Source organism: Micromonospora sp. NBRC 110038 (assembly GCF_020884815.1).
GTDB classification, from domain to species: Bacteria; Actinomycetota; Actinomycetes; order Mycobacteriales; family Micromonosporaceae; genus Micromonospora; species Micromonospora haikouensis.
The window spans coordinates 965,788-1,684,643 of sequence record NZ_BBOL01000001.1 but is presented as its reverse complement, the minus strand read 5'-3'; the positions used below and the strand labels follow the sequence as shown (position 1 = coordinate 1,684,643).

General features: G+C 74.4%; 483 protein-coding genes, 6 tRNA genes, 8 pseudogenes, 1 CRISPR repeat array and 1 riboswitch (1 of these 499 running past the window's edge). Of the genes and pseudogenes, 224 read left to right on the top strand and 273 right to left on the bottom strand.

The window, feature by feature from the left end:
- The 4 genes and pseudogenes from LPU61_RS06560 to LPU61_RS06545 form a co-directional block, all read right to left on the bottom strand.
- The coding region (locus LPU61_RS06560; RefSeq protein WP_229404414.1) for an SIS domain-containing protein at positions 1–681 on the bottom strand (681 nt) is incomplete at its 3' end.
- Positions 681–1,898 carry a glycosyltransferase gene (locus tag LPU61_RS06555; RefSeq protein ID WP_229404413.1) on the bottom strand — a complete coding sequence of 406 codons (1,218 nt, stop codon included), beginning with the start codon at positions 1,896–1,898 and terminating at the stop codon, positions 681–683. The genes LPU61_RS06555 and LPU61_RS06560, both read right to left, overlap by 1 nt.
- A complete protein-coding gene (locus tag LPU61_RS06550; protein WP_043962882.1) occupies positions 1,883–2,857 on the bottom strand; it encodes a glycosyltransferase in 975 nt (324 codons plus the stop codon). The genes LPU61_RS06555 and LPU61_RS06550 overlap by 16 nt, the downstream gene beginning before the upstream one ends.
- Positions 2,858–2,967: 110 nt before the next feature.
- Positions 2,968–4,599 (bottom strand): annotated as a pseudogene (locus LPU61_RS06545) (HAD-IIIA family hydrolase); the annotation flags it as partial.
- Between the two features lie 212 nt (positions 4,600–4,811).
- On the opposite strand from LPU61_RS06545, the gene LPU61_RS06540 reads away from it, so the two are divergent.
- Positions 4,812–5,240 (top strand): SRPBCC family protein, encoded by a 429-nt coding sequence (locus LPU61_RS06540; protein WP_308102546.1) that lies wholly within the window; start codon positions 4,812–4,814, stop codon positions 5,238–5,240.
- Positions 5,241–5,397: 157 nt separating this feature from the next.
- A complete protein-coding gene (locus tag LPU61_RS06535; protein WP_043962880.1) occupies positions 5,398–6,165 on the top strand; it encodes a polyprenol monophosphomannose synthase in 768 nt (255 codons plus the stop codon).
- Positions 6,166–6,184: 19 nt separating this feature from the next.
- On the opposite strand, the gene LPU61_RS06530 is transcribed toward LPU61_RS06535, so the two are convergent.
- Positions 6,185–7,825: an NAD(P)/FAD-dependent oxidoreductase gene (locus LPU61_RS06530; RefSeq protein WP_229404411.1), complete on the bottom strand. Its 1,641-nt coding sequence runs from the start codon at positions 7,823–7,825 to the stop codon at positions 6,185–6,187.
- 72 nt (positions 7,826–7,897) lie between these two features.
- Here LPU61_RS06530 and LPU61_RS06525 point away from each other — a divergent pair, with 72 nt between their 5' ends.
- Complete coding sequence (locus tag LPU61_RS06525) at positions 7,898–9,331, top strand: aldehyde dehydrogenase (RefSeq protein WP_043962879.1); 1,434 nt, start codon at positions 7,898–7,900, stop codon at positions 9,329–9,331.
- A 57-nt stretch (positions 9,332–9,388) separates the two neighbouring features.
- Here the strand turns inward: LPU61_RS06525 and LPU61_RS06520 are convergent, their stop codons facing one another.
- Positions 9,389–9,793 carry a ChaB family protein gene (locus tag LPU61_RS06520; RefSeq protein WP_043962878.1) on the bottom strand — a complete coding sequence of 135 codons (405 nt, stop codon included), beginning with the start codon at positions 9,791–9,793 and terminating at the stop codon, positions 9,389–9,391.
- A gap of 188 nt (positions 9,794–9,981) precedes the next feature.
- On the opposite strand from LPU61_RS06520, the gene LPU61_RS06515 reads away from it, so the two are divergent.
- The 4 genes from LPU61_RS06515 to LPU61_RS06500 all read left to right on the top strand — a co-directional run bounded on the left by LPU61_RS06515 (position 9,982) and on the right by LPU61_RS06500 (position 12,322).
- A complete protein-coding gene (locus LPU61_RS06515; RefSeq protein WP_043964365.1) occupies positions 9,982–10,965 on the top strand; it encodes a YihY/virulence factor BrkB family protein in 984 nt (327 codons plus the stop codon).
- Positions 10,966–11,029: 64 nt separating this feature from the next.
- A complete protein-coding gene (locus tag LPU61_RS06510) occupies positions 11,030–11,446 on the top strand; it encodes a DUF2795 domain-containing protein (protein WP_043962877.1) in 417 nt (138 codons plus the stop codon).
- 52 nt (positions 11,447–11,498) lie between these two features.
- Positions 11,499–11,960, top strand: coding sequence for an SRPBCC family protein (locus LPU61_RS06505; protein ID WP_229404410.1), 462 nt, complete (start codon positions 11,499–11,501; stop codon positions 11,958–11,960).
- A 98-nt stretch (positions 11,961–12,058) separates the two neighbouring features.
- Positions 12,059–12,322 carry a hypothetical protein gene (locus LPU61_RS06500; protein ID WP_229404409.1) on the top strand — a complete coding sequence of 88 codons (264 nt, stop codon included), beginning with the start codon at positions 12,059–12,061 and terminating at the stop codon, positions 12,320–12,322.
- 20 nt (positions 12,323–12,342) lie between these two features.
- Here the strand turns inward: LPU61_RS06500 and LPU61_RS06495 are convergent, their stop codons facing one another.
- Positions 12,343–13,530 (bottom strand): sugar MFS transporter, encoded by a 1,188-nt coding sequence (locus LPU61_RS06495; RefSeq protein WP_229404408.1) that lies wholly within the window; start codon positions 13,528–13,530, stop codon positions 12,343–12,345.
- Between the two features lie 163 nt (positions 13,531–13,693).
- Here LPU61_RS06495 and LPU61_RS06490 point away from each other — a divergent pair, with 163 nt between their 5' ends.
- Entirely contained in the window at positions 13,694–13,906 is a 213-nt protein-coding gene (locus LPU61_RS06490) for a hypothetical protein (protein WP_043962874.1), read from the top strand.
- A 383-nt stretch (positions 13,907–14,289) separates the two neighbouring features.
- On the opposite strand, the gene LPU61_RS06485 is transcribed toward LPU61_RS06490, so the two are convergent.
- Entirely contained in the window at positions 14,290–14,733 is a 444-nt protein-coding gene (locus LPU61_RS06485; RefSeq protein ID WP_229404407.1) for a hypothetical protein, read from the bottom strand.
- A gap of 168 nt (positions 14,734–14,901) precedes the next feature.
- Between LPU61_RS06485 and LPU61_RS06480 the strand changes: the two genes are divergently transcribed.
- Positions 14,902–15,276 carry a DUF6401 family natural product biosynthesis protein gene (locus LPU61_RS06480; protein WP_043962872.1) on the top strand — a complete coding sequence of 125 codons (375 nt, stop codon included), beginning with the start codon at positions 14,902–14,904 and terminating at the stop codon, positions 15,274–15,276.
- A 76-nt stretch (positions 15,277–15,352) separates the two neighbouring features.
- Here LPU61_RS06480 and LPU61_RS06475 read toward each other — a convergent pair whose 3' ends face one another.
- Positions 15,353–16,228, bottom strand: a complete 876-nt coding sequence (locus LPU61_RS06475; protein WP_043962871.1) for a hypothetical protein — start codon at positions 16,226–16,228, stop codon at positions 15,353–15,355.
- A 211-nt stretch (positions 16,229–16,439) separates the two neighbouring features.
- On the opposite strand from LPU61_RS06475, the gene LPU61_RS06470 reads away from it, so the two are divergent.
- From LPU61_RS06470 to LPU61_RS06460, 3 genes are all read left to right on the top strand, one after another.
- Positions 16,440–18,584 carry a SpoIIE family protein phosphatase gene (locus LPU61_RS06470; protein ID WP_229404406.1) on the top strand — a complete coding sequence of 715 codons (2,145 nt, stop codon included), beginning with the start codon at positions 16,440–16,442 and terminating at the stop codon, positions 18,582–18,584.
- A 30-nt stretch (positions 18,585–18,614) separates the two neighbouring features.
- The gene (locus LPU61_RS06465; protein WP_229404405.1) at positions 18,615–19,292 is read left to right on the top strand and encodes an HAD family hydrolase; all 678 of its coding nucleotides are present in this window, start codon (positions 18,615–18,617) and stop codon (positions 19,290–19,292) included.
- Between the two features lie 177 nt (positions 19,293–19,469).
- Positions 19,470–20,750: a sodium:proton antiporter gene (locus LPU61_RS06460; protein ID WP_229404404.1), complete on the top strand. Its 1,281-nt coding sequence runs from the start codon at positions 19,470–19,472 to the stop codon at positions 20,748–20,750.
- 68 nt (positions 20,751–20,818) lie between these two features.
- On the opposite strand, the gene LPU61_RS06455 is transcribed toward LPU61_RS06460, so the two are convergent.
- Complete coding sequence (locus LPU61_RS06455; protein ID WP_229404403.1) at positions 20,819–21,781, bottom strand: NAD(P)/FAD-dependent oxidoreductase; 963 nt, start codon at positions 21,779–21,781, stop codon at positions 20,819–20,821.
- A 50-nt stretch (positions 21,782–21,831) separates the two neighbouring features.
- Here LPU61_RS06455 and LPU61_RS06450 point away from each other — a divergent pair, with 50 nt between their 5' ends.
- Positions 21,832–22,413, top strand: coding sequence for a helix-turn-helix domain-containing protein (locus LPU61_RS06450; protein ID WP_043962866.1), 582 nt, complete (start codon positions 21,832–21,834; stop codon positions 22,411–22,413).
- 120 nt (positions 22,414–22,533) lie between these two features.
- Complete coding sequence (locus LPU61_RS06445) at positions 22,534–23,919, top strand: glycoside hydrolase family 6 protein (protein ID WP_229404402.1); 1,386 nt, start codon at positions 22,534–22,536, stop codon at positions 23,917–23,919.
- 137 nt (positions 23,920–24,056) lie between these two features.
- Here LPU61_RS06445 and LPU61_RS06440 read toward each other — a convergent pair whose 3' ends face one another.
- Both LPU61_RS06440 and LPU61_RS06435 read right to left on the bottom strand, forming a co-directional pair.
- Positions 24,057–24,836 (bottom strand): glucose 1-dehydrogenase, encoded by a 780-nt coding sequence (locus LPU61_RS06440; RefSeq protein WP_229404401.1) that lies wholly within the window; start codon positions 24,834–24,836, stop codon positions 24,057–24,059.
- A 113-nt stretch (positions 24,837–24,949) separates the two neighbouring features.
- A pseudogene (locus LPU61_RS06435) lies at positions 24,950–26,725 on the bottom strand (glycoside hydrolase family 15 protein); the annotation flags it as partial.
- Positions 26,726–26,945: 220 nt separating this feature from the next.
- Between LPU61_RS06435 and LPU61_RS06430 the strand changes: the two are divergent.
- The gene (locus LPU61_RS06430; protein ID WP_374199625.1) at positions 26,946–27,413 is read left to right on the top strand and encodes a general stress protein; all 468 of its coding nucleotides are present in this window, start codon (positions 26,946–26,948) and stop codon (positions 27,411–27,413) included.
- Between the two features lie 358 nt (positions 27,414–27,771).
- On the opposite strand, the gene LPU61_RS06425 is transcribed toward LPU61_RS06430, so the two are convergent.
- Together LPU61_RS06425 and LPU61_RS06420 are read right to left on the bottom strand one after the other, a co-directional pair.
- A complete protein-coding gene (locus tag LPU61_RS06425; RefSeq protein ID WP_229404399.1) occupies positions 27,772–27,981 on the bottom strand; it encodes a DUF397 domain-containing protein in 210 nt (69 codons plus the stop codon).
- A complete protein-coding gene (locus LPU61_RS06420; protein WP_229404398.1) occupies positions 27,972–28,742 on the bottom strand; it encodes a helix-turn-helix transcriptional regulator in 771 nt (256 codons plus the stop codon). Before LPU61_RS06420 ends, LPU61_RS06425 begins: the two co-directional genes overlap by 10 nt.
- Before the next feature lie 121 nt (positions 28,743–28,863).
- Here LPU61_RS06420 and LPU61_RS06415 point away from each other — a divergent pair, with 121 nt between their 5' ends.
- Entirely contained in the window at positions 28,864–29,256 is a 393-nt protein-coding gene (locus tag LPU61_RS06415) for a hypothetical protein (RefSeq protein ID WP_229404397.1), read from the top strand.
- Entirely contained in the window at positions 29,256–29,504 is a 249-nt protein-coding gene (locus LPU61_RS06410; RefSeq protein WP_229404396.1) for a flavin reductase, read from the top strand. The genes LPU61_RS06415 and LPU61_RS06410 overlap by 1 nt, the downstream gene beginning before the upstream one ends.
- Positions 29,505–29,646: 142 nt before the next feature.
- On the opposite strand, the gene LPU61_RS06405 is transcribed toward LPU61_RS06410, so the two are convergent.
- A complete protein-coding gene (locus LPU61_RS06405) occupies positions 29,647–30,174 on the bottom strand; it encodes a GNAT family N-acetyltransferase (protein ID WP_043962858.1) in 528 nt (175 codons plus the stop codon).
- A 147-nt stretch (positions 30,175–30,321) separates the two neighbouring features.
- On the opposite strand from LPU61_RS06405, the gene LPU61_RS06400 reads away from it, so the two are divergent.
- The 3 genes from LPU61_RS06400 to LPU61_RS06390 all read left to right on the top strand — a co-directional run bounded on the left by LPU61_RS06400 (position 30,322) and on the right by LPU61_RS06390 (position 33,734).
- Positions 30,322–30,801, top strand: coding sequence for a MarR family winged helix-turn-helix transcriptional regulator (locus tag LPU61_RS06400; protein WP_229404395.1), 480 nt, complete (start codon positions 30,322–30,324; stop codon positions 30,799–30,801).
- 11 nt (positions 30,802–30,812) lie between these two features.
- The gene (locus tag LPU61_RS06395; RefSeq protein ID WP_043962856.1) at positions 30,813–31,799 is read left to right on the top strand and encodes a pirin family protein; all 987 of its coding nucleotides are present in this window, start codon (positions 30,813–30,815) and stop codon (positions 31,797–31,799) included.
- Between the two features lie 345 nt (positions 31,800–32,144).
- Positions 32,145–33,734, top strand: a complete 1,590-nt coding sequence (locus LPU61_RS06390; protein WP_229404394.1) for a phospholipase D-like domain-containing protein — start codon at positions 32,145–32,147, stop codon at positions 33,732–33,734.
- Here the strand turns inward: LPU61_RS06390 and LPU61_RS06385 are convergent.
- Positions 33,683–34,393, bottom strand: a complete 711-nt coding sequence (locus tag LPU61_RS06385) for a hypothetical protein (RefSeq protein WP_043962854.1) — start codon at positions 34,391–34,393, stop codon at positions 33,683–33,685. The two genes, LPU61_RS06390 and LPU61_RS06385, sit on opposite strands and share 52 nt — an antisense overlap.
- A 298-nt stretch (positions 34,394–34,691) precedes the next feature.
- Between LPU61_RS06385 and LPU61_RS06380 the strand changes: the two genes are divergently transcribed.
- Positions 34,692–35,516, top strand: coding sequence for a SigB/SigF/SigG family RNA polymerase sigma factor (locus LPU61_RS06380; protein ID WP_043962852.1), 825 nt, complete (start codon positions 34,692–34,694; stop codon positions 35,514–35,516).
- Between the two features lie 68 nt (positions 35,517–35,584).
- Here the strand turns inward: LPU61_RS06380 and LPU61_RS06375 are convergent, their stop codons facing one another.
- The 3 genes from LPU61_RS06375 to LPU61_RS06365 are packed head-to-tail and all read right to left on the bottom strand — an operon-like array spanning position 35,585 to position 38,372.
- Complete coding sequence (locus LPU61_RS06375) at positions 35,585–36,181, bottom strand: N-acetyltransferase (RefSeq protein ID WP_043962851.1); 597 nt, start codon at positions 36,179–36,181, stop codon at positions 35,585–35,587.
- Positions 36,178–37,704 carry an APC family permease gene (locus LPU61_RS06370; RefSeq protein WP_043962850.1) on the bottom strand — a complete coding sequence of 509 codons (1,527 nt, stop codon included), beginning with the start codon at positions 37,702–37,704 and terminating at the stop codon, positions 36,178–36,180. Before LPU61_RS06370 ends, LPU61_RS06375 begins: the two co-directional genes overlap by 4 nt.
- A 41-nt stretch (positions 37,705–37,745) precedes the next feature.
- Entirely contained in the window at positions 37,746–38,372 is a 627-nt protein-coding gene (locus LPU61_RS06365) for a GPP34 family phosphoprotein (protein ID WP_229404393.1), read from the bottom strand.
- A gap of 144 nt (positions 38,373–38,516) precedes the next feature.
- On the opposite strand from LPU61_RS06365, the gene LPU61_RS06360 reads away from it, so the two are divergent.
- Genes LPU61_RS06360 through hrpB form a run of 3 tightly spaced genes read left to right on the top strand, consistent with a single transcriptional unit; the run spans position 38,517 to position 42,145 of the window.
- The gene (locus LPU61_RS06360; protein WP_043962847.1) at positions 38,517–39,359 is read left to right on the top strand and encodes a helix-turn-helix transcriptional regulator; all 843 of its coding nucleotides are present in this window, start codon (positions 38,517–38,519) and stop codon (positions 39,357–39,359) included.
- Between the two features lie 41 nt (positions 39,360–39,400).
- A complete protein-coding gene (locus LPU61_RS06355; RefSeq protein ID WP_043962846.1) occupies positions 39,401–39,601 on the top strand; it encodes a DUF397 domain-containing protein in 201 nt (66 codons plus the stop codon).
- A gap of 30 nt (positions 39,602–39,631) precedes the next feature.
- Positions 39,632–42,145, top strand: coding sequence for an ATP-dependent helicase HrpB (gene hrpB / locus LPU61_RS06350; RefSeq protein WP_043962845.1), 2,514 nt, complete (start codon positions 39,632–39,634; stop codon positions 42,143–42,145).
- A gap of 221 nt (positions 42,146–42,366) precedes the next feature.
- Here hrpB and LPU61_RS06345 read toward each other — a convergent pair whose 3' ends face one another.
- The gene (locus tag LPU61_RS06345) at positions 42,367–43,095 is read right to left on the bottom strand and encodes a PP2C family serine/threonine-protein phosphatase (RefSeq protein WP_043962844.1); all 729 of its coding nucleotides are present in this window, start codon (positions 43,093–43,095) and stop codon (positions 42,367–42,369) included.
- Positions 43,096–43,303: 208 nt separating this feature from the next.
- On the opposite strand from LPU61_RS06345, the gene LPU61_RS06340 reads away from it, so the two are divergent.
- Positions 43,304–45,925: a glycoside hydrolase family 9 protein gene (locus LPU61_RS06340; RefSeq protein ID WP_229404392.1), complete on the top strand. Its 2,622-nt coding sequence runs from the start codon at positions 43,304–43,306 to the stop codon at positions 45,923–45,925.
- Between the two features lie 109 nt (positions 45,926–46,034).
- Here LPU61_RS06340 and LPU61_RS06335 read toward each other — a convergent pair.
- From LPU61_RS06335 to LPU61_RS06310, 6 genes and pseudogenes are all read right to left on the bottom strand, one after another.
- Positions 46,035–46,601: pseudogene (locus tag LPU61_RS06335) on the bottom strand (snapalysin family zinc-dependent metalloprotease); the annotation flags it as partial.
- A 135-nt stretch (positions 46,602–46,736) separates the two neighbouring features.
- Complete coding sequence (locus LPU61_RS06330; protein ID WP_229404390.1) at positions 46,737–46,994, bottom strand: UBP-type zinc finger domain-containing protein; 258 nt, start codon at positions 46,992–46,994, stop codon at positions 46,737–46,739.
- The gene (locus tag LPU61_RS06325) at positions 46,991–48,565 is read right to left on the bottom strand and encodes a Na+/H+ antiporter (protein ID WP_043962840.1); all 1,575 of its coding nucleotides are present in this window, start codon (positions 48,563–48,565) and stop codon (positions 46,991–46,993) included. The genes LPU61_RS06330 and LPU61_RS06325 overlap by 4 nt, the downstream gene beginning before the upstream one ends.
- Before the next feature lie 37 nt (positions 48,566–48,602).
- A complete protein-coding gene (locus LPU61_RS06320; protein ID WP_043962839.1) occupies positions 48,603–49,565 on the bottom strand; it encodes a TIGR03885 family FMN-dependent LLM class oxidoreductase in 963 nt (320 codons plus the stop codon).
- 31 nt (positions 49,566–49,596) lie between these two features.
- Positions 49,597–51,009, bottom strand: coding sequence for an NADP-dependent succinic semialdehyde dehydrogenase (locus LPU61_RS06315; protein WP_043962838.1), 1,413 nt, complete (start codon positions 51,007–51,009; stop codon positions 49,597–49,599).
- Positions 51,010–51,021: 12 nt separating this feature from the next.
- Positions 51,022–51,285 (bottom strand): DUF6343 family protein, encoded by a 264-nt coding sequence (locus tag LPU61_RS06310; protein ID WP_043962837.1) that lies wholly within the window; start codon positions 51,283–51,285, stop codon positions 51,022–51,024.
- A gap of 207 nt (positions 51,286–51,492) precedes the next feature.
- On the opposite strand from LPU61_RS06310, the gene LPU61_RS06305 reads away from it, so the two are divergent.
- The gene (locus tag LPU61_RS06305) at positions 51,493–52,341 is read left to right on the top strand and encodes a GDSL-type esterase/lipase family protein (protein WP_229404389.1); all 849 of its coding nucleotides are present in this window, start codon (positions 51,493–51,495) and stop codon (positions 52,339–52,341) included.
- Between the two features lie 93 nt (positions 52,342–52,434).
- Here the strand turns inward: LPU61_RS06305 and LPU61_RS06300 are convergent, their stop codons facing one another.
- From LPU61_RS06300 to LPU61_RS06290, 3 genes are all read right to left on the bottom strand, one after another.
- Complete coding sequence (locus tag LPU61_RS06300; RefSeq protein WP_144420221.1) at positions 52,435–53,253, bottom strand: EcsC family protein; 819 nt, start codon at positions 53,251–53,253, stop codon at positions 52,435–52,437.
- A gap of 47 nt (positions 53,254–53,300) precedes the next feature.
- On the bottom strand, positions 53,301–53,447 hold the full coding sequence (locus LPU61_RS06295; protein WP_176734219.1) for a hypothetical protein: 147 nt from the start codon (positions 53,445–53,447) through the stop codon (positions 53,301–53,303).
- Between the two features lie 135 nt (positions 53,448–53,582).
- On the bottom strand, positions 53,583–54,311 hold the full coding sequence (locus LPU61_RS06290) for a peptidase M23 (RefSeq protein WP_229404388.1): 729 nt from the start codon (positions 54,309–54,311) through the stop codon (positions 53,583–53,585).
- 721 nt (positions 54,312–55,032) lie between these two features.
- On the opposite strand from LPU61_RS06290, the gene LPU61_RS06285 reads away from it, so the two are divergent.
- The 3 genes from LPU61_RS06285 to LPU61_RS06275 are packed head-to-tail and all read left to right on the top strand — an operon-like array spanning position 55,033 to position 57,134.
- Entirely contained in the window at positions 55,033–55,953 is a 921-nt protein-coding gene (locus LPU61_RS06285; RefSeq protein WP_043962835.1) for a proteasome assembly chaperone family protein, read from the top strand.
- Between the two features lie 37 nt (positions 55,954–55,990).
- Positions 55,991–56,788, top strand: a complete 798-nt coding sequence (locus LPU61_RS06280) for an exodeoxyribonuclease III (RefSeq protein ID WP_043962834.1) — start codon at positions 55,991–55,993, stop codon at positions 56,786–56,788.
- A 13-nt stretch (positions 56,789–56,801) separates the two neighbouring features.
- Positions 56,802–57,134 (top strand): antibiotic biosynthesis monooxygenase, encoded by a 333-nt coding sequence (locus LPU61_RS06275; RefSeq protein ID WP_043962833.1) that lies wholly within the window; start codon positions 56,802–56,804, stop codon positions 57,132–57,134.
- Between the two features lie 16 nt (positions 57,135–57,150).
- Here LPU61_RS06275 and LPU61_RS06270 read toward each other — a convergent pair whose 3' ends face one another.
- Positions 57,151–57,864 (bottom strand): TetR/AcrR family transcriptional regulator C-terminal domain-containing protein, encoded by a 714-nt coding sequence (locus LPU61_RS06270; protein WP_043962832.1) that lies wholly within the window; start codon positions 57,862–57,864, stop codon positions 57,151–57,153.
- Positions 57,865–57,970: 106 nt separating this feature from the next.
- Here LPU61_RS06270 and LPU61_RS06265 point away from each other — a divergent pair, with 106 nt between their 5' ends.
- The gene (locus LPU61_RS06265; protein WP_043964355.1) at positions 57,971–58,708 is read left to right on the top strand and encodes a DUF4386 domain-containing protein; all 738 of its coding nucleotides are present in this window, start codon (positions 57,971–57,973) and stop codon (positions 58,706–58,708) included.
- Between the two features lie 171 nt (positions 58,709–58,879).
- Positions 58,880–59,590: a VOC family protein gene (locus LPU61_RS06260; protein WP_229404387.1), complete on the top strand. Its 711-nt coding sequence runs from the start codon at positions 58,880–58,882 to the stop codon at positions 59,588–59,590.
- Positions 59,591–59,640: 50 nt separating this feature from the next.
- Here LPU61_RS06260 and LPU61_RS06255 read toward each other — a convergent pair whose 3' ends face one another.
- Complete coding sequence (locus tag LPU61_RS06255) at positions 59,641–60,321, bottom strand: class F sortase (RefSeq protein ID WP_229404576.1); 681 nt, start codon at positions 60,319–60,321, stop codon at positions 59,641–59,643.
- A gap of 71 nt (positions 60,322–60,392) precedes the next feature.
- Positions 60,393–61,118, bottom strand: a complete 726-nt coding sequence (locus LPU61_RS06250; protein WP_229404386.1) for a hypothetical protein — start codon at positions 61,116–61,118, stop codon at positions 60,393–60,395.
- Positions 61,119–61,331: 213 nt separating this feature from the next.
- Between LPU61_RS06250 and trmB the strand changes: the two genes are divergently transcribed.
- The 3 genes from trmB (at position 61,332) to LPU61_RS06235 (ending at position 65,597) form a co-directional block, all read left to right on the top strand.
- The gene (gene trmB, locus LPU61_RS06245) at positions 61,332–61,964 is read left to right on the top strand and encodes a tRNA (guanosine(46)-N7)-methyltransferase TrmB (protein ID WP_374199624.1); all 633 of its coding nucleotides are present in this window, start codon (positions 61,332–61,334) and stop codon (positions 61,962–61,964) included.
- A gap of 139 nt (positions 61,965–62,103) precedes the next feature.
- Positions 62,104–64,617: an RNA helicase gene (locus tag LPU61_RS06240; protein ID WP_229404385.1), complete on the top strand. Its 2,514-nt coding sequence runs from the start codon at positions 62,104–62,106 to the stop codon at positions 64,615–64,617.
- 8 nt (positions 64,618–64,625) lie between these two features.
- A complete protein-coding gene (locus LPU61_RS06235) occupies positions 64,626–65,597 on the top strand; it encodes a CehA/McbA family metallohydrolase (RefSeq protein ID WP_229404384.1) in 972 nt (323 codons plus the stop codon).
- A gap of 6 nt (positions 65,598–65,603) precedes the next feature.
- Here the strand turns inward: LPU61_RS06235 and LPU61_RS06230 are convergent, their stop codons facing one another.
- A complete protein-coding gene (locus tag LPU61_RS06230) occupies positions 65,604–66,044 on the bottom strand; it encodes a VOC family protein (protein ID WP_199486007.1) in 441 nt (146 codons plus the stop codon).
- Positions 66,045–66,158: 114 nt separating this feature from the next.
- Between LPU61_RS06230 and LPU61_RS06225 the strand changes: the two genes are divergently transcribed.
- Together LPU61_RS06225 and LPU61_RS06220 are read left to right on the top strand one after the other, a co-directional pair.
- Positions 66,159–66,806 carry a hypothetical protein gene (locus LPU61_RS06225; RefSeq protein ID WP_043962828.1) on the top strand — a complete coding sequence of 216 codons (648 nt, stop codon included), beginning with the start codon at positions 66,159–66,161 and terminating at the stop codon, positions 66,804–66,806.
- 780 nt (positions 66,807–67,586) lie between these two features.
- Entirely contained in the window at positions 67,587–68,150 is a 564-nt protein-coding gene (locus LPU61_RS06220) for an endonuclease domain-containing protein (RefSeq protein ID WP_144420219.1), read from the top strand.
- A 161-nt stretch (positions 68,151–68,311) separates the two neighbouring features.
- Here LPU61_RS06220 and LPU61_RS06215 read toward each other — a convergent pair whose 3' ends face one another.
- From LPU61_RS06215 to LPU61_RS06190, 6 genes are all read right to left on the bottom strand, one after another.
- Positions 68,312–69,259, bottom strand: a complete 948-nt coding sequence (locus LPU61_RS06215; RefSeq protein ID WP_043962825.1) for an ABC transporter substrate-binding protein — start codon at positions 69,257–69,259, stop codon at positions 68,312–68,314.
- Between the two features lie 22 nt (positions 69,260–69,281).
- Positions 69,282–70,148 (bottom strand): ABC transporter ATP-binding protein, encoded by an 867-nt coding sequence (locus tag LPU61_RS06210; RefSeq protein WP_043962824.1) that lies wholly within the window; start codon positions 70,146–70,148, stop codon positions 69,282–69,284.
- Between the two features lie 86 nt (positions 70,149–70,234).
- Entirely contained in the window at positions 70,235–71,296 is a 1,062-nt protein-coding gene (locus LPU61_RS06205; RefSeq protein ID WP_229404383.1) for an iron chelate uptake ABC transporter family permease subunit, read from the bottom strand.
- Complete coding sequence (locus LPU61_RS06200) at positions 71,293–72,339, bottom strand: iron ABC transporter permease (protein ID WP_043962823.1); 1,047 nt, start codon at positions 72,337–72,339, stop codon at positions 71,293–71,295. Before LPU61_RS06200 ends, LPU61_RS06205 begins: the two co-directional genes overlap by 4 nt.
- 144 nt (positions 72,340–72,483) lie before the next feature.
- Entirely contained in the window at positions 72,484–74,436 is a 1,953-nt protein-coding gene (locus LPU61_RS06195; RefSeq protein WP_229404382.1) for a multicopper oxidase family protein, read from the bottom strand.
- A 95-nt stretch (positions 74,437–74,531) separates the two neighbouring features.
- The gene (locus LPU61_RS06190; protein ID WP_043962821.1) at positions 74,532–74,906 is read right to left on the bottom strand and encodes a cytidine deaminase; all 375 of its coding nucleotides are present in this window, start codon (positions 74,904–74,906) and stop codon (positions 74,532–74,534) included.
- 112 nt (positions 74,907–75,018) lie between these two features.
- Here LPU61_RS06190 and hrpA point away from each other — a divergent pair, with 112 nt between their 5' ends.
- Positions 75,019–79,062 carry an ATP-dependent RNA helicase HrpA gene (gene hrpA / locus LPU61_RS06185; protein WP_229404381.1) on the top strand — a complete coding sequence of 1,348 codons (4,044 nt, stop codon included), beginning with the start codon at positions 75,019–75,021 and terminating at the stop codon, positions 79,060–79,062.
- A 32-nt stretch (positions 79,063–79,094) separates the two neighbouring features.
- Here hrpA and LPU61_RS06180 read toward each other — a convergent pair whose 3' ends face one another.
- A complete protein-coding gene (locus LPU61_RS06180; protein ID WP_229404380.1) occupies positions 79,095–80,030 on the bottom strand; it encodes a LysR family transcriptional regulator in 936 nt (311 codons plus the stop codon).
- 71 nt (positions 80,031–80,101) lie between these two features.
- Between LPU61_RS06180 and LPU61_RS06175 the strand changes: the two genes are divergently transcribed.
- From LPU61_RS06175 to LPU61_RS06140, 8 genes are all read left to right on the top strand, one after another.
- Positions 80,102–80,791, top strand: coding sequence for a succinate dehydrogenase cytochrome b subunit (locus LPU61_RS06175; RefSeq protein ID WP_255699917.1), 690 nt, complete (start codon positions 80,102–80,104; stop codon positions 80,789–80,791).
- Positions 80,792–80,793: 2 nt separating this feature from the next.
- Positions 80,794–82,731, top strand: a complete 1,938-nt coding sequence (locus LPU61_RS06170) for a fumarate reductase/succinate dehydrogenase flavoprotein subunit (RefSeq protein WP_043962819.1) — start codon at positions 80,794–80,796, stop codon at positions 82,729–82,731.
- Positions 82,728–83,489 carry a succinate dehydrogenase/fumarate reductase iron-sulfur subunit gene (locus LPU61_RS06165; protein WP_043962817.1) on the top strand — a complete coding sequence of 254 codons (762 nt, stop codon included), beginning with the start codon at positions 82,728–82,730 and terminating at the stop codon, positions 83,487–83,489. Before LPU61_RS06170 ends, LPU61_RS06165 begins: the two co-directional genes overlap by 4 nt.
- 484 nt (positions 83,490–83,973) lie before the next feature.
- Positions 83,974–85,158, top strand: coding sequence for a zinc-dependent alcohol dehydrogenase (locus tag LPU61_RS06160; RefSeq protein ID WP_043962816.1), 1,185 nt, complete (start codon positions 83,974–83,976; stop codon positions 85,156–85,158).
- Positions 85,155–85,694 carry an SDR family NAD(P)-dependent oxidoreductase gene (locus LPU61_RS06155; protein ID WP_305071877.1) on the top strand — a complete coding sequence of 180 codons (540 nt, stop codon included), beginning with the start codon at positions 85,155–85,157 and terminating at the stop codon, positions 85,692–85,694. The genes LPU61_RS06160 and LPU61_RS06155 overlap by 4 nt, the downstream gene beginning before the upstream one ends.
- Positions 85,691–86,698, top strand: a complete 1,008-nt coding sequence (locus LPU61_RS06150) for a serine hydrolase (protein ID WP_229404379.1) — start codon at positions 85,691–85,693, stop codon at positions 86,696–86,698. Before LPU61_RS06155 ends, LPU61_RS06150 begins: the two co-directional genes overlap by 4 nt.
- A gap of 120 nt (positions 86,699–86,818) precedes the next feature.
- Positions 86,819–87,985 carry a DegT/DnrJ/EryC1/StrS aminotransferase family protein gene (locus tag LPU61_RS06145; protein ID WP_043962815.1) on the top strand — a complete coding sequence of 389 codons (1,167 nt, stop codon included), beginning with the start codon at positions 86,819–86,821 and terminating at the stop codon, positions 87,983–87,985.
- 134 nt (positions 87,986–88,119) lie between these two features.
- Complete coding sequence (locus LPU61_RS06140) at positions 88,120–89,265, top strand: MBL fold metallo-hydrolase (protein WP_229404378.1); 1,146 nt, start codon at positions 88,120–88,122, stop codon at positions 89,263–89,265.
- Positions 89,266–89,324: 59 nt separating this feature from the next.
- On the opposite strand, the gene LPU61_RS06135 is transcribed toward LPU61_RS06140, so the two are convergent.
- A complete protein-coding gene (locus tag LPU61_RS06135) occupies positions 89,325–90,836 on the bottom strand; it encodes a deoxyguanosinetriphosphate triphosphohydrolase family protein (protein ID WP_229404377.1) in 1,512 nt (503 codons plus the stop codon).
- 114 nt (positions 90,837–90,950) lie between these two features.
- Here LPU61_RS06135 and LPU61_RS06130 point away from each other — a divergent pair, with 114 nt between their 5' ends.
- From LPU61_RS06130 to LPU61_RS06115, 4 genes are all read left to right on the top strand, one after another.
- Complete coding sequence (locus LPU61_RS06130) at positions 90,951–93,380, top strand: Tex family protein (protein WP_144420218.1); 2,430 nt, start codon at positions 90,951–90,953, stop codon at positions 93,378–93,380.
- Positions 93,381–93,523: 143 nt separating this feature from the next.
- A complete protein-coding gene (locus LPU61_RS06125; RefSeq protein WP_229404376.1) occupies positions 93,524–94,597 on the top strand; it encodes a GNAT family N-acetyltransferase in 1,074 nt (357 codons plus the stop codon).
- Positions 94,598–94,701: 104 nt separating this feature from the next.
- On the top strand, positions 94,702–95,463 hold the full coding sequence (locus LPU61_RS06120) for a GNAT family N-acetyltransferase (RefSeq protein WP_043962813.1): 762 nt from the start codon (positions 94,702–94,704) through the stop codon (positions 95,461–95,463).
- Positions 95,464–95,539: 76 nt separating this feature from the next.
- Positions 95,540–96,013 carry a hypothetical protein gene (locus LPU61_RS06115; protein ID WP_082106406.1) on the top strand — a complete coding sequence of 158 codons (474 nt, stop codon included), beginning with the start codon at positions 95,540–95,542 and terminating at the stop codon, positions 96,011–96,013.
- A 15-nt stretch (positions 96,014–96,028) separates the two neighbouring features.
- Here the strand turns inward: LPU61_RS06115 and LPU61_RS06110 are convergent, their stop codons facing one another.
- Positions 96,029–97,069 (bottom strand): polysaccharide biosynthesis protein, encoded by a 1,041-nt coding sequence (locus tag LPU61_RS06110; RefSeq protein WP_043962812.1) that lies wholly within the window; start codon positions 97,067–97,069, stop codon positions 96,029–96,031.
- A 457-nt stretch (positions 97,070–97,526) separates the two neighbouring features.
- On the opposite strand from LPU61_RS06110, the gene LPU61_RS06105 reads away from it, so the two are divergent.
- The 3 genes from LPU61_RS06105 (at position 97,527) to LPU61_RS06095 (ending at position 101,745) form a co-directional block, all read left to right on the top strand.
- Complete coding sequence (locus LPU61_RS06105) at positions 97,527–98,810, top strand: glycosyltransferase family 4 protein (RefSeq protein WP_229404575.1); 1,284 nt, start codon at positions 97,527–97,529, stop codon at positions 98,808–98,810.
- An 81-nt stretch (positions 98,811–98,891) separates the two neighbouring features.
- On the top strand, positions 98,892–100,151 hold the full coding sequence (locus LPU61_RS06100; RefSeq protein WP_229404374.1) for a glycosyltransferase: 1,260 nt from the start codon (positions 98,892–98,894) through the stop codon (positions 100,149–100,151).
- 73 nt (positions 100,152–100,224) lie between these two features.
- Entirely contained in the window at positions 100,225–101,745 is a 1,521-nt protein-coding gene (locus LPU61_RS06095) for a hypothetical protein (RefSeq protein WP_229404373.1), read from the top strand.
- Positions 101,746–101,764: 19 nt separating this feature from the next.
- Here LPU61_RS06095 and wecB read toward each other — a convergent pair whose 3' ends face one another.
- From wecB to LPU61_RS06070, 5 genes are all read right to left on the bottom strand, one after another.
- Positions 101,765–102,898: a non-hydrolyzing UDP-N-acetylglucosamine 2-epimerase gene (gene wecB, locus LPU61_RS06090; RefSeq protein WP_229404372.1), complete on the bottom strand. Its 1,134-nt coding sequence runs from the start codon at positions 102,896–102,898 to the stop codon at positions 101,765–101,767.
- A 50-nt stretch (positions 102,899–102,948) separates the two neighbouring features.
- Positions 102,949–104,064 (bottom strand): NAD-dependent epimerase/dehydratase family protein, encoded by a 1,116-nt coding sequence (locus LPU61_RS06085; protein ID WP_229404371.1) that lies wholly within the window; start codon positions 104,062–104,064, stop codon positions 102,949–102,951.
- Positions 104,061–105,101: an SDR family NAD(P)-dependent oxidoreductase gene (locus tag LPU61_RS06080; protein WP_043962808.1), complete on the bottom strand. Its 1,041-nt coding sequence runs from the start codon at positions 105,099–105,101 to the stop codon at positions 104,061–104,063. The genes LPU61_RS06085 and LPU61_RS06080 overlap by 4 nt, the downstream gene beginning before the upstream one ends.
- Positions 105,102–105,237: 136 nt before the next feature.
- Positions 105,238–106,758: a lipopolysaccharide biosynthesis protein gene (locus tag LPU61_RS06075; protein WP_229404370.1), complete on the bottom strand. Its 1,521-nt coding sequence runs from the start codon at positions 106,756–106,758 to the stop codon at positions 105,238–105,240.
- 2 nt (positions 106,759–106,760) lie between these two features.
- Positions 106,761–107,705 (bottom strand): NAD-dependent epimerase/dehydratase family protein, encoded by a 945-nt coding sequence (locus LPU61_RS06070; RefSeq protein ID WP_043962807.1) that lies wholly within the window; start codon positions 107,703–107,705, stop codon positions 106,761–106,763.
- A gap of 246 nt (positions 107,706–107,951) precedes the next feature.
- On the opposite strand from LPU61_RS06070, the gene LPU61_RS06065 reads away from it, so the two are divergent.
- Positions 107,952–108,680 (top strand): sugar transferase, encoded by a 729-nt coding sequence (locus tag LPU61_RS06065; protein ID WP_229404369.1) that lies wholly within the window; start codon positions 107,952–107,954, stop codon positions 108,678–108,680.
- Between the two features lie 40 nt (positions 108,681–108,720).
- On the opposite strand, the gene LPU61_RS06060 is transcribed toward LPU61_RS06065, so the two are convergent.
- The 3 genes from LPU61_RS06060 to glgC form a co-directional block, all read right to left on the bottom strand.
- Positions 108,721–109,962, bottom strand: a complete 1,242-nt coding sequence (locus LPU61_RS06060) for a glycosyltransferase (protein ID WP_043962805.1) — start codon at positions 109,960–109,962, stop codon at positions 108,721–108,723.
- A 184-nt stretch (positions 109,963–110,146) separates the two neighbouring features.
- Positions 110,147–111,790 (bottom strand): phosphoglucomutase (alpha-D-glucose-1,6-bisphosphate-dependent), encoded by a 1,644-nt coding sequence (gene pgm / locus LPU61_RS06055; protein WP_043962804.1) that lies wholly within the window; start codon positions 111,788–111,790, stop codon positions 110,147–110,149.
- An 84-nt stretch (positions 111,791–111,874) separates the two neighbouring features.
- Positions 111,875–113,107: a glucose-1-phosphate adenylyltransferase gene (gene glgC / locus LPU61_RS06050; RefSeq protein ID WP_043962803.1), complete on the bottom strand. Its 1,233-nt coding sequence runs from the start codon at positions 113,105–113,107 to the stop codon at positions 111,875–111,877.
- A gap of 71 nt (positions 113,108–113,178) precedes the next feature.
- On the opposite strand from glgC, the gene glgA reads away from it, so the two are divergent.
- Positions 113,179–114,393, top strand: a complete 1,215-nt coding sequence (gene glgA / locus LPU61_RS06045) for a glycogen synthase (protein WP_043962802.1) — start codon at positions 113,179–113,181, stop codon at positions 114,391–114,393.
- A gap of 98 nt (positions 114,394–114,491) precedes the next feature.
- Here the strand turns inward: glgA and LPU61_RS06040 are convergent, their stop codons facing one another.
- Together LPU61_RS06040 and LPU61_RS06035 are read right to left on the bottom strand one after the other, a co-directional pair.
- Positions 114,492–115,691 carry a helix-turn-helix domain-containing protein gene (locus tag LPU61_RS06040; RefSeq protein WP_229404367.1) on the bottom strand — a complete coding sequence of 400 codons (1,200 nt, stop codon included), beginning with the start codon at positions 115,689–115,691 and terminating at the stop codon, positions 114,492–114,494.
- Between the two features lie 16 nt (positions 115,692–115,707).
- Positions 115,708–115,905, bottom strand: coding sequence for a hypothetical protein (locus LPU61_RS06035; RefSeq protein ID WP_043962800.1), 198 nt, complete (start codon positions 115,903–115,905; stop codon positions 115,708–115,710).
- Positions 115,906–116,103: 198 nt separating this feature from the next.
- Between LPU61_RS06035 and LPU61_RS06030 the strand changes: the two genes are divergently transcribed.
- The 4 genes from LPU61_RS06030 to glgB all read left to right on the top strand — a co-directional run bounded on the left by LPU61_RS06030 (position 116,104) and on the right by glgB (position 122,255).
- The gene (locus tag LPU61_RS06030) at positions 116,104–116,331 is read left to right on the top strand and encodes a winged helix-turn-helix domain-containing protein (protein ID WP_043962798.1); all 228 of its coding nucleotides are present in this window, start codon (positions 116,104–116,106) and stop codon (positions 116,329–116,331) included.
- Positions 116,332–116,917: 586 nt separating this feature from the next.
- Positions 116,918–118,069 (top strand): sulfotransferase, encoded by a 1,152-nt coding sequence (locus LPU61_RS06025; protein WP_229404366.1) that lies wholly within the window; start codon positions 116,918–116,920, stop codon positions 118,067–118,069.
- A 59-nt stretch (positions 118,070–118,128) separates the two neighbouring features.
- Complete coding sequence (locus LPU61_RS06020; RefSeq protein ID WP_229404365.1) at positions 118,129–120,165, top strand: alpha-1,4-glucan--maltose-1-phosphate maltosyltransferase; 2,037 nt, start codon at positions 118,129–118,131, stop codon at positions 120,163–120,165.
- Positions 120,153–122,255 carry a 1,4-alpha-glucan branching protein GlgB gene (glgB, locus tag LPU61_RS06015; protein ID WP_229404364.1) on the top strand — a complete coding sequence of 701 codons (2,103 nt, stop codon included), beginning with the start codon at positions 120,153–120,155 and terminating at the stop codon, positions 122,253–122,255. The genes LPU61_RS06020 and glgB overlap by 13 nt, the downstream gene beginning before the upstream one ends.
- Before the next feature lie 38 nt (positions 122,256–122,293).
- Here glgB and asnB read toward each other — a convergent pair whose 3' ends face one another.
- The 7 genes from asnB to LPU61_RS05980 form a co-directional block, all read right to left on the bottom strand.
- On the bottom strand, positions 122,294–124,120 hold the full coding sequence (asnB, locus tag LPU61_RS06010) for an asparagine synthase (glutamine-hydrolyzing) (RefSeq protein WP_229404363.1): 1,827 nt from the start codon (positions 124,118–124,120) through the stop codon (positions 122,294–122,296).
- Between the two features lie 162 nt (positions 124,121–124,282).
- Positions 124,283–125,245, bottom strand: coding sequence for a DUF6346 domain-containing protein (locus LPU61_RS06005; RefSeq protein ID WP_229404362.1), 963 nt, complete (start codon positions 125,243–125,245; stop codon positions 124,283–124,285).
- A 142-nt stretch (positions 125,246–125,387) separates the two neighbouring features.
- Positions 125,388–125,660, bottom strand: a complete 273-nt coding sequence (locus tag LPU61_RS06000) for a hypothetical protein (RefSeq protein ID WP_144420216.1) — start codon at positions 125,658–125,660, stop codon at positions 125,388–125,390.
- 241 nt (positions 125,661–125,901) lie between these two features.
- Positions 125,902–126,084, bottom strand: coding sequence for a hypothetical protein (locus tag LPU61_RS05995; protein ID WP_229404361.1), 183 nt, complete (start codon positions 126,082–126,084; stop codon positions 125,902–125,904).
- Positions 126,085–126,265: 181 nt separating this feature from the next.
- Positions 126,266–126,742, bottom strand: a complete 477-nt coding sequence (locus tag LPU61_RS05990; protein WP_043962790.1) for a hypothetical protein — start codon at positions 126,740–126,742, stop codon at positions 126,266–126,268.
- A 24-nt stretch (positions 126,743–126,766) separates the two neighbouring features.
- On the bottom strand, positions 126,767–126,970 hold the full coding sequence (locus tag LPU61_RS05985; protein WP_043962789.1) for a hypothetical protein: 204 nt from the start codon (positions 126,968–126,970) through the stop codon (positions 126,767–126,769).
- Between the two features lie 64 nt (positions 126,971–127,034).
- Positions 127,035–133,379, bottom strand: coding sequence for an RHS repeat-associated core domain-containing protein (locus LPU61_RS05980; protein ID WP_229404360.1), 6,345 nt, complete (start codon positions 133,377–133,379; stop codon positions 127,035–127,037).
- Between the two features lie 340 nt (positions 133,380–133,719).
- Here LPU61_RS05980 and LPU61_RS31570 point away from each other — a divergent pair, with 340 nt between their 5' ends.
- Positions 133,720–138,129: a LamG-like jellyroll fold domain-containing protein gene (locus LPU61_RS31570; RefSeq protein WP_305071875.1), complete on the top strand. Its 4,410-nt coding sequence runs from the start codon at positions 133,720–133,722 to the stop codon at positions 138,127–138,129.
- Between the two features lie 72 nt (positions 138,130–138,201).
- On the opposite strand, the gene LPU61_RS05965 is transcribed toward LPU61_RS31570, so the two are convergent.
- Positions 138,202–139,242, bottom strand: coding sequence for an App1 family protein (locus LPU61_RS05965; protein ID WP_043964328.1), 1,041 nt, complete (start codon positions 139,240–139,242; stop codon positions 138,202–138,204).
- Positions 139,243–139,404: 162 nt separating this feature from the next.
- On the opposite strand from LPU61_RS05965, the gene LPU61_RS05960 reads away from it, so the two are divergent.
- The 4 genes from LPU61_RS05960 to LPU61_RS05945 all read left to right on the top strand — a co-directional run bounded on the left by LPU61_RS05960 (position 139,405) and on the right by LPU61_RS05945 (position 143,780).
- Positions 139,405–141,021: a hypothetical protein gene (locus LPU61_RS05960; protein ID WP_229404359.1), complete on the top strand. Its 1,617-nt coding sequence runs from the start codon at positions 139,405–139,407 to the stop codon at positions 141,019–141,021.
- Between the two features lie 64 nt (positions 141,022–141,085).
- On the top strand, positions 141,086–141,901 hold the full coding sequence (gene yaaA, locus LPU61_RS05955; RefSeq protein WP_229404358.1) for a peroxide stress protein YaaA: 816 nt from the start codon (positions 141,086–141,088) through the stop codon (positions 141,899–141,901).
- 106 nt (positions 141,902–142,007) lie between these two features.
- The gene (locus LPU61_RS05950; protein WP_229404357.1) at positions 142,008–142,715 is read left to right on the top strand and encodes a hypothetical protein; all 708 of its coding nucleotides are present in this window, start codon (positions 142,008–142,010) and stop codon (positions 142,713–142,715) included.
- Between the two features lie 108 nt (positions 142,716–142,823).
- Positions 142,824–143,780: a TAXI family TRAP transporter solute-binding subunit gene (locus LPU61_RS05945; RefSeq protein WP_043964323.1), complete on the top strand. Its 957-nt coding sequence runs from the start codon at positions 142,824–142,826 to the stop codon at positions 143,778–143,780.
- A 4-nt stretch (positions 143,781–143,784) separates the two neighbouring features.
- Here the strand turns inward: LPU61_RS05945 and LPU61_RS05940 are convergent, their stop codons facing one another.
- Together LPU61_RS05940 and LPU61_RS05935 are read right to left on the bottom strand one after the other, a co-directional pair.
- Positions 143,785–145,203, bottom strand: coding sequence for an ATP-binding protein (locus tag LPU61_RS05940; RefSeq protein WP_043962786.1), 1,419 nt, complete (start codon positions 145,201–145,203; stop codon positions 143,785–143,787).
- 10 nt (positions 145,204–145,213) lie between these two features.
- Positions 145,214–145,870, bottom strand: coding sequence for a response regulator transcription factor (locus LPU61_RS05935; protein WP_043962785.1), 657 nt, complete (start codon positions 145,868–145,870; stop codon positions 145,214–145,216).
- A 162-nt stretch (positions 145,871–146,032) separates the two neighbouring features.
- On the opposite strand from LPU61_RS05935, the gene LPU61_RS05930 reads away from it, so the two are divergent.
- Positions 146,033–146,371 carry a DUF952 domain-containing protein gene (locus LPU61_RS05930; RefSeq protein WP_043962784.1) on the top strand — a complete coding sequence of 113 codons (339 nt, stop codon included), beginning with the start codon at positions 146,033–146,035 and terminating at the stop codon, positions 146,369–146,371.
- A 163-nt stretch (positions 146,372–146,534) separates the two neighbouring features.
- Positions 146,535–147,077, top strand: a complete 543-nt coding sequence (locus LPU61_RS05925; RefSeq protein ID WP_229404356.1) for an acyltransferase — start codon at positions 146,535–146,537, stop codon at positions 147,075–147,077.
- A 57-nt stretch (positions 147,078–147,134) separates the two neighbouring features.
- Here LPU61_RS05925 and LPU61_RS05920 read toward each other — a convergent pair whose 3' ends face one another.
- The 4 genes from LPU61_RS05920 to LPU61_RS05905 form a co-directional block, all read right to left on the bottom strand.
- A complete protein-coding gene (locus LPU61_RS05920) occupies positions 147,135–148,892 on the bottom strand; it encodes a CDP-glycerol glycerophosphotransferase family protein (RefSeq protein ID WP_374199605.1) in 1,758 nt (585 codons plus the stop codon).
- Positions 148,893–149,123: 231 nt separating this feature from the next.
- Positions 149,124–151,406, bottom strand: a complete 2,283-nt coding sequence (locus tag LPU61_RS05915) for a DUF6077 domain-containing protein (RefSeq protein ID WP_229404355.1) — start codon at positions 151,404–151,406, stop codon at positions 149,124–149,126.
- A 168-nt stretch (positions 151,407–151,574) separates the two neighbouring features.
- On the bottom strand, positions 151,575–152,537 hold the full coding sequence (locus LPU61_RS05910) for a Gfo/Idh/MocA family protein (RefSeq protein WP_229404354.1): 963 nt from the start codon (positions 152,535–152,537) through the stop codon (positions 151,575–151,577).
- A complete protein-coding gene (locus LPU61_RS05905; RefSeq protein ID WP_229404353.1) occupies positions 152,534–153,634 on the bottom strand; it encodes a DegT/DnrJ/EryC1/StrS aminotransferase family protein in 1,101 nt (366 codons plus the stop codon). The genes LPU61_RS05910 and LPU61_RS05905 overlap by 4 nt, the downstream gene beginning before the upstream one ends.
- 204 nt (positions 153,635–153,838) lie before the next feature.
- Here LPU61_RS05905 and LPU61_RS05900 point away from each other — a divergent pair, with 204 nt between their 5' ends.
- Positions 153,839–154,912 (top strand): lysylphosphatidylglycerol synthase domain-containing protein, encoded by a 1,074-nt coding sequence (locus LPU61_RS05900; protein WP_229404352.1) that lies wholly within the window; start codon positions 153,839–153,841, stop codon positions 154,910–154,912.
- Positions 154,913–154,930: 18 nt separating this feature from the next.
- Here the strand turns inward: LPU61_RS05900 and LPU61_RS05895 are convergent, their stop codons facing one another.
- Genes LPU61_RS05895 through LPU61_RS05880 form a run of 4 tightly spaced genes read right to left on the bottom strand, consistent with a single transcriptional unit; the run spans position 154,931 to position 159,909 of the window.
- Positions 154,931–156,169, bottom strand: a complete 1,239-nt coding sequence (locus LPU61_RS05895) for an acyl-CoA reductase (protein WP_229404351.1) — start codon at positions 156,167–156,169, stop codon at positions 154,931–154,933.
- A gap of 46 nt (positions 156,170–156,215) precedes the next feature.
- Positions 156,216–157,265 carry an acyl-protein synthetase gene (locus LPU61_RS05890; protein WP_091282787.1) on the bottom strand — a complete coding sequence of 350 codons (1,050 nt, stop codon included), beginning with the start codon at positions 157,263–157,265 and terminating at the stop codon, positions 156,216–156,218.
- On the bottom strand, positions 157,262–158,683 hold the full coding sequence (locus LPU61_RS05885; protein ID WP_229404350.1) for an AMP-binding protein: 1,422 nt from the start codon (positions 158,681–158,683) through the stop codon (positions 157,262–157,264). The genes LPU61_RS05890 and LPU61_RS05885 overlap by 4 nt, the downstream gene beginning before the upstream one ends.
- Complete coding sequence (locus tag LPU61_RS05880) at positions 158,680–159,909, bottom strand: glycosyltransferase family 4 protein (protein ID WP_229404349.1); 1,230 nt, start codon at positions 159,907–159,909, stop codon at positions 158,680–158,682. The genes LPU61_RS05885 and LPU61_RS05880 overlap by 4 nt, the downstream gene beginning before the upstream one ends.
- A gap of 371 nt (positions 159,910–160,280) precedes the next feature.
- Here LPU61_RS05880 and LPU61_RS05875 point away from each other — a divergent pair, with 371 nt between their 5' ends.
- Positions 160,281–160,520, top strand: a complete 240-nt coding sequence (locus tag LPU61_RS05875) for an acyl carrier protein (protein ID WP_077937085.1) — start codon at positions 160,281–160,283, stop codon at positions 160,518–160,520.
- Complete coding sequence (locus LPU61_RS05870) at positions 160,513–161,256, top strand: SDR family NAD(P)-dependent oxidoreductase (protein ID WP_229404348.1); 744 nt, start codon at positions 160,513–160,515, stop codon at positions 161,254–161,256. Before LPU61_RS05875 ends, LPU61_RS05870 begins: the two co-directional genes overlap by 8 nt.
- 27 nt (positions 161,257–161,283) lie before the next feature.
- On the opposite strand, the gene LPU61_RS05865 is transcribed toward LPU61_RS05870, so the two are convergent.
- Genes LPU61_RS05865 through LPU61_RS05855 form a run of 3 tightly spaced genes read right to left on the bottom strand, consistent with a single transcriptional unit; the run spans position 161,284 to position 163,844 of the window.
- The gene (locus tag LPU61_RS05865; protein WP_229404347.1) at positions 161,284–161,736 is read right to left on the bottom strand and encodes a DapH/DapD/GlmU-related protein; all 453 of its coding nucleotides are present in this window, start codon (positions 161,734–161,736) and stop codon (positions 161,284–161,286) included.
- 5 nt (positions 161,737–161,741) lie between these two features.
- On the bottom strand, positions 161,742–162,674 hold the full coding sequence (locus LPU61_RS05860; RefSeq protein ID WP_043962772.1) for an NAD(P)-dependent oxidoreductase: 933 nt from the start codon (positions 162,672–162,674) through the stop codon (positions 161,742–161,744).
- Positions 162,675–162,701: 27 nt separating this feature from the next.
- On the bottom strand, positions 162,702–163,844 hold the full coding sequence (locus LPU61_RS05855) for a DegT/DnrJ/EryC1/StrS aminotransferase family protein (protein ID WP_043962771.1): 1,143 nt from the start codon (positions 163,842–163,844) through the stop codon (positions 162,702–162,704).
- Between the two features lie 130 nt (positions 163,845–163,974).
- Between LPU61_RS05855 and lhgO the strand changes: the two genes are divergently transcribed.
- Positions 163,975–165,171, top strand: a complete 1,197-nt coding sequence (gene lhgO / locus LPU61_RS05850) for an L-2-hydroxyglutarate oxidase (RefSeq protein WP_043962770.1) — start codon at positions 163,975–163,977, stop codon at positions 165,169–165,171.
- Between the two features lie 42 nt (positions 165,172–165,213).
- Here lhgO and LPU61_RS05845 read toward each other — a convergent pair whose 3' ends face one another.
- Entirely contained in the window at positions 165,214–165,849 is a 636-nt protein-coding gene (locus tag LPU61_RS05845; RefSeq protein WP_043962769.1) for a TetR/AcrR family transcriptional regulator, read from the bottom strand.
- A gap of 225 nt (positions 165,850–166,074) precedes the next feature.
- On the opposite strand from LPU61_RS05845, the gene LPU61_RS05840 reads away from it, so the two are divergent.
- The 4 genes from LPU61_RS05840 to LPU61_RS05825 all read left to right on the top strand — a co-directional run bounded on the left by LPU61_RS05840 (position 166,075) and on the right by LPU61_RS05825 (position 171,169).
- The gene (locus LPU61_RS05840) at positions 166,075–166,971 is read left to right on the top strand and encodes an ABC transporter permease (RefSeq protein ID WP_043962768.1); all 897 of its coding nucleotides are present in this window, start codon (positions 166,075–166,077) and stop codon (positions 166,969–166,971) included.
- Positions 166,964–167,782: an ABC transporter ATP-binding protein gene (locus LPU61_RS05835; RefSeq protein ID WP_043962767.1), complete on the top strand. Its 819-nt coding sequence runs from the start codon at positions 166,964–166,966 to the stop codon at positions 167,780–167,782. The genes LPU61_RS05840 and LPU61_RS05835 overlap by 8 nt, the downstream gene beginning before the upstream one ends.
- A gap of 144 nt (positions 167,783–167,926) precedes the next feature.
- Positions 167,927–169,426, top strand: coding sequence for a bifunctional cytidylyltransferase/SDR family oxidoreductase (locus LPU61_RS05830; RefSeq protein ID WP_043962765.1), 1,500 nt, complete (start codon positions 167,927–167,929; stop codon positions 169,424–169,426).
- Between the two features lie 42 nt (positions 169,427–169,468).
- Positions 169,469–171,169 carry a CDP-glycerol glycerophosphotransferase family protein gene (locus LPU61_RS05825; protein ID WP_229404346.1) on the top strand — a complete coding sequence of 567 codons (1,701 nt, stop codon included), beginning with the start codon at positions 169,469–169,471 and terminating at the stop codon, positions 171,167–171,169.
- A 145-nt stretch (positions 171,170–171,314) separates the two neighbouring features.
- Here the strand turns inward: LPU61_RS05825 and LPU61_RS05820 are convergent, their stop codons facing one another.
- The 4 genes from LPU61_RS05820 to LPU61_RS05805 all read right to left on the bottom strand — a co-directional run bounded on the left by LPU61_RS05820 (position 171,315) and on the right by LPU61_RS05805 (position 175,688).
- Positions 171,315–172,187, bottom strand: coding sequence for a C39 family peptidase (locus tag LPU61_RS05820; protein WP_229404345.1), 873 nt, complete (start codon positions 172,185–172,187; stop codon positions 171,315–171,317).
- 216 nt (positions 172,188–172,403) lie between these two features.
- Positions 172,404–172,546, bottom strand: a riboswitch (cyclic di-AMP (ydaO/yuaA leader).
- A 456-nt stretch (positions 172,547–173,002) separates the two neighbouring features.
- A complete protein-coding gene (locus tag LPU61_RS05815; protein WP_043962761.1) occupies positions 173,003–173,770 on the bottom strand; it encodes a hypothetical protein in 768 nt (255 codons plus the stop codon).
- Between the two features lie 146 nt (positions 173,771–173,916).
- A complete protein-coding gene (locus LPU61_RS31565) occupies positions 173,917–174,345 on the bottom strand; it encodes a hypothetical protein (RefSeq protein WP_305071873.1) in 429 nt (142 codons plus the stop codon).
- A 185-nt stretch (positions 174,346–174,530) separates the two neighbouring features.
- A complete protein-coding gene (locus LPU61_RS05805) occupies positions 174,531–175,688 on the bottom strand; it encodes an acyltransferase (RefSeq protein WP_229404344.1) in 1,158 nt (385 codons plus the stop codon).
- A gap of 198 nt (positions 175,689–175,886) precedes the next feature.
- On the opposite strand from LPU61_RS05805, the gene LPU61_RS05800 reads away from it, so the two are divergent.
- The 10 genes from LPU61_RS05800 to LPU61_RS05755 all read left to right on the top strand — a co-directional run bounded on the left by LPU61_RS05800 (position 175,887) and on the right by LPU61_RS05755 (position 186,884).
- A complete protein-coding gene (locus tag LPU61_RS05800; protein WP_043962759.1) occupies positions 175,887–177,209 on the top strand; it encodes a polysaccharide pyruvyl transferase family protein in 1,323 nt (440 codons plus the stop codon).
- 90 nt (positions 177,210–177,299) lie between these two features.
- The gene (locus tag LPU61_RS05795; RefSeq protein ID WP_229404343.1) at positions 177,300–178,439 is read left to right on the top strand and encodes a glycosyltransferase; all 1,140 of its coding nucleotides are present in this window, start codon (positions 177,300–177,302) and stop codon (positions 178,437–178,439) included.
- Complete coding sequence (locus LPU61_RS05790; RefSeq protein WP_043962758.1) at positions 178,436–178,978, top strand: GNAT family N-acetyltransferase; 543 nt, start codon at positions 178,436–178,438, stop codon at positions 178,976–178,978. The genes LPU61_RS05795 and LPU61_RS05790 overlap by 4 nt, the downstream gene beginning before the upstream one ends.
- Positions 178,975–180,024: a pseudaminic acid synthase gene (pseI, locus tag LPU61_RS05785; protein WP_043962757.1), complete on the top strand. Its 1,050-nt coding sequence runs from the start codon at positions 178,975–178,977 to the stop codon at positions 180,022–180,024. Before LPU61_RS05790 ends, pseI begins: the two co-directional genes overlap by 4 nt.
- Positions 180,025–180,213: 189 nt before the next feature.
- Positions 180,214–181,197: a UDP-N-acetylglucosamine 4,6-dehydratase (inverting) gene (gene pseB, locus LPU61_RS05780; protein WP_082106258.1), complete on the top strand. Its 984-nt coding sequence runs from the start codon at positions 180,214–180,216 to the stop codon at positions 181,195–181,197.
- Between the two features lie 5 nt (positions 181,198–181,202).
- The gene (locus tag LPU61_RS05775; protein WP_229404572.1) at positions 181,203–182,351 is read left to right on the top strand and encodes a DegT/DnrJ/EryC1/StrS aminotransferase family protein; all 1,149 of its coding nucleotides are present in this window, start codon (positions 181,203–181,205) and stop codon (positions 182,349–182,351) included.
- A gap of 10 nt (positions 182,352–182,361) precedes the next feature.
- A complete protein-coding gene (locus tag LPU61_RS05770; RefSeq protein WP_043962755.1) occupies positions 182,362–183,204 on the top strand; it encodes a hypothetical protein in 843 nt (280 codons plus the stop codon).
- Positions 183,194–185,104 (top strand): hypothetical protein, encoded by a 1,911-nt coding sequence (locus LPU61_RS05765; RefSeq protein WP_043962754.1) that lies wholly within the window; start codon positions 183,194–183,196, stop codon positions 185,102–185,104. The genes LPU61_RS05770 and LPU61_RS05765 overlap by 11 nt, the downstream gene beginning before the upstream one ends.
- Positions 185,101–185,832 (top strand): cytidylyltransferase domain-containing protein, encoded by a 732-nt coding sequence (locus tag LPU61_RS05760; protein ID WP_043962753.1) that lies wholly within the window; start codon positions 185,101–185,103, stop codon positions 185,830–185,832. The genes LPU61_RS05765 and LPU61_RS05760 overlap by 4 nt, the downstream gene beginning before the upstream one ends.
- Positions 185,829–186,884 (top strand): PseG/SpsG family protein, encoded by a 1,056-nt coding sequence (locus tag LPU61_RS05755; RefSeq protein ID WP_229404571.1) that lies wholly within the window; start codon positions 185,829–185,831, stop codon positions 186,882–186,884. The genes LPU61_RS05760 and LPU61_RS05755 overlap by 4 nt, the downstream gene beginning before the upstream one ends.
- A 42-nt stretch (positions 186,885–186,926) precedes the next feature.
- On the opposite strand, the gene LPU61_RS05750 is transcribed toward LPU61_RS05755, so the two are convergent.
- Entirely contained in the window at positions 186,927–188,906 is a 1,980-nt protein-coding gene (locus LPU61_RS05750; RefSeq protein WP_229404342.1) for a hypothetical protein, read from the bottom strand.
- 123 nt (positions 188,907–189,029) lie between these two features.
- On the opposite strand from LPU61_RS05750, the gene LPU61_RS05745 reads away from it, so the two are divergent.
- Both LPU61_RS05745 and LPU61_RS05740 read left to right on the top strand, forming a co-directional pair.
- The gene (locus LPU61_RS05745; protein WP_043962751.1) at positions 189,030–189,662 is read left to right on the top strand and encodes an alpha-ketoglutarate-dependent dioxygenase AlkB; all 633 of its coding nucleotides are present in this window, start codon (positions 189,030–189,032) and stop codon (positions 189,660–189,662) included.
- Between the two features lie 80 nt (positions 189,663–189,742).
- Positions 189,743–191,065 (top strand): uracil-xanthine permease family protein, encoded by a 1,323-nt coding sequence (locus LPU61_RS05740; RefSeq protein ID WP_229404341.1) that lies wholly within the window; start codon positions 189,743–189,745, stop codon positions 191,063–191,065.
- A gap of 22 nt (positions 191,066–191,087) precedes the next feature.
- On the opposite strand, the gene LPU61_RS05735 is transcribed toward LPU61_RS05740, so the two are convergent.
- Positions 191,088–193,577: a DNA topoisomerase (ATP-hydrolyzing) subunit A gene (locus tag LPU61_RS05735; RefSeq protein ID WP_043962749.1), complete on the bottom strand. Its 2,490-nt coding sequence runs from the start codon at positions 193,575–193,577 to the stop codon at positions 191,088–191,090.
- Positions 193,578–193,657: 80 nt separating this feature from the next.
- Positions 193,658–195,757: a type IIA DNA topoisomerase subunit B gene (locus LPU61_RS05730; RefSeq protein WP_229404340.1), complete on the bottom strand. Its 2,100-nt coding sequence runs from the start codon at positions 195,755–195,757 to the stop codon at positions 193,658–193,660.
- 318 nt (positions 195,758–196,075) lie between these two features.
- Here LPU61_RS05730 and LPU61_RS05725 point away from each other — a divergent pair, with 318 nt between their 5' ends.
- Complete coding sequence (locus LPU61_RS05725; RefSeq protein WP_043962748.1) at positions 196,076–197,332, top strand: hypothetical protein; 1,257 nt, start codon at positions 196,076–196,078, stop codon at positions 197,330–197,332.
- Positions 197,333–197,394: 62 nt separating this feature from the next.
- On the opposite strand, the gene LPU61_RS05720 is transcribed toward LPU61_RS05725, so the two are convergent.
- Positions 197,395–198,033: a class I SAM-dependent methyltransferase gene (locus LPU61_RS05720; protein WP_229404339.1), complete on the bottom strand. Its 639-nt coding sequence runs from the start codon at positions 198,031–198,033 to the stop codon at positions 197,395–197,397.
- Positions 198,034–198,084: 51 nt separating this feature from the next.
- Complete coding sequence (locus LPU61_RS05715) at positions 198,085–198,540, bottom strand: Rrf2 family transcriptional regulator (RefSeq protein ID WP_043962746.1); 456 nt, start codon at positions 198,538–198,540, stop codon at positions 198,085–198,087.
- Positions 198,541–198,716: 176 nt separating this feature from the next.
- On the opposite strand from LPU61_RS05715, the gene LPU61_RS05710 reads away from it, so the two are divergent.
- The 5 genes from LPU61_RS05710 (at position 198,717) to LPU61_RS05690 (ending at position 203,380) form a co-directional block, all read left to right on the top strand.
- The gene (locus LPU61_RS05710) at positions 198,717–199,940 is read left to right on the top strand and encodes a globin domain-containing protein (protein ID WP_229404338.1); all 1,224 of its coding nucleotides are present in this window, start codon (positions 198,717–198,719) and stop codon (positions 199,938–199,940) included.
- Positions 199,941–199,998: 58 nt separating this feature from the next.
- On the top strand, positions 199,999–201,249 hold the full coding sequence (locus LPU61_RS05705) for a glycosyltransferase (protein ID WP_229404337.1): 1,251 nt from the start codon (positions 199,999–200,001) through the stop codon (positions 201,247–201,249).
- Positions 201,250–201,308: 59 nt separating this feature from the next.
- Complete coding sequence (locus LPU61_RS05700; protein WP_043962743.1) at positions 201,309–202,172, top strand: alpha/beta fold hydrolase; 864 nt, start codon at positions 201,309–201,311, stop codon at positions 202,170–202,172.
- 76 nt (positions 202,173–202,248) lie between these two features.
- On the top strand, positions 202,249–202,878 hold the full coding sequence (locus LPU61_RS05695) for a hypothetical protein (RefSeq protein WP_043962742.1): 630 nt from the start codon (positions 202,249–202,251) through the stop codon (positions 202,876–202,878).
- 106 nt (positions 202,879–202,984) lie between these two features.
- Positions 202,985–203,380, top strand: a complete 396-nt coding sequence (locus LPU61_RS05690) for a hypothetical protein (RefSeq protein WP_043964310.1) — start codon at positions 202,985–202,987, stop codon at positions 203,378–203,380.
- On the opposite strand, the gene LPU61_RS05685 is transcribed toward LPU61_RS05690, so the two are convergent.
- Positions 203,364–204,272 carry a DUF72 domain-containing protein gene (locus LPU61_RS05685; RefSeq protein WP_229404336.1) on the bottom strand — a complete coding sequence of 303 codons (909 nt, stop codon included), beginning with the start codon at positions 204,270–204,272 and terminating at the stop codon, positions 203,364–203,366. The two genes, LPU61_RS05690 and LPU61_RS05685, sit on opposite strands and share 17 nt — an antisense overlap.
- Positions 204,273–204,403: 131 nt before the next feature.
- Here LPU61_RS05685 and LPU61_RS05680 point away from each other — a divergent pair, with 131 nt between their 5' ends.
- Positions 204,404–204,907, top strand: coding sequence for a DinB family protein (locus LPU61_RS05680; RefSeq protein WP_043962739.1), 504 nt, complete (start codon positions 204,404–204,406; stop codon positions 204,905–204,907).
- Between the two features lie 60 nt (positions 204,908–204,967).
- A complete protein-coding gene (locus LPU61_RS05675) occupies positions 204,968–205,882 on the top strand; it encodes a hypothetical protein (RefSeq protein ID WP_144420213.1) in 915 nt (304 codons plus the stop codon).
- A gap of 484 nt (positions 205,883–206,366) precedes the next feature.
- Here LPU61_RS05675 and LPU61_RS05670 read toward each other — a convergent pair whose 3' ends face one another.
- Both LPU61_RS05670 and LPU61_RS05665 read right to left on the bottom strand, forming a co-directional pair.
- On the bottom strand, positions 206,367–208,433 hold the full coding sequence (locus LPU61_RS05670; RefSeq protein ID WP_043962738.1) for a glycogen debranching N-terminal domain-containing protein: 2,067 nt from the start codon (positions 208,431–208,433) through the stop codon (positions 206,367–206,369).
- Complete coding sequence (locus tag LPU61_RS05665) at positions 208,430–208,840, bottom strand: SCP2 sterol-binding domain-containing protein (RefSeq protein WP_043962736.1); 411 nt, start codon at positions 208,838–208,840, stop codon at positions 208,430–208,432. Before LPU61_RS05665 ends, LPU61_RS05670 begins: the two co-directional genes overlap by 4 nt.
- A 187-nt stretch (positions 208,841–209,027) precedes the next feature.
- Here LPU61_RS05665 and LPU61_RS05660 point away from each other — a divergent pair, with 187 nt between their 5' ends.
- Positions 209,028–210,077 (top strand): NAD(P)-dependent alcohol dehydrogenase, encoded by a 1,050-nt coding sequence (locus LPU61_RS05660; RefSeq protein ID WP_043962734.1) that lies wholly within the window; start codon positions 209,028–209,030, stop codon positions 210,075–210,077.
- Here the strand turns inward: LPU61_RS05660 and LPU61_RS05655 are convergent.
- A complete protein-coding gene (locus LPU61_RS05655) occupies positions 210,064–210,576 on the bottom strand; it encodes a DinB family protein (protein WP_229404335.1) in 513 nt (170 codons plus the stop codon). The two genes, LPU61_RS05660 and LPU61_RS05655, sit on opposite strands and share 14 nt — an antisense overlap.
- Positions 210,577–210,681: 105 nt before the next feature.
- Here LPU61_RS05655 and LPU61_RS05650 point away from each other — a divergent pair, with 105 nt between their 5' ends.
- From LPU61_RS05650 to LPU61_RS05640, 3 genes are all read left to right on the top strand, one after another.
- The gene (locus LPU61_RS05650; RefSeq protein ID WP_043964308.1) at positions 210,682–211,197 is read left to right on the top strand and encodes a 2'-5' RNA ligase family protein; all 516 of its coding nucleotides are present in this window, start codon (positions 210,682–210,684) and stop codon (positions 211,195–211,197) included.
- Positions 211,198–211,424: 227 nt separating this feature from the next.
- The gene (locus LPU61_RS05645) at positions 211,425–212,258 is read left to right on the top strand and encodes a glycosyltransferase family 8 protein (protein WP_158229401.1); all 834 of its coding nucleotides are present in this window, start codon (positions 211,425–211,427) and stop codon (positions 212,256–212,258) included.
- Positions 212,259–212,341: 83 nt separating this feature from the next.
- Positions 212,342–214,630, top strand: coding sequence for an ATP-dependent RecD-like DNA helicase (locus tag LPU61_RS05640; protein WP_229404334.1), 2,289 nt, complete (start codon positions 212,342–212,344; stop codon positions 214,628–214,630).
- A gap of 60 nt (positions 214,631–214,690) precedes the next feature.
- Here LPU61_RS05640 and LPU61_RS05635 read toward each other — a convergent pair whose 3' ends face one another.
- The 4 genes from LPU61_RS05635 to LPU61_RS05620 all read right to left on the bottom strand — a co-directional run bounded on the left by LPU61_RS05635 (position 214,691) and on the right by LPU61_RS05620 (position 217,824).
- On the bottom strand, positions 214,691–214,996 hold the full coding sequence (locus LPU61_RS05635) for a DUF5988 family protein (RefSeq protein WP_229404333.1): 306 nt from the start codon (positions 214,994–214,996) through the stop codon (positions 214,691–214,693).
- A gap of 97 nt (positions 214,997–215,093) precedes the next feature.
- Complete coding sequence (locus tag LPU61_RS05630) at positions 215,094–215,831, bottom strand: ABC transporter permease (protein WP_043962731.1); 738 nt, start codon at positions 215,829–215,831, stop codon at positions 215,094–215,096.
- Positions 215,828–216,769, bottom strand: coding sequence for an ABC transporter ATP-binding protein (locus LPU61_RS05625; protein WP_043962730.1), 942 nt, complete (start codon positions 216,767–216,769; stop codon positions 215,828–215,830). Before LPU61_RS05625 ends, LPU61_RS05630 begins: the two co-directional genes overlap by 4 nt.
- 281 nt (positions 216,770–217,050) lie before the next feature.
- Complete coding sequence (locus LPU61_RS05620) at positions 217,051–217,824, bottom strand: HAD-IA family hydrolase (protein WP_199486002.1); 774 nt, start codon at positions 217,822–217,824, stop codon at positions 217,051–217,053.
- 173 nt (positions 217,825–217,997) lie between these two features.
- On the opposite strand from LPU61_RS05620, the gene LPU61_RS05615 reads away from it, so the two are divergent.
- Positions 217,998–219,407 (top strand): acyl-CoA synthetase, encoded by a 1,410-nt coding sequence (locus LPU61_RS05615; RefSeq protein WP_043962729.1) that lies wholly within the window; start codon positions 217,998–218,000, stop codon positions 219,405–219,407.
- A gap of 40 nt (positions 219,408–219,447) precedes the next feature.
- Here the strand turns inward: LPU61_RS05615 and LPU61_RS05610 are convergent, their stop codons facing one another.
- Entirely contained in the window at positions 219,448–220,110 is a 663-nt protein-coding gene (locus LPU61_RS05610; protein ID WP_229404332.1) for a 4'-phosphopantetheinyl transferase, read from the bottom strand.
- A gap of 175 nt (positions 220,111–220,285) precedes the next feature.
- Here LPU61_RS05610 and LPU61_RS05605 point away from each other — a divergent pair, with 175 nt between their 5' ends.
- Positions 220,286–220,738 (top strand): cold-shock protein, encoded by a 453-nt coding sequence (locus LPU61_RS05605; protein ID WP_229404331.1) that lies wholly within the window; start codon positions 220,286–220,288, stop codon positions 220,736–220,738.
- A 130-nt stretch (positions 220,739–220,868) separates the two neighbouring features.
- On the opposite strand, the gene LPU61_RS05600 is transcribed toward LPU61_RS05605, so the two are convergent.
- Positions 220,869–222,272, bottom strand: coding sequence for an AMP-binding protein (locus LPU61_RS05600; protein WP_091282866.1), 1,404 nt, complete (start codon positions 222,270–222,272; stop codon positions 220,869–220,871).
- Between the two features lie 1,497 nt (positions 222,273–223,769).
- On the opposite strand from LPU61_RS05600, the gene LPU61_RS05595 reads away from it, so the two are divergent.
- Positions 223,770–226,610 carry an AAA family ATPase gene (locus LPU61_RS05595; RefSeq protein WP_082106254.1) on the top strand — a complete coding sequence of 947 codons (2,841 nt, stop codon included), beginning with the start codon at positions 223,770–223,772 and terminating at the stop codon, positions 226,608–226,610.
- A 514-nt stretch (positions 226,611–227,124) separates the two neighbouring features.
- Positions 227,125–229,971, top strand: a complete 2,847-nt coding sequence (locus LPU61_RS05590) for an AAA family ATPase (protein WP_229404330.1) — start codon at positions 227,125–227,127, stop codon at positions 229,969–229,971.
- A 68-nt stretch (positions 229,972–230,039) separates the two neighbouring features.
- On the opposite strand, the gene LPU61_RS05585 is transcribed toward LPU61_RS05590, so the two are convergent.
- The 14 genes from LPU61_RS05585 to LPU61_RS05520 all read right to left on the bottom strand — a co-directional run bounded on the left by LPU61_RS05585 (position 230,040) and on the right by LPU61_RS05520 (position 316,492).
- Complete coding sequence (locus LPU61_RS05585; RefSeq protein ID WP_229404329.1) at positions 230,040–231,467, bottom strand: glycosyltransferase; 1,428 nt, start codon at positions 231,465–231,467, stop codon at positions 230,040–230,042.
- A 13-nt stretch (positions 231,468–231,480) separates the two neighbouring features.
- Positions 231,481–232,314, bottom strand: a complete 834-nt coding sequence (locus LPU61_RS05580) for an ABC transporter permease (RefSeq protein WP_043962725.1) — start codon at positions 232,312–232,314, stop codon at positions 231,481–231,483.
- On the bottom strand, positions 232,311–233,348 hold the full coding sequence (locus LPU61_RS05575; protein WP_043962724.1) for an ABC transporter ATP-binding protein: 1,038 nt from the start codon (positions 233,346–233,348) through the stop codon (positions 232,311–232,313). The genes LPU61_RS05580 and LPU61_RS05575 overlap by 4 nt, the downstream gene beginning before the upstream one ends.
- A gap of 84 nt (positions 233,349–233,432) precedes the next feature.
- Positions 233,433–237,416: an alpha/beta fold hydrolase gene (locus LPU61_RS05570; protein WP_305071870.1), complete on the bottom strand. Its 3,984-nt coding sequence runs from the start codon at positions 237,414–237,416 to the stop codon at positions 233,433–233,435.
- Between the two features lie 25 nt (positions 237,417–237,441).
- Positions 237,442–247,017 carry a type I polyketide synthase gene (locus tag LPU61_RS05565; protein ID WP_229404328.1) on the bottom strand — a complete coding sequence of 3,192 codons (9,576 nt, stop codon included), beginning with the start codon at positions 247,015–247,017 and terminating at the stop codon, positions 237,442–237,444.
- A gap of 44 nt (positions 247,018–247,061) precedes the next feature.
- A complete protein-coding gene (locus LPU61_RS05560) occupies positions 247,062–252,011 on the bottom strand; it encodes a type I polyketide synthase (protein WP_374199623.1) in 4,950 nt (1,649 codons plus the stop codon).
- Between the two features lie 72 nt (positions 252,012–252,083).
- Positions 252,084–263,024, bottom strand: coding sequence for a type I polyketide synthase (locus tag LPU61_RS05555; protein WP_229404326.1), 10,941 nt, complete (start codon positions 263,022–263,024; stop codon positions 252,084–252,086).
- Positions 263,025–263,089: 65 nt separating this feature from the next.
- On the bottom strand, positions 263,090–277,591 hold the full coding sequence (locus LPU61_RS05550) for a type I polyketide synthase (protein WP_229404325.1): 14,502 nt from the start codon (positions 277,589–277,591) through the stop codon (positions 263,090–263,092).
- A 43-nt stretch (positions 277,592–277,634) separates the two neighbouring features.
- Positions 277,635–288,899 carry a type I polyketide synthase gene (locus tag LPU61_RS05545; protein WP_229404324.1) on the bottom strand — a complete coding sequence of 3,755 codons (11,265 nt, stop codon included), beginning with the start codon at positions 288,897–288,899 and terminating at the stop codon, positions 277,635–277,637.
- Positions 288,900–288,944: 45 nt separating this feature from the next.
- Positions 288,945–303,971, bottom strand: a complete 15,027-nt coding sequence (locus LPU61_RS05540; RefSeq protein WP_229404323.1) for a type I polyketide synthase — start codon at positions 303,969–303,971, stop codon at positions 288,945–288,947.
- Between the two features lie 42 nt (positions 303,972–304,013).
- Positions 304,014–314,366, bottom strand: a complete 10,353-nt coding sequence (locus tag LPU61_RS05535; RefSeq protein ID WP_374199602.1) for a type I polyketide synthase — start codon at positions 314,364–314,366, stop codon at positions 304,014–304,016.
- A 219-nt stretch (positions 314,367–314,585) separates the two neighbouring features.
- The gene (locus LPU61_RS05530; RefSeq protein WP_229404321.1) at positions 314,586–315,797 is read right to left on the bottom strand and encodes a helix-turn-helix transcriptional regulator; all 1,212 of its coding nucleotides are present in this window, start codon (positions 315,795–315,797) and stop codon (positions 314,586–314,588) included.
- Positions 315,784–316,089, bottom strand: a complete 306-nt coding sequence (locus tag LPU61_RS05525) for a hypothetical protein (RefSeq protein WP_229404320.1) — start codon at positions 316,087–316,089, stop codon at positions 315,784–315,786. Before LPU61_RS05525 ends, LPU61_RS05530 begins: the two co-directional genes overlap by 14 nt.
- Positions 316,082–316,492: a DivIVA domain-containing protein gene (locus tag LPU61_RS05520; RefSeq protein ID WP_255699902.1), complete on the bottom strand. Its 411-nt coding sequence runs from the start codon at positions 316,490–316,492 to the stop codon at positions 316,082–316,084. The genes LPU61_RS05525 and LPU61_RS05520 overlap by 8 nt, the downstream gene beginning before the upstream one ends.
- A 168-nt stretch (positions 316,493–316,660) precedes the next feature.
- Between LPU61_RS05520 and LPU61_RS05515 the strand changes: the two genes are divergently transcribed.
- From LPU61_RS05515 to LPU61_RS05505, 3 genes are all read left to right on the top strand, one after another.
- A complete protein-coding gene (locus LPU61_RS05515; RefSeq protein ID WP_229404318.1) occupies positions 316,661–317,428 on the top strand; it encodes a helix-turn-helix transcriptional regulator in 768 nt (255 codons plus the stop codon).
- Complete coding sequence (locus LPU61_RS05510; RefSeq protein WP_043964297.1) at positions 317,425–317,619, top strand: DUF397 domain-containing protein; 195 nt, start codon at positions 317,425–317,427, stop codon at positions 317,617–317,619. Before LPU61_RS05515 ends, LPU61_RS05510 begins: the two co-directional genes overlap by 4 nt.
- A 144-nt stretch (positions 317,620–317,763) precedes the next feature.
- Positions 317,764–317,970, top strand: a complete 207-nt coding sequence (locus LPU61_RS05505) for a DUF397 domain-containing protein (RefSeq protein WP_229404317.1) — start codon at positions 317,764–317,766, stop codon at positions 317,968–317,970.
- Between the two features lie 278 nt (positions 317,971–318,248).
- Here the strand turns inward: LPU61_RS05505 and LPU61_RS05500 are convergent, their stop codons facing one another.
- From LPU61_RS05500 to LPU61_RS05475, 6 genes are all read right to left on the bottom strand, one after another.
- Positions 318,249–318,623 (bottom strand): hypothetical protein, encoded by a 375-nt coding sequence (locus tag LPU61_RS05500; RefSeq protein WP_229404316.1) that lies wholly within the window; start codon positions 318,621–318,623, stop codon positions 318,249–318,251.
- 977 nt (positions 318,624–319,600) lie between these two features.
- A CRISPR array of direct repeats spans positions 319,601–320,485; the repeat unit is 28 nt; unit sequence GGATCACCCCCGCGTGCGCGGGGAACAG.
- 310 nt (positions 320,486–320,795) lie between these two features.
- On the bottom strand, positions 320,796–350,846 hold the full coding sequence (locus tag LPU61_RS05495; protein ID WP_229404315.1) for a type I polyketide synthase: 30,051 nt from the start codon (positions 350,844–350,846) through the stop codon (positions 320,796–320,798).
- A 25-nt stretch (positions 350,847–350,871) separates the two neighbouring features.
- Complete coding sequence (locus tag LPU61_RS05490; protein ID WP_229404314.1) at positions 350,872–374,448, bottom strand: type I polyketide synthase; 23,577 nt, start codon at positions 374,446–374,448, stop codon at positions 350,872–350,874.
- 247 nt (positions 374,449–374,695) lie between these two features.
- On the bottom strand, positions 374,696–375,553 hold the full coding sequence (locus LPU61_RS05485; RefSeq protein ID WP_229404313.1) for a metallophosphoesterase: 858 nt from the start codon (positions 375,551–375,553) through the stop codon (positions 374,696–374,698).
- A 330-nt stretch (positions 375,554–375,883) separates the two neighbouring features.
- Positions 375,884–389,809 carry a type I polyketide synthase gene (locus LPU61_RS05480; protein ID WP_374199622.1) on the bottom strand — a complete coding sequence of 4,642 codons (13,926 nt, stop codon included), beginning with the start codon at positions 389,807–389,809 and terminating at the stop codon, positions 375,884–375,886.
- 40 nt (positions 389,810–389,849) lie between these two features.
- Positions 389,850–395,405 carry a type I polyketide synthase gene (locus tag LPU61_RS05475; protein WP_229404311.1) on the bottom strand — a complete coding sequence of 1,852 codons (5,556 nt, stop codon included), beginning with the start codon at positions 395,403–395,405 and terminating at the stop codon, positions 389,850–389,852.
- Between the two features lie 286 nt (positions 395,406–395,691).
- On the opposite strand from LPU61_RS05475, the gene LPU61_RS05470 reads away from it, so the two are divergent.
- Positions 395,692–396,450, top strand: a complete 759-nt coding sequence (locus LPU61_RS05470) for a thioesterase II family protein (protein ID WP_305071869.1) — start codon at positions 395,692–395,694, stop codon at positions 396,448–396,450.
- A 55-nt stretch (positions 396,451–396,505) separates the two neighbouring features.
- Here the strand turns inward: LPU61_RS05470 and LPU61_RS05465 are convergent, their stop codons facing one another.
- From LPU61_RS05465 to LPU61_RS05455, 3 genes are read right to left on the bottom strand one after another with little or no spacing between them, the layout of a single operon-like run.
- Positions 396,506–397,393, bottom strand: a complete 888-nt coding sequence (locus LPU61_RS05465; RefSeq protein WP_077937012.1) for a cyclopropane-fatty-acyl-phospholipid synthase family protein — start codon at positions 397,391–397,393, stop codon at positions 396,506–396,508.
- A 23-nt stretch (positions 397,394–397,416) separates the two neighbouring features.
- Entirely contained in the window at positions 397,417–398,997 is a 1,581-nt protein-coding gene (locus tag LPU61_RS05460; protein WP_043962707.1) for a bifunctional 3-(3-hydroxy-phenyl)propionate/3-hydroxycinnamic acid hydroxylase, read from the bottom strand.
- Between the two features lie 35 nt (positions 398,998–399,032).
- Positions 399,033–414,068 carry a type I polyketide synthase gene (locus tag LPU61_RS05455; protein WP_229404310.1) on the bottom strand — a complete coding sequence of 5,012 codons (15,036 nt, stop codon included), beginning with the start codon at positions 414,066–414,068 and terminating at the stop codon, positions 399,033–399,035.
- Between the two features lie 233 nt (positions 414,069–414,301).
- Here LPU61_RS05455 and LPU61_RS05450 point away from each other — a divergent pair, with 233 nt between their 5' ends.
- From LPU61_RS05450 to LPU61_RS05430, 5 genes are all read left to right on the top strand, one after another.
- Complete coding sequence (locus LPU61_RS05450; protein WP_229404309.1) at positions 414,302–415,126, top strand: hypothetical protein; 825 nt, start codon at positions 414,302–414,304, stop codon at positions 415,124–415,126.
- Positions 415,117–416,130 (top strand): 3-dehydroquinate synthase, encoded by a 1,014-nt coding sequence (locus LPU61_RS05445; RefSeq protein ID WP_229404308.1) that lies wholly within the window; start codon positions 415,117–415,119, stop codon positions 416,128–416,130. The genes LPU61_RS05450 and LPU61_RS05445 overlap by 10 nt, the downstream gene beginning before the upstream one ends.
- 126 nt (positions 416,131–416,256) lie before the next feature.
- Positions 416,257–416,847 (top strand): hypothetical protein, encoded by a 591-nt coding sequence (locus tag LPU61_RS05440; RefSeq protein WP_144420212.1) that lies wholly within the window; start codon positions 416,257–416,259, stop codon positions 416,845–416,847.
- Between the two features lie 56 nt (positions 416,848–416,903).
- Positions 416,904–419,699, top strand: a complete 2,796-nt coding sequence (locus LPU61_RS05435) for a hypothetical protein (RefSeq protein WP_229404307.1) — start codon at positions 416,904–416,906, stop codon at positions 419,697–419,699.
- A gap of 170 nt (positions 419,700–419,869) precedes the next feature.
- The gene (locus tag LPU61_RS05430; protein ID WP_229404306.1) at positions 419,870–420,604 is read left to right on the top strand and encodes a class I SAM-dependent methyltransferase; all 735 of its coding nucleotides are present in this window, start codon (positions 419,870–419,872) and stop codon (positions 420,602–420,604) included.
- A 216-nt stretch (positions 420,605–420,820) separates the two neighbouring features.
- Here the strand turns inward: LPU61_RS05430 and LPU61_RS05425 are convergent, their stop codons facing one another.
- From LPU61_RS05425 to LPU61_RS05415, 3 genes are read right to left on the bottom strand one after another with little or no spacing between them, the layout of a single operon-like run.
- Positions 420,821–421,519 carry an HAD-IA family hydrolase gene (locus tag LPU61_RS05425; protein ID WP_229404305.1) on the bottom strand — a complete coding sequence of 233 codons (699 nt, stop codon included), beginning with the start codon at positions 421,517–421,519 and terminating at the stop codon, positions 420,821–420,823.
- Between the two features lie 37 nt (positions 421,520–421,556).
- Positions 421,557–422,744 carry a Gfo/Idh/MocA family protein gene (locus LPU61_RS05420; RefSeq protein ID WP_043962701.1) on the bottom strand — a complete coding sequence of 396 codons (1,188 nt, stop codon included), beginning with the start codon at positions 422,742–422,744 and terminating at the stop codon, positions 421,557–421,559.
- A complete protein-coding gene (locus LPU61_RS05415; protein WP_043962700.1) occupies positions 422,741–423,904 on the bottom strand; it encodes a DegT/DnrJ/EryC1/StrS family aminotransferase in 1,164 nt (387 codons plus the stop codon). Before LPU61_RS05415 ends, LPU61_RS05420 begins: the two co-directional genes overlap by 4 nt.
- 267 nt (positions 423,905–424,171) lie before the next feature.
- Between LPU61_RS05415 and LPU61_RS05410 the strand changes: the two genes are divergently transcribed.
- The 6 genes from LPU61_RS05410 (at position 424,172) to LPU61_RS05385 (ending at position 428,498) form a co-directional block, all read left to right on the top strand.
- Positions 424,172–424,603 carry a type II 3-dehydroquinate dehydratase gene (locus LPU61_RS05410; RefSeq protein WP_043962699.1) on the top strand — a complete coding sequence of 144 codons (432 nt, stop codon included), beginning with the start codon at positions 424,172–424,174 and terminating at the stop codon, positions 424,601–424,603.
- Positions 424,604–424,662: 59 nt separating this feature from the next.
- Positions 424,663–425,016 carry a DoxX family protein gene (locus LPU61_RS05405; RefSeq protein ID WP_077937001.1) on the top strand — a complete coding sequence of 118 codons (354 nt, stop codon included), beginning with the start codon at positions 424,663–424,665 and terminating at the stop codon, positions 425,014–425,016.
- Positions 425,017–425,021: 5 nt separating this feature from the next.
- The gene (locus LPU61_RS05400; RefSeq protein WP_043962698.1) at positions 425,022–425,999 is read left to right on the top strand and encodes an ROK family protein; all 978 of its coding nucleotides are present in this window, start codon (positions 425,022–425,024) and stop codon (positions 425,997–425,999) included.
- A gap of 54 nt (positions 426,000–426,053) precedes the next feature.
- On the top strand, positions 426,054–426,614 hold the full coding sequence (locus tag LPU61_RS05395) for an NADPH-dependent FMN reductase (RefSeq protein ID WP_077936999.1): 561 nt from the start codon (positions 426,054–426,056) through the stop codon (positions 426,612–426,614).
- 94 nt (positions 426,615–426,708) lie between these two features.
- On the top strand, positions 426,709–427,539 hold the full coding sequence (locus LPU61_RS05390) for an MEDS domain-containing protein (RefSeq protein WP_229404304.1): 831 nt from the start codon (positions 426,709–426,711) through the stop codon (positions 427,537–427,539).
- Complete coding sequence (locus LPU61_RS05385; RefSeq protein ID WP_043962695.1) at positions 427,536–428,498, top strand: anti-sigma factor RsbA family regulatory protein; 963 nt, start codon at positions 427,536–427,538, stop codon at positions 428,496–428,498. Before LPU61_RS05390 ends, LPU61_RS05385 begins: the two co-directional genes overlap by 4 nt.
- A gap of 19 nt (positions 428,499–428,517) precedes the next feature.
- Here the strand turns inward: LPU61_RS05385 and LPU61_RS05380 are convergent, their stop codons facing one another.
- From LPU61_RS05380 to rfbB, 7 genes are all read right to left on the bottom strand, one after another.
- The gene (locus LPU61_RS05380; RefSeq protein WP_229404303.1) at positions 428,518–429,372 is read right to left on the bottom strand and encodes a S1 family peptidase; all 855 of its coding nucleotides are present in this window, start codon (positions 429,370–429,372) and stop codon (positions 428,518–428,520) included.
- Between the two features lie 62 nt (positions 429,373–429,434).
- Positions 429,435–430,202: a TetR/AcrR family transcriptional regulator gene (locus LPU61_RS05375; protein WP_043962693.1), complete on the bottom strand. Its 768-nt coding sequence runs from the start codon at positions 430,200–430,202 to the stop codon at positions 429,435–429,437.
- A 64-nt stretch (positions 430,203–430,266) separates the two neighbouring features.
- On the bottom strand, positions 430,267–431,601 hold the full coding sequence (locus LPU61_RS05370; protein ID WP_229404302.1) for an SWIM zinc finger family protein: 1,335 nt from the start codon (positions 431,599–431,601) through the stop codon (positions 430,267–430,269).
- An 11-nt stretch (positions 431,602–431,612) separates the two neighbouring features.
- Complete coding sequence (locus LPU61_RS05365; protein ID WP_229404301.1) at positions 431,613–434,402, bottom strand: DEAD/DEAH box helicase; 2,790 nt, start codon at positions 434,400–434,402, stop codon at positions 431,613–431,615.
- A gap of 98 nt (positions 434,403–434,500) precedes the next feature.
- Positions 434,501–435,334, bottom strand: a complete 834-nt coding sequence (locus tag LPU61_RS05360; RefSeq protein WP_229404300.1) for an ABC transporter permease — start codon at positions 435,332–435,334, stop codon at positions 434,501–434,503.
- Positions 435,331–436,302: an ATP-binding cassette domain-containing protein gene (locus LPU61_RS05355; protein ID WP_229404299.1), complete on the bottom strand. Its 972-nt coding sequence runs from the start codon at positions 436,300–436,302 to the stop codon at positions 435,331–435,333. Before LPU61_RS05355 ends, LPU61_RS05360 begins: the two co-directional genes overlap by 4 nt.
- 67 nt (positions 436,303–436,369) lie before the next feature.
- Positions 436,370–437,368, bottom strand: a complete 999-nt coding sequence (rfbB, locus tag LPU61_RS05350; RefSeq protein WP_199485998.1) for a dTDP-glucose 4,6-dehydratase — start codon at positions 437,366–437,368, stop codon at positions 436,370–436,372.
- A gap of 115 nt (positions 437,369–437,483) precedes the next feature.
- On the opposite strand from rfbB, the gene LPU61_RS05345 reads away from it, so the two are divergent.
- Positions 437,484–438,506, top strand: a complete 1,023-nt coding sequence (locus LPU61_RS05345; RefSeq protein ID WP_229404298.1) for a phosphotransferase family protein — start codon at positions 437,484–437,486, stop codon at positions 438,504–438,506.
- A 25-nt stretch (positions 438,507–438,531) separates the two neighbouring features.
- On the opposite strand, the gene LPU61_RS05340 is transcribed toward LPU61_RS05345, so the two are convergent.
- A complete protein-coding gene (locus LPU61_RS05340) occupies positions 438,532–438,762 on the bottom strand; it encodes a hypothetical protein (RefSeq protein ID WP_144420211.1) in 231 nt (76 codons plus the stop codon).
- Positions 438,763–438,905: 143 nt separating this feature from the next.
- Positions 438,906–439,931 (bottom strand): serine protease, encoded by a 1,026-nt coding sequence (locus LPU61_RS05335; RefSeq protein ID WP_043962679.1) that lies wholly within the window; start codon positions 439,929–439,931, stop codon positions 438,906–438,908.
- A gap of 231 nt (positions 439,932–440,162) precedes the next feature.
- Here LPU61_RS05335 and LPU61_RS05330 point away from each other — a divergent pair, with 231 nt between their 5' ends.
- Positions 440,163–441,296 (top strand): NB-ARC domain-containing protein, encoded by a 1,134-nt coding sequence (locus LPU61_RS05330; RefSeq protein ID WP_229404297.1) that lies wholly within the window; start codon positions 440,163–440,165, stop codon positions 441,294–441,296.
- 308 nt (positions 441,297–441,604) lie between these two features.
- Here the strand turns inward: LPU61_RS05330 and LPU61_RS05325 are convergent, their stop codons facing one another.
- Genes LPU61_RS05325 through LPU61_RS05305 form a run of 5 tightly spaced genes read right to left on the bottom strand, consistent with a single transcriptional unit; the run spans position 441,605 to position 447,608 of the window.
- Positions 441,605–443,044 (bottom strand): ATP-binding protein, encoded by a 1,440-nt coding sequence (locus LPU61_RS05325; protein ID WP_043962678.1) that lies wholly within the window; start codon positions 443,042–443,044, stop codon positions 441,605–441,607.
- A complete protein-coding gene (locus LPU61_RS05320) occupies positions 443,041–444,699 on the bottom strand; it encodes an FAD-dependent oxidoreductase (RefSeq protein WP_043962677.1) in 1,659 nt (552 codons plus the stop codon). Before LPU61_RS05320 ends, LPU61_RS05325 begins: the two co-directional genes overlap by 4 nt.
- A 7-nt stretch (positions 444,700–444,706) precedes the next feature.
- A complete protein-coding gene (locus LPU61_RS05315) occupies positions 444,707–445,600 on the bottom strand; it encodes a sulfite exporter TauE/SafE family protein (protein ID WP_308102544.1) in 894 nt (297 codons plus the stop codon).
- Positions 445,597–446,202, bottom strand: coding sequence for a rhodanese-like domain-containing protein (locus LPU61_RS05310; protein ID WP_229404296.1), 606 nt, complete (start codon positions 446,200–446,202; stop codon positions 445,597–445,599). Before LPU61_RS05310 ends, LPU61_RS05315 begins: the two co-directional genes overlap by 4 nt.
- Positions 446,199–447,608: an MBL fold metallo-hydrolase gene (locus tag LPU61_RS05305; protein WP_229404295.1), complete on the bottom strand. Its 1,410-nt coding sequence runs from the start codon at positions 447,606–447,608 to the stop codon at positions 446,199–446,201. Before LPU61_RS05305 ends, LPU61_RS05310 begins: the two co-directional genes overlap by 4 nt.
- Before the next feature lie 256 nt (positions 447,609–447,864).
- On the opposite strand from LPU61_RS05305, the gene LPU61_RS05300 reads away from it, so the two are divergent.
- Positions 447,865–449,244, top strand: coding sequence for a rhodanese-like domain-containing protein (locus LPU61_RS05300; protein ID WP_229404294.1), 1,380 nt, complete (start codon positions 447,865–447,867; stop codon positions 449,242–449,244).
- 67 nt (positions 449,245–449,311) lie between these two features.
- On the opposite strand, the gene LPU61_RS05295 is transcribed toward LPU61_RS05300, so the two are convergent.
- The 13 genes from LPU61_RS05295 to LPU61_RS05235 form a co-directional block, all read right to left on the bottom strand.
- Positions 449,312–450,412, bottom strand: coding sequence for a lytic polysaccharide monooxygenase (locus LPU61_RS05295; protein ID WP_374199601.1), 1,101 nt, complete (start codon positions 450,410–450,412; stop codon positions 449,312–449,314).
- Positions 450,413–450,627: 215 nt separating this feature from the next.
- A complete protein-coding gene (locus tag LPU61_RS05290; RefSeq protein WP_229404293.1) occupies positions 450,628–452,550 on the bottom strand; it encodes an alpha-L-fucosidase in 1,923 nt (640 codons plus the stop codon).
- A gap of 49 nt (positions 452,551–452,599) precedes the next feature.
- Positions 452,600–454,054: an arabinofuranosidase catalytic domain-containing protein gene (locus tag LPU61_RS05285; protein ID WP_229404292.1), complete on the bottom strand. Its 1,455-nt coding sequence runs from the start codon at positions 454,052–454,054 to the stop codon at positions 452,600–452,602.
- A gap of 462 nt (positions 454,055–454,516) precedes the next feature.
- On the bottom strand, positions 454,517–456,448 hold the full coding sequence (locus LPU61_RS05280; protein WP_229404291.1) for a multicopper oxidase domain-containing protein: 1,932 nt from the start codon (positions 456,446–456,448) through the stop codon (positions 454,517–454,519).
- 97 nt (positions 456,449–456,545) lie between these two features.
- Entirely contained in the window at positions 456,546–456,992 is a 447-nt protein-coding gene (locus LPU61_RS05275) for an SRPBCC family protein (RefSeq protein WP_229404290.1), read from the bottom strand.
- An 11-nt stretch (positions 456,993–457,003) separates the two neighbouring features.
- On the bottom strand, positions 457,004–458,353 hold the full coding sequence (locus tag LPU61_RS05270) for a carotenoid oxygenase family protein (protein WP_229404289.1): 1,350 nt from the start codon (positions 458,351–458,353) through the stop codon (positions 457,004–457,006).
- On the bottom strand, positions 458,350–459,717 hold the full coding sequence (locus tag LPU61_RS05265) for an MFS transporter (RefSeq protein WP_229404288.1): 1,368 nt from the start codon (positions 459,715–459,717) through the stop codon (positions 458,350–458,352). Before LPU61_RS05265 ends, LPU61_RS05270 begins: the two co-directional genes overlap by 4 nt.
- 102 nt (positions 459,718–459,819) lie before the next feature.
- Positions 459,820–461,826 (bottom strand): ATP-binding protein, encoded by a 2,007-nt coding sequence (locus LPU61_RS05260; RefSeq protein ID WP_229404287.1) that lies wholly within the window; start codon positions 461,824–461,826, stop codon positions 459,820–459,822.
- Between the two features lie 94 nt (positions 461,827–461,920).
- Complete coding sequence (locus LPU61_RS05255; protein WP_229404286.1) at positions 461,921–462,691, bottom strand: DUF4184 family protein; 771 nt, start codon at positions 462,689–462,691, stop codon at positions 461,921–461,923.
- A gap of 7 nt (positions 462,692–462,698) precedes the next feature.
- Positions 462,699–464,051, bottom strand: a complete 1,353-nt coding sequence (locus LPU61_RS05250; protein WP_229404285.1) for a hypothetical protein — start codon at positions 464,049–464,051, stop codon at positions 462,699–462,701.
- Positions 464,048–465,427, bottom strand: a complete 1,380-nt coding sequence (locus LPU61_RS05245; RefSeq protein ID WP_229404284.1) for an AAA family ATPase — start codon at positions 465,425–465,427, stop codon at positions 464,048–464,050. Before LPU61_RS05245 ends, LPU61_RS05250 begins: the two co-directional genes overlap by 4 nt.
- A gap of 74 nt (positions 465,428–465,501) precedes the next feature.
- Positions 465,502–467,034 carry a hypothetical protein gene (locus LPU61_RS05240; protein ID WP_043962668.1) on the bottom strand — a complete coding sequence of 511 codons (1,533 nt, stop codon included), beginning with the start codon at positions 467,032–467,034 and terminating at the stop codon, positions 465,502–465,504.
- 89 nt (positions 467,035–467,123) lie between these two features.
- Complete coding sequence (locus LPU61_RS05235) at positions 467,124–467,729, bottom strand: TetR/AcrR family transcriptional regulator (RefSeq protein WP_043962667.1); 606 nt, start codon at positions 467,727–467,729, stop codon at positions 467,124–467,126.
- An 87-nt stretch (positions 467,730–467,816) separates the two neighbouring features.
- Here LPU61_RS05235 and LPU61_RS05230 point away from each other — a divergent pair, with 87 nt between their 5' ends.
- Entirely contained in the window at positions 467,817–468,740 is a 924-nt protein-coding gene (locus tag LPU61_RS05230) for an oxidoreductase (RefSeq protein WP_043962666.1), read from the top strand.
- A gap of 8 nt (positions 468,741–468,748) precedes the next feature.
- Entirely contained in the window at positions 468,749–469,666 is a 918-nt protein-coding gene (locus LPU61_RS05225; protein WP_229404283.1) for an aldo/keto reductase, read from the top strand.
- Here the strand turns inward: LPU61_RS05225 and LPU61_RS05220 are convergent.
- Positions 469,663–470,502: a DeoR/GlpR family DNA-binding transcription regulator gene (locus LPU61_RS05220; RefSeq protein WP_043962664.1), complete on the bottom strand. Its 840-nt coding sequence runs from the start codon at positions 470,500–470,502 to the stop codon at positions 469,663–469,665. The two genes, LPU61_RS05225 and LPU61_RS05220, sit on opposite strands and share 4 nt — an antisense overlap.
- Positions 470,503–470,796: 294 nt before the next feature.
- Between LPU61_RS05220 and LPU61_RS05215 the strand changes: the two genes are divergently transcribed.
- From LPU61_RS05215 to LPU61_RS05185, 7 genes are all read left to right on the top strand, one after another.
- Positions 470,797–472,086, top strand: coding sequence for a sugar ABC transporter substrate-binding protein (locus LPU61_RS05215; RefSeq protein WP_043962663.1), 1,290 nt, complete (start codon positions 470,797–470,799; stop codon positions 472,084–472,086).
- Between the two features lie 55 nt (positions 472,087–472,141).
- Positions 472,142–473,098, top strand: coding sequence for a carbohydrate ABC transporter permease (locus LPU61_RS05210; RefSeq protein ID WP_229404282.1), 957 nt, complete (start codon positions 472,142–472,144; stop codon positions 473,096–473,098).
- Position 473,099: 1 nt separating this feature from the next.
- Positions 473,100–473,942, top strand: coding sequence for a carbohydrate ABC transporter permease (locus tag LPU61_RS05205; protein ID WP_229404281.1), 843 nt, complete (start codon positions 473,100–473,102; stop codon positions 473,940–473,942).
- A gap of 32 nt (positions 473,943–473,974) precedes the next feature.
- A complete protein-coding gene (locus LPU61_RS05200) occupies positions 473,975–474,838 on the top strand; it encodes a ketose-bisphosphate aldolase (RefSeq protein ID WP_043962661.1) in 864 nt (287 codons plus the stop codon).
- 1 nt (position 474,839) lies between these two features.
- Positions 474,840–476,045, top strand: coding sequence for an ADP-dependent glucokinase/phosphofructokinase (locus LPU61_RS05195; RefSeq protein WP_229404280.1), 1,206 nt, complete (start codon positions 474,840–474,842; stop codon positions 476,043–476,045).
- The gene (locus LPU61_RS05190; protein ID WP_229404279.1) at positions 476,042–477,007 is read left to right on the top strand and encodes a class I mannose-6-phosphate isomerase; all 966 of its coding nucleotides are present in this window, start codon (positions 476,042–476,044) and stop codon (positions 477,005–477,007) included. The genes LPU61_RS05195 and LPU61_RS05190 overlap by 4 nt, the downstream gene beginning before the upstream one ends.
- 390 nt (positions 477,008–477,397) lie before the next feature.
- On the top strand, positions 477,398–478,948 hold the full coding sequence (locus LPU61_RS05185) for a TROVE domain-containing protein (protein WP_229404278.1): 1,551 nt from the start codon (positions 477,398–477,400) through the stop codon (positions 478,946–478,948).
- 73 nt (positions 478,949–479,021) lie between these two features.
- Here the strand turns inward: LPU61_RS05185 and katG are convergent, their stop codons facing one another.
- The 5 genes from katG to LPU61_RS05160 form a co-directional block, all read right to left on the bottom strand.
- Positions 479,022–481,298, bottom strand: a complete 2,277-nt coding sequence (gene katG, locus LPU61_RS05180; RefSeq protein WP_043962657.1) for a catalase/peroxidase HPI — start codon at positions 481,296–481,298, stop codon at positions 479,022–479,024.
- A 23-nt stretch (positions 481,299–481,321) separates the two neighbouring features.
- Positions 481,322–481,771 (bottom strand): Fur family transcriptional regulator, encoded by a 450-nt coding sequence (locus LPU61_RS05175; protein ID WP_043962656.1) that lies wholly within the window; start codon positions 481,769–481,771, stop codon positions 481,322–481,324.
- Between the two features lie 262 nt (positions 481,772–482,033).
- Complete coding sequence (locus LPU61_RS05170; protein WP_229404277.1) at positions 482,034–483,149, bottom strand: ricin-type beta-trefoil lectin domain protein; 1,116 nt, start codon at positions 483,147–483,149, stop codon at positions 482,034–482,036.
- Positions 483,150–483,207: 58 nt separating this feature from the next.
- A complete protein-coding gene (locus tag LPU61_RS05165) occupies positions 483,208–484,467 on the bottom strand; it encodes a cellulose binding domain-containing protein (protein WP_229404568.1) in 1,260 nt (419 codons plus the stop codon).
- Between the two features lie 178 nt (positions 484,468–484,645).
- Positions 484,646–485,512: a helix-turn-helix transcriptional regulator gene (locus LPU61_RS05160; RefSeq protein ID WP_229404276.1), complete on the bottom strand. Its 867-nt coding sequence runs from the start codon at positions 485,510–485,512 to the stop codon at positions 484,646–484,648.
- A gap of 124 nt (positions 485,513–485,636) precedes the next feature.
- On the opposite strand from LPU61_RS05160, the gene LPU61_RS05155 reads away from it, so the two are divergent.
- Entirely contained in the window at positions 485,637–486,548 is a 912-nt protein-coding gene (locus tag LPU61_RS05155) for an oxidoreductase (protein ID WP_229404275.1), read from the top strand.
- Here the strand turns inward: LPU61_RS05155 and LPU61_RS05150 are convergent.
- Positions 486,529–487,179 carry a TetR/AcrR family transcriptional regulator C-terminal domain-containing protein gene (locus LPU61_RS05150; RefSeq protein ID WP_229404274.1) on the bottom strand — a complete coding sequence of 217 codons (651 nt, stop codon included), beginning with the start codon at positions 487,177–487,179 and terminating at the stop codon, positions 486,529–486,531. The genes LPU61_RS05155 and LPU61_RS05150 overlap by 20 nt on opposite strands.
- Before the next feature lie 102 nt (positions 487,180–487,281).
- Here LPU61_RS05150 and LPU61_RS05145 point away from each other — a divergent pair, with 102 nt between their 5' ends.
- Both LPU61_RS05145 and LPU61_RS05140 read left to right on the top strand, forming a co-directional pair.
- Positions 487,282–488,403 carry an NAD(P)/FAD-dependent oxidoreductase gene (locus tag LPU61_RS05145; protein WP_229404273.1) on the top strand — a complete coding sequence of 374 codons (1,122 nt, stop codon included), beginning with the start codon at positions 487,282–487,284 and terminating at the stop codon, positions 488,401–488,403.
- Positions 488,404–488,598: 195 nt separating this feature from the next.
- A complete protein-coding gene (locus tag LPU61_RS05140) occupies positions 488,599–489,012 on the top strand; it encodes a hypothetical protein (RefSeq protein ID WP_229404272.1) in 414 nt (137 codons plus the stop codon).
- A gap of 15 nt (positions 489,013–489,027) precedes the next feature.
- On the opposite strand, the gene LPU61_RS05135 is transcribed toward LPU61_RS05140, so the two are convergent.
- Positions 489,028–490,143, bottom strand: coding sequence for a pyridoxamine 5'-phosphate oxidase family protein (locus LPU61_RS05135; RefSeq protein ID WP_229404271.1), 1,116 nt, complete (start codon positions 490,141–490,143; stop codon positions 489,028–489,030).
- 186 nt (positions 490,144–490,329) lie between these two features.
- Here LPU61_RS05135 and LPU61_RS05130 point away from each other — a divergent pair, with 186 nt between their 5' ends.
- Positions 490,330–490,950, top strand: a complete 621-nt coding sequence (locus LPU61_RS05130) for a TetR/AcrR family transcriptional regulator (protein ID WP_229404270.1) — start codon at positions 490,330–490,332, stop codon at positions 490,948–490,950.
- Positions 490,951–490,999: 49 nt separating this feature from the next.
- On the opposite strand, the gene LPU61_RS05125 is transcribed toward LPU61_RS05130, so the two are convergent.
- Positions 491,000–491,872: an NAD(P)H-binding protein gene (locus tag LPU61_RS05125; RefSeq protein ID WP_229404269.1), complete on the bottom strand. Its 873-nt coding sequence runs from the start codon at positions 491,870–491,872 to the stop codon at positions 491,000–491,002.
- An 80-nt stretch (positions 491,873–491,952) separates the two neighbouring features.
- Here LPU61_RS05125 and LPU61_RS05120 point away from each other — a divergent pair, with 80 nt between their 5' ends.
- Complete coding sequence (locus LPU61_RS05120; RefSeq protein ID WP_043962637.1) at positions 491,953–492,567, top strand: TetR/AcrR family transcriptional regulator; 615 nt, start codon at positions 491,953–491,955, stop codon at positions 492,565–492,567.
- 76 nt (positions 492,568–492,643) lie between these two features.
- Here LPU61_RS05120 and LPU61_RS05115 read toward each other — a convergent pair whose 3' ends face one another.
- The 7 genes from LPU61_RS05115 to LPU61_RS31820 form a co-directional block, all read right to left on the bottom strand.
- Positions 492,644–493,483 (bottom strand): SDR family NAD(P)-dependent oxidoreductase, encoded by an 840-nt coding sequence (locus tag LPU61_RS05115; RefSeq protein WP_229404268.1) that lies wholly within the window; start codon positions 493,481–493,483, stop codon positions 492,644–492,646.
- A 144-nt stretch (positions 493,484–493,627) separates the two neighbouring features.
- Positions 493,628–494,440 carry a MerR family transcriptional regulator gene (locus tag LPU61_RS05110; RefSeq protein WP_229404267.1) on the bottom strand — a complete coding sequence of 271 codons (813 nt, stop codon included), beginning with the start codon at positions 494,438–494,440 and terminating at the stop codon, positions 493,628–493,630.
- Between the two features lie 81 nt (positions 494,441–494,521).
- Entirely contained in the window at positions 494,522–494,887 is a 366-nt protein-coding gene (locus LPU61_RS05105) for a nuclear transport factor 2 family protein (protein ID WP_229404266.1), read from the bottom strand.
- 74 nt (positions 494,888–494,961) lie between these two features.
- Positions 494,962–495,201: a hypothetical protein gene (locus LPU61_RS05100; RefSeq protein WP_229404265.1), complete on the bottom strand. Its 240-nt coding sequence runs from the start codon at positions 495,199–495,201 to the stop codon at positions 494,962–494,964.
- Between the two features lie 2 nt (positions 495,202–495,203).
- Positions 495,204–496,406: a helix-turn-helix domain-containing protein gene (locus tag LPU61_RS05095; RefSeq protein WP_229404264.1), complete on the bottom strand. Its 1,203-nt coding sequence runs from the start codon at positions 496,404–496,406 to the stop codon at positions 495,204–495,206.
- Positions 496,393–496,563, bottom strand: coding sequence for a hypothetical protein (locus LPU61_RS05090; RefSeq protein ID WP_229404263.1), 171 nt, complete (start codon positions 496,561–496,563; stop codon positions 496,393–496,395). Before LPU61_RS05090 ends, LPU61_RS05095 begins: the two co-directional genes overlap by 14 nt.
- Positions 496,553–496,909: a DivIVA domain-containing protein gene (locus LPU61_RS31820; RefSeq protein ID WP_374199596.1), complete on the bottom strand. Its 357-nt coding sequence runs from the start codon at positions 496,907–496,909 to the stop codon at positions 496,553–496,555. Before LPU61_RS31820 ends, LPU61_RS05090 begins: the two co-directional genes overlap by 11 nt.
- Before the next feature lie 270 nt (positions 496,910–497,179).
- Here LPU61_RS31820 and LPU61_RS05085 point away from each other — a divergent pair, with 270 nt between their 5' ends.
- Both LPU61_RS05085 and LPU61_RS05080 read left to right on the top strand, forming a co-directional pair.
- Positions 497,180–497,401, top strand: coding sequence for a winged helix-turn-helix domain-containing protein (locus LPU61_RS05085; protein ID WP_074477664.1), 222 nt, complete (start codon positions 497,180–497,182; stop codon positions 497,399–497,401).
- A gap of 293 nt (positions 497,402–497,694) precedes the next feature.
- Positions 497,695–498,927, top strand: a complete 1,233-nt coding sequence (locus LPU61_RS05080) for a PIN domain-containing protein (protein ID WP_229404262.1) — start codon at positions 497,695–497,697, stop codon at positions 498,925–498,927.
- A gap of 353 nt (positions 498,928–499,280) precedes the next feature.
- On the opposite strand, the pseudogene LPU61_RS05075 reads toward LPU61_RS05080, so the two are convergent.
- A pseudogene (locus LPU61_RS05075) lies at positions 499,281–499,325 on the bottom strand (hypothetical protein); the annotation flags it as partial.
- Positions 499,326–499,664: 339 nt separating this feature from the next.
- Positions 499,665–499,890 (bottom strand): annotated as a pseudogene (locus tag LPU61_RS31720) (flavin reductase).
- A gap of 446 nt (positions 499,891–500,336) precedes the next feature.
- Between LPU61_RS31720 and LPU61_RS05070 the strand changes: the two are divergent.
- The 10 genes and pseudogenes from LPU61_RS05070 (at position 500,337) to LPU61_RS05035 (ending at position 508,705) form a co-directional block, all read left to right on the top strand.
- Entirely contained in the window at positions 500,337–500,552 is a 216-nt protein-coding gene (locus LPU61_RS05070; RefSeq protein WP_229404261.1) for a GntR family transcriptional regulator, read from the top strand.
- 156 nt (positions 500,553–500,708) lie between these two features.
- Complete coding sequence (locus tag LPU61_RS05065; RefSeq protein ID WP_229404260.1) at positions 500,709–501,866, top strand: dsDNA nuclease domain-containing protein; 1,158 nt, start codon at positions 500,709–500,711, stop codon at positions 501,864–501,866.
- Positions 501,863–502,396: a hypothetical protein gene (locus tag LPU61_RS05060; RefSeq protein WP_229404259.1), complete on the top strand. Its 534-nt coding sequence runs from the start codon at positions 501,863–501,865 to the stop codon at positions 502,394–502,396. Before LPU61_RS05065 ends, LPU61_RS05060 begins: the two co-directional genes overlap by 4 nt.
- On the top strand, positions 502,396–504,276 hold the full coding sequence (locus LPU61_RS05055; RefSeq protein ID WP_229404258.1) for a hypothetical protein: 1,881 nt from the start codon (positions 502,396–502,398) through the stop codon (positions 504,274–504,276). The genes LPU61_RS05060 and LPU61_RS05055 overlap by 1 nt, the downstream gene beginning before the upstream one ends.
- Positions 504,277–504,888: 612 nt before the next feature.
- A complete protein-coding gene (locus LPU61_RS05050) occupies positions 504,889–505,239 on the top strand; it encodes a hypothetical protein (protein WP_229404257.1) in 351 nt (116 codons plus the stop codon).
- Between the two features lie 443 nt (positions 505,240–505,682).
- On the top strand, positions 505,683–506,261 hold the full coding sequence (locus LPU61_RS31815) for a replication initiator (RefSeq protein ID WP_374199595.1): 579 nt from the start codon (positions 505,683–505,685) through the stop codon (positions 506,259–506,261).
- Between the two features lie 28 nt (positions 506,262–506,289).
- Positions 506,290–506,343 (top strand): annotated as a pseudogene (locus LPU61_RS31810) (hypothetical protein); the annotation flags it as partial.
- 8 nt (positions 506,344–506,351) lie between these two features.
- A complete protein-coding gene (locus LPU61_RS31805) occupies positions 506,352–507,290 on the top strand; it encodes a replication initiator (RefSeq protein WP_374199594.1) in 939 nt (312 codons plus the stop codon).
- A pseudogene (locus tag LPU61_RS31715) lies at positions 507,269–507,485 on the top strand (excisionase family DNA-binding protein). The gene LPU61_RS31805 and the pseudogene LPU61_RS31715 overlap by 22 nt, the downstream one beginning before the upstream one ends.
- Entirely contained in the window at positions 507,485–508,705 is a 1,221-nt protein-coding gene (locus LPU61_RS05035) for a site-specific integrase (protein ID WP_229404255.1), read from the top strand. The pseudogene LPU61_RS31715 and the gene LPU61_RS05035 overlap by 1 nt, the downstream one beginning before the upstream one ends.
- Before the next feature lie 78 nt (positions 508,706–508,783).
- Here the strand turns inward: LPU61_RS05035 and LPU61_RS05030 are convergent.
- Positions 508,784–508,855 (bottom strand) — tRNA-Val (locus LPU61_RS05030).
- 50 nt (positions 508,856–508,905) lie between these two features.
- Complete coding sequence (locus LPU61_RS05025; RefSeq protein WP_229404254.1) at positions 508,906–509,460, bottom strand: TIGR02611 family protein; 555 nt, start codon at positions 509,458–509,460, stop codon at positions 508,906–508,908.
- Positions 509,461–509,756: 296 nt separating this feature from the next.
- Between LPU61_RS05025 and LPU61_RS05020 the strand changes: the two genes are divergently transcribed.
- Entirely contained in the window at positions 509,757–510,188 is a 432-nt protein-coding gene (locus LPU61_RS05020; RefSeq protein ID WP_007075525.1) for an SsgA family sporulation/cell division regulator, read from the top strand.
- Positions 510,189–510,269: 81 nt separating this feature from the next.
- On the opposite strand, the gene LPU61_RS05015 is transcribed toward LPU61_RS05020, so the two are convergent.
- Positions 510,270–511,046 carry a RhlG family 3-oxoacyl-ACP reductase gene (locus LPU61_RS05015; RefSeq protein WP_043962628.1) on the bottom strand — a complete coding sequence of 259 codons (777 nt, stop codon included), beginning with the start codon at positions 511,044–511,046 and terminating at the stop codon, positions 510,270–510,272.
- Between the two features lie 151 nt (positions 511,047–511,197).
- Here LPU61_RS05015 and LPU61_RS05010 point away from each other — a divergent pair, with 151 nt between their 5' ends.
- Positions 511,198–512,094 carry a helix-turn-helix transcriptional regulator gene (locus tag LPU61_RS05010; protein WP_229404253.1) on the top strand — a complete coding sequence of 299 codons (897 nt, stop codon included), beginning with the start codon at positions 511,198–511,200 and terminating at the stop codon, positions 512,092–512,094.
- Between the two features lie 21 nt (positions 512,095–512,115).
- Positions 512,116–512,571 carry an Rrf2 family transcriptional regulator gene (locus LPU61_RS05005; RefSeq protein WP_043962626.1) on the top strand — a complete coding sequence of 152 codons (456 nt, stop codon included), beginning with the start codon at positions 512,116–512,118 and terminating at the stop codon, positions 512,569–512,571.
- Between the two features lie 56 nt (positions 512,572–512,627).
- Here LPU61_RS05005 and LPU61_RS05000 read toward each other — a convergent pair whose 3' ends face one another.
- The gene (locus tag LPU61_RS05000; RefSeq protein WP_229404252.1) at positions 512,628–513,167 is read right to left on the bottom strand and encodes a flavin reductase family protein; all 540 of its coding nucleotides are present in this window, start codon (positions 513,165–513,167) and stop codon (positions 512,628–512,630) included.
- Between the two features lie 318 nt (positions 513,168–513,485).
- Here LPU61_RS05000 and LPU61_RS04995 point away from each other — a divergent pair, with 318 nt between their 5' ends.
- The gene (locus tag LPU61_RS04995) at positions 513,486–513,665 is read left to right on the top strand and encodes a DUF4236 domain-containing protein (RefSeq protein WP_007075522.1); all 180 of its coding nucleotides are present in this window, start codon (positions 513,486–513,488) and stop codon (positions 513,663–513,665) included.
- A gap of 141 nt (positions 513,666–513,806) precedes the next feature.
- Positions 513,807–514,352 (top strand): potassium channel family protein, encoded by a 546-nt coding sequence (locus tag LPU61_RS04990; RefSeq protein WP_229404251.1) that lies wholly within the window; start codon positions 513,807–513,809, stop codon positions 514,350–514,352.
- Here the strand turns inward: LPU61_RS04990 and LPU61_RS04985 are convergent.
- Together LPU61_RS04985 and LPU61_RS04980 are read right to left on the bottom strand one after the other, a co-directional pair.
- On the bottom strand, positions 514,318–515,238 hold the full coding sequence (locus LPU61_RS04985; protein WP_229404250.1) for a hypothetical protein: 921 nt from the start codon (positions 515,236–515,238) through the stop codon (positions 514,318–514,320). The two genes, LPU61_RS04990 and LPU61_RS04985, sit on opposite strands and share 35 nt — an antisense overlap.
- A gap of 61 nt (positions 515,239–515,299) precedes the next feature.
- Positions 515,300–515,821: a VOC family protein gene (locus LPU61_RS04980; RefSeq protein ID WP_043962622.1), complete on the bottom strand. Its 522-nt coding sequence runs from the start codon at positions 515,819–515,821 to the stop codon at positions 515,300–515,302.
- A gap of 49 nt (positions 515,822–515,870) precedes the next feature.
- Here LPU61_RS04980 and LPU61_RS04975 point away from each other — a divergent pair, with 49 nt between their 5' ends.
- Both LPU61_RS04975 and LPU61_RS04970 read left to right on the top strand, forming a co-directional pair.
- The gene (locus LPU61_RS04975) at positions 515,871–516,332 is read left to right on the top strand and encodes a MarR family winged helix-turn-helix transcriptional regulator (RefSeq protein ID WP_043964272.1); all 462 of its coding nucleotides are present in this window, start codon (positions 515,871–515,873) and stop codon (positions 516,330–516,332) included.
- A gap of 57 nt (positions 516,333–516,389) precedes the next feature.
- Positions 516,390–518,213, top strand: coding sequence for a tetratricopeptide repeat protein (locus LPU61_RS04970; RefSeq protein WP_229404249.1), 1,824 nt, complete (start codon positions 516,390–516,392; stop codon positions 518,211–518,213).
- A gap of 46 nt (positions 518,214–518,259) precedes the next feature.
- On the opposite strand, the gene LPU61_RS04965 is transcribed toward LPU61_RS04970, so the two are convergent.
- The gene (locus LPU61_RS04965; protein WP_043962620.1) at positions 518,260–518,886 is read right to left on the bottom strand and encodes an SGNH/GDSL hydrolase family protein; all 627 of its coding nucleotides are present in this window, start codon (positions 518,884–518,886) and stop codon (positions 518,260–518,262) included.
- 262 nt (positions 518,887–519,148) lie between these two features.
- Between LPU61_RS04965 and LPU61_RS04960 the strand changes: the two genes are divergently transcribed.
- On the top strand, positions 519,149–521,365 hold the full coding sequence (locus LPU61_RS04960) for an ATP-binding domain-containing protein (RefSeq protein ID WP_229404567.1): 2,217 nt from the start codon (positions 519,149–519,151) through the stop codon (positions 521,363–521,365).
- An 83-nt stretch (positions 521,366–521,448) separates the two neighbouring features.
- Here the strand turns inward: LPU61_RS04960 and LPU61_RS04955 are convergent, their stop codons facing one another.
- Entirely contained in the window at positions 521,449–521,856 is a 408-nt protein-coding gene (locus LPU61_RS04955; RefSeq protein ID WP_229404248.1) for a hypothetical protein, read from the bottom strand.
- A 258-nt stretch (positions 521,857–522,114) separates the two neighbouring features.
- Between LPU61_RS04955 and LPU61_RS04950 the strand changes: the two genes are divergently transcribed.
- The gene (locus tag LPU61_RS04950; protein ID WP_043962619.1) at positions 522,115–522,510 is read left to right on the top strand and encodes a hypothetical protein; all 396 of its coding nucleotides are present in this window, start codon (positions 522,115–522,117) and stop codon (positions 522,508–522,510) included.
- 82 nt (positions 522,511–522,592) lie between these two features.
- Here LPU61_RS04950 and LPU61_RS04945 read toward each other — a convergent pair whose 3' ends face one another.
- From LPU61_RS04945 to LPU61_RS04935, 3 genes are all read right to left on the bottom strand, one after another.
- Complete coding sequence (locus LPU61_RS04945; RefSeq protein WP_229404247.1) at positions 522,593–523,612, bottom strand: sporulation protein; 1,020 nt, start codon at positions 523,610–523,612, stop codon at positions 522,593–522,595.
- A 101-nt stretch (positions 523,613–523,713) separates the two neighbouring features.
- Complete coding sequence (locus tag LPU61_RS04940) at positions 523,714–524,487, bottom strand: DeoR/GlpR family DNA-binding transcription regulator (RefSeq protein ID WP_229404246.1); 774 nt, start codon at positions 524,485–524,487, stop codon at positions 523,714–523,716.
- A complete protein-coding gene (locus tag LPU61_RS04935) occupies positions 524,453–526,489 on the bottom strand; it encodes a beta-galactosidase (protein WP_229404245.1) in 2,037 nt (678 codons plus the stop codon). The genes LPU61_RS04940 and LPU61_RS04935 overlap by 35 nt, the downstream gene beginning before the upstream one ends.
- A 286-nt stretch (positions 526,490–526,775) precedes the next feature.
- Between LPU61_RS04935 and LPU61_RS04930 the strand changes: the two genes are divergently transcribed.
- The 5 genes from LPU61_RS04930 to LPU61_RS04910 all read left to right on the top strand — a co-directional run bounded on the left by LPU61_RS04930 (position 526,776) and on the right by LPU61_RS04910 (position 533,267).
- The gene (locus LPU61_RS04930) at positions 526,776–528,107 is read left to right on the top strand and encodes an ABC transporter substrate-binding protein (RefSeq protein ID WP_229404244.1); all 1,332 of its coding nucleotides are present in this window, start codon (positions 526,776–526,778) and stop codon (positions 528,105–528,107) included.
- Between the two features lie 22 nt (positions 528,108–528,129).
- Complete coding sequence (locus tag LPU61_RS04925) at positions 528,130–529,086, top strand: carbohydrate ABC transporter permease (RefSeq protein WP_043962615.1); 957 nt, start codon at positions 528,130–528,132, stop codon at positions 529,084–529,086.
- A complete protein-coding gene (locus tag LPU61_RS04920) occupies positions 529,083–529,994 on the top strand; it encodes a carbohydrate ABC transporter permease (protein WP_043962614.1) in 912 nt (303 codons plus the stop codon). Before LPU61_RS04925 ends, LPU61_RS04920 begins: the two co-directional genes overlap by 4 nt.
- Entirely contained in the window at positions 529,991–532,123 is a 2,133-nt protein-coding gene (locus tag LPU61_RS04915; RefSeq protein WP_229404243.1) for an alpha-galactosidase, read from the top strand. The genes LPU61_RS04920 and LPU61_RS04915 overlap by 4 nt, the downstream gene beginning before the upstream one ends.
- An 82-nt stretch (positions 532,124–532,205) precedes the next feature.
- The gene (locus tag LPU61_RS04910; RefSeq protein WP_229404242.1) at positions 532,206–533,267 is read left to right on the top strand and encodes a MerR family transcriptional regulator; all 1,062 of its coding nucleotides are present in this window, start codon (positions 532,206–532,208) and stop codon (positions 533,265–533,267) included.
- Positions 533,268–533,328: 61 nt separating this feature from the next.
- Here LPU61_RS04910 and LPU61_RS04905 read toward each other — a convergent pair whose 3' ends face one another.
- The gene (locus LPU61_RS04905; protein WP_229404241.1) at positions 533,329–534,702 is read right to left on the bottom strand and encodes a cellulase family glycosylhydrolase; all 1,374 of its coding nucleotides are present in this window, start codon (positions 534,700–534,702) and stop codon (positions 533,329–533,331) included.
- A gap of 371 nt (positions 534,703–535,073) precedes the next feature.
- On the opposite strand from LPU61_RS04905, the gene LPU61_RS04900 reads away from it, so the two are divergent.
- On the top strand, positions 535,074–536,036 hold the full coding sequence (locus LPU61_RS04900; protein WP_229404240.1) for a TIGR03557 family F420-dependent LLM class oxidoreductase: 963 nt from the start codon (positions 535,074–535,076) through the stop codon (positions 536,034–536,036).
- 515 nt (positions 536,037–536,551) lie between these two features.
- Here LPU61_RS04900 and LPU61_RS04895 read toward each other — a convergent pair.
- From LPU61_RS04895 to LPU61_RS04865, 7 genes are all read right to left on the bottom strand, one after another.
- The gene (locus LPU61_RS04895) at positions 536,552–537,238 is read right to left on the bottom strand and encodes a hypothetical protein (protein WP_052503680.1); all 687 of its coding nucleotides are present in this window, start codon (positions 537,236–537,238) and stop codon (positions 536,552–536,554) included.
- A gap of 67 nt (positions 537,239–537,305) precedes the next feature.
- Positions 537,306–538,124 carry an endonuclease/exonuclease/phosphatase family protein gene (locus tag LPU61_RS04890; RefSeq protein ID WP_229404239.1) on the bottom strand — a complete coding sequence of 273 codons (819 nt, stop codon included), beginning with the start codon at positions 538,122–538,124 and terminating at the stop codon, positions 537,306–537,308.
- A 4-nt stretch (positions 538,125–538,128) separates the two neighbouring features.
- On the bottom strand, positions 538,129–539,619 hold the full coding sequence (locus LPU61_RS04885; RefSeq protein ID WP_229404238.1) for a phosphatase PAP2 family protein: 1,491 nt from the start codon (positions 539,617–539,619) through the stop codon (positions 538,129–538,131).
- A 93-nt stretch (positions 539,620–539,712) separates the two neighbouring features.
- Positions 539,713–540,714: a YihY/virulence factor BrkB family protein gene (locus LPU61_RS04880; protein ID WP_043962606.1), complete on the bottom strand. Its 1,002-nt coding sequence runs from the start codon at positions 540,712–540,714 to the stop codon at positions 539,713–539,715.
- Positions 540,707–541,666, bottom strand: a complete 960-nt coding sequence (locus LPU61_RS04875; RefSeq protein WP_043964263.1) for a diacylglycerol kinase family protein — start codon at positions 541,664–541,666, stop codon at positions 540,707–540,709. Before LPU61_RS04875 ends, LPU61_RS04880 begins: the two co-directional genes overlap by 8 nt.
- A gap of 682 nt (positions 541,667–542,348) precedes the next feature.
- Positions 542,349–542,933 carry a Clp protease N-terminal domain-containing protein gene (locus tag LPU61_RS04870; protein ID WP_229404237.1) on the bottom strand — a complete coding sequence of 195 codons (585 nt, stop codon included), beginning with the start codon at positions 542,931–542,933 and terminating at the stop codon, positions 542,349–542,351.
- Positions 542,933–543,169 carry an HTH domain-containing protein gene (locus LPU61_RS04865; protein ID WP_043962604.1) on the bottom strand — a complete coding sequence of 79 codons (237 nt, stop codon included), beginning with the start codon at positions 543,167–543,169 and terminating at the stop codon, positions 542,933–542,935. The genes LPU61_RS04870 and LPU61_RS04865 overlap by 1 nt, the downstream gene beginning before the upstream one ends.
- A gap of 158 nt (positions 543,170–543,327) precedes the next feature.
- Here LPU61_RS04865 and LPU61_RS04860 point away from each other — a divergent pair, with 158 nt between their 5' ends.
- The 3 genes from LPU61_RS04860 (at position 543,328) to LPU61_RS04850 (ending at position 547,557) form a co-directional block, all read left to right on the top strand.
- Positions 543,328–544,173 carry a universal stress protein gene (locus tag LPU61_RS04860; protein WP_043962603.1) on the top strand — a complete coding sequence of 282 codons (846 nt, stop codon included), beginning with the start codon at positions 543,328–543,330 and terminating at the stop codon, positions 544,171–544,173.
- Between the two features lie 124 nt (positions 544,174–544,297).
- Positions 544,298–546,700 carry a phosphoketolase gene (locus LPU61_RS04855; RefSeq protein ID WP_043962602.1) on the top strand — a complete coding sequence of 801 codons (2,403 nt, stop codon included), beginning with the start codon at positions 544,298–544,300 and terminating at the stop codon, positions 546,698–546,700.
- Positions 546,697–547,557, top strand: a complete 861-nt coding sequence (locus tag LPU61_RS04850) for a universal stress protein (RefSeq protein ID WP_043962601.1) — start codon at positions 546,697–546,699, stop codon at positions 547,555–547,557. Before LPU61_RS04855 ends, LPU61_RS04850 begins: the two co-directional genes overlap by 4 nt.
- A gap of 10 nt (positions 547,558–547,567) precedes the next feature.
- Here LPU61_RS04850 and LPU61_RS04845 read toward each other — a convergent pair whose 3' ends face one another.
- Positions 547,568–549,889, bottom strand: a complete 2,322-nt coding sequence (locus tag LPU61_RS04845; protein ID WP_229404236.1) for a heavy metal translocating P-type ATPase — start codon at positions 549,887–549,889, stop codon at positions 547,568–547,570.
- Positions 549,890–550,031: 142 nt separating this feature from the next.
- Between LPU61_RS04845 and LPU61_RS04840 the strand changes: the two genes are divergently transcribed.
- Together LPU61_RS04840 and LPU61_RS04835 are read left to right on the top strand one after the other, a co-directional pair.
- Positions 550,032–551,123: a nitroreductase gene (locus LPU61_RS04840; RefSeq protein ID WP_374199590.1), complete on the top strand. Its 1,092-nt coding sequence runs from the start codon at positions 550,032–550,034 to the stop codon at positions 551,121–551,123.
- 44 nt (positions 551,124–551,167) lie between these two features.
- Positions 551,168–552,874, top strand: coding sequence for a GAF domain-containing sensor histidine kinase (locus tag LPU61_RS04835; RefSeq protein WP_229404566.1), 1,707 nt, complete (start codon positions 551,168–551,170; stop codon positions 552,872–552,874).
- Between the two features lie 97 nt (positions 552,875–552,971).
- Here LPU61_RS04835 and LPU61_RS04830 read toward each other — a convergent pair whose 3' ends face one another.
- Positions 552,972–553,610 carry a response regulator transcription factor gene (locus LPU61_RS04830; RefSeq protein WP_043962597.1) on the bottom strand — a complete coding sequence of 213 codons (639 nt, stop codon included), beginning with the start codon at positions 553,608–553,610 and terminating at the stop codon, positions 552,972–552,974.
- Between the two features lie 185 nt (positions 553,611–553,795).
- Between LPU61_RS04830 and LPU61_RS04825 the strand changes: the two genes are divergently transcribed.
- From LPU61_RS04825 to LPU61_RS04815, 3 genes are all read left to right on the top strand, one after another.
- Positions 553,796–554,770 carry a nitroreductase family protein gene (locus tag LPU61_RS04825; RefSeq protein ID WP_043964261.1) on the top strand — a complete coding sequence of 325 codons (975 nt, stop codon included), beginning with the start codon at positions 553,796–553,798 and terminating at the stop codon, positions 554,768–554,770.
- A 79-nt stretch (positions 554,771–554,849) separates the two neighbouring features.
- On the top strand, positions 554,850–557,783 hold the full coding sequence (locus LPU61_RS04820) for an AfsR/SARP family transcriptional regulator (RefSeq protein WP_229404234.1): 2,934 nt from the start codon (positions 554,850–554,852) through the stop codon (positions 557,781–557,783).
- Between the two features lie 121 nt (positions 557,784–557,904).
- Positions 557,905–558,903 carry a twin-arginine translocation signal domain-containing protein gene (locus tag LPU61_RS04815; RefSeq protein WP_043962596.1) on the top strand — a complete coding sequence of 333 codons (999 nt, stop codon included), beginning with the start codon at positions 557,905–557,907 and terminating at the stop codon, positions 558,901–558,903.
- Between the two features lie 622 nt (positions 558,904–559,525).
- On the opposite strand, the gene LPU61_RS04810 is transcribed toward LPU61_RS04815, so the two are convergent.
- From LPU61_RS04810 to LPU61_RS04800, 3 genes are all read right to left on the bottom strand, one after another.
- Entirely contained in the window at positions 559,526–560,023 is a 498-nt protein-coding gene (locus tag LPU61_RS04810) for a DinB family protein (RefSeq protein WP_229404233.1), read from the bottom strand.
- 67 nt (positions 560,024–560,090) lie between these two features.
- Positions 560,091–560,438 carry a hypothetical protein gene (locus LPU61_RS04805; RefSeq protein ID WP_043962594.1) on the bottom strand — a complete coding sequence of 116 codons (348 nt, stop codon included), beginning with the start codon at positions 560,436–560,438 and terminating at the stop codon, positions 560,091–560,093.
- A 70-nt stretch (positions 560,439–560,508) separates the two neighbouring features.
- Complete coding sequence (locus LPU61_RS04800) at positions 560,509–561,321, bottom strand: helix-turn-helix domain-containing protein (protein ID WP_229404232.1); 813 nt, start codon at positions 561,319–561,321, stop codon at positions 560,509–560,511.
- A gap of 86 nt (positions 561,322–561,407) precedes the next feature.
- Here LPU61_RS04800 and LPU61_RS04795 point away from each other — a divergent pair, with 86 nt between their 5' ends.
- Entirely contained in the window at positions 561,408–561,812 is a 405-nt protein-coding gene (locus LPU61_RS04795; RefSeq protein WP_229404231.1) for a nuclear transport factor 2 family protein, read from the top strand.
- Positions 561,813–561,873: 61 nt separating this feature from the next.
- Here the strand turns inward: LPU61_RS04795 and LPU61_RS04790 are convergent, their stop codons facing one another.
- Entirely contained in the window at positions 561,874–562,872 is a 999-nt protein-coding gene (locus tag LPU61_RS04790; RefSeq protein WP_229404230.1) for an NAD-dependent epimerase/dehydratase family protein, read from the bottom strand.
- Between the two features lie 88 nt (positions 562,873–562,960).
- Positions 562,961–563,884 carry an NmrA/HSCARG family protein gene (locus tag LPU61_RS04785; protein ID WP_043962592.1) on the bottom strand — a complete coding sequence of 308 codons (924 nt, stop codon included), beginning with the start codon at positions 563,882–563,884 and terminating at the stop codon, positions 562,961–562,963.
- Between the two features lie 99 nt (positions 563,885–563,983).
- Between LPU61_RS04785 and LPU61_RS04780 the strand changes: the two genes are divergently transcribed.
- Positions 563,984–564,574: a TetR/AcrR family transcriptional regulator gene (locus LPU61_RS04780; RefSeq protein WP_043962591.1), complete on the top strand. Its 591-nt coding sequence runs from the start codon at positions 563,984–563,986 to the stop codon at positions 564,572–564,574.
- A 45-nt stretch (positions 564,575–564,619) separates the two neighbouring features.
- On the opposite strand, the gene recQ is transcribed toward LPU61_RS04780, so the two are convergent.
- The 6 genes from recQ to LPU61_RS04750 form a co-directional block, all read right to left on the bottom strand.
- A complete protein-coding gene (gene recQ / locus LPU61_RS04775) occupies positions 564,620–566,458 on the bottom strand; it encodes a DNA helicase RecQ (protein WP_229404229.1) in 1,839 nt (612 codons plus the stop codon).
- Between the two features lie 178 nt (positions 566,459–566,636).
- A complete protein-coding gene (locus LPU61_RS04770) occupies positions 566,637–569,951 on the bottom strand; it encodes a glycoside hydrolase family 3 C-terminal domain-containing protein (protein WP_229404228.1) in 3,315 nt (1,104 codons plus the stop codon).
- A gap of 294 nt (positions 569,952–570,245) precedes the next feature.
- On the bottom strand, positions 570,246–571,292 hold the full coding sequence (locus LPU61_RS04765) for a LacI family DNA-binding transcriptional regulator (protein ID WP_199485994.1): 1,047 nt from the start codon (positions 571,290–571,292) through the stop codon (positions 570,246–570,248).
- Positions 571,293–571,409: 117 nt separating this feature from the next.
- The gene (locus tag LPU61_RS04760; protein WP_229404227.1) at positions 571,410–573,890 is read right to left on the bottom strand and encodes an alpha/beta hydrolase-fold protein; all 2,481 of its coding nucleotides are present in this window, start codon (positions 573,888–573,890) and stop codon (positions 571,410–571,412) included.
- A gap of 913 nt (positions 573,891–574,803) precedes the next feature.
- Positions 574,804–574,878 (bottom strand) — tRNA-Val (locus LPU61_RS04755).
- 64 nt (positions 574,879–574,942) lie between these two features.
- A tRNA-Gly gene (locus tag LPU61_RS04750) sits at positions 574,943–575,015 on the bottom strand.
- Positions 575,016–575,176: 161 nt separating this feature from the next.
- Here LPU61_RS04750 and LPU61_RS04745 point away from each other — a divergent pair.
- On the top strand, positions 575,177–575,416 hold the full coding sequence (locus LPU61_RS04745; protein WP_043962588.1) for a DUF6458 family protein: 240 nt from the start codon (positions 575,177–575,179) through the stop codon (positions 575,414–575,416).
- A gap of 90 nt (positions 575,417–575,506) precedes the next feature.
- Here LPU61_RS04745 and LPU61_RS04740 read toward each other — a convergent pair.
- The 3 genes from LPU61_RS04740 to LPU61_RS04730 form a co-directional block, all read right to left on the bottom strand.
- Positions 575,507–575,581 (bottom strand) — tRNA-Val (locus LPU61_RS04740).
- Positions 575,582–575,594: 13 nt separating this feature from the next.
- A tRNA-Cys gene (locus tag LPU61_RS04735) sits at positions 575,595–575,665 on the bottom strand.
- A 34-nt stretch (positions 575,666–575,699) separates the two neighbouring features.
- Positions 575,700–575,772: transfer RNA gene (locus LPU61_RS04730), tRNA-Gly, on the bottom strand.
- Between the two features lie 470 nt (positions 575,773–576,242).
- On the opposite strand from LPU61_RS04730, the gene LPU61_RS04725 reads away from it, so the two are divergent.
- A complete protein-coding gene (locus LPU61_RS04725; RefSeq protein ID WP_043962587.1) occupies positions 576,243–576,914 on the top strand; it encodes a TetR/AcrR family transcriptional regulator in 672 nt (223 codons plus the stop codon).
- Positions 576,915–577,039: 125 nt separating this feature from the next.
- Here LPU61_RS04725 and LPU61_RS04720 read toward each other — a convergent pair whose 3' ends face one another.
- Both LPU61_RS04720 and LPU61_RS04715 read right to left on the bottom strand, forming a co-directional pair.
- Positions 577,040–578,200, bottom strand: a complete 1,161-nt coding sequence (locus tag LPU61_RS04720; RefSeq protein WP_043962586.1) for an alkane 1-monooxygenase — start codon at positions 578,198–578,200, stop codon at positions 577,040–577,042.
- A gap of 96 nt (positions 578,201–578,296) precedes the next feature.
- The gene (locus LPU61_RS04715; RefSeq protein WP_229404226.1) at positions 578,297–579,154 is read right to left on the bottom strand and encodes a hypothetical protein; all 858 of its coding nucleotides are present in this window, start codon (positions 579,152–579,154) and stop codon (positions 578,297–578,299) included.
- 180 nt (positions 579,155–579,334) lie between these two features.
- Here LPU61_RS04715 and LPU61_RS04710 point away from each other — a divergent pair, with 180 nt between their 5' ends.
- Positions 579,335–580,003: a methyltransferase gene (locus LPU61_RS04710; RefSeq protein ID WP_043962585.1), complete on the top strand. Its 669-nt coding sequence runs from the start codon at positions 579,335–579,337 to the stop codon at positions 580,001–580,003.
- A gap of 9 nt (positions 580,004–580,012) precedes the next feature.
- On the top strand, positions 580,013–581,176 hold the full coding sequence (locus LPU61_RS04705) for a cytochrome P450 (protein WP_374199587.1): 1,164 nt from the start codon (positions 580,013–580,015) through the stop codon (positions 581,174–581,176).
- A gap of 43 nt (positions 581,177–581,219) precedes the next feature.
- On the opposite strand, the gene bioD is transcribed toward LPU61_RS04705, so the two are convergent.
- Together bioD and LPU61_RS04695 are read right to left on the bottom strand one after the other, a co-directional pair.
- The gene (gene bioD / locus LPU61_RS04700) at positions 581,220–581,924 is read right to left on the bottom strand and encodes a dethiobiotin synthase (protein WP_043964245.1); all 705 of its coding nucleotides are present in this window, start codon (positions 581,922–581,924) and stop codon (positions 581,220–581,222) included.
- A 61-nt stretch (positions 581,925–581,985) separates the two neighbouring features.
- Positions 581,986–583,122: an 8-amino-7-oxononanoate synthase gene (locus LPU61_RS04695; protein ID WP_229404564.1), complete on the bottom strand. Its 1,137-nt coding sequence runs from the start codon at positions 583,120–583,122 to the stop codon at positions 581,986–581,988.
- 230 nt (positions 583,123–583,352) lie between these two features.
- On the opposite strand from LPU61_RS04695, the gene bioB reads away from it, so the two are divergent.
- The 3 genes from bioB to LPU61_RS04680 are packed head-to-tail and all read left to right on the top strand — an operon-like array spanning position 583,353 to position 585,063.
- Positions 583,353–584,348, top strand: a complete 996-nt coding sequence (gene bioB, locus LPU61_RS04690) for a biotin synthase BioB (protein WP_229404225.1) — start codon at positions 583,353–583,355, stop codon at positions 584,346–584,348.
- A 14-nt stretch (positions 584,349–584,362) separates the two neighbouring features.
- A complete protein-coding gene (locus LPU61_RS04685) occupies positions 584,363–584,545 on the top strand; it encodes a hypothetical protein (RefSeq protein WP_043962582.1) in 183 nt (60 codons plus the stop codon).
- Positions 584,546–584,556: 11 nt separating this feature from the next.
- Positions 584,557–585,063: a GNAT family N-acetyltransferase gene (locus LPU61_RS04680; protein WP_229404563.1), complete on the top strand. Its 507-nt coding sequence runs from the start codon at positions 584,557–584,559 to the stop codon at positions 585,061–585,063.
- 112 nt (positions 585,064–585,175) lie between these two features.
- Here the strand turns inward: LPU61_RS04680 and LPU61_RS04675 are convergent, their stop codons facing one another.
- The 5 genes from LPU61_RS04675 to LPU61_RS04655 all read right to left on the bottom strand — a co-directional run bounded on the left by LPU61_RS04675 (position 585,176) and on the right by LPU61_RS04655 (position 594,288).
- On the bottom strand, positions 585,176–587,647 hold the full coding sequence (locus LPU61_RS04675) for a non-reducing end alpha-L-arabinofuranosidase family hydrolase (RefSeq protein ID WP_229404224.1): 2,472 nt from the start codon (positions 587,645–587,647) through the stop codon (positions 585,176–585,178).
- A 208-nt stretch (positions 587,648–587,855) separates the two neighbouring features.
- Positions 587,856–590,786, bottom strand: a complete 2,931-nt coding sequence (locus LPU61_RS04670) for a glycoside hydrolase family 9 protein (protein ID WP_229404223.1) — start codon at positions 590,784–590,786, stop codon at positions 587,856–587,858.
- Positions 590,787–591,553: 767 nt separating this feature from the next.
- Positions 591,554–591,898: a hypothetical protein gene (locus LPU61_RS31800; RefSeq protein WP_374199621.1), complete on the bottom strand. Its 345-nt coding sequence runs from the start codon at positions 591,896–591,898 to the stop codon at positions 591,554–591,556.
- A gap of 317 nt (positions 591,899–592,215) precedes the next feature.
- Positions 592,216–593,280: a GNAT family N-acetyltransferase gene (locus LPU61_RS04660; protein ID WP_229404221.1), complete on the bottom strand. Its 1,065-nt coding sequence runs from the start codon at positions 593,278–593,280 to the stop codon at positions 592,216–592,218.
- Between the two features lie 300 nt (positions 593,281–593,580).
- The gene (locus LPU61_RS04655; protein WP_043962578.1) at positions 593,581–594,288 is read right to left on the bottom strand and encodes an amino acid-binding protein; all 708 of its coding nucleotides are present in this window, start codon (positions 594,286–594,288) and stop codon (positions 593,581–593,583) included.
- A gap of 149 nt (positions 594,289–594,437) precedes the next feature.
- Between LPU61_RS04655 and LPU61_RS04650 the strand changes: the two genes are divergently transcribed.
- Both LPU61_RS04650 and LPU61_RS04645 read left to right on the top strand, forming a co-directional pair.
- Positions 594,438–595,574 carry a phosphotransferase family protein gene (locus tag LPU61_RS04650; protein WP_229404220.1) on the top strand — a complete coding sequence of 379 codons (1,137 nt, stop codon included), beginning with the start codon at positions 594,438–594,440 and terminating at the stop codon, positions 595,572–595,574.
- Entirely contained in the window at positions 595,574–596,785 is a 1,212-nt protein-coding gene (locus LPU61_RS04645) for an acyl-CoA dehydrogenase family protein (protein ID WP_229404219.1), read from the top strand. The genes LPU61_RS04650 and LPU61_RS04645 overlap by 1 nt, the downstream gene beginning before the upstream one ends.
- A gap of 44 nt (positions 596,786–596,829) precedes the next feature.
- Here the strand turns inward: LPU61_RS04645 and LPU61_RS04640 are convergent, their stop codons facing one another.
- The 6 genes from LPU61_RS04640 to LPU61_RS04615 all read right to left on the bottom strand — a co-directional run bounded on the left by LPU61_RS04640 (position 596,830) and on the right by LPU61_RS04615 (position 603,631).
- Positions 596,830–597,456: a hypothetical protein gene (locus tag LPU61_RS04640; protein ID WP_229404218.1), complete on the bottom strand. Its 627-nt coding sequence runs from the start codon at positions 597,454–597,456 to the stop codon at positions 596,830–596,832.
- A 177-nt stretch (positions 597,457–597,633) separates the two neighbouring features.
- The gene (locus LPU61_RS04635; RefSeq protein ID WP_043962575.1) at positions 597,634–598,680 is read right to left on the bottom strand and encodes a LacI family DNA-binding transcriptional regulator; all 1,047 of its coding nucleotides are present in this window, start codon (positions 598,678–598,680) and stop codon (positions 597,634–597,636) included.
- A 90-nt stretch (positions 598,681–598,770) separates the two neighbouring features.
- Entirely contained in the window at positions 598,771–600,204 is a 1,434-nt protein-coding gene (locus LPU61_RS04630; protein WP_229404217.1) for a GH1 family beta-glucosidase, read from the bottom strand.
- A complete protein-coding gene (locus LPU61_RS04625; protein WP_043962572.1) occupies positions 600,201–601,100 on the bottom strand; it encodes a carbohydrate ABC transporter permease in 900 nt (299 codons plus the stop codon). The genes LPU61_RS04630 and LPU61_RS04625 overlap by 4 nt, the downstream gene beginning before the upstream one ends.
- 12 nt (positions 601,101–601,112) lie before the next feature.
- Positions 601,113–602,099, bottom strand: a complete 987-nt coding sequence (locus LPU61_RS04620; protein WP_043962571.1) for a carbohydrate ABC transporter permease — start codon at positions 602,097–602,099, stop codon at positions 601,113–601,115.
- Between the two features lie 218 nt (positions 602,100–602,317).
- A complete protein-coding gene (locus LPU61_RS04615) occupies positions 602,318–603,631 on the bottom strand; it encodes an ABC transporter substrate-binding protein (protein WP_043962570.1) in 1,314 nt (437 codons plus the stop codon).
- A gap of 1,110 nt (positions 603,632–604,741) precedes the next feature.
- On the opposite strand from LPU61_RS04615, the gene LPU61_RS04610 reads away from it, so the two are divergent.
- Positions 604,742–605,341 carry a hypothetical protein gene (locus LPU61_RS04610; protein WP_229404216.1) on the top strand — a complete coding sequence of 200 codons (600 nt, stop codon included), beginning with the start codon at positions 604,742–604,744 and terminating at the stop codon, positions 605,339–605,341.
- A 116-nt stretch (positions 605,342–605,457) separates the two neighbouring features.
- Here the strand turns inward: LPU61_RS04610 and LPU61_RS04605 are convergent, their stop codons facing one another.
- Positions 605,458–606,003 carry a plasmid pRiA4b ORF-3 family protein gene (locus LPU61_RS04605; RefSeq protein ID WP_229404215.1) on the bottom strand — a complete coding sequence of 182 codons (546 nt, stop codon included), beginning with the start codon at positions 606,001–606,003 and terminating at the stop codon, positions 605,458–605,460.
- 152 nt (positions 606,004–606,155) lie between these two features.
- Here LPU61_RS04605 and LPU61_RS04600 point away from each other — a divergent pair, with 152 nt between their 5' ends.
- Positions 606,156–606,983, top strand: coding sequence for a pyrimidine reductase family protein (locus tag LPU61_RS04600; RefSeq protein WP_229404214.1), 828 nt, complete (start codon positions 606,156–606,158; stop codon positions 606,981–606,983).
- Between the two features lie 82 nt (positions 606,984–607,065).
- Here LPU61_RS04600 and LPU61_RS04595 read toward each other — a convergent pair whose 3' ends face one another.
- Positions 607,066–608,610: a M4 family metallopeptidase gene (locus tag LPU61_RS04595; protein WP_229404213.1), complete on the bottom strand. Its 1,545-nt coding sequence runs from the start codon at positions 608,608–608,610 to the stop codon at positions 607,066–607,068.
- A gap of 383 nt (positions 608,611–608,993) precedes the next feature.
- On the opposite strand from LPU61_RS04595, the gene LPU61_RS04590 reads away from it, so the two are divergent.
- From LPU61_RS04590 to LPU61_RS04550, 9 genes are all read left to right on the top strand, one after another.
- On the top strand, positions 608,994–610,748 hold the full coding sequence (locus LPU61_RS04590) for an ATP-binding protein (RefSeq protein ID WP_043964232.1): 1,755 nt from the start codon (positions 608,994–608,996) through the stop codon (positions 610,746–610,748).
- Between the two features lie 9 nt (positions 610,749–610,757).
- The gene (locus LPU61_RS04585; protein WP_043962566.1) at positions 610,758–611,906 is read left to right on the top strand and encodes an exonuclease SbcCD subunit D; all 1,149 of its coding nucleotides are present in this window, start codon (positions 610,758–610,760) and stop codon (positions 611,904–611,906) included.
- The gene (locus tag LPU61_RS04580; RefSeq protein ID WP_229404212.1) at positions 611,906–614,380 is read left to right on the top strand and encodes an AAA family ATPase; all 2,475 of its coding nucleotides are present in this window, start codon (positions 611,906–611,908) and stop codon (positions 614,378–614,380) included. The genes LPU61_RS04585 and LPU61_RS04580 overlap by 1 nt, the downstream gene beginning before the upstream one ends.
- Positions 614,381–614,448: 68 nt before the next feature.
- Positions 614,449–615,420 carry a hypothetical protein gene (locus LPU61_RS04575; RefSeq protein ID WP_043962564.1) on the top strand — a complete coding sequence of 324 codons (972 nt, stop codon included), beginning with the start codon at positions 614,449–614,451 and terminating at the stop codon, positions 615,418–615,420.
- Positions 615,420–616,277: a spermidine synthase gene (locus LPU61_RS04570; protein ID WP_229404211.1), complete on the top strand. Its 858-nt coding sequence runs from the start codon at positions 615,420–615,422 to the stop codon at positions 616,275–616,277. The genes LPU61_RS04575 and LPU61_RS04570 overlap by 1 nt, the downstream gene beginning before the upstream one ends.
- Before the next feature lie 84 nt (positions 616,278–616,361).
- Positions 616,362–617,060, top strand: a complete 699-nt coding sequence (locus LPU61_RS04565) for a sigma-70 family RNA polymerase sigma factor (protein WP_043962562.1) — start codon at positions 616,362–616,364, stop codon at positions 617,058–617,060.
- Positions 617,057–617,842: an anti-sigma factor gene (locus LPU61_RS04560; protein WP_229404210.1), complete on the top strand. Its 786-nt coding sequence runs from the start codon at positions 617,057–617,059 to the stop codon at positions 617,840–617,842. Before LPU61_RS04565 ends, LPU61_RS04560 begins: the two co-directional genes overlap by 4 nt.
- A 206-nt stretch (positions 617,843–618,048) precedes the next feature.
- Positions 618,049–618,708, top strand: a complete 660-nt coding sequence (locus tag LPU61_RS04555; protein ID WP_043962560.1) for a lipoprotein — start codon at positions 618,049–618,051, stop codon at positions 618,706–618,708.
- Positions 618,709–619,077: 369 nt separating this feature from the next.
- A complete protein-coding gene (locus tag LPU61_RS04550) occupies positions 619,078–619,995 on the top strand; it encodes a DNA-3-methyladenine glycosylase (RefSeq protein WP_229404209.1) in 918 nt (305 codons plus the stop codon).
- 30 nt (positions 619,996–620,025) lie between these two features.
- Here the strand turns inward: LPU61_RS04550 and LPU61_RS04545 are convergent, their stop codons facing one another.
- Positions 620,026–620,541: a DUF1990 family protein gene (locus LPU61_RS04545; protein ID WP_229404208.1), complete on the bottom strand. Its 516-nt coding sequence runs from the start codon at positions 620,539–620,541 to the stop codon at positions 620,026–620,028.
- A 71-nt stretch (positions 620,542–620,612) separates the two neighbouring features.
- Between LPU61_RS04545 and LPU61_RS04540 the strand changes: the two genes are divergently transcribed.
- Entirely contained in the window at positions 620,613–621,110 is a 498-nt protein-coding gene (locus LPU61_RS04540) for a GNAT family N-acetyltransferase (protein WP_229404207.1), read from the top strand.
- On the opposite strand, the gene LPU61_RS04535 is transcribed toward LPU61_RS04540, so the two are convergent.
- Both LPU61_RS04535 and LPU61_RS04530 read right to left on the bottom strand, forming a co-directional pair.
- Complete coding sequence (locus LPU61_RS04535) at positions 621,085–621,507, bottom strand: SRPBCC family protein (protein WP_043962556.1); 423 nt, start codon at positions 621,505–621,507, stop codon at positions 621,085–621,087. The genes LPU61_RS04540 and LPU61_RS04535 overlap by 26 nt on opposite strands.
- A 228-nt stretch (positions 621,508–621,735) precedes the next feature.
- Positions 621,736–621,948: a hypothetical protein gene (locus LPU61_RS04530; RefSeq protein ID WP_229404206.1), complete on the bottom strand. Its 213-nt coding sequence runs from the start codon at positions 621,946–621,948 to the stop codon at positions 621,736–621,738.
- 135 nt (positions 621,949–622,083) lie between these two features.
- Here LPU61_RS04530 and LPU61_RS04525 point away from each other — a divergent pair, with 135 nt between their 5' ends.
- Together LPU61_RS04525 and LPU61_RS04520 are read left to right on the top strand one after the other, a co-directional pair.
- Positions 622,084–623,196 (top strand): ATP-dependent DNA ligase, encoded by a 1,113-nt coding sequence (locus tag LPU61_RS04525; RefSeq protein ID WP_229404562.1) that lies wholly within the window; start codon positions 622,084–622,086, stop codon positions 623,194–623,196.
- 69 nt (positions 623,197–623,265) lie between these two features.
- The gene (locus LPU61_RS04520; RefSeq protein ID WP_374199620.1) at positions 623,266–624,828 is read left to right on the top strand and encodes an alpha/beta hydrolase; all 1,563 of its coding nucleotides are present in this window, start codon (positions 623,266–623,268) and stop codon (positions 624,826–624,828) included.
- A 45-nt stretch (positions 624,829–624,873) separates the two neighbouring features.
- Here the strand turns inward: LPU61_RS04520 and LPU61_RS31485 are convergent, their stop codons facing one another.
- Positions 624,874–625,350 (bottom strand): potassium channel family protein, encoded by a 477-nt coding sequence (locus tag LPU61_RS31485; RefSeq protein WP_305071860.1) that lies wholly within the window; start codon positions 625,348–625,350, stop codon positions 624,874–624,876.
- Positions 625,351–625,424: 74 nt separating this feature from the next.
- Here LPU61_RS31485 and LPU61_RS04510 point away from each other — a divergent pair, with 74 nt between their 5' ends.
- Positions 625,425–625,877: a GNAT family N-acetyltransferase gene (locus LPU61_RS04510; RefSeq protein WP_229404204.1), complete on the top strand. Its 453-nt coding sequence runs from the start codon at positions 625,425–625,427 to the stop codon at positions 625,875–625,877.
- A gap of 11 nt (positions 625,878–625,888) precedes the next feature.
- Here the strand turns inward: LPU61_RS04510 and LPU61_RS04505 are convergent, their stop codons facing one another.
- Genes LPU61_RS04505 through LPU61_RS04490 form a run of 4 tightly spaced genes read right to left on the bottom strand, consistent with a single transcriptional unit; the run spans position 625,889 to position 633,686 of the window.
- Entirely contained in the window at positions 625,889–626,635 is a 747-nt protein-coding gene (locus LPU61_RS04505; protein WP_082106240.1) for an ABC transporter ATP-binding protein, read from the bottom strand.
- Entirely contained in the window at positions 626,632–627,624 is a 993-nt protein-coding gene (locus LPU61_RS04500) for an ABC transporter ATP-binding protein (protein ID WP_229404203.1), read from the bottom strand. The genes LPU61_RS04505 and LPU61_RS04500 overlap by 4 nt, the downstream gene beginning before the upstream one ends.
- A gap of 45 nt (positions 627,625–627,669) precedes the next feature.
- On the bottom strand, positions 627,670–630,498 hold the full coding sequence (locus LPU61_RS04495) for an FtsX-like permease family protein (RefSeq protein WP_229404202.1): 2,829 nt from the start codon (positions 630,496–630,498) through the stop codon (positions 627,670–627,672).
- The gene (locus tag LPU61_RS04490) at positions 630,495–633,686 is read right to left on the bottom strand and encodes an FtsX-like permease family protein (protein WP_229404584.1); all 3,192 of its coding nucleotides are present in this window, start codon (positions 633,684–633,686) and stop codon (positions 630,495–630,497) included. Before LPU61_RS04490 ends, LPU61_RS04495 begins: the two co-directional genes overlap by 4 nt.
- 163 nt (positions 633,687–633,849) lie before the next feature.
- Between LPU61_RS04490 and LPU61_RS04485 the strand changes: the two genes are divergently transcribed.
- Complete coding sequence (locus tag LPU61_RS04485; protein WP_043962547.1) at positions 633,850–634,146, top strand: hypothetical protein; 297 nt, start codon at positions 633,850–633,852, stop codon at positions 634,144–634,146.
- 36 nt (positions 634,147–634,182) lie between these two features.
- Here LPU61_RS04485 and LPU61_RS04480 read toward each other — a convergent pair whose 3' ends face one another.
- Positions 634,183–634,374: a hypothetical protein gene (locus LPU61_RS04480; RefSeq protein ID WP_229404201.1), complete on the bottom strand. Its 192-nt coding sequence runs from the start codon at positions 634,372–634,374 to the stop codon at positions 634,183–634,185.
- A 226-nt stretch (positions 634,375–634,600) separates the two neighbouring features.
- On the opposite strand from LPU61_RS04480, the gene LPU61_RS31710 reads away from it, so the two are divergent.
- Both LPU61_RS31710 and LPU61_RS31480 read left to right on the top strand, forming a co-directional pair.
- Positions 634,601–634,810: a hypothetical protein gene (locus LPU61_RS31710; RefSeq protein WP_308102541.1), complete on the top strand. Its 210-nt coding sequence runs from the start codon at positions 634,601–634,603 to the stop codon at positions 634,808–634,810.
- A gap of 128 nt (positions 634,811–634,938) precedes the next feature.
- Positions 634,939–635,067, top strand: coding sequence for a hypothetical protein (locus tag LPU61_RS31480; RefSeq protein WP_255699884.1), 129 nt, complete (start codon positions 634,939–634,941; stop codon positions 635,065–635,067).
- A gap of 50 nt (positions 635,068–635,117) precedes the next feature.
- On the opposite strand, the gene ligD is transcribed toward LPU61_RS31480, so the two are convergent.
- Positions 635,118–636,146, bottom strand: a complete 1,029-nt coding sequence (gene ligD / locus LPU61_RS04470) for a non-homologous end-joining DNA ligase (protein WP_229404200.1) — start codon at positions 636,144–636,146, stop codon at positions 635,118–635,120.
- Between the two features lie 47 nt (positions 636,147–636,193).
- On the opposite strand from ligD, the gene msrB reads away from it, so the two are divergent.
- Positions 636,194–636,604, top strand: coding sequence for a peptide-methionine (R)-S-oxide reductase MsrB (msrB, locus tag LPU61_RS04465; protein WP_229404199.1), 411 nt, complete (start codon positions 636,194–636,196; stop codon positions 636,602–636,604).
- Between the two features lie 39 nt (positions 636,605–636,643).
- Here msrB and LPU61_RS04460 read toward each other — a convergent pair whose 3' ends face one another.
- Positions 636,644–636,919, bottom strand: a complete 276-nt coding sequence (locus LPU61_RS04460; RefSeq protein ID WP_043962544.1) for an isoamylase early set domain-containing protein — start codon at positions 636,917–636,919, stop codon at positions 636,644–636,646.
- A gap of 161 nt (positions 636,920–637,080) precedes the next feature.
- Here LPU61_RS04460 and LPU61_RS04455 point away from each other — a divergent pair, with 161 nt between their 5' ends.
- The 3 genes from LPU61_RS04455 to LPU61_RS04445 all read left to right on the top strand — a co-directional run bounded on the left by LPU61_RS04455 (position 637,081) and on the right by LPU61_RS04445 (position 639,169).
- Positions 637,081–637,341: a Prokaryotic metallothionein gene (locus tag LPU61_RS04455; protein ID WP_229404198.1), complete on the top strand. Its 261-nt coding sequence runs from the start codon at positions 637,081–637,083 to the stop codon at positions 637,339–637,341.
- 35 nt (positions 637,342–637,376) lie between these two features.
- On the top strand, positions 637,377–637,943 hold the full coding sequence (locus LPU61_RS04450) for a GNAT family N-acetyltransferase (protein ID WP_043962542.1): 567 nt from the start codon (positions 637,377–637,379) through the stop codon (positions 637,941–637,943).
- Between the two features lie 200 nt (positions 637,944–638,143).
- Positions 638,144–639,169 carry a lytic polysaccharide monooxygenase gene (locus LPU61_RS04445; protein ID WP_374199619.1) on the top strand — a complete coding sequence of 342 codons (1,026 nt, stop codon included), beginning with the start codon at positions 638,144–638,146 and terminating at the stop codon, positions 639,167–639,169.
- A 130-nt stretch (positions 639,170–639,299) separates the two neighbouring features.
- On the opposite strand, the gene hemQ is transcribed toward LPU61_RS04445, so the two are convergent.
- From hemQ to hemE, 3 genes are read right to left on the bottom strand one after another with little or no spacing between them, the layout of a single operon-like run.
- Positions 639,300–640,001 carry a hydrogen peroxide-dependent heme synthase gene (gene hemQ, locus LPU61_RS04440; RefSeq protein ID WP_043962540.1) on the bottom strand — a complete coding sequence of 234 codons (702 nt, stop codon included), beginning with the start codon at positions 639,999–640,001 and terminating at the stop codon, positions 639,300–639,302.
- Positions 639,998–641,413: a protoporphyrinogen oxidase gene (gene hemG, locus LPU61_RS04435; protein ID WP_229404196.1), complete on the bottom strand. Its 1,416-nt coding sequence runs from the start codon at positions 641,411–641,413 to the stop codon at positions 639,998–640,000. The genes hemQ and hemG overlap by 4 nt, the downstream gene beginning before the upstream one ends.
- A 14-nt stretch (positions 641,414–641,427) precedes the next feature.
- Positions 641,428–642,519 (bottom strand): uroporphyrinogen decarboxylase, encoded by a 1,092-nt coding sequence (gene hemE, locus LPU61_RS04430; protein WP_229404195.1) that lies wholly within the window; start codon positions 642,517–642,519, stop codon positions 641,428–641,430.
- Positions 642,520–642,725: 206 nt separating this feature from the next.
- On the opposite strand from hemE, the gene LPU61_RS04425 reads away from it, so the two are divergent.
- Positions 642,726–643,298, top strand: coding sequence for a DUF3000 domain-containing protein (locus LPU61_RS04425; RefSeq protein WP_229404194.1), 573 nt, complete (start codon positions 642,726–642,728; stop codon positions 643,296–643,298).
- A 163-nt stretch (positions 643,299–643,461) separates the two neighbouring features.
- Here the strand turns inward: LPU61_RS04425 and LPU61_RS04420 are convergent, their stop codons facing one another.
- Together LPU61_RS04420 and LPU61_RS04415 are read right to left on the bottom strand one after the other, a co-directional pair.
- Positions 643,462–644,505 (bottom strand): hypothetical protein, encoded by a 1,044-nt coding sequence (locus tag LPU61_RS04420; RefSeq protein WP_229404193.1) that lies wholly within the window; start codon positions 644,503–644,505, stop codon positions 643,462–643,464.
- Between the two features lie 86 nt (positions 644,506–644,591).
- Complete coding sequence (locus LPU61_RS04415; protein ID WP_229404561.1) at positions 644,592–645,782, bottom strand: S1C family serine protease; 1,191 nt, start codon at positions 645,780–645,782, stop codon at positions 644,592–644,594.
- Between the two features lie 385 nt (positions 645,783–646,167).
- Between LPU61_RS04415 and LPU61_RS04410 the strand changes: the two genes are divergently transcribed.
- The 4 genes from LPU61_RS04410 to LPU61_RS04395 all read left to right on the top strand — a co-directional run bounded on the left by LPU61_RS04410 (position 646,168) and on the right by LPU61_RS04395 (position 651,847).
- Entirely contained in the window at positions 646,168–647,496 is a 1,329-nt protein-coding gene (locus LPU61_RS04410) for a ribonuclease D (RefSeq protein ID WP_043962534.1), read from the top strand.
- Between the two features lie 259 nt (positions 647,497–647,755).
- On the top strand, positions 647,756–648,949 hold the full coding sequence (locus tag LPU61_RS04405; protein ID WP_229404192.1) for a thiolase family protein: 1,194 nt from the start codon (positions 647,756–647,758) through the stop codon (positions 648,947–648,949).
- Positions 648,946–651,015 (top strand): 3-hydroxyacyl-CoA dehydrogenase NAD-binding domain-containing protein, encoded by a 2,070-nt coding sequence (locus tag LPU61_RS04400; protein ID WP_229404191.1) that lies wholly within the window; start codon positions 648,946–648,948, stop codon positions 651,013–651,015. The genes LPU61_RS04405 and LPU61_RS04400 overlap by 4 nt, the downstream gene beginning before the upstream one ends.
- A 118-nt stretch (positions 651,016–651,133) precedes the next feature.
- Positions 651,134–651,847, top strand: a complete 714-nt coding sequence (locus LPU61_RS04395; protein WP_043962531.1) for a hypothetical protein — start codon at positions 651,134–651,136, stop codon at positions 651,845–651,847.
- 93 nt (positions 651,848–651,940) lie between these two features.
- Here the strand turns inward: LPU61_RS04395 and LPU61_RS04390 are convergent, their stop codons facing one another.
- The 5 genes from LPU61_RS04390 to LPU61_RS04370 all read right to left on the bottom strand — a co-directional run bounded on the left by LPU61_RS04390 (position 651,941) and on the right by LPU61_RS04370 (position 658,740).
- Positions 651,941–652,324, bottom strand: coding sequence for a VOC family protein (locus LPU61_RS04390; protein ID WP_043962530.1), 384 nt, complete (start codon positions 652,322–652,324; stop codon positions 651,941–651,943).
- A 277-nt stretch (positions 652,325–652,601) separates the two neighbouring features.
- On the bottom strand, positions 652,602–655,142 hold the full coding sequence (locus tag LPU61_RS04385; protein ID WP_229404190.1) for a malectin domain-containing carbohydrate-binding protein: 2,541 nt from the start codon (positions 655,140–655,142) through the stop codon (positions 652,602–652,604).
- Between the two features lie 311 nt (positions 655,143–655,453).
- Positions 655,454–656,635, bottom strand: a complete 1,182-nt coding sequence (locus LPU61_RS04380; RefSeq protein ID WP_229404189.1) for a cell wall metabolism sensor histidine kinase WalK — start codon at positions 656,633–656,635, stop codon at positions 655,454–655,456.
- Positions 656,632–657,300, bottom strand: coding sequence for a response regulator transcription factor (locus LPU61_RS04375; RefSeq protein ID WP_043962528.1), 669 nt, complete (start codon positions 657,298–657,300; stop codon positions 656,632–656,634). Before LPU61_RS04375 ends, LPU61_RS04380 begins: the two co-directional genes overlap by 4 nt.
- 126 nt (positions 657,301–657,426) lie before the next feature.
- Positions 657,427–658,740 (bottom strand): PQQ-binding-like beta-propeller repeat protein, encoded by a 1,314-nt coding sequence (locus tag LPU61_RS04370; RefSeq protein ID WP_043962527.1) that lies wholly within the window; start codon positions 658,738–658,740, stop codon positions 657,427–657,429.
- A gap of 112 nt (positions 658,741–658,852) precedes the next feature.
- Between LPU61_RS04370 and LPU61_RS04365 the strand changes: the two genes are divergently transcribed.
- The gene (locus tag LPU61_RS04365; RefSeq protein WP_229404188.1) at positions 658,853–660,727 is read left to right on the top strand and encodes a hypothetical protein; all 1,875 of its coding nucleotides are present in this window, start codon (positions 658,853–658,855) and stop codon (positions 660,725–660,727) included.
- A gap of 12 nt (positions 660,728–660,739) precedes the next feature.
- Here the strand turns inward: LPU61_RS04365 and LPU61_RS04360 are convergent, their stop codons facing one another.
- Both LPU61_RS04360 and LPU61_RS04355 read right to left on the bottom strand, forming a co-directional pair.
- Positions 660,740–662,554, bottom strand: a complete 1,815-nt coding sequence (locus tag LPU61_RS04360; protein ID WP_229404187.1) for a hypothetical protein — start codon at positions 662,552–662,554, stop codon at positions 660,740–660,742.
- On the bottom strand, positions 662,554–664,473 hold the full coding sequence (locus tag LPU61_RS04355) for a hypothetical protein (protein WP_043962524.1): 1,920 nt from the start codon (positions 664,471–664,473) through the stop codon (positions 662,554–662,556). The genes LPU61_RS04360 and LPU61_RS04355 overlap by 1 nt, the downstream gene beginning before the upstream one ends.
- A 173-nt stretch (positions 664,474–664,646) precedes the next feature.
- Between LPU61_RS04355 and LPU61_RS04350 the strand changes: the two genes are divergently transcribed.
- On the top strand, positions 664,647–665,837 hold the full coding sequence (locus LPU61_RS04350; protein WP_229404186.1) for a hypothetical protein: 1,191 nt from the start codon (positions 664,647–664,649) through the stop codon (positions 665,835–665,837).
- Positions 665,838–665,924: 87 nt separating this feature from the next.
- Here LPU61_RS04350 and dxs read toward each other — a convergent pair whose 3' ends face one another.
- The 4 genes from dxs to LPU61_RS04330 form a co-directional block, all read right to left on the bottom strand.
- Positions 665,925–667,859: a 1-deoxy-D-xylulose-5-phosphate synthase gene (dxs, locus tag LPU61_RS04345; protein WP_043962522.1), complete on the bottom strand. Its 1,935-nt coding sequence runs from the start codon at positions 667,857–667,859 to the stop codon at positions 665,925–665,927.
- 73 nt (positions 667,860–667,932) lie between these two features.
- Positions 667,933–669,096 (bottom strand): anhydro-N-acetylmuramic acid kinase, encoded by a 1,164-nt coding sequence (locus LPU61_RS04340; protein WP_255699881.1) that lies wholly within the window; start codon positions 669,094–669,096, stop codon positions 667,933–667,935.
- Between the two features lie 79 nt (positions 669,097–669,175).
- On the bottom strand, positions 669,176–670,456 hold the full coding sequence (locus tag LPU61_RS04335; RefSeq protein ID WP_082106239.1) for a class I SAM-dependent RNA methyltransferase: 1,281 nt from the start codon (positions 670,454–670,456) through the stop codon (positions 669,176–669,178).
- On the bottom strand, positions 670,453–672,525 hold the full coding sequence (locus LPU61_RS04330; protein WP_043962520.1) for an APC family permease: 2,073 nt from the start codon (positions 672,523–672,525) through the stop codon (positions 670,453–670,455). Before LPU61_RS04330 ends, LPU61_RS04335 begins: the two co-directional genes overlap by 4 nt.
- Positions 672,526–672,687: 162 nt before the next feature.
- Here LPU61_RS04330 and LPU61_RS04325 point away from each other — a divergent pair, with 162 nt between their 5' ends.
- Both LPU61_RS04325 and LPU61_RS04320 read left to right on the top strand, forming a co-directional pair.
- A complete protein-coding gene (locus LPU61_RS04325) occupies positions 672,688–673,353 on the top strand; it encodes a TrkA family potassium uptake protein (protein WP_043962519.1) in 666 nt (221 codons plus the stop codon).
- Positions 673,354–673,355: 2 nt separating this feature from the next.
- On the top strand, positions 673,356–674,045 hold the full coding sequence (locus tag LPU61_RS04320) for a TrkA family potassium uptake protein (RefSeq protein WP_043962518.1): 690 nt from the start codon (positions 673,356–673,358) through the stop codon (positions 674,043–674,045).
- 67 nt (positions 674,046–674,112) lie between these two features.
- Here the strand turns inward: LPU61_RS04320 and LPU61_RS04315 are convergent, their stop codons facing one another.
- From LPU61_RS04315 to dut, 4 genes are all read right to left on the bottom strand, one after another.
- Entirely contained in the window at positions 674,113–674,820 is a 708-nt protein-coding gene (locus LPU61_RS04315; RefSeq protein ID WP_043962517.1) for a DUF3159 domain-containing protein, read from the bottom strand.
- 31 nt (positions 674,821–674,851) lie between these two features.
- The gene (locus tag LPU61_RS04310) at positions 674,852–675,235 is read right to left on the bottom strand and encodes an OB-fold nucleic acid binding domain-containing protein (RefSeq protein ID WP_043962516.1); all 384 of its coding nucleotides are present in this window, start codon (positions 675,233–675,235) and stop codon (positions 674,852–674,854) included.
- Positions 675,236–675,413: 178 nt separating this feature from the next.
- The gene (locus LPU61_RS04305; protein ID WP_043962515.1) at positions 675,414–676,049 is read right to left on the bottom strand and encodes a DUF3710 domain-containing protein; all 636 of its coding nucleotides are present in this window, start codon (positions 676,047–676,049) and stop codon (positions 675,414–675,416) included.
- A 25-nt stretch (positions 676,050–676,074) separates the two neighbouring features.
- The gene (gene dut, locus LPU61_RS04300) at positions 676,075–676,581 is read right to left on the bottom strand and encodes a dUTP diphosphatase (RefSeq protein ID WP_043962514.1); all 507 of its coding nucleotides are present in this window, start codon (positions 676,579–676,581) and stop codon (positions 676,075–676,077) included.
- Between the two features lie 83 nt (positions 676,582–676,664).
- Between dut and LPU61_RS04295 the strand changes: the two genes are divergently transcribed.
- The gene (locus tag LPU61_RS04295) at positions 676,665–677,168 is read left to right on the top strand and encodes a DUF3093 domain-containing protein (protein WP_043962513.1); all 504 of its coding nucleotides are present in this window, start codon (positions 676,665–676,667) and stop codon (positions 677,166–677,168) included.
- Between the two features lie 49 nt (positions 677,169–677,217).
- Here the strand turns inward: LPU61_RS04295 and LPU61_RS04290 are convergent, their stop codons facing one another.
- Both LPU61_RS04290 and LPU61_RS04285 read right to left on the bottom strand, forming a co-directional pair.
- A complete protein-coding gene (locus LPU61_RS04290) occupies positions 677,218–678,153 on the bottom strand; it encodes a hypothetical protein (protein ID WP_229404184.1) in 936 nt (311 codons plus the stop codon).
- A 229-nt stretch (positions 678,154–678,382) separates the two neighbouring features.
- The gene (locus LPU61_RS04285) at positions 678,383–678,679 is read right to left on the bottom strand and encodes a DUF4193 domain-containing protein (protein ID WP_007075406.1); all 297 of its coding nucleotides are present in this window, start codon (positions 678,677–678,679) and stop codon (positions 678,383–678,385) included.
- 434 nt (positions 678,680–679,113) lie between these two features.
- On the opposite strand from LPU61_RS04285, the gene LPU61_RS04280 reads away from it, so the two are divergent.
- Positions 679,114–679,629 (top strand): LytR C-terminal domain-containing protein, encoded by a 516-nt coding sequence (locus tag LPU61_RS04280; RefSeq protein WP_176734137.1) that lies wholly within the window; start codon positions 679,114–679,116, stop codon positions 679,627–679,629.
- A 32-nt stretch (positions 679,630–679,661) separates the two neighbouring features.
- Here LPU61_RS04280 and LPU61_RS04275 read toward each other — a convergent pair whose 3' ends face one another.
- Positions 679,662–680,477, bottom strand: a complete 816-nt coding sequence (locus LPU61_RS04275; RefSeq protein WP_043962511.1) for an inositol monophosphatase family protein — start codon at positions 680,475–680,477, stop codon at positions 679,662–679,664.
- A 287-nt stretch (positions 680,478–680,764) separates the two neighbouring features.
- Between LPU61_RS04275 and LPU61_RS04270 the strand changes: the two genes are divergently transcribed.
- Positions 680,765–682,366, top strand: a complete 1,602-nt coding sequence (locus tag LPU61_RS04270) for an RNA polymerase sigma factor (protein ID WP_043964218.1) — start codon at positions 680,765–680,767, stop codon at positions 682,364–682,366.
- Positions 682,367–682,611: 245 nt separating this feature from the next.
- Positions 682,612–682,845, top strand: coding sequence for a hypothetical protein (locus LPU61_RS04265; RefSeq protein ID WP_036374862.1), 234 nt, complete (start codon positions 682,612–682,614; stop codon positions 682,843–682,845).
- A gap of 83 nt (positions 682,846–682,928) precedes the next feature.
- On the opposite strand, the gene LPU61_RS04260 is transcribed toward LPU61_RS04265, so the two are convergent.
- From LPU61_RS04260 to LPU61_RS04250, 3 genes are all read right to left on the bottom strand, one after another.
- On the bottom strand, positions 682,929–684,662 hold the full coding sequence (locus LPU61_RS04260) for a DEAD/DEAH box helicase (RefSeq protein ID WP_229404183.1): 1,734 nt from the start codon (positions 684,660–684,662) through the stop codon (positions 682,929–682,931).
- A gap of 205 nt (positions 684,663–684,867) precedes the next feature.
- Positions 684,868–685,518, bottom strand: coding sequence for a trimeric intracellular cation channel family protein (locus tag LPU61_RS04255; RefSeq protein WP_043962509.1), 651 nt, complete (start codon positions 685,516–685,518; stop codon positions 684,868–684,870).
- A gap of 40 nt (positions 685,519–685,558) precedes the next feature.
- Positions 685,559–685,777 (bottom strand): DUF3039 domain-containing protein, encoded by a 219-nt coding sequence (locus LPU61_RS04250; RefSeq protein ID WP_043962508.1) that lies wholly within the window; start codon positions 685,775–685,777, stop codon positions 685,559–685,561.
- Between the two features lie 87 nt (positions 685,778–685,864).
- Between LPU61_RS04250 and LPU61_RS04245 the strand changes: the two genes are divergently transcribed.
- Together LPU61_RS04245 and LPU61_RS04240 are read left to right on the top strand one after the other, a co-directional pair.
- Positions 685,865–686,791, top strand: a complete 927-nt coding sequence (locus LPU61_RS04245) for a pseudouridine-5'-phosphate glycosidase (RefSeq protein WP_229404182.1) — start codon at positions 685,865–685,867, stop codon at positions 686,789–686,791.
- A complete protein-coding gene (locus LPU61_RS04240) occupies positions 686,788–687,705 on the top strand; it encodes a carbohydrate kinase family protein (protein WP_229404181.1) in 918 nt (305 codons plus the stop codon). The genes LPU61_RS04245 and LPU61_RS04240 overlap by 4 nt, the downstream gene beginning before the upstream one ends.
- A gap of 140 nt (positions 687,706–687,845) precedes the next feature.
- On the opposite strand, the gene LPU61_RS04235 is transcribed toward LPU61_RS04240, so the two are convergent.
- Positions 687,846–688,202, bottom strand: coding sequence for a DUF3099 domain-containing protein (locus LPU61_RS04235; RefSeq protein WP_077936787.1), 357 nt, complete (start codon positions 688,200–688,202; stop codon positions 687,846–687,848).
- 125 nt (positions 688,203–688,327) lie between these two features.
- Between LPU61_RS04235 and LPU61_RS04230 the strand changes: the two genes are divergently transcribed.
- On the top strand, positions 688,328–688,642 hold the full coding sequence (locus tag LPU61_RS04230; protein ID WP_228986787.1) for a hypothetical protein: 315 nt from the start codon (positions 688,328–688,330) through the stop codon (positions 688,640–688,642).
- 12 nt (positions 688,643–688,654) lie between these two features.
- Complete coding sequence (locus tag LPU61_RS04225; RefSeq protein WP_043964213.1) at positions 688,655–688,966, top strand: hypothetical protein; 312 nt, start codon at positions 688,655–688,657, stop codon at positions 688,964–688,966.
- 59 nt (positions 688,967–689,025) lie between these two features.
- Here the strand turns inward: LPU61_RS04225 and LPU61_RS04220 are convergent, their stop codons facing one another.
- The gene (locus tag LPU61_RS04220; RefSeq protein WP_229404180.1) at positions 689,026–690,231 is read right to left on the bottom strand and encodes a low temperature requirement protein A; all 1,206 of its coding nucleotides are present in this window, start codon (positions 690,229–690,231) and stop codon (positions 689,026–689,028) included.
- Between the two features lie 57 nt (positions 690,232–690,288).
- On the bottom strand, positions 690,289–690,873 hold the full coding sequence (locus tag LPU61_RS04215; RefSeq protein ID WP_043962503.1) for an HhH-GPD-type base excision DNA repair protein: 585 nt from the start codon (positions 690,871–690,873) through the stop codon (positions 690,289–690,291).
- Positions 690,874–691,013: 140 nt separating this feature from the next.
- Between LPU61_RS04215 and LPU61_RS04210 the strand changes: the two genes are divergently transcribed.
- Together LPU61_RS04210 and dtd are read left to right on the top strand one after the other, a co-directional pair.
- Positions 691,014–692,498 carry a methyltransferase gene (locus tag LPU61_RS04210; RefSeq protein WP_063838562.1) on the top strand — a complete coding sequence of 495 codons (1,485 nt, stop codon included), beginning with the start codon at positions 691,014–691,016 and terminating at the stop codon, positions 692,496–692,498.
- On the top strand, positions 692,498–692,920 hold the full coding sequence (gene dtd, locus LPU61_RS04205) for a D-aminoacyl-tRNA deacylase (protein ID WP_043962502.1): 423 nt from the start codon (positions 692,498–692,500) through the stop codon (positions 692,918–692,920). Before LPU61_RS04210 ends, dtd begins: the two co-directional genes overlap by 1 nt.
- An 86-nt stretch (positions 692,921–693,006) precedes the next feature.
- Here dtd and LPU61_RS04200 read toward each other — a convergent pair whose 3' ends face one another.
- Positions 693,007–693,795 (bottom strand): sporulation protein, encoded by a 789-nt coding sequence (locus LPU61_RS04200; RefSeq protein WP_043964209.1) that lies wholly within the window; start codon positions 693,793–693,795, stop codon positions 693,007–693,009.
- A 239-nt stretch (positions 693,796–694,034) separates the two neighbouring features.
- On the opposite strand from LPU61_RS04200, the gene sigB reads away from it, so the two are divergent.
- Entirely contained in the window at positions 694,035–695,051 is a 1,017-nt protein-coding gene (gene sigB / locus LPU61_RS04195) for an RNA polymerase sigma factor SigB (RefSeq protein WP_043962501.1), read from the top strand.
- Positions 695,052–695,114: 63 nt separating this feature from the next.
- On the opposite strand, the gene LPU61_RS04190 is transcribed toward sigB, so the two are convergent.
- The 3 genes from LPU61_RS04190 to LPU61_RS04180 all read right to left on the bottom strand — a co-directional run bounded on the left by LPU61_RS04190 (position 695,115) and on the right by LPU61_RS04180 (position 699,834).
- Positions 695,115–697,673, bottom strand: a complete 2,559-nt coding sequence (locus LPU61_RS04190) for a bifunctional GNAT family N-acetyltransferase/acetate--CoA ligase family protein (protein ID WP_229404179.1) — start codon at positions 697,671–697,673, stop codon at positions 695,115–695,117.
- A gap of 31 nt (positions 697,674–697,704) precedes the next feature.
- The gene (locus tag LPU61_RS04185) at positions 697,705–698,886 is read right to left on the bottom strand and encodes an acetoin utilization protein AcuC (RefSeq protein ID WP_043962499.1); all 1,182 of its coding nucleotides are present in this window, start codon (positions 698,884–698,886) and stop codon (positions 697,705–697,707) included.
- Positions 698,887–698,985: 99 nt separating this feature from the next.
- Entirely contained in the window at positions 698,986–699,834 is an 849-nt protein-coding gene (locus LPU61_RS04180) for a sulfurtransferase (protein WP_229404178.1), read from the bottom strand.
- A 156-nt stretch (positions 699,835–699,990) separates the two neighbouring features.
- On the opposite strand from LPU61_RS04180, the gene LPU61_RS04175 reads away from it, so the two are divergent.
- On the top strand, positions 699,991–700,674 hold the full coding sequence (locus LPU61_RS04175) for a metal-dependent transcriptional regulator (protein WP_043962497.1): 684 nt from the start codon (positions 699,991–699,993) through the stop codon (positions 700,672–700,674).
- A gap of 33 nt (positions 700,675–700,707) precedes the next feature.
- Here LPU61_RS04175 and LPU61_RS04170 read toward each other — a convergent pair whose 3' ends face one another.
- The 8 genes and pseudogenes from LPU61_RS04170 to nrdR all read right to left on the bottom strand — a co-directional run bounded on the left by LPU61_RS04170 (position 700,708) and on the right by nrdR (position 709,925).
- A complete protein-coding gene (locus LPU61_RS04170; protein WP_043962495.1) occupies positions 700,708–701,259 on the bottom strand; it encodes a hypothetical protein in 552 nt (183 codons plus the stop codon).
- A 146-nt stretch (positions 701,260–701,405) separates the two neighbouring features.
- A complete protein-coding gene (locus tag LPU61_RS04165) occupies positions 701,406–701,648 on the bottom strand; it encodes a DUF5522 domain-containing protein (protein WP_043962494.1) in 243 nt (80 codons plus the stop codon).
- Between the two features lie 79 nt (positions 701,649–701,727).
- On the bottom strand, positions 701,728–702,408 hold the full coding sequence (locus LPU61_RS04160) for a class I SAM-dependent methyltransferase (protein ID WP_043962493.1): 681 nt from the start codon (positions 702,406–702,408) through the stop codon (positions 701,728–701,730).
- A 97-nt stretch (positions 702,409–702,505) separates the two neighbouring features.
- Positions 702,506–703,954: an alpha/beta fold hydrolase gene (locus LPU61_RS04155; RefSeq protein WP_229404177.1), complete on the bottom strand. Its 1,449-nt coding sequence runs from the start codon at positions 703,952–703,954 to the stop codon at positions 702,506–702,508.
- A 77-nt stretch (positions 703,955–704,031) separates the two neighbouring features.
- A complete protein-coding gene (locus LPU61_RS04150) occupies positions 704,032–704,985 on the bottom strand; it encodes a DUF2332 domain-containing protein (protein ID WP_229404176.1) in 954 nt (317 codons plus the stop codon).
- 124 nt (positions 704,986–705,109) lie between these two features.
- Positions 705,110–707,326 (bottom strand): LAGLIDADG family homing endonuclease, encoded by a 2,217-nt coding sequence (locus LPU61_RS31795; protein ID WP_374199618.1) that lies wholly within the window; start codon positions 707,324–707,326, stop codon positions 705,110–705,112.
- Positions 707,327–707,368: 42 nt separating this feature from the next.
- Positions 707,369–709,348 (bottom strand): annotated as a pseudogene (locus tag LPU61_RS31695) (vitamin B12-dependent ribonucleotide reductase); the annotation flags it as partial.
- Positions 709,349–709,412: 64 nt separating this feature from the next.
- Entirely contained in the window at positions 709,413–709,925 is a 513-nt protein-coding gene (gene nrdR, locus LPU61_RS04140) for a transcriptional regulator NrdR (protein ID WP_043962490.1), read from the bottom strand.
- 583 nt (positions 709,926–710,508) lie between these two features.
- Between nrdR and lexA the strand changes: the two genes are divergently transcribed.
- A complete protein-coding gene (gene lexA / locus LPU61_RS04135) occupies positions 710,509–711,294 on the top strand; it encodes a transcriptional repressor LexA (RefSeq protein ID WP_043962489.1) in 786 nt (261 codons plus the stop codon).
- 136 nt (positions 711,295–711,430) lie between these two features.
- Here the strand turns inward: lexA and LPU61_RS04130 are convergent, their stop codons facing one another.
- Positions 711,431–713,113: a hypothetical protein gene (locus LPU61_RS04130; protein WP_229404174.1), complete on the bottom strand. Its 1,683-nt coding sequence runs from the start codon at positions 713,111–713,113 to the stop codon at positions 711,431–711,433.
- A 104-nt stretch (positions 713,114–713,217) separates the two neighbouring features.
- A complete protein-coding gene (gene hflX / locus LPU61_RS04125) occupies positions 713,218–714,669 on the bottom strand; it encodes a GTPase HflX (RefSeq protein ID WP_043962486.1) in 1,452 nt (483 codons plus the stop codon).
- 206 nt (positions 714,670–714,875) lie between these two features.
- Between hflX and LPU61_RS04120 the strand changes: the two genes are divergently transcribed.
- Positions 714,876–716,351 carry an NAD-dependent malic enzyme gene (locus tag LPU61_RS04120; protein ID WP_043962485.1) on the top strand — a complete coding sequence of 492 codons (1,476 nt, stop codon included), beginning with the start codon at positions 714,876–714,878 and terminating at the stop codon, positions 716,349–716,351.
- 132 nt (positions 716,352–716,483) lie between these two features.
- Here LPU61_RS04120 and dapF read toward each other — a convergent pair whose 3' ends face one another.
- The 3 genes in view from dapF to LPU61_RS04105 are tightly spaced (at most 35 nt apart) and all read right to left on the bottom strand, a layout consistent with a single transcriptional unit that may run on beyond the window.
- The gene (gene dapF, locus LPU61_RS04115; protein ID WP_043962484.1) at positions 716,484–717,329 is read right to left on the bottom strand and encodes a diaminopimelate epimerase; all 846 of its coding nucleotides are present in this window, start codon (positions 717,327–717,329) and stop codon (positions 716,484–716,486) included.
- A 7-nt stretch (positions 717,330–717,336) separates the two neighbouring features.
- Entirely contained in the window at positions 717,337–718,278 is a 942-nt protein-coding gene (gene miaA, locus LPU61_RS04110) for a tRNA (adenosine(37)-N6)-dimethylallyltransferase MiaA (RefSeq protein WP_229404560.1), read from the bottom strand.
- A gap of 35 nt (positions 718,279–718,313) precedes the next feature.
- Positions 718,314–718,856, bottom strand: the 3' portion of a protein-coding gene (locus LPU61_RS04105; RefSeq protein WP_229404173.1) for a class III extradiol dioxygenase subunit B-like domain-containing protein. The gene runs 237 nt beyond the window's last position; only the last 543 of its 780 coding nucleotides appear in the window; its start codon lies off the right edge, out of view; its stop codon occupies positions 718,314–718,316.

Here is a 718,856-nt window from a genome sequence, read left to right as displayed (position 1 = left end):
GCCCGCCGCCGCCAGCGCGGCGGGGAGCACCCGGTCGACGTACTCGCAGAGCACGTGGGTGGAGACCAGGTGCAGCTCCTGGACGACCTGGCTGTCGGGGGAGGCGATGGCCAGGGTCTCGTGGCAGGCGTCGGCGAGGGGGTTGGGGGTGGGGCCGGTGAACGCCCAGCAGCGCAGCCCGGCGTCGCGGCCGGCGTGGGCGGCGGCGACGAGGTTGACGCTGGCCCCGCTGGTCGACATGAGCAGCAGGATGTCGTCGGGCCGGCCGTGGGCGCGGACCTGCCGGGCGAAGACCTCGTCGTAGCCGTAGTCGTTGCCGATCGCGGTGAGCGCACTGGTCTCGGCGTGCAGGGCGATGGCCGACAGCGGCTCGCGGTCGTCGCGGAGCTTGCCGACGAGTTCGGCGGTGAGGTGCTGCGCCTCGGCGGCGCTGCCACCGTTGCCGGCCACCAGCAGCCGACCGCCGGCGGCCAGCCGGTGCGCCAGCTCCCCGCCCCAGCGGGCCAGCAGCTCCTCCGAGCGCCGGTAGGGCAGCAGCGCGGCGGCCAGGGCGGCCAGGTGCGCGTCGAGCACCGACGCGGCGGCGGCACCGGCCGGGCCGGCGGAACCGGTGGTGGGCCGGGCCGGGCCGGCGGAGCCGGTGGCGGGACCGGCCGGGCGGGCCGGGCGGGCGGCGGCCATCAGGCGACCACCCGGGTGGGCCTGCGCACGGCGGCCACCGCGCCGTACACCTCCGCCAGCCGCTGGGCGGTGGCCGCCCAGGAGTAGCTGCGCCGGGCCCGGTCGCGGGCCGCCCCGGCGTACGCGAACCGGCGGATCCGGTCGTCGAGCAGGCCCCGGATCGCGGCGCCCAGCGCGCGCGGGTCCCGGGCCGGCACCAGGTCACCGGTGACCCCGTCGAGGACGGTGTCGGTCAGCCCGCCGACGGCCGTGCCGACCACGGGCACACCGCAGGCCATGGCCTCCAGCGGGGTCAGCCCGAACGGCTCGTACCAGGGGGCGGCGACCAGCACGTCGGCGGAGCGGTACCAGCGGCCCATCTCCTCCCGGGGCACCGCCCCGACCAGGCGCACCCGGTCGGCGACGCCGCACTCGCGGGCCAGGGCCCGCAGCCGCCGGGCGTGCGGGTCGGTCTCCAGCAGCCCCTCGGGCGGGCCGCCCACCACCACGCACTCGGCGTCCGGCACCAGGGGCATCGCGCGGATCACGTCCTGGAAGCCCTTGCGTTCCACCAGCCGGCCGACGGTGAGGACGCGGGCCCGGCCCGGGTGTCGCTCGACGGCCGGGCCGAGCGGGGCGAACGTGGCGAGGTTGACCCCGGACGGGACCACGCTGATCCGGTCGCGGGGCACCCCGAGGCGGACCAGCTCGTTCACCTCGTCCTGGCACTGGGCCACGACCCGGTCGACGGCCCGGCCCAGTTCCCGCTCGTCGCGGATCCGGCCGGGCGGGCTGGTGTCCTGGGCGCCCTGGTGCCGCCGCTTCACGGTGCCGAGGGCGTGGTACGTCTGCACCACCGGCACGCCGGTGCGCCGGCCGGCGGCCAGCGCGGCCAGTCCGCTCATCCAGAAGTGGGCGTGGATCACCTCCGGCGTCCCGTCCCCGCCCCGCCACCGCTGGGCCAGCCAGCGGCCGAACGCCGGCATGTGCGGCAGCAGCGCGTCCTTGGCCATCGGCTCCGCCGGGCCGGCCGGCACGTGCACCACGTCGTACCCGTCGGGGGCGCGGACCGTCACCGGCAGGTCCACCGCGTCGCGGCGGGTGTAGACCCGCACGTCGTGACCGGCGGCGGCGAGCGCGGCGGAGAGCTCCGCGACATGCGTGTTCTGGCCGCCGGCGTCCTCGCCGCCGAGGACGGCGAGCGGGCTGGCGTGCTCCGAGATCATCGCGATGCGCATACTTCCTCCTCCAGCAGCCGGTCCCAGTCGGCGAGGAAACGCTCCAGCCCGTAGCGGTCCCGGGCGGCCTTGCGCGCCGCCGCGCCCGCCCGGCCGGCGGCCTCGGGGTCGTCGAGGAACCGGCGGGCGGCCCCCAGCAGGTCGTCGACGCGGGTGGAGAGCGCGCCGGCCTCGGGCGGGACGGCCACCACCGCCTCGGTGGTGGCGAGCGCGACGACCGGCATGCCGATGGTCATGGCCTCGATCAGGCTGAGCCCGAGGGAGGTCCACCGGCACAGGTGCAGGTACGCCCGCCGCCGGCCCAGCTCGGCGTGCATCCGCTCCTGCGGCACGTCGTCGTGGCTGGCGACCCGGTCGGCGGGCAGCCCGAGCCGGTCGGCCAGCCCGGTCACCCCCATGCCGAAGACGTCGAGGGGCGCCAGCTCGGCGAAGCGGGGCAGCAGGTCGGTGCCGGTGACCCGCCAGCGGCGTACCGGCTCGTTGATGACGACGGCGAGCCGGTCGAGTTCGCCGGTCCACTCGACGGCCGGGGCGACGACGCCGTGCTCGACGACGGCGGTGCGGGTGGCCCCGTTGTCCCAGAACAGTTCGTTGAACCCGGTGACGTGGGTGAGCAGCAGGTCGTCGCGGTCGGCCATCGGGTGGCGGGTGTTGGGCACGTCGCCCTTGGGGGTGTTGTGCTCGACGTAGATCGCCGGCACGTCCCGGCCGACCCGCCGGCCCAGCCAGTCGCAGGCCAGGTCGAACTCCTCGGGACGCTGCAGGACGACCAGGTCGACGTCGGCCCGGCGCAGCTCCCGGGGGGTGACCTCGACGGCGCTGTCGGGCCACGGGTAGGTGCGGGCCCGGCCGAGGCCGTAGGGGCCCCGGTCGGGGGTGACGGGCACCAGGTAGCGGTGCCTGCCGCGCACGAAGGACGTGGTCCAGGAGCCGTGCACGTGCCAGACCAGGATGTTCATCGGCCGCTCCCGCCGCCGGCCGGCACGGCCACCCGGTCCGCCGGGCCGGCCGCCGCACGGCGCGATCCGCCCGGTCCGTCGGACGCGCCGTGGTCGCCGGCCGGGCCGGCGGGCGTGCCGGCGCGCACGCCGAGCAGGCGCAACGCGTCGAGGACCGCGCCGGGGTCGATCCCGGCCAGGCAGGGGTGCCCGGGGACGGGGCAGGTGGCGGCGCGGGTGTCGCGGCAGGCGGCCCCGGCGTCGCCGAGGCGCACGGTGGGCACCCGGTACGGCCCCCACTGCCCGTACGGGACGGTCGGGGCGAACAGGCTGACCACGGGCACGTCGAGCGCGGCGGCCAGGTGGGCGGGGCCGGTGTTGCCGACGACGAGCGCGGACGCGCCGGCGATGATGCCGGCGAGCTCGGCCAGGCCGGTGCGCCCGCCGAGGTCGACGCCGCCGGCGGCGGCCACCCGGGCGGTGAGTTCGCGTTCGCCGGGTCCCCCGGTGACCACCACCCGGTGGCCCGCCCCGGCGAGCGCGCGGACGATCCGGGCGGCCAGTTCGGGCGGGCAGGCCCGGGCGGTGGCCGTCGAGCCGGGGTGCAGCACGACGTACCCGGGCCGGTCGAGTCGCGGCGGCGGGGCGGGCACCGCGTCGCGGCGCAGGCGCAGCCAGGGCTGGTCGTCGCCGGGCAGGGCGTGGCCGGCGGCGGCGGCCAGCGACAGCGCCCGCTCCGGCTCGGGCACCCCCGCCGGCACCCGGTGGCGCACGTCGAGGAGGCTGCCCGGGTAGTCGTCGCTGATCGCGGCGATCCGGGGCACGCCGGCCAGGCGCAGCAGCAGCGCCAGCGGCAGCGGCGACTGGTGGAAGCTCGTGAAGATCACCGCCTCGTCGGCGCCCACGGCCGCGAGGCGCCGCACCAGCCGGCGGGTCCGGTCCGGGTCCACGGGGCCCGGGTCCGGGTCGATCCACTCCAGGGGCCACTCGACGATCTCGTCGATCCCGGGCAGCAGCTCCGCCGCCGCCCGGCCGCGCGGCCCGCACAGCAGCACCACCCGCCGCGCGTGGGCGGCCACCGCCCGGATGCCCGGCCCGGTGACCAGCACGTCGCCGGCCGAGTCGCTGCGCACCACCAGCACGGTGCCCGCCGCGCGGGGCGTGCCGGGGGCCACGGCGGCCTGCCGGCGCAGGATCTCGTCGACCGCCGCCGGCAGGGTGGGGCGTACGCACGGGGCGGCCGCCACCTCCTCTGGCCGGGTGACCGGCGTCGGCACCAGCACCCCGTGCGCCCCGGCGGCCAGCGCGGCGGCCATGTCCCGCCCGATGTCCCCCACCACCACGCAGCGCTGCGGCGTCGTGCCCAGCCGCGCCGCCGCCGCGTGGACGAGGCCCGGGGCGGGCTTGCGGCAGTCGCACCCGGCGTCGTCGTCGTGCGGGCAGACGTGCCAGGAGTCGAAGGGTCCCAGCAGCTCCTCGATGCGGGCGTGCACCCGGTCCAGCTGCCCCTCGGTGAAGCAGCCCCGGGCCAGCCCGGACTGGTTGGTCACCACGGCCAGCCGCAGGCCCGCGGCGCGCAGCCGGTCCAGGGCCTCCCGCGCGCCCGGCAGCGGGCGCACCTTGTCGGGGTCGCCGTTGTACGGCACGTCCTCCACCAGCGTGCCGTCGCGGTCCAGCAGCACCGCGTCGAACAGGACACCGCCGGACCCGCCCCGGCCAGGACCCGGGTCGACCCGGGCTGACCTGCGCTGATCCGGCTCCATCTGGTCCCGTCGCACGGGCGGCGGGTTCCCTGCGCCCCGGGGAGTAAACGTCGTCGGCGGCGCGGTGCCCGCCGCCGCCGGGTGCGGCGACGCCCGCCGCCCCGCCACCGTCCGGTGCCGCGATACCCGCCGCCGCCGAGAAGCTAACCCACCCGGCTCGTTAGGGGCCGCCGGGAGCGGGGTATGGGGGCGCAGTGGCGATTGTGGAGAAAGTGATCCAGGCACCCCCGCAGCAGGTGTTCGACGTGCTCGCCGACGGCTGGACGTACAGCGACTGGGTGGTGGGCACGGTGCACGTGCGCGACGTGGACGACGCCTGGCCCCGCGTCGGCACGCGGCTGCACCACAAGGCCGGGCCGTGGCCGTTCTCCCTCCAGGACGCCTCGACCGTGCTGGCCTGCGAGCCGCCGCACCGGCTGGTGCTGAAGGCGGGGCTGTGGCCGGCGGGCGAGGCGACCGTGGTCTTCACCCTGGAACCCGTCGGCGACGGCGCGACGCGGGTGCGCATCGGCGAGGAGTTCGCCGCCGGCCCGCTGCGCTGGGTCCGCACCAAGCTCAACGACCTGGTGCTGCACCAGCGCAACAAGGAGACGCTGCGCCGGCTGTCCGACATCGCGACCCGGCAGAAGGCGGACCGCTGACGAGTCGGCCCGCGGCGACCCGGCCCCGGCGCGCCCACCCGGCTCCCCGCCCTGCGCACGGCGTGTCGCACGCGTCGGACGGGGAGCCATTACGACATGGAACGGGCAACTGGCTACCCTCTCAGGTAAACCTGTCGGCAAACCGAGGATGTCCGTCATGATCGAACCCGTGCAGTTGCCCGCCCCCTGGCGGGACGCACGCCTGACCGTCGTGGTTCCCACCTACAACGAGGCGGGGAACCTCCCGGTCCTGGTCGAACGGCTCCTCGCGCTGCCGCTGCCGGGCCTGAAGGTGCTGGTCGCCGACGACAACTCCCCGGACGGCACAGGCGAGGTGGCCGACAAGCTGGCCATCGAGCACCCCGACCGGGTCCAGGTCGTGCACCGCGCCGGCAAGGAGGGCCTCGGCCGGGCGTACGTCGACGGGATCGGCCGGGCCCTCGACGGCGGCGCCGAATACGTGGCGCAGATGGACGCGGACCTGTCGCACCCGCCGGAGGCGCTGCCCGGCATGCTCGGCGCGCTGCTGTCCACGCAGGCGGGTGTCGTCATCGGTTCGCGCTACGTGCCGGGCGGGCAGCTCGACGAGGCGTGGCCGCTCTACCGTCGCGCGCTCAGCGGCTGGGCCAACCTCTACGTGCACACGCTGCTGCGGGTGCGCATCCGCGACCTCACGGCGGGCTTCAAGATCTGGCGGGCCGACGCGCTGCGCGACATCGGGCTGGACCGGGTGCAGTCCAACGGCTACAGCTTCCAGGTGGAGATGCACTACCTGGCCACGAAGCTGGGGCACACGATCCTGGAGGTGCCGATCCGGTTCGAGGAGCGCCGCGAGGGCGCCTCGAAGATGACCACCGCCACCAAGATCGAGAGCGCGCTGATGCCGTTCAAGCTGCGCACCCGGCACCGCAACATCGAGCCCTGACGCGCCGCCGGGCGGCTCTTCAGCGGTAGACCGCCCGGTGCGCCGCGCCGATCACGCCCGCGTACAGGCCGCCGGTGAGCGCCCGGTCGCGGGCCAGCGCGGCCCGGGCGGCGTTCGCGCCCGGCGCGCCGTGCACCCCGCCGCCCGGGTGCGCCGAGGCGCTGGCCAGGTACAACCGGTCCACCGGGGTGTCCGCGCGGCCCAGGCCGGGGATCGGCCGCAGGAAGAGCTGCTGGTACGCCGCCGCGGTGCCGCCGCCCAGCGCCCCGCCGACCAGGCTCGGGTCGCCCCGCTCCAGGTCGGCCGGGCCGGCGACGTGCCGGCCGAGGATCCGGGCGCGGAACCCCGGGGCGGCGGCCTCCAGCACGTCCTCCATCCGCGCGACGTGCGCGGCGACGTCCTCGGCCCGCCAGTCGCGCCGGAACGGCAGGTGGGTGTACGCCCACAGCGACTCGGTGCCGGGCGGGGAGTGGCTCGGGTCGGCGACGCTCATCTGCCCCACCAGCAGGAACGGGTCGCGGGGCACCTGGCCCCGGGCCAGCTCGGCGGAGTACGTCGTCAGCCCGTCGAGGTCCGCGCCGAGGTGCACGGTGCCGGCCCCGGCCACGGCCGGGTTGGTCCACGGCACCGGCCCGGACAGCGCCCAGTCGACCTTGAGCGTGGAGCCGTCCCAGCGGAAGTGCGCCAGGTCCTGCACGAGCCGGGGCGGCAACGCCGCCGCGCCGACCAGGTCCAGGTAGAGGGCGGGGGCGGGGACGTCGGCGAGGACGGCCCGCCGGGCCCGCCAGGCCCGGCCGTCGACGGTGCGTACCCCCATCGCCCGGCCCCGGGCGGTGAGCACCCGGTCGACGCGCGCGTCGTGGACGATCCGGCCGCCGCGCGCGGTGAGCCGGTCGACCAGCGCGTCGGTGATCCGCTGCGCACCGCCGACCGGCACCGGCCAGCCGACCTGCTGGCCGAGCATGGCCAGCAGCCAGCCGTAGACGCCGGAGCCGGCCTCCTCCGGTGACAGGTCGGTGTGCAGGGCGCAGCCGGCCAGCAGCAGCGTGCCGCCCTCGCCGTCGAACAGCTCGGCGCCGAGCTTGCGCACGGGCACGACGAGCCGGCGGGCCAGCCGCAGCGACCCGCCGACCCGCAGCCGGCGCAGCAGGGCGACGCCGCCGCGCACCGGCGGGAAGGGGGTGGTGATGGTGGCCAGCATCGGCCCGGCCACGTCGAGCCAGTCGGCGTACGCGTGCCGCCAGCGCTCCCCGTCGGCGGGCGCGAACACGGCCAGCGACGCGGCGGTGGCGTCGAGGTCCCGGTTGAGCACGGCCGCCCGCCCGTCGGGCAGCAGGTGGGCCAGCACGTCGGGGGCGTGGGTCCAGCGCAGCCCGTGCCGGTCCAGGTCGAGGCCGGCGAGCACCGGGGAGGCGTACCCGAGGGGGTAGAAGGAGCTGTAGAGGTCGCTCAGGTAGCCGGGGACGGTCACCTCGGCCGAGCGCACCGCCCCGCCGGGCGCGCCGGTCGCCTCCAGCACCAGCACGTCCCAGCCGGCGTCGGCCAGCAGGTTGGCGGCCACCAGGCCGTTGTGGCCCGCGCCGACGACGACCGCGTCGGCGCGCTCCGGGCCGGTCGGCACGCCGGACGTGGCGGCGGTGGGGATGCCGGTCGAGGTCATCCGACCCGCCTACCCGGGGCCACCCGCGGCGAAACGCGTTTGCCGGGCCGGGGCCGGGGGATGCACCGCCGCATGTACACGGTTGCGCAGCTCATCGGTGGGGTGTGGGGCGCCGGCGGCGCGGGGGGCGAGCTGGTCGTCCGCGATCCGGCCGACGGCCACCCGGTCAGCACGGTGCCGGTCGCGACGGCGGACGAGGTCGGCAAGGCGGTGGAGGCCGCGCGGGGGGTCGCGCCCGGGTGGGCGGCGACGGACCCGGCGGAGCGGGCCGCCGCGCTGCACCGGGCCGCCGACGCGGTGCAGGCCGCGGCGCAGGAGCTGGCGGCGGCGGTGACGGCGGAGATGGGCAAGCCCCTCGCGGACGCCCGGGGCGGCGTCGAGGCGGGCGTCGGCACCCTGCGACAGTACGCCGAGCTGGCCCCGGTGCGGGGCGGGCGCACGCTGCTCGGCGGCGCGGAGTCCATCGACTTCATGGCCCCGCAGCCGCGCGGCGTGGTCGCGGCGATCACGCCGTGGAACGACCCGGTGGCGGTCTCCTGCGGGCTGCTCGGCGCGGCCCTGGTGACCGGCAACGCGGTGCTGTACAAGCCGAGCGAGCGCACCCCGGCGACGGGGTGGCTGCTGGCCCGCGCGCTGGACGAGGTCCTGCCGCCGGGGGTGCTGTCGCTGCTCACCGGCGGCGCGGAGGTCGGCGCGGCGCTGGCCGGCGGCGACGTGGACGTGGTGGCGCACGTGGGCGCGACGGCCACGGGCCGCCAGATCGCCGCCGCGGCGGCCCGGACGGGGGCGAAGGTGCTGCTGGAGAACGGCGGCAGCGACCCCCTCGTCGTCGACGCCGGGGTCGACCCGGTCTGGGCGGCGGAACAGGCGGCGCTGGGCGCGTTCGCCAACGCGGGGCAGATCTGTGTGGCGGTGGAGCGGATCTACGTGCACCGGGACGTGGCGGAGGACTTCGTCGATGCGCTGGTGCGGCGGGCCGAGGCGCTGCGGGTCGGCCCGGGGCGGGACCCGGCTACGGAGCTGGGGCCGCTGGTCGACCGGCGGCACCGCGACCACGTGCACGGGCAGGTGACGGCGGCGGTGGCCGGCGGGGCGCGGCTGCGCGCGGGCGGGGTGCTGCCGGACGGGCCGGGGGCGTTCTACCCGGCGACGGTGGTCGTCGACTGCCGGCACGAGATGACGCTGGTGCGCGAGGAGACGTTCGGCCCGGTCGCCCCGGTGGTGGTGGTCGACTCGTTCAGCGAGGCGCTGCGGTGCGCGGCCGACTCGCCGTACGGGCTGGCGGCGACGGTGCTCACCGGCTCGATGAGTCACGCCCAGCGGGCCTGGCGGGAGCTGCCGGTCGGCACCGTGAAGGTCAACGCCGTGTTCGGCGGCGCGCCGGGCGGGGCGGCGCAGCCGCGCCGGGGCAGCGGCCAGGGCTTCGGCTACGGCCCGGAGCTGCTGGACGAGTTCACCGCCACGAAGGCCGTGCACATCGAGGCCCCGGGCGGCGGCCACTGGTGAGCGTACGGCGTGGGGCCCGGGACCGTGCGGCCCCGGGCCCCGCGCTGTCGTGGCCGGTCAGCGGCCCCCGCGCGCCTTGCGGGTGGCGTTGTTGTTGGCCTTCTCGATGGCCTTGACCAGTTCCGGCTTCGTCATCCGGGACCGGCCGGGCACGTCCAGCTTGCGGGCCACCGCCATCAGGTGGTCCTTGGTGGCGTTGGCGTCGACGCCGCCCGCCGTGGGGGCGCGGCGCGCCGGCCCGCCGCCGGCCGCCTGCTGGTCGCTGGGCCCCTTGCGGCCCTTGGGCTCCCAGTGGTCGCCGACCTTCTCGAACTCGTGCTTGACGGCGGCGAACGCGGTGCGGTGGGCCCGCTCGCCCTCGCCGTACGTCTCCACCGCCGAGTCGTGCGTCTTCTCCCAGGTGCGCTGCGCCTTCTCCGGGGAGCGCCGCAGCGTGCTGGGCAGTACCTCGCGCCCGGGCATGTCGTCCTCCTCCGCGTCGACTGCTTCCCGGTTGACCGTTCCCCCGGGCCGCCTGGGCAAACCGCCGGCCCGCGCGGCGGACCGCCCCGCCCCGTGTCGGGTTTGTCGATTTCCGACGCTGGGTACGGGCGGGGCCAGGCGAGCGCCGGGTGCCGGTCACCCCGCCGCCCGGGACGCAGGGGGCGGTCATGGCAGCGACGACGGAACCGGACACGGCGGTCCTCGACGACGGGCGGGCGCGGCGGCCCCGCCGGGTACGCCAGCTCAGCTGGCCCACCTGGCGGGGGGTGCTGGTGCGCAGCGGCCGGAACTTCGTCAAGGACAACTGCGCGGACTGGGCCGCCGCGCTCACCTACTACGGGGTGCTCGCCCTGTTCCCGTCGACGATCGTGGTGGTCGCCCTGGTCGGCCTGGTCTCCGACGGCGAGCGGACGGTCGACACGGTGATCGACCTGGCCCGGGACGTCGGCGCCGGGTCGGTGGTCGGCAACGAGGGGTTCGTGAGCGTGGTGCGGGGCGTGGTCGACCAGAGCGGCGGCGCGAAGACGCTGCTCAGCTTCGGTCTGCTCGGCGCGCTGTGGTCGGCGTCGGGGTTCATCGGCGCGTTCACCCGGGCGTCCAACGCCATCTACGGGGTGCAGGAGGGGCGGCCGGTGTGGAAGCTGCGCCCGTTGCAGATCGGGCTGGCCGCCGTGACCATGCTGCTGCTGGCCGTGGTGGCCACCGGGCTCATCGTCAGCGGCCCGGTCGCCGACGCGGTGGGCGACCTGCTGGGCGCGGGCGGGCTGGCCCGCACGGTGTGGGGCGTGGCGAAGTGGCCGGTGCTGGCCATGGTGATGATGGTGCTGCTGTCGCTGCTGTTCTGGATCGCCCCGAACGTGCGCCAGCCCCGGTTCCGCTGGCTCACCCCGGGCGGCGCGGTCGCCCTGGTCTCCTGGGCGCTGGCCTCGTTCGGTTTCGGCCTGTACGTGGCGAACTTCGGCTCGTACGACGTGACGTACGGCAGCCTCGGCGCGGTGATCGCGTTCCTGGTCTGGCTCTACCTGTCCAACTCGGCGCTGATGCTCGGCGTGCAGATCAACGCCGAGCTGCAGCGGGGCCGGGCGTTGCAGGCCGGTGAGCCGGACCCGGAGGAGCCGGTGCTGCCTCCGCGCAGCCCCGCCGCCGGGTGACGGGTCGCCTCGGCCGGGCGGCCGCGCCGGTTTACCGGCGTCCGCCCCGGGTAGCGCAGAAGGCATGGAACGTGGCAGCAGCAAGCACAGCCCGAGGGTCGACGAGCAGATGAGCCAGGAGGTCAGCGGCCTGGTCCAGGGCCCCGGCACCGGCGGCTCGCGGGTGGACGAGTTCCGCCAGCCCGAGCCGGCCGGCGAGGACCAGCCGGAGGCCACCACGGCCCCGGCGGGCGAGCTGCGCACCGGTTCCCCGCAGGGGATGAGCTCCACCGACGTGGAGCAGCGCAGCCGGCTCGGACGGTTCATCACGATGACCGCCCTGCCCGGCGACCGGGAGGCGCTCGTCGCCAACGCGCGCGACAACGACGCGCCGGACGACCTGGTCGCCGCCCTGGAGGGGCTGCCGCCGGGCACCCGCTACCAGACGGTTTCCGAGGTGTGGGCCGCCCTCGGCCACAGGAACGAGACGACGCGTTGGTGAGGGGGACCGTCCCCCGGCCCGCCCCGCACCCGCGCACTGAGGAGGATTGCTGATGAGTGGCGTCACCGAGCACGTGGACGTGTCCGTCCCGATCCGGACCGCGTACGACCAGTGGACGCAGTTCGAGGAGTTCCCGCACTTCATGGAGGGGGTGCAGGAGGTCCGGCAGCTCACCGACACGAGGACCCACTGGACGGTGGAGATCGCCGGGGTCAAGCGCGAGTTCGACGCCGAGATCACCGAGCAGCTGCCCGACGAGCGGGTGGCCTGGCGTTCCACCGGCGGCACCCAGCAGGCCGGGGTGGTGACCTTCCACCGCCTCGACGAGGCCAACACGCGGGTGACCCTCCAGTTGGAGTTCGAGCCGCACGGCGTGGTGGAGCAGGCCGGCGACAAGCTCGGCGTCGTCGACCGCCGGGCCAAGGGCGACCTGGAACGGTTCAAGCAGTTCATCGAGCGGCGCGGTCAGGAGACCGGCGCCTGGCGCGGCAGCGTCGACCGCCCCCAGCCCTGACCTTCCCCCGCACGAGCTGACCATGGCCGCCGGCTTCCGGCGGCCATCGTCGCGCCCGGGGCCGTTTGCGATCACCGGCCCCGGGTACCGCGAAGGGCATGACGGACAACGACAGCCACGTGTGGCGCGACGAGCAGCGGCTCCCGTTGGAGGAGCTGGACCGGGCGCTGGCCCGGTCGACCCTCGACGGGCAGGCAGACGACGTGACCGGCAACGACGCCGGGGAGGAGGCCGCGTTCGGGCACGGCCCGGAGGCGGTGGACCGGGGCGCGTCGCCGGCCGGCCGGGAGCGGGAGCGCACCGACGCGGAGCGGGCGTACCGGCCGTGGACCACGGGACGGACCGGCCCCGACACGATGTGACCGCCGCCCGCTGGTGGCGGTCAGGGGCGGCGGGACGCGACGGCGTGCAGGGTGGTCAGGGCCGCGGCGAGGACCACCAGCGCGGGCCCGAGGGCTTCGACCGAGGTGTACGCGACCAGCGCGCCGATGCCGCTGGGCACCAGCGCCCCGCCCAGCCCGGCCGCCGCGATCTGCACGCCGATGGTGCGGTCGGCGTGCGCGGCGCCGACCCGCTCGGCGGTGCCCAGGGTGAGCAGCGGGAACACGGGCGCGGCGGCGAAGCCCAGCACCAGCAGGCCGGCCACGGCCACCCAGGCCGGCGCGGGCAGGGCGATCAGCACCGCGCCGGCGACCATGCCGAGCAGGCTGGCGCGCAGCACCCGCCCGGTGCCGAGACGCTCGGCGACGAAGCCCTGCACCACCCGCCCGAGAAACAGGCTCCCCCAGTACCCGGAGACGCAGACTCCGGCCACCCCGGCGGCCAGCCCCCGCCCCTCGGTGAGCAGCAGGAACGCCCACAGGCCGGCGGCGATCTCGATGGCGACGTACACGGCGAACGCGAGGGAGCCCAGCCAGACGGCCGGCAGGCGCAGCGTGTCGCGTACCCGGACGGGGTCGGTGGTGGGCAGCGGGGCCGGGCCGGCGGCGGACGGGGCCGGGACGGACCGGTCGGCCCAGGCCCGCACGGTGAGGGCGAAGGCGGTGCCGAGGGTGAGCTGGGCGGCGGCGACGGTGCCGTAGCCCCAGCGCCAGGAGAGGCCGGCGCTGAGCACGGCGGTCATGATCAGTGGGCCGATGGCGACGCCGAGGCCGAAGAAGGCGTGCATCCAGTTCATGTGGCGGGGGCCGAACGCGTTGGCCGCGTACGCGTTGAGCCCGGAGTCGATCGCCCCCGAGCCGAGCCCGAGCAGCAGCGCGCAGCCGGTCGTGACGGCGAGCCCCGGGCTGGACGCGTACCCGGTGAGCGCGAGGCTGGCCAGCAGGGTGCTGCCGGCGAGCAGCCGGCCGACGCCGAGCCGGGCCAGGGAGAAACCGGCCAGCACGCTGGCGGTGAGGTATCCGGTGGTCCCGGCGGTCAGCATCAGCCCGACGGCCTCGGTGGGCACGTCGAAGTCCGCCCGCATGGACGGCCAGCCGACGCCGAGCAGTCCGTCGGGCAGACCGAGGCTGACGAAGGCGAGGTAGGCGAGCAGGAGCAGGGCGGGACGGGGCGACGCGGGGGTGGACACGATCGACCATCCTGCCCCACCCCGGCGAGAGCAACCAACGACTTCCCGCGCCTCCCCCGAAACGCCAAAAAGCGCGGTACGTCCGGCCGAAAACCCGGACAGGTCATCCAGAATCGTCCGATCGGGTGACGGCGATCCCGGCGCGTCGCGCAAGACTTTCCGAATGCAACAGGGCTCCGGCTTCCTCACCGTTCGTCAGCGTCGCCTCGCCTGGCTCGGCTTCCTCCTCGCCGCCGTCCAGGCGCCGGTCGCCGCCAAGTTCGCCACCGACGACTCGTGGCTGTTCAGCCTCTGCGTCGCCCTGATGGTCGCCACAGTGATCATCGCCGACGACGCCTCCCGGCGTCGCCCGGCGAACGCACGCTCCTCCGACTAGCGCGGCGGCGACGCGCCGGCCCGCTCGCCGGACCACCAGGTCGGTCACCGAAGGTAACGGCGGCGGCGGCAACACCGCGGACCGGTCGGCACCTCACGCTGGGTCACACCCCATCCAGCCTGCGCCACCAGTACCCCGCCCTTTGCTCTGCACCCACCCACGCAACACCCGGCCCGAGCTGGGGATATCCGAGATCCCGCCGGGCGAAGGCCGCCGCGTGCGGTTGCGCTGAGTGAACCGTTGCGTATCCGGGTGCAGAGCAAAGGGGTTCACCGGGGCCCTGCCGACCCCGCCCTTGGGGACAACGCAGGGTGACGACTCGGCGGGCGTACACGAGCGCAGGCCGCAGGCGGACGGCCCGGCGTCCGTCGCCGGGCCCGGTGTCACTCGCCGGCCGGGCGCGCCTCGTGGCCGGGGCGGCCCCGGGTGCGCCGCCGCTCCTTCATCTCCGCCTCGTACAGGTGCCGCCGGCCGGCGACCAGCTCGTCGCGGGCCTCCCGGTCGAGGTCCCGGAACAGCGCGTAGTAGCCGTCGTCGAAGTCCTCGACGATCTGGAAGGTCCACCGGCCGGCGATCACGTTGCGCCCGAGCAGGTCGGTGGCGATCCGGTCGGCGATCACGTCGTGCCCTGCGGCGCGGAACTTCTCGACGGCGTCGTCGAGCATCAGGTCCGCGTGGCCGACGAGCTGGTGCAGCGTGTAGAGGTGCCCGCGCGCCCGCTCGACGGTCTCCAGCGCCTCGCCGAGCTTGCCCAGCGCCTCGACGGTGTCGTCGCCGACCCCGGCGGGGCGGCGGTGCCGCTCGTCGGGCTGGTCCTGCTGTCCCATTGCGTTCCTCCAGGGTGCCGGTCGCGTCGGTGTCGACCCGTTCTCCCTTCTGCCCCGCGCCGGCCGGGTCAATCCCGGCGGCCGGGGTGTCGGCCGACCGGTGGAGGACCCGGGACCGGCCGAGCGGCGGAGGCGCGCGCGGTTACCGGCCGGTTAGCCTCGGTCCTCATGCGTGTGCCGTCGAACCGGGCCACGGGCCGCTCCGCCGTGGACTCCGCCAGCTCCGCCCTCGCCGTGCTGACGGTCTCGATCGGCACCGCCGGGCTCGCCGCCGCCGCCACCTGCCCCGGGTTGCTGGCCGAGGTCGACCAGCACGCCGCCGCAGTCCGGGACGCCCTGGGCGGCGACCGCCGGCCGCTGACCCCCGCCGCGCTCGCCGGCTACGCCGAGGGCGTCCGCGACGCGGCGCGCGAGCACGGCTGGCAGCCGCCCACCCGCTCGGCGGACTTCGCCGAAGCCGACTGGCTGCTCACCCGCCTGCTCGCGGTCTGCGCCCTGGCCCGTTCCCTGGGCACCCACCCGGCCCCGCTGCCGACGCTCTGACCACACCCGGGACGCGGGCCGCATCCGAGAACGGAGGGGACCCGTGCGGGCCCCCTCCGTCTCGTGCTACCCCCGGTCAGCTACCCGGGCGGCCGAACTGCTGGGTCTCGTCGCCCGGCATGTTGCCGGAGCGGTACGTCCCCTGCCCGCCGCGGGCGCCGGTCATCGACCCCTCGGGCATGGCCCGGGCGCGCTCGGCGCCCCGGTCGGCCATCCGCCGCTCGACGTCGCCCCGGCCGGTGGCCTGCGCCTGGCGGTGCTCCCGCAGCGCCCGGGACTCCTCGGCGGCCCGGTCGAGCCACCCCTCCCAGCGGTTCTGCATCGGCCGCACCAGGCCGCCGCCGACGCCGACGATCAGGATGCCGGCCACCGTGGCGAGCACCGCGATCAGCACCGGCGTGGTGACCGTGGTGGCGATGCCCACCTGGTTGAGCGCGGCGATGACACCGAGCGCCAGGATGAAGATCGCCGTCACGTCGGCCAGCACCCGGCCGTAGGACAGGCCGCCCAGGAAGCCGGTGACCAGGTCCCGCACCGCGTTGGCGATCGCGGCGGCCACCACCACGATGACGATCGCGATGAACGCCCGGGGCAGCCACGAGACCACGCCCCGGATCAGGTCGCTGATCGCGTTCGGCCCCCACACCCCGAAGGCGAACTGCAGGGTGAACAGCAGCACGGCGTAGTACGCCAGTTTCGCCAGGATGTCGCTGGCGTCGTACTTGGTGCGTTCCAGCGCGCGCCGGACCCCACCCCGTTCGACCGCACGGTCGAACCCCACCCGTTCCAGTGCCGCGTCCACGATCTTGAGGACCGCTTTGGCGATGAGCCACCCCACCACGAGGATCACGATGAACGCGATCGCCCTCGGGACGAAGAGCAGCACCGACCTCCACATATCGGTCAGGGCCGTACCGATGTCTACCTGCCCGACCGCGAGGGTTTTCTGCATGGTGTCCCTCCTGTCGCATGGACTTCGGCGCGCGCATACCCGCCTCGGTGCGCCGCACGCCGCGCGACGCGTACCGAATTTCCCGACATCGCCGCCCAGAGCGGCCCTGACCTGCGCTGACGGGCACCGGCCTCCGGCCCCGGGCGGCCGGTCGACGCGGGTCGGCCCCGCGATCGGGCCGTGGGCGGGGCGCTCCGGCTAGGCTGCGGACATGCCAGGCACGGTCGGGCGAGTCCCCACGCCAGCAACGCCCGCCGCGGAGGCGTCCGCCTCCGACGCCGCGGGCGTCGTCACCGGCCGCTCCCGGGCCGCGACGACTGCCGGCCCGCCCCAGCACTGGGACCCGTTGGTACGCGGCGCGGCCGAGCTGATCCTCGCCTCGCCGGTGCCGATGGCGCTGGCCCTCGGCGACGATCTCCTGCTGTTCTACAACGACGCGTACGCGACCCTCATCGGCGACCGCCACCCCGACGCGGCGGGCCGGCCGGCCGGCGAGGTCTTCGCCGACGTGTGGGGCGAGCCGGGCGTCGGCGACGCGTACGAGCGCGCCTACCGGCAGGGCGAGTCGTCGCTGGAGCGGGAGGCGGTGCTCCCGTACGACCGGCAGCACCCCGACGCCCGGGGGCAGGCGGTGTTCACCCGGGGCCACTCCCCGGTGCGCGACAGCGCGGGGCGGATCGTCGGGGTGTTGACCGTGACCGCCGAGACCAGCCAGGTCACCGAGCAGTTGCAGAGCCTCAGCGACGTGGCCGCCGCGCTGGCCGGCACGCTCACCCTGGACGACGTGGCCAGGGTTTCCCTGCGTTACCTGCTCACCGCGTTCGACACCGACCGGGTCACCTTCGGCGTCGACGACGGGGCGGGGTGGCGCACGGTGCGGCGGGTCCGCGGCGAGCTGCTGGACGAGGCCGACGAGCGGCTGCCCCCGCTGTGGCGGCGCTCGCCCGCCGACTCCACCGGGCCGCTGATCGTCGCCGCGCGCAGCGGGGTCGCCCAGTTCGTCTCCGACGGGCAGCCGCTGCGGGACATCGCGGTGGACCGGCACGACCAGAAGGTGCGGGCCCTGGCCGCCCAGCCGTTGCGCACGTCGGCGCTGCGCGGCGGGCTCACCGTCGGATACCACGCGGCGCGCGCCTGGTCGGCCGCCGAGCGGGCCCTGCTGGCCGCCTCGGCCGAGCTGATCGGCCAGGCCGCCGAGCGCGCCCGCCGGTTCGAGACCCAACACGGCACCGCCCAGCTGCTGCAACGCAGCATGCTGCCGGAGCACCTGCCGGACCTGCCCCGACTGCGGATCGCCGCCCGCTACGACGCCGGTGTCGACGGCAACGCCGCCGGTGGCGACTTCTACGACGCGTTCCTGCTGCCCAGCGGCGAGCTGGGCGTCGTCCTCGGCGACGTGGCGGGGCACGACGTGCAGGCGGCGGCCCGGATGGGCCAGGTCCGCGCGGCGCTGCGCGCGCTGGCCCTGAGCGACCCCCGGCCCGACGCCGTGCTCGCCGGGCTGGACCGCCTCGTGGGCAGCCTCGGCGCCGAGACGGGCAGCCAGGAGCTGTTCGTGACGGTGGTGTTCGGGGTGGTCGACGCGCAGCGGGAGCGGCTCACGCTGGCCAGCGCCGGGCACCCCGCGCCGCTGGTGCGCCGGGGCGGGCCCGGCGGGGAGCCCGTGGCGGAATACCTGGACGTGCCGCCCGGCGCCCCGCTCGGGCTAGGCTGCGCCCCGTGCACCACCACCGTCCGCTTCGCCCCCGGCGACACCCTGCTGTTGTTCAGCGACGGCGTGGTCGAGCGGCGGCGGCAGAGCCTCGTCGCGGGGCTGGACAGCCTGGCCGCCGCCGTGGCGGGGGCGGCCAGCGGCGATCCCCGGGCCCTGTGCGCGGTGGCGACGGCGGCCGTGGCCGGGGCCACGGAGGACGACGTGGCGGTGCTGGCGGTGGAGCACGCGCTGATCCCCAGCCGCTCGGCGAGCATGGAGGTGCCGGCGGAGCCGACCGCGCCGAGCCGGGTGCGGCACTGGATGACCGCCCAGCTCACCGACTGGCAGGTGCCCGAGGCGGTGGTCGGCGCCGCGGTGCTGTGCACCAGCGAGCTGACGACCAACGCGCTGCTGCACGCCGGCACCGCCGCCCGCGTCGAGATCGACCTCAGCCCGGAGCGGCTGTTGGTGTCGGTGGCCGACTCGGGCACCCGGGGCACCGTGACCCGGGCCCGCACCGACACGTTGAGCAGCCGGGGCCGAGGTCTCGGCCTGATCGAGCAGCTCAGCGACGCCTGGGGCACCGACCCGACGGTCCGTGGCTCGACGGTCTGGTTCGAGATCCTCATCCCAACCGGGCAACGGGACGTCCCGGCCGGGTAGGGCGGGCCCCGACCGGGTAGGAGGGCACGCATGGCCACCGACAATCAGCGCGGCGTCCTCTTCGACGTCGACGGCACCCTGGTCGACACCACCTATCTGCACACGGTGAGCTGGTGGGAGGCGCTGCGGCAGGCCGACCAGCCGGTGCCGATGGCGACCATCCACCGCGCCATCGGGATGGGCTCCGACAAGCTCCTGGACCACCTGCTCGGCCCGGAACGGGACCGCGCCGCCGACGGGAAGCTGCGCGACGCCCACGACAGCCTCTACGGCGAGTACTGGGAGCGGCTGGTCCCGCTGCCCCGCGCCGCCGACCTGCTGCGCGCCTGCGCCGCCCGAGGGCTGCGGGTGGTGCTCGCCACCTCGGCCGCCGCGCACGAGGTGGGGGCGCTGCGCCGGGCGCTAGACGCCGACGACGCGATCACGACGGTCACCTGCGCGGCGGACGCCGAGCAGAGCAAGCCCGCCCCGGACATCCTGGTGGCCGCGCTGGAGCAGTCCGGCCTGGACGCGTCCCGGGTGGTCTTCGTCGGCGACTCGGTCTGGGACGTCGCCGCCGCCGGCAAGCTGGACATCCCGTGCGTGGGGTTGACCTGCGGCGGGACCAGCCGGGGCGAGCTGGCCGGGGCGGGCGCGGTGGCCGTCTACGACGACCCGGCCGCCCTGCTGGAGGCCCTGGCGGACTCCCCGCTCGCGGCACCGCGCTGACCGCCGCGAGCGGGGAGCGCGGCACCGCGCGGGGCTGACCCCCGGGGGGTGCCCAGCGGTCAGCCCTGGCGTGGCGCGGCGCATCGATTGCGGCGGGCACGCTTACGGCGGCCGTCCACGGGGCAAGGTCCGTCACCACTCGCCCGCATCTCGCGGACGGGGCGGAAGGGTGGTGCCGTGGAGCCGGTAGACGTCGCGTTCGCGGTGGTGGGGCTGGGTGCCCTGCTCGCCGGGATCCTCCCGCGGGTGCTGGAGCGCCGGCCCCTGTCGATGCCGATCGCGTTCCTCGGCCTGGGCATGCTGATCTTCATCCTGCCGACCGGGCTGCCCGACCCGGATCCGCTGGAGCACTCCGAGATCGCCACCCACCTCACCGAGATCGGCGTGATCGTGGCCCTGATGGGCGCGGGGCTGAAGATCGACCGCCCGCTGAGCTGGGCCAGATGGTCGTCCACCTGGCGGCTGCTGGCGATCGCGATGCCGCTGTGCATCGCGGCGGTGGCGCTGCTGGGCTGGTGGTGGGCGGGGCTGGTGCCGGCCGCCGCGCTGCTGCTCGGCGCGGCGCTCGCCCCGACCGACCCGGTGCTCGCCTCCGACGTGCAGGTCGGCGAGCCGACCGACGTGGAGGACTCCGAGGACGAGGTGCGGTTCGCGCTGACCAGCGAGGCCGGCCTCAACGACGGCCTGGCCTTCCCCTTCGTGTACGCGGCCGTCGCCATCGCCACCGCCGGGCTCGCCCCGCGCGAGTGGTTCGTCGACTGGTTCACCGTCGACGTGCTCTACAAGCTGGCCGTCGGCGTCGGCGGGGGCCTGGCGGTCGGCTGGCTGCTCGGCAAGCTGTTCTTCCGGGCCCCGAGTCAGTTGCGGCTGGCCCGCCACGCCGAGGGGTTCCTGGCGCTGGCCGCGACGTTCCTGGCGTACGGGCTGGTGGAGGTCGTGGGCGGCTACGGCTTCCTGGCCGTGTTCGTGGCGGCGCGGGCGATCCGGGCGGCCGAGCGCACCCACGAGTTCCACTCGGTGCTGCACGACTTCGCCGAGCAGGTCGAGCGGCTGCTGACCGTCCTGTTGCTGCTGCTGTTCGGCGGCGCGGTGGTCGGCGGGCTGCTCGCTCCGCTGACCTGGCCGGCGGCGCTGGTCGGGCTGGCGCTGGTCTTCGTGGTCCGGCCGCTGGTCGCCTGGTTGTCGCTGCGCGGCGCGCCGGGCCGGCCGGCGGAGCACTGGGTGATCTCCCTGTTCGGCATCCGGGGCGTGGGCTCGTTCTACTACCTGGCGTACGCGACGACGAAGGCCGACTTCCCGCAGGCGGAGCTGCTGTGGGCGACAGTGGGCCTGGTGGTGGTCGTGTCGGTGGTGGTGCACGGGGTGGCCGCCACCCCGGTCATGCAGCTCCTCGACCACGAGGGCGAACGCACCGGCTCCCCCACCTCCCGCGATCTTGCACTGACGGCCCGGGAATAACGGGCATAAGCCCCGCTCCAGGGGCCGCAACTGCAAGATCGCCGAGGGTGGGTGGGGGTCCGGGGGGGTCAGGGGGTCAGGCGGGCGGCCAGGGCCCGGCCGAGGTCGTGGCCGGAGCGCCAGGCGCTCTGGATGCGGGGCTCACCGAAGGCGTCCCCGGCCAGGCCGATGCCGTCGGCGTCGAGGTGGTACGTGCCGTCGCCGGCCCGGTCGACGGGCTTCGCGTACGTCCAGCGGTGCACGTGCACGTGCTCGGCGCGGTCGGGCAGGCCGAGCAGGTCGCGGACGGCCTCCTCGATGGCCCGTGCGGCCCCGGTGGGCTGGGCGAGGTGCCCGGCGGCGAACTCGGGGGTGGTGTGCGCGACCAGCACCGGGGCGCGGTCGCCGCGCCGGTCGCCGTCGTCGCAGACGAGGTTGAGCAGCGGGTGGTCGTTGACGAACGCGCCCCGGAAGTCGGGCCAGGACCGGGTGGGGAAGCGCAGCACCCCGCTGAGCGTCGGCGACCACCGCTGCGCCTGCACGGCGGCGGTGGCCGCCTCCAGCGCCGGGTCGAGCAGCAGGGCCGCCTGGGGGCCGGGCACGGCCAGCGCCACGGCGGCGCAGGGCTCCCCGTCGACGGTCGGTCCCGGCTCGACGCCGAGCACCAGCCGGTCGACGACGACGGGCAGGTCGGCGGCCAGGTGCTCGACCAGGGAACGCAGCCCGCGCGGGGCGGCCCAGCGCATCGGCCCGGGGACCTCCCGCCGGCCGGCGGCGGAGTAGGCGACGAAGGTGTCGGTCCATTCCCGGGCCAGCCCGGCGGCCGCCCAGCCGCGTACCACCTCGGCGAAGCCGGGGTCGCTGACGGTGAAGTACGCCGCGCCGAGGTCCGCCGGTCGCCCGTCGAACCTCTTGCTGGCCATCCGGCCGCCCGGCACCCGGCCGCGCTCGCGGACCTGGACGGGGATCCCCGCCCGGTGCAGCTCGGCGGCGCAGGCCACCCCGGCGATGCCCGCTCCGACCACCACGACGCGCGCCCGGTCCACTCCCATCCGTTGATCGTAGGGGGTGGGGCGGCCCGGCGGTCTGGCAAGCTCGTGGGGTGACCGACGACCTGGATCGGGCGCTCGCCGGGGTCGGGCCCCGGCTGCGGGCGCTGCGCCGGCAGCGCGAGACGACGCTGGCCGAGTTGTCGGCGGCGACCGGCATCTCGGTGAGCACCCTGTCCCGGCTGGAGTCCGGTGCCCGCCGGCCGACCCTGGAGCAGTTGCTCCCCCTGGCGCGGGCGCACGGGGTGACGCTCGACGACCTGGTGGGCGCCCCGCCGACCGGGGACCCGCGCATCCACCTGCGCCCCGTCACCCGGCACGGCATGATCATGTTGCCGCTGACCCGCCGGGCGGGCGGCATCCAGGCGTACAAGCTGGTGATCCCGGCGGGCGGTGGGCGGCGGGAGCCGGATCCGCAGACCCACGAGGGCTACGAGTGGCTGTACGTGCTCAACGGCCGGCTGCGGATGGTGCTGGGCGAGCGGGACCTGGTCCTCTCCCCCGGCGAGGCGGCCGAGTTCGACACCCGCGTCCCGCACTGGTTCGGGGCCGCCGACGCCGGGTCGGTGGAGTTCCTCAGCCTGTTCGGCAGCCAGGGCGAGCGGGCCCACCTGCGCGCCCGCCCGAAGGCGTGACCCGGAAACCGATCGAACAACGTCACAGGGTCTTCACATGCTGGCAATGGACGCGTACCTTGTCGAGAAAGCGTGGGAGCGCTTCCACGCATAAACATCGATCCGTGGAGGACGACGCCCATGCGAAGCAGACCGGCGCTCGCGGCCGTGGCCGCCAGCGCGACCGCACTCACCGCCGCCACCGTCGCGGTCGGCCTGCTCGGGGCCACCCCGGCCGCCGCCGCCGACTCCGCGTTCTACGTCGACCCGCAGGCCAGCGCCGCCCGCTGGGTCGCCGCCAACCCCGGCGACTCGCGGGCCGCCGTGATCCGGGACCGGATCGCCAGCGTGCCGCAGGGCCGCTGGTTCACCACCACCAACACCTCGACCGTACGGTCCGAGGTGGACCAGTTCGTCGGTGCCGCCGCCGCAGCCGGGAAGATCCCGATCCTGGTGGTCTACAACATCCCCAACCGCGACTGCAGCGGCGCCAGCACCGGGGGCGCGCCCAACCACACCGCCTACCGGCAGTGGGTGGACCAGGTCGCCGCCGGCCTGGCCGGACGGCCCGCCACGATCGTGCTGGAGCCCGACGTCCTGCCGATCATGACGAGCTGCCAGAACTCCAGCCAGCAGGCCGAGACGCGGGCGTCGATGGCGTACGCCGGCAAGAAGCTCAAGTCGGGCTCGTCCCAGGCGAAGGTCTACTTCGACGCGGGGCACTCGGCGTGGCTGGCCCCCGCCGAGATCGCGTCCCGGCTCAACGGGGCGGACATCGCCAACAGCGCCGACGGCATCTCGCTCAACGTGTCGAACTACCGCACCACCGCCGAGTCCGTCTCGTACGCCAAGCAGGTCATCGCCGCCACCGGCGTGTCCCGGCTGAAGGCCGTGATCGACACCAGCCGCAACGGCAACGGCCCGGCCGGCTCCGAGTGGTGCGACCCGCCGGGGCGGGCGATCGGCACGCCGAGCACCACCGCGACCGGCGACTCGGCGATCGACGCGTTCCTGTGGGTGAAGCTGCCCGGCGAGGCCGACGGCTGCATCGCCGCGGCCGGCCAGTTCGTCCCGCAGCGGGCCTACGACCTGGCGATCGCCGCCGGCCCGCTCCCGACGACCGCCCCGCCGACGACCGCCCCGCCCACCACCGCGCCCCCGACCACCGCGCCCCCGACCACCGCGCCGCCGACGACGAACCCCCCGGCCGGCGGGTGCACGGTCACCTTCACCCCGAACACGTGGGCCGGCGGGTTCACCGCCGAGCTGCGGATCACCAACGGCGGAGGCGCGCTCAACGCCTGGTCGCTCAGCTTCGGCTTCCCGGCCAGCGCCGGGGTGCGGCTGTCCAGCGGCTGGAACGGCGAATGGAGCCAGAGCGGCGACACGCTCCTCGTCCGCAACGTGGCCTGGAACGGGAGCCTGCCGGCCAACGGCACGGTGAGCGTCGGGTTCCAGGGCACCTTCTCCGGGTCCTCGCTGCCCGCCCCCAGCGGCTTCACCCTCAACGGCTCCCGCTGCAACTGAGCAAGGAAAAGGGACCCCTCTTGACGCCTCCGGTATGGAGGGGTCCCCTTCTCAGCACCACCACCACCGGGCCCCGGCCGCCGCGCGAGAAGCGCGGGGCCGGGGCCCGGACCCGTCGGACGGGCGGGCGACGCCGGTCAGGCGCCCTGGCCCTGGTTCTGCATGAGCCCGCCGTCCATGAAGTACGTCGACCCGGTCACGTAGTCGGCGTCGTCGCTGGCCAGGAAGACGGCCAGCCGGCCGATCTCCTCGGGTTCGGCGGCCCGCTTCCAGGGAATCGACTGCACCTGCTCCTCCAGGTAGGCCGGGTCGTCGATGGCCTTCTGGTTGAACGGGGTGAGCACCATCCCCGGCCCGATGTTGTTGACGTTGAGGTGCATCGGGGCGACCTCCAGCGCGAGGCTCTTGGCGAACTCCAGCAGCGCCCCCTTGCTGGTGTCGTAGTCCGAGCCGCCGGCGCGGGCCACCTCCTGGTGGATCGACGAGATGTTGATGATCTTCCCGTGGCCGCCCTGGTCGCGGCGGTGCTGGACGAACCGCCGGGAGCAGAAGAACGCCCCGTACACGTTGGTCCGGATCGCCCGGTCCCACGTCTCGGTGTCCAGGTCCGCCACGGGGACGCCGGAGGCGTCGACCCCGGCGTCGTTGATCAGCACGTCGAGACTGCCGAACTCGGCGATGGCCGCATCGAACATCGCCTCGACGTCCTGCTCGTCGGTGATGTCGCAGCGCATCACCACCGCCCGCCGGCCGGCCCGCTCCACCCGGTCCCGGGTGTGCTCGGCCCCCTGCCGGTCGTGCAGGTAGTGCACCACCACGTCGGCGCCCTCGCGGGCGAACTCGATGGCGCTGGCCTGCCCGATCCCCGAGTCCGAGCCGGTGATCAGGGCCGTCCTCCCGTCGAGCCGTCCGGTCATCAGCGTGCTCCCTCCGGTCGTGCCGTGCCCGTCGGCACGGTCTGGCGCGGGCGGTCCGCACCCGTTGCACGTCGCCGCCCATCGGCGTCGACGTCGGCGTCGGCTTGTTTCCGGCCGGCGGTCGCCTCCGTCAGGTGCCCAGCGGCGTTGATCAGGCCGATGTGCGAGAACGCCTGCGGGAAGTTGCCGAGCTGCTCCCCGGTGGCCTGGTCGATCTGCTCGGCGAACAGGCCCAGGTCGTTGACCCGGCCGGCGAGGGACTCGAACAGCCGCTCGGCCCGGTCCACCTCCCCGGCCAGGGCCAGGCAGCCCACCAGCCAGAACGAGCAGATGACGAAGCCCGCCGGGTCGCCGTCCCACCGCCGCAGCAGGCCGTCGTGGGACAGCCGGGCCTCGACGACGTCGATGGTGGCGCGCATCCGGGGGTCGTCGGCGGGCAGGAACCCCACCAGCGGCATGAGCAGCACCGAGGCGTCCAGGTCGGGGGAGTCGAAAGCCCCGGTGTACGCGCCGACGCGCTCGTTCCACCCCCGCCGCAGCACCGCCGCGCGGACGGCGTCGCGGGCGGCCGCCCAGCGGGCCACGTCGGCGGCGTCGCCGAGGCGGGGCCCGAAGCGCACCGCCCGGTCCAGGGCGGTCCAGCACTGCACCTTCGACGACACGTAGTGCCGCTCGGCGTCGCGGGCCTCCCACATCCCGGCGTCGGGGCGGTGCCAGTCGGCGACCGCCTGGTCGGCCAGGGCGCGCAGGAGCTGGTGCACCTCCGGGTCCATCGGGTCGAGGTAGTGGCGCATCAGCCACGCCGCGTCGAGGATCTCCCCGAGCACGTCGGTCTGCCGCTGCCGCCACGCGTCGTTGCCGACGAAGACGGGCCGGCTGTCGGCGTACCCGGCGAGGTGGTCGAGGGGGTGCTCGGTGAGGTCCCGCTCCCCCTCGACGCCGTACATGATGGGCACCGGCTGGTTGCCGATGCGGCCCATCGCCCGCGCCACCCAGGCGAACTGCCGGTTGGCCTCGTCGGGGCAGGCCGCCCGCCACAGCGCCCGCAGGGTCAGGCTGAAGTCCCGCACCCAGACGAAGCGGTAGTCGTAGTTGCGGTCCCCGCCCAGCGCCTCCGGCAACGAGGTGGTCGCCGCCGCGACGATCGCGCCGCTGGGCTGGTACGTCATGCCCTGCACGACCAACGCGCTGCGCCGCACCGGCTCCGGCCAGCGGCCCTGGTACGGGTGCAGCCCCGCCCACGAGCGCCAGCCGGCCGCTGCCTCCGCCACCGTCGCCGCCGCCTCCGGCGTCACCGGGTCCCCGCCGTCGTACGTCGGCGCGTACCCCAGGGTGAAGCCGTAGGACTCGCCGGCCCGGACGGTGAACGTGGCGGTGGCCTCGCTCTCGCCGCAGGTCAGCGGCACGTCGCCGCGCAGCCGCAGCTTCGCCGCCCCGGCGGTGGCGTCGAGCCCCCCGGGGTGCGCGACCAGGTACGCGGCGACCCGGCCGTACTCGAAGCGGGGCCGGTAGGTCAGCCGCACCGGCACCGCGCCGGAGACGCCCTCCACTAGCCGGGCGAGGACGCGCGGCGAACGCCGGCCGATGTCGTGGCCGCGCGCGCCGGGCTCCAGCGCGAGCGCGTCCGTCACCGCGACCGACCCGCCGTCGGTGGTGAAGACGGTACGCAGCACCAGCGTGTCGTCCAGGTAGGAGCGTTCGCTGGTGAACCCGGCCTCGGCGGGGCTGATCGACCAGTGCCCCGCGTCGTCGTCGAGCAGCCGGCCGAAGACCGACGGGGCGTCGAACCGCGCCGGGCACCACCAGTTGACCGAGCCGGCCCGGTCGACCAGGGCCGCGCTGCGGCCGTCGGCCAGGAAGCCGTGTTCGCTGATCCGTCCGCTGTCCACGCCGGTGCCTACCCGGCCGGGCCGAGCAGCATTCGCCGGGGACGGCGACGTTACCGCTCGCCGGCCGGGGGAAGGCGGGTGGTCGACGAAGGAGGACACCATGACCAGACCCACGACTTCGACTGCGGCCTGGCAACCCGGAATGCCGGGCGCGAACAACCTCCCGTACGGCCCGGCGGGCCGACCCGCCGCGCCCGCTGGCGACGGCCACGGCCCGCAGGTGGGCGCGCCGACGGTGACGATCGGGTCGTACCCGGACTATCCGTCCGCCCAGCGGGTGGTGGACTATCTGGCCGACAACCGGTTCCCGGTGGAGCACACCGCCATCGTGGGGACGAACCTGACCCTCGTCGAGACGGTGCTCGGCCGGCTGACCACGGGCCGCGCGGCCCTGATCGGCGCCGGCACGGGCGCCTGGTTCGGCCTGTTCATCGGCCTGCTGTTCGGCATCTTCACCGCCGGTAGCTGGATCGCGGTGATCCTGGTCGGGCTGGTGATCGGCGCGATCTGGGGGGCCGTGTTCGGCGCGGTGGCGCACGCGATGAGCGGGGGCCAGCGGGACTTCACCTCGGCGAGTTCGCTGCGCGCCGCCCAGTACGCGGTCACCGTCGACGCCGGCGTGGCCGACCAGGCCCGGCAGCTGCTCGGCCGGATGCACATGACGCCGACGGGCGCGACCGCCCGCTGAGCGGTGACCTGACCGCCCACCGGCGGCCCCGGGGACTCCCCCGGGGCCGCCCGGCGTGCCGGGGGCGGGCCGTCGTCCGGGGGCCAGCCGCCCCGCCCCGCGGCCCGGCGTCCACCCCGCCAGGCCGGTGTCCGGTGCGGGGCCGGCATCCGGTGCGGGGCCGGCATCCGGGGCCAGGCCGGCATCCGGGGCCAGGCCGGCATCCGGCAGGCCGCCCCGCCCGAGATCGACTCCATGTCGGCGACATGGCGGTATCCGGGCGGCCGGGATACCCCCATGTCGCCGACATGACGCGCCGGCCCGGGGCGGGGCGGGGCGGGCCGGGGCGGGCCGGGGCACGCCAGGTCGGGGAGCCGGGTCAGCCGGCGCGCCTCGCCCGCTCGACGGAACCCGCCCGCGCGACGAAGCCGCGCCACGCGGCGGGCGCGAAGGTGAGCGTCGCGCCGGCCCGGTCCTTGCTGTCCCGCACCAGCACCACGCCGGGCAGGTTGTCGGCGACCTCGACGCAGTTTCCGCCGTTGCCGCTGCTGCGGGTGCTCGTGCGCCACCGCGCGCCAGTCAGGTCCATGCTTTCGCCATCTCCCCGAGTAGGTCGGCCGATTGCCAGTGGGAGAGCGCCTCGCCGCGCACGTTCTCCCAGACGGTCAGCAGGGCCGCGACGTCCTCCGGGTCGGTGACGAGCTGCCCGTCGAGCTGAGTGTCCACATAGCCCGCCGTGCGCAGCTCCGGCCCCACCGCGAGCACGAACGGACCGTTGAGCCCAGCGTACGCGCCGACCGTCGCCGGCACGACGTGCACGCGGACGTGCGGGGCCGCGCAGGCCGTCACCAGGGCCTCCAGTTGCCCGCGCATGACCTCCGGGCCGCCGACCGGGCGGCGCAGCGCCCCCTCGTCGATGACCGCCGTGAGGCGGGGCGGGTCGTCGCGGCGCAGGATGTCCTGGCGGGCCAGCCGGTTGGCGAGGTGCTGCTCGACGTCGCCCGGGGCGATCAGGCCCGCGCCGCCGAGCACCGCGCGGGCGTAGCCCTCCGTCTGGAGCAGGCCCGGCACCACCATCGACTCGTACGACCGCAGCGACACCGCCTCCCGCTCCATCTCCTGCCACGGCCGGAACCACGCCATGGGGTAGCGACGTCTCGACGTGTCCGGCCAGATGTCCCGGATGGGCTGCCCGAGCGCCTCGGCCGCCGCCACCCGGTGCCGGGCGTGGGGTATGCGGTCCTCGTTCAGCCAGCGGGCGACCGTCTTGCGGTCGACGCCCAGCCGGGCGGCGAGTGACTCGATCGAGTGCCCGCTGTCGCGCAGGGCGAGGCGCAACGCATCGTTCATGGTCTCCCCCGTGGTCGTGTGGGATGTCTGCGCACCATAGCCAGCACGGGCTGTTCCTGTCCGCTTACACACGGCAAGTTGGGGTGTCGAAGGGCGCGGATCGACGGGACCGGGAGCCGCCATGACACACCACACAGGACGCGAGCCGGGGTCGATCGCGCCAGAGCGGCTCGACGCGGAGAAGCCAGAACGGCGCGACGCGGGGGAGGCGACGTCTGCGGTGCGCCCCGCCGACGTGCCGGTCGACCTGGAGCTGCACTGCGCGGGGCGGCCCGCCTGGCGGTGCGTGCACGACGGCGAGCCGTTCCCCTGCCCGACCTGGCGGGCCCTGCCCCTGGACGACAGCCTGCGCGCCGTCCTGCTGGCGGCGTTCACCCTGTTCCTCCGCCCGGCGATCCGCGACCTGCGGGGCCAGCCCGACGGGCCGACCCCGCCGGAGATCGTCCGACGCTTCCTGTGGTTCCTGCCGGTCACCGACGAGGAGGCGCGCGCCGTCGCGCTGCGGTACCGCTGATGCCGCGCCCGCGCCCCCACCTGCCGGTACGCCCCGTGTGGCTGTGCGGGCGCTGCGGCGCCCCGTGGCCCTGCGGCGCGGCCCGGCTGTCGCTGCTGTCCGAATACCGGGGCGACCGCACCTCGCTGCTGGTCTACCTCGCGGTGCTGCGGGAGGAGGCGAGGGAGCACCTGACCGCCCTGCACCCGACCACCCCGCCCGGCGACCTGGCCGACCGCTTCCTCACCTGGGCCCGCGCCCGCCCCTGACCGATCCTGGCCCGCCCCGGCGATGATCGACTCCATGTCGGCGACATGGCGGCATCCGGACCCCCGGGACACCCCCACCCGCCCGGCATGAGCCGGCCACCCGCCCAGCCCACCCCCGGCGGGACGGCCCCGGGCGGGTCGGTCAGGGGTCGGTGGCCAGGCGGGCGTGCAGGTGCTCGTCGTGGCGGCGGCCGTCGCCGTAGCGGTGCGACTCGCGCAGGGTGCCTTCGAGGGGGTAGCCCGCCCGTTCGGCGACCCGGCAGGAGGCGGGGTTGGCCACCGCGTGGAACAGCTCGACGCGGTGCAGGCCGAGCATGGCGAAGCCCCAGCCGGTGAGCCGCCGGACGGCGGCGGTGGCCACGCCCCGCCCCCGGGCGGCGGGGACGGTCCAGTAGCCGATGTTGGCGTGACCGCCGCCGATGCCGCTCAGCGACACCGAGCCGAGCAGCGCGGTGTCGCCGGGGTCGGCGACGGCGAGGGAGGCGTGGTCCCCGGCGGACCAGTCGGCCCGGCGGCGTACCCACTCGCGCGCCCGCGCCTCGTCCATGTCGCCCTGCGGGTTCCAGGTCGTCACGGCCGGGTCGCGCAGGGCGGCCAGCACGGCGGGGGCGTCGGCCGCGCGCCAGGGGCGCAGCAGCACCCCGGGGGCGGCCAGGCGTACGTCGTCCATGGTCCAGCAGTCTGTCAGCCGCCGCCCGGGGCCGCCCGGCGTTTCTCATTCAAATCCGAAGCGAAGCGCCGTAGGCACGGAAAGTAGCACAGCTCACCCCCACTCCTGGGCACTTGTCAAAATTTGAAAGAGTGCTACTGTTGCGGCATGACGGAGAGCCTGGACAGCGAGCGGATGGCCTGCTGGCGGGCCTACATCGAGTCGAGCCAGCGGCTGTTCACCCAGCTCGAGGACGACCTGCGGGCCGACAGCGAGCTGAGCTTCGCCGACTACCACGTGCTGGTGCTGCTCTCCGAGGCGCCGGGGCAGCGGCTGCGCATGGGCGAGCTGGCCGGTCGACTGGTCTTCTCGCCCAGCCGGCTGACGTACCAGATCACCACCATGCAGAAGCGCGGCCTGGTGGCCCGGCAGTCGTGCGCCGAGGACGGGCGCGGCAGCGAGGCGGTGCTCACCGCCGCCGGGCTGCTGGCGCTGCGCGAGGCCGCGCCGCACCACCTGCGCTCCGTGCGCGCCCACCTGATGGACGACCTCGACGACGCCGAGGTCGCCTGCCTGACCCGGGTCTTCGAACGCCTCGGCCGGCGGCTGCGCGCCGACCGCGACGCCTCGTCCACCCCCAGCGAGTAAAGGAGTTCGAGATGCCCGCCATCACGGTCGACGACGTTCTCGTCCTGCCCCGCCTGCCCCGGCTCGACGAGTCCACCCGCTACCGCCCGGTCCGCAAGCTGACCACCGCCCCCAGCGGCTACGAGGGCGAGGGCTTCCCCGTCCGCCGGGCCTTCGCCGGGGTGCCGATGCACGAGCTGGACCCGTTCATCCACCTCGACCAGATGGGCGAGGTCGACTACGCCCCGGGCGAGCCGAAGGGCACCCCGTGGCACCCGCACCGGGGCTTCGAGACGGTGACCTACATGATCGACGGGATCATGGACCACCAGGACACGCTCGGCGGCGGCGGCACGATCACCGACGGCGACACCCAGTGGATGACGGCCGGCAGCGGCCTGCTGCACATCGAGGCCCCGCCGGAGCACCTGGTGGTCAGCGGCGGCCTGTTCCACGGCCTCCAGCTCTGGGTCAACCTGCCGAAGGTGGCGAAGATGAAGCCGCCGCGCTACCAGGACATCCGCGGCAAGGAGTCGGCGCTGCTCACCACGCCGGACGGCGGGGCGCTGATCCGGGTCATCGCCGGTGAGGTCGCCGGGCACCAGGGGCCGGGCTCGACGCACACCCCGATCACCATCGCCCACGTGACGGTGCAGCCCGGGGCCGAGCTGAGCCTGCCCTGGCGGGCCGACTTCAACGCCCTGGTCTACGTGCTCGCCGGGCGCGGCACGGTCGGCACCGAGCGCAGGCCGTTCCACACCGGGCAGCTCGCCGTCCACGGTCCGGGCGACGCGCTGCGGGTGACCGCCGACGCGACGCAGGACTCGAACGCCCCCGCCCTGGAGCTCTACATCATGGGCGGGCAGCCCATCCGGGAGCCCGTGGCCCATTACGGGCCGTTCGTGATGAACACCCGGGACGAGCTGATCCAGGCGTTCGAGGACTTCCAGGCCGGGCGGCTCGGGGTGGTCCCGGCCGAGCGGCTGCCGCACACCGGCGGGCAGGGCGAGCGCCCCTGACGCGGGCCGTGCCGGGCGTCACCGGGGTTGTCCCCGGTGACGCCCGTCGGCGTACCCGAAATGGCTGCCGGTCAGGAGACCGCGAAGATCCCCGCCACCCCCAGCAGCACCATCACCAACACGGCGACGAGCGCCCCCCGCTCACCCTCCACCGGCTGTTCGTGCTGCTCGGTCATGACATCGGTCGGCTCGGCGGGCATCGTGCGGCCTCCTCGGTGTGCGCTTCGCTATCTCGGATGTGGCTCCGCGCGGATCGTCGGCCAGGTCACCGGGGGTGCCGGTCGGCGTGCGGACCCGGCGCGGGGGTCCTACGGTGAGGACGTTGTCGACCTCGGGAGCTGGAGCGTGCCGATGCGGGACTGGTTCCTCACCGCGGCCGAACGCGCCAACCCGGTCTCACGGATACCCGTCTGGACGACCGGAAACCTCGCCGAGCCGCTGATTCACGGCTCGGCCTACTTTGACCGGCTGGTCAGCGAGGTGGAGGCGCTGCGGGCCGGCGACCATCTGTTCTTCACCGACTGGCGCGGCGACCCCGACGAGCTGATGCGCCCGGACGGCCCGACCGTCGCCCAGTTGTTCAGCCAGGCCGCCCAGCGCGGGGTGGTGGTCAAGGGCCTGCTGTGGCGCTCGCACCTCGACGCCCTGTCGTTCAGCGAGGCGGAGAACCGCAGCCTCAGCGAGACGATCTGCGCGGCCGGCGGCGAGGTGCTGCTCGACCAGCGGGTCCGCCGGGGCGGCTCGCACCACCAGAAGCTCGTCGTGCTGCGCCATCCCGAGGACCCGGAACGCGACGTCGCCTTCGCCGGTGGGATCGACCTGTGCCACAGCCGCCGCGACGACGCCGAGCACCGCGGCGACCGGCAGGCCGTGCTGATGTCGCCCCGGTACGGCGACCACCCGCCCTGGCACGACGTGCAGCTCGCGCTGCGCGGGCCGGTGGTCGGCGCGCTGGACACCACGTTCCGCGAGCGGTGGACCGACCCGATGCCGCTGGACTCGGAGAACCCTCTGGCCTACCTGCGGGACCGGCTGCGCGGGTCGGACCTGCGCCCGGACCCGCTGCCCGACCAGCCGGCCGACCCGCCGCCGTGCGGCCCGCACCGGATCCAGGTGCTGCGCACCTATCCGGCGGTGCGCCCGCGCTACTCCTTCGCCCCCGACGGCGAGCGGACGGTGGCGCGCGGCTACACCAAGGCGGTACGCCGGGCCCGCCGGCTGATCTACCTGGAGGACCAGTACCTCTGGTCGACCGAGGTGGCCGACCTGTTCGCCCGGGCGCTGCGGGACAACCCGGAGCTGCACCTGGTGGCGGTGGTCCCCCGGCACCCCGACGTCGACGGCCGGTTCGCGCTGCCGCCGAACCTGGTGGGGCGGGAGCAGGCGCTCGCGCTGTGCGGGAAGGCCGCGCCCGACCGGGTGCACGTCTTCGACGTGGAGAACCACGCGGGCGACCCGGTCTACGTGCACGCCAAGGTGTGCGTGGTCGACGACGTGTGGGCCAGTGTCGGCAGCGACAACTTCAACCGCCGCTCCTGGACCCACGACAGCGAGCTGTCCTGCGCCGTGCTCGACGAGACCCGGGACGACCGCGCCCCGCTGGACCCGGCGGGGCTGGGCGACGGGGCCCGCCGCTTCCCCCGGGACCTGCGGCTGCGGCTGTGGCGGGAACACCTGGACCGGGACCCGGACGGCGGCGGGGACGCCGACCTGCTCGACCCGGCCTCGGCGGTCCGGGCGATCACCTCGGCGGCCGACGCGCTGCAGCGCTGGCACGACTCGGGGCGGGTGGGCCCGCGACCGCCGGGCCGGCTGCGCCCGCACCGCCCCGAGCGGCTGCCGTGGTACACCCGGGCCTGGGCGCTGCCGGCGTACCGGCTGGTCTACGACCCGGACGGCAGGCCGCTGCGGGCGCGCCGATCCGGCACCTGGTGAGCGGGCGCGTACCCGCCCGGCCCGCCCGGGTACGCGAAGGAGGCGCGCGGCGAGTAGAAGCCCTCTGTGATGGTCAGCGGGTTGGCCGGGCGCAGCGCGTGGACGGGGTGGTCGGGGTCGAGGAAGTCGACGGACTCCACCTCGAACGGCGTCACCGGTTCGGCCACGTACGGGTGGACGCCGCCGGTCAGCTCCCCGTCGCGGGCGGTCACGTAGCGGTGGTGGCCGCTGCGGATGAGGTGACCGGTGTGGCCGACGTGGACCCGGGTGCGGATCAGCGGCATGCCGTCGACCTCAGTCTGCGCCACCAGCGTGTCGCCGCGCCGCTCCAGCCAGGTGTGCCCGGCCCCGACGGGTGCGCCGCGCGCGGCGGCGTAGCCGCGCATCCGGGGGCTGGAGCAGAGGTAGTGCGTCCACCAGCCGCCCGGGGCGCCCTGGCCGGCGACGCAGATGCCGAGGTAGGTCAGCGAGTATGCGCCGAGGCCGGAGGTCTGGGTCTCGTCGTCGACCACGTACTGGTTCATGAAGACGTGGGGGTCCGCCCCGGCGCGCAGGCCGGCCGGCAGTAGGGCGACGACCGCGTCCGGGGCCGCCGGCAGCCAGCAGAGGTAGACCATGCGGCTGTGCACGACGAGGTGCGGGTCGGCGGGGTCGAGCACGGCGCCTCCGGGCGGGGGAAGGTTCCCCGCGACGCTACGGGCCGTCCCGCACGCGGGACAACGACGGAAAGCCGACAGTTCGGACCCATAACCGACCTGGAACCGGTAATCGCGATCACAGATTCGTACGTTGCTGCCCTTTTTGGGGGTTTTGTTGTCGAACACACCTTAAGTACATCGTACTTTCGGCTAGATTTCTGGAGGCCGATCAGGCTAAGGTGAGTCCCGAACGGACCATCTGAAGCTAAACCAAAGCGTCACGTCTTTATCCGCGGACGAGGTGCAGGGAGGACCACCCATGACCGCGCCAACGACCAGCGAGCAGACGACCACAGCGCCGGAGTCCACGGCCAAGCTCGATCCGCGTGCGCTCACCGACAGCGCCGCCGATCTGCTCAACGCGATGGCGGCACTGCCCGCCAACCACCCGTCGCGCGCCGCGATGCGGGACCGGGCGATCGAGGCCTGGCTTCCCCTGGCCAACCACCTGGCCCACCGCTACAGCGGGCGGGGCGAGCCGACCGACGACCTCGCGCAGACCGCCGCCGTCGGCCTGATCAAGGCCATCGACAAGTTCGATCCGTCGCGCGGCGTCGACTTCGCCGGCTACGCCATCCCGACCATCATCGGCGAGCTCAAGCGGCACTTCCGCGACCGCACCTGGGACATCCGCGTCCCGCGCCGCCTCCAGGAGCTGCGCCTGGCGATCTCCGACGCCAACAGCTCCCTGCTCCAGACGCTGGGCCGCTCCCCCACGGTCGCCGACATCGCCGCCCACCTCAAGCTCACCGAGGAAGAGGTCCTGGAGGGCCTGGAGGGCGCCCGCGCCTACAACGCGGTGTCGCTGTCCACCCCGACCGGCGACGGCGACCGGGCCACCGAGCTGGGCGACATGCTCGGCGGCGAGGACAACGAGTTCGAGCTGGCCGAGCTCCGGGTCGCCCTCGGCCCGGCGCTCGCCACGCTCGACGAGCGCGAGCAGAAGATCCTCACGCTGCGCTTCTACGGCAACCTGACCCAGTCGCAGATCGCCGAGCAGATCGGCGTCTCGCAGATGCACGTGTCCCGGCTGCTCGCCCGGGCGCTGACCAAGCTGCGGGGCCAGCTCGACGGCACCTACTAGGCCCGCCCGCACGAAAGACGAGGGGGCCCGGCGCGCGCGTGCGCCGGGCCCCCTCGCGTGTCGGCTCCTCAGCCGGTCGTCGCCGGCTCCCGCCACATCGGGAAGAACGGGGTGCCGTCCGGCAGCCGGAAGACCTCCCGGGGCCGGTAGCCGTGCCGGGCGTACAGGTCCCGGCCGATCTCGCTGCTCGCCTCCAGATAGCCGGGCACGCCGTTGGCGTCCAGCCAGGCGTGGTGGTGGCGCAGCAGCGCCGAACCGATCCCCCGCCCCTGCCGGTCGGGCGTGACCGCGAGGAACGCCAGGTGGTGGTGCCCGTCGTGCGGGTGGCTGGCGGCGAACAGGTCGTCGAGGTGGCGGAACCGGTCGACCCACGCGCCGCACGCGGCGGCCAGCCGGGCGTCGTAGTCCACCGGTGGCGGGACGTCGTCGCCGGTCTGCGGGAACCACACCGCGACCCCCGACCGGTCGGCCGTGGCGTGCACCTGGCCGTGCGCCATGGCGTGGCCCACCAGGATCTCGAAGTTGTCGGCCAGCACGGCCCGGCGGCGCGTGGCGTCCGGCACGAGCCAGTGGGTCGCCGGCAACACCAGGAACGCCTCGGCGATCCGCTCGGCCACCAGCCGGGTCTCGGCCGGGCCGAGCCGCTCGATGCGTACGTCGCTCACCTGTGCGCCCCCGCGCCCACGCGGGCCGGCTCGCCGTCGAAGCCCTGGGCGGCCAGCAGGGTGGCGCTCTCCGCGCCCAGCCCGATCCGGGCGTAGACGTCGGGCCGGCTGTTGCGCAGCACCAGCGCCCAGAGCACGCCGACCAGCGCGGCCACCGGGTACGCGGCCGGGACGGCCCAGCGCAGCGCGGAGTCGGGGGCGACGCCGAGCAGGATGGCGAAGTTGTCCACCGCCACCGTGATGATGGCGACCAGCGCCACGGCGGCCAGCCCCGGGGCGATCAGCCGCCGCCACAGGTTCTCCTGCGCCCGGGTGCGGGCGAAGTAGGCCATCACCGCGATCGACGTGGTGGCGATCAGCAGCAGCACGCCGAACCCGCCGCCGGAGCCGGCGTAGTAGAAGAGCTGGAGCACCGGGTCCCAGCCGTTGACCGCGTACAGCACGATCACCAGCAGGCCGAGGGCGCTCTGCGCGAGCGAGGCCACCCGGGGCGAACCGGTGCGCGGCGAGGTCTGCCCGAACGCCGCCGGCAGCACCCGCTCCCGGCCGAGCGCGAACGCGTACCGGGCGGTGGTGTTGTGGAACGAGATCATCGCGGCCAGCACGGAGGTCATGAACAGCGCCTGCCCGATGGTGACGGCGGTGTCGCCGAGGTGCGCCCCGGCCAGGTTGAAGATCAGCTCGACGCTCTGCTCGCCGGCCTGCGCCGAGATCTGGTCCGGCCCGACGGCCACGGTCATCGCCCACGACGACAGGGCGTAGAGCCCGGCGATGATCGCCACCGACAGGTACGTGGCCATCGGGACCGTGCGCTTCGGGTCCCGGCTCTCCTCGCTGAACACCACGGAGGACTCGAAGCCGACGAAGCCGGTCATGGCGAGCACCAGCAGCGCGCCGGCCCCCGGGACGAGCAGGCTGTCCGGGGACAGCGCGGCGAGGCTCACCGAGCCGCCGGCCGGGTGGCCGAGCTGCCCGAGGTCGAACACGAGGATCACCGCGATCTCGGCGACCAGCAGCACCGCCAGGACCATGCCGTTGACATCGACCCGCAGCAGGCCGAGCACGGCGACCAGGGCCCACGCGACCAGGGCCACCACCCACCAGGCCGGCGACGCGCCGAACAGCCGCTCCAGCACCGGCGTCGCCGCCGCGCCGACCGCGCCGTACAACCCGACCTGGAGCGCGTTGTACGCCAGCAGGGCGACCCACGCCGCGCCGACGCCGGCCGGGCGGCCCAGCCCCCGCGAGACGTACGCGTAGAACGCCCCGGCGTTCTCCACCCGGCGGGCCATCGCCACGTACCCGACGGAGAAGAGGGCGAGCACCGCGCCGACCACCAGGAAGGCCAGCGGCATCCCGGTGACGCCGGTGACGGCGTAGCCGGTGGTGACCACGCCGGCCACCACGGTCAGCGGCGCGGCCGCCGACAGCACGAAGAAGATCACCGACGGCACGCCGAGGCGGCCACGGGCCAGGGCGTCGGAGACGTTGCTCGGTCGTTCGAATGTAGTCGTGGGGGGCATCGACTGCTCCGGTTCGAGGAGGGGTGAGGGGCCGGCGGCCGTCAGGGCATGCCGCGCAGCACGGCCGCGCCGACGGCAGCCTCGGTGTGCGCGACGAGCTCCTTCAGGGGCGGGGGCAACGCCGGGATGAGAACACTGAGCCGGTGGTGGGCGCGGGGGCCGGCACTCCACAGCACCTCGCGGGTGAGGCCGGCGGCGGCGACCAGGCCGAGCAGCAGCGCGTCCGGCACGGTCGGGGGCTCCGGCCGGTCGAGCAGGGCCCGCAGCCGGGTCGCCGGCCAGGCCACCGCGTTGAGGTCGATCGGGACGTAGCTGACGCTGGTGCGCAGCAGGCGGCGGTTCTCCTGCCGGCGCAGCACGCCGGCGCGGGCCAGCCGCTCCGCCACCGAGGTCGCCGCGCTCTGGCCGAGGAAGCTCAGCCAGGTGCGCACCGACTGGTGCTGGGACTCGCCGACCAACTGGTCCAGGACGGTGTGGGCCAGGGCGTCGGCGGGCGGGCGGCGGTCGACGACGGTCACGTTCCCGGCGGCGACGGTGACCTGTCCGAACAGGACCAACTCGCCGAGCAGGGCCGCCGCCAGGCCGATGCCCGCCGCGCTGGGATGCAGCTTGGGCTTGCCCCGGCTGTCGTTGTGGGCGATCAGATAGAACTCGTCGGCGGTGAGCACACGAGCCTCCCGAACGGATTGTCCACAACTGATCGACGCCGGGTGAAAGGATGCACGTCAGCGGGTTGCAACGCAACTCCCACTTTCGACAGTTGCACTCCGTGTCCGAACGACCTGGGGATCTTGGCGTGACAGACTCGGAGGGTGACCGCCAGCCCGACCGTCCGCCGCCGTCGTATCGCCCGCGAGCTGCGCCACCTGCGCGAGCGCTCCGGGATGACCCTCGACGTCGCCGCCCGCCAACTCGACATGTCCAAGAGCAACCTCTCCCGCATCGAGAACGCCCAGATCGGCATCAAGCCCCGCGACGTCCGGGCCGCCCTGGCCCTCTACCAGGTCACCGGGGCCGACGCCGAGGCGCTGATCGAGATCGCCCGGGGCGCGCAGCAGCGCGGCTGGTGGCAGAACTACAGCGACGTGCTCCCCGAGTGGTTCGAGTTCTACGTCGGGCTGGAGGCCGAGGCGGCGTCGCTGCGCACGTACGAGGCCGAGGCCGTGCCCGGCCTGCTCCAGACCGAGGCGTACGCCCGGGCGATCTACCGGCTGACCGCCGGGGAGGAACGCATCGAGCGCAAGGTCGCCGCCCGGCTGCGCCGGCAGGACGTGCTGCACCGGGAGAACCCCGTCGAGCTGTCGGTGGTGCTCAACGAGGCGGTGCTGCTGCGGCCGGTCGGCGAACCGGCGGCGATGGCCGAGCAGCTGGCCCACATCCACCACGTCGCACAACTACCGAACGTCACGGTGCAGGTACTTCCGTTCGCGGCCGGCGGGCACCCGGCGATGACCACTCCCTACGTCATCCTGGGCTTTTCCGACGACGCCGACGCATCCGTGGTTTACCTGGATAACCTCACGATGGGACTGGCTCTGGAGGAAGCCGATCATGTGCGCGGGTATAGCCTGTTGCACGAGAAGCTGTGCCGGATGGCGCTCAGTCCGGCGGATTCGTTGACCCGCCTGGAGGAGGCTTCTCGTAACTTTGCGTGACCGCATCGCGGCGCGCCAGCAGAAAGACGAGAGGTACGGGGATGACCGCGCTCGACCTGTCCCGGGCGGCCTGGCGGACCAGCAGCCGCAGCAGCGGCAACGGCAACTGCGTCGAGGTGGCCACAGCCGACGGTCGGGTCGCGGTCCGCGACTCCAAGGACCGCGAAGGCCCCGCGCTGGTCTTCGCCCCGGGGGCGTGGGACGCGTTCGTCGCCGGCCTCGACGCCGTACGCCCCCGCTGACGCCCGGCGGCCCGGTGCGACAGTAGGACGGTGCTCGCCGACGTAACCCTCGACCTGCCGGTCCGCCCCGCGCTACCGGCGCTGCTCGACGCCCTGCGCGCGGCCGGCGGCGCGGTCCTGGTCGCGCCGCCCGGCACGGGGAAGACCACCCTGGCCCCGCTGGCCGTGGCCGGGGCGGTCGCCGGCCGGGTGGTGCTCGCCCAGCCGCGCCGGGTGGCCGCCCGCGCGGCGGCGCACCGGATGGCCGCCCTGCTCGGCGAGCGGGTCGGCGACCGGGTCGGGTACGCGGTGCGCGGCGAGCGCCGGGTCAGCGCCGCCACCCGGGTCGAGGTGGTCACCACCGGCCTGCTGGTACGCCGGCTGCACCGCGACCCGGAGCTGCCCGGCGTCGGCGCGGTGCTGCTCGACGAGTGCCACGAGCGGCAGCTCGACGCCGACCTGGCGCTGGCGTTCACCGCGCAGGCGCGCGAGACCCTGCGCCCGGACCTGTGGCTGCTGGCCATGTCGGCGACCCCGGACGCGGGCCGCTTCGCCGCGCTGCTCGGCACCGGAGGCACGCCGGCCGAGGTGGTGCGGGCGGAGGCCGCGCTGCACCCGGTGGCCCGGGTCTGGGCCCCGCCGCCCCGCCCGGCCCCCGTGACCGCCTCCGGCCGGGTCGACCCGGCGCTGCTGGACCACGTGGCGGCCACCGTGCGCCGGGCGCTCGCCCAGCACGACGGGGACGTGCTGGCCTTCCTGCCCGGGGTGGGCGAGATCGCCGCCGTGACCGGTCGGCTGGCCGCCCTGCGGGGCACCGTGGACCTGCTGCCGCTGCACGGGCGGCTGCGCGCCGCCGAGCAGGACGCCGCGCTGCGCCCCGCCGGCCGGCGGCGGGTGGTGCTGGCCACCGCCGTGGCGGAGAGCAGCCTGACCGTGCCCGGGGTCCGGGTGGTGGTCGACGCCGGGCTGGCCCGGGTGCCCCGGGTGGACCTGTCCCGGGGCCTGGGGGCGCTGGTCACCGTGCCGGTGTCCCGGGCGGCGGCGACCCAGCGGGCCGGCCGAGCCGGCCGGGAGGCACCCGGGCACGTCTACCGCTGCTGGTCGGAGGCGACGCACGCCCGGCTCGCCGCCCAGCCGGAGCCGGAGATCGCCACCGCCGACCTCACCGGCTTCGCCCTGGAGCTGGCCGCCTGGGGCGACCCGGACGGCACCGGGCTGGCCCTGCCGGACCCGCCGCCGGCCGCCGCCATGACGGTCGCCCGGGACACCCTGACCACCCTCGGCGCCCTGGACGCGGCGGGCCGGATCACCGACCGGGGGCGGGCCATCGCCGGGGCCGGGACGCACCCCCGGCTGGCCCGGGCGCTGCTGGACGGCGCGCCGGTGGTCGGCGCGGACCGGGCCGCCGCGGTCGTCGCGCTGCTCGCCGACGACACCGTCGCCGGGCCGGGCGACGACCTGACCGCCGCGTGGCGGCGGCTGCGGGCGGGCACGGATCCGGCGGCCACCGCCCGCTGGCGCGCCGAGACCCGCCGGCTGCGCGCCGCCCTGCCCACCGGGGCGACCACCCCGACGCCCCCGCTGCCCGACGAGCTGGCCGCCGGGCTGGTGGTCGGGTTGGCGTACCCGGAGCGGTTGGCCCGCCTCCGGCGGGCCGGCGGGTCGACGTACCTGATGGCGGGCGGCACCGCGGCGGAGCTGGCCCCGGGGTCGGCGCTGGCCGGCACGGCGTGGCTGGCCGTCGCGGTGGCCGACCGGTCCCCCGGCGCGCCGACCGCCCGGGTGCGGCTGGCCGCCGGCCTGGACGAGGCGACGGCGCGGGAGGCCGGCGGCCCGCTGCTGCGCTCCGGGCGGGAGGTGGCCTGGTCCGGCGGGGACGTGGTGGCCCGGGAGGTGGTCCGCCTCGGCGCGATCGAGCTGGTCGCCCGACCGCTGGCCCGCCCCGGGCCGGAGCTGGTGGCCGCCGCGCTGCGCGACGGGCTGCGCCGCGACGGCCTCGCGCTGCTGACCTGGTCGCCGGCCGCGCGGGCGCTACGCGAGCGGATGGCGTTCTGCCGGCACGCGCTCGGGCCGGACTGGCCGGACGTGACCGACGACGCGCTGCTGGCCGGCGTGGCCGACTGGCTGGGCCCGGAGCTGGCCGCCGCCCGCCGCCGCGCCGACCTGGCCCGGGTCGACGTCGTCGCCGCGCTGCGCCGGCTGCTGCCCTGGTCGCTGGCGGCCCGGCTGGACGATCTGGCCCCGGAGCGGATCGCCGTGCCCAGCGGCTCCCGGGTCCGGGTGGACTACGCCGACCCGGCGGCCCCGGTGCTCGCGGTGAAGCTCCAGGAGACGTTCGGCTGGGCCGACGCGCCCCGGGTCGCCGGCGGCCGGGTGCCGGTGCTGCTGCACCTGCTCTCCCCGGCCGGTCGGCCGGTGGCGGTCACCGCCGACCTCGCGTCGTTCTGGCGCACGGGCTATCCGCAGGTCCGCGCGGAGCTACGGGGGCGCTACCCCCGCCACCCCTGGCCGGAGGACCCGACCACGGCCGAGCCGACCCGCCGGGCGGCCCCCCGCCGCCGCTGACCCCGCCGCCGCTGACCCCGGCCCCGCCGGGCCGGGCCCCGGGCCGGCCCGGGCTCGGCGGCAGGCCCGCCCGGCCGGGTCGGGCTCACCATGTCGGCGACATGGGGGTGTCCCGGGGCCCCGGATACCGCCATGTCGCCGACATGGCGGCGGCCAACCGGCCGGCGGCCAACCGGCCGGCGGCCGACAGGCAGGCGGGCGACAGGCAGGCGGGCGGCGGGTCAGTCCTCGGCGACCACGTCGGCGATGACGACGGTGACGTTGTCCGGACCGCCGGCGCGCAGCGCCAGGTCGATCAGCCGCCGGGCGCACTCGTCGCGGTCCGGGTGCCCGGCCAGCACCTCGGCGAGGGTGTCCGGACGTACCACGTTGGACAGGCCGTCGCTGCACAGCAGCCAGCGGTCGCCGGCCCGGGGCACCATGGTCGCGTACGCCGGGGAGACCTCGCCGCCCTGCAACGCCTGGGTGACCACGGCCCGGCGGGGGTGGCTCGCGGCCTGGTCGGGGGTGATCAGGCCCTGGTCGACGAGCATCTGCACGAAGGTGTCGTCGCGGGTGATCTGCTTGAGCACCCCCTCCCGGTAGAGGTAGGCGCGGGAGTCGCCGACGTGGGCCAGGGCGAGGCAGCTTCCGGTGCGGGCGAAGAGCAGGGCTGTCAGGGTGGTGCCCATGCCCTGCCGCTCGGGGTCCTCGCGCACGGCCTCGGCGATCCGCGCGGTCGCCTGCTCGATGCCGCTCTGCAAGGCGGCGACGAGGGCGTCCTCGGGTGTGGCCAGGTCCAGGGGTCCGACCGCGTCGATCGCGATGCGGCTGGCCAGGTCTCCGGCGGCCATCCCGCCCATGCCGTCGGCGACGGCGACGAGCCAGGTGCCGGAGTGCAGGGCGTCCTGGTTGCCGCTGCGGATCAGCCCGCGGTCGCTCGCCCCCACGGAACGCAGCTTCAGGGTCATGGCACGCAGCCTGCCAGTTGGAGGGCGCAGTTGTCTCTAGGAGATCGCGAGGACGCCGCGTGGCGCGGCGAATCTCACGCGGCGGGACGGGTCGACAAATCTTATTCAGCGACCTCAATTGACACGGCAGACACCCGCTGGAAATATCAGGTCGATAGTGGGAGCGCTCCCAGCATCGGCGCAGCCCCGTCCCCCGGAAGGATCCCCCGTGACGCCATCCCGACGACGTCGACGCCGCCTCGCGGCACTCGCCGCGGCGACCACCCTGGCCCTCACCGGCACCACCGCCGGTGTGGCCCACGCCGAGGTTCCGCCGGACGCCCCCGAGCAGCTGAAGAACGGCGACTTCAGCGAGGGCGTCTCCCCCTGGTTCTCGTACGGCACCGGCCCGCTCGGCGTGACCGACGGCCGGCTGTGCGCCACCGTGGCCGGCGGGCTGGCCAACCCCTGGGACGCCGGCATCGGCCAGGACGCCGTGCCGCTGACCGCCGGCTCCGAGTACGAGCTGTCCTTCGACATCACCGCCACCCCAGGGGCGAACGTCAAGGCCGTGCTCCAGCTCGGCGCCGCCCCCTACACGCAGTACGCCAGCGTGGACGCCGCCGCCACCGGCACCAGCGCGCACTTCGCCAAGACGTTCACCGCGAGCGAGGACAACCCGAGCGCGCAGATCATCTTCCAGGTCGGCGGTGCCGCCGCCGAGCAGACCATCTGCCTCGACAACGTCTCGCTGCGCGGCGGCGAGCCGCCGGTGCCGTACGAGCCGGACACCGGGCCCCGGGTGCGGGTCAACCAGGTCGGCTACCTGCCGGGCGGCCCGAAGAACGCCACCGTGGTCACCGAGGCCACCACCCCGTTCGCCTGGCAGCTGCGCTCCGCCGCCGGCGCGGTGGTGGCCAGCGGGCAGAGCAAGCCGCGCGGAGTCGACGAGGCGTCCGGGCAGAACGTGCAGACCATCGACTTCTCGTCGTTCCGCACGCCGGGCACCGGCTACACGCTCGTCGCCGACGGCGAGACCAGCCACCCGTTCGACATCTCCGGCACCCTCTACGACAAGCTGCGCAGCGACGCCCTCCAGTTCTTCTACATCCAGCGCAGCGGCATCGCCATCGACGGCGACCTGGTCGGCGAGGAGTACGCCCGCGCCGCCGGCCACATCGGCGTCGCCCCCAACCAGGGCGACACCAGCGTGCCCTGCCAGCCGGGGGTCTGCGACTACTCCCTCGACGTGCGCGGCGGCTGGTACGACGCGGGCGACCACGGCAAGTACGTGGTCAACGGCGGCATCGCCACCTACCAGCTGCTGAACACCTTCGAGCGGACCAAGACGGCGGCCACCGCCGACGCCGGCGCGGGGCTGGCCGACAGCACCCTGCGGGTGCCCGAGCGCGGCAACGCCGTGCCCGACATCCTCGACGAGGCCCGCTGGGAGCTGGAGTTCCTGCTGCGCATGCAGGTGCCGGCCGGCAAGCCGCTGGCCGGGATGGCCCACCACAAGATCCACGACAAGAACTGGACGGGCCTGCCGCTCGACCCGGCCGCCGACCCGCAGCCGCGCGAGCTGCACCCGCCGTCCACGGCCGCCACGCTCAACCTGGCCGCCGTCGCCGCCCAGTGCGCCCGCCTGTTCGCCCCGTACGACGCGGCGTTCGCCACCCGCTGCGGCACCGCCGCGAAGACCGCGTACGCCGCCGCCAAGGCGCACCCCGCGATCTACGCCAGCCCCACTGACGGCACCGGCGGCGGCACGTACGACGACACCGACGTCAGCGACGAGTTCTACTGGGCCGCCGCCGAGCTGTTCCTGACCACCGGTGAGGCCGCGTACCTGACCGACCTGACCGCCTCGAAGCACCACACCGGCGCGGTCTTCGGCGACCAGGGCTTCGGCTGGCAGGGCGTCGCGGCGCTGGGCCGCCTCGACCTGGCCACCGTCCCCAGCGGCCTGCCGGCCGTCGAGCGCACCCGGGTCCGCGCCTCGGTGACCGCCGCCGCCGACCGTTACCTGGAGATCGCCGCCGGCCAGGCGTACGGGCTGCCCATGCCCGGCGACGCCAACAGCTACTTCTGGGGTGCCAACGGCAACATCACCAACAACGCGGTCGTGCTGGGCACCGCCTTCGACCTGACCCGCGACGCGAAGTACCGCGACGGGGCCGTGCAGGCGGCCGACTACCTGCTGGGCCGCAACGCGCTCAACATCTCGTACGTGACCGGGTGGGGCGAGCACACCGCGCGCAACCAGCACAGCCGGATGTACGCCAACCAGTTCGACCCCGCTTCGCCCAACCCGCCCGCCGGCTCCCTCGCCGGTGGCGCGAACGCCGGCCTGCAGGACCCGTTCTCGTCGAACCTGCTCGCCGGCTGCAAGCCGATGTTCTGCTACGTCGACGACATCAACTCGTACTCGACCAACGAGATCGCGATCAACTGGAACTCGGCGCTGACCTGGCTGGCCTCGTTCCTCGCCGACCAGGACGACGCGCCGGCCGTGCCGACCCCCACCTGCTCGGTCTCGTACGACAACTACGGCACCTGGCACGGCGGCACCGGGTTCACCGCCCAGGTGACCATCCGCAACACCGGCACCGCCGTCGTGAACGGCTGGACCGCGAAGTTCGCCTTCACCGGTGACCAGAAGGTGCGGGAGGCGTGGATGGCGAAGGTGACCCAGTCCGGGGCCACCGTGACGGCGAAGAACGAGTCGTACAACGCCCGGATCGACCCGGGCGGCGCGACGACCTTCGGCTTCAACGCCACCACCGGCGGCGGCGCGAACCCCGCGCCGGGCCTGGTCACGGTCAACGGGGCGCCCTGCACCCTGTCCTGACCCGACCATACGGAAAGGGTGGCCTCCCGTTCGGGGGGCCACCCTTTCGGCGTTCCGGCCGGCGGCGACGCCGCGCGGATCAGGGGGCGTCGTGCGCCCCGGCGGTGACCCCGCCCGCCATGCTCGGGGCGGCCTCGCCGCCGACCCAGACGTACGTCTTCCCGACCGTCGTCGTCGCGGCGAGGCCGCCGGCGAAGAGCTGGTTGACCCGGGACGCCTCGGCGGCGCTGGGGATCGCGTTGGTGCAGGACACCGGCGCGCTGCTGCCGGACATCAGGTCGGAGCAGAGGCCGGTGCGCTTGTCGGGCAGGCCGAGGATGTGGCCGATCTCGTGGGTGGCGATGCGGGTGCGGTTGTAGCCCTGGTCGACCGCCTCCCAGCCCATCCAGACCCGGCCGTTGCCCAGCGAGGTGGTCTGCGCCCGGGGCCAGCCGTTGTCGACGTAGATGGTGATGTTGCCGGGGGTGGCGGGCAGCAGCCGGACGGTGCTGACGTTGCTGTTCCAGATCTGGGCGGCCTGGTCGAAGTTGGTGCGGAACTCGCCGGCCCGGCTCGCGTCGTAGTAGACGGTGCGGACGGCGGACGCGCTGGTGCCGGTGGCGGCCAGCACCCCGGCGGCGGCCAGGACGGTCGCGGCCAGGGCTCCGGCCGTACGCAGCAGGTGTCGTCGGATCACACGCACTCCTCGGAGGTCACGGCGGCAACACCGCCCCGATCGATGTGCGTCGATGATAGATCCAGCCTGGCCGATCCATCCGCATAGCGGCTGCGTCATACGAGCCGCGTCGGCCCCGCCCTCCCGGGCGACGGCTCAGCCGATCTCCTCGTCGACGAAGCACCAGCGCCACGCCTCCCCCGGCTGGATGGAGCGCATCACCGGGTGGCCGCTGGCCGCGAAGTGCTTCGACGCGTGCTGGTACGGCGACGAGTCGCAGCAGCCCACGTGCCCGCAGGTCAGGCAGGACCGCAGGTGCACCCAGTCGGCGTTGCCGACGGTCACGCAGTCCGGGCACTCCGTCGTGGTGGCCGGCTCGGCCGTGCCCGCCCCCGCCAGGTGCTCGCAGCTCATGACTCCTCCTCCCGCCGCAGCAGCGACTCCTCCAGGTCCAGGTCGCGGTACGCCCGCACCAGCACCTCCTCCGGTATCCGGCCGGAGTCGCGGGCGGCCCGGAACACCTCCCGCTCCGCGTCGATCATCTCCTGCCGCAGCCGACCGTACGCCTGCGACGGCGTTTCCCGCTCGGTGCCGCCCAGCCGCTCCCACGCCAGGTTGGTGCGCTCCTGCGCCACCCGGCGCAGCCGCTCCACGACCGCCGTCGGCGCCGACTCGGCCAGCTCGTCGAGCCGCTCCCGGGCGGCCCGGCTGGCCTGCTGCTGCACGCCCGCCGCCGAGAGCGCGTCCTGCACCGGGTCGTCCGGGGGCAGCTTCAGCCGGCGGGCCACCGCCGGCAGCGTCGCGCCCTGGCCGACCAGCGTCACCACGATCACCGCGAAGGCCAGCCAGATGAACAACTGCCGGGGGTAGGGGCGGTCCTGCGCGAGGGTCAGCGGCAGGGCCAGCGCGGCGGCCAGGGTGACCACGCCCCGCATCCCGGCCCAGCCGATGACGATGGGGAACTTCGCCAACGGGGCCGGGTCCCGCTGCCGCACCCGGGGCACCAGGCGGGCCAGGTAGGTGGCCGGGAAGAGCCACACGAACCGGGTCAGGAAGACGGTGACCAGCACCGCGCCGGTGATCGCGGCGAGGAAGCCCAGCGGCTCGTCCAGGTCCCGCACCACCTCGCGCAGCTGGAGGCCGACCAGCAGGAAGACCAGCCCCTCCAGCAGGAACCGGACCAGCCGCCAGAACGCGCCGATCTGCAGCCGGGAGGCCGCCGACATCAGCAGTGGCATCTTGTGCCCGATCCCGAGGCCGGTCACCACCACGGCGACGACCCCGGAGGCGTGGATCTCCTCGGCGGCGAACACCACTGCGAACGGCACGATCAGCGACACCGCGTTGTCCAGCAGCGGGTCGGTGATCCGCTTGTGCAGGAACCCGAAGACCACCACCCCGAGCAGGCCCATCACGATGCCGCCGCCGGTGGCGACGAGCACCTCCCAGGCCACGTCGCCGACCCCGACCGAGGTACCGATCGTCGCCATCGTGGCCACCCGCAGCAGCACCAGCGCGGTGGCGTCGTTGATCAGGCTCTCGCCCTCCAGGATCGTCACCACCCGGCGGGGCAGGCCGATCCGGCGGGCCACGGCGGTGGCCGCGACCGCGTCCGGCGGGGCGACCACCGCGCCGAGGGCGAGGCAGACGGCGAACGGCACCGCCGGCAGCAGCAGGTGCACCACGAGGCCCACCGCGAACGCCGTGAAGATCACCAGCCCGACGGCGAGCAGCAGGATCGGCCGCAGGTTGAGCCGGAACGCCGGCACCGACGTCTCCAGGGCCGCCACGTAGAGCAGCGGCGGCAGGATGCCCACCAGCACCAGGTCCGGGTCGAGCCGGACCTGGGGGAAGCCGGGCACGAAGGAGAGCGCGAGGCCGACCACCACGAGCAGGATCGGCGCGAGCAGCCCGAGCTTGCGGGCCAGCGCCGCGCCGAGCGTCGCGATGGCGAGGAAGACGACGACCTCGAACAGGGGCTCCATGGGATACGAGCCTAGGGCCCCACCCGGCGCGGACCGATCACGCGGCCCGCAGTTTCGGCAGCACCTGGGCGCCGAACGTGTCGATGAAGGCCCGCTGCTGCTGCCCGACGTGGTGCAGGGCGATCTGGTCGAAGCCCAGCTCCACGTACTCCTGGAGCCAGCCGACGTGCCGGCCGAGGTCGGCCGAGACGTTGACCGTCGAGGCGACCTTCGCCATCGGCACGTCGGCGGAGACCACGTCGAAGTGCTCGGCGGTCTCCAGGTCCCAGCAGACCGGCGGCGCGAAGACGTTGCTGCGCCACTGGTCGTACGCGATCGCCTCGGCCTCGGCCTGCTCGGGCGCCCAGCTCACGTGCACCTGCAGGTGCAGCGGGCCCCGGCCCCCGGCGTCGCGGTAGGCGTCGATCATCTCGCGCAGGTGGCCGGTGGGGGCGTTGACGGTGATCAGCCCGTCGGCCCACTGCGCGCACCAGCGGGCGGTGGCCACGCTGACGGCCGCGCCGATCAGGGCCGGCGGCTGCTCGGGGCGGGTCCACAGCTTGGCCCGGTCGACCGTGACCAGGCCGTCGTGGCTGACCTCCTCGCCGGCCAGCAGCGCCCGGATCACGTCGACGCACTCGCGCAGCCGCGCGTTGCGCACGTCCTTGCGGGGCCACGGGTCGCCGGTGATGTGCTCGTTGCTGGCCTCGCCGGTGCCCAGCGCCGCCCAGAACCGGCCGGGGTACATCGCGCCGAGGGTGCCGATGGCCTGGGCGATGATCGCCGGGTGGTAGCGCTGGCCCGGCGCGTTGACGACGCCGAAGGGCAGGTTGGTGGCCTGGAGGGCCGCGCCCAGCCAGGACCACGCGAACCCGGACTCGCCCTGCCGGGCGCTCCACGGGGAGAAGTGGTCCGAGGACATGGCGGCGTCGAAGCCGGCCCGCTCGGCGTGGATCACCGCCTCCAGCAGCCTGGCCGGGTGGATCTGCTCGTGGGACGCGTGGAAGCCGAACACCGTCATGGGCGCACCTCCTACCCACGCCGGCGCCCGTTTACTCGGCGTGCGCCCCCGCGCCGGCCGTCGCCTCGCCCCGGCCCACCCAGACGGTCTTGGTGTTGCAGAACTCGCGCATGCCCAGCGCGGACAGCTCGCGGCCGTAGCCGGAGTTCTTCACGCCGCCGAAGGGCAGCTCGGGGAAGGAGGTCGTCATCCCGTTGACGAAGACGTTGCCGGCGTCCAGGTCGGTGGCGAAGCGCTCCTGCTCCTGCGGGTCGGTGGTCCAGGCGTTCGCGCCGAGGCCGAAGGCGGTCCCGTTGGCCACCTCGACCGCCTCGGCGTACGACGACACCCGGAACAGCCCCGCGACCGGCCCGAACACCTCCTCCGACCACATCCGCATCTCCGGCCGCAGGTCGGTGACGACGGTCGGCGGGTAGAACCAGCCCGGCCCGGCCGGCTTCTCGCCGCCGCAGAGCACGGTGGCGCCCTGCTCGACGGCGTCGCGGACCTGGGCGTCGATCTCGTCGCGGCCGCGTTCGCTGGCCAGCGGGCCGACGTCGGTGGCGGGGTCCATCGGGTCACCGACCCGCAGCGCGGCCATGTTCGCCGCGAACCGCTGCGCGAACGCGTCGAAGACGTCGGTGTGCACGATGAAGCGCTTGGCGGCGATGCAGGACTGCCCGTTGTTCTGGCAGCGGGCGGTGGTGGCGACCTCGGCCGCGCGGTCCAGGTCGGCCGACGGCATCACCACGAACGGGTCGCTGCCGCCCAGCTCCAGCACCGTCTTCTTCAGCTCCCGGCCGGCGATCTGGGCGATGGACCGGCCGGCGCCCTCGCTGCCGGTGAGGGTCGCGGCGCGCACCCGGGGGTCGCTCAGGATCCGGTCGACGGCGTCCGAGCCGACGAGCAGGGTGGTGAACGCCCCCTCGCCGAAGCCGGCGCGGCGGAACAGGTCCTCCAGGTACAGGGCGGTCTGCGGCACGTTCGAGGCGTGCTTGAGCAGGCCGGTGTTGCCGGCCATCAGGGCGGGCGCGGCGAACCGCATCACCTGCCAGAGCGGGAAGTTCCACGGCATCACCGCCAGCACCGGCCCGATCGGCTGGTAGCGCACGAAGGCGCGGGCGGCCTTGACGGCGCGGGCGTCGGCGGGCTCGTCGGCGAGCATCCGCTCGGCGTGGGCGGCGTAGAACCGGCACGCCGAGGCGCACTTGGTGACCTCGGCCTGCGCGGCGGCGTACGTCTTGCCCATCTCCGTGGTCATCAGCCGGGCGGTCTCGTCGCGCTCGGCGTCGAGCAGGTCGGCGGCGGCGGTCAGCCACCGGCCCCGCTGGGCGACGGTGGTCCGGCGCAGGTCGCGGAAGGCCAGGTCGGCCCGCTCGATGGCGGCGTCGAGCTGGGCGTCCGACATGGGGTCGTACGACGTGAGCACCTGTCCGGTGGCGGGGTTGGTGGTGGCGATGGACATCTCGTACTCCTGTCACTCGAACAGCGAGTGCCGCGCGCCCGGGGACTCCCGGCGGCGCGCGGCACGGCGGCGCTGGATGACGACCAGGTCGACCGCGGCGACGACGGCGAAGACGGCGCAGACGACGCCGAGCCACACCACGCCGGCCCACACCGCCAGCACGGCGAAGATCACCATGGTCACGAGCCCGAAGCCGGCGAGCACGAGGCGGAGGTTCAACGCGCTGTACGCGTGGCCCACGGTGCCGCGGGCGCGACGGGGCTGCGATCTCGTCATCCCTGCGGGCTACCCCCGATCGGCCCGGTTAACCGGGCATCGGGTCGCGGGCGAGCCGATTACCACACGCGGGGACGCCCGGGGCGTCGAGTGCCGGAAAGCCGACAGCAGGCCACCGCCCGCGCCGGTGACGCACGTAGGGTTGGCTGGCTGTCGCACTCCGCCGCGCGACAGGAAAGCAGCACTGGGGAAGCGGGACTGGGGAAGATGCCTCGACGCTGGGTCGCCGCCGTCGCCTGCCTGCTGGCCCTGGTCGCGCTCGCCTGCGAGAGCGGCGGCGAGGCCGGCCCGCGCCCTTCGGGCGGGTCACCGGCCCCGGGCACGCCGGCCGTCATGGCCGCCCTCGGCGACTCGATCAGCACCGGCTTCGGCTCCTGCCTGATGCTCAGCTCGTGCGAGCGCAACTCCTGGTCCACCGGTGACGGGCTGCGGGTGGACAGCCACTACCAGCGGCTGCTCGACCGCAATCCCAAGCTGCGCGGCGCGGCGCACAACCACGCCAAGCCGGGCGCGCGGGCGGCGGCGCTGGCCGGGCAGGCCGAGGCGGCCGTCCGCGACCGCGCCGACTACGTGACGGTGCTGATCGGCGCGAACGACGCGTGCCGCGACGACGTCGCCGCGATGACCCCGGCGGCGACGTTCCGCAAGCAGGTGGACGAGGGCCTGCGGGTGCTGCGCAAGGGTCGCCCCAAGGCACGGGTGCTGGTGGTCAGCGTCCCCGACCTGTACCGGCTGTGGGAGGTCGGGCACACCGACTCCCGGGCGGTGCGGGCGTGGGGGCACGGGGTGTGCCCCGCACTGCTGGCGAACGCCACCTCGACCGCGCCCGCCGACGTGACGCGCCGGGGGAAGGTACGGGACCGCATCGACGCGTACAACGCCCAGTTGAAGTCGGCCTGCCGGGCGTACGGCTCGCGGTGCCGCTACGACGGCGGGGCGGTGCACCGCGTCCGCTTCACCCTCGACCTGGTCAACGCGCTGGACTGGTTCCACCCCAACGTCGCCGGCCAGGGCCGGCTGGCCGACGTGACCTGGCGCGCCGCCGGCTTCGACTGACCGGGCCGAGCCGGGCCTGGCCGGGCCGCCGGCTTCGGCTGACGGAGCCGGGCCGGCGGGGCACGCTCAGCGGGGCCGGGCCGGCCGGCGCATTCAGCGGGGCCGGGGGACGCCCCCGGCGGGACCCATGCTGCGGTAGAGCTGCCGCGACCGCTCGGCCAGGTCCTTGGTCGCCGACGAGTTCGCCCAGGTGCCGAGGATGATCGCGGCCCCCGGGATCACCTTGGCGAAGATTCGCTTCGCCGCGCGGACCCCGGCCATCTGGGCCAGCCGGACGCCCAGTCGCAGCATCACCTTGCCGAGCGCGGCCTGCCCGCCGGAGCCGAAGAGGGCCCCGGCGCGCTCCCGCCCGGCGGCCACCCCCAGCGCCAGGCGGGCGGTCTCGGCGACCTTGTGCACCTTCTGCAGCACCAGCAGGTCGGTGGCCCGGTCCGGGTGCGTCGGGTCGATCCCGTGCGCCGCCGCGATGTGCAGGACCATCCGCGCCTGGGTCCAGGCCAGCACCCCGACGTCGATCACCGCGCCGGGGAGCCCGGCCGCGCCGGAGACCGCCCCGGAGAGCCGGGCCCGGTTGACGAACCGGCGGACGGCCTGCTCGGCCAGCTCCTCCGTCGGGGCACCGGGGCGCTCCGCCCGCGCGCGGGCGGCCCACCGCGCCGCCTCCGGCCCCAGGCGGCGCACCGCCTCCAGGGCCAGGTGTTCCGGCGCGTACTGCGGGTCCTCCCGCATGCGGTCCCAGAGCCGGGCCGGCGGCCCCTCCGGCGCGTCCTCGGCGGCGACCGCCGGGACCGGCAACCCCGGTGCCGCCTCCGGCACCGCCGCTGCCGCCTGCGGTGGCGCCGGTGCCGCCGGAGGCGACGGGACCGGCATGGGGACGGTGGGCTGGCCGTCGACGGGGGCGGAATCGGTCACGGAGGCTCCCGGGGTCGGAGACGGGCGGTACGGCGGCGTCGGCGCGGTCAGCGCCGGCTGGACAGGCGGGAGGCGAGCTGCTTCAGCTTGCGCTGCGTCTCCGGCTTGGCCAGCTCGCGGCGGCCCCGGTCGACGAGTTGCTGCCCCTGCGGCGACCGGAGAAACCGGGTGAGCCGCTGCACCAGTGCTGACATGTCGTCCTCCTGTCGGTCGTCCTCCTCCATGTGTACCCTGCCCCGGCAAGCGCGAATCGTCCACTGTGGTCGATCGAGGGGTCCGACGGGCCACCGCCGGCACGCCCCGCGCGGGACGCCTGCGGGCAACCGGGGTCACATCCCGGCGGAGAGGAAGGCGTCCACCACCTCCGCGGCCCGCCACTCGTGCTGCGCGTAGAGGTCCGGGTAGGCGGAGATCTGCACGGACTGGGCCGCGACCGTCAGCGGCAGGTCCTCCCAGCCGGGGATCTCGGCGAGGGCGGCGAGGAACTGCCGGGTGGCGAACGCGGGGTCCATGAGCTGCCCCACCTCGCCCCAGCCGCTGCTGGCGCGCTGCTGGAACAGCCCGACGGAGTCGTGGTCCCAGCCGATGCCCTGGTGCGGGTACTCCTGCGACTCGGGCAGCACCCCGCTGGCGACGTTGTAGAGGTTGCTCTCCTGCATCGCGGTGGCCACCGCGATGACCAGACCCCGCCGGGGGAAGCCCAACTCCCGGCCGGTGCGCACGATCACCTTCGCGTTCGCCATCTGCGCCCGGGTCAGGCCGGCCACCGGCGCGGGGTCGGCGGGCCGCTTCGGCGCGACGCGCTTGCGGCTGGCCGACGGTGACGCGGTGGCCGACGGGACGCTGGCCGTAGACGTGGGCGTGGGGCTCGCCGAGGGGGTGGGCGTCGGGCCGGGCGCGCGGTCCAGCGACCGCGAGGCGGCCTCGGCGGCGGCGCGGCGGGCGAGGTCCACGTCGGCGGCGGGGGGCGCGCCCCGCCCGGTGTCCGCCGGCTCCTCCCGGGCCTGGGCCAGGGCGGCCAGGCCCAGGCAGCAGACCACTCCGGCGGCAACGGCCACCCCCGCCCGACGGCCCCGACGGGGAGGCCCGACGCGGCCGGGGTCACCGGCCGCCGACCGGTCCGCCGGCCCGTTCGGAACCGGGAGGTTACGTCTCCACCCGGAGGGGGTAGGAACCAGGCCAGCGAGGGAAGTGAGGGAAGTCCGGAGGCGCCCGGGGCGTGCGCCGCCGGCGATGGTGGTGGGTGGCCGTTCGGACGAGGGGGAAACGTCCGAACGGCCCACCGCCGTGTGCGGGCCGCGCTGGTCGTCGAGGATGCCGTCGTCACGCATTCGACGAGGCTAGGCAGGTCATTCCGGGATAACCCAGGCCCTCAGGGTGGCCCTCGCCACACCGACGGGCCGGCGATGCGGACACCCGGGCGACCGCCGCCACGGCCCGGCGCGGACGGGACGGGCCGGACGAACCTCCGGTACGCATCGACGGGCGCACCGGGCGGCCGACAACGTCCCGAAACCCGAGCGACCCACCCCCTCCCCGCCCACCCCGCCGATCGGACGACCCCGCCTCACCCATCCGGCCCATCCCCGAGGGTGGCGGCGGGGCGGCCCGCCGAGCCGGGAGGGCAGCCGGGGACCGGGGCCGTTGCCTGATTGTGATCATGGATCGGGCGTGGGACCGCCCGACGCAGGAATGCACGAGGATGGCGGGTACGTTGCCCGAACCGGGAGCCGTGCGCGTCACGGTCCCGTACGCGCCAGCCCAGGGAGGTCCGCACCGGTGCTCGACCCACACGAGCTCTACGAGCTCTCCGACGATCTGCCCGAACTCGGACAGCCGGTCCTGCTCCAGGCCCTCACCGGCTTCGTCGACGCCGGAAGCGCCACCCGGCTGGCCCGTGAGCAGCTGTTCTCCTCCCTCGACGCCCGCCCCGTCGCCAGCTTCGACGTCGACCAGCTCTACGACTACCGGTCCCGGCGTCCCCCGATGACCTTCGTCGAGGACCACTGGGAGGACTACGACGCCCCCAAACTGGAGGTGCACCTGCTGCACGACGACGACGAGACCCCGTTCCTGCTGCTCAGCGGCCCCGAGCCGGACCTGCAGTGGGAGCGGTTCGTGGCCGCCGTCGGCGGGCTGGCCGCCCGACTCGACGTCCGGCTCACCGTCGGGCTCAACTCGATCCCGATGGCGGTGCCGCACACGCGCCCGACCGGGGTGACCGCGCACGCCACCCGCCGCGAGCTGATCTCCGGGTACGAGCCGTGGCTGCAGCGCGTCCAGGTCCCCGGCAGCGTGGGGCACCTGCTGGAGTTCCGCCTCGGCGAGCAGGGCCGCGACGCGCTCGGCTTCGCCGCCCACGTGCCGCACTACGTCGCCCAGGCCGAGTACCCGGCCGCCGCCGAGGTGCTGCTGGCATCGGTGTCGCGCAGCACCGGCCTGCTGCTGCCCCGCGACGGCCTGCGCTCGGCCGCCGAGGTGGTGCGGGTGGAGATCGACCGGCAGGTCGCCCAGACCGAGGACGCCGCCGCCCTGGTCTCGGCCCTGGAGGAGCAGTACGACGCGTTCGCCCGGGGGCGGGGCGAGAAGAACCTGCTCGCCACCGAGGGCGGTCCGCTGCCGACCGCCGACGAGCTGGGCGCGGAGCTGGAGCGGTTCCTGGCCGAGCAGGGCCGGCCGGGCGACACCCCGGGGAGCTGACCGGGCGGCCGGGGCGGGGATGCGGCAGGCTGGAGGCATGCGCCTGGCGACCTGGAACGTGAACTCGGTGAAGGCCCGCCTGCCCCGGCTGCTCGACTGGCTGGCCACCACCGCCCCCGACGTCGTCTGCCTCCAGGAGACGAAGTGCCCGGACGGGGCGTTCCCGGTGGCCGAGGTCGGCGAGCTGGGATACACGGTGGCCAGCCACAGCGACGGCCGGTGGAACGGGGTGGCGATCCTGTCCCGGGTCGGGCTGGCCGACGTGACGGTCGGCTTCCCCGGCGAGCCGGGCTTCCCCGAGCCGGAGGCCCGGGCCGTCTCGGCCACCTGCGACGGGCTGCGGGTCTGGTCCGTGTACGTGCCGAACGGCCGCGCCCCCGACGACCCGCACTACGCGTACAAGCTGGCCTGGTTCGCCGCCCTGCGCGACGCGCTGGAGCAGGAGCTGACCGGCGGGCTGCCGCTGGCCGTCTGCGGCGACTTCAACGTCGCCCCGACCGACGCCGACGTGTGGGATCCCGCCCTGTTCGTCACCTCCACCCACGTCACGCCGGCCGAGCGGGCCGCCCTCGCCGCCCTGCGTGACCTGGGGCTGGCCGACGTGGTGCCGACCCCGATGAAGGGGCCGCACCCGTTCACCTACTGGGACTACCGGGCCGGGATGTTCCACCAGAACAAGGGCATGCGCATCGACCTGGTCTACGCGTCCGCGCCGTTCGCCCGCGCGGTCCGCGCCGCGTACGTCGACCGGGAGGCCCGCAAGGGCAAGGGTCCCTCCGACCACGCCCCGATCGTGGTGGACGCCGACCTGGTCCCGGCCGTGGAGACGTTCTGAGTAGGGTGGGGCCATGGCAGTCGTGAAGATCAACGCGATCGATGTCCCCGAGGGCGCGGGCGAGGAGCTGGAGCGGCGGTTCGCGGCGCGGGCCGGCGCGGTGGAGGGCTCCCCCGGCTTCCTCGGCTTCGAGCTGCTGCGCCCGGTCGGCGGCGAGACGCGCTACTTCGTCTACACGCGCTGGGAGTCGGAGGAGGCGTACCAGAACTGGGCGGCCGGGCCGGCGCGGGCCGCGCATGCCGGCGGCGCGGGCGGCGAGCAGCGACGCCCGGTCTCCACCGGCGCGACCCTGCTGGAGTTCGAGGTGGTCCAGCAGGTGCCGGCCGCCGGCGGGCAGGGGTCCTGACCCCGCCGTCGACCCGTCACGGCACGGCCGGCGCGGCCGACCGCCAGCCCGCGCGGTGCAGCCGTTCGGCGCCGTCGAGCAGAAGGTCGAGGGCGAACTCGAACTCGAACTGCTCGTCGCAGCCCTGACCCACGGCCGCCAGGTCGCCCCCGGTGGCCGCCGTGGCGATGGCCAGGATGTGCGGGAACCGCCGCGCGAACTCGCGTGCCGTCGCCTCCTGCTCGTCCGGGGCGGGCGGTCGCGGGGCGGCCGGCTCGGGGGCGTTGAACAGCTCGGGGCTGAAGCCCCAGACCCGGTTGCCCAGGGCGTGCATGACGTGGTGGGTGAGGTCGGCGGAGAAGCCGCCGGCCAGGAACGCGCCGGCCAGCGAGTCGAGGTGGGCCAGGACGGTCGGCGTCCGGCTGGTGCGCGACTCGATGGCCTGCCGCGCCCAGGGGTGCCGGAGCACCACCCGCCGCGCCGCGAGGACCCGCTGCCGCACCGCGCCCTTCCAGTGCAGGCCCGGGTCCGGCGGCGCGATCCCGGCGATGACGGTGTCCACCATCCCGTCGAGCAGTTCCTCCTTGTCGGCGACGTGCTTGTAGAGCGCCATCGGCACCACGCCCAGGTCCTGGGCGAGCCGCCGCATGCTCACCGCCGCGATTCCGGCCTCGTCGGCGAGCGAGACGGCCGCCCGTAGCACGCGTTCCCGGTTGAGCCGCTCGCGCGCACCCACGTCGAAGCCCGGCATGACAAGTCCTCCACGGTCGCACCCTTGACGGTGTACGCCGTACACCTTACCGTGGGCGCGAAGGTGTACGACGTACACCTCGCCGCCGGGGAAGGGGAGGGTGGAGATGACCGCCAGCACGGGAACCACAGCCGCACGGATGCCGGTGGGCTCGCCCGGGAGGAGGACGGCGCTGGTCGCGGGCGTGTTCTACCTGATCACCTTCCTCGCCTCGCTCCCCGCCGTGGCGCTCATCGACCCGGTGCTCAGCAACCCCGACTACATCGTCAGCGCCGGCAGCGACACCCGGGTGATCGCGGGCTGCCTGCTCGACCTCGTCAACGCCGTCGCCTGCGTGGGCACGGCCGTCGCGCTCTTCCCCGTGGTCAGGCGTCAGCACGAGGCCGCCGCGCTCGGCTTCGTCACCGCCCGCGTCCTCGAAGCCGCGATCATCGTCGTGGGCGTCGCGAGCCTGCTGGCGGTGGTGACGCTGCGGCAACAGTTCACCGCCACGGCCGGCACCGACGCCCCCACCCTCGTCGCCGTCGGCACGTCGCTCGTCGCGGTCCGCGACTGGACGTTCCTGCTCGGCCCCGGCCTCGTCCCCGCCGCCAACGCGCTGCTGCTCGGCTACCTGATGTACCGCTCCGCGCTCGTGCCCCGGATCATTCCCGTGCTCGGGCTCGTCGGGGCGCCCCTGCTCGCCGCCTCGGCCGTGGCCACCATGTTCGGGCTCAACGAGCAGGCGTCCGCGCTCTCGGCGGTCCTGACCATCCCGGTGGCCGCGTGGGAGCTCTCGCTCGGGGTCTGGCTGGTCGTCAAGGGCTTCCGGCCGGCCCCGATCCTCGCCGGACCCACCGCCTGACCGGCCCATCCCTTGACCAGCCCGACCCTTGACCGGCCCGTCCCTTGACCGGCCCCACCGCCGACCGGGCCCACCGCGTGACCGGCCGCACCCACGACTGGCCCCTCCCCCACCGTTCCCGGCCGGGCTATTTGCGTTGCCCGCCCCCGGGCCCGTGTCTACTGTGCGGTGATGCCCTCGCCACTGCTCACAGTGACCTTCGACGCGCACGACGCCGTTCGCCTGGCGCGGTTCTGGGCCGGCATGCTCGGCCGGGAGGTCACCGGGGACGCCCGTGGCGCGCTCCTTCCCGGCGACGACACCCAGCCCAGCCTCCGGTTCGTCCCGAGCCCGACCGAGAAGGCGGGAGCCAACCGCCTGCACCTGCACCTGACCAGCACCGACCCCGCCGACCAGCAGCGCCTGGTGACGACGGCGCTGGGGCTCGGCGGCGGCCACCTCGACGTCGGGCAGCGCCCCGAGGAGGGGCACATCGTGCTGGCCGACCCCGAGGGCAACGAGTTCTGCGTGATCGAGCCGGGCAACCGCTTCCTCGCCGGGTGCGGCCCGCTCGGGGAGCTGGCCTGCGACGGCACCCGCGAGGTGGGGCTGTTCTGGAGCCGGGCGCTGGACTGGCCGCTGGTCTGGGACCAGGACCAGGAGACCGCCATCCAGTCACCGCACGGCGGCACGAAGGTCGCGTGGGGCGGCCCGCCCGTGGCCCCGAAGACGGCACGCAACCGGCAACGCTTCGACCTCGCCCCGCCCGCAGGCGACCAGCAGGCCGAGGTCGACCGGCTGGTCGCCCTCGGGGCGACCCGGCTGGAGACGGGCGCGGACGGTGCGGTCGTCCTGGCCGACCCCGACGGCAACGAGTTCACCCTGCCCGCCCCGCCTCGGTGATCAAGAGAAAAGCGGCAGAGTCGATCTCAACGATGACGCAAACCTCTTGATCACCGAGGCTGTCGGGGGTCGGGGGGTAGGAGGGTGGCGAAGGCGATGACGTTGTCGGCGTAGCCCGTGCGGCCGCCGACCCACGCGCCGCCGCAGGTGATCAGCCGAAGCTCCGGCGGGCCGTCGTCGCCGTACACCCGGTCGGCGGGCAGCTCGTCCTTGCCGAAGTGCTCGACGGAGTCCACCGCGAAGACCGCCACGTCGCCGTCGGCGCGGGTCACCTCGATCCGGTCGCCGGCCCGCAGCCTGCCCAGGTCGTAGAAGACGGCCGGACCGTCGCGGGTGTCCACGTGGCCGACGATGACGGCCCGGCCCGGCTCGCCGGGGATCACGCTGCGGTCGTACCAGCCGGTCTCGGCGGCGGCGCTCAGCGGCGGCACGGCGATCGACCCGTCGGCGGCCTGCCCGACCGGGCCGACGGGCGCGGACACCCGGATCGCCGGCACCCGGAGGCTCACCGGTCGGCCCACGGCCGGACGGGGCGCGTCGTCGACGGCGGCTGCCGCCCGTTCGGCCGGCCGGGTCGCCCACTCCAACGGCCCCGCCGCGCGGCCGAGGCCGGCGCCGGTGGCGAAGACGCCGAGCAGCACCAGGGCCACGGCCGCCGGCACCGACCAGGGCCGGCGGCGGCCGTCCAACCCGGTGGTACGCGCGGACGCCGCACCCGGGGCGGTCCGCACGGACGCCACCGCCCGGACGGTACGCGCGGACGCCGCACCCGGGGCGGTACCTGCCGACGCCACGGCCGGCCTCAGCGGCGGTTTCCGCCGCGGCCGGACCGCGGCCGACGGGCCGTGGCCACGCCGATCGTCACCCCGGCCACGGTCAACGCCACGCCGCCCGGCAGCAGCAGCCCGTCGGTGGCGCCCCGGGCGGTGCCACCGAAGCCCGTGTTCGGCCCCCGGCTGGGATGGTGCGTCGGCGGGTACGTCGGATGGTGGGTCGGCTGGTAGGTCGGCTTGTGGGTGGGCGCGGGCGAGGGCTGCTTCTTGACCACCTGGAGCATCGTGGTGGCGGTCTCGCCGCCCCGGCATTCGAGCTTGACCCGGTAGTTGCCCGGCCAGATGCGCTCACGGACCATCGGGGTGCCGGTGAGCAGGCCACGCTGCGGGTGCACGGCGACCCGGCCGAAGGCGTCGGAGACCACGATCGCCGGCACCGAGTTGTCGTGGCAGCTCGCCCGGATGCCCACGAGGTAGCCGGGCTGCACGGTGCTGGGGGTGACCTCGACGAAGACGAGCCAGCCGGGCTGCGAGCCGGGCTGCTGCCCACCGGCCGGGCCGGGCGGGCCGACCGGGGGCTCGGGGGCGGGGGCGGCCACGGGGACGGCCTCGGGTGCCCCGGCGGCCCGCGCGCCCGCCGCGAGCGGGCCGGCGAACGCGGCGACGGCGACGGCGAACGCGGCGCCGATCCGCGCGGCCAGCCTCGTGCCGGGGCCCGTGGCCGGTCCGGCGCACTGGTGCGTGGCTGCCCCCATGACCCCTCCGGCGCGGTTGTGCGTCGCCGGGCAGCGGCCCGCCCGGCCTGCCGTACGGGATGAATCTTCTCATCCCCGGTCGTACCTCACAGCCGATCCGGCGCGCTGGTCGCGTAAGCTCGGACCGCTGTGACCTCCACCGAAGCGAACCCCGTCGTGACCGTGCCGCCCCACGCGTCGCGGATCCGCACCTTCCACCCCCGCCGGGGCCGGATGACCGGCCGCCAGCTCGACGCGCTCGACCGGCTCTGGTCGGCGTACGGCCTGACGGTCGCCGACGATCCCGCCGCCGCGCCCGTGGACCTGGCGGCGCTGTTCGGCCGCCGGGCCCCGATCGTGCTGGAGATCGGGTCGGGGATGGGGGACGCCACGGCCGCGATGGCCGCCGCCGACCCAGGCCGAGACTATCTGGCGGTCGAGGTGCACACGCCGGGAATCGCCAACCTGTTGGGGCTGGTGGAGCGCCTCGGGCTGGGCAACGTGCGGGTCGCCCGAGGCGACGCGCTGGACCTGGTCCGGGCGCTGCCCGACGGGTCGCTGGACGCGGTGCACGTCTTCTTCCCCGACCCGTGGCCCAAGTCGCGGCACCACAAGCGGCGGATCATCTCCCCGACGCACGTGGCGCTGCTGCGCTCCCGGCTGACGCCCGGCGGGACGCTGCACTGCGCCACCGACTGGGCCGAGTACGCGGAGTCGATGCGCGAGACGCTGACCGCCGACCCGGGGCTGGTGGACGTGCACGGCGGGTACGCCCCGCGCCCGGCGCACCGGCCGGTGACCAAGTTCGAGCGGCGCGCCCTGACGGCGGGCCGCCCGGTGTTCGACCTGGTCCACCGCCGCGCCTGAGGGGTGCCGGCCGAGGCGCGGCGCGCGGCGCGCGTGCGGTGCGAGGAAGGACCCCTGTCAACGCATTCTGTTGCACAGGGGGCCCTGCCAACCACCCGGTTGGCGCGGAGGGGCCTGCGACAGGCACGATGGACGGGCTATGACGCTCACCGCCGCGCTGCCGACAAGCGCCGACCCCGACACCCTCTTCGACGCGTTCGCCAGCTGGGCGAAGGAGCGCGGCCTCGACCTCTACCCCCACCAGGAGGAGGCGGTCATCGAGATCGTCTCCGGCGCGAACGTGATCATGAACACGCCGACCGGCTCGGGCAAGAGCCTGGTCGCGATCGCCGCCCACTTCGCCGCCCTGGCCGACGACCGGACGACCTTCTACACCGCCCCGATCAAGGCCCTGGTGTCGGAGAAGTTCTTCGCCCTGTGCGAGGTCTTCGGCGCCGACAACGTCGGCATGCTCACCGGCGACGCCAGCGTCAACGCCGACGCCCCGATCATCTGCTGCACGGCCGAGGTGCTGGCCAACCTCGCGCTGCGCGAGGGCGCGCGGGCCGACGTCGGCCAGGTGGTCATGGACGAGTTCCACTTCTACGCCGAGCCGGACCGGGGCTGGGCCTGGCAGGTGCCGATCATCGAGTTGCCGCAGGCCCAGTTCGTGCTGATGTCGGCCACCCTCGGCGACACCAGCCGCTTCGTCGACGACCTGACCCGGCGCACCGGCCGGCCGACCGCCGTCGTGCGCTCGGCCGAGCGGCCGGTCCCGCTCCTCTTCTCGTACGCGATGACGCCGCTGCACGAGACCCTGGAAGAGCTGCTGGAGACCAGGCAGGCCCCGGTGTACGTCGTGCACTTCACCCAGGCCGCCGCCCTGGAGCGCGCCCAGGCGCTGATGAGCGTCAACGTCTGCACCCGGGCCGAGAAGGACATGATCGCCGAGGCGATCGGCCGGTTCCGGTTCACCTCCGGCTTCGGCAAGACGCTGTCGCGGCTGGTGCGGCACGGCATCGGCGTGCACCACGCCGGCATGCTGCCGAAGTACCGCCGGCTCGTGGAGACCCTCGCCCAGGCCGGCCTGCTCAAGGTCATCTGCGGCACGGACACCCTCGGCGTCGGCATCAACGTGCCCATCCGCACGGTGCTGTTCACCGGCCTGAGCAAGTACGACGGGGTGCGTACCCGGCTGCTCAAGGCCCGCGAGTTCCACCAGATCGCCGGCCGGGCCGGGCGGGCCGGCTTCGACACCCTCGGCCGGGTCGTCGTGCAGGCCCCCGAGCACGTCATCGAGAACGAGAAGGCCCTCGCCAAGGCCGGCGACGACCCGAAGAAGCGACGCAAGGTCGTCCGCAAGAAGCCGCCGGAGGGCTCGATCGGCTGGGGCCAGCCGACCTTCGACCGCCTCGTCGAGGCCGAGCCGGAGCCGCTGACGTCCAGCTTCCAGGTCAGTCACTCGATGCTGCTCAACGTCATCGGCCGCCCCGGCGACGCGTTCGCCGCGATGCGGCACCTGCTCACCGACAACCACGAGGACCGCGCCGCCCAGCGCCGGCACATCCGCCGGGCCATCGCCATCTACCGGGCGCTGCGGGCCGGCGGCGTGGTCGAGGAGCTGCCCGAGCCGGACGAGACCGGCCGCCGGGTGCGGCTCACCGTCGACCTCCAGCTCGACTTCGCGCTCAACCAGCCGCTGTCGCCGCTGGCACTGGCCGCGATCGAGCTGCTCGACGCCGAGAGCCCGTCGTACGCCCTCGACGTGCTCAGCGTGATCGAGTCGATCCTCGACGACCCGCGCCAGGTGCTGTCCGCGCAGCAGTTCAAGGCCCGCGGCGAGGCGGTCGCCGCGATGAAGGCCGAGGGCATCGAGTACGAGGCCCGCCTCGAACTGCTCGACGACGTGACCTGGCCCAAGCCCCTCGCGGAGCTGCTGGACGCCGCGTACGAGATGTACCGGCGGGGGCACCCGTGGGTCGCCGACCACCAGCTCTCCCCCAAGTCCGTCGTGCGGGACATGTACGAGCGGGCGATGACCTTCACCGAGTACGTGCAGTTCTACTCCCTCACCCGCTCCGAGGGCCTCGTGCTGCGCTACCTCGCCGACGCGTACAAGACGCTCCGGCAGACCGTGCCCGAGGACGCCAAGACCGAGGAGCTGATCGACCTCATCGAGTGGCTGCACGAGCTGGTCCGCCAGGTCGACTCCAGCCTCATCGACGAGTGGGAGCGGCTGAAGAACCCGTCGGACGTCGCCGAGGCCGCCGAGGCGCACGCCGCCCTCGACGACCGGCCGCCGGCGGTCACCCGCAACGCGCGGGCGTTCCGGGTGCTGGTGCGCAACGCGCTGTTCCGCCGGGTCGAGCTGGCCGCCCTGCGCCGCTGGGACCTGCTCGGCGAGCTCGACGCCGCCGACGGCTGGGACGCCGACGCGTGGGCCGACGCGCTGGAGCCGTACTTCGAGGCGTACGACTCGATCGGGACCGGGCCGGACGCCCGCGGCCCGGCGCTGCTCATGATCGAGCAGGGCCGGGACCGGTGGACGGTCCGGCAGATCCTCGACGACCCCGACGGCGACCACGACTGGCGCATCAGCGCCGAGGTCGACCTGGCCGCCTCCGACGAGGTCGGCGCGGCCGTCGTCCGGATCACGGACGTCGGCCAGCTCTGACCGTGGGCATGTCGCGTGGCCGGGGGCGCGGCTGGTACCGGGGCGACTGCCACGTGCACTCGGCGCGCTCCAACGGTGCGGACCTGACGCCGGAGCAGGTGGTGGCCGACGCCCGCGCCGTCGGCCTGGACTTCATCGCGATCACCGAGCACAACACCACGGACACGCACGGCGTCTGGGGCCCGCTCGCCGGCGACGACCTGCTGGTCATCCTCGGCCAGGAGGTCACCACCCGGACCGGGCACTGGCTGGCGCTCGGCATCGGCCCGGGGCAGGTCGTCGACTGGCGGTACGGCGTCCGCGACGGGGTAATCGACCGGCAGGTGGAGCAGGTGCACCGGGCCGGCGGGCTCTGCGTGGCGGCGCACCCCCACGCGCCGTACCCTTCCGGCGTCTTCGCGTACCCGTTCGACGGGTTCGACGCGGTGGAGGTGTGGAACGGGCGGTGGAGTTCGGAGCTGCCCTGGAACGCCGACAACGAGGCGGCGCTGGCCGAGTGGGGCCGGGGCCTGGCCGCCGGCATCCACGGCGGGCGGTGGCGGCCGGCGCTGGGCTGCAGCGACACGCACCTGGCGGGCCAGCTCGGGGTGCCGCACACCGTCGTGCTGGCCGAGGAGTTGACCACCGCCGCGATCCTCGCCGGCATCCGCGCCGGCCGGAGCTGGATTGCCGGCTCGGCCGCCGTCGAGCTGTCGCTCACGGCCACCACGGGCGATGCCGGCGCCGGGATCGGCCAGCGGCTGGACACCGGCGAAGGACCGATCGTCGTACGGGTGGACGTGCGCGGCGTGCCGTCCGGCACCGTCACCTTCCACACCGACCGGGGCGCCGTGCACCGCGTGCGCCTGCCCGAGGACGGCTCCGGTGCCCTGACCTGGCGCACCAGCGCGGCGGACGCGATGTTCGTCCGGGTCGAGGTGCGCCATCCCGGCGGGCAGATGGCCGCGCTCACCAACCCCGTCGTCCTGGCCGGCCCGTGACGGCGGTCAGCCGAGTGGCTCGGCCAGGGCGACGATGATGCCCGCCGGGCCGCGTACGTAGCAGAGCCGGTAGCTCTCCCCGTACTGCGCAATCTCGCCGACGAGGGCGGCCCCGTGCGCACGCAGGCGGGCGAGGGCTTCCTCGATGTCGTCGACGGCGAACATGACGTTGCGGATGCCCAGCGTGTTCGCCGGCGCGTTGGGCGGCCCGGCGTCGACCGCCGCCGGGGCGTGGAACCTCGCCAGCTCGATCCGGCCGTGGCCGTCGGGGGTCCGCATCATCGCGATGTCGACCCGGACGTCGTCGAGCCCAACGACCTGGTCGACCCAGCGGCCCTCGACCGGCGTCTGCCCCTCGACCTCCATGCCGAGTTCGGCGAAGAACGCGATGGCAGCCGCCAGGTCCTCGACCACGATGCCGACATGGTCCATCCGCAGGATCGCCATGCCCAGAGCATAGGGGCAACCGGGCGGCGATGTGCCCCTCTTGTCCCTGGGCGATGTCAGACCCGTCGATTAGAATGTATGTACTAAACCAAGTCCTGACCTGGGAGGACTTCCGTGACCGCGCCCACCTCCAGCACCCTCCCGCCCTACGCCACCCTCCTCGGCTTCACCCGGTACGTCGACCGCACCGGGCCCACCAAGGCAAGCTTCGTCGGGGGCCTGCGCAAGCAGCGGGCCAGCAAGCACGGCTTCAACCCGCACGGTCAGTTCGTCAAGGCGCTCAAGGCCGACGTCGCGTTCCACACCGGCGGCACCCACCTGGCGCAGGTGGCCGACGCGGTCAAGCCGCGCTGGCAGCCGCTCTACCGGGCGCTCGTGCCGGGCGCGACGGCCTGGCTGCACTCCCTCGGCGAGCCGACGGGCGTCGACCTGGCGCAGACGCGTGACGCCCTGGCCATGCTCGGCGACCTGCCGGTGAAGATCAATCCGCACTTCGGCATCCGGCACGCGGCCGACGGCCGCGCCGAGGCCATCCGCCTGCACTTCGACGAGACCCCGCCCAGCGAGGAGGCGGCACTGGCCACCCTGCACCTGATGGCCCGGCACATGGACGCGGTCCTGCCGCACGCCGCGCCCGTCCTGGTCGACGTGCGACGGGGTGTGGCGCACCGGATGCCCGACGGCGTCAAGCCCGAGCAGGTCGAGCAGTGGCTGGCCGGCGAGGCGGCGGCGTTCCGCGCGATCTGGTCCACCGCCGCCTGACCCCACCCACCGCCGCGCCACCTCCCACCGCCCCACCGGGCAGAGGGAGGTGGCGCGATCGCGTACGGAGCAGAGCGGCCCGCCGCGACGCGGCGATACGGCACGACGCGGCGCGCCGTGTCGCGGCGCGGGCCGCATGATCGCGCTCAATATGGGAAACAGTGGCATCGATCGCATCGGGAGGCCACTCGATCCCGGATCGGGCACGCTCTTGAGCGGCGTCACCAGGGTTATCCACAGGGGACAGCGCGGTGTCCGCAGAACCGGCACGGTAAGGACATGCCGAAGAGCCCTCGACGACCTCCCCAACTGCGAGGTCGGATCTTCCGCGGTTCGGTGGCCCGGTCCCGGGGCCTGCTGACCCGCAACGACCTCCGCAGTTCCGCCTGGCGGCCGTTGTTTCGCGACGTCTACGCCGATGCCGAGATCACGGTCAGCCACCGGCACCGGTGCATGGCGGTCGCCCGCTGGCTGATCCCGCCCGGCACCGCGATCGCTGGCCGCTCCGCCGCAGCGCTGTACGGCGTGGGAAAGATCCCACCCGACGAGCCGATCGACGTGCTGACGCCCAGCCCGCCGCCCGGCACAACGCAGAAGCGGCAACTGCCGGCGGTAACGCCCAGCGTACCTCCCACCAGGAGACCGGACGTGCCACCCTCAATGCCCGAGCCCTCGGCTCCTGCGCCGGCCCCGCCGTCGGGATCACCGACGCCGGCGACGCCGCTACAGGGCAGCCGCCGGCTGGGGCCCATGGCGGGGCTGTGCGTACACCGGGGTCCGGTGCTTCCGGGGGACATCGTCGACCGGGCGGGCATCCCGGTGACCAGTCCGACGCGCACCTGCTGGGACGTCGCCCGCTGGCTGGACGTGGTGGAAGCGGTCGTCGTCATCGACGGCCTGCTGGCGCGACGGATCGTCGACATTCCGGCGCTACGCGAGTACGCCCTGGCACGGGCGGGGTGCCGGGGCTGGCGGTCGCTGCTGCGCGCCGTCGACCTCGCCGACGCCCGCGCCGAGTCGCCGCAGGAGTCCCGGACCCGGGTCCGGCTGGTGCTGGCCGGCCTGCCCCGGCCCCGTACCCAGTGGGTCGTCTCCGACGGTGGACGGTTCGTGGCCCGGCTGGACCTGGCCTGGCCGGAGTTCCGGGTCGCCGTCGAGTACGACGGGTTCTGGCACGATGATCCCGAGCAGTTCCATCGGGACCGTCGCCGCCTGAACCGGCTGCTCGGCGGGGACTGGCTCGTCCTGCACGTGACGGCGCGACGCCTCCGCGAGGACTTCGACGGCTTCCTCGCCGAGGTGCGCGCCGCCCTGCGCTCCCGCGGCCACCGCCCCGGGGACTGAGCGTCCCGGACTGCGCGTCGGAGATCACGCTCGATCCGGGAAACAGTGGCTTCCTACACGGACGGATGCCACTCGATCCCGGATCGAGCGTGATCTCGCGGGGACCCGCGCGGGGCGCGGGGCGGGGCGCGCGGCGCGGGGCGGGGCGCGGGGTGCACGGGTCAGGCTGCCGGAACGTACTTCTCCAGGTCGTCGATGATCTTGTTGGCGGCGCCGACGCCGATCCCGGTCATCCAGGTCTCGTCGGAGACCACGTTCGCCCGGCCCGCCTTGACCGCCGACAGCCCCTTCCACAGGGTGCCGCCGGTGACGGTGGCCTGCTCGGCGGCGGCCTTCTCGCCGTACGCGGTCACGAAGATGACGTCGGCGTCGACCTCGTTGACCCGCTCGGCGCTGACCAGGTCGAACCGCTTGTCCTCCTTGCCGGCGAGCTGCTGCCGCTCGGGGCGGCCGAGGCCGGTGTCGCCGACGACGATGCCGGAGAACGAGTCCGGCCCGTACACCCGGATCGCGCCGGGGATGAAGCGCACGATGGAGACGGTGCGGTCGGCGGCGTCGCCGAGCTTCGCGCCGAAGTCCTTCGCCCGCTTCTCGTACGCGGCCAGCAGGTCCTTGGCCTGCTGCTCCTTGCCCAGGGCCTGGCCGTCGAGGAGGAAGTTCTCCTTCCAGGTGATGCCCACCTTCTCGGTGAACACGGTCGGCGCGATGGCGGCCAGCTCGTCGTAGAACTTCTCCTGGCGGAACTTGCTGCCCAGGATCAGGTCGGGCTTGAGGGCGTTGATCGCCTCCAGGTCGGGTTCGGTGAGCACCCCGACCTCCTTGATGCCGGCCAGCTTCTCCTCGCCGAAGTAGGTGGGCCAGCTCCTCGCCTCGCCGGCGGTCGCCGCGCCGACGGGTGTGACCCCGAGCGAGAGCGCTGTGTCGATCTTGTCGGTGTCGAGGACGACGACCCGCTTGGGCTCGGCGGGCACCTTGGTGGTGCCCATGGCGTGGGTGATCTCCCGGGTCTGTCCGGTGGCGGTGCCGGCGACGGGGTCGCTCTCACCGCAGGCGGTGAGCCCGACGCCGAGGGCGACGGCCGCGGTGAGCACGGCGGCGAGACGACGCATGGTGGGGTTCCTTTCGAGGGGTTCAGCCGGCCGACGGGCCGGCGGCAGAGGCAACGGAGGAGGCAGCGGAGGCGGAAGCCGCCGGGGCGGGGGCGGGAACGGCGGCCGGGGAGGGCGTGGTGAGGGCGGGCACGACCAGGGGCGCGCCGCTCACCGGGCAGGGCACCACCACGCAGTCGAGCCCGAAGACGTCGCGGACCAGCGCGGCGGTGAGGATCTCCCGGGGCGGGCCGGCGGCGACCACCGCCCCGGCGCGCATGGCGACGAGGTGGTCGGCGTAGCGGGCTGCCTGGTTGAGGTCGTGCAGCACGGCGACGACGGTGCGGCCCCGTTCGGCGCGCAGCCGGTGCAGCAGGTCCAGCACCTCGACCTGGTGGGCCAGGTCGAGGAAGGTGGTCGGCTCGTCCAGCAGCAGCGCCTCGGTGTCCTGGGCGAGGGTCATCGCGATCCAGACCCGCTGCCGCTGGCCGCCGGAGAGGGTGTCCACCGGGCGGTCGGCGAGGCCGGCCACGTCGGCGAGGGCCATCGCCTCGTCGACGGCGGCGCTGTCGGCCGCCGACCACTGCCGCCACCACCGCTGGTACGGCTGCCGCCCCCGGCCGACCAGGTCGGCGACCGTCACGCCCTCGGGCACCAGCGGGCTCTGCGGCAGCACCCCGAGCCGCCGGGCGACCTCCCGCGTCGGCAGGTCCCGGATGGCGGTGCCGTCGAGCAGCACGGTGCCCGAGCGCGGGGTCAGCAGCCGCGCCATGGTGCGCAGCAGGGTGGACTTGCCGCAGGCGTTCGGCCCGACGATGACGGTGAACGCGCCGGCGGGCAGCGTCACGTCGAGGCCGTCCAGGACGGTCCGCTCGTCGTAGCCGACGACCAGGTCGCGGGTGGAGAGCATCGCGGCTCCTCGGGAGGGGTCGGCGGGGTCCGGTGCGCCGGCGAGGGCAGGCGGGGCGGCGGGCCGGTCGGCGGGCGCGGGGGTCGTCACGACGCCCTCCGCCGGCCGCGCAGCAGCAGGAACATCAGGTACGGTCCGCCGATCGCGGCGGTCAGCACGCCCGCCGGCAGCTGGGTGGGCGCGAACAGCCGGCGGCCGGCGAGGTCAGCGAGGACCAGCAGCAACGCCCCGAGCAGGGCGGAGCACAGCAGCGGGGGCCGCTCGGCGCGGACCAGCCGGCGGGCCAGTTGCGGGGCGACGAGGGCGACGAAGTCGACGGCGCCGACCTGCGCGGTGACCATCGCGGCGGCGAGCACGCCGGTGCCGGCCAGCGTGACCCGGCGGGCCACGGGGCGCACCCCGATGCCCCGGGCCGTGTCGTCGTCCAGGGCGGTGCTGTTCAGCGCCCAGCCGGCCCAGAGCAGCACCGGCAGCAGCGCCAGCAGGGTCGCGGCGATCCACGCCGCCTCCGTCCAGCCCTTGCCGGCGAGGGTGCCGAGCAGCCAGATCTGGGCGCGCAGCCCGTCGATCGGGTCGGCGGTCAGCAGGACCACCTCGATGAGCGCCCGCAGGCCGAAGGCGACCGCCACCCCGGCGAGCACGAAGCGCTGGGCGGCCAGCCCGTGCCGGGCCCCGAGGGCGAACACCGCGACGGCGGCGGCCAGGCCGCCGAGCAGCGCCGCCGGGGCGACCAGCACGGCGGCGGCCCCGCTGGTGAGGGCCACCGTCGCGGCGAGCCCGGCGCCCTGGGTGATGCCGATGACGTCGGGGCTGGCCAGCGGGTTGCGGGCCACGCTCTGGATCAGCGTGCCGGCGACGCCGAACGCCGCCCCGGCCACCGCCGCGAGCACCAGCCGGGGCAGCCGCAGGTCGAGCACCACCAGGTCGTACGGGGTGCCCGCGCCGGCGAGCGCGCGCAGCACGTCGGGCGTGGCGACGTACGGGGTGCCGAGGGAGAGGCTGAGCAGCCCGGCGGCGACGAGCAGCCCGACCAGCGCGGCGGCGACCAGCACGGGGCGGCGGCGCACCGGCACCCGCAGCGGGCCGAGCCGCAGCAGCGACCGGCCGGCGGGGGCGACACGTCCACCGGTGGGGGCGAGCAGGTTCACGCGGTCACCACCCGGGCACGGCGCACCAGGAAGGCCAGCAGGGGCGCGCCGACCAGCGCGGTCACCACCCCGGCGGGCACCTCGCCGGGCGGGGCGACGAGCCGGCCCGCCACGTCGGCGCCGAGCAGCAGGGCCGGCCCGAGCAGCGCGGCGACGGCGAGGGTCCACCGGTGGTCCGCGCCGACCAGGGCGCGGGCCAGGTGCGGCACGGCCAGTCCGACGAACGCGATCGGCCCGGCCGCCGCCACGGCCGCGCCGGTGAGCAGCACCCCGGCCGCGCCGCCGCCGAGACGGACCAGCCCGACGCGGTGGCCCAGGCCCCGGGCCACGTCGTCGCCGAGGGCGAGCGCGTCGAGGCCCCGGGCGACCAGGACGGCCAGCAGCAGCCCGGCGAGGACGAACGGCAGCACCTGCCCGGCGACGCCGACGCCCCGGCCGGTCAGCCCGCCGACGACCCAGAACCGGTACTCCTCGAAGGTGCGGGCGTCGATGCTGAGCAGCGCGTACACGAGGGCCCCGAGACTGGCGTCGAGCGCCGCGCCGGTCAGCGCGAGGGTGACCGGCGACGCGCCGTCGCGGGCCCGGTTGGCGACGGCGAAGACCGCCAGGCCGGCCAGGAGCGCCCCGGCGATGCCGAACCAGACGTAACCGGCGAGGGTGCCGACGCCGAAGACGGCGATGGCGAGGACCACGCCGAACGACGCGCCCGCGCTGATGCCGAGGATGCGCGGCTCGGCGAGCGGGTTGCGGGTCAGCGCCTGGAACAGCACCCCGGCCACGGCGAGCGCGAGCCCGACGAGCAGGCCGAGGGCGGTGCGGGGCAGCCGCAGCTCGCGGACGATGGTGGTGGCGTCGCCGCCGTCGGGGGCGACCAGCGCGTGCCAGACCGCGCCGGGGGCGAGCGGGCGGCTGCCGAGGGCGAAGCTGGCGAGCACGGCGAGGGCGAGCACGGCCGCCGCGCCGAGGGTGACGGCAGCCCGGCGGCCCAGGCCCCGGGTCGTCGGTGTGCCGGCCCGGATCGGCCGCGCGGCGACGGTGGTCACGAATCTCCCTCGACTTAGGTACGCCTTACCTTAAACCGAAGGAGGCGGGTCACCCTAACCGGCGACCGTCGATCGGATCCGTCGCCACCCCCGCTGAGCAGGGCGGCCGCGCCGAGCGTCGCCCCGCCCGCAGGAGTCGGCCGGTCAGCCCGCGGCCCCCGCACGCCGGGAGGAACCGTCCCCGCCCTCGGCGGCACCGGACGGCAGCACCTCGATGGGGCGCATCATCTCGTTGTCCTCGTGTTCCAGCAGGTGGCAGTGCCAGACGTAGCGTCCTGGCAGGTCGAAGCGGACCTTGATCCGGGTCAGCTGCCCCGGGTACGCGACCACGGTGTCGTGGAAGCCGCGCTCCGCGGGGCCGGGCGGGGTGCGGCCGTCGTGTCCCCGCCCGAGCACCTGGAACTGCACCTGGTGGACGTGGATCGGGTGGGCGTCCTCGGTGCAGTTGCGCAACTCCCACTCCTCGGTGACGCCGAGGGCGGGGGTCTCGGTCACCGGCGCGTCCCAGCCCAGCGGCACCGGCCGGCCGCTGGCGGCGACGACGCCCAGCAGGGCACGTACCGGGCCGGCCGAGGACTCCTGCTCGTTGAGCGAGAGCCGCCGGACGACCCGGGCGGCGGGCAGCGGGGCGCACTCCGGCAGGGACAGCTGCCCGGGCGGCACGCTGGCATCGGCGCCGGCCCGGTCGCCCACCACGAACTTGAGCACCTGCCCGGTCGTCCGCGGGTCGGCCGGGGGGAAGTCCGTCCCCGGCGCGCCGCCGCCGAACGGCTCGTCGGGGCCCTCGTTGACCAGGTACAGCTCGGTGCCGGCCGGCACGTCGGTGAAGTCGACCACGACGTCGGCCCGCTGGCCGTTGGCGAGCAGGATCCGGGGCGCGGCCACGGGCTCGGGCAGGAACCCGCCGTCGCTGCCGACCTGCCACAGCGGCAGCGCGGGCCGGGCCGGGCGGCGGGTCGGGTGGTCGGTGACCGACAGCATCAGGAACCTGGCGTTGCAGCCGTTGAGCAGCCGGAACCGGTAGCGCCGCCGCTGCACCCGCAGCACCGGCCAGGTCGCGCCGTTGACCACCATGGTGGCGGCGAAGAACTCGGGGTTCCAGATCGGCGGCACGTCGGTCCCCGGCAGGTACGGGCCGGGGTAGTCGTCGAAGTCGGCGCGGCTTTCGGGATACCAGAGCGAGCCGTCGGGGCGGAAGGTGCGGTCCTGGATCAGCAGCGGCAGGTCGTACGACGCCTGCTCCGGCAGCGAGCCGGGCAGCGCCCCGGACGGCAGGTCGTCGGGGCCGCCGCTCAGCCGGTAGAAGCCGGCCAGCCCGGCGTAGAGGTTCACCCGGGTCATGCCCAGCGTGTGGTCGTGGTACCAGAGGGTCGTCGGGCGCTGGTCGTTGGCGTACTCCATGCTGGTCGTGCCGGGGGCACAGCGGACGCCGGTCCGCTCGGCTGCCAGGTCCCGGAACTCGCTGTAGGCCGAGCCGCCGTCGGCGCACCCGGCGGGCAGGTCCCGGGCCACGGGGAGGAACCACGCCTCGGGGTGGCCGTCGCTCTCCTGCCGGTTGTGCCCTCCGTGCACGTGCATGACGGTCGGGACGGGCCCCCGGTACGGGCCGGGGGTGCTGGTGAAGTGCGGCCGGTGGTCCCGGCCGTCGACGCCGCCGGTCGGGTTGGCCCAGTGCAGCGTCGGGTCGACCGGCAGCAGGTGCGGCAGGTAGCGGCCCCGCTCGTCGACGAGCTGGTTGCACCAGGTCACCCGGACCGGGCGGCCGACGGTGGCGGCGATGGTGGGGCCGGGGTAGGCGAAGCTGCGCGGGTGGGCGGGCGAGCCGAAGCCCCAGACCGTCGTGGCCGGCAGCCCGGCCGGGAGGACCTGCTGGCGGAACTGGCGGACGGCGACCACGTACTCGTCGACGCCGCCGCTGGTGCGGGAGGTGGGCATGGTCGTCGGCACGGGCAGCGGGGTGACGTACTTGGGCACGGCACGGGGGTCGATCAGGGCGGTCGGGGCGGTCGGGGCGCCGGCTGCGGTGCGACCGGTGGGCAGCAGCAGGGCCGCGCCGCCGGCCGCACCGGCGGCGATGAGTCGTCTACGGGTCACCATGCCGCGAGGCTAGAACGAGCATTGCTCACCAAAGTGCCGAAACAGCGTCGTTACTCCTTTAAGAGGACGAAACGGTTTCTAACGGTCAGCTGACCCTACTCCCCGGGGAGCAGCTCGGCGACCGGCACCGCGCGCAGCGCGTCCGCCGGGCCGACGATGACCCGGATCGACGGGAAGTAGTCCCGCAGCACCTGCTGGCACGGGCCGCAGGGGGTCAGGACGTCCCGACCCCGGTCGCCCACCGCCACGATGGTCTCCAGCTCCGTCTCCCCCTGGGTGGCGGCGGCCCCGATCACCACCACCTCGGCGCACGGCCCGCCGGTGACGTGGTGGACGTTCACGCCGGTGAACACCCGGCCGGCGGCGGTACGCGCGGCCGCGGCGACGGTGTGCCGGTCGCTGCGGCAGCGCAGCTTCGCCACGGCCGTGGCCGCCTGCACCAGCGCCCGGTCGGTGTCTCGCATGCTCATCCCAGGCCCCCGTGGTCGGCGTCGATCGGCGGTCAACTCTAGACGGCGGCAGCCCTGGCGACCGGTAACCCGGGGGCGGTCCCGCACGCGGCTGCCTATCCTTGGCGACGACATGCAGAATCCAGCCGCTCCCGCCGCAGCCGCCGGGCCCACCGCCGCCGCCGAGCCCACCGACGGGCCCGCCGCGTCCCACCGCCTCCGCGAGCTGCACCGCCGCCTGCCCGCCCTGATGTTCCGCGACCAGCGCCGGCTCCAGCGGCGCCTCGACGGGGTGCGCCGGCTGCGCGACCCGCAGCGGCGCGAGGCCGCGCTGGCCGAGATCACCGCCGACGTCGCCCGGGCCGAGCAGCGGCTCGCCGACCGCCGGGCGGCGGTGCCCCGAATCACGTACCCGGCGGGGCTTCCGGTCAGCGAGCGCAAGGACGATCTGGCCGCCGCGATCCGGGACCACCAGGTGGTGATCGTGGCCGGCGAGACCGGCTCCGGCAAGACCACCCAGCTCCCCAAGATCTGCCTGGAGCTGGGGCGTGGCGTGCACGGGCTGATCGGGCACACCCAGCCCCGGCGGCTGGCCGCCCGCACCGTCGCCGACCGCATCGCCGAGGAGCTGGGCACCGAGCTGGGCGACGTGGTCGGCTACAAGGTCCGCTTCACCGACCAGGTGAGCGACCGCAGCCTGGTCAAGCTGATGACCGACGGCATCCTGCTCGCCGAGTTGCAGACCGACCGGATGCTGCGCCAGTACGACACGTTGATCATCGACGAGGCGCACGAGCGCAGCCTCAACATCGACTTCGTCCTCGGCTACCTGCGCCAGCTCCTCCCCCGCCGCCCGGATCTCAAGGTGGTCATCACCTCGGCGACCATCGAGACCGACCGGTTCGCCCGGCACTTCGCCGACGCCGAGGGCCGGCCCGCGCCGGTGGTCGAGGTGTCCGGGCGCACCTACCCGGTCGAGGTGCGCTACCGGCCGCTGGTCGAGATCAGCGAGAGCGAGGACGACTCCGGCGACGACGAGGAGAACGTCCGCGACCAGATCCAGGCCATCGGCGACGCCGTCGAGGAGCTGGCCGCCGAGGGGCCGGGCGACATCCTGGTCTTCCTCTCCGGCGAGCGCGAGATCCGGGACACCGCCGACGCGCTGGGCAAGCTGGTGCAGTCCAAGCGGTCGCTGCTGGGCACCGAGATCCTGCCCCTGTACGCGCGGCTGTCGGCCGCCGAGCAGCACCGGGTGTTCGCCCCGCACACCGCGCGGCGGGTGGTGCTCGCCACCAACGTCGCGGAGACCTCGCTGACCGTCCCCGGCATCAAGTACGTGGTGGACCCGGGCACCGCCCGGATCTCCCGCTACTCCAGCCGGTTGAAGGTGCAGCGGCTGCCCATCGAGCCGGTGTCGCAGGCGTCGGCCAACCAGCGCAAGGGCCGCTGCGGGCGCACCTCGGACGGCATCTGCATCCGCCTCTACGACGAGTCCGACTTCGACTCCCGCCCCGAGTTCACCGACCCGGAGATCCTGCGCACCAACCTCGCCTCGGTCATCCTCCAGATGACCTCGATCGGGCTGGGCGACGTGGCGGCGTTCCCGTTCATCGACCCGCCGGACCGGCGCAACATCGCCGACGGGGTCAACCTGCTGCACGAGCTGGGCGCGCTCGACCCGACCGAGACCGACCCGGCGAAGCGGCTCACCCCGCTTGGCAGGCGCCTGGCGCAGCTCCCCGTCGACCCCCGGCTCGCCCGGATGGTGATCGAAGGCGAGCGCAACGGCTGCGCCACCGAGGTCGTCGTCATCGCCGCCGCGCTGTCCATCCAGGACCCGCGCGAGCGGCCGGCCGAGAAGCAGGCCCAGGCCGACCAGGCGCACGCGAGGTTCGCCGACTCCGAGTCGGACTTCGTCGCGTACCTGAACCTGTGGCGGCACCTGCGCGAGCAGCAGCGGGAGTTGTCCTCCAGCGCGTTCCGCCGGATGTGCCGGGCCGAATACCTCAACTACCTGCGGGTACGCGAGTGGCAGGACATCGTCAGCCAGGTGCGCCAGGTGCTGCGTACGGCGGAGAAGGGTGACGGCCGGCGCGGGGCCGGCGCGGACCTGCCGGAGGAGATCGACACCCCGAAGGTGCACCAGTCGCTGCTGCCGGGCCTGCTGTCGCACATCGGCCTGAAGGACCCGCAGAAGCACGAGTACCTCGGGGCGCGGGGGGCGAAGTTCGCCCTGTTCCCCGGGTCGGCGCTGTTCAAGAAGCCACCGCGCTGGGTGATGGCCGCCGAGCTGGTGGAGACCTCCCGGCTGTGGGGACGGGTCGCCGGCCGCGTCGAACCGGAGTGGGTCGAGCCCCTCGCGCAACACCTGGTCAAGCGCAGCTACAGCGAGCCGCACTGGGAGAAGAAGCAGGCGGCGGTGCTGGCCTACGAGAAGGTCACCCTGTACGGCGTCCCGCTGGTCACCGCCCGGAAGGTCAACTTCGGGCGGATCGACCCGGCGCTGTCGCGCGAGCTGTTCATCCGGCACGCCCTGGTGGAGGGCGACTGGTCCACCCACCACCAGTTCTGGCGGGACAACCAGAAGCTGCTCACCGAGATCGAGGAACTGGAGAACCGGGCCCGGCGGCGGGACATCCTCGTCGACGACGAGACGATCTTCGCCTTCTACGACGAGCGGATCCCGGCCGACGTGGTCTCCGGCCGGCACTTCGACGCCTGGTGGAAGAAGGAGCGGCGGCAGCGGCCGGACCTGCTCACCTTCACCCGGGAGTTGCTGGTCAACGCCGGCCGGGGCGGGCTCGACGAGGCCGACTACCCCGACGAGTGGCGGGCCGACGGGGTCACCCTGCCGCTGACGTACACGTTCGACCCGGGCACCCCCACCGACGGCGTGACCGTGGACATCCCGCTGCCGCTGCTCAACCAGGTGCCGGCGGAGAGCTTCGACTGGCAGGTCCCCGGGCTGCGCGAGGAGCTGGTGATCGCGCTGATCCGGTCGCTGCCCAAGGCGGTGCGGCGCAACTTCGTCCCCGTCCCCGACTACGCGCGGGCCGCGCTCGCGGCGATCACCCCCGGGCAGGAGCCGCTGCTGGACGCGCTGACCCGGCAGTTGCGCCGGATGACCGGGGTCACCGTGCCCCGCGACGCCTGGGAGCCGGGGAAGCTCCCCGCCCACCTGCGGGTCAGCTTCCGGGTGCTCGACGAGGAGAACAAGCCGGTCGCCGAAGGCAAGGACCTGCCGGCGCTGCAACGCCAGCTCCGCCAGGAGGTACGCCAGGTGGTGGCCGCCGCCGCCCCGGACGTCGCCCGGACGGGCCTGACGCAGTGGGACTTCGGCACCCTGCCGCGCACCATCGAGCAGGTCCGCGCCGGGTACGCGGTCACCGCGTACCCGGCGCTGGTCGACGAGGGGTCCACGGTCGGGGTGAAGGTCTTCGACTCCGAGGCCGAGCAGGCCGGGGCACACTGGGCGGGCACCCGACGGCTGCTGCGGCTGACCGTGCCGTCGCCGGCGAAGTTCCTCCAGGGGCGGCTGTCCAACGAGGCGAAGCTGGCGCTGAGCCGCAACCCGCACGGCGGCGTGCAGGAGCTGATCGCCGACGCCTCCGGGGCGGCGATCGACAAGCTGGTCGCCGACGCGGGCGGCCCGGCCTGGGACGCCGACGGCTTCGCCGCCCTGCGGGACCGGGTCCGCGCCGACCTGGTGGACACCGTCGTCGACGTGATGGGCCGGGTGCGGCAGGTGCTCGCCGCCGCGTACGCCGTCGAGCAGCGCCTCGGCAAGACCCAGAACCTGGCCGTGGTGGCCGCCCTGGCCGACATCCGGGCCCAACTGTCGGGCCTGGTGCACAAGGGGTTCGTCACCGAGACCGGCTACGCCCGCCTGCCCGATTTGCTGCGCTACCTCACCGCGATCGAACGGCGGCTGGACCGGCTGCCAGGCAACCCGCAGCGGGACCGCCAGCAGCAGGACCGGGTTGCCGCGGTGCAGAAGGAGTACGCCGACCTGCTCGCCGCGCTGCCGCCCGGCCGGCGCGGGTCGGCGGCGGTGCGGCAGATCCGCTGGATGATCGAGGAGCTGCGGGTGAACGTGTTCGCCCAGGCCCTCGGCACCCCGTACCCGGTGTCGGAGCAGCGGATCTACCGGGCGATGGACGACGCCGAGGGTCGCTGACCAGTCGTGGTGACGAGAGGACGGGCGACGGGTCAGCGCGGTTCCACGCCGGGTGGCAGGTCGTCCTGCTCGGTGGCCGTGCGGACGTACTCCAGGAGGATGCGGCGCAGCTCGCGGCCGGCGTGGGTGGGCTCCACGTCGCGACGTCGGGCCACGGCGATGGTCCGGCGGACGCCGGGCGGGGCCAGCCGGGTGACCCGGACGCCGGGCCTGCGGGCCACCACCATGCCGGGCACCAGCGCCACCCCGAGCCCCGCCTCGACGAAGCTGAGCACGGCGTCCATCTCGCCGCCGTCGACCGACAGGGTGGGCTCGAAGCCGGCCTCCCGGCACGCCTGGAGGGTGGCGTCGCGCAGGTCGTAGCCCTCCCGGAACATCACCAGGGGCTGGCCCCGCAGATCGGTGACCCGCAGCTCGCCGGCGGCCGAGGTGCCGGGCACCTCGTCCAGCGAGGCCACCACCAGGCTCTCCCGCAGGATCTCCTCGGCGTGCAGCCCTGGGTCCGCGCCCTGGGCGGGCATGATGATCAGCGCAAGGTCGAGGTCGCCACGCAGCAGGTCGCGGACGAGGTCCTGCGAGCCACCCTCCTCCACCCGCAGGTCGACGGCGGGGTGGGCGTCGCGGAACCGGCGCAGCACGGGCGGGGCGAGCGAGGTGGCCAGGCTCGGGGTGGCGCCGAGGCGGACCCGGCCGCGCCGCAGCCCGACCAGCTCCTGCACCTCCCGGGTGGCGGTGTCGACGTCGGCGAGGATGCGCCGGGCCAGCGGGAGCAGCACCTCGCCGGCGGCGGTGAGGGCGATCCGGCCCCGCACCCGCTCGAACAGCGGGGCCCCGAGGCTGGTCTCCAGCGCGTGAATTTGCTTACTCAGCGAGGGCTGGGTGATGCCGACGAGGTCGGCGGCTTGGGTGAAATGTCGTAGTTCCGCGACCGCGACGAAGTACCGGAGCTGGTGCAGCTGCATCGGCATAGCCTACGGCTATCGACGCTGCGAGTTCGATGCATTGGACGACTGATCCCAGGTCTCCTAGCGTCGGTCAGGTGGTACTCACGAAATCCCGGTCGCCCATCCGGTCCAACGTCGGCCTGAAGGCCGTCATGGCGGTGACGGGCATCCTGCTGGTGCTGTTCCTCGTCGCGCACATGCTCGGCAACCTGAAGATCTTCACGGGCGAGACCGCGTTCGACCACTACGCGCACTGGCTGCGCGAGATCGGCACCCCGCTGCTGCCGTCGACCTGGTTCCTGTGGATCCAGCGCACCGCCCTGCTGGCGGCCGTGCTGGCCCACATCGGGGCCGCCACGGTGCTCGCGGTGCGCGCCCGCGCCGCCCGCCCGGTGAAGTACGCGCACCGCAAGAAGGTCAACGGCAGTTACGCGGCCCGCACGATGCGCTGGGGCGGCGTGATCATCCTGCTCTTCGTGATCTACCACATCCTGGACCTGACCACCGGCCACCTGAACCCGCAGGGCGACCCCGGCAACCCGTACGGCAACGTGGTCGCCGACTTCGCACCGGAGCGGTGGTACGTCACCCTCTTCTACACCCTGGCGGTCGTGGCGCTCGGCTTCCACCTGCGCCACGGCGCGTTCAGCGCGTTCCGCAGCCTCGGCCAGCAGACCCCCGCCGGGGAGCGCCGGGCGCGCGCCGCCGCGCTGGGCTTCGCCGTCGTGCTCTGCGCCGGCTACCTCGTGGTCCCCTTCGCCGTACTCACCGGATTGGTGGCCTGACCATGGACCTGTTCACCGAGGGCGACCCGATCGCCGACGCCCGGGCCCCGCAGGGCCCGATCGAGACCCGCTGGGACCGCCGCCGCTTCGAGGCCAAGCTGGTCAACCCGGCCAACCGGCGCAAGCTGACGGTGATCGTGGTCGGCACCGGCCTGGCCGGCGGCTCGGCCGCCGCCACGCTCGCCGAGCAGGGCTACCGGGTCCGGTCGTACTGCTACCAGGACAGCCCGCGCCGGGCCCACTCGATCGCCGCGCAGGGCGGCATCAACGCCGCCAAGAACTACCGCAACGACGGCGACTCGGTGCACCGGTTGTTCTACGACACCGTCAAGGGCGGCGACTTCCGCTCCCGCGAGTCCAACGTGCACCGGCTCGCCGAGGTCTCGGTCAACATCATCGACCAGTGCGTCGCCCAGGGCGTGCCGTTCGCCCGCGAGTACGGCGGCCTGCTCGACACCCGCTCCTTCGGCGGCGCGCAGGTGCAGCGCACCTTCTACGCGCGGGGCCAGACGGGCCAGCAGCTCCTGCTCGGGGCGTACCAGGCCCTGGAGCGGCAGATCGGGCTGGGCAACGTGGAGATGAACGCCCGGCACGAGATGCTGGAGCTGATCGTCGTCGATGGCCGGGCCCGGGGCATCGTGGTGCGGGACCTGGTCACCGGCGAGATCACCAGCGAGTTCGCCGACGCGGTGGTGCTGGCCTCCGGTGGCTACGGCAACGTCTTCTACCTCTCCACCAACGCCAAGGGCTGCAACGTCACCGCCACCTGGCGGGCGCACCGCAGGGGCGCGTACTTCGCCAACCCCTGCTACACGCAGATCCACCCGACCTGCATCCCCGTCTCGGGCGACCACCAGTCGAAGCTGACGCTGATGAGCGAGTCGCTGCGCAACGACGGCCGGGTGTGGGTGCCGAAGGCCAAGGGCGACGACCGCCGCCCGAAGGACATCGGCGAGGACGAGCGGGACTACTACCTCGAACGGATCTACCCGTCCTTCGGCAACCTGGTGCCCCGGGACATCGCCTCCCGGGCGGCGAAGAACGTCTGCGACGCCGGACGCGGCGTGGGCCCCGGCGGGCTCGGCGTCTACCTCGACTTCGCCGACGCCATCGACCGCCTCGGCCGCAAGGCCATCGAGGCCAAGTACGGCAACCTCTTCGAGATGTACGAGCGGATCACCGGCGAGGACCCGTACGAGGTGCCGATGCGGATCTACCCCGCCGTGCACTACACGATGGGCGGCCTCTGGGTCGACTACGACCTCCAGTCGACCATCCCCGGCCTGTTCGTCATCGGCGAGGCCAACTTCTCCGACCACGGGGCGAACCGGCTCGGCGCGTCCGCGCTGATGCAGGGCCTCGCCGACGGCTACTTCGTGCTGCCCAACACGATCGCCAACTACCTGGCGGCCGGCCCGTTCGAGCGGGTCGACGCCAGCCACCCGGAGGCCGTGGCGGCGCGGCGCGACGTCGAGGACCGGATCCGGCGGCTGCTCGCCGTCGACGGCGACCGGACGGTCGACTCGTTCCACCGCGAGCTGGGCCAGATCATGTGGGAGCACTGCGGCATGGAGCGCAGCGAGGCCGGGCTGCGCAAGGCGATCGACGAGATCCGGGCGCTGCGCGAGGAGTTCTGGAAGCGGGTCCGCGTCCCCGGCGACGGCGACGGGCTCAACCAGTCGCTGGAGAAGGCCGGCCGGGTGGCCGACTTCTTCGAGCTGGCCGAGCTGATGTGCGTCGACGCCCTGCACCGCGAGGAGTCCTGCGGCGGCCACTTCCGGGCCGAGCACCAGACCCCCGACGGCGAGGCGCAGCGCGACGACGACCGGTTCGCGTACGTGGCGGCCTGGGAGTACACCGGCGGCGACGAGCCCGCCGTGCTGCACAAGGAAGACCTCAAGTTCGAGTACGTGCACCCGACGCAGCGGAGCTACAAGTGAACCTGACCCTGCGCATCTGGCGCCAGTCCGGCCCCACCGACAAGGGCCGGATGGTGACCTACCAGGTCGACGACGTCTCCCCCGACATGTCGTTCCTGGAGATGCTCGACGTGCTCAACGAGCGGCTGATCCTCTCCGGCGAGGAGCCGGTGGCGTTCGACCACGACTGCCGCGAGGGCATCTGCGGCATGTGCGGTCTCATGATCAACGGTGACGCGCACGGCCCGCAGCGCGGCACCACCGCCTGCCAGCTGCACATGCGGCAGTTCTCCGACGGCGACACGATCGACATCGAGCCGTGGCGGGCCCGGGCCTTCCCGGTCATCAAGGACCTGGTGGTCAACCGGAGCGCCTTCGACAAGATCATCGCCGCCGGTGGGTACATCACCGCGCCGACCGGCAGCGCCCCCGAGGCCCACTCGGTGCCGGTCGCCAAGGCCGACGCCGACGCCGCGTTCTCCTCGGCCGCCTGCATCGGCTGCGGCGCCTGCGTGGCGGCCTGCCCGAACGGCTCCGGCATGCTGTTCACCGCCGCCAAGGTCACCCAGCTCTCGCTGCTGCCGCAGGGCCAGCCGGAGCGGTACACCCGGGTCGTCGGCATGGTCGACGCGCACGACGAGGCGGGCTTCGGCGGCTGCACCAACACCGGCGAGTGCACCGCGGTCTGCCCGAAGGGCATCCCGCTGAACACCATCGGCCGGCTCAACCGCGACTACCTGGCGGCCACCGCCAAGCGGGGCGGCACCCCCGGCTCCTGACCCCGCCGCCCGCCCCGACACGCCGTCACGCCGTCACGCCGGTGCCCCGGCCGCCGCGCCCGCTCCGGGCCGGCGGCCGGCTTGGTTCCCGGCTGCCGCAGTCCACGGGGAGCGTCACCTGTCGCGGGTCCTAGGAGCTGAGTCAGCTACGACATCACACCCGCTACCCGCCGCGTGCCGGATGCCGGCGCGCCGCGTGCGGCCTGCCGGATGCCGAGTGCCGGGCGTCGGGTGCCGGGTGCCGGATGTCGCGTGCCGGCGCGCTGACGTGCCGCGAGTCATCTACGACATCAGCTCCCTAGCCTCCGAAGTCACCACGACCTCAGCTCCCCAGGCCCCGCCCTCCCCCGCCTCCCCGGCCTCCCCGGCCCTGCCCGAGCGCGCGAGCGCGCCCGCGTCAGGTCCGCAGTCCATCGGAGCGGTTCAAGCCGCGAGAGCCGGGTAGCAGTCCGGGGACGGCACGCCGAAGAGGGGACACGCGGGCATGAAGGCACTGACCTGGCAGGGCAGGCGGGACGTCCGGGTCGAGGACGTCCCGGACCCGCGCATCGAGGAGCCGACGGACGCGATCGTCCGGATCACCTCCACCGCGATCTGCGGATCCGACCTGCACCTGTACGAGGTGCTCGGGCCGTACCTCAAGCCCGGCGACGTCCTCGGCCACGAGCCGATGGGCATCGTCGAGGAGGTCGGGACCGGGGTGACCCGGTTGAAGCCGGGCGACCGGGTCGTGGTCCCGTTCAACATCGCCTGCGGGGCCTGCTGGATGTGCGACCGGCAGCTCTACGCCCAGTGCGAGACCACCCAGGTCACCGCCGAGGGCAAGGGCGCGGCGCTGTTCGGCTACACCTCGCTGTACGGGTCGGTGCCCGGCGGGCAGGCCGAGTACCTGCGGGTGCCGCACGCCCAGTTCGGCCCGATCAAGGTCCCGCAGACCGGCCCGGACGAGCGGTGGCTGTACCTGTCCGACATCCTGCCCACCGCCTGGCAGGCGGTGAAGTACGCCGACACCCCGCCCGGCGGCACGCTCGCCGTGTTCGGGCTCGGCCCGGTCGGGCAGTTCTGCGCCCGCATCGGCCGGCACCTCGGCGCGGGCCGGGTGATCGGCCTGGACCTGGTGCCGGAGCGGCTGGAGATGGCCCGCCGGCACGGCGTCGAGACGCTCGACGTCAGCCGGCTCGACGACGTGCCGGGCGCGCTGATCGACCTGGTCGATGGGCGCGGCCCCGACGCCGTGATCGACGCCGTCGGCATGGAGGCGCACGGCTCCACCTCCGGCAAGCTCGCCCAGACCGCCGCCGGCCTGCTGCCGGACCGGCTGGCCGACGCGATGATCGACCGGGCCGGCGTGGACCGGCTGACCGTGCTCAAGGCCGCCCTCAAGGCGGTCCGCCGGGGCGGCACCGTCTCGATCTCCGGCGTCTACGGCGGCGAGGTCGACCCGCTGCCGCTGATGGAGATGTTCGACCGGGGCGCCCAGCTGCGGATGGGACAGTGCCACGTGCGCCGGTGGACCGACGAGATCGTCCCGCTGCTCGCCGGCGACGACGACCCGCTGGGCGTGGCGGACCTGCGGACCCACCGGGTGCCGCTGGCGCGCGCGCCGCAGGCGTACGAGATGTTCCAGAAGAAGGAGGACGGCTGCGTCAAGGTCGTGCTCGCGCCGTGACCCGCACGGTCGTCGTCACCGGCGCGACCAGCGGGATCGGCCGGGCGGCGGCCCGGGAGTTCGCCGCGCGCGGCGACCGCCTGGTCCTCGCCGCCCGCGCCCCGGCCACCCTGGCGCAGGTACGCGCCGAGTGCCTCGCCGCCGGCGGCCGGGCGCTCGCCGGGTTGGTGCGGGCCCTGCAGCAGGAGGGGCGGGACGCCCCCGGGGTGCACGTCTGCCTGGTCAGCCAGGGCAGCGTGGACACCCCGGTCTACCGGCAGGCCGCCAACTACCTGGGCCGGATCGGCCGCCCACCGCCGCCGGTCGGCGGGCCGGAACGCGTGGCCCGGGCCATCGTGGCGTGCGCCGACCGCCCCCGCCGCGAGGTGTCGGTGGGCCGGGCCAACCTCGTGCTGCGGTTCGGCTTCACCGTGCTGCCCGGCGTGTACGACGTGCTGGTCGGGCCGGCGAGGCGGTGCGGGGCGGCCGGAATCGAAGCCCTCCCATACGGTTGCGGGACGGGCGATCCGCTACCACCCACGGGGAGAGACGAGTGACGATCAGAGTGAACCGCAGGGCCGCGCTGGGCATCGGCACGGTGGCCACCGCCGGCACGGTGCTCGGCGCCGCCGCGCCCGCGTCCGCCGCCGGTCGGCCCCGGGTGGCGACCACCCCCGCCCGGGCCGCCGCCCAGGTCGCCGCGAGCTACGCGCGGCAGACCGCGCGGGCCGGGGGCAACTGGCAGGCCTACGTGAGCGTCGCCGACGGCACCGCCGCGCCGCTGGTGGCCGTCGCGGACGAGGCGGACCGGCGCATCGAGGCGTACAGCGTAAACAAGATCGCCGTGGCCGTGGCGGTGCTGGACAAGGTCGACCGGGGGCTGCTCACGCTCGCCCAGCGGGTCGACGTGACCGCGTCCATCGTGATCCCCGGCGGGGACGGGATCTTCAGCCTCGACGGCGCGTACCCGAGCAGCATTACCCTGGGGCACGCCCTGGCGGCCCTGCTGACGGTCTCCGACGACACCGCCGTGCGGCTCTGCGGCCTGGTCTGCCCGGCCGCCGAGCTGAACCAGATCCTGGTCGCGAAGGGCTTCCCGAACACGCAGGTGCAGCCGGTGGCCAACCCGAACCGGTTCTACCTCGGCACCAGCACCCCACGGGAGACGCACGACCTCCTGCGGGCGCTGGTGAGCGGCACGCTGCTGTCGGCGTCCTCGACGGCGTTCCTGCTCGGCCTGCTGCGCTCCCCCATCGCGTTCACCGACGGGGTGCGGCGCGAGATGTCCTCGGCCGAGCGGGCCCGGGTCGCCACCAAGGCCGGCTGGTTCGACACCGCCCGGCACGAGGCCGGGATCGTCTTCGACGCCGCCGGTGCGCCGGTGCTGACGTACGCCCTGTTCGCCGACGGGCAGGCCGGCGCGGACGACTTCGGCGCGACCCACCCGGCGGTGCAGGCCCGGGCCCGGATGGGCTGCCTCTTCCTGACCGCCGTCGCGGGGCTGGCCGGCGCCGGCCCCACCCACCGAGCGGCCGCCTGGCAGCCCAGCAACGGCGGCTGATCCCCCGCCGGGCCGCAGGCACATCCGTAACGTCCTCCTCCCGGCACGGTTAAAGGATTGTCCGCGACACGTGGCACGCACGCGGGCCCAAGTCTCTGCCCCGTCGCCTCGGAGGTCCGCATGGTGGGTCAACAGTGCGGTGATCAGCTTGCGCCAACCGGGCGCATTCATCTGTCGCCGCCGGATGTGGGCGCCGCCGAGGAGGCTCTCGTCGTCGCGGCGATGCGGTCGGGATGGGTGGCTCCGACCGGGCCTGACCTAGACGCCTTCGAACGCGAGTTGGCCGCGCGGGTGGGCTGCGGCCACGCCGTGGGGGTCAGCAGCGGGACCGCCGCGCTGCACCTGGCGCTGCTGGGCGTCGGGGCCGGGCCCGGATCGGTCGTCGTGGTGCCGACCCTGACGTTCGTCGCGACGGCAAACGCGGTGACGTACACCGGCGCGGAACCGGTCTTCGTCGACTGCGACCCGGCGACCGGTAACCTCGACGTCGACCTGCTGTCCGACCTGCTCGACGACCTCACCCGACGCGGCCGGCGCGTCGCCGCGGTCGTGGCGGTGGACCTCAACGGCACCTGCGCCGACTACGACCGGCTGCTGCCGGCCTGCGCCGCAGCGGGCGTACCGGTCGTCGAGGACTCGGCGCAGGCCCTCGGCTCGACGTCCGGCGGGCGGGCCGCGGGCACGTTCGGCCAGTTCGGCGTCTTCTCGTTCAACGGCAACAAGATCCTGACCACGTCGAGCGGCGGCATGCTGGTCTGCGACGACCCCGCACTGATCGCCCGGGCACGGCAACTGTCCACCCAGGCCCGGGAGCCGGTCGCCCACTACGAACACCGCGAGGTCGGCTTCAACTACCGGCTGAGCAACATCCTCGCGGCACTCGGCAGGGCCCAGCTACGCCGACTCGACGCGATGATCGAACGGCGCCGGGCCGTGCGGGAACGCTACGCCAAGCTCTTCGCCTCCGTGCCCGGCACCCGCATCCTGGGCGACGGCCACCCTGGTTCGAACTGCTGGCTGACCTCGCTCGTGGTCGAGCCGGCAGCGGCCGGCTGGCGCGCGGACGAGCTGGGCGGACACCTGGCTGCCCACGACATCGAGAGTCGACCCATGTTCAAGCCCATGCACCAACAGCCGGCGCACCTGCACCACCACGCGGCGGTCACCGGCGCGGCCGACCGGCTCTTCGCCACCAGCATCTCGCTGCCGAGCGGCTCCACTCTCGTCGGCACCACGGCAGACCGCGTCTTCGGGGCCGTGGAGGAGTTCCTGACCCGACGCCGGTAAGGGCGGGGATCTTCGCCGGCGTCCTGCCGTCCCGCGATCCGAACCTCAGCGACCGCGCCGACCAGCACCCCACGCGCGGGGGCGGCGGCGGACTACGGTGTACTGCGGGACACCTGCGGAGGGGGCGGGACACGATGAGGGCACCAGCGGAACGGGCGGTCGAGCGGGCACTGGCGCGGCGGCTGCGCGGCGCGGCCGGCCTCGCCGCCCTGGTCGGCCTGGCCTGGGTGGCCCGGGACGTGCCGGCCGCCCTCGGCGGGCGGCTCAGCGGGGCCCGCGCCGAGCGGGCGGCCCGCTCCCCGCAGTTCCGCGACGGCGCCTTCCGGAACCGGGCGAGCACCCGGACGATGGCCGGTGCGCCCGACCGCAACCTGGTCCGCGAGCTGATCTTCGGCAAGCAGAAGCGCCGGCCGACCGCCGCCGTGCCGCTGGTGCGCCCGGCCGACCCGCCGGCCACCGCCGCCACCGAGCGCGAGCTGGGCGTCGTCTGGTACGGCCACGCCTCCGCGCTGATCGAGATCGAGGGCCACCGGGTGCTGGTCGACCCGGTGTGGAGCGACCGGTGTTCGCCGTCGGCGCTGGTCGGGCCGCGCCGGCTGCACGAGCCCCCGGTGGGCCTGCACGAGCTGCCCGCCGTGGACGCGATCATGATCTCCCACGACCATTACGATCACCTCGACATGGCCACCGTGCGGGCGTTGACCGCCGGCCAGTCCGCCCCGTTCGTGGTGCCGCTGGGGGTCGGGGCGCACCTGGAGCGGTGGGGCGTGCCGGAGGACCGGATCGTCGAGCTGGACTGGGCGGAGAGCCACCGGGTGGGTGGGCTGACGATCACCGCGACCGCCGCCCAGCACTTCTCCGGCCGTGGGCTACGCCGCGACGGCACGCTGTGGAGCTCGTGGGTGGTGGCCGGTGCCCACCGTCGGGTCTTCTACACCGGCGACTCCGGCTACTTCGACGGGTACGCCGAGATCGGCACCGAGCACGGCCCGTTCGACGTGACGCTGATGCAGATCGGCGCGTACGACCGGGCGTGGCCGAGCATCCACATGTTCCCGGAGGAAGCCGTCGCCGCCCACCTCGACGTGCGCGGCGGGCTGCTCCTGCCGGTGCACTGGGCGACGTTCAACCTGGCGCTGCACGACTGGTCGGAGCCGGTGGACCGGCTGTGGGCGGAGGCGAAGGCCCGCGACGTGCGGCTGGCGGTGCCCCGCCCCGGCGAGCGGGTGGTCGTCGACGCCCCGCCGGCGGTCGACGGCTGGTGGCAGTCCATCGCCTGACCGCACTCCGAGCCTGACCGCACTCCGAGCCTGAGTGCGTGCAGAGCCTGAGCGCGCTGTCAGAGCACGAAGGCGTCGGTCCACAGCGCGCCGGAGCGGCCCGACAGCGCGTCGAGCATCGCGACCGCCTGCCCGTCGGTGAGCTGCGCGACGAAGTCGATGATCGCCCGTCCCCGGGCCCGGCCGACCCGGTCCGGCGTACGCGGGTGCAGCTCCGCCTCGGCCAGCTCGACCAGGTCGTGCAGCCGACGCGGCAACCGGGACTCCTCCTCCGGGTCGAGCAGCCACTCCCACAGCGCCTCGACGAGGGTACCGAGCAGCCGCGCCTGGCCCCGCTGGTGCAGGGCCAGGTCGGGGCGGGCCAGCACGAACCGGTGGTGGACGAACTTGAGCACCTGCACCTCGTGCCACTGGGCCGGGGCGAGCAGCACGTGCCCGGAGCGCACCGACGGGGCCTGCGTCACGGTGATCGCGTCGACGAACCGGGTGGTCCACCGGGCGGAGAACCGGGCCACGTACTGCTCCGCCTCGATCGAGCCGTCGAACGGCAGCGCGAGCAGCCCCTCGACCAGTTCCTGCCGGACGTGCTCGACGGCGGCGGCGAACGCCTCGTCGTCGGCGATCCAGCCGTCCTTGCGGTGCAGCTGCCGGCGCAGCCGCTCGATGGCGGCCCCGGGCCGGCGGCCCACCCCGTCCAGCGCGGGGCCGGTGACCGCCCGCAGGTGATCGCCCTCCCGCTGCCAGGCCATCAGCTCGGCGGCGACGGCGCCCTGCTGGAGCACCCCGACCCGGTAGAAGTCCTCCACGTCGTGGATGGCGTACGCGATGTCGTCGGCAGTGTCCATCACCGACGCCTCGACGGTCTGCTGCCAGTCGGCGATCCGCCCGGCGAACGGCTCCCGGGCCTGGCGCAGGTCGGCCAGCTCCGTGCGGTACGCGCCGAACTTCGCCGACCCGCTGTCCGGGTCGTCGGCGGGCACGGCGGCGCCCCGGGGCGGCGGGACGAGGTGCCGGGGGTGCGGGTCCGGGTGGTCCAGCCGGGTCCACGGGTACTTCAGCAGGGCCGCCCGGACCGCCGCCGTCAGGTCCAGGCCGGTGGTCGCGGCACCGCGGATCTCGGTGCTGGTGACGATCCGGTACGACTGGGCGTTGCCCTCGAAGCCGTCGGCGAGGCCCAGCCGCTGGCGGGCCAGCCGGTCGAGCACCCGCTCCCCGAGGTGCCCGAACGGCGGGTGCCCGAGGTCGTGGGCGAGGGCGGCGGCCTCCACCACGTCGGGGTCGCAGCCGCCGAGGGAAGCCAGCAGGTCCCGCCACCGCTCGTCGGCGGTGAGCCGCTCGGCGATGGCGCGGGCGACCTGGGCCACCTTGAGGCTGTGGGTGAGCCGGTTGTGCACCAGCAGGCCGGAGCCGCCGGGGCTGATCACCTGGGTGACCCCGGCCAGCCGGGCGAAGAAGGGCGAGGCCACGATCCGGTCCCGGTCGGCCCGGAACGGGCTGGCGGCGAGGTCGCCGAGGGTCCGCGCGCTGCCGCCGAAGAGCCGCCGCGCCCGCGGGTCAGCGGGATGTTCCATGATCGCCACGCTAGCGCAGCCGGTGGCACTGCACGTCGGCTCGGCCCCGGCGGGGGTGCCGCGCGGCGTCGGGGGCGGGCGGCACAATGCAGGGCGGAACCCACACGAAGGCGGATGAAGATCGTGACCCAGTCTGTGCACCAGCGGATCGCCGACGAGCTCGGCGTCGCCGAACGTCAGGTCCGGGCGGCCGTGGAGCTGCTCGACGGCGGCGCCACCGTGCCGTTCATCGCCCGCTACCGCAAGGAGGCCACCGGCCTGCTCGACGACGCCCAGCTGCGCACCCTGGAGGAGCGGCTGCGCTACCTGCGCGAGCTGGACGAGCGCCGCGCCGCGGTGCTGGAGTCCATCCGCGGCCAGGGCAAGCTCGACGAGGCCCTGGAAGCGCAGATCATGGCGGCCGACTCGAAGTCCCGGCTGGAGGACATCTACCTGCCGTTCAAGCCGAAGCGGCGCACCCGGGCGCAGATCGCCCGCGAGGCCGGGCTGGAGCCCCTCGCCGACGCGCTGCTGGCCGACCCGGGCCAGGAGCCGAGGGAGCGGGCCGCCGGCTTCGTCGACGCCGACAGGGGGGTGGCCGACGCCGCCGCCGCGCTGGACGGCGCGCGGGCCATCCTGGTGGAGCGCTTCGCCGAGGACGCCGACCTGATCGGCACGCTGCGCGAGCAGATGTGGTCGCGGGGCCGGCTGGTCTCCCGCGTACGCGACGGCCAGGAGGCCGCCGGCGCGAAGTTCTCCGATTACTTCGACTTCGCCGAGCCGTACGCGAAGCTGCCCTCGCACCGGATCCTGGCGATGTTCCGGGGCGAGAAGGAGGGCGTGCTCGACCTGACGATGGACCCGGAGGCCGAGGGTGACTCCGATACCCCGGTCACCGGTCCGACCCGCTACGAGGCGGCGATCGCCGGCCGGTTCGGGGTGAGTGACCAGGGGCGGCCCGGCGACAGGTGGCTGACCGACACGGTGCGCTGGGCCTGGCGCACCCGGATCCTCATCCACCTCGGAGCGGACCTGCGGATGCGGCTGTGGCAGGCGGCCGAGGAGGAGGCCGTGCGGGTCTTCGCCACCAACCTGCGCGACCTGCTGCTCGCCGCGCCGGCCGGCACCCGGCCGACGATGGGCCTCGACCCGGGCCTGCGCACCGGGGTCAAGGTGGCGGTGGTCGACGCCACCGGCAAGGTGGTCGCCACCGACACGATCTACCCGCACGAGCCACGCCGGCAGTGGGACGCCTCGATCGACACCCTCGCGAGGCTGGCCGGGGCGCACGGCGTGGAGCTGATCGCCATCGGCAACGGCACCGCCAGCCGGGAGACCGACAAGCTCGCCGGCGAGCTGATCAAGCGGCACCCGGAGCTGACGCTGACCAAGGTGGTCGTCTCGGAGGCGGGCGCCTCGGTCTACTCGGCGTCGGCGTACGCCTCCCAGGAGCTGCCGGGCCTGGACGTGTCCCTGCGCGGCGCGGTCTCCATCGCCCGCCGGTTGCAGGACCCGCTCGCCGAGCTGGTCAAGATCGACCCCCGCTCGATCGGCGTGGGCCAATACCAGCACGACCTGTCCGAGGTGAAGCTCTCCCGCTCCCTCGACGCCGTCGTCGAGGACTGCGTGAACGCGGTCGGCGTCGACGTCAACACCGCCTCCGCGCCGCTGCTCACCCGGGTCTCCGGCATCGGGGCGGGGCTGGCGGAGAACATCGTGCTGCACCGCGACGCCAACGGCCCGTTCCGGTCCCGGGCCGAGCTGAAGAAGGTGTCCCGGCTCGGCCCGAAGGCGTTCGAGCAGTGCGCGGGCTTCCTGCGCATCCCCGGCGGCGACGACCCGCTCGACTCCTCCAGCGTGCACCCGGAGGCCTACCCGGTGGTGCGGCGGATCCTGACCCGCACCGGGCAGGACCTGCGCTCCCTGATCGGGCAGAGCGCCATCCTGCGCGGGCTGCGGGCCACCGACTTCGTCGACGACACGTTCGGCCTGCCCACCGTCACCGACATCCTGGCGGAGCTGGAGAAGCCCGGCCGGGATCCGCGCCCAGAGTTCCGCACCGCCACGTTCGTCGATGGCGTGGAGAAGATCTCCGACCTGGCCCCCGGCATGATCCTGGAGGGCGTGGTCACCAACGTGGCGGCGTTCGGCGCGTTCGTCGACGTCGGCGTGCACCAGGACGGCCTGGTGCACGTCTCGGCGATGTCCCGCACGTTCGTCAAGGACCCGCGCGACGTGGTCAAGTCCGGCGACGTGGTCCGGGTGAAGGTGCTCGACGTCGACGTGCCGCGCAAGCGGATCTCGCTCACGCTGCGGCTGGAGGACGACGCGGAGGCCGGGCGCGTTGGCCCGGAGGGCGGGCAGCGCCCGCGTGGCAGGCGGCCGGTCGGCCCGCAGGACGGCCAGAGCGGGCAGGGCGGCGGCCGGGACGGTCAGCGCGGCGGGCAGGAGCAGCGCAGCGGACGGGGCGGCCCACAGCAGCCGCGCCGGGGGCGGACCGGGTCGGCTCCTGCCCCGACCAACGACGCGATGGCCGACGCGCTGCGCCGCGCCGGACTGGCCTGACCAGCCCGCCGGCCGTCACTGTCCTCGGCGACGGCCGGCGGGCTCGGCCTCCCAGGGCCGTGCGGGAGCCGACACCCGTGGCCGTCGCACCTCGTTACCCCTGCTGAGGTGCCCGGGACGGGCCGCAGAAGGGCAGAGGGCGGATGAAGCTGGAAATCTGGGACGCGCGTCGGGAAGCGGATGCGGCCCGGTGGCGTGCCGTCCACGAGCGGTGGGAGGCTCGGGAGGTCTTCGCCCATCCGTCCTACGTTCGGCTGTTCGCGGGGGCACGGGACGAGCCGCTGGCCGCGTACGCCCGCACCGAGCACGGGTTCGTCCTGCTCCCGTTCGTGCTGCGCACCGTCGGCCCATCCGCCGGGGCAGGCGGCCGGGAGTACCGGGACGTCATCAGCCCCTACGGCTACGCCGGTGCGTTCCACCATCGGGCCGGCGAAGTCGAGGCCAAGGAGTTCTGGGCCGCCTACGACCGGTTCTGCACCAGCCGGCGGGTGGTGTCGGAGGTGACCCGGCTGTCGCTGTTCGAGGGGCAGCGGTTGGCCCACCCGGGGCTTGCCATCCGCACCTTCCCAAACGTCGTACGCGACCTGCGTGCCCCCGAGGACCAGATGTGGCGGGAGTTCGCCCACAAGGTGCGCAAGAACGTCAAGAAGGCGCAACGCAGCGGTGTGACGGTGCAGGTGGACACCGAGGGCACGCGGCTCGACGACTTCCTGCGCATCTACCGGGCCACGATGGACCGACGGTCGGCGGCGGCGCACTACTACTTCTCCCGCGGCTTCTTCACCACGCTGGTCACCGAGCTTCCGGGGCAGTTCGCGTTCTTCCACGCGCTGCACGAGGGGCGGGTGGTTTCCACCGAGCTGGTGCTGGCGTCCGCCCGGCACGTCTACTCGTACCTGGGCGGCACCGAGGAGTCAGCGTTCGAGCTGCGCCCCAACGACCTGCTCAAATACGAGATCTGCCGGTGGGGAAGGGCGACGGGCCGGACGCATTTCGTGCTGGGCGGCGGATACCAGCCGGACGACGGGATCTTCCGCTACAAGCGGGCGTTCGCGCCCCACGGCGTGGTGGACTACCAGCTGGGCACGCGGGTGGTGCATCCGGATGCGTACCAGGAGCTGTGCGCGACGCACCTGGCCGAGGGCCGCCGACGGGCCCCGTCCTGGGCACCGGGCGACGACTTCTTCCCCCAGTACCGCTTCCCCCTGCCGGGCTGAGCGGACCGGGCCGCCACTCGGTACCGACCAGTCCCTGACGGAGGTTCGCGATGGATCGTCGCCCGTCCGGCCCTAGCCGGCATGCCGGACACCGCACGGCTCACATGCCCTCCCTCCTGAGCGCCGCCGGCCCGGTCGTCGGACTCGTCGCGCCGACCGATGCGGACCTGGACGCCGCCGCGCGGCTGCTCGCCAGCTCCGTCCCGGTCGGCTGCAACGGGACCGTGGCCTACCACGCGAACGGGTTCCGCGCCTTCCTCGCCGCGGCCCTCACGCCACCACCGGGACTACGCACCGTCCTGCTGCGCGGCGTCCACGTCGACGGCCGGCTCGTCGCCGTGGCCGACTGGCGACTGGTGCCGCCCGCCCTGCATCTCAACGGGATCGCCGTGGATCCGGCGACCCGTGGGGTGGGGCTCGGTGGCACACTGCTCGCCGACGGCCTGGCCCTGGCTCGCGAGCTGGGGTGCGACCGGGCGCTCCTCGACGTGTCGCGGGACAACCCCGGTGCCCGCCGCCTCTACCTGCATGCCGGCTTCGCCGACGTGTCGCACACGACCTGGACCGAGGTGACGCCGGCACCCGGCGGAGGTGGGGTCCGGGCCCTGGACTGGCCGGCCTTCGCCGCCCACCGGGCGGCGTACGGCTTCGGGGACCTCCGGGTGCGCGTCGGGCCACATTCGGCGACCCTGCGAGTGGTCGGCACGGTGCTGCGGGCACCCGCCGGCCCCCTGGGAGGCATCCTGGCTGGCGGGCTGGCCGGCCTGCTCGGCACGAGCCGCGCCTATGCGATCGAGGAGGGGACCGGGCCGGCGGGCTTCGCCGCGTTCGCCCGGATGAGCCGACCGGTCCCGCCAGCAGCCTGACATCCCAACGGTGCGCGCCCGGCGGTCGGCACATCGGCCGTGCGGCAGCTTGACCGGCGCGACGCGTATCGTCGTGATGGTGGGTGACGACAGTTCCGCTTGGCGCGAGCGGCAGCGGCAGGCGGTCCGCGCGCATGCCGAGGCGGAAGAACGGCGACGGGCTGCCGAACACGCCAAGGCGGCGGAGATCGTGTCGTGGTTCGCCGCTGAGGCGAACCGGCGGGCGCTGCCGACGACCCGCCTGCACGCCCGGCCCTACAACGGTCGGGGTCGTTACCGCACGCGGCTCTTCGGATGGTACGTCGACCGGAGCCGACTACTGGCAGTGGACGTCGCCGGACGGTGGTATCCGCTGACCGTCCCGGCAAGCCTACGCGCCAGGTTCCTCGGCGCGGAACCATCACCTGCGCCTGCACCGCTGATCGTCGGCGAAGGTGGACGCGACGGCGAGTCGATTCCGTTGCGTGTCCTGCTCGCCCGGCGACTGGACGAGCTCCGCTCTGATCTGCCGGCGGCCGGGGCGGGCGAACGGGACTCGCGGACCGGTTGACAAGGATCAACCCGGCTACAGCATCATTGCCGGCGCCCAGGACGCCAACTCCGCACGGATCTCGGGGATGGTGCGCAGCAACGCGACGAGTTGCGGCACGTCCAACCGTCGAGCGGTTGAGGAGTTGAAGTCGGACAGGTACCGGCAGTCGACCCTCTCCTCGGCGACGCGGGATGCATAGTTGAGCTCTCTCAGATCGGCCGACACCCGATAGAAGTCACCGAAGTCCTCGGCCCGGGCCAGTTCCTCGCCGCTGGCCATCGTCTCGTCGCGCTTCTCGCCGTGCCGCAGTCCGATGACGTCGTACTTGACCGGCACCTCGAACACCTGGCACAACGCTGCGACCAGATCCCCGATCGTGCACGCGGCGGCCTTGCGGACGAACACGTCACCGGCACGCGCATGCTGGAACGCGTGCTCCACCAACTCCACCGAGTCCGCCAGTGATATCAGGAATCGGGTCATCCCCGGATCGGTCACCGTGGGCACCACCCCGGCCTTGATCTGCTCGATGAACAACGGAATCACCGAACCACGCGAGTACATCACGTTGCCGTACCGGACAGACGACACCACGGTGCCGCTACGCGGCCTGTTCCGTGCGTGCGCCTGAGCGACCTTCTCCATCATCGCCTTGCTCAATCCCATGGCGTTGATCGGATGCACGGCCTTGTCGGTGCTGAGCACCACCACTGAACCGACGCCGTTGCGGTCTGCCGCCTCGATCACGTTCGCACTGCCCAGGACGTTGGTGCGGATGGCCTCCAGCGGGAAGAACTCACACGACGGAACCTGCTTCAACGCCGCGGCATGGAAGACGAAGTCGACCCCCCGGGTAGCCCGCTCCACGCTGTCGTAGTCACGTACGTCACCGATGTAGTAACCCACCCGCCCGTCAGCGAGGGTCCTGCGCATCACGTCCTGCTTCGCCTCGTCCCGGCTGAACACCCGCACCTCACCCACGCCGCGGTCCAACAGGCAGCGAGCCATGGCCCGACCGAAGGAACCCGTTCCCCCGGTGATCAACACACGGCGTCCCACCGTCGAAGCCCCCATCGATGTTCTCCCATGTGTTCAGCGGTCGCGGTCAGCCCCACGGCCCCGCGCATCGTCGACTACCCCCAGACAGCGGCAGCCAGGACGACGCAGCCGCACGGCACTCCCTTCAACGAACCACAGGAACGAGGGAAGCGCAGAGCTATGCCCGATTTTCCCTTTTAGTCCTGGTGACGTACGCCGCGGCACGTAACGTCCCTCTCCGGCAACCAGTTAGGGGCAATGCCGGCCACCATCGGCCGGCCGGGCAGCGGGCTCGCCGTCACCGGGGCGGGTGACCGTCACGCCGTTCCCGCCAGGCCGACACGCCACGTCACGGCCACCCAACGCGAAGCGCCGGAAGCAGGAGAGCAGCATCGATGATGATCGGAAGATCTGCGTCGCCGCGGAAGCACGCACGCGACCCACACCTTCCCCTCCCACCCCGCCAGTCAACGACGACGTGGACGGCAGCCGCATGAGGGTGGGCGTGGTTTCCCTGCACTACCCACCGGAGCCCAACTTCCTCGTCGGCGAGATGGTCGACGAGCTGGTCTCCCGCGGCCACGAAGTACGGGTACTCACCGGTTTTCCGCACTACCCGAAGGGCCGCACGTATCCCGGCTACCAGCAACGGTGGCGGGAACGGACGACGAAGGGCCGGCTCACCGTGCTTCGCACCCCGGTCTACCCGAGTCACGACGCCTCGCCTCTGCGACGCATCGCGACCTACACCTCCTTCGCGGTCAGCAGCCTCCCGGCCGGGCTCCACTACCTGCTCGACGTGGACGTGATCTATGTCTGGCATCCGCCACCGACCACCTTCGCCGCCCCCGCACTGGCCCACCTCCTTCGCCACGTGCCGGTCCTGCTGCACGTGCAGGACCTCTGGCCGGAGGCGGTGACCGAATCCGGGATGTCACCGGAGGGCTGGCGAGGCCGGGCCGTCCACCGACTGCTCGACTCGGGCGTGCGGCGCCTCTACCGGTCGGCGGATGCCATCGTCGCCATCTCGCCGTCCATGCGGGATCTCGTCATCCGACGAGGGGCCACCCCCGAGAAGGTGGAGGTCGTCCTCAACTGGACCGAGGAGAGCACATTCCGACCGAAGCCTCCAACACTGGCAGCTCGGACGGCGATTGGCCACCGGGGCCGCTGCACGGTCATGTACGCCGGAAACATCGGACCCTTTCAGCGGGTGGAAGTCGCCGTGCGCGCCGCCGCGGCGGCAGCGGCACGGATGGACCTGGTCGTCGTCGGCTCCGGCATCGACGAGGATCGGGTTCGCCGGCTGGCTCAAGACCTCGACGCGACCAACGTCCGGTTTCTCGGCAGGCTTGCACCCGAACGGATGGCGGACCTGTACGCCGGGGCCGAATACCAGGTCGTCACCCTGCGGAAGCTGGAGTCGTTCGCAGGGATCGTCCCATCGAAGATCCAGAGCGCCATGGCCTGCGGTTCGCCCGTCATCGTCTCCGCCGACGGCGACGCCGCCCAACTGGTCGACACCGCACAGGCCGGGCTCACCTGCCCGGCCGAGGACTGGAAGGCTCTGGCGGACCGGTTCCTGGCCGCCGCCGATCTGCCCGAGGCGGAGCGACAACTGATGGCGCGGCGGGCCCGCGACGCCTACCTCGAACGCATGTCCCGCGCCGTCGGCGTCGGCCAAATCGAGACCATCCTGCACAGGATCTCGGCCGCGCGCTCCGACCGGCGCCGGCAGGCTCTGGGCCGCGACAGGCGGCGAGCAGACCGTCGCTGACATCGGCGCGAAGCCGATGTCTTCCAATAACGCCTGAAACGCCTATCTCCTGGCAAAAACTGTCAGATCATTCTTCGGTACATGGAGCAACGCCAGTTGTCACCTGCCCAGGTGACGGCAATCGACGGAAGGTGGCCCACCATGAGGGTCGTCGTCAGCAGTGACTCCCGGTACGCCCGGACCCCCGACGGTCGGGTGTGGACCTGGCAGGTGCCCGACTATCCGGTCTGGCGGCGTTACCTGACCGCGTTCGACAAGGTCCGCGTGGTGGCCCGCGTGTGCGACCAGCCGGAGGTGTCAGCGGATGCGTTGCGGGTCGACGGGGAAGGTGTCGAAGTCTGGCCGCTGCCCTACTACATCGGTCCGTGGCAGTATCTGCGGTGCCGCAGCAGCATCATCGACGTCCTCGCTGACGCCTCTGGCCCCACGGACGCGGTCATCGTCCGCGTACCGTCGTTCCTCGGCTCCCATCTCGCCAGGATCCGACGACAACGACGGCTGCCGTACGCGGCGGAGGTGGTGGCCGACCCGTACGACGTGCTCGCCCCCGGTGTCCTGCAGCCTCCGCTGCGACCACTGCTGCGCCACCGCTGCACTGCCCGGTTGCGACACGAGTGCCGCACCGCGGTCGGCGTCTCCTACGTGACGGAGTCGTACCTGCAGGCGCGCTACCCCTGCGCGCCTGGGGCCCCAACCGCAGCCATCTCCAGCATCGACCTGGTCGACGACGCTTTCGTCCCCGCCCCCCGCAGCATCGTCCGCCAGCCGGCCGAGGCGGTTCTCATGTCCGCCGGCACGATGGAGCAACTCTACAAGGGCATCGACACGCTCATCGAGGCGTTGGCCCGGCTGAGAGCGGCCGGCCTCGACGTCCGGCTCGTGCACCTCGGCACCGGCCGACTTCAACACCAGCTCGAGAAACTTGTTGCGGACCGTGGAGTCATCGACCGGGTGACCTTCGCCGGGTGGATCCAACCCGGTGCCCCCCTACGCGCGAAGCTCGACGAGGCCGACCTGTTCGTCATGCCCTCCCGCACCGAAGGGCTCCCGCGGGCGCTCCTCGACGCGATGGCCCGTGCCCTGCCGGCGATCGGCACCAACGTTGGCGGCATCCCCGAACTGCTCCCAGCCGAGGACCTGGTCGATCCGGACGACCCGGCGGCCCTCGCGTCCGCGATCGCGGCGATGCTCGCCGCACCCGAACGGATGGCAGCGGCATCCGCCCGCAACCTGTCGCGTGCACGCCAGTTCTCCCGCACCTGCCTCGACCCACGACGAACCGCCTTCTACCAGGCCGTCCGGGACGCGACGGCAAGCCGAACGGCCTGCCACGCCGGGTGAGTCCGGGCCGTCCCGGTCCAGTTTCGCCATCACCATTACCGAGCCCGATATCGGGCGCAGCTGGAGGAAGCACATGACAGCCTTGATCGGTCTCGCCCCACGACCCGTCCCCGCGGCCGAGGCGGTGGAAGCCAGAAGGCCGGCCGGCAACGGACTGATCGCCACGCTGCTCATCACCGCAGCCAGCATCGCACTGGTCGTGTGCGTACCGGTCCTGCGTCACTGGTTCATGGTGCCGACGACACTGGCCGGCATCCTCATCGGCACCGAGGCGGTCCGGTGGTTCCGTCGTGGAACCGACGTCTTCGAGCCCAGGGCCTGTACAGGTCTGCTGGGCCTTCAGTTCCTCTATATCGCACCGATCCTGCAGGTCGCGACGGATGCATGGTCGGTGGGCATCTACGACCCGCCGGTCTGGCGGGACGCGCTCGGCGCACTCGCCATTCTCAACGTCGTCGGGCTCGGCATCTACCGGGTGATCCTCACGTTGCCCCGCAGGCCCCGTAACCGACCGCGACGGGCCCGACCGATGCACATGCCCACCTTCTACGCGGCCGGCCTGGCCCTGACGGTGGCGAGCATCCTCGCCTTCTGCTATGAGATCGCCATGTTCGGCGGCGTCGGCGGTTTCGTCGCCGCCATGTCCGACCGAATCAATCCGGTGAAGATGGACGGGATGGGCGCGCTGATCATTCTCGCCGAGTCGTTCCCCACCATCGCCTTTGCCCTCGCCCTGGTCCGCTGGCGTCGGGCGCTCCGCAAGCACACCGCCCTGCTGGTGCTGCTCATCTGCGCCATGACCCTGACCCAGTTCTTCATCGGCGGGCTGAAGGGCAGCCGCAGCAGCACCCTCTGGCCCGTGCTATTGGCTCTCGTCCTGGTCCACGTGGTGCTCCGCCAAGTCTCGCGGAAAGCCCTCGCCATAGTGGCCGCACTCATGCTCGCCTTCATCTACATATACGCCTTCTTCAAGGTTGGCGGGATTGAGGCCATCGACGAGATTCGAGAGACCGGATCCATCCACAGCGCGGAGAAGGACACGGGCCGCGACCTGCCGGCGATGCTCACCGGGGACCTGGGCCGGGCCGACATCCAGAGCGTCGTGCTCTATCGCTACCTCAACGGCGAGTTCGAGCCGATGCTCGGCGAAACCTACCTGTACGGGTTCACCATGTTCGTGCCCGACGCGCTCCTTCCGGTCGTTCCGGAAGGCAAGATCGGCATCGGTTCGCGGATCCTCTACAACCCGCTCTACGAGAGGGGAGAGGGCTTCGCGAGCAAGATCTACGGCATGACCGGCGAGGGAATCATCAACTTCGGCCTCGCCGGCGGCGTCCTGTCCTTCGTGGCCTTCGGACTCGTCATCCGGGCCCTCCAGTCCTATTACACGGCGGCCTCCCAATCGCCGGAACTGGCCCCCAAGCTGATCGCACCCATGCTGTGGGCACTGGTCAACATCAACGGCGCCGATCTCGACAACATCCTGTTCTTCATGACGAAGTACGCGATGCCGTTGATCCTGCTGGCCCTGCTGGCCCAGCAGTTCGGTCGGTACAGGCAGGAGGCGAAGCCCGTCATGGGCATGCGGCGGTAGCTGGTCTGTCGAGTCGGCGTCAGCGGGAGGCTCGCCGGATCCCCGCCCAGTCGTGGTGTCGTCGGACAGTGGACAGGATGAAGTCCACCACCCGGCGGGAGGTGTCCTCGACCCGGTAGTCCGCCGGGCACGGGACTCCGTGGGCGACCACCTGGTCGACGGTAACCCCTACCGCCTCGACCACGCCCGACGGTTCCAGCCCGGTCATGATGATGCCGCCGGCGTCGAGGGCCTCCGGGCGCTCGATCGACTCCCGCAGCGTCACCGCGGGAAAGCCGAGGATCGCGGCCTCCTCGCTGATCGTGCCGCTGTCCGACAGGGTGCACCTCGCCTGGCTCTGCAGGCGTACGTAGTCGAGAAAGCCGAACGGCTCGTGGAAGGCGATGCCGTCGAGGACGGTGTCGTCGGCGGTGACCGCCTCCAGCCGCTTTCGGGTACGCGGATGGGTGGAGACCAGCACCGGCAGCCGCCAGGAGTCCCGGACGGCGCGCAGGCAGTCCAGCAGACGACGCAACCGTGTCGGGTCGTCGACGTTCTCCTCACGGTGGGCGCTGACCACGAAGTAACCGCCCGGCGTCAGTTCCAGCCGGTCGAGAACGGGCGAGGCGTCGATGGCGGCGCGGTGGTGCTCCAGCACCTCACGCATGGGCGAGCCGGTGTGCAGGATCCGGCGGGGGTGCAGGCCCTCGGCGAGCAGGTTGCGACGAGCGTGCTCGGTGTAGACCAGGTTGAAGTCGGCGACGTGGTCGACCAGGCGTCGGTTGGTCTCCTCGGGCACGTTGAGGTCGAAGCAACGATTGCCGGCCTCCATGTGGTAGACCGGCACCCGCATCCGGCGGGCTATCAGGGCGGCGATGCAGCTGTTCGTGTCGCCCAGCACCAGGAGCGCATCGGGGCGGAACTCCTCGATCGCGGCCTCCACGCCGACCAGGACCCCCCCGAGCACCCGGCCGAGAGACGAGGTGTCCACCCGCAGGAGACGGTCGGGCTGGCGCAGCCTCAGGTCACTGAAGAACACGTCGGAAAGGGCGGGATCCCAGTTCTGCCCGGTGTGCACCAGGACGTGGTCCACGGTCTGGTCCAACCGGTCGAGCACCCGGGACAGCCGGATGATCTCCGGCCTGGTGCCCACCACCGTCATCACCCTGGTCATCAGGGCCACCTCCGTTGTTCGTGCGGCGCGCGGCGGTCCGCGGCCGGTCGTCAGGCGGAGGCAGCCGCGACCTCGGCGACCGGCTCCGGGTAGGTGTCCGGCCGAGCCGGGTCGAACAGGTCGTTGGTCCAGAAGAGCGTGAGCAGCTCGTCGTCGCCGGTGTTGGTGATGTCGTGCACCCACATCGTGGGCATGTCCACCAGGACCGGCTCGTTCCCGCTCACCGGAAAGCACACGACCTCACCATGGCCGACCCGGCGCAGTCGGATCTCGGCCCGCCCGCGCAGCACGACGAACCGTTCCACCTTGGCCAAGTGGAAGTGCTTGCCACGCGTGACGCCGGGACGGGTGGTCGAGCAGAACGTCTGCCCCCTACCGTGAGCCTTGACGGTCTCGACCAGTTCGCCGCGTCCGTCGGCCCGACGGACGAGCGGCATCGGGTAGCTCGTCGGGAACAGGTGCGACCGATAGCTGTTGAACAGCCGCACCTCGTGCCGGTCCCGCAACGGCGGGACATCCCCTCCACGGTAGGTGGCGGCGAACGAGGCTAGCCGGTCGGCGAGGGCGCGGACGCCGATCCGCAGCGCCGGCATCGAGGTGTCCCAGACACCGCTGGGTGGGGCGTCGAGCAATGCGGCAGCCGCGTCGGTGGCGTGGACGAGGTGCAACTCGCGGTCATCGCGAACCTCGGGTTGCCCGCCGTCGGCAAGCACGCGACAGAACGTGGCGGTGACCGAGTTGTAGAACGGTCGCCCGTGCTCGCCGTACAGATGCGGCAGGCGGTGGTCGACGAGCTGGCAGCCGGCGGCGGCGTCGGCCAGGATCGCCGCCGCCGCCGCCTTCGAGTCGCCGTAGGGGGTGCCGTTGCCGGCCTGCACGGAGTTCGCGAACACGAGGGTCTTCGGCGGCTGCGCGCAGCGACGCAGGCTGCGGGCGAGGGCCTCTGCCACGGCGATGTTGCCGGCCGCGACCTCGGCCGGTTCTCCCCGGTTGACGCCGGCCAGGTGCACCAGCCGATCGACTCCCGCCAGGCGGTCGGCCAACGCAGCGGGTTCGGCCAGATCGGCCCGGCCGAGCAGGATGGGTTCGGGCCAGCCGAGCGCCCGGACGAGCACCCGAGTGTGCCAGCCGAGGAAACCGAAGGCGCCGGTTATCGCCACCCTCATGGCATCAGCGCCGGCTCGCGCAGGGCCAGTTCCGCACGAACCTCCGGCAACGCGCGCAGCAACGCGATGATCTCCGGCACGGACAGCCGTCGCGCGTTGGCTGACGTGAAGTCCTTGACCGGCCGCCCGCCGAGGTCCCCCTCGGTGACGTACAGCGCGTAGTTGAGGTCCCGCGCGTCCACCGGCACTCGATAGAACTCGCCGAAGTCCTCGGCCCGGGCAAGTTCCTCGCTGCTCGCCATGGTCTCGGTGCGCTTCTCGCCGTGCCGCAGCCCGATCACGTCGTACTTGACCGGAACCTCGAACAACTGGCACAGCGCGGCAACCAGGTCCCCGATCGTGCAGGCGGCAGCCTTCCGCACGAACACGTCACCAGGGCGGGCGTGCGCGAAGGCGTGCTCCACCAACTCCACCGAGTCGGCCAGGGACATCAGGAACCGGGTCATCCCCGGGTCGGTGACGGTCGGCACCACACCGGCCTTGATCTGATCGATGAACAGTGGAATCACCGAGCCACGGGAATACATCACGTTGCCGTACCGGACGCAGGACACCACGGTGCCGCAATGCGGGTGGTTGCGGGCGTAGGCCTGGGCGACCTTCTCCATCATCGCCTTGCTCATGCCCATGGCATTGATCGGATAGACCGCCTTGTCGGTACTGAGCACCACCACCGAGCCGACGCCGTTGCGCACAGCGGCCTCGATCGCGTTGGCGCTGCCCAGAACGTTGGTACGGACCGCTTCCAGCGGAAAGAACTCACACGACGGAACCTGCTTGAGCGCAGCGGCGTGGAATACGAAGTCCACGCCACGGGCGGCACGCTCCACACTGTCAAAGTCACGCACGTCACCGACGTAGTAGCGCACCCGCCCGTCACCCAGGGCACGACGCATGAGGTCCTGCTTCGCCTCGTCCCGGCTGAACACCCGAACCTCGCCCACCCCACGGTCCAACAACCGTCGAACCATGGTCAGACCGAAGGAACCGGTCCCTCCAGTGATCAAGACGCGGCGCCCCGCTGTCGAAGTGTCCATCGCACATTCCTTGTCTTCTCCCAGCCCGGCAGTGCCGCCGTGCCACCCACACCAACGACTCGATACTCGACCAAGATACGCAAATTGGACACCTCCGGATCCTCTTCCGACGTGCCAGCCCCGCCAATACGCAGGCTCACCCCGGTGGGGGGTGGCTGCCGAGGGAACGCGGTCGCAGACGCCAGCGGTGCCGGCCCGCCCGAACTCGTCGTCCGACCCACCATCGACCTCGCCCGCCCGCTGACGAGGGAGGGTGCCGCCCCCCGTGCCGGGCGAGCGTTCGCCGGTAGCCGTACAGCCCGGCTGGCAACACCGTCAGCGCGTAGGCAACGGTGCCGACGAAGGGAACAGCGGCGAGACCGTAGGCCTTGACGGCGTACCACTTGGCCACCGTTGCGACGGCGAGATAGGCGGCCAGCCCGACCAACTGCGGGCGAACCACCCCAGCGGCGTTCTGCACCATCATCAGCGCCGAGAACGCACCGAGCAGCAGGAACCAGAGCGCGAGTCCGGCCAGCAGCCACCGGTTCCCGTCCAGCGGCACCGGCAGCCAGCGGGCGAAGATCCAGTCACCCGCCACCACCAGGCAGACCGACGGCACCACGGTCGCCAGCAAGGAGAGCAGCACCATCCGCCGCACCATCCGACGGATCCAGGCCAGGTCGCCCCGGGCCAGGGCATCGCCGTTGGCGGACCACAACGGCATGTTGATCAGCGTGACGAGCATGCCGAGCATCGCCGCCAGCCGCGCCGGCACGGCATAGGCGGTGACGCTCTGCGGCCCGAGGGAGTGCGCGATGATCAGGTTGTCCATGTTGCCGGACAGCCCGGTCAAGATGGTCACCAGGAAGAACATCCCGCTGAGACGGAGCAGCCCGGTGCTCAGCGCGCGGTCGACCGCAGCGATCCGTGGCCGCAGCTCGGCAAGCCGCCAACCATAGACCCAGATGCTGTTCGCCGCGTTGGCCAGCAAGGGCCCCGCCGTGCTGGCGACGACCACCGCGACGGGCGGCAGCCCACCTCGGGCGACCAGCAGCACCAGGGGGACCGCCAGCAGGGCACCCGCGCCCTGCCACAGGTTGCTCTCTCCCACCTGCTGGTAGGCATACTGCACCCGCACGACCAGGGCCAACGGCATGTTGAGCAGGAACGCGGTGACGCAGATCAGCACGATGTGCCTGGTCTCCGCGGAGCCCACCGCACCGGTGACGTTGAAGACCGACGTCCAGGGCACCACCCAGGCCAGCGCCCAGAGCAGGCCGCACAGCACCAGCGCCATGGTGGTCAGCACGGCGTAGGCGGTCGAGACGTACCCCCGGGCGCGCACGGTGTCGCCGTCGGCATAGCAGGCTGCCAGCTTGGTCATCAGGCCGGCACCCAGGCCCAGGTCGGCAAAGGTCGCCATCCCGGTCAGCGCGAGTACGGCCATCCACAGCCCGTAGCGCTCCGCACCCAACTCGGACAGGCAGATCGGAATGATCAATACCGGCGCCAACAGGCCCGTGCCCTTGGCGAGCCCGGCGGTGACGACGCCGGTCAGAAGGCGGCGGGTGCGGGTGGTGCCGGGGTTCCGGTCGACCGGCGGCTCGCCCTGCCCACCGTCGTCCGCGAGTGCTTCGCGCGGTGCGGTCGTCGGTGCCGCGTGCCGCGCCGCCACGGTCAGCGGGCGGCGAGCACGCGACCGGACATCCAGTCCACGGTGGCCTCCAGGCCGGCCCGCAGAGGATGGCGACGCACAGCGGGGAACAGTTCGCGCAGCCGCGCACAGTCCGCCTGGGAGTCCCGTACGTCCCCGGCGCGCGGTGGGCCGTGTACCGTCTCCAGCCGGCGGCCGAGCACCGCCTCAAGCTCAGCCACCAGGTCCAACAGGGATATCCGTTCACCGAACGCGAGGTTGACCGTGTCCGGTGTGCAGACGCGCCGGCGGATCGCGTCCACGATCACGGCGGTGACGCTGCCGACGTAGGTGAAGTCGCGGGTCTGCAGGCCGTCGCCGAAGATCTCCAGCGGGCGGCCGGCGAGCGCCGCCGAGACGAACCGGGGCACCACCGCCGCGTACGCGTGGTCGGCGGCCTGCCGGGGCCCGAAGACGTTGAAGAACCGGAACGGAAGAACCGACAGCCCATAGCAGGAGGCGTACGCGTTGGCGTACGCCTCCGTCGCCAGCTTGGAGACCGCGTACGGACTCATCGGCATCGGGCGCAGGGTCTCCCGTCGGGGCAGGACCGGATTGGCCCCGTACACCGACGACGAGGACGCGAGGATCGTCTGCGGCACAGCGTGCCGCCGCGCCGCTTCCAGCACGGTCAGGGTTCCGGTGGCATTGGCGTGATGGCTACGCAGCGGATCCGCGATGGAACGCGGAACCGAGCCGAGAGCGCCGAGGTGGACGACGACGGCGGCACCGGCCATCGCCTCGTCCAGCAGCTCCCGGTCGAGGACGGAGCCGACCAACAACCGGACGGGCAGATCACCCAGATTGTCGAGCGACCCCGTCGAGAGGTCGTCGACCGCCACGAGATCGTGAGCTTCACCCAGGACGGCCAACTCGTGCAACAGGTTGGAGCCGATGAAACCGGCACCTCCGGTCACCACGATCTTCATCGAAGACATCCCCCTCTCGGCCAGCCTTCCGGCCTGCCGAACGGCTAACGCACCAGGCCGCGTCCGGTTACTAGAAGCCACACAAAAAGCCGCAAAAGGCGACTAAGGGGTATAACAGCTCTTCGCGCATGGTAATTCACGTGGGCCCGCTTGGGTATTTTAAACGGAAAATCGGGATGAAAGCTGCGATAGCAGGTAGAACAGTCACGTAGGTTACCCAAGGCACGAACCCGGAGGCACTCCCTCGTGAGCAGTCATCGCGGCACCTCCACCCGACCCGCGCGACCGCGTCCGCTGACCGCGACGACGCCGCAGAGCACCCGCCGACCCGGGACCTTCCGGTCGCTTGAGTTCCGGCTGCGTATCAAGCGCGTCATCGACGTGTTCGCCGCGCTGCTCGGGCTCATCCTGGCCACGCCGGTCCTGGCCGTGGCTGCCGCGTTCGTCGTCCTGCACTTCGGCAAGCCGATGCTGTTCCGGCAGGAACGGACCGGCCGTCATGGACGACGCATCCAGGTCTACAAGCTGCGGACGATGTCCGACGAGCGGGACGCCGAGGGCAACCTGCTCCCGGACGGCTTCCGATGCCGGGGAGTGGGACCGGTGCTGCGCCGGCTCAGCATCGACGAACTGCCGCAGTTGTGGAACGTCCTGCGGGGGGACCTCAGCCTGGTCGGCCCTCGCCCCCTGCTACCGCGATACGACCCGTGGTACACCAACCGGGAACGGCTCCGCTTCCTGATGCCACCGGGCCTGACCGGACTCCAGCAGATCAGCGGTCGCAACACTCTCGCCTGGGCCGATCGGCTGGAGCTGGACGCCCGATACGTCGAGACGTGGTCACTGAGGGAGGACCTGCGGATCCTGCTGCGTACCGTCGGCAAGGTGGTCCGGGGCAGCGGAGTGGTCGTCGACCCCTCCGCCCACATGCTCGACCTCGACAAGGAGCGGCAGCTCGCCTGGGCATCCTCGTGACACTGCGGTGACCCAGGGACGGTCGTCCGCCGCCCCTGGGTCACCGCCGGTTGAGTGCCCCGTCTCCGACCGGTTCCCGTCGCACCGTCGTGGCCGGCCGCCGCGTTTCGTCCAGGAACGCGGACAGCGGCCCGGTGAAGTTCCGATAGTCGAAGGACGCACGCGCCTGCCGGCGCGCAGCTTCGCGCATGGCACCCCGGCGGGCCGGATCCAGCCGCGCGGCCGCAGCAAGCACCAGCCGCAACGCATCCACCGAGTCATCCCGACACACCAGGCCCTCCTGTCCGTCCCGCAGGTAGCTACCCAGATCACTGGTCAGATTCGTGATCACCGGAGTGCCGTTGGCAAGGCTCTCGCAGAACTTGGTGGGAAAGCCAGCGTGGGCATACCGGGCGTCCCGCCTGAGGATGACGCTGAAGTCGGCCTGCCGGATGATCGCGGGGATCTCCTGCTGCGACAAGCTGCCCCGCAGCCGTACGCTCGGCGGAACGGCGCGACCACCGAGGAGCCTCCGCACCTCGTCCGCCGAGGGCCCACAGAGGTTCAGGACCACGTCAACGCCGTCCTGGGATACCCGATCGACGGCCTCGATCACCCTGCCGATCAGATCCTTCCTGCCCGGAACACCGCTGTAGACCAGGTGCAGGCCTGCCGGGTCGCCGCCCTCGCGCCGGCCGGCCACCTCCAGTGCTGCCACGTCGAGGGTGGGCGGAACCCGGATCACCCGGGTGCGCCGCCGGTAGTAGTTCTCCAGGTACGAACTGATGGCGATGACCCCGTCACAGCGGGGATGGTGATACCGCATCACCAGTTCGTTACTCAGACGCGACAGCCCTAACGGCCCTCCCGGGAGATGCCACGGGTCGTACCATTCGACCACGTCGGCGATGAGCGGGACGCGGTGGTTCCGGCACCACCTCCGCACCCGCGCGGTCCGGTCAGCGCCGACGCCATACAACAGCACGTGGGAGGGTGGCGTCGGCTGGGCCGCGAGCCACCGCAGGAGCGCACGATCCGCGACCAGCGACCGCTTCGCCCGACGAAGCATGCCAGCAGATGCGGGCACCGTCCCGCCGAAGCCGACGGTCGAGATCGATCCCGGCCCGTCCGGCCCGTCCACCCGGCTCAGGTCCGGCCCTCCGGACTGGCTGGTCAGAACCACGACATGGTGGCCCCCCGTCGCCAGGGAGGCGGCGATGCCGAACACCCTCCGTGCCGCCGCGCTCCCCCATGGAAAGGGGAAGGGGGCAATGTACGCGACCCATGGGCCATTGGTCGTCATCCAGCCTCACTCCAACTGCAGCGGGTACTCGTCAGGACCCGGCGGCAACACGCGGACATCGGACGACTGGACCAACGATGATTCGGCGGAGAGGGTATGCAAGTCCCTCTCCGCCCAGCTCCCAGCAGACCCGAGCACACTGCCGTCACCCGCGCCCAGCCCTGACCGTGCCCCAGGGCGCGACTCAGGCGCGCTTGAGCACCTCCGAGACCAGCTCCTTGGCCTCCTCCTGGATCCGGGCCAGGTGCTCCGGCCCCTGGAAGGACTCGGCGTAGATCTTGTAGACGTCCTCGGTGCCCGACGGGCGGGCGGCGAACCAGCCCGACTCCGTCGTCACCTTCAGCCCGCCGATCGCCGCCCCGTTGCCCGGCGCGGCGGTCAGCGTCGCCGTGATCGGCTCGCCGGCCAGCTCCGTCGCCGTCACCTGCTCCGGGGAGAGCTTCGCCAGCACCGCCTTCTGCCGCCGGTCGGCCGGCGCGTCGATGCGGGCGTACGCGGGGGCGCCGAAGCGCCCGGCCAGCTCCGCCCAGTGCTCGCTGGGCGTCTTGCCCGTCGTCGCGATGATCTCGGCGGCGAGCAGGCAGAGCAGGATGCCGTCCTTGTCGGTGGTCCAGGTGCTGCCGTCGCGGCGCAGGAACGACGCCCCCGCGCTCTCCTCGCCGCCGAAGCCGACCGACCCGTCGAGCAGGCCCGGGACGAACCACTTGAACCCCACCGGCACCTCCAGCAGCGGCCGGCCCAGGTCGGCGGCGACCCGGTCGATCATCGAGGACGACACGAGGGTCTTGCCGACCGCCGCGTCGGGGCCCCACTCCGGCCGGGTACGGAACAGGTGCCCGATGGCCACGGCGAGGTAGTGGTTGGGGTTGAGCAGGCCCCCGTCGGGCGTGACGATGCCGTGCCGGTCGGCGTCGGCGTCGTTGCCGGTGGAGACCTGGTAGTCGGCGCGGGCGGCGATCAGCGACGCCATCGCGTTCGGCGAGGAGCAGTCCATCCGGATCTTGCCGTCGCCGTCGAGGGTCATGAACCGCCACGTCGGGTCGACCGTCGGGTTGATCACCGTGAGGTCGAGCCGGTGCCGCTGCGCGATCTCCCCCCAGTACGCGACGCTGGCCCCACCCAGCGGGTCCGCGCCGATGCGCACCCCGGCGGCCCGGACGGCGTCGAGGTCGAGCGCGGCGGGCAGGTCGTCGACGTAGTGGGCGAGGAAGTCGTACGTGCCGGTGGTGTCGGCGGCGCGGGCCCGCGCGTACGGGATGCGGTTGACCTCCTTCAGCCCGGCGGCGAGGATCGCGTTCGCGCGGTCCTGGATCCACCGGGTCACGTCGGAGTCGGCCGGGCCGCCGTGGGTCGGGTTGTACTTGAACCCGCCGTCGTCGGGCGGGTTGTGCGACGGGGTGATCACGATGCCGTCGGCGAGCCCCGAGGTGCGGCCCCGGTTGTGGGTGAGGATCGCGTGCGACACCGCCGGGGTGGGGGTGTAGCCGTCGCGGCTGTCGAGCAGCACGGTGACCCCGTTGGCGGCAAGCACCTCCAGCGCGTCGACTGCCGCCGGGGCGGACAGGGCGTGGGTGTCCCGGCCGAGGAAGAGGGGCCCGTCGAGGCCCTGCTGGCGACGGTAGTCGCACAGCGCCTGGGTGACGGCGAGGATGTGGTCGGAGTTGAACGCGTGGCGCAGGCTCGACCCCCGGTGCCCGGAGGTGCCGAAGGAGACCTGCTGCGCCGGGTCGTCCGGGTCGGGATGCTCGGCGTAGTAGGCGGTGACCAGCCGGGGCACGTCGACCAGGTCGGTGGGCTCGGCGGGCTGACCGGCGCGGGGGTGGGCCACTGCTGCAACCTCCAGGGACGCTACGGACGATGGGTCTTCCCGGCGCGGGCCGGGCTCACACGCGACAGGACAAGTGTGGGTGGTTCAGGGCTCGACCCGCTGCCCCTTGCCGATCACCACGATGCCGTTGTCGGAGACCGTGTAGCGCTGCCGGTCCTTCTCCAGGTCGACGCCGATCTCGGCCCCCTCGGGGACGATCACGTTCTTGTCGAGGATGGCCCGGCGGACCACGGCGTGCCGGCCGATGTCCACGCCCTCCATCAGCACCGAGCCGTCGACGTGCGCCCAGGAGTGCACCTTGACCTTCGGCGAGACGATCGAGTTCTCCACCAGGCTGCCGGAGATCACCGCGCCGGGCGACACCATCGAGCCGACGGCCCGGCCGACCCGCTCGCCCCACTGGTGGACGAACTTCGCCGGCGGGTACGGCGGCTGCTCGGTGTAGATGGGCCACTCGAAGTTGTAGAGGTTGAACACCGGGTGCACGTTGATCAGGTCCATGTGGGCGTCGTAGAACGAGTCGAGCGTCCCCACGTCCCGCCAGTAGCCGCGGTCGCGGTCGGTGCTGCCCGGCACCTCGTTGTCGCGGAAGTCGTAGACGTTGGCCTCGCCGCGCTCGACCAGCATCGGGATGATGCTGCCGCCCATGTCGTGCTTGCTGGTCTTGTCCTCCGCGTCCTGCTCGACGGCCTCCAGGAGCGCCTTCGTGGTGAAGACGTAGTTGCCCATCGAGGCGTAGATCTGGTCGGGGGCGTCGGGCAGGCCGACGGCGTCGGTGGGCTTCTCCCGGAACGCCCGGATCCGCCGGCCGTCGGGGCCGACCTCGATCACGCCGAACTGGTCGGCCATCGACAGCGGCTGCCGGATGCCGGCGACGGTCACCCCGGCACCGGAGGCGATGTGGTCGTCGACCATCTGCCGGGGGTCCATCCGGTAGATGTGGTCGGCGCCGAAGACGATCACGTAGTCGGGCTGCTCGTCGTGGATCAGGTTGAAGCTCTGGTAGATCGCGTCGGCGGAGCCGGCGAACCACCAGGGGCCGCGGCGCTGCTGCGCCGGCACCGGCGTGACGTAGTTGCCGAGCAGCGTCGACATCCGCCACGTCATGGTGATGTGCCGGTCCAGCGAGTGGGACTTGTACTGGGTCAGCACGACGATCTTGATGAAGCCGGCGTTGGCGAGGTTGGACAGGACGAAGTCGACCATGCGGTACATCCCGCCGAACGGGACGGCGGGCTTCGCCCGGTCCGCGGTGAGCGGCATCAGGCGCTTGCCCTCTCCACCGGCCAGGACGATCGCGAGCACCTTGTCAGCCATGCCCAGACGCTAACCATCCGCGTGCGACTTCACCACTCGTACGGACGGACTTCTGCACTAGGGTGCGGGGCATGACCGCCGCCACCCCCGCCACCGGAGCACTCCGCGTCGATCTGCTCACCCGCGAGTACCCGCCGGAGGTGTACGGCGGGGCCGGCGTGCACGTCGAGTACCTGGCCCGCGAGCTGCGCCGACTGGCCGACGTACGGGTGCACTGCTTCGGCGCGCCGCGCAGCGAGCCGGGCGTCACCGCGTACGCCGAGCCGGCCGGCCTCGCCGGCGCGAACGCCGCGCTGCGCACCATGGGCGTCGACCTGGAGATGGCCGCCGCGTGCGCCGGCACCGACGTGGTGCACAGCCACACCTGGTACGCCAACCTGGCCGGGCACACGGCGAAGCTGCTGCACGGGGTGCCGCACGTGGTCACCGCGCACAGCCTGGAGCCGCTGCGGCCATGGAAGGCCGAACAGCTCGGCGGCGGCTACGCGCTCTCCTCCTGGTGCGAGCGCACCGCGTACGAGGCGGCCGACGCGATCATCGCGGTGAGCGCGGGCATGCGCGCCGACGTGCTGGCGGCGTACCCGGCGGTGGACCCCGACCGGGTGAAGGTGGTCTACAACGGCATCGACACCGCCCAGTACGCCCCGGACCTTGGCACCGACGTGGTGGACCGGCTCGGCATCGACCCGGCCCGCCCCAGCGTCGTCTACGTCGGGCGGATCACCAAGCAGAAGGGGCTGCCGTACCTGCTGCGGGCCGCCCGGGAGCTGCCGGAGGACACGCAGCTCGTGCTGCTCGCCGGGGCCCCCGACACGGCGGAGATCGCCGCCGAGGTGGAGGGCCTCGTGACCGAGTTGCGGGCAAAGCGCTCCGGGGTGGTCTGGGTCGCGGAGATGCTGCCCAAGCACGAGGTCATCCAGGTGCTCACCCACGCCACGGTCTTCGTCTGCCCCTCGGTCTACGAGCCGATGGGCATCGTCAACCTGGAGGCGATGGCCTGCGAGACGGCGGTGGTGGCCACCGCCACCGGCGGCATCCCCGAGGTCGTCGCCGACGGCGAGACGGGGCTGCTGGTGCCCATCGAGCAGGCCGCCGACGGCTCGGGCACGCCGTTGGACCCGCAGCGCTTCGTGGCCGACCTGGCGGCGGCGATCAACCGGGTGCTGGCCGACCCGGCGAAGGCCGGCGAACTCGGCCGGGCCGGGCGGGTCCGGGCGGTCGAGCACTTCTCCTGGGACGCGATCGCCGCCCGCACCGTCGAGGTCTACCGCTCGGTCGGCGCGTAAGGAAGGGCCCCTGTTAACGCCTGCGGTAGAGAAGGGTTCCCTTCTCACCAGCCATAGCAGGGCGCGGCACGCTGGCGCAGCTCCGGGTCAGGGGCGGGTCAGGTGACGCCGAGGGTGGCGGCGAGCCGGGTCAGGGCGGCCGGGGCCGCCGCCGACCGCGCCAGGACGCCGACGAGGTCCCGGGCCGCCGGGCGGTCGTGCACCTCGCCCCGGGCGGTGCGCTCCGCGTCCAGCACCGCCCGGCCGGCGCGCAGCCCGTCGCCTGCCGAGGCGTACAGGCGGGCCACGTCCAGCAGGTACGCGGCCCGGTGCTCGGGCGGCAGCCACCGCCACCCATCGTCGGCGACCAGGCTCTCGTGGCGTACCGTCGCCGCCGTGACCTGGCCGAGCGCGGACCCGGCGACCACCCGGGCGGCCTCGACCGCCGCCCGTCCGAAGCCCCCGCCGCCGAACTCGGCGGGGTCGCCGGGCTCGGCGGACCGGGCGGCCTCCCCGGCCCGGCCGAGCAGTTCGTCGGCGGCCCGCTCGTCGCCCCGGCCGGCGGCGGCCAGGGCGGCCTGGAGCAGCAGCGTCCCGCGCACGGCCGCGCCGTCGGCGGGCGCGGCACCGGACCGGCAGGGCCCGACGCGGTGGGCGGCCACGACCGCCGCCTCCACCGCCGACCGCAGCCGGCCGCTCGCCCGCAGGGCCTGACACAGCGGTACGGTCGCGGCGGCGGCCAGCCACGGATCGGCGGCGGCCGTGGCGACGGCCAGCCCCCGGTCGGCGGCCAGCCACGCCAGCTCCCCGTGGCCGACCTTCACGAGCACCAGCGCGACCAGCCCGTACCCGGACACCAGCAGACCGTCGGCGGCCCGGCCCGGATGGGCTGCGCGCGCCTCGCGGGCGGCGTCGAGCAGGCCGGGCAGCAGGGCGAGCAGCTCCGGGTACCGGGCGTGCCGATAGCTCTGCTCCGCATGCCCCAGCCGGGCCCGCACCTGGGCCACGTCGGGCGGCCGGGCCGGGGCCGGCACGTGGTAGCGGGCGAGGGCGGCCCGGACCCCCTCCACGCCCCGCGCCACGCCCGCCGCGGCCCGGTCCGCCGGCGCGGGTCGATCCGCCAGCAGCATCTCCAGGTCGATCCGGAGCGCCTCGGCGACCTCCCGCAGGCTGGACACCCGCTCCAGCCGGCGCACCCCGCGCTCGACCTTGTCCACCCAGCTCTTGGACTTGCCGAGGCGGTCGGCGAACTGCTGCTGCGTCATGTTGCGCCGCACCCGCCAGTGGGCGACCCTGCGACCGACCGGCAGCTCGTTCACCGCCGGGCCGTCCCGCTCACCCGAGGACCCCGAGAAGCAACAGCACGAGTACGACCACCGCGATCGTCGCGCCGTAGGCGTACTGCCGCCGGCTGACCGGAGCACGGGCGGGGCGGGACGGACCGGGCACCCGGTCCCCGTCGGGTTGCGGAGGTCGGCCGTCGGGCATCGGGTGCGCCGCCGGCAGCGGCCCGTCGTGCGGGCGCTCACGCATCTGCGCCTCCTTCGGGGTTGGGTGCTGTCAGGGGGCGGGGCGCACGGGGATCGCCCCGCCCAGGTGAGAGGCACTCCGTTTGCTGACGAGAGGCTCTCATCTGCAACCTAGAGTGCAGTGAGTACAGAGTCAACCCAACATGCACAGAATGCTGTGTCGAGTGGCATGCTCGAAGGGCTGACGAGAGGTGGCCCCGCCATGCCCAGACAACCCGTATACGAGCAGGTTATCGACGATGTCACCGCGTCGATCCGAGGCGGCACACTCAAGCCCGGCGACAAGCTGCCCTCCATCACCGAACTGTGCGAGCAGTACCGCGCCAGCGCGACGCCGATCCGACTGGCCCTGCGGATCCTCGACGAGCGGGGTTGGATCGAGGTGCATCAGGGCAAGGGGTCGTTCGTGGCGCAGAGTCCTCCGGCCTAGGCAACGCGCGGGACCGGATGAATCTTGGAAGATTTCGGCCCCCCGAGGGGCCTATTTCTTCCAAGATCGCCTATTTGCGGAGCGGTTGCGGCGACGCCGACCGACTCCAGTCGGCGCTGGTCCCGTCGGGCACGGTCGTGCAGGCGCGCTTCGTACCGGGCCAGCCCGACGGACGACGCGGCGCCCCGACTCCGGCTAGGACCGGGGCACCAAGCCGTGACCAAGCGTAGCGCTGGCTCGCCCCCACCACCCGTCGGTGAGCCCCTTTGCTCTGCACCCACATACGCAACAGCTCACGCACCGCGACCGGCTCCCCTCGCCGCCCGCCGTCCACGGCTCCGCAGAACCCCTGGCAGGCCGGGTGTTGCGCCCGTGGGTGCAGAGCAAAGGGGGCGCGCGTGGTGCTGCGGGGTCAGGGGACCGTGACGGGGAGTGGAACCAGCCGAACCTTCCGGCCCCCGTTCCGCACACATCACGCAACGCAACCAGCGCGGGCAACGCGGCGGGCCAGCAGCCACGGACCCCAACCCCAGCGCTCCGCGAGGGCTTGATCGCGCACCGTGATTCCACGTAGCGTCTAACATCGATGGATACGAACGGGTCCGCGCAGGTGCTGGACATCCTCGACAAGGTCGCGCCGGCCGAGTTCGTGCCGGCCAGCCCGCACAACTTCGTCGTACGACCGGGCGGGTCGGTGCCGGCGGAGAGCCTGCTCGGCGACCCCGACGTCAGCCTGCACTGCCTCGACGACGAGCACCGCCTCGCGTACTTCGTGCAGACCCCGCCGGGGGTCGACCTGGCCGGCGGGCCGTTCCTCTACCTCGACCAGTACCGGGCCGCGCAGCGACTGGTCACGGTGCCCTACGACACCCTGCACCGGCTCGCCGACGGCCTGCCCGAACCGGCCAGGCTGGTCCTGGTCTACTCCGTCGGGCGCTGCGGTTCGACGCTGCTGAGCAGGGCGTTGGGCGAGGTGGCGGGGGTGCGCAGCTACTCCGAGCCCGACGTCTTCACGGAGATCGCGCTGCTGCGGCACGAGGACCCGGGCCGCGACGCGGAGTACGCGCGGCTGATCCGCAGCTGCGTCCGCGTCCTCGCCAACACCGGGAGCGGGGGCGCCGAGACGCTGGCGGTCAAGTTCCGGGCCAGCGGCATCCAGCTCGGCGACCTGTTCCACGAGGTGTTCCCCGACGCCCGGGGCCTGTTCCTGCACCGCGACGCGCGCCCGTGGCTGGAGTCGATGCACCAGGGCTTCACCCCGCACCTGCCCGACCCGGCGGCGCAACTGGCGTTCCTGAAGTACGTGCTGGCCCAGGCCCCGCTGATCATGCCCTTCGTCGCCCGGCACGAGCGGCAGCCGACGACGACGGAGGCGTACGTGTTGACCTGGCTGTCGGTGCTGGACCGCTACCGCGCGCTGCGCCGCGCCGGGGTGCCGCTGCTGCCGGTGGCCTACGAGGCGCTCGACGCCGACCCGAAGGCGACCCTCGCCGCCGTGCTGGCCCACTGCGGCCTGCCGGCCGACGGCGTGGACGCGGCGTACGCGACCTTCTCGGCCGACTCCCAGGAGGGCACCGTGCTGTCCCAGGCGAGCCGCCGCAGCAACCCGACGGCGGCCCTGGCCGCGGAGGACTACGCGCAGGCGCGGGCGGTCCTCGCGGAGCATCCGGTCGTCGGCCCCGACGATCCGCTCGTGCGCGGTCTGGTGGAGCCGCAAGGCGGTCCGATCGAGCCGTAGCGGGATCCGGGGAGAGCTTGCCCGCGCGCGAGACGATCTCGCACAGGTAGGTTGACAGGGTGACTGGACGGTTCCCGATCGAAGACGTCTCCCCCGCCGTCTCCTGCGGTCGCTACCCGGCCAAGGCGGTGGTCGGCGAGGCGGTGCCGGTGTCGGCCCGCGCCTACCGGGAGGGGCACGACGCGCTGGGCTGCAACGTGGTCTGGCTCGGCCCCGACGGGCGGGCCCGGACGTTCACCCGGATGCGCCCCGGCGAGCCCGGCCACGACCGGTGGCACGCCACCATCCGCCCCGACGCCGTCGGCGAGTGGACCTTCACGGTCGAGGCGTTCCAGGACCCGTACCTGACCTGGCAGAACGCGGTCACCAAGAAGATCGCCGCTGGGCAGGGTGCGGCGGAGCTGGCCAACGACCTGGCCGAGGGCGTACGCGTGCTGACCGCCGCCCTGCCCGTGGTGCCGGCGGGCGACGTCGCACGGGTCAAGGCGGCGGTGGCCGCGCTGGACGACGACGGCCGGGAGCTGCCCGCCCGCGTCGCCCCGGCCCTCGACCTGGCCGACCTGCTCTGGGCGCACCCGGTGCGCGAGCTGGTCACCACCGGCGACGAACACCGGCTGTGGGTGGACCGCCCCCGGGCGCTCTTCTCCGCCTGGTACGAGTTCTTCCCCCGCTCGGAGGGGGCGATCCCGGCGACCGTGGACGCCCCGGCCCGCTCCGGCACCTTCGCCACCGCGATGGACCGGCTTCCCGGCGTCGCGGCGATGGGCTTCGACGTGCTCTACCTTCCGCCGATCCACCCGATCGGCCGGGTCAACCGCAAGGGCCGCAACAACGCGCTCACCGCCGGGCCCGACGACGTGGGCTCGCCGTGGGCGATCGGCGCGGCCGAGGGCGGCCACGACGCCATCCACCCCGATCTGGGTACGCCGGAGGACTTCCGCGACTTCGTCGCCGCCGCCGCCGAGCAGGGCCTGGAGGTGGCGCTGGACCTGGCGTTGCAGTGCGCGCCGGACCACCCGTGGGTGACCGAGCACCCGGAGTGGTTCACCACCCGCGCCGACGGCAGCATCGCGTACGCGGAGAACCCGCCGAAGAAGTACCAGGACATCTATCCGCTGAACTTCGACAACGACCCCGAGGGCATCCGGGCGGAGATCCTGCGGGTGGTGCTGCACTGGGTCGGCGAGGGCATCCGGATCTTCCGGGTGGACAACCCGCACACGAAGCCGTTCGACTTCTGGCACTGGCTGATCGCCGAGGTGAAGAAGGTCGACCCGGACGTGCTGTTCCTCGCCGAGGCGTTCACCCGGCCGGCGATCATGCACGGGCTCGGCAAGATCGGCTTCACGCAGTCGTACACCTATTTCACCTGGCGCACGACGGCCGCGCAGATGCGGGAATACTGCGAGGAGCTGGTCGCCTCCGCCGACCACATGCGGCCCAACTTCTGGCCCAACACGCCCGACATCCTGCACGAGTCGTTGCAGCACGGTGGCCCGCCGATGTTCAAGATCCGGGCGGTGCTGGCGGCGCTGCTGAGCCCCTCCTGGGGCATGTACGCCGGCTACGAGCTGTTCGAGCACGTGGCCCGCCCCGGCGCGGAGGAATACCTCGACAACGAGAAGTACGAGCTGCGGCCCCGCGACTGGGCCGGCGCGCAGGCGCAGGGGCGGTCACTGGCCCCGTTCATCGCCACCCTCAACCGGGTCCGGCGCGACAACCCGGCCCTGCACCGGCTGCGCAACCTGGTCTTCCACGACATCGACAACCCGGCGCTGCTGTGCTGGTCCAAGCACGACCCCGACACCGGCAACACGGTGCTCGTGGTCTGCTCGTTCGACTCGCAGACCGTGCAGTGGGGCAACACCACCCTGGACATGCCGGCGCTGGGCCTCGACTGGGCCGACCGGTTCACCGTGCACGACGAGCTGACCGGCGCGGTCTACGACTGGGGGCAGCGCAACGCCGTACGGCTCGACCCGTACCTCCAGCCCGCGCACGTGTTCACCGTGCGCCGGCCCGCCACCGCAGACACCGCCCCCACCACCGACGCCGTTGCTGCTGCTGACAAGGACGAGCCACGATGGACGAGCTGATCGCCGGCACCGCGCACGACCCGCACGCCGTGCTCGGCGCGCACCCCGCCGACGGGCGCACCACGATCCGCACCCTGCGTCGGGGCGCCCGGCGGGTGAGCGCCGTCGTCGGCGGGCAGCGGTACCCGATGACCCGGGTCCACGACGCGGGCGTGTTCGAGGTCGTCCTGCCCGGCACCGTGCTCGACTACCGGGTCGACGTCGACGGCGCGCTGCGCGACGACCCGTACCGGCACCTGCCCACCCTCGGCGAGCTGGACCTGCACCTGATCGGCGAGGGCCGGCACGAGCGGCTGTGGGAGGCCCTCGGCGCGCGGGTGCTCGACGCGGGCGTCGCGTTCGCCGTGTGGGCGCCCAACGCCCGCGGCGTGCGGGTGGTCGGCGACTTCACCGGCTGGAACCCCGACGACGGCTGGCCGATGCGGTCGCTGGGCTCCAGCGGCGTGTGGGAGATCCTCGTGCCCGACGTGCCGGCCGGGGCGAAGTACAAGTACCGGGTGCTGGGCGCCGACGGGCGGTGGCGGGACAAGGCCGACCCCCTCGCCGCGTACGCGGAGGTGCCGCCGGCCACCGCGTCGGTGGTGCACCGCTCGGCGTACGAGTGGACCGACGCCGACTGGCTCGCCCGCCGCGCGCGGCGGCAGCCGCACCAGGAGCCGATGAGCGTGTACGAGGTGCACCTCGGCTCGTGGCGGCCCGGCCTCGGCTACCGGGAGCTGGCCGAGCAGCTCACCGCGTACGTGACGGAGCTGGGCTTCACCCACGTGGAGTTCCTGCCGGTGATGGAGCACCCGTTCGGCGGTTCCTGGGGCTACCAGGTCACCGGCTACTACGCGCCGACGTCCCGGTTCGGCGACCCCGACGACTTCCGGCACCTCGTGGACACGCTGCACAACGCCGGCGTCGGGGTGATCCTGGACTGGGTGCCCGCACACTTCCCCAAGGACGAGTGGGCGCTCGCCCGCTTCGACGGCACCCCGCTCTACGAGCACCCCGACCCGCGCCGCGGCGAGCACCCCGACTGGGGCACGTACGTCTTCGACTTCGGCCGCCGCGAGGTGCGCAACTTCCTGGTCGCCAACGCCCTGTACTGGTGCGACGAGTTCCACGTCGACGGGCTGCGGGTCGACGCGGTGGCGTCGATGCTCTATCTCGACTACTCCCGACCCGAGGGGCAGTGGGCCCCCAACGTGCACGGCGGCCGGGAGAACCTGGAGGCGATCGCCTTCATGCAGGAGGTCAACGCCACCGTCTACAAGCACCACGCCGGGGTGGTGATGATCGCCGAGGAGTCGACGGCGTGGCCGGGCGTGACCCGGCCCACCGCCGACGGCGGGCTGGGCTTCGGGTTCAAGTGGAACATGGGCTGGATGCACGACACCCTGCTCTACACGTCGAAGGATCCCATCTACCGGCAGCACCACCACCATCAGCTCACCTTCTCCCTGGCGTACGCGTGGAGCGAGAACTACGTGCTGCCGATTAGCCACGACGAGGTGGTGCACGGCAAGGGCTCCCTGGTGGCGAAGATGCCCGGGGACACCTGGCAGCGGCTGGCCAACGCGCGGGCGCTGCTGGCGTACATGTGGGCGCACCCGGGCAAGCAACTGCTGTTCATGGGCTGCGAGCTGGGCGACGACCGGGAGTGGAGCGAGGAGCGCGGCCTCGACTGGTACCTGCTGCACGACCCGGCGCGGGCCGGCGTGCAGCGCCTCGTCGGGGACCTGAACCGCGTCTACCGGGACACCCCGGCGCTGTGGGCGCAGGACACCACGCCGGCCGGGTTCCGCTGGATCGCCGGCGACGACGTCGCCCACAACACGGTGTCGTTCGTGCGGATCGCCCCCGACGGCGCGACGCTGGTGTGCGTGGCGAACTTCTCGGCGCTGCCGCTGGAGGACTACCGGGTCGGGCTGCCCGCCGCCGGGACGTGGACGGAGGTGCTCAACACCGACGCCCACCACTACGGCGGCTCCGGGGTGGGCAACCTGGGCGAGGTGCACGCGCAGGGCGTGCCGTGGCACGGGCTACCGGCGTCGGTGGCGCTGCGGGTGCCGCCGCTGGGCGTACTCTGGCTGCGCCGGGACTGACCAGGGCCGGGTCCCCGGCCCCGTCGCGGCGGTGACCCTCACACGGTGGTGAGGGCATGGCCGGTCGCGTCGTCGAGCCGCACCACCTGTGGGTCGAGGGTACGCAGCCAGCCGTCCAACGCCACCACGATCCACGCCCTCTCCCAGCGCAGCTGTCCCTCGCGCCAGCCGGCCAGCAGCGTGTCGACGGCGGCGGGACGCAGCAGTTCCCGCACCGGGGCGTCGGGCGCGCCGGCGGCCCGCACCCACGGGGCCAACGGTCCCTCCCGCATCCACCGGTCCATCGGCAGGCCGAAACCCCACTTGGGTCGCCTGGTGCTCCGGATCAGCTCCTCGTCGCCCAGCCAGTCGGCGAAGCGCCGCTTGCCCACACCCCGGGCCGGGTCGACGGCCAACGCACGACGGGCGAACGGCACGTCCACGAACGGCACCCGCACCTCGACCGAGGACGCCATCGAGAAGGTGTCGGTGTCGGCGAGCAACATGCCGCCGAGGTAGTGCTCGATGTCGAACCGCAACAGTGCCTGACAGGTGCGGTCGCCGGTGCTCGCCCGCGCCGGACGGGGTTCGTACCAGGGGGCGAGTGCCCGCACGTCCGGGTCGAGCAGCAGCCGGCGGGCGACCTCGCCGAAGCCGGCGGCATCCCGCGGCCCGGTGGGACCGACCAGTTGGGCCACCTTTCGGTGCCGCAGCCGCACGGCCCGTTCCAGCGGTCGAGCCAGCCCCAGCCGGTCGGTGACGCGCAGCAGCCCGAGCCGCCGCAGTTGCCGGAACCACGGGTAACCGGCGAGCACCTCGTCGCCGCCGGTGCCGGAGAGCGCGACCTTCAGGCCGAGGCTGGCAATCGCGCGGTTGACCACGAAGACGTTGAGGCCGTCGATCGAGGGACGTTGCATCGCCGCCAGGTAGTGACGCACGTCCGCCTCGTCAGGACTGGACGTCACGATCTCGTGCCGGTGACCGAAGCGCCGGGCGATGACGGCGGCGTTGCTTCCTTCGCCCATCTCCGTGCCCTGGTCGACCGTGACGCAGATCAGCGACTGCCCCAGTTCCCGGCAGGCCCAGGCGAGCGCCCCCGAGTCAAGCCCGGAGGAGAGCAGCAGCGCCACGGGAACGTCGCTGAGCAAGTGCAGCGAGACCGACCGCAGGAACTCGGCGCGCAGCTCGTCGGGGGAGGTTTCGGGCAGGTCGGTCAGCACGCCCCGGTGCACCGGACCCTCGGTTCGGCCCAGGCGGTCGTCCCACCGCACCCAGCCGTTCGCCGGCACTGCCCGGATGCCACTGAACGGGGACGCGGTGCGGCTCATCGAGCCGAACATGAGGTAGTGGGTGAGCGCCGCGCGGTCGACGGCGGGCCGGGGCACGAGGCCGATCAGGGGCCGGCACTCGGACGCGAACGCGATCGCGCCGTCGGCGGTGACCGTCCAGTAGAGGGGTTTGATCCCGAACGGGTCGCGGGCGAGAGTGAGCGTGCGGTCCCGGTCGTCGTAGACGGCGACGGCGAACATGCCGCGCAGCTCGCGGAACATCGCCGTGCCCAGCCTGGTCCACAGTTCCGGCAGGATCGCGCCGTCGCAGCGGGCCGTGGTGTGCAGGCGGAACCGGCGGCGCAGCTCCTCGTGGTTGTAGATCTCGCCGTTGAACACCACGGAGACCTGGCCGTCGGGCGAGACGAACGGTTGGCGGCCCGCGTCGGACAGGTCGACGATGGCCAGGCGGGTCTGCCCGAGGGTCACTCTCTTGCCGCCCCACCGGTCGGCCGCGTCGGGCCCCCGGTGCTCCTGGGCAAGGTTGATCCGCCCCACGAGGGCGTCGTCACCCTCGACGCGGCCGGACGGTCGCACCACGCCGCACACACCGCACATGCCTGCTCCTCGCCTGATCCAACTGGCCAGAAGGAACTTACCCGATAAGACAGTCATACAACGCATTGATTCGCTAAACGGACACAGCGACCTTGCGGGGTGTCGCCATGGGCGCAGCCTTGCTCTCCGGGGCGAGCCTGGGCGCGTCGGCCCGTCCGGCGACTACCCGGTGCGCCCCGTCACGCGGATCCTGCCCGAGAGACCGAGCACCGTCGGGGCCACGTACTCCAGTTCCACGGTCTCGCCCACGCCGACCGTGACCTCGTGCTCGGCCACGGCGAAGTCGTCGGTGCCGCCGAAGGGCACGACGACCCGCACGCTGCTCGGGCCGGCGGACACTTCGAACTCGTGGCTGCCCCAGCCGGGCACAGGCACCTCGACACCGGCGAGCAGCAGCCGTGGCCCGGTGGACCGGTACAACTCAGCGAAGGGACCGTCGGGACAGGAGAAGGTGATCCGCAGGCAGGGGCGCGTTGGCCCCGGGTACGGGTCGGGTCGATTCGTCACAATGACCGGCAGCGGCACGACCCTGTTGCGCCGCGCCTCGCGGCGGTTCGCCCAGGCGAAGTACCGGGGAACACCGACCACTGCGGTGATCAGGTAGACGCCGACGGCGAGGATCAGCACGATGGTCAGCCCGATCCGCGCCATGCCCAGGATCGTCACGGCCAGCGCCCACACCCGGGACACCGGCCGGCCGTACCGGCAGTCGGTGTTGCCCTTGCCGAAGCACGCCTCCCGGAAGTCGACCGGCCCGCCCCGGTCGGCCGGGGTGACGGCGGAGTTGCGGGTGACGATCCGCACCTCACGCCCGTCGCCGGTCCGGACGGTTACCGCGCAGTGCCACCAGTAGCCGAAGCCGTCGCCGCTGACCGGACCGACCCGTCGGCACGCCCCCACCGTGCCCTGCGCCGGACGCTCCGCCGGGGTGGACTTCACCACCCCCGTGCCCGAGTAGAAGCCCGTCATCGTGTCGAACACCAGCCACGAGACGACGATGGCCACGGCGCAGGCGACCGCCGCTCCGAACTTCGCCAGCCGACCCCAGAACGGCCCACGTCGCTCGTACGCGGCGATCAACTCGCGCTGTCTCGCCGCGGTTTCCTCGGGAGAGGTCCGGCTCACCACGGTCCCCCTGTCCGGCCGCCGCGGTCGGACGGTCGACCCGTCGCCTTCCCCGAGACTGTCCGCACGCTTCCGCCCTCGTCGACGAAAATCGCCAGGAGCCAGGTGACAGCCGAGGACGGACTCCCCCGACTGGGCACGCTCACGCCTGCGACGCGAGCAGGTACGCGCCGCCGGTCAGGGCCACCACACCCAGCAGCACCATCAACATCCCGAACGCCCGGTCGAACAGGATGAAACGATCCCGAGGTCGCTCGTCGGCTCGACTCGTCCTGCCGCCGAGACCGATCGGGCGCACGAGGCGTTGAGCAAGCTCGATGTGCCGGGCCGCGATGCCCCGGTAGTCGGCCGCGAGAGCCAGACCCGTCACGATCAGGAGCAGTCCGAAGGAGACTGCCACAATCGCTCGCCCCACGATGACACCTCCGCGTACGGGGGCGGGCTCCGGTGCCGGCCCCACATCGATCGACTCGTCAGGTTGAGCACGGCACAAGGCACCCGTCGCTCTACCCGGCGGACCCGTCTGCTTTGCGGGGGAACAGGCGGCCGTGCAGCCGAAGGTACCTCGGCGCACCAAGGGCAGCCCTGACGACGGCGGTCCCGCCAAGGATGATCATCAGGAACCAGCCCAGCTTGCCGACGGCCAGCAGCAGGCCCTACAGCGACTGGTTGGCGGCCCTGCCGACCCGCGCACACGCCCCGCCCGTGGCCTGCACGGCCCGGTCGCCCGGCCCGCGAACCACCGTCCCGGTGCCCGGATAGAGACTGACCAGGGTGGACAGCAGCAGGAACGTTCCCACCGCCGCCATCATCATCATCATCAGGATCGAAACGACCACGTTCCGCACGCAATACCCGACAGGGCCCAGACCCGCCGACATCCGCAGCTCGCGCTCACCGATGTCGGCGCTCTAGAGGCTCGTGTCGAACACCGCCCGGATCAAGCGCACAGCACCCCGGACGCCCGCCGATCACGCCAATCGCGTCGAACGAACACGCCGCACGTTGACAGTCCGCATGTCAGCACTTGAGGAACCTCACGGTATAGCCCTCGTCGGGGTCGCTCTCGTACCCGAAGAGCCCGACCTCCCCTTCATCCGTCCGACGAACGACCAGCTCACCGGACGGCGGACTCACGGATGATCCAAGCTTGTCGAACTCTAGGCGGACCCGGGGCGAAGTGGCAGTTTCACCGAAGGTCCAACTGCCGTTGCCTTCTTCGGGTTGCACGCCCCCGTAGTCCCGGTCAAGGAGGTAGCCCTCGACGAACTCGTCATCCTCGTGCAAGACCCCGAAGAAGTCGCGCGACAACATGACGAGATCGAACCTCCCACCAGCCTCCACGGTCAGAAGATCGCCACCGCCCGAACACCATTCTCCGGTCACTTCCTCCACCAGGATCGGCGTCGACGCCTGGCTGCAGGCACCGACAACCGCACCCACGGCCAAACAAGCCACCGACATGATCGAGGCACCGACCTTACCGACAGTCATCATCGTTTCACCCGCCGCGGTGGCGCATCAGCTCTCGATCGCGTAGAAGACGACCATCCTCGGCCACTCGCCAAACTCGTTCACTTCGCCGGCACTGTAGTTCAGGCCAAGGACCTCGACGTTTCCGTCGGCCCGCAGCGCATCGATCGATTCAGCGACATGGCGCAACAACCCAGCGACATCCCCCTGCCCCTCCCCGAAAGGAAGACCGATCGAATAGTAGTTGCACACCCAGTCCCTATTCGGGACATTCGAACCACCCAACTTAACCCCCGAAAACAGGTTCTACCGACGCTCAAGAAACGAGAGCGGGGTTGATCCAGCAAACCAATATGCAGACGACGACCGCGCCGACCGTGACCGCCACACCACCAGCCGCCGCCGCGCTTCCTGGCTCCGGTGCCTCAAACTTGACACCCTCGCCGCCCTCTTCTTTCTTCTTACCTCCCGCACCGTAGTGACTCTGCCTCTTCTGCCCGTTACGCGAGTCGATCTTCTCATTCGTGGTCTGCTTGGCCTTGGCTCTTTTGTAGACCTTTTCATCCACCGGAAGGCCATCCTTCCGGTCTTTGAGTGCCTGCCTCTCCTCCTCCGTCAACTGCTCACGAATATTGCGCTTACCACGCCCCCCGGATGCGGCCCAGCAGACATCCGAATCCCTACACTCTTCCATCTCCTGCACTTCTTGCTGGTGCGTACGCTCATTGGAAGCCAGCAGCTCCTGCGCCTCTTGCCGCTTCCGCCGCTCCTCGTTACTGAGGCACGAATCCGGGCGGGGGCATCCGCGGTGCCCTGGCCCCCGAAATCCGCCGGCATTGATGCCTTTTCGATACATCCTGGAACGAGTGGTGCTCTTGCGGTTCTTTCCGCCCCATTCTACGTTCCTGGTACTGCCGCAGCCGTATTTACAGCCCGCCGTGGGGCTATATCCATAACAGTCAAAATGCTTGCAGTCGTCAGGAATCATTCCGGTCGGGTCACTAAGGGTGACCGGGGTGTTGTTGGCGTAGGAGTAGCCGTTCCACTGTTGTGGTTGGCCGGTGTCCTGAAGCGAGTCGACGGAGGCGAAGCGTCCGACGGCCGGGTCGTAGGCGCGGGCGCCGACGATGGTGAGCCCCGTCGGGCTGATCGGCTTGTTGAGGAAGCCGCGGTTGTCGGGGACCGTGACCGCCGCACCTCGGGCCGCCCCGTACGGCGTGTACTGCCGCCAGGTGGGATTCTGCGCGGTGTTGTCGAGGTACAGGGTCGGGGTGCCCTGGTGGTCGGCGATGGCGAAGGCGTAGGCCGTGCCGCTGCCGGAGCGGATGCAACTGCCGCCGCCCGGGAGTGCGTGGTAGCGGTTGCCGTCAACGGCGTTCGTGGCGGTGTTGAGGGTGAGCTGCTGCCCCGGCAGGTAGAGGGTGGTCTTGCCGGGTTCCTTCTGGAGCAACAGGTTGCCGTCGGCGTCGTAGGTGAAGGTGTTGTTGCCGCTGGTGCCGCCGGTCACGCTGGTCAGCTTGCCGGCGTCGTCCCAGGCGAGGGTCTGGTTGCCCTGGGCGGCGTTACGGCCGGTGGTGTTGCCGGCGGCGTCGTACGTGTAGGAGGTGCTCCCGGTCGCCCCGCCGCTGGTGGCGGTGGACGTCAGGGTGTGGGGCTTGTTCTGCCCGTTGCCGTCGTAGGTATAGGTGGTGGTCGTGTCGGTGCCGCCGGCCAGGTTGTGCTCGACCTGCTGGGTACGGTTGCCGATCGGGTCGATCGTCCAGCTGGTCCAGTAGGCGCTGCCGGCGCCGACGGTGTTGCCGACCATGGTCTTGTTGGCGTTGGTCGGGGTGGTGGCGCAGGCGTCGGTGGCGGTCCACGCGTCGGTGAGGCGGGCGAGGCCGTCGTAGCCGTAGCACTGGGTCTCCGCCGGGGTGGTGACCCCCAGGCGCTTGCTCGTTTTGCGGGTGATGTTGCCGGCGAGGTCGTACCTGTACTCCTGCTCGTCGACCGTGGCCGGGGTGGCCGTGGAGCGGGTGACGAGCTGGTTGGTCAGCCGGCTGGTGTGGGTGTCGTAGGTGTTGGTGACGTAGGCGGCGCTGGTGGCCGTGCCGAGGGACTGCTGGTTGACCCGGCCCCAGGCGTCGTAGGTGACGCCGGTCGTGTAGGCGGCGAGGCCCGCGAGGGTGGTGGGCAGGTCCAGCACGCCGGAGTAGCCGTGCAGCACGGTCTCGGCGGGCAGGCTGCCCTTGGCCGGGTACGTGTCGGTCAGCGGCAGGCCCAACACCGAGGTGTACGAGTGCCCGAAGACGTACGAGCCGGCGAGGGCGCCCTCGGTGGCGGGGATGGTGACGGTCTGCCCGAGGCTGCTGCCGAAGACGTTGAACGCCTTCTGCTGAGTGGTGTAGGCCTGCCCGTCCCGGTAGGCGATGGTGGTGGTGAGCTGGCCGACGGCGTTGGTGACCCCGGCGACGGCGTTGCTGTTGTCGTACACCCAGGCGGCGCGTTGATTCGCCGACGACTGGCTGGCCACGGTGGCAGCGTACTCGCCGGTCTTCCGGTCGAGGGCGTCGTAGGTGAACGACAGGGTCTTGGTGCGGCCGTCGGTGGACTGGACGAGGTTGTCGTTGGCGTCGTAGACCATGCTGCTGTTGCCGGCGTCGGGGTCGGACTTCGCCACGACCTGGCCGAGCAGGTTGTAGGTCGAGGTCCACACGTTGTTGTCGGCGTCGGTGAGCGTCGTCTGATTGCCGCGGCTGTCGTAGCCGTACGTGCTGGTCGTGGCGGTGCCGCCGGTGACGGTGAAGTCGCCGGTGAAGGTGTCCGCCGGGGCGGTCACCGTCGGGCGGGCCTGGTATTCGTGCAGCTCCTTCTCCCGGCCCAGCGGGTCGGTGACGGTGGCCTTGACCACGCCACCCGTGGGCGGCACGACCGTGGTGCGGTCCCCGGCGTGGATCGTGGTGGTGGTGGAGACGGTGACGCCGTTCTTCGCCGCCGTGGTGATGACCGGGCGGCCGAGGCCGTCGTGGGTGGTGAAGGTCTGGTGGGGCACCTGCTTGCCGAGGGTCGCCGCCGACACCGGCGTGGTGACGGCGGGCGTGGTCGCGTCGTCCCACCACCCGTTGTACGACGCCCGGGTCCAGCCCCGGGTGTCGTAGAAGGTGTCGCTGATCATCCGGCCGCCCTGCGGGGTGACCGTCTGCGTCTGCCGGCTGCGCAGCAGGGCGTCGTAGAGGGTCACCGAGGTCTGGTAGCCGTTGGAGTTGTTGAGCTTCTGGCTGGTCACCGCCGTGACGCCGGTCTTCGACACCGTGTAGGTGAACTTCTGGTTGGCGTTGCTGCTGGTCGCCCGGTTGTGCAACCAGACGGCGGTGGCGCGGCCCAGGGCGTCGTACTGCTGCCGGGTCACCACGTTGTTGGCGTCGGTGCTGGTGAGCATGCCGCCGCGCTTCGGGTTGATCGTGGCGGACGACGTCTGGTTCAACGCGTTGGTCGTCGACGTCCCGGTGACCAGGTTGGCGGCGTTCATGGTGTAGCCGGTGCTGGTCTTGTTGTTCTTGGCGTCGTACTCGTCGACGACCCGGCCGTACGTGTCGTAGGTGGTCTTCTCGCTGGTCTGCCAGACGTAGGCGCCGGCGGTGTGGTCCCTGGCGACCTGGGTGAGGGTGACGTCGCCCTTGGTCGGGGCGGCGGCCTGCGGGAACGTGGTGGCGAACGTCGGGTCGTCGTAGAAGTTCCGCTCGGCCTTGACCACCTGGGCCGGCCGGTCCACCGTCGCCGGGGCGGTCAGCGTGTTGACGCTGCCCGGTTCGGAGGCGGGGCTGCCCTGGGTGAAGCCGCCGCACGCCACCGACACCGTCTCGGTCTGGCTGACCAGCCCGGCCAGGTTCGCGCCGGCGTTGACCGGGGCGTACGTGTAGCTGGTGCACTGGTCGTACGCGGTGTTGACCGGCACCGTGTAGGTGTAGGTGTGCTTCAGCTCGCCGAAGGTGGCGCTGGCGGTGTTCGCGTCGTAGCTGTTGTCGCTGGCCGTGTAGCGCCAGGTCAGCGACGCGCCGCTGGTCACCGCCTGCCGCGCGTACGTCTTGATCGGCGCGACCCACTGTGCGGTCAGCGCCGACAGGCCGGTGCGCGAGCGGGTGGCGGTGGCCCCGGACACCCAGTACGAGGTGATGGTGGAGGAGTCGACCCGGCCGCCCTCGCCGAGGTACTGGGTCGTCTCCAGTTCCCTGCCGGCGAGTTCGTCGACGTCCTCGTGGACGCCGCCGGCCGAGTCGGTCAGGTTGACCACGGTGGTGGAGTTGTTCTTGCTCATGCCGCGGTGGTAGGCGACCTCGGACTGGGTGCGGCGGTCGTTGACGCCGTCGCCGCTGAAGGTGCGCACCTTGGCGTAGCCACGGAACTGCCCGTAGGTGCGGTACTTGGCCTTGACGACCTCGTTCTCGTCGTAGCGCCAGGCCGCCCCGCCGAGGTAGCTGTAGCTGGTCGACAGCGCCGGTGCCCCGCCGGTCGGGTCGGTGGAGGTGACGCGGGTGACCGCGTACTTGTGGAACCAGTCAAGCTTCGGGTTCACGTACCCATCGGGGGTCCAGTAGACCGGGTAGCACGACTTGGTGTTGGTGGCCGGGGTGGTCGTCACCGGGGCGGTGCACGGCACCGGCAGCTCGTAGCTCGGGGAGATCACCGAGCCGGTCTCGGTGGTGATCGTGCTGATCCGCTGCCGGTAGAAGTTGGGCAGCCCGCCGGTGGTGTCGACCCGGTTGGCCAGCTTGACCCCGGTGAACGACACCGACGGCAGGGTGATCGCCGCCGTCGAGCCGCCCGCGCTCGTGTCGTGGCCCGTGCGGGCGACCGACGTCAGCCACAGGGTCGGCGACGTGCCGTCGCCGGTGGCCGGCATGGTGTGCGACAGGGCGTACGAGTCGACCGCCTCGTACGCCGACGTGGCCGTGTTGTACTGCTGCGCCTCGATGGACGTCAGGCGGACCGTCGAGAAGAACGACGGGCTCCAGTCGTCACAGTCGGTGCCGGAGTTGCAGATCAGGTCGAACGGCACGTCCGGCCAGTTCGCCTTGTTCGCCGAGTTCAGCGGCTGGCACGTGCCCGACAGGCAGCGATCGCCGGTGGTGAACACCACCCGGTTCGGCACGGTGCCGTAGGCGTTGCCGTCGGTGAAGCCGTAGTCGATGCGCGCCAGGTTGCTGTCCCGCACGTACGACACGTCGGTGGCGCCCTTGTTGCGGCCGTAGAAGTTGGTGGCCTGCTGGTAGTAGTAGGCCATCGCGTTGCCGTGGACGTCCTTGACGTAGTCGAGGTTCCACCGGTATGCCATCGTGCACACCGACGAGGAGAACCCCGCCGCGTTGTAGCACGGGTCCCCCGAGTGCGGGGAGTAGACGGGGCTGTGGTCGACCGACTTCGTCTCGGCCTTGCCCGACGTCCAGCCCGGCAGGCGGTTACGGCCGAACTCGTACACCGTGCCGTCGCGCAGCGTCACCCGCCAGTAGTCGGTGTTGTAGGTGCCGGTGCCGTTGTTCGCGTTCACGACGTGGGTGATCACCTCGCCGTTGTCCGACTCCGGCTTCCACTCGCTGGCGCCCGAGTCCCACACCAGCGACGTTGACGACCCGTTCAGCGACAGGGTCAGGATCGGCCCGTCGTAGCACCGGTCGTAGGTCTTCACCGGCGACGCGCTGCCGCCCGGATCGTCCATGCAGGAGGCGAACGTCTGCTCCACGTACGACCGGGGCGTCGACCAGCCGTCGCCCACCCACGACGACTGCGCGTTCGTCGACGCGGTCTGCCCGTCGACGCTGCCCGAGTCGTACGAGAGGGCCACCGTGGGCACCAGGTCCGACGCCGCCGGCGGCACCGTCACCGGGTACGAGTACGTGAACGAGCCCGTGCTCCCGCCGCCAGTCCACGAGCCGGACGGCTTGAGGTCGGTGGCCGCGTAGGTGCCGCCGTTGCCGCCCTCCTCGCCGGCCGCGGCCACCGCCGCCAGTACCACGCGCGCACCGGACGCGGAGGCGGTCATCGGCACCTCGGCCGAGACGGTCCGCGCCACCGGGTCGTTGGTGGACGCCAGCGGCTGCGCCGTGCGGCACGCCGCCGCCTTCGGCGTGGTCAGCGCGCACTCGGGCAGCCGGACCAGCCGCAGCCGCGACCCGTAGTTGCCGCCGAACGCCTCCGCGAAGCCCGCGTAGTCCACGCCGACCCGCGCCGCGCCCGACGACCGGTCCGGGGTCACCGACAGCAGCACGCCGTCGACGCCGGCCGCCTCGGCGGCCTTGCGGTCGGCCACCGTCACCGCGAGCCGCTTCGGCCCGGCGGGTTGTCCGCTTTTGACCGCCACCGGCTGCGCCCACACCGGGGTGCCCGCCGCCCGCGCCTTCGGCGACCCCGCCGACAACGCCTGCGGCGCGCCCAACTCGACCTGCGCCGACGCGGCGGTCGGCCACACCGTCCGTGCGGGGCGGTGGGTCGATTTCGCGTCGTCACGCGGCGTCACGAACCGCGTCGGCAACGGCTTGACGCCCTTCACCGCCGGGCCCGGCGACGTCGCGGGCGGCTTCGCCGGGCCCTCGCCCTTCGGCTTCGCGGCGGCCGGCGCGCCCGACCACAACCCCGCCACCAGCGCCGCCGACACGGCCACCGCGACCAACCGTCTCGGCCCAGTCAACAGGCGTGTTCCCCCGTGCCCGACCATGCGCGCTCCACTCCACAGAAGACAGAAAGCCACGCAGCGTGCCCGAACGAGCACCCACGTGGCGCGAACAATGTTTCACGTCCGCTCAGGCCGGAGGTCACGGCAAGGTAACGATAGGAGGATGACGCGCGGATCAAATGCTCCACAGGGAGTCCGAAAGGGACAACCCGGTGTGATGTTCGGCGTTCCCCGGGGCCGCGCGGGCTGATTCACTGTGCCCGCCCACCGGACGCGATTCCGCGTCCGCCGGACACAGTCACGGGGGAGGAACCACTCCATGCCCTTGAACAGCCCTCCTATCAGGACAACCGGGGTGAAGGCGATCGGGTCGATCGTCGCGACGAGTGTCGTCGCGGCGGGCGCGGCCATCGCTCTGGCCGCCCCGTCGGCCGCCGCCGCAGCCCCCGCGGCGCCCGCCGCAAGACCGGCCGCCGGCCCGCTCGGCGTGGACCGGGCCATGGCCGAGGCGCGGCGCACGGGCCGACCCGTCGAGGCGACCGCCGCCGGCAGCTCCACCTCCACCGTGACGGCCCGCCCCGACGGCACCGTGGAGCTGACCCAGACCGCCGTGCCGACCCGCACCCGCGTCGACGGGAAGTGGCGCAGCCTCGACCCGACCCTGGTCCGCCACGCCGACGGCAGCATCACCCCGACCGTGACCACGAACCAGGTCCGGCTCTCCCCCGGCGGCACCGGCCCTCTCGCCGAACTGACCAGCGGCGACCGCGCGCTGTCGCTCACCGCGCCGATGGCGCTGCCCGCGCCCACGTTGTCCGGGCCCACCGCCACCTACCCCGAGGTGCTGCCCGGCGTCGACCTCACCGTCCGGGTCACCGGCGAGGGCGGCTTCTCCCACGTCTTCGTCGTCAAGAACCGCCGGGCCGCCCGACACCCCAAGCTGGCCACCCTCGACCTGACCACGTCGACCAGAGGCGTCACCCTCACCGCCGACACCACCGGCAACATCACCGGCCGCGACCGCGCCGGACAGGCCGTCCTCACCGCCCCCGCCCCGACCATGTGGGACTCCGCCACCGGCCGCAACGAGCGGCCCACCGCCGCATCGAGTGCCGCCGCGCCGGGCCGGACCGCGAGGAGCGCCCCCATCGGCGTACGGATATCCCCCGGCACGCTGCGCCTGTCCCCCGACCGGAAGCTGCTCGACGACCCGGGCACCGTCTACCCCGTCTACGTCGACCCCACGTTCAACTGGACACCCGTCGGGCCGAAGATGTCCGGCTGGGCCACCATCTCCTACCAACACCAGTCCACCAACTACTGGAAGGACACCCCCGACCTCATCGGCCGCATGCAGGTCGGCAACTCCGGCAGCCAACGCTCCCAGACCCTGATCAACTTCCCGATCCCCTACAGCACCCTCGCCGGGGCCGAGATCTACGACGCCATCTTCAAGATCACCAACACCAAGTCGTGGAACTGCACCGCCAAGACCGTCAACATCCACGCCCCCGCGACCACCCTCACCTCCGGCAACGCCACCTGGAACCACTGGGGAGGCGTCACCAAGGGCAGCGTCGTGGCATCCAGGAGCTTCGCCTACGGCTACAGCGGCTGCGACGCCGACGCCGCCTCCTTCGACGTCACCAACCAGATCGAAGCCGACGTCACCGCCAAGAAGCCCACCCGCACCCTCTGGATGGTCGCCGCGAACGAGGCCAGCGACACGCAGAGCTGGAAGGAGTTCCTCGAAACCAGCCCCACCCTCACCATCCGCTACAACCACAAGCCCAACACCCCTACGGGGATGACCACCTCACCCACCACGTCCTGCGCCGCCGCCAGCCCCACCGTCGTCGGCGACACCTCGGTCTCGCTCTACGCCCCGGTCTCCGACACCAACCGCGGCACCCTCGGCGTCACCTTCAAGCTGTGGAAGGCCAGCGCTCCCGGGACACCGCTGGTCAACACCAACCCGAACCTGCTGACGTACTCCTCCGGCAGCACCGCCGTGTACGTCGTGCCCCGCGCCACCCTCGCCACCGCCGCCGGCGTTACCGGGACCAGCAACGGCGTGCCGACCACCTTCGCCTGGCAGGTCCAGGCCACCGACTTCCGCACCCCCAGCAACTGGTCGGCCACCTGCAAGTTCACGTTCGATGCGACCAGGGCCGGGCCGCCGCGGATCTCGCCGCCCGCCCAGACCACCGTCGGCGTTCAGGCCAGCTTCACGGTCGCACCGCCCGAGGCCGGCACGGTGCCGACCGCCTACACGTACCAACTGAACGCCGCGCCGCCGGTGACCGTCACCGCGGACGCCAGCGGCAACGCGACGATTCCCGTCCGACCCACCCGGCTGACGAACACGCTCTCGGTCACCAGCGTCACGGCGGCGGGCCAGAACTTCGGCGAGACCGACACCCTGACCTTCAACGCCGTCCCCCCGGCCACTCCGGCGTCCGACGGTGACCTCACCGGCGACGGCCGGGCCGACCTGCTGAACGTGGGCTCCGCCAACAACCTCGCGGCGGGGATCTGGCTGGCGGAGAACAACGGCGCGGCCGGCGTCAACCCGAACATCAGCAACATCGGCGCCCGGGGCAACGGGGTCTCCGGGACCAACTCGCCGGCCGACTTCGACGGCGCCCAGGTCGTCAGCGGTCGCTTCCTGGGCGGCAGCTTCCAGGACTTGCTGGTCTACTATCCGGCCGCCGACCCCGTCCGCGCGGAGCTGATCGCCGGCAACGGCGACGGTTCGGTGCTGCGCCCGGAGCGGGTCGAGAACCAGTTCGGCATCGAGGGTTCGCTGCTCAACGACCCGAACGGCAACCCGCCGATCCAGCTCGTCAACGCCGGTGACAGCCGGCAGGCCGGCTCCGGCTATCCCGACCTGATCGGGACCAGCGGGGACGCCACCAACGGCTACTTCCTCACCTACTATCCCAACTTCGGCATCACCGGTGGCTACCTCGGCACCCAGCACACCACCGCGTCCACCCCGACGGGTGGCACCGACTGGAACAACTGGCGCATCGCCACCGCCGAGGCGTCGGACGGCACCGCCATGTTCCTGTGGAACCGGACGACCGGCGCGCTGCACCTGTGGACCGGCCTAGCGTTCAACCAGGACACCGGGCAGCTCACCTACACCGCCCGCACCCTCGCGGCGTCCGGCTGGAACACCGGCGCGAGCCTGAGCCTGCGCGCGGGCGACGTCAACGGCGACGGCACCGCCGACCTGTGGACCGTGGGCGCCGACGCCGCCACCACGGCCTGGCTGGTGACCGGCCTCCAGGCCGGCAGCGCCACCGTGACCGCGCAGCCGAAGCAGACCCTGATCACCTCGGACCACACCTGGAAGTTCGACGACAGCGGCGACGGGGCGGTCACGACCGCGACGGACGTCACCGGCGGCAGCACGCTGACCGCCACCGGCGGCGACGCCCACTGGCGCAGCGACGACCTGTTCAGCCCGGCCCTGATCATGAACACCGACGAGACCGGCACCGCGGTGAACCCCTCGGGCGACGGGGCGCTGACGGTCAACAGTCCCCTGATCGACACGACGAAGTCGTTCAGCATCTCGGTGTGGGCCAAGCCGACCGCGGCGGGCGGGGTCATCGCCAGCGAGGACGGCGCAAACGCGTCGCGCTTCCTGCTGTGGAACAACACGAGCGACAACACGTGGCGCTTCGGCATGGGCAACGCCGACAGCGGCTGGTCGTACACCCAGGTGGTGACGCCGGCCGGGACGGCGCTCGGCGTCTGGACGCACCTGGTGGCGACCTTCAACGCCAAGACCCGGACGATCTCGCTGTACGTGAACGGGGTGCTCAAGGGCAGCGCCCAGTTCACCGCGACGCCGACGTGGCCCAGCGGCGGCAAGTTCGTCGTCGGCCGCTACCTCTACCAGGGCCAGCCCACCGCCTACTACGCCGGGATGATCAGCAACCTCCAGGTGTGGAAGCGGGCGCTCACCCCGACCCAGGTGGGGGCCACCAACACCGTGCCGGCGACCGGGGCACGCACCCCGTTCGGCGCGACCACCTGGACGCCGCCCGGCACCGGGACCACGGAGACGGACATCTACGCGGCCGACACCGGCGGCAACCTGTGGCGGTACCGCAAGCAGAACGCGCAGGTGGCCACCCCGCGGCTGATGTCGACCGGGTGGAACCAGTTCACCGTCTTCGGCATCGCCGACTGGGACCACGACGGCAACCAGGACATCGTGGTCCGCGACAACACCTCCTGCGAGCTGCAGGTCTTCCTCGGCACGGCCGACGACCTGAGCGCCACGCCGACGTTCCTGGGCAACCAGTGGTGCAACTACCGCCCGTACGGGGTGGCCGACTGGAACCGCGACGGCTTCCAGGACGTGATCACGGCGGGCTCCACCAACGACCTGTGGGTGTATCCCGGCGACCTCGCCGGGGGCACGAGCGCCCGGGTGGACATCGGCGACGGCTGGTCGACCGACTACACCCCGTACGGCATCGCCGACGTCGTCGGCGACCCCACGCCGGACGTCTACACCCGAGTGGTGAGCAACGGCACGCTGCGGTTGTACGACTTCCCGGCGGTGGGCATCACCCAGGTCGGCGTGGGCTGGGGCGGTTACACCTCGTTCGGCCTGACCGACTTCAACCGCGACGGCAAGCCCGATGTCGTCGCCCGGGAGAACTCGACGGGGATCCTGTGGCTGTATCCCGGCGCCTCGGCGGGCCTGCTGAGCGCCCGCAGCCAGATCACCACCGGCTGGTGACGTAGGGTGACCGGCTGGCCGGGCCCGTCGGCCCGGCCAGCCGGTGCCGGGCGGGGACGGGCGGGGACGGGCTCAGACCAGGCCCGCGTCGCGCAGCAGCTTCCACAGGCCCGCGCCGTCCGGCGCGGAGAGCCACTTCTGCCCCACGGGACCCGAGGAGGAACTGCCCGACGGGGTGGGCAGGCTGCCGGCGAGCACCGACTGGGTGGGTGACAGCCGGCGGATCGCCACGCCGGCCACGTTGTCGGGGTGCCCGGCGGCGAACTCGCGGTAGATCTCCGGGTCGTGCTGGCCGTCGTCGCCGATGAGCAGCCAGCGCACGTCGGGGAACTCGCGCGACAGCCGGGCCAGGGTCGCGCGCTTGTGTTCCCGGCCGCTGCGGAACCACCGGTCGGCCGTCGGCCCCCAGTCGGTGAGCAGCAGCGGCCCGGCCGGGTAGAGGTGCCGGGACAGGAACCGGGTCAGCGTCGGCGCGACGTTCCACGCGCCCGTGGACAGGTAGAACACGGGCGCGCCGGGGTGGGCGGTGACGAGGCGCTCGTAGAGCACCGCCATGCCGGGCACGGCGGCGCGGGCGTGCTCGTCGAGGACGAAGGTGTTCCACGCGGCGAGCAGCGGACGCGGCAGGGCGGTCACCATGACCGTGTCGTCGATGTCGGACAGGATGCCGAACCGGACGTTCGGGTCGAGGACGCGGATCAGTGCCTCCACCGGCTCGGCGTCGGCGACGCTGAGGCGCACCGACGCCCAGCCGGGGGTCAGGTCGGCCTCGACGACGGTGTCGACGAAGCCGCTGCGGTCGGCCTTCGCCTCGTGCGTCACCCCGCCGGCCTCGATGGTGACCGTCACGTGCTTGGCGGGCAGGGTGGTGAAGCTGCGCCAGCCGCGCACCTTCTCCAGCCGCTGCCGGGACCGGGTGTCGGGGCGGCCGAGCAGCACCCGGCACAGCACCCGCGCCCAGCCGGGGGCGCCGTAGCCGGCGTACGCGATGATGTTGGTCTGCCACCCGGTGCGCCGCAGCCGGCGCTCGACCAGGTTGTGCACGGCGTCCTCGAACCGCGCGGCCCGGTGCAGGTTCGGTACGGCCAGTTCGCCGGCGGGTGTCGGTGGCACACGGCAACCCTGCCACACCGCGGCGACGTCGGCCACGCGAGCCGCCGGCTCCGCGACGGCCGCACGGGCGACCGCGGCCCGCCTCCGGTCTGCGGCGATCCGGCCCGGCCCGCCCCGGTCGCGTGACACACTCCGGTCGGGGCGGCGACGGGGGCGTTGGTCGTGTCGACAGCTGTGCGGGACCGTGGGCGGTGGCGTCCGGCGCTCGACCGGCCGGCGCTGGCGGCGCTGCTACTCGGGCTGGCCGGGCTCGGCTACCGGCTGGTCCTCACGCTGCTCACGGTGCCCGTGTCGAACAGCGACGAGGCCACCTTCGGCCTGGCCGCGCTGCACATCGCCGAGGGCCGGGAGCACCCGATCTTCCTGTACGGGCAGCGCTACATGGGCATGGCGGAGGCGTACCTGGCGGCACCGCTGGTCGCCGTCGCCGGGCCGAGCTGGCCGGTGCTGCGGCTGCCGGTGCTGGCGCTGTGGGCGCTGTTCGTGTTCCTGGCGTACCGGCTGACCCGCCGGATCTGCGCGCCGTGGTTCGCCGTGCTGGTCGTCGGCCTGCTCGCGCTCGGCCCGGAGCGGGTGCTGCGCGACCAGTTGCAGGCGGTCGGCGGGCGGCCCGAGGTGAAGCCGGCGGTGCTGGCGATCCTGCTGGTGGCGGTGGGGCTCGCCGACGGGCGGGTGCGGTCCCGGCCGCTGGCGGCGGGGGCGGCGGGGCTGCTGGCCGGGTTGGCCGTCTGGTCGGACTGGCTGATCGTGCCGTACCTGGCGGCGGCCGTCCTGCTGCTGGCCTGGGTGCTACGCCGGGAGCTGCTCGGTTGGTGCGGGGCGGCGCTGGCCGCCGGGTTCGCCGTCGGGGCGGTGCCGCTGATCGTCGACAGCCTGCGCGCGTCGCCGGGGCAGGACTCGCTGTCGGTGGTGCGGCGGATCAGCGGGGAGGCCGGCGCGGCGCCGCCGCTGGCCGGGCGGCTGCGCGGCGGGCTGCTGGAGGGGGTGCCGCTGGCCACCGGGCTGTGCCCGGCCGGCGGCTGCGCCCGCTGGCAGCAGTGGTTCGGGGTGGCCTACCCCGTGCTGCTGGTCGCTGCCGCGGTGCTCGCGCTGGTCGCGTACCGGCGGGCCGCCGCCGGGCCGGCCGGCGACCGGGTCGGGCCGGCCGCGCAGCTCGCCCTGGTCGCGGGCGCGGCGTCGACCCTCGCGGCGTACGTGCGCAGCCCGCTGGCCGCCACCGACCCGCTGAACAACGCCCGCTACCTGTCGGTGCTCCAGCTGTCGCTGCCGGTGGTGCTGTGGCCGCTGTGGGTGGCGGCCCGGCACGTGTGGCGGGGCCCGGCGGGCGCGGCCGGGCGGCTCGCCGGGGCGTCGGCGACGGCCGCGCTGGCGGGGCTGGCCGCCACGGCGTTGGCCGCCACCGGCCTGTTCGTGGCGGGTCTCGGGCCGCTGCGCGTCGAGGAGCGGCAGGCCCGGCAGCTGGCCGACGTGGTGCGCCGGGCGGGGCTGCGCGCGGTGTACGGCGAGTACTGGACCTGCAACCGGCTGGTCTTCGAGACGGCGGAGGAGGTGCTCTGCGGGGTGCTCGACGGGCGGCTGATGCCGGGGCAGAACCGCTACCGGCCGTACTGGCGGCAGGTGGCGCTGGCCGACCGGCCCGGGTACGTGCTGGTGGCCGGCGGCCCGGCCGACCGGCGGCTGCGGGAGCTGCTCGGCCCGCGCGCCGGGGCGGCGCTGCGCGCCGAGGTCGGCCGGTATCGCGTGTACCACCCGGAGACGGCCGTGCGGCCGTGGCGCTGAGCGGGGTGCGTACGCTGGCCCGACCGGCGCGCACGTCGCCGGGTGCGCGAGGAGTCGTGAGGCGATGCTCATCCTGCTGCCGCCCTCGGAGGGCAAGGCCGACGCCGGGACCGGCCGGCGGCTGGACCTGGCCCGGCTGTCCCTGCCCGAGCTGACCGACGCCCGCGCGCGGGTGCTGGCGGCGCTGGTGGGGCTCTGCGCGGGCCCGGCCGGGGCGGGGGCCCCGGACGAGGCGGCGGCCCTGGAGGCGCTGGGGCTGACCCCGGGGCTGGCCGGCGAGCTGCGCCGCAACGCGCGGCTGGAGCGGGCGGCCACCGCCGAGGCGGGCCGGCTCTACACGGGCGTGCTCTACGAGGCCCTCGACCTGGCCACGTTGCCGGCGGCGGCGCAGCGGGCGGCCCGCCGGTCGGTGCTGATCAGCTCCGGGCTGTGGGGCGCGGTGCGGCTCACCGACCGCATCCCGCCGTACCGGTGCCCGATCGGGGCGCGGCTGCCCGGCGTGGGGGCGCTGTCGGCGTACTGGCGGCGGGAGCTGGGGCCGGCGCTGGAGGCGGCGGCCGGGCGCGGCCCGGTGCTGGACCTGCGCTCCGGCGCGTACGCGGCGACGTGGACCCCGCGCGGCGAGCTGGCGGAGCGGACGGTGACCGTGCGGGTGCTGCACGAGCGGGACACCCCCTCCGGGCCGGTCCGCAGCGTGGTGAGCCACTTCAACAAGGCGACGAAGGGCCGGCTGGTGCGCGACCTGCTCACCGCCGGGGCCCGGCCGCGCACCGCCGACGGGCTGGTGGCCGCCCTGCGGGAGGCGAAGTACACGGTGCTGGAGCAGCCCGTGGCGGCCGGGCGGCCCCGGGCGGTCGACGTGGTGGTGACGCAGTTGTGACGCTCTGAACTGTCGCAAGATTTCCTCAAGCCTGGCGGCCACGGGTACCACCGGGCCGTCCGGCGGGCCACGGTATGGGGTATCCGACGCCGACAAGGAGACTGTGGTGCCCCTCGAACCCACGCTGCTCGACCGGCCTCGTCTTCCGGCGGCCCCGGCCCCGCTGGACTGGGTGACCCTCGCCGACGCGTTCGAGGTGGCCTGCCTGCTGCGCTGCGTGTCCGCGCCGGCCGCCCCGGCCGCACCCGTCCGGGCCGGGCGGCGGCCGGCGGCCCCCGCCCACCCGCACGCCGGCCCCGCCGCCGAGTTCAACCGGGAGGACGCGGCGCACCGGATGCGCCAGCTCCTGGCCCGGCTGGAGATCCCGGTGCGGCACGAGGTGACCACCGGTGGCCTGCGCCGCCGCTATGAGCTGCACCGCCTCCAGGTGGCCCGCGAGCACCGGGCGGTGTACGCGGCGCTGGTGGAGACCGGCTGGCGGCAGGGCCGCCGGGAGCTGCTCGGCGGGCCCGCGTCGGGGGCGTCGGCGCCGCGCCGGACGTGGCGGCCCCGGCTGGCAGCCGCGGCGTGGCGGGCGTCGCTGCTGGCCGGCGGCCGGCACGTGCGCCGGCACATCCTCGGGATCCGGCTGACCGACCGGGAGCTGGCCGCCGTGCTGGTCCGGGGGGCCGCCCTGCTGGAGGTGCCCGCCCTGCTGCGGCCCGGCGCGGGCTGCTTCGTGGTGAGCGTGGCCGACGGCCCGGACCGGGACCGCATCCTGCACAGCGTCACCCTGGACCCGGCGACCGGGCCGGGGGTGGCCGCCGTCGGCTGACCGGCCCCGCGCACCGGCCGCCCCGCGCAGGCGGGTACGGGCTCGCACCGCGGCGGGCCCGGCCCGTGGGCTTGCGCGGGCGGCGGTGCACCGCGCAGAGTGCACCGGGTGAGCCGTAGCTGGACTGTGCCCCCGCGCGCCGCCGGCGTGGCGGCGCTGCTGCTGGTGCTGGTCGCGGCGGCGCCCGGGCTCGCCGGCTGCCAGGACTCGCCGGGCGAACCGGTGCCGATCCGCATCGCCACCGGCAGTCCCACGGCCGTCTACCACGCGTTCGGCCGGTCGCTGGCCGGCATCCTCAACCGGGAGCTGCCCGGGGTCCGGGCGAGCGTGGTGGTGACCGCCGCCTCGGCGGAGAACATGCGCCTGGTGGGCGCGGGCCAGGCCGAGCTGGGCTTCACCCAGGCCGACGTGCTGCCCACCGAGCGGGAGGAGCACCCGAGGGTCCTGGCGGTGGCGCGGGTCTACGACGATCTGCTGCACCTGGTCACCACGGCCGGCAGCCCGGTCCGCACGGTGGCCGACCTGCGGGGCCGGCGGGTCTCCGTCGGCGCGCCCGGCTCCGGCACGGAGGTCACCGCCACCCGGCTGCTGGAGGTCGCCCACCTCGGCGGCACCGCCGTGCGCCGGGAACGGCTCGGCCTCGACGACTCCGTCGCCGCGCTGCGCGCCGGCCGCATCGACGCGTTCTTCTTCTCCGGCGGGCTGCCGGTGCGCGGCGTCGAGGAACTCGCCGCCGGCAGCGCCGTGCGGATCGTCGACTTGGGCGAATGGACCGAGCCGCTGCGGCGCAGCTACCGCGAGGTCTACGTGTCCCGCGACATCCCCCGCTCGGTGTACGGGGTCGAGCCGGTCACGACCGTGGCGAACCCGAACTACCTGGTGGTCCGGGCGGACCTGCCGGAGCCACTGGTGCGCGAGGTGACCCGGCTGCTGATGGAGCGCCGGGCGGAGCTGGCGGCGGCCCACCCGGCGGCCGGGCGGATGAGCCCCCGGTCGGCGATCGCCACCGCCCCGTTGCCGCTGCATCCGGGGGCCGCCGCCTGGTACCGGTCGGCCAAGCCCTGACCGGTCAGCCGGCGTCGTCCGCGGCCGGGGCGGGCGCGGGTGCCGCGTCGACCGCGTCGGGGGCCGGGAACCACAGGCCGGCCACCAGCCCGCGCGGCTGCCCCGGCCGCATGGTGAGCCGGCCGTCGGAGGCGTCGACGAGGACCGCCACGATGGTCAGCCCGAGCCCCGCCCCGTCGACGTTCTGCACCTCCGGGGCCCGCCAGAACCGCTCGGTGGCCCGGTCGAGCTGGTCGAGGGTCATGCCCGGTCCGGTGTCCCGGACCTCCAGGGCCACCCCGTCGTCGGCCCGCCCGACGCTCACCGTCACCTCGCCGCCCGTGCCGCTGAACTTCACCGCGTTGTCGATCAGGGCGTCGAGCGCCTGGTCGACCGCGGTCGGCACGGTCCGGGCGTACGCCGGGCCGTCGGCCGTGGCCAGGCGGAGGGTGACCGACCGGTGCCGGGCCAGCGGCTGCCACGCGGCGACCCGCGACGCGGCCACGGCCGCCGCGTCGACGGTGACCCGCTGGTTCTCCTCGCGCTCGGCGCGCGCCAGGGTGAGCAGGGCGTCGAGCAGCAGCGCCAGCCGGTCGGTCTCCTCCAGCGCGAGCCGGTGCTCGGCCCGCCCCTGCGGATCGGTCAGGCTCGGCCCCAGCTCCTCCACCCGCAGTCGCAGGGCGGTCAGCGGGTTGCGCAGCTGGTGGCTGGCGTGGGCGACGAACGCCCGCTGCCGGTCCATCACGTCGGACACCACGTCGGCCATGTTGTTGAAGCTCGCCGCCAGGCGGCGCAGCTCCGGCGGGCCCAGCCGGTGCTGGACCCGGGCCCCCCGGTCCCCCTCGGCGATCTCGTGGGTGACGGCGTCCAGCTCGGTGACCGGACGCAGCACCCACCCGGCCAGCCCGAACGCGGTGAGCACGCAGGCCAGCACGGCGACGATGCCGGTCGCCGCGAGCAGCAGCCACCACGCGGTGACGGTACGGCGCAGCGCGCCGGCCGGAGTGGTGATGACGACGGCGCCGAGCACCTCGCCGCCGTCGTTGATCGGCACCGCCACCACGACGGGCCCGTCCGCCCACGGCCACACCGAGCCCGGGGCGCTGAACTGCTGCCCGGCCAGCGCGTTGTCCAGCGCCGACTCGGTCCCGGCACCCGACCGCCAGCTGCGCGACGCCACCACCGTGCGGCGGTCCCGGTCGACCACCGCCGCGCCGATGCCGTACAGCTCGTCGTAGCTGCTCAGCTCGCCGCCGATGGGCCCGGGGACGCCGCCGCGCAGCGCCGGCCCGGCGAGCGAGGCGAACCGGGTGGCGTCGGCGAGCCGGTCGGCGCGCACCAGGTCGGTCTCCCGGGTGGCCAGGGTCGCCGCGAGCGGGGTCTCCAGCGCGACGAGCACCAGCACCATCAGCAGCAGGTAGCTGATGACCAGCCGACGACGCACGGGGCTCCCCTCACTCCCCGCGCAGCCGGTAGCCGACCCCGCGTACGGTCTCCACCAACCGGGGGTCGCCCAGCTTGCCGCGCAGCGACCCGACGTGCACCTCCACGGTGTGCCGGTCGGCCCAGGTGGTGCCCCACACGTCCAGCAGGATCCGGTCGCGGGACACCGCCACCCCGAGCTGCCGGGCCAGCGACACCAGGATGTCGAACTCCTTGCGGGTGAGGGTGACCTCCCGGCCCGCGACCGTGACGGTCCGGGCGGCGACGTCGATGCGCACGGGCCCCGCCTCGATCACGTCCCGCTCCGGGGCGGCGTGCGCGGCCCGACGCAGCACCGCCTCGATCCGGGCCTGCAGCTCGACCATCGAGAAGGGCTTCACCACGTAGTCGTCGGCGCCCAGCCGCAGGCCCAGGACGCGGTCGCGTTCCTCGCCCCGGGCGGTGACGGCGATGATGCCGAGCTGGGCGCTGCGCCGGCGCAGGGCGCGGCACAGGTCGGTGCCGTCGCCGTCGGGCAGGGTCAGGTCGAGCAGCACCAGGTCGCAGGGCGCGGCGCGCAGCGCCGCCGCGACGGTGGCCGCGTGCTCCACCTCGTAGCCGCGGCGGGTCAGGGCGGACGACAGGGCGGCGGCCACCCGACGGTCGTCCTCGACCAGCAGGATGCGCAACCCGCCTCCCCGGTTCCTCGTTCTCGACCGTGGAATGGTCGCAGACGTGCCGGCCGGGCGGGAGGGCCGCCCGGTCAGTCCCCGTGTGCCCGTCCCGCGCGGCCGTCCCGGCGGCCCGCCGGTCCCGGCCCGCCGGGACGGTCCCGGCCGTAGGCTGCCGGGGTGATCTACAAACTGCTGACCGGTACGGAGTGGGACGCCGCCCGCGCCGCCGGGCACTTCGCCGGCTCGGCGGTGGACCGCCAGGACGGGTTCATCCACCTCTCCGCCGCCGGTCAACTGGTCGAGACCGCCCGGCGGCACTTCGCCGGCGCCACCGGGCTGACCCTGCTCGCCGTCGATCCGGCGGCGCTCGGCGCGGCGCTGCGCTGGGAGCCGTCGCGGGGCGGCGAGCTCTTCCCCCACCTGTACGCGGCGCTGCCGGTCGCCGCCGTGGTCGAGGCGCACGCCCTGCCGGCCGACGTGCCGGCCGCCGACGCGGTCGCGCGCCTGCTGGGCTGACCGCTCGCTATGCTCACTCCCGGCCGACGCCCCGGCCGGGCCCTCCGAGCCCACCCCCGGGCGCGGCAGCCCCCGATCCCGCGCGGACGGCGGCGAAACACCCGCCGTCGTTCCGCCGCGCCCACCGCCGGCGCCCGGCGCCCCGAGCGATGCGAGTTGAAGGATGACTGACACCACCGAACAGCCTGCCGCGACCTTCGTCCACCCCAGCGCCGACGTGGAGGAGGGCGCCCGCGTGGGCGACGGCACCAAGGTCTGGCACCTGGCCCACATCCGGTCCAGCGCCCGGGTCGGCGCCGGCTGCGTGATCGGTCGCAACGTGTACGTCGACGCCGGCGTCACCATCGGCGACCTCGTGAAGATCCAGAACAACGTGTCGGTGTACCAGGGCGTGACCATCGAGGACGAAGTCTTCGTCGGCCCGTGCGCCGTCTTCACCAACGACCTGCGCCCCCGGGCGCAGAACCCGGACTGGACCATCACGCCGACGCTGGTCCGCCGGGGCGCGTCGATCGGCGCGAACGCCACCCTCGTGTGCGGGGTCGAGATCGGCGAGTACGCGATGGTCGCCGCCGGTTCGGTGGTCACCCGGGACGTGGCGCCGTACCAGCTGGTCGCCGGCAACCCGGCGCGGCCGAAGGGCTGGGTGGACGAGAAGGGTGAGGTCGTCTCCCGCGACGTGACCAGCCCGCGCCGCCCCGACTGACGGTGGTACGGCGAAAGGGGGCGGCAGGTGCCGCCCCCTTTCGCCTGGCGTCGCCGATCAGCCGCAGAGGCGGCCGATCTCCTGCCGGAACCGCTCCATCGAGTTCGGCTCGTCCGGGCCGAGCAGGTAGACCTTCAGGTCCCGGCGGGCCTCGGTCATCGGGTCGTCGCCGGCCCGGGTGAGCGCGACGATCTTCTCCAGCTCGCCGCAGTCGCGCGACAGCAGGTACGCGCCCCGGGAGGTGGGGAAGTTGCGGCGGAAGTCGTCCTCGGGCAGGCCGCTCGGGTTCGCCACCACGTACGGGCGCTGGCTCTGCACGAAGTCGGAGACCACGCTGGAGATGTCGCTGATCAGCAGGTCCGTCTGGTTGAAGCAGTCGAACAGGGCCGGGACCCGGCCGGTGACGACCCGGTGGCGGGGGCCGTCGAGGGAGCTGGCGTCGATGTCGCCGCCGGCCGCGCCGATCAGCTCCACCACCCGCTCGTGGACGGCCTTCGCCTCCTTGGACCGGGTGCCGGTCAGCGGGTGCGGCTTGTAGATCAGCCGCAGCGACGGGCGGGCGGCGAGCAGGCCCCGGACGATCCGCTCCCCCATCAGCACCAGCGACGTGTGGTACGGGTCGTCGTCGAGCCACCCCTCCCACGTCGGCGCGTAGAGCACGGTGAAGGGCCGGTCGGGCGACTCCGAGCCGAACGTGTGCACGCCCGCGAGCTGCGGCCGTCCGATCTCGACGATGTCGGCGTCCAGCACGCCGACGCCGGCCCGCGCGTACCGCTCCCGGCCCGCCAGGCCGGCGACCCACACCTCGTCGTACACCTTGCTGTACGGGTTGACGCTGGCCTGCTTGTCGCTGTCGCCGTGCCCGACGAAGACGTGCTTCATGCCCGGCTCCCGGAGCATGTGGATGTTCGCGCCGACGTTCGCCGCGTACATGGCGGCGCGGACGCTGCCCAGCTCCAGGTTCATGAAGTCCACCCCGGCCGGCACGCAGATCACCGGCAGCCGGGTGTCGGCCAGCTCGTTGAACGCCTCGCGGCTGCGCATCAGCACCACGGCCCGCCGTTCGAGGGCCTCGGTGGGAGCCAGCCACATGTTGGCCTGGTAGACGTCCTTCGCGGGGCCGGCGAAGTAGAGGGCGACCTCGGGCCGGTAGGAGTCCAGCCACTTCTGCACCGCCGGCAGCACCGGGCTCTTGCCGGTGCCCCGGCCCCGCAGCCAGGTCAGCGCGACGATGCCGCCGGCCACGGCCGCGGCGAGCACGGCGGCGGCAGCGCCGGCCAGCACCGGCGCGGCGTCGTCCCACAGCGCCGAGAGCACGGCCGCCGGGACCAGCAGCAGGTTGCACATGGCGAGCCGCTCACCGGCGACCCCGGCCGCCCACTCGGGCGGGCGCGGCGCCGAGCGCATCGGGCCGAGGTCGATGTTGCGTACCAGCGCGGAGACCGGGTTGCGCCGGTCGATCATGCGGTTCAGCGCCCCGGCGAAGACCGCGATCACCCAGGTCACGGCGGGCAGCAGCAGGATCGCGGTCAGCTCGACCGAGCTGGGCCGGATCGCCGAGACCACGAGCAGCACGGCCGAGAGGTCGCGGGTGAGCTGCCGGTAGCCGCGGCCGAGGCCGACCTTCTCCAGCAGCGTCATGGTGGGCGTCGACCACCGGGCGAGGGCGAACTCACCGGCGATCGCGGCGATCCCGCTCACCGCGAACACCCAGACCGCGCCGAGGGCTCCCGCGGCGAGCGCGATCAGGTAGAAGAGCAGCAGCACGGCCCCGCGAGCGGCCACGCCCGCCGGTCCCATCAACTTGCCGAACAACGGTTACTCTCCCCCAACGAGATCGGCGACGGGGCCGGGCCCCGTGCGGGACCGGCCTCCTCGTTCAGTGCGGCTAGCGGCGGGGACCCCCCGTGCGTCGTCCTGGTCCCACTCGCCCCCAGACCTTAACGCGAGACGAACGGCGAGCCATATTCGGGTATTACGGGCTTCGTCCCGTTGCTACCCGATCGGCCCCCGACCGCGCCGTCGGGCGGGTCGGGGACCGGCCGTTCAGGGCTGCCGGAAGCAGCGGACGGCGCCGGGGGCGAACCGCCGGGCGTACATCTCGTAGCCGAGCCGCTTGAGGGCGGCCTTGGCCTCCAGGTTGACCCAGTAGACGCAGATGGTAGTCACGTCGAGCCGCTCGATGGACGCTTTCACCTCCGCGTCGGGGGCGATCGCCGTGCCGTCGGCGAACGCGGCCAGGCGCTGCCGGTCGCGGACGAAGTCGGAGTTCTGGTCGTACTCGACGAGGTAGCCGTCGCGGGGCATCACGACCCGCAGCCGGCTGCTGACGATGGGCGCGACCCGCATCAGCGTCGACGGGGCGAGCAGCAGGCCCGGCTCGCGGGGCAGCCCGTCGATCCACTGGACGATCTCCAGGCGCTGCTGCGGAAGCTTCCACAGCGGGCGCGGCGCCACCTCCATGAAGCTGTCCCTGCTCCACATCGGCACGCCGAACGTCGCGAAGCAGAAGATCAGCGAGCTGGCGACGATGAGGCCGACCAGCCGGGACACCCACGGCAGCCGGGGCAGCCGGACGGTGCAGAGGATCCCGATCAGGCCGGGCAGGGCGAGGATCCAGGGCACCCGCCACAGCACCGCGGACACGCCGCTGGCCTCGGCGAGCGCCTCCAGCACGCCCGGCACGAACAGCACGCTCATGGTCAGCGCCGCGCCGGCGGCGAGCAGCCGGGGCGCGCGCCCCCGGACGAGCAGGGGCGCCAGCCACAGGGCGAGGCCGCCGATGACGCCGAGCACGCCCACCAGCAGGGTGCGGCGGTAGGTGCCCTCGGCGTCGAAGAACTGGGTCTCGCCCCCGGCGGTGGCGACCGGCCCGAGCACCAGCCGGGACACCAGCACCCCGCCGATCGGGTAGGCGAGCGCGGCGACGCCCGCGGCCAGCGCCGCCCCCCAGCGGCCCACCAGGAGCATCGCCAGGCCGGCCGCGCCGACCAGCAGCGGCAGGATGATCGCGGACGTCGTGGACAGCCCGGTCGCCACCACGGACAGCGCGGCGATCAGGAACAGCTTCCACCTCGACCGGGATTCGAACCAGTCGGTCAGGTAGACCCACATGAGCGGGACGACCGCCGAGACGAACATGCCCTTGCCCTCGTAGAGCCGGGGCAGGTGGAAGGTGCCGAGCGCGGCGTCCGAGCCGACCACCAGGTAGAGGTAGGTGACGGCCACGACGAACGCCAGCACCGGACGGCGGGGCGCCCAGCGGTGCACCAGCCGCCACAGGGCCAGCACCGCGAGCACGGCCAGGGCCGGCAGCAGCACGAACCAGGTGGCGTCGGCGGCGTGCAGGCCCAGGAACCGGGCGAGCGCACCGGCGAAGACCTCGATCGAGGCGGTCGGCGGCTGGGTGCTCAGCGGGGCGGCCACGTTCTCGGTGAACAGGAAGTCGCGCACCGGGACGATGTCCCGCTCGGCCACCCACACCGACTTGCCGACGTAGAAGACGTCGTCCTTGCTGTTGCGGGCCATGTAGAGCGAGGAGACCGCGACCCCGGCCGAGACGAGCAGCACGAAGAGCGCCTGCCAGCCCGTGGCGGTCGGCTCCGGCGGACCGGTGCGGGCCAGCCAGGCCCGGCGGGCCAGCAGCGCCGCGCCGACGGACGCGGCGAGCCCCAGGCCGGTCGGCACCCACCACGACGCGAGCCCGCCCATGCCGGCGGTGACGGCGGCGCCGATGCCGACCCCGGCGGTGACCACGCCGACGGCGAGCCACCACCAGCGCGCCCTCCCGGCCGGCGCGGGGTCGGCGGGTGCGGCCGGCGGCGCAGGCGCGGCGCGGCGACGCCGTAGGGCGCGGACCACCCCGAGCACCACGGCGAGGACGGCGAGGACGCCACAGCACCACAGCCAGCTCAGGAACATCACCGACGGTCGCAGCTCGGCCACGAAGCCCGCGTGGTAGATCACCGTGAACAGCGCGAACGCCAGTACGGCGGCGTCGGTGATCCGGCGCGGGAGGGCACCGAAGGCGGCCCCGAACCGCCGGGGGAAGGACAGCCGCGCGGGGGCGGTCGGGGCGTCGGGGGCGCGCTCCGGCGCGGGCGGCTGCTCGGCCGGGTCGGCGGGCTCGGCGCTCGCGGCCGGCTCGTCCTGCGGTGTGCCGGGCTCGTCCTGCGGTGTCGCGGGGCGGTCGTCGGGCGTCTCCGGCTGGGCCTCGCGCGTGCCGGGCGGGTCCTGCGGCGTCTCGGGCTGGTCGTCCGGGGCGCGGGGCAGGTCCTCCGGCGCGCGCTGGTCCTCCACTGCCAGGGCGTCGTCTGCGACGTTCGGCACAGGGGATTCCTTGATTTCTGTCGAGGATTCTGTCGAGTCGGAAGGCGGGCCGTCGGGGCTCGCCCTCGGCGGGCGGCGGCGGCCGGCCGGGCGCACGGTGGGCAAGCCTACCCGAACGCGATCGCCGGCCCGGCCGGCGACACGAGGCCGCCGCCCGGGCCCGCGTGGTCAGCCGTGGTCGACGAAGAGCCGGCCGACGGCCCGGTGCGCCGGGAGGATCGACCGCCGCTCCGCGTCGGCGTCGGCGGTGCCGGCGAGGAGGTCCAGGAAGTGGTCGAGCTGGGCGGCCAGCGGCTCCCGGCCGGAGACCAGCTCCGGCACCTCCATGATGCTCTGCTGCCGGTAGCCCCGGCCGTCGGGCGTCGCCGCGTCGAGCGACACGTGCCGGTAGATGGTGACGTCCCGCCGGATCAGGTCCGCCTCGATCAGCCGATCCACCTCGCTGACGACCAGCGTCCGCACCTTCCGCTGGCCGATCCGGCTCGCCGAGACGTTGGCCAGCGCCGCGCCGCCGAAGGTCAGCAGGGCCTCGGCGACGTCCTCCGCGCCGGGCAGCGAGGACGGGTGGAAGTGGCCCAGCACCCCGCGTACGTCGGTCGGCTCCTGGCCGCCGAACGCCCGGATGGCCAGGTCGACGTCGTGGATCAGCAGGTCCCAGGCCACGCCGGTGCGGATCCGCGGCGCGTACGGTGAGTGCCGGGTGACCGTGAGGTGCACCGGGTTGTCGACCAGGGCGAGCGCGGTGAGCACCGCCGGGTTGAACCGCTCCAGCAGCCCGCACAGCAGCGGGACCCCGCGCTTCTCGGCGGTGGCCACGATGTCCTCGGTCTCGTCGAGGCTGCCGCAGACCGGCTTCTCGATCAGCAGCGGCTTGTCGGCGGCGAGCACCTCACCGGCGAGCGCGTGGTGGAACTCGGTGGGGGCGGCGATCACCACCGCGTCGACGCCGGACAGGTCCGACCCGTCGGGCGTCCACCGCGCGCCGTACCGGTCGGCGACCGCCCGGCCGACGGCCTCGCGGGGCTCGACGACCCGCACCAGCCGGGCCCGGTCGGACTGGGCGATGACCCGGGCGTGCAGGGCCCCCATCACGCCCGTGCCGACGAGGGCGAAGCGCACCGGGGCCGTCACGCGCCCGCCGCCTTGCGGACGGCCTCGACGACCCGGTCGACGTCGCCGTCGGCGAGGTGGTGGTGCACCGGCAGGGACAGGCACTGCCGCGCCACCCGCTCGGTGACCGGGGCGGGGTCGGCGACCACCCGGGGGTGCTCCCGGTAGCAGTCGTAGTCGTAGACCGCCTTCGGGTAGTAGATGCCGCAGCCCACCCCCTGCTCGCCCAGCCGGGCGGCCACCTCGTCGCGGCTGACCGGCGCGGCGTCGGTGACCAGCACGGTGTACTGGTGCCAGACGTGCGTCCGGCCCGGCAGCTCGGCCGGCAGGCGCAGCCCCGGCACGTCCGCCAGGCCGGCGTGCAGCCGGGCCGCGTTGGCCCTGCGCCGCGCGACGGTGTCGGCGTAGCCGGCCAGCTGCGGGATGCCGAGGGCGGCCTGCAGGTCGGTGAGCCGGTAGTTGTGGCCGGCCACCTCGTACTGGTAGCGCTGGCGCATGCCCTGGTTGCGCAGCACCCGGAGCCGGTCGGCGAGGACGGCGTCGTCGGTGGTGATCATGCCGCCCTCGCCGGTGGTGAGGTTCTTCGTGGCGTACAGGGAGAAGGTGCCCAGGCCGAAGCTGCCGGCCCCCTGCCCGCCGACCGTCGCGCCGAGTGACTGCGCGGTGTCCTCGACCAGGCCCAGGCCGTGCCGCTCGACCAGGGGGACGATCGCGCCCATGTCGGCCGGCTGGCCGTACAGGTGCACCGGCATGACGACCCGGGTGCGCGGGCCGATCGCGGCGGCGAGGGCCACCGGGTCCAGGCAGAAGTCGTCCTCTCGGATGTCGGCGAACCGCGCGGTGGCGCCGGCCTCGAGGATCGCGTTGAGGGTGGCGACGAACGTGAACGGGCTCGTGACGACCTCGTCGCCGGGCCGCAGGTCGAGCACCTCCAGGGCGGCGACCAGCGCCGTCGTGCCGTTGTTGACCGCCACCGCGTGCTCCACCCCGACCAGGTCGGCGAACTCGCGTTCCAGCCGGGCCACCATCGGGCCCTGCGCCAGCACGCCGGAGCGGATCACCTCCACCGCCAGCTGTTCGGCCTTCTCGTCGAGTTTCACGACGGAAATGGGGATCACAGCACGTCTCCTCGGGGTCGGTGGCAGCGAGCACGGTAACAGCGGCGGACGTCGACACGACGGGCGGTGGCCGGCGTCGCGGTAGGAATTCCGCGCGGGCGCGCCGGACGAGTGGGGGCGCGCGGCCTGGGCTAGTGTAGTGCCCTGCTCGGTCCGTCCTCACTTTCCGCTACGGACGAAACGCGACGCGGAGGCACGTTACGCATGGTTCAGACCGTCACGCGGAAGAATGTCGTCACCTCCGGTGCCCCGGAGTCGACCGACGTTCCCGCCGCCCCGGCCGGCCCGCTGAAGCGATGGCTGTCGCTGGGCGTCCGCGTCGCCGTCGTCGTCGCCATCGCCGCCGGGATGGTCTGGAGCGTCGTCGACCAGTGGCCGCAGGTCCGGTCGACGTGGCTGGGCCTGGCCTGGCAGTCGGTGGTGCTGTCCGTCCTCGCGGCGCTCGCCGGAATGGTGGCCAACACGATGGCCTGGCGGGCCGCCGTGCGCGACCTGGAGCACCGGGTGTCCGTGCCCGCCGCCCTGCGCATCTGCCTGGTGGGCCAGCTCGGCAAGTACATCCCCGGCAGCGTGTGGGCGTACGTGCTCCAGGTCGAGCTGAGCCGGCGGGCCGGCCTGCCCCGGGCCCGCGCCTTCCTGGCCACCCTGGTCTCCCTGGGCCTCGGCGTGACGGCCGCGCTGGGCCTCGGCCTGCTGAGCCTGCCGGCGCTGCGCGACGCGGCCGGCGGGGGCGACTCCACCTACGCCGACTCGGTGCGGGTCGCGCTGTGGATCGTGGCGGTGCTGTTCCCGGTCGCGCTGGTCTGCGCGGTGCCGCGGGTGCTCACCGCGCTGGTGCAGCTCGCCCTGCGGGTGCTGCGCCGCCCGCCGCTGGAGCACCGCCTCACCTGGCCGGGTGTGTCGCGGGTGGTGGGCTGGAGCGCGCTGGGCTACGCCCTGTTCGGCGTGCACCTGTGGCTGCTGGCCAACGCCCAGGCCACCCCCGGCATGGAGGGGCTGCTGCGCAGCGTCGGGTCGTTCGCCATCGCGATGACCGTCGGCATGTTCGCCTTCCTCTCCCCCTCCGGGCTGGGCGTACGGGAGGCCGTGCTGGTCGCCGCGCTGGCCCCGTTCCTGGAGGGCAACGGCGGCGTCGGCGCGGCGATGGGCATCGCGCTGGCGTCCCGGCTCATCTTCACCATCGCCGACGTGCTCGCCGCCGGCCTGGCCGCCCTGTCCGGGGTGCGCCAGCTCCGCCGGGCGGCCCCGGCCGAGGCGGCCACCACCTCCGCCGGGTAGGACGCCCGGAGGCAGGGGTCAGCGGGTGACGACGCTGGTGATCCGGGTGAACTCGCGCATCAGGTCGTACCCGTCCCAGGTCGCGGCGAAGCTCAGCGCGTCGCCGACCGGCACGATCCGGTCCACCCCGCGCCCGCCCAGCGCGCGGGCGAAGGCGACCAGCTCGTCGGCGGCGAAGCCGAAGTGGGTGACGGTCTGGTCGCGGCGCACCACCACCGGCGCGAGGTCGGCGAGGCTGTCGAGGCGGGCCTGCGGGAACGTGCCGACGCCGAGCCAGCGGCGCGGGATGTCGCCCGGCCCGGCCAGCTCCACCGTCGCCAGGTCGTTGCCGTCGAAGTGGATGGCCGTCGCCACCCCCTCCACGGCCAGGCCGTAGGTGGCGACCCGCTTCTCCACCGCCATCGCGGCGTCCACCTCGGGCCGCTTGCCGTCGAGCACCGTACGCAGCCGGGCCAGCAGGTCCGCGCGGGCGGCTTCGGTGGTGGCCGGGTCGCCGACCCAGTAGACGGTGCGGGGCGAGGCGCAGGCGGCCTGGTCGAACCAGTACGAGTCGTTGTAGAGGCCGAGGGCGGCGGCGTCGCGCTCGGCCTCGGCGGCGGCGAGCCAGCCGGCCGCCCCGATCACCGTGAACGACGACCGGTCCGGGAAGGTCAGGTCCCGGGCGTGCGGGGCGAGCGGGTGCCGGCGGATCTCGCCGACGGACCGGTCGCCGCCCCAGATCACCCGCAGGTCCGCGGCGGCCGACAGCACGGCGGTCACCGCGTCGTCCCGCCCGTACGTGACCATCCGCTGGGTCTGCCGGACCACGTCGTCGGCGTCTGCGAGGGTGTCGTCGAGCGCGTCGAGCACCGCGTCGGCGGCACCCGCCGACCGGGACGAGATCCGTACCACGTTGGCGTTGCCGGCGAGCGCGGACAGCGCCCACGAGTAGACGAAGATGGTGTCCACGTTGGCCGGCGGCACGTGGAAGACCAGCCCTCGGGGGAAGCGGAGCTGGCCGGGCTCGTCCGCGACCCGGGCCAGGGTCTTGGCGATCTCGCCCCGGCGCAGGAAGAACCCGAGGGAGGCCAGCTCCGGGTGCCGGCGGGCCACCGCCGGGCGCAGCAGCCGCCGGGCGAACGCCACCAGGAACTCGACGATCCGGTCGTCGCCGACGGTCAGCGGGCCGCCGGCCGGCACCGCGCGCAGCGCGCCGACCAGGTCGTCGACGGCGGTCGCGCCGCCGGCCGGGAACCGCTCGACGACCTTGCCGCTCATGCCCGCCCCTCGCTGCGCCCGCCCATGCCGCCGCCTCCGTGCCCGCTCATGCCGCCGCCTCCGCGAACGTGTCGCTGCACCCGCGCGCCTCGGCGCGGGGCAGCCGGCCCAGGATGGAGAACCGCTTGCCCGGCCAGGCCCCGTCGTCGACGCCGTGCACGACGCCCCGGTCCTCGGTGAGCAGCAGGTGCCCCGGGTACGACCGGGGCATCGTGCTGACCACCTGCACCACCCCGGGGGTGCCCACGGGCACCTCCGCCCAGGTGTGCGGGTCGCGGACGATGACGTCGGCGAACTCGGGGCAGTAGAGGCCGCCGCCGTCCGGCCCCTCCAGGAACGTCGTGCCGATCTGCTCGACCATCCCGTAGAAGTTGTGGATGCGCCGCAGGCCCGTGTCGGCGGTGAAGCGGCGGCGGAACTCCGCGTTGTCGACCGCGCGGTCGACCAGCTTCTTCCAGCCGCCGCTGTGGATCAGGATGCCGTTGCTCAGGTCGAACCGGTGCTCGCGGGCCAGCTCGTAGAGGTAGAGCCAGGTCATGAACGTGAAGCCGAAGATGAGGAACGGCTGGTCGCCGTGGCGGCCGAGGAAGTCGCGCACCGCGTCGGGGTCGGGCCGTTCCTGCTCATCGAGGACGAAGGTGTGGTCGCGGCCGAAGTTCATCAGGCCGAGCACCCCGGCGCCCCGGGCGGAGAACGACGTGCGGTTCTTGAACAGGGCCTTCGTGTCGACCAGCAGCATCGGCAGCCGCTTCGTGCCGATCACCGCGCTCAGCGTGGCCGACAGCATCTTCTGCTGCACGCCCGCCGCCTCCTTGTCCAGGTAGATCCGGCTGACGTCGCCGGTGGTGCCGGAGGAGGTGAGGACCTTGAAGACCTCGTCGTCGCCGATGCTCTTGAGGACGTGGTGCTTGAACAGCCGCACCGGCAGCCAGGGCAGGTCGGCGACGCGGTCGTAACGGCGGCCGGGCAGGTGGCCGAGGGAGGCGAGCAGGCGGGCGTACTCGGGGCTGCGGGCCCGGTGGTGCTCGGTCAACTCGACCAGCTCCGGCAGGAGCCGGGCCTCGCGGGCCGCCTGGTCGAGGGCGAACAGGGTCATACCAGCGCCTCCAGGGAGCGGTAATCGATCTTGCCGTTGGGCAGCTGCGGCAACCGCTCGACGGTACGCACGTCGAAGCCGGACCGGTGCAGCCGCAGCCGCTCCGCCAGCCGCCCCGCGAGGGCCCGCGCGCCGTCGTCGGTGCCGCCCTCGACGAAGACGACGACCCGGTCCGGGCCGGACACGGCGACGACGGGCCCCTGGTCGCGGGCCAGCTCCTCGATGTCGTGCAGGTTGACCCGGATGCCGAAGACCTTGCCGAACCGCTTGAGCCGGCCGCGCAGCCAGACGAACCCGTCGGCGTCGAGGTGGCCCAGGTCACCGGTGCGCAGCACCCCGCCCTGCTCGTCGCCGCGGGCCAGGTCGGCGGCACTCTCCGCGTACCCCATCATGACGTTGGGGCCGCGGTAGACCAGCTCGCCGACCACGCCGGGACGGTCGGTCTCCGCGCCGTCGGGGCCGAGCACCGTGAACGAGCCGCCGGGCAGGGCCGGGCCGACCGAGCCGACCCGGTCGGGCAGCGCATCGGCCGGCAGGGTGCTCATCCGGGGCGCCGCCTCGGTGCAGCCCCACATGACGTGGAACCGGCCGCCCGTCTCGGCGATCCTGGCGTGGAAGGCGAGGATCGTCTCGTCGCGCAGCTTGCCGCCGGCCTGGGTGAGGGTGCGCAGCGTCGGGTACTTCGCGGGGCTCCACCGGATCCGGTGCAGCATCTCGTAGTTGTGCGGCACCCCGGCCAGCGACGTCGCGCCGTACGCCGACACGGCCTGCCAGAACTCGCGGGCCAGCACGCCGCCGTCGACCACCAGGACGGTCGCGCCGGCGGCGAGGTGGCTGTTGAGCACGGACATGCCGAAGCTGTAGTAGAGCGGCAGGCTGGTCGGGGCGACCTCGTCCGGGCCGATGGCCAGCACCCGCGCGATGGCCGCCGCGTTGGACTCCACGGCGGCGCGGGAGAGCCGGACGAACTTCGGGTCCCCCGTCGAACCGGACGTGGCCAGCAGCACCGCGAGGTCCGGGTGCGGCTGGTCGGCGCAGGCCCGCTCGCGGACCCACACCGGGCCGAGCACCTCGTCGTCGACCGCGCGGTAGTCCCCGGGCCGCTCGCCGGGGTCCGCGCCCGCGCCGCCCTCGGCGAGGCCCACCACCACGGCGGGGGAGAAGCGCCGGACGAAGTCGGCCAGCACCGCCGGGTCCAGCGCCGGGTCCAGCAGCGCCACCGGGCGCTGCGCGCGCAGCGCGCCCGCGTACCGCAGCACCGCGGGCACCGACGTGCCGCTGCGGGCGAAGACCGCCCCGGGCGGAAACCCGGCGTACGCGGCGGCGTGCCGGCCCACCTCGGCGGCGAGGCCCGCGCCGCCGAGGACGGCACCCGTGGCGGCGTCGATCAGCCGGGCGCTCGGGGCGACCAGGTTCATACGGGCCTTTCCTCCGGCCTGGGTGGGTCGAGTCGGGGCAGCGGAGAGCCGGTCATCCGGGCGAACGCCTCGAGGTGCCGCCGGGCCACCACGTCGAGGGTGAAGTTGGCGTGCACGAGCTCCCGCTGCGCCTTCGCGATCCACTCCCGCTCCTGCGGATCGTCGAGCAGCCGGATGACGACCTCGGCCAGGTCCGGCCCGTCGTTCGGCCGGGCGAGCACGAAGTTCTCCCAGTTGCGCAGCTCGACGGCCGGGAAGTTGGTCTCGGTGATGGTGCCGATGGTCGCCCGACCGGCCGCCATCGCCTCCAGGCTGGCCGTGCCGAAGCCGCTGCCCTGCAGGTCGTGGGTGACGATGTCGGCGGCGGCGAAGAAGGACGGCACGTCCGCCGGTGGCACCACGCCCGTGGTGACGATCGCGTCAGTCACTCCCAGCTCGGCCGCCCGTTTCACGAAGGCGTCGTAGTAGATCCGGCCGACGATCATCACCTTGGTCTGCGGGTGCTTGTCGAGGATCGTCGGCAGCGCCTCGATGAGGGGCAACCGGTGGCGCAGCGGGATGACGTGCCCGAGCGAGACGATCAGCGGCTGGTCGCCGATGCCGTACTCGGCCCGGACGTCACGCGTCGGGGGGGCCTCGAACCGGCTCGGCTCCACGGCGACGGGAATGTACTCGAACTCGTCGCGGGTGGCGAGGTACCGCTGCTCGCAGTACGCGCCGCAGAGCTCGTCCATGATGACGTAGCGCGGGCGGTAGCTGCGCAGGATCGGCTTCACCAGGAACCGGTCCAGGCCCTTGAACAACGCCGTGTACTTGGGGTCGGGGCTCTCCAACCGGGTGTGCACCGACAGCAGCACGGGAATCTTGTTCCGCCGGGCGTACCAGCCGGAGATCCAGGTCAGGTCGAAGAACTGACCGTGCTGGTGGATCACGTCCGGCCGGAAGCCGTCGAGCAGCCTGCGCACCCGGCGCAGGTTGGCCGGGCGCGCCAGCGCGAAGGCCATGTCGAAGTCGATCGACAGGCCGAGCTGCGGCATCGGCATCGCGGGCAGCCGGACCACCCGGTATCCGTCGCGCTCCTCCTCGGGGGGCGCGTCCTGGTACGCCGCTGTCAGCACCAGCACCTCGTGACCGGCAGCCACATACCGCGCGGCGAGTGAGGCGGACAGGTGGGAACTGCCACCCGGCCGGGGCGGGAAGAAGTTGTTGACAACAGCGATCCGCACGGTGGTGACTCCTGTCAGCTCCGGTGGGGGACGGCGTGACCGGAGGAAGACCTGGACACGTGTGGGTATCGGTCGGGACGGTTCCGGCGCACCGCGCCACGCTACCGCAACCCTGGGCGGGTCACCGTGGACCGACCCGGCGCCCCGGCGTGGCCGAACTGTCCCCGCAACGAGATTGGACGACTCCGCCGGCACCGTCGATGACGTGCGAACGAACGTTGGGCGAACGCCTGTGGGCAGCACGTCTGGCAGCCGCTGGTCGGCCGATCCCTCCAGTAGGCTGGCCGACCGTGACCAGACCGGTCCAGACGGTGGCGAGCCGCCGGACCACGCCTGGGCCAGAATCAACCGCTGCTGAGAAGGAGCAACCCGTGCCGCTGTCCGACCGGCTCCGCGCCGTCTTCGTCGAGGCTCTGGAACTGGGCGGGGAGGTGGACGTGGAGAACCTCAAGTACCGCGAGATCGAACAGTGGGACTCGCTGGGCCACATGACCCTCGTCGCAGCGATCGAGGAGGAGTTCGACGTCCAGCTCGACACCGAACAGGTCATCGAGATGAGCAGTTTCAAGGTTGCCCTGGACATGCTGTCCGGGATGGGCGTCCGTGCCTGAGTCGGCGCGCGCCCTCGACGGGCGGGTGGCAGTGGTGACGGGTGCCACCCGAGGAATCGGCCGGGCAACGGCCGAGGCGCTTGTCGCCGCCGGAGCCTCAGTGATCGTCACCGGCCGCGACGGCGACGTGGCGCAGCGTGCGGCAAAGGAGGTCGGCGCCGTCGAGGGTCTTGCCCTCGACGTCACCAACCCCGGGCAGGTCGGCGCGGTGTTCAGGACGATCGCGTCCGGGCACGGCCGGATCGACGCACTGGTAGCCAACGCGGGCGTGCTGGAGAACGCGCCGATCGGCATGATCAGACCGGACCTGGTCGCCCGGATGCTGGACACCAACGTGGCCGGCACGATCTCCACCGTGCAGGCCGCCGCCCGGGTGATGATGCGCAAGAAGGGCGGCTCGATCGTCCTGCTCGCGTCCATCCTGGGCGAACGCGGCAGCGCCGGACAGACCGCGTACGCGGCGTCGAAGGCGGCGGTGACGGCGATCGCCAGGTCGGCGGCGAAGGAACTCGGGCCGCGCGGCATCCGGGTCAACGCGGTCGCGCCCGGGCTCATCGAGACCGACCTGATTCGCGACCTGCCGGCTGAGCTGATCGAGCAGCGGGTGGCCGACACCGCACTGCGCCGGCTGGGCCGCCCGGAGGACGTCGCCCGGGTCATCCGGTTCCTGCTCTGCGACGATGCCGCGTTCGTCACCGGACAGGTCGTCGGCATCGACGGCGGCCTGGTGCTCTGACCCGACCGGCCAGCGCACAGGCCGCCGTCAGCCAGCCGATGCGCCGTCGACAGCCACGAAGTCGGGCGTGCCGTCGGCGGCGAACTCGACCCGGGCAACAGGACGGGCGGGAACTCCGGCGACCACCGTCCGGGCGGGCACGTCCCGGGTGACCACGGCACCGGCCGCGACCACGGCCGAGTCGCCGATGGTCACGCCCATCATCACGGTGGCGTTCGCCCCGATGAACACCCGGTCACCGATGGTGACCGGGGCACGGTCGACCGTGGCATGGGCCCGACCCGAGACGCAGCGCCTGACCGACGAGTGGGTGTAGATCTGCGCCCCGCTGGAGATGTCGCAGCCGGCCCCGATGGTCAACCCACCGGAGCCGTCCACGACGGTGAAGGCGCCGATCCAGGTTCCCTCGCCGATGACCGGGTCGCCAACGATCCAGGCGTGTGCGTGCCACCGGTTCGGTGGCAGTTCTGCGGCAGGCACGCGCGTCAGGCCACCTCGACCTTGATCAGGTCGGTCATCCCGTCCTCGACCGCGATGGTCGGCTCCCAGCCCAGCACCTCGCGGGCCCGGGTGATGTCCGCCGCACGGCGGCTGACCAGCACCTCGCGCGGGTTGAACTGCGGTTCCACGTCCACCCCGACGGCCTTGATGAGGATCTCGGCGAGCGTGGCCACCGAGGTGTCGATGCCGGTGCCGATGTTGACCGGCACGTTGCCCTGCTCGGCCTCCAGCGCGGCGACCACCGAGCGGGCGATGTCGTGGACGTGGATGAAGTCCATCGACTGCTCGCCCCGGCCGTCGATGATCGGCGGCTGGCCGGTCTTCAACCGCTTCACGAAGTGGTTGATGACGGAGGTGTAGTACGCGGTCGGCTTCTGGCCGGGGCCGTACACGTTGAAGAAGCGCAGGGCGATCCAGTTGAGGCCCTTGCTGCGCTGGTAGAAGGCGAGCAGGTCCTCGCCGGCCCGCTTGGAGATGCAGTACGGGGTGAGCGGGTCGAGCCGGTCGTCCTCGTGCATCGGCAGCTTCTTCGGATCGCCGTACACGGAGGCGGAGGAGGCGAACACGAGCCGCTTCACGCCGTGGTCGGCGGCGGCCGCGAAGACGTTGTGGTTGCCGACCATGTTGATGTCGATCGACTCGTACGGGTCGGCCTGGCTCTTGTTGATGGAGACCGCCGCGAGGTGGACGACGAGGTCGCAGCCCTTCATGGCCGCGTGCACCGCGCCGCCGTAGCGCACGTCCTGGTCGACGAGTTCGACGTCACCGGTGGCCGCCAGCTTGGCGACCTGGTCCCGGTCGCCGCGGAACATGTTGTCGAAGATGCGGACCCGGTAACCCTTGTCCAGCAGGAGCGGCACCACGTGCAGGCCGATGAAGCCCGCACCCCCGGTGATGAAGACGGTCTGCTTCGACATGTCGTGCGATGTCCTTCCTGAAGGAGATCAGCGGCCGGTGGCGGCGCTGGCGACGACGTCGACCAGAGTGGCGACGACGGTCTCGACCTGGGCGTCGGTGAGGTTGGCGTGCATCGGGATGGCCAGGTGCCGGGCGAACAGGTCCGCCGAGACCGGGCACGGCGCCGACTGGCCGTAGAGCGGCTGCACGTGCGAGGCGTACGTGCCGAAGGTGCACTGCACGCCGCGCCGGCGCAGCCCGAGGGCGACCGCGCCACGGTCGATCGAGGGATCGAGGGTCACCACGTACGACTGCCAGGGGTGCTCGCGGTCCGGCGCCTCGTGGGGGGTGGTGATCAGCTCGTGGTCCTTGAGCAGTTCGCCGTAGCGGGCGGCGGTGCGCCGCTTGGCGGCGAGCAGGTCCGGCAGCCGGTCGAGCTGGGCGAGCATGATCGCCGCCGCCACGTCGGAGAGCCGGTAGTTGTAGCCCAGCTCGGTGAAGGCCGGAATCGGCAGGTCGGACAGCTCGGCCCGGGTCAGCGCACCCTCCACCCCGTACGTGTGCAGCTTGCGGGCGTGCGCGGCGAGGTCGTCGCGGTCGGTGACGTAGGCCCCGCCCTCGCCGGCGGTGATGCCCTTGCGGCCGTGGAAGCTGAAGGTGGCGACGTCGGCCAGGCTGCCGGCGGGGCGGCCCTTGTAGGTGGCGCCCGCCGCGCACGCGGCGTCCTCGACCAGGAACAGCCCGTGCCGGTCGGCGATGGCCCGCAGCTCGTCGTAGTCGGCCGGCTGGCCGAAGGCGTCGACGGCGATGATGCCGACGGTGCGGGGGGTGATGGCGGCCTCGACGGCGGCCGGGTCCACGGTCCAGATGTCGGGCCGCACGTCGGCGAAGACCGGCTTCGCGCCGGCCCACATCACGGCGTGGCCGGTGGCCGGGAAGGTGTAGTCGCCGACGACGACCTCGTCGCCGGGTCGGACCCCGAGGGTGAGCAGCGCGAGGTGCAGGGCGGAGCCGCAGTTGGCGGTGGTCAGGGCGTGTCGGGTGCCGGTGGCGGCGGCGAAGCGCTCCTCGAAGCGACGGCAGGTGGGACCGGCGCCGGCCAGCCAGCCGGAGGCAAAGACCTCGGCGATCGCCGCGAGCTCCGCTTCGCCGACGGTGGGCTGGCCGAGCGCGATGACGTCGTCTGACATGAGGCTCCCTAGAAGACGGACCCGGTGAGTGTAGGCACCCCCGGCCGGCAGCGACGAATCGGGCACGCCGGGCGCTGGTTACCATCGGTGGTCGCCTGGCGGAGGCGACGACCGGGCAGGGGAGAGCGAGATGACGAGGTTCGTGGTCGTCGGCGGCGGCATCGTCGGCCTGGCGGTCGCCCACCGGCTGGTGACCGACCGGCCGGGCGACTCCGTCACGGTGCTGGAGAAGGAGGCCGGCTGGGCGGCGCACCAGACCGGGCACAACTCCGGCGTGATCCACGCCGGGGTCTACTACAAGCCGGGCAGCCTCAAGGCCACCCTGTGCAAGGCCGGCAGCGCGTCGATGGTCGAGTTCTGCGCGGCGCACGGGCTGCCGTACGAGGTCTGCGGCAAGCTGATCGTCGCCACCGACGCGGCGGAGCTGCCCCGGCTGCGGGCGTTGCACGAGCGGGCCGAGGCCAACGGCCTGCCGGTGCGGCTGATCGGGGCGGCCGAGGCCGCCGAGCACGAGCCGCACGTGGCGGCCGTCGCCGCGCTGCACGTGGCCTCGACGGGCATCGTCGACTACGGCGCGGTCTGCCGGAAGCTGGCGGAGCTGCTCGCCGCCGCCGGGGCGGACCTGCGCACCCGCGCCGAGGTGACGGGGGTGACCGACCGGCCGGGGGGCGTGGTGGTCACCACCACGGCCGGCGAGGTGGTCGCGGACGTGCTGATCAACTGCGCGGGGCTGCACGCCGACCGGGTCGCCCGGCTGGCGGGGGTGCCGACGCCGGTGCGGATCGTGCCGTTCCGGGGCGAGTACTACGAGCTGACCCCGCAGCGGCGCGGCCTGGTGCGGGGGCTGATCTACCCGGTGCCGGACCCGCAGTTCCCGTTCCTCGGGGTGCACCTGACGAAGATGATCGACGGCAGCGTGCACGCCGGCCCGAACGCGGTGCTGGCCACCGCGCGGGAGGGCTACTCGTGGGGGCGGTTCAGCCCGCGCGACGTGTGGGACGAGCTGACGTACCGGGGGCTGTGGGCGCTGGGCCGGCGGCATTTCCGGTACGGGCTGACCGAGGTGGCCCGGTCGCTGTCGAAGGCGAGGTTCGCGGCGAGCCTGGCCCGGCTGGTGCCGGAGCTGACGCCGGCCGACATCGTCCGGGCCGGCGCGGGGGTACGCGCGCAGGCGATCCTGCCCGACGGCGGCCTGGTCGACGACTTCCTGATCGTCGAGGCGGACCGGCAGGTGCACGTGCTGAACGCACCCTCCCCCGCCGCGACCAGCTCGCTGGAGATCGCCCGGCACATCGTGTCCCGGCTACCGGTGGACACCGCCCGCTGAGGCGATCAGTCGGGCGGGCGCGGCGGGCCCGGACGGGGCGGCTCAGGCGGGGGCGGCGTCGCGCTGCCGGGGCACGGCGCCGGCCGCGCCGAGGCCGGTGGCGACGGCCTCCACCAGCGCGTCGAGGTACGCCTCGGTCGGCATCGTGCGGGTGATCGCCAGCCGCCAGTACAGCGGCCCGACGATCAGGTCCACGGCGGCGCCGGGGTCGGTGTCGGCGGCCAGTTCGCCACGGGCGACGGCGCGGGCGACGAGCGACCCGCCGACCTCCTGCTGCTGGGCCCGTAGCGCCGCCTGGAGGGTGGCGTCGATCTCGGGGTTGCGGGCGGCCTCGGCCAGCAGGTCGGGCACGATCTGCGCGGCCAGGGGGTGGCTCAGGGCGTGCGCGACCACCCGCAGCAGCAGGCCGAGGTCGCCGCGCAGGCTGCCGGTGTCCAGGCTCGGCAGCTTGCTGCCGGCGGCGGCGCCGACGACCTCGACGACCAGCTCCAGCTTGGAACTCCAGCGCCGGTAGATCGCGGTCTTGCTGACCCCGGCCCGGCGGGCGACGGCCTCGATGGAGAGCCGGCCGTAGCCGACGGCGGCCAGCTCCTGCATCAGCGCGCGGCGGATGGCCGTGGTGATCTCGCCCCGCAGCACCGCCGCGCCGGCCGGCGCGCGCCTCTTCTCGGTGGTCACGGCAGACTCTTCTCGCGCGTCACGGCAGACCCTCCTCGGCTGTCACGTGGGACAATGTACCGCAACGACGCTACGGTTGCGTCCCGACGTGGTTATGGACTACCTTCCACGCAGCGACGAGGCGGCGCTCCCACGCACCGGCCACCGGCGAACCCGTCGTCGCACCCACCCCGTTGGTACAACAGACGCACCCCGCTGGCACGACAAGATCGGAGCGCCCATCCCATGGCCAACACCGCGCTGGCCGACCCCGACGCAGGCCTGACCCAGGCGCAACTGGCCGCCCGGTACGGGCTGCGGGTCGCCGGCGAGCGGCCGTCCCTGGCGGAGTACACCCGCCGCCTGTGGGCGTACCGGCACTTCATCGCCGCGTACTCGAACGCCAAGCTGGTCGCCTCGTTCAGCAACGCCCGGCTCGGGCAGCTCTGGCAGGTGCTCACCCCGCTGACGAACGCGGCGGTCTACTACCTGATCTTCGGCCTGGTGCTGAAGCAGAACAGCATCCCGAACTTCATCGCGTACCTGACCGCCGGGTTGTTCATCTTCAACTTCACCCAGACCGCGGTGCAGAACGGCACCCAGTCGATCACCGGCAACCTGGGGCTGATCCGGGCGCTGCACTTCCCCCGGGCCTGCCTGCCGCTCGCCGTCATGCTCACCCAGTTCCAGCAGCTGATGGCCTCGCTGGTCGTGCTGATGGGCATCGTGCTGGTCACCGGCGAGCCGCTCACCGTCGAGTGGCTGCTGCTCGTGCCGGTCGTGCTGCTCCAGGCGCTGTTCAACGCCGGGCTCACCATGGCCGTGGCCCGGATGGGCTCGAAGGTCGCCGACCTCAAGCAGGTGATGCCGTTCCTGGTGCGCACCTGGATGTACGGCTCCGGCGTGCTCTACAACGTCGCGCTGTTCGAGGAGAACCTGCCGGGCTGGGCGACCCGGATCGTCGAGGCGAACCCGATGCTGGTCTACATCGAGCTGGCCCGGCACGCGCTGCTGGAGGGGGCGCCGCTGCTCAACTCCTCCATGGTCCAGGCGTGGACGTACGCGGTGGCCTGGGCGGTCGTGATGGGCGTGGGTGGTTTCATCTACTTCTGGCGGGGCGAACAGGAGTACGGCCGTGGCTGAGCACATCGAGGCGTCCAACGACGTCACCGTGACGCTGCCGAGGATCGTCGAGCGCATCCCGACCGTGGTGGTCGACGACGCGCACGTGATCTACCGGGTGCACAAGGGCGCCGCCGGCGGCACCAGCCCGGTGGCCGCGCTGAAGCGGATCATGTCCCGCACGTCCGCGCCGAACATCCGGGAGGTGCACGCGGTCAAGGGGGTCAGCTTCACCGCGTACCGGGGCGAGGCGATCGGGCTGATCGGCAGCAACGGCTCCGGCAAGTCCACCCTGCTGCGGGCCATCGCCGGGCTGCTGCCGGTCAACCGGGGTGCCGTCTACACGCAGGGGCAGCCGTCGCTGCTCGGCGTCAACGCCGCCCTGCTCAACGACCTGCCCGGTGAGCGCAACGTCACCCTCGGCTGCCTCGCCATGGGCATGCAGCCGGCCGACGTGGCCCGGCTCGCCCCGGAGATCATCGAGTTCTCCGGGATCAACGAGCGCGGCGACTTCGCCTCGCTGCCGATGCGGACGTACTCCTCCGGCATGGCCGCCCGGCTGCGCTTCTCCATCGCGGCGGCGAAGAAGCACGACGTGCTGCTGATCGACGAGGCCCTGGCCACCGGCGACAAGGGCTTCCGCAAGCGCAGCGAGCAGCGGGTGCGGGAGCTGCGGGAGGGCGCGGGAACGGTATTCCTGGTCAGCCACCAGCTCTCCTCGGTGCGGGACACCTGCGAACGGACGATCTGGCTGGAATCGGGCGTGCTGCGGATGGACGGCCCGACCGACGAGGTGCTGCGCGCGTACGAGGACTTCTCCAACAAGAAGTAAGGTTGCGGCGTCCGTACGGTGTCGTGCGGGTGTCTTCCCCACCGCGTCGTCCCTGGGGGGCGGCGCGGTGGTTGCGTTATGGTTCACCCGGCCGCCGTGCGGCCGTCACCCCCTGTTCGCAAACCGTGAGAGTGAGGATCGGCAATGACGCAGGACCACACCACTGGCCCGGACGCCACACCGGAGACCCCGGCGCCGTGGCGGCCCTCGCGGACGGTGGCGGTGGTGCTGGCGGGCGGGACCGGGACCCGGCTCGGCCTCGGCATCCCCAAGCAGCTGCTGAAGATCGCCGGCAAGCCGATCATCGAGCACACCCTGGCGGTCTTCGAGGCGGCCCCCGAGATCGACGAGATCATCGTGCTGATGGCCGACGGGCACGTCCCCGACGCCCAGCAGATCGTCGACAAGGCCGGCTTCCGCAAGGTCAGCAAGGTCATCGCCGGCGGTGACACGCGCAACGCCACCACCCGCATCGCGCTGGACGCGGTCGGCGAGGGCGACGTCAACATCCTCTTCCACGACGCGGTGCGCCCGCTGCTCAGCGGCCGGATCGTGCGGGAGTGCGTCAACGCGCTCTGGACGTACTCGGCGGTCGACGTGGCGATCCCGTCGGCCGACACGATCATCCAGGTCGACGACAACGACTGCATCACCGACATCCCGGTGCGCTCCACGCTGCGCCGGGGGCAGACCCCGCAGGCGTTCCGGTCCGGCACGATCCGCGAGGCGTACCGGATCGCCGCCGGCGACCCCGACTTCGCCGCCACCGACGACTGCGGCGTCGTGCTGCGCTACCTGCCGGGCACCCCGATCAAGGTGATCGACGGCTCGGACGAGAACATCAAGGTCACCCACCCGGTCGACGTGCACCTGGCGGACAAGCTGTTCCAGCTCGCCGCCGCGCAGGCCCCCCGGCTGACCGACCGGGGCTACACCGAGGAGCTGACCGGCCGCACGATCGTCGTGTTCGGGGGCAGCTACGGCATCGGCCACGAGCTGACCGAGCTGGCCCGCCGCCACGGCGCGCAGGTCTTCCCGTTCAGCCGCTCCACCACCGGCACCCACGTCGAGCGCGCCGAGGACGTCGAGGCCGCGCTGAAGACCGCCTTCGAGGCCACCGGCCGGATCGACCACGTGGTCGTCACCGCCGGCATCCTGGAGAAGGGCGAGCTGGCCGAGATGGACCAGGAGACGATGGACCGGGTCCTGCACGTCAACTTCGTCGGCCCGGTCACCATCGCCCGGCAGTCGCTGCCGTACCTGCAGCAGACCAAGGGCCAGCTGCTGCTCTACACGTCCAGCTCGTACACCCGGGGCCGGGCCCGCTACGCGCTCTACTCGGCCACCAAGGCCGCCCTGGTCAACCTCACCCAGGCGCTGTCCGACGAGTGGGCCGAGTTCGGCGTACGGGTCAACTGCATCAACCCGGAGCGCACCGCCACGCCGATGCGCACCAAGGCGTTCGGCGAGGAGCCGGAGCACACCCTGCTGGCCGCCGAGACCGTCGCCCAGTCGTCGCTGGACGTGCTGATCTCCGAGCTGACCGGGCAGGTCATCGACGTACGCCGGGCGCCGGGCGAGCTGCCCGCCGCGGGCGTGCCCGCCCAGGCCAGCCGGGCGTCCGCCCCGGCCACGGCCGGCTGACGGGTCGACGGCCACCGCGACGGGCGAAGGAAGCGAAGCGACATGCGTGGTGACCTGGTCAGGAAGCTGGCCGCCCGGGTGGCGGCCACCGGCCTGGCGGTGCTGGCGTTCCTCACCCTCGCCCTGACCGGGGCGACGGGCTGGGGCCTGGCGCTCGCGGTGGCGGCCCTCGCCGCCGCCGGCTGGGAGCGCCGGGTCCGCCCGGCCGCCGACAGCACCGCCGAGGCGGTGCTGCTCGCCGCCGGCATCCTCGTCGGGTACGCGCGACGGCTCGACGCCGGCTTCGACCCGGCGCTGGCGGCGACGGCCCTGGTGCTGCTGGGGCTGGTGCTGCTGGTGGGGCCGCTGCGGCAGGCCGGCGACCTGGAGATCCGGGCGGCGAACCTGCCCGTGCGGTCGTGGACCCCGTTGGTCGCGGCCCGGCTGGGCGACGCCCTGCTGGTGCTGCTCGCCGTGGTGGCGCTGGCCGCCGCCCTGGTGCTGCCGGCCTGGGTCGCCCTGCTGGTGGCCCTCGCCGTCGGCGCGGGGGCCGGGGCGGTCGCGGCCGACCTGGCGAAGCGACGGTTCCGGCCCGGGGCGGGCGGCTCGGCGGTGGCCCGAGCGCTGCGGGCGCACCGGCCGGAGTTCCTGCTGCACTTCTCCGCCCCGCCCGGGTCGGAATACCAGGTCACCATGTGGCTGCCGTACCTGGAGCGGATCGGCCGGCCGTTCTTCGTGATGGTGCGGGAGCCGGAGTTCCTCGCCCCGATCGCCGCGGCCACCAGCGCCCCGGTGGTCTACTGCCCGACGCTGAAGGCGATGGACGAGGCGCTGGTGCCGAGCCTGAAGGTGGCGTTCTACGTCAACCACGGGGCGAAGAACAGCCACTGCATCCGGTTCTCGCAGCTCACCCACGTGCAGATCCACCACGGCGACAGCGACAAGGCACCGAGCGCCAACCCGGTCACGGCGCTGTTCGACCGCAACTTCGTGGCCGGGCGGGCGGCGATCGACCGGTACGCCCGCGCCGGGGTGGACATCCCGGCGGAGAAGTTCGTCGTGGTCGGCCGCCCCCAGGTCGAGTCGATCGAGGTACGCCGCGCGCCGGCCACCGGCCTGGCGAACCCGACGGTGCTCTACACCCCGACCTGGACGGGGCACCACGCCGACGCGAACTACTGCTCGCTGCCGGTGGGCGAGACGATCGTGCGGGGCCTGCTGGCCCGGGGCGCGACGGTGATCCTGCGCGCCCACCCGTACACGGGGCAGAACCCGGCGTCGGCGCGGCAGCTCGCCCGGCTCACGGAGCTGCTGGCGGCGGACCGGGCCCGCACCGGGCGGCAGCACGTCTTCGGCGCGGCGGCCAGCCGGGAGCTGTCCCTGGTCGACTGCGTCAACCGCTCCGACGCGCTCGTCTCGGACGTCTCCGGCGTCATCTCCGACTACCTCTACTCCGGCAAGCCGTACGCGGTGACGGACATGGTCGGCGACGGCGACCGGTTCGTCGAGCGGTTCCCGCTGGCCGGCTCGGGTTACGTGCTGCGGAGCGACGCGGGCAACCTCGACGAGGTGCTCGGCCTGCTGCTGGACACCGACCCGAAGGCGGCGGCCCGCTGGGGCACCCGGGCCCACTACCTGGGCGACTTCCCGGCCGAGTCGTACGCCGAGGCGTTCCTTTCGGCGGCCCGCCGGGAGCTGGAGCCGGGCTGGAACCCGCCGGCCCCGCGCGCCGCCGACGCGATGACCCACTCCCCCACCGCCTGATCGTCCCGCCTCCGATTCTTGGACAGTTGCTGTTCGCCTTGAACCGCAACTGTCCAAGGATCGAGGCCGCCCCCGCCTACCCGGAGACGGCACCGGCCCCGGCTCTCTGCGGAGGAGAGCCGGGGCCGGTGGGGGGAGGGTGATGTCAGGCCGAGTAGCCCCGCGTCGCCGCCCAGTGGGCCAGCGCGGCGGTGCTGATCCAGTACGCCGGGACGGCCGGGTCCGCCGAGTCGGCGATGCGCACGGTGCGCCCGGAGTCGCGGTAGCCCACGACGGCGATGTAGTGGCCGCCGGGGAACGAGTGCCAGCCGCCGTCGACGTCGGTGGCGTCGCCGGCGATGTTGACCACGACGCCGCGACCGGCGCTGACCGCCTTCACCACGTCGGCCCGGAGCCGCTCCGTCTCCGCCGGGGTGGCGGCGCCGCCGGGGATCAGCCGGGTCCGGTACGGCTCGCCCTTGACCATCTCGTTGAGCACGCGGGTGGTGTCGTAGGCCGAGTTGGTGCCCATCTCGGTGGTGCCGAGGCGGGCGGCCAGGTCGTCCTGGGTGCCGTCGACACCGGTGGCGGAGAGCGCGTTGCGCACCGCAGCCGGGCCGCAGTAGTAGTAGGTGGTCTGGGCCTCGTAGTCGTAGTCGAGGACCTTGGACGACGGCGGCTTCGGGGCCGCGGGCTTCGCCGTGGTCTTCTTCGGCGTCGCCGAGGCCGTCAGGTCGGGGTTCGGGGCCGCCGAGGTGGCGCTCGGCGACGGCGCGGCGCTGCTCGGGGCAGCGAGCGGCGCGGCGATCCGGGCCTGGGCGCGGCTGGCCGCGCCGTCGAGGCGGGGTGCCACCTCGGCCACGGCGGCGTTGGTGGTCCGCTGCGGGGCGGGGGCGTCGTCGTCGACGGCGGCGAGCAGCGCGCCGGTGCCGGAGGCCAGCAGCAGCGCCGCGGCGGAGCCGGCGACGACCTGGTACGGGCGTTCCGTGGCGAGTCGCCGCAGGTGCCGCTTGAGCTGATCGTTCACGTGTTCCTCCACGGGACGGGGCGGAAGCGGAGGCACCCGGGCGCGCGTCGGCGCACGGCGGCGGGCGGTGTCCGCGGCCGGTGGGGTCCGCTTTCTGGGGCGCCCGCTCAGGCGGGCGTACGCAGGGGTGCGACGGTCAGTGCGCCGGCTCGGCGGCGGCGGACACGGGCACCGGGCTCCGTGGTGGAGGAACAACCCGGGGGGTGGGGTCGTGCTGCACGAGGATGGAACTCCTTCCGATACCGCCTACCGGGTTAGCTGACGGATTCGGGCGGGAAGATCGCCCTACCGCAGGCCGTGGCCCGCGGATTCACCCCGGACGTGCAATGGGTCCCCGGTTCGTGATCTTCACGATTGAGCGGGTCGGCGCGGCGTCGCCTCTTGCGATCGGGTACCGCACCAGACGGGCCGACACTACTGGCCGACGGAAGTCCTGCCAACCCCCCGCCACCTGCTTAAACGTCCGCTGACCGACCCATTTACGGGGCATTCGGAGACTGACGCGACTCAATGGGACTGCCGACCCATCCGACGCCAGCGGACCCGCAACGGGACGACGCGCCGCGAATCTCGGCGATTACCGCCCCCGATCAAACCGAATGGCCCCGCCTGCCCGATCCCACCCCACCATGACCCGCCTCACACCCCCGCCCTGCCCCCGCCCCGCCCCCGCCTCGGTGATCAAGAGAAAAGCGTCAGAGTTGATCTCCACGATGACGCAAACCTCTTGATCACGGCGGTCACCGCAGTGACCACGGTCACGACGGTCACGGCGGTCACGGCGGTCACGGCGGTCACGGCGGTCACCACCACCGCGGTTTCCGCGGTTACCGTGCCGGGGCGGGGCGGGGTGGGCGCCAGCCGGTGATCCCGAGGACCCTGCCGGAGGCCGTGGCGCTGGTCGCCGGCGCGTGGGCGGGCCGGGCGCGCTCGGCGGCGGCGTACGCCTCGGCGGCCAGCGCCCGGGCGGCCTCGGCCGCCAGTTCGGCGTCGCCCCACGCGGCCCGCTCGCGTGCGGCGGCGGCACGGTAGCGGGCCAGCCTGCCGTCCCGGACGGCCCGGGCCAGGACGACCTCCTGCTCCACCGGGTGCAGCCGGGGGTCCCAGCCGCCCCGGCGGGCGAAGACGTCGCAGAGCTGCCCGATGGACAACTCGCCCCGCAGGTGGGCCGCCGTGGCGGCGTGGTGCAGCCAGCGCTCCCGGGCCGCGTACTCGGCGGGGGTACGCGGGGTGTGCGGCGTCGGCAGCGCGCCCGCGTCGCGGAAGCGTCGGGCGGCGGTCTCCGCCTCGTCGTACGCCTGCCAGGCCCGCTCGGCGGCGTCCTGGGCGGCCGTCCAGGCGGCCCGTCGGCGGCGGGCGTTCTGCGCCGCCCCGGCGGCGGCCACCGCCACCTCCTCGGCGTACCGGCGCAGGTCTGCGGCGGCCGGGGCGGGCGGGGCGGCGGGCCGGACCGGGGGCTCGACGGCGGGCGGGCGGTCCCGCTCGGGGCGGGCGACCAGCACGGCGAGCACGGTGAGCGCCAGCACGAGCAGCACGGACCAGATGGCGGCGGCCAGCGGCACCTCGGTCAGGAACTGGTAGAGAACGATGTCCATGGTCGGCACCTCGCGGGCAGGGGAGGCGGAAAGGGATCCGGGCCGCCGCCGGGCGGGACGCCTGCGGCGTACGGGCCCGGCGGCTGGGGCGGCGGTGGGTGAGGGTCGTCGGCGACGGTGGTGGCGGGCGCGGCCCGCCGCGTGGCTCAGGCGGCCGGCGGCGCGCGGGGGCCGACGGCGGCGGGGACGAGCCCGGTCGGCACCCGCTGCGGGGCTGGCGCGGCGACCTGCAGGGGCCCGGCCTCGGCGGGCGGCGGCGCGTCGGCGGGCGGCCACGGGCCGGCGGCACCCGCTGCGGCGATGGAGCCGGCGGCGATGGAGCCAGTGACGGTGGACCCGGCGGCGGATGCCGCGACGGTGCGGGCCTCCGCGACGGCGACGGACCCCGCAACGGAGGCAGCGACGGCAGGGCCGGAGCCGGCCTGGCCGGGGTCGACGCTGGCGGGGAGCACCGTGCCCGGCGGCAGCGACGCGGCACCGAGGGAGAACGCGACCACGACGGCGAGGGTCGCCAGCATCCGCGCCGTCCAGCGCGCGACCCACCACAGGGGACAGGTCAGCGCGACGGGAAGCACCCGTCCACGCTACCGCCACCGGCCGCGCCACGCACCGCCGGCGAGCGTGTCACCTGCTGAACGCGGCGTGGCGCACCACGGACGACGCACCACAGGCCACGCACCACCGCCACGCGTCACCGGCGGCGGGGTCAGGGGCCGGGTCGGCGGCGGAGCAGGGGCAGGGGCAGGCGGCGGGCGGCGGGTCAGGCGGCGGCGGCCGGGGCGCGGGGTCGGCGCGGCGGCCCGAGCCGGCGGGTCAGCGGCATCTCCACCCACCGGTGCAACAGCGCGGCCAGGCCGAGGTTGACCAGCAGGAAGCCGACCGCCGCCAGCGGGCCCCACCAGCCGGGCAGCCCCGTGCCGAGCCGGTCGGCCAGCCGCAGGACGGTGATCATGACGAAGACGTGCACCAGGTAGAAGGCGAAGGAGACCTCGCCGAGCCAGACCATCGGCCGGGACCGCCACGGCGTCCGCGCGCCGCGCACGTCCGCGTCGGCGGCGGCCACGATGACCAGCAGGTACGCCGCCGCGAGCAGCGCCGCCCACAGCTCGGCGCGGATCCACTGGGCGGCGACCACCCAGGTGACGACGAACATGACGCTGGCGGCGGTGAGCCCCGGGCCGCGCCAGCGCCCCCGGCGCAGCAGCTCGGCGGCGGCCACCCCCATCCAGAACTCCAGGGACCGCACGACCGGGAAGATCTGGGTGAACCACCAGGTGCTCTCCTGCGGCACCAGGCGCTGCCCCGGCCAGAGCGCCACGATCAGCAGCGGCACGGCCGCCACCACCGCCCACAGCGCCCCGACCGGGGCCCGGCGCACCAGCGGCAGCGCGAACGGCAGGCAGACGTAGAAGAACAGCTCGCAGGAGAGCGACCAGCTCACCGAGTTGACGCTGTAGAAGTAGCCGGGCGTCGGGTCCCACGCCTGGACCAGGAACAGGTTCTCCACCGCGGCGCGGACGTTGACCGGGTCGGCGAAGACCCACACCCCGGTCACCAGCACCACCGCCCACATCAGCAGGTGGTTCGGGTAGATCTTGGCGAGCCGGCGGCGCAGGAAGTCGCGTCGGCGGTCCCCGTCGCGGGCCGACCAGACCAGCACGAAGCCGCTGAGGATGAAGAAGAACTCGACGCCGGACAGGCCCAGCGTGAACAGCCAGTCGACGACGGCCTTGGCCTCGGGCTGGCCGACGATCCGCATGGTGCCGACGTGGTAGCCGAAGACGAGCAGGGCGGCGACCCAGCGCAGCCCGGTCAGCGAGGGCAGCCGGCTGGCCGGACGGGCCGGCGCGTCGGGGCGTACGACGGTCGGGGCGCCGGGGAGGCCGGCGGCCCGACCGGCCGCGGGGGTCACCAGCACCGCTCTCCTCCTCGCGGACGCCCCGGGCCGACGCCGCCGCCCCGGTGGCGGCGGGCCGCGCGGTGCCGCCCCGCCGGCACCCTACCCGGTGCGGCCGGGCGCGCCGCCCGCCGTCGGCCGGCACGTGACGCGCCTGGCGGCGGCACGGGCACGATGGCCTAATATCGCGGTCTCGGCCACGACGAGGGGACAACACGGATGCACCAGCGGATCCTGCTGCGGGCCAAGAAGGGGCCGTTCGACGTCTACTCGCCGGAGGAGACGTTCGAGCGCAACTGGATCGGCGAGAACGCCGGCAACCTCGTGTTCAGCCACGCGGCGCACAAGCTGCTGCGGACGTCGACGGCGGAGGTCACCTCCTCGGAGTTCCGGGTCAACCCGCGCGAGGCCGACGAGATCAACGAGCGGTTCGACGTGTTCGTGGTGCCGTTGGCGAACGCGTTCCGGCGCAGCTACGCCCACCGCCTGGTCGCCATGACCCGGCTGATCGAGCGGCTGAAGATCCCGGTGGTGGTGTTCGGGGTCGGCGCGCAGACCAACGTCGACGCCGACCGGGAGTACCTGCGGCCGATCGACGACGCGGTGAAGGCGTTCGTCTCGGCCGTGCTGGACCGGTCGCACACCATCGGGGTGCGGGGCGAGATCACCGAGGGGTACCTGCGGACCCTGGGCTTCTCCGCCGTCGACGTGATCGGCTGCCCGTCGATGTTCCTGCACGGCGACAGCCTGCGGGTCGACAAGCGCAAGACCACGCTCACCGTCGAGGACCGGGTGGCGCTGACCGTCTCCCCGTACGTGAAGTCGATGGCGAAGGTCATCGCCTCGCACCACCGGCGGTACCCGAACCTGCGCTACCTGCCGCAGGACCTCAAGACGCTGGGCACCCTGCTCTTCGGCGACGCCCCGGAGGACCGGGGCAAGAAGGCGGCCATCCCGATCCACACCTCCCACCCGCTGTTCACCGAGGACAAGGTGCGAATGTTCGTCGACCCGTGGACGTGGATGGACTACCTGTCGCGGTTCGACTTCAACTTCGGCACCCGCATCCACGGCACCATCACGGCGCTGGTGGCGGGGACGCCGGGCTACCTCTTCGCGCACGACTCGCGGACGCTGGAGCTGGCCCGGTACTTCGACATCCCGCACCGGCTGATGAAGGACGTCCCGCCGGACGTGGACGCCATAGAGCTCTACGACGAGGCCGACTACACCGCGCTCAACAACGGGCACAAGGCCCGGTACGCGACGATGACGGCGTTCCTGGCCAAGCACGACCTCGGGGTCTCCTTCGCCGACGGCGACAGCGCCGCCCGGTTCGACCGGCAGGTCGCCGAGACGACGTTCCCCCCGGCGGTACGCGCGCAGTCGGCCACCGACCCGGCCGAGCTGATCGCCCGCATCCAGTGGCTGCACGACCGCAACCAGGAGCTGAAGGAGACCGTCGCGGGGTTCGAGTCGCACCGGCTGCGGGCCCGGGTGCGGGCGGCCGGCGGCCGGGTGAAGCGGATGCTCAACCGTTAACCCTCCGTAGGGGGTCTGTTCAGCGAGCCCACCCCCGGCGGATACGTCAGGTTCCGGGGCCGTCCATCCGGGCGGTCGAAGGTGTCGGGCGTGGTCAATGAGCCGACGCGGAGCCCGCTGCTGAGCATCGTCGTCCCGGTGCACGGCGTCGAGGCGTACCTGTACCAGTGCCTGGAGTCGATCCTCGGCGGCCTGTCCGCCGCCGAGGCCGCCGAGGTCGAGCTGGTCGCCGTCGACGACGCCTCCCCGGACCGGTGCGGGGAGATGCTGCGGTCGTACGCGGCCGGGCGGCCCCAGGTGCGGGTGGTGTCCCTGACCCGCAACGTCGGGCTGGGGCTGGCCCGCAACGCGGGGCTGGCGGAGGCGACCGGCCGGTACGTGTGGTTCGTCGACAGCGACGACTGGCTGCCCCCGGGCGCCCTGGCCGTGGTGCTGGCGCGGCTGCGCCGCGACGAGCCGGACGTGCTGCTGGTGGACCACCTGCGGGTGCACGAGGGCGGCCGGCTGGAGGTCGACGCGAGCAGCCACCTGCTGCGCGGGGTCGACGGGTGCGTCCGGCTGGCCGACCGGCCCGAGCTGCTGCGGGTGCAGCACACCGCGTGGAACAAGGTGGTCCGGCGGGGCTTCCTCGACGAGTTGGAGCTGCGCTTCCACCCCGGCTGGTACGAGGACATCCCGTTCAGCCACCCGCTGCTCATCGCCGCGGACCGGATCGGGGTGCTGGACCACGTCTGCTACCACTACCGGCAGGGCCGGCTCGGCGCGATCACCTCGACCCGCAGCGGCCGGCACTTCGACGCGTTCGTGCAGTACGAGCGCCTCCAGCAGTGGGTGGCCGAGCACGTCACCGAGGACTGGATCCGCACGGACCTGTTCGGCCTGATGATCAACCACTATCTGGTGGTGGTGGGCAACGACGGCCGGGTGCACCCGAGGCTGCGGCGGGGGTTCTTCCGCCGGGTCGCCGAGCACTACCGCCGCTACCTGCCCTCCGGCGGGTACGCCCGGCCGGGCGGGGTGGCCGGGCTGAAGCACCGCCTCGTCGCCCGGGACAGCTACCTCGCGTACAAGACGTTGCGGCGGGCGCACCGGCTGGCCGGCTCGCTGCGGCCGGTGTCGCCCGCCGGGGCGGCGGCCCCCGACGCGGCGTCCGGCGGGAGCGGGCCGCTGGCCGCCGAGGGCACGCCGTCGGGGGCGGAACAGGGCAGCGCCATGGCGGGGCGGGGATGACCGGGACGGGGACGAGCGGGACGACCGCCACCCGGGCCGGCGGGGTGCTGCGGCCCGCCCGCGACGCCGACCTGGCGACGATCCTGCGCTGGCGCAACCACCCGCAGGTCCGCGAGGTCAGCCTCACCCGGCACGAGATCGGCGCGGCCGAGCACGCCGCCTGGTGGGCGGGCGTACGCGTCGACCCGGACCGGCGGGTGCTGGTGCACGAGCACCTCGGGCAGCCCTGCGGCGTGGTGACCTTCTCCGGCGTGACCAGCCCGGACAGGGCGCTGACCTGGGGCTTCTATCTCGACGTCGAGGGGCTGGACGCCCGGCGGGCGCTCATGCCGGCCTGGCTGTCGCTGGAGCAGGCGGCGATCGCGTACGCGTTCGACACCCTCGGCGCGCGCACGCTCGGCGGCGAGACGCTGGCCACCAACCGGCCGGTGCTGGCGCTGCACCGGCGCTTCGGTTTCACGATCGTCCGGCGCTACGAGCGGGACGTCGACGGCACGCCGCACCAGGTGGTGTGGACGCAACTGAGCAGGGGAACATGACGACAGTCAAGATCGGCCCGCACGCGGTGGGCACCGGCGAGCGGCCCTTCGTGGTCGCCGAGATGTCGGGCAACCACAACGGCAGCCTCGACCGGGCCCTGGCCATCGTGGACGCGGTGGCGGCCAGCGGCGCGCACGCGCTCAAGCTCCAGACGTACACCCCGGACACGTTGACCATCGACGTGGACGCGCCGGAGTTCCGCATCTCCGGCGGCCACGAGCTGTGGGGCGGCGAGCGGCTCTACCAGCTCTTCGAGCGGGCGCACACCCCGTACGAGTGGCACGGGCCGATCTTCGAGCGGGCCCGCCGGCACGGCCTGACGGTCTTCTCGTCGCCGTTCGACGCCACCGCCGTGGAGCTGCTGGAGGAGCTGGACGCCCCGGCGTACAAGATCGCCTCGTCGGAGCTGGTGGACCTGCCGCTGATCCGGCTGGTGGCCGCCACCGGCAAGCCGATGGTGATCTCCACCGGCATGGCCACGGTCGGCGAGATCGACGCCGCGGTGACCGCCGCCCGCGAGGGCGGGGCGGGCGGCATCGTGCTGCTGGCCTGCACCGCGTCCTACCCGGCCCCGCCGCAGGACAGCAACCTGCGCCGGCTGCCGGTGCTGGCCGACACGTTCGGCGTGCCGGTCGGGATCTCCGACCACACCCCCGGCATCGGGGTGCCGGTGGCGGCGGTGGCGCTGGGCGCCTGCCTGATCGAGAAGCACGTGACGCTGCGCCGCGCCGACGGCGGGGTGGACTCGGACTTCTCGCTGGAGCCGACGGAGCTGGCGGACCTGCGCGTCGAGTCCGAGCGGGCCTGGGCGGCGCTGGGCGTCACCACGATCGGCCCGACCCCCACCGAGCGGGAGGGGCTGCGGTTCCGCCGGTCGCTGTACGTGGTGGCCGACGTCCGCGCGGGCGAGCCGGTGACCCGGGACAACGTGCGCTCGATCCGCCCGGCCGGCGGGCTGCCCCCGGCCGACCTGGACCGGGTGCTCGGCCGCACGTTCCGCCGCGACGTGCCCCGGGGCACCGCGCTGGGCTGGGACCTGGTCTGACCGGCGGACACGTCCCGTTCACCTGGCGGCCCGCTGTCGACGCGGGGCGGGCATGACGCATTCACCGCCCGCGTCGCGCCCGTTCACCGTCCGGCGTGGGGCCGTTAACTCTGCCGGCTTAGCGTCACGAACCGTCCGCCGGCCGGCACCGTCCCCGGCCGAAAGATCAACCGACCTTGGGAGCACCAGTTGAGCGAGTTGAATGGGTCCTCCATTCTGATCACCGGGGGCACCGGGTCCTTCGGCCGCACCTTCCTGCGGCACGTCCTCGCCGAGGCCGACCCGGCCCGGGTGGTGGTGTTCTCCCGCGACGAGCTCAAGCAGTACGAGCTGCGCCAGCAGCTCGGCGACGACCCCCGGCTGCGCTGGTTCATCGGCGACATCCGGGACCGCCACCGGCTCACCCGGGCCATGCACGGCGTCGACCACGTCGTGCACGCCGCCGCGCTCAAGCAGGTGGACACCGCCGAGTACAACCCGTCGGAGTTCATCGCCACCAACATCACCGGCTCGCAGCACGTCGTCGACGCGGCCATCGAGGCCGGGGTGAAGAAGGTCATCGCGCTCTCCACCGACAAGGCGTCCAGCCCGATCAACCTGTACGGGGCGACGAAGCTGGTCGGCGACAAGCTGTTCGTCTCGGCGAACCACTACGCCGCCCACCACCCGACCCGGTTCGCCGTGGTGCGTTACGGCAACGTGGTGGGCAGCCGGGGCTCGGTGGTGCCGCTGTTCCGCCGGCTCGCCGCCGAGGGCAAGAGCCTGCCCGTCACCGACAAGCGGATGACCCGGTTCTGGATCACCCTGGACCAAGCCGTGCAGTTCGTCATGGACTCGTTCGACCAGATGCAGGGCGGCGAGCTGTTCGTGCCGCGCATCCCGAGCATGCGCATCCTCGACCTGGTGGAGGCCGTCGCCCCGGACGCCACCACCCACGAGATCGGCATCCGGCCCGGCGAGAAGCTGCACGAGGAGATGATCGCCCCGGACGACAGCCGGCGGACCCTGCGCACCCCCGACCGGTTCATCGTGCAGCCGACCATCGCCACCTGGGGCTACCAGCCGCCCGCGCACTGCGAGCCGGTGCCGGACGGGTTCGCCTACCAGTCGGACAGCAACGACGAGTGGCTCGGCGTGGAGCAGCTGCGCGACATGCTCGGCATCGCCGCGTGATGGCGATGCTCCCGTACGGGCGGCAGTCCGTCACCGACGACGACGTCGCCGCCGTGGTCGCCGTGCTGCGCAGCGACTGGCTCACCACCGGCCCGCAGGTCGACGCGTTCGAGGCGGACCTGGCCGGCTGGACCGGCGGGGTCGGCTGCGCGGCCGTGTCCAACGGCACGGCCGCCCTGCACGTGGCGTACGCGGCGGCCGGCGTCGGCCCCGGCGACGAGGTGGTCGTGCCGCCGATGACGTTCGCGGCCACCGCCAGCACCGCCGTCGCGCTCGGCGCGCGGGTCGTCTTCGCCGACGTCGAGCCGGAGACGTACACCCTGGACCCGGCGGCGGTCGGCGCGGCGCTGACCGGCCGGACGAAGGTGGTGGCGGCGGTCGACTACGCCGGCCACCCCGCCGACTACGACGCGCTGCGCGCGGTGCTCGGCGGCGGCGACAGGCTGCTGCTCGCCGACGCCGCCCACTCGATCGGCGCGGCCTACCACGGCCGGCCGGTCGGGTCGCTCGCCGACCTCACCACGTTCTCGTTCTTCCCGACGAAGAACCTCACCACCGCCGAGGGCGGCGCGGTCGCCGCCGTCAGCCCGGCCCTGCTGGAGCGGGCCCGCCGGTTCCGCAACCACGGCCTCGTGCGGGACCGCGCCGCGCAGCGCTGGCCGGACGAGGGCGGCTGGCACCAGGAGATCCACGAGTTCGGGCTCAACTACCGGCTGCCGGACGTGCTCTGCGCGCTGGGCCGCAGCCAGCTGCGCCGGCTGCCCCGGTTCCTGGACCGCCGCGCCGAGCTGGTCGCCCGCTACGACGAGGCCCTGGCCGACCTGCCCGGCGTGTCGGTGCCCGGCCGGCGGTCGTGGGCCGAGCCGGCCTGGCACCTGTACCCGATCCGGGTGCACGAGGGCCGCCGCCGCGCCGTCTACGACGCAATGCGGGCCGCCGGGATCGGCGTGCAGGTCAACTACGTCCCCGTGCACTGGCATCCGGCGTTCGCGGAGCTGGGCTACCGGCGCGGCTACTGCCCGGTCGCCGAGGGGTTCTACGCCGAGCAGCTCTCCCTGCCGCTGTTCCCCGACCTCACCGACGCCGACCAGGACCGCGTCGTCGACGCCCTGGCCGCCGCCCTGCACGCCGCCCCGGCGCGCGCCGCCGCCTGAGGGGACCGGGATGCACCACGCGAACCACTTCTACGGCCACGCGCACGTGCTGGCCCGCTACTGCGGCCTCGGCGACGGGCACCCGCCCCGGATCAACGGGTACGTCCAGCACGGCTGGAACATCGGCGACGGCCTCGCCCCCGGCCACCCGTACGTCGAGGGCACGCCGAGCCTGCTGTGGTCGGAGCAGACCCGGCGGCGGGCCTGGTCGGTGGGGCGGCGCAACGTCGTGGTGACCGGCGCGCCGTTCGCGTACCTGCTGACGTTGCGCGCCGACGACCCGCCGGAGCCGCAGCGGGAGGGGACCATCTGGTATCCGTTCCACGGCTGGGAGGGCCAGCACGTGCGCGGCGACCACCGGGAGCTGATCGCCCGCATCCGCGCCACCGAGCCGGGCCCGGTCACCGTCTGCCTCTACTGGCACGAGTACGGCATGCGCCGGGTCCGCCGCCTCTACGAGCAGGCCGGGTTCCGGGTGATCTGCCACGGCTACCGGGGGCACTGGTGGAAGGACACGGACCCGCTCTTCCTCGACAAGCAGCTCACCGAGCTGCGCCGGCACCGCCGGGTGGCGTCCAACCGGCTGACCAGCGCCATCTTCTACGGCATCGCGGCCGGTTGCGAGCCCGCCGTCTACGGCGACCCGATGATCCTCGCCGACGAGGACCCGACGTTCGGCGGCACCGCCCGCATCCGCCGGCAGTGGCCGGACCTGCACGGCGAGTCGGTGCACCTGCCGACGGCGGTCGAGATCGCCCGCGCCGAGTTGGGCACCGACCACCGCTGCACGCCGGCCGAGCTGCGGGAGCTGCTGGGTTGGGCGACCCTCCAGGAGGAACACGTTGACCACTGACACCTCGACCCGGATCGCCCTGCCCGGCGGGGAGATGCTGGCCTGGTCGGACCTGACCGGCCGGCGGCTGCCCGGCGGCGGGCCCCTCGCGGCGCTCGCCGCCCGGGTCACCCCGGCCGGTGCGCGGGTGCTGCTGGCCGGGCCGCACGACCCCGAGCTGGTCGACCGGCTGGCCCACGCCGACGTCACCTGCCTGCTGCGCAGCTGGCCGGACGGGTCGGCGCTGGCCGAGGACCGGCCCGTGCGGGTGGTCGTCGGCGGCCCCGGCGGGCTGCCGGCCGACGAGACGTTCGACGTGGTGATCGCCGCCGCCGGCCTGGACGCGGTGGAGTCGGTGGAGGGGACCCCGGTCGGCTGGGACGGGCTGCTGCGCCGGCTCGCCGCCGTGCTCGCCCCCGGCGGGACGCTGCTGCTGCGGCTGGACAACCCGGTGGGGCTGACCCGGATGGTCGACACCGCGCCCTGGTACGCCGGCCGCGACGACGCCGACTGGGCGGTCGGCGGGGCGCTGGACGCCGGCCGTCCCGCCAACCTGGAGCAGGCGCGGGACCGGCTGGCCGGGGCGGGGCTGCGCCCCGGCGGCTGCTTCGCCGCGTACCCCGAGCCGGCCGCGCCGACCGCGCTGGTCGACGCCGGCGCGCTGGCCGCGCGCCCCGGCAGCGGGTTGTTGGACGCGGTGCTGCACGGCGCGTGCGCGCCGGGCCACGGCGACCGTCCCGTGCTCCAGGACCCGGCGAGGCTGGCGGTCGACGCGCTGCACGCGGGGCTGGGCACCGCGCTCGCCCCGGGCTGGCTGGTGCTGGCCCACCGCGCGGCCCCGGCCGTCCCCGCCGTGGGCGACCCGCCGAACCCGGCCGGCACCGAGGCGGGCGCGGCCCGGCCCGCGCCGGCCGAACCCGGCGGGCTGCCGGTGCTGTGGGTGCAGACCGGGCCGCCCGGGATCGGCGTGGTGGAGGTGACGGCGGCGGCGGACGGCTGGCGGTGGCGGGTGCCCGGCCCGGTCGCGGCGGCCACGGAGGCCCCGTTCGCCACCCGCGCGGCGGCCTGGCGGGACCCGGCCGTGCTCGCCGGAGCGGTGCCCGAGGGCCGGCTGCTGCGCACCGTGCTGCTCGACGCCTGCCTGCGCCGCGACCTGGCCGCCCTGCGCCGGCTGCTGCGCGGGTACGCGGCCTGGCTCGACGCGCACGCCGACGACGCCGGCCGGCTCACCGGCGCGACGGCCCTGGCCAGCCTCGACAACGTGGTGCTCGCCGACGGCGGGGCCTGCACGGCCCGCGACGCCACCGGTGCTCCCCCGGCGTTCGCGGTGCTCGACCCGAGCTGGCGGGCCAGCGACCCGTGGCCGGTGGACGTGACGCTGGCCCGGGGCCTGTGGCGGTTCGCCGCCGCCCTGGCCACCGGCGGTTACGCCCACCCCTGGTCGTCCACCCTCGACGTGGCGGGGCTGACCGTGGTGCTGGCCGGCACCGCCGGGCGCGACCTGGACCGGGCGACGGTGACGGCCGCCGTCGACGCGGAGGTCGCGGTCACCGCGGCGCTGCGCGGGTTGGACAACGCCGACCGCGTCGCCCTCGCCGACGAGCTGCGCGCGGTGGAGCCCACCGCGCCCCCGACCGGCCTGGACAGCCACCAGCAGCTCCGCGAGGCGTGGCTGCGGCAGAAGGCGGAGCTGACCCGGGTGACGGCCCTGCTGCGCTGGACGGAGGAGCTGCTCACCTCCCGGGAGCGGGCGCTGCGCCGGGCCGAGGCGACCATCAACCTGCTCAGCGGGTCGCTCAGCTACCGGGTCGGCCGGCTGGCGATCACCCCGGCCCGGCTGGCCAAGCGGGGCGCCCGCGCGGCGAAGCGGCGGGCCAAGGACGCCCTCGCGCCCCGGCGCGACGAACAGGAGCAGCAGTGACGCGGATCGTGGGGATCGTGCAGGCCCGGATGGGCTCGTCCCGGCTGCCCGGCAAGGTGCTGCGGCCGCTGGCCGGGCGCTCGGTCCTCGGCCGGGTGGTCCGGGCCGCCGCCGACGGCGGGGTGCTCGCCGACCTGGTGGTCGCCACCAGCACCGAAGCCGCCGACGACGCGGTGGTCGCCGAGTGCGCCCGGCTCGGCGTGGCCTGCCACCGGGGCCCCGTCGACGACGTGCTCGACCGGTTCGTGGGCGCGCTCGACGCGCACCCCGGCGACGCGGTCATGCGGTTCACCGCGGACTGCCCGCTGCTCGACCCGGAGATCGTCCGGCTGGTCGCCGACGTGTACCGGGCCGTGCCGGGGCTGGACTACGCGAGCACGTCGATCGCGCGTACGCTGCCGCGCGGGCTGGACGTGGAGATCATCCGGGCGGACACGCTGCGTACGCTGCACCGCATCGCCACCGACCACCACCGGGTGCACGTAACCTCGTACGCGTACACCCATCCGGAGTTGTTCCGGGTGCTCGGGGTGACGCTCACCCCCGACCGGTCGGCCCTGCGGCTCACCCTCGACACCGAGCAGGACTGGGCGCTGGTGCGGGCGGTGACCGACCACTTCGGCGACGTCAGCGTCCCGCTGGCGAAGCTCGCCGACTGGCTGGCGGGCCAGCCGGCCCTGCGCGCCCTGAACGCCTCGGTGCGGCAGAAGCGGCTGGAGGAGTCCTGAGCACCGTACGCGTCGGGGTCCGCTGCGACGCCGGGCCCACCCGGGGGGTGGGGCACCTGGTGCGCTGCCTCGCCCTGGCCGAGGAGTTCCTCGCCCGGGGCCACCGCGTCGAGTTCTTCGGCACCGTCGAGGGGGTCGGCTGGGCGGCCCGGCAGCTCGCCTCCCGGGGCATCCCGCTGCACCCCGGGCCGCAGCGCCCCGCCGACCTCGTGGCGACGGCCCGCCGGCACGGCCTCGACGTGGTGGTGCTCGACTCGTACGAGCTGGACCCGGCCGGGGCGGGGGCGCTGCGCGCGGCGGGGGTGGTGACCCTCGCCGTCGTCGACGGCGACACCCGGGGGCAGGACGCCGACGTCTACCTGGACCAGAACCTGGGCGCGGCGCACGGGCCGCTGCCCGGCCGGCTGCTCGCCGGGACGGCGTACCCGCTGCTGCGCGACGCGGTGGTGGCCGCCCGGCCGGCGGCGCCCCGCCCCGCGACGCCGGTGCCCCGGCCCCGGGTGCTCGCCTTCTTCGGCGGCACCGACGCGTTCGGGGCCGCCCCCGTGCTGGCCCGGGTGCTGCTGGCCACCGGGCACCCGATGGACCTGACCGTGGTCGTCGGCCGCGCCGACGTCGAGGCGGAACTGGCGGCGCTGGCCCCCGGCCGGGGGCAGGCCGTGCGGCCCGTGCCGCCCACCGACGACCTGCCCGCCCTGGTCACCGCCGCCGACCTGGTGGTCAGCGCCGCCGGCACGTCCACCTGGGAGCTGTGCTGCCTCGGCGCGCCGGCCGCGCTGGTGTGCGTGGTGGACAACCAGCGCGAGTCGTACGGCCGGGTGGTGGATGCGGGGCTCGTGGCCGGCCTCGGCGAGCTGCCCGCGCTGGCCGCCGCCGGGCTGCCCGGCCGGACGGCCCGCGCCGGGGCCGCGCGGACGCTGCGCGCCCTGCTCGACTCCCCCGAGCGCCGGGCCGCCCTGGCCGCCCGCGCCTGGGCCACGGTCGACGGGCGGGGCCGGGCCCGGGTCGCCGACGCGGTGCTCGCCCTCGTCGGCGCGCCCGGCCGCGGCTAGGGGAACGCCCCGCGCCGCCGCCTGCCGAGCAGCCGCTCCGGCTCAGGGCAGCCGCTCCACGCTGACCCGGGTGCGCAGCTCGGGGCGGGCGGCGAGCAGGTCCTCGACGACCCGGGCCGCCGCCGCGTCGGCGGCCAGGAAGCGGATCGGCCCCGGCACCGCCGCCACCACGGCGGCGCTGCGGGCCGGCTCGGCCAGCGGCAGCCGGTACACCGCCGGCCCCGACGCGCCGGCGGTGCCCTGAAGGGTGGAGACGAACAGCGTGACCAGGTAGCCCTCGCGGCGGCGGTCGCTCACCACCACCGTGACGGTGCCCGGCGCGGCCGGCGGCCGGGCCAGCGCGCGGACCGTCAGCGCCGCCGGGCCCGGGCGGGCCAGCGAGCCCGACCACCAGGCCGCCGCCCAGGTGGTGACCCGGTCGCCGAACGGCTGGGCGAAGAGCCCGGTGCCGCGCGGCAGCCCGGCCGCCCCGACGCAGGCCAGCACCACCGCGACCGCCACCGCCCACCGCGCGCCGGCCCGCCGTCCTTCGGCCCGCCGGCCCGCTCCACCGCCGGCCCGGGTGCCGGGCACGGTCCGCCCCGGTGGCGGCAGCAGCAGGGCCAGCGCGCCCCCGCCGACGAGCAGCACCGCCAGCAGCAGGTGCAGCGTCTTGCCATAGTAGTAGCGCGGGTCGGTGCCCAGCGCCCGGAAGTAGAGCAGGAACCCGGCCGCGAACACGCCCGCCGCGGCGAGCGCTCCCGCGTAGCGCCGCCACACCGGCAGCCGCCGGCCGACGACCAGGCCCGCGCCGACCAGGGCCGCGAGGGCCAGGAACGCGTCGTAGCGGGGGAACACGCCGCCGCCGGTGGCCACGTTGTCGACCTGGTCGGTGCGCAGCAGGCCGGCGACGGCCGGCAGCGGCGTCAGCACCGCCGCCACCAGCGCCACCACCGCCAACAGCCGCGGCCGGCGACGCAGCCGCCGACGGTCACGGACCAGCCACGCCGCCGCCAGCGCCGCGACCACCGGCAGGAACATCAGGTACGCGAAGCCGACCGTCACGCACAGCCCGCCGACCACGGCCACCTGGGTGCCGGTGCGGGCCACCGGACGGCAGGTCACCGCCACCAGCAGCACCGTCGCCGCCAGCCCGAGGCTCTCGCCCGGGTAGCCGTAGACGACGAAGCGGGCCAGCTCGGAGCCGAGGCAGGCGGCCGTGACCGCGCCGGTCAGGGCCAGCGCGCGGGGCGGGTCGAGCTGCGGGCCGGCGAGCCGGCGCGCCGCCCACGTCACGGCGAGCACCAGCAGCCCCCACGCCCCGACCGACCAGCCGAGGTAGTGGTCGAGGGCGTCGGCCGGCCCGGCGGGGGCCGTCGAGGAGCGCAGGAACGTGTCCAGCAGCGCCGCGGTGAGGTGGAAGCCCTGCGGATACCAGACCATCGGCTCCGGGGCGATCCGCGCCGCCGCCTGCGGGTCGGTGAACAGGTAGCCGCCGACGGCCCGGATGCCCTCCACCGTGGCCAGGTGCCGGCTGTTGTCCTCGCCGGTCATCGCGTACGCGAGGCGGCCGGCGAGGTCACCGGCGCGCAGGTACGGCCACGCCATGGCGACGGCGGCCAGCGACGCCGCCCCCACCGGCGGCAGGTCGGCGGCGACCGGACGGGGCAGCCTCGGCCGGCGACCGGTGGCCGCCGCGATCCCGAGCAGGACCGTCAGCGCGGTCCCCGACACCGGCACCGGGTGCAGCCCCCACGGCCAGGCCGAGAAGAGCAGCCCGGCGGCGCACGTCGCGCCGGCCAGCAGCGCGCCGGCCAGCACCAGCCGGTCCAGCAGGGTCCGGCCGCCCCGCAGCAGCCCTGCCGTCAGCCCGAGCAGCACCAGCGGCAGCAGCCCGGCCAGCCCCGCCGCGTACGCCAGCAGGGGCCCGACCCACGCGGCGGCGAGCCAGCCGACCAGCCGGCGGGCATGGCGGGCCGGGTGGCCCGGCGGCGGCTGCGGCGGACCGGCCGGCGCGACGACGATGGCGGACTGGCTCTGCACCCGGTCACGCTAGGCCCGGCCCGGCGACGGGCGGCGACGTCCACGTGTGCGGCAGGTGACCGGCGGGTGACGGACCGGACCACGGTCGCACACGCGTACGAAAGGCCAGGTAGGCTGCGCGGCATGTCCGGTGCCGCCTACCAGCCGTCGATGCTCGACCTCGCCGCCGACGGGCCGTCGCTGGGCCCGCTCGCCGGGCTGCGCCGGCACCCGCTGACCCGGGGCGCCTGGGTCGACCACCTGCCCGGCTGGGTGCGCGGCTCCGACGCGGTCCTCGACGTGCTGCTCGCCGACGTGCCCTGGCGGGCCGAGCGCCGCACGATGTACGACGCGCGGGTCGACGTCCCCCGGCTGCTCTGCTGGTATTCCGGCCACCGGGAGCTGCCCCACCCGGTGCTCACCCGGGCGCGAGCGGCCCTGACCGCGCACTACGCCCCCGAGCTGGGCGAGCCGTTCGTCACCGCCGGCATGTGCCTCTACCGCGACGGGCGCGACAGCGTCGCCTGGCACGGCGACACCCTGGGCCGCTCCGCGCACACCGACACCATGGTCGCCATCGTCTCGTTCGGCGCGCCCCGGCCGCTGCTGCTGCGCCCACGCGGCGGCGGCCCCGGCCTGCGCTTCCCCCTCGGCCACGGCGACCTGGTGGTGATGGGAGGCTCCTGCCAGCGCACCTGGGAGCACGCGATCCCGAAGACCGCGCGCCCGGTCGGCCCCCGGGTCAGCGTCCAGTTCCGCCCCGCCGGGGTCGCCTGAGCGCTGGACACGGCTCCTCTGCTAGAAACGACTTCCAGGGTCTCCGCCCCGCACCGCCGTCGACGCGAAAGGGCACCGCGATGACCGAGACCCCCACCGAACCGCGCTCCCGCTGGTCGCCCTGGTCCCTGCACGGCGACGGCCGCTCCGTCACCCCCGGCGACGTCGTCCACCCCGGCGAACGGCTCTCCTGGCCGCGCACCCTCGGCATCGGCGTACAGCACGTCGTGGCGATGTTCGGCGCCACCTTCACCGTGCCGCTGATCACCGGCTTCCCGCCGGCCACCACGCTGTTCTTCTCCGGCGTCGGCACCCTGCTCTTCCTGGTGATCACCGGCAACCGGCTGCCGTCGTACCTCGGGTCGTCGTTCGCGTTCATCGCCCCCGTGCTGGCCGCGAAGGCCGGCGGCGACATCGGCCCCGCGCTCGGCGGCATCGTCGTGGCCGGCGCCGCCCTGGCCGCCGTCGGCCTCGTCGTCCAGCTCGCCGGGGCACGCTGGATCGACGCGCTGATGCCACCCGTGGTCACCGGCGCCATCGTGGCGCTGATCGGGCTCAACCTCGCCCCCGTCGCCTGGGACGGCGGCGGCAGCGGCACCGGCGTCAAGGCCCAACCGCTGATCGCCGTGTTCACCCTGGTCGCGATCCTGCTCGCCACCGTCGCGTTCCGGGGCTTCGCGGCCCGGCTGTCCATCCTGCTCGGCGTCGTCGCCGGCTGGCTGTTCGCCGCCGCCCTCGGCGGCCTCGACCCGAAGGCCGTCGACGGGCTGCGCAAGGCGGCGTGGGTCGGCCTGCCCGAGTTCCACGCGCCCAGCTTCAGCCTGCGCGCGACCGTGCTGGTGATCCCCGTGATCCTCGTGCTGATCGCCGAGAACGCCGGGCACGTCAAGGCCGTCGCCGCGATGACCGGCCGCAACCTCGACCGGGACATGGGCCGGGCGTTCCTCGGCGACGGCCTGGCCACGATGCTCGCCGGCTCCGGCGGCGGCTCCGGCACCACCACCTACGCGGAGAACATCGGCGTGATGGCGGCGACCCGCGTCTATTCCACCGCCGCGTACTGGGTGGCCGGGCTGGCCGCCGTGCTGCTCGGGCTCAGCCCCAAGTTCGGCGCGCTGATCCTCACCGTGCCGGCCGGGGTGCTCGGCGGCGCGACCACCGCCCTGTACGGCCTCATCGCCGTCCTCGGCGCCCGGATCTGGATCGAGAACCGGGTCGACTTCCACGACCCGGTCAACCTGATGACCGCCGCCGTCGCCCTGATCGTCGGCGCGGCCAACTACACCCTGACCACCGGCGACCTCTCGTTCAACGGCATCGCCCTCGGCACCGCCGCCGCCCTGGCCACCTACCACGGCATGCGCCTCGTCGCCCGCCTGCGCACCCCCACCCCGGCACGCTGACCGGGGCGGGGGCGCGGACGGCTCAGTCGCGTTCGATCTGGTGGCCGACCACCGTGGGGCCCAGCATCACGGCGAAGCCGCTGCCGTCGCGGCGCGGATCCGCCGGAGGCAGCTCCACGGGGTCGCCGGTCGCCGTCGCGCCGACCGGCCGGGGGCCGACCCACGCCACCACCAGATCCGTCTCGCCCTTGAGGAACCGCTGCGCGCGCACCCCGCCGGTCGCCCGCCCCTTCGCCGGGTACGCCCCGAACGGCGTCACCTTCACCGTCGCCCCGGTGGACGTCACCACCATCGGCTCGCCGTGGGCCGGATCGTCCTCCCGGACCGCGCCGAAGAAGACCACCCGCGCCCCCGCCGGCAGGTTGATGCCGGCCATGCCGCCGCCCTTCGTCCCCTGCGGACGCACCGCCGACGCCGGGAAACGCAGCAGCGACGCCTCGGAGGAGACGAACGCCAACGTCTCCGCCCCGTCGGCCAGCCAGGTCGCCCCGACCACCTCGTCGCCCTCGCGCAGCCCGATCACCTCGAACTCGTCGGAGCGGACCGGCCAGTCCGGGGCGCACACCTTCACCACGCCCTGCCGCGTGCCCAGCGCCAGCCCCGGCGAGCCCTCCCCGGTCGCGCCCAACGGCGCCAGCCCCACCACCGACTCCCCCGGCTCCAGCGGCACCAGCTCGGCGGCGGACATGCCGCCGCGCAGCGACACCGTGCCGGCCTGCTCCGGCAGCACCGGCAGCGGCAGAACGTCGATCTTGAACGCCCGGCCGGCGCTGGTCACCAGCAGCACCCGGCCCCGGGCCGTGGAGTGCACCAGCGCGCGTACGGCGTCGTGCTTGACCCGACCGCTGCGCCGACGCCCCTCGGACGCCTCCTCCGACTCGGCCGCGGTGCGGGCCACGAGCCCGGTGGCCGAGAGGATCACCTGGCACGGGTCGTCGGCCACCTCGAGGGGACCGGCCGGCGCGGACGCGGCCAGCACCTCCTTCAGGTCCCCGTCGACCAGGGTGGTGCGCCGCTCGGTGCCGAACTTCTTCACCACGGCGGCCAGCTCGTCGGAGACGACCTTCCGCAGCACCTTCTCGTCGTCGAGGATCGTGGAGAGCTGCGCGATCTCCTTGCGCAGCTGCTCCTGCTCGGCCTCCAGCTCGATCCGGTCGAACTTCGTCAGCCGGCGCAGCGGGGTGTCCAGGATGTAACTGGCCTGGATGTCCGAGAGCTTGAACTGGCGCATCAGGCCGTCCTTGGCGGCCTGGGCGTCGTCGCTGCCCCGGATCAGCCGGACCACCTTGTCGATGTCGAGCAGGGCGATCAGCAGGCCGTCGACCAGGTGCAGCCGCTCCTGCCGCTTGCGCCGCCGGTAGGCGCTGCGCCGGGTCACCACGTCGTAGCGGTGCCGCAGGAAGACCTCCAGCAGCGCCTTCAGCCCCAGCGTCTGCGGCTGCCCGTCGACGAGGACCAGGTTGTTGACGCCGAACGACTGCTCCAGCGGGGTCAGCCGGTAGAGGTCGGCCAGCAGCGCCTGCGGGTTGACCCCCACCTTGCACTCGATGACCAGGCGGGTGCCGTTCTCGCGGTCGGTGAGGTCCTTGACGTCGGCGATGCCCGTGAGCCGCTTGGTCTTGTTGACCTCGTTGGTGATCGCGGCGATGACCTTCTCGGCGCCCACGCCGTAGGGCAGCTCGACCACGGTGATCGCCTGCCGGCCCCGGCTGCCCTCCAGCGGGCCGATCTCCACCCGCCCGCGCATCCGCACCACGCCGCGCCCCGTCTCGTACGCCCGGCGCACCTCGTCGAGGCCGAGCAGCACGCCGCCGGTGGGCAGGTCGGGGCCGGGGACGAACTCCATCAGCTTGTCCAGGTCGGCGTCCGGGTGGTTGATCAGCCACCGGGCGGCGGAGACGACCTCGGCCAGGTTGTGCGGGATCATGTTGGTGGCCATCCCGACCGCGATCCCGGACGCGCCGTTGACCAGCAGGTTGGGGAACGCCGCCGGCAGCACCGTCGGCTGCGTGAGCGAGCCGTCGTAGTTGGGCTCGACGTCGACCGTGTCCTCGCCCAGCTCGCCGACCAGCAGCATCGCCTCGTGCGACATCCGCGCTTCCGTGTAGCGCGCCGCTGCCGGGCCGTCGTCTGGGCTCCCAAAATTTCCATGCCCGTCGATGAGCGGGACGTTCAGCGAGAAGTCCTGGGCGAGCCGAACCATCGCGTCGTAGATCGCGGTGTCGCCGTGCGGGTGGTAGCGGCCCATCACGTCGCCGACCACCCGGGCCGACTTCACGTGCGCCCGGTCGGGCCGGTGCCCCGCCTCGTGCATCGAGTAGAGGATGCGCCGGTGCACCGGCTTGAGGCCGTCGCGGGCGTCCGGCAGGGCGCGGGAGTGGATGACCGAGAAGGCGTACTCCAGGTAGGAGTCGGAGACCTCGGTGACCAGCGGGTTGTCGAAGACCCGCGCGCCGGCCTGGTCGAAGGCGGCCAGGTCCGCCCGGGGACCGGTGTTCTTACGGCGTGCCATGGTTCAGCTCTCTCCTCGGCGGGCCACGGTCGGGCGACGGTCTGCCCGGCGGGCCGGGGCGGGGCGGGGACGGGTGGTCGTCATGCGTCGATCGCGTCCCGGTCGACCCGGTCGGCGGACTCGATCAGCCAGTTGCGGCGCGGCTCGACCTTCTCCCCCATCAGCAGCTCCAGGATCCGCTCGGCGGCGTCGACGTCGTCGAGGGTGATCCGGCGCACCGCCCGGGTCGCCGGGTTCATCGTGGTGTCCCACAGCTCGTCGGCGTCCATCTCGCCGAGGCCCTTGAACCGGGGGATCGGGGTGACGATCTGCCTGCCGGCCTTCTCCAGCTTGCGGACCGTCGCCTCCATCTCGGCCTGGGTGTAGGTGTAGGTCGTCTGCGGGTTGCGCCCCTTGGTGGTGATCTTGTGCAGGGGCGGCATCGCGGCGTAGAGCCGGCCGGCCTCGATCAGCGGGCGCATGTACCTGGCGAACAGGGTGATCAGCAGGGTGCGGATGTGCGCGCCGTCCACGTCGGCGTCGGCCATGATCAGCACCCGGCCGTAGCGCATGGACGACAGGTCGAAGGTGCGGCCGGAGCCGGCGCCGAGCACCTGGACGATCGCGGCGCACTCGGCGTTGTCCAGCACCTGCTGGAGGTTGGCCTTCTGCACGTTGAGGATCTTGCCGCGGATCGGGAGAAGCGCCTGGTATTCGGCAGATCGGGCAAGTCGCCCCGTCCCCAAGGCGCTGTCGCCCTCCACGATGAACAACTCACTCCTGTCGATGCCTGCGGCGCGGCAGTCGACCAGTTTCGGCGGCATCGACGCGCCCTCCAGGGCGGTCTTGCGGCGGGCCGCGTCCTTCTGCTGCTTCTGGGTGAGCCGGACCCGGGCCGCGTCGACGATCTTCTGGAGCACCGTGCGGGCCTCGGCCTTGGTGCGGCGGTCCTCCAGCCACGCCTTGACGTGCGCCTCCACCAGGCCCTGGAGCACCTTCGTGATGCCGGCGGTGGACAGCTCGTCCTTGGTCTGCGAGGTGAACTGCGGCTCGGGGATGCGCACGTGCACCACGGCCGTCATGCCCTCCAGGACGTCGTCCAGGGTGGGCGCGTCCTCCTTGGGCCGCAGCAGACCCCGGGCGGAGCGGGCCGCCTCGGCGAGGGTGCGGGCCAGGGCCCGCTCGAAGCCCTTGCGGTGGGTGCCGCCGTGGGCGTTGCGGATGGTGTTGGTGAAGCACTCGACGGTGCGGTCGTAGCCGGTGCCCCAGCGGAACGCGATCTCGACCTCGGCCCGGCGCTGCACGTTGGACTGCATGACGCCGTTGGCGTCGGCGGCGTTCTCCCGGTAGGTGCCCTCGCCGGTGACCAGCAGCGTGCCGGAGACCGGCCGGTCGCCGGCCGGGGCGAGGAACTCGACCATGTCGGTGAGGCCGTTGGGGAAGTGGAAGGTCTCCTCGACCGGCTCCTCGCCGGTCTCGTCGCGCAGCAGGTAACTCACGCCGGGGACCAGGAACGCGGTGTTGCGCACCTTGAGCCGGACGGCCTCGACGTCGAGCGTGGCGCCGGTCTCGAAGTAGCGGGCGTCGTGCCAGTAGCGGATCGAGGTGCCGGTGCGCTGGCCGCGCTTCATCGCGCCGAGGACCTGGAGGCCGGGGCCGGGGGTGAAGGCGGCGTCGGGGCCGGGGCCGGCGAAGACGCCGGGCACGCCGTGCCGGAACGACATGGCGTGCACCTTGCCGCCGCGGCGCACGGTGACGTCGAAGCGCCGGGAGAGGGCGTTGACGGCGGACGCGCCGACGCCGTGCAGGCCGCCGGAGGTCTTGTAGCCGGAGCCGCCGAACTTGCCGCCGGCGTGCAGCCGGGTGAGCACCAGCTCGACGCCGGAGATGCCGGACTTGGCGTGCACGTCGGTGGGGATGCCCCGGCCGTCGTCGTCGACCTGCACCGAGCCGTCGGCGTGCAGGATCACCTCGACGCGCGTGGCGTGACCGGCGACACCCTCGTCGGTGGAGTTGTCGAGGATCTCGTTGACGAGGTGACCCACGCCACGGCTGTCGGTCGAGCCGATGTACATGCCGGGGCGCTTGCGGACGGCGTCCAGCCCCTCGAGGTGCGTCAGGTCGTCGGCCCCGTAGAGCGTCTCAGGCTGTGCGGTCAACTGGTCGTACTCCCAGGTCTCGGCGGTGGTGGTGCCGCTCACCGGCTCGATCACCTCGCGCGGCGCGCCGCAGCGAGCCTAACGGGCAGGTGGGACAGGACGCCGGCACCCCGCACCTCGGGCCGCGCCGCCTGCGGCGCGGACGCTCGGGCGGCGGGCCCGTGAGCGCCCCGACACCGGGGGTCAACGCCGTCGGGTCCGCGGTTCATCCCGCTCCCCGACGGTACGCCGGCCGCCCGTCGGCCCTCGGCCGGCGAACCCCTGATCCGGTCACCGGTCGTTGACGCCCGTCACGCGCCCGTGATGTGATCACCGTCTCGTAGAAACTTTCATATTTCCATGGATAGATGGAGGACGCGCATGTCCGTGTTCCGTCGTACCGCGCTCGCGGCGGTGCTGACCGTCGCGGCGGCGGCGCTGTCGACCGCCGTCGCGCCAGCCGCACCGGCGGCGGCCGGCCTCCCCACCGCGGCCGTGGCGCTCGGCGACAGCTTCATCAGCGGCGAGGGGGCCGGGTCGTACTCCCCGGTCGTGGACGTCAACGGCGTCAGCCAGGGCTTCCCCGGCTGGGACGCGCCGAACAGCAACGCGTACTTCTGCCACCGCTCGCCCAACGCGTCGCTGTTCCAGGCCGACCTGCCGGGCATCACCGACCGGTTCAACCTGGCCTGCTCGGGCGGCCAGCCGTACGACATCGCCGGCGCCTCGGTCAACCGGGCCAAGGGCCGGTCGGTCGCCTCGCAGCTCGACCAGCTCCGCGCGGTCGCCCGGACCCACGACATCGACCTGGTGCTGGTCGGCCTCGGCTCGAACAACAGCTCGTTCACCTTCGGCAGCGTGGCGGAGAAGTGCGCCAACCGGTTCATCGCCGACGCGTGGACCGGCTGGTGGGAGTTCTGGGCGTACCTGGGCGGGCCGGTGCCGCAGGAGCCGTGCAGCGACGCCGACCTGGCCACCTCGGCGCAGTTCAGCGCGGCCACGGCGGAGACCACGGCCGCCGTACGGCAGCTGCTGGCCACCCTCGACCAGGTCGACGCCGACGGCCAGCACCGGGTCGTGTTCCAGGACTACACCAACCCGCTGCCGTTCGACCTGGCCTCGAACTACTGGGAGGAGGACGGCCGGGAAGACGACCGGGACAAGTTCCGTGACCTGGGCGCGGAGCGGTACGCGGCCGGCTGCCCGATCCACCGCGCGAGCCTGGCGCCCGGGCACCGCTTCTCCACCGGCCTGGGCACGCTGGTCCGGTCGGTGCGCGACAGCCTGGCCGCCGAGTTCCCGGCCGACGACCTGGTCTACCTGAACGTGCAGCGGGCGTTCGACGGCGCCCGGCTGTGCGAGCAGCCGACCAGCCCGTCGGGTGCGCTCGCCACGCCGATCCGGCTGATGGACGGCCCGAGCGGCAGCTTCGTGACCAGCCTCTCGGGCAAGGACAAGATCGACATTCAGCGGATCGCCAACACCTGCGTCTCGTACTTCCAGACGTGCCAGGAGTCGTGGCACCCGAACGTGGCCGGGCACAAGGCGCTGGGGCGCTGCCTGACCGGCGCGGCCGTCGCCGCCAACCGGGCGGTCGCCTGCGTCCGCGCGGCCGACGGCACGATCACCGTCAGCTGAGGCGTTAGGAAGGGCCCCTTGTTGACGCTTTCTGGTGCACAGGGGGCCCTTCCTAACCGTCGCTAACCACGGCGGGCGGCGCCGAGGACGTGCGGGGAGGCCGGCATCGGCACCGGCGTGTCGGGGAAGTGGAACCGGTGCAGGTCGGTCAGCGTGAAGCCGGCCGCCTCGATCGCGGCGACGGTGTCCCGCCCCGTGTGGCAGCCGCCGCAGACCAGCGGCCAGCAGGTGGCGTCGACGAGGCGCTGCGCCCGCCGCAGCGGGCCGGGCCGTTCGGCGCGTACGTGCTCGAAGAAGCGCAGCTGCCCACCGGGGCGCAGCACCCGGTGGGCCTCGCGCAGCGCGGCGGCCTGGTCCGGCACCGAGCAGAGCACCAGGGAGAACACGACGGCGTCGGCGTGGCCGTCGGCGACGGGCAGCGCATCGGCCAGCCCGGCCGCCACGGTGACCGGCACCGGCGCGGTGGTGGCAGCGTCCCGCGCGGCCCGGCGCAGCCGGGGTTCCGGCTCGACGGCGAGCACGGCGGTGACCGTCGGCGGGTAGTGCGCGAAGGCGCGGCCGTTGCCGGCGCCCACCTCGACCACCCGGCCGTGCAGGCCGGCCGCGGTCCGGCTGCGGTGCGCGCCGACCCCGGCCCGGTCCATCACGTCGGTGGCCCGGCGGTAGAGCCGGGCGAAGACCGGACGGGAGACCCCGGACATCGCATCCCCCTCTCGCTCGTTCGAGCCTAGCCCGGGTCGCGGGCGGGCCGCTCAGAGCGGCACGGCGGCCGGCGGCGGGGTCGGCCGGGGGCCGAGGGTGAGCAGCAGCGGGCCCGCCGGTCCGTCGACCAGGTCGGCCAGCCGCGTCTCGTCGAGTACGGCGAGGAACGCGGCCTGCGCGCGGCGCAACTGCCCGCGCAGCCGGCAGTCCACCGCCAGCGGGCAGGCCGGCTGCTCGCAGGAGACCACCTCGTCGTCGCCCTCGAACGCGCGGACGACGGCGCCCACGGTGAGCTGACCGGCCGCCTCGGCGATGGCCACCCCACCCGAGCGGCCCCGGATGGTCACCAGCACCCCGAGGCGTTGCAACCGCTGGACGACCTTGGCGACGTGGCTGCGGGGCAGCTCGAGCCGCTCGGCGAGCTCGTCCACCGTCGTGCGCGCCGGCGTGACGGCGGCCAGCATGGCGATGCGCAGCGCCATGTCGGTGGACCGGTTGAGCTTCACGCACCGACCCTAGCCAGCGGATCCGTCTTGCGGCACGGGCCGGAAGGCCGGTGCCCGCTGTGATCCGGACGACCCCCGACCCGGGACCTTCGACCCTGAAGAGGAATCTCCGATTCCTGTTTATTGGGCACATCGGGAGCCCGGCGGACGAGGCCGGCCCAACCGCAGGAGGAAGCGTGCTCACGGAATCTTCGGCAGCAGTGGTACGGGCGACCCTGCCCGCGGTGCAGGCGCACGGCGAGGCGATCACCGGCCGGTTCTACCAGCGGATGTTCGCCGCCCATCCGGAGCTGCTGGACCTGTTCAACCGGGGCAACCAGGCCACCGGGGCGCAGCAGGCCGCGCTGGCCGCCGCCGTCGTCGCGTACGCGGAGCACCTGGTCGGCGCGAGCGACGTGCCGTGGGGGCCGATCCTGGACCGGATCGCGCACAAGCACGCCTCGCTCGGCATCACCCCGGCCCAGTACACCATCGTGGGGCGGCACCTGCTCGCCGCCGTCGGCGAGGTGCTCGGGGACGCGGTCACCCCGGAGGTCGTCGCGGCGTGGGACGAGACGTACTGGCTGCTGGCCTGCGAGCTGGTGGCCCGGGAGGCGCGGCTCTACCAGGGCGCGGGGGTCGCCGAGGGCGGGTCGGTCTGGCGGGCCTGGCGGGTGGTCGAACGGATCCGGGAGACCGCGGACGTGGTCTCCTTCGGCCTGGCGCCGGCCGACGGCGGCGACGTGCCCGGCTTCGTCCCCGGCCAGTACGTCTCCGTCGCGGTCGACCTCGACGGCGGCCGGGGTCAGCAGATCCGGCAGTACAGCCTCTCCGGCCGCCCGGGGGCGGCGCGCTGGCGGATCACCGTCAAGCGGGTACGCGGCGTGGCCGGCGCGCCCGACGGGATGGTCTCCACCTTCCTGCACGACCGGGTCGCCGTGGGCGACACGCTGCGGCTGAGCCCACCGTTCGGTGAGGTCAGCGCGGTGGCCGGGGACGGGCCGCTGGTGCTGGTCAGCGCCGGCATCGGGCTCACCCCGGCGATGTCCGCGCTGGAGCACCTGGCGGTCACCGCGCCGCAGCGGCCGGTGACGCTGGTGCACGCCGACCGGGCCGGCACCGCGCACGCGCTGCGCGACGAGCTGCCCCGGCTGCACCACGCCCTGCCCAACCTGCGGACCGCGCTCTGGTACGAGGACCCGGACGGGGCCGACGGCTTGCTCACCGAGCTGCCCGTGCGGGTCACCCCGGGGCGGGTCGACCCGGAGCTGATCCCGCTCGCCGCCGACGCCCACGTGCACCTGTGCGGGCCGCTGCCGTTCATGAACCAGGTCCGGGGCGGCCTGCTGCGCCGGGGCTTCCCGAGCGACCGGATCGCCTACGAGGTGTTCGGCCCCGGCATGCTCCGCGACGCGGAGTAGGGCGGAGAAGTCGGCGGTCCGCCGGTTAGGCGCCGGGGGCGAGGGTAGGGACTCTGCCATGCGCATCGCGATGATCTCGGAGCACGCCAGCCCGCTCGCCGTGCTCGGGGAGCAGGGCGCCGGAGACGGGGCCACCGGCGGGGAGGGCGCCGGCGGGCAGCACGTCCACGTGGCGGAGCTGGCCGCCGAGCTGGTCGGCCAGGGCCACGACGTGCGCGTCTACACCCGCCGCGACTCCCCCGCCCTGCCCGACGCGGTGCCCACCGGCGACGGCTACCAGGTGTGGCACGTGCCGGCGGGCCCGGCCCGCCGGCTGCCCTCGGCCGAGCTGCTGCCGCACCTGGGCGAGTTCGGCCGGTGGCTGGCCGGCCAGTGGCGCGACGGCGGCTGGCTGCCCGACGTCGCGCACGCCCACTTCTGGACGAGCGGGCTGGCCACCGTGCATGCGGGACGTCGCGCCGGGGTTCCGGTGGTGCTGACGTACCACGCGCTGGGCGCGGCGGCGGCCCGGCGGCAGCGGGACCCCCGGCACGCCGGCCCACCGGGGCGGCTCGGCTACGAGCGCGCCCTCGGCCGGGCGGTGGACCGGGTGGTCGTGCAGTCCCAGGAGGAGGTCGGCGAGCTGGTCCGCCTCGGCGTTCCCCGGTCCCGGATGGCGCTGGTCCCGGCCGGGGTCAACGAGCGGATCTTCCGCCCGGACGGCCCGGTCGCCCCGCGCGACCCGGCCCGCCCGCGCGTGCTCACCGTCGGGCGGCTGGCGGAGCGCATGGGCCTCCAGGAGGTCGTCCGGGCGATGCCGGCCGTGCCGGACGCCGAGTGCGTGATCGTCGGCGGCCCGCCGGTGGGGCTGCTGCCCGCCGACGGCTTCGCCCGCCGGCTGACCGCGCTCGCCGAGTCGTGCGGGGTGGCCGACCGGGTCCGGCTGGTCGGTGCGGTCCCCCGCGCGGAGCTGGCCGCCTGGTACCGCTCGGCGGACGTGCTGGTCGCCGCACCCTGGCACGAGCCGTTCGGGCTGACCCCGCTGGAGGGCATGGCCTGCGGGGTGCCGGTGGTCGGCACCGACGTGGGCGGCATCGCCGACACCGTCGTCGACGGGCTCACCGGCGACCTGGTGCCGCCGCGCGACCCGCGCGCGCTGGGCGTGGCGATCCGCCGGCTGCTCGCCGACAACGTGCGCCGCTTCGCGTACGCGACGGCGGCGCTGGACCGGATCCGCAGCCGGTACTCCTGGCGGCGCTGCGCCGAGCAGCTCGGCGCCGTGTACGCGTCGGTGGGCGCCGCCGCCCGGCCGGCACCGGCGATGGCCTGACGGGACCGCACCACCCACCCTGGCTACCCGCCGGTAGCTTACGGCCGTAGGCTGGGCCGGTGAGCGCGCCCGGGGAGTACACGCAGGAGTACGTCGACGTCGACGGGGCCCGGCTCGGGGTGCAGGTGTACCCCGAGCCCGACGGGGCCCCCGGCGCCCCGGTCGTGGTGATCTGGCCCGCCATGGGGGTGCGCGCCCGCTACTACCGCCCCTTCGCCGCGCACCTGCGGGCCGCCGGCCTCGCCGTGGTCGTCGCCGACCTGCGCGGGAGCGGGGAGAGCACGCCCGCGCCGAGCCGCGCCTGCCGGTACGGCTACGCCGAGCTGGCCGCCGACGTGGGCGCGGTGCTGGCGGCGCTGAAGCCGCGGCTGGACGGCCGGCCCACGATCCTGCTCGGGCACTCCCTCGGCGGCCAGGCCGCCCTGCTGCACCTGGCCCTGCACGGCACCGGCGCGGTGGACGGGCTGGCCCTGGTCGCCGTCGGCGTCCCCTACTGGCGCACCTATCCCGGCCCACGCCGGTTCGGGGTCCTGCCGTACACCCAGGGGATCGCCGCCACCGCCCGGCTGCTCGGCGTCTGGCCCGGCTGGGGGTTCGGCGGCCGGCAGGCGCGCGGGGTGATCCGGGACTGGGCGCACACCGCGCGCACCGGCCGCTTCCCCGCCCTGGACGGGGTGGACGTCGAGGCGGCGCTGCGCACGCTGGACGTCCCGGTCCTCGCGGTGAGCGTCGACGACGACCAGTACACCCCGCACGGCACGGTGGACCACCTCTGCGGCAAGCTCACCGCGGCCACCGTCGTGCGCGAGCGCCTCACGGCGGCGCGGGCGGGCGCCCCGCTGGACCACTTCACCTGGGTACGCGCCAGCGGGCCGGTCGCCGTCCGGGTGGCGGCGTGGGCGGCCGACCTGCCGGGGGCGTGACATCGGGTTCCGCCCCGGTGCGTACTCGCGCGATCGGCGGGTATGCCGCTGCGCCCGTACGGTGGAAGGGGATCAGATGTCCGAACGACACACCGCCCTGCGCTCGATGCACGACCTCGGCCTCGCCGCCTGGTTCGGCGGCTCGCTGATGGGGGCGCTCGGCGTCAACGGCGCGGCGGCACAGATCGACGACTCGACCCAGCGGCTCCCGGTGGCCTCCGCCGGATGGTCCCGGTGGACGCCGGTCAACGCGGCGGCGATCGGGGCCCACCTGGCCGGCGCGGTCGGCGAACTGGCGACCGAGAGCCCCCGCATGCTCGCCCAGTCCGGGGTGGGCCGGATGAGCGCCGTGAAGACGGCCCTCACGGTCGGCGCGCTGGCGGTCACCGGCTACAGCCGGCTGCTCGGCATGCGGCTGCAACGCGCCGGCGGCCCCTCGGTCGAGGGGATCACCGAACCGAACCCGCAGACGCCGGCCGACGTGGCCTCCTACCAGCGGCAGATGCGGCTGCTCCAGTGGACCATTCCCGCGCTCACCGGCGCGCTGGTGGTGGTCACCGCCTACATGAGCGAGCAGCAGAAGCCCGGCCAGGTGTTCCGCGGGATGATCGGCCGGGTCGGCGGGCTGGCGAGCGCGCCGAAGACGATCGGCAAGGTGGCCGCGATGGGCGCGGCCAAGCGCCAGATGGCCATGTCCGGCCGCTGACCGTCCGCCACGCGCCGCTCCTGCCCCGCCGCAGCACGGGCGAGGCATGGGCGGCGCGCGGGCGGGCAACCGGTGCCCGTACCGCACACAGACCAGCGAGGTGGCCATGGCCAGCAGGGACGCATCGACGCCCGGCGGGGACCGGGGCGGACCCGGGTCCGCCGGCCCGTGGGGCAGCACCGACGGCTTCGACGCCGACCCGCCCTGGGGCGCCGGGGAGGACTCCCCGACGAACGAGGGCAGCGAGGAGACCGCCGTGCCGCGCGGAGGGCTCGGCGAGCGGCGGGCCGGCGAGCCGGCCGCACCCACGCCACCGGCGGGCCGGCACGGGTTCGGCCCGGTCGAGGAGCGGCCGGCGGTCCCGGCGGGCCCGGGCGCACCGCCCGACCCCGCGCCGTCGGGGCGCACCTTCCCCGACGACAGCGCCGACGGTGACCTCCCGGACAACGCCCTGGAGGAGACGACCGGCATGCACCCGGAGGGGATCAGCCGCCGCGGCTGACCCCGGTGGGCGCGAGGGCCGCCCGGCCGAGGAGTTCGGCCAGCCGGGCGGCGTCGCGCTGGGCCTGGTCGCCGCAGCAGTTGTTGAACAACACGTGCAGCTCGTCGACGCCGTCGGCCAGCCCGATCAACAGCTCCGCCCAGGTGCGCAGCTCCCGCTCGCCGTAGGCGTACCGGAACTTGTCCTGCTTGTCGCCGCTCTCCCACGCCGCGCTGTGGCCGTGGAACCGGACCACGGCCGGGTTCGCGGTGGCGACCAGGATCGGCGGCACCGACGAGGCGAACCCCTGCGGCATGTCCACGCAGACGAAGGAGAGGTCGTGCTCGCGCAGGAGGGTCAACGTGCGCAGCGCGGTGGCCTCGTCGGCGAACCAGGAGCCGTGCCGCAGCTCGACGCTCACCCGCCAGGGGCGCAGCCGCCCGGCGGTCTCGACGATGCGCCGCTCGGCGGCGGCGCTGCGCGCCAGCCACGGTGGAAACTGCAACAGCACCGCGCCGAGCCGGTCGGCCGCCGCGATCGGCTCCAGCGCCGCGCGGAACCGGCTCCACAGCTCGTCGTACGCCCCGGCGGGCAGGTCCCGGCGGCGCACGCGCGACGGGCCGCCGGCCGGGCGCAGGTCCCGGGGCAGCACCGAGACCGGCGTCGGGTGGCCGGTGAAGAGGCTGAACGCCTTGACGTCGAAGGTGAAGCCGGGCGGGGTGGCGGCCACCCAGCCGGCGGTGGTCTCCGGCACGGGCACCGCGTAGTACGAGGTGTCCACCTCGACCAGCCCGAACCGTTCGGCATAGAAGCCGAGGCGGCCGGCGGGGGTGTTGACGGCACGCGGATACCACCCGGAGCGCAGCAGCATCTGGTCGGCCCACGAGGACGTGCCCACCCTGATCTCACCCATGTGGATCAGTGGACCGCGCCCCGGGCGGATCGGCAACCGGAGCGGCGGCCGCCGCCCGGAGGGCCGGGCGCGGCGGAAGTGTCGGTGGGTCTGCATAGGTTGGTCGGGACGTGACCAGGAAGGACGGTGGCATGACCAGTCCCGAGCAGCTCCGCACCGGCGAGCGGGCCGACCTGTTGCAGGCCCTGCGCCAGCAGCGCGCGTTCCTGCGCAGGACCGTGGACGGCCTCACCGACGAGCAGGCCGCGCTGCGCAGCACCGTCAGCGAGCTCTGCCTCGGCGGCCTGATCAAACACGTCGCCCTCACCGAGCAGACGTGGCTGCGGTTCGCCGTGCACGGCGCCGAGGCGATGCGGGCCGGCCAGGATGACTGGGCCGACGGCTTCCGGATGGGCGACGACAGCCTGGCCACCCTGCTCGACCGCTACGCCCGGGTGGCCTCGGCGACCGACGAGCTGGTCGCCACGCTCGACCTGGACGCGGCCCACCCGTTGCCCGCCGCCCCCTGGTTCGAGCCCGGGGCGAGCTGGTCGGTGCGCCGGGTGCTGCTGCACGTGATCGCCGAGACGTCCCAGCACGCCGGGCACGCCGACATCCTCCGTGAGGCCATCGACGGCGCGAAGACGATGGGCTGAGCTGGTCCGTTCCGGTGGCGATGTGACACCCGCGCGCCCGATGGCGCTGAGGGACACGAGATGAACGCACACCGGATGGACCAGGAGACCGTCGAGCGTCTGCTCGCCAGCTCCGTCGGCGGCCCCGTCGCCGGCTCCGTCGGCAGCCCCCGGGGCGGCCCGGAGCCGCTGGTCCGGCTCCTGGCGGCGGTCCGCACCGCCCCCCGCCCCGACGAGCTACGCGGCGAGGGAGCGGCCCTGCACGCCTACCGCCTGGCCCGCGCCGGTGCGACCGCGCCGGTCCCCGCGGCCCGCACCCGGCCCTCGCTCCTCGCCGGCCTGTTGAGCGCGAAGGCCGCGCTCGCGGCCCTGGCCATCGCCGCGACCGGCGGGGTCGCGCTCGCCGCCACCCACGGCGCGCTGCCCCAGCCGCTGGGTGGGGCGGGCGAGCCGGCAGGGGCACCGGCGAACGGGCAGGCCGCGCCGAGCGGGTCGGCGGGGCGGACGGCCGGCTCGCCCGGGGGGATCCGCGATCCCCGGGTCCCGCCGGCCCCACTGGTCGTGCTCTGCCACCGGCTGCGCGCCGAGGCCACGGCGGACCACGCCCTGGCCGAGCCCCGCTACGCGGACCTGGTCTCCGCCGCCGGCGGCCGGGACCGCGTGCTGAGCTGGTGCGCCGAGGCGCTCGCGGCGTCCGGCCCGGCCGCCCCGACGCCGACCCCGATGCCCACGCCCACGCCCACGCCGACGGGCCGGTCGGGCGGCGACGGCGGGCCGGACAGGCGGCCCGGCCGGTCCCCGGCCACCCCCTCGCTGCCGGTGGGGCCGCCGCCGGGGATCCCGGCGTCGCCGGGGAACCCGTCACTGCCGACAGCCCCGTCGGTCCCGGTGACCCCGTCGGGTCCGGCGATCCCGCCGGCACCGGGAGCCCCGTCGGCACCGGCAGGCCGACCGGTCCCGGCCGACCCGTCCGCGTCCTTGCCCACCGCCCGCTGACCGCGGCTGGGCTAGGGCCGGGGGCGGGCCAGGGATGGGCCAGGGCCGGGGGCGGGCCGGGGCGAGGCCGGGGATGGGCCAGGGCCGGACAGCTGCCTCCCAGGTGATCGCTGACACGGTCGGCCGTGCTGCCTCCGCGCCCGGCACCCGTCATTCACCCGTTACGTAGAGCGACGCGCCAGCCAGGCAAGCCCACCATCGCAGCCGACCCCTTTGCTCTGCACCCACATACGCATCGGTCACACAGCGCAAAGATCGAGCAGACCCCCAAACATCCATTCACCTTAATTTGAGCAGCTTATTGCAGGTGTCGCGTATATGGGTGCAGAGCAAAGGGAGCGTGAGGTTGTCAGGCGGGCCGGAGCGGCGTGACGGAGGGTCAGGCGGCCGGCAACGTCGCAGCCAACTCGGGGATATCACCGAGAGTGGTCGACGCGGGTGGGCGGCCCTCGGCACGGCACGGCACAACGCGGCGCGGCGCGGCTCAGCGGAGGCGGGGGCGGGGGCCCCGGTCTCCCGGCGCGCGGTCCCGGCCGTACGCGTCGGCGTGCCCCCAGCGGCCCGGGATGTCGAGCAGCTCGATCCGCCCGAAGCCCTTCGGCAGCGCCGGGTCGACCAGCAGGTTCTCCCCGCAGGGCGACAGCCCGAGGATGGTGCCGAGCAGCATCAGCAGCGCCCCCGACGACCACGACTGGGGCCGCCCGGCGTGCGGGAGCTGGACCGGGTACCGGGTGAGGTCGCGGTGGTAGCCGGCGATGACCTCCGGCACCGGGCTGCCCAGCGTGAACACCACGTCGAAGATGCCGGCGGCGATCCGGGCCGCCTCCTCGTCGTAGCCGTACCGGCGCAGCCCGGCCGCGATGATCGCGTTGTCCGACGGCCACACCGAGCCGAGGTGCGCGCCGACCGGGTTGTACACCCGTTGCCCGTCGGCCAGGGTGCGCACCCCCCAGCCGGAGAACATCCGTGGCCCGAGGAGGTGCTGGGCCACCGCCTCGGCGCGCTTCTCGTCGACGATGCCGCTCCACAGCAGGTGCCCCATGTTGGAGGCGAGCGCGTCGACCGGCTCGCCGTCCGGCCCCAGGGCCAGCGCGTAGTAGTCCCGGTGGGACAGCCAGAAGTCCCGGTTGAACCGCTCCTTCAGCTCCGCCGCCTCCCGTTCCAGCCGGTCGGCGTACGCCGGGTCGTCCCAGAACTCGCGGGCCAGGCGGGCGGCGCGGCGCTTCGCGTCGTACGCGTACCCCTGCACCTCGCAGGTGGCGCGGGGCAGACCCGGCTCCCGGCCGTCGGCGTCGACGATCGCGTCGGGCGAGTTCTTCCAGCACTGGTTGATCAGCCCGGTGCGGGTGTTGCGCCGCTGGTAGCGCACGTAACCGTCACCGAGGATGTCGCCGTACTCGTCGATCCAGTCCAGCGCCATCCGGGCGGGATGACGCAGCTCGCGGACCAGGTCGGCGTCGCCGGACCAGCGCTCGTACTCGTCGAGCAGGATCACGAACAGCGGCGTGGTGTCGGCCGCGCTGTAGTGCAGGTAGGTGGGTGACTCGCCGAAGACCGCGTTCTCGCCGTAGCGGTACTCGGCCACGATCTTGCCGGGCTCCTCCTCGCGGTGGTCGTCGAGCCGGCCGCCCTGACCGAGGGCGAGCAGCCGCAACGTGGGCGGGGCCAACTCCGGGGTGAACGGCAGCGTCTCCAGGCAGGTGATCAGGGCGTCGCGGCCGTACAGCGCCATCGCCCACGGGAGGCCGCCCACCGGCAGCCTGCCCCGGATCGACAGCGGCGTGTAGCGCAGCGCGGCGAGGTCGGCGAGGCTACCGTCGTACGCCTCGCGGAGCCCGTCGCGCTCGGCGACCAGCTCCGGGGCGCGCTCCCGCCAGCGGCGCAGGTCCTCCCGCATGTCCCGGCGGATCTGCTCGCGGTGGGCCTCCAGGCTGGCCCGCAGGTCCCGGGCTGCCGCCCCCCGCATGATCATGCCGATGTGCAGGTCGGTCGTCCACGAGCCGTTCGGGGGGACCCGGATCCGGAAGGTCATCCCGCCGGGGTCCACCTCCACGGGCGCGGTGGACGACACGACGGTCTCGCGGGCGAACCGCTCCCGCTGGTAGGACAGCCGCAGCTCCCCTTCGGCCGGCATCGGGGTGGCGGCGATCCGCCGCGCCCTCGGCTCCTTGATCTCGGCGGTGTCGGCGAAGTCCGAGGCGATCTCCATCCGCACCGTGAACTCGGCCGGCTCCGCCGAGTGGTTGAGCACGACGAGCCGCTCGTTGAAGCTGTCGTCGAGCGACCGGTGCCGGATCACCGAGACGTCGGCGTCGACGTAGTGGCTCGCCGCGCCGGGAACCAGCACGAACCTGGTCTCGAAGTACGTCATCTCGTCGCGGGACAGCGCCTTCAGCCGCTTTCCGTCGATGGTGAGCACCCAGCGGGACAGGAACCGGGTGTCGAACGAGAAGAGGCCGATGGGCGCGCGCGGGTCGGGCGTCATGTCGCCCTGCGCGTCGCTGACCGCGAAGGAGTTGCCGGTCAGCACGTTGACCAGTTCCTGCTTCACTGCCGCTCACCCCGCTGCGGCAGCGACGTACGGTGCGCGGCGGCCGCCCTGACCGCCACCTCCCGGGGGTGGCGGGCGTCGGGCGGGCCGGGGAACAGCCGGCGCAGCAACATCAGCAACCGCAGGTCCCCCTGGGCGGTGACGTCGTTGCGGACCAGTGCCGCCCCGATGTGGGTGCCCTCGGCGACGATCCGGTCGAACACCTCCCGGTCCCCCGCGACGACAAGGTCCGCCTCCTCCGCCGACCGGCTCACCCCGACCTGCTGGTCACCGATCGTGAGGAACCAATGGTCGGTGCTGCCGTCGTCGCGGATGTCGAGGCGCACCGTGCCGCTGACGTTCTCCGGCAGGTCCTCGTGGCGACCCCCGACCCAGCAGGCCAGGTAGTCCGCGGCGGACGCGGTCATCAGCCCTCCCCTCCCGGACGACACAGGTCGTTTCCGGAGCATCCCCGCCGACCGGGTGACCCCGGCTCACCCGGTCCGGGTGAATCCCGGCCGGGGCGGTCCGGGCCGGGCGCGGCGGCGACCGTTTGTCCGGACGCCGAACGGGCACGCCGGCAACAAGAGCCGAGCGACGGAACAGGAGAGAACCATGCGCGCGCTGCGGTTGCCAGGCTGGAAGTCCGAACCCGAGCTGGTCGAGGTGGCCGAACCCACCGCCGGCCCCGGTCAGGTGGTGGTGCGGATCGGCGGGGCGGGGGCCTGCCACTCCGATCTGCACCTGATGCACGACTTCGAGGCCGGGGCGGTGCCCTGGAACCCGCCGTTCACCCTCGGCCACGAGAACGCCGGCTGGGTGCACGACCTCGGTGCGGGGGTGACCGGCCTGGAGGTCGGCCAGCCCGTGGCGGTCTACGGCGCGTGGGGCTGCGGCACCTGCGACCGCTGCCGGGTGGGCGTCGACCCGTACTGCGAGAATCCCGCCGCCGCGCCGGTGCCCGGCGGGGGCGGCGGCCTCGGCCTGGACGGCGGCATGGCCGAGTACGAGCTGGTTCCCGACGCCCGGCACATCGTGCCGCTGCCCGAGGGGCTCGACCCGGTGCAGGCCGCGCCGCTGACCGACGCGGGCCTCACCCCGTACCACGCGATCCGCCGGTCGTGGCACAAGCTCGCGCCCGGCAGCACCGCGGTGGTGATCGGCGTCGGCGGCCTCGGTCACGTCGGGGTGCAGATCCTCAAGGCCACGACGGCGGCCCGGGTCATCGCCGTGGACACCCGCCCCGAGGCGCTGAAGCTGGCCGAGGAGTGCGGGGCCGACCTGACGCTGCGTTCCGGCGAGGGGACCGCGCAGGAGATCCGTGCGGCCACCCCCGGCGGGCGGGGTGCGGACGTGGTCCTCGACTTCGTCGGCGCCGACGCCACGCTGCGGCTCGGCGCGGCGGCCGCCCGTACGCTCGGGGACCTCACCATCGTTGGCATCGCCGGCGGCACGCTGCCGGTGTCGTTCTTCTCCGTGCCGTACGAGGTGAGCATCCAGACCACCTACTGGGGCAGCCGGCCGGAGCTGATCGAGGTGCTCGACCTGGGCGCCCGGGGTCTGGTGCGGCCGAAGACGACCACGTTCCCGCTGGACCGGGCGGTCGACGCCTACCGGAGGCTGCAGGACGGCTCGGTGGAGGGCCGCGCGGTCATCGTCCCGTGAGCAGCAGGCCGCGCACGTAGGCGGCCTGGCCGACGTGCTGGAGGTCGTCCTCGGCGATGCTGACCAGCCGGACCCCGAGGGTCACCGGCGGGTCCCACGCCTCGTCGACCACCCGGTCCAGGTCCGCCGGCCGCAGCCCGGCCAGGAATCCCCGGGTCCGTTCCGCGACCGCGTCGTGGTAGTCGACGAGGACCCGGGGGCTCTCCGGCGCGACGGCGGCGACCTGGTCCGGGGTGTGCGCGTAGCCGGTGTCGTCCGGGTCGGCGAACAGCCCGAACCGGGCCGCCCAGTCGCCGGTGGCCCAGAGCTGCTCGGTGTCGAGCAGGTCGGCGACGTGGTGGTCCTGCACCCGGGTCAGGTGCCACACCAGCCAGCCCACCGGGTTCGCGCCGGGCGCGGGCGCGCGCCGCAGCTGCTCCGGGGACAGGCCGTCGACCGCGGCGCGGACCAGCGCGGGCAGTCGGCCGTAGGTCTCGGTCAGTACGTCGCTGATCTCCACGCGCTCCTCCTCGGCCGGGGCCTGCGGTCTCCTCGCCAGTACCGCACGGGCGGGCGACCAAACCTGGTCGCGGCAACGGCGCGGCCCCACCCTAGGGTGGGGCGGGTGGTCGCCGCGCTGGAGCTGTATCTCGACACCGACGCCACCCGGCGGATCCGGGTGCTGTGGGACGCGTTGGAGTCCGAGGGCGTGCAGAGCATGCGCAGCCTGCTGGAGCGGCGGCACCGGCCGCACGTGTCGCTCGCGGTGGCCCCGCGACTGGACCCGGACCAGGTGGCCGGCGCCCTGGCCGGGACGACGGTGGCGGTGCCGCTGCGGCTGTCGTTCCAGCACGCCGGGCAGTTCGTCGGCCGGGTGCTCTGGCTGGGGCCGTCGCCCACGGCCGATTTGCTGGCCCACCAGGCGCTCGTGCACGACCGGCTCGCCGCCGCCGGGGTCGGGTTGGCCGAGCACTACCGTCCGGGGCGCTGGGTGCCGCACTGCACGCTGTCGATGCGCGTGCCCAACGCCCTGATGGCCGCCGCGGTGCGGCGCTGCCTGGAGGTGCTGCCGCTGGAGGCGACGGTGGTCGGCGCGGCGGTCACCGACCATGCCCGGGGCATCTGCCGGCCGCTGCCCTGACCCGTGGCGCAACGACGCCGGGCTATGCAAGGAATCCTCACGGACCGTGCGCGGCCGACCAAGTCCAGCACTTAAGGATGATTCAGGGGTCATTTCTGGGGTCGATTGATCCCACCTCGCACGGAACCCAAATTACGGGTTATCTAATGTGTAGTTTCCTTGCCTAAAGCGCAATTCGCTACTTACATTTCACGGAGTTTACGCTCAGCCTGTGCGGAGGAGAGCACGTGGAACTCACATTGACCTTCGACGCCGCGTACGCGGCCCACGCGGCGGTCGTCATGGCGTCCGTCGCCGAATCGAACCCGGGCCAGGCGGTCCGCTACTGGCTCATCGCGGCCGACGACGTCAGCCCCTCGGCGCGCGCCGCCCTGACCCGGGCGGCCGGGCCGGACGCCACCGTGGAGTACCTGCGGGTGGACACCTCCGTGGTGAACCTGCCGAAGGGCAGCGACCCGGTGATGGCGTACCTGTCCCCGGCGATGTACCTGCGCCTGCTGGTCCCCGCCGCGCTTCCCGACGAGGTGCGGCGGGTGCTCTACCTGGACTGCGACACGATGTGCACGAACAGCCTCGCACCGCTGTTCGACGTGGACATGGGCGGCGCCCCGCTGGGCGCGGTCCGGGACCCGTTCAACCGGCGGCTGCTCGACATGGGCGGCATCCCCGGCCTGGCCGAATACCGCGACCTGGACCCGTACGCCCTCTACTTCAACTCCGGGGTGCTGCTCATCGACGTGGCCCGGTGGAAGGAGTGCGAGGTGACCGAGAAATCGCTGGCGTACCTCGCCCGGCACGCCCACGAGTCGCGGTACCCGGACCAGGACGCCCTCAACTACGCCGTGTACGGCAACTGGCTGCGGCTGCCCCGGCAGTGGAACGACCTGATGGCCTGGCGGCTGGAGCCCGAGTTCGGCGGAAAGCTCTCCGACTCGGCGGTCATCCACCCGGCCGGGCCGATCAAGCCGTGGCAGCCCGGCTTCCCGAAGGGGGCCCGCCGGGACCTGTACTGGCGGCACCGCCGCCGCAACGGCGGGCTGGTCGCCACCACGCGCCGCTGACCCCGGGAACCGGGCCGCCGGACCGGACCGCAACCCGGCCCGGCGGGGCGGGGCACGGCGGGCGTTCTGCCATCATCGTCACGATGTCCGCCACCCCACCCGCGCCGACCGCCACCCCGGTCGCCGCCCGCGCAGCCGCACCCACGGCCGGCCCCGGCGCCCCCGCGCGCGGCGCCGTGCTCGAAGCGGTGCTGGAACGCGTCACGTACGTCAACGAGGAGACCGGGTACACCATCGCCCGTGTCGCCACCGACCGCTCCGGCGACGACCTGCTCACCGTCGTCGGCACGCTGCCCGGCGCGCAGCCCGGCGAGCGGCTGCGGCTGGTCGGCCGGTGGGGTTCGCACCCGAAGTACGGGCGGCAGTTCGAGGTGCACCAGTGCACCACCGTCCTGCCGGCGACCGTGCAGGGCATCGAGCGCTACCTGGGGTCGGGCCTGATCAAGGGCATCGGTCCGAAGATGGCGGCCCGCATCGTGGCCGCCTTCGGCGTGGACACGCTGCGGATCATCGAGGAGGAGCCGGGCCGGCTGGTCGAGGTGCACGGCCTCGGCCGCAAGCGCACCGCCGCGATCGGCGCGGCCTGGCAGGAGCAGAAGGCCATCAAGGAGGTCATGGTCTTCCTCCAGGGTGTCGGCGTCTCCACCTCGCACGCCGTGCGCATCTTCAAGCAGTACGGCGACGAGTCCATCGCCGTCGTGCGCGACGACCCGTACCGGCTCGCCGCCGACGTGTGGGGCATCGGTTTCCGCACCGCCGACAGCATCGCCAAGGCGGTGGGCATCCCGCACGACAGCCCGCAGCGGGTGCGCGCCGGCATCCGGTACACCCTTTCCGAGGCCGCCGACGGCGGGCACTGCTACCTGCCCGAGCCGAACCTGGTCGCCGACGCCGCGACGATCCTGGAGGTCCCGGCGGACCTGGTCGCCGCCTGCCTGGCCGACCTCGTGGCGACCGAGGACGGTGTGGTCGGCGAGGCGGTGCCGAACCCGAGCAACGAGGGGGCGGTCATCCCGGCCGTCTACCTGGTGCCGTTCCACCGGGCCGAGTCGGCCCTCGCGGCGAGCCTGGTCCGGCTGCTGACCGACCGGGTGGACCGGATGCCGGCCTTCGCGGACGTGGACTGGGGCCGGGCGCTGTCCTGGCTGAAGGCCCGCACCGGGGCGGAGCTGGCCCCCGAGCAGGAGCAGGCCGTACGGCTGGCGCTGACCTCGAAGGTCGCCGTGCTGACCGGCGGCCCCGGCTGCGGCAAGTCGTTCACCGTCCGGTCGATCATCGAGCTGGCGGCGGCGAAGAAGGCGAAGATCGTGCTGGCCGCGCCGACCGGCCGCGCGGCGAAGCGGCTCACCGAGCTGACCGGCCACCCGGCGACCACCGTGCACCGGCTGCTCCAGCTGCGCCCCGGCGGGGACGCCACCTTCGACCGGGACAACCCGGTCGACGCCGACCTGATGGTGGTCGACGAGGCGTCCATGCTGGACCTGATCCTCGCCAACAAGCTGGTCAAGGCGGTACCGCCCGGCGCGCACCTGCTGCTGGTCGGCGACGTCGACCAGTTGCCCTCGGTCGGCGCGGGCGAGGTGCTGCGCGACGTGCTCGCCGCCGAGACGGTGCCCCGGGTCCGGCTGACCCGCATCTTCCGGCAGGCGCAGGAGTCGGGCGTGGTGGTCAACGCGCACCGGATCAACGCCGGCCAGGCCCCGGTGTTCGGCGAGCACCCCGACTTCTTCCTCTTTCCCAGCGACGAACCGGAGGTCACCGCCGAGCAGGTGGTCGACATCGTGACCCGGCGGATCCCGCGCCGGTTCGGGCTGCGCCCCCGCGACGTGCAGGTGCTCACCCCGATGCTGCGCGGGCCGGCCGGCGCCGGCAACCTGAACACCCTGCTCCAGCAGGCGATCGCCCCGCACCGCGAGAACGCGCCGGAGCGGCGGCACGGCGGGCGGGTCTTCCGGGTCGGCGACAAGGTCATCCAGGTCCGCAACAACTACGACAAGGGCGCGGCCGGGGTGTTCAACGGCACCGTCGGCGTGGTCACGGCCCTGGACCCCGACGAGCAGACCCTGACCGTGCGCACCGACGAGGACGAGGACATCGGGTACGAGTTCCACGAGCTCGACGAGCTGCAGCACGCGTACGCCATCACGGTGCACCGGTCGCAGGGCAGCGAGTATCCGGCGGTGGTGGTGCCGGTGACCATGGGCGCGTACACGATGTTGCAGCGCAACCTGCTCTACACCGCCGTCACCCGGGCCCGGAAGCTGGTCGTGCTGGCCGGTTCGCGCAAGGCGCTGGCCATCGCGGTGCGTACGGCCGGCACCGGTCGCCGGCACACGGCGCTGACCCACCGGCTCTCCCCCGACCGGCCCTGACCCGCCGGTGGTCGGCGCGGTCCCCGGCGGACCGCGCCGACCGCCGCGCCGCTGCCTGGCCTACTCGGCGATCCGGGTCCGGCCGGTCCAGCGGAAGACGACCGGCGCCTCGCCGCCGCCGGAGTCCCGCTCGAAGTGCTCGTAGCCCCCGTAGTGGCGTACCTTGATCTTGTGTTCCACGGGGGAGACCCGGTGGCTGCGCAGCTCGGTCGGCAGGTTGGCGGGCCCGCCCTCCAGCACGACGTCGATGATGCCGGCGGCCTCGCCGCTGATGGTCATGGCCGGCACCGTCCAGGCGATCCGGTCGTCGTCGTTGACGATGGGGTTCGCCGTCCGGGCGGTGGGGGCGGATTCGGAAACTGTCATCGCACGACCTCCGTCGTTCGTCGCTCCGCCACGAACGTAATCCAGGTCACACTCGGCGGGCACCCCTTAGCGACCCCCTAACGGCCTGCCCCTCGGCTCACTCCCAGCGGAAGAAGCGGGTGGCCAGGACGCTGCCGACGACGGCGGTGACGGCCAGGGCGAGCAGCTGCGGCCACGCCGGGCTGTCGCCGGCCCAGGCCGCCGCGAGGGTGTCCACGGTGGCCCCGAGCGGCGAGTAGTCGCCGATGCGGGCCAGCACGGTCGGCATCTGGTCGCGCGGCAGCCAGGCGCCGGCGAGGAAGAGCAGCGGGAAGAACAGCGCCGGCCCGATGGACTGGGCCGCCCGCGCCGACGGGGCGAGCGCGGCGATGAGCAGGCCGACGGCGAAGAGGCAGGCCACGCCGAGCAGGAACGCCAGCACGAAGGCGGGCACGTTGGCCGGGGCCGGCTGGTCCAGCAGGAACCGTACGCCGATCGCGGTGACCACCGCGCCGGCCACGCCCATCACCAGGTTGACCACCACCTGCGCCACGAGCAGCAGGGCCGGGTTGACCGGGGTGGTGGCCAGGCGGCGCAGCACCCGCCGCTCCCGGTAGATGCCCAGCGCCATCGGCAGGGTGAACAGCGCGAGCATGCCGATGGTGAGGGCCAGCGCGAGGGCCGGCAGGAAGGTCAGCTCGCCGTGCTGGCCGGCGTCCGCGCCGGAGGCGCCGCGCTGCGGCAGCCCGAAGACCAGCATGAGGCCGAGCGGCAGGGCGAAGACGAAGAACAGCGACACCGGCTCGCGCAGGAACAGCTTCGCCTCGACGGCGATCAGCTTGGACAGGGCGTTCACGAGGACCTCTCGTCGGTCGACGGCGGGGTGGTGGCCCGGGCGGCGCGGCCGGTCAGCGAGACGAAGGCGTCGTCCAGGGTGGGCTGCTCGACGCGCAGGCCGGCGTAGCGGACCTTCTGCTCGGCCAGGGCCGACAGCACCGTCTGCAGGACCTGCTCCGGGCCGGTGACGGTGACCTCGTCGCCGGAGCGGCGCACCCCGGTCACCTCGGGCAGCGCGGCGAGCAGCGCGTCGTCCACCGGGTCGAGCGGCCGGAAGTGCACCCGGTGCTCGGTGCCGACCCGGGAGAGCAGGCCGGACGGGGTGTCGATGGCCACGACCCGGCCGGTGTCGATGATGGCCAGCCGGTCGCAGAGCCGCTCGGCCTCCTCCATGAAGTGGGTGACCAGCACGACCGTCACCCCCCGGTCACGGATGCGCTCGACCAGGTCCCAGGTGTCCCGCCGGCCCTGCGGGTCCAGCCCGGTGGTCAGCTCGTCGAGGATGGCGATCTCGGGGCGGCCGACCAGGGCGAGGGCCACCGAGAGCCGCTGCTTCTGCCCGCCGGACAGCTTGTGGAAGGCGGTGTCGCGCTGCGCGGTCAGGCCGAGGTCGTCGAGCAGCTCGTCGATGTCGGCCCGGTTGCGGTAGAAGGACCGGTAGAGGTCCAGCGCCTCACGCACGCGCAGCTTGTCGGGCAGCTGGCTCTCCTGCAACTGGGCGCCGACGCGCTGCCGCACCTCGGTGCGGTCGCGGACCGGGTCGAGCCCGAGGACGCGGACGGTGCCCCCGTCGGCGCGGCGCAGCCCCTGCACGCACTCGACCGTGGTGGTCTTGCCCGCCCCGTTGGGGCCGAGCACGCCGAAGATCTCGCCCTGCTCGACGGTGAAGGAGACGTCGTCGACGGCGATCTTGTCGCCGTACCGCTTGTGCAGGTGCTCGACCTCGATGACCGGCATGGGCGTGGTCCTCCGTCAGGTGCGGACTGCCGCCGGCGAGGGCGGGCCCTCGGGGGAATCGCGGCGTCTGGGTGCTGGGTGGTGTCGCGGTGCTGGGGATGGGAGTGCGGTGCTGGGGTATGTGGTGCTGCGGGTGCGTCGTGGCCACGGTCGGACGACGACCGGCGCACGGGCGGTCGACGCCGGATATCATCCGGCCAACCGAGGCACGAATCAACTCATCGGCTGACGAACCGGGGTGCCGACCGGGATCGGGGCCGGCCGGCAGGGGTGCGGGGCGGTCACCCGGCGTGTCCGTCCACCCCGTCCGGTCCCCGGCCGGGGGCCGCAGGCCCGTCGCCGCCGGCCGGGGGCCGGTCACCGGGCGGCGTGGCGCCGGGGGCGGGGCACGGGTCGCAGAGCGGCAGCAGCTCCCCCAGCCCGGTCAGGGCGACGTCCGGGCCGGCGGCGAGCAGGGTCGCCGGGTCGGACTCCCCCCACAGCGCCGCGACCGCGAGGACCCCGGCCGCGCGGGCGCTGGCCAGGTCGCTGGGCGCGTCGCCGACCATCAGCGCGTCGGCGGGCGCGACGTCGAGCAGCTCCAGCGCGCGGCGCACGATGTCCGGGGCCGGCTTCGGGCGGGCCACCTCGTCGGAGCCCACCACGTGGTCGACCAGGCGCAGCAGATCCAGCCGGCGCAGCAGGTCGCGGGCGCGCACCCCGCTGCGGCCGGTCGCCACGGCCAGCCCGATCCCCCGCCCGCGCAGCACGCCGAGCAGGTCGGCCGCCCCGGGCACCGGCGTGACCAGGTGGGCCAGCCGGTAGCTCTCCCGCACGAAGGGGTCGGCCATGGCCGCCGGGAGGCCCATCAGCCGCAGCACGTCGGGCAGGTAGCGGCCCGGGTGGCGGCAGTATTCGTCGACGGGCGCGACGCCGCCGCCGACCACCTCGGCGTACGCGAGGGCGAACGCCTCGCGGGCCACGGCCAGGCTGTCGACCAGCACACCGTCGAGGTCCAGGACGACCGCCCGGACTCCCCCGGGCGCCCCGGACCGGCGCACCGCCGCACCGGCCACCGGCGTCACCTCCCCACCCACGCGCACGACACGCCGACGCCGGGCCGTAGGGGTGGCCCGCCCCGGGCACCCCGACTAGCGTCGGGTCGCCGGGACCCGCCGGGCCGGGTCGACCGCGACGACCCGACCGGCCGGCGTCCCCGCGAACCCTACCGGTGGAGAGGTGCGTCCACATGCCGCTGCTGAGCTGGCTGTCCGAGTCCGCCGACGACCGCCCGGACGCGGTCCGGGTCGACGACCGGGCCGTGTCCTGGGTGGAGCTGCGCCGGCTCGCCACGGCGGTCGCCGACGACCTGGGCGGCGTGGACCGGGTCGCCGTCGAGGCGACGCCCACCCTGGAGACGGTGGTCGGGGTGGTCGGGGCGCTGCTGGCCGGCGCGGCGGTCGTGCCGGTGCCGCCGGACGCCGGGCCGATGGAGCGGGAGCACATCCTGCGCGACTCCGGCGCGACGGCGCTGCTGGCCCCGGCGGGCGGCACCGGTCCGGCCGGCGACGGGGGCCCGCCGGTGATCCCGGTCGACCTGGCGCGGCGGTCGGACACCGTCCACCCCGAGCCGGACCCGGCCGCCACCGCGCTGATCCTCTACACCAGCGGCACGACCGGGGCGCCGAAGGGCGCGGTGATCGGCCGGCGGGCGGTCGCCGCCTGCCTCGACGGGCTCGCCGACGCCTGGGCGTGGACGCCCGAGGACCTGCTGGTGCACGGGCTGCCGCTGTTCCACGTGCACGGCCTCGTGCTGGGGGTGCTGGGGCCGCTGCGGCTGGGCAGCCGGCTGCACCACGTGGGCCGGCCGCGCCCCGAGCGGTACGCGGCGGCCGGCGGCACGGTCTACTTCGGCGTACCCACGGTGTGGTCCCGGATCGCGGCGGACCCGGACTCGGCGCGGGCGCTGCGCCCGGCGCGGCTGCTCGTCTCGGGCAGCGCGGCCCTGCCGGCGGCGGTCTTCGCGGACCTGGCCGCCCTCACCGGCCACGAGGTCGTCGAGCGGTACGGGATGACGGAGACCCTGATCACGGTGAGCGCGCGGGCGGACGGGCCGCGCCGGCCGGGGACGGTCGGCGTGCCGCTGCCCGGGGTGCGGACCCGGCTGGTCGACGAGCACGGCGCGGCGCTGCCCGCCGACGGGGAGGCGATGGGCGAGCTCCAGGTCGCCGGCCCGACCCTCTTCGAGGGCTACCTCGGCCGACCGGACGCCGACGCGGCCACCCGCGCCCCGGACGGCTGGTTCCGCACCGGCGACGTCGCCACGATCGGCCCGGACGGGTGGCACCGGATCGTCGGCCGCGCCGCCACGGATCTGATCAAGAGCGGCGGGTACCGGATCGGGGCCGGCGAGGTGGAGGACGCCCTGCTGGCCCACCCGGGGGTCCGGGAGGCCGCCGTGGTCGGCACCCCGCACCCGGACCTCGGCCAGCAGGTCACCGCGTACGTGGTGGGCGACGGGGTGGACGGCCCGGAGCTGATCGACTTCGTGGCCCGCCAACTGTCGGCGCACAAGCGGCCCCGCGAGGTGCGGCTGGTCGAGGCGCTGCCCCGCAACGCCCTCGGCAAGGTGCAGAAGACCAGGCTGGCGGCGGACTGAGCCGGGGCCGCGCCGGGGGTGGACGCCGGGCCCGCCCCGGTCAGCCGGTGACCGCCGGGATGCCGATGGCGGTGAGCACCAGGCCCCGCTCGACCAGGAACCGGCCGCGGAAGGCGGTCACCGGGGCGCCGCCGAGGACCGGGCCGGGCACCAGCAGGTGCGCGACGAACGTCCCGCCGGCGTCGACGACGATGTCCGCCTCGGCGAAGTCCAGCCACCGGCCGGTCAGCGGGAACCACGCCTTGTAGACCGACTCCTTGGCGCTGAACAGCAGGCGGTCCCAGCAGACCGTGGGGTGGGCGGCGGCCAGCGCGGCGGTGCGGGTCCGCTCGGCCGGCAGCGCGATCGCGTCGAGCACCCCCTCGGGCAGCGGCGCGTGCGGCTCGGCGTCGACGCCGAGGGTGGCCAGCGCGGTGGCGCGGCCGAGGACGGCCGCCCGGTAGCCCTCGCAGTGCGTCATGCTGCCGACCACCCCGGCGGGCCAGACGGGGGCGCCGCGCGCGCCGGAGACGATCGGCGTCTCGGCGATGCCCAGCTCGCGCAGCGCGCGGCGGGCGCAGTGCCGCACGGTGGTGAACTCCCGGCGGCGTTTGTCGACGGCGTTGGCGACGAGCCGCTCCTCCTCGGGGAACAGGGTCAGGCCGGCGGGGTCGGTGAACGCTTCGGCCACCACCGCGGCCGCAGGGAGGATCTGCTCGATCACAGCCGCCGATGCTAGGCCGCCCCGGCGGCCCGCGCCGTCCCTCGATCGGGCGCGACGCGCCGATAGGGGTGGGTACGGGTGGAGGGCGGCGGGGGCGGATGTCACCCTGAGGGGTGCCCCGGCCTGGTCGGTCGGGGGTGTGTAGTGGTCTTTGGTCTGAGGAATGCGGGTGGCGATGCTGACTGGCAGGGTGGTCCGGTTCGACGAGGTGCGGGGTTACGGCTTCATCGCTCCGGACGGCGGCGGGGACGACGTGTTCGTGCACGCCAACACGGTCGACGGCGACAAGTGGGCGCTGGGGCCGGGCGTCCCGGTGGAGTACGAGGCGGTGGAGAACGAGCGCGGCCCGAAGGCGCTGACCGTACGCGTGCTCGGCCCCGCCGTGGCGGGCGAGCGCACCGCCCCGGTCCGGACGGTCGCGCCGTCGACGGGGCGCGGCCACGAGTCGGGCCAGGGCGGGATCGAGGACGAGGAGGGGCTCTGCGACGTGCTGTCCGAGCGGTCCTTCGTCACCGAGACCACCGAGGCGCTGCTGATCTCCGTGCCGGACCTGACCGGGGCGCAGATCGTGGCGGTGCGCGCCCGGATGCTGGCGCTGGCGCGGCGGCACGGCTGGGTAGAGGGCTGAGGCTGCCGCCTCCCCCGCTGCGCGCCGGGTCGGGCCGGCCGGCGCGGCCCCGTCGCGCGGCGGGTTCGGCACGGTCGGCGGGTTCGGCGGGTGCTGCTCGGCGACGCCCACCTGGTCGACCGGTTCGCGGTCAGCCGGCCGCGATGAGCAGTGACTTCCTGATCCGGCCCTGCGCGCTGCGGGGCAGTTCGTCGACGAAGTGCACCCGGCGGGGCCGCTGGCCGGCCGACAGGTGGCGGCCCACGTGGTCGATGAGCACCTGGGCGGTGAGCCCCTCGGCGGCGACGACGTACGCGGTGACCTGCTCGCCCTGCCCGGCGTGCGGGGTGCCGACCACGGCGGCGTCGCGGACCCCGGGATAGCTGAGGAGCACCTCCTCGACCTGCCCGGCGTGGACCCGGCGGGTGCGGCCGTGCACCACGTCGGTCCGTCGCCGCCCGATGATCCGGTGCGAGCCGTCGGCCGCCACGGTGGCGAGGTCGCCGGTGGCGTGCCAGCCGGCGGCGTCGGCGCACCGCCCGCGCCCGTCGACGTAGCCGCTGGACAGCGTGGGGCCCCGGATGCTCAGCTCGCCGACGGACTCGCCGTCGGCCGGCACCGGCCGGTCGTCGCGGTCGAGGATCCGGGTCTGCACGCCGGGCAGGGGCGTCCCGGCGGTGCCTGCGGCGCAGGGCGCGTCGACCCGCCCGGTCACCGCGATCAGGGTCTCGGTGGTGCCGTACCCCTGGATGAGGGAGTGCGAGGTGAGCAGGCGGAGCCGTTCGGTCACGGCGGGGGCCAGCGGGGCGTCGGCGGAGACCAGGATCCGGGCCCCGGACAGCGACCGGGCCCAGGGGTGGTCCCGCGAGATGCGCGCCCACTGGCCGGGGACGGCCAGGTACATGGTGCCGACCGGGCCGGCGGCCGCGTCCCGGTCGAGGTGGACGAAGCGGCTGCCCGTGCGCAGCGCGCCGAGCAGGCCCACCACCAGGCCGTACGCCCGGAACAGCGGGGCGCCCTGGACGAGGACGTCCTCGCCGTTCCACCGCCACGCGTCGGCCAGCAGGTCCAGGTCGGCGGCGATGGCCCGGCGGGAGACGCGGACGCCCCTCGGTGGCCCGCTCGCGCCGCCGGTGTAGAGGATCACCGCGTCGGCGTCGGGGTGCGGCTCGGGTTGGTGGGCCGAGGAGCGTCGGCTCAGGTCGACGGGGACGGTGGCCAGCCCGGCGGCGACGGCCCGGTCGGGGGCGTCGGACGGGTCGCGGCCGAGGAGCACGGTCGCGCCGGACTCCCGCAGGATGCGACCGCGCTCCCGCGCGTCGGCCCGGGGCGGCAGGGGCACCAGCGGCACGCCGGCCTGGACGGCCCCGACCATGGCGACGACGGTCTCCAGGCTGGGGGTGGCGTCGACGGCGACCGCGGCGGCGCCCCGGATCCGGTCGGCGACCGCGTTCACGCAGCCAAGCAGGGCTTCGCTGGAGAGCGTCCGCCCGGCCACCCGGACGGCGTCGGGGCGGTCCGCGCCGGAGGCGCGTAACGCCGGCAGCAGTGTCATCCGCCCTAACCTCTGTCGAGGGCGCCGACGAGGCTCGGCAGTGGCAGGGACATCGCGGCCACAGAACCCTTCGCGTCATGGGTGCGGTAGCCCCATATCCGGCCATCCCCGCGTCCTGCGGGTGCCCCGAAATTAGGCTGCGCTATCGCCGGACACAACCCCTAGCCGTGGCGCGCGAGGCCCGCCGCGACACGGGGTCGCGCCGCTGCCGGCGGGCGGGCGGGCCAGGCAGGACCCCCGCCGGGGCGGGGGCCGGTCGCCTTGGGCGGGGCGATGCTGTTCCGCGAACCGGCGGCCCGTCGTCGGCACTCCGCGACCGGGGCGGAATTGGAATTGCGGCGCGGGCCGCACGGATTGCGCAACCCACCCGAAACGGAATTCCGATACATTGATTCCGACCACGCGTTCCGATCTGCGCTCGATTGACTTGAGCCACTGCCGGGGCCGCACTCCGCCGCCAGTCAATCGCGTATAACCCGCATTTAACGGCAAAGACGTCTTTTGTTTTTGAAGCGGCCCGAATCGGGCAAGCGGGCGTCGATGCCATCGAAGGGGACGCGACCTTCCCGCACTCCCGCCGGACGCCGCCGGCCGAGCCCACCTCGGCGGGCAGCCCGCCCGGCCGAAATGCCGCAGGCATCGATCCCCGCCGCTCGCGCGCGTACCCCCGCCGGGTCGACCGCCGCCCGCCGGCACCGCCGGTCCGTCACGCAGCGACATCGTCCCGCCCCTCGGGACGGGGTCGAACGTCCCGGCTCCGCGCCGCCCGACGCGGCCGCCCCGCCGCCGACACCCCCGCCCACCACCCCGCTCCCAGGACGAACGGCCCGCTCCGGCCGGGGTCGAGCCGGGAGCGCCCGGCCGCCGGGGCGGCAGACCCGCCGGACGCCGACGCGGCGCCGCGCGCGCGGATGCCACGCAGCGCCACCGTCGCCGGAGGCCGGGCGCGGGCCGGCTCCGGCGGGACCGGCGACCCTCGGCACCGCGGCACGGGGAGCGCTCCCTTGGGGTCAACGGGGCCGCACAGCCCTTTCCACCCAATTGTCGGCAAGCCCCGAAAACGGCATCAACCGACCGGAGAAACGCTCACGTATCACTTTGTGAATTCACCCGGCGACGGTCCGCTGTCAGTTCCGCCGACGGGCCCGGCGTCGCCCGAAGGCACCAAACCGATGTTTGCCTATCCTTTACAACCTTCGGCTTGCCGCCCAATTGCCGGACTGCCATACTCCCAGCATGCACGGCGGTCGATAGCGGGGGGATGCGTCCGGACGGGCCCTAGAATTGTCGAAGGTGCTGGTAGAGCCCTGGTCCGGGAGCATCAGCCAGTCAAGCTAATCGATGGCCCGCCGCGAACGCGTGACGGCCGTCTATATTCGCCAATACGGGAATGGGTCGAAAATTGCCGGTCTCCGATTTCGTCAGGCTCGATGGCAGACCAGGGAAGGTGGCGGGCCCCGTGACGGCTGGCCCCGCGCGCCTTCCGAGGCCACGCCCATGGAGCTGAGCGAACGGTCCCACCAGCTCGACCTCCTGGCCCGCCGGCTCGGCGACCTGGGCACCCCCGCCGGTCCGCCCGCCGACGCCCGGCCGGTGATCGCGCTGACCGGCCCCGTCGGCGCCGGCAAGACCACCCTGTTGCAGGCCTTCGCCCGGCGGGCCGCCGACGCCGACGCCCGCTTCCTCGGGGCGAGCGCCTCCCGGGCCGAACGTGCCGTCCCGCTGGAGGTCGTCCGCCAACTCGTCCGGGCGGCTCCGCCGGACGACGCCCGCGCCCGCCTCGAACGGCTGCTCGACCGGGGCGCCCTCAGCTGGCCCGACCTCGACGACGACCAGGAGGGGGCGGCCCGGACCATCGCGGCGATCGGCGGCGCCCTGCTGGAGCTGGCCGCCCGGGGTCCCCTGGTGATCGGGGTCGACGACGTCCACCACGCCGACGTGCCGTCGCTGCGCTGCCTGGACTACGTGGCCCGGCGTATCCCCGGCCTGCCCGTGCTGATCGTGCTGACCGAGGCGCCCCGCACCCGGCCGTGGCACCCCGAGGTCTACGCCGAGCTGCTGCAACCCGCCAGGCTGCACCGGATCCGGATCCCCCTGCTCACCCCGGACGGGACCTACCAGACCCTGGCCGACCGGCTCGGCGTGCCGACGGCGCGCAGCGTCGCCGAGGAGGTGCACCGGATCAGCGGCGGGAACCCCCTGCTGGTGCAGGCGCTCGCCGACGACCACCTGACCGCCGCGCCGCGCGGCGCCGCCCGCCCGGAGGCCGGCGAGGCGTTCCGGGAGGCCGTGCTGAGCTGCCTCTACCGGTGCGAGCACCTGGTGCTCAAGGCCGCCCGGGCGCTCGCGGTGACCGACGAGCCGCTGCACGGCGCCCTGCTGCCGCAGCTCGTCGACGTACGCGCGGAGTCCGCCCTGCTCGCGATCGACGAGTCCACCAGCGCCGGCCTGATCACCGAGGGCGGCCTGCGGCACCCCGCCGTCGGACGGGCCGTGCTCGACGGGACCACCGCCGAGGAACGCGCCCGGCTGCACCGGCTCGCCGCCTGCCTGCTGCACGAGGACGGCGCGTCGCCGGTCCTGGTCGCCGGGCACCTGCTGCGCACCGACGAGCTGGCCGAGCCGTGGATGGCCCGGACCCTGCTCGACGCCGGTGAGCAGGCGCTGCTGGACGGCGAGGTGGACGCGGCCCTGCGGTTCCTGCGCCGCGCCAACCGGGACTGCGCCGACGAGTGCCTGCGGGCGCGCGCCCGCTCCGCCCTCGCCCGCGCCGAGTGGCGCCTCGACCCGCAGGCCGCGATGCCCCACCTCCAGGGGGTGGCCAGCGCCGTCCGGGCCGGGCACCTGGGCAGCACGCAGGCCGCCGGGCCGATCCAGTACCTGCTCTGGCACGGCCAGATCGACAAGGCCGTCGAGCTGGTCCAGCACCTGGGCGAGCGCGCCGACAGCAGCGACCCGCGCTCCGCCGCCGAGCTGCTGGTCACCAAGGGCTGGATGGCCACCCTCTACCCCGGGGTGACGATCGACCACACAGCCCCCGCCCCGGCCCGGCGGGACCCGCTGACCGTCGCGAAGGTGAAGCAGCGGCTCCAGGGCGTGACCATGCTGGCCTCCGTGCTGGAGCGGGGCGACGGCGGTGCCGTCGAGGAGGCCGACCGGGTGCTGTCCACCATCGGGCTGGACGACGAGCGGGACATGTGGACCGCCATCTGCGCCCTGATCACCATGATCTACGCCGACCGGCTGGACCTCGCCGGCGACTGGTGCGGCCGGCTGGGCCGCAGCGCCACCGTCAGCCGGCATCCCACCCCGGCGGCGATGCTGACCGCCCTCGACGCCGCGATCGCCGGCCGGCGCGGCGACCTGCCCCGGGCGCAGAAGCTGGCCGACACCGCGCTGACCCAGCTCTCCCCGAAGGGCTGGGGCGTGGTGATCGGCATACCGCTGGCCATCCGGCTGCGGGCCCTGACGTTCCTGGGTGAACTCGACGCGGCGGCGGCCTGCCTCCAGGTTCCCGTGCCCCAGGTGCTCTTCGAGACCCCGTTCGGGCTGCACTACCTGCACGCCCGGGGGCTGCACGCGCTGGCCGCCGGCAGCCCGGAAAGCGCCCTGGCCGACTTCCAGCTCTGCGGGCAGCTGATGACGGCCTGGCGGCTGGACCTGCCGGCGCTCATCCCGTGGCGCACCGAGTCGGCCCGGGCCCTGCTGCAGATCGGCCGCCGGCAGCAGGCCGAGAAGCTGGTCCGGGAGGAACTGGGCCGGCTGCGGCCCGGCCACGTGCGGTACCGGGCCGCCGCGCTGCGGGTGCTGGCGGCGGCGCAGGACGGGCCGGACCCGATCCCGCACCTGCGCGGCTCCGTGCGGCTGCTGCGCCAGTGCGGCGACCGGATGGAGCTCGCGCACAGCCTCACCGACCTGGGCCACGCCTACCAGCAGGCGGGCGACCTGCGGCAGGCCCGCAAGGCGGCACGGGCCGCCCGGACGCTGGCCCAGGAGTGCGGCCTGCCGCTGCTGCGGCCGGCCGCCGGCACCGCCCGGGGTGGACCGGTCGGCGCCGACCCCGACGTGGCGGTGCTGGTGGAGGGGCTCAGCGACACCGAGTCGCGGGTGGCCACCCTGGCCGCGCAGGGCCACACCAACCGGGAGATCGCCGAGAAGCTGTTCCTGACGGTCAGCGCGATCGAGCAGCGGCTGACGCGCATCTACCGCAAGCTCGACGTCGACTCGCGCCGGCAGTTGGCCGTACGGCTGCGGTTGGACCGGCCCGGCGCGCTGCCGGCGGAACGCCTGGGCGCTCCCCGCACGCCCCCCGGCCGCGACGACGACGCCCGGCGCTGACCCCCGCCGCACCCACCGTCCCACCGACCCGCCGACCACCCGGAACACCCGAACGCCGACGTCCGTCCGCCGGACGTCCCGCCGTCGTGCCCTGGTGGAGGTGCGCCGGGACCCGAGCGTGTGACACCATCACCCCGCCGTGTCGACACCCGCCGTACGTCCCGTCGACACGTGCCGCCGCCCGGCCGTCGCCGACCCCCCTTACGGCGTCGCTGGCAACCCCTAACGGCCACCCGGATCCGCAGGTTTGCGCGCGAAACGATGGGGTCTCGCGCCCGTTGTCGCACACCCGGCCCGGTGCCAAACTCGCCTGGACATCCGGATCGCTCGCTGGGGAGCGCGGTCCGGTCAGGGGACAGTTCAGGTCCACCCGGCATGGCGGCCCGGTGCGCTCCACCCCTACCCGGTGCGACGGGTGGGTGTGGTGGAGGGGCGGCTGTCCGGCTTGGGGGGGCGGTGTCGGTCAGCGCCGGTGTTCCCGGCCCGGCACCGCGTACGAGAAGGGCTGACACGAGTGGTGCTGGTGCAGCGGGAGGAACAACTGGACCGGCTCCGGAGGGCGTTCGACGCCTGCGCGGAGCACCAACGCGGACACGTCGCGCTCGTGACGGGCGCGGTGGGCAGCGGCAAGACGAGTCTGTTGGAGACGTTCAGCGAGTGGGCCGCGGCCGCCGGGGGGCGGGTGCTCGGCGCGGCCGGGTCGCGGGCGGAACGCGGGCTCCATCTCGGAGTCCTGGGGCAGCTGTTCCACAGTGCAAGGCTGGAGCAGCAGGCGGCCACCCGGATCGAGAACCTGATGCGGGACGCCGCCTTCGCCGTGCCCCTGCCGGAGCCCGGCGGGGACGCGGCCGACGGGGCGGCCGCCGGCGACCGGGTCTGGGCGCCCCTGCTGCACGGCCTGTTCACGGCCCTGCTCGACCTCGCCGACGCCGGGCCGCTGGTCCTCGCCGTCGACGACGTGCACCACGCCGACCCGGCGTCGCTGCACTGCCTGCTCTACGTCACCCGCCGACTGCGGCACGCCCGGATCATGGTGGTGCTCGCCGAGGCGTCGACGCTGCGCCCGCCGCACCCGCTGTTCCGCGCCGAGCTGCTCAGCCAGCCGTACTTCTCGCGGATCAACCTGCCGCCGTTGACCGTCGACGGGATCGCCCGGCTGGTCGACGCCGACGGCGGGGCCGCCGCCGCCCGGGAGACGGCCGAACGGTGCCTCAGCATGACCGGCGGCAACCCGCTGCTCACCCGCGCCCTCATCGACGAGCGGGCCCCCGGCGGGGCGGCCGACGAGCGGGGGGCCGACCCGACCGGCGGCGACCCGTTCGACCAGGCCGTCCTCGGCTGCCTCTACCGGCACGAGCCCGGGGTACGGCGCGTCGCGCAGGCCCTCGCCGTGCTGAACCGCCCCGTCCCGGCCGAGCTGCTCGGCCACGTCCTCGACGTGGTGCCCGAGTCGGCCGCCCCGGCGGTGCGGGTGCTGCGCACCTCCGGGCTGATGGACTCCGACCAGCTGCGCCACCCCCGCATCCTGCGGTCCATCCTGACCGACATGTCCCCCGAGGAGCGTCGCGGCCTGCACCAGCGGGTCGCCGAGGTGCTGCACGAGCACGGCGCGGAGCCGGGCGCGGTGGCCGAGCACCTGGTCGCCGCCGCGTGGGCGGACGCCCCCTGGGTGGTGCCCGTGCTCTCCGACGCCGCCGCGCAGGCCCTGGCGTCGGGCCGGCCCGACGTGGCCGCGGCGTGCCTGCGCCTGGTCGCCCGCGCCGACGTCGACGAGCGCCAGCGCACCGCCGCCACCGCGATGCTGGTCAACGCCCGCTGGCAGGTCAACCCGCTCGCCGTCAACGGGCACCTGACCGAGCTGGTGGAGACCGCGCGGGCCACCGGCTGGTCCACCGGGGCCGCCCTGTCCACCGTGCCGTTCCTGCTCTGGCAGGGGCGGGCGGAGGAGGCCACCGAGGCCGTCAGCGGCATCTCCGGAGACGACGACCCCGGCTCCGCCGCCGGCCACGCCGGCCGGCTGCGGGCCATGCAGCTGCTGGTCTCCCTCTCCCACCCCGACCAGCTGGCCTCCGTGCGGGAGACGCCGAGCACGTGGAGCCGGGCGGCGACCGCGCCGACGTCGATCAGCCCCCAGTTGCAGGCCGTCACGGTGCTCGGCACGGCGCTGCTGCCGAACGCCGACAACGACACCGTGGCCACCGCCGAGCAGCTGCTGCAACGGCACCACACCGACGACGGGGCGTTGGGGCTGCTCACCGCCCCGCTGCTCGCGCTGCTCTGGTCGGGCCGCTGCGACCGGGTCGTGGCCTGGGCCGAGATCCTGCTCAACCGGCCGGCGGTCCGGCACGCCCCGGTGTGGCGGGCCGTCGTGCGGGCGGTCCGCGCCGAGGCCGCGCTGCGGCTGGGCGACCTGCCGGGCGCGGAGCACCACGCCCGCGCGGCGCTGGAGGACATCCCCGCCCCTGCGTGGGGGGTGGCCATCGCCGGGCCGCTGGCCACGCTGATCGCCTGCGCGACCGAGGCGGGCCGGTTCGCCGAGGCCGACCGGTGGCTGGCCCACCCCGTCCCGGCCGGCATGTTCCGCACCCCGCTGGGCGTGCACTACCTGGCCGCCCGGGGCCGGCACCACCTGGCCATGGGCCGGCCGCACGCGGCGACCGCCGACCTGCGCCGCTGCGGGGAGCTGATGCGCGGCTGGGGCATCGACGTGGCCGGGCTGGTGCCGTGGCGGCTGGAGCTGGCCCGGGTGCAGCTCAGCGTCGGCAACAAGACCCACGCCACCCAGCTCCTGCAGGAGCAGCTGCGCGTCGCGCACGGGGTCGACGACCGGACCCGGGGGCGGTCGCTGCGACTGCTCGCCACCACCGCCGCCCCGGACCACCGGCGCAAGCTGCTCGGCGAGGCGGTCAACCTGCTCCAGGGCTGCGGCGACCGGCTGGAGCTGGTGCGGGCCCTCGGCGACACCGGCCAGAGCCTGCAGCGGGCCGGCGACTCGGCGCGCGCCCGGCTGCTGGTGCGCCGGGCCTACCAGCTGGCCCAGGACTGCGGGGCGTCGGTGCTGGCCCAGCGGCTGATCCGGCGCGACGCGGGCGGCGGGCTGCCGGCGTACCCGGCCGGGGCCGAGGCGCACGAGCCGGACGACGGGCTCAGCGAGGCCGAGCGCCGGGTCGCCGCGCTGGCCGCCCAGGGGCACACCAACCGGCAGATCTCCAGCAAGCTGTTCATCACCGTCAGCACCGTGGAGCAGCACCTCACCCGGGTCTACCGGAAGCTGGACGTCAAGCGGCGCACCGACCTGCCGGCCCGGCTCGTCGCCTACGCGGAGCCGCTGGCCGAGGAGCCGCAGGGCGCGGCGTCCTGACCGACGACGCAGGGGCGGCGCGGTGGGTGACCACCGCGCCGCCCCCTTTCGCGTACGGGGGAAGGGCCTCAGCCGGCGGCGGGCGCGACGGCGCGACGCGACGCCGCCGCCTCGTCGCGGTGACGCAGCACCAGGTCGGCGGCGGCGCTGACCCCGCCGGCCTGGCGCAGCCGGCGGCTCCACAGCGCCGCTCGGTCCCGGAAGGTCCGCTCGGTCAGCAGCCGGCGCAGCTTCGCCACGATGTCGTCGACGTCGAGGGTGTCGTCGTGCTCGACGGCCAGGGCGACGCCCGCGTCGACGACCCGGACCGCGCCGTCGTGGCAGTCGAACCAGAACGGCAGCACGAGTTGCGGCACGCCGAACCAGGCCGCCTCGTGGATCGCGTTGGCGGCGGCGTGGTTGAAGAAGACCCGCACGTGCGGGTGGGCCAGCACCTCCACCTGCGACGGCAGCCACGACTCGACGCGCAGGTTCGCCGGCAGCTCGGCGGCCGGCGGCAGGTGCCGCTGCCGGTCGGCGGGGAGCTTCCACAGCACGTGGTGGTCGGGGCCGAGCCGGGCGGCGACGTCGACGAGCGCGGCCACCTGGGCGGCGGTCGGGCGCATGATGGTGCCGAACCCGACGTAGACCACCGACTCGTGGGCGTCGAGCCAGCCGCGCAGCTCCGCGCCGTCGGGGCTCGGCACGATCTCGGTGGGCACCATCGAGCCGACCGTGCGCAGCGTCGCCGGCGCGGTGGCGAAGGGATATTCCAACCCGAAGACCGTGTACGCCAGCAGCGCCCGCGCCGCCTGCGCGTACAGCGAGGGCCGCAGCTCCACGTTGGGGATCCCGGCGGCCCTGCGGCGCTGGGCGGCGGCGGTGTTGCGGGCCAGCCGCTGCGGCTCCATCAGGGTCTTCAGCAGCGCCTCACGGTGGCGGCCGTTGGCGGCCTGCTGGCTCGGGCTCATGTGCAGCGGCAGCCCCGACAGCGGCATCGGGTACGTCGGCGGCAGGCTGTCCTGGAGGAAGTTCGACGGCGGCACCGACACGCTGATCACGAACGGCACGCCCCGGACGGTCATCGCGTCCATCCCGAACGAGGCGAACGAGTCGACCACGGCCAGCGCCGGGGCCACCTCGTCGACCAGGGTCAGGCAGCGCTCGTACAGCTCGTGCAGGTAGTCGTAGTCGACGGAGGTGTCGACGTACGTCGCGAAGTTCTCCACCCGGCTGCCGGCGGACATCCGCCGGTGGGTCTCGTCGTCCCAGTGCTCGGGGCGCACCGCCAGGCGGGCCGGCCCCAGCGACAGGAAGGTCAGCTCCCCGCCGCCGGGCAGGCCCTCGACGTCGGCCCGCCGCTCGTCGGTGCAGGCGAAGAACACCCGGCGCGTCCCCCGGCGCCTCAGCTCGCCGGCCAGGGTGAGCAACGGGTTGAACAGCCCGGAGCTGCCCGAGGTGACGATCAGCAGCGGGCTCTCGTCGGCCGTCGTCGCGCCGGCCCCCTGAGTCGTCATCGCGCCGGCCGCCTCAGTCCATCGCCCGGCGCATGAAGCCGCGGATGCCGATGGCGCTGAACAGCACGAACACCCCGGCCAGCACGATCAGGTCCAGCCACAGCGGCACCGACTGCACCCCGGGCGGGGCGACCAGCGACCGGGTGGCCTCGCTGACGTAGGTGAGCGGGTTGAGGGCGCAGATCACCTGGAACCAGGGCAGCTGGTCCAGGGCGCGCAGCGGGAACTGGGTGGCGCCGGTGAACATCAGCGGCGTCATCGTCACGGTGAACATGATCTGGATGCGGTGCGGCGGGACGAGCGTGCCGAACGTCAGGCCCATGGCCGCGCCGACCATCGCCCCGGCGGTGAGCACCCCGAGCACCGGCAGCAGCGTCGACAGCGGCCACGTGACGCCGAGCATCAGCATGCCGATGGGGATCAGCACCACGCCGGCGATGACGCCCCGGATCGCCCCGAAGACGATCTTCTCGAACGCGACCAGCGGGATCGCCATCGGCGACAGCAGCCGGTCCTCGATCTCGCGGGTGAAGGAGAAGTCCATCACCATCGGCAGGGCGGTGTTCTCCAGGCCGATGAGGAACGCGTTGAGCGCGATGACGCCGGGCAGCAGCACGTTGGCGAAGTCGTTGCTGGCGTAGCCGAGGCTGGTGAGGACCTTGCCGAAGATCAGCAGCATGAACAGCGGCTGGAGGAACACCTGGGCGAAGAACGCGCCCAGCTCCCGGCTGGTGACGAACATGTCGCGCCAGAGCACCGCCCGGAAGGTGGCGAGCTGGTCCAGCCCGCGCACCGGCGCGGCCGGCGCCACGGCGGTCGACGGGGTGGCGGGTGCGGTGACGCTCACCGAAGTTCCCTTCCGGTCAGGTGGATGAAGACGTCTTCGAGGCTCGGCTGGCCGATGCTGAGGTCACGGACCTCGCAGCGCAGGTCGGTGAGGATCTTCAGCGCCATCGGCACGGCGTTGGCCGGCGCGGTGCCGGTGTAGAGGCGGAACGACAGCGTGGCGTCGGGGTCGGCGGGGGCGTCCGGCACCGGCATCGGCGGCATCCCGGGGAACATCGGCATCCCGCCGGGCGGGCCGCCGGCGCGCAGCCGCTCGACGCGCTCCACGTCGGCGACGTTGCCCAGCGCCGCCTGCACGTCCTCGGCGGGGGCACCGGCGGCCACCACCAGGGTCAGCGTGCTGCTGCCCGGCAGGGTGCGGGTCAGCGCCGCCGGGGTGTCCAGGGTGAGCAGCTTGCCGTGGTCGACGATGCCGACCCGGTCGCAGAGCTTCTCCGCCTCGTCCATGTCGTGGGTGGTCACCACGACGGTCACGCCGGCCTGCTTCAGCTCGGCAATCCGGTCGTGCACGAACAGCCGCGACTGCGGGTCGAGGCCGCCGGACGGCTCGTCGAGGAAGAGCACCTTCGGCGCGTGCATCAGCGCCCGCGCGATCATCGTGCGCTGGGCCAGGCCGCCGGAGAGGAAGTCCGTGCGGGCGTTCGCGAAGTCCTTCAGGCCCATCTGCTCCAGCAGCTCGTCGGCCCGCTTCGTGCGCACCGACCGGGACACCCGGTGGTACGCCGAGTGGAACAGCAGGTTCTGCCGGACGGTCAGCGCCCGGTCCAGGTTGACCCGCTGCGGCACCACCGCCAGCAGTTGCCGGGCCGCGGCCGGCGAGCGGACGACGTCCGCCCCGCACACGACCGCCCGCCCCGAGGTGGCCCGCACCCGGGTCGTCAGCACCCCGATCGTCGTGGTCTTGCCCGCGCCGTTCGGCCCGAGCAGACCGAAGACCTCACCGGCGGCGACGGAGAAGCTCAGCCCGTCCACCGCCGGCGGCATGTTGGGCTGGTAGCGCTTGACCAGCTCCTCGACCACCACTGCCTCGTCCACGTCGCCATGCTCCCGTCCTGGTCCCTGCTGGGACAGATGTCAATCGCTTCGTTAGGGGGTGCTAGGGGCAGGCCAGGGGCGGTGTCACAGGCCCCGGTCGGCCAGCCACCGCTGCACGGTGGCGGCCAGGTCGGGGCCCCGCTCGCCGACCATGGTGAAGTGGTCGCCGTCGGCGTCCACCGCCTCGTGCGGGTACGGCCACCGCGACCGCCACCCGTCGGGTTCGCCGTGCCACTGCCCCAGCGGCCGGGTGGCCCGCACCAGCAGCGTCGCCGACTCCAGCGGGGCGGGCTGCCAGGTGAGGAACAGCGGCAGGTAGCCGGCCCAGGCGGTGGTGCGGTAGTCGTCCATCGGCGTGTACGCGCTGTCCCGCTCGACCATCCCGTCGAGCAGTTGCCCCGTCCAGCCGCCGAGCACCTCGCTGTCGGCCGGGTAGGTGTCCATCAGCACCACCGCGGCGGGCGGCCGGCCCTGCCGTTCCAGCTCCCGGGCGAGCACGTTGGCGACCATCGCGCCGCCGGAGTGTCCGGCGAGGACGAACGGGCCGCCGCCGACCGTCCGCAGCACCGTGTCGGCGTGCACCCGCAGCAGCGCGTCCAGGTCGGCGGGGAGTTCCTCGCCGACGGCGAAGCCGGGGTTGGGCAGCGCCCACACGTCGCGGTGGCCCCGGAAGCCGGCGGCGACGCGGGCGTACTCGTGCGGGCCGGAGAGCAGCGACATGGTGCAGCAGAACACGATCGGGGCCGCGCCGGTGCCGCCCTCGGCGAGCCGCAGGATCGCCGCCGGGCGGCTGAGCTGGCCGGGCTCGGTGAAGCTGGGGCGGAACTGGGCGAGCTTGACCAGCAGCTCGGCGTATCCGGCGGCGTCCTCGCGGGCCTTGGGCTCGCGGAACAGTCCGCCGAGGATGCCGCCGGCCCCCTCCGGCGTGCCGTCGCCGGCCGCCGCGTCGCCGGCCGCGCCGAGCAGCTGGCCGAGCAGGTGCCGGGCCAGCGCCGTCGGGGTGGGGTGGTCGAACAGCAGGGTGGCCGACAGCTCCGCCCCGGTCTCCTGGCGCAGCGCGTCGCGCAGCTCCAGCGCGGTCAGCGAGTCGAAGCCCAGCTCCAGGAAGTCCCGGTCGGCCTCGATCGCCCCGGGCGAGGCGTGCCCGAGCACGGTCGCCACCTGCGCCCGGACCAGGTCGAGCAGGATCCGGTGCCGGTCGCCGACCGCGCTGGCGACGAGCCGGTCCCGCAGCAGCCGCGCCGGGTCGACGACCGGCTCGCCGGCCGGCGTCTCCTCGGCGTCGTCGGACGCCGGTCGGGGGGCGAGGTGCAGCGTCGGCGGCTCCGGCCAGTACCGCTCGTGGTGGAACGCGTAGGTGGGCAGGTCCACCCGGGCGGCGTCGGTGCCGGCGAAGGGCGCGGCCCAGTCGACGCCCGCCCCGCGCAGGTCGACGGCGGCGAGCGCGGCGAGCAGGGTGGCCGCCTCCGGCTGGTCCCGGCGGCCGACGGGCGCGAACGCCGCCGCGTCGGCGTCCGGCAGGCACTCCCGGCCCAGGGCGGTGAGCGCGCCGTCGGGGCCCAGCTCCAGGAAGGTGCCGACCCCGGCGGCGGCGAGGGTGGCCAGGCCGGCGTGGAAGCGGACGGTGTCCCGGACGTGGTCGACCCAGTAGCCGGGGTCGGTGGCCTCGGCGGCGCTCAGCGGGGCCCCGGTGCGGTCGGACACCAGCGGCACGGCCGGCGGATGCCAGGTGACCTTCTCGGCGACCACCCGGAAGTCGGCCAGCATCGCGTCCATCCGGGCAGAGTGGAACGCGTGGCTGACCCGCAGCGGGCGGGTCCGGTGGCCCTGCGCGGCGAGCCGTTCACCGGCCGCCGCCACCGCGTCGGCGTCGCCGGAGAGCACCACCGACGCGGGGCCGTTCACGGCGGCCAGGGCGACCCGGCCGTCGAGCAGCGGGGCCACCTCGGCCTCGGACGCCCGCACCGCCAGCATCGCCCCGCCGTCGGGCAGGGCCTGCATGAGCCGGCCCCGGGCGGCCACCAGCGCGGCGGCGTCGGCCAGCGACAGCACCCCGGCGACGTGCGCGGCGGCCAGCCCGCCGACGGAGTGCCCGAGGAGCTGCTGCGGGCGCAGCCCCCACGCGGTGACCAGCCGGTACGCGGCCACCTCGTACGCGAACAGCGCCGGCTGGGCGAACTCGGTGCGGTCCAGCAGGGCCGCCTCGGGGGTGCCCGGCGCGGCGAAGACGACCTCGCGCAGCGGGCGGGGCAGGTGCCGGTCGAGTTCGGCGGCCACCTCGTCGAACGCGGCGGCGAAGACGGGGAACCGGCGGTGCAGCTCCGCGCCCATGCCAGGGCGCTGCGCGCCCTGCCCGGTGAACAGGAAGGCGAGCTTGCCGGCGGGGCGGGCCACGCCGCGTACGACGTGGGGGGCCGGCCGGTCCTCGGCGACCGCGCGCAGGCCGGCGCGCAGCGCGTCGGCGTCGTCGCCGGTGACGGCGGCCCGGTGCGGCAGGGCGGCCCGGGTGGTGACCAGCGAGTACGCCACGTCGGCCGGGGCCAGGTCGGGATGGGCGGCGAGGTGGTCGAGCAGCCGGCGGGCCTGCCCGGCGAGGGCCGGGGCGGAGCGGGCGGAGACGATCCACGGCACCGGCGGGGCGGGCGTCCCGGCCGGCCGGGTGGGCTCGGCGTCGGCGGGGTCGGCCTGTTCGACGATGGTGTGCGCGTTGGTGCCGCTGACCCCGAACGCGGACACCCCGGCGCGGCGGGGCCGGCCGGTGTCCGGCCACGGGGTGGTCTCGGTCAGCAGGGTCACCGCCCCGGCGGACCAGTCGACGTGCGGGGTGGGCTCGTCGACGTGCAGGGTGGGCGGCAGCACCCCGTGCCGCATGGCGAGCACCATCTTGATCACCCCGGCGACGCCAGCCGCGGCCTGGGTGTGGCCGATGTTGGACTTCACCGAGCCGAGCAGCAGCGGCGCGGCGTCGCCCCGGCCCTGCCCGTACGTGGCGAGCAGCGCCTGCGCCTCGATCGGGTCGCCGAGGGTGGTGCCGGTGCCGTGCGCCTCGACGACGTCGACGTCGGCGGCGGTGAGCCCGGCGTTGGCGAGGGCCTGGCGGATGACCCGGCGCTGCGAGGGGCCGTTGGGGGCGGTGAGGCCGCTGCTGGCCCCGTCCTGGTTGACGGCGCTGCCCCGGATCACGGCGAGGACCCGGTGGCCGTTGCGGCGGGCGTCGGAGAGCCGCTCGACGAGCAGCATGCCGACGCCCTCGGACCAGCCGGTGCCGTCGGCGGCGGCGGCGAACGACTTGCACCGCCCGTCGGTGGACAGGCCCCGCTGGCGGGAGAACTCGACGAAGACCGTCGGGGTGGCCATCACCGACACCCCGCCGGCCAGGGCGAGGGTGCACTCGCCGAGCCGCAGCGCCTGGCAGGCCAGGTGCAGCGCCACCAGCGACGACGAGCAGGCCGTGTCGACGGTGACGGCCGGCCCCTCCAGGCCGAGGGCGTACGAGATGCGGCCGCTGGCCACGGCGGCGGCGCTGCCGGTGCCGAGGTAGCCCTCGACGCCGCCGCCGACCCCGGACAGCAGGGCCGCGTAGTCGCCCTGGCTGCTGGTGGCCGCGTACACGCCGGTGGGCGCGCCGCGCAGCGTCGTCGGGTCGATCCCGGCCCGCTCGAACGTCTCCCACGCGGCCTCCAGCAGCAGCCGCTGCTGCGGGTCCATGGCGAGCGCCTCGCGGGGGCTGATGCCGAAGAACGCGGCGTCGAAGTCCCCGGCGTCGTAGAGGAACCCGCCGTCGCGCACGTACGAGGTGCCCCGGCTGGCCGGGTCGGCGTCGTAGAGCGCGTCCATGTTCCAGCCCCGGTCGCCGGGGAACGGGGCCATGGCGTCGGTGCCGGCGGCGACGAGGTCCCACAGCCGCTCCGGCGAGTCGACCCCGCCGGGGAACCGGCAGCTCATCCCGATGATCGCCACCGGTTCGCCGAGCGTGGCGGCGAGCTGCTGGTTCTGCTGGCGCAGCTTCTGGTTGTCGAGCAGGGACGCGCGCAGCGCGCTGACGACCTCGTCCAGCGAGACGCTCATTCGGGGCTCCTTGGGGCGGGCCGGGTCACGAGTCGGTGCCTTCCAGGGCCATCCGGACCAGGCCGGCGACGTCGAGTTCGCGGATCTCCGTCTCGGGGGCGGCCGGGGCGGCCGGCGCGGCCGGGCCGGTGACCGTGTGCGCGAGCTGGAGGAGCTGTTCGAGCAGGCCGGCCTGGCGCAGCTGGTCCAGCGGGATCGCGGCGAGGACCCGCCGCACCTGCTCCTCGTCGCCGGTGCCGCCCACGGCGGGGCCGGCGTCCGGCCCGGCCTCGGCGCCGAACAGCTCCTCGTGCAGGTGGTCGGCGAGGCCCGCCGGGGTCGGGTAGTCGAACACGACCGTGGTGGGCAGGTCGTGGCCGGTCGCGGCGGTGAGCAGGTTGCGCAGCTCCACGGCGGTCAGCGAGTCGAAGCCGAGGTCGAGGAAGCCCCGGTCGGTTTCGATCGCGTCGGCGGAGGAGTGGCCGAGGACCTTCGCCGCGTCCACCCGCACCATCTCCAGCAGCGCGGCCCGCCGCTCCTGGCCGGGCAGCGACCGCAGCCCGGCGAGCAGGTCCCGGCCGGCGGGCGCGGCCGGGTCCGGCGCGGCGGCCGGGGCGGCGGTCAGCGCGTGCACGGCCGGCAGGTCGGCCAGCAGCGGGCTGGGCCGCAGCGCGGTGAACAGCGGGTGGAAGGTGGCCCAGTCGACGTCGGCGACGGTGACGCAGGTGTCCCCGGCGGCGAGGGCGTGCCGCAGCCCGGCCAGCGCCACGCCCGGCGGCATGACCCGCAGGCCCCGGCGGCGCAGCTGCTCCGGCGCGCCGTCGGAGAACATGCCCGACTCGGTCCACGGCCCCCACGCCACCGACGTGGCGGGCAGGCCCCGGCCGCGGCGGGCCTCGGCGAGCGCGTCGAGGTGGGCGTTGCCGGCGGCGTACGCGCCCTGCCCGCCGCTGCCCCACACCGCCGCGATGGACGAGAACAGCACGAACGCGTCCAGCTCGACGCCGTCGAGCAGCTCGTCGAGCAGCTCCGCGCCGACGAGCTTCGGGGCGATGACGTACGCGAGGTCCTCCAGCGTCGTGTCGGTCAGCGGCACCACCTCGCTGACCCCGGCGGCGTGCACCACGGCGCGCAGCGGCGGCCCGTCGCGGCGCAGGTCGGCGATCAGGTCGGTCATGCCGGCCCGGTCGGCGGCGTCGCACCGGGCGACCCGGCAGTCGACGCCGAGGGCGGTCAGCTCGGCCAGCAGCTCCGCCGCGCCGGGGGTGTCGGTGCCGCGGCGGCTGGTCAGCACCACCCGCTGCGCGCCGGCGGCGGCCACCCAGCGGGCCACGTGCCCGCCGAGCGCGCCGGTGCCGCCGGTGATCAGCACGGTGCCCCGGGGCTGCCACGGCTCGGGTTCCCCGGCGGTGCCGGCCGGGGCGAGGCGGCGTACCAGCACGTCGGACTCGCGGACGGCGAGCTGGTCCTCGGCGACGCCGCCGGTGAGGACGTTGCCGAGCCGCATCGCGGCCCAGCTGTCGATCGTGGCGGGCAGGTCGACCAGTCCGCCCCAGCGGGCCGGCTGCTCCAGCGCCGCCACCCGGCCCAGCCCCCACAGCGTCGCCTGCCGGGGGTTGGCCGGCGCGTCGCCGTCGCCGGTGCCGACGGCGCCCTGGGTGACGCACCACAGGCGGGCCGCCGCGTCGCGGTCGGCGAGTTCCTGGAGCAGCTGGACGGTCGCGGCGAGGCCGCGCGGCAGCGCCGGGTGCTCGGCGTGCGGGGCGTCGTCCAGGCCGAGGAACGACAGCACCGACAGGGTCCCCTCGGCGGCGTCGAGGGCCTCGCCGAGCACGTCGGCGAGTTGCCCGCCCAGCTCGTCGGGGTCGGCGGCGAGGTCGACGCCGACGGTGGTCACGTCGGTGCCGAGGGTCCAGGTGCAGGAGTCCAGGACGGGGTCGTCGACCCGGTCGGCGGGCAGCAGCACCAGCCAGTGGCCGGGCTCCTGCGGCTCCGGGGTGGCCGCGAGGGGCTCCCAGACCGCCCGGTAGCGGGAGGCGTCCACGAGGGACCGTTCCCGGCCGCGCCGCCGCCACGCCGACAGGGCCGGCAGCACCGCCCCGAACGGCTGGTCGCGGTCGACGTCCAGCTCGCGGGCCAGGGAGTCGAGGTCCTCGGCGTCGACGGCCGCCCAGAACCGGCGCTCCACCTCGGTGTCGTCGGCGTCGCCGTCGCCCGCGGCGGGGCCGGCGGTGGCCCACGGCGGAGGCTCCGGCCAGTACCGCTGCCGGTCGAACACGTACGTGGGCAGGTCGACGCGCTGCGCGCCGGTCTCGGCGTACAGGGTGGGCCAGTCGGGGCTGACGCCGTGGGTGTGCAGGGCGGCGACGGCCCGCAGCAGGGCCGCCGGCTCGGGGCGGTCCCGGCGCAGGGTCGGCGCGACCAGCGGGGCCCGCCCGCCGGCCGGGGCGCCCTCGGCGAGGACGGCCTGGGTGAGCGCGGTGAGCACCCCGTCGGGGCCGATCTCGACGTACGCGGTGGTGCCCTGCCCGCGCAGGGCCGCGACGGCGTCGGCGAAGCGTACGGCGTCGCGGGCGTGCCGCGCCCAGTAGGCCGGGTCGGCCAGCTCGTCCGCGCCGACGGGCGCGCCGGTGACCGTGGAGACCATCGGCACGGTCGGTGCCTGCCAGTCCAGCCGCCCGGCGACGGCGGCGAGGTCGGCGAGCACCGGGTCCATCAGCGGGCTGTGGAAGGCGTGGCTGACGGTGAGCCGCCGCACCCGTACGCCCCGGGCGGCCCACTCGGCGGCCAGTTCCTCGACGGCGTCGCCGGCCCCGGAGAGCACCACGGCGGCGGGGCCGTTGACGGCGGCGACGGAGACCCGGTCGGCGCGGTCGCCGAGCGAGGCGAGCACGTCGGCCTCGGCGGCGGCGACGGCGAGCATCGCCCCGCCGTCGGGCAGGGCCTGCATGAGCCGGCCCCGGGCGGCGACCAGCGCGGCGGCGTCGGCCAGCGACAGCATCCCGGCGGCGTGGGCGGCGGCGAACTCGCCGATGGAGTGCCCGGCGACCGCGTCGGGCCGCAGCCCCCACGCGTCGAGGAGCCGGAACAGCGCCACCTCGACGGCGAACAGCGCGGGCTGGGTGTATTCGGTGCGGTCGAGCAGCGCCGCGTCGGCGGTGCCGGGCTCGGCGAACAGCACCGGCCGCAGCGGCCCGGGCAGGTGCGGGTCGCAGACGGCGCAGACCTCGTCGAGGGCGGCGGCGAAGACGGGGAACGCCTCGGCCAGCTCGCGGCCCATCCCGGCCCGCTGCGCGCCCTGCCCGGAGAACAGGTACGCCACCTTCGGGCGGGGCGCGACGGCCCCGGTGACCAGCAGCGGCGAGTCGTCGCCGGTGGCGAGGGCGCGCAGCCCGGTGCGCAGGGCGATCCGGTCGGCGGCCAGGACGACGGCCCGGTGGTCCAGGTCGGCCCGGGTCACCGCCGACGACCAGCCGACGTCGACCATCGGCGGGGCCTCCGGCCCGGTGAGCTGGTCGGCCCACGGCCCGGCCTGGGCGGCGAGGGCCGCCGGGGTACGCGCCGACAGCAGCACCGGCACCACCGGCAGCCGGCCCGGGTCGCCGGCCGGCGCGACCGGGGCGGGCTCGTCGGGGGCCTGCTCCAGGATGGTGTGCGCGTTGGTGCCGCTGATGCCGAAGGAGGAGACGGCGGCCCGGCGCGGGTGGCCGGTGACCGGCCAGGGCCGGCCCTCGGTGAGCAGCTCGACCGCGCCGACGCTCCAGTCCACCTGGTCGGTGGGCTCGTCGACGTGCAGGGTCGCCGGCAGGAAGCCGTAGCGCAGCGCGAGGACCATCTTGATGATGCCGGCGACCCCGGCGGCGGCCTGGGTGTGGCCGATGTTCGACTTGATCGAGCCGAGCCACAGCGGCTGGTCGGCGGGGCGCTCCCGCCCGTACGTGGCGAGCAGCGCCTGCGCCTCGATCGGGTCGCCCAGCTTCGTGCCGGTGCCGTGCGCCTCGACGGCGTCCACGTCCGCCGGGGTGAGGCGGGCGTTGGCGAGAGCCTGCCGGATGACCCGCTGCTGCGACGGCCCGTTCGGGGCGGTCAGCCCGTTGGACGCGCCGTCCTGGTTGACGGCGGAGCCCCGGATCACCGCGAGCACGGGGTGGCCGTTGCGGCGGGCGTCGGACAGCCGCTCCACCAGCAGCACGCCCAGCCCCTCGCCCCAGCTCGTGCCGTCGGCGGCCGACGCGAACGCCTTGACCCGGCTGTCCGGGGCCAGCCCCCGCTGCCGGCTGAAGCCGACGAACACGCCGGGGGTGGACATGACGGTGACGCCGCCGACGAGGGCCATGGAGCACTCCGCCTGGCGCAGCGCCTGGCAGGCCCAGTGCAGGGCGACCAGCGACGACGAGCAGGCCGTGTCGACCGACACGGCGGGCCCCTCCAACCCGAGGGTGTACGACACCCGGCCGGAGAGCACGCTGCCGGCGTTGCCGGTCATCAGGTGCCCCTCGGCGCCCTCGGCGCTGAACATGAGGTTGCGGTAGTCCTGGTAGTTGGTGCCGACGAACACGCCGGTGGGGGTGCCCCGCAGGGCCTGCGGGTCGATGCCGGCCCGCTCGATGGCCTCCCAGGACGCCTCCAGCAGCAGCCGCTGCTGCGGGTCCATGGCGAGGGCCTCGCGGGGGCTGATGCCGAAGAAGACGGGGTCGAAGTCGGCGACGCCGGTGACGAAGCCGCCCTCCCGGGCGTAGCTGGTGCCCTCGTTCTCCGGGTCGGAGTCGAACAGCCGGTCGAGGTCCCAGCCCCGGTCGGTGGGGAACTCGCCGATCGCGTCGCCGCCGGCCGCGAGGAGCTGCCACAGCTGCTCCGGGTTGTCCGCGCCGCCGGGCAGCCGGCAGCTCATCGCGACGATCGCGATGGGCTCGTCGTCCACGGGCGCGGCGGCCGGCGCGGGGGCCGCCGGCTCGGGGTCGGCGCCGGTGAGCAGCTCCGCCAGGTGCGCGGCGAGCACCGTCGGATTCGGGTAGTCGAAGGCGAGCGTGGCGGGCAGCCGCAGGTCGGTGGCGGTGGCCAGGAAGTTGCGCATGTCCACGGCGGTCAGCGAGTCCAGCCCCAGGTCCCGGAACGGGCGGGTGGCCGGCACGTCGTCGGCCGAGCCGTAGCCCAGCGCGGTCGCCGCGCACTGGCGGACCAGCTCCAGCAGCGCCTCGGCGCGGTCGGCCCGGGACAGCCCGGCGAGCCGGCGGGCGAGCGCACCCGACGGCGCGTCCGCCTCCTCCTCGGCGTCCGGCGCGGCGGCCGGCCGGGCCGCCTCGACCACCTCGGGCAGGTCGCCGATCAGAGGGCTGGGCCGGACCAGGGTGAAGGCGGGCGCGAACCGGGCCCAGTCGATGTCGGCGATCAGCGTCGTCGTCTCGCCCCGGCGCAGCGCGCGGGCGAGGGCCTCGACGGCCAGGTCGGGGTCCATGCCGACCATGCCGCCCCGGCGCAGCCGCTGCTGGGCGCGCTCGTTGTCGGCGGGCAGGCCGGCCCCGCTCCACGCCCCCCACGCCACGGACAGGGCGGGCCGGCCCTGCGCGCGCCGCCGCTCGGCGAGGGCGTCGAGGTAGGCGTTCGCCGCCCCGTACGCGCCCTGGCCGGCGTTGCCGGTGGTGCCGGCGACGGAGGAGAACAGCACGAACGCGTCGAGGTCGAGGTCGCGGGTCAGCGCGTCGAGATGGTCGGCGGCGACGCACTTGGGCGCGGCGACGGTGTGCAGGCGCAGCGGGGTGGCCGTGTCGACGATGCCGTCGTCGAGGACGGCGGCGGTGTGCAGCACGGCGCTCAGCGGCGCGTCGGCCGGTGCGGCGGCGAGGAGGGTGGCGAGCTGGGCGCGGTCGGTGACGTCGCAGGCGGCGACGGTGACCCGTACGCCGAGGTCGGTCAGCTCGGCCTCCAGCTCGGCCGCGCCCGGGGCGTCGGGGCCGCGCCGGCTGGCCAGCAGCAGGTGCGCCGCGCCGTGGCGGGCGGCCCAGCGGGCGAGGTGCCCGCCGAGGCCGCCGGTGCCGCCGGTGATCAGCACGGTGCCGCGCATCCGCCAGCCGCCGTCGGCCGCGCCGTCGGTGGCGTGCCGGGCCCCGTCGGCGGAGGGGGCGTCGCCGGCCGCGTCGGAGCTGACGGCTACGGCCCTCTCGGCGTCGTCGGCCGCCTCGGAAGAGGCCGGGTCGCCGGGGGTGGTCGGCTCGGGGTCGGTGATCCGGGTGAGCCGGCGGGCGTACACCCCGGAGTCGCGGACGGCGAGCTGGTCCTCGCCGCCGGTGTCGCCGAGCGCCGCGCAGAGCAGGGCCCCGGCGTGCGCGTCGAGGCTGTCGGGCAGGTCGATCAGGCCGCCCCAGCGGCCGGGGTGTTCCAGGGCGACGGCGCGGCCGAGGCCCCAGACGGCGGCGGCCGTGGGGTGCGGCGGCTGGTCGTCGGCGACGACGGCGACGGCCCCCCGGGTCGCGCACCACAGCGGCGCCTCGACGCCGAGCGTCCCGAGCGCCTGCACCAGCGCCACCGTCCCGGTGACGCCGAGGGAGGTGGCCGGGTGGTCGGGGTGCGCCCGCCCGTCGAGGCCGAGCAGGGACAGCACGGCCGCCGGCCCGTCCGCCGGCAGCGCGGCGCGCAGCCCGTCGGCGAGGGTCGCGGCGTCGGCGGTGGCGTCCACCTCGACGGGTACGACGTCCGCGCCGAAGTTGCCGAGCGCGCCGAGCACCCCGGCGACCAGCGGGTCGTCGGCCGTGCCGGCGGGCAACGGGACCAGCCACGTACCGGCGAGCCAGGTCAGCGGCAGGTCGGGCAGGGCGGGCCAGGTGATCCGGTACCGCCACCGGTCGATGTCGGGCGCGGCCTCGCCCTGGGTGAGGAACAGCGGCGGGGCGGGCCAGTACCGGTGGTGGTCGAACGCGTACGTGGGCAGGTCGACGGTCGCCGTCTCGGCGAGCACGGTGCGCAGGTGGACGGGCAGGCCGATCGCGTGCGCGGTGGCCAGGTTGGTCAGCAGCCGCGTCGGGTCGTCGTCACCCCGCCGCAGGCTGCCCAGCGTGTAACCGGTGACCCCCGCGTCGTCGAGGATCGCCGTCACCGGCATCGTCAACACCGGATGCGGGCTGATCTCCACGAACGTGGTGTGCCCGGCGGCGATAGCGACCCGGACGGCGGCATCGAACTGCACGGTCTGCCGCAGGTTGTCATACCAGTAGTCCGCCGTCATGCTCCCCGGCTCGACCCAGTCACCGGTGAGCGTCGACACGAGCCGGATGCGGCCCGGCTGGGGGGTGACGTCGGCCAGGTCGGCGCGCAGCCGCTCCGCGACGTCCTGCACCGACGGGGAATGCGACGCGTAGTCCACCGGGATCAGGCGGGCCCGGATCCCGTCGGCCTGGCAGGCGTCCACCAGGTCCGCGACAGGCTGAGGCGGACCCGAGACGACCACCGTGGACGGGCCGTTCACGGCGGCCACACCCACGCCCGGGAACGCGGCAAGGCGTTCGGTGACCGCGTCGGCGGACAGGTCCACCGACGCCATGGTGCCGGTCCCCCGCAACACCGCCAGGGCCCGCGACCGCAACGCGACGGTCCTCGCCGCGTCGTCGAGGGACAGGATCCCTGCGACACAGGCAGCGCCGATCTCACCTTGGGAGTGGCCGACCACCGCCTGCGGCGAGACGCCCGCGTGCTCCCACACGGCGGCCAGGGCGATGCCCACGGCCCACAGGACCGGCTGCACCACCTCCACCCGCTCCAACCACGACTCGTCGTCCCCCGTCAACACCGACACGAGATCCACGTCGAGATGCGGGGCGAGGGCCCGCTGACACTCGGCCAGCTTCCCGTCGAAGACGGGCGTACGACCCACCAGGCCGGCCGCCATGCGTGCCGACTGCGCACCCTGACCCGGAAACACGAACACCGGACCCGCACCGGGGGACGCGGCGACACCGGACACCACGTTGCCCGCCGGCAGACCACTCGCGAGAGCGTCCAGCCCCGACAGCAGTTCCTCGACCCCAGACCCGACCACGGCGGCCCGCTGGTCGAACGTCGACCGGGTCGTCGCCAGCGACCAACCGACCGCCGCGGTGTCCAGCACGCCGTGCTCCCGCACGTACGCGGCCAGCCGCTCGGCCTGACCGGCCAGGGCCGCCTTCGACCGGGCCGACACCGGCCACACCGTCACGTCGGCGTCGACCAGCCCCGGCGAGCGGGCCCCGGCCGACGCGTCGGCGGACTCGTCGGGCTGTTCGAGGATGACGTGGGCGTTGGTGCCGGAGATGCCGAACGACGACACCGCCGAACGACGCGTACGACCCGTCTGCGGCCACGGCGTCGCCTCGGTGACCAGGTCCACCGCACCCGCAGACCAGTCGATGTGCGGCGACGGGGCGTCCACGTGCAGCGTCGCCGGGACGACGCCGTGCCGCATCGCGAGGACCATCTTGATCACGCCGGCCACGCCGGCCGCCGCCTGGGCGTGCCCGATGTTCGACTTGACCGAGCCGAGCAGCAGCGGCGCGGCGTCGCCCCGGTCCTGCCCGTACGTGGCCAGGAGCGCCTGCGCCTCGATCGGGTCGCCGAGAGTGGTGCCCGTGCCGTGTGCCTCCACCACGTCCACGTCGGCGGTGGACAGGCGGGCCGAGGCGAGGGCCTGGCTGATCACCCGCTGCTGCGCGGGCCCGTTCGGGGCGGTGAGGCCGTTGGACGCGCCGTCCTGGTTGACGGCGGAGCCGCGTACGACGGCGAGGACCTGGTGGCCGTGGCGCCGCGCGTCCGACAGCCGCTCGACCAGCAGCCAGCCGACGCCCTCGGAGAACCCGGCGCCGTCGGCGGCGGCGGCGAACGACTTGCACCGCCCGTCCGGGGAGAGGGCGCGTTGCCGGCTGGACCCGATGTAGAGGCCGGGGGTGGCCATGACGGTCACGCCGCCGGCCAGGGCGAGGTCGCACTCCCCCGCCCGCAGCGCCTGCACGGCGAGGTGCAGCGCGACCAGCGACGACGAGCATGCCGTGTCGATGGAGACGGCCGGCCCTTCGAGGCCGAGGGTGTACGACACCCGGCCGGACGCGACGGCCGCCGCGCCGCCGGTCATCGAGTGGCCCTCGTCGCCGTCGGGCGACATCATCAGCAGGGTCCCGTAGTCCTGCCCGTTGGTGCCGACGAAGACGCCGGTGCGGCTGCCGCGCAGCGAGGCGGGGTCGATGCCGGCGGCCTCGACGGCCTCCCAGGACGTCTCCAGCAGCAGCCGCTGCTGCGGGTCCATGGTCAACGCCTCGCGGGGCGAGATGCCGAAGAACGCGGAGTCGAAGTCGCCGGCGCCGTCGATGAACCCACCCTCGCGGGCGTACGAGGTGCCCGGGTGGTCGGGGTCGGGGTGGTAGAGCCGTTCGACGTCCCAGCCCCGATCGGCGGGGAACGGGGCGACGGCGTCCCGGCCCTGGCTCAGCAGCTCCCACAGGTCGTCGGGGTTGCGCACCCCGCCGGGCAGGCGGCAGCTCATCGCCACGATCGCGACCGGCTCCAGTTCCTGGGACTGCGCCTCACTGAGCCGGCGGCGGGTGTCGTGGAGATCAGCCATGACCCGCTTGAGGTAGTCGCGGAGCTTGTCTTCATTGGCCATCGGGGTGCCGCTTCCTCGCAAGGGACGGGGGTGAGCCGGGCGGATCAGGAGATGCCGAGGTCCTTGTCCACCATCGCGAACAGTTCGTCGTCGGTGGCGTCGTCGAGGTGCCGGCCGATGTCGGCGCCGCCGCCGGCCTGGCCGAGGCGGGAGAGCATCGCCTGGAGGCGTACGGTGGCCCGCACCCGGGCGGCCTCGTCGCGCGCCACCACGTCGAGGCTGTCGGCGATCCGGTCGAGGTCGTCGAGGAGGACCGTCGGGGTGACCACGTCGTCGTGGGCGACCTCGGCGAAGAGGTACTCCGCCAGCGTCGTCGGCGTCGGGTAGTCGAAGACGAGGGTGACGGGCAGGGCGACGCCGGTGGCGGAGCCGAGCCGGTTACGCAGCTCGACGGCGGTGACGGAGTCGAAGCCCAGCTCGCGGAACGCCCGGTGCTCGTCGACCGACTCGGCGGACGGGTAGTTGAGCACGGCGGCGACCTGGCCGCGGACGAGGCCGAGGAGCACGGCGAGCCGGTCGGCGGCGGGCAGCCCGGCGAGCCGCTCCTGGAGCGAGTCGGGGCCGTCGCCGGTCTCCACGGTGGCGATCCGCTCGGTCGCCTGGAGCCGCCGCACGTCCGGCAGGTCGCTGATCAGCGGGCCGGGCCGGGTGGCGGTGAAGGCGACGGAGAACCGCTCCCAGGCGATGTCGGCGATGGTGAGGAACGCCTCGCCGTGGTCGACGGCCTGGTGCAGGGCGGCGATGGCCGCGTCGGGGGCCATTTCGGGTACGCCGTGGCGGTGCAGCAGCTCGCCGAGCGGCCCGTCGGCCATGCCGCCGCCGGCCCACGCGCCCCAGGCGATGGAGGTGGCGGGCAGGCCGAGGCCCCGCCGGTGCTGGGCGAGGGCGTCGAGGAACGCGTTGCTGGGCGCGTAGTTGCCGACGCCGGAGCTGGCGACGCTGCCGGCGAAGGAGGAGAACATGACGAACGCGGACAGGTCCAGGTCGAGCGTCAGCTCGTGCAGGTGGTACGCGACGTCGACCTTGGCCTGGAGGACCCGTTCGATCTGGTCCAGCCGGATGTCGTTGATCATGGCGTCGTCGAGGACGGCGGAGGCGTGCACGACCGTGGTGAGGGGATACTCGGCCGGGATCGACTCGATCAGCGCGGCGAGGGCGTCGCGGTCGGCGGCGTCGCACTCGACGACGCTGGCCTGCGCGCCTAGCGCGGTGAGGTCGTCGACGAGCTGCTGCGCGCCGGGCGCGTTCATGCCGCGGCGGCTGGCGACGACGATGTTCTGCACGCCGCTGCGGGCCAGCCAGCGGGCGGCGTGCCCGCCGAGGGCGCCGGTGCCGCCGGTGACGAGCGCCGTCCCGTAGGGCTCCCACGGGTTGGCGGGCTGGCTGTCGCCGAGCGGCACGCGGGTGAGCCGGCGGGCGAGGAGGCCGCCGGGGCGTACCGCAATCTGGTCCTCGTCTCCGGCGGCGGTGAGGGCCGCGACCAGCAGGCCGGCGCAGCGCTCGTCGACGGCCTCGGGCAGGTCGACGAGGCCGCCCCAGCGCTGCGGGTGCTCCAGGGCGGCGACCCGGCCGAAGCCCCAGACGAGGGCCTGCGTCGGGGAGCGCAGCAGGTCGGCGCGGCCGACGGAGGCGGCGCCGGAGGTGACGGCCCACATGGGGGCGCGCAGGCCGATGTCGCCGAGGGCCTGGAACAGCGCGACGGTGGCGGCGAAGCCGCCGGGCACGGACGGGTGCAGCGGGTGGACCAGCTCGTCGAAGGCGAGCAGCGACACCACGCCGGTCACGTCGGCGGGCTCGTCGGTGCCGCCGTCGGCGACGAGGGCCTCGCGCAGCAGCTTGCCGAGCAGGTCGCGGTCGGCGTCGGTGGTGGAGACGGGCACGGCGACGACGGTCGCGCCGGCCGCCGTGACGGCCTCGACGCAGGCGTCCTGCCAGGGCTCGACGATGTCGCCGGTGGGCAGGACCACGACCCACGTGCCGGTCATGCCCCGGTTGGCGATGCCGGTCAGCGGCTTCCAGGTGTCCTGGTAGCGCCAGCTGTCGATGTCGGACTGCCGGCGGCGCTTGCGCCGCCAGGAGGTGAGCAGCGGCAGGGCGGGGCCGAGCGCGTCGAGGGCCTCGTAGGCGGGGGTGTCGTCGGTGGCGACGGCCTCGGCGAGGGCGGTGAGGTCGCCGCGTTCCACGGCGGCCCAGAAGCCGGCGTCGTCGGGGTTGACCGAGCCCTGGAGCAGCGCCTCCAGGTCGACGCCGCCGCTGCCGTCGAGCCAGAACCGCTGGTGGTCGAACGCGTACGTGGGCAGCGGCACCACCTCGGCCTCGGCGAGGACCCTGGTGAGGTCGACGGGCAGGCCGATCGCGTGCGCGGTGGCCAGGTTGGTCAGCAGCCGGGTCGGGTCGTCGTCGCCCCGGCGCAGGCTGCCCAGGGTGTGGCCGGTGACCCCGGCGTCGTCGAGGATCGCGGTGACCGGCATGGTGAGCACCGGGTGCGGGCTGATCTCCACGAACGTGGAGTGCCCAGCCGCCACGGCGACGCGGACGGCCGCGTCGAACTGGACGGTCTGCCGCAGGTTGTCGTACCAGTAGTCGGCAGTCATCGACGCCGGGTCGACCCAGTCGCCGGTGAGCGTCGACACGAGCCGGGTGTGGCCGGGCTGCGGGGTGACGTCGGCCAGGTCGGCGCGCAGCCGCTCGGCCACGTCCTGCACGGCGGCGGAGTGCGACGCGTAGTCCACCGGGATCAGGCGCGCCCGGATGCCGTCGGCCTGGCAGGCGTCCACCAGGTCCGCGACGGGCTGCGGCGGGCCGGACACGACCACCGTCGACGGGCCGTTCACGGCGGCCACACCCACGCCCGGGAACGCGGCGAGGCGTTCGGTGACCGCGTCGGCGGACAGGTCCACCGAGGCCATGGTGCCGGTGCCCCGCAGCACGGCGAGGGCCCGGGACCGCAGGGCGACGGTCTTCGCCGCGTCGTCCAGGGACAGGATCCCCGCCACACACGCGGCACCGATCTCGCCCTGCGAGTGGCCGACGACCGCGTCCGGCACGACGCCGGCCGCCCGCCACACGGCGGCGAGCGCGACGCCGACGGCCCACAGCACCGGCTGCACGACCTCGACCCGTTCCAGCCACGACTCGTCGTCGCCGGTCAGCACCGACACGAGGTCGACGTCGAGGTGGGGGGCGAGGGCCCGCTGGCACTCGGCCAGCTTCGCGTCGAAGACGGGCGTGCGGCCGACCAGGCCGGCGGCCATCCGCGCCGACTGCGCGCCCTGGCCGGGGAAGACGAAGACGGGTCCCGCGCCGGAGCCGGTGACCGTGCCGGTGACCAGGTTGCCGGCCGGCTGGCCGGCGGCCAGGGCGTCGAGCCCGGCCAGCAGCTCCCCGGCGTCCGCGCCGACGACGGCGGCGCGGTGGTCGAACGTGGACCGGGTGGTGGCCAGGGACCAGCCGACCGCCGCCGGGGCGAGGTCGTCGTGCTGCCGCACGTGGGCGGCGAGCCGGGCGGCCTGGCCGGCGAGGGCCGCCTTCGACCGGGCGGACACGGGCCACACCGTCACGTCCGAGTCGACGAGCGCGGCGGCGGCAGTCTCCGCCTCGGCGGCCTCCGTGTCGACGGCCTCCCCGGCGTCCGGGGCGGCGGCCTGCGGCCGGTACTCCTCCAGGATCACGTGGGCGTTGGTGCCGCTGACGCCGAACGAGGAGACGCCGCCGCGCCGGGGGCGGTCCAGCTCGGGCCACGGCTTACGCTCGGTGAGCAGGGACACCGCCCCGGCGGACCAGTCGACGTGCTTCGACGGCTCGTCGATGTGCAGGGTCTCCGGCATGACGCCGTTGCGCAGCGCCATCACCATCTTGACCATCCCGGCGACGCCGGCGGCGCTCTGGGTGTGGCCGATGTTCGACTTGACCGAGCCGAGCCACAGCGGCCGGTCGGCGGGGCGGTCCTGGCCGTACGTGGCGATGAGCGCCTGCGCCTCGATGGGGTCGCCGAGGGTGGTGCCGGTGCCGTGCGCCTCGACCATGTCGACGTCGGCGGTGCCGAGCCGGGCGTTGGCGAGGGCGGCCCGGATGACCCGCTGCTGGGAGGGGCCGTTGGGGGCGGTGAGGCCGTTGGACGCGCCGTCCTGGTTGAGGGCGCTGCCCCGGATCACGGCGAGGACGGGGTGGCCGTTGCGCTCGGCGTCGGCGAGCCGTTCGACGACGAGCACGCCGCCGCCCTCGCCCCAGCCGGTGCCGTCCGCCCCCTCCGCGAACGCCTTGCACCGGCCGTCAACGGACATGCCGCGCTGCCGGGAGAAGACGACGAAGACGCCGGGGGTGGCCATGACGGTGACGCCACCGGCGATGGCGAGGTCGCACTCGCCCCGGCGCAGCGCGTTCACGGCGAGGTGCAGGGCGACCAGCGACGACGAGCAGGCGGTGTCGACGGTGACGGCCGGGCCGTTGAGGCCGAGGGTGAACGAGATCCGGCCGGACGCGACGCTGGTGGTGTTGCCGGTGCCGAGGTACATGTCGACGCCCTCGGGGACGTTCGGCAGGCCCATGCCGTAGTTGGAGGTGCTCACGCCGACGAAGACGCCGGTGGAGCTGCCCCGCAGCGACAGGGGGTCGATGCCGGCCCGCTCGACGGCCTCCCACGACGTCTCCAGCAGCAGCCGCTGCTGCGGGTCCATGGCGAGGGCCTCGCGCGGCGAGATGCCGAACAGGGTCGGGTCGAACGCCCCGGCGTCGTCGAGGAACCCGCCGACGCGGGTGTAGCTCTTGCCCGGCTTGTTCGGGTCCGGGTCGTAGAGGGCCTCCAGGTCCCAGCCCCGGTCGGCCGGGAACTCGGTGAGGGCGTCCCGGCCGTCGGCGACGATCTCCCAGAGGTCCTCGGGTGACCGGACGCCGCCGGGGAAGCGGCAGCTCATCGAGACGATGGCGAGGGGCTCGGTGTCGCGGGCCTCGACGGTCTGCAGCTTGCGCTTCGTGTCGTGCAGGTCGGCGGTCACCCGCTTGAGGAAGTACCGCAGCTTGTCGTCGCTCATCGGGTCGCACCTGCCTCGATCCGGAAGTCGGTCATCTCAGGAGATTCCAAACTCTTTGCTGATGAAGTCGAAGATCTCGTCGTCGCTGGCCGCGTCGAGATCGGGCCGGTCCTGCTCCGCGGCGGGGCCGGCGGCGAGGTCGGTCGCCTTGGCGAGCAGGTCCCGCACGCGGGCGGTGAACCGGTCCCGGGCCGCCGGGTCGAGCGGGATGGTGGTGAGCAGGCTCTCCACTGTGTCGATGCCGGAGAAGATGGGCTGGGTGGACGGGGCCGCGTCGGCGGCGATGTCGCCGGCCAGCCGCTCGGCGAGCGCGGCCGGCGTCGGGTAGTCGAACACCAGCGTCGCCGGCAGCCGCAGCCCGGACAGGGCGTTGAGCCGGTTGCGCAGGTCGACGGCGGTGAGCGAGTCGAAGCCCAGGTCGGTGAAGAGCCGGCCCGGGTCGACGGCGTCGGCGCTGGCGTGGCCGAGGACGGCGGCGATGTTGGCCCGCACCACGTCGAGCACGACCTTGAGCCGTTCGGGGCCGGCCAGGCCGGCGAGCCGCTGGGTCAGCGGCACCCCGCCGGTGCGGGTGCCGGCGTCGACCGAGCGCCGCATCGGCGCCCGGACCAGGGCCCGCAGCAGCGGCGCAAGGGCGCCCGCCTCGGCCTGGGCGCGCAACGCCGACACGTCCAGGCGCATCGGCACGACCGCCGCCGCGTCGAGCCGCCACGCCGCGTCGAAGAGGTCCAGGGCCTGCCCGGTGGCCAGGCCCGCCGCGCCCTGCTCGGCGATGCGCCGCACGTCGGCGTCGCCGAGATGGCCGGTCATGCCGCTGGCCTGCTCCCACAGGCCCCAGGCGAGGGAGATGCCGGGCAGCCCCCGGGCCCGCCGGTGCGCGGCGAGCGCGTCGAGGAACGCGTTGGCCGCCGCGTAGTTGGCCTGGCCGGCGCTGCCCAGCGTGGCCGCCGCCGAGGAGAACAGCACGAACGCGGCGAGGTCCAGGCCGGCGGTGAGCCGGTGCAGGTGCCACGCCGCGTCGATCTTCGGCACGGCCACCGCGTCGACGCGTTCGGGGGTCAACGACTCCAGCACGCCGTCGTCGAGGACACCGGCGGCGTGCACGACGGCGGTGAGCGGGTGCGCGGCGGGCACCCCGGCCAGCAGCGCCGCGAGCGCCTCCGGGTCGGCGGCGTCGCAGGCGGCGACGGTCACCCGCGTGCCGGCCTCGGCCAGCTCGGCGACGAGGTCGCCGATGCCGTCGGCCGCCGCGCCGCGCCGCCCGGCCAGCAGCAGGTGCCGCACGCCGTGGGTGGTGGCGAGGTGCCGGGCCAGGATCCGGCCCAGCACGCCGGTGCCGCCGGTGATCAGCACGGTGCCGTCGGGGTCGACGCCGCCGGGCAACGGCTCCACCCCGGCCGGGACCCGGCCGAGGCGCGGCGCACGCACCTGGCCGGCCCGCACCGCGAGCTGCGGTTCGCCGGAGCCGATCGCGGGGGCCAGCGCGGCGGCGCTGGCCGGGTCGGCGTCGAGGTCGACCAGCTGCAGCCGGCCCGGGTGTTCGAGCTGCGCGGTGCGCAGCAGGCCCCACACCGGGGCCTGGGCCAGGTTGACCGCCGGCCGCTCCCCCGCCGCGACCGCGTCGCGGGTGACCAGCACCAGCCGGGACCCGGCGAACCGGTCGTCGGCGAGCCAGGTCCGCACCGCCGCGAGGGTACGGTGCGTCGTGGCCCGCGCCTGCGCGGCGAGCCCCGGGTCCGCGTCGTCGTCCCCGCCGCCACCGACCCCGACGATCACGGCCTCGGGGGCGGGTTCGCCCCCGGCGAGCAGGTCGCCGAGCGAGTCCAGGTCGACGTCGCTGCGCACCCGCGCGCCCGCCGACTCGCAGGCTGCGCTGAGGGTCAGGTCGTCGCCGCCGAGCACCGCCCAGCGGGTGGCCGCCGGCACCGGGCCGGTCGGCACGGGCAGCGCCGGCCAGTCCACCTGGAACAGCGACTCGTGCCGGCCGGAGCGGGCCGCGCCGAGGGAGTCACCGGAGACCCGGCGCATGATCAGGGACTCGGCGTGCAGCACCGGCGCGCCGGTGGCGTCGGCCACCTGGAAGGCGACCCCGACCTCGCCTGCCGCGCTGACCCGCACCCGCAGGGCGGTGGCCCCGGCGGCGAGCAGGGACACCCCGGTCCAGGCGAACGGCAGCCGGGGCACGGTGGCGTCGCCGCCGTCGCCCATCCGGCCGAGGAAGCCGCCGATCGACATGGCCTGCAACGCGCCATCGAGCAGCGCCGGGTGCACCCCGAACCGGCCCGCCTCGGCGTGGTGGTCGGCGGGCAGCTCCACCTCGGCGAAGACCTCGTCGCCCCGGGTCCACGCGGCGCGCAGGCCGCGGAACGCCGGCCCGTACCCGAAGACGGTCGCCTCGATGCCGGAGTAGAAGTCGTCGTTCTCGACGGGGGTCGCGCCGGGCGGCGGCCACACCCCGAGGTCGAAGGCGGGCGGGTCGGCCGGGGCCGGGGCGAGCAGGCCGGTGGCGTGGCAGGTCCAGGCCACGTCGGCGAGGATCTCGTCGGAGCCGTCCCGGTACGGACGGGAGTGCAGCTGCACGGCCCGGCGGCCGTCGTCGTCGCGTTCGGCGACGGTGAGCTGCACCTGGAGGGAGCCCAGCTCGGGCAGGACGAGCGGGGCGAGCAGGGTCAGCTCGTCCACCCTCGGGCAGCCGGCCTGCTCGCCCGCGTACGTCGCCAGCTCCACGAACGCGGTGCCGGGCAGCAGGATGTTGTCCATCACCCGGTGCTCCCCGAGCCACGGGTGGGTACGCACCGACAGCCGGCCGGTGAACACCATCCGCTCGCTGTCGGGGAAGGTGAGGGTGGCGCTGAGCAGCGGGTGTCCGGCGTCCTGGAGGCCGGCGGAGGCGACGTCCTGCGCCCGGTGCGCGGGCGGCTCCACCCAGAACCGCTGGTGCTCGAACGCGTACGTGGGCAGGTCGACGGTCGCCGTCTCGGCGAGCACGGTGCGCAGGTCGACGGGCAGGCCGATCGCGTGCGCGGTGGCCAGGTTGGTCAGGAGTCGAGTCGGGTCGTCGTCACCCCGCCGCAGGCTGCCCAGCGTGTAACCGGTGACCCCCGCGTCGTCGAGGATCGCCGTCACCGGCATCGTCAACACCGGATGCGGGGAGATCTCCACGAACGTGGAGTGCCCGGCGGCGATAGCGACCCGGACGGCGGCATCGAACTGGACGGTCTGCCGCAGGTTGTCATACCAGTAGTCCGCCGTCATCGACGCCGGATCCACCCAGTCACCCGTCAGCGTCGACACCAGCCGAACCCGACCCGGCTGCGGGGCGACGTCCGCCAGGTCCGCGCGCAGCCGCTCCGCGACGTCCTGCACGGACGGGGAATGCGACGCGTAGTCCACCGGAATCAGCCGCGCCCGGATCCCCTCGGCCTGGCAGGCGTCCACCAGATCCGCGACGGGCTGCGGCGGCCCGGACACGACCACCGTCGACGGGCCGTTCACGGCGGCCACACCCACACCCGGGAACGCGGGGAGGCGCTCGGCCACCGAGTCGGCGGACAGGTCCACCGACGCCATCGCCCCAGTCCCGCGCAACACCGCCAGGGCACGCGACCGCAACGCCACCGTCTTAGCCGCATCCTCCAGGGACAGGATCCCCGCGACACAGGCAGCGCCGATCTCGCCCTGCGAGTGACCCACCACCGCCTGCGGGGACACGCCCGCGTGCTCCCACACGGCGGCCAGGGCGATGCCCACGGCCCACAGGACCGGCTGCACCACCTCCACCCGCTCCAACCACGACTCGTCATCCCCGGTCAACACCGACACGAGATCCACGTCGAGGTAGGGGGCGAGGGCACGCTGGCACTCGGCAAGGCGCGCGTCGAACACCGGCGTACGACCGACCAGGCCGGCGGCCATGCGTGCCGACTGCGCCCCCTGACCCGGGAACACGAACACCGGACCCGCACCGTGACCCGACGCCACACCGGCCACCACATTGCCCGCCGGAGCGCCTGCGGCGAGCGCGTCCAGACCAGAGAGGAACTCCTCCACACCCGCGCCGACCACGGCGGCCCGCTGGTCGAACGTCGACCGGGTCGTCGCCAGAGACCAACCGACCGCCGCGGTGTCCAGCACGCCGTGCTCCCGCACGTAAGCGGCCAGCCGCTCGGCCTGACCGGCCAGGGCCGCCTTCGACCGGGCCGACACCGGCCACACCGTCACATCGGCGGCCAGCAGCCCGGGGACGCCGGTGACGGCCGGGGCCACAGGCTCGTCGCCCTGCTCGACGATGACGTGCGCGTTGGTGCCGGAGATGCCGAACGACGACACCGCCGCCCGACGGGGCCGGTCCACCGCCGGCCACGGCCGCGCCTCGGTGACCAGGTCCACCGCGCCCGCAGACCAGTCGATGTGCGGCGACGGCTCGTCCACGTGCAGGCTCGCCGGCACCACACCGTGGCGCATCGCCTGCACCACCTTGATCACACCCGCCACACCCGCCGCCGCCTGCGCATGACCGATGTTCGACTTGATCGACCCGAGCAGCAGCGGCCGGTCGCCGGGACGGTCACGCCCGTAGGTCGCGAGGAGCGCCTGCGCCTCGATCGGGTCACCCAACGTGGTGCCGGTGCCGTGCGCCTCCACCACGTCCACATCCGACGTGGACAACCGGGCGTTCGCCAGGGCCTGCCGGATCACCCGCTGCTGCGACGGACCATTCGGCGCGGTGAGACCGTTCGACGCGCCGTCGGAGTTGATCGCGGTGCCGCGTACCACGGCGAGGACGTGCCGGCCCTGCCGGCGAGCGTCGGAGAGCCGCTGCACGAGGAGCATGCCGACGCCCTCGGACCAGCCCGTCCCGTCGGCCGACGCCGCGAACGACTTGCACCGCCCGTCGGCGGCGAGGCCGCGCTGGCGGGAGAACTCGACGAAGGCGGTGGGGGTGGCCATGACCATCACGCCGCCGGCCAGAGCGAGGTCGCACTCGCCGGCACGCAGCGCCTGCCCGGCCCAGTGCAGGGCGACCAGCGACGACGAGCAGGCCGTGTCGAGGGAGACCGCCGGCCCTTCGAGGCCGAACGTGTACGCCACCCGGCCGGAGATGACGCTGCTGGTCATCCCGGTCAGCATGTAGCCCTCGGCGGCCTCCGGCGAATACGCGAGCAGGCTGCCGTAGTCCTGGCCGCTGGTGCCGACGAACACGCCGGTGCTGCTGCCCCGCAGCGTGGCCGGGTCGATGCCGGCGCTTTCGAAGGTCTCCCAGGTGGTCTCCAGCAGCAGCCGCTGCTGCGGGTCCATGGCGAGGGCCTCGCGGGGGCTGATGCCGAAGAAGCCGGGGTCGAACCGGTCGACGCCGCGCAGGAAGCCGCCGCCGCGGGCGTAGAAGGTGCCGCTGGCGTCGGGGTCGGGGCTGTAGAGGCTGTCGAGGTCCCAGCCCCGGTCGGTGGGCAGGTCGGTGATCGCGTCGACGCCGTCGGCGACGAGCCGCCACAGGTCGTCGGGGGACCACACGCCGCCAGGGAGCCGGCACGCCATGCCGACGATGGCGAGGGGCTCGTCGTCACCGACTGCGACGCTGGTGGTGGCGGTCCGGACGGGCACCGGCGTGCCGGCGATCTCCGTGCCGAGGTGGCCGGCGAGGTCGGCCGGGGTGGGGTAGTCGAAGACGAGGGTGGCGGGCAGCCGCATCCCGAACGCGTTGTTGAGGCGGTTGCGCATCTCGACGGCGGTGAGCGAGTCGAAGCCGAACTCGCTGAACGCCCGGCGCGGCTCGATGGCGGCCGGGTCGGGGTAGCCGAGCACGGCGGCGGCCTGCCCCCGGACGATCTCCACGAGGGCGGCGACCCGGTCGGCGTCGCCGAGCGCGGCGAGCTGCTGGACCAGGGACGCGCCGGTGGTCGCGGCGGCGGCGCGGGCGGGGGTGCGGATCAGGGCCCGGTACAGCGGCGGGATGCTGCCCCCGGCGAACTGCACCTTCATCGCGGCGAGGTCGAGGCGGGCGGGCACGAGGGCGGCGTCGCTGCGGCGGCAGGCGGCGTCGAAGAGGGCCAGCCCCTCCTCGGCCTCCATGGCGGCGACGCCGGAGCGGGAGATCCGGTTGAGGTGGACGTCGTCCAGTTCGGTGGTCATGCCGCTGCGGTCGGCCCACAGGCCCCAGGCGAGGGTGAGGGCGGCGAGGCCGCGTGCCCGGCGGTGCTGGGCGAGGCCGTCGAGGAACGCGTTGGCGGCGGCGTAGTTGCCCTGGCCGGGGCCGCCGGCGGTGGCGGCGAGCGACGAGTACGAGACGAACGCCTTCAGGTCGAGGTGGGCGGTCAGCTCGTGCAGGTGCCAGGCGGCGTCGACCTTGGGCCGCAGCACGCCGTCCATCCGCTCGGGGGTGAGGGAGGAGACGACGCCGTCGTCGCGTACCCCGGCGGCGTGGACGACGGCGGTGAGCGGGTGCGCGGCGGGGATGGCGGCGAGCAGCTCGGCGACGGCGTCGCGGTCGGCGACGTCGCAGGCGGCGGCGGTGACGGTCGCACCGAGTTCGGCGAGTTCGGCGCAGAGTTCGGGGATGCCGGCGGCGGCCCGGCCGCGCCGGCTGGCCAGGACGAGATGCCGGACGCCGTGGACGGTGACGAGGTGCCGGGCCATGAGCTGCCCGAGGGTGCCGGTGGCGCCGGTGACGAGCACGGTCCCGTCGCCGTCGAACGGGGCGGCGGGCGGCTCGGCGGGGGCCGGCACGCGGGTGAGCCGGGCCCCGGCGGCGACGCCGGCCCGGATGACCACCTGCGGCTCGTCGGTGTCGACGGCGGCGACGAGGGCGGCGGCGCAGCCGGCCGGGTCGTCGACGTCGACCAGCAGGAACCGGTCGGGGTTCTCCGACTGCGCGGAGCGGACGAGGCCGATGACGGCCGCGCCGGCCAGGTCGGTCAGGTCGGCGTCGGCGGCCGTGGCGACGGCACCCCGGGTGAGCACGACGAGCCGGGAGGTGGCGTACCGGTCGTCGGCGAGGAACCGCTGCAGCACGTCGAGCGCCCGGTGGGTGGCCTCGGCGACGGCGCGCGGCACGTCGTCGGTGGCCGGCGGGTCGAGGAACGGCACGACCAGCACGTCGGGGGCGTCCGTGCCGGCGTCCAGCGCGGCGGCCAGGCCCGCCAGGTCGGGGTACGCGGCGACGGCCGTCCCGGTGGCGGCGAGCGCGTCGGCGAGGCCGGCGGCGTCGCCGAGGACCGCCCAGCCAGTGGTCGACGGGCCGGCGGGCAGGGCGAGCGGGGCCCACTCGATGCGGTACAGCGACTCGGTGCCGCCGCCGGAGGCGACGCGGAGCTGGTCGGCGGAGACGGGCCGCAGCACGAGGGAGCCGACGGAGATGATCGGCGCGCCGTCGACGTCGGCGAGGAGCAGGGAGACGCTGTCGGTGCCGGTGTGCGAGACGCGGACCCGGGCCGCCGCCGCGCCGGCCGCGTGCAGGGCGACGTCGTTCCAGGAGAACGGCAGCCGGCCGTAGCCGGGCGGCACGTCCGCGCCGGACGGTTCGCCGGCCGGCGTGGTGAGGCCGAGGGTGTGCAGGGCGGCGTCGAGCAGCGCCGGGTGCAGGCCGTACCCGCCGGCCTCGGCGGCCGGGGTCTCCGGCAGGGCCAGCTCAGCGAAGAGGTCGTCGCCGCGCCGCCAGGCGTTACGCAGCGCGATGAAGGACGGGCCGTAGTCGTAGCCCTGGGCGGCGAGGTTGACGTACAGGTCGTCGGTGGGGACCTCGGTGGCGCCGGGGGGCGGCCAGGCGGTGAGGTCGGACCAGCCGGGCGGGCCGGCGGGGGCGGCCGGGCCTCCGGCGAGTACGCCGCTGGCGTTGCGGGTCCAGCCGCGCTCGCCGCCCTCGGCCGGTTCGCTGTCGACGGCGGAGTGCAGGGAGACGGACCGGCAGCCGGTGTCGTCGGCGGGGCCGATCCAGAGTTGGATGTCGACGCCGCCGGTCTCGGGCAGGATCAGCGGCGCTTCCAGGGTCAGCTCGCGGACGTGGTCCGCGCCGACGTGCGCGCCGGCCTGCAACGCCAGTTCGACGAAGCCGGTGCCGGGCAGCAGCACGGTGTCGAAGACGACGTGGTCGCTGATCCACGGGTGGGTACGCCGGGCGAGCCGCCCGGTGAACAGGAAGCCCTCGGCGTGGGCGACGCCGACGGCCGCGCCGAGCAGGGGGTGCTGGGCGGGGCGCAGGCCGACGGCGGTGACGTCGCCGGTCCACCCGGCGCCGGCCTCGGGCCAGTACCGCTGGTGCTGGAACGCGTACGTGGGCAGGTCGACGCGGGTGGCGTCGGTGCCGGCGAACCACGGCCGCCAGTCCACGGTGGTCCCGTGCACGTGCAGTTCGGCGAGGGCGGCGAGCAGGGCGTCCGCCTCGGGGCGGTCCTTGCGTCCGGCGGCGACGGCGAGCACGCCCTCGGCGTCGGGAAGGATCTCGGCGGTCAGCGCGGTGAGGACGCTCGACGGCCCGATCTCCAGGAACGTGCCCGCCCCGGCGGCGCGCAGGGCGGCGATCCCGTCGGCGTAGCGGACCGCCTCGCGGACGTGCCGCACCCAGTAGTCGGCGGTGCGCAGGTCGTCGGCGTCGGCGAGGGCCCCGGTCACGTTGGACACGACGGGCAGGACGGGAGCGGCGAAGGTCAGCGTGGCGAGGACCGCCCGGAACTCGGCCAGCATCGGCTCCATCAGCGGGCTGTGGAACGCGTGACTGACGGTCAGCCGGCGGGTGCGCACGCCCCGGCCCTGCCAGAGCTGCTCGACCTCGTCGAGGGCTTCGACGGCCCCGGAGACGACGACGGACGTGGGCCCGTTGACGGCGGCGATCCCGACGTCGGCCCGACCGGCGATCGACTCCGCCACCGCCTCCTCGGCCGCGTTGACCGCGAGCATCCCGCCCCCGGCCGGCAGCGCCTGCATCAACCGGCCCCGGGCGGCCACGAGCTGGCAGGCGTCGGCCAGGGACAGCACCCCCGCCACGTGCGCGGCGGTGATCTCACCGACCGAGTGGCCCCCGACGAAGTCAGGCACCACCCCGAACGACTCCACGAGCCGGAACAACGCCACCTCGACGGCGAACAACCCGGCCTGCGTGAACACGGTCTGGTCGAGCAACGCCGCCTCGGCGGAGCCCTCCGGCGCGAACAGCACCTCCCGCAACGGCTGCGGCAGCAGCGGATCCAGGTGACCGCACGCCTCGTCCAACGCCGACGCGAACACCGGGAACGCCGCGTACAACTCCCGGCCCATGCCGGCGCGCTGCGCGCCCTGACCGGAGAACAGCACCGCGAGCGGACCCCGGTCGGCGGCCTGGCCGACCACCGCGCCGGACGCGTCCCCGGCGGCGAGGGCCCGCAGCCCGGCGGCGAGGTCGTCGCGGCCGGCGGCGGCGACGACCGCCCGGTGGTCCAGGGTGGAGCGGGTGGCGACCGACGAGAAGGCGACGTCGAGGGGGCGCAGGTCGGCGTCGGCGTTCAGCCAGTCGGCCCAGCGGCCCGCCTGCGCGGCGAGCGCGGCGGCGTCGCGGGCCGACACCACCACCGGTACGACCGGCCGGTCGGCCGGCGGCGCGGCGTCGGCCGGGGCCGGCTCGGCGGTCGGGGCCTGCTCGACGATGACGTGGGCGTTGGTGCCGGACACCCCGAACGACGACACCGCCGACCGGCGGGGCCGCGCGACGGACGGCCACTCGGTGGCCTCGGTGACCAGTTCGACGGCGCCCGCGTCCCAGTCGACCTGGGGGGTGGGGGCGTCGACGTGCAGGGTGGGCGGCACGACGCCGTGCTGCATGGCGAGGACCATCTTGATCACACCGGCGACGCCGGCGGCGGCCTGCGCGTGCCCGATGTTGCTCTTGATCGAGCCGAGCAGCAGCGGCGCGGCGTCGCCCCGGTCCTGCCCGTACGTGGCGAGCAGCGCCTGCGCCTCGATCGGGTCGCCGAGGCGGGTGCCGGTGCCGTGCGCCTCCACCACGTCGACGCCGCCGGCGGCGAGGCCGGCGTTGGCGAGGGCCTGCTGGATCACCCGCTGCTGCGACGGCCCGTTGGGGGCGCTCAGCCCGTTGGACGCGCCGTCCTGGTTGACGGCGGAGCCCCGCACCACAGCGAGGATCGGGTGGCCGTTGCGCTGCGCGTCGGAGAGCCGCTCCAGCAGCAGCACGCCGACGCCCTCGGACCACCCCGTCCCGTCGGCGGCGGCGGCGAACGCCTTGCACCGGCCGTCGGCGGCCAGGCCGCGCTGCCGGGAGAACTCGACGAACGCGGCCGGGGTGCACATGGCGGTGACGCCCGCGACGACGGCGAGGGTGCACTCCCGCTGCCGCAGCGCCTGCCCGGCGAGGTGCAGGGCGACCAGCGACGACGAGCAGGCGGTGTCGATCGTGACCGCCGGCCCCTCCAGGCCGAACGTGTAGGAGATCCGGCCCGAGACGACGCTGCCGGCGTTGCCGGTCATCAGGTGCCCCTCCAGGCCCTGCGCGGCGCCCATCAGCACGCCGCCGTAGTCCTGGCCGGTGGAGCCGGCGAAGACGCCGGTGCGGCTGCCCCGCAGCGAGTGCGGGTCGATGCCGGCCCGCTCGAAGACCTCCCACGAGGTCTCCAGCAGCCACCGCTGCTGCGGGTCCATGGCCAGGGCCTCGCGGGGGGAGATCGCGAAGAAGCCCGGGTCGAAGTCCGCCAGGTCGTGGACGAAGCCACCCTGGCGCGTGTACGAGGTGCCGGACTGCTCGCCGTCGGCGTCGTAGAGCGACCCCAGGTCCCAGCCCCGGTCGGCCGGGAAGTCGCCGACCACGTCCCGGCCGGACGCGACGACGTCCCACAGGTCCTCGGGCGAGCGCACGCCGCCGGGGAAGCGGCAGCTCATGGAGACGATGGCGATCGGTTCCTGCTCGCCGGCCTCCACCTCGCGCAGGCGCTGCCGCACCTGGTGCAGGTCGGCGGTGACCCGCTTGAGGTAGTCGAGAAGCTTCGCCTCGTCAGCCATGGACCGCCCACTCCTTGTGTTGACCCGTCGATCCGTGTTGGTCCGTCGCCCCGGCAGCGTTCATGTCAGGACACCCCCAGCTCCCGGTCGATGAAGTCGAAGACCTCGTCGGGGGTGGCGTCCTGGAGCTTCTCGGCGACGGTGTCCCCGCCCGCGCCCGCCGGGGCGTCGTCGGCGTTGAGGGAGGCCAGCAGGGCCCGCAGCCGCTCGGTGATCCGGATCCGGGCGCTGCGGTCCGGTGCCGAGCCGGTGAGTGCCGCCTCCAGCCGGTCCAGCTCCCCGAAGACCGGCGCGACGCCGACCACCCCGCCGTCGACGATCGCCGCCCGCACGTACTCGGCGAGGCCGGCGGCGGTCGGGTAGTCGAAGACGACCGTGGCGGGCAGCCGGACGCCGGTCGCCGCGGTGAGCCGGTTGCGCAGCTCCACGGCGGTCAGCGAGTCGAAGCCGAGTTCCCGGAACGCCCGGTCGGGTTCGACGGCGTCCATCGAGGCGTGCCCGAGCACGGCGGCGGCTTGGCCGCGTACCAGGTCGAGGAGGGTCTTGCGCCGTTCGGCGTCGGTCTGCCCGGCGAGCAGCGCGGCGAGGGACTCGGCGTTCGTGCCGGCGTCGTCGGCCCGCGCGGCGGCGGCCTGCTGCGCCTCGGCGATGCCGGCGAGCAGCGGGCTGGGCCGGACGGCGACGAAGCCGGGCACGTACCGGGCCCAGTCGATGCCGGCCACCAGCGTCGCCGGCTCGCGCCGGGCCACGCAGTGGGCGAGCACGGCGAGCGCGGGGGCGGTGTCGAGGCGGGCGACGCCGGTGCGGCGGCGGCGCTCCTCCACCGCCGGGTCGGCGGCGGCCATCCCGCCGGCCGCCCACGGTCCCCAGGCGATCGACGTGGCCGGCAGGCCCTGCCGGTGCCGCTGCTCGGCCAGCGCGTCGAGGTACGCGTTCGCGGCGGCGTAGCTGCCCTGCCCGGCCGCGCCGAGCTGCCCGGCCATGGCGGAGAACAGCACGAACGCGCGCAGCTCCCGGCCGACGGTCAGCTCGTGCAGGTGCAACGCGCCGAGCACCTTGGGCCGCAGCACGGTGGCGATCCGGTCGGCGGTGAGCCCGTCGAGGACCCCGTCGTCGAGGACGCCCGCCGCGTGCACGACGGCGGTCAGCGGCGCGTCGGCCGGCACCTCGGCGAGCAGCTTCGCCAGGGCGGCCCGGTCGGCGACGTCGCAGGCGGCGACGGTGACCCGCGTGCCCGCCCCGGTCAGCTCCCGGACCAGGTCGGCGGCGCCCGGGGCGTCGGCGCCCCGGCGGCTCACCAGCAGCAGGTGCTCGGCGCCCCGGGCGGCCAGCCAGCGGGCCACCTCCGCGCCGAGGGCCCCGGTGCCGCCGGTGACGAGGGTGGTGCCCCGGTGGTCGGGCTCGTCGGCGGCGGGGGTCCCGCCGGGGGCCCGGACCAGCCGGCGGACGAGGATCGTGGCCCCGTCGACCGCGACCTGGTCCTCGCCGTCGAGGCCGGCGAGGGCGGCGCAGAGCAGGTCCCAGCCGTGGTCGTCGAGGGTGGCCGGCACGTCGACCAGGCCGCCCCACCGCTCGGGGTGTTCCAGGGCGACGACCCGGCCGAGGCCCCACAGCAGCGACTGCTCCGGCCGGTCCACCGTCCCGCCCCGGGTGGTGCCGGCCGCGCCCCGGGTGACGCACCACAGCGGTGCGGCCACGTCGAGGTCGCCGAGGGCCTGGACCAGGGCGAGGGACCGGGCGAGGAACGGCGGCACCGGCTGGGTGTCGTCGACCGCGCCGTCGGCGAGGGCGAGCAGCGACAGCACCCCGTCGGCGGGGACCCGCCCGCCGTCGCCGTCACCGGTCGCGGCGGCCAGGTGGGCGGCGACGGCGGCCCGGTCGGTCAGCTCCTCGGGCAGCAGCACCAGCCGCACGGCGGCGCCCCGGCGGGTCAGCTCGGCGACGGCCGCCTCGCCCTCCCCCGCGTGGCGCTCGTCGGCGACGACCCACCAGTCGCCGGAGAGGAAGCTGACGGGCGTGCCGGTGTACGGCTGCCAGACGGGGCGGTAGCGCAGGTCGTCCAGGGTGGAACGCTCGCGTTGCTGCCGTCGCCAGGAGGCGAGCACCGGCAGGGCCGCGCCGAGCCGTTCGAGGGAGTCGGTGGCGTCCTGCGCGGTGAGTTCCGCGAGCGCGGCCAGGTCCTCCCGCTCGACGGCCGCCCAGAACGCGGAGTCGACGCCGCTCGGGGCCTCGTCCGCGCCGGCCAGCTCGGCCTTCGTGGGCCAGTACCGGCCCCGGTCGAACGCGTACGTGGGCAGCGGCACGGTGCCGGCCTCGGCGAGCACCCGGGTCAGGTCGACGGGCAGGCCGATCGCGTGAGCGGTGGCCAGGTTGGTCAGGAGTCGAGTCGGGTCGTCGTCACCCCGCCGCAGGCTGCCCAGGGTGTGGCCGGTGACCCCGGCGTCGTCGAGGATCGCCGTCACCGGCATCGTCAGCACCGGATGCGGGGAGATCTCCACGAACGTGGAGTGCCCGGCGGCGATGGCGACGCGGACGGCGGCGTCGAACTGGACGGTCTGCCGCAGGTTGTCATACCAGTAGTCGGCCGTCATGGTCGCCGGGTCAACCCAGTCGCCGGTCAGCGTCGACACGAGCCGAACCCGGCCCGGCTGCGGGGCGACGTCGGCCAGGTCGGCGCGCAGCCGCTCGGCGACGTCCTGCACGGACGGGGAGTGCGACGCGTAGTCCACCGGGATCAGCCGCGCCCGAATGCCCTCGTCCTGACACGCCTGCACCAGATCGGCGACAGGCTGAGGCGGCCCGGACACCACCACCGTGCCGGGCCCGTTCACGGCGGCCACACCCACACCCGGGAACGCGGCCAGGCGGGCGGCCACCGCGTCGGCGGACAGATCCACCGACGCCATCGCACCCGTCCCCCGCAACACCGCAAGTGCCCGCGACCGCAACGCGACGGTCCTCGCCGCATCCTCCAGGGACAGGATCCCCGCCACACACGCCGCACCGATCTCACCCTGCGAATGCCCGACCACCGCCTGCGGCGAAACGCCCGCGTGCTCCCACACCGCGGCCAAGGCGATGCCCACGGCCCACAGGACCGGCTGCACCACCTCCACCCGCTCCAGCCACGACTCGTCGTCGCCGGTCAGCACGGAGATGAGATCCACGTCCAGGAACGGGGCGAGGGCCCGCTGACACTCGGCCAGCTTCGCGTCGAACACCGGCGTACGACCGACCAGGCCGGCGGCCATGCGTGCCGACTGCGCGCCCTGACCGGGGAACACGAACACCGGCCCGGAGCCGTGACCCGACGCCACACCGCTGACCACATTGCCCGCCGGCTGACCGGACGCCAGGGCGTCCAGACCGGCGAGCAGGTCGGCCACACCCGAGCCGACCACGGCGGCCCGCTGGTCGAACGTCGACCGGGTCGTCGCCAGGGACCAACCGACCGCCGCCGGCTCCACGTCGCCGTGCTCGCGCAGGTGCCGGGCGAGGCGGGCCGCCTGACCGGCGAGGGCCGCCTTCGACCGGGCCGACACCGGCCACACCGTCACCCCGGCGGCGACCAGGCCCGGACCGCCCGCGCCGTCGCTGCCGGGGCCGGTGTCGGTGGCCTCGGCGGCGGGCAGGTCGTCGGGCAGTTCGAGGATGACGTGGGCGTTGGTGCCGGAAATGCCGAACGACGACACCGCCGAACGACGCGTACGACCCGTCTGCGGCCACGGCGTCGCCTCGGTCGCCAGCTCCACCGCACCCGCAGACCAGTCGATGTGCGGCGACGGCGCGTCCACGTGCAGCGTCGCCGGGACGACACCGTGCCGCATCGCGAGGACCATCTTGATGATCCCGGCGACGCCGGCCGCCGCCTGCGTGTGGCCGATGTTCGACTTCACCGAGCCGAGCAGCAGCGGCGCGGCGTCGCCCCGACCCTGCCCGTACGTCGCAAGCAACGCCTGCGCCTCGATCGGGTCCCCGAGGGTCGTGCCCGTCCCGTGCGCCTCCACCACGTCCACGTCCACCGTCGACAACCCCGCCGACGCAAGGGCCTGCCGGATCACCCGCTGCTGCGACGGACCATTCGGCGCGGTCAACCCGTTCGACGCACCGTCCTGGTTCACCGCAGAGCCGCGCACCACAGCGAGAACCGTGTGACCGTTACGCCGCGCGTCCGACAGCCGCTCCACGAGGAGCACCCCGACACCCTCACCCCACCCGGTGCCGTCCGCGCCGGCCGCGAACGCCTTGCACCGGCCATCGGCGGCCAGCCCGCGCTGCCGGGAGAACTCCACGAACAGCCCCGGCGTCGCCATCACGGTGACGCCGCCGGCCAGCGCGAGATCGCACTCGCCGCGCCGCAGCGCCTGCACCGCCAGGTGCAACGCCACCAGCGACGACGAACACGCCGTGTCCACCGACACCGCCGGCCCCTCCAACCCCAACGCGTACGCCACCCGACCCGACACCACGCTCGCGGCATTCCCCGTGCCCGCGAAGCCCTCCACCTCGTCCACGGCCACCATGAGCAGGGCCCCATAGTCCTGGCCATTCGTGCCGACGAACACCCCTGTTCGCGAACCCCGCAACCCCGCCGGATCAACCCCTGCCCGCTCCACCGCCTCCCACGACGCCTCCAGCAGCAACCGCTGCTGCGGGTCCATCGCCATCGCCTCACGGGGCGAAATGCCGAAGAAAGCCGCATCGAAGTCGGCCGCCTCGTAGAGGAAGGCGCCGCTGCGGACGTAGGAGGTGCCGGAGGAATAGGGGTCGGGGTCGTACAGCCGGTCGATGTCCCAGCCCCGGTCGCCGGGCAGGTCGGACACGGCGTCGCGGCCGGCGTGCAGCATCTGCCAGAACCGTTCGGGGTCGACGGCCCCGCCGGGGAACCGGCAGGACATGGCGACGATGGCGACGGGCTCGTCGTCGGTGAGCGACACGGGGGCGGTCTGCGTGACCGCTTCGGCCCCGCCGCCGAGTTCCTCGTGCAGGTGCCGGGCGAGGACGGTGGGGGTGGGGTAGTCGAAGACGAGGGTCACCGGCAGGCGCAGCCCGGTGGCGGTGGCGAGCCGGTTGCGCAGCTCCACGGCGGTCACCGAGTCGAAGCCGAGGTCCCGGAACGCGTGGTGCGGGTCGACGGCGTCGCCGCCGGCGTACTTGAGGACGGTGGCCGCCTGGCCGCGCACCAGGTCGAGCAGCGCGGCGCGGCGCTCGTCGGCGCTCATCCGGCCGAACGCGGCGGCGGGGCCGGCCTCGTCGGTCTCCTTCGCCTCGGCGAGGCCCTTGCTGGCGGCGAGCTGCTGCGCCTCGGGGATCTCGGCGATCAGCGGGCCGGGCCGGGTGGCGGTGAACGCGACGTAGAACCGGTCCCAGGCGATGTGGGAGATGGTCAGGTACGTCTCGTCGTGCTCGACGGCCTGGTGCAGCGCGGCGACGGCGAGCCGGGGGTGCATCTCGGGCGCGCCGTGGCGGTGCAGCATCCGGCCGAAGTCACCCTCGGCCATGCCGCCGCCGCCCCAGGCGCCCCAGCCGATGGAGGTGGCGGGCAGGCCGAGGCCGCGGCGGTGCTCGGCGAGGGCGTTGAGGAACGCGTTGCCGGGGGCGTAGTTGCCGACGCCGGAGCTGCCGACGGTGCCGGCCATGGAGGAGAACAGCACGAACGCGTCGAGGTCGTGGTCGCGGGTCAACTCGTGGAGGTTGAGCGCGGCGGTGACCTTGGCGCTGAGGGCGTAGTCGACCTGGTCGAGGGTGAGCGAGCTGATGACCGAGTCGTCGAGGACGGCGGCGGTGTGCACCACGGCGGTGAGCGGGTGTTCGGCGGGCAGGTCGGCGATGACGGCGGCGAGGGCGTCGCGGTCGGCGGCGTCGCAGGCGGCCACGGTGACCCGCGCGCCGAGCCCGGTCAGTTCGGCCTCCAGCTCGGCGATGCCGTCGGCCTGCCGGCCGCGCCGGCTGAGCAGCACCAGGTGGGACGCGCCGTTGGCGGCGAGCCAGCGGGCCATGTGCCCGCCGAGGGCGCCGGTGCCGCCGGTGACGAGGGCGGTGCCGGAGGGCCGCCAGGTGCGGGTGGCGGGGGCGTCGCCGAGCGGGGCGCGCAGCAGCCGCCGGCCGAACGCGCCGGCCCGGCGCAGGGCCACCTGGTCCTCGCCGTCGGCTCCGGCGAGGATGCGGGCGAGGCGGCGGCCGGTGGTGTCGTCCGGGTCGGCGGGCAGGTCGACGAGGCCGCCCCAGCGGTCGGGATGTTCGAGGGCGGCGACCCGGCCGAAGCCCCAGGCGAGCTGCTGCCCGGGGTGCGGCAGCGGGTCGGCGGGGTCGGTGGAGACCGCGCCGCTGGTCAGCGCCCACAGCGGGGCGCGGACGCCCGCGTCGCCGAGGGCCTGGGTGAGGGTGACGGTGGCGGCGAAGCCGACGGGCACGTGGGGGTGGGCGGGCGTGGGCGTCTCGTCGGGGGCGAGCAGGGAGACGATCCCGGCGGCGGGGTGGGTGGCGGCGAGGTCGCGCAGCCGGGCCGCGAGGGCGTCGCGGTCGGTGCGGTCGGCGGCCAGGGCCACGGGTACGACGGTCGCGCCGCGCCGGGCGAGGGCGTCGCGGGTGAACGCGGCCAGCCCGGCGCGGGCCTGCTGCTGTCCGGCGGCGCTGCCGTCGGTGCCGGTGCCGGTGTCGGTGCCGGTGCCGGTGCCGGTGCCGGTGCCGGTGCCGTCCGGGCCGGTGACCAGCCACCAGGTGCCGGTGAGGGCGGGCTCGTCGCCGCCGTCCGCGGCGACGGGCAGCCACGCGTCGCGGTACCGCCACGAGTCGATGGTGGCCTGGTCGCGGTGCCGGCGTCGCCAGGCGGTGAGGGCGGGCAGCACGTCGGCGAACGCCGCCTCGGGCACGGTGCCGCCGTCGGTGGCGTCGGCGAGTTCGGCGGTGAGCGCGGCCAGGTCGCCGTTCTCGACAGCGGCCCAGAACCGGGCGTCGGACTCGCCCTCGGTGGCGGGGCCGGCGGCCGGGGCGGTGGTGGTGGCGGGCCGCGGCCAGTAGAGCTGCCGCTGGAACGGGTACGTGGGCAGGTCGCGACGGCGCGCGGGCAGCCCGGCGTACGCGGGTCGCCAGTCGACGGGCGTACCCCCGGTGAAGACCTCGGCGACGGCCCGGTGGAACCGGCCGAGGTCGCCCTCGTTGCGCCGCAGGGTGCCGGTGACGGTGACCGCGCCCGGGTCGGCGGCGGCCAGCTCGACGCTCTCCTGCACGGCCATGGTGAGCACCGGGTGGGCGCTGACCTCGACGAACGTCTGGTAGCCGGCGGCGACGAGGCTGCGCACCGCCTCGTCGAAGCGGACGGTCTGGCGCAGGTTGCGGTACCAGTAGTCGGCGTCGAGGCCGGCGGTGTCGAGCCAGTCGCCCGTCACCGTGGACCAGAACCGGATCTCGCCGGTGCGGGGGGCCAGCCCGGCGAGCAGGTCGACCAGCTGCTCGCGCAGCGGCTCGACGTGCGCGGAGTGCGAGGCGTAGTCGACGGGCACCCGGCGGACCCGGGTCTCGCGGGCCTCGTAGTGGGCGACGAGTTCGTCGAGGGCGGCGGAGTCGCCGGAGACGACGACGGAGGTGGGGCCGTTGACGGCGGCGAGCGCGACGCGGCCGTCCCAGCGGGCGATGGTGGCGGTGGCCTCGTCGGCGGTGGTGGCGACGGAGACCATGCCGCCGTCCCCGGCGATGCCGGCGATGATCCGGCTGCGCAGGGCGACCACGGCCGCCGCGTCGTCGAGGGTGAGGGCCCCGGCGACGTACGCGGCGGCGATCTCGCCCTGCGAGTGGCCGACGACGGCGGCGGGGCGGACCCCGTACGACTGCCAGAGGGCGGCGAGGGAGACGCCGACGGCGAACAGGGTGGGCTGGACGACGTCGACGCGCTCCAGGGACGGTGCGTCGGGTGCGCCGCGTACCACGTCGACGGGCGACCAGTCGACGTACGGGCGCAGGGCCTCGGCGCAGGCGGCGAACGTGTCGGCGAAGACGGGGGCGGTGTCGAGGAGTTCGGCGGCCATGCCGACCCACTGGGAGCCCTGGCCGGGGAAGACGAAGGCGACCTCGCCGGGCGTACCGGTGCCGGTGACGGTGTCCGGGGCGGGCCCGGCGGCGGCGAGCGCGCCCAGCGCGGCGGTCAGGCCGGCGCGGTCGGCGGCGAGGACGACGGCCCGGTGGTCGTGGGCGGCGCGGGTGTCCACGAGGGACCAGCCGACGTCGGCGAGGGCGTCGTCGGCGACGGTGTCGAGGTGGTCGGCGAGGTCACGGGCGCGGGCGGCGAGGGCGGCGGCGGTGCGCCCGGACAGCACCCAGGGCAGTTCCCGGGCCGGCGCGGCGGCCTGCTCCTCGGGGGCCTCCTCCTCGGGGGCCTGTTCGAGGATGGTGTGCACGTTGGTGCCGCTGATGCCGAACGAGGAGACCCCGGCGCGGCGGACGCCGTCGGCGGGCTCCCACGGGCGGGCCTCGGTGAGCAGCGCGACGTGCCCGGCGGACCAGTCGACGTGCGGGGTGGGCTCGTCGACGTGCAGGGTCGGCGGCAGCACCCCGTGCCGCATCGCGAGCACCATCTTGATCACCCCGGCGACGCCGGCGGCGGCCTGGGTGTGGCCGACGTTCGACTTGATGGAGCCGAGCCACAGGGGCCGGTCGGCGGGCCGGTCCTGCCCGTAGGTGGCGAGCAGCGCCTGGGCCTCGATCGGGTCGCCGAGGGTGGTGCCGGTGCCGTGCGCCTCCACGGCGTCGACCTGGTCGGCGGTGAGCCCGGCGTTGGCCAGGGCCTGCCGGATGACCCGCTGCTGGGCGGGTCCGTTGGGGGCGGTCAGCCCGTTGGACGCGCCGTCCTGGTTGACGGCGCTGCCCCGCACGATCGCGAGGACGGGGTTGCCGTCGCGGCGGGCGTCGGAGAGCCGCTGGAGCACCAGCAGGCCGACGCCCTCGCCCCAGCCGGTGCCGTCGGCGGCCCCGGCGAACGGCTTGCACCGGCCGTCGGCGGCCAGCCCGCGCTGGCGGGAGAAGCCGACGAAGATGCCGGGGGTGGCCATGACGGTGGCGCCGCCGGCGAGGGCGAGGTCGCACTCCCCCGCCTGGAGGGCCTGCGCGGCGAGGTGCAGGGCGACCAGCGACGACGAGCAGGCCGTGTCGACGGTGACGGCCGGGCCGTGCAGCCCGAAGGTGTACGACAGCCGCCCCGAGATGACGCTCGCGGAGGTGCCGGTGGCGAGGTAGTTCTCGTCGACGTCCCCGGCGGCCATCAGCAGCGAGCCGTAGTCCTGGCCGTTGGTGCCGACGTACACGCCGGTGCGGCTGCCGCGCAGCGCGGTCGGGTCGATCCGGGCCCGCTCGAACGCCTCCCAGGTGGCCTCCAGCAGCAGCCGCTGCTGCGGGTCCATGGCGAGGGCCTCGCGGGGGCTGATGCCGAAGAAGGCGGGGTCGAACTCGCCGGCCCCGGCGACGAAGCCGCCCTCCCGCACGTAGCTGGTGCCGAGGTGTTCGGGGTCGGGGTGGTACAGCTCGGCGATGTTCCAGCCGCGCTCGCCGGGCATCAGGGTCATCGCGTCGGTGCCGTCGGCGAGGAGGTCCCACAGCTGCTCCGGCGAGCTGACCCCGCCGGGGAACCGGCAGCTCATGCTGACGATGGCGACGGGTTCGCGGTGGGTGTCGGTGCCGGCGGCGACGACGTCGCCGGGGGTGTCGCCGGGCAGCCGGTTGGTCAGCCCGTGCAGGTGGGCGGCCAGCTCGGCGACGGTGGGGTGGTCGAAGACGAGGGTGGCGGGCAGGGTCATGCCCGTCTCGGCGGTGAGCCGGTTGCGCAGCTCGACGGCGGTCAGCGAGTCGAAGCCGAGGTCCCGGAAGGTGCGCTCGGGCAGCGGCCTACCGGCCGGGTAGCCGAGCACCACGGCGGCCTGGGTGCGCACCAGTTCGGTGAGCTGCGGCAGGGACCGGCCGACGACGACGGCCCGGACGGGGCCGGTCGCCACGGCGGGCACCCCGGGCAGGGCCGCGATCAGCGGGTTCGGCCGCCCCCAGGACGCGGCGAGGCGTCCCCAGTCGACGTCGGCCACGGTGACGGCCGGCCCGGCGGCGTTGACGACCCGGCCGAGGGCGGTGACGGCCTCCGCGGCGGGCAGCGGGTTGATGCCGCCCCGGGTGAGCCGGGCGGTGAGCGCGGCGGTGGCGGCGGCCATCCCTTCGGCGGCCCAGGCGCCCCAGGCGACGGCGGTGGCGGGCAGCCCCTGGGCGTGCCGCCACGCGGCGAACGCGTCGAGGTAGGCGTTGGCCGCCGCGTAGTTGCCCTGCCCGGCGCTGCCGACGACCCCGGCGAGGGAGGAGAACAGCACGAACGCGTCGAGGTCCCGGCCGGCGGTGGCGTCGTGCAGCACCCGGGCGGCGGTGGCCTTGCCGGCGAGGACGGCCTGCATCCGGTCGACGTCGAGGCCGTCGAGGACGCCGTCGTCGACGATCCCGGCGGTGTGCACGACGGCGGTGAGCGCGGGCAGGCCGGCGACCAACGCGTCGACGGCGGCGGCGTCGGTGACGTCGCAGGCGACGACCCGCACCGCCCCGGTCCCCCGCAGCTCCTCGATCAACTCGGCGGCACCGGGAGCCTCCGGGCCACGCCGGGACGCGAGCACCACCTCGGCCGCCCCGTTGGCCAACAGCCACCGCGCCGTGTGCCGACCCAACGCACCCGTACCGCCGGTGACCAGCACCGTCCCCGACGGACGCCACCCCGACCCGACCGGCGGCGCGGCGGGCACGAGCCGCCGCCCGAGGACGCCCTGCGGGCGGATCGCCACCTGGTCGTGGCCGGCGTCGGCGAGGACGGCGAGCAGGGCGTCCCCGCCCGCCCGGTCGAGGTCGTCATCGAGCTCGGCGCTGTCCGTGCTGCGGCCCGCGCCGTTGTTGCCGCCTTCGCCGTTGCTGCCGTGCTTCCCGGCCCCGCCGCCCTCGCCGCTGCTGCGGCCCTTCGCGGTGCCGGGCAGGTCGACGAGGCCGCCCCAGCGGTCGGGCTGTTCGAGGGCGATCACCCGGCCGAGGCCCCAGGCCGCCGCGGCCGACGGGTCGGCGACCCGCTCGCCGCCGACGGAGACCGCGCCCCGGGTGAGGCACCACAGCCGGCCGGGCAGGCCGGTGTCGGCGAGCGCCTGGGCGAGGGTGAGCAGCAGCGCGGTGCCGGCAGGCACGGCGGGGGCGTCCGGCAGCGGCGCGTCCCGCTCGGGCAGCAGGCAGACCACCCCGGCCCAGCCCGCTTCCGAGCCCGATTCCCCGGCGTCTCCCCGCTCCCCCGCAGCCCCGCGCTCCGCGCCGGCATCCTGTCCGCCAGCCGCGCCCGGCTCCCCGAGCCGCCGCAGCGCCTCCCCCAGCTCGCCCCGCCCGACCCCACCGCGAACGCCGAGCACCTCGACCCGGGCCCCGCCCCGGCGCAGCGCCCCCACCACTCCGCGATCGTGCAAAAGCCGCGTTCCACCCGTTTCGGGGGCCGCAACTGCAAGATCGGCGGGGAGGGTGGGGGTGACGACCAGCCAGCGGCCCGGCAGGGGCCGGGTGGGGGCCGAGGCAGGGTGCACGGCTTCCCAGGCGACGCGGTAGGTCCAGGCGTCCAGCGCGGCGTCGCGCTGGCGGGCCCGCCGCCACGACGACAGCACCGGTACGGCGGGGGCGAGCGCCTCGATCGCGGCGGGATCGTCCTGCACGGCCAGGTGGGACGCCACCTCGGTCAGGTCGCCGCGCTCGACGGCGGCCCAGAAGTCGCCCTCGGTGCCGGCGGCGTGGACGGCCTGCGCGGCGGCGACCGCGCCGGCCTCGGGCCAGTACCGCTGGTGCTGGAACGCGTACGTGGGCAGGTCCACCCGGGACGCGCCGGTGTCGGCGAACCACGGCCGCCACGCCACCGGCACCCCGTTGACGTGCAGCTCCGCCAGGGCGGCCAGCAGACCGGCGACCTCCGGCCGATCCCGACGCTGAGCGGCCACCGCGACCACGTCCCCGCCGTCAGGCAGCGCCTCGGCCGTCAACGCCGTCAGGACGCTCTGCGGGCCGACCTCCAGGAACGTGTCCACCCCCGCCGACCGCAACGCCGCCACCCCGTCGGCGAACCGCACCGCCTCGCGCACATGCCGCACCCAGTAGTCGACGCTGCGGACCTCGTCGGGATCGGCCAACGCCCCGGTCACGTTCGACACGACGGGCAACTCGGGCGCGGCGAAGGTCAGCCGCGACAGCACCGCCCGGAACTTCGCGAGCATCGGCTCCATCAACGGGCTGTGGAACGCGTGACTCACCGCCAGCCGACGGGTCCGCACCCCCCGCCCCCGCCACGCCTGCTCCAGCACGTCGAGGGCGTCCACCGCACCCGACACGACGACGGAGGCCGGACCGTTGACGGCGGCGATCCCGACCAGGTCGGACAGCCCGTCGCGCGAGGCCAGCCCGTCCAGCGACGCCAACACGTCCGACTCGGCCGCGTTGACCGCCAACATCCCACCACCGGCCGGCAACGCCTGCATCAACCGACCCCGCGCCGCGACGAGGGCACACGCATGCTCCAGCGACAACACCCCCGCCACATGCGCGGCGACGATCTCACCGACCGAATGCCCACCCACGAAGTCCGGCACCACACCGAACGACTCCACCAGGCGGAACAGGGCCACCTCGACCGCGAACAACCCCGCCTGCGTGAACACCGTCGAGTCCAGCAGCGAAGCCTCGGCCGAACCGGGGCCGGCGAACAGCACCGGCTTCAGCGGCTGCGGCAGCGCCCGGTCCAGGTGCCCGCACACCTCGTCCAGCACCGACGCGAACACCGGGAACGACGCGTACAACTCCCGACCCATGCCCGCCCGCTGCGCGCCCTGACCGGAGAAGAGCACGGCGAGCTGGCCGCGCGAGGTGGCCGTACCGGCGGAGACGTTGCCTGCCGGGGTGCCGGCGGCGAGGGCGCGCAGCCCGGCGAGGAGGTCCTCGCGGCCCGTCGCCGCGACGACCGCGCGGCTGTCCAGGGCGGCGCGGGCGGTGACCGACGACCACGCCACGTCGAGGGGGCGCGCGTCGGCGTCGGCGTCGAGCCGGGCGGCCCAGCGGCCCGCCTGCGCGGCGAGGGCGGCGTCGGTGCGGGCCGACAGCAGCACCGGCACGGCGGGCAGCGCCCGCCCGGGGGCGACGGTCTCGACGGCGGCCTCGGGCTCGGGGGCCTGCTCGATGATGGTGTGCGCGTTGGTGCCGGAGACGCCGAACGACGACACGGCGGCCCGGCGGGGCCGGTCCACGGCCGGCCACGGCCGCGCCTCGGTGGCGAGTTCCACGGCACCGGCGGACCAGTCGATGTGCTGCGACGGCGCGTCGACGTGCAGGGTGGGCGGCACGACGCCGTGCCGGATGGCCTGCACCATCTTGATCACACCGGCGACGCCGGCGGCGGCCTGGGTGTGGCCGATGTTCGACTTGACCGACCCCAGCAGCAGCGGCGTGTCCCGCCCCTGCCCGTACGTGGCGAGCAGCGCCTGCGCCTCGATCGGGTCGCCGAGCCGGGTGCCGGTGCCGTGCGCCTCCACGACGTCCACGTCCACCGGCGACAGGCGCGCCGAGGCGAGGGCGTGGCGGATGACGCGCACCTGGGAGGGGCCGTGCGGGGCGGACAGGCCGTTGGACGCGCCGTCGGAGTTGACGGCGCTGCCCCGCACGACGGCGAGGATCGGGTAGCCGTGGCGTTGGGCGTCGGAGAGCCGGGCGAGCAGCAGCATGCCGACGCCCTCGGACCAGGAGGTGCCGTCGGCGGCGGCGGCGAACGCCTTGCACCGGCCGTCGGCGGCCAGCCCGCGCTGCCGGCTGAAGCCGACGAAGACCGCCGGGGTGGGCATGACGGTGACGCCGCCGGCCAGGGCCAGCTCGCAGTCGCCGTTGCGCAGCCCTTGCGCGGCGAGGTGGATCGCGACGAGCGACGAGGAGCAGGCGGTGTCGACGGTGACGGCCGGCCCTTCGAGGCCGAGCGTGTACGCGACGCGGCCGGAGATGACGCTGGTGGCGTTGCCGGTGAGCAGGTGCCCCTCGCCGTTCTCGGCCTGCGCCATGATCCCGTCGTAGCCGTGCGAGGCCGCGCCGACGAACACGCCGGTGCGGCTGCCCCGCATGGTGGCCACGGGCAGGCCGGCCCGCTCGAACGACTCCCACGCGGTCTCCAGCAGCAGCCGCTGCTGCGGGTCCATGGCGAGGGCCTCGCGGGGGCTGATGCCGAACAGGTCGGCGTCGAAGTCGGCGGCGTCGTAGACGAAGCCGCCCTCGGAGACGTAGCTGGTGCCGGGGTGGTCGGGGTCGGGGTGGAACAGCCGGTCCAGGTCCCAGCCCCGGTCTGCGGGGAACGGGCCGATGCCGTCCCCGCCGTCGCGGACGAGGTCCCACAGCTGCTCGGGCGAGGCGACGCCGCCCGGGTAGCGGCAGCTCATGGCGACGATGGCGATGGGTTCGCCGTCGCGGGCCTCCAGCTCCCGCAGCCGACGCCGGGTGCGCCGCAGCTCCGAGGTCGTACGCTTCAGGTACTCGACGTACTTCTCGTCCTCGTTGCTCACCGTGGACCCACCTCACTCGGCATGCCGTGGTCGTTGCGGCTGGTCACGACGTCTCCAGCTCGCGGTCGATCAGGTCGAAGATGTTCTCGGCGGTGGCCGACTCCAGGTCGTCGTCGCCGCCCGCGTCGGACTGCCGCTCGGCCAGCCGGTCCAGCAGGCCGTGCAGCCGGTCGGTGATGCGGCGGAACTCGTCGTCGGCCGGGTCGAGGCCGGCGAGGGCCGCCTCGATGCGGTCGAGGTCCAGGCTGGCTCCCGTCGCCGAGCCGCCCGCCGAATCGGCTGAACCGCCCCCCGACCCACCCGCCGGGGCGAGCTGCTCGGCGAGGTGCGCGGCGAGCGCCGCCGGCGTCGGGTTGTCGAAGACGAGGGTGGCGGGCAGCCGCAGCCCGGTGGCCGCGCCGAGCCGGTTGCGCAGCTCCACGGCGGTCAGCGAGTCGAAGCCGAGTTCGCGGAAGGCGCGGGTCGGCTCGATGCCGGCCGGGTCGCCGTGGCCGAGGACGACGGCGACGTTCGACAGCACCAGGTCGCGCAGGGCGCGTACCCGCTTGTCGGCGGTGAGGCCGGCGAGCCGCGCCGCGTACGCCTGCCCGTCGGTGGCCTCACCGGCGGCGGCCCGGCGGCCGGCGGCGCGGACCAGCCCGGTCAGCAGCGGGTGCACGGGCGCGCCCGGCGCGGCGACCCCGGTGCTGATCTTCGCGGGCATCAGCACGGCCCGCTCGGACCGCCAGGCGGCGTCGAACAGGGCGAGGGCCTCGTCGTTGGACAGGGCGGCCATGCCGCCCCGGTCGAGGCGGCGGATGTCGGCGGCGTCGAGGTGCCCGGTCATGCCGCTGGCCTGCGCCCACCGGCCCCAGGTGAGGGAGACCGCCGGCAGCCCGAGGGCCCGCCGGTGCTCGGCGAGGGCGTCGAGGAACGCGTTGCCGGCGGCGTAGTTGCCCTGCCCCGGGCCGCCGAAGACCCCGGCGGCGGCGGAGAACAGCACGAACGCGGTCAGCTCGTGGCCGACCGTGGCGCGGTGCAGGTTCCAGGCGGCGTCGACCTTCGGCCGCAGCACGGCGGCGAGCCGGTCGGGGGTCATCGACTCCAGCACCCCGTCGTCGAGGACGCCGGCCGCGTGCACGACGGCCCGCAGCGGATGCCGGGCGTCCACCATGGACAGCACGTCGGCGACGGCGTCCGGGTCGGCCAGGTCGGCGGCGACGATCGACACGTCCGCGCCGAGCGCCTTGAGGTCGGCCAGCAGCGCGTCCGCGCCCTCGGCGTCGGGTCCGCGCCGGCTGACCAGCAGGAGCTGCCGGGCGTCGTGGGCGGTGACCAGGTGCCGGCAGAGCAGCGCGCCGAGGGTGCCGGTCGCGCCGGAGACGAGGACGGTGCCGTCGAGGCGGGGCACCTGCGGGATGCTCAGGGCGAGCTTGCCGACGTGCCGGGCCTGGCTGAGGAAGCGGAACGCCTCCGGGGCGCGCCGGACGTCCCAGTCGCGGCGGGGCAGCGGCCGCAGCGCACCGGTGGCGAACAGCGCCACCAGCTCGGCGAGCATCTCGCCGATCTTGTCCTGGCCGGCCTCGATGAGGTCGAACACCTGGTAGCTGACGCCGGGATGGTCGGCGGCGACCCGCTGCGGGTCCCGCTTGTCGGTCTTGCCCATCTCGACGAACCGGCCGCCGGGGGCGAGCAGCCGCAGCGACGCGTCGACGAACTCCCCGCTGAGCGCGTTGAGCACGACGTCCACGCCGCGCCCGCCGGTGCGGTCGCGGAACGCGTCGACGAAGTCGAGGCTGCGGGAGGAGGCGACGTGCGCGTCGTCGAAGCCGGTGGCGCGCAGCGCCGGCCACTTGCCGGGGCTGGCCGTGCCGTAGACCTCCGCGCCGAGGTGGCGGGCGATCTGCACGGCGGCCATGCCGACGCCGCCGGCCGCCGCGTGCACCAGCACGGACTCGCCCGCGTCGAGGCGGGCCAGCTCGACCAGGCCGTACCAGGCGGTGAGGAAGACCACCGGCACGGCGGCGGCCTCCGCGTACGACCAGCCGTCGGGGATGCGGGTGACGAGGCGGTGGTCGGTGACGGCGACGCTGGCGAACGAGCCGGAGAACAGGCCCATCACCCGGTCGCCGGGGGCCACACCGGTGACGCCGGGGCCGACGTCGAGCACCACGCCCGCGCCCTCGTTGCCGAGCACCTCCTGGTCGGGGACCATGCCGAGGGTCAGCACCACGTCCCGGAAGTTGAGGCCGGAGGCGCGCATCGCAACGCGTACCTGCCCGGCCGGCAGCGCCTCGGTGACCTCGGGGCAGGGCAGCACGGCCAGGTTCTCCAGGGTGCCCTTCTCGGTGACGTCGAGCCGCCACGGCACGTCGTCACCGGGCAGGGCCAGCGTGCCGGCGTCGCGGGCCCGCACCAGCCGGGGCACGAGCAGCGCGCCGTCGCGCACGGCGACCTGCGGCTCGCCGCAGGCGACGGCCGCCGGGACGGCCGCGAGGCAGCCGGCGTCGTCGTCGGCGTCCAGCAGCGTGAACCGGCCGGGGTGCTCGGCCTGCGCCGAGCGGACCAGCCCCCACAGGGCGGCCCGCGCCAGGTCGCGGGGGGCCTCGCCGGGGGCCGCGCCGACCGCCCCGGCGGTGCGCAGCACCAGGCGGGACCGCTCCAGGCCGGGTTCGGCGAGCCAGCCCTGCACGAGCGCGAGGGCGTCCCGGGCCGCGTCGTGCGCGGCGTCGCCGGCCCGCGCCGGGTCCGCGCCGACCCACTGCGCGACCACCACATCGGGTACGTCGCCGCAGCGCTCGACCTCGGCGGCGAGGGCGGCCAGGTCGGCGTGGGCGGTCACGGGGTGCCCGGCGGCGGCCAGCGCGGCGGCGAGGCCGGCCGGGTCGTCGCCGAGCAGCGCCCAGCGGGTGCCGCCCGTGGCATCGGTGCCGCCCACCGCGTCGGCCCGTTCCGGCAGCGGTGCCGGGTCCAGCGGCGTCCGGTCCGGCGAAGCCCCGCCCAGCGGCGTCCAGTCGAGGTGGAACAGACAGTTGCGGCGCAGGGCGGCGGCCTCGTCGGCCCGACCGGCGGCGACCGGGCGGAACGTCAGCGACTCGACGGTGGCGACGGGCTGCCCGGCGGTGTCGGCGAGCGTGACGGCGAGGGTGTCGGTGCCGAGGGGGCGCAGCCGCACCCGCAGCCGGGTCGCCCCGTGGGCGTGCAGGCCGACGGCGCGGAACGCGAACGGCATCCAGCCCGTGCCGGCGGTGTCGCCGTCGGCGTTGCCGTCGCCGAGCAGCCCGGTGAGGCCGCTGGCCTGGAGCGCCGCGTCGAACAGGGCGGGGTGCAGGCCGAAGCGGGGCGCGTCGGCGGCCACCGCGTCGGGCAGGGCCACCTCGGCGTACGCCTCGTCGACGCCGCGCCACACCCGGCGCAGGCCCCGGAAGGCCGGGCCGTAGCCGAGGCCGCCGCCGGCCATGTCGGCGTACCAGGCGTCGAGGTCCGCGTCGACCTCGACGGCGTCGGCGGGCGGCCACTCCCCCGGCACGACCAGCGGGGCGGGGAGCTGCGGCAGCAGCAGGCCCTCGGCGTGCCGGGTCCACTCGCCGTCGCCGTCGCCCTCGGTGCGGGAGTGCACGGTGACGGTCCGCTCGCCGGTGTCGCTGGGCGCGCCGACGCGTACCTGCACCTGCACGGCCCCGGCCGGCGGGACGACGAGCGGGCTGATCAGGGTGAGGTCGCCGACCTGGCCGGCGTCGACCTCGTCGCCGGCCCGCACGACCATGTCGACGATCCCGGTCCCGGGGACGACCACCGTCCCGCCGACGGCGTGGTCCGCGAGCCACGGGTGGGTACGCACCGACAGCCGGCCGGTGAGCACGACCGTCTGGTCGTCGGCGACCGGGATCGCGGCGCTGAGCAGGGGGTGCCCGGCGTCCTGGAGGCCGGCGGCACCGACGTCCCGGACCTGGTGCGCGGGCGGCTCCAGCCAGTACCGGCCCCGGTCGAACGCGTACGTGGGCAGCGGCACGGTGCCGGCCTCGGCGAGGACCCGGGTCAGGTCGACGGGCAGGCCGATCGCGTGGGCGGTGGCCAGGTTGGTCAGGAGTCGGGTCGGGTCGTCGTCACCCCGGCGCAGGCTGCCCAGCGTGTGCCCGGTGACCCCGGCGTCGTCGAGGATCGCCGTCACCGGCATCGTCAACACCGGATGCGGGGAGATCTCCACGAACGTGGTGTGCCCGGCGGCGATAGCGACCCGGACGGCGGCATCGAACTGCACGGTCTGCCGCAGGTTGTCATACCAGTAGTCCGCCGTCATGCTCTCCGGCTCGACCCAGTCACCGGTGAGCGTCGAGACCAGGCGGGTGTGGCCGGGGCGGGGAGTGATGTCGGCCAGGTCGGCGCGCAGCCGCTCCGCCACGTCCTGCACCGACGGGGAATGCGACGCGTAGTCCACCGGAATCAGCCGCGCCCGGATCCCCTCGGCCTGGCAGGCGTCCACCAGATCCGCGACCGGCTGCGGCGGCCCCGACACGACCACCGTCGACGGGCCGTTCACGGCGGCCACACCCACACCCGGGAACGCGGGGAGACGCTCGGCCACCGCATCGGCGGACAGGTCCACCGACGCCATCGCCCCAGTCCCGCGCAACACCGCCAGGGCACGCGACCGCAACGCCACCGTCTTAGCCGCATCCTCCAGGGACAGGATCCCCGCGACACAGGCAGCGCCGATCTCACCCTGCGAGTGACCCACCACCGCCTGCGGGGACACGCCCACGTGCTCCCACACGGCCGCCAGGGCGATGCCCACCGCCCACAGGACCGGCTGCACCACCTCCACCCGCTCCAACCACGACTCGTCATCCCCCGTCAACACCGACACGAGATCCACGTCGAGGTAGGGGGCGAGGGCACGCTGGCACTCGGCAAGGCGCGCGTCGAACACCGGCGTACGACCGACCAGGCCGGCGGCCATGCGTGCCGACTGCGCCCCCTGACCCGGGAACACGAACACCGGACCCGCACCGTGACCCGACGCCACACCGGCCACCACATTGCCCGCCGGAGCGCCTGCGGCGAGCGCGTCCAGACCAGAGAGGAACTCCTCCACACCCGAACCGACCACGGCGGCCCGCTGGTCGAACGTCGACCGGGTCGTCGCCAGAGACCAACCGACCGCCGCGGTGTCCAGCACGCCGTGCTCCCGCACGTAAGCGGCCAGCCGGGCCGCCTGACCAGCCAGGGCCACCTTCGACCGGGCCGACACCGGCCACACCGTCACATCGGCGGCCAGCAGCCCGGGGACGCCGGTGACGGCCGGGGCCACAGGCTCGTCGCCCTGCTCGACGATGACGTGCGCGTTGGTGCCGGACATGCCGAACGACGACACCGCCGCCCGACGCGGCCGGTCCGTCCCGGGCCACGGGGTGGCCTCGGTGACCAGCTCGACGGCTCCGGCCGTCCAGTCGATGTGCCCCGACGGGGCGTCCACGTGCAGGGTGGCGGGCACGGTCCCGTGCCGCATCGCGAGGACCATCTTGATGATCCCGGCGACGCCGGCCGCCGCCTGCGTGTGGCCGATGTTCGACTTGATCGACCCGAGCAGCAGCGGCGCGGCGTCGCCCCGACCCTGCCCGTACGTCGCAAGCAACGCCTGCGCCTCGATCGGGTCCCCGAGGGTCGTGCCCGTCCCGTGCGCCTCCACCACGTCCACGTCCACCGTCGACAACCCCGCCGACGCAAGGGCCTGCCGGATCACCCGCTGCTGCGACGGACCATTCGGCGCGGTCAACCCGTTCGACGCACCGTCCTGGTTCACCGCAGAGCCGCGCACCACAGCGAGAACCGTGTGACCGTTACGCCGCGCGTCCGACAGCCGCTCCACGAGGAGCACCCCGACACCCTCACCCCAACCGGTGCCGTCCGCCGCCTCGGCGAACGCCTTGCACCGGCCGTCGGCGGCGAGGGCCCGCTGGCGGGAGAACTCAGCGAAGGTGGCGGGGGTGGTCATCACGGTGACGCCGCCGGCCAGCGCCAGGTCGCACTCGCCGCGCCGCAGCGCCTGCACCGCCAGGTGCAGTGCGACGAGGGACGACGAACACGCCGTGTCCACCGACACCGCCGGCCCCTCCAACCCCAACGCGTACGCCACCCGACCCGACACCACGCTCGCCGCGTTGCCGGTGCCCGCGAAGCCCTCCGCAGCATCGGCGGACATCATCAACAGGGCCCCATAGTCCTGGCCGTTGGTGCCGACGAACACCCCTGTTCGCGAACCCCGCAACCCCGCCGGATCAACCCCTGCCCGCTCCACCGCCTCCCACGACGCCTCCAGCAACAGGCGCTGCTGCGGGTCCATCGCCATGGCCTCACGGGGCGAAATGCCGAAGAAGGCCGCGTCGAAGTCGGCGGCGTCGTGGAGGAAGCCGCCCTGGTCGGCGTAGCTGGTGCCGGGGGTGGCGGGGTCGGGGTCGAAGAGCCGGTCGAGGTCCCAGCCCCGGTTGGTGGGGAAGTCGCCGATGGCGTCGGCGCCGTCGGCGACGAGCCGCCAGAGCTGGTCGGGGTCGGCGATGCCGCCGGGGTAGCGGCAGGCCATGCCGACGATGGCGACCGGGTCGTCGCCGTCCACGGTGGGCGCGGCGGCGGCCGGGGCGGGGTCGGTGGCGTCGCCGAGGAGGCCGCCGAGCAGGAAGCGGGCCAGCACGATCGGGCTGGGGTGGTCGAAGACGAGGGTGGTGGGCAGGGCCTGCCCGGTGGCGGCGGCGAGCCGGTTGCGCAGCTCCACGGCGGTGAGCGAGTCGAAGCCGAGGTCCCGGAACGCGGTGGTGGCGCCGATGGCGGCGGGTCCGCCGTCGTGGCCGAGCACGTCGGCGGCGTGGTCGCGGATCAGGTCGGCGAGGGTCTCCTCGCGGCGGGCCGGCGTGAGCCCGGCGAGGCGGCGGCGCAGGGTCGCGGCGGGGCCGTCGTCGCCGTCGTCGGTGGGTGCGCCGCCGTCGAGGGCGGCCTTCGCCTCGGGTACGCCCTCCAGCAGGGGCCGCCGCCGGGCGGAGGCGTACGCGGGGGCGAACCGGGTCCAGTCGACGTCGGCGACGGTGAGGGTGACGTCGTCGTGGTCGAGGGCCTGCGCGAGCGCGCCCATGGCGACGGCGGGGTCCATGGCGGGTACGCCCCGGCGGCGCAGCTGCTGGTCGGAGTCGGCCCCGTGCATGCCGCCGTCGGCCCAGGGGCCCCAGGCGACGGCGGTGCCGGCGTGCCCGTCGGCGCGGCGCTGCTGCACGAGCGCGTCGAGGTAGGCGTTGCCGGCGGCGTATCCGGCCTGGCCGGCGCTGCCCCAGGTGGCGGCGATGGACGAGTAGACGACGAAGGCGTCGAGGTCCCGGTCGGCGAGCAGGTCGTGCAGGTGGGTCGCGCCGGTGGTCTTGCCGCCGGTCACCTCGGCCAGTTCGGCGGCGGTGACCTCGGCGAGGGGGGTGGTCTGGGCGACGCCGGCGGTGTGCACGACGGTGCGTACGGGCGGGCCGTCGGCTTCGACGCGGCGCAGCAGGTCGGCGAGGGCGGCCCGGTCGGTGATGTCGCAGGCGGCGACGGTGACCCGGGTGCCGAGGGCGGTGAGTTCGGCTTCGAGGTCGGCGGCGCCGGGGGCGGCGGGGCCGCGCCGGCTGACGAGGACGACGTGTTCGGCTCCGGCGGCGGCGAGCCAGCGGGCGGCGCGCGCGCCGAGGCCGCCGGTGCCGCCGGTGATGAGGGCGGTGCCGGTGGGCGTGTAGCGGCGGGCCGGGGGGCGGTCGCCGAGGGCGGCGCGGACGAGGCGGCGGGCGAAGACGCCGGGGCCGCGTACGGCGAGCTGGTCCTCGCCGGTCGTGCCGGTGAGGATCGCGGCGAGCCGGCCGGTGGCGCGGGCGTCGGGTCGGGTGGGCAGGTCGACGAGGCCGCCCCAGCGGTGCGGGGCCTCGACGCTGACGACCCGGCCGAGTCCCCAGGTGGCGGCCTGGGCGGGGTCGGCGAGCCGGTCGTACGCGGCGGCGGCGACGGCGCCCCGGGTGACCAGCCACAGCGGGGCGTCGTGGCCGGCGTCGCCGAGGGCCTGGGTGAGGGCGAGGGTGGCGGCGAGGCCGGGCAGGGTGGCGTTGGTGGTCGGGGGTGCCCAGGCGAGCAGGGAGACGACCCCGGCGAGCGGGGTGTCGGCGAGGGCGGCGGCGAGGGCGGCGCGGTCGACGTCGGGTTCGACGGTCAGCGGCAGCGGGTCGGCCCCGGCGTCGGTGAGCGCGGCGCGGACGGCTGCCACGGCCGGGTCGTCGGCGAGGCCGGCGGGGAGCGCGAGGAGCCAGGCGCCGGCGAGCCGGCCGGGGGCGGGTTCGGCGGTGACCTGCCATTCGGCGCGGTACCGCCAGCCGTCGAGGACGGTGTGTTCCTGCCGCTGCCGCCGCCAGTCGGCGAGGGCGGGCAGCAGGGCGCGCAGGGAGTCGGCGGTGGCGTCGTCGATGTGGAGGGTGTCGCGCAGGGCGTCGAGGTCGGCGCGTTCGACGGCGTCCCAGAACCGGTGGTCGAGCGCGCCGGTGCCGGTGGCGGGGTCGGTGGGGGCCTCGGCGGGCACCCAGTAGTGCTGCCGCTCGAACGGGTAGGTGGGCAGGTCGACGAGGCGGCCGGGCCGGTCGGCGAGGACGTCGGCCCAGCGGACGGCGGTGCCGGCGACGTGCAGGTGGGCGAGCGCGGCGAGCAGTGCGCGGCGTTCGGGGCGGTCGCGGCGCAGGGCGGGCACGACGGCGGCGGTGGCGACGTCGGGGGCGGCGGCGACGGTGGCGACGGTCTCCTCGGCGGCGGCGGCGAGGACGGCGTCGGGGCCGACCTCGACGAAGGTGCCGACGCCGTGGGCGCGCAGGGCACGTACGCCGTCGGCGAAGCGGACGGCCTCGCGGACGTGCCGCACCCAGTAGTCCGGGGTACGGATCGCCTCCGGGTCGGCGAGGTCACCGGTCAGGTTCGACACGATCGGCAGGGCCGGCGCGCGCAGGTCCAGCCCGGCGACGACGGCGGCGAACCCGGCGAGCATCGGCTCCATCAGCGGGCTGTGGAACGCGTGACTGACCTTCAGCCGCCGCGTCTTCACCCCACGCGCGGCCCACAGCCCGGCCACCTCGTCCACGGCGGACGCCGCGCCCGACACCACGACGGACGTCGGGCCGTTGACGGCGGCGATCCCGACCGGGCCGGTCACCCCGGCGAGGGACTCGACCACCTCCGCCTCGGACGCCGCGACCGCCAGCATCGCCCCGCCGGGCGGCAACGCCTGCATCAGCCGCCCCCGCGCCGCGACGAGCGCGCAGGCGTCGGCGAGGGTGAACACCCCGGCGACGTGCGCGGCGACGACCTCCCCGATGGAGTGGCCCGCGACGAGGTCCGGGGCGATCCCGAACGAGCCGAGGAGCCGGTGCAGGGCCACCTCCACGGCGAACAGGCCGGCCTGGGTGAACACGGTCTGGTCGAGCAGCGCGGCCTCGGGCGTGCCGGCGGCGGCGAACAGCACCTCCCGCAGCGGCCGGGGCAGGTGCGGGTCGAGGGCGGCGCACACCTCGTCGAGGGCCTGCGCGAACACCGGGAACGCGGCGGCCAGTTCCCGCCCCATGCCGGCGCGCTGGGCGCCCTGCCCGGAGTAGAGGAACGCGACGGCGCCCCGTTCGGCGGCGGCACCGGTGACGAGGCCGGGGGCGGGCCGGTCGTCGGCGAGGGCGGTCAGGGCGGCGAGCAGCCCGTCGGTGTCGTCGGCGAGGACGACGGCCCGGTGCTCCAGGGGGCTGCGGGAGGTCACCGAGGACCAGGCGACGTCGGCGGGGTGGGGGGCGGCGTCGGCGACGTACCGGGACCACTGCTCGGCCTGGCGGCGCAGCGCGGCGCGCGTGCGGCCGGTGAGCAGCACGGGCGCGGGCGGCTCGGGCCGGTCGGCGGCGGCGGTCGCGGCGTCGGCGGCCTCGGGCTGTTCGAGGATGAGGTGGGTGTTGGTGCCGCTCATGCCGAACGAGGAGACGGCGGCCCGGCGGGGCCGGTCCACGGCCGGCCACGGGGTGGGCTCGGTGACGAGGGTGACCGCGCCGGCGGCCCAGTCGACGTGCGGGGTGGGCGCGTCGACGTGCAGGGTGGCGGGCACGGTGCCGTGCCGCATCGCCATGATCATCTTGATGATGCCGGCGATGCCGGCGGCGGCCTGGCTGTGGCCGAGGTTGGACTTGATCGAGCCGAGCAGCAGCGGCGCGGCGTCGCCCCGGTCCTGGCCGTAGGTGGCGAGCAGGGCCTGGGCCTCGATGGGGTCGCCGAGGGTGGTGCCGGTGCCGTGGGCCTCGACGACGTCGACGAGGTCGGGGGTGAGCTTCGCGCCGGCCAGGGCCTGCCGGATGACCCGCTGCTGGGCGGGGCCGTTGGGGGCGGTGAGCCCGTTGGACGCGCCGTCGGAGTTGACGGCGGAGCTGCGGATGATGCCGAGGACGGGGTGGCCGTTGCGGCGGGCGTCGCTGAGGCGTTCGAGCAGGAGCATGCCGACGCCCTCGGACCAGCCGGTGCCGTCGGCGGCGGCGGCGAACGACTTGCACCGGCCGTCGGCGGCGAGCCCGCGTTGGCGGGAGAACTCGACGAACGGGCCGGGGGTGGCCAGCACGGTCGCGCCGCCGGCGAGGGCGAGGCCGCACTCGCGCTGGCGCAGGGCCTGGCAGGCGAGGTGGACGGCGACCGACGACGACGAGCAGGCGGTGTCGACGGTGACGGTGGGCCCCTCCAGGCCGAAGGTGTAGGCGAGCCGGCCGGAGACGACGCTGGCGGCGGAGCCGGTGAGGACGTAGCCCTCGACGCCGGGGGCGCGGTGCAGCACGGCGGCGTAGTCCTGGCCGGAGGTGCCGACGAACGCGCCGGTGCGGCTGCCGCGCAGGGACAGCGGGGCGATGCCGGCGCGTTCGAACAGTTCCCAGGTGACCTCCAGCAGCAGCCGCTGCTGCGGGTCCATGGCGAGGGCCTCGCGGGGGGAGATGCCGAACAGGGCGGCGTCGAAGCGCCCGGCGTCGTAGAGGAACCCCCCGGCGGCGGTGTACGAGGTGCCGGGGTTGTCGGGGTCGGGGTGGTGCAGCCGGTCGAGGTCCCAGCCCCGGTCGGTGGGGAACTCGCCGATGGCGTCGCCGCCGGTGGAGACGAAGTCCCACAGCGCCTCGGGTGAGCTGATGCCGCCGGGGTAGCGGCAGCTCATCGCGACGATGGCGACCGGCTCGGACTCCTCGGCGGTGACCTCGCGCAGCCGCTGGCGGGTCTGGTGCAGCTCGGCGATGACCCGCGTGAGGTACTCGCGCAGCCTCTCTTCGTCCGCCATGGTTGATCTCGCTCCCTCGTGTGGCACCGGTACGTGTCGCGTGACTCAGGAAAGCCCGAGGTCCCGGTCGACAAGATCGAAAAGCTCCTGGTTGCTGGCGACGCGCAGCCGGTCGGCCACCTCGGCGGCCTCGTCGGGCCGCTCCCCCGCGCCCCGGTCGGCGGCGCCGAGGCGTTCCAGCAGCCGGTGCAGCCGCATGGTGACCCGGACCCGGCCGAGGTCGTCGGTGTCGCGCCGGACGAGGGCGGCCTCCAGCTCGTCGAGTTCCTCGACGGTCGGCAGCTCCTGCACGGACGCCTCGCTGACCAGCTCGCCGCGCAGGTGCTCGGCGAGGGCCTGCGGGGTCGGGTAGTCGAACACCACCGAACTGGCCGGGCTGAGGCCGGTCTCCCGCGCGAGCCGGCCGCGCAGCTCCACGGCGGTCAGCGAGTCGAAGCCGAGGTCCCGGAACGGCCGGTCGGCCTCCAGGGCGTACGGGCTGTCGTGGCCGATGACCGCGGCGGCGGCGGTGCGGATCAGGTCGACCAGCAGCCGGTTCTGCTCGGCGGCGGTGAGGTCGGCGAGCCGCTTGCGCAGCCCGGTGCGGACCTCGTCGCCGCCGTCGGCGGCCGGGTCGGTGCCGGCGCGCTGGGCCGCCACCTCGGGCAGGTCGCCGATCAGGGGCCGGGGCCGGGCGGAGGCGAAGACGGGGGCGAAGCGGGCCCAGTCGACGTCGGCGACGGTGAGCACGGTGCCGTCGCCGGTGATCGCGGCGCGCAGGGCGGCCATCGCGGGTTCCCGGTCGAGCAGGGACACGCCGCGCCGGCTCATCGCCACGGCGTGGTCGTCGCTGACCATGCCGCCGCCGGCCCACGGTCCCCAGTTGACGGAGACGACCCGGGCCCGGCCGGCGGGCCGGGACTGCGCCCACGCGTCGAGGAAGGCGTTGCCGGCGGCGTACGCGCCGTGGTCGCCGACGCCCCACGCGGCGGCGATCGACGAGAAGTAGACGACCAGCTCCAGGTCGTCGGGGTCGAGGAACTCGTCGAGGTGGCGGGCCCCGGCGGTCTTGCCGGCGACGACGTCGGCGAGTTCGTCGGTGCCGACGACGCTGACCGGGTTGAGCCGGCCGACGCCAGCGGCGTGCACGACGGCGCGTACGGTCTCGCCGTCGCGGCGCAGGCCGGCGACGAGGGCGGCGACGGCGTCGCGGTCGGCCAGGTCGCAGGCCACGGCGCGGGCGTGCGCGCCGAGGTCGGCCAGCTCGGCGAGGGTGGCGGCGACGCCGGGCGCGTCGGGGCCGCGCCGGCTGACCAGGATGAGCCGGCGAGCGCCGTGCCGGGCCAGCCAGGCGGCGGCGTACGAGCCGATCGCGCCGGTGCCGCCGGTGATCAGCACGGTGTCCGGCGGCTGCCAGGCGGGGGCGTCGGGCCGCTCGGCGCGGGCGGCGCGGGCGAGGCGGCGCAGGTGGATGCCGAGGGGACGCACGGCGAGCTGGTCCTCGGCGTCGGTGTTGGTGAGCGCCCGCAGCAGGTGGTCCCCGGCGGCCGGGTCCAGCTCGGCGGGCAGGTCGAGCAGGCCACCCCAGTGGGCGGGGTGTTCCAGGGCGGTGACCAGGCCGAGGCCCCAGGTGGTCGCCTGGGCGGGGTGGGCGATGGGGTCGCCGGGGCCGGTGCTGACGGCCTGCCGGGTGAGCAGCCACAGCGGCCCGGCGGGGGCGGCGTCGGTGACGGCCTGGACGAGGGCGAGGTTGCCGGTGAGCCCGGCGGGCACGGCCGGGTGGTCGGGGTGGGGCCGCTCGTCGAGGGCGAGCAGCGACACGGTACGGGTGGCCGCGCCGGCCGCCAGCAGCGCGGCCAGTTCGGCGCGGGTGGCCGTGGCGGGGTCGACGGCGAGGGTACGCACGGTGCCGCCGTGCGCGGCGACCAGCGCGCCGATCCGGTCGGCGACGTCGGCGGCCGACTCGGTGGTGCCGGTGCCCCGGTCGGCGGCACCGGTGCCCTGGTCAGCGGTGCCGGCGGCGGTACCGGGCTGGCCGGCGGGGACGACCAGCAGCCACTCCCCGGTGGCGGGGCCGGCGGTGAGGCGGCGCTGCGGCCAGGTGATCCGGTAGCGCCAGCCGTCGACGAGCGCGTCGGTCTGCCGCTGCCGGTGCCAGTGGGCGAGGGTGGGCAGCTGGTCGCGCAGCGGCCGGTCCGGGTCGACGCCGAAGCGGGTGGCGAGGGCGTCGCCGTCGGCGTCGGCCACGGCCTGCCAGAACGCCTCGTCGGCGGTGCCGGCGGCGGGGGCGGCCGGCTCGGCGGTGCGCAGCACGTCGCCGTCGCCGACGGGCCAGAACCGCTGGTGCCGGAAGGCGTACGTGGGCGGGGTGACCGGGTCGGCGGCGGGCAGCAGCGCCGCCCAGTCGACCCGTACGCCGTGGCAGTGCAGCCGGGCCAGCGCGCCGAGCAGCGCCTCGGCCTCGCCCCGGCCGGGCCGCTGGACGCCGGTGACGAGGGTGCGGCCGGCGTCGGGCAGCGCGTCGGCGGCCAGGGCGGTGAGCACCGTGTCGGGGCCGACCTCCAGCAGCGTGGCGACGCCGAGGGAGTGCAGGTGGTCGACGGTGTCGGCGAACCGGACGGCGTCGCGCACGTGCCGCACCCAGTAGTCGGGGGTGCAGATCAGCTCGGGGTCGGCGGCCCGGCCGGTCAGGTTGGACACGAGCGGGACGGTCGGCGGGGCGTAGTCGAGGCCGGCGGCGACGGCGGCGAACTCGGCGAGCATCGGCTCCATCAGCGGGCTGTGGAACGCGTGGCTGACGGTGAGCCGCTTGGTGCGTACGCCGAGGGCGGTGAAGTGGTCGGCCAGGTCGGTGAGGGCGTCGCCGTCGCCGGAGACGACCACGGCGGCCGGGCCGTTGACGGCGGCGACGGCGACCCGGCCGGCGTACGGGACGAGGGTGGCCTCGACGTCGGCCTCGGGCGCGGCGACGGCGAGCATTCCGCCGCCGGCCGGGAGGGCCTGCATGAGCCGGCCCCGGTTGCCGACGAGCGCGCAGGCGTCGGGGAGGCTGAGCACCCCGGCGACGTGGGCGGCGGTGATCTCGCCGACGGAGTGCCCGGCGACGAGGTCGGGGACGATCCCCCAGCCGGCGAGGAGCCGGTGCAGGGCCACCTCGACGGCGAACAGGCCGGCCTGGGTGAAGACGGTCTGGTGGATCAGGTCGGCCTCGGCGCTGCCGTCGGCGGCGAACAGCACCGCCTTGAGCGGCCGGGGCAGGTGCGCGTCGAGGTGCTGGCAGACCTCGTCGAGGGCCTCGGCGAAGGCGGGGAACGCCCGGTACAGCTCGCGGCCCATGCCGGCGTGCTGGGCGCCCTGGCCGGAGAAGAGGACGGCGAGGGTGCCGCCGGGCTCGGCGACGTCCCGGGTGAGGGTGGGGTGGTGCTGCCCGGCGGCGAGGGCCCGCAGCCCGGCCACGTACGCGTCGCGGTCGGCGGCGAGCAGCACGGCCCGGTGCCGCAGGTGGGAGCGGCCGGTGGCGAGCACCCGGGCGACGGCGGCGTCGCTGGTGGCTGCGACGTCGGCGGCGGGATCGGCGGGCCCGGCGGCGGCGGCCTCGGCCCAGTCGGCGAGGCGGGCGGCCTGGGCGGCCAGCCCGTCGGCGTCGTCGCCGGAGACCACCCAGGGCAGCAGCGGCGGCGCGGGCGGCTGCGCGTCGCCGGCCTCCGGCACGGGCGCGGCGTCGACGGGCGGGGCCTGTTCGAGGATGACGTGGGCGTTGGTGCCGCTGACCCCGAACGCCGACACGGCGGCCCGGCGGGGCCGGTCCACGGCGGGCCACGGGGTGGGCTCGGCGAGCAGCGCGACCGCCCCGGCCGCCCAGTCGACGTGCGGGGTGGGCTCGTCGACGTGCAGGGTGGGCGGCAGCAGGTCGTGCTGGAGCGCCATGACCATCTTGATGACGCCGGACACGCCGGCCGCGGCCTGGGTGTGGCCGATGTTCGACTTGATCGAGCCGAGCAGCAGCGGCCGGTCGGCGGGCCGGTCCTGCCCGTACGTGGCCAGCAGCGCCTGCGCCTCGATCGGGTCGCCGAGGCGGGTGCCGGTGCCGTGGCCGTCGACGGCGTCCACGTCGGCGGCGGTGAGCCGCGCGTTGGCCAGGGCCTGCTGGATGACCCGCTGCTGGGCGGGGCCGTTGGGGGCGGTGAGCCCGTTGGACGCGCCGTCGGAGTTGGTGGCGGAGCCGCGTACCACGGCGAGGACCCGGCGGCCGTCGCGGCGGGCGTCGGAGAGCCGCTGGAGCAGCAGCAGGCCGGCGCCCTCGCCCCAGCCGGTGCCGTCGGCGGCCCCGGCGAACGACTTGCACCGGCCGTCGGCGGCGAGGCCGCGTTGCCGGGCGAACTCCAGGAACGGGCCGGGGGTGGCCATCACGGTGACGCCACCGGCGACGGCCGTGTCGCACTCGCCGGAGCGCAGCGACTGCACGGCCAGGTGCAGCGCCACCAGCGACGACGAGCAGGCGGTGTCGACGGAGACGGACGGGCCCTGGAGGCCGAAGGTGTAGGAGAGCCGCCCGGAGACGACGGCCGCCACGTTGCCGGTGGCCTGGTAGCCCTCGGTCTCGGCGCGGGCGGCCATCAGCAGCGTGGCGTAGTCCTGGCCGTTGGTGCCGACGAAGACGCCGGTGTTGCTCTCCCGCAGGTCGGCGGGGGCGATGCCGGCGCGTTCGAACAGCTCCCAGCCGGTCTCCAGCAGCAGCCGCTGCTGCGGGTCCATCACCAGCGCCTCGCGCGGGGAGATGCCGAACAGCGCCGCGTCGAACCCGGCGACGTCGGCGACGAAGCCGCCCTCGCGCACGTACGAGGTGCCGGGGGTGTCGGGGTCGGGGTCGTAGATGGCGTCGAGGTCCCAGCCCCGGTCGGCGGGGAACCCGGCGATGGCGTCGCGGCCGTCGGCGACGAGCCGCCACAGGTCCTCGGGGCTGGCCACGCCGCCGGGGTAGCGGCAGCTCATCGCGACGATGGCGATGGGTTCGTCGAGGGCGGCGACGGCCCGGGTGGGCGCGGCGGCCTGCTCGGTGACGCCGAGGATGCGGTCGGCCAGCCAGCCGGCGAGCAGCGTCGGGGTGGGCCGGTCGAAGACCAGGGTGGCGGGCAGCCGCAGGCCGACGGCCTCGCCGAGCCGGTTGCGCATCTCCACGGCGCTGAGCGAGTCGAAGCCGATCTCCCGGAACGGCCGGTCCGCGCCGATCGCCTCGGCGGAGGCGTGCCCGAGCACGGCGGCGGCGTGCACCCGCACCAGCTCCAGCAGGGTGCGGCGGCGTTCCGGCTCGGCGAGGCCGGCGAGCCGGCCGCGCAGCGGGGACGCCTCGGCGGGCTCGTCGTCGTCGCGGCTGCGGGCGGCGATGATCCGGGCCACCTCGGGGATGTCCTCGATCAGCGGCCGGGGGCGGGTCATCGCGAACGTCTGGTGGAACCGGTCCCAGGCGATGTCGGCGACGGTGAGGGTGGTGTCGTCGTCGGCGAGGGCGCGGGCGAGCACGGCCACGGCCAGGTCGGGGCGCATCGGCCGGACCCCGGAGCGGAACATCTGGTCGGCGGCGCCGTCGGTTTCCAGCATGCCGCCGCCGTCCCACGCGCCCCAGGCGACGGCGGTGGCGGCGAGGCCCCGGCGGCGGCGGTCCTCGGCGAGGGCGTCGAGGAACGCGTTGCCGGCGGCGTAGCCGCCCTGGAGGCCGCCGCCCCACACGCCCGCGCCGGAGGAGAAGAGCACGAACGCGGACACGTCGCCGCCGAGGACCTCGTCGAGGTTGACCGCCCCGGCGACCTTGGCGTGCAGGCCGTCGGCCAGCTCGGCGACGTCGGTGCCGGCGAGCGGGCCGGCGTGGGCCACCCCGGCGGCGTGGAACACGGCGTCGACGGTGACGCCGTCGGCGGCGAGCCGGTCGACGAGGGCGCGCAGCGAGTCGGCGTCGGCCACGTCGCAGGCCGCGACGGTGACGCGCGCGCCGAGGCCGGTCAGCTCGGCCTCCAGCTCGGCCGCGCCGGCCGCCGCCGGGCCCTGCCGGCTGGTCAGCACCAGGTGCGCCGTGCCCTCGCGGGCCAGCCAGCGGGCCACGTGCGCGCCGAGGGAGCCGAGGCCGCCGGTGACCAGGGCGGTGCCGGCGGGCCGCCAGCCGGGCCGCTGCGGGGCGGGTTCGGCGGCGGCGCGGGCGAGCCGGCGGGCGAACAGGCCGGAGGTGCGTACGGCGACCTGGTCCTCGTGGCCGACGCCGGCCAGGACGGCGGCGAGCCGGCCCCGGGCGCGCCGGTCCAGCTTCGCGGGCAGGTCGACGAGGCCGCCCCACCGGTCGGCGTGTTCCAGGGCGGCGACCCGGCCGAGGCCCCAGACGAGGGCCTGCCGGGGGTGGTCGAGGGGGTCGGCGCGGCCGGTGGAGACCGCGCCGCCGGTGGCGCACCACAGCGGTGCGGTGATGCCGGCGTCGCCGAGGGCCTGCACGAGGGCGAGGGTGCCGGCGAGGCCGGCGGGGACGACGGGCCGCTGCGGGTGGGGGGTCTCGTCGAGGGCGAGCAGGGACAGCACGCCGGTGACGGCGGCGGCGTCGACCTCGGCGAGCCGCGCGGCCAGGGCCGCCCGGTCGGCGTCGGCGACGGCCAGCGGGGTCACGTCCGCCCCGGCCTCGCCGAGGGCCTGCACGACCTGACCGACGATCGGCTGGCCGGCGTACGCGGCGGGCGCGACGAGCAGCCAGGTCCCGCCGAGGGTGGCGCTGGCGGCGGCGGTGAGCGGCGTCCACTGCACCCGGTAGCGCCAGGCGTCCACCGTGGACTCGTCGCGGCGGCGCTGCCGCCACGAGGACAGCAGCGGCAGGGCCTCGCCGAGCGCGCGGGCGTCGGCGGTGTCGATGCGCATGGCGGCGGCGAGGGCGTCGGCGTCGGCGCGTTCGACGGCGTCCCAGAACTGCCGGTCGGCGGGGTCGTCGGCGGCGGCGGCCGGTCCGGTGCGTACGGGGGCCTCCGGCCAGTAGCGCTGCCGGTGGAAGGCGTACGTGGGCAGCGGCACGGCCGGGCCGGTGCGTACGCCGCAGACGGCGTTCCAGTCGGCCTCGACGCCGCGCACGTGCAGTTCGGCCAGCGCGGTGAGGATCCGGGCCCAGCCGCCGTCGCCCCGGCGCAGGGTGTTGACCACGGCCGCCTCGTGTTCGGCGGTGTCGATGGTCTCCTGCATGCCGAAGCTGAGCACGGGGTGCGGGCCGACCTCCAGGAAGACCTGGTGGCCGTCGGCGAGCAGGTTGCGTACGGCCTGCTCGAAGTTCACGGTCTCGCGCAGGTTGCGGTACCAGTAGCCGGCGTCGAGGGTGGTGGTGTCGGTCTGCTCGCCGGTGAGCGCGGAATAGAACGGCAGCTCGGCGGGGCGGGGGGTGATCCCGTCGAGGCTGGCCAGGAGCCGGCCGGCGACCGCCTCGACCTGCGGGGAGTGGGAGGCGTACTCGACGTCGATGGGGCGCGTGCGCACGCCGTCGGCGGTGCAGGCGGCGACGAGGTCGGCGAGGTCGTCGATGTCGCCGGCCACCACGACCGACCCGGGTCCGTTGACCACGGCGACGGAGAGCCGGCCGGCCCACCGCTTGAGCAGGTCGCGGGCCCGGTCGGCGGGCAGGGCCACGGAGACCATGCCGCCCCGGCCGGCGATGTCGACGAGCACCTGGCTGCGCAGGGCGACGATCTTGGCGGCGTCCTCCAGGGTGAGGGCCCCGGCGACGCAGGCCGCGGCGATCTCGCCCTGGGAGTGGCCGACGACGCCGCCGGGGCGGACGCCCAGCGAGCGCCACAGCCGGGCCAGGGAGACCATCACGGCCCACAGGGCGGGCTGCACGACGCCGGAGGCGACCAGTGGCGGGGCGCCCTCGGCCCCGCGCAGCACGCCGGTGAGGGACCAGTCCACCCAGGGGGTGAGGACGGCCTCGCACTCGGCGATGGACGCGGCGAACACCGGGGAGCTGTCGAGCAGGTCGACGGCCATCCCGGGCCACTGGGAGCCGTGGCCGGAGAACACGAAGACGGGGGCGGTGTTGCGCAGCGCCGTGCCGGTGACGACGCCCGCGACGGTCTCGCCGTCGACGAGGGCGGTGAGGCCCTGGGCCAGTTCGGCCTGGTCCTGGCCGAGCACGACGGCCCGGTGCGGAAACGCCGCCCGGGTGGTGGCGAGGGCGTAGCCGACCTCGGCCGGTTCGACCTCGGGATGGGCGGCGAGGTGGGCGCGCAGCCGGGCGGCCTGCTCCCGCAGCGCGGCCCGGTCGGTGGCGGAGAGCACGAACGGCACGAGGCCGGCGTCGGTGGCGGCGCCGGGCCGGGACTCGGCGGCGACGACCGGCTCGGGGGCCTGTTCGAGGACGACGTGGGCGTTGGTGCCGCTGATGCCGAAGGAGGAGACGGCGGCGCGGCGGGGCCGGTCGACGGCCGGCCACGGGGTCGCCTCCGTGGCCAGGGTCACCGCACCGGCCGTCCAGTCGATGTGCGGGGACGGCTCGTCGACGTGCAGGGTGGGCGGGACGAGCCCGTGCCGCAGCGCGAGCACCATCTTGATCACCCCGGCGACGCCGGCGGCGGCCTGGGTGTGCCCGATGTTCGACTTGATCGACCCCAGCAGCAGCGGCCGGTCGGCCGGCCGGTCCTGCCCGTAGGTGGCCAGCAGCGCCTGCGCCTCGATCGGGTCGCCGAGGGTGGTGCCGGTGCCGTGCGCCTCGACGGCGTCCACGTCGGCCGGGGTCAGCCGGGCGTTGGCGAGGGCCTGCCGGATGACGCGCTGCTGCGACGGGCCGTTCGGGGCGGTGAGGCCGTTGGACGCGCCGTCCTGGTTGACGGCCGTGCCACGCACGATCGCGTAGACGCGCCGGCCGTCGCGCTGCGCGTCGGCGAGCCGCTGCACGAGCAGCATGCCGACGCCCTCGCCCCAGCCGGTGCCGTCGGCGGCGGCGGCGAACGACTTGCACCGCCCGTCGGCCGACAGGCCGCGCTGCCGGGAGAACTCGACGAACGTCCCCGGCGTGGCCATCACGGTGACGCCGCCCGCCAGGGCCAGGTCGCACTCGCCACTGCGCAGCGCCTGCGCGGCCAGGTGCAGGGCGACCAACGACGACGAGCACGCGGTGTCCACGGTGACGGCCGGCCCCTCCAGGCCGAACGTGTACGCGACCCGCCCCGACAGCACGCTGCCGGAGGTGCCGGTGCCGATGTAGCCCTCCACCTCGGCGGGCAGGTCCATCAGCCGGGAGGCGTAGTCGTGGTACATGACGCCGGCGAACACGCCGGTGCGGCTGCCGCGCAGCCGGTGCGGGTCGAGGCCGGCGGACTCGAACGTCTCCCACGCGGTCTCCAGCAGCAGCCGCTGCTGCGGGTCCATGGCGAGGGCCTCGCGGGGGCTGATGCCGAAGAACCCGGGGTCGAACTCCGCCGCCCCGTAGAGGAAGCCGCCGTGCCGGGTGTACGAGGTGCCGCTGTTGGCCGGGTCGGGGTCGAACAGGGTGTCGAGGTCCCAGCCCCGGTCGGCGGGGAACTCGCTGATCCCGTCGCCGCCGGTGGCCAGCAGCTCCCACAGCTGGTCCGGGTTGTCCGCGCCGCCGGGGAAGCGGCAGGCCAGGCCGACGATCGCGATCGGGTCGTCGAGGCCCGTGGCGGTGGCCGCCTCGGCCGGGGTGACGGTGGCGGCCCGGTTCCCGGCGAGTTCCGCGTACACCTGGCCGGCGAGGATGCGCGGGGTCGGGTAGTCGAACACCAGCGTGGACGCCAGCCGCAGCCCGGTGGCCGCGTTGACCCGGTTGCGCAGGTCCACCGCCGTCAGCGAGTCGAAGCCCAGCTCCCGGAACGCCCGGTCCGCCGGCACGGCGTCCGCGCCGCCGTGCCCGAGGACCTGCGCGACGAGGCCCCGGACGAGGGCGTCGACCTGGTCGCGGGCGTCCTGCGGATCCAGGCCGGCGATCCGGTCGGCCCAGTTGCCGTGGCCGGCCTGCCGGCGGGTGGGCACCGCGCCGAGCAGCACCCGCAGCAGCGACGGCACCCGGCCGGCGACGACCCGGGCCCGCATGGCCGGCACGTCGAGCACGGCCGGCACGAGGGCGGGCCGGCCGGCGGCGAGGGCCGCGTCGAACAGTTCGAGGCCGGTGTCGGCGCTCATCGGCGAGATGCCGGCGCGGGCCGAGCGCGCCCGGTCGGCGTCGCCGACCGTCGCGGCCATCCCGGCGGTGTCCCACATCCCCCAGGCGAGGCTCGCGGCGGGCAGGCCGGCCTGCCGGCGGTACGCGGCGAGGGCGTCCAGGAACGTGTTCGCCGCCGCGTACGCGGCCTGGCCGGGTGAGCCGAGCACCCCGGCGACGGAGGAGTACACGACGAACAGGTCGAGGTCCCGCCCGGCCGTCGCCTCGTGCAGGTGCCACGCGGCGGCGGCCTTCGGGGCGAGCACCCCGGCCAGCCGCTCGGGGCTGATCGCGGTGACCACGCCGTCGTCGAGGACGCCCGCCGTGTGCACCACGCCGGCCAGCCGGCCGCCGACCCCGGCGACGAGGGCGGCCACCCGGTCGGGGTCGGTGACGTCGGCGGCGACCACCTCGACGCGGGCGCCCAGGCCGGTGAGCCGCTCCGCCAGCGCGTCCGCGCCGGGGGCCGCCGGGCCCTGCCGGGACACCAGCAGCAGCGACCGGGCACCGTACGCGGTGACGAGGTGCTCGGCGACGAGCGCGCCGAGCGCGCCGGTGCCGCCGGTGACCAGGACGGTGCCGTCGCCGAGGGCGGGGGCGGCCGGGGGCTCGGCCGGGGCGGCGGCGCGCACGAGGCGCGGGGTGAGCACGGCGTCGCCGCGCAGCGCCACCTGCCCGCCGGTGCCGGCGGGGTCGTCGGCCACCCGGGCGAGCACCGCCAGGGCGGCGGCGTCGACACCAGCGGCGTCGGTGCCGGCGGCCAGGTCGGCGAGGACGATCCGGTCGGGGTGCTCGGACTGCGCCGAGCGCAGCAGGCCCCACACGGCGGCCCCGGCGAGGTCGGTGACGGGGTCGTCGTCGCGGGTGGCCACCGCGCCCCGGGTCAGCACGACCAGCCGGGTGTCGGCCAGCGCATCGGCGGCCAGCCACGCCTGGACCACGCCGAGCACGTCGGCCGCGACGGCCCGGACGACGTCGGGCAGGCCGGCGGACGGTACGCCGGGCAACCCGGAGCGTTCGGCGGCGGACAGGCCGGCTCCGGGAGAGGCGACGGGCGGGCCGGCTTCGGGAGAGGCGACGGGCAGGCCGGCGGCGGGCGCGGGGAGGACCGGGAGCACGAGGGCGCGGGGCAGCCCCTCCCCCGCCTCGTCGGCGGCGGCCAGCACCGCCGCCACGTCTGCGAAGACGGGCAGGTCGAGGGCCCATACCGAGGGGGTCGCGGTCAGCAGCGCCCAGCCGGTGGGCTCCTCGGCGGGCGGCACCTCCTCGGCCTGCCAGGCGACCTCGAACAGCGAGCGGGCGGCGACGCCGGGGGCGGTCAGGCCCGTCATCTCCCGCAGCGCGAGGGCGTCCACCGACACCACGGGTGCGCCCGCGCCGTCGGTGGCGACGAGCCGCACCGCCGAGCCGTCGCGGGTCAGCCGCACCCGCAGCGCCGTCGCCCCAGATGCGTGCACCTGCACGCCGGAGAACGCGAACGGCACCCGGGGGCCGCCGTCGGCGTCGGCGAGCAGCGCCCCCACGGGGTGCAGGGCGGCGTCCAGCAACGCCGGGTGCACGCCGAACGCGGCGGCGGGCCCGGCGGCCTCCTCGGGCAGGGCGACCTCGGCGTACACCTCGCCGTCGCCGGTCCACAGCCGACGCAGCCCCCGGAACGCGGGCCCGTACGCCAGGCCGCGCCCGGCGAGGGCGTCGTACCACTGGGCGAGGTCGACCTCGGTGGCCGCGACGGGCGGCCACACGCCGAGGACGGGCTCGTCGGCGGCGGCCGGTTCGAGGACGCCCTCGGCGTGCCGGACCCAGCCGCCCTCCGGGTCCTCCTCGGACTGGGCGTGCACGGTCACCGCGCGGGCGCCGGTGTCGTCGGCGGCGCCGACGCGCACCTGCACGCGGACGCCGCCGGCCTCGGGCAGGGCCAGCGGGGTGGCGACGGTCAACTCCCGCACCCGGGACGCGCCGACCTCGTCGCCGGCCCGCACGACCAGCTCGACCAGGGCCGCGCCGGGCACCACGACGACGCCGGAGACGGCGTGGTCGGCGAGCCAGCCGTGGGTGGCCAGGGACAGCCGGCCGGTGAGCAGCACCATGTCCTCGCCGGCCACGGAGACCGCCGCGCCGAGCAGCGGGTGCCCGGCCGCGCCGAGGCCGGCGCCGGTGACGTCGGCGATCCGGCCGACCGGCTCCAGCCAGTACCGCTCGTGCGCGAACGCGTACGTGGGCAGGTCGACCCGGCGCGCGCCGGCCCCGGCGAGCAGGGCGTCCCAGTCGACGGGCAGGCCGTCGGCGTGCAGCCGGGCCAGGGCCTCCAGCAGGGCGCGCGGCTCGGGGCGGTCCTTGCGGGACAGCGGCACGAGCACGGCGGTCGGGTCGGTGAGGCAGCTCTGCGCCATCGCGGTGAGCACCCCGTTGGGGCCCAGCTCGACGTACGTGCCGACGCCGGCCTCGGCGAGCCGGTCGACGGCGTCGGCGAAGCGGACGGCCTCGCGGACGTGCCGCACCCAGTAGTCGGGGCTGCACAGCAGCTCCGGCCCGGCGACCCGGCCGGTCAGGTTCGACACGATCGGCACGGTGGGCGGGGAGAACGTCAGCCCGGCGGCGACGGCGGCGAACTCGGCGAGCATCGGGTCCATCAGCTCGCTGTGGAACGCGTGGCTGACCCGCAGCCGGTGGATGGGGGTGCCCCGCTCGGCCCAGTGGGCGGCCACCTCCTCGACGGCGGCGGCGTCGCCGGAGACGACCACGGCGGCGGGGCCGTTGACGGCGGCGATGCCGATCCGGCCGGTCACCCCGGCGAGGGACTCGACCACGGACGCCTCGTCGGCGGCGACGGCGAGCATCGCCCCGCCGGCCGGCAGGGCCTGCATGAGCCGGCCCCGGGCGGCGACCAGCGTCGCGGCGTCGGCGAGGGTGAGCACCCCGGCGACGTGCGCGGCGGCCAGCTCGCCGATGGAGTGGCCGACGAGGAGGTCGGGGGCGAGCCCGAACGACCCGGCGAGCCGGAACAGCGCCACCTCGACGGCGAACAGGCCGGCCTGGGTGAACACGGTCTGGTGCAGCAGGTCGGCCTCGGGCGTGCCGGCGGCGGCGAACAGCACCTCGCGCAGCGGCCGGGGCAGGTGCCCGTCGAGCGCGGCGCACACCTCGTCGAGGGCGGTGGCGAACACGGGGAACGCCTCGGCCAGCTCGCGGCCCATGCCGGGGCGCTGCGCGCCCTGCCCGGAGAAGAGGAACGCGACCCGGCCCCGGGGCGCGGCGGTGCCGGTGACGACCGGCGCGGCCGGCTCGTCGGCGGCGAGGGCGCGCAACCCGGCGAGCAGCTCGGCGCGGTCGGCGGCGAGGACGACGGCCCGCCGGGGCAGCCCGGCGCGGGCGAGCGAGGACGCGGCGACGTCGACGGGGCGGGCGTCGGGGTCGGCGTCGAGGTGGTCGGCCCAGCGGCGGGCCAGCGCGGCGAGGGACTCGGGGCTGCGGGCCGACAGCAGGACCGGCGACAGCGGCGGGACGACGGCCGGTGCGGCCGGGTCGGGCTCCTCGGCGGCGGGGGCCTGTTCGAGGATGACGTGGGCGTTGGTGCCGGAGATGCCGAACGACGACACGGCGGCCCGGCGCGGCCGGTCCACCGCCGGCCAGGGGCGGGGCTCGGTGAGCAGCGACACGGCCCCGGCCGACCAGTCGATGTGCGCAGACGGCGCGTCGACGTGCAGGGTGGCGGGGAGCCGGCCGTGCCGCAGCGCCTGCACCATCTTGATCAGCCCGGCGACGCCCGCGGCGGCCTGGGTGTGGCCCAGGTTGGACTTGACCGAGCCGAGCCACAGCGGCTCCGCCCCGGCCCGGTCCTGCCCGTAGGTGGCCAGCAGCGCCTGCGCCTCGATCGGGTCGCCGAGGGTGGTGCCGGTGCCGTGCGCCTCGACGGCGTCCACGTCGGCGGGGGCGAGCCGGGCGTTGGCCAGGGCCTGCCGGATGACCCGCTCCTGGGAGGGGCCGTTGGGCGTGGTGAGGCCGCTGCTGGCCCCGTCCTGGTTGACGGCGCTGCCCCGGATCACCGCGTAGACGCGGCGGCCGTCGCGCTGGGCGTCGGAGAGCCGCTGGAGCAGCAGCACGCCGACGCCCTCGGCCCAGCCGGTGCCGTCGGCGGCGTCGGCGAACGACTTGCACCGCCCGTCGGGGGCGAGGCCGCGCTGCCGGGAGAACTCGGCGAACACGCCGGGGGTGGACAACACGGTGACGCCGCCGGCCAGGGCCAGGTCGCAGTCGCGCTGGCGCAGCGCCTGCACGGCGAGGTGCACGGCGACCAGCGACGACGAGCAGGCCGTGTCGACGGTGACGGCGGGCCCCTCGAGCCCGTACGTGTAGGCGACCCGGCCGGAGACGAGGCTGCCGGAGTTGCCGGTGCCGAGGTAGCCCTCGACGCCCTCGGGCAGGTCCAGCACCCGGGAGGCGTAGTCGTGGTACATCACCCCGGCGAAGACGCCGGTGCGGCTGCCGCGCAGCCGCTGCGGGTCCAGGTCGGCGGACTCGAACGCCTCCCACGCGCTCTCCAGCAGCAGCCGCTGCTGCGGGTCCATGGCCAGGGCCTCGCGAGGGCTGATGCCGAAGAAGGCCGGGTCGAACTCGGTGGCGTCGTAGAGGAACCCACCCTGGTCCGTGTACGAGGTGCCCGGGTTGTCCGGGTCGACGTGGAACAGTCGCTCCAGGTCCCAGCCCCGGTCGGTGGGGAAGTCGCCGAGCCCCTCGCGGCCGGCGTCGACGAGGTCCCACAGGTCGTCCGGGCCGCGTACGCCGCCGGGGAACCGGCAGGCCATGCCGACGACGGCCATCGGCTCGCGGTCCTTCGCCTCCACCTCGCGCACCCGCCGCCGCGCCTCGCGCAGGTCGGCCGTGGCGCGCCGGAGGTAGTCGAGGAACTCCGCCTCAGTGGGCATCGGGCCACTCCGTATCGGGATCAGACGTCCGGGACATCCGGGTCAGGCCGTTCCGAGCTCGTCGTCGAGCAGGTGGAAGATCTCCTCCGCGGTGGCGGAGGCGAGCCCGCCGTCGCCGGTGCCGTCGTCGGCCGCGCCCGGCTCGGTGTGCGTCCACGCCGACAGCAGTTCCCGCAGCCGGTCGGCGACGGCGGCGCGGTCGGTGTCGTCGGCGGCGACGGCCCGCATGACCGTCTCCAGCTTGCTCAGCTCGCCGAGCACCGACAGCGCGGACGTGCTGCGCTCGGCGAGCAGCGCGCCCCGCAGGTAGCCGACGAGGGCGGTGGTGGTGGGCCGGTCGTAGACGAGGGTGGACGGCAGCCGCAGCCCGGTGGCGGCGGTGAGCCGGTTGCGGAACTCCACCGCCGTCAGCGAGTCGAAGCCCAGCTCCACGAAGCCCTTGTCGGCGTCGATGTCGCGCAGCGACGCGTACCCGAGGACCGCCGCCGCGTGGGTGCGGACCAGGTCGGACAGCACCCGGTCGCGCTCGGCCTCCGGGGTGGCGGCGAGGGTGTCGCGCAGCGCCGCCGCCGCGTCGGCGGCCGGGGCCGCCGCCGGTGCCGCCGCGCCGGCCGGGCGGACCAGGCCGTGCAGCAGCCGGGGCAGCGCCGGCCCGAGCCGGCCGAGCACCCCGAGATCCAGAGCGACGGGTACGACCACCGGGCCGGCGTGGCGCAGCCCCTCGGTGAACAGCTCCATGCCCTCGTCGGCGTCGAGGGGGCGGAAGCCGCCCCGGCTCATCCGCCGCTCGTCGACGTGACCGGGCCGCCCGCCGGGCAGGTCCGGGTTGGCCCACGGCCCCCACGCCATCGACGTGACGGTGAGCCCGCGCGAGCGCCGATGCTGGGCGAGCGCGTCGAGGAAGGCGTTCGCGGCGGCGTGGTTGGCCTGCCCGGGGCCGCCGAACAGCCCGGACGCCGACGAGAACAGCACGAACGCGGCCAGGTCCAGCTTCTCGGTCAGCTCGTGCAGGTGCCAGGCGGCGTCGACCTTCGGCCCGAGGACGGCGTCGAAGCGGGCCGGGGTGAGCGCCGGCAGCACCCCGTCGTCGAGGACCCCGGCGGCGTGCACGACGCCGACGAGGGGCCGGTCGGCGGGCACCTCGTCGAGCAGCACGGCGAGCGCGTCGCGGTCGGTGACGTCGGCGGCGACCACCTGCGCGACGACGCCGAGGCCGGTCAGCTCGGCGACGAGGTCGGCCGCGCCGGGGGCGTCGGGGCCACTGCGGCTGACCAGCAGCAGCCCACGTACCCCGTGCCGGGTGGCCAGGTGCCGGGCGACGAGCCGGCCGAGCGCGCCGGTCGCGCCGGTGACCAGGACGGTGCCGGCGGACAGGTCGGGGGCCGCCGCCTCGGCCGGCGGCGGGCCGAGCCGGGCCAGCCGGGGCGCGCGGAGCTGCCCGGCGCGCACGGCGAGCTGCGGCTCCCCGGTGGCCAGGGCCGCCGGCAGCGCCGCCGCCGACCGGGGATCGTCGTCCAGGTCGAGCAGGACGATCCGGCCCGGGTGCTCCGACTGGGCGGAGCGCACCAGGCCCCACACGGTCGCGGCGGGCAGGTCGGTGAGCCGGTCGTCGGCGGCCACGGCGACCGCGCCCCGGGTGACCACGACCAGCCGGGCCGCCTCCAGCTCCGGCCGGGCCAGCCAGTCCTGCGCCAGGGCGAGGGCCTCGTGGGCGGCCAGGTGCGCAGCCCGCGCCGGGCCCGGCTCGTCGGCGCGCTGCCCGGTGACGGCGGCGAGCACCGCGTCGGGCCGGGCCGCGCCGCCGGCCACGGCCGCCACCAGCGCATCAAGGCTCGGGTAGGCGTCAACGCCCGGCCACCCGTCGCCTCCTCCGAAGGCTTCGGCGGCGGCCGGACCGAGTGCGGCGAGGGCTACGGGCCGGCCAGCGGCCGGTTCCGGGGTGGCCCAGTCGAGGCGGTGCAGGGACCGGCTGGTGGTGCGGCGGGCGGCGCTGAGCTGGTCGGCGGTGATCGGCCGCAGCACGAGGGCGTCGAGGGAGGCGACGGGCACGCCGCCGGTGTCGGTGACGGTGGCCGCCACCGACCCGCCGGCGGCGGTGAGCCGCACGCGCAGTTCGCGGGCCCGGGTGGGCGCGATCGCCACCCCGGTCCAGGAGAACGGCAGCCCCGGCTGCGCGCCACGGCTCCCGACGTCGCTGCCGGCGTTTCTCTCGGTGCTGTCGGCGTCGGTGCCGGCGGCGGTCTCGCCGTCGGTGCCGGCGCGGCCGAGGGCGCTCGCGCCGATGGCGTGCAGGGCGGCGTCGAGCAGGGCCGGGTGCACGGTGAACGGGGCCGCGTCGCCCGGCGCGTCGGCGTCGAGGGAGACCTCGGCGAGGAGGTCGTCGCCGTGCCGCCAGGCGGCGCGCAGCGCCCGGAACACCGGACCGTAGTGGTAGCCCTGCTCGGCGAGGTGCGGATACAGGGCGTCGAGGTCGATCGGTTCCGCCCCGGGCGGGGGCCACGCGGCGGCCGGGGCGACGGCCACCGGCCGGGTGGGGGCGAGCAGGCCGTGGGCGTGCCGCTGCCACTGCCGGACGGCCGCCCCGGGCTGGTCGCCGCCGTCGCCCATGGACGGGTGGGCCTCGCCGACGGACGAGTGGACGGAGACGGGCCGCAGGCCGTCCTCGCCGGCCGCGCCGACGCGGACCCGCAGGTCGACGTTCCCCTCCTCCGGCACGGCGAGCGGTGCCTCCAGGACCAGCTCGGTGACGTGGGCGGCGTCGAGGTGCCGGCCGCTGAAGGAGGCCAGCTCGACCAGCGCGGTGCCGGGCAGCAGGACGGTGCCGAGCACGGCGTGGTCGGCGAGCCACGGGTGGGTGGCCAGGGAGATCCGGCCGGTGAGTAGCAGGCCCTCGTCGCCCGGCAGGTCGGCCACGGCGCTGAGCAGCGGGTGGTCGGCGGCGTCGAGGCCGACCGACGGCAGCCCGGCCCGGCTCGCGCCGCTGCCCTGCAGCCAGTAGCGGTCCCGCGCGAACGGGTAGGTGGGCAGGTCGACGATTCCGGCCTCGGCGAGGACCTTGGTCAGGTCGACGGGCAGGCCGATGGCGTGCGCGGTGGCGAGGTTGGTCAGCAGTCGGGTCGGGTCGTCGTCACCCCTGCGCAGGCTGCCCAGGGTGTGGCCGGTGACCCCGGCGTCGTCGAGGATCGCCGTCACCGGCATCGTGAGCACGGGGTGCGGGCTGATCTCCACGAACGTGGAGTGCCCGGCCGCGACAGCGACCCGCACGGCCGCGTCGAACTGGACGGTCTGCCGCAGGTTGTCGTACCAGTAGTCCGCCGTCATGCTCTCCGGCTCAACCCAGCCGCCGGTCAGAGTCGACACGAGCCGGACCCGGCCCGGCTGGGGGGCGACGTCGGCCAGATCGGCGCGGAGGCGTTCCGCCACGTCCTGCACCGACGGGGAATGCGACGCGTAGTCCACCGGAATCAACCGGGCCCGGATCCCCTCGGCCTGACAGGCGTCCACCAGGTCGGCCACGGGCTGCGGCGGCCCGGACACCACCACCGTGGCGGGACCGTTCACCGCCGCCACACCCACACCGGGGAACGCGTGGAGGCGTTCGGTGACCGCGTCGGCGGACAGGTCCACCGAGGCCATCGCACCGGTCCCCCGCAGCACCGCCAGGGCCCGCGACCGCAGCGCCACCGTCTTCGCCGCATCCTCCAGGGACAGGATCCCGGCGACACACGCCGCGCCGATCTCACCCTGCGAGTGACCCACCACCGCCTGCGGGGACACGCCCGCGTGCTCCCACACCGCAGCCAGAGCGATACCCACCGCCCACAGGACCGGCTGCACGACCTCGACCCGCTCCAACCACGACTCGTCATCGCCGGTCAACACCGACACCAGGTCGACATCCAGGAACGGGGCGAGGGCCCGCTGACACTCGGCCAGGCGCGCGTCGAACACCGGCGCACGACCGACCAGGCCGGCCGCCATCCGCGCCGACTGCGCACCCTGACCGGGAAACACGAACACCGGCCCGGAACCGTGACCCGACGCCACACCGGACACCACGTTGCCCGCCGGCAGACCACTCGCCAGGGCGTCCAGACCGGCGAGCAGCTCTTCCACGCCCGACCCGACCACCGACGCGCGATGGTCGAACGTGGCGCGGGTGGTGGCGAGGGACCAGGCCAGCGCGGCAGGGTCGAGGGCGTCGCGGTCGCGTACGTGGTTGGCCAGGCGGGCGGCCTGGTCGCGGAGCGCCGCCGCCGACCGGGCCGACACCGGCCAGACGAGGACGTCCGCGTCGACCAGTCCAGGCGCGGGGTCCTCGACCGGGGCGTCGGCGGGTTCCTCCGGCTGCTCGACGATGACGTGGGCGTTGGTGCCGGACATGCCGAACGACGACACCGCCGCCCGACGCGGCCGGTCCACCGCCGGCCACGGCCGCGCCTCGGTGACCAGGTCCACCGCGCCCGCAGACCAGTCGATGTGCGGCGACGGCTCGTCCACATGCAGCGACGCCGGGACGAGGCCGTGCCGCATCGCCTGCACCACCTTGATCACACCCGCCACACCCGCCGCCGCCTGCGCATGACCGATGTTCGACTTGATCGACCCGAGCAGCAGCGGCCGGTCGCCGGGGCGATCCTGCCCATAGGTGGCCAGCAACGCCTGCGCCTCGATCGGGTCACCCAAGGTCGTGCCCGTGCCGTGCGCCTCCACCACGTCCACATCCGACGTGGACAACCGCGCATTCGCCAGGGCCTGCCGGATCACCCGCTGCTGCGACGGACCATTCGGCGCGGTCAACCCGTTCGACGCCCCGTCCTGGTTGACGGCGCTGCCCCGCACCACGGCGAGGACCCGGTGCCCGTTGCGGCGGGCGTCGGAGAGCCGTTCGACGAGGAGCATGCCGACGCCCTCGGACCAGCCCGTCCCGTCGGCCGACGCCGCGAACGACTTGCACCGCCCGTCGGCGGCGAGGCCCTGCTGGCGGGAGAACTCGGCGAACGTGCCGGGGGTGGCCATCACGGTGACGCCGCCGGCCAGGGCCAGGTCGCACTCGCCCCGGCGCAGCGCCTCACCGGCGAGGTGCAGCGCGACGAGGGACGACGAGCAGGCCGTGTCGACGGTGACGGCCGGCCCTTCGAGGCCGAGCGTGTATGCGACCCGGCCGGAGATGATGCTGTGCGCGGCGCCGGTCATCAGGTATCCCTCGGTGCCCTCGGGCACCTCGGTGAGTCCCGTCCCGTAGCCGGAGGTGGACGCGCCGACGAACACGCCCGTACGGCTGCCCTTGAGGCTGCCGGGGTCGAGGCCGGCGCGTTCCAGGACCTCCCAGGAGGCTTCCAGGGTGAGCCGCTGTTGTGGGTCCATGGCGAGGGCCTCGCGCGGCGAGATGCCGAAGAACGCGGGGTCGAAGGCCGGGACGTCGTAGAGGAAGCCGCCGGCCGGGGCGTAGCCGCTGTCCGGGGTGGGGGTGTCCCAGCCCCGGTCGGTGGGGAAGTCGCCGATGGCGTCGACGCCGTCGGTGACGAGCCGCCACAGCTCCTCGGGGCTGCGGGCGTCGCCGGGGTAGCGGCAGGCCATGCCGACGATGGCGACGGGCTCGTCGGTGCTCGCGGCGACGCGGGCCTCGGCGGGCGCGGCGGCGGTGCCGCCGAACGCGGTCTCGCGCAGGTGCCGGGCCAGGTCGGCGGGGGTCGGGTGGTCGAAGACGAGGGTGGACGGCAGGCGCAGCCCGGTGACCTCGTTGAGCCGGGTACGCAGGTCCACGGCGGTGAGCGAGTCGAAGCCGAGGTCGGCGAACGGCCGGCCGCGCAGGTCGTCGGCGGTGGCGTGGCCGAGGACGCGGGCGGTCTGCGCGTTGACGATGGCGAGGAGTTCGCGTTCCTGCTCGGCCTCGGGCAGGTCGGCGAGGTGGCGCAGGGCGTCGGCGACGCCGACCGGCGCGGCGGCGGCCTCGGCGTCGGCTTCGGCGAGGGCCCGCACCTGGGGCAGCTCGGACAGCAGCGGGCTGGGCCGGGTGAGGGTGAACGCCGGGTGGAAGCGTCCCCAGTCGACGTCGGCGACGGTGACGCAGGGGGTGGGCCGGCGCACCGCCCGGTCGAGGGCGACGAGGGCGTGCTGCGGGTCGATGGTGGGCAGGCCCATCCGGTGCAGCGCCTCGGTGGCGGTGTTCTTGGCGGCCATGCCGTCGGCCCCGCCCCACGCGGTCCAGGACACGGCGGTGGCGGCGAGGCCCCGGTCGCGGCGGTGCACGGCGAGCGCGTCGAGCAGCGAGTTGCCGGCCCCGTACGCGCACTGGCCGGCGCTGCCCCACACGCCGGAGATGGAGCTAAACAGCAGGAACGCGGTCAGGGGCCGGTCGGCGAGGCAGTCGTGCAGGTGCAGCGCGCCGAGCACCTTGCCGGCGACGACGTGGGAGAACTCGTCGAGGGTGGTGCCGGTGAGCGGGGTGAGCTGGTCGGTGCCGGCGGCGTGCACGACGGCGGTCAGGTCGGGCAGCGTGTCCAGCAGCGCGGCGACGGCGTCCCGGTCGGTGACGTCGCAGGCGGCGGCGGTGACCCGCCCGTCGTCGGCGTACCCGTCGAGGAGGCCGGGGGTGGCGGCGCCGCGCCGGCCGACGAGGACGACCCGGCGGGCACCCTTGTCGAGCAGCCAGCGGGTGACGTGGCCGCCGAGCGCGCCGGTGCCGCCGGTGACCAGGACGGTGCCGTCGGCCCACCAGTCGGCGGCGGGCCGGTCGGGGGCGGCGGCCGGGGCGAGCCGGCGGCCCCAGACGCCGCCGGGGCGGACGGCGACCTGGTCCTCGCCGCTGCCGCCGGCGAGGACGGCGGCGAGCCGGCGCAGCACGCTCTCGTCGGGGTTGGCCGGCACGTCGACGAGGCCGCCCCAGCGGTGCGGCTGCTCGACGGCGGCGGCCCGGCCGAGGCCCCACACCAGGGTCTGGAGGGGATGCTCGACCCGGTCGGCGGGGCCGGCCTTGACGGCCCCGCTGGTGACGCACCAGACGGGCGCGGCGACGTCGAGGTCGGTGAGGGCCTGGAGCAGCACGAGGGTGGTGGCGGCGGCGACGCTCGTGCCGGGGTGGGCGGGCAGCAGCGCGTCCTGGCCGGCGACGAGGTGCAGCACCCCGGCGACGGGCGCGTCGCCGACGGCGGCGCGCAGCCGGTCGGCGAGCGCGGCCCGGTCGAGGTCGTCGGCCCCGACGCGCAGGGTCGCCGGCTCGTCGCCGCCGGCCCGCAGCAGGCCGGCGAGGCCGTCGGCCCAGGCGGGCGCGGCGTCGGCGGGCAGCACGAGCAGCCAGCGGCCCGCAGGCCGGTCACCCTCGGCGACCGGCACGGGCTTCCACACCACCTGGTACGACCAGCCGTCCGCCACGCCCGAGTCGTGCCGGTCGCGTCGCCAGGCGGCGAGGACGGGCAGCGCGGGCAGCAGGGTGTCCACGGGGTCGGCGTCGCCGGCCGGGGCGGTGCCGAGCTGGTCGCGCAGCGCGTCGACGTCGGCCCGTTCGACGGCCGCCCAGAACGCGGCGTCGGCGGTGGACTCCGTGCCGGCGGGGGCGGGCGGGGCCGTCAGGTCGGGCCAGTAGCGCTCGCGGTGGAACGCGTACCCGGGCAGCCGGACCCGGCGGGGGTCGGCGCCGGCGAACAGTTCCCGCCAGCCGACGGGCACGCCGGCCACGTGCAGCTCGGCGAGCGCGGTGAGCAGGGACGCCGGCTCGGGGCGGTCGCGGCGCAGCAGCGCCACGGCGGCGGTGGGGTCGGCGTCGGGCCCGAGGACCTCCCGGGTCAGGGCGGTGAGCACCCCGCTGGGGCCGACCTCGAGGTAAGTGCCGACGCCGTGGGCGCGCAGCCGCTCGACGCCGTCGGCGAAGCGGACCGCCTCGCGGACGTGCCGCACCCAGTAGTCGGTGCTGCGCAGCGCCTCCGGGTCGGCCAGGTCGCCGGTCAGGTTGGACACGATCGGCAGGGTCGGCGCGCGCAGGTCGAGCCCGGCCACGACGGTCGCGAACCCGGCGAGCATCGGCTCCATCAACGGGCTGTGGAACGCGTGGCTGACCTTCAGCCGCTTGGTCTGCACCCCACGCGCGGTCCACAGGTCCGCGAGTTCGTCGATGGCGGCCTCGGTGCCGGAGACGACCACGGCGGCCGGGCCGTTGACGGCGCCGATCCCGACCGGGCCGGGCAACCCGTCCAACGACTCGGCTACGGATGCCTCGTCAGCGGCGACCGCCAGCATCGCCCCGCCGGCCGGCAGCGCCTGCATCAGCCGCCCCCGGGCGGCGACCAGCGTCGCCGCGTCGGCGAGGCTGAACACCCCGGCGACGTGCGCGGCGGTGATCTCGCCGATGGAGTGGCCGATCAGCACGTCGGGGGTGACGCCCCAGGACTCCAGCAGCCGGTGCAGCGCCACCTCGACCGCGAACAGGCCCGCCTGGGTGAACACCGTCTGGTCCAACAGCGCGGCCTCGGGCGTGCCGGCCTCGGCGAACAGGACGGTCTTCAGCGGCTTCGGCAGCCGGGGGTCGAGGTGCCCGCACACCTCGTCGAGGGCGGCGGCGAACACCGGGAACGCGGCGGCCAGCTCCCGGCCCATGCCGGCGCGCTGCGCACCCTGCCCGGAGAACAGGAACGCCACCTGCCCACCACGCGGGGAGCCGGTGACGAGGCCGGGGGCGGTGTCGCCGGCGGCGAGCGTACGCAGGTCGCGCAGCAGGTCGGCGCGGTCGGCGGCGAGGACGACGGCCCGGTGTTCCAGCGCGCCCCGGGTGGTGACCGACGACCAGCCGAGGTCGGTCAGCCGTGCCCCGGCGGTGTCGAGGTCGGCGTCGAGCCAGTCGGCCCAGCGGCGGGCCTGCGCGGTCAGTCCGGCGGCGTCGCGGGCGGACAGCAGCACCGGGACCAGGCCGGCGGTCGCCACCGGGGCGGGGCCGGCCGGTCGGGTCGCCGGGGCGGCCTCGGCGGGCGGGGTCCCGGGGGCCGCCGGGGCGGCGTCCGGCGTCTCCGCCGGGGCCTCCTCGATGATCACGTGGGCGTTGGTGCCGCTCATCCCGAACGAGGAGACGCCCGCGCGGCGGGGCCGCTCCCCCGCCGGCCAGGGCTGCGCCTCGGTGAGCAGGGACACCGCGCCGGCCGTCCAGTCGACGTGCGGGGTGGGCTCGTCGACGTGCAGGGTGGCGGGAAGCTGACCGTGGCGCAGGGCCAGCACCATCTTGATGACCCCGGCGACGCCGGCGGCGGCCTGCGTGTGGCCGATGTTCGACTTGACCGAGCCGAGCCGCAGCGGCCGGTCCGCCGGGCGGCCCTGCCCGTACGTGGCGAGCAGGGCGGTGGCCTCGATCGGGTCGCCGAGGCTGGTGCCGGTGCCGTGGGCCTCGACGGCGTCCACGTCGGCGGGGGTGAGCCGCGCGCCGGCCAGCGCCTGGAGCACCACCCGCTGCTGGGCGGGCCCGTTGGGGGCGGTCAGCCCGTTGGACGCGCCGTCCTGGTTGACGGCGGAGCCCCGCACGACGGCGAGGACGGGGTGGCCGTTGCGGCGGGCGTCGGACAGCCGCTCGACGAGCAGCACGCCGACGCCCTCGCCCCAGGCGGTGCCGTCGGCGGCCCCCGCGAACGCCTTGACCCGGCCGTCGAAGGCGAGGCCGCGCTGCCGGGAGAAGCCGATGAACGCGGCCGGGGTGGACATGACGGTCGCGCCGCCGGCCAGCGCGAGGGTGCATTCCCCCTGCCGCAGGGCGTGGCAGGCCAGGTGCAGCGCCACCAGCGACGACGAGCAGGCGGTGTCGACGGAGACGGCGGGCCCCTCCACGCCGAGCACGTACGAGATGCGGCCGGAGACGACGCTGGCGGCGGTGCCGGTGAGGACGTATCCCTCGACGCCGGGCGGGGGCGACTGGAGCAGCGCCGCGTAGTCCTGGCCGGTGGTGCTGGCGAAGACGCCGACCTGGTGGCCGCGCAGCGTCGCCGGGTCGATGCCGGCGTGCTCGAACGCCTCCCAGGACGTCTCCAGCAGCAGTCGCTGCTGCGGGTCCATGCCCAGCGCCTCGCGCGGGGAGATGCCGAAGAAGCCGGCGTCGAATTCGGTGGCCGAGTCGAGGAAGCCGCCCTGCCCCACGTACGAGGTGCCGGGGTGGTCGGGGTCGGGATGGACGAGCCGGTCGACGTCCCAGCCCCGGTCGGCGGGGAAGTCGGAGATGGCGTCGCGGCCCTCGGCGACGAGCCGCCACAGGTCCTCGGGGGACCGCACGCCGCCCGGGAACCGGCACCCGATGCCGACGATGGCGATGGGCTCCCGGTGGGCCGCCTCCAGCTCCCCGAGTTTCCTCTTCGTCTGGTGCAGATCCGCGGTAACCCATTTCAGGTATTCCCGGAGAGTGTCCTCAGTCGCCATTGCCGCCACCTCTTCGGGCCGGAAAAACCAGGCGGCCCAATACCGTCGACAGACGCCTCAAGCCGCAAAAACCAGAGCCCACGAACCGACCAGAAATTGCCAGACAAACACCACTGCAACACAGACCAGGTCCTACGTACCGGAGGAAGGTATTTGGCCCCGGACGGCGCTGCCAACCCCTAGCGGGCCCCTACCACGGCCCCTGGGCCGGGCCTCGCTGTCCGGCCGTCACCCGAGCCCGAGGGCCGCGGCGAGCCGGGCCACGTCCGCCGGGACCGGCTCGCGGCGCGCCAGGTCGGTGAGCAGCGTACGGGCCACCGGCCGTAACCGGACCTCGGCCGGCGCGGTCCGGTCCGCGTCGACCAGGGCCCGCCCGGCGGCGAGCGGGTCGCCGGCCCGGAGGTGCCCGCGGCCGGCGTCGAGCAGGTACGCCGCCCGGTGCTCGGCGGGCAACCGTCGCCAGTGGTCCGCGCCGACGACCCGCTCGTGCAGGAGCGCCGCCTCGCCGCCGTTGCCCAGCTCGACGGCGGCGGCGACCCGGGCCATCCGCACCGCCGTGGGGCCGAACCCGGTCCAGTGCCGGTCGTGCTCCTCGCCGGTCTCGCCGGTCTCGTCGGCGATCCGGGCCGCCTGGTCGACCAGTTCCGCTGCGCCGCGTTCGTCGCCTGCTCCGGCGGCGGCCAGGGCGGCCTGGACCAGCAGCGTTCCGTGCAGCGCCAGGCCCGGGGACAAGCCGTCGCGCCGCGCCTCGGGGGCGATGCGGTGCGCGGCGGCGACCGTGACGGCCAGCGCCGGCCGGGGCCGGCCGAGTGCGCGCAGCGCCTGCCCCAGCGGCACGGCGGCCGTCGCGACCAGCACCGGGTTGCCGGCGGCCACGGCCATGGCCCGGTCGGCGGCCAGCCAGCCGAGGTCGCCCACGCCGAGCTTCACCAACACCGACGACGTGATCCGGTACGCCTGCACCAGCAGCTCCGCAGCGCCGTCACCCTGAGTGGAGTGGGCGTGTTGGGTCTCGCCGAGCAGTTCCGGCAGCACCCGCAACAGTTGGGGATAGTCGGCGTGCTGGTAGGTCAGCCAGGCGTGCCGTATCCGCTGGTCCAGCTCGCCGACCGGCGGTGCCGCCTGCCGCGCCTGCGGCCCGGCCAAAGCGGCGTCGTAGCGGTCGAGGGCCGCGCGCAGCCCGTCGACGCCCTGCGCGGCGGCGCGGGCGGCCTGCGACGGCAGCGCGTCGCGGCCGAGCAGCGCCACCGGGTCGACGCGCAGCACGGCGGCGAGGTCCTGGATGACGGTGTACCGGTCGAGGGCGCGGACCCCGCGTTCGACCTTGTCGACCCAGCTCTTCGACTTGCCGAGCCGGTCGGCGAGCATCTGCTGCGTCATCCGCCGCCGGACCCGCAGCCGGGCGACCCGGCGTCCGATCGGCGGCTCACGGCTGGTCACGACGCCACCGCCCATCGGGTACGGCCCGGGGGCTCTCCTCGACGGCCCACATCTCCAACGGCCGGGTGCACCAGCCGACGATCCGGTCGGTTATCTCGGCGCTGCTCATGCCGGTGATCTCCGCGTGGGCGTCGGGGAGGTACGAGGCCAGGTAGCGGACGAGGGTCCTGACGTTGCACTGGCACAGCTCCTTGAGCTGGCGCTTACGGGCCAGGCACGGCCACGGGTCGCCGCAGACCAGGCAGTTCCAGTCCGGCCGCGACGGGCCGTGCAGCGCCGGGTAGTCAGTCATCGCCCGGCCTTTCCCCCGGCCGGCGGTGGCAGCCCTGCCGGCGGGGCGAGTAGGGCGGCCACAGGGGCGGGCGTCGGTACTCGTTCCGGGGCCGCCGCGCCGAGGGGCCGGGCCGCCAGCGCTCGGCGCGGAGTTCCGCCGCGTCCTCCCGGTGGCGGCGGGCCTCGTCCTGGGCGGCGACGAGCTGCCGGTAGAGGGCGTCGAGGTCGGCCTCCAACCGGCGCAGGAACCTGCGGACGGCCTCCGGGTCGAAGCCGCGCCGACCGAACCGGGTCAACGGGAACTCCTGCCACCGGACGTCGGCAGGGGTCAGCAGACCCCGGCGGGACTGGTAGACCGCACCGCCCTCGATAGCAGGATCTTCCCCAACCGGCCCGGCTGGTTCATCTTCTTTGGGATCCATGTGCCTCCGGCCTTCGCTGTCGAGAACGCTTCGCGGCCCGGCCACCCTGTCCTCACACTTTCCGACCAGCGGGGGCCACTTACCCGACACGTTGCCGACAGCGACGGGATCAGTACACGACGTTGTCATATGCTCAGGATTGTTCGGGACGTCCATGTTGGAGGCAGGATGAACCTGGCACTTCAAGCGGCCATGACCGAGGCCGGCGAGACGGCAGAGAGTCTTGCAGCTCAGACAGGGGTGGATCCGAAGACCGCAGCGCGGTGGATCTCCCCGGGACGCGTGCCGCAACCTCGTCGACGTGTGGCGGTGGCCGCCGTCCTGGGCCGGGACATAAATGACCTATGGCCCGATGTCCTGAAGCGGCGCGAGCCGCAGTGGCTGAGAAAGTGGGTCGACTGGGAGCGCGAAGCAGTCGCGCTACGGTGGTTCGAGCACGCCTGGGTGCCCGGCTTACTCCAGACCGAGGCGTACGCGCGAGCAACACTGGCTCACAACCTCCTGGCCCCGAACGAGATCGAAGAGCGCGTCGCGTCAAGGCTCGAACGAAGCGCCATCCTCTACAGCAACAAGCCCGTGCAGCTCGTCGCCGTCATCGACGTCATGGTCCTGCGGCGTCCCTTGAAGAGTCACCCCGCCGCGATGAAGGCGCAGCTCGCCCACCTGGCTGAGATGGCTGAGCTGCCACACGTACAGATTCACGTGGTTGGTGAAGACGCGGGGCTCTACCCTGGCCTACAGGGTGGATTTATCCTGGGCACACTGGGCGACGGCTCGGTGGTCGCGCACCTCGATCACCAGGTGCGAGCACAGGTGGTGGACCAAGCGGAAGACCTGGTTGCCCTCCAGCAAACGTGGGAGGCGGTCAGGGGCGAAGCGTTCTCCCGTAAGCAGTCACTCAGCCTGATCAAGGAAGCAGCGCAGACATGGACATGACCGACGCCAAGTGGCGCAAGAGCAGCCGCAGCGGCTCCAACGGCGGTTCGTGCGTCGAGGTCGCCGACAACCTGCCGGGCATCGTCCTGGTTCGGGACACGAAGGACCGTGAAGGCGGCACCCTAGACTTCACGCCGGGCAACTGGCAGTCGTTCGTCAACCTGGCCAAGCAGATCGGGCCGGTCGGCTGATCAGCACGACGAGAAGCCCCAGACCACCCGGCAAAGTGCGGCCTGGGGTTTCTCTTGTAGCCCCCATAAAGCTCCGATCGCCTGCTGCCCGCGGAAGCTCCTCGACCACTTGATCGACATACACCGAGTGTGAGGGAGGCGAAAGTGAGCGTTCTGGACACGGGTGCCGCGACGTGGCGGACGAGCACTCGCAGCGGCGCAAATGGCAACTGCGTAGAAGTCGCCCGGCTCGCCAGCGCTGTTGCACTGCGTGACAGCAAGGACCCATCGGGGCCAGCGTTGGTGTTCATGCCCCAGGAGTGGGCGGCTTTCATCGAAGGCGCCAAGGATGGGGAATTCGATCGAGGCTGACCAACTTACCGAATGACACCCAATCTTTAGATCGTGACACGTTCCGCCTCGATCACCAGGTGCGAGCGCAGGCGGTGGACGAAGCAGAGGACTTCGTTCCCCTCCAGCGGGCCGCAGCGGCTCCAACGGCGGTTCGCGCGTCGCGGCTGCTGTTGCCGTTGACGAATGCTGGACTTCTGTCTCGTCGGCGCGCAAGCCTCGCCGCGCCCCCGCCGAGCGCAAGTATCACCGCTTGCCAACGCAAGTTTTCAAACTGGCCGGCCGGTTCGTGCTCCTGTTCAGCGCATCGAGATTAGCGCCTGCTCGATGTGCTCGAAGATGTCCGAATCCGTCTCCTGCTGCCACTCTGGCATCTCCGACCAGTCGGCCACGTAGGAGGGCTTCGGGTTTGGAAAGTGCCTGAATATCTGCGCAGTCCAGCACAGGGCGACGAAGCGACCCTTCTGTTCACGGGTCAACTTTGCGGTTGCACCCTCGGCCACCTCGATGAACTGACGAACCTGCTCGTACACTGTGGCGGCGCTTACCCGTTCCCATTCGGGCGTGGCTTCCCAGGGCGCGACGTAGCCCGGCTTCGGTTCACCGGGATAGCGCTTACGGACTCCGGCGATCCATGCCTCGCGGAACGCACGCCCCGGTTCTTCGACCTGCACGCTGACCCTCCTGTGGTACGTCAATCCCTTGCCCTCACCAGGGCATTGATCTGGCTGTTGAGATGCATGTGAGTGTCGGCAAGGAACGGCTGCTGATGCTGTGTCGATCTGGTTCTCGTGCCGTAGGTCGCCCGCAGGTAGGCGTTGACCACCTCGGCGACCTCCTGCCGGGACATCCGTCGGCCTGAACCACTCGGGGACAGAAGTCGGCGACGGGCGTCACTGAGCAGAGTGTTGGGGCCATCCGACCGACCGAGCTTCGGAGCCATCCCATCGCCACCCTTCAAAACGATCTGGCAGTCCCTTCGGGCAGCCCACAGAGGTCTCCGCCACCCCTTACCCGGCCTGCTGGGACTCGACTGCGTCTCGCTGGACGGGTCCACCACCGGAGCGCCACGCCAGGATGCCAGCGTAGGCGAGCGATCACAAGCGGTAGCCGACATGGCGGACGCTGTCCGCCATGTCGTTGTCGCTGCAGACCCCGCGTGGTCCTCTCCCGAGGCTGCCCCGCTCACGCGCCCGCTCCCTGGTCGGTCGCCGCCTCGTAGAGGGCGTCGGCGAGCGCCATGATGACAGCGTTCATGCCAGGGCCGTCGCTGAAAATGTAGTCGGCCATGGTGTTGTGGCCTCCTGGTTGTTGACGGCTGCCTCAGCTGAGTAGCCACAACGGCGGCCGGACGGGCCACGACTCGAATGAAGCGCCGCCCTCTTCAGGACAGTTCGTCGCCGTCATCGCCATATGGGTGCTGCACCGGCCCATAAAGAGTCACCCCGCCCCGACAACCTTGGACACTTATCGTCCCATGTAGACAGGAGGTGTCCAAGATCCCCCAAGAGCAGTTCACCCGCCAGGTCGAGCAGATCGGGTCAGTACGATGAGAGAAGATCATGGATGGCTGGTCGAATAGGTCCGTGCATGGTCGGAACGTCGGCGCTTGTCAGCTCGCATCGGCCCTGGTTCGGTCACGCCCAAACGCGGATCACCCCCGCGTGCGCGGGGAACAGTTGACGGCAGCGGCCTCCAACAGTTCAATGGCCGGATCACCCCCGCGTGCGCGGGGAACAGCGCACCAACCGGGCGCAGACCGCGCTGGAGGTGGGATCACCCCCGCGTGCGCGGGGAACAGAGGTGGTGACGAACGGGGGCATGGCGTACCTCCGGATCACCCCCGCGTGCGCGGGGAACAGGCGATCGCCGAGGCCGAGGAGTGGGCGACCCACGGATCACCCCCGCGTGCGCGGGGAACAGAAGCGGGTCCGGTCGACCACGCCCCACATCTGCGGATCACCCCCGCGTGCGCGGGGAACAGGAGGGGTTGCCGGAATTCGGGGACATGGGGACGGGATCACCCCCGCGTGCGCGGAGAACAGCAAGACGACCTCGACGTGACCGTGATCGACGAGGGATCACCCCCGGCGTGCGCGGGGAACAGTCGACGCCAGCCGACCACGCGCGCTGGACGCCGGGATCACCCCCGCGTGCGCGGGGAACAGGAGTGGCACCTGGCCGTCCTCGGCCCGGGCGGGGGATCACCCCCGCATGCGCGGGGAACAGGCGCAGTCCCTCGCCGCCGGCGAGACTGGAGCGGGATCACCCCCGCGTGCGCGGGGAACAGGTCGCATCCTGGGGCTGTAGCAGGCCCAAGGGTTGGGATCACCCCCGCGTGCGCGGGGAACAGTCTGCGACCGCGCGCAGGTACTCGCCGCGCCACGGATCACCCCCGCGTGCGCGGGGAACAGCTGACGTCGAACGGGCCCGGGCAAGGCGCGTCGGGATCACCCCCGCGTGCGCGGGGAACAGCACACGGAGGGCACCGAGCCGACCCCCGGGACCGGATCACCCCCGCGTGCGCGGGGAACAGGCTTCCTGACCTGCACCGCTAAAGATCAACAACGCCGATTTCATTCACTTGCCCGCCCAAGATCCCTCCACCCGTCCGCCGGTTGCTGGTGACAAGGTACCGCTGACTTGCCGCGCTTGGCGCGCACTCGCCCCCGCTCCTACCATCCCCACCACCCACGACTGCCACCGTTCGGCAACTCCATCCTGGAGTCGTTGGCCCCCGCCGGAGGCAGCCCTAACCCAGGCCACCCGGCAAGGGGCGGCCTGGCTTCTATCTGTCGTTCTCCACAACGACCGCCAACGGAAGCCTCACCAGGCGGTCGAATCGGTCAGAAGCCTCCACCCAGGTTGCCGTCGGGGCCGCCCAGCTCCCGGTGGATGAAGTCGAACAGCTCGGCATCGCTGGCCGCGTCGAGCGTCGGTGCCACCGGCGCGTCGACCGGCGCGGGCCGGTCGTCGCCCCAGCGGGCCAGGAACGCCTGCATCTGCACCAGCAGCTTCTGCCGGGTGAGCTGGTCGGGCGCGCTGGCGGCGAACAGCCCGTCCAGCTTCTCCAGCTCGGACAGCAGCCCCTCGGTGGCCGTCGCCCCGTCGGCCACCACGAGCGTACGCAGGTGCCGGGCCAGGGCCAGCGGCGTCGGGTAGTCGAAGACGACGCTGGCCGGCAGGGTCGCCCCGGTGGCCGCCCGGAGCCGGTTGCGCAGCTCCACGGCGGTCATCGAGTCGAAGCCGACCTCCCGGAACGCCCGTCCCGGGCCGAGGTCACCGGCGTCGGGCAGGCCGAGCACCGCCGCCGCCTGGGCGGCGACGAGGTCGACGAGCACGGCGTCGCGTTCGGCGTCGGTGAGCGGGCGCAGCCGGTCCCGCAGCGCGTCGGCGGCCCCGTCGTCGGCCGGTTCGGCGCTGTGCAGGCCGCGCAGCGCCTCCCGGGCCTCGGGGACCTCCCCGAACAGCGGCCGGGCCCGCACGGCGGCGATGGCCGGCACGAACCGGTCCCACCGTACGTCGGCCACCACGACCTGCGCGCCGTCGGCGACGGCCTGCCGCAGCGCGGCGGTGGCCAGGTCGGGGGCCATGCCGGGCAGGCCCCGCCGGCTGAGCTGGTCGAGGTCGGCGTCGGCGAGCCCGTCGGCCCAGGGGCCGAACGCCACCGACGCCACCGGCAGCCCGGCCCGCCGCCGGTTCTCGGCGAGCACCTGGAGCAGGGCGTCGCCGGCCGCCTGGCCGGACCGCCCGCCGGAGCCCCACACCCCGGAGGTGGAGGAGCAGAGCACCAGCGCGCCGAGGGCCGCGCCCTCCAGCTCGTCGGCGTAGCGGGGGATGTCGCCGACGGTGGCGACGAGGTCGGCGGCGAGGCCGGCGAGGGTCAGCTCCGCCAGCGGCACGGTGCCGGTGTCGGCGGGCACGTGCAGCAGCGCCGTCACCGGCCGCCCGTCGGCGGCGAGCTGCTCCATCCGGTCGGTGAGTTTCCCGCCGGCCGGCTGGTCCAGCGGCACCACGGCCGCGCCCTGCCGGCCCAGCCAGGCCGTGGCGTGGCCGGCGACGGTGCCCGCCCCGCCGGTGACGAGGACGGTGCCGTGCGGCGTCCAGCCGCCGCCCGTACCCTCGGCCGGGTCGGTGGCCCGGACCAACCGCCGCGCGTACGCGCCCGGGGCACGGACAGCGAGCTGGTCCTCCCCCTCGGTGTTGGTGAGCGCGGCGACCAGCCCGGCGGCGAGGTCGGCGGTGACCGTGCCGGGCAGGTCGACGAGGCCGCCGACGTGCCGGGGGTGTTCCAGGGCGGCGGCCAGGCCGAGGCCCCAGGTGGTGGCCTGCCACGGCCGGGCGGCCGGCGCGTCGTCGGTGGCGACGGCCCCGGCGGTGGCCAGCCACAGCGGCAGCGGCACCTCGGCCGGCAGGCCGGTGTGCGCCTGCAACAGCAGCAGGTTCGCCGCGAGGCCGGCGGGCAGGGCGTCCTGACCGGGGTGCGGGGCCTCGTCGAGGGCGAGCAGGGACAGCAGCCCGGTCGGCTGGTGCGTGGCGCAGGCCAGCGCCAGGTCGGCGGCGAGGCCGTCCCGGTCGACGGTGGCCGGGTCCACGGTGAGCAGGTGCACGGCCGCCCCGCCGGCGCGCAGCGCGTCGGCGACCGCGTCAGCGGCCTCCCGGGGCGGCGCGACGACCAGCCAGGTGCCCGGGTCCCCGGCGGTGAGCCGCTGGGGCCGCCAGGTGACCCGGTACCGCCAACCGGCGATCGTGTCGTCCTCGTGCTGGCGGCGTCGCCACGACTCCAGCTCCGGCAGGAGGTCCCGCAGGGGCTGGCTGGTGTCGATGCCGAGCCGGTCCAGGTCGCCGTCGGTGACCGCCCGCCAGAACGCGGCATCGGCCCGGTCCGCCCCGGCCGGCGCGGCGGTCAGGGTGGGCCAGTAGCGCTGCGGCTGGAACGCGTACGTGGGCAGCTCCGGCAGGTCGCGCGGGGCCGGTCGGGGGCCGGCGAGCGAGGCGAGCAGCGCCGCCCAGTCGAGGTCCCGGCCGGTCGCGTAGCGGGTGGCGAGGGCGGCGAGCAGCGCCGCCGGCTCCGGCACGCCGGCCCGCAGGGCGGCCACGGCGGTGGCGTCGTCGGGCAGCAGCTCCGCGTTCATCGCGGTGAGCACGGCGGCGGGGCCGATTTCGAGGTACGTGTCGACGCCCGCCCCGCGCAGCGCGGCGATCCCGTCGGCGTAGCGGACGGCCTCCCGGACGTGCCGCACCCAGTAGTCGGCGGTGCGCAGGTCGTCGCCTACGGCGAGCGCCCCGGTCAGGTTCGACACCACCGGCACCAGCGGCGCGGCGAAGGTGAGCGTCTCCAACACGGCCCGGAACTCGGCCAGCATCGGCTCCATCAGCGGGCTGTGGAACGCGTGGCTGACCGTGAGCCGGCGCGTCCGGATGCCCCGGTCCCGCCAGGCCCGCTCGATCTCGTCGAGGGCCGCGACGGCACCGGAGACGACCACCGACGTGGGCCCGTTGACGGCGGCGATCCCGACGTCGGCGCGACCGGCGATCGAGGCGAACACGTCGGCCTCGGCCGCGTTGACCGCCAGCATCCCGCCCCCGGCCGGCAACGCCTGCATCAACCGACCCCGCGCCGCCACCAGGGCACACGCGTCGGCCAGAGACAACACCCCCGCCACGTGCGCGGCGGTGATCTCACCGACCGAGTGGCCGCCGACGAAGTCCGGCACCACCCCGAACGACTCCACCAGGCGGAACAACGCCACCTCGACGGCGAACAGGCCCGCCTGCGTGAAGACGGTCTGGTCCAGCAGGTCGGCCTCGGTGGAACCCGCGTCCGCGAACAGCACCGGCCGCAGCGGCTGCGGCAGCAGCGGATCCAGGTGGGCGCACACCTCGTCCAGCGCGGCGGCGAACACCGGGAACGCCGCGTACAACTCCCGGCCCATGCCGGCACGCTGCGCGCCCTGGCCGGAGAACAGGACGGCGGTGCCGCCCGTCGCCGTCGGGGCGGGCCCGACGAGGGCGGGGTGGGTGCTGCCGGCGGCGAGGGCCCGCAGCGCCGCGAGCCGGGTCTCCGGGTCGGCGGCGACGACCGTCGCCCGGTGGGTCAGGTGCGCCCGGCCCTCGACCAGCGCCCAGGCGACCGCCCCGGCGTCGGCCGCATCGGCACCGACCGTGCCGGCGTCGGCCGTACCGTCGCCCGGGGTTGCCGGGTCGGGGCCGGCCGGGGTCGTCGGGCCGGCGAGCCGGCGGGCCAGCCGGTCGGCCTGGTCGCGCAGCCCGGCGGCCGTGGCGGCGGAGACCGGCCAGGGCAGCGCCGCGCCGCCCGCCGCCGACCGCTCGCCAAGGCCGGCGGACCCGGCGAGGCCGACAGGCTCGACGGACCCAGCGGGGTCGACCGGCTCCTCCGCTGGTGCCTGTTCGAGGATCACGTGGGCGTTGGTGCCGGAGATACCGAACGACGACACGCCGGCCCGGCGGGGGCGGCCGTCGGCGTCCCACGGGCGGGCCTCGGTGAGCAGCGCCAGCGGGGACGCCGCCCAGTCCACGTGCGGCGACGGCTCGTCGGCGTGCAGGGTCGCCGGCAGGGTGCCGTGCCGCAGCGCGAGCACCATCTTGATCAGGCTGGCCGCGCCGGCCGCCGCCTGGGTGTGCCCGATGTTCGACTTCACCGAGCCCAGCCACAGGGGACGGTCGGCGGGCCGGTCCGGCCCGTACGCGGCCGTCAGCGCCTGCGCCTCGATCGGGTCGCCGAGGGTGGTGCCGGTGCCGTGGGCCTCGACGACGTCGACGTCCGCCGGGGTGAGCCCGGCGTTGGCGAGGGCCTGCCGGATCACCCGCTGCTGCGCGGGCCCGTTCGGGGCGGTGAGCCCGTTGGACGCGCCGTCCTGGTTGACGGCGCTACCGGCCACCACGGCCAGGATCCGGCGGCCGTCGCGGCGGGCGTCGGAAAGCCGTTGCAGGAGCAGGACGCCGACGCCCTCGCCCCAGCCGGTGCCGTCCGCGTCCGCGCCGAACGCCTTGACCCGCCCGTCGGCGGCGAGGCCGCGCTGCCGGGAGAACTCCAGGAACGCCCCCGGCGTCGACATGACGGTCACGCCGCCCGCGAGGGCCAGGTCGCACTCGCCGGAGCGCAGCGCCTGCGCCGCCAGGTGCAGCGCGACCAGCGACGACGAGCACGCCGTGTCGACGGTGACCGCCGGCCCGTGCAGCCCGAACGAGTACGCCAGCCGGCCGGACACCACGGACGCGCCGTTGCCGGTGGCCTGGTAGCCCTCCACCTCGGAGCGGGCGCCCAGCAGCAGGGTCGCGTAGTCCTGCCCGTTGGTGCCCATGAAGACGCCGGTGGCGGAGCCGCGTACCCGGTGCGGGTCGATGCCGGCCCGCTCGAACGTCTCCCAGGTGGTGTGCAGCAGCAGCCGCTGCTGCGGGTCCATGGCCAGGGCCTCGCGGGGGTTGATGCCGAAGAACGCGGCGTCGAAGTCGGCCACGCCGTCGAGGAACCCGCCGCTGCGGGCGTAGCTGGTGCCCACCCGGTCCGGGTCGGCGTCGAACAGGGCGGCGAGGTCCCAGCCCCGGTCGGTGGGCATCGGCCCGATCGCGTCGCCGCCGTCGAGCAGCAGCCGCCACAGCTCCTGCGGCGACGACACCCCGCCGGGGAAGCGGCAGGCCATCGAGACGATGGCGATGGGTTCGTCGGCCGCCGGCCGGGCCGCGACCACCCCGACCGCCGGGTCGGCGTCGGCCGCGCCGGCCACCAGTTCGGTACGCAGGAACCGGGCCAGCTCCGTCGCCGACGGATGGTCGAAGACGACGGTCGACGGCAGGGTCAGCCCGGTGGCCCGGCCCAGCCGGTCCCGCAGTTGCACGGCGGCGAGGCTGTCGAAGCCGAGTTCCCGGAACGCCCGGCCGGCGGGCACCTGGTCGGTGGAGTCGTGCCCGAGCACCGCCGCCGCCTCGGCGCGTACCAGGTCGACCAGCAGGTTCTCCTGGCCGGTGGCCGGCAGCGCGGCCAGCCGCGCCCGCAGGCCGCTCGTGGCGGCGTCGGCCTCCGGCCGCTGCGCCTCGGGGGCGGGAGCCGGGGCGACCCGGTCGAACAGGCGGCTCGGCCGGGCCGCGGTGAACGCGGCGACGAACCGGGACCAGTCCACGTCGGCCACGACCGGCGCGGGCTCGGGGGCGTTGACCCAGCGGCCCAGCGCCGCGACGGCGGCCTCGGGCGCGAGGGGGGTGAACCCACGGCGGCGCAGGCCCTCGGCGGTCTCCCCGGCGGCCATGCCGTCGGCCGCCCACGGGCCGTAGGCGAGGGCGGTGGCGGGCAGCCCCTCGGCCCGGCGGGCGGCGACGAGGGCGTCGAGCAGGGCGTTGCCGGCGGCGTAGCCGGCCTGGCCGCCGCCGCCCCAGACGCCGGCGACGGAGGAGAACACGACGAACGCGTCGAGGTCCCGGCTGCGGCAGGCGGCGTCCAGGTGCAGGGCCCCGAGCACCTTCCCGGCGAGGGTCGCCGACAGGTCGGCGGCGGTCACCTCGTGTGCCGGCGCGGTCCCGCCGGACGCGCCTGCGGTGTGCACGACGGCGGTGAGCGCGGGCAGCCCGGCGACGAGGGTGTCGACGGCGGCGGCGTCGGTGACGTCGCAGGCGACGACCCGCACCGCCCCGGCCAGCTCCTCGATCAACTCGGCGGCACCGGGGGCGTCCGCGCCACGCCGGGACGCGAGCACCACCTCGGCCGCCCCGTTGGCCAGCAACCACCGCACCGTGTGCCGACCCAACGCACCCGTACCACCGGTGACCAGCACCGTCCCCGACGGACGCCACCCCGACCCCACCGGCGGCGCGGCGGGCACCAGCCGCCGGCCGAAGACGCCGTTGCGGCGGATCGCCACCTGGTCCAAGGTGCCGTCGGCGAGCACCGCGACGAGCGCGGCGCGGGTGCTGCGGTCGGCGCGGGCGGGCAGGTCGACCAGCCCACCCCAGCGGTCGGGCTGTTCCAGGGCGACGGCGCGACCGAGGCCCCAGGCGAGCGCCGCCCAGGCGTCGGCGGCCCGCTCGCCGGCCGTGACCGGCATGGCGGCGCGGCTGAGCGCCCACACCCTGCCGGGCAGGCCCGTGTCGGTCAGCGCCTGGACGAGCGCGAGCAGCGCCGCCGTGCCGGCCGGCACGCCCGGCGCGTCCGGGAGTGCGGCGTCCTGCCGGGGCAGCACGCACAGCACGCCCGCCCAGCCGTCGACGCCGGTGCGGCGCAGCCGCTCGCCCAGCTCCGCCCGGTCGGGGGACGGCGGGGCGGTCAGCGTGTCGACGGTCGCGCCGGCCTCGGTGAGCGTTTTCGCGACGCCCGCGTCGGTGCCGCCGCCGACGGTGACGACGAGCCACCGGCCGGTCAGCCCGGCGGCCGGCGCGGGCCGCACGGGCTCCCACCCGATGCGGTACGACCAGCCGTCGAGCGCGGTGTCGCGGGTGCGCGCCTGCCGCCAGTGCGACAGCGCGGGCAGGGCCGAGCTGAGCGCGTCCAGGTCGGCGTCGTCGCCGAGCTGGGCGGCGAGGGCGGTGAGGTCGCCGCGTTCGACGGCGGCCCAGAACTCGGCGTCCCCGCCGTCGGTGTCCTTGCGGGGGCGCGGCAGCGCCTCGGGCCAGAACCGCTGGTGCTGGAACGCGTACGTCGGCAGGTCGATGCGGGACGCGCCCGTGCCGGCGAACCACTGCCGCCACGTCACCGGCACACCGTTGACGTGCAGCTCGGCCAGGGCGGCGAGCAGCGCGGTCGCCTCGGGCCGGTCCCGGCGCTGGGCGGCGACGGTCAGCACGCCCTCGTCGCCGGGCAGCGCGTCGGCGGCCAGAGCAGTCAACACGCTCTGCGGCCCCACCTCCAGGAACGTGTCCGCCCCGGCGGCGCGCAGGGCGGCGACCCCGTCGGCGAACCGGACGGCCTCCCGCACGTGCCGCACCCAGTAGTCGGCGGTGCGGATCTCCTCGGCGTCGGCGAGCGCCCCGGTCAGGTTCGACACCACCGGCACCAGCGGCGCGGCGAAGTCGAGCCCGTCGAGGACGGCCCGGAACTCGGCGAGCATCGGCTCCATGAGCGGGCTGTGGAACGCGTGACTGACAGTCAACCGGCGGGTGCGCACACCCCGGTCGCGCCAGACCTGCTCAAGTTCGTCCAGGGCCTCGACGGCACCGGAGACCACCACGGCCGACGGGCCGTTCACCGCCGCGATCCCGACATCGGCGCGACCGGCGATCGACTCCGCCACCTCGGCCTCGGCCGCGTTGACCGCGAGCATCCCGCCGCCGGCCGGCAACGCCTGCATCAACCGACCCCGCGCGGCCACGAGCTGGCAGGCGTCGGCCAGCGACAACACCCCCGCCACATGCGCGGCCGTGATCTCACCGACCGAGTGCCCACCGACGAAGTCCGGCACCACCCCGAACGACTCCACCAGCCGGAACAGCGCCACCTCGACCGCGAACAGCCCGGCCTGCGTGAAGACGGTCTGATCCAACAGACCGGCCTCGGCGGAGCCCTCCGCCGCGAACAGCACATCCTTGAGCGGCTGCGGCAGCAACGGATCCAGGTGGGCGCACACCTCGTCCAACGCCGACGCGAACACCGGGAACGCCTCCGCCAACTCCCGACCCATGCCGGCACGCTGCGCGCCCTGGCCGGAGAAGAGGACCGCGAGCTGACCGCGTTCGGCGGCCGTGCCGGTGACGATCGCCCCGGAGGGGTCGCCGCCGTCGAGCGCCCGTAGCGCGGCGAGCAGGCCGTCCCGGTCGGCGACCAGGGCGACGGCCCGCCGCTCCAGGGCGGGACGCGTCGTCACCGACGACCACGCCACGTCCAACGCGGCAAGCGACCCGTCACCCGCCAACCACCGGGCCCACCGACCCGCCTGCCCCGCGAGGGCGGCACCCGTGCGAGCCGACAACACCACCGGCACCACCGGCGGCGTCACCCGCTCCACCACCACACCCTCGACAACCTCCACCGGAGGCTGCTCGATGATCACATGCGCGTTCGTGCCGGAGATACCGAACGACGACACCGCCGCCCGACGCGGCCGGTTGACGACCGGCCACGGCGTCGCCTCCGTGGCCAGGGCAACCGCCCCGGTGGTCCAGTCGACATGCGGCGACGGCTCGTCCACGTGCAGGGTCGGCGGCACCACCCCGTGCCGCATGGCGAGCACCATCTTGATGATCCCGGCGGCACCGGCCGCCGCCTGAGTGTGCCCGATGTTCGACTTGATCGAGCCCAGCAGCAGCGGGGTCGCCCGGTCCTGCCCGTAGGTGGCGAGCAGCGCCTGGGCCTCGATCGGGTCACCCAGCGTCGTGCCCGTGCCGTGCGCCTCGACGGCGTCCACGTCGGCCGGGGTCAGCCGCGCATTCGCCAGGGCCTGCCGGATCACCCGCTGCTGCGACGGACCATTCGGCGCCGTCAGGCCGTTCGACGCCCCGTCCTGGTTGACGGCCGTCCCCCGCACCACGGCGAGGACCCGGTGGCCGTTGCGGCGGGCGTCCGACAGCCGCTCGACGAGCAGCATGCCGACGCCCTCGGACCAGCCCGTCCCGTCGGCGGCGGCGGCGAACGACTTGCACCGCCCGTCCTGCGACAGCCCGCGCTGCCGAGAGAACTCGATGAACGTGCCCGGGGTGGCCATGACGGTCACGCCACCCGCGAGCGCCAGGTCGCACTCCCCGGAGCGCAGCGCCTGCGCCGCCAGGTGCAACGCGACCAGGGACGACGAGCACGCCGTGTCCACGGTCACCGCCGGCCCCTCCAGGCCGAACGTGTACGCCACCCGCCCCGACAGCACACTGCCCGACGTGCCCGTACCCACATAGCCCTCCACCTCGGCGGGCAGGTCCATGAGGCGCGTCGCCCAGTCGTGGTACATCACGCCCGCGAAGACGCCGGTGCGGCTGCCCCGCAGCCGGACCGGGTCGACCCCGGCGGACTCGAACGTCTCCCACGACGCCTCCAGCAGCAACCGCTGCTGCGGATCCATGGCCAGGGCCTCGCGGGGCGAGATCCCGAAGAACCCGGGGTCGAACTCCGCCGCTCCATAGAGGAAGCCGCCGTTGCGGGTGTAGGAGGTGCCGCTGTTGTTCGGGTCCGGGTCGAACAGTGCGTCGAGGTCCCAGCCCCGGTCGGCGGGGAACTCGGAGATCCCGTCCCCGCCGTCGGCCAGCAGCGCCCACAGGTCGTCGGGGCTGGCGACCCCGCCCGGGTAGCGGCAGGCCATGCCGACGATCGCGATCGGCTCGTCGGTGTCCTTCGTCGCGCTGGCGACCAGGTCGGTCGCCGACTGGCGTACGCCGGCCAGCTCGGACCACAGGTGCTCGGCGAGCACGGCGGGGGTCGGGTAGTCGAACACCAGCGTCGAGCCGAGGCGCAGCCCCGTCGCCGCGTTGACCCGGTTACGCAGGTCCACCGCCGTCAACGAGTCGAAACCCAACTCCCGGAACGCCCGATCCGCCGGCACCGCCTCCGCACCACCATGCCCCAACACCTGCGCGACGAGGCCCCGGACCAGGAGCACGAGTTGCGCCCGGCCTTCGTCTTCGGTGAGGGCGGCGAGCCGCTCGGCCCACCCCCCGCCACCGCCCTGCCCCGCCTGGCGGCGGCTGGTGGTGGTGACTCCGACGAGGGTGCGCAGCATGGGCGGCACCAGGCCGCCGGAGGCGGCGGCCCGCAGGGCGGGCACGTCGATGGTCGCCGGCACCAGGGCAGGCCGTCCCGCCGCCAGGGCCGCGTCGAACAACTCCAAACCGGTGGCCGCGCTCATCGGCGTCAGACCCGCCCGCGCCGAACGCGCCCGGTCCGCGTCACCGATCGACGCCGCCATCCCCTCGGTGTCCCACATTCCCCACGCCAGGGACACCGCCGGCAGACCAGCCCGGCGCCGGAACGCCGCAAGACCATCCAGGAACGCATTCCCCGCCGCATACGCGCCCTGACCCGGCGAACCGAGGACCCCCGCGATCGACGAGAACACCACGAACAGATCCAGGTCGAGACCGGCCGTCGCCTCGTGCAGATGCCACGCCGCGTCGACCTTCGGCGCGAGCACGGCGGCCAGCCGTTCCCCGGTGAGCCCCTCGACGAGCCCGTCGTCGAGGACGCCCGCCGTGTGCACCACCCCGGCCAGGCGACGGCCGTCGGCGGTGAGCCGCCCGACGAGGGACTGCACGGCCTCGGCATCGGTCACGTCACACGCCGCCACCTCCACCGACGCGCCCAGACCCGACAACCGCCCCGTCAGCTCGTCCGCGCCGTCAGCGGCGGCACCCCGACGCGACACGAGCACCAACGACCGCACCCCGTGCACCGACACCAGATGCTCCGCGACCAGAGCGCCCAACGCGCCCGTACCACCGGTCACCAGCACCGCACCGTCGCCCAGCGGGGCAACCGCCGGGACGTCAGGCACCGACGCGCGCACCAGGCGCGGCACCCACACCCCGCCCGAACGCACCGCCACCTGACCACCGACGACGACATCGTCGAGGGCGCCGGCCAGCACGGCCGGCAGTTCGGTTGCGCCGTCGCCGTCGGCGTCGAGGTCCGCGAGGACGATGCGGCCGGGGTGCTCCGACTGCGCCGAGCGGAGCAGGCCCCACACGGCCGCGCCGGCCAGGTCGGTCACCCGGTCACCGTCACGCGCCGCGACCGCGCCCCGGGTGACGACGACCAGCCGCGTGTCGGCGAGCGCGTCGGAGGCCAGCCACGCCTGCACCGCACGCAACGCCTCCGACGTCACCGCCCGCACCACCTCGGGGGCCGCGTGGGCGGCGGCGACCGGCAGCACGAGGGCGCGCGGGGCGTCGGCCCCTGCGGCCACCGCCGCCAGCAGGGCCGCCACGTCGGGGTACGCCGCCAAGCGGCCCCCGCCCGTCGGCTCGCCGAGGAACCCGGCCGCGGTGGCGTCCTCGGGGGTGAGCAGCGCCCAGCCGGCGGGGTCGGCGGCCGGGGCGACCTCGGCGGCCTGCCACACCACCTCGAACAACGACCGCGACGCCGCACCACTGGCGCCGACGCCGGTCAACTCCCGCAGCGTCAGCGAATCCACCGACACCACCGGCGCACCCGACTCGTCCACCGCGACGAGACGAACCCCGGAACCCACCCGGGTCAGCCGCACCCGCAACACCCGCGCACCCGACGCGTGCACCTGCACACCCGAGAACGCGAACGGCACCCGCGCCGCCGACGCCTCTTCACCAAGCAGCAATCCGATCGGATGCAACGCCGCATCCAGCAACGCCGGATGCACCCCGAACCCGTCCGAGCTCCCCGCCTCATCGGGCAGAGCCACCTCGGCGAACACCTCGCCGTCACCGGCCCACACCCGATATAGCCCGCGGAACACCGGCCCGTACGCCAGACCCAGCCCCGCCAGGCCCGCATACCAACCCGAAGCATCCACCTCCGACACACCCACCGGCGGCCACACCGCCACCACCGGCTCCTCAGCGGACGCCCCCTCCAGCACACCCTCGGCGTGCCGAACCCATCCGGCATCACCGTCGCGTCGGGAGTAGATGGTCACCGGCCGCTCCGGCGCGTCGGCGGGGCCGTCGACGCGTACCTGGATACGCACGCTCCCGGCGTCGGGCACGACCAGCGGCGCGGCCATGGTCAGCTCCCGGAGCCGGGGCAGACCCGCCTCGTCGCCGGCCCGGACGGCCAGCTCCACGAGCGCCGTGCCCGGCACGAGCGTCGCGCCGGAGACCGCGTGATCCGCCAACCAGGGGTACGCGGCGAGGGACAGCCGGCCGGTGAGCACCACCTCGTCGTTGCCGGCCAGGTCGACGGACGCGCCGAGCAGCGGGTGCCCCGCGTCGCCCAGCCCGGCCCCCGACACGTCGCCGATCCGGGGCCGGCCGGCGTTCGGCCAGTACCGCTGGTGCTGGAACGCGTACGTCGGCAGGTCGACCCGCCGCGCGCCCGTGCCGGCGAACCACTGCCGCCACGTCACCGGCACCCCGTTGACGTGCAGCTCGGCCAGGGCGGCCAGCAGCGCCGTGGCCTCGGGCCGGTCCCGGCGCTGGGCCGCGACGGTCAGCACGCCCTCGTCGCCGGGCAGCACGTCGGCGGCCAGGGCCGTCAACACGCTCTGCGGCCCGACCTCCAGGAACGTGCCCACCCCGGCGGCCCGCAACGCGGCGACCCCGTCGGCGAACCGGACGGCCTCCCGCACGTGCCGCACCCAGTAGTCGACGGTGCGCAGGTCGTCGCCGGTGGCGAGGGCCCCGGTCAGGTTCGACACGACCGGCAGCAACGGCGCGGCGAAGGTGAGCGTCTCCAACACGGCCCGGAACTCGGCGAGCATCGGCTCCATGAGCGGACTGTGGAACGCGTGACTCACCGTCAACCGGCGAGTGCGCACACCCCGGTCGCGCCAGGTCTGCTCAAGTTCGTCCAGGGCCTCGACGGCACCCGACACGACCACGGCCGACGGGCCGTTGACGGCGGCGATCCCGACGTCGGCGCGACCGGTGATCGACTCCGCCACGTCGGCCTCGGCCGCGTTGACCGCGAGCATCCCACCGCCGGCCGGCAACGCCTGCATCAGCCGACCCCGAGCGGCGACAAGTGCGCACGCATCGGCCAACGACAGCACCCCGGCTACATGCGCGGCCGTGATCTCACCGACCGAGTGGCCACCGACGAAGTCCGGCACCACCCCGAACGACTCCACCAGACGGAACAGGGCCACCTCAACGGCGAACAGGCCCGCCTGCGTGAACATGGTCTGGTCCAACAGAGCGGCGTCGGCAGAACCCTCATCGGCGAACAGCACCGGCCGCAGCGGTTGCGGCAGCAGCGGATCCAGGTGACCACACACCTCGTCCAACGCCGATGCGAACACCGGGAACGCCGCGTACAACTCCCGACCCATCCCGGCGCGCTGCGCGCCCTGACCGGAGAACAGCAGCGCCAGGTGTCCGCGCTGCTCCGGGGCGCCCACGACCACGGCCCCGGACGGCTCACCCTCGGCCAGGGCCCGTAGCGCGGCGAGCAGGCCGTCCCGGTCGGCGACCAGGGCGACGGCCCGCTGCTCCAGGGCGGGACGCGTCGTCACCGACGACCACGCCACGTCCAGCGCGGCAAGCGACCCGTCACCCGCCAACCAGCGTGCCCACCGACCCGCCTGACCCGCGAGGGCGGCACCCGTGCGAGCCGACAACACCACCGGCACCACCGGCGGCGTCACCCGCTCCACCACCACACCCTCGACGACCTCCACCGGAGGCTGCTCGATGATCACGTGCGCGTTCGTGCCGGAGATACCGAACGACGACACCGCCGCCCGACGCGGCCGGTCCACGGCCGGCCACGGCGTCGCCTCGGTCGCCAGGGCGACCGCCCCCGCAGCCCAGTCGACGTGCGGCGACGGCTCGTCCACATGCAACGATGCCGGCACCACCCCGTGCCGCATCGCCATGATCATCTTGATCACACCCGCCACACCGGCCGCAGCCTGAGTGTGCCCGATGTTCGACTTGATCGACCCGAGCAACAGCGGCCGGTCGCCGGGCCGGTCCTGCCCGTACGTGGCCAACAACGCCTGCGCCTCGATCGGGTCACCGAGGGTGGTGCCGGTGCCGTGCGCCTCGACGGCGTCCACGTCGGCGGCTGTCAGCCGCGCGTTCGCCAGGGCCTGCCGGATCACCCGCTGCTGCGAGGGACCATTCGGGGCGGTCAGGCCGTTCGACGCCCCGTCCTGGTTGACGGCCGTGCCCCGCACGACGGCGAGGATCCGCCGGCCGTCGCGCCGCGCGTCGGAGAGCCGCTGCACCAGCAGCATGCCCACACCCTCGGACCAGCCCGTCCCGTCCGCCGACGCCGCAAACGACTTGCACCGCCCGTCGGCCGACAACCCCCGCTGCCGCGAGAACTCCACGAACGTCCCCGGCGTCGCCATCACCGTCACGCCACCCGCGAGCGCCAGATCGCACTCCCCCGACCGCAACGCCTGCGCCGCCAGGTGCAACGCGACGAGGGACGACGAGCACGCCGTGTCCACGGTCACCGCCGGCCCCTCCAGGCCGAACGTGTACGCCACCCGCCCCGACAGCACACTGCCCGACGTGCCCGTACCCACGTAGCCCTCGGTGTCCGGCGGCAGGTCGGCCAGCCGGGAGGCGTAGTCGTGGTACATGACGCCGGCGAAGACGCCGGTGCGGCTGCCCCGCACCCCCGTCGGGTCGACCCCGGCGGACTCGAACGTCTCCCACGACGCCTCCAGCAGCAACCGCTGCTGCGGATCCATCGCGATCGCCTCACGCGGCGAAATGCCGAAGAAGGCGGGGTCGAAGTCGGCCGCCCCGGCGAGGAAACCCCCGTGCCGGGTGTACGAGGTGCCGCTACGGTCCGGGTCGGGGTCGAACAGGGTGTCGAGGTCCCAGCCCCGGTCGGCGGGGAACTCGGAGATCCCGTCCCCACCGGACGCCAGCAGCGCCCACAGGTCGTCGGGGCTGGCCACCCCACCCGGATAACGGCAGGCCATGCCCACGATCGCGATCGGCTCGTCGGTGCCGGCGACGGCGCGGGTCACCGACCGGCGGGCGGTGAGCTGGCCGGAGACCTGCTCGTAGAGGTGCTCGGCGAGCACGGCGGGGGTCGGGTAGTCGAACACCAGCGTCGAGCCGAGCCGCAGCCCCGTGGCCGCGTTGACCCGGTTACGCAGGTCCACCGCCGTCAACGAGTCGAACCCCAACTCCCGGAACGCCCGATCCGCCGGCACCGCCTCCGCACCACCATGCCCCAACACCTGCGCCACCAGGCCCCGCACCAGCACGTCGATCTGGGCGCGGGCCTCGTCGGGGTCCAGGTTTGCGAGCTGGTCGGCCCAGTCTCCACCGCCCTGGCCGGCCTGCCGGCGGGTGGTCGTCGTGCCGACGAGGGCGCGCAGCATCGCCGGGACCGGGCCGCCCGCGCCGAGGGCGGCCCGCATGGCCGGTACGTCGAGCACGGCCGGCACCAGGGCGGGCCGTCCCGCCGCGAGGGCCGCGTCGAACAGTTCCAGACCCGTGGCCGCGCTCATCGGCGTCAGACCCGCCCGCGCCGAACGCGCCCGGTCCGCGTCACCGATCGACGCCGCCATCCCCTCGGTGTCCCACATTCCCCACGCCAGGGACACCGCCGGCAGACCAGCCCGCCGCCGGAACGCCGCAAGACCATCCAGGAACGCATTCCCCGCCGCATACGCGCCCTGGCCCGGCGAACCGAGGACCCCGGCGATCGACGAGAACACCACGAACAGGTCCAGGTCGAGGCCGGCCGTCGCCTCGTGCAGGTGCCACGCCGCGTCGACCTTCGGCGCGAGGACCCGGGCCAGCCGGCCGGCGTCGATGCCGGTGACCACCGCGTCGTCGAGAACACCCGCCGTGTGCACCACCCCGGCGAGCCGACCACCGTCGGCGGTGAGCCGGCCGACCAGAGCACGCACGGCCTCGGCGTCCGTCACGTCACAGGCCGACACCTCCACCGACGCGCCCAGGCCCGCCAGCCGCTCGACCACGGCGTCCGCGCCGGCAGCAGCCCGGCCCCGGCGCGACACGAGCACCAGCGACCGCACTCCGTGCGCCGACACCAGATGCTCCGCGACCAGAGCGCCCAACGCGCCCATACCACCGGTCACCAGCACCGCGCCGTCGCCGACGGTCACCGGCGTCTCCGACGTGGACGCGCGCACCAGGCGGGGCACCCACACCCCACCCGAACGCACCGCCACCTGACCGCCCACGACGGCGTCGTCGGCGGCCCGGGTGAGCAGGCCCAGGGCGTGCCCGTCGAGGTCGCCGTCGACGTCGGCGAGGACGATCCGGCCCGGGTGCTCGGTCTGCGCCGAGCGGAGCAGGCCCCACACGGCGGAGCCGGCGAGGTCCGCGACCGGATCGTCCGGCCCGGCGGCCACGGCGCCCCGGGTGACGACGACGAGTCGCGTGTCGGCGAGCGCGTCGGAGGCCAGCAACGCCTGGATGGCCGCGAGGACGCCGGTGGTGACCGCCCGCACCGCCTCGGGGAGGGCGGCGTCGGGGGCGGCGGCGACCGGCAACACGAGGGCGCGCGGGGCGTCGGCCCCTGCGGCCACCGCCGCCAGCAGGGCCGCCACGTCGGGGTACGCCGGCAGGCCGGGCAGCATCGCCGGCAGGTCCTCGCCGGCCAGCAGCGCCCAGCCGGCGGGGTCGGCGGCCGGGGCGACGTCGGCAGCCTGCCAGGTCACCTCGAACAGCGACCGGGACGCCGCGCTCGCGACGCCCACCCCGGTCAACTCACGCAACACGATCGAGTCCACCGACACCACCGGCGCACCCGACTCGTCCACCGCGACGAGACGGATCTCAGAGCCCGACCGCGTCAACCGCACCCGCAACAGGCGCGCACCCGACGCGTGCACCTGCACACCCGAGAACACGAACGGCACCCGCGCCCCTGCCGGCCCCTCGTCGGCCAGCAACAGCCCGATCGGATGCAACGCCGCGTCCAGCAACGCCGGATGCACCCCGAACGCCGCCGCGCCCTCCACCTCATCGGGCAGGGCCACCTCGGCGAACACCTCGCCGTCGCCGGCCCACACCCGACGCAGCCCGCGGAACACCGGCCCGTAGACCAGGCCGAGATCCGCCAAACCCGCATACCAACCGGACAGGTCCACCTCCGGCAGGCCCGCCGGCGGCCACGCCCCCACCACCGGCTCCTCGGCCGCCACCGGCTCCAGCACACCCTCGGCGTGCCGAATCCACCCGGAGTCACCGTCGGTCTCGGCGTGCACCGCGACGGGTCGGGCGCCGGTCGGGTCGGGCGCGCCGACGCGCACCTGGACGCGTACGCCGCCGGTGGCGGGCAGCACGAGTGGCGCGGCGATGGTCAGTTCCCGGAGACGGGAGACGCCCGCCTCGTCGCCGGCCCGGACGGCCAACTCCACGAGGGCGGTGCCGGGGACGACGACCGTGTCGGAGACGGTGTGCTCGGCGAGCCACGGGTGGGTGGCGACGGAGAGGCGGCCGGTGAGCACGACCATGTCCTCGCCGGCGACGGTGACGGCCGCGCCGAGCAGGGGGTGCCCGGCAGCGCCGAGGCCGGCGCCGGTGACGTCGCCCGCGCGGGCGCGGCCGATGCCGAGCCAGTACCGCTCGTGCTGGAAGGCGTACGTGGGCAGGTCGACGCGCTGCGGTTCGGTGCCGGCATACCACTGGGTCCAGGTGACGGGCACGCCGTGGACGTGCAGCTCGCCCAGCGCGGCGAGCAGCGCCCGCGCGGCGGGCCGGTCGCGGCGCTGGGCGGCGACGGTCAGCACGCCCTCGTCGCCGGGCAGCACGTCGGCGGCCATGGCCGTCAACACGCTCTGCGGCCCGACCTCCAGGAACGTGCCCACCCCGGCGGCCCGCAACGCAGCGACCCCGTCGGCGAAGCGAACCGCCTCGCGGACGTGCCGCACCCAGTAGTCGGCCCGGGTCAGCTCCTGCGGTTCGGCGAGCGCCCCGGTCAGGTTCGACACGACCGGCACGAGCGGCGTCCGGAACGACAGCCCGTCGAGGACGGCCCGGAACTCGGCCAGCATCGGCTCCATCAACGGACTGTGGAACGCGTGACTGACGGCGAGCCGGCGGGTGCGCACGCCCCGGTCCCGCCACGCCTCCTCGATCTCGTCCAGAGCTTCGACGGCACCGGAGACGACCACGGCCGACGGCCCGTTGACGGCGGCGATCCCGACGTCGGCCCGACCGGCGATCGACTCGATTACGTCGGCCTCGGCCGCGTTGACCGCCAGCATCCCGCCGCCGGCCGGCAACGTTTGCATCAACCGACCCCGCGCCGCGACGAGCTGACACGCGTCGGCCAGGGACAACACCCCCGCCACATGCGCGGCCGTGATCTCACCGACCGAGTGCCCACCGACGAAGTCCGGCACCACCCCGAACGACTCCACCAGCCGGAACAACGCCACCTCGACCGCGAACAACCCCGCCTGCGTGAACACGGTCTGATCCAACAGACCCGCCTCGGCGGAACCCTCATCGGCGAACAGCACCGGCCGCAGCGGCTGCGGCAGCACCGGATCCAGGTGACCACACACCTCGTCCAACGCCGACGCGAACACCGGGAACGACGCGTACAACTCCCGACCCATGCCCGCCCGCTGCGCGCCCTGGCCGGAGAAGAGGACGGCGAGCTGCCCGCCGGGGGTGCCGGCGGCGGCGGTGACGACGGTGCCGGCCGGTTCGCCGGCGGCGAGGGCGCGCAGCCCGGCGAGGAGTTCGTCGCGGTCGGCTGCCGCGAGCACGGCGCGGTGTTCCAGGGTGGCCCGGGTGACGACGGACGACCAGCCCACGTCGGCGGGGCGGGGGGTCGGGTCGGCGGCGAGCCAGCGGGCCCAGCGGTCGGCCTGGGCGGCGAGGGCCGCCTGGGTGCGGCCCGACAGCAGCACGGCCGCCGGGTGCGCGTCGCCGGTGTGGGCGGACGCGTCGCCGGAGCGCACCGCCGCCTCGCCGGGTCGGGCGGGCCGGGGGTCGGCGGGCGGCTGCTCGATGACGACGTGCGCGTTGGTGCCGCTGACCCCGAACGAGGAGATGGCGGCGCGGCGGGGGCGGCCCGTCTCGGGCCACGGCCGGGCCTCGGTGGCCAGTTCGACGGCGCCGGCCGTCCAGTCGATGTGCGGGGACGGCTCGTCGACGTGCAGGGTGCGGGGCACCACCCCGTGCCGCATCGCCATGATCATCTTGATGATCCCGGCGGCCCCGGCGGCCGCCTGGGTGTGCCCGATGTTCGACTTGATCGAGCCCAGCAGCAGCGGGGTCGCCCGGTCCTGCCCGTAGGTGGCGAGCAGCGCCTGCGCCTCGATCGGGTCACCCAGGGTGGTGCCGGTGCCGTGGGCCTCGACAGCGTCCACGTCGGCCGGAGCCAGCCGCGCGTTCGCCAGGGCCTGCCGGATCACCCGCTGCTGCGACGGACCGTTCGGGGCGGTCAGGCCGTTCGACGCACCGTCCTGGTTGACGGCCGTGCCCCGCACCACGGCGAGGATCCGCCGGCCGTCGCGGCGGGCGTCGGAGAGCCGCTGCACCAGCAGCATGCCCACACCCTCGGACCAGCCCGTCCCGTCCGCCGACGCGGCGAACGACTTGCACCGCCCGTCGGCCGACAACCCCCGCTGCCGCGAGAACTCCACGAACGTCCCCGGCGTCGCCATCACCGTCACGCCGCCGGCCAACGCCAGGTCGCACTCCCCCGACCGCAACGCCTGCACGGCGAGGTGCAATGCGACCAGCGACGACGAGCACGCCGTGTCGACGGTGACGGCCGGCCCCTCCAGGCCGAACGTGTAGGCGACGCGTCCGGAGACGACGCTGCCCGAGTTGCCGGTGCCGATGTAGCCCTCCAGGCCCTCCGGCAGTTCCTGCACCTGCGAGGCGTAGTCGTGGTACATCAGGCCGGCGAAGACGCCGGTGCGGCTGCCCCGCACCCGCGCCGGGTCGACCCCGGCGGACTCGAACGTCTCCCACGACGCCTCCAGCAGCAACCGCTGCTGCGGATCCATCGCGATCGCCTCACGCGGCGAAATGCCGAAGAAGGCAGGGTCGAACTCCGCCGCCCCGGCGAGGAAACCGCCGTGCCGGGCGTAGGAGGTGCCGGGGTGGTCGGGGTCGGGGTGGAAGAGGGACTCCAGGTCCCATCCCCGGTCGGCCGGGAACTCGGAGATCCCGTCCCCGCCGTCGGCCAGCAGCGCCCACAGGTCGTCGGGGCTGGCCACCCCGCCCGGATAACGGCAGGCCATGCCCACGATCGCGATCGGCTCGTCGCCGCCGCCGGTGGCGGCGACCGCCTCGGGCCGGTCGGCGGTCACGCCGGTGAGCTGCTCGTGCACGTGCGCGGCGAGGGCCGTCGGGGTCGGGTAGTCGAACACCAGCGTGGACGCCAGCCGCAGCCCCGTGGCCGCGTTGACCCGGTTACGCAGGTCCACCGCCGTCAACGAGTCGAAACCCAACTCCCGGAACGCCCGATCCGCCGGCACCGCCTCCGCACCACCATGCCCCAACACCTGCGCGACCAGACCCCGCACCAGCACGTCCACCTGGGCGCGGGCCTCGTCGGGGGCGAGCGCGGCGAGGCGCTGCGCCCAGCCGCCGGCCGCGCCGCCGCCGGCCTGCCGCCGGGCGGTCGCGGTGCCGACGAGGGCGCGTAGCATCGGCGGTACGCCGGTGGCGGTGGCCGCCGCGCGCAGCGCCGGCACGTCGACGACGGCGGGGACGAGCGCGGCGGCGTCGGCGGCGACGGCGGCGTCGAACAGGGCTACGCCGACGGGCCCGCTGATCAGGCCGAGGCCGGAGCGGGTGACCCGGGACCGGTCGGCGGCGCTGAGGGTGGCGGCCATGCCGTCGGTGTCCCACATGCCCCAGGCCAGGGAGTGCGCGGTCAGGCCCCGGGCCCGGCGGTGGGCGGCGAGCGCGTCGAGGAAGTGGTTGGCGGCGGCGTACGCGCCCTGGCCCGGGGAGCCGAGGACCCCGGCGATGGAGGAGAACATCACGAACAGGTCGAGGTCGAGGCCGGCGGTGGCCTCGTGCAGGTGCCACGCCGCATCGACCTTCGGCGCGAGGACCCGGGCCAGCCGGTCGGCGTCGATGCCGGTGACCACCGCGTCGTCCAGCACCCCGGCGGTGTGCACCACCCCGGCGAGCCGACCACCGTCGGCGGTGAGCCGCCCGACCAGGGCACGCACGGCGTCGGGGTCGGTGACGTCGCAGGCGAGCACGTCGACCCGCGCGCCGAGGCCGGTCAGCTCGGCGGCGAGGTCGGCCGCCCCGTCGGCGGCGGGGCCGCGCCGGCTGACCAGGGCGAGGGAGTCCACGCCCCGGTCGGTGACGAGGTGCCGGGCCAGCAGCGCGCCGAGGGCGCCGGTGCCGCCGGTGACGAGGACGGTGCCGCCGAGGGGACGTCGGGCGGGCGCGGGTGGGGTGTCGGCGCGTACCAGACGGGGGGTCAGGATCGTGTCGGCGCGGACGGCGAGCTGCGCCGCAGCCGGGTCGTCGGCGGCGGCGGCGAGCAGCGCGACGGCGGGTGCGTCGAGGTCCCGGTCGAGGTCGGCCAGAACGATCCGGCCGGGGTGCTCGGACTGGGCGGCGCGCAGCAGGCCCCACACGGCCGCGCCGGTCAGCTCGTCGGCGGGGTCGGCGTCGGTGGCCCGGACCGCGCCCCGGGTGACCACCGCGAGGCGGGTGTCGGCGAGGGCGTCGGCGGCGAGCCACGCCTGGACGGCGGCGAGCACGGCGGCGGTGCCGGCCCGCACGGCGGCGGGCAGCGCGTCGGCGGGCAGCGCGTCGGCGGGCAGGCCGGCGGGCGTGGCGGACACGGGCAGCAGGACCAGCGGGGGTACGTCGCCGGCGGCGGCCAGCTCGGCGACGCCCGGGTACGCGGGGACGCCGGGCAGCGCGGGCGTGGCGGGGCCGAGCAGGGCGGCGCGGGGCGCGTCGGCGGGGGCGAGCGGCTCGGCCCGCCAGTCGACGCGGAACAGCGACCGGGCGGCGAGGGTGGCCGCCGACGGGTCGCCGCCGGTCATCTCGCGCAGGACGAGGGAGTCGACGGTGACCACGGGCCGGTCGGTGTCGTCGACGGCGAGCAGCCGCACGGCGGTGCCGGCGCGGGTGAGCCGGACGCGGAGGGTGTCCGCGCCGACGGCGTGCACCTGGACGCCCGCGAACGCGAACGGGGCCTTGGGGCCGGTGGTGCCGTCGCCGGGCAGCAGGGCGGTGGGGTGCAGGGCGGCGTCGAGCAGGGCGGGGTGCACGCCGAAGCCGGCGCTGCCGTCGGCGGTCGCGGCGGGCAGGGTCACCTCGGCGTAGACGGTGTCGTCGCCGGCCGTCCAGGCGCGGCGCAGGCCCTGGAACACCGGCCCGTACGTCATGCCGTGGCCGGCGAGGGCGTCGTACCAGCCGGCGAGGTCGGCCTCGACGGCGGCGGCGGGGGGCCACGCGCCGAGGCCGGCGTCGGCGGTGGGTTCGACGGCGGTGAGCAGGCCCTCGGCGTGCCGCACCCAGTCGCCGTCGGGGTCGTGGTCGGGCTGGGAGTGCACGGTGACGGCCCGTCCGCCGAGGCCGTCGCGGGGGCCGACGCGGACCTGGACGCGCACCGCGCCCTGGGCGGGGAGCACGAGCGGGGTCGCGATGGTCAGCTCCCCCACCCGGCAGGGGCCGAACTCGTCGCCGGCGCGCAGCGCCAGTTCGACGAGCGCGGTGCCGGGGACGACGACCGCGCCGGCGACCACGTGGTCGGCCAGCCACGGCTGGGCGGCGACGGAGAGCCGGCCGGTGAGCACGGCCGCGTCCTCGCCGGCCAGCCGGACGGCGGCGGCGAGCAGCGGGTGCCCGGCCGCGCCGAGGCCCGCCCCGGAGACGTCGGAGGCGCGGCCGGCGGGCCGCAGCCAGAAGCGCTCCCGCGCGAACGCGTACGTGGGCAGGTCGACCCGGATCGGGGCGGCGTCGGCGAGCAGCGGGGCCCAGTCGACGGTGGATCCGGCGGCGTACAGTTCGGCGAGGGCGGCGAGCAGGGCGCGGGGCTCGGCGCGGTCGCGGCGCTGGGCCGGGACGGCGAGCAGCTCGTCGCCGGTCAGGGTCTCGCGGACCAGGGCGGTGAGCACCGCGCCGGGGCCGATCTCGACGAACGTGTCCGCCCCGGCGGCGCGCAGCGCGGCGACCCCGTCGGCGAAGCGGACGGCCTCGCGGACGTGCCGCACCCAGTAGTCGGCGGTACGCAGGTCGTCGGCGTCGGCGAGCGCCCCGGTCAGGTTCGACACGACCGGCACGAGCGGCGCGGCGAACGTCAGCGTCTCCAGGGTCGCCCGGAACTCGGCCAGCATCGGTTCCATCAGCGGGCTGTGGAACGCGTGGCTGACGGCCAGCCGGCGGGTGCGGACGGCCCGGCCCTGCCAGAGCTGCTCGACCTCGTCCAGGGCCGCGACCGCGCCGGAGACCACCACGGAGGTGGGCCCGTTGACGGCGGCGATCCCGACGTCGGCCCGACCGGCGATCGACTCCGCCACCTCGGCCTCGGCCGCAGCGACCGCGAGCATCCCGCCCCCGGCCGGCAACGCCTGCATCAGGCGGCCCCGGGCGGCCACGAGCTGACACGCGTCCGCGAGGGACAGCACCCCCGCCACGTGCGCGGCGGTGATCTCACCGACCGAGTGCCCGCCGACGAAGTCCGGCACCACCCCGAACGACTCGACGAGCCGGAACAGGGCCACCTCGACGGCGAACAGGCCCGCCTGCGTGAAGACGGTCTGGTCCAACAGAGCGGCGTCGGCGGAGCCCTCCGCCGCGAACAGCACCTCCTTGAGCGGCTGCGGCAGCAGCGGATCCAGGTGACCACACACCTCGTTCAACGCCGACGCGAACACCGGGAACGACTCCGCCAACTCCCGGCCCATGCCGGCACGCTGCGCGCCCTGGCCGGAGAAGAGCAGGGCGACGGGGCCCCGGTCGGCGGCGCGGCCGGTGACGACGGCGTCGGTGGGCTCGCCTGCCGCGAGGGCGGTCAGGGCGGCGGCCAGCTCGGCGTGGTCGGCGGTGAGGAGCACCGCGCGGTGTTCCAGGGCGGTGCGGGCGACGAGCGACGTCCAGCCGACGTCGACCAGCCGGGGCAGGTCGCCGCCGGTGGTCCGGTCGGCCCAGCGCCGGGCCCACCGGGTGGCCTGGCGGGACAGGCCGTCCTCGCCCCGGGCGGAGAGCAGCACCGGCACCAGCGGCGGGGCGGGGTGCCCGGCGTCGCCGTGCGGCCGGTCGGCGGTCGCGCCGTCCTGCCGCTGCACGGTCGCGCCGGGCGGCTGCTCGGCGGTCGCGTCGTCGGCCACCGGCGTGGGCGGCTGCTCGATGATCACGTGGGCGTTGGTGCCGCTGACGCCGAACGACGACACGGCGGCGCGGCGCGGCCGGTCCACCTGCGGCCACGGCCGGGCCTCGGTGAGCAGCTCGACCGCGCCGGCCGTCCAGTCGACGTGCGGGGTGGGCTCGTCGACGTGCAGGGTCGCCGGCAGGGTGCCGTGCCGCAGCGCCTGCACCATCTTGATCACCCCGGCGACGCCGGCGGCGGCCTGGGTGTGGCCGATGTTCGACTTGATCGACCCCAGCCACAGCGGCTGGTCGGCGGGGCGGTCCTGCCCGTACGTCGCCAGGAGCGCCTGCGCCTCGATGGGGTCGCCGAGGGTGGTGGCGGTGCCGTGGGCCTCGACGGCGTCCACGTCGGCGGTGGTGAGGCCGGCGTTGGCCAGGGCCTGCCGGATGACCCGCTGCTGCGACGGCCCGTTCGGGGCGGTCAGCCCGTTGGACGCGCCGTCCTGGTTGACGGCGGAGCCCCGCACGACGGCGAGGATCCGGTGGCCGCGCCGCTGGGCGTCGCTGAGGCGTTCGACGAGGAGGACGCCGACGCCCTCGCCCCAGCCGGTGCCGTCGGCGGCGGCGGCGAAGGAGCGGCACCGCCCGTCGGCGGCGAGGCCGCCCTGCCGGGTGAACTCGACGAACGCGCCGGGGGTGACCATGACGGTCACGCCGCCGGCCACGGCGAGGTCGCACTCGCCCTGCCGCAGCGACTGCACGGCCAGGTGCAGGGCCACCAGCGACGACGAGCAGGCGGTGTCGACGGTGACGGCCGGGCCCTCCAGGCCGAACGTGTAGGAGACGCGGCCGGAGATGACGCTGTGCGCGCCGCCGGTGAGCCGGTAGCCGTCCAGGTCGGGGGTCTCGTCGCCGGTGCCGTAGCCGGACGGGGACGCGCCGACGAACACGCCGGTGGGGGTGCCGTGCAGGCTGTCGGGGGTGACGCCGGCCTGCTCGAACGCCTCCCAGGTGGCCTCCAGCAGCAGCCGCTGCTGCGGGTCCATGGCGAGGGCCTCGCGGGGGGAGATGCCGAAGAAGACGGGGTCGAAGTCGGTGGCTCCGTCGAGGAACCCGCCGTGCCGGGTGTAGGAGCGGCCGGGCGCGTCGGGGTCGGCGGCGAGGAGCCGGTCGAGGTCCCAGTGCCGGTCGGGGGCGAACTCGGTGATGCCGTCGCGGCCGGAGGCGACGAGGTCCCACAGCCCGTCGGGGTCGCTGACGCCGCCGGGGTAGCGGCAGCTCATGCCGACGATGGCGATGGGTTCGTCGGCGGCGGCCGGGCCGGTGCCGCCCCCGGGGGTCCCGGCGGCGGGCGCGGCGTCGTCGAGCCGCAGCAGGGCGGCCAGGTGCCCGGCGAGGGCGGCCGGGTTGGGGTAGTCGAAGATGAGGGTGGTGGGCAGGGCCAGCCCGGTCGCGGCGGTGAGCTGGTTGCGCAGCTCCACGGCGGTCAGCGAGTCGAAGCCCAGCTCCTTGAACGCCCGCTTCGGCTTGACCGCGTCGGTGCCGGTGTGGCCGAGGACGGCGGCGGCGTGGCCGCGCACCAGGTCGGTGAGCTGCCGGTCGCGTTCGGCGCGGGTCACGGCGGCCAGGTCGCGGCGCAGGGCGGCGGCGTGGTCGGTGATGCCGTCGGCGGGGCGGGCGGCGAGGGCGTCGCGGGCCTCGGCGATGTCGTCGAGCAGCGGGCGGGGCCGGGCGGACGCGTAGGCGGGGGCGAAGTGTTCCCAGGCGACGTCGGCGACGACGAGGCAGGTCTCGCCGTGCTCGACGGCGCGGCGCAGGGCGAGCAGCGCGGCGGCCGGCTGCATCGGGTTGAGGCCGCGCCGGCTGAGCAGTCGCTGCGCCTCCTCGGTGGTGGCCATGCCGCCCTCGGCCCAGGCACCCCAGGAGACGGAGGTGGCGGCGAGTCCCCGGGCGCGGCGCTGCTCGGCGAGCGCGTCGAGGTACGCGTTCGCGGCCGCGTACGCGCCCTGGCCGCCGCTGCCCCACACACCGGAGATGGAGGCGAACGTGACGAACGCGTCGAGCGGCCGGTCGCCGAGCAGCTCGTCGAGGTGCACCGCCCCGGCGACCTTGCCGGCCATGACGTGGTCGAGGACGTCGAGGTCGGTGTCGACGAGGGCGGTGAGCTGGGTGATGCCGGCGGCGTGCAGCACGGCGGTGAGCGGGGCGACGTCGTCGAGGCCGGCGACGAGGGCGGCGACCTGCTCGCGGTCGGCCATGTCGCAGGCGGCGACGGTGACCCGTACGCCGGTGGCGGTCAGCTCGTCGGCCAGCTCGGCCGCGCCGGCGGCGGCGAGTCCCCGGCGGCTGGTGAGCACCAGGTGTTCGGCGCCGTTGGCGGCGAGCCAGCGGGCGGCCTGCGCGCCGATCGCGCCGGTGCCGCCGGTGACGAGGATGGTGCCGCGCGGCTGCCACGTCGTGACCCGCCCGGCGGTGCGGGTGGTGGCGCGGGCGAGGCGGCGCACGAACGTGCCGTAGGGGCGGACGGCGAACTGGTCCTCGTCGCCGCCGCCGACGAGGATGCGGGCGACCTCGGCCCAGCAGGCGGCGTCGGGCGCGGCGGGCAGGTCGACGAGGCCGCCCCACTGGCCGGGGTGTTCCAGGCCGACGACCCGGGCGAGGCCCCACAGGGCGTGCTGGGCGGCGCTGGCCACCGGTTCGGCCGGGTCGGTGCCGACGCCGCCGACGGTGAGGCACCACAGCGGGGCGGGCAGGTCGGCGTCGCGCAGCGCCTGCACGAGGCGGGTGGTGGCGACCAGGCTGGTGGGGATGCCGGGGTGGTCCGGGTACTGGTCGTCGGCGAGGCCGAGCAGCGACACCACGCCGGCCAGGGGCGCGTCCCGGTGCGCGGCGAGGGCGGCGGCCAGCTCCTCGCGGGTGGCCCCGGCGGGGTCGACGGCGACGCGCCGCACCCGCCGGCCGTCGGGGGCGGACCCCGGTGCGGCGGCCGGGTCGGCAAGGGCGGCTTCGAGGGCGTCCACCCAGCCGGCCACGGTGGCGTCGCCGGCCGGCAGGACCACGAGCAGGTCACCGGCCACGGTCGGGCCGGCGGGCGGGCCGGCGGGCTTCCAGACGATCCGGTACGACCAGCCGTCGAGCACGGCGCGCTGCAGCCGGGCCTTGCGCCACGACGACAGCACGGGCAGCGCCGGGGCGAGCACCTCCAGGTCGGCGGGCGCGCCGTCGAGCTGGGCGGCGAGGGCGGCCACGTCGGCGCGTTCGACGGCCGACCAGAACTCGACGTCGACGACGTCGGGGCTGACCGGTCCGGTGGCGGTGGCGGCGGCCGTCCGCTCGGGCCAGTAGCGCTGCCGCTGGAACGCGTAGGTGGGCAGGTCGACCAGGGCGTCGGCGGGGGCGAGGACGCGGCGCAGGTCGACGGCGAGGCCGTGGGCGTGGGCGGCGGCGAGGCTGGTGAGCAGCCGCGCGGCGGCGTCCTCGCCGCGGCGCAGGGTGGCCAGGGCCCGGCCGGTGGTGCCGGTGTCGTCGAGGATCGCGGTGAGCGACATGCTCAGCACCGGATGCGGGGAGACCTCGACGAAGTCGGTGTGTCCGGCGTCGACGGCGGTGCGCACGGCGGTGTCGAACAGCACCGGCCGGCGGAGGTTCTCCGCCCAGTAGTCGGCGTCGAGGGCCGCGCCGTCGATCCAGGTGCCGGTGACGGTGGAGAGGATCCGCACGTCGGCGTCGCCGGGCACGACGCCCGCCAGGTCGGCGCGCATCCGGTCGGCGACGGGCTGCACGGCCGGCGAGTGGGAGGCGTAGTCGATGTCGATGATCCGGGCGCGTACGCCCTCGGCGGCGTACGCGGCGGCCAGGTCGGCGACGGCCTGCGGCGGGCCGGAGACGACGGTGGCGGTGGGCCCGTTGACGACGGAGACGCTCAGCCCGTCGGGGAGCCGGCCGGCGACCTCGGCGGCGGGCAGGTCGACCGCGACCATCGCGCCGGTGCCGGCGATGCCGGCGAGGGCGCGGGCCCGCAGGGCGAGGATCTTGACGGCGTCGGCGAGGGAGAGCGCCCCGGCGACGTGGGCGGCGACGATCTCGCCCTGCGAGTGGCCGACGACGGCGCGGGGGGTGAGGCCGGCGTGCCGCCACACCCGGGCCAGGCCGACGCCGACGGCGAACAGGGCCGGCTGGACGACCTCGGTGCGGGTCAGCCACGACTCGTCGGCGCCGGTGAGGACGGCGACCAGGTCCACGTCGAGCCAGCGGTCGAACTCGGCCTGGCACTCGGCGAGGGCCTCGTCGAAGACGGGGCAGGTGCCGATCAGGCCGGCGGCCATCGAGACGTACTGGGCGCCCTGGCCGGGGAAGACCCAGACGGGTCCCTCGCCGGGTTCGCCGGCCACGCCGGTGACGACGGTCCCGGCGGGGGTGCCGGCGGCGAGGGCGTCGAGGCCGGCGAGGAGCTGCGCCGGGTCGGCGGCGACGACGGCGGCCCGGTGCTCGAACTCGGAGCGGGTGGCGGCGAGGGACCAGGCGAGCCGGGCCGGGTCGAGGCCGGCGCGGGCGCGGACGTAGCGGGCGAGACGGGCGGCCTGGGCGCGCAGGGCCGCCGTGGACCGGGCGGACAGCGCCCACACGGTGGCGGCGGGCGCGGCGAGCAGGCCGGGCCGGTCCTCGGGTACGCCGGGGGCGGGCGCGGCGTCGGCCTGTTCGAGGATGACGTGGGCGTTGGTGCCGGAGATGCCGAACGACGACACGGCGGCCCGGCGCGGCCGGTCCACCTCGGGCCAGGGCCGGGGCTCGGTGAGCAGCGACACGGCCCCGGCCGACCAGTCGATGTGCGGCGACGGGGTGTCGACGTGCAGGGTAGCCGGCAGCAGCCCGTGCCGCATCGCCATGACCATCTTGATGATCCCGGCGATGCCGGCGGCGGACTGGCTGTGCCCGATGTTCGACTTGATCGAGCCGAGCCACAGCGGGTCGTGCCCGTCGCGGTCCCGCCCGTAGGTGGCCAGCAGCGCCTGCGCCTCGATCGGGTCGCCGAGGGTGGTGCCGGTGCCGTGGGCCTCGACGGCGTCCACGTCGGCGGGGGCGAGCCGGGCGTTGCTGAGCGCCTGCCGGATGACACGCTGCTGCGCCGGCCCGTTGGGGGCGGTGAGCCCGTTGGACGCGCCGTCCTGGTTGATCGCGGAGCCGCGCACCACGGCGAGGACGCGGTGGCCGTTGCGCTGGGCGTCGGAGAGCCGTTCAACGAGGAGCAGGCCGACGCCCTCGGCCCAGCCGGTGCCGTCGGCGGCGGCGGCGAACGACTTGCACCGCCCGTCGGAGGCGAGGCCGCGCTGCCGGGAGAACCCGACGAACGCGCTGGGGGTGGCCATCACGGTCACGCCGCCCGCGAGGGCCAGATCGAACTCGCCGGACCGCAGCGCCTGGCAGGCCAGGTGCAGGGCGACCAGCGACGACGAGCAGGCGGTGTCCACGGTGACGGCCGGCCCCTCCAGGCCCAGCGCGTACGCGATGCGGCCGGAGACGACGCTGGTGGCGGTGCCGGTGAGCAGGTAGCCCTCGTCGGCGCCGTCCGCGCCGCCGTCCTGGCCGACGCCGTAGCCGTTGGCGGCGGTGCCGACGAACACGCCGACCTTCTGCCCGCGCACCGACGACGGGGCGATGCCGGCCGACTCGAACGCCTCCCACGAGGTCTCCAGCAGCAGCCGCTGCTGCGGGTCCATGGCCAGGGCCTCGCGGGGGCTGATGCCGAAGAAGTCGGCGTCGAACTCGGCCGCCTCGTAGAGGAACCCGCCCTGCTGGGTGGTGGAACGGCCGACCCGGCCGGCCTCCGGGTCGTACAGGTTGTCCAGGTCCCAGCCCCGGTCGGCGGGGAAGCCGCCGATGGCGTCGCCGCCTGCGGCCACCAGGTCCCACAGCTCGTCCGGCGACGACACCCCGCCCGGGTAGCGGCAGGACATCGCCACGATGGCGATCGGCTCCCGGGCCGCCGCCGTCAGCTGCTGGTTGAGCTGCTTGAGCCGGCTGGTCTCCTTGAGCGAAGCCCGAAGCGCCTCGACGACCTTATCTGCAGACGTGGACATCAGTTACTCCGTACGTGGGGCAAGGTCAGGACTCGGAGCCGTCGAGCGCCAGCCTGATGAGGGTGTCGGCGTCCATCTCGTCGATGTCGACGTCCCCGCCGGTGGGGGCGGGGTCGGTGTCGTCGTTGGTGAGCTTGAGCAGCAGGTCGAGGAGCCCGGCCTCGCGGATGCGGGCCAGCGGGATGGTGGCCAGGGCCTGGCGTACCGCCGTCTCGGCCGGGTCGGCCGCCTCCTCCCGGTGCGCCTCGGGGACCAGCGCGGTGAGCAGGTGGTCGGCCACGGCGGCCGGGTCGGGGTGGTCGAAGACGAGCGTGGTGGGCAGGGGCAGCCCGGTGGCCCGGGTGAGCCGGTTGCGCAGCTCCACGGCGGTCAGCGAGTCGAAGCCGAGGTCCTTGAACGCCCGCCGCGGCTTGACCCGCTCCGGGCCGGGGTGGCCGAGGACGGCGGCGGCCTCGGCGCGGACCAGGTCGGTGAGGTGCCGGTCCTGCTCGTCGCGGGGCAGGGCGCGCAGCCGGTCCCGCAGGGCCTGCCCGCCGTCGGCCGGCGCGGCGTCGTCGTCGGGGCGCTCGGCGGGCCGGGCCTCGGGCAGGTCGGCCAGCAGCGGCCGGGGCCGCACCGACGCGTACGCCGGGGCGAACGTCGCCCAGTCGACGTCGGCGACGGTGAGGCAGGCCCGCCCGCGCCCGACGGCGACCCGCAGGGCGTGCACGGCGTCGGCGGGGGACATCGCCCGCAGCCCGCGCCGGGCCAGTTCCCGCTGGGCGTCGTCGGTGGCCATCCCGCCGTCGGCCCACGGTCCCCACGCCACGGAGGTGGCGGCGAGTCCCCGGGCGCGGCGGCGCTCGGCGATGGCGTCGAGGTAGGCGTTGCCGGCCGCGTAGCCGGCCTGCCCGCCGCTGCCCCAGATCCCGGCGATGGACGCGAACAGCACGAACGCGTCGAGCGGCCGGTCGCCGAGCAGTTCGTCGAGGTGCACCGCCCCGGCGATCTTGCCGGTCAGCACCCCGGCGAGCCGGCCGAGGTCGGTGTCGACGAGCGGGGCCACGTCGTTGAGCCCGGCGGCGTGCACCACGGCGGTCAGCGGGGCCGGGTCGGCGTCGACGCGGGCGAGCAGGGCGGCGACCGCGTCCCGGTCGGCCACGTCGCAGGCGGCGACGGTGACCCGTACGCCGAGGGCGGCCAGCTCGTCGCGCAGCTCCACCGCCCCCGGCGCGTCCTCGCCGCGCCGGCTGGTCAGCACCAGGTGTTCGGCCCCGCTGCCGGCGGCCCAGCGGGCCACGTGCGCGCCGAGCGCGCCGGTGCCGCCGGTGACGAGCACGGTGCCGGAGGGCCGCCACCGGTCGGCCGCCGCCGCGTCGGCGGGGACGGCCCGGGTCAGCCGGCGCGCGTACACGCCGGTGGGCCGCACGGCGAGCTGGTCCTCGTCGCCGGCGGCGGTGAGGGCCGCCGCGAGCCGGGCGGGGTCGACGCGGCCGGCGCTGCCGGCGGGGTCCACGTCGGCTCCGGCGGCGGGCAGGTCGAGCAGGCCGACCCGCAGTTGCGGCAGCTCCAGGCCGGCGACGCGGCCGAGGCCCCACAGGCCGCCCTGGGCGGCGCTGCGGACGGCGTCGCCGTCGCCGGTGCCGACCGCGCCCCGCGTCACGCACCACAGGGTCGCGCTCGCCCCGGCATCGTGCAGGGCCTGCGCCAGCGCCAGCGTGGCCGCCGTGCCGACGGGCACGGCCGGGTGCTGCGGGTGCGGGTCGTCGGCCAGGCCGAGCAGGGAGACGACGCCGGTGACGGGCCCGTCGGCGAGCGCGGCGGTGAGCCGCCGGGCCAGGCCACCCCGGGTGGCGCCGACCGGGTCGGCGGGCAGCCGCCGCACGTCCGCGCCGGCCGAGGCGAGCGCGGCGGCGATGTCGTCGGCGGTGTCGCCGTCGGGCCCGACGAGCAGCCAGCCGCCGGCCGCCACCGGCGGGTCGGCCGGGTCGATCGGCCGCCACCCGATCTGGTACGACCAGCCGTTCACCGCCGCGTCCCGGGTGCGGGCCCGTCGCCAGGTGGTGAGGGCGGGCAGGGCCGGGGCGAGTGCGTCAAGGGCGGTGTCGTCGCCGAGTTGGGCGGCGAGGGCGGTGAGGTCGCCGCGTTCGACGGCGGCCCAGAACTCGGCGTCCCCGCCGTCGGTCTCCTTGCGCACCACCGGCCCGGCCTCGGGCCAGAACCGCTGGTGCTGGAACGCGTACGTCGGCAGGTCGATGCGGGACGCGCCCGTGCCGGCGAACCACTGCCGCCACGACACCGGCACCCCGTTGACGTGCAGCTCGCCTAGGGCGGCCAGCAGCGCGGTCGCCTCTGGCCGGTCCCGGCGCTGGGCCGCGACGGTCAGGACGCCCTCGTCACCGGGCAGCACGTCGGCGGCCAGAGCCGTCAACACACTCTGCGGCCCCACCTCCAGGAACGTGCCCACCCCGGCCTTGCGCAGCACGGTCACGCCGTCGGCAAACCGCACCGCCTCGCGGACGTGCCGCACCCAGTAGTCGGCGGTGCGGATCTCGTCGGCGTCAGCCAGCGCCCCGGTCAGGTTCGACACGACCGGCAGCAACGGTGCCGCGAAGGTGAGCCCCTCCAACACGGCCCGGAACTCGGCGAGCATCGGCTCCATCAACGGACTGTGGAACGCGTGGCTGACGGCGAGCCGGCGTGTGCGCACGCCCCGGTCCCGCCACGCCTGCTCGACCTCGTCCAGGGCCTCGACGGCCCCGGAGACGACCACGGCCGACGGGCCGTTGACGGCGGCGATCCCGACGTCGGCGCGACCGGCGATCGACTCCGCCACCACCTCCTCGGCCGCAGCCACCGCGAGCATTCCGCCCCCGGCCGGCAACGCCTGCATCAGGCGACCCCGCGCCGCAACCAGTGCGCACGCGTCCGCCAGGGACAACACCCCCGCCACGTACCCAGCCGTGATCTCCCCGACCGAGTGGCCCCCGACGAAGTCCGGCACCACCCCGAACGACTCCACCAGGCGGAACAACGCCACCTCGACCGCGAACAACCCGGCCTGCGTGAACACCGTCTGGTCCAGCAGACCTGCCTCGGGGCTGCCCTCCGAGGCGAACAGCACCGGCCGCAGCGGCTGCGGGAGCAGCGGGTCCAGCCCGGCGCACACCTCGTCCAGCGCGGCGGCGAACACCGGGAACGCCTCCGCCAACTCCCGACCCATCCCGGCACGCTGCGCGCCCTGGCCCGAGAAGAGGACCGCGAGCTGGCCGCGCTGCTCCGGGGTGCCGACCACCACGGCACCGGACGGCTGACCGGCGGCCAGAGCCCGCAGGGCAGCCAGCAGATCGTCCCGGCCCTCGGCGACGACCACCGCCCGCTGTTCCAACGCCGGACGCGTCGTCACCGACGACCACGCCACGTCCAACGCGGCAAGCGACTCGTCATCGGCCAACCACCGGGCCCACCGGCCCGCCTGACCCGCCAACGCCCCATCCGTGCGGGCGGACAGCAGCACCGGCACCACCGGCGGCGGCACCCGGTCCACCACCACACCCTCGACGACCTCCACCGGAGGCTGCTCGATGATCACGTGCGCGTTCGTCCCCGAGATCCCGAACGACGACACCGCCGCCCGACGCGGCCGATCCACGGCCGGCCACGGCGTCGCCTCGGTCGCCAGGGCAACCGCCCCGGCGGTCCAGTCGACGTGCGGCGACGGCTCGTCGACGTGCAGGGTCGGCGGCACGACGCCGTGCCGCATCGCCAGGACCATCTTGATGATCCCGGCGACGCCAGCCGCCGCCTGCGTGTGGCCCATGTTGGACTTGATCGACCCCAGCAGCAGGGGACGGTCGGCGGGCCGGTCCTGCCCGTACGTGGCCAACAGCGCCTGCGCCTCGATCGGGTCACCCAGCGTGGTGCCGGTGCCGTGCGCCTCCACCGCGTCCACGTCCGCCGGCGTCAGTCGCGCGTTCGCCAGGGCCTGCCGGATCACCCGCTGCTGCGACGGACCATTCGGCGCCGTCAGGCCGTTCGACGCCCCGTCCTGGTTGACCGCCGTGCCCCGCACCACCGCCAGAATCCGGTGGCCGTTGCGGCGGGCGTCGCTCAACCGCTCGACGAGGAGCATGCCGACGCCCTCGGACCAGCCCGTCCCGTCGGCGGCGGCGGCGAACGACTTGCACCGGCCGTCGGCCGACAGGCCGCGCTGCCGGGAGAAGCCGACGAAGGCGCTCGGCGTGGCCATGACGGTGACGCCGCCGGCCAGGGCCAGGTCGCACTCGCCGGAGCGCAGCGCCTGCGCGGCCAGGTGCAGCGCGACCAGCGACGACGAGCACGCGGTGTCGACGGTCACCGCCGGCCCCTCCAGGCCGAAGACGTACGCCACGCGACCGGAGGCGACGCTGCCGGCGGTGCCGTTGACGAGGTAGCCCTCCAGCTCCTCCGATGCCGCCAGGCGGCCCGCGTAGTCGTGGTGGATCAGGCCGGCGAAGACGCCAGTGGTGGCCTTCGTGTCGCGCGGGTCGATGCCGGCGTGTTCGAACGCCTCCCACGAGGTTTCCAGCAACAACCGCTGCTGCGGATCCATCGCCAGGGCCTCACGAGGACTGATCCCGAAGAACCCCGGATCGAACTCCGCCGCGTCGTACAGGAAACCACCCTGCCGCGTCGTCGACGTCCCCGCCCGATCCGCATCCGGGTCGTACAACGCGTCGAGGTCCCAACCCCGATCGGCCGGGAAACCACCGATCGCATCCCCACCCGACGCCACCAGATCCCACAACTGCTCCGGGCTGGACACCCCACCGGGGAACCGGCAGGCCATGCCGATGATCGCGATCGGGTCGTCGTCGTCCCGGGCTACGGCCCGGGTGGTGGCGGCCGGGGCGGCGGAGTGGCCGAGTTGCTCGTGCAGGTGCTCGGCCAGGCGCTCCGGCGTCGGGTAGTCGAACACCAGCGTCGCCGTCAACCGCAGCCCCGTCGCCGAGGCCAACCGGTTACGCAGCTCCACGGAGGTGAGCGAGTCGAACCCGAGTTCCTTGAACGCCCGCCCACCCGCAACCGCCTGCGCCGACGCATGCCCCAACACCGCCGCCGCCTGACCACACACGAGCTCCACCAACAACCGACGCGCCTCGTCCCGCGACAGCCCGACCAGCCGCTCGGACCAGCCCGAGCCGGCCCCGGCCCGCGCGGCACCCGCCTGGCGGCGTACGCCGGTCCGGGCCAGCAGCCGGACGATCGGCGGGACCTGCCCGGCGTCGCCGGTGATCCGCAGCCGGGCGGCGACCACCGCCGCCCGGGGCCCGGCGGTCGCGGCGTCGAGGAGGGCGGCGCCCTCATCGGCGGTGAGGCCGGTCATGCCGAGCCGACCCAGGCGCTGCCGGTCGTCGGCGCTGAGCTGGGCGGCCATCCCGCCCGTGGCCCACATGCCCCAGCCGATGCTGGTCGCCGGCAGCCCCTGGGCGCGGCGGTGCTGGGCGAGAGCGTCGAGGAACGCGTTCGCCGCCGCGTAGTTGCCCTGACCCGGCGAACCCAACGTCGCCGCGATCGACGAGAACACCACGAACGCCGACAGATCCAACCCCGCCGTCGCCTCGTGCAACGCCCACGCACCGTCCACCTTCGGCCGCAGCACCGCAGCCACGCCGTCGACGGAGAGCGAGCCGATCGTCGCGTCGGCGATCACCCCGGCCGTGTGCACCACCGCCGTCAACGGATGCGCCGGGTCCACCCCGGCCACCAGCGCCGCCACCTGCCCCGCATCGGCGACGTCCACCGACACGGCAGTGACCTGCGCCCCGGCCCCGGTCAGCTCCGCGACCAGGGCCGCGTAGTCGGAACCCTCGACCGGCAGCCGACGCGACGCCAACACCAACCGACGAGCCTGACCCGTGGCCACCAGGTGCCGCGCCACCACCCCGGCCAGGGTGCCCGAAGCGCCCGTGACCAGCGTCGTGCCCTCGGCATCGGCGGCCACCGGCACGGTCAGCACCACCTTGCCGACATGCTTCGCCTGACTCAGGTGCCGCAACGCCTGCCGCGCCTGCCGCACGTCCCACACCCGCACCGGCAACGGCGACAACACACCCTGCTCGAACAACGCCAACAACTCGCCCAGCATCTGCCCGATGCGCTCGCCGCCCGCCTCGTTCAGGTCGAACGCCCGGTAGACCACCCCCGGGTGCAGCTGCGCGACCGCGTCGGCATCACGCACATCGGTCTTGCCCATCTCGACGAACCGGCCGCCACGCGGCAACAACCGCAACGACGCATCCACGAACTCACCCGCAAGCGCGTCGAGGACCACATCCACCCCGGCACCACCGGACGCGGACGCGAACACCTGCTCGAACTCCGTCGACCGCGACGACCCGATCCGCTCCGGAGCCACCCCAAGGCCCCGCAGCGTCCCCCACTTACCAGGACTCGCCGTCGCATACACGGTCGCACCGAAATGCTGGGCAAGCTGAATCGCCGCCATGCCCACCCCACCCGCACCCGAGTGGATCAACACCGACTCACCCGACCGCAGCCCTGCCAGATCGTGCAACGCGTAGTACGCCGTCAGGAACACCACCGGCACCGACGCCGCCTCGACAAACGACCACCCGCGTGGCACCCGCGCCACCCGCAACCGCTGCGCCACCACCTGCGGCCCGAAACCCGGCTCGAACAGGCCGAACACCCGATCACCCGGGCTCAAGTCGTCGACACCCGGGCCGACCTCCAGCACCACACCCGCACCCTCGCTACCCATCACCGCCGACGGATCCGGATACATCCCCAACGCAATCAACACGTCCCGGAAGTTCACCCCGGCGGCACGTACCTCGATGCGGACCTCGCCGGGGGCGAGGGCGGCCGGGGCGGCGGCGACGATCTCGACGCCGTCGAGCGTGCCGGGGCGCGCGGCGGCGACGTGCCACGCACGGTCCGCCGGCGGGGTCAGCTCCGCGCCCGGCTGGCGCACGAGCCGGGGTACGCACACCGCGTCGCCCCGCAGCGCGAGCTGGCCGCCGACGGTGGACGGATCGGCCGCGACGGTCGCCAGGACGGCGAGCGCCTGCGGGCCGATGGCCTCGTCGGTGTCGGCGAGCACGATGCGGTCGGGATGCTCCGACTGCGCCGAACGCAACAGACCCCACACCGCCGCACCCGCCAGGTCGGTCACCCGGTCCTCGTCCCGCGCCACCACGGCACCCCGGGTCACCACCACCAACCGCGAATCGGCGAGCAGATCGGCGGCAAGCCACCCCTGCACCACACCCAACACACCCGCGACGACATCCCGCACCGCGTCCGGCACAGGCCCTCCGGCGACGCCGACGGGCAGCAACACGAAAGCCGGAGCGGGTCGCCCCGCCTCCACGGCCGCCACCAGCGCCGGCACGTCCGCGTACGCGGACACGTCGTCAGGCAGCCCGACCTCGCCGAGCGCCACCCAGCCGGATCCGTCGGCGGTGGGGGCGACGTCCTGCGGCTGCCAGGTCACCTCGAACAGGGAACGGTCCACGGCGCTGGGCGCGGCCACACCGGTCAGCTCCCGCAGGACGAGGGAGTCGACGGAGACGACCGGCGACCCGGAGTCGTCGACCGCGACGAGACGCACCCCGGAACCGGCACGACTCATCCGCACCCGCAACACCGACGCACCGGCGGCGTGCACCTGCACACCGCTGAACGCGAACGGCACCCGAGGCCCGGTGCCGGCGTCGAGCAACCCGATCGGGTGCAGCGCGGCATCCAGCAACGCCGGGTGCAGCCCGAACGCGGACGCGTCCGCCGCCGACTCCGGCAGGGCCACCTCGGCACACAGCTCGCCGTCGCCCGTCCACACCCGGCGCAGCCCCTGGAACACCGGCCCGTACGCCAGCCCATGCCCGACGAGCGCGTCGTACCAGCCCGACAGGTCCACCTCGGACATGCCGACCGGCGGCCACTGCCCCACCACCGGCTCCTCGGCCACGGCCGACTCCAGCACGCCATCCGCGTGCCGGACCCACTCCCCGTCCGCATCCTCGTCGGGCTGGGCGTGCACCGTCACCTCACGGGCACCGGAGTCGTCGGCCGACCCGACGCGCACCTGCACCCGCACCCCGCCCGAGACCGGGAGCGTCAGCGGGGCGGCGATCGTCAACTCCCGCACCCGCGACGCACCCACCTCGTCGCCCGCCCGCACCACCAGCTCGACCAGCGCCGCACCCGGCACCACCACCGCACCAGAGATGACATGGTCGGCCAGCCACGGATGCGTCGACACCGACAGCCGACCGGTCAACACGACCTCGTCGTCACCGGCCAGGCGCACCGCCGCGCCGAGCAGCGGATGCCCCGGGGCGGCCAGTCCGGCACCGGACACGTCGCCGGCCCGCCAGGCCGCCGCGTCGGGCCAGTACCGCTGCCGCTGGAACGGGTACGTCGGCAGGTCCAGCGGGCGCACGGCCGCGCCGCCGCCGGTAAGGGTGGCCCAGTCGACGGGCACGCCGCCCGCGTACGCCTCGGCGAGGGCCGCGAGCAGCGCGGACGCCTCGGTGCGGCCCCGGCGCAGGGTCGGCACGACCACCGGCCCGGCGGCGGGTTCCGCGGTGTCGGCGAGGCAGTCGGAGATCATGCCGGCGAGCACCCCGTCCGGCCCGACCTCCAGGTACGTGCCGACGTTGCGCTGCCGCAGGTAGGCGATCCCGTCGGCGAAACGGACGGCCTCCCGGACGTGCCGCACCCAGTACCCGGGGTCGCACAGGTCTTCCGGGTCGGCGGCGACGCCGGTCAGGTTGGACACGACGGGCAGCGTCGGCGGCTGGAAGGTGAGCCCGTCGAGGACGGCCCGGAACTCGGCCAGCATCGGTTCCATGAGCGGGCTGTGGAAGGCGTGGCTGACCCGCAGTCGGCGGGTGCGTACGCCCCGATCCCGCCAGCCGGCCTCGACGGCGTCGAGGGCGTCGGCGGCGCCGGAGACGACGACGGCCGCAGGCCCGTTGACGGCGGCGATGCCGAGCCGGTCGGTCAGGCCCTCGATGGAGGCGCGGACGTCGGCCTCGCCGGCGGCGACGGCGAGCATGCCGCCCCCGGCGGGCAGCGCCTGCATGAGCCGCCCCCGGGCGGCGACCAGCGCGCAGGCGTCGGCGAGGGAGAGCACCCCGGCGACGTGCGCGGCGGTGATCTCGCCGACGGAGTGGCCGCCCACGAGGTCGGGGACGATCCCGAACGACTCGACGAGGCGGTACAGGGCGACCTCGACGGCGAACAGGCCGGCCTGGGTGAACACCGTCTGGTCGAGCAGGTCCGCGTCGGGGGAGCCTTCGGTGGCGAACAGCACGTCGCGCAGCGGTCGGGGCAGCAGCGGGTCGAGGTGGGCGCACGCCTCGTCGAGCGCGGCGGCGAACACGGGGAACGCCCCGTACGCCTCCCGGCCCATGCCGGGGCGTTGCGCGCCCTGGCCGGAGAAGAGGACGGCGAGCCGGCCGGGTCGGACGGTGCCCCGGACGACGACGGACGACGGCTCGTCGGCGGCGACGGCGGCCAGGCCGGCGAGGAGGCTCTGCCGGTCGCGGGGCAGCAGCACCGCGCGGTGTTCGAACGCGGACCGGCCGGTGGCGAGGGCGTGGCCGAGGTCGGGCAGGCCGACGGTCGGGTTCTCCCCCAGCCAGTCGCGCAGCCGGCGGGCCTGTTCGGCCAGGGCGTCGCCGGTGCGGGCGGAGAGCACGCAGGGGGTGGTGAGGTCGCCGGTGGTGATGGCGGCGGGGACGGTCACGGTCGGCGCGGGCGTCGCCTCGGGCGCCTGCTCCAGGATGGTGTGGACGTTGGTGCCGCTGATGCCGAACGACGACACGGCGGCGCGGCGCGGCCGGTCCACCTCGGGCCAGGGGCGGGGCTCGGCGAGCAGCGACACCGCCCCGGCCGACCAGTCGATGTGCTCCGACGGGGTGTCGACGTGCAGGGTGGCGGGAAGCTGGCCGTGCCGCATCGCCATGACCATCTTGATCACCCCGGCGACGCCTGCGGCGGCCTGGGCGTGGCCGATGTTCGACTTGATCGAGCCGAGCAGCAGCGGCCGGTCGGCGGGCCGGTCCTGCCCGTACGTGGCCAGCAGCGCCTGCGCCTCGATCGGGTCACCGAGCGCCGTGCCGGTGCCGTGCGCCTCGACGGCGTCCACGTCGGCCGGGGTCAGGCGCGCGTTGGCGAGGGCCTGCCGGATGACGCGCTGCTGCGAGGGGCCGTTGGGGGCGGTGAGGCCGCTGCTGGCCCCGTCCTGGTTGATCGCGCTGCCCCGGACGACGGCCAGGACGCGGTGACCGTTGCGTTGGGCGTCGGAGAGCCGTTCCAGCAGCAGCATGCCGACGCCCTCGGCGAAGCCGGTGCCGTTGGCGCCCGCGCCGAACGCCCGGCACCGCCCGTCGGGCGACAGGCCGCGCTGGCGGGAGAACTCGGCGAGCATGCCGGGGGTGGACATGACGCTGACCCCACCGGCGAGGGCGAGGCCGCACTCGTTCTGCCGCAGCGCCTGCGCGGCGAGGTGCAGGGCGACCAGCGACGACGAGCAGGCGGTGTCGACGGTGACGGCGGGGCCTTCGAGGCCGAACAGGTAGGAGATGCGGCCGGAGGCGACGCTGCCGGCGCTGCCGTTGCCGACGTACCCGTCGAGCTCGTCGGACGTGCCGAGGGCCTTGCCCGCGTAGTCGTGGTAGATCAGGCCGACGTAGACGCCGGTGCTGCTGCCCCGGGCGGTCAGCGGGTCGATGCCGGCCCGCTCGAACGCCTCCCACGAGGTTTCCAGCAGCAGCCGCTGCTGCGGGTCCATGGCGAGCGCCTCGCGGGGGCTGATGCCGAAGAAGGCGGCGTCGAAGTCGGCGGCGTCGTAGAGGAACCCGCCGCGCTGCGGGGTGGCCGTGTCGTCTCCGGCGTCGCCGCGCAGGTCGGTGAGGTCCCAGCCGCGGTCGGTGGGGAAGGGCGCGATGACGTCCGCGCCGGCGGTGACGAGGTCCCACAGTTGCTCGGGGGTCCGCACGTCGCCGGGGAAGCGGCACGCCATGCCGACGATCGCGATGGGCTCGTCGACGCCGGGCGCGGCGGCAGCGGCGGGGGCCGGCGCGGGGGTGGCCCGGCCGCCGATCTCCCGGTCGAGGAAGTCGGCGAGCACGGCGGGCGTCGGGTAGTCGAAGGCGACGGTGGCAGGCAGCCGCAGCCCGGTGGCGGTGGCGAGCCGGTTGCGCAGCTCGACGGAGGTGAGCGAGTCGAAGCCGAGTTCCTTGAACGGCCGCTGCGGGTCGACGGTGTCGGCGGAGCGGTGGCCGAGCACGGCCGCCACGGCACCGGCGACGAGGTCGAGGAGCCGGCCGCGCCGTTCGGCGGGGCTGAGGGCGGCGAGCCGCTCGCCCAGCGACAGGTCGGTGGCGGCCCGGGTCGCCGCCCGCCGCCGGGTGCGGGGCTGGCGCACGAGGTCGCGCAGCAGCGCGGGGACCGGTCCGCCCGTGGCCGCCGGCACCTTCATGAGTACGAGGTGCGCGCCGCCGTGCCGCTGCGCGGCGTCGAGGAGCGCGAGCCCTTCGGCGTCGGTGAGCGGCGCGCTGCCGGCGCGGATGACGCGCCGGTGCTCGGTGGCGTCGAGGTGGGCGGTCATGGTGCTGGTGGTGGCCCAGAGACCCCAGGCGAGGCTGGTGGCCGGCAGCCCTTGGGCGTGGCGGTGCTGGGCGAGGGCGTCGAGGAACGCGTTCGCCGCCGCGTAGTTGCCCTGACCGGGCGAACCCAACGTCGCCGCGATCGACGAGAACACCACGAACGCCGACAGATCCAACCCCGCCGTCGCCTCGTGCAACGCCCACGCACCGTCCACCTTCGGCCGCATGACCGCAGCCACGCCGTCGACGGACAGGGAGCCGATCGTCGCGTCGGCGATCACCCCGGCCGTGTGCACCACCGCCGTCAACGGATGCGCCGGGTCCACCCCGGCCACCAGCGCCGCCACCTGCGCCGCATCGGCGACGTCCACCGACACGGCAGTGACCTGCGCCCCGGCCCCGGTCAGCTCCGCGACCAGGGCCGCGTAATCGGAACCCTCGACCGGCAGCCGACGCGACGCCAACACCAACCGACGGCTCTGGCCCGTGGCGACGAGGTGCCGGGCCACGACCCCGGCAAGGGTGCCCGACGCCCCGGTCACCAGGGTCGTGCCGTCCGGGTCCACCGCAGCCGGAACCGTCAGCACCACCTTGCCGACGTGCTTCGCCTGACTCAGGTGCCGCAACGCCTGCCGCGCCTGCCGCACGTCCCACACCCGCACCGGCAACGGCCGCAGCGCACCACTCTCGAACAACGCCAACAACTCACCGAGCATCTGCCCGATGCGCTCGCCGCCGGCGGCGTTCAGCTCGAACGCCTGGTAGGTCACGCCGGGGTGTTGGCGGGCGACCAGTTCCGGGTCGCGTACGTCGGTCTTGCCCATCTCGACGAACCGGCCGCCACGCGGCAACAACCGCAACGACGCATCCACGAACTCACCCGCAAGCGCATCGAGGACCACATCCACACCCGCGCCACCGGACGCGGACGCGAACACCGCCTCGAACTCCGTCGACCGCGACGACCCGATCCGCTCCGGAGCCACCCCAAGGCCCCGCAAAGTCCCCCACTTACCAGGACTCGCCGTCGCGTAGACCGTCGCGCCGAAGTGCTGCGCAAGCTGGATCGCCGCCATCCCGACCCCACCCGCACCCGAGTGGATCAACACCGACTCACCCGACCGCAAACCCGCCAGATCACGCAACGCGTAGTACGCCGTCAGGAACACCACCGGCACCGACGCCGCCTCAACAAACGACCACCCGGACGGCACCCGCGCGATCCGCTGCCGCTGCGCCACCACCTGCGGCCCGAAACCCGGCTCGAACAGGCCGAACACCCGATCACCCGGGTTCAGATCATCCACACCCGGGCCGACCTCCAGCACCACACCCGCACCCTCGCTACCCATCACCGCCGACGGATCCGGATACATGCCGAGCGCGATCAACACGTCCCGGAAGTTCACCCCGGCCGCGCGCACGGCGATGCGGACCTCGCCCGGGGCGAGGGGCTGGGCGGTGCCGGGCAGCAGGTCGACGCCGTCGATCGTGCCCGGGGCGACGGCGGCCACGTGCCACAGGTCGCCCTGCGGGGTGAGGGCGTCGCCGGCGGGGCGGGTGACCCGGGGCGCGAGGACGGTGCCGCCCCGGACGGCGAGCTGCCCGCCGGTGGGGGCGGGGTCGGCTGCCACCGCCGCGAGCAGCGCCACCGCGTCGGCGTCCAGCGGGCCGTCGAGGTCGGCGAGCACGATGCGGTCGGGGTGCTCCGACTGCGCCGAACGCAACAGACCCCACACCGCCGCACCCGCCAGGTCGGTCACCCGGTCGCCGGGCAGCGCCGCCACGGCGTCGCGGGTCGTCACGACGAGCTTCGTGTCGGCGAGGGCGTCGGCGGCCAGCCACGCCTGGACGGCCACGAGGATGTCCGACGCCGCGGCCCGGACCAGGCCGGGCAGGTCGCGGTCCGGGGTGCTCCCGGGGGTCCGGTCCGGGGCGGAGCCGGCGTCGCCGGGCGCGCTCGGGCCGGCCGGCAGCAGGACGATGCTCGGCGCGGGCCGGCCCGCCTCGACGGCGGCGGCCAGGGCCGCAACGTCCGGGTACGCCGGCACGTCGCCGGGCAGGGCGACCTCGCCGAGCGCCACCGCGCCCGACACGTCGGCGGCCGGGGTCACGTCCTCGGCGTGCCAGGTGAGCTCGAACACCGACCGGTCGGCGGCGTTGGGCGCGGCGACGCCGGTCAGCTCCCGCAGGACGAGCGAGTCGACGGCGACGACCGGCGCACCGGACTCGTCGGCGGCAACCAGGCGCACCCCGGCACCGGCACGGCTCAACCGCACCCGCAGCACCGACGCGCCCGCCGCGTGCATCTGCACACCGGCGAACGCGAACGGCACCCGAGGCCCCGACGCCTCCTCCGCCGACAACAGCCCGATCGGATGCAGGGCGGCATCCAGCAGCGCCGGGTGCAGCCCGAACCGGCCGGCGCTCTCGGCGACGTCGTCGGGCAGGGCCGCCTCGGCGTAGACGTCGCCGTCGCCCGCCCACACCCGGCGCAGGCCCTGGAACACCGGCCCGTACGCCAGCCCATGCCCGACGAGCGCGTCGTACCAGCCGGACAGGTCCACCTCGGACACGCCGACCGGCGGCCACTGCCCCACCACCGGCTCCTCGGCCACGGCCGGCTCCAGCACACCATCCGCGTGCCGGACCCACTCCACGTCCCCGTCCCCGTCGGGCTGGGCGTGCACCGTCACCTCACGGGCACCGGAGTCGTCGGCCGCGCCGACCCGCACCTGCACCCGCACGGCCTCGGCGGCCGGCAGCGTCAGCGGGGCGGCGATCGTCAACTCCCGCACCCGCGACGCACCCACCTCGTCGCCCGCCCGCACCACCAACTCGACCAGCGCCGCACCCGGCACCACCACCGCACCCGACACCACATGGTCGGCCAACCACGGATGCGTCGACACCGACAGCCGGCCCGTCAACACGACCTCGTCATCACCCGCCAGGCGCACCGCCGCACCCAACAGCGGATGCCCAGGAGCGGCGAGCCCCGCCCCCGACACGTCGCCCGCGTGCCACGTGCCCGCCTCGGGCCAGAACCGCTCCCGCTGGAACGCGTACGTCGGCAGGTCCACCCGGGACGCGCCGGAGCCGGCGAGGACGGCGGCCCAGTCGACCGGTACGCCGGCCGTGTGCAGGCCGCCGAGCGCGGCGAGGAGCTGGCGGGGGCCGTGCTCGTCGCGGCGCAGCGACCCGACCACGACGCCGCCGGGCTGGCCGTCGGCGGCCCGGTCGAGCGCGTCCTGCACCACCACCTTGAGCACGGGGTGGGGGCTGACCTCGACGAACGTGCGGTAGCCGACGGCGATCAGCGCGTCCACGACGGGGGCGAGGCGCACCGGTTCGCGCAGGTTCCGGTACCAGTAGTCGGCGTCCAGCTCGACGGTGTCGATGGGCTCGCCGGTGACGGTGGAGTGGAACGCCACCTCGGTGGGATGGGCCTCGATCGTGCCGAGCGCGGCGGCCAGGTCCTCGCGGACGGCCTCGACGTGCCCGCAGTGGGAGGCGTAGTCCACGGCGATCCGGCGGGCCCGGATGTCGCGTTCCGCGCAGGTGGCGAGCAGTTCGTCGACGGGGCCGGCGTCGCCCGACACCACGGTCACGGCGGCGCCGTTGACGGCGGCGACGGACAGGGCACCGGCCCAGGGCGCGACGAGCTGCTCGGTGTCGGCGGCGGACAGCGGCACGGACACCATGCCGCCCAGCCCGGAGATGGCGAGCAGGCCCCGGCTGCGGGCGACGACGAGCCGCATCGCGTCGGGCAGGGTGAGCGCGCCGGCGGCGCAGGCGGCGGCGATCTCGCCCTGCGAGTGGCCGATGACGGCGTCGGGCCGTACGCCGCACGACTTCCACACCTCGGCGAGGGAGACCATGACAGAGAAGAGCAGCGGCTGGACGACGTCCACCCGGTCCATCGGCGGGGCGTCGGGCGCGCCGCGCAGGACGTCCTCGGGGTTCCAGTCGACCAGCCGGGACAGTTCCGCCGCGCACTGGTCCATCCGGTCCCGGAAGACCGGCGAGGACTCCAGCAGGTCGAGGGCCATGCCGGCCCACTGGGAGCCCTGGCCGGGGAAGACGAAGACGACCTTCGGCGTACCGTCGGGGATGCCGGCGTGGTGGTCGGCCTCGGCGATCGCGGCGAGCCCGGCCAGCGCGGACTCCCGGTCGGCGGCCACGGTGACCTGCCGGTACGGGTGGTGGGCGCGGCCGGTGGCGAGCGAGTACGCGAGGTCGACGAGGTCGAGGGCCGGGTCGTCGGCGAGGTGGGTCCGCAGCCGGGCCGCCTGGTCGCGCAGGGCGCGGGCGCTGCGGGCCGACACGAGCAGCGGTACGGCGTCGGCGGCGACCAGGCCGGGCGACGGCACCGCCGGCTGTTCGGGGCGGGGCGCCGGGGCTTCGGCGGGGGCCTGCTCGATGATGGCGTGGGCGTTGGTGCCGCTGATGCCGAAGGAGGACACGGCGGCGCGGCGGGGCCGGTCGACGGCCGGCCAGGGCGCGGCGGTGGTGGTGAGGGTGACGGCCCCGGAGGTCCAGTCGATGTGCTCCGACGGCGCGTCGACGTGCAGGGTCGGCGGGACGACGCCGTGCCGCATCGCCATGACCATCTTGATCACCCCGGCGACGCCGGCGGCGGCCTGGGTGTGGCCGATGTTCGACTTGATCGACCCGAGCAGCAGCGGCGTCTCCCGCCCCTGCCCGTAGGTGGCGAGCAGCGCCTGCGCCTCGATGGGGTCGCCGAGGGTGGTGCCGGTGCCGTGCGCCTCGACGGCGTCCACGTCGGCCGGGGTCAGCCGGGCGTTGGCGAGGGCCTGCCGGATGACGCGCTGCTGTGACGGCCCGTTCGGCGCGGTGAGCCCGTTGGACGCGCCGTCGGAGTTGACGGCGCTGCCCCGCACGACGGCGAGGACCCGGTGGCCGCGCCGCCGGGCGTCGGAGAGGCGCTCGACGAGGAGGATGCCGACGCCCTCGCCCCAGCCGGTGCCGTCGGCGGCGGCGGCGAACGCCTTGCACCGGCCGTCGGGGGCGAGGCCGCCCTGGCGGGAGAACTCGGAGAACATGCCCGGCTGGGCCATCAGCGCGACGCCACCGGCGAGGGCCATGTCGCATTCGCCGGAGCGCAGCGCCTGCGCCGCGAGGTGCAGGGCGACCAGCGACGACGAGCACGCCGTGTCGACGGTGACGGCCGGGCCCTCGAAGCCGAAGGTGTAGGCGACGCGGCCGGAGGCGACGCTGCCGGCGGTGCCGGTGAGCAGGTGCCCTTCGAGCCCTTCGAGGCCGTCGCTGCCGGTGGCGGCGTAGCCGGAGGAGGCGGCGCCGATGAAGACGCCGGTGACGGTGCCGTGGCCGGTGGCGGGGTCGATGCCGGCGTGCTCGAACGCCTCCCACGAGGTTTCCAGCAGCAACCGCTGCTGCGGATCCATCGCCAGGGCCTCACGAGGACTGATCCCGAAGAACCCCGGGTCGAACTCCGCCGCGTCGTACAGGAAACCACCCTGCCGCGTCGTCGACGTCCCCGCCCGATCCGCATCCGGGTCGTACAACGCGTCGAGATCCCAACCCCGGTCCCCCGGGAAACCACCGATCGCATCCCCACCCGACGCCACCAGATCCCACAACTGCTCCGGACTGGACACCCCACCCGGGAACCGGCACGACATGCCGACGATGGCGATGGGCTCGTCGGTGCCCGCCGGGCCGGCGGCGCGGGCGGCGGCCGGGGCGGCGCTGGCGGTCTCGCCCAGCCGCTCGCGCAGGTGCTCGGCCAGGCGCTCCGGCGTCGGATAGTCGAACACCAGCGTCGCCGTCAACCGCAGCCCCGTCGCCGAGGCCAACCGGTTACGCAACTCCACGGAGGTGAGCGAGTCGAACCCCAACTCCTTGAACGCCCGCCCACCCGCAACGGCCTGCGCCGACGCGTGCCCCAACACCGCCGCCGCCTGACCACACACGAGCTCCACCAACAACCGCCGCGCCTCGTCGGGCGCGAGGCCGGCGAGGCGGTCCGACCAGGAGGTGCCGGTGCCGCCGGTCGCGCCGCCCGCCTGGCGGCGTCCGCCGGCGCGGGCGAGCAGCCGCAGGATCGGCGGGACCTGGCCGGCGTCCCCGGTGATGCGGAGGCGGGCCGCCGCGATCGCCGGCAGGGCCCTGGCGGTGGCCGCGTCGAGCAGGGCCGCGCCCTCGGCGGCGGTGAGGCCGGCCATGCCGAGCCGCCGCAGCCGCTGCGCGTCGTCGCGGTCGAGGTGGGCGGTCATGGCGCTGGTGGTGGCCCACATGCCCCAGCCGATGCTGGTGGCCGGCAGCCCTTGGGCGCGGCGGTGCTGGGCGAGGGCGTCGAGGAACGCGTTCGCCGCCGCGTAGTTGCCCTGACCCGGCGAACCCAACGTCGCCGCGATCGACGAGAACACCACGAACGCCGACAGATCCAACCCCGCCGTCGCCTCGTGCAACGCCCACGCACCGTCCACCTTCGGCCGCAGCACCGCAGCCACGTCGTCGGCGGTGAGGGACGTGACGACCGAGTCGGCGAGGACGCCCGCGCAGTGCACCACGGCCGTCAACGGATGCGCCGGGTCGATCCCGGCGACCAGGCCCGCCACCTGCGCCGGGTCGGCAACGTCCACCGACACGGCGGTGACCTGCGCACCCGCCCCGGCCAGCTCCGCCACCAGCGCCGCATAGTCGGAACCCTCGACCGGCAGCCGCCGCGACGCCAACACCAACCGACGAGCCTGACCCGACGCCACCAGGTGCCGCGCCACGACCCCGGCCAGCGTCCCGGACGCGCCGGTCACCAGGGTCGTGCCGTCCGGATCGACCGCGACCGGGACCGTCAGCACCACCTTGCCGACGTGCCTGGCCTGACTCAGGTGCCGCAACGCCTGACGGGCCTGCCGCACGTCCCACACCCGCACCGGCAACGGCGACAACACACCCTGCTCGAACAACGCCAACAACTCGCCGAGCATCTGCCCGATACGCTCGCCGCCCGCCTCGTTCAGGTCGAACGCCCGGTAGGCGACCCCCGGGTGCAGCTGCGCTACCGCGTCTGCGTCGCGGATGTCGGTCTTGCCCATCTCGACGAACCGGCCGCCGCGCGGCAACAACCGCAACGACGCGTCCACGAACTCACCCGCGAGGGCATCGAGGACCACATCCACCCCGGCACCACCGGAGGCGGACGCGAACACCTGCTCGAACTCCGTCGACCGCGACGACCCGATCCGCTCCGGAGCCACCCCAAGGCCCCGCAGCGTCCCCCACTTACCAGGACTCGCCGTCGCATACACGGTCGCACCGAAATGCTGCGCGAGCTGAATCGCCGCCATCCCCACGCCACCCGCACCCGAGTGGATCAACACCGACTCACCCGACCGCAGACCCGCCAGATCGCGCAACGCGTAGTACGCCGTCAGAAACACCAGCGGGACGGAGGCGGCCTCGGCATAGGACCAGCCGGCGGGGATCCTGGCCACCCGCTGCCGCTCGGCGACGACCTGCGGGCCGAAGCCCGGCTCGAACATGCCGAACACCCGGTCGCCGGGCGCGAGTCCGTCGACGCCGGGACCGACCTCCAGCACCACGCCCGCGCCTTCGCTGCCCATCCGGGCCGCCGCGTCCGGATACATGCCGAGCGCGATGAGGACGTCACGGAAGTTCACGCCGGTGGCGCGTACGGCGATGCGGACCTGCCCGGCCCCGAGCTTCGCGGCCGGGGCGGCGACCAGGTCGACGCCGTCGATCGTGCCGGGGGCGACGGGCGCGAGATGCCAGAGACCCGACGCCGGGGGCGTCAGCTCGTCGCCGGTCAGCCGCGTCAACCGGGGTACGCGCACCGCGCCCTCGCGGACGGCGAGCTGCCCGCCGGTGGGGGCGGGGTCGGCGGCCACCGCCGCGAGCAGCGCCACCGCGTCGGCGTCCAGCGGGCCGTCGAGGTCAGCGAGCACGATGCGGTCGGGGTGCTCCGACTGCGCCGACCGCAACAGACCCCACACCGCCGCACCCGCCAGATCGGTCACCCGGTCCTCGTCCCGCACCACCACGGCACCCCGGGTCACCACCACCAACCGCGAATCGGCGAGGACGTCAGCGGCGAGCCACCCCTGCACCACACCCAACACGCCCGCGACGACATCCCGCACCGCGTCCGGCACCGACGTCCCCGCAGCGGTAGTCGGCAGCAGCACGAGCCTCGGCGCGGCCGTGCCCGCCTCCACGCCCGCCACCAGGGCCGGCACGTCCGCGTACGCGGACACGTCGTCAGGCAGCCCGACCTCGCCGAGCGCCACCACACCGGGCACCTCGGCGGCCGGGGTCACGTCCTCGGCGTGCCAGGTCACCTCGAACAGGGAACGGTCGGCCGCGCTCGGGGTCGAGACGGTGCCCATCTCCCGCAGGACGAGGGAGTCGACGGAGACGACCGGCGACCCGGACCCGTCGACCGCGACGAGCCGCACCCCGGCACCGGCGCGGCTCAACCGCACCCGCAGCGCGCGGGCACCGGCGGCGTGCACCTGCACACCGGTGAACGCGAACGGCACCCGAGGCCCGGTGCCGGTGCCGGCGTCGAGCAACCCGATCGGGTGCAGGGCGGCATCCAGCAGCGCCGGGTGCACCCCGAAGCCGGTGGCGTCGGCCGCCGCCTCGTCGGGCAGGGCGACCTCGGCGTACACGTCGCCGTCGGTGTCGGTCCACACCCGGCGCAGCCCCTGGAACACCGGCCCGTACGCCAGGCCGTGCTCCGCGAACGCCGGATACCAGCCGGCCAGTTCCGCCTCGGTCGCCCCGGCGGGCGGCCACGCGCCGACGGTCGGCTCCTCGGCGGCGGCCGGCTCCAGCACACCCTCGGCGTGCCGGATCCACTCCGCGTCCGGCTCGTCGTCGGGCTGGGCGTGCACCGTCACCTCGCGGGCACCGGAGTCGTCGGCCGCGCCGACGCGCACCTGCACCCGCACGGCCTCGGCGGCCGGCAGGGTCAACGGGGCGGCGATCGTCAACTCCCGCACCCGGGAGGCACCCACCTCGTCGCCCGCCCGCACCACCAGCTCGACCAGCGCCGCACCCGGCACCACCACCGCACCCGACACCACATGGTCGGCCAGCCACGGGTGCGTCGACACCGACAGGCGACCCGTCAGCACCGCCTCGTCGTCACCGGCGAGGCGCACCGCCGCGCCGAGCAGCGGATGCCCCGCCACGCCCAGGCCGGCGGCCGACACGTCGCCCACCTGCCACGTGCCCGCCTCGAGCCAGAACCGCTCCCGCTGGAACGCGTACGTGGGCAGGTCCACCCGGGACGCGCCCGTGTCGGCGAACCACGACCGCCACCCCACCGACACCCCGTGCACGTGCAGCTCCGCCAGCGCGGCCAGCAGACCGGCGACCTCCGGCCGATCCCGACGCTGAGCGGCCACCGCGACCACGTCCCCGCCGTCAGGCAGCGCCTCCGCCGTCAACGCCGTCAACACACTCTGCGGGCCGACCTCCAGGAACGTGTCCACCCCCGCTGACCGCAACGCCGCCACCCCGTCGGCGAACCGCACCGCCTCGCGGACATGCCGCACCCAGTAGTCGACGCTGCGGACCTCGTCGGGATCGGCCAGCGCCCCGGTCACGTTCGACACCAACGGCAGCACCGGCGCGGAGAACGTCAACCGGCTGACCAACGCCCGGAACTTCTCCAGCATCGGCTCCATCAACGGGCTGTGGAACGCGTGACTCACCGCCAGCCGACGGGTCCGCACCCCCCGCCCCCGCCACGCCTGCTCCACCACGTCCAGGGCGTCCACCGCACCCGACACCACCACGGACTCAGGACCATTGACCGCCGCGACCCCCACCCGGTCGGACAGCCCGTCCAGCGACGCCAACACGTCCGACTCGGCCGCGTTGACCGCCAACATCCCACCACCGGCCGGCAACGCCTGCATCAACCGACCCCGCGCCACCACCAACGCACACGCATGCTCCAGCGACAACACCCCCGCCACATGCGCGGCGACGATCTCCCCCACCGAATGCCCACCCACGAAGTCCGGCACCACACCGAACGACTCCACGAGACGGAACAGGGCCACCTCGACAGCGAACAGGCCCGCCTGCGTGAACACCGTCTGCCCCAGCAGCTCGGCCTCCGGCGTCCCCGCCTCCGCGAACAACACCGGCCGCAGCGGCTGCGGCAACCCACGGTCCAGGTGCCCGCACACCTCGTCCAGCACCGACGCGAACACCGGGAACGACGCGTACAACTCACGACCCATCCCCGCCCGCTGCGCGCCCTGACCGGAGAACAGCACGGCGAGCGGACCCCGGTCGGCGGCGCGGCCGGCGACGACCGCGCCGGACGGCTCGCCCGCCGCCAGGGCGCGCAACCCGGCGAGGAGGTCCTCGCGGCCCGTCGCCACGACCACCGCGCGGCTGTCCAGGGCGGCGCGGGCGGTGACCGACGACCACGCCACGTCCACGGGACGCGCGTCGGGGTCGGCGTCCAGCCAGGCCGCCCAACGGCCCGCCTGCGCGGCGAGGGCGGCGGGGTGCGCGGCGGAGAGCAGCACCGGCACCGCCGGGAGTTCCCGCGCGGGGGCCTCGGTCGCGGCGGCGGGCTCTGGCGGCGGGGCCTGTTCCAGGACGAGGTGGGCGTTGGTGCCGCTCATGCCGAAGGAGGAGACGGCGGCGCGGCGGGGCCGGCCGGCGTCCCCGGTCCACGGGCGGGCCTGCGTGAGCAGGGCGACCGCGCCGCCCGTCCAGTCGACGTGCGGCGTGGGCTCGTCGGCGTGCAGGGTCGCCGGGAGCAGCCCGTGCCGCATCGCGAGGACCATCTTGATCACCCCGGCGACCCCGGCGGCGGCCTGCGTGTGGCCGAGGTTCGACTTCAACGAGCCGAGCCAGAGCGGCCGGTCGGCGGGCCTGTCCTTGCCGTACGTGGCCAGCAGCGCCTGCGCCTCAATCGGGTCGCCGAGCCGGGTGCCGGTGCCGTGCGCCTCCACGACGTCCACGTCGGCCGGGGTGAGGCCGGCGTTGTCGAGGGCCTGGCGGATGACGCGCTGCTGGGCGGGGCCGTTCGGGGCGGTGAGGCCGCTGCTGGCCCCGTCGGAGTTGACGGCGCTGCCCCGGATCACGGCGAGCACGGGGTGGCCGTTGCGGCGGGCGTCGGACAGCCGCTCGACGAGCACCATGCCGACACCCTCGGCCCAGCCGGTGCCGTCGGCGGCGGCGGAGAACGCCTTGCACCGGCCGTCGGCGGCCAGCCCCCGCTGGCGGGAGAACTCGACGAACCCGCCGGGTGTGGCCATCACGCTGACGCCGCCGGCCACGGCGAGGGTGCACTCGCCGTCACGCAGGGCCTGGCCGGCCAGGTGCAGCGCGACCAGCGACGACGAGCAGGCGGTGTCGACGGTGACGGCCGGCCCCTCCAGGCCGAACGAGTAGGCGAGCCGGCCGGAGATGACGCTGGCGGCGGTGCCGGTCAGCACGTAGCCTTCGGCGCCCTCGGGGAGGCGGCGCAGCACGGAGGCGTAGTCCTGCCCGGCGGTGCCGACGAACACGCCGGTGCGGCTGCCGCGCAGCGACCCGGCGTCGATGCCGGCGCGTTCGAACACCTCCCAGGTGGTCTCCAGCAGCAGCCGCTGCTGCGGGTCCATCGCGAGGGCCTCGCGGGGGGAGATGCCGAACAGGGTCGGGTCGAAGTGGCCGGCGTCGTCGAGGAACCCGCCCCGGTCGCTGTACGAGGTGCCGGGGTGGTCGGGGTCCGGGTCGTACAGCCGGGCCAGGTCCCAGCCCCGGTCGGTGGGGAACGGACCGGTCGCGTCGGTGCCGGCGGCCACGAGGTCCCACAGGTCCTCGGGGGAGCCGACGCCGCCGGGGAACCGGCACGCCATCGCGACGACGGCGATCGGTTCGGGTTCGGCGCTCTCCAGCTCCCGCAGGCGCCGGTGCGCCTGGCGGAGCTCGGTGGTCACCCACTTGAGGTGTTCGAGGAGCTTCTCTTCGTCCGCCATGACCCACCCGCCCGGAGCTTGCTACCGATCGATTCCGCCGAACACTGAGGAAGCCACCACCGCAGGCATCCGGCCCTGGGAATTGCCGGTATCCGACCCTCACCGTGAGTGGACGGTACTGAGCGCGCTACGGCGGCCCAACCCCTACGGGACCCCTCATTCAGCCCCCGCGCGGCGCCTCCCGGAGGGGCGATAACCGCAGGATGAGGCCGGTGGGAGGGCCCTCGGGGACGCCCGTTCCCGGCGGTCAGCCGTGGGGTCGGGCGGGGGCCGGGAGGATCTGGCGGGGCCGTCCCGGCGGCGTGGCGCGGCGACGCCACTCGCGCGGGTAGCCGACGGACACCTCCTCGAACCGGACGCCGTCGTACCAGGTGGTGCGCGGGATGTGCAGATGGCCGTAGACGGCGACGCGGGTGTCGTAGCGCAGGTGCCAGTCGGCGGTCAGGTCGGTGCCGCACCACTGGGCGAACTCGGGATAGCGCAGGACCCGGGTGGGCTCGCGGACCAGCGGGTAGTGGTTCACCAGAATGGTGGGCAGGCCGCCGCGCTCGGCGTCGAGCCGCCGCTCGGTCTGGATCACCCGCGCCCGGCACCAGGCGTCCCGGCTCGGGTACGGGTCGGGGTGCAGCAGGATCTCGTCGGTGCAGACCACGCCGGTCTCGTGCGCCCGCGCCAACGCCTGCTCCCGGGTGTACGTCCCCGGGGGCCGCCACGTGTAGTCGTACCCGACGAAGAGCGGGGCGATCAGGACGGGATCCCCGTCCGGGTCCCACACCGGGTACGGATCCTCCGGCGTGACCACGCCCAGGCTGCGGCACAACGCGACGAGGTGCCGGTAGCGTTCCTCGCCACGCAACTGGACGGTGTCGTCGCGGGGCGTCCACAGCTCGTGGTTGCCCGGTGCCCAGATCACCCGGGCGAACCGGTCGCGGAGCAGGCCGAGCGCCCACTGGATGTCCTTGGCGAACTCGCCGACGTCACCGGCGACGATCAGCCAGTCGTCGTCGTTGTCGGGGCGCAGGGCCTCGACGATGGCCTTGTTCTCCGCGTACACAACGTGCAGGTCGCTGATCGCGAGGAGCTGGCCGCTCTGGGAGCCGGTCACAGGGCACCTCCCGTGTCTCCGGGCACCCGCGCGCACCCCCGCCTCCGCCCGCCCCGCGCCAAGCGGGACGACAACCTGTCGGGCTCCGACCCTACGGAGCCCGACAGGAGGCGACACACCCCTAGATCCACCCACCAGACCCCTAGCCCCACCCTCCCGGCCGCCCTCCCGGCGGTCTCCCCCGGCCCTCCCCCGGCGGTCTCCCCCCGGTGATCAAGAGGTTTGCGTCACCGTCGAGATCAACTTTGACACTTTTCTCTTGATCACCGGGGCGGGGGGCGGGGGGGGCGGGGGGTGGGGGGTGGGGGTGGGGGCGGGGGGTGGGGTGGGTCAGGACTTGCCGAATTCGCGTTGGATGATGGCGAAGATGTCGTCCTCGGTGGCGGTGGACAGGTCGTCGGCCACGGCTACGGCCTCGGCCGGGGCGGGCGACGCGGAAGCCGGCGACGAGGGATCCAGCGAGGCCGGATCCAGCGAGGCGGGGGATGGCGACGACGGGGCGGTGGCACCTCGCCAGTGGGCCAGCAGATCCTCCAGGCGGCGGGTGATCTCCGAGTCGTCGCGCCGGTCGGCGGGGACGGTCCGCAGCAGTTCCTCAAGCCGTTCGATCTCGGCGACGACCGGGGTGGCCGCCCCGTGCGGCACCAGCTCGGCGCGCAGGTGCTCGGCGAGCGCGGCCGGCGTCGGATAGTCGAAGACGAGGGTGCTGGGCAGGGCGAGGCCGGTCTCGGCGGTGAGCCGGTTGCGCAGCTCCACGGCGGTCAGCGAGTCGAAGCCGAGTTCCAGGAAGCCCCGGGCGGCACGGATCGCTGCCGGGGTGCGATGCCCCAGCACGGTGGCGGCGGTGCCGCGTACCAGGTCGAGCAGGATGCGGTCCCGCTCGGTGTCGCCCGCGGCGGCCAGCCGGTCCCGCAGCTGCTGCGGGGCGCCGGTGCCCGACGGCGGCGTCTCCGGGCGTTCGACGGCACCGGCCTCGGGGATGCCGCCGAGCAGGGGGCTGGGCCGCAGGGCGGTGAAGGAGGCGGCGAACCGGTCCCAGGCGACGTCGGCGACGACGACGCTCGTGTCGTCCCGGTCGAGGGCCGCCTGCAACGCGGCGACCGCCAGCTCCGGATCCATCGCCGGCAGCCCCCGGCGGCCGAGCTGTTCCTGCTGCTCGCCATGCGCCATCCCCGCGCCGGCCCACGGGCCCCACGCCACCGCGGTGCCGGCGGCACCCCGGGCGCGCCGCCGGGCCACCAGCCCGTCGAGGTACGCGTTGGCCGCCGCGTAGCCGGCCTGCCCGGCCGAGCCCCACACCCCGGCGATGGACGAGAACACCACGAACGCGTCCAACTCCGGCAGCAACGCATCGAGATGCGCCGCCCCGTCGACCTTGGCGCGCAGCACCTCGCGCAGCTCGTCGGCGGTCAGCTCGCCCAGCGGGGTGGAGTGCGCCGCGCCCGCCGCGTGCACGACGGCGCGCACCGGGTCACCGTCGGCGGCGAGGCCGTCGAGCAGCGCGCCCAGCGCTGACCGGTCCGCCACGTCACAGGCCGCCACCGTCACCCGCACCCCGGACGCCCGCAACCGCTCCGCCAACTCCACCGCACCCACAGCCCGCTCACCACGCCGACTCACCAACACCACATGCCCGGCACCCGCACCGACCGCCCACTCCGCAACCCGGGAACCGAGAGCCCCCGTACCACCGGTGACCAGCACCGTCCCCGACAACCGGAACTCCCGCCGCGCACACTCACCGCCGGCACGGGCCAGCCGGCGCACGAACAACCCCGACGACCGCACCGCCACCTGATCCTCGACACCCGCCGCCAGCACCTGACACACCCGGCGGACCACGCGGGCGTCCACCACCTCCGGCAGGTCCACCAGGCCACCCCACCGTCGTGGCTCCTCCAACGCGGCCACCCGGCCCAGGCCCCAGGCGGCAGCGGCGACCGGGTCGACCGGGGCGTCCGACGCGCCCACGGACACCGCGCCCCGGGTCACCCACCACACCCGGCCGCCCAGGTCGGCGGCGGCCAGCGCCTGCACCGCCCCCAGCGCCTCGCCCACGCCGACGCCGGCCAGCGACAGCAGCGACACCACACCGGCGGCCTCGCCGACGTCGCGGAGCGACTTCGCCACCAGTTCGCGGTCGTCCGCCGGGCCGTCGAGCGTCAACGTCCGGACCTTCGCCCCGGCCGAGGCGATCCCCTCGGTCACGGCCGCGAGCACCGGGGCATCGACCCCGTCGTACGGCACCAGCACCAGCCAGGTCCCGGTCAGCTCCGCCCGCGCATCGGGTGCGGCCTGCCACTCGACGCGGTAGCGCCACGAGTCGACGGTGGACCGCTGCTGACCCGCCCGCCGCCAGCGGGCGAGCTTCGGCAGCAGGTCACTCAGCGACTGCTCCGCCGCCAACTCCGCACCGAGGCCGGTCAGGTCCTCCCGCTCCACCGCCGCCCAGAACCGCTCGTCGGTCGCCGAGCCCCCGCCGGTGGACGCGACGGCGGCCGGCGAAGCGTCGTGCAGCCAGTAGCGCTGCTGCTGGAAGGCGTAGGTGGGCAGGTCGACGGTGCGGGGCCGACCGCCGGTGTGGGTGAACCAGGTCGCCCAGTCGATCGACGTGCCGGTGACGTGCAGCCGGGCGAGGGCGGTGACCAGGGCGGTCACCTCCGGCTGGTCGCGGCGCAGCGCCGCCACCAGGTGCGCCGGACGGTCGGCCGGGGTGTCGGCGGCCATCGCCGTCAACGTCGCGTCCGGCCCCACCTCCACGAACGTCGACACGCCCAGCTCACGAAGGGTGGCGATGGAGTCGGCGAACCGCACCGCCTCCCGCACATGCCGCACCCAGTACTCCGGGTCGGTGATCTCCCCCGCCTCCGCCACCCGCCCCGTCAGGTTCGACACGACCGGCAGCCTCGGCGCACGCCACTCCAGGCCAGCCAGGACCGTGCGGAACTCGGCCAGCATCGGCTCCATGAGCCGCGAGTGGAACGCGTGACTCACCGGCAGCCGCTTGACCCGCCAACCCCGCTCGGCGCACTCCCCCGCGATCCGATCCAACTCGACAACCTCGCCGGCCAGCACCACCGACCGAGGACCGTTCACCGCCGCCACGTCCACACCGTCACCGGCCAACCCGCGCGCCTCTCCCTCGGCCACGCCCACCGCCAACATCCCGCCACCGCTGGGCAACGCCTGCATCAACCGGCCCCGCGCCGCCACCAACGCGCACGCATCCTCAAGCGACAACACACCCGCCACATACGCCGCCGTCACCTCACCGATCGAATGCCCCACCAGGTAGTCGCCGGTCACGCCGAAGGCAGCGAGCAGCTCGTGCAGCGCCACTTCCAGGGCGAACAGGCCCGCCTGCGTGTACGCCGTCTGATCCAACAGCCCTGCCAGATCACTGCCCGGTGAAGCGAACACCACCTCCCGCAACGAGCGGTCGAACCGGCCCTCGAACCGGGCGCACACCCGGTCGAAAGCATCCGCGTACACCGGGAACCGGTCGTACAACTCCCGGCCCATCCCCGACCGCTGCGCACCCTGACCCGTGAACAACAACGCCCGCCGACCCGAGACCACCTCACCGGTGAACACACCGGGTGCCGCAACGGAGCCGGCCAGCGCGGCAAGCCCCTCGCGCAGGTCGTCCCCGGTCGCGCCGAGGACGACAGCCCGGTGCTCCAGGGCGGCGCGGGCGGTCGCGAGCGACCAGGCGATGTCGGTCGCCGTCGGCCCCGCGTCGGATCCCAGGTGCTCGGCGAGCCGGGTGGCCTGCGCGGCGAGGGCTTCCGGCGTGCGCGCCGACACCAGCCAGGGCACCACGGGCAGGTCAACGGGCCGGGGCGGCTCGGCCTCGACGGGCTCCGCCTGCTCGAGGATCACGTGGGCGTTGGTCCCGGAGATGCCGAACGAGGAGACGGCGGCCCGGCGCGGGCGGTCCACCACCGCCGGCCACTCGCGCCGCTTGGTGACCAGCGTGACCGCGCCCGACGTCCAGTCCACCTTCGTGGAGGGCTCGTCCACGTGCAGGGTCGCCGGCACCACGCCGTGTCGCAGGGCGAGGACCAGCTTGATCACCCCGGCGACACCGGCCGCCGCCTGCGTGTGGCCGATGTTCGACTTGATCGACCCGAGTAGCAGCGGCGCGGCGTCGCCCCGACCCTGCCCGTACGTCGCAAGCAACGCCTGCGCCTCGATCGGGTCACCCAGCGTGGTGCCCGTGCCGTGCGCCTCCACCACGTCCACGTCGGCCGTGGACAACCCCGCCGACGCGAGGGCCTGCCGGATCACCCGCTGCTGCGACGGACCATTCGGCGCGGTGAGCCCGTTCGACGCACCGTCCTGGTTCACGGCGGAGCCGCGCACGACCGCGAGAACCCGGTGACCGTTACGCCGCGCGTCCGACAGCCGCTCGACGAGGAGCACCCCGACGCCCTCACCCCACCCGGTGCCGTCCGCCGACTCCGCGAACGACCGGCACCGCCCGTCGGCGGAGAGGCCGCCCTGCTTCGCGAACTCGACGAAGGTCGCCGGTGAGGCCATGACCGTCACGCCGCCCGCGAGGGCCAGGTCGCACTCGCCCGAACGCAGTGACTGTGCCGCCAGGTGCAACGCGACCAGCGACGACGAGCACGCCGTGTCGACGGTGACCGCCGGCCCCTCGAACCCGAACGAGTACGCCACCCGCCCGGACAGGACGCTGGTCGCGTTGCCGGTGAGCAGGTGGCCGCCGACCTCCTGGTCCCGGCCCATGGCCGTGGACGCGTACCCCTGGAAGCTGGCACCCGCGAAGACGCCGACCCGCTCCCCCTTCAGGCGGGACGGGTCCACGCCCGCCGACTCGACCGCCTCCCAGGAGACCTCCAGCAGCAGCCGCTGCTGCGGGTCCATGGCGACGGCCTCGCGGGGGGAGATGCCGAAGAACCCGGCGTCGAACGCCCCCGCGTCGTAGACGAAGCCGCCCTGGCGGGGGAACGAGGTGTCGGACAGCCGGCCGTCGAGGAAGCTGTCCCAGCCCCGGTCGAGGGGGAAGTCGGAGATGCCGTCGCGCCCGGCGGTGAGCATGTCCCACAGCTGGTCGGCGGTGTCGACTCCGCCGGGCAGGCGGCAGGCCATGCCGACGATCACGATGGGGTCGTCGTCGACGGCCGCGACCCGCTCCCGCTCCACCGCCCCGGCCGGGGTGCCGGTCAGCTCGGCGGCCAGGTGGGCGACGAGCGCCAGCGGCGTCGGGTGGTCGAAGACGAGGGTGCTGGGCAGGGCGAGGCCGGTCTCGGCGGTGAGCCGGTTGCGCAGCTCCACGGCGGTCAGCGAGTCGAAGCCCTGCCGCTGGAACGCCTGGTCGGCGGGGACGGCGTCCGGCGTGGCGTGCCCGAGCACCGCGGCCACCTGGGCGCGCACGAGGTCGAGCAGATACGCGTCCCGTTCGGCGGTCGTCAGGGTGGCGAGCCGGCGGCCGAGCTGCGCCCGTTCCTCCCCCGCATCGGCGGCGGCGGCGGGCGACGCGGGCCGCGCCTCGGGGATCTCGTCCAGCAGGGGGCTGGGTCGCAGGGCGGTGAAGGAGGCGGAGAACCGGTCCCAGGCGACGTCGGCGACGACGACGCTCGTGTCGTCCCGGTCGAGGGCCGCCTGCAACGCGGCGACCGCCAGCTCCGGATCCATCGCCGGCAGCCCCCGGCGGGCCAGTTGCTCCTGCGCCTCGCCCTGGACGGCCATGCCGGCACCCGCCCACGGGCCCCACGCCACGGCCGTGGCGGCGGTGCCCCGGGCCCGTCGGCGCGCGACGAGGGCGTCGACGAAGGCGTTGGCCGCCGCGTAGCCGGCCTGCCCGGCCGAGCCCCACACCCCGGCGATGGACGAGAACACCACGAACGCGTCCAACTCCGGCAGCAACGCATCGAGATGCGCCGCCCCGTCGACCTTGGCGCGCAGCACCTCGCGCAGTTCGTCCGGCGTGACGTCGGCCAGCGGGGTGAACTGGGGCGCTCCGGCGGCGTGCACGACGGCGCGGACGGGGTCACCGGCGTCGGCGAGGCCGTCGAGCAGCGCGCCGAGCGCCGACCGGTCCGCCACGTCACACGCCGCCACCGTCACCCGCGCCCCGGACGCCCGCAACCGCTCCGCCAACTCCACCGCACCCACAGCCCGCTCACCACGCCGACTCGTCAACACAAGGTGTTCTGCCCCGACACCCACCGCCCACCGCGCCACCCGGGAGCCCAACGCCCCGGTGCCGCCGGTGACCAGCACCGTCCCCGACAACCGGAACTCCCGCCGCGCAGACTCACCACCCGCCCGCACCAGCCGCCGCACGAACAACCCCGACGACCGCACCGCCACCTGATCCTCGACACCCGCCGCCAACACCTGACACACCCGCCGCACCGCCCGACCGTCCACCACCTCCGGCAGATCCACCAGGCCACCCCACCAGCCCGGCAGCTCCAACGCCGCCACCCGGCCCACGCCCCACACGGCCGCCGCGACCGGGTCGACCGGGGCGTCCGACCTGCCCACGGACACCGCGCTCCGGGTCACCCACCACACCCGGCCGCTGACGCCGCAGTCGTTCAGCGCCTGCACCACGGCGAGGGTCTCGCCCACGCCGGCACCGGCCAGCGACAGCAGCGACAGGACCCCGGCGATCTCACCCGGGCTGGGCAGCGCGGCCCGCAGCCGCTCGGCCGCGTCGTCCCGGTTCGTCCCCGCCGGGTCGAGGCTGACCGTCAGGACCTCCGCGCCGTGCGCGGCCAGGCCCTCGGCAAGGGGGTGGTCGGCCTGCGCCGGGGGCACCAGGACAAGCCACCTCCCGGTCAACCCCTCCGACGGTACGGCCGGAGCGGGCCGCCACTCGACGCGGTAGCGCCACGAGTCGACGGTGGACCGCCGCTGACCCGCCCGCCGCCAGCGGGCGAGCTTCGGCAGCAGGTCACGCAGCGGCTGCTCCGCCGCCAACTCCGCACCGAGGCCGGTCAGGTCCTCCCGCTCCACCGCCGCCCAGAACCGCTCGTCGATGTCGTCGCTCGCTCGCGAGGTGCCGCCGACAGCCGATACGGGCTCGGGCCAGTACCACCTGCGGTGGAAGGCGTAGGTGGGCAGGTCGACGGTGCGGGGCTGGCCGCCGGTGTGGGTGAACCAGGCGGCCCAGTCCACGGGCGTGCCGGTGACGTGCAGCCGGGCCAGGGCGTTCACGATGCCGGTCGCCTCGGACTGGTCACGGCGCAGCGCCGCCACCAGGTGCACCGGACGGCCGACGGGCGTGTCGGCAGCCATCGCCGTCAACGTCGCATCCGGCCCCACCTCCACGAAGCTGCTGACGCCCAGGTCGTGCAGGGTAGCCACGGCATCGCCGAACCGGACCGCCTCCCGCACGTGCCGCACCCAGTACTCGGGGTCGGTGATCTCCCCCGCCTCCGCCACCCTGCCCGTCACGTTCGACACGATCGGCAGCCTCGGGGCCCGCCAGTCCAAGCCTTGGAGCACCGTCCGGAACTCCGCCAGCATCGGCTCCATCAACCGCGAATGGAACGCGTGACTCACCGGCAACCGCTTGACCCGCCAACCCCGATCCACGCACTCCCCCGCGATCCGATCAAGATCGGCCACCGGCCCCGACAGCACCACGGACTGTGGACCGTTCACCGCCGCCACGTCCACACCGTCACCAGCCAGCGCACGCACCTCGGCCTCGGCCGCGCCCACCGCCAACATCCCGCCACCAGCAGGCAACGCCTGCATCAGCGAGCCACGCGCCGCCACCAACGCACACGCGTCCTCCAACGACAACACACCCGCCACATGCGCGGCCGTGACCTCACCGATCGAATGCCCCACGAGATAGTCAGCCGTCACACCAAACGAGGCCAACAGCTCATGCAACGCCACTTCCAGGGCGAACAGACCCGCCTGCGTGTAAACGGTCTGATCCAACAACCCCGCCAGATCAGAGCCCGGTGATGCGAACACCACCTCCCGCAACGAACGTTCAAGCCGGCCCGCGAACAGGGCACACACCCGGTCGAACGCGTCCGCATACACCGGGAACCGGTCATACAACTCCCGACCCATCCCCGACCGCTGCGCACCCTGACCCGTAAACAACAACACCCGACGACCCGAGACCACCTCACCCGCCACCACACCCGGAGCCGCCACGCCGGCCGCCACCGCATCCAGCCCGGACAGCAGGTCGTCTCGACCCGCCCCAAGGACGACCGCCCGGTGCTCCAGAGCAGCCCGCGACGTAGCGAGGGACCAGCCCACGTCGACCGGCGACAACCCGGAGCCCTCCCGGACGAAGTCGGCCAGCCGCACCGCCTGCCCACCGAGAGCCTCCGCCGAACGCGCCGACACCAACCACGGCACCACCGGCAACTCCACCGGCCCGGACGACCCGGCCCCGGCCTCCACCGGATCCGACTGCTCCACGATCACGTGCGCATTCGTCCCCGAGATCCCGAACGACGACACCGCCGCCCGACGCGGCCGACCCACCACCGGCCACTCACGTGGCTCCGTCACCAACTCGACCGCACCAGACGACCAGTCCACCTTCGACGACGGCGCATCCACGTGCAGGGTCGCCGGCACCACCCCGTGCCGCATCGCCTGCACCATCTTGATCACACCGGCGACGCCGGCTGCCGCCTGCGTGTGACCCAGATTCGACTTCACCGACCCCAGCAGCAGCGGCGTCTCCCGCCCCTGCCCATACGTCGCCAACAACGCCTGAGCCTCGATCGGGTCACCCAGCGTGGTACCCGTGCCGTGCGCCTCCACCACGTCCACGTCCAACGGCGACAGCCGAGCCGACGCCAGGGCCTGCCGGATCACCCGCTGCTGCGACGGCCCATTCGGCGCGGTAAGACCGTTCGACGCACCGTCCTGGTTCACGGCGCTACCGCGCACCACGGCGAGGACCCGACGGCCGTCCCGCCGGGCGTCCGACAGGCGCTGCACCAGCAGCACCCCGACGCCCTCGCCCCAACCCGTCCCGTCCGCCGACTCCGCGAACGACCGGCACCGCCCGTCGGCGGACAGTCCCCGCTGCCGGGAGAACTCGACGAACGCGCCGGGAGTGGCCATCACGGTGACGCCGCCGGCCAGCGCGAGGTCGCACTCGCCCGACCGGAGTGACTGCGCCGCCAGGTGCAGCGCCACCAGCGACGACGAGCACGCCGTGTCGACGGTGACCGCCGGCCCCTCGAACCCGAACGAGTACGCCACCCGCCCCGACAGGACGCTCGCGGAGGCCCCGGTGGCGCCGTAGCCGGCGAGCTGTTCGCCGCCGTTGCGGATGAGGTTGTCGAAGTCCTGCCCGTTGGTGCCGGCGAAGACGCCGACGCGCCCGCCGCGCAGCGTGAGGGGGTCGATCCGGGCGTCCTCGATCGCCGCCCAGGACACCTCCAGCAGCAGCCGCTGCTGCGGGTCCATGGCGACGGCCTCGCGGGGGGAGATGCCGAAGAACCCGGCGTCGAACGCCCCCGCGTCGGCGAGGAACGCCCCCTGCGTCACGTACGACGCCCCGGGGTGCCCGGGGTCGGGGTGGTGGAGCGCGGTCAGGTCCCAGTGCCGGTCGGTGGGGAAGTCCGACATGGCGTCGACGCCGTCGGCGAGCAGCCGCCAGAACTCCTCCGGCGAGCCGGCCCCGGCGGGAAAGCGGCAGCCCATGCCGACGATGACGATCGGGTCGTCGTCGACGGGGCGTACGGCCGGGGCCGTCGCGGACGGCGACTGCCCGCCCAGCAGTTCCGCGCGGATGTGGGCCGCCAGGGCGGTGGGGTTGGGGTGGTCGAAGGCGAGCGTGGCGGGCAGGGTCAGCCCGGTGGCGGCGTCGAGCCGGTTGCGCAGCTCGACGGCGGTCAGCGAGGTGAAGCCGAGGTCCCGGAACGCGCGTTCGGCCGGCACCCGGTCGGCGCTGCCGTGGCCGAGCACCGCCGCCACCTCGGCGCGCACCAGGTCGCGGAGGGTGTCGAGCTGCTCGGCGTCGGTGAGCCCGGCGAGGCGGTCCCGCAGGGCACCGCCGCCGGCTGCCCGGTCGGCGGTGGCGGCGTCGGTGACCTGCGGCGCGGTCAGCAGGCCCCGGATCAGCGGGTCGGGGCGGCGGCCGGCGGCGCTGCCCGCCACCCGGTCCCAGTCGACGTCGGCGACGACGAGGTGGATCTCGTCGTCCTCCAACGTGCCGGTGAGGGCGCGGACGGCCGTGGCGGGATCCATCGCCCCGAACCCGTTGCGGGCCATCCGGTGTTCGAAGTCGCCTGCGCTGACGCCACCGTCGGCCCACAGCCCCCAGGCGATGGCGGTGGCGGGCAGCCCCTCGGCGCGGCGGCGCCGGGCGAGGGCGTCGAGCCAGGCGTTGCCGGGGGCGTAGTTGGCCTGCCCGGGTCCGCCCATGGTGCCGGCGAGGGAGGAGAACAGCACGAACGCGGACAGCTCGTGGTCCCGGGTCAGCTCGTCGAGGTTGCGGGCCGCGTCGACCTTGGCGCGCAGGGCGGTCGCCATCCGGTCTGCGGTGAGGGCGTCGACCACGGTGTCGTCGAGCGCCGCCGCCGTGTGCACGACGGCGGTGAGCGGCAGGTCGGCGGGGATCGCCGCGAGCAGGTCGCGCAGGGCGTCCCGGTCGGCGGCGTCGCAGGCCGCCACGGTGACGCGGGTGCCGAGGGCGGTCAGTTCCTCGGCGAGGGCGGCGGCGCCGGGGGCGTCGGGGCCACGGCGGCTGACCAGCAGCAGGTGATCGGCCCCGGCCGCCGCGAGGGCGCGGGCGACGTGCCCGCCGAGCGCGCCGGTCCCGCCGGTGACGAGGGTGGTGCCGCGCGGGGTCCAGGCGCGTGCGGGGGTGGCGGGCCGCCGGGCGCGGGTCAACCGCCGGGCGTACGTGCCGGTGGCGCGCACCGCGAGCTGGTCCTCCGCGCGCTCGCCGCCGAGCAGCCGCCGCACCTGTCGTACGCCGCGCGCGTCGGCGGTCGGGGGCAGGTCCACGAGCCCGCCCCAGCGTTGGGGGTGCTCGGCGCGCAGCACGCCGCCGAAGCCCCACAGGGCCGCCTGGTCGCAGTCGACGGCCTGGTCGCTGGGGTCGACGGAGACCGCGCCCCGGGTGGCGATCCAGAGCCGGGCGGGGATCGCGGCGTCGCCGAGGGCCTGGGCGAGGGCGACGGTGTGGGCGAGGCCGGCGGGCACGGAGGCGGCGTCGGGGTGGCCGCCGGTTGCGAGGCCGAGCAGCGACAGGACGGTGCCGGGTCGCCCCTGGCCGTCGGCGTACGCGTCGGCGAGGTCGCGGGCGAGGCCGGCCCGGTCCCGGTCGGCGGCGACCCGCAGCACCCGTACGCCGGGCGCGGCGAGCGCGCTCGCCCACTGTCCGGCCGCCCCGTCGTCGGGCACGAGGGTGTCGTCGGGCACGACGAGCAGGAGGTCGTCGGCCTCCCGCCGGTGGTGGTCGGCCAGCGGCTGCCAGGTGACCCGGTACCGCCACGAGTCGAGGCTCGACCCGGCGGGGGCGGTGCCGTGGGGGCGGGTGCGGGCGTCGAGCCAGTAGCGCTGGTGGTGGAAGGCGTAGGTGGGCAGGTCGACGGTGCGGGGCTGGCCGCCGGTGTGGGTGAACCAGGCGGCCCAGTCCACGGGCGTGCCGGTGACGTGCAGCCGGGCGAGGGCGGTGACCAGGGCGGTCGTGTCGTCCTGGTCACGGCGCAGCGCCGCCACCAGGTGCGCCGGACGCTCCGCCGGGGTGTCGGCGGCCATCGCCGTCAACGTCGCGTCCGGCCCCACCTCCACGAACGAGGTCACGCCCAGCCCGTGCAGGGTGGTGATCGAGTCGCCGAACCGCACGGCCTCCCGCACATGCCGCACCCAGTAGTCAGGGCTGGTGATCTCGGCCGTCTCCGCGATGCGCCCCGTCACGTTCGACACGATCGGCAACCTCGGCGTCTGCCAATCCAAGCCTTCGAGGACCGACCGGAACTCGGCGAGCATCGGCTCCATCAACCGCGAATGGAACGCGTGACTCACCGGCAGCCGCTTCGCCCGCCACCCCTTCTCCGCACACCGCTGGGCGATCACGTCCAGGTCGGCGACCGGCCCCGACAACACCACCGACTGCGGACCGTTCACCGCCGCCACGTCCACACCAGCACCGGCCAGCGCACGCACCTCGGCCTCCGCCGCGCCCACCGCCAACATCCCGCCACCAGCAGGCAACGCCTGCATCAGCGAGCCACGCGCCGCCACCAACGCACACGCGTCCTCCAACGACAACACACCCGCCACATGCGCGGCCGTGACCTCACCGATCGAATGCCCCACGAGATAGTCGGCCGTCACGCCGAACGAGGCCAACAGCTCGTACAGGGCCACTTCCAGGGCGAACAGACCCGCCTGCGTGAACGCCGTCTGATCCAACAGGGCCGCCAGGTCGGAACCCGACTCCGCGAACACCACCTCCCGCAACGGACGATCGAGGCGACCCGCGAACAGCCCACACACCCGGTCGAACGCCTCCGCATACACCGGGAACCGGACATACAGTTCACGACCCATCCCTGACCGCTGCGCACCCTGACCCGTGAACAACAACACCCGACGACCCGACGACACCTCACCCGCCACCACACCCGGGGCGGTCTCGTCGGCGGCCAGCGTGTCCAGGCCGGACAGCAGGGCATCGCGGTCGGCGCCGAGGAGCACCGCCCGGTGCTCCAGAGCAGCCCGCGACGTAGCGAGGGACCAGCCCACGTCGACCGGCGACAACCCGGAACGCTCCCGGACGAAGTCGGCCAGCCGCACCGCCTGCCCACCGAGAGCCTCCGCCGAACGCGCCGACACCAACCACGGCACCACCGGCAGGCCGACGGAACCGGCCGACCCGACCTCGGCCTCCACCGGATCCGCCTGCTCCACGATCACGTGCGCATTCGTCCCCGAGATCCCGAACGACGACACCGCCGCCCGACGCGGCCGACCCACCACCGGCCACTCACGTGGCTCCGTCACCAACTCGACCGCACCAGACGACCAGTCCACCTTCGACGACGGCGCATCCACGTGCAGGGTCGCCGGCACCACGCCATGCCGCAGGGCGAGGACCATCTTGATGATCCCGGCGACGCCCGCCGCCGCCTGCGTGTGACCCAGATTCGACTTCACCGACCCCAGCAGCAGCGGCGTCTCCCGCCCCTGCCCATACGTCGCCAACAACGCCTGAGCCTCGATCGGGTCACCCAGCGTGGTGCCCGTGCCGTGCGCCTCCACCACGTCCACGTCCAACGGCGACAGCCGAGCCGACGCCAGGGCCTGCCGGATCACCCGCTGCTGCGACGGCCCATTCGGCGCGGTAAGACCGTTCGACGCCCCGTCCTGGTTCACCGCGCTACCGCGTACCACGGCCAGGACGCGGTGGCCGAGCCGCCGGGCGTCGCTGAGGCGTTCCACGAGGAGCATGCCGACGCCCTCGGACCAGCCGGTGCCGTCGGCGCCCTCGGCGAACGACTTGCACCGCCCGTCGGGGGCGAGGCCGCGCTGCCGGCTGAAGTCGACGAAGGTCTCCAGGGTGGTCATCACGGTGACGCCGCCGGCCAGCGCGAGGGTGCACTCGCCGGAGCGCAGCGACTGCACGGCGAGGTGCAGCGCGACGAGGGACGACGAGCAGGCGGTGTCGACGGTGAGCGCGGGCCCCTCGAACCCGAACGTGTAGGCGACCCGGCCGGAGAGGACGCTGCTGGCGGTGCCGCCGCCGATGAACGCGTCCAGGGTCTCGGGCACCTCGGCCAGCCCGGCGGCGTAGTTGTGGTACATCATGCCGGCGAACACGCCGACGCGACTGCCGCGCAGGGACAGCGGGTCGATGCGGGCGTCCTCGATCGCCTCCCAGGACGCCTCCAGCATGAGCCGCTGCTGCGGGTCCATGGCGAGGGCCTCGTACGGCGAGACCTTGAACAGCTCCGAGTCGAAGTCACCGGCGTCGTGCAGGAACCCGCCCTCCCGCGCGTACGTGCTGCCCCGGCGCTGCCCGGTCGGGTCGTACGCGGCGTCGGTGTCCCAGCCCCGGTCGGTGGGGAATCCGGTGACGCCGTCGGTGCCGGTCGCGACGAGTTCCCACAGCTGCTCGGGCGAGCGGACGCCGCCCGGGTAGCGGCAGCTCATCCCGACGATGGCGATGGGCTCGTGGTTCTTGGCGTCGGCCGCCTTGAGGCGCTCGCTGGTCTCGGCGAGGTCGGCGGTGACGCGCTTGAGGTACTCACGGAGCTTGGCTTCGTTCGCCATCGGGATTCACCTGTCGCGTTGGTCGGCAAGCGGGGCGGTACGACGGTCAGGAGCGACCGAACGTGCTGTCGATGAAGTCGAAGAGTTCGTCGTCGCTGGCGTCGTCGATCACCTGGGCGACGCCGGCGGTGTCACCGCTGTCGCCGTCCCAGCGGGTGAGCAGCGCCCGCAGGCGGGCGGCGACGGCGGCGCGGGTCTCCTCGTCGGCGGCGAGTTCGGCGAGGGCCTCGGCGGGGGTCGCGGCGAACGCCGCCTCCAGCCGGTCCAGTTCGTCGAGGAGGGTGGGCGCGGACCGGCCGGTGCCGAGCTGCGTCATCAGGTGCCCGGTGAGCGCCTCGGGGGTGGGGTGGTCGAAGACGAGGGTGGCCGGCAGCGTCAGGTCGGTGCGGGCGGTGAGCCGGTTGCGCAGGTCGACGGCGGTCAGCGAGTCGAAGCCCAGTTCGGTGAAGGACTGGCCGGGGGCTACGGCGGCGGCCGTGGCGTACCCGAGGACCTCGGCGACCTGACCGGTGACGAGTTCCTCGACGAGCCGCCGGCGCTCGGCGTCGGGGGCGTCGGCGATCCGGTCGCGGAAGTTGCCGGCCGGTGCGGCGGACCCGGCGGCGCTGCGCCGGGCGCGGACGCCGGCCAGGCCGCGCAGCGGCGCGGGCAGGTGGTCGACGGTGGCGAGGGCACGCAGCGCGGCGAGGTCGAGGCGGACGGGCAGCAGCAGCGGCTGCCGGCTGCTGCGGCTGGCGTCGAAGAGGGCGAGCGCCTGCCCGACCGCGAGGGGGGTGATGCCCTGGCGGGCCATCCGTTCCCGGCGGGCGGTGCCCAGGTCGCGGGTCATCCCGCTGTCGGTCTCCCACAGCCCCCAGGCCAGGGAGGTGGCGGCGAGGCCGGCGGCGCGCCGGTGCTGGGCGAGCCCGTCGAGGAACGCGTTGGCCGCCGCGTAGTTGCCCTGCCCGGGGCCGCCGAGGGGGCCGGCGATGGACGAGAACAGCACGAACATCGGCAGGTCCAGGTGCCGGGTGAGGTCGTGCAGGTGCCAGGCGGCGTCGGCCTTGGGGCGCAGCGCGGCGGCGATCCGCTCGGGGGTGAGCGCGGTGACGGTCGCGTCGTCGAGGACCCCGGCGGCGTGCACGACGCCGGTGAGGGGGTGTTCGGCGGCGACGGTGGCGAGCAGCGCGGCGACCTGGTCGCGGTCGGCGACGTCGCAGGCGACGAAGCGGGCGTGCGCGCCGAGGCGGGTGAGTTCGGCGAGGAGGTCGGCGGCGCCGGGGGCGTCGCCGCCGCGCCGGCCGGCGAGGAGCAGGTGCCGGACCTTGTGGGCGGTGACGAGGTGGCGGGCGAGGAGGCCGCCGAGGGTGCCGGTGGCGCCGGTGACGAGCACGGTGCCGTCGGGGAGGAGGTCGACGGCCCCCGTGGGGTCGGGTTCGGCGGGGGCGAGCCGGGGCGCGAGGAGCTGGCCGGCGCGGAGGGCGAGCTGGGGTTCGTCGCTGGCCAGGGCCCGGCCGAGCAGGTCGGCGTCGATGTCGGGGCCGGCTTCGGGGTCGAGGTCGACCAGCACGAGCCGGCCGGGGTGTTCCAGTTGCGCGGAGCGGACCAGGCCCCAGACGGCCGCGCCGGGCAGGTCGGTCACGTCGCCGGTGGCGGTGGCGGGGACCGCGCCGCGGGTGAGCACGACGAGCCGGCGGTCGGCGTGCCGGTCGTCGGCCAGCCAGCCCTGGACGGCGGCGAGGGTGTCGGCGAGCCGGGCGCGGGTGGCGTCGAGGGGGTCGCCGGGCGGGGTGGTCCCGGCGGGCGACAGGTCTCCGGCGGGCAGCAGCACGAACCGGGGGTCGAGCCGGCCGGCGGCGACGGCGTCGGCGAGCGCGGGGAGCCCGTCGGGCAGCGACGCGGCGGCGGTTGCGGTGGAGCCGGCGGCGTCGAGCGCGACGATGCCGGTCGCCGGGCGGGGCGGCAGGGGCAGCGCGGTCCAGCGCAGGTCGAACAGGGGCAGGTCGGCGGGGCCGTTCGGGTCGAGCTGGTCGGCGCCGACGGGCCGGGAGACGAGCGAGTCGACCCGGGCGACGGGCGCGCCGGTGCCGTCGGCGAGGGTGAGGGTGACGGCGGAGCCGGCGCGGGTGACGCGTACCCGAAGGTGGGTCGCGCCGACGGCGGCGAGCGCGACGCCGGACCACGCGAACGGGAGTCGGGCCCCGGCGGTCTCGTCGGCGTCGTCGGCGTCGGTGAGGCCGACGACGTGCAGCGCCGCGTCCAGCAGCGCGGGGTGCAGGCCGAACCCGTCGGCGGCGACGCCGTCGGGCAGCACGACCTCCGCGAGCACGGCATCGGGGGTACGCCACGCGGCGCGCAGCCCCCGGAACGTGGGCCCGTGGTCGACGCCGAGGCGGTGGAGCTGGGCGTAGATGGGCTCGACGGGCACGGGGGTGGCGTCGGCGGGCGGCCACTCGGTGAGCGCCTCGGGGGCGTCGCCGCCGCCGGGGGCGAGGACCCCGTCGGCGTGCCGGGTCCAGTCGCCGTGCGGGTCGTCGGCGGGCCGGGAGTGGATGGCGAGCCGGCGGCGGCCGTGTTCGTCGGGGGCGGCGAGGCTGAGCTGCACCGCGCGGGCGCCCTGCTCGGGCAGGACGAGTGGGGCGGCGAGGGTCAGCTCCGCGAGGGTGTCGCAGGCGGCCTGTGCTCCGGCGTGCAGGGCGAGCTCGACGAGCGCGGTGCCCGGCACGAGAACGGAGCCCCACACGACGTGGTCGGCGAGCCAGGGCTGGGTCTGCACCGACAGCCGGCCCCCGTACAGGCGGGTGTCGTCGTCGGCGGAGACGAGTTCGGCGGTGAGCAGGGGGTGCCCGGCGCTGCGGACCCCGAGGCCGGAGGCGTCGGCCCCGGACGGGCTCGCGTCGAGCCAGTAGCGCTGGTGGTGGAAGGCGTAGGTGGGCAGGTCCACGGTGCACAGCCGGCCGCCGGTGTGGGTGAACCACGCCGCCCAGTCCACGGGCGTGCCGGTGACGTGCAGCCGGGCCAGGGCGTTCACGATGCCGGTCGCCTCGGACTGGTCACGGCGCAGCGCCGCCACCAGGTGCACCGGCCGCTCCGCCGGAACGTCGGCCGCCATCGCCGTCAACGTCGCATCCGGCCCCACCTCCACGAACGAGGTCACGCCCAACCCATGCAGGGTGGTGATCGAGTCGCCGAACCGCACGGCCTCCCGCACATGCCGCACCCAGTAGTCGGGGCTGGTGATCTCCCCCGCCTCGGCGACCCTGCCGGTCAGGTTGGAGACGATGGGCAGCCTCGGCGTCTGCCAGTCCAGGCCCGCCAGGACCGTCCGGAACTCGGCGAGCATCGGCTCCATCAACCGCGAATGGAACGCATGACTCACCGGCAGCCGCTTCGCCCGCCAACCCCGCTCGGCACACCGCTGGGCGATCACGTCCAGGTCGGTCGTCGGCCCCGACAGCACCACGGACTGCGGGCCGTTCACCGCCGCCACGTCCACACCGTCACCGGCCAGCGCACGCACCTCGGCCTCGGACGCACCGACGGCGAGCATCCCGCCGCCGGACGGCAGGCCCTGCATCAGCGAGCCACGCGCCGCCACCAACGCGCACGCGTCCTCCAACGACAACACACCCGCCACATGGGCGGCCGTCACCTCACCGATCGAATGACCCACGAGATAGTCGGCCGTCACACCAAACGAGGCCAACAGCTCATGCAACGCCACTTCCAGGGCGAACAGACCCGCCTGCGTGTACACCGTCTGATCCAACAACCCCGCCAGATCAGAGCCCGGTGATGCGAACACCACCTCCCGCAACGAACGTTCAAGCCGGCCCGCGAACAGGGCACACACCCGGTCGAACGCGTCCGCATACACCGGGAACCGGACATACAACTCCCGACCCATCCCCGACCGCTGCGCACCCTGACCCGTAAACAACAACACCCGACGACCCGACGACACCTCGCCGGTGACCACACCCGGGGCGGTCTCGCCGGCGATAAGCGCGTCCAGGCCGGACAGCAGGGCGTCGCCGTCGGCGCCGAGGAGCACCGCCCGGTGCTCCAGGGCGGCCCGCGACGTCGCAAGCGACCAACCCACGTCGACCGGCGACAGCCCGGACCGCTCCCGGACGTGCCCGGCCAGCCGGCCCGCCTGCCCGGCAAGGGCGTCGGCCGTACGCGCCGACACCAGCCACGGCACCACCGGCAGCCTGACCGGCGCCGTCGGCTCCGCGTTGGCCGGCTCCGCCTGCTCGACGATCACGTGCGCGTTGGTGCCGGAGATCCCGAACGACGACACCGCCGCCCGGCGCGGGCGGTCGGCCGCCGGCCACGGCGTCGGTTCGGTCGCGAGGGCGACCGCGCCTGAGGACCAGTCCACCTTGGACGACGGCGTGTCGACGTGCAGGGTGGCGGGGACGAGGCCGTGTCGCATCGCCTGCACCATCTTGATCACCCCGGCGACGCCGGCGGCAGCCTGGGGGTGGCCGAGGTTCGACTTGATCGACCCGAGCAGCAGCGGCGTCTCCCGACCCTGCCCGTAGGTCGCGAGCAGCGCCTGCGCCTCGATCGGGTCGCCGAGGGTGGTGCCCGTGCCGTGCGCCTCGACCACGTCCACGTCGGCCGGCGACAGCCGCGCCGACGCGAGGGCCTGCCGGATCACCCGCTGCTGCGACGGACCATTCGGCGCGGTCAACCCGTTCGACGCGCCGTCCTGGTTCACCGCGCTCCCCCGCACCACGGCGAGGACGCGGTGGCCGAGCCGCCGGGCGTCGTCGAGGCGTTCCACGAGGAGCATGCCGACGCCCTCGGCGAGGGCGGTGCCGTCGGCGCCGTCGGCGAACGCCTTGCACCGGGCCGACATGGACAGGTTGCCCTGCCGGGTGAAGTCGACGAAGACGGCGGGGGTGGGCATCACGGTGACGCCGCCGGCCAGGGCCAGGTCGGATTCGCCGGAGCGCAGCGACTGCGCCGCGAGGTGCAGGGCGACCAGCGACGACGAGCAGGCGGTGTCGACGGTGACGGCCGGGCCCTCGAACCCGAGCGCGTACGCCACGCGGCCGGAGCTGATGCTGCCGGCGTTGCCGAGGCCGAGGTAGTCGACGACACCGTCGGGGACGTCGGTGGCCCCGGCGGCGTAGTCGCCGTGGGTGAGGCCGGCGAACACGCCGACGCGGCCGCCGCGCAGCCCGGTCGGGTCGATCCCGGCGGACTCGAACGCCTCCCAGGACACCTCCAGCAGCAGCCGCTGCTGCGGGTCCATGGCGAGGGCCTCGCGGGGGGAGATGCCGAAGAACCGGGGGTCGAAGTCACCGGCGTCGTGGACGAAGCCGCCCTCGGCGACGCAGGAGGTGCCGGGGCGTTCGCGGGTCGGGTCGTGCAGGTCGGTGAGGTCCCAGCCCCGGTCGGCGGGGAACGGGCCGACGGCGTCGCCGGAGGCGGCGACGAGGTCCCACAGCGCGTCGGGCGAGGTGATCCCGCCGGGGAAGCGGCAGGCCATCCCGACGATGGCGATCGGCTGCCCGGCGGCGTCCTCGACGTCGCGGAGGCGTTGCCGGGTCCGCCGCAGGTCGGTGGTGACCCTCTTCAGATACTCCCGGAGCTTCTCTTCGGTGTCCATCAACCTGACCCATCGCGGTGGCCGGCGGAGACCTGACGTAGGCGACGGGACGAATGCGCGAATTCCTCAGGCCAGATCGGTTCTACGTCCTTTGCACAATGCGGCCGGCAGCCCCCGGGTCCCCTCTGCCGGGGAAAGCTATGGCGTCGCGATGACCTGCGACAACCCCTAACCCGCGCGGCGGTCCGCTAGGGGTGGCCGCCCCCGGTGGATCCGATTAGCGTCCTTTTGATCGCACCGGTGCCGGCGGATCCCGGCACCACCGCTGGAAGGACCGCGTGTACGCATGACCGACTCAGACAACGGCCTGTGGGTCCGCCGGTTCCACCCGGCGCCGGCCGGGGCGCGGCGGCTGGTGTGCCTGCCGCACGCCGGTGGGTCCGCGAGTTTCTACTTTCCCGTGTCGCGGGCGCTGTCGCCGGCGGTGGAGGTGCTCGCGATCCAGTATCCGGGGCGGCAGGACCGCCGCCAGGAGCCGTGCGTGGACAACCTGCCGGAGCTGGCCCGGCAGGTGTTCGGGGTGCTGCGGCCGTGGCTGGACCAGCCGCTGGCGATCTTCGGACACAGCATGGGCGCGACGCTGGGCTTCGAGGTGGCGCGGCTGATCGAGGCGGAGACGGGCGCGTCGGCGGCGCACCTGTTCCCGTCCGGGCGGCGGGCCCCGTCGTGCCCACGGCACGAGACGGTGCACCTGCTCGACGACGAGGGGCTGCTCGCCGACGTACGCAAGCTCAGTGGCACGAACTCGGCGGTGCTCGGCGACGCGGAGCTGCTGCGGGCGGCGCTGCCGGCGATCCGCAACGACTACCGGGCGGCCGAGACGTACGAGTACACGCCGGGGCCGAAGCTGGGCTGCCCGGTGACGGTGTTCACGGGCGACGCCGACCCGAAGACGACGGTCGACGAGGCGCGGGCGTGGGAGCGGCACACCACGGGCGCGTTCGACCTTCAGGTGTTCCCGGGTGGGCACTTCTTCCTGGCGCAGCACCAGCCGGCGATCCTGCGTACGATCTCGGCGGCTCTGGCGCGTACGCCGGTGTCCTGACCGCAGTGGTTCGTGGCGCGGCCCCCGCCGGACACCGGCGGGGGCCGCGTCGGTGTCACGGCTTGTGCGCGACGGCGATGACGTAGTCGAGCAGCGCGAGTTCCTTCTTGATGAGCGTCTCGTCGCGCCAGTGGTTGGCCATGCCCTTGACGGCGCTGCGGTCGGCCTCGGCCTGGAACGCGGGGTCGGACGGGCGGCTGGCCTGGAACCGCCGCCAGCCCTCCCAGGTGCGGTCCTGGATGGACTGCACGTCGGCGTTGGCGAAGCCGGCGGCGGTGAGCTGCTCGGCGTAGCCGGCGCGGTCGTGCCAGTTCTCGTCGGGGATGCTGAACTTGATGAAGCTCAACGGGCCCGAGTTGATCGACATGCGGGCGGTGTCGTTGCTGAGCGGGATGATGTCGGCGGTGGCGAGGGTGCCGCCGGGCTTGAGCACCCGGAACGCCTCGGCGAAGAAGGCGCTGCGCGGATAGAAGTGGAACGCCGACTCCAGGGCGACGACCCGGTCGAAGGTGCCGTCGGCGAAGGGCAGCGCGAGGGCGTTGCCGAGCTGGAACTCGGCCTGCTCGGCCAGGCCCTCGCGGCGGGCGCGCTGCTGGGCGTGCTCGACGTGGCGGGGGGTGACGTTGATGCCGTGCACCTTGGCGACGCGGCGCTCGCGCAGCCAGGCGAAGTCCTGGTCGCCGTAGCCGAAGCCGACGTCGAGGACGGTGTCGTCGGGCTTGAAGCCGGCCGCGTCGGCGAGCTTCATGGCCAGCGCCTCGCCGGCCACGTCGAGGCTGGTGACGCCGTCCTCCCAGTAGCCGACGTTCATGTAGCGGGTGGTGCGGGCGGCGAACTCCACGTTCGGGGACTGGATCTCGTAGAAGCGGCGGACCCGGGTCACCGGGTCCTTCGTGGCCAGGGTGCGGATGACCCGGCCGAGGGTGCGGAGGTTCTCCAGCATGTCACTCCTTGCGCAGCAGGTGGTCAGGGTTGCGGCACCCGGGCGGAGACCTGCTGGCGCAGGTCGTCCACCAGGGCGGCCAGGCCGGTGGGGCCGGCGGCGACGCCGAAGACGTAGAAGTCGGGCCGGACCAGCACGGCGTCGGCGTCCGCGCCGGCCAGGTAGGTGAGGTAGACGCCGTCGAGGTCGACGACGTCGGTGCCGGCCGCGTCGGCGTCGGCGTCGGCGGGACGGACGGTGACCCGGCGGACGTCGAGGGCGTCGAGGAACGCGGTGGCGGCGTCGTCGAGGGCGGCGGCCGGGTCGGCGCGGGTGATCAGCACGAAGCCGCGGCCGACGACGTCGTCGAAGCGCCCGGTGCGCCCGTCGGCGGCCACCCGCCCCTGGGGTACGGGGTCGCCGGCTCGCGGGGCGGGCGTGCCGTCGGGACGGCGGTGCAGCACCCCGTCGGCGATGGCCTCGCGCAGCGACCGGGCGTGCTTTTGCTGGGTACGGCGGCGCAGCGCGGCGAGCATCACCGAGTCGCGGCCGGCGGCCTGCTTCGGGTCGGTCTCGCAGATCACCTTGCCGGAGTCGATGGACATGCGGATGGCGTGCTGCACGTGCGCCTTGCGTTCCACCTCGTACGTGTCGAGCAGGGTGGCGTCGGCGAGTCCCCGGCGCACCAGGTCCAGCTTCCAGGCCAGGTTGATGACGTCGCGGAAGCCGGAGCTCATGCCCTGGCCGAGGAAGGGCGGCATGACGTGGGCGGCGTCCCCGGCGAGGAACACCCGCCCGGAGCGCCACGTGTCGGCGTAGCAGGCCTGGGTGGTGTAGACGCCGTACCGGTCGAGGCGGGCGGTGGCGGGGGTGATGTCGAACAGGCCGAGCAGCCGCCACACGCTGGCCTCGGTCTGGAACTCCTCCAGGGTCTCCCCCGGCACCCGCATGAACTCCCACCGCCGGTGGTCGGGGCCGGCGGAGACGGCGGTGCGGGGGCGGGCCGGGTCGCAGATCTGCAGGTTGTTGGGCTTGAACTCGACGGGCTCGTTCAGCACGACGTCGCAGACCAGCCAGTCGTAGCCGAACCCGAGGTCGGTGACGGTCGCGCCGAGCCAGCGGCGGACGAAGCTGTTCGCGCCGTCGCAGCCGAGCACCCAGTCGGCGGTGAAGGTGCGGGGCGTGCCGTCGGCGTCGACGGCGGCCACCTCGACGTGGTCGCCGTGGTCGGCGAGGTCGGTCACCTCGACGCCGCGCAGCACCCGTACGCCGGGCAGGGCCGCGCCGCGCGCGGCGAGGGCGGCCTCCAGGCCGGGCTGGTAGAAGGAGATCGAGTCGGGCCAGCCCGTCGGGCCGTCCTCGGCGACCTTGACGTGCAGCAGGGTGCGGCCGAAGCCGTTCTTCCAGGTGTATTCGCCGGACAGCTCGCACACCGGGTCGAGGGTGTCGCCGAGGTCGCAGGCGGCGAGGATGCGGCTGGCCTCGCCGTCGTAGGAGACGGCGCGGGGCATGCTGTAGGGGGTGGCCCACTTCTCCACCACCTGCACGGTGAAGCCGCGCTGGGCGAGCAGGATCGCCGCCACCTGGCCCACCGGGCCGTAGCCCACGATCAGTACGTCGGTCATCGCCGTCCCCCCGGGTCCGCGCGTCGGGTCGGGCGTCACAGCCCGAGTTCCGTGTCGATCAGGCTGAAGATCTCGTCGTCGCTGGCCTGGGCCAGGTCCAGGTCGTGGTCGGTGGCGGACGCGCCGCGCATGGTGCGCCACTTGGCGACCAGCACCTCCAGCCGAGCCGCGACCTGGGTGTGCAGCTCCGCCTCGACGACCGTCTCGGCCAGGGACCGTTCCAGGCTCTCCAGCTCGGCGAGGATGGCCGGCGCGGCCTGGCCGCCGTCGGGCACGAGCTGGGCGCGCAGGAAACCGGCCAGCGCGGTCGGGTCCGGGTAGTCGAAGATTGCGGTGGCGGGCAGCCGGTGGCCGGTGGCCTCGGTGAGCCGGTTGCGCAGCTCGACGGCGGTCAGCGAGTCGAAGCCGATCTCGTTGAACGCCTGGGCGGGTTTGACGGCGTCGGGGCTGGCGTGGCCGAGGACGGTGGCCGCCTCGGCGCGGACCAGGTCCAGCAGCAGGGCGGACTGCTCGCCGGTGGTGAGGGCGCGCAGCCGGCCGGCGAGGTCCCGGCCGCCGGGGGCGGCCTCGGCGCGGGCCCGGGGGCGAACGCGTCGGACGAGGCCGCGCATCAGGGCGGGCACGCTGGCCCGGCCGGCGAGGGCGGTCACGTCGACCCGGGTGGGCACGAGGTGTTCCTCGGGGGCGGCCAGGCCGGCGTCGAACAGCGCCATGCCGAGGTCGGTTCCGATGGCGAGCTGCCCGTCGCGGGCGGTGATCCGGGGGTCGGCGCGGTCCAGTTTCGCGGTCATCGCGCTGGCCTGCTCCCACAGGCCCCACGCGTACGACTGGGCGGGCAGGCCCGCGCCGCGCCGGCGGGTGGCGAGGGCGTCGAGGTAGGCGTTGGCGGCGGCATAGTTGCCCTGGCCGGGCACGCCGAACACCCCGGCGCCGGAGGAGAACAGCACGAACCCGGCGAGGTCGAGGTGGCGGGTGACCTCGTGGAGGTGCCGGGCGGCGTCCACCTTGGGGGCGAAGACGGTGTCGAGGCGGTCGGGGGTGAGCGCGGTGACCACGCCGTCGTCGAGGACCCCGGCGAGGTGCACGACGGCGGTGAGCGGACGCTCGGCGGGCACGGCGGCGACGAGCCGGGCCACGGCGGCGCGGTCGGCGACGTCGGCGGCGGCCACGGTGACGGTGACGGTGGCACCGAGGGCGGTCAGCTCGGCGGTCAGGTCGGCGACGCCGGGTGCGTCGGGGCCGCCCCGGCTGGCGAGCAGCAGATGCCGCACCCCGTGGCCGGTGACGAGGCGGCGGGCGACGAGGCCGCCGAGCAGGCCGGTGCCGCCGGTGAGCAGGACGGTGCCGTCGGGGTCCCACGGGGCCGGCACGGTGAGCACCACCTTGCCGACGTGCCGGGCCTGCTGGACGTGGCGGAACGCGTCGGGGGCCTGCCGGACGTCCCAGGCGCGCACCGGCAGGGGGGTCAGCTTGCCGGCGGCGAACAGGCCCATCAGCTCGACGAGCATCCGCTGGACCTCGTCGGGGTCCACGGTGGTCAGGTCGTACGCCTGGTAGGCGACGCCGGGGTGGTCGGCGGCGACGCGGTCGGGGTCGCGCAGGTCGGTCTTGCCCATCTCGACGAACCGGCCGCCGCGGGGCAGCAGCCGCAGGGAGGCGTCGACGAACTCCCGGGCGAGGGAGTCGAGGACGACGTCGACCCCGCGTCCGCCGCTGGTGGCGAGGAAGTGCGGTTCGAAGTCGAGGGTCCGCGACGACGCGAGGTGGCTGTCGGGGATGCCCATCGCCCGCAGGGCGGGCCACTTGCCGGGGCTGGCGGTGGCGTAGACGTGCGCGCCGAGGTGGCGGGCGAGTTGCACGGCGGCCATGCCGACGCCACCGGCGGCGGCGTGCACGAGCACGGACTCGCCGGCCCGCAGCCCGGCCAGGTTGACCAGCCCGTGGTAGGCGGTGAGGAACACCACGGGCACGGACGCGGCCTGGGCGTACGTCCAGCCGTCGGGCACCGGCGCGAGCAGCCGGCGGTCGGTGACGGCGACGGGGCCGAAGCAGCCGACGAAGACGCCGAGGACCCGGTCGCCGGGGCGCAGGTCGGTGACGTCCGCGCCGACCTCGGTGACGACGCCGGCGGCCTCGCCGCCGGGCGGCCCGGGGTCGCCGGGATAGAGGCCGAGCGCGTTGAGCACGTCGCGGAAGTTGAGGCCGGCGGCGCGGACCCGCACCCGCACGTCGAGGGGGCCGAGGGGCGCGTCGGCGGCGTCGGTGGGCGCGAGGGTGAGGTTCTCCAGGCTGCCGCGCGCCGTGGTGTCGAGCCGCCAGGCGGTCGCGCCGGCCGGCGGGGTGAGCGTCGCGGCCTCGACGCGGCGGGCCAGCCGGGGGGCGTACGGGGTGCCGGCGCGCAGCGCCACCTGGGGTTCCGCGGCGGCGAGGACGGCGGTCAGCTCGGCGTCGGTGGGCGGGGTGTCGGCGTCGAGCAGGACGAACCGGTCGGGGTGTTCGGACTGGGCGGTGCGGACGAGCCCCCAGGCGGTGGCGGCGTCGGGGTCGTCGACCTCGGCGGGGCTGTGCACGCCGACCGCGCCCCGGGTGAGCAGCACCAGCGGGGTGGCCGCCCAGCGGGGGTCGGCCAGCCACGCCTGGACGAGGGCGAGCGCCTCGGCGGCGACGGCCCGCGCCCGGTCGGGCTCCCCCGCGAACGCGTCGGGCACGTCGGGCACGTCGGGCGCGGGGGCGTCGGACCAGCCCAGCGGGGCGAGGACCGCGTCGGGCGGGGCCGCGCCGCCGTCGACGGCGCGGGCGAGCGCCGCCGGGTCGGCGTGGTGCGGGAACGCGCCGACGGCCCGGCCGAGCGCGACGACGCGGGCCGGGGCGGGGGTCTCCGGCGCGGCGAAGGGCTGCCAGTCGAGGCGGAACAGCGCGTCGTCGACGGCGGCGTCGCGGGTGCCGAGTTCGGCGCGGGGGATGGGGCGCATCGCCAGCGACGCCACCTCGGCCACGGGTGCGCCGGTGGCGTCGGCGACGGTCAGCGCGATCGCGTGCGGGGCGACCCGGGTGAGTCGGACCCGCAGCGCGGACGCGCCGGCGGCGTGCAGGGCGACGCCGTTCCAGGCGAACGGCAGCAGCAGCCGGTCGGGCCCGGCGTCGCCGACGCCGCCGAAGTGCGCGGCGTGCAGGGCGGCGTCGAGCAGGGCCGGGTGCAGGTGGTACCGGTCGGCGTCGGCGCGCTGCCCGGCGGGCAGTTCCACCTCGGCGTACACCTCGTCGTCGCCGGTCCACACGGCACGCAGCCCCTGGAACGCGGGCCCGTACGCGTAGCCGTCGGCGGCGAGCCCGGCGTAGAAGCCGGTGAGGTCGGCGGGGCGGGCGTGCGGCGGCGGCCAGGCGGCGAGGCCGGCGGGCGGGGCGGGCTGCGCGGCGGAGAGGGTCGCGCTGGCGTGCCGCGTCCACGGGGTGCCGGGCGGGGCGTCGGCGGGGCGGGAGTGCACGGCGACGGGGCGGCGGCCGGCGTCGTCGGCCGCGCCGACGGTGAGCTGCACCTGGGTGGCGGCGCGACCGGCTCCGGGGCTGCCGGCGGCGTCGGCGGGCAGCGCGAGCGGGGCCTCGATGACCAGCTCGTCGAGGACGGGGCAGCCGACCTCGTCGCCGGCCCGCAGGCACAGCTCGACCAGGCCGGTGCCGGGCACCAGCACCGTCTCGCCGACCCGGTGGTCGGCCAGCCACGCCGGTGCGCCGGCGGCGATCCGGCCGGTGAACAGGTGCCCGCGCGCCTCGGCCAGCGCCACGGACGCGCCGAGCAGCGGATGCCCGGCGGCGTCGAGGCCGGCCGCGCCGACGTCGCCGGGGCCGGTGGCGGGCCGGGGCCAGTAGCGGCGGTGGTCGAACGCGTAGGTGGGCAGGTCGACGCGACGGCCGCCGGCCAGGGCGGGCCGCCAGTCGACGGCGACGCCGCGCACGTGCAGCTGGGCGGCGGAGAGCAGGAACCGGGCCCGGTCGCCCTGGTCGCGCTGCACGGAGCCGACGACGACGTGCGGGGCGTCGTGCTCGGCGAGGGTCTCGGTGATGCCGACGGTGAGCACCGGGTGGGGGCTGCACTCGACGTACGTGTCGTGGCCGAGCGCGGCCAGTTCCGCCACGGCCCGGTGCAGCTCGACGGGCTGGCGCAGGTTGCGGTACCAGTAGTCGGGGCCCAGCTCAGGCCCGTCGAGCCAGCGCAGGTCGGTGGTGGAGAACAGCGGCACGGCGGCCGGGCCGGGGCTGATGCCGGCCAGTGCCTCGGCCAGATCGGCGCGGATCCGTTCCACCTGGGCGGAGTGGGAGGCGTAGTCGACGGCGATGCGGCGCACCCGGGCCCCGTCGGCGGCCAGCTCGGCGAGCACCTCCTCGACGGCGGCCTCCTCGCCGGAGACGACGACGGCGGCGGGCCCGTTGACGGCGGCGACGGCGACGGCGTCGCCGTGGCGGGCGATGCGGTCGCGGACCACGTCGGCGGGCAGCGCCACGGACGCCATCGCCCCGTGCCCGGCCAGGGCCCGGATCGCGCGGCTGCGCAGCGCCACCACCTTCGCCGCGTCGGGCAGGGAGAGCACCCCGGCGACGCAGGCGGCGGCGATCTCGCCCTGCGAGTGGCCGACGACGGCGGCGGGCCGCACGCCGTAGGAGCGCCACAGCTCGGCCAGCGACACCATCGTCGCGAACAGGGCCGGCTGCACCACGTCGACCCGGTCGAGGCTCGGCGCGTCGGGGGCCTGGCGCAGCACGTCGAGCACGGAGAAGCCCAGGTGGGGGCGCAGGGCCGCGTCGCAGGCGGCCATCCGCTCGGCGAACACGGGTGCCTGGTCGAGCAGGTCGAGGCCCATGCCGGGCCACTGGGAGCCCTGGCCGGGGAAGACGAACACGACCTTCCCGGCGGCGGTGGCGTCGCCGCGTACCAGGTCGGGGTCGGGGCGGCCGGCGGCGAGTGCGTCGAGGGCGGCGGCGACCCGGTCGGGTTCGGCGGCGACGACCACGGCCCGGGCGTCGAACGCGGCCCGGGTGGTGGCCAGCGACCAGGCCGCGTCGCGGGGCGGCTGGTCGGGGTGGTCGGCGAGGTGGTCGCGCAGCCGGCGGGCCTGCCCGGCCAGCGCCCCGGGGGTACGCGCGGACAGCAGCCACGGCAGGGCGGCGGGGTCAGTGGGCGGGGCGGGGTCGGGCTGCGGCTCGTCGGCGACGGCCTCGACGACGACGTGGGCGTTGGTGCCGCTGATGCCGAAGGAGGAGATCCCGGCGCGGGCGGGCCGGTCGGCGCGCGGCCACGGGCGGGCCTCGGTGAGCAGCTCCACGGAGCCGGCGGCCCAGTCGACGCGGGTGGTGCGTTGCTGGGCGTGCAGGGTGCGGGGCAGGACGCCGTGCCGCATGGCGAGGACCATCTTCAGCACCCCGGCGACGCCGGCGGCGGCCTGGGTGTGCCCGAGGTTGGACTTGACGGAGCCGAGCAGCAGCGGCGGGGCGTCGGCGGGGCGTTGGCCGTAGGTGGCGAGGATCGCCTCGGCCTCGATCGGGTCGCCCAGCGGGGTGCCGGTGCCGTGGGCCTCGACGGCGTCCACGTCGGCGGGCGTGAGGCCGGCGGCGGCCAGCGCGGCCCGGATGACCCGCTCCTGGGAGGGCCCGTTGGGGGCGGTCAGCCCGTTGGACGCCCCGTCCTGGTTCACGGCGGTGCCCCGGATCAGCGCGAGGACGGGGTGGCCGCGGCGGCGGGCGTCGGAGAGGCGTTCCACGACGAGCACGCCGACGCCCTCGGACATGCCGAACCCGTCGGCGTCCTCGGCGAACGCCTTGCAGCGGCCGTCGGCGGCGAGGCCGCGCTGGCGGCTGAACCCGGTGAGCCCGGCGGGGCTGGACAGCACCGACACGCCGCCCGCGAGGGCCAGGTCGCAGTCGCCGGCGCGCAGCGCCTGCGCGGCCAGGTGCAGCGCGACCAGGGACGCCGAGCAGGCGGTGTCGACGGTGACGGCGGGCCCCTCCAGCCCGAGGGCGTACGCGACCCGGCCGGACAGGACGCTGCCGGCGGTGCCGGTGAGCAGGTGTCCCTCGTCGGCGGTGGTCTCCCCGTCGTCGGAGGCGACGCCGGGGGCGATCTGGTCGGCGTAGTCCTGCCCGTGGGTGCCGGCGAACACGCCGGTGCGGCTGCCGCGCAGGGTCCCGGGGTCGATGCCGGCGCGTTCCAGGGCCTCCCAGGAGGTCTCCAGCAGCAGCCGGTGCTGCGGGTCCATGGCCAGGGCCTCGCGGGGGCTGATGCCGAAGAACGCGGCGTCGAAGTCGGCGATGCCGGCGAGGAATCCGCCGGAGCGCACGTAGGTGCGGCCGGGGGTGCCGGGGACCGGGTCGTACAGGTCGGGCCAGCCCCGGTCGGTGGGCAGGTCGCCGATGACGTCGCCGCCGTCGTCGAGCAGCCGCCACAGTTGTTCGGGCGAGCCGATGCCGCCGGGGAACCGGCAGGCCATGGCGACGACGGCGACGGGTTCGTCGGCGGCGACGGTGGCGGCGTCGGCGACCTCGGCGGCGGTGGTGCCGAGCAGCCGGGCGTGCAGGTGCGCGGCGAGCAGCTCCGGGGTGGGGTGGTTGAACACGGCGTGCGGGGCGAGCCGGACGCCGGTGGCGGCGGAGAGCCGGTTGCTCAGCTCCACGGCCATCAGCGAGTCGAAGCCGAGGTCCTTGAACGGGCGGCGCGGCTCGATCTGCTCGCCGCCGGTGTGCCCGACGACGGTGGCGCACCGGGCGCGCACCAGGTCGAGCAGCGCGGCGGCCCGTTCGGGTTCGGTGCGGCCGGCGAGCCGGTCGGCGAACCCGGCGGCGGAGGCGGGCGCGGGGTCGGCGTTGACGGCCCGGCGCGGCGGCGGGGGCAGCAGGGCCCGCAGCAGGGCGGGCGCCTCCCCGGCGGCCCGGACGGCGGCCAGGTCCAGCCCGATCGGCACCAGCGCGGGCCGGTCGGCGTGCAGGGCGGCGTCGAACAGGGCCAGGCCGGCGGCGGTGTCCAGGGGGCGGGTGCCGCCCCGGGCGAGGCGGGCCAGGTCGGCGGTGGTGAGCGCGCCGGCCATCCCCTCGGGCTCGGCCCACAGGCCCCACGCGAGGGCGGTGGCGGGCAGGCCGTGGGCGCGGCGGTGCGCGGCGAGGGCGTCGAGGAACGCGTTGCCGGCCGCGTAGTTGCCCTGCCCGGGGCTGCCGAACACGGCCGACGCGGAGGAGAACAGCACGAACGCGGCCAGGTCGAGGCCGGCGGTCAGCTCGTGCAGGTGCCACGCGCCGTGCACCTTGGAGCGCAGGGCCCGCTCCCAGCGGGCGGCGTCGAGGCCGGTGAGCAGGGCGTCGTCGGTGGCCCCGGCGGCGTGCACGACGGCGGTGAGCCGGCCGGCGAGCGGGGCGAGGACCGCGTCGAGGGCGGCCCGGTCGGCGACGTCGGCGGCGACGACCCGCACGGCCGTCCCGGCGGCGGTGAGCGCGTCCATCCAGTCGGCGTGCCGGCCGGTGCGGCTGACCAGCACCAGCTCGGCGACGCCGTGGGCGGTGGCGAGGTGGGTGGCGACGTGCCGACCGATCCCGCCGGTGCCGCCGGTGACGAGGACGGTCCCGCCGGCCAGCGCGGGCAGCGGCCCGGCGGCGGTCGGGCCGGCCGGCAGCGGGCCGGGAGCGGTCGACGCCGGCAGCGGGCCGGCGGCGGGCGCGGGCGTGCCGGCAGCCGGGGCCGGCGTACCGCCGGCGGGGGGCTCGACGGGGCGCAGCCGGGGCAGCAGGGCCCGGCCGTCGCGGACGGCGACCTCGGGCTCGTCGGGGCCGGCGGCCAGGGCCGTGCGGATCCCCGCGTCGTCGGCCGCGTCGAGGCGCAGCAGCAGGAACCGGTCGGGGTGCTCGGCCTGGGCGACGCGGACCAGCCCGGCGACGGTCGCGTGCGCGGGGTCGCCGTCGCGGACGGCGACGGCGAGCCGGGTGCTCTCGGCACGGGGGTCGGCCAGCCAGCGCTGGAGCACGCCGAGGGTGTCCAGGCCGACGGCGTGCGCCCGGTCGGGCACCGGTGCGGCCGGGTCGCCGTCGCCGACCCGCAGCACCAGCAGCGGCGGCAGCGGGCCGGCCGGCGGCGCGCCGTCGGCGAGCGCCCAGGCGGGCACCGGCGTCGCCGGGGTCGCGGCGGGCAGCCAGTCCACGGCGTACAGGCCGGCGGGGGCGGCGGCGGGGGCCGGGCCGTCGGGGGCCGGGGCGGCCACGGCGCGCAGCACCACCCGCTCCACGTCGAGCACGGGGGCACCGGCGTCGTCGACGGCGGAGAGGGTGACCGCGTCCGCCCCGGCGGGGGCGAGCACGACCCGCAGGGCGTGCGCGCCGGTGGCGTGCACGCGCACCCCCGCCCAGTCGGTCGCGGTCGGCCGCGCCGCGGCCCCGGCGGCGGGGGCGAAGCCGGCGAGCGGGAGCAGGCGCAGGGCCGCGTCCAGCACCAGCGGGTGCACCGCGTACCGGTCGGCGTCGGCGTCCCGGGCGTCCTCCGGCAGGCGTACGTCGACGCAGAGCCGGTCCCCCGCGACCCAGGCGGCCCGGGCCAGGTCGCCGGCGAGCGCCCGCCGCTGCGGGGTATCCAGGTCGACGGGCCGGGCCCCGGTGGGCGGCCACACCGCCGTGGCGGCGGCCGGTCCGGCCTGGTGGTCGGCGGGGGCGAGGACGGCCTCGGCGACCTCCCGCCACGGCTGGCCGTCGGCGGCCCGCACGTGGCAGCGCGCCACCCGGCGCGGGTGCTCGTCGGGCGCGTCGACGGTGACCTGCACGTCGACGGAGAGGCCGGCGGGCAGCGGCACCGGCGCGGGGACGCGCAGCCGCTCCACGGTGGGCAGGTCGAGCAGCACGCCGAGGTGGGCGAACAGGTCCAGCAGGGCGGTGGCGGGCAGCAGCGCCGGCCCGTCGGCGTCGGGCGCGACCAGCCACGGGTGGGTGGCGGCGGCGACCCGCCCGGTGCAGACGACCTGCCCGGTGCCGGCGACGGGCAGCACCGCGCCGAGCAGCGGGTGCCCGGCGTCGGCCAGCCCCACGTCGGCGGGCCCGCCGGCCACCGCCGAGTACGGCAGCCAGTAGTGCCGGCGCTGGAACGCGTACGTGGGCAGGTCGACCCGGCGGCGCGGCCCGGGGCCGGCGGGGGCGGCGGGGTCCACGGCGACGCCGCGCACGTGCAGCCGCGCCACGGCGGCGACCAGCGCGTCCGGTTCGCCGTCGACGGTCCGCACGGCGGGCACGAAGGCCAGCTCGTCGGCGGTGTCGTCGGCGAGGCAGTCCTGGGCCATCGCGGTGAGCACCCCGCCGGGGCCGACCTCCAGGAACGTGGTGACCCCCAGCCCGCGCAGGGCGCGCATCCCGTCGAGGAAGCGGACGGTGCCGCGCACGTGCTCCACCCAGTGCTCGGGCGAGCAGAGCCGGGCCGGGTCGACCGGCCGACCGGTCACGTTGGACACCACGGGCAGGTGCGGGGTGCGGTAGGTGAGGCCGGCGGCCACGGCACGGAACGCGTCGAGCATCGGCTCCATGCGCGGCGAGTGGAACGCGTGCGACACCCGCAGCCGGCTGGTGCGCCGGCCGGCGGCGCGCAGGGTCGCGGCGACGGCCAGCACCGCGTCGGTGTCGCCGGAGAGGACGACGCTGCGCGGCCCGTTGACGGCGGCGAGCCCGACCCGGTCGGTGAGGTGGGCGGCCACCTCCGCCTCGTCGGCCTCCACGGCGACCATCGCGCCGCCGTCGGGGAGCTGCTGCATCAGCCGGGCGCGGGCGGCCACCAGCGCCGCCGCGTCGGCGAGGGAGAACACCCCGGCGACGTGCGCGGCGGCCAGCTCGCCGACGGAGTGGCCGAGCAGCGCGTCGGGGCGTACGCCCCAGGACTCCAGCAGCCGGTGGAGGGCCACCTCGAAGACGAACAGGGCCGGCTGGGTGTAGAGGGTGTCGTCGAGCCGGGCGGCGAGGTCGGTGCCGTCGGCGGCGGCGACCACGTCGGCGACGGGGTGCGGGGCGTGCCCGGCGAGGCAGCGGTCCAGCTCGGCGCAGGCGGCGTCGAACGTCTCCGCGAAGACCGGGTACGCGGCCCGCAGCTCGCGGCCCATCCCGGGGCGCTGGCCGCCCTGCCCGCCGAAGAGCAGGCCGAGCCGGCCGTCGGCGACGCGGCCGGTGAGCACGGCGGCGGTGTCGGGTTCCGCCTCGCCCCGGGTCAGCGCGGTCAGCCCGGCGCGGGCGGCGGCCGGGTCGCCGGCCAGCACCACGGCCCGGTGTTCCAGGGCGGCGCGGGTGGTGGCCAGCGCGTGCCCGACGTCGGCCGGGTCGGCGCCCGCGCCGGGGCCGTCGAGCCAGGCGAGCAGGCGGGCCGCCTGGTCGCGCAGCGCCTCGCCGGTGGCGGCGGACAGCGGCCACGGCACCGGCGGCCGGCGGCCGGCGGTGCCCGGGGCGGCCAGGTCGGCGGCGGTCTCCTCGTCGTCGGCGGCGGGGGGCGCCTCGATGATCACGTGGGCGTTGGTGCCGCTGATGCCGAACGACGAGACCGCCGCCCGCCTCGGCCGGTCCACCGCCGGCCACGGGCGCGCCTCGGTGAGCAGCTCCACCGCGCCGCCGGCCCAGTCCACCTCGGACGTCGGGGCGTCCACGTGCAGGGTCGCCGGCAGCGTGCCGTGCCGCAGGGCGAGCACCATCTTGATCACCCCGGCGGCGCCGGCGGCGGCCTGGGTGTGGCCGAGGTTCGACTTCAGGGAGCCCAGCCGCAGCGGCTCGGCGTCGCCGCGCCCCGCACCGTACGTGGCCAGCAGCGCCTGCGCCTCGATCGGGTCGCCGAGCCGGGTGCCGGTGCCGTGCGCCTCCACGACGTCCACGTCGGCTCCGGTGAGCCCGGCGTTGGCCAGCGCCCGCCGGATGACCCGTTCCTGGGCGGGCCCGTTGGGCGCGGTCAGCCCGTTGGACGCCCCGTCCGAGTTGACGGCGCTGCCGCGCAGCACGGCGAGCACCGGGTGGCCGTTGCGGCGGGCGGCGGAGCGGCGTTCCAGCAGCAGCACGGCGACGCCCTCGGACCAGCCCGTGCCGTCGGCGGCGTCGGCGAACGCCTTGCACCGGCCGTCGGGGGCGAGCCCGCGCTGCCGGCTGAACTCGACGAACGCCTGCGGGGTGCCCATCACCGCGACGCCACCGGCGACCGCGAGGTCGCAGTCCCCGGCGCGCAGCGCCTGGGCGGCCAGGTGCAGCGACACCAGCGACGACGAGCAGGCGGTGTCCACGGTGACCGCCGGCCCCTCCAGCCCCAGCGCGTACGCGACGCGGCCGGAGACGACGCTGCCGGCGGTGCCGACGCCCAGGTAGCCCTCGGTGCCGGGCGGCGCCTGGCGCAGGTTGGCGGCGTAGTCGTGGTGCATGACGCCGGTGAAGACGCCGGTGGCGCTGCCCCGCAGCGAGGTGGGGTCGATGCCGGCGCGCTCGAACAGTTCCCAGGAGGTCTCCAGCAGCAGCCGCTGCTGCGGGTCCATGGCCAGCGCCTCGCGGGGGCTGATCGAGAAGAGGGTGGCGTCGAAGTCCGCCGCGTCGGGCAGGAACCCCCCGACGCGCACGTACGAGGTGCCGGGGGCGTCGGGGTCGTCGGAGAACAGGTGCGCCAGGTCCCAGCCCCGGTCGGTGGGGAACCCGGTGAGCCCCTCCCGGCCCTCGGCGACCAGGTCCCACAGCTCCTGCGGGGAGCCGACGCCGCCGGGCAGGCGGCAGGCCATCGCGACGATGACCACGGGATCGTCGGCGTCGGGCGCGGTGGCCGGCCCGGCCGGGGCGACGGGGGCGTCCGGGCCGCCGCGCAGCCGGGCGGCGACGTGCCGGGCGAGGGCGTCCGGGCTCGGGTGGTCGAACGCGGCCGTGGCGGACAGCCGTACCCCGGTGGCCCGGGCCAGCCGGTCGCGCAGGGCGACCGCACCGACGGAGGTGAAGCCCAGTTCCTTGAACGCGCGGCCGGGGCGGACGGCGGCCGGGCCGGGCAGGCCGGCGACGTCGGCGGTGGCGGCGCGGACCAGGTCGAGCAGGAGCCGGTCACCCTCGGCGGTGGTCAGGCCGGCCAGCCGGCGGCGCAGCTCGGCGGCGTCGGCCGCGTCGCCGCCCTCGCCCGCCGCGCGGGCGGGGGGCCGCCAGGCGGGGTGGGTCGCGTCGGCCGGCACGGCGAGCAGCACGGGGTCGTCGCCGTCGTGGGCGACGTCGAACGCGGCGAGGTCGACGGCGGTCCCGCCCGCCGGGGCACCGGCGCCGGCCGTGTGCGGCGGCGCGGCGGGGTCGACCCGCCGGCCGGCGGCGTCGGTCGGCTGCGGCGGCGTGGCGGGATCGGCCGGCTGCGGCGGCGCGGCCGGGTCGGTCGTGCCGATCAGCCGGGCGGGCAGGCCCGCCGCCCGGCGGCGGGCGACGAGGGCGTGCAGGGCCGCGACGGCCGCCGCGGCCCGCTCCCGCCCGGCCGCGCCGAGCAGCAGGGCCGCCGGGACGGCGACGGTGAACACCGTGGCGGCGGCGTGCCGGGTCCGGGCGTCGAGCGCCCCGGCGAGGGTCAGCAGCGCCGCGACGGCGGCGTCGTCGGCGAGGTCGGCGGCCGACGGACAGAGCAGGACCGCGCCGAGCGGCCCGTCGGCGGCGACGGCACCGGCGGGCGCGCCGTCGGTGTCGGCGTCGGCGAGCACGGCGTCATCGAGCACGGTGTCGGCGTCGGCGTCCAGCGGGGTGACCGTCGCGCCCGCGTCGGTCAGGTCCGCGACGAGTCGCCGCAGGGCGGCGTCGTCGGGTGGGCCGGCGTGCGCCAGCCGCAGCCGGCGGGCGCCGTGCGCGGCGACCAGGTGCCGGGCCAGCGCCGCGCCGGTCGGCCCGTCGACCCCGGTCACCACCGCCGGGGCGGCCGGGTCGACCACCGTCGCCGGCCGCCGGGGCGCGCGGGCGGGGGCCGGCCCGAGGGCCGGGTGCCGGGCCGCGCCGGCGCGCAGCGCGACCTGCGCGACGCCGGTGGCCACGGCGGCCGGCACCAGGGCCAGCGACAGGTCGTCGGCGTCCCGGTCGACCAGCACGACCCGATCCGGGTACACGGCGTGCAGGCAGCGCCCCCACGCCCACGCCGCCACGGCCGCCGGCACCAGGTCGGGGTCGTCGGGGCGGTCGGGAGTGGACGCGTCGACGGCGCCGGTGGTCAGCAGCGCGATCCGGGTGCCGGCGTACCGGGCGTCGGCGAGCAGGTCGCCCAGCCGCCCGGCGAGGTCCGGCGGGTCGGCGACGCCGGCCGGCAGCAGCGCCACGTCGGGCGCGTACGGGTCGTCGCCCAGCGCGGCGAGATCCGGGTACGCCCGGAACACGTCGCCCGCCGACGCCCCGACCAGCGCCTCGACGAGGGCGTCGCCGCCCGGCCCGACGACCGCCCAGCGACGCGGTCCGGGGGTCGGCTCGGCGCTGGCCTCGGCGGTGGGCTCGGCGGCGGCGGCCAGGTCCAGCGGCTGCCAGGTGACCCGGCTGAGCGTGTCGTGGTGGCCGCCGTTGACCGCGCGCAGCCGCGCCGGCCGGGCCAGCAGCAGCCGGCGGGTGACCTTGCCGGACGCGGTGCGGGGCACCCGGTCGATCTCGTACAGCGCGTCGGGGACCTTGTAGTAGGACAGCCGCTCCCGGCAGGCCGCGTACGCGGCGGCGGGGTCGAACCCGTCCGGGCCGGGTACGAGGAACGCCACCGGCACCTCGCCGAGCACCTCGTGCGGCCGGCCGGTGACCGCCACGTCGGCGACGCCGGGCACCGACCGCAGCGCGTCCTCCACCTCGGCCGGGTGGATCTTCTCCCCGCCCCGGATGATCAGCTCCTGGTGTCGGCCGGTGACGAAGAGGTTGCCGTCGGCGTCGCGGCGGGCCAGGTCCCCGGTGCGGTACCAGCCGTCGCGCAGCGCGGCGGCGGTCACCTCGGGCAGGCCGTGGTAGCCGAGCATGACGCTCGGGCCGCGTACCCACACCTCGCCCTCGACGCCGGCCGGGACGTCCACCCCGGTCTGCGGGCTGACCAGGCGCACCTCGACGCCGGGCACGGGCTGCCCGCAGGAGCCCTCGACCCGGGGCCGGTCCGGGCGGGTGATCGCGATCGAGCCGCAGGTCTCGGTGCTGCCGTACGCGTCGAGCAGCGGCGCGTCGAAGACCTCCTCGAACGCCCGGCGCAGCGCCCCGGTGGTGATCGCCCCGCCGACCAGGCACACCCGCAGGTCGGGGGCGCGGAAGCCGGTGCTGCGGGCGGCGGTGACCAGGTGGTGGTACATGGCGGGCACGCCGGCCAGCACCGTCGCGGAGTCCTCGGCGACGGCGGCCAGCACGTCGTCGGCGGAGAAGCCGTCGACGAGCCGGGCGCTCGCGCCGACGGCGGTGACGCTGAGCACGCAACCGATGTGGGACAGGCTGTGGAACAGCGGCAGCGGCCACACGACCCGGTCGTCGCCAGTGAGGCCGGGGATCGGCACGTAGCAGGACGCCACCGACCACAGGCAGGTGCGCTGCGTGGAGAGCACGCCCTTGGGCCGGCCCGTCGTGCCCGAGGTGTAGAGCATCCAGGCGACCTCGTCGAGGCCCAGGTCGTCGCGGGCCGGCACGCCCGGTTCGGCGTCGACCAGCTCGCCCCAGGCGGCCACGTCGTCGGGGGCCACGCCGTCGCCGGTGACCCAGAGGCGCAGGGCGGGGCGGTCGGCGCGCAGCCGCAGCAGCTGGTCGAGGTGCTCCGGGTCGGTGACGACCAGCACCGCGCCCGAGTCGTCCAGCAGATGGGCCAGCTCCGCGTCGGTGCAGCGCGGGTTCAGCGGTACGCCGACCGCGGCGGCCCGGGTGACCGCCAGCCACGTCTCGACCGTCTCCACCCGGTTGCCCAGGCAGAACGCCACCCGCTCGCCCCGGCCCACCCCCGCCGCCGCCAGGTGCCCCGCCAGCCGGGCGGTACGCGCCGCCAGCTCGGCGTACCGGACGGCGCGGCGGTCGTCGCGGAACGCGACCCGGTCCCCGAACTCCTCCGCGTGCGCCTTCAGCAGACCGGGCAACGGCTGGACCAGGTCGCTCCGAAGCATGTCACCATCCGTCCGCTCGGCGAGACTCCCCATCCGCGGCGTAGACCTCGCTCGCCGTAACGGCACAAGTCTTCCCAGCGTCGTGGCGGCGACCTACCCCTGTCGCACCCCTAACCCGTCCCCAGTTCCGGCCGCCGACCGACCGGCGCGACCTGCGGCGGAGGTGATGATGGGGCGAGCCTGCGCAGACCGTCGTGCCCATGCCCCACCTTCCGTCAGTCGAGGTGCCGTCGTTGGAACGCTCGTGGTTGTTCGCCCGCCTGGCCGTGCCGGCCGGCGGCTGCCCGGACGCCGGGGCGGCCGAGCTGGTCGGCACCGTCGTCGCCGGGCTGGTCGCCGCCGCCCGCCGCGCCGACCCGGGGTCCGGCTGGTTCTACGACCGGCTCGACCCCACCGGCGCCCCGGTCGCCCCGGCCGGCTCCGCCGCCGGGCCGCGGCTGCGCCTCGGCATCCGCGCGTCGGCGGCGGGGCTCGACGTGGTCCGGGCCGGGCTGCGCGCGTACGACCGAGGGTTTTCCCTGGTCGACGAGGCGCACGTGGTCCGCGATCCGGCCCGGGGCGGACCCCTCGCGCAGGCCGGCAGCGACCTGGCGCTGGCCCTGCTCGCCGGGGACGGGCCGTGGCTGCCCGGCGCGGAGCTGCCGCTGGCCGTGGCGCACCTGCGGCACCTGGCCGGGCTGCTGCCGGCGGCCGACCGGGCCGCGTTCCTCTTCCTGCACTGGCAGGACCGCGGCGCGACGCTCACCGGGGCGCACCGCCGGGAACTGGCCGCGCAGGCCGCCGCCGGGGCGGACAAGATCGTCCTCGCGGCGGACGACCTGCCGCCGGGCGGGACGGCCGAGGCCGCGTGGCGGCGCTACCTGGACCGGGTCGCCGACGTCGCCGGGCGGGACCATCCGGACGCGCCGCGCGGCTTCCTGCTGGCCCACCACGCCCAGCTCAGCCACGACCGGTGGGGCATCGCCCCGGACGTCGACGCGCTGGCAGCGCTGGCGCTGCGGCTGACGCTGGTCCGCCGCACACCCGAGTCGGAGGAGAGAGCAGCCGCATGCAGGTGACGGAGACCCCCGCGCGGATCGAGGTGGCGCTCGGCGAGCGCGCCTACCCGGTGCTGATCGGGCCGGGCGTGCGCCACCGGCTGCCGGCGGAGGTGGCGCGGATCGGCGCGCGGCGGGTCGTCGTGGTCTCGGCCCGGCCGCCGGAGTGGACGCCCGACCCGGGCGTGCCCCACCGGGTGGTGCCGGCCCGCGACGGCGAGCACGACAAGACCCTCGCCACGGTGGAACAGCTGTGCCGGGCGTTCGCCGAGTTCGGGCTGACCCGCACCGACGCGGTGGTCTCCTGCGGCGGCGGCACCACCACCGACGTGGTGGGGCTGGCCGCCGGCCTCTACCACCGGGGGATCGCCGTCATCCACCTGCCGACGTCGCTGCTGGCCCAGGTCGACGCCAGCGTCGGCGGGAAGACGGCGGTGAACCTGCCGGAGGGCAAGAACCTCGTCGGCGTCTACTGGCAGCCCCGCGCGGTGCTCTGTGACACCGAACACCTGACGACCCTGCCGGAGCGGGAACGGCGCAACGGCTACGGGGAGATCGCCCGCGCCCACTTCATCGGCGCGGGCGACCTGCGCGGGCGGCCCGTCGCGGAGCAGATCGCCGCGTGCGTGGCGCTCAAGGCGCGGGTCGTCGCCGCCGACGAACGCGACTCGGGGCTGCGGCACATCCTCAACTACGGCCACACGCTGGGGCACGCGCTGGAGGTCGCCACGGGCTTCCGGCTGCGGCACGGCGAGGCCGTCGGCGTCGGCACGGTCTTCGCGGGCCGGCTCGCCGGCGTCCTCGGTCGGATCGGCCCCGAGCGGGTCGCCGAGCACCACGAGGTGGTCGCCGGCTACGGCCTGGACACGGAGCTGCCCTCCGACGTGGACCACGACGAGCTGGTCGCGCTCATGCGGCGCGACAAGAAGGCCACGGCGGGCCTGTCGTTCGTCCTCGACGGCCCGGCCGGGCCGGAGCTGGTGGCGGACGTCCCACCGGAGGCCGTCCGCACCGCACTGGGGTGAGAGGAAGGGCACTCCGTCGGCGCTGATGACGGGACGATGATCCGGCCGTGACGGCCCCGGGGACGCTGGCGACATGATGACTCTCGGACTTCACCCAGCCCCATCGAGAAGTGGCCCATGCGCGGCATGAGCAGGCTCGCCTCGGCCGCATCCGCCGTGCGCAGCCGGTGGTCGCGCATCCTCGGGTCGGCGACCGCTCTCACCATCGTGCTGGCAGTCGGTGGCGCGGCTGTCACCCCACCGCAGGCGGCCCGGGCTGCGAGCTGCAAGGCGGAGACGTGCGAGGGCAAGTGGGCCGGTGACGCGGGTTGCCTGGCCGACAAGGTGGTCGCCGACGACCAACGGATCCTCGTCGAATCGCCCGAGGACAGCGTCAAGCTGTTGGAAGGCACCAGCACGCTCTACTACTCACCGAGCTGCCAGTCGACCTGGACGGACTGGCTGATCACCTTCGACGAGACGTATTGGGAGGTGGAGTTCCAGTTCTGGGAGCTGACCCAGTACGGCGCGAACGAGATGCGCAAGCCAGCGGCACCGTCCCCGCTCTTCCCTGACGCGTACGTCAACTACACGACGGCCGGGGTCAACCTGTGGCGCTCGGCGATGACGGACTGGAACAAGTCGGTGCGGGCCTGCTGGTACGTGGTCGGCTCGGGGGACCCTCCCACTCCGAACAACGATCCCGACGAGCAACTGGAGTGCACCAAGTGGAACTGAAGCGTGACCGACCGGCGCGACCGGTCGTCCTTGGTGCGCTCGGTGCGGTGGTCGCGATGAGCGCCTCGGTGCTTGTCGTTCCCCAGCCTGTGGCCGCCCGGCCGATCTCACCGGTCCCCGCCGAGACCCTGAGCCGGGGGGCGCTCGCCGACCCGGACGCCTCGCTCGGCCCCGACTGGGCCGGCTCCAGAGACCAGTTGGTCGCCGGGGCCGGTGACCGAAGCGGCTTCCACCTGTTCGTGGCCCGGGAGCGGGACGCCTTCGCCTGGTCGAACCTGACCACACTGAATGCCGGTCTCCCCGACGTCGGCAACTGGACGGGCAGCGTCTGTGTCACCGGCTCCGGCAAGCGTGCCGTCGCGGTGTACGCGCCGACCTCGTACAGCAACAAGCCGGAACTGGCCACCAAGGGCGCCTACGTCGCGGTGGTCGACCTGACCAACGGCAAGGTCGTTCCGCTGAAGGAACGGGTTCAGCTGGCGTACTACAACCCGTCCTGCGGGGCCGGTGAACGCGTGCTGGTCACCCGGCCCACCGACGTCGACCAACAGACCACCGAGGTCATCGCCATCGACGCGGCAGCCGGCAAGGTGACCTCGACGGTCCGCCTGGCCGGGCAGTTCACCAACGCGGCACCGGCGGCCGAGGGCGACTACGGCATCCTCCGGGGCGGTCTGCACCGGCTCCGGGCCGGCAAGCTCACCAAGCTGGCCGACCCGGGCGGGCAGCCGTTCGCCGTGCGGGTGACGGCTGCCGGCGCGGTCGACGTGCTGACCGTGGACGAGGCGAAGCCGGGCGTCGAGGCCCGGGCGAGCGCCCACCGGTACGACGGCCGCCGGCACACCGTGCTCGGCACTGGCCGGGCCACCGGCCTCGAACTGGTCGGCCTTTCGGGCGGTCGCAACGCCCTCGTCGGCGACATCGCCGGAATCCGCCGGCACCCCGCCGACCTGGTGCTGCTCACGGCCGGCGACAAGACCCGGGTGGCCTCTCGGGAGGGACACCTGCTGCTGATGTCGGCCAGCCCGGTCGAGACGGGTCAGGCCGACCGCCGAACCCGCCTCGACGTCACGGTCCGGGCCACGAGGAGCGGCCGGGAGAGCCGGCACACGGTGACCACCACACCGAAGGCTCCAGCGGACGTCGCCGCTCCCCGGGCCGGTCGGCGGCAGGCCCCCAGCGCGCAGATCACCGGAGAGGTCGTCACCAACCCCTTCTTCCGGCCGACCTGCGCGGTTCCCCGCAACGACATTCGCCGCCAGGTGCTCCAGCCGAGCGCCAACCAGGTGGAGTGGGCGGTGGACCTCGCCGTGCAGGGCAAGTTGACCGTCTCCCGACCGGCGAACTACCTGAAGACCGGCGGGCCGGCGTACACCCCGCAGGGGCTCTTCCCGTTGCCGTCCGGGCCGCGGGTGCCCGCGCAGGTGATGCTGGCGGTGCTGGCCCAGGAGACCAACATGGCACAGGCTTCCTGGCATGCCGCGCCGGGCGACGGCGGCAACCCCCTCGTCTCCGACTATTACGGCAGCCGCAGCAGCAGCTCGTGGGGGTGGGACTACATCGACTACGACAGCAGCGACTGCGGATACGGCATCTCCCAGGTCACCGACGGCATGACCTGGGACTCGACGAAGTGGACCGAGGCCGAGCGGGTGGCCATCTCGAGCGACTACGCCGCGAACATCGCCGCCGGTCTGCGGATCCTCGTCGAGAAGTTCAACCAGGTGCAGTCGCTCGGCATATCGGTCAACACCAACGACCCCCGCTACATCGAGAACTGGTTCCTGGCGGTCTGGGGCTACAACAGCGGCGTGCACCCGCGGGGCGAGCCGGGCGCCAACGGGAACTACGGGCTCGGGTGGTTCAACAACCCGGCCAACCCGTCGTACCCGGCGAACCGGGCGCCGTTCCTGCGCATCAACACCGACGACGCCAGCCACCCGTCGGACTGGTCCTACCCGGAGCGGATCATGGGTTGGGCCGAGGTGCCGCAGTGGCAGTGGATCGATCCGGTGACGAAGTACTCCAAGCCGCTGTTCGGATCGTCGAGCAACCAGCTGAGCCTGCCGAGCAGGTACCAGTTCTGCGGTGCGGCGAACAACTGCTCCCCGTTCGGGGACAACTCGGGCTGCGACGAGTCCTGCTGGTGGCACGGCAGCACCAGCTGGGCGTCCGAGGCCGCCCCGCTGAGCACCGAGAAGCTGGTGTACGCGGTGGGTTCGGCAGAGCCGGCCGTCAAGGCGGTCTATCCGAAGCGGTGCACTCCGTTCTCGGCGAGCGGGGCTCTGGTGGTCGACGACCTGAAGGACTCGTCGATCAATCCGCTGGGCTGCGCGGGGCAGAGCTGGGGCGGCAAGTTCACCCTCCGCCTCGGGTCTCCTGCGGGCGACGGGAACAGCTTCTACGCAGACATCGACGTCCATCAGCTCGGGGCGGGCTATCTCGGCCACATGTGGTTCACCCACAGCGTCGACGACAGCGACGCGCCGCTGCACCAGGTGGTCGGCACGTGGACGCCGAACATTCGCAGTGGCATCCAGAGCTGGGACATCGTGGTGCACCTGCCGTCGCACGGCGCCAACGAGACGGCGGCCGAATACCTGATCCAGCCGGGTATCGGCATCTACAACGACCCCCGCGACCAGGAGCGCACCTGCGTGGTCAACCAGGACTCAGCCACCCAGGGCGCCGACCGGTGGGTGAGCCTCGGCCGCCACACCCTCGGGCCGCGTGCGCGCGTACAGCTCAGCAACAGGATCACCGGCGCGAACGGCGAGGTCGACATCGCCTGGGACGCGATGGCGTTCGTGCCGGCGACCGGCACCGCGAAGTCCTGCGGCACTGCCTGGTGACACAGCTGACCGGGTGAGTCGATCCGAGGGGCGGGGACCTACCGGTGCCCGCCCCTCGGCCTGCGCTCCGCGAAGAATCCGGCGACCGGCACCCGGTGCCCCCTTCGACACCCGTCGCGTCGACGGGTAATCGGGTGGACAGCGTGCCGTTGCGGGGCGATCGTCGGCCCATGAGGCAGGAAGACATCTGGGACGCAGACGCCGCCGCGCGCTACGACACGCCGGGCGTCGGCATGTTCGCACCCGAGGTGCTGGGGCCGACCGTGGACCGGCTCGCCGCGCTCGCGGGCGGCGGGGCGGCGCTGGAGTTCGCCGTCGGCACCGGCCGGGTGGCCGTGCCGCTCGCCGAGCGCGGGGTGCCCGTCACCGGCATCGAGCTGTCCACCGCCATGGTCGACAGGCTACGGACGAAGGTGGACGAGGCGGCGTTGCCCGTGGTCGTCGGGGACATGGCCACCACCGTCGCGCCGGGGGCGTACACGCTCGTCTACCTGGTCTTCAACACGATCGCCAACCTGCTCACCCAGGCCGAGCAGGTCGCCTGCTTCCGCAACGCGGCCCGCCACCTCGGCCCGGGAGGCCGGTTCGTGATCGAGCTGTGGGTGCCGGAGCTGCGCCAGCTCCCGCCGGGCCGGCAGGCCACGGTCTGGCACTGCGAGCCCGGCTACATCGGCCTGGACACCTACGACGTGCTGCGCCAGCACGTCGTGTCGCACCACTTCAGGTTCGGCGAGGACACCGAGGCGCAGGTGTTCCGCACGCCGCACCGCTACATCTGGCCGGCGGAGCTGGACCTGATGGCGCAGTTGGCCGGCTTCGAGCTGGAGTCGCGGCACGCGGACTGGGCCGGCGGCGAGTTCACCGCCGAGTCGCGCGACCACGTCTCCGTGTACCGCCTCCCCTGACCGGCCGCCACGCCGCCGGTCACCGGACCGGCGGGTCCGGGGCCGGCGGGTCGCCCCGCCATGTCGCCGACATCGCGGGATCCGGGCCGACTCGATACCGCCATGTCGCCGACATGCCGACCGCGCCCGACCGCCCGCCGCGCCCGACCGCGCCGCCGCCCCGCGGATCAGGGCCGCCGCGCGGGTCAGCGCCGCCGCGCGCCCAGGGCGGGCGGGTCAGGGGACCAGGGCCGCCGGGCAGTACGCCAGCAGGTCCGTCGGCGCGTGGGCGACCACGTCCGGGCCGGCGGCGAGCAGGACGGCGACGTCCCCGCCGTGCCAGGTGGTGGCGACCGTGGTGACGCCGGCGTCCCGGCCGCTGAGCAGGTCGATCACCGCGTCGCCGACCATCATGGCCTGCTCCGGCGGCACGTCGAGGTGGCCGAGGGCGGCGAGGACGATGTCCGGGGCCGGCTTCGGGCGGGCCACCTCGTCGGAGCCGATCACCTGGTCGAACAGGTCCAGCACGCCGAGCGTGTCGAGCAGCGAGCGGGCCCGCGGGCCGCTCTTGCCGGTGGCAATGGCCATCCGGACGCCCCGGCCGTGCAGCTCCTCCAGGGTCTGGCGTACGCCGGGGAACAGCGGCACGAGGTGCGCCATCCGGTAGCTCTCCCGGACGAACGGCTCCTCCATCTCCAGCGGCAGCCCCATCAGCCGCATGATGTCCGGGAAGTACCGGCCCATGTGCCGGTTGTACTCCTCGAACGGCGCGGGCCCGTCGCCCACCACCTCGGCGTACGCGATGCTGAACGCCTCGCGCATGACGGCCGAGCTGTCGACCACGACGCCGTCGAGGTCGAACACGACCGCGCGGATCGGGCCCCGGGCGGGCGGCGGCGGGAGGGTGACGTCGACGGTGGACGGTGGATGGGTCATGGCTGCTCCCCGGAGCGAGTGAGGTCGCCGGTGGTTCTCACCGGTCGCGTTGGCCCGCCAGCGCGTGCTCCCGCTCCGGCTCGGTGGGCCGGGCGGTGCGGTAGATCCGTTCGATGATGTCGATGGTCCGGTGTGCCTCGGCGACGGCCGCGCCCCGGCTGGCCGGGGCGGCGAGCAGGCCGGGCAGGGCATCGAGTTGGCGGTCGTACTCGGTGCCGATCGGCTCGGCCGGCAGCGGCAGCGCGACGGTCTCGCCGTCGCGGGTGCGGGTGAGCACCGGCGTCGGCTCCCGGTTCGGGCTGAACCCGAACGTGCAGCGCAGGGTGGCCGTGCCGGCGGCGCCCTGCACGGTGATGGTGGTGCGGTCCAGCGCCTCGTGCGACGCCCAGCAGGCGTGCACGGCGACGGACGCACCGTCGGCGGTGAGCAGGAACCCCCGCGCGGTGTCCTCGACGTCGCCCCGCGACCCGCCGACCGAACCGTCGCCCCGTAGCGCGCCTGCGGCAGCGGCGGAACCGGCGGGGTCGCGCCAGACGGCGTGCGCGGCGGTGTCGTTGACGAAGTCGGCGGAGACGCTGCCGACGGCGTGGGTGATCCGGGTGGCCGGGCCGAGCAGCGGCAGCACCGTGTCGAGCAGGTGCCAGCCGAGGTCGACGAGCGCGCCGCCGCCGGAGAGGTCGCGGCGGGTGAACCAGCCGCCCGCGTCGGGCACCCCCCGGGCGCGGACCCATGCCACGTCGACGTGCCGGATCGGGCCCAGCTCGGCGGCGGCGTCGGCGAGGGCCCGCACGTCGGCGCGCCACCGGGCGGCGCTGCCGGCCAGCAGCACCGCGCCGCCGGCGCGCTCCGCGTCGGCCAGCAGCGCCGCCTCGGCGGAGCTGAGGCAGACGGGCTTCTCCAGGAACACGGGTACGCCCCGGCGCAGCAGCCGGGCGGCGACGGCGGCGTGCAGGTGGTTGGGCACGGCCACCACCACCAGGTCCGCCGCTCCGGCGGGCAGGTCGTCGACGTCGGCGTACGCGAAGGGCACCGCGTGGGTGTCGCGGGCGGCTTCCCGGACGGCCGGCTGCGGGTCGACCAGGGCCGTCACCTCGAAGGCCGGGTGCGCGGCGAGCCGGGGCAGCCAGATCTCCCGGCCGGCCCAGCCGAGGCCGACCACGGCGACCCGGATCGGGCCGCCGGGCGGCACGGCGACGCCGGAGACGGCCGGCGGCGGGGTGGTCATCCGGCGAGGACGTCGGCCAGCACGGCGGCGATGTCGTGCATCTGCTGCTCGGTGCCGAGCAGGGTGCGGTGGTGCAGCCAGACGCAGTCGGAGTGGATCTGCTCGACGTTGGGGCAGCGGGCGGCGATCTGCTCGACGGTCTCGTCGGGGGCGCCGGCCTTCCAGAACCCCTCGCACCGGTAGATGGCCCGGAACGCCACGAACGCGGGCACGCCCCGGGCGATGAGCGCGTCGACCACGGCGCGGCGGCGCTCCGGGGTGATCCCCGGGATGCGGAACATGGCCATGTAGTGCGGGTTGCGGTCGGTGCGCGGGTCGATGGTCTGCGGGACCACGCCGGGGATCTCGGCGAGCAGGCCGGCCAGCAGCGGCCAGCGCTGCTCGCGTACGTCGATCTGGCCGGCGAGGCGGGCGAGTTGGGCGCGCAGCACGGCGGCGGTGAACTCGCCCATCCGGTAGTTGGAGCCGGTGGTGCGGTGCAGGTAGTCGCGGTCGGTGCGCGGCCGGCCGCAGCTGTGCACGAGGAAGGCGCGCTCGCGGGTCTCCTCGTCGGGGAAGAGCACCGCGCCGCCCTCGCCGGCGGTCATCAGCTTGCCGTTCTGGAAGCTGAACGCGGCGATCGAGCCGAGTTCGCCGACCTTGCGGCCCTGCCACTGCGCGCCGTGGGCGTGCGCGGCGTCCTGGAGCAGCGCCACCCCGGCGTCGGCGGCGATCTTGTCGAGCGCGTCCATGTCGGCGAACTGCCCGGCCATGTGCACCGGCATGATCACCTTGGTGCGGTCGGTGACGGCGGCGGCGACGGCGGCCGGGTCGACGCAGTAGGTGTCGAGGTCGACGTCGACCGGCACGGCGACCGCGCCGAGGCGCTGCGCCGCGAGCGACGACGAGATGAAGGTGAACGCCGGCACGATGACCTCGGTGCCGGGCCCGACGCCGAGCACCTCGAGGGCGACCTCCAGGGCGTGGGTGCCGTTGGTGACGGCGAGGGCGTGCGGCGTGCCGTGGTACGCCCCGAACTCGGCCTCGAAGGTGTCGACCTCGCTCCCGCCCATCCGCCACCACTGGCCCTGTTCGAGGGCACGGATCAGGCCGGCTCGTTCCTCGTCACCGAACTGCGGCCACTCGGGGAACTCCGGCACCGTCGACGGCTGACCACTCATGACTTCCCACTTCCCAATCCAGGAGGACCAGCGGTTCCCCGGCCGTCCCACGGCGGCTGGACGCAGCGGTCTCCAGCTGGCAACGTCATCGGCTCGCGGTGGACGCTAACCGACCCGGCAGCCTGCTCACTTCCCCTAGCGGGCCCCTACCCACCCCTTAGTTCGCCGGTCGGCCGGCGGTGCCCGGCCCGTGGTCGGCGGGTGGCGTAGTAAGACTGCGGGGAATCTGTCGCCGGCCCCGCCGGGTCGCCCCACGCGAGGTGAGCTGTGTCCGACGTGCTCCTGCTGAACGGCCCGAACCTGGGCATCCTCGGTCGACGCCAGCCGGAGATCTACGGCACCGACACCCTCGCCGACATCGAGCGGGCGGTCGGCGAGGAGGTCGCCGCGCGGGGCTGGAACGTGGTGGCCGTGCAGCACGACTGCGAGGGCGCGCTGGTGCGTACGGTGCAGGAGCACTACGACACGGTGGGCGCGATCGTGAACCCGGGCGCGTTGATGATCGCGGGCTGGAGCCTGCGCGACGCGCTGGCCAACTATCCCCGGCCGTGGATGGAGGTCCACCTGTCCAACGTGTGGGCCCGGGAGAGCTTCCGGCACGACTCGGTGCTCGCCCCGCTGGCCAGCGGGGTCATCGTCGGGCTCGGCCCGCTGGGCTACCGGCTGGCCGCCCGCGCCCTCGTCGCCACGGTCGGCTGAGCCGGGCAGCCCGATAGGGTCCCCGGCGACCCGTCACCCCCTCCACTAAGGATGTTTCCGTGCGGACTCCCACCATCACCCTCAGCATCATCCTGGCCGCCGTGTTCATGGCCACGGCCGTGCAGAAGCTCGTCGGCGAGCGCAAGACCCGCGAGCGGATGGACCACCTCGGCGTCTCCGCCGGCCTCACCCGGGTCATCGGGGTGTTGGAGCTGGCGGCCGTCGTCGGCCTGCTCGTCGGGCTGTTCTGGCCGCTGGCCGGGCTCGCGGCGGCGGTCGGCCTCGTCCCGCTGATGATCGGCGCCGCCGGCTACCACCTGCGCGCCCGGGACCCGTTCGCGGTGACGGTGATGCCGATCGCGTTCGGGTTGGCGGCCGCCGCGCTCGCGGTGCTGCACGTGCTCCAGAGGTGAGACCGGTGCCCGGGGGCAGCGGCAGGGACCACGTCGGCGTCCTCGGCGTCGACATCGGCGGCACCAAGGTGGCGCTGCGCGCCGAGGAGTTCGCGGCCGGGCCTGCGGAGGGCGCGCACGCCGGGGAGGTCCGGGTCGCGACGGGAGCGGGCGTCCGGGCGTACGAGCGGGTGCTGACCTGGCCCGGCGGCGGCGTCGAGGCCGACGTGGCGGCGCTGGCCGACGCGGTCGGCGCACTGCGCGCGGAGTCGGGGCTGCGGTTCGCGGCGGTCGGGGTGGCGATGCCCGGCACCACCGGCCCGACGGGCCGGGTGGTCGTGTGGCCGGGCCGGCCGAGCTGGGCGGGCCTGCCCTTCGACGAGACGCTGCGCGGGCTCTTCCCGGGCAGCCGCACCGCCTGGGCCGACGACGGTGACCTGGCTGCGCTGGCCGAGGCCCGGCACGTGGGCGCGCAGGACGTCGTCTACCTCGGGGTCGGCACCGGCGTGGGCGGTGGCGTGGTGCTCGGCGGCCGGCCCCTGCCGGCGCCGGGCCGGGGCTCCCCCGAGGTCGGCCACCTGGTCGTCGACGTCGACGGGCCCCGGTGCGACTGCGGCCGGCACGGCTGCCTCCAGGCGGTCGCCTCCGGGCCGGCGACGCTGCGTCGGGCCGGTGCGGCCCGGGGCGGCGAGGTGGGCTTCGCCGAGCTGCGCGACGGGCTGGAGCAGGACCGGCCGTGGGCCCACGACGCGGTCCGACCGGCGGGTACGGCCCTCGCGGCGGCCGTGGTCAGCCTGGGCGAGCTGCTCGACCCGGCGGTGGCGGTGCTGGGCGGCGGCTTCGCCGCCGGGCTGCCCGGCTTCGTCGACCTGGTCGGTCGGGAGGTGATCCGGCTCGCCCGGCCGGGCCGCCCGGCCCCCGCCGTGCGGGCCGCCGCCCTGGGCGGGCTCTCCTCGCTGCACGGCGCGGTGGCGCTGGCCCGGGACCTGGCCGCGCCCCGCTGAAGCCGCACCGGCCCGGGTCGACCCGGGCCGCCCGTTCGACCGAGAGGAACGCACATGATCAGGATCGGTGTCGTCGTCGGCAGCACCCGGCCGGGCCGCAAGGCGGAGGCCGTCGCCGCCTGGGTGCGGGACATCGCCGCCCAGCGCGGCGACGCGACCGCCGAGCTGGTGGACCTCGCCGATCACGCCCTGCCGCACCTGAACACGCCGCTGCCGCCGTCGATGGCCCCGTCGGGTGACCCGGCGGTGCGCCGGTGGGCCGCCCGGATCGCCGCCTTCGACGCGTACGTCTTCGTCACCCCGGAGTACAACCACTCCGTGCCCGGGGTGCTCAAGGACGCGATCGACTACCTCTACCGGGAGTGGCGGAACAAGGCGGCCGGGCTGGTCAGCTACGGGGTGCACGGGGGCACCCGGGCGGCCGAGCACCTGCGGCTGGTCCTCTCCCAGGTGGAGGTCGCCGACGTCCGGTCGCAGGTGTCGCTCTCCCTGGTGACGGACTTCGTCGACTTCACCGAGTTCCGGCCGGCCCCGGCGCAGGCGAAGGCGGTGGGCGAGATGCTCGACCAGGTGGTCGCCTGGGCCGGCGCGCTGCGCGTGCTGCGGGGGCGCTGACCCGGCCGCCGCAGACCCACCCCCACCAGCGCGGACGGCCGGGACGGCCGGCCGCGGCGGGGTGGGCATAGACTGCGGGCATGGGGCAGCATCGGTGAGCGGCGACGGCTGCCCCGCGCTGCCCACCGACCACGTCTGCTGGCGCCACGACGACCCGGCCGCCTTCGCCGCCGCCGCCCGCGCGTTCCTCACCGTCGGCCTCGTCGCCGGCGAGGAGCTGTGGTATGTGACGGAGCGGGATCCGGCCGAGGCCCGCGAGTGGCTGGCCGCCGTCCCCGGGCTGGCCGACGCCCTGCGCGACGGCGCCGCCCGGGTCGTCCCGCTCGACGGCACCTACGTCGACGGCCGGATCGCCGACCCGGCCGCCCAGGTGCGGGCCTACGCGGAGGCGACCGAGGCGGCCCTGGCCGCCGGTCACGCCGGGCTGCGGGTCGTCGCGGAGGCCACCGGGCTGGTCCGCACCCCGCGGCAACGGGTGGCCTTCACCCGCTACGAGCACCTGGTCGACGGCTACATGCGGGCCCACCCGTTCTCCGCCATGTGCGTCTACGACCCCCGCGAGCTGGGTGCGGCGGCGGTCGCCGAGCTGGCCTGCCTGCACCCGGCGGGCAACGCCGACGACGTGCTGTTCCGGCTCTACGCGGCGGGCCGGGGCCGGACGGGGCTGGCCGGCGAGCTGGACCTGTCGGCCCGCGACCTGCTCGCCACCGCGCTGGAGCGGGCCGCCCCCCGCCCGGTCGACGGGCGGCTGGTGTTCGAGGCGGCCCGGCTGCGCTTCGCCGACCACCGCTGCCTGCAACTCCTTGGCGAGTACGCCCGCAGCCGGGGTGCCGTGGCAGTGCTGCGCGGCCTGCGCGGAGCCGGCGTGGCCCGCCTCGTCGACCTGCTGGGCCTGCCCGGGATACGGGTGGAGGCCGCACGATGAGGACGGGCGCGGCGGCTGGTCACCTGGGCCACTTCCACGAGGCGGTCTGCTATGCCTCCGACGAGGAGTTGCTGACGGTCGCGGTGCCGTTCCTGCTCGGCGGGGTCGCGGCCGGGGAGCCGACCGTGGTGTCGCTGGGCGCGCACAACGCCGCCCTGGTGCGGGGTGCCCTGCCCGGCGGCTGCGGGGTCACCTTCCTGCCCGGCGACGACGTCTACGCCCGGCCGGCCGCCGCCATCCGCTCCTACCGCGAGATGCTCGCCGGGCACGTGGCCGACGGGGCCCGGCAGATCCGGATCGTCGGGGAGCTGCCGCCGAGCGCGCTGGGGGTGACCTGGGACTGGTGGGCCCGCTACGAGTCGGCGACAAACCACGCGTACGACGAGTTCCCGCTGTGGAGCATGTGCGCGTACGACACGCGCAGCACGCCCGCCTCGGTGCTGCGGGACGTGGCGCGCACCCATCCCCGGCACGCCACCCCGGACGGGCGGCACGTGCCGAGTCCCGGCTACACGGAACCGACCACCTACCTGCGGGAGAACCGGCCGGTGCCGCCGGACCCGCTTCAGTCGACGCCGCCGGTGGTCGAGCTGTCCGAGCCCACGGCGGCGCAGGCCCGGGCCGCCGTGCACGCCGTCGACGGGGGCCGGCTGCCCGTCGACGACGTCGAGGACCTGGTGGTGGCGGTCAGCGAGACGGTGACCAACGCGCTGCGCCACGGCCAGCCGCCGGTCTGCCTGCGGCTGTGGGTGGGGCCCGACCGGCTGGTGGCGACGGTCTCCGACGGCGGCGACGGGCCGAAGGACCCGTTCGCGGGTCTGCTCCCGGCCGGCGACGGCACGGAGGGGGGCCTCGGCCTGTGGATCGCCCACCAGTCCTGCAACCACGTGTCGGCGCACCGGGGGCCGGGCGGCTACACGCTGCGGCTGACGGCGGGCAACCCGCACTTCGTCGCCTGAGGCCGCCCGGCCCGGCGGCTCAGGGGATCGTCACCCCGTACGCGGCGAGGATCTCGCCGATCGGCTGGTAGTAGCTGGTGCCGCCGGTGGTGCAGTTGCCGCTGCCGCCGGAGAGGATGCCGACGATCCTGCCGGTGGCGGCGACGTAGAGCGGGCCGCCGCTGTCGCCGGGTTCGGCGCAGATGTTGGTGCGGATCAGCCCGCTGACCGAGCCCTGGGCGTAGTTGACGGTGGCGTTGAGCCCGGTGATGGAGCCGCACCGCACGCCGGTGGTGGCGCCGCTGCGGCAGACCGCCATGCCGACGACGGGCGCGGCGGTGCCGGTGACGGTCAGCGTGCCGGGGTAGGTGTGGACGGCGCTGGGGTGGGCGATGGTGGTGGAGGTGTAGCGGACGATGCCGTAGTCGTTGCCGGGGAAGCTGCTGCCGGCGCGGGAGCCGAGCACGCTGGTGCCGGCGCTGTCGGCGTACCAGGTGGTGGCGGTCGTCGTGCAGTGGCCGGCGGTGACGAAGTAGTAGGTGCTGCCGCTGCGGACGTTCGCGCCGAGCGAGCAGCGCCCGCCGCCGGCGGCGTAGACGGCCTGCCCGCCGGCGATGAGGGTGCTCAGCCGGCCCGGTTCGCGGCGGACCACGGCGTCGGTCCCGGCCAGCCGGGCGCGCAGGGCGGCCAGTTGGCGGTCGCTGACTGTGTCGTCGGCGGCGACGGTGGTCCGGCCGGTGACCGGGTCCACGGTCCACGCGGTGCCGGCCGGCGCGTCGGCGACGACGACCGGGGCGGGCGCGCCGGTCGGGGCGGTGGGGGCGGCGTGGGCGGCCACCGGCGGCGCGAGCAGGGGTACGGCGAGCAGGAGGGCGAGCAGGGGGAAGCGGCGCATCCGAACCTCCATGTATCGGCGTGCGTGGATGCGTACAGCTTCCCCGTCCGGACCCGCCCGGATCAAGTGCCCTGACGGTCGGCGACCACCACCGAGATGCCGTCGAGCACCCGTTGCAGGCCGAACTCGAACGCGTGCTCCGGCCCGTACGCCGCGCCGTGCGCCTCGCCGGCCGCGGTGCCGACCCGGGCGGCCGTCGGGTAGCTGCCCGACTTCATGAACCGCTCCAGCCAGGGCGCGTGCGACTGCCACCACTGGCCGTCGGTCATGCCGGTCTCGCGCTCCAGGTTCACCACGTCCAGCTCGGCCCGCGCCGCGCTCCGGACGTGGCCGAGGACCAGGGTGAGCACGGCGTCCATCTCGACGTCGTCGAGCCCGATGTCGGCCACGGCGCCCAGCTCGTAGTCGTACTTGGCGAGCAGGTTCGGGCCGAGCACCGGCCGGCTCGTCTCGGCGCGCAGCAGCCACGGGTGGGCGCGGTAGAGCCGCAGGTTCTCCCGCGCGATCTGCTCCAGCCGGGCCCGCCAGCCACCGGGCACGTCGGCCGGGCGGCTCATCTCGCCGTAGAGCGTGTCGACCATGACGTCGAGCAGCTCGGCCTTGCCGGGCACGTACGTGTAGACCGACATGGTGCCGGCGCCCAGCGCCTCGCTGACCCGGCGCATGGTGAGCGCGTCGATCCCCTCGGCGTCGGCGATCTCGATCGCCGCCCGGACGATCCGGTCGACGCTGAGGCCGGGCCCGGCGCTGCGGCTCGCCGGCTCGCGGGTGCGCCAGAGGATGGCCAGGCTGCGGGCGGGGTCGACCTTGCCCTTGCGCGCGTTCGACATAGTGCCGCCATCCTAGCGGCGGGATACCGTACCTCGTACGGGGCGAGCGGCGGGGCCGACAGCGTCAGCTCTGGGGAAGGTCGAGCAGCGCGTCCGCCGGGTCCGGGCCGGGCGGCCCCGCCGGCCACCACTGGCCCGCGCGCCTGCGGAACGGATACCACCGGCCGTCGCGGCCGTAGCGCACCTGCGCGTCGCGGCCGACCGTCCACCGGTTGCGCCAGTTCTTCACCTCGGGAGCGGCCCCGTCGACCCCGCCCGCCTCGCGCAGCGCTTCGGTGGACCGGGCCACCAGCTCCCTCGGCGGGCTGAACACCGCGTCGACGACGTCCACGCCGGCCGCGCCCGCGTACTCCCAGGCCTTGACGGCCCGGGGCAGGTCGGCGGCCCGGCCGCTGGCCTCGCCCAGCCGCCCCGCCGCCGCAGATCGCGGCATCCGGGCCGCCAACCGCACCGCGTCGCACCAGGCGTCGGGCTCCGGGGCGAGCGGTTCCGCCCCGAGCGCGGCCGGGCGCGACGACGCCGGTGACGCGACGCCCGCGAGCAGGTGCCGGGCCCGGTGCGCCGCGTCGGCGGCGAGCACCCCGAGCGCCTCGGCGTCGATGCCGGGCGCCTCGTGCCCGGCGAGCAGCGGGGCGAGGGCGAGGGGCTCGCCGGTCACCGGCCCCGGCGGCGCGGGCAGGGCGGCGGGCGGCGCGGCGTACGCCTGCTCGGCCGGGGTGCCGGCCGCCTCGTCGGCGGCGTCGGTGGCGACGGACCGGCGGGCGTTGCGCCGGCGCAGGTCCGCCATCAGCTCCGCCTCGCCCCGACCGCGCATCAGCAGCAGCACGAACGGGTCCCGGTCGAGCAGCCACGCCGCCTGGTACGCGAGCGCGGCGGCGTGCCGGCACGGGTGGTCCCAGGACGGGCAGTCGCACTCGGGGTCGAGGTCGCCGTAGCCGGGCAGCAGGCGCACCCCGGCGTCGTCGGCGGTCTGCACCAGGTCGTGGGGCATGTCCCGGTCGAGCAGGGCCGCGATGTGCCCGGCCTTCGCGGCGACCCGGTCGAGCAGCCGGTCCCACTCGGCCGCGGCGAGGGTGCCGACGCGCACGACGGTGTCGTGCGGGGTGTACTGATCGCCGTCGTGCACCCCGGCGGAGATCCGGCCGGGGCTGACGGTGATCGACCCGACCTGCCCGGCGAAGGCGTACCGGCGGCCCTTCCTGAGCTGTTCGGGGTCGAGGGCGGTGCGTTCCATCGACTCGATCCAGGCGTTACCCCACCACGTGTCGGCGAACTTCCGGCCGACCCGCCGGCCGGGGGCGAGCCTCGGGAAGCTGCGCGCCCGCCGCTCGTCGGCGGTCGGCTCGTCGTCCGGCTCCAGCTCGTCGTCGGCCTCGTCGTACTCGATGTCGAAGTCCACGTCGTGGCTCCTCATCCCTCGTGGCGCAGTTGCACGAGCCGGAGCAGCTCGGCGTCGGAGAGTTCGGTCAGGGCGGTCTCGCCGCCGGTGAGCACCGCGTCGGCCAGCTCCCGCTTGGCCTCCAGCAGGTCGGCGATCCGGTCCTCCAGGGTGCCCTGGGCGATCAGCCGGTGCACCTGCACCGGCCGGGTCTGGCCGATCCGGTACGCGCGGTCGGTGGCCTGCTCCTCCACGGCCGGGTTCCACCACCGGTCGTAGTGGACGACGTGGTCGGCCCGGGTCAGGTTGAGGCCGGTGCCGGCCGCCTTGAGCGAGAGCAGGAACACCGGCACCTCGCCGGCCTGGAACCGGCGCACCAGTTCCTCGCGCTGCGGCACGGGCGTGCCGCCGTGCAGCAGTTGCGCCGGCACCCCCCGCTCGGCCAGGTGCCGCTGGAGCAGCCGGGCCATCTGGACGTACTGGGTGAAGACCAGCGCCGCGCCGTCCTCGGCGAGGATGGTCTCCAGCAGGTCGTCGAGGAGTTGCAGCTTCTCCGACCGACCGGCGAGCGGGCCGTGCGCCTCCTTCAGGTAGTGCGCCGGGTGGTTGCAGACCTGCTTGAGGCCGACGAGCAGCTTGAGCACCAGGCCACGCCGGGCGATGGTGGTGGTGCTGGCGCGGATCTCGGCGAGCACGTCGGCGACCACCCGCTGGTAGAGGGCCGCCTGCTCGGCGGTGAGCGACACGAGGTGGTCGGTGACGGTCTTCGGCGGCAGTTCGGGGGCGATGCCGGGGTCGGACTTGCGCCGCCGCAGGAGGAAGGGGCGGGCCAGTCGGGACAGCCGCGCCACGGCGGGGCCGTCGCGGTCCACCTCGATCGGCCGGGCCCAGGTGGCCCGGAACGCGCCGACGGAGTCGAGCAGGCCGGGGGTGGTCCAGTCGAGGATCGCCCACAGCTCGGAGAGGTTGTTCTCCACCGGCGTGCCGGTGAGCGCGACCCGGGCCCGGGCGGGGATCGCCCGCAGCGCCTTCGCGGTGCCGCTGAGCCGGTTCTTGACGTACTGCGCCTCGTCGGCGACCACCAGGCCCCACCCGTGGCCGGCGAGGTGGCCGGCGTCGACGCGCATGGTGCCGTAGCTGGTCAGCACGAACCCGCCGGTGAGCCCGTCGAGGGACCGGGCGGTGCCGTGGAACCGGCGGACGGTCGTGCCCGGGGCGAACCGCCGGATCTCCCGCTCCCAGTTGCCGAGCACCGACGCGGGGCAGACGACGAGGGTGGCCCCGGCGGTCGCCGGTTCCGCCTGGCGGCGCAGGTGCAGCGAGATGACGGTGACGGTCTTGCCCAGGCCCATGTCGTCGGCGAGGCAGCCGCCGAAGCCGAGCGAGGTCATCCGCTCCAGCCAGCGCAGGCCGCGTAGCTGGTATTCGCGCAGCGTGCCGTCGAGCGCGGCCGGGGGCTCCAGCGACTCGGGGCCGGCGTCGGGTTCGGCGATCCGCTCGCGCAGCGCGCCCAGCCAGCCGTCGGCGACCACCTCGACCCGTTCGCCCTCGACCTCGGTGCTGGCGATCAGCGTCGCGGCCAGGGCGTCGTAGGCCCTGCGCGGCTTGAGCTGCCGCTCGCGGGCCTTGCGGGCCAGCTCCGGCTCGACCGCCACCCACCGGTCCCGCAGCCGGACGATCGGCCGGGACTTCGCCACCAGGTCCATCTCGGCGTCGGTCAGCGCGTCGCCGGCCAGGGTGAGCTGCCAGCTCAGCGGCATCGGCGCGGCGGAGCCGAAGAACTCCGCCACCTCGGCGGGCCGTTCCGGCGGGGAGCTGACGAGCACCCGGGCGGCCAGCTCGCGGGAGATCCCGGGCGGCCATTCGACGTCGATGCCGGCGGCGGCGAGCCGCGCCTCGGCCCCGCCGAGCAGGTCGACCAGGTCCTCGTCGAGCAGCTCCAGCTCGACCGGCGCGGCGTGGTCGAGAAGCCGCTCCAGCGGCTGCCACACGGCGGCGGCGCGGCGCACGGCGAGCATGGCTTCGAAGGTGGCCTGCTCGCCGAGGCCGTGCCCGTCGCCCTCCCACAGGGCCGCCGCGTCGGCGACCAGCGTCGGGTCGGCGAGGCTGCGCAGCCGCACCACGGCGGCGAGGGGCGTGCTGCCGAGGTCGCCCCGGCCCTCCAGCCGCAGCGCCACCCGCAGGCCGGTGTCGACGCCGGCGGAGACCTCCCGCGCCCAGTCGCGCAGGTCGTCCACCGGCTCGGGCTCCAGGCCGGTGAACCGGGGGTCGCCGGTCAGCCACGTCGCGGCCGGGGTGCGCGGCAGCGTGTCGGCCACCGCGTCGAGGAAGGCGCGGACCAGCCCTTCCGGCTCGGGCAGGGCAAGGTGTTCGGCAGCGGCGTCGACCGGTATCGCCCGCGCCTCGGGCGGCATCGCCGCCGCGAGGGCCCGGATGCGTTCCACGTCGGCCACGTCGAGAGGGCCCACCCGCCAGGCGTCCCAGCCCTGCGGGGAGACGCCGGGCAGGATCCGCCCCCGGGCGGCCAGGTGCAGGCCGGTGACCGCCACCGCCGACCAGAACGCGGCGGCGGGAGTGGGGTCGTCGGCGTCGCGCAGCGCGGCGAGCTGCCGGACCGCGTCGCCGACCGGCACGGCGCAGGCGGGCACCGTCCAGGCCGCCACGGGGCCGTCGAGCCGGAGGGCGAGGTCCAGCTCGCCGCACTCCCCCAGCGCGTCGAGCTCCTCGGGCAGCGCGTGCCCGGCGGGGTCGTAGAAGCTGACCGTGCCGGCCCGGGGCGGGTCGCCCGGCTCGAAGACGACCGCGAACCGGCCGAGTCGCACCGTGCCTCCTGCGGTGGTCGGGCGGGCGGCGACCGCCCGCCGAGGGAAGGACAACCCTAGCGTACGTCGTACCGTAAGCGGCACGATCGGGGCGGGCGTCAGCGGCCCAGGGCCCGGTACCTGCGCACCGACAGCGGCAGGAAGACGGCGACCAGCGCGACCGGCCAGATCAGCGCCAGCTCCGGCGCGTGCTGGGCGGCCCAGGAGTCGCCGCCCCAGCCGGGGTTGCCGAACAGCTCCCGGGTCGCGCCGACGGTCGCCGACAGCGGGTTCCACTCGGCGACCGCGCCGAGCCAGCCGGGCATGGTGGCCGGGGCGACGAACGCGCTGGACAGGAAGCCGAGCGGGAACTCCAGCGTCTGCACCCCGGCCACGGCCTGCTGGCCCTTCAGCACGAGGCCGAGGAAGACGCCCACCCAGACCAGGGCGAAGCGCAGCAGCAGGACCAGCCCGAACGCCGCGACGGTGTCGCCGACGCCGCCGTGCGCCCGCCAGCCGACCGCGAGGCCGACGAGCAGCATCACCGCGAGGGTGAGCACCGCGAAGAGCAGGTCGGCCGCCGCCCGGCCGACCAGCGGGGCCAGCGGGGAGACCGGCATCGAGCGGAGCCGGTCGGTGACGCCCCGGTCCAGGTCGGCGGAGACGGCGAGCGTGGTGAGGCTGATGCCGAACACCATGGTCATGGCGAACATGCCGGGCATCAGGAACTCCCGGTAGTCGCCGCCGCCGGGCACCCGCAACGCGCCGCCGAACAGGTAGGCGAACATCAGCACCATGACGATGTCGAACCCGAGGGACGCGACCAGCGGCCCCGGGTCGCGACGCCAGTGGGCCAGGCTGCGCCGGGTCAGCGTGACGCTGTCGGCCAGCAGGGCGGGGCGGCCGGGCGCCACGTGCGGGGACGCGGTGTCGGGCAGGGTCGCGCTGGTCACGCGGGAACCTCCTCGGCGGTCTCGGTGCGGCGGCCGGTCAGGTGCAGGAACACCTCGTCCAGGGTCGGCCGGCGCAGCGCCACGTCCTCGACGGCGACGCCCGCGGCGTCGAGCGCCCGCAGCACCTCGGTCAGCGCGCCGGCCCGGTGCTCCACCCGGGCGCTGACGAGCCGCCGGTCCGGGTCGACCTCCGGCTCGCCGCCGGCCACCCGGCCGAGCTGGGCGCCGGCCGCGGCCAGGTCGGCGGCGTCGCGGACGACCAGGTCGATCCGGTCGCCACCGAGCCGGGCCTTCAGGTCGTCGGGGGTGCCCTCGGCGATGACCCGCCCGCCGTCGAGCACCGAGATCCGGTCGGCGAGCCGGTCGGCCTCGTCGAGGTACTGGGTGGTGAGCAGGACGGTGGTCCCCGCGCGGACCAGCTCGCGGACCGCCTCCCACACCTCGTTGCGGCTGCGCGGGTCCAGCCCGGTGGTCGGCTCGTCGAGGAAGAGCACCGCCGGGGCCAGGATCATCCCGGCGGCCAGGTCGAGCCGTCGGCGCATGCCACCGGAGTACGCCCTGACCGGCCTGCCGCCCGCGTCGGCGAGCCCGAACCGGTCGAGCAACTCGCTGGCGCGCTGCCGGGCGCGCCTCGCGCCGAGGTGGCACAGCCGGCCGAAGACGACCAGGTTCTCGTGGCCGCTGAGCACCTCGTCCACGGCGGCGCGCTGCCCGACCAGGCCGATGCGGTGGCGCACCTGGTCGGGCTGGCGGGCCACGTCGAAGCCGGCGACCTCGGCGCGGCCGGAGTCGTGGCGCAGCAGGGTCGACAGGATCCGCACGGCGGTGGTCTTCCCCGCCCCGTTCGGGCCGAGCAGGCCGCACACCCTTCCCGGCCGGACCCGCAGGTCGAAGCCGTCCAGGGCCGGGGTGTCCCCGTACCGCTTGCGCAGCCCCTCCGCCGCGATCGCGAAACCGTCCGCTGTCACGTCGCCCCCTCCGCCACCTACCGTACAACATACGGTAGCACGTACGGAACGGGCGACGGCGACGCCGTTACCGGCCGATCGCCGCGTAGCGGGCCTCCGTTGCGGCCTTCTGCGGCCCCCACCACCACTCGTTGCGGCGGTACCAGTCGACGGTGGCGACCAGCCCGTCGGCCAGGTCCCGGTGGCGGGGACGCCAGCCCAGCTCCCGGCGGATCTTGGAGCTGTCGCAGGCGTAGCGCAGGTCGTGGGCGGGGCGGTCCGGCACGTGGTCGAAGTCGTCGGCGGGCCGGCCGAGCAGCGTCAGGGTCAACTCCAGCAGGGCACGGTTGCTCCACTCGGCCCCGGAGCCGATCAGGTACGTCTCCCCGCACACCCCCGCGTCGAGGATCAGCAGCACGGCGTCGTTGTGGTCGTCGACGTGGGTCCACTCCCGCACGTTCGCGCCCGTGCCGTAGAGCTTGGGCCGCTGACCGCGCAGCACGTTGGTGATCTGCCGGGGCAGGAACTTCTCCACGTTCTGGTACGGCCCGTAGTTGTTCGCGCAGTTGGACGTCGTCGCCCGCACCCCGTACGACCGGACCCACGCCCGGACCAGCAGGTCCGAGGCCGCCTTCGTCGCCGAGTACGGGCTGGACGGGTCGTAACGGCTCTGCTCGGTGAACGCCCCGCCGCCGTGCAGCGGCAGGCTGCCGAACACCTCGTCGGTGGAGACGTGGTGCAGCCGCCGGTCGTGCCGGCGGACCGCCTCCAGCAGCACGAACGTGCCCTCGACGTTGGTACGCAGGAACGGCGTCGGGTCCTGCAAGGAGTTGTCCACGTGGGACTCGGCGGCGAAGTGGACCACCGTGTCGCAGTCCGAGACGAGGGCGTCGACCAGGTCGCCGTCGCAGACGTCGCCACGGACGAAGGTGATCCGGTCGGCGACCTCGGCGAGGCTGTCCCGGCTCCCGGCGTAGGTGAGCGCGTCGAGCACGGTCAGCCGCAGGCCCGGCCGGGCGGCCAGCGCCCGGCGCACGAAGTTGGCGCCGACGAACCCCGCACCCCCGGTGACCAGCATGTGTTCCATGCCGCGACGCTAACCGACGCGGCCCGCAGCGGGGTCGGACCCGGCCACTTGGGCGCACTGCCTAGGCTCGCTGCCGGGCGGACTGTCCACCCGACACACGGCGCGGAGGTGCGGAATGAGCGGGCCCAGCCCCACCCAGCGGTCCCTCACCCGGGACGACGTGGCCTGGTACGTCCGGGCCTCCCTCGGCCCCGGGCGTGACGTGGTCGACTGCGGGCCGCTCGGCGGGGGCGGCTTCGCCACCGTGTGGTGGGTGACGCTGGACGACGGCGGCGCGGCCGTGCTGAAGGTGGCGCCGCCGCCCGGGGCCCGCCTGCTGCGCTACGAGCGCGGCCTGGCGGCGGCGGAGGCGCGCTACTTCCGGCTGGTGGCCGCGCACGCGCCGCAGGTGCCCGTGCCCCGGGTGCTGCACCACGGCCGGGACCCGGAGCGCGGCGAGTGGCTGCTCACCGACCGGCTGCCCGGGCGTCCCCTCGCCGAGCTGACGGCCGACGTCGACGCCGGCCCGGCCCGCGCCGACTTCGGCGCCGCCACCGTCGCGCTGCACCGGATCACCGGCGACCGGTACGGCTACGACGGCGGCCGGGCCGGCGGGCCGACGTGGTCGCGCGCGTTCGCCGCGATAGTCGACGACCTGCTCGCCGACGCGGCGGACTGGGACGTCGCCCCGCCCGGCGGGCCACGGCTGATCCGGGAGCTGGTGCGCCACCACGCGGGGGCGTTGGACGAGGTGCGCCGCCCCGCCCTGCTGCACTTCGACGGCTGGGACGGCAACGTGCTCGCCGCGCCGGACGCGACCGGCGCGTACCGGATGTGCGGGCTGGTCGACGGCGAGCGCTACCTGTGGGGCGACCCGCTGCTGGACCTGGTCTCGCCGCTGCTGTTCCGGCGGGCCGAGGACGAGCCGGACCACCCCTTCCTGCGCGGCTGGCGGGCGGCCGGCGGCCAGCCGGCGGCCTTCGACCCCGGGGCCCGGGTGCGACTCGGCCTCTACCGGCTGCACCTCTACCTGCTGATGATCGTGGAGATGCCCAGCCGGGGGATGACCCCGGAGAACGCCCCGGACCGGTCCGCGCTCCTGGCCGAGCTGCTCGACCGGGAGCTGGCCGACCTCGGCCGGGGCCGGCCCCGTCCCTGAGCCGGGGCCCGCCGACGGTTCCGGGTCACTCCGTGGGCATCGGGGCCGGTTCCGCGCTGGCCATCCGGGCCGGGTCCCAGTACGAGGCGTCCGGGGACGGCGGCCGGCTGCTCGACGCGCCGGTGTCCCCCACGGACGCCGGCGCCGCCGGCCGCTCCCCCGGACCGGACCGGCGGGCCGCCACCCCGGCCACCACGGCGACGACCACGACCACGGCGACGGCCACCGCCACCGCCGCACCCCACCCCTGCCTCATCCCGCACTCCTCTCCGCCGCCCCCGCGGCGACGCGGGACCGGGAACCCGACGCCCGGCCACGACCACACCTCTTTGGACGCGCGCCGCCCCCGGCCGGATCCGTCGGATCCGGCCGGGGGCGGGCATCACCCGATCGGATGACTCAGACGCGGGCCGCGACCGAGTTGTAGACGTCCATGACCGCGGTGTCGAAGTACGAACTCTTGTTCACCCCGGCGCTGTTCAGTGTGCTCATGATTCCGTTCACGTAGCCGTACACGTCGTTGTAGAGGCGTAGCCAGACCGAGCCGCTGGAGCCGCCCGTGAAGCCGCAGTTGAGGGCGATCTTGTTCTCGCTGCCGGGCCGGTACGTCGTGCCCTGGCAGTACTGCTGCCACCCGCCGTCGTACGGCGGCGCCGCCGGGTAGGCGAGGATGGTGACGGCCTGGGTGTAGCTGTAGTTGACCGAGAGCCCGTTGCCGCCGACCACGTTGACCAGCTGCTGGCCCGACGCGTTCGGGTACACGGTGATGTACGAGACGTCCCGGTCGAGGTTGCTGTCGTTGATCCAGGCGTTGAACGCGGTCAGGTACTTGGCCGACCACCGGCCGTACGGCTCGGCGCCGTAGTTGTAGAGCGGCACGAAGATCCAGTTCTGCATCCACTGGCCGCCCCTGCCGCCGTGCACGCAGTGCCCGGCGCTCATGACGAGCAGCTTGGAGGTGCTGTTCACGGCACCGGCCGAGCAGACGTAGTTCTTGCCGTCCACGGGGTTGTAGAAGAAGACCTTGCCGACGGTGGCGGACGCGGCGACGTAGGCGCTGATGTCCCCACCGGCCTGCGACGCGACGCTGGAGGCGGCCGTCACGGTGGGCGCGGCCGGCGGCACGGAGCGGGCCGGCCCGGTCGGCTTCAGGCCCTTGCCGGCCACGGCTCCCGCCTTCTTGACCAGCACGTCCGCCGAGATCGCGGTGCGCATCCGCTCCTTGGTCCAGTAGTCGCTCGCCTGCTGGGCGGCGGTCAGCCCGCTGCGGGCCGCAGTGGTGGAGGTGGTCGCCGCCACCGTGGTGGCCGACGCTCCGCCGACGGGGGCTGCCTGCGCGGGCCCGGTGCCCACCAACACCGTCGCCGCGACGAGCGCGGCGGACGCGGTGACCGTGGCCACCCGCCGGATGTCCGGAAAGTGCATTCGTTCTCCTCCCACCAAACACATTGGCGCTTGTCTAAGCGCTCGGCACAGCATGCGGGGCCGGGAAACGGCGACGGAAGGACCCGGGGCCGTCAACTCTGTCGCTGACAGTGTGTCCGCGACCTGACTGACCGCAAGGATTCAACATCGGACAGTGGTGAAGCTCGGAGGTTTCCGGGCCAGCGCCAAGATGTGGGGAGAACGCCAATGGGCCGGCTCACCCGCCCTCTCGTGCCAGCAGGTCCCCTCGCCGACTTCTACGACCGACTACACGCCCTGCACCTCGCCGCCGGCCAGCCCAGCGTGCGCCGGCTGCAACAGCTCACCCGCGCCGAGCGGCGGCCCCGGGGCATCAACCCGACGTCGATCCACGCGGTCTTCACGCGTCCCCGCCTGGCCCGGTGGGAGGTGGTGGGTGAGATCGTCCGGGTGCTCGGCGGCGACGTCGAGGAGTTCGCCAGGTTGTGGCGTCGGGCCAACCGCTGCCAGTCGCACGACGACAGCCTGGTCGACCCTGCGCCGCACGCCCGGCCGTGGGCACCCGCCGACGCCACGCCCGTCCCCCGCGAGCTGCCGCCGGACGTGCTGCCGTTCACCGGGCGCGGCCCGGTCCGCGCCGCGCTCGACGGCCTGCTCGCCGAGGGCGCCACCCGGGCGGCGATGATGACCGTGCTGCTGACGGGCTCGACCGGGATCGGCAAGAGCGCGCTGGCCGTGCACTGGGCCCACCGGGTCGCCGACCGCTTCCCCGACGGCCAGCTCTACGCCGACCTGCGCGGCGAGAGCCCCGGGCAGCCGCCGACACCGGTCGAGGTGCTCACGGCCTTCCTCGACGCCCTCGGCGTCGCCACTGCCGGCCTGCCCGCGTCGCCGGCCGCCCTCGCCGCCCGCTACCGCACCCGGATGTCGGGACGCCGGATGCTGGTGCTGCTCGACAACGCCAGCACCGTCGGGCAGGTGCGTCCCCTGCTGCCCGGCTCGCCCGGCTGCCTGGTCCTGGTGACCAGCCGGGACGGCCTGGCCGAGCTGGTCGTACGGCACGGGGCGCGGCGGCTGGAGCTGGGTCCGCTGAGCGCCGAGGCGGGCGTCGAGCTGCTGCGCGGGCTGATCGGCGACCGGGTCGACGCCGACCCCGAGTCCGCCTACGACCTGGTCCGGCGCTGCGGCGGTCGGCCGCTGGCCCTGCGGGTCGCGGCGGAGCGGATGACCGCCCTGACCACACCCGCCCTGACCACACCCGCCCTGGCCACGGCACCCGCCCTGGCCACGACCGCCCTGCCGGGGCCGCCCCTGGCCCCGGTACGGGTGGTGGACCACCCCCGGTTGTGCGTGCAGCGGTGGACGGCGCTGGCTGACTCTGGGTGACCCTCCTCCGACCCCAACCGACCTCGCACGCCCCCTTTGCTCTGCACCCACGGACGCAGCACCCGGCTGGGCTGCGCACGAACGCGAACGCGAACGACGCCGCGACCGGCGGACCGTCGCGCTGCGTAGGCGTTGCGTAGGCGGGTGCAGAGCAAAGGGGGCGGAGAAGGGTGTCGGCGCCCGGCGAGCGGAAACCACGCCGTGTCACACGACGTCGGCCGGACCAGGCCGGGCCGGGCCGGGCCAGGCCGGGCCGGGCCGGGCCAGGCCAGGCACGCTGCCGCAGCCAGCCAGCCCGCCCGCCCGCGTCACGGCGCTGGGGCGGCCTCCGGGGCCACGCCGGGGGCGGGGGTGATCGGCAGCAGCACGCGGAACACCGTCCGGCCGGGCTCGCTCGTCACCCGGATGTCCCCGTGGTGCTTGTTGACCACGATCCGGTACGAGATGTCCAGCCCCAGCCCGGTCCCCTCGCCGACCGGCTTCGTGGTGAAGAACGGCTCGAAGATGCGCGGGCGCACCGCCGCCGGGATGCCGGGGCCGGTGTCGGCCACCTCGACGGTCAGCTGGTCGTCGACCCGGCCGGTGCGGACGGTCAGCGTGCCCTCGTCGCCCATCGCGCCGAGCGCGTTGTCGATCAGGTTGGTCCACACCTGGTTCAGCTCGGCCGCGTACGCGGGGATCGGGGGCAGCGCCGGGGCGTACTCCCGGACCAGGCGGACCCCCGGCGGGAGCTTGCCCTTGAACATCACCAGCGTCGCGTCGAGCAGCTCGTGCACGTCCACCACCTGGTAGGGGGCCCGGTCGAGCTGGGAATACTGCTTGGCCGCGCCGACCAGCTTGGAGACCCGGGTGGCCGCGTCGGCGATCTCCCGCATGAGCAGCTCGGTGTCCACGGTGTAGGTCAGCCACCGCACCGCCGGCTCCAGGTCGTCGGTGCCGAGCTCCGCGCGGACCCGGTCCAGCCAGGCGACGTCCAGCCCGCCGGCGACCAGCGTCGGGGCCAGCTCCCAGCCGGCGGCGATCCCCTGGTCGTCCAGCCAGTCGGTCAGCTCGTCCTCGGCGTCGCTGGTGGCCAGGGGCGACAGCGCACACGCCTTCGCCGCCCGCTCGACCGCCTCCTCCTGCAACGCCACGAGGGCGTGCAGCCGCCGCCCGTCGAGCCGGCCGTCGGCGATCATCGCCAGCTTGTGCCGCATGCCGGCGACCCGGTCCCGCAGGGCGGACGCGGCCCGCACCGCCGCGCTCGCCGGGTTGTTCAGCTCGTGGGTCAGCCCCGCCGACAGGGCGCCCAGGGCCACCAGCCGCTCCCGCTCCCCGACGACCGTCTGGGTGTCCCGCATCCCGATGAACAGCCCCTCCAGCAGGTGCATCGCCATCGGGAACCAGGACCGCACCGCGTGGGCGAACGTCTCGGCGGGCAGCACGAAGAACTCCGCGTCGCTGACCGCCCACATCCCGTTGCGGTAGATCTGCTGGTCGTCCAGGTATGCCTGGGTGGCCCCGCCGTACACCCCGCGCTGCGCCGTGCGGAGGATCTCCACCTCCTCGCCGTGGATCGTCCGGCACAGCCGCACCTCGCCGGCGAGCAACACGAAGAAGCAGGTCGCCGGCTCGCCCTCGGCGTAGACGGCCTCCCCGGCCGTACGCTGCTCGACCCGGCCGTGCTCGGCCAGCCAGGCGACCTGCCGGTCGTCGAGCGACTCGAACAGGAACAGCGTCCGCACCTCGGCGGGGGTCAGGCCGGTCACTGCGCCTCCAGGTAGCGGTGCACCAGCGACACGGCCATCGCGCCCTCGCCGACGGCGGAGGCGACCCGCTTGACCGAGGCCGCGCGCACGTCGCCGGCCGCGAACACGCCGGGCAGGCTGGACTCCAGGTGGTAGGGGTCGCGGGGCAGCGACCAGCCGGGCGGCCGGCTGCCACCGGCCACCAGGTCCGGCCCGGTGACGACGTACCCCCGCTCGTCGCGGACCACGACGCCCTCCAACCATTCGGTACGCGGCTCCGCGCCGATGAACACGAACAGCCACGACGCGTCGACGTCGCGCCGCTCGCCGGTGCGGGTGTCGCGCAGGGTCAGCCGTTGCAGGTGCTCCTCCCCCGCGCCGGCCACCACCTCGGTGTGCGGGTGCACGGTGATGCGGTCGATGCGGTCGAGCTGGTCGATCAGGTAGCTCGACATCGACGCCGTGAGGTCCGCGCCCCGGATCAGCACGTGCACCCGGGCGGCGTACCGGGAGAAGTAGACGGCCGCCTGGCCCGCCGAGTTCGCCCCGCCGACGATGTAGACGTCCTGGTCGACGCAGCTCGGCGCCTCGGTGGCGGCCGAGCCGTAGAACACGCCCCGGCCGGTGAGCTCGGCCAGGCCGGGGGCGTCGAGCATCCGGTACGACACGCCGGTCGCCAGCACCACCGCGTGCGCGGCGATGGTGGACCCGTCGTCGAAGCGCAGCAGCCGCGCCGAACCGGCCTCCGCCAGGCCGACGACCTCCCGGGTGCTCAGCAGCTCCGCGCCGAACTTCAGCGCCTGCCGGCGGGCCCGGTCGGTGAGCTGCGCCCCGGACACGCCGTCGGGGAAGCCCAGGTAGTTCTCGATCCGGCTGCTCTGCCCGGCCTGCCCGCCGGTGGCCCGCCGCTCCACCAGCACCGTGCGCAGCCCCTCCGACGCCCCGTAGACGGCAGCGCCGAGCCCGGCCGGCCCGCCGCCGACGACCACCAGGTCGTAGAAGTCCGACGCCGGGACGACGTTGAGGCCGACGAGGCCGGCCAGCTCCGTCTCCGAGGGCGCCACCAGGGCCTTGCCGTCGGCGGTGACGACCAGCGGCACGTCGGCGGCGCTCACCCCGGCCGCCGCGAGCAGCCGCCCGCCCTCGGGCTCGTCGGCCAGCAACCAGCGGTACGGCACCAGGTTGCGGGCCAGGAAGTCGCGCACCGCGAAGGACGGGGCGGACCAGCGGTGCCCGACCACCCGGATCTCCGTGGTGGCGGCCTCCGGGCTGGCCGTCCACGCCTCCAACAGCGCGTCGACGACCGGGTAGAGCTTCTCCTCCGGCGGGTGCCACGGCTTGAGCAGGTAGTGGTCGAGGTCGACGAGGTTGATGGCGTCGATGGCCGCGCCGGTGTCCGCGTACGCGGTGAGCAGCACCCGGCGCGCGGCGGGGAAGAGGTCCATCGCGGCCTCGAGGAACTCGATGCCGTTCATCTCGGGCATCCGGTAGTCGGCGACCAGCACCGCCACCTGCTCGCCGCGCAGCTTGATCTCGCGCAGCGTGTCGAGGGCCTCGGGGCCGGAGCCGGCGCGCACCACCCGGTACCGGTCGCCGTAGCGGCGGCGGAAGTCGCGGGCGACCGCGCGGGAGACCGCCGGGTCGTCGTCGATCGAGAGGATCACCGGGTGCGCCATCGGACCATCAAACCACCCCGGCGTTACGACTTGGCTGCCCACGCCCCCTGCCACCAGGCGTGCGGCCGCCGGCGGCAGTGGCGGTGACCGCCGCGGCGACGGCGACGCCGAGGGCGATCCACAGCACCGGGTTGGTGCGCAGCCCGTCGGGCAGCTGCTGGGCCAGGACGAACACGCCCATCACCACCACGAACCACCCGAACGCCCGGCGCAGCACCGCCTCGGGGACGCGCCCGGCGAGCCGGCCACCGGCGAGGCTGCCGACCACGGCGGCGGCGGTGACGGCGGCGGCCAGCCCCCAGTCGATGCTGACGGTGGAGAGGTAGCCGGCCAGGCCGGCGAAGGACTTCATGGCGATGACCACCAGCGAGGTGCCGACGGCGACCGGCATCGGAAGGCCGCCGAGCAGCGCCAGCGCGGGCACCACCAGGAAGCCGCCACCCGCCCCGACCAGGCCGGTGACCAGCCCGACCACGACCCCGTCGAGGATCACCCGCGGCACGGGAAGCTCGTGCGGCACGGGCCGGTCCCCGGCGTCGCGCCGCCCCCGGATCATGGCGACCGCCGTGGCGAGCATCATCAGGGCGAACCCGGTGAGCAGGACGGCGGCCGGGACGTACGCGGCGAGGCGGCCTCCGGCGTACGCGCCGGTCATGCCGGCGAGGCCGAAGACGAGGCCGGTGCGCCAGCGCACCCGGTGCGCGCGGGCGTGCGGCAGGACGCCGACGGCGCTGGTGGCGCCGACGACGAGCAGCGAGGTGGCGATCGCCTCCTTCGCCGGCAGGTCGGCGACGTAGACGAGCAGCGGCACGGCGAGGATGGAGCCGCCGCCGCCGAGCAGGCCGAGGCTGACGCCGATGAGGACGGCGAGGCCGACGGTCAGGGCCAGACTGCCGGTCACGACCGCCGCCCGGTGGTCGAGCCCTCGCGGAGCTGGCCGACGATGGTGTCGAGGTCGCAGCTCGCGCCCCGATTGTAGGGCAGCCTGCCCAGCAGCATGCCCATCGCGCAGGTGTTGGTGAGGGCGGCGAAGGTGAGGCCCGCGCCGATGGCGGCGGCGACCCACTTGAGGCCGGGCACGAGCACCGATCCCAGGACGGCGGCCAGGACGATCGAGCCGGCGACGAGGCGGACCTGCCGTTCCAGGTCCCAGCGCGGGACGCCCTGCCGGACGGGCGCGTGCGCGGCCTGCCAGGCCAGCATCCCGCCGTCGAGGACCTTGAGGTGGGGCAGTCCGACCCCGGCGAGGGTCTGCCCGGCCTGGGTGGCGCGGGCGCCGGAGCGGCAGATCAGCACCACGTCCTCGTCGAGGTGGTTGCGCAGCTCCTCGCGGTGCTCCCGCAGCAGGTCGAGCGGGACGTTGTAGGCGCCGGGGATGTGCGCGGTCTCGAACTCGGCGGGGGTACGCACGTCGAGCAGGCGGGGCGCACGGCCGGAGTCGATCAGCTCGCGCAGGCCGGCGGCGTCGAGCGTGGCCGGGCGGGTGTTCTCGGAAGTGCTCATGTCTCCTCGTTCCTGTTGTCGGTCCCGGTCGGTCGGGTCCCGGCCCGCTCGAACCGGTCGTCGATGACGACGACCTCCCGGCCGGCGTTGGCCAGCAGGGACGCGGCGGCGGCGGCGCGGTAGCCGGAGCCGCAGTGCACCCAGACGGTGCCGGCGGGCACGTCGGCGAGGCGGTTCGGCAGGTCGGGCAGGGGGATGTGCACCGCGCCGTCGAGGTGGCCGGCGGTCCACTCGTTGGTCATCCGGACGTCGAGCACGACGTCCGGCGCGGGCAGGCCGGCGGGCGGGTGTCCGGCGCGGGCGGCGGCGAGCGCGGGGAAGTCGGCCGTGGGCAGCTGCCGTAGCTGCTCCGGCCGGGCCGCCCACCGCTCGGGCGCGCCCGTGGCCTGGGCGGCGGGCCGGTCGATGCCGATGCGCGCCAGTTCGCGCTGGGCGTCGGCGACCTGCTCGGGGGTCTCGGCGAGCAGGGTGAGCGGGGCGCCCCAGTCGATCAGCCAGCCGAGCCAGGTCGACATCGGCCCGTCGAGGCCGAGGGCGACGGTGCCGGCGAGGTGCGACGCGGCGTACGCCTTGCGGTGGCGCAGGTCGACCACCCACTGCCCGGCGGCGAGCCGATCGCGCAGCTCGGCGGCGTCGGCGCGGGCCACCGGGGTGAGGTCGACCGGCGCGGGTCCGGCGGCGTTGGCCACGCCCATGTGGGCGTAGTAGGCGGGGTAGGCGTCCAGCCCGGCGAGGGTCTCGGTGACGAAGTCGGCGGCGGCGAGCCGCAGCACGGGGTTGACCCGCCGTTCCCGGCCGATCGTGGAGTCGGGTGCGTCGGCCTGACTGGCCGAGCAGAAGCTGCCGAAGCCGTGGGTGGGCCACACCTGCGTCCCGTCGGGGAGCAGGTCGGCCAGCCGTCGGGCCGAGGCGTGCTGGCGGTGGGCGAGGTCGTGGGCGTGCCGCCGCCCGAGCAGGTCGGTGCGTCCGGTGGTGCCGAACAGCAGGGAGCCGCCGGTGAAGACGCCGACGGGCTGCCACCGGCCGGCGGCGGCCTCGTCGAGGACGTACGACAGGTGGTGGAAGGTGTGGCCCGGCGTGGCCACGGCCCGCAGCCGCAGGGTGTCGGAGATGGCGACGGTGTCGCCGTCGGCGACCGGGTCCCGGTCGAACCGGACGTCGTCGGCGGCGGCGACCAGGTACCGCGCGCCGGTCAGGCGGGCCAGTTCCAGGCCACCGGAGACGTAGTCGTTGTGCAGGTGGGTCTCGACCACGTGGGTGATCCGTGTCCCCTTCGTGCCGGCGAGGTACAGGATGCGGTCGACGTCGCGCTGCGGGTCGACCACGACGGCCACCCGGCCGTCGGAGGCCAGGTAGCTGCGGTCGCCCAGCGACGAGGTCGCGACGACGGACACGTCGAGCGTCATTGCGTACTCCCTCCACAAATACCCCGGGGGGTATGCTTTCGGCGGACTGCGCCCCGAGCTGGGTGCACCACGGTCTACCCGCGCCCGCCGTCGCCATGCGGGCCGCGCGCCACCGGGTCGAACATACCCCCGGGGGTACGGGATCCGCCAGCGACCCAGCCGGGGAAGGACGGGTCCCTCGGCCTGGAATATACCCCCAGGGGTATGCGCTACAGTCGGTGTACCCGCCGACCATCACCGCAGAGGAGACCGGCCCATGCTGTTCACGCAGTACTACCTCGACTGCCTGTCCCAGGCGTCCTACCTCGTCGCCGACGAGCGCACCGGCCGGGCCGTGCTGGTCGACCCCCGCCGCGACATCGGCGAATACCTCGCCGACGCGCGGGCGCACGGGCTGACCATCGAGGGAGTGATCAACACCCACTTCCACGCGGACTTCCTCGCCGGCCACCTGGAGGTCGCCGCCGCGACGGGCGCGTGGATCGGCTACGGCCGGCGCGCCGAGACCGAGTACCCGATCCGCAAGCTCGCCGACGGCGAGCGGATCAGCCTCGGCGACGTCACCCTGGAGATCATGGAGACCCCGGGCCACACCCCGGAGTCGATCAGCGTCCTGGTCTACGAGCACGCCGCCGACCCGGTGCCGCACGGCGTCCTCACCGGCGACGCGCTTTTCATCGGCGACGTCGGCCGCCCCGACCTGCTCGCGTCCCTCGGCGTCACCGCTGAGGAGCTGGGCGCGATGCTCTACGACAGCGTGCAGCGCAAGCTGATGGGCCTCCCCGACGAGGTGCGGGTCTTCCCCGCGCACGGGGCGGGCTCCGCGTGCGGCAAGAACCTCTCCACCGAGCGGCAGTCCACCATCGGCGAGCAGCGCCGCACCAACTACGCCTGCGCGCCGATGAGCCAGGGGCAGTTCCTCGCCCTGGTCACCGGGGGCCAGCCGGCCGCGCCGGGCTACTTCGCGTTCGACGCCGTGCTCAACCGGCGGGCGCACGAGCTGTTCGACTCCCACGCCACGGCCCGCCCGCTCACCGCCGCCGAGTTCGCCGGGGCCCGCGCCGACGGCGCGGTCGTCGTCGACGCCCGCGACCCGCAGGAGTTCGCCGCCGGGCACGTCGCCGGGGCGATCAACATCCCGGCCGACGGCCGGTTCGCCGAGACCGCCGGCAGCGTGGTGGCCCCCGACCGCGCGGTGCTCGTCGTGGCGCCGGAGGGCCGCGAGGAGGAGATCGTCGTACGGCTCGCCCGGATCGGCTTCGACCGGGTCCTCGGCCACCTGCGCGACGCGGGGGTGACCCTGGCCGAGCTGGCGTCCGAGACGAGCCGGGCCAGCCGGGTGACGGCGACGGAGCTGCGCGCGGCGCTCGACCGCGCCGAGCCGCCGGTCGTGCTGGACGTCCGCAACATCGGGGAGCGGGAGCAGGGGGCCATCGCCGGTTCGCTGCACATCCCGCTGGCCGAGCTGACCCGTCGGCTCGACGAGGTGCCCGCCGACCGGCCCGTGGTCGTGCACTGCGCCGGGGGCTACCGCTCCTCGGTCGCGGCCAGCCTGCTGCGCAGCGCCGGCCGGCGCGACGTCTCCGACCTGCTCGGCGGCTACGGCGCCTGGCGGGCCGCGTACGCGCAGGTCTGACCGCCGGCGGGAGCGGCCACGGGCCGGGCCGCCCCCGGCATGGGATCGGGGGCGGCCCGGCCGTCGGTCAGGCCGTCGCGGTGCAGCTCAGCGTCGGGGTGCTGGCCGCCCCCGAGCCGGTGAAGCCGAAGCTGGCCTTCCCCCCGGCCGCCAGCGTGCCGTTGTAGCTGGCGTTGCGGGCGGTCACGGTCGACCCGCTGGTGGTGACCGTGGCACTCCAGGAGGAGGCGATCTGCTGCCCGCCGGACCACGTCCAGGTGACCGTCCAGCCCCGGATCGGGCTGCTGCCGGCGGTCACCTCGACCTCGCCCTGGAAGCCGCCGGACCACTGCCCGGTGGACTTGTAGACGGCCGAGCAACCGGCGGAGGCCGGCGGCGTGGTCGCGGGCGGGGTCGTCGCGGGCGGGGTGGTGGGCGGAGCCGTGGTCGGCGTGGTGGTCGGCGGCGTGGTGGTCGGCGGGGTGGTCGTGCCGCCGAAGTTCACGTCGCTGCACAGGTAGTAGGACTGGTCCGAGTGGCTGGCCTGCCAGATCGTGTAGACGATGTGCCGGCCGGTGCGCCCAGGCGCGTTCGCCGGGACCTGGATCGACACGCCCTGGCTCTCCTTGGTCGGCCACTGCGACGCCGGGGTGTTGCCGATCTGGCCGACCAGCTCCAGGTCACTCCACGCCAGCGGCTTGGTCAGGGCGTTGAAGCCCTGCTTGGTGACGTACACCCGGATGTAGTCGGCGCCGTGGCTGGCCTGGTCCCACAGCTTGACCTTGAAGCTGTTGGCGACGTTGGTGGTCTTCCACGCGCCGAGCGCGTCGAGGGAGTTGTAGCGGCCGTCGCCGGTGCGACCGGCGCTGCACAGCTGGCCGTCGGGGATGGCCGCCTGGTGGTTGCCGGCGACGCCCTCCCGGTACAGGCCGTTCCAGTTCCACATGGCCGACGCGTTGTACTGCCAGGCCTGCCAGCACATCGGGTCCTCGGTGGCCATGGCCGGGTTCTGGAAGTCGTTGCCCCAGCGGGCCCAGCAGCCGTAGTTGCGGGACGCGGGGTCGACGGTGGAGCCGTGGGCGGCGGCCGGGTTGGCCAGCGCGGTGGTCAGCAGCAGCGTGGCGGCCGCGCCGACGGCGAGCAGCCACGCCACGAGGGGGATGCGACGTGGTCGGACGAGATGGGACACGGAGCCCTCCAGGAAAAGGTCGGACGACGACACCCGGACGGTCGGGAGTTGCCCACTCCCGCGCCTGCTTGCGTGGCTCCCGCTGCGGCTCTGCCTGGCAGACTCCCACATGCATCGAAACTAGTCAATCTTGACCAGTCCGGGTCGCCGCGGCGCGGGGCACGGACGCCCCGTGCCGCAGCGGCCCGGTCACCGGCGGGCGCCGTCGCGGACGGTCAGCTGGTGGTGCAGGTGATGCTGGCCGGCGGGTTGTTGGTGCCGTTCCAGGTGGCGGTGAAGCCGAACGTGGTGGAGGCCCCCGCGGCGAGCGCGCCGTTGTAGGCGACGTTGGAGACCGTCACGTTCGACCCGCTCTGGGTGTGGCTGCCGTTCCAGATCTGGTTGATCACCTGGCCGTTGGGGAAGCTCCAGGACACCTTCCAGCCGTTGATCGGTGCCGCCCCGGCGGTGACGGTGACGTCGGCCTGGAAGCCACCGGACCAGGAGTTGGTGACGGTGTACTTCGCGGTGGCCTGGCCGGCCGGCGGCGGGGTGGTGGTGCCGGTCGGCGTCGGGGTCGGCGCCACCGTCGGCGACGCGGTGGGGGTGGGGGTCGCGCCGACGAAGGTCAGCTTGACCACGTACGCGAGGGCGCTGTACGGCGCGCTCGCCGACGGCATGGTGATGTGCAGGCCGCCCCCGTCCTGGGTGGGCCGGGGCAGGTTGACGTACGTGCCGGCGGTGGAGCCGAGCAGCTGCACGCCGGTCAGGTTGGCCAGGTTGACCCGGCTGGAGGTCATCGTGGTGATGGTCAGGGTGCTGCCCGGCCAGCCCATGACGGTGGCGTACAGGACGGTGTTGTTCTTGTTGCGGGTGAACCGGATGTCCTTGTTGGTGCCCGCGCGCGGCGTGACGAACGAGCCGCCGCCCATCTGGGTGGGGCCCTCGCCGAAGACGGACCAGGCCCGGGTGCCGTAGATGGACTCGCCGAACCGCTTGAGGTGGTCGCCGATGCCCCGCAGGATGGTCTGCTGCCCGGACGGGATGACGCCGTCGGCCGTCGGGGCGACGTTGAGCACCATCGTGCCGTTCTTGCTGACCCGGTCGATCAGCGCGTGCAGCATGGCGGTGGTCGAGTAGTAGCCGATGCCCTGGGTGTAGCACCAACTGCTGCTGGAGACGCTGTCGTCGGTCAGCCAGTACGGGGTCTGGATGCCCGCCGGGCCGCCGCGCTCGAAGTCGTAGACCTCACCGCGGTTGTTGAACCCGTCCTTGTAGGTGACCACCACGTCCTTGTTCCACGCGACGGCCTTGTTGTAGTAGTACGCCAGGAAGTCGAGCCGGCGCGCCTCGTCGATCCGGCCCAGGTAGAGGTCCTGCCAGATCAGGTCGGGCTGGTAGCCGTCGATGACCTCCCGCAGCTTGTCGGTCCACAGCTGCTGCTCGGTGGCGTTGTCGAGCTGCCCGTACAGCTTGCGCAGCGTGGTGCTGGACTGCTGCGGCACATACTGGTAATAGCCGCCGAAGTTCCACTGGTGGTGCAGCGAGACGAACAGCTTGAGGCCCTTGGCGCGGATGGCGTCGGCGTGCAACCGCAGCAGGTCCAGCTTCGGGCCGGTGGCCACCGAGTTCCACTCGTTGACCCTGCTGTTCCACATCGAGTAGCCGTCGTGGTGCTCGGCCACCGGGCCGGCGAACTTGGCCCCGGCGTCGACGAACAACTGCGCCCACTCGTTGGGGTCCCAGTTGCCGCCGGCCGACTTGAGCTTCGGCGCGAACTGCACCCAGTTGCCCGCCTTGTCCCGGGCCCCGTTGATGAAGTTGTGGTACGGCCACGCGGACGGGTCGCCGTACACGCTCTTGTGGTGGTTGTTCTCGTACGAGCCGTTGTTGTACATGTTGCGCGGGTACCACTCGTTGCCGAACGCGGGGACGGCGAACGCGCCCCAGTGGTAGTAGATGCCGAACTTGCCGTCCTGGAACCACTCGGCGGCCGGCGGGTGCTGGTCGACCGAGGCCCAGGTCGGCGTGTAGCTCTGCGGCCCGGCGGTGGCCAGGGCGTTGCGGACGCCGAGCAGGCCGGTGGCGGCGGCGACGCCGGTGGCGCCGCTCGCGACGAGCAGGCCGCGGCGGGTCAGCCGGAGGGATGACGAGGACATGAATGATCTCCTGGAGGGACGGTGGTGAAAGGACGTGCAGCGGGAGGCGTTACCGGTAGCCGGCGGCGGTGATGTTGGCCTGCACGGCGTTCTCGGTGGCGTCGGACGGGTACCCGGAGGTCATCACACCCTCGTAGAAGGTGCCGCGCGCCCCGTGGCTGTTGTCGCCGCCGATGCCGAGGATGATCGCGCCCTCCTTCTTCATCGGGTTGTAGCCCGGGACGTTGGGCCGCACGCCGTTGTAGAAGGTCGACAGGCCGCCGGACTGGGCGTTGCCGCCCCGGATGGCCCAGTGGTTCGGCTCACCCTTGACGATGGCGGTCAGGTAGCGGTGGCTGATGCTGGGATCGTTGGCGTTGTACTTCTGGTTCACCCCGGAGAAGAGGCCGTTCTCCAGGTCGGCCATGATCCACGGGCCGTTGCCGGCGCCGTAGCCCCAGACCTTGTTGTTGCCGAAGTAGATGGCCTCCATGGTGCCGTTGCCGTTGTCGCGGCTGTTGGTCTCGGCGTTGCCGTAGTCGAAGCAGCAGCCGCCGTTGTAGTGCGTGCCGTCGAGGATGGCGTACATGCCCTCGGGCTGGTCACCCTTGGCGATGCCGTTGGTGCTGTTGTTGCGGTATCCGGTGCCGGGGGCGACGTAGACGCCGTACGCCTTGTGCCCGCCGACCGTGGTCGGCGCGAGGGTGGCGTCGGCGAGGTTGTCGTAGCCACCCGGGGCGGGGCCGGAGAACCCACCGGGCGGGGCCTGGGTGAGCTTGTTACCGCGACCGGACTGGTCGTAGATGATGGTGATCAGGCAGGTGGTGCCGGCGCAGAAGGAGTCCTGCGCGGCGGCGTTGGCAACCCCGCCAGGCGCGAGCGGGCCGATGTCGCGGGTGGTGTTGTCCGACCCGCGCCGCACCTGGTAGAGCGGCCCGTTGTACGCGCCGTACAGCGCCCGGGTGGTGCTGTGCGCGGCCACGCACGGCGTGCTGCCCGCCGCGTAGATGTCACAGGGCTGTTGCGTCGCCGGCGGCGGGGTGGTCGGCGGTGCAGTGGTCGGCGGCGGGGTCGACGTCGGCGGGGTGGTCGGCGTCACGCCCCCGGTGCAGGTCGTGCCGTTGAGCGCGAACGAGGCGGGCACGGGGTTGCTGCCGTTCGCCGTGCCGTTGAAGCCGAACGAGGTGGTGCCCCCGGTCGGGATGCTGCCGTTGTAGGACACGTTGGTGACGGTGACCTGGGCGCCGGACTGGGTGTAGGAGCCGTTCCAGAGCTGGGTGACGGTCTGCCCGGCCCCGAAGTCCCAGGTCAGCCGCCAGTTGCTGACCGGGTCGCCCAGGTTCGTGATGGTCACGTTCGCGCCGAAGCCGCCCGGCCACTGCGAGCTGACCGCGTAGCTGACCTGGCAACCGGCTGCGGCGGCGGTCGCCAACCGCGTGCCGACCAGGCCGCCGCCGACCAGGACCAGCGTTGCCAGGGCCGCGACCAGCCCCGGCAGGCGACGCCATGCTTTGCCACGTTTCATGGAGCCCTCCAGATACGGATGGAAGTGCAGGGGATCGGGCCCGGACGGGGTGGGCCCGTACGCCGCCTGTCGGGACCCGGACTCCGAGGGGCGGTGGATGACCGCGGCCCGATGGGGGCCCGGCGGCCGGCACCGGCGTGGCCGGCGGCCCGGACGCCGGGGGCCGCTGACCAGCCGGATCGGCGGCAGCGGACGTGACTGGGCCGCTGCGCCAAAGAGGAAGTTAACGTTCACATCGCCTGGTGTCAATGAGGGCGAAGAGCGGTCTCCGCACCTTCCGGCGCAGCCGAGCGCCGCCCCCTCCGGTGTCCTCACCAGGAGCGGACGGCGCGACGGCGGTCCCGTGGCCCGGGAATCATCCGCAAGAACCGACTCTTGCCGTGTGAACGTTAACGGCTTACTTTCGATGCGGGGCGAAGGGCACGCCCCACCATGCCGACCCACCGCGACGACGGCTTCGCTTCACTCGGATCCATGCTTGCCATGGGTTCCCTGCCGGGCGCTGGTGACTCCCGCGTACGCCAGGTGCCACACCATGCCCTCGGCGGCGTGGGTGAAGTTGTGACAGTGGTCCATCCAGATCCCGGGATTGTCGGCGGTGAAGGCGACCTCGTAGGACTCGCCCGGGGCGACGTTGAGCGTGTCCGTCCACCATGGACTGCCGGTGACCGGCGACCCGTCGCGCTGCACCACCCGCACCCGGTGCCCGTGCAGGTGCATCGGGTGGTCGAAGATGCCCCGGTTGACGATCCGCACCCGGACGCTGTCGCCGAGGGCCACCATCAGGGTCGGCACGGCGGGGTGCATGCGGCCGTCGACGGTGTTGGCGAACGTCAACCCGCCGTCGGCGAACCCGAACCCGGTGTCGATGACCAGGTCGAAGCTCCGGTCGGCGAGCGGCGGCGCGGTGTCGTCCGGGGTGCCGTACGCCGCCGGATCGAACCGCTCCCCCTCGCCCGGGGCCTGCGCGGCGTCCTGCCCGGAGGGGCTCAGCGCGAGCGACACCCCGCCGCCGTCGCCCTCGCCGGCCGGCATGCTCACCGTGACGGTGCCCGCGGGCATGGTGAGGCCCACGTCGTAGCGGCCCCCGGCGGCCAGCAGCAGCTCGGTCCCGCCCGGCAGCGGACCGGGCTCGTGCACCGGGTTCCCGTCGATCGCCCGCACCCGGAACGACACGCCGCCCACCTGGACACGCTGGGGGTCCTCCGAGCTGTTGACCAGCCGCAGGAGGACCTCCCGGCCGGCGGCCACCGCCTGGCGGGTGGGCGCGTCGGCGTCGTTGAACGCGGCGACCGTGCCGTCGCCGGTGAGCCACTGATGGGTGAAGAGCGTGGTGTCGTAGGTGCGGTCGCCGCCGCTGCCCGACTCGTCGCCGGCCGAGGTCGCGGCGGGCGGGTCGACCAGGAACGCGCCGAACAGGCCACGGGCGACGGTCCGCTGCGAGTCGCGGTGGGTGTGGTACCAGAACGTGCCGGCCCGGTCGGGCACGAACCGGTAGACGTGCCGGCCGCCGGGCGGCACCGCGTCCTGGGTGAGGCCCGGCACACCGTCCTCGGCGTTGGGCACGTCGACGCCGTGCCAGTGCACGGTCACGCCCTCCGTCACATCGGTGTTGACCAGGGTCACCTCGACGAGTTCGCCCTGCCGGACGCGGAGCGTGGGTCCGGGCGACGTCCCGTTGAAGGTCAGCGCGTCGACCTGCCGTCCGGAGGCGAGCCGGATCGTGCGGTGGGCGGCGACCAGGGTGAAGCGGGCGGCGGGGGTGTCCCCCTCAGGGCCGGTGAGCGAGGCGACGTCGACCCCGTGGTGCGCGACGGTCCGCGGGCCACCGCCCCAGTCCTCCGGCGCTGCCGCGACGTCGCCCGCGACGGCCGCGTTCTGCTGCTGAAGGCCGCCGAGCGAGGCGGCCAGGGCGAGGACGACGAGGGCGCTCTGCCACGGCAGCCGCGCCGCGCGGGATCCGCCGGCCCGCCACCGGCGCAGCCCCACCGCGAGCAGCGCGACGACGCCGAGCAGGGCCGCCGCGACCAGCGCCGTCACCGGCCAGGCCGCCGGGTCCTGCGGCACCCAGGCCAGGTACGCGGAGACGAACACGCCGACGGCGGCGACCTGGCCGACGGTCCCGGCCGGACGGTTGCGGGCGACGGCCAGGACCGTGGCCGCCACGGGCAGCACGGCGACCGGCAGGCCGAGGGTCAACCGGTGGCCGACCAGCTCCCAGCCCTCGCGCCACAGCAGGGCCGCGACGACGAGGCGGCCGGCGAGCAGCGCCACGGTCAGCCGCAGCGGCCAGCCCAGGGCGGCGGGCCGCGCGGCGCGCACGCCGAGCACGGCGGCGCTGGCCGTGGCGAAGGCCGCGAGCAGCAGGTCGGTGATGAACAGTGGCTCGTCCACGGAATCTCCCGGGTCGCGGTGGATGACGGATGGCACCCGGTCACGGGTACGGCGACGACCGGCGGGGCCGCCGCCGCACCCGTGACCGGCGTGGTGCTCAGGAGCTGGTGCTCTCGGCGGCCTTGCGGAGCTGGTCGAGCCAGGAGGCGAGCGAGGCGTCGAGCGCGTCGCGCAGGTTGTCGCGGTCGGCGCGGACCGGCTCGCCGTCCCACGACTCCGCCGTCCGCACGACGGTGCCGTCGCCGTCGGGCGTGAAGGTCCACTCGTGTACGCCGGTGATGCCGTGCGCCGGTCCGCCCCAGAGGATGCGGTGCGGCGCGTCCACGGCGTGGACCGTCGAGACGATGGACAGCCCGGCGGTGCTCCAGCGGAACTCGGAGCCGGGCGCCAGCGGGCCGTCGGCGTGGGCCGTGTCGATGTCGCCCTGCCAGTGGGTCCAGCCGTTGACGTCCGTGTGCAGCTGCCAGACCCGCTCGATCGGCGCGTCGACGCGGATCTCGCGGCGGACGACGACGGCGGCGTTCTCGTCGATACTCGTGATCATCTTCTTCGTCCTCAGAGGTCGGAGGTGGGGATCCAGGAACCGTGGATGCCGGCCGGCACCCGACGGGGCAGTTCGACGGCGGCGACGGTGGTGAGGTCACCGGCGTCGAGGATGAGCAGTTCCGAGGAGTTGGAGCCGAGGTCGCTGACGACGCTGAGCAGGTAACCGTGGTCGTCGGCGGTGCCGCCCTCGGCCGGCACGAAGCAGGCCTCACCGGGCAGCCGGTCGCGCCCCAGCTCGGCGACGCGCCGCTGTCCGGTCTGGTGGTCGTACTTCACCACCGCCCAGTCGGACCGCCCGCTGCCGGGGAACGCCAGCGCGTACGAGTGCCGGTGGGGCAGCCCGACGAGGCGGTTGTCGATGGTGGGGAACTCGGTGACCAGGTCGTCGGTGATCTCCTCGGACGCCTTGCCGGTCGCCGGGTCGAGCACCCACCGGTACGCGGTCATGCCGGTGCCCGGCGTGGTGCCGTAGCCGGGCGCGCCGACCCACCACTTCCAGGTCGACTCCCACGACGTCCGGTCGTACCGGGGGCCGTCGAGCACGATCCGGCCGTCGGCGTCGACGTACGCGTTCGTGCTGTGCAGCAGCGCGCTGGGCGCGACGTCGAACCACTGCACGACCGCCGGCCCGGTGCGCGGCATGACGCCGATGCGGGGCGGGTAGTCGTCGCTCCACCGGTACGGGATGCCGGAGCGCTCCGCGGGGTTGAACACCACCGGCAGGTCGAAGAAGATCACGTGATCGGTGGTGATGGCGAAGTCGTGCATGAGCGACGGGCCCGCGCCCTCGACGACCTCGCTGCGGGTGATGTGCCCGGCCGGGGAGGCCGTGTAGTAGACCAGGTGCGGCGGGAACGGCGAGTAGCACAGGAAGTGCAGCTCACCGGTGATCGGGTCTTCCTTGGTGTGCGCCGTCATCGGGGTCTTGAGCCCGCCGTGGAAGTCGAACACGCCCACGGTGTCCAGCTCGGGGGTGACCTGCCACGGCAGGTTGACCTCCTGGAGGGCCAGCAGCCGCCCGCCGAACTCGATCAGGTGGGTGGCGGCGGCGCTGGCCGCCAGGTCCATCGACCCGTCGGCGCGGAACAGCGGGGCGTCGTCGTCGAAGGCCGTAGTGTGCACCCAACGATTGCGGTACCACTCGGCGCGGCCGTCGCGCAGCCGCACGCCGTGCAGCATGCCGCTGCCCCGGAACCAGTGCGTCGGCACGACGCCGGGCTTCGGGTTGTGCCCGTTGCGGATGTAGCGGCCGTCCAGCTCCGGCGGGATGGCGCCCCGCACGGCCAGGCCGGTCGCGGTGATCTCGTCGGTGACGGGCGTGTAGTGCCCGCTGAGGTAGGGCTTGGCGATCTCGGTCACGGGTTTTCCTTTCCAACGGTCGTCGGTGCGGGTTCGGTGGTGGTCGGGGCGGGCCCGGTGTTGGTCGGTGTGGGGCGCAGGGCCACGGCCAGGACGGCGGCGAGGGCGACGACGACGGCCGCCCCGACGAACGCCGGGCCGTAGCCCCGGTCGCCGCCGACGAGCTGGGTGAGCACGGCCAGGCCGAGGGCGCCGCCGACCTGCCGGGTGGTGTTGACGAGGCCACCGGCAAGGCCGGCGTCGGCGGGCGGGACGCCGGCGGCGGACAGCTCGGTGAGCACGACGAACGCGACGCCCAGGCCGGTCCCAATGAGCAGGGACGGCCCGGCCAACGCCGTCAGGAACGACCCGTCGGCCGGAGTACGGGCGAGCCAGAGCAGCCCGGCGGCGAGCAGCGCGAGCGCGGCGGGAAGCGCGACCCGGGGGCCGAGTCGTCGGGTCGCCGCCGGGGTCAGCGCGGAGCCGGCGACGATCGCGAGTGCGAGCGGCAGCTGGGTCAGCCCCGCCTCGACCGGCGAGTAGCCCAGAACGCGCTGCTGGTAGAGGGGCAGGAAGAAGAAGACCCCGAGCCAGGCCGCCCCGAGCAGGGCCATCAGCACGTTGGCCGTGGCCACCTGGCCGGCGCGCAGGATGCCGGGCCTCAGCAGCGGCTGCGCGACGCGCCGCTGCACCGCGGCGAAGGCGCACAGCAGCAGCGCCCCGCCGAACAGCCAGAGCCGCCCACCGCCGGAGAGCCCGACGGTGACACCGACGAGCCCGCCGGTGACCAGCGCGGCGCCGGCCGTGTCGATCCGGCCGCCGCCGGGCCGGTCGGCGGGGACGACCAGCCAGGTCGCGACGAGGATCGCAGCGGCGACCGGCACGGCGGCGAGGAAGACCGACCGCCAGCCGAACAGGCCGGTGAGCAGGCCGCTGAGCAGCACCCCGGCCGCGCCACCGATCCCGGAGACCGCGCCCCAGATCCCGAGGGCCCGCGCCCGGTGCTGCCCCGGCGGGAACAGCGTCAGGACGATCCCGAGGGCGGTCGGCGCCAGCAGCGCCGCACCGACCCCCTGCGCCCCGCGCGCCGCGACGAGCAGCCAGGACGACCCGGCGAAGCCGGCCGACACCGAGCCGACCGCGAACACTGCGGTGCCCGCGAGGAAGACCCGACGGCGGCCGAGTACGTCACCGAGCCGCCCGCCGAGCAGCAGCAGCGACCCGAAGGCCAGCACGTAGGCGTTGACGACCCACGACAGGCCGGTCGGCGACAGCGCGAGCCCGCTGCCGATCGCGGGCAACGCCACGTTGACGATCGAGGTGGTCAGCACCACCAGGAACTGGGCGGTGGCGACGACGGTCAGTGCGCGCCATGGACTCCGCACGAGCCCTCCCCGGTCCGGGCCGGAGGGGGACCCTCCGGCGGGCCGCACCGGAGATCCCGGTGCGAGGCCCACCCTCGCGGGGAACGCCGCTCACCTACCAGCTCATCGGGTGCTCACCTTCTGCTCAGCCTGCTCGGCGCCCTCCCGCCGCCAGAGCAGCTCGCAGAGCCGCTGCTGGCCCCGGTCGAGGTGCCGGCGGTAGGTGCTGAACGGCAGCCCGAGCCGCTCGGCGGCGGCGGCCTGGTTCGGCACCCGGCGGAAGAAGGTGGTGGCCAGCACGGAGTGCAGCTTGGCCTCCCGTGGGTCGTCACGCAGCGCGTCGACCGCCCCGGTGATCAGCTCGCGCAGGGCGTCGGTGGGATCGTCGGCGGGGGCCGGGGCCGCCGCGACCATCCGCGAGTGGCGCAGCGGGTTCGCGGCCAGGACGTCGGGGCGGTGCCAGTTGCGCAGCGCCTCCCGTACGGCCTGGTCGAACTCCGCGCGGGGCAGGGTGACGGGTCCGCTGTTGGCCGGTCCCGCGCTGTCGGCGAACAGCGGGCCCGGCTGGGTCCGGTCGAACCAGACGGACAGCGGGGTGGTCCGCCAGTCGCAGGAGAACAGGCTGAACTTTCCCACCTCGACCGTGCGGTGGTGCCCGAGGTGTTCCATCAGCGGCGCCCACGCCTCCGGGTAAGGGCTGATGATGAACGACCAGGCGACGCCGGGCTGCCGGATCCAGTCGGCGCAGATCCGCAGCTGCATCAGGTGCAGCACGGTCGAGACCTGGTAGTACTCCGGCGGGTACAGGCAGTAGCGGCTCAGCCGCACGTGCTCGCCCGGCAGCAGCGGGCTGGTCTGCTCGGCATGGTCCCAGGCCGCCTCGGCGACCGGGTCTCCGGAGGGCCGCTCGGTGAGCCGCAGCGAGGTCAGAAAGCCGACCGGCGACCCGGTGGCGGACTCCCGGTAGACCCGGAACGCCTCCGGCTGTCGCCGCAGCCAGTGCCGCACGATCGCCGCCGACTCCGGCCCCTCGGTGTCGTCGGCCATCGCCACGACGGCCGCCTCGTCGCCGGGACGCAGCACGTCCTCGTGGAAGTCGCCCTCCCGGCGCATCTGGAAGTACGCGCCCACCGGGCCGTACCGCTTGAGGTAGCTCAGCTCCCGGATGGCCACCATCGCATCGGGCTCGGCGGCCGTGCGCGCCTGGTCGAGCAGGTGGTGGCCCACTCGCCGGTGCATCTCCGCATAGCCCTCGGGGTCCCGCCAGCGCAGGTCGGCGTCGATCGTGTCGCTGACCAGGTCGTGCAGGTAGAGGCCCTGCCGTCCCCAGTCGGCGACCGGCAGCCGGCGCAGCCAGTCGAACATCTCCCCCGCCCGCTCCTGGCCCACGACGGCACGCAGCAGCCCCTCGGTGGTGGTCATGGCGTGGGCGGCGACCTCCAGGGCGAGCCGGTGCACCGGCCCCGGCACGTCGCCGACCAGGTGGCCGATCAGGGCGGCGAACACGTCGGGCGTCGGCCGCCAGACGGTGCCGCCCACCGCGGTCGACACGGACGCGGCGAGGTTCAGCGCGAGCGGGTGCCCGCCGGCGAAGTCGAGCACCCGGTCCCGGACGTCCGGGGCGAGCCCGCGAAGCTCCAGCAGGCTGCTCGCCTCGTCCCGCGTCAGTTCCCCGAGCGGGCAGGCCACCATGGCCTGCTGCCAGGCCAGGTCGAGCTGCCACGACGTGTGGGGTGGCTCACGGCCGGCGACGACCACGAGCGCGTCGCCCGGCAGTGACGGCAGGAACGTCTCCCGCAGCCACTCGTCCAGCCCTTGACAGTGCTCGAACGCGTCGACGACGAGCACCGAACCGGGGCCGAACGGCTCCCTGACCTCGGCCGTGAAGCCCGTCGGCGAGGGGTCGATGAGCCGGCCGTTGATCTCCGTCACCGGCCGGCCGGCGTCGCGCCCCTCGTCGGCGAACCGCCGCAGCAGCGTGGACTTGCCGACCCCACCCGGCCCGTACACGTAGATCAGGATCGGCGCGCCCGGCTCGCCGCGCAGCGCGGCCCGGAACGTCGCCAGCTCCTGCACCCGGCCGACGAAGGCGCGCTCGCGCGCCCACCGCAGCCTGTCCGCCAGAGTCATGGCCACGATGGTAGGCAGCCCATGTTGCGGATCCGTCATCCGTGGACCCACCGTCACGCTGCACTTATACGATCTACACCACACCGGCCCATGATCAGGACGTCGGACGATGCCGGTCGCTCCCGGCCGGGTGACGCCGAGCGGCGCGGCGGTGGATCAGGGCGATGCACAGCGTGATCACGAGGCCGACGTCGGTGCCGCGAACCGCCACGTGGAAGAGCACGCTGCGGACCGGGTCCGGCTGGGCGACGCCGTGCCGGAATCCGAGGGCGGCACCCGCGAGGACGCCGACCGAGACCAGGGCGGCGGCGAGCGGGCGGCTCGGCACGAGCCGTTCGGCCGCCGGTCGCTGCGGATCACCGACCTCGGTGGCCGTCCGCCACCGACGGGCCGCCCACCAGCAGATCGCCGCCGCCCCGACGAGGCTGCTGGCGTACTGGGCCCACTCGTGGGCGGGAAGTGCGCCGATCCGCTCGTCCAACGCGGGGACCAGCCGGGTGCCCCACCCGCCGCCGTGCGTGAAGCCGTCCCACAGGACGTGCGTGAGCGCGCCGACTCCCAGCCCGGCGACCACCCAGCCGGGTCCCGCCGCCGAGGACGGGCCGATTCGGCGGCCGACGGCCGGCGGCGCGTACGCCACGACGAGCGGTCGCAACAGCGCGATCCAGACGACGTACCCCACGAGACCGGCCAGCACGTCGACGGTGACGACGCCGACGAGGTGGTGACTCAGCCGCGTGGTGTACGGCATCGGCGCGTACAGAGGAAGATCGGGTGCCATGCTGCCGATGGCGAGCGCGGACAGGGGCATCGCCGACCGGGCGAACGGCAGCACGGCGGCCGGGTGGGAACCGGTGAAGGGCATCCGGCGGTCACCCGGTCACGTGGGTCGACCGGCGGCCGCCGGTGGGGCTGCGGTCGTGGAGGGGACAGTCGCACCGGACGGCGGGTTCACCCTCCGCCGTCGGGCGTCGCGACATCCGGCGCACCGCGATCGGCACCACGACGGGGATCCGGGTCAGCAACTTCAACAGGCCGTTGCGGCGCAACTCGCCGAAGAAGGCGGTCCCCAGGATGCGGAACCCGACGGCGAGGATCTTGTCCGGGCGTCGGCGGCGGATGCCCAGCACCAGAAGGTACCCGAGACAGAGCAGTTCCCCGCGCCAGAAGGCGACGCGTCGCGCCATCCGCAGCGCCTCCACGGCTAGGAGTTCCGCCTCGCGCATGTCGCCGTCGGCAGCCCGCAGCGTCGCGAACCCGAGCTCCACCTGCAGCCGGGCCGAGCTGACGTTCGAGCCGGCCAGGGCCAGCCGCCGCGCCTCGTCCAGGTGGTCCCTCGCCAGCTTCCGGATGCCGGCCGCGATGAGCGGCTCGGCGATCCTGAGCTGGATGAACGCGTCCGCTTCGACCTCCTCCGGGCAGCGGTCCTGGAACTGCTTGCCCAACAGGTAGAGGTCGATCGCGGTCTGGAACTGCCGGTCGACCTCGGCGATCCGCGCGAGATAGTGGTACGCGGTGGCGACCCACCGCGCGATCGCGAGGTCGTCCGCCTGTTCCCGGTACGCACACGCCTCGGTGAGCACCTCGCGGGCCCGGTCGATGTCCCGGAACGAGGTGAACCGGGCCATCCCCTCGTACACCAACGACGCGCACCGGAACTTCCGCTCGTAGCGCTCGGCGGGCATCGCGGTGCGCAGTCGCGCCACCGTGCCGATCGCGTCGTCGTAGCGACTCACCTCGATCTGGTAGGCCGCGAGCGCGACGATCGCCGTCGCCCAGGCGTCCGAGCCGGTCGGGGACACGTCGATCGCGGTCAGGATCGCGTCGAGCCGCTCGGCGCTGTCGGTCTCGCGCAGCGCGAGGAAGGCCGCCTTGGCCAGGCAGAGCCCCGCGATGTCACCGCCGTTCTCCCGCTGCACGGCGATGGCCCGCTCCAGCCCGTCGGCGACCTGCCGGTCGTTGGCCGGCTCGCCGAGGTTGGCGGCGAGGCGGCCGAACTCCGTGAAGTAGGCGGCGAGCGTGTCCGCGTCGACGAGGGCGGGCCGAGCGGCCAACTCGTTGACGTTGAACACGTAGTCGGTGAAGTCCCGCTGGAGCTGCGAGGCCCTCCGCTGCCGCACTTTCCGGGTCAGGCCCTGGATGTTGGCCGTCCACCGCTCGCGGCTGTTGGCGCGGGCGTCGATCCTCGCCCGCCACTGCGCGGCGTCGAACCCGGGGGCGCTCACGAGGCCGGACCACAGGGCCCCCGCTGCGCACAGTAGAACTCCCGTAGCAGCGAGTGGACCGTGAACCGTTCGTTGTTCCTCAGCGACTTCACCAGCGCGAGCCGGCACGCCATCGCACGGGCGCGGAGGAATACCTCCCGGTCCCCGATCTGGCTCAGCTCGAAGAAGTCCTCCGACGCGATGCTGCTGCCGGCCGGCCGGAAGCAGAAGACCGCCATGAGGTTGGCGACGGTGTCGGCCGCCTGTTCGCGGGCGCTCTCCTCCGGCAGGCCCGGATCGCGGAGCTTCTGTTCCAGCACGTTGAGCGAGTTGACGTAGCAGTACGTCCACACCGCCCTGCCCAGGTTGCCGCTGACGTCGCGCAGCCGGCCGATGACGTCGCGGATGGGCAACCGCTCGACCCTGGCCTGGTTGATGATGATCTGAATCAACAGCGGCGTGCGCTCGGCGGCCCGGACCACGTCGTCGAGGTCGCTCTTGCGCGGGTCGAGCAGGCTGTCGTCGGCCACGAGGTAGCGCGCGTAGGCCGAAGCGGCGGCGTGGTCGGGCCCGTCCCAGGTCAGCTCGCGCAGGCGGCCGACGCCGGTGCCCGCCACCGCCTCCCGGGTGGTGATGACGACCTTGTGCGGGTCGAGGATGCCCGAACCGGCGAGGTACCGGACCGCGACCTCGGCCTCCCTGGTTTCGAGGTTGTCCACGACGATCAGGCACGGCTCGGCGGGCATGGCCTGCGGAAGCTGCTGTTCGATGAGAGTGTCGTTGAAGTCCGAGCCCGGCGCGAGCTGCTGGGCCAGCTCGACCAGCAGGGCATGCCAGTCGACGTTCTCGCGCTCGGCGTCACGCTCCAGATGGCCGACCCGGTCGATGTGGCTGAACTTCGCCGAGACGCTCGCGACGCGGCGGAAGCCGGCTTCCTCCGCGTGCCGCCTGACCAGCTCGTACGCGAGCGCGGTCTTTCCCACGCCGGCGCCGCCGAAGATGGAGATGATCGAAGCGCCGCCCGGGTTGCGCAGGCTCTCGCCGAGCCTGTCGATCGCCTCGTCGACGCCGAAGAGTCTCTCGTGGTCGACGTTGGTGACGTCGCGGAGCCGGGCGAGGTCGGCGGCCAGCGGAGCCACCCCGGACGGCGGTGCGGGGGGCGGCGGCTCGGCGGGCTCCACCGCGACGGGCCGCTGCCGCTGTTGCCGGACCGCCTGCACCAGGCTTGCGACGGTGACCAGCGTGCCGACCCCGGTGAGAGCGAACGATCCGACGCTGGCGAGCTGGTCGGCGGCCCCCAGCCCGACGGTGCCGACCGCGATCGCGCAGAGACCCAGCAGCGTCACCGTGACCCCGGCGGCGAACACCTGCCACCACTTCGGCTTCACGTCGTCCATATTCGCACGGATCGTTGCCCTGGGCGTGGCGACGACCGGCGGGCATCGACGGCGACGCCGCGGTGCGTGCCGGTTCAGGCGACGAAGCGGGTGCGGCGACGGCGGGCCAGCAGGTAGCCGCCCGCGCCGGCGGCGACCAGCAGCCCGCCGAGGCCAGCGATCAGGCCGGTGGGCAGACCGGTGATCGGCAGCGACCCTTCGTCGCCGCCCCCGGTGCCGCCGGCCTGCTTCACCGTGATCTGCGCCGTGTCGTTGGTCGGGTCGAGGTCCTTGACCGGGCCGTCGCCGTCGAAGGTGTGCAGCTTCACCGTGCCGGTCCGGCTGCCGGCCCGGTCGATGCGCAGCGCGAACTCGAACGTCACCCGCTCGCCCTCGCCGATCGTGCCCCGGGCGGAGCACTCGTAGACCCGCGCGCCGGGCTTGCCGGGCTGCCACTCGTCCTCGTCCGGGTCCACGCAGGACTTCGACACCGTCACGGCGGTGACGCCCTCGGGCAGCGTCACGATGGTGGCGATGTTGAGCCCTCGCTGGCCGTTGGGCCCGACGCGCGCCGGGCCGTTGTTGCGGTAGCCGACGGTCATCGGCACGGTGGCACCGACCGCGCCGGTGACCGTGGCGCCCTGCGCGGCGGCGTCGCCGCGCTGGTCACCGGCGACGGTCAGCGTGACCCGGGTCTCGTTGTCCACCGCGTTGGTGTCGGTCTGACCGGCCGCGCGGGCCTGCGCGCCGCTGGCCGGCACCAGCTTCAGGGCCGCGTCGGTGCCCTTGCGGCCGAACGGCTCGGCCGGCCCGTGCTGGGCCCGGAACTCCGCCCAGTCGGCCGGGGTGAACCACACGGCGAAGCTGTAGTGCAGGTTCGGGGCCCAGGCGTCGGCCGGGATCGTCCCGCCGAACGTCGGGTCCACCCGGACCGTCTCGCCGGGAGCCAGTTCGTCGTCGAAGGTGCAGGCGAAGCTGCTGTCGTCGAGGGTCGGGTCGGCGTACTCGCAGTTGCTGTAGCGCTTCCCCGGGGTGAACCCGTAGGAGCCGGAGAGGTACAGCACCGCGCCGCGCACGGCCTTGGTGCCCCGGTTCGTCACCGCCAGCGGGACGTCGACCCGGGCACCGGGCCGGCCGTCGAGCGCGAGCTGCCGGTCGGCGACGAGGTCGACCCCCTCGCCCGTGCTGACGGTGGACTCGTAGGTCGCCGTGCCCACGCCGGGCGCGGTCACCGTGAACGCCAGGGTGCCCTGCCGGCCCGGCTCCGCGCCCGCCCGCGCCGTCACCGCCAGGCTGACCAGGCTCGAATCCTCGCCGTCGTCGGTGATCGAGCAGGTGATGACGTCGCCCGCCGTCGTGCAGGAGCCCCGGTCGTCCTCGGCGACCTCGGCGAACGCGGCGACCGCGCTGCGGTCCACCCGCACCGTGTACGTGCCGAAGGCCCGATCGGGCAGCGCGCGCAGCGAGACCCACTTCTGCGGGCCGCCGGGGGCGACGGTCACGTCGTTGGCGTAGAGCGTCACCTCGTCGGCCGGTGCGGCGGCGACGGCGGCGCCGGTGGGGGTCGCGACGAGCGCGCCGGCCACGGCCAGCCCGGCGAGCCAGCGACGGGCGGGGTGCGGGTGCATGGCGGTGCCTCCGGTCGGGAGGGCGGACGGGGGTGCGGAAAGGCTCTCACGGATTCCGCCGCCGTGGTGACCCGTACCGCGCTGCGGGATCAGCGCAGGTGACGCTGTCGCCGCCGGTCAACCGGGTTGCCCGGCGTCGGCCGGAGGCCGTCGAGGAGGACCCGCAGGTAGCGGTCGGCCCGCTCGTCGGGCCCGTCGCCGATGCGCACGGCGAAGGCCACGCCACAGAGGAGATGACGCAGGTCGTCCTCGGTGAGGTCGGGGCGCAGCGTGCCGGCCCGTCGGGCGTCGTCGAGCACGGCCCGGGCCAGCTCACCGAGTTCGGCGCGGCGGGCGGTGGTGCCGGGGTCGGCGTCCTGCTCCGGTTCCCCGGCGATCACCTCGGCGAACGCCGGGTCGGCCAGCTGGCGCGTCAGGAGCGCCCGCAGGAGGATCTCGACGCCGGTCCCCGGGTCGTCGTGGTGCCTCGCGGACCGGGCGTCGTCGAGCAGCGCGGTGAAGGTGTCCTCGGCGAGGGCCTCCAGCAGGGCGCGGCGGGTCGGGAAGTGCCGGTAGACGGTGCCGACGCCGGTCCCGGCCCGGCGGGCGAGGTCGTTGTGCTGCAGGGACAGGTCGCCCGAGGCCACCGCGAGTCGGGCGGTCGCCAGCACCCGGTCGCGGTTGCGGGCGGCGTCGGCACGACGTGGCGTGGTCACCCCGCCAGCCTACCGAACCGGATTGACAATCCGCTTCGGGTAGCCTTGAATCGGATACGTAATCCACTTAACTCCCGGGAGGGGTCCATGGCTCACGCCGCCACCTGGAACATCGCCGACCTGCGCGACCAGACCGGCCGCACGATCGTCGTCACCGGCGCCAGCAGTGGCCTCGGAGTCGCGATCACCCGCCACCTCGCGGCACGCGGGGCCCGCGTGATCATGGCGGTCCGCGACACCGGCAAGGGCGATCGCGTACGCGACCGACTGCGCGCCGAGCACCCGAAGGCGGACCTCGACGTCCGCCACCTGGACCTGCTCGACCTCGACACCGCGCGCCGGTTCGCCGACGGCCTGCGCGCCGAGCGGGTCACCGTCGACGCGCTCGTCAACAACGGCGGCATCGGCAACGTGCCCCGACGGCTGAGCCCGCAGGGGGTGGAGAGCCAACTCGCGACCAACCACCTGGGACACTTCGCGCTCACCGGCCTGCTCCTCGACCGGCTGGCCGAGGGACGCGACCCGGTCGTGGTCACCGTCGCCTCCGGCCTCTACCGGCTGGGCCGCCTCGACCTCGACGATCTCGCCGCCGAGCGCCGCTACTCCCGGAGCGGCGCGTACGCCACCTCCAAGCTCGCCAACGTGCTCTTCGCCCTGGAACTCGACCGCCGCCTGCGCGCCGCCGACTCCCCGGTGCGCAGCCTGCTCGCCCATCCCGGCGTGGCCAGGACCGACCTGGACCGCGACTCGCCGCCCCTGATCCGCGCGGTCGGAGCGCTGCTGAGGCTGTTCCTGAGCCGGCCGGTCGACGAGGCCGTGACGCCGATCCTCTACGCCGCCACCGAGCCTGCGGCGCCCACCGGCCGGCACATCGGACCGGGTCGGCCGCCACGCCCGGCCCGGCCGACGTTCGAGACGCTCGCCGGGGCGGCCACCGATCCCGACCTCGCGGCGCGGCTGTGGGCCCGCTCCGCGCAGCTCACCGGAGTGGACGTCGCGCCGGGGTGTTAGATGGGATCATGGACATCGTCGAGCGGCTGGCCGGGGCCCCGCGCATCGGGCTGGGGCTGGCGGCCGTCGGCCGACCGGGCTACATCAACCTGGGCCGGGCCGCCGACCTGCCGGCCGAGCGCTCCGTCGAGGCGATGCGGGCCCGCGCCCACGAACTGCTCGACCAGGCGTACGCGGCCGGCATCCGCTACGTCGACGTCGCCCGCTCCTACGGCCGGGCCGAGGAGTTCCTGGCCCAGTGGCTGCGCGCCCGGCCGGACGCGGACGACGTCGTCGTCGGCAGCAAGTGGGGCTACACCTACACGGCCGGGTGGCGGGTCGACGCCGAGGTGCACGAGACCAAGGACCACGGCGTCGCCACGTTCACCCGGCAGCTCGGCGAGACGCGGGCGCTGCTCGGCGACCGCCTCGACCTCTACCAGATCCACTCGGTCACCCCGGACAGCCCCGCCCTGCGCGACGCGGACCTGCACCGGCGGCTCGCCGACCTCGCCGCGCAGGGCACGGTGGTCGGGCTGTCGACCAGCGGCCCGGCGCAGGCCGAGACGATCCGGGCGGCGCTCGGCGTCCGGGTCGACGGTCGGCCGCTGTTCCGCAGCGTGCAGGCGACCTGGAATCTCCTGGAGCCCAGCGCCGGCCCGGCGCTGGCCGAGGCGCACGGGGCCGGCTGCCTGGTCGTCGTGAAGGAGGCGCTGGCCAACGGCCGGCTCGCCGTGGGCGAGCACGCGCCCGGCGACGCCGCCGCGCTCGCGGCGGCGCTGCGCCAGCCGTGGGCGACCGTCGTGCTCTCCGGAGCCGCGACCGGCGACCAGTTGGCCTCGAACCTGCGGGCGCAGGAGTGCACCGGCGACCCCGACCGGTGGGCGGGCCTGGCCGTGCCCGCCGCCCGGTACTGGGCCGACCGGTCGCGGCTGCCCTGGGCCTAGCCTTTGGCCTCGCGCGGTCGGGGCGGGTTCGCCGGGACGACCAGTTCCACCTCGTTCGCCTCCAGGGCGTCCCGCATCTCGGGTGCCGGCATCCGGTCGGTGACCAGGTAGTCGGCGACGCCCAGCTCCGACACCTGGGCGAACAGCCGGCGGCCGAACTTGGACGAGTCGGCGAGGATCGCCACCCGGGTCGCGCGGGAGAGCATCTCCTGCATCATCGCGGCCTCGGCGAGGTTGCTCGTCGTGTAGCCGGCGTCGGCGTCGACCGCGCCGACGCCGATCAGCGCCAGGTCGCAGCTGACGTCCAGCTCGGCGCCGGTGTTGGCGCGGAAGCTGACCGGGCCGACCGTGGCCAGGGTGAGCGAGCGCACCGCGCCGCCGAAGATGTAGATGTCGCGGACGGCCGTGGCCGGCAGCGCGCCGGGCACCAGCAGGTTGTTCGTCGCCACCGTGAGGTCGCGGTGCTGGCGCAGGTTGCGGGCGAGCGCGAGCGTGGTCGTCCCGCCGTTGATCATGATGGTCGAGCCGTCCTGGACCAGCCCCGCGGCCAGCGTCGCGATCTTCTCCTTCTCGCGTTCCTGGAAGGTGAGCCGCTGGTCGACGGCCCGGTCGGTGCGGGAGACCGTGGCGAGGCTGACGGCGCCGCCGTACGTGCGCACGAGGACACCCTCGGCGCTGAGCTGGTCCAGGTCGCGCCGCACGGTGTCGATGGAGACGCCGAAGCGCTCCGCCAGCTCGCCCACCGTGACCTGGCCGGCGTCGGCGACGTACGCGGCAAGCTGGGCCTTGCGTCCGGCGGGCAGGTGGCGCTGCCGTTCGTCCCTGTCCTCGGTCACTGATCTCCCTCCATCAGTGCGGCAGTATGCCACAAATGCGGCCCACCCACGCGCATCGCCGCACAGAACAGCAGGGAGCAGCCCGCCTCCGCAGAGCAGTCGAAGCGGTCTCCACCTGCATGCAGGCAGGTTCTTCGCGGACCCGCAGGGCAGCCAGTCGACCTTGCAGCGCCGCACTATGCCGCACTCCGCAGTTTTCTGCTGTTCTTCTCTTGTCTCCATCCGTAACACGCTGCTAACGTGGCCGCCAACACAGCACAGAACAGAAAGATCTAGATATAGAAGGAGCCCGCCATGACGACTCGCGCTACCCGGCTGAAGCGACTGATAGGGGCGGTGACGGTGGCTGCAACGGTCGCCACCGTCGCGGCGTGCGGCTCGGGCGACTCGGGGGACGCCGCCGCGGACGGCACCGTCACGCTGGAGTTCGCCCAGTGGTGGGGTGCCGAACTCCCGGCCGGGGACTTTGACAAGATCATCAACGACTTCACGGCGCAGAACCCGAACATCAAGATCAAGCTGCTCAGCGCGCCGTACGCCTCCACCAAGCAGCAGCTCGTCACCGCCGCGGCGTCCAAGACGCTGCCCGACGTGGTCGGCCTCGACGGGGCCTGGGTCAACGACTTCGCCAAGCAGGGCGCGATCGCCGACATGTCCAAGCTGATGACGGACGCGAACTACGACTCCAGCCAGCTCGCCAGCCAGATCCAGCTCGACGGCAAGACCTACATGATCCCGGTCGTCAACTTCGTCTACCCGCTCTTCGTCAACAAGGACCTGTTGACCAAGGCCGGCGTCGCGGACGTGCCCGCCACGCGCAGCGAGTTCCTCGACGCGGCGAAGAAGATCAGCGCCACCGGCGACAACGTCAAGGGCTGGGCGCTCCCGCTCGACACCGCCGTGCCCAACGGCATCCAGAACGACGTCATGTCCTGGCTGTGGGCCTCGGGCGGCAGCATGCTGACCGACGGCAAGCCGAACCTGACCAGCCCCCAGGTCAAGAGCACCGTCGAGTTCGTCAAGAGCCTCAACGACGCCGGCGTCATCGCCCCCGGCTCCCTCACCATGAAGGAGCAGGACAAGGTCGAGAAGTTCACCAACGGCCAGGTCGGCATGATGATCGACTCACTCGCGCACATCAACCTGATCAAGAAGAACAAGCCGGACCTGAACTTCGAGGTGGCGGCCCTGCCGGCCGAGGACGGCTACACCGGCAAGCGCGGCATCCCGTACGCGTCGTGGGGCATCGGCATCTCCAACTCCACCAAGCACAAGGCCGAGGCGTTCAAGTTCGTCTCCTACCTGATGAGCCAGGAGACCAACGCGAAGCTGAGCACCATCGCCAACGGCTTCCCCGGCAACAAGAACGCCGAGCCCGACTTCAGCAACAGCGACCCGCTGTTCAAGTCGGCCTTCGACATCTACAAGCAGGGCTACCCGGCCAACGAGTTCGTCGGCCTGCCCAAGGCCGAGGACCTCATGCGCAGCTTCGACGAGCAGCTCCAGCTCGTGCTGACCGGCAAGCAGAGCGTCGACGACGCCCTGAGCAAGTCGCAGGAGTCCTGGACCTCGGTGATCGGTTAGTCCACCCGGGCGCCGCGCCGGTCCACCGGCGCGGCGCCCGACCAAGGAGACAGCGATGACATCCGCGCACGTCGAGCCCGTGACCGCGCCGCAGGGCGCGCCGCCGGCCGAGCGGGCCACCCCCGGCCGGGCCCGCGCCAACCCGGCCCGGCGCCTGATCCCGTACGCCTACCTGTCCCCCACGATCGTGCTGGTCGTGGTCCTGATGATCGTCCCCATCGTCATGGTGGTCGGCTACTCGTTCCGGGACAACGTGATCGTCCAGGAGAACCCGGTGTTCGTCGGGTTCGCCAACTACGCCAAGGTGCTCACCGACCTGGACTTCCTGGCCGCGCTGAAGAACACCGCCGTCTTCATCTCGGTCAGCACCGTCGCCCACCTGGTCCTCGGCCTCGCCTTCGCGATGATGCTCAACACGCAGTTGCTGAGCGGGGTCACCAAGGCGATCTTCCGGATCGTCTACATCCTGCCCTGGCTGTTCACGATCGCGGTGATCGCCGTCATCTGGCGGCTGCTGCTCGACCCGGCCGGCGTGGTCAACTACGTGCTGCAGACGCTCGGCCTCGTGCAGGAGGGCGTGAACTGGCTCGGCGACCCGAGCACGGCGCTCTGGGCGGTCACGTTCGCCAACATCTGGTCCGGCTACCCGTTCTTCATGATCAGCCTGCTCGCCGCGTTGCAGGGCATCTCCGCCGACCTGTACGAGGCCGCCGCCGTGGACGGGGCCGGCCCGCTGCGGCGGTTCCTCAACGTGACGCTGCCGCAGCTGCGGCCGGTGATCGTCAGCATGGCGGTGCTCGACCTGATCTGGACCTCCCAGCAGTTCGCGCTGATCTGGATGATGACCGGCGGCGGGCCGCTGAACACCACCGAGATGCTCAGCACCTACACCTACAAGCAGGCCTTCAGCGAGTACGAGTTCGCGAGCGCCTCGGCCGCCGCCGTGATCGTGCTGCTGCTGACGATGGTCCTGGCCTTCTTCTACGTACGCCAGCAGCAAAGGGAGCGGTGAGATGGCAGGCGTCAAGCGGCGGCACACCCTCGCGAAGGCCGGCGTCGTCACGGGGCTCGTCCTCGGCGGGCTGTTCGCCGCCCTGCCGGTGCTGTGGATGCTCTCCACCTCGTTCAAGAGCAACGGGGAGGTCTTCGGAAACCCGCCGCAGTTGATCACCGAGGGCTTCTCGTTCGACGCGTACCGGGAGATCCTGGGCAACGGCGAGCAGCTGCGGTTCTTCCTCAACAGCTACATCGTCGCGGGTGCGGTGACCGTCCTGACGCTGCTGGTGGCCGTCCTGGCGGGGTTCGCGTTCAGCCGCTTCACGTTCCCGTTCCAGCGGACCATCAACGCCGTGATCGTCAGCGTCCAGGCGGTGCCGCCGATCACGCTGGTCATCCCCTACTTCGGGCTCGTCGTCGCGCTCGGCCTCTACAACACCTACGCCGGGCTGATCCTCACCCACATGGTGTTCACCCTGCCGTACGCGATCATCATGACCACCGCGTACCTGAACACCCTGCCCAAGGAGCTGGACGAGTCGGTCAAGGTCGACGGCGGCACCGGCTGGACGGCGCTGTGGCGCATCCTCGTGCCGATCTCGGTGCCCGGCCTCATCGCGGTCGGGGTCTACACGTTCATGATCTCGTGGAACGAGTACCTGTTCGCGCTGACGCTGACCCGCACCAACGACATGCGCACGGTGCCCATCGGCATCCAGCTGCTCATGGGCCAGCACTCGTACGAGTGGAACCAGATGATGGCGATGAGCATCCTCGGCTCCATCCCGGTCCTCGTGCTCTTCCTCCTCTTCCAGCGGCGCTTCATCGGCGGGCTCACCGCCGGTGCCGTGAAGGCCTGACCACACCCTCTGCACTAAGGAGTAACACCGACATGCTGACGACCGGCAAGGCGATCCTGGACGTCGCCAACGAGCACAGCTTCGCCGTGCCCGCGTTCAACATCAGCGACTGGGCCATGTTCCGGGGCATCGTGGAGATCAGCGAGGAGAAGAACGCTCCCCTGATCGTCGGGATCCACCCGGACGAGGTGCGGCACATCGGCCGCGAGATGATCACCGGCATCATCGAGCGCGCGCACAGCTCGACCGTCCCGATCGCGATCCACTGGGACCACGGCGCGACCTACGAGCAGATGCTCCAGGCGTTCCAGTACGGCTTCACGTCCGTGATGATCGACGGCTCGCTGAAGCCGTTCGACGAGAACCTCGCCATCACCAAGAAGGTCACCGACTCCGCGCACGTCCTGGGCGTGTCGGTGGAGGGCGAGCTGGGCACGATCGGCGGCAACGACAGCTACGCCGAGGCCGGCGCGGCCGAGATCATCTACACCGACCCGGACGACGCGGTCACCTTCGTGAAGACCACGGGCGTGGACAGCCTCGCCATCGCGATCGGCACCTTCCACGGCTTCTACCCGGCGCACCTCAAGCCGGAGCTGAAGCTCGACCTGCTCAAGGAGATCAAGAGCCGGGTGGGGATCCCGCTGGTGCTGCACGGCGGCTCCGGCAACCCGGACGACGAGATCCGCGAGGCCGCCCGGATCGGCATCAACAAGATCAACATCTCGACGGACATCAAGGTCGCCTACCACGACAAGATGCGCGAGGTGCTGGGCAGCGACTCGAAGGTGCGCGAGCCCAACGCCATCCAGCCCGCCTGCCTCGACGCCATGAAGGAGGTCGCCGCGCACAAGATCGACCTGTTCGGCGCCACCGGCAAGGGCGCGCTCTACTGACATGGCCGACGCCTCCCGGGTGGTCCTCGGCCTCGGCGGCTGCGTCGACCAGGAGTTGACGCTCACCGCCGACGTCCTGGAGCGGTTGGTCACCGACTACGGCATCGCCGCCGCCGAACTGGCGGCACCGCCCAGCGCGGTGCACGGCGAGCGGGACCTCGTGGTGTCCATCCTCGGCTACGTGGCCCGGGGCCGGGGCGGCGAGCACTTCGTCGCCGCCGCCCCGGCCCTGGAGACCTTCGCCGGCCGGTTCCCGCACCGCACGACCCTGGGCGGCACCTCCGTGCGGGCCGGGATCCTGCTCAGCCGGCTGGGCGTGCCGTCGACGCTGCACCTGGTCAGCGTCAACGACACCGTCCGGCGGCTGCTGCCGGCCGGCACCGCGTACGTCTCCAGCGGCGTCGCGGACACCTACCATCCCCACCTGATCGTCCAATACCACCAGGGCCTGCGGATCCGGGCCGGCGACATCGACGTCACCGCGCCGTTCCCCAACCGGCTGATCTACGTCAACGACCCGGCCAACAGCGCGCTGCTGCTCACCGGCGACCTCGGCGACCGGCTCGGCCACGCCGACGTCTTCCTGATCTCCGGCTTCAACGCCATGCGCGACGCGGCCGAACTCGACCGGCGGCTCGCCGAGCTGCGCGCCCACATGCGGCGGCTGCCGCCTGCGGCGGTGACCTACTTCGAGGACGCCGCCTACCACGAGCCCGGCTTCAGCCGCCGGGTCCGCGACGCGCTGCTCGACGCGATCGACGTGTACGGGCTCAACGAGGACGAGCTGCAGTCCTACCTCGGGCGGTCGGTGGACCTGCTCTCGGCCGACCAGGTCGCCGACGCGCTCACCGCCGTGTACGCCCTCGTCCCCGCGCCGACGCTGGTGCTGCACACGAAGTACTGGGCGGCTGCCTTCGGCACGAACGCCCGGCGCTACGCCGATGCCCTCGACACCGGCACCCTGCTGGCCGCGACCCGCTACGCCCACGGCGACGACTTCACCGACGCCGACGTCGACCGGCTGCGCCGCCAGCCCCGCCGGCCCGAGTCCGTCGCCTTCGCCGCCGCGCTGCACGAGCGGCTCGGCGACCGGGTCCACTGCGTCCCCGGGTTCGCCCTCGACGTCGCCAGCCCCACCACCATCGGCCTGGGCGACACCTTCGTCGGCGGCTTCCTCGCCGCGCTCGTCCGCCAGGAGGAACGATGACCATCGAGGCGCTGCCCGCCAACCAGCCCGAGACGTTCTACCGGGGCGCCGGCCGGATCGCGCGGTTCCGCGACGCGCCCGCGCTGCCCGACCGCCCCGAGGACTGGGTGGGCTCGGTGACCAGCCGGTTCGGGCTCGCCCCGGCCGGGCTGTCCACCCTGCCCGACGGGCGGGTGCTCGCCGACGCCGTCGCCGCCGACCCGCGCTGGTGGCTCGGCCCGCAGCGCACCGACACCGGCGTGCTGGTGAAGCTGCTCGACGCCGGCCAGCGGCTGCCGCTGCACGTGCACCCCGACCGCCGGTTCGCCACCGCGCACCTCGCCTCCCCGTACGGGAAGACCGAGGCGTGGGTGATCGTCTCCGCGCGCCCCGACGCGTACGTCCACCTGGGTTTCGCCCGCGACGTCGCCGCCGACGAGCTGGCCGGCTGGGTCGCCGGCCAGCGGGTCGACCGGATGCTCGCCGCCACCAACCGGATCCCGGTCGCGGCCGGCGACGCGATCCTCTGCCCGGCCGGGCTGCCGCACGCGATCGGCGACGGCATCCTGCTGGTCGAGGTCCAGGAGCCGACCGACTACTCGGTGCTGCTGGAATACGAGGGCTTCGGCCTGACCGAGGGGCACCTCGGCCTCGGCTACGACCTGGCCCTGGACTGCGTCGACCGGGGCGCGTGGACGCCTGCGCGCCTCGCCGGGCTGCGGGGCGACGGGGCGCGGCTGCTGCCCGAGGCCGCCGACGAGTTCTTCGCCGCCCACCGGGTGCGCGGCGGCGACCGCCTGGCGCAGGGCTTCGCCGTCCTGGTCGTGGTGGCGGGCGCGGGGCGGCTCATTGGCGAACGCGACGATGTGCCGGTGCGCCGGGGGGACACGCTGCTGGTCCCGTACGCCGCCGGGCCGCTGCGGCTCGACGGCGCGGTCGAGGCGATCCGCCTGGCGGCACCCGCCGGCCACGGCGGCGCCTGAACCCGCTTGCCGGCCCCACCGGGCTCCCCTACTCTTCCCTTCGGCACCTCCCGGTGCGCAGGCAACGGCTACTTCCGCTTCCAACGGGGAGACGCGGGTTCGAATCCCGCCACCGCCTCTCGGCGGTGTCGACCAGCGGCCCAGGTCACCTTGGCCCGCGAGGGCCGGTCGCCGTCGCCGCTCTGATCTCGGGAGGCGTCGCACGCCGCACACCCGGTGCGCAGGCAACGGTTACTTCTCGGATCCGCGGGTTGGGGGTTCGAGTCCCCCGCACGCCCCGGCGTGCTAGCTCAACCGGACAGAGCAGCGGACACAAGTCCGTCGCCGACTTTGACCTCGGGTGTGCGGTGTGCCGGCGTCTCCCCACCTTCGACCGACACGGGGGACGTGATGGCCAGGTTCAACCTCAAGCTGCGCCGGCGCCGGCACGGGGCCGATCGCCCGGCCGCCGAGGCCATGACCGCCGAGGGCGCACCGGGGTTCCTGCGCGGGCAGCGGGCCGAGCTGTTCCTGCTCGCGGTGTCCAACATGGTCGGTGCCGACACCTTCTACGAGGCCGCCGCCGACCGGGACGCCCGGTTCCGTGAGCTGGTCGCCGCCGTCGCGGTCGCCGACCCCGACTGGTTCGCGCGGTTCGTGCCGTGGCTGCGCACCGGCGCGCTGCTGCGCTCGGCGTCCGTGGTGGCCGCGCTGGAGGGCTCCCGGGCGCAGGTCGCGGCCGGGGTGCCCGGCTCCCGGGCGGTCGTGGGGGCGGCGTTGCAGCGCGCCGACGAGCCGGGCGAGGCGCTGGCGTACTGGCTGGGCCGGCACGGCCGGGCCCTGCCGAAGCCGGTCAAGCGGGGCGTCGCCGACGCCGTCGTGCGGCTCTACCACGAGCGCAGCCTGCTCAAGTACGACTCCGACGGCGACGCCGTGCGGTTCGGCGACGTCATCGAGCTGACCCACCCGGTCGCCCGGGACGCGCGGCAGGGCGACCTGTTCCGGCACGCCCTCGACCGGCGGCACAAGCGCGACAACCCGCTGCCGGAGTCGCTGACCGTGCTGGCGGCCCGGGCCGAGCTGATGGCCCTGCCCGTGCAGCGGCGGCGGGAGGTCACCGACCCGGCGGTGCTCGGCGCGGCCGGCATGAGCTGGGAGGCGCTCGCCGGCTGGCGGCAGGCCCCCATGGACGCCGCCGCCTGGGAGTCGATCATCCCGACCATGGGCTACCTGGCGCTGCTGCGCAACCTGCGCAACTTCGACCAGGCCGGCGTCGGCGACGCCGTCGCCGAGGCGGTGGCGGCGAAGCTGACCGACCCGGGCGAGGTCGCGCGCTCGCGCGTGCTGCCGATGCGCTTCCTGTCGGCCTACAACGCCGCGCCGAGCCTGCGGTGGGCGTACCCGCTGGAGCGGGCGTTGCAGCAGGCGTTGGCGAACGTGCCCGCCCTGGACGGCCGCACCCTGATCCTGATCGACACGTCGGGGTCGATGAACAGCACGTTCAGCCGGGACGGCACGCTGCGCTGCTGGGACGCGGCCACCGTGTTCGGTCTCGCGCTGGCCGCGCGCGCCCGGGACGCGACGGTGGTGTCGTTCTCCCACGCCAGCCGGGTGTTCCCGGCCGTGGCGGGCGAGTCGGTGCTGGCGGCGGTGCGCCGGTTCCGCGAGGGCGGCTACTTCTACGGCGGCGGCACCCAGACCGAGCAGGCCATCCGGCGGCACTACGCCGGGCACGACCGGGTGGTCGTCCTCACCGACGAGCAGGCGCACTGGCACGCCGCCCCCGACGTCGCGCACGCGGTGCCGGCCCACGTGCCGACGTACACCTGGAACCTGGTCGGCTACCGGGTCGGGCACGCGCCGACGGTCGGCAACCGGCACACGTTCGGCGGCCTGTCCGACGCCGCGTTCGCGATGATCCCCCTCGTCGAGGCCGGGTCCCGCGACCGGTGGCCGTTCTGAGCGGCGCGAAACGAGGGGCGGGCCCCGGTCGATCGTCAGCGATCGACCGGGGCCCGTCGGTTGGAGCGGCGGATCAGGCCAGGTCGAACCGGTCGAGCTCCATGACCTTGGTCCAGGCCGCGACGAAGTCGGCGACGAACTTCTCGCGCGCGTCCTCGCTGGCGTAGACCTCCGCGAGGGCCCGCAGCTGGGAGTTGGAGCCGAAGATGAGGTCGACCGCCGTCGCGGTCCACTTCACCTGGTCGGTGGCCAGGTCGCGGATCTCGTAGACGTGCTCCTCGGACTCCGACGCCTTCCACCGGGTGCCCGGGGAGAGCAGGTTGGTGAAGAAGTCGTTGGTGAGCACGCCCGGCCGGTCGGTGAGCACGCCGTGCGCGGTGCCGCCGACGTTGTTGCCGAGGGCGCGCAGGCCGCCGACGAGGACGGTCATCTCCGGCGCGGTCAGGTCGAGCATGTAGGCGCGGTCGACGAGCAGCACCTCCGGCTGGGTCTTCTCGCCGGGGCGCAGGTAGTTGCGGAACCCGTCGGCGCGCGGCTCCATGACCCGGAACGACTCGACGTCGGTCTGCTCCTGCGAGGCGTCGGTGCGGCCCGGCCGGAACGGCACGGTCACCTCGACGCCGGCGTCGCGCGCCGCCTTCTCGACGGCGGCCGAGCCGGCCAGCACGATCAGGTCGGCCAGCGAGATCTTCGCGCCACCGGCGGCGTTGAACTCCTGCTGGATGCCCTCCAGGGTCGCCAGGACCGTCGCGAGCTGCTCGGGCTGGTTGACCTCCCAGCTGCGCTGCGGTTCGAGGCGGATCCGCGCGCCGTTGGCGCCGCCGCGCTTGTCGGTGGAGCGGAAGCTCGCGGCCGACGCCCAGGCGGTGGAGACGAGCTGGGCGGTGGTGAGGCCGGAGGCCAGGACCTTCGCCTTGAGGGCGGCCACGTCGGCGTCGCCCACGAGGTCGTGGTCGACGGCCGGCACCGGGTCCTGCCAGAGCTGGGCCTCCGGCACCCACGGCCCGAGGAAGCGGCTGACCGGGCCCATGTCGCGGTGGAGCAGCTTGTACCACGCCTTGGCGAACGCCAGCGCGAACTCGTCGGGGTGCTCCAGGAAGCGGCGCGAGATCTTCTCGTACGCCGGGTCGACGCGCAGCGACAGGTCGGTCGTCAGCATCGTCGGCTTGTGCTTCTTCGCCGGGTCGTGGGCGTCCGGGATGATCGCCTCGGCGTCCTTCGCGACCCACTGCTTCGCCCCGCCGGGGCTGGTGGTCAGCTCCCACTCGTAGCCGAAGAGGATCTCGAAGAAGCGGTTGCTCCACTCCGTCGGCCGGTCGGTCCACGTCACCTCGAGGCCGCTGGTGATCGTGTCGCCGCCCTTGCCGCTGCCGTGGGTGCTCAGCCAGCCCAGGCCCTGCGCCTCCAGCGGGGCGCCCTCGGGCTCGGGGCCCACGTGGTCGTCGGCGACGCCCGCGCCGTGCGTCTTGCCGAAGGTGTGGCCGCCGGCGATGAGGGCGACGGTCTCCTCGTCGTCCATCGCCATCCGGCGGAAGGTCTCGCGGATGAAGTGCGCCGCAGCGGCCGGGTCCGCGTTGCCGCGGGGGCCCTCCGGGTTGACGTAGATGAGGCCCATCTCGGTCGCGCCGACGCCGGGCGTCATGTCCTTCTCGGAGGCGTAGCGCTCGTCACCGAGCCAGGTGTCCTCCGGGCCCCAGAAGATCTCCTCGGGCTCCCACACGTCCTCGCGGCCGAAGCCGAAGCCGAAGGTCTTGAAGCCCATCGACTCCAGGGCCACGTTGCCGGCGAGCACGAGCAGGTCGGCCCACGAGATCTTCTGGCCGTACTTCTGCTTGACCGGCCAGAGCAGCCGGCGGGCCTTGTCGAGGTTGGCGTTGTCCGGCCAGCTGTTGAGCGGGGCGAACCGCTGGCCGCCGTCGCCGGCGCCGCCACGGCCGTCCTCGATGCGGTAGGTGCCCGCCGCGTGCCAGCTCATCCGGATCATCAGGCCGCCGTAGTGGCCGAAGTCGGCCGGCCACCAGTCCTGCGAGGTGGTGAGGGTCTCGACGATGTCCCGCTTGAGGGCCTCGACGTCGAGCTTGGCGAACTCCCTGGCGTAGCTGAAGTCGGCCCCCAGCGGGTTGCCCTTGGGCGACTGGGCGTGCAGGACCGACAGGTCGAGCTGGTTGGGCCACCAGTCGCGGTTGGTGCGGGGACGACCGCCCGTCTTCGGCTTCGGCGAGTCGATCGCCGGGTTCTCGCTCTCGCTGCCCTGCGCGGTCACGGAGTCGTGCGCGACCGGGCAGCCGGCCGCCTCCTTCTTGTCCACGCCCTGGGCGCTGACGGGCGCGTTGTCCTGGGTGTCGCTCATCGGTTTCCTTCCGGACTGGCTGGTCACTGGGCGGTGCGTTGGGTTGGCTGGGCGGTGCGTGCGGTCGCGCAGCCGGGGCAGGTGCCCCAGTAGACGACCTCTGCCTCGTCGACGTCGAAACCGTGATCGTCGGAGGCGGTGAGGCAGGGTGCATGGCCGACGGCGCAGTCGACGTCGGCGATCGCGCCGCAGGAGCGGCACACGACGTGGTGGTGGTTGTCCCCCACCCGGCACTCGTACCGGGCGGTCGCGCCGGCGGGCTGGATGCGCCGCACCAGACCGGCGTCGGTGAGCGCCCGGAGCACGTCGTAGACCGCCTGGTGGGAGACCGTGGGCTGGTCCGCCCGGACCAGGGCGATCACCGTGTCGGTGTCGACGTGCGGGTGGTCGCGCAGCGCGGCGAGCACCGCCAACCGGGGCCGGGTCACGCGCAACGAGACCGCCCGGAGCTGGGTCTCGAAGTCGGGCGTCACCCCCCGAACCTAGCCCACTCTTCTGGAATCAATCAAGTTTTCTGTCGACTCAACCCGCCCATTTCGCCGCTGGAGGGCCAGCCGGACCGCCGGGGCCGGCAGGTGCCGGGTTCCGGAGCCGGACACGGAACAAGACCGTGCCCGATCAGGGAACGAGTGGCGTGGTTCCGGCCAGGAGGCCACTCTTTCCGCGATCGGGCACGGTCTTGCCCGCGCACCACCGACGGGCGGCCCTCCCCCGAAGGCCGCCCGCCCCGTCACGCTATCGGCGGCTCCACTGCTGGTTGGTCTGGCCGGTGCAGGTCCACAGCACGAGCTTCGTGCCGTTGGCCGTGCCCAGGTTGTACGGGTCCAGGCAGAGGCCGGACTGCACGCCGGTGATGGTGCCGTTGGAGTTGACGTTCCACTGCTGGTTCGCCCCGCCGTGGCAGTCGTAGATCGTGACCAGGGTGCCCGGCGAGGTGCCGTAGCCGGCGGCGTCGAGGCACTTGTTGCCGTAGACCGTCAGCGCCTTGCCGGACGTGTACGTCCACTGCTGGTTGGCGCCGCCGTGGCAGTCCCACAACTGCACCTGGGTGCCGTTGGTGGTGGTGGAGCCGGGGACGTCGACGCACCGGCCGGACAGGGTGCCGACGAGGGCGGTGCCCTGGCCGGTCCCGCTGCCCGGGTCGCCGATGCTGCCGGGCACCGACTGCAGTGCGGCATACCAGCGGGCGGCCATCTTGTCGTAGCCGCCGGCGGTGGGGTGGATGCCGTCGATCAGGTCGGCGGTGGTGAGGGCGCTCTGCATGTCGACAAGGCGCACCCGCTTGCCGGCGTTCACCTTGCTCTGCACGATGCCGGGGATCGCCGCGTTGAAGGTGCGCGCGGCCGCCGCCTGGTTGCTGTTGGACAGCGTGATGATCTGCGCGACGAACACCTCGGCGGTGGGCACCGTGTTGGTGATCTTGTCGATCAGGCTGGAGAGCCGGTTCGGCGCGGTGCTCACGTTGTAGTTCTGCAGGATGTCGTTGGTGCCGATGTGCAGCAGGACGCTCTTCGGCCGCTGGGTGTTCAGCCAGCCGACGATGTTCGCGTCGATCTGGTCGATGCGCCAGCCGGGGTGCCCCTGGTGGTCGTGGTCGCCGAGGCTGGCCGGACCGTTGAACTGCGAGCCGACGAAGTCGACCGTGTAGCGGCCGGCGGCGAGGCGCTGCCAGAGGCCGATGCGGTAGCCGCCCGGCACCTGGGTGCCCTCGGTGATGGAGTCGCCCAGCGGCATCACGCGCACCCCGCCGTTGGACTCGGCGCTGGCCGGGCCGGCCGGCGCCGCCAGCACTCCGGCGACCGCCACCCCGAACGCGGCGAGCGCCGCGAGCCACCTTGCCCTCGTTCGCATGGATTCTCTCTCCCTGAATCAAGATTTGTCGTCGGTCACGGGGTGGTGCACGTCGCCGTCACGGGCTGGTGCAGGTCGGCGTCGGCACGGGTGGCGTGCCGGAGCCGAGGAAGCCGAAGGTCGTCGAGCCGGCGGCGGCGAGCGACCCGTTGTAGGAGACGTTGCGCACGGTCGCGGTCGAGCCGCTGGTGCTCAGGGTGCCGTTCCAGACCTGGCTGATGCTCTGCCCGCCGCTGAGGTCCAGGCGGACGGTCCACCCGCTGATGGCGGCGCTGCCGGCGGTCACGGTGACCTCGCCCTGGAAGCCGCCGGACCACGAGCCGACGGTGCGGTAGGTCGCCGTGCAGGCGGCGCCCGAGGGCGGCGGGGTGCTCGTCGGCGGGCCCGTGGGCGGCGGCGTGCTGGTGGGCGGGGTGGTGGGCGGCGACGTCGGCCCGCCCGGCGGCACCAGCGGGCAGGTGGAGTTGTAGCGCGAGACGCCGGTGCTGTCCGCCAGCGGGCAGAGGAACTGGGTGTACCGCGTGTCGTTGTCCAGGAAGATCTTGAGCCAGGGGATCAGGATCCGCATCTCGGTGGGGTTCGGCCTGGTGAAGGAGAGGTGGTCGTTGCCGGCCAGCTCCGCCCAGGCGTGCTCCACCGAGGCCGGGAGCGTGTTGTAGATGCCCTGCACGTACGACGGCGTGACCGTGCCGTCGTTCTGCCCCGAGATGAGCATGGTGGGCACCTGGGTGGTGGACATGTTCAGGCTGTTGCCGGGTGCACCGGGCGCGAGGCCGACGGCGGTCTTCAGCGACGGCCGGCGCAGCGCGGCGAGGAGGGTTCCGGCCCCGCCCGCGGAGTGGCCCATGACGCTGAGCCGGTTGGGGTCGACGCGGTCCCGCACCGGGCTGGACCGGGTGAGATAGTCCAGCCCCGCGAGCAGCTGGGTGGCGCGGGCGTCGGCCCCGTCGGTGCGGCTGTTGGTCTCGATGCCGAGCACCACGAACCCGAAGGACGCCAGCCAGGGTCCCATCCAGGCTTCCTCGTTGGCGAACAGCGCGGAGTAGCCGGGGACGATCGCCACCGCGCCCCAGGTGCCCAGGCTGGTGTCGGTCGGGTAGTAGACGTACCCGCCGTTGAAGCCGTTGCCCGGCGGCACGGTCGCCTGCGTCGTGGCGAACGGGCCCCGGCTGGCGGCCACGCTGGCCAGGGTCGGGTCCGGGCCCCGCTGGTACGGGTTGTCGGCGGCCGCCGCGGGCGGTGTGGTCATCGCCATCGTCAGGCCGAGGACCGCCGCGAGCCCGACCGCGAGCCAGGTGACGATGCCCGACCGGGGCAGGGAGCGCGCACGGGCCCCGCGCCCCTGCGGCGAGGGCGTGTCTGTCGGCAGCTTCACCGGCTCCTCCTTCGATCAGGCAAGGCCCGCACGCGAGCTCGCGATGTTATCGCTCACATTACGTCCGTGATTCATGTCGGTCAATTAATCCGCACGGTTTCGGCCGCTCGGGACCGTGCCGTCAGCGCGACGACGGCTCCGGGCGGGTCGCGCGCAGCGACGCCAGCAGCCGCAGCCGGTCCGCGTCGGCGCTGCCCGGCTCGGCGGTGAAGACCAGCAGGACCGGGCCGGGGTCGCCCGGCAGCGGGTACGTGTCCCAGTCCAGGACGATGTCGCCGACCTCCGGCACACGGAAGGTCTTGGTGCCGCTGACCGACTCGCGCACGTCGTGCCGGGCCCACAGCCGGCGGAACTCGGCGCTGCGGATGCTCAGCTCGCCGACGACCGCGGTGGCACGCGGGTGCGTGGGGTCGGCGGCGACGGCGACGCGCATCATGCCGATGTAGTCGAGGGCCTGGCGCTCCCAGTCCGGGCAGCTCCGTTGCCCGGTCAGCGCGTCGTCGAACATCAGCAGCAGCATGTTGAGCCGCTCGGGCGGATAGCCGTCCGGGTCGCCGAGCAGCGCCCGGGCCATCGGGTTCCAGGCGAGCAGGTCGAGGTGCCGGCCGAGCACGACCGCTGGGGTGTCCAGCACCCGCAGCAGTCGCCGGGTGCCCTCCGGCACCCGCTCCGGGCCGTGGTCGACGCGCGCGGGCACCGGCCGGCGGGCGGCGCGGGCCAGCGTGAACAGGTGCCGGCGTTCCCGCTCGTCGAGGCCGAGCGCACCGGCGATCGCGGCCAGCACGTCGTCGGACGGGCGCACCTCCCGGCCCTGCTCCATCCGCTGGTAGTAGTCGGTGCTCAGCCCCGCCAGCAGGGCCACCTCCTCGCGGCGCAGCCCGGTCACCTTGCGCCGCCCGCCCGGCTCCAGGCCGACGTCGCGCGGGCGCAGCCGGCCCCGCCGGGCGCGCAGGAAGTCGCCCAGCTCACGGGCGTACGGATGGCTCATGCCGCCAGTGTGGCGCGGCCCGGACCGCCGACGGTAGGTCCGGCGAACCTAGGCAACCGGGAACGCCGGAGCCGCGCCGCGCCCCGCCTAGCGTCTGCCGCACCGACGCTTCAAGGAGCCGCAGATGACCGCATGGACCGCCGACCACATTCCCGACCAGCACGGCCGGGTCGCCGTCGTGACCGGCGCGAACTCGGGCCTCGGCCTGGTCACCGCCACCGAGCTGGCCCGCCACGGCGCGCGCGTCGTGCTCGCCGTCCGCGACACCGCCGCCGGCCGGGAGGCCGCCCGCCGCATCGGCGGCGAGACCGAGGTACGCGAGCTGGACCTGGCCTCCCTCGCCTCCGTACGCGCCTTCGCGGCGAAGCTGGTCGCCGACCACCCGCGCATCGACCTGCTGGTCAACAACGCCGGTGCGGTGCTGCTCGGCCCCCGCCGCACCTCCGCCGACGGTTTCGAGCTGCACCTCGCCACCAACCTGCTGGGGCACTTCGCGCTGACCGGCCTGCTGCTGGAGAGCCTGGCGGCGGCGCGGCAGGCCCGGGTGGTCAGCCTCAGCTCGCTCACCCACCGCACCGCGCGCCTCGACTTCGCCGACCTGATGTACGAGCGCAACTACCGGGGGTCCGCCGCCTACGGCCGGTCCAAGCTCGCCGCCACGGTCTTCGGCGTGGAGCTGGACCGCCGGCTGCGCGCCGCCGGGTCGCCGGTCGTCAGCCTGCTGGCGCATCCCGGGCTCACCCGCACCAACCTGACCCCGCGCGCCTGGGCGCACCGGGGCCGGGCCGGGCGGGCGGTCGCGCGGCTCGGCCTGCTGACCACCCAGCCGGTGCAGCAGGGCGCGCTGCCGCAGTTGCACGCGGCGACGGCGCCGGGCGTGCGGGGCGGCCAGTTCTTCGGGCCGGCCCGGCTGTGGGAGACGTGGGGGCCGGTCGCCGAGGCCCGGCTCGGTCGCGGGGCCGCCGACCCGGCGACCGGGAAGCGGCTCTGGGCGGCGGCCGAGGAGCTGACCGGCGTCAGCTACCCGGGTCGGTGATGCCGTCCAGGATGGCGGCCAGGTTGCGGTGGAAGGTCTCCTCGGCGTCGAGGTGCGCCCCGTCGACGACGAGCCGGGCGACGGTGGGATAGCGGCCGGTGGCGAGCATCCGGGTCAGGTAGGGCCCGTGGGCTGCCTGCCAGGCGGACACGTCGGTGCCGGTGGAACGGGCGGTGCGGCGCTCGGTGATCTCCCGGCGGAGCGCCCCGACGAGGAACGCGTTGAGGACGCCCAGGGCCCGCTGGAGATCGTCCACGCCGCGCACGCCGGGGGCCTGGCTGAGCGCCGCCGCGTTCGCCTCGCCCACGGCGAGCGCGTGCGGGCCCAGGTGCGGTCGCGCGCCGAGCAGGTCGACGAACCACTCGTGCTCCAGGGCGGCGGCGCGGGTCCGGTGGGCGACAGCCAGCACCGTGTCGCGCCACCCGGGGTGGTGGCCGAACTCGGCGATCTGGGCATACACGGTGTCGACCATCAGGTCGAGCAGCTCGGATCTGTTGATCACATAGTCGTAGAGGCGCATCGGGCCGACACCGAGTTCCTTGGCGATCTTGCGCACCGACAGCCCGTCCAGGCCGTCCGCGTCGGCGATCCGGATGGCCGCGTCGGCGATCTTCGCGCGGCTCAGCGCCACCGAGGCCGCCCGGGGTTGAGGCTCGGGCCGTTCCCAAACGGGCAACGGCACGCTACCGTACGGTGTATCCATAAGATACAGCGTACGGCAAGGGAGCTGGCGATGCGAGTGGCGATCGTGGGTGGCGGTATGGGCGGCCTGACGCTGGCCCGGATCCTGCACCGGCACGGCATCGACGCGATGGTCTACGAACGCGACGCCAACCGATCCGCGCGCCCGCAGGGCGGCTCGCTCGACCTGCACCCGGAGTCCGGGCAACGGGCGCTGGCCGACGCGGGTCTCGCCGGAGGCTTCCGGTCGGCGGCGCGGCCGGAGGGCGAGGAACACCGCATCCTCGACCCGGCCGGGCGCACCCTCGTCCACCACCGGCCGGCACCCGGCTCGTTCTCCGGACGCCCCGAGATCGACCGCAGCGTGCTGCGTGACCTGCTGCTCGACTCGCTCCCCGGCGACACGGTGGCCTGGCGGCACCAACTCGTCGCGGCGACGCCACGACCCGCCGGAGGGTTCGAGCTGACCTTCGCCGACGGCCACCGCGCCGGCTGCGACGTCCTCGTCGGCGCGGACGGCGCACGCTCGGTCGTCCGGCCGCTGCTGACCGACGCGCGGCTGTCCCACGTGGCCACCGTCGTGGAGCTGGGCATCAGCGACGCCGAGCACCGCCACCCCGACATCGCCGAACTGGTCGGCCCCGGCAACTTCTGGTGCATCGGCGTGAACCGGGTCCTGTCGGCACAACGCCTCGGCGACGGCAGCATCCGGGTCGGCATCTCCCTGCGCGCGGACGACCGCCCCCTGGCCCACTACCGCAGCAGGCGCGCGCTGCTGGACCTGTTCGACGGTTGGCACCCCCGGCTCACCGCGCTCATCGAGGCGAGCGACAGCCCACCGCTGCCGCGCCGCATCGAGACGATGCCCACCGACGCCCGCTGGGCCCACCGGCCGGGCCTCACCCTCGTCGGTGACGCCGCGCACCTCATGCCGCCGGTCGGCGAGGGCGCCAACCAGGCCATGCTGGACGCGGCCGAACTCGCCGCCGCGCTGGCCGCCGACCCCACCGACCCCGACGCGGCGATCCGGGCGTACGAGGAGGCGATGTTCGCCAGGATCCAACCGATCGCCGAGATGTGCGCCCGGGTCCAGGCGATGATGCTGTCCCCCACCGCAGCCGACGACATCGTCCGCTTCTTCACCCCACGCGCCGAGCCGGCACCCGCCACCTGACGACGGACGGGGCGAACGCAGGGACGATACGGGATCGATGCATCTGCTAGCCTCGATCGATCCGCGAAGGTGGAAGTTCCACCGGCCGGCCCGATGACCGGCCGGCGAAGCGGGCCGGCAGTCAACGCGTTTCAGGATTCGCAGGATTTCAGGATTTGCAGAGTCGACGCCGAGCGCAGCCCGAGGAGACGCAGAATGCTGAAGAGAATTCGATTCCTGCTGGCGGTGGCCGTCACGGCGAGCGCCGCGCTCATGGTCCCGGCTTCACCCGCGCAGGCGGCCCCGACCGCCTACCTCGACAAGACCCAGTGGCTGGTCGCGAACCCCAACTCCTCCATGGCCAAGTCGTGCCAGAGCAGGTCCATCACGTTGTTCGAGGGATCGTACGGGTGGGGCTTCGTGCGGGGCACCGAGGAGATCTGGCTCCGGAACATCACGCTCACCTCCGGCACCTACACGTGGGAAGCGTGTCTTGAGCCGCACAACGGCATCTACTACTTCACCACCGTGCTGGACGGGCCCTCGGTCCCCGCCGACACGGATCTGTGGACCACGGTCTCGGCGGACGGCAACTGGAACTGGGGCAGTTACCTGGATCCCCACTTCTAGGCCGCTGGCCGCAATTCACCATTCGCCGGACGAGACGTCGTCGTAGCCCTCCCTGCGCAGCCCGGAGCGGTAGGCACGATCCAGCACCAGCCGCATCAACCGCGTCACCCCCGGGATCGCCCCGATCGCCTTCAACAGGACCGCGGGCGGGCCGCCCCGGGAGGCGGCCGCGTTGGCGGTGAGGTGTTCGCCCGCCAGCGCCATCAGGTCCGGCACCGTGCCGCGCGCGACATGCGTGTCGCCGGCCCACATCCGGGAGCGGGCGATCGCGTCGTTGCCGGTCACCTCGGCATGCTCGACGTCGATAACCAACGCCGCGTGCGGGGGCGTCCCGCGCAGCGCCATCGTCTCCAGCAGGGCCGGGTCGTCGGTGATCGTGCCACGGCCGCGTACGTGCAGCACTTCACTGCGGCCCGGGACGAGCGCGGCGAGCGAGAGCCGGTCGTCCTGCAACAGGTTGTGGAGCGTGTCGGCGCGCCTGTTGCCTCTGCGGTCCGGGATGACGAGCGTTCGGCCGTCGAGGATGCGCGCCACCGCCTGCCGGTCTCCGCGCGGGCTCGTGTCGCTCCCGCCACGGGCGTCCCAGGTGGACAGGGCGAGGAACCGTGCGGCGGCCAGGAACTCGGCGACGCCGGGCCGGCACAGGGGCCCGTCCCCGGCGACCACGACGGCCGGCTCGGCCGGGGCAGGCGGCTGCCACAGCCGGGACCGGAGGACGGCTTGCGCGCAGTGCACCCAGACCTCCTTGATGTCGACGGTCGTCGCCGCGCTCCTGCGGGCAGCCACCGCGCCGTTGACGCGCAGGACCTCCCCGACGCCCGGCAGCAGGAAGAAGAACGAGACGGGGCCGCGCGGGCCACCCGGCTCCGGCAGGGAGAACGAGACCCGCGTGGGCGAATGGACGCGGACGAACCCCGGCGTGCCGCCGACGAAGGTCGTCCGGCTGACGCCGTGGGCATCCCGGTAGCCGAAGGCCGCGATCGGGCACCGGGCGAGGACGGCACGGCAGCCGTCGTCGAGAGCGGCGGTCTGCTTGAGCATGACCATCGACGCCGGGCGGCCGACGACCGCCTCGACCTCGTCGACCGTCGTCAGCCGGTGGGGGGTGACAGCATTGTCTGTCCCTCGCATGGGAAAGTCCTCTCGGGCGGGGGCGGAACGGCCCGGGTGCCAGGCAGCCCTCGGACGGAGGGCCGTGTCTCCGCACGGCCGACCCAGCAAGATCAGTCGCTGCCGTTTTCGCAGCTCATGGCACTATTGTGAGCAATAGCTCAGGTCCTTGGCTACTCGCTTTTCCGTCCAGGAAGGAGCCTGCGGATGGCCGCCGCCGACCGTCGTCTTCAGCCACGTCGCACGCCCCGGCAGGTGCGCGCCGAACTCACCCGCAAGCGCATCCTGACCGCCGCTGCTCACGTTTTCGCCGAGCACGGCTACGCCGCCGGCACCACCAACCGCATCGCCGAGCGCGCCCGCGTCTCCATCGGCTCGCTCTACCAGTACTTCCCGAACAAGGACGCCATCCTCGCCGCGCTGCTGGTGCAGCACATCGACCGCGGCGTCTGGACGCAGGCCGACCAGCTCGACCTGTCCCCCGGGAGCCTGAGGGCGATGGTGCGGGCGCTGGTCCGCGACGCGATCGACCACCACGACGACGACCCTCAGTTGCTCCGCATCATGATCGAAGAGGCGCCCGTGTCGAAGGAGCTGCTCGACGCGATCGACCGGCACGGGCGGACCCGCGTCGCCCAGGTGCGCGACCTCCTCGCCCGGCACCCGGACGTCACGGTCCGGGACCTCGACACCGCCGCCGAGCTGATCACCTTCACCGTGGAGATCAACACCCACCGGCTCATGGCCAGCCCTCGGACCACCCCGGTCGAGACGCTCGAAACCGAGCTGGTCGACATGATCACTCGCTATCTCCGCGGCGACCGATAGCCGGATCCGCGCCGGAACGCCCTGCGCGACGGCGGGAAGCTGACCGGCGTCACTCGCCGGTGAACTCGGGGGCATGGTCGGTGGCCCACTGGCGGAAGGTGCGCGCCGGCCTGCCGAGCAGGTCGGTCACGGTGGAGGTGACGTACGCCGGGCGTCCCGTCGCGGCCTGCCACGCCGCCAGGAGCATGTCCACGGCCGGGCGCGCGGCCTCCGGGGCCGCGTTCCGGAACTCGTCGGGCGGCATCTCCTCGAAGGTGAGCCGGCGGCCCAGCGCGTCGCCGACGATGCGCACCTGTTCGGCCTGGGTCAGCGACTCGGGGCCGGTCAGGACGTGGTCGCCACCGACGTGGCCGCCCTCGCGCAGGATCCGCGCGACGACCTCGGCCACGTCGCGGTCGTCGACGGGGGCGGTCTCGGCCGCGCCGTGCGGCCACCGGACCACGCCGTCGCCCCGGATCGCGGCGGCCCACCAGGACAGGGCGTTCGACGCGAACATGCCTGGCCGGACGATCGTCGCGTCGAGCCCGGCAGCCGCGATGAGCCGCTCGTTTCCGGCGTGCAGCGCCGCCATCGGGTTGGGCTGCTGGAAGAAGGGGTGCGGGGTCCGGTGCGGCGCGGACAGGTAGACGACCCGCCGCGCGTGAGCGGCCAGCCGGTCGACGACGGCCGGCGCGGTCTGCGGCGGGGCCGTCCAGACCAGGAAGACCGCGCCGACGCCGGGCAGCGCGGCGTCGAGCGACCCGGGCACGGTGAGGTCGCCGGCGACGACCTCGACGCCGGCGGGCAGCGTCGCCGCCGATTCCGCGCGCCGCACGAGGGCGCGGACCGGCACGCCCGCCCCGGTCAGCAGGTCGACCACGGCTCGGCCGATGCGCCCGGTCGCCCCGGTGACGAGCACCGGCGGCCCTCCTGCGGGTCTCACGTCATCAAACTGTCCCATGCCCTCATTCAATCGTTACCAAGTAACAAAAGCAACCCGGTAACAAAGGTTACGCTGGCGCGGTGAGCGAGCCGGTCGGCCTGCGGGCCCGCAAGAAGGCACGAACCCGGGACGCGATCGCCGACGCGGCGATCTCGCTGTTCCTGGCGCGCGGGTTCGACCAGGTGTCCGTGTCCGACATCGCCGCGACGGCCGAGGTGTCGAAACCCACCCTGTTCCGCTACTTCCCCACCAAGGAAGACCTCGTCCTGCACCGCTTCGCCGACCACAACGGCGAGGCCGCGCGCGTGGTCGGCGAGCGCCGCCCCGGCACCGCGCCGATCGCGGCCCTGCACCAGCACTTCCGCGCCGGCCTCGACCGCTTCGATCCCGTCACCGGCCTCAACGACCACCCCGAGGTGGTGGCGTTCCACCGGCTGGTGTTCGGCACCCCGAGCCTGGCGGGACGACTCCTGCAATACCTGCGCGACGACGAGGACGCCCTGGCCGCCGCCCTCGACCCGGGCGTCCGGGGCCGGCTGCTGGCCGCCCAGGTGATCGCGGTGCAACGCGTGCTCGCCCGCACCAACTGGCAGAAGATCGCCGCCGGGCGGACCGCACGCGACGTACACCCCGAGGCGGTCGCCGACGCGGACCTGGCCTTCGCCCAACTGGGCCGCGCCACGAGCCACCTCTAGCCGAGCGGCTCCCGGGGAAGGAGGGCGGGCCACGGGCGGGCCCGGTGGCGGTCGCCCGTGCCCGGCCCGTGGCCCATCAGGTGACGGGGAAGTCGGCTCCTCGGGAGAGCGCGGCGGAGCCGCGGATGTCGTCGAGGGCGCTCTCGAGCGTGGTGACGACCGCGTCGAATCCGGCACTGCCCAGGACGAGTCGGCGCGGCGGGGTGTCCTGGCCCATCGCGGCGATCACCGCGCGGGCTCCGCGACGCGGGTCACCGGGCTGCTTCCCGTCCTGATCGATCATGGCGGTGCGGACCTTCTCCAGCATCGGCAGGTACGTCGGGATGGTCTCCTCGACGGCTTCGTCGGCGAAGCCCGCGTAGGCGCGGGTGCGGAAGGCACCCGGCTCCACCGCCATCACCTGGATGCCCAGCGGGGCGACCTCCGCGCGGAGCACCTCGGTGACGGCCTCGAGCGCGGACTTGGCGGCGCTGTAGTACCCGAATCCCTCGACACCGCGCAGCCCGGCCACCGAGGACATGTTGACGATCCACCCGCCGCCTCTGGCACGCATGCCGGGAAGGACGGCACGGATCACGGTGAGGACGGCGAAGAAGTTCAGCTCGAAAATGCGTCGGACCTCGGCGTCGGCCATGCCCTCGATGGAGCCGTACCAGCCGCGGCCCGCGTTGTTGACCAGCACGTCGATGGAGCCGAAGTGTTCCTCGGTGGCACGCACAGCCTGCTCGACGGCCTTCCGGTCGGTGACGTCGGCGGGCAGGACCAGGACGCGGTCGCCGTACTGCCGCGCCCACGACTCCAGTTCTTCGGGCCGTCTCGCCGTCAACGCCACCCGGTCGCCGTCGTCCAGCGCGGCCTCGGCGTACGCCATGCCGAACCCACCCGGGGTGCCTCCGGTGATGAACCAGGTCTTCATGCTCGTTCCGTCCCTCGTCCGGTGCCTGCCGTCTTCATCCCACCCTCGGCCCTCTCCTCGGGAGAGGGTCCAGGGGCGGCGGCTGTGATCACGGTCGCCCCAGGTTCGGATCCGGTCAGGATCACCAGCCGGGTGCCCGGACCGTCAGGCGGCGGCCAGGCGGAACACCGGCCACCCGAGTTCGGTCCGCCACCGCTCGGAGTGCCCCGTGTCGCGCGGTCCGACCAGGTACGTCTCGTGGACGGGCCCGTCGACGCCCAGGGCGTGGGAGGCGACCCAGGCGCCCAGGCGGCCGTAGGTGACGTCGATGTCGTCGTGTGGCCCCCGGTGGACCGCGACGGCGAGGTCGGCGGACGGCAACTCGACAACCTCGATCCGGCCACTCCCGCGCGGGTCGCGAACCGGGCGGAAGACCGTCATGAGGCCGACGCCGTCGGTGAACAGTTCGTTGGCGTACCGCCCGCCGGGGGGCCCGGTGCGCTCGGCCGGCGGGAAGGCCTCGTCCAGCTCGGTCATCGCCGTGTCGAACCAGGCGAGCGCGTGCTCGTGCCGGACCTGGGCGCGGATGGCGACCACGGTCCGGGCGGGAACGGAACGCAGTTCGATCTCGGGTGCGGCGGCGTCCGGACGCAGTAGCTGGCGGAGCGACACGACGGCGGCTCGCGTGCGGTCCAGCTCGGCCTCAAGTCGCCGCAGGTGGCCCGCGACGAGTTCGGTGCGCCGTTGCGGGTCGTCGGTGGCGAGGATCGACTTGACCTCGGCCAGGGGCACGTCGAGCTGACGGAGCCGGTGGATGACCTGCGCGGTCGCGATCTGCTCGGGTTGGTAGTACCGGTAACCCGTGTGCGGGTCGACCACGGCCGGCGCCAACAGCCCGGCCTCGTGGTAGCGGCGCAGGGTTCGCACGCTCAGGTGGCTCATGGTGGCGAACTCGCCGATGGTCAAGCCTTTCCGCATCGTCACAGCATCCATCTCACACGACGTTCCGAATCTCCTGGTCAGTGGCGCTCCTGGGGTTGCTTGCTTCCGATGTGGGGCTCACGGTTCGATCGTGAGCCGGGTGATCAAGGAGCCGTCCAGGACGAACCGGTAGTGCAGGTCCGCAGAGCCACCCGGAAAGTCACCTTCCAGATGCTGCACCACATCGAAGCGTGCCTCACCCACCCGGTGAGCACCGACGAATTCCGTGGTGTACGTGTACCCACTACCCCCATTGACCAGCCAGTTTCGGACCTCCTCCGCCCCCCGGTAGCTACGGCCCTCATCCGTCACCACCGCGTCCGCAGCGAACGCGCTGGCCGCGGTCTCCGTCTCCCGGGCCTCATGCGCGGGGAGAAAGCCCCTGATCACCGCCGGCAGCTCCGGCCAGTTGATCGCGGTTCCTCGCTTCGAGTTCAGTTCCATGCCCCAACGATCAGGTCTCCCGCAGGGGGAGGGTCAACTCTCGGCGAGCCGGTCGGATCGGGTGTCATCCCAGGTCATCCGGTCTGCCCAGGGATGTCCAGGTCCGGTGCGGCTGGCTGGGTTGCTGTGCTTCGCTGCTGCACTTCCTCGGCGGCGTCGATGACGTTGCGGGCGGCGGTGGCCACGGTGCATCCCGATCTCCGGCAGATTGGGCAACGTCCGTCGGGTCCGGGTCGGTGCTCGCGCAGGACCCAGCGGGCGGTGAGGATCAGCCGGTTGCGGATCTGCGCCAGGGACAGGAACGGCGCGGTCATGCTCAGGTCACCCCGAGGGCGGCGGCGAGCTGAACGATCGTGGCCGGGGCGTGCCGGTCGCGGGCGACCTGGGCCACGATGTCGCGGGCGGCGGGGCGGTGGCGTACCTCCGCTGGTGCGGTGCGGTCGGCCTCGACCAGCGCGCGGGCGGCGCTGGCCGGGTCGTCGGCGTGCAGGTAGGCGCGGGCGGCGTCGAGCAGGTGCGCGGCCCGGTGCTCGGCGGGCAGCCACCGCCACCCGTCGCGCGCGACCGTCTTCTCGTGCCAGGCGACCGCGTCGTGGGCGTGGCCGAGGTCGAGCGCGGCGGCCACCCGGGCCAGGTCCACGGCGGTCGGCCCGAACGCGGTGCGATGGTGGTCGTGGCCGTCGCCGACGCGAGCGGCCATCGCGGCGGCCTCGTCGAGCAGGTCGGCGACCGTGCGGTCGTCGCCGTGGCGGGCGGCGGCCAGGGCCCCCTGCACCAGCAGCGACCCGCACAGCGACAACTCCGCCGGTGACGCGTCGTCGGGGTCCGGCGGGGCGATCCGGTACGCGGCGGCCAGCGCCGTCGACAACGCCGCCCGCACCCGACCCGAGGCGCGCAACACCTGACCGAGTTGCACCGTGGCGGCAGCCACCAGCACCGGGTCGCCCGTCGCGGTGAGCATCGCCCGGTCGGCGGCCAGCCAGGCAAGCTCCGCCTCGCCCAGCTTCACCAGCAGCGACGCGGTCAGCCGGTACGCCTCCACCACCGTCGCCCGACCCCGCCCCGGATCGTCGGCATGCGCGCGCTGCGCGCCGGCCAGCAGCTCCGGCAGCAGCTCGGCCACCCGCGGATACCGGGCGTACTGGAAGGTGATCCAGGCATGCCCGACATCGCGCGCCACCCGGTCCGCCGGCTCCCCCGGGCAGCCGACCACCGGGCGTCCCACCGCGATGTCGTACGTCGACAGCGCCTCCCGGATCCGCTCCACGCCCTCGATCCGCCCGGTCACCTCGGCGGGCCGGGCGTCGCGGCCCAGCAGCACCGCCGCGTCGATCCGCAGCACGGCGGCGACGTCGTGCAGGGTCGACACCCTGTCCAGGGACCGGACGCCCCGCTCGACCTTGTCCACCCAGCTCTTGGACTTGCCGAGCCGATCGGCGAACACCTGCTGCGACAACCTCCGCCGACCCCGCCAGTACGCGACCCGCCGGCCCACCGGCAGCGACTCAAGGCTGTCCACGACGCCACCGCCGGTCCGGTACGGCCTTGGTGGTCTCCTCCGCCGGTATCCGCTCGGCCTCGGCCTGCGCGAGGAGGCGTTGCTTGGCGGCCTCGTGCTCGTCCGCCTGGATCTGCTCACCCCGGCTCTGCGCCGGATCCCGCTTCTCACCACGCATCTGCTTCCCCTTGGGTAGGAGCGCGGCGGTGGTGCTCTGGGAAGGATCGACCACCGCCGCGCCGAACAGAGGGCGCGGCTGCTGGCCGGAGCGGCACGATATCTCGGTAGAGCGTGTCCATGTCGACCTCGACCCGGCGAAGGAAGGTCACGACTGCGCCCGGATCGAACCCTCGCCGGTCGAACCGAGTCATCGGGAAGCGCTGCCAGCGGACCTCTACTGGCGTCAACAGGTGCTGCGGGGTCCGGTAGCTCCCGCTGCCCTCGGTGGTGCCGCCGCTACCACCGGACCTCCTAGAGAGGCCGTCACCACCCGGCTCGGCGGGCGTATCGGTGCTCCGCTCCATGTCCCTCCGTCCTTCGCTGTCGACAGCGGCGCACGGCCCGAGCGCCGGACCGGCCTGCACTGGTGTGGCTGCTCTTAGGTCCGGTGCCTGCCTCTTCTCGTACGGCAGGACAAGAGGGCAGGCACCGGACTTGTGCCCCTCCTGGTGCGACCCGAGGACGAACACGACTCGCAGCTTAATCAACTATGTCTACCTGGTCTAGCCGGCTCGACATAGTTGATGCGGCTTTCTGAAAGTGATCTACTCGGGGGTGCGACCCGAGGAGTACAGATGCCCGCCAAGTACGAGCGGGTGGCCGAGGCCATCCGCGAGCAGATCCGGAGCGGCAAGCTCGCCGTGGGAGACAAGCTCCCGTCCACAGCAGAGCTGAAGGCCGAGTACGACGTCTCTTACGGCTCGATCCGTGGAGCCATGCTGGTCCTCAAGACCGAGGGCCTGGTCGAAGGCCGCCAAGGCGAGGGCGTTTACGTCAAGGCCAAGCCGGCGGACTGAGGCACGCGGCCCACACTAGAACGACTACCCCTGGCGGCGCTTGCCCTACCCATTCGCCGGCGATCAGCCACATCGCCATTGATGCAGTCGAGACATGGAGCGTCGACAAGTCGGCTCCCTAGAAGAAGGACGAGGCGGCTGCCTCGTGGTGCAGCGACCCTGGCGGTGGCCTGAGCTGCCGCACCGCCAGGGGGCACTGGCCTCGCTGACGGCAAACCGATACTGCATCCGAGTTCTGAATCTGAGAATGTGTGCCCGCACGAGTCGGACCGGCGTGGACGGAGCCACCACCCTTGATCATCCTGGACACCAACATCCTCTGGGGCGTAACGCTAGACAGCAGCACCGCCGATCTCCTCCGGGCTCTCAGGGCGGCCGGTGTCCGGGTCGCTGTCCCGTGGGTGGTCATGGAGGAACTGGCCTCGCAACGGGCTCTCCAGTACGCCGAGACGCACGACAAGGCGGCTTCGGCGCTCAAGGAACTGAAGCGGCACGTTCCGTGGGGAGGAGTGCCCAAGCTCGGCCAGGTCGACACGGAGCGGCATCGTAAGCACTGGCGGAACACGTATCGGCAGATGGTCGAGGTCATCCAGCCGAGCGCGGAGGTACTACGGAACGCGCTCTTCCGGGAGTCCAACGTCCTCGCGCCATGCAAGCGGGTCGGCGGCCAGAAAGGTGAAAAAACCGGCTCCCGTGATGCCGCGATCTGGCTGACCGCCGTCGAGTATGCACGCAAGCACGAGGACGACAAGGTCTACTTCGTCAGCACAAACACAAAGGACTTCGGCAACGGCACGGAGTACCCGGAGCCGATGAAGAGCGACCTCGCGGGCATAGAGGGCCGCTTCTTCCACCTCACCTCCATGGACGACGTCCTTAGTCGCTTCGCGAAGCAGGCCGACCCCGACCCGGAGTTCCTCCCCGCGCTCCTGGCGCGCGAGGAGACGATCGAATTGCTCGTGGACGCACTGTCCGAACATCTGCCGACGTTCGCCTCCAAGACCGACGATGGATGGCTGAACCCCCGCCTTACTTGCACCCGACTGGGGGACGGCGAAGACGCGGGCGAGGCCCTCTCCGGGCTGGGGTGGTTCAACACGCCCTCGCTCACCCTCGACGATGTATCGGACGAGAGTGCCCGCAGCATCGACGGACAGGACTGGTACATGGCCACGGTCCGGTTGTTCGCCACCGGCTTCATGGTGTTGGCCGGACCAAGCTTCATCCCCGCAGCGAACGCTCTAGAGGCCCGAGTACTTGTGACTCAGGACAAGACCGGCACACGCCCATCGGTCCTGCGATGCAAGCCGCCCCGGGCTCTCGACGCCGAGGAAGTCAGCCGGGTTCTGAACACATGGACCAACTGGCAGCAGGAGGTGGAAGCGTCATTCCCGCCCGACCGCCTGCCCAGGCAGGCCTCCGCCAAGACGAGCGCGCTTCCGCAGTCTGACTCATCAGCCGCAGCCCTATCCTTCTTGATCATGATGGCTGTCGATGCGTGGATGAATCGAAAAAGGTCGAAGTGAGGCAGCCTCCTGACCGTCGCAGCCCAAGGGCGGCCAGACCCGAGGTTTCCACCCGCTTCGCAGGAGTCTGTGCCAAGTCGGCCATGAACTTCTTGCCTTCGTCGCATCGCTGGCTGACCTGCTGCACCACGTCGCTGTACGGGGACACGATGAGCTGAAACAGCCCAGCCTCGACGCAGCCCAGCTCCATCCCGACGACCTTGGAGCCGATCCCCCCAATGGTTGTGCTCTGGCCTTCCCCACCCGCCTGCCTCGGTGCGCAGCGTGTTCGTGGCGACGGTTACCTGGCCACGGCTTGGCGTCGTCATCAGCTTCTCTCTGTAGCCGGTCTCTTCGGCCACCTCTCGCACGACTGCGTCGTACGGGTCATCGGCGTCTTCGACCTTGCCACCCGGCAAGGTCCAGTGCCGCTACGCCCGGTCCGGGGAAACGTATCGGGCCAGAAAAATGCGGTCATCGTCAATGCACAGCCGTATGCTGCGAGGCGAAGTTGCGAAGCCACAGCTACCAACCCTAGGTCAACCGTCAGGCATGAGCTGAGACGGACCCGTCAGCATGAGGTCGCCGTCCTTGACGACGGACCCGATATCGGACATGCGCCACGCTGAACCGGACGCACGCACTCGGCCAGCGACCGCGACCGCCGGGTGCTGGCATCGTTCGTTGCCTTCCGAACAACATTGATCGACAAGAACGAGCTAAGGCCCCTCAATTGAGGGACCTTGCGTTTGCCGTATTCAGTGTGGGCGATACTGCCCCAGGAAGCGGTGGTGCAGGTGGCCGGCGGGGACGTGGGCCAGGGTCCTGGGCGGCATCGACGAGCTGGGCGGCCAGGTAGAGGGCAAGCGACACGGGGGCGCAGTCATATTCAGCTCGCAGTTCCCGCCGCCGAGTTTGGCAGGGCCACTCTCCCGCACAACCGCCGCAGGACCAGGCCGGTTTGATCGGGTGGTGGGTGGTCATCGCGGGCCGTCCTGACTGGGCCAGTGGCCGCGGTTGATCGGGATGCGGTGGCGGCTTCGGCAGGGCAGGCTGCTTCCGCAGCGGCAGACATGTCGCCAGTGCCGCCATGACCAGACGGGCCGATGACGGCGGGCGAGGGTGAGCGCCACCGCCAGGACGTACTCGTCGTAGGAAACGCGCTTCATCGGCTCGCCGGAGCCGTAGGGGGCGACTCTTCGCCGCGTCAGCGAATCGGTAGGGAGCACTGCCGCCTCCTCGTGCCGCAGGTGTCCGGGGGCGTTGGATGCCCGATCACGGGGGATGCGCCGGGCACCCACGCCGGTGAGGACGGCCCACAGCGCCAACCGGGGGAATCGACCTCCTCGGCAGTCCCCCATAGGTACCGTTGGGTAGTGTCAAGGGCTGACGTAGGTGGTCTACTCGTGTTGCCAACCGAGGGGAACACCGTGCCACCGCGTTACCGCTACGAGCAGATCGCCGACGACCTCGCCGAACGCATCGCTAACGGCGAGTTCCCGCCGGGCTCCAAGCTGCCCAGCCGGCGCGAGTTGATCGAGCACTACGGCGTTACAGAGCCCGTGATCGACCGGGCCATGCAGGTGCTGCGCATCAAGGGCATGACCGAGACACTGCCCGGCGTGGGCGTCTTCGTCGCGAAGTAGTCCTCCTATAGTCAGTCCGCAACCCGCACGAAGAAGCTCCGAGCACTTCACCCATGTCTTTGGGGCGCACCAGGGCGCTGTCGCATAGATGACACTGATCAACAGGCAAGTGATCAAGCCTTCTTTCATGACGCGAGCCGTGCTATATCAACATAGGTGGAAGAGCCAAGTGGCCCGATCAACGACTCCCCCGAGGCCTTGCTGCGGGCCGAACACCCTGGAGACCTCTCCGGCAGAGAAACCTTCGGACGATACCGCTACCAGGTAAAGGTTGCGGTTTCGTACTGGCTGGCGAGCCAACTTCCGAAGGGCGGGCCGACAGCAGTCTTCCTAGAGCACCTCGAAGACGTCGCACTCGCCTACCCCAACAAGGCAGTTCTCGCACAGGTCAAGACGAGGAAGCCCGGGCGAAGCAAGTGGTCCTTCACGGATATTTGCGGAGAAAAGGGCGGCTTGGACTCGCTACTGCGGTCGTATCGCGCCGCATATCACCTACCAGTCGAGTTTCATTTGATCCTTGAAGGCGAGGCATCTACTCGTGGGCCAGGCAAGAGGTTTTTCGAGGATCCAGGATCAGCTGACGGAGACTGCCGCTCAGAACTGCGGTCCAAGCTCGGTGCATCCGACAGGGAGCTTGACGGGTGGCTGCCACGACTTAAGATTCGCCCAGGAAGCCCGAGGATAACGGAAATCGACAACCGCAACATTGTATTTCTTGCGGGATTGATTCCGAGGGCGCCGTATTATCTGATCGAACAGACTTACGTAAAACTCTTAACCGCAGCAGAGAATGCCCAGGAGGGCCAGCCTCAGTCGCTTCTTGAACGCATAAGTCTCAGCCTCATCGATCCCGGTCCAGACTATTCGGATTTCTCTGGCTTAACATCTGGGCAACTTGCAGACCTCTTGCCAGCTAAGCCGGCCAGCTTAGCGAGTCTAGGGATCCACGACGGCGCGATGTCCGACTTGGAGCGGAAACTGCGCCTCAACAACGCGTCGGACGTTACGATTAGACAGGCCAAAGAGGCTCGCGCCCTAGCAGACGCCAAGCGGCGCCTGCTGTTAAGCGGACCAACTGCAGAGGCCCGATACTACGATTCTCTAGCCAACTCAGTCCGAACAATGGCAGAGGTTCTTGCCGCACCGTTCAGAGACGACATGCTCTGCGCGGACCGAGTTTTCGCCAAACTGGTAGAGACCGAAGGAACACTTCGGCAATTCGACGGTTCAATGAAATTCAACGGCCCGCTCGAACTTGTTGGCGTCGTATGCCAAGAATCAGATGAATGTCGCTTCCCATGGCGGGTAGCATGACCACGAGAGAGGCGCTTCGCGCCACTGCTGAGGGCGAAGCACGCATCCTCTGCCTCATTGACGGGTTTAGCAGGGGCCCTAAGAAAGAACGCGCCCTTGAAGGCCGGACCAAGCTAGCCAAGCTGGATTTCCTGTTGCGCTATCCCCAGTACTTGGAGCGAGCGCTAGAGGCGATTTCTGCATCCGAGTCCTTAGGTGCCGACTCCGACGAAGATAGAGTGCCGCTTACCGAGCGAATGGTCCGCTACCGATACGGTCCGTGGGATCCACAATACTTCTCGATACTCGGCCGATTAATTGGCAAACGACTAATCGAGCCGATACCAGGACAGGGAGGATACGCATATCGTACCACTGCGTACGGACGACAGGTGGTGGAGCGTCTTGCGGATGACGAATCCTACGATGCGTTGATATCTCGTATAGAAATAATAAGGAAGAATTTTGACTGGAAGGGGAATCGTTTGAAGGATTTCCTCTACGAAACCTTTCCTGAGATTGCAGATTCAAAATGGGGTAGGTCCATCTAGTGGGTACTCTGAGAATAGATGAGCTCAATCTTGTCGGTGCCGGCCGCAGCCTCATGGCCTCCGCCGGCCTGAACGTTATTGCTGGGGACATTACGACCGGCAAGACCACTTTGGTCCGTTTGATGCGTGCCTTCCTGGGAGGCATACCGAAGAATCTTCCGCCTGAGACCACCCACATCGAGCGACTGGCCGGCCGCGTTACCACCTCTCACCGATCCTGGGACATCTCTAGACCCTTTGTCACGACGGACACAGCTCCTGTCGACATCTCGAACGAAGAGACTGCATATCGACTTCCGGCGGCGAGGCCCACCCGAGTCGAGCCGCGAACCTACGCCTCGTTCCTCATGGACGAAGCAGGAATTCCGTCCGTGCACGTGCCTTCACGCCGATCAAATAAGAATCCCTCAGCCAACATGACCCCGGTTAGCATCAATGACTGGCTAAACTACTGTATTCTTGCAGGCGATGAGATCGATGTCATGGTCTTCGGGCATAGAGACCCATTCCGAGACATCAAGCGGCGCTATGTTTTTGAGATCAACTATGGGCTTTACGACCCACAGGCCGCCCGAGTGACGGCCCGAATACGCGAGCTCGACCTTAAGGAGCAGGCACTTCGGGCCCAAGCCGAAGCCGCTCGGCTATTTCTAAGTAACACCCCCTTCGCTGATAGACGAGGGCTCGAAGAGAAGCTGGCTGAGGCTGAGGCAGAAAGACGGCTTCTGGCTTCACGCCAGGCGGCTTATCTGGATTCGGCTACGACACCCCATGAGGGTCTTACGTCCAGCATCTCCCGAGCACGCACACAATTGCTCTCGCGAGAAGATGAACTGTCTAGAGTGCGCTCGGAACAGAACCTGCTGCAATCACAGGTTCAGGACCTGAAGGATTTGAGGACGGAACTTATTGGGCAGATTTCACGTTTGAACCGGGCCATCGTTTCTGCAGAAACCCTTACCGACATCGATTTCGTCATCTGCCCGCGCTGCGGTCAAGACCTTGACAATAGACCTCTTGCTGACGCCAACCACTGCCGTCTCTGCCTCCAAGAGACCGTTCACAGCGACGACGTTAAGCCGTTGATCGTAGAGCTGAGCCGACTGCAGGCACAGGTCGAAGAGACTGATGAAGTGCTGCGCCATAAGCAGACTGCAATCGACGGAATGTCCTACGGCATAGCGCAACTTGCGTCAGAAGTCGAACGCCTACACACTAGTCTCGACTCCGCTGCAAGCTCTTTCATATCAAGGCATGCCGATGAGATTGCTGCCGCATCATCGGCGAAAGCATACGCAGATGCGGAGGTTGGGAAGCTCGAAGAATATCTGGACCTCTATGTAAAGCAGGATTTACTTACCCAAGACTTGGAGATGATTCGGCAAGAACGAGAGGAACTTGAGGACGAGCTAGCAGCGATCGACACATCAGGCGCGATGCAGAACGTTGCCTTGCTAGAAAAACGATTTGGCGAGTACCTGGAGAAGCTACACGCTCCACTTATCGACTCCCGACACCGCCCGGAGATTGATCGCACTACCTATATGCCGAAGCTTGGTAATCGAACGTTTGACAAGCTAAGCAGCCAAGGACTAGCGACCCTTGTTAACGTGGCCCACGCCCTCGCGCACCACACCGTCTCACTTGACCTAGGGCTTCCGCTACCGGCATTTCTCGTATTCGACGGCCTCAGCAGCAATATCGGCCACGAGAACTTCGATGCAGATCGCGTACGCGACATGTACAGACTCATCCTTGAGGTCTGCGAGCGATACGGTGACCGACTTCAAGTGTTTGTGCTTGACAATGTAGTGGAGCCGGTGGCCTTGCCATACCTCCGACTCCAGCTTACCCCGGAGAACAGGTTGATTGTCGTGTAGCTACCCTCTCCGCCATCCCGTGTGCCATCGACTCGCCTTCCTAGAGAGCGGGTCGCCACCCGGCCCGCCACGTCAAGCGCACCTTGACGCACGTTCGGGCGCTGGCGGGCCGGGCGGCGGTCTGCTCGGCTTGCCCGGGTCGATGGCAGGCGGGATGGCCTACCGCAACCACCCACGGACCGCGACCCGCCGACGGAGTCCCGGCCATCCTGGAGCCGGAGCGCCCCCGCCGGAGGCGCAGTAACCGCAGCCCCCGCGACCGCCACCAGCTCGCTCACGCGGCCGGCGTGCGCTCCCCTACGCCGCGCGGGTACTGGCCGCGCGGCCGGCCGGCTGCCGGCCCACACACCCGGTCAACGCTGCTGTCGTCATGCGGCGGCCACCAGAATTCCCGCTGTCCGCGCCAGCCGCCGGGCGTGTTGCGTGGCCGGCGTGGAGCGACAGCGGAGCCGCGCCCAGGCGGCGGCGCGTGCGGCCCGTCAAGGGCCGCCTTGATAGACGGACAGAAAGTCCTCCCACACAAGCCGGCAGCCGGCCGGCCCCGCACGACAATGGGGTCCGGGTTGCATAGGCCATCCCACCGTTTCGCCGCCGCCCTGCAAGGATGACGGCATGGACCGCTTCGATGGCCGGTGCTGGCTGGACTGGTGGGCGAACTCCTCCACCCTGCTCGGCAGCGTCGAGGTGGCCATCGTGATTGCCGCCGTCACAGGTGGCTGGGAGGCCGACGGTCGCCTGGTCAGCGAGAGCGACGAGGACCGCGAGGCGTTTGCATTCCTGTGCGAACTCGACCCCGTCTTCACGCTGCGATTCGAAGACGAGAGCGTTGTCGCCGTCACCGTGCATCCCACGGATGGGCATCGCTGTTTCAGCCTCACCGAGTACACCGGTCCCCGTCAGCGATCGGTCGTCAACCGCATGGCTCTACCTGATTGGCTCGACAGCAGTTTCACGGCACGTTGACGTGTCGGCGCCCGGTGCTACTCTGACCCTCGTCGAGCACGCCAGCGCGGCCTTCCTGCCGGATCGCTGGACTCGACGCCGGAGATGCCGGGCGGCCTTCCTGCCGCTGATGCAGGCCACGCGCCGTCGGCTCTCGATCTCGCCGGCCGATATGCCGGCTCCCCGAATCCGCTGAGCGGCCCAGCACGGCCTTTGCCTGCCGTCCAAGATGGCTCGGATTCGCTGATCTCCACGGGTGGGGGCAGCCTGCGGCAGCCCGCCGGATGTCGACATCCCAGGCTCCCCACCCGTGTCGGCCTCAGAGCCAAAACCACTAGCGCGAAAGGACATGCCCCATCGGCGGGAAGTGGCACGACCACGATTCCGCCCTCCGGCGTCAGCCGCCCTCTCGGCGGTGCCAGGAGACACGGCGAACACCACCAGCGGACCTACGTCCACGGCTGGTGGTGCTTCGTCTCCCGTTCCTGCCACCCCCGCAAGAGGAGACAGCCATCTTCACCACCTACCGCCCCGGTCTCGCCGCCGGTCGTGACGCCCAGGTCCTGCACCGCGCCGCTACGCCGGAGTTCTCCGGCTGGCTGGAGCACACCCGCCCCGCCGGCGGCTGCGCCCGACCGATCCGCCTCACCGGCACCATCACCGCCGTCGACCGCGACACCGGCCGAGTCCTGAGCGAGCAGCACACCGACGAACTGTCCGGCCGGACGCTCTACAAGGCGTGCGGCAACCGCCGCGAATCGGCGTGCCCGGACTGCGCCTGGGTCTACCAGGGCGACGCCTACCAAGTCGTCTGTCGCGGACTGACCGGCGGCAAGGGCATCCCCGTCTCGGTCGGTCGACACCCGGTCGTCTTCGCCACCTTCACCGCGCCGTCCTTCGGCCCGGTCCACCACCGCCACGTCCCACGCCACACCTGCCGCAACCGGCAGCGCTGCGACTGCCGACCCGCCCCCCTGCCGCGCCCGCAGCAACACCGGCACCTGCCCGCACGGGCAGCCCACCGCGTGCTTCGCCCGCCATGACGCCAACGATCCGCGGCTGGGCCAGCCGTTGTGCCTCGATTGCTACGACCACGACCACCAGGTCATCTGGAACTACTTCTCCGGCGAGTTGTGGCGACGCACCAAGCAGGCGTTCGACCGCCACCTCGCCGCGCTCTGCCGTCAACGCAGCATCCCCACAAGGTCGGCATCGTCACCGTCTCCGGCAAGGTCCGCTGGGTGCCGCCCGTGCGGGTGTCCCACGGCAAGGTCGCCGAGATGCAACGCCGCGCCGCCGTGCACTTCCACGTCCTACTGCGCCTCGACGGCGTCGACCCCGACGACCCGGACGCCCTCATACCGCCACCGGCCGGCATCACCATTGACGACCTGGAAGACGCGATCCACGCCGCCGCCCGACAGATCACCGTCACCACGCCCCTGCACCCCGACCGGCCGCAAGGCTGGCTGATCGCCTGGGGCGAGCAGGTCGACGTCAGACGCATCGACAGCAGCGACGGCGAGCTGACCGACGGCAAGGTCGCCACCTACCTCGCCAAGTACGCCACCAAGGCCACCGAAGCCACCGGCCACAGCTCCACCCGACTCACCGCCGCCACCGTCGACGACTACGCCGACCCCGGAGGCGACCACGTCGCCCGCCTCATCGACGCCTGCTGGCACCTCGGCCGCCCCACCCACACCGACACGACCGGCGGCGCCGCAACCGCCGACGACCGTCAAGCCAGCCTTGACACCAAACCCAACGTCTACGGCGGCTTGCGCCGCTGGGCACACATGCTCGGCTGCGGCGGCCACTTCCTCACCAAAGCCCGCCGCTACTCCGTCACCTTCGGCCAAGTCCGCGAGACCCGCGCCACCTACCGCCGCACCGAAGACGACGAACCCGACGACACCATCACCGTCGGCACCCTCACCTACATCGGATCCGGCTGGCTCTCCGAGGGAGACGCCCTGCTCGCCAACACCGCCGCGAGACATCGACGCGAGAGCAGGCGCATCGGACGGGAAGAACTCGCCCACGAGGCGTGGCTGGGGGTGGCCGCGTGAGCCGACACCTAACCCCGCGCTGGTACTCCCCCCGCCGAGGTCGCCGTCCTGCTCGGCTTCGGCCTGTCCAAGGTCAAGATGAAGATCGCCACCGGCGAGCTGCGCTCCATCAAGGACGGAAAGTACCGCCGGATCCTCCCCGAGTGGGTCGACGAGTACATCCGCGACCAGGTCGACCGGCAGGAGGCAGCCTGATGCCCGGACGCACCCGCGCCAACGGGGAAGGCTCGATCTTCCCGTACCGCAACGGCTTCGCCGCGTACGTCTGGGTCACCAAACCCGACGGGAAGCGCACCCGCAAGTACGTCTACGGCAAGACCCGGGAGGCCGTCCACGACAAGTGGATCAAGCTGCACCAGCAGGCGAAGCAGGGGCCGGTGGCGACCCGCGTCCCGACGGTCGGCAGCTTCCTCACCTACTGGCTGACCGAGATCGTCCAGCCGAACCGGGCACCGCTGACGTACGCCACCTACGAGACGTTCGTCCGGCGCTACATCGCCCCCGGCCTCGGGGGAAAGCGGCTCGACCGGCTCCAGCCCCGGGACGTGCAGACCTGGCTCAATCAGGTGGCCCGTACCTGCCAGTGCTGCGCCCAGGGCAAGGACGCCGCCCGCCGGACGGAGAAGCGTCGGTGCTGCGCGGTGGGCCGCTGCTGCCAGGCCGCCCCGTCGCCCCGGACGGTCAGCGACATCCGGGCCGCGCTGCGGGCCGCCCTCACCCACGCCCAGGCCGAAGACCTCATCACCCGGAACCCGGCCGTGCCGGTCACCCTGGCCACGGTCCGCCGCCGACGGGGCAGGTCCTGGTCGAGCGACGAGGCCCGTCGGTTCCTCGAATCGGCCCGCGCCGACGAAGACCCCCTCTACGCCGCGTACGCCCTGGTCCTCGTCACCGGCCTGCGCAAGGGCGAAGCCCTCGGTCTGGCCTGGTCGGACATCGACCTCGACGCCGGTGAGCTGACCATCGGCCGGCAACTGCAACGGGTACGCGGGCAGCTCCTGCACCGCGACACCAAGACCCAGGCGTCCGACGCCACGCTGCCCCTGCCCGACATCTGCGTGGCCGCACTGAAGCTGCGACGCGAACAACGCGACGAGGCACGGGCGACCGCCGGGAAGGCGTGGCACGAGAACGACCTCGCATTCACCACCCGCTACGGCACGCCCATCGAGCCGCGCAACTTCCAGCGTTCCTGGCAGACGCGGTGTGACCGGGCGGGCGTCCGGCCGATCACCATTCACGACGCCCGCCGGACCTGTGCCACCCTCCTGGCCGACCTCGACGTGCATCCACGGGTCGCCATGCAGATCCTTCGGCACGCCCGGTTCTCGGTGACGATGGAGATCTACACCCAGGTCTCGTCCACGGCGACCCGGGAGGCCCTCAAGCGCCTCGGTGAATCACTCGGGCACTGACGAGAACTGCTGTACTTCGCTGCTGTGCGGGCAACAGAAAGGCCACCTTCATCGATGGAAGGTGGCCTTTGATCTGCGTGGGCGATACTGGGATCGAACCAGTGACCTCTTCGGTGTGAACGAAGCGCTCTCCCGCTGAGCTAATCGCCCTCAGCGACGATGACTCTACCTGATCGAGGGACCGGACCGCGAATCCGGGGTCAGTGCGTCGCGAGGTAGTGCAGCGCCCGGGCCACCAGGTCGATGCCGAGGCTGTACTTGAGCGACAGCCAGACGACCGTGGCGACGAAGACGAGGCCCACGGACCCGAGGACGAGGCGCACGGGCAGTGACCGGCTGGTGGCCCAGCGGGTCCAGGCGTGCACGTGCCGGCGGGTGAAGGCGAGCAGCCGGCGGGCCCAGTGGAACTCGACGGCCCAGACGCCCAGCCCGGCGATGACGAGCAGCCAGCCGGGGCCGGGCAGCGGGATGAGCGCGATGCCGACGGTGACGACGATCGCACCGGCGACGGCGATGAATATCTTGAGGGCGACGCGGCCGGTGGGGTTGGCGCGGATCAGGTCGAGGGTGGTGGCGATGCGTTGCCGCAGGCGTCCGCCGCGCCGTTCGGCGACGGCTGTCCCACCCCCGGTCGTCGCGTCGCCGGGTGCTCCCGGGTCGCGCCGGCCACGCTGCTGCTTCGGCACTGCGTACCCCCGCCTTTCGGCTGTCCGGACCCCGCCGTTCGGGTTTCCGGACCGGGCCGCGACATCCATTGAGGATCGGTTCGTGGTCATTTCGTCCCCCAGTGTCGCTGCGGCCCGTCACTCCATCGGACCACTGGACGTTACCGGAGTAAGTCGACGTCTGAACCAACCCCGACGCCGGGCGGGATCAAGCATTGGGCAAAACCGGATATCGTACAAGAATATTCACATTCTAGCGGCGTTTCCGACCCTCTTCCCACCACAGGGTGAAGTCAGCGTATGGCGGAGCGTAGCCAGAGGTAGCACCTGAGTATGGGGAAAGCGGGACACGCGCGTTCCGCAGCGGTGCCGGGGGGAGAACGTCCATGAGTGTCATCCGACCGACGACCGTAGAGGTCGAGACGTCGCTAAGGCTCGTCGCGCCTGACGCCACCGCCTTGCCGGTGCGTGCCAGCCTGCGTTACGACCCTGCTGACCCGTATGCGGTCCATGTCCTGTTCCATGCCGAATCGGCCGGTGGCGAGGCGGTGAGCTGGTCGTTCGCCCGCGAACTGCTGGTCACCGGCCTCGACGAGCCGGCCGGCATCGGCGACGTGCGGGTCTGGCCGTGGGCCACCCCGCGCGGGGACTTCGTCGCGCTGGCGCTGTCGTCCCCGGACGGCAACGCCCTGTTCGAGGTGCCGCGCAGCGTCCTGGTGCGCTTCCTGCGGCGCACCTACGTCGTCGTCCCGCGCGGCCGGGAGGCCGACCACCTGGACGTCGACACGGCGGTGACCCGGCTGCTCGCCGGTCGCTGACCACGCCACACCCGGGGCCGCGCGGATCTGCCGAGTCCGCGCGGCCCCGGGCTTTCACACCATGGGGTACGCGCTGCGCGTTCAGCCGTGCGTCGTGACCCCGCCGTCGACGGGGATGACCGCACCGGTCAGGTAGGCCCCGGCCCGCGACGACAGGTAGATGGCCGCGCCCGCCATGTCGTCGGGGCGACCGATGCGCCCGAGCGGCACCTGCTTCTCGATGGCCGACCGCGCCTCCGGGTCGTCCAGCGCGAACGCCATCATCTTGCTCTCGAACGGGCCGGGCGCGATCGCGTTGACGGTGATGTGCTCGCCGGCGAGCTGGTGGGCGAGGCTGCGGGTGAGCATGTGCACGGCGGCCTTCGTCGCCGAGTACGCATAGACCTCCAGCCACGGCACCCGGATCCCGTCGATCGAGCCGATGTTGATCACGCGGGCGGGGTCGTCGGCGCTCGCCGCCGCCCGCAGCTCGGGCAGCAGGGCGGTGGTGAGCCGGAAGACGGCCTTGACGTTGACGGCCCACAGCTTGTCGAAGGCGCTCTCCGGGTACGCCTCCAGCGGCGCGCCCCAGGTAGCCCCGGCGTTGTTGACCAGCACGTCGAGCCGGTCCACCCGCTCGCGTACCGCTTCGGCCAGCCCGAGCGCGCCCTCGTCGCGGCTGAGGTCGGCGGGGATCGCCTCGCAGCGGCCCTCGGCGGAGAGTTCCTTGGCGACGGCCTCGCACACGTCGGCCTTGCGGGACGAGATGACCACGTGCGCGCCGGCCCGCACGAAGCCCCGGGCGATCATCAGGCCGATCCCCCGCGATCCGCCCGTGACCAGGACCGTCTTGCCTTCGACCGAGAACAGATCCGTCATGCCATCCCCTCGCTGTTCGGCGGGCCGCCGGGCACCCGCCGGACCCGGGCACTACTGATCGGTAACGTAGCCCGCCGGCCGCACCCCGACAAGCGGTCGGGCAGTCTCGCCGGGATGCGACCGTCCCGCGCGCGGGATACCGTCGCAGGCGATGATCCCCTCCGGTCAGCCTTCCCCGGCAACCCGCGTCGACGCCTCCCCACCCCGACCCGACGACATCACGACGCTCGCCCTCGACGACCTCGCCGAGGGCGCGGACTGGCGACGCCCGGTGCTGCTCGACGCGGACCTGGTCGTCCTCGTCACCGGCGGCCACGGCACCGTCGAGCTGGACTTCCGGGCGCTGCCCTGCCGCCCCGGCACGCTGCTGCGGGCCCGCCCCGGCCAGGCGCTGCGGTGCGAGGCCACCCGGATCGACGCCGTGGTGGTGCGCTGGTCGGCCACGGCCCTGCGGGGCCTCGACGTCGATGCCGCGGCCGACGTGCCCGCCCACTGGCAGCTCGCGGGCGAGGACGCCGACGTGCTGCGCAACGAGGTCACCCAGCTGGTGGTGGACTGCCGGCGACAGCCGGACGTGCCCGCCGCCCGCGCGCTGGTGCGGCACCGGCTCGCCGTGCTGCTGCTGCGGCTGGCGCTGCTGCCGCCCGCCCCGCCGGGCGGGGACGGGGCCGAGGCGGGGCCGCGCACCGAGAACGCCACGTTCCGCCGGCTCCGCCAGGAGGTCGAGCGCGGCTACCAGCACACCCGGCGGGTGGAGGACTACGCGGCCAGGATCGGCTGCTCGGTGCGTACCCTCACCCGGGCCTGCCTGGCGGCGACCGGGCGCAGCGCGAAGCAGGTGATCGACGACCGGGTGGCCCTGGAGGCCAGCCGGCTGCTCGCCGCGACCGACGAGCCGATCGCCCGGATCGGTCGCCGGCTCGGCTTCCCGGAGCCGACCAACTTCGGCCGGTTCTTCACCCGCGAGGTGGGCCTGAGCCCGGGCGCGTTCCGGTCGGCGCGGGGCGGGCCGGCCGGTAACGGCCGCCCACCGGCCCGGCGGGGATGACAGGGCGGGCATGATGAGTGGGTGCAGATCTCCGCGCGCGGCGACTACGCGGTACGGGCGGCCCTGAGCCTGGCCACCGCGTACCCTTCCCTGCTGTCGACCCAGGCCATCGCGGCGGAGCAGGACATGCCCCGCAAGTTCCTGGAGGCGGTCCTGGCGGACCTGCGCCGGGCCGGGCTGGTCCGGGCCCAACGGGGCGCCGAGGGCGGCTACACGCTGGCCCGGCCACCGAAGGAGATCACGATAGGGGCGATCCTGCGCGCGGTCGACGGTCCGCTGGCCGGGGTGCGGGGCATGCGACCCGAGGAGACCAGCTATGACGGGGCGGCGGAGAACCTGCCCCGGCTCTGGGTGGCCGTGCGGGCGGCGGTGCGGCAGGTGGTCGACGAGGTGAGCCTGGCGGAGATGGCCAGCGGGCGGCTGCCGGGCCACGTGCGGCGGCTGATCGCCCGCCCCGACGCGTGGGAGCCTCGCTGACCCCCGGCGGGGTCGGGCCGCGCTGAACGCGCCGCCCGGCTGGCGCGCAAGCGGGGTCACGCCGCGCTGAACGCACCCCGGTGGTGCACCGGCGGGGCGCCGGCCCGCCCCGCGCCGAGGGCGATCGGCGTGGCGATGACGACGGCGTGGTCGCCCGCCGGCACCCGGTGCGCGACGCGGCAGAGCAGCACCGCAAGCGCGCCGTCGACCAGCGGCACCCCGAACGGGCCGGGTGACCAGCCGGGGCGGGCGGCGAACCGGTCGGGGCCGCCGACGGCGAGGGCGCGGGCCACGCCCTGCTGACCGGCGGCGAGCAGGTGCACGGCCACGTGCTCGGCGCGGGCGACGGCGGGCCAGCTCGACGACGCCGTGCCCAGGCAGAACGAGACCAGCGGCGGCTCCAGCGACACGGCGGTGAACGAGGTCGCCGTGAACGCGGCCGGGGGCAGCGCGGGCCGGCCCCGGCGGGCGGGGCGGCCGGGCGTGGTGACCACGGCGACCGTGGCCGCCTGCGGGTGCAGGAGGGCCTGGAGCAGGTCGGTGTCGACCGGCCGGAGCTCGGTGGGCCCGGTCGCGGGCCCGTCCACGGTGGTCATGCCGGCCGCCGCGCGGGGCGCCGCCGGTCGGCGTGCCCGCCGAAGAGCCCGTCCCGCTGCGCCATGACCCCATGGTGCCGCCGCCTCCGACGGCCGGTCAACGCCCTTCCACCAAATGAGATTATCGCCGCACCAGACTCATGAATCCGTTTCATGCAGCCCAAACAAGATCCGAACGCCCATCTGTTGAGTATGAATTACCGGTCGGACGGTGTCCTGCGGCGGTGTCCAGTGCGGACGGACGTGGGTTTCCCGGATCGGCGTTCCGGGCATGTTCGAGTCCGACACGGCAGGGAATGGTCACGAAGGGAGCCCGCGATGGGTCTGATGTTCCGCAAGCGCAAGAAGTACGGCCCGATCATCCTCAACTTCACCGAGAACGGGTTCTCCTCCTGGAGCATCAAGATCGGCCGCTGGTCGTGGAACTCCCGCGCCAAGGCGCACCGCGTCGACCTGCCCGGCCCGCTGTCGTGGAAGCAGGACAAGTCCCGGGCGTGACGTCCCGGGGTGCAACGGGGTGCCGGTGGTCCACCGGCACCCCGTTCCGCGTCTCCGCCCCGTGCCCCTGCCGACCGGGGCGGACGGGCCAGGTTGGCCGAATCGCCGCCGGGGCCAGGCAAGGCGGCGGAGAATCGCCGCATGACGGGGGACGGGGCACCGGAACGCACGGGCGAAGGGTCGCCGAGACACCAGCGCCGGGTGGCGACGCTGGCGTCTCTCCTGCTGCTGGGGGCCTACTTCCTGGTGCCGGTCGAGCAGGACCCGAACGGGTTGCGGCTGGCCGCGCGCAGCGTCGCCACGGTCGCGTTGGTGGCCGCCGACGCGTGGCTGGTCACCCGCCTGGTGCGCCGGCAGCTCGCCGTGGCCGACGACCCCGAGCAGGTGCAGATCCGCTCGCTGCTGCAACTCGCGGTCGCCCTGATCGGGGGCCTGCTCGCGTTCGCCCTGGCCGACTACGTGATCGCCCGCAGCGCCCCGGGCGAGTTCGTCAACCTGACCACCCGGATCGACGCGCTCTATTTCACGCTGGCCACCCTCACCACCGTCGGCTACGGCGACGTGCACGCGCAGGGCCAGTTCGCCCGGGTCGCCGTCTGCGTGCAGATGGTCTTCACCATCGGCGTGGTCACCACGGGGGCGTCCATCGTGGTCAGGCAGCTGGCCCGCCAGGCCGGGCGGCGCTGATCAGCACGTCCCCGCCGAGCTTGCCGTGCTCCGGGTCGCGGGCCACCGCGCCCGCGTCGAGCAGGCCGGTCAGCGCACGGTTGGCGTCCGCCGCCCGGTAGACGGTCGAGGTGAGGGCGAACCGGCGCAGCTCGGTCACCGTGCGGGGGCCCCGGCGGGCCAGCTCGGCCAGAAGTTCCCCGCCCAGCGGCCCCGGGTCCGCCTCCGGCCCGACGTCGACGGCCCGCCCCGGCGGGTCGGCCGGGTCGCGGTAGCGGACCCCGGCGTGCCCGTCGACCGCCCACAGGGCGTCCTTGAACGCCTGGAGGCTGCGGTCCGACCCGGTCGCGAACGCCAGCCGCAGCCCTTCGTCGTCACCGGAGCCCGGCAGGGTCGGTGCGGCGAGCAGGTCGACCTCGGCCACCAGCGGGAAGCCGGCGGCGTCCAGCGCCGGCCGCAGGGGCGCGTCGGGCGCGGTGACCAGCAGCAGGTCGGCCGGGCGGCCGGACCGGGCCGCGGCCAGCAGCGCCGGCGTCGGTGCCGCGCCGTGGGCAAGGGTCAGCAGCGGCGCGCCGGCCGCGCCGGCCGCCTTCAGGGCCACGGGCAGCCGCGCCGGGTCGCCGGGCACCACGTGCACGGCCACCTCGGCGGGCAGCGTCGACTCGACCGCGCCGAGGCGGGCCGGGAGGGTCTCGTCGCCCTCGGCGAGCACGAGGACGGTCAGGCGGAACCCGCGCAGCCGGTCGGCGTGCTCCCCCACCACCCGCAGCGCGGCGTCCGCGCCACCGGCGTCGGTCTTGGCGTACGCCAGGGCGAGGGTGGCCCGCCGCGCGCGGTGCAGCGCTGCGGGCAACCAGGCGTCGAGCTGTCGGACGAGCAGCTCGCGGAGGACGGCGTCGGTCGGCATCCTGCCGTTCTACCGCACCGCCCGCCGCGCGGGTGCGGCGATCCCGGTGTCGGCGCGGCGGTCAGGCCGGGACGGAGATCCCGACGCCGCCCCGGGTCTGCCCGCCGTAGCGCTGCCGCTCGCGGTCGAGGTCGAGGCGGCCGATCCGCTTGCGGGCGGTGAGCGCGGCGTCGTCGAGCAGGTCGGCCGGCACCAGCCAGACGATCTCGAACTCCAGCCCGTCGGGGTCCTTGCCGTAGAGGCTCTTGGTGGTGCCGTGGTCGGAGCTGCCGGCCAGGGCACCGGCGGCGGCGAGCCGCTGGGCGGTGACGGCCAGCTCGTCGAGGGTGTCGACCTCCCAGGCCAGGTGGTAGAGGCCGACGGTGGCCCGGCCGGCGGTGGAGCGCCCGGCGGCCCGGCCGATCTCGAACAGGCCGAGGTCGTGGTCGTTGGTGGAGCCGGGGGCCTGGAGGAAGGCGGCGCCCCGGAACCCGTCCGGGGTCATCGGGATGGCCCGGAAGCCGAGGACGTCGCGGTAGAAGGCGACGCTGCGCTCCAGGTCGCTGACGTAGAGGACGGCGTGGTTGAGGCGGTGGATTCCCATGGCCCCACCCTAGCGCGATTTAGTTGAGCGCTCAACAATAGCCCGTATGATGGTGGTCATGACCCGCTGGCTGAACCCCGACGAGCAGCGCACCTGGCGGGCGTACGTCGCCGCCTCGCGGGCGCTGATGGAGAAGCTCGACCGCGAGCTGCAGCGCGACGCCGGCATGCCGCACGCCTACTACGAGATCCTGGTCCGGCTCTCCGAGGCCCCCGACCGGCGGCTGCGGATGAGCGACCTGGCCGACGCCACCGGCTCCTCACGCAGCCGGCTCTCGCACGCCGCCGCCCGGCTGGAGGCGTCCGGCTGGATCCGGCGCGAGGACTGCCCCACCGACCGGCGCGGGCAGATCGCCGTGCTCACCGACGCCGGGTTCGCCACGCTGGCCGCCGCCGCGCCCGGCCACGTCGAGGGGGTGCGCCGGCACCTCTTCGACGCGCTCAGCCCCGCCCAGGTCGACCAGTTGCACCGGATCAGCGAGACGATGCTGGACCACCTGACCGAAGGATGACCGAATCGCGATCGTCGGGGGGTTGTACTTATTGTCGCGGTGCGGCCACGATGGGGCGTGTCCCCCGCCTTCGGTGAATTGACCGGCCAGGCGCACCAGCTGGTGTCCGCCGGCGACCTGGCCGGCGCGCAACAGCTGCTCTCCGATGCGCTGAGCGACGCCGACCCCCGCCCCGACCACGCCTCGCCCGAGCTGGCCGAGGCCGCCGGCCTCCAGGCCCGCGTGCTGGTAGCGCTGGGCGAGCCGCACTCCGCGCGCGGCTGGGCCGCCTTCGCGTTTGCGGCGGCGACCCGCCTGCACGGCCGCGACGATCCGCGCGCCGTGGCGGCGGCGGCCACCCTCGCGGCGGTGCTGCACCGGGTCGGCAGCTACGCCCGCGCCGCCCGGCTCTACTCCGACGTCATCATCGAGCTGACCGCGTCCGACGGGCCCGAGTCGCTGCGGGTGCTGGCCGCCCACGCCGACCTGGCCACCGTGGAATACGCGCGGGGCCAGTGCGAGGTGGCCCGCGAGCGCCTCCAGGACGCCTGGGAGCTGCACCGCGAGGTCTACGGCGACGGGCACCCCAGCGGCATCAAGATGCTGGCCCGGCTCGGGTCGATGCAGCGCGACTGCGGGGAGTTCGCCGACTCCCACGACACCCTGACCCTGGCCCGGGAGCTGTGCCGGCAGCACCTCGCCGCCGACGACCCGCTCGCCGGGCAGGTGGCGGCCCTGGCCCGCGCCGCCGCCAACCCAAACCACGTCTGCGGGCGCGCGCCCGCCGCCGAGCGGGAGGAACCGGCCCCCGAGCCCGAGGTGCCCGTCGCGCCCACGGTGCCGGCGGCCCGCGAGGCGACGGCCGCCGAGGGTCCCCCGACGTACGAGCCGGCGTGGCCGCCCCGGGAGGAGCCCCGCCCCACCACCACGTGGCCGTCCTACGAGGAGCCCCACCCGGCCGACGACGACGCCCCGGCGTACCGGTCGGCGTGGCCGGCGCAGGAGTCGTGGCCGGCGCAGGAGCAGCCCGCCCCGCCCGTGGTGCCCGCCCCCCGGCTCCCCCCGGACGACGACCGCTGGGCGGGCGGGGAGGCCGGGCCCTGGGTCGACGACGACCCGTGGATCCGGCAGCACGCCCGCCCCGACCCGGCGTACGCCGATCCGGGGCCGACCCACGCCGAGCGGGACGACCGGTGGCCGCAGGAGACGGCCCGGCCTGCGGAGGGCCCGGTGCCGCCCGCGGTGCTCGGCCTCGCGGGCACGGGCGCGGACGCCCCCGCCGGGGTACGCGCCGTGGGCCCGCCCCCGCCCGCGCAGGACCGCTCCCGGCTGCTCCCGGTGCTGGTCCCCCGCCCGCCCGCGCCCCCGCCGCGGCGGCTCACCCCGCTCGTGGTGCTCGCCGGGGTGACCGTGGTGGTGCTGGGCACGGCGGCGGTGGTCGCCGGGGTGGCCCGCGTCGGCGGCACGGAGCCGGAGCCCGGCCCGTCGCCCTCGGCGACCGCCCCGCCGCAGCCCGACCCGTCCGGCGCGGGGCCCTCGGGCCGGTCCCCCGGCGCGAAGCCGTCCGGCAAATCCCCCGGCGCGAAGTCGTCGGGCAGCCGGTCGGCCAGCCCCCGGGCCGCCGCCTCCCCCGGCAGCCCGCCGGACGGGGTGAGCCTGCGGGACAACCGGGAGAACATCGCGCTGCGCTGGACGTACCCGGACGGGGCCAGCGGGCCCGTCGTGCTCGCCGGGGCACCGTCCGGGCGGCAGCCGAACGCGTTCGAGACCCTGCCGGCGGGCACCACGAGCTTCCTGGTGCACGGGCTGGACCGCACCAACGACTACTGCTTCACCGTGGCGGTGGTGTGGTCGGCGGACACGGTCGGCCGCAGCCGCCAGGTCTGCACCCGCCGCCGCTGACCGCCCGCCCGGGCCGGAGCCGGGCGGGGGGCCGGAGCCGGAGGGGTCAGGCGCCGATGGCGGCCAGGAAGGCGTCCGCGATCACCGCGTGGCCCGGCAGTCCCGGATGGACCCGGTCGTCGGCCCAGCGGCTCGACGGGCTGTGCGCCAGCACCCGGTCGAAGGCCGCCTGGGTGGCGACGTGCACCGCGTCGAAGTCCTTGGCGACGGCGGCCACCACCGCCGCGTACCGGTCGGTCTCGGCGCGCTGCGGCTCGTCGACGTCCGCCTCGATGAGGAACGGGTCGGCCAGCACCAGGCGGCAGCCGGTGGTGGTCACGGCCCGGCGCAGCAGGGCGCGCAGGGTGCGCTCGTATTCGTCGATCGGCACGGCCTCGGCCTCCCGGCCGGGGCTGAACCCGCGCCAGATGTCGTTGATGCCGACCATCACGCAGAGCCAGTCGGGGCGCTCGGCGACGGCGTCGGCCTCCCAGCGGGCGGCGAGGTCGCGCACCGTGTCGCCGCCGATGCCCCGGTTGACCCAGGTCAGCCCGAGCTGCGGGTGCCGGGCGTCGACGAACGCGCGGACGAGGCTCATGTAACCGTCGCCGTAGGGGGCGGCGTGGTCGCGCCGGCCGCAGTCGGTGATGCTGTCCCCGATGAACACGATCCGTTGACCGGCACCCAGCAGCATGCGCGCGACTCCGTCCCGACCCGTGGCGCGGCCCTGCCCCGATCGCTTGGCCGGGGGGTCGCCGCGCGGTATCTTTGACAATTCAGGCATAAAAAAGGAACGGCGTGCGAAATGCCGTTCCGGACGCAATTTTAATTATTAGGGAGAAGGCTTGTCAAGGCACTCCGCGGGTCCCGACGAGCTGCGCAACGACGACGAAAACGGCCATGCTGACGAAACCGGCCACGCCGACGAGATCGGCCACGAGCAGGAGTACGTCTCCATGCTCTACGACCGGCTGGACGGCCTGCGGGAGCAGTCCGCCCGCCGGCTCGCCGAACAGCTACGCGACGGCGGCGGCACCCAGCAGGCCCGGTCCCAGCGCGACAGCGCCGTGAAGATGTACGCCGAGCAGGTCGAGCAGTACTCCGCCGTGGAGAACGGGCTCTGCTTCGGCCGGCTGGACACCGACGACGGCGCCCGCCACTACATCGGCCGGATCGGGATCTTCGACACCAGCGGCGACTACGACCCGCTGCTGATGGACTGGCGGGCCCCCGCCGCCCGCGCCTTCTACCTGGCCACCGCCGCCAACCCGCAGGGCGTGCGGCGACGCCGGCACCTGCGTACCCGGCAGCGGAAGGTGGTCGCCCTCAACGACGAGGTGCTCGACCTGGCCACCGCCTCACCCACCGCCCACGAGGAGCTGACCGGCGAGGCGTCGCTGCTCGCCGCGCTCAACGCCGGCCGCACCGGCCGGATGCGCGACATCGTCGAGACCATCCAGGCCGAGCAGGACCGGATCATCCGCGCCGACCTGCCGGGGACCCTGGTCGTGCAGGGCGGCCCCGGCACCGGCAAGACCGCCGTCGCCCTGCACCGGGCGGCGTACCTGCTCTACACCCACCGGCGGGAGCTGGCCACCCGGGGCGTGCTGCTGGTCGGCCCGAACGAGACGTTCCTGCGCTACATCTCCCAGGTGCTGCCGGCGCTGGCCGAGACGGGCGTGCTGCTGCGTACCCCCGGGGACCTCTTCCCCGGCGTCAGTGCCCGGCGGGCGGAGCCGGCGGCCACGGCGGCGCTCAAGGGCCGGGCGGAGATGGTGGAGGTGCTGGCCGCGGCCGTGCGGGACCGGCAGTGGGTGCCCGACGAGCCGCTGGAGATCGAGGTCGAGCGGGAGGTGCTGCCGCTGGCCCCGGAGACCGTGCGGGCGGCCCGGGACCGGGCCCGCCGCTCCGGACGGCCGCACAACCTGGCCCGGGCGGTCTTCGACGTCGAGGTCGTGCACGCCCTCGCCGCCCAGGTCGCCGAGCGCATCGGCGCGGACCCGCTCGGCGGGGCCAACCTCCTGGAGGAGGCCGACGTCGCGGAGATCCGCCGGGAGCTGCGCGAGGAGCCCGGGGTACGCGCCGCCCTGGACCAGCTCTGGCCGGTGCTCACCCCGCAGCGCCTGCTCGCCGACCTGTACGCCGACCCGGACCGCATCGCCGCCGCCACCCCCGGCTGGTCCGAGGCCGACCGGGCGGCGCTGCGCCGCGAGCCGGGCGGCTGGACCCCGGCCGACGTGCCGCTGCTCGACGAGGCCGCCGAGCTGCTCGGCGAGGACGACCGGGCCGCCGAGGCCCGCCGGGCCCGCCTGCGCGCCCTGCAACGCGAGTACGCCGAGGGCGTGCTGGAGATCGCCCGGGGCTCCCGGTCGATCGACGTGGAGGACGAGGCGGAGGGCGGCGAGATCCTCGGGGTGGCCGACCTGCTGGACGCCGACCGGCTGCTGGAGCGGCAGCAGTCCACCGACGGGCTGACCACCGCCCAGCGGGCCGCCGCCGACCGGAGCTGGGCATTCGGGCACGTCATCGTCGACGAGGCGCAGGAGCTGTCGCCGATGGCCTGGCGGCTGCTGATGCGCCGCTGCCCCAGCCGGTCGATGACGATCGTCGGGGACGTGGCGCAGACCGGCGCGCTCGCCGGCACCCCGTCGTGGGGCGAGGCACTGGAGCCGTACGTGGCGCAGCGGTGGCGGCTGGAGGAGCTGACGGTCAGCTACCGCACCCCCGCCGAGATCATGGCGGTGGCGGCCGGGGTGCTGGCCGAGATCGACCCGCACCTGCGTCCGCCCCGCTCGGTGCGCCGCAGCGGGGTGCCGCCGTGGGAGCGTACGGTCGCCGCAGACCGGCTGGCCGGCGAGCTGGCCGACGCCGCGGTCGCCGAGGCGGCCGACCTGACCGACGGGCGACTCGGGGTGATCGTGCCCGCCGGCCGGGTCGACGCGCTGGGCGCGGCGCTGCTGGCGGCCCTGCCCGAGGCGGCCGTCGGCGACCATCCGGAGCTGGAGAGCCGGGTGGTGCTGCTGACGGTGGCCCAGGCCAAGGGGCTGGAGTTCGACACCGTCCTGGTGGTCGACCCGGACGGAATCGTCGCCGAGTCGCCGCGCGGGCACAGCGACCTGTACGTCGCGCTGACCCGCGCCACCCAGCGCCTCGGCGTCCTCCGCCCCGCCTGACCCGGCCCTGCCTACCGGAATCTTGGACAGTTGCCGTCTGCTGTGGACGGCAACTGTCCAAGGTCTGGTCGCCCGGAGGCCGGTCAGTCCTCCGTGAAGTTGCCGACCTGGCTGGCGCTGCTGGACTGGTCGCTGGTCGCGCCGCCCGCCGGGGTGCTCAGCCCACCCGTGGTCGCGTCGCCCGTGGTGGTCGGGGCGACCTTCCCCGGGTGCCGCTCCGGCTGCCGGGCCACCCGGCGGGTGCTCGCCGGCCCGGCCGTGCCGCCGGTCGTGGTGATCGCGCCCTGGCCCCGGGTGGGGCCGCCGTCGCGCAGCACCGCCGGGTCGATCCGCACGTGCGCCGGGTCGTCCGGGTCCTCGTCCTGGATGACCCGCTGCACGTCGGTCTGCGGCACGGTGACCTCGTCGAGGGCCCCCTCGCCGTACACGCCGCCGGTGATCCGTTCCTCGGCCTCGCGGGCGGACTCCCGCATCCTGTCGTCCTCACGCACGTCCATCACCTCGCAGAAGTGTCGGAATCTTCCTGCGTGCCCGGCCCGGGGGCGACCAAACGTTCCCGCGCCGCGCGCACCGCCCGCTCCGCCCACGCCGCGAGCTGCTGCTATCCGGCGACGGGAGGGTGTTACCTCGCCCGGCCGCCGGGTAGTCGGGGGGTGCCCCCGCCACGAACGTCAACCGTGCCGTGGCCGAAACGCGGTAGCGGGGCGAGGGAGCGCAGTAAGGACTCATCGCATCCTGAGGAGGACAAGATGAGCACGCAGGCTGCATCCACCAGGCCGATGAACCGCACGCAGGAAGCCCCGAACCGGGCGATGAACGACGTGCCGAACCGCGCGATGCAGGAGGCACCCACCCGGCCGATGCCGATGATGCACGACGGGCACCGGGAGCCGATGATGGCGCCGGGCACGGAGACCAAGCAGGCCTTCGCGACCACGGAGTTCTGGGTCTACGTCGCCTCCGTCATCGGCGTGCTCGCCGCGTCGTACCTGGTCGGCAAGAACTCGGTCGGCGTGGACATCTTCCGCGCGCCGCAGGCCTGGTTCTTCATCACGCTGCTGACCATCGGTTACCTCGGTAGCCGGGGCCTGGCCAAGGCCGGCAGCAACTTCCGCAGCGGCGCGGAGCGCAAGGCCCGGCACTGACGCCGGACCAGCTCCGAGCAGCACGGTGGCCCGCCGGGATTCCCGGCGGGCCACCGTCGCGTTTCTTCGCGTACGTGCGGAACTACTCCTCGCCGAAGCCCCAGTCCTCGGCGAAGTCGCCCTCGACGGCGTCCTCGATCATCTCGCCGGCGACCATCCCGCCGACCGCGCCGAGCGCCGCCCCGGCGACGATCCCGCCCATCCCCGGCCCCCGGCTGTGGCCATGACCGTGGCCGTGGCCGTGCTGCATCGGGTAGCCGTGCGTGGGGTAGCCGTGCTGCGGCGGGTAGCCCTGCGGGGCCCCGAAGCCCTGGGCGCGCAGGCCGCCGTAGCGGGACGTGGTCTCCTGCAGCCAGCCGTCGACCACCTGCGCCCAGTCGACGCGGTCGGCGTCGGCGTGCGAGACGGTGTAGCGGCCGAAGACGTCGTGGCCGGCGCTGAGGAAGCCGCCCCGCTTGTCGCACTCCAGGATCACGTCGATGCCCTGCTGGCTGGTGACGAACGTCAGCTCGACCTCGTTGATGACCTGCGCGTACTGCGGGGCCGCGAAGTATTCGATCTCCTGGTAGAAGGGCAGCGTCTGGTGCACCCCCCGGATGTGGCCGCGCTCCAGGTCGGCGCCCTTGAAGCGGAAGCCGAGCCGGGCGAACGCCTCCAGGATGCGCTCCTGCACCGGCAGCGGGTGCACGGCGACCTGGTCGAGGTCGCTCTTGTCGACGGCCCGGGCCACCGCCACCTCGGTGCGCAGCCCCATCGTCATGCCGTGCAGGCGCTGGCCGTACACGTCGGTGATCGGGGTCTCCCACGGCACCGGGAGCTGGAACGGGATCGACAGCTGCTGCTTCGGGGCGAGCTCGAAGGCCCCGCTGACCGGCATCCGGTGGAACTCCATGATGCCCGCGTACTCGCTGTCGCCGCTCTCGATCTCGACGCGGGTGACCAGGCCGACGGCGATCTGCTCGATGGCGGCCGGGGCCTCCCCGCCGACCAGGTTGACCCGGCCGTCGAGGGCCAGACCGGGCCGGGTGTTCGGGTTCGCCAGGACGGTGTCCACGGTCGGACCGCCCACCCCGAACGCGCTCAACATCTTCTTGAAGACCATCGCCACTCCCGCAGGTGCGCGCTCCACCCTGGAGCGTCGCAGCTCACCGGACCGACCCTAGCCTGCACCGCTGTGAGATGCCTGGGAACACACCGCGCCCCTCACACCTCCACCACGACCAGCTCGCCCACCTGCTCGGCGAGCGGGGCGCGGGCGGCCGGGTCGAGCCCCGCGTCGGTGATCAGCACGTCCGCGTCGGCGAGCGGGGCGATGGTGGCGATGCCGATCGTCTCCCACTTGGTGTGGTCGGCCAGCACCACCAGCCGCCGGGCGGCGTGCACCAGCCGCCGGTTGATGCCGGCTTCCAGCAGGTTGGGGGTGGTGAAGCCGGTGCGCGGGCTCATCCCGTGCACCCCGAGAAAGAGCACGTCGACGTTGAGCGTGCTGACGGCGGCCTCGGCCACCGGCCCGGTGAGCGCGTCCGACGGGGTGCGGATGCCGCCGGTGAGCACGACCGTGCGGTCGGCGCGCGGGTCGGCGTAGAGCGCGTCGGCGACCGGGATCGAGTTGGTCACCACGGTCAGCCCCCGCACGTCGGCGAGCAGGGTCGCCAGGGCGGCGGTGGTGGTGCCGGCGGACAGCGCGATCGCCATGCCGGGCTCGACGAGGGTGGCGGCCCGCTCGGCGATGGCCCGCTTCTCGTCGCGCTGGCGGATCGACTTGGCGGCGAAGCCGGGCTCCTCGGCCGACCCGGGCCCGGCCAGGGTCGCCCCGCCGTGCACCTTGTCGATCAGCCCGCGCTCGGCGAGCACCTCCAGGTCGCGGCGGATGGTCATGTCGGAGACGCCGAAGCGGGTCACCAGGTGACTGACCCGCACCCCGCCGCGCTGCCGGATCAGCTCAAGGATGGCGCTCTGCCGTTGCTGGGCGAGCATCGGAGTCCTCCTCCCGGACCACGGCCACCTCGCCCGGGGCGACCTCCAGCTCCCCGGCGCACCGGGCGCCCGCGAGCAGCTCGGTGCCGGTGGCGGCGATCCGGGCCGGGCGGTCGGTGTGGTTGACGACGAACAGCCAGCTCCGCCCGTCGCCGCGGCGGCGGACCACCTCCACCCCGGGCGGGGCGTCGGCGGCCGGCCGGACCCCGGCCTCGGCCAGCAGCCGGGCCACCAGGCGGTCGGTGGCGGCGTCGTCGAGCCGGGTGGCCGCGTACCAGGCCGCGCCCGCGCCGACGGCGTGCCGGGTCAGCGCCGGGACCCCGGGCAGCGGCCCGTCGGCGTACGCGGCGACGACCTGCGCGCCGGCCGGGTGCAGCCACTCGGTCCACACGTCGGCGGCGGAGCCGTCGTCGAGGGTGACCCGCTCGCCCTCGCGCAGCGGGAAGAACTCCTCGGTGCGGATGCCGAGCAGCTCCCGGAACGCACCGGGGTAGCCGCCGAGCCGGACGTGGTCGTGCTCGTCGACGATGCCGCTGAAGTAGGTCACCAGGGCGGTGCCGCCGGCGGCGACCCAGCCGTGCAGGGCCTCGGCGTCGGCGTCGCGGACGAGGTAGAGCGTCGGCACCAGCACGAGGCGGTAGCGGGACAGGTCGGTCGACGGGTGCACCACGTCGGCGGTGACGCCGGCCCGCCAGAGCGCGCCGTGCAGGGCGGCGAGCCGGTCGGCGTACGTGACGTCGACGCTGGGGTGGGAGTCCAGCTCGACGCCCCACCACGCCTCGTAGTCGAACAGGATCGCCACGTCGGCGTCGACGTGGCTGCCGCGTACCTCGGCGAGGGCCTTCAGGTCGGCGCCGAGCCGGCACACCTCGCGGAAGACCTTGGTGTCTGCCCCGGCGTGCGGGACGAGCGCCGAGTGGTATTTCTCCGCCCCGGCCCGGGACGCCCGCCACTGGAAGAACAGCACCCCGTCGGCGCCCCGGGCGACGTGGGCGAGGCTGTTGCGGCGCAGCTGCCCGGGTGCCTTCGCCACGTTGCGGGGCTGCCAGTTGACCGCGCTGGTGGAGTGCTCCATGAGCAGCCACGGCGCGCCGCCGGCGACGCCCCGGGTGTGGTCGGCCGCCAGCGCCAGCCCGACGTGCGACTGCGGGTCGGCGGCGGTGAGGTAGTGGTCGGTGGCGACCAGGTCCACGTCGGCGGCCCAGGAGTGGTAGTCCATGTGCTTGCTCATGCCCACCATGAAGTTGGTGGTGACGGGCTGGGCGACGAGCCGCTTGAGCAGGTCGCGTTCGGCGCGCAGCTGGGCGCGCTGTTCGTCGGAGGAGAAGCGCAGGAAGTCGAGCTGCTGGGTGGGGTTGGCGAAGGTCGGCGCGGCGCGCGGCGGGTTGATCTCGGCCCAGTCGCCGTAGCGCTGGCTCCAGAAGAGGGTGCCCCACGCCTCGTTGAGGGCGGCGAGGTCGCCGTAGCGCTCGCGCAGCCAGCCCCGGAACGCCGCCGCGCTCACGTCGCAGTAGCAGTGCACGTTGTGGCAGCCCAGCTCGTTGGAGACGTGCCACATCACCACGGCGGGGTGGTCGGCGTAGCGGGTGGCGACGGCCTCGACGAGGGCGAGCGAGCGCTCGCGGAACACCGGCGAGCTGGGGCAGTACGCCTGCCGGCCGCCCGGCCACAGCACGGTGCCGTCGGCGCGGCGGGGCAGCGTCTCGGGGTGGGCGTGGGCCAGCCACGGCGGCGGGCTGGCGGTGGCGGTGGCGAGGTCGACCGAGATGCCCCCGGCGTGCAGCGTGTCGAGGGCGCGGTCGAGCCAGCCGAAGTCGTACCTGCCGGGGGTGGGCTCCAGCAGGGCCCAGGAGAAGATGCCGACGGAGACCAGGTTGACCCCGGCCCGGCGCATGAGCTCCACGTCCTCGGCCCAGGTCTGCTCGGGCCACTGCTCGGGGTTGTAGTCGGCGCCGTAGTAGATGCCGTCGCCCTGCCAGCCGGTGTCGTGTCGATCCCGCATGAGGGCACAGCGTGCCCGCGCGGCACACCCAAGTCAACACTTTTCAACATCGCGGTTCTTTACAACGTTTACCGCGCCGATCCCCTTGTCACAGCGCGGTTTCGATCGACAGATCGACCCTTGACAGCGCCCGACGGACGAGTAGCTTGAGGCGCCTATGGCCGTTCGTGTTCGCTGATGTGGGTTCACGGTGGATCCGCTGTGGCATTCCCGAACGCCGACCGCCCCACCACCCCCACCACCCCTCCCCCGGGTGCCGCACCCCTTCTCAGCCGCAGGAGGCACCATGTCCCGTCCCCGCACCCAGGCCGAGTACCTCGCCCGGCTCGTACCCCCGTCCGTCGCCGGCCTGCGCCGGCGCTCCCTGCTGGCCGGCGCGGCCGGCACGGGCGCCCTGCTCGGCACCGGCCTGCTCGCCGGCTGCGGCTCGGACTCCGAGTCCGGCGGGGCGGAGTCGAAGACGGTGTCGCTCGGCTCGAACCAGTCCGACCCCAAGCCCAAGGACGTGATCGCCAAGGTCATGGCCGGGTTCCAGACCGCCTCCGGCGTCGAGGTCGCGATCAACACGGTCGACCACAACACGTTCCAGGAGAACATCAACAACTACCTGCAGGGCAAGCCGGACGACGTCTACACCTGGTTCGCCGGCTACCGCATGCGGTTCTTCGCGGCGAAGGGCCTGGCCGGCGACGTCAGCGACGTGTGGGGCAAGCTCTCCGGCTACTCCGACGCGTTCAAGAAGGCGTCGACCGGCGACGACGGCAAGCAGTACTTCGTGCCCGCGTCGTACTACCCGTGGGCGATGTTCTACCGCAAGTCGGTGTGGCAGCAGCGCGGCTACCAGGTGCCGAAGACCCTCGACGAGCTGAACGCCCTCGGCGCGCAGATGAAGAAGGACGGCCTCAACCCGATCGCCTTCGGCGACAAGGACGGCTGGCCGGCGATGGGCACCTTCGACATCCTCAACCTGCGGATCAACGGCTACCAGTTCCACGTCGACCTGATGGCCGGCAAGGAGGCGTGGACCTCCGACAAGGTGAAGAAGGTCTTCGACACCTGGGCGGGGCTGCTGCCGCTGCACCAGGCCGACAGCCTCGGCCGGACGTGGCAGGAGGCGGCCCAGTCGCTGCAGCAGAAGAAGTCCGGCATGTACCTCCTCGGCCTCTTCGTCGGCCAGCAGTTCAGCAACGACGAGCAGGACGACCTCGACTTCTTCACCTTCCCCGAGGTCGACCCGGCGATCGGGGCCAAGGCCCTGGACGCGCCGATCGACGGCTACATGATGGCCCGCAAGCCGAAGTCCGAGGCCAACGCCAAGAAGCTGCTGGAATACCTCGGCTCGAAGGACGCGGCCGACGTCACCGTCAAGAACGACCCGAGCACGCTCGTCGCCAACAGCGGCGCCGACGTCAGCGGCTACACCGCGCTGCAGAAGAAGGCCGCCGAGCTGGTCGGCTCGGCCACCGAGATCGCCCAGTTCCTCGACCGGGACACCCGGCCCGACTTCGCCTCCACCGTGATGATCCCGGCGCTCCAGCAGTTCATCAAGGACCCGAAGGACATCGGCGGGCTGCTCACCAGCATCGAGAACCAGAAGAAGTCGATCTTCACCGACTGACGACGGCGAGAGGCGAGGACACGTGTCCGACCTGCCCCTGATCCAAGCGGATCCCGCCGTGTCGTCGCCGGCCGCGACCGCCCGCAAGGGTGGTCGCGGCCGCGGGCCACGGCTCCTGTCCCGCACCGACCGCGTGGTGATCACGCTGATGGTGCTCGTACCGCTGCTGCTGGTCGTCGGCCTGGTGTGGTTCCCGGCCGTGGCCACGGTGGCGCTGTCCGGCACGAACTGGGACGGCATCGGCCCCATCAGCGAGATCGAATGGGTCGGTGGCCGCAACTACTCCGACGTGATCAACATCTATCCGCCGTTCGTGCCGGCCGTGCAGAACAACCTGCTCTGGCTCGCGGCGCTGTTCGTGGTCGCCACCCCGTTCGGCATGTTCCTCGCCGTGCTGCTGGACAAGGAGATCCGGGGCAGCCGGTTCTACCAGACCGCGCTCTACCTGCCGGTGGTGCTCTCGCTGGCGCTGATCGGCTTCGTCTGGCAGCTCATCTACTCCCGCGACCAGGGCCTGCTCAACGCGGCGCTGGGCACCAGCACCGACTGGTACGGCGACCCCGACGTCAACATCTGGGCGGTGCTCGTCGCCGCCGGCTGGCGGCACGTCGGCTACATCATGCTGCTCTACCTCGCCGGGCTGAAGGGCGTCGACCCGTCGCTGCGGGAGGCCGCCGCCGTCGACGGCGCGTCCGAGGCCACCACCTTCTTCAAGGTGGTCTTCCCGGTGCTGCGGCCGATCAACATCATCGTGCTGGTGGTGACGGTCATCGAGTCGCTGCGCGCGTTCGACCTGGTCTGGGTCGTCAACAAGGGCCGCAACGGGCTGGAGCTGATCTCCGCGCTGGTCACCCAGAACGTGGTCGGCGAGGCCAGCCGCATCGGCTTCGGCTCGGCGCTGGCGACGCTCATGCTGGTCGTCTCGCTGGTCTTCATCACCGTCTACCTGGCGACCGTCATGAGGGAGAACCGGAAGTGACCGCCGCTGCCCCGACCCGCGTACCGGCCGCCGCCGCGTCCACCGGCCGCCGCCGGCCGCCCCGACCCGCCCGGATCGTCCTGCACCTCTTCCTGGGTGCGGTCGCCGTCGGCTGGCTGTTCCCGATCCTCTGGGCGGTGCTGACCTCGCTGCGCTCCTACGAGTACACCGCCGCCAACGGCTACGTCTCCCTCGGCGGCTGGACCCTCGACAACTACGTCACCGCGTGGCGCACCGCCGAGTTCGGCAAGCACTTCCTCAACTCCGTCTACATCACCGTCCCGGCGGTGCTGCTGACGCTGTTCCTGGCCTCCTGCGTCGCGTTCGTCATCGCCCGGTTCAGCTGGAAGCTCAACATCGTCCTGCTCGGCCTGTTCACCGCCGCGAACCTGCTGCCCCAGCAGGCCCTGCTGATCCCGCTGTTCCGGCTGTTCACCGAGGTGCCGCTGCCGCTGTTCATGAGCGACTCGGAGCTGCTCTACGACAGCTACTGGGGCCTGATCCTGGTCAACGTCGCCTTCCAGTGCGGCTTCTGCGTCTTCGTGCTGAGCAACTACATGAAGGCCCTCCCGCACGAGCTGTACGAGGCGGCCATGGTCGACGGGGCCAGCGTGTGGCGGCAGTACTGGCAGGTGACCATGCCGCTGTGCCGGCCCGCGCTGGCGGCGCTGGCCACGCTGGAGGTGACCTGGATCTACAACGAGTTCTTCTGGGCCACCGTGCTCATGCGCACCGGCGACAAGTTCCCGGTGACCAGCTCGCTGAACAACCTGCGCGGCGAGTTCTTCACCGACAACAACCTCGTCTCGGCCGGCTCCGTGCTGGTCGCGATCCCGACCCTGGTGATCTTCTTCCTGTTGCAGAAGCAGTTCGTCCGGGGCCTGACGCTGGGAGCCTCCAAGGGATGACGATCGTCCACCTGCGCCGGGCCGCGACCAGCCTGGTGCTCGACGCGCGCGGCCCCGGGCTGCCCCGGGTCGCACACTGGGGCGCCGACCTCGGCCCGCTCGCCGCCGACGACCTGACCGCGCTGGTCGCCGCGACCGTGCCGCCGGTGGTGCCGAGCAGCTTCGACGCCCCGACCGTGCTGTCGCTGCTGCCCGAGGCGAGCGCCGGCTGGAGCGGCCGGCCCGGGCTGGCCGGGCACCGCGCCGGCACCGCCTGGTCCACGGCGTTCCGCCTCGACGCCCTCGACGTCACCGACGAGCCCGACCGTCCCGCTCGGGTCACGGTGACAGCCAGCGACCCCGACGCGGCGCTGACGCTCACCGTCGAGGTCGAGCTGGACCCGGCCGGGCTGGTGCTGCTGCGGCACCGGCTGCGCAACGACGGCGACACCCCGTACGAGCTGCGGGAGCTGACCGGCGTGCTGCCGGTACCGGCGGTCGCCACCGAGCTGCTCGACCTGACCGGCCGGTGGTGCCGGGAACGGTCGCCGCAGCGGCACCCGTGGCCGATGGGCGCGTGGGTGCGGGAGGGCCGGCACGGGCGCACCGGGCACGACGCGACGCTGCTGCTGGTGGCCGGCACGGCCGGGTTCGGCTTCCGGCACGGCGAGGTGTGGGCGGTGCACACCGCGTGGAGCGGCGACCACGTCACGTTCGCCGAGCGGCGGCCCACCGGGGAGGCCACGCTGGGCGGCGGCGAGCTGCTGGGCAGCGGCGAGATCACGCTCGGCCCCGGCGAGTCCTACGCCACCCCCCTGCTCTACGCGGCGCACTCGACCGCCGGCCTCGACGGGCTCAGCGACGCCCTGCACGCCCACCTGCGCGCCCGGCCGGGGCACCCGCGTACGGCGCGGCCCGTCACCCTCAACGTGTGGGAGGCCGTCTACTTCGACCACGACCTGGACCGGCTGCGCGCCCTCGCCGACCACGCCGCCGCCGTCGGGGTGGAACGGTTCGTGCTCGACGACGGCTGGTTCGTCGGCCGCCGGCACGACCGGGCCGGGCTCGGCGACTGGTACGTCGACGAGACGGTCTGGCCGGGCGGGCTGCAACCGCTGATCGACCACGTGCGCGGGCACGGCATGCAGTTCGGCCTCTGGGTCGAGCCGGAGATGGTCAACCCCGACTCCGACCTGTTCCGCGCCCGCCCGGAGTGGGTGCTCGCCGTGCCCGGTCGGCTGCCGCCGCCGTGGCGGCACCAGCAGGTGCTGGACCTGGCCAACCCGGGCGCGTACGCGTACGTGCTGGGGCGGCTCGACGCGCTGCTGCGCGACCACGACGGCATCGCGTACCTGAAGTGGGACCACAACCGGGACCTGACCGAGGCCGGCCACGCCGGGCGGCCCGGGGTGCACGCGCAGACCGCCGCCGCCTACCGGCTGCTCGACGAGCTGCGCGCCCGCCACCCGGGGCTGGAGATCGAGAGCTGCTCCTCCGGCGGCGCGCGGGTGGACCTGGAGATCCTGCGCCGCACCGACCGGGTCTGGGCCAGCGACTGCAACGACGCCCTGGAACGGCTGGCCATCCAGCGGTGGACCGGGCTGCTGCTGCCGCCGGAGCTGGTCGGCAGCCACGTCGGGCCCGACCGGTCGCACACCACGCACCGGGTGCACGACCTGGGCTTCCGGGCCGCCACCGCGCTGTTCGGGCACTTCGGCGTCGAGTGGGACATCGGCTCGGCGAGCGCCGCCGACCGGGTCGAGCTGGCGGCCTGGGTGGCGCTGCACAAGCGGCTGCGACCGCTGCTGCACGCCGGCCGGGTGGTCCGGGTCGACCACCCCGACCCGGCCGTCTGGGCGCACGGCGTGGTCGCCGCAGACCTCACCCACGCGGTGTACGCCGTGGCGCGCGTCGCCACCTCGGTCGCCCAGGTGCCGGGCGCGCTGCGGCTACCGGGGCTCGACCCGGCCCGCCGGTACGCGGTCCGGCCGACGGCCGGCGTGCCGGAGCCGGCGGTGCTGGAGCTGACGGAGCCGGGCTGGCTGCCCGGGGTGACCCTGCCGGGCGCGGTGCTCGCCTCGGTCGGCCTGCACCTGCCGGCCCTGCACCCCGAGCAGACGCTGCTGCTGGAGGTCGACGCGGTCGACTGATCCCCCGTCTTGACCTTCCCCCTCGGGCAAGCCACAGGCTGGTGCCTGCCGGTCGCGGTGACCGGCACGAGGAGGACGTGACGTGGGGCTGCTGACCATCGGGGGGTTCGCCAAAGCCGCGCGGCTGACGCCGAAGGCGCTGCGCCTGTACGACGAGGTGGGCCTGCTCCGGCCTGCGGCGGTCGATCCCGAGTCGGGCTACCGGCTCTACGACCCGGCCCAGCTGGAGCGGGCCCGGCTGATCGCCTCGCTGCGGCGCATCGGCATGCCGCTGGCCGAGATCCGTGCCGTCTGCGGGCTGCGGCCCGAGGCGGCGGCCGAGGCCGTCGACACGTACTGGCGGCGGGTCGCCGCCGACACCGCGGAACGCGGTCGCCTCGCCACCCTCCTCGTCGGCAACCTGTCCGGAAGGGGAACCACCATGAAGCAAACCCTCACCGTCCGCCACGCCACCCGGTGCGACGCCGGGGCCACGCGGGACAGCAACGAGGACGCCGCGTACGCGGACGAGCGGCTGCTGGCCGTCGCCGACGGCATGCGCGGGCCCGGCGGCGCGGCGGCCAGCACCGCCGCGATCGACGTCCTCCGGGCGCTGGAGCCCGCCGACGTGCCGGCCGCCGAGCTGCTCGCGCTGCTGGCCGACGGGGTCGACGAGGCCCACCGCGCCGTGCGCGGGCTGGCAGTGGACCCGCACCAGCCGGTCACCACACTGACCGCGCTGCTGCGCTCCGGCTCCCGGGTGGCGCTGGTGCACGTCGGCGACAGCCGGGCGTACCTGCTGCGCGAGGGCGAGCTGCACCGGCTCACCCGGGACCACACGTACGTGCAGTCGCTGGTCGACGCCGGCCGGCTGGCCCCGGAGGCGGTCGCCGCCCACCCGCAGCGGGCCGTGCTGGTGCGCGCCCTCGGGGCCGGCGGCGAGCACGTCGAGGCGGACCTGGCGCTGCGCGCCGCCCGCGCCGGTGACCGGTACCTGCTCTGCTCCGACGGGCTCTCGGCGGTGGTCGACCCGGCGGCGGTGCGTGAGGCGCTGGGCGGGGCCGGCGGGCCGGACGAGGCCGTGGACCGGCTGGTCGCCCTCGCGTACGCCGCCGGCGCGCCCGACAACGTCGCCTGCGTGGTCGCCGACGTCGTCGCGGTGTAGCCCACGCGATGCGGTGGCCGGGCCCGTGCGGGCCCGGCCACCGCCGGTGGTGCGGAGGGGATCAGCTCGCCGTGCAGGTCACCGCAGGAACGGCGGGGGTGCCGGTGGAGCTGCCGATGAAGCCGAAGCTGGTGCTGGCCCCGGCGCCGAGCTTGCCGTTGTAGCTGACGTTGGTGGCGGTGACGCTCGACCCGCTGCTGGTCAGCGTCGCGTTCCACGCCTGGCTGATGGACTGGCCGCTGCCGAGCGTCCACTTCGCCGTCCAGCCGTTGACGGCGGCGGAGCCGGCGGTCACCTTGACCTCACCCTGGAAGCCGCCCTGCCACTGGCCGATGATCGTGTACGTCGCCGTGCAGCCGCCGGTGGCCGGCGGGGTGGTCGGCGGGGGCGTCGTAGGCGGGGGCGTGGTCGTCGGCGGGGCCGTGGTCGGCGGGGTGGTCGGGGTGACCCCCGAGTAGACCGACGCCTCCTTCGAGGTCGCCTTGATGCCGTTGGCGCCGTTGAAGATGCGCTGGCCCCACGTGGTCAGGGCGTTCGGGTTGAAGTTGGTGGTCATGTCGAGGTATTCGACGCCGCCGCCGTTGCCGCTCCACGACCAGCCCAGGTAGCCGATGCCGTTGGCCTGCGTGTACGACAGGATGGTGTCCTCGTCGGGGTTGCCGTCGGAGTGGTCGAAGCCGAACTCGCCCACCACGATCGGCAGCTTCGCGGTGCGGAACCGGCCGAGGTAGTCGGAGATCTCCGCGGCGGTGTCGAAGACGCCGTACATGTGGATGGAGAAGACGGTGTTCTTCTGCGGGTCGGCCGCGAACACCGACGCCGCGTTGTCGCGCATGGTGAACGACCAGTCCTGGCCCCAGTTGGGGGCGTCGACCATGATGGTGTGCGCGAGGCCGGCGGCGCGCAGCCGCTTGATCGCGTTGGCCGAGTCGGTGGCCCAGGTGCCGTAGCCCTGGTTGCCGTACGGCTCGTTGCCGATGTTGACGATCACGTACTTCTCCTGGCCGGCGAGGGCGCTGGAGATGCTCAGCCAGTAGTCGACCGCCCGGTCCAGGGTGATCGCGCCGCTCTGCTCGCCGTAGCCGGTGGTGTCGTGCACCTCCAGGACGCAGATCAGCTTGTTCGCCTTGCACAGGGAGATGACGTTGGCGACGTCGGCCGTGTCGTTCTTGGCCCAGCGGTCGCCGCTGGCCAGCACCACCCGCACCGTGTTCGCGCCGAGCGCCTTGATGTTGGCGAAGGAACTGGTCTGCTGCTGGTACCAGGTGTGGGCGTGGTTGACGCCGCGCATGATGAACTCGTTGCCGTTGGCGTCGTACAGCTTGCCGTTGGAGACGGAGAAGCCGGCGGCGGCGTGCGCGGGCTGCCCGAAGGCGAACACGGCGGCGAGGACCGTCAGCAGGGCGACGCCCGCGACGGAGAGACGTTTTCTCATGGCCTTCCTCAGGGAGGGTCAAACCCCGTGCCCGGCGGGGGTGCGGTGGTGGTGACGAAGAAGGCGGCTGGCCCGTCAGCCGCCGTCCGGCTCCGAGACGGCGCAGGCATCAGCGTAGGCCGATCGCTGGTGTGGGGCAACCGGTTCAGTGAGTCGTGGCTCAGCGGGGATGTCCTGTGGCGGCTCGCGGGGCAGCGAGCCGCCACAGGTGCGGTCATCCCCACCACAGGATGCGACGCCCCCAGCCTGAACCGGTTAAGGCCGGACCTTACCACCCAGGGCCGCCCCGTCAAGGCCACGACGGCCGTCGAGGGTTGACCGACTCCCACGGGGGTATGCGGAGTGGATCGGGAGAGCGAAGGAGATGCGCCATGGTCAACATCGGCTACACCCTGATGTGCGAGCAGGCCGGGCCGAAGGAACTGGTCGACTACGCGGTGCGCGCCGAGGCCGCCGGCTTCGACCAGTTGGTGATCTCCGATCACTACTCTCCCTGGCTCGACTCCCAGGGCCACTCCCCGTACGCCTGGTCGGTGCTCGGCGCGGTCGCCCACGCCACCAGCCGGGCCGAGCTGATGTCCTTCGTGACCTGCCCGATCCGCCGCTACCACCCCGCCGTGGTGGCGCAGAAGGCCAGCACGATCGGGGCGCTGTCGGACGGCCGGTTCACCCTCGGCCTGGGCGCCGGGGAGAACCTCAACGAGCACGTCGTCGGCGGCTGGCCGCACGTGCAGCAGCGGCACGAGATGTTCGAGGAGGCGCTGCAGATCATCCGGCCCCTGCTGAACGGGGAGACGTTGACCTTCTCCGGCAACCACTTCGACGTGCCCGACGCGTACGTCTGGGACCGGCCGGAGCGTCCGGTGCCGATGGCCGTGGCCGCGTCCGGCCGGCAGTCGGCGACGCTCGCCGCCGACTACGGCGACGGCCTCGTCGCCACCGAGCCCGACGCCCACCTGATCCAGATGTACGACGACGCGGGCGGCGCGGGGCAGCCCCGGTTCGGCCAGGTCGCCATCTGCTACGGCCCCGACGAGGCGGAGTGCCGCAAGATCGCACACGACCAGTTCCGCTGGTTCGGCATGGGCTGGAAGGTGAACGCCGAACTGCCCGGCCCGGAGTCGTTCGCCGCCGCGACGCAGTACGTCCGCGAGGACGACGTCGCCGAGGGGATCTCCTGCGGCCCGGACACCGACCGGCACGTCGCGGCGTTCAAGAAGTTCGTCGACGCCGGCTTCACCCACGTGGCGCTGGTGCAGGTCGGCGGCGACACCCAGCCCATGTTCCTCGACTGGGCCCGGGAGGAGCTGCTCCCCCGGCTCCGCAAGCTGTGAGGCGGCTGCGGCTCGCCCTGGCCCGTCGAAAGGTGCCCTGATGCGCATCGGCAACACGGAGATCCGCCCGGCGGGCGGGGGCCTCGGCTGCCTGCTGATGATCCTGTTCTCGGTCGTCGCCTCGATCGTGCTGACCGTCCTGCTCAACCTGGTCCGGTAGCCCGCCCGCCGCGCGCGGCGACGGCCGGGCCTGGTGGTGTGGCCGGAGAAGGACCGGTCACCCAGTGCCACCCGAGCGGCCGGCGACACCGATCCCGCCGCCCCCTTTGCTCTGCACCCGCATACGCATCACTCACGCAGCGCAACCGGAGCGGTTCACCCCAGGCCGCCCGCAGCCTTGCCTCCTGGGCAGCTCGCAGGGGGTGGTGCGCCGATGGGTGCAGAGCAAAGGGAGCGAGGGCACTTCGGTGACCTCAGCGGAGCATCACGGAGAGTAACGACTGCGCCCCCGCAGCCCCACGCCACCAACCACACGGAAAGTGACAACGCCGCGACGACGGCGACGGCGAGGGGTGTCAGGGGCGCAGGTTCAGGGCGCTCAGGAGGGCCCGGGTGGCCTCGCGGACCGGGGTCAGGACCGACGCGTTCAGCCAGCGGGCCGCCGGGGTGACCGTGACCCGCCAGGCGGCGCGCAGGGCGCGGCCGATTGGGGCGACGGTGTGCCGCCAGGCCCAGCGCAGGGCCAGCCCGGCGGGGCGCAGCAGCAGCCGGTGCAGGGCGCGCAGGATGCGCCCGGCAAGCCGCCAGGCGTAGGACAGGGCCGTCCAGGCCAGCCGCAGCAGCCACCACAGGCCGCGCCCGAGGGCCGTCAACGCCGGGCCGAACAGCCGCCCCACCAGGCGTACCAGCGGCACCAGCAGGTGGCGGATCAGCCAGTCGACCGCCACCACGACCAGTCGCGCCGCAGGCCGGACGAGGGTGCGGAACACCCAGCCCAGCGGACGCCGCACCAGATGCCGCGCCAGCCACGCCAGGGGCACCCAGACCAGGTGGTACGCGAGCCAGGCGAGCGGGCGCAGCACCCAGGCACGCAGGGCCCTGCCCAGCGGGCTGAGCAGCCACCGGTGCAGCAGCCGCCCGGCCCCGACGAGCAGCTCCCACAGCAGCCGGACGGGCAGCACCACGACGAGGGCGACGCCCCGGGCGAACGCGGCGACCAGCGGGGGCGGCGGCTCTGGGCGGGTGCTGGGGCGACCGGTCACGGCGGCGAGCGTAGTGGCCTGCGGCAACCGCCCGGCGGCCCGGGCGGCACGGCGGCACGGGCGGCGGTCAGGCCGGGCGCAGGTCGAGGTCGGCCAGCACCGGGTAGTGGTCGGAGGCGTGCTCGGTGTCGCCGCCGCGCACGACGACGCAGGACCGGGCCAGCCCGGCCAGGGCCGCCGTGCCGAGGAGATAGTCCAGCCGCATGCCGGAGAACTCCACGCCGCCGCCGTGCCGCGTCGGCGCGGTCGGCCCCTCGTCGTCGCCGGGGGCGAGTGCGGCGTACAGGTCGACCAGGCCGGCGGCGGCGAGCCGGGCCACCGCCCGGGTCTCCACCGTCCGCCCGTCCCGGCGCAGGTGCCGACGCCGGTACGCGGCCGGCAGCCGGGCGACGCGGTCGGTGTGGTCGACGCCCGGGGCGAGGGTGTTCAGGTCCCCGGCCAGCAGCGCCAGCGCGCCCCGCCCCACGCCGGGGGCCCGGCCGACCGCCCCCGCCAGCCAGCCCGCCTCGACCCGCCGCCGCAGCCCCGAGTACGGGTCGAGGTGCGCGCCGAACACGGTCAGCGGCCCGGCGTCGGTGGCCACGGTGACGCGTACCGCCGCGTGGTGGAACGGGCGGCGGACCGGACCGGCCGCGACGACCCGCAGCGGCGGGCGGACCAGCACCGCCACGGGCTGGCCGAAGCACGACCGGGCCAGGTGCGGCTCCATGCCCACGGCGGCGGCGAAGCCGGCCAGCACGCCGCCGGAGTCGAAGCCGCGCAGCTCCTGCGCGGCCAGCAGGTCCGGCCGGTGCGCGGCGACGACCCGGGCCACCCGGTCCAGGCGGCCGGGACCCGTCCGGTCCCGACCGCCGGTCTTGATGTTCCAGGTCATCACCCGCAGCATCGGGTCAGTCGGGGCGGCCGGCGGAGGCCAGCTCGTCGTCCAGCTCGTCGACCTGTTCGGACTCGATCGCCGGCCGGTTGCCCTCGGCGAGGTCGGCGTTGGGGCGGATCACCCAGTAGAGCAGGCCGATCCACAGGGCGCTGAGCAGGATCGCGCCCATGAAGTCGGTCGGGTGGTGCATGCCCCGGTACATCCGGGAGACCGCCACCCCCACCGGCATGACCACCGCGGCGGCCACGAAGATCCAGCGCCACCAGCGGTCGGTGCGGGGGAACACGATGAGGGCGATGGCGAGCCAGAGGCAGATGGTGGCGGCGATGTGCCCGGACGGGAACGACGAGGTGGGCATCTGCCCGTCGAGGTTCTCCACGGGCGGGCGGGGCCGGTCGACGGCGCGGGCGGAGGCGAGGAAGAGGGTCAGCTCGCCGAACATCGCCAGCGCCACGAACAGCACCGGCCGCCAGCGCCGCCACACGGCGAGCACCAGCGGGCAGAAGACCAGCGACACCAGCAGGATCGCGTGGGTGTCGCCGAACTTGCTCCACCACCAGCTCAGGTCGGTCAGCGCGTCGGTGTGCCGGTCGGCGAACCAGCGCGGGACCCCGGTGTCGAGGGTGCCGAGGAACGTGTCCTTGGCGTGGTAGCTGACGAACATGCCGAACGCGTACAGCGCGCCGAACACCAGCACCCAGCCGACCAGCAGCTCGGCGACGGCCGAGCGGGGGTGCTCCAGCACGCGCTCCTCGGCGGGGGCCGGGGCGATGTCGCGGCCCGCCTCCGGCTCCAGCCCCTCGGTCAGCGGCGGCACCGGCCGGCCGCGCTCGCGCCGCCACAGCCGGAAGGCGTACGCGGTGACGCCCAGCCAGGCCGCGCCGAGCAGCCAGCCGCCGAGCACGTCGGAGACGAAGTGCACGCCCAGCGCGATCCGGGTCAGCCCGATCAGGGCCACCAGCACGGCGGCGACGGCGATGGCGGGCTTGCGCCAGCGGGGCGCCATGGCGGGGAGGAAGACCAGCAGGATCGCCCCGTACGCGACGAACGAGCCGAGGGCGTGGCCGCTGGGGAAGCTGTTGCCGGGGGCGCTGGCCAGCGGCACGTCCACCACGGGGCGCAGGCGGCCGACCAGGGTCTTCAGCGACGGGTCGAGGATCAGCCCGCCGACCCCGGTGATGATCAGATAGACGGCGAGCCGGGCCTGCCTGCGGATCAGCAGCCCGAGCACGGCGACGCTGACCAGCCAGATCAGCACGGGCCGCCCGCCGAGGTCGGTGATCGCCTGCAACACGGTGACCAGGGCGTGGTGCGGGGCGACGAGCCCGTTGAACCACTCGGCGGCCTCGTGGTCGGCGTGCTGGAGCGGGCTCCACCGGAAACGCACCAGCATCAGCAGCAGGCCGAAGGCGACCCCCGCGCCGACGACGGCCACCAGCCCGGCGATGCTCCGCTCGGCGAAATGGCCGAGTGGTCGCCGCACCACCTCTTTGACCGCGGTCACCCCGCACCTCCCTTGTCTGCTCTGGCGAGGCGCTTTACCCGATCCGGGCCTCCCGTACACCGGGGGGTGTCGCGCCGGGGTGTCGCGGCCAGCTCAGAGGGCGGTCATCTCGCCGGTGTCGTGGATCTCCTCGCGCTCGGTCTCGGGCTGCCACAGGTCCGGCTGGGCGGGCTCGGGCACACCGATGCGCATCGCTTCGAGCTGTGCGGCGAAGGCCAGCCCGCCGAAGAGCGCCATCCCGGTGAGGTTGGCCCAGAGCAGCAGCGCCATCATGCCGGTCAGCGCCCCGTAGGTCTGCCCGAACCCGTCACTGAACCGCACGTACGCGGCGAGCAGCAGGCTGGCCAGCCACCACAGGGCGGTGGCGATGCCGGCGCCGAGGAACAGCCAGGACAGGCCGGGCTGCTTGCGGCGGGGGGCGTGCCGGAACAGCAGGGCCACGGCGAGCACGGTCAGGCCGAGGCTCAGCGGCCAGCGGACCACGTCCCACGCGAAGGTGGCGACGTCGCCCCAGGCGTAGTTGCGGCGTACCGAATCGCCCATCGACCCGCCGCCGACCAGGATGAGGAACCCGGCGAGCGCCGGGACGCCCGCGACGAGCGCGAGGACGGCGGCCCGCAGGTACTTCCACAGGGCCGGGCGGTCCCGCTCTACGCCGTAGATCCGGTTGGCGCCGCGCTCGATCTGGGCCATCGTGGTGGTGAGCGCGACGAGGCCGGTCAGCAGGCCGAGGGTCAGCGCCAGCTCGCCGGCGTCCTCGGTGCGCTCGCCGGAGTCGAGCAGCTCACCGACCACCTGCTCGCTCTGCCCGGGGGTGAGGGCGAGCACGGTGTCGGCGACGACCCGGCCGCCCTCGTCGGCGCCGAGGTCGGTGATCAGGCCGGTGAGGGCGATCAGGAACGGCACCACGGCGAGGCAGAGCTGCAGCGCGAGGGCGCGGGAGTGACTGAACCCGTCGCCGTAGCGGAACCGGACGAACGCGTCCCGCAGCAGGCGCCAGCCGCCGTGGCGGCGCAGTGTGTGCCAGGCGTCGTCGGCGGAGAGCTCCTCGTCGGCCATGAGCCGGGTCTCGGGCACCATCCTGGTGCTACTCACGGCGGGCCTCCTCGACCAGCTCCTCGCCCCGCTCCCCGGCTGCCTCGGCGTCGGCGGCCAGGTCGGGTGCCTCCTGCGGCTGCGGCACGCAGAGCCAGAGGGCGCGGGGGCGGATCTCGGCCGCCAGCCGCCGCCCCGGTGCGATGAGGTCCCCGTCGAGCTCGCGCGGCTGGGCCCGGTTGCTGGTGACCTCCACCCGACGGGCGCGGTAGACCTCCATCCGGGGGACGCTGCCCCGGCGGCGCACCAGCGCCCAGCCCATGGCCAGCCAGTGGCGCAGGGTGCGCGGGGTGAGCACGGCGACGTCGAGCCAGCCGTCGTCCGGTTCGGCGTCGGTGAGCAGGGTGACGCCGCCCTGGAGGCGGCCGACGTTGGCCACCAGCACCGAACGGGCCCGGCGGCGCAGCGGCGGCCGGTCGTCGATGCGGATGGTGACCCGCATCGGCCGGTCGCGCAGGTGCCGGGCGGCCCCCATCACGTACGCCGGCCAGCCGATGCGGGCCTTGGTCGTCTCCGAGGTGGCGTCGAGCATCTGGGCGTCGAAGCCCATCCCGGCCATGACGGTGAAGTAGGCGTCGTCGACCGCGCCGACGTCGAGCTGGCGGCGGCCCTGCTCGACGGCCACCTCCAGCCCGGCGGCCAGGTCGGTGGAGAGGCCGAGGTTGGCGGCGAGCAGGTTGCCGGTGCCCTGGGGCAGGACGGCGAGGGCCACGTCGGTGCCGACCAGCGCGCTGACGCAGGACATCACGGTGCCGTCGCCGCCGCAGGCGAAGACGACGTCGACCCCGGCGGAGACGGCCTTCTCGGTCTGCCCCCGGCCCGGGTCCTCCGGGGTGGTCTCGAACCACAGCGGTGCCGGCCAGCCGGCGGCGCCGAGCGCCCCGTCGACCGTCTCGCGCAGCTCGTCGAGGTCGGCGACCTTCACCGGGTTGACCACCACGGCGGAGCGCAGCCCGCCGTGGTGGTCGGCCGCGCGCGCGTCCGGCGTCGAACGCGTGTTCTGCTCAGCATCCACGGCGCCAGTGTGCGCCAAATCGGTGCGGGCGGCGAGCCGGCGACCGGTGAGGTTGCGCGCACCGAAAACAGGTTTACGGGGCCGGGGTGCCCGGAACCGGCCGCGCCGCCGGCCACGTTGCGTGAGGTACGCGTCGCTGGCGCAGGGGGACCGAGGCTCGTCACCCTGCGTTGCTTCGAGCCCGCACCGCCCGACGCCGCCCGCCCCCTTTGCTCTGCACCCACGGGCGCAGCACAGCGCACGAGCTGTGGTTTCGCGGGACCGCGCAGAGTCACGCGACAACACGGCCGATTACTGTCCGCATACCGTTGCGTGGATGGGTGCAGAGCAAAGGAGGGCGGGCGGCAACGCCGCCGCCGGAGAGGCAATCACCCTGAGCCACATGGAGTCGACAGGGTGGGCCGTCGGCGAGCGGGCGAGGAAGGAGAGCCGTGGGAGGGAGTCGGGCCGCGGGCCGCGGGCGGCGGGCCGCGGGCGGCGGGCGGCGGGCGGCGGGCGGCGGGCGGGAGAAGTGAGAGGGGAGGGGGCGAGGGGAGGCGAGGGGGAAGGGAAGGGGAAGGGTGAGGGGAACCGCGAAGCGAGGGAAGGCCCGGAGAACCGGGTGGACCGGGCGGTGCGGCTAGGCCGCGGCCCGCAGGGCCAGCTCGACCCGGCGGCGCAGGTCGTCCAGGTCGAGCCCGGCCTCGGTGAGCACCAGCGCGGCCGGGCCGCCGCCCTCGCGCAGCAGCCCGAGCAGGATGTGCTCGGTGCCGATGTGCCGGTGCCGCAGCCGCAGCGCCTCGCGCAGCGAGAGCTCCAACACCTTCTTCGACCGGGGCGAGAACGGGCCGCCGGGCCGCTGCCGCTGCCGCCACCCCCACCGGCGGCGCGAGGCGGGCGCCGCCGCACGCAGCGCGTCGGGGCCGAAGGACTCCTCGATCCGGGCGACGATCGCGGCCAGGTCGATGCCGATCTCGCGCAGCGCGGCGGCGTCGGCCTCGGCGAGCCCCGCGTCGCCCTCGGCGGTGTGCCGGGCCACGGCGGCGCGCAGGTCGGCGGTGCGGACGCCCGCGGCGGACAGCACCCGGCTCGCGAGGTTGTCGGGGTCGGCGAGGACGGCGAGGAGCAGGTGCTCGGTGCCGACGGGGCGCCGCCCGGCGGCCCGCGCCTCGTGGGCGGCCTGCTTGACCACCTCGCGGGCCCGGTCGGTGAACCGTTCGAACACTATTCCTCCCAGGTGCTCGGGACCGCCGGTCGCCCGGCGTGCTTCTTGTGGACCGCCTGCCGGCTGACCTCCAACGCGTCGGCGATCTCCTGCCAGGACCAGCCCTGCCGTCGGGCGTTGTCCACCTGGACCACCTCCAGCCGTTCGAGCAGCCGGCGCAGGGCGCGCACGGCACGCAGGCCGACCCGGGGATCGGTGCTGCCGGCCGCCGCCGCGAGTTCCGTCGCGTGACTCATGGTGTCAACATACGTTGACAACCGGGCTGCGTCAACCAGAGTTGACAGCAGCGCCGGGCGGGCCGGCGCGATACCGGCCCCCGCCGGGCCGTCGGCCACTACGCTCGGTCACAGGGATCGGACCCGCCGTGCACGCCTGTCGGGGGAGGTGAGGCCGGATGACCCCACCCGCCGACGCGCCCGTGGTGGCCGCACTCGGCTCGCCGGAGTCCGCCGGGCAGGTCGTCCGGCTGGCCGCGCGGGAGGCCGCCGGCCACCGCCGCCCGCTGCGCCTGCTGCACGCCTTCAACTGGTCGGCGGCGCTGGAGGCCCCGTCGGTGACCGGCCCCCGCGCCCGGGCCGAGGAGCTGCTCGAACAGGCCGCCGCAGCCGCCGGCGAGGCGGAGCCGGCGGTGCCGGTCAGCGGCGAGATCGTCGAGGGCGCGCCGGTCGCCGCGCTGGTCCGCCGCTCCGAGTCGGCGTTCCTCGTCGTCATCGGCGACGGCGGGATGTCGCGCTGCGGCGCGTGCATCCCCGCCGACGCACCGGCGGTGCAACTCGCCGCCCGGGCCGGCTGTCCGGTGCTGGTGGTCCGCCCCGAGCCGCCACCGCAGGGCCCCGTCCTCGTCGGCGTCGACGGTTCGGCCAGCTCCCGCACGGCGCTGGCGTTCGCCTTCGGCTGCGCCGCCCGCCGGTCCGCCCGGCTGCTCGCCGTGCGGGTCGTCGAGCCGCCGCCCGAGGACCGGAACGTTCTGGGGACCGCGCGCGCCGAGCTGGCCGAAGTGGTGGCCCGGTGCGGACGCCGGCACCCGGAGGTGTCGACCGAGTGCCACGTCGTCGTCGGCGACCCCGGCGCGGTCATGGTCGAACAGTCCCGTTCCGCGCAGCTGACCGTGGTGGCCGCCCGGGGTGACGAGCCGCTGCGCGGGATGCTCGGCGCGGTCAGCCAGTCGCTGCTCTACCACTCCCCCGCCCCGGTCATCGTCGTGCGTGGACTGGTTTCCACCGCGCCGGGCGGGGCATGACGTCCCCACGGTCCGGGACCAACGGCCCTGATCGATCTCCGCCCGCACCGCGAAGCTGGACGTGGCCGGGAAGACCCGGCACCCCGGATGCGAACGTCCCCGATCCGCGAGAGGCTAACGCAGCATGGACACCGCTGTAGACCTGCACAGCCCCCTGACCGAAGACGAGCTGCGCCGGCTGGACGCGTACTGGCGGGCCGCTAACTACCTGACCGTCGGGCAGATCTACCTGCTGGACAACCCGCTGCTGCGGGAGCCGCTGCGGCCCGAGCACGTCAAGCCCCGGCTGCTGGGGCACTGGGGCACCAGCCCGGGCCTCAACCTGCTCTACGCGCACCTCAACCGGATCATCGTCAACCGGAAGCTGCCGACGATCTTCATCACCGGCCCCGGTCACGGCGGCCCCGCGCTGGTGGCCAACACCTGGCTGGAGGGCACCTACAGCGAGCTCTACCACTCGGTGAGCCGCGACGAGACCGGCATGCAACGGCTGTTCCGCCAGTTCTCCTTCCCCGGCGGCATCCCGAGCCACGTGGCACCGGAGGTGCCGGGTTCGATCCACGAGGGCGGCGAGCTGGGGTACGCGCTGAGCCACGCCTACGGCGCGGCGTTCGACAACCCCGACCTGCTGGTCGCCTGCGTCATCGGCGACGGGGAGGCCGAGACCGGCCCGCTGGCCGGTAGCTGGCTGTCCAACGTCTTCCTCAACCCGGCCCGCGACGGGGCGGTGCTGCCCATCCTGCACCTCAACGGCTACAAGATCGCCAACCCGACGGTGCTGGACCGCATCCCCACCGACGACCTGCTGGACATGATGCGCGGCTTCGGCTACCAGCCGTACGTCGTCGCGGGCGACGACCCGGCCACGGTGCACCAGACCCTCGCCGCCACCCTGGACCGGGCGGTCGACGAGATCGCCGAGATCCAGCGCCGGGCCCGCTCCGGCGGCCCCGTCGAGCGCCCCCGCTGGCCGATGATCATCCTGCGTACGCCGAAGGGCTGGACCGGCCCGGCCGTCGTCGACGGCAAGCAGGTGGAGGGCACCTACCGCGCCCACCAGGTGCCCATCGCCGAGGTGCGCGACAACCCGGAGCACCTGGCCGAGCTGGAGCGCTGGCTGCGCAGCTACCGGCCGGAGGAGCTGTTCGACCCGACCGGCGCGCCCGTCGCCGAGCTGGCCGCGCTGCCGCCGACCGGTGACCTGCGGATGAGCGCCAACCCGGTCACCAACGGCGGACGGGTGCTGCGCGACCTGGAGCTGCCGGACTTCCGCCGGTACGCCGTCGACGTCCAGCAGCACGGCGAGCCCGCGGTCGGCGCGACCGGCGTGCTCGGCGCGTGGGTCCGCGACATCATCACCGCCAACCCGCACACCTTCCGCCTCTTCGGCCCCGACGAGGTCGCCTCCAACCGGCTCGGCGCGGCCTTCGAGGTCACCGACCGGGCGTTCGTCGCCAACCGGGTCGACGGCGACGACCACCTCTCCCCCGACGGCCGGGTGATGGAGGTGCTGTCGGAGCACCTGTGCGAGGGCTGGCTGGAGGGCTACCTGCTGACCGGCCGGCACGGCATCTTCACCAGCTACGAGGCGTTCATCCACATCGTCGACTCGATGGTCAACCAGCACGCCAAGTGGCTGAAGGTGACCCGGGGCATCCCCTGGCGGGAGCCGATCGCCTCGCTGAACTACCTGCTGTCGAGCCACGTGTGGCGGCAGGACCACAACGGCTTCTCGCACCAGGACCCGGGCTTCATCGACCACGTGGTCAACAAGAAGGCCGAGGTGGTGCGGGTCTACCTGCCGCCGGACGGCAACACCCTGCTCTCCACCATGGACCACTGCCTGCGCAGCCGGCACTACATCAACGTGGTGGTGGCCGGCAAGCAGCCCGCCCCGAACTGGCTGACCATGGACGAGGCGATCCAGCACTGCCGGCGCGGCCTGGGCATCTGGGACTGGGCCAGCACCGACGGCGGCGAGGAGCCGGACGTGGTGCTCGCCTGCGCCGGTGACGTGCCGACGCTGGAGACCCTCGCCGCCGCCGACCTGCTGCGCCAGCGGCTGCCCGAGCTGAGGGTGCGGGTGGTCAACGTGGTCGACCTGATGCGCCTCCAGCCGCCGTCGGAGCACCCGCACGGCCTGCCCGACAACGAGTTCGACACCATCTTCACCCGCGACAAGCCGGTCATCTTCGCCTACCACGGCTACCCGTGGCTGATCCACCGGCTCACCTACCGGCGCGCCAACCACGACAACCTGCACGTGCGCGGGTACAAGGAGGAGGGCACCACCACCACACCGTTCGACATGGTGATGCTCAACGACCTGGACCGGTTCCACCTGGTCATCGACGTGATCGACCGGGTGCCGGGGCTGGCCGCGCGCGCCGCGCACCTGCGCCAGGAGATGGTCGACGCCCGGCAGGCGTGCCGCGACCACACCCGCGAGTACGGCGAGGACGACCCCCGGGTCGCCGAGTGGCGGTGGATCCGGGAGACCGACGCCGAGCTGAGGAGCGGACAGTGAACGGTGACGAGATCCTCGTCGGCTACGACGGTTCCGCCGACGCCACCCTCGCCCTGAACTGGGCGCTCGACGAGGCGGAGCACAGCGGCCGGCCGATCCGCCTGGCGTACGTCTTCGAGTGGGTGACCGTGGCCGGCTGGGTCGGCCCCGGCGTGGCCCCCGGGATCTGGCCCGACGACACCGCCCGCCGGCAGGTCGAGGAGCTGGTCGCGAAGGCCGCCGCCGACGCCGCCGCCGCGCGGCCCACGGTCACCGTGCACGGGGAGGTGTTCGACGGGCCGCCGGCCCTGGTGCTGGAGGAACGCTCCGCCGAGGCGGGCCTGCTGGTGCTCGGCAGCCGCGGCCACGGCGGGTTCGGTGGCCTGCTCGCCGGCTCCACGGCCGTGTCGGTGACCGCCCACGCGCACTGCCCGGTGGTGGTGGTCCGCGACGGCGACACCCCCGCCGGGCGCACGGGCCGGGTGGTGGTGGGCGTCGACGGGTCCGACACCTCGCTGCTGGCCCTCGGGTTCGCCGTCGAGCGGGCGGCCCAGCGGGGCGTCCCGCTGCACGTGGTGCGGGCCTGGGAGCCGTCGGCCGACCGGGACCTGGGCGCCGACGACGCGGCGGCAGCGGAACGGGCGGCGCTGGACGGGCCGCTGGCCGGCTGGCGGGAGACGTTCCCCGACGTCGCGGTGACCGTCGACGTGGTGGCCGGCCGCCCGGCCGGCGCGCTGGTCGAGGCGAGCCGGGACGCCCAGCTCGTGGTGGTCGGCAGCCGGGGCCGGGGCGGGCTGCGCGGCATGCTGCTCGGCTCGGTCGGCCAGCAGCTCCTGCACCACGCCCACTGCCCGGTAGCGGTGGTCCGCGAACGCTGACGCGCAGGCGTCAGTCGGGGAGGGAGAAGTAGTCCTCCTCTTCCTGGGCCAGGTGCAGGCGCAGGACGGCGTCGAGGCCGTACAGCGCGGCGAGCAGGTCGGTGACCTGGTCGCCGCGCAGCGGCCCGTCGCCGGCCTGGGCGAGGTGCCCGCCGATCCGGTCGACCAGCCGACGGATCTCCACGTGTCCCCGGCTCATCGGCGAGGTCGCCTCGTCGCTGCCGAGCGGCCCGGCCAGCGCCGGGTAGAGCTGCCGCTCCTCGGCGGCCTCGTGCGGCAGCACCCTCCCGGTGAGCCGCCCGTGCACCGCGCGCAGGGCGGGCAGGCAGTCGGGCGAGTCGGGGTGCGTGGCGACCAGGTCGGCGGTGTCGCGCAGGGCGGCGAGCACGTCGCGGATCGCGGCGTGCTCGCCGGCGTACCGGCCGAGCAGTTCCCGGGTGTCCGGCGGGACGTCCCGGCGGCGCAGCCCGCCGCCGAGAGCCCGCAGCGCGTTGAGGATCACCACGACGTCGATGCCCTCCTGGAGGAACGCCCCGGCCACCGGCGGCAGCCTCCCGGCGGCGGCGACCAGCATCGCCGCCACGGCCAGCGCCATCCCGACGACGGCGCTCTGGGTGGCGATGCGGCGGGCGTACCGGGCGATCTCCACGGCGTCGGCGAGCCGGTCGAGCCGGTCCACGGTGAGCACCGCGTCGGCGACGTCGGCGGAGGCGGTCGCCCCGGTGGCGCCCATCGCCACCCCGACGTCGGCCTCGGCCAGGGCGGGGGCGTCGTTCACCCCGTCGCCGACCATCACGGTGACGGCCCGGCGGGACTCCTCGCGTACCCGGGCGGTCTTCTCCTGCGGCGTGCACCGGGCCAGCACGTCGTCGACGCCGACGGCCTGCGCGACCTGGTCGGCGGTGCCGGGCCGGTCGCCGGTGACCATGATCAGCCGGGTCAGCCCGGCCTCGCGCAGCCGCCGCACGGTGCGGCGGGCGTCGGGGCGCACCGGGTCCTCCAGCAGGATCGCACCGAGCGGCTCCCGCTCGTCGCTGACCCAGACGGCCGACCGGCCGGCCAGTTCGGCGCGCTCGGCGGCCCGGGCCGCCCACTGCGGCAGTTCCCCGCCGAGCTGGCCGACCCGCACCAGCCGCCCGTCGACCCGGCCGGTGACCCCGCGCCCCGGCTCCTCGGTGACGTCGGTCGGGTCGGTCAGCCGCAGGCCCCGCTCCCGGGCCTGCCGGACCAGGGCCGCGGCCAGCACGTGCGGGGAGAGCTGCTCCACGGAGGCGGCCAGCCGCAGCACCTCGTCCCGGTCGCCGCCGGGGGCGACCACCGTCTCGGCGGCCCGGGGCCGGCCGGCGGTGAGCGTGCCGGTCTTGTCGACCAGCAGGGTCCGGGCCCGGCCCAGCAGCTCCAGCGAGCCGCCGTCGCGGACCAGCACCCCGCGGCGGGCCACCCGGGACAGCCCGGAGACGATCGCGATGGGGGTGGCCAGCAGCAGCGGGCAGGGGGTGGCCACCACCAGCACCGCGACGGCCCGCACGAACTCGCCGGAGAGCCACCAGCCCAGCCCGGCCAGGACCAGCGTGAACGGCACGAACGCCGCCGCGTACCGGTCGGCCATCCGCACCATCGGGGCCTTGCGCGCGGTGGCCTCCTCGGCGAGCCGGACGATCCCCGCGTACGTGCTGGCCGCCGCGCTCTTCGTCGCCCGCAGCCCGAACCCGGCCCCGGCGTTGGCCACGCCGCTGGCCACCTGCTCGCCGGCCGCCCGCTGCACGAGCCGGGACTCGCCGGTGACGACCGACTCGTCGAGGGTGGCGGCCTCCTCGACGGTCCCGTCGACCGGCACCACGTCGCCGGGGCCGACCACCAGCCGGTCGCCGACCGCGACCCGGTCCAGCGGGACCGTCTCGATGCCGCCGCCGGGGACCCGCCGCCGCGCCGTGCGCGGGGCCCGTTCCAGCAGGGCACGCAGGTCGCGGGTCGCTCTGCGCTGGGCGTACGCCTCCAGCGCGCGGCCGGTGGCGAGCATCAGCGCGATCACCGCGCCCGCCAGGTACTCCCCGACGACGAGCGCGCCGGCCAGCGCGAGGACGGCGATGACGTCCACCCCGAACTGCCGCCGCCACAGCTGGCGCAGCATGGACCAGGCCGCCGGGGCCAGCGCCGTCACGGTCGCCGCCGCCCACAGCCAGTCCGCCCAGGTGCGCCGGCCGGCGAGCCACAGCCCCGCCCCGGCCAGCACGGCCAGCGTCAGCGCGGCCAGCGGCGCCCACTGCAGCCCGCGCGCCCAGCGCTGCCGCACCGGCCGCTCCGGTACGCACTCCCGCGCCTCGGTGCCCACCTGCGGATCCTCTCAACGGGCGGGGTCGGCGAGGAGGCCAACCACCGAATCGCGCCCGCCGCCTGTCATGATCGGCGGAGGCGAAGTACCCGGGCGGGACGGGACCTGCGTACCGTGCGTCCGGGGGTGCCGGTGCCGCAGGATGGAGCGGCAACCCCGCCCGGGGCACCGCGCGGTGGGGCACGATGGGCTGAGACGAAAGGTCGTGACGATGAGCCACGAGACGCCGGCGACGGACCGCCCGCTGACCACCGCGCTCGCGGAGGCCGCCGCGACGGCCGGCCACGCGCCCTCGGTGCACAACACCCAGCCGTGGCGCTGGCGGGTGCTGCCCGACGCGCTGGAGCTGCGCGTGGTGCGGGACCGTCAGCTCGCCGCCACCGATCCGGAGGGCCGGCTGTCGGCGCTGAGCTGCGGCGCGGCGTTGCACCACGCCCGGGTGGCCCTCGCCGCCGAGGGCTGGGCGTTCGTGGTGGAACGGCTGCCCGACCCGGGCGATGCGGAGCTGCTGGCGCGGGTCGGCGACCTCAAGCGCGTCGAGGCCGACCCCGACGCCATGCGGTTGGTGCAGTGCATGCAGGTGCGGCACACCGACCGCCGCCCGGTCGGCGACGAGCCGGTGCCGACGGCCGCGCTCGGCGACATCGCCGCGGCGGTCGCCGCCGAGGGCGCGCGGCTCCAGGTGCTCAACTTCGACCAGGTGATGGAGCTGGCCGCCGCGGCCTCGCACGCCGCGACGGTGGAGGCGGAGGACTCGGGGCAGCGCGAGGAGTTGGACTACTGGACGAGCCGGGCGGGCACCGGCACGGGCCTGCCGCCGGAGGTGCTGCCCGAGCAGGCGCAGCAGACCACCGTGCCGGGGCGGGACTTCGGCCGCCCGGGCACCCTGCCGATCGGGCCGGGCCACGACCGGGCGGCGGCGTACGGGGTGCTCTTCGGCGACGAGGACGAGCCGGACAGCTGGCTGCGGGCCGGGGAGGCGCTGTCGGCGGGGTGGCTGACGGCGACCCGGCTGGGCGTGTCGATGGTGCCGCTGTCGGGCGTCGTCGAGGTGGAGGGCACCCGGCAGACCCTGCGGCAGGTCCTCGCCGGCCTCGGGTACCCGTACCTGGTGCTGCGGATGGGGATCGCGGACCCGGCGCACGCCGGCCCGCCGCACACCCCCCGGCTGCCCACGGAGCAGATCGTCGACACGTCCGCGGTGCGTTCGCCGGGCGATACCATCGCCGGGTGAACGCACCGAACCCGAGGCATGAGCCGGTCGCGCCGTCGCTGGGGTTGAGCCCGCTGTCGCGGGTCCGCCTCGACGAACTGCTCCAGGAGATGCTGGACCGGGTCGGCGAGGTGGTCACCAGCCGGGAGCGGCTGCGGGCCCTGCTCGACGCGGTGGTCGGCATCGGCACCGATCTCGACCTGCGCAGCACGCTGCAACGGATCGTCGCGGCGGCGTGCGAGCTGGTCGGCGCGAAGTACGGCGCGCTCGGGGTGATCGGCCCCGACCGGCTGCTGCACGACTTCATCACCCACGGCATCGACGCCGAGCTGCACGCGAAGATCGGCGACCTGCCGCATGGGCGGGGCGTGCTCGGCCTGCTCATCGACGAGCCCCGCCCGGTGCGGATGCCCGACATCACCAGGCATCCCAAGTCCTACGGTTTCCCGCCGCACCACCCGCCGATGCACAGCTTCCTCGGGGTGCCGGTGCGCATCCGCGAGCAGGTCTTCGGCAACCTCTACCTGGCCGAGAAGCAGGGCGCGGCCGAGTTCACCGAGGACGACGAGGAGATCGTGGTGGCGCTGGCCGCCGCCGCCGGCGTGGCGATCGAGAACGCCCGGCTGTACGCGCTGGCCCACCGCCGGGAGCGCTGGCTGGCGGCCACCGCCGAGATCACCTCGGTGCTGCTGGGCGAGGTGCGGCGCACCGACGCGCTGGCGCTGGTGGCCCGGCGGGCCCGGGAGGTCGCCGAGGCGGAACTGGCCGTCGTGCTGCTCTACGACGAGGACGCCGGCCAGTTCACCGTCGAGGTGGTCGACGCCGCCGACAAGCCGGCCCGGGGGCCGGCCGACGGGGCCGGCGAGCCGGTCCGGGGGCTGGTGGGCGCGGTGCTGCCGGCCGGCGAGACCAGCTTCGCCGAGTCGGTCACCGAGCGGCGGCACACGCTGGTGGAGAACCTGGCCGAGGCCGCGCCCTGGCCGACACCGGTGACCGCCGGGCCGGCGGTGGTCTCCCCGCTGGCCGCCGCCGACACGCTGCACGGCGTCCTGGTGATCGCCTACCCGCCCGACCGGGGCGGGGCCACCGACGACGACGTGGCGCTGCTCGGCAGCTTCGCCGGGCAGGCGGCGCTGGCCATGGAGCGGGCCCGGGGGCAGGAGGAGCGGGAGCTGCTGGTGGTCCTGGAGGACCGCGAGCGCATCGCCCGGGACCTGCACGACGTGGTCATCCAGCGGCTGTTCGCCACCGGCCTGCAGTTGCAGAGCGGCGCGATGAACGCCCGCCCCGAGGTGGCCAAGCGGATCAACGCGGCCGTCGACGACCTCGACGCCACGATCCGCGACATCCGCCGCACGATCTTCGAGCTGCGCACCCCGATGAGCGCGGCGCTGCGCACCGAGATCCGCGAGGCGGTCGACGTGGCCGCCGAGTCGCTGGGCTTCCGGCCGTCGCTGGAGCTGACCGGCCCGATCGACAGCGCCGTCCCCGAGCCGGTCCGCCCCGACCTCACGGCCGTGCTCCGCGAGGCGCTGTCCAACGCCGTACGCCACGCCGAGGCGAGCCGGGTCGCGGTGGGCGTGCGGGTGGAGGGCGGCTGGGTGACGGTCACGGTCGCCGACGACGGCAAGGGCTGCGACCCGGCCGCCGCGCGGGGCGGCCTGGTCAACCTGCGCGAGCGCGCCGAACGCCACGGCGGCGAGTTCGAGGTGCGCCCGGTGACGCCCCACGGCACCGAGCTGCGCTGGACGGCCCCGCTGCGCGACGACTGACCCGGCGCGACGGCCCCGCTGAGCGTCGGCTGGCCCGAGCTGCGCTGCCGGGCGGCCCCGCTGCGCGACGGCTGGCCCGGCAGGTGCCGGCGGCCGGTCAGTGCGCCTTGCCGAGGAGGCGGGTCGCCAGGACGGCCGCCTGGGTGCGCCGCTCCAGGCCCAGCTTGGCCAGCACGCTGGAGACGTAGTTCTTCACCGTCTTCTCGGCCAGGAACATCTTGCCGGCGATCTCCCGGTTGGTCAGGCCCTCGGCGACGTATTCCAGGATGCGCCGCTCCTGCTCGGTGAGGGTCTTCAGCTCCCGGGGCTGCTCCACGCCGCTGCGGATGCGCTCCAGCACCCGGGTGGTGATCGCCGGGTCGAGCAGGGACTGGCCGGCGGCGACCCGGCGCACCGCGTCGACCAGGTCGGTGCCGCGGATCTGCTTGAGCACGTAACCCGACGCGCCGGCCATGATCGCCGCGAACAGCGCCTCGTCGTCCTCGTACGAGGTGAGGATCAGGCCCTTGATCGACGAGTCGACGGCGCGGATGTCGCGGCACACGTCGATGCCGTTGCCGTCGGGCAGCCGGGCGTCGAGGATCGCCACGTCGGGCCGCAGCGCGGGGATGCGGCGGGCCGCCTCCTGGGCGGAGCCCGACTCCCCCACCACCTCGATGTCGCCGCTGTTGGTGAGCAGGTCGGCAAGGCCACGACGGACGACCTCGTGGTCGTCGAGCAGGAACACCCGGATCATCCCTCGTTTCTACCCCCTCGGGCCGGGTGCCCGCACGGGCCGAAGGTCCCTACCGCCGCCGCGCGGCGGTGGGCTGGGGGTCCCGGCGCAGACGGGACGTCCGGCCCTGCCCGGCGACCGCCCTGGTCACGCACCGTGGAGGTGGACCAGACGGGGCGGCACGACTGCCACGGGAGGGGATCATGATGGAGACCGGCTTCACCGTCGAGCAGCTCAGGGCCGCCGCCGCCGACGCCGTGCGGGCGCCGTCGCTGCACAACAGCCAGCCGTGGCGGTTCCGGCTGCGCGACGGCGGGATCGAGGTGCTGCTGGACCGCGGTCGCCGGCTACCGGCGACCGACCCGAGCGGCTGGGGGGCCCGGATCGCCTGCGGGGCGGCCCTGTTCAACCTGCGGCTGGCGCTGGCCGTCGCGGGCACCCCGGCGACGGTGCGGCTGCGCCCGTACCCGACGGAGCCCGACGTACTGGCCCGGCTGGTCCCGGACGTGCCGCGCCGCCCCACCCCGACCGAGCAGATGCTGTACGGCGTCATCCCGCACCGGTTCAGCAACCGGGCCCCGTTCTGGCCCGATCCGGTGCCGGCCGACGTGCGGTGGCGACTCGGCGAGGCGGCCCGCGCCGAGCAGGGCTGGCTGGAGATGGTGATCGGGGTGAGCGCGGTGAACGCGTTCGCCGAGGTCGCCCGCAGCGCCAACCGGGTGTTGGAGCGCGACCCCGCCTACCGGGCCGAGCTGGCCGAGTGGGTGCGCAGCGCGCCCGCGCCCGACGGGGTGCCGGCCGCCGCGGGCGGCCCGCTGGGCGAGCCGCAGGACCTGCTGCCCAGCCGGGGCTTCGGCGGGCGCAGCCGCGCCCCGGGCCGGGACTTCGAGCCGGAGCCGCTGGTGGCGGTGCTCGGCACGGCCGGCAACACCACCACCGACCAGGTGGTGGCCGGGCAGGCCCTGCAGCGGGTGCTGCTCACCGCCACCGACGCCGGGCTGGGCGTGTCGATGATGTCCCAGCCGATCGAGGTGCCGGGGGCGCGGGAGGCGCTGCGGCTGTCCCTGGGCCGGTTCGGCACCCCGCAGATGGTGATGCGGATCGGGTACGGCCAGCCCGGCTCGCCGACCCCCCGCCGCAGCGTCGACGAGGTGCTGGACGTGCCGGTCGGCCAAGCGTGAGGCGACGGTCGCCGGGGTGCGCGCCGCACGCCGGCGACCCCCGCCCCGGCCTGTGCGCACGGTGGTACGGTGCCGGCCGATGGCCAGCTTCGCGATACTCGGGCCGCTCGAGGTGGCCGTGGCCGGGCGGACGGTCACCCCGCGCAGCGGCAAGCAGCGGGCGCTGCTGGCCGTCCTGCTGGTCAACGCCGGCCGGGACACCGGGCTGGACCAGCTCCTCGGCGCGCTGTGGGGCGACGCGCCGCCGGACACGGCCGTCGGGCAGGTGCAGACGCTGATCTGGCGGCTGCGCGGGGTGCTCGGCGACACCATCGCCACCCGCCCCGGCGGGTACCGGCTCACCGTCGCCGACGCCGACCTCGACGCGCGCGTGTTCACCGCCCGCGCCACCGAGGCCGCCGCGCTGGCCCGGTCGGGCCGGGCGGCCGAGGCGGCCCGCCGCTACGGCGAGGCGCTGGCGCTGTGGCGCGGCCCGGTCCTGGCCGACGTGCGCCTGCCGGGCGACCCGCACGCCGCCGGGTTCCCCGCCGCCGTGGCGGAGCTGACCGAGCTGCGCCTGGCCGTGGAGCGGGACCGGGTGGACGTCGAGTTCGCCCTCGGCCGGCACGCCGAGCTGATCCCCGCCCTGCACCGGATGGTCGACGCCGAACCGCTGCGAGAGGAGCTGCGGGAGCGGCTGATGCTCGCGCTGCACCGCACCGGCCGGCGGGCCGAGGCGCTGGAGACGTACCGGCGGGGCCGGGCGGCGACCGTGGCGGAGCTGGGCCTGGAGCCCGGCCGGGGGCTGCGGGAGCTGCACCGGCGCATCCTCGACGGCGACCCCCTGCTGGACGCCGCCGAGCCCGCCCCGGCGCCGCCGCCCGCGCCCCCGGCGGCCCAGTTGCCGATGGACGCCGCCGACTTCGTCGGCCGGCACGACCTCGCGGCCCGGCTGGCCGCACTGCTGGCCCCGCCGGCAGGCGACGGCCCGGCCACGGACGCCGGGCAGCCCGCCGCGCCGCCCGTCGTGGTCGTGTCCGGCGCGGCCGGCAGCGGCAAGACCACCCTCGCGGTACGCGTCGCGCACCTGGTGCGGGACCGGTTCGGCGACGGTCAGCTCTTCGTGGACCTGCGCGGCGGCGGCGAGCCGCACGACCCGTCGACGGTGCTGGGCCGGTTCCTGCACGCCCTCGGCGAGGACCCCCGGGCGGTGCCGGCCGACACCGACGAACGGGCGGCGCTGTTCCGGGCCCGCACGGCCGGGCGACGGCTGCTCGTGGTGCTGGACAACGCCGCCGGGGAGAACCAGCTCCGGCCGCTGCTGCCGGCCGAGCCCGGCTGCGCGGTGCTGGTGACCGCCCGCCGCCGGCTCACCGCCCTGCCCGGCGCGCACCACGTCGACCTGGGCGTGTTCGCCGCCGACGAGGCGGTGGACCTGCTGCGGCACGCGATCGGCCCCGACCGGGTGGCCGCCGAGCACGCCGACTGCGTGCGGGTGGCCGAACGCTGCGGGTACCTGCCGCTGGCCATCCGGATCGCCGGGGCGCGGCTGGCCGCCCGGCCGCACTGGCCGGTGGCGAAGCTGGCCGGGCAGCTCGCCGACGAGCGGGCCCGCCTCGACGTGCTGCGCACCGGCGACCTGGCGGTGCGCTCCAGCCTCGCCACCAGCTACCACGAGCTGGACCCGACCGAGCGGCGGCTGCTGCGGCTGCTCGGCGGGGTGGACCTGCCCCGGGTGCCGGGCTGGGCAGCCGCCGCGCTGCTGGACCGGTCGCCGGCCGAGGGCGAGGAGCTGACCGAGCGGCTGGTCGAGGCCCGCCTGGTGGACGCCGACGGCGGCGGCTACCGGCTGCACGACCTGGTCCGGGCGTACGCGCGGGAACTGCTGGACGCCGACGGCGCGCCCGGTGAGCGGACGGCCGCGCTGGGGCGGCTCGCCGGCGGGTGGCTGACGCTGGCCGACGAGGCGTACCGGCGTACCGGCGGGGGTTTCCGGCGGGGCGTGGCCGGCGCCGCCCCGCGCTGGTCGCGGTGGACGGCCGCCGAACGCGACGCGGTGCTCGGCGACCCGGTGGCCTGGTTCGAGGCGTCCCGGCGGATGCTGGTGGCGACGGTGCGGCGGGCGGCGGCGGCCGGTCTGGTCGAGCCGGCGTGGAACCTCGCCAACACCCTGGGCCGGCTGTTCGAGCTGCGCGAACACCTCGACGACTGGGCGGGCGCGACGACGGCGGCCCTGGACGCCTGCGTGGCCGCCGACGCCGACGCGGGCCGGGCCTGGCTGCTGCGGTCCCTCGGCGAACGGCACCTCAACCTGGACCGCCTCGACGACGCGCTGGCCTGCTTCGACGCGGCGCTGGCCGGGTTCGACCGGCTCGGCGAGCGCACGGGGCAGGCGCTGGCGCTGCGTGCGGCGGGCACCGCCTACCGGCTGCAGGGGCGCGACGCCGAGGCGATGGCCGCGCTGAGCCGGGCGAAGGCGATCACGGTGGAGCTCGGCGACCGCGCCGGCCAGGCGCAGGTGCTGTTCGGTGTCGGCGCGGCGCACCGGGTGGCCGGGCGGCCCGGGCCGGCGGAGGCGGCGTTCCGGCAGGCGCTGGCCATCTTCGGGGAGCTGGGCGACCGGTTCGGGGAGGCGTACACGTCGACGAGCCTGGCCCTGGTGCTCGGCGGGCGCGGCGCGGACGCCGACGCCGAGGCGCTGCTGGGGCGGGCCCTCGGGCTGTGCCGGGAGCTGGGCTACCGGCGGGGCGAGGCGATCTCCCTGGGGCACCTGGGGGAGCTGCACCTGCGCACGGGCGCGCACGAGCGGGCGGTGGCCGAGCTGACGGAGGCGGTCGCGGGGGCCCGGGAGGTCGGCGACGGCATCGGCGAGCTGATCGCGCTGCGCCGCCTCGGCGCGGCGTACCTGGCGCTGGGCCGGTTGCCGGCCGCCCGGTCGGCGCTGCGCTACTGCCTCGCCCTGTGCCGCGAGCACGGCGAGGACGGCGAGCGGGAGCGGGCGCTGCGCCTGCTCGGCGAGGTGCGAGCGGGCTGAGAGCCGCCGCCGCGCTCGTGCGAGCGGGGTGAGAGCGGGCTGAGAGGGCCGGGGAGGCGTCCACCGGGGAGGGTGGACGGCGGGCGCGTGCCGTGCCCACCGGACCTGGGGAGGCTCCACCATGACCGACCGTTCCATCCCCGCCGGGGACCGCCCGGGGCTGTCCCGGCGCGGCTTCCTCGGTGGCGTCGGGGCGTCCGCCGCCGCGCTGACCGTCGGCGGCGTCCTCGGCGACGCCCGGCCCGCCTCGGCCGCCTACTACATGAAGTGGGGGGCCGTCGTCTCGCCGGGCGACGCCAGCAACAACATCGACTTCAGCCGCAAGGTCGACATCCTGCGCCGGATGCGCCCGCAGACCGCCCGGATCTCGATGTTCTGGGGCGACCCGTACAACCGGCGGTTCAGCGACGCGCAGCTCGACTCGCTGCGCGGCACCGGGCTCACCGAGATGATCATCCAGTCGTCGGAGGACCCGGACCCGAACCTGGCCCGCCACCAGCTCAGCCTGATGCTGCCGTACATCGACGCGCACCCGAACACGCTGTTCGTCTGGGAGATCGGCAACGAGCCGGACTGGCACCAGCCGAACAACCCGTGGCTGGCCCGGTGGAACCGGCTCGCGACGATCCGCGACAACAAGCCGTCGCAGGACCGGGGCAACCTGCTCTGGGCGGTCAACATGCCGGCCGGCCGGTGGGCCGGTGACGGCAGCGGCTTCACCTTCGGCAGCTCCGGCAGCTGGTTCGACGCGTTCGTCCGGGACACCGGCGACGGGCTGGGCGGGATGCTCTCCGGCCCGTACCAGCCGGACGTGGTGACGGTGCACTGCTACAGCTCGACGTACCTGAAGCGGGGCGCGGACGGCGGGGGCGAGCGCAACCCGTACAAGATGGTCGACTACGTGCGGGGCTGGAACAACCGGATCAGCATGAAGGTCACCGAGGCCGGGATCGACGGCTACAAGTCCGACCGGGGCTACCGCTACGTCAGCTTCGGCTCGTCGGTGGCCAACGAGACCGCCGGGCAGATCGACAGCGTCTGCTTCTACGGCATCCCGCCCGCCGAACGGGAGTACGGCATCGGCGAGGGCGAGGCCGACCAGATCGGCACCCACCCCTGACCGCCCGGACCGGGGCCCCGCCGCCGGCGGCTGACGTTGCGGAGTCGGCCTGCGGCGGGCCCCGGTCCGTGGCGCAACGGCATCCGTGGCGGGGTCACCGGGACCAGCCCCGCCACGGGTGCGGCGGGTCGCGGCCGTCGGTGTGGGACGGCCGCGACCCGCCGACCACCGTTGCCGTGTACGCCGCCGGCGGGCGTCCAGGAGCGGCTACGCCGTCGGCGGGGCGCGGCGGGACCGCATCGCCCAGCCGAGGAAGCGGGCGTGCAGCGCCGCCGGGTCGGGCAGGCCGCCCAGTCGCAGCGTGTCGTCCATCGCCTCGTACATCGACGAGGCCAGGTAGAACGCCAGCGCGACCGAATGCCCCTCGAACTCGATCGTCAGCGCGAGGCGGGCCCCGTCGCCTGACCCGTCCCGCGCAAGCGCCCCGGCGCCGGCCGACGCTCGCGAGCTCAGAGATCTTGGTACGAAACGGCCCCTAGAGGGGCCGTTTCGTACCAAGATCTGCCCCGGCCTCCGCTCTGCGGCGTTGTGTGGGGTCTCGTGGCCGCCCGGGGACACGCGCTGCGCTTGTCCCCGCTCACACTGACACCGGCTCGAAACGGCGGAGGCGGACTTCCGCGCGCTACTCGTCGAGGATCTGCTCCCGGAGGATGTCGGCGTGCCCGCAGTGCTGGGCGAGTTCGCGCAGCACGTGCAGATAGACCCACCGCAACGGCAGCGGGCCCCGCCGGTTGCCACGCAGGACGTCGTCCAGGTCCAGGGACGACGTCGCCCGGCGGGCCGCCTCGCAGGCTTCGCGGTGCGCCTGCTGGACGCTGGCGATCGTGTCACCGTCGTCGAGGAGGAACGAGTCCTCCGAGGCCGCGGGGAGGCCGAGCTCGACGCGCGGCCGGCACGTGATGGCCTCGTCGAACCAGACCCTCTCGACGAAGGTCGCGTGCTTCACCAGGCCCAGCAGCGTGGTCCGGGAGGGCACCAGCGATCGGCGCGCCTGTTCCTCCGTCAGCCCGTCCAGACAGTGGTTGAGCGCACTGCGGTGCTCGTCGATGAACGCCTCGAACTGGGCACGGGCCGGCTGTGCGATGACCTGGTCGGCGAAGGTGGGCGGCAGGGAAGGCATGGCCGAAGCATTCCAGATCGTCGCGCCGCAGACGACCACCGGGACGAACGACCACCGGAAGCAGCGGTCAGCCGGCCCGGTACGAGAGGTAGCGCCCCTTCGGCCAACTGTGGAAGTTGTTCAGCTCGGACGCCTGGCCGCTGCAGTCGGGGGTCTGGTAGCCGGGGACACTGCCGAAGCCGCCGCTCCAGGCGAGCATCCAGGTGGCGTCGGCCGGGACCGGACGGCAGACGCCGTCCGGGGCGGCCTGCCTGCCGACGATCTCGGTCGGATAGCTCGAATAGAAGACCAGGCCCGTGTCGGGGCTCTGGAACGGCTCACCGGCGGCTGCGGGCGACGCCGGCAGCGCCACGGCCAGCGTGGCGACCAGGGCTGCGGCGAGACCTGCGGCGGCGGGCTTGACGGATCTGCGCATGGCGTCCTCCCGGTACGGCGTTCGGGGAAGGGCCGGAGTTCGGTGTAACCCGAACACAAAACGACCCTCATCAATGCAACGATTGACCGGGGAAGGCCCGCGTGTCAACCACGGGGCGGCGCTGATCCGCAAAGTAGGCGGCGCTTTCCGCATCCGCCGGATAGTAGGACTCGATCGCGATCTCGTCGATCGTGACGTCCATCGGCGTGCCGAATGTAGTGATGGTCGAGAACAGCCGCAGCTCCCGTCCGCCGATGCGCAGGATCATCGGAATCACGACGTCGGTGTCGATCCGTTGGCTCGACGCGTCCTCGGGTGCGGCTGCCAGCAGCTCCTCGTAGAGTGCGGCGACTTCAGGGTCGGGGGCGACGGCGAGCTGGCGGGAGATCCGGGCACGGAACACCGCGCGCACATCGGCGAGGTTCACGACCATGCGGACGAAGCCGCGCGGGTCCAGCCCCAGCCGCACCAGGTTGACCGGCGGTCGCAGCAGGTCGGGGTCCACCTGCGCGAAGAACGGGTCGACGGCGCGGTTGGCCATCACGATGTTCCACCGGCGGTCGAAGACCACCGCCGGATACGGCTCGTGCGCGCGGAGCACCCGCCGGACCGCGTCGCGGGCCGCCGACAGCGCGCCGTCGTCGAGGGGACGCTCGGCGTACCGGGGCGCGAAGCCCCCGGCGAGCAGGAGCCGGTTGCGATCGCGCAGCGGCACGTGGAGCTGGTCCGCGAGTCGGAGGATCATGCCGGCGCTCGGCTTGGACCTGCCCGTCTCGACGAGGCTGACGTGGCGAGCCGAGACGTCGGCAGCGATCGCGAGATCCAGTTGGCTCAGTCCCCGGCGTCGCCGCCACTGCCGCAGGAGATCCCCGACCGTGTGCACGATCGCCAAGCGTACGCGTCGTCGCGCCGGGCGCCATGAAGTCCGATGTCATCGACAACCGGAGCGGCCACGGAAACACTGCGTCCATGACCACACAGAACAACAGTGCGCAGAACAAGAGCATCGTCCAGCGGGCGCTCGCCGGGCTGGTCGAGACGGGCGACGTCGATGCGCTCGCCCAGTTCCTGAGCGACGACTTCGTCCACCACAGACCGGGCTCCGTGAAGTCGACCAGGAGGGAATGGCTCGCCGCCGTCCGCGCCGCGCTGGTGCCGCTCGTCGGCATGCAGGTCGAGATTCATCAGGTGCTCGCCGACGGTGATCACGTCGTGGTGTACTCGCGGCGGTGGCTTCCCGATGCGGGGCCGGAGATCGCGGTCGTCGACATCTGGCGGATCGACGCCGGGCTGATCGCCGAGGGGTGGGAGATCATCGAGCCGACGGCCCAGGTCGCCGCCAATCTGGCGTGGTGGGAACCCGCTCGGCGGTAGACGGCGCACGGGCCACCTCCGGCGTGCCGCCGGACGGCGATCCGTCCGGCGGCCTCCGGGGTCAGCCGGCGGCGGCGAGCAGGGCGGCCTCCCGCTGCGGGTCCAGGCCCACCGGCGGGCGCGCCGGGCGGCCGGCTCGCGGCGGCACGCCACCCACCGCGCGCAGCCAGGCCCAGGTGTCGGCGACGGTCTCGGCCACCGGCCGGCACGTCAGCCCCGTCGCGTGCGCCCGCTGCACGCCGCGCTCCTGCAACCAGCGGTACTCGTGCCCGAGGGGGACCCAGATCGGCAGGTCGTTCCACGGTTCCACCCCGGCGGCGAGGATCGTGTCCGGGTCGGTCCAGCGCAGCCGGGCGGTCGAGCCGGTGGCGGCGACGCAGGCGTCGAGCAGCTCACCCATCGTCGCGTGCCCGGTCCGCGACAGCACGTTGTACGCCCCGCCGTCGCCCGCCACGCCCCGGTCCAGCAGCCACGCCGCCAGGTCGCGGACGTCGACGTACTGCAGGGGCAGGTCGACGGGGCCGGGGGCGAGCACGTCGCCGCCCCGGGCGACCCGGTGCAGCCACCAGGGCAGCCGGCCGATGTCCTCCCCGGGGCCGAGGATCAGCCCCGCGCGGGCCAGCAGGGCCCGGTCGCCGAACACCGCCGTGGCGGCCCGTTCCCCACCGGCCTTGAACTGCGCGTAGGAGCCGTCGACGGCGTCGGGCTCGGCGGCGACGGTGGGCGCGTCCTCGCCGACGCCGAACGGGACCGGCCGGGTGTAGACGGACCCGCTGGAGACGTACCCGAACCAGCCGGCCCTGTCGCGCAGGGCGCGGGCGGCGTCGCGGACCGCGCGGGGCGCGCCGTCCCAGGTGTCGACGACGAGGTCCCACTCGCCGTCGGCCAGCGCGGCGAGCCCGCCGGGCGCGTCCCGGTCACCCCGCAACTGGTGTACGCCCGCCGGCAGCGCGCCGCTCACCCCCCGGTTGAACACCGTCACCGACCAGCCGCGGCGCACCGCCTCGGCTACCGTCGCCCCACCCACGAAGCCTGTCCCGCCCAGCACCAGGAGTCTCATCGTCCCACCCTGACCCGGGCGGCGGCCCGGCCGCGACGGGTGTTCACCCCCAGCGGATCTGCCGACAGCAGAACCCGGGCCGCCCAGGTCACACGTGGGAGCCCAGGTGCTCCCGCGCCCAGGCGGCGAAGCTGGTGAGCGGGATACCGAGGTCCCTCGCGTACTCCGGTCGACCCGGCTGGCCGACCGCGTTCATCCACTCGTGCGTGACGCCCATCGGCGGCATGCCGGCGGCGATGGCCTCCTCCTCGGTCATGTCCGGCGCGGCGAGCGGCGTGCCCAGCACGCGGGAGAGGGTCTGTGCGATCTCCGTCATCGACAGGTGGTCGCTGGCCAGCTCCAGCTCGACCCCGTCGAAGCGCTCCGGGTCGGCGATGGCCGCCGCGGCGGCCCGGCCGATGTCGTCCACCGCGACCAGGGACAGCCGGGTCTCGGGGCGCAGGACGCTGACCAGGCCGCCCGCGATGCCGCGCGGGAACAGGTACGCCATGGACGGCAGGAAGTTCTCCATGAAGAAGCCCGGCTTGAGCAGCGTCCAGTGGGGGAAGCCGGCCTCGCGTACCCGATCCTGGATCTCGCTCTTGGCTCCCAGGACGGGTTCCATCATGGCCCAGCGGCCCTCGGCCCAGCCGGGGGCCTCGGTGTGCTGGCCGGCGCCGGTGACGGAGGTGTGCACGAACTGCGGCACCCCGGCGGCCCTCGCGCCCTCGACGAGGTTGACGCCCTGGACGACCTCCCCCGCGAAGTCGGGGACCCCGGTGCTCATGTCGGGCATCTGCACGGAGAAGACGGCGCGGGCGCCCTGCGCGGCGCGGGTCACGGAGTCGCGGTCGCGCAGGTCACCGGTGACCAGTTCGACGCCGAGCGCCTCGACGGCCGTGGCCCGGTCGGTGTGCGGGTCACGCACCAGGGCCCGGACGGGCACGCCTGCCGCGCGCAGGGCACGGACGGTCGCGCCGCCCTGCCGGCCGGTGGCGCCGGTGACCAGGACGGGTGCGGAATCTGCGGACATGTCGCTCCTGAGCGCTCGGCCTTAAACGGCGGGGCCCGCCGTTTATAGGCCGGTACGATACGGCGGGGCCCGCCACTTAGCAAGCTCGGAGCTGACGCCATGCCCGACCACCAGCCCGCCGACCGCCAGCGCGCCGACGCCCGGCGCAACTACGCGCGCATCCTCGCCGTGGCCGAGCAGGAGGTCGCCGCCCACGGCGGCGGCGCATCCCTGGAGCAGATCGCCCGCACCGCCGGCGTCGGCTCGGCGACCGTGCGCCGGCACTTCCCCACCCGCCGCGCGCTGCTGGAAGCCGTCTCCAGCAGGCGGATCGACACCCTGAGCGCCCGCGCCCGCGACCTGGCCGACAGGGGCGACAGCCGGGACGCCCTCCTGGACTGGCTGTCCGACGTCGTCACCTACTGCGTCACCGCCCGAGGGCTGGCGGCCACGCTGGCCTACGGCGACGTCCCGCCGGACCCGGTGCACGGAAACACGTGTGCGGCGGCGATCCAGGAGGCGGCGGACCCGCTGCTGCGCCGCGCCGCGCAGGACGGCGCGGTGGCGCCCGACGTCACCGCCGCCGACCTGATCGCGCTCGTCGTCGGCATCGCCCTGGGCACCGAGCACCACCCCGACCCCGCCGCCCGGGCGGACCGGCTGTTCCGCCTCGCGGTGGCGGGGCTGAGCCCAGCTAGGAGCGAGCGCTAATAAGGGGCCCCTGCTCTACGGAATGCGTTAACAGGGTGCCCTTGCCTACTCGCCCAGGGCGGCGAGGAGGTGCTCGCCGTAGCGGGCGAGCTTGGCCTCGCCGACGCCGTTGACCCGGGCCAGCTCGTCCAGCGTCGACGGCGGGTCGGCGGCGATCTGGCGCAGCGTGGCATCGTGGAACACCACGTACGCGGGGACGCCCTGCTCCTTGGCGGTGGCCGCCCGCCAGGCGCGCAGCCGCTCGAACACCGGCTCGGCCCCGGCCGGCAGCTCGACGACGGCCGCCGCCCCGGGGCGGGCCTTCGCCGCCGACCGCGCCTTCGGCGGCCGGACGGTCTCGCGGCGCATCGGCACCTGCCGGCGGCGGCCCAGCACCTCGGCGCTGGCGTCGGTGAGCACGAGGGTGCCGTAGTCGCCCTCGACGGCGAGCAGGCCCTGGGCGAGCAACTGCCGCACGACGCCCCGCCACTCGGCCTCGCTCAGCTCCTCGCCGATGCCGAACACGGACAGCGTGTCGTGGCGGTGCTGGACGACCTTCTCGGTGCGCCGGCCGAGCAGGATGTCGATGCACTGGCCCGCGCCGAACTTCTGGTTGCGTTCGCGGTGCAGCCGCAGCACCGTCGACAGCAGCTTCTGGGCGGCGATCGTGCCGTCCCACGACTCCGGCGGCTCCAGGCAGGTGTCGCAGTTGCCGCACGGCCCGCTGTCCTGCCCGAAGTAGCTGAGCAACCGCACCCGCCGGCACTCGACGGTCTCGCAGAGGGCGAGCATGGCGTCGAGGTGGGCGGCGAGCACCCGCCGGTGCGCCGCGTCGCCCTCCGAGGAGTCGATCATCTTGCGCTGCTGCACGACGTCCTGCAACCCGTACGCCAGCCAGGCCGTCGACGGCAGGCCGTCGCGGCCGGCGCGGCCGGTCTCCTGGTAGTAGCCCTCCACGGAGCGGGGCAGGTCGAGGTGGGCGACGAACCGCACGTCGGGCTTGTCGATGCCCATGCCGAAGGCGATGGTGGCCACCATGACCAGGCCGTCCTCACGCAGGAACCGCTTCTGGTTCGTGGCGCGGGTGGCCGCGTCCAGCCCCGCGTGGTAGGGCAACGCGGCGACGCCGTTGGCGACGAGGAACTCGGCGGTCTTGTCGACGGAGGCCCGGGAGAGGCAGTAGACGATGCCGGCGTCGCCGGGGTGCTCGGCGTGGATCAGGTCGAGCAGTTGCTTGCGGGGCTCCCGCTTGGCCACGATCCGGTACTGGATGTTGGGCCGGTCGAAGCTGGCCACGAAGTGCCGGGCCGCCGTGAGGTCCAGCCGGGTGGCGATCTCCCTGGCGGTCTCGGCGGTGGCCGTGGCGGTCAGCGCGATGCGCGGCACGTCGGGCCAGCGCTCGTGCAGCATCGACAGCGCGAGATAGTCGGGGCGGAAGTCGTGACCCCACTGCGCCACGCAGTGCGCCTCGTCGATGGCGAACAGCGCGATGCGGCCCCGGTCGAGCAGCCGCAGCGTGCCCCCGCTGCCCAGGGCCTCGGGGGCGAGGTAGAGCAGGTCCAGCTCACCGGCGACGAACTGGGCCTCGACGAGGCGGCGGGCGTCGGGGTCGAGGGTGGAGTTGAGGAAGCCGGCCCGCGCCCCGACGGCGGTGAGCGCGTCCACCTGGTCCTGCATGAGGGCGATCAGCGGGGAGACGACCACCGCGACGCCGTCGCGCACCAACGCGGGGATCTGGTAGCACAGCGACTTGCCACCGCCGGTGGGCATGAGGACCAGGGCGTCGCCGCCGCCGACCACGTGGTCGATGATCTCCTGCTGCTCGCCCCGGAAGGCGTCGTAGCCGAAGACCCGCCGGAGCACGCCCAGCGGAGTCTCGGCGAGCGTGTCGCTGGGGGAAGTCATCCGGCGAGTCTACGAGGGCGCCCCGACACCGTCGCCGGACCCGGCCGGCCCGGCGGCGAAGTAGCCCGCCAGATCCCAGCCGCACAGGTGCACCCTGCCCTCGTGGTCGCCGGTCACCCGTCGGCCGGCCCGCCCGGTCCGGGGCGGGCCGGCCGCGTGACGCGAGGTCAGTCGATGGTCAGGGCGATGGCGTGAACGGAGCCGTCGCCCAGGTCGATCTCCAATCGTGGGGGCCCGGGACGAGCCCGGTGGTGTCCCACCGACGCCCGGGTGTGATCGTCATCAGGGCGGACTCCGACGTCTGTACGCCGGCACTGGTTGCCGTGACGGTTACCCGCACGTGCCCGGTCCTCGCCGCGGTCAGGACTCCCGCCGGGGTGACGCTCGCACCGGCGGTGTTGGTGTCCATCGGGGCGATCTGGTAACCGTACGTCGCTGTCGGGTCCGTCGGGAACACACGCGCGGACAGCTGCGTCCCCGAGGATGCCTGGTCGAGCCTGACTGCCCGATCCCCGAAGTTGACCCGCGACGGGTAAGCGTTCGGGAACGCCGAGCCGGTGGCGTCCGGTGCGCCGGAGGTCACCACGACCGGGAACGTGGTCGACCTGCTCTGCCCGTTGGCGGTGGCCCTGGCCGTGATCAGGACGGCACCGGTGGACACCGGTTTGACCGAGCCGCGGGCGTCGACCGTCGCGACCGACGGGTCGGAGGAGGTGTACGTCACCTTGAGCGCCCGATCGGACAGCTTCCAGAACGTCATGTCGTGCTTGGTGACCGACAGTCGCGCGTTGATCCGGTTGTCGGGGGTGTCCAGGCTCAACTCGGTGGCGTCCGGCTGGGCCGAGACCACCTCGACTCCGGGCGTCCGGCGTCCGGTCACCCGCAGCTTCACCGACTTCAGGTCCGCGTCGGCCGAGCTCGGCCCGGCCAGGATGGTCCAGTCGCCCGTGGGAAACACCTTCTTGTGCTTCACGTCGTCCCAGAACCACAGGTCACCGGCGTCGATGGTGACCTTCACCGTCTTGGTCTTCGCAGCGATCAGGCCGCTCTTGACGAAACCCTTCAGCTGCTTGAGCGGGCGTTGGCTACCGTCGGCGCCCTGCGGAGCTCTGGCGTAGACCTCCACGACAGCCTTGCCCGGGCGATTGGCGGCCCGGTTCGACACGGGCACCGAGACCGTCACCGATTCGTCGGGAGTGATCTTCGAGGACGACAGTCTCGGGGTGCCGTAGCCGAAGGGCGAGTATGACAGGCCCTGACCGAACACATAGTGGGGAGCCGCGCAATCAGGACCGACCTGGTAGTAGAGGTAGGTCCGGCCGCACCTGGCACCTTCCGCCCTGGTCATCCGGTAGTCCTCGATCGCGCGGTCCGGAGCGGCCGCCGGCCCGAGTTGTGCATCGACGTCGGAGTACCAGGTCAGCGGCAGCTTGCCGGAGAAGTTGGCCACCGCGGTACGCCCGTCCTCCAGCGCCACCGCGTCGTTGAACAGCAACTCGGCCATCGCCTTGCCCTGGTACATGCCGTTGAAGGACGACCAGACGATCGCCCCCACGCTCGGCAGGTCCTTGAACGCGCTGACGTCGACCATGGTCTTGGCCTGGATCCACACCGCGATCTTCTTGCCGTACTTCTGTGCGAGCGGGGCGATCGAGTCCCGGATCAGCTCGGCCTGCATGCGCGGCATGACGACTGTTGAGCGGTCCGTGCCCTCTCCGCCGTCGTTGTTTCGGTGACCGACGACGACCACGACATTGTCAGCCTGGGAGATCTGGTATTCGGCGGTCGCCGCGTCCGCTACGGGATCGCAGGGGCTGCTGGCGCACACAGAGGTGGTGATCGCGGTGCCGTTGGCGTCGAGGACGTCGGGGAACACCGCAAGGTGGCTGGACAGGAACGGCGTAGTGGAGCCCGCGGTCACGGCCGAGGGAGCCGACCCCGTCCGCTCGGCCAACGCCTGGGCGAAGGTGGTGTCGACCGCCGTGGGCCCGGAGTAGGAGCCCGACTGGAAGTTGTTGAGGGTGTCCACGTGCCCGAGGGCGACGGTCTTGCCGGACGCCGCGCCCGCGAACGGGAGCGCTCCGCCGGCGTTCTTGAGCAGCACGGGTGCCTCGAGGGCAGACTCGTGCGCGACCGCACGGTGCGCCGGCGAAGCCAGCTTCACATCGGGATCGCCGGCCTCCGACAGCGAGTAGGAATCGCTGTTCCACGGGACCGAGGCGACGGGATCGAACTCACCCAGCTGGAACCGCGCGGTGAAGGCGCGCACGAGCGCGATGTCGACGTCGGCCTCGCTGACGAAGCCTTGGCTCTGAGCTGCCGGGAGTCCGCTCGCCGTCGGGTAGTCGCCGCCCGAGCAGTCAAGATCGGTGCCGGCCTTGAGCGCCCAGGCGTTGCCGAGGGTCTTGCTGATCTGCGTCTGCCCGCCGAGTTGGACGGGCTGCCACGAGTGTCCTGACGTCCCGGTTCCGTGCACGCGGGTGATCGCATCGCAGTCGGAGACGACGAAGCCGTCGAAGCCGTACGACCTGCGCAGCATGGTCTCGATGGCGTACCGGCTCGCCGCGGCCGGCGTCCCGGGCGTGCCGCCGGGTGTGACATTGTCGCGGGGGCTCCACAGGGTGGGGTAGCTCGATGCGGACGGGTAGTCCGTGGTGTAGTCCTCCACCACGGAGAAGGCGTTGTAGGCGGCCATCAGCGACCGCGCGCCCGCCTCGCCGGCCGAGGCCGCGAAGGGCGGCAGGAAGTACTCGTGCATCGATCGCTCGGTGATGTTCGACGTGCCGAAGTCACGGTTCGCCTCGGAGTTGTTCGCCAGGTAGTGCTTGGGCGTGGCGACCGCCTGGATGTAGTCGGCCGCTCCGGTGGGAACCGTGTCGGGACGTGACGCGGTGTCGCCCTGTAGACCGGTCACAAAGGCGCCGGCCACCTGGCCTGCCAGGAAGGGATCCTCGGTGTAGGACTCGTCCGCCCGCCCCCACCGGGGGTCGCGGTTGAGGTTCTGGTTCGGCGACCAGTAGGTCAGGCCGTGACAGGCGCCACCGGCGGGGTCGGGGTTCGTCACACCCGGCGGGCAGGACGTGTTGTAGGTCACGCGGGCCTCGTCAGCGATACCGCCGGCGATCTCCCGGGTGATGCCCGGATTCCACGTCGATGCGATCGAGGTGCTCTGTGGGTACTGCGTGTAGTTGCCGTTGCCGGGGACGGTCGGGAAGTAGATCCCGTGGTTCGCCTCTCCCCAGTATCCGTACGACTTCACGCCGAGCCGGTCGATCGCCTTCGGCTTCGGACGCCAGGTCGCATGCGGCTGCATCGCTATGAGCTGGTCGTACTTCTCCTCCAGCGTCATGCGCGAAACCAGGTCCGCCGCACGGACACTGAATGGCAGCGAGGTGTTCCGGTACGCCGGCGTGTCCTCGGCGGAGGCCGAAGCCGGCCGCGCGAACGCGGCGAGCCCGCTCGCCGCCACAGCCCACGCCAGCCCGAACGCCAAGGACCTGCGTCCTGGACTCCTGGCGCCTCTGCCGCGCCCCCTTGCTCGCGAGGGCGCAGAACTGGTCTTCACCATCGAGGATCCCCTCCCCTTCGCGTTGAAGAACTCAAATTTATCGATGGTTTCGCAGTGTCGATGCCCCATACCGTCACGGCAGGGAGTGTGGTCGGTTGCTGGCTGGGGTTGTCTTGTCGGTGGGGTGGTCGGGGTTTCGGGTGACAAGGGTCGGTTCGTAGGATCGGGTGCGGGGTAGCGGTTCGCCCTCGATTGCGCAACCGGTGTGGCAGGACGGCCTCAGCGCAGCGTCGACTGCCTCTGGATCAGTTCGAAGTCGATGACTATCCGTCGGGGCGCCGGCCGCTCCTCTCGCGGCACGCCGTCGAACTGAAGCTGGATCCGCTCTTCCAACAGCGCGACCGCCCGGTGTGCGATCACGTCGCGTCCGGGATCGATGGTGCTCAGTGGAGGTCGGGAGTAGTTCGCCTCGTCGATGTTGTCGAAGCCGATCAGCAGGACGTCCTCGGGAACCCGTAGACCGCGGTCCTGAAGGGCAGCAAGCGCGCCCAGCGCGAGGGTGTCGGTGAAGGCCACAACCGCGTCGGGTTCGACGCCGCTGTCAAGGATACGAGCGATCGTCGTGGCGCCGGTGGCGTGGAAGTAGTCGGGTACACCGATGATCGCGCGTGGGTCGACGTCCAACCCTCGCGACCGGAGGGCGTCCCGGAAGCCCTGGAACCGCAGCGTCCCGCTGCTCGGCGACGGGTCGTCCTTGACTCCCAGGGGAACCACCGTGGTCGCTCCGCGGTCCAGGACGTGCTCGGTCGCCGCACGTGCTCCCTCGACGTTGCTCATCGTGACGTGGTCGACGCCGCCATCGAACACCCGCTCACCCAGGAGCACGAGGGGGAAGTCGACGTCGAACAGCGGGAGGTCGTTCTGGCCCAGCGCGAGCGGGGAGTACAGCACGCCGTCGAAGCGTGACCGGTAGCTGCCGTCCAGGACCCGCAACTCGCGGTCGCGCTCGGCGTTGGTCTGCTCGATGAAGACGGTCAGGCCCCGCCTGGACGCCTCACGCATGACGGCGTCCGCAAGTTCGGCGAAGTAGACACCGCGCAGCGCCGGCAGCACCAGAGCGATCGCCCCCGTGCGGCCTCGGCTCAGGTTCCGCGCCGACACGTTCACGTGGTAGCCCAGCTCACGGATCGCGTCGTCCACCCGCTCGCGGGTCTCCGGACGCACGTACTGATAGCCGTTGAGGATGTTGGACACCGTCTTGATCGACACACCGGCGAGTCGCGCGACGTCGCGCATCGTCGCCGACCCGTTGGTCTTGCGTGCCACAGCCCCTCCCGCCGCTCGTGAAAAGGTCGGCCAGCGCATAAGTCTGCCCCCTTCACGACCCCCGGCAGCAGCGGCCGGCCCGCCCGGTCCGGGGCGGGCCGGCCGCGTGACGCGAGGTCAGCTGATGGTCAGGGCGATGGTGTGCACGGAGCCGCGGACCAGGTCGATCTGCAGCTCGTAGGCGCCCCGGGCGAGCCCGGTGGTGTCCCAGTGGAAGACGTACTCGTCTCTTGCGGCGCTGTAGCGTGCGGTGTTGTCCGCCCCCTTCCGGACAGGTGCGGCCGGAACGCGGTTGCCGGCCACGCCGTCGGTCTTCTTCACGAGGTAGATGCGCGGCTCCGCGTCGGTTACCGTCTCGCCGTCTGCGTCGGTCAAGGCGAACTTGACCGGCACGGGGCGTCCGGCTTCGACGACGTCGGAGCCGTCGCCGGCCAGCGGTGGCCGCACCCCGCCGAACCGGTACTCAGGCGCGAAAAGCCGCGGCACGAAGTCGATCAGATTCGCCATCCAGATGTCGAAGCCATGCGGTCCGACCCAGGTGCCGGCGTACTCGTACTCGATGCCCTGGGAGGTCAGCCACTGCATTGCCTCCTGCGTGAACGAGTACGTGAAGTCGACGTCACCGGAGTACAGCCTTGCCAGCTTGGTGCTTTCGTTGACCGCCTGGGCGTCGACGGTGGGGTAGGAGAGCAGGCCCCCGGAAAAGGCACCGATGTAGGCGAACTCGCCCGGGTGGTTGAGCCACGTGCCGAGGGTGTTCATGGCTCCCCACGACAGACCGGCGAGCGCCTGCTCATCCGAATCAGTCGAGATGTTGTACTCTTCCGCCGCGGTTGGCATCACGTGTTGGCTGAGGTCGGTCCAGAAGTCGACGCCATTCTGGTCGGGCATGACCACGACCATCGGCACCATTGTCCCGTTGAGGTAATGGTTGTCGAGGATCTGTCTGGCACGCCCGGTCTCGATCCAGCTGCCGTAGTTCTGGCCCCCGCCGTGGTACAGGTACAGCACCGGGTAGGCAGCTGCGCGGTCGGCATCGTAGCCGGGCGGCGTCCAGACGTACGCGTAGCGCTCTGCGCCCTGGCCTCCGTCGTAGGTCATCAGCGAGACCGTGCCGCCCCTGCCTTCGGGGACGTCGGCCAGCATCGCGTCGGACTCGCCCGGCACGAAGAGCTGCGACTCCATCACATGGGTGTTGACGGTGTCGGCGGGGTCCTTCTTGTCAACGCCGTCGACCACGTACCGGTAGTAGTGGTAGCCGTCGAGCGGTCCGATCGTGCTGCGCCAGCGACCGTCGGGCTGCTTGTCCATCGGGATCCGGAACCACTGGCCGTTCGGGGCCCAGTTGCCCCAGATCGTGACGTCCTTGGCGCCAGCCCACTGGGTGCCGGTCTCGAACGTGACGATGCCATGGGGGTCGATGTGCGGGGTCGTGATCGACCCGGCCGGAGGGGGCGCGTACGGCCGGGTCAGCGCACGGTGCCCCTTGCTGGCGCCGTGGGAGACGACCTTCTGTCCGAAGAGCCGAGCGGCGAAGTCTCGCAGGTTCTCCCGCCAGGCGTCCCAGGTGGCGCCGTCGTCGGGGTTGACGCCATCGAACTCGAACTTCACTCCGGACTTCTTCAGGTCCGCCAGCAGGTGGTAGTTGTCGTTGTAGGACGGGTCGAGCGTGTTGCCGACGTATACCCGGAGTAGCTCGGTGCCCTTGTTGATCGCTTTGGCCTCCGCCTTGGTGATCGGGCCGTCGACGGAGCCAGAGAAGGAGCCGACGTAGGCGAACGCGCCGGGATCGCTGCGGAGGATGCTCATCGCCTGCTCGGCACCCGTGGCGACACCGGCCAGCGCCTGGCTCTGGGGCCGAGACGAGACGTTGTAGCCGGCCCGCGCTGCGGGGACGATGGCGTTGAGCAGCTCGGCGCGGGGGTCGGCGGAGTTGGCGTCGGCCATCACGACCACCATCGGCTTGGCGTCCCTGCCTGCGACCAGGTTGTCGAGGATCTGCTTCGCCCGGCCAAGTTCCAGCCACTCACGAGCGGTCTGGCCCTCGCTGCTCAGCAGGTACAGGACCGGGTACGCCTCGGCCCGGGCGGCGTCGTAGCCGGGCGGCGTCCACACCAGGGCGGTGCGGCGCTGCGCCGCCGTCGCGCTCGGGTAGGACAGTTCCTCCACCGTCCCGCCCGCGGCGATGTCGTCCATCCACTCGACCGACTCACCCGGCACGAAGAAGGTGTTCCAGTTCGGCTTCGACGTCACCGCCACCGGGCTGCCAGGCTGGCGGAAGGACACCTTCGACCTGTCCTGCATGGTCGCGGTGTACTGGTAGTAGTACAGCCCGGGCTCGAGCGGACCGACGTTCGCGGCGTAGTCCGAGCCACTCGGGTCGAGCGCGAGCGCCGACCAGGTGCCGCTCGGGCCAATGTTCGCCTCCAGCTCGAGCGCCGCCGGCGTGCCACCGACGATGCTGATGACCTGCAACTGCGGCACCTTGAAGTAGTGATAGACGTCGTCGTGCGAATGCCACGTGTCGGTCGCGGCAGCCGCCGGGGCGGCCGCGATGGCTGACACCACCAAAGCCGCGGCTGCGACAAGGCTGGTCATTCGGGGGCCACTGCTGTGTGACATCGCGTTGCTGCTCCTCTCAGAGCGTCAAGGCCTGCCGCATCGAAGGCACGCGCCTCACCATCGAGATCGACTACCGAGACCTTCCCGACAGCCACGACGGCCCACATCCACACCAGCGGCACTACATTTCCTACACCGGTGTAGAACGAATGGCAAGAGACCTCTTCACGCCTCCATGACCTCGTGGTGAACCCTGCACTCGACACCACCCGGGCTTCTCCGACGACAAAGAGGCCATCCAGCAAAGCCACCATGGCAGGCCGCCACTTCAAGGCAGTTGACGCCTGTTGAACTGCAGTTTCATGCCGTTCGACGCTATTGACGTCCGTACATCGACCTACTCTGCGGGAATACGGCCCACACCAATCCCACCGAACTACGGGAGCGACAATTTCAGCAGGTCAGCGGCTTGTCCATTGAGGAAGGTCGATGCTGGTTCGACGCCGTGGACGCCGTTGGCGACCCCGGTAGTCGGCCAGAATCCGCCGCACACGCCGTGAGCTGGGAGTTCTCGGTCCAGGCTGATGATCACCGGCACGGTCGCGGTTGCTGCACCTGAGGTGCGGCGACCCGACCGTCGTCCTCCCGTCGCACGCGGCCGTACAACACCGACGAGGGCTCGACGGGTACGTCGAGCAGCCTGAGCCGATCGTCAGAACACCAGGCCACGGCCATCGAATGTGTCCTGGCACCGGACAGACGCCCATCCCCCGCGCCGCCCGCCCGCCGTTCAACGACCCTGGGGCCCGACCCCCGCCCACACCGCGAACCAGCCCGCGCGGAAAGCTGAACGATCACGGGCTCCCAACCCGCTCGCAACGTAAGGAGCAGAAACACCAAAGTCCGTTACCGGAGGCCGGTAACGGACTTTCTGCGCAGCACACATGGATGGTGGGCGATACTGGGTTTGAACCAGTGACCTCTTCCGTGTCAAGGAAGCGCGCTCCCACTGCGCCAATCGCCCGCGCTCGCCGGCCCGGCGTGAGAAGCCGGCCCCGGCTGCGGTCGGCCCCACGGGGCGGATCGCGAGCGGACGACGGGATTCGAACCCGCGACCCTCACCTTGGCAAGGTGATGCGCTACCAGCTGCGCTACGTCCGCGTGCCGCCAGCGTTCGCCGGCGACGGGGTGAACTGTACCCGATGGCAAGATCGCCGAACAAACTCCCCTCGGGTGCGCGGCGCGCGCCGCCGATTACCCAGGTCACCGACGGGGTACTTGTCCACCTCGACAGCACACTGCATCCCCCGAAGGAGGCTGTCGTGGGTATCGGTACGAGCATCTTCCTGATCGCGGTCGGCGCGATCCTCACGTTCGCCATGGACGCCACCGTCGGCGGTGTCGACCTGGACGTCGTCGGCTGGATCCTGATGGCCGCCGGGGCGCTCGGCCTCGTCATGACCACGCTGGTCTGGGGCCGCCGTCGCGAGGTGGTCACCACCACCGAGCCGGTCGAGTACCGCCGCGTCGAGGAGCGTCGGGACGTCGCGCCGCCGCTGTAGGCGGCCCGTCGTCGAGATCCTGCCCCTCGACGCGTTCCCCCCTGGACGGCGAAACGGCCCGGCACCTGTGTGGTGCCGGGCCGTTACCCGTGGTGGGCGATACTGGGTTTGAACCAGTGACCTCTTCCGTGTCAAGGAAGCGCGCTCCCACTGCGCCAATCGCCCTCGTCAACTGCCGAGGTGGAGACGGGATTTGAACCCGTGTACACGGCTTTGCAGGCCGTTGCCTCGCCTCTCGGCCACTCCACCGAGGTTGCCCCCGACATGCGTGGCGGCAGATCCGAGCGGACGACGGGATTCGAACCCGCGACCCTCACCTTGGCAAGGTGATGCGCTACCAGCTGCGCTACGTCCGCATGCCCCCGGCGTTTTCCGGTGACGGATGAGAACTTTAGCCGAGCCCGCGAGCGGTTGCCAAATCGGGGGGCCGCCGGGCGCGTCCGCCCAGGCCGCCGCCCCGCCCGACGGGCCCGCCCCGACTGGCCGCCCGCCTCCCCCGCCCGACGGGCCCGCTCGGGCCAGGCGAGGGATGACCGCGTCGCCATGTCGCCGACATGGCGGTATCCCCGTGCGGCGGAAGGCCCCATGTCGGCGACACGGAGCTTTCCGCCGCGTCCCCGGCACCGCCGAGGCCAGCCCGCGTGGTCGCGGACATGGCGGCGCGCCACACACCCCGTAGGCTTCCTAGGAGACTGGACAGGACGCCCCACGACAGGAGCGGACATGGCCGACAAGGACTAGGAAAGTGTCCTACTTCCGACTCGGGGGATCGAATCCGCCGGGGCGGTCACTGTTTGTGCACGAACGGATAGGTTACGGTAGCGACGTGACGAGACGTGCCGCCGAGATCCGCCTGGATGCCCTCTTGCGCACGGCCTGTGACGTGATCGCGGAACGGGGCTTGGCCAACACCCGCACGGCCGACGTGGCCCAGGCGGCGGGGGTCAGCCAGGCGCTGGTCTTCTACCACTTCGCCACCAAGGAGCGACTCCTCTCCCAGGCCTTCGCCTACGCGGTGGAGCAGGATCTCGCCCGGCTCGACGCCGTGGTCCGGTCCGCCGCCTCGCCCCTGGTCAAGCTCCGGCGGATGCTCAAGCTCTACGCCCCGACCGGCCGGCCGACCTCGTGGTCCATGTGGATCGACGGGTGGTCGGAGTCGCTGCGCGTCCCGGAGCTGGAGAAGGTGTCCCGCCGGCTCGACCTGCGCTGGCGGGAGGATCTCGCCGCGGTGATCGCCGACGGGGTGCGCGAGGGCGTGTTCGAGTGCGCCGACCCGGCGGGCGCGGCGTGGCGGATCAACGCCATGATGGACGGCCTCGCCGTGCAGTTCGCCGTGCACGACCGGGTGATCTCGCGCCGGCAGTTCGCCGAGTGGATCCGCCTGGCCGCCGCCCGCGAACTCGGCCTGGAGCCGGCCCAGCTCGACTGGTCCGCCCCCGCGCAGGATCGCTCCCGCCGGGCCGCGCAGCCCCAACCCCAGCCCGACGCCGTGAGCTGACCGGCCCGGCCCGGCCCGACGCCACGAGCCGACCGACCTGCCCGACGCCACGACCCGACCGACCCGGCCTCGCCCGACGCCGTGAGCCGGATCAGCCTGCCAGCCTGACCAGCCGGCCCGCCGAGTCAGCCGGCCAGCCGGCGCAGGCGGGCCCGCGCCGGCGGGTGGACGTTGGCCAGCTCCAGGTCCCCGCCGTAGTGGGCGAGCACCCGGTGGTCCATCACCCGCCGCCACACGGGCGGCACGAGGGCGGCCACGACCATCGTGGCGTACCCGGCGGGCAGTTGTGGCGAACAGTCGAAGCTGCGCAGCGTCTGGTAGCGGCGCAGCGGGTTGGCGTGGTGGTCGCTGTGCCGCTGGAGCTGGAACAGGAAGACGTTGGTGACGGTCCGGTCGCTGTTCCAGCTGTGCCGCGCGTCCACCTTCTCGTAGCGGCCGGCGGGGTTGCGCCGCCGGGCCAGTCCGTAGTGCTCCAGGTAGTTGACCACCTCCAGCAGGGAGAAGCCGAACACGGCCTGGAGCAGCAGGAACGGCAGCACCTGCGGCCCGTACGCGGCGGCCAGGGCGGCGAACAGCACCAGCGTCATGGCCCACGCGGTGAGGATCTCGTTGCGGTACGTCCACGGGCTGCGCCCCCGGGCGCGGAACCGGCCCGCCTCCAGCCGCCACGCCGAGCGCAGGCTGCCGGCGACGGTGCGCGGCCAGAAGGCGTAGAAGCTCTCCCCGAGCCGGGAGCTGGCCGGGTCGGCCGGGGTGGCGACCCGGACGTGGTGGCCCCGGTTGTGTTCGACGTGGAAGTGCCCGTAGCCGGTCGGCGCGAGGGCCACCTTCGACAGCCAGCGTTCCAGCTTCTCCCGCTTGTGCCCCAGCTCGTGTGCCGTGTTGATGGCGATGCCGTCGACCACGGCGAGGGTGGCGACCAGCCCGGCCGCGCCGAGCGGGCGCAGCCCGCCCGAGGCCCACACGGCGCAGCCGAGCACCAGGCCGGCGTACTGGGCGGGCAGGTAGAGGTAGGTCAGCCAGCGGTAGTAGCCGTCGCGGGCCAGGCGCGGCACCGCCTCCTCCGGCGGGTTGCGCCGGTCGTCGCCGACGAGCAGGTCGACGACCGGGATCACCCCGAAGACCACCACCGGCGCGAGCCACCACGCCCACGAGCCGGCGCCGCCCCGCCAGGCCAGCCACGAGGCGAAGGGCAGCGCCGGCACCAGCAGGGCGAGCGGCCAGAGCGGCCGGCGCGGGTCGCGCCAGGCGGTGGGCGGTGCGGTCGCGGGCGCGCCAGCGGTCATCGCCGGTCTCCGATCTCTCGGGTACGCCCTGACTGTGGCACGCGTCACGACGTTTTACAAGAGTCGGAGTTTTGTAAAGCACGCGCCGGTGCGGCGTCAGCGGCGGAGCAGCCCCCACCCCCGCTGCGGCGGGGCGGCCCGCTCGAAGTCCAGCCCGACGGCCGGCTCGCCGGCCTCGGCCGTCTTCGTCAGCTGCCGCAGGCGCAGCAGCAGCCCCACCCCGAGCGACAGCAGCAGCGCGCCGAGCAGGAACGCCGCCTGCACCACCCCGAAGCCGCCCGACGACGACACGGGACGCCCGCCCGACGCGGCCGGGGGCACCTCGGCCACCACCTCCTCGCTCGGCTCGACCTCGTCGTCCACCCCGGCCGGCTCCAGCGGCTCGTCCGTCGGGTCCGCCGACGGCTCGTCCGTCGGGGCCGCCGCGGTCGGGGTCGCCTCGACCTCCGCCCCGATCACCTCCCGGGTCGCCGCCTGCCGCGCCAGCAGCCGCGACTGCGCGTCGTACGCCTCGGCGGCCAGCGTCACCCGCCCCCGGGTGACGTCCTCGGCGAAGGCCACCCGGTAGCGGGCGGTCACCGTGCGGCCCGGGCAGAGCGTGCCCGGGTCGAGCTGCCGGTCGGTCAGCCGGGCCGTGCTGCCCTGCGTCCGGATCTCCAGGGGGAACAGCCCGGTCTCCTCGATCCGGTCCATCTTCACCTGGTCCAGCCGCAGCCCCTGCACGGTGAGCACCATCGACCAGCGGACCTTCACGCAGCCGCCGTCGCGGCGCGACACCACCGCCGAGACCGTCTGCACCCCGTCGCCCGCCGTGAACTCCGTCGGCAGGCCGCTCAGCTCGGTGGCGAACCCGGCCGCCGCCGCCCGAGCCGGCGCGGCGACGCCGACCCCCGCTCCGGACAGGCAGGCCAGCACCACCCCGACCCTTAGCGCGTACCGCACCACCGTCACCACCGCCCTCGCCTCCCGTCGGATCCATCCATCCGGCAACGCTATGGGCGAACCGGACAACCGGGTAGACGGGCGTGTTCGCACGTACCGCGAAGCCCGGGGGGTCATCTCACCGACAGTGGTGAACCGGTGACCGTCCACCCGCGACACGCCCGGGATCGCCGGGCAGGGACAATCGGTGGCGTGTCCGATCTCTCCGCGGCCTTCGTGAGGCTGCACGCGCGGCTCGCCCCGGTGGCCTTCGTCCCCGAGGTCCGCCTGCACCAGGCCGACGAACCGATCGGGTTGTGGGAACTCACCGAGGGCGAGTTCCGCAGCTCGCAGCCGCCGCCGTTCTGGGCGTTCGCCTGGGCCGGCGGGCAGGCGCTCGCCCGGTACGTCACCGACCACCCCGAGGTCGTCGCCGGCCGCCGGGTGCTCGACCTGGCCTCCGGCTCCGGCCTGGTCGCCATCGCCGCCGCCCGCGCGGGCGCGGCGGCCGTGCGCGCCGCGGAGGTCGACGAACGCGCGGTGGCGGCGGTCGCGCTCAACGCCGAGGCCAACGGGGTACGCGTCGATGCCGCACTCGGCGACGTCCTCGACGGCGACGCCGGCGACGCCGAGGTGGTGCTCGCCGGGGACGTCTTCTACAGCGAGGCGATGGCCCGGCGGATGCTGCGCTTCCTGCTGCGGGCCGCCCGGTCCGGCGCGCGGGTGCTGGTCGGCGACCCGGGCCGGGCGTTCCTGCCCCGCGAGCGGTTCCGCGAGCTGGCCGGCTACGACGTGCCGGTGCCCGAGGCCCTGGAGAGCGTCCGGGTGAAGCACACCACCGTGTGGGAACTCGACCCCGCGCCGCCGGGGGCCGCCCGCTAGGTTGACCCGGTGCTGTTCCGGGGCTGGGGCGACGCCGTCGACGGGCCGTGGCCCGACATCGCGACCGTGACCGACCACGTGGGCGCGGCGCACCTGGTGGTGACCCGGCACGCGCTGGTGCGACGGGTGCTCGCCGACCCGGTGACCTTCCGGCCCGACAACGCCCTCGACGCGGTCACCCCGATCCCGGTGGCCGCCCTGCGGGTGCTCGCCGGGCACCGGTTCCGGCTGCCGCCGACCCTGGCCAACAACGGCGGGGCCAGCCACCCGCAGATCCGGGGCATCGTCGCCGACGCCCTGCACCCGAGCCGGGTCGCCGCCCAGCGGCCCTGGCTCACCGACCTCGTCCGCGACCGGGTCGCCCGGCTGCGGGCGGAGCTGGACGCGGGCGTACCCGTCGATCTGTATGCCGGCCTGGCCGCGGACCTGCCGCTGCTCGCGCTGGCCCGGCTCGTCGAGCTGCCCGACGCGCCGGTCGGCGCGGTGAAGGAGTTCGCCCGCGCGGCCCTGGAGCTGTTCTGGGCCCCGCTCGACGCCGACCGGCAGGCCGCCCTCGCCGCCGAGGTGGGCCGGTTCCACCGGGTGCTGCGGGCGTTCGCCGCCACCGGCGGCGGGCTCGCCGCCCGGCTGCGCGCCGCCGGCCACTCCCCCGACGTGGTCGTCGGCGCGCTGTTCTTCCTGCTCGTCGCCGGCCAGGAGACCACCTCGCAGTTCCTCACCCTGCTGCTGCACCGGCTCACCGCCGAGCCGGCGGTACGCGCCGGGCTGCGCGCCGGCACGATCGACGTCGCCGACGTGGTCGAGGAGGGGCTGCGGCTGGAACCGCCGATCGTCACCTGGCGGCGGGTCGCCGCCGTCGACACCACGCTCGGCGGCACGCCCGTCGCGGCGGGCACCAGCGTCGTGCTGTGGCTGGCCCGCGCCGGCCGAGACCCGCAGGTGGTGGCCGCCCCCGACGAGTTCCGCCCCGGGCAGCCCGGCTCGCGCCGGCACCTCGCGTTCGGGGCGGGTGCGCACCGCTGCGTCGGCGCGCAACTCGCCCGGCTGGAGGCCGCCGTGGTCGTCGCCGAGGCCGCGCCGCTGCTCGACGGCGTACGCGTGCTCCGGCCGCCGTGGTGCCCGGACAACCTCACCTTCCGGATGCCCGACGCCTTCGTGGTCGCCCGCCGCTGACCGCCTGTGCCGACCGCTGCCGCCAGCCGCTACCGCCGGCCGGTCAGCCGGCGTCCTCGGCCCAGGCCCGCCAGTCGTCGAGCACCCCGTACAGGGCGGGGGTGAGCCAGCCCGACGCGGACCGGCGGAAGACCCCCGGGTCCATCGCCCCGGCGCCCGCCGGCAACGCGCCGATCAGGTGCGGCACCAGCTCGGTCAGGTTCGCCCAGTGCACCAGCTCCGGCTCCGCCGGCCACGCGCCGATCACCACGCCGGCCGGCACCGCGCGCCGGTCGAGGGCCTCCAGGGTCAGCGCGGTGTGGTTGAGGGTGCCGAGGCCGGCACGGGCCACCACCACGGCGGGAGCGCCGAGCGACACCGCCAGGTCGGCCAGCGTCCACGCCTCGCCGGAGGGGCGCAGCCCCATCGGCACGAGCAGCCCGCCGGCCCCCTCGACCAGCACGAGGTCGTGCTTGTCGGCCTCCTCGCGGATCGCGTCGACGGCGGCGTACAGCTCCAGCGGCTCCAGCTGGGCCACCCGGGCCGCCGCCAGCGGGGCGAGCGGGTCGGGATAGCTGGCCAGGGTGCGGCCGGTGAGCGGGGCGGCCAGCCGGGTCACCGTGTCGACGTCGCCCGGGTCGCCGGTGGCCGTGCCGGTCTGTCCGGGTTTGACCACGGCGACCCGCAGCCCGGCCGCCTGGGCCGCGGCCGTCACCGCCGCGGTCACCACCGTCTTGCCGACCCCCGTGTCGGTGCCGGTGATCAGCACCGGCCCGGTCCACGCCGCGCTCACGGCGTCACCTCCGCCCGTCCGCCCGCGCCCGCGCCGGTCACGGGGCGCATTCCACGATCACGTCGAGGGCCCGCCCGAAGTCCGCCCGGGCCACCCCGGCGTTGACGGTCAGTCGCAGCCGGGACCGGCTGTCCGGCGTCGACGGCGGGCGGAAGCAGCCCACGGCCACCCCCCGGTCGGCGCAGTCGGCGGCCCAGGCGGTGGCCGCCTCGGGGCCCGGCGCGGTCACCGAGACCACGGCGGCGTCCGGCGCGGAGACCTCCAGCCCGGCGGCGCGCAGCCGGCGTACGGCCAGCACGGTCCGCTCGGCCAGCTCGGCGCGCAGGTCGTCGCCGGCGCGGGCCAGGTCGAGCGCGGCGCGCACCCCGGCGGCGACGGCGGGCGGCAGGGCGGTGTCGAAGATGAAGGTCCGGCTGGTCTCGACCAGGTGCCGGACGAACTCGGCCGGGCCGGCGACCACGCCCCCCGCGCCGCCGAGCGCCTTGGAGAGGGTGGCGGTGACCACCACGTCCGGCTCGCCGGCCAGCCCGGCGGCGGCCACCCCGCCCGCCCCGGCGGGGCCCAGCACGCCGAGCGCGTGCGCGTCGTCGACGAGCAGCAGCGCGCCGTGCCGGCGGGCCACGGCGTGCAGCTCGGCCAGCGGCGCGAGGTCGCCGTCGACGGAGAAGACCGACTCGGTGACCACCACCGCCGGCCGGCCCGGCGCGGCGGCCAGCGCGGCGGCGACCGCCGCCGGGTCGGCGTGCGGGGTCACCACGGTCTCCGCGCCGGAGATGCGGCAGCCGTCGATCAGCGAGGCGTGGTTGTGCGCGTCGGAGACGAGCAGGGTACGCGGCTGCGTCAGCGCCCGGATCGCGCCGAGGTTGGCCAGGTAGCCGGAGGAGAAGACGAGGCTGCCGTCGACGCCGAGCCAGTCGGCGAGGGCCGCCTCCAGACCGTGGTGGACGTCGGTGGAGCCGCGCACCAGCCGGGAACCGGTGGCGCCCAGCCCGTACGCCGCAAGGGCCCGCCCGGCCGCGGCCGTGACCTCGGGGTGGGTGGCCAGGCCGAGGTAGTCGTTGCCGGCCAGGTCGACCACGGCGTCGCCGGCGGCACGGGGGCGCAGCCGGCGGGTCAGCCCCGCCTTCGCCCGCAGCTCGGCGCGGCGGTGCAGCGCCGCCAGCCAGTCCGCCACCGCCACGCTCCCCTCCCCCGCCGTCTCCGCCGGGCGAAGTTACCACCAGTCGGCCGCGCCGCGGCGTGGCGCGGGCCGGCGCGCGGTGCCGCCACCGCTCGGGCGCGGGGGGCCGGGCCACGCTCGGGCGCAGCGCTCGGGTGCGGGAGGCTCGGGCCGGGCTCCGGTGCGGGGGCTCGGGCCGCGCTCGGGCGTTTCTTCGCCGCCGGGCGCCTTGTAGGGTACGAGCCATGCCAGAGATCCTCGACCAGGCCCGCAACCAGGTGCTGGAGAACGGCGTCGGCCTCGACCAGGCCGGCGTCCTCGCGGTGCTGAACCTGCCCGACGAGCACCTCCCGGCCGCCCTCCAGCTGGCCCACGACGTGCGGATGCGCTGGTGCGGGCCGGAGGTCGAAGTCGAGGGCATCGTGTCGCTGAAGACCGGCGGCTGCCCGGAGGACTGCCACTTCTGCTCCCAGTCCGGGCTGTTCGCCTCGCCGGTCCGCTCGGTCTGGCTGGACATCCCCTCCCTGGTGGAGGCGGCGAAGCAGACGGCGGCGACCGGGGCGACCGAGTTCTGCATCGTGGCCGCCGTGCGCGGCCCCGACGCCCGGCTGATGAAGCAGATGCGCGAGGGCGTCGCCGCGATCCGGGCCGAGGTCGACATCCAGGTCGCCGCGTCGCTCGGCATGCTCAGCCAGGAGCAGGTCGACGAGCTGGTCGACATGGGCGTGCACCGCTACAACCACAACCTGGAGACCTGCCGCTCCTACTTCCCCAACGTGGTCACCACGCACTCGTGGGAGGAGCGCTGGGAGACGCTGCGGATGGTCCGCGAGTCCGGCATGGAGGTCTGCTGCGGCGGCATCCTCGGCCTCGGCGAGACCGTGGAGCAGCGGGCCGAGTTCGCGGCGCAACTGGCCGAGCTGGACCCGCACGAGGTGCCGCTGAACTTCCTCAACCCCCGGCCGGGCACCCCGCTGGGCGACCGCCCGGTCGTCGAGGGCAAGGACGCGCTGCGGGCCATCGCCGCGTTCCGGCTGGCCATGCCGCGCACCATCCTCCGGTACGCAGGCGGCCGGGAGATCACCCTCGGCGACCTGGGCACCCGCGACGGCCTGCTCGGCGGCATCAACGCGGTCATCGTCGGCAACTACCTGACCACGCTGGGCCGCCCGGCGACCGACGACCTGGCGCTGCTGACCGAGTTGAAGATGCCGGTCAAGGCGCTCTCCGCGACGCTGTGACGGGGACCTCGACGATGGCCGTGTGGTGCGACCGGTGCGGGGAGCCGGCCGACGGCGGCGGCCACGCGGCGTGCCGGGCGGCGCGCGAGCTGGAGCCGCCCCGGTTCTGCGCGCGCTGCCGCCGCCGGATGAAGGTGCAGGTGCTGCCGGTGGGCTGGGCGGCGGTCTGCGTCGAGCACGGCGAGCTGCGGGGCTGAGGCCGGTGCGGGTGCTGCGGGGCAGGGCGGTCACGCTGCGACCGGTGACGGCCGACGACGTGCCGGCCCTCGCGGCGATCCGGGCCACGCCGGAGGTGCGCCGCTGGTGGCGCGGCGGCGACGACCTGACCGAGGCCGTCCGCGCCGACCTCGGCGACGACGACCTCACGGTGTACGCCGTCGAGCACGACGGCCGGGTCGTCGGGGCCATCCAGTGGTACGCCGAGACCGACCCGGACTACCGCCACGCCAGCCTGGACGTCTTCCTCGACCCGGCGGTACGCGGCGTCGGGCTGGGCGGGGACGCGATCCGCACGCTGGCCCGGCACCTGATCGACGAGTACGGCCATCACCGGTTCACCATCGACCCGGCGGCGGCGAACACGGCGGCCATCCGGGCGTACGCGAAGGTGGGGTTCCGTCCGGTGGGCATCATGCGCCGCTACGAGCGTGGCGCGGACGGGAGCTGGCACGACGCGCTGCTGATGGACCTGCTCGCGGAGGACCTGTCCGGCTGAGTCAGCCGGCCTCCAGCAGGTTGTTGCCGGGATCGGGCAGGGTCCGCCGACAGGCGTGCCCGGCACCGTGCGGTGCCGGGCACGCTTCGGTTCTGCGCGAGTGCGGTGCTGCCTAGCGCTGGAGGGTCAGCACACCCGGCCGCCACGGCAGCAGGTTGTAGTCGCCGCCCGCGTTGGGGTCCTTGCCCTGGTACAGCAACTGCAGGTTGCAGGCGTCGACGGTCTTGGTCTGGTCGGGGTTGGTGCGGACCAGGTCACCGTGGCTGATGTCGTTGGTCCACGTCGCGCCGCTGTTGGCCTTGCCGGCGAAGGGGTTGCTCTCGCTGGCGGCCTGCGGGGTCCACGAGCCGCTCAGGCTGTTGGACGTGAACGACCGGAAGTAGCGCTGCCCCTGGCTCCCGATCGCCTCGACGATCATGAGGTACTGGTTCTGTCCGGCCACCTTGTAGACCTCGACGCCCTCGAACAGGTTGTTCGTCGAGTCGGTCATGATCGTCGTGTAGCTCGAGCCGAAGCTGCCCGGGAAGTTCCCGATCGGCATGCTCGACCGGTAGATCTTGCCGTTGTCCCCGGCGAAGAACAGGTACATGTTCTGGTCGTCGCCGATGAGGGTCTGGTCGATCACGCCGTACGGGGCGTCCGGGAGGGTGGCGGTGGACAGCGTCTGCGCCGAGGACCAGCCGTTGGCGTTCGTCGGGTCGCTCGACGTCTTGTAGCTGAACGAGGTCGGTCCCCACTGGTACGCCAGCACCCAGACGTTCTTCGGGGCGAAGTACAGCAGCGTGGGCGCCACGGTGCCCTGGCTCATCCCGTTCTGGCTGGCCGAGGCCATGTCGGACCAGTTGGTGAACGTGCTGAAGTTCATCGAGCTGTACTGGCCGCTGCTGTTGACGTACGAGCCGTAGACCAGGTGCTTGCCGTTGTAGACGACGTTGGTGAAGTCCTTGAGCGAGACCCAGCCATTCTTCGGGCTCGTCAGCGCGCCGGTCGACGACCACCGGTAGGTCGACGGGAGCGCGCAGCCGCCCGGCGGCGGCGTGGTCGGCGGCGGCGTGGTCGGCGGCGTTGACGTCGGCGGCGTGGTGCCACCACCGAAGTCGGTCCGCCACTGCTGGTTGGCCTGCCCGTGGCAGTCGTACAACTGGATCTGCTGGCCGTTGCCGGTGCCCCAGACGTCCAGGCACCTTCCGGACTGCACGCCGCTGATGGTGCCGTTGGAGTTGACGTTCCACTGCTGGTTCGACTGGCCGTTGCAGTCCCAGATGATGATCCCGGTGCCGTTAGCGGTGGCCGCGCCGTTCGCGTCGAGGCACTTGCTGCCGTAGACCATCAACTGCTTGCCGGCGGTGTACGTCCACTGCTGGTTCGACTGGCCGTTGCAGTCGTAGAGCTGGACCCGGGTGCCGTTGGTCTGCGTGGCGTTCGGTACGTCGACGCACCGGCCCGACTGCACTCCGACGATCCGGCCGGCGCCGCCGCTCGGCGGCGGGGTCGTGGTGGGCGGGGGCGTGGTGGGCGGGCCCGTGGTCGGCCCGGAGGTCGGGGGCGCCGCGTTGAGGGCGTTGAGGACCGAGGTGTACGCGGCCTTCTTGTTGCCCCCACCGTCGAAGAGCAGCGGGTTCTCGTTGGAACGCCAGGAGTCGCTGTCGCGGACGCCCCAGACGGTGATGCCGATGCAGCGGGGCACGTTCAGGCAGGCCTGGGTGAGCCCGGCGTACTGGGTGGTGGAGGCGTTGGTGACGTCGACCTCGGTCAGCGCCACGTCGACGCCGAGCGCGGCGAAGCTGGACAGCGTGGTCTGGAAGTTGCTCGGCAGGGAGCTGCCGCCGGTGAAGTGGGTCTGCAGGCCGACGCAGTCGATCGGCACGCCGCGGGACTTGAAGTCCTGGATCATCCGGTAGACGCCCTGCGTCTTGCCGTAGCTCCAGTTCTCGATGTTGTAGTCGTTGTAGCAGAGCTTGGTCGACGGGTCGGCCGCCCGGGCGGTGCGGAACGCCACCTCGATCCAGTCGTTGCCGGTGCCCTGGAGGTTCGACTGGCGGCGGCTGCCGTCCTCGTTGAACGCCTCGTTGACCACGTCCCACGCGGCGAGCTTGCCCTTGTAGTGGGCCATCACGCCGTTGATGTGGTTGATCATGGCGCTGCGCAGCGCGCTGCCGCTCATGCGCTCCATCCAGGGCGGCTGCTGGGCGTGCCAGGCCAGGGTGTGCCCCCGGACCTTCAGGCCACGCTGGGTGGCCCAGTTGTAGATCTGGTCCCCGGCGGAGAAGTTGAACTGGTTCTGGTTCGGCTCCGTCGCGTCCGGCTTCATCTCGTTCTCGGCCGTGATCATGTTGAACTCACGCCCGGCGATGGTGCTGTACGTGGAGTCGTTCAACCGACCCCCGGCGATGGCGGTGCCGAAGTAGCGGCCCGACTGCGCGGCGGCCGCACCCAGCGTGGACGCGGCGGCGTTCGCCGACGGCATCATCACCACGACGGCGGCCACCGTCACGGCGCTGACCGCGCCGGCGAGCAGCGCGCGGACGGCGGGCGATCGCCGTCGCCGGCGCCCGCCGCGATGAAGGGATGGGCTCATTGCCATCTTGGCCTCCTTGCTGGCCAACACCCAGGACGTCGGGGCGGGACGACTGGACGTCTAAGTTGGGGAATCTAACTTCATCGATGTTTCCATCACCCGTCGATCCGGACAATGGTGTTTCGGAAAAGTTTCTGAAAAGGTCTGGCCGAGCGGGGCGTGGCGTGGCCGGTCGCCCGGGTGCGGCACCGGCCACGCCACGCCGCATCGACGGTCAGGAGACGGTGCAGGCGGAGCCGTTCAGGGTGAAGGCGGTGGGCTTCGGGTTGGCGCCCGTGTGGGTGCCGTTGAAGCCCAGGGTCGCCGACGCGCCCGGCGCGAGCGCCGCGTTGTAGGCGGCGTTCGACGCGGTCACGGCGGTGCCGGTCTGGGTGAAGTTGGCCGACCAGCCCTGGGTGACCTTCTGCCCGGCGTTCGGGAAGGTGAACGCGAGGCTCCAGCCGTTGAGCGCCGTCGCGCCGGTGTTGGTGATGGTGATGTTCGCGCTGAAGCCGGTGCTCCAGTCGCTGGTCGTGTACGCGACCTTGCACGCCCCGGCCGGGGTCGTCGGGGTCGGCGTGGGCGTCGGGGTGGGCGTGGGCGTCGGGTCGGTGCCGGGGAGCGTGCGCACCGAGATGCTGGGCGACACCACCGACGGGTTCCCGGCGGCGTCCACCGCGACGATGTAGAACGGGTACGACGTGTCCGGGGTCAGCCCCGTCACCGTGTGGCTGGTGCCGGTGACCGTGGCGACGACGGAGTGCAGCGGCCAGGTGACCTTCCAGACCTGGTAGCCGGCGACGCCGACGTTGTCGGTCGACGGCGACCAGGACAGGGTCACCCCGGTCGAGGTGATGTTGGACGCGGTCGGGGTGCCGGGCGCGCTCGGCCCGGTGGTGTCCGACCCCGTCCCGGCGGGCGTGGCCACCGGCAGCACCGGCGAGGACAGCGAGTTGTTGCCGGCCCCGTCGCGGGCGCGTACCCAGAACCGGTAGTTGCGGGCGGCCGTGAGGTTGGCCACGGTCACGCTGTTGGTGGTGGTGCGGTGCAGCATGAGCGCGTCGCTGCCGATCGTCTCCTGGGTGACGTCGTAGCCGGCCAGGCCGCTGCCCCCGGTGTCGGTGGACGCGGGCCAGGTCAGCGTGACCGAGGTGGGGCTGATCGCGGAGACCGTCGGGGCGCCGGGGACGGTGGGCGGGGTGGTGTCGGTGGGCGTCGAGGTGGGCTCCGCGCCCCACACGAGGGTGCTGCCGGCGTAGAGCGGGACCTTCTTGTTCGGCCCGGCCGTGGCCTGGTACGACGGGTCGTTGGTCGGGTCCCAGGTGCCGCCCTCCGGCACGCCGATCTTGAACTGCACCTCCATCCGGTGCTGCGACTGCCCGGCGGGGGCGATGGTGTACCCGGTGCAGTCGACCTCGACGTACCAGATGTCGCCGCTGAGCTGCTTGGCCGCCGACGGCGACGGGCAGCCCTGGGTGTAGCCGGGGGTGACCTGGACGGCGGTGCTGCCCTCGGGGCGGAAGTAGTAGCGGAACTTTCCGTTGGTCAGCGCGCGGGCCGGGAACGCGGACTTGTTGTAGACGATCGCCTTGAGGCCGGTGGCGCGGGGCTCGGCCTGCATCACCGTGGTCTCGACGGTCAGCTCGTCGATGTCCGGCGTCTCGGCGGTGGGGAAGCCGGCGAGCGGGGTGCCGCCGTACTCGGAGGCGAGCCGGGCCAGGGCGGAGGTGAAGCCGGCGTTGTAGTCGGTGGCGACCTCGTTCATCACGTAGTCGGACCGGCTGTCGGTGTAGGCGTCGTTGGCCGACGACGGGCCGCCGACGAGGGCGCCGTAGAGCACGTGCCGGGTCTCGGTGGGCACGGTCTGGCTGTCCCACCAGGAGCCGTGCGCCGTGCGGTGGTGCGGATTCTTCGGCGCGTTGGCCCCGAAGCCGATCTGGTAGCTGGACTTGCGCGGGTTGTCACCGAGCGCGTAGTTGATCTGGCGGACGGCGAAGTCGTGGTACCGCGTCTTGCGGGTGGCGTCGGTGGTCTTGTCGCTGTAGACCAGCGCGGCGAACGCGGTGTTGGACGCGTAGCGCAGCGCGCCCCACGAGTCGAGCACCGCCATCCCGCCGGGCGAGTAGTTCACCTTCGCGCCGTTGACGCCCACGGTCCAGTAGTCGAGCCACCGGTTGGCGTCGTCGACGTACTTCTGCTTGCCGGTCAGGTTGGCCAGCAGCACGTACGCGCCGAACTGCTTGTTGTCCCAGGCGATCGTCCACTTGTAGGACCGGGTGGTGGACTGCGGCTCGGTGCCGAGCTTGTCGTACTCGCTCTCGGCCTTGGTGAGGTAGGCGGCGTCGCCGGTGGCCCGGTAGAGCCAGATCGCGCCCCAGACCAGCTCGTCCTGCCACCCGCTCCACGACTTGTAGAAGCTCGTCGCGTCGGTGATGCACTCGTGGTAGCTCTTGCGCACCGTGTCGGCGAACGTGTAGAGCTGCTTGGCGTGGGTCAGCAGCTTGTCGGCGTAGGCGGCGTCGGTGGGCCGGAAGACCATCGACGACGCGGCCATCGCCGCCGCCGTCTCCCCCGCAAGGTCCGCGCCGCCACAGCTTGAGTCGATCTTGTACGCGGGACGCGCCATCGGCATCACCTCGGCCGGGCCCCACCACTTGTGGTCGTCGTCGCCCTTGCCGACCTGTCCGTAGAGGACGTTCGGGGCGGGGTGCGCCTTGACGAAGTAGTCGTTGACGAAGCGCAGGTTGTTGAGCAGGTGGGTGAGCTGCCCGGAGGCGACGTACCCGTCGCGGTACTCGACCGCGCCCCAGGCGAGCATGGTGGCGCTGAACGCCATCGGGAAGCCGAACTTGACGTGGTCGCCGGCGTCGTACCAGCCGCCGGTGAGGTCCACTCCGACGTCGGAGCCGTCGGTGAGCGCCGAGTCGCCGCGCCAGGAGACCCGGTTCCAGGCCGGCTTCTTGCCGGACTGCTGCGCCTCGTAGAAGAACAGCGACTTCTGCAACGCCTCGGCGTAGTTGAAGGCGGGCGCGGCGGCGACGGGCGCGGCCTGCGGCGCGACGACGCCCATCGCGAGGCCGCTGGCCAGGGCGGCGCCGGCGGCGAGCAGGCGGCGCAGCCAGGGTCGGCCGCGCGACGGCCGGGACGGCCGGTTCGGGTGACGCATCTGCGAGCTCCTGACGGATGGCGCCCGACGGCCCCGACCGGACGCGGGACGGCGTCTGAGGGGTCGGGGCCGGCGGAGGCGGGTGGTGGGGGTCTCCGAGGAGGCGCGGGAGCGCTCCCATGGATGCTCGACAATGTATCCAGCGGATTGCACACTTGGGAAGACCTCGCCGCCACGAGCCTGCGCCGCCGCGCCACCCGCCCCCGGCGCCGCTCCACCGAGGAACGGGGCGTCGCGCCACCCGAAAGCGTTACGCCGACACGCCGCCCCGCGCGGGTAATCCCCTCCGGGAAGGGGGGATTGGGTCCGCCGTCCGCCCAGCTCAGGCCATTCATCCGATGCCCCGCCGAAACGCGCCGAGGCGATCATGTGGCGTCCCCTCGACTCCCCTTTCGGAGGAATACCTTCATGTCACAGCGTCGGCGCGTGGCGCGCGCGGCCTTCTCCGCGACCGCCGCCACGGCCTGCCTCGCCCTCGCCACCCCGGCGTGGGCATCGGCCACCATCGGCCTCAAGTCGGCCCACCAGGGCAAGAAGGCTGGCTACTTCACCCAGCAGTGCGACGACGAGCGCTTCGCGAACCTGCCGGACGACCACGACGGCTGGCACTTCGTCCTGCCCGGCAAGAACAGCGGCAGCTTCGAGACCCTGACGCTGACCTTCTCCGACGGCACGAACGACGTCACGGTGAACATCCCGGACGGCTCGGACGCGTACCCGGACTTCTTCTACTCCACCGGCGGCAAGGACCCCCGGCAGATCCACGCCTACCTGTTCACCCCGGCCGGGTGGAAGCTGGTCGACGGGTCCGCCACGATCAGCGGGACCGGCGACGACTTCAACGTGAGCCACACCTGCAAGGGCACGGTCCCCAAGCCCACACCCACGCCCACCCCGACCCCCACGCCGTCGGTCTCGGAGTCGCCGGAGCCGTCGGAGTCCCCGTCGGCGTCGGAGTCCCCCGAGCCCTCCGAGTCGCCGTCGGCGTCGGAGTCCCCGTCGGCCTCCGAGTCGCCCACCCCGTCGGACTCGGCGTCGCCGACGACCTCCCCGTCGGGCGGGACCGGCGGCGGCAGTGACCTGCCGCTGACCGGCGTGGCCGTCACCGGCATGGCGCTCACCGGCGTCGCGCTGGTCGGCGGCGGCGTCGCCCTGATGACGCTGCGCCGTCGCCGGGACCGCATCACCTTCACGGGCTGACCCCGAGCGCGCCCGCCCGCCCCCCTCGGGCAGGCGCCCCGCGACCGGCCGCCGGACCTCCGTCCGGCGGCCGGTCCGCGGCTGCGCGGTGAGGAAGGGCTCCCGTTAACGCATTCGGTAGAGCAGGCCCCCGGTCAACACCCCGGCACGGCGGTACGGTCAGCGGCCGCGCAGCCGGGCCTCGCGCGGCCGAGCCCACGGGGCCGGGCCCACGCGGCCGGGCGCGGGGTCAGCTGCGGCGCACCTGGGCCGGCACCACCCCGGCCGGGGCGGCGGTCACCGGCACGCTGACGGTGACCAGGCAGCCGTCCCGCTCCGTCACCGTCGGCCGGGCGAGCCGGCGCAGGGTACGCAGCATCGGCGTGTTCTCCGCCTGGACGTGCAGCACCAGGCCCGCGAGGCCGGCCCGCTCGGCGTGCCGGACCAGCCGGCGCAGCAGGGCGGTGCCCACCCCCCGCCGCTGCCAGTCGTCGCGCACCAGCAGCGCCACCTCGGCCTCGTCGCCCTCGACGAGCAGGTTCGCCATCGCGACGACCGGCTCCGCCGCCCCGCCGGAGCCGGTCGCCGTCGCGACGAGGGTGAGGCCCTGGGCCGGCTCCAGCAGCCGCCCCAACCGGGCCGGCGCCGGCAGCGCCGCCCCGCCCAGGTAGCGGCGGTGCAGGGTGCCCGCCGAGCAGGCCCCGTGCAGCTCCAGCACGCCGGTCAGGTCGCCGGCCGTCGCCGCACGGACGACCGCCTCCGCGCCGTCGGGCAGGACGAGGGTCACCTGGTCGGCGTCCCGCCGACCCACGGCCGCCGCCAGCTCGGCGAGCGCCTGGGCGCGGGCGTACTCGGCCGGGGTGAAGCTCGGCGCGGCCCGGCGCAGCTCGTACGACCCGCCGGTGGGGTCGGGCAGGACCATCATCGTGCCGGCGATGCCCCCCGCGACGACCGCGGGCCGCCAGGTGACCTCGTCGGCGCCGAGCAGCGTCCGCAGCGCCTCGCCCGCCGCGTCGGGGTCGCGGACCAGCCGGGTGGCCAGGCCGAGCACCCGGGTGGGCTGGTCAGCGAGGCCGCGCGCCTCGCTGCGCGCCACCCAGCAGTCCCGGCCCCGGCCCCGCTCCACGGCGGCGATCAGCCCCGCCTCGTCGAGCGTGTCCGGCGCGTCGACGAGGAAGTCGTCGACCGCGCCGACCTCGGTGGTGTGCACCTGCACGGTGAGGATGTTGACCCCGCGCAACGCGAGGCTCGCCGTGAGGACCGACAGGTAGCCGGGCCGGTCGTCCACGGTGGCTCGGATCCGCCACAGCGCCATGGTTGTCTCCCTTCACCCGCCTACGACGATGCCGGCCGGCTGTTGCGGGCCCGTTGCCCGGTGGTGACGGCGCGGGAACCGCATGCATGACCATCACCACAGGTGGTGACCTCGGCCACGCCGGGCGCAGGAGCAAGGCCGGGCGGGAGAACGACAGTGCGGACCCGGCCGCATCGGCCGGGCCCGCACTGGTGCCGCCGGACGGGCCCCGCACCGGGGCCCGGCTCCGGCCGACGGGCCCCGCACCGGGGCCCGACAGACTTCGGGGGCCGACGGGCCCCGCACCGGGGCCCGACAGTCTCAGCCGCCGGCCACCACCGGGGGTGCGCCCACCAGGTCCAGCCGGTCGCCGAGGATCACCGCGCTGGCCCGGACCAGCTGGGCGAGCCGGTCCACCTCGGTGGAGTGGAACGCGGCGGGGCTCAGCGCCTCGGTGTGGTCGCGGGACACCACCAGGACCAGCCCGGCCCGGCCGAACGGCGCGATCGCGTAGTGGGTGCCGTCGGCCCCGGTCATCGCGCGGGCCCGCAGCGGGGTGATCTCGGGCAGCAGGGGCGGGACCGGCACCCGCCAGCTCGCGTGGGCCACCGTGGCGTCGCCGCCCCCGCCGCCGGTGCGCGAGGCCCAGTCCAGCGGGACGACCGCCGCCACCGACCAGTCCGCGGCGAGCAGCCCCGGCACCGCGTCGACCAGCGTGGCCAGGCCGTCGGCCGGGTTGCCGGCCACCTGGGCCAGCAGCTCGGCGTCCTGCCCCGTGGTGGTCGGCGCGCCGATCGCTCGCCAGACGCCGTCGACCCGCACGCCGGGGATCGCGGCGAGGCCGGCCAGCAACCGCTCGACCCGGGAGGCGCCCGGCCACACCACGGTGAAGTCGTCGACCGCCCGCCCGCCGAGCCGTTCCAGGACCACGACCTGGACGATGTCGGCACCGGAGACGCCGAGTGTGCGGGCCACCTGGCCGAGGGTGCCGGGGCGGTCCGGCAGGGTCACCCGAACTCTCAGCAACATGATCGTCCCTCCGCTCGGCAGGCCGGCGCAGGGCGGCCGGCAGGCTGGGCACCAGCCTGCCGGTTGACCATTTCGCCCCTGTTGCCGGGCCGTGTCCCCGGGGAAAATCCCACCTTGACAAGGTGCGTGAGCTGCCATCAACTAGTCGGATGACCGATCCGGCCGTCGTCGACCCGCGCACCGGCCCCGGTGCGGACGCGGGCGCCCCGAAGGGTCTCGACCTCGACCGGCTCGCCACCTACCTGGCCGCGCACCGGCCCGAGCTGGCCGCCCCGCCGCTGCGGGCCCGGCTCGTCGCCGGCGGCAAGTCCAACCTGACGTACGCCCTGCGGGTCGGCGAGGGCGCGACCGGGCGGGAGGTGGTGCTGCGCCGGCCGCCGCTGGGCCACGTGCTCGCCACCGCGCACGACATGGCCCGGGAGCACCGGATCATCTCGGCGCTCGCCCCGACCGCCGTGCCGGTGCCGGCGGCGCTGCTGCTCTGCCCGGACCCCGCCGTGCTCGGCGCGCCGTTCTACCTGATGGAGAGGGTCGACGGCGAGGTGTTCCGCAGCCGGTCGCAGACCGACGCGCTGACCTCCGGGCAGCGCCGCGACCTCGCCATGGCGATGATGGACACCCTCGCCGACCTGCACGCGGTCGACCCGGCCGCCGTCGGGCTGGCCGACTTCGGCCGCCCCGAGGGTTTCCTCGGCCGGCAGGTGCGGCGCTGGGCCGCCCAGCTCGACCAGTCCCGCAGCCGCCCGCTGCCCGGCATCGACGAGCTGCGCGCCGCGCTCGCCGGCTCGGTGCCCGAGGGCGCGAACGCCGGGCGGATCGTGCACGGCGACTACCGGCTGGACAACCTGCTAGCCACGGTCGGCGCCGACCCCTCCGCCGACGGGACCGGCGGCACCGCGGGCGCGGTGTCGGTGCGGGCGGTGCTCGACTGGGAGATGGCCACCCTCGGCGACCCGCTGGCCGACCTCGGGCTCCTGTTGACGTACTGGGACGTGCTCGGCGACAGCGACGCCGCCGCCGGCAACCCGGTCGCCGACGGGCTCGGGCCGCGCGCCGGCTTCCCCGCCGGGGCCGAGCTGATCGAGCGGTACGCCGGGCGCGCCGACGTCGACGTCGGGCCGCTGCACTGGCACGTCGCCCTGGGCTGCTTCAAGCTCGCGGTGATCTGTGAGGGGATCCACTACCGGCACACCCTCGGGCAGACGCTCGGCGGGGGCTTCGACCGGATCGGCGACATGGTCGCGCCGCTGGTCGAGCACGGTCTGCGCGCAGTCAGGGAGCAGTGATGGACTTCCAGTTCGACGCCCGCACCGAGAAGCTGCGCGCGCGTCTCGGCACGTTCCTCGAAGAGTGCGTCCACCCGGCGGAGGCGGTGCACGCCGAGCAGGTCGCGGCGGCCGGCGACCCGTGGGCCCGCTCCCCCGTGCTGGCGGAGCTGAAGGCCGAGGCGCGCCGGCGCGGCCTGTGGAACCTCTTCCTCCCCGACCCCCGCTACGGCGCGGGGCTGACCAACCTGCAGTACGCGCCGCTGGCGGAGCTGACCGGCCGCAGCCCGCACCTGGCCCCGGAGGCGGTCAACTGCGCCGCACCGGACACCGGCAACATGGAACTGCTCGCCGAGTTCGGCTCCGAGGCGCAGCGGGACCGCTGGCTCAAGCCGCTGCTGGAGGGGGAGATCCGCTCGGCGTTCTGCATGACCGAGCCGGACGTCGCCTCCTCAGACGCCACCAACATCGCCACCCGGATCGTCCGCGACGGCGACTCCTACGTGATCGACGGGCGCAAGTGGTGGTCGTCGGGGGCGATGGACCCGCGCTGCGAGATCTTCATCGTGATGGGCAAGACCGACCCCGGGGCCGACCGGCACCGCCAGCAGAGCATGATCCTGGTCCCCCGGGACACCACGGGCGTGACGGTGCGGCGCGGGATGACGGTCTTCGGCTACAGCGACGCCCCGCACGGCGGCCACGCGGAGATCGACTTCACGGGCGTCCGGGTGCCGGCGGAGAACCTGGTCGGCGCGGAGGGGGCGGGCTTCGCCATCGCCCAGGCCCGCCTCGGCCCGGGGCGCATCCATCACTGCATGCGGCTGGTGGGCATGGCCGAGCGGGCCCTGGAGCTGCTCTGCCGCCGGGCCAACCAGCGGATCGCGTTCGGCCGTCCCCTGGCCGAGCAGGGCGTGGTGCGGGAGTGGATCGCCGAGTCCCGGGTCCGCATCGAGCAGGCCCGGCTGCTGGTGCTCAAGACCGCCTGGCTGATGGACACCGTCGGCAACAAGGGCGCGCACACCGAGATCCAGGCCATCAAGATCGCCACCCCGGCGATGGCGGAGTGGGTGATCGACAAGGCCATCCAGGGGTACGGCGGTGCGGGCGTCAGCCAGGACACCCCGCTCGCCGGGCTCTGGGCCCAGGCCCGCACCCTGCGCCTCGCCGACGGCCCGGACGAGGTCCACCGGTCGTCGCTGGCCAAGCGGGAGCTGCGCCGCTGGGCCTGACCGGGCCGCGCCGGGCCGCCGGCGGGACCGCCGCCGCGCGGGGGTCAGACCGACACCAGGTCGAGCCAGGCGATGTTGTTGTTGTAGCGGACGTTGGTCCCGATGTCGGTGCTCATGAACAGCAACGGGTCGGTCAGCGAATCCCAGATGGCCAGCAGGGAGAAGTGCCCCGGGCCGGGCACCGCGGGCCACTCGGCCCGCACCGTCGTCACGCCCGCAGGGACGATGAGGACCCGCGAGGTGACCGGCACCCAGGCCAGCGGCCAGGACAGGCTGCCACCCGGGGTCGTCCGGTAGAACCGCAGCGTCCCGCTGTCGGTGCCCGACCCGTACGGCCCGGGGTTGCGCAGCTTGACGAAGATGTAGCTGGTCGAGCCGGCGACCGGGAACGTGCTGGTCGCGCACTCCACCGATGTCGGGCAGACCTTGATGTCCGGGCTGGCCCAGAGAGGGCTCGTCGCGTGCGGCTGGATGCCGGTGTCGGAGACGTTGTCCCGCATCCACACGTCGGTGACCGTCATGCTCCGGGCGGGCTTCGCGGCCGATGTGGCGACTGCCGCCGGGCCGGCGGCAGCGGCCGGGGTCGTGGCGGTGGCCAGCAGGCCGGCGAGGACCGGGCCGGCGCACAGGGCCAGGGCCAGGCGGCGGGCGCGGCTTCCGAGGATTGTCACGACAGCGGTCTCCCATCGACGATGACGCGGGCCGGGAGACACCCCGCGCCCGCGTGGTCCTGACGTCAGGAGCCGGCGCACGGGCGCGCTGATACCGGCCGGCGGCCCGGGACTTCCCAGATGACGCCAGGCCGGATCAATCAGACAGCGCGCCCTTCCGTCCGCTCGCGGGACCGCTCAGGCGGAGGCGCGGCGGACCATGTGGGTGTCGAGGAGGATGTGGTTGGTCGGGATGTCCTCGCCGCGGATGCGGGACACCAGCAGGTGGGCCATCTGCCGGCCCATCTCCTCGACCGGCTGGAAGACCGTGGTCAGCGGCGGCTCGGCCTGCCGGGCCACCGGCGCGTCGTCGAAGCCGATCACCGCCACGTCGTCCGGCACCCGCCGGCCGGCCTCGCGCAGCGTCCGCAGCGCGCCGAAGGCCATCAGGTCGGAGGCGACGAAGACCGCGTCGAGATCCGGGCAGACCTCCAGCAGCCGGCGCATGCAGGCCGCCCCGCTGCCCTCGCTGAAGTCGCCGTACGCGATGAGGTCGGGGTTGAGGCCGGCCCCGGTGGCATGGACGGCCTCCCGGTAGCCGGTCAACCGGGCCAGGCCGGCGCCCATGTCCTGGGTGCCGGCGATGGTGGCGATGCGCCGCCGCCCCCGGGCGAACAGGTATTCCACCGCGTGCCGGGCGCCACCGACGTTGTCGACGTCGACGTAGTAGGCGGGCTGCGCGCCCGGCTGGAGCATCCGGGCCGGCCGGCCGCCCAGCACCGTCGGCAAGCCCCGCTCCTCCAGCAGGGTGGGCAGCGGGTCGGAGTCGTGCAGCGACAGCAGCAGGACGCCGTCGACGTGCTGGTTGGTGAGGTGGTGCTCGACGCGTTCCCGCTCCACCGGCGACTGGGCCATGGCCAGCCAGAGCTGCATCGGGGTCTCCAGCAGGCCCGAGCTGATCCCCCGGACGATGCCGGCGAAGAACGGCTCGGTGAAGACCCGGTCCCCGGACTCGGAGACGACCAGCGCCACCGAGTCGGTCCGCTGGGTCACCAGGGCCCGGGCGGCGCGGTTCGGCACGTACCCCAGCTCGGCGATGGCCTGTTGCACGGCGGCCCGGGCCTCCGGGCTCACCTGGGGTGAGCCGTTGACCACCCGGGAGACCGTGCCGCGCCCGACGCCGGCGCGCGCGGCGACCGCGTCAAGGGTCGGGCGCCCGAGCGACCGGGTGCGCTGCGTTGTCATCGTCTGCTCCTCCGACATGGGCGGCCCGGTGCGCCCCCCGGGTTGGGGGGACGGGCACCGGGACCGCCCGTCACTCGCTGGCCGTGTGCCCTATTGTGCGGCCAGACCGTTGCGTCGGATCACCTCGGCGTACCACCTGGCGCTGGACTTGGGGATGCGGACCTGGCTGTCGTAGTCGACGTACACCATGCCGAAACGCTTGGTGTAACCCCAGGCCCACTCGAAATTATCCATCAGCGACCACGCGAAGTAGCCCCGTAGGGGCACCCCTGCACCGATCGCCGCGTGTGCCGCCCGCAGGTGCGAGTCGAAGTAGGCCAACCGGTCGGTGTCGTCGACCTGACCGTCGACCACGGTATCAACAAAAGCGGAACCGTTTTCGGTCACGTAGAGCGGAAGGTCGGTGTAGTCGCGGTGGACCCGTTCCAGGGTCTCGACCAGCCCGGGGGCGTCGATCTCCCAGTCCATGTCGGTCACCGGGACACCCCGGGTGACGAACCGGACGTCCTCGCTGCCCGGCCAGCACGTGGGCGCCCGCCAGTATGCCTGCGGCTGCTCCCCCTCGACGGGGGCGGCGACCACGTGCCGGCTGTAGTAGTTGATCCCGACCAGGTCCAACGGCGTCGAGATGGTCGCCAGGTCGCCGTCGCGCACGTGCCCGAAGTCCGTCACCGACGCCAGGTCCGCCTGGAGGTCCGCCGGGTACGACCCGCGCAGCACCGGGTCGAGGAAGAACCGGTTGGCCAGCGCGTCGATCCGCCGGGCGGCGTCCGCGTCGGCCGGCGAGTCGGTGGCCGGGGTCACCGGGTACAGGTTGACGGTGATGCCGAGCTGGGCGTCCGGCCGCGACGCCCGCAGCGCCTGGACCGCCAGGCCGTGCCCGAGCATCAGGTGGTGCCCGGCCCGGACCGCGTCCGCCCCGTCGGTACGCCCCGGCGCGTGCGCGCCCGAGCCGTACCCGAGGAACGCCGAGCACCACGGCTCGTTGAGCGTGGTCCAGTAGCGCACCCGGTCGCCGAGCGCGTCCGCGACGAGCTGGGCGTAGTCGGCGAACCGGCCGGCGGTGTCCCGGGCTGGCCAGCCGCCCGCGTCCTCGAGCGGCTGCGGCAGGTCCCAGTGGTAGAGGGTCAGCCACGGCTCGATGCCGTGGCCCAGCAGCTCGTCGACCAGCCGCTGGTAGAAGTCCAGGCCCTCGGCGTTGGCCGCGCCCGAGCCGCCCGGCTGCACGCGCGGCCAGGACACCGAGAACCGGTAGGACTTCAGGCCCAGCTCCGCCATGAGCCGCACGTCGTCGGGCATCCGGTGGAAGTGGTCGCAGGCCACGTCGCCGGTGTGCCCGCCGACTGTCCGCCCCTCGGTGTGGCTGAAGGTGTCCCAGATCGAGGGGGTACGGCCGCCCGCCGTGGCCGCGCCCTCGATCTGGTACGCCGCGGTCGCGGCACCCCACAGGAAGCCGGGCGGGAAGGTGATGGCCGGGCCCTGGTCGAGGACGCCGACGGCGGGCGGACGGGTCGGATCGCTCACGACTTGACGGCACCTTCCATGATCCCGCCGATGATCTGGCGGCCGAACAGGACGAACACGACGAACAGCGGCAGCGTGGCGACCAGGGTGCCCGCGAAGATCTGCGAGTTGTCGGCGAAGTAGGCCGTGTTGAGGCTGCGCAGCGAGATCTGCACGGTCGGGTTGGCCGGGTCGGCGAGCACCACGAAGGGCCAGAAGAACTGGTTCCACTGCTCCATGAAGGTGAGCAGGCCCAGCACCGCCGCCGCCGGCCGCAGCGCGGGGACGACGACGTGCCAGTAGACGCGCCAGGTGGAGCAGCCGTCCACCCGGGCGGCCTCGATCAGCTCGTTGGGCACGGCCTGCTCGGCGTACTGGCGCATCATGAAGATGCCGAAGCCGCCGATGAGGAACGGCACGGTGACCGACGGCATGGTGTTCAGCCACTCGAGCTTGGCCATCAGGATGTAGAGCGGCAGCACGCCGAGCTGGATCGGGACCATCATCGAGGCGAGGATGATCAGCAGCATCGCGTTCTTGCCGCGGAAGCGCAGCTTGGCGAACGCGAAACCGGCCAGCGAGCCGAAGAAGACGGTGGCGACGGTGATCGTCCCGGAGACCAGGAACGAGTTCATCAGCCCCTTGACGATGTTGGCGTCACCGTTCTCCAGCACCCGCTGGATGTTCTCGCCGAGCTTGCCGCCGGGCAGGAACGGCGGCGGCCAGGAGTTGGCCGCGTCGTTCGTCCGGGACGCGATGACGATCATCCAGTAGAACGGGAACAGCGAGAGGATCACGCCGAAGACCAGGCCGACCCAGGTCAGCGGGGTCGCCTTCCAGATCCGGTCGGCCTTGTGCGCATCGCGCGGCGGCCTGCCGGCCGGGCGCGCGGGTGGGCGGAGCGTCGTGGTCGTCATCTGGCGCAACCCTCACTTGTCGGAACTGATGCGGCGGGCGAGCAGGTAGTTCACCAACGACACCAGCGCGATGAGCAGGAACAGCACGAGGGCGACCGCGCCGGCGTACCCCCAGCGGAACCGCGTGTTCATCACGTCGAGCAGGTACATGGTGATGGTCTGGAACTGCCCCTCCGAGCCGCCGGAGAGCGCCCCCGCGCCGCTGGTGAACATCAGCGGCTCGGTGAAGAGCTGGAGCCCGCCGATGGTCGAGACGATCAGCGTGAAGATGATCGTCGGGCGGAGCTGCGGGATGGTGATCGACCAGAACTGCCGGCGCCGCGACGCGCCGTCCAGCGCCGCCGCCTCGTACATGTCCTTGCTGATCGACTGCATGGCGGCCAGGTAGATCAGGGCGTTGTAGCCCACCCAGCGCCAGTCGACCATGGTGGAGATGGCGAACCAGGAGGCGAAGCGGTTCGCCCGCCAGTCGATCGGGTCCATGCCGACCATGTCGAGCAGCCAGTTGGCGAGGCCGAACTCCTTGGCGTAGATCATCGAGAAGATCAGCGCCACCACGGCGGTGGAGGTGATGATCGGCATCGCGATGGCCATCCGGAAGAAGGTCTGCGCCCGCAGCTTCCGGTTCAGCGCGTTGGCCAGCACCAGCGCCAGCATCAGCTGCGGCACGGTGGAGAGCAGGAAGATGCCGAACGTGTTGACGACCGCGTTCCAGAACTGTGGGTCGTTGGTCAGCAGCTCGACGAAGTTGTCCAGGCCGACGAAGCTGATCGTGGCGTTCAGCGGCGACCGGTCGGTGAGCGCGATCCAGACCGTGTAGACGATCGGGTACGCGCTGAAGACCGCGAAGATCACGAAGAACGGCAGGACGTACAGGTACGGGGAGAACTTCAGGTCCAGCCGGGTGAAAGAGGCCGGGCGACGGTGCGCGGCACGGGCGGGGCGGGCGGGTTCACCGCCCCCGCCGGGGGGCGCTGCGGTGTGGAGGTCCAGGCTCATCGACGGTCCTTCTCGTCGGTCGGCGCGACCCGTCCGCGCGGGCGGCGCCGGGGGATTACCGGCCTTCCGCGCGGGCGGTGCCGGGGGGTTGCCGGCCCGGCCGCGTGGGCGGCGCCGGGGATTGCCGGCCCGGCCACGCGGGCGCACCGGGGCTTACCGGGCACCGCGGGTGGCGCCGACAGTCGCCTGTCGACGCCACCCGTGCTCGGTTCGGCCGGTCACTTACCGGCGGCCTCGCCGTTCTTCAGCGCTGCTTCCCACTGCTCGGCGGCGGGCTTGCCCTGCTCGACGGCGCGCAGGGTGTTCTCCACGGCGGTACGGACAGCCTGGTTCTTCGGGCCGAGGTAGACCGGCTTCAGCTCGCTCGCACCGGCGGCGAAGATCTTGCCGACGGGGGCGTTGGTGAAGTACTCGTTGGTCGAGTCGGCGACGGCCGGGTCGGCCAGGGCCTGCGGCGACGACGGCAGGTTGCCGACCTTCTTGAACGCCTCGATCTGGCCCTTGGCGCTGGTCAGGAACTTCACCAGCTCGGCGGCCTCCTTGGGGTGCTTGCTGGACTTCGGCACGGCCAGGAAGGAACCGCCCCAGTTGCCGCCGTTGCCGGGGGCCTTCGCGACGTCCCACTTGCCGGCGGCGGAGTCACCGGCCTGGCCCTTGATGACACCGGTCATCCAGGCGGGGCAGGCGATGGTGGCGAAGGTGCCGTTCTTGAAGCCGGCGTTCCACTCGTTCGAGAACGACTGGAGGTTGTTCGACAGGCCGGCGGCGATCATCTTGGTGGAGAGGTCGTACGCGGTCCGCACGTCCGGGTTCTCGCCGATGACCAGCTTGTTGCTCTTGTCGTAGTAGGTGTAGCCGGAGCCGTTGCCCGCGGTCTGCATCAGCACGACGTTGTAGAAGTTGGTCGCCGAGTCGACGAACTTGTGCTTCTTGTCGGCGGCGGCGAACTTCTGGCCGGCGGCGATGAACTGGTCCCACGTCGGCCAGAGCGCGCCGACCTCTTCGCGGTCGGTCGGCAGGCCGGCCGCCTTGAACAGGTCGCTGCGGTAGCACAGCGCCATCGAGCCGACGTCGGTGCCGAGACCGAGGACGGTGCCGTCCGGGGTGGTGCCCTGCTCCCACTTCCACGGCAGGAAGTTGGCCTTGAGGTCGTTCGCGCCGTGGTCGGCCAGGTTCACGAACTTGCCGGCCTGGGCGTAGAACTGGACGATCGTGCCCTCTTCGAGGGCCACCACGTCGCCGGCGCCGGCGCCGGCGGTGATCTGCTGGGTGAGGCGGGTGTTGTAGTCACCGAGGCCGAGGCCCTTGCCCCGCTGCTCGATCTTGATGTTCGGGTGCTCCGACTCGAACTGCTTGTAGAGCTCGTCGTAGCCGAAGCCCTGGTCGCCGAAGACGTCGACGACGAGCTTGATCGGGTCGTCGCTGCTGCCCGAGCCCTCGTCGTCGCTGCCGCAGGCGGAAGTGGTGGCGATCATCGCGACGGACGCGAGCGCGATGGCCGCGAGCCGCCGGCGACGGATTGGGACGCTCATCCGAGACCCCTCTTTCGGTGGTGAGGCTGTGTCATGTGGTGGGGGGTGCTGTGCAGGCGCTCGCGGCCGGCGGCCGGAGCCCACGGTCGACGCCCGGCGCCGTAGCGGAGAGATCCGCAACACAGCCCCGGGAGCGCTCCCATGAGACTGGAGGAGAGTCCCCGAGGTGTCAATAAGCCGTTGGGAGCGTTCCCAGATCGTTACCGCCGTGTGTCGGAACTATCGCTGCGGCGCGTCTGAGCGACGCGACCCGCCGGCGCACCGGCAGCTGCCCCGGAGCGTCATGTCGGGCAGATGGCGGCATCACCGCGCCGGGATACCACCACCTGCCCGACATCACGCCACGCGACCAGCGGGTTGGGCGGTTTGTCCGACCGGGCGCGGTGGCGTGGGGCGGGTCCGGCGTGGGGCGACGTGGGGCAGGTTCGGCGTGGGGCGACGTGGGGCAGCTTCGGCGTGGGCGCGACTGGGGCGGGGCGGGCCGGGATGACCGGCGGACCCCGGGGCGGGCGAGCCGGGCCGGGGCGGGCGAGCCGGGCCGGGCAGGGCGAGCCGGCACGGGGCAGGGCGAGCCGGCACGGGGCAGGGCAGCACGGGGCGGGGCAGCACGGGGCGGAGCGGGCCGGGGCTGGGCGTGGCTGGGTTGATCGACTTCGTGTCGGTGACATGGCGGCATCAACGCGCCGGGATACCCCCACCTGCCCGACATCCCGTCACCCCTCCACCGGAATGGGCGGTTTGTCCGGCCCTGCGGGGTGGTGTGGGGCGGGGTGGGTCGAGCCGGGCCGGGCCGGGGTCGCGGTGGTGACCGGCGGCACCCCCGGGTCGGAATCCTGGCCGGGGCGGGGGCGTTACACCTGACGGACGACCGAAGCAGGTTCCCGGATCCAGCAGGACCCGCCCCCGCCACCCGGGTTGTCACCCCCCGGGGAATGGGGGCCGGTCGCCGGTCGTTACACCTGGACCCGGCGCGGTACCTCACGGCAGCCGCCCCGGCCCTCCCTCATCTTCTTCTTTCCCCCTTTGTTCGTTGTTCGGGCGCCTCGACGTGGTGCTCACACCCGCCCACCCCTACGGGCCGGTGTCGACCCCCCGATAGGAGTCACCCCCATGAACACGACCATCCTGCGTAAGAGCGTCCTCGGCATCGCCGGACTCGCGTTCGCCGGTGGCCTCGCCGCCGGCCCCCTCCACCACGCCACCACCACCGACACCGGCACTGTTGATGCGCGGCCCGTCGCCGCCGTACAGGCCGACAAGACCGTGGACGCCGGGAAGCTGATCCCGCACGGTGTGCAGGGCACGCAGTCGCGCATCGACCTCGACGCCGAGCAGACCGCCAACGCCAAGGCCATCATCGCCGCCACCAAGAAGACCGGCCTCGACGAACGCGCCGCGGTCATCTCCATCGGCACCGCCCTGCAGGAATCGAAGCTGCAGAACCTCGGCCACCTCGGCGACCGCAACGACCACGACTCCCTCGGCCTGTTCCAGCAACGCCCCTCCAGCGGCTGGGGCACCCCCGAGCAGATCACCGACCCGGAGTACGCGACCACCGCGTTCCTCAAGGGCCTCAAGCAGGTCGACGGCTGGCAGGACATGCCCCTGACCGACGCCGCCCAGACGGTGCAGGTCTCGGCCTACCCCGACGCGTACGCGCAGTGGGAGCAGCAGGCCGCCGACCTCGTCACCCAGCACTGGAACAGCTGACCCAGCGAACACACGCCGCCGGCCGGGCCCCGATCACCGGGGCCCGGCCGGCGGCGTCTCCACCTCGCCCAGCCGAGTGTCAGGAAGGAGCCCTCCGCTGCCGAAGCGTTCGCGCCTCAGCAGAGGTGGCGCAGGAGGGTGGCGGCGCGGCCCGGGTCGAAGGCGTCCGGGTCGTACGCGTCGCCGGCCCAGTCCCGCAGCCGTTCGTGCTCGGGGTGTGCGGGGTCGACGAGCGCGGCCAGCAGCACCTGGTGTCCGGCCGGACCGCCGACGTCCTCCGGCGGGCAGGCCCGCTCGCCGGCCAGGCAGGTCGGGTACCGCTCGTCCGGGTCGGCGGTGACGGCGTCCTCGACGAGGATGTCGTGCTCCCACCAGTCGCCGAAGTCGTAGGTGTAGTGGAAGCGGCTGCCCTTGCCGAGCACCGCGTCCAGCCGGACGTCCAGCTCGTCGCGCACGGCCAGTTCCCCGTCCGGGTCGGGCTCGGCGTACTGCGTGCCGTCGATCTCGAACGAGTGCAGGTGGCAGTCGCGCCAGCCCATCGCGTGCTGCACGACCCGGTGCAGCCGGTCCAGCGTGTAGCCGGCGGGGACCAGCACCCGCCGCCAGACGAGGGGGTGGACTCCGGCGAGGGACACCTTCAGCTGGAATATCTGACGTGGCATGTGCTGCCCCCTTCCATCACGACATAGGCTGCCGGCATGATCTGCCGAGCCTGCCGGGAACGGCGGCACGACGAATGCCCGGGCCGGAAGTGGTGCGACTGCCAGCACCGTACCCCCGAACCCACCCCTCCGGTCACGGGTCCGGCCGGCGAATGAGCGCCGAAGCCGCGATTTCCCGTCTCTGGCCGGCCCCGTCGGCGACCCCGTTGGACGACGCGGAGCTGACCGCGCTGTACGGCCGGACGGACCGGCCCCACCTGCGGGTGAACTTCGTGACGAGCGTCGACGGCGCGGTCTCGCTCGACGGCTACTCTGCGGGGCTGTCCGGCGTGCCGGACAAGCGGGTCTTCGGCCTGCTGCGGATGCTCTGCGACGGGCTGCTGGTGGCCGCCGGGACGCTGCGCCACGAGGGGTACGGCGCGGTGCGGCTCGACGCGGCGCGGCGGGCCTGGCGGCGCGCCCACGGGCTGGCCGAGTATCCGACCCTGGTGGTGGTCTCCGGCTCGCTGGACCTGGACCCGGCACAGGCCGCCTTCGCCGACGCGCCGGTGCGCCCGGTGGTGCTCACCCACGCCGCCGCCGAGGCGCCGCCGGGCCTGACCGAGGTGGCCGACCTGGTGCGCTGCGGGGCCGACCGGGTGGATCTCGCCGCCGGCCTGGCCGAGTTGCGCCGGCGCGGCCTCTCGCAGGTGCTCTGCGAGGGCGGCCCGCACCTGTTCGGCGCGCTCACCGCCGCCGACCTGGTAGACGAGGTCTGCCTCACGGTCGCGCCGCTGCTCGCCGGGGCCGGGCCGGGGCGGATCGCCGCCGGGCCCGCCGGCGGGCACCGGGAGTTGCCGCTGCGACACGTGCTGGCCGCCGCCGACGGCGTGCTGATGCTCCGCTACGCCCGCGAAGCCCAAGCCGAAGCCAACGCCAACGCCAACGCCGAAGCCGACGCCGACGCCGACGCAGCCCCGGCCCCGGCCGCCGCTTCGTAGGCGGGGCGGGGGCGCGGGGCCGGGGCCGCGGGCGGTTCCGGCACGGCGGGGACGTCGCCGCCCCCGCCGTACTCCGATCGGGTCAGGCGACCTTGACCGCCGTCCAGGCGGCGGCGACGGTCCGGTACTCGACGCTGCTGGCGCCGTACAGGTCGGCGGCGGCCGACAGGGTGGCGGTGCGGGCCCCCGCGTAGTTGGTCCGCGAGGTCATGTAGGTGGTCAGCGCGCGGTACCAGATCGCGCCGGCCTTGGCGTTGCCGATGCCGGTGATGGTGCTGCCGTCACAGGTGGGGCTGTTGCCGTACGCGGACGCGCCGCTGCCGACGGCGAGCAGGTAGAAGAAGTGGTTGGCCACGCCGGAGGAGTAGTGCACGTCCTTGAAGCGCAGGGTGGTGGACCAGCAGTCGGCCGAGGAGCCGTCCTTCGAGGGCTTGTCCATGTAGCGCAGCGGCGTGCTGCGCAGCTTCTCGCCGATGAGGTAGTCGCCGGGGTCGCTGGCGTTGGCGGCGGAGAACTCCACGAGGGTGCCGAAGATGTCGCTGGTGGCCTCGTTGAGGCCGCCGGACTCACCGCTGTAGACCAGGCCGGCGGTGTTGCTGGTGACGCCGTGGGTCATCTCGTGGCCGGCGACGTCGAGGGAGGTCAGCGGGGCGAAGCCGGAGCCGCCGTCGCCGTAGGTCATGCAGAAGCAGGAGTCGCTCCAGAACGCGTTGGCGTAGTTGTTGCTGTAGTGCACCCGGCTGTAGGCGGCGACGCCGTCGTTACGGATGCCGTTGCGGCCGAACGTGTTCTTGTAGTAGTCCCAGGTGACGGCCGCACCGTAGTGGGCGTCGGCGGCGGCGGTCTGCCGGTTGGCCGTGGTGCCGTCGCCGAAGACGTTGGTGGCGCTGGCGACGAGGGTGCCGGTGCCGCTGGTGGAACCGTTGAGGTCGTACGTCTTGTGGCCGCCGCGGGCGCCGTCGGTGAGCTGGTACGTGCTGCCGGAGGCGGTGGTGCCCAGCGGCACGGTGCCGGAGTGGAGGGTGTTGCCGGTGCCCTCGCGCTGCACGCCCTCCCAGGAGCTGCGGACCCCGCCGGTGGCGGCGTCGACGAGCACGTGCAGCTCGCTGGGGGTGCCGTCGGCGTACACGCCGCCGACGACCACCTCGTAGGCGAGGGCCGTGCGCGCGCCGTCGGCGTCGTACACGAGCTGGGTGCCGTCGACGCGGCGGGCGGTGGCGGTGGAGGCGGCGAGGGCGGCGCGGCCGGCGGCGGCCTCGCCGACGGCGGGCCGCGCGGAGCGGTCGGCGCGGCGCGGGGCGGCCGTCAGGGTCTGGCTGGCGCCGCGCCAGGCGCCGCCCTTGCCGAGGTGCACGACCAGGTCGCCGCCGAGCACGGGCAGCCCGTCGAGGTAACGGTGCAGCCGGACGTGCTCGGTGCCGTCGGCGTCGGTCGCGACGTTCTTCAGCGTGAAGCTCTGCCCGTCGCCGGCGAGGGCGTCGCCGGCGTGGGACTTCAGCTGGGTGACGGCGCGGGTGAACGCGTCGGCGGAGGGGGCGGCGGCCGGGGCGGCGACGGCCGCGCCGGGCACGGCGGTGGCCAGCAGCGCGGCCGAGGCCAGGCCCGCCAGGACAGTGGTACGACGCATGAGGCTCCTGCCTTCGATCGACGGCCGGTCGGAAGGGGGTGCCGACCGGCGGTGACCCGGCGGTGGTGGCCGCCGGGCCGGCCCACGGCCCGCAGGTGGCGGGCCGCAGGGGCACACCCCGAAACATCGACGTAACGAAGATCCTCGATGAGTGCCGGTGTCATTGTTGCGCCGAGCAACCGGTTCGTGTCACCTCTGCGACGAGAAATTTTGCGACACCGTGCGCGTTCGGAGGAATGCGACGAGTGATCGCGTACCGGGCGGAGGGTGGCGTCCGCCGCGTCGCGTGGCAACCTGTCACATCCCTGCGGCAGGATGCTCCTCGTGTGCCGTGACCGAGACGACCAGCTGACGGGAGCGGGCCGATGACCGAGAGCCTGCCGATCACCGACGACGGGTCCACCGGCCCCGGCGAGGGGGTCGGCCGCGTGCTCGGCACCGCCGACGCCACCCCGCTGACGTTCTGGACGGCCGTGGCCCCCGGCAGCTACCTCCAGCTCGACGACGTGGTGGTGACCCGCCGCGAGATGCCCGACCGCGAGCCGGTGACCATCGCCGGGGTGGTGACCCAGGTGCGGGCGCGGCACGAGGGCGCCCAGTTCGACTCGGACGTGTTCGCCATCGCCGACGGCACCCTGCCGGCGATGGTGCAGGAGGCCGCCGAGATCACCACCACCCGGGTCGACCCGGAGGTCTACGTCCCGCCGACGCCGGGGGCGGTGGTGCACCGGGCCGAGGGCGACGCGCGGGCCCGCGCGTTGCACTTCGACCGGATGGAGCGGCGCATCCCGATGGGCATGGGCCGCGACGGGGTGCCCGTCTACCTCAACGCCGACTTCCTCGACGGCACCCGGGGCGCGCACGTCTCCATCTCCGGCATCTCCGGGGTCGCCACCAAGACCAGCTTCGCCACGTTCCTGCTCTACTCGGTCTTCCGTTCCGGGGTGCTCGGCGGCGACGCGGTCAACGCCAAGGCGCTGATCTTCAACGTCAAGGGCGAGGACCTGCTGTTCCTCGACCACCCCAACACCCGCCTCGACGACGCCACCCGCGCCGGCTACGCCAGGCTCGGGCTCAGCGCCGGGGCATTCCCCGATGTGCGGGTCTACGCCCCGCCCCGGGTCGGCGACTCCTCCGGCACCCCCGACGTGAGCAGCCGGCTGACCGGGGTGGACAGCTTCTACTGGACGCTGAGCGAGTTCTGCGCCGACCGCCTCCTGCCCTACGTCTTCGCCGACGCCGACGACGAGCGCCAGCAGTACACGATGGTCGTCCACTCGGTCGCCGCCCACCTGGCCCGCTACGCGCAGCCCGCCGACGGCGGGGTGAGCGTCGACGGGGTGCGCCTCGGGTCCTACACCGACCTGGTCGACCACATCGTCGAGCAGCTCAACGACGACGAGACCCGGGGCGACTGGGCCGGCAGCGCCGTCGGGCTGGGCACGGTCAACGCGTTCGCCCGACGGCTCATCGGCAGCAAGAAGGACCTGGGGCGGCTGATCCGGGGCGACCTCGCCACCCGCCGCCCGCACAGCATCAACACCAGCGAGTCCGCGCAGGTGACCGTGGTCGACCTGCACAACCTGCCCGACCGGGCGCAGCGGTTCGTCGTCGGCGTGACCCTCAAGAGCGAGTTCGAGCGCAAGGAGAAGGCGGGCACGGCCAAGCCGCTGCTCTTCGTCGTCCTCGACGAGCTCAACAAGTACGCGCCCCGGGAGGGCTCCTCCCCCATCAAGGAGGTGCTGCTCGACATCGCCGAGCGGGGCCGCTCGCTCGGGGTGATCCTGGTCGGCGCGCAGCAGACCGCGAGCGAGGTGGAGCGGCGCATCGTCACCAACTCGGCGATCCGGGTGGTCGGCCGGCTCGACCCGGCCGAGGCGTCCCGCCCGGAATACGGCTTCCTGCCGCCGGCCCAGCGGCAGCGGGCGCTGCTGGCCAAGCCGGGCACGATGTTCGTCAACCAGCCCGACATCCCGGTCCCGCTCTGCCTGGAGTTCCCCTTCCCGGCGTGGGCCACCCGGGTCTCCGAGGCCGGTCGCGCGCCCTCGGAGACGCTACGGTCGATCACGGGGGCGGCCGACCCGTTCGCGGTGGTCGGCTCCGGCGGCGGCACGAGCGACGACGACATCCCGTTCTAGGGGGCAGTCATGAAGATCCTGCACACCTCGGACTGGCACGTCGGCAAGGTGCTCAAGGGGCAGTCCCGGGCCGAGGAGCACAAGCAGGTCCTCGCCGGGGTGATCGAGGTCGCCCGCGCCGAGCGCCCCGACCTGGTGATCGTCGCCGGTGACCTCTACGACACGGCCGCGCCCACCCCGGAGGCGACCCGGCTGGTCACCCGGGCGCTGACCGCGCTGCGCCGCACCGGCGCCGACGTGGTGGCCATCGGCGGCAACCACGACAACGGCCAGGCCCTCGACGCGCTGCGGCCGTGGGCCGAGGCCGCCGGCATCACCCTGCGCGGCGGGGTGCGGGAGAACCCCGACGAACACGTCATCGACGGCACGACGGCCGGCGGGGAGCGCTGGCGGGTGGCCGCGCTGCCGTTTTTGTCCCAGCGCTACGCGGTGCGGGCCGTGGAGATGTACGAGCTGACCGCCGCCGAGGCCACCCAGACGTACGCCGACCACCTGGGCCGGGTGCTCGGCCGGCTCACCGAGGGCTTCGACGAGCCCGACCGGGTGCACCTGGTCACCGCCCACCTCACCGTGGTCGGGGCGACCACCGGCGGCGGCGAGCGCGACGCGCACACCGTCCTGGGCTACGCGGTGCCGGCGACGGTGTTCCCGGGCACCGCCCACTACGTGGCGCTGGGCCACCTGCACCGGTCGCAGCGGGTGTCGGGGCCCTGCCCGATCCGCTACAGCGGCAGCCCGCTCGCCGTCGACTTCGGCGAGCAGGAGAACGTCCCGTCGGTGACGGTCGTCGAGGTGACCGCGACCAGCGCGGCGCGCATCCGGGAGGTGCCGGTGCCGGCGGCGGTGCCGCTGCGCACGGTGCGGGGCACCCTCGCCCAGCTCGCCGAGATCGCCCCGCCAGAGGGCTGGCTGCGGGTGTTCGTCCGCGAGCAGCCCCGGGCCGGGCTGCGGGAGGAGGTGCAGGAGCTGCTGCCCCGGGCTCTGGAGATCCGGATCGACCCGGAGCTGGTGCCGGCCCCCGGCAGCGGCGCCCGCACCGCCCAGCGGGCCGGCCGGTCGCCCCGGGAGCTGTTCGCCGACTACCTCGACAGCCGGGGGCACGACGACGCCGACGTCCGGGAGCTGTTCGACGAGCTGTTCGAGGAGGTGGACCGCTGATGCGCCCGATGCGGCTGGACATGGCGGGCTTCACCGTCTTCCGCGACGAGACCACCGTCGACTTCACCGACGCCGACTTCTTCGCCCTCGTCGGCCCGACCGGCTCCGGCAAGTCCACGGTGCTCGACGCCATCTGCTTCGCGCTCTACGGCACGGTGCCCCGCTGGGGCGGGACGCGGGGGCTGGGCAACGCGCTCGCCCCGTCCGCCACCGAGGCGCGGGTGCGGCTGGTCTTCGAGTCCGCCGGGGACCGCTACGTGGCGACCCGCGTGGTGCGCCGCGACGGCCGGGGCAACGTCAAGACCGCCAACGCCGGGTTGCAGCTCATGCCGGCCGGGTTCGACGTGACCAAACTGGACACCGGGCTCAGCCCGGAGGACCTGGGCGAGGTGATGGCCGGCACCCCGGCCGAGATGGACCGGGCGGTGCTGGAGGCGGTGGGGCTGCCGTACGAGCAGTTCACCAGCTGCGTGGTGCTGCCGCAGGGGCAGTTCGCCGACTTCCTGCACGCCAGGCCGGCGACCCGGCAGCAGATCCTGGTGAACCTGCTCGGCCTCGGCGTCTACGAGGAGGTGCAGCGGCGGGCCACCGAGCGGGCCGGGCGGGCCGAGGCGCGGCTGGAGGCGGTCGACCGGGTCCTCGGCGGGCTCGCCGACGTCGACGACGCGGCGCTGGCCGGGGCGCGGGAGCAGATCGGGCGGGCGCACGAGCTGGCCGGGGCGGTCGCGGCGGCCGTGCCGGAGCGGGATGCGGCCCGGGCGGCGGCGCGGGACGCCCACGCGGCGCTGGCGGCTCTCGACGCCGAGCTGGCCGTGCTCGACGGGGTGTGCGCGCCCGGCGGGGTGGCCGAGGTGGCGCGGGCGGTGGCCGACGCGCGGGCCGGCGTGGGCGAGGCCGCGGGCGCGGTGGCGCTGGCCGAGGAGCGCGAGGAGAAGCTGCGCGGCGAGCTGGCCGGCGCGGGCGACGAGAGCGCGCTGCGGCTGCTGCTGAAGGCGCACGCCGACCGGGACCGGCTCGCCGGGCAGGCCGGGTCGGTGGCCACGGCGGTGACGGCCGCGCAGGCCGAGCACGACGCGGCGGTCGCCGCGCTGGAGGAGGCGCGGGCGGCGGCGCAGCGGGCCGAGGCGGAGCTGGAGGCGGCGTTCCGGGCGCACGAGGAGGCCAAGGCCACCGACCAGGCGGTGGCGCTGCGGGCGCACCTGGTCGACGGGGCCGCCTGCCCCGTCTGCGAGCAGGTGGTGGCCCGGGTGCCGGCGGTGCCGGCGGGTTCGGCGGTGGCGCGGGCCACCGCCGCCGGGAAGGCGGCGCGGGCGGCGGCGCAGGCGGCCCAGCGGGTGGTGCAGGAGCGCGACGCGGCGGCCCGGGACGTGGAGCGGGTGCTGCTGCGGGCCCGCGCCGAGCACGACCAGCTGCGGGGCCGGCTGGCCGAGCTGGACGACCAGCTCGCGGGTGCCGCCGCCCCGGCGGCGCTGCGGCACGACCTGGCCGAGCACGCCCGGCTGCGCAGGGCCCTCGACGACGCGGCGGGCGCGGTGCGGGCGGGGCGCGACGCCGCCCGGCGGGCCCGGGGGGCCCTCGACGCGGCCGAGGAGCGGCTGCGCGGCGCGTGGCGGGGCTTCGACGCGACCCGCGACGGGCTGGCCCGGTTCGGCCCGCCGGCCGCCGACCGGGACGACGTCGCCGCGGCCTGGGCGACGCTGACGGGGTGGGCCGGCGGGGAGGCGGCGCGGCGGCGCGCGGACCGGCCGGGGCTGGCCGAGGCGGTCGCCGGGGCGGAGGCCGCCGTGGCGGCCGTGCAGGACCGGATCGCGGAGATCTTCGCCGCCGCCGGGCTGGCCGCCACCGACGACCCGGTGCGGGCGGCCACCGTCGCCGTGGAGCGCGCCGAGGCCGCCCACCGGCGGCTGGTGGAGCGCCGCGAGCAGGCCGCCGAGCTGCGCGAGCAGCGGGCCGGGCACGAGCGGCAGGCCCGGGTGGCCCGGGCGCTGGCCGGGCACCTGCGGGCCAACAACTTCGAGCGCTGGCTGCTGGCCGAGGCGCTGGACCTGCTGGTCGACGGCGCGTCGGGGATCCTGCGCGAGCTGTCGGGCGGCCAGTACGACCTGGTGCACGACAAGGGCGAGTTCTTCGTCGTCGACCACCACGACGCGGGGCTGCGGCGCGGGGTGCGCACGCTCAGCGGCGGGGAGACGTTCCAGGCGTCGCTGGCCCTGGCGCTGGCGCTGTCGGAGCAGCTCGCGGGGTTGTCCACCACGGCGGCGAGCCTGGAGTCGATCGTGCTGGACGAGGGGTTCGGCACCCTGGACGCGGCGACCCTGGACACGGTGGCGGCCACCCTGGAGAGCCTGGCCGCCCGGGGTGACCGGATGGTCGGCGTGGTCACCCACGTGCCGGCGCTGGCCGAACGCATCCCGGTCCGGTTCGAGGTCCGCAAGGACGCCCGCACCGCCCGGGTGGAACGGACGGGCCTGTGACGGGGCCGGGCGGGGGCGCTCCGACCGGTTGGGGGCCGGGCGGGGCGGGGCCGGGCGGGGTCGATCCGGTGGGTGAGGCGCCGGAGCTGTTCGTCGACGCCTGGGACCCGGGCTACGGCGCGTCCTTCGAGGCGGTGCCGGGCGGGCCGGCCACGCCGAGCCGCCAGCAGGTCGACGCGGAGGTGGAGCTGCCGGCGGTGGACTGGCGGGCCATCGACGTCCGGCCCGGCGTCCGCGCCCCGGACGTGGTGCTGCTCGTCGATGGCGTACGCCGGATCGACGCGAGCGTGTGGACGGCCGAGGCCGACGGGGCGTCGTTCCCGGGCGTGGCCGCCTCGTACGCCGCCGGGGTGGTCCGCTGCGACCTGGAGCGGGGCGCGGCGCGGCTCGCCGGCACCCAGGTGCGGCGGGGGCTGTTCACGGCCAGCCCGTCGGCCCGGGAGGTGCGCGCCGGCACGGTGCGCTACCCGGTGCACCGGGTCGGCGGCACCGGCGAGCTCAACAAGCTCCAGGCGGCCGTGCAGGGGCCGCTGACCGCGCTGGAGGTGGAGGTCTCCGGTGCGGCCCGGGTCGACGGGGACCTGCTGGTCGTCGACGGCCCGCTGCGCAGCCGCCGGCAGTTGCCCCGCACCCTCGGGTACGTCAAGACCCAGCACAGCCAGTATCTCGATGCCCGGCTGACGGCCGTGGTGACCGGGCTGCGTGCCGGCCAGCGGTCCCCGGTGTTCCGGCTCGTCACCGCCTGGGGCGGCTACTCCTGGTATCTGCGGCTGCCCGTCTCCGGGGGCGCGCCGTGGGCCGGCATCGTGCGGGTGGAGTGCTCGGCCGAGCTGGCCGAGTCCGAGGCGTTCGCGCTGGCCGACCTGTCGCTGGTCACGCTGCCCCGATTCGCGTCGACCCCGTACAAGGACCCGCGCGCACCGCAGAACCTCGTCCCGATCGCCGGCCTGGAGCGCCGCCTGCGGGCGCTGCTGGGCGACGCCCGCCTGCTGCACCGGGCGCTGACCGCCGCGGCCCGGGGCCGCGGCCCCCGCGTCTGATGGGCCGCCGCCGGGACATGGGCCGGGTGACCGCGCGGGTCGACACCGGCGAGGCCGAGCTGGTCCCGGACGCCGACCGGCCGCGGTCGTCCACCCTGCTGCTCGACGGCGCGCCGCAGTCGCACGTGGATCTCGCCGACCCCACCCACCTGGAGTTCGAGTACGTCCGGCGGCTCGCCGCCGCCCTCGACCTGGTCGCCCCGGCGGGCGCTCCGCTGCGGGTGCTGCACCTCGGCGGCGGGGCGCTGACCCTGCCCCGGTACGTGCAGGCCACCCGCCCCGGCTCCACCCAGCGGGTGTCCGAGGTGGACGCCGCCCTCGTGGAGCTGGTCCGTCGGGAGCTGCCCTGGCCGGCCGACCCCCGGCTGCGGGTGCGGGTCGCCGACGCGCGGGCCACCCTGGGATCCACCCGCGACGCCAGCTACGACGTGGTGGTCGCCGATGTCTTCGCGGGCGCCCGCACCCCGGCGCACCTGACCAGCGTGGAGTACGCGGCCGAGGTGGCCCGGGTGCTGACCCCCGGCGGCTGGTACCTGGCCAACGTCGCGGACGGGCCGCCGCTGCGGCACGCCCGCGCGCAGGTCGCCACGGTCCGGGCGGTGCTGCCCCGGGCCTGCGTGGTGAGCGACGCGGCGGTGCTGCGCGGCCGGCGCTACGGCAACCTGGTGCTGGTCGCCGGCCGGGTGGACCCGCCGGTGCCGGAGCTGACCCGGCGGGCGGCCGGGGACTGGTTCCCGGGCCGGGTGCTGGCCGGCGACGAGCTGGACCGGTTCGCCGGCGGGGCGGCCGTGGTGCGCGACGCCGACGCCACCGACTCCACTCCGCCCCCGCCGGGAATTTTTTCGGTGCGCCGTTGATCCGCTGGGCTCCCCGGTGCGTATCACCGGGCGGCCATGCCCGGTGGGGGTCGGGCTGATGTCATCGGACACCCGGAGGTCTGCATGCATGCGGTGGCGGCCGGCTGGCACGGCGACGCGGTGAGGGTGGACTGGATGTCCGCCCGCGCGCAGCCGCAGTCCCGCGCGTCGAGGTCGACCCGGGGGGTCGACGTACGCCCCGCCGATGGCCAGAATGGCCCGGTGTCTCCGAGATCAGCACCCGGGCGGCACCAGGCCGTGTCCACTGAGACCAGTCACTCCGACCAGTTGATCCGGCTGCTCTACGCCGAGCACGCGGGGCCGCTGCTGGCGTTCGTGATGCGGCTCACCGGCGGGGACCGGCAACGCGCCGAGGACATCGTGCAGGAGACGCTGCTGCGGGCCTGGCGCAACGCCCACCGCCTCGGCGCGCAGGGGCAGGGGTCGCTGCGGCCCTGGCTGGTGACGGTGGCCCGGCGGATCGCCATCGACGAGCACCGCAGCGAACAGGCCCGCCCGGCGGAGACGTACGACCGGGACCTGACGGCCTTCGCCGAGTCGGACAGCACCGACCGGGTGCTGCGCACCATGACGGTGGCCGACGCGCTGCGTACGCTGAGTCAGTCGCACCGGGAGATCCTGGTGGCGACGTACTTCCGGGGCCGGACGGTGCCGGAGGCGGCCGAGGAGCTGGGCCTGCCGCTCGGCACCGCCAAGTCGCGGGTCTACTACGCCCTGCGCGCGCTGCGCACGGCCCTGCAGGAGAGGGGGGTGACGGAATGAGCCGGGCAGATCACATGGACGTCGCCGCGTACGCGCTGGGCGTGCTGGACGAGCACGACACCGAGCGGTTCGAGGAGCACCTCGCCACGTGCTGGGCGTGCGCCGCGGAGCTGGAGACGATGGTTCCCGTGGTGGGGCTGCTCTCCGACATCGACGGCGAGACGATGACGGCCCTGGAGCAGACCGCCACCGACCCGGCCCTGCTGGACCGGACGCTGGTCGCGGTGCGGGCGCACCGGCGGCGGACCCGGTTCCGGCAGCTGCTGGCGAGCGCCGCCGCCGTGGTGGTGTTCGGCGGGCTCACCGGCGTCGGCATCGCCAGCGTCGCCGGCGGCGGTGAGACGCCGCGGATCGGCGCGCAGCCGACGGCGCCCACGACGCTCGACGGCACGCCGAGCCCGGGGAAGAGCACCGACCCGAACGACCCGGGCACCGGCGGCAACGAGCAGGAGGGCGAGCCGTTCACGGCCGTCGACGCGTCCACCGGCGTGCAGCTCAACATGTGGCTGATCTCGAAGGACTTCGGCACCCGGATCGACTTCCAGCTCAAGCGGCTGCCGGGGCCGCGCACCTGCCGGCTGATGGTGGTCCGCAAGAACGACACGACCGAGGTCCTGTCGACCTGGTCGGTTCCGGGGGGCGGCTACGGCACCACCACCAATCCGCTGCCGTTGGAGCTGAGCGGGGCCACGTCCGTGCCGAAGGACGACATCGCCAAGGTGCTGGTGCAGTCGGTGGACGCCAGCGGGGTGGCCAGCCCGCTCGTGCAGGTGCCGATGTAACACGCGTACCCGGATCGGCGTCGGTCGCTGTCGCGGCCGGCGCCGTTTCGGCGTTTCCGCAGGCCGCGGAGGGGTTGTCCGGCGGTACGCGCGGCGACCGGGAATGGTTCAACCGAGATAAGTGAAATTGACCACTGTTATTCCTTCAACCTTGACAGCCAGCCGATCCGTACTAACCGGCGAACTGCAAAGAATGAGGAGGGCACGTGGCACAGCTGAAGCGGACCGTCATCGTCGCAAGCGCCATGGTCGCACTTACGGCCTGCGCTCCCGCAGGCTACAACGGGGCGAACTCGGGCGCGGCCGAGCCGGTCGCCGTGGCCGCGGCCGAGCCCACTGCGGCAGTGGAACCGGAGGCCTCGGCCTCCCCCGACGCGGCGGCCACCACCGCGGCCCCGGACGCCGCGCCGCCGGCCGACGTCGAGCTGACCGACCAGCTCGTCGGCAAGAAGGTGGCCCGGATGGGCAAGGTGGTCACCGACGAGGAGGGCTGGGTCCTCTACCGGTTCGACAAGGACTCCGACGACCCGCCCGCGTCGAACTGCGTGGACAAGTGCGCCGAGGTGTGGCCGCCCGCCCTGACCGACGGCAGCCCGCAGCTCAGCGGCGTCTCCGACGACAAGGTCGGCACCATCACCCGGCAGGACGGCACCCGGCAGATCACGCTGGGCGGCTGGCCGCTGTACCGCTACATCGGCGACAAGAAGCCGGGCCAGTGGAAGGGTCAGGGCGTCGGCGGCACCTGGTTCGTCGCCCAGCCCGACGGCAAGAAGAACCTCGAGTGCCTGCCGACCGGCACCCCGAAGGCGGTCGCCCCGCCGTCGGCGGACGACTCGGGCTCCGGCGACTCCAGCTACTCGTACTGACGGACCCGGTGGTCGGTCGCGGCCGGGGAGGGCACGACCGACCACCGCCGTGAACCGGACCGGCGTACCGGCAACGCCGCGTCCCGGCCGCGGCGCCGGCCCCCGACAGGGCGGCCGGCGCCGCGATCGCCGGACCTCCCGGAGCGGAGGAGGGCGGCGGGCGCGCTGACGCCAGCAACCGCACCCGCCGAGGTCCCCCCACCCCGCACCCCACGGCCGGCTCCGGCCGCTCCGCTCCGGCAAGGAGGCACCGCCGACGTTCCCCACGTCGGCGGTGCCGCTCTTTGCGCGCCGTCCACTCCCCGCGCGCCCCGCTCGACGCGGCGGGGCCGTGCCCTCGCGCGGCGGGGACCGTGGCAGAGTGACGGCGTGAGCGAACCCTCCGCCTGCCGGGCGCTGCGCCCGCCCGCCGGCTACCGGCTGGCCGCGTCGGTCCGGCCGCTCACCTTCAGCACGTACGACCCGTGCGCCCGGATCACCGCCGGCACGTTCTGGTGGGCGGCCCGCACCCCCGCCGGCCCCGCCACCCTCGCGCTCCGACCGGCCGCCGCCGGGGAACTGCTCGCCGAGGGGTACGGCCCGGGGGCCGACTGGGTCGTCGAGCGGGCCGACGCCGTCGCCGGACTCCGCGACGACCTCACCGGGTTCGCCGAGCGGGCCGCCGCGCACCCGGTGGTGGCCCGGCTGGCCGCGCGCCACCCCGGGCTGCGGATGCCGGCCACCGGCCAGGTCTTCGCCCGGGTGCTGCGGGCGATCCTGGAGCAGAAGGTCACCGGCACGGAGGCCTACCGGGCGTACGCGGCGACCGTGCGCCACTTCGGCGAGCCCGCGCCCGGGCCGATGCAGCCGTTGCTGCTGCCGCCCGACCCGGCGGCGGTGGCCGCCGCGCCGTACTGGGTGTTCCACCCGTTCGGGGTGGAGCAGAAGCGCGCCGACACGCTGCGCCGGGCCGCCGCCGAGGCCGGGCGGCTGGAACGCTGCGCCGACGCCGCCGAGGCGACCCGCCGGCTGACCGCCGTGCCCGGCATCGGGGCGTGGACGGCCGCCGAGGTGGTGCGGATCGCGTACGGCGACCCGGACGCGGTCAGCGTCGGCGACTACCACGTGCCGAACACGGTGGCCTGGGCCCTAGCCGGCGAGCCGCGCGGCGACGACGCCCGGATGCTGGCGCTGCTGGAGCCGTTCCGGGGGCACCGGGGGCGGGTCTGCGTGCTGCTCGCCGCCGGGGGCGTGCAGGCCCCGAGGTACGGCCCGAGGATGCCGATCCGCTCCTTCGCCCGCTACTGACCCGACTGCCAGCTGGAGGCGGCGGGACGGTCAGGCGGGCGCGGCGGGGCGGGCGCACAGGCGGCGCAGGGTGCGGCCCAGCCACCAGGCGTACCCCCGTTGGAAGGCCCGGCCGGCGGGCCCGGCGGCGCGCATGAACCAGCGGTCCGGCCGGCTGAACGCGCGCACCTCGAACCAGACGGCGCCGGAGTCGTCGCGCTCCACCACGAACGCCTCCTCGCCCCGCGCCGGGTGGCCGGGCAGCGTGCCGTACCCGAAGCCGGCCCGGCGGTCGTCGTCGGCGGCCCAGACCACCTGGCACGGCGCGGCCAGCCGCAGCGGGCCGACGCCCAGCCGGGAGACGACGGTGACCCCGGGTGCGGCGCGGGGCGCGGTCGCGTCGATCCGGATGCCGGCGGCCCGGTGCAGCCGCCAGCCCAGCACCGCCGCGCCGGCCGCGTCGAAGGACCCGGCGGGCAGCGGCACCCGGTGCCGGACGTGCCGCCACCCGGCCGGCAGCTCACCGGCGCGGGTCGCGCCGGGGTGCGGGTAGGTCAGCTCGGGCACGGCGGCGGCCTCCTCGCGTGGGACACCCGCCAGGGTACGGCCGCCCGGGCCGGCTGTGGTGAGCTGGCCCGGTGACCGACCACCTGACCATCGCCCCGGCCGGCTTCGCGGACGCCGGGGAGATCCTGACCGTGCAGCGGGCCGCCTACGTCACCGAGGCCCAGCACTACCGCGACCCGTTCCTGCCGCCGCTGGCGGAGACGCTCGACGAGATCCTGGCCGTGCTGGCCGGTCCCGCCACGGTGCTGGTCGCCCGCGCCGGGCACCGCCTGGTCGGGTCGGTCCGGGCCCTGGTCGACGACGCCGGCACCGCCCACGTGGGGCGACTCGCGGTGGCCCCCGACCAGCAGGGCAGGGGCGTCGGCGCCCGGCTGCTGGCCGAGGTGGAGGCGGCCTGCGCCGGCCGGGCGTCCCGGTTCGCCCTGTTCACCGGGGCGGCCAGCGAGCGGAACCTGCGGCTGTACCGCCGGCACGGCTACGAGATCGTCGGGCACCGCCCGGACGCCAACGGCATCTCCCTCGCGGTGCTGGAGAAGCGGCTGGTCAGCCCGGCTGGCAGCGACGCCTGAGCCCTTCGGCCTCAAGCCGCAGGTAGCGCCGGATGAGGCCGCCGTAACGCCAGCCCACCGGGACGGCCAGCGGGCCGGACTGGTCGAGGCTCAACTCGACCCGGACCCCGCCGCCGGGCAGCGGGACGATCCGGTGGTCGCCACGGCTGCGCACGCCGGGCAGCGCAGAGACCCAGGCGAAGCGGTACGGTGCCTCGACCTCGACGACCCGCCACACGGCGGGGCGCAGTCCGGGCTGTTCCAGCCGGGCGGTGGAGCCGACCGTCAACGGTCCGGGCTCCAGCCGGCACGCCCGCCGCACCGAGGCGGTCCACTCCGGCCAGCGGTCGACGTCGGACTGCACCTCCCAGACCCGCTCGGCGTCGGCGTCGATCTCCGTGACCGCCTCGAACCTCATCGTCCCCGCCCCTTCCGTCGTCGCTGCCACCCGACCGGCCAGCGTCCCGGCCGCTGCCGTCCACGACGACGGGACCGGGCGCGACATCGTGACGGCGCGGCCGCCACGCCGCCTCTGCCCGGTCTCCGCGCTCCCTCCGCGCGGCTGATCCCGGGATCTTGGACATCTACTGCTCCGCGCGGACACCAACTGTCCAACATCGGAAGGCGGGAGGGTCGCGGGGGGCGGTCAGGCGGCCTCGTGGAGGTCGGCCAGGGTGAGCGGGGTACGGCGGCGCAGCAGCTCCTCCAGCTCGGCGACCGTGCCCACCTCGCCGAGCACGTCCTTGCCGCCGCCGAAGCGGGCCGGGTAGCGGCGCACCAGACGGTACCGGTAGCGCCCGTGGATCAGCTCGACGCTGACCCGCCAGCGCCCGCAGCATCCGCAGACCCACTCCCGCACCCGGCGAAGGTAGCTCCGAGCTGGCCGAACGCCATCCGGTCGCGCGGGCGGGGACGGGACGCGCGGGGACACGCCGTACCCTCACCGCCGGTGATCCGCCTCACGACTGTCGGTGGTGTCTGGTTGACTGTCGCCGTGGACCTGCCGATCAACCCGCCGGTCGAACCGATGCTGGCCAAGGCCGTCTCGCGGCTGCCCACCGGCCCCGGCACGACGTACGAGCCGAAGTGGGACGGTTTCCGTTGCATCGTCTTCCGCGACGGCGACGAGGTGGAGCTGGCCAGCCGGGGCGGCAAGACGATGACGCGTTACTTCCCCGAGGTGGTCGAGCAGGCGCTGCGGCAGCTCCCCGAGCGCTGCGCCGTCGACGGCGAGCTGATCGTGATCCGCCGGGACGGCCCGGACGGGCAGCCCCGGCTCGACTTCGAGCTGCTCGCCCAGCGCATCCACCCCGCCGCGTCGCGGGTGAAGCTGCTGGCCGAGACGACCCCGGCCGACTTCGTCGCCTTCGACCTGCTCGCCATCGACGACGAGCTGCTGACCGCCCAGCCCTACCCGCAGCGCCGGGCCCGGCTGGAGCGGGCCCTGGCCGGGGTGCACCCGCCAGTGCACGTCACCCAGGTCACCACCGATCCCGAGACGGCCCGCCGCTGGTTCGACGTGTTCGAGGGCGCCGGGCTCGACGGGCTGATCGCCAAGCCGGCCGACCTGCCCTACGAGCCGGGCAAGCGGCTGATGGCAAAGGTCAAGCACGCCCGCACCGCCGACGTGGTGGTCGCCGGCTTCCGCTGGCACAAGACCGGCCCGGTGGTCGGCTCGCTGCTGCTCGGCCTCTACGACGACGACGGCGTGCTGCACCACATCGGGGTCAGCTCCTCGTTCACCGCCGCCCGCCGCAGGGAGCTGCTGGACGAGCTGGCCCCCTACCGGGAGGTCGGCCCCGACCACCCGTGGGTGCACGGCGACCACGAGCGCGGCCAGCGCATCCCCGGCGGGGTGAGCCGGTGGACGGGCACGAAGAACCTGGAGTGGGAGCCGCTGCGCCCGGAGCTGGTGGCCGAGGTGGGCTACGACGCGATGGAGGGCGACCGGCTGCGGCACACCGCCCGGTTCGTCCGCTGGCGGCCCGACCGGGATCCCCGGTCCTGCGGCTACGACCAGCTCGACCGCCCGATCCGCTACGACGTCGACCAGGTCCTGCGCGGCGATCCGGCGGCGACGGCCGAGCCCACGCCGGGGCGGGCGTAGCCTGAGGCGTCGACACGACCGGTCGACACGAGCACGAGAGGCGCGCCGGTGACCCGTACACCCGACCGGATCCGCCGGGCCCGGCTGACCCTCGCCGGGCTCGTCGCCGCGGCCGTGGTCGCCGCCGGCTGCACGCTGCCCGCGTTCGCCCCGCGCACCGAGGGCGCGGGCGAGGCCGCCCTGCCGGGCACCGCCCCGACCTGGCGGGCCTGCCCCGAGGTGGCCGACGAGTTGGTCGGCCGGCGTGCGCCCGACATGCGCTACGAGTGCGCCCGCATCGCCGTGCCGCGCAACTGGGGCACCGGCGGCGGCGCGACGGCCGGGCCGGGCACCGGGGAGACCTTCGAGATCGCCCTGCTGCGGGCCCGCTCGACGAAGCAACGCGACCGGATCGGCTCCCTGGTGATCAATCCGGGCGGCCCGGGCGGCTCCGGCGTGGACACCGCCGTCTACCTCTCCTTCGGCCCGACGTTCGGCGGCCTGCCCCCGTCGGTCACCGAACGCTTCGACATCGTCGGCTTCGACCCGCGCGGGGTGGCCCGGTCCAGCCCCGTGAAGTGCATCTCCGACGCCGACCTCGACGCCAGCTTCGGCTACGACCCCGACCCGCGGTCCGCGGCGTCCTTCGACGGTTTCGTGGCGCTCAACGAGCGGATCGGGCGCGGCTGCGGCGACAAGTACGGCGACCAGCTCCCGCTCTACGGCACCGAGCAGGCCGCCCGCGACATGGACGCGGTGCGCGCGGCGGTCGGCGACGAGAAGCTGACCTACCTCGGCTACTCCTACGGCACCCTGCTCGGCGCGACGTACGCCCAGCTCTACCCGCAGCGGGTGCGGGCCCTGGTGCTCGACGGCGCGGTCGACCCGACGCAGGACCTGGTGGCCGGCTCGGAGGGCCAGGCGAAGGGCTTCGAGCGGGCGTTCGACAACTTCACCCGGTGGTGCGCGGCCAACGCCGGGCGCTGCCCGCTCGCCCCCGACGCCCGGGCGGCGGTGACCTCGGCGATCGACAAGGCGAAGGTCTCCCCCGTGAAGGCGGCCGACGGCCGGGAGGCCACCTCCGGCTGGGTCTTCTACGCGGTCATCTCCTCGCTCTACACGGAGTCGGGCTGGCAGGAGCTGGCCCACGCCATCGAGCGGCTGGACGGCGGCGACCCGGGCGAGGTGTTCCGGCTGGCCGACGCGTACGCCGGCCGCGACGCCGACGGGGAATACTCGAACCTCTTCGACGCCAACCTCGCGGTCAACTGCACCGACGAGACCGCGAAGCCCAGCGTGCAGCGCATCCGCGAGCTCCAGTCGCAGTGGCGGCAGACCTACCCGCTGTTCGGGCCGGCCCTGGCCGTCGGCATGCTCGGCTGCGCCGAGTGGCCCGGCGCGCGGGACCCGTACCCGACGGGGAAGGCGGTCGGCGCGCCGCCGATCGTGGTGGTGGGCACCACCGGCGACCCGGCGACCCCTTACGAGCAGACGGCGACGCTGGCCTCGATGCTGGGCGTGGGCCGCGTGCTGACCTGGGAGGGCGAGGGGCACACGGCGTACCCGCAGACGAGCTGTGTGACCGACGCGGTGGACGCGTACCTGATCTCGCTGACCGTGCCCCGGGAGGGGCTGCGCTGCCCGGCCCGGTGACGGCGCGCCGGGTCGGCCGCCGGTCGACCCGCAGGGCGGGACGGCTCACCTGCGGGATCTGCGGGCGCGGCGGGTGGCCGGCGGCGGGGGCAGCGGCGGCTCCGGCGGCAGGGTGATCCCCTGTCGGGCCGCCAGTTCCTCCAGCAGGGCCCGCATCCGCCGCACGTCTGCCTTCAGCTCCTCCTGCTCGTCGTGCTCGAAGGCGTCGTCGTCCACGATCAACTGGCTGGCGAAGTGCGCGGTGATCAGCGGGATGACCAGCAGCACCATGGTCGAGATGAGCAGCGCCGCCAGGGCCCGGCCCGCCCCCGTGGTCGGGGAGATGTCGCCGTAGCCGACGGTGGAGGCCGTGACCACCGCCCACCAGACCGAGTCGGCGGCGCTCTTGTGCTCCACGTGGCTGTAGATCACCCCGGCCACCACGATCATCAGCAGGTACGACGTGATCAGCGTCCGGGGCGAGTTGGCGAACCACACCAGGCCCCGGTAGACCCAGCGGAACGGCTGCAGCAGGACGTCCATGCCGCATCATGCTGCCCGGTCCCGGCAACCCGCGGCCGGGACATCGCCGGCTGCCGTTGTGTCAGGCTGACGCCATGCGCACAGTGATCTTCCGGGAGGCGGTCCGGGCCGACCTGCCGGCCATCCTCGCCCTGCTCGCCGACGACGTGCTGGGGCGGGCCCGCGACGTCGGCGAGGTGGACGACGCGTACGAGCGGGCCTTCGCGGACATCTCCGCCGACCCGCGCAACCATCTCGTGGTGGCCGACGACGGCGGGGTGGTCGTGGGCTGCCTGCAGATCACCTACATTCCCGGGCTCGGCCGGCACGGCGCCCAGCGGTCCCTCATCGAGGCGGTGCGGGTGCGCTCCGACCGTCGGGGGCAGGGGCTGGGCGGGGAGATGATCCGCTGGGCGATCGACCAGGCGAGGCAGCGCGGCTGCGCCCTGGTGCAGCTCACCACGGACAAGTCCCGCACCGACGCCCACCGCTTCTATCTCAAGCTGGGCTTCGTGGCCTCCCACGAGGGCATGAAACTCCCTCTCTGATCCCCATCCCGTCAGGGGGCGGGGACCAGGTGGCCGTCGCGGAGGGTCAGGGTGCGGTCGGCCAGGTCGATGAGGGCCGGGTCGTGCGTGGCGACCAGGGCGGTCATGCCGCGCGCGTGCACCACCGCGCGGAGCAGGTCCATGATGGACCGACCCGTCTCCGAGTCGAGCTGGCCGGTGGGCTCGTCGGCGATCAGCAGGTCCGGCTCGTTGGCCAGGGCCCGGGCCAGCGCCACCCGCTGCTGCTGACCGCCGGACAGCTCGTACGGCCGCTGCGCGGCGTGCCCGCCCAGCCCCACCAGCTCCAGCAGCACCGCCACCCGCTCCTCCCGCTCGGCTGCGGGCACCTTCGCCAGCCGCAGCGGCACCCCGACGTTCTCGGCGGCGGAGAGGATCGGGATCAGCCCGAAGGTCTGGAAGACGAACCCGACGGTCCCCCGGCGCAGCCGCAGCAGCTCCCGCTCGCCGGCCGCCCCGAGGTCGTGCCCGGCCACCCGCACCTGGCCGGAGTCGGGCCGGTCCAGGCCGCCGACCAGGTTCAGCAGGGTGGTCTTGCCGGCGCCCGACCGGCCCCGGACGGCGACCAGCTCCCCCCGTCCGGCGACGAACGAGACGTCCCGGACGGCGTGCACCGCGCGTTCGCCCCGGCCGAAGGTGCGACTCACCCGGTCCACCCGCACCACCTCGTCCACCGTCGCGGTGGGACCGCAGGCGGCGGCCGTGGCGACGGGGGGACCGGGCTGCTGCTGCTCGCTCATGCGTCACTCCGTTCGGCGTCGGCCCGGTCGCCCGGCCGCACCTCGACGTGGTCGGGTTCCAGGGTGAGCCGGACCCGGTCGCGCAGGGCCAGGGCGTCGACGAACGACTCCGGCAGTTGCATCCGGCCGGCGCGGTCCAGCACGGCGTACTCCTCGCTGACCAGTTCCGTGCTGCCGTCCGCGCCGATCCGCGCGGTTCGGCGTACCTCGGAGGCGGTCCGGCCGTCGCGGATGGCGACGGTCCGGCGGACCTGGGTGGCCACGGCGTGGTCGTGGGTGACCACCACGACCGTCACCCCCAGTTCCGCGTTGATCTGCCGCAGCGCGGCGAAGACCTCCGCGCCGGTGGCCTCGTCCAGCTCGCCGGTCGGCTCGTCGGCGAAGAGCACCTCCGGGTCGTTGGCCACGGCCACCGCGACCGCGCAGCGCTGCTGCTCCCCGCCGCTGAGCTGCGCCGGCCGCCGGTCGGCGCAGTGGCCCACGCCGACCAGGTCGAGCAGCTCGCGGGCCCGCTCGCGGCGGCCCCGCCGGGAGCGTCGCCCGGCCAGCCGCATCGGCAGCTCGACGTTCTCCAGCGCGGTCAGGTACGGCAGCAGGTTGCGGCCGGTCTGCTGCCAGACGAACCCGGCCATCCGACGGCGGTAGCTCAACCGGCGGCGGGCGGACATGGCGAGCAGGTCGTACTCGGCGACCCGGGCGATGCCGGCCGTCGGGGCGTCCAGCCCCGAGAGGATGTTCAGCAGGGTGGACTTGCCCGAGCCGGACGCGCCCACGATCGCGACCAGCTCCCCCCGGTCGATGACCAGGTCGAGCCCCTGCAACGCGACCACCTCGACCCCGTCGGTCTTGAAGATCCGCACCAGGCCGTCGCAGACGATGTGCCCGCGCAGCCGGTCGTGCCCGCCGGCCCGCTCGGCCGCCCGCTGCGCGGCCCGCCGTTGCAGGGTGGCCAGGTCCGGCGCGGCGGGCGCCGTCACAGTGGCTGTCATCTCAGCTTCCCTCTCCCCGCATCCCGATCGTCTTCCACGAACACGTCAGCTCCCCTCGCCGAGCCGGAGCACCTCGCCGAGGCGCATGCGGCGGTTGTTCACCGTCTCCACGGTCACCGCGAGGGCCAGCGCCACCGCGCCGGCCGCCAGGACGGCCCCGACCAGCCCGGGCGAGAACGCGACCCGGACCGGCTCGCCCCCGGTGAACGCGGCCAGCCCGAGCGCCGGGGTGAGCAGCAGGGGCAGCAGCGCCCCCATGAGCGCGCCGGTGAGCAGCGCGGCGGCGACCAGGGGCGTCAGCTCCACCAGCAGCAGCCCCCGCCACTGTCGGCGGGACAGGCCGAGGGTGCGCAGCCGGGACAGCACCTGCGCCCGCGTCCGCGCACCGGCCAGCACCGCGAAGGCGACCGCCAGCAGACCGAACGCGGCACCCCCGGCCGCGCCGGCGGCGAACCCGAAGACGAGCAGCCCGTTCGCGCCGCCGCCGCCGAGCTGCTGGCGGGCGCCCCGCCAGGTGGTCACCTCGGCGCCGCGCGGGCGCTCCCCCGCCGCGAAGCTGCCGCCGGTCTGGTAGCGGCGCTGGCCCTCGTCGCCCGCCCGCCGCAGCGCCTCGACGTCGAACCCGTCGCCGGAGACCAGGAACGCCGTCGGCACCGGGCCGGTAGCGCCCGGACCGGCCGCTCCCGGAGCGGGGGACACGGGGCCGGGAGAGACCGGGCTCGGCGTGTCCAGGCCAGCCGACACCGGCTCGGGCAGCGCCTGCCAGGGCAGCACCACGAACCGGTCGACGTCGGGCGGGACCAGCGGGAAGCCCTCGGCCGTGTCGGCCACCCGGAACGGCTGGGCGTACCCCTGCAGGGTCACCAGGGCCGTCCCGTCGAGGCCCCCTCGGGCCAGCTCGGCGGCGAGCCCCGGGGAGACGAGCGCGGGTGCCGGCCCCGGCGACCGGCCCGCCCGCAGCACCGGCGGCACCGACACGTCCACCCCGGCGTCGCGCGCCGTCTCGGCCAGGCCCGGCCCGTCGACCAGCAGCACGGTGACGGCGGCGAGACCCGCGTCGACGCCCCGGGCGTCGGCGACGCGCAGCGCGCCCTCCCGCAGCACCGGGGTGCTGCGCCGCACACCGGGCAGCCGTTGCAGGGCCGCACCCGTGTCCGGGGCGAGCCGCTCCCCGTCGACCAGCGCCGACGCCGGCACGGCCGTGGTGGCCGTGCGGTCCCGGCCGGCCTCGATGCCGCCCGCCACGACCCCGCAGAACGCGGCCGTGGCGACCGCGACCACGACGACCACCACCGGCCCGGTGGCGGCCGACCGGCTCGCCCCGGCCACCCCGAGGAACGTCACGCTGCCGCGCATGCGGGCCGCGACGCGGCCGAGCAGCCGCAGCGGCCAGGGGTAGAGCCGCAGCACCAGCACCGCGGCGGCGACGGCCAGCAGCACCGGCACCGAGACCAGCAGCGGATCGACCGAGCCGGGGCTGAGGCCCCGGCGGCGGATCAGGAACGTGGCCAGCACGGCGAGGGCGACGACGAGGAGTTCGAGGGTCAGCCGGCGGCCACCGGCGCGGCGGCCGGACAGGTCGCGTCGGCCGCCCGGCAGGGCCGAGGAGCCCAGCGTCGCCAGGGGCAGGGCCAGGGTGGCCAGCACCGCCGCGACGAGGACCAGCCAGTCGGTCCCCGCCGTCCCCGCCGTGGAGCCGGGCAGCAACCGGCCGAGCAGCCAGCCGAGCGCCGCGGCCGGCGGCACCACCAGCACCGACTCGGCGAGGCTGCGCCGCGCCCCGCTGGTCGGTGCACCGCCCCGGGCCACCAGCAGGGCGAACTCGGCCTCCCGGCGGCGGGCAGCCAGCCGGGCCGCGAGCACGATCAGCCCCGCCACGGTGGCGAACATCCCGGCGGCGATCACCGCGAGCAGCGTCCGGGCGGCGGAGACCGCGTCGAGGAACTGCCGCAGCGGGACGTCCACGGCCTGGGTGACGCTCAGCCCGGCCGGGGGCGTGCGCTCCAGCCGCCGCACGCCGTCGATGACGGCACCCAGGTCGGCCACGTCCAGGTCGCCGAGGCGGTAGCGCCAGGAGAACCGGACCGGCACGCCGGTCGCGATCGCCGCGTCCAGGCCCGCGTCGCTGGTCAGCGCCACCATCTCGTACGGCTCCGCGTCGCCGGCCGGCTCGGTCACCCGCAGCGCCGACGGCAGGGTGTTCCAGATACCGTCGCCGGTGCGCACGGGCTCGAAGACGCCCACCACGAGCACCGGCACCGGCTCCCCTCCGGCACCGCTGAACCGCAGCCGGCTGCCCGCGCGGAGGTTCAGCTTGCGGGCCGTGTCATCGGCCAGCGCGACCTCGACGGGCTGCCCCGCGCCTACCGCCTCCGCCGGCCAGCGTCCCTCGGTCAGGGTGGCCGCCCCGGTGACGCCGGGTGCCGCGCGGAGCCGGGTGACGACGAGATAGTTCTTCGCCGCGAGGTCGGGGCCGGTCAGCCGGCCGAAGGCGGTCTCCGCGAGGAACCACCGGCTCTGCACCGCCTCCCGGACGGCCTCGGGCAGGCCCGCCTGGAGCGTGTCGAGTTCCCGGCCCCGGGTCGCGGTGACCGGCGCGACGACCCCGCCCCCACCGGCCGGCAGCTCGGCGGCGGTGAGGGTGAGGTCCCGCTCGGCGGCCGGCCGCTCGGCGACGTGTTCCCGCAGCCCCTGCTCGGCGAGCCGGTCGGCGGTACGCGGAACGCCGGTCACCAGCAGCGCGGCCACCAGCGCCAACACCCCCAGCAGGAGGAACTGCCCGGCGAACGCCCGCACCCGGCGGACGACCCCGGCCAGCGCGGCCACGCCGCCGAACACCGCTGACCGAGGCCCCTCGGTCCCACCGCTGTTCATCGCTCTCCGCCGATCCGTAGTTGGGCCGCCGCGACGCGTTGACGGACGCCGGAGGCGATCGCCGTGCTGAACGCGAGCGCCGCCAGCAGCAGACCGAGGGCGGTGCCGGCGACGGGCAGCCAGGGCAGCGCGAAGGCCGCCTCCGGCACCGGCCGGTCCGCCGACCGGGTGAGCACCACCAGCGGGGCCATGGTGGCGCCCACCCCGGCACCGACCAGCAGCCCGACTCCGACGCCGATGCCGGCCAGGAAGGTCTGCTCGGTGAGCAGGGCGCGGGCGAGCAGTCGCACCGGGGCGCCCAGGGTGTGCAGGACCGCGAGCTCGCCGATCCGTCGGCGCGCGGTGGCCCAGACGTCCACGCCCAGCCCGACCAGGGCGAGCAGGACGGAACCCGCCGCCGCCGCGAGCAGCCCCGTGCGCGTGCCGAGCCAGTACGGGTCGCGGCCGGCCTCCTCCGCCGCCGCCCGCCGGTCCAGCACGGTCACCCCCGGCAGGTCGGCCACCGCCCGCGCCGCCTCCGCGGACCCGCCGGTCCCGGTGCGGATCCACCACTCCGAGACCGGCCGGACCGTGCCCGTGGCCCGCAGCAGCCAGTCCGTGGCCGCCGGCAGGTCCAGCAGCATGCCGCCGGCCGACCCGCCGCTGGCCGGCACCGCGTCGACCTCCCCGACCACCTCGACCGTGAGCGTCACCCCGGAGAGGACGACGTCCATCGTGTCGCCCCGGCCGACGCTCAGCGCCCGGGCCACCTGCGGCGTGACCAGCGCCGGGACCGGTGCGCCCGCGCCGGCAGCCACCACGGCGAAGCGGCTGGTCGGCTGCGTCGCGAACCGGCCGCCCGCGACGCGCGTCACCTTCCGGCCGGCGCGCAGCACGCCGTCGGCGAACCGGGCCGGCTCCGCGCTCTCCGGGTCGTCCAGCCGGGGCACCCAGTCACCGGCCAGCGGCACCGCGCTGGTCGCGCCGCCCGCGTCCACCGTGCGCAGACCGGTCACCTCCAGCCCGTAGCCGGAGCCGAGCGCCGGCCCGGCGTCGACGTCGAAGCCGGCCAGCCGGTAGGCCCGGCCGCCGTTGTCCGGCAGGTCCACGGCCACCGGCACAGGCCGGCCGTCGCTGCCCGCGCTGGCCAGGGGCAGCTTCCACGCGCCACCGTCGGCGGTGGTGAGCAGGGCGGACACCCGGACCGGGTGCGGCCTGGCGGCATCGGTCACCGGGGTGGCGACCGTGCCGGCGAGCCGGCGGGCGGCGGCGGGCAGCTCGACGCCGAGGGGGGCGGCCCGGCCGCGTACCTGCCGGTCGAAGAGCGCCCGGGGCGGCTCGCCTGCGAGCCGCTCGTCGAACCGGACCACGTCGGGCGCCGCCGCCGCGTCCAGGCTCAGCACGCTCACCGGCAGGTCCTCGCGGCCCACCCGGATGTCGTCGCGCCAGGCCGGCACCGCCCGGTCCACGCCGGGCACGGCGGCGAGGCGGCCGGCCCGCTCGGCCGGCGCGGCCCCGGACCGCTCGACCAGCCGCAGGTCGGCCCCGACGGTGAAGTCCGCCTGGTCGAGGTGCGACCGTTCCCCCGTGGTCACCAGCGACCAGGCCAGGGTGCTGCCGCCCACGGCGAGTGCGAGCAGCAGCACCGGGCCGGCGTGCGGCCGGCGCCCCGCCTGCCACATGCCCAGCGTCGCGGCCAGCCACGGCCGGCGGTCGACGAACCGTTCGGCGAGCCGGGCCGCCGGCGGCAGCAGGCGCAGCGCGACGACGGCACCGGCGAGCACCCCCAGCGTGGGCGCCGCCACCAGCAACGGGTCGACGCCGAGCCGGCCGCCGGCGCCGGCCAGCGGCGACGAGTACCGCCGCAGCTGCGTCCAGGCCAGCAGGGCCAGGCCGACCAGGGCCAGGTCGACGCCGATCCGCTGGGCCGCCGCGCCCCGGCCCGGCCGGGACCGGGCCGCCAGGTCGGCGACGTACGTGCCGGCGCGGCGCAGCGCCGGCAGCGCCATGGCCACCAGGCAGCCGGCCGCCGCGGCGGCGGCGACCGCCCAGGTGAGGGTCGTGCCGCCGCGGGCGGTCAGCTCCGACCAGCCCTGGTCGCGGCCGATCCGGCGCAGGGCCTCGGCGGCGATCGGGGGCCCGAGCAGCGCGGCCGGCAGGACCACCAGGGCGGCCTCCCGCACGGCCAGCCCGGCGATCTGCCCCCTCGCCGCGCCCCGGGCGCGCAGCAGCGCCGTCTGCCCCCGACGGTCCTCGTTGAGCAGGGCCGCCACCAGGACCAGCGCGTACCCGCCGAGGACCAGGACGAGCAGCAGCGGGGTGAGCAGCGACGACCGGCCCACCAGGTCGGCGCGGGTCAGCCGGTCGATCAGCCGGTCCATGGTGGTGACGGTCTGGGCGGAGGAGCCGAGGCCGGTCGCCCCGGGCAGGTCGGCGACCTCCGTGGCGACGGCGCGGCGCACGGCGTCCAGCCGGCCCGGCCCGACCGCCGCCAGGTCGGGCTCGACCAGCCAGGCCGCCGAGGTGGTGCCGGGGAACGTCCGGTCGAAGTCGGCCGGGTCGAGCAGGAACGGCCCGTACGACGTCTCGGAGCCGGCGGCGACGGCGCCCGGCGCGAGCCGCCAGTACGACCCGGTGGGGTCTCGGGGCCGGAACAGGCCGACCACCTCGACCTCGCCGGTGCGCTCGGTGGCCCGGTCGCGCAGCGGCACCCGCTCGCCGACGGCGAGGCCGAGCACCGCGGCGACCCGCTCCGGCAGGAGCACCTGCGTCGGCACGGCCCCACCCGTGGGCTGCCGCCCCGCCACCAGCTCGGCGTGCCCGGCCAGGTCCTCCAGGGTGGTCAGCTCGGCGAACACCGGGTCGTCGCCGGCCCGGGCGGCGCCGAGGTCACCGGTCAGCTCCCGCCCGGTGCCGTAGCGGGCCCCGCGCACCGCCACCGACGCCCCGCCGAGCCCGGCGGCGAAGCGGTCGCGGACCGCCCGGTCCCGGGCGGCGAAGGCGGCCCGGTCGGGGCCACCCGAGCCGCTGACCAGCAGGCTGCGTTCCTGGGCGGGCGACGCGGCGAGCACCGCCCGCGCTCCCGCGTCGACGGCCCGCCGGCTGTAGTCGGCCAGCCCGGTGACGAGGGCGACCGCCACCAGGGCCGCCACCAACGCGGCGGACAACAGCCCTCGGGCGGCCCACGCCCGCCTCCACACCAGCACCATCGCGCTGCCTCCCCGGGCCCCCGCGGAGCCGACGGACACAGAGACCCACTGCGGGTACGGAAAGGTTCGCGCCCGTTATCCGACCGTTATGGCCCGGCGCTCACCAGCCGCCCGGTCCTGCCCTGGGGAGGGGGCCTGGCGGCGGCCTGCTTGGATGGCGGGCATGGAGATCGCCCTCATCGTGCTGACGATCGGCGTCGTGCTGCTGCTGGCCGGCCAGCTAGCCGGCCCCCGGCGGGACCGGGTCACGGAGGCCCGGCTGGCCGAGATCGATCGCCGCCTCCAGCTCGTGATGGACCACCTCGGGGTGGTCGACCGGCGGCCGGAGCCGCCCGGGGTCCGCGAGTATCTGGCCCGGGGCCAGAAGATCCAGGCGATCAAGGCGTACCGGGAGGCGACGGGCGCGGACCTGCGCACGGCGAAGGAGGCCGTCGAGGCGATGATGGGCCCGATCAGCTGATTCCGCACAGCAGAAGGACCCCGACCGAGCGCTTCTTCACTCTGCGGCGAGGTCCGGCCGGTACTCCCTGATCCACTCCTCGACGTCGGTCTTCCGCCAGATCTGCCCCATGGTCAGCACCTGGTAGGGGGCGGGGAAGTCGCGGCGAGACGCGATCACGGACGCCCGAGCCCGCGACACGCCGCCGAGCATCACTCGTATCTCGGCGATCCCCACGAACTCGACCATGAGTTGACGGTAGGTACTGCCGATTGCCCGGCGATCGTTAACAGCGATCGGGGTTGACGATCGCTAACGGCGTAGGCACGATATGGGGATGCCTCCGCCGAACATCTCCCCCATGCACGGCCGGCAGGCCCGAGCCGTCCGCCCACACGCACCGATGCGGCCCCTGTGGCGGTGCCGGGTCTGCGCCGCCGCCTGGCCGTGTCCGCCAGCGCGGCTGCTGCTGACGATGAACTACTGCCGGGATCGCGCCGGCCTGCCCGTGTACATGGCCGGCATGCTGTTCGACGCCGCCGGGGATCTGATGAAGCTCACTCCGAGCCAACCGCCGACCCCGGAGGAACTGTTCGACCGGTTCCTGGCCTGGACGGCCCGAGCGTTCGGACGCCTCGACCCGCCACCCGCCCAGGGACTTGGTCAGTTGAATCCTGAACTATGAACGACCTACCGTTCGCCCTGCCCGGGTGCGGAGCGGCTGCCACCGTACGCATAGAGGTCGTCACCCCCGCCCGAATAGGTCGACCCGCCTCCCTCGACGCGTCGGTGTACGTGTGCGGTCACCACGTCATGGATGCCGCCGTCGCCGTCTGGTCCGCCGACCTGAGCGCCCACCGGGCCTGCACCGATTCCGGCATCGCCCGGGCGTGCGGCGACTCGTACGTCTTTCCCACCGGCGGTCTGGCCGGCAACCAGTGAGCTCCACAGCCTCGCCTTCGGACGGCTGAGAAGGCTCGATGTTGGCCACGCTAGCTGGTGGAAGGCCGTGCGCGGCTCGGCTGGACCCGCTTGGGCTCGCCGGGCATCTTGGGGTGGTCCGGCGGGTACGGCAGGTCGCCCTGCCCCGCCGCCGCGTCCCGGTCGCCCCACTCCAGCAGCGGGGTGATGTCCCACGCCGCGTCGTCGATGCCGGCGTGCGGGTCGCCCCGCTGCGCCAACCGGGCCGGGACGCTGCCCAGGTGCAGGTCGTCGGGGTCGACGTCGGGCAGCTCGTCCCAGGTGACCGGGGTGGACACGGTGGCCCGGGCGTTGGCCCGCAGCGAGTAGGCGCAGGCGATCGTGCGGTCCCGGGCCATCTGGTTGTAGTCGACGAAGACCCGCTCGCCCCGCTCCTCCTTCCACCAGGCGGTGGTGACCAGGTCGGGGCGGCGGCGCTCCAGCTCCCGGGCCAGCGCGATGGTGGCCCGGCGCACCTCGGTGAACGTCCACCGGGGCGCGATGCGCAGGTAGACGTGCACGCCCCGGCCGCCGGACGTCTTCGGCCAGCCGGTCGCGCCCAGCTCGGCGAGCAGGGCCCGCAGCTCGACGGCGGCGGCGACCGCGTCGGCGAAGTCGGTGCCGGGCTGCGGGTCGAGGTCGACGCGCAGCTCGTCGGGGTGGTCGACGTGGCCGGCGCGGACCGGCCAGGGGTGGAACACGACGGTGCCCATCTGGGCCGCCCACGCCACGTGGGCGAGGTCGGCCGGGCACAGCTCGTCGGCCGTCCGGCCGCTGGGGAAGCTGATCCGGGCGGTGGTCAGCCACGGGGGCACGCCCCGGGCCGGCACCCGCTTCTGGAAGAACGCCTCCCCACCGATGCCGTCGGGAAAGCGTTGCAGCGTGGTCGGGCGGTCCCGCAGGGCGCGCATGAGGCCGTCGCCGACCGCCAGGTAGTAGCCGAAGACGTCCGCCTTGGTGAAGCCCCGCTCCGGGAAGATCACCCGGTCCGGGCTGCTCAGCCGTACGGTATGTCCGGCCACCTCGACCTCGGCGGCCGGGGCCTTCGCGGTGCCTGCCATCTGGCGACCATATGCCACGGCACCGACAGCCGACGTACCGTTGCGGGGTGAGTCTTGACGAGAACGAACTGCCCCGCACCGAGGACGAGTGGCGGGTCCGGCTCAGCCCGGAGGAGTTCCGGGTGCTGCGCGAGGCGGGCACCGAGCGCCCGTGGACCGGCGAGTACGTGGACACGAAGACCCCCGGCGTCTACCGCTGCCGCGCCTGCGGGGCGCAGCTCTATCCCAGCGACACCAAGTTCGACTCGCACTGCGGCTGGCCCAGCTTCGACGACGCGATCCCGGGCGCGGTGAAGGAGATCGAGGACGACAGCCACGGCATGCGGCGTACGGAGATCCGCTGCGCCCGCTGCGACAGCCACCTCGGGCACGTCTTCCGGGGCGAGGGCTTCACCCCGAAGGACACCCGGCACTGCGTCAACTCGCTCTCGATCCGGCTGGAGCCGGCCCAGGGCTGACGGGCGGCGGCCCGGTTCCGCCCGGGGCACGGGCCGACGTCAGACGAGCAGCACGCTGCCCTGCTCGTCGACCCCGTCGGCCGACTCGTCGTCGAGCCAGATCCCGCCGGCGGCGAGATAGCGGAACCGGTACGCCCCGGGCCGGAGCCGGACGGTCACCGTACGGGTGCCGTCTCGCCGGGCGACCAGCTCGTGGCGGCCCGGCTCCCAGTCGTTGAAGGAGCCGACCACGCTCACCGGGCCGGCCGGCGCCTCGCGGGGCAGGCAGAAGGTGACCCGGGTCTGGTTGCCGAAGAGCCTGCTGCGCTTGATCACGTCGTCCTCCGGGGGTCGAGGCTTTCACCAGGCACAACGCTCGACACGCCGGCCCCGACACGCCGCCTGGGCGGCCCGGTTTCGGTCGTTTCGGCCGCCCGGTTCGGGCCGTTGTCGCACGCTGGGGGGACATCTGTCCTTTCGGCTACGGGGGTTCGGCGATGGCGACGTGCGAGGTCTGCGGCAACGACTACTGGATGGCGTTCGAGGTGCGCACGGTCAGCGGCGACGTGCACACCTTCGACTGCTTCGAGTGCGCGGCGCACCGGCTGGCCCCGATCTGCGAACACTGCCAGGTCAAGATCGTGGGCCACGGGGTCGAGGTGTCGGGGCGCTTCTTCTGCTGCGGCCACTGCGCCCGCCAGGAGGAGGGCGACCAGGGCGCGGAGATCCGCGACGCCGTCGGCGCCCGCCCCCGCTGAATCGCAAGCAAGGGCGGGCGGCCTAGCATCGGCGGGTGTCGCCGCAGACGGTCGAGGCCCGGATCGCCTCCTTCGCCGAGTTGGACGCCCGCACCCTCCACGACCTGCTACGACTGCGCATCGACGTGTTCGTGGTGGAGCAGCGGTGCCCGTACCCGGAACTCGACGGCCGGGACGTCGAGCCGGGCACCCGGCACGTGTGGCTGACCCGTGCCGCTGACGGTGGCCGGCGGGCCGGGGGCGACGCCGAGAACGAGGGCGACGGCACGGGAGACGGGAACGACGGCGGGGCCGACAGCTACGGCGGCGTCGTGGCGTACCTGCGGATCCTGGCCGACCCCGGCGGCCTGGCGCGGATCGGCCGGGTCGTGGTGGCGCCGGGGGCCCGGGGCGGCGGCCACGCTGGGCGGCTGATGACCGAGGCGCTGGCCGCGGTGGGCGACCGGCCGTGCGTGCTGGAGGCGCAGTCCCACCTGGTCGGCTTCTACGCGCGGCACGGCTTCGCCGTCAGCGGGCCGGAGTACGTCGAGGACGGCATCCCGCACACCCCGATGCGCCGGCACCCCGCCCGCCCCGACGCCCCGGAGGGCGCCGCAAATTGACACATCCCTATGGGTGTGGGAATCTCGCAGCAGAGCCGCCACGGGAGCAACTCGAACCGGCACGGGAGGGGCAACTCCCGAGATCCGGGCGTCGTCACAGTCGACCCCTCAACCCGGAGGCTCCATTGTCCACCCTCGCGCGTCGGCGTTCCACGCCGCGCCTGGCAGCCTGGCTGCTCGCCATCGGCACCGCCGCCGCCATGCTGCTCACCACCGCCCTGGCGAACCCCGCGTCCGCCCACGGTTCCGTCGTCGACCCGGCCTCCCGCAACTACGGCTGCTGGCAGCGCTGGGGCGCCGACCACATGAACCCCGCCATGGCCACCCAGGACCCGATGTGCTGGCAGGCCTTCCAGGCCGACCCGCAGGCCATGTGGAACTGGATGGGCCTGTTCCGGGAGGGCGTCGCCGGCAACCACCAGGCCGCCATCCCCGACGGCCAGCTGTGCAGCGCCGGCCACACCCAGAGCGGCCAGTACAACTCGCTGGACACGATCGGCGCGTGGAAGACCACCTCGATCTCCAACAGCTTCCGCATCCAGCTCAACGACCAGGCCAGTCACGGCGCGGACTACATCCGGGTGTACGTGACCAAGCAGGGCTTCGACGCGCTGACCAAGCCGCTGGGCTGGAGCGACCTGGAACTGGTCGGCCAGATCGGCAACACGCCGGCGTCCCAGTGGAAGAAGGAGGCGTCGGGCGTGTCGATCCAGGTGCCGGCCAACGCGCCGGGGCGCACCGGGCGGCACATCGTCTACACGATCTGGCAGGCCAGCCACCTCGACCAGTCGTACTACCTGTGCAGCGACGTGGACTTCGGCGGTGGCGGCCCGACCACGCCGCCCACCACGACCCCGCCCACCACGACCCCGCCGACCACCACTCCCCCCACGACCACCCCGCCGACGACCCCGCCGGCGACCGGGGGCTGCACGGCGACCTACCGCCCCGTGTCCTCCTGGAACGGCGGGTTCCAGGGCGAGATCGAGGTGACCGCCGGCTCGTCGGCGATCAAGGGCTGGACGGTGACCTGGACCTGGGCCAACGGCCAGCAGGTCAGCTCCTACTGGAGCTCGACGGTGACCACCAGCGGGTCCACGGTGACCGCACGCAACGTGGCCTACAACGGGTCGCTGGCCGCCGGGGGGAAGACCTCGTTCGGGTTCGTCGCCTCGTCGACCGGCACCAACACCGCGCCGACCCCGACCTGCACGCCGACCGTCTGACGGCCGACGGCACGACGCCCACCCGGCAGGCCGGCGGCACGACGCTAGCCGGACGCGGCGGCGCGCGTTGAGAAGGGCCCCCTGTACGACGTTCTGCGTCAACAGGGGGCCCTTCCTTGCGCCTAGCCCCTCACGGCAGGCAGGTGACGATGTCGGCGATCGCGCGGCGGCGGCCCGTGTAGAACGGGACCTCCTCCCGGACGTGCCGGCGGGCCCCTGACGCCCGCAGGTCGCGCATCAGGTCCACGATGCGGTGCAGCTCGTCGGCCTCGAAGGCGAGCATCCACTCGTAGTCGCCGAGGGCGAACGACGCGACCGTGTTGGCCCGCACGTCCGGGTACCCCCGGGCCATCTTCCCGTGCTCGGCCAGCAGTTCCCGCCGCTCGGCGTCGGGCAGCAGGTACCACTCGTAGGAGCGGACGAACGGGTAGACGCACAGGTACGCCCGCGCCTCCTCACCGGCCAGGAACGCCGGGATGTGGCTCTTGTTGAACTCCGCCGGCCGGTGCAGCGCGAGCTGCGACCACACCGGGGTCAGCGCCCGGCCCAGGGTGGTGCGGCGGAACCGCAGGTACGCGTCCTGGAGCGCGTCGCTGGTCGCGGCGTGCCACCAGATCATCAGGTCGGCGTCGGCGCGCAGCCCGGCGACGTCGTACGTGCCGCGCACCGTCACGTCCTTGCCGGCCAGCTCCGCGAAGAGCGCCTCGACCTCGCCGGTGACGTTCTCCCGCAGCGACGGCAGCGGGCTGGTCGCCCGGTACACCGACCACATCGTGTAGCGGATGCTCTCGTTGAGCTCCCGCAGCCGCGCCGCGTTGGTCTGCTCGGTCATGCCGATCCTCCCAGTGCCGTGATGATCTCCTCGGCCGCCGTCTCGCCGGAGCGGACGCAGACCGGGATGCCGACGCCGTCGTAGCCGGCGCCGGCCAGGGCCAGCGTGGGGTGCGCGCCGCGCAGCGCCGCCCGCACGGCGGCCACCCGGTCCAGGTGCCCCGGGGTGTACTGCGGCAGCGCCCCGCCCCACCGCTGCACGTGGCTGGCCACCGGAGCGGGCAGCGGCGTGCCGAGCACCTTCGACAGCTCCCGGTGCACCGCCTCCACCAGGTCATCGTCGGTGACCTGGAGGGACGCCTCCTCGCCGTAGCGGCCCACGGAGGCGCGCACCAGGGCCAGCCCGTCCGGCCGGGCCAGGTGCCCCCACTTGGTGGTGAAGAACGTCGACGCCTTGACCAGCAGCCCCTCGGTGGCCGGCACCAGGAACCCGGACAGCGCCGGCAGCTCCGGGTGGGGCAGCGCGAGGGTGACCAGCGCGACGCTGGCGTAGTCCAGGGCGCCGACGGTCGCGACAGCCTCGGGGGCCAGGTCGGCGACGCCGGCCAGCAGGCGGGCCGCCGGGCGGGCCGGGACGGCGAGGAGCACCGCGTCCGCGTCGACCAGCTCCGGGTCGCGGGTGGGGCCGACGGTCAGCCGCCAACCGGTCGCCGTCCGGGTCAGCCCCCGCACGGCCGCGGTGCGGCGGATCGTCGCCCCGCCGGCCGCCGCGGCGGCCTCGACGAGCCGGCTCAGCCCACCGGCCAGGGTGCCGAAGACCGGTTCGCCGGGGGCCCGGGGCGCGGCGGCCTGCGCCGCCCGGACCGCGCCGACGAGGGTGTGCTCCACCCGGGCCGCGCGGGCCAGCGCCGGCATCGTGGTGGCCAGGGACAGGTCGTCGGCCCGACCGGCGTAGACGCCGCCGAGCATCGGGTCCACCAGCCGGTCGGCCACCGCGTCGCCGAACCGGGCGCGCACCAGCGACCCGACGGAGACGTCCGCGCCGGGGACCAGCAGCGGCCGGCCCTCGTCGCGGTCGGCGTCCGCGGCGGGCTCGGCCACCGCCGCCACCTTCGCCAGATCCCCGGGTACGCCCACCAGCGTCCCGCCCGGGATCGGGCGCAGCCCCCCGTCGACGGCCAGGGCGGCCTGCCCGACGCTCGGGTGCACGATGTCGCCGGCCAGTCCGAGCCGGCGGACCAGGGCCACCGCGGCGGACTCGCCGCCGGCCGGGTCCCGCATCAGGAACGACTCCGCGCCGAACTCCACCGGCCCGCCGGCCAGCTCGCCCGTGCGCAGCTTCCCGCCGAGCACGCCGGACTGCTCGTACACGGTGACCTCGGTGCCGGCCGGGGCCCGGTCGGCCAGCCGGACGGCGGCGGCCAGCCCGGTGATCCCGCCCCCGACGATCGCCACCCGCCACGGCTGCCGCACGGTCGCCCCCTCTGCTACTCGCCCGGGCGCGCGGACACCTCGTGCACCAGCGCGACCACCCGGGTCAGCACGTCCGGATCGGTCTCCGGCAGGACGCCGTGACCGAGGTTGAACACGTGGCCGGGGGTCGCCCGCCCCTCGGCGAGGATCCGCCGCACCTCCGCCTCGACCACCGGCCACGGGGCGAACAGCACACACGGGTCGAGGTTGCCCTGCACGGCCTTGTCGGCGCCGATCCGGCGGGACGCGACGTCCAGCGGCGTACGCCAGTCGACGCCGACCACGTCCGCGCCGGCCTCGCCCATCGCGGGCAGCAGCTCGGCGGTGCCCACCCCGAAGTGGATCCGGGGCACCCCCGCGTCGACCAGCCCGGCCAGCACCTTCGTCGAGTGCGGCAGCACGTAGCGCCGGTAGTCGGCCTCGGACAGCGCCCCGGCCCACGAGTCGAACAGCTGCACCGCCGACACCCCGGCCTCGACCTGCACCCGCAGGAACGCCAGCGTCACCTCGGCCAGCCGGGCGCACAGGGCGTGCCACAGCTCCGGCTCGCCGTACATCAGGGCCTTGGTCTTGGCGTGGGTCCGCGACGGCCCGCCCTCGACCAGGTAGCTGGCCAGCGTGAACGGGGCACCGGCGAAGCCGATCAGCGGGGTGTCGCCCAGCTCGGCGACGAGCAGCCGCACCGCCTCGTCGACGTAGGAGACGTCGGCGCGGGTGATGGGCCGGATCCGCTCGACGTCGGCGAGGGTGCGCACCGGCTCGGCGACCACCGGCCCGGTGCCCGCGACGATGTCCAGCTCCACCCCGGCGGCAGCCACCGGCACCACGATGTCGCTGAACAGGATCGCCGCGTCGACCCCGTGCCGGCGTACCGGCTGGAGGGTGATCTCGGCGACCAGCTCGGGCCGGCGGCAGGACTCCAGCATCCCCACGTTCTTGCGGATCTCGCGGTATTCGGGGAGGGAGCGGCCGGCCTGGCGCATGAACCAGACCGGGGTGTGCGGGCCGGGCTCGCGCCGGCAGGCCCGGACGAACGGCGACCCGCCCGTCCCGCTGCGGCGGGGTTCTCCGTCTCGGGCGGCGGTGCCCGTCGTCTCGGTGCTCATCGCGGCTATCGTGCCACGCCCCCGGACCCCCTCCCCCACCCCCGCCGCCTTTTGTGACGTGTAAGGAAGGGCCCCCTGTCAACGCATCCGGTAGCGAGGGGTTCCCCGCTCACCATCCACCGTTCGCGGCACCCGCGAGGGCCGCCGCCGCAGGCCGTCGGCGTGCCGTTCCGGCGGCCGGGCGGCGGGCGGCATAGGCTGCCGGCATGGCCCCCCCGATCGCGCTCCCGGAGACCTTTGCCCGCGCGGTCGCCGGGCTGCGGTCGGCCGCGCCCCGATCGGAGATCGTCCTGGAGGAGGTCGGCGCGCCGCAACGCCTCGCGCCGTACGCCTTCGCGCTCTCCGCGACGGTGCTGCGCGACGACGACGAGGTGGCCACGGGGCGGCTGATCCTGTTGCACGACCCCGCCGGGCACGAGGCGTGGCAGGGCACCCTGCGGCTGGTCACCTACGTCACGGCGGAGCTGGAGATCGACCTTGCCGCCGACCCGCTGCTGCCCGGCGTGGGCTGGACCTGGCTGACCGACGCGCTGGACGCGCAGGACGCCCCGCACCGGGCCATCGGGGGCACGATCACCCAGACCATGTCGACCCGGTTCGGCGACCTCGCCGGGCCGCCGGCCGCCGCCGACGTCGAGATCCGGGCCTCGTGGACCCCGCTCGGCGAGGACCTGACCCCGCACCTGATGGCCTGGTGCACCCTGCTCGCCTCGACGGCGGGCCTCCCCCCGCCCGGGGTGACCGCCCTGCCGGACCGCCGCCCGGCCGGCGCCGCCTGACCCAACACCCGCCGCACGACGCCCGCCGCAGATCTTGGAAGATTTCGGCCCCTGGAGGGGCCGTTTCGCTCCAAGATCCCCGGGTGCCGGGCCCGGCGCAGCCCAGCCCCGCCCGTCGTGGCGTGGGCGGGGCGGGGTCGGGTGACTTCCTGCCTGCGCGCTGTCAGAGGTAGTTCTCGGCCTCGTCGCAGACCTTGTTCATGCCCTCGGTGGCCTTGTCGTACGCGGCCTTGTTGTTCGCCGCCGCGGCCGTCAACGCACTGGTGAGCTTGTCCAGGCAGGTGGCGATGACCTTCTTCTGCCGGGCCTGCTCGTCCCGGTCGTTCCGGGTGCCGGTGAGGTCCTGCTCGGTGTTGGAGAGCTTGTCCCGCACGGCCTGCAGGTCGGTCTTGAGCTTCTCGATCTCGGTCTTGTTCGCCGCGATCGTGCCGTCCCGCTCGCTGACCTGGCCGGTCAGCCGCTTCTCGGTGCGGTCCAGCTCGCTGCTCTTGGTCACGTAGAGGCCGGTCATCACGCCGCCGAGGACGAAGAGCAGCCCGGCCACCACGGCCAGGACCAGCACCTTGCGCCCGCCCTGACGGGCGGCCGGCGCCGGGGCGCCGTAGGGCGGCGTCGTGCCGGGCGGGCCGTAGGACGGCGTCGCGCCCGGCTGGCCGTAGGGCGGCATCGCGCCCGGCGGACCGGACATCGGCTGGCCGAAGGCCGGGCCCGAGGCGGGCGGCACCGACATCGGCTGGCCGAACGCTGGCGACGGCTGCCCCGGCCCGGAAACCGGCGGATGCCCGGCACCGGAAACCGGCGGGTATCCGGCACCAGAGACCGGCGGGTATCCGGCACCGGAAACCGGTGGCGTCGACACCGGCGCGGCGAACGGCTGCGTCGGCTGCGGCTGCGGCGCGCTCTGCTGGACCGGGGCGAACTGCTGGGTCGGCTCCGCCGCCGGCTGCGGCGCCCCGTACTGACCCGGGGCGAACGGCTGCGTCGGCTGGGTCGGCTGTGTTGGCTGCGGCGCGCCCTGCTGGACCGGGCCGAACTGCTGGGTCGGCTCCGCCGCCGGCTGCGGCGTCCCGTACTGACCCGGGGCGAACTGCCGGGTGGGCTCCGCCGGCTGGCCCGTCGGGTCGTACTGCGGAGGCACGGGCTGGCCGGGGCCGCCCGGCGGCGGATACGGCGGCTGGCTCCCCGGCCCGGTCGGTGGCTGCGACATTCTTCTCTTCCTCCAGGTGGGGCGGCCCGTGGCCGGGGCCGCGACGAACCGGCTGGTACGGGACGGACGGCGCGGAGCGGCCGAAGTCAGCAGATCCGGAAGCCGTCGCAGGCGACCTTGATGGGTACGGCGAGGCCGATGCCCTCGGCGTCGCGGGCCTTGGCGGTGGCGATGCCTACCACCTGCTTCTGGCCGTTGATGACCGGGCCACCGGAGTTGCCGGGGTTGATCGGCGCGTCGAACTGGATGACCGGGCCCGAGCCCTGGCCTGCCTCGCGGAAGGCGCTGACCACGCCGGTGGTGACGCTGTCCTGCAGGCCGAGCGGGGCGCCGACGACGACGATCTGCTGGCCGGGCTTGACCGCGGCGGGCGCCGTCACCAGCCCGGTGAACTTGCTGGTGGTGCGCAGCTGGGCGATGTCGTTGACCTCGTCGACCTTGACGATGGTGGCCGGGTAGCGCTGGTCGGTGCGTTCGAGGAAGACCTCCCGGCCGCCGCCGACCCAGACCGACTCGACCACGTGGAAGTTGGTGAACAGGTTGGTGCCGCCGCCGGTGTCGGGCTTGCCGACCGCGAAGGCGGTGCCGGTGAACTGCCCGGCCCGGACCCGGAAGACGCTGGGCAGGACGGCGGTGGCCACCGCCTCCGGGTTGAACTGCGCCCCGGCCTGCTTCTCCAGGGCCTGCGCCCGCTGCTCCAGGCCGTCGAGCCGGGCGCCGTCGCCGCTCTGCGCGGTGGCCAGCCGCTGGTCGGTGTCGGCCAGCCGGTCGGAGAGCCGACTGATCTGGTACGCCTGCACGCCGCTCACCACGGCCAGGACCAGGGCGAGCCCGAACGCGACGAACGTCAGCGCCCTGCCCCGGGGACGCGGGGTGGCCCCGCCGGCCGGGGCGGACGCGGGCCAGGCCGGCCCGGGGGCCGGGGACGCCCCGCCGAGCGGGTACGCCGGGCCGGGGACCACGGGCGACGGCGGCGCGGCGGCGTACCCGGCCGGGGGCTGCTGGCCGGCGGCGGACGACTGCTGCGGGGCGGCGGCGGGTGACTGCTGCGGGACGGCCGGCTGCTGCTGCGGGACGGGCCAGCCGGCGGGCGCGGGACCGGACCACTGGCCGGGCGCGGCGGGCTGGGCGGGCGGGGGCGACGAGCCGGGCCAGTGACCGGGCGACGCGGCCTGACCGGCGGGCGGGTGGCCGCCTCCGGCCGGCGGGTAGGAGCCTGCGGCCTGCGGATAGACGGCGGCGCTGCCGCGGTGCGGGTCGAGCCGGGGCGGGTCCATGCGGGGCGGCAGCGGGCCGGGACGGGTGTCGCCGGCCGGGGTCGCGGCGGCGGGCGGCTCGCCCACCGGCGGCTCGGCGGGTCGCGCCGGGGCGGCCCAACTCCCGCCCGAGCCGTCGCCGGGCCCCTGCCCCGGGCCCGTCGCACCGTACCCAGCCGTCGTCATCGTCACGTCCTCCCCGTCGCCGCCCTGGTGCCCGCCGACGTCGGTTCCGTCCCGGGCGGCGGCCCGAAGGAACGTACCCGCGCCGCCGCGCTTTGTCTTCCCCGATGTCCGACCCTGGCATGCCGGGTCAAGTAGCCGACGCCGACCCACACCGCGCGACGCCGACACACACCGCACCCGGCTGCGCGCGCCGGATCGCCGCGCGCACTAGGGTTGTCAGGTGACCGACGAACCACCCCTGCGCCGTCGGGCCGCCGAAAGCCGTACGGGAAACGAGCCGCACCAACCGCCGTCGGCCGCGCCGGAGCCGGTGGACGCGGGGCCCGAACCGACCGTCGACGGGCCCGTGCCCCTGACCGCCCCCCGCGAGGGGACACCCGAGCCGGTGACGACCGAGGCCGGGCTGGCCGAGGTCGTGGCCCGCTTCGCCGCCGGCACCGGCCCGGTCGCCCTGGACGCCGAACGCGCCTCCGGCTACCGCTACAGCCAGCGGGCATATCTGGTGCAGTTGCGCCGGGCGGGGGCCGGCACCGCGCTGATCGACCCGCTGCCGCTGCCCGACCTGAGCAGCCTGGACCTGGCCATCGCCGACGCCGAGTGGGTGCTGCACGCCGCCAGCCAGGACCTGACCTGCCTGGCCGAGGTGGGGCTGCGCCCGCGCCGGCTGTTCGACACGGAACTGGCCGCCCGGCTGGCGGGATTCGAGCGGGTCGGGCTGGCCGCGCTGACCGAGCAGCTACTCGGCTTCAGCCTGGAGAAGCACCACTCGGCGGCGGACTGGTCGAGCCGGCCGCTGCCGGAGTCGTGGCTCACGTACGCCGCGCTGGACGTGGAGATGCTGACCGACCTGCGTGACGTGCTCGACGCGGAGCTGGCCCGCCAGGGCAAGTCGGCGTGGGCGGCGGAGGAGTTCGCCGCGCTGGTGCGCAGCGTCGACCGCCCGCCCCGGGTCCGGGCGGAGCCGTGGCGGCGCACCTCCGGCATCCACCGGGTGCGCGGGGCGCGCGCCCAGGCGCGGATCCGGGCCCTCTGGTACGCCCGCGACCAGATCGCCGCCCGCCGGGACGCCGCGCCGGGCCGGGTCCTGCCGGACTCGGCGATCGTGGCGGCCGCCGAGTTGGACCCGAAGGACGAGAAGACGCTGCTGACCCTGCCGGGCTTCGGCGGCCGGTCGGTGCGCCGGTTGGCCCGCACCTGGCTGGCGGCGCTGGACGACGCCCGGGGGCTGCCCGACGACGCGTTGCCGGTGACCCCGGTGGTGGAGGGGCCGCCCCCGCCGCACCGCTGGGCGGAGCGGGATCCGGTGGCGGCGGGCCGGCTGGCCCGGTGCCGGGAGGTGGTGGTCCGGATCGCGGGCGAGCACGCCCTGCCGCCGGAGAACCTGATCGCCCCGGATTCGATCCGCCGGCTCGCCTGGACCCCGCCGGAGGAGGTGACCGAGGCGACGGTCGCCGAGACGCTGCGCGGCTTCGGGGCGCGCGAGTGGCAGCTCTCGCTGCTGGTGCCCGACCTGACCGCCGCGCTGGCGGGTCCGGCCCCGGCGGCCTGACGCGGCGACCTGACCCGGCAGCCGGGACCGGCGGCCGCCTGACGCGTGGCCCCGGGGCCGGCGGCGGTCGCGGATCGGCGGTGCCGCCGCCCCGCGCCGGACGCCGCGTCGGTGTGGGGTGGGCCACACGGGGGGTGGTGTCGACGATGGTTACTGGCGAGTAGCATCCGAGGGACCACGCCCGTGCCGCGATCCTCGTTCGGTCCGTGGTGCCGCTGGTCGGCGACGTGGCCGAGTCAGGGTCGAAAAGGAGGCTCAAGTGCCCCGTGAAGTCCGCGATGTCGTCTTCGTCGACGGCGTCCGCACCCCGTTCGGCAAGGCGGGTGGCATGTACGCCAACACCCGCGCCGACGACCTGGTGATCCGCTGCATCCGCGAGCTGCTGCGCCGCAACCCGCAGCTGCCACCGGAGCGGGTCGAGGAGGTCGCCATCGCCGCCACCACCCAGATCGGCGACCAGGGCCTCACCATCGGCCGCACCGCCGCCCTGCTGGCCGGCCTGCCGAAGACCGTCCCGGGCTTCGCCATCGACCGGATGTGCGCCGGGGCGATGACCGCCGTCACCACCGTGGCCGGGGGCATCGCCATGGGCGCGTACGACGTGGCGATCGCCGGCGGCGTCGAGCACATGGGCCGGCACCCGATGGGCGAGGGCGTCGACCCCAACCCGCGGATCGTCGCGGAGAAGCTGGTCGACCCGTCCGCCCTGGTCATGGGGGCCACGGCGGAGAACCTGCACGACCGGGTGCCGCACATCACCAAGGAGCGCACGGACGCGTTCGCGCTCGCCTCGCAGCAGAAGACCGCGAAGGCGTACGCCAACGGCAAGCTCCAGGGCGACCTGGTGCCGATGGCGATCCGCGACGACGAGGGCGGCTGGGGCCTGGCCACGGTCGACGAGGCGCCCCGCGACACCTCGCTGGAGAAGCTCGCCACCCTCAAGACCCCGTTCCGCCCGCACGGCAAGGTCACCGCGGGCAACGCGGCCGGCCTGAACGACGGCGCCACCGCGAGCCTGCTCGCCGCCGAGGACACCGCCCGCGAGCTGGGCCTCCCGGTCGCCATGCGGCTGGTGTCGTACGGGTTCGTCGGCGTCGAGCCCGAGGTGATGGGCGTCGGGCCGATCCCGTCGACGGAGAAGGCGCTGCGCATCGCCGGCCTGAGCATCGACGACATCGGCCTGTTCGAGCTGAACGAGGCGTTCGCCGTGCAGGTGCTCGCCTTCCTCGACCACTTCGGCATCGCCGACGACGACCCCCGGGTCAACCCGTGGGGCGGCGCGATCGCCATCGGTCACCCGCTCGCGTCCTCCGGGGTGCGGCTGATGACGCAGCTCGCCCGGCAGTTCGCCGAGCACCCCGAGGTCCGCTACGGCCTCACCGCCATGTGCATCGGCATCGGCATGGGCGGCACGGTCATCTGGGAGAACCCGCACTGGGAGGGCAACAAGTGAGCGCGCTCGCCGCACCGAACGAGGTGGTCACCCGGGCGCTGCTGCGCCAGGTGAACGTGCCGGGGCTGGCCCGCCCGGCCGCCCTGATCACCCTCGACAACGGATTCGACCACACCAAGCCGAACAGCTTCGGCCCGGGCGGCCTGACCAGCCTCGACGAGGCGATCACCGCCGCCCTCGCGGCGGACCCGGCGTTCGTCGCGGTCACCGGCAAGCCGTACATCTTCTGTGTCGGCGCCGACATCACCAGCCTGCCGCAGCTCGCCGACCGGGAGCAGGCCCTGGAGATCGGCCGGCTCGGCCACCGGGTCTTCGCCCGGCTGAAGGACAGCACGGTCCCGACGTTCGCGTTCGTCAACGGCGCGGCGATGGGCGGCGGCCTGGAGCTGGCGCTGCACTGCCACTACCGGACGCTGTCCGGCGGGGCGTCGGCCCTGGCGCTGCCGGAGGTCTCGCTCGGCCTGATCCCCGGCTGGGGCGGCACCCAGCTCCTGCCGCACCTGATCGGCATCCCGGCCGCCACCCAGGTGATCCTGCAGAACCCGCTGATGCAGAACAAGATGCTCAAGCCGAAGCATGCCGCCGAGCTGGGCATCGCCGACGTGCTGCTGGAGCCGGCCGACTTCCTGGAGCGGTCCCTGCAGTGGGCGGCCGGCGTGGTGCGCGGCGAGATCACCGTGACCCGGCCCGAGGTCGACAGGGACATGTGGGCGGGCGTGCTCTACTTCGCCCGGCAGACCCTCGATGCGCGGCTGCACGGCGCGGTCCCCGCCGCGTACAAGGCGCTGGACCTGCTGGAGACGGCGAAGGACGCCGACTTCGCGGCCGGCACCGCCGCCGAGGACGAGGCCCTCGCCGACCTGATCTTCTCCGAGGAGCTGCGCAGCGGGCTCTACGCGTTCGACCTGGTGCAGCGGCGGGCCAAGCGGCCGGCCGGCGCGCCCGACAGGGGCCTGGCCCGGCCGGTGAACAAGGTGGGCATCGTCGGCGCCGGCCTGATGGCCAGCCAGCTCGCGCTGCTGTTCGCCCGCCGCCTCCAGGTGCCGGTCGTCATGACCGACCTCGACCAGGGCCGCGTCGACAAGGGCGTGGGCTACGTGCACACCCAGATCGAGAAGGCCGTCAGCAAGGGCCGGATGGACAAGGGCACGGCCGCCAAGCTGTACGGGCTGGTCAGCGGCTCGGTCGACAAGGCCGCGTTCGCCGACGCCGACTTCGTCATCGAGGCCGTGTTCGAGGACCTGGACGTCAAGAAGCAGGTCTGGGCCGAGCTGGAGAAGATCGTCTCCCCGGAGGCGGTGCTCGCCACGAACACGTCCAGCCTGTCGGTCACCGCGATGGCCGCCGAGCTGGAGCACCCGGAGCGGGTGGTCGGCTTCCACTTCTTCAACCCGGTCGCGGTGCTGCCGCTGCTGGAGATCGTCCGGGGCGAGCGCACCGACGACGCCACCCTGGCCACCGCGTTCGCGGTCGGCAAGCAGCTGAAGAAGTCGAGCGTGCTGGTGTCCGACGCCCCGGCGTTCGTGGTGAACAGGCTGCTCACCCGCTTCCTCGGCACCGTCTTCGCCGCCGTCGACGCCGGCACCCCGCTGGACGTGGCGAACGCCGCGCTGGACCCGCTGGGCCTGCCGATGCGCCCGCTCGCCCTGCTCCAGCTGGTCGGCCCGGCCGTGGCGTACCACGTGGGCGGCACCCTGCACGGCGCGTTCCCGGACCGGTTCGCCGTGAGCGAGAACCTGCGCCGGATCGCCGAGTCGGGTCAGCCGATCGTGGTCGACGACGAGATCAACGCCGACGTCGCCAAGCTGCTGGTCGTCGGCGACGAGCCCCTGACCGCCGAGCAGGTGCGGCGCAACGCGCTCGACGCGCTGGCGCAGGAGGTGCGGCTGATGCTCGACGAGGGCGTCGTCGCCGAGGCGCAGGACATCGACCTGTGCCTGATCCTCGGCGCGGGGTGGCCGTTCCACCTGGGCGGCGTCACGCCGTACCTGGACCGGACGGGCACCAGCGAGCGGGTGACCGGCCGGCGGTTCCTGCCGCCCGGCGTGGCCAGCCTGCCCGCCTGATCCTCCCCGCTCCCCCGCGATCGTCGTTCACCTCACCTTCGCCCCGGCGGGGTCGGCGGCTGTCGGTGGGTCTGGCTACGATCACCGCTCCTGATCAACTAACTGGAGCTGAATCGACATGTCCCAGCCGTCGGGCAACCCCTATCCGCAGCAGCCCTACGGGGAGCAGCCCGCCCCGCAGCAGCCGGGCGGCTACCCGCCGCCGGCCGGCCAGCCCTACGGCGAGCCGTCCGCCGCGCCGCTGCCGCCGAAGAAGTCCAAGGCCGGCAAGATCGTGCTCATCGTCCTGGCCGTGGTGCTCGTGCTCTGCCTCGGCGGCGCGGCGATCACCTGGTTCGCCGTCAAGGACGAGGTCGGCGACGTGGTCGACGCCACCAACACCCGGGTCACCGCCCCGGCCACCCTCGCCGGCCGCAAGCAGGTCACCGACCCGGAGCTGACGAAGCTGTCGGACGAGCTGGTCGCCGACATGAAGTCGACCGTGCAGAACGAGACCAGCACCGCCGGGGCGTTCTACGGCGACGCAACGAAGCAGGACCTCGTGATGGTCGCGGCGGCGTCGGGCGTGCTGGCGGACCCGAAGAAGGAGCTGGACGACGCGATCGCCGGCCTCAAGACCCAGCTGACCGTCCAGGAGATGACCGCGACCGAGCCGGGCCCGCTCGGCGGCGAGGCGCGCTGCGGCGACGGCAAGACCGCGGGCATGCCGCTGGGCGTCTGCGTCTGGGCCGACCGGGGCAGCCTCGGCATGATCGTGGTGTTCTTCAAGTCCGCCAAGGAGGCGGAGGCAGAGTTCGTCACAATGCGCGGCCAGATCGAGCAGCGCTCCTGACCATCAGGCGACCGGGCCCCTCACGCGAGGCGGCCCAGGCATGACCGGGCCGGGCCCCCGCGCGGTGCGCGGGGGCCCGGCCCGTTACCGGGGCTAGGCCGACGCGGCCCGCTCGGCGGCGCTGCGCAGCACGCAGAACTCGTTGCCCTCCGGGTCGGCGAGCACCACCCAGCCGGTGCCGTCCGGCCGCCGCTGGTCGTCGACCTGGGTCGCGCCGAGGGCGAGCAGCCGCTCGACCTCGGCGTCGCGGGACCGGTCGGCCGGCTCCAGGCACAGGTGGACCCGGTTCTTCACCGTCTTGCCCTCCGGCACCTGGAGGAACAGCACGGTCTCCCCGTCGGCGGTGAGCACCATCGCCTCCGGGTCGCCGGGGTGGTCGTCGGGCTGCCGCCCGGTGCCGAACACCTGCGCCCAGAACCCGGCCAGGGCGTAGGTGTCGTGACAGTCGATGCTGATGTTCCTGATCCGTGCGCTCACGGTCGCCTCCGTGGTGGAGTGGGCGCCCCGCGGGATCGACAGAGGTCAGCGGCGGGTGGAGCGGGGCGCGGGACTGGTCGTGGTGGACATCAACCGCACCTCCCTCCGGCCGTCGGGCTGACGGGGACGATCCTGGCACGCCACCGGCCGCCCCGCAACGCCGTTTCCGCCGGGACGCGCGGCGGGGCCCGGTCGACGCGTACCCCGGAAAGGGCACCGGCCCGGCGCCGCGCGAACGCGGAGCCGGGCCGGGGTGCCCCCGTGGTGCGGCGGGGGTCTACGGGCCGACGAAGACGGCCTTGGCGCGCCAGTTGACCCCGTCGACGGCGGGGCCGCTGACGGTGGTGAACGCGCCGGTGGGCACGCCGCCGGCCCACGCGGTGGAGGCCAGCGCGCCGGTCGAGCGGCTGACCCGGTAGAGGGTGCCGCCGGCGAGGAAGATCGACCCGGTGTCGGCGAACCCGGTCACCCCCGCGACGGTGAACTTGTCGGCGCCGACCGCGCCGCTGTCCGGGGTGAACCAGCGCCAGAACAGACCGTTCTGGCCGGCGAGGGTGTAGTAGAGCCGGCCGTCGGTGTAGAGCATGCCGGTGACGTTGGCGATCTCCGGGTAGAAGTTGGTGGTGACCCCGGCGTACGTCTGCCCGGCCGGGCCGGAGTCGGTCTCCACCGTGTCCCAGTAGGCGTCGTGGTACGGGTCGACGAGGCTCGGCGTGCCGAAGGTCGTCCCGTCGAAGGTGCGCCGCTGGAGCGCGCCGCCCATCCCGTAGAACAGGGTGCCGCCGACCCAGAACGCGCCCTTCGCCTCCGACCAGTCCGTGTCGTCGGGGTTGGCGACCGGGGTGGCCGCGCCGACCGTGGTCGCCCCGTCGTACGAGCGGGCCTGCACCTCGTCGCCGGTGCCGGCGGGCGGCGGGCCGGTCTTGACGATCTCGATGGCGTTGACGAGCGGGTTCTCCACCACGTGCCCGAAGTCGATGTCGACGTTGCCGTCGCTGACGATCGTGAACGCCCGCATGGTGCCGGTGTCGTGTCCCGGCGTGACCGCGAGGTCGAGGTCGTTCAGGACGAGCGTGCCGTCCAGGGTCACGTCGAAGACCCGCTTGCCGGGGGTGCCGGTGCCGGCGTACCGGTTGGCCAGGTAGAGCCGGACGGTGACCTCGGTGCCGGCGGGCACCGGGAAGTCCCACTGCATCTCCGGGGCGCCGGTGCCGTCCCACCGCTCGGTGCTGTAGAGCGCGGCCGGGGTGCCGGCCGGGACGGTCCCGTCGAGGTTGGGCACGACCCCGTAGCTCGCGGCGCTGCTGCCGGTGTTGTGGTACGGGCTGGGCGCGTCGGCGGTGTCGGCGCTCCAGTCCGGCCCGTTGTCGGTCGACGCGACGGCGGGGCCGGCGGCGTTGACCCGGTACAGCACGTTCGTCGGCACCGGCACGCCGGCCTGGTAGACCGTGCCGGGCAGGCCGGCCGTGGTGGTCGGGTGCGGGGCCTTGCCGCCGGTCAGCGGGAAGAACGCGATCCGCTCCCGCCGGTACTGGAAGTTGCCGATCCAGGACTGGTCGGAGCCCAGCCAGATGCCCTGCGGGGTGACCAGCATCTCGGCCACGCCGTAACCGCGCGGGTGCCGGCCCGGGTTCCACGACAGCGGCAGCCCGTTGCGCGGGTCGAGGGCGGCGATGCTGGCCCGGCCGATGGCCCCGGCCTGCGCGCTGTCGCCGCCGAAGGTGTTGTTGAGCCAGCGCAGGTGCCCGCCGACGTAGACGGCCTGCTCGCTGATGCCGACCGAGAGGAAGGTGTCGCCGCCGGAGTAGTTCACCCAGGTGGGCTGCTGGGCGTCGCCGGTCGCGGCGGCCTCCCAGCGGGCGGCGGTGTCGCAGAGCGACCCGCTGTACTGGCCGCCGGTGGTGACCACCACGAAGTAGCTGCCGTCCGGGGCGAAGGCCACGTCCCGCATGTACGAGTCGAACGCCTTCCACGAGCAGCGCGGGGTGTACCGGCTGGTGTTCCAGTCGGCGACGGTCGCGGCGGTCGCACCGAGGTCCAGCCGCACGATCTGGTCGTGCAGCACCCCGTCGGCCTTCTTGAAGTTGCCGATCACGACGAGTTGGGTGCCGTCCGGGGAGAGCGCGAGCTTCTCCGCGCCGACGCCGGCCTTGGACCCGCTCACCCCGTCGTAGTTGTGGTTCTCGGTGAGCGTGGTGGTCAGGTAGCTGTCCAGCGCGCCGGTGGTGGCGTTGAGCGAGGCGAGGCCGCCGCGCGGGTTGGCGTTGCCGGCGGTGGTGAAGATGCCGCCGACGAGCAGCCGGTCGCCGACCAGGGCGACGTCGTCGACGAGGCCGTTGAACGCCGGCCCGGCGAAGCTGGTCACGGTGGCCCCGGTGGCGACGTTGACCAGCGCCAGCTTGCGCCGGGTCACCCCGTTGACCGTGTTGAACTTGCCGGCCAGGTAGACCGTGCCGGCGGTCGGGCCGGCCGCCACCGCGTTCACCTCGTTGTCGACGACCGGCACGAAGGCGGTGTCCACCGCGCCGGTGGCCTTGTCGAAGGCGAGCACGTAGTTGCGGGTGATGTCCACGTCCGAGTTGCGGTTCTGCACCGTGGTGAACGAGCCCGCCGCGATGATCTTCGTGCCGGCGTCGTGGATGGCGAACACGGTGCCGTCCACGATGTCCGGCGACGCCGTGGACGGGACGGCGGAGACCACCTTGTCGTGGTCGGGCGCGGCGCTCGCCGGGCTGCCGGCGACGAGACCGGCGGCGGTCAGCGCGATCGCGGCGAGGACCGCCGGGGCGCGGCGGGTCAGGGACGAGGAACGAATCACGGGCAACTCCCGGAGCACGTGCGGACGGAGGTGCGGCTCACAGCCGGGCCGCCGGGGACGGCCGGCTCGGCGGCGCGCACCACGTGAGGCATGGCGCCATCACACCTTCACGCACCCGAGCCCGCCGAGTCCAGCGGCGCCGTCCGATTCTGCCCCAACCGCGCGACGGCTCCACCCGAGCACCCGACGTCGGGCTGCCCGCCGGAGGCGGACCCCGCCGGGTCAGCCGGGCGGGGCACACGAACAGCCGATCACGACCGGCCCCGGGGCCAGGTCAGGGCCGCCCGGCGGGCCGCCGGCCAGGCCGACCGTCAGGACCGCCCGGCGGGGGAAGGGCCGGCGACGGCGGGCACGGCGTCCGCGGCCGGCAGGGTCACCGTCACCTCCAGGCCACCGCCGGGCTGCGCGAACACCCGCACCGTGCCGCCGTGCGCGTCGCAGACCGCCCGGACGATGGACAGGCCCAACCCGGAGCCCCGCGCCCCGGTGCGTTCCTGCCCGCCCCGGCGGAACGGCTCGAACAGGCCCGGCACGTCGCCCGGGCTGACCTCGAAGCCGGTGTTGGCGACCACCAGCCAGGACGTGCAGCCGTCCGTGCCGGTGCGCACCGTGATCCGGCCGTGCAGGTGGTTGTAGCGCACCGCGTTCTCGATCAGGTTGCCGGCCAGCCGGTCCAGCAGACCGGGATCGCCCACCACCGGCGCGGGCTCCAGCGACGTCTGCACCCGCAGCCCGATCCGCTCCACCTCCCGGCGCACGGCCGACAACGCGTTGGCGGTGCCGGCGGCCAGGTCGCACTCGGTGCGCCGGCCCAGCCGCCGCCCCGCCTGGGCCTCGCTGCGGGCCAGCACCAGCAGGGCGTCGACCAGACCGTTGGCCCGTTCCGAGGCGTCGCGGACCACGGTGGCCATCCGGCGGTACTCGGCGGCGTCCGCCTCGTCGTCGCTGAGCGTCACGTCGATCTCGGTCCGCATCACCGCGAGGGGGGTACGCAGCTCGTGCGAGGCGTTGGCGACGAACCGCTTCTGCGCCTCGAACGCGGCGGCGATCCGGTCCAGCATCGCGTCGAACGTCTTGGCCAGCTCCGCCACCTCGTCGTCCGCCCCGGACCAGCCGATCCGCTGGTCGAGGGTGGCCTCGCCGAGGCGCTGGGCGGTCGCGGTGACCTGGTGCAGCGGGCGCAGCGCCCGGCCCGCCACCGCGTACGCGCCGGCCACCCCGACCACGCTGATCGCCAGCAGCGCCAGCAGGCCCTTGACCAGCAGCTCCCGGGACGCGGCGTCGACGAGCTGCCGCTGCCACTCCCCCGCGTCCAGGGACCGGCCGTCGGCCAGCAGCACGGTGGTGCCGGGCAGCAGCTCGTCGGTGGGGCGCAGCGCGTCGCGGACCAGCAGCCAGGCCAGCAGCACCAGGATCGTCCCGGCGCCCACCAGCAGCACCCCGTTGAGCAGCGTGAGGCGCAGCCGCAGTGTCGGCCGCAGGCGGACGCTCACGACAGCCCCTCGGCGGTGCGGTAGCCGGCGCCGACCACCGTCTCGATCAGCGGCGGGTCGCCGAGCTTGCGGCGCAGCGTCATCACGGTCACCCGGACGATGGTGGTGAACGGGTCGGTGTTGGCGTCCCAGACCCGCTCCAGCAGCTCCTCGCTGGAGACGACGGCGCCGCGCGCCTTGAGCAGCTCGGCCAGCACCCCGAACTCCTTGTTGGTCAGGTCGACCGCCGCACCGCCCCGCGTCACCACCCGGCGGGCCGGGTCGAGCACCAGGTCGGCGACGGCCAGCACGGGCGGGGCGGCCGGGGTGGCCCGCCGGCCCAGCGCCTGCACCCGGGCGACGAGTTCGTCGAAGGCGAACGGCTTGGGCAGGTAGTCGTCCGCGCCGAGCTGCAGCCCCTCGACCCGGTCGGCGACGGTGCCGCTGGCGGTGAGCATGAGCACCCGGGTCAACGTGCCGGAGGCGGCCAGCTCGGCGCAGATCTGGTCGCCGTGGATGCCGGGCAGGTCCCGATCCAGCACCACCACGTCGTACCGGGTGACGAACGCCATCTCGTGGCCGCTGTCGCCGTCGTAGGCGACGTCGACGGCCATGCCGCGCTTGCGCAGCCCGCGCGCGATCGCGTCGGCGAGGTTGCGCTCGTCCTCGACCACCAACACCCGCATACCCGCCTCCTCGCCGGCCGACCTCCCGACAACCTAGTGCCGGCCACCAAACCAGCGTGGCACCCGGCCCGGCCGGGCGTTCGGGCGGGCAGCCGCCAGGCGGGGAGCACCGGGCGGGGAGGACCGTCAGGCGGGCAGCCGCCACCAGCCGTACGTGCCGGACTGCCGGCGGCAGACGATGTCGCGGCCGTCGGCGGCGCAGTCCCCCGCCGCGCCGGGCAGCACGTCGCGCAGCCGGACCGCCGCCCCCGCCAGGTCCAGCTCGGCGACGACCAGGCCGCCGCCGTCGCGGTCGGGCCGGGTGCCGTAGTACGGCCCGTCCGGGGTGCGGCTGAACGCCAGGTCCCAGCGCCCCAGGTCGGCGACCTCCCGCCCGGTCGCGGCGTCCAGCACGCCGAGGTGGCTGGTCGTGCCGCCCGCCTGGTCGTCGGCGATCGCCAGGAGCCGGTCGCCGCGCACCGCGACGACGGTCTGCCAGCGGGGGTTCGTCCACCGGACCCCACCGGTCGCCGGGTCCAGCCCGGACAGTCCGGAGCCCCGGTACGCGACGGCGCAGAGCACCGCTCCACACGCCCCCGCGTAGCCGAAGCTCGGCCGCTCCACCGCCCAGCGCCGGTCCAGCCCGGCGAGCCCGTACGCGGTCACCCGCCGGACCTCGCCCTCCTCCTCGTCCTGTTCGGAGGCCAGCAGCAGGTCACCGGCGACCTCGACCTGCAGGCTCCCCTGCCAGCCGCCGGGCGGCGCGGCGAGGCCCGCCCGCACCGCCCCGGAGACCGCGTCGCGCAGCTCGATCCCGCCGGCGGCGGTGACCAGCGCCACCTGCTCGGCCGCCCCGTCCGCGTCGCGGTCGTCGAAGGCCGCCCAACCCAGGTGACCCGGCACCGACCACCGGACGCGGCCCGACGTCGGGTCCACCGACCGCAGCTCGCCCCGCTCGACGTCGTCGCCGAGGAGCAGCAGCCCCCCGCCGGCCGCGAGCGCCGGGTAGCCGGCCTGCTGCCAGCGCCGCTCGCCGGTCGCCGCGTCCACGGCGATGGTCTCCACCCCGTCCGGCTGGTAGTCGACGAGCAGGGCGACGCCGTCCCGCTCCTGCACGCCGACCAGTCGACCGGTGCTCGCCACGGCCATGTGCCACAGCGTCCGGATGCCGGCCCCCGCCCCGGCGGGCGTCCCGTGGGCGGTCACCTCGCGGGACCCGCCGCTGCCCACCTCCGGGGCCAGCACGTAGACCCGGCCGCCGAGGACGACGACCTGGGAGCCCAGCTGGCCGCCGAGCACCGCCGACGCGGGGCGCGCCACGGGCGCCGACGAGGCCAGGACGAACAGCGCGAGCACGCCGGCCAGCGCCACCCGTAACGGCCGGCCCACCGCCCGGGGCGGCCGGGGCGCGGGCTCCGGCTCCCGGTCGCCGCGCACCTCGCCGAGGTCGATCAGCGTCACCCTCGCTCCTTCCCGGGCCGTGGCCGGCGCTCCGGCGGCGCGTCCTCCCGGGCCGCCGCGGGGCGCACCGGCCGACCGGGACCGCGCGCACGCGCCTGTACGATGGCGCGTCGTGGCCGTGCCGGTGGTAGACCCCTCGCTGAACTCCGACTCCGCACCCGTCGACTCCGCACCCGTCGAAACGCGGGCCGAGTCGACCGGGCCCGGGGCGGCGGGCACAGGCACACCCCGCCGGCCCCGCTGGCGGCCGGCCCGCGCCGACCTGCTGGCCATCGGAGCGTACGTGCTCCTCGGCGTCCTCGTGTGCCTCAACTACTGGGGCGACGTCGAGCACCGCGTGTCGTCGCACCTGCCGACCGACCACAGCTGGTTCGAGTGGCTCTTCGCCCACGGCGCGTACTCCGTGCAGCACCTGGAGAACCCGTTGTTCTCCACCCGCCAGAACGCCCCGGACGGGGTGAACATGATGGCGAACACGTCGCTGCTCGGCGCGACCCTGCCACTGGCGCCGGTGACGCTGCTGTTCGGCCCGCAGGTGACGTACGCCCTCTACCTGGGCGGGGCGCTCGCGGCGACGGCGGCCACCTCGTACTGGATGCTGTCGCGGCACCTGGTGCGCTCGCGCGCGGCGGCGTTCCTCGGCGGCGCGTTCCTCGGCTTCGCGCCCGGCATCGTGCACCACGCCAACGGACAGCCGAACTTCGTCTCCAACTACCTGCTGCCGCTGATCGTGGCGCGGGTGCTGCTGCTGGGCGCGGCGGGGCGCAGCTGGCGGCGCGACGGGGTGGTGCTGGGTCTGCTGGTGGCGTACCAGATCTTCATCAACGAGGAGATGCTGCTGCTCACGGCGCTGGCCTGCCTGGTGGTCGTGCTGGCGTACGCGGCGCAGCGGCCCCGGGCGGCGTGGGCCCGCGCCCGCGGTTTCGGATCCGCGCTCGGCCTCGGCGGCGCGCTGGCGCTGCTGCTCACGGCGTACCCGATCTGGTTCCAGTTCAACGGCCCGCAGTCCTACCGGGGGTTGCAGGGCGGGGTGTTCCACAACTGGGGCGAGGACCTGGTGGCCTTCGTCACGTTCGCCCGGGACACCGTGGCCGGCGACGAGGCGGTGGAGAAGACCATCGGCCTCACCGAGCAGAACACCTGGTTCGGCTGGCCGCTGGTGCTGGTGGCGCTGGTCGCGCTGGCGCTGCTGGTGCGCCGGTCGCTGGCCGCCCGGATCGTCGCCGTGCTGGTGGTCGTGTTCACCGTCGCCTCGATCGGCCCGGTGGTGCGCTTCGACGGGGCGGAGACCACGATCGACGGGCCGTGGGCGTACATCCCGGACGACCTGCCGCTGGTGGAGATGATGATGCCCACCCGGCTGGCCCTGGTGGTGGCCGCCGCCGTCGGCGTGCTGCTCGCCCTGGCCTGGGACGCGCTGGCCCGCACCGCGCCGGCCGGGACCGGGACCGAGGCCGGGACCGCCGGCCGGGCGGGCCGCTGGCTGCGCCCCGTCGGGTACGCGGCGCTCGCGCTCGCCGTGCTGCCGCTGGTCCCCCGCCCGCTGCCCGCCGAGCGGATCGACCCGCCGCCGCACTTCATCACCTCCGGCGGCTGGCGGCCGTACGTCCCGGCGGGCCGGACCCTGGTGCCGGTGCCGATCCCGAGCAACGTGCACGGCCTGCCCACGCTGCGCTGGAGCGCCCTGACCGGGCACGAGTTCCCCATTCCCGGCGGCTACTTCATCGGGCCGAACCCCGACGGCGAGGGCGTCTTCGGCGCCCCGAACCGGCCGACCAGCACCCTCATCTACTCCACGATGGACGCCGGCGTCGTGCCGCCGCTGACCGAGGAGAACCGCCGGCAGGCCGCCGACGACCTGCGCTACTGGAAGGCGTCCGTGGTCGTCCTCGGCGCGCATCCCCGCGAGGCGGTCCTGCGCGAGCTGATGACCGCCCTGCTCGGCCCGCCGCAGCGCGTCGACGACGTCTGGCTCTGGCCGGTGTAGAAGGAGCGGGCGTCAGCCCACCAGGGGGCGCACGTCCCACACCCATGCGCCGTCGACCTCGCGCCCCGGGCCGACGAGCGCGTCGACGGTGCGGCGGACCGCCTCGCCCCGGTGCAGCCCGCCCTGCACCAGCACCGCCGCCCGCCAGTGGCGCAGGTCCGCCACCGCCTGCCGGCGGTCCGCGTCGGTCACCACCGCCACCTCGCCGGTCTCGGCCGCCCGGCGCAGCAGCGCCGCCGTCGGGCGGTCGGGCGCGCCCCAGTGGGCGGTCGGGTCGGCGGCGGCGCCCGGGCCGATGAAGTAGCCGCCCGGCGCGGTGAAGGCCAGCCCGGTGCGGGCCGACCAGAACGTCGCCGGGCTCACCCCCGCGCCGGTCACCGGCGGCACCGGCACGAGGGTCCGCCCGGTCGGCACGTACGCCCGCCAGCCGCCGTCGGCCACGAACGCCGGCACCGGCCACGTCGGCACGGTCCGGATCGGCGTGGGGGCCAGCGGGAGCAGCGCGGCGGCCACGGCCCCGCCCCAGAGCAGCCGCACCGGCACCCCCGGCCGGTCGCCGGCCGTTGCCGCCCCGGAGCCCAGGGCGAGCGCCCGGTCCAGCGAGAGGGCGACCAGCACCCCCAGCACCGGCACGCAGATCAGGGCGAACCGGGCCGGCACCACGAGGTCGAGCAGCGGCACCCCGGCCAGCAGCCGGTACGGCCCGGGCAGCCCGGTCGACGCGCCGTCGACCCGCACGGTGTCGCCGAGGGAGAACAGCGCGGCGAGCAGCCCGACGGCGGCGAGGGCCCGCACCAGCGGCCGACGCCACAGCCAGACCACGACCACCACGGCGAGCACCAGCAGGCCCGGCCCGAAGAACGAGTTCTCCTCGGTGGGGTTCGGCGAGAGCAGTCCGGGCACGTACCCGTCGCCGAGGACCGTCTGCCGGGCCGACGCGGTGAACGAGGCCGCGTCGAGCTGGAAGCCCCGCGCGTGGAAGGGCATCCCCCGGTAGTGCTGCGGGCCGAGGAACTGGAACCACAGCGGATACGCCAGCAGCGCCCCCGCCACCAGCGCGCCCACGCCGAGCCGGCCGAGGAGGGCGGGTGCCAGCCGGCGGGCCGCCGCCCGGTCGGCGAGGGCGTACGCCACGGCGAACACCCCGGCGGCGAGCGCCAGGAAGACGAGCAGCTCCTCGCCGACGAAGACCTGATACGCCACGAGCAGCCCGAGCGCCACCCCGTGCCGGCGGACCCGGTCGGTGCCGGGCCGGAACACCAGCGCCAGGATCGGCGGCACCAGGAACTGGGCGGCCATGTGCAGGTGCGCCCCGGCCTGGGCCACCATGCCGGGGGCGAAGCCGCAGACGAGGCCGCCGACGGCGGCGGCGACGCGGGAGCCGACCAGCCGGCGGGCCAGCAGGACGTACCAGGCGGTGGCGGTGCCCGCCAGGCTGACCACGACCGCCACGAGGAAGGCCGCCTGCGTGCCGAACAGCAGCGTCACCGGGGCCAGCGGCACGCCCAGCCCGAGCACCGACGTGTTGGCCATCAGGTTCACCCCGTCCGGGGCGTTCAGGGCCGCGCTGTGCAGCGGATTCTCCCCGGCGGTGACCGCGCGGGCCGCCCGGGCGAGCATCCACTCGAACAACATCTGGTCGTTGTCCTGGTGGAACAGCCGGTCGGGCCGGCCCCACTGGCGGCTGGTGAGCAGCACCGCCAGGCCGAGGTAGCCGGCGGCGACGGCGGCGTCGACGCTGCGTACCCGCCGGGGCCGGACGGCGACCGGCGGCGGGCCCGGCTGCCGCCGCCCGCCCGGCGCGACGTCGGCGGCGGGCGCGGCCATCAGGCCGACGGGCCGGTCAGGGTCCGCACGTCCCAGACCCAGACGTCCAGCTCGCGGCGCGCCGGGCCGACCAGGTCCTCGACGGTACGCCGCAGCGGCTCGGCGTTGTGCTGGCCGACCGGGAGCACCAGGATCGCGGCCCGCCAGTGCCGCAGCTCGTCCAGCGAGCGGCGGCGCTGGCGGTCGTCGAGCTTCGGGGTGCGGCCGGTGCTGGCCACGTCCTCCAGCAGCTCGCCGACGCCGCTGGGGCGCCCGCCGAACCGGCCGGGGTCGCCGGTGTTGCCGTTGCGCGGGGCGAGGAAGTAGCCGCCCGGGATCTTGAAGTCGAGGTTGGTGGTGGCGGCCCACCGCATCCCGTGCGTGTTGCCCATGCTCGGCACCGGGATCGGCACGAGGGTCTGGTCGGGGCCGACGTAGTCACGCCACCGGTCGGCGGTGATGAACTTCGGCACCGGCGGGCGGGAGGTGACCTTCAGCGGCATCGGCGCGATCGGCAGCAGCGCCATGACCAGCGCGGCCACCCCGAGGGTACGCATCGTGCGGGCCTCGGCCGTGCGCAGCGCCCAGACCCGCTCGACGGCCACGGCGAGCAGCACCCCCACCACCACGGTAGTGATCATGCCGAACCGGGTGGGCACGACGGCGTCGAGCAGCGGCAGCCGCACCAGGAACTCCCAGGGGCCGGTGAACAGCTCCCGGTCCCACCAGGACACCCGCTCGCCGAGGGAGAGCAGCGCGAAGAACGCGCCGGTCGCGGCGAGGGCGCGGACGATCGGCTCGCGGCGCAGCCAGAGCACGATGCCGACGGCGATGAGGGCGAGGCTCCAGCCGAGGAAGGCGTTCTCCTCTGAGTAGTTCGGCGCGAGGTTGACGTTGGCGCGCTCGTTGCCGCCGAGGGTGGGCGAGCCGGGGGCGAAGAACGCGGCGATGTCGTTGCCGTAGTCGCGGACGGCGTCGCTGAGCCCGTGGTATGCCATCGGCCCGGCGAACTGCACGTAGAGCGGGTACGCCAGCAGCGACCCGGCCAGCACGGTGCACACCGCCACGGCGACGCCCAGGGGCCGCCACGCGGACGACCACAGCCCCGGCCGCTGCACCAGCACGGCGATCAGGAACACCCCGCAGGCCATCGCCGTGAAGAGCAGGATCTCCTCGTTGATGAACGCCTGCACGGTGACCAGCAGCGCCAGCAGCGCCCCGTCGCGGACCGGCCGCTTCGAGCGGGTGATCACCAGCACCCGCCAGACGATGAACGGCAGCAGGAACTGGCTGATGATGTTCGGGTGCCAGTTGGCGTGCGAGAGCATCGCCGGGGAGAACCCGCAGAACCAGCCGCCCACGGCGGCGGCGAGCGGGTTGCGCACGACGTGCCGGGACAGCACCCGGTACCAGGCGGCGGCGGTGCCGGCGAGGCCGCAGGTGACCAGCACCACAAAGGAGACGGCGGGCCCGAACAGCAGGGTCACCGGCACCATCGGGATGCCCAGCGCCAGGACGGCCGTGTTGGCCATCAGGTTGACCCCGTCGGGGTAGTTGAACTGGTCGGTGTAGAACGGGAACTCGCCGTGCAGCACCACCCGCACGGAGTGGGCGAGGAAGAACTGCACCTGGGCGGGGTCGCTGCTGTAGAGCGAGGCGACCCGGCCGGCGGGGTCGACCCAGATCTGGCTGGTCACCCAGAGCGCGGCGAGCAGGAAGAGGCCGTAGACGGCGAGGTCGCGCCGCCGGGGCGTCCACCGCCAGCGCCGCCGGCTGCGGGACCCGGCGGATCCGGCCGGGGCCACGGCGGTCGCGGTCGAGGAGGGGGCTGCGGCGGCGGGCTGCGGGGCTCCGGCGGGCGGCGGGGCGGCTGCGGGCTCCGCGCCGGCCGGGGGCTCGACGGTCGGAGGTTCGACGGTCAGGGGCTCGGCAGGAGTCACAGTCGGCGGAGTCTACCGGAGGCGGGGCCGCGCCCGACAATCACCGTTGCGTCCCTTGTGGGCGGTCGGCGCGCGGCTCGCGGCCGGGGATCGAGGTGCCGGTTCGCGGCCGGCCGCCGTCTCGTACCATGTGGGGCGCAACACGACCGGCGACGCGATCGGGGGCGTAACAGGTGGCTTCAGCGCGCCGGCACGGCGGGACGGCCACCGCGCTGCTCGCCCTCCTGCTGACCGCGACGGCCTGCGGACCGGTCGCCGACCGCAAGCCCGACGCCCTCCCGGTGGGCTACGACAGCCTGGACGGCACGCTGCGGGTGTGGCCGGCACGGGGCAGCCTGGCCGGCGACGCGGCGGCGACGGCGGCGGTGACCGACGCGGTCCGGGCCTGGCGGACGCCGGTCGACGACCGGGCGCACCTGCCCTCCTCGGGGATCCTGTGGTCCGGCGAGGCCGACGGCACGCCGCTGGCCCTGGTGGCCGCCGACGTCCCCGGCGAGAGCGCCTCCTGGCTGCTGCAGCTGAAGCGCGACGGCAACCGCTACGTGGTCGACCGGGCCAGCGAATACACCGACCCCGGCTACCTCGTCTACTCCGACGTGCTGCCCGTGCAGACCAGCGCCGGGCGTCGCTACCTGCTCTCGGAGCGGGTGGAGCGGCTGCTCGGCCCGAAGGGCCGGGCCCTGGTCACCCGCGACGGGCTGACCGACCCGGTGGACGTGCCGGCCTGCCAGGCGGTGCCGCTGACCGCGACGCTGCGGGCCACCAGCTCGCTGCCGCGCGGCCGGGCCGCCGACCGCCTGCTCGACCTGGGTACGGCCACCACGGACCCCCGCTACCCCCTGGTGCGGGACGAGACGGGCTCGGGCCGGCGGGCGCTGGACGACCTGGACACCTGCGAGCTGGCCGACGAGCGGGGCCCGTTCGGCAGCATCCCGCGCCGCATCGGCGACCGGGACGCGCCCCGCGCCGTGCCGGAGTCGTGGCCGAGGGGCAAGGTGAGCGTGCGCGCGCTCGGCGAGGTGGCCCTCGGCGGGGGCGACCCGGCCGACCTGGAGCAGCTGAGCTGGGAGACCGGCACGGGGACGATGACGGCCGTCGTCTACCGCCCGGCGGCCGGCGACCCGGTGTTCTCGCCGGCCGACCGGGCCAACACGTTGCAGGCGTACGTGCTGCCGGTGCCGGGGCAGCCGCTGGTGGTGCTGAGCTGGCGGGCCAACCGCTACACGTCGCTGTCGGTGCCCCCGGGCACGCCCCGGCTGGTCGACCGGCCGGGGCTGGTGGTGGTGCCGCAGCCGACGAGCAAGGCGACGTTCAGCCTGGCCGGCGCGGAGAAGACCTACTACCGCTCGGTCGGCGGCCGCTAACCCGCCCCCGGCCGGGGCCGGTTGGCGACGCGGCCCCACCGCGACACGCGGCCCCACGGCGGGCAGAGGAGAAGGGGCCCCTTGCACTCAGTTGGGCAGGCGGACCGGCTCGGCCTGCTGCTCGTCGAGGCGGGAGATCCAGCCGGTGACGTCGCGGGCCACGTCCTGGGCGGTGAGGCCCAGGTCGGCGAGGATCTGCGCGCGGGTGCCGTGCGGGTGCCAGTCGGCCGGCACCCCCAGGTCCCGCAGCGGCACCCGGACGTCGGCGTCCCGCATCGCCTGGGCGAGGGCGTCGCCGACGCCGCCGACGCGCACGCCGTCCTCGACGGTGACGACGAGCCGGTGGCCGGCGGCCAGCTCGACCAGCTCGGCGGGGACCGGGCGCACCCAGCGCGGGTCGACCACCGTCACCCCGTAGCCCTGCTCGGCGACCCGGGCGGCGACCTCCATGCCGAGGTGGCCGAACGAGCCGACCGCGACCAGCAGCACGTCGGCGCGGTCCGCCTCGGCCAGCACGTCGACCGGGCCGACCCGGCGCACGGCCGGCAGGTCGGCGGCGACGGTGCCGGTCGGGAACCGCACCACGGTGGGGCCGTCGTCCACGGCGATCGCCTCGCGCAGCTCCTCGCGCAGCGTCGCGGCGTCCCGGGGGGCGGCGATGCGCAGGCCCGGCACCACCCCGAAGACGGACATGTCCCAGATGCCGTAGTGACTCGGCCCGTCCGGGCCGGTGATCCCGGCCCGGTCCAGCACGAACGTCACCGGCAGCCTGTGCATCGCCACGTCCAGCAGGACCTGGTCGAACGCCCGGTTGAGGAACGTCGCGTAGACCGCCACCACGGGGTGCAGCCCACCGAGGGCCAGCCCGGCCGCCGAGGTGGCGGCGTGCTGCTCGGCGATGCCGACGTCGTAGACCCGGTCGGGGTGCTTGCGGGCCAGCTTGGCGATCCCGGTCGGCTCGGCCATCGCGGCGGTGATGCCCACCACGTCGGGCCGGGCGTCGGCGATCGCGACCAGCTCGTCGGCGAAGACGTGCGTCCACTTCACCGACGGCGCGGCGACCAGCTTGCCGGTCTCCACGTCGAACGCGCCGCCGGGGCCGTGCAGGCAGTCGGCCTCGTCCTCCTCCGCCGGCCGGTAGCCGTAGCCCTTGCGGGTCACCGCGTGCACGATCACCGGGCCGCCGAAGTGCTTCGCCGCCCGCAGCGCCGACTCGACCGCCGCCAGGTCGTGGCCGTCGACCGGGCCGACGTACTTGATGCCCAGGTCCTCGAACATGGCCTGCGGGGCGACCGCGTCCTTGATGCCCTTCTTGACGGCGTGCAGCACCTCGTACATGGGGCGGCCGACCAGCGGCGTCGAGCCGAGGGCGTCCTTGACGGTGTCGAGGACCTTCTCGTAGCCGGGGTTGAGCCGCAGCGACGACAGGTGGTCGGCGAGGCCGCCGATGGTCGGCGCGTACGACCGGCCGTTGTCGTTGACCACGATCACCAGGGGGTTGCCGGAGGTGGCGATGTTGTTCAGCGCCTCCCAGCACATGCCGCCGGTCAGCGCCCCGTCGCCGACGACGGCCACCACCGACCGCGACTCGCCGCGCAGCGCGTACGCCTTGGCCAGCCCGTCGGCGTAGGACAGGGCGGTGGAGGCGTGCGAGTTCTCGATCAGGTCGTGCTCGCTCTCGGCCTGGCTCGGGTAGCCCGAGAGGCCGCCGCGCTGGCGCAGCTTGTCGAAGCCGTCCTGCCGGCCGGTGAGGATCTTGTGTACGTACGCCTGGTGGCCGGTGTCGAACAGGAGCCGGTCCCGGGGGGAGTCGAAGACCCGGTGCATCGCCAGTGTCAGCTCCACCACACCCAGGTTGGGGCCGACGTGCCCGCCGGTGCGGGAGACCTTGGCGATCAGGAAGTCACGGATCTCGGCGGCGAGGATGTCCAGCTGCTCGGCGGTCATCCGCTTCACGTCCTGCGGACCCCGCACCGTGGCCAGCAGCCGGCCGTGGTTGGCCGTGTCCTCTTCAGCACTCATGAGCGAAGAGTCTATCGGCCGCCCGGTAGTCCGCAGCCTGGCCGGTGAACGACCCCGCTGACCGGGTGCGCAGTCAGGAGACGATCACCAGGCGTCGCGGCGGGGCGACCGGCGGGGCGTGCCGGTCCGGCCCGGCCGGCGTCCAGGAGCCCAGCACGGCCGCCTCGCGGGCCCCGGTCACCGACGGGACCGCCCCCGGCAGGCCGTGCCAGGACAGCCAGCCGAGCAGGGCGAACGCGTACGCCTCCTTGGCCTGGGCCGGCACCCCCAGCTCGTCGCTGGCCCGCAGCCGCCACCGGCCCGCGCCCAGGGCGGCCAGCCGGCCCCACAGGGTCCGGTTGCGCACCCCGCCCCCGGCGGCGACCACCTCGGCCACCTGATGCCGGTCGCAGGCGGCGGCCACCGTCCGGGCGGTCAGCTCCGTCAGCGTGGCCAGCACGTCGTCGGCGGCCACGGGCTCGCCGAGCGCGGCGAGCCGGTCGTCGAGGTACCCGGCGTGGAACAGCTCCTTGCCGGTGGACTTGGGCGGCGGCGCGGCGTAGTAGGGCTCGGCGAGCAGCAGCTCCAGCAGCCCGGGGTGCACCCGGCCGGCCGCCGCCCGGGCCCCGTCGAGGTCGCAGGGGCGGCCGAGGAACCGCCGGGCCGCCGCGTCGAGCAGCGCGTTGGCCGGGCCCACGTCGTACCCGAGGGTCGGCGCGCCCGGGGCGACGACGGTGAGGTTGGCGATGCCGCCCAGGTTGAGCGCCGCCCGGGGCGGGCCGGACCGGCCGCCCAGCAGCAGCGCGTCGAACGCCGGCACCAGGGGCGCGCCCTGCCCGCCCGCGGCGACGTCGGCGGCGCGCAGGTCCGACAGCACCGGTACGCCCACCCGCGCGGCCACCCGGGCCGGCGCGCCGAGCTGGAGGGTGCCGCGCACGGTGCCGCCGTCGACCCAGTGGAAGACGGTCTGCCCCGGCGAGACGACCGCGTCGACCCGCCCGCCGGCCAGCTCCACGCCGCGCGCCGCCGCGTCGGCGAACACCTCGCCGAGCCGGTTGTCCAGCCGGCAGACCGCCTCGATGGTGGTCGGGTGCGGCGGCAGCACGGCCTGGATCTGCGCCCGCAGCCCCTCGTCGTGATCGAGGCCGACGTGGCCGAGCGGCCGCAGCCGCAGGTCGTCCCCGTCGACGGCGAACTCGGCGGCGACGACGTCCACCCCGTCGTACGACGTCCCCGACATCAACCCCACGATCCGCATGTAGGAAGGGCCCCCTGTCAACGCTTTCGGTAAAGGAAGGGCCCCCTGCAATCACCCGGCGCCGAGCGCCGGGCGCCGGTCACCGACCGGGTCGCAGGAGGCCGACCAGCTCGACGTGCTGGGTCATCGGGAACAGGTCGAAGCCGCGCAGCGCCGCCAGCTCCCAGCCGGCCTCGGCGAAGGTGCGCACGTCCCGGGCGAAGGCGGCCGGGTCGCAGGCCACGTACGCCACGGCGCGCGGGCCGGCCGCGACCACGTCCCGCACCACCCGCGCGCCCGCCCCGCTGCGCGGCGGGTCCAGCACCACCAGGTCCACCGGGCCGGTGATCCGGCGGCGGGCCAGGGCGGTCTCCACCCGGGCCGCCACCACCTCGACCCCGGGCAGGTCCCGCAGGTTGTCCCGGGCGGCGGCGACGCCCTCGCCGGCGGACTCGACGACGGTGACCCGGGCGGCCGGGCCGACCCGGGCGGCCACGGCGGCGGCGAACAGCCCCGCCCCGCCGTAGAGGTCCCAGGCCGACTCGCCCGGCTGCGGGTCGAGCAGGTCGAGCACCGCGCCGACCAGGGTGTCGGCCGCCGCCGGGTGCACCTGCCAGAAGCCGGACGCCGGCAGCGTCCACTCCCGGCCGGCGGCCACCTCCCGGACGGTCTGCGGGCCGTCGATGGACGGGACGGCCACGGAGCCGTCGGGAGGCAGGGCGGTGACGGTGACGTCGCCGCCGGTGGAGGCGACCGCCTCCACCGCCTCGGCGGCCGGCCAGGGCCGCCCCAGCACCGGCAACGCCTGGATCGCCGGGTGGGCGATGAGGCAGCGGTCGACCGGCACCACCTCGTGCGAGCGGTGCTTGAGCAGCCCGGCCCGGCCGGCGGCGTCGACCGCGTACCGGACCCGGGAGCGCCAGCCGAGCGGCCCGCCGGGCAGCGCCGCGACCCGGACCCCGAGCCGGTCGATCTCCGCGTCGGCGAGACCGGCGAGGCGGCGCAGCTGCTCGCGGACCACCGCGGCCTTCCAGTCGAGCTGGGCCGCAGGCGCGACGTGCTGCAGGTCGCAGCCGCCGCACAGACCCGGTTTCGCGTACGGGCAGGGCGGCGCGACCCGCTGCGGCGCGGCGTCGAGCACCGTCACCGCGTCGGCGCGGACGAACCCGCGGTGCACCTCGGTGACCTCGGCCACCACCCGCTCGCCGGGCAGCGCGTGCCGGACGAAGACCACCTGCCCGTCGACCCGGGCCACGCAGTGCCCGCCGGGGGCGACGGCGTCGACGGTCAGCTCGACCCGCTCGGCCTCCTCCAGCCCGCGCCGCTCGCCGTCGGCCGGTCCGGCACCCGCGCGGGAGGCGTCCACGCTTGGCCGGGTCATCGCCGGTCCCCCTCGGTCGGGCCGTGCTCGCCGGGCGGGGCGGAGACCACCGGCGGCACCGGTGGGGGCAGGGTGCTGCGCGGGGCGACCCGGGGGCCGCGTGCCGGTCCCCGGCTCAGCGTCGCGTCGAGCCGGTCGAGGTTCTTGCCGGCGGTGGAGGCGAGCTGCCACGGCACGCTGGTGACCATGACACCCGGCTCGAACAGCAGCCGCCCCTTGAGGCGCAGCGCGCTCTGGTTGTGCAACAGGTTCTCCCACCAGCGTCCGACGACGTACTCGGGAATGAAGACCGTGACCACGTCGCGCGGCGACTCCCGGCGGGTGTTGGCCACGAAGTCGAGGATCGGCCGGGTGATCTCCCGGTACGGCGAGTCGACCACGGTCAGCGGCACCGGCAGCTCCCGCCGCTCCCATTCGGCCTGGAGGTCCCGGGTGTCCTTCTCGTCCACGTTCACCGTCACCGCGGTGAGCGTGTCCGGCCGGGTGGCGCGGGCGTACGCGATGGCCCGCAGCGTCGGCTGGTGCAGCTTGCTGACCAGCACGATGGCGTGGTTGCGGGCGGGCAGCACGCCCCGGACCTCGGTCGGCTCCAGCTCGGCGGCGACCCGGTCGTAGTGCCGCCGGATGGCCAGCATCAGCACGTAGAGCACCGCCATCGCGGCGATGGCGATCCACGCGCCGAGCAGGAACTTGGTGATCAGCACGATGACCAGCACCGCGGCGGTCATCACCATGCCGAAGGCGTTGATGGCCCGGGACCGGATCATCCGGCGGCGGGCCTGCGGGTCCCGCTCGGTGCGCAGGTGCCGGTTCCAGTGCCGGATCATGCCGGCCTGGGAGAGGGTGAACGAGACGAAGACGCCGACGATGTAGAGCTGGATGAGCCGCGTCACCTCGGCCTGGAAGCCGACGATGAGCACGATCGCGGCCACGGCGAGGAAGACGATGCCGTTGGAGAACGCCAGCCGGTCGCCCCGGGTGTGCAGCTGCCGGGGCAGGTAGCGGTCCTGGGCGAGGATGCTGCCGAGCACCGGGAAGCCGTTGAACGCGGTGTTGGCGGCGAGGAAGAGGATCAGCGCGGTCATCCCGGCGACCACGTAGAGCAGCACCGACCCGGAGCCGAAGACCGTCTCGCCGAGCTGGGCGGTGACGGTCTTCTGCACGTACCCGTCGGGGCCGGAGAGGATCTGCAGCTCGGGGTCCTCGACGAACTGGAGGCCGGTGAGCCGGGCCAGCCAGATGATGCCGACGAGCATGCTCACCGCGATGGTGCCGAGCAGCAGCAGGGTGGTGGCGGCGTTGCGGCTCTTCGGGGCCTTGAACGCGGGCACCCCGTTGGAGATCGCCTCCACGCCGGTGAGCGCGGCGCAGCCGGAGGAGAAGGTCCGCAGCAGCAGGAAGACCAGGGCGAACCCGGTGACGCTGTGCTCGGCCTGGATCTCCAGGCCGGCGCTGGGCGCGCGCAGGTCGTGGCCGAGCACGAAGTACCGGACCAGGCCGGTGACGATCATGCCGCCGATGACGATCACGAAGCCGTACGTCGGGATGGCGAACGCGGTGCCGGACTCGCGCAGGCCGCGCAGGTTCATCGCGGTGAGCAGCACCACCGCGCTGACGGCGATGAGCACCTTGTGGGTGGCCACGAACGGCACCACCGACCCCAGGTTGGCCACGCCGGAGGAGACCGACACGGCCACGGTGAGCACGTAGTCGACCAGCAGCGCGCTGGCCACCGCGAGGCCGGCCCGGGGGCCGAGGTTGACGGTCGCCACCTCGTAGTCGCCGCCCCCGGAGGGGTAGGCGTGCACGTTCTGCCGGTAGCTGGCCACCACCGTGAGCATCACCACCACCACGGCGAGGGCGATCCACGGCGAGAAGAGAAACGCCGACGCGCCCGCGATGGAGAGCGTCAGCAGGATCTCGTCGGGGGCGTACGCGACGCTGGAGAGGGCGTCGGAGGCGAAGACCGGCAGCGCGATGCGCTTCGGCAGGAGGGTGTGCTGGAGCCGGTCGGACCGGAACGGTCGACCGACGAGCAGCCGCTTCAGCAGCGAGGTGGGACTGGCCACAAGCGCTAAGGGTACGACCACGGTTCCGTGGTCGCCCGGGGGTGGCGGAGCGGGAGGTTCGACCGGGCGGGGTACCGTCGTCCCCCGCTGGTAACCCCGACGTGGCAGGCTCGCAGTCGAGGGGTCGACGGCGGACGGGTGCGCGCACCTTGGGAGGGACACGTGCATGTCGTGATCATGGGCTGCGGCCGGGTCGGGTCGACCCTGGCCCAGAGCCTGGAGTCCCGGGGGCACTCGGTGGCGGTGATCGACCAGGACGCCGACGCGTTCCGCCGGCTCAGCCCGGACTTCGCGGGCATCACGGTGACCGGCGCGGGCTTCGACGGCGAGGTGCTCCGGCAGGCCGGAATCGAGCGGGCCGACGCCTTCGCGGCGGTCTCCAGCGGCGACAACTCCAACATCATCTCGGCCCGGCTGGCCCGCGAGACGTTCGGCGTCTCCCGGGTCGCCGCGCGCATCTACGACCAGCGCCGGGCCCAGGTCTACGAGCGGCTGGGCATCCCGACCGTGGCCACCGTGCGGTGGACGGCCGACCGGATGCTGCGCCACCTGGTGCCCGAGGGCAACGTGGAGATCTTCCGCGATCCGACCAGCACCGTCTCGATCGTCGAGGTGCCGGTGCACAAGGACTGGATCGGCCGGCCGCTGCGGGCGCTGGAGGAGGCGAGCGGGGCGCGGGTGGCGTACCTGATCCGCTTCGGCATCGGCACCCTGCCCACCGGCTCCACCGCCGTGCAGGAGGGCGACCAGGTCTTCATGCTGGTCACCGACGACATCGTGGCGTCGGCGACCTCGGTGGCGGGCAGCCCGCCGGAAGGAGCGCACTGAGCATGCGGATCGCCATCGCCGGCGCCGGCAACGTGGGCCGCTCGATCGCGCAGGAGCTGATCGACAACGGCCACCAGGTGATGCTGATCGAGCGCCAGCCCCGGATGCTGCGGCCCGACCGGGTGCCGGCGGCCGAGTGGGTGCTCGCCGACGCCTGCGAGCTGGCCAGCCTGGAGGAGGCCAACGTCGCCGGCTGCGACGTGGTGGTCGCGGCGACCGGGGACGACAAGGTCAACCTGGTGGTGTCGCTGCTGGCCAAGACCGAGTTCGCGGTGCCCCGGGTGGTGGCCCGGGTCAACCGGGCCGAGAACGAGTGGCTGTTCACCGAGCAGTGGGGCGTCGACGTCGCGGTGAGCAAGCCGCGGGTGATGGCGGCCCTGGTCGAGGAGGCAGTGACCGTCGGCGACCTGGTGCGGCTGATGACGTTCCGGCAGGGCGAGGCGAACCTGGTGGAGATCACCCTGCCGCCGACCGCGCCGTACGTGGGGCAGCCGATCCACGCCGTGCCGATCCCCCGCGACGCCGCCCTGGTGGCCATCCTGCGCGGCAAGCGGGTGCTGGTGCCCAGCCCGGACGACCCGATCGAGGCCGGCGACGAGCTGATCTTCGTGTGCACGGCGGAGGTGGAGGACGACGTCCGCGCGGTGATCCTCGGCACGGACAGCATCGAGCGGACCCGCGGCGCGGGCTGAGCCTGGTGGCCGGGCGACGCCGCCGGTGCGGGCGGGCGCAGGTGCCCGGTGCCGCCGCCCGGCAGGATCAGCCGCCGGGCAGGGGCTCCGGGGCCGCCGTCGGGTCCTGCCCCGCCGCCCGCTCGCGCGTCACCCGGCGCACCGTCCAGACCGTGATCAGCAGCAGCAGCGCGTACGGCGGGTAGCCCAGCGCCAGCCGGGCCACGCCGAGCGCGGTGTCCTGGTGGGCGAGGTAGAGCCCGGCCTGCACGCCGACCTTGGCCAGCCACACCACGCCCCACAGGACGGTGAGCTGGGTGAAGGTCCGCACGAGGCGCGGGTCGTCCCGCCACTCGGAGCGCCCCTTGGCCACCAGCACCGACCAGATCCAGCCCACGAGAGGCTGCTTGACCGCGGCCGAGACCAGCAGGGCCAGCCCGTAGCCGATGCCGTAGAGGATGCCGGGGAGGTAGAAGTCACGCTCGTCGCCGGTGCGCCAGGCGATGGCCGCGCCGATGCCGATGCCGAACAGGCCGTTGACCGCGTGCCGCACCGGCCGGCGCTGGACCAGCCGCAGCGCGGCGATGAGCAGCGCCACGGACACCGAGGCGATGACGGCGGGGCGCAGCTCGCCGACGACGTTGGCGACGACGAAGACGACCACCGGGATGCTCGACTCGACCAGCCCGCGCCAGCCGCCGAGCTGGTCGGCCATCTGCTCGGCGAGGGTCGGCAGCGGCGCCTCGTCCTCCGGCCCGGTGCCGGGCTCGGCCGCCCGCTGGGCTCCGGTGGTCATCGCGGCCCTCCCGTCGGGGGCGTGCGGGTCGTCACTTCGGCGGCTCCAACTCGTAGTACGGGTTGTAGATGACCTTGCGGTCGTCGCGCACCGCCACCCGGCCCCTGGCCGTCAGGTGCCGGCCCGGCTCGATGCCGGCGATGTGCCGCCGCCCGAGCCAGACCAGGGTCACCACGTCGCTGCCATCATATAGATCGGCTTCGAGGGTGGGGAGGTTCGTCCGGGGGGTGTAGACGACCGTGCGCAGCCGGCCGTTGACGCAGACGACCTGGCCCCGCGCGCACTGCCGGGCCGGCACGCCGCCGGACTCGGCGCTCTCCCGGCGCAGCTCCTGCGCCTCGATCTCGGCCTCGCTCGCGGTGAGCCGGTGCAGCAGCCGCCGGAACGAGACCCGGCCGCCCTCCTCGGTCGTCATGACCGCGTCAACCTCTCCTCCGCCGGCAGGCCGCGCCGGCACCGGTGCGGCCTGCGTGGGCGAGGCCGTCCTGCCAGCGTACGCCGGCCGGCGCGGGGTCGGGACCGGCGGCCCGCCCCGGGCCGGCCCGGCGACGGTACGCCGACGGCGGGCCCGGGTGGGCCGGTCGGTGCCCCGCTCAGGCCTCGACGGGCGGGGCGGCCTGATCGGCGACCTCGCGCGGCAGGCGCAGCGGCAGCGGCTCGCGCACCGGCTTGGCCTCCTGACCGCGGTCGACGACCAGCCCGTCCAGGCACTCGCGCAGCGGGCCGGCGGCGGCCGGGTCGGTCGCGGCGGCGCCCTGGTAGACGCCGCGCACCATCCAGCGCGGACCGTCGATCCCGACGAACCGCAGGTCGGTCAGGCCGTCCGGGGTGCGCACCCGGGCGTGCAGCTCCGGGCCGTACTCGCCCTGCACCTCCTGGGCCGCCGCGCCGTCGTTGAACAGCGACTGCCGGATCTCCTCGCGCACCTCGTCCCAGATGCCCTCGGAGCGGGGCGCGGCGAAGACGCCGAGCTGCAGGGCGCTCTGCCCGTGCACCAGCACGACCTGCTGGATCACGCCCTCCGGGTCGGCCTGCACCCGCACCTCCACGTCGGCCACCGCCGGGATGTGCAGGCTGCCCAGGTCGAGCCGCTGCACCCCGTCGGGGGCCTCGGAGACGTCGTACGGGCCGCGCGCCGGCGCCTCGGCGGTCGCGCCGTCGACGGCCTCGGCGGGCCGCTCGTCACGGGCCTGCCGACCGTCACCGGCCCGCTTTCGGGAGAAGATCACTGCACCCACCCTCCGCTGTTCGCACTCACCCTGCCACCTCTTCCGGCTGCCCGCCGGCCCGGTCCGCCGGCGGCGGGACGAGCCCGGCGTGCCCGCCGGTCGAGCCGTGCCCGCCGACGCCCCGCCGGGACGGCGGCAGCTCGGCCACCGGCCGGAAATCGGCCCGCGCCACCCGCTGGACAACGAGTTGCGCGATCCGATCGCCACGGGCGATCTTCGCCGGTGTCTCCCGATCATGATTGATCAGGTTGACGAGGATCTCACCCCGGTAGCCGGCGTCGACCGTACCGGGCGCGTTGAGCACCGTCACGCCGAGCCTGGCCGCCAGGCCCGACCGGGGGTGCACCAGACCCACGTACCCCTCCGGGAGGGCGATCGCCAGGCCGGTCGGGACCAGGGCCCGGCCGCCGGGGGGCAGTTCCACGTCCGCGGCGGCCACCAGGTCCGCCCCGGCGTCGCCGGGATGGGAGTACGCCGGCAGCGGCAGCTGCGGGTCGAGCCGCCGCACGGGCACGGGTACGTCGTCGGTCACGGTCTGCCTCTTCCGTCCGGTTCACGGGGTGCCCTGTCATCCTGCCGGGTCGACCGGCCGTCGCGCGCCGTACCCTGGCAGGAGTGAGCCGATCGCCCGCCCCCACGCCCGCCACGACCGCCACCACGTACACGGAGCGGCTCAGCCTGCCGTGGTGGCTCTGGCTGGCCGGGCCGGCCCTCGGCGGCTTCCTCGCGCTGGAGCTGTGGCTGGGCGCGGGCGGCCTGCGCGCCTGGCTGCCGTTCGTGGTGCTGCTGCCGGCGACGGTGGCCGCCCTGTGGTGGCTGGGCCGCGTCCGGGTCGCCGTGGCCGACGGCGAGCTGCGGGTGGACGACGCCCGCCTGCCCGTGCGCTTCGTGGCCGACGCCGTCCCGTTGGACGCCGCCGGCCGCCGCGAGGTGCTCGGCGTCGGGGCGGACCCGCTCGCGTTCGTGGTGCAGCGCCCCTGGATCGCCGGGGCGGTGCAGGTGGTGTTGGACGACCCGGCCGACCCCACCCCGTTCTGGGTGGTCAGCACCCGCGACCCGGTACGCCTGGCCGCCGCGCTCCTCGCCGCCCGCGATGCCGGCCCGTCGTCGCCGGCCTGAACCCGCCCGCGACGCCCGCTGAGGCGCCCGCGCGCACCCGCCTCGGCGGTCAGGGCAGGGCGGGCGGCGGGCCGGGCAGCTCGCGCCGCTGCCGCCCGAGGTCCTTGCGGAGCTGCTCGCCGAGGGACCGGGTGGCCCGCCGGTTGAGATAGCTGGCGACCGCCGCCCCGGTGAGGAACGGGCCGAGCGTGGTCAGGTTGCGGCCGAAGCGCTTGAGCAGGGTGTCCCGCAGCTCCTTGCGGGCCGCCGTGCCGAGCACCGCGCCGACGCCCACCCCGGGCATCATCGGGTTGATCCCCCGCTGGCTGGCCCAGGACTGCACCACGGCCACCGTCCGCTGGGTGCCGGCGGTGGGCAGCGGGGCACCGTACACCTCGTGCAGCTCGCCGATCAGCTTCAGCTCGACGGCCACCACGGCGACCGTCTCGGCGGCCAGCAGCACCGGCGCGGAGAGCAGCGTCGGCGCGACCGCCCACTCGACGGCCGCGACTCCCCCGCCGGCCGCGCCGATCGCGGCGGTCGTCCGGGCGGCGTTGCGGACCAGCCGGTCGGCGAGGGCCTCGTCGTCCAGGCCGGGAAAGTGCCGGCGCAGGGTGGCCAGGTCCCGGATCGGCACGTGCGGGGCGACGTCGGCGACCGCGTCGGTCATCCAGCGGACGGCGGCGCGCGGCTTGAACAGGTCGGCGAGGCCCCGGCCACGGACCTGGCCGACCAGCCGGGTCAGCAGCTGCCGCCGGCGGGCCGGCTCGACGTCGTCGGCGGTCAGCGCGGCGACCGTCGCGCCCAGTTCCTCCCCCGCGCCGGTGCCGCCCGGCCGGGCGGCCTCGGACCCGGTGCGGGCGCTGTCCGGCTGCGCAGGCTCGGTGCGGGCGCTGCCCGCCTGCGCGGGCTCGGACCCGGTGCGGCTGTCGCCCGGCGGGGCGGGCTCCGGCCCGCCGGTGCCGTCGGTGGCGGGCCGCCCGCCGTCGTCGCTGCGCTCGACCATGCGTCGACCTCCCGGGTGCTTCGGCGGGTGGGGAACCGTCCCGACGAGTCAAGCAGTTCCCCGCCACCGGCGCACGGCGGTGCCGTGGGCCGGTGGCGCACCGGCGGGCGCGGACGTGCCCGGGATCGGCGGCTCCCACAGCGGCGGCCTCACCGATGAGGCCGCCGCTGATGTCGCCGGATGGAGGCGCTGGTGTCCCCCGTCGAGGTGCTGGTGTGCCCTGTCGCGGTCAGACGCACTCGCGGCAGATCAGCTCGCCGTTGCGCTCGACCGCCAGCTGGCTGCGGTGGTGGACCAGGAAGCAGCGGGCGCATCGGAACTCGTCCTGCTGCATCGGTAGCACCTTGACCGTGAGCTCCTCGTCGGCCAGGTCAGCACCGGGGAGCTCGAAGCTCTCGGCCACCTCGGCCTCGTCGACGTCCACGGCGCCCGACTGTGAGTCGACCCGCCGGGCCTTGAGCTCTTCCAGGCTGTCCTCGCCGAGGTCGACCTCGTCGCGACGCGGGGCGTCGTAGTCGGTGGCCATCGGTTTCACTCTCCCATATCGATATGGTCGCTCCCGGTTGTAACGCCGGAAGGCGCTGTTTCGGTTCCACTGCCGGCCACCAACTTTTGTCGGTCACCCGACCCGGCCACCGGCCGGACCGGGTCCGCCAGAGAAACTCCCCCAGCGAGCGCGGTACCTTACCCCCCTCGGGCGAGGCATGTATACCGCCCTCGCGGCTCAGATGTACGCCCCAGACCTCGAAGTTGTTCCCAATGTGACTCAGGCGACACGAAGATAGGGGTAGTACTACCCGCTTCCCGGTTGGCGCGCCGGCATGTCGGACTGTTTCCACGCGACCGCCGGACAACCGTTAGCCTCAGCGGCGTACTCGACGGCCGGCGGGGCGGCCCACCCGCCCCCGGCCGCCGCCACCCAATCACCGTCCGGGGAGCGCCAGGATGAGCTTTGCGCGAGTGCGAGCACTCGTAGTCGTCGGTCTGCTGGCGGTCGTCGCCCTGGTCTTCGTGGTCGTGGCCGTGGTCCGCGACACCCAGGGCAAGGGCGGGGCCGCAGCCGGCTGCCCCGAGGGCGCGCCGCTGGCGGACGTGACCCTGCACGAGAACAAGGACGTGAAGATCAACGTCTACAACGCCACCGACGAGGCGGGTCTCGCCAAGAAGGTGGCGGACGACTTCCGCAACCGCAAGTTCCAGGTGAAGAAGGAGGGCAACGCCAAGCAGCAGCTCGACGGCGTCGCCGTCCTGCAGTACGGCCCGAAGGGCGTCGGCTCCGCCCACCTGCTGCGCGCGTACTTCCTCAACAACGCCGAGCCGAAGTTCGACATCAAGCGCAAGGACGACACGGTCGACGTGGTCCTGGGCAACAGCTTCGCCCAGCTCGCCACCACCACGGAGGTCAACCAGTCCCTCGGCGACCTGGGCGCCCCGGTCGCCCCGGCCGGCACCTGCCCGATGCCCGTCGACAAGTGACCGGGCCGGCCGGCCCGGTCACCTCCGGGCGGTCAGGGGCCGCCCGAGGCGTCCAGGTCGGCCAGCCGGTCGTGCAGCGGCGCGAACAGCGCCGGCGGGGCCGCGATCACCAGGTCCGGGCCCGCCGGCCGCCCGCCGAGCCCGCCGACCAGCAGCCCGGCCTCGGTGCCGACCAGCGCGCCGGCCGCGTGGTCCCAGAGGTTCAGGCCCTTCTCGTAGTACGCGTCCAGCCGCCCCTCGGCGGCCAGGCAGAGGTCCACCGAGGCGGCGCCCTGCCGGCGGACGTCCCGCACGTGGCCGATCAGCCCGGCGAGCACCCGGGCCTGGTGGGCCCGGCGGGCCGGGTCGTAGCCGAAGCCGGTGGCGACCAGCGCCTGCCCGAGGTCGGTCTCGGCCGAGCAGCGCAGCCGCTCCCCGGCCCGGTACGCGCCACCCCCGGCGGTGGCCGTCCACTCGTCGCCGGTGAACACGTTGCGCACCACGCCCGCGACCACCTGGCCGTCGACCTCGGCGGCCAGCGACACCGCGCAGCACGGCAGCCCGTAGAGGTAGTTGACCGTCCCGTCGATCGGGTCGAGGATCCAGCGCACCCGGGCGGCCGGGGCGGCGTCGCCCGCGCCGTACTCCTCCCCCAGGACCGCGTCGTGCGGCCGGATCCGGCGCAGCGCGTCGAGCACCTGCCGCTCCACGGCCCGGTCGGCGGCGGTGACCACGTCGGTGACGGTGGACTTGGTGGCGGCCACCGACACCCCCTCGGCCCACATCCGGTGCGCGGTCGCCGCCGCGGCCCGGGCGACATCGACGGCGATCTCCAGCAGTTCCCCGGGTGGCGGCACCGCGCGGTCCATAGGTTCGTCCCCTTCCCGCACGACCGGACCCGTCCGGGTCGCGCGCGAGTATCATCCTTACAAAGTCCACATCTGCGTCGAATCGGCGGTCCCGCCAGTCGGTCCGCCGTGCGGCGCAGGATGATCGCGGCAGACGGCGTTACAATTCACCCTGCCCACGCGCCACGGACCGCCAGCCACCGGCCGGCCCGGGACACGGGGGTCCCTCAACGACATCGCCCGGCACCGTGTTCCGCGCCGCGTCGGGCAACCCGGCCGTGCTCGCTCTTCGCCTCCGGAAGGTCTTCGTGACAGAACCCCGCCAGACCGGCGCCGACGTTCGCTCGCTCACCGACACCCTGATCGCCCACGCGCAGAGCGCCGGCGGCCAGCTCACGTCGGCCCAGCTCGCGCGCACCGTCGAGTCCGCCGAGGTGACTCCGGCCCAGGCCAAGAAGATCCTGCGTGCGCTCGCGGAAGCGGGGGTGACCGTGGTCGTCGACGGCTCGGCCAGCCCGCGCCGCCGGGTCGCCGCCGCCCGGTCCGCCACCCCGGCGTCCCGGGCCACCACCGCCAAGACCACGAAGAAGGTGGCCGCGCCCGCCCCGAAGCAGGCGCCCGCCGCCGACGACGCCCCCGCGCCGGCTCCCCGGAAGGTCGCCGCGCGCAAGGCGACGACCGAGGCGGTGGCGAAGGCCGCCGTCCCGGCGAAGGTCGCGCGGCCCACCCGGGCCACCAAGGCGACGGTGGCCGCCGCCGCGGGCAAGCCGGCCAAGGCCGCCGCCAAGCCCAAGGGCGAGGGCGCCGAGGGCGACATCGATCCGGAGGAGCTCGCCGCCGAGATCGAGGACGTGGTGGTCGAGGAGCCGGCCGAGCTGGCCCAGGCCGCCGCGGCCGACGCCGCCAGCTCCGCCACCGACAACGACTTCGAGTGGGACGACGAGGAGTCCGAGGCGCTCAAGCAGGCGCGTCGCGACGCCGAGCTGACCGCCTCCGCCGACTCCGTGCGGGCCTACCTCAAGCAGATCGGCAAGGTCCCCCTGCTCAACGCCGAGCAGGAGGTGGAGCTCGCCAAGCGGATCGAGGCGGGCCTCTACGCCGCCGAGCGGCTGCGCGCCGCCGAGGAGGGCGAGGAGAAGCTGGTCCGGGAGATGGTCCGCGACCTCGGCTGGATCTCCCGCGACGGCGAGCGGGCCAAGAACCACCTGCTGGAGGCCAACCTCCGACTGGTGGTGTCGCTGGCCAAGCGCTACACCGGCCGGGGCATGGCGTTCCTCGACCTCATCCAGGAGGGCAACCTCGGCCTGATCCGGGCGGTCGAGAAGTTCGACTACACCAAGGGCTACAAGTTCTCCACGTACGCGACCTGGTGGATCCGGCAGGCGATCACCCGGGCGATGGCCGACCAGGCCCGCACCATCCGCATCCCGGTGCACATGGTCGAGGTGATCAACAAGCTCGGCCGGATCCAGCGCGAGCTGCTCCAGGACTTGGGCCGCGAGCCCACCCCGGAGGAGCTGGCCAAGGAGATGGACATCACACCCGAGAAGGTGCTGGAGATCCAGCAGTACGCTCGGGAGCCCATCTCGCTCGACCAGACCATCGGTGACGAGGGCGACAGTCAGCTCGGCGACTTCATCGAGGACTCGGAGGCCGTCGTCGCGGTCGACGCCGTCTCCTTCTCCCTGCTGCAGGACCAGCTCCAGCAGGTGCTCCAGACGCTGTCCGAGCGCGAGGCGGGCGTGGTCCGGCTCCGCTTCGGCCTGACCGACGGCCAGCCGCGCACGCTGGACGAGATCGGCCAGGTCTACGGCGTGACCCGGGAGCGGATCCGGCAGATCGAGTCGAAGACGATGTCGAAACTGCGTCACCCGTCGCGGTCACAGGTTCTCCGTGACTACCTGGACTGACCCGCGTTCGTCAACTGCCCGTGTCGCTTTGATCACCAGCCGTACAACACCCGATGGTGATCGGTCGGTTGCACGATTGTGATCGTTGACGTGGCACCCTTGGTGCACGGCACACTGTTGCCGCCAGGTGTGACCTCGGTCCCCCGCGGGCACACAGGGAAGGCAAGACCCTCGTCGGGTGTTGCACGATAGGTGAGCAACGACCGACGAGATTGTTCATCGGTGACGACCAGAGGAGGAAGGCGATGACCCCGACCCTCACGCCGCCGCCCGAGACGGTGGCTCCCCCAGCCGCCGATGAACGGTGCGACCGCTGCAACGCTGCCGGCAAGCTCCGTATCACTCTGGCGGGCGGGAGCGAGCTGGTGTTCTGTGGGCACCACGCGAACAAGTACGCGGAGGATCTCGTGAAGATCACCGTGCGGTACGCGACGGACCCCGAGTTCAGCTGGCGTGGCGCCGATCTGATGGCGAACTGACCCCAAGAGACCGCATACCGACATAAGCCGGCCGGAGGCACCCAACGGGTGCCTCCGGCCGGCTTATCCGTTTCCGCCCCCGGTCACAGGGTCTGGACCGTGGCTATCCGTTCCTCGAGCTGTTCGATCGTGGCCTGGGCGCTGGGCGGGCCGCCGCACAGCCGGCGCAGCTCGGCGTGGATCTTGCCGTGCGGGAGGCCGGTGCGGTGGTGCCGCGCGGCCACGAGGGCGTTCAGCTGCCGCCGTAGCGCCACCCGGCGCTGGGCGGCGCTCATCGGCGGCGGAGGCGCCGCCGTGGCCGTAGCGGCCGGCTCAACGGCCCGCTCGGCGGCCCGGCGGCGCTGGGCGGCCAGTTGCTCGGCCTGCCGCTTGGTGAGCAGCAGGGAGACCTGGTCGGCGGTGAGCAGCCCGGGCAGCCCCAGGTATTCCTCCTCCTCGGGGGTGCCGGCCTGGGCGGCCGTGCCGAAGGACGCGCCGTCGAAGATCACCTGATCCAGCTCGGCCGTGGCGGACAGGGCCGCGAACCGCTTCTCCAGCTCCCCGCTGGCCTGGTCGTCGCGCTGAGCGCGCTCCAGCAGGTCGTCGTCGAAGCCCTCGCGGTCCTTCGGCTTGCCGAGCACGTGGTCCCGCTCGGCCTCCATCTCGCTGGCCAGCCCCAGCAGGTGCGGGACGCTGGGCAGGAACACCGACGCGGTCTCCCCGGGGCGGCGGGCCCGGACGAACCGGCCGATGGCCTGGGCGAAGTAGAGCGGGGTGCTGGCGCTGGTCGCGTAGACGCCGACCGCCAGCCGGGGGATGTCGACGCCCTCGGAGACCATCCGGACCGCCACCAGCCAGCGCTGCTCGGACGCCGCGAACGTCGCGATCCGGGCGGACGCGCCCTGGTCGTCGGAGAGCACCACCGCGGCCTTCTCGCCCGTGAGCCGCTCGATCAGCTTCGCGTACGAGCGGGCGGTCTGCTGGTCGCTGGCGATGATCAGCCCGCCGGCGTCGGGCATCCCCGCGTTGCGCAGCACGGTCAGCCGGGCGTCGGCGGCCCGCAGCACCTGCGGCATCCAGTCGCCGGCCGGGTCCAGGGCGGTACGCCACGCCTGGGCGACGAGATCCTGGGTCATCGGCTCGCCCAGGCGGGCGGCCAGCTCGTCCCCGGCGTTCGTCCGCCACCGGGTCTCCCCCGAGTACGCCAGGAACAGCACCGGCCGGACCACGTTGTCGCGCAGCGCGTCGGCGTAGCCGTAGACCGAGTCGGCGCGGGACCGCAGCAGGCCGTCGCCGCCCCGCTCGTAGGTGACGAACGGGATCGGGTTGTCGTCGGAGCGGAACGGGGTGCCGGTGAGCATCAGCCGGCGCACGGCGGGCTCGAACGCCGCCTTCACCCCGTCGCCCCAGGTGCGGGAGTCGCCCGCGTGGTGGATCTCGTCGAGGATGACCAGGGTGCGCCGGGTCATGGTGCGCCGTCGGTGCACCTGGGGCGCCATCCCCACCTGCGCGTAGGTGACCACGGCGCCGTGGAAGTCGGCGGAGGAGTGCAGGTCGGCGTTGCGGAACGCCGCGTCGAGCTGGATGCCGACCCGGGCCGCCGCCTGCGCCCACTGGGTCTTCAGGTGCTCGGTGGGGGCGACCACGGTGACCGCCTCGACGGTGCCGTCGGCGAGCAGCTCGGCGGCGATCCGCAGGGCGAAGGTGGTCTTGCCGGCCCCCGGCGTGGCGACCGCCGTGAAGTCCTCGGTGCGTCGCCGCAGGTACTCCACCAGCGCCTTGCGCTGCCAGGCACGCAGGGGCGGGAACGTCTCGAGCGCCGGCGTCCGGGCTGCCACGCGTCAGGCTCCTCTCCGACCGCGCGACGGCGGGCCCCGGTCGAGGGCCACGGGTGCCGCCGCCCATGAAAAGGCCCTCGCGCATCGGGTGCCGCGAAGGCCGGATCAGCATAACCAGCGCGGGCCGGTGGGCCCAGGCGACGCCACGCTGGTCACATCAGCACCCTTCGCACCACACGAACAGGCGGCACCCGGTCACGCTCGGTCAGGAGCCGGGGCCCCGGGCGCCGGTGCGGGGCGGGCGCAGCGTGGCCACCGGGGCGGACCAGCGCCGCCGCAGCGACACCAGGCGCAGCGCGAAGACGAACACCGCAGCGGCGGTCAGCCCGGCGGCGTCGGCCCGCCCGAACGCGTCGAGCAGCGCCACGGCGACCGCCCCGGCGAGGGCCGCCACCGCGTAGATCTCCCGGCGCAGCACGACGGGGATCTCGCCGGTGAGCAGGTCCCGGCCGAGCCCGCCGCCGATGGCGGTGAGCATGCCGAGCAGGCACGCGCCGACCGCCGGGACGCCGGCGTCGAGCGCCTTGAGGGTGCCGGTGACGGTGAACAGGCCGAGGCCGGCGGCGTCGAGCACCAGCACGGTGGTGCGCAGCCGGGCCAGCCTGGGGTGCAGCCAGAAGGTGGCGCCGGCGGTGAGCGCGGCCGTCGCCGCGTAGCGCCAGTCGGCGAAGGCCAGCGGTGGCACCTCGTCGATCACCAGATCGCGGAGGATCCCGCCGCCGAGCGCGGCGACGAAACCGACGAAGACGACGCCGAACAGGTCGAGGCGCTTGGCCACCGCCGCGGAGGCCCCGGAGGCGGCGAAGACGGCCACCCCGGTCAGGTCGGCGAGGAGCAGGGCGGTGGAGGTGGTCACCGCCGAAGGTTACGTGGGCGGCCGGAGGGGCCGCCCGTGGTCACTCGCCCCAGGATTCGTAGATCTCCTTGCACTTCGGGCAGACCGGAGAGCCCGGCTTGGCGGCCTTGGTCACCGGGAACTTCTCCCCGCACAGCGCGACGACGAAGGTGCCCATGACGGCGCTCTCGGCGATCTTGTCCTTGCGGACGTAGTGGAACATCTCGGGACCGGTGTCGGCATCCTTCAGGTCCGGACGTTCGAGAACCTGTGTGTTCACTTCTGCACCTCCAACTTTCCAGTCTGGCAGGCCGACCTGGCCGGGTCCACCGCAGGCCACCCTTTCCCGGCCCGTACCGTAACGGACGTGAACAGCTTCCACACCCGCCTCGGCGCCGAGGTGGCCGCCGCCCTACGCGACCGGCGTCCGGTCGTCGCCCTGGAGAGCACCATCGTCTCGCACGGCCTCCCCCGGCCCGACAACCTGCGGGTGGCCCGCGAGATCGAACAGGCCGTCCGCGCCGCCGGGGCGGTCCCGGCGACCATCGGCATGGTCGGCGGTCAGCTCGTGGTGGGCCTCGACGACGCGGAGCTGACCCGGCTCGCAAGCGTCGATGGAGTGAGCAAGCTCTCGGTGCGCGACCTCGCGATCGCCGCCGCGGCCGGCGCGGACGGAGCCACCACGGTCGCCGCCACCAGCGCGGTGGCCGCCGCCGCCGGGATCGGGGTCTTCGCCACCGGCGGGCTGGGCGGGGTGCACCGGGAGGCCGCGACGACCTTCGACGAGTCGGCCGACCTGGGCACCCTGGCCCGCACGCCGATCGCCGTGGTCTGCGCCGGGGTCAAGTCGATCCTCGACGTCGGGGCGACCCTGGAGCGGCTGGAGACCCTCGGCGTCGCCGTGGTCGGCTACCGCACCCGCCGGTTCCCCGGCTTCTATCTCACCGATGCCGGCTTCGACCTGGACTGGTCGGTCGACTCGCCGGAGCAGGTCGCCGACGTGCTGGCCGCGCGGGACGCCCACGGGGTGCACGGCGGGGGGCTGATCGTGGCCAACCCGCTGCCGGCCGACGAGCAGCTCGACCCCGCCCTGCACGACCGGACGCTCGCCGAGGGCCTCGCCCTGCTGGAGCGCGACGGGGTGACCGGCAAGGCCGTGACGCCGTACCTGCTCGCGCACTTCCACTCCGCCACCGAGGGCGCGAGCCTCGCGGTGAACGTGCGGATCATCCTGCGCAACGCCGACCTCGCCGCCCGGATCGCGGTCGCCGCCGCCGGCCGCTCCGCCGCATGACCGCTGCGCGCCATCCGGCCGGGCCGGGCCGGATCGTCGTCGTCGGCGACCTGATCACCGACGTGGTCGCGGTGCTCGGCGGGCCGCTGGCCACCGGCTCCGACACCCCGGCCACGATCCGGGTCACCGGCGGTGGGCAGGCCGCCAACACCGCCGCCTGGCTCGCCGCCCAGGGCGTGCCGGTGACCATGGTCGGCGCCGTCGGCGACGACGACGCGGGCCGCGACCGGGTCGCCGAGCTGGAGCGGGCCGGCGTCGACTGCGCCGTCGAGCGGCACGTGGGCCGCACCACCGGCACGGTGATCGTGCTCACCGGCGACGGCGAGCGCACGATGGTGACCGAACGGGGGGCGAACCTGCGGCTGGGCGCCGGGCACGTCGATGCCGCCCTCGCCGGGGCGCCCGACGCGCGGCACCTGCACCTGTCCGCGTATCCCCTGTTGGACGTCGGGTCGCGCGGCGCCGGGCTGCGCGCGCTGGCCGCGGCGCGCGAGCGCGGGCTCACCACGAGCGTCGACGCGGCGTCCGCGGCGCCGCTGCGGCGGGTCGGCGCGACGGCCTTCCTGACCTGGGTACGCGACGTCGACCTGCTCCTGGTCAACGCCGACGAGGCCGCCGTGCTGGCCGGCGGGCTGGACCCGGCGGCGCAGGCACGGGCGCTGACGGCGACGGCCCGGCGGGTGGTGGTGAAGCGGGGCGCGGCCGGGGCGGTGTGGGCGGACCGGGCGTCGACGGTCAGCGTGGCGCCGACGCGCCGGGTGGCCGTGGCCGACGTCACCGGGGCCGGGGACGCCTTCGCGGCCGGGCTGCTGTCGGCCTGGCTGGCCGGGGCGGGGCCCCGGGCGGCGCTGGACCGGGCCGGCGACCTGGGCGCGCTGGCCGTGTCGACCATCGGCGCGCGCCCGACGGGCTGACCGGCGGCCCGCCCGGCCGTGGCGCGGGCCCGGACTTCCTGGGCCCGATGGCTCGCCCGGGTGGGCCGGTGGCTCTCCCGGGCGGGCCGCGCGTGGCTCGCCCGGCGCGCGCCGGCCGCCGGGAGGCCGGGCCGCGCCGGTCAGGGCTCGGCGTCGATGACCTTGTGCGGGCGCTCCTCGGCGGCCAGGCTCATCGGCGGGGCCGGGTCGGTGTGCCGGGGCTGGAAGCGGTTGGCCAGCCGGTGCTTCTCCTTCGGCGGCCGGTCGTTGGCCAGCAGCACCGCCAGCCACGGGATGAGCACCATCCCGAGGCCGCACAGCGGCAGCCAGAGCCAGAGCATGGGCGCCTGCGCGCCGACCAGGATCGCGCCGACGATCACGCAGGCCACCCGGACGCCCATCATCACGACGTAGCGGCGCTGCCGGCTGGTGAGCTGGTCGTCCTGGCTGCGGGCCGCGTCGGTGATCAGGATCGGCTGGTACGCCTGACGCTTCACCACGAACCTCCAAGAGGGATCGCCCCCATCCTGTCACCCCGGGGCGTTGATCGGTTCGTCGCGGGGCGTTGATCAGCGAAATCGACTCGTTCCGGCTCGTGTTACGCCCGTGGTACGCTCCGCTCGTGGGCAGCCGGTTCAGCTTCACCGACGAGGCGTTGGCCAACCTGCGGGTCTACGACGTCACGCCCGGGGAGGTCTGGGAGGCGCTGCACAGCCCGCGGCGGGTCATCCGGCACCTGGGCGACGACGTGATGGTCGTCTACGCCGCCGCCCGCCACGGCAGGCGGCTGGCCGTGCTGCTCGCCGAGGCCGACGGCGCCGACAACGACTGGGACGTACTCTCCGCCCGGGAGCTGACCGACGCCGAGGCCAAGCGCTACGACGAGGCCGTCCGCCGGTTTCCCGACGACGACGCCGGCCGCAGATTCCGCCGATGAGGAGGCGTGGCGATGAACCGTAACGACGCGACCAAGCAGTTCCACGGCGGTGGCGACCCGCTGGCCGAGTTGATCGACACCGGCGCGCCCGTGGAGCTGCCCACCCCCGACACCGACGTGCCGATGGTCAGCCGCTCGGTGCGGCTGCCGCTGGAGACGTACGAGCGGGTGCGGGCCGCCGCCGACGCCCGGGGCATCGGGGTGACCACGCTGATGCGGCAGTGGATCGAGGCCGGCCTGGCCGAGCTGGACGACTCGGCGACGGTGTCCCTCGCCGACGTGCGGCGGGCCCTCGCCGCCCTCTCCCGGCCCACCGCCGCCTGAGCCCCGGGCCGCAACCGCCTGGACCCCGGGCTGGCCCCTGGAAGGCGTCAGGCGGGCCGCTACAGCGGCGATGCCGGCCGCTCGGCCGGGCGGCCCCACGACCGCACCATGTCGCGCACGGCGATCGCCGCCAGCACGGTGGCGGTTGACGCGAGCGCGCCCGTCGCTGGCATCCGCAGCGCCAGCGGGGCAAGCGCGACCAGCACCAGCACCCCGGCCAGCCGGGAGCGGGAGACCCGGCCGAAGATCTCGTACTCGAAGCGTGCACGGGCGGCCAGGAACAGCGTGGGGCCGCCCATGACGAAGACTGCCCACGTCGACTCCATCCGGGCGAAGGGATGGTCGATGACCAGCTCGTAGCCGACGGCCGTGAGCAGCACGCCGGCCACGATCACCAGGTGGGTCCAGCTCGCCGACTCGCCCAGCAGCCCCGGCGACCGGGCCACCCGGATCGCCTCGGCCAGCAGGTGCCCGGCCCGGTGGAAGTAGATCCGCCAGAACAGCGCCGTGACCAGGAACGAGAGGGCGAACGCCCCGAACCTGGCGGCGGAGAACTCGCTCATGCTGAACGTGAACCCGATGATGAGGATCGTCTCGCCGAGGGCGATCAGGAAGATCTGCTGGTACCGCTCCGCCAGGTGCTCGCCCATCACGGCCCAGCCGGAGACCCGCGTCGGCCCGAGGCGCGGCACCGGCCAGCCGAGCGCCAACCCCGTGTAGTCCCAGGCCACCGCGACGGTCCAGAACACCGCCCGGAGGGCCTGCTGCGGCACCAGGGCACCGGCGAGCCAGGGCACCGCGCCGAGCGTCAACCAGGCCAGGATGCGCACCGTCACCGTCCGGCGGGGATGCCGACGCAGCGCCACGGTGACCAGCAGCGGCCGGCCGACCTGGACCGCCAGGTACGCGCAGGCGAAGGTCAGCGCCCGCTCGGCGAAGGCCCGGGGCAGGGCGACGGCCATCACCATGCTGCCGAACATCGTGGCCACCACGACGAACTGGATGATCCCGCGCTCCGGCTCGTAGCGGCTGGTCACCCAGGCCGTGAGCGTCCAGACCAGCCAGAGCGCGAGGAACAGCAGCAGGGTCTGTGCGACCTCGCTCCACACGTCCCGGCCGGGGGACGCCACGTCGTCGATGATCCGCTGCGACACCCGGGTCAGCGCGAAGACGAACACCAGGTCGAAGAAGAGCTCCAGGAAGCTGGCCCGGGGCGAGCTCACCGCGCCCCGCAGCAGCGCCGCGCCCCGCTGATCCTCCGTCATCGCCCACCCGTCGCCGACGCCCGACGGGCTCAACGAGCCCGAGCGGCGCGGGTTGCGTCAGCCCTTCGCGGCCTTCGCCTCCGCCTTCATCCGCTGCTTGTACTCGCGTACACGGCGCAGCGAGTCCGCGTCGGCCACGTCGGCCACCGACCGGTACGCGTCGGCGTCGCCGTAGCCACCGGCCGCCTCCCGCCAGCCGGCCGGGGTGACGCCGTACCGCTTGCCGAGCAGCGCGACGAGGATCTGCGCCTTCTGCCGGCCGAACCCGGGCAGCTCGGTGATCCGGCGCAGCAGTTCCCGCCCGTCGGCGACGTCGGCCCAGAGCCGGGCGGCGTCGCCGTCGTACCGGTCGACCAGCACCCGGCACACCTCCTGCGTCCGGGCGGCCATCGCCTTCGGGAACCGGTGCAGGGCGGGCGGCTCGGCGAAGACCGCCACCAGCGCGTCCGGGTCGTAACCGGCCAGCCCGCGGGCGTCCGGCTCGTGCCCGAGGCGCTGGGTCAGCACGTACGGCGAGGAGAACGCCTTCTCCATCGGGATCTGCTGGTCGAGCGTCATTCCCAGCAGCAGGGCCAGCGGGCTGCGCTCCAGCAGCCGGTTGGCCTCGGGGTCGATGGGCAGCGAGAACGTCATGCGGTCCATCCTGCCCGCCCGCCGCCCGGGGACGACGCCGACTCCCCGACACCGGTTCCCGGCGCGGGCGGCCCGGCCGGTCCCGCCCGGCGGTCGGATTTCGGGGCGGCGGTGCCGATGCGCGCCGCCCCGGCAGGCAGGATGGCGACGTGGACGAACACGACATGCTGCTCTCCCCCGCCGGCGTCGAGGCGCTCCGGACGGCGCTCGCCCGCGCCGCGTACACCTCGAACGGCATCGCCGACCGGCTCGGACCGCAGGCCACCGGCGGGATCGCCCGCAACGACTTCCGGGCGGCCCTGCGCGCCACCGCCGACCTCGACCCGCTGGCCACCCTCATCCGGGTGTTCATCTGCGACCAGACCGAGCCGGAGGCCGCGGTGGCCGCCGCGCTCGCCCCGCTGACCGTGGCCGAAGCGCTGGCCGGGGGCCTGGTCGAGCGGCACGGCGACGGGCTGCGCGCGGGCCTGGACCTGGAGCCGTACGCCGACGACTGGTGGGTCCTCGCCGACCTGCCGGTCAGCTCCCGGCCGGGCCGGCCGCTGCACTCCGAGCACGTGCTCGGCATCGGCGGGGCGACCCAGACGCTGATCGGGGCGGCCGTGCGCCGGCCGGTGGAGACCGCGCTCGACCTGGGCACCGGCTCCGGGGTGCAGGCGCTGCACCTGGCCACCCACGCCCGCCGGGTCACCGCCACCGACGTCTCCGAACGGGCGCTGCGCTTCGCCGCCACCACCGCCGCGCTCAACGGCCAGGACTGGGAGCTGCTGCGCGGGGACCTGGTCGCCCCGGTCGCCGGGCGCCGGTTCGACCTGGTGGTCAGCAACCCGCCGTTCGTGGTCGGCCCCGGCACCACCACCCACGTGTACCGGGACTCGGGCCGGGTCGGCGACGCGATCGGCGCGGAGCTGGCCGCCGCCGCACCGGGGCTGCTCACCGAGGGCGGCACCATGCAGTACCTGGCGAACTGGGTGCACGTCACCGGGGAGGACTGGGGCGAGCGGGTGGCCGGCTGGTTCGCCGGCACCGGCCTGGACGCCTGGGTCATCCAGCGGGAGGTCGCCGACCCGATGGCGTACGTCAACCTGTGGCTGACCGACGTCGGGGAGGCCGCCGACCCGCACCGGGCGGCGGCCTGGCTCGACTGGTTCGACGCGCACAAGGTGGAGGCGATCGGCTTCGGCATCGTCTCGCTGCGTCGCGCCGGCCACGCCGACCCGGTGGTGCGGGTGGAGGACCTGCGGCAGCGGGTGGAGCCGCCGCTGGGCGGCCAGATCGCCGCCTGGTTCGACCGCCAGGACTGGCTCCGGGCGCACGGCGCCGACGGGCTGCTCGACGCGCGCTACCGGGCCGCCGAGGGGCTCCAGCTGCGGCAGGAGGCGACCATGGGCGACGAGGGCTGGGCGGTGGACCGGCAGGTCCTGGCGATGCCGCACGGGCTGCGCTGGACGGAGGAGATCGACCCGCTGGTGCTGGCCCTGGTCGGCGGCGCGGACGGCCGGCTGCCGATGCGCGACCAGCTCGCCCTGCTCGCCGCCGCGCACGACGTGACGCCGCAGGAGCTGGCGGAGGCGGCCGGCCCGATCGTGGCGCACCTGGTGGAGCGCGGCATCGTCGAGCCGGTGACCGACTGATGCGGGCGGTCGTGCAGACCGTCGGCCGGGCCAGCGTCACGGTCGACGGGGAGGTCGTCGGCGCGGTCACCGACGGGCTGCTGGTGCTGCTCGGGGTGACCCACACCGACACCGGGGAGACCGCCTGCACCATGGCCCGCAAGATCCACGAGCTGCGCATCCTGGACGACGAGCGCAGTGCGGCGGACACCGGTGCGGGCATCCTGGTGGTCAGCCAGTTCACCCTCTACGGCGACGCCCGCAAGGGCCGGCGGCCGAGCTGGACCGCCGCCGCCCCCGCCGAGGTGGCCGAACCCCTGGTCGAGGCGGTCGTGGCGGCGCTGCGCGAGCGCGGCGCCCCGGTGCAGACGGGCCGCTTCCGCACCCACATGCTGGTGGAAAGCGTCAACGTAGGCCCCCGAACCCTCCTCCTGGACCTCTGACCCCACGCCTGGTGATCAAGAGGTTTGCGTCAGCCGCCGCCCGGAACCTGACGCAAACCTCTTGATCACCACAAAGGTCCCCGGGGTCAGAAGAAGAGGCCGCGGCGCTGGATGGACTGGCGCAGCCAGCCGTCGAGCTGGGCGGCCCAGTCGGTGTTGTGCACCGTGGCGTGGTCGACCGTGAACCGGCCGAAGGCGTCCCGCCCCTCGGTGAACACGCCGCCCCGCTTGTCGATCTCCAGCACCACCTGCACCTGCTGCGGGTCGGTGACGAAGGTGACCTCCAGCTGGTTGATCGCCTGGGCGTACTGGGGGGCCGGGTAGAACTCGATCTCCTGGTAGAACGGCAGGTGCTGGCGTACCCCGTAGATGTGGCCCCGCTCGACGTCGGCGCGGGCGAACCGGAAGCCCAGCCGCAGCAGCGCCTCCAGCAGCGCCTCCTGGGCCGGCAGCGGGTGCACCGCCACCGCGTCCAGGTCGCCCTTGTCGACCGCCCGCGCCACCTCCAGCTCCGTACGCAGCCCCATCGTCATCCCGTGCAGGTGCTGCCCGTACAGCTCGGTGAGCGGGGTCTCCCAGGGCACGTCGAAGCGGAACGGTACGTCGTAGCGCTGCCCCGGCTCCAGCCGGAACGCCCCCGTCACCTGGCGGCGGTGGAACTCCTGGGTGGTTTCGTACTCGCTGTCGCCGCTCTCCACCTCGACCCGGGTGACCAGGCCCAGCGCGACGTAGTCGATGTCGACCGCGTGCTCGCCGCCCGCCACGTGCACGACACCCTCCAACTGACCGCCCGGACGGCAGTTCGGATTGCTCAGCACCGTCTCCACCGACGGACCGCCCACACCCATCGCCTGCATGAGCCGCTTGAAGACCACGACGCCCTCCACCCTCTCGAAGATCGGCCGACGAGCCGCCGACCTGCTGATTCGGCCCGAACGACCGACTGCCGGCACGGTAGCCGGGCCTGGCAAGGTCAGGGGTCCGCCACACCCCTATCCGCTGTCGGTTCCCCGATCGCCTCACTCCCGTTTCACGTCCCGCTTGCCAGAGTGTGAGTCACCGGCACCACTGGGCCGGCAACGCGGCACCGACGTGGACACGGGGAGAGACAGAGATGGTCCTTCAGATGATCGAGAACCAGATCGGCCCGGCCGTCACCACCGACGCCGAGGCTGCCGCCGACACCCTGACCGACCTGGACGCCACCGACGAGCGCGGCGTCTCCACGGACCTGGTCCGGGCCTACCTCAACGGCATCGGGCGCACCAAGCTGCTCACCGCCGAGCAGGAGGTGGTGCTCGCCAAGCGGATCGAGGCCGGGCTGTTCGCCGAGGAGAAGCTGGCCACCTGCACGCCGGTGTCGACGGAGCTGCGCGCCGACCTGGAGATCGTCGTCGCCGAGGGGCGCACGGCCAAGGACCACCTGCTGGAGGCCAACCTCCGCCTCGTCGTCAGCATCGCCAAGCGGTACACCGGCCGGGGCATGGCGTTCCTCGACCTCATCCAGGAGGGCAACCTCGGCCTGATCCGGGCGGTCGAGAAGTTCGACTACACCAAGGGCTTCAAGTTCTCCACGTACGCGACCTGGTGGATCCGGCAGGCGATCACCCGGGCGATGGCCGACCAGGCCCGCACCATCCGCATCCCGGTGCACATGGTCGAGCAGGTCAACCGGATGGTCCGGGCCCGCCGCGAGCTGGCCGTCACGCTGGGTCGCGAGCCCACCGTGGCCGAGGTCGCCCGGGCCATGGACGTCCCCGAGTTCCAGGTCATCGAGCTGATCTCGTACGACCGGGAGCCGGTCAGCCTCGACCAGGCCGTCGGCGAGGACGGCGAGAGCGCCCTCGGCGACTTCGTCGCCGCCGTCGACCCGGCCGCCGAGCCCGGCGCTGCCGCCGCCGACGGCGAGCTGCGCAACGAGGTGCAGATCGTGCTGGCCACCCTGTCCCAGCGGGAGCAGGCGGTGATCCGCCTCCGCTTCGGCCTGGACGACGGCCGGCAGCGCACCCTCGACGAGGTGGGCAAGGAGTTCGGCCTGTCCCGGGAGCGGATCCGGCAGATCGAGAAGGTCACGCTGCTCAAGCTGCGCGCCCCGGAGCGGGCGCAGCGACTGGAGGCGTACGCCTGCTGAGCGGCACACGTAAGGAGGGGCCCCGGCGGTTCGCCGGGGCCCCTCGCGTGTGCGGCGCGTGCCTCACAGGCGGCGGGGGCCCGTGTCGGGGCGGGCGCCCGCCGTGCCCACGCCCACCGTGGCGTGCAGCACCGAGATGCCGTCCGGGCGGGCCAGCACCGGGTTGAGGGTGAGCGAACGCACCCGGGGCTGCTCGTCGGCGAGCCGCCCCACCCGCAGCAGCAGTTCCGCCAGGGCGGCCCGGTCCACCGGCGCGGCCCCCCGGTGCCCGCGCAGCAGCGGCGCGGCCCGGGGCGCGTCCACCAGCTCGGCGGCGTCGGCGTCGGTCAGCGGCACCGCCCGCCACGCCCGGTCGCCGAGCAGCTCGGTGGCGACGCCCCCGAGGCCGAACCCGACCACCGGCCCGAACGCCGGATCCTCCACCAGCTCCACCACGCACGGCACGCCGGGCGGGACCATCGCCTGCACCAGGACGTCCGCGCCGAAGACCGCCGACATCTCCGCGTACGCCCGGCGCACCGCCGCCACGTCGGCCAGGTCGAGCCGGACCGCGCCGAGGTCGAGGCGGTGCCGCAGCCCGGGGGCGGCGGCCTTCAACGCCACCGGGCAGCCGAGCGCCCCGGCGGCGGCGACCGCCTCGTCGGCCGACCCGGCGCGCACCGACGGCACCACGTCGATCCCGTACGCGCCCAGCAGCCCCGCCGGGTCGGCCCCGTCGGCGCGCAGCGCGGCGGACGCGGCGGCGGGGTCGATCCGGGGCAGCTCGGGCAGCGCGCCGGTCGGCCGGCGCAGCCAGTCGGCGTACGCGGCGACCCGGGCCAGGGCCCGCACCGCCTCCTCCACGCTCGGGTACGCCGGCACCCCCGCCGGCACGCGCCCGGCGAGGAAGGTCGCCACCACCGGCTTGCCGGCGTCGAGCGCGCCGGGCAGGGCGGCGGCGAAGTCGGCCTCGGCGTCGGTGAGCTGGCCGGGCAGCGGCGGGGCGAAGACCGCGACGAGGGCGTCCACGTGCTCGTCGGCGGCGGCCGCGCCGAGCGCGGCGGCGAACTCGGCCGCCCCGGCCCGGGGGCCGACGTCGGACGGGTAGCCGGCGGCCACCGTCAGCCCCTGGGCGGCGCAGGCGGTGGCGGCCAGCCCGGTCAGCGCCGAGGAGTTGCCGACCACGGCGACCCGCCGCCCGGCGGGCCGGGGCTGGTGGGCCAGCAGCACGCCGACGTCGAGCAGCTCGGCGACCGTGTCGACCCGGATCACCCCGGACTGGGCGAACAGGGCGCTCACCGCGACCGCGTCGGGGCCGGGCGCGTCGCCGCCCAGGCCGGGCGGGCGGGCGGGGGAAGCCAGCGCCACCACCGGCTTGTCCCGGCCGATCCGCCGGGCCAGCCGGGCGAACTTGCGCGGGTTGCCGAACGTCTCCAGGTACAACATGATCACGTCGGTGCCGGGGTCGTCCTGCCAGTATTGAAGCAGGTCGTTGCCGGAGACGTCGGCCCGGTTGCCGGCGGAGACGAAGCTGGACAGGCCGAGGCCGCGCCGGGCCGCCTCGGCGAGCAGCGCCACCCCGAACGCGCCGGACTGGCTGAAGATGCCCACCCGGCCGGGGGCCGGCAGCGCGGGGGCGAGGGTCGCGTTGAGGCGTACCTGATCGGCGGTGTTGGCCACGCCGAGGCAGTTCGGGCCGACGACCCGCATGCCGGCGGCGTGCGCGGCGCGGACCAGGGCCCGCTGGGCCGCCGCGCCGGCCGCGCCGGCCTCGGCGAAGCCGGCCGAGATCACCACCAGGCCGTGCGCGCCGGCCGCCGCCGCGTCGGCCACCACCGCGCCCACCGCCTCCGGGGCCACCGCGACGACCGCCAGGTCGATCGGGTGGCCGGCGTCGACCGCCGACGGGTACGCGGGCAGCCCCGCCACCGTCGCCGCGCCCGGGTGCACCGGCACGACCGGCCCCGGGTAACCGCCGTCGCGCAGGTGCCCGAGCAGGGCCGCACCGACGCCCTGCCCGGTGGCGCTCGCGCCGTAGACGGCGACGCCCCGGGGGGCCAGCAGCCGGGCGATGGAGCGGGCCTCGGTGCGGTGCTCCCGGCCCCGCTGCACGGCGAGCGTCGCCTCGGTGGGGGCGATCGGGAAGCTCAGGTGCACCACGCCGTCGGCGTACTGGCGTTGGACCTGGTAGCCGAAGTCGGCGAAGACCCGCAGCATCGCCCCGTTGGCCGGGAGCACCTCGGCGACGAAGCGCACGATCCCGGCCCGGCGGGCCGCGTCGGCCAGGTGCTCCAGCAGCACCGAGCCGATCCCCCGCCCCTGGTGGGCGTCCTCCACCACGAACGCCACCTCGGCCTCGGGTGACTGCGGGCCGAGCCGCTCGTAGCGGCCCACGGCGACGATCCGCCCGGCGGCGAGCACCACGAACGCCTCCCGGTCGCGGTGGTCGACGTGGACGAACCGGTTCAGGTCCCGCTCCGGGATGCGCGGGTACGGCGAGAAGTAGCGCAGGTAGCGGGTGCGCTCGGAGAAGCGGGCGTGCATCGCCACGATCCCCGACGCGTCCTCGGGGCGGATCGGGCGCAGCCCGACGGTGCTGCCGTCGCTCAGCAGCACGTCCACCGGCTGGTCGACTGTGGTCACCGGTTCCGGCCCCTCCCCGGGCGCACCCCGGTCAGTCCCGCGGGTCGTGCGGGTCGAGGCCGAGCAGCGGGAACACCGCCTTGCGGGTGGCCGCGATCGCCCGGTCCACCGAGCTCGGCTCGCCGGTCGGCTGCCACGGCGCGAACGCGGGGTCGGCGTCGTCGGTCATCCGCAGCGGCACCTCCCGGCCGGGGCGGCGGGCGGCGGCCAGAGCACGCCAGCCGGGCGGGGTGAGCGTCGCCGGGTCGATCGGGTCGCCGGTCGCCACCGCGAGCAGATGGGTCCAGGCGCGGGGCACCACCTCGACGAGGGCGTACCCGCCGCCGCCGGTGGCCACCCAACGGCCCTCGCACAGCTCGTCGGCCAACGCCCGCAACGCCAGGTAGGTGGCGCGCTGCCCGTCGACGCTCAGGTGCAGGTCGGCGAGGGGGTCGAGCCGGTGCCCGTCGGCCCCGCACTGGGTGACCAGGAGCTGCGGCCGGAACGCCCGCAGCACCGACGGCACGACCGCGTGGAACGCGCGCAGCCAGCCGGCGTCGTCGACCCCGGGCGGCAGCGGCACGTTCACGGCGGTGCCCTGTGCCCCCGGCCCGCCCGTCTCGTCGGGGAACCCGGTGCCGGGGAACAGGGCGAGCGGGGTCTCGTGCAGGCTGACGGTGAGCACCCGGGGGTCGTCCCAGAAGACGGCCTGCACGCCGTCGCCGTGGTGCACGTCCACGTCGACGTACGCGATCCGCTGCGCGCCGAGGTCGAGCAGGCGGGCGATGGCCACCGCCGGGTCGTTGTAGACGCAGAACCCGGCGGCGCGGGCCGGCATCGCGTGGTGCAGCCCACCGGCCACGTTGACCGCCCGCCGGGCCTCGCCCCGCCACACCGCCTCGGCGGCGGCCACCGTGGCACCGGCGACCAGCGCGCTGGACTCGTGCATCCCGTCGAAGACCGGATTGTCCGACGTGCCCAGCCCGAACCCGGCGAACAGCGGATCGCGGGGGGCGACCCGGACCGCGTCGAGGTAGCGCGGGTCGTGCACCCGGGTCAGCAGGGCGTCGTCGGCCGGCTCGGGCCGGACCAGCCGCACCCCGGGCCGGCCCAGGACGCCCAGCTCCCCGGCGAGCGCGACGGTCAACTCGACCCGCACCGGGTCGAGCGGATGGTCACCCATGTCGTAGGCGAGCAGGGACTCGTCCCACACCACCACCGTGTCCTCGGACATGGGGTCATCGTCGCACGGGTCACCGACGCCGCCCACCGCACGCGCTGCTCCGGTGACCGGTGTCGCCCCGGTCGCCGGGCTCGGCCCGGTGCCGGACGCTCAGCCGCCGGTGGCGACGGGACGGGACGGGTCGGCCACCCAGTTGCTCCACGATCCGACGTAGAGGGCGGCGTCCGGGCGGCCCGCCAGGTGCAGGGCGAGCACGGCCTGCGCGGCGGTCACCCCGGACCCGCAGTACGCCCCCACGGGCGCGGCGTCGGCGACCCCGGCGGCGGCGAACCGCTCCCGCAGCGCACCGCCCGACGGGAAGCGGCCGTCCGGGCCGACGTACTCCCCGGCGGGCAGGTTCACCGCGCCCGGCACGTGCCCGGCGACCGGGTCGACCGACTCGTGCTCGCCCCGGTAGCGGGCCGCGGCCCGCACGTCGAGCAGCGTCCCGTCGCCGGTGGCGGCCAACGCGGCGGCCGCGTCGGCGTCGAGCACCGGCAGCCCGCCCGGACGGACGGTCACGTCCCCGGGGGCAGGCGTGGGCACGTCGGTCGACACGGGCAGGCCGGCGGCCACCCAGGCCGGGAAGCCGCCGTGCAGCACCCGGACCGGCCGGTGCCCGGCCCAGCGCAGCGTCCACCAGGCCCGTGCCGCCCCCAGCGCGTCGCCGCCGTCGTACACGACGACGGGGTGACCGGCGCGGACCCCGGCGGCCCGCAGCGCGGCCTGGAGGACGGCGGGGTCGGGCAGCGGATGCCGGCCGGCCGCGCCCGGCGGCCCGCACAGCGCGGCGTCGAGGTCGACGAAGACCGCGCCGGGCAGGTGACCGGCGGCGTGGTCGTCGCGGCCGGGCGGCCCGGCGAGCCGCCACCGGACGTCGAGCAGGGCGGGCGGGTCGGCGGAGTCGAGCTCCGCCGCGAGCCGGTCGGCCTCGACCAGCAGCTCCTCGGTACCGGACATGGCGTCCAGTCAACACCATCCGGGCGGTCACCTCGCGATTCGGCGGCGGGCGATGTCCGGCGGCCGGGGTACCATCGACCTCCGGGAGGTCGCCGACGTGAAGCACCTGGTCGACACGAGTGGGCGCGGAACTGCCTCCGCCGAGAGGGGGAATCGATGCGCCACGATCTAGTGGACACGACCGAGATGTACCTACGCACCATCCTCGAACTCGAGGAGGAGGGCGTCCCGCCGCTGCGCGCCCGGATCGCCGAACGGCTGCGGCAGAGCGGTCCCACCGTCAGCCAGACCGTCGCCCGGATGGAACGCGACGGGCTGCTCACCGTCGAGGGCGACCGGCACCTCGCGCTGACCCCGCTGGGCCGCGCGTCCGCCGTGTCCGTGATGCGCAAGCACCGGCTCGCCGAGCTGCTGCTGGTCAACGTCATCGGGATGCCCTACGAGGAGGCCCACGAGGAGGCCTGCCGGTGGGAGCACGTGATGAGCGACGCGGTGGAGAAGCGGGTGTACGACCTGCTCAACCGCCCCACCCGCTCCCCGTACGGCAACCCGATCCCGGGCCTGGAGGAGCTGGGCACCCCCGAGCAGCCGACCGACCGCAGCGACGGCGAGCGCAACCTGGCGTTCCCCGGGCTCACCGGCACGGTGGTCGTGCGGCGGATCTGCGAGAGCGTGCAGACCGACGCCGACGTGCTGCGCCAACTGCACGCCGCCGGGGTCGACCCGGGCGCGACGGTCACCGTGGCCCAGGAGCGCGACGGCGTCTCCATCGACCGCTCCGGCGACCGGGTCCGGCTGCCCCGCGAGGTCGCCTCCCGGGTCTTCGTCGCCGCCCACTGACCTGACGCCGACACCCGGGCCCGGCGACGGGCTTCACAGGGCCCGGGTGTCGACCGTTCCCGCCAGCGCGACCAGCTTCCCGGCCACCTCCTCGGCGGCGGCGCGCTCGGTGCCCTTCGGCAGCGTCCAGCGCAGCACGGCCAGCCGGTCCTCGGCGGCCAGCCAGCCCACCTCGGCGACCGGCCCCTGCCCCTTCGTCGCCGCCCCGGTCCGCCGGTAGGCGACCTGACCCAGCCGGCTGACCTTCCGGGCCCCGGTGGGCTGCACATCGGCCGTGAAGTCGGCCACGTCGATCGACGTGTCGGTGACGGTGAGGGCCAGCTCCGGCAGCAGCGCCCGCTTCGCGCGCAGCACGCAGGTGCGGGTGTCGTCGCGCGCGCTGGCCGCCGCCACGTCGAACCGCTCCCCGGTGTGCTCCTCGACCACGGCGAAGTCGAGCAGCCGGCAGGCGCCGCCGGAGGACGCCGCCGGGACGTCGACCGCGACCGGCGCACCGCGCGGCACCGCCACCGGCTCCGCCGCCTCCGCCCCGCACCCCGTCACCAGCAGCGCCGACACGCCCGCCAGGCAGATCCAACCGCGCACGCCAACCTCCGCGCCTCCCGGCGGTTCCCGCCGATGTCCGCCCGACACCGTACGGGTTGTCCGCCTCGGGCGAAAGCCCACGGTCGGCGGTGCTCCGCCGCGGCCGAGAGCCCGGCGGCGGCGGCGAGCCGCCCGGGGCCGGCGGCTCAGTCGGCCACGTACGGACAGTGTCGGCAGCCTCGCCCGCAGCAGGTGCCCCGGCGGGCCAGGAAGCCTGCGGTGAGCACGAACAGGCCGGTCTCCGGATCGGGATAGCCGGCCTGCCCCGCCGCGAGGGCGGCGGCGTGCGCGGCGAGGATCCGCCCCCGGTGCGGATGGTCCGGCGGCAGCCGCGACGGGTGCGGCTCGGTCAACGGCCGGTCCGCCAACGGCACCCGCTCTCCACCCACCGCCGCAGTGTAAGGAAGGGCCCCTTCCTGACGCCCCTCGGCGCCCAACCGCCGCGCCCGCCGCGCGGCCCGCCGCCGCCTACGCCGGGTCGGCGTCGTGGGGCCGACGGGCCAGCAGGTACGCCTGGGGGCCGCGCTCGTAGTCCTCCGGCTCCCGGACCAGGCGGGCGTGCACGGCGAACCCGGCGGCGGCGAGCTGCGCGGCGATCCGGTCCGGCGGCAGCCAGTGCACGTCGTAGGAGACCGTGTGGCCGTACGCCTGCTCCAGGCGGATCCGCCGGTCGCCGGCCTTGAAGGCGAGCAGCAGCTCGCCGCCCGGGGCGAGCACCCGGTGGAACTCCGCGAAGACGGCCGGCAGCGCCGCCGGCGGCAGGTGGATGATCGAGTACCAGGCGACGAGGCCGGCGAGGCCGCCGTCGGGCAGCGGCAGGGCGGTCATCGAGGCGACGGCGAAGCGCAGCCCCGGCCAGGACTCGCGGGCCACGGCGACCATCCCCGGCGACAGGTCGAGGCCGGCGACGTCCAGCCCGAGGCCGCGCAGGTGAGCGGTGACCCGGCCGGTGCCGCAGCCGACCTCCACGACCGGCCCGGACGCGGCCGCCCGGGTGGTCCCACCACCGCCCACCAGCTCGGCGAAGGTGGCCAGCAGGGCACGCTCCAACGGCTTACGCGCCAGCTCGCCGTGGACCAGCCGGGCGTAGTCGACGGCCACCTCGTCGTACGCGGCGCGGGTCTCCCGCAGCCAGTTCGGTTCCCCCATGACGGGCGACCCTAGCCGCCGCCGGACACGACGCGCCGCCCGAGTGCCGCGCGCCGAGGCGGGCCGGGTCGGGAGGTCGGCGTCGGCGGGCGGCGCCTCAGCGGGGAACGCCCTCCGTCTCCGCGCGTACCCGGGTCATCAGCTCGACGAACGGGCCGGGCCGCTGGAACAGCGACCGGTGCCCGGCGCCGGGGATGACGACGTGCTCCTTGCGGGGGGCCTGGAGCTGGGCATACCACTGGTCGAGCAGGCGCAGCCGCCCCGGCACCTCGTGCTCACCGTCCACGAGGTACGTCGGGACGTCGAGCCGCCGGACCTCGGCGCGAAAGTCCAGGCCCTGCAGGCGCGGGTAGAGCGCGTCCCAACCGTCGATGAAGCCGGGGAGCAGGTGCGCCTTCTCCAGCAGCGGGTATTCCGGCACGCCGAGGTTCTCCACCACCCCGCCGGCCCCCTCGCTGTTGCCGGAGCGGTCGAAGTCGAACGCCGCCGGCTCGTTGGTCAGCAGCGGCTCGTACGCCCAGATGTCCGCATAGGGCGGCGGACCCTGCGCGCTCATCCGGTCGGCGAGGTCGGCCCGGCCCGTGCGCCGGGCCCAGGCAACCGTGTCGGCGTGCTGGCTGGCGTCGGCCTCGCGCAGGCTGACCACCTGGCCGACGCCGACGTAGGAGGCGAACAGCTCCGGCCGACGCTGCACGGCGAGCAGCCCGGGGATGGTGCCGCCCGAGTGGGCGAGCAGGTGCACCCGGTCGCGGCCGAAGCGCCGCCGCAGGTGTTCGGCGACGGCGACGAGATCGGCCACCTCGCCGTCGAGGGTCGGCGCGGGCGGGAAGGCCGACCAGGACTTCGGCGCGCCGGCCCGGTCCCAGGTGGCGACCACGAAGTGCCGCTCCAGGTCGGCCAGGTGGCGGCGCACCGAGCCGATCTCCGACCCGCCGGGCGGGCCGGGCACCACGAGCAGCACCGGCGCGGCCGGCTCCACGCCCCGGATCAACAGACCGAGGTCGCGGCCGGCGGTGGTCACGGTGGTCAGCTCGGCGATCCCACCGGGGATCGGGTCGGTGCGGGCCGGCACCGCCACGCCGACCGTGACCAGCGCGAGCACCGCGGCGAGCACCCCCACCGCGCCGCGACCGGCCCAGCGCAGCACCGGCCCCCGGCCCTCGCCACCGACCGACCGGCGGGCGATCCCGGCACCGTACGCGGCACCGACGAGCAGCGGCAGCAGGGAGAGCGTGCCGTGCACCCCGCGCCCGGTGAGGAGCACGACGACGCCGAAACCGCTCAGGTGCGGCCGGTCGACGCTCGGCCCGCGCAGCCGGATCCGGGCCAGCTCGACCGCCACCGCGTACGCAACGGGGGCGGCGACCATCGCCCACCGGGACCGGCTCAGCCAGCCGGCGGCCAGCCCGACGGCGAGACTGACGCCGATCGAGACCAGCGCCGGGCCCTCGGCCCCGGGGCCACGCGGGGTCCACCACCCCGCCACCAGCCCCCACAGCACGGGAAGCGGCACCGCGAGGAGCACACGGACGACCGGTCTGACCACGACGACCTCCCCCGCCAGGCACGCCCGGAGGCCCCAGCGTAGTGGGGAGCACCGCTCTGCGTGACCCCGCGCGGGGGTCACGCGAACCAGGTGACCGCCTGACCGTGCGGCCTCGTCCAGGCCAGCGGCGTGTCGTCCAGCGTGAGCACGTTGTGCAGCGTCCCGTCCGGTGGCTCCGGCAGCGCGTCGTGCCCCAGCACCTCCGGGGTCTCGTTCGCGAGCCAGTGGCCGGGCAGCGTGCGTACCAGATCGGCGAAGGCCGCCCGGCGCGGAGCCGGCACCAGGTAGAGCACGCTGGTGTGGAACACCACCAGGGTCGCGCCGGCGGGTGCCCGCGCGGCCAGCACCGGCAGGTCGTCGACGAGGTCGCCGCGCACGAGCAGCGGCGGGTCGGCCGCCGCGACGGCCGACGCGGCCCGCAGCCGGGCGCGGCGGTGGGCCTGCTCGGGCCAGACGAGGGCGTCGAGCCAGGCGACGTCGGCGGGGTCGGTCACGTCGAGGGGGTTCAGGTCCAGCCCGGCCCGCCACGCCACCACGGGCCGACGGTTCGGCGGCGCGGCACCGGTGAGCGCGCAGTCGAGGACGGGCTCCCCGGAGCCGACCCGGTGGTCGCCGTAGCGGTAGGCGTACCGGTCGGGATAGAGGCACAGCCCCGCCGACGCGCCGACCTCCAGCAGCGCGAGAGGCTGCGGCAGCGCGGCCAGCACCGGCAGGAGCGCCGCGCACCGGCCGGCCTCGTTGGTCTGGGTCGCGCGGGTACGCAGCTGCGCCGCGACCTCCGGCCAGTGTGCCGCCGCGAACTCGCCGAACGCGGCCGGGTCCTCGACGGGCCCGCCGAGCAGCCGGACGACGGCGAACAGCAGGTTGGGCTGCCGCTTGGCCTCCGGCACCGTGCCGAGCAGCGCGTGCAGGCGACCGTCGCGGGCGACGGAGCGGGCCAGCCGCTCGTACGCGGGCGACACCCCGCGCGCCTCGCGGTCGGCGAACTCGACATAGCTGGCGGCGATCGCCGCATCCACACCTGTCGTCATCGACGAAGGCTAGCCGCTCTGCGGGGGTGTGCCAGGGGTGTCCTTCGCCACCGCAGGCGTTGACATCCTTACCAACAGGTCGGGCCCGGGCGCTGACGCGCCCGGGCCCGACCCGTTGCCGCACTCAGCTGCAGCCGCTGGTCGACCCGCAGCCCTCGCAGACGTAGCAGCTGCCCGCCGGGCGCATCTTCGTGCCGCAGGTGAAGCAGAGCGGCGCGTCGGCGGCCTTGCCGATCACGGCCTCCAGCAGCTCCGTGCTGGAGCCCACCGACGGGGCCGGCTTCGCGGCGGCGACGTCGGCCAGCTCCTGCGCCGGCTGGGCGACCGCACCGACCGTGGCCTGCTGGCCCGGCCCGGCCTTGGTCTCCGGCGACTCGACCGGCGCGGAGGCCGCCATCGCGGTGAGGTCCGCACCGCTGACCGTCGCGCTCTCCGCCTCCGCCTCGGCCCGCAGCTGGGCGGCCCGCTCCTTGGCGGTGAAGATGCCCAGCTCGGCGCGGCGCTCGTACGGCAGGAAGTCCAGGGCCAGGCGACGGAAGATGTAGTCCATCACCGAGGCGGCCATCCGCACGTCCGGGTCGTCGGTCATGCCGGCCGGCTCGAAGCGCATGTTGGTGAACTTGCTGACGTACGTCTCCAGCGGGACGCCGTACTGGAGGCCGATGGAGATGGCCACCGAGAAGGCGTCCATCACGCCGGCCAGGGTCGAGCCCTGCTTCGACATCTTCAGGAAGACCTCGCCGAGGCCGTCGTCCGGGTACGACGAGGCGGTGAGGTATCCCTCCGCGCCGCCGACGGAGAAGCTGACCGTCTCCGAGGGGCGCTTCTTCGGCAGCCGCTTGCGCACCGGGCGGTACTCGACGACCTTTTCGACCACCTTCTCGACGGCCTTCTCCGCCTCGGCCGGGGCCTCGGTCGACGCGGTCGCCTTGTTGGGCTTGGCCACCGACAGCGGCTGGCCGACCTTGCAGTTGTCCCGGTAGATCGCCAGCGCCTTCAGGCCGAGCTTCCAGCCCTCGAAGTAGATCTTCTCGACGTCCTCGACGGTCGCCTGCTCCGGCATGTTGACCGTGTTGTGGTTCATGATGCCGTTCGCCACGAAGGCGTGGGTCTCCGGCACCGAAAGGTCGAACACCTCCCGCTCACCAGCATCCACGACGGAGTCGACGGGCGAGAAGTGCAGGTTGCCGTCCAGCACCTGGCGCAGCCACCCCGGCAGCACCACCCCGTCGAGGGAGGCCACCCGCTCCACCGTACGACGGGTGACGTGCGTGGTGCGCTCGTCGAGGAGGAACGCGAAGCTCGAACGGTCACCGCGAACGCCGCCCCGGCCCGGCTTACCCGCCGGAATGAGGTTGTAGAGTTCCCGCCCGGTGATGCCGGGCACGACATCCGCCGTCCCCGTGCCGTAGGACTGGGCGAGGTAATGAGCGGCAGCAGCGGCCTTCTCCGGCTCCAGGAACGGCACCATGCTCACCAGGAGCTGCCCCTGGTAGCCGGCGGCGTAGACCTCGTCGTACGACTTGCCGTACTCGGAGTTGAACTTGCTCACCCGGCCGTGCACGACACCGAGGTTGGTCAACACGGCCTGCAGGTCGTCCAGCAGGGCCGGGCTGTCCAGACAGATCGCCCACTTCGGCGCGGTGGCCGTCGTCACGTATGCGTCGAGCGCGAGGCCGCGCAGGAAGGCCAGCACCATGTCGCGAGGGGAGCGCAGCACCGCGTCGGGGATCCGCTTCTCGGAGGCTCGCGAGCCACAGCCGAGCTCCGTCATGAACTCCACGACGGTCTTGGATGACAGGACCACCGCCGGGCACTTGCCAGGCTGCCGGTCGATCCGGGCGGTCAGCCCGAACACCGACTGCCAGGCTGCCTGGATCCGCTCCAGCACCGAGTCGACCGAGTTGGTGATGGTGATCGTCCAGTTGCTGCGGCTGGTGTGCCCCTCGGCGGCGTACGCGCCGAGGAGGAGTGCCAGCTCCTCCGTCATCTCCTGCGGCAGCGTCACCGAACGCTGGTTCCCGTAGGACCGCGAGGTCACCACGTCGCGCAGGCTCGCCGGGACGGACGACCACAGGTCGGCACCGTACTGGGTGGCGACGTGGTCACCCGGCTGGAGTTCGCCCAGCGTCTTCCAGACCAGTCCACCCTCACCAGCGGTGAGCAGCCGGTGTGGATAGGTACCGGTCACCGAGTGCCCTGAGCGGAGCGTGGCCGTCCGCACCGGACGTACCCCGCCGTAGTAGAACGCGTCGGTCTTGCGGTCACCGTCCAGGGAGGAGATCTTGAGGAACTCCGCCCGGAACGTGTCCTCCGCCTCACCCTGGTAGAGGCTGCCCATTCGGACAAGCCCGTCCCCGGAGGCCACCAGGGTCTCCCCGACGACGCACTTGGAGATGGCGCCCGAGATGAACGGCTGGACGGCCGCCATCATCCGCACGTGCCCCATCGGCGCGATGGACCGCTCGCCCATGGCGCAGTCGAAGACCGGGTAGTGGTCCGGCTTGAGGCCGGGGGCGTCCACCACGTGACCGTGGTCGGCGATGTGCTCGACGATCGCCTCGACCTGCTCCTCGGGGTAGCCGAGGCTGCGCAGGGCGCGCGGGACGGTCTGGTTGACGATCTGCATGGAGCCGCCGCCGACCAGCTTCTTGAACTTGACCAGCGCCAGGTCGGGCTCGACGCCGGTGGTGTCGCAGTCCATCATCAGGCCGATGGTTCCGGTAGGTGCGAGCACCGCGGCCTGGGAGTTGCGCCAGCCGTGCTTGTCACCGATCTTGTTGCCCTGGGTCCACTGCTTCGTGGCCTCCCGGACGATCGCGGTGGCGACCGTGCTCGTGGGCTTGATCTCGTCGTTGGCGGCGGCGTGCTTGCGCATGACCCGCTTGTGCGGCTCGGCGTTGCGGGCGTAGCCGTCGTACGCGCCGACGATGCCGGCCAGCTCGGCCGAGCGGCGGTACGCCGTGCCGGTCATCAGCGAGGTGATGGCGGCGGCGACGGAGCGGCCCTGCTCCGAGTCGTACGGCAGGCCCGAGGCCATCAGCAGCGCGCCGAGGTTGGCGTACCCGATGCCGAGCTGCCGGTAGGCGCGGGTGGTCTCGCCGATCCGCTCGGTGGGGAAGTCGGCGAAGCAGATCGAGATGTCCATCGCGGTGATGACGAACTCGACCGACCGGACGAACTTCTCCACCTCGAACCCGCCGTCGGCCCGCAGGAACTTCATGAGGTTCAGCGAGGCCAGGTTGCAGGACGAATTGTCCAAATGAAGGTATTCACTACATGGGTTAGATGCGGTGATTCGTCCGGTTTCCGGGCAGGTGTGCCAGTCGTTGATCGTGTCGTCGTACTGGAGGCCGGGGTCGGCGCACTCCCACGCGGCCTGGGCGATGGTGCGGAACAGCTTCTTGGCGTCGATGGTCTCGATGGTCTGCCCGTCGAGCCGGCCGCGCAGGTCGAAGCCGCCGCCGTTCTCCACGGCCGACATGAACTCGTCGGAGACGCGCACCGAGTTGTTGGCGTTCTGGTACTGCACGCTGACGATGTCGTTGCCGCCGAGGTCCATGTCGAAGCCGGCGTCCCGCAGCGCGCGGATCTTGTCCTCCTCGCGCGCCTTGGTGATCACGAACTCCTCGATGTCCGGGTGGTCGACGTCGAGGATGACCATCTTCGCCGCGCGCCGGGTGGCACCGCCGGACTTGATCGTGCCGGCGGAGGCGTCCGCGCCGCGCATGAAGCTGACCGGGCCGGAGGCGGTGCCGCCGGAGGAGAGCAGCTCCCGGGAGGAGCGGATCCGGGAGAGGTTGACCCCGGAGCCGGAGCCGCCCTTGAAGATCAGCCCCTCCTCCTTGTACCAGTCGAGGATCGAATCCATCGAATCATCCACAGAAAGGATGAAACACGCGCTGACCTGCTGGGGTGAGGGCGTGCCGACGTTGAACCAGACCGGCGAGTTGAAGCTGAACACCTGGTGCAGCAGCATCCAGGTCAGCTCGTGGGCGAACACCTCGGCGTCGGCCGGGGTCGCGAAGTAGCCGTGCTCCTCACCGGCGGCGCGGTAGGTGCTGACCACCCGGTCGATGAGCTGCCGCAGCGACCACTCCCGCTCGGGGGTGCCGACGGCGCCCCGGAAGTACTTGGTGGTGACGATGTTGGCCGCGTTGACGCTCCAGGACTCGGGGAACTCGACCCCGCGCTGCTCGAAGTTGATCGAGCCGTCCCGCCAGTTCGTCATCACGACGTCGCGGCGCTCCCACGTCACCTCGTCGTAGGGGTGGACTCCCTCGGTCGTCCACACCCGCTCGACCTTCAGGCCGGTGCTGGCCTTCGTCCGCGTCCGGCTTGCTGTCACGCCGTCCCCCGCCATCTCATCCGCCCCCTCGTCTGCGCGGTCACCCGCCGCGCGTCCAAACTGTCAGAAACCAGGAAAATCAATTGGTACGGCCGGCGGCCCCCGCCGCGGCCGCCCCGTCGCCGGCCCCGGCGCCCTCCCGGGCGCGGGCGGCGGCCCGTAGGGTCTCGATCTCGCGCTCGAAGTCCGCGAGGGAGTCGAACGAGCGGTAGACGCTGGCGAAGCGCAGGTAGGCCACCTCGTCCAGGTCCCGCAGCGGGCCCAGGATCGCCAGGCCCACGTCGTGGCTGGGGATCTCGGCGGCCCCCTTGGCCCGGATGGTCTCCTCGACCTTCTGCGCGAGCAGGGCGATCGAGTCCTCGTCGACCGGTCGCCCCTGGCACGCCTTGCGCACCCCACCGACGATCTTGATGCGGCTGAACGGCTCGGTCACCCCGCTGCGCTTGACCACGGCGAGCACCGCCTCCTCGACGGTGGTGAACCGCTTACCGCACTCGGGGCAGGACCGCCGCCGGCGGATCAGCTGGCCGTCGTCGGCCTCCCGCGAGTCGACGACCCGGGAGTCGGCGTGCCGGCAATATGGGCACCGCATCGCCTGACCTCCTTCATCGACGGCGGGCCGACAGGCATTCCCGGGCACGCGAAACCGCGGCGCCGGCCCCGCTCGGGGACCACCACCGGGTGCGGTAGCGGGAAGTGCGGTCGGTAGTCGAACCCAACCTGTAGGCGACTTACGCCCGTGTGACTACTACATCTAGGGGTTGACCGTATGCGTCCGGCGGACCGTGGTCAAGTTCGCCGGGGCGTGTCCGGCGCGTCACCAGAATCACGTCGGCGCCCCCTCCGGCAGGGCCGCCGAAAGCCCCAACGCGGCATGCGTCCCCCCGGTCACGCCCTGCGGCCGACCAGCCCCCGAACGGGGGCCGGGCAGGCGAACGTCGAACTGACGTTCGAGCGCGCGTACCATTTATCAGAACAGGCGTTCGGATTTCCCGCTTTCGAGTCCGACACGCCGACGAAGGTCGTACAGATGTTTGAAAATGACCGATCTCACCTATACGGTCAAGAACAACCGGGCCGGCGAGCCACGCGGACCGGTCGAGGCAACCGCGCGCGGCTCCGACCCCACAGCCCCCGAGCCGCCGGGCAACGAGCGCCGACCAGGGAGGACGGACGTGACCGAGGACCGGGCCAGCCGGCCGAAGAACCCGCAGCAGAGCACCGAGGCGGGTCCGCCGGCCACCCGGCGCCCCCGCGCCGCGCGCAGCCGGGCAGCCCAGCCGGCCGTGCGTCCGGTCACCCCGGTGGTCAGCAGCTTCCCCGACCCGGCCACGGTCGACCTGACCGCCCGGCAGCGCCGCATCCTGGAGTTCATCCGCACCTGGGTCGAGCGGCACGGCTACCCGCCGAGCGTGCGGGAGATCGGCGAGGCCGTCGGCCTCGTCTCCCCGTCCAGCGTCGCCTACCAGCTCAAGGAGCTGGAGAAGAAGGGCTTCCTGCGGCGCGACCCGAACCGCCCGCGCGCGGTGGACGTGCGGACTCCCAGCGACACCCTCGACGACGAGGCGAGCCGCTCGCAGCGCCCCGCCCCGGCGTACGTGCCGATGCTCGGCCGGATCGCCGCCGGTGGCCCCATCCTCGCCGAGCAGGCGGTGGAGGACGTCTTCCCTCTCCCCCGCGAGCTGGTGGGCGAGGGTGAGGTCTTCATGCTCCAGGTCAAGGGCGACTCGATGCTGGACGCGGCGATCTGCGACGGCGACTGGGTGGTGGTGCGGCAGCAGCCGACCGCCGAGGCCGGCGACATCGTCGCCGCGATGCTCGACGGCGAGGCGACCGTGAAGACCTACCGCCGCCGCGACGGCCACGTCTGGCTGATGCCGCAGAACCCGGCCTTCGACCCGATCCCGGGTGACGACGCCACCATCATGGGTCGCGTCGTGGCGGTCCTGCGCCGCATCTGACGGGTCGCCGGAGGGCCGCCGGCCCGCGAGGAACGGCCCGGGTGCCCGCGCGCCCGGGCCGGAAGATCAGCGGCGGTCGCCGCCACGATCGCCCCGGCCGCGAACAGCCCGACCCCGCGACGGGGCGCGACGACGGTCAGTAGCGGTCGCCCCGGTATTCGCGGCCTCCGCCGGGCGGCTGGCCGTAGCCGCCGCGCTCGTCGCCGGGCCCGCCGTCGCCGTGTCGGCCTCCGCGTGGGTCCCGGGGGTCCCGCCCGCGCCGGGGCGGCTCGGCCTGCCCGCCGTAGACCCCGCCACGGCCCGGCTGGGCCGCCCGGTCCGGCGGCGGGGCCGCCCCACCGCCCCGGCCGGGGGGAACGCCCCCGGGCTGCGCGCCGCCGTAGCCGCCGCCGGCGGGCCGCCCCCCGCCGCCGCCGTACACGCCGCCGCCCTGTGGTGGGCGGGCGGCCCCCGCCGGGCGGGCCGCGCCGCCGTACACGCCGCCGGAGGGTGGGCGCGGCCCGCCGGCGGGAGCCGGGGTCGCGCCGTAGCCGCCACCGCCGGCCGGCACTCCGCCGTAGACGCCGCCCCGACCCCGGCCGCCGCCGGGCGGCGGGTCCTCGACCGGCCGCCCCCGGGCGGGTCCGCCCGGACCGGCGTTGAGCGGGAACTCGTCGCGCTCCGGCAGGTCGGCGTCGCCTGACGGGTCGTCGGGCGGCGCGGGACGCCGCCGGGCCCGCAGGATCCCGAAGATGCCGGCACCGACCATCAGCGCGCCGATCACGCCGACGGCCGCGATGAGGTACGTGATCTCGTCGAGGCTCAGCCCCTCCATCCAGGACTTCTCCGCCGCCGGCTTCGGTGGGCCGGCGTCGCCGCCGGTCAACGCCTCGGCACCGGTGGTGGCGGGGGTGTAGGCGAGGATGTCGATGGCCTCGTCCTCGCCCAGTTCGCCGCCGTCGGAGACGGTCACGAACGACTTGCCGTCGGGGGTGTAGGAGATCGCCTCGCCGAACGGGTCCGACAGCGGGGTGACGCGGGGCTTGCCGCCGGTCAGCGCGCCGACGATGTCGCCGCCGGAGACGTCGTACTCGAAGGCGTCCGCGTACGTGCGCAGCACCACCTTCTTGCCGTCGGGCGAGCGGGCGGCGCCGGTGATGGCGACCCGGCCGATGGTGTTGAGCACGTTCGGGGTGTTCGTCTTCGGCAGCGAGACCTCGCCGAGCCTGGTCATCGGCACGGGCTCGGTGTCGCCGCTGTTGAGTTTGCCCTCCGGGGCGAAGATCTCGGCCTTGCCGCTGGCCACCTTCGTGACGATCAGCGGCTTGCCGTCGTCGCTGATCAGGAGCGCCTCGGCGTCGTGCGGCTTCTTCTCCGGGTACGACAGCCGGTGCAGCACCGGCCGGGCCGATCCGTCGGCGGGCATGCTCCACACCGCGACCCGCTCGCGCCGCTGGGTGCTGGTGATGTTGTCGCCGATGTCGGCGATCCACAGCGTCTCGCCGTCCGGTGAGAGCGCGAGGTCCTCCGTGTCGAGCGGGCCGTTGCCCGAGTAGCGGACCTCCTTCGTCACCTGGCACTTGGTGTCGAGGAAGAAGACCCGCTTGCGCGCCTCGATGGTGGTGCCGTCGTTGACCACGACGTAGCCGCTGCTGGTCGCCACCAGGCCGGAGAGCTCGCGCAGCCGCTCGTCGGTGACGGTGCAGCGCTTCTTGCCGGGGGTCGGCTCGGGGGCGGCGGCGGCCCCGGGGGCGGGCGCGGCCAGGGCGACTCCGGTGAGCGCCACGGTCGCCCCGAGCAGGCCGAGGGCAACCGTGACCGAGGAAACAGCGCGGCGCATGGGGTCAGTGTCGCATGCCCGTGTAAACGCGAGGGGCACGCCGGACCGCCCGTCGCGGTGGTCCGGTGTGCCCCTCGCTGTCGCATTCCGTGCCGGGCCCGGGTTCACCGGGCGGCAGCGGCGACCCGCCCCTCGTCGGTGGCGAACGGCGCCAGTTCGGCGGCGAGCGCCTCGCTGACCCGTACGTGCAGCATCGTGCCCTCCGGCAGGTGGGCGGAGCTGAGCACCTCGCCCTGCCGGTGCACCCGGGCGACCAGGGCCCCCCGGTCGTACGGCAGCACGGCCCGGACCTCCACGGCGGGGCTGGGCAGCCGCGTCTCGATGGCCGCCCGCACCTCGTCGATCCCCCGCCCGGAGCGGGCCGAGGCGAACACGGCGTCGGGCCACAGCCGCTTGAGCCGCAGCAGGGTCTCCTCGTCGGCCGCGTCGGTCTTGTTGACCACCAGCAGCTCGGGGAGCCGGTCCGCGCCGACCTCGGCAAGCACCTCGCGGACCGCCCGGACCTGCTCCTCCGGGTCGGGGTGGGTGCCGTCGACGACGTGCACCACCAGGTCGGACTCGGCGACCTCCTCCAGCGTCGAGCGGAACGCCTCGACGATCTGGTGCGGCAGGTGCCGGACGAAGCCGACGGTGTCGGACAGGGTGTAGATCCGTCCGTCGGGGGCGGTGGCCTTGCGGGTGGTCGGGTCCAGGGTGGCGAACAGGGCGTTCTCCACCAGCACGCCGGCGCCGGTCAGCCGGTTGAGCAGGCTGGACTTGCCGGCGTTGGTGTAGCCGGCGATGGCCACGGCGGGCACGGCGTTGCGGGACCGGCGGGCGCGCTTGGTCTGGCGTACCGTCCGCATGGCCTTGATCTCGCGGCGCAGCCGGGAGATGCGGTGCCGGATGCGCCGCCGGTCGGTCTCCAGCTTGGTCTCACCGGGGCCGCGGACGCCCACGCCGCCGCCCGCGCCGCCGCCGCGGCCGGAGCCACCGGTCTGCCGGGACAGCGTCTCGCCCCAGCCGCGCAGCCGGGGCAGCAGGTATTCGAGCTGGGCCAGCTCGACCTGCGCCCGGCCCTCCTTGCTCTTGGCGTGCTGGGCGAAGATGTCGAGGATCAGGGCGGTGCGGTCGACCACCTTGACCTTGGTGCGCTGCTCCAGGTTGCGCAGCTGGGACGGCGACAGCTCGCCGTCGCAGATCACCGTGTCGGCGCCGCTGGCGAGCACCACCGCGCCGAGGTCGTCGACCTTGCCCCGGCCGATGTAGGTGGCGGGGTCGGGGCGGCTGCGGCGCTGGATGAGCCCTTCGAGGACCTGCGAGCCGGCCGTCTCGGCGAGCTGCGCCAGCTCGGTGAGGGAGTTCTCGGCGTCGGTCTGCGTGCCCTCGGTCCAGACCCCGACGAGGACGACCCGCTCCAGCCGGAGCTGGCGGTATTCGACCTCGGTGATGTCGGTGAGCTCGGTGGAGAGGCCAGGGACCCGCCGCAGCGCCTGCCGCTCCGACAGCTCGAACTCCCCGGTGGTCGCCTCGAGCTCGTCGTCCGTGAAGGGTACGTAGGTCTCCTGGTCGCGCAAGCCGCGCCTCCTGTCCGTTATGTGCCGTGGCGACGGATTCTGTCGCGTACGACCAATCCTGACACGTGTCAACGCCGGACGCACCCGCTATATGCCCGTCGCGTGGACCACCGAACGTGGGGGTGAGTGCTCCGCGATCCGGGCGGGCGAGTAGAAATGCGGGCGAGGTACGACCGACCCCGATCAGCGTTGACGGAGGGAATCCTGTGGCCATCACCCGACTTCCGAGCGCGGGATTCTCGATCACGATCCGGATCTCCGTGCCGGCGGACGCGTCCTCGATCGGCCGGCTGACCACCTCCGTCGGCGAGGCCGGGGCGATCGTCACCGCGCTGGACGTGGTCGACTCCGACCCGACCCACGTGCTGGTCGACCTCACCTGCGACACCGCCGACGCCGGCCACGCCGACCAGGTCGTCGACGCGCTCACCGCCCTGGACGGGGTGGACGTGCGCAAGGTGTCCGACCGCACGTTCCTGCTGCACCTCGGCGGCAAGATCGAGGTCAGTTCCAAGGTCGCGCTGCGCAACCGCGACGAGCTGTCCCGGGCGTACACGCCGGGGGTGGCCCGGGTCTGCATGGCGATCGCGGAGAACCCCGCCGACGCCCGCCGGCTGACCATCAAGCGCAACACGGTCGCGGTGGTCAGCGACGGCTCGGCGGTGCTCGGCCTGGGCAACCTCGGGCCGGCGGCGTCGCTGCCGGTGATGGAGGGCAAGGCGGCGCTGTTCAAGCGCTTCGGCGGGGTGGACGCCTGGCCGGTGGTGCTCGACACCCAGGACACCGACGAGATCGTGGCGATCGTCAAGGCGATCGCGCCCGCGTACGGCGGGATCAACCTGGAGGACATCGCCGCGCCGCGCTGCTTCGAGATCGAGGCCCGGCTGCGCGCGGCGCTGGACATCCCGGTGTTCCACGACGACCAGCACGGCACCGCGATCTGCGTGCTGGCCGCGCTCACCAACGCCCTGCGCGTCGTGGGCAAGCAGCTCGCGGACGTGCGGGTGGTCGTCTCCGGCGCGGGCGCGGCCGGCACCGCGATCATGAAGCTGCTGCTGCGCCAGGGCGTCGGCGACATCATCGCGTACGACCGGCAGGGCGCCCTGCACCGCGGTCTGACCGGCCTCAACCCGGCCTGGCAGTGGCTGGCCGAGAACACCAACAAGGAGAACTACTCCGGCGACCTGGCCGGGGCGGTGCGCGGCGCGGACGTGTTCATCGGGGTGAGCGCGCCCAACCTGCTCACCGGCGACGACATCGCCACCATGGCCAAGGACGCGATCGTCTTCGCGCTGGCCAACCCGGACCCGGAGGTCGACCCCCGGGAGGCGCGCAAGCACGCCGCCGTGGTCGCCACGGGCCGCTCCGACCAGCCCAACCAGATCAACAACGTGCTCGCCTTCCCCGGCGTGTTCCGGGGCATGCTCGACGCGCACGCCGAGGAGTTCACCGAGGAGATGGCGATCGCGGCGGCCCGGGCCATCGCGGACGTCGTCGGCGAGGACAAGATCAACCCGACGGTCATCGTGCCCAGCGTCTTCGACTCCCGGGTGGCCCCGGCGGTCGCGGCGGCCGTCCGCGCCGCCGCGCAGACCCCCGCCGCCGCGACTCCCCCGCCGGCCGCCGACCCGGGCCCGGCGGACCTCCCCGAGATCGCCGCCACCGCCAGCGCCACCCCCTGACCCACCCCGCCACCCACCCCCTCCCACCCCCGGGTTCGCCTCGGTGATCAAGAGGTTTGCGTCATCGTCGAGATCGACTCTGACGCTTTCTCTTGATCACCGACCCGAGCCGCCGGGGGCGGGGGCGGGAGGTCAGTGGGGCAGGGTCGTGGGGGTTACCGTGCCGGTGGCGATCAGGAGGGCCGGGCCCGCGAGCCAGCAGGAGTCGTCCGTCACCGTGACCGTCAGGCGACCGCCGGGCACGTCGACCGTCATCGTGCCCGTGTCCCGGCCGGCGTCGCGCAGGGCGACCGCGGCGACCGCGCAGGCGCCCGTGCCGCAGGACAGCGTCTCGGCGGAGCCCCGCTCGTGGACCCGCATCAGCACGTGCCCGTCGGTGCCGTCGACCGGGTCGCCGGGGACGGTGAACTCGACGTTCACCCCGGCCGGGAAGAGCGCCGGGTCGAAGGCGGGGGCCCGGGTGAGGTCGAGCGCGCCCAGCTCCAGCCCGGCCGGCAGGGCGCAGACCAGGTGCGGGTTGCCGACGTCCACGGCGGTGCCGGTGAGGGTCAGCCCGCCCAGGGCGGCGGTCGACGTGTCGTACAGCCGGGGGCGGCGCATCTCCACGGCGATGTCGTCGCCCTCGACGCGGGCCCGCACCAGGCCGGCGCGGGTGACCACCGGCACGGTGCCGTCGACCGGCGCGGCCAGCCCCTGCTCCAGCAGGTAGCGGACGAAGACCCGCGCGCCGTTGCCGCACATCTCGGCGAACGAGCCGTCGGCGTTCCAGTAGTCCATGAACCACTCGGCCTCGCCGGCCCGGCCCGTCCCCTCCGGGTGCTTGGCGGCCCGGACCACCCGCAGGACGCCGTCCGCGCCGAGGCCCCGCCGCCGGTCGCACAGCGCCGCTACCAGGCCCGGGGTCAGGTCGAGTGCGCCGTCCGGGTCGGGGAGGATGACGAAGTCGTTGCCGGTGCCGTGTCCCTTGGTGAACTCCACGCCCCCATCATCGCGCAACCGCGCCGACGAGGCTCAGGGCCGCCTCGGCCAGCCCCGGGTCGGCGGAGTCCAGCCAGTGGATCCGCGGGTCGCGCCGGAACCAGGAGCGCTGCCGGCGGACGAACCGCCGGGTGGCCCGGATCGTCTCGTCGTGCGCCTCGGCCTCGGTCAGCTCGCCGGCGAGGAAGCGCAGCACCTGCTGGTAGCCGAGCGCCCGGCTGGCCGTGCGGCCCTCGGGCAGCCCCCGGTCGAGCAGGCCCCGGACCTCGGTGACCAGGCCGTCGGCCCACATCCGGTCCACCCGCAGCGCGATCCGCTCGTCGAGCGCCGCGGTGTCCAGGTCGACGCCGAGCTGCACCGACGGGTAGTACGGGGTGGGTCCGGGCAGCGCCGCCGTGAACGGGGCGCCGGTCAGCTCGATGACCTCCAGGGCCCGGACGATCCGCCGGCCGTTGCCGGGCAGGATGCCCTCGGCCGCCGCCGGGTCCGCCGCGCGCAGCCGGGCGTGCAGGGGGGCGGGGCCTGCGGCGGCCAGCTCCGCCTCCAGCCGGGCGCGCAGCGCCGGGTCGGTGCCGGGGAACTCGAACCGTTCCAGCACCGCCCGCACGTACAGCCCGGAACCGCCGACCAGCAGCGGCACCCGGCCCCGGGCCAGGATGTCGTCGACCGCCGCGCGGGCCAGCCGCTGGTATTCCGCGACGCTGGCCGGCTCGGTCACCGGCCAGATGTCGAGCAGGTGGTGCGGCACCCCGTCCCGCTCGGCCGGGGTGAGCTTCGCCGTACCGATGTCCATGCCCCGGTAGAGCTGCATCGAGTCGGCGTTGACCACCTCGCCGCCGAGGGCGTGGGCGAGGGCGATGCTCAGCGCCGACTTTCCGGCGGCGGTCGGCCCGACGACGGCGACGACGGTGCCGCGCCCGGCGGTGCCGGTGCTGGTGTCGCACCCGATGGGCCCGTCGGTGCCGGTGCCGCGCCCGGCCGCGCTCACGCCCGCTCCCAGGTGGCCACGAAGTAGCCGACGCCGTAGGGCGCGTCGTGGTAGGTCAGGTCGCCGCGCCAGTCGCCGCCCGCCGCGAGGGCCGCGCCGGCCAGCACCTGCCAGGGCGCGCGGCCGGCGACCTTCAGCTGCGTCGACAGCGCCGGGTCGAGGCCGAGCAGCGCCTCGGCGTCCGCGCCGGCCAGGGCCCGGGCCACCCCCTCGTCGTACGCGCCCGCGCGCGGGTCGGCGTAGCCGGGCGCCTTCGTGCCGTGGCACGCCGAGCCGTCCCCCATCACCAGCAGCGCCCACGGCTGGTCGGTGGAGATCCGGGCTCCGCCGGCGGCGCAACTCTCGACGGGCTCGTCGGGGGCGAGGCTGACCATCCGCCAGCCGATCGGGCCCGGCCGCGGGCGTGCCCGGTTGAGCAGCCACGCCCCGACGAGCAGGCTCAGCGGGAGGCCGTCCGTGCCGAACGCGCCGCCCGGCGAGGAGCCGAGCCGGACCTCCAGCGGCAATCCCCAGGGCGCGAAGCTGCCCCGGTACGGGTA

Bases quoted from the DNA above. Each gene is read 5' to 3' on its own strand.
- LPU61_RS06415 (WP_229404397.1), top strand. From the start codon at position 28,864: ATGACACACCACACAGGACGCGAGCCGGGGTCGATCGCGCCAGAGCGG.
- LPU61_RS05285 (WP_229404292.1), bottom strand. From the start codon at position 454,054: ATGAAACGTGGCAAAGCATGGCGTCGCCTGCCGGGGCTGGTCGCGGCC.
- LPU61_RS05090 (WP_229404263.1), bottom strand. From the start codon at position 496,563: ATGCGTGGTGAGAAGCGGGATCCGGCGCAGAGCCGGGGTGAGCAGATC.
- LPU61_RS05635 (WP_229404333.1), bottom strand. From the start codon at position 214,996: ATGACAGTTTCCGAATCCGCCCCCACCGCCCGGACGGCGAACCCCATC.
- LPU61_RS04720 (WP_043962586.1), bottom strand. From the start codon at position 578,200: ATGACCGCTGGCGCGCCCGCGACCGCACCGCCCACCGCCTGGCGCGAC.
- LPU61_RS05105 (WP_229404266.1), bottom strand. From the start codon at position 494,887: ATGGAACTGAACTCGAAGCGAGGAACCGCGATCAACTGGCCGGAGCTG.
- LPU61_RS06070 (WP_043962807.1), bottom strand. From the start codon at position 107,705: ATGAAGATCGTGGTGACCGGAGGTGCCGGTTTCATCGGCTCCAACCTG.
- LPU61_RS04215 (WP_043962503.1), bottom strand. From the start codon at position 690,873: ATGGACCGCATGACGTTCTCGCTGCCCATCGACCCCGAGGCCAACCGG.
- LPU61_RS04950 (WP_043962619.1), top strand. From the start codon at position 522,115: ATGAGCACGCAGGCTGCATCCACCAGGCCGATGAACCGCACGCAGGAA.
- LPU61_RS04455 (WP_229404198.1), top strand. From the start codon at position 637,081: ATGGCGACGTGCGAGGTCTGCGGCAACGACTACTGGATGGCGTTCGAG.
- LPU61_RS05665 (WP_043962736.1), bottom strand. From the start codon at position 208,840: ATGACCGCGTCCGCCGCGGACTACCTGGCCTGCTGGGTCGGGGGTCGC.
- LPU61_RS04580 (WP_229404212.1), top strand. From the start codon at position 611,906: ATGCGCCCGATGCGGCTGGACATGGCGGGCTTCACCGTCTTCCGCGAC.
- LPU61_RS06320 (WP_043962839.1), bottom strand. From the start codon at position 49,565: ATGACGGTGTTCGGCTTCCACGCGTCCCACGAGCAGATCCACCCGGCC.
- LPU61_RS05225 (WP_229404283.1), top strand. From the start codon at position 468,749: ATGGACATCGTCGAGCGGCTGGCCGGGGCCCCGCGCATCGGGCTGGGG.
- LPU61_RS06475 (WP_043962871.1), bottom strand. From the start codon at position 16,228: ATGCAGAAAACCCTCGCGGTCGGGCAGGTAGACATCGGTACGGCCCTG.
- LPU61_RS04265 (WP_036374862.1), top strand. From the start codon at position 682,612: ATGACCCCGACCCTCACGCCGCCGCCCGAGACGGTGGCTCCCCCAGCC.
- LPU61_RS05085 (WP_074477664.1), top strand. From the start codon at position 497,180: ATGCCCGCCAAGTACGAGCGGGTGGCCGAGGCCATCCGCGAGCAGATC.
- ligD (WP_229404200.1), bottom strand. From the start codon at position 636,146: ATGGCAGGCACCGCGAAGGCCCCGGCCGCCGAGGTCGAGGTGGCCGGA.
- LPU61_RS06140 (WP_229404378.1), top strand. From the start codon at position 88,120: ATGAGGGCACCAGCGGAACGGGCGGTCGAGCGGGCACTGGCGCGGCGG.
- LPU61_RS04820 (WP_229404234.1), top strand. From the start codon at position 554,850: ATGGCCAGCTTCGCGATACTCGGGCCGCTCGAGGTGGCCGTGGCCGGG.
- LPU61_RS04995 (WP_007075522.1), top strand. From the start codon at position 513,486: ATGGGTCTGATGTTCCGCAAGCGCAAGAAGTACGGCCCGATCATCCTC.
- LPU61_RS06130 (WP_144420218.1), top strand. From the start codon at position 90,951: ATGAAGATCGTGACCCAGTCTGTGCACCAGCGGATCGCCGACGAGCTC.
- LPU61_RS05440 (WP_144420212.1), top strand. From the start codon at position 416,257: ATGAGCAGGCTCGCCTCGGCCGCATCCGCCGTGCGCAGCCGGTGGTCG.
- LPU61_RS05990 (WP_043962790.1), bottom strand. From the start codon at position 126,742: ATGATGACTGTCGGTAAGGTCGGTGCCTCGATCATGTCGGTGGCTTGT.
- LPU61_RS05685 (WP_229404336.1), bottom strand. From the start codon at position 204,272: ATGGGTGAGATCAGGGTGGGCACGTCCTCGTGGGCCGACCAGATGCTG.
- LPU61_RS04645 (WP_229404219.1), top strand. From the start codon at position 595,574: ATGGACTTCCAGTTCGACGCCCGCACCGAGAAGCTGCGCGCGCGTCTC.
- LPU61_RS05430 (WP_229404306.1), top strand. From the start codon at position 419,870: ATGAGGCAGGAAGACATCTGGGACGCAGACGCCGCCGCGCGCTACGAC.
- LPU61_RS06530 (WP_229404411.1), bottom strand. From the start codon at position 7,825: ATGACCTCGACCGGCATCCCCACCGCCGCCACGTCCGGCGTGCCGACC.
- LPU61_RS04150 (WP_229404176.1), bottom strand. From the start codon at position 704,985: ATGACGACAGGTGTGGATGCGGCGATCGCCGCCAGCTATGTCGAGTTC.
- LPU61_RS04795 (WP_229404231.1), top strand. From the start codon at position 561,408: ATGACCACACAGAACAACAGTGCGCAGAACAAGAGCATCGTCCAGCGG.
- LPU61_RS05190 (WP_229404279.1), top strand. From the start codon at position 476,042: ATGACCATCGAGGCGCTGCCCGCCAACCAGCCCGAGACGTTCTACCGG.
- LPU61_RS04760 (WP_229404227.1), bottom strand. From the start codon at position 573,890: ATGACCAGCCTTGTCGCAGCCGCGGCTTTGGTGGTGTCAGCCATCGCG.
- LPU61_RS05200 (WP_043962661.1), top strand. From the start codon at position 473,975: ATGCTGACGACCGGCAAGGCGATCCTGGACGTCGCCAACGAGCACAGC.
- LPU61_RS06135 (WP_229404377.1), bottom strand. From the start codon at position 90,836: ATGGAACATCCCGCTGACCCGCGGGCGCGGCGGCTCTTCGGCGGCAGC.
- LPU61_RS06260 (WP_229404387.1), top strand. From the start codon at position 58,880: ATGCCCTCGCCACTGCTCACAGTGACCTTCGACGCGCACGACGCCGTT.
- LPU61_RS06305 (WP_229404389.1), top strand. From the start codon at position 51,493: ATGCCTCGACGCTGGGTCGCCGCCGTCGCCTGCCTGCTGGCCCTGGTC.
- LPU61_RS06280 (WP_043962834.1), top strand. From the start codon at position 55,991: ATGCGCCTGGCGACCTGGAACGTGAACTCGGTGAAGGCCCGCCTGCCC.
- LPU61_RS05155 (WP_229404275.1), top strand. From the start codon at position 485,637: ATGACCGCATGGACCGCCGACCACATTCCCGACCAGCACGGCCGGGTC.
- LPU61_RS04865 (WP_043962604.1), bottom strand. From the start codon at position 543,169: ATGAGTCACGCGACGGAACTCGCGGCGGCGGCCGGCAGCACCGATCCC.
- LPU61_RS05600 (WP_091282866.1), bottom strand. From the start codon at position 222,272: ATGACACTGCTGCCGGCGTTACGCGCCTCCGGCGCGGACCGCCCCGAC.
- LPU61_RS06115 (WP_082106406.1), top strand. From the start codon at position 95,540: ATGGTGGGTGACGACAGTTCCGCTTGGCGCGAGCGGCAGCGGCAGGCG.
- LPU61_RS06310 (WP_043962837.1), bottom strand. From the start codon at position 51,285: ATGACGAGATCGCAGCCCCGTCGCGCCCGCGGCACCGTGGGCCACGCG.
- LPU61_RS04930 (WP_229404244.1), top strand. From the start codon at position 526,776: ATGTCCCGTCCCCGCACCCAGGCCGAGTACCTCGCCCGGCTCGTACCC.
- LPU61_RS05855 (WP_043962771.1), bottom strand. From the start codon at position 163,844: ATGTCAGACGACGTCATCGCGCTCGGCCAGCCCACCGTCGGCGAAGCG.
- LPU61_RS04315 (WP_043962517.1), bottom strand. From the start codon at position 674,820: ATGACCACCGGAGCCCAGCGGGCGGCCGAGCCCGGCACCGGGCCGGAG.
- LPU61_RS04160 (WP_043962493.1), bottom strand. From the start codon at position 702,408: ATGGGGGAACCGAACTGGCTGCGGGAGACCCGCGCCGCGTACGACGAG.
- recQ (WP_229404229.1), bottom strand. From the start codon at position 566,458: ATGACTTCCCCCAGCGACACGCTCGCCGAGACTCCGCTGGGCGTGCTC.
- LPU61_RS04940 (WP_229404246.1), bottom strand. From the start codon at position 524,487: ATGCTCGCCCAGCAACGGCAGAGCGCCATCCTTGAGCTGATCCGGCAG.
- LPU61_RS06080 (WP_043962808.1), bottom strand. From the start codon at position 105,101: ATGGACACTTCGACAGCGGGGCGCCGCGTCTTGATCACTGGAGGGACC.
- LPU61_RS04650 (WP_229404220.1), top strand. From the start codon at position 594,438: ATGACCGATCCGGCCGTCGTCGACCCGCGCACCGGCCCCGGTGCGGAC.
- LPU61_RS04670 (WP_229404223.1), bottom strand. From the start codon at position 590,786: ATGCGTCACCCGAACCGGCCGTCCCGGCCGTCGCGCGGCCGACCCTGG.
- LPU61_RS06535 (WP_043962880.1), top strand. From the start codon at position 5,398: ATGATCGAACCCGTGCAGTTGCCCGCCCCCTGGCGGGACGCACGCCTG.
- LPU61_RS05510 (WP_043964297.1), top strand. From the start codon at position 317,425: ATGACCGACGCCAAGTGGCGCAAGAGCAGCCGCAGCGGCTCCAACGGC.
- hemQ (WP_043962540.1), bottom strand. From the start codon at position 640,001: ATGACCGAGCAGACCAACGCGGCGCGGCTGCGGGAGCTCAACGAGAGC.
- LPU61_RS04495 (WP_229404202.1), bottom strand. From the start codon at position 630,498: ATGAACAGCGGTGGGACCGAGGGGCCTCGGTCAGCGGTGTTCGGCGGC.
- LPU61_RS05420 (WP_043962701.1), bottom strand. From the start codon at position 422,744: ATGACCACCCCGCCGCCGGCCGTCTCCGGCGTCGCCGTGCCGCCCGGC.
- LPU61_RS04660 (WP_229404221.1), bottom strand. From the start codon at position 593,280: ATGGCGCTGTGGCGGATCCGAGCCACCGTGGACGACCGGCCCGGCTAC.
- LPU61_RS06355 (WP_043962846.1), top strand. From the start codon at position 39,401: ATGACCGCGCTCGACCTGTCCCGGGCGGCCTGGCGGACCAGCAGCCGC.
- LPU61_RS04500 (WP_229404203.1), bottom strand. From the start codon at position 627,624: ATGACAGCCACTGTGACGGCGCCCGCCGCGCCGGACCTGGCCACCCTG.
- LPU61_RS06330 (WP_229404390.1), bottom strand. From the start codon at position 46,994: ATGAGCTGCGAGCACCTGGCGGGGGCGGGCACGGCCGAGCCGGCCACC.
- LPU61_RS06525 (WP_043962879.1), top strand. From the start codon at position 7,898: ATGTACACGGTTGCGCAGCTCATCGGTGGGGTGTGGGGCGCCGGCGGC.
- LPU61_RS05900 (WP_229404352.1), top strand. From the start codon at position 153,839: ATGGTTCAGACCGTCACGCGGAAGAATGTCGTCACCTCCGGTGCCCCG.
- LPU61_RS05465 (WP_077937012.1), bottom strand. From the start codon at position 397,393: ATGCTGGAGAACCTCCGCACCCTCGGCCGGGTCATCCGCACCCTGGCC.
- LPU61_RS05115 (WP_229404268.1), bottom strand. From the start codon at position 493,483: ATGAAGACCTGGTTCATCACCGGAGGCACCCCGGGTGGGTTCGGCATG.
- sigB (WP_043962501.1), top strand. From the start codon at position 694,035: ATGGTCCTTCAGATGATCGAGAACCAGATCGGCCCGGCCGTCACCACC.
- LPU61_RS04275 (WP_043962511.1), bottom strand. From the start codon at position 680,477: ATGGACCGCGCGGTGCCGCCACCCGGGGAACTGCTGGAGATCGCCGTC.
- wecB (WP_229404372.1), bottom strand. From the start codon at position 102,898: ATGACCAGGGTGATGACGGTGGTGGGCACCAGGCCGGAGATCATCCGG.
- LPU61_RS05210 (WP_229404282.1), top strand. From the start codon at position 472,142: ATGACATCCGCGCACGTCGAGCCCGTGACCGCGCCGCAGGGCGCGCCG.
- LPU61_RS05110 (WP_229404267.1), bottom strand. From the start codon at position 494,440: ATGCGGAAAGGCTTGACCATCGGCGAGTTCGCCACCATGAGCCACCTG.
- LPU61_RS31800 (WP_374199621.1), bottom strand. From the start codon at position 591,898: ATGCCGGTGACGGCCACGCCGGTCAGCGGCAGGTCACTGCCGCCGCCG.
- LPU61_RS05060 (WP_229404259.1), top strand. From the start codon at position 501,863: ATGACCACGAGAGAGGCGCTTCGCGCCACTGCTGAGGGCGAAGCACGC.
- LPU61_RS06370 (WP_043962850.1), bottom strand. From the start codon at position 37,704: ATGCCCCCCACGACTACATTCGAACGACCGAGCAACGTCTCCGACGCC.
- LPU61_RS05775 (WP_229404572.1), top strand. From the start codon at position 181,203: ATGCTCCCGTACGGGCGGCAGTCCGTCACCGACGACGACGTCGCCGCC.
- glgB (WP_229404364.1), top strand. From the start codon at position 120,153: ATGGACGAGCTGATCGCCGGCACCGCGCACGACCCGCACGCCGTGCTC.
- LPU61_RS06470 (WP_229404406.1), top strand. From the start codon at position 16,440: ATGCCAGGCACGGTCGGGCGAGTCCCCACGCCAGCAACGCCCGCCGCG.
- LPU61_RS05320 (WP_043962677.1), bottom strand. From the start codon at position 444,699: ATGGCGCACCCGGTGATCCTCTCGATCGACGACGACCCGGCGGTCTCC.
- LPU61_RS04320 (WP_043962518.1), top strand. From the start codon at position 673,356: ATGCGGATCGCCATCGCCGGCGCCGGCAACGTGGGCCGCTCGATCGCG.
- LPU61_RS06265 (WP_043964355.1), top strand. From the start codon at position 57,971: ATGACCGCCAGCACGGGAACCACAGCCGCACGGATGCCGGTGGGCTCG.
- LPU61_RS04625 (WP_043962572.1), bottom strand. From the start codon at position 601,100: ATGACGACCACGACGCTCCGCCCACCCGCGCGCCCGGCCGGCAGGCCG.
- rfbB (WP_199485998.1), bottom strand. From the start codon at position 437,368: ATGGAACACATGCTGGTCACCGGGGGTGCGGGGTTCGTCGGCGCCAAC.
- LPU61_RS04780 (WP_043962591.1), top strand. From the start codon at position 563,984: ATGCCCGACCACCAGCCCGCCGACCGCCAGCGCGCCGACGCCCGGCGC.
- LPU61_RS04960 (WP_229404567.1), top strand. From the start codon at position 519,149: ATGCTCTACGACCGGCTGGACGGCCTGCGGGAGCAGTCCGCCCGCCGG.
- LPU61_RS05230 (WP_043962666.1), top strand. From the start codon at position 467,817: ATGGCTCACGCCGCCACCTGGAACATCGCCGACCTGCGCGACCAGACC.
- LPU61_RS06410 (WP_229404396.1), top strand. From the start codon at position 29,256: ATGCCGCGCCCGCGCCCCCACCTGCCGGTACGCCCCGTGTGGCTGTGC.
- lhgO (WP_043962770.1), top strand. From the start codon at position 163,975: ATGACGAGGTTCGTGGTCGTCGGCGGCGGCATCGTCGGCCTGGCGGTC.
- LPU61_RS05425 (WP_229404305.1), bottom strand. From the start codon at position 421,519: ATGACCCATCCACCGTCCACCGTCGACGTCACCCTCCCGCCGCCGCCC.
- LPU61_RS05290 (WP_229404293.1), bottom strand. From the start codon at position 452,550: ATGTCCTCGTCATCCCTCCGGCTGACCCGCCGCGGCCTGCTCGTCGCG.
- LPU61_RS05275 (WP_229404290.1), bottom strand. From the start codon at position 456,992: ATGATCACGAGTATCGACGAGAACGCCGCCGTCGTCGTCCGCCGCGAG.
- LPU61_RS05215 (WP_043962663.1), top strand. From the start codon at position 470,797: ATGACGACTCGCGCTACCCGGCTGAAGCGACTGATAGGGGCGGTGACG.
- LPU61_RS06405 (WP_043962858.1), bottom strand. From the start codon at position 30,174: ATGGACGACGTACGCCTGGCCGCCCCCGGGGTGCTGCTGCGCCCCTGG.
- LPU61_RS06480 (WP_043962872.1), top strand. From the start codon at position 14,902: ATGCGTGTGCCGTCGAACCGGGCCACGGGCCGCTCCGCCGTGGACTCC.
- LPU61_RS06085 (WP_229404371.1), bottom strand. From the start codon at position 104,064: ATGAGGGTGGCGATAACCGGCGCCTTCGGTTTCCTCGGCTGGCACACT.
- LPU61_RS06105 (WP_229404575.1), top strand. From the start codon at position 97,527: ATGAGGGTGGGCGTGGTTTCCCTGCACTACCCACCGGAGCCCAACTTC.
- LPU61_RS05540 (WP_229404323.1), bottom strand. From the start codon at position 303,971: ATGCCCACTGAGGCGGAGTTCCTCGACTACCTCCGGCGCGCCACGGCC.
- LPU61_RS05660 (WP_043962734.1), top strand. From the start codon at position 209,028: ATGCGCGCGCTGCGGTTGCCAGGCTGGAAGTCCGAACCCGAGCTGGTC.
- LPU61_RS05395 (WP_077936999.1), top strand. From the start codon at position 426,054: ATGATCAGGATCGGTGTCGTCGTCGGCAGCACCCGGCCGGGCCGCAAG.
- LPU61_RS04965 (WP_043962620.1), bottom strand. From the start codon at position 518,886: ATGCTGCTGGGTGCCGGTCAACGGATCGTGTTCATCGGGGACAGCATC.
- LPU61_RS04425 (WP_229404194.1), top strand. From the start codon at position 642,726: ATGGCCCCCCCGATCGCGCTCCCGGAGACCTTTGCCCGCGCGGTCGCC.
- LPU61_RS04395 (WP_043962531.1), top strand. From the start codon at position 651,134: ATGTCCCAGCCGTCGGGCAACCCCTATCCGCAGCAGCCCTACGGGGAG.
- LPU61_RS04485 (WP_043962547.1), top strand. From the start codon at position 633,850: ATGGAGATCGCCCTCATCGTGCTGACGATCGGCGTCGTGCTGCTGCTG.
- LPU61_RS06440 (WP_229404401.1), bottom strand. From the start codon at position 24,836: ATGACCGGACGGCTCGACGGGAGGACGGCCCTGATCACCGGCTCGGAC.
- LPU61_RS05345 (WP_229404298.1), top strand. From the start codon at position 437,484: ATGAGCGGGCCCAGCCCCACCCAGCGGTCCCTCACCCGGGACGACGTG.
- LPU61_RS06215 (WP_043962825.1), bottom strand. From the start codon at position 69,259: ATGCGTCGTCTCGCCGCCGTGCTCACCGCGGCCGTCGCCCTCGGCGTC.
- LPU61_RS05300 (WP_229404294.1), top strand. From the start codon at position 447,865: ATGCTGTTCACGCAGTACTACCTCGACTGCCTGTCCCAGGCGTCCTAC.
- LPU61_RS06325 (WP_043962840.1), bottom strand. From the start codon at position 48,565: ATGGAGCCCCTGTTCGAGGTCGTCGTCTTCCTCGCCATCGCGACGCTC.
- katG (WP_043962657.1), bottom strand. From the start codon at position 481,298: ATGAGCGACACCCAGGACAACGCGCCCGTCAGCGCCCAGGGCGTGGAC.
- LPU61_RS05890 (WP_091282787.1), bottom strand. From the start codon at position 157,265: ATGACCCTGTTCGCCCTCGACCAGGCGGCCCGCGAGGCCCGGCTCCTG.
- LPU61_RS05595 (WP_082106254.1), top strand. From the start codon at position 223,770: ATGGAGCTGAGCGAACGGTCCCACCAGCTCGACCTCCTGGCCCGCCGG.
- LPU61_RS04805 (WP_043962594.1), bottom strand. From the start codon at position 560,438: ATGCGCAGATCCGTCAAGCCCGCCGCCGCAGGTCTCGCCGCAGCCCTG.
- LPU61_RS06455 (WP_229404403.1), bottom strand. From the start codon at position 21,781: ATGGGAGTGGACCGGGCGCGCGTCGTGGTGGTCGGAGCGGGCATCGCC.
- LPU61_RS05015 (WP_043962628.1), bottom strand. From the start codon at position 511,046: ATGACGGATCTGTTCTCGGTCGAAGGCAAGACGGTCCTGGTCACGGGC.
- LPU61_RS05815 (WP_043962761.1), bottom strand. From the start codon at position 173,770: ATGGACATCGTTCTCTACCAGTTCCTGACCGAGGTGCCGCTGGCCGCC.
- LPU61_RS05860 (WP_043962772.1), bottom strand. From the start codon at position 162,674: ATGTCGAAGCAGACCGTCTTCATCACCGGGGGTGCGGGCTTCATCGGC.
- LPU61_RS05385 (WP_043962695.1), top strand. From the start codon at position 427,536: ATGAGGACGGGCGCGGCGGCTGGTCACCTGGGCCACTTCCACGAGGCG.
- LPU61_RS04225 (WP_043964213.1), top strand. From the start codon at position 688,655: ATGAACCGTAACGACGCGACCAAGCAGTTCCACGGCGGTGGCGACCCG.
- LPU61_RS04840 (WP_374199590.1), top strand. From the start codon at position 550,032: ATGGAGCGGCAACCCCGCCCGGGGCACCGCGCGGTGGGGCACGATGGG.
- LPU61_RS05605 (WP_229404331.1), top strand. From the start codon at position 220,286: ATGCTGACTGGCAGGGTGGTCCGGTTCGACGAGGTGCGGGGTTACGGC.
- LPU61_RS05335 (WP_043962679.1), bottom strand. From the start codon at position 439,931: ATGCACTTTCCGGACATCCGGCGGGTGGCCACGGTCACCGCGTCCGCC.
- LPU61_RS04375 (WP_043962528.1), bottom strand. From the start codon at position 657,300: ATGCGGGTGTTGGTGGTCGAGGACGAGCGCAACCTCGCCGACGCGATC.
- LPU61_RS05145 (WP_229404273.1), top strand. From the start codon at position 487,282: ATGCGAGTGGCGATCGTGGGTGGCGGTATGGGCGGCCTGACGCTGGCC.
- LPU61_RS04185 (WP_043962499.1), bottom strand. From the start codon at position 698,886: ATGTCCGAGGACACGGTGGTGGTGTGGGACGAGTCCCTGCTCGCCTAC.
- LPU61_RS05130 (WP_229404270.1), top strand. From the start codon at position 490,330: ATGGCCGCCGCCGACCGTCGTCTTCAGCCACGTCGCACGCCCCGGCAG.
- LPU61_RS06425 (WP_229404399.1), bottom strand. From the start codon at position 27,981: ATGGACCTGACTGGCGCGCGGTGGCGCACGAGCACCCGCAGCAGCGGC.
- LPU61_RS05305 (WP_229404295.1), bottom strand. From the start codon at position 447,608: ATGACGCTCGACGTGTCCGTCGTCGCGACCTCGTCGCTGGGCGACCGC.
- LPU61_RS05170 (WP_229404277.1), bottom strand. From the start codon at position 483,149: ATGCGAACGAGGGCAAGGTGGCTCGCGGCGCTCGCCGCGTTCGGGGTG.
- LPU61_RS05135 (WP_229404271.1), bottom strand. From the start codon at position 490,143: ATGCGAGGGACAGACAATGCTGTCACCCCCCACCGGCTGACGACGGTC.
- LPU61_RS06515 (WP_043964365.1), top strand. From the start codon at position 9,982: ATGGCAGCGACGACGGAACCGGACACGGCGGTCCTCGACGACGGGCGG.
- hrpA (WP_229404381.1), top strand. From the start codon at position 75,019: ATGCAGAATCCAGCCGCTCCCGCCGCAGCCGCCGGGCCCACCGCCGCC.
- LPU61_RS05245 (WP_229404284.1), bottom strand. From the start codon at position 465,427: ATGGACGACGTGAAGCCGAAGTGGTGGCAGGTGTTCGCCGCCGGGGTC.
- LPU61_RS05525 (WP_229404320.1), bottom strand. From the start codon at position 316,089: ATGACTGACTACCCGGCGCTGCACGGCCCGTCGCGGCCGGACTGGAAC.
- LPU61_RS04335 (WP_082106239.1), bottom strand. From the start codon at position 670,456: ATGACCCGGCCAAGCGTGGACGCCTCCCGCGCGGGTGCCGGACCGGCC.
- LPU61_RS04340 (WP_255699881.1), bottom strand. From the start codon at position 669,096: ATGCGGATCGTGGGGTTGATGTCGGGGACGTCGTACGACGGGGTGGAC.
- LPU61_RS04815 (WP_043962596.1), top strand. From the start codon at position 557,905: ATGACCGACCGTTCCATCCCCGCCGGGGACCGCCCGGGGCTGTCCCGG.
- LPU61_RS05255 (WP_229404286.1), bottom strand. From the start codon at position 462,691: ATGCCCTTCACCGGTTCCCACCCGGCCGCCGTGCTGCCGTTCGCCCGG.
- LPU61_RS06035 (WP_043962800.1), bottom strand. From the start codon at position 115,905: ATGCGTGAGCGCCCGCACGACGGGCCGCTGCCGGCGGCGCACCCGATG.
- LPU61_RS04975 (WP_043964272.1), top strand. From the start codon at position 515,871: ATGGTGGTCATGACCCGCTGGCTGAACCCCGACGAGCAGCGCACCTGG.
- LPU61_RS05160 (WP_229404276.1), bottom strand. From the start codon at position 485,512: ATGAGCCATCCGTACGCCCGTGAGCTGGGCGACTTCCTGCGCGCCCGG.
- LPU61_RS04985 (WP_229404250.1), bottom strand. From the start codon at position 515,238: ATGCCGACCGACGCCGTCCTCCGCGAGCTGCTCGTCCGACAGCTCGAC.
- LPU61_RS06120 (WP_043962813.1), top strand. From the start codon at position 94,702: ATGCCCTCCCTCCTGAGCGCCGCCGGCCCGGTCGTCGGACTCGTCGCG.
- LPU61_RS05025 (WP_229404254.1), bottom strand. From the start codon at position 509,460: ATGGATGTCGCGGCCCGGTCCGGAAACCCGAACGGCGGGGTCCGGACA.
- LPU61_RS05640 (WP_229404334.1), top strand. From the start codon at position 212,342: ATGTCCGCCACCCCACCCGCGCCGACCGCCACCCCGGTCGCCGCCCGC.
- LPU61_RS04990 (WP_229404251.1), top strand. From the start codon at position 513,807: ATGACGGGGGACGGGGCACCGGAACGCACGGGCGAAGGGTCGCCGAGA.
- dxs (WP_043962522.1), bottom strand. From the start codon at position 667,859: ATGAGTGCTGAAGAGGACACGGCCAACCACGGCCGGCTGCTGGCCACG.
- LPU61_RS06380 (WP_043962852.1), top strand. From the start codon at position 34,692: ATGACCGCGCCAACGACCAGCGAGCAGACGACCACAGCGCCGGAGTCC.
- nrdR (WP_043962490.1), bottom strand. From the start codon at position 709,925: ATGCGGTGCCCATATTGCCGGCACGCCGACTCCCGGGTCGTCGACTCG.
- LPU61_RS05770 (WP_043962755.1), top strand. From the start codon at position 182,362: ATGCACCACGCGAACCACTTCTACGGCCACGCGCACGTGCTGGCCCGC.
- LPU61_RS06210 (WP_043962824.1), bottom strand. From the start codon at position 70,148: ATGCTCTCCACCCGCGACCTGGTCGTCGGCTACGACGAGCGGACCGTC.
- LPU61_RS31480 (WP_255699884.1), top strand. From the start codon at position 634,939: ATGGATGCCGCCGTCGCCGTCTGGTCCGCCGACCTGAGCGCCCACCGG.
- trmB (WP_374199624.1), top strand. From the start codon at position 61,332: ATGACCGGCCGCCAGCTCGACGCGCTCGACCGGCTCTGGTCGGCGTAC.
- LPU61_RS05195 (WP_229404280.1), top strand. From the start codon at position 474,840: ATGGCCGACGCCTCCCGGGTGGTCCTCGGCCTCGGCGGCTGCGTCGAC.
- LPU61_RS05725 (WP_043962748.1), top strand. From the start codon at position 196,076: ATGTCCGTGTTCCGTCGTACCGCGCTCGCGGCGGTGCTGACCGTCGCG.
- LPU61_RS04220 (WP_229404180.1), bottom strand. From the start codon at position 690,231: ATGACGGAGGATCAGCGGGGCGCGGCGCTGCTGCGGGGCGCGGTGAGC.
- LPU61_RS05050 (WP_229404257.1), top strand. From the start codon at position 504,889: ATGGACCGCTTCGATGGCCGGTGCTGGCTGGACTGGTGGGCGAACTCC.
- LPU61_RS04180 (WP_229404178.1), bottom strand. From the start codon at position 699,834: ATGTCCGGTACCGAGGAGCTGCTGGTCGAGGCCGACCGGCTCGCGGCG.
- LPU61_RS31795 (WP_374199618.1), bottom strand. From the start codon at position 707,326: ATGGGCAGCCTCTACCAGGGTGAGGCGGAGGACACGTTCCGGGCGGAG.
- LPU61_RS31820 (WP_374199596.1), bottom strand. From the start codon at position 496,909: ATGGAGCGGAGCACCGATACGCCCGCCGAGCCGGGTGGTGACGGCCTC.
- LPU61_RS06465 (WP_229404405.1), top strand. From the start codon at position 18,615: ATGGCCACCGACAATCAGCGCGGCGTCCTCTTCGACGTCGACGGCACC.
- LPU61_RS05615 (WP_043962729.1), top strand. From the start codon at position 217,998: ATGCCGCTGCTGAGCTGGCTGTCCGAGTCCGCCGACGACCGCCCGGAC.
- LPU61_RS06270 (WP_043962832.1), bottom strand. From the start codon at position 57,864: ATGCCGGGCTTCGACGTGGGTGCGCGCGAGCGGCTCAACCGGGAACGC.
- LPU61_RS06110 (WP_043962812.1), bottom strand. From the start codon at position 97,069: ATGGGGGCTTCGACGGTGGGACGCCGTGTGTTGATCACCGGGGGAACG.
- LPU61_RS05205 (WP_229404281.1), top strand. From the start codon at position 473,100: ATGGCAGGCGTCAAGCGGCGGCACACCCTCGCGAAGGCCGGCGTCGTC.
- LPU61_RS06180 (WP_229404380.1), bottom strand. From the start codon at position 80,030: ATGCCGATGCAGCTGCACCAGCTCCGGTACTTCGTCGCGGTCGCGGAA.
- LPU61_RS06520 (WP_043962878.1), bottom strand. From the start codon at position 9,793: ATGCCCGGGCGCGAGGTACTGCCCAGCACGCTGCGGCGCTCCCCGGAG.
- LPU61_RS04615 (WP_043962570.1), bottom strand. From the start codon at position 603,631: ATGAGCGTCCCAATCCGTCGCCGGCGGCTCGCGGCCATCGCGCTCGCG.
- LPU61_RS04655 (WP_043962578.1), bottom strand. From the start codon at position 594,288: ATGTTGCTGAGAGTTCGGGTGACCCTGCCGGACCGCCCCGGCACCCTC.
- LPU61_RS06555 (WP_229404413.1), bottom strand. From the start codon at position 1,898: ATGCGCATCGCGATGATCTCGGAGCACGCCAGCCCGCTCGCCGTCCTC.
- LPU61_RS04285 (WP_007075406.1), bottom strand. From the start codon at position 678,679: ATGGCCACCGACTACGACGCCCCGCGTCGCGACGAGGTCGACCTCGGC.
- LPU61_RS04570 (WP_229404211.1), top strand. From the start codon at position 615,420: ATGGGCCGCCGCCGGGACATGGGCCGGGTGACCGCGCGGGTCGACACC.
- LPU61_RS04360 (WP_229404187.1), bottom strand. From the start codon at position 662,554: ATGGCCGCGCCCGCCGCCGACGTCGCGCCGGGCGGGCGGCGGCAGCCG.
- LPU61_RS04565 (WP_043962562.1), top strand. From the start codon at position 616,362: ATGCATGCGGTGGCGGCCGGCTGGCACGGCGACGCGGTGAGGGTGGAC.
- LPU61_RS06190 (WP_043962821.1), bottom strand. From the start codon at position 74,906: ATGAGCATGCGAGACACCGACCGGGCGCTGGTGCAGGCGGCCACGGCC.
- LPU61_RS05000 (WP_229404252.1), bottom strand. From the start codon at position 513,167: ATGACCACCGTGGACGGGCCCGCGACCGGGCCCACCGAGCTCCGGCCG.
- LPU61_RS05495 (WP_229404315.1), bottom strand. From the start codon at position 350,846: ATGTCCACGTCTGCAGATAAGGTCGTCGAGGCGCTTCGGGCTTCGCTC.
- LPU61_RS05020 (WP_007075525.1), top strand. From the start codon at position 509,757: ATGAGTGTCATCCGACCGACGACCGTAGAGGTCGAGACGTCGCTAAGG.
- LPU61_RS04535 (WP_043962556.1), bottom strand. From the start codon at position 621,507: ATGAGGTTCGAGGCGGTCACGGAGATCGACGCCGACGCCGAGCGGGTC.
- LPU61_RS04510 (WP_229404204.1), top strand. From the start codon at position 625,425: ATGCGCACAGTGATCTTCCGGGAGGCGGTCCGGGCCGACCTGCCGGCC.
- LPU61_RS06125 (WP_229404376.1), top strand. From the start codon at position 93,524: ATGAAGCTGGAAATCTGGGACGCGCGTCGGGAAGCGGATGCGGCCCGG.
- LPU61_RS06345 (WP_043962844.1), bottom strand. From the start codon at position 43,095: ATGACCCTGAAGCTGCGTTCCGTGGGGGCGAGCGACCGCGGGCTGATC.
- LPU61_RS06170 (WP_043962819.1), top strand. From the start codon at position 80,794: ATGGACCTGTTCACCGAGGGCGACCCGATCGCCGACGCCCGGGCCCCG.
- LPU61_RS06420 (WP_229404398.1), bottom strand. From the start codon at position 28,742: ATGAACGATGCGTTGCGCCTCGCCCTGCGCGACAGCGGGCACTCGATC.
- LPU61_RS04905 (WP_229404241.1), bottom strand. From the start codon at position 534,702: ATGAGAAAACGTCTCTCCGTCGCGGGCGTCGCCCTGCTGACGGTCCTC.
- LPU61_RS04610 (WP_229404216.1), top strand. From the start codon at position 604,742: ATGAACACGACCATCCTGCGTAAGAGCGTCCTCGGCATCGCCGGACTC.
- LPU61_RS05140 (WP_229404272.1), top strand. From the start codon at position 488,599: ATGCTGAAGAGAATTCGATTCCTGCTGGCGGTGGCCGTCACGGCGAGC.
- LPU61_RS04790 (WP_229404230.1), bottom strand. From the start codon at position 562,872: ATGAGACTCCTGGTGCTGGGCGGGACAGGCTTCGTGGGTGGGGCGACG.
- LPU61_RS05720 (WP_229404339.1), bottom strand. From the start codon at position 198,033: ATGTCCGGGGTCTCCCGTCCGGTCTTCGCCCGGCTCTACCGCCGGGCC.
- LPU61_RS04490 (WP_229404584.1), bottom strand. From the start codon at position 633,686: ATGGTGCTGGTGTGGAGGCGGGCGTGGGCCGCCCGAGGGCTGTTGTCC.
- LPU61_RS05520 (WP_255699902.1), bottom strand. From the start codon at position 316,492: ATGGATCCCAAAGAAGATGAACCAGCCGGGCCGGTTGGGGAAGATCCT.
- LPU61_RS06160 (WP_043962816.1), top strand. From the start codon at position 83,974: ATGAAGGCACTGACCTGGCAGGGCAGGCGGGACGTCCGGGTCGAGGAC.
- LPU61_RS06145 (WP_043962815.1), top strand. From the start codon at position 86,819: ATGGTGGGTCAACAGTGCGGTGATCAGCTTGCGCCAACCGGGCGCATT.
- LPU61_RS06295 (WP_176734219.1), bottom strand. From the start codon at position 53,447: ATGTCAGCACTGGTGCAGCGGCTCACCCGGTTTCTCCGGTCGCCGCAG.
- LPU61_RS04290 (WP_229404184.1), bottom strand. From the start codon at position 678,153: ATGGTCGAGCGCAGCGACGACGGCGGGCGGCCCGCCACCGACGGCACC.
- LPU61_RS06490 (WP_043962874.1), top strand. From the start codon at position 13,694: ATGCAACAGGGCTCCGGCTTCCTCACCGTTCGTCAGCGTCGCCTCGCC.
- LPU61_RS05740 (WP_229404341.1), top strand. From the start codon at position 189,743: ATGACCGAGACCCCCACCGAACCGCGCTCCCGCTGGTCGCCCTGGTCC.
- LPU61_RS05240 (WP_043962668.1), bottom strand. From the start codon at position 467,034: ATGCACCCGCACCCCGCCCGTCGCTGGCTCGCCGGGCTGGCCGTGGCC.
- LPU61_RS05375 (WP_043962693.1), bottom strand. From the start codon at position 430,202: ATGTCGAACGCGCGCAAGGGCAAGGTCGACCCCGCCCGCAGCCTGGCC.
- LPU61_RS06250 (WP_229404386.1), bottom strand. From the start codon at position 61,118: ATGGGGGCAGCCACGCACCAGTGCGCCGGACCGGCCACGGGCCCCGGC.
- LPU61_RS06095 (WP_229404373.1), top strand. From the start codon at position 100,225: ATGACAGCCTTGATCGGTCTCGCCCCACGACCCGTCCCCGCGGCCGAG.
- asnB (WP_229404363.1), bottom strand. From the start codon at position 124,120: ATGTGCGGTGTGTGCGGCGTGGTGCGACCGTCCGGCCGCGTCGAGGGT.
- LPU61_RS05705 (WP_229404337.1), top strand. From the start codon at position 199,999: ATGCGCATCGCGATGATCTCGGAGCACGCCAGCCCGCTCGCCGTGCTC.
- dtd (WP_043962502.1), top strand. From the start codon at position 692,498: ATGCGGGCGGTCGTGCAGACCGTCGGCCGGGCCAGCGTCACGGTCGAC.
- LPU61_RS05340 (WP_144420211.1), bottom strand. From the start codon at position 438,762: ATGAGGCAGGGGTGGGGTGCGGCGGTGGCGGTGGCCGTCGCCGTGGTC.
- LPU61_RS06500 (WP_229404409.1), top strand. From the start codon at position 12,059: ATGACGGACAACGACAGCCACGTGTGGCGCGACGAGCAGCGGCTCCCG.
- LPU61_RS05800 (WP_043962759.1), top strand. From the start codon at position 175,887: ATGCACCAGCGGATCCTGCTGCGGGCCAAGAAGGGGCCGTTCGACGTC.
- LPU61_RS31710 (WP_308102541.1), top strand. From the start codon at position 634,601: ATGAACTACTGCCGGGATCGCGCCGGCCTGCCCGTGTACATGGCCGGC.
- LPU61_RS05690 (WP_043964310.1), top strand. From the start codon at position 202,985: ATGGCCAGCAGGGACGCATCGACGCCCGGCGGGGACCGGGGCGGACCC.
- LPU61_RS04945 (WP_229404247.1), bottom strand. From the start codon at position 523,612: ATGGTCTTCAAGAAGATGTTGAGCGCGTTCGGGGTGGGCGGTCCGACC.
- LPU61_RS06315 (WP_043962838.1), bottom strand. From the start codon at position 51,009: ATGTCCATCGCCACCACCAACCCCGCCACCGGACAGGTGCTCACGTCG.
- LPU61_RS04600 (WP_229404214.1), top strand. From the start codon at position 606,156: ATGAGCGCCGAAGCCGCGATTTCCCGTCTCTGGCCGGCCCCGTCGGCG.
- LPU61_RS05555 (WP_229404326.1), bottom strand. From the start codon at position 263,024: ATGGCTGACGAGGCGAAGCTTCTCGACTACCTCAAGCGGGTCACCGCC.
- LPU61_RS05515 (WP_229404318.1), top strand. From the start codon at position 316,661: ATGAACCTGGCACTTCAAGCGGCCATGACCGAGGCCGGCGAGACGGCA.
- LPU61_RS05695 (WP_043962742.1), top strand. From the start codon at position 202,249: ATGTCCGAACGACACACCGCCCTGCGCTCGATGCACGACCTCGGCCTC.
- LPU61_RS04785 (WP_043962592.1), bottom strand. From the start codon at position 563,884: ATGTCCGCAGATTCCGCACCCGTCCTGGTCACCGGCGCCACCGGCCGG.
- LPU61_RS05310 (WP_229404296.1), bottom strand. From the start codon at position 446,202: ATGAGCACTTCCGAGAACACCCGCCCGGCCACGCTCGACGCCGCCGGC.
- LPU61_RS05455 (WP_229404310.1), bottom strand. From the start codon at position 414,068: ATGCTTCGGAGCGACCTGGTCCAGCCGTTGCCCGGTCTGCTGAAGGCG.
- LPU61_RS04935 (WP_229404245.1), bottom strand. From the start codon at position 526,489: ATGCGGGATCGACACGACACCGGCTGGCAGGGCGACGGCATCTACTAC.
- hemE (WP_229404195.1), bottom strand. From the start codon at position 642,519: ATGAGCACCGAGACGACGGGCACCGCCGCCCGAGACGGAGAACCCCGC.
- LPU61_RS04915 (WP_229404243.1), top strand. From the start codon at position 529,991: ATGACGATCGTCCACCTGCGCCGGGCCGCGACCAGCCTGGTGCTCGAC.
- LPU61_RS04605 (WP_229404215.1), bottom strand. From the start codon at position 606,003: ATGCCACGTCAGATATTCCAGCTGAAGGTGTCCCTCGCCGGAGTCCAC.
- LPU61_RS04415 (WP_229404561.1), bottom strand. From the start codon at position 645,782: ATGGACCCGCCCCGGCTCGACCCGCACCGCGGCAGCGCCGCCGTCTAT.
- LPU61_RS04900 (WP_229404240.1), top strand. From the start codon at position 535,074: ATGGTCAACATCGGCTACACCCTGATGTGCGAGCAGGCCGGGCCGAAG.
- LPU61_RS06195 (WP_229404382.1), bottom strand. From the start codon at position 74,436: ATGGTGACCCGTAGACGACTCATCGCCGCCGGTGCGGCCGGCGGCGCG.
- LPU61_RS06485 (WP_229404407.1), bottom strand. From the start codon at position 14,733: ATGGGACAGCAGGACCAGCCCGACGAGCGGCACCGCCGCCCCGCCGGG.
- LPU61_RS04810 (WP_229404233.1), bottom strand. From the start codon at position 560,023: ATGCCTTCCCTGCCGCCCACCTTCGCCGACCAGGTCATCGCACAGCCG.
- LPU61_RS05745 (WP_043962751.1), top strand. From the start codon at position 189,030: ATGTCCGGTGCCGCCTACCAGCCGTCGATGCTCGACCTCGCCGCCGAC.
- LPU61_RS04480 (WP_229404201.1), bottom strand. From the start codon at position 634,374: ATGGTCGAGTTCGTGGGGATCGCCGAGATACGAGTGATGCTCGGCGGC.
- yaaA (WP_229404358.1), top strand. From the start codon at position 141,086: ATGCTCATCCTGCTGCCGCCCTCGGAGGGCAAGGCCGACGCCGGGACC.
- LPU61_RS05445 (WP_229404308.1), top strand. From the start codon at position 415,117: ATGCAGGTGACGGAGACCCCCGCGCGGATCGAGGTGGCGCTCGGCGAG.
- LPU61_RS05680 (WP_043962739.1), top strand. From the start codon at position 204,404: ATGACCAGTCCCGAGCAGCTCCGCACCGGCGAGCGGGCCGACCTGTTG.
- LPU61_RS31485 (WP_305071860.1), bottom strand. From the start codon at position 625,350: ATGGACGTCCTGCTGCAGCCGTTCCGCTGGGTCTACCGGGGCCTGGTG.
- LPU61_RS04130 (WP_229404174.1), bottom strand. From the start codon at position 713,113: ATGCGCCGCGCTGTTTCCTCGGTCACGGTTGCCCTCGGCCTGCTCGGG.
- LPU61_RS05260 (WP_229404287.1), bottom strand. From the start codon at position 461,826: ATGACTCTGGCGGACAGGCTGCGGTGGGCGCGCGAGCGCGCCTTCGTC.
- LPU61_RS05470 (WP_305071869.1), top strand. From the start codon at position 395,692: ATGACCGACTCAGACAACGGCCTGTGGGTCCGCCGGTTCCACCCGGCG.
- LPU61_RS04685 (WP_043962582.1), top strand. From the start codon at position 584,363: ATGGCCGTGTGGTGCGACCGGTGCGGGGAGCCGGCCGACGGCGGCGGC.
- LPU61_RS05460 (WP_043962707.1), bottom strand. From the start codon at position 398,997: ATGACCGACGTACTGATCGTGGGCTACGGCCCGGTGGGCCAGGTGGCG.
- LPU61_RS05895 (WP_229404351.1), bottom strand. From the start codon at position 156,169: ATGAGCGGCAAGGTCGTCGAGCGGTTCCCGGCCGGCGGCGCGACCGCC.
- LPU61_RS06400 (WP_229404395.1), top strand. From the start codon at position 30,322: ATGACGGAGAGCCTGGACAGCGAGCGGATGGCCTGCTGGCGGGCCTAC.
- LPU61_RS05675 (WP_144420213.1), top strand. From the start codon at position 204,968: ATGAACGCACACCGGATGGACCAGGAGACCGTCGAGCGTCTGCTCGCC.
- LPU61_RS05885 (WP_229404350.1), bottom strand. From the start codon at position 158,683: ATGAACCTGGTCGCCCCGAGCGCCCGGCTGATCGACGCCGCCACGGGT.
- LPU61_RS06235 (WP_229404384.1), top strand. From the start codon at position 64,626: ATGTCGCGTGGCCGGGGGCGCGGCTGGTACCGGGGCGACTGCCACGTG.
- LPU61_RS04585 (WP_043962566.1), top strand. From the start codon at position 610,758: ATGAAGATCCTGCACACCTCGGACTGGCACGTCGGCAAGGTGCTCAAG.
- bioB (WP_229404225.1), top strand. From the start codon at position 583,353: ATGCCAGAGATCCTCGACCAGGCCCGCAACCAGGTGCTGGAGAACGGC.
- LPU61_RS05790 (WP_043962758.1), top strand. From the start codon at position 178,436: ATGACCGGGACGGGGACGAGCGGGACGACCGCCACCCGGGCCGGCGGG.
- LPU61_RS05830 (WP_043962765.1), top strand. From the start codon at position 167,927: ATGACGCAGGACCACACCACTGGCCCGGACGCCACACCGGAGACCCCG.
- pseI (WP_043962757.1), top strand. From the start codon at position 178,975: ATGACGACAGTCAAGATCGGCCCGCACGCGGTGGGCACCGGCGAGCGG.
- LPU61_RS05475 (WP_229404311.1), bottom strand. From the start codon at position 395,405: ATGGACACCGAAGAGAAGCTCCGGGAGTATCTGAAGAGGGTCACCACC.
- LPU61_RS05840 (WP_043962768.1), top strand. From the start codon at position 166,075: ATGGCCAACACCGCGCTGGCCGACCCCGACGCAGGCCTGACCCAGGCG.
- LPU61_RS05585 (WP_229404329.1), bottom strand. From the start codon at position 231,467: ATGACGACTCAGGGGGCCGGCGCGACGACGGCCGACGAGAGCCCGCTG.
- LPU61_RS04420 (WP_229404193.1), bottom strand. From the start codon at position 644,505: ATGTCGCAGCCACCGACCGGGCCGGGGAGCCAGCCGCCGTATCCGCCG.
- LPU61_RS06395 (WP_043962856.1), top strand. From the start codon at position 30,813: ATGCCCGCCATCACGGTCGACGACGTTCTCGTCCTGCCCCGCCTGCCC.
- LPU61_RS06060 (WP_043962805.1), bottom strand. From the start codon at position 109,962: ATGACGACCAATGGCCCATGGGTCGCGTACATTGCCCCCTTCCCCTTT.
- LPU61_RS05035 (WP_229404255.1), top strand. From the start codon at position 507,485: ATGCCCGGACGCACCCGCGCCAACGGGGAAGGCTCGATCTTCCCGTAC.
- LPU61_RS05925 (WP_229404356.1), top strand. From the start codon at position 146,535: ATGACTGACACCACCGAACAGCCTGCCGCGACCTTCGTCCACCCCAGC.
- LPU61_RS05185 (WP_229404278.1), top strand. From the start codon at position 477,398: ATGGCCAGGTTCAACCTCAAGCTGCGCCGGCGCCGGCACGGGGCCGAT.
- LPU61_RS06275 (WP_043962833.1), top strand. From the start codon at position 56,802: ATGGCAGTCGTGAAGATCAACGCGATCGATGTCCCCGAGGGCGCGGGC.
- LPU61_RS05565 (WP_229404328.1), bottom strand. From the start codon at position 247,017: ATGGCCAATGAAGACAAGCTCCGCGACTACCTCAAGCGGGTCATGGCT.
- LPU61_RS04240 (WP_229404181.1), top strand. From the start codon at position 686,788: ATGACCGCTGCGCGCCATCCGGCCGGGCCGGGCCGGATCGTCGTCGTC.
- LPU61_RS04560 (WP_229404210.1), top strand. From the start codon at position 617,057: ATGAGCCGGGCAGATCACATGGACGTCGCCGCGTACGCGCTGGGCGTG.
- LPU61_RS04620 (WP_043962571.1), bottom strand. From the start codon at position 602,099: ATGAGCCTGGACCTCCACACCGCAGCGCCCCCCGGCGGGGGCGGTGAA.
- LPU61_RS05625 (WP_043962730.1), bottom strand. From the start codon at position 216,769: ATGCCGGTCATCGAGGTCGAGCACCTGCACAAGCGGTACGGCGACAAG.
- LPU61_RS05570 (WP_305071870.1), bottom strand. From the start codon at position 237,416: ATGAGCGTCTCGCTGGACGAGGTCGTCAGCGCGCTGCGCGCGTCCCTG.
- LPU61_RS04675 (WP_229404224.1), bottom strand. From the start codon at position 587,647: ATGGCAATGAGCCCATCCCTTCATCGCGGCGGGCGCCGGCGACGGCGA.
- LPU61_RS04175 (WP_043962497.1), top strand. From the start codon at position 699,991: ATGCGCCACGATCTAGTGGACACGACCGAGATGTACCTACGCACCATC.
- LPU61_RS06550 (WP_043962882.1), bottom strand. From the start codon at position 2,857: ATGAACATCCTGGTCTGGCACGTGCACGGCTCCTGGACCACGTCCTTC.
- LPU61_RS06230 (WP_199486007.1), bottom strand. From the start codon at position 66,044: ATGGCGATCCTGCGGATGGACCATGTCGGCATCGTGGTCGAGGACCTG.
- LPU61_RS04890 (WP_229404239.1), bottom strand. From the start codon at position 538,124: ATGCTGCGGGTGATGACCTGGAACATCAAGACCGGCGGTCGGGACCGG.
- LPU61_RS05545 (WP_229404324.1), bottom strand. From the start codon at position 288,899: ATGGCGGACGAAGAGAGGCTGCGCGAGTACCTCACGCGGGTCATCGCC.
- LPU61_RS06025 (WP_229404366.1), top strand. From the start codon at position 116,918: ATGGATACGAACGGGTCCGCGCAGGTGCTGGACATCCTCGACAAGGTC.
- LPU61_RS04635 (WP_043962575.1), bottom strand. From the start codon at position 598,680: ATGACAACGCAGCGCACCCGGTCGCTCGGGCGCCCGACCCTTGACGCG.
- LPU61_RS06030 (WP_043962798.1), top strand. From the start codon at position 116,104: ATGCCCAGACAACCCGTATACGAGCAGGTTATCGACGATGTCACCGCG.
- LPU61_RS05415 (WP_043962700.1), bottom strand. From the start codon at position 423,904: ATGAGTGGTCAGCCGTCGACGGTGCCGGAGTTCCCCGAGTGGCCGCAG.
- LPU61_RS06240 (WP_229404385.1), top strand. From the start codon at position 62,104: ATGACGCTCACCGCCGCGCTGCCGACAAGCGCCGACCCCGACACCCTC.
- LPU61_RS04980 (WP_043962622.1), bottom strand. From the start codon at position 515,821: ATGGGAATCCACCGCCTCAACCACGCCGTCCTCTACGTCAGCGACCTG.
- LPU61_RS04825 (WP_043964261.1), top strand. From the start codon at position 553,796: ATGGAGACCGGCTTCACCGTCGAGCAGCTCAGGGCCGCCGCCGCCGAC.
- LPU61_RS06445 (WP_229404402.1), top strand. From the start codon at position 22,534: ATGCGAAGCAGACCGGCGCTCGCGGCCGTGGCCGCCAGCGCGACCGCA.
- LPU61_RS05735 (WP_043962749.1), bottom strand. From the start codon at position 193,577: ATGGCACGCCGTAAGAACACCGGTCCCCGGGCGGACCTGGCCGCCTTC.
- LPU61_RS05825 (WP_229404346.1), top strand. From the start codon at position 169,469: ATGCGTGGTGACCTGGTCAGGAAGCTGGCCGCCCGGGTGGCGGCCACC.
- LPU61_RS04445 (WP_374199619.1), top strand. From the start codon at position 638,144: ATGCTGCTCACCACCGCCCTGGCGAACCCCGCGTCCGCCCACGGTTCC.
- LPU61_RS06100 (WP_229404374.1), top strand. From the start codon at position 98,892: ATGGAGCAACGCCAGTTGTCACCTGCCCAGGTGACGGCAATCGACGGA.
- LPU61_RS04830 (WP_043962597.1), bottom strand. From the start codon at position 553,610: ATGATCCGGGTGTTCCTGCTCGACGACCACGAGGTCGTCCGTCGTGGC.
- LPU61_RS04855 (WP_043962602.1), top strand. From the start codon at position 544,298: ATGGACACCGCTGTAGACCTGCACAGCCCCCTGACCGAAGACGAGCTG.
- LPU61_RS05380 (WP_229404303.1), bottom strand. From the start codon at position 429,372: ATGCGCCGCTTCCCCCTGCTCGCCCTCCTGCTCGCCGTACCCCTGCTC.
- LPU61_RS05100 (WP_229404265.1), bottom strand. From the start codon at position 495,201: ATGACCGCGCCGTTCCTGTCCCTGGCGCAGATCCGCAACCGGCTGATC.
- LPU61_RS05435 (WP_229404307.1), top strand. From the start codon at position 416,904: ATGAGCGCCTCGGTGCTTGTCGTTCCCCAGCCTGTGGCCGCCCGGCCG.
- LPU61_RS06505 (WP_229404410.1), top strand. From the start codon at position 11,499: ATGAGTGGCGTCACCGAGCACGTGGACGTGTCCGTCCCGATCCGGACC.
- glgA (WP_043962802.1), top strand. From the start codon at position 113,179: ATGACCGCCGCCACCCCCGCCACCGGAGCACTCCGCGTCGATCTGCTC.
- LPU61_RS04310 (WP_043962516.1), bottom strand. From the start codon at position 675,235: ATGACGACCGAGGAGGGCGGCCGGGTCTCGTTCCGGCGGCTGCTGCAC.
- LPU61_RS04595 (WP_229404213.1), bottom strand. From the start codon at position 608,610: ATGCGTCGTACCACTGTCCTGGCGGGCCTGGCCTCGGCCGCGCTGCTG.
- LPU61_RS06510 (WP_043962877.1), top strand. From the start codon at position 11,030: ATGGAACGTGGCAGCAGCAAGCACAGCCCGAGGGTCGACGAGCAGATG.
- LPU61_RS05010 (WP_229404253.1), top strand. From the start codon at position 511,198: ATGATCCCCTCCGGTCAGCCTTCCCCGGCAACCCGCGTCGACGCCTCC.
- LPU61_RS04505 (WP_082106240.1), bottom strand. From the start codon at position 626,635: ATGAGCGAGCAGCAGCAGCCCGGTCCCCCCGTCGCCACGGCCGCCGCC.
- LPU61_RS04860 (WP_043962603.1), top strand. From the start codon at position 543,328: ATGACCCCACCCGCCGACGCGCCCGTGGTGGCCGCACTCGGCTCGCCG.
- LPU61_RS05490 (WP_229404314.1), bottom strand. From the start codon at position 374,448: ATGGCGGACGAAGAGAAGCTCCTCGAACACCTCAAGTGGGTGACCACC.
- glgC (WP_043962803.1), bottom strand. From the start codon at position 113,107: ATGGCTGACAAGGTGCTCGCGATCGTCCTGGCCGGTGGAGAGGGCAAG.